Origin of the sequence: Pseudomonas sp. LTJR-52, assembly GCF_003691465.1 — a bacterium.
Taxonomy (GTDB): domain Bacteria; phylum Pseudomonadota; class Gammaproteobacteria; order Pseudomonadales; family Pseudomonadaceae; genus Chryseomonas; species Chryseomonas luteola.
In genome coordinates this window covers 4285515-5208260 of sequence record NZ_CP033105.1, presented here as the reverse complement: position 1 = coordinate 5208260, position 922746 = coordinate 4285515, and the positions used below count along the sequence as shown (strand labels likewise).

General features: G+C 53.7%; 776 protein-coding genes, 3 tRNA genes, 3 rRNA genes, 46 pseudogenes and 2 riboswitches (2 of these 830 running past the window's edge). Of the genes and pseudogenes, 402 read left to right on the top strand and 426 right to left on the bottom strand.

Features of this window, described 5'->3' with window-relative positions; all coding sequences use genetic code 11:
• The 11 genes from EAW52_RS24035 to EAW52_RS23985 all read right to left on the bottom strand — a co-directional run.
• Positions 1-353: the 5' end (the start) of an NAD(P)/FAD-dependent oxidoreductase gene (locus EAW52_RS24035; RefSeq protein WP_122044371.1), read on the bottom strand. The gene continues 1036 nt to the left of window position 1, outside the view; 353 of the gene's 1389 nt are visible here — the first part of the coding sequence; it begins with the start codon at positions 351-353; its stop codon lies beyond the left edge, outside the window.
• Positions 338-643 (bottom strand): (2Fe-2S)-binding protein, encoded by a 306-nt coding sequence (locus EAW52_RS24030; protein WP_122044370.1) that lies wholly within the window; start codon positions 641-643, stop codon positions 338-340. The genes EAW52_RS24035 and EAW52_RS24030 overlap by 16 nt, the downstream gene beginning before the upstream one ends.
• Positions 640-2487, bottom strand: coding sequence for an ABC transporter ATP-binding protein (locus EAW52_RS24025; protein WP_122044369.1), 1848 nt, complete (start codon positions 2485-2487; stop codon positions 640-642). The genes EAW52_RS24030 and EAW52_RS24025 overlap by 4 nt, the downstream gene beginning before the upstream one ends.
• Before the next feature lie 2 nt (positions 2488-2489).
• Positions 2490-3395, bottom strand: coding sequence for an ABC transporter permease (locus tag EAW52_RS24020; RefSeq protein WP_122044368.1), 906 nt, complete (start codon positions 3393-3395; stop codon positions 2490-2492).
• Positions 3392-4348, bottom strand: coding sequence for an ABC transporter permease (locus EAW52_RS24015; RefSeq protein WP_122044367.1), 957 nt, complete (start codon positions 4346-4348; stop codon positions 3392-3394). The genes EAW52_RS24020 and EAW52_RS24015 overlap by 4 nt, the downstream gene beginning before the upstream one ends.
• A 25-nt stretch (positions 4349-4373) precedes the next feature.
• Entirely contained in the window at positions 4374-6011 is a 1638-nt protein-coding gene (locus tag EAW52_RS24010) for an ABC transporter substrate-binding protein (RefSeq protein WP_122044366.1), read from the bottom strand.
• An 81-nt stretch (positions 6012-6092) separates the two neighbouring features.
• Entirely contained in the window at positions 6093-7370 is a 1278-nt protein-coding gene (locus EAW52_RS24005) for an FAD-binding oxidoreductase (RefSeq protein WP_122044365.1), read from the bottom strand.
• Between the two features lie 22 nt (positions 7371-7392).
• Positions 7393-8061 (bottom strand): haloacid dehalogenase type II, encoded by a 669-nt coding sequence (locus EAW52_RS24000; protein WP_122044364.1) that lies wholly within the window; start codon positions 8059-8061, stop codon positions 7393-7395.
• Between the two features lie 836 nt (positions 8062-8897).
• Positions 8898-10883 carry a hydantoinase B/oxoprolinase family protein gene (locus EAW52_RS23995; protein ID WP_122044363.1) on the bottom strand — a complete coding sequence of 662 codons (1986 nt, stop codon included), beginning with the start codon at positions 10881-10883 and terminating at the stop codon, positions 8898-8900.
• A 3-nt stretch (positions 10884-10886) separates the two neighbouring features.
• Positions 10887-12983 carry a hydantoinase/oxoprolinase family protein gene (locus tag EAW52_RS23990; RefSeq protein ID WP_218567906.1) on the bottom strand — a complete coding sequence of 699 codons (2097 nt, stop codon included), beginning with the start codon at positions 12981-12983 and terminating at the stop codon, positions 10887-10889.
• 168 nt (positions 12984-13151) lie between these two features.
• A complete protein-coding gene (locus EAW52_RS23985) occupies positions 13152-14627 on the bottom strand; it encodes an aldehyde dehydrogenase (RefSeq protein WP_122044361.1) in 1476 nt (491 codons plus the stop codon).
• Between the two features lie 244 nt (positions 14628-14871).
• On the opposite strand from EAW52_RS23985, the gene EAW52_RS23980 reads away from it, so the two are divergent.
• The 11 genes and pseudogenes from EAW52_RS23980 to EAW52_RS26075 all read left to right on the top strand — a co-directional run bounded on the left by EAW52_RS23980 (position 14872) and on the right by EAW52_RS26075 (position 23733).
• Positions 14872-15690 (top strand): GNAT family N-acetyltransferase, encoded by an 819-nt coding sequence (locus EAW52_RS23980; RefSeq protein WP_122044360.1) that lies wholly within the window; start codon positions 14872-14874, stop codon positions 15688-15690.
• A gap of 368 nt (positions 15691-16058) precedes the next feature.
• Positions 16059-16489 (top strand): annotated as a pseudogene (locus EAW52_RS26565) (transposase); the annotation flags it as partial.
• 216 nt (positions 16490-16705) lie between these two features.
• A complete protein-coding gene (locus EAW52_RS23970) occupies positions 16706-17638 on the top strand; it encodes a LysR substrate-binding domain-containing protein (protein WP_122044358.1) in 933 nt (310 codons plus the stop codon).
• 143 nt (positions 17639-17781) lie between these two features.
• Positions 17782-19236, top strand: coding sequence for an FAD-dependent tricarballylate dehydrogenase TcuA (gene tcuA / locus EAW52_RS23965; RefSeq protein WP_122044357.1), 1455 nt, complete (start codon positions 17782-17784; stop codon positions 19234-19236).
• Complete coding sequence (gene tcuB, locus EAW52_RS23960; RefSeq protein WP_122044356.1) at positions 19223-20380, top strand: tricarballylate utilization 4Fe-4S protein TcuB; 1158 nt, start codon at positions 19223-19225, stop codon at positions 20378-20380. The genes tcuA and tcuB overlap by 14 nt, the downstream gene beginning before the upstream one ends.
• A gap of 51 nt (positions 20381-20431) precedes the next feature.
• The gene (locus EAW52_RS23955; protein ID WP_122044908.1) at positions 20432-21724 is read left to right on the top strand and encodes an MFS transporter; all 1293 of its coding nucleotides are present in this window, start codon (positions 20432-20434) and stop codon (positions 21722-21724) included.
• A 522-nt stretch (positions 21725-22246) separates the two neighbouring features.
• Entirely contained in the window at positions 22247-22552 is a 306-nt protein-coding gene (locus EAW52_RS23950) for a hypothetical protein (RefSeq protein WP_162997707.1), read from the top strand.
• Positions 22553-22662: 110 nt separating this feature from the next.
• A complete protein-coding gene (locus EAW52_RS27020; RefSeq protein ID WP_122044354.1) occupies positions 22663-22857 on the top strand; it encodes a methyl-accepting chemotaxis protein in 195 nt (64 codons plus the stop codon).
• Positions 22858-22900: 43 nt separating this feature from the next.
• The gene (locus EAW52_RS26085) at positions 22901-23200 is read left to right on the top strand and encodes a hypothetical protein (RefSeq protein ID WP_162997550.1); all 300 of its coding nucleotides are present in this window, start codon (positions 22901-22903) and stop codon (positions 23198-23200) included.
• Positions 23187-23357: pseudogene (locus tag EAW52_RS26080) on the top strand (methyl-accepting chemotaxis protein); the annotation flags it as partial. The gene EAW52_RS26085 and the pseudogene EAW52_RS26080, both read left to right, overlap by 14 nt.
• Positions 23358-23589: 232 nt before the next feature.
• Positions 23590-23733, top strand: a complete 144-nt coding sequence (locus EAW52_RS26075; protein ID WP_162997705.1) for a hypothetical protein — start codon at positions 23590-23592, stop codon at positions 23731-23733.
• 265 nt (positions 23734-23998) lie between these two features.
• Here EAW52_RS26075 and EAW52_RS23935 read toward each other — a convergent pair whose 3' ends face one another.
• A complete protein-coding gene (locus tag EAW52_RS23935) occupies positions 23999-24928 on the bottom strand; it encodes a LysR family transcriptional regulator (protein ID WP_218567905.1) in 930 nt (309 codons plus the stop codon).
• A 112-nt stretch (positions 24929-25040) separates the two neighbouring features.
• On the opposite strand from EAW52_RS23935, the gene EAW52_RS23930 reads away from it, so the two are divergent.
• The 4 genes and pseudogenes from EAW52_RS23930 to EAW52_RS23915 all read left to right on the top strand — a co-directional run bounded on the left by EAW52_RS23930 (position 25041) and on the right by EAW52_RS23915 (position 32034).
• Complete coding sequence (locus EAW52_RS23930) at positions 25041-26516, top strand: MmgE/PrpD family protein (RefSeq protein ID WP_122044353.1); 1476 nt, start codon at positions 25041-25043, stop codon at positions 26514-26516.
• 346 nt (positions 26517-26862) lie between these two features.
• Positions 26863-27846 (top strand): annotated as a pseudogene (locus tag EAW52_RS23925) (DDE-type integrase/transposase/recombinase).
• Between the two features lie 248 nt (positions 27847-28094).
• Entirely contained in the window at positions 28095-30455 is a 2361-nt protein-coding gene (gene tynA, locus EAW52_RS23920; protein WP_122044352.1) for a primary-amine oxidase, read from the top strand.
• Between the two features lie 508 nt (positions 30456-30963).
• Positions 30964-32034 (top strand): helix-turn-helix domain-containing protein, encoded by a 1071-nt coding sequence (locus tag EAW52_RS23915; protein WP_122044351.1) that lies wholly within the window; start codon positions 30964-30966, stop codon positions 32032-32034.
• Between the two features lie 1347 nt (positions 32035-33381).
• Here EAW52_RS23915 and EAW52_RS23910 read toward each other — a convergent pair.
• The 6 genes and pseudogenes from EAW52_RS23910 to EAW52_RS23885 all read right to left on the bottom strand — a co-directional run bounded on the left by EAW52_RS23910 (position 33382) and on the right by EAW52_RS23885 (position 38166).
• Entirely contained in the window at positions 33382-34326 is a 945-nt protein-coding gene (locus tag EAW52_RS23910) for an antitoxin Xre/MbcA/ParS toxin-binding domain-containing protein (protein WP_122044350.1), read from the bottom strand.
• A gap of 477 nt (positions 34327-34803) precedes the next feature.
• Positions 34804-34932, bottom strand: a pseudogene (locus tag EAW52_RS26290) (PIN domain-containing protein); the annotation flags it as partial.
• Between the two features lie 2 nt (positions 34933-34934).
• Positions 34935-35096, bottom strand: a pseudogene (locus EAW52_RS23900) (DNA-binding protein); the annotation flags it as partial.
• 41 nt (positions 35097-35137) lie between these two features.
• Positions 35138-36283: an RNA-guided endonuclease TnpB family protein gene (locus EAW52_RS23895; RefSeq protein ID WP_122044349.1), complete on the bottom strand. Its 1146-nt coding sequence runs from the start codon at positions 36281-36283 to the stop codon at positions 35138-35140.
• Positions 36284-36458: 175 nt separating this feature from the next.
• A complete protein-coding gene (locus tag EAW52_RS23890; protein WP_256680676.1) occupies positions 36459-36767 on the bottom strand; it encodes a DUF4326 domain-containing protein in 309 nt (102 codons plus the stop codon).
• A gap of 307 nt (positions 36768-37074) precedes the next feature.
• The gene (locus EAW52_RS23885) at positions 37075-38166 is read right to left on the bottom strand and encodes a hypothetical protein (RefSeq protein WP_122044348.1); all 1092 of its coding nucleotides are present in this window, start codon (positions 38164-38166) and stop codon (positions 37075-37077) included.
• Positions 38167-38888: 722 nt separating this feature from the next.
• On the opposite strand from EAW52_RS23885, the gene EAW52_RS23875 reads away from it, so the two are divergent.
• Positions 38889-39125, top strand: coding sequence for a hypothetical protein (locus EAW52_RS23875; RefSeq protein ID WP_122044347.1), 237 nt, complete (start codon positions 38889-38891; stop codon positions 39123-39125).
• Between the two features lie 137 nt (positions 39126-39262).
• Complete coding sequence (locus tag EAW52_RS26070) at positions 39263-39436, top strand: hypothetical protein (RefSeq protein ID WP_162997704.1); 174 nt, start codon at positions 39263-39265, stop codon at positions 39434-39436.
• Between the two features lie 130 nt (positions 39437-39566).
• Here the strand turns inward: EAW52_RS26070 and EAW52_RS23870 are convergent, their stop codons facing one another.
• Positions 39567-40319: an SDR family oxidoreductase gene (locus EAW52_RS23870; protein ID WP_122044346.1), complete on the bottom strand. Its 753-nt coding sequence runs from the start codon at positions 40317-40319 to the stop codon at positions 39567-39569.
• A 99-nt stretch (positions 40320-40418) separates the two neighbouring features.
• Between EAW52_RS23870 and EAW52_RS23865 the strand changes: the two genes are divergently transcribed.
• Positions 40419-41324, top strand: coding sequence for an AraC family transcriptional regulator (locus EAW52_RS23865; protein WP_073450503.1), 906 nt, complete (start codon positions 40419-40421; stop codon positions 41322-41324).
• Between the two features lie 109 nt (positions 41325-41433).
• On the opposite strand, the gene EAW52_RS23860 is transcribed toward EAW52_RS23865, so the two are convergent.
• Positions 41434-42303: an SDR family oxidoreductase gene (locus EAW52_RS23860; protein WP_122044345.1), complete on the bottom strand. Its 870-nt coding sequence runs from the start codon at positions 42301-42303 to the stop codon at positions 41434-41436.
• Between the two features lie 175 nt (positions 42304-42478).
• Between EAW52_RS23860 and EAW52_RS23855 the strand changes: the two genes are divergently transcribed.
• Positions 42479-43372 carry a LysR family transcriptional regulator gene (locus tag EAW52_RS23855; RefSeq protein WP_122044344.1) on the top strand — a complete coding sequence of 298 codons (894 nt, stop codon included), beginning with the start codon at positions 42479-42481 and terminating at the stop codon, positions 43370-43372.
• A gap of 126 nt (positions 43373-43498) precedes the next feature.
• Complete coding sequence (locus EAW52_RS27015) at positions 43499-43567, top strand: DUF4113 domain-containing protein (protein ID WP_256680860.1); 69 nt, start codon at positions 43499-43501, stop codon at positions 43565-43567.
• Positions 43568-43604: 37 nt separating this feature from the next.
• Here EAW52_RS27015 and EAW52_RS27010 read toward each other — a convergent pair whose 3' ends face one another.
• The 3 genes and pseudogenes from EAW52_RS27010 to EAW52_RS23835 all read right to left on the bottom strand — a co-directional run.
• On the bottom strand, positions 43605-43670 hold the full coding sequence (locus EAW52_RS27010) for a hypothetical protein (protein ID WP_372238936.1): 66 nt from the start codon (positions 43668-43670) through the stop codon (positions 43605-43607).
• 233 nt (positions 43671-43903) lie between these two features.
• Positions 43904-44197, bottom strand: a complete 294-nt coding sequence (locus tag EAW52_RS23840) for a hypothetical protein (protein ID WP_122044343.1) — start codon at positions 44195-44197, stop codon at positions 43904-43906.
• Between the two features lie 103 nt (positions 44198-44300).
• Positions 44301-44528, bottom strand: a pseudogene (locus tag EAW52_RS23835) (UvrD-helicase domain-containing protein); the annotation flags it as partial.
• Between the two features lie 120 nt (positions 44529-44648).
• On the opposite strand from EAW52_RS23835, the pseudogene EAW52_RS23830 reads away from it, so the two are divergent.
• The 12 genes and pseudogenes from EAW52_RS23830 to xdhC form a co-directional block, all read left to right on the top strand.
• Positions 44649-44839: pseudogene (locus EAW52_RS23830) on the top strand (FKBP-type peptidyl-prolyl cis-trans isomerase); the annotation flags it as partial.
• Positions 44840-45074: 235 nt separating this feature from the next.
• Entirely contained in the window at positions 45075-45755 is a 681-nt protein-coding gene (locus EAW52_RS23825) for a TetR/AcrR family transcriptional regulator (protein WP_122044342.1), read from the top strand.
• Between the two features lie 420 nt (positions 45756-46175).
• Entirely contained in the window at positions 46176-47723 is a 1548-nt protein-coding gene (locus EAW52_RS23820; RefSeq protein WP_122044341.1) for an ABC transporter ATP-binding protein, read from the top strand.
• A gap of 13 nt (positions 47724-47736) precedes the next feature.
• The gene (locus tag EAW52_RS23815) at positions 47737-48837 is read left to right on the top strand and encodes an ABC transporter permease (RefSeq protein ID WP_122044340.1); all 1101 of its coding nucleotides are present in this window, start codon (positions 47737-47739) and stop codon (positions 48835-48837) included.
• Positions 48838-48851: 14 nt separating this feature from the next.
• The gene (locus EAW52_RS23810) at positions 48852-49778 is read left to right on the top strand and encodes an ABC transporter permease (protein ID WP_122044339.1); all 927 of its coding nucleotides are present in this window, start codon (positions 48852-48854) and stop codon (positions 49776-49778) included.
• 258 nt (positions 49779-50036) lie between these two features.
• A complete protein-coding gene (locus EAW52_RS23805) occupies positions 50037-51389 on the top strand; it encodes an 8-oxoguanine deaminase (protein WP_122044338.1) in 1353 nt (450 codons plus the stop codon).
• A gap of 214 nt (positions 51390-51603) precedes the next feature.
• A complete protein-coding gene (locus tag EAW52_RS23800; protein ID WP_122044337.1) occupies positions 51604-52686 on the top strand; it encodes a BMP family ABC transporter substrate-binding protein in 1083 nt (360 codons plus the stop codon).
• A 132-nt stretch (positions 52687-52818) separates the two neighbouring features.
• Complete coding sequence (locus EAW52_RS23795; RefSeq protein ID WP_122044906.1) at positions 52819-53793, top strand: 2-oxoglutarate and iron-dependent oxygenase domain-containing protein; 975 nt, start codon at positions 52819-52821, stop codon at positions 53791-53793.
• A 164-nt stretch (positions 53794-53957) separates the two neighbouring features.
• A complete protein-coding gene (gene xdhA / locus EAW52_RS23790; protein WP_122044336.1) occupies positions 53958-55409 on the top strand; it encodes a xanthine dehydrogenase small subunit in 1452 nt (483 codons plus the stop codon).
• Entirely contained in the window at positions 55402-57798 is a 2397-nt protein-coding gene (gene xdhB, locus EAW52_RS23785) for a xanthine dehydrogenase molybdopterin binding subunit (protein WP_122044335.1), read from the top strand. Before xdhA ends, xdhB begins: the two co-directional genes overlap by 8 nt.
• Before the next feature lie 12 nt (positions 57799-57810).
• The gene (locus EAW52_RS26065; protein ID WP_162997703.1) at positions 57811-57987 is read left to right on the top strand and encodes a hypothetical protein; all 177 of its coding nucleotides are present in this window, start codon (positions 57811-57813) and stop codon (positions 57985-57987) included.
• Positions 57980-58810 (top strand): xanthine dehydrogenase accessory protein XdhC, encoded by an 831-nt coding sequence (gene xdhC / locus EAW52_RS23780; RefSeq protein ID WP_122044334.1) that lies wholly within the window; start codon positions 57980-57982, stop codon positions 58808-58810. Before EAW52_RS26065 ends, xdhC begins: the two co-directional genes overlap by 8 nt.
• Positions 58811-59268: 458 nt before the next feature.
• On the opposite strand, the gene hpxO is transcribed toward xdhC, so the two are convergent.
• A complete protein-coding gene (gene hpxO, locus EAW52_RS23775; protein WP_122044333.1) occupies positions 59269-60429 on the bottom strand; it encodes an FAD-dependent urate hydroxylase HpxO in 1161 nt (386 codons plus the stop codon).
• Between the two features lie 225 nt (positions 60430-60654).
• Positions 60655-61008 carry a hydroxyisourate hydrolase gene (uraH, locus tag EAW52_RS23770; RefSeq protein WP_073450490.1) on the bottom strand — a complete coding sequence of 118 codons (354 nt, stop codon included), beginning with the start codon at positions 61006-61008 and terminating at the stop codon, positions 60655-60657.
• A 288-nt stretch (positions 61009-61296) separates the two neighbouring features.
• On the opposite strand from uraH (EAW52_RS23770), the gene puuE reads away from it, so the two are divergent.
• From puuE to EAW52_RS23750, 4 genes are read left to right on the top strand one after another with little or no spacing between them, the layout of a single operon-like run.
• Positions 61297-62217: an allantoinase PuuE gene (puuE, locus tag EAW52_RS23765; protein WP_122044332.1), complete on the top strand. Its 921-nt coding sequence runs from the start codon at positions 61297-61299 to the stop codon at positions 62215-62217.
• Positions 62214-62729, top strand: a complete 516-nt coding sequence (gene uraD / locus EAW52_RS23760) for a 2-oxo-4-hydroxy-4-carboxy-5-ureidoimidazoline decarboxylase (RefSeq protein ID WP_122044331.1) — start codon at positions 62214-62216, stop codon at positions 62727-62729. Before puuE ends, uraD begins: the two co-directional genes overlap by 4 nt.
• A gap of 7 nt (positions 62730-62736) precedes the next feature.
• A complete protein-coding gene (gene alc, locus EAW52_RS23755; protein WP_122044330.1) occupies positions 62737-63738 on the top strand; it encodes an allantoicase in 1002 nt (333 codons plus the stop codon).
• A gap of 2 nt (positions 63739-63740) precedes the next feature.
• Positions 63741-64247, top strand: coding sequence for an ureidoglycolate lyase (locus tag EAW52_RS23750; protein ID WP_122044329.1), 507 nt, complete (start codon positions 63741-63743; stop codon positions 64245-64247).
• A gap of 470 nt (positions 64248-64717) precedes the next feature.
• Here the strand turns inward: EAW52_RS23750 and EAW52_RS23745 are convergent, their stop codons facing one another.
• Together EAW52_RS23745 and EAW52_RS26200 are read right to left on the bottom strand one after the other, a co-directional pair.
• The gene (locus EAW52_RS23745; protein ID WP_122044328.1) at positions 64718-64996 is read right to left on the bottom strand and encodes a hypothetical protein; all 279 of its coding nucleotides are present in this window, start codon (positions 64994-64996) and stop codon (positions 64718-64720) included.
• A 22-nt stretch (positions 64997-65018) separates the two neighbouring features.
• On the bottom strand, positions 65019-65246 hold the full coding sequence (locus EAW52_RS26200) for a hypothetical protein (RefSeq protein ID WP_177411922.1): 228 nt from the start codon (positions 65244-65246) through the stop codon (positions 65019-65021).
• A 375-nt stretch (positions 65247-65621) separates the two neighbouring features.
• On the opposite strand from EAW52_RS26200, the gene EAW52_RS23735 reads away from it, so the two are divergent.
• The 3 genes from EAW52_RS23735 (at position 65622) to EAW52_RS23715 (ending at position 67958) form a co-directional block, all read left to right on the top strand.
• Positions 65622-65864 (top strand): type II toxin-antitoxin system Phd/YefM family antitoxin, encoded by a 243-nt coding sequence (locus EAW52_RS23735; RefSeq protein WP_073450484.1) that lies wholly within the window; start codon positions 65622-65624, stop codon positions 65862-65864.
• Positions 65861-66247, top strand: coding sequence for a type II toxin-antitoxin system VapC family toxin (locus EAW52_RS23730; RefSeq protein ID WP_122044327.1), 387 nt, complete (start codon positions 65861-65863; stop codon positions 66245-66247). The genes EAW52_RS23735 and EAW52_RS23730 overlap by 4 nt, the downstream gene beginning before the upstream one ends.
• A gap of 1249 nt (positions 66248-67496) precedes the next feature.
• On the top strand, positions 67497-67958 hold the full coding sequence (locus tag EAW52_RS23715; protein WP_122044325.1) for a GyrI-like domain-containing protein: 462 nt from the start codon (positions 67497-67499) through the stop codon (positions 67956-67958).
• Between the two features lie 852 nt (positions 67959-68810).
• On the opposite strand, the pseudogene EAW52_RS23705 reads toward EAW52_RS23715, so the two are convergent.
• A pseudogene (locus tag EAW52_RS23705) lies at positions 68811-69569 on the bottom strand (IS110 family transposase); the annotation flags it as partial.
• Positions 69570-69592: 23 nt separating this feature from the next.
• Between EAW52_RS23705 and EAW52_RS23700 the strand changes: the two are divergent.
• Positions 69593-69964 (top strand): hypothetical protein, encoded by a 372-nt coding sequence (locus EAW52_RS23700; protein ID WP_122044323.1) that lies wholly within the window; start codon positions 69593-69595, stop codon positions 69962-69964.
• A 1223-nt stretch (positions 69965-71187) separates the two neighbouring features.
• On the opposite strand, the gene EAW52_RS23690 is transcribed toward EAW52_RS23700, so the two are convergent.
• Positions 71188-72177 carry an aldo/keto reductase gene (locus EAW52_RS23690; RefSeq protein WP_256680674.1) on the bottom strand — a complete coding sequence of 330 codons (990 nt, stop codon included), beginning with the start codon at positions 72175-72177 and terminating at the stop codon, positions 71188-71190.
• Positions 72178-72188: 11 nt separating this feature from the next.
• Positions 72189-72965: an SDR family NAD(P)-dependent oxidoreductase gene (locus EAW52_RS23685; protein WP_122044322.1), complete on the bottom strand. Its 777-nt coding sequence runs from the start codon at positions 72963-72965 to the stop codon at positions 72189-72191.
• Between the two features lie 121 nt (positions 72966-73086).
• Between EAW52_RS23685 and EAW52_RS23680 the strand changes: the two genes are divergently transcribed.
• The 4 genes and pseudogenes from EAW52_RS23680 (at position 73087) to EAW52_RS23665 (ending at position 77745) form a co-directional block, all read left to right on the top strand.
• Positions 73087-74004 (top strand): LysR family transcriptional regulator, encoded by a 918-nt coding sequence (locus tag EAW52_RS23680; RefSeq protein ID WP_122044321.1) that lies wholly within the window; start codon positions 73087-73089, stop codon positions 74002-74004.
• Between the two features lie 772 nt (positions 74005-74776).
• The gene (locus EAW52_RS23675; protein ID WP_122044320.1) at positions 74777-75463 is read left to right on the top strand and encodes a dihydrofolate reductase family protein; all 687 of its coding nucleotides are present in this window, start codon (positions 74777-74779) and stop codon (positions 75461-75463) included.
• 66 nt (positions 75464-75529) lie between these two features.
• A pseudogene (locus EAW52_RS23670) lies at positions 75530-76691 on the top strand (IS3 family transposase).
• Positions 76692-76863: 172 nt separating this feature from the next.
• Complete coding sequence (locus EAW52_RS23665; protein WP_122044319.1) at positions 76864-77745, top strand: LysR substrate-binding domain-containing protein; 882 nt, start codon at positions 76864-76866, stop codon at positions 77743-77745.
• A gap of 729 nt (positions 77746-78474) precedes the next feature.
• Here EAW52_RS23665 and EAW52_RS23660 read toward each other — a convergent pair.
• Complete coding sequence (locus EAW52_RS23660) at positions 78475-79614, bottom strand: iron-containing alcohol dehydrogenase (protein WP_122044318.1); 1140 nt, start codon at positions 79612-79614, stop codon at positions 78475-78477.
• 178 nt (positions 79615-79792) lie between these two features.
• On the opposite strand from EAW52_RS23660, the gene EAW52_RS23655 reads away from it, so the two are divergent.
• The gene (locus tag EAW52_RS23655) at positions 79793-80728 is read left to right on the top strand and encodes a LysR family transcriptional regulator (protein WP_122044317.1); all 936 of its coding nucleotides are present in this window, start codon (positions 79793-79795) and stop codon (positions 80726-80728) included.
• An 81-nt stretch (positions 80729-80809) separates the two neighbouring features.
• On the opposite strand, the gene EAW52_RS23650 is transcribed toward EAW52_RS23655, so the two are convergent.
• Positions 80810-81985, bottom strand: a complete 1176-nt coding sequence (locus EAW52_RS23650; protein WP_177411940.1) for a fumarylacetoacetate hydrolase family protein — start codon at positions 81983-81985, stop codon at positions 80810-80812.
• 147 nt (positions 81986-82132) lie between these two features.
• On the opposite strand from EAW52_RS23650, the gene EAW52_RS23645 reads away from it, so the two are divergent.
• From EAW52_RS23645 to EAW52_RS23625, 5 genes are all read left to right on the top strand, one after another.
• On the top strand, positions 82133-83140 hold the full coding sequence (locus EAW52_RS23645) for a LysR family transcriptional regulator (RefSeq protein WP_122044315.1): 1008 nt from the start codon (positions 82133-82135) through the stop codon (positions 83138-83140).
• Positions 83141-83280: 140 nt separating this feature from the next.
• Positions 83281-84276: a tripartite tricarboxylate transporter substrate binding protein gene (locus EAW52_RS23640; protein ID WP_256680673.1), complete on the top strand. Its 996-nt coding sequence runs from the start codon at positions 83281-83283 to the stop codon at positions 84274-84276.
• Between the two features lie 82 nt (positions 84277-84358).
• Positions 84359-84823, top strand: a complete 465-nt coding sequence (locus EAW52_RS23635) for a tripartite tricarboxylate transporter TctB family protein (protein WP_073450476.1) — start codon at positions 84359-84361, stop codon at positions 84821-84823.
• 10 nt (positions 84824-84833) lie between these two features.
• Positions 84834-86363: a tripartite tricarboxylate transporter permease gene (locus EAW52_RS23630; protein ID WP_122044314.1), complete on the top strand. Its 1530-nt coding sequence runs from the start codon at positions 84834-84836 to the stop codon at positions 86361-86363.
• On the top strand, positions 86364-87410 hold the full coding sequence (locus tag EAW52_RS23625; RefSeq protein WP_122044313.1) for an Ldh family oxidoreductase: 1047 nt from the start codon (positions 86364-86366) through the stop codon (positions 87408-87410).
• Between the two features lie 119 nt (positions 87411-87529).
• Here the strand turns inward: EAW52_RS23625 and EAW52_RS23620 are convergent, their stop codons facing one another.
• The 6 genes from EAW52_RS23620 to EAW52_RS23595 form a co-directional block, all read right to left on the bottom strand.
• Complete coding sequence (locus EAW52_RS23620; RefSeq protein WP_122044312.1) at positions 87530-88768, bottom strand: alpha-hydroxy acid oxidase; 1239 nt, start codon at positions 88766-88768, stop codon at positions 87530-87532.
• Positions 88769-88845: 77 nt separating this feature from the next.
• Positions 88846-89694, bottom strand: coding sequence for a fumarylacetoacetate hydrolase family protein (locus EAW52_RS23615; RefSeq protein ID WP_122044311.1), 849 nt, complete (start codon positions 89692-89694; stop codon positions 88846-88848).
• Positions 89691-90746 carry an NAD(P)-dependent oxidoreductase gene (locus tag EAW52_RS23610; protein ID WP_122044310.1) on the bottom strand — a complete coding sequence of 352 codons (1056 nt, stop codon included), beginning with the start codon at positions 90744-90746 and terminating at the stop codon, positions 89691-89693. Before EAW52_RS23610 ends, EAW52_RS23615 begins: the two co-directional genes overlap by 4 nt.
• Positions 90685-91701, bottom strand: coding sequence for a TRAP transporter substrate-binding protein (locus EAW52_RS23605; protein WP_073450523.1), 1017 nt, complete (start codon positions 91699-91701; stop codon positions 90685-90687). The genes EAW52_RS23610 and EAW52_RS23605 overlap by 62 nt, the downstream gene beginning before the upstream one ends.
• Before the next feature lie 104 nt (positions 91702-91805).
• Positions 91806-93089 (bottom strand): TRAP transporter large permease subunit, encoded by a 1284-nt coding sequence (locus EAW52_RS23600; RefSeq protein WP_122044309.1) that lies wholly within the window; start codon positions 93087-93089, stop codon positions 91806-91808.
• 71 nt (positions 93090-93160) lie between these two features.
• Positions 93161-93670, bottom strand: coding sequence for a TRAP transporter small permease (locus tag EAW52_RS23595; protein WP_256680672.1), 510 nt, complete (start codon positions 93668-93670; stop codon positions 93161-93163).
• A 291-nt stretch (positions 93671-93961) separates the two neighbouring features.
• On the opposite strand from EAW52_RS23595, the gene EAW52_RS23590 reads away from it, so the two are divergent.
• Positions 93962-95497 (top strand): UxaA family hydrolase, encoded by a 1536-nt coding sequence (locus tag EAW52_RS23590; protein WP_073450469.1) that lies wholly within the window; start codon positions 93962-93964, stop codon positions 95495-95497.
• A gap of 116 nt (positions 95498-95613) precedes the next feature.
• Here EAW52_RS23590 and EAW52_RS23585 read toward each other — a convergent pair whose 3' ends face one another.
• The 3 genes from EAW52_RS23585 to EAW52_RS23570 form a co-directional block, all read right to left on the bottom strand.
• The gene (locus EAW52_RS23585; RefSeq protein ID WP_177411921.1) at positions 95614-96579 is read right to left on the bottom strand and encodes a GntR family transcriptional regulator; all 966 of its coding nucleotides are present in this window, start codon (positions 96577-96579) and stop codon (positions 95614-95616) included.
• 976 nt (positions 96580-97555) lie between these two features.
• Positions 97556-98332 carry an SDR family oxidoreductase gene (locus tag EAW52_RS23575; RefSeq protein WP_122044306.1) on the bottom strand — a complete coding sequence of 259 codons (777 nt, stop codon included), beginning with the start codon at positions 98330-98332 and terminating at the stop codon, positions 97556-97558.
• Complete coding sequence (locus tag EAW52_RS23570; protein WP_122044305.1) at positions 98326-98658, bottom strand: nuclear transport factor 2 family protein; 333 nt, start codon at positions 98656-98658, stop codon at positions 98326-98328. Before EAW52_RS23570 ends, EAW52_RS23575 begins: the two co-directional genes overlap by 7 nt.
• Before the next feature lie 104 nt (positions 98659-98762).
• On the opposite strand from EAW52_RS23570, the gene EAW52_RS23565 reads away from it, so the two are divergent.
• On the top strand, positions 98763-99680 hold the full coding sequence (locus tag EAW52_RS23565; protein WP_122044304.1) for a LysR family transcriptional regulator: 918 nt from the start codon (positions 98763-98765) through the stop codon (positions 99678-99680).
• A 60-nt stretch (positions 99681-99740) separates the two neighbouring features.
• On the opposite strand, the gene EAW52_RS23560 is transcribed toward EAW52_RS23565, so the two are convergent.
• Positions 99741-101180, bottom strand: coding sequence for an HD domain-containing phosphohydrolase (locus EAW52_RS23560; RefSeq protein ID WP_122044303.1), 1440 nt, complete (start codon positions 101178-101180; stop codon positions 99741-99743).
• Positions 101181-101267: 87 nt separating this feature from the next.
• On the opposite strand from EAW52_RS23560, the gene EAW52_RS23555 reads away from it, so the two are divergent.
• Both EAW52_RS23555 and EAW52_RS23550 read left to right on the top strand, forming a co-directional pair.
• The gene (locus EAW52_RS23555) at positions 101268-102041 is read left to right on the top strand and encodes an alpha/beta hydrolase (protein ID WP_122044302.1); all 774 of its coding nucleotides are present in this window, start codon (positions 101268-101270) and stop codon (positions 102039-102041) included.
• Positions 102042-102100: 59 nt separating this feature from the next.
• Positions 102101-103672: a GMC family oxidoreductase gene (locus tag EAW52_RS23550; RefSeq protein ID WP_122044301.1), complete on the top strand. Its 1572-nt coding sequence runs from the start codon at positions 102101-102103 to the stop codon at positions 103670-103672.
• A 514-nt stretch (positions 103673-104186) separates the two neighbouring features.
• Here EAW52_RS23550 and EAW52_RS23545 read toward each other — a convergent pair.
• The 7 genes from EAW52_RS23545 to EAW52_RS23520 form a co-directional block, all read right to left on the bottom strand.
• Positions 104187-105278, bottom strand: a complete 1092-nt coding sequence (locus tag EAW52_RS23545) for a hypothetical protein (protein WP_122044300.1) — start codon at positions 105276-105278, stop codon at positions 104187-104189.
• Positions 105279-105653: 375 nt separating this feature from the next.
• Positions 105654-106241: an SMP-30/gluconolactonase/LRE family protein gene (locus EAW52_RS26555; RefSeq protein WP_244322501.1), complete on the bottom strand. Its 588-nt coding sequence runs from the start codon at positions 106239-106241 to the stop codon at positions 105654-105656.
• The gene (locus tag EAW52_RS26550) at positions 106217-106672 is read right to left on the bottom strand and encodes a hypothetical protein (protein WP_230382269.1); all 456 of its coding nucleotides are present in this window, start codon (positions 106670-106672) and stop codon (positions 106217-106219) included. Before EAW52_RS26550 ends, EAW52_RS26555 begins: the two co-directional genes overlap by 25 nt.
• A 135-nt stretch (positions 106673-106807) precedes the next feature.
• A complete protein-coding gene (locus EAW52_RS23535; protein ID WP_073450460.1) occupies positions 106808-108193 on the bottom strand; it encodes a tripartite tricarboxylate transporter permease in 1386 nt (461 codons plus the stop codon).
• Positions 108190-108669 (bottom strand): hypothetical protein, encoded by a 480-nt coding sequence (locus EAW52_RS23530; RefSeq protein WP_073450459.1) that lies wholly within the window; start codon positions 108667-108669, stop codon positions 108190-108192. The genes EAW52_RS23535 and EAW52_RS23530 overlap by 4 nt, the downstream gene beginning before the upstream one ends.
• Before the next feature lie 126 nt (positions 108670-108795).
• Complete coding sequence (locus EAW52_RS23525; protein WP_073450458.1) at positions 108796-109704, bottom strand: hydroxymethylglutaryl-CoA lyase; 909 nt, start codon at positions 109702-109704, stop codon at positions 108796-108798.
• Entirely contained in the window at positions 109701-110987 is a 1287-nt protein-coding gene (locus EAW52_RS23520; RefSeq protein WP_073450457.1) for a hydroxymethylglutaryl-CoA reductase, degradative, read from the bottom strand. Before EAW52_RS23520 ends, EAW52_RS23525 begins: the two co-directional genes overlap by 4 nt.
• A gap of 118 nt (positions 110988-111105) precedes the next feature.
• Here EAW52_RS23520 and EAW52_RS23515 point away from each other — a divergent pair, with 118 nt between their 5' ends.
• Positions 111106-112476: a PLP-dependent aminotransferase family protein gene (locus EAW52_RS23515; protein WP_073450456.1), complete on the top strand. Its 1371-nt coding sequence runs from the start codon at positions 111106-111108 to the stop codon at positions 112474-112476.
• An 867-nt stretch (positions 112477-113343) separates the two neighbouring features.
• Here the strand turns inward: EAW52_RS23515 and EAW52_RS23510 are convergent.
• The 9 genes from EAW52_RS23510 to EAW52_RS23470 form a co-directional block, all read right to left on the bottom strand.
• Positions 113344-113703 carry a RidA family protein gene (locus tag EAW52_RS23510; protein ID WP_122044299.1) on the bottom strand — a complete coding sequence of 120 codons (360 nt, stop codon included), beginning with the start codon at positions 113701-113703 and terminating at the stop codon, positions 113344-113346.
• Positions 113664-114830: an FAD-binding oxidoreductase gene (locus tag EAW52_RS23505; protein ID WP_256680858.1), complete on the bottom strand. Its 1167-nt coding sequence runs from the start codon at positions 114828-114830 to the stop codon at positions 113664-113666. Before EAW52_RS23505 ends, EAW52_RS23510 begins: the two co-directional genes overlap by 40 nt.
• Before the next feature lie 13 nt (positions 114831-114843).
• Positions 114844-116223 carry an NAD(P)/FAD-dependent oxidoreductase gene (locus EAW52_RS23500; protein ID WP_122044297.1) on the bottom strand — a complete coding sequence of 460 codons (1380 nt, stop codon included), beginning with the start codon at positions 116221-116223 and terminating at the stop codon, positions 114844-114846.
• Positions 116220-116567, bottom strand: a complete 348-nt coding sequence (locus tag EAW52_RS23495; protein ID WP_122044296.1) for a (2Fe-2S)-binding protein — start codon at positions 116565-116567, stop codon at positions 116220-116222. The genes EAW52_RS23500 and EAW52_RS23495 overlap by 4 nt, the downstream gene beginning before the upstream one ends.
• On the bottom strand, positions 116557-117693 hold the full coding sequence (locus tag EAW52_RS23490; protein WP_122044295.1) for an FAD-binding oxidoreductase: 1137 nt from the start codon (positions 117691-117693) through the stop codon (positions 116557-116559). Before EAW52_RS23490 ends, EAW52_RS23495 begins: the two co-directional genes overlap by 11 nt.
• On the bottom strand, positions 117690-118487 hold the full coding sequence (locus EAW52_RS23485) for an ABC transporter permease (RefSeq protein WP_122044294.1): 798 nt from the start codon (positions 118485-118487) through the stop codon (positions 117690-117692). The genes EAW52_RS23490 and EAW52_RS23485 overlap by 4 nt, the downstream gene beginning before the upstream one ends.
• 5 nt (positions 118488-118492) lie before the next feature.
• Complete coding sequence (locus tag EAW52_RS23480) at positions 118493-119365, bottom strand: ABC transporter permease (protein WP_122044293.1); 873 nt, start codon at positions 119363-119365, stop codon at positions 118493-118495.
• Positions 119352-120425, bottom strand: coding sequence for an ABC transporter ATP-binding protein (locus EAW52_RS23475; protein WP_122044292.1), 1074 nt, complete (start codon positions 120423-120425; stop codon positions 119352-119354). The genes EAW52_RS23480 and EAW52_RS23475 overlap by 14 nt, the downstream gene beginning before the upstream one ends.
• Before the next feature lie 109 nt (positions 120426-120534).
• Positions 120535-121602, bottom strand: coding sequence for an ABC transporter substrate-binding protein (locus EAW52_RS23470; protein ID WP_256680671.1), 1068 nt, complete (start codon positions 121600-121602; stop codon positions 120535-120537).
• 221 nt (positions 121603-121823) lie between these two features.
• Here EAW52_RS23470 and EAW52_RS23465 point away from each other — a divergent pair, with 221 nt between their 5' ends.
• Positions 121824-122717, top strand: coding sequence for a LysR substrate-binding domain-containing protein (locus tag EAW52_RS23465; RefSeq protein ID WP_122044290.1), 894 nt, complete (start codon positions 121824-121826; stop codon positions 122715-122717).
• Between the two features lie 303 nt (positions 122718-123020).
• Here EAW52_RS23465 and EAW52_RS23460 read toward each other — a convergent pair whose 3' ends face one another.
• The gene (locus EAW52_RS23460; RefSeq protein WP_218567903.1) at positions 123021-124655 is read right to left on the bottom strand and encodes an amidase; all 1635 of its coding nucleotides are present in this window, start codon (positions 124653-124655) and stop codon (positions 123021-123023) included.
• 229 nt (positions 124656-124884) lie between these two features.
• On the opposite strand from EAW52_RS23460, the pseudogene EAW52_RS23455 reads away from it, so the two are divergent.
• Positions 124885-125283, top strand: a pseudogene (locus EAW52_RS23455) (transposase); the annotation flags it as partial.
• A 279-nt stretch (positions 125284-125562) separates the two neighbouring features.
• Here the strand turns inward: EAW52_RS23455 and EAW52_RS23450 are convergent.
• The 4 genes and pseudogenes from EAW52_RS23450 to EAW52_RS23440 all read right to left on the bottom strand — a co-directional run.
• On the bottom strand, positions 125563-125967 hold the full coding sequence (locus EAW52_RS23450; protein WP_122044288.1) for a response regulator: 405 nt from the start codon (positions 125965-125967) through the stop codon (positions 125563-125565).
• Positions 125968-126372: 405 nt separating this feature from the next.
• Positions 126373-127203, bottom strand: coding sequence for a methyl-accepting chemotaxis protein (locus EAW52_RS27005; protein WP_372238935.1), 831 nt, complete (start codon positions 127201-127203; stop codon positions 126373-126375).
• Positions 127204-127230: 27 nt separating this feature from the next.
• A pseudogene (locus tag EAW52_RS27000) lies at positions 127231-128256 on the bottom strand (cache domain-containing protein); the annotation flags it as partial.
• Between the two features lie 334 nt (positions 128257-128590).
• Positions 128591-129222 (bottom strand): annotated as a pseudogene (locus EAW52_RS23440) (TolC family protein); the annotation flags it as partial.
• Positions 129223-129277: 55 nt separating this feature from the next.
• On the opposite strand from EAW52_RS23440, the gene EAW52_RS23435 reads away from it, so the two are divergent.
• From EAW52_RS23435 to EAW52_RS23415, 5 genes are all read left to right on the top strand, one after another.
• Positions 129278-129892 (top strand): TetR/AcrR family transcriptional regulator, encoded by a 615-nt coding sequence (locus tag EAW52_RS23435; RefSeq protein ID WP_122044287.1) that lies wholly within the window; start codon positions 129278-129280, stop codon positions 129890-129892.
• Between the two features lie 79 nt (positions 129893-129971).
• Positions 129972-131081 carry an efflux RND transporter periplasmic adaptor subunit gene (locus EAW52_RS23430; protein ID WP_122044286.1) on the top strand — a complete coding sequence of 370 codons (1110 nt, stop codon included), beginning with the start codon at positions 129972-129974 and terminating at the stop codon, positions 131079-131081.
• A complete protein-coding gene (locus EAW52_RS23425; protein ID WP_122044285.1) occupies positions 131074-134154 on the top strand; it encodes an efflux RND transporter permease subunit in 3081 nt (1026 codons plus the stop codon). The genes EAW52_RS23430 and EAW52_RS23425 overlap by 8 nt, the downstream gene beginning before the upstream one ends.
• 83 nt (positions 134155-134237) lie before the next feature.
• A complete protein-coding gene (gene fabF, locus EAW52_RS23420) occupies positions 134238-135530 on the top strand; it encodes a beta-ketoacyl-ACP synthase II (RefSeq protein WP_122044284.1) in 1293 nt (430 codons plus the stop codon).
• A 2-nt stretch (positions 135531-135532) separates the two neighbouring features.
• On the top strand, positions 135533-136783 hold the full coding sequence (locus EAW52_RS23415) for a multidrug effflux MFS transporter (protein ID WP_256680857.1): 1251 nt from the start codon (positions 135533-135535) through the stop codon (positions 136781-136783).
• A 468-nt stretch (positions 136784-137251) separates the two neighbouring features.
• Here the strand turns inward: EAW52_RS23415 and EAW52_RS26540 are convergent, their stop codons facing one another.
• A complete protein-coding gene (locus EAW52_RS26540) occupies positions 137252-137395 on the bottom strand; it encodes a hypothetical protein (RefSeq protein ID WP_256680670.1) in 144 nt (47 codons plus the stop codon).
• Positions 137396-137907: 512 nt separating this feature from the next.
• On the bottom strand, positions 137908-138294 hold the full coding sequence (locus EAW52_RS23400; protein ID WP_162997702.1) for a chemotaxis protein CheB: 387 nt from the start codon (positions 138292-138294) through the stop codon (positions 137908-137910).
• 214 nt (positions 138295-138508) lie between these two features.
• Between EAW52_RS23400 and EAW52_RS23395 the strand changes: the two genes are divergently transcribed.
• The 5 genes from EAW52_RS23395 (at position 138509) to EAW52_RS23375 (ending at position 143044) form a co-directional block, all read left to right on the top strand.
• Entirely contained in the window at positions 138509-139111 is a 603-nt protein-coding gene (locus tag EAW52_RS23395; protein WP_122044280.1) for a TetR/AcrR family transcriptional regulator, read from the top strand.
• 362 nt (positions 139112-139473) lie between these two features.
• Positions 139474-140244 (top strand): alpha/beta fold hydrolase, encoded by a 771-nt coding sequence (locus EAW52_RS23390; protein WP_122044279.1) that lies wholly within the window; start codon positions 139474-139476, stop codon positions 140242-140244.
• 89 nt (positions 140245-140333) lie between these two features.
• Complete coding sequence (locus tag EAW52_RS23385; protein WP_122044278.1) at positions 140334-141023, top strand: type 1 glutamine amidotransferase domain-containing protein; 690 nt, start codon at positions 140334-140336, stop codon at positions 141021-141023.
• A gap of 126 nt (positions 141024-141149) precedes the next feature.
• The gene (locus tag EAW52_RS23380; RefSeq protein ID WP_122044277.1) at positions 141150-142307 is read left to right on the top strand and encodes an alkene reductase; all 1158 of its coding nucleotides are present in this window, start codon (positions 141150-141152) and stop codon (positions 142305-142307) included.
• On the top strand, positions 142304-143044 hold the full coding sequence (locus EAW52_RS23375; RefSeq protein ID WP_122044276.1) for an SDR family oxidoreductase: 741 nt from the start codon (positions 142304-142306) through the stop codon (positions 143042-143044). Before EAW52_RS23380 ends, EAW52_RS23375 begins: the two co-directional genes overlap by 4 nt.
• 216 nt (positions 143045-143260) lie before the next feature.
• Here the strand turns inward: EAW52_RS23375 and EAW52_RS23370 are convergent, their stop codons facing one another.
• A complete protein-coding gene (locus EAW52_RS23370; RefSeq protein ID WP_122044275.1) occupies positions 143261-144670 on the bottom strand; it encodes an amidase in 1410 nt (469 codons plus the stop codon).
• 172 nt (positions 144671-144842) lie between these two features.
• Between EAW52_RS23370 and EAW52_RS23365 the strand changes: the two genes are divergently transcribed.
• On the top strand, positions 144843-145373 hold the full coding sequence (locus tag EAW52_RS23365; RefSeq protein ID WP_122044274.1) for a TetR/AcrR family transcriptional regulator: 531 nt from the start codon (positions 144843-144845) through the stop codon (positions 145371-145373).
• Positions 145374-145602: 229 nt separating this feature from the next.
• Here EAW52_RS23365 and EAW52_RS23360 read toward each other — a convergent pair whose 3' ends face one another.
• Entirely contained in the window at positions 145603-146544 is a 942-nt protein-coding gene (locus EAW52_RS23360; RefSeq protein WP_122044273.1) for a LysR family transcriptional regulator, read from the bottom strand.
• Between the two features lie 109 nt (positions 146545-146653).
• Between EAW52_RS23360 and EAW52_RS23355 the strand changes: the two are divergent.
• The 10 genes and pseudogenes from EAW52_RS23355 to EAW52_RS23305 form a co-directional block, all read left to right on the top strand.
• A pseudogene (locus EAW52_RS23355) lies at positions 146654-146860 on the top strand (SDR family NAD(P)-dependent oxidoreductase); the annotation flags it as partial.
• Positions 146861-146901: 41 nt separating this feature from the next.
• Positions 146902-147357, top strand: coding sequence for an NADPH-dependent F420 reductase (locus tag EAW52_RS23350; RefSeq protein WP_162997790.1), 456 nt, complete (start codon positions 146902-146904; stop codon positions 147355-147357).
• Between the two features lie 1147 nt (positions 147358-148504).
• Positions 148505-149278, top strand: coding sequence for a FadR/GntR family transcriptional regulator (locus EAW52_RS23340; protein WP_177411920.1), 774 nt, complete (start codon positions 148505-148507; stop codon positions 149276-149278).
• A 76-nt stretch (positions 149279-149354) separates the two neighbouring features.
• Positions 149355-150653 (top strand): Zn-dependent hydrolase, encoded by a 1299-nt coding sequence (locus tag EAW52_RS23335; RefSeq protein WP_256680669.1) that lies wholly within the window; start codon positions 149355-149357, stop codon positions 150651-150653.
• Between the two features lie 184 nt (positions 150654-150837).
• The gene (locus EAW52_RS23330) at positions 150838-152469 is read left to right on the top strand and encodes an ABC transporter substrate-binding protein (protein WP_256680668.1); all 1632 of its coding nucleotides are present in this window, start codon (positions 150838-150840) and stop codon (positions 152467-152469) included.
• A 6-nt stretch (positions 152470-152475) separates the two neighbouring features.
• Positions 152476-153429 (top strand): ABC transporter permease, encoded by a 954-nt coding sequence (locus EAW52_RS23325; protein ID WP_122044268.1) that lies wholly within the window; start codon positions 152476-152478, stop codon positions 153427-153429.
• 10 nt (positions 153430-153439) lie between these two features.
• A complete protein-coding gene (locus tag EAW52_RS23320; RefSeq protein ID WP_218567902.1) occupies positions 153440-154330 on the top strand; it encodes an ABC transporter permease in 891 nt (296 codons plus the stop codon).
• Positions 154331-154332: 2 nt separating this feature from the next.
• Complete coding sequence (locus tag EAW52_RS23315; protein ID WP_122044266.1) at positions 154333-155382, top strand: ABC transporter ATP-binding protein; 1050 nt, start codon at positions 154333-154335, stop codon at positions 155380-155382.
• Complete coding sequence (locus EAW52_RS23310; RefSeq protein WP_122044265.1) at positions 155379-156368, top strand: ABC transporter ATP-binding protein; 990 nt, start codon at positions 155379-155381, stop codon at positions 156366-156368. The genes EAW52_RS23315 and EAW52_RS23310 overlap by 4 nt, the downstream gene beginning before the upstream one ends.
• 12 nt (positions 156369-156380) lie before the next feature.
• On the top strand, positions 156381-157550 hold the full coding sequence (locus EAW52_RS23305) for an amidase (protein WP_122044264.1): 1170 nt from the start codon (positions 156381-156383) through the stop codon (positions 157548-157550).
• Positions 157551-157688: 138 nt separating this feature from the next.
• Here the strand turns inward: EAW52_RS23305 and EAW52_RS23300 are convergent, their stop codons facing one another.
• From EAW52_RS23300 to EAW52_RS23280, 5 genes are all read right to left on the bottom strand, one after another.
• Positions 157689-158468: an ABC transporter substrate-binding protein gene (locus EAW52_RS23300; RefSeq protein ID WP_122044263.1), complete on the bottom strand. Its 780-nt coding sequence runs from the start codon at positions 158466-158468 to the stop codon at positions 157689-157691.
• A gap of 169 nt (positions 158469-158637) precedes the next feature.
• Positions 158638-158991, bottom strand: coding sequence for a RidA family protein (locus EAW52_RS23295; protein ID WP_122044262.1), 354 nt, complete (start codon positions 158989-158991; stop codon positions 158638-158640).
• Positions 158992-159001: 10 nt separating this feature from the next.
• Entirely contained in the window at positions 159002-160393 is a 1392-nt protein-coding gene (locus tag EAW52_RS23290) for an NAD(P)/FAD-dependent oxidoreductase (RefSeq protein WP_122044261.1), read from the bottom strand.
• Positions 160383-160703 carry a (2Fe-2S)-binding protein gene (locus EAW52_RS23285; protein WP_122044260.1) on the bottom strand — a complete coding sequence of 107 codons (321 nt, stop codon included), beginning with the start codon at positions 160701-160703 and terminating at the stop codon, positions 160383-160385. Before EAW52_RS23285 ends, EAW52_RS23290 begins: the two co-directional genes overlap by 11 nt.
• Complete coding sequence (locus tag EAW52_RS23280) at positions 160693-161817, bottom strand: FAD-binding oxidoreductase (RefSeq protein ID WP_122044259.1); 1125 nt, start codon at positions 161815-161817, stop codon at positions 160693-160695. The genes EAW52_RS23285 and EAW52_RS23280 overlap by 11 nt, the downstream gene beginning before the upstream one ends.
• Before the next feature lie 148 nt (positions 161818-161965).
• Here EAW52_RS23280 and EAW52_RS23275 point away from each other — a divergent pair, with 148 nt between their 5' ends.
• The 7 genes and pseudogenes from EAW52_RS23275 to EAW52_RS23255 all read left to right on the top strand — a co-directional run bounded on the left by EAW52_RS23275 (position 161966) and on the right by EAW52_RS23255 (position 167968).
• Positions 161966-162871 (top strand): LysR substrate-binding domain-containing protein, encoded by a 906-nt coding sequence (locus EAW52_RS23275; RefSeq protein WP_122044258.1) that lies wholly within the window; start codon positions 161966-161968, stop codon positions 162869-162871.
• Positions 162872-163027: 156 nt separating this feature from the next.
• Positions 163028-163880, top strand: a pseudogene (locus EAW52_RS23270) (IS5 family transposase).
• A 171-nt stretch (positions 163881-164051) separates the two neighbouring features.
• Positions 164052-164204 carry a HipA N-terminal domain-containing protein gene (locus EAW52_RS26285; protein ID WP_218567901.1) on the top strand — a complete coding sequence of 51 codons (153 nt, stop codon included), beginning with the start codon at positions 164052-164054 and terminating at the stop codon, positions 164202-164204.
• Between the two features lie 27 nt (positions 164205-164231).
• Entirely contained in the window at positions 164232-164783 is a 552-nt protein-coding gene (locus tag EAW52_RS26280; RefSeq protein WP_218567900.1) for a HipA domain-containing protein, read from the top strand.
• Entirely contained in the window at positions 164726-164857 is a 132-nt protein-coding gene (locus EAW52_RS26275) for a HipA domain-containing protein (protein ID WP_218567899.1), read from the top strand. Before EAW52_RS26280 ends, EAW52_RS26275 begins: the two co-directional genes overlap by 58 nt.
• An 853-nt stretch (positions 164858-165710) precedes the next feature.
• A complete protein-coding gene (locus tag EAW52_RS23260; RefSeq protein ID WP_122044257.1) occupies positions 165711-167669 on the top strand; it encodes a diguanylate cyclase in 1959 nt (652 codons plus the stop codon).
• 65 nt (positions 167670-167734) lie between these two features.
• Complete coding sequence (locus EAW52_RS23255; RefSeq protein WP_219854836.1) at positions 167735-167968, top strand: FAD-binding oxidoreductase; 234 nt, start codon at positions 167735-167737, stop codon at positions 167966-167968.
• Positions 167969-168353: 385 nt separating this feature from the next.
• On the opposite strand, the gene EAW52_RS23250 is transcribed toward EAW52_RS23255, so the two are convergent.
• Positions 168354-168638, bottom strand: coding sequence for a hypothetical protein (locus EAW52_RS23250; RefSeq protein ID WP_122044255.1), 285 nt, complete (start codon positions 168636-168638; stop codon positions 168354-168356).
• A gap of 723 nt (positions 168639-169361) precedes the next feature.
• A pseudogene (locus EAW52_RS23245) lies at positions 169362-170591 on the bottom strand (M20/M25/M40 family metallo-hydrolase); the annotation flags it as partial.
• A 731-nt stretch (positions 170592-171322) separates the two neighbouring features.
• Here EAW52_RS23245 and aspT point away from each other — a divergent pair.
• Both aspT and EAW52_RS23235 read left to right on the top strand, forming a co-directional pair.
• Positions 171323-173020: an aspartate-alanine antiporter gene (gene aspT / locus EAW52_RS23240; protein WP_122044253.1), complete on the top strand. Its 1698-nt coding sequence runs from the start codon at positions 171323-171325 to the stop codon at positions 173018-173020.
• Between the two features lie 17 nt (positions 173021-173037).
• On the top strand, positions 173038-174678 hold the full coding sequence (locus EAW52_RS23235; protein ID WP_122044252.1) for a bifunctional aspartate transaminase/aspartate 4-decarboxylase: 1641 nt from the start codon (positions 173038-173040) through the stop codon (positions 174676-174678).
• 442 nt (positions 174679-175120) lie between these two features.
• Here the strand turns inward: EAW52_RS23235 and EAW52_RS23230 are convergent, their stop codons facing one another.
• The 4 genes from EAW52_RS23230 to EAW52_RS23215 are packed head-to-tail and all read right to left on the bottom strand — an operon-like array spanning position 175121 to position 179237.
• Positions 175121-175894 carry a DeoR/GlpR family DNA-binding transcription regulator gene (locus EAW52_RS23230; RefSeq protein ID WP_112298051.1) on the bottom strand — a complete coding sequence of 258 codons (774 nt, stop codon included), beginning with the start codon at positions 175892-175894 and terminating at the stop codon, positions 175121-175123.
• A 54-nt stretch (positions 175895-175948) separates the two neighbouring features.
• Positions 175949-176950, bottom strand: coding sequence for a 4-hydroxythreonine-4-phosphate dehydrogenase PdxA (pdxA, locus tag EAW52_RS23225; RefSeq protein WP_122044251.1), 1002 nt, complete (start codon positions 176948-176950; stop codon positions 175949-175951).
• Complete coding sequence (locus EAW52_RS23220; protein WP_122044250.1) at positions 176947-178236, bottom strand: four-carbon acid sugar kinase family protein; 1290 nt, start codon at positions 178234-178236, stop codon at positions 176947-176949. The genes pdxA and EAW52_RS23220 overlap by 4 nt, the downstream gene beginning before the upstream one ends.
• A complete protein-coding gene (locus tag EAW52_RS23215) occupies positions 178233-179237 on the bottom strand; it encodes a 2-keto-3-deoxygluconate permease (RefSeq protein WP_122044249.1) in 1005 nt (334 codons plus the stop codon). The genes EAW52_RS23220 and EAW52_RS23215 overlap by 4 nt, the downstream gene beginning before the upstream one ends.
• 485 nt (positions 179238-179722) lie before the next feature.
• Here EAW52_RS23215 and EAW52_RS23210 point away from each other — a divergent pair, with 485 nt between their 5' ends.
• From EAW52_RS23210 to EAW52_RS23160, 11 genes are all read left to right on the top strand, one after another.
• Positions 179723-180880, top strand: coding sequence for an ABC transporter substrate-binding protein (locus tag EAW52_RS23210; protein WP_122044248.1), 1158 nt, complete (start codon positions 179723-179725; stop codon positions 180878-180880).
• Between the two features lie 2 nt (positions 180881-180882).
• A complete protein-coding gene (locus tag EAW52_RS23205) occupies positions 180883-181755 on the top strand; it encodes a branched-chain amino acid ABC transporter permease (RefSeq protein ID WP_112298046.1) in 873 nt (290 codons plus the stop codon).
• 1 nt (position 181756) lies between these two features.
• Positions 181757-182752 (top strand): branched-chain amino acid ABC transporter permease, encoded by a 996-nt coding sequence (locus EAW52_RS23200; RefSeq protein ID WP_122044247.1) that lies wholly within the window; start codon positions 181757-181759, stop codon positions 182750-182752.
• Positions 182749-183540, top strand: a complete 792-nt coding sequence (locus tag EAW52_RS23195) for an ABC transporter ATP-binding protein (RefSeq protein WP_122044246.1) — start codon at positions 182749-182751, stop codon at positions 183538-183540. The genes EAW52_RS23200 and EAW52_RS23195 overlap by 4 nt, the downstream gene beginning before the upstream one ends.
• Entirely contained in the window at positions 183537-184259 is a 723-nt protein-coding gene (locus tag EAW52_RS23190; protein ID WP_112298043.1) for an ABC transporter ATP-binding protein, read from the top strand. The genes EAW52_RS23195 and EAW52_RS23190 overlap by 4 nt, the downstream gene beginning before the upstream one ends.
• Positions 184260-184338: 79 nt before the next feature.
• The gene (locus tag EAW52_RS23185; RefSeq protein ID WP_122044245.1) at positions 184339-185568 is read left to right on the top strand and encodes an FAD-dependent monooxygenase; all 1230 of its coding nucleotides are present in this window, start codon (positions 184339-184341) and stop codon (positions 185566-185568) included.
• A 23-nt stretch (positions 185569-185591) separates the two neighbouring features.
• Positions 185592-186344, top strand: coding sequence for an Asp/Glu racemase (locus EAW52_RS23180; protein ID WP_122044244.1), 753 nt, complete (start codon positions 185592-185594; stop codon positions 186342-186344).
• Positions 186345-186354: 10 nt separating this feature from the next.
• Positions 186355-187161, top strand: a complete 807-nt coding sequence (locus tag EAW52_RS23175) for an alpha/beta fold hydrolase (RefSeq protein ID WP_122044243.1) — start codon at positions 186355-186357, stop codon at positions 187159-187161.
• 12 nt (positions 187162-187173) lie between these two features.
• Positions 187174-188217 (top strand): 2,5-dihydroxypyridine 5,6-dioxygenase, encoded by a 1044-nt coding sequence (locus tag EAW52_RS23170; protein WP_122044242.1) that lies wholly within the window; start codon positions 187174-187176, stop codon positions 188215-188217.
• Between the two features lie 11 nt (positions 188218-188228).
• Positions 188229-188849: an isochorismatase family protein gene (locus EAW52_RS23165; protein ID WP_112298038.1), complete on the top strand. Its 621-nt coding sequence runs from the start codon at positions 188229-188231 to the stop codon at positions 188847-188849.
• 88 nt (positions 188850-188937) lie between these two features.
• Positions 188938-189645, top strand: a complete 708-nt coding sequence (locus tag EAW52_RS23160) for a TetR/AcrR family transcriptional regulator (protein ID WP_122044241.1) — start codon at positions 188938-188940, stop codon at positions 189643-189645.
• Between the two features lie 571 nt (positions 189646-190216).
• Here EAW52_RS23160 and EAW52_RS26535 read toward each other — a convergent pair.
• Both EAW52_RS26535 and EAW52_RS23150 read right to left on the bottom strand, forming a co-directional pair.
• The gene (locus tag EAW52_RS26535) at positions 190217-190339 is read right to left on the bottom strand and encodes a zinc ribbon domain-containing protein (protein WP_256680854.1); all 123 of its coding nucleotides are present in this window, start codon (positions 190337-190339) and stop codon (positions 190217-190219) included.
• Between the two features lie 564 nt (positions 190340-190903).
• Positions 190904-191659: an SDR family NAD(P)-dependent oxidoreductase gene (locus EAW52_RS23150; RefSeq protein WP_122044240.1), complete on the bottom strand. Its 756-nt coding sequence runs from the start codon at positions 191657-191659 to the stop codon at positions 190904-190906.
• A gap of 118 nt (positions 191660-191777) precedes the next feature.
• Between EAW52_RS23150 and EAW52_RS23145 the strand changes: the two genes are divergently transcribed.
• The 7 genes and pseudogenes from EAW52_RS23145 (at position 191778) to EAW52_RS23125 (ending at position 197017) form a co-directional block, all read left to right on the top strand.
• Entirely contained in the window at positions 191778-192692 is a 915-nt protein-coding gene (locus EAW52_RS23145; protein WP_122044239.1) for a LysR family transcriptional regulator, read from the top strand.
• 226 nt (positions 192693-192918) lie between these two features.
• Entirely contained in the window at positions 192919-193584 is a 666-nt protein-coding gene (locus EAW52_RS26270; RefSeq protein ID WP_218567898.1) for a PAS domain-containing protein, read from the top strand.
• Between the two features lie 54 nt (positions 193585-193638).
• Positions 193639-193764 (top strand): annotated as a pseudogene (locus EAW52_RS26995) (hypothetical protein); the annotation flags it as partial.
• 420 nt (positions 193765-194184) lie between these two features.
• A complete protein-coding gene (locus tag EAW52_RS26260; protein ID WP_218567897.1) occupies positions 194185-195057 on the top strand; it encodes an ATP-binding protein in 873 nt (290 codons plus the stop codon).
• Between the two features lie 320 nt (positions 195058-195377).
• Positions 195378-195563, top strand: a complete 186-nt coding sequence (locus tag EAW52_RS26990; protein WP_218567951.1) for an amino acid permease — start codon at positions 195378-195380, stop codon at positions 195561-195563.
• A 24-nt stretch (positions 195564-195587) separates the two neighbouring features.
• Positions 195588-195785, top strand: a complete 198-nt coding sequence (locus EAW52_RS26250; protein ID WP_218567896.1) for a hypothetical protein — start codon at positions 195588-195590, stop codon at positions 195783-195785.
• A gap of 938 nt (positions 195786-196723) precedes the next feature.
• Positions 196724-197017 carry a hypothetical protein gene (locus EAW52_RS23125; protein WP_122044237.1) on the top strand — a complete coding sequence of 98 codons (294 nt, stop codon included), beginning with the start codon at positions 196724-196726 and terminating at the stop codon, positions 197015-197017.
• A gap of 477 nt (positions 197018-197494) precedes the next feature.
• Here EAW52_RS23125 and EAW52_RS23120 read toward each other — a convergent pair whose 3' ends face one another.
• Positions 197495-198094 carry an SDR family oxidoreductase gene (locus EAW52_RS23120; protein WP_372238871.1) on the bottom strand — a complete coding sequence of 200 codons (600 nt, stop codon included), beginning with the start codon at positions 198092-198094 and terminating at the stop codon, positions 197495-197497.
• 399 nt (positions 198095-198493) lie between these two features.
• Here EAW52_RS23120 and EAW52_RS23115 point away from each other — a divergent pair, with 399 nt between their 5' ends.
• Genes EAW52_RS23115 through EAW52_RS23105 form a run of 3 tightly spaced genes read left to right on the top strand, consistent with a single transcriptional unit; the run spans position 198494 to position 204032 of the window.
• Positions 198494-199630, top strand: coding sequence for an efflux RND transporter periplasmic adaptor subunit (locus tag EAW52_RS23115; protein ID WP_122044235.1), 1137 nt, complete (start codon positions 198494-198496; stop codon positions 199628-199630).
• A complete protein-coding gene (locus tag EAW52_RS23110; RefSeq protein ID WP_122044234.1) occupies positions 199627-202704 on the top strand; it encodes an efflux RND transporter permease subunit in 3078 nt (1025 codons plus the stop codon). The genes EAW52_RS23115 and EAW52_RS23110 overlap by 4 nt, the downstream gene beginning before the upstream one ends.
• Positions 202701-204032, top strand: a complete 1332-nt coding sequence (locus tag EAW52_RS23105) for a TolC family protein (protein ID WP_112298029.1) — start codon at positions 202701-202703, stop codon at positions 204030-204032. The genes EAW52_RS23110 and EAW52_RS23105 overlap by 4 nt, the downstream gene beginning before the upstream one ends.
• Before the next feature lie 233 nt (positions 204033-204265).
• Here the strand turns inward: EAW52_RS23105 and EAW52_RS23100 are convergent, their stop codons facing one another.
• From EAW52_RS23100 to EAW52_RS23075, 6 genes are all read right to left on the bottom strand, one after another.
• Positions 204266-205258: a TRAP transporter substrate-binding protein gene (locus tag EAW52_RS23100; protein WP_112298028.1), complete on the bottom strand. Its 993-nt coding sequence runs from the start codon at positions 205256-205258 to the stop codon at positions 204266-204268.
• Between the two features lie 98 nt (positions 205259-205356).
• Positions 205357-206190, bottom strand: coding sequence for a CoA ester lyase (locus EAW52_RS23095; protein ID WP_122044233.1), 834 nt, complete (start codon positions 206188-206190; stop codon positions 205357-205359).
• Complete coding sequence (locus tag EAW52_RS23090; protein WP_122044232.1) at positions 206187-207386, bottom strand: CaiB/BaiF CoA-transferase family protein; 1200 nt, start codon at positions 207384-207386, stop codon at positions 206187-206189. The genes EAW52_RS23095 and EAW52_RS23090 overlap by 4 nt, the downstream gene beginning before the upstream one ends.
• A gap of 2 nt (positions 207387-207388) precedes the next feature.
• On the bottom strand, positions 207389-208744 hold the full coding sequence (locus EAW52_RS23085) for an MmgE/PrpD family protein (RefSeq protein WP_122044231.1): 1356 nt from the start codon (positions 208742-208744) through the stop codon (positions 207389-207391).
• Between the two features lie 10 nt (positions 208745-208754).
• The gene (locus EAW52_RS23080) at positions 208755-209918 is read right to left on the bottom strand and encodes an acyl-CoA dehydrogenase family protein (protein WP_122044230.1); all 1164 of its coding nucleotides are present in this window, start codon (positions 209916-209918) and stop codon (positions 208755-208757) included.
• 49 nt (positions 209919-209967) lie between these two features.
• A complete protein-coding gene (locus tag EAW52_RS23075) occupies positions 209968-210798 on the bottom strand; it encodes a MaoC family dehydratase N-terminal domain-containing protein (RefSeq protein WP_122044229.1) in 831 nt (276 codons plus the stop codon).
• A 155-nt stretch (positions 210799-210953) separates the two neighbouring features.
• On the opposite strand from EAW52_RS23075, the gene EAW52_RS23070 reads away from it, so the two are divergent.
• Positions 210954-211835 carry a LysR substrate-binding domain-containing protein gene (locus tag EAW52_RS23070; protein WP_122044228.1) on the top strand — a complete coding sequence of 294 codons (882 nt, stop codon included), beginning with the start codon at positions 210954-210956 and terminating at the stop codon, positions 211833-211835.
• A gap of 655 nt (positions 211836-212490) precedes the next feature.
• Here the strand turns inward: EAW52_RS23070 and trfA (EAW52_RS23060) are convergent.
• From trfA (EAW52_RS23060) to EAW52_RS23015, 10 genes are all read right to left on the bottom strand, one after another.
• Entirely contained in the window at positions 212491-213447 is a 957-nt protein-coding gene (gene trfA / locus EAW52_RS23060; RefSeq protein ID WP_122044226.1) for a plasmid replication initiator TrfA, read from the bottom strand.
• A complete protein-coding gene (locus tag EAW52_RS26060) occupies positions 213444-213926 on the bottom strand; it encodes a helix-turn-helix transcriptional regulator (protein WP_162997700.1) in 483 nt (160 codons plus the stop codon). The genes trfA (EAW52_RS23060) and EAW52_RS26060 overlap by 4 nt, the downstream gene beginning before the upstream one ends.
• Before the next feature lie 1977 nt (positions 213927-215903).
• Entirely contained in the window at positions 215904-216923 is a 1020-nt protein-coding gene (locus EAW52_RS23050) for a ParB/RepB/Spo0J family partition protein (protein ID WP_122044225.1), read from the bottom strand.
• Positions 216920-218056 (bottom strand): ParA family protein, encoded by a 1137-nt coding sequence (locus tag EAW52_RS23045; RefSeq protein WP_122044224.1) that lies wholly within the window; start codon positions 218054-218056, stop codon positions 216920-216922. Before EAW52_RS23045 ends, EAW52_RS23050 begins: the two co-directional genes overlap by 4 nt.
• A gap of 842 nt (positions 218057-218898) precedes the next feature.
• Positions 218899-219837: a phosphatidate cytidylyltransferase gene (locus tag EAW52_RS23040; protein ID WP_122044901.1), complete on the bottom strand. Its 939-nt coding sequence runs from the start codon at positions 219835-219837 to the stop codon at positions 218899-218901.
• Positions 219837-220481: a lysophospholipid acyltransferase family protein gene (locus EAW52_RS23035; RefSeq protein ID WP_122044223.1), complete on the bottom strand. Its 645-nt coding sequence runs from the start codon at positions 220479-220481 to the stop codon at positions 219837-219839. The genes EAW52_RS23040 and EAW52_RS23035 overlap by 1 nt, the downstream gene beginning before the upstream one ends.
• Before the next feature lie 37 nt (positions 220482-220518).
• Complete coding sequence (locus EAW52_RS23030; protein WP_122044222.1) at positions 220519-221121, bottom strand: CDP-alcohol phosphatidyltransferase family protein; 603 nt, start codon at positions 221119-221121, stop codon at positions 220519-220521.
• Between the two features lie 176 nt (positions 221122-221297).
• Positions 221298-221738, bottom strand: coding sequence for a hypothetical protein (locus EAW52_RS23025; RefSeq protein ID WP_122044221.1), 441 nt, complete (start codon positions 221736-221738; stop codon positions 221298-221300).
• Entirely contained in the window at positions 221735-223120 is a 1386-nt protein-coding gene (locus tag EAW52_RS23020) for a phosphatase PAP2/dual specificity phosphatase family protein (protein ID WP_372238870.1), read from the bottom strand. The genes EAW52_RS23025 and EAW52_RS23020 overlap by 4 nt, the downstream gene beginning before the upstream one ends.
• Positions 223098-224870, bottom strand: coding sequence for a bifunctional alpha/beta hydrolase/class I SAM-dependent methyltransferase (locus EAW52_RS23015; RefSeq protein ID WP_122044220.1), 1773 nt, complete (start codon positions 224868-224870; stop codon positions 223098-223100). The genes EAW52_RS23020 and EAW52_RS23015 overlap by 23 nt, the downstream gene beginning before the upstream one ends.
• 713 nt (positions 224871-225583) lie before the next feature.
• On the opposite strand from EAW52_RS23015, the gene EAW52_RS23010 reads away from it, so the two are divergent.
• Positions 225584-226189, top strand: a complete 606-nt coding sequence (locus EAW52_RS23010; RefSeq protein ID WP_122044899.1) for a DJ-1/PfpI family protein — start codon at positions 225584-225586, stop codon at positions 226187-226189.
• Between the two features lie 145 nt (positions 226190-226334).
• Positions 226335-226957 (top strand): annotated as a pseudogene (locus tag EAW52_RS23005) (pyridoxamine 5'-phosphate oxidase family protein).
• A 77-nt stretch (positions 226958-227034) separates the two neighbouring features.
• Here EAW52_RS23005 and EAW52_RS23000 read toward each other — a convergent pair.
• The 4 genes from EAW52_RS23000 to EAW52_RS22985 all read right to left on the bottom strand — a co-directional run bounded on the left by EAW52_RS23000 (position 227035) and on the right by EAW52_RS22985 (position 231864).
• Positions 227035-227403 (bottom strand): histone-like nucleoid-structuring protein, MvaT/MvaU family, encoded by a 369-nt coding sequence (locus EAW52_RS23000; RefSeq protein WP_010799111.1) that lies wholly within the window; start codon positions 227401-227403, stop codon positions 227035-227037.
• A 629-nt stretch (positions 227404-228032) separates the two neighbouring features.
• Positions 228033-230258 (bottom strand): xanthine dehydrogenase family protein molybdopterin-binding subunit, encoded by a 2226-nt coding sequence (locus tag EAW52_RS22995; RefSeq protein WP_122044219.1) that lies wholly within the window; start codon positions 230256-230258, stop codon positions 228033-228035.
• Positions 230255-231244 (bottom strand): xanthine dehydrogenase family protein subunit M, encoded by a 990-nt coding sequence (locus EAW52_RS22990; protein ID WP_122044218.1) that lies wholly within the window; start codon positions 231242-231244, stop codon positions 230255-230257. The genes EAW52_RS22995 and EAW52_RS22990 overlap by 4 nt, the downstream gene beginning before the upstream one ends.
• Positions 231244-231864: a (2Fe-2S)-binding protein gene (locus EAW52_RS22985; protein WP_162997699.1), complete on the bottom strand. Its 621-nt coding sequence runs from the start codon at positions 231862-231864 to the stop codon at positions 231244-231246. Before EAW52_RS22985 ends, EAW52_RS22990 begins: the two co-directional genes overlap by 1 nt.
• A 525-nt stretch (positions 231865-232389) precedes the next feature.
• Between EAW52_RS22985 and EAW52_RS22980 the strand changes: the two genes are divergently transcribed.
• The 4 genes from EAW52_RS22980 to EAW52_RS22965 all read left to right on the top strand — a co-directional run bounded on the left by EAW52_RS22980 (position 232390) and on the right by EAW52_RS22965 (position 236511).
• Positions 232390-232818 (top strand): DUF2231 domain-containing protein, encoded by a 429-nt coding sequence (locus EAW52_RS22980; protein WP_122044216.1) that lies wholly within the window; start codon positions 232390-232392, stop codon positions 232816-232818.
• Positions 232815-234110, top strand: coding sequence for a sorbosone dehydrogenase family protein (locus tag EAW52_RS22975; protein ID WP_122044215.1), 1296 nt, complete (start codon positions 232815-232817; stop codon positions 234108-234110). Before EAW52_RS22980 ends, EAW52_RS22975 begins: the two co-directional genes overlap by 4 nt.
• Before the next feature lie 294 nt (positions 234111-234404).
• Complete coding sequence (locus EAW52_RS22970; protein WP_122044214.1) at positions 234405-235700, top strand: MFS transporter; 1296 nt, start codon at positions 234405-234407, stop codon at positions 235698-235700.
• Between the two features lie 34 nt (positions 235701-235734).
• Positions 235735-236511 (top strand): substrate-binding domain-containing protein, encoded by a 777-nt coding sequence (locus tag EAW52_RS22965; protein WP_122044213.1) that lies wholly within the window; start codon positions 235735-235737, stop codon positions 236509-236511.
• On the opposite strand, the gene EAW52_RS22960 is transcribed toward EAW52_RS22965, so the two are convergent.
• On the bottom strand, positions 236508-237422 hold the full coding sequence (locus tag EAW52_RS22960; RefSeq protein ID WP_122044212.1) for a LysR family transcriptional regulator: 915 nt from the start codon (positions 237420-237422) through the stop codon (positions 236508-236510). The two genes, EAW52_RS22965 and EAW52_RS22960, sit on opposite strands and share 4 nt — an antisense overlap.
• Positions 237423-238377: 955 nt before the next feature.
• Here EAW52_RS22960 and EAW52_RS26525 point away from each other — a divergent pair.
• Positions 238378-239532 carry a hypothetical protein gene (locus tag EAW52_RS26525; protein ID WP_256680665.1) on the top strand — a complete coding sequence of 385 codons (1155 nt, stop codon included), beginning with the start codon at positions 238378-238380 and terminating at the stop codon, positions 239530-239532.
• 745 nt (positions 239533-240277) lie between these two features.
• Here EAW52_RS26525 and EAW52_RS22950 read toward each other — a convergent pair.
• Complete coding sequence (locus tag EAW52_RS22950) at positions 240278-241255, bottom strand: hypothetical protein (protein ID WP_122044211.1); 978 nt, start codon at positions 241253-241255, stop codon at positions 240278-240280.
• 783 nt (positions 241256-242038) lie between these two features.
• Between EAW52_RS22950 and EAW52_RS22945 the strand changes: the two genes are divergently transcribed.
• From EAW52_RS22945 to EAW52_RS22920, 7 genes are all read left to right on the top strand, one after another.
• Complete coding sequence (locus EAW52_RS22945; RefSeq protein ID WP_256680664.1) at positions 242039-243337, top strand: sulfatase-like hydrolase/transferase; 1299 nt, start codon at positions 242039-242041, stop codon at positions 243335-243337.
• Positions 243316-243732 (top strand): hypothetical protein, encoded by a 417-nt coding sequence (locus EAW52_RS26520; protein WP_256680663.1) that lies wholly within the window; start codon positions 243316-243318, stop codon positions 243730-243732. Before EAW52_RS22945 ends, EAW52_RS26520 begins: the two co-directional genes overlap by 22 nt.
• Positions 243729-244778: a formylglycine-generating enzyme family protein gene (locus tag EAW52_RS22940; protein WP_256680662.1), complete on the top strand. Its 1050-nt coding sequence runs from the start codon at positions 243729-243731 to the stop codon at positions 244776-244778. The genes EAW52_RS26520 and EAW52_RS22940 overlap by 4 nt, the downstream gene beginning before the upstream one ends.
• A 698-nt stretch (positions 244779-245476) precedes the next feature.
• Positions 245477-246415 (top strand): glucosaminidase domain-containing protein, encoded by a 939-nt coding sequence (locus EAW52_RS22935; protein ID WP_122044210.1) that lies wholly within the window; start codon positions 245477-245479, stop codon positions 246413-246415.
• 751 nt (positions 246416-247166) lie between these two features.
• Positions 247167-248084: a transglycosylase SLT domain-containing protein gene (locus tag EAW52_RS22930; RefSeq protein WP_162997698.1), complete on the top strand. Its 918-nt coding sequence runs from the start codon at positions 247167-247169 to the stop codon at positions 248082-248084.
• A gap of 714 nt (positions 248085-248798) precedes the next feature.
• Positions 248799-249644 (top strand): sigma 54-interacting transcriptional regulator, encoded by an 846-nt coding sequence (locus EAW52_RS22925; protein ID WP_256680852.1) that lies wholly within the window; start codon positions 248799-248801, stop codon positions 249642-249644.
• A 71-nt stretch (positions 249645-249715) separates the two neighbouring features.
• Positions 249716-250627: a sigma 54-interacting transcriptional regulator gene (locus EAW52_RS22920; RefSeq protein ID WP_122044207.1), complete on the top strand. Its 912-nt coding sequence runs from the start codon at positions 249716-249718 to the stop codon at positions 250625-250627.
• A 68-nt stretch (positions 250628-250695) separates the two neighbouring features.
• Here the strand turns inward: EAW52_RS22920 and EAW52_RS22915 are convergent, their stop codons facing one another.
• Positions 250696-253167, bottom strand: a complete 2472-nt coding sequence (locus EAW52_RS22915) for a type III effector HrpK domain-containing protein (RefSeq protein WP_122044206.1) — start codon at positions 253165-253167, stop codon at positions 250696-250698.
• A 155-nt stretch (positions 253168-253322) separates the two neighbouring features.
• Between EAW52_RS22915 and EAW52_RS22910 the strand changes: the two genes are divergently transcribed.
• From EAW52_RS22910 to EAW52_RS22850, 13 genes are all read left to right on the top strand, one after another.
• On the top strand, positions 253323-253754 hold the full coding sequence (locus EAW52_RS22910; protein WP_122044205.1) for a hypothetical protein: 432 nt from the start codon (positions 253323-253325) through the stop codon (positions 253752-253754).
• A gap of 50 nt (positions 253755-253804) precedes the next feature.
• Positions 253805-254728, top strand: a complete 924-nt coding sequence (locus EAW52_RS22905; protein WP_122044204.1) for a harpin HrpZ family protein — start codon at positions 253805-253807, stop codon at positions 254726-254728.
• A 37-nt stretch (positions 254729-254765) separates the two neighbouring features.
• The gene (gene sctI / locus EAW52_RS22900) at positions 254766-255131 is read left to right on the top strand and encodes a type III secretion system inner rod subunit SctI (protein WP_122044203.1); all 366 of its coding nucleotides are present in this window, start codon (positions 254766-254768) and stop codon (positions 255129-255131) included.
• Between the two features lie 10 nt (positions 255132-255141).
• Entirely contained in the window at positions 255142-255948 is an 807-nt protein-coding gene (sctJ, locus tag EAW52_RS22895; RefSeq protein ID WP_122044202.1) for a type III secretion system inner membrane ring lipoprotein SctJ, read from the top strand.
• Entirely contained in the window at positions 255948-256523 is a 576-nt protein-coding gene (locus EAW52_RS22890; RefSeq protein WP_122044201.1) for a type III secretion protein, read from the top strand. The genes sctJ and EAW52_RS22890 overlap by 1 nt, the downstream gene beginning before the upstream one ends.
• Positions 256513-257076 (top strand): type III secretion system stator protein SctL, encoded by a 564-nt coding sequence (gene sctL, locus EAW52_RS22885; RefSeq protein ID WP_122044200.1) that lies wholly within the window; start codon positions 256513-256515, stop codon positions 257074-257076. The genes EAW52_RS22890 and sctL overlap by 11 nt, the downstream gene beginning before the upstream one ends.
• Before the next feature lie 75 nt (positions 257077-257151).
• Positions 257152-257376 carry a type III secretion protein gene (locus EAW52_RS22880; protein WP_074825831.1) on the top strand — a complete coding sequence of 75 codons (225 nt, stop codon included), beginning with the start codon at positions 257152-257154 and terminating at the stop codon, positions 257374-257376.
• Between the two features lie 59 nt (positions 257377-257435).
• Positions 257436-259535 carry a type III secretion system outer membrane ring subunit SctC gene (sctC, locus tag EAW52_RS22875; protein WP_122044199.1) on the top strand — a complete coding sequence of 700 codons (2100 nt, stop codon included), beginning with the start codon at positions 257436-257438 and terminating at the stop codon, positions 259533-259535.
• Positions 259532-259738, top strand: coding sequence for an HrpT family type III secretion system protein (gene hrpT, locus EAW52_RS22870; RefSeq protein WP_256680661.1), 207 nt, complete (start codon positions 259532-259534; stop codon positions 259736-259738). The genes sctC and hrpT overlap by 4 nt, the downstream gene beginning before the upstream one ends.
• Before the next feature lie 18 nt (positions 259739-259756).
• Complete coding sequence (locus EAW52_RS22865) at positions 259757-260095, top strand: type III secretion protein HrpV (protein ID WP_122044198.1); 339 nt, start codon at positions 259757-259759, stop codon at positions 260093-260095.
• 269 nt (positions 260096-260364) lie between these two features.
• Entirely contained in the window at positions 260365-260850 is a 486-nt protein-coding gene (locus EAW52_RS22860) for a CesT family type III secretion system chaperone (protein WP_162997697.1), read from the top strand.
• A gap of 41 nt (positions 260851-260891) precedes the next feature.
• Complete coding sequence (locus EAW52_RS22855; RefSeq protein WP_162997696.1) at positions 260892-263054, top strand: coiled-coil domain-containing protein 22; 2163 nt, start codon at positions 260892-260894, stop codon at positions 263052-263054.
• A gap of 967 nt (positions 263055-264021) precedes the next feature.
• Entirely contained in the window at positions 264022-264426 is a 405-nt protein-coding gene (locus EAW52_RS22850; protein ID WP_122044197.1) for a hypothetical protein, read from the top strand.
• 525 nt (positions 264427-264951) lie between these two features.
• On the opposite strand, the gene sctU is transcribed toward EAW52_RS22850, so the two are convergent.
• The 12 genes from sctU to EAW52_RS22790 are packed head-to-tail and all read right to left on the bottom strand — an operon-like array spanning position 264952 to position 275341.
• Positions 264952-266031: a type III secretion system export apparatus subunit SctU gene (gene sctU, locus EAW52_RS22845; protein WP_122044196.1), complete on the bottom strand. Its 1080-nt coding sequence runs from the start codon at positions 266029-266031 to the stop codon at positions 264952-264954.
• Between the two features lie 3 nt (positions 266032-266034).
• Positions 266035-266826: a type III secretion system export apparatus subunit SctT gene (sctT, locus tag EAW52_RS22840; protein WP_122044195.1), complete on the bottom strand. Its 792-nt coding sequence runs from the start codon at positions 266824-266826 to the stop codon at positions 266035-266037.
• A complete protein-coding gene (sctS, locus tag EAW52_RS22835; RefSeq protein ID WP_122044194.1) occupies positions 266826-267092 on the bottom strand; it encodes a type III secretion system export apparatus subunit SctS in 267 nt (88 codons plus the stop codon). Before sctS ends, sctT begins: the two co-directional genes overlap by 1 nt.
• Before the next feature lie 7 nt (positions 267093-267099).
• Positions 267100-267753 carry a type III secretion system export apparatus subunit SctR gene (gene sctR / locus EAW52_RS22830; protein ID WP_074825803.1) on the bottom strand — a complete coding sequence of 218 codons (654 nt, stop codon included), beginning with the start codon at positions 267751-267753 and terminating at the stop codon, positions 267100-267102.
• The gene (locus EAW52_RS22825) at positions 267750-268103 is read right to left on the bottom strand and encodes a FliM/FliN family flagellar motor switch protein (RefSeq protein ID WP_122044193.1); all 354 of its coding nucleotides are present in this window, start codon (positions 268101-268103) and stop codon (positions 267750-267752) included. Before EAW52_RS22825 ends, sctR begins: the two co-directional genes overlap by 4 nt.
• Positions 268096-268809, bottom strand: a complete 714-nt coding sequence (locus tag EAW52_RS22820) for a type III secretion protein (protein WP_122044192.1) — start codon at positions 268807-268809, stop codon at positions 268096-268098. The genes EAW52_RS22825 and EAW52_RS22820 overlap by 8 nt, the downstream gene beginning before the upstream one ends.
• Positions 268806-269342, bottom strand: coding sequence for a type III secretion system HrpP C-terminal domain-containing protein (locus EAW52_RS22815; protein WP_162997695.1), 537 nt, complete (start codon positions 269340-269342; stop codon positions 268806-268808). Before EAW52_RS22815 ends, EAW52_RS22820 begins: the two co-directional genes overlap by 4 nt.
• Complete coding sequence (locus EAW52_RS22810) at positions 269332-269778, bottom strand: type III secretion protein (RefSeq protein WP_122044190.1); 447 nt, start codon at positions 269776-269778, stop codon at positions 269332-269334. Before EAW52_RS22810 ends, EAW52_RS22815 begins: the two co-directional genes overlap by 11 nt.
• 2 nt (positions 269779-269780) lie before the next feature.
• Positions 269781-271130 carry a FliI/YscN family ATPase gene (locus EAW52_RS22805; RefSeq protein ID WP_122044189.1) on the bottom strand — a complete coding sequence of 450 codons (1350 nt, stop codon included), beginning with the start codon at positions 271128-271130 and terminating at the stop codon, positions 269781-269783.
• Complete coding sequence (locus EAW52_RS22800) at positions 271127-272077, bottom strand: FHA domain-containing protein (RefSeq protein ID WP_122044188.1); 951 nt, start codon at positions 272075-272077, stop codon at positions 271127-271129. The genes EAW52_RS22805 and EAW52_RS22800 overlap by 4 nt, the downstream gene beginning before the upstream one ends.
• A 16-nt stretch (positions 272078-272093) precedes the next feature.
• Positions 272094-274187: a type III secretion system export apparatus subunit SctV gene (gene sctV / locus EAW52_RS22795; RefSeq protein WP_122044187.1), complete on the bottom strand. Its 2094-nt coding sequence runs from the start codon at positions 274185-274187 to the stop codon at positions 272094-272096.
• Entirely contained in the window at positions 274175-275341 is a 1167-nt protein-coding gene (locus EAW52_RS22790) for a hypothetical protein (RefSeq protein WP_162997694.1), read from the bottom strand. Before EAW52_RS22790 ends, sctV begins: the two co-directional genes overlap by 13 nt.
• 258 nt (positions 275342-275599) lie before the next feature.
• On the opposite strand from EAW52_RS22790, the gene EAW52_RS22785 reads away from it, so the two are divergent.
• Positions 275600-276133 (top strand): RNA polymerase sigma factor, encoded by a 534-nt coding sequence (locus EAW52_RS22785; RefSeq protein WP_074825779.1) that lies wholly within the window; start codon positions 275600-275602, stop codon positions 276131-276133.
• Positions 276134-276361: 228 nt separating this feature from the next.
• On the opposite strand, the gene EAW52_RS22780 is transcribed toward EAW52_RS22785, so the two are convergent.
• Entirely contained in the window at positions 276362-277930 is a 1569-nt protein-coding gene (locus EAW52_RS22780; protein WP_122044185.1) for a RopAA-2, read from the bottom strand.
• Positions 277931-278431: 501 nt separating this feature from the next.
• Between EAW52_RS22780 and EAW52_RS26055 the strand changes: the two genes are divergently transcribed.
• The gene (locus EAW52_RS26055; protein ID WP_162997693.1) at positions 278432-278614 is read left to right on the top strand and encodes a hypothetical protein; all 183 of its coding nucleotides are present in this window, start codon (positions 278432-278434) and stop codon (positions 278612-278614) included.
• A 210-nt stretch (positions 278615-278824) separates the two neighbouring features.
• Here EAW52_RS26055 and EAW52_RS22775 read toward each other — a convergent pair whose 3' ends face one another.
• Positions 278825-280066, bottom strand: coding sequence for a hypothetical protein (locus tag EAW52_RS22775; RefSeq protein ID WP_162997692.1), 1242 nt, complete (start codon positions 280064-280066; stop codon positions 278825-278827).
• Positions 280067-280625: 559 nt separating this feature from the next.
• Here EAW52_RS22775 and EAW52_RS22765 point away from each other — a divergent pair.
• Both EAW52_RS22765 and EAW52_RS22760 read left to right on the top strand, forming a co-directional pair.
• Positions 280626-281408, top strand: a complete 783-nt coding sequence (locus EAW52_RS22765) for a hypothetical protein (RefSeq protein WP_122044182.1) — start codon at positions 280626-280628, stop codon at positions 281406-281408.
• A 2-nt stretch (positions 281409-281410) separates the two neighbouring features.
• Positions 281411-281884, top strand: a complete 474-nt coding sequence (locus tag EAW52_RS22760) for a hypothetical protein (RefSeq protein ID WP_122044181.1) — start codon at positions 281411-281413, stop codon at positions 281882-281884.
• Positions 281885-282011: 127 nt separating this feature from the next.
• On the opposite strand, the gene EAW52_RS22755 is transcribed toward EAW52_RS22760, so the two are convergent.
• Positions 282012-282584, bottom strand: coding sequence for a cupin domain-containing protein (locus EAW52_RS22755; RefSeq protein WP_122044180.1), 573 nt, complete (start codon positions 282582-282584; stop codon positions 282012-282014).
• A 490-nt stretch (positions 282585-283074) separates the two neighbouring features.
• Here EAW52_RS22755 and vapB point away from each other — a divergent pair, with 490 nt between their 5' ends.
• From vapB to EAW52_RS22740, 3 genes are all read left to right on the top strand, one after another.
• Complete coding sequence (gene vapB / locus EAW52_RS22750) at positions 283075-283305, top strand: type II toxin-antitoxin system VapB family antitoxin (RefSeq protein WP_122044179.1); 231 nt, start codon at positions 283075-283077, stop codon at positions 283303-283305.
• Positions 283305-283715, top strand: coding sequence for a tRNA(fMet)-specific endonuclease VapC (gene vapC, locus EAW52_RS22745; RefSeq protein ID WP_122044178.1), 411 nt, complete (start codon positions 283305-283307; stop codon positions 283713-283715). Before vapB ends, vapC begins: the two co-directional genes overlap by 1 nt.
• A gap of 159 nt (positions 283716-283874) precedes the next feature.
• Entirely contained in the window at positions 283875-284909 is a 1035-nt protein-coding gene (locus EAW52_RS22740; protein WP_122044177.1) for a GlxA family transcriptional regulator, read from the top strand.
• A gap of 218 nt (positions 284910-285127) precedes the next feature.
• On the opposite strand, the gene EAW52_RS22735 is transcribed toward EAW52_RS22740, so the two are convergent.
• Both EAW52_RS22735 and EAW52_RS22730 read right to left on the bottom strand, forming a co-directional pair.
• Entirely contained in the window at positions 285128-286573 is a 1446-nt protein-coding gene (locus EAW52_RS22735) for a J domain-containing protein (protein WP_122044176.1), read from the bottom strand.
• A gap of 243 nt (positions 286574-286816) precedes the next feature.
• Positions 286817-287431, bottom strand: a complete 615-nt coding sequence (locus EAW52_RS22730; protein ID WP_256680660.1) for a TetR/AcrR family transcriptional regulator — start codon at positions 287429-287431, stop codon at positions 286817-286819.
• Between the two features lie 110 nt (positions 287432-287541).
• Here EAW52_RS22730 and EAW52_RS22725 point away from each other — a divergent pair, with 110 nt between their 5' ends.
• Entirely contained in the window at positions 287542-288546 is a 1005-nt protein-coding gene (locus EAW52_RS22725) for an NAD(P)-dependent oxidoreductase (protein WP_122044175.1), read from the top strand.
• Positions 288547-289192: 646 nt separating this feature from the next.
• Here EAW52_RS22725 and EAW52_RS22715 read toward each other — a convergent pair.
• Together EAW52_RS22715 and EAW52_RS22710 are read right to left on the bottom strand one after the other, a co-directional pair.
• On the bottom strand, positions 289193-289549 hold the full coding sequence (locus tag EAW52_RS22715) for a DUF1090 domain-containing protein (RefSeq protein ID WP_122044174.1): 357 nt from the start codon (positions 289547-289549) through the stop codon (positions 289193-289195).
• Positions 289550-290148: 599 nt separating this feature from the next.
• Positions 290149-291093, bottom strand: coding sequence for a LysR family transcriptional regulator (locus EAW52_RS22710; RefSeq protein ID WP_122044173.1), 945 nt, complete (start codon positions 291091-291093; stop codon positions 290149-290151).
• Positions 291094-291233: 140 nt separating this feature from the next.
• On the opposite strand from EAW52_RS22710, the gene EAW52_RS22705 reads away from it, so the two are divergent.
• The 4 genes from EAW52_RS22705 (at position 291234) to EAW52_RS22685 (ending at position 295054) form a co-directional block, all read left to right on the top strand.
• Positions 291234-291638 (top strand): RidA family protein, encoded by a 405-nt coding sequence (locus EAW52_RS22705; RefSeq protein WP_122044172.1) that lies wholly within the window; start codon positions 291234-291236, stop codon positions 291636-291638.
• 376 nt (positions 291639-292014) lie between these two features.
• A complete protein-coding gene (locus EAW52_RS22700; protein WP_122044171.1) occupies positions 292015-292215 on the top strand; it encodes a hypothetical protein in 201 nt (66 codons plus the stop codon).
• Between the two features lie 1135 nt (positions 292216-293350).
• Positions 293351-294670: a nucleotide disphospho-sugar-binding domain-containing protein gene (locus EAW52_RS22690; RefSeq protein ID WP_122044169.1), complete on the top strand. Its 1320-nt coding sequence runs from the start codon at positions 293351-293353 to the stop codon at positions 294668-294670.
• Between the two features lie 183 nt (positions 294671-294853).
• Positions 294854-295054, top strand: a complete 201-nt coding sequence (locus EAW52_RS22685; RefSeq protein WP_122044168.1) for a hypothetical protein — start codon at positions 294854-294856, stop codon at positions 295052-295054.
• A 263-nt stretch (positions 295055-295317) separates the two neighbouring features.
• On the opposite strand, the gene EAW52_RS22680 is transcribed toward EAW52_RS22685, so the two are convergent.
• Both EAW52_RS22680 and EAW52_RS22675 read right to left on the bottom strand, forming a co-directional pair.
• Positions 295318-296859, bottom strand: a complete 1542-nt coding sequence (locus EAW52_RS22680; RefSeq protein WP_122044167.1) for a sensor domain-containing diguanylate cyclase — start codon at positions 296857-296859, stop codon at positions 295318-295320.
• 142 nt (positions 296860-297001) lie between these two features.
• Complete coding sequence (locus tag EAW52_RS22675) at positions 297002-298627, bottom strand: methyl-accepting chemotaxis protein (RefSeq protein ID WP_122044166.1); 1626 nt, start codon at positions 298625-298627, stop codon at positions 297002-297004.
• Between the two features lie 217 nt (positions 298628-298844).
• On the opposite strand from EAW52_RS22675, the gene EAW52_RS22670 reads away from it, so the two are divergent.
• Complete coding sequence (locus tag EAW52_RS22670) at positions 298845-301430, top strand: EAL domain-containing protein (protein ID WP_122044165.1); 2586 nt, start codon at positions 298845-298847, stop codon at positions 301428-301430.
• On the opposite strand, the gene EAW52_RS22665 is transcribed toward EAW52_RS22670, so the two are convergent.
• Positions 301421-302254 (bottom strand): hypothetical protein, encoded by an 834-nt coding sequence (locus EAW52_RS22665; RefSeq protein ID WP_122044164.1) that lies wholly within the window; start codon positions 302252-302254, stop codon positions 301421-301423. The two genes, EAW52_RS22670 and EAW52_RS22665, sit on opposite strands and share 10 nt — an antisense overlap.
• A gap of 202 nt (positions 302255-302456) precedes the next feature.
• Here EAW52_RS22665 and EAW52_RS22660 point away from each other — a divergent pair, with 202 nt between their 5' ends.
• Both EAW52_RS22660 and EAW52_RS22655 read left to right on the top strand, forming a co-directional pair.
• Positions 302457-302882, top strand: coding sequence for a hypothetical protein (locus tag EAW52_RS22660; protein WP_010798481.1), 426 nt, complete (start codon positions 302457-302459; stop codon positions 302880-302882).
• 263 nt (positions 302883-303145) lie between these two features.
• Positions 303146-303754 carry an ERF family protein gene (locus EAW52_RS22655; protein WP_010798482.1) on the top strand — a complete coding sequence of 203 codons (609 nt, stop codon included), beginning with the start codon at positions 303146-303148 and terminating at the stop codon, positions 303752-303754.
• A 128-nt stretch (positions 303755-303882) separates the two neighbouring features.
• Here the strand turns inward: EAW52_RS22655 and EAW52_RS22650 are convergent, their stop codons facing one another.
• The 3 genes from EAW52_RS22650 to EAW52_RS22640 form a co-directional block, all read right to left on the bottom strand.
• Positions 303883-305826, bottom strand: a complete 1944-nt coding sequence (locus EAW52_RS22650) for an AAA family ATPase (RefSeq protein ID WP_122044163.1) — start codon at positions 305824-305826, stop codon at positions 303883-303885.
• On the bottom strand, positions 305823-306902 hold the full coding sequence (locus EAW52_RS22645) for a metallophosphoesterase (RefSeq protein WP_122044162.1): 1080 nt from the start codon (positions 306900-306902) through the stop codon (positions 305823-305825). Before EAW52_RS22645 ends, EAW52_RS22650 begins: the two co-directional genes overlap by 4 nt.
• A 172-nt stretch (positions 306903-307074) precedes the next feature.
• Positions 307075-307350, bottom strand: coding sequence for a hypothetical protein (locus EAW52_RS22640; protein WP_010798485.1), 276 nt, complete (start codon positions 307348-307350; stop codon positions 307075-307077).
• Between the two features lie 440 nt (positions 307351-307790).
• On the opposite strand from EAW52_RS22640, the gene EAW52_RS22635 reads away from it, so the two are divergent.
• Together EAW52_RS22635 and EAW52_RS22630 are read left to right on the top strand one after the other, a co-directional pair.
• The gene (locus EAW52_RS22635; protein ID WP_010798486.1) at positions 307791-308015 is read left to right on the top strand and encodes a hypothetical protein; all 225 of its coding nucleotides are present in this window, start codon (positions 307791-307793) and stop codon (positions 308013-308015) included.
• A 190-nt stretch (positions 308016-308205) separates the two neighbouring features.
• Positions 308206-310374, top strand: a complete 2169-nt coding sequence (locus EAW52_RS22630) for a phosphocholine-specific phospholipase C (protein ID WP_122044161.1) — start codon at positions 308206-308208, stop codon at positions 310372-310374.
• A 56-nt stretch (positions 310375-310430) separates the two neighbouring features.
• Here the strand turns inward: EAW52_RS22630 and EAW52_RS22625 are convergent, their stop codons facing one another.
• Complete coding sequence (locus EAW52_RS22625) at positions 310431-310889, bottom strand: DUF3597 domain-containing protein (protein ID WP_122044160.1); 459 nt, start codon at positions 310887-310889, stop codon at positions 310431-310433.
• Between the two features lie 792 nt (positions 310890-311681).
• Here EAW52_RS22625 and EAW52_RS26985 point away from each other — a divergent pair.
• From EAW52_RS26985 to EAW52_RS22600, 5 genes and pseudogenes are all read left to right on the top strand, one after another.
• Positions 311682-312023, top strand: coding sequence for an ATP-binding protein (locus EAW52_RS26985; RefSeq protein WP_122044159.1), 342 nt, complete (start codon positions 311682-311684; stop codon positions 312021-312023).
• 60 nt (positions 312024-312083) lie between these two features.
• Entirely contained in the window at positions 312084-312422 is a 339-nt protein-coding gene (locus EAW52_RS22615) for a hypothetical protein (RefSeq protein ID WP_122044158.1), read from the top strand.
• Positions 312395-313213: a hypothetical protein gene (locus tag EAW52_RS22610; RefSeq protein WP_122044157.1), complete on the top strand. Its 819-nt coding sequence runs from the start codon at positions 312395-312397 to the stop codon at positions 313211-313213. Before EAW52_RS22615 ends, EAW52_RS22610 begins: the two co-directional genes overlap by 28 nt.
• 133 nt (positions 313214-313346) lie before the next feature.
• The gene (locus EAW52_RS22605; RefSeq protein WP_122044156.1) at positions 313347-313970 is read left to right on the top strand and encodes a class I SAM-dependent methyltransferase; all 624 of its coding nucleotides are present in this window, start codon (positions 313347-313349) and stop codon (positions 313968-313970) included.
• Positions 313971-314503: 533 nt separating this feature from the next.
• Positions 314504-314761, top strand: a pseudogene (locus EAW52_RS22600) (methyl-accepting chemotaxis protein); the annotation flags it as partial.
• 42 nt (positions 314762-314803) lie between these two features.
• On the opposite strand, the gene tyrS reads toward EAW52_RS22600, so the two are convergent.
• Complete coding sequence (gene tyrS, locus EAW52_RS22595) at positions 314804-316048, bottom strand: tyrosine--tRNA ligase (RefSeq protein WP_122044155.1); 1245 nt, start codon at positions 316046-316048, stop codon at positions 314804-314806.
• 308 nt (positions 316049-316356) lie between these two features.
• On the opposite strand from tyrS, the gene EAW52_RS22590 reads away from it, so the two are divergent.
• The gene (locus EAW52_RS22590; RefSeq protein ID WP_122044154.1) at positions 316357-317565 is read left to right on the top strand and encodes a PLP-dependent aminotransferase family protein; all 1209 of its coding nucleotides are present in this window, start codon (positions 316357-316359) and stop codon (positions 317563-317565) included.
• Here the strand turns inward: EAW52_RS22590 and EAW52_RS22585 are convergent.
• Positions 317562-318789, bottom strand: a pseudogene (locus EAW52_RS22585) (CaiB/BaiF CoA transferase family protein). The gene EAW52_RS22590 and the pseudogene EAW52_RS22585 overlap by 4 nt on opposite strands.
• 22 nt (positions 318790-318811) lie before the next feature.
• Positions 318812-319993, bottom strand: a complete 1182-nt coding sequence (locus tag EAW52_RS22580) for an acyl-CoA dehydrogenase (protein ID WP_122044153.1) — start codon at positions 319991-319993, stop codon at positions 318812-318814.
• Between the two features lie 155 nt (positions 319994-320148).
• Here EAW52_RS22580 and EAW52_RS22575 point away from each other — a divergent pair.
• Positions 320149-321077 (top strand): annotated as a pseudogene (locus tag EAW52_RS22575) (LysR substrate-binding domain-containing protein).
• Here the strand turns inward: EAW52_RS22575 and EAW52_RS22570 are convergent.
• Positions 321039-322646: an inorganic phosphate transporter gene (locus EAW52_RS22570; protein WP_122044152.1), complete on the bottom strand. Its 1608-nt coding sequence runs from the start codon at positions 322644-322646 to the stop codon at positions 321039-321041. The pseudogene EAW52_RS22575 and the gene EAW52_RS22570 overlap by 39 nt on opposite strands.
• Positions 322647-322952: 306 nt before the next feature.
• Positions 322953-324233, bottom strand: coding sequence for an OprD family porin (locus EAW52_RS22565; protein WP_122044151.1), 1281 nt, complete (start codon positions 324231-324233; stop codon positions 322953-322955).
• A gap of 540 nt (positions 324234-324773) precedes the next feature.
• Here EAW52_RS22565 and EAW52_RS22560 point away from each other — a divergent pair.
• Positions 324774-327416, top strand: a complete 2643-nt coding sequence (locus tag EAW52_RS22560) for a glucosidase (RefSeq protein WP_122044150.1) — start codon at positions 324774-324776, stop codon at positions 327414-327416.
• 153 nt (positions 327417-327569) lie between these two features.
• Positions 327570-329348: a gamma-glutamyltransferase gene (ggt, locus tag EAW52_RS22555; protein WP_122044149.1), complete on the top strand. Its 1779-nt coding sequence runs from the start codon at positions 327570-327572 to the stop codon at positions 329346-329348.
• Between the two features lie 15 nt (positions 329349-329363).
• Here ggt and EAW52_RS22550 read toward each other — a convergent pair whose 3' ends face one another.
• On the bottom strand, positions 329364-330362 hold the full coding sequence (locus EAW52_RS22550; protein WP_218567895.1) for a LysR family transcriptional regulator: 999 nt from the start codon (positions 330360-330362) through the stop codon (positions 329364-329366).
• Between the two features lie 93 nt (positions 330363-330455).
• Here EAW52_RS22550 and EAW52_RS22545 point away from each other — a divergent pair, with 93 nt between their 5' ends.
• The 5 genes from EAW52_RS22545 to EAW52_RS22525 all read left to right on the top strand — a co-directional run bounded on the left by EAW52_RS22545 (position 330456) and on the right by EAW52_RS22525 (position 333944).
• On the top strand, positions 330456-331091 hold the full coding sequence (locus tag EAW52_RS22545) for an alanyl-tRNA editing protein (RefSeq protein ID WP_122044147.1): 636 nt from the start codon (positions 330456-330458) through the stop codon (positions 331089-331091).
• An 87-nt stretch (positions 331092-331178) separates the two neighbouring features.
• Complete coding sequence (locus EAW52_RS22540; protein WP_010798504.1) at positions 331179-331949, top strand: 2OG-Fe(II) oxygenase; 771 nt, start codon at positions 331179-331181, stop codon at positions 331947-331949.
• A gap of 2 nt (positions 331950-331951) precedes the next feature.
• The gene (locus EAW52_RS22535; RefSeq protein ID WP_010798505.1) at positions 331952-332593 is read left to right on the top strand and encodes a LysE family translocator; all 642 of its coding nucleotides are present in this window, start codon (positions 331952-331954) and stop codon (positions 332591-332593) included.
• Between the two features lie 109 nt (positions 332594-332702).
• Positions 332703-333023: an Arc family DNA-binding protein gene (locus EAW52_RS22530; RefSeq protein ID WP_122044146.1), complete on the top strand. Its 321-nt coding sequence runs from the start codon at positions 332703-332705 to the stop codon at positions 333021-333023.
• Between the two features lie 432 nt (positions 333024-333455).
• Complete coding sequence (locus EAW52_RS22525; protein WP_122044145.1) at positions 333456-333944, top strand: hypothetical protein; 489 nt, start codon at positions 333456-333458, stop codon at positions 333942-333944.
• Positions 333945-333952: 8 nt separating this feature from the next.
• Here the strand turns inward: EAW52_RS22525 and EAW52_RS22520 are convergent.
• Positions 333953-334404: pseudogene (locus EAW52_RS22520) on the bottom strand (DUF2231 domain-containing protein).
• A gap of 90 nt (positions 334405-334494) precedes the next feature.
• Between EAW52_RS22520 and coxB the strand changes: the two are divergent.
• The 15 genes and pseudogenes from coxB to EAW52_RS22445 all read left to right on the top strand — a co-directional run bounded on the left by coxB (position 334495) and on the right by EAW52_RS22445 (position 349852).
• The gene (gene coxB, locus EAW52_RS22515; RefSeq protein ID WP_122044144.1) at positions 334495-335433 is read left to right on the top strand and encodes a cytochrome c oxidase subunit II; all 939 of its coding nucleotides are present in this window, start codon (positions 334495-334497) and stop codon (positions 335431-335433) included.
• Between the two features lie 5 nt (positions 335434-335438).
• Positions 335439-337964 carry a cytochrome c oxidase subunit I gene (gene ctaD, locus EAW52_RS22510; protein ID WP_122044894.1) on the top strand — a complete coding sequence of 842 codons (2526 nt, stop codon included), beginning with the start codon at positions 335439-335441 and terminating at the stop codon, positions 337962-337964.
• On the top strand, positions 337964-338311 hold the full coding sequence (locus EAW52_RS22505) for a hypothetical protein (protein WP_122044143.1): 348 nt from the start codon (positions 337964-337966) through the stop codon (positions 338309-338311). The genes ctaD and EAW52_RS22505 overlap by 1 nt, the downstream gene beginning before the upstream one ends.
• Positions 338302-339105, top strand: a complete 804-nt coding sequence (locus EAW52_RS22500; protein WP_122044142.1) for a cytochrome c oxidase assembly protein — start codon at positions 338302-338304, stop codon at positions 339103-339105. The genes EAW52_RS22505 and EAW52_RS22500 overlap by 10 nt, the downstream gene beginning before the upstream one ends.
• Before the next feature lie 90 nt (positions 339106-339195).
• Positions 339196-339372, top strand: a pseudogene (locus EAW52_RS22495) (transporter); the annotation flags it as partial.
• A gap of 18 nt (positions 339373-339390) precedes the next feature.
• Entirely contained in the window at positions 339391-340170 is a 780-nt protein-coding gene (gene otnI, locus EAW52_RS22490; protein WP_122044141.1) for a 2-oxo-tetronate isomerase, read from the top strand.
• Positions 340171-340434: 264 nt separating this feature from the next.
• On the top strand, positions 340435-340863 hold the full coding sequence (locus EAW52_RS22485) for a YsnF/AvaK domain-containing protein (protein ID WP_010798515.1): 429 nt from the start codon (positions 340435-340437) through the stop codon (positions 340861-340863).
• 63 nt (positions 340864-340926) lie between these two features.
• Complete coding sequence (locus EAW52_RS22480) at positions 340927-341904, top strand: YsnF/AvaK domain-containing protein (RefSeq protein ID WP_122044140.1); 978 nt, start codon at positions 340927-340929, stop codon at positions 341902-341904.
• A 558-nt stretch (positions 341905-342462) separates the two neighbouring features.
• The gene (locus EAW52_RS22475; protein WP_122044139.1) at positions 342463-344001 is read left to right on the top strand and encodes an MBOAT family protein; all 1539 of its coding nucleotides are present in this window, start codon (positions 342463-342465) and stop codon (positions 343999-344001) included.
• 24 nt (positions 344002-344025) lie between these two features.
• The gene (locus tag EAW52_RS22470) at positions 344026-345951 is read left to right on the top strand and encodes an HAD-IIIC family phosphatase (RefSeq protein WP_122044893.1); all 1926 of its coding nucleotides are present in this window, start codon (positions 344026-344028) and stop codon (positions 345949-345951) included.
• The gene (locus tag EAW52_RS22465) at positions 345948-346205 is read left to right on the top strand and encodes an acyl carrier protein (RefSeq protein WP_122044138.1); all 258 of its coding nucleotides are present in this window, start codon (positions 345948-345950) and stop codon (positions 346203-346205) included. Before EAW52_RS22470 ends, EAW52_RS22465 begins: the two co-directional genes overlap by 4 nt.
• On the top strand, positions 346202-347215 hold the full coding sequence (locus tag EAW52_RS22460; protein ID WP_122044137.1) for a hypothetical protein: 1014 nt from the start codon (positions 346202-346204) through the stop codon (positions 347213-347215). Before EAW52_RS22465 ends, EAW52_RS22460 begins: the two co-directional genes overlap by 4 nt.
• Before the next feature lie 116 nt (positions 347216-347331).
• Positions 347332-348294 (top strand): ribonuclease Z, encoded by a 963-nt coding sequence (locus EAW52_RS22455; RefSeq protein WP_122044136.1) that lies wholly within the window; start codon positions 347332-347334, stop codon positions 348292-348294.
• A 619-nt stretch (positions 348295-348913) separates the two neighbouring features.
• A complete protein-coding gene (locus EAW52_RS22450) occupies positions 348914-349492 on the top strand; it encodes a chemotaxis protein CheB (protein WP_122044135.1) in 579 nt (192 codons plus the stop codon).
• Positions 349493-349567: 75 nt separating this feature from the next.
• On the top strand, positions 349568-349852 hold the full coding sequence (locus EAW52_RS22445; RefSeq protein ID WP_019363862.1) for a hypothetical protein: 285 nt from the start codon (positions 349568-349570) through the stop codon (positions 349850-349852).
• Positions 349853-349904: 52 nt separating this feature from the next.
• On the opposite strand, the gene EAW52_RS22440 is transcribed toward EAW52_RS22445, so the two are convergent.
• From EAW52_RS22440 to EAW52_RS22425, 4 genes are all read right to left on the bottom strand, one after another.
• Positions 349905-350510, bottom strand: a complete 606-nt coding sequence (locus EAW52_RS22440) for a LysE family translocator (RefSeq protein ID WP_372238869.1) — start codon at positions 350508-350510, stop codon at positions 349905-349907.
• A gap of 39 nt (positions 350511-350549) precedes the next feature.
• Entirely contained in the window at positions 350550-351404 is an 855-nt protein-coding gene (locus tag EAW52_RS22435) for an AraC family transcriptional regulator (RefSeq protein WP_122044134.1), read from the bottom strand.
• A 688-nt stretch (positions 351405-352092) separates the two neighbouring features.
• Positions 352093-352881 (bottom strand): dioxygenase, encoded by a 789-nt coding sequence (locus EAW52_RS22430; RefSeq protein WP_122044133.1) that lies wholly within the window; start codon positions 352879-352881, stop codon positions 352093-352095.
• A gap of 36 nt (positions 352882-352917) precedes the next feature.
• A complete protein-coding gene (locus EAW52_RS22425; protein WP_122044132.1) occupies positions 352918-353319 on the bottom strand; it encodes a DoxX family protein in 402 nt (133 codons plus the stop codon).
• Between the two features lie 113 nt (positions 353320-353432).
• On the opposite strand from EAW52_RS22425, the gene EAW52_RS22420 reads away from it, so the two are divergent.
• Positions 353433-354335, top strand: coding sequence for a LysR family transcriptional regulator (locus tag EAW52_RS22420; RefSeq protein WP_122044131.1), 903 nt, complete (start codon positions 353433-353435; stop codon positions 354333-354335).
• Here EAW52_RS22420 and EAW52_RS22415 read toward each other — a convergent pair.
• The 3 genes from EAW52_RS22415 to EAW52_RS22405 form a co-directional block, all read right to left on the bottom strand.
• The gene (locus EAW52_RS22415; RefSeq protein ID WP_122044130.1) at positions 354325-355299 is read right to left on the bottom strand and encodes a bestrophin family protein; all 975 of its coding nucleotides are present in this window, start codon (positions 355297-355299) and stop codon (positions 354325-354327) included. The two genes, EAW52_RS22420 and EAW52_RS22415, sit on opposite strands and share 11 nt — an antisense overlap.
• Positions 355300-355520: 221 nt before the next feature.
• Positions 355521-356546 (bottom strand): YhcG family protein, encoded by a 1026-nt coding sequence (locus EAW52_RS22410; protein WP_122044129.1) that lies wholly within the window; start codon positions 356544-356546, stop codon positions 355521-355523.
• A 54-nt stretch (positions 356547-356600) separates the two neighbouring features.
• Positions 356601-357338, bottom strand: a complete 738-nt coding sequence (locus EAW52_RS22405) for a GntR family transcriptional regulator (RefSeq protein ID WP_122044128.1) — start codon at positions 357336-357338, stop codon at positions 356601-356603.
• A 170-nt stretch (positions 357339-357508) separates the two neighbouring features.
• On the opposite strand from EAW52_RS22405, the gene EAW52_RS22400 reads away from it, so the two are divergent.
• From EAW52_RS22400 to EAW52_RS22360, 9 genes are all read left to right on the top strand, one after another.
• Entirely contained in the window at positions 357509-358333 is an 825-nt protein-coding gene (locus tag EAW52_RS22400) for an amidohydrolase (RefSeq protein WP_122044127.1), read from the top strand.
• Positions 358334-358365: 32 nt separating this feature from the next.
• Complete coding sequence (locus EAW52_RS22395) at positions 358366-359667, top strand: SLC13 family permease (RefSeq protein ID WP_122044126.1); 1302 nt, start codon at positions 358366-358368, stop codon at positions 359665-359667.
• Between the two features lie 197 nt (positions 359668-359864).
• Positions 359865-362471 carry a YdbH domain-containing protein gene (locus EAW52_RS22390; protein WP_162997691.1) on the top strand — a complete coding sequence of 869 codons (2607 nt, stop codon included), beginning with the start codon at positions 359865-359867 and terminating at the stop codon, positions 362469-362471.
• Entirely contained in the window at positions 362471-362662 is a 192-nt protein-coding gene (locus tag EAW52_RS22385) for a YnbE family lipoprotein (protein WP_019363875.1), read from the top strand. The genes EAW52_RS22390 and EAW52_RS22385 overlap by 1 nt, the downstream gene beginning before the upstream one ends.
• Before the next feature lie 10 nt (positions 362663-362672).
• On the top strand, positions 362673-363011 hold the full coding sequence (locus EAW52_RS22380) for a YdbL family protein (protein ID WP_122044124.1): 339 nt from the start codon (positions 362673-362675) through the stop codon (positions 363009-363011).
• Between the two features lie 259 nt (positions 363012-363270).
• Positions 363271-363684, top strand: coding sequence for a response regulator (locus tag EAW52_RS22375; RefSeq protein WP_019363877.1), 414 nt, complete (start codon positions 363271-363273; stop codon positions 363682-363684).
• Positions 363685-363877: 193 nt separating this feature from the next.
• The gene (locus EAW52_RS22370; protein WP_122044123.1) at positions 363878-364210 is read left to right on the top strand and encodes a hypothetical protein; all 333 of its coding nucleotides are present in this window, start codon (positions 363878-363880) and stop codon (positions 364208-364210) included.
• Positions 364211-364271: 61 nt separating this feature from the next.
• The gene (locus EAW52_RS22365) at positions 364272-364895 is read left to right on the top strand and encodes a glutathione S-transferase family protein (RefSeq protein WP_122044122.1); all 624 of its coding nucleotides are present in this window, start codon (positions 364272-364274) and stop codon (positions 364893-364895) included.
• A 109-nt stretch (positions 364896-365004) separates the two neighbouring features.
• Positions 365005-365646: an FMN-binding negative transcriptional regulator gene (locus EAW52_RS22360; RefSeq protein ID WP_122044121.1), complete on the top strand. Its 642-nt coding sequence runs from the start codon at positions 365005-365007 to the stop codon at positions 365644-365646.
• A 30-nt stretch (positions 365647-365676) separates the two neighbouring features.
• Here the strand turns inward: EAW52_RS22360 and EAW52_RS22355 are convergent, their stop codons facing one another.
• Entirely contained in the window at positions 365677-366282 is a 606-nt protein-coding gene (locus EAW52_RS22355) for a TetR/AcrR family transcriptional regulator (RefSeq protein ID WP_122044120.1), read from the bottom strand.
• Positions 366283-366527: 245 nt separating this feature from the next.
• On the opposite strand from EAW52_RS22355, the gene EAW52_RS22350 reads away from it, so the two are divergent.
• On the top strand, positions 366528-369233 hold the full coding sequence (locus EAW52_RS22350) for a glycoside hydrolase family 3 protein (RefSeq protein WP_122044119.1): 2706 nt from the start codon (positions 366528-366530) through the stop codon (positions 369231-369233).
• Between the two features lie 238 nt (positions 369234-369471).
• Positions 369472-370023: an ATP-dependent Clp protease proteolytic subunit gene (locus tag EAW52_RS22345; RefSeq protein WP_019363884.1), complete on the top strand. Its 552-nt coding sequence runs from the start codon at positions 369472-369474 to the stop codon at positions 370021-370023.
• Between the two features lie 90 nt (positions 370024-370113).
• Here EAW52_RS22345 and EAW52_RS22340 read toward each other — a convergent pair whose 3' ends face one another.
• Positions 370114-370548 carry a DNA methylase gene (locus EAW52_RS22340; RefSeq protein WP_122044118.1) on the bottom strand — a complete coding sequence of 145 codons (435 nt, stop codon included), beginning with the start codon at positions 370546-370548 and terminating at the stop codon, positions 370114-370116.
• Between the two features lie 270 nt (positions 370549-370818).
• Here EAW52_RS22340 and EAW52_RS22335 point away from each other — a divergent pair, with 270 nt between their 5' ends.
• On the top strand, positions 370819-371409 hold the full coding sequence (locus EAW52_RS22335) for a DUF4142 domain-containing protein (protein WP_122044117.1): 591 nt from the start codon (positions 370819-370821) through the stop codon (positions 371407-371409).
• Between the two features lie 470 nt (positions 371410-371879).
• On the opposite strand, the gene EAW52_RS22330 is transcribed toward EAW52_RS22335, so the two are convergent.
• The 6 genes and pseudogenes from EAW52_RS22330 to EAW52_RS26975 all read right to left on the bottom strand — a co-directional run.
• The gene (locus EAW52_RS22330; RefSeq protein ID WP_010798560.1) at positions 371880-372185 is read right to left on the bottom strand and encodes a helix-turn-helix transcriptional regulator; all 306 of its coding nucleotides are present in this window, start codon (positions 372183-372185) and stop codon (positions 371880-371882) included.
• A gap of 100 nt (positions 372186-372285) precedes the next feature.
• A complete protein-coding gene (locus EAW52_RS22325; protein WP_122044116.1) occupies positions 372286-373407 on the bottom strand; it encodes an alkene reductase in 1122 nt (373 codons plus the stop codon).
• Positions 373408-373841: 434 nt separating this feature from the next.
• Positions 373842-375719, bottom strand: coding sequence for a J domain-containing protein (locus EAW52_RS22320; RefSeq protein WP_162997690.1), 1878 nt, complete (start codon positions 375717-375719; stop codon positions 373842-373844).
• 5 nt (positions 375720-375724) lie between these two features.
• Positions 375725-377419 (bottom strand): molecular chaperone HscC, encoded by a 1695-nt coding sequence (locus EAW52_RS22315; protein WP_122044114.1) that lies wholly within the window; start codon positions 377417-377419, stop codon positions 375725-375727.
• A gap of 284 nt (positions 377420-377703) precedes the next feature.
• Positions 377704-378567 carry a methyl-accepting chemotaxis protein gene (locus tag EAW52_RS26980; protein WP_371106396.1) on the bottom strand — a complete coding sequence of 288 codons (864 nt, stop codon included), beginning with the start codon at positions 378565-378567 and terminating at the stop codon, positions 377704-377706.
• Positions 378559-379491 (bottom strand): annotated as a pseudogene (locus EAW52_RS26975) (methyl-accepting chemotaxis protein); the annotation flags it as partial. The pseudogene EAW52_RS26975 and the gene EAW52_RS26980, both read right to left, overlap by 9 nt.
• Before the next feature lie 1023 nt (positions 379492-380514).
• Between EAW52_RS26975 and EAW52_RS22305 the strand changes: the two are divergent.
• Together EAW52_RS22305 and EAW52_RS22300 are read left to right on the top strand one after the other, a co-directional pair.
• A complete protein-coding gene (locus tag EAW52_RS22305; protein WP_162997689.1) occupies positions 380515-382299 on the top strand; it encodes a S8 family serine peptidase in 1785 nt (594 codons plus the stop codon).
• A 2-nt stretch (positions 382300-382301) separates the two neighbouring features.
• Complete coding sequence (locus EAW52_RS22300; RefSeq protein ID WP_122044112.1) at positions 382302-382922, top strand: hypothetical protein; 621 nt, start codon at positions 382302-382304, stop codon at positions 382920-382922.
• 67 nt (positions 382923-382989) lie between these two features.
• On the opposite strand, the gene EAW52_RS22295 is transcribed toward EAW52_RS22300, so the two are convergent.
• Entirely contained in the window at positions 382990-384015 is a 1026-nt protein-coding gene (locus EAW52_RS22295) for a hypothetical protein (RefSeq protein ID WP_162997688.1), read from the bottom strand.
• 371 nt (positions 384016-384386) lie between these two features.
• Positions 384387-385319, bottom strand: a complete 933-nt coding sequence (locus EAW52_RS22290; RefSeq protein WP_122044110.1) for a bestrophin family protein — start codon at positions 385317-385319, stop codon at positions 384387-384389.
• Between the two features lie 277 nt (positions 385320-385596).
• Between EAW52_RS22290 and EAW52_RS22285 the strand changes: the two genes are divergently transcribed.
• From EAW52_RS22285 to EAW52_RS26970, 4 genes are read left to right on the top strand one after another with little or no spacing between them, the layout of a single operon-like run.
• The gene (locus tag EAW52_RS22285) at positions 385597-386811 is read left to right on the top strand and encodes an MFS transporter (protein WP_122044109.1); all 1215 of its coding nucleotides are present in this window, start codon (positions 385597-385599) and stop codon (positions 386809-386811) included.
• Positions 386812-386845: 34 nt separating this feature from the next.
• A complete protein-coding gene (locus EAW52_RS22280; RefSeq protein WP_122044108.1) occupies positions 386846-387334 on the top strand; it encodes a GNAT family N-acetyltransferase in 489 nt (162 codons plus the stop codon).
• Between the two features lie 48 nt (positions 387335-387382).
• Positions 387383-387667: a GNAT family N-acetyltransferase gene (locus tag EAW52_RS26245; protein WP_218567894.1), complete on the top strand. Its 285-nt coding sequence runs from the start codon at positions 387383-387385 to the stop codon at positions 387665-387667.
• Positions 387664-387846 (top strand): GNAT family N-acetyltransferase, encoded by a 183-nt coding sequence (locus EAW52_RS26970; RefSeq protein WP_218567949.1) that lies wholly within the window; start codon positions 387664-387666, stop codon positions 387844-387846. Before EAW52_RS26245 ends, EAW52_RS26970 begins: the two co-directional genes overlap by 4 nt.
• Here EAW52_RS26970 and EAW52_RS22270 read toward each other — a convergent pair whose 3' ends face one another.
• Positions 387847-388680 (bottom strand): DMT family transporter, encoded by an 834-nt coding sequence (locus tag EAW52_RS22270; RefSeq protein WP_019363898.1) that lies wholly within the window; start codon positions 388678-388680, stop codon positions 387847-387849. It lies immediately after the preceding gene.
• Positions 388681-388730: 50 nt separating this feature from the next.
• The gene (locus EAW52_RS22265; protein ID WP_019363899.1) at positions 388731-389642 is read right to left on the bottom strand and encodes a LysR family transcriptional regulator; all 912 of its coding nucleotides are present in this window, start codon (positions 389640-389642) and stop codon (positions 388731-388733) included.
• A 97-nt stretch (positions 389643-389739) separates the two neighbouring features.
• On the opposite strand from EAW52_RS22265, the gene EAW52_RS22260 reads away from it, so the two are divergent.
• Positions 389740-390525: a TSUP family transporter gene (locus EAW52_RS22260; RefSeq protein ID WP_122044107.1), complete on the top strand. Its 786-nt coding sequence runs from the start codon at positions 389740-389742 to the stop codon at positions 390523-390525.
• A gap of 8 nt (positions 390526-390533) precedes the next feature.
• Here the strand turns inward: EAW52_RS22260 and EAW52_RS22255 are convergent, their stop codons facing one another.
• From EAW52_RS22255 to EAW52_RS22245, 3 genes are all read right to left on the bottom strand, one after another.
• On the bottom strand, positions 390534-391145 hold the full coding sequence (locus tag EAW52_RS22255) for a LysE family transporter (protein WP_122044106.1): 612 nt from the start codon (positions 391143-391145) through the stop codon (positions 390534-390536).
• Positions 391146-391192: 47 nt separating this feature from the next.
• Complete coding sequence (locus EAW52_RS22250) at positions 391193-392002, bottom strand: AraC family transcriptional regulator (RefSeq protein ID WP_122044105.1); 810 nt, start codon at positions 392000-392002, stop codon at positions 391193-391195.
• Positions 392003-392093: 91 nt separating this feature from the next.
• Positions 392094-392306 carry a DUF3079 domain-containing protein gene (locus EAW52_RS22245; RefSeq protein WP_122044104.1) on the bottom strand — a complete coding sequence of 71 codons (213 nt, stop codon included), beginning with the start codon at positions 392304-392306 and terminating at the stop codon, positions 392094-392096.
• A gap of 911 nt (positions 392307-393217) precedes the next feature.
• Here EAW52_RS22245 and EAW52_RS22240 point away from each other — a divergent pair.
• Positions 393218-393565: a DUF805 domain-containing protein gene (locus tag EAW52_RS22240; RefSeq protein ID WP_019363904.1), complete on the top strand. Its 348-nt coding sequence runs from the start codon at positions 393218-393220 to the stop codon at positions 393563-393565.
• 413 nt (positions 393566-393978) lie between these two features.
• On the opposite strand, the gene EAW52_RS22235 is transcribed toward EAW52_RS22240, so the two are convergent.
• Both EAW52_RS22235 and EAW52_RS22230 read right to left on the bottom strand, forming a co-directional pair.
• A complete protein-coding gene (locus EAW52_RS22235) occupies positions 393979-394332 on the bottom strand; it encodes a hypothetical protein (RefSeq protein ID WP_019366385.1) in 354 nt (117 codons plus the stop codon).
• 359 nt (positions 394333-394691) lie between these two features.
• Positions 394692-396896: an OsmC domain/YcaO domain-containing protein gene (locus EAW52_RS22230; protein ID WP_122044103.1), complete on the bottom strand. Its 2205-nt coding sequence runs from the start codon at positions 396894-396896 to the stop codon at positions 394692-394694.
• A gap of 477 nt (positions 396897-397373) precedes the next feature.
• Here EAW52_RS22230 and EAW52_RS22225 point away from each other — a divergent pair, with 477 nt between their 5' ends.
• From EAW52_RS22225 to EAW52_RS22195, 7 genes and pseudogenes are all read left to right on the top strand, one after another.
• Positions 397374-399110 (top strand): glycoside hydrolase family 5 protein, encoded by a 1737-nt coding sequence (locus EAW52_RS22225; protein WP_162997687.1) that lies wholly within the window; start codon positions 397374-397376, stop codon positions 399108-399110.
• 895 nt (positions 399111-400005) lie between these two features.
• Complete coding sequence (locus EAW52_RS22220; protein WP_122044102.1) at positions 400006-401493, top strand: SulP family inorganic anion transporter; 1488 nt, start codon at positions 400006-400008, stop codon at positions 401491-401493.
• A 16-nt stretch (positions 401494-401509) separates the two neighbouring features.
• Positions 401510-402353, top strand: a pseudogene (locus EAW52_RS22215) (universal stress protein).
• A gap of 435 nt (positions 402354-402788) precedes the next feature.
• Positions 402789-403037 carry a hypothetical protein gene (locus EAW52_RS22210; protein WP_010798589.1) on the top strand — a complete coding sequence of 83 codons (249 nt, stop codon included), beginning with the start codon at positions 402789-402791 and terminating at the stop codon, positions 403035-403037.
• Between the two features lie 162 nt (positions 403038-403199).
• On the top strand, positions 403200-403715 hold the full coding sequence (locus EAW52_RS22205; protein ID WP_122044101.1) for a cupin domain-containing protein: 516 nt from the start codon (positions 403200-403202) through the stop codon (positions 403713-403715).
• 426 nt (positions 403716-404141) lie between these two features.
• On the top strand, positions 404142-405335 hold the full coding sequence (locus EAW52_RS22200) for a GAF domain-containing sensor histidine kinase (protein ID WP_122044100.1): 1194 nt from the start codon (positions 404142-404144) through the stop codon (positions 405333-405335).
• A 94-nt stretch (positions 405336-405429) separates the two neighbouring features.
• Positions 405430-405666, top strand: coding sequence for a hypothetical protein (locus tag EAW52_RS22195; RefSeq protein WP_122044099.1), 237 nt, complete (start codon positions 405430-405432; stop codon positions 405664-405666).
• 47 nt (positions 405667-405713) lie between these two features.
• Here EAW52_RS22195 and EAW52_RS22190 read toward each other — a convergent pair whose 3' ends face one another.
• Positions 405714-406325, bottom strand: a complete 612-nt coding sequence (locus EAW52_RS22190; protein WP_122044098.1) for an NAD(P)-dependent oxidoreductase — start codon at positions 406323-406325, stop codon at positions 405714-405716.
• A gap of 111 nt (positions 406326-406436) precedes the next feature.
• Between EAW52_RS22190 and EAW52_RS22185 the strand changes: the two genes are divergently transcribed.
• The gene (locus EAW52_RS22185) at positions 406437-406811 is read left to right on the top strand and encodes a helix-turn-helix domain-containing protein (protein WP_177411919.1); all 375 of its coding nucleotides are present in this window, start codon (positions 406437-406439) and stop codon (positions 406809-406811) included.
• An 18-nt stretch (positions 406812-406829) separates the two neighbouring features.
• Here EAW52_RS22185 and EAW52_RS22180 read toward each other — a convergent pair whose 3' ends face one another.
• Entirely contained in the window at positions 406830-407879 is a 1050-nt protein-coding gene (locus EAW52_RS22180; RefSeq protein WP_162997788.1) for a DUF1615 domain-containing protein, read from the bottom strand.
• Between the two features lie 338 nt (positions 407880-408217).
• Here EAW52_RS22180 and EAW52_RS22175 point away from each other — a divergent pair, with 338 nt between their 5' ends.
• The 3 genes from EAW52_RS22175 to EAW52_RS22165 all read left to right on the top strand — a co-directional run bounded on the left by EAW52_RS22175 (position 408218) and on the right by EAW52_RS22165 (position 410803).
• Positions 408218-409366 carry a dienelactone hydrolase family protein gene (locus tag EAW52_RS22175; RefSeq protein WP_122044096.1) on the top strand — a complete coding sequence of 383 codons (1149 nt, stop codon included), beginning with the start codon at positions 408218-408220 and terminating at the stop codon, positions 409364-409366.
• 19 nt (positions 409367-409385) lie between these two features.
• Entirely contained in the window at positions 409386-409724 is a 339-nt protein-coding gene (locus EAW52_RS22170) for a YceK/YidQ family lipoprotein (protein WP_122044095.1), read from the top strand.
• An 893-nt stretch (positions 409725-410617) separates the two neighbouring features.
• Entirely contained in the window at positions 410618-410803 is a 186-nt protein-coding gene (locus tag EAW52_RS22165; protein WP_122044094.1) for a hypothetical protein, read from the top strand.
• Positions 410804-410877: 74 nt separating this feature from the next.
• Here EAW52_RS22165 and EAW52_RS26050 read toward each other — a convergent pair whose 3' ends face one another.
• Entirely contained in the window at positions 410878-411018 is a 141-nt protein-coding gene (locus tag EAW52_RS26050) for a hypothetical protein (RefSeq protein WP_019364986.1), read from the bottom strand.
• Positions 411019-411172: 154 nt separating this feature from the next.
• Complete coding sequence (locus tag EAW52_RS22160; protein ID WP_122044093.1) at positions 411173-413230, bottom strand: DEAD/DEAH box helicase; 2058 nt, start codon at positions 413228-413230, stop codon at positions 411173-411175.
• A 708-nt stretch (positions 413231-413938) separates the two neighbouring features.
• Between EAW52_RS22160 and EAW52_RS22155 the strand changes: the two genes are divergently transcribed.
• The 3 genes from EAW52_RS22155 (at position 413939) to EAW52_RS22145 (ending at position 418476) form a co-directional block, all read left to right on the top strand.
• A complete protein-coding gene (locus EAW52_RS22155) occupies positions 413939-415360 on the top strand; it encodes an OprD family outer membrane porin (RefSeq protein ID WP_122044092.1) in 1422 nt (473 codons plus the stop codon).
• Between the two features lie 337 nt (positions 415361-415697).
• Positions 415698-417245, top strand: a complete 1548-nt coding sequence (locus tag EAW52_RS22150; RefSeq protein WP_122044091.1) for a TerC family protein — start codon at positions 415698-415700, stop codon at positions 417243-417245.
• 223 nt (positions 417246-417468) lie between these two features.
• Positions 417469-418476 carry a TerC family protein gene (locus tag EAW52_RS22145; RefSeq protein WP_122044090.1) on the top strand — a complete coding sequence of 336 codons (1008 nt, stop codon included), beginning with the start codon at positions 417469-417471 and terminating at the stop codon, positions 418474-418476.
• Positions 418477-418524: 48 nt separating this feature from the next.
• Here EAW52_RS22145 and EAW52_RS22140 read toward each other — a convergent pair.
• From EAW52_RS22140 to blaLUT, 3 genes and pseudogenes are all read right to left on the bottom strand, one after another.
• Positions 418525-419520, bottom strand: a pseudogene (locus EAW52_RS22140) (glycoside hydrolase family 5 protein); the annotation flags it as partial.
• Positions 419521-419538: 18 nt separating this feature from the next.
• Complete coding sequence (locus EAW52_RS26510; protein ID WP_256680656.1) at positions 419539-419817, bottom strand: hypothetical protein; 279 nt, start codon at positions 419815-419817, stop codon at positions 419539-419541.
• A 478-nt stretch (positions 419818-420295) separates the two neighbouring features.
• Positions 420296-420357: riboswitch (Fluoride riboswitch) on the bottom strand.
• Between the two features lie 43 nt (positions 420358-420400).
• Positions 420401-421291: an LUT family class A beta-lactamase gene (gene blaLUT, locus EAW52_RS22135; RefSeq protein ID WP_122044089.1), complete on the bottom strand. Its 891-nt coding sequence runs from the start codon at positions 421289-421291 to the stop codon at positions 420401-420403.
• A gap of 312 nt (positions 421292-421603) precedes the next feature.
• Here blaLUT and EAW52_RS22130 point away from each other — a divergent pair, with 312 nt between their 5' ends.
• The 3 genes from EAW52_RS22130 (at position 421604) to EAW52_RS22120 (ending at position 424676) form a co-directional block, all read left to right on the top strand.
• The gene (locus EAW52_RS22130) at positions 421604-422623 is read left to right on the top strand and encodes a 2-hydroxyacid dehydrogenase (protein ID WP_122044088.1); all 1020 of its coding nucleotides are present in this window, start codon (positions 421604-421606) and stop codon (positions 422621-422623) included.
• Positions 422624-422635: 12 nt separating this feature from the next.
• Positions 422636-424255 (top strand): L-lactate permease, encoded by a 1620-nt coding sequence (locus EAW52_RS22125; protein WP_122044087.1) that lies wholly within the window; start codon positions 422636-422638, stop codon positions 424253-424255.
• Between the two features lie 61 nt (positions 424256-424316).
• Positions 424317-424676, top strand: a complete 360-nt coding sequence (locus EAW52_RS22120; RefSeq protein WP_122044086.1) for a DUF5064 family protein — start codon at positions 424317-424319, stop codon at positions 424674-424676.
• A gap of 96 nt (positions 424677-424772) precedes the next feature.
• Here EAW52_RS22120 and EAW52_RS22115 read toward each other — a convergent pair whose 3' ends face one another.
• Positions 424773-425024, bottom strand: coding sequence for a hypothetical protein (locus tag EAW52_RS22115; protein WP_010798611.1), 252 nt, complete (start codon positions 425022-425024; stop codon positions 424773-424775).
• 323 nt (positions 425025-425347) lie between these two features.
• On the opposite strand from EAW52_RS22115, the gene EAW52_RS22110 reads away from it, so the two are divergent.
• Positions 425348-426181, top strand: a complete 834-nt coding sequence (locus EAW52_RS22110) for an oxaloacetate decarboxylase (RefSeq protein WP_122044085.1) — start codon at positions 425348-425350, stop codon at positions 426179-426181.
• 6 nt (positions 426182-426187) lie between these two features.
• On the opposite strand, the gene EAW52_RS22105 is transcribed toward EAW52_RS22110, so the two are convergent.
• Together EAW52_RS22105 and EAW52_RS22100 are read right to left on the bottom strand one after the other, a co-directional pair.
• Positions 426188-426568 carry a hypothetical protein gene (locus EAW52_RS22105; protein ID WP_010798613.1) on the bottom strand — a complete coding sequence of 127 codons (381 nt, stop codon included), beginning with the start codon at positions 426566-426568 and terminating at the stop codon, positions 426188-426190.
• 190 nt (positions 426569-426758) lie between these two features.
• Positions 426759-427658, bottom strand: coding sequence for a LysR family transcriptional regulator (locus EAW52_RS22100; RefSeq protein ID WP_122044084.1), 900 nt, complete (start codon positions 427656-427658; stop codon positions 426759-426761).
• Between the two features lie 168 nt (positions 427659-427826).
• Between EAW52_RS22100 and EAW52_RS22095 the strand changes: the two genes are divergently transcribed.
• Together EAW52_RS22095 and EAW52_RS22090 are read left to right on the top strand one after the other, a co-directional pair.
• Positions 427827-428987: an aspartate aminotransferase family protein gene (locus tag EAW52_RS22095; protein ID WP_372238934.1), complete on the top strand. Its 1161-nt coding sequence runs from the start codon at positions 427827-427829 to the stop codon at positions 428985-428987.
• 2 nt (positions 428988-428989) lie between these two features.
• Positions 428990-429742 (top strand): SDR family NAD(P)-dependent oxidoreductase, encoded by a 753-nt coding sequence (locus EAW52_RS22090; RefSeq protein ID WP_122044082.1) that lies wholly within the window; start codon positions 428990-428992, stop codon positions 429740-429742.
• Between the two features lie 152 nt (positions 429743-429894).
• On the opposite strand, the gene EAW52_RS22085 is transcribed toward EAW52_RS22090, so the two are convergent.
• Entirely contained in the window at positions 429895-431091 is a 1197-nt protein-coding gene (locus EAW52_RS22085; RefSeq protein ID WP_122044081.1) for an MFS transporter, read from the bottom strand.
• Between the two features lie 87 nt (positions 431092-431178).
• Between EAW52_RS22085 and EAW52_RS22080 the strand changes: the two genes are divergently transcribed.
• Positions 431179-431676 carry a MarR family winged helix-turn-helix transcriptional regulator gene (locus tag EAW52_RS22080; RefSeq protein WP_122044080.1) on the top strand — a complete coding sequence of 166 codons (498 nt, stop codon included), beginning with the start codon at positions 431179-431181 and terminating at the stop codon, positions 431674-431676.
• Between the two features lie 134 nt (positions 431677-431810).
• Entirely contained in the window at positions 431811-433046 is a 1236-nt protein-coding gene (alaC, locus tag EAW52_RS22075) for an alanine transaminase (RefSeq protein ID WP_122044079.1), read from the top strand.
• A gap of 52 nt (positions 433047-433098) precedes the next feature.
• On the opposite strand, the gene ddlA is transcribed toward alaC, so the two are convergent.
• The 13 genes from ddlA to EAW52_RS22010 form a co-directional block, all read right to left on the bottom strand.
• The gene (ddlA, locus tag EAW52_RS22070; RefSeq protein WP_122044078.1) at positions 433099-434193 is read right to left on the bottom strand and encodes a D-alanine--D-alanine ligase; all 1095 of its coding nucleotides are present in this window, start codon (positions 434191-434193) and stop codon (positions 433099-433101) included.
• A 135-nt stretch (positions 434194-434328) separates the two neighbouring features.
• Positions 434329-434520 (bottom strand): hypothetical protein, encoded by a 192-nt coding sequence (locus EAW52_RS22065; protein WP_010798621.1) that lies wholly within the window; start codon positions 434518-434520, stop codon positions 434329-434331.
• Between the two features lie 373 nt (positions 434521-434893).
• On the bottom strand, positions 434894-436663 hold the full coding sequence (gene dld, locus EAW52_RS22060) for a D-lactate dehydrogenase (RefSeq protein WP_122044077.1): 1770 nt from the start codon (positions 436661-436663) through the stop codon (positions 434894-434896).
• 369 nt (positions 436664-437032) lie between these two features.
• Positions 437033-438835 carry a glycoside hydrolase family 15 protein gene (locus EAW52_RS22055; protein ID WP_122044076.1) on the bottom strand — a complete coding sequence of 601 codons (1803 nt, stop codon included), beginning with the start codon at positions 438833-438835 and terminating at the stop codon, positions 437033-437035.
• 11 nt (positions 438836-438846) lie between these two features.
• Entirely contained in the window at positions 438847-439740 is an 894-nt protein-coding gene (locus tag EAW52_RS22050; RefSeq protein WP_074829320.1) for an SDR family oxidoreductase, read from the bottom strand.
• Positions 439741-440171: 431 nt separating this feature from the next.
• Entirely contained in the window at positions 440172-443390 is a 3219-nt protein-coding gene (locus tag EAW52_RS26675) for an EAL domain-containing protein (RefSeq protein WP_122044075.1), read from the bottom strand.
• Complete coding sequence (locus EAW52_RS22040; RefSeq protein WP_122044074.1) at positions 443387-443845, bottom strand: response regulator; 459 nt, start codon at positions 443843-443845, stop codon at positions 443387-443389. Before EAW52_RS22040 ends, EAW52_RS26675 begins: the two co-directional genes overlap by 4 nt.
• A complete protein-coding gene (locus EAW52_RS26490; protein WP_256680655.1) occupies positions 443842-447627 on the bottom strand; it encodes a PAS domain S-box protein in 3786 nt (1261 codons plus the stop codon). The genes EAW52_RS22040 and EAW52_RS26490 overlap by 4 nt, the downstream gene beginning before the upstream one ends.
• Positions 447628-447633: 6 nt before the next feature.
• The gene (locus EAW52_RS22030; protein ID WP_122044073.1) at positions 447634-449874 is read right to left on the bottom strand and encodes an ATPase, T2SS/T4P/T4SS family; all 2241 of its coding nucleotides are present in this window, start codon (positions 449872-449874) and stop codon (positions 447634-447636) included.
• Positions 449875-449882: 8 nt separating this feature from the next.
• A complete protein-coding gene (locus EAW52_RS22025) occupies positions 449883-451013 on the bottom strand; it encodes a sensor histidine kinase (protein ID WP_122044072.1) in 1131 nt (376 codons plus the stop codon).
• A complete protein-coding gene (locus tag EAW52_RS22020) occupies positions 451006-451671 on the bottom strand; it encodes an ATP/GTP-binding protein (protein WP_122044071.1) in 666 nt (221 codons plus the stop codon). Before EAW52_RS22020 ends, EAW52_RS22025 begins: the two co-directional genes overlap by 8 nt.
• Before the next feature lie 99 nt (positions 451672-451770).
• Entirely contained in the window at positions 451771-453114 is a 1344-nt protein-coding gene (locus EAW52_RS22015; RefSeq protein WP_122044070.1) for an HD domain-containing phosphohydrolase, read from the bottom strand.
• A gap of 12 nt (positions 453115-453126) precedes the next feature.
• Entirely contained in the window at positions 453127-454380 is a 1254-nt protein-coding gene (locus EAW52_RS22010; RefSeq protein WP_122044069.1) for an ATP-binding protein, read from the bottom strand.
• A 1442-nt stretch (positions 454381-455822) separates the two neighbouring features.
• On the opposite strand from EAW52_RS22010, the gene EAW52_RS22005 reads away from it, so the two are divergent.
• Complete coding sequence (locus tag EAW52_RS22005; RefSeq protein ID WP_218567893.1) at positions 455823-456221, top strand: DUF2809 domain-containing protein; 399 nt, start codon at positions 455823-455825, stop codon at positions 456219-456221.
• Between the two features lie 23 nt (positions 456222-456244).
• On the opposite strand, the gene EAW52_RS22000 is transcribed toward EAW52_RS22005, so the two are convergent.
• Together EAW52_RS22000 and EAW52_RS21995 are read right to left on the bottom strand one after the other, a co-directional pair.
• Positions 456245-456625 (bottom strand): cytochrome c family protein, encoded by a 381-nt coding sequence (locus tag EAW52_RS22000; RefSeq protein ID WP_019364128.1) that lies wholly within the window; start codon positions 456623-456625, stop codon positions 456245-456247.
• A gap of 376 nt (positions 456626-457001) precedes the next feature.
• On the bottom strand, positions 457002-459395 hold the full coding sequence (locus tag EAW52_RS21995) for a TonB-dependent receptor (RefSeq protein ID WP_122044067.1): 2394 nt from the start codon (positions 459393-459395) through the stop codon (positions 457002-457004).
• A 221-nt stretch (positions 459396-459616) separates the two neighbouring features.
• Here EAW52_RS21995 and EAW52_RS26045 point away from each other — a divergent pair, with 221 nt between their 5' ends.
• Positions 459617-459826: a hypothetical protein gene (locus EAW52_RS26045; RefSeq protein ID WP_162997686.1), complete on the top strand. Its 210-nt coding sequence runs from the start codon at positions 459617-459619 to the stop codon at positions 459824-459826.
• A gap of 75 nt (positions 459827-459901) precedes the next feature.
• Entirely contained in the window at positions 459902-460057 is a 156-nt protein-coding gene (locus EAW52_RS26040) for a hypothetical protein (protein ID WP_162997685.1), read from the top strand.
• Positions 460058-460146: 89 nt separating this feature from the next.
• On the opposite strand, the gene EAW52_RS21990 is transcribed toward EAW52_RS26040, so the two are convergent.
• The 3 genes from EAW52_RS21990 to EAW52_RS21980 form a co-directional block, all read right to left on the bottom strand.
• Positions 460147-460767 carry a LysE family translocator gene (locus EAW52_RS21990; protein ID WP_074829297.1) on the bottom strand — a complete coding sequence of 207 codons (621 nt, stop codon included), beginning with the start codon at positions 460765-460767 and terminating at the stop codon, positions 460147-460149.
• Positions 460768-460955: 188 nt separating this feature from the next.
• Positions 460956-461543: a glutathione S-transferase family protein gene (locus tag EAW52_RS21985; protein ID WP_122044066.1), complete on the bottom strand. Its 588-nt coding sequence runs from the start codon at positions 461541-461543 to the stop codon at positions 460956-460958.
• Entirely contained in the window at positions 461543-461968 is a 426-nt protein-coding gene (locus tag EAW52_RS21980; protein ID WP_026003723.1) for a VOC family protein, read from the bottom strand. The genes EAW52_RS21985 and EAW52_RS21980 overlap by 1 nt, the downstream gene beginning before the upstream one ends.
• A 113-nt stretch (positions 461969-462081) precedes the next feature.
• Here EAW52_RS21980 and EAW52_RS21975 point away from each other — a divergent pair.
• The 3 genes and pseudogenes from EAW52_RS21975 to EAW52_RS21965 all read left to right on the top strand — a co-directional run bounded on the left by EAW52_RS21975 (position 462082) and on the right by EAW52_RS21965 (position 467996).
• Positions 462082-462991, top strand: a pseudogene (locus EAW52_RS21975) (LysR family transcriptional regulator).
• An 815-nt stretch (positions 462992-463806) separates the two neighbouring features.
• Positions 463807-466854 carry an ATP-binding protein gene (locus EAW52_RS21970; RefSeq protein ID WP_162997684.1) on the top strand — a complete coding sequence of 1016 codons (3048 nt, stop codon included), beginning with the start codon at positions 463807-463809 and terminating at the stop codon, positions 466852-466854.
• Between the two features lie 490 nt (positions 466855-467344).
• Positions 467345-467996, top strand: a pseudogene (locus EAW52_RS21965) (HAD-IA family hydrolase).
• 86 nt (positions 467997-468082) lie between these two features.
• On the opposite strand, the gene EAW52_RS21960 reads toward EAW52_RS21965, so the two are convergent.
• The 3 genes and pseudogenes from EAW52_RS21960 to EAW52_RS26960 form a co-directional block, all read right to left on the bottom strand.
• On the bottom strand, positions 468083-470302 hold the full coding sequence (locus EAW52_RS21960; protein WP_122044064.1) for a beta-glucosidase: 2220 nt from the start codon (positions 470300-470302) through the stop codon (positions 468083-468085).
• Positions 470303-470999: 697 nt separating this feature from the next.
• A pseudogene (locus EAW52_RS26965) lies at positions 471000-471434 on the bottom strand (methyl-accepting chemotaxis protein); the annotation flags it as partial.
• A 114-nt stretch (positions 471435-471548) separates the two neighbouring features.
• Positions 471549-472310: pseudogene (locus tag EAW52_RS26960) on the bottom strand (PAS domain-containing protein); the annotation flags it as partial.
• A 322-nt stretch (positions 472311-472632) separates the two neighbouring features.
• On the opposite strand from EAW52_RS26960, the gene EAW52_RS21950 reads away from it, so the two are divergent.
• Complete coding sequence (locus tag EAW52_RS21950; protein ID WP_122044062.1) at positions 472633-473010, top strand: VOC family protein; 378 nt, start codon at positions 472633-472635, stop codon at positions 473008-473010.
• Positions 473011-473110: 100 nt separating this feature from the next.
• On the opposite strand, the gene EAW52_RS21945 is transcribed toward EAW52_RS21950, so the two are convergent.
• Positions 473111-473452, bottom strand: a complete 342-nt coding sequence (locus tag EAW52_RS21945; RefSeq protein WP_026003721.1) for a carboxymuconolactone decarboxylase family protein — start codon at positions 473450-473452, stop codon at positions 473111-473113.
• A gap of 151 nt (positions 473453-473603) precedes the next feature.
• Positions 473604-474539: a LysR family transcriptional regulator gene (locus tag EAW52_RS21940; protein WP_122044061.1), complete on the bottom strand. Its 936-nt coding sequence runs from the start codon at positions 474537-474539 to the stop codon at positions 473604-473606.
• Between the two features lie 145 nt (positions 474540-474684).
• Between EAW52_RS21940 and EAW52_RS26035 the strand changes: the two genes are divergently transcribed.
• The 7 genes from EAW52_RS26035 (at position 474685) to nfsB (ending at position 479877) form a co-directional block, all read left to right on the top strand.
• Entirely contained in the window at positions 474685-474858 is a 174-nt protein-coding gene (locus tag EAW52_RS26035; RefSeq protein WP_162997683.1) for a hypothetical protein, read from the top strand.
• 40 nt (positions 474859-474898) lie between these two features.
• Positions 474899-475450 (top strand): ester cyclase, encoded by a 552-nt coding sequence (locus EAW52_RS21935; RefSeq protein WP_122044060.1) that lies wholly within the window; start codon positions 474899-474901, stop codon positions 475448-475450.
• Positions 475451-475702: 252 nt separating this feature from the next.
• Positions 475703-476710 (top strand): zinc-binding alcohol dehydrogenase family protein, encoded by a 1008-nt coding sequence (locus EAW52_RS21930; RefSeq protein ID WP_122044059.1) that lies wholly within the window; start codon positions 475703-475705, stop codon positions 476708-476710.
• 21 nt (positions 476711-476731) lie between these two features.
• Positions 476732-477247, top strand: a complete 516-nt coding sequence (locus EAW52_RS21925) for a DJ-1/PfpI family protein (protein ID WP_122044058.1) — start codon at positions 476732-476734, stop codon at positions 477245-477247.
• Entirely contained in the window at positions 477244-478413 is a 1170-nt protein-coding gene (locus EAW52_RS21920) for an L-dopachrome tautomerase-related protein (RefSeq protein WP_122044057.1), read from the top strand. Before EAW52_RS21925 ends, EAW52_RS21920 begins: the two co-directional genes overlap by 4 nt.
• A 16-nt stretch (positions 478414-478429) precedes the next feature.
• Entirely contained in the window at positions 478430-479206 is a 777-nt protein-coding gene (locus tag EAW52_RS21915; protein WP_122044056.1) for a glycine betaine ABC transporter substrate-binding protein, read from the top strand.
• Between the two features lie 17 nt (positions 479207-479223).
• On the top strand, positions 479224-479877 hold the full coding sequence (gene nfsB / locus EAW52_RS21910; protein ID WP_122044055.1) for an oxygen-insensitive NAD(P)H nitroreductase: 654 nt from the start codon (positions 479224-479226) through the stop codon (positions 479875-479877).
• Between the two features lie 86 nt (positions 479878-479963).
• Here nfsB and EAW52_RS21905 read toward each other — a convergent pair whose 3' ends face one another.
• The 8 genes from EAW52_RS21905 to EAW52_RS21870 form a co-directional block, all read right to left on the bottom strand.
• A complete protein-coding gene (locus EAW52_RS21905) occupies positions 479964-480725 on the bottom strand; it encodes a ParA family protein (protein WP_019364107.1) in 762 nt (253 codons plus the stop codon).
• Positions 480726-480817: 92 nt separating this feature from the next.
• On the bottom strand, positions 480818-480997 hold the full coding sequence (locus EAW52_RS21900) for a hypothetical protein (RefSeq protein ID WP_010798655.1): 180 nt from the start codon (positions 480995-480997) through the stop codon (positions 480818-480820).
• 410 nt (positions 480998-481407) lie between these two features.
• Complete coding sequence (locus EAW52_RS21895; protein WP_218567892.1) at positions 481408-484500, bottom strand: error-prone DNA polymerase; 3093 nt, start codon at positions 484498-484500, stop codon at positions 481408-481410.
• A complete protein-coding gene (locus tag EAW52_RS21890; protein WP_122044053.1) occupies positions 484476-485891 on the bottom strand; it encodes a DNA polymerase Y family protein in 1416 nt (471 codons plus the stop codon). The genes EAW52_RS21895 and EAW52_RS21890 overlap by 25 nt, the downstream gene beginning before the upstream one ends.
• 10 nt (positions 485892-485901) lie before the next feature.
• Positions 485902-486519 carry a translesion DNA synthesis-associated protein ImuA gene (imuA, locus tag EAW52_RS21885; protein ID WP_122044052.1) on the bottom strand — a complete coding sequence of 206 codons (618 nt, stop codon included), beginning with the start codon at positions 486517-486519 and terminating at the stop codon, positions 485902-485904.
• Positions 486516-486869, bottom strand: a complete 354-nt coding sequence (locus tag EAW52_RS21880; protein WP_122044051.1) for a hypothetical protein — start codon at positions 486867-486869, stop codon at positions 486516-486518. Before EAW52_RS21880 ends, imuA begins: the two co-directional genes overlap by 4 nt.
• Complete coding sequence (locus tag EAW52_RS21875; protein WP_122044050.1) at positions 486853-487041, bottom strand: hypothetical protein; 189 nt, start codon at positions 487039-487041, stop codon at positions 486853-486855. Before EAW52_RS21875 ends, EAW52_RS21880 begins: the two co-directional genes overlap by 17 nt.
• 156 nt (positions 487042-487197) lie before the next feature.
• Entirely contained in the window at positions 487198-488076 is an 879-nt protein-coding gene (locus EAW52_RS21870) for a LysR substrate-binding domain-containing protein (RefSeq protein ID WP_122044049.1), read from the bottom strand.
• A 156-nt stretch (positions 488077-488232) separates the two neighbouring features.
• Between EAW52_RS21870 and EAW52_RS21865 the strand changes: the two genes are divergently transcribed.
• Both EAW52_RS21865 and EAW52_RS21860 read left to right on the top strand, forming a co-directional pair.
• The gene (locus tag EAW52_RS21865; protein ID WP_122044048.1) at positions 488233-489321 is read left to right on the top strand and encodes an NADH:flavin oxidoreductase; all 1089 of its coding nucleotides are present in this window, start codon (positions 488233-488235) and stop codon (positions 489319-489321) included.
• A 589-nt stretch (positions 489322-489910) separates the two neighbouring features.
• Positions 489911-490954, top strand: coding sequence for an IS110 family transposase (locus EAW52_RS21860; protein WP_122042252.1), 1044 nt, complete (start codon positions 489911-489913; stop codon positions 490952-490954).
• 258 nt (positions 490955-491212) lie between these two features.
• Here EAW52_RS21860 and EAW52_RS21855 read toward each other — a convergent pair whose 3' ends face one another.
• Positions 491213-491767, bottom strand: a complete 555-nt coding sequence (locus EAW52_RS21855; RefSeq protein ID WP_122044047.1) for an MltR family transcriptional regulator — start codon at positions 491765-491767, stop codon at positions 491213-491215.
• Positions 491768-491839: 72 nt separating this feature from the next.
• Positions 491840-492295, bottom strand: coding sequence for a hypothetical protein (locus tag EAW52_RS21850; RefSeq protein ID WP_122044046.1), 456 nt, complete (start codon positions 492293-492295; stop codon positions 491840-491842).
• Between the two features lie 543 nt (positions 492296-492838).
• Between EAW52_RS21850 and EAW52_RS21845 the strand changes: the two genes are divergently transcribed.
• Genes EAW52_RS21845 through EAW52_RS21835 form a run of 3 tightly spaced genes read left to right on the top strand, consistent with a single transcriptional unit; the run spans position 492839 to position 498516 of the window.
• The gene (locus tag EAW52_RS21845; RefSeq protein ID WP_122044045.1) at positions 492839-493990 is read left to right on the top strand and encodes an efflux RND transporter periplasmic adaptor subunit; all 1152 of its coding nucleotides are present in this window, start codon (positions 492839-492841) and stop codon (positions 493988-493990) included.
• Positions 493991-493993: 3 nt separating this feature from the next.
• Positions 493994-497128 (top strand): efflux RND transporter permease subunit, encoded by a 3135-nt coding sequence (locus EAW52_RS21840; protein WP_122044044.1) that lies wholly within the window; start codon positions 493994-493996, stop codon positions 497126-497128.
• The gene (locus EAW52_RS21835) at positions 497128-498516 is read left to right on the top strand and encodes an efflux transporter outer membrane subunit (RefSeq protein ID WP_122044043.1); all 1389 of its coding nucleotides are present in this window, start codon (positions 497128-497130) and stop codon (positions 498514-498516) included. The genes EAW52_RS21840 and EAW52_RS21835 overlap by 1 nt, the downstream gene beginning before the upstream one ends.
• A 51-nt stretch (positions 498517-498567) precedes the next feature.
• On the opposite strand, the gene EAW52_RS21830 is transcribed toward EAW52_RS21835, so the two are convergent.
• The gene (locus tag EAW52_RS21830) at positions 498568-499224 is read right to left on the bottom strand and encodes a response regulator transcription factor (RefSeq protein ID WP_122044042.1); all 657 of its coding nucleotides are present in this window, start codon (positions 499222-499224) and stop codon (positions 498568-498570) included.
• On the bottom strand, positions 499224-500687 hold the full coding sequence (locus EAW52_RS21825) for an ATP-binding protein (RefSeq protein WP_122044041.1): 1464 nt from the start codon (positions 500685-500687) through the stop codon (positions 499224-499226). Before EAW52_RS21825 ends, EAW52_RS21830 begins: the two co-directional genes overlap by 1 nt.
• 183 nt (positions 500688-500870) lie before the next feature.
• On the opposite strand from EAW52_RS21825, the gene EAW52_RS21820 reads away from it, so the two are divergent.
• A complete protein-coding gene (locus EAW52_RS21820) occupies positions 500871-501389 on the top strand; it encodes an STN domain-containing protein (protein ID WP_162997682.1) in 519 nt (172 codons plus the stop codon).
• Positions 501390-501503: 114 nt separating this feature from the next.
• Here the strand turns inward: EAW52_RS21820 and pgm are convergent, their stop codons facing one another.
• The 3 genes from pgm to EAW52_RS21810 all read right to left on the bottom strand — a co-directional run bounded on the left by pgm (position 501504) and on the right by EAW52_RS21810 (position 503845).
• Positions 501504-503168: a phosphoglucomutase (alpha-D-glucose-1,6-bisphosphate-dependent) gene (gene pgm, locus EAW52_RS21815; protein ID WP_122044039.1), complete on the bottom strand. Its 1665-nt coding sequence runs from the start codon at positions 503166-503168 to the stop codon at positions 501504-501506.
• Positions 503169-503407: 239 nt separating this feature from the next.
• Entirely contained in the window at positions 503408-503554 is a 147-nt protein-coding gene (locus EAW52_RS26030; RefSeq protein WP_162997681.1) for a hypothetical protein, read from the bottom strand.
• Positions 503555-503650: 96 nt separating this feature from the next.
• Positions 503651-503845, bottom strand: coding sequence for a hypothetical protein (locus EAW52_RS21810; RefSeq protein ID WP_122044038.1), 195 nt, complete (start codon positions 503843-503845; stop codon positions 503651-503653).
• A 174-nt stretch (positions 503846-504019) separates the two neighbouring features.
• Here EAW52_RS21810 and EAW52_RS21805 point away from each other — a divergent pair, with 174 nt between their 5' ends.
• From EAW52_RS21805 to EAW52_RS21780, 6 genes are all read left to right on the top strand, one after another.
• Complete coding sequence (locus EAW52_RS21805; protein ID WP_122044037.1) at positions 504020-504211, top strand: hypothetical protein; 192 nt, start codon at positions 504020-504022, stop codon at positions 504209-504211.
• Between the two features lie 202 nt (positions 504212-504413).
• Positions 504414-505664 carry a M20/M25/M40 family metallo-hydrolase gene (locus EAW52_RS21800; RefSeq protein ID WP_122044036.1) on the top strand — a complete coding sequence of 417 codons (1251 nt, stop codon included), beginning with the start codon at positions 504414-504416 and terminating at the stop codon, positions 505662-505664.
• Between the two features lie 182 nt (positions 505665-505846).
• Complete coding sequence (locus tag EAW52_RS21795; RefSeq protein WP_010798685.1) at positions 505847-506059, top strand: DUF2934 domain-containing protein; 213 nt, start codon at positions 505847-505849, stop codon at positions 506057-506059.
• A 522-nt stretch (positions 506060-506581) separates the two neighbouring features.
• Positions 506582-508048 carry a family 43 glycosylhydrolase gene (locus EAW52_RS21790; RefSeq protein WP_122044035.1) on the top strand — a complete coding sequence of 489 codons (1467 nt, stop codon included), beginning with the start codon at positions 506582-506584 and terminating at the stop codon, positions 508046-508048.
• Between the two features lie 191 nt (positions 508049-508239).
• On the top strand, positions 508240-508434 hold the full coding sequence (locus EAW52_RS21785; RefSeq protein ID WP_010798688.1) for a hypothetical protein: 195 nt from the start codon (positions 508240-508242) through the stop codon (positions 508432-508434).
• A 1098-nt stretch (positions 508435-509532) separates the two neighbouring features.
• Positions 509533-510420 (top strand): GNAT family N-acetyltransferase, encoded by an 888-nt coding sequence (locus tag EAW52_RS21780; protein WP_122044034.1) that lies wholly within the window; start codon positions 509533-509535, stop codon positions 510418-510420.
• A gap of 5 nt (positions 510421-510425) precedes the next feature.
• On the opposite strand, the gene EAW52_RS21775 is transcribed toward EAW52_RS21780, so the two are convergent.
• Positions 510426-511532: a pectinesterase family protein gene (locus EAW52_RS21775; protein ID WP_122044033.1), complete on the bottom strand. Its 1107-nt coding sequence runs from the start codon at positions 511530-511532 to the stop codon at positions 510426-510428.
• 15 nt (positions 511533-511547) lie between these two features.
• Positions 511548-513176 carry a GDSL-type esterase/lipase family protein gene (locus EAW52_RS21770; protein ID WP_122044032.1) on the bottom strand — a complete coding sequence of 543 codons (1629 nt, stop codon included), beginning with the start codon at positions 513174-513176 and terminating at the stop codon, positions 511548-511550.
• A 657-nt stretch (positions 513177-513833) separates the two neighbouring features.
• Here EAW52_RS21770 and EAW52_RS21765 point away from each other — a divergent pair.
• Entirely contained in the window at positions 513834-515660 is a 1827-nt protein-coding gene (locus tag EAW52_RS21765; RefSeq protein ID WP_122044031.1) for a glycosyl hydrolase family 28 protein, read from the top strand.
• 286 nt (positions 515661-515946) lie between these two features.
• Here EAW52_RS21765 and EAW52_RS21760 read toward each other — a convergent pair whose 3' ends face one another.
• The 6 genes from EAW52_RS21760 to EAW52_RS21735 form a co-directional block, all read right to left on the bottom strand.
• Positions 515947-516495, bottom strand: a complete 549-nt coding sequence (locus EAW52_RS21760; protein ID WP_010798695.1) for an adenine phosphoribosyltransferase — start codon at positions 516493-516495, stop codon at positions 515947-515949.
• A gap of 165 nt (positions 516496-516660) precedes the next feature.
• Positions 516661-516776: ribosomal RNA gene (gene rrf / locus EAW52_RS21755) — 5S ribosomal RNA — on the bottom strand.
• A 118-nt stretch (positions 516777-516894) separates the two neighbouring features.
• Positions 516895-519785: ribosomal RNA gene (locus EAW52_RS21750) — 23S ribosomal RNA — on the bottom strand.
• 250 nt (positions 519786-520035) lie between these two features.
• Positions 520036-520111: transfer RNA gene (locus EAW52_RS21745), tRNA-Ala, on the bottom strand.
• A gap of 6 nt (positions 520112-520117) precedes the next feature.
• Positions 520118-520194, bottom strand: a tRNA-Ile gene (locus EAW52_RS21740).
• Between the two features lie 98 nt (positions 520195-520292).
• Positions 520293-521829 (bottom strand): 16S ribosomal RNA (locus EAW52_RS21735).
• Together the 16S, 23S and 5S rRNA genes with 2 tRNA genes alongside form the textbook arrangement of a ribosomal RNA operon.
• A 1189-nt stretch (positions 521830-523018) precedes the next feature.
• On the opposite strand from EAW52_RS21735, the gene EAW52_RS21730 reads away from it, so the two are divergent.
• From EAW52_RS21730 to EAW52_RS21715, 4 genes are all read left to right on the top strand, one after another.
• Complete coding sequence (locus EAW52_RS21730; protein WP_122044030.1) at positions 523019-524167, top strand: acyltransferase; 1149 nt, start codon at positions 523019-523021, stop codon at positions 524165-524167.
• Between the two features lie 1423 nt (positions 524168-525590).
• Positions 525591-526259, top strand: coding sequence for an ABC transporter ATP-binding protein (locus EAW52_RS21725; protein ID WP_122044029.1), 669 nt, complete (start codon positions 525591-525593; stop codon positions 526257-526259).
• 2 nt (positions 526260-526261) lie between these two features.
• Positions 526262-528730, top strand: coding sequence for an FtsX-like permease family protein (locus tag EAW52_RS21720; protein ID WP_122044028.1), 2469 nt, complete (start codon positions 526262-526264; stop codon positions 528728-528730).
• Positions 528720-529781, top strand: a complete 1062-nt coding sequence (locus tag EAW52_RS21715) for a lipocalin-like domain-containing protein (RefSeq protein ID WP_122044027.1) — start codon at positions 528720-528722, stop codon at positions 529779-529781. Before EAW52_RS21720 ends, EAW52_RS21715 begins: the two co-directional genes overlap by 11 nt.
• Positions 529782-529819: 38 nt before the next feature.
• Here the strand turns inward: EAW52_RS21715 and EAW52_RS21710 are convergent, their stop codons facing one another.
• The gene (locus EAW52_RS21710) at positions 529820-532645 is read right to left on the bottom strand and encodes a LysM peptidoglycan-binding domain-containing protein (RefSeq protein ID WP_122044026.1); all 2826 of its coding nucleotides are present in this window, start codon (positions 532643-532645) and stop codon (positions 529820-529822) included.
• A gap of 531 nt (positions 532646-533176) precedes the next feature.
• Here EAW52_RS21710 and EAW52_RS21705 point away from each other — a divergent pair.
• Positions 533177-534289: pseudogene (locus tag EAW52_RS21705) on the top strand (glycoside hydrolase family 5 protein); the annotation flags it as partial.
• A 573-nt stretch (positions 534290-534862) separates the two neighbouring features.
• Here EAW52_RS21705 and EAW52_RS21700 read toward each other — a convergent pair.
• On the bottom strand, positions 534863-536158 hold the full coding sequence (locus EAW52_RS21700) for a hypothetical protein (RefSeq protein ID WP_122044025.1): 1296 nt from the start codon (positions 536156-536158) through the stop codon (positions 534863-534865).
• 587 nt (positions 536159-536745) lie between these two features.
• Between EAW52_RS21700 and EAW52_RS21695 the strand changes: the two genes are divergently transcribed.
• From EAW52_RS21695 to EAW52_RS21680, 4 genes are all read left to right on the top strand, one after another.
• Positions 536746-537015, top strand: coding sequence for a hypothetical protein (locus EAW52_RS21695; protein WP_122044024.1), 270 nt, complete (start codon positions 536746-536748; stop codon positions 537013-537015).
• A 642-nt stretch (positions 537016-537657) separates the two neighbouring features.
• Entirely contained in the window at positions 537658-537957 is a 300-nt protein-coding gene (locus tag EAW52_RS21690) for a hypothetical protein (protein ID WP_122044023.1), read from the top strand.
• Positions 537958-538280: 323 nt separating this feature from the next.
• Positions 538281-539906 (top strand): methyl-accepting chemotaxis protein, encoded by a 1626-nt coding sequence (locus EAW52_RS21685; RefSeq protein ID WP_122044022.1) that lies wholly within the window; start codon positions 538281-538283, stop codon positions 539904-539906.
• A gap of 151 nt (positions 539907-540057) precedes the next feature.
• On the top strand, positions 540058-540303 hold the full coding sequence (locus tag EAW52_RS21680) for a hypothetical protein (protein ID WP_010798707.1): 246 nt from the start codon (positions 540058-540060) through the stop codon (positions 540301-540303).
• A 42-nt stretch (positions 540304-540345) separates the two neighbouring features.
• Here EAW52_RS21680 and EAW52_RS21675 read toward each other — a convergent pair.
• Positions 540346-542447, bottom strand: a pseudogene (locus EAW52_RS21675) (ATP-binding protein).
• A gap of 269 nt (positions 542448-542716) precedes the next feature.
• Here EAW52_RS21675 and EAW52_RS21670 point away from each other — a divergent pair.
• Both EAW52_RS21670 and bcsR read left to right on the top strand, forming a co-directional pair.
• Positions 542717-544135 (top strand): short-chain fatty acid transporter, encoded by a 1419-nt coding sequence (locus EAW52_RS21670; protein WP_122044021.1) that lies wholly within the window; start codon positions 542717-542719, stop codon positions 544133-544135.
• A 1012-nt stretch (positions 544136-545147) separates the two neighbouring features.
• The gene (gene bcsR, locus EAW52_RS21660; protein WP_122044019.1) at positions 545148-545384 is read left to right on the top strand and encodes a BcsR/BcsP family cellulose biosynthesis protein; all 237 of its coding nucleotides are present in this window, start codon (positions 545148-545150) and stop codon (positions 545382-545384) included.
• 131 nt (positions 545385-545515) lie between these two features.
• On the opposite strand, the gene EAW52_RS21655 is transcribed toward bcsR, so the two are convergent.
• A complete protein-coding gene (locus EAW52_RS21655; RefSeq protein ID WP_122044018.1) occupies positions 545516-546298 on the bottom strand; it encodes a sulfite exporter TauE/SafE family protein in 783 nt (260 codons plus the stop codon).
• 210 nt (positions 546299-546508) lie between these two features.
• Between EAW52_RS21655 and EAW52_RS21650 the strand changes: the two genes are divergently transcribed.
• Positions 546509-546775, top strand: a complete 267-nt coding sequence (locus EAW52_RS21650) for a ParD-like family protein (RefSeq protein WP_122044017.1) — start codon at positions 546509-546511, stop codon at positions 546773-546775.
• On the top strand, positions 546772-547563 hold the full coding sequence (gene map, locus EAW52_RS21645) for a type I methionyl aminopeptidase (protein ID WP_122044016.1): 792 nt from the start codon (positions 546772-546774) through the stop codon (positions 547561-547563). The genes EAW52_RS21650 and map overlap by 4 nt, the downstream gene beginning before the upstream one ends.
• Before the next feature lie 50 nt (positions 547564-547613).
• On the opposite strand, the gene EAW52_RS21640 is transcribed toward map, so the two are convergent.
• From EAW52_RS21640 to EAW52_RS21620, 6 genes and pseudogenes are all read right to left on the bottom strand, one after another.
• Positions 547614-547913: a hypothetical protein gene (locus EAW52_RS21640; RefSeq protein WP_122044015.1), complete on the bottom strand. Its 300-nt coding sequence runs from the start codon at positions 547911-547913 to the stop codon at positions 547614-547616.
• A gap of 104 nt (positions 547914-548017) precedes the next feature.
• Positions 548018-548731 carry a methyl-accepting chemotaxis protein gene (locus EAW52_RS26955; RefSeq protein ID WP_372238933.1) on the bottom strand — a complete coding sequence of 238 codons (714 nt, stop codon included), beginning with the start codon at positions 548729-548731 and terminating at the stop codon, positions 548018-548020.
• Positions 548732-548872: 141 nt separating this feature from the next.
• Positions 548873-549631: pseudogene (locus EAW52_RS26950) on the bottom strand (MCP four helix bundle domain-containing protein); the annotation flags it as partial.
• A 256-nt stretch (positions 549632-549887) separates the two neighbouring features.
• Positions 549888-551048 (bottom strand): hypothetical protein, encoded by a 1161-nt coding sequence (locus EAW52_RS26485; RefSeq protein WP_256680653.1) that lies wholly within the window; start codon positions 551046-551048, stop codon positions 549888-549890.
• A gap of 1004 nt (positions 551049-552052) precedes the next feature.
• Positions 552053-552129 (bottom strand) — tRNA-Arg (locus EAW52_RS21625).
• A 208-nt stretch (positions 552130-552337) separates the two neighbouring features.
• Positions 552338-553123 carry an IclR family transcriptional regulator gene (locus EAW52_RS21620; protein WP_122044013.1) on the bottom strand — a complete coding sequence of 262 codons (786 nt, stop codon included), beginning with the start codon at positions 553121-553123 and terminating at the stop codon, positions 552338-552340.
• A gap of 229 nt (positions 553124-553352) precedes the next feature.
• Here EAW52_RS21620 and maiA point away from each other — a divergent pair, with 229 nt between their 5' ends.
• From maiA to fahA, 4 genes are all read left to right on the top strand, one after another.
• A complete protein-coding gene (gene maiA, locus EAW52_RS21615) occupies positions 553353-553985 on the top strand; it encodes a maleylacetoacetate isomerase (RefSeq protein WP_122044012.1) in 633 nt (210 codons plus the stop codon).
• A gap of 129 nt (positions 553986-554114) precedes the next feature.
• Positions 554115-555191 carry a 4-hydroxyphenylpyruvate dioxygenase gene (gene hppD, locus EAW52_RS21610; protein WP_122044011.1) on the top strand — a complete coding sequence of 359 codons (1077 nt, stop codon included), beginning with the start codon at positions 554115-554117 and terminating at the stop codon, positions 555189-555191.
• Positions 555192-555252: 61 nt separating this feature from the next.
• A complete protein-coding gene (gene hmgA / locus EAW52_RS21605) occupies positions 555253-556563 on the top strand; it encodes a homogentisate 1,2-dioxygenase (RefSeq protein WP_122044010.1) in 1311 nt (436 codons plus the stop codon).
• Positions 556560-557864 carry a fumarylacetoacetase gene (gene fahA / locus EAW52_RS21600; RefSeq protein ID WP_122044009.1) on the top strand — a complete coding sequence of 435 codons (1305 nt, stop codon included), beginning with the start codon at positions 556560-556562 and terminating at the stop codon, positions 557862-557864. The genes hmgA and fahA overlap by 4 nt, the downstream gene beginning before the upstream one ends.
• A gap of 33 nt (positions 557865-557897) precedes the next feature.
• On the opposite strand, the gene EAW52_RS21595 is transcribed toward fahA, so the two are convergent.
• A complete protein-coding gene (locus EAW52_RS21595; RefSeq protein ID WP_122044008.1) occupies positions 557898-560603 on the bottom strand; it encodes an EAL domain-containing protein in 2706 nt (901 codons plus the stop codon).
• Between the two features lie 566 nt (positions 560604-561169).
• Here EAW52_RS21595 and EAW52_RS21590 point away from each other — a divergent pair.
• Positions 561170-563737 carry an HWE histidine kinase domain-containing protein gene (locus tag EAW52_RS21590; RefSeq protein ID WP_122044007.1) on the top strand — a complete coding sequence of 856 codons (2568 nt, stop codon included), beginning with the start codon at positions 561170-561172 and terminating at the stop codon, positions 563735-563737.
• A 52-nt stretch (positions 563738-563789) separates the two neighbouring features.
• Here the strand turns inward: EAW52_RS21590 and EAW52_RS21585 are convergent, their stop codons facing one another.
• Positions 563790-565466: a Na+/H+ antiporter gene (locus tag EAW52_RS21585; protein WP_162997680.1), complete on the bottom strand. Its 1677-nt coding sequence runs from the start codon at positions 565464-565466 to the stop codon at positions 563790-563792.
• A gap of 1095 nt (positions 565467-566561) precedes the next feature.
• On the opposite strand from EAW52_RS21585, the gene yghX reads away from it, so the two are divergent.
• The 6 genes from yghX to EAW52_RS21550 all read left to right on the top strand — a co-directional run bounded on the left by yghX (position 566562) and on the right by EAW52_RS21550 (position 573274).
• Positions 566562-567449, top strand: coding sequence for a YghX family hydrolase (gene yghX, locus EAW52_RS21575; RefSeq protein ID WP_122044005.1), 888 nt, complete (start codon positions 566562-566564; stop codon positions 567447-567449).
• 320 nt (positions 567450-567769) lie between these two features.
• Entirely contained in the window at positions 567770-568315 is a 546-nt protein-coding gene (msrA, locus tag EAW52_RS21570; RefSeq protein ID WP_010798734.1) for a peptide-methionine (S)-S-oxide reductase MsrA, read from the top strand.
• A 236-nt stretch (positions 568316-568551) separates the two neighbouring features.
• Positions 568552-569688, top strand: a complete 1137-nt coding sequence (locus EAW52_RS21565) for an RNA ligase RtcB family protein (protein WP_122044004.1) — start codon at positions 568552-568554, stop codon at positions 569686-569688.
• Positions 569685-570299, top strand: coding sequence for a peptide chain release factor H (gene prfH, locus EAW52_RS21560; protein WP_122044886.1), 615 nt, complete (start codon positions 569685-569687; stop codon positions 570297-570299). Before EAW52_RS21565 ends, prfH begins: the two co-directional genes overlap by 4 nt.
• 257 nt (positions 570300-570556) lie before the next feature.
• On the top strand, positions 570557-571597 hold the full coding sequence (locus EAW52_RS21555; protein ID WP_122044003.1) for a LacI family DNA-binding transcriptional regulator: 1041 nt from the start codon (positions 570557-570559) through the stop codon (positions 571595-571597).
• Between the two features lie 318 nt (positions 571598-571915).
• On the top strand, positions 571916-573274 hold the full coding sequence (locus EAW52_RS21550) for an MFS transporter (RefSeq protein ID WP_019366131.1): 1359 nt from the start codon (positions 571916-571918) through the stop codon (positions 573272-573274).
• Positions 573275-573366: 92 nt separating this feature from the next.
• Here the strand turns inward: EAW52_RS21550 and EAW52_RS21545 are convergent, their stop codons facing one another.
• Both EAW52_RS21545 and EAW52_RS21540 read right to left on the bottom strand, forming a co-directional pair.
• Entirely contained in the window at positions 573367-573819 is a 453-nt protein-coding gene (locus EAW52_RS21545; RefSeq protein WP_010798739.1) for an Hsp20 family protein, read from the bottom strand.
• A 151-nt stretch (positions 573820-573970) separates the two neighbouring features.
• Positions 573971-574882, bottom strand: a complete 912-nt coding sequence (locus EAW52_RS21540) for a DMT family transporter (protein WP_122044002.1) — start codon at positions 574880-574882, stop codon at positions 573971-573973.
• 134 nt (positions 574883-575016) lie between these two features.
• Here EAW52_RS21540 and EAW52_RS21535 point away from each other — a divergent pair, with 134 nt between their 5' ends.
• Both EAW52_RS21535 and EAW52_RS21530 read left to right on the top strand, forming a co-directional pair.
• Complete coding sequence (locus tag EAW52_RS21535) at positions 575017-575901, top strand: AraC family transcriptional regulator (RefSeq protein ID WP_122044001.1); 885 nt, start codon at positions 575017-575019, stop codon at positions 575899-575901.
• 110 nt (positions 575902-576011) lie between these two features.
• On the top strand, positions 576012-576401 hold the full coding sequence (locus tag EAW52_RS21530) for a response regulator (protein WP_122044000.1): 390 nt from the start codon (positions 576012-576014) through the stop codon (positions 576399-576401).
• Positions 576402-576637: 236 nt separating this feature from the next.
• Here EAW52_RS21530 and EAW52_RS21525 read toward each other — a convergent pair whose 3' ends face one another.
• Positions 576638-577378, bottom strand: coding sequence for a sulfite exporter TauE/SafE family protein (locus tag EAW52_RS21525; RefSeq protein WP_122043999.1), 741 nt, complete (start codon positions 577376-577378; stop codon positions 576638-576640).
• Positions 577379-577504: 126 nt separating this feature from the next.
• Here EAW52_RS21525 and EAW52_RS21520 point away from each other — a divergent pair, with 126 nt between their 5' ends.
• The gene (locus EAW52_RS21520; protein ID WP_122043998.1) at positions 577505-578428 is read left to right on the top strand and encodes a LysR family transcriptional regulator; all 924 of its coding nucleotides are present in this window, start codon (positions 577505-577507) and stop codon (positions 578426-578428) included.
• 349 nt (positions 578429-578777) lie between these two features.
• Here EAW52_RS21520 and EAW52_RS21515 read toward each other — a convergent pair whose 3' ends face one another.
• The 3 genes from EAW52_RS21515 to EAW52_RS21505 all read right to left on the bottom strand — a co-directional run bounded on the left by EAW52_RS21515 (position 578778) and on the right by EAW52_RS21505 (position 581584).
• Positions 578778-579761 carry a DMT family transporter gene (locus EAW52_RS21515; RefSeq protein WP_122043997.1) on the bottom strand — a complete coding sequence of 328 codons (984 nt, stop codon included), beginning with the start codon at positions 579759-579761 and terminating at the stop codon, positions 578778-578780.
• A gap of 161 nt (positions 579762-579922) precedes the next feature.
• On the bottom strand, positions 579923-580906 hold the full coding sequence (locus tag EAW52_RS21510) for an MDR family oxidoreductase (protein WP_122043996.1): 984 nt from the start codon (positions 580904-580906) through the stop codon (positions 579923-579925).
• A 45-nt stretch (positions 580907-580951) separates the two neighbouring features.
• A complete protein-coding gene (locus EAW52_RS21505) occupies positions 580952-581584 on the bottom strand; it encodes a TetR/AcrR family transcriptional regulator (RefSeq protein ID WP_162997679.1) in 633 nt (210 codons plus the stop codon).
• Between the two features lie 449 nt (positions 581585-582033).
• Here EAW52_RS21505 and EAW52_RS21500 point away from each other — a divergent pair, with 449 nt between their 5' ends.
• The 4 genes and pseudogenes from EAW52_RS21500 to EAW52_RS21485 all read left to right on the top strand — a co-directional run bounded on the left by EAW52_RS21500 (position 582034) and on the right by EAW52_RS21485 (position 585122).
• Positions 582034-582459 (top strand): GNAT family N-acetyltransferase, encoded by a 426-nt coding sequence (locus tag EAW52_RS21500; protein ID WP_019365851.1) that lies wholly within the window; start codon positions 582034-582036, stop codon positions 582457-582459.
• Positions 582460-582736: 277 nt separating this feature from the next.
• Positions 582737-583258, top strand: coding sequence for a cysteine hydrolase family protein (locus EAW52_RS21495; protein ID WP_010798746.1), 522 nt, complete (start codon positions 582737-582739; stop codon positions 583256-583258).
• A 346-nt stretch (positions 583259-583604) separates the two neighbouring features.
• Positions 583605-583754 (top strand): annotated as a pseudogene (locus tag EAW52_RS21490) (general stress protein); the annotation flags it as partial.
• Positions 583755-584099: 345 nt separating this feature from the next.
• A complete protein-coding gene (locus EAW52_RS21485) occupies positions 584100-585122 on the top strand; it encodes a chemotaxis protein CheB (protein ID WP_122043995.1) in 1023 nt (340 codons plus the stop codon).
• A gap of 109 nt (positions 585123-585231) precedes the next feature.
• Here EAW52_RS21485 and EAW52_RS21480 read toward each other — a convergent pair whose 3' ends face one another.
• The 3 genes from EAW52_RS21480 to EAW52_RS21470 all read right to left on the bottom strand — a co-directional run bounded on the left by EAW52_RS21480 (position 585232) and on the right by EAW52_RS21470 (position 590602).
• Positions 585232-587262: a PAS domain-containing sensor histidine kinase gene (locus EAW52_RS21480; RefSeq protein ID WP_122043994.1), complete on the bottom strand. Its 2031-nt coding sequence runs from the start codon at positions 587260-587262 to the stop codon at positions 585232-585234.
• Between the two features lie 728 nt (positions 587263-587990).
• Positions 587991-589061 carry a hypothetical protein gene (locus tag EAW52_RS21475; protein ID WP_122043993.1) on the bottom strand — a complete coding sequence of 357 codons (1071 nt, stop codon included), beginning with the start codon at positions 589059-589061 and terminating at the stop codon, positions 587991-587993.
• A gap of 380 nt (positions 589062-589441) precedes the next feature.
• Complete coding sequence (locus EAW52_RS21470) at positions 589442-590602, bottom strand: hypothetical protein (protein ID WP_122043992.1); 1161 nt, start codon at positions 590600-590602, stop codon at positions 589442-589444.
• 287 nt (positions 590603-590889) lie between these two features.
• Here EAW52_RS21470 and EAW52_RS21465 point away from each other — a divergent pair, with 287 nt between their 5' ends.
• Positions 590890-591219 carry a DHCW motif cupin fold protein gene (locus EAW52_RS21465; RefSeq protein ID WP_122043991.1) on the top strand — a complete coding sequence of 110 codons (330 nt, stop codon included), beginning with the start codon at positions 590890-590892 and terminating at the stop codon, positions 591217-591219.
• 569 nt (positions 591220-591788) lie between these two features.
• Here the strand turns inward: EAW52_RS21465 and EAW52_RS21460 are convergent.
• Together EAW52_RS21460 and EAW52_RS21455 are read right to left on the bottom strand one after the other, a co-directional pair.
• On the bottom strand, positions 591789-592997 hold the full coding sequence (locus EAW52_RS21460) for an SGNH/GDSL hydrolase family protein (RefSeq protein WP_122043990.1): 1209 nt from the start codon (positions 592995-592997) through the stop codon (positions 591789-591791).
• 535 nt (positions 592998-593532) lie between these two features.
• Positions 593533-594285, bottom strand: coding sequence for an SDR family NAD(P)-dependent oxidoreductase (locus EAW52_RS21455; protein WP_122043989.1), 753 nt, complete (start codon positions 594283-594285; stop codon positions 593533-593535).
• Between the two features lie 248 nt (positions 594286-594533).
• Here EAW52_RS21455 and EAW52_RS21450 point away from each other — a divergent pair, with 248 nt between their 5' ends.
• The 5 genes from EAW52_RS21450 (at position 594534) to pbpC (ending at position 604330) form a co-directional block, all read left to right on the top strand.
• Complete coding sequence (locus EAW52_RS21450) at positions 594534-595328, top strand: DeoR/GlpR family DNA-binding transcription regulator (RefSeq protein WP_122043988.1); 795 nt, start codon at positions 594534-594536, stop codon at positions 595326-595328.
• Positions 595325-595714, top strand: coding sequence for a VOC family protein (locus tag EAW52_RS21445; protein ID WP_122043987.1), 390 nt, complete (start codon positions 595325-595327; stop codon positions 595712-595714). The genes EAW52_RS21450 and EAW52_RS21445 overlap by 4 nt, the downstream gene beginning before the upstream one ends.
• Before the next feature lie 181 nt (positions 595715-595895).
• Positions 595896-596846 carry an IS481 family transposase gene (locus EAW52_RS21440; protein ID WP_122043986.1) on the top strand — a complete coding sequence of 317 codons (951 nt, stop codon included), beginning with the start codon at positions 595896-595898 and terminating at the stop codon, positions 596844-596846.
• A gap of 176 nt (positions 596847-597022) precedes the next feature.
• Positions 597023-601972 carry an alpha-2-macroglobulin gene (locus tag EAW52_RS21435; protein WP_122043985.1) on the top strand — a complete coding sequence of 1650 codons (4950 nt, stop codon included), beginning with the start codon at positions 597023-597025 and terminating at the stop codon, positions 601970-601972.
• A gap of 27 nt (positions 601973-601999) precedes the next feature.
• On the top strand, positions 602000-604330 hold the full coding sequence (gene pbpC / locus EAW52_RS21430; protein WP_122043984.1) for a peptidoglycan glycosyltransferase PbpC: 2331 nt from the start codon (positions 602000-602002) through the stop codon (positions 604328-604330).
• A 28-nt stretch (positions 604331-604358) separates the two neighbouring features.
• On the opposite strand, the gene EAW52_RS21425 is transcribed toward pbpC, so the two are convergent.
• Both EAW52_RS21425 and EAW52_RS21420 read right to left on the bottom strand, forming a co-directional pair.
• Entirely contained in the window at positions 604359-604652 is a 294-nt protein-coding gene (locus EAW52_RS21425) for a helix-turn-helix domain-containing protein (protein WP_218567891.1), read from the bottom strand.
• Positions 604653-604805: 153 nt separating this feature from the next.
• Positions 604806-605657, bottom strand: coding sequence for a DMT family transporter (locus tag EAW52_RS21420; RefSeq protein ID WP_122044884.1), 852 nt, complete (start codon positions 605655-605657; stop codon positions 604806-604808).
• 155 nt (positions 605658-605812) lie between these two features.
• Between EAW52_RS21420 and EAW52_RS21415 the strand changes: the two genes are divergently transcribed.
• Complete coding sequence (locus tag EAW52_RS21415; protein ID WP_122043983.1) at positions 605813-606664, top strand: LysR substrate-binding domain-containing protein; 852 nt, start codon at positions 605813-605815, stop codon at positions 606662-606664.
• Positions 606665-607028: 364 nt separating this feature from the next.
• A complete protein-coding gene (locus tag EAW52_RS21410; RefSeq protein WP_122043982.1) occupies positions 607029-608738 on the top strand; it encodes an amidase in 1710 nt (569 codons plus the stop codon).
• 112 nt (positions 608739-608850) lie between these two features.
• On the opposite strand, the gene EAW52_RS21405 is transcribed toward EAW52_RS21410, so the two are convergent.
• From EAW52_RS21405 to EAW52_RS21395, 3 genes are all read right to left on the bottom strand, one after another.
• Positions 608851-609345: a DUF4126 domain-containing protein gene (locus EAW52_RS21405; protein WP_162997678.1), complete on the bottom strand. Its 495-nt coding sequence runs from the start codon at positions 609343-609345 to the stop codon at positions 608851-608853.
• A 180-nt stretch (positions 609346-609525) separates the two neighbouring features.
• Positions 609526-610803, bottom strand: a complete 1278-nt coding sequence (locus EAW52_RS21400; protein ID WP_122043980.1) for a glucarate dehydratase family protein — start codon at positions 610801-610803, stop codon at positions 609526-609528.
• 60 nt (positions 610804-610863) lie between these two features.
• Positions 610864-612207, bottom strand: a complete 1344-nt coding sequence (locus EAW52_RS21395; RefSeq protein WP_122043979.1) for an MFS transporter — start codon at positions 612205-612207, stop codon at positions 610864-610866.
• A 105-nt stretch (positions 612208-612312) separates the two neighbouring features.
• Here EAW52_RS21395 and EAW52_RS21390 point away from each other — a divergent pair, with 105 nt between their 5' ends.
• Positions 612313-613209: a LysR substrate-binding domain-containing protein gene (locus EAW52_RS21390; RefSeq protein ID WP_122043978.1), complete on the top strand. Its 897-nt coding sequence runs from the start codon at positions 612313-612315 to the stop codon at positions 613207-613209.
• 405 nt (positions 613210-613614) lie between these two features.
• Here EAW52_RS21390 and uraH (EAW52_RS21385) read toward each other — a convergent pair whose 3' ends face one another.
• Entirely contained in the window at positions 613615-614016 is a 402-nt protein-coding gene (uraH, locus tag EAW52_RS21385) for a hydroxyisourate hydrolase (protein ID WP_122043977.1), read from the bottom strand.
• A 12-nt stretch (positions 614017-614028) separates the two neighbouring features.
• The gene (locus tag EAW52_RS21380; protein WP_122043976.1) at positions 614029-614493 is read right to left on the bottom strand and encodes a heme-binding protein; all 465 of its coding nucleotides are present in this window, start codon (positions 614491-614493) and stop codon (positions 614029-614031) included.
• A gap of 174 nt (positions 614494-614667) precedes the next feature.
• Here EAW52_RS21380 and EAW52_RS21375 point away from each other — a divergent pair, with 174 nt between their 5' ends.
• The 3 genes from EAW52_RS21375 (at position 614668) to EAW52_RS21370 (ending at position 618280) form a co-directional block, all read left to right on the top strand.
• The gene (locus tag EAW52_RS21375) at positions 614668-615402 is read left to right on the top strand and encodes an SDR family oxidoreductase (protein ID WP_122043975.1); all 735 of its coding nucleotides are present in this window, start codon (positions 614668-614670) and stop codon (positions 615400-615402) included.
• Between the two features lie 452 nt (positions 615403-615854).
• Complete coding sequence (locus EAW52_RS26025) at positions 615855-616175, top strand: hypothetical protein (protein WP_162997677.1); 321 nt, start codon at positions 615855-615857, stop codon at positions 616173-616175.
• 959 nt (positions 616176-617134) lie between these two features.
• The gene (locus EAW52_RS21370; RefSeq protein WP_122043974.1) at positions 617135-618280 is read left to right on the top strand and encodes a hypothetical protein; all 1146 of its coding nucleotides are present in this window, start codon (positions 617135-617137) and stop codon (positions 618278-618280) included.
• A gap of 179 nt (positions 618281-618459) precedes the next feature.
• Here the strand turns inward: EAW52_RS21370 and EAW52_RS26020 are convergent, their stop codons facing one another.
• A complete protein-coding gene (locus tag EAW52_RS26020) occupies positions 618460-618606 on the bottom strand; it encodes a hypothetical protein (protein ID WP_162997676.1) in 147 nt (48 codons plus the stop codon).
• 190 nt (positions 618607-618796) lie between these two features.
• Between EAW52_RS26020 and EAW52_RS21365 the strand changes: the two are divergent.
• Positions 618797-619659: pseudogene (locus EAW52_RS21365) on the top strand (HDOD domain-containing protein).
• Positions 619660-619707: 48 nt separating this feature from the next.
• Here EAW52_RS21365 and EAW52_RS21360 read toward each other — a convergent pair.
• Positions 619708-620070, bottom strand: a complete 363-nt coding sequence (locus EAW52_RS21360; protein ID WP_019364676.1) for a hypothetical protein — start codon at positions 620068-620070, stop codon at positions 619708-619710.
• Positions 620071-620660: 590 nt separating this feature from the next.
• Between EAW52_RS21360 and EAW52_RS21355 the strand changes: the two genes are divergently transcribed.
• Complete coding sequence (locus EAW52_RS21355; RefSeq protein ID WP_122043973.1) at positions 620661-620936, top strand: hypothetical protein; 276 nt, start codon at positions 620661-620663, stop codon at positions 620934-620936.
• Positions 620937-620980: 44 nt separating this feature from the next.
• On the opposite strand, the gene EAW52_RS26015 is transcribed toward EAW52_RS21355, so the two are convergent.
• The 4 genes from EAW52_RS26015 to EAW52_RS21340 all read right to left on the bottom strand — a co-directional run bounded on the left by EAW52_RS26015 (position 620981) and on the right by EAW52_RS21340 (position 622695).
• Positions 620981-621124, bottom strand: coding sequence for a hypothetical protein (locus EAW52_RS26015; RefSeq protein WP_162997675.1), 144 nt, complete (start codon positions 621122-621124; stop codon positions 620981-620983).
• Positions 621125-621617: 493 nt separating this feature from the next.
• A complete protein-coding gene (locus tag EAW52_RS26010; protein ID WP_010798786.1) occupies positions 621618-621764 on the bottom strand; it encodes a hypothetical protein in 147 nt (48 codons plus the stop codon).
• A gap of 119 nt (positions 621765-621883) precedes the next feature.
• The gene (locus tag EAW52_RS21345) at positions 621884-622294 is read right to left on the bottom strand and encodes a carboxymuconolactone decarboxylase family protein (protein ID WP_019364671.1); all 411 of its coding nucleotides are present in this window, start codon (positions 622292-622294) and stop codon (positions 621884-621886) included.
• A 32-nt stretch (positions 622295-622326) separates the two neighbouring features.
• Positions 622327-622695, bottom strand: a complete 369-nt coding sequence (locus tag EAW52_RS21340; protein WP_122043972.1) for a MerR family transcriptional regulator — start codon at positions 622693-622695, stop codon at positions 622327-622329.
• 97 nt (positions 622696-622792) lie between these two features.
• Here EAW52_RS21340 and EAW52_RS21335 point away from each other — a divergent pair, with 97 nt between their 5' ends.
• Positions 622793-622981 (top strand): hypothetical protein, encoded by a 189-nt coding sequence (locus EAW52_RS21335; protein WP_122043971.1) that lies wholly within the window; start codon positions 622793-622795, stop codon positions 622979-622981.
• 268 nt (positions 622982-623249) lie between these two features.
• On the opposite strand, the gene EAW52_RS21330 is transcribed toward EAW52_RS21335, so the two are convergent.
• Positions 623250-625208: a methyl-accepting chemotaxis protein gene (locus EAW52_RS21330; protein WP_122044883.1), complete on the bottom strand. Its 1959-nt coding sequence runs from the start codon at positions 625206-625208 to the stop codon at positions 623250-623252.
• A gap of 303 nt (positions 625209-625511) precedes the next feature.
• Here EAW52_RS21330 and EAW52_RS21325 point away from each other — a divergent pair, with 303 nt between their 5' ends.
• Positions 625512-625919 (top strand): hypothetical protein, encoded by a 408-nt coding sequence (locus EAW52_RS21325; protein ID WP_162997674.1) that lies wholly within the window; start codon positions 625512-625514, stop codon positions 625917-625919.
• A gap of 155 nt (positions 625920-626074) precedes the next feature.
• Here the strand turns inward: EAW52_RS21325 and EAW52_RS21320 are convergent, their stop codons facing one another.
• Positions 626075-627952 carry a sigma-54-dependent Fis family transcriptional regulator gene (locus EAW52_RS21320; protein WP_218567890.1) on the bottom strand — a complete coding sequence of 626 codons (1878 nt, stop codon included), beginning with the start codon at positions 627950-627952 and terminating at the stop codon, positions 626075-626077.
• A gap of 523 nt (positions 627953-628475) precedes the next feature.
• On the opposite strand from EAW52_RS21320, the gene EAW52_RS21315 reads away from it, so the two are divergent.
• Complete coding sequence (locus EAW52_RS21315) at positions 628476-630311, top strand: NAD(P)/FAD-dependent oxidoreductase (RefSeq protein WP_122043968.1); 1836 nt, start codon at positions 628476-628478, stop codon at positions 630309-630311.
• 324 nt (positions 630312-630635) lie between these two features.
• Here EAW52_RS21315 and EAW52_RS26235 read toward each other — a convergent pair whose 3' ends face one another.
• The 9 genes from EAW52_RS26235 to EAW52_RS21270 form a co-directional block, all read right to left on the bottom strand.
• Entirely contained in the window at positions 630636-633920 is a 3285-nt protein-coding gene (locus tag EAW52_RS26235; protein ID WP_218567889.1) for a hypothetical protein, read from the bottom strand.
• Positions 633921-634374: 454 nt separating this feature from the next.
• Positions 634375-635532, bottom strand: coding sequence for a glutathionylspermidine synthase family protein (locus EAW52_RS21305; RefSeq protein WP_122043967.1), 1158 nt, complete (start codon positions 635530-635532; stop codon positions 634375-634377).
• A gap of 12 nt (positions 635533-635544) precedes the next feature.
• Positions 635545-636282, bottom strand: a complete 738-nt coding sequence (locus EAW52_RS21300) for a DUF1190 domain-containing protein (protein ID WP_122043966.1) — start codon at positions 636280-636282, stop codon at positions 635545-635547.
• Between the two features lie 17 nt (positions 636283-636299).
• Positions 636300-636725 carry a DUF350 domain-containing protein gene (locus EAW52_RS21295; protein ID WP_010798797.1) on the bottom strand — a complete coding sequence of 142 codons (426 nt, stop codon included), beginning with the start codon at positions 636723-636725 and terminating at the stop codon, positions 636300-636302.
• Positions 636726-636738: 13 nt separating this feature from the next.
• Entirely contained in the window at positions 636739-637404 is a 666-nt protein-coding gene (locus EAW52_RS21290) for a DUF2491 family protein (protein ID WP_010798798.1), read from the bottom strand.
• A gap of 30 nt (positions 637405-637434) precedes the next feature.
• Positions 637435-637992, bottom strand: coding sequence for a rhomboid family intramembrane serine protease (locus EAW52_RS21285; protein WP_122043965.1), 558 nt, complete (start codon positions 637990-637992; stop codon positions 637435-637437).
• A gap of 59 nt (positions 637993-638051) precedes the next feature.
• Positions 638052-638756, bottom strand: a complete 705-nt coding sequence (locus EAW52_RS21280) for a PspA/IM30 family protein (RefSeq protein WP_010798800.1) — start codon at positions 638754-638756, stop codon at positions 638052-638054.
• A gap of 26 nt (positions 638757-638782) precedes the next feature.
• The gene (locus tag EAW52_RS21275; protein WP_122044882.1) at positions 638783-639439 is read right to left on the bottom strand and encodes a YjfI family protein; all 657 of its coding nucleotides are present in this window, start codon (positions 639437-639439) and stop codon (positions 638783-638785) included.
• Between the two features lie 306 nt (positions 639440-639745).
• Positions 639746-640894 (bottom strand): hypothetical protein, encoded by a 1149-nt coding sequence (locus EAW52_RS21270; RefSeq protein WP_122043964.1) that lies wholly within the window; start codon positions 640892-640894, stop codon positions 639746-639748.
• 646 nt (positions 640895-641540) lie between these two features.
• Between EAW52_RS21270 and EAW52_RS21265 the strand changes: the two genes are divergently transcribed.
• Positions 641541-642272 carry an SDR family NAD(P)-dependent oxidoreductase gene (locus EAW52_RS21265; protein ID WP_074829093.1) on the top strand — a complete coding sequence of 244 codons (732 nt, stop codon included), beginning with the start codon at positions 641541-641543 and terminating at the stop codon, positions 642270-642272.
• Positions 642273-642330: 58 nt separating this feature from the next.
• Here the strand turns inward: EAW52_RS21265 and EAW52_RS21260 are convergent, their stop codons facing one another.
• Positions 642331-643074, bottom strand: coding sequence for a GNAT family N-acetyltransferase (locus EAW52_RS21260; protein ID WP_237719455.1), 744 nt, complete (start codon positions 643072-643074; stop codon positions 642331-642333).
• Positions 643075-643174: 100 nt separating this feature from the next.
• Here EAW52_RS21260 and EAW52_RS21255 point away from each other — a divergent pair, with 100 nt between their 5' ends.
• The 3 genes from EAW52_RS21255 (at position 643175) to EAW52_RS21245 (ending at position 647395) form a co-directional block, all read left to right on the top strand.
• Positions 643175-644632 (top strand): PLP-dependent aminotransferase family protein, encoded by a 1458-nt coding sequence (locus EAW52_RS21255; protein WP_122043963.1) that lies wholly within the window; start codon positions 643175-643177, stop codon positions 644630-644632.
• A 351-nt stretch (positions 644633-644983) separates the two neighbouring features.
• The gene (locus EAW52_RS21250; protein WP_010798806.1) at positions 644984-646630 is read left to right on the top strand and encodes an acetolactate synthase large subunit; all 1647 of its coding nucleotides are present in this window, start codon (positions 644984-644986) and stop codon (positions 646628-646630) included.
• Positions 646631-647065: 435 nt separating this feature from the next.
• Positions 647066-647395 (top strand): hypothetical protein, encoded by a 330-nt coding sequence (locus tag EAW52_RS21245; RefSeq protein WP_010798807.1) that lies wholly within the window; start codon positions 647066-647068, stop codon positions 647393-647395.
• A gap of 145 nt (positions 647396-647540) precedes the next feature.
• Here EAW52_RS21245 and mntP read toward each other — a convergent pair whose 3' ends face one another.
• Entirely contained in the window at positions 647541-648113 is a 573-nt protein-coding gene (gene mntP / locus EAW52_RS21240; RefSeq protein ID WP_122044881.1) for a manganese efflux pump MntP, read from the bottom strand.
• Positions 648114-648122: 9 nt separating this feature from the next.
• Positions 648123-648287: riboswitch (yybP-ykoY riboswitch) on the bottom strand.
• Between the two features lie 293 nt (positions 648288-648580).
• Between mntP and EAW52_RS21235 the strand changes: the two genes are divergently transcribed.
• Positions 648581-649936, top strand: coding sequence for an esterase-like activity of phytase family protein (locus EAW52_RS21235; protein ID WP_122043962.1), 1356 nt, complete (start codon positions 648581-648583; stop codon positions 649934-649936).
• Positions 649937-649980: 44 nt separating this feature from the next.
• On the opposite strand, the gene EAW52_RS21230 is transcribed toward EAW52_RS21235, so the two are convergent.
• Positions 649981-651693: a tannase/feruloyl esterase family alpha/beta hydrolase gene (locus EAW52_RS21230; protein ID WP_122043961.1), complete on the bottom strand. Its 1713-nt coding sequence runs from the start codon at positions 651691-651693 to the stop codon at positions 649981-649983.
• A gap of 142 nt (positions 651694-651835) precedes the next feature.
• Positions 651836-652387, bottom strand: coding sequence for a TetR/AcrR family transcriptional regulator (locus tag EAW52_RS21225; RefSeq protein WP_122043960.1), 552 nt, complete (start codon positions 652385-652387; stop codon positions 651836-651838).
• A gap of 131 nt (positions 652388-652518) precedes the next feature.
• Between EAW52_RS21225 and EAW52_RS21220 the strand changes: the two genes are divergently transcribed.
• From EAW52_RS21220 to EAW52_RS21210, 3 genes are read left to right on the top strand one after another with little or no spacing between them, the layout of a single operon-like run.
• Positions 652519-653727 carry an MFS transporter gene (locus EAW52_RS21220; RefSeq protein WP_122043959.1) on the top strand — a complete coding sequence of 403 codons (1209 nt, stop codon included), beginning with the start codon at positions 652519-652521 and terminating at the stop codon, positions 653725-653727.
• Positions 653720-654307 carry a sugar O-acetyltransferase gene (locus EAW52_RS21215; RefSeq protein ID WP_122043958.1) on the top strand — a complete coding sequence of 196 codons (588 nt, stop codon included), beginning with the start codon at positions 653720-653722 and terminating at the stop codon, positions 654305-654307. The genes EAW52_RS21220 and EAW52_RS21215 overlap by 8 nt, the downstream gene beginning before the upstream one ends.
• 17 nt (positions 654308-654324) lie before the next feature.
• The gene (locus EAW52_RS21210) at positions 654325-654900 is read left to right on the top strand and encodes a DUF1349 domain-containing protein (protein WP_074829114.1); all 576 of its coding nucleotides are present in this window, start codon (positions 654325-654327) and stop codon (positions 654898-654900) included.
• 16 nt (positions 654901-654916) lie between these two features.
• On the opposite strand, the gene mntR is transcribed toward EAW52_RS21210, so the two are convergent.
• Positions 654917-655375: a manganese-binding transcriptional regulator MntR gene (gene mntR, locus EAW52_RS21205; protein WP_233432230.1), complete on the bottom strand. Its 459-nt coding sequence runs from the start codon at positions 655373-655375 to the stop codon at positions 654917-654919.
• Positions 655376-655573: 198 nt separating this feature from the next.
• On the opposite strand from mntR, the gene EAW52_RS21200 reads away from it, so the two are divergent.
• A complete protein-coding gene (locus EAW52_RS21200; RefSeq protein WP_074829118.1) occupies positions 655574-656935 on the top strand; it encodes an Nramp family divalent metal transporter in 1362 nt (453 codons plus the stop codon).
• A 105-nt stretch (positions 656936-657040) separates the two neighbouring features.
• On the opposite strand, the gene gabP is transcribed toward EAW52_RS21200, so the two are convergent.
• From gabP to EAW52_RS26940, 3 genes and pseudogenes are all read right to left on the bottom strand, one after another.
• The gene (gene gabP / locus EAW52_RS21195; protein ID WP_122043957.1) at positions 657041-658444 is read right to left on the bottom strand and encodes a GABA permease; all 1404 of its coding nucleotides are present in this window, start codon (positions 658442-658444) and stop codon (positions 657041-657043) included.
• A gap of 303 nt (positions 658445-658747) precedes the next feature.
• Positions 658748-659473 (bottom strand): methyl-accepting chemotaxis protein, encoded by a 726-nt coding sequence (locus EAW52_RS26945; RefSeq protein ID WP_371106381.1) that lies wholly within the window; start codon positions 659471-659473, stop codon positions 658748-658750.
• Between the two features lie 132 nt (positions 659474-659605).
• Positions 659606-660559: pseudogene (locus EAW52_RS26940) on the bottom strand (cache domain-containing protein); the annotation flags it as partial.
• Positions 660560-660905: 346 nt separating this feature from the next.
• Between EAW52_RS26940 and EAW52_RS21185 the strand changes: the two are divergent.
• The 3 genes from EAW52_RS21185 to EAW52_RS21175 all read left to right on the top strand — a co-directional run bounded on the left by EAW52_RS21185 (position 660906) and on the right by EAW52_RS21175 (position 662942).
• Positions 660906-661502, top strand: coding sequence for an NAD(P)H-binding protein (locus EAW52_RS21185; protein WP_122043955.1), 597 nt, complete (start codon positions 660906-660908; stop codon positions 661500-661502).
• A gap of 144 nt (positions 661503-661646) precedes the next feature.
• On the top strand, positions 661647-661868 hold the full coding sequence (locus tag EAW52_RS21180; RefSeq protein WP_122043954.1) for a hypothetical protein: 222 nt from the start codon (positions 661647-661649) through the stop codon (positions 661866-661868).
• 297 nt (positions 661869-662165) lie between these two features.
• Positions 662166-662942, top strand: coding sequence for an SGNH/GDSL hydrolase family protein (locus EAW52_RS21175; RefSeq protein ID WP_122043953.1), 777 nt, complete (start codon positions 662166-662168; stop codon positions 662940-662942).
• A 78-nt stretch (positions 662943-663020) separates the two neighbouring features.
• Here the strand turns inward: EAW52_RS21175 and EAW52_RS21170 are convergent, their stop codons facing one another.
• The 4 genes from EAW52_RS21170 to EAW52_RS26005 all read right to left on the bottom strand — a co-directional run bounded on the left by EAW52_RS21170 (position 663021) and on the right by EAW52_RS26005 (position 667840).
• Positions 663021-664958, bottom strand: coding sequence for a diguanylate cyclase (locus EAW52_RS21170; protein ID WP_122043952.1), 1938 nt, complete (start codon positions 664956-664958; stop codon positions 663021-663023).
• 114 nt (positions 664959-665072) lie between these two features.
• Positions 665073-665354, bottom strand: coding sequence for a hypothetical protein (locus EAW52_RS21165; RefSeq protein ID WP_122043951.1), 282 nt, complete (start codon positions 665352-665354; stop codon positions 665073-665075).
• Positions 665355-665727: 373 nt separating this feature from the next.
• Entirely contained in the window at positions 665728-666987 is a 1260-nt protein-coding gene (locus EAW52_RS21160) for a hypothetical protein (RefSeq protein WP_122043950.1), read from the bottom strand.
• Between the two features lie 643 nt (positions 666988-667630).
• Positions 667631-667840 carry a hypothetical protein gene (locus tag EAW52_RS26005; protein WP_162997673.1) on the bottom strand — a complete coding sequence of 70 codons (210 nt, stop codon included), beginning with the start codon at positions 667838-667840 and terminating at the stop codon, positions 667631-667633.
• A gap of 136 nt (positions 667841-667976) precedes the next feature.
• Here EAW52_RS26005 and EAW52_RS21155 point away from each other — a divergent pair, with 136 nt between their 5' ends.
• The 4 genes and pseudogenes from EAW52_RS21155 to EAW52_RS26000 all read left to right on the top strand — a co-directional run bounded on the left by EAW52_RS21155 (position 667977) and on the right by EAW52_RS26000 (position 672358).
• Complete coding sequence (locus EAW52_RS21155; RefSeq protein WP_122043949.1) at positions 667977-670238, top strand: bifunctional diguanylate cyclase/phosphodiesterase; 2262 nt, start codon at positions 667977-667979, stop codon at positions 670236-670238.
• Positions 670239-670391: 153 nt separating this feature from the next.
• Positions 670392-671168 (top strand): annotated as a pseudogene (locus tag EAW52_RS26935) (PAS domain-containing protein); the annotation flags it as partial.
• Complete coding sequence (locus EAW52_RS26930; protein ID WP_372238932.1) at positions 671151-671705, top strand: methyl-accepting chemotaxis protein; 555 nt, start codon at positions 671151-671153, stop codon at positions 671703-671705. The pseudogene EAW52_RS26935 and the gene EAW52_RS26930, both read left to right, overlap by 18 nt.
• Before the next feature lie 488 nt (positions 671706-672193).
• A complete protein-coding gene (locus EAW52_RS26000; protein ID WP_010798829.1) occupies positions 672194-672358 on the top strand; it encodes a hypothetical protein in 165 nt (54 codons plus the stop codon).
• A gap of 333 nt (positions 672359-672691) precedes the next feature.
• Here the strand turns inward: EAW52_RS26000 and EAW52_RS21145 are convergent, their stop codons facing one another.
• The 3 genes from EAW52_RS21145 to EAW52_RS21135 form a co-directional block, all read right to left on the bottom strand.
• Complete coding sequence (locus EAW52_RS21145; RefSeq protein ID WP_122043947.1) at positions 672692-673717, bottom strand: WD40 repeat domain-containing protein; 1026 nt, start codon at positions 673715-673717, stop codon at positions 672692-672694.
• Entirely contained in the window at positions 673714-675063 is a 1350-nt protein-coding gene (locus EAW52_RS21140) for a GTP-binding protein (RefSeq protein ID WP_122043946.1), read from the bottom strand. The genes EAW52_RS21145 and EAW52_RS21140 overlap by 4 nt, the downstream gene beginning before the upstream one ends.
• A gap of 181 nt (positions 675064-675244) precedes the next feature.
• Positions 675245-675523: an iron chelate uptake ABC transporter family permease subunit gene (locus tag EAW52_RS21135; protein WP_256680652.1), complete on the bottom strand. Its 279-nt coding sequence runs from the start codon at positions 675521-675523 to the stop codon at positions 675245-675247.
• A 992-nt stretch (positions 675524-676515) separates the two neighbouring features.
• Between EAW52_RS21135 and EAW52_RS21125 the strand changes: the two genes are divergently transcribed.
• Entirely contained in the window at positions 676516-677532 is a 1017-nt protein-coding gene (locus EAW52_RS21125; protein ID WP_122043943.1) for a LacI family DNA-binding transcriptional regulator, read from the top strand.
• Between the two features lie 52 nt (positions 677533-677584).
• On the opposite strand, the gene deoC is transcribed toward EAW52_RS21125, so the two are convergent.
• Positions 677585-678262: a deoxyribose-phosphate aldolase gene (gene deoC / locus EAW52_RS21120; RefSeq protein WP_122043942.1), complete on the bottom strand. Its 678-nt coding sequence runs from the start codon at positions 678260-678262 to the stop codon at positions 677585-677587.
• A gap of 237 nt (positions 678263-678499) precedes the next feature.
• On the opposite strand from deoC, the gene EAW52_RS21115 reads away from it, so the two are divergent.
• Together EAW52_RS21115 and EAW52_RS21110 are read left to right on the top strand one after the other, a co-directional pair.
• Positions 678500-680959: a glucan 1,4-alpha-glucosidase gene (locus EAW52_RS21115; protein ID WP_122043941.1), complete on the top strand. Its 2460-nt coding sequence runs from the start codon at positions 678500-678502 to the stop codon at positions 680957-680959.
• Between the two features lie 235 nt (positions 680960-681194).
• On the top strand, positions 681195-681467 hold the full coding sequence (locus tag EAW52_RS21110; RefSeq protein ID WP_010798836.1) for an HU family DNA-binding protein: 273 nt from the start codon (positions 681195-681197) through the stop codon (positions 681465-681467).
• 54 nt (positions 681468-681521) lie between these two features.
• Here EAW52_RS21110 and EAW52_RS21105 read toward each other — a convergent pair whose 3' ends face one another.
• From EAW52_RS21105 to EAW52_RS21090, 4 genes are all read right to left on the bottom strand, one after another.
• Positions 681522-682466: a DNA replication terminus site-binding protein gene (locus tag EAW52_RS21105; RefSeq protein WP_256680847.1), complete on the bottom strand. Its 945-nt coding sequence runs from the start codon at positions 682464-682466 to the stop codon at positions 681522-681524.
• Between the two features lie 1336 nt (positions 682467-683802).
• Positions 683803-684693 carry a plasmid replication initiator TrfA gene (trfA, locus tag EAW52_RS21100; RefSeq protein ID WP_010798838.1) on the bottom strand — a complete coding sequence of 297 codons (891 nt, stop codon included), beginning with the start codon at positions 684691-684693 and terminating at the stop codon, positions 683803-683805.
• Entirely contained in the window at positions 684686-685636 is a 951-nt protein-coding gene (locus tag EAW52_RS21095; protein WP_122043939.1) for a ParB/RepB/Spo0J family partition protein, read from the bottom strand. Before EAW52_RS21095 ends, trfA (EAW52_RS21100) begins: the two co-directional genes overlap by 8 nt.
• 9 nt (positions 685637-685645) lie before the next feature.
• Positions 685646-686437 carry a ParA family protein gene (locus EAW52_RS21090; RefSeq protein WP_026004067.1) on the bottom strand — a complete coding sequence of 264 codons (792 nt, stop codon included), beginning with the start codon at positions 686435-686437 and terminating at the stop codon, positions 685646-685648.
• Between the two features lie 1168 nt (positions 686438-687605).
• On the opposite strand from EAW52_RS21090, the gene EAW52_RS21085 reads away from it, so the two are divergent.
• The 3 genes from EAW52_RS21085 to EAW52_RS21075 all read left to right on the top strand — a co-directional run bounded on the left by EAW52_RS21085 (position 687606) and on the right by EAW52_RS21075 (position 691613).
• Positions 687606-688514, top strand: coding sequence for a hydrogen peroxide-inducible genes activator (locus EAW52_RS21085; RefSeq protein WP_019366699.1), 909 nt, complete (start codon positions 687606-687608; stop codon positions 688512-688514).
• Positions 688515-689708: 1194 nt separating this feature from the next.
• Positions 689709-690440 (top strand): N-acetyltransferase, encoded by a 732-nt coding sequence (locus EAW52_RS21080; RefSeq protein WP_122043938.1) that lies wholly within the window; start codon positions 689709-689711, stop codon positions 690438-690440.
• Between the two features lie 63 nt (positions 690441-690503).
• Positions 690504-691613, top strand: coding sequence for an alpha/beta hydrolase (locus EAW52_RS21075; protein WP_177411918.1), 1110 nt, complete (start codon positions 690504-690506; stop codon positions 691611-691613).
• A 47-nt stretch (positions 691614-691660) separates the two neighbouring features.
• Here EAW52_RS21075 and EAW52_RS21070 read toward each other — a convergent pair whose 3' ends face one another.
• The 15 genes and pseudogenes from EAW52_RS21070 to EAW52_RS21010 form a co-directional block, all read right to left on the bottom strand.
• A complete protein-coding gene (locus EAW52_RS21070) occupies positions 691661-692725 on the bottom strand; it encodes a chemotaxis response regulator protein-glutamate methylesterase (RefSeq protein WP_122043937.1) in 1065 nt (354 codons plus the stop codon).
• A complete protein-coding gene (locus EAW52_RS21065) occupies positions 692722-693243 on the bottom strand; it encodes a chemotaxis protein CheD (RefSeq protein WP_010798847.1) in 522 nt (173 codons plus the stop codon). The genes EAW52_RS21070 and EAW52_RS21065 overlap by 4 nt, the downstream gene beginning before the upstream one ends.
• On the bottom strand, positions 693236-694048 hold the full coding sequence (locus tag EAW52_RS21060) for a protein-glutamate O-methyltransferase CheR (RefSeq protein WP_122043936.1): 813 nt from the start codon (positions 694046-694048) through the stop codon (positions 693236-693238). The genes EAW52_RS21065 and EAW52_RS21060 overlap by 8 nt, the downstream gene beginning before the upstream one ends.
• Positions 694049-694059: 11 nt before the next feature.
• Entirely contained in the window at positions 694060-694560 is a 501-nt protein-coding gene (locus EAW52_RS21055) for a chemotaxis protein CheW (RefSeq protein ID WP_122043935.1), read from the bottom strand.
• Between the two features lie 5 nt (positions 694561-694565).
• A complete protein-coding gene (locus EAW52_RS21050) occupies positions 694566-696221 on the bottom strand; it encodes a methyl-accepting chemotaxis protein (protein WP_122043934.1) in 1656 nt (551 codons plus the stop codon).
• An 18-nt stretch (positions 696222-696239) separates the two neighbouring features.
• On the bottom strand, positions 696240-696800 hold the full coding sequence (locus EAW52_RS21045) for a chemotaxis protein CheW (protein ID WP_019366691.1): 561 nt from the start codon (positions 696798-696800) through the stop codon (positions 696240-696242).
• A gap of 3 nt (positions 696801-696803) precedes the next feature.
• Positions 696804-697664, bottom strand: a pseudogene (locus tag EAW52_RS26925) (methyl-accepting chemotaxis protein); the annotation flags it as partial.
• A 69-nt stretch (positions 697665-697733) separates the two neighbouring features.
• Positions 697734-698981 (bottom strand): annotated as a pseudogene (locus tag EAW52_RS26920) (MCP four helix bundle domain-containing protein); the annotation flags it as partial.
• Between the two features lie 91 nt (positions 698982-699072).
• Positions 699073-699948, bottom strand: a pseudogene (locus EAW52_RS26475) (methyl-accepting chemotaxis protein); the annotation flags it as partial.
• A 51-nt stretch (positions 699949-699999) separates the two neighbouring features.
• Positions 700000-701481 (bottom strand): annotated as a pseudogene (locus EAW52_RS26470) (MCP four helix bundle domain-containing protein); the annotation flags it as partial.
• Positions 701482-701513: 32 nt separating this feature from the next.
• On the bottom strand, positions 701514-703694 hold the full coding sequence (locus EAW52_RS21030) for a chemotaxis protein CheA (protein WP_122043931.1): 2181 nt from the start codon (positions 703692-703694) through the stop codon (positions 701514-701516).
• 9 nt (positions 703695-703703) lie between these two features.
• Complete coding sequence (locus tag EAW52_RS21025) at positions 703704-704021, bottom strand: lipid asymmetry maintenance protein MlaB (protein ID WP_019366687.1); 318 nt, start codon at positions 704019-704021, stop codon at positions 703704-703706.
• Positions 704022-704042: 21 nt separating this feature from the next.
• Positions 704043-704417, bottom strand: coding sequence for a response regulator (locus EAW52_RS21020; protein ID WP_019366686.1), 375 nt, complete (start codon positions 704415-704417; stop codon positions 704043-704045).
• A gap of 24 nt (positions 704418-704441) precedes the next feature.
• Positions 704442-705239 carry a methyl-accepting chemotaxis protein gene (locus EAW52_RS21015; RefSeq protein WP_372238931.1) on the bottom strand — a complete coding sequence of 266 codons (798 nt, stop codon included), beginning with the start codon at positions 705237-705239 and terminating at the stop codon, positions 704442-704444.
• Between the two features lie 593 nt (positions 705240-705832).
• Positions 705833-706232, bottom strand: a pseudogene (locus tag EAW52_RS21010) (low affinity iron permease family protein).
• Positions 706233-706404: 172 nt separating this feature from the next.
• Here EAW52_RS21010 and EAW52_RS21005 point away from each other — a divergent pair.
• The 3 genes from EAW52_RS21005 (at position 706405) to EAW52_RS20995 (ending at position 707954) form a co-directional block, all read left to right on the top strand.
• On the top strand, positions 706405-706926 hold the full coding sequence (locus EAW52_RS21005; RefSeq protein WP_019366683.1) for a hypothetical protein: 522 nt from the start codon (positions 706405-706407) through the stop codon (positions 706924-706926).
• Between the two features lie 9 nt (positions 706927-706935).
• Positions 706936-707382: a DUF421 domain-containing protein gene (locus EAW52_RS21000; RefSeq protein WP_122043929.1), complete on the top strand. Its 447-nt coding sequence runs from the start codon at positions 706936-706938 to the stop codon at positions 707380-707382.
• Positions 707383-707522: 140 nt separating this feature from the next.
• Positions 707523-707954, top strand: a complete 432-nt coding sequence (locus EAW52_RS20995) for a DUF3597 domain-containing protein (protein WP_010798861.1) — start codon at positions 707523-707525, stop codon at positions 707952-707954.
• 138 nt (positions 707955-708092) lie between these two features.
• On the opposite strand, the gene EAW52_RS20990 is transcribed toward EAW52_RS20995, so the two are convergent.
• On the bottom strand, positions 708093-708359 hold the full coding sequence (locus EAW52_RS20990; protein ID WP_256680846.1) for a transposase: 267 nt from the start codon (positions 708357-708359) through the stop codon (positions 708093-708095).
• Here EAW52_RS20990 and tnpA point away from each other — a divergent pair.
• From tnpA to EAW52_RS20970, 3 genes and pseudogenes are all read left to right on the top strand, one after another.
• Positions 708297-708553 (top strand): annotated as a pseudogene (tnpA, locus tag EAW52_RS20980) (IS200/IS605 family transposase); the annotation flags it as partial. The gene EAW52_RS20990 and the pseudogene tnpA overlap by 63 nt on opposite strands.
• A 544-nt stretch (positions 708554-709097) precedes the next feature.
• The gene (locus tag EAW52_RS20975; RefSeq protein WP_122043927.1) at positions 709098-710129 is read left to right on the top strand and encodes a CHASE3 domain-containing protein; all 1032 of its coding nucleotides are present in this window, start codon (positions 709098-709100) and stop codon (positions 710127-710129) included.
• Positions 710042-710776 carry a GGDEF domain-containing protein gene (locus EAW52_RS20970; protein WP_372238868.1) on the top strand — a complete coding sequence of 245 codons (735 nt, stop codon included), beginning with the start codon at positions 710042-710044 and terminating at the stop codon, positions 710774-710776. The genes EAW52_RS20975 and EAW52_RS20970 overlap by 88 nt, the downstream gene beginning before the upstream one ends.
• 322 nt (positions 710777-711098) lie before the next feature.
• On the opposite strand, the gene EAW52_RS20965 is transcribed toward EAW52_RS20970, so the two are convergent.
• The gene (locus EAW52_RS20965; protein WP_162997671.1) at positions 711099-712613 is read right to left on the bottom strand and encodes a sensor domain-containing diguanylate cyclase; all 1515 of its coding nucleotides are present in this window, start codon (positions 712611-712613) and stop codon (positions 711099-711101) included.
• 219 nt (positions 712614-712832) lie between these two features.
• On the opposite strand from EAW52_RS20965, the pseudogene EAW52_RS26915 reads away from it, so the two are divergent.
• Together EAW52_RS26915 and EAW52_RS20960 are read left to right on the top strand one after the other, a co-directional pair.
• A pseudogene (locus EAW52_RS26915) lies at positions 712833-712928 on the top strand (MHYT domain-containing protein); the annotation flags it as partial.
• Between the two features lie 54 nt (positions 712929-712982).
• Entirely contained in the window at positions 712983-713684 is a 702-nt protein-coding gene (locus EAW52_RS20960) for an MHYT domain-containing protein (protein ID WP_162997670.1), read from the top strand.
• A 205-nt stretch (positions 713685-713889) separates the two neighbouring features.
• Here EAW52_RS20960 and EAW52_RS20955 read toward each other — a convergent pair.
• Positions 713890-715242 (bottom strand): annotated as a pseudogene (locus EAW52_RS20955) (glycoside hydrolase family 5 protein); the annotation flags it as partial.
• A 523-nt stretch (positions 715243-715765) separates the two neighbouring features.
• Here EAW52_RS20955 and EAW52_RS20950 point away from each other — a divergent pair.
• Positions 715766-717694, top strand: a complete 1929-nt coding sequence (locus EAW52_RS20950; RefSeq protein ID WP_122043923.1) for a bifunctional diguanylate cyclase/phosphodiesterase — start codon at positions 715766-715768, stop codon at positions 717692-717694.
• Between the two features lie 948 nt (positions 717695-718642).
• On the opposite strand, the gene EAW52_RS20945 is transcribed toward EAW52_RS20950, so the two are convergent.
• Positions 718643-719812, bottom strand: coding sequence for a Gfo/Idh/MocA family protein (locus tag EAW52_RS20945; protein ID WP_122043922.1), 1170 nt, complete (start codon positions 719810-719812; stop codon positions 718643-718645).
• A 25-nt stretch (positions 719813-719837) separates the two neighbouring features.
• Complete coding sequence (locus EAW52_RS20940) at positions 719838-720761, bottom strand: TIM barrel protein (RefSeq protein WP_122043921.1); 924 nt, start codon at positions 720759-720761, stop codon at positions 719838-719840.
• Between the two features lie 384 nt (positions 720762-721145).
• Here EAW52_RS20940 and EAW52_RS20935 point away from each other — a divergent pair, with 384 nt between their 5' ends.
• Positions 721146-722207, top strand: a complete 1062-nt coding sequence (locus EAW52_RS20935; protein ID WP_256680650.1) for a LacI family DNA-binding transcriptional regulator — start codon at positions 721146-721148, stop codon at positions 722205-722207.
• Between the two features lie 173 nt (positions 722208-722380).
• Positions 722381-722632 (top strand): DUF1654 domain-containing protein, encoded by a 252-nt coding sequence (locus EAW52_RS20930; protein WP_051370278.1) that lies wholly within the window; start codon positions 722381-722383, stop codon positions 722630-722632.
• A gap of 693 nt (positions 722633-723325) precedes the next feature.
• On the opposite strand, the gene EAW52_RS20920 is transcribed toward EAW52_RS20930, so the two are convergent.
• Together EAW52_RS20920 and EAW52_RS20915 are read right to left on the bottom strand one after the other, a co-directional pair.
• A complete protein-coding gene (locus tag EAW52_RS20920; RefSeq protein WP_122043920.1) occupies positions 723326-723709 on the bottom strand; it encodes a cupin domain-containing protein in 384 nt (127 codons plus the stop codon).
• A gap of 51 nt (positions 723710-723760) precedes the next feature.
• A complete protein-coding gene (locus EAW52_RS20915; protein WP_122043919.1) occupies positions 723761-724594 on the bottom strand; it encodes an AraC family transcriptional regulator in 834 nt (277 codons plus the stop codon).
• A gap of 394 nt (positions 724595-724988) precedes the next feature.
• On the opposite strand from EAW52_RS20915, the gene EAW52_RS20910 reads away from it, so the two are divergent.
• Positions 724989-725378, top strand: coding sequence for a tautomerase family protein (locus tag EAW52_RS20910; RefSeq protein WP_122043918.1), 390 nt, complete (start codon positions 724989-724991; stop codon positions 725376-725378).
• Between the two features lie 754 nt (positions 725379-726132).
• On the opposite strand, the gene EAW52_RS20900 is transcribed toward EAW52_RS20910, so the two are convergent.
• Entirely contained in the window at positions 726133-727536 is a 1404-nt protein-coding gene (locus EAW52_RS20900; RefSeq protein ID WP_122043916.1) for a PLP-dependent aminotransferase family protein, read from the bottom strand.
• An 83-nt stretch (positions 727537-727619) separates the two neighbouring features.
• Between EAW52_RS20900 and EAW52_RS20895 the strand changes: the two genes are divergently transcribed.
• From EAW52_RS20895 to EAW52_RS20885, 3 genes are read left to right on the top strand one after another with little or no spacing between them, the layout of a single operon-like run.
• The gene (locus EAW52_RS20895) at positions 727620-728081 is read left to right on the top strand and encodes a GNAT family N-acetyltransferase (protein ID WP_122043915.1); all 462 of its coding nucleotides are present in this window, start codon (positions 727620-727622) and stop codon (positions 728079-728081) included.
• Entirely contained in the window at positions 728074-728706 is a 633-nt protein-coding gene (locus EAW52_RS20890; protein ID WP_122043914.1) for an FMN-dependent NADH-azoreductase, read from the top strand. The genes EAW52_RS20895 and EAW52_RS20890 overlap by 8 nt, the downstream gene beginning before the upstream one ends.
• A gap of 31 nt (positions 728707-728737) precedes the next feature.
• Positions 728738-729169 (top strand): carboxymuconolactone decarboxylase family protein, encoded by a 432-nt coding sequence (locus EAW52_RS20885; protein WP_122043913.1) that lies wholly within the window; start codon positions 728738-728740, stop codon positions 729167-729169.
• Positions 729170-729314: 145 nt separating this feature from the next.
• Here the strand turns inward: EAW52_RS20885 and yghU are convergent, their stop codons facing one another.
• Positions 729315-730154, bottom strand: coding sequence for a glutathione-dependent disulfide-bond oxidoreductase (gene yghU, locus EAW52_RS20880; protein WP_122043912.1), 840 nt, complete (start codon positions 730152-730154; stop codon positions 729315-729317).
• 687 nt (positions 730155-730841) lie between these two features.
• Between yghU and EAW52_RS20875 the strand changes: the two genes are divergently transcribed.
• On the top strand, positions 730842-731720 hold the full coding sequence (locus tag EAW52_RS20875) for a glycoside hydrolase family protein (protein ID WP_122043911.1): 879 nt from the start codon (positions 730842-730844) through the stop codon (positions 731718-731720).
• A gap of 269 nt (positions 731721-731989) precedes the next feature.
• Positions 731990-732361, top strand: a complete 372-nt coding sequence (locus EAW52_RS20870; protein ID WP_122043910.1) for a hypothetical protein — start codon at positions 731990-731992, stop codon at positions 732359-732361.
• A 119-nt stretch (positions 732362-732480) separates the two neighbouring features.
• On the opposite strand, the pseudogene EAW52_RS26910 reads toward EAW52_RS20870, so the two are convergent.
• Positions 732481-732656, bottom strand: a pseudogene (locus EAW52_RS26910) (hybrid sensor histidine kinase/response regulator); the annotation flags it as partial.
• Between the two features lie 106 nt (positions 732657-732762).
• Positions 732763-733548 (bottom strand): hypothetical protein, encoded by a 786-nt coding sequence (locus EAW52_RS20860; RefSeq protein ID WP_162997669.1) that lies wholly within the window; start codon positions 733546-733548, stop codon positions 732763-732765.
• A gap of 507 nt (positions 733549-734055) precedes the next feature.
• Here EAW52_RS20860 and EAW52_RS20855 point away from each other — a divergent pair.
• A complete protein-coding gene (locus tag EAW52_RS20855) occupies positions 734056-735462 on the top strand; it encodes an APC family permease (protein ID WP_122043907.1) in 1407 nt (468 codons plus the stop codon).
• Between the two features lie 83 nt (positions 735463-735545).
• Here EAW52_RS20855 and EAW52_RS20850 read toward each other — a convergent pair whose 3' ends face one another.
• The 6 genes from EAW52_RS20850 to EAW52_RS20825 all read right to left on the bottom strand — a co-directional run bounded on the left by EAW52_RS20850 (position 735546) and on the right by EAW52_RS20825 (position 741550).
• Positions 735546-736007 (bottom strand): ester cyclase, encoded by a 462-nt coding sequence (locus EAW52_RS20850; protein ID WP_122043906.1) that lies wholly within the window; start codon positions 736005-736007, stop codon positions 735546-735548.
• 90 nt (positions 736008-736097) lie between these two features.
• A complete protein-coding gene (locus EAW52_RS20845; protein ID WP_122043905.1) occupies positions 736098-737327 on the bottom strand; it encodes a multidrug effflux MFS transporter in 1230 nt (409 codons plus the stop codon).
• Complete coding sequence (locus tag EAW52_RS20840) at positions 737324-737932, bottom strand: TetR/AcrR family transcriptional regulator (RefSeq protein ID WP_122043904.1); 609 nt, start codon at positions 737930-737932, stop codon at positions 737324-737326. The genes EAW52_RS20845 and EAW52_RS20840 overlap by 4 nt, the downstream gene beginning before the upstream one ends.
• Positions 737933-738240: 308 nt before the next feature.
• Complete coding sequence (locus tag EAW52_RS20835) at positions 738241-738438, bottom strand: hypothetical protein (protein WP_122043903.1); 198 nt, start codon at positions 738436-738438, stop codon at positions 738241-738243.
• 201 nt (positions 738439-738639) lie between these two features.
• On the bottom strand, positions 738640-740346 hold the full coding sequence (locus EAW52_RS20830; RefSeq protein ID WP_122043902.1) for a bifunctional diguanylate cyclase/phosphodiesterase: 1707 nt from the start codon (positions 740344-740346) through the stop codon (positions 738640-738642).
• A gap of 286 nt (positions 740347-740632) precedes the next feature.
• Positions 740633-741550 carry a LysR substrate-binding domain-containing protein gene (locus EAW52_RS20825; protein ID WP_122043901.1) on the bottom strand — a complete coding sequence of 306 codons (918 nt, stop codon included), beginning with the start codon at positions 741548-741550 and terminating at the stop codon, positions 740633-740635.
• A 98-nt stretch (positions 741551-741648) separates the two neighbouring features.
• Between EAW52_RS20825 and EAW52_RS20820 the strand changes: the two genes are divergently transcribed.
• The gene (locus EAW52_RS20820) at positions 741649-742854 is read left to right on the top strand and encodes an MFS transporter (RefSeq protein WP_122043900.1); all 1206 of its coding nucleotides are present in this window, start codon (positions 741649-741651) and stop codon (positions 742852-742854) included.
• Between the two features lie 12 nt (positions 742855-742866).
• Positions 742867-743793, top strand: coding sequence for a TIGR03571 family LLM class oxidoreductase (locus EAW52_RS20815; protein ID WP_122043899.1), 927 nt, complete (start codon positions 742867-742869; stop codon positions 743791-743793).
• A 37-nt stretch (positions 743794-743830) separates the two neighbouring features.
• On the opposite strand, the gene mrdA is transcribed toward EAW52_RS20815, so the two are convergent.
• Complete coding sequence (mrdA, locus tag EAW52_RS20810) at positions 743831-745678, bottom strand: penicillin-binding protein 2 (protein ID WP_372238930.1); 1848 nt, start codon at positions 745676-745678, stop codon at positions 743831-743833.
• A 307-nt stretch (positions 745679-745985) separates the two neighbouring features.
• On the opposite strand from mrdA, the gene EAW52_RS20805 reads away from it, so the two are divergent.
• Together EAW52_RS20805 and EAW52_RS20800 are read left to right on the top strand one after the other, a co-directional pair.
• A complete protein-coding gene (locus tag EAW52_RS20805) occupies positions 745986-746963 on the top strand; it encodes a L,D-transpeptidase family protein (protein ID WP_122043897.1) in 978 nt (325 codons plus the stop codon).
• 353 nt (positions 746964-747316) lie between these two features.
• On the top strand, positions 747317-748624 hold the full coding sequence (locus tag EAW52_RS20800) for a sugar ABC transporter substrate-binding protein (protein WP_122043896.1): 1308 nt from the start codon (positions 747317-747319) through the stop codon (positions 748622-748624).
• 198 nt (positions 748625-748822) lie between these two features.
• Here EAW52_RS20800 and EAW52_RS20795 read toward each other — a convergent pair whose 3' ends face one another.
• Positions 748823-749065: a hypothetical protein gene (locus EAW52_RS20795; RefSeq protein ID WP_122043895.1), complete on the bottom strand. Its 243-nt coding sequence runs from the start codon at positions 749063-749065 to the stop codon at positions 748823-748825.
• A gap of 1002 nt (positions 749066-750067) precedes the next feature.
• On the opposite strand from EAW52_RS20795, the gene EAW52_RS20790 reads away from it, so the two are divergent.
• The 4 genes from EAW52_RS20790 (at position 750068) to EAW52_RS20775 (ending at position 753196) form a co-directional block, all read left to right on the top strand.
• The gene (locus tag EAW52_RS20790; protein WP_122043894.1) at positions 750068-751306 is read left to right on the top strand and encodes a hypothetical protein; all 1239 of its coding nucleotides are present in this window, start codon (positions 750068-750070) and stop codon (positions 751304-751306) included.
• A gap of 81 nt (positions 751307-751387) precedes the next feature.
• Positions 751388-752059: an HAD family phosphatase gene (locus tag EAW52_RS20785; RefSeq protein WP_074828452.1), complete on the top strand. Its 672-nt coding sequence runs from the start codon at positions 751388-751390 to the stop codon at positions 752057-752059.
• Positions 752060-752182: 123 nt separating this feature from the next.
• Positions 752183-752770 (top strand): SIS domain-containing protein, encoded by a 588-nt coding sequence (locus EAW52_RS20780; RefSeq protein ID WP_122043893.1) that lies wholly within the window; start codon positions 752183-752185, stop codon positions 752768-752770.
• A gap of 216 nt (positions 752771-752986) precedes the next feature.
• Positions 752987-753196 carry a hypothetical protein gene (locus tag EAW52_RS20775; protein ID WP_122043892.1) on the top strand — a complete coding sequence of 70 codons (210 nt, stop codon included), beginning with the start codon at positions 752987-752989 and terminating at the stop codon, positions 753194-753196.
• 175 nt (positions 753197-753371) lie between these two features.
• Here the strand turns inward: EAW52_RS20775 and EAW52_RS20770 are convergent, their stop codons facing one another.
• Entirely contained in the window at positions 753372-753695 is a 324-nt protein-coding gene (locus EAW52_RS20770; protein WP_019364224.1) for a DUF6482 family protein, read from the bottom strand.
• A 337-nt stretch (positions 753696-754032) separates the two neighbouring features.
• Here EAW52_RS20770 and hemB point away from each other — a divergent pair, with 337 nt between their 5' ends.
• Positions 754033-755007 (top strand): porphobilinogen synthase, encoded by a 975-nt coding sequence (gene hemB, locus EAW52_RS20765; RefSeq protein WP_122043891.1) that lies wholly within the window; start codon positions 754033-754035, stop codon positions 755005-755007.
• Between the two features lie 47 nt (positions 755008-755054).
• Here the strand turns inward: hemB and EAW52_RS20760 are convergent, their stop codons facing one another.
• The 5 genes and pseudogenes from EAW52_RS20760 to EAW52_RS20740 form a co-directional block, all read right to left on the bottom strand.
• Complete coding sequence (locus tag EAW52_RS20760) at positions 755055-755822, bottom strand: heme ABC transporter ATP-binding protein (protein WP_122043890.1); 768 nt, start codon at positions 755820-755822, stop codon at positions 755055-755057.
• Entirely contained in the window at positions 755822-756799 is a 978-nt protein-coding gene (locus EAW52_RS20755) for an iron ABC transporter permease (protein ID WP_162997784.1), read from the bottom strand. Before EAW52_RS20755 ends, EAW52_RS20760 begins: the two co-directional genes overlap by 1 nt.
• A 50-nt stretch (positions 756800-756849) precedes the next feature.
• Positions 756850-757764 (bottom strand): hemin ABC transporter substrate-binding protein, encoded by a 915-nt coding sequence (locus tag EAW52_RS20750; protein WP_122043888.1) that lies wholly within the window; start codon positions 757762-757764, stop codon positions 756850-756852.
• Positions 757734-757957 (bottom strand): annotated as a pseudogene (locus tag EAW52_RS20745) (ChuX/HutX family heme-like substrate-binding protein); the annotation flags it as partial. The pseudogene EAW52_RS20745 and the gene EAW52_RS20750, both read right to left, overlap by 31 nt.
• Before the next feature lie 50 nt (positions 757958-758007).
• The gene (locus tag EAW52_RS20740) at positions 758008-760266 is read right to left on the bottom strand and encodes a xanthine dehydrogenase family protein molybdopterin-binding subunit (protein ID WP_122043887.1); all 2259 of its coding nucleotides are present in this window, start codon (positions 760264-760266) and stop codon (positions 758008-758010) included.
• Positions 760267-760454: 188 nt separating this feature from the next.
• Here EAW52_RS20740 and EAW52_RS20735 point away from each other — a divergent pair, with 188 nt between their 5' ends.
• The 3 genes from EAW52_RS20735 (at position 760455) to EAW52_RS20725 (ending at position 764361) form a co-directional block, all read left to right on the top strand.
• A complete protein-coding gene (locus EAW52_RS20735; protein ID WP_122043886.1) occupies positions 760455-761228 on the top strand; it encodes an SDR family NAD(P)-dependent oxidoreductase in 774 nt (257 codons plus the stop codon).
• A gap of 453 nt (positions 761229-761681) precedes the next feature.
• Positions 761682-763592: a 3-dehydroshikimate dehydratase QuiC gene (gene quiC / locus EAW52_RS20730; RefSeq protein ID WP_122043885.1), complete on the top strand. Its 1911-nt coding sequence runs from the start codon at positions 761682-761684 to the stop codon at positions 763590-763592.
• A 94-nt stretch (positions 763593-763686) separates the two neighbouring features.
• A complete protein-coding gene (locus tag EAW52_RS20725; RefSeq protein WP_019364568.1) occupies positions 763687-764361 on the top strand; it encodes a TetR/AcrR family transcriptional regulator in 675 nt (224 codons plus the stop codon).
• Positions 764362-764418: 57 nt separating this feature from the next.
• Here EAW52_RS20725 and EAW52_RS20720 read toward each other — a convergent pair whose 3' ends face one another.
• From EAW52_RS20720 to EAW52_RS20685, 8 genes are all read right to left on the bottom strand, one after another.
• Positions 764419-765429, bottom strand: a complete 1011-nt coding sequence (locus EAW52_RS20720; RefSeq protein WP_122043884.1) for a TRAP transporter substrate-binding protein — start codon at positions 765427-765429, stop codon at positions 764419-764421.
• Positions 765430-765478: 49 nt separating this feature from the next.
• A complete protein-coding gene (locus EAW52_RS20715; protein WP_019364566.1) occupies positions 765479-766759 on the bottom strand; it encodes a TRAP transporter large permease subunit in 1281 nt (426 codons plus the stop codon).
• Positions 766759-767307, bottom strand: coding sequence for a TRAP transporter small permease (locus EAW52_RS20710; protein ID WP_019364565.1), 549 nt, complete (start codon positions 767305-767307; stop codon positions 766759-766761). The genes EAW52_RS20715 and EAW52_RS20710 overlap by 1 nt, the downstream gene beginning before the upstream one ends.
• Positions 767308-767402: 95 nt before the next feature.
• Positions 767403-768731 carry an MFS transporter gene (locus EAW52_RS20705; protein ID WP_122043883.1) on the bottom strand — a complete coding sequence of 443 codons (1329 nt, stop codon included), beginning with the start codon at positions 768729-768731 and terminating at the stop codon, positions 767403-767405.
• 41 nt (positions 768732-768772) lie between these two features.
• Positions 768773-769633: a shikimate dehydrogenase gene (locus EAW52_RS20700; RefSeq protein ID WP_122044877.1), complete on the bottom strand. Its 861-nt coding sequence runs from the start codon at positions 769631-769633 to the stop codon at positions 768773-768775.
• 5 nt (positions 769634-769638) lie between these two features.
• Positions 769639-770085: a type II 3-dehydroquinate dehydratase gene (gene aroQ, locus EAW52_RS20695; protein WP_122043882.1), complete on the bottom strand. Its 447-nt coding sequence runs from the start codon at positions 770083-770085 to the stop codon at positions 769639-769641.
• Between the two features lie 374 nt (positions 770086-770459).
• A complete protein-coding gene (locus tag EAW52_RS20690; RefSeq protein WP_074828382.1) occupies positions 770460-770948 on the bottom strand; it encodes a DMT family transporter in 489 nt (162 codons plus the stop codon).
• A 10-nt stretch (positions 770949-770958) separates the two neighbouring features.
• A complete protein-coding gene (locus EAW52_RS20685) occupies positions 770959-771387 on the bottom strand; it encodes a DMT family transporter (RefSeq protein ID WP_122043881.1) in 429 nt (142 codons plus the stop codon).
• Between the two features lie 86 nt (positions 771388-771473).
• Between EAW52_RS20685 and EAW52_RS20680 the strand changes: the two genes are divergently transcribed.
• Positions 771474-772421, top strand: a complete 948-nt coding sequence (locus EAW52_RS20680; protein WP_122043880.1) for a LysR family transcriptional regulator — start codon at positions 771474-771476, stop codon at positions 772419-772421.
• A 476-nt stretch (positions 772422-772897) separates the two neighbouring features.
• On the opposite strand, the gene mqo is transcribed toward EAW52_RS20680, so the two are convergent.
• A complete protein-coding gene (mqo, locus tag EAW52_RS20675; RefSeq protein WP_019364561.1) occupies positions 772898-774529 on the bottom strand; it encodes a malate dehydrogenase (quinone) in 1632 nt (543 codons plus the stop codon).
• 779 nt (positions 774530-775308) lie between these two features.
• Between mqo and EAW52_RS20670 the strand changes: the two genes are divergently transcribed.
• The 6 genes from EAW52_RS20670 to EAW52_RS20650 all read left to right on the top strand — a co-directional run bounded on the left by EAW52_RS20670 (position 775309) and on the right by EAW52_RS20650 (position 782585).
• On the top strand, positions 775309-776463 hold the full coding sequence (locus EAW52_RS20670) for a mandelate racemase family protein (RefSeq protein ID WP_122044876.1): 1155 nt from the start codon (positions 775309-775311) through the stop codon (positions 776461-776463).
• 67 nt (positions 776464-776530) lie between these two features.
• Positions 776531-776794, top strand: coding sequence for a hypothetical protein (locus EAW52_RS25995; RefSeq protein WP_162997668.1), 264 nt, complete (start codon positions 776531-776533; stop codon positions 776792-776794).
• Positions 776795-776946: 152 nt separating this feature from the next.
• Positions 776947-777681 (top strand): oligogalacturonate-specific porin KdgM family protein, encoded by a 735-nt coding sequence (locus EAW52_RS20665; protein ID WP_019364558.1) that lies wholly within the window; start codon positions 776947-776949, stop codon positions 777679-777681.
• Between the two features lie 184 nt (positions 777682-777865).
• Positions 777866-779428, top strand: coding sequence for an MFS transporter (locus EAW52_RS20660; protein WP_122043879.1), 1563 nt, complete (start codon positions 777866-777868; stop codon positions 779426-779428).
• Positions 779429-779560: 132 nt separating this feature from the next.
• Entirely contained in the window at positions 779561-781291 is a 1731-nt protein-coding gene (locus EAW52_RS20655; RefSeq protein WP_122043878.1) for a transporter, read from the top strand.
• A 127-nt stretch (positions 781292-781418) separates the two neighbouring features.
• Entirely contained in the window at positions 781419-782585 is a 1167-nt protein-coding gene (locus EAW52_RS20650; RefSeq protein WP_122043877.1) for an oligogalacturonate lyase family protein, read from the top strand.
• Between the two features lie 41 nt (positions 782586-782626).
• Here the strand turns inward: EAW52_RS20650 and EAW52_RS20645 are convergent, their stop codons facing one another.
• Positions 782627-783361 carry a FadR/GntR family transcriptional regulator gene (locus EAW52_RS20645; RefSeq protein WP_019364554.1) on the bottom strand — a complete coding sequence of 245 codons (735 nt, stop codon included), beginning with the start codon at positions 783359-783361 and terminating at the stop codon, positions 782627-782629.
• Positions 783362-783693: 332 nt separating this feature from the next.
• Between EAW52_RS20645 and EAW52_RS20640 the strand changes: the two genes are divergently transcribed.
• Positions 783694-784665 carry a dienelactone hydrolase family protein gene (locus EAW52_RS20640; protein WP_122043876.1) on the top strand — a complete coding sequence of 324 codons (972 nt, stop codon included), beginning with the start codon at positions 783694-783696 and terminating at the stop codon, positions 784663-784665.
• Between the two features lie 40 nt (positions 784666-784705).
• Here the strand turns inward: EAW52_RS20640 and EAW52_RS20635 are convergent, their stop codons facing one another.
• The 7 genes from EAW52_RS20635 to EAW52_RS20605 form a co-directional block, all read right to left on the bottom strand.
• Positions 784706-785269 (bottom strand): DedA family protein, encoded by a 564-nt coding sequence (locus EAW52_RS20635; protein WP_019364552.1) that lies wholly within the window; start codon positions 785267-785269, stop codon positions 784706-784708.
• A 338-nt stretch (positions 785270-785607) separates the two neighbouring features.
• On the bottom strand, positions 785608-786243 hold the full coding sequence (locus tag EAW52_RS20630) for a DUF6348 family protein (protein WP_122043875.1): 636 nt from the start codon (positions 786241-786243) through the stop codon (positions 785608-785610).
• A gap of 257 nt (positions 786244-786500) precedes the next feature.
• On the bottom strand, positions 786501-788225 hold the full coding sequence (poxB, locus tag EAW52_RS20625) for a ubiquinone-dependent pyruvate dehydrogenase (RefSeq protein WP_122043874.1): 1725 nt from the start codon (positions 788223-788225) through the stop codon (positions 786501-786503).
• A 214-nt stretch (positions 788226-788439) separates the two neighbouring features.
• Positions 788440-788685, bottom strand: a complete 246-nt coding sequence (locus EAW52_RS20620; protein ID WP_122043873.1) for a hypothetical protein — start codon at positions 788683-788685, stop codon at positions 788440-788442.
• Positions 788686-788801: 116 nt separating this feature from the next.
• Complete coding sequence (locus EAW52_RS20615; protein ID WP_122043872.1) at positions 788802-789716, bottom strand: DUF2242 domain-containing protein; 915 nt, start codon at positions 789714-789716, stop codon at positions 788802-788804.
• A gap of 152 nt (positions 789717-789868) precedes the next feature.
• Entirely contained in the window at positions 789869-791830 is a 1962-nt protein-coding gene (locus EAW52_RS20610; protein ID WP_122043871.1) for a DNA topoisomerase III, read from the bottom strand.
• Between the two features lie 173 nt (positions 791831-792003).
• Positions 792004-792261: a hypothetical protein gene (locus tag EAW52_RS20605; protein ID WP_010798938.1), complete on the bottom strand. Its 258-nt coding sequence runs from the start codon at positions 792259-792261 to the stop codon at positions 792004-792006.
• A 333-nt stretch (positions 792262-792594) separates the two neighbouring features.
• Here EAW52_RS20605 and EAW52_RS20600 point away from each other — a divergent pair, with 333 nt between their 5' ends.
• From EAW52_RS20600 to EAW52_RS20560, 9 genes are all read left to right on the top strand, one after another.
• A complete protein-coding gene (locus tag EAW52_RS20600) occupies positions 792595-793611 on the top strand; it encodes a zinc-binding alcohol dehydrogenase family protein (protein WP_122043870.1) in 1017 nt (338 codons plus the stop codon).
• Positions 793612-793803: 192 nt separating this feature from the next.
• On the top strand, positions 793804-794631 hold the full coding sequence (locus tag EAW52_RS20595) for a M48 family metallopeptidase (RefSeq protein WP_122043869.1): 828 nt from the start codon (positions 793804-793806) through the stop codon (positions 794629-794631).
• 215 nt (positions 794632-794846) lie between these two features.
• Positions 794847-795557, top strand: a complete 711-nt coding sequence (locus EAW52_RS20590) for a response regulator transcription factor (protein ID WP_122043868.1) — start codon at positions 794847-794849, stop codon at positions 795555-795557.
• Positions 795554-796906 carry a sensor histidine kinase gene (locus EAW52_RS20585; RefSeq protein ID WP_122043867.1) on the top strand — a complete coding sequence of 451 codons (1353 nt, stop codon included), beginning with the start codon at positions 795554-795556 and terminating at the stop codon, positions 796904-796906. Before EAW52_RS20590 ends, EAW52_RS20585 begins: the two co-directional genes overlap by 4 nt.
• A 95-nt stretch (positions 796907-797001) precedes the next feature.
• A complete protein-coding gene (locus EAW52_RS20580; protein ID WP_122043866.1) occupies positions 797002-799218 on the top strand; it encodes a TonB-dependent siderophore receptor in 2217 nt (738 codons plus the stop codon).
• 66 nt (positions 799219-799284) lie between these two features.
• Entirely contained in the window at positions 799285-800205 is a 921-nt protein-coding gene (locus EAW52_RS20575; protein WP_019364542.1) for an ABC transporter substrate-binding protein, read from the top strand.
• Positions 800202-801206, top strand: coding sequence for an iron ABC transporter permease (locus tag EAW52_RS20570; RefSeq protein WP_122043865.1), 1005 nt, complete (start codon positions 800202-800204; stop codon positions 801204-801206). Before EAW52_RS20575 ends, EAW52_RS20570 begins: the two co-directional genes overlap by 4 nt.
• Positions 801203-802264 carry an iron chelate uptake ABC transporter family permease subunit gene (locus EAW52_RS20565; RefSeq protein WP_122043864.1) on the top strand — a complete coding sequence of 354 codons (1062 nt, stop codon included), beginning with the start codon at positions 801203-801205 and terminating at the stop codon, positions 802262-802264. The genes EAW52_RS20570 and EAW52_RS20565 overlap by 4 nt, the downstream gene beginning before the upstream one ends.
• Positions 802261-803085, top strand: a complete 825-nt coding sequence (locus EAW52_RS20560) for an ABC transporter ATP-binding protein (protein ID WP_122043863.1) — start codon at positions 802261-802263, stop codon at positions 803083-803085. The genes EAW52_RS20565 and EAW52_RS20560 overlap by 4 nt, the downstream gene beginning before the upstream one ends.
• Before the next feature lie 8 nt (positions 803086-803093).
• Here EAW52_RS20560 and EAW52_RS20555 read toward each other — a convergent pair whose 3' ends face one another.
• Together EAW52_RS20555 and ppnN are read right to left on the bottom strand one after the other, a co-directional pair.
• On the bottom strand, positions 803094-804113 hold the full coding sequence (locus tag EAW52_RS20555; protein ID WP_010798948.1) for a transporter: 1020 nt from the start codon (positions 804111-804113) through the stop codon (positions 803094-803096).
• 135 nt (positions 804114-804248) lie between these two features.
• A complete protein-coding gene (gene ppnN / locus EAW52_RS20550; RefSeq protein WP_122043862.1) occupies positions 804249-805622 on the bottom strand; it encodes a nucleotide 5'-monophosphate nucleosidase PpnN in 1374 nt (457 codons plus the stop codon).
• A 279-nt stretch (positions 805623-805901) separates the two neighbouring features.
• On the opposite strand from ppnN, the gene EAW52_RS20545 reads away from it, so the two are divergent.
• Positions 805902-808265, top strand: a complete 2364-nt coding sequence (locus EAW52_RS20545) for a DNA polymerase II (RefSeq protein WP_122043861.1) — start codon at positions 805902-805904, stop codon at positions 808263-808265.
• 130 nt (positions 808266-808395) lie between these two features.
• Complete coding sequence (locus EAW52_RS20540) at positions 808396-809013, top strand: histidine phosphatase family protein (protein WP_122043860.1); 618 nt, start codon at positions 808396-808398, stop codon at positions 809011-809013.
• Positions 809014-809338: 325 nt separating this feature from the next.
• On the opposite strand, the gene EAW52_RS20535 is transcribed toward EAW52_RS20540, so the two are convergent.
• The 9 genes from EAW52_RS20535 to EAW52_RS20495 form a co-directional block, all read right to left on the bottom strand.
• Positions 809339-810136: an undecaprenyl-diphosphate phosphatase gene (locus EAW52_RS20535; protein ID WP_074828313.1), complete on the bottom strand. Its 798-nt coding sequence runs from the start codon at positions 810134-810136 to the stop codon at positions 809339-809341.
• 401 nt (positions 810137-810537) lie between these two features.
• Entirely contained in the window at positions 810538-811299 is a 762-nt protein-coding gene (locus tag EAW52_RS20530) for an ABC transporter ATP-binding protein (protein WP_122043859.1), read from the bottom strand.
• Positions 811296-812336, bottom strand: coding sequence for an iron ABC transporter permease (locus EAW52_RS20525; RefSeq protein ID WP_010798954.1), 1041 nt, complete (start codon positions 812334-812336; stop codon positions 811296-811298). Before EAW52_RS20525 ends, EAW52_RS20530 begins: the two co-directional genes overlap by 4 nt.
• A complete protein-coding gene (locus EAW52_RS20520) occupies positions 812333-813403 on the bottom strand; it encodes an ABC transporter substrate-binding protein (RefSeq protein ID WP_372238867.1) in 1071 nt (356 codons plus the stop codon). The genes EAW52_RS20525 and EAW52_RS20520 overlap by 4 nt, the downstream gene beginning before the upstream one ends.
• 184 nt (positions 813404-813587) lie before the next feature.
• A complete protein-coding gene (gene zigA, locus EAW52_RS20515; RefSeq protein ID WP_122043857.1) occupies positions 813588-814826 on the bottom strand; it encodes a zinc metallochaperone GTPase ZigA in 1239 nt (412 codons plus the stop codon).
• Positions 814810-815214, bottom strand: coding sequence for an RNA polymerase-binding protein DksA (dksA, locus tag EAW52_RS20510; protein ID WP_122043856.1), 405 nt, complete (start codon positions 815212-815214; stop codon positions 814810-814812). Before dksA ends, zigA begins: the two co-directional genes overlap by 17 nt.
• A gap of 195 nt (positions 815215-815409) precedes the next feature.
• Positions 815410-817860, bottom strand: a complete 2451-nt coding sequence (locus EAW52_RS20505; protein ID WP_122043855.1) for an EAL domain-containing protein — start codon at positions 817858-817860, stop codon at positions 815410-815412.
• A gap of 150 nt (positions 817861-818010) precedes the next feature.
• Positions 818011-818895, bottom strand: a complete 885-nt coding sequence (locus EAW52_RS20500) for an EamA family transporter (RefSeq protein WP_122044875.1) — start codon at positions 818893-818895, stop codon at positions 818011-818013.
• Between the two features lie 499 nt (positions 818896-819394).
• On the bottom strand, positions 819395-821464 hold the full coding sequence (locus EAW52_RS20495; protein ID WP_122043854.1) for an acyltransferase family protein: 2070 nt from the start codon (positions 821462-821464) through the stop codon (positions 819395-819397).
• 503 nt (positions 821465-821967) lie between these two features.
• Between EAW52_RS20495 and EAW52_RS20490 the strand changes: the two genes are divergently transcribed.
• Complete coding sequence (locus EAW52_RS20490; RefSeq protein WP_122043853.1) at positions 821968-823119, top strand: acyltransferase; 1152 nt, start codon at positions 821968-821970, stop codon at positions 823117-823119.
• 128 nt (positions 823120-823247) lie between these two features.
• Here the strand turns inward: EAW52_RS20490 and EAW52_RS20485 are convergent, their stop codons facing one another.
• Together EAW52_RS20485 and EAW52_RS20480 are read right to left on the bottom strand one after the other, a co-directional pair.
• Complete coding sequence (locus tag EAW52_RS20485) at positions 823248-823574, bottom strand: hypothetical protein (RefSeq protein WP_010798964.1); 327 nt, start codon at positions 823572-823574, stop codon at positions 823248-823250.
• 104 nt (positions 823575-823678) lie between these two features.
• Positions 823679-825274: an isocitrate lyase gene (locus EAW52_RS20480; RefSeq protein ID WP_122043852.1), complete on the bottom strand. Its 1596-nt coding sequence runs from the start codon at positions 825272-825274 to the stop codon at positions 823679-823681.
• Between the two features lie 743 nt (positions 825275-826017).
• On the opposite strand from EAW52_RS20480, the gene EAW52_RS20475 reads away from it, so the two are divergent.
• Complete coding sequence (locus EAW52_RS20475) at positions 826018-826887, top strand: alpha/beta fold hydrolase (protein ID WP_122043851.1); 870 nt, start codon at positions 826018-826020, stop codon at positions 826885-826887.
• Positions 826888-827289: 402 nt separating this feature from the next.
• On the top strand, positions 827290-827784 hold the full coding sequence (locus EAW52_RS20470) for a hypothetical protein (protein WP_010798967.1): 495 nt from the start codon (positions 827290-827292) through the stop codon (positions 827782-827784).
• A 96-nt stretch (positions 827785-827880) separates the two neighbouring features.
• Here the strand turns inward: EAW52_RS20470 and EAW52_RS20465 are convergent, their stop codons facing one another.
• A complete protein-coding gene (locus EAW52_RS20465) occupies positions 827881-828225 on the bottom strand; it encodes a DUF1883 domain-containing protein (RefSeq protein WP_173869118.1) in 345 nt (114 codons plus the stop codon).
• Between the two features lie 184 nt (positions 828226-828409).
• Between EAW52_RS20465 and EAW52_RS20460 the strand changes: the two genes are divergently transcribed.
• Positions 828410-829771 carry an aryl-sulfate sulfotransferase gene (locus tag EAW52_RS20460; protein ID WP_122043850.1) on the top strand — a complete coding sequence of 454 codons (1362 nt, stop codon included), beginning with the start codon at positions 828410-828412 and terminating at the stop codon, positions 829769-829771.
• 84 nt (positions 829772-829855) lie between these two features.
• Positions 829856-830779 (top strand): LysR substrate-binding domain-containing protein, encoded by a 924-nt coding sequence (locus tag EAW52_RS20455; RefSeq protein ID WP_122043849.1) that lies wholly within the window; start codon positions 829856-829858, stop codon positions 830777-830779.
• A 15-nt stretch (positions 830780-830794) separates the two neighbouring features.
• Here the strand turns inward: EAW52_RS20455 and madM are convergent, their stop codons facing one another.
• From madM to mdcA, 9 genes are read right to left on the bottom strand one after another with little or no spacing between them, the layout of a single operon-like run.
• Positions 830795-831559, bottom strand: coding sequence for a malonate transporter subunit MadM (madM, locus tag EAW52_RS20450; protein ID WP_026003682.1), 765 nt, complete (start codon positions 831557-831559; stop codon positions 830795-830797).
• Positions 831560-831567: 8 nt separating this feature from the next.
• Entirely contained in the window at positions 831568-831969 is a 402-nt protein-coding gene (gene madL, locus EAW52_RS20445; protein ID WP_010798972.1) for a malonate transporter subunit MadL, read from the bottom strand.
• Between the two features lie 60 nt (positions 831970-832029).
• Entirely contained in the window at positions 832030-832965 is a 936-nt protein-coding gene (gene mdcH, locus EAW52_RS20440) for a malonate decarboxylase subunit epsilon (RefSeq protein ID WP_122043847.1), read from the bottom strand.
• On the bottom strand, positions 832962-833588 hold the full coding sequence (locus EAW52_RS20435) for a malonate decarboxylase holo-ACP synthase (protein WP_122043846.1): 627 nt from the start codon (positions 833586-833588) through the stop codon (positions 832962-832964). The genes mdcH and EAW52_RS20435 overlap by 4 nt, the downstream gene beginning before the upstream one ends.
• Before the next feature lie 23 nt (positions 833589-833611).
• Positions 833612-834412 (bottom strand): biotin-independent malonate decarboxylase subunit gamma, encoded by an 801-nt coding sequence (gene mdcE / locus EAW52_RS20430; protein WP_122043844.1) that lies wholly within the window; start codon positions 834410-834412, stop codon positions 833612-833614.
• Positions 834409-835272, bottom strand: a complete 864-nt coding sequence (locus EAW52_RS20425; protein ID WP_122043843.1) for a biotin-independent malonate decarboxylase subunit beta — start codon at positions 835270-835272, stop codon at positions 834409-834411. Before EAW52_RS20425 ends, mdcE begins: the two co-directional genes overlap by 4 nt.
• A complete protein-coding gene (locus EAW52_RS20420) occupies positions 835265-835579 on the bottom strand; it encodes a malonate decarboxylase subunit delta (protein ID WP_010798977.1) in 315 nt (104 codons plus the stop codon). Before EAW52_RS20420 ends, EAW52_RS20425 begins: the two co-directional genes overlap by 8 nt.
• Positions 835567-836451 (bottom strand): triphosphoribosyl-dephospho-CoA synthase, encoded by an 885-nt coding sequence (locus tag EAW52_RS20415; RefSeq protein ID WP_122043841.1) that lies wholly within the window; start codon positions 836449-836451, stop codon positions 835567-835569. The genes EAW52_RS20420 and EAW52_RS20415 overlap by 13 nt, the downstream gene beginning before the upstream one ends.
• Entirely contained in the window at positions 836451-838121 is a 1671-nt protein-coding gene (gene mdcA, locus EAW52_RS20410) for a malonate decarboxylase subunit alpha (protein ID WP_122043839.1), read from the bottom strand. Before mdcA ends, EAW52_RS20415 begins: the two co-directional genes overlap by 1 nt.
• A gap of 240 nt (positions 838122-838361) precedes the next feature.
• On the opposite strand from mdcA, the gene EAW52_RS20405 reads away from it, so the two are divergent.
• On the top strand, positions 838362-839291 hold the full coding sequence (locus tag EAW52_RS20405; protein WP_122043838.1) for an AraC family transcriptional regulator: 930 nt from the start codon (positions 838362-838364) through the stop codon (positions 839289-839291).
• A gap of 129 nt (positions 839292-839420) precedes the next feature.
• Here the strand turns inward: EAW52_RS20405 and EAW52_RS20400 are convergent, their stop codons facing one another.
• The 8 genes from EAW52_RS20400 to EAW52_RS20365 form a co-directional block, all read right to left on the bottom strand.
• Positions 839421-840188 (bottom strand): SDR family NAD(P)-dependent oxidoreductase, encoded by a 768-nt coding sequence (locus EAW52_RS20400; protein ID WP_122043836.1) that lies wholly within the window; start codon positions 840186-840188, stop codon positions 839421-839423.
• A gap of 40 nt (positions 840189-840228) precedes the next feature.
• Positions 840229-841068: an oxidoreductase gene (locus EAW52_RS20395; RefSeq protein ID WP_122043835.1), complete on the bottom strand. Its 840-nt coding sequence runs from the start codon at positions 841066-841068 to the stop codon at positions 840229-840231.
• A gap of 30 nt (positions 841069-841098) precedes the next feature.
• Positions 841099-841404, bottom strand: a complete 306-nt coding sequence (locus EAW52_RS20390) for a putative quinol monooxygenase (RefSeq protein WP_122043833.1) — start codon at positions 841402-841404, stop codon at positions 841099-841101.
• A 65-nt stretch (positions 841405-841469) separates the two neighbouring features.
• Positions 841470-842228, bottom strand: a complete 759-nt coding sequence (locus EAW52_RS20385) for an SDR family NAD(P)-dependent oxidoreductase (protein WP_372238866.1) — start codon at positions 842226-842228, stop codon at positions 841470-841472.
• A 263-nt stretch (positions 842229-842491) separates the two neighbouring features.
• Positions 842492-843397 (bottom strand): LysR family transcriptional regulator, encoded by a 906-nt coding sequence (locus EAW52_RS20380; RefSeq protein ID WP_122043831.1) that lies wholly within the window; start codon positions 843395-843397, stop codon positions 842492-842494.
• A 71-nt stretch (positions 843398-843468) separates the two neighbouring features.
• Complete coding sequence (locus tag EAW52_RS20375) at positions 843469-843900, bottom strand: nuclear transport factor 2 family protein (protein ID WP_010798986.1); 432 nt, start codon at positions 843898-843900, stop codon at positions 843469-843471.
• 41 nt (positions 843901-843941) lie between these two features.
• Positions 843942-844541, bottom strand: coding sequence for an NAD(P)H:quinone oxidoreductase (gene wrbA / locus EAW52_RS20370; RefSeq protein WP_074828235.1), 600 nt, complete (start codon positions 844539-844541; stop codon positions 843942-843944).
• 122 nt (positions 844542-844663) lie between these two features.
• Positions 844664-845569 (bottom strand): LysR family transcriptional regulator, encoded by a 906-nt coding sequence (locus EAW52_RS20365; RefSeq protein WP_122043829.1) that lies wholly within the window; start codon positions 845567-845569, stop codon positions 844664-844666.
• 145 nt (positions 845570-845714) lie between these two features.
• Here EAW52_RS20365 and EAW52_RS20360 point away from each other — a divergent pair, with 145 nt between their 5' ends.
• From EAW52_RS20360 to EAW52_RS20350, 3 genes are all read left to right on the top strand, one after another.
• Positions 845715-846635 carry a pirin family protein gene (locus EAW52_RS20360; protein ID WP_122043828.1) on the top strand — a complete coding sequence of 307 codons (921 nt, stop codon included), beginning with the start codon at positions 845715-845717 and terminating at the stop codon, positions 846633-846635.
• Between the two features lie 261 nt (positions 846636-846896).
• The gene (locus EAW52_RS20355; protein ID WP_122043826.1) at positions 846897-847334 is read left to right on the top strand and encodes a DoxX family protein; all 438 of its coding nucleotides are present in this window, start codon (positions 846897-846899) and stop codon (positions 847332-847334) included.
• A 60-nt stretch (positions 847335-847394) separates the two neighbouring features.
• Positions 847395-848318, top strand: a complete 924-nt coding sequence (locus EAW52_RS20350) for an NADP-dependent oxidoreductase (protein ID WP_122043825.1) — start codon at positions 847395-847397, stop codon at positions 848316-848318.
• 130 nt (positions 848319-848448) lie between these two features.
• On the opposite strand, the gene EAW52_RS20345 is transcribed toward EAW52_RS20350, so the two are convergent.
• The 15 genes from EAW52_RS20345 to EAW52_RS20280 all read right to left on the bottom strand — a co-directional run bounded on the left by EAW52_RS20345 (position 848449) and on the right by EAW52_RS20280 (position 862289).
• Positions 848449-849084 (bottom strand): DUF1963 domain-containing protein, encoded by a 636-nt coding sequence (locus EAW52_RS20345; RefSeq protein ID WP_122043824.1) that lies wholly within the window; start codon positions 849082-849084, stop codon positions 848449-848451.
• An 85-nt stretch (positions 849085-849169) separates the two neighbouring features.
• On the bottom strand, positions 849170-849541 hold the full coding sequence (locus EAW52_RS20340; RefSeq protein WP_122043823.1) for a hypothetical protein: 372 nt from the start codon (positions 849539-849541) through the stop codon (positions 849170-849172).
• A 27-nt stretch (positions 849542-849568) separates the two neighbouring features.
• Positions 849569-849943, bottom strand: a complete 375-nt coding sequence (locus EAW52_RS20335) for an RHS domain-containing protein (RefSeq protein ID WP_122043822.1) — start codon at positions 849941-849943, stop codon at positions 849569-849571.
• A gap of 347 nt (positions 849944-850290) precedes the next feature.
• Positions 850291-850704 (bottom strand): NTF2 fold immunity protein, encoded by a 414-nt coding sequence (locus EAW52_RS20330; RefSeq protein WP_122043820.1) that lies wholly within the window; start codon positions 850702-850704, stop codon positions 850291-850293.
• 220 nt (positions 850705-850924) lie between these two features.
• The gene (locus EAW52_RS20325) at positions 850925-851320 is read right to left on the bottom strand and encodes an immunity 22 family protein (RefSeq protein ID WP_256680842.1); all 396 of its coding nucleotides are present in this window, start codon (positions 851318-851320) and stop codon (positions 850925-850927) included.
• 48 nt (positions 851321-851368) lie between these two features.
• Positions 851369-851611, bottom strand: a complete 243-nt coding sequence (locus EAW52_RS25990; RefSeq protein ID WP_162997666.1) for a hypothetical protein — start codon at positions 851609-851611, stop codon at positions 851369-851371.
• Positions 851612-852388: 777 nt separating this feature from the next.
• The gene (locus tag EAW52_RS26670; RefSeq protein ID WP_305955129.1) at positions 852389-852676 is read right to left on the bottom strand and encodes a hypothetical protein; all 288 of its coding nucleotides are present in this window, start codon (positions 852674-852676) and stop codon (positions 852389-852391) included.
• Positions 852677-852796: 120 nt separating this feature from the next.
• Positions 852797-853150 (bottom strand): RHS repeat-associated core domain-containing protein, encoded by a 354-nt coding sequence (locus tag EAW52_RS26665; RefSeq protein ID WP_122043816.1) that lies wholly within the window; start codon positions 853148-853150, stop codon positions 852797-852799.
• Between the two features lie 285 nt (positions 853151-853435).
• Positions 853436-853999 (bottom strand): hypothetical protein, encoded by a 564-nt coding sequence (locus tag EAW52_RS20310; protein ID WP_122043814.1) that lies wholly within the window; start codon positions 853997-853999, stop codon positions 853436-853438.
• A complete protein-coding gene (locus EAW52_RS20305; protein ID WP_122044874.1) occupies positions 853999-854262 on the bottom strand; it encodes an AHH domain-containing protein in 264 nt (87 codons plus the stop codon). Before EAW52_RS20305 ends, EAW52_RS20310 begins: the two co-directional genes overlap by 1 nt.
• Before the next feature lie 82 nt (positions 854263-854344).
• A complete protein-coding gene (locus EAW52_RS20300; protein WP_256680646.1) occupies positions 854345-854611 on the bottom strand; it encodes an RHS repeat-associated core domain-containing protein in 267 nt (88 codons plus the stop codon).
• 325 nt (positions 854612-854936) lie between these two features.
• Positions 854937-855572 (bottom strand): Imm43 family immunity protein, encoded by a 636-nt coding sequence (locus EAW52_RS20295; protein ID WP_122043813.1) that lies wholly within the window; start codon positions 855570-855572, stop codon positions 854937-854939.
• A complete protein-coding gene (locus EAW52_RS20290) occupies positions 855573-859793 on the bottom strand; it encodes an RHS repeat-associated core domain-containing protein (RefSeq protein WP_122043812.1) in 4221 nt (1406 codons plus the stop codon).
• A gap of 79 nt (positions 859794-859872) precedes the next feature.
• Positions 859873-860304: a DcrB-related protein gene (locus EAW52_RS20285; RefSeq protein WP_122043811.1), complete on the bottom strand. Its 432-nt coding sequence runs from the start codon at positions 860302-860304 to the stop codon at positions 859873-859875.
• A gap of 20 nt (positions 860305-860324) precedes the next feature.
• On the bottom strand, positions 860325-862289 hold the full coding sequence (locus EAW52_RS20280; RefSeq protein WP_122043809.1) for a type VI secretion system tip protein VgrG: 1965 nt from the start codon (positions 862287-862289) through the stop codon (positions 860325-860327).
• A 399-nt stretch (positions 862290-862688) separates the two neighbouring features.
• Between EAW52_RS20280 and EAW52_RS20275 the strand changes: the two genes are divergently transcribed.
• Positions 862689-863777, top strand: a complete 1089-nt coding sequence (locus tag EAW52_RS20275; RefSeq protein WP_122043808.1) for an NAD(P)-dependent alcohol dehydrogenase — start codon at positions 862689-862691, stop codon at positions 863775-863777.
• A 16-nt stretch (positions 863778-863793) separates the two neighbouring features.
• Positions 863794-864174: a hypothetical protein gene (locus tag EAW52_RS20270; protein ID WP_122043807.1), complete on the top strand. Its 381-nt coding sequence runs from the start codon at positions 863794-863796 to the stop codon at positions 864172-864174.
• 29 nt (positions 864175-864203) lie between these two features.
• Here EAW52_RS20270 and mapR read toward each other — a convergent pair whose 3' ends face one another.
• Together mapR and EAW52_RS26450 are read right to left on the bottom strand one after the other, a co-directional pair.
• Entirely contained in the window at positions 864204-865613 is a 1410-nt protein-coding gene (mapR, locus tag EAW52_RS20265; protein ID WP_122043805.1) for a GntR family transcriptional regulator MpaR, read from the bottom strand.
• Positions 865614-865739: 126 nt separating this feature from the next.
• Positions 865740-865862: a hypothetical protein gene (locus EAW52_RS26450; RefSeq protein ID WP_019366217.1), complete on the bottom strand. Its 123-nt coding sequence runs from the start codon at positions 865860-865862 to the stop codon at positions 865740-865742.
• 797 nt (positions 865863-866659) lie between these two features.
• Here EAW52_RS26450 and EAW52_RS20260 point away from each other — a divergent pair.
• The 3 genes from EAW52_RS20260 (at position 866660) to EAW52_RS20250 (ending at position 871344) form a co-directional block, all read left to right on the top strand.
• Positions 866660-869056: a glycoside hydrolase family 5 protein gene (locus tag EAW52_RS20260; protein WP_122043804.1), complete on the top strand. Its 2397-nt coding sequence runs from the start codon at positions 866660-866662 to the stop codon at positions 869054-869056.
• A 274-nt stretch (positions 869057-869330) separates the two neighbouring features.
• Entirely contained in the window at positions 869331-870188 is an 858-nt protein-coding gene (locus EAW52_RS20255; RefSeq protein ID WP_122043802.1) for an RNA ligase family protein, read from the top strand.
• A 16-nt stretch (positions 870189-870204) separates the two neighbouring features.
• Positions 870205-871344, top strand: a complete 1140-nt coding sequence (locus EAW52_RS20250; RefSeq protein WP_122043800.1) for an AAA family ATPase — start codon at positions 870205-870207, stop codon at positions 871342-871344.
• Positions 871345-871347: 3 nt separating this feature from the next.
• Here EAW52_RS20250 and EAW52_RS20245 read toward each other — a convergent pair whose 3' ends face one another.
• On the bottom strand, positions 871348-872133 hold the full coding sequence (locus EAW52_RS20245) for a hypothetical protein (RefSeq protein ID WP_122043799.1): 786 nt from the start codon (positions 872131-872133) through the stop codon (positions 871348-871350).
• 526 nt (positions 872134-872659) lie between these two features.
• Positions 872660-873433 carry a LuxR C-terminal-related transcriptional regulator gene (locus EAW52_RS20240; RefSeq protein ID WP_122043798.1) on the bottom strand — a complete coding sequence of 258 codons (774 nt, stop codon included), beginning with the start codon at positions 873431-873433 and terminating at the stop codon, positions 872660-872662.
• Between the two features lie 107 nt (positions 873434-873540).
• Between EAW52_RS20240 and EAW52_RS20235 the strand changes: the two genes are divergently transcribed.
• Together EAW52_RS20235 and EAW52_RS20230 are read left to right on the top strand one after the other, a co-directional pair.
• Complete coding sequence (locus EAW52_RS20235; protein WP_122043797.1) at positions 873541-874353, top strand: carbon-nitrogen hydrolase family protein; 813 nt, start codon at positions 873541-873543, stop codon at positions 874351-874353.
• Between the two features lie 102 nt (positions 874354-874455).
• A complete protein-coding gene (locus EAW52_RS20230; protein ID WP_122043795.1) occupies positions 874456-875778 on the top strand; it encodes an APC family permease in 1323 nt (440 codons plus the stop codon).
• Between the two features lie 90 nt (positions 875779-875868).
• On the opposite strand, the gene EAW52_RS20225 is transcribed toward EAW52_RS20230, so the two are convergent.
• The 7 genes from EAW52_RS20225 to EAW52_RS20195 form a co-directional block, all read right to left on the bottom strand.
• Positions 875869-876288, bottom strand: a complete 420-nt coding sequence (locus EAW52_RS20225; protein ID WP_122043794.1) for an SRPBCC family protein — start codon at positions 876286-876288, stop codon at positions 875869-875871.
• Positions 876289-876390: 102 nt separating this feature from the next.
• Positions 876391-877194: a 2,5-didehydrogluconate reductase DkgB gene (gene dkgB / locus EAW52_RS20220; protein ID WP_122043792.1), complete on the bottom strand. Its 804-nt coding sequence runs from the start codon at positions 877192-877194 to the stop codon at positions 876391-876393.
• 210 nt (positions 877195-877404) lie between these two features.
• Complete coding sequence (locus tag EAW52_RS20215) at positions 877405-878817, bottom strand: aromatic acid/H+ symport family MFS transporter (protein WP_122043791.1); 1413 nt, start codon at positions 878815-878817, stop codon at positions 877405-877407.
• Between the two features lie 371 nt (positions 878818-879188).
• The gene (locus EAW52_RS20210; RefSeq protein ID WP_122044873.1) at positions 879189-879461 is read right to left on the bottom strand and encodes a DUF2790 domain-containing protein; all 273 of its coding nucleotides are present in this window, start codon (positions 879459-879461) and stop codon (positions 879189-879191) included.
• Positions 879462-879723: 262 nt separating this feature from the next.
• On the bottom strand, positions 879724-880524 hold the full coding sequence (locus EAW52_RS20205; RefSeq protein WP_122043789.1) for a sulfite exporter TauE/SafE family protein: 801 nt from the start codon (positions 880522-880524) through the stop codon (positions 879724-879726).
• A 13-nt stretch (positions 880525-880537) separates the two neighbouring features.
• Entirely contained in the window at positions 880538-882103 is a 1566-nt protein-coding gene (locus EAW52_RS20200) for a bifunctional protein tyrosine phosphatase family protein/NAD(P)/FAD-dependent oxidoreductase (protein WP_122043788.1), read from the bottom strand.
• 78 nt (positions 882104-882181) lie between these two features.
• The gene (locus tag EAW52_RS20195) at positions 882182-882517 is read right to left on the bottom strand and encodes a helix-turn-helix transcriptional regulator (RefSeq protein ID WP_010799015.1); all 336 of its coding nucleotides are present in this window, start codon (positions 882515-882517) and stop codon (positions 882182-882184) included.
• A gap of 96 nt (positions 882518-882613) precedes the next feature.
• Between EAW52_RS20195 and EAW52_RS20190 the strand changes: the two genes are divergently transcribed.
• Positions 882614-883477, top strand: a complete 864-nt coding sequence (locus EAW52_RS20190; RefSeq protein ID WP_122043787.1) for an MBL fold metallo-hydrolase — start codon at positions 882614-882616, stop codon at positions 883475-883477.
• 8 nt (positions 883478-883485) lie between these two features.
• Here the strand turns inward: EAW52_RS20190 and EAW52_RS20185 are convergent, their stop codons facing one another.
• Positions 883486-883794, bottom strand: coding sequence for a hypothetical protein (locus EAW52_RS20185; RefSeq protein ID WP_122043786.1), 309 nt, complete (start codon positions 883792-883794; stop codon positions 883486-883488).
• A gap of 142 nt (positions 883795-883936) precedes the next feature.
• Entirely contained in the window at positions 883937-884254 is a 318-nt protein-coding gene (locus EAW52_RS20180) for a hypothetical protein (RefSeq protein ID WP_122043785.1), read from the bottom strand.
• A 384-nt stretch (positions 884255-884638) separates the two neighbouring features.
• Here EAW52_RS20180 and feaR point away from each other — a divergent pair, with 384 nt between their 5' ends.
• On the top strand, positions 884639-885580 hold the full coding sequence (gene feaR, locus EAW52_RS20175; protein WP_019366232.1) for a transcriptional regulator FeaR: 942 nt from the start codon (positions 884639-884641) through the stop codon (positions 885578-885580).
• Positions 885581-885606: 26 nt separating this feature from the next.
• Here the strand turns inward: feaR and EAW52_RS20170 are convergent, their stop codons facing one another.
• Positions 885607-887109: an aldehyde dehydrogenase family protein gene (locus EAW52_RS20170; protein WP_122043783.1), complete on the bottom strand. Its 1503-nt coding sequence runs from the start codon at positions 887107-887109 to the stop codon at positions 885607-885609.
• 357 nt (positions 887110-887466) lie between these two features.
• On the opposite strand from EAW52_RS20170, the gene hpaR reads away from it, so the two are divergent.
• Positions 887467-887943: a homoprotocatechuate degradation operon regulator HpaR gene (hpaR, locus tag EAW52_RS20165; protein ID WP_122043781.1), complete on the top strand. Its 477-nt coding sequence runs from the start codon at positions 887467-887469 to the stop codon at positions 887941-887943.
• 63 nt (positions 887944-888006) lie between these two features.
• On the opposite strand, the gene hpaI is transcribed toward hpaR, so the two are convergent.
• The 8 genes from hpaI to EAW52_RS20125 all read right to left on the bottom strand — a co-directional run bounded on the left by hpaI (position 888007) and on the right by EAW52_RS20125 (position 895389).
• The gene (hpaI, locus tag EAW52_RS20160; protein ID WP_122043780.1) at positions 888007-888810 is read right to left on the bottom strand and encodes a 4-hydroxy-2-oxoheptanedioate aldolase; all 804 of its coding nucleotides are present in this window, start codon (positions 888808-888810) and stop codon (positions 888007-888009) included.
• Positions 888811-888873: 63 nt separating this feature from the next.
• On the bottom strand, positions 888874-889677 hold the full coding sequence (hpaH, locus tag EAW52_RS20155; RefSeq protein WP_122043778.1) for a 2-oxo-hept-4-ene-1,7-dioate hydratase: 804 nt from the start codon (positions 889675-889677) through the stop codon (positions 888874-888876).
• 2 nt (positions 889678-889679) lie between these two features.
• Positions 889680-890987, bottom strand: coding sequence for an MFS transporter (locus EAW52_RS20150; protein ID WP_122043777.1), 1308 nt, complete (start codon positions 890985-890987; stop codon positions 889680-889682).
• 47 nt (positions 890988-891034) lie between these two features.
• The gene (locus EAW52_RS20145) at positions 891035-891427 is read right to left on the bottom strand and encodes a 5-carboxymethyl-2-hydroxymuconate Delta-isomerase (protein WP_122043775.1); all 393 of its coding nucleotides are present in this window, start codon (positions 891425-891427) and stop codon (positions 891035-891037) included.
• A gap of 67 nt (positions 891428-891494) precedes the next feature.
• The gene (gene hpaD / locus EAW52_RS20140) at positions 891495-892352 is read right to left on the bottom strand and encodes a 3,4-dihydroxyphenylacetate 2,3-dioxygenase (RefSeq protein WP_122043774.1); all 858 of its coding nucleotides are present in this window, start codon (positions 892350-892352) and stop codon (positions 891495-891497) included.
• Between the two features lie 134 nt (positions 892353-892486).
• Positions 892487-893947, bottom strand: a complete 1461-nt coding sequence (gene hpaE / locus EAW52_RS20135; protein ID WP_019366241.1) for a 5-carboxymethyl-2-hydroxymuconate semialdehyde dehydrogenase — start codon at positions 893945-893947, stop codon at positions 892487-892489.
• Between the two features lies 1 nt (position 893948).
• The gene (locus tag EAW52_RS20130; protein ID WP_122043772.1) at positions 893949-894722 is read right to left on the bottom strand and encodes a fumarylacetoacetate hydrolase family protein; all 774 of its coding nucleotides are present in this window, start codon (positions 894720-894722) and stop codon (positions 893949-893951) included.
• A gap of 10 nt (positions 894723-894732) precedes the next feature.
• The gene (locus tag EAW52_RS20125; protein WP_122043771.1) at positions 894733-895389 is read right to left on the bottom strand and encodes a fumarylacetoacetate hydrolase family protein; all 657 of its coding nucleotides are present in this window, start codon (positions 895387-895389) and stop codon (positions 894733-894735) included.
• A gap of 150 nt (positions 895390-895539) precedes the next feature.
• Between EAW52_RS20125 and hpaA the strand changes: the two genes are divergently transcribed.
• Positions 895540-896472, top strand: a complete 933-nt coding sequence (gene hpaA / locus EAW52_RS20120) for a 4-hydroxyphenylacetate catabolism regulatory protein HpaA (protein WP_122043769.1) — start codon at positions 895540-895542, stop codon at positions 896470-896472.
• 47 nt (positions 896473-896519) lie between these two features.
• On the opposite strand, the gene hpaC is transcribed toward hpaA, so the two are convergent.
• On the bottom strand, positions 896520-897032 hold the full coding sequence (gene hpaC / locus EAW52_RS20115; RefSeq protein ID WP_122043768.1) for a 4-hydroxyphenylacetate 3-monooxygenase, reductase component: 513 nt from the start codon (positions 897030-897032) through the stop codon (positions 896520-896522).
• A gap of 54 nt (positions 897033-897086) precedes the next feature.
• The gene (gene hpaB, locus EAW52_RS20110) at positions 897087-898649 is read right to left on the bottom strand and encodes a 4-hydroxyphenylacetate 3-monooxygenase, oxygenase component (protein WP_010799032.1); all 1563 of its coding nucleotides are present in this window, start codon (positions 898647-898649) and stop codon (positions 897087-897089) included.
• 176 nt (positions 898650-898825) lie between these two features.
• Between hpaB and EAW52_RS20105 the strand changes: the two genes are divergently transcribed.
• Complete coding sequence (locus EAW52_RS20105; protein WP_122043766.1) at positions 898826-899509, top strand: SDR family oxidoreductase; 684 nt, start codon at positions 898826-898828, stop codon at positions 899507-899509.
• A 61-nt stretch (positions 899510-899570) separates the two neighbouring features.
• On the opposite strand, the gene EAW52_RS20100 is transcribed toward EAW52_RS20105, so the two are convergent.
• The 11 genes from EAW52_RS20100 to EAW52_RS20050 form a co-directional block, all read right to left on the bottom strand.
• Positions 899571-901013 (bottom strand): amidase, encoded by a 1443-nt coding sequence (locus EAW52_RS20100; RefSeq protein WP_122043765.1) that lies wholly within the window; start codon positions 901011-901013, stop codon positions 899571-899573.
• 24 nt (positions 901014-901037) lie between these two features.
• Positions 901038-902258, bottom strand: coding sequence for an MFS transporter (locus EAW52_RS20095; protein ID WP_177411917.1), 1221 nt, complete (start codon positions 902256-902258; stop codon positions 901038-901040).
• Between the two features lie 9 nt (positions 902259-902267).
• Positions 902268-903197: a transporter gene (locus tag EAW52_RS20090; RefSeq protein WP_122043762.1), complete on the bottom strand. Its 930-nt coding sequence runs from the start codon at positions 903195-903197 to the stop codon at positions 902268-902270.
• 53 nt (positions 903198-903250) lie between these two features.
• Positions 903251-904255, bottom strand: coding sequence for a helix-turn-helix domain-containing protein (locus EAW52_RS20085; protein ID WP_122043760.1), 1005 nt, complete (start codon positions 904253-904255; stop codon positions 903251-903253).
• Between the two features lie 112 nt (positions 904256-904367).
• The gene (locus tag EAW52_RS20080) at positions 904368-905168 is read right to left on the bottom strand and encodes an SDR family oxidoreductase (protein ID WP_122043759.1); all 801 of its coding nucleotides are present in this window, start codon (positions 905166-905168) and stop codon (positions 904368-904370) included.
• Between the two features lie 87 nt (positions 905169-905255).
• Positions 905256-906041, bottom strand: coding sequence for an SDR family NAD(P)-dependent oxidoreductase (locus EAW52_RS20075; protein ID WP_122043757.1), 786 nt, complete (start codon positions 906039-906041; stop codon positions 905256-905258).
• Entirely contained in the window at positions 906034-906873 is an 840-nt protein-coding gene (locus EAW52_RS20070; protein ID WP_122043756.1) for a MoaF C-terminal domain-containing protein, read from the bottom strand. Before EAW52_RS20070 ends, EAW52_RS20075 begins: the two co-directional genes overlap by 8 nt.
• Before the next feature lie 91 nt (positions 906874-906964).
• Positions 906965-907630: a helix-turn-helix transcriptional regulator gene (locus EAW52_RS20065; protein WP_122043754.1), complete on the bottom strand. Its 666-nt coding sequence runs from the start codon at positions 907628-907630 to the stop codon at positions 906965-906967.
• Between the two features lie 25 nt (positions 907631-907655).
• Positions 907656-908021, bottom strand: a complete 366-nt coding sequence (locus tag EAW52_RS20060; protein ID WP_074826021.1) for a cupin domain-containing protein — start codon at positions 908019-908021, stop codon at positions 907656-907658.
• A gap of 29 nt (positions 908022-908050) precedes the next feature.
• On the bottom strand, positions 908051-909349 hold the full coding sequence (locus tag EAW52_RS20055; protein WP_122043753.1) for an FAD-binding oxidoreductase: 1299 nt from the start codon (positions 909347-909349) through the stop codon (positions 908051-908053).
• A gap of 665 nt (positions 909350-910014) precedes the next feature.
• Entirely contained in the window at positions 910015-910263 is a 249-nt protein-coding gene (locus EAW52_RS20050) for a hypothetical protein (protein ID WP_122043751.1), read from the bottom strand.
• Between the two features lie 273 nt (positions 910264-910536).
• On the opposite strand from EAW52_RS20050, the gene EAW52_RS20045 reads away from it, so the two are divergent.
• Entirely contained in the window at positions 910537-910950 is a 414-nt protein-coding gene (locus EAW52_RS20045; protein ID WP_122043750.1) for a hypothetical protein, read from the top strand.
• Positions 910951-910967: 17 nt separating this feature from the next.
• Here the strand turns inward: EAW52_RS20045 and EAW52_RS25985 are convergent, their stop codons facing one another.
• On the bottom strand, positions 910968-911117 hold the full coding sequence (locus tag EAW52_RS25985) for a hypothetical protein (protein WP_010799047.1): 150 nt from the start codon (positions 911115-911117) through the stop codon (positions 910968-910970).
• Between the two features lie 291 nt (positions 911118-911408).
• On the opposite strand from EAW52_RS25985, the gene EAW52_RS20040 reads away from it, so the two are divergent.
• The 8 genes from EAW52_RS20040 to EAW52_RS20005 all read left to right on the top strand — a co-directional run bounded on the left by EAW52_RS20040 (position 911409) and on the right by EAW52_RS20005 (position 919618).
• Positions 911409-911600, top strand: a complete 192-nt coding sequence (locus EAW52_RS20040; RefSeq protein WP_122043748.1) for a hypothetical protein — start codon at positions 911409-911411, stop codon at positions 911598-911600.
• A gap of 1220 nt (positions 911601-912820) precedes the next feature.
• Positions 912821-915619, top strand: coding sequence for a monovalent cation/H+ antiporter subunit A (locus tag EAW52_RS20035; RefSeq protein WP_122043746.1), 2799 nt, complete (start codon positions 912821-912823; stop codon positions 915617-915619).
• Positions 915619-915942: a Na+/H+ antiporter subunit C gene (locus EAW52_RS20030; RefSeq protein ID WP_122043745.1), complete on the top strand. Its 324-nt coding sequence runs from the start codon at positions 915619-915621 to the stop codon at positions 915940-915942. The genes EAW52_RS20035 and EAW52_RS20030 overlap by 1 nt, the downstream gene beginning before the upstream one ends.
• Positions 915939-917441: a monovalent cation/H+ antiporter subunit D gene (locus tag EAW52_RS20025; RefSeq protein ID WP_122043743.1), complete on the top strand. Its 1503-nt coding sequence runs from the start codon at positions 915939-915941 to the stop codon at positions 917439-917441. The genes EAW52_RS20030 and EAW52_RS20025 overlap by 4 nt, the downstream gene beginning before the upstream one ends.
• A complete protein-coding gene (locus EAW52_RS20020; RefSeq protein ID WP_122043742.1) occupies positions 917438-917926 on the top strand; it encodes a Na+/H+ antiporter subunit E in 489 nt (162 codons plus the stop codon). The genes EAW52_RS20025 and EAW52_RS20020 overlap by 4 nt, the downstream gene beginning before the upstream one ends.
• Positions 917920-918189 carry a K+/H+ antiporter subunit F gene (locus EAW52_RS20015; protein ID WP_010799055.1) on the top strand — a complete coding sequence of 90 codons (270 nt, stop codon included), beginning with the start codon at positions 917920-917922 and terminating at the stop codon, positions 918187-918189. The genes EAW52_RS20020 and EAW52_RS20015 overlap by 7 nt, the downstream gene beginning before the upstream one ends.
• An 8-nt stretch (positions 918190-918197) precedes the next feature.
• Positions 918198-918530 carry a Na+/H+ antiporter subunit G gene (locus EAW52_RS20010; RefSeq protein WP_010799056.1) on the top strand — a complete coding sequence of 111 codons (333 nt, stop codon included), beginning with the start codon at positions 918198-918200 and terminating at the stop codon, positions 918528-918530.
• A 323-nt stretch (positions 918531-918853) separates the two neighbouring features.
• The gene (locus tag EAW52_RS20005; protein WP_122043741.1) at positions 918854-919618 is read left to right on the top strand and encodes an OBAP family protein; all 765 of its coding nucleotides are present in this window, start codon (positions 918854-918856) and stop codon (positions 919616-919618) included.
• A 51-nt stretch (positions 919619-919669) separates the two neighbouring features.
• On the opposite strand, the gene cfa is transcribed toward EAW52_RS20005, so the two are convergent.
• The gene (gene cfa / locus EAW52_RS20000; RefSeq protein WP_122043740.1) at positions 919670-920833 is read right to left on the bottom strand and encodes a cyclopropane fatty acyl phospholipid synthase; all 1164 of its coding nucleotides are present in this window, start codon (positions 920831-920833) and stop codon (positions 919670-919672) included.
• A gap of 393 nt (positions 920834-921226) precedes the next feature.
• Between cfa and EAW52_RS19990 the strand changes: the two genes are divergently transcribed.
• Entirely contained in the window at positions 921227-921943 is a 717-nt protein-coding gene (locus EAW52_RS19990; protein WP_074825991.1) for an amidotransferase, read from the top strand.
• Between the two features lie 59 nt (positions 921944-922002).
• Here the strand turns inward: EAW52_RS19990 and EAW52_RS19985 are convergent, their stop codons facing one another.
• Positions 922003-922746 carry the 3' portion of an MFS transporter gene (locus tag EAW52_RS19985; protein ID WP_122043737.1) on the bottom strand. Its footprint extends 462 nt past the window's final position, so 744 of the gene's 1206 nt are visible here — the last part of the coding sequence; its start codon lies off the right edge, out of view; it ends in the stop codon at positions 922003-922005.

Here is a 922746-nt window from a genome sequence, read left to right as displayed (position 1 = left end):
TCACTGGCACCCGTACATAAGATCAAGGCATCGAAGGGAATATCACGTTGGCGACTCTCATGGACGGTATGAAGCGTCTTGTCGTATACATTCCAGGCGAGAGTCTCAGGCCGATAGTCGATACGGGCGCGTAAAGCATCAAAAGTCTGATGTATAGCCGCTGCCTTGTCTGCCTCGGAGCCATACAGCTCATGGTAGTCCCGACGAAAACCTTCAGGCTGGCGGCGATAGATCTGACCGCCATCACGGCGATTCTCATCGATAAGTATGGGGCAAATTCCGCCAGCCAGCAGCGTTTCGGCACATCGCGTACCGGCAGGTCCTGCACCAACGATCACTACACGCGGTTCCATGTGACCTCCGGTTGCTCAGTCAATACAGCTAATCCTTCTCTGACAGGCGTACCGCAGGCTCGTAGACGTTCGCCAGACTCCGTCCAGATCCAGCAATCCTGGCAGGCCCCCATCAGACAAAAACCTGCGCGGCGTCCATCACCAAATTCGGAACGCCTCAAGGCGTTTCTCGCCGTTAGTACAGCAACCATCAGGGTGTCACCTTCCAGTGCCTGAACGGCTTGACCATCGATCCGGATCGTCACATGGGTCCGATCGGCTTCACCCAGTCGCTTGAAGCGCGCCGTCATGAAGAAACTCCTTGAAGCACAGGTGCCTCGCGATGCTGCAAACGAGCCAGCTCATCACCTGTGTGGTGACAGAGAATGGTATTGCCTGTAACCAGTCGCCTGGGCGTCGGCGCGGTATGGGTACAGATTCCGTCCAGGCGCACAGGACACCGGTCTAGAAAAGTGCACAACGCCGCCTGTGGGATGCTCGGGGCATGTAAGGGGGCGGGTTGTCGTAAATGCACTGGCTGTTCCTCCAGCCATCCCTGGCGTAGCTCAGGAACAGAGGCCGTGAGCAGCTCGGTATAGGGATGCACGGGGGCCATAGTCAAGGCACGCGGAGTAGTGATCTCCACCTGTCGCCCGGCATAAAGTACCAGGACGTCATCACATAGAGCACTCACGGTAGAAATGTCATGACTGATAAAGAGGTAGGAAAGCCCCAGGTCACGACGCAGCTCACCTAGCAATTCAAGAATGGCTGCCCCTACAACAGTATCCAACGCCGAAGTTACTTCATCGCACAAGAGCACTGCCGGCTCTGCTGCCAATGCCCGGGCAAGGTTAACCCGCTGTTTCTGTCCTCCCGATAGCTCTCCTGGGCGGCGGTGGACAATCGTGGACGGGAGCCTGACTTGATCCAGAAGCTCAGCTACACGCCGCTGTCGCTGACGGGCGTCCATATGGTGATAGATGGCGAGCGGCCGACTCAGGATGCGCTCAATACTATGCGCTGGATTAAGCGCTGTATCGGCATTTTGGTAGACCAGCTGAATGCGACGAAACTGCTCGGCTGTCCGCCCATTGAGACCCGCGGGCAAAGGTTCACCCTCGAACAGGATGCTGCCCTGCGCAGGCGGCAATAGTCCGGCGATAACCCGTGCAAGGGTCGACTTGCCTGAACCGGACTCACCAATGATGCCTAATGCCTGACCACGCTCCAGGCGCAGATTGATACCGTCCAGCACGCGAAACTGCGGAAGCCTGTGATGGCTGACAGGCCCATAACCGGCGACCAGCTGGCGGATTTCAAGCAAAGGAGCGGAAGGCTCCGGACGGGCAGGCGGAGTCAACTGAAGCCTGGGCCGCGCCGCCCTGAGCAGGCTTCGGGTATAGGCATCCTGAGGCCGGGTGAGCAGTCGCCCGGTCGGGGCGGATTCACGAACCTCACCCCCATTAAGAACCAGGATTCGGTCAGCCATCTGGGCTACGACCGCCAGGTCATGGGAGACATACACGGCGGTGATGTTGCGCTCTTGGACGACCTGCTTGAATGCACGCAACACATCGATCTGGGTCGTGACGTCCAGAGCAGTGGTTGGCTCATCCAGAATGACCAATTCAGGATCTGTAATCAGCGCCATGGCTGCCATCACTCGTTGCAGCTGGCCTCCAGACACCTGATGTGGGTAACGGTCACCAATAGCTTCCGGGTTGGGAAGCGCCAGGGCTTTAAAAAGCTCTATGGCACGCTCCCTGGCCTGGCTTCGCGACAACACACCATGAATCAGGGCCCCCTCAATGACCTGATCCATCAAGCGCTTGGAGGGGTTGAACGCCGCGGCAGCGCTCTGTGCAATATAGGCCACGGTGCAACCGCGAAAACGGTGCAATTCCTTTGAGTCAAGCGCGAGTACCTGGGTTTCGCCAACGCGTATAGTTCCTTCCGTGATACGACAACCCCGTCGGGCATACCCCAAAAGTGAAAGAGCGATTGTTGTCTTGCCTGAACCAGACTCCCCAATCAGCGCCAAAACTTCGCCTTGTGCGAGCGCAAAATCAACGCCTTTAACAATTTCTACCGACTCACCGGTTTCTTGTGTTGCGCTGACACGCAGGTTTTTCACCTCGACAAGTAACGTCATCCTTAAAGCCCTCCCCGTCGACGTGAATTAAAACTATCAATCAACAGGTTCACGCCAATGGTCAGCGTCCCGATTGCCAGGGCGGGAACGAGTACGGCGGGTGCGCCCTGGCTCAGTCCAGAGATATTTTCTCGAACCAATGACCCCAGGTCAGCTTCCGGGGGTTGGATACCCAGCCCCAGAAAGCTCATGCCGCTCAGTAGCAGCACGATATAAACGAACCGCAGGCCTAGATCGGTCAGGATTGGCGTCAACATGTTTGGCAGCATTTCGACCCTGGCGATGTACCAGCGTCCTTCCCCACGAGTGCGGGCAACCTGGATGTACTCAAGCTCACTGAGGTTCATGGCCAAGCTTCGGGCGATGCGATAGCAACCGGGGAAGTACCCCAGCACGGCCATGACGATGAGCAGCGGTACCGAGGAGCCAAATGCTGACACCATGACCAGCGCCAGCATTTTGCTGGGTAACGAGATCAGTGCATCCACCAGCCGACTAACCGGTTCATCCACCCAGCGCGAGGATAACGCTGACCACAGTCCCAGCCCAGTGCCGATCAGGCTGGCCAACAGCGCCGCAGCCAATGCCAGACCAATAGTAAAGCGCGCACTGTCCAGCACCCGGCTAAGCATGTCACGACCGAGAAAATCATTCCCCAGCCAGTGTTGCGCGCTGTAGCTGGCAAAAACCTCGGAGTCGGTAAGCGCGCTGGGGTCATAGGGTGCCAGCCAGGCACCCAAAATAGCGATAAACAGCCAGAACAGTACCAGTGCACCGCCAATAATGCCCATCAGCGGCAATCGGCGGTATTTTCGCGCAGTGGCCGTAATAGCCGCGTCTTCCAGCGTCTGGCTGCCAGGAACCGTTTGGGCGTCGACGCGACGCAAAGGAGTTACGCGTGTAGTCATCGGGTTCTCAGCCTCGGATTGGACAGGATGGCGCAGAGATCTGCCAGGGTGATAAGCACCAGGTAGGCGCAACAAAACAGCATCGCGCAGGCCTGGATAAGGGGCATGTCCCGGCTGGCAACGCCATCAACCATAAGCTGAGCGATACCGGGGTAGTTGAAAATCGTCTCGACAATGACGACGCCGCCCAGCAGATAAGACAGACTTAGCGCCACGGCATTGGCAATCGGGCCAACCGCATTGGGTAGTGCATGAAGCAGAACCGCCCGTATGGTGCTTACCCCTTTTAATCGGGCCATTTCAATATAGGCACTGTCCATCTGGTCGATCAGCGCTGCGCGAGTCATTCGTGCCATCTGCGCGACAATGACGCAGCACAGGGTTCCTACCGGTAATGCATAGGCGCGCAAAAATTCCAAGGGCGTGTGTATGTCATGAGCAAAGGTAAGGGCCGACAGCCATTGCAGCTGGACGGCAAAGACCAGGACTGCAAGGGTCGCTACCAGAAATTCGGGAACCGCCACAATAGAGAGAGTCATGACACTTAACGTACGGTCCAGGCGCCCGCCTCGGTACATCGCCGAGGCGATGCCCAGCCCAAGCGCCAATGGCACGGAAACCAGCGCAGTTACACCGGCCAACATCAATGAGCTGTGTAGACGGTCACCAATCAGTGTAGTGATAGGCATTTGATTGGACAGCGAAATGCCCAGCTCACCCTGAAGAAGTCCGCCCAGCCAGCCCAGATACCTTACCAAGGCGGGTTGGTTGAGCCCCATCTGCTCACGCAGCGCGGCTACCTGCTCGGGTGTTGCGAACTGGCCAAGCGCCTGCTGCGCGGCATCGCCAGGCAGCAGGGCTGTTACAAAAAAAACCAACAAGGATACGATCAGCAAGGTGACCAGCGAACCCAGGACCCGCCTGCCTATGAGTGAATAGCTGCAATAGCTCATGGCCGCCTCCCCTTCAATGAATAAATCAGGCCTCGAGCCAGACATGCTCAGCAAACATGTACCCCATGAAGCCGCCGATAGGGATAGGCGTATAGCCCTTCAACTTTTTCGAATGGGCATCAATGGTGCTCATAAACATGGGGAGGCCGATGCCGCTGTGCTGTGAAATCAGGGTCTGCATGTCGGCATACATCTGTTTGCGCTTGTTGAAATCAGGTTCTGCCCGCGAGGTCACCAGTAGCTGGTCAAACTGTTCATTTTTCCATCCAGACTCATTCCAGGCGGCGTCCGACTTGAAGAATTGTGACAAGAGGATGTTGGCAGTAGGACGGGCATTGACGCTGCCAAACCCTAAGGGGTCCTTCATCCAGTGAGCATCCCAGTAACCATCCGCCGAGACGCGGTTGACCATAATGTTGAGCCCAGCCTGCTTGGCCGCCTGCTGGTAGACCACGGCCATTTCATTGGCTCCGTCAGGAGCAGACGAGGTCACTAATGGCAATCGCGCACCCGCAATTCCGGCTTTTTGGAACAAGAATTTGGCTTTGTCAGGGTCATAGGGACGTGCAGGGAGATCCGCCAGGTGGTAGGGCGTTCCCGGCATGATGGGCTGGTCGTTGCCCAGCATTCCATAGCCCAGGAATACAGTCTTGAGGATCTGCTCACGGTCAAACAGCAGCTTCATCCCTTCCACCACATTGGGATCGTTGAATGGCCGCTGCGGCAGGCGCATGATCATATTGGTATAAGTGCCTGTTGTCGTGGCCTGTACCACCGCCTGAGAGCTTGCTTCAATGCGCTTGGCTGAGCGCGGGTTGACTCCTACTGTCAGGTGGACATCGCCGGACAGTAAAGCATTGATGCGTGACGGCTCATCACCGATCCCGATCAGTTCGATTTCGTTAAGATAGGGCTTGCCTGGTTTCCAATAATTTTCATTACGCACCGCAACCGTACGTACCCCTGGCTTGAATTCCTGGCATTTGAAAGGCCCTGTACCATTGGCGGTAGCAAACTCTTTGGTCCCCTCGGCAATAATCAAGAAGTGGGAAATTGCTAGTACTGCAGGAAACTCGGTGTTAGGCGAGACCAGATGAATTTGCACCTCGTGCGGGCCGGTCGCTTTGACCTCAGCGATCTGATCGGCCAGTGGTTTGACCTTCGATCCCGTAAGCGGCTCCTTGTGCCGCATCAGGCTATAGACCACATCGGCGGAGGTGAAGGGCTTCCCGTTGTGGAAGGTGATATCCTTGCGCAGCTGAGCGGTCCACACCAGTCCATCCGGACTGTCCATGGACGTTGCCAGGGCCATCTGCGGAATCAGCTTGTCGTCAAAGACAGTCAAGCCGTTATAAAACATGTTGTGGCGAGCGTAATCCGTGGAAAAAGCCCCCTTGGCTGGGTCGAGCGTGTCGGCTGTCGAAATCGAGATCCCCGCCACCCGAATCTTGCCGCCCTGTCTGGGCTCCTGTGAGGAAGAACTTTCAGCTGCAACGGCGGCTCCGCTCCCGCAAAACAGGGCACCTGCTCCTGCAGCCATCAGGCCGGCCGCGCCTAAGAGACGCATCGCATCCCGGCGAGAGAGACCCCGGTGCAGTGCTTCAAAGGCCCGTACGCTGTCGCCGGGTCTGATCAAACCGCTTCCTATCTTGTTGTCGGTCATATCAGCTACTCACTAAGGAATGATTGAAAATCACCTGTGCTACCGGTGTTCACCGCTCTGCGCTTATATCTGCTCCTTTGCTCAATGCAGGCGGTCCTGCAACTGGTAATAAGCACCTACTAGAGGAAGAAACCAGGGCTTTCCGAAGTGGCCTGGGATGGCTGGCCAGTCCAGAGCACGCCAGGGGTTCTCCTGGATACGACCCTCAAGCACATCGGCCATGACCTGGCCCATGTGTACCGACATCTGCACACCATGGCCGCTGTAGCCCATCGCATAAAAAACGCCATCACGCTCCCCGGCGCGGGGCAGACGGTCGGCCGTCATGTCGACTAGTCCTCCCCAGCAGTACTCAATGCGGGTATCCCGCATCGCGGGAAAAAGCGCCTGCAAGCCGGCGTGAAGGATCTCACCACTTTTGGCATCCGACCGGGGGTTGGATAGGGCAAATCGCGCCCGCCCCCCAAAAATCAGGCGATTATCGGCGGTTGTCCGGAAGTAATTACCAATAATGCGGCTGGTGACATAGGTCCGCCGCTTAGGAAACAAGTCATCTATAAGGCGTGATGACAGTGGCTCGGTCGCCACAATAAAGCTGCCTACCGACGTGATTCGTCGACGTATCCAGCTGAACGGGCCAAACTGACTATTGCCGGTAGCCAGTAGTACCTGGCCAGCCTCCAGCTCCCCACGGTCAGACCGTATGCGGAAGCGTCCGCTGGGAAGCTTCTGCAGGTCCGTTACAGGAGCCTGCTCATACACCTGAGCCCCTCGCCGTACTGCTGCTTCAGCCAGCCCTACACCAAAGCGGCCCATGTGCATCTGACCACCATTGCGCTGGATAAGGCCTCCATAGAAGCGGTCCGATCCTATTTCATCGCGAATCTGCGCAGGGGCTACGAGCTCGACTTCAGGATCGACATCCTGAAAGATGAGCTCCCCCGTCCGGGCCAATGCCTCGTAATGATGCGGTTTGGCTGCCAGCTTGAGTTTGCCGGTCTTGAGAAAGTCACACGCCAGAGCCTCTTCCTGTATGACTCTTTCAACCGTTCGTACGGCCTGAGCGTATGCCATATAGAAGCCACGGGCCTGCTCACGACCTACCCGCTCGACCAGCGTGGCATAGTCTTGAGCTACTCCCGTATTACAGTGACCGCCGTTACGCCCGGAGGCCTCTCCAATAACCCGACCGGCCTCAAGTACCACTACATGGGCGCCTCGTTTGGCCAGTGCCAGGGCTGCCGAAAGGCCGGTAAAACCCGCGCCCACAATCACAACGTCTGCCCGTCCAGTCACGGGTCCCTTTGCCGCCCCTGTAAAATCCGGGGAGGTGTCAAGCCAGTAGGATTCAGAAGCCATACACACCTCCTGGGTTGCTGGACTACAGACCAACCACGGCAGCCAAGCCGCCAATATCCTTGATTTCAGTGTTGGTGTAGTACGGCGTGCTCGGCTCATGGCTGCGATTGACAAACACCTTGTTCTTGATGTTCATGTAGTCGGCCGGGATAAGGTCATAGCGAAAACTTGATGACACATGCAGAACGTCCTCTGGACCGCAGCCCAGGTTATCCAGCATGTATTCGAAAGCGGCCAGACGCGGCTTGTAGGCCTGTCCTTGCTCGGCGGTAAAGACCTTGTAGAAAGGGACACCCAGCTTGTCCACGTTGGACATGATCTGGCTGTCAGACGCGTTGGAGTAGATCACCAGCGGAATCTTGTCAGCGATCTTGGCCAGTCCTGCTGTGACATCTGGATGTGGTCCCCAGCTGGGCACAGCATCGTAATAGGCCTGTCCCTCCTCGTCCTTGTAGGCAATCCCCCAGCGCTTGCAGGTACGCTCCAGAGCAGACTTCAACACCTGGTCGTACGGCTGCCACGGACCCAGTACCTCATCGAAACGATAGCCATTGAAGTCTTTGCAGAACTGGTCCATCTGCTCGGCAGGAATACGGTCAGCAAACATTTCGCGTGCCATATCGGACATGCGAAAACGCGTCAGAGTACCGTAGCAGTCAAAGGTAATGTATTTGGGCCGGAAGACGGTCATGGAACTGTCCTTTGTCGTGAGTCGATGCGCTGGAACACTCCAGCAACCAGAAAGGAAATATCCTTCATGGCTCTCATTACATCACCGACGTTTCGGCAGATGTCTCTCGATCCAAGGGGCACCCGACACACAAAACACTTTTTTTTACAGCTATCCCAGCATAGTTTGCGGTGTGTGCCAGTAGAGGGCCAAAACCACGGCAAATGCAGCTTTACGCCTCGCAATGGCGCATTTCTAGCCCAGCGCGCCGTTCCGCCTTCAGGTATTCACATGCCCTTTGTCAGGATTTTCTGTTGCATCGTGCTTTGACCGACCCTGCTCATGCATCACTGACACCTAAGCGGTTTTCACGTATCGGCATGGAGGCTATAAAATAAGTATCGTCTTGAAGAGTCCTAATGAGTGCTGATGCGCTAGTTCTTAGCGTGGGTATGATCAGCACTTGTAGAGCCCTACAACTGGTACGCAAGGGCTGGTCGGTTGTGCTCTCAAATCGACAGGCGACTGGCCAGGAAACTTCTATGGGAACGCTGGGATTATCCAGCATAAGGCGGTAGAACCTTTTCGCGAGCCTGGACCGCTTTAGTCAACAAGGTAGGGATTCGCGTGAGTGTCTCGACTTTTAATACACTTGGCATGCAACTGGCGGTCCGCTTAGCAGGTATGTTACCGCCAGATTGCCCATAATTGGTTGCAACTGATCAAGCGCTGCATGAGCTTTGTTCATGGCGGGCTAGGCGTTCTGTATCACCCCCTTACCCTACCTGCCCCAGCGTTTCGAGTAGCCCAGACCTTATAGGCCGTGGGCTACTTGCCGGCTGGTGGCAAAGGTGCGCTTAGACCGGAAGCTCTGGATAACGCTGGCGTAACCCTTCAAACAACTGAGCGATGATTTCAGGCCGGCCGTCATCGTCAGGCTGTGTGGACAGGTAGGTATCCAAGGCCTCAAATAGACGATGCTTGAGAAAGAATCGCCACTCTACCGGTACTTTAGCCAGTAAGGCAGTAAGCGCTGCATAACGATTTTGGGTCCACCGCTGCTCATGTGCCGTGCGATAGGGCCCGTAATCAAAGTGACCTTTTAAGGGCTCTTGCCTTTGCCCGCGCAACGTCCAGGTTGCAGCCTCATTCACCTGATCGTTTTCAATGATTACACCATAGTCGTCTCGAGCTTGCTCAAGCGAGACATAGCCTCGACGTACATCTTCAAGGACACGCGCTGAAGGGCGCTCAAGCGGGTCACCGTATCCTCCGGCGCCTGCCCCGACAAGCCTGATAACATCCCCAGGCTGACAAGGTACCAGATCGGTATTACCTAACTCTTCCGTCTCTGGTGTATCGGGGTTTCGGGTAAAGCGCGAGTTAGCCCCAGCCTTACCGCCCAATACGCCCCACGAGGCAAATCGGGTACGATCACGATTACGCGCCGTCACCAGCGAGCCGGGTGAAAACACCTGGAATTCCATTACCAATCCTAATCCACCTCGGTATTTGCCAGGGCCGCCGGAGCCTGGCGCAAGACAATAACGTCGCATCAGGATAGGTACTTCCGCCTCGTTGATCTCTACTGGTGTATTACGCAAGAAGGCATTGTTCGCCCCGGATGCATCAGCTCCATCGCCAAATGGCATACCTCCCGCTCCGCCACCTACGGGCCCAAGCGAGGCCATGACTCGACGCCCATCGCCTCCGAGCGTGTTCACGTTCATGATTGCTAGGCCCCCAGCCGAGCAGGCGGGTAGCTTATCCGGTAAAGCTTGTGAAAAAGCCCCAATGGTCAGCATATGGGTAAGCTTACAGGTCAGGCTTCGCATCCCGACGGCGGCCGGCGGTAACGCATTCACCACAGTTCCTGGTGGCAGGATGCAACGCACCACACGGTAGACACCTCCATTAAGCAAGATATCAGGCGCCAGCGTATAGAGCACATAGTTTAACCCTACCAGCATCAACGCATGACGCTCATGGCCTCCCGTGGGGATATTGAGGGAAGACGCCAGTTGCGGATCGCTGCCGGTATAGTCCATTTCCAGCGAGTCGCCCTGGATACGTAGCGTCAGCGCAACACGTAAGGGTTTGCCGTTGACACTGTCTTCGTCAGCATATTCGGCAAAGAAGTATTTGCCATCTGGCATGCTTTGCACCAGGGTACGGGCCTGTTGCTCAGCATAGTCTAACAATGCATGCATTCCTGACCGAAAAGTCTCAAGGCCAAAGCGCTCTATCATTTCTATGACCCGACGCTCCCCGGTCATGAGCATCGCAATTTGAGCCTTAAGATCGCCCTGGTTTTGCTCGGGTGCCCGGACGTTGATTGCCATCATTTGGAGAAGAGCGTCATCCAGCACGCCCTGCTTGACCAATTTGCAGGGCGGAAAACGAATACCCTCCTGATGGATTTCTGTGAGTGTTCGCGATAGCGAAGCCGGTACAGCACCACCCATGTCGGTATTGTGAATATGCCCTCCGACAAAGCAGACGAGTTCTTCCTCATAAAAGACAGGTTTCCACATCACGATATCGGGTGTATGCGTAGCAACGTAACCGCTGTAGGTATCGTTGGTCATACAGATATCACCCGGCTCGTAATGACTGATCAGCTCAAGCACGCCTTGATAGTCAAGTCCGGTATACCAGGTGGCCCCCAGAGTTTTGGGCGAGGCAAAGGTTTGTCCCTGCGGCGTCAGCAAGGCGCATGAGAAATCTTCCGTTTCTTTGACAAACGTTGAGTGCGCTGTGCGTACAAGTGTATACGCCATGCTTTCAGCCGCAGCGCTACAGTAATTAGCAAAAACCTGTAGTTCGGTCTTATCGATAGCCATTACTTATCCCTCGCGCTGTACGTTGCGTAGAATCAGGTTGCCATAGGCGTCCACCCGGCCCTCAAAGCCAGGCAGTACACAGGTCGTACAATCATCCTGAGCAACCACCGCTGGGCCTGCAAAGGTATGTCCCGCTAACAGATCACCCCGAAGGTAAAGGGGCGAAGCATGAAAGGCATCATCCAACCAGAGCTCAAGGGTGGCATGTCTAGGCGGTTGCCCCTCTCCCTCAGCTAGATGCCTCAGGCGTGGCTTGGGTGTGCAAGCACTTATTACCAGGCGCAGTGCTATAACCTGTATGGGAGCGGAAGGATCGCTGTGACCATACAAGCGTGCGTGCTCGTGGTGGAAGGCCTCGGTAAAACCTGCCATGTCACCTTGGTGTATCGTCTCGGGTTCTACGGGAGTGTCTACCTCAAAGGACTGTCCCTTGTAGCGCATATCCGCAGAGACACTAAGTTGGATTTGTGTGGATTCACTTATTTCATTGGCTATCCATTCGCGGGCCTGCGCTTCCAGAGCGCTCAGGTCACGAGCAAGTTGTAAAAGCGTCGCGGGCGATAATTCGTAGTAAGTGGTTTTCACAAAGTCGTTACGCGTATCGGCAATCAATCCGCCCATCGCACTCAGCACCCCAGGAGTGGTGGGGACAATGATTTCTGACATGTTTAGTGCGCGAGCCAGATGACAGGCCAGCATAGGGCCGGCGCCGCCAAAGGGAATCAGTGCATAGGTGCGCGGATCAATGCCAAAGCGTGAAACAATCCGGCTGACACCGGTATACATACCTGAAACCGAGACCTTGATAATGGCTTCGGCAGTACGCCGAATGTCACTGCCAAGCCTTGCGGCCAGAGGAGCAATAGCCTGTTCGGCGGCGAGCACATCTACTTTCACGGCGTTATAGCCCAGGTCTGCCTGCCCGAGGATACCGAGCACAGCAAAGGCATCGGTAATCGTTGCTCGAGTACCGCCTCGGCCATAACACACCGGGCCAGGGCTGGAGCCTGCGCTTTCCGGACCTACTTTCAGCACGCCAAAGTCATCCACCCAGGCGATAGATCCCCCGCCGTCGCCGATGGACGTCACCGACACTGAAGGAATATGAATGGGGTAATCCCCAATGTACTCTCCCGTTGCATAATGAGGTTCACCTTGAGTTATAAGGGCTACGTCTGCGGTAGTGCCGCCAATATCCAGACTCATGCAGTGTGGCAACTGGCACAGTTGAGCAATATAGGCGGCACCGATAACACCGGAAGCCGTACCGGACAGAATCATCTGCACACAATCGGTTTTACCGCTTTCGGCACTCATAATGCCGCCGTTTGATTTTGTGACCTTAAGCTCTGCCGTTACGCCCGTCTCGTGCAGGGCAGCCTGTAAAGAACCCAGATAGTGAGCAACCTTAGGCTGCACGTATCCACCGATCACGGCGGTCAGTGTCCGCTCGTACTCACGAATGATTGGCCAGACATCTGAGGAGCAGGAGACAAAAAAGCCAGGTAATGCCTGCTCTATAAGCGCCTTCACACGGTGTTCATGAACGGGATTGCGATAGCTGTGTAACAGTGCAACGACGACGCCCTCACACCCGGTCCGCACGAGTCCATCAATCGCAGCAGCCACAGCTGACTCATCAATCGGCGTCAGCTCACGCCCGTTTGCATCCAGACGGCCGTCAACGCCAAAGACACGGTCACGAGGTACCAAGGCCTGGGGCCGGCTGGATAACAGGTGATACATATCGGGAATCTTTAACCGGGCAATATCTAGTACGTCCTCAAAGTGACGAGTCGTAATTAACCCAAGCCTGACGCCCTTTCGCATCACGACCGCATTCACGCCTACGGTGGTGCCATGGGTGAAATACACGACGTCTTGTGGATCGATTCCATAACGCTCAGCCAGTGCGCTCATTCCCTCAAGAACTTCACTTCCTGGACTGTCGGGTCGGGAGAATACCTTGAGTGTTCGGAAGGTACCGTGTGTGTCATCCAGAACCGCAAAATCTGTGAACGATCCGCCTATGTCTACCCCAATCCGCAAGCCCATGGTGATCCTCGCCAAGGTCAGTGTGTGATGTGTCGAGGGGGTCATTACAGCACTGCTCTCTCAGCAGATGCGCAGCGTTGCCAGCGGTACGCCGTCAGAAATGTTTGTTTTCTATGGATCGGCCAGCAGGCTCTGCTTTATGCCCTTAGGGTCACGCATTGCTAGGTTTTCGAAGCGCCAGCTAGGCTCCTCTCTTTTGTGGTAGCTCGGCTTTCACTGTCCGATATCAATCAGAACGCTTTTGAATCTTAGATTTGCCTCGAAAGCTGCACGCCCCAAGTCCTTGCCAATGCCTGACCGCTTATAACCTCCGGTTGGCAAGATCCAGTCGTGGCTACGGCCATACCGGTTAATCCAGACCGTACCCGCCTCGAGCCGTCGTACCGCACGAAGAGCACGACCTAGATCAGCTGTATGGACCCCGGCAGCCAGGCCATAGATGGCATGGTCAGCCAGTGTCAACGCCTCGTCCTCCTCATCAAAGACCTGAACCGTCAACACCGGCCCAAAGATTTCTTTCTGTACAGCAGGGTTTTGTCCATCGACACCGGCAAGCACCGTGGGTTGGTAATAAGCACCGCCGCCCATTCCCTCATAACGTTGCCCGCCACAGAGCACCTCTGCCCCCAGAGCCCTCCCCTGCGCGACAATGCCTTCAATGCGTTGAGCCTGACGCTCCGAAATAATAGGAGGCAATGTCGTGTCTGCAACCCATGTGCATCCTGGTATATGCGCCTTAAACGACGCGATGATGTCGGTAAGCAGAGGCTCCAGAACAGCGCGATGCACAATCAGCCGTGCGCCGGATACACAGACCTGTCCGGCATTACCAGTAATCGCACTGGCTATTGTGCTTGCTGTACGGGCAAGGTCAGGGGCATCGGCAAAGACGATCTGAGGGCTTTTGCCGCCCAGCTCTAGCGTGACCGGCTTGGGCCCTGTTAAAGCGCAGGCAGCCATAATGGTTGAGCCTGTCTGGGTCGAACCCGTAAAGGTGATCTTTGCTACTTTGGGGTGCCGGCAAAGTGCATCACCGGTGGTTGCACCATCGCCCTGCACTACGTTGAAGATGCCAGCAGGAATACCCGCAGTAATGGCAAGTTCTGCCAGGCGCAACACTGAAAAGGGTGTAAGTTCAGACGGCTTGAGCACTACCGCATTTCCTGCAGCCAGTGCAGGGGCGACTTTCCAGCCTGCCATACTCAACGGAAAATTCCAGGGTGCGATAGCGCCAATGACCCCATAGGCCTCAGCGATCTGCATGCCTAAATGATCTGTACGAGTAGCTGCAACCTCGCCTCCCAGCTTGTCGGCAAATTCTGCAAAGAACCGTATGCCTTCTGCTACATAGGGAATATCCCAAGCGATCACATCATTAATCGGCCGCGTTGAACCCACTGCTTCAAGAGGACCCAGCCGCTTACCATCAGCCTCGATCAGATCTGCCCAGCGCCGCAGAGTCCGGGCGCGCTCACGTGGCGGACGACTCGTCCAGTCGCTGTGCTTGAAAGCCTGCCAAGCGTTTTCGACAGCTTCATCAACCAGGCCTGTGTTAGCAATTGGCAGACCGGCATACCTCTCGCCATCAGACGGTCGCCGTACATCAAGCTCCGCAGGGCCGTACCGGTAAGTGCCACCAATAAAATGAGCGCTGGATACAAGGACCTGATGAGGATCGAATACAGACATGACGACACACCCGATAAGCCTTAGGAAAGAATTTCAATACTGGAGAGTCGGGAAGGGATTAACTACTGAACTTGCAGGCCGGTCAGCACGATGCTTTGGTCTAGCGCCACAAGATCAGATAAATCTGCTGCCCTGTATCGATATAACAATTTCGAACGGCTCTGGCTTCAATGCATACCTTTCTGAAAGGAATACCTTTGTGTCCACTTCTACAATAACGAACCCTCAAGTCCGCTTCCGCCCAATGACGACAGAGGATCTGGCTTATGCGCATAAGCTTTCGTCAGTATTGCAATGGCCTCATCGCCTCGACGATTGGCATCTTATGCATTCGCTAAGTATGGGAGTCGCGGCAGAGGATAACAGCGGTTTGTTTGGAACCGCTTTCTGCTGCCCACAGGGAGATTACGCCAGTATTGGGCTTGTGATCATTGATGGTCCTCATCAAGGCCGAGGACTGGGTCGCGCATTGATGGAGCAGGCGTTGGCTGCTGCAGGTTCACGAATACCGTTACTTGTTGCAACTGAGCAAGGTGCTCCGCTTTATGCGAGTCAGGGCTTTGTGATTTACGAACGAATCTATCAGCATCAAACCCCGTGCGCGCCGGCGATCGTTGCACCGATACCGGTCGGAGAACAGCTCACGCTCTTAACAAACAAGGATTATCCTCGCTTGACTGAATTAGCCTGCATGGCAAGCGGCACAGACCGTACCTTGATCATCACCGCACTGCTTGATATTGCACAGGCAGTAGTGGGGATTGAACGTACTGGAGAGATCGTAGGCTTTGCCTTGCTGCGCCCGTTTGGGCGAGGTATGACTATTGGACCAGTAGTAGCCGAGAACAGCACACAAGCCAAAGCACTTATTGCCACTCTGCTAACCCAGGCGGCGGGCCAGTACATTCGGTTGGACGTTACCCAGCAAAGCGGACTTGGCTCGTGGCTAACCGAATGCGGTATACCTCAGGTAGATAGCGTGGCGCAGATGGCTAAGGGAAGCCCTCCCCAAGCACAGGGCGGAGTAACTCAAATGGCGCTGGCCACGCAGGCTCTTTGCTAATCCAACCGTATTATCAAGGAGAATCTGCTTCTGCCTGGTGCGCCCGCCTCATTAACAGTGTAGTCAGGCTCGAAGCCTGTTGATATAGCTCCGGGCCTAGCACGCATATAAGCAAGGAGAAAGGCAATTCAATTGCCAGTACTTGAAGATTCTCTTTGCTTGATGACCCGCTCATTAATCTTAAGAAAACTCACCAATAAAAACGTCTCATGACGAGACACTTTGATTTAAAAGCTTTATTCGCTCTATAACTACGGTAAAGCTAGGTGTCTCATCATGAGGCACCTAGCTTTGAGAAGGCCTGGTAGTGGTCTACTGAACCCGGACACCCATTTGAGGCAAAAATGCTCGCCATGAGAGAGATGTCGATGACCAAGCAACGTCGTTTCTTTACGCCTGAGTTCAAGCGTGAAGCTGCTGTCCTTGTGCTCGATCAGGGCTACAGCCACATCGAGGCAGCCCGTTCACTTGGGTTGATTGAAGCGGCCCTACGCCGTTGGGTAAAGCAGCTGCAGGCAGAGCGCAACGGTGTCACCCCGACCAGCAAAGCCCTGACGTTTGAATAGCAAAAGATTCAGAAGCTGGAGGCCAAGATCAGTCGGCTGGAACAGGGAAATCCATATTAAAAGGCTACCGCGCTCTTGATGGACAAGACGCACGAGCGCTCGCTTTAATCGATCAAGTTCGCTCCGAGAGGCCTGATGATCTGCTGTGCTCAGTATCTGAAATTTCTCGATCCTGCTATTACGCATACTGCCGCAAGCATTGGTCTCCTGATATTAAACGGCTTGCTCTGCGCGTTCACTTAAAATCAGAATTGTATAAATATCATACTGCACATGACTTAAAGGAAGTACATTAAACCCACTCTAGAGGTGGCCCCCATGGTACTAACGGCCGTTTTAATACTGGTCACCTGAAGGCTGTGCTTGAGCTAGCCGCTCATTACAGCCTGTCGACATTCAGGCGAACTGCTCAGCACACGCCCATTACTGGACCATTTGGAACAGCACCCTTGGAACTCAGGCAACTGCGCTATTTTGTCAAGATACTCGAGCAAGGCAGTCTTGGGCGCGCCGCGCTCGAACTCAACGTTGGCGTCTCGGCGCTAAGCCAACAGATTGCTAAGCTAGAAAACGAACTGTCGTCCCGACTAATAAATCGCACCAGCACTGGGGTCACTCCCACCAGCGCGGGCTTGGCGTTCCTGCATCATGCCCAGTTGTGTCTGCGTCAGGCGGACAACGCTATCATGGCAGCGCACCGGGGAAGGATGAGTGGCTTTGTGACTGTGGGTTTGCCACCCAGCACCGCCACGGTACTGGCCCTTCCGCTGATTAATACGATGCGAGAACGCTACCCAGACATCCAACTGCACTTAGTGGAAATGCTCTCCGGACACCTTGCCGGACAACTTAATGCGCGTCAGATCGATTTGGCAATCTTATTCCAACTCGAAGGCGGAAAGCGCTGGAGTGTAACGCCACTGCTCGACGAAAAGTTGTTTGTGATCAGTGCGCCACACCTGCCCAACGCGCCCCAAGATGCCACCGTTGCGTTGGCGGACTTGGGACAGCTGGCCCTGGTGATGCCCAGTGTCCAGCATGGCTTACGCTCGACGTTGATGACCGCGTTCGAGCGCGAAGGGCTAGCACCAAACATCGTAATGGAGGTCGATGGCCTAGCCGTGTTGATGAACGCAGTCCGCGCCGGGTATGCCGCCACCATCCAACCGGGAGCTGCTGCAGGGTTGAAGGGCGAATCCGGGCTCCTTGTCTCGGAGATCTCCAATGTCCATGTCGGGAGGCGCAACCTATTAGCAACCTTGCCTGATGATGAGTTGCCGCCGGCGGCGCTGGCCGCGAGACGAGTTATCATCGATGTGACTCGGCAATTGGTCACCGACCATCATTGGCCGGGCGCTACCTGGATTGAAGAGATATCATAGTAAGCCTGCAAACCCGCAAAGACTTTACGAAAACTAAATACCCCACCTTCTGACGCGTCTTTCGGACCTGGCCCGACTCCCCTATTTTTGCCTCTCTCGCGGGGAGTACTTCGTTCATGCCTCCTTGCGGCCGAGGAGCAATTATGATCGATGTTCTGGTAATTGGCGGCGGCAACGCCGCTCTGTGTGCGGCCTTGATGGCTCGAGAGGCAGGTGCCAGTGTCTTGCTGCTGGAAAGCGCGCCCAAGGCCTGGCGCGGTGGCAACTCCCAACACACCCGTAATTTGCGGTGTATGCACGATGCGCCACAGGACGTGCTGGTTGATGCTTACTCCGAGGAAGAATACTGGCAGGACCTGCTGAAGGTCACCGGCGGACTTACCAATGAGAAGCTGGCGCGTATCGCCATTCGCGCCTCATCTAGCTGCCGAGACTGGATGCGTGTTCATGGCGTGCACTTTCAACCGCCTCTGTCCGGTGCGCTACATGTCGCTCGCACCAACGCCTTCTTCATGGGAGGGGGCAAAGCGCTAGTTAATGCGTACTTTCGCAGCGCCGAGCGGCTGGGCGTCAGGATACGTTACAACGCCCAGGTCACCGATATCGAACTACAGAACGGCCAGTTCGTGGCGGCATACATTGCTGAACGCACAGTAGACGGTCAACGGCTACCTGCCGAGCGCATCCCGGCCAAGGCTTGCGTGCTGGCAGCAGGCGGTTTCGAATCCAACCGTGAATGGCTGCGCGAGGCCTGGGGCCAGAACGAACGCGGTGAATGGCCTTCGGACAAATTCCTGATCCGAGGCACCCGCTTCAACACTGGCGTACTCCTCAAACGCATGGCCGCGCTAGGTGCCGATGTGATCGGCGACCCGACGCAGGCACATATGGTCGCCATCGATGCGCGTGCGCCCTTGTACGACGGAGGTATCTGCACCCGCATCGACTGTGTATCCCTCGGAGTGGTGGTCAACTGTGAAGGCCAGCGTTTCTATGACGAGGGAGAAGATTTCTGGCCCAAGCGCTATGCGATATGGGGACGCTTGGTGGCAGGTCAACCGGGTCAGCAGGCCTACTCTATCATCGACCAGCAGGCCATCGGGCGCTTTATGCCGCCAGTTTTCCCAGGCACCACCGCCATGACATTGCCAGATCTCGCGCGACAGCTGAGGCTCCCCGAAACGGCCTTCGCTAAAACCATCGAGGACTATAACAAGGCGTGCCAGCCCGGCACCTTCGACCACACGACGCTAGACGACTGCCACACCCAAGGCCTGACTCCAGCCAAGACCCACTGGGCGCTACCGCTGGTCAAACCCCCTTTTTATGCCTACCCGCTCAGGCCTGGCGTCACCTTTACTTACCTGGGACTGGCTACCGACGAGACGGCTGCCGTGCACTTCGGTGGCAAGGCTAGCCCCAACCTGTTCGTGGCTGGCGAAATGATGGCTGGCAACGTGCTGGGCAAAGGTTATACCGCCGGTATCGGCATGGCGATCGGGACTGCGTTCGGTCGCATCGCCGGAGTGCAGGCGGCCGCCAGTGCAGGGGCAGGCGGCGCGATGAATACCATGGAGGCCAGACATGCAGCTATTTAATCCCACCGCCTCGAGCGAACTGATTCCTGTATTGAACTTGCATGAAGAGGAAGTGCAGCGGCAGATGACCATCTGCAATGCCTGCCGCTATTGCGAAGGGTTCTGCGCAGTATTCCCGGCGATGACACGTCGGCTGGAGTTCGTCCAGGCAGACATCCATTACCTGGCGAACCTTTGCCACAATTGCGGCGCCTGCCTGCATGCCTGCCAGTACGCCGACCCGCACGAATTTGGCATCAATATTCCCCAGGCCATGGCCAAGGTACGTCTGGACACCTATGCCGAATACGCTTGGCCCCAGGCGCTTGGCAAGCTTTACCAGCGCAACGGGCTAACCCTAGCGCTAGCCTCGGGTGTAGGGCTAGCCCTATTCCTGTGCCTTACCCTGTTGGTGATGGGCAATCTGTTCACAGTCATCCCAGGGGGGGATTTCTACGATATCTTCCCGCACAACACCCTGGCTTCGATGTTCGGCGCGGTCTTCGGCTTCGCGGTTCTGGCGCTGACGCTGGGGGTGCGACGCTTCTTGCGCAAGGTCTCACCGGCTTCGGCACCAACACCGGTGAAAACCGCTGCGGTGTTGGAAGCCACAGCCAATATAGCCACCCTCAAATACCTGGGCGGTGGTCATGGCGAGGGCTGCAACAACGCAGACGATCGCTTCACTCTTTGGCGACGTCGTTTTCACCACCTGACCTTTTATGGCTTCCTCCTGTGCTTCTCCGCCACCGGGACCGCCACGCTCTATCACTACCTGCTGGGCATCGCAGCGCCATACCCGGTACTGAGCCTGCCGGTACTGCTGGGCATCGCAGGCGGGCTGGGGTTGCTCGCAGGTTCAGCAGGCCTGCTATGGCTGAACCTGTGCCGCAATCCTGCTCATGGCGACGCCAATCAGAAACCCATGGACCGCGGGTTCATCAGCCTGCTGTTTTTAGTCAGTGCCAGCGGCTTGGCCCTGCTGGCGTTCCGTGAAACCTGCGCTCTGGGCCTACTGCTGGCTGCCCACCTAGGCTTGGTCATGGCGTTCTTCCTGACCATGCCCTATAGCAAGTTCGCTCATGGCATATTCCGCAGCGCAGCGCTGCTCAAACATGCCATTGAAAAACGTCAGTCCAACCCGATCGACGCATTAAACAACTGACCGCTCTACCTACCGGTTCTACAACAACAATTATTGACCACAATGGTAATCATGATGAATACGACCATTCAGAGTAGAGGCTCCAAGCTGGGCGCCATCCTGCGAGTCACCAGCGGCAACTTTCTCGAGCAGTTCGATTTCTTCCTATTCGGCTTTTATGCTACCTACATTTCCCAGACATTTTTCCCGACTAGTAGCGAATTTGCCTCGCTGATGATGACTTTCGCAGTCTTCGGTTCCGGGTTCCTGATGCGCCCGTTGGGAGCCATCGTGCTGGGCGCTTACATCGACAAAGTAGGTCGGCGCAAGGGGCTAATCGTGACATTGTCGATCATGGCCGCCGGCACGGTGCTCATCGCCTTGGTGCCAGGCTACGCCAGCATCGGCCTCTTCGCGCCCCTGCTGGTGCTGCTCGGGAGATTACTGCAGGGGTTCTCTGCCGGGGCAGAAATGGGAGGTGTGTCTGTGTACCTCTCCGAAATTGCCACACCGGGCCGCACCGGTTTCTACACCGCCTGGCAGTCCGCCAGCCAACAGGTCGCAATCGTCGTGGCAGCAGCGCTGGGCTACACACTCAATGCCTGCATGGCGGCGGCCGATGTGGCTGCCTGGGGTTGGCGCATCCCCTTCTTCGTCGGCTGTGTCATTATTCCCTTCATTTTCTTTATTCGTCGCTCGCTCCAGGAAACAGAGGCGTTCAAGACGCGCAGTCACCACCCAAGTGCCACGGAAGTGTTCCGCTCGATGCGCGCCAATTGGCGTACGGTCTTGGCCGGCGGGCTGCTGGCAGCGATGACCACCACTACCTTCTATCTGATCACTGTGTACACACCGACTTACGGCAAGTCGGTGCTGAATCTGAGTACCACTGATAGCCTAGTGGTCACCTTGCTGGTCGGCATCAGTAACTTCATATGGCTGCCCATTGGAGGTAGCCTGTCCGACCGCATCGGCCGCCGCCCTCAATTGCTGGCCATCACCTTGCTGTGCATCCTGAGCGCATACCCAGCCATGCATTGGCTAGCTGCGACGCCCAGCTTTGAGCGGTTGCTTGCCGTTTTGCTGTACTTCTCGATGTTCTTCGGCCTGTATAACGGTGCTATGGTCGCGGCATTGACCGAAGTGATGCCACCGAACGTTCGGGTGGTGGGGTTCTCGCTGGCCTTCAGCTTAGCGACCGCCTTGTTTGGTGGTTTTACACCCGCCGTATCGACGCTGCTGGTCCAAGTCACCGCTGATAAAGCGTCCCCTGCTTATTGGCTAATGTTCGCGGCCGTTTGCGGATTTACTGCCACGACGATGCTTTATCGCCAATCCAAGCAACTTGCAGTCAGCACCTGTTGAGCCTTATCTGTACTGCATAAAATTACATCCTTGCCGCCATTTATAGATGGCTGCACTCTCATAAAGAATCAAGGTCCGCTCCTAACGATTGCTTTTTAGTGCAAAAGGTCTGTATAGGTCGGGTATGCAGACCCAGGCTTTAGGGCGGAGCCTATAGGCTGAGGAATTAGGCGCTTATTGGAGCGAGAAGCCCGCTCCGGCTGCGGGCTGCATGCAGATACGTTTATTAGTTGTCTGAACAAGACAGCTCAAGCTCAAGCTTGAGCTTGAGCTTGAGCTTGAGCTGCACGTAGGCAAGAAGAAGTATGGGCACACTCTTTCAGGCGAAGCAACGGAAAATCAGAAAAGCTGGCTAACCGCCTTTGATAGCGCCGCGGTCAATGGGGTAAAGGTACTTACATTCCCCTTTAATATCGTGATGTTAAAAGACATTCATCAGGAAACGCAGCACTACCAAACTATCTTCGAGGCGCCTCTTAAGGCGAATGAAAATAGCGCGGCTGCTCAACGGGAGTTACTAAGTTGTCCGACAATGTTATGGCTACGATTGACCAGCTGTTTGAAAGTGCCTTTACCAAAAATAGCTCTGCAAGCGTAAGCCCGCTCAAGAGCGAGGCTCAGATAGATAGGGTACGCCTGGCTATCCGCCGCTTCATGGGTCAGTCCGACGGCACCAAAGCCGCTGCAGTTCTTAAAGCAAGAGATACATTATCGCAAGACCTAGTAGCCAGTCAGCCTCGTATGGATGGCGTCACAGCCGAACGCATAGGCAACGCAATTGGAGACATTACCCGTTATCGCCAGTTCTTTCAGTCTATTGTCGAGTAAGACCACAAGGCTAAAGGCAACGTAGCTGAATTGACTAGCTAGGGTCAAAAAGCTGCTGCAATTAATGGATAAGCTGCTGGCTGGATAAAAATGATAAACGCTCGGCTGTAATGACTACGCCTTTGGCTGTGGTTGTTGTTTCGCTTGTGATCAGATTATTTGCAGCCTATTTAGTTACCCGCCAGATAACAGTGCTCTTGCATGAGACGATGGTCATGGTAAAGCGTATTGCTGGAGGCGATCTGACAGACACGATACGGGTTAACCGGCATGACGAGCTGGGCCAGGTGCAGAGTAGCATATAGGGCATGACCGAGCAGTTACGACAACTCGTCAGCGGCGTTGCGAGTGTTATTACTCAAATCACTGGCGCTGCCGAGAGCTTTCGGCAGTCAGCGAGCAGAGCAGTGCCATGTCCATCAGCAGCGCAGCGAGATCGATCAGGTCGCTACCGCCATGAATGAGCTGACAGCGACTGCACAAGATGTTGACCATATCACTGCTACGGCGTCCTCTGCTGCCAGCCTTCCAGAGGCCACGACTCGAAAAGGCAACCAGACTGTGAAACGTGCTGCTGAAATCTCCATAACGGCCAAGGAAGTTCAAGCATTGGGTGAAGATGAAGCGTCTAAATGCGTCATCCAGTAGCCAGATTGGCAGTGCTACTGACGTGATTAAGTCGATTGTTGAGCAGACCAACCTTCTTGCTCTTAACGCTGCCATCGAAGCAGCACGTGCAGGTGCACAGGGTCGCAAATTTGCGGTAGTGGCTATAGTAGTTAATGAGGTGCGTTCTCTAGCTCAGTGAACACAAGGGGCAACCGAGGAGAAATCTGTGACCTTAATTACCGCTCTGCAAGATGGAGCTAGCACGGCCGGAAACATGATGAACTCCAGTCGTGAGCGTGCTCAAGAGAACTATGGCGCTGGTAAAGGGTGCAAAGCCTGCATTGGACAATATCTACCGAACCGTTTCTGATATCCCGTAGCTCAACCATTAGATCGCAGCAGCCGTAGAAGAGTAGAGCTCTGTTGCGGTGCAAATTAATTGCAGCATTATCAGCGTACGGGACGTGGCCGAACGGTCTGACTCTGCTACTCAGCAGGCCACGGCTCCTACTGCTGAACTGGCTCGCCTGGGCGTTAACTTGCAGCGCATGATCGCCACATTCAAGGTATAAGCTTGTATGAAAGGGGCAATTGGTCAAGCAGGCCAGTTGCTCCTTGTGTGATATTCCCAGTTTTCTATGCTGGCTGAGCCGTCAGGTGGAAGAGCGTAGGGGCATATCAGGATCACGCTTAATGCCTAGCCCTGCATATACGCTTGAACTCCTGCTGATAACTCTGATCACCCAAAGCGAGGAAGAACACAGCCACTTGCTAAATCAGGTGGCTAGATTTTGAAATAGGCAACGGGTAAAGCCACTGTTGCTTAAGGTAAAAATGCTACTCTGGGGGCAATTGAGTTTTCGCATTCCCTGCATGTCTTGACATGACAATCATGTCGTAAAGCTGCTGAGCCGCTGGCGTAAGAATACGGCCCCGACGGCGAACTAACCCCACAGTACGGGTAGCGGCAGGCTCTTCTAAAGGAATACTGATCAAGGTTGGATGATCATCAAGCGGCATAGCTAATCTAGGCACGACGGCAATACCTAAACCTGCTTCTACCAGACTAACCACTGTCATTATATGCCGTACCTCACAAAACGAACGAGGTGTATTAGCCGTCTCGGCCAGTGCAAGGTCCAGCAAAAAGCGGTTTCCGCTGGCCTTGGCTACAGCCATGTAATCGTACTGTCCAAGCTCAGCCCACGTGACGCACTTACGCGTGGCTAATGGATGATCTCTGCGGCATGCAGCCACAAAGGGCTCTCTTAAGACAGGCTGAAACTCAACGGCTGGCTCCTGAGCACCAATGTAATTCACGCCAAAGTCAACTTCACCTCGAACGACGCTCGACAGTACATCGCTCGCTCCCTCGTCCGTAATACGGATCATGATGCGAGGATATTGACGATGGTACTCCTGTAAAACCTCTGGCAGAAAATAGCGTACTGCAGAGGGAACACATGCGATAGTCACCTCCCCTCTCATTCGTTCTGCAACTTCGCCCATGCCCAACAGTGACTCGTCCAGATTATTTAACACATCGCGTGCTTTACGGGCAAAGTCACGCCCAACGGCCGTAAGGTCAACACGGCGCGTTGTGCGTTCAAGCAGTCGTACGCCTAATGCGTTTTCCAGCTTTGCAATCCGCCTGGAGAGTGCTGGCTGGGAAAGGTGAATATCCAACGCCGCATCACGAAAGCTCCCGCGTTCAGCAATAGCCACGAAAGCACGCAAGTCTCCCAATTCAAAATTCATGTGTGCCATGCATTAATCCTACGAAATTTTGCAATCTACATAGCAATGCCCGCCATGCATGATGGTCAGCAACGCATCGTTCCATGCGACTGAATAATTACAATCACAGGAGCCCACCCGCATGATTCCTATTAATCGCCGCGTTCTTTTGAAAGTCAGCACTCTTGCATCCATTGCAGCGGTTTCTCCTGCGCTCTATCAGTCAGCCAGAGCTGCTCAAGTGGAACAGCAAAAAGCGCCCGTAACGCCCTCCTCTGCGGGCGTCACCCATACCCTGGCACAATACATCGTAAACGCACGTTATGAAGACTTACCTGAGCAGGTTCGCAAGGAGGGCGTTCGTACATTGCTGAACTGGGTCGGGGTAGCTGTAGGGGGATCTCATCACGAAACGGTAGAGTGTGCTATTGCTGCGCTGAGCCCTTTCTCGGGTCCACCGCAGGCCAGCTTGCTGGGCCGGGCAGAGCGCTTTGATATCATGAATACAGCATTCATCAACGGTGTAAGCAGTCACATCTTTGATTTTGATGACACGCACCTGAAAACCATCATTCATCCGGCAGGTCCTGTTGTATCGGCGATCCTGGCTCTGTCGGAATATCATCCTGTCACGGGAAAGGATTTCCTGAATGCGCTTATCCTCGGTGTAGAAACGGAATGTCGCATTGGTAATGCTGTTTATCCGAACCATTACGATGTTGGCTGGCATATAACCGGGACGGCAGGCGTATTTGGTGCCGCGGCTGCAGCAGGCAAGCTTATGGGGCTGACAGAACAACAAATGGTATGGGCGTTGGGTCTTGCTGCCTCCCAGCCCGTTGGCCTCAGAGAGTCTTTTGGCTCGATGAACAAGAGCTTCAACCCAGGACGCGCGGCTAGCAATGGTTTGTTTGCAGCGATACTTGCATCGAAGAATTATACCAGCTCCGACGGTATGATCGAAGCCAAACGGGGGTGGGCCAACACGATCAGTACCAAGCAAGACTATCAGGAAATCACTAAAGACCTTGGCCAGCGCTATGAGGCAGCACTGAACACTTATAAGCCCTTTGCCTGTGGCATTGTGATCCATCCAGCTATCGATGCAGCTATTCAACTTCGCAATGAACACCATTTGGTAGCGGACCAGATCGAACGGATTGATCTTCGGGTGCATCCCCTTGTGCTTGAACTGACCGGAAAAAAAACTCCGCAGATTGGCTTGGAAGGTAAATTCAGCGTTTACCACTCTGTAGCCGTCGCACTAATTGAAGGTGCTGCAGGGGAGCGACAATATAGTGACCGGGCGGTAAAAGATCCAGCCGTTATGGCGCTCCGGGACCGGGTTATTGCAAACATTGACCCTACTATCAAACCAGCTCAGGTCGATATGACTATTACGCTAAAGGATGGCCGCACGCTGCACAAATTTATTGAACATGCAATTGGTAGTCTTGAAGTACCTATGAGCAACCAACAATTGGAGGCCAAGTTTCTTGATTTGAGTAAAGGCATATTGTCTGACAACCAGGCGTACAAGCTGATGGAGGCATGCTGGAAAATAGAAAGTCTTGATAACGCAGCTACGCTGGCTAAAGCGGCGCAGGTAAAGGCATAACCAGTTCGTAAGCCCGGCATGCTAAAGTGCCGGGCTCTAATAACCCCCATTGCTGACTCTGACCCACTGCATCTACGCCAGCTAAACTAAGGCAAAGTTAACGTGGCGCTTAGTACTGCTTTTAATAAAGCTGCGTCCAGCTTTGTTACTATAAAGAGATACTATTAAAAAAAGACCAACATTATTAATATGCTAGGTTACCGTAGGTTAGGCTTGGAACCATTAGCTTGTAATGACAGCGCCACACCGACCAAATAGTACGCTCTCATCAGATTATACGATGGGGTTCTACCCCGACTCTACGGACCCTTTGGAGTAAGCTCTATGTCGAGTTCAAGAAGCGTTCATGAAACACAAGAAATACAGTTCCGAATTCAAGGGGGAGCTGTCTAGCCGGTACGTCGCTCAAGTGCTAGTGGCTAGCAGACAGGCCAGGAGGATGGTATTGCTGCGAACCTGCTCAATCGCTGGGTTCGAGAAGCGCAATCCAGTTCAGGTTAAGCTTTCCTTGGTTCAGGAGGTCCGCAGATGAAGAGCTTTCCCGTCTCAAACGTAAGCTAGCTCGGGTGAGCAAGGAATGCGATTTTTTAAGAGATGCGGTAGCGTACTTTTCAAGGAATTATCAAGCGGTACACGGTAATCACGTGCTGTCTCAATGAGATACCCGGTACGGCTGATGCCCCGCTGCCTGAAGGCTCTCCCGGCAGCTATTACGCCTGGAAGGATCGTGAACCTAATCCACGTGCTCAAGAGAATGCGTGTCTGGAAAAGCGCATTCGCAAGTTTCAGGACGACAGTCGTGGCGTGATCGTCTCGTCATGTATGCACGAAGACCTGTTCCATGAAGGTGAAACCATTAGCCTGAATCGTTTGGTTCGGCTGATGACCGCCTAGCAAATTCAGGGCTGGCTGCACCGGAAGAAGCATGGTCTTGGTCGTGCCTCCATTGGTCGCACGGCATACATAAGTGACCTGATGGAATGGGACTTCAGTGCCTTGGAACCTGAGTGGAAATGGGTCACGGACACTACAGGGATTGCCTCGCTTGAGGGCAAGTTATTTCTGCGTGCAGTGCTCGATCTGTTCAGCAAGCGGTTGGCTGGTCGATGTATCACCGTCAGGATCGACCGAGGGTGATTCGGGAGGTGGAAATGGCGATTTGGCAACGCCAAGGTAGAGGATCAGTGATTCTACATTTTGATAGAGGCAGCCAGTTCACTATTACCAACTACTAGCTTTCGAATTTGTTCGATTACATTCAGTCCTTCATGATCCACGTATACGCCGTAGAGTTGCCAAGTTAGATCAGAAGTTTTCAGCGATTTTGTAACCGTCTGCAGAATCATCACTATACCCAGCTCACAGAAGCGCGCCAGGGTTTTCCGACTAAACCTCCGCTGTCCCCCAACACTATTTATTGATGCATCGAATCTGACCTAAGCCACCCGGTAGGTTTATGCAGGTATGGCTTAGCCTAATCAATTGCCAATTTGTGTTACTGCCCGTTTCAAAACCTGCTCTACAGTCCAGACACCCGAGCAAATCGAGTCTCTAGACCATTCGATAGGAGCACTAACCATGCCCATAGTCAAAGTCTTACCCATAAAAAAAGCCTTGACCCCTTTGGCCCTGGCCATCTCGTTGGGCGCTTTCGGTCTCGGCTGGTTGTCGCAGGCCAGCGCTCATGGCGGCCACGCGGAAATGGTACCACTACAGTCGACTCTGGAAGCCTTCGGCGCTACGGTGAAATGGGATGACTATGCTGGTGTGTTCGTAATTGCCAAGGATGGAGCTTTCGTCAAGGTCAAGCCAAACAACAACGTTGCGCAGCTCAACGGCAAGCGTTTTGAGCTAGACGTGCCGGTCGTCTTTAAAGGGCAGACGGCCTATATGTCCAAGGACTTTATCAACGAAGTTTTCCAATCCGGACTGGACAAGACCTTTCAAGTTGAAACGCGGCCACATCCGCTTAACCCACTCACGTCTGAAGAGATCAAAGCGGCCGTGGATGTGCTTAAGGCCTCAGGTAATTATAAGCCGGGCATGCGTTTCACTGAAGTCACGCTGCACGAGCCGGAAAAAACCCAGGTCTGGAACTTCGTTTATACAGGTACGCCTGTAGCTGAGCCTCGTGAGGCTAACATCACCATACTTGATGGAAAGCATGTCATCGAAGGCCGCGTTGATCTGAAAGCGAGAGAATTGCTGGCTTGGAGGCCAATCGAAGGCGCCCATGGCATGGTTCTGTTGGATGATTTTACTGCCGTACAAGGCATCGTGCAAAATAGCCCCGAGTATGCCCAAGCCTTGGCCAAGCGCGGCATTATGGATGTCTCCAAAGTAGTGGCTACTCCGTTAACGGTAGGCTATTTCGACGGCAAGGACGGCCTGACCCAGGATAAGCGCCTACTCAAGATCGTAAGTTACCTTGATGTAGGGGATGGTAATTACTGGGCCCATCCAATTGAAAACCTAGTGGCTATCGCCGATCTGGAGCAAACAAAGATTTTAAAGGTAGAGGATCAGGGCGTTATTCCTGTACCGATGAGACAGACACCTATCGACGGTCGTGGCCGTAAAGCAGTGTCCGTAAAACCCCTGGAAATTATCGAGCCAGAAGGCAAGAACTATACGATTACAGGTAACAGTATCCACTGGCAGAACTGGGATTTTCATCTTCGCCTGGACTCACGCGTCGGTCCGATCTTGTCTACGGTGACATACAACGATAAAGGCACCAAGCGCAAAATCATGTACGAAGGCTCCCTGGGCGGCATGATTGTGCCCTATGGCGATCCCGATGTCGGCTGGTACTTTAAGGCTTATCTGGACTCCGGCGAATATGGGATGGGTACGCTTACGTCGCCAATTGCTAGGGGCAAAGATGCTCCAGGGAATGCGGTTCTGCTAGATGCAACTATTGCAGATTATACTGGTGCTCCCATGAAGATCCCGCATGCGATAGCCATTTTCGAGCGCTATGCAGGCCCTGAGTACAAGCATCAGGAAATGGGCAAAACTAACGTTAGTGCCGAGCGGCGTGAACTGGTAGTCCGCTGGATCAGTACCGTAGGCAACTATGATTACATCTTTGACTGGGTCTTCCAGCAAAACGGTACTATCGGTATTGATGCCGGCGCGACGGGAATTGAGGCCGTTAAAGGTGTGAAATCAAGTAGCATGCATGATGCCACTGCCAAGGAAGATACCCGTTACGGCACCCTACTGGATCATAACATTGTCGGCACTACGCATCAGCATATCTATAATTTCCGTCTCGACTTAGACGTGGATGGCGAGAAAAATTCACTTGTGGAAGTAGACCCAGTCATTGCCACTAACGACCGCAGTGGCCCGCGTACCAGTACGATGCAAACAACCGAAAAAGTGATTGATACAGAGCAGCAGGCCGCACAAAAATTTGATCCTGCCACCATCCGATTGCTGACTAATTTCGGCAAGGAGAACAAGGTAGGAAATCCAGTCTCCTATCAATTGATTCCCTACGCCGGCGGCACGCACCCTATCGCAAAAGGTGCAAACTTTGCCAGAAGTGAATGGCTCTACAACCGACTCAGCTTTATGGATAAGCAACTCTGGGTAACCCGCTATAGTCCTGAAGAAAAGTATCCTGAAGGCAAGTATCCTAACCGCTCCAACAAGGATACTGGTCTGGGGCAGTTCACGCAGGACAGTCAGTCCATCAAGGACAGCGACAATGTGGTCTGGCTGACCACCGGCACTACACATGTGGCACGCGCAGAAGAATGGCCCATCATGCCAACGGAGTGGGTGCATGTTTTACTCAAGCCATGGAATTTTTTTGACGAAACACCTACATTGAATCTGAACTCAGATATTCCCTCTGTAGATGTACATGAAATGCCCAAGCAAAACGTTACGCCAGAGTCTGAGCGTAAAACTGCAAGGGAATTGTAAGAGAATAGTCTAGACGAGAGGGCTATGTATCAGTGGTCTTCTTGTCTACGAAAATATAAATAAAGCCTTGATTAGCAAAGACAGGTCGCTTCTAAAGGGAAGGTCCTGCCACATAAATCTCTGCTCTACTAACCTGACCACCTCGATAAACCGTTTCGTTCTTCAGCTTCATGTTCAGCTTTAGGACGAAACGGTTCTTTCTGAAAGCAATAGTGCAAGTCCAAGCGCCTCTTTTCAACGCTAATAACACGGACCTGAAGCCGTTTACCTTTAGTAAAGGTAACCTAGCGGGTTGTCACGAATCCGCCTCGCTATATGTTGCGGCCTTTTTTTAGATCGCCGCTCTAATTCAGCATGCCTCGCCAGGCCCGGTCTAGATTACAACTCTAAACGCTTTTAACAGCAAAACGGTCAAGCAGTATCCAAAAGGCATACAAATTGCTCGACATGTTGGAAATCCTGCCGTTAGCCCGGCCCTCTCCATATATCGATTCTGGTATGCCCCCCGATGCAGCACTATTTTCAATCGCGCAACCTCATGGAGCAGGCCAGTCGCCTGCCAGATTGGGAACAACGTTATGACCAACTCAGTTGCGGCAACGTTGAAGGCAGTTTGTGGTTAACCGAATTAGGTGGACTGCGCTTGTTTCGGGAAACCTTGAACCAATCTGTCGTACAGCGGATTCGCCTGCCTAAAGATAATTTCACTGTTTTGCTCCGGCTGGCATGGCCGAAAACCAAATATATTGAAGAGACTCCGGATAGCGAACTCAGTCTGCTGCCCACACAGGACGATTTCTATATCGTAACGCCAGCCGGGATGGATATCATCTGCCTCTCTATCCCCTGCAATGAATTCACTCATCTACTGGACGAAGAAGTATTCAGCCGCTGCCGCTCTACCCTCGCGGATAAACATCTTATGTTTCCATCACAACTTGTCTTTGCTCGCCAAGCGTTACTCGGCTTGCTCGATATGGCTCAACGGAGCCATCAAACACAGGATTGGCAGATAATTTTCAAGCAACGCGCGATAAATACAGTGGCCAGCTTGCTAGAGGATCTAGACAGAAATAACCATTATTTCCCCACGCTGAGTACCCGACAGTACATTGTGCGGCGCAGCCATGAGTTGCTGATGAACGATCCCACAGCAGTGCTAATGGTAAGTGATTTATGCCAGCGCTTGAAGGTATCCAGACGCACCTTGCAATACAGCTTTCAGACAGTAACAGGCGTAACGCCTATTCACTATTTACGATCTATTAGATTAAATGCAGCCCGCCGCGCCCTGCTTCACTCGCCTGAACAGAAAGTTGGAGAGATTGCAGCGCAATGGGGTTTTGAGCATTCCAGCTATTTCACGCGGTCCTATCAAAAGTTATTCGCTGAAAAGCCTTCGCATGGACGGCATGGGTATCCAAAATTGGCGTCCTCCTCGCCTGAAGGCGAAGCTCCTACGACTGGACATTTATTTCCGCGCGATAAACGGTACGTCGACCCATCTGCCGTTAGGTCGAAAAGCATACAGCTAGAAGCTAAATCACGCATAAAGCCCACAACCCTGTCTACACGTTGAACTCCTGCGCATGATCCTTATCATCGAGATCCCGGAGGAGGAAAACGTCCATCAGCTTAGCATCAGGCTGCGCTCCAGGATCTTGTCCAAGCGACCAGCATGCTCTGGGGGCTGCTTATGGCTACCACAAATCCTTTATGCCGCTGCGCACTTATCTAAAGATTTATAAGGCGATGCACATTATCGGATGCCCGATAGCTCAAACCTGACCCGATGGACCGAGCACAATATTTCATTTTGCGCCGAAGCGACTTTATGCGGTGAGTTCCACGGCTCGCTATTCAATGGGCTGCGCAGCCTTGATCATCCGTAGCTGGCACCGAGTGGCTTACCATAACGCGCCACGGCGAGCCTCAGGACCGCATCGTTAAGCAAGGGCAGCCTTATGCAGGTGTTAGGTATCAGAAAGAGGGGTTAGGGTCGGTGAAGAAGAGCGGTGGTCGCTTATGCCATTGGTGGAGGATAAAGCCAATGGGTGTTTGTCCTTTCAAGGAACCTAACGGACGCGCTCTGTTGTAGGCCCACAGTTAATCCTTTGTATGATTCTGTAGCTGTTTAAGCGAGGCAAAGTGAAAGGGCTTGCTTGATCGTGCGGTTCATACGCTTAACCTAGCTATTGGTTCAGGGATGGACGGGCTTGGTTAGCCGATGCTCAATGTCGTGCTAGTGGCTGATGCATCGAAAGGATGATGCGCGGTAGCTTTCTGTACCGATCTTCCTGACAAACCCGGCCAGAACCGTATGTACCTTAAAGTGTAACGTTTTAAGAGTGGTTTCCAGAAAGCTGTCTACTATTAAGCATCATTTGCTCTGCAGTTCGGCATAGGCAAACGCTGAGGTGCGATCAGTCGCCACGAGAAGATAGGCTCGTCTTTCTGCAATATGCAAACAACCCAACGGGTAGCAGTTGAAGGTCTTCTTACGTACCGGCTCAGCCGAGCGTAGCGGAGTGCTGATGCCGTGTCGCTGGTAGAACTGGAGCAAGCTTCGCGCGAAAGTCTTAGAGTCAAGCGTTGAGGGTGTGCCTAACGTTGTATTCAATCAATAAGGTCTTCTGCCAAAGCCAATGACAGCAGCTCTTTCAGTCAGGGCCAAGGAAATGGAGTATCTCTCTCGTAGCCCTGTAGGCAGATCTTTTACCAAGTCTTGCTTACGCCATTTAATGACCGCTTTTGAAATTTACCCTGCCGGTTAAGGTTGTAATTTACTCAATCCGCAGCCCAGTACTGCTAAGTCTGCGTTCTGCTCGTATAGCGTACGTAGTTGTGACGAGAAGTGTAAAACTTGAGCCATAAATACCGGTTAGATAAAGATCTGTACCATACATTTTTACCCTGAGAATGAGCCCTAATGGAGCTTTTCATTCTGCTGGGCAATCCAGCCGTAAATGTAATCTAAGACCTGTTTAGCCCCTTCTTCAGTATCTACCAGATCTATCGGGCAATTTCCGTCTAGGTATTCATTAGGACTGTTCAACCACTTAAACGCATTGCCTTCACCTCCCCTGATTGGAATGGCCAAATTCAATACCTGCCGTAACAGGTCAGGACGGGCATACCATGACTCAGGCTTGATGGTAGGTCTACGGCCTTGAATGACCCGAGGTAACTGGCACGTTGCCAGCTCCGCATGCGTAATATGAGTTCTGACCCAGTGCGCTAGCTCTGCCAGACTCGTATTGGGGATTCGCTGATGATCCGAAGTAGGAACGACGACTCCTATCTTTACGTCGGTATGTTCTCGGATCATTCTTAAGGCAGGGACAATATCCGTGTCATTGGTGACAATAACCGCATGGTCAATGACGCCTGTCAGTGCATCGTGGTAGGCATGAAGCGCAAGATTCACATCGCTCTGCTTCTCTTCTACTTTCCAGGCCTGGATTTCTTGGCAGTCCCGAGGAGGCTGATCAGGATTTTCGGCATCAACAATACGAACCTTCATCTTGTTGACTGCATAGTAGCCTTCTATTACCTCTACCCTCCCCTTATAGTATTTCGCCAGGGCTGTGTGATATCTGGCCTGAGAAGAAACAGAGTCTGGCGTCTTGGCAACCTTTTCAAGAATTTTGGCGGTAAAAAATTTAAGGCCTGGGTTAACAAGAAGAGAGCCGTAAGGTGTGTTACCAGACTCATTCTTGAGCAAAGCAGACGGCAAGATTTGCTTTTCGAAAAGGGCAAGCAGGTCAAGCCACTTATAAGCCGTACCCTTCAGGCAGCCATAATAAAAATTATAGCCATCAACATAAACCCGAGTACGTAGAGGCCCTGAGGGAGGAAGCAATCCCGGCATGTTCATACTCCATAAACGAAAAAACCGGCTAAAGCCGGCTTTTTCCCCCTCAAATCAGATGGTCAAGCCACACCGATCATGAGGGTTAGTTGTTAAACTGATTATGCCATTCTGATTACAGAATACAAGGACTTTTTAGGGACTATTTAGGGCCTCGGACTGCCAACGAAGGCAGCGCTCAATTAGAGAAATCCCCCGCTATGGTCAATCTGGTGGCATAACGTACTGTTAAAGTCCAGCTAGATGCTTCGACCTCTAAATAAGGCCTAATGAAGTTTTCATCGCTATTAAGCGTTAGGGCGTCTCATGATGAGACACACCAAAATTTTACCTTTAGCAGCGGCTACTTCTGGTCAAACCTGTGTCAGTAAATGGGCGAAGCGCTGCAGACGCTCGCTGGCCAGCTGCATATCCTATGGTCCATAGCCAGCGGCGGCCAGGTTGGCTGTCACCTTGTCGATCTCTGTCTAACTGGCGTTTATGAGTCGCATGGCTCCTTCGGGCCCGAAACTGGCCAGACAAACCTAGCCACATAAGTAAATCTCGAAGTGGCGCCGGGTACAAAGCACATGCGTCGTAAACAGCTGTAAAGGGGGAATGCCTCATTCTTAACCCATGCCTAGCTCTTGGGACTGCTGGGCAAGTTCGGCCATCGCCTGCTCACTGGCACGCTCACGTGTTTCCTTGTAGTGCATCAAGTCGGCAAACCTCACCCTACGGTGCTTGCCGGTCCGATGATAGGCTAAGACGCCCTCTTCATGCAGCTTGACTAATTGACTGCTCCCCGCCCGGAAGGACGGGGATTCCCAATTCACTGCGAACAGGACACAGGCACTTGACCTGTGCCGCTTACATTCGCTCCAAGGGCTAACACGGCCAGCCCGGCCGCTTTGATATTAAGTGCGGCATTCACGTCGCGGTCATGTTCTGCCTTGCATTGAAGGCAAACCCAAGAGCGGACACTAAGCGGCATCAGGTCCATTACAAACCCACAGCCAGAACAACGCTTTGAGCTGGGAAACCAGCGGTCTATGGCAACCACTTGCCTGCCTGCCCAGGCGCCCTTGTATTGCAGCTGACGGACCAGTTCACCCCAACCCGCGTCGGCGATGGCTTTGCTCAGTCTGGGATTTCTGATCATGTTCTTTACCACAAGAGTTTCGACACAGACCACTTGGTTTTCGTTGATTAGTCTGCGTGACAGCTTGTGCAAGCCGTCGAGTCGGCAATCAGCGATCCTGGCGTAAATACGCGCAACCTTCTGGCGGGCCCTGGCTCGATTGGCAGAGCCGAGCTTTTTACGGCTCAGGCGGCGCTGCGCCAATGCCAGCCGGGAGGCATATTTAGCGGTATGGCGAGCATTGGCAACCGGCTCGCCTTCGGAGGGTACAAACAGGTCTTTCAAGCCCATATCGATACCGACCATTTTCGGCGTGACGGGCAAGGCTTGAGGTTCGAATTCACACAGGCACGAGACGAAGTAGCGTCCAGCTGCGTCTCTGGAAACCGTCACGGTAGAAGGGGCAGACGGCAGGGCACGACTCCAGCGGATATTCAGAGGCTCGCTGCTCTTGGCCAAGTATAATTTGCCATCCTGATACTTGAATGCTGATGCCGTAAACTCTGCCGACTGATGGTTTCGCTTTTTCTTGAATGCCGGGTACTTGGTCCTTCCTTCAAAAAAGTTCTTGAACGCAGTCTGCTGGTGGCGCAGGGACTGTTGAAGAGGGACGCAGGAAACTTCATTCAGGAACGCCAGTTCCGGCTGTTTCTTGAGTGCGGTCAGATAGGCACTAGCCGCAGAGTAGCCGATTTTCTGCTGTTCCTTATGGAACGCATCGGTGCGCCAGCGCAGCAGGGTGTTATAGACCAAACGCACGCAGCCAAACGTCTTTGCAAGCAGCTCTGCTTGTTCAAGCGTTGGGTAGAACCGGTATTGGTAGGCGCGTTTAGTCATGCCTTACAACATACAAAACTTGATGCGAGATAGAAATTGGTCATCAGCAGGAAGCGATAAAAGGGCACGCTTTGCGCGCCGCGCTATCCCTCCCCGCACTAGAAGTACGGGGTATCTCGCGCAAAACTGATGACGGAAGGCAGCAAACGAGTGTTTCTAATGTCAACACGCCCAGTCAGACCGTATCCATATCTCGCTTTACCAAAAGGCCTTTCCTATTCGCCCTTCTGATCAGAACATCTGCATGGCAGGGTTCGCCCAGGCGACACCAACAGGCCAGAACCTTGCCACGCAGCTCCGTTATATCAAGGGCACCCGCCGCCAGCTGCTGATCCAGATACGCTGAAAACAGCGCTATGGCCTGCTCACGACCATGCTCGGCAACACTAAAGGGTTTCCCCACTTGCCCGGCCTGGCAACACGTACAGCACCCTCCGGTAAGCGCGAGCCCTTGGTGCGACGTAGCTGAATGCGTGCAGGCCATTTATTCGTGATCATCAGCCATTAGCTCCAGATGAACACCACTACCCAAGGTATAATGCTCGGTGCAGTAGTGGCGGGTATGGTCGACTATCCAGGCAGGCACAATGTGCTCCCATTCAACTGTTCGGCTCGGTTTGCTGGGTGCGTGCCTGATAGCCGCAATAGTCCAGATCAAAAGTTCATTTCTGGTAAACCCCATGTTTTCATCAGCACCCGCCTGCCAAGGCAGACGGGTGGCGAATGAAGCCAGCCTTCTGTTAGGTCATTGCCTTTGCACGGTTAGTGATAAGGCTGGAGCGCAAACCACTTTATTGCTGCGTGATACTTGCGCTATTTGCCATACCGTTCTGGACGAGCCTGGCCTCGTTATAAATACCGCTCTGCTGCACAGTGGCAACCCCCAGCGACCCGCTCTGAAACACCTCAAGGTTACCGCTGCTTGTATTGTCCTGGCGGGCGGTAACGTCAAGCTCATCACCACGCTGGGTAATGGTCATCCTGCTTGGGAGGCTAAGTTCATTGCTGACCTGAGAGACATCGATGCTGTTATTTGAGCCAATGACATCCGTTAACAGACTAGATGCCGAACCTGTCTGTTGACGCTCCTGCCGAACGTTTACGCTATTGGAGTTCCCATCCAGGTAAGCCTCCATACGGGATGCGCCATTCTGATCGATAGTAAGTCGGTTATCACTGCCGTATATGGAGACAATGGCATCAGGAGCCAAACTGTCACTTTCATTTCGTTGAAGCGCTTCAACAGTATTACCGTTACCTTCCTGTCTTGTCCTGATGTACGCACCTGTACCACTTTGCTCCACAACAGCTGTATTAGCGTTACCAACCTGAATGGCGTCTACGCTGTTACCCATTGGCAGGGTATTTGGGAGTGTCGATACCGAGATCCTATTATTATCTCCGTAAGAGGCAAGGCTTGCGTAATTCAGGTAACCGTCCTGCATGACAGTATGTTCATTGTTATCTCCAGATTGCAGGCTTTGCGCGTAATTCTGGATTCCGCCTTGAGTCACCTCCGACAGGTTTCCACTACCTGCCTGGCTGATAGACCCACCATTAGCAGCCGTGTAGCTTTCACTGCCTGGCTGTTGCTGAACCATTGCCTGATTGGCTGCTCCATTTTGATCGATTTGTATGTTCCCTTCTCCAAACCCATTCTGAAGCGCAGTCGCCCGGTTTCCGGTGCCCACCTGACTTGTCTCGATGGTGTCATATCGGCCCCCTTCCTGACGCTGCAAGGAATAGTTGTCCGATCCTGTCTGGGTAAGTGATGACTTAAGCCCTGTCCCATCCTGATATTGCTCTGCAATGTTGTTATCTGCGTGAATAGCAACGGAGGCCAATAGCAACGTTATCCCTATCGAAAGTGCTGAATGTTTCATAGAAAACTCCCTAAATGCTCATAGATAAGCCGAACTTTTCGACCAAGAGGAGCACCGGCACTCACGCAGCCTGACCTCGCTTTTGTAAACGTCTGCCGGGACCGTCATCCAGACATGGCGGTGGCTTAAAGCATAGTGGATGTTTTGGAAATGACCTTTCACTCCAGATAGATGACAAGTGCGGCAACGTCTGTCTTGGGGAAGCCGGTAGACGCTATTTGCGCCCTGCTGCCTGTTAGTGCCGTGATTTCGGACCGCTGCTCTCCATTGAAAAACAAGCCTGCCAGATCGCCAGTTTCTATCCCGCACTCATGATCAACGCCTCATCCATATCGAACATGGCTGCAGACCTCTTGAGTAGCTTGGAGGTCGCCTTGCTGATATCAAGCGGCAGTCGTTACAGGATTAAAGCGAGCATCAGCCCCAGTGGCGACGCTTCACCTCGATCAGCTGGTAGGCTTCAGTATCAAGGCCGCCGTATAGTTCAATCAAAGGGCCTTCATCACGGCAGAAATTACATTCGTCTGTTTGACCTGTTTTCAGGTCAACTCCCCAATACTCACACGATTGGAGAGGCATACATCGCACGCAATTTGCTGACTCTTATCGACGCTAACATCCAAACGTGCGATGCAAGTGAATATCCGTGCTGCAACAGTATTTGAATTTGGTGTGTCTATAGTGCACAGAGGCACCTCCGCAAAGGAAAGCAAGGACACACCATGCAGGAAGACAGGGACACGTTTATCGCCATGCTTGACGCCCAGGTACAGCACGAAACCCGCTGGCTTAGACGCATTCCTCTCTTGATAGGAATACTGGCCGCTGCAGTAGCCTGCTTTGGCTACGCCATGGGCTACTGGAAGGTCATGACCGTTGCGCTTTTCATTCTCACCATTGGCCTGTCGGCACAGGCTGTACTCTGGTTTGGACTGTGGGATTTGAACAAGCGCAAGTAGATTAGATATACAGCATATACATCCTGATTTACTGAAAATAGCCGCTTTTTCGTAGCCAGCTTTATTGGTCTGAGTGGACTTTCATCAGCGGATTCGTAGGGCAAGGTGGAGTTATCGGACACGGCCAGGAGCCCGCGGTGACCGCCTTCCAACCAACACAAGACACCTTTACCTTCCCTCAAAGTGAGGTTGCAGTCCAGCTGCCCGAGCGCTCACTGGAGCAGAAGATCGAGGGGGCTGTGCAGGCTATCACCGCGCTGATCGAGCAAGGTTGGGATCCGGTCGTGGCCTGGAGCAGTGGCATCACATGAGCAGGTAGAGCGCGAGGCGTTGTGCTTGAAAGAGGTGCTCCTGACTTCGGAGGAGTCTACCTGTAGCCATGACCTGAACTGACACATCAGCGCAGGCTATGGTGCATACCAGCCTGAAAAAGCAGGTTGATCATGAGCACACCTGCTCGCTCATCAGGGCAACGGCATCCTCACCGGCCATAATGCGCATGGGTGAAGCCGGATCGTTTGCCGCACACCATACCGCCTCGGCAACGTCCTGGGCTTTAGTTATCAAGGTCGATTGTGACCATTCAGCAAAGACCTGCTGCGCCAGGTCGGCATAGGCAGCAGGAATACTGTCTTGCATTCGGGGCTGGGCGTTCTTGCCAAAATCAGTCTCAGGTGCGCGGCCTGGAAGCACAAGACGCACCCGCACGTTGAACGGTTCAAGCTCGAGTGCTAGAGACTCGGTGAATGCATTCACTGCTGCCTTGCTTGCCGTATACACGCTTAGCAGCGGTAATGACATGGTCGTTACGCAGGAGGTGACGTTGATGATAACGCCTTCTCGACGCTGTCGGAATTGCGGTAGCACGGCTTGAGTCATCGCTATGGTGCCAAGGGTATTGGTTTCGAAGATACTGCGGATGACGTCCATTGAGCTTCCTTCAAGGGCGCCCAGTAAGCCAACCCCCGCATTATTGACCAACACATCTATCGGCCCTGCGGCCTCAATCGCCTGTTGAATACTGACCGGGTCCGTTACATCCAAGGCAAGTACACGAATGTTTTTTGACGCTGAAAAAGGGCTTTTTTCCGGAGTGCGCATAGTTGCAATGACCTTCCAGTTCCGCTCAAGAAAATAATGAGCAGTGGCCAGGCCAAAACCGGAAGAGCAACCAGTAATCAGTACGGTTTTCATGTGTAGCTTCCATCAGGTGATTGACAGGAGTGGAACAATAAGCTGTTCTGCCCGGACCTTAAATCCCTATAAATCCGGAAATCTTTTGCAGGAGTCCGAATGTCTGACCCGCTCACCGAGGTGGTAACCCTGCTGCAACCCCGCGCCGCTTTATCCAAGGTTATCAGCGGTGCTGGAGCATGGCGCGTTTGCCGAACGGACAATGGCCAACCGTTCTACTGTGCAGTATTTGAAGGAGAATGCAGGTTGTCAGTGACAGGGCATCCAACGATTACCCTGAAAGCCAGTGACTTTGTCCTTATTCCCGCGGCGTATGATTTCACGATGGCCAGCCTTGAACCGATGAGCGACGAGGACGCCTATACCGTACCTGTGGAACTACGATCACAGAACTTCCGGGTTGGCACGTCTGGCGTTCCAGCCGATGTTCAATTACTGGTCGGCCATTGCACATTTGATTCTCCGGATGCAGCTGTGCTGGCATCATTGCTGCCGCAATGGGTGCATGTTCACGGTGAGCGCCGGCTGGCGACGTTGGTGGAGCTGGTAGCCGAAGAAGCACATGGGAAGCGGCCAGCGCGGGATGTTGTCCTGGCGCACCTGGTGGAGGTACTTTTCATCGAAGCCTTGCGCTCCGCCACGAATATAGCCGCTTCGCCTGGGCTCCTGCGAGGGCTCGCTGACGAACGATTGGCTGTAGCAATCCGGCGAATGCATCAACATCCACACAGACCCTGGACCGTTATGCAACTGGCTAAGGAAGCTGCACTCTCCCGCTCGACGTTTTTCGAGCGATTTACCCAGACGCTTGGCACAGCGCCTATGGCGTACCTGCTCACGTGGCGTATGGCGTTGGCCAAACGGCTACTACAGCGTCAGGACAGTAGTATCACTGAGATTGCTCAACAGGTGGGGTACAGTTCAGCTAGCGCTTTCAGTGTTGCGTTTAGCCGATATACAGGGCTTTCCCCCGCGAGGTATTCACGAGGGGAGCTGAGTAAATAAGGCTAAACAGGGCAAGCTGCGTCTAGCCTAGGTGCGTTTGCTCAACCTACGTGATCCCTTAAGGTTAATAAATGAAGGACTTTCCAGGCTTATAACTTGCCGCATCCCGTCAGGCCGAGCGTGCAAGTTGGGTAGCAAAGTCTCGATAGGAGTAGAGTTCTCGCCCCAGGATCCTACGTAAACGCTCTACATCGCCGCTTTCTGGAATCAGTCCGTCAGTAACATAGCGCTCGGCCATAAGGCGCATTTCATAGGCCATCCACTTTGGCATGACATTGGCCATATTCTGTTCAAAACCAGAGGGGTCATCGCCGCCATAGATAACCGGGCGATGCAGTACATCTGTCCAGATAGCAGCCACATCCTGTCCCGTCAGCGTATCGGGTCCTACCAGATTAATCGTTTCGATCGGCAGCTCAGCCGGCAATCGGTCTCGACGGAGCAGTTCAAGGGCAGCAACTTCAGCGATGTCACGGACGTCGACCATGGCGATGCCTTTGCTGCCGATGGGCATTGGATATACACCATGGCTTAGGATCGCCTCCTGAACCATTACCTCATTGTCAATAAAGTAAGAAGGACGAAGGATGGTAGCGCTAAAGCCCATGGCCTTGATCATACGCTCGGCACCTAACTTGACCGCAAAGTGAGGTACGTTTACGAAGCGATCAGCATGTATAACCGACAGATAGACCACCCGCTTAACGCCCGATTCCCGGGCAATATTGAGCGCGACAAGCGCCTGAGTGAATTCGTCTGGTGCCACTGCATTGAGTAGAAAGAACGTAGAGATGCCAGCGAAGGCCTGTCGAAGCGAGCCGATATCAAGCATTTCACCTTGCACAACTTCAACCTGCGCAGGGAAATCTGCGCTTGAAGAATTGCGCACGAGAACGCGGACGTCTGCATTGAGTTCGAGCAACTGTTTAACGACTTGGCGACCAACTCTGCCGGTGGCGCCGGTAACAAGGATAGTCATGATAGTTCTCCGTGGTTGATTTGACTGACGGTTACACTATCAATGGTTTTATTTTGACCCGAAAGACTATAAAAGTAGACTCACTGTTCCATACATGGGACAGTCAATTCAGATGTGTTAATGAATCTGCACTAAGGTACTTAAACGCTGTAGCACGGTGTTATAGGTGAACCAGATGGATCTTCTTGCTCTTACAGATTTCAATCTTGTGGCTCGACACGGTGGATTTGGCCGCGCTGCCCGCGCCTCTGGCCGGCCAAAGGCAACGTTGTCCCGGCGAGTAGCAGACTTGGAACGCAGTCTTGGCCTACGACTATTCGAACGTGGAGCCAGAGCGTTAAAGCTTACCGAAGAAGGAAAAGCGCTTTTTGAGCGTACAAGTGCGCTGCTGATCGAGCTTGACGAAACTACGGCGGCGATCGCGTCGGGTGGAGAACAGCCGAGGGGAACACTGCGAATCAGCGCGCCTCTTTTGTTTGCCCAGACTGCAATGGGCAAGCTTGCAGCTGGCTTTATACTCAAGTTTCCGGAGGTTCGGCTTGAGGTCACCACGGAAGACAGGGCCGTCGACATGATTGAGGAAGGATATGACCTGGTGATTCGGGTTAATCCAGATAGAGACGAAAGCCTTGTAGGAAGAATATTTCTGCGTGACCGGCTTGTGGTTGTCGCAAGTCCACAGCTTGCTCTTCCGGTAGAAAATCTTGCTGTCCCAGCGGTAGTACGAGGATTTTCAAACCAGAGTCCTGGGTGGGAAGTCAACTTATCAGCTGGCAAATCATGTATAGCGGTAAAACCAGTTCTCAGCCTGTCTTCGCTTGTCATGATCCACGATGCAGTCAGAGCGGGTGTTGGGGCTGGATGCCTACCTCTGTCTCTGATAAGCAATGATTTACGCGACGGGACGCTGGTGCACTGGGGTGATCTCGACGGACCAGAAATCGCGCTGTGGGTACTCTACCCATCGAGGCGTTTGTTGAGCGCCCGCGTCTCTGCGTTTCTCAACTATCTTAAAGAAGTATTCCCCACAGGCAGGCCAGACGAGCTGACAGCATTTATTGCAACTTAATGATTTTGATTTAAGTTGACTCTAGCCAATACCGATCGGCTTATGAGCATCATGGACACCACCAACCGCAGGCTTGGAAAAGGTATGTCCTTGCGTGCGCGTATTACGGCTCAACCCGGCTAGGCCATGCGGCGCGAGCTGATAAGCCAGAGCTACACCACCCGGCTGGATCAGCTTTGGACGGTGCGTAGTTGAGAGAGTCGCTTCGACCGGAGAGTGAAAGAAGGTACGGTCAACCTTCCTGCGGAACCGTCCAGAAGATCTGGACATTTCCATCATCGCGAAAGTCCAGGGTCACGTTATCCGTCTCACCAATTCCGCCATGACTTGCTCCCAAGCGTCATCCGGATCACTTTCAAGCCGCTCAAGCAGCACTGTCTTTGCACGCTAGGCAGCTGGACCGTTAATCACGCGCTGAAGACGCATTATCCGTACTTCATAGGGTTTGGATGGCGCAAGAGACGCTATTTTCTTTGCCATGCGCTATTTCACAGTGCAGCTCCTGAACGCCAGGAGCCAATCGACCAATGTTCACTCTATACATGGCTTTCCGCTCACCAGCCGGCTCAACTCTGTACGAACCATGTTGTGATATTGCTGCGGCTCAAGCGCCTCGATCTGAGCGTCTGCCCAGGCCCGAAAGCCTGCCTTGCGCTTTTCCTTTTCGCTGAAAATTCTGCCTGCTTCGGCATAGCTGCGTTCGCGATTATGCTGCCAGAAGGCAAACATCTCGGCCTTTTGGGCCTCAAGCGCGGCTCGATACTTGGCAGGGTGATTAGCAAGGTTCAAGGATAGTGTGGGGCTGGCACTGGACGCGATTTCCATGGGTACAAGAGACTCCTGATACAAGCGGCTCAATCATACCTGCCTCTGCGGCAAGGGTATGTCGGGCCAAGGCAGCCGTGGCCGAGAGGAAGGTAGGTACCTATTGGCGCGCCTGTGCCTCGCCGAAGAGGTACTGCCAGAATACCAGGACCCATTGTGATTACTCGCACAGGAGGGCGCAGGAGGCATTGGTGAACGAGATGAGAGTCAGCCGTGCCGGATCGATTCGCATGTGGCACAGCATGAGTACTATCCGCAGGACCAGGGTGTTGGACTTGCCCGAACCGGTGTCGGCAAATATCCGAGTTGTCACCTGCCGCCCCAGGATCATCGCCCGGATGCGCAGACCGCGCCGGCCGCCACGACCGCAGCGACCATGCGCTGCTGCGACGTAATTGGCCGAAGGCAAAAACACGCAATGAATGATGAACTGAGTATTTCTGACATCGAGCTGGGCCCCGGCAAGGAAGTCGTCAAGGGTTGGGCCTGAGTCTGATGGGGAGACGCGTCGGCGGCAAGCGCCATCTGTTCGTGCCGGCGCGTCTGGCTTGTGGCGAGCAGCATATCGGCACCCGTATTAAACCTAACTCCAATCTGCGGGTCGGGATCGAGCTGCTCGAAGTCATTACGCGGGACGATTGACTTCACGTATCGTGCCTAGACGCAACGGTCGTGCTCCGAACTGTAATGCCTTACTTTGGGTCAGTGCCTCTATCTACAATAGGCAACTCGCTCCGTGAAGCCGTGCCCCCATTGGCTGCCCCGAAGAGGCGATTGGCCAAACACGGACTTTCGCGGTTCCTTATTGGCTCGCTATGATGCGCTGCCAGGGCACCGGACATAGTTCGACCCCCCTCGTATGTTCAGGTAAGTGATCATGAAGATAAACGAAGCCACCCCTTCACTTTATACCTCGACCAGCAAGCCGGCCGGGCGGATCCGCCAGAAGAACGAGGAGCTCATTTTGGCCGCGGCTGCCGAAGAGTTCGCCCGCTACGGCTTCAGGGGCACCAGCATGAAAGCCATCGCCCTGCGAGCCGAACTACCCAAGGCCAACCTGCACTATTACTTCAGCAGCAAGCTGAGCCTGTATGTCGAGGTGATGCGCGACATCCTAGAGCTCTGGGACAGTGCCTTCGATCAACTCACCGTGGAAGACGACCCTGCCACTGCCTTAGCGGACTACATTCGTACCAAAATGGAGTTCTCGCGCAAGCAGCCCCAGGCCTCGAAGATTTTCGCGATGGAAGTTATCAGCGGCTGTGAATGTCTGTCGGAGCATTTCAATCAGGACTATCGCAACTGGTTCCGCAAACGCGCGGCCGTCTTCGAGGCCTGGATCGCTGCCGGCAAGATGGACCGTGTTGATCCGATGCACCTGATCTTTCTTATCTGGAGCAGTACCCAGCACTACGCGGACTTCTCCGACCAGATCAAGCGCCTCACTGATAGCAAGCACATTACCAAAGCCGACTTCGAACTCGGCACGAAGACGCTTATCCAAGTTATTCTCAAGGGCTGCGGGCTGATGCCTCTTAATGCTGTACAAGTGGGTTGAGGCCAAACAGTTCCAATCGCGGCCTACGCGGAGCGCCGCCCGGTTTCCATACGAGGCGTCATGTGATTGTAGGAGGAGCTTTAGCCGCGATCCTGCTTGAAAACTACAGCTCCGCTGGAACATAGAAATTGTGGCTCAAGCCGCTCCGATGCGGGAAATGCAAAATCTATGGGAGATGCTTTAGCTACGATTCTTTAACGCAATGCTCCCAAGTAATCTCCATACTTCCATTCCGCCCCATTCTGAGGCGTTCATTAGCCTTCACATTCAATCAATAGCACCAAACCGGAGCAGCTCATTCGACTGGTCTCTCCCGACAAAAGGCCGCAAGCCACGGCACAACGGCTCCAGATCATTTCCTGACCATCTGGCCAGCTTTTTGCTTAAGCTGACGTCACTAATATCGACTGGATAATCACCATGCTCGAGTCCTCCGACTGGTTGCGCCTGGAACTGCACGGCATCACCAAACGCTATCCAGGTTGCCTGGCCAATGATCGCATCGCCCTTCAGATCAAGCCTGGCGAAATCCATGCGTTGCTCGGGGAGAATGGAGCGGGCAAGAGCACGCTGATGAAGATCATCTATGGCTTGACGCAGCCCGACGGCGGCGAAATTCGCTGGGAAGGGGAGCCTGTTATCATGCGGGACCCAGCCCAGGCGCGGCAACGCGGGGTCGGCATGGTGTTCCAGCACTTCTCTCTTTTTGAGACCCTGACTGTAGCGGAAAACATCGCCCTGGCCTTAGGCCGGTCGGCTGGAACACCGGGGCAGCTCGAACCAAAGATTCGTGAGGTCTCCCAGCGCTACGGCATGCCGCTAGAGCCACAACGGCTCGTGCATAGCCTGTCCATTGGCGAACGTCAACGAGTCGAGATCATTCGTTGCCTAATGCAGGACATCAAATTGCTAATTCTCGATGAGCCCACTTCTGTCCTCACACCGCAAGAGGCCGATGATCTGTTTGTCACGCTGCAACGCCTGGCCAGCGATGGCTGTAGCATCCTTTTCATCAGCCACAAGCTTGGCGAAGTCCGGGCTCTGTGCCAGCGTGCCACGGTGCTGCGGGGTGGTCGGGTTTCCGGTCATTGCGTGCCGGCCAAGTGCTCTGATCTAGAGCTTGCTCGGCTCATGGTTGGCGAGGCCGAGGGGCTGGAAGCGGAGTATCCCAAAGTCGAGGGCAAGACGCCGTTTCTGCAGGTGAGTGCCTTATCGTGGCACAACGCCGATCCGTTCGGCATGTCGCTGAAAGACGTGAGCTTTCAGGTGCGTTCTGGCGAGATCATGGGCATCGCCGGAGTCGCTGGCAACGGGCAGGACGAGCTACTGGCACTGTTATCCGGTGAGCAACGTCTCTCAGCCAAGGACAGCCATTGCGTCTGCTTCGGCGAAAGTCCGATCGCGCACCTGCGGCCCGATGCCCGGCGACGGCTGGGCATGGCTTTCGTCCCGGCCGAGCGCCTCGGTCATGGCGCCGTGCCAGACATGAGCCTGACGGATAATGGCCTACTCACCGCTTTCCAGCAGGAGGGCCTGATCGGCAACGGCCTGATTCGCCATGGCAAGGTCCAGGCGTTTGCGCAACGCGTCATTGAGCGCTTCGCCGTGAAGACACCAAACACCGAAACGGCCGCTCGCAGCCTGTCTGGCGGCAACCTGCAGAAATTCATTCTCGGCCGCGAGATCCTGCAGCAGCCCAGGCTGCTGATCGCCGCGCACCCGACCTGGGGCGTGGACGTCGGCGCGGCGGCGGCGATTCATCGGGCGCTGATCGAACTGCGAGATGCCGGTGCGGCGATCCTGGTAATCTCCGAGGATCTCGAAGAGCTGTTCCAGATCAGCGACCGTATCGCGGCCCTGAGCCATGGCCGTCTCTCGCCGCCTGTGGCGACCGTACGTTGCACGCCCGGCGATGTCGGTCGCTGGATGGCTGGTCAATTCGACGCCCCTACTTCCGCCGCTGCCTGACGAGAACACCGCCATGCTGTTATCCCTCGAACCTCGTGGCCAGCGATCCCGCGCCATGCTGTGGTACTCCCCGGTACTGGCCGGCCTGCTGACGTTGATCAGCGGCGCCCTGCTCTTTGCCATACTCGACCATCCGCCTCTGGAAACCCTGCGCATCCTACTCATCGTCCCGATCAGCGATCTTTACGGCGTCTCCGAACTGCTGGTCAAGGCATTGCCGATCCTGCTCTGTGCGCTGGGCCTGGCGGTGGTCTACCAGGCGCGTATCTGGAACATCGGCGCCGAGGGCCAACTGCTCATTGGCGCGCTGGCCGGCAGCACCGTGGCGGTCAATGTCATCGACTGGGCCTCGTCATGGGCACTGGTACTAGCTCTGCTCGCTGGCATCCTGGGCGGTGCGGCCTGGGCAGGGTTGTGCGCCTGGTTGCGCACGCAGTTCAACGCCAACGAGATCCTGACCAGCATCATGCTCAACTACATCGCGTTGAACCTCCTGCTCTACTGCGTGCATGGTCCGCTGAAGGATCCTCAGGGCTTCAATTTTCCCGAGTCGGCGATGTTTGGCGATGCCACACGCCTGCCGGTCATCATCGACGATCTGCGCGTACATGCCGGACTGTGCTTTGCCCTGCTCGCGCTGGTCGTGGTGTGGGTGCTGCTGCAGAAAAGCTTTCTCGGCTTCCAGATCAAGGTCCTTGGCCTAGACAAGCGCGCCGCCGGTTTCGTCGGCTTTCGCGAGAAACGGCTGATCTGGATTGCGCTGTTGTTCAGCGGGGCACTGGCGGGACTGGCCGGCGTCTGCGAGGTGACCGGCCCGATCGGCCAGCTGGTTCCGCAGGTCTCGCCGGGCTATGGCTACGCCGCGATCACCGTGGCCTTTCTGGGGCGGCTCAATCCGCTCGGCATCGTCTTCGCCAGCTTACTCATGGCCCTGCTCTATCTGGGCGGCGAGAACGCTCAGATGGCGGCCAATCTGCCAACCTCGATCAGCCAGCTATTCCAAGGCATGGTGCTGTTCTACCTGCTGGCGTGCGATGTACTGATCGTCTATCGACTGCGCCTGAAGGGCTGGCCCCGACGCACGCCACGACTCGAACACCAACCGGCCGGCTGACAGGGAGATATGTGATGGATATAGATCTGCTGACGAACCTGTTCTACGCCATGGTGCGCACCGGTACGCCACTGCTGCTGGTGGCACTGGGCGAGCTGGTCTGTGAAAAGAGCGGCGTGCTGAACCTCGGCCAAGAGGGCATGATGCTGTTCGGCGCCGTGGCCGGCTTCATCGCGGCCTTTGCCACCGGCAGCCTCTGGCTCGGCGTGCTGGTGGCCTGCCTGGCAGGCATGCTGTTGTCGCAACTCTTCGCCGTCGTGGCCCTGGGCTTCAATGCCAACCAGGTCGCGACCGGTCTGGCTCTGACCATCTTCGGGGTCGGGCTGTCGTCGTTCGTCGGCGCCGGCTGGGTCGGTAAGCCCCTGGCCGGCTTCGAACCCATCAATCTTCCGTTGCTCAGCGAGATACCCCTGATCGGCCGCATGCTGTTTGGCCAGGATGTGCTGGTGTACCTGTCTTTTGCACTGTTCGTCCTGGTGACCTGGGCGCTGCTCAAGAGCCGCGTCGGTTTAATCATCCAGGCCGTGGGCGAAAACCCTAACGCCGCCAGCGCCATGGGTTTGCCGGTCCTGCGAGTGCGCGTGCTGGCCTTGCTGTTTGGCGGCGCCATGGCCGGGCTGGCGGGCGGGTATCTGTCGCTGGCCTACACGCCGATGTGGGCCGAAAACATGACCGCCGGCCGCGGCTGGATCGCGCTGGCACTGGTGGTCTTCGCCAGCTGGCGCGTGGGACGCGTCCTGCTCGGCGCCTACCTGTTTGGCCTTGCCAGTATCCTACATCTGGTCGCCCAGGGCATCGGCCTGTCGATCCCTGGCAACCTGCTGGCAATGCTGCCCTACATGGCGACCATTATCGTGCTGGTCCTGCTGTCGCGCGACGCTGTAAGGACGCGGTTGTATGCGCCGGTGTCGCTGGGGCAGTCATGGAAGGCGGGTGGTTAAGCTCGATTGCGGCTGAAGCCAAGATGAGTAATCAAAGGCAGGCAACTTTCTTTATGCCTACGTGCTTAACAGCCATCGCAGGATATAAACAAGCCGACGCCAAAATTGCTGAAACGCAGTGCTGCCTACTGTTTTCACCGTGATCCCTAAGCTCGACGTTTGCTACCCTTTCCCTTGCCCCACGGCCCCTGGATCAGCAGACAGGGCATAACTGAGCTGGCTCACGTATCTGAACCCACACTTTCAGGAGGAGCCGGCATGTCCGCTACCCGCCTCTGGATCAAGCATCCCCTCGCCACTTTTACTGCCAACAACCAGGACGCCTCGGGCGGCCTGGTCATCCATGACGGTGTCATCACCGAGTTGCTCGCTGTCGGGCAGTCACCTGCCGCGCCGGTGGACGAGGTGTTTAACGCCCGGGACCATGTCGTACTGCCTGGCCTGGTCAATACCCATCATCACTTCTACCAGACACTCACGCGCGCCTGGGCACCAATGGTCAATCAGCCGCTGTTTCCCTGGCTCAAGACGCTCTACCCCGTCTGGGCCCGGCTCACGCCGGATGCGCTGGCACTGGCCAGCCGCGTGGCGTTGGCTGAGTTGCTGCTGTCGGGCTGCACCACGGCCGCCGACCATCACTACCTGTTTCCAGATGGGCTGGAAGATGCCATCGACATCCAGGTCGAGGCGGTGCGGGCGCTGGGTATGCGCGCGCTGCTCACTCGCGGTTCGATGAGTCTGGGCGAGGCGGACGGCGGTCTGCCGCCACAGCACACGGTGCAGCAGGCCGAGGCGATCCTGCTGGACAGCGAACGCCTGATCGGCCTCTACCATGAGCGGGGCGATGGGGCGCAGATCCAGATCGGTCTGGCACCTTGCTCGCCCTTCTCGGTGACGCCTGACATCATGCGCGCCAGCGCGGCACTGGCCGAACGGCATGACGTCCGCCTGCACACGCATCTGGCCGAAACGCTGGATGAGGAAGAATTCTGCCAGCAGCGTTTCGGCATGCGTACGGTGGACTACCTGGAAAGCGTCGGCTGGCTCGGCCCACGTACCTGGCTGGCCCATGGCATCCATTTTGACGATTGCGAAGTCGCTAGACTCGGCGCAGCGGGTGTCGGCATCTGCCATTGCCCCTGTTCGAACATGCGGCTCGCCTCAGGTATCTGCCGCACCTTGGAGTTGGAAGAAGCCGGCGCCGTGATCGGTCTGGGCGTCGACGGCTCGGCCTCTAACGATGGCTCCAACATGATCCTCGAGGCTCGCCAGGCCCTACTGCTGCAACGATTACGCTACGGGGCAGAGCAGATCACGCCCGAGCGGGTGCTGAGCTGGGCGACCCGGGGATCGGCACACGTCTTGGGGCGTAAGGACATCGGCGAACTCGCTGTCGGCAAGCAGGCGGACCTGGCCCTTTTCAAGCAGGACGAGCTGCAGTTTTCTGGCAGCCACGACCCGGTCGCTGCCCTGCTGGTGTGCGGTGCGCACCGGGCAGACCGCGTCATGGTCGGTGGGCAGTGGCGGGTCGTGGATGGGCAGATCGAAGGGCTGGATGTGGCCGGGCTGATCGCCGATCACCGTCAGGCTGCTAAACGATTGGTCCAGTGAAGGTACGGCGGCGTCTTCCTGTCCGGGAGGACGCCCTTCCCGCACCGTTTTGCAGCGACGACATCCTTTGTTGCACCAACCGGAGTCCATTTCGCGCCGACCACAACGGCCGAGCCCCTGTATCGACGTAACCTGTCCACTTGGTCAACTTTTTGCAGTGGACGAGCGTGCCGTGGAGCATCCGGCCTTCCCACTATAGGAGCGTCATCTCGTCATGCAAAGAAGCATTCGCTCGAAATTGCTGCGCACGCTAGTCGCAGCCATGGGTTTCACCGCCGCGCTGAGCGCCTCGGCTGCCGATCCGCTGAAGGTCGGCTTCGTCTATGTTGGCCCGGTCGGCGACCACGGCTGGACCTACCAGCATGAACAGGGTCGGCAGCAGGTTGCCGAGCATTTCGGCGACAAGGTGCAGACAACCTTCGTCGAGAACGTGGCGGAAGGCGCCGATGCCGAACGGGTCATCCGCAACATGGCAAAAAGCGGCTACGACCTCATCTTCACCACCTCCTTCGGCTACATGAACGCCACGACCAAGGTTGCCAAGCAGTTCCCCAAAGTGAAGTTCGAGCACGCCACGGGCTATAAACAGGACAAGAACCTCGGCACCTATCTGGCACGCTCCTATGAAGGCCGTTACGTAGGCGGTTTTCTCGCGGCCAAGATGACCAAGAGCAAGATCGTCGGCTACGTGGCCTCCTTCCCCATTCCCGAGGTAATCCGCGACATCAACTCGATCCAGCTGGCTCTGAACAAGTACAACCCAGGCACTGAGCTCAAGGTGGTCTGGGTAAATACCTGGTTCGACCCGGGTAAGGAAGCCGATGCCGCCAATGCCCTGATCGATCAGGGCGCAGACGTCATCTTCCAGCACACCGACAGTCCGGCCCCGATCCAGGCCGCTAAGCGTCGGGGTGTCTACTCCATCGGTTACGCCTCAGACATGGCCCACTTCGGCCCGAAGGCTGTGCTGACCTCCATTGTCAACAACTGGGGCCCTTATTACATCCAGACCACTCAGGCGGTTATGGATGGCACTTGGAAGCCACAGGATTTCTGGGGTGGCCTGCATGACGACACCATCGAGCTGCCGATCAGCGATCTGGTACCCGCCGACGTGAAAGGCGAAGCCGAACAGATCATCGTCGACATCAAAAGCGGTGACTTCCATCCCTTCACCGGCCCGATCAAGGACCAGAGCGGCAAGGTTCGGATCGCCGAAGGCGCGACGGCTACCACGGCGGACCTCGCCGGCATGAATTACTACGTGGAAGGCGTAAAAGCCGAGTTGCCGCAGTGAAACGATGGGACGCCTTTGCAGCGCCCGTTTCTCGCGAGCGAGAGCCAAACGGTGGCGAAGCGAAGACGTTTCAATACTGTTGGACCTATTGCCGCACATCGTGAACAACCGTTTAGCGAGCAAGCCATCACCATGACCCAGTCACTGCCCATCATTGATATCGCGCCGCTCTATTCTGCCGAGGACACCGGCTGGCAGACCGTTGCCTGTGACATTGACCTAGCCTGTCGCACCTGGGGCTTTTTCTATATCAAGGGGCACCCGATTCCTGCCACGCGGCTTGCACAACTGCAGGACTATGCCCAGCGCTTCTTCGCACTGCCTGCCGAGGAAAAGCTGAAGATCGACATTACGCAGAGCCAGCACCATCGTGGCTATGGCGCCGTGGCGACCGAACAACTAGACCCAAACCTGCCGAGCGACCTGAAGGAAACCTTCGACATGGGTTTTCATGTGCCGGCCAATCACCCGGACGTACTGGCCGGCAAGCCGCTGCGCGGGCCTAACCGGCATCCGGATCTGGAGGGCTGGGAGGCACTGCTGGAAACCCACTACCAGGACATGCAAGCCCTGGCCTGTACCGTCCTACGCGCCATTACCCTCGCCCTGGGCATCGACCGAGACTTTTTCGACCAGCGCTTCGTCGCGCCCATGAGCGCGTTTCGCATGATCCACTATCCACCGCGCCAGAGCGCTGGCGATACTAAGCAGCAAGGTGCCGGAGCACACACAGATTACGGCTGCGTCACGCTGCTTCATCAGGATCAGGTCGGCGGCTTGCAGGTCAGGAGCATTCAGGGCGACTGGATCGATGCGCCACCCATCGAAGGTACCTACGTGGTCAACATCGGCGACATGATGGCGCGCTGGAGCAATGATCGTTACAAGTCGACACCCCATCGGGTAATCAGTCCCAGCGGAGTGGACCGCTACTCCATGCCATTCTTCGCCGAGCCCGATCCGGACACCTTGATCAGCTGCCTGCCTGGCTGCCACGGGCCGGACACTCCACCCAAGTACCCGGACACCACGGCCGCTGCGTGGCTGCTGTCGCGCTTTGCCGACACCTACGCTTATCGCCGCGAATCCCAAACGTCCGCCGTCTGATTTAATCTGCTGGAGATCGCTTTGATGAACGCACGCTCGACTATGTGGCGCGGTTTGCCGCTCACCCGTCAATTCATGGCTGATCGATCAGCTTTTAATCGGCTACAAAGCCATCTATCGTGCAGCAAACGCTCGAAGCGCTCCGCATCCTGTAGAGGTGCCGCATGATCCAGTTCTTGCTCAATCAGGCATTGCGTACCGAAACCGCACTCGACCCGAACATGACCGTGCTCGAGTTCCTGCGCGAACAGGCTGGCAAGAGAGGCACCAAGGAAGGCTGCGCCTCGGGCGACTGCGGTGCCTGTACCGTGGTGGTGGCCGAACGGGAAGGCGCGCCGGGCCAGGAGCGCCTGCGCTACCGCACGCTCAATTCGTGTCTAACCTTCGTATCGGCCTTGCATGGCAAGCAACTGATCACGGTGGAAGATCTCAAGCACCAGGGGCAGCTGCACAGCGTGCAGCAGGCCATGGTGGATTGCCATGGCTCGCAGTGCGGCTTCTGCACGCCCGGCTTTGTCATGTCCCTGTTCGCCTTGCAGAAAAACAGCCAGACGGCGGACAGAGCGCAAGCTCATGAAGCGCTGGCCGGCAACCTGTGCCGCTGCACCGGCTACCGACCGATCCTCGCCGCCGCTAAACAGAGCTGCAGCCAGCATGTGCCCGATCAGTTCGATGCCGCCGAAGCGCAGACACTGGCGCGTCTGCAAGCCATCGCCCCGCAGACGACCGCTGAGCTCAATGACGGCCATAAGCGCTGCCTGGTGCCCTTGACCGTCGAGGCACTGGCTTCGCTCTACGAGGCGAATCCCGACGCACGGCTCCTGGCCGGTGGCACTGACCTGGCCCTAGAGGTCACCCAGTTGCATCGCGAGCTGCCATTGATGATCGCCGTCGGGCATGTAGCCGAGATGAAGCAGGTCGAGCGACGGGACGATGGCCTCGAACTGGGCGCCGCCGCACCTTTGTCCGACTGCTACGCATTGCTGGCCAAGGAATACCCTGACTTTGGCGCGCTGCTGCACCGCTTCGCCTCCCTGCAAATCCGTAACCAAGGCACGCTGGGCGGCAATATCGGCAACGCTTCGCCGATCGGTGACTCGCCGCCGCTTTTGATCGCCCTGGGCGCCGAGCTTGTGCTACGCCAAGGCATACGCCGCCGTACGCTGGCGCTGGAAGACTACTTCATCGACTACAAGATCACCGCTTGCGAGCAAGGTGAGTTCATCGAGCGCATTCGCGTACCGCTGGCCAGTGCCGATCAGCAATTTCGCGCCTATAAAGTGTCCAAACGTCTGGACGATGACATCTCCGCCGTCTGCGCCGCCTTCAACCTGACGATTATTGATGGCATGGTTCGCCAAATACGTATTGCCTACGGTGGCATGGCGGCGATCCCCAAACGCGCGCAGCGCTGCGAAGCAGTGTTGACCGATGCCGAGTGGTCAGCGGAGGCCATCGAACTTGCCTGCACCGCGCTGACGGAGGATTTCACGCCCCTGACCGACTTCCGCGCCAGCCGCGAATATCGTCTACTCGTGGCGCAAAACCTATTGCGCAAATGCTTTCACGAGCTCACCACACCAGGCCTCGACACACGGGTGACCGCCTATGTCTGATCTGCTGCACAAGAAGTCTCAGGACGAACTCGCCGCCCTGTTCCAGGAGGGCATAGTCACTGGCGTTGGCCGCAGCGTCAAGCACGACAGTGCCACCCGACACGTCACCGGTGAAGCCCAATACATTGACGACCGCCTGGAGTTTCCCAACCAGCTGCACGTCTATGCGCGCGTCTCCGACCGCGCCCACGCACGCATCCTGCGCATCGATACGACGCCTTGCTATAGCGTGCCGGGCGTCGTGCGGGTCATCACCGCCGACGACGTACCTGGTCAGCTGGACATCGGCCCGGTCTTCAAGGGCGATCCGCTGTTGGCCAAGGACAAGGTCGAGTTTATCGGCCAGCCCGTGGTGGCCGTGGCCGCGACCACCCTGGACGTGGCGCGACAGGCCGCTCGGCTCGCTGTGATCGAATACGAGGATCTGGAGCCGGTGCTGGATGTAGTCGAAGCGCTGCGCAAGCGGCATTTCGTGCTCGACAGCCATACCCACCAGCGCGGCAATGCGGTCAACGCATTGAACCATGCACCGCATCGCCTGCAGGGCACGCTGCACATCGGTGGTCAGGAACATTTCTATCTCGAAACCCAGATCGCCTCGGTCATGCCCACCGAGGATGGCGGTATGATCGTCTACAGTTCGACCCAGAACCCCACCGAGATCCAAAAGCTCGTCGCCGAAGTGCTGGGCGTGCCGATGAACAAGGTCGTGATCGACATGCGTCGCATGGGAGGCGGCTTCGGCGGCAAGGAAACCCAGGCCGCAAGCCCCGCGTGCCTGTGCGCGGTGATCGCGCACCTGACCGGCCAACCGACCAAGATGCGTCTGCCCCGTGTCGAAGACATGCAGATGACCGGCAAGCGTCATCCGTTCTATGTCGAATACGACGTCGGCTTCGACGATGACGGACGGCTGCACGGCATCCAGATCGACCTGGCCGGCAATTGCGGTTATTCGCCAGACCTTTCCGGCGCCATCGTCGACCGGGCCATGTTCCATGCCGACAACGCCTATTACCTGGGCGATGCCGTCATCCATGGCCATCGCTGCAAGACTCACACGGCGTCCAATACCGCCTACCGGGGATTCGGCGGCCCGCAGGGCATGCTGGCCATCGAAGAGATCATGGACCGTATCGCCCGTACTCTGGGCAAGGACCCGCTCGAAATACGCAAGCTCAACTACTACAGCCAGGACGCGCGCAACGAGACCCACTATTTCCAGACCGTCGAGCACAACCTGCTTGCAGAAATGACCGCCGAGCTGGAGGCGAGCGCCGACTACGCGCAGCGGCGCGCCGAGATTCGCATGTTCAATGCCCGCAGCCCGGTGCTGAAAAAGGGGCTGGCCCTGACGCCGGTCAAGTTCGGCATCAGCTTCACGTCGAGCTTTCTCAACCAGGCCGGCGCGCTGATCCACATCTATACGGATGGCAGCATCCACCTGAATCATGGCGGTACCGAGATGGGCCAGGGTCTGAACACCAAGGTCGCGCAGATAGTGGCCGAAGTATTCCAGGTCGATATCGAGCGCATCCAAATCACCGCCACCAATACAGGCAAGGTGCCAAATACATCTCCTACAGCAGCCTCTAGTGGGGCTGACCTCAACGGCAAGGCTGCGCAGAACGCGGCCCTGACTCTCCGCCAGCGGCTAGTCGACTTCGCGGCGCGGCATTTCGAGGTGGACACGGTGGCCATCGAACTCCGTAACGGGCAGGTGCGGATAGAGGATCGCTATATCAGTTTCGAGGAGCTGATTACCCTTGCCTATATCGGACAGGTATCGCTGTCGAGCACGGGTTTCTACAGCACGCCAAAGATCCATTACGACCGCAGCCAGGCCCGGGGCCGGCCGTTCTATTACTTCGCATTCGGAGCTGCCTGTTCCGAGGTGATCGTTGACACCCTGACGGGTGAATACAAGATGCTGCGTAGCGACATCCTCCATGATGTTGGTGCCTCGCTGAACCCGGCCATCGACATCGGTCAGGTGGAAGGTGGCTTCATCCAGGGCATGGGCTGGCTGACCATGGAAGAACTCGTCTGGAGCGACCAGGGCAAACTGCTGACCTCCGGCCCCGCCAGCTACAAGATCCCTACCGTGGCGGACATGCCGCTGGATTTGCGGGTCACGCTGGTGGAAAACCGCAAGAATCCGGAAGACACTGTGTTTCATTCCAAGGCCGTAGGCGAACCGCCGTTTATGCTGGGTATTTCCGTCTGGTGCGCGATCAAGGACGCCGTGGCGAGCCTGGCGGATTATCGGGTTCAGCCCGACATCGACGCGCCGGCCACTCCAGAACGGGTGCTCTGGGGCGTGCAGCAGATGAGGCAGGCCGTCGCGAAGAAAGCCGCCACGGTCGAAACCGCGTCTACCCCGGCCTGAACAGGAGCGATCATGAGGCTTCAATTGATGGTTTCTGTAGGATGGGTTGAGCCTGTAATACCCATCGCCTTTTGGCCACTGTTGGGTATCGCTCCGCTCAACCCATCCTACGAAAAGACCGTGCCCTGCCGAACCAAGACAACCTGTTTCGCATCCCCCTTCCCCATCACCGAGGCGCACCATGAATAACACGGGCTGGATCGAAGCCCTGGCCGATCTGCAGCGCCGCGGCGAGCCGTGCGTGCTGGTGACGCTGGTAGAGGAAAAAGGCTCCACGCCACGCAACGCCGGCTCAAAGATGGTCATTACGCTGAAGAAATGCTTCGACACCCTGGGCGGTGGTCATTTGGAATACAAGGCCATGCACATCGCCCGCGACTTGCTGGAGCGTGGCGAGCAGGCCACTCGGCTGGAGCGCTTCGTCCTCGGCGCCAGCCTCGGCCAATGCTGTGGCGGCTCGGCCACGCTGCTGTTCGAGCCGCTTGGCCAGCCGCAGGCGCAGATCGCCGTGTTCGGGGCCGGTCATGTTGGCCGGGCGCTGGTGCCACTGCTGGCCAGCCTGCCCTGCCGGGTGCGCTGGATCGACAGTCGCGATGAGGAATTCCCACCTGCCATTCCAGAGGGCGTGAAAAAGATCGTGACCGACGATCCGGTTGTCGAGGTGAATGATATGCCGCCCGGCAGCTATTTCATCGTCATGACCCACAATCATCCCCTGGACCTGGAGTTGACGACCGCTATCCTGCAGCGCAACGATTTTGCCTATTACGGTCTGATCGGCTCGAAAACCAAGCGGGCTCGCTTCGAGCATCGCCTGCGTGAACGCGACTTCGCCCCGGACGTGGTTCAGCGCATGCGTTGCCCGCTGGGGATTGCCGAGGTCAAAGGCAAACTGCCGATGGAAATCGCCATTTCGGTCGCGGGCGAGGTCATCGCAGTCTATAACCGGGATTTCGGTAAAAAGACGAACGCTGAACGGGCTATAGATAGCGCCCTCCCGGCCGTGACCTAAGCGGAGGGATGATGTAATGGTGCTCAAAAATTGTGTCTGGAGCCGCTCCCACCGGTCATCTGTTGGTTAGGCTGAGCTCCGCAAAGCCCAACAACCGAATAACCAGATACCCTGGAAGCGACCAGATGGCGCTCTGCTTCAGCCGCGATGTCGATATCGCGGCTGAAGCAGGATGCCGCCCAGCTGCTCCTACGGATAACTTTCTCTACCACAATCCGAGCACCTAGGCGTCAAGTCGGACGATTACGTTGTCGGAGGCGCTTTAGCGAGGATTCTATGGTCGCGGCTGAAGCCCTTCCTGCAAGAGCGCAGACATCATCAGCTTGTATGATTTCAAAGCCAAGTAGATAACCTGAGCTTCGCAAAGCCCGGCAGCCATGGTGTTGGACTTCGTCGTAAGTTCTTAGCGCCAACCCTCTCGACCCACACTTACAAGCCAGTTGACCGCTGATAGGTATTTACAGCGGACCGCCAGCTATCGTCTTGCCCAGGCCGGCAAGGATGCCTTCGCCAGTTTCCTGGACAAGCTCGGCGTACCAGCTGCGGGTGAGCGCCGGGTCATGGCCATGGGTGGTCTCGGCGCGCTTGCGGGCGCGGCTGACGATGCTGCCGACCCGCTCGACTCGTGCGGCATCGTAGGCCGGCAGAGCCTGATGAAGGTCGTTGCCGTGTTCAGTCAGGCAGCAGGCCAACACCCAGGCGTCCTCCATAGCCTGGCAGCCACCCTGCCCCAGATCGGGCGCCATGGCATGGGCGGCATCGCCCAACAGAACGACGCGTTTATTAATCAAGGTTTTCAGCGGCTCGGTGTCATGAATCTCGACCCGAGCGATACCAGCCGGGTCCAACCGCTCGATCAGACGCTGAACGGGGGCCGCCCAGCCGGCGAAATGCTCGGTTAGTTCGTTGCGATAACGGCTGCGATCGTTAGGCGTACCGGCCGGCAAAGGCACGTCGAAAAAGAAATAGAACTCATCGCCACCCATCGGCATCAGCGAAACCCGTTGGTGATCGCCCACGTATTGTGCCCATTCATGTGGCTCGCCCAGGTCCGGGCTGATCGCCACCCGGCCATTCCAGTTCACGTAACCACAGTAGTTCCGCGAGACAGCTCGGTTCACGACAAAATTCCGCAACTTCGAATGAGTGCCGTCAGCAGCGATCAAGAGATCGGCACGTTCGCGGCGGCCATCGGACAACAAGACTTCGACACCGTCGGCATGCTGCTCGACGGCCTCGCAACTCACGCCTAGCGAAACCCGCTCAGGGCCTGCCGCGTCCAACAGGATGCGTTGCAATGCTGCCCGGGCGATGGGCCGCGCCGGCTGCCCTACGTCTCGATATAAGGGTTCGAGACTGAAATGAGTCAGCAGGTTTCCTTCGCGATTGCGGTAGCTCATGCTACGCATATCACCGCTGACCGCCGCGATATCCGGCCCCAACCCCAGCGCCTCCAAGACCTTCACCCCGTTAGGCCAGACGGAAATAGCCGCCCCGACGGGCGCCAGCTCCGCTGCACGCTCATACAGGCGAACCCGATGCCCGGCTCGTTGCAGGGCAATCGCGGCGGTCAGCCCACCCATGCCGGCGCCAATGATAATGATGTCGAGCGTTTGCATAGGAAATCCCTAGATGAAGGCTAAAGGAAGAAACAGGCTTAGGCTCAAGCAAAAACCTGACCACTCAGTCAGCATTCGTCTACTGGCGCAACGCTACATTGATCCCGATCACGAAGGCCGCTCTCGATATCGCAGACCACGAAGCAAACGCCTGCCAAGCACATGTGAACCACGCACTCGATCAGCGCATCCAGCGTATGCATTGCCCTCTTCAAGGGCAGCGGATCAGCTTCCCCGATACATCGAATAACTATAGGGCGAAACCAGCAAGGGGACGTGATAGTGCTCGTCCGGCGAGGCGACACCAAAGCGCAGGACGACCTGATCAAGGAAGGCAGGCTCGGCAAGCGGCGCACCCTGCGAGCGAAAATAGTCACCCACGTGGAAGGTGAACTCATACACGCCAGCCTCCAGCGCATCGCCTTCGAGCAAAGGTGCATCACAGCGGCCGTTCGCATTGGTGCGTACGTCGCTCACGGGAACACGTTGCGTGCCAGCGAGGCGAACCAGTTCAATACGGATATTGCTGCCGGGGCGGCCATTAGCGGCATCCAGCACATGTGTAGTCAAACGTCCCATCGCATCATCGGCATCAGTGGATGCCGCTCCTCTGGTAGTTGAGTCTCGGCTCATGAGCAGGCCTCTTGCGTAGGGCGGGATTCATCCCGCCCTACATCAATTTCGGATCGTGAGCAGGCTCTAAGATAAGTAGTACATTACTTTTGCCTTGTACACGATAGGTGCCTGGGAATATTTCCTGACCACTTAGGCAGGTTTCTTGCTACAGGAGCCTTAGCCGTACCGCACGGTAACACGTTCGACGACCCAGCTCCTCTCGCTGGGGCAGCTCTGCTAAGGAACCTGTTTGTGAATAGCGTCTACCCGCGTAACCTTATTGGATATGGCCAGACCCCACCTCATGCTCATTGGCCGGACAACTCCCGCATCGCCCTGTCCTTTGTACTCAATTATGAAGAAGGTGGAGAACGATGCATTCTTCACGGGGACAGGGAATCAGAGGCGTTTCTATCCGAGATGGTTTCGGCGCAGCCCCTTGCAGGAGTGCGCAACATGAGCATGGAGTCGCTCTATGAATACGGTAGCCGCGCGGGGGTATGGCGCATCCTAGAACTGTTCAAGCGCCACAATGTTCCACTTACCATTTTTGCCGTAGCCATGGCCGCTCAACGTCACCCTGAGGTCATCCGCATGATGGTTGAAGCTGGACACGAAATCTGCAGTCACGGCTATCGCTGGATAGACTACCAATACGTAGACGAAGCGGATGAACGTGAGCAGATGCAGAAAGCCATCAGCCTGTTGACTGAGCTTACAGGCCAGCGTCCGTTAGGCTGGTATACCGGGCGCACCAGCCCCAATACCCGTCGGCTGGTCATGGAGGAAGGCGGATTCCTTTATGATTCGGACACCTACGACGATGACCTACCCTATTGGGAACGCTCTCCGGCAGGCAAGCCGCATCTGGTCATACCCTACACGCTCGACACCAACGACATGCGTTTTACCCAGGCGCAGGGTTTTCATACGTCGGAACAGTTTTTTCAATACCTTAAAGATGCCTTCGATGTACTTTATGAAGAAGGCGCCACCTCGCCCAAAATGCTATCCGTCGGCCTACATTGCCGCGTCATAGGACGTCCAGCACGCCTGGCCGGCCTCAAGCGCTTTTTAGAATATGCGCAAGGCCATTCGGGCGTCTGGTTTGCACGCCGTGTCGACATTGCACGACACTGGCATGAACACCATCCGATGGATCCTGCTGCATGAGTCATTTCAAAACCCTGACGCCAAGTACCCTAGATCGCGCTGAATTTATGTCGGTGTTTGGCAACATCTATGAGCACTCACCCTGGGTAGCGGAGCGGGTATACGATCAAGGCATCGACAACCACCTAGACCAGATCGAAAACCTTCATGCGCAGATGAGCGCTGCCCTTCTGGAGGCCAATCGTGACGAGCAACAGGCATTAATCAATGCTCATCCTGATCTCGCCGGCAAGGCGGCGTTAAGGGGTGAATTGACCCGTGCCAGCAGCGCCGAACAAGCTGGCGCAGGTCTGGACCAATGTACACCAGAAGAGCTGCTCCGGTTTACGGTACTCAACGAAACCTACAAAGCCAAATTTGGCTTTCCATTCATCATGGCCGTCAAGGGCAGCAATCGTCATCTGATTCTTCAGGCATTCGAGGAACGTATACGTCATACGCCTGAACAGGAATTTGCCTGCGCGCTCTCCGAGATAAACAAGATCGCTCTCTTCCGACTCCAGCAACTATGAGCCACTTATGAAAAGAACGTATAACGCTCCGTTCGAAAAGTACTTGAATCTGGCCGATGCGCGTCTGGGAACCCGCATCATCCACGTCACGGATGACTGGTTCGCTGAGGCCAATCGCATGCTGCAGCCCCATGAGCCCGAGTGGAAAGAAGGCGTTTATGACGACAATGGCAAATGGATGGATGGTTGGGAATCACGGCGTAAGCGCTTCGAAGGATACGATCATGCGGTCATCCGCCTGGGTGTGCCCGGCCTCATTAAAGGGGTCGATATCGATACCCGTTATTTCACTGGCAATTACCCACCCTCTGCCTCTGTAGAGGCCTGCTTTTCGCCCCATGGCGATCCAGACGCGGACACTCAATGGATCGAAGTGCTGCCTGCCGTAGAGCTGCAAGGCAACAGTCACCATTACCATGCGCTCGATGATGAGCGCCCTTGGACGCACCTGCGCCTGAATATCTACCCAGACGGCGGTGTGGCTCGCCTGCGCGTTTATGGCATTCCTTATCATGAATGGTCCAGGCAGGACACCACAGAAGTGCTCGATCTTGCTGCAGCGCTGAACGGAGGTCGCGCCCTAGCCTGCAATGACGAGCACTACGGCCGCATGAGTAATATCCTCAACCCAGGCCGGGCAGAAAATATGTCGGATGGCTGGGAAACCGCTCGCCGTCGCACGCCAGGCAATGACTGGGTTATCGTCGCACTAGGCCATCCTGGAGAAGTCGAGCGCATCGTGGTCGATACGCTGCATTTCAAAGGCAACTACCCAGACAGCTGCTCTATCCAAGCCGCCTATGTTCAAGGCGGCACCGACAGCCAGATCGAAACGCAAAGCCTTTATTGGCGCGACCTGTTGCCCTCACAAAAGCTGCACATGCATCAGGAGCATGAGTTTGTTGAAGAGATTAAACCACTGGGGGCCATTACCCATGTACGCCTGAATATCTTTCCGGACGGCGGCGTCAGCCGTCTACGTCTGTTTGGCCGTATAACCAGGAAATGACCATGCGTCAGACAGTCAGGCCTTATCCTCTTACCCAAGAAGCGTTTGCTCCGTTCGGCGATGTCATCGAGACCGCCGGGCGTGACCACTACCTTATCAATAATGGCTCGACCCAACGCTTCCACCGTCTGGCCGATGTTGATACAGGCCCGAATGACGGAAAGGCCATTATCAGCATCTTTCGCGCCCAGGCATTGGAGCTCCCGCTACGCATTCGCATGCTGGAGCGCCATCCCTTGGGAAGCCAGGCGTTTGTCCCGCTCAAAGGCAAGCCTTTTCTGGTCGTGGTCGCGCCCGCCGGTGATACGCCTAGTCCCCACGCCATCAGAGCCTTCATTGCCAACGGAGAACAAGGCATTAATTATCACCGAGGCGTCTGGCATCACCCTGTCTTGGCACTCTCGGATATCGACGACTTTCTGATCGTTGACCGAAGCGGCATAGCCAATAACTGTGATGAACACTATTTTGCCGATACGGTAGAACTCTGGTTAGAGACAAACCATTAATGCATCGGCAGCCAGTCAGTCGATAGCCCTCGACTGGCCGTCACCAGGTCGACATACCGCTTGGTTATACTGATAGCTTTGGCCAGTGATCGCGACATGCAAAAACTCAGATGGATGCTGTTTGGCTCAGGGCTAACCCTGGTAGTGCTGGGCACTCTTCCTGTGGTTTGACAAGGAACAGATGTCTCCATTGATACAATCCACTCACACGCCCCTACCCGTCAAAAATCCAGGCAGCCTTTACGCCACGGTACAATCGCAACAGATGCCACTTACCGCTACAGGTGATTTCGCTCAGGTAGAAGGCATCATTCACGAACGCTGTACGGGCTGTCATTCCAGTCAACCCACCAGCCCCTTGTTTAGCTGAGCAGCTCACCACCCTTATCGTTGCTGTTAGTCATAAACATACCCGTTTGCCTATCCCTCATCCTAAGGGGGAACGGTGTCCTGTCTTTCATGGGGCTCGTTCAGTAGTCGTCTTTGGTATAGCTATTTTTTGAGGTGCCCATTTCGATGGTCATGGCGCGTCGCATGACCGTCATCCCATGATTGAGCGTAATGACCTCCTGCTGGTGCAGGTAGAGCAGGACGTGCTCTACGGCTTTTCGCCGCTGCGCAGCTGACACTTCGCTTTTTAGATAGAGGTCCTTTTCAATCAGCGAAACCAGCTCACCAAACGTGGTTTCTACCAGGTGATCCTTTCTTCGCTCGCCAGGTGGCAGCTTGCTGATAAAGAAATCCAGCATTAGGGTGGAGATGACTCGGCGTTTATACCCCAGTTTTTCCAGCTACACGGGCGGCAGCACCCTCCTGGCTATCGTGCCGATGCATGAGCCATGCAGTATCCTCGGCAGACAACGAGCCAAACGGCTTGACCCTGCTGCCCTGCCTGGGTAGGAGCTTGTCCAGATGTCCGTGCCAGCGCGCCGGGTTCTCTCCTTCCCTCAACTTTCTGGCCTTGGCCGCATCGAGGGGCAGCTCAATACGGTTTCGCAAGCGACTAGTCGTACAGGAGTCGTGCTCCAGATAGGATCCAATACCTCCAACCAACTTCTGCGAAAGTCATGGGGCCGATAAGGCGTGCCTGGTAAGAGAGTGCTGCCATTGCTGGGAGTGTTTAGTCGCCTATCTTAAGCTAAGTCTTGATGCCTATTTGGGGAGCCTGATATCAACTGCAATTAAGCAGTTCTGTGAATCAGCAAGTCGATTCGGTCAAAGGTTCAGCTAACCCAATCCGTTGGTGATACAGCGGTTAGGCCACCGCCCTGCCCTTCTTCTCTTCACAGTCTCAGAGCATGAATATGGTTACGTTTACATACTTAGCTAGGTTAGCTAAGCTAGGTTAGCTAACCCTGTATATCGAGGTCTATCATGACTCCAGAAACTGTAAACATTCACGATGCTAAAACCAACTTGTCCAAGATTATCGACGAGGTAGTTAGTACAGGTGTAGAACAGATTATTGCCAAAGCTGGTCGGCCAATGGTTAAGGTGATCCCTTACACTGAAACGCCTCAAAAGCGCATTGGAATGCTGGATGGTATGTATCCGTCTGTGCCAGCCGATATTGATGCGCAATTCAAAGACGATATTGAGGCAATGTTCAACGTATGACCCTTATCGTCGACACGCACCTTTTACTGTGGGCCTGCTTTGACAGCACTAAATTGCCAAAGCAGGCTCTACCACTCCTGACAGGACCTGGCCTGCTGTACTTTAGTGCCGCTAGCATTTGGGAGATCGGTATCAAGCGTGCATTAAACAAGCCAGACTTTCCTTACGATCCAGCAGTAACACGAACAGCGCTAATGGGTGCGGGTTACCAAGAGCTACCGATTAGCTCCAGTCACAGTATTACTGCTGCCGCGCTGCCATCGCACCACAACGACCCATTCGACAGATTGCTGATTGGCCAAGCTATTGAGGAGGGCATGTTTCTACTAACATGCGACCACATATTGACTAAGTATCAGGCGCCGATTCGCTACCTGGGTTAACCCTTTCAATCGAAGCCTTTTGTAAAAGATTCGCATCAGTAACCACTACAAAGCGACCCCGTAGTTTATTAACCATTGCGTCTTGAGTACATGGACTGGTTAAAAGTGCCTAGCTTCAGCATTTGGCCGTTAAGGGCTTGAGAAAGGATACCTTACAGCCTGAGTGTGCAAATACATGGAAAGCTAGGCATGTCCCAAATGGCAGATCCGTATCTAACCCTAACCCGCTTCCAATTGGCGTTACAGGACAGGCATGTTGAGGTCGAACGCGGTCGCGTTTATCCAGCTCTGATGATGCACCATGACGCGCCAAAGCCTGCCACTGCACGTTTTACCTATGCACTGTCTGAATGTGGCGCTATAAGCTGGCCAAAGATAACGGCTATGGCAGTTTATATGACGAGCAATCCAATTGAGCGCGAGTATTGTTTCAATCGTGGTTATGCCGTACATGAGGAGTAACGAGGCAAGGCCTTGACAAAGCAGGTTGTTAGTTACGCCTTGCAGAACTGATCAGAAGGTTCAAGGGCAGGACTCCAGCCTTTTGCATTGAAGCAATTGTAACTAGAGCTGACGAAGCTTCTAATGCCATTGCCTCGCGATTCATTAACACTAAGACACGCATTGTGCTGCTAGATTACTATTCAAGAGTAACCTATTATAGGCACTTATATCGATATGAAAGTTGGTGAGTTTGGGGCTATGGCTATATTCGTGCTTATATTCTGCATTCCAAACAGCCGACAACTGTAGGGCAAAGTGGTATTGATAGAGGTCGACAGCTGTCGCTTTATCGCTCTAGCGGAAGGTGATGACAGTCGAGAAAGCTAGTCCACTCCTGCTTCAGCCCCTCCTCTTTTCCAGCAAATCCCCGCGGTTATAGGCGGCTTCCGCCTTGCTGTCCAGCGTATGAGCCAGCGCCATCTCGCAGATCTCTCGCGGGTAATTCGTGGTCTCCGCCAACCATGTCCGAAAGATTGCCCGATAGCTATGTATGGTCAGAAAGTGATCCTTTAGGGTATCTAACTATGCTGATACCGCGCAGCGGTAAAACTACGATGCTGGACGGCTCCAATCTAGCGGAATCGACGATAGTATAATTCTCATTACCGTCACTTCGACTCGGGAATGCCTGGGCTAGACAGGAAGGAAATTATGACATGCTGTTTTATGCGTCAGACGCGCTCAGCGTGTTATCCGTCAATTGACGCCTAATAATAGTTGGGCTGCAAGAGCAACGGAGTGGCTGATGGAAGTGACAATCATGAAGTTCCCTGAAACACGAATTGCCGTAGCCGAGCATCGCGGTCCTCCCGAGCTCGAATATGAAACATCCAAAAGGCTTATCGAGTGGCGAATAGCCAACCGCATTTCGTCCGCAAACCACCGTACGTACGGTGTGCATTACACTGACCCGCACTCAGTTGCTCCGGCAGAACATCGCGTGGATTTCTGTGTGTCCTACGACCAAACGGTTCAGCCGAACCCGCAAGGCATTATCAATAAGATCATTCCAGCGAATCGTTGTGCGATGGCGCGGCACGTGGGCTCTAGGCGATTTAATGCCGCTGCCCTTCACCTCTATTGCGAATGGTTGCCGAAAAGTGGCGAGCAGCTCGGCACATATCCGATCTTCTTTCACTACGTGAACGTCGGGCCAAATGTGCAAGAGCATGAGATGATCACGGATGTGTACTTACCCCTCAGCTGACCAAGTCATGGCATTGTGGCCCAACAAGTTGCTGCAGGTGACGTGCGAATACGCACGCGCCTGAGCAGTGGCGTTATAAGCCGTGAGGGCTCCATGAAATATCAGTACCGAGTCACGAAGTATGACCCCGCGAACAGGAACGAGCTTGGGCACTACACCAAGAACGAATGAACAGCGTTCTGCGATATTGGAAAAGAATTCGCCGACGGGGTATTAACGTCAGAAGAATATGAAAAAGTAGAGAGCAGATATATAGAAGCCATATTTTCATTTATGGCGTGTATGCAGCTGGATTCACTCCAGCTTTCTACGGTATGGAATGGCTACAAATACAAAGAATTCGGATTGCAATTAAAAAATGGTGCCGCATACTCGGGCGAAAAACTTAAGCGGGTAATTCAGCTCACCCTCAGAGAAAAAATCGGGTGCCATTTGGTCTCCGAATCTTCAATGTTTGTACATTTCGGCTACGACTACTATATGTACATTGGAACCACCAATGACTGTATCTCAGCTGTTGAAAGGGTCCGAAACAATGGCATGTTCTCTGAAGATTTCGGATCCCCATACGGGGCGTCCGAGTAGCTTATAACAATCGGTATATGGACTCTCCCCACAAGCAGTGAGGATAGCTTTTTCGATCCTGTCGTCAGCGCGGTTGCATTCGTATATCCGGCCTTTACTGGGCACTGCCCTGGCCATTCTGTAGTTCGCGCAGCAGGGGCCAAGCGTTCAAGCGATCACAAAGATCATCATTGTTATCGACCTTGCTCTGCTGCAGGACTCGCCTGTTCCGACAGTCTCGCTTCTCACCACAACCACTAGAAACTCACTTCATTGTTAGCCTCGCCGTCAGGCAGGCTTTGTGCTTTGCCAGTTACCGCTGAACCGTCGCTCATGGCACCACACCGCCCAGCAGATCCTTACCAGCTTGTTGGCTAATGCCACGGCGGCCTTGTTATGGCCGATGCGTTCAGCGGTGTCCAAGGCCCAACGCTGCAGATGAGTCAGCCGCTCAGGTGTTCGCGCCTTGCAGCGTTTAGCTGCCAATAATGCGGCTCGCGCACCATGAATCAGCAAAGTGCGGACGTAGACGTTGCCTTTGCAACTGATCCGTCCAAGCTTGCGACGTTCCCCACTGCTGTATTCGTTCGGCGTCATGCCCAGCCAGGCGCTGAGGTGTCGGCCGCTGGCGAAACGTTCAGGCTTGCCAACGGCGGTCTTCAACGCACTGGCTGTCAGCAGGCCAATGCCACTGACTTCGTCGAGCTTATGGACTATTTCGTCATCGGCATGCCAGCGTGCCAGTTGCTCCTCGCACTCGCGCATCGACTGTTCATAGAGGTTGACTTCAGCCAGCACTACTTGCAGCGCACCGCGCAAGGCGCGCACTTCGGCCCGCTCGATCAGCTCGCACGCCTGGCGCAGAAAGGGCTTGATGCCATTCGGTGCGTCAACCCCTGCTTCACGCAGGATGCCGCGCAACAGGTTGATGCGTTGAACACGGGATTTCTTCCAACCCTCGCGCAGCTTGTGGAGTTGCTGCACCTGCTGTTGCTGCATACTCTTGACCGGAACCGGGCGGATTTCCTGGCAGCGCGCTGCTTCCAGCTCGCTTGACTAAATTAGCCTGCATGGCAAGCGGCACAGACCGTACCTTGATCATCACCGCACTGCTTGATGTTGCACAGGCAGTAGTGGGGATTAAACGTGCTGGAGAGATCGTAGGTTTTGCCTTGCTGCGCCCGTTTGGGCGAGGTATGGCTATTGGACCACTAGTAGCTGAGAAAAAGACACAAACCAAAGCACTTATTGCCACTTTGCTAACCCAGGCGGCGGGCCAGTACATTCGGTTGGACGTTACCCAGCAAAGCGGACTTGGCTCGTGGCTAACCGAATGCGGTATATCCCAGGTAGATAGCGTGGCGCAGATGGCTAAGGGAAGGCCCCCCCAAGCACAGGGCGGAGTAACTCAAACGGCACTGGCCACGCAGGCTCTTTGCTAATCCAACCGTAATATCAAGGTTATGAGAAGGAGAATCTGCTTCTGCTTGGTACACCCGCCTCATTAGCGGTGTAGTCAGGCTCGAAGCCTGCTGATATAGGCTCCGGGCCTAGGCGTTAGGTCCTGGAAAGAAGCGTTTGGGTGGGTTAAAAAGAGCGGTGGCTGTTTGTGCCATTGCTTGAGGATAAAACCAATCGATGTTTGGCCTTTTAAAGCGCGTACTGGACGAGCGCTTTTAAAGGCCCACAGATAATCCTTTAGATGATCGTGCAGCTGTTTAAGCAAGGCATAGTCAAAGGCCTTGGTAGTGGCTTGCTTTATCGTGCGGTTCATACGCTTAACTTGGCCATTGATGCTGGCATGAAAGAGCTTGGTTAGCCGATGCTCGATGCCGTGCTGATGGCTGACCGCATCGAAAGGATGAGCGTAGTAGCGCTCTGTACCGATCCTCCTGGCAAACCCGATGGCTCTCTCAGTCAGTACCGTATGTAGTTTAAAGGGTAACGTTTTGAGTGTGACTTCCAGAAAGCTGACGGCATTCTTGCGTTTTATTTACTCATGCAGTTCGGCATACAAAAACTTCGACGTGCGATCGCCACGAACAGATAGGCCTGTCCTTCTGCGATATCCATCTCTGTGATATCGATACGCAAATAACCCAACGAGTAACGTTTGAAGGTCTTCTTCTCACGTACCGGCTCAGCTGAGCGTGACAGGTTGCTGATGCCGTGTCGCTGGAAGAGCCAATGCAGACTGGAGCGTTAAAGCCTGGGTATAAAGCGCTGCAAGGCATACAGACAATCGTCCAGAGGCAGCAACGTCTTCTGCCGAAACGCGATGGCAGCTGCCTCTTTAGCAGGGTCAGGAAGGTCGAATGCGGATCTCGAGGCCCCATAGGCTGATCTTCAACCGAGTCGCGTTTTCGCCATTTAATCACTGTTTTCGGATTTAAGTTGTAGCGCTTGCTCAACGTCGCGATCGAATCCTGCTACGCTTGCATTCTACTCGGATAACGTGCGTGGGCGTGGCAAGTGTGTAGAACTTGAGCCATGGATCCTCCTCCGATAGAGGGCTATACCACAAACCCTTTCTCCCCTGGGACCAAATACCTATGCTATTGCCAAAGCACCTAGAGAGCGCTAAGTGCCATGCATTAGCGCTCATGGAAAACGCCCCGACTACGAATAACTGTTAGGGTATGGAAGAGTACCTAGACGGAACCCTTTACCATCGCTGGTGAACATATTGTGCAATCTTGGTTGTGTAGAGTTCATGAAGTACAGTCATTGCTTCATCTGACAAGGGTTCCAGCTGACTCGCTTTGGTATTGGTAGTAGCCTGCTCGGCATTTTTAGCCCCAGGAATAACGGACGTTACAGCTTCTTCCATTAGGATCCATTTCAATGCCAACTGCGACATTGTTAAGCCCTCCGGAACTAAACGGCGTATCTGCTCGACGGCCTCTAGCGCCACCTCATAAGGCACGCCAGCAAACGTTTCACCTTTGTCAAAGGCCTCGCCATTTCGGTTGAAAGCACGATGGTCTTCTGAGTCAAAAACTGTTGTTGTTTTCATCTTTCCGGTCAATAAACCAGATGCCAGCGGAACACGAGCTATAACGGCTACACCGCGTTTTTTTGCTTCTTGTAAGAATAATGTATTGGGTCTCTGACGGAAGATATTGTAGATAATCTGGACCGAGGCAACGCTTGGATATTCGATAGCCTTTAGACCTTCCTCTACTTTTTCCACTGAAACACCGTAATGTTGAATTTTGCCGCTAGCGACAAGAGACTCCATCGCTTCAAACACTTCTGGTCGGTAAAAAACCTCTGTTGGTGGGCAATGAAGTTGTACTAGATCAAGGCGCTCGCACTGCAGGTTTTTCAAGGAGCGATCTACGAAGCGGCTTAAGTTATTTAATGAATACCCATCTGCCGTATGAGGCTCTAAACGGCGCCCCATTTTTGTCGCCACAAAAGGTTTTTCGCCCCCTCTTTCCTTTAGAACACTAGCAATAATTCGTTCTGAACGGCCATCTCCATAAACGTCAGCCGTGTCGATGAACGTTGTTCCGGAGTCCAACGCCGCGTGTAATGCCGCACGGGCATCAGCTTCTGAGACATTGCCCCAAGAGCCGCCAATAGCCCATGCACCAAAGCCTATTTCTGAGATACTTATACCGGTACGTCCAAAAGGTCTGAGCTTCATCATGTTCTCCCTATTCATGGCATTAATTGCCCGCCGTTAACTTCAATGATCTGACCAGTGACGTAACCAGACAGCGTTTCTGAAGCAAGGAAAAGAAATGCACCAACACATTCCTCTGGGATGCCTCCCCGCCCCATAGGTATCGTTATACGCTGGGAGGCTAAGACATTAGGGGGGGTATATCGGTCATGGAAGGCAGTTTCGATAAGTCCTGGCGACACGGCGTTAACACGGATTCCATCGCTCACGAACTCTTTTGCTTGGCCTCGAGTTAGATTACTGACAAAAGCCTTCGCTGCGGCATATAGCACGGCGCCATTACCGCCACCGTTTCTTGCTGCTATAGAAGTTGTATTAATAACAAATCCTCCTCCGGCAGCTTTAAGATGAGTATGTGCTGCGATAGTGGCCTCCCATACTGACTTTGCGTTCAAAGCCATTACCTGCTCGTAATGCTCTAGCCCTATTTCGGTACTATGAATACGTCCAAGCATGCCACCTGCGTTATTGATAAGACCATCTAAGCCTCCAAGAAGCTTTGCTGCCTCTTCAACAAGACGGGTTGCTGTGCCAGATTGGCTTAAGTCACCTTGGAGAATATGAATATGGTCAGGGGCTTCGGTACGTAGAGCAGACGCTGCGTTACTGCTCTCGTTGTAATGCGCAACCACACGAGCCCCTTGTGCTACGAAACCTTTTACTACGGCTGCACCAATCCCAGTTGATCCTCCTGTTACAAGAATTCGTTTATCTTTCAGGTCATTTATGTGGATTTTTCGAAAATCAATCAAAGAATCACCCTCTTTGTTGTTTTATTGGCTCTGAACTAAAGACATCTTGGCGTTTGTAGAGGATCAAGTGTGATATTTTCAGCTGAATCAGGATCACTAATTCAGTGAATGACATTCATCCATGGCCCGCTTTGACCGTACTGACCTTGCAGATTTGCAATTATTTTTAAACGTTTCTCGTAGACGAAGTTTTAAAGTGGCAGCGATCGAGCTTGGCTTGACGCCCTCTGCAGTAAGTCATGCCATGCGTCGGCTAGAAGAACGTCTAGGAGCTAAGCTACTTAATAGAAGCTCACGTGCAGTTTCGCTAACTGACACCGGCCTTGAATTAGCCAAACACCTAGAGGAAGGCTTCGACCGTATTGGCCTAGCGCTTGATACAATAGGTAAGCCTGGATATGCTCGATTTGGAGAACTAAGAATTAATGTCTTTGCAGATGCGGCTCATTTACTGATAACACCAGCTCTTTCTGAGTTTGCGAAGCAATGCCCCAACGTTCGTTTGACAGTGGTAGTTGAAGATAGACCAATTGATATAGTCGAGGAAGGCTATGATGCAGGAATACGCTATGGAGACTACATTCCGGAAGATATGGTCGCTATACCATTGAGTGGCCCTCACCGATGGGTGGTTGTTGCATCTCCTTCATATATACAAATGCATGGGCAACCCAATAGCCCTTCAGATCTTATGAACCACAACTGCCTTCAGCTACTTCTTGGCGATAATTCAAGCTATCGATGGGAGTTTGGGCAGGGAGCTTCAGAACAGAGAATTCAGGTTCCTGGGCTGATTACCATAAACGATACTGCTACTACCATTGCCGCTGCTGAGTCCGGTATTGGCCTTGCGTATTTGTTAGAGGCTCGTATCAAGAAAGAGCTGGAGGAGGGGAAACTGAAAGTTGTATTAGAGAATTACTCTTCAGCTGGAGCACCATTTCATATTTATTATAGCGGTCGTCGTCACACTCATCCGGCTCTTCATATTTTAATTAATATAGTTAGATCCCAAAATAATCTAGCCGCAATATTCTAGTCTTGAAGTGTAGTTTTTATCCTAGCAGATGTCTGTTCTATAGGGCGACGCTGGCTTGGAGTGGCATGTACCTAGCGGAGATAGACAGGCCGGCTCATCATTGAGCTATCCAGTTGCTGTCCAACGTTTACTGATAAAGTGCTTCCCAAGTGGACTGGTCCCTAGAAGACAGGATACCGGCACCCTGTAATTTTTTACCGCCTTTCATACGCCTGAACTCCCGAAAATCGATAGTTCCAGGCGCTGTGTGGATGCTGCTCGCTGTAATACCTGAAGGCCATCACTAAGCTATGTAACGCCATCTCCTGGCTTGGTCGCGGCATATAGGCACAGAATTACGTTTGGTGGTCTTCATAAAGCTCTAGACCTGCAGGCTGCATACCGACGTAGTTACCGGCCATAGTTCAATCTGCTGCGCAAAGAGTCGCATCTGTTCTGCGACATACGCTGATCCATTGCAAGTTCGCCTAGTTGATGGCTGCTCAGTTGAACAGGGCTAGCTTCAAAGCTGGCTTTGCAGAATTCAAAAGGTATCCACCCGAATGTTGTGATCGTATAGTCTTCCGCCGCGAAGTCGCGCCAGTTGGTTTAGCTCACCCTCTGATGTTCTTAGAAAAAACGTACGTTAACTACTCGCTTTACTTCTCTCTACAGTAACGAAAATTCCTTATTCCTACCGAAAAACCATCATCCACCATCCTCATCAAGCACTGAACTCCTTCCTTTAGATCGCAGTCCACTTCAAATCTTTTCCTGACACATCGGAGTTCCCATGAAACCCTATATCGTTTGCCATATGATGTCCTCCCTAGACGGCCACGCGCTGACTGATGGGTGGGATCGTGCATTCAAGAAAGCCGCTGGAGATTTGTATGAAAAGCTTGCGCAGACGTTCGAATTTGATGCGTGGATCTGTGGACGCGTGACAATGCAGGAAATCGCTCACGATGAGGGATATCCGACAGGACTTGCAAAATCATCAATTCCACGCACCCATCATATCGTCGAGCGAAGTGCAGAAACGTATGCGGTATCAATTGACCCGCAGGGTAAAGTAGGATGGAAGAGCAGTCAGGCGTTGGGTTCACACGTGGTTGAGGTGTTGACCGAGGCGGTGGCAGACGACTATCTGGCGTATCTGCAGTCGATCGGCGTGTCGTACATCTTTGCGGGCAAGACCGAGATCGACTTGCAACAGGTCATTACTATCCTGGCGGAAGAGCTGAACTGCAAGCGGCTGATCGTCGAGGGCGGCCCGCATGTCAGCGGCTCATTTATCAATGCCGGCTTGGTGGACGAGGTCAGTGTGTTGGTTTTGCCGCTGGTGGACGGCCGTGGTGAACATCCTGCGTCATTCGAGGTGGCGTCGTCGGCCTGGAAACAACCTGCACATCTGCAGCTTACTTCTGCTGAGGTGCAAGAAGGCGGAGCTGTCTGGCTGCGCTATCAGAAGGCCTGATATGTAGTGGTCTACTGATTCCGGACACCGATTTAGGCGAGTATGCTCGCCATAGAGTGGTGGCTGATGACCAAGCAACGTCGTTCTTTTTCCACCGAATTCAAACGCGAGGCCGCAGGCCTCGTGCTCAATCAAGGCTATAGCCATATCGAAGCCAGCCGCTCGCTTGGGGCGGTCGAGTCCGCGTTGCGTCGCTGGGTTAGTCAACTCCAGCAGGAGCGCAACGGCGTTACTCCGCAGAGCAAGGCAATGACGCCTGAGCAGCAGAAAATATAGGAACTGGAAGCTCGAATCGCTCGCCTTGAACGGGAGAGATCTATTTTAAAAAAGCTACCTCGCTCTTCATATTGGAAGAGCACGAGCGCACGCGCTGATTGATCAGCTGAGCGCCCAAGAGCCGGTCGATTAGCTTTGCACAGTCTTTGATATTACTCGCTCGTGTTACTACTCCCACCGCCTCAGGCGCCGAGCTCCGGACGTTGAGCGGCTTCGGTTGCGTAGTCGGCTCAACGAACTGTTTACGCAAAGTCGAAGCGCCACCGGTAGCCGTAGCATCATGTCGATGATGCAGGAAGACGGTGAGCAAATCGGGCGGTTCAAGGTGCGAGGCCTGATGCGGGAACTGGAATTGGTTAGCAAACAACCTGGATCACGTGCCTATAAACAAGCGACGGTTGAGCGGCCTGACATTCCAAACATCTTGAATCGAGAGTTTGAGGTGCCGGCGCCGAATCAGGTCTGGTGTGGCGACATCGCCTACATCTGGGTTCAAGGGAAATGGCATTACCTAGCTGTCGTTCTGGACCTCTATACACGACGAACTGTGGGTTGGGCGCTGTCAAATAAGCCGTATGCTAATCTGATCATCAAGGCGCTGGATATGGCTTACGAACAACGGGGCAGACCTCAAGGGCTGCTGTTTCACTCGGATCAGGGCTCGCAATATAGCAGTCGCCAGTTTCGCCAACGACTCTGGCGTTACCGCATGCGCCAAAGCATGACCCGTCGTGGAAACTGCTGGACTAATGCGCCAATGGAGCGTGTGTTTCGCAGCTTGAAAACTGAATGGATACCGACTGTGGGCTACATGACAGCTCAAGAAGCGCGCCGCGACATCAGTCATTACCTGACGCATCGGTACAACTGGATTAGGCCGCACCAATTCAATAATGGACTGGCCCCCGCTCAGGCCGAGAAAAAACTTAACGTCGTGTCCGAGATTAGTTGACCACTACATCGAAACGCTTATGTAACCAAAGAAGCGGATCACAGTCAGGCTGAGGTAGGCAGCAGCGTGCTAGCGACAGAACTCATTAGCACCTAAAACGGTGATGAAGTGTTGTTAAGCCATATCAGCCAATGCTATTTAGAAAAAACAATAATACTAAAGGACATAAATTATGGATCTTCGGCAGCTACGTAGTTTCGTTGTGCTTGCACAGACACTAGATTTCGGTCTAGCTGCTCAGCAGCTCAGCATCACGAAACCGCCGTTGAGTCGCCAAATCGCAGCCCTAGAAGAGTCCCTCGGAACGCCTTTGTTTATCCGTAACTTTCGTTCTCTAGCGTTGACCCCTGCCGGAAAAAGCTTTCTTGCAAGTACGACCCGGTTGTTGGCTGACATAGATGCCGCTATACAAAAGGCACAAGCGACTGCATTAGGGGAGCGAGGCGAACTTCGAATTAGTTTTACAATGTATTCAGCATGGTACGTATTGCCTGAGCTTGTTGCAGTATTTGCTAAATTGCGCCCAGATATAGCGATAATCCTTGACGAGACTCTTCCTAATAATATGTATCAAGCGCTTATAACAGGGGATGTCGATATAGGAATTAGCTTTCCACTACAACTTACCCATTCGTTGTGCTACAAGATCCTATATCGAGAACCTCTTTGTGCAGTGTTGCCTAATCATCATTCCTTAGCTTCTGAGCTGCGCATATCAGTAGGCGATTTGGCTTCAGATCATTTTGTGGCATTTACGAACTCTACTGCGCCAAGATTGCATGAAACAGTGTCCGCTTGCTGTCGTCAATACAATTTTGAACCCCTTATCAAGGTCGAAGCGCACTTGCAGCAGAACATTATCGATCTTGTCGCTAAAGGTATCGGTGTGGCCCTAGTACCAGACTCTATGAGGAAGATAAAAGTTCCTGGAGCTGTGTTTCTACCTCTGATTGAGTCGCCTGTAATCGAACAGGGCATCTATTGGAATCCAAAAAATAAGAATCCTTGTCTGCCTCACTTAATAAGCTATCTCAGTGACATACATAAGAATTAGAAGAGCTAGCTGGTGATTTTGTGTTAGATGATAAATTTAACACCTATGCGTTCATTGATAGCTTCTGGTCTTGCAGAATCAACATCTGCCTTTGACCCATGCTTGTCATAACCTTGGCAAGCTTGAGCACCGCTCCTCATCAGGACATACCTAAGCGAATATAGGCTTAGGTTAGATTAACCATACTGTTTAACCTGGATGGTCGTAGCTAAACTCAATAAATGAAATGCCGTAATTATGGGTTGGCGAAACCCCGATTGTCATGTGCCATGAACTGCAAAAGATGCCTATTGGTGGATGCTAGCGTATCGATATTCGCACCCTCAACCTGCGTCCAGTAGACTTAGCAAGGCAAGGTGCGTCCGCTTAACCTACCCTTGGCTTGGCTAGAGTTGACACAAATATACTCGGATGTTCAGCTCATACATCGTCCGGCGCAAAACGCGTGTCGCTCCGGCTGGCCTGCACTTGCTTGTGGTTATTATTATGAAAGACGGTTGATTCATCACTGTGAAATGCTACCGACTTGTCATATCGCCTAAGATAGGTACGTATTGCTAATATAGCTAAAGTTGACTCGACTTGGTTTGATTTACTGAGCGTCAAGTGTGGGTAAGAAACGGCTAGAGTTCGACTGAGGTTACTGCTGCGACGGTAGACGCCTATACCGCCTGAAGATGACCCAGGCGGTATATGCTAACAATAAACGAGTAATAGGCTGCATGAATTCTACAATGATTGTTCAAGCATCCAGGCATAATCATCTGCAGTGGCTATACGCGGATTGGTCTTGTGACTGTGGTCCGCCAAAGCCCCCTCGATGATTCGTATAAACATCGCCTTCTTTACATCAAGCTGCGTCAGGCTATTGGGTAATCCCAAGCGTTGATTCATCGCTCTGATAGCCGGTACGACTGCTTCTGCACCGCCCACATTCATTGCCTGAGCGATGCGCTCCAACTTGTTTTCCTGCCGGACCGATTCCGAGCTAGCATTAAAGGTGATTACGGCCGGCAGAAAAATTGCGTTTAGCGTCCCATGATGCAAACGCGGATTAAGGCCTCCTAACGAATGACTGAGGCTATGTACACACCCCAGCCCTTTCTGGAAAGCCATTGCCCCCTGCATAGAGGCACTCATCATGTTTAGGCGAGCCTCCCGATCAGCTGGCTGGTGTGTAGCGCGCTCAATATGAAGCCATGCTCGTCGTAATCCATCCAAGGCAATTCCATCAGCCGGCGGGTTGAATGCAGGCGACATAAACGTTTCCAGACAATGAGCAATTGCATCCATACCAGTGGCAGCGGTTAACAAAGGAGGTAAGCCTAGCGTTAACTCTGGGTCACAAATAGCCGCTTTGGGGATCAAGTGTGGCGACAGCACGCCTACTTTACGGCCGTCATCCAGAATCAGAATAGCGCCACGACCTACCTCACTCCCAGTACCTGCCGTTGTAGGGATAGCAATTACAGGTGCCGTACGGGCAGTGATACGCCCCACTCCACCCTCGATAAAGGCAAAGCTCTTCAATGGTCCTTCATGGGTACCGCAAACAGCAGCGCCCTTGGCCAAATCAATTGAAGATCCCCCTCCAATGGCAATGATCCCATCACAGCCCTGGGAACGATAAAGCTCTGCAGCAGCGCGTACAGCCGCCTCGTTTGGATTAGCTGGCGTCTGGTCAAAAATATCGACTAAATGCCCACGGGAGAGATGCGTCAGAACGCGATCCACAATACCTGTAGCTCGCACGCCGGCATCAGTCACTACCAGAGGTTTTTGTATACCAATGCGATCACATTCCTGCTGCAATAACGCAATCGAGCCGTAATCGAACTGAATCTGAGTGAGATAGCTGATAAGAGCCATAGTAGGTTCAACCTTGTGCGGAGATTGTTTTTGTAATAGCTGAAGCGCCTATGCCTTAAATACAATCAGGGCACTGGCGAATCCAGGACAAGCTTTGCCTTACGACCTGACACTACTGCATGGGTACTTTTGCAGCTAATGAAGGGGTCTGATACAACTATAAGAAAAGGTTATATCCATGCTGCCTTCTGTCACCTCCATCTTTTCACGCTTACGGCTCAAGCAGTTGCGCCTCCTGATCGCATTGGGTGAGCAAGGCTCGCTCGTCAAAGCAGCCGAACACGTCGCTATCAGTCAGCCGGGAGCCACGAAAGCGCTACAGGAGATTGAAACGATATTAGGGGCGCCCTTGTTCACAAGGACCAACCGAGGGCTGGAGCCAAACGACCTAGGTTATTGTGCTATTCGCTACGCACGCCTAATCCAGACAGACTTAACGCATTTACGCGATGAGATGATTGGCATATTGCAAGGGCATGGCGGTCGCCTATCGGTTGGAGTCATCATGGGAGCCGTGCCGTTCGTAACCAAAGCATTGAGTAGACTGCTAGATAAGCAGCCGGCTTTGTCGGTAAAAATCGTGGAGGATACCAGCGCTCAACTGCTGACGCTGCTTGATCAAGGGCGTATTGATCTGGCTATCTGCCGTACCAGCATCAGTCGCCATCCCGATCTCTACGACAGCCTGGATATTTGTGATGAAACGCTAGCCGTTGTAGCCAGCCCCACTCATCCAATGGCACATCGTGAAAAGCTTTCTCTTAAAGACCTGGCAGATTCACGTTGGGTTGTGTACTCCGCCCACATGCCTATGCGCCTACTTCTAGAGCGAGAGTTTCATGAAGCTGGCCTGCGCTTTCCACTGTATCTGATTGAAACCACTTCGGCTCTTGCAACCCTGACCCTGCTTCAGCAAAACCCTTCTTTCGTAGCACTGCTTTCTAACGATGTAGCGCATTTTTGTATGCACTTTGGCATAACCACACGATTGCCAGTGACCCTTTATAGCCGTAGTGAGCCCTATCAGCTGATTACACGGCGTGGCACAACGCTTTCACCTGTAGCCAATCTGTTTACCGAGGTACTGGCAAGCGCTGAAAAACCTTTCTTGTGAGCAATGCCAACGCTTTAGGGCATTTGCTCCAAAGAGCGCCTCTCTACACGAAAAGCGCGCCCTGTTGACTTGGTTGATGATCTACAGCAATTGACGACGACTGAGATTTTTCATCAAAGCTAATACGCCGAAATCCCAAGGTGTTACAGCGTTACTATGATTCACCCGGTTATGTAGCCCACCCAACTGGGTACTAGAAATACTGACCCGATCATGTAATTTATGTGTAAAACCACCGCCAGGATGATCGCGATCCTCCGTCGGAGCGAAAAGTGTGCCCATAAAAAGCAAAAAACCATCGGGATACTGATGATTGCGATTGATTGTCTGATTCACTAAATCCAATGGGTCACGGCTGATCTGACTCATCGAACTACGGCCATTTAGAACAAAGCCGTCTTCCCCTTCTACACGTAAATCCACGTTACAAGAACGTATATCGTCTATCCCAAAGCTTTCATCGAACAGTCTAATAAATGGCCCAAGGGAGCAAGAACCATTGTTGTCTTTGGCCTTACTTAGTAACAGGGCGCTACGGCCTTCGAAATCTCGCAGGTTAACGTCATTACCCAGGGTAGCGCCTACAACCTCACCACGACTGTTTACCACCAGAACAACCTCAGGCTCGGGATTGTTCCAGGCCGAGCCCGGGTGCAGACCAATATCCATTCCACTCCCGACCGAAGCCAATACGGGCGCCTTGGTGAATATTTCAGCGTCAGGCCCTATACCCACCTCTAGGTATTGAGACCAGAGATCCTGCTCGATTAGCAACTCCTTTAGCTGCTGTGCGCTGTCCGAGCCTGGCACCACGTTACGCAAGTTATCACCAATGATGTTACGCACCTTGGCACGAATCGATTCGGCTTTTTGGAGATTACCACCGGCACGTTCTTCGATAACGCGCTCGACCATGCTGGCCGCAAAGGTAACCCCTGCTGCCTTGATCACCTGCAAGTCTGCAGGCGGTAGCAGGCTTGGTAACCTGGGATCTCTTTGACTTCCGCTATTAGCCAGTAGCTCCGCTACTGAGCAGAGATACGTTCCAGGCGCTTCCCGTAAGTGTGATAAGAGATCAGGCCCTTCAAACAAAGCACTTAAGGTCGATGAAGATGAGGACAGGTCATATACCCCTTCATCGCGCAGCTGGATCGGGGAAGGTCCTGCCAGATCTCCCGGAACCCAGGCGCGACCAATCAAAGTACCTTTTAGACCATCAGCAGGCAGTGTGTTTTCAGATGTCAGCAAGAGCGGTATAGCCATGGATATTCTATCTCTTCTTAGAAGCGACTAGGCCCCACTCGGCCTGAAACCGATATAGCCGACATGGAGTAGAGCAATGAGCTGTGCGACCATAACCAACCGTACCGTGGCCCGACCAATGACAATTTTTCAAGGGACGATATGACTTTGTTATCGAAACAGGACGCCTTAGGGATACCGGAAAGAACAGGCAAGTCGTTCGCGTTGCAGAGTTGGCTGCGTTTTCGGCATCTGGTCTTGATCGATACGTTGGCGCGTACCGGCAACATGCACTTGGCGGCACAACAGATGTGCCTAAGCCAGCCGGCTATCAGCAAAATGCTTCGCGACATTGAAGAACAGTTCGGCTTTGCTCTGTTCGAGCGCCTGCCTAGAAAACTAGCTGTAACGGAGTTAGGGCAGGTAGTTGTCCGCTATGCCCAAAGTACCCTTAATGACAACCTCGCTTTTAGTCGACAATTAGACAATTTGCGCCATGGTGGTTATGGCTATATCAAAATCGGAGCAATTTACGCTGCAACGGCGCTTACGCTGCCTAAGGCCATATTGCTGATGAAGCAGAAGCGCCCATTATTGTCCATCGAGCTAGTCGAGCAAACCAGCGACTATTTGCTACAAATGCTAGAGCATAAGCAGCTCGATTTGGTTGTAGGGCGCTTTACGGAATCATACCAGCAGCAGTATTTCACTTATCAGCCGTTGGCCAGTGAGCCCTTCCTGATTGCTGTAAATCCCTCCCACCCCCTCTGTACACAAAAAGATATTTCAGCCAAAGAGCTGATTGATTGGCCCTGGGTACTCTACCCTTTGAATACTCCCCTCCGACAGATAATGGAGCATGCGTTCGGTCAAGCCGACATAGCCTCTCCTGTCGATAGCATAGAGACCACATCGGTACAGACAACCCTGCATCTTTTGCAAAATAGCAACGCTCTAGCCCTTCTCCCCGAAACCGTTGTACGACCCTATCTAACCAGTGGAAGCCTGCATGCCTTATCGAGCACCTTCAGCATTAATCCGCTAGGCTATGGCATCCTGACTCGAAAAGATGAACTCCTGTCTCCTGCCGCCCAACTATTTATTGACATGCTCGAGTTCAGTGCCAATGCCGACATGCAGTTAAGCAGCATTGATAACCAACCGTTATAGCTTGATGAGAAAGCTTCATTAGACAGCGCGCCCCGTGCTTAATAGCTTGGCTTCGACGCACTTCTCATGTATTGCAACTCATGCAGACATGAAGACGCCTCGATCATCACTGACAATAATTTCAATAAGTGAGACCAGCCATGAACAATAAGAATCGCCTTGAGCGACGCTCCAATCGTCTACTGAAGACCCTATTGTTGCCCGCCTTACTGGTCTCGCCGCTAATGGCCATGGCCGCCTATCCCGAAAAGCCTATTCAATTAATCGTCCCTTGGGCCGCTGGAGGGGGTAGTGATGCCGCAGCTAGAGGTATTGCCGCTGCTCTAGAAGAGCAACTAAAGACTACGATCAACGTTGTCAACCGCCCTGGAGGCAGTGGTGTCGTTGGGCATACTGCCATGGCAGCGGCCAAGCCGGATGGTTATACGCTGGGCTTTATTACGGGTGAATTGAACATGCTGCATTGGCAAGGCCTTACCAAGCTTAGCCATGAAGATTTCACACCCATTGCCATGACTAACTATGACTATCCGGGCGTGCAGATTGCTGCCAATGCACCGTATGATACCGTGCAATCGTTACTACAGGCTATCAAGAGCGAGCCCAAAGGCACATTCAAAGCCTCTGGCACTGGTCTTGGGGGAATCTGGCACATCGCTTTTGCCGGTCTGCTCCTTGATCAGGGCATCGCCCCTGATCACATAACCTGGATTCCAAGCCAAGGGGCTGCCCCAGCAATGGTTGAACTGGCCGCAGGAAGCGTGGAAATAGTTCCTTCCTCGGTCCCTGAGGCACGTTCGATGATCGATGCCGGTAAAGCCAAAGGCCTTGCCGTTGTAGCGCCCCAGAGAAACCCCAGCTTTCCTGATATTCCTACGCTCAAGGAAGCGACTGGTAGTAATTACATCCTGGGTGAATGGCGCGGTATTGCCGGTCCGAAAGGTATGGACCCTGAGGTCGTAGCAACACTGGAGAAAGCGCTTGACGCTGCTTATCAAAGCGACACCTACCAGCGCTTCATGAAGAAACAAGGTTTCGGCGTAGAGTGGCGCAACGCCACTGACTTCAAAGAATTTTTGAAAACGAACGACGCCTATATGGGCGGCATTATTGAAAAGGTAGGCCTGAAAAAATAGGTCTTTCCAGGAGCTGTCTGCCTCAAAGTAGATCAATTTTGGCGCAGACAGTTTTTATATGCACAACCGGAAGGGCCTTCGTATGAAAGATCTGGTTATCGGCCTGTTTTTCGCAGCTTTAGGAATCGTCGTTCTGTTCATGGCTCAGGATTTTCCGTCTATTAGCGGCCTGAAGTATGGTGCCGGTCTGTTCCCCTCGCTAATCGGTATCGGCTTAATCCTTGCCGGTCTGTTCCTCGCAGCAGGCGCAGCACGCCAAGTTATTAAAAGTGGCGCCGCAGAAGGTGGCTCTCTCCGTTTTGCTCGCCCCTCTCTACAGGGACTGACACCACTAATACCCTGTGTCATGGTAGTAGGTTACATACTGCTCAGTGAGACCGTAGGCTCAACGCTGTACTTGATGATCGCCATGTTCATCCTGTTCTGCCTTCGTGGCACAAGGGTACTAACGGCGTTACTGATAGCCATAGGATTCTCGCTCTTAATTAGCGTGGCCTTTACCTATCTGCTTTCCGTACCCTTACCAAAGGGACCTTTGGGAATATAAGGAATTTGCCATGTCTGAACTTCTTGAAGGTTTTTTACTGGTCTTCAATTTCCAAACCCTACTGATCATTCTTCTGGCAGCTCTGTTTGGTGTCTTTGTCGGTGCGGTTCCTGGGCTCTCCGCGACGATGGCAGTGGCGCTACTCGTACCTATCACGTTTTACATGGACGCCACATCGGCTATCGCCGCAATCATTACTACGGCAGCAATGGCTATCTTTGCGGGCGATATTCCTGGAGCCTACCTCAACATTCCCGGTACACCCGCCTCTGCCGCCTACGTAGGCGATGCCAGCAAACTCGGTCGCCAAGGGCGCGCCCGTGAGTGTCTAGGTACAAACCTGATCTGTTCTGTAATCGGGGGCTTAGCCGGCACTATTGTTCTCATCCTTGTAGCACCCTCTCTCGCTGAATTCGCACTGAACTTCAGTTCGTTTGAGTATTTTTGGCTAGCCGTACTCGGCTTGAGCAGTGCCGTTTTCATCTCCCAGGGTTCGCCAGTCAAAGGTTTTCTTTCTCTGATGGTCGGCTTGCTGCTGGGTACCGTTGGGCTAGATATGGTAACCGGTACGCCGCGCTTTACCTTCGACATACCCGACCTTATGGCAGGCATCAACTTTATTCCTGTCATGATCGGCTTCTTCGCGCTGAACGAGGTCATGAAGCTTTATGCTTCAAAGGAAGTGATCTCTACAAAGGGCTCATCTCTTTCCATTCCACAGCAAGGTACCGTATTTGGCGCAGTACCCGGTCATTTGAAACGCTATTGGCGTAATGCTGCTCGCGGCAGCACATTAGGCGTTCTGATTGGAGCGCTTCCCGGAGCGGGAGCTGATATTGCTGCCTGGATTTCCTATGCCATCAGCAAGAAGCGCTCCAAAACGCCAGAGCTGTATGGCACGGGACACATGGAAGGTATCGTTGATGCCAGCTCAGCAAACAATGCTGGTATCTGTGGTGCTTGGGTGCCTGCGCTGGTATTCGGAATTCCTGGCGATTCGATCACCGCTATCGTGATCGGCGTGCTCTATATGAAAGGCATGAACCCTGGACCTACCATTTTCATGGACAACAGCAGCATGGCCTATGGGCTGTTTATAGCGTTCTTTGTGGCTAACCTGATCCTGATTCCGGTCGGATATCTGGCTATTCGCGGAGCCCATATTTTTGCCATCACACCAGCCAAGTTACTAATGCCGATTATTCTCTGCTTCTGCATTGTCGGCGCCTTCGCTATCAATAACACCCTGACCGACGTCTGGATCATGCTGGCCTGTGGAATCGCAGCCTATGTACTCAGTGCGGCAGACTTCCCCACTGCTCCTGCAATTCTAGGCCTGGTACTTGGCAATATTCTCGAAACCAATTTTCTGACGTCTATTCTCAAGGCTAATGGAGACTTGATGGCTTTTTTCCAGCGGCCTATCAGCGCCTCGTTGGGCGCGTTGGTCTTGCTGATCGTGCTGTACCCATTGATATCCAAACTGTGGCTGAAACGCCGGGCGGCATCCGCGCTACAGTCCGCTCAAGGAGGCCATTGAATGACCGTTGTTAATGCAATCGAGCTGGAAACCCTGATTCATCAATTGTTTGAAAAGGCCGGCGCCTCTAACGTGGTGGCCAGTACAGTAGCCCGTGTATTAGTAGAAGGCGATCTGCTCGGCCACCATACTCATGGAGTTAAACTCGCCCAGGGCTATCTCAAGGATATTCGTGCAGGACATGCCAAGGTCGATGCGCAGCGCCTGGAAGTGGTCAAGCAGTCGCCGGTCTGTACGCTATACGATGCCGATTATCTGTTAGGCCCTTATGTGGTTAGCCAGGCTCTGGACGCTACTACCCACGCTGCACGCCAGTACGGCGTAGGTGTCGCTAACATTCGACGCTCGCATCATATCGCCTGTTTGGCCGCATACCTTCAACCTGTTACCGAGCAAGGACTGGTGCCTATTGTTTTGTCTTCTGATCCTGCGGTCGCGTCAGTAGCCCCTTATGGAGGACTAGACCCTGTTTATACGCCGAACCCTTTAGCGATTGGCATTCCCAATGAGGGTGAGCCCATTCTAATCGATGTCAGCATGTCGACGATTACGAACGGATTGGTAAACAGGACCCGGCAAGAGGGTGGCCAACTGCAACATGAGGCCCTGTTGGATAATCAAGGCCAACCGTCTCGAAACCCCGAGGATTTTTTTACCAACCCTCCTGGCAGCATCCTTCCGCTGGGCGGGCTCGAGTTTGGCCATAAAGGCTTTGCCCTGGGCATCATGGTCGAAGCCTTGACGTCAGGCCTTGGAGGCTTTGGCCGGAAAGACGGGGTTAGTCAGTGGGGCGCAGCCGTGTATGTGATGACGCTGGATCCCGAGTTCTTTGGCGGGCTTGCCGCCTTTAAAGCAGAAATGAACCATTTTGTTGAACGCTGTCAGAACAGCCGACCCAGGATACAAGGTCAGTCAGTACGCATGCCAGGGCATGCTGGCCTCGCTCGGCGCAGGCGTTATCTGGAAGAAGGAATCCCATTGCCTACTGACGTACTGGATGCTGTTCGCGCAGCAGCACAGGAAGGCGGACTGAGTAGCCCCTTTTAACTCCTTGACGTGGTAAGTCTTATGATCAGCCCGCTAAGCTACCAGGTAACAAGGATTTAACATCTCGTCTAACAGACAGGCCTGACGGGATAACCCGTAAGGCCTGTCGCACAAGACAGTTACGTTAATACAGCACGTTTAGAGGCAAAGGACTTGAGCGGTATAGCGTCGGCAGCCGCTCGCCATTTTGGATCATGAATAAGGTCGGCGCTGAGTTCATCAAGACTGCTACAACCTAGCAACCCCAGCGTACGCTCGACCTCGGTTCGCAAGATGTCGATGGCACGACAAGCCCCAGGCCCCTTGCCTGCTGCCAGTCCATAAAGCCCTGCCCGTCCGATCAACACGCCATCGGCGCCTAGCAGTAAAGCCTTCACGATATCGCTACCCCGGCGAAAGCCACCATCGAGAAAGATTTCAAGCTTTCCCTTTGCAATACGTGCTACCTCCGGCAATGTCTCCATGGCTGATACCGAACCGTCGAGTTGACGGCCGCCATGATTTGACAGAATGATGCCATCTACACCGTATTGAAGGGCCAACTCGACATCAGCCGGGTGGATAATCCCCTTGATGATCAGCCGACCTTTCCACATGTCTCGAAGCCAAGCGATATCCTGCCAACTCAGGCTAGGATCAAGCTCAGCAGCCAAGGCGCTGGCAGCACCTTTTACTGAGTCCCTTCCAGGCGGCAAAAGGTCACCCAGGTTCTTGAAGCGTGGTACGCCATGAGGCACCAACACATCCCAGACCCACTCAGGATGCATCGCCACATCTAACCGGTTACGTAGGTTGAGCTTGAGAGGACGTATATAGTTTCGGCGATCCCACTCACGATTTCCGAAGATTGCACTATCGGTAGTAACAACAATCGCCTCTAGATTCAGTGCTTTTACTCGCTCTACCAGTTTGGCTACATGATCACGGGTACGATACAAATAGATCTGCATCCAAGCGCGCACACCCTCAATCCGGGAAATATCTTCAATGGACGTGGTCGAGGCATTACTTAACACAAAAGGAATACCCGCTTGGGTTGCCGCCTCGGCCAACCGAAGATCCCCTTTATCCGTGAGCAAACCGTTGAACCCCGTAGGCCCGATCAAAAATGGCAAAGCTGAAGGTTTGCCAAAGAATGAGCGAGTCAGGTTGCGTGTACTAACGTTGCGAAGTGTTCTCGGCTGCAACGTGATGCTTTCAAAAATGCTTCGGTTACGCTTAAGCGTAAATTCATCGTCGGAGCCGCCCTCTACGTACTCGAAGGAAAAATTGGGGAGTCGACGCCGGGCAACTTCCCGCAACTCTTCAATATTCTGCGCACGCAGATAGTCACGACCAGAATAGAGTCGCCTTTTCATGTATTGACCTGTCATTCGAGAGGACAATCGCCCGTAGGCAACTGTCAAAAACTAGAAGTTAAGCGCTAATAACAGGATTAGCCCTGCCAAGCCTTTACATCCTGACGTTGCTCACCTAATCCTGAAATCCTCAAGGTCATACAGTCACCGGCCTTGAGAAATTGAGGTGGATTCATACCGGCGCCTACGCCCGGTGGCGTACCGGTACAAATCACATCGCCAGGATTAAGCGTCATGAATTGGCTTATATAGCTAACGATCTCATCGACTCCGAAAACCATAGTGCGGGTATTGCCTTGCTGGCGCACCTCGCCATTTACTGTCAGACGCAGCTCCAGGTTGTTTATGTCACTGATTTCATTAGGCGTTACTAACCACGGGCCGATAGGCGCAAAGGTGTCGGCACTTTTTCCTTTATCCCATTGCCCACCACGCTCAAGCTGGAACGAACGCTCGGAAATGTCATTCACGACGCAATAACCTGCGACATGTTCCAATACCTGGTCACGCTCGACATACTGTGCTCGACGTCCAATGATGATACCCAACTCCACTTCCCAATCCGTCTTGGTCGAGCCACGGGGAAGAATCACCGTATCGTTAGGGCCCATGATGGCACTGGTTGCCTTCATAAACAGCACGGGCTCAGAGGGCACAGGCAAGCCGGATTCTCTGGCATGATCGGCATAGTTCAGTCCCACACAGACAATCTTTCCGATGGAGGCAACAGGTGGCCCAAGCCGGACATTGCCTGAAACAGAAGGCAGACTGGCATGATCCAGTGTGGCCAACTCCGTAAGACTCTCCATGGACAACGTTGCGCTATTAATATCGGCAACGATGGCGGATAGGTCACGAATCACCCCGCTTGCGTCCAACAGGCCGGGCTTCTCTTGTCCGGCAGGCCCATAACGTAGCAGTTTCATGACTCGCCCTCCTGGCGTGCTCGAACCCATGTCCCATTGATTTCGCCCAATACATCGAAGAGATGGGGTACATATTTGTCGCCATGCCCTAGGCTTTTGGCAAGCAGGAATGTCTGGTAGACCGACTCGGCAACAATGCCTGTAGACGGTGTCGCCTTAGCCAGTTGGGTGTAATAGCGCATATCTTTTTCGCAATTGGCAATAGCGAACTTCTGGCCTGAGTCATCTCCACGCAACACGAAAGGAATAATTCGCTCAAAGGTCCGACTATAGCCACCGCTGAGACTACAAATGTCGGCAAAAGCAGACAAATCGATACTATTCTTCGCAGCGGTACAGAACGCCTCTGCCAGGATCGCAGCGTTCCCCTGGGCAATAAAATTGTGAATCACCTTGGCCTTGTGACCCGACCCCACCGGACCTAAATAATGAATGGTCTCGGAAAAACACTGCAGTATCGGTCGGACTTTTTCCAATACGTCAGCTTCTCCTCCGACCAAAACGTTCAGACGCCCTTCTACGGCCTCCTTTGGCGTTCGGTTAACCGGCGTATCCAGATAGTGAGCTTTTTTCTCTGTTACCGCCTGGGCCAGCTCCGGTGTGATGGCCGGGTCACCTGTGCTGCAATCAACCACAATCTGCCCTGGGCGCAACCCTGCCAGCAGCCCCTTCTCACCCCCAAAAGCCTGTCTCACCTCATGGGAGCCAGGTAGGCACAGCAGAACCACATCGACCTGCTTAGCCAACTCAGCGGCAGACGTTGCCTCCTTGGCACCTTTGTCAACCAAATCATCGATAGGCTGGCGATTGCGATTGGCAATCACACTCAGGCTAAAACCCTTTTTGAGAACATTGGTTGCCATGGCATGCCCCATCAGACCAAGCCCAATGAAGCCCACATTCATTTCAGACATTCGAAGTCTCCTCGATGGACCTTTCCTAGAATCGAAACCGGTCGCTTCCTGTTCACAGGCAGGCGACCTGCCTGCCTTACTGGGCGCCACGTACCTTCTGGATTTCAGCCATGACTTCGCCGACCAATTCTGGGCCATAGTCCTGAGTGAATTTCTCCGTAGCAGGCTTGAGGTGGTCCCGCATACGCTGAATTTCTGCTGGGGCTAACTCATTGATTTGCATTCCGGCATCAGCTAGCGCCTTACGAGCGGTTATATCCATTTCCCGAGAAACTTTACGCTCGTAAGCCTGAGCTTCGGTCGCTGAGTCTCGAACAATCTTGCGCTCGCTGTCGTTCAGTTTGTCCCACGTCTTTTTACTGAAAATCGCAACCAGCGGATCATAGAAATGCCCCGTTAATGACTCGTACTTCTGTACTTCATAAAACTTGGATGTCTCAACCGCAGCCAAGGGATTTTCCTGGCCATCGACCGTACCGGTCTCCATCGCCGTGTATAGCTCGGTAAATGACATAGGTACGGGATTGGCCCCTAAGGTCTGGAAGGTTCCGATAGCCGTCGGGATCTGCTGTACACGGATCTTCAACCCCTGAAGATCCTCAAGCTTGGTAATAGGACGCTTGCTGTTGGATACATGCCGGAAACCATGGTCCCAATACCCCAAGCCAATCAACCCATGCGGAGGGAGGCTATCCAATAACTTCTTTCCAACAGGGCCATCTAGAACAGCATCAACTTCTTTAGAGTTTTGGAACAGAAACGGCATACCATAAAGACCAAATCCCTTCTCAATGCCTGTGAGTAAACCAGGAGTAACCAGCGTCATATCCACTGTGCCACCCTGCAGAGAAGAAATAACCTGAGTGTCGCCCCCAAGCGTACCGCTGGCAAACACCATCACTTTCATCTTGCCATCGCTCTTTTCCTTGACCAGATCGGCGAATTTCTGAGCGCCTAAGCCATGCGGATGGTTCTTTGCTTGGACGAAAGCAATCTTGAAATTATGCCGATTAATATCTTCTGCATGACTGGTCGTTGAAAATAGCAAGGCAGAACACAGCAGTGCCGTCAGTGCTTTTGGAATAATTCCCATGGTGTTTTCCTCTTTTTTGTCATTGTTGTCTTTGCGGTTTTTTAGATGTCGCTCATTAAGAGCCATTTATTTCTATGGGCGCCCGTTTTCGGTGAAGGTAGCCATCAGGAGCTCATCCAGGCGGCAGGCACGATCAGAAGCTCAGGGAACAGGAGCAGCAGTCCGACGATCAGCAACTCTGCAAGCAGGAAAGGCAGCGTCCCTCTGACAGTGGCAACGAAATCGATTTTCGACACGCCGGCAACCACATTCAGCACCAGCCCAACAGGCGGTGTGATCAGGCCGATGGCGCAGGTCATCACGAAAATTACGCCGAAGTACACAGGATCAATGCCCGCTTCAACTGCGACTGGCAACATGACAGGAGCCAGAATCAGAATGATAGGAGACATGTCCATAGCCATGCCGATCAGGATGACAATCACGACGATCAGCAGCATGATCAGGCGCGGGCTATCCATAAGCGGCTCAAGCAGTGCAATCACTTCGCTGGGCAGATCAGCCACAGTGATCACCCACGCGGCAACCAACGCCGACGCTACAAGAAACATGACCATGGCTGTCGTTGTAACTGCTGAAAGCAGTACGCCATAAAGGTCTTGAATCTTTAGCTCACGGTAGACAAACAGTGAAACCAGCAATGCATAAACGGCTGCTATTACGCCCGCCTCGGTAGGCGTGAATATTCCGAACTTCAAGCCAACAAGAATGATGATGGGCAATATCAGTGCCCAGATACCCTCATAAAATGCCTTGAATACCTCTTTGGACGAGGCCCTTGGCGTGGTCTCGATGACCTCCCGGCGGGAAACCAGATACCAGGCAATACAGAGCGATACACCCATCATTAAGCCGGGAACGATGCCTGCCAGAAAAAGCTTGGTTATCGATACATTACCCGCTACGCCAAACAGAATCAGGCCTATCGAAGGCGGAATGACAGGTGCAATGATTCCAGCGGATGCAACCAAGCCTACAGCAGTCCCCTTGTTATGCCCCACCTTGACCATCATTGGAACTAACAGGGCCGCCAATGCGGCAGCATCGGCTGCAGCCGAGCCAGATAGGCTTGCCAACAAGCATGCAGCTAAGATAGTGACGTACCCAAGGCCGCCCTTGATATGGCCGACCAAGGCTATTGCCATATTGACGATTCGTTTGGACAGGCCGCCAGAATTCATCAACTCACCGGCCAACATAAAAAACGGCACGGCCATCAGTGGAAAGCTGTCGGCGCCATTGATTAGGTTCTGAGCAATAATCTGGGCATCGAAAAGATCCAGGTAGTACATCATTCCGATACCGCAAATGATGAGCGAGTACGCAATGGGTACACCAATAATCATGGAACCCAGAAGCGAACAAACGAATATGGCAATAATGACCATTACTGACTCCGCTTTATTATTGTCGAGCAGCCGTCGGCCTGCCGATACGGCCTCTCGTGATAACGATGTTATTAAAGATGTGCTTCCAGCTTGCTGGAGTCAGGCTGCCGGATATCCTTGCTCATAATCAGTAGGAATATTTCATAGAGATGAATGAAGCTGGCGGATAGGCCGAAGACGATGCCTACACCATAAAACCATCCCATCGAAAGCCCGGTTACTGGCGAAGGAAAATTCCAGTTAATGTCTGTCTGTAACCAACTGCCTCTTAAAAAGAGAAGCGAGCAGGCCAGCATTAGCAGCTGGCTAATAATCAGGCTGATCCGTTCTCCCCACCGGGGCATATGTTTTAGAGCAATGTCTACACCCATATGGCCCCGGTCACGTAGCACGACTAGCGCGCCAATAAAGGTCAGCCATACAAAGGCCCAACGCGACAGCTCTTCAGACACTGTAATGCCCTGATTGAAGCCGTAACGCAGCACTACATTACCGAATACCAGAACGACCATTAAAACCAGGCTGAAAACAGCGATCACTTTGAGCAGATGGAAATAACCAGCTACGAGCTTACGGATCATAGCTGCTCTCCTAGATAGCGTTCTAAGAAGGTAGTTAGGTCTTTAAGCGGATGAATGACAGATACGGAGAAAGCGCATGGTGAGGCAGTACAGAGAAATCCGCTCTGCCCACGAATACAAGGAAAATACGAAACGACTGCGTACGACATGGGATCAGACCTCGGTTCTTATTTTTGTGACGATGTGAGCGTGCGATCTGAAAAAGACACTAGCATCAACAAACATTGCATGCAATGTTCATTTTTGCCATGATCATGACTCTCACCTACAACAAGAAACCGAGACCTCATCATGCAGCTGATCACCAAACCGCAGTCCGTTGTCGTTCTTAACGACCAGGATTCAGTGGCCGTAGCACGCAAACCCATCGCTCAAGGCACGCTGGTTACCGAAATAGGGATCAGTACAGGAGAGGACATTCCAAGCGGACATAAACTTGCTTTACGTGACATTGCCGAAGGCGAATATGTAATTAAGTATGGCCAAGTGATCGGTATGGCCAGCCGAGCTATTCCTGTCGGCACGCATGTGCACACTCATAACGTGGTAATGCCGGCAAGTCATACCAGTGATGAGCTTCCTTCTCCTTTCGAGCGTACACCTGTTTTACCTCCCGAACAGCGTCGTCGCTTCATGGGGTTTCGCCGCTCGAATGGTACTGTAGGAACACGCAACTACATTGGCATTCTGTCTACGGTTAATTGTTCGGCAACCGTTTCTAAGGCGGTAGCTGCGCATTTCGAGAAATCAGGACACCTCAAAGCGAACAATATTGATGGTGTGGTGGCTTTGACTCATGGAGGCGGCTGCGCCGTTAATACGGAGTCAGAAGGGTTCAAGTTTCTTGAAAGAACCTTATGGGGCTACGCTCGAAACCCGAACCTAGCGGGGGTTCTGATTATCGGTCTGGGGTGTGAAACGAATCAGATATCGTCACTTATGAAGAAATATGGTCTGGAGGAGACTCCATACTTTAAGGTGTTCAATATCCAGAATGCTGGAGGAACACGCAAGAGTATCGAGAAGGCCATTGAGCAGGTCGAATCTATAGCGAGCTCAATTGGCCGGCTTGAGCGGACCTCAGAGAGTGTCGAGCATCTTTGTATAGGACTTGAATGTGGTGGCTCCGATGGTTATTCCGGTATCACCGCTAACCCTGCGCTAGGTTATGCCGCGGATCTGCTGGTACGCCACGGCGGTACGGCAATCCTTAGCGAAACGCCAGAAATCTATGGCGCCGAGCATCTTTTGATTCAACGAGCCATTAGCCATGAGGTGGCCAATAAACTCCTTGAGCGGCTTCGGTGGTGGGAACACTACACCCGAATCAATGGTGCCGAGCTAAACAATAACCCCTCCCCTGGCAACAAGGCTGGAGGACTGACTACGATTCTGGAGAAATCTCTGGGCGCAGCCGCCAAGGGCGGCTCAACGTCACTCAATGCGGTTTACGAATATGCCGAGCCTATTACTGAAAAGGGTTTCGTCTTTATGGACAGCCCTGGTTACGATCCTGTCTCGGTGACCGGTCAGATTGCTTCAGGAGCCAATATTATTTGTTTTACAACCGGACGCGGTTCGGTTTCAGGCTTCAAACCAGCGCCGTGTATCAAGCTATCGACCAATACTGAAATGTATCTGCGTATGGAAGAGGATATGGACATTAACTGTGGCGGGATCGTAGAGGGTCACGAGACTGTAGCTCAAGCTGGCGAACGAATCTTTGAGGCTATCATCGATATTGCGTCAGGCTCGCTTTCTAAAAGTGAAGCGTATAACTACGGTGATAATGAGTTTGTACCATGGCCAATAGGCGCGGTAACTTAATTAGCTCTTTGTTTGGACGCAGCTCTTACCGGCTGCGTCTACTTAGACTAGGACTTTGAAAATTTCTAGAACTTTTTAAAATGGCATTCAAACTTTACATTAAATAATCAAGACAATCACTCTAAATACGGAACATCGGCTATTAGATTATTCTCCTTGAAAACGGCTAACCGCTGGGAAACTTTGCGCTCAGCAATACAAAGATGTTCCTCCATACTTTCAGCCGCCTTTTTAGGCTGCTTAGATTCGAGATGTTTAAATATCTCAAGATGCTCTTGAAAAAAAGGCTCCTCTTCTGGGAAATGAGTCTTATCCAAAAGAATATGTTTTCCCGATAACAGCAAAGAGTGAGTACGTTGGAGCAGTTGCAACATTTCTCGATTAGGGCAATAGCCCAGCGTGCGAATGTGTAAATCACTTTCTAAATCGTCAAATTGACGACTTTCCATATTGGGATATTGAGCTATAGCCTGGCTTAGTCGCCGAATAAATAGTTGAATCTTGGTAACAGGGATATGTTCGGCAGCTCTCATGAGCACATAGGGTTCAAGTCGGCGCCGAATTTCATACAGATTGTTCAGTCTTTGCTCATTCCACTCTAATAGCTGCCAACGCGAGCGTTCGTCTCTTTCCAGCAACCCATTAAGTTGAAGGCGTGTTAGGACCTGACTCGATATCGTACGGCTGATACCATAATACTTGGACAACTCAAGCTCATTGATGCGATGAGATCCAAATAGCGAATGGTACAAAAGCTCACGCTCAATATTGTTGTAAACACGCTGCCATGTCTCGGTTTTTTTTGGCAAGAGTTCTTTAGGCAAAGATGCAAACACATCTAATTGAAGCTTTTTGCGTATTACGCCTTCGGGCTGTGTACCTACTAGATATCCACGCCCTTCAAAAGTACTAATTAGTCCATCGTCACATAAACGATTAAGTGCCTGGCGTACCGGAGAACGGCTTATAGAAAATAGCTCCGAGAGATTACCTTCCAATAACAATGTGCCTTCTTCAATGCGTTTTTCTTGAATGCTGGCACTTATAACATCATATAGTTGGTCATTCAGGTGCTTTTTCATAATTCTCTTAACACCAAGCTAATACAGTAGGAAAATAATACCTGCTTATTAGGCGTAGACCAAATATACCTGAAATAAGATAACTTCCTATGCCCTTTCTGAAGACCGATTTGCTACGCTTTCACCTCTTTAGTGCAGTTGACTAGAGGCAACGGGACGCCACGAGATGGATGATCGCTTTATACTCATCTGACTGGCCTCGCCTCAATTCTCCATGCTATGGCACCCTTGTGTACTGTGACGCGCGTACTAGTGGTTGTGCATATGACTCCAGACAAGCAGGCGTTATTCGATATTTTCACAGCACACTTAACTGCCTATCCGCCGCTACGCAAAAGAGCTGGCCCCCATTGTTCGTAGCAAGATCCTTCTCGCTCCGCCTGACAGGCATATGCGTGTTGAGAACAGGAAGATACGAATCGTTTACGGACCCAGGGAAAACTTCGAGCGCCCTTCTATAGGCTCTGCTGCTATGGAGTTTCGAGAGAATGCCATAGACGTAATTTTACCGGGCGATATGGAAGATAGTGTGCTGTGGCTCTAGCGCCTCGATCTAGCCTTCTGCCCAGGCCCGAAAGTCCCCTTGCGCTTTTCCTTTTCGCTGAAGATCCTCCCGGCCTCGGCATAGCTGCGCTCGCGGTTCTGCTGCCAGAACGCAAACATTTCAGCCTCTCAGGTTTTAGCGCGGCTCGGTACTCTGCAGATTAGTTGGCAAGGTTAAGGATAGTGTGGGGCTGGCGCTGGGCGTGATTTCCATGGACATAAGCATCTCCTGAGACAACCGGCCTGATATCTGCCTCTGCTATGAAGCATGTGCAGCTTCCATAAGCCCATTAATTTGAGTGTCTTGCAGGGAGCCCTTCAAACAACTACAACCGACCCACTGCAACCTTCCACAGACGTTTGCAGTGGGCCAAGAGTAAACACACCCTACTCCCTGATTCGAGTATTTGGCACATACGTGTGAAAAAGACGGCTAGGCCGTTGGCACTGTTCCGCCGTCGATAACAAACTCGCTTCCGGTAATGGATGCCGCTCGAGGAGAAGACAGAAAACCAATCAGCTCAGCAACCTCAGACGGGGAGGATGGACGCCCGAGCGGGATGCCCCCTAGTGCTTCCATAATGATCTGCTTGCCGCCCTCATAGTCAGTACCTGCCTCCTGCGCGAGTCGCTCGGCAAGCGCAACTGACGCTTCGGTTTCAACCCAGCCCGGCGAGACCCGGACGACACGCACCCCCTTGGGCGAGACCTCTTTGGATAAACCCTTACTGTAAGTCGAGAGCGCAGCCTTAGCCGCCGCGTAGGCTAGTGTAGCCTCTGGCAGAGGAAGCTGACTCTGGATGGAAGTCACGTGAATAATGACCCCTTCCTTTCTCTCTAGCATATCCGGGAGCAAGGCGCGATCCAGGCGCACCGCAGGAAACAGGTTTAGATTGAGTTCACGTTGCCACTGTTCGTCATCCAGCGCAGCGAAGCCGCCGCCAGGTGCCGACGAACCGCCCAGGACATGAATTATGATGTCTACGCCGCCCAGTCGCTGCTTGATCGCGGCGACCAACGCAGCACAGCCTTCCCGGGTCGAGAGATCAGCCGGGACGAAGAGGTCATTCGGCATCTCAATGTCCGTCTGCCGGGCCGAGGTAATCACCTTCGCACCCTCGGCCAGGAACAGTTCGACTACAGCTTTCCCGATGCCTTTAGTGCCGCCGGTAACGAGGACTCGCTTGTTACCCAAATCAAGTTTTAGCATGGCATGATCTCCAGTGAGCAAACTTGATCGCCCTCCAGCAGAAATACGTACCCAGGCTGGACCGGGCTAGCAGGAAAGTTGCCGGTAAGCTGTGCAAAGACGGTCAGCCTACCCTCGCCAGGCAGGGCGTGCAGAGGTTGGACTTGATACGAGACCGCCCCCTGGGCCTCATATTGCCAGGCTTCGATGGCCTTGATGCGTTCATGCGTTTTGCTCTCGCCAGACGCCGTGATCTGTGAGCAGAAGCAATTCTTGCGCTGCGATACGTTACCGTCATTGCTAATGTCGAGGTATGTCCCAGCGACATTGGAAAGCTGAACGTTCATTTGCTGTTTCCCGAATCGATTACTCGAAGCGATCTTGCTACCAGACTAATAGTTTGCTCAACTGGGACAAAGCGTATGAGCTATCCCATAATCCAGGACAATCAATGTCAGATCTTCGTCTAGGGCTTAGTGAGTTGGACGCTGTTCTAGCGGTCGCTCGCAGAGCTTCGTTTCGCAAGGCCGCTATCGATCTCGATGTTTCAACCACCGCGTTGAGCGCCACCATCGCCAAACTGGAGGCGAGTCTCGAAACGCGGCTATTCAATCGCACGACACGCAGCGTGGCCGTCACTGAGGCGGGCAGGATCTTTCTGGAGCAGGTGGGGCCAGCCCTGCAAGACTTGCGTGCTGCGCTCGACGCAGTACGGTCACACAACGCGGGGCCTTCGGGCACACTGCGTATCAATGCATTCGCCAGCGCTGCCCGAGCAGCACTTCTACCACTGGTAGTAGAGTTCTTGCGGCATCATCCAAAGGTCCATATTGATCTCGTTACCGAAGGCCGCCTGGTGGATATCGTCGCTGACGGCTTCGATTTTGGCGTACGTTCCGCGAGCCTCGTACCCAGCGACATGATTGTGATCCCCCTCGGCCTGCCGCAACGGTACGCCGTAGTCGGTACACCCGCGTACTTCGAAAAATTTGGCAAGCCACAAACACCGCCTGATCTGCTCAACCATCGATGCATCCGGGTCCGCCTACCCAATGGCGCAATCTTCCCGTGGCATTTCGAACGAGATGGAGAAGTAACCAGGCTCGATGTAAGCGGGCCGCTCACGCTTGATGAGCCCAGCGTCGTCAAATGGACAGTGCAGGAGGGCATGGGGCTCGGATTCTTTATGGAGCAGGACGTACTAGGTGAAATCGAGACCGGACAGTTCGAGCGGATATTGGAAGCGTGGACACCGCCCAGAGACAATCTCTGCCTGTACTACCCGAACCGTCGCAACCCCTCCGCCGCGCTTAAGGCATTCATCACCCTCGCTCGCGCCCATCAAGCCAGCCAAAACGCACGAGCGTGATTCATGTTTATCTCTGGCGCACTTGCAACAGAGAGCCGCGGGCTATGGTCACCACCAACATTAATTAATCAAACCGAGTGTCAGGCCTTTCAATGTAGCCGCTGCGCGGGTCGAGCATCCCAGCTTGCGAAAGATGCTCTCCACGTGTGTGCGAACCGTGCTCGGACTGATGGCCAGCAGCCGCGCCACCTGCTTGTTGCTGGCGCCACGGCTGATTTCAAGGAGGATGCGACACTCACGCGTCGTCAGTAACGAAGCCTTGGGCTTATAAATCCCCCGCTCGCCCCGTGCGGTCGCAATCACCGCTTGGCACGCATTGTTGTCAAACAAGCCACTGCCAGCATCCCGCTCGAGCAGTCTCGCCGCCTCTGATTCGCTATAGGCCGGCCGCCATGGCCGGGCTTGCCTCAGTGCGACCCAGGCTACGGAAGCGGCGAGCAGTCGGTGCTCGGCACACAGCGCATCGCCCATTACGCCTCGAAAATAGCCACTGCCGTTGAGCCGTTCATAAGCATGGGCTGCAATCTCTCCAGACGCGGCCAATTCATTAAAAGGTCTTAGCGCCTGTTGCGTCCAGTAAGGAACGAGGTGTACCCGCTCCGCAGCGCCGTATGGGAGCGCCCCCGCGGTATTCCAGAGGTGGTTGGAAACGGCTGCCCGACCGAGACTGTAGACAAGCGCTGCCTTTCCGATCTCGGTAAGGGCTGGCTCACCCAGCCCCCACTGGCGTGCAGCTTCCATGGCGACATGCGCCACCTGTCGTGAATGCCCTGCCAACCAGGGCAGCTTCAGGTCAATCACGTCTCCCACCAGCGTTAGCGAGACGTAACGTTCGGCCTGCTCATGGTCAGTGAGTTTGGAGGACGCCTCTAGGTCCGCCAGCCATTCCCTGGCGTTTCCTATGAGCAACGATGCGAGATAAGCAGGATAGCGCCGATCCGACTGTTCATGGATCCAGCGTAGCGCCGCATCAAGGCCATAGGCTCGGCTGAGAATATCCAGATCACCAGCAAGCACCACTTGATAGGCGACCTCTGGGATATGCTCATGCGTCAGGCCCTGCGGCCGGCCAGTCCCGTCGTAGGTTTCGAATACGTGGCACAGGCCTGCCTTGACAGCGGCACCAAGTTCGAGGGTTTTGGCTATTTCTCCAGATACCTCACAGTGCACGACCGCAAGCGGGGCTGCCTGATGCACCGCGTTCATTTCCTCCTTGCCTAGAGTAAGGTCAAGCATCGCGCGGCGGCCATCTACATCATTACCCAACAGATCCGCAAACCCTTCGGCGTTTGCGGTACAGCCAGACCAGCGCAGTAGGGCGACCAGTTCCGCTACTCTCAGGTGCTCACCGTCGCCGTGCCTGGCCCGCGCCAGCATCCGCGCCAGTTCGGCAACGCGCCGGGAATGCCGGAGTGGCTGTCCCATGCTGAGGTCACCGACCTGGGCAATTACTCCCAGTGCTCCGCTCAATGAGATGTTCAGTGCCAACGCGCTATTCATTGAAAATACCCCGGGTCGGATAAATGACCGATGCACATAAAGCAGGCCAGTCAGCAGAATTTGAGCTCCCACACAGGAGCCAATTCAATGAAAACACTCAGATCAAAAGTCGCCGCCTTCGCCTTTGCCCTTACAGGCACGTTTATCGCAAGTACTAGTCAAGCGGAGGATACAACGCCTTCGGTGGTGATCGTACATGGCGCATTCGCCGACGGATCCGACTGGGCCAAAGTCGTGCCGCTGCTTCAGGCTGAAGGGATTGCCGTTACGGTCGTGCAAAATCCGCTCACCTCGCTTGCCGACGATGTTGCCGCTACACACCGTGTCTTAAATAACCAGCAGGGAAAAGTAGTTCTAGTTGGCCATTCATGGGGCGGTACCGTGATTACCGAGGCCGGCAGCGACGAGAAAGTCAGCGCTCTGGTATATGTCGCCGCATTCGCGCCGGATGCCGGACAAACCAGCGGCGAACAGGGCAGGGGCGCGCCTACGCCTCCTGGTATCAGTCAAATCAAGGCAGACGGCAATGGCTTCCTCTACCTGACGCCAGAAGGCATGGCCAAGGACTTCGCTCAGGACCTCCCTGCAGCGCAGACCGCCGTGATGACCGCAACGCAAGGACCCATCAAGGCATCTGCATTCGAGGATAGAACGACTGTCTCTGCCTGGAAGACCAAACCGTCCTGGTATCTGCTGGCCAATGAGGACCGGATGATTCACCCCGACGTCCAGCGCGCTACTGCAAAGCGTATCGGCGCGCAATTGAATGAGCTACACACGAGTCATGTTCCTCAACAGTCACAACCCGCCGAGGTAGCCAAGGTAATTCTCGAAGCAGTGCGAAGCGATGGCGGTCAGTGATCCCTTCGTGACGCCACTGATACTCCTGAACTCACTCGTTACATTGATACGGAGCGGACATGAACCTTCTATATGCTCAGAGCTATGACTTCATTGTGTGTGGTGCAGGTACGACGGGATGCGTGGTTGCTGCCCGCCTTGCCGACCATAACAACGCACGCGTCTTGCTGATAGAAGCAGGCAACGCGTATTCCGGACCGGAGGTTGTCGAACCGGCACAATGGCCGATGAACCTCGGTACGGATCGCGACTGGGCTTTCGAGGGGCAACCTAATTCGCACCTCAATGATCGTCGCCTTTCCCTGAGCATGGGCAAAGGGCTCGGAGGTGGATCTAGCATCAATGTAATGGTCTGGGCGCGCGGGCACCGCTCGGATTGGGATTATTTCGCTGCCGAGTCCGGCGATCCCGCCTGGGGCTACAGCTCAGTACTAGATTACTATCGCAGGATTGAGAGTTGGCAAGGAAGTCCGGATGCAGTGCGGCGCGGCTCAGGCGGTCCCGTGCATGTTGAGCAGCCAGCCACACCTCAGCCCCTCGCCTGGGCGACATTGGAAGCAGCCAGCTGTCTGGGCATTCCTAGATATGAAAGCCCCAATGGAGAAATGATGGAAGGCCCGGGCGGGGTCGCGATTACCGATCTGCGCATCAACCAGGGCAAGCGCGAATCCGTTTACGACTCCTATATCCGGCCACGGCTGCAGCATCCGAATTTGACGGTTCTGACCGGTGCATTGGTAACCCGTGTACTGCTTAGCGGGACAAAGGCAATCGGTGTTGAAGCGGTAGTGGACGGCAAGCGGCACCGCTTTCATGCTGGAGCTGAAGTCATTCTATCTATGGGCGCGGTAAATACGCCAAAGGTACTCATGCAGTCGGGGATTGGTCCGGAGGATCAACTGCGCGCCCATGGCATCGCCTTGATCAATCACCTTCCAGGTCTGGGTCAAAATCTTCAGGACCATATTGCTTTTGGCTGTACCTGGGAGTATCGGCAACCTCAGCTGATAGGCGGTAGTGGATGTGAAACCACCCTGTACTGGAGGAGCGACAGCCGCCTGGACGCTCCAGACCTGCTGCAATGTCAGCTCGAGTTTCCAGTGCCCTCTCCCTCTGAGGTCGGTGTTCAGCCGCCGCAACATGGCTGGACGATGTTTGCAGGGCTGGCCAGGCCTGTTAGTCGAGGGCGCGTGCGCCTGTCTGGTGCCGGCCCACAGGACGCTCCACTCATTGAGCCGGAATCGCTGAGCGCCCCTGAGGATATGGCCGCGGCGCTCGCGTCGATCGACCTGTGCCGGGCGATCGGCAACAGCGAAGCCTTCAACGGGTTGGTAAAGCGCGAGGTCGTTCCTGGCCCGAAAGAACGTCGCGCTATGGAGCAGTTCATCCGTAATGCTGCCGTGACCTACTGGCATCAGTCCTGCACTGCAAAAATGGGTCGCGATGCGATGTCAGTGGTTGACTGTCAGCTTCGGGTGTATGGCATTGAGAAACTTCGAATCGCGGATGCCTCGATCATGCCTCGAATAACCGTCGGCAATACGATGGCTCCATGCGTTGTCATTGGTGAACGTGCTGCCGACATGGTTCTCGCTGCGCATGGTTCGAGGGCTACAATATCTGTGTCTTAACGGGTAATGCAGTGAGGATAATAATAGTTGGCGGAGGTATAGCTGGCCTTGAAATGGCTAGGGCGCTAGAACAAGCCCGACTTGGTCGAGCGCAAGGCCAATGCGCCACAGGGAGGCACCAGGCTCTACTTGCCAGGAAATGCAGCACGGGCTTTGCACGAGCTAGGGCTACTGAATTCGATTGCAACGATGGCAGCTCCGATCAAAACCCAGCGTATTCTTGATAATAGAGGGACAGAGTTGAGCGTCACGCAGCTCCCCGGGAATCTGGTCGTCGGGCCATGTCTAGCGCTTGCGCGCGAAACCTTGCATGCAACACACACGCAGGGCAAACGAGACGGGCGTGCATTGTAGCCACAAGAGTGTACTCAAACCTCTAGCAGTGTCATTTAGTTCTGGTGAATCAGTGAGAGGATGCTGTCTTTAAGAATACACACCTGGCAGAGCAGGCGTGTATATCCGAAACAAGGCTCTTCTGCTGCAGCACAACAGTCATATCGCCTAAGCAAAGGTATCATTGTTGCGTGATGCTTGCGCTATTTGCCGTACCGTTTTGGACGAGCCTGGCCTCGTTATAGATGCCGCTCTGCTGCACAGTGGCAACCCCCAGCGACCCGCTCTGAAACACCTCAAGGTTACCGCTGCTTGTATTGTCCTGGCGGGCGGTAACGTCAAGCTCATCACCACGCTGGGTAATGGTCATCCTGCTTGGGAGGCTAAGTTCATTGCTGACCTGAGAGACATCGATGCTGTTATTTGAGCCAATGACATCCGTTAACAGACTAGATGCCGAACCTGTCTGTTGACGCTCCTGCCGAACGTTTACGCTATTGGAGTTCCCATCCAGGTAAGCCTCCATACGGGATGCGCCATTCTGATCGATAGTAAGTCGGTTATCACTGCCATATATGGAAACAATGGCATCAGGAGCCAAACTGTCACTTTCATTTCGTTGAAGCGCCTCAACAGTATTGCCGCTACCTTCCTGTCTTGTCCTAATGTACGCACCTGTACCACTTTGCTCCACAACAGCCGTGTTAGCGTTACCAACCTGAATGGCGCCTACGCTGTTATCCATTGACAGGGCACCTGCGAGTGTCGATACCGAAATCCTATTATTATCTCCGTAAGAGGCAAGGCTTGCGTAATTCAGGTAACCGTCCTGCATGACAGTATGTTCATTGTTATCTCCAGATTGCAGGCTTTGCGCGTAATTCTGGATTCCGCCTTGAGTCACCTCCGACAGGTTTCCACTACCTGCCTGGCTGATAGACCCACCATTAGCAGCCGTGTAGCTTTCACTGCCTGGCTGTTGCTGAACCATTGCCTGATTGGCTGCTCCATTTTGATCGATTTGTATGTTCCCTTCTCCAAACCCATTCTGAAGCGCAGTCGCCCGGTTTCCGGTGCCCACCTGACTTGTCTCGATGGTGTCATATCGGCCCCCTTCCTGACGCTGCAAGGAATAGTTGTCCGATCCTGTCTGGGTAAGTGATGACTTAAGCCCTGTCCCATCCTGATATTGCTCTGCAATGTTGTTATCTGCGTGAATAGCAACGGAGGCCAATAGCAACGTTATCCCTATCGAAAGTGCTGAATGTTTCATAGAAAACTCCCTAAATGCTCATAGATAAGCCGAACTTTTCGACCAAGAGGAGCACCGGCACTCACGCAGCCTGACCTCGCTTTTGTAAACGTCTGCCGGGACCGTCATCCAGATATGATGGTGGATTGAAGCATAGTGAATGTTTTGGAAAGTAACTGTATTCCAGACAGGCGATGCATCCCAAGCGAAGGCTGAGCATTTATCCCCCTTGCAAACCTTTCTTGCTGTTCTAGCGAGCAGGTAGCAGTTATATCGCCTAAGAGCTGTTGAGCTGACCTGTAAGCCCGGGTATATCCATTGTTAGGGAGCTTAGTTGATCCAGAAAAAGACAGTGCCCTTCTTGAATAGCCCGCCCGACTTAGAGTTTTGGTTGGTTTACTGGTGGGAATAGAGCTGTAACGCCCGAGCGAAACCTTGCGCCCGGAAAAGCGCACTCCCTTCGCCTTGATCACCATCGCTACTGACCAAGTAGATTTCGCGGGTGCCAGGCTTAATGGCCAAGCTAGTTGAGCGCAGGAAGTGGCCGCGCTCGCGTCCCGGTATCAGGATCTGGCCTATAGGCAGGCCGCTTGGATTGAGAACCAAGACCCTCCCCTGGCTGTACATCGCCACATAGAGATTGCCGTCCTCATCGACGTGCATAGAGTCTGGCGACGGGCCGTTGAACCGATAGACTACGGCCTCGCCAAAGGGGGCAATCTTTTGTGCATTCTCAAGTTCTATACGATGTAGCAGGCCAGTCGCAAATTCGGTGACCCAGAGGGTCTTCCCGTTGAGCGACAGTGCAATGCCGTTGGCAATTGCCAGCCTAGGCAGGATAGGCACAATCCTCTTGCCGTCGGCTGGCAGATAATAGACGCCGCCACTTGGCTCGGTAGAGGTGCCCTTGAAGTCAGTGAAATAAAGGCCACCCGTTTTATCAAAGACAAGATCATCGACTAGGTAATGCTGGCCAGCGGTAATGATTTCCTGCCTGTTCCGTCAGGCTGGTAGGCAGTTAGGTTGCCAGTATTATTGAAGTTACCCAGGCCTGCGACAAACAGGCGCCCATCCTTATGGATGGCCAGCCCTGCTGAGCCCAGGGCGTTTTTCTGCACCACGACGCTAAGCCTTTGCTGGATATCAACCTTGAGTACCTGGCCGCCAAACACCTCGATCAGAAACAGATTGCCGTTTCGATCAAAGGCTGGCCCCTCTAGCAGCAAGCCCTTGTCCGAAACCTTAAGCCAACGCTGCGCCGTAATTGTGGGTAGGTTTCGCTCTGCCTCAGGGATTGCATACAATTGCTGGTCGCCCGGAGGGTAAACAAGTGCCGGAATCGGCTCTTGCGCTACCACTAAAGGCGCAAGAGTACTTAACGCAAACACAAGGCAGGCAAGAATTCTTGCGTGCATGATGATTACCTCTGTATGGTTTTTATAGTTTCCAGATATCAAGCATGGAGAGGCGACCAGCGCCGCCTATCCAGGTGCCTCTTTGTAAGGGCAAGGAATACAGCAAGGCGAAAGGTAGGGTACATCACGCAGGCGTTAGCCACCGAGTGTCAGCAGCGCAGGCACTGTCAATACCGCGGTGTAGTACCCCATGAACTGCACGCCGATGTTGAAGCCCAAAAAGCGCGAGAGAAAACCACCCAGCAGCCCTACGGTAATAATCACCATCAGACCAAGCAGGCCGCCTTCCCAGAGGCCTATGACCAGAATAAGACCGACAAAGGTGGCGATAACCGCTTCGTGACTTACCTTGCGCGAAACAAACAAGGCCGCTCGGTGGGCGAAATTCATTGAAAAGGGATAGGCGATCAGGATAGCAATGATCACAGCCAGCATCCCGTAGCCGAAGAACTCGGATGTGCTCATTAAAGTATGAAGGTTATTGATCTCGCCAGAGGTGCTATCGACCGAAAAGCGCGGCGGTGCGTTGAACAACGGGGCGGCTGGGCCTGCAGCAACCGGGCTCAAGGGCAGGCCAAACGCAATCAGCGGAATCAGCGCCTCGGCGATGTAGGTCGCCTCGGTGACACCGTTACGCGCCGTAATCACGGATGTCAGGCGATGATAGGCATGCTTGATCCGTGCTCCGATTACCTCACCCATTATCACGGTCATCGCCACCGGGCTAAAGACAAAGGTGGCACTCGATACTGCGGCCGTGGCCAGTGTCATGCGAGTTTGGCGCTTGTCGAGCACTTTTAACGGGTTAGGGAAATATCCGCCCCAGCCTTTCACATCGGGTGACAGTGAGAATACCCGGACGCTATCGCGCTGCATACGCACCCGCTCACCGGGAGACATCAGAGCAAACAACGAAGCGACCAGAGGGCCAATCGCTATGCCTAGAAAATAGCTGACGCCCAGCTTCACCCCATAGGTTGCCGTCAGGGTTTGCAGCGCGACGATAACCAAAACGAAGGGCACCAGGGTAAATACCGAGGCCCAGCGACCGGCCGAGAAATAGGCAATAAGGATGGCGGCGCCAAGAAATACCCAGGGTGCGAATGCCTTGATCACCTCGCCGAACGGAGCCAGCAGTACCGCGAACAATACTGACAGCGGCACGGCAACCAGTGCGGCAATGGCACCGCCGGAAATCATCTTTCGAAGCGCAATGTGAGGCACACCGAGTTTTCGTAGGTAGTTGGCTTCGTCCATTAGGGGCGTGGCCATGGTGTCTCCCGGAATACCCAGCAAGGCGGTTGGCACCGCGTGGGTCATATGTTTGGCGACGGCACCTGCTAGAAAAAAGGTAAATACTCCTTCCGGCGGAACCCCAAGCAATACCACCAGCAGCGTCAACGGCGCCAAGGTCGTGGTTTCGTCGCTACCAGATATCAGGCCAATAGCGGCAAATACGACAGCACCGATAAGCCCCATACCGCAGGCGACAAGGATCTGTTCAACAAGGCCCTCCATCATGACTGCCCTCCGCTCAGACTGACGTGTGCGGGAACCACCACGACAGCGCTAGGCGCCTGGGCGGCCGTCCGGGCTTCAGCGGCCTCGGCTTCACGAAAAAGGGCATAGAGCCCCAGCTCACGCAGTTCGACTACTACTTCATGAGGTAGCTCGTCCAGCCGCCCTATCGTGCCGTGTTCCGCCGCAAGTTCTACGAGTACCTGCTGGCGAAACGTCGGATCGATCATGTGCTCGACGACTTTGCGCTTTGGCTTGAAAAGCATCGCGCTGATTAAGCCACCTGCCAGGCAGCCCAGAATGCCCGTCAGCATTGCATAGGCCCGTGCCATTTGCCTGGATTCGACTACGCCTAGGAGTACGTGCTGCGCAAGATAATAGGTGCCAAGGCTGATAAGGGCGCCGATGATGATGGACATGAGCAGGTGGCTGCGATCAACAGTGTCACCCCAGACTTCATAGAGCTCCGGCTTTTTCATGGCTGTGCCTCCTGCTGGAAGGGCACGGGGCATGCGGCTTGCGTCAGTTGATGTTCCATGATGTTTCTCCGGCCTTTGTAGGCTTTTGTTGTTATCAAGAGAAAATGTCTTAGTTTGAAAAGTGTCTTATCCCCTGTCTGATCGTGCATTGATTGCCCTTGCGGTGCGCGATGCAGTCAGCCGACCCAGCGCCTTGTCGATATAGGTGCCCGCGTGTACCAGCGCGTCCAGGTCTATGCCGGTCCTAACGCCAAGTCTGTGAAGCAGATAGGCAACATCCTCCGTTGCGACATTGCCCGTGGCGCCGGGCGCATAGGGGCAGCCGCCAAGTCCTGAAACGGAGCTGTCAAACACCCGAACGCCACAGTCCAATGCGGCGTACAGGTTCGCGATGGCCATGCCGTAGGTGTCATGGAAGTGACCAGCAAGCGAGGCGAGCGGAATCTCGCTGGCGCAGGCCCTGACTAGCGCTTTCGTTTTCTCTGGCGTACCTACGCCAGTGGTATCGCCAAGGCTGATCTCGTAGCAGCCCATCTCATACAGCGACGTGCTGACCCTTACCACATCGGTAAGAGCAACATCACCGCCAAGCGGGCAGCCTAGCACGCAGGAGACATAGCCACGTACGGGAATGCCTGCGTGTCTCGCTCTCATCAGTACCGGCTCAAACCGCGCAAGGCTCTGGGCAATGGAGCAGTTTATGTTGCGCTGGGAGAAGGCCTCCGAGGCCGCCGCAAACACGGCAATTTCGGGGCAGCCACAGCCAAGCGCAGCCTCCAGGCCTTTCTCATTTGGCACCAGCGCGCAGTAGCTTACCCCAGGCAATGGTAAAAGGCTTCGCATTACCTCGTCAGACCCTTCCATCTGCGGCACCCACCGAGGCGAGACAAACGCGCCGACCTCAAGGTTGCGCAGACCTGCTGCGATTAGACGCTCAATCAGGTTGACGCGAACCGCCACCGGCACCCTGCGTGACTCGTTCTGCAAACCGTCGCGTGGGCCAACCTCGACCAGCTTGACCACATCGGAAGTCACTGACCGCGCCTCTCTGTCAGCAGCGCTTGGGCGCGGTCGGCACGCACATCCTTTGCCTCGACCATACGCGTGGCCACCCAATCGATTTCTTCGCCGCGCGCCCCAGCTGACAGTGCGATGTTGCGTGCATGCAGCGCCATGTGCCCACGCTGAATACCTTCAGTAGCAAGGGCGCGCAGCGCACCAAGGTTTTGCGCCAAGCCAACCGCGACCGCAATCTCGGCCAGCTCTTGAGCCGTCTTGACGCCCAGGATACGTAGGGAGAGCTGCGCCAGCGGATGAGTCCTGGTTGCTCCGCCCACCAGGCCCAGCGGCATGGGCATCTCAATGGTTCCGACCAGATGGCCGTTACCTGCCTTCTCCCAGGTCGTCAGCGAGCCGTAGTGCCCGTTGCGGCAGGCATAGGCATGGGCGCCCGCTTCGACAGCACGCCAGTCATTGCCAGTGGCCACAACCAGCGGATCGATGCCGTTCATAATGCCCTTATTGTGAGTAGCTGCCCGATACGGGTCGATCGCGGCAAAGGTATAGGCGTCAATGATGCCTTCGATAACCTCCGAGCCCTGGTAGCCTGGAGCATCGAGCTGCTCGGGGGCAATGCGCACCTGGGCACGCGCCAGGCGCAGGTCGGCCAGGTTGGAAAGAATGCGCAAACGCACCTTGCCGCCGCAGAGCTGCTCGATCAGCGGCGCCACAGCCTCGGCCATGGTATTGACCGTATTGGCACCCATAGCATCGCGCACGTCGACGATGAGGTGCGCAACAAGCATCGGGCCCCGGGGGCTTTCAATAAAGGTATGCACTTCGATGTCCCGACACCCGCCCCCCAGCGTGTTTAAAAGCTGGTCCTTGCTGTTAGCCAGAGCGATGATCTCATCCTTATTGCGTAGAAGGCTTAGACGGGCACTGTAGGGATCGTCGACGCCCATGATTTGGACCTGAGCGCGCATGAGCGGCGCTGTACTGGAGGTCAGGAAACCACCGCCCGGGCGCGCCAGCTTTGCCATGAAAGAGGCCGCGGCGACGACGGAAGGTTCCTCGACCACAAGGGGGATCAGGACATCGCGGCCATTGATTTGAAAGTTGGTGGCGATCGCATAGGGCAGCTCAAATGTGCCTACTACGTTTTCGATCATGCCCTCGGCAACTCCTAGCGGCAGTGCTCCGGCCTTACGTAGCAGGGCAGTGTCCGCATTAGACAGCGCCAGCTGTTGCTGTAGGTGTTCAAGGCGTTGAACAGGTGTAAGGCTTCGGAACTGAGGCAGGCGTGAGTCAATGGACATCAGATGCTCCTTGGGGAGTCAATTGTTTTGGTGTGCCTACGTTAGCCCTGTCTGTAACCACGAAAAAAGGTACAGTTTGGCTGGACAGTTAAAGCCCTCCACCCTCTGGAGCAGGATCATGGCCCGTCAGACGCTCGCGCAGAAAGTTTCCACTGCCCTCGCCCAGCAAATTGCTGATGGCGCGCTCAAGGCAGGGGACAGGTTGCCTTCGCTCCGTGAGTACATGCGCCTGCACCGGTACTCCAAGAATACGATCATCACCGCATACGAGCAGCTGGCCTCGCAGGGGCTCGTCGAGGCGCGCCATGGACGGGGTTTTTTTGTTTGCGCCGTGCCAGCCACCAGCATGGAGGACGACGACGCGGAGCCGTACACCCGCGCGCTGGACACCATCTGGATGATGCGCCAACAGTTCGTGCGCGAGCCGGGTCACTCTCATCTGGGTGAAGGCTTCCCGCCTGTGGAGTGGTTGATGGACATGCGTCTGGACAAATTTCACCGTCAGGTCGTACGGGGAGGAGTAACGACGCTGTTTCGCTATGGCACGCGCTTGGGCAACCCGGGCCTTCGCCAGCGGCTGATTCAAAAGCTTGCCTCCTATGCAATCAGCGTCTCCCCAAGACAGGTCGTGACTACGCTGGGTGCCAACCATGGCATGGACCTGATTATCCGCCGCTATGTCAGGTCGCGTGACATCGTGCTGGTAGAGGATCCTGGTTACTATCCTCTGTTCGGCAAACTACAGCTGCAAGGCGCACGCCTGCTGGGTGTACCCCGCCAGGCTGATGGACCTGACCTTGACGCGCTGGAACGCATCCTCAAACGGCACAAACCTAGACTGTTCTTCCTGCAGTCCGTTGGCCACAACCCCACCGGTGCTGACCTTTCACCCGCCAAGGCCCACCGGCTCCTACAAATTGCCCAGAGGCACGATCTGCTTATCGTCGAGAACGATGCCATGGCTGACTTCAAGCCAAGTTCGTCGATCAAGCTATCGGCTCTAGACCAGTTGAGCCGTACGCTGTACCTGGGCAGTTTTTCCAAGTCCATCTCTGCCGCGCTACGGGTCGGCTTTATTGCCGGCAGTAAGCAGCGCATTGAGGAGCTGGCCGATATTAAGATGCTCTTGCACAACAGCGGCGCCGAATACAGCGAGCGCACCATAGATGTGATCCTGAGTGAGGGTCACTTCCTTAGGCACCTGGCACGCCTGCAGGACAGACTCCGCGAGGCGACAAGGCGCGGCATCGACATCCTTGACGAACTGGGCGCCGAACTTTTCTGCCGCCCCGAACAAAGCCTCTACCTCTGGGCCCGCTTTCCAGGCATCGACGACGCTAACAACCTCACCCGTCACTGCCTGAGTAAAGGCGTAATGCTCGCCCCAGGCTCCATCTTTGCTGTAAACCGCCATGTGCCCGTCCCCTGGACCCGGTTAAACGTCGCTTACCTGGACGATCCTGCATTTCGGGCAAGTCTGAAAGAATAAATATGCAGTAGAGCCTAGGCTGTTTTCGCATCTAAGGCCTGCACTGGGGTCATTTCTTTAATTGGCCAATTGTCCTTTTCTACCTAGGCACGGGTTAACCCTACTTTTCCGGTTGGGTGTGCTTTATTAGGCGCATGACTACCAGTAGAGGCATTGACAATCAGGGGTGTAGTCCTGTTGATCAAGAGCGCAGGACGATAGCAGACGTCGGTTGGGGCAAGCTTACCCGCCAGCTCTAATATAGGGGTCCATGAGCAGGCAAGCGGTCGTTATCGACCACTGTTATCCCAGCTCAAAGCGTTCTTCGTGTGGCGGGCATGTAGTGCCTCAACATCCGCTTGCAGGCTTGCCCTGAGTGTAAAGAGAACATGACCGTAACGTAAATGCTACCCGGTGTTAGCTTAGCCTCTGGAAAGATATAAGCGGTATAGGAAAAGTCTAGATGTCCTGTTCTCGTTAAATTTGGAATCCCCTCCTTTAGGGCGGAAGGACGTCAAATTCTTTTCAAGGGTTAACACTGCGACTGATACCTCGTCGCAATTACACCAAAGCGCTCGCCATGCACCAGGGAGCACGAGCTTAGCAGGGAAAGCTCAGCACAAACCCGATGAGGGCATGTGAAATCCTGACTATTAGAGGGTGAACGGGTCGGGACATACGCAACGTAAGCATCCTTGACCTTTACAAGGCGAACGAGGAACACACCCTGTACACGAGCGACGTCTCCTTGCAATCTTGTTTCAGATAGATAAAGCGGAAATGTCCAATTTCTTGGTGCTTCCCGATAAGAGCATGGGCTCGTGTCACTTGCTGACGGTCTCCATCTAGCTGCATCGGCTCGTGTGAGGCGAGCCGATGCGCTTGTGCTCAATCAACCGCCGCCACGATTGCGATTTCCACCAGTAATTCCGGCGCAGCCAGCTTTGACTCGACAGTAGCCCGTGCAGGTGCCTGCCCTTCTGGTGCCCAGGCGTCCCATACTTCGTTCATACCAGCGAAATTCGCCTCAATATCCGACAGCCAGACCTGCGCACTAAGAATGCGGGTCTTGTCTAGACCGACCTTGGCCAAGTAGTGGTCGATCTTCTGCAGCACCTGCTCCGTCTGGCCTTTGATGTCCTGCGTGCGGTCGCCGGCGGTTTGCCCACCGATAAAGGTTATGCCGCCCTTATACTGGACGACGCGGCTCATGCGCTGGTTGGTTTCGACTCGGGTGATCGGTTGCATGAAGGCTCCTTGGATGCCCTGAGGGCGGAAGAATCGAGATTGAAGCGATCGATGGCGAATGCTGCCAGGTCGATAGATGAAGACTCGCCCAGGACCAGTTGCGCGACGCGCTCTCCAGTACCAAGGCTCATTTGAAAGCCGCTACCGCAGTAGCCAAACGAATAGGTCAGCCCGCTTGCACGGCAGCTGTGCGAAATAACCGGCAGATCGTCTATGGTGAACGCTTCGATACCTGCCCAGGCGCGGTTGATACCAAGGTGCGTTAAATGCGGAAAAAGATCGGTCACAGTTAGCGCACTGGTGATGAGGCGAGTGATATCGACCTCGCCGTGCCGGGCATCGAAATCCAGGTCGCCGATGAGCTTGCCGCCGATGACGACCGTACCGTTATCAAACTGCTTAAACGACAGCGCGCGTCCAGTGGCCCCAAGCACCTGCTTGCAAAAGGGTGCGACTCTGTGGGTCACCATCAGCATCAAGCCTTGCGGATAGGTGGGAACAGGCTCGCCTATGTCAGCGGCAAGACGTCCCGCCCAAGCACCGGCAGTCACCACAAGGTGGTCCGCCTCGAACCGCCCTTTCGGCGTGCTGACGTGCCAATGCGAGGCCTGTTGAGTGATGGCAAGCGCCGGCGTTTGCTCATGCACCACCACGCCCAGTCGCTGCGCCGCCCTCCGAACAGCCGTCACGACGCGAAACGGCACTGCGTAGCCGTCATCCGCTACCCATATACCGCCAACGACATGTGGGGCCACCGTGGGGAGTAGCTCAAAGACTTCCGTCCGATCGATAAGAACCTCATGAGTAAATCCATTCGCCTGCAATTCGGCGACGCGCATTTGACATTGCGCAAGCTCCGCCTCGGTCTCGGCAAGCTTCAACTGTCCGCTTGCAACGAAGCTCGCATCGTCACCCAGCAGTTCCGGCAGGTTGTGCCAGATTTCGCGGGATGCCAGCGACAATGGAATCTCCGCCAGATGGCGGCCGAGTGTCCGCACTCCACCCGCATTTACACCCGAGGCATGGCGGCCAGCATAGTCGGCCTCCAGGACCGTCACCTTTATGCCCCGACGAGCAAGATGAAACGCTGTACTCAAACCATGCAGGCCAGCGCCGATGACGAGCACGTCGGAGGTCGTGTCAGCCACTGGCCAGCTCCCCGAGTGTGATCGGCTTGATGGGGGGACGGATGCGGAAATATCCCACCTCATCCGGCGACAGGCCTCGTGTCCTGGCAATGATTTCAGTAACGGTCAATCCGCACATCCGCCCCTGGCAGGGCCCCATGCCGCAGCGACCAAACGATTTTGCCTGGTTCGGTCCACTACACCCCAGCTCGACGAAACGCCGGATATCACCCGCCGTCACTTCTTCGCAGCGGCAGATAGTGACATCATCACGTGGCGGAATACGGTTCTCGTCTCGCGGACGATACAGCGCGTCAAGGAACGGGCGAATACGCAGGTTTTTTTCAAGTTGATCCCGCAGTGGCGCTGCCCTGCTGTCACGCTGCGCTGGCGTAATACGCCCCAGGTCCCGCGCAAGTCCAAGGGCAGCTAGCTGCCCTTGAAGCGCAGCAGCCTGCGCGCCACCAATTCCCGTCCCATCACCCGCCGCCGATATGAACGGCACATCCAGTCGGCCCCATTGGTCTATCTCGGGGACAAAGCACAGTTGTGCATCATCCCACCGATGCTGCGCCCTGAGCGCCTGTGTAAACTGGATGTTCGGTACCACGCCCTGATGAAGCAGGACCGTGCTGGCCGGCAAACGGTGCTGCTGTCCATCGACGACAAAGCTAAGTGCTTGCACTTGCGCCTCCCCCTCGACCTGCAAACCCTCGGCGCCGGTATAGTGCGGTACCTCGCCTTTACGTAGCGCCCGCAGCAGCGAAATGCCTTTACGCAGATAGGGCCAGGCGCGAAGCGCCTCCAGCAAATGTCCGCGGGCACGCCAGTAGTCATCCCGGCGGCTAGTGTCTACCAAAGCACTAATCGCGATACCGGCTCGCAGGTACTGCCATCCAAGTAGGTAAAGCAGTGGCCCACACCCAGCCAGAACAACTGGCCCCTGGGGTCCAATACCTGCGGTCTTGAGCAGAATCTGTGCGGCACCGGCCGTCATCACGCCTGGCAATGTCCAGCCAGGAATGGGAAAGGGTCGCTCCATCGCCCCGGTCGCCAGGAGTACGCTTTTCGCAGCGAACGAGCGTACTCGACGATCTTTTAAGTAATGCACCTGTCGCTCTCGTGTCACCTGCCACACGGATGCCCCGGTCTCGTGGCGCACCATCGAACCTTTTAGTGCGTCCGCTAACGAGCTTCCGGCCGCATAATCCGGGCCCAGCATTTCGCGCCGTGCAGGTGAGGCGCTGGTGATACCGCGATAAATCTGCCCACCGGCGGCGACCTGCTCGTCCAGCAATACAACAGAAATGCCAAGCTCGGCCAAGGTTCGTGCACCTGCCATCCCAGCAGGTCCTGCACCAATGACCACGACATCGATCGGTTCAAGATTCATGGCTGCACCTCCATCACGACTGGCTCAAGCGCCGTAAACGGCAGGTCCCGTGCGCCTTGCTGCGAACGAATACGCATGCCATCGGCCACCTCGATCAGACAGCTCTGGCGACTCGGCACCCCGTTGATTTCAACCAGGCACTCAAAGCACACACCCATCATGCAGTACGGCGCACGTGCTTCACCGCCGACTGGAGATGTACGGAAATGCCGTACGCCCGCGAGTAACAGCGCGGCGGCGACAGTAAGCCCGCTTGGTACTTGGAACGGTTGATCATCGAACGTCACGGTGATGAGCGGGCTGTCATCAGCATCGACACGGCGGAACAAGGAATCAGTGGGCATGGGAAAATACCTCCCCCGTGAGAAAACGTTCGCCAGCAAACACCGCCAGCTCTTCCGGTCGTTCACCGCCCCGAATCCATGGGGCAATCCGTGTCACATGCGCGGCAGCAAGCGTCACACCGCTGTGACAGGTGACGACGAACGCCCCAGGATGCGAATCGGACTGTTGATAGATGGGATAGCCATCCGGGCTCATCACCCGCAATGCGCCCCAGGCGCGAACCAGGCGGACATCCGCTAGGAGCGGGAACGTTGTAACCCCACGCTGCGCGATTTTTGCGAGCACGTCGGTAGTCGTCAGGTCATTAAAACCGACCTCTTCCATTGAGTCACCCAGCTGTACGCTGCCCTCGTCCGTCTGCCGAACATTGATCGTGGGATAGTCAAGAAAGGGCTGGACACGCTCGCTGACCAGGACCTGACCACGGTTCGGTGCGACTGGCGCATGCAACCCCACTTGCTCGGCCAATACTCGGTTCCCCAGGCCAGCGGCGAGAACAATGCGTGGCGCGGTGAAACGCCGCTGTGGTGTGACCACAGCAAATTCACCGGACAGAGATTCAATACGCTCCACAGGCATTCGCCCAAGCACAGTCGCGCCGTGGTAACGCGAGCCTGCATGCAGCGCTCGCAGCAGTTTCAAGGGGTTTACATGGCCGTCCATGGGGGTGTAGCTGGCGCCCACGACCTTGGGCCCAATACCTGGCAATCGCGCGTTCAGGTCAGCCTGGTCGAGCATCTCGAACGGGTAATTACCCAGCTCGGCCTGCATGCCTGCCAAGCGCGACTGCCGCTCTGCCAACTCGCTATCGGAAAAGCACATGTGGAACCCGCCGGGCTGTTTGAGGCGTACGTCGACGTCCGTTTCCTTCAACAATCCTTCGGCCAGGCCAGCCCAAGCCAAAGCTGATGACCGAGTCCAACGCGAGTACTCCAAACGGTCGAACCCTTTGCCCTGTACCCACACCAGACCAAAGTTGCCGCGTGATGCCCTGAACGCATCATCGCCCTGATCCAGTACCAGCGTACTCGTACCAGACTTCGCCAGGCCATAGGCCACGGCCATGCCGACCAAACCTCCGCCAACGACGATCACATCCGCGGAGGTGGGGATAGCGTTCGTCATTGCTTCTCTCCAATCAGTACACGATCCAGACCGACCAGACGATCGAGAAACACCATCACCGCCAGCGTGCCGATGATCAGCACAGTCGAGACCGCCGTGATCAGAGGATCAATGGTTTGGGAAATCTGGTTGTACATCGCGACCGGCAGCGTCGTAGTTCCCGGCGTGGCGACGAATACCGTCATGGTCAATTCGTCGAAACTCTGGATGAACGCCAACAGCCACCCCCCAATCACACCGGTACGAATGCGGGGCAGGATCACTCGCCAGAACACAGTGAACCGCCCGGCTCCCAGCGACAACGCCGCCTGCTCGACATCGCGTTCGAGGCCAATGGTTGAGGCTAAGGTCAGGCGCAAGGCATAGGGCAGTACGACGATCACATGTGTAACACTCAGCGCCCATAACGACCCGCCAACCTGCGCCAGTGAAAAGAAGCGTAGAAAGGCAATGCCCAATACCACGGAAGGAATCATCAGCGGTGATAGTAGGAACCCTGTTATCGCGCCGCGACCTGGAAAGTTGTATCGGCTGATCGCCAGGGCCGCGGGAACTGCCAGCAGCGTGGCAAAGGTGGCAGAGACTAGCCCCAGCTTTAGCGATAGCCAGAACGCATCGATCATTTCCTGGCTTTCCCACAGCGCATGAAACCAGCGTAGGGATAGGCCATCGGTCGGCAAGGAAATGTATCCCTCACCCGTGAACGAAACTGCCATCACTACTACCAACGGCGCGACGATGAAGGCAATGAAGAGCGTATGAAATGCGAGCGAGAAAAATCCGTTGCGATACATGGCAATCACTCGAAGACATGTTTGAAACGGCGCTCAGCCAGCCGGCTGCAGCCCACCACGATTACCAGATTGGCAATCAGCAACAGCACCGCGATTGCAGCGCCCAGCGGCCAGTTCAGCGAACCGAGGAATTCATCGTAGGCCGCCGTCGCCACCACTTTGAGACGACGTCCTCCAATGATCGCAGGCGTCGCGAAGGCCGAGGCAGCCAAGGCAAAGACGATGATCGAGCCCGAAAGAATCCCCGGCATAATCTGCGGCAGCACAACCCGGCGAAAGGTCGTCATGCGGGACGCGCCTAACGATAGTCCCGCCTGCTCTACCTGCACGTCGAGCTTTTGCAGACTGGCCCAAACCGCAATCACCATGAAAGGCACCAGTACGTGGGTCAGGGCGAGCACGACACCAAACTGGGTGAACATCATCCGAATGGGAAACTCTGTGATGCCGAGCGCCTGTAGTGCCTGATTTATCAACCCGTTGTTGCCCAGCAGGATCGCCCAGCCAAGGGTTCGCACCACGACCGAAATCAGTAGCGGCCCCAGCACGACCAGCAGGAACAGGGAGCGCCACGGGCTACGCATGCGCGCAATGATGAGGGTTTCCGGTACGCCAAGCAGCACACAGAAGAACGTCACCGCTATTGCCATTCCGCCAGTACGCAGGAAGATCTCGTGGAAGTAGTCATCGCTGAAGACTTCCAGGTAGTTGGCAAACGTATAAATAGGAATCACACCCTCGGTATCGCTGAATAGGTTCAGTGACAGCATCGCGGTCAACACCAAGGGCGCAGCCAATAGCGTGACGAAGACAAGCATCGCGGGCCCGGTTAGCAGCCAGGGCGAGCTGCCGATGCGTTCGGCGTCATACGTGGCCATGGGCGACCTCCTGCTCTAACAGCCGCAGGTCATCATCGAGCCAGGTTAGGCCTATTTCTTCACCCTCCATCGGTGGCGGAGGGCCAAAGTTCGGTTGCGTAACGTTTACCGGACCCAATGGGCTTTCGACTCCGATCAGCCAAAGATTGCCAAGGAATACCCGCATACGCACGGTGCCGCGCAAACGTGCCTCGGTGGGCTCGGCCAGGCGGATTTTCTCGGGCCGAAGGTAGACATTTACATTCCCGTCGAACTGATGCCCCTCGTGCGGAACGTGAAACATCAGGTTGTCCACCTTCACCTCATAGCAGCGAGGCTTGCGGGTATGAATCGCCCCAGCGAAGGCATTGGTCTTGCCCAAAAAGCTCGAGGCAAACGGCGACTGTGGTCGCTCGTAGGTCTCGAATGGAGAACCGATCTGCACAATGCGTCCGCCGTGCATCACGGCGATGCGATCGCTCATGGTCATCGCCTCCACTTGGTCGTGTGTCACGAGGATGGTGGTGATGCCAAGGTCACGCTGGATGGCGCGTAACTCGATGTGCATGTCTTCGCGCAATTTGGCGTCGAGGTTGGACATCGGCTCGTCCAGTAACAATAGATCCGGACGGATCGCCAGCGCACGAGCAATGGCAACGCGCTGTCGTTGGCCACCGGATAGGGCCTTGGGATAACGCGCGCCGAGACCGTGCAGGCGAACCATGTCGAGCGCGGACTGTACGCGCCCTACCCGCTCACTGCGAGGAACACCTCGCATCTCCAGCCCAAAGCTGACGTTCTCCTCAACCGTCATATGCGGAAACAGCGCATAGCTCTGGAAAACGATTCCGAGCCCACGCTTTTCCGGGCGAACATGGGTGATGTCCCGGCCGTCCAGAACGATACGTCCGGCCGTGGGCTGAACAAAGCCTGCAATGCTCTGCAAGGTAGTGGTTTTGCCACAGCCGGAGGGCCCAAGTAGTGAGAGGAACTCGCCCTTTTCCACTGAAAGGTCCAGGCCGGCAATGGCGGTGAAGTCGCCATACGTCTTGACGATGCCATCGAGGGTCAGAAAAGCCATGCATGCCTCCAGGGTGACAAACGCGTTCGCGATTGATCAACGTCCGTATTCGGAAAGGGTTCGAACGCCTGCCGTCATGGTTCTATCCATGACCGTCAGGCACATCGATTCAGCGCTCGATCGTGCGATTCCAGCGTGTCGTCCACTCGGAACGCTTCTGGTTGATCGTGTCCCAATCAACCTTGATCAGGCTGTCGACCTTCTCTTGTCCATAAGGCATGCGGGCGGCGAGTTCAGGCGGAAGTTCAACGGTCCGGTTTACCGGCGCGAAGCCATTGCTTTCCGACTGGATCCTCTGCACTTCGGGGGATAGCACGTACTGGATAAACTTTTGCGAAAGCTCTGATTGCGCGTTTGGCGTCACGGAACAGCCCGCGATCTGCAGCGCCACCGCCCCCTCCTTTGGGTAGATGAACTTGAGCGGGAAGCCGGTGTTCTGAAGCGCAACTGCTCGACCGCTGCCGTACACCGCCATGACTACGTCACCGTTCTGCATCATGCCGTCCATCTCACCGGGGGCGCTAACCCAGGCCAGGACATTTGGTGCGATGTCCTCTTCGAACACCTTGAAGCCTGGATCGATGTTCTTCTCGCTGCCGCCATTCAGGCGTGCCATTTCGATCAAGGAATGTAAGCCGTAGGTATTGGAAATTGGCGGCATACCCAGCAACTGCTGGTACTGGGGATTCTTGAGATCGTTCCAAGAGGTCGGCGCTGCCCAGCCGCGCTTTTTAAAGGCTTCCTCGTTGTAACCAATACCTGTTGCGACCATGCCAAGTGCAGTTGCCTCAGGGCTCAACCGCGCCAACGGATACAGATCCTGGTAGACAGGTGCATCAGCCAGCTTTTCGCAAAAGCCCAGTTGCAGTGCCTGGTACATCGGACCATCGTCCATCATGGCGACGTTGATCTGCTGGCGCCCCTTTTGCGCTTGCAGCTTGGCCAATGTTTCCGTTGAGTTGCCGGAGACGTAGACCACCTTCACCCCGTGAGCCTTTTCGAAGTTGGGAATGACGCGAGTCTTGTACATCTGCTCAGTGGAACCGCCGACACCTGCCACATACAGTGTGGTTTCGGCTTGAGCGGTTAATGAGAAACCGGCTGTGGCCAACAGCAGCGCGGATAGACCATGGCGTAAGGAGATCGATGAGGCGAGGATAGAATGCGAGCTAGTCACGGGCAATGCTCCCTTATTTGCGTAGCGGCAGATCGAGAACTTCGTGGATCACGACAAGAAGGTCGATGCATCCGCTTCCGAAGACTTCGCTATCACACCTTTCGGAAACGCTTTCTTTTTATGGGGCCATTTGGCTTGGGATCGAGTATTGTCGCTTCAAACCCATAGGGTCAAATACGGATGTATGGGTTAAGTATTCATATCTGATATGAAGGCTCGCTATGAATCTAAGGCAGATCGAAGCATTCCGTAGCGTTATGCGCCTGGGCTCCATGACCACTGCAGCCGAAGCTCTGTACACGTCGCAACCCAATGTCAGCCGCTTGATCGCGCAGCTTGAGCTGAGTACGGGGCTCAAATTATTTGAACGCGCAGGTGTACGGCTGATCCCAACGAAGGAAGGCAGCGCTTTCTTTCAAGAGGTAGAGCGCGCTTACGTCGGGCTGGATAGCCTGCGTCAATCCGCAAAGAACATTCGCAATCTTGGTACAGGCCGTTTACGTATCGCTGCAGTACCTTCGACTGGGCTTACACTGATACCTCAGGTCATCAAACACTTCGTCGAAACACACCCGGAGTTGACCGTATCGCTGCATATGAATGCCTCACCCACAGTCGTGCAATGGGTGCAATCACAGTTCTGCGACCTCGGAGTAGTGGTCCAACCAAGCGATGCCGGTCCCTTGGAGACACTCCTCATTACTCAGCTGCGAGCCGTTTGTGTATTGCCGCCAGGGCATCGCCTAGCCGTGCGGGAACTCATAACGGCACAGGATCTGCACGGGGAGAATTTTGTGTCGCTGTGTCATGGCGACGGTACACGCGAGCAGATGGATAAGGTCTTCGAAAATGCCGGCGTCGAACGAAAGCTGGTCGTAGAAGGCCAATACAGCGCCATCAATTGCGAGATGGTTGCCTCCGGGATGGGAGCAGCACTGGTAAGCCCGAACGTTGCACAAGACTTTCTGCACAAGGGCATCACCATCCACCGCTTTGAGCCTGAACTGTTATTCCCGGTTTATGTTGTAACTCCTGCGGCATCAGGCCAGACGCCACTAGCAAGACAGTTCATCCAGGCGCTGCGCGAGCATTATGAAACAGAATTCCCACGGTAATATAGATCATTCAGAGCAGCGTTGAAGCCATGATCGCTTTGACCTGGATACGGATCGGCTTGAGAAAATCATCCTTAGACCGGCCCTAACTCAGCGGATAAATAGGAGCGAGCTACCATCGATATTGATATCAATGGTAGCGGTTATAGCCGGGCCGGTCAGAACTCAGTTGCTGACCCGGCAGGCTCATATTCACAAGGTAACTTTTCACAACACTACCGTTAGCTGTTGCTAGCACCTTATTGAGGATGGCACCGTTCTTTACAATGATTTTGGCCCAGAAAAACCTGGCTTTGCTGGATATTATCTTTGAGCTACAGGTTTGATTATCAATTTTGGGACTTTTCGTAGTTTCGTAGCCTGCTCATAGCTATAGGCCAAGCCTAGCAGGTTTGCTTCGTCCCACTGACGACCTATAAATATAAGGCTGAAAGGCGAGCCCGAAGGATAATACCCCGCAGGCACCGTTACGCCAGGAAAGCCCCCAATATTAATCTCCGATACGGTTGTTTCAGCAATAACATCCGAACTAAACAGAAGAGGCGTTTCTTTGCGCATCTGGGGTAATACAACAGCATCCAGCTTTTGCCTATCCATGACCCCGTTTAACGTCTCGATGTATTTGGTCTTCGCCTTTAAGAAGGCATCTAGCCTAGGCGGCTTTGAAGGGTTTGCCAAAGAATCCTCAAAGCCTGGTTGAGAGCGTTCGTAAGCTAGCGGGCCACCTTCAGCGAAGGGATCCTGCTTAATCAACCTGGTAAGCTCTTCCAGCGTATGCGCTGGAGCTTGTGGGCCAAGACGCTGTAGGTAGTTTTGTAGATCAAAGGCAACAGAATCCTCACCCCGTGGATCATACCCACCAAGCCCTGGAATAGGAGAGGGTTGTGCAATCGAAGCAAATCCTGACCCGGCAAACGGGTCGGTGACTACTATCGCGCCTTCCGCCTCAAGTTGAGCAATCGCTTGTTTGTAGAGTGCCTGGGTATCAGGGGAGAGTGGCGCATCACGCCAGCCAGGTCCATAAAGCCCAATCCGTTTACCTTTCAGCGCTGTACGAATGAGCTGACTGGTATACCCGTTAACAGGTATATGTCCAATCGAGGCTACGGTTTTGGGATCAGCCGCAGTGTAACCGGCCAGAGCATCAAGCGTGATGGCAGCATCATAAACGGTTTTGGCATGTGGCCCCACAACATCACGGGTACTCGTTGCAAGCGGTACTACTCCAACATTAGGAACGAGACCAAAAGTAGGTTTTATACTGACCAACGCTTGTGCTGCGGCCGGATTCTGAATAGAGCCGCCAGTTTCTTCAGCGAGTCCCAACACCGCAAGGCTACCTGAAACTGCTGTAGCTGTTCCTGCGCTGCTTCCACCTGTCGCACGTGTTTGATCTGCTGCGTTGTAAGTAGGACCTGCCCAGCTGTCATTAGCATTAGTACCGCTTAGGCTTAAGACAGGCACATTGGTCTTACCGAGAATAACTGCACCAGCAGCACGTAATCTCTCGACGACCGGAGCGTCAACGGCCGGAATCAGGTCGATCCCGCCGGCACGGCGACTCAGCGGCGCCCAGCCAGCGGTGGTAGGAAGCCCTGCAAAGTCCATTGTGTCCTTTACCACTACGGGAATCCCAGCCAAAGGCCCGAGCTTTTCACCTGCGGCGCGGCGTTTATCAATCGCCTCGGCATCGCTCAAGGCATTTGGATTCATGGTAATAATAGCGTTGTAGCCAGGATTATATTTTTCAATACGGGCCAGGAATGCTTCGGTTAACTGCCGGGAGGTATATTGTTTTCGCTCAAGAGCTATTTGGGCTTCTTGCGCTGTCAGCTCTACGATCTTGATGTCTTTCGCTAATGCCTGTTGAGCCAATAGCTGGCAACAGGCCAAGACTGACATCACTAGCAATGTGGGAGTTATTGGTTTTGCCTGCATAAAAAACCTTTAGCCTGTGCAGATGCAACATCGCATCCGGAGACTATCAGCAAGAGATATGCCGCATATATTTGTAAATAGGTTGCCTCCTTAGGCACCAGGACAGAGCAGTGTTGGAGAACCAGTTAGTAAAGGGCTTCATTTTAGTGCGATAGGATTAGCTATATAGGATTAGAGAGTCTTAGCTAAATAAGTCGGGTTAATCTATCAACTCATTTGTAGTGGCCTAATGATTTCGAACACCCATTTAAGTAAGAATACTCGCCTGAGAAGGTGTCTGAGGACCAAGCCCCGTCGTTCTTTTACGCCTGAGTTCAAGCGCGAGGCTGCCAGCCTGGTGCTCGATCAGGGCTACAGCCACATCGAAGCCGCACATTACCTTGGGCTAGTTGAGTCGGCGCTTCGCCGATGAGTGAATCAGCTGCAAGAGGAGCGCAATGGTGTCACTCCAACCAACAAAGCCCTAACGCCTGAGCAGCAGAAGATTCAGGAATTGGAGGCCGGATCAATCGGCTGGAACGAGAAAAACACATATCAAAAAAGGCATCGCGCTCTTGATGGCCGAGGAGCACGAGCGCTCGCCTTGATTGCTCCAACGAGCCTGTTGATCTGTTGTACAGCGCTGCAAGATAAACCAGCCTTGCGTTTGATCAGAGTGCTAGGTTCTTTTTGCCAGTCGATCTCCCTATCCAGATGCGTACGCAGTTCCAGGCGCTCAAATAGAAAAAGGCACGTCATATTGATCAGAGTAATGGTGACGGCCTGAATCTCGAGAGCTGGATCGGCCTGGATAGTGAGTACTCGTCGGCCATGGGTTGTACCTGCGCCGGTGGCTAATGCCGTCAGGTCTGAGGGAAACCCGCACGGGGTTCATCTGGCGCGGGTAGAAAGGAGAGGATTTATAAGATTAAGTATAGGATTGATCAGCGTCTCCCAGTACTTTGAGTACCGCTCCTCGCAACTGATCTATTGACCATGGCTTTGCCAGGAATTGGTCAAAGGCGTCGAAGCTAGAAAGTGAGCTGGTGTTATAGCCTGAAGTCAGCACAACCTTGATATGAGGCCATTTGCTAGCGACTAGTTTTGCTAGATCAACACCGTCCAGTCGCCCTGGTGTACGCACATCTGTTACCAGAACGGCTACGCTTTGACCGTGCTCTTGTAGAAAGGAATAGCCATCGTCGGCGGTAGGGAGCGCTTCGACTCTTGGCCCAACGGAGTCCAGCACCTCGGCCATTAAGAACCGTAGGTAGTCTGTATCTTCAACGATAAGAATCTTTTTTCCGGTGGTGCATTTGCCTACTCCATTCATAGTGTACCGCCACCTCTCAGAGAGCTTGAGTTGAAAACCTCGTCAAGGATAATTGTAGGCAAAGCAGAGGTAGCTTGGCTCTGCTTTCTGAAAAATTATGTGGCCGAGACAAGTTAAGCGCTTTTAATCCTCTGCCACGAGCCTACGCTAGGAGGTTTCGTCCTCAATCACGAGCACTGTTTTTTCTGAATTGTTCTCTAACATAGAGGCAAGGGTCAGAGGAGAGGGTTAGCGTTCCTATGCCCTGATCGATAACCTAGGCGAGCCTCCGAGAATTTCCTCCCTTGAGATAGTTAGGCCAGCCTCTTAAGGTCTTCAATGATGCTGGCCTGTATAGAGCGATGTTTACAACCCAAGCTTTTCTGATGTCCTAGCGTTTACTAGCCAATTGTTTGTGGCAGAACTTTAGACTTTAAAACGCTGCACCATTGCAATGAGTCTTTCATTAGAAGCCATAAGTGCTTGGGTGCTGTGATCGGTACTCGTACCGGTTTGAACAAGCTCTTCTACCATATGTCGAACAGCGACCATGTTCTGGTTAATCTCTTCAGCAACGGCGCTTTGCTCTTCTGCAGCGGTTGCAATCTGCGTGCTCAGATCATTGATACGAACGACAGATGTCGCCATACCATCAAGGCCTTCATTGACGCGTGATGTTTTATCCACCGTTGCTTGGCAGCTATTTTTCGTCTTTTCCATCGCGCTAACCGCTGCACTTACACCTTGCTGTAGGCTTTCCAGCATTTCGTTGATTTCTGAGGTACTTTGTTGAGTGCGCCCCGCCAACGCGCGGACTTCATCAGCAACCACGGCAAAGCCGCGACCTTGCTCTCCTGCCCGAGCAGCTTCAATGGCCGCGTTAAGCGCAAGTAAATTGGTTTGCCCTGCAATCTCACCAATCACCCCAAGTACATTATTGATCCGCTTGGCATCCTGTTCCATCGCCTGAACTTTAGCGGTAGCGGTTTCGACCTCAGCTATCAACGCACCTACGCTGTTAGAGGCCTCTAGTACAACCCTTTTCGAAACACGGGCGCTTTCATTGACATCTTGGGTGAAACTGGCGGTTTCCGCTGCACTACGAGCTACCTCATCAGCCGTTGAGCTCATCTCAGTAATGGCTGTGACCGCCTGGTCTGTCTCCGAAGCATGCCGGGCTAAAATGTGATTACTGTTTTTGGACTGCTGCTTTAAATGCTCGATCCCGTTAGCGATTTCTACCGTAGCTCCATTCACATCGACAATTAGTGTTTGCAAGTAAGCAATAAAGCGATTTACCGCATGGCCCACTTCACCGAGCTCATCCGGCGCACGGATCTGAATACGACGGGTTAGGTCTGCTTCCCCGGCAGACAATGTGTCGATATTTTGCCTGAGCACCTCAAGGCGCTTCATGAGCTTACCTAACGCCAGTACCATCATAAGCAGGAGGATCAACACCATTGGTATTTGCAAAAAGGCCAGGGTCTTGAGAACCGCTGTGCTGTTTTCCATTAGCAGACGAGTCGGTTGTGCTACGGCCATCAACCAGGGAGTCCCTTCGACTGGCACCAGGAAAAAGCTATAAGGCTCGCCGCTGGAATCTGTATAGTCACCCCGCTCTAGTTGAGAATGGCTACCTGACTTCAACACTGCCTGGATCTTCGCTACAAAGGGCAACTGACCGGCCAGATCAGAAACATTCTTGAGTACGATATTGCCGCTGATCTCAGGCTGATTACTGAGAATTTTACCGTCGGCTTCCACAATCATGATTTCAGCACTGAGTTCCTTTTCTTTATCTGCCACCAGTTGATTGAAAAAGCCCAACGTCAAATCGATTGTCGAAACACCAAACAGTGTCCCGTTTTTAACAATAGCCATCGCACAGTTCGTACGCGGCTCGGGACTGGCCTCGTCCTGATAGGCTGCTGCCCATACACACTTGCCATTAACCGCTTTTTGTCCAGCCAGATGCCACGGCTGCTCATAATAATTAAGCGATTCAGGCGTGTTCCAATGAGTATTCAGAATCAGTTTTCCTGATGCGTCTCGGTGATAAAAGGTGCTGTATTTGGTACGGCCTAACAGGCGTTTTTCGGGAATGGGCCATATACCACCGCCGAATACCTTTTGATCACCGTATTGGTCAATCAGACCAGGCAAGAGACGATCAATAGCCTCATTGTCCATTAATGGAACGGCCTGCGTAATCGCGCGGGATTGAGCCTGAACCTTATCCAGCTCACGGATAATTTGATTGCTGATTTCCTGGGTCTCATTAATCAATGTTTCTTGATCCGCAGCCATAAGGCTTGGGGTCACGAATTGATTGATACCCAGTACAGTCATTACGACGACCGCTAAAATGAACGCTAAAAAGGTTAGCGTGTAGCGCACTTTGATTGTCTTGAACGAAACCATGGTCATTGCCTCGATGATGGGCGCTTTCAACGTTCCGTGCGCCAACAAGCGTTATCGGCAAACCAGGCTTAATACTTAAGCACAGATCTTCTGATAGAAGTGGTTAGTTACAGACTGCATCTAGCCTACTTCTCAAGGCCAATCGACTAAGAGGTTGGCATCCTGCCTGCTCTAAAGGACGCGGATTCCCACAAATGGACGCTCATGGCCGGATTCTTGGTCGCATTAATATCGCGGTCCGCGCCTGCCGCTCGCGAATGGTAGTGTAGGTATCAGCGGTTTGCGCAGCGGCGGCCAACAGGGTGGCAACTGCCCCAGCCTTGGAAGCCTGATACTCAGCCTGAGTCGCTTCGCTGCCACGACGCAGGCCACCAAATATATCGATTTCCCAACGCGCCTCAAGGTTGACCTCGTAGCTATTACCATAACGATCATAGCGGGTCGTGGAGTCCAGCACCTAGCCCGGTGGGATTTCAACAGACTGGTGAACCCGTGCGGCTTGGCCGTCGACCTTAGCGGAAGGTAGCAAGGCCGCATTGGCTGTCCCCATTCCTGCGCGAGCTTGAGCAACCCGTGCCTGGGCCTTATTGAGATTCTGCGCAGGCGCCTGGGTGACGAGAGCACTTACGTGGGCGCCAAAGCCTCCCACCATGCTGTAAAGCTAGCCAGCGCCGGCGTGGTTCGTCGATCTATAGCCCTCTGCCCCAGATATTGATCTGCCAGCGGCGCGTCTGGCCAATGGTAGTCTGGGCCAACCGTACACCCTGCTGCCAGAACAGTACTTATCACAAGGGCAAGATTACGAAAAGGAAGGCAGGATAATTCTCTTAGGCCAATACAGATTGTGACCATATTACTTTTTAGTCACAACCTGTCAATCAGCTCGCTCTGGAGTTAAGCTGTAGGCATGAACGAAAATATGAATATCCCAACCACACGTGGACCGCTGGATCATGAGATCCGCGACCAGATTATCGCTGCTGCGATGCAGCATTTCGGCCATTATGGGTATGAGAAGACCACCGTCTCGGATCTTGCCAAGGCAATCGGTTTTTCCAAGGCCTATATCTATAAGTTCTTCGACTCCAAACAGGCTATCGGTGAGGTCATCTGTACGAATCGGTTAGCCATGATCATGCAGATCGTTGAAGTAGCACTTGCCGATGCGCCTACAGCGTCCGAAAAAATAAGACGTCTTTTTCGCTCTATTTCAGAAGCTGGCGCCGATCTTTTCTTTCATGACCGCAAGCTCTATGACATTGCTGCCGTTGCTTCACGTGATCAGTGGCCGTCCGCCAAGGCGCATCACTTGCGCATCCGCGAGATTATTAAACATATCTTGCTCGAGGGGCGTGAGGCCGGCGAATTCGAACGCAAGACACCGCTGGACGAGAGTACTAATGCGATTTTTCTGGTCATCCTGCCTTACATCAATCCCGCACAGCTGCAATACAACCTGGACACGGCACCCGAGGCTGCTATGCATCTGTCGGCACTGATCTTACGAAGTTTAGCGCCTTAGATATTTGTTAGTGACCATTGACAATATTGGTCACTAGTTTAAATTGAGATTCCTGTATTGCTCTTGCGTAAGGGATCTCATGCGCCTCAAGCCCGTTACCTTTGCTGTGTGCTTAGTGCCTCTTGCCCTAGTGGCGTGTGACAATCTGTCAGCCAGCAAAGACCCACGTAACAAGCCTCCATTGGTCAGAGCAACATTAGTCGAGCAGTCGGTCGATGTTGCACATTCCTTCACAGGAGTCGTTGCTGCTCGTACCCAAAGTGACCTTGGTTTTCGCGTGTCAGGCAAGATTCTCGAACGCCTTGTCAACACTGGAGAAACGGTCAAGCGCGGTCAGCCATTGATGCGCCTCGACCCTGTCGACCTACAACTGCAAGCGCGAGCGCAGCAGGAAGCAGTTACTTCAGCCAAGGCACGCGCCACACAAACGGTTGATGACGAGGTCCGTTATCGTAGTCTGGTCACCACAGGTGCCGTTTCGGCATCGTCCTACGCCCAGATCAAAGCAGCTGCTGATTCTGCCAAGGCTCAGCTAAGTGCAGCTCAGGCCCAGGCTAACGTGGCGCGCAATGCTATCGGCTACGCAGCCTTGCTGGCCGATGCTGATGGTGTGGTAATGGATACGTTGGCCGAGCCTGGACAGGTAGTCAGCGCCGGACAGGCGGTGGTGCGGTTGGCGCGGGCAGGCCAGCGTGAGGCCGTCATCCATCTTCCTGAGACGCTGCGCCCGGCACTGGGATCTGTCGCTCAGGCTACTTTGTACGGCAACCGCAGCAATACTGTCTCCGCTAGGCTGCGTTTACTTTCCGAGGCTGCTGACGCCACTACCCGTACCTTCGAAGCCCGGTATGTACTTGAGGGCCCACTGGCGAACGCACCGCTCGGTGCGACCGTCACCCTAAATATCGCGCAAGAAAAATTGCCCGCTCAGGCGCTGCAGGTGCCCATAGGTGCCCTCTACGATCCGGGCGATGGCGCCGGTGTATGGGTAATCGCCGGCAAACCGTCGAAAGTCTCCTGGCGCCCTGTTCAGGTAGTAGGCATTGGTGATGACGCAGCGCGGGTAATCGGCAAGCTCAACCCGGGCGAGCAAGTGGTAGCGTTGGGTGCACACCTGCTGCGTGATGGCAAGGAAGTGCGGCCTACGCAAGCAGCAGCCGCTACCGTTGCCGAGATTAGCCATGAGTGACGGGCGTTTCAACCTTTCAGCCCTTGCGGTGCACGAGCGCTCCGTCACGCTGTTCTTAATCCTGCTGATCGCGGTAGCTGGGATTTTAGCTTTCTTCCAACTAGGCCGTGCAGAAGACCCTCCCTTTACGGTCAAGCAAATGACGATCATTTCAGCCTGGCCGGGCGCAACTGCGCAAGAGATGCAGGATCAGGTCGCCGAGCCGCTGGAAAAGCGCATGCAGGAGCTGCGCTGGTATGACCGCAGCGAAACCTACACCCGCGCAGGTCTGGCGTTCACTATGGTCTCGCTGCTCGACAGCACACCCCCCTCCGAAGTCCAGGAAGAGTTCTACCAGGCTCGCAAGAAATTGGGCGACGAAGCCAAAACCCTACCGGCTGGCGTCATCGGGCCAATGATCAACGATGAGTTTTCGGATGTAACTTTCGCGGTGTATGCATTAAAGGCTAAGGGTGAACCGCAGCGCCAACTGGTGCGTGATGCCGAGTCGTTACGACAGCGTCTCCTTCACGTCCAGGGCGTCAAGAAAGTCAATATTATCGGCGAACAGGCTGAGCGGATCTTTGTGTCCTTTTCCCACGACCGTCTGGCAACACTGGGCGTGATGTCCCAGGATATCTTTGCTGCACTCAACAACCAGAATGCGCTGACACCGGCCGGCTCGGTCGAAACCCAGGGCCCGCAGGTGGTAATGCGTCTGGATGGTGCCTTTGACAAGTTGGAAAAAATTCGTGAGACCCCGATTACCGTACAAGGACGAACACTGAAGCTTTCCGACATGGCGACGGTTGAGCGCGGCTATGAAGACCCGGCCACCTTTCTGGTTCGCAACGGTGGCGAGCCTGCGTTACTGCTCGGTGTAGTAATGCGCGACGGTTGGAACGGACTAGACCTCGGTAAGGCACTCGACACCGAAACGGCAAACATCAATAAAGGCATGCCGTTGGGCATGACGCTCAGCAAGGTCACCGATCAGGCGGTCAATATCAGCTCGTCCGTTGACGAATTCATGGTCAAGTTCTTTGTCGCCCTGGTGGTGGTTATGCTCGTCTGCTTCGTCAGCATGGGCTGGCGGGTGGGCGTCGTGGTTGCGGCAGCCGTGCCGCTGACGCTGGCTATCGTCTTTGTGGTGATGGCTGCCACAGGCAAGAATTTTGATCGCATTACCCTTGGCTCGCTGATTCTAGCGCTGGGCCTACTGGTCGATGACGCCATCATCGCTATCGAGATGATGGTGGTGAAAATGGAGGAAGGTTATGACCGTATCAAGGCATCGGCCTACGCCTGGAGTCACACTGCCGCACCGATGCTCTCGGGTACGCTGGTCACTGCCATCGGCTTCATGCCCAACGGCTTTGCTCAGTCCACTGCCGGTGAATACACCAGCAATATGTTCTGGATTGTTGGCATTGCCCTGATCGCCTCATGGGTGGTGGCAGTGGCGTTTACGCCTTACCTGGGTGTGAAGATGCTGCCAAACATCAAGACGGTAGAAGGCGGTCACGCAGCCATCTACAACACTCACTACTACAACCGTTTTCGCACGCTGCTGGCACGTGTCATTTCCCATAAATGGCTAGTGGCCGGTATGGTCATCGCCACGTTCGTAGTAGCGGTACTTGGTATGGGGTCAGTGAAGAAGCAGTTTTTTCCAACCTCTGACCGCCCCGAAGTGCTAGTCGAGCTGCAGATGCCGTACGGCACCTCTATTGAGCAGACTAAAGCGACTGCCATCAAGGTCGAATCTTGGCTGCGTAAGCAGGAGGAAGCCAAGATCGTTACCTCCTATATCGGCCAGGGCCCACCGCGCTTTTTCCTGGCCATGGCACCTGAGCTTCCTGACCCCTCCTTTGCAAAGATCGTCGTGCTTACCGATAGTCAGAAAGCCCGCGAAGCCCTCAAGTTGCGTATCCGAGAAGCGGCTTCAGAAGATTTGGCTCCTGAGGCCCAGATACGCGTCACGCAGCTGGTGTTCGGCCCGTACTCACCTTTCCCTGTGGCATATAGGGTAATGGAATCTGACGCTGATCAGCTACGCGAAATTGCCGCTCGTATTCAGGGCGTGCTGCAGGCCAACCCCATGATGAGAACTGTGAACACCGACTGGGGTCAGCGGATACCAACGCTGCATTTCACGCTGGATCAGGATCGCCTTCAGGCTGTTGGCCTGACCTCAAATGCAGTGGCGCAACAACTGCAGTTCCTGCTTACCGGCGTACCCATCACCTCGGTGCGTGAAGACATCCGCTCGGTGCCGGTAGTGGGCCGTGCCGCGGGGGTGATCCGCCTCGATCCGGCGAAGATAGAAGGTTTCACCTTGGTAGGATCGACCGGTCAGCGCATTCCGCTGTTGCAGATCGGTGAAATCGATGTTCGCATGGAGGAACCGATCCTACGCCGCCGCGATCGTACGCCGACCATCACCGTTCGGGGTGATATTGCTGAAGGGCTGCAGCCCCCAGATGTTTCTACGGCGGTATGGAAAGACCTACAACCGATCATCGAGACGCTACCGGCTGGCTACCGGATCGAGATGGCCGGCTCCATTGAGGAGTCGGGCAAGGCCAGCCAGGCGATCCTGCCGCTACTACCAATCATGATCGCTCTGACCCTGTTGATTATCATCCTGCAGGTACGCTCGATCTCAGCCATGGTCATGGTGTTCCTCACCTCACCGCTTGGTTTGATTGGCGTGGTGCCTGTACTACTGCTGTTCCAGCAACCGTTCGGCATCAACGCCCTGGTAGGTTTGATTGCACTGTCGGGCATCCTGATGCGCAACACCCTGATTTTGATCGGGCAGATCCACCATAACGAAAACGAGGGTCTCGACCCGTTCAGTGCGGTAGTTGAGGCCACGGTACAGCGCGCCCGTCCGGTGTTACTGACAGCGCTGGCAGCCATCCTCGCGTTTATCCCGCTTACTCATTCAGTGTTCTGGGGCACCCTGGCTTACACGCTGATTGGCGGCACGCTTGTCGGCACCGTTATGACCCTCATGTTCCTGCCAGCGATGTATTCCATCTGGTTCAACATCTGCCCTACCAGGCAGCGAAATGAGGCGAAAGCCTGACGCAGCAGCCAATCTCAGGCGAGCGCAAGTCAATACATCCGCTGGTTGCTTCAGCGGATGCTTAATGAATAAAGGGGAATCCAATGATCGATATTCAGGCTCAGAAGCGTGTTGTGGTAACCGGCACAGGTGTTGTAGGGCCATTGGGCTGTGGTGTAGACGAGGTATGGCGTCGGCTGCTGGCCGGGGGTTCTGGCATTCGCACGCTGTCGGCGGATATCACCGAAGGCACTGGCGTAACGGTAGGAGCACAAGTTCCTACGAGGGAGGAAGATGACGTGGCCGGATACCAACCGGAGAAAATCATTCTCCCTAAAGAGCGCAAGAAGATGGATCGCTTTATTGAGTTTGCGCTTATTGCTGCTCATGAAGCGCTGCAGCAGGCGGGTTGGCATCCGGCCACTGAAGAGGAGCGGCAGCGTACGGCGACAATCATCGCTTCGGGCGTGGGCGGTTTCGGCGTAATAGCCGAGGCAGTACGCACAACCGATGCCCGCGGGCCGCGCAGGCTGTCTCCCTTCACCGCGCCGTCCTTCCTGGCCAATATGGCTGCGGGACAGGTCTCCATCCGCAACGGCTTCAAAGGGCCTATCGGCGCGCCGGTGACCGCGTGTGCGGCTGGTGTCCAGGCGATCGGCGATGCAGCTCGGTTGATCAGGAGTGGAGAAGCCGATATCGCCATCTGTGGCGGTACGGAAGCGGCCATAGACCGGGTAACCCTGGGCTGCTTCGCAGCCGCCCGCGCACTGTCCACTGGCTTCGCTGAAAACCCGAAGGAAGCATCACGGCCATTTGACCGAGATCGCGACGGTTTCGTCATGGCTGAAGGCGCAGGGTTATTGGTGATCGAGTCACTAGAGCATGCTCTTAACAGAGGCGCGACCCCACTGGCTGAGCTAGTGGGATATGGCACCAGCGCCGATGCCTACCACCTCACCGCAGGGCCCGAGGACGGCAGCGGCGCTCGTCGCGCCATGCAACAGGCGCTGCAGCAGGCCGCCGTCAGCCCTGACGATGTACAACATATCAATGCCCACGCTACCTCCACACAGGTTGGCGATAACAGCGAACTGGCGGCCATTCGCGCATTGTTCGGTGCTAATGCACTCGTGGCGATCAGCTCGACCAAATCCGCGACTGGCCACCTACTTGGCGCAGCAGGAGGAATCGAAGCGATCTTTACAGTGCTAGCGTTACGTGACCAGGTCGCTCCGCCGACCTTGAACCTCATCCACCCGGACGACTTGGCGGCAGGTCTCAATCTAGTGGCGCTCACGGCGCGTAAAATGCCGATGAGCTACGCACTTTCCAATGGCTTCGGCTTTGGGGGCGTTAATGCAAGCGTCCTATTCCGTAGATGGGAGGCAACGCCGTGAGCCTGCAGCGCACTGCGGTATTGATTAACAGCGTGCCGCCTGATCCAGGCGGCACGCCGCTGACTAGCAAAGTCGTCGCGTTGCTGGCCGGCCTATCGGCGATTAGCATCCTGTCTACCAACATAATCCTTCCTGCGTTTCCGGACATTGGTGAGCAACTTGGCGTGTCTTCTCGGGAACTGGGCCTGACGCTTTCCTATTTCTTCATCACCTTCGCGCTCGCGCAATTGGTGGTCGGGCCACTAGCCGATCGTTACGGTCGCGTACGGCTGGTTCTCGGCGGGCTCATGCTGTTCGTGATCGGCGCCCTGGTCGCGAGTGTTGCCGCCACCCTCGATATGCTAATTGCCGGACGGGTAGTACAGGCGCTTGGCGTCTGTGCAGCTTCTGTACTGGCGCGGGCTATTGCCCGTGATCTGTTTGAGGGCGAAACGCTGGCACGGGCACTTTCCCTGGCAATGATCGTCACCGCGACAGCCCCTGGATTCTCACCGCTACTCGGCAGCCTGCTAAACGCAGCACTGGGGTGGCGGGCAATTTTCGTGACGGTCGGTGTTGCTGCCATCAGCATCGCATTCTTCTATGTACGCGGCATTGGCGAAACGCTCCCGCCTGAACGCCGCATTACGCAGTCGATGCCAAAGATTTTGAACGCTTATAGCAGACTTGTCTTCGATAGGAGGTTCATTTTCCCAGCCGCCTCAATGAGCCTTTTGATGAGCGGTCTGTTCGCTTCCTTTGGCGCTGCACCGACCATCATGATGAACGGCATGGGCCTGTCGTCGCTACAGGTAGGTCTGTACTTCGCGGCCACCGTTTTCGTTGTGTTTGCTGCCGGCCTGGCAGCTCCGCAGCTGGCGCGCCGATTTGGAAGCCCGACAATAGCCATACTAGGCCTTGCCACTGCGTTGTTGGCTGGATGCCTGCTGCTTGCTGGACCAAGCAGTCCAGGTTTGGGATGGTACACCTTATCGATGGTGATGTTTCTCTGGGGCATGGGTCTTGCTAACCCCTTGGGAACGGCTATAGCCATGGGGCCTTTTGGCAAGGAAGCCGGACTCGCTTCAGCACTTTTCGGTTTTTTAACCATGGGTGCAGGAGCTATTTCAACGTGGCTAGGTTCAGTACTGGAGTTCGCACCTGTAGTAACTTTAGGAGCCATACAAGCTACGGTTTGTTTTGCGGCGCTGATGCTATTCTCCCTAAATAAACTGCTCGAAAACCGGATGCTCCCGAACTCAGCAACTCGGTGACTAAACTTCGCTTGCCTGGAGGTTTGGCAGGGTACTGCTGGTCGATAGTTGTCATTGTGTACCTTGTCATTACTGAATATACCCTAATCGCGAAAGTCAGAATCGGGTCGCGTCGATTAACAATACAAACGCAAACTGAACCTCCCTGGCTGGGCATGCTGAAAACAATGCTGGAATACAAGTGCGCTCACGCAGGTATTGTTTTCAAGGAGGTAGACGAGGCATACACCACCCGCTCCTGTCCTCCTTAGTAGCACCGCAGAACGTCAATGGGTTGTGTATAAGAGAATGGACCTACTGTGAGTGCGGTGTCGCTCACGACCGCGATATTAACGCGGCCAGAATCATTTTCGCGCTCGGACATGAGCGTCCATCTGTGGAATCCCGTCCTTTAGGGCGGGGGGATGTCTAAAGAGTATATTTCAGCAAAGGTAAGGCAGTTTAAGCTCAAAGCTTCAGGCAACCCCACTACGGTTGTTTCAGCTCGTAAAAAACGCCGTCGTTAAGACGGATAATGGTGAGTCCGGACAGCATCCCTACAGGCGAGCCCTTGATGAACAGCCGCTCATCCACGATCTCACCCGTACAGACCTCGAAGCGAGGCCCCTCCATAAAGCGTCTTTGGTGAAGCTCTGCGACCTTAGCCCCCTTACAAATCACATCATATGAACCGTGCGGATCAAATTTGGCTGGGTTGCTCATACACGCCTCGCTAAACGCCCATCATCATTAAAGCTGACTACGCCTTGCCCTCGCTCTACCCAACTGTATTGGTAAAGCCAGCCTGCTGTTCCCTATAACCAACCACGGCCTTGAGTGTTTCTGCGTTGTGGCAAGCCACCTAAGCTATGCGCTCTTGTTCCTTAGCCGCCTCATCACTTCTGTCAGCACTTTCAGCCAATCGGCGATGCAACATTTCTTTCTCATGGAGCGCTCGAACAGCTGCCCATATAACTCCTCCATAACCGTATCCTGTGGTGAACACAATGGAGGTATAACCGGCATAGCAGGGATAACACAGATGATTTGTCCCCATCTCCTACAGCGCGCCATGACATTTTGGCAGGTTAAGGCTTTACCGACACGCTAAAGCGTTTCGACCGTAGTAGCCCCCGCCTCTTCAGCTAACTGAATCTCTGGCTAACCGGTTCAGGCACATCATGCGTTACCTTGCCCTCACCCTGGCCGCCTGGCCCGATCAGCTTCGCTGAAATGTCGTTGACGGGTAGGCAGAAGTCGACATTGGCGTATTGAGGTGCACTGAGCGGTATACCTGGCGACTTGGCTTCCAGCGGTCCTGAACGAGGGCGGTTCCGCCGTAGGCCTTGATTATTTATTGGCCCATCAAGGTTACCAGTAAGCAAGACGCCAATGGCATTCTGGCAAAACGTCATGGCGGCCGAGCGAGACAACGGGGCAATGGCTGAACGGGAGTAGTTTTCCTTAGGCCCATAGGTAAGCTTGAGGGTGCCGTACTCGCCTTGAAGATGCCGGTCCGGCGGTACGACCAATATAAAAGTTATCCGGCGAAGCCTTCTATAGATCGCCAATTCTTACGGCAGCGTCCAAAGCGGTAATATCTATAAACTGAGTAAAGCGAACTCGATCCAGTATCCATTGTTTATCTGTTGCCTCCTTGTATAGCCAAAACAGTTGCAAACGTCTAAGGTCAGCTGCATGCAAAGTACTAGTAGACCGACCGATTAGTGAGATAGCATCGTCGACATGAGCATTTCAAAGAAACGTGAAACATCCGATGTCCGTCAGGGAATACTTGATGTAGGCCAGAGAATCATGGCCGCCAAAGGGTATTCGGCTGTAGGTCTGAATGAGATTCTGGCAGCTGCTGGCGTGCCAAAAGGGTCTTTTTATCATTACTTTGATTCCAAGGACTCTTTTGGCGAAGCACTATTAGAAAGTTATTTTCAGACCTATCTGGAGGAGCTCGACCAAATACTTAACCAGCCCGGCCTGACCATGGCACAGCGGCTGATGAACTATTGGGAGGTATGGCAGGAAAGCCAATCCTTTATGGATTGCCAGGGAAAGTGTCTGGCCGTCAAGTTGGGGGTTGAGGTAGCCGACCTTTCAGAAGCTATGCGCTCTGTACTTAAGCGTGGTACATCAGGCATCACCGATCGCCTCGCGCAAGCCCTGGAGACGGGTGTCGCAGAGGGATCTCTGAAAGTTTCCAATGATCCTTATGTGGTTGCGCAAAGCCTGTATCAGTTGTGGGTGGGGGCCAGTGTCATGGTTAAGATCTCTAGAAATACCCAACCGTTTGAGATGGCATTGACGACCACGCGGCAAATTCTCAACCTGACCTAATATTGCCTACGGGCCAGGCATCATCCATACATCGTTCACCCTTGCTTGGCATTCCGCCAGCAAGCGGTACCATTGCTAATACGGCTTCCGCTGGCAACCGAGCAAAGGCCGTATTAACAAGCTCCCCTTCAAACACTCTTAATGAATGATCCGTTAGAGGATCAGCATTGAAAATTCCTTCAGGTGAATAAGAGCGGAGCGACGCAGGATGCTATCCACCTTCCACCTTCCACCCATAGTGCAAAGATGCACGAAGCATAGTGCGGACACCTATACAAAATAATTTAAAAAAGTACTAGACGACTGGTCTACTCAAGTCTATGGTAAGCACACATTAGCTCACCCCACAAAGGAACACAGTGATGAAAATACGTACCCAACTGGCCGCATTTATATCCTCGTTGGCATTTGTGGCACATGCAGGTGTCGCTGCTGCGCAGGACACCACTGCAAGCAGCCCTGCGAAAACCGTTGTGCTGGTACATGGAGCGTTTGCAGACGGTTCGTCCTGGAATAAGGTAATCCCACTGCTTCAACAGGCTGGATTAAAAGTTGTCGCGGTGCAGAACCCGCTTGACTCTCTGGAAGGCGATGTGGCGTTTACCAATCGTGCCATCGCAGATGCCGAAGGCCCTGTCGTGCTGGTGGGGCATTCCTGGGGAGGCGCGGTGATTACGGATGCTGGCGTGAACAATAAGGTTCACTCGCTCGTCTACGTAGCAGCTTTTGCACCTGCCGAAGGCCAGTCCGCCCTGGATACCGCTAAAGGTTATCCGCAGAGCCCAGGCCAGTCATCTTTCATTAAAGACCAAGCCGGCTACGTCAAAGTTAGTAATGAAGGCGTCGCCAAATATTTCGCTCCAGATCTGCCACAGCCTGAGCAAACGCTCGTCGCCGCAACCCAGGGGGCCTTGAACAGCCGCGCGCTGAATGAACCCGTCAAGCACGTGGCCTGGCATACCGTTCCCTCCTATGCCGTAGTGGCTCGTAACGATGCAATCATTTCACCTCAACAGCAGCTGGATCAGGCCAAGCGCATGCATGCTATCTCGGTGGAAGTGCCGTCAAGTCATGTAGCAATGCTGTCTCATCCTCAGGAGGTAGCAGACTTGATCATCAAGGCAGCGAAGTGATTTTCATTTGCTCAATCTGTAGACGACCGGTCTATTATAAACCATAAAACCCTGTAATCCCAACTTGAACCGAAAATAGGTACATCAAAATGAAAATTCTCATGGTTTTGACCTCGCATGACACTCTTGGAAATACTGGCCGTAAGACTGGGTTCTGGCTCGAAGAACTCGCGGCTCCTTACTATGCCTTCCTGGACGCCCAGGCAGAAATCGTCTTGGCCTCTCCCAGGGGTGGCCAACCTCCGCTAGATCCAAAGAGCAACGAGCCCTCCTTCCAGACTGATCTGACCCGCCGTTTCGAAGCCGATACTGTAGCAACAGCATTACTGGCTAACACCGTGCGGCTGGACAGCGTTTCGGAAGGCGATTTTGACGCTGTGTTCTATCCAGGCGGCCATGGCCCACTATGGGATCTGGCTGAAGACCCTAACTCGATCCAGTTGATTGAATCATTCCTTGCTGCGGGCAAACCTACTGCCCTCGTTTGCCACGCTCCTGGCGTCCTCCGCCATGTGAAAAAGCCAGATGGAACTCCGTTGGTCGAAGGCAAGAATGTCACCGGTTTTACCAACACTGAGGAAGAGGCCGTAGGCCTGACCCACGTAGTGCCCTTCTTGGTTGAGGATGTGCTCAAAGCCAACGGCGGGCTGTACTCCAAAGGCGACGATTGGGCCTCCTACGTAGTCAGTGATGGTCTGCTGATCACGGGGCAGAACCCCACTTCATCCAGCGAAGCCGCAAAGGTTCTCGTTGAGAAGCTGAACCAGAAGAATGTGTAAGCTCGCTATCGGTGGGAGGCATTAGTGGTCCACCCAGGGCCTGAAAGAATACTTGAACCTTAAGTACATCAGGCCTTGCTGTTTGTAATCGAACATTTAGCAGCTGACGCAAGAAGGAACTGAATCATGGAACACGGCTCACTGTTTGAACCGACCACATTGGGTCCTTATACCCTAAAAAATCGTATTGTCATGCCGCCACTCACTCGCCAGCGCAGTGGCCAGCCCGGCGATGTGCCGACAGCGCTCATGGCTACCTACTACCAACAACGAGCCAGCGCCGGATTCATCATCAGCGAAGGTACTCAGATCGAACCGCGAGGTAAGGGCTATGCCTGGACACCTGGCATTTACAGCCAGGCGCAGATTGACGGATGGCGCAAGGTGACCAACGCCGTGCATGCTGAAGGTGGGGTGATCTTTGCTCAACTCTGGCATGTCGGCCGCGTTTCCCATACCGCATTACAACCAGACAATGCAGCGCCGATTGCGCCCTCGGCAATCCAGGCACAAAAGGTGAAAGCCTTTATCGAAACCGGCCCAGGTGCCGGTATCCTGGTTGAGCCTTCCGAGCCTCGCGAGCTGACCGTCACTGAAATCAAGGGATTAATTGAGCTATACGCCCAAGCGGCGCGCAATGCATTAAGCGCTGGCTTTGATGGCCTTGAAATCCACTCGGCCAATGGCTATCTGGTCAACCAGTTCATTTCAGCACACGCCAATCAGCGCAACGATAAGTATGGTGGTTCGCTGAACAACCGCCTGCGTTTCCTGAGGGAGGTAGTGCAGGCCGTGAGCGCAGTCGTAGGACCGGACCGCATCGGCGTACGATTCACTCCCCTGTTCACCAGTACCAGCGAAGACCGTGTCTACATCGGCTTTGTCGAGGAAGATCCGCATCAGACTTATATAGAAGCTATTAAGGTGCTCGAGGAGGTAGGCATCGCTTATCTGTCGATTGCCGAAGCCGACTGGCCAAATGCTCCTGATCTGCCGGAAGCCTTCCGGCGCGAGGTAAGACGTACATTCAGTGGCCGCATCCTTTATGCCGGCCTGTACACCGCAGATCGCGCTGCACGTATTGTCGAGGCAGACCTTGCTGACCTCATAGCTTTTGGTCGCCCCTTTATCGCCAATCCCGACTTGCCCCAGCGCATTGCCAATGGCTGGCCGTTGAATGCACTTAGTGCTGCCACCCTTTATGGCGGTGGCGAACAAGGGTTTACAGATTATCCGCTGTACTCCCCAACGGAATTTGAAGTTAAGAAAGAGGTGCTGTCATGAGCAAAGGTATTGAAGGAAAAGTAGTGTTGATCACAGGCGGCAGCACGGGTATCGGGGCCGAAGTGGCCAGGTTGCTGGCCGCGCGCGGTGCCAAAGTGGCAGTTGCTGCGCGTAGAAAAGACAAACTTGATGAGGTTGTAGCCGAGATTAGAACTCAGGGAGGTATAGCCAAGGGTTACACGCTTGATGTCACCGATAAACATGAAGTGGAAACAGTAGTGGCTGCCGTCGTAGCGGACTTCGGCAAACTCGATGTGCTCATCAACAACGCCGGGCTTATGCCGATCCGCCCGATGGCAGAGGTCAACACCGATGAATGGGACATGATGATCGACGTTAATCTCAAGGGGACCCTTTATGGTATCGCGGCTGCGCTGCCACGCTTTCTGACTCAGGAAAGCGGCCATATCATCAACTTGAGTTCAGTGGCCGGCGTCAAAGTCTTTGCGCCTGGTGGCACAGTCTATTCAGGTACTAAGTTCGCCGTCAGTGCCATCTCAGAAGGATTAAGACAGGAGGTAGGAGACAAGGTACGGGTGACGTCGATTGCACCCGGGGCGGTAGACAGCGATCTCAAGCATAGTACCTCCGGTACGGCCAAGGACAATGTACTGGATTTCTACAAGCAGGCTATTCCAGCCGCATCAGTAGCACGAGCCATCGCGTTCGCGATCGAACAGCCTGACGATGTAGACATTAATGAAATAGTTCTCCGCCCAACCCAGCAAGAGTTCTGATCGAGAACCTGGGCCGCGCTTCGTATCGCCTTATTGCTGAACATCCGGAACGTACATTGATAAATACGCGGCTGGTCGAATTTGGGAGAGGCGCCCTCGATGATAGATAGCTTCCAGCCGGTACCAGATCCTAGGCTTGAATGAACCATAAAAACGCGCCTTGCTTGCTTTTGGATAACGACGCTCGGGGTTTTAGGCTCCCGAACGTCGTTGAGGTCAGAGGCTTGGGCGAAGATCCCGAACGGAACTCACTGCCTCAAGCAGTGAGGCGACATGAAGGATAGTAGACTCCGCTTGCCACTTACCGACGATCTGCACGTTAATCGGCAGCCCTTCCTTGCTAGTGCCGAACCGCATTGCCACACCGGGCAAACCAGTCACATTAAGCGGCACGGTTGCCCCCTGAAGATAGGTAGCATCCACGGTCTGACCGTCAATGACAAAGCTATCAACGCCGTGCTTGTGGGCAGGGATTGGAAGCACATGGGTAATCAAGGCATCGTAACGCGAGAAGTAATCGGCGTAGCCATCACGCAGTCGCTCGGCCGCCTGTTCGGCCTCTATATAGTCCTGCATCGATGTATCGGGCAGTGAAAGCATGGTTTTTGCCATTTTGTAGAGTTCATCCTGCCTTCGGCCAGCGGTGACCGCTGCAAAGGCGGGCTTCATTTCCATGACGTGGAGCTTGTTAAAAACATCCAAGGCAAAATCACGCTCCAATGCTGGAATGCCGACCTGCTCGACAAAGATACCCATATCCTGCAAAGCCTTGGCGGCTGCCTTAACGGTGGCTGCCACCTCGGGATCAATTGGCCCAAATCCAGGGCCAACCATCCAGCCGATGCGCAGCGGTCCAAAAGGCATGCGACCAATACCTGCATCGTACTGGACGGTGCTAGTGGAAAACGCATCCTTGCCGTCGGGACCGGCCAGTTGCGAGAACGCAAGGGCAATGTCTCGAACTGAGCGGGCCATTGGGCCGACGTGCCAGAAGCGGCGCGGCGCCCGTGGCCAGATACCGGTCATAGGGACACGACCGTGGGTCGCCTTCATGGATGTAATGCCGGTTTGCGCAGCAGGACCACGCACGGAGATGGCAAGGTCGGTGCCTAGGCCGATCGGTGACATACCTGCAGCAATGGCAGCGGACTCACCTCCGCTGGATCCACCAGGTGTACGGGTCAGATCCCACGGGTTATTTGAGGCGCCGGAGAGCAGGTTATCGCTTTCAATCCAATAAGAAAACTCGGGCAGGTTTGTCTTGGCGAGCAGGATGCCTCCCGCTCGCTTCATACGCGCTACGCTGGTCGCATCGGCACCTGGAACACGGCCCTTAAAGATTGGGGATCCGCGTTGTGTCAGTACACCCGCGGTGTCGATTGAGTCTTTTACCGTAAAGGGCACGCCGTGCAATGGGCCCAGTTCTGCGCCCGACAAAACCACTGCTTCAGCTGCCTTTGCTTCTTTGAGGGCATCTTGCGCAACGGTAACAATTGCATTGACCTTGGGGTTCAACGCTTCGATTCGATCCAGGTGAGCCTGCATGACCTCAACAGGTGAAACCTCTTTAGTACGAATCAGTTGAGCCAGTTTTGTGGCGTCTTGGTAGATGAGTACGGAGTTCATGGCTTGCCTCTAGAGATAGGTTTAATGGGAGCGGCAAACAAGGCTTTACAAAATGCCTAACTAACGTTTGTTAGATAAAAAGCTAGGCGCTATAATCTAGCTCGTCAATAGTTTTCTTAGGGGCAGATCGGTGAAAAATGACTTAAGCTCGGCTTCCAGTGACAGGATTCTGATGGCGGCCACCAGGATTGCGCAGGCACATGGCTATGGAGGATTGAATCTGCGTGCCCTTGCTGAACACGTGGGCATCAAGGCGGCTAGTCTGTACTACCACTTCCCCAGCAAAGCTGACCTTGCTGCAGCAGTGGCGCGCCGGTACTGGGAGGACTCAGCAGCAACGCTGGAAGCACTGGCGGTGGAAGCAGGCAATCCTGAGACCTGCCTGCACCGCTATCCGCAAACCTTTCGCCAGTCGCTGGAGAACGGTAACCGCATATGCCTCTGCAGCTTTATGTCAGCCGAATACGACAACCTACCAGCAACGGTGCAGAAAGAGGTTCAGGGATTTGTGAATGTAAATGTCGCTTGGCTAAGTAAGGTGTTACAGGCTGCAGGAATGACGTCGGAGCAGGCGGAACAGCGCGCGCTTGCGATTTTTGCTGCCGTTTCAGGGGCTCAGCTTATGGCGCGGGGCCAAGCTGATATTACAATGTTCGATACCCTGATTGAAAACTACCGCAAAGCCGGCCTTTTTTCAGTCTGAGGATGGTAAATAGACAGCTCACCGGCCGGGTACGTTGGCAGCAGATGGTTTAGAGTTGCGACATCAATTATCGGCCAATGCCCGGACTTGCTTTGGATCAATAGCATGTAATCTTTATCTAACTGAACTCTACGCCAGCTTAGGGCATCGCGATTTATATATATTCATTAGGGTATACCTAATGAATATAGTAGTGACCTGAATGACAGCTATCGGTTAGTAATAGACGTCAGCTTATCGCACCTCGATGCCGGACATCGAAACGGTCTTGCCATTCCTGTTCACGGGCATGTTCAACCAAGTAATCGACGAAGGCACGTGTCTTGGCCGGCAACAGTTTCTGGCTAGCAAAGTAGAGAGAAATAGGGCCTGCATCCACATACCAGTCCGGTAGTAGTCTTACCAGGGTACCGCTCGCTAACTGTCCCAGAACGTCCGGTACGGCTAACAGTGCTACGCCCAAACCCAAAAGCGCACTGCTACAGAGTGCCTGGGGATCATTAACCAGCATTCGTGGACGCGGCTCCAGAGGCACGCATTCGTTCTTTGGACCCCGCAACATCCAGCTACGTACCTTGCCGCTCTGGCTAGAACGCATGGCCAGGTGATCCAGAGCAGCCAAGTGCTCCGGTCGTTCGGGCTTTGGTCGTCCAACCAGATAGCCGGGCGCTGCCACAAGCACGAGATGAGCTGGTGCGAGCTCACGCGCCACAACTCCAGGTGATAGTTCGATGCCTCCGCCAATGGCAGCGTCGAAGCCGTCGGCGATCAGCTCTACCTGACGATTGTCGAAGTGCCATTCCGGCGTTACTGCCGGGAAACGGGCAATAAATTCAGGCATCAATGGTAGTAGGAAGTCACGGCCAAAGGTGGGGGCAGCGGATAGACGCAGCACGCCAGTCGGCGCGCCGGCACTGTTAGCAAGCTCAGCGATAGCTGCTTGAATGCTAATCAACCCACCGCCCACGTTACCAAGAAAGCGCTCACCAGCCTCGGTCAGAGTCAGACGTCTGGTGCTGCGCTGGAAAAGGCGTACACCAAGATTGGATTCTAACTGAGCGACGTTACGGCTAACGGCTGCGGGGGTCAGACCTAGACGTCGCGCCGCGGCGGAAAAACTGCCGCATTCGGCGCTACGTACGAAGGATTCCAAATTAGCCAGCGTTTCCACAGCATTACCTTCAAGCAGTAGTTGAAAATGATTATAGCCTTTGCTAGCTACTAGGCGGTGAGAGAAAGGAGTTTCATAAGCACATCTAATCACTTGTGAGATCTACATTATGAACACCTCGAACCTTCCTCTTAATGGCCAGGTTGCGCTGGTTACCGGTGGCTCACATAGCATCGGCGCAGCTATTGCCAAACGTCTAGCTGAAGATGGGGCGCACGTCGCTATTACTTACAACGCCTCGCCGGATAAGGCCGAGACAGTAGTCAAGCACATTGTCTCGGCTGGCGGCCGTGCCATTGCTATCGCCGCCGATGCCCGGAAAGCCTATGGGCCTTCGTCGACGAACTAGGGCCGACGATTAAACCGGTAAGCCACGAGCAAGCCGCTCAGGCGGACATCGTCTTTCTCGCTGTGAACTGGTCGAGAATCCCTGCCGCGCTGGACGGCCTTGGCCCCTGGAACGGGCGGATTGTGGTAGATGCCAACAACCCAATCGAAGCTCCGACTTTTCAGCCCTTTGACCTAGGTGATAAAAGCTCCAGCGAGGTAGTAGCCCAGCTCTTGCCCGGAGCCCGCTTGGTCAAGGCCTTTAACCACTTGGCTCCGACGCTGCTTGAGGCTGACCAGAAGGCTAAGGGTGGCGATCGTGTGCTGTTCTATGCAGGTAAGGATGCCTCGGCTAAGGCAGCAGTGGCTGCACTGATGGAGCGCCTGGGCTTTGCCGGCATAGATCTCGGCGGGCCCGCCGAAGGACACTTGGCACAGTTTCCCGGCGGGCCATTGAGCGCGCTGAATTTAGAGCTACATCGCTAGGGCATTTATGGCGGACGCCTCTAGCGTCCGTTGCTAGTTGAATGCGGTCGGTACTCACTGTCTGTTTTTGGACAACAGCTACCACTCAAGGCTATGTAGTCGTTGAAGTACATCCTGACGACGATACAAAAAAGCCTATCAGAGCGCAGCCTGAAGCTAATCCACACCTGTCTATAAGGTCTTTCTACGAGCGGCTTTGACCAATCCATCCAACCAGTCCTGGTGACCGTTGATCATAGGATTAGGCTTGGGCTAATTCCTCAGCAGGTTTACCTTTCTGAGTTTCTTGGGTAAGGATTCGTACTCGCCCCAGCGAAAGATCTTCTATAAGCCATGCGTGATGAACGTCAAACCTCGTATCTCTTTCCCCCGCCCAGCCATGCCATACCATACGACCGGGTCCTCCGTTTTGGGGAGACACATATTCATTGCATTGGCCTCCACTGAAAACCCAAACGTCTCAAAGTTAAAACGTACGCCTTCAGCAAGCTCGGGCCCTTTATTATCGTAGAAACGAACATTCGCTGAGTTTAAATAGTATGTAGGCCACTTGAGCGCATTACTTAACAATGGCCCTACGTCAGTTGCAGTTAGACCTGCAACAATAGTCTCGTTAGAGACAAAGCTCTCAGTGAACCCTGCTTTCTTATCTGGATCATTTCTGCTTGAAAACTTACCTGCTTTCCTTCTGCTTTGAACTGTCAAATATCTGATGAGTGCTTGAGGAAATCACAGTCGGATAGCTCTGGAACAAGCAGGAAATTTTGAAGATTAGGAAAGGTCCGTCAGACATCCGCTATCAAGCTCTAGTAACCATAACTTGAGTCACGTGATCCAAGGCGATCGCTAGGATCGCTGTGACTAGGCTTATCAAGCGCGGCGACCTGTATCTGGATCGTGAGAGTAAAAGGTCTGTATTGAGGGCAAAAATAGACTCAAGGCCGGCGGCACTTCATGGATATCGTAGAGCCACACCAGGTTGCGTTAAGGATTGAGACCTTGGGGTGAGTGCTTGCAGGCCTACAGAAGCCAAACACGTTCTGTAAACGACATTAAGGGTGTAGGTACGACACTGGAGCTTGCGGATGGATTGACACCTGCCAAAGCACCTCCTAAGTTCTATTTATACGTATAAATGTGATAAATCATGAAGCCGCCAGTTCGGAGAAGACAAAAGTTATCTGATCTTATTGTCGAGGAAGTGAAGCGCTCTATTGTTATGGAGCAGCTCAAGCCTGGTGATCGTTTACCTCAGGAAAAAGAGTTGATGGAGCGCTTTGGATGTTCCAAGGGAACGGTCAGAGAGGCCTTAAAGGCTTTAGAGGTAGAAGGACTGGTCATCATGCGAACTGGCCCTAGCGGTGGCGCCTACCTCTGTGAAGTGGATATGGAGCCGGCCAGTCGGGCGCTTCGTAATTATCTGCACTTCAATCACGTCGATGGCGCGCAGGTTTACCAGTTACGCAAGATCATAGAAGTCGAGATTGCCGTGGCGGTTATAGGTCGGCTAAACGAAGAGGACTTCCAAGAGCTGGAGCGAAACATTGAGTTTTGTAGCCTGCCGCTTACGAGCGAGGCTCAACAGCGTGCTCAACGAATTGCAGAGATTGAGTTCCATAACCTTCTGGCTGAACGGTGTGCCAACCCCCTACTCGGCTTTATGTCACGCTTTATGAACGACATGCTTCGTGATCTGGTGGTCTTAAAAAAAGCCTATCTACCGAGTCGTGATGCATTTGGGGAATCAAACGTAAATTATCACCAGGCGCTCCTCCAGGCCTGGCGCGTCAAGGACGAAGCGGCTGTTCGCCAGCTGATGCATGAGCATATGTGCGATGCCGAGCAACATATGACAGCACTCGAAGGCGAGATGGCACGTCACGTTCTTCTGGACTTTGCAAGGGTAAGTCAGATTGTCTAAAGCGCCACAGAGCGCAACGATGTGTTGATCCTTTTTCGACTGCCGGAACATGAATACTCAACTAGAGAGGACGCTCATGTCTCTTGCATCACGTGCGCACAAACCCTTAATTCCCCAAATCGATGGCGAACGGCTGTGGCAGTCGCTCATGGAACTTGCTCAGATAGGCGCCACGCCTAAAGGTGGAGTCTGCCGATTGGCATTGACTGACCTTGATCGCCAGGCCCGCGATCTGTTCATTCAATGGTGCGAAGGAGCCGGGTGCGTCGTCACGTGCGATACCATAGGTAATCTTTTCGCACGACGGCCAGGCCGCAATCCAGCTCTTGCTCCTGTCATGACGGGTAGCCATATCGATACCCAACCCACAGGAGGTAAGTTTGATGGCTGTTTTGGTGTCATGGCGGGCCTGGAGGTCATTCGTACGCTTAACGACCATGGTATTGAAACCGAGGCACCACTTGAAATCGTCGTCTGGACCAACGAGGAAGGATCACGGTTTCCCCCTTGCATGATGGGGTCAGGGGTGTTTGCTGGGAAGTTTTCCGTAGAAGAGACCTATTCCAGGTGTGACGCCAGCGGCATCAGCGTCAAGCAAGCACTGGAAGCCATTGGCTATGCTGGCCCGCGTTCCGCTGTGGGTCATCCGGTGGGTGCCTATTTTGAAGCACATATCGAACAGGGTCCGATCTTGGAAGACCAGGGTAAGACCATTGGCGTGGTAACAGGGTGCCTGGGACAGAAGTGGTTTGACCTCACCCTCACGGGTGTGGAGTCCCACGCGGGTCCTACGCCGATGCACCTGCGTAAAGATGCACTTGTTGGAGCTGCCGCTGTCGTGGAAGCGGTAAACCGTGCAGCACACCTGCATCTCCCCCATGCATGCGGTACCGTAGGATGCTTGGAGGTGTACCCCGCGTCGCGTAACGTGATTCCAGGACAGGTTCAGATGACAATTGATTTTCGCCATCTAGACAGCACTCACCTTGACGCTATGGTGGCTGAAACGACCGAGGCGATAGAGAATGCTTGTCAGCGCCATGGGCTGAGCTACACCCTGACGCCAACAGCGGACTTCCCTCCCTTGCACTTTAAGACCGGCTGTGTAAACGCGGTTCGCAGAGGCGCGCAGCACTATGGATACAGCTATCAGGATATCGTCAGTGGCGCGGGCCACGATGCCATATTCGTAGCGGAGCTGGGTCCGGCTGCCATGATCTTTGTGCCGTGTGAAAACGGAATTAGTCATAACGAAATTGAGAATGCCCAGCCAGAACACCTGGCTGCTGGTTGCAACGTGCTGCTGAGCGCAATGCTGGAAATGGCTGGTTGCAGCCAACCTGTGTTTGAGGCCTCCGTCTTCCCATACCAGTAGCGCGAAGCTGGTAAGTCGAACTTCTTTCCCTATCGTGCACTGCATCCTATAAGCCGGGCTAACCCGGCAATGTGACAGGCCTTTATCCATGGCCTACCTACCCGCTATGCGGGATGACCTGCCCCAACCTTAGCAGCAAGGGTTCGATCTTATGTGTTTAGCCTTATCAGGTTTTAAGGGTCGCTTGAAAACCTCATTTGCCCTCACCGCGACAATCACTCTCTTCAGTGGCGCAGTGGCTGCGGACACTACCCTTCGCATTGGCATGACGGCGGGCGATATTCCCCTTACGTTCGGTCAGCCCGATCAGGGCTACGAGGGCAACCGTTTCACAGGAATTCCTATCTATGATGCGCTGATCGAATGGGATCTTTCGCAGAGCGAAAAGCCAGCTGCGCTGATGCCGGGCCTCGCCACCAAGTGGGCGGTCAGCCCAGAGGATCATACCAAGTGGACGTTCACGTTGCGTGAAGGCGTGAAGTTTCATGACGGTACATCAGTAAACGCTGATGCCATCGTCTGGAACGTCCAGAAGGTGTTGGACAAAAATGCCAAGCAGTACGCTCCCGCGCAGGTAGGCAATACGGTGTCACGCATGCCTACTCTAAGATCGGCCGAGAAGATAGATGATCATACGGTAGTGCTGACTACATCCGAGCCAGATGCGTTTTTGCCCTACAACCTGACTAATTTATTTATTGTCTCCCCAACAGCCTGGCAAAAGGATTTTGATGCCATACCGGCTTCTGTGACAGACGCAGCTGAGCGTAGCAAGCAAGCCTGGTCGAATTTCGCGTCCCACGCCGTTGGCAGCGGTCCGTTCAAGATAGAAAGGCTTGTCCCGCGTCAGCAGCTTACGCTTGCCAGAAATCCTGACTACTGGAACCCCAGCCGCGTCCCAAAGATCGACCACGTAGTGCTCCTTCCACTGCCAGAGGCCAATGCACGGACCGCCGCCCTGCTCTCTGGGCAGGTGGACTGGATAGAAGCCCCTGCACCCGATGCCATTGACCAGATCAAGAGTCGTGGTTTCAAGCTTTACGCCAACGCACAGCCTCACCTCTGGCCATGGCAGTTCTCCTTTGTCGAGGGCTCGCCCTGGTTGAACAAGGATGTGCGTCATGCGGCGAATCTCTGCCTTAACCGTGCCGAACTCAAGGAGTATCTGGGTGGCTACATGGAAGAGGCAACCGGCACCTATGAACAAGGCTCACCATGGCGAGGAAATCCTGACTTCAAGATCGGTTATGACCCTGATCAGGCTCGGGCGCTGATGGCTAGGGCCGGCTATAGTGAGGCCAAACCGGTCAAAGTCAAGGTGCAAACCTCGGCGTCTGGTTCGGGCCAGATGCAGCCCCTACCGATGAACGAGTATATCCAGCAGAGCCTCAAGCAGTGCTATTTCGACGTCGAGCTGGACGTTACCGAATGGAATACGCTCTTTACCAACTGGCGTCTCGGTGCAAAGGATCCTGCGGCTAACGGGGCGAACGCTATTAATGTGAGCGCTGCGGTAATGGATCCCTACTTCGGCATGGTGCGCTTTACCAGCTCCAAAGCGTTTCCTCCGGTATCCAATAACTGGGGCTACTTCAGCGACCCAGAAATGGACGCGCTGATTACCAAGGCGCGTAACGCCTTCGACCCCAAGGATATGGACGCCGCCGCAGCGCAGTTACACGCAGCCCTGGTAGATGCAGCGCCCTTCCTCTGGGTGGCGCACGATGTGGGTCCGCGAGCGATGTCGCCCAGGATCAAGGGTGTAGTTCAGCCTCAAAGCTGGTTCATCGATTTTGCCACCATGTCCATGGAGTAACGCCGTATGGGTGCCTATATCCTCCGCCGGCTGTTGCTGGCCATTCCCATCATGCTGGGCGTCGCACTGGTCTGCTTCATGCTGGTCCAAATCGCTCCAGGTGATCCATTGGTCTCGGTTCTGCCGCCGGATGCCTCCCAGGAGCTTCGTGCACAGATGATTGCCGCATACGGCTTTGATCAGCCGCTCCCGGTGCAATTTACGAAATGGCTATGGCATGCCGTGCAAGGTGATCTGGGCACCTCGATAGCAACCAGCCGGCCAGTGTTCTCCGAGGTGATGACAGCCGCAATAAATTCGCTGCGGCTGGCTTTTCTGGCCACACTGATTGGCTTCTTCTTTGGATGCCTGTTTGGTTTTGTTGCGGGCTACTTCCAGGACACATGGCTCGACAAGCTCGCCTCGGTTTTCTCGGTCGTCGGGGTCAGCGTACCGCACTACTGGCTCGGCATGCTGCTGGTGATTGTCTTTTCCACACAGCTGTATCTGCTACCGGCTACGGGGGGTGGCCCGTTGGGCTCTAGCAGCTGGGCGTGGGACTGGGCACATATCCAGTTCATGATCTTGCCGGCTATAACCCTCTCGGTGATACCAACCGGCATCATTGCCCGAACCGTTCGGGCCCTTGTGGCCGAAACGTTGGCCCAGGAGTTTATTGTTGGCCTTCGCGCCAAAGGCATGAGCGAATCTGGCATCTTTCGGCACGTGGTCAAGAACGCCGCGCCCACCGCCCTGGCTGTCATGGGATTACAGCTCGGCTACCTCATGGGCGGCTCGATCCTGGTAGAAACTGTTTTCGCCTGGCCAGGTACTGGCCTGCTATTGAACTCAGCCATCTTCCAGCGCGATCTACCGCTGTTGCAAGGCACCATCTGGGTGCTGGCGCTGTTTTTTGTCGTGCTCAATCTGCTGGTGGACATCCTGCAGACACTACTCGATCCCCGTATCAAAAGGGCCTGATGCAATGAACATGAGCCTGACTAAAGTCCCCTCTCCTGCCCAAATGGTTCCTGTAGAAACATCACCGGGGTATTGGACATCTGTTGGCCATCGCCTGGCCCGTGACAAGGTTGCCTGGCTCGTGGGAGGCATTATTCTAGCACTGGTACTGCTTGCTCTGTTAGGCCAGTGCCTGACTCCGGGTGACCCTTACACTACCTCGATGTTCAAACGACTGAGACCCATCGGCACCGAAGGCTTTCCATTGGGAAGCGACGAGCTGGGGCGAGACATGCTCTCGCGGCTGATGCTAGGGGCACGCCTGTCGCTATTCATGGGCATTACACCCGTGATCCTGGCATTTGTTATTGGCAGCGCGATTGGCATCGTAGCCGGTTATGCGGGTGGAATGATCAATGCCCTGATCATGCGAACAGTGGACATATTCTATGCCTTTCCGTCTGTGCTTTTAGCCATCGCGCTGTCAGGTGCCATGGGGGCAGGCATCGATAACGCTCTGCTATCCCTCACACTGGTTTTCGTACCCCAGATTGCCCGTGTCGCCGAAAGTGTTACCACCCAGGTGCGCAGCCGCGATTACATCGAAGCCGCACGGGCGTCGGGCGCGAGCGCTTTTACAATCATTCGCACCCAGGTGCTGGGTAACGTGCTAGGACCTATCTTCGTGTTTGCCACGGGCCTGATTTCGGTCTGCATGATCCTGGCCTCGGGCCTGTCGTTTCTTGGTCTGGGGGTTCGCCCACCAGAGCCCGAGTGGGGGCTCATGCTCAACACCTTGCGAACCGCCATCTACACGCAACCGTGGGTAGCGGCTCTGCCAGGGCTCATGATCTTCATTACGTCCATTTCCTTCAATATCCTGGCCGACCGCCTGCGGGCCGCCATGGCCATTAGGAGCTGACCATGAATGCACTCGTGACACATGATCTAGGCGGACCTGCACAACCGCTGCTAAAGGTTAGCTCGTTAATCAAGCACTTCCCGGTCAAGGGGCCGTTCGGCAAAAAGACCGTAGTTCGCGCGGTCGATAACGTCTCCTTTACCGTTCAGAAAGGCGAAACACTAGGCGTCGTAGGTGAGTCTGGGTGTGGCAAGTCCACGACAGCACGCGTGTTGATGCAGCTGATTACTCAGGATCGAGGTGAACTGATCTTCGACGCGGCTGAAGTCAACTCACATCAGTTGTCACTGCGGGATTTTCGCCGTCAGGTACAAATGGTTTTCCAGGACAGCTACTCCTCCTTGAACCCTCGGCTAACCATTGAACAATCAATAGCCTTTGGCCCCAGAGTGCATGGCCTGTCCCCTGCTGTGGCGCTGGCACGCGCAAGGGAGTTGCTGGCAAAAGTCGGCCTCGAACCTGTCCGTTTTGCTGGGCGTTACCCGCACGAGCTTTCTGGAGGGCAACGCCAACGGGTCAATATTGCCCGAGCCCTGGCGCTGGAGCCGAGGCTGGTGATTCTCGACGAAGCCGTATCGGCACTCGATAAATCAGTTGAGGCGCAGGTATTGAATCTGCTGCTGGACCTTAAGCAAAGCCTGGACCTGACCTATGTATTTATCAGCCATGATCTGCACGTCGTGCGTTATGTATCAGATCGCATATTAGTAATGTATTTGGGCGAAGTGGTGGAAATCGGGCCAGCAGAAACCTTGTTTACCCGCGCGGCTCACCCCTACACCCGCGCCCTGCTCAGTTCAATGCCTTCGATGGACCCAGCGCATCGCACGCTGGCATCGCCGCTGACAGGGGACCCGCCAAGTCCGATTGATCCCCCGTCTGGCTGCCGATTCCACACCCGTTGCCCCCATGCCGAAGCGGCGTGCCGGAGCAATGAGCCGTTGCTTTTTCCTATCGGTGAGCATCATGAAGCCGCTTGCCTGATGAACATTCCAGGTGGCGGCCACTCCTGCAGTCCACGTGATGACCAGTCCATGAGGCATACCCAATGAACGCTCACGTACCACAACCGATAGTATCTGTCAGGGACCTCTACGTCCGTTTTCATAACGCTAGCAAAATCATTTCTGCGGTAAATGGTGTCAGCCTGACCGTCGCCAGAGGCGAAGCGCTGGCCTTGATTGGCGAGTCTGGCTCCGGCAAGAGTGTCACATTGCGCTCGCTGATGCGCCTTCATCCTAAAAAGACTACGGTCATTAAGGGGCATATCGAGATCGACGGTGCAGATGTCATGACCATGTCCTCCCACAGTCTAAATGCATTCAGGGGGCCCGTTACGTCGATGATCTTTCAGGAGCCGCTGCTGGCTTTCGACCCCGTTTATACGGTAGGTGAGCAGATTATCGAAAGCGTTCGACGGCATCGCAGGTTATCGCGCAAGGATGCTCGTGACGTTGCGCTAGAGGCCTTGCGTAGCGTCCGCATTCCTAGCCCAGAGCAGCGTCTAGAGGCCTACCCTCATGAGATGTCAGGGGGTATGCGCCAGCGCGCAATGATTGCACTCGCCCTTGTATGCAAACCACGCCTTCTCCTGGCGGATGAGCCCACTACGGCCCTGGATGCCACCGTGCAGATTCAGATCCTTATCCTACTGCGAGAGCTGCAACGTGAAATGGGGCTATCCATTATTTTTGTCACTCATGACATTGGCGCTGCCGTTGAGATCGCTGACCGCATTGCAGTGATGTATGGAGGCCGTATCGTTGAAGAGGCCCCTCTTGCAACATTGCTGGCTAACCCCTGCCATCCCTACACCGTCGCACTACTCGGCAGCCGTCCGGAAGGCGACTTGAGCAAGGGCAGTCGGTTAGAAACCATTCCCGGATCGCCCCCCGACCTGAGCCGCCTGCCTGAAGGCTGCGCCTTCGCCGCGCGATGCAAATATGCCAGCGAGGCCTGTGAAAAAAGTGTTCCTGGGCGGGTTGCAGTTTCTCCAGAGCATTACGTCAGCTGCCATCGATTTCCTGAGTCTGCCTAAGGAGCTTTCATTATGTCGTCTTCCTCTCCCAACGCCCTGATGCCCTACCCTTGGGTGGACGTTGCCTATGCCAAAAGTGGCCCGCTTGCCGGTCTGACGTTTGCGGTAAAGGATCTCTTTGATGTCGCAGGCTATACTACAGGCGGCGGTAATCCCCTTATCCTGGCCACGTCTGGAATCAAGACTCGCACCGCACCAACGGTGCAACGGTTGCTGGATGCGGGTGCCCGATTTATCGGCAAGGCCCAGACCAATGAAATGGCCTTTTCCATGAGTGGCAAGAACGCTCATTTCGGCACACCTGTAAATGGCGCTGCACCCGATCGCATTCCTGGAGGCTCTTCTAGTGGTTCGGCATCAGCGGTTTCGAACGGTTTATGCGATTTTGCCCTAGGTACCGATACGGGAGGCTCAGTACGTACGCCGGCCAGCTATTGCGGGCTGTTTGGTATTCGCCCCACCCATGGGCGCATTTCGCTGGAACTATGCCAGCCACTGTGCGAAAGCCTGGATACCTGCGGTTTCTTCGCTCGTGATGCCAAGGTGTTCGAGGCAGTAGGCAGATGTTTGCTGGGTGAAGACCAGTATCCCTTTGATGTCCCGCAACTGGTGGTTGCACGGGAGCTATTCGATCTGCTTCCCGTTGCAGCTCGTGAAGCGCTAGCGCCAGCGCTGGAGCAGATCAGTTCAGTGTATGGCGCACCGATACCTCTTGAACAGCCGTTTCCTTCTCTTGAGGATGCCTATTGGCCGTTTCGCTATATTCAAGGCCGCGAAGCCTGGGAAGCTCAGGGTGGGTTTATTGAGCGCCATGAACCCGTCTTTGGGCCGGACGTTGCCGAGCGTTTTCAATGGTCACGCGGGGTCACTGATAGCCAGGTAAGTGAAGCCAGAATGTTCCGAGAGCATTTCCGCCAGGCGGTAAGCACGGTGCTTGGTAATAGAGTACTGGTGCTGCCTACGGTTCCGGACATTGCTCCTCTGCTAACGGCCCATGAGCAGGAAATAGAGGCCACACGCCAACTGTCTCATCGACTGCTGTCAATCGCCGTGTTGTGTGGCACACCTCAAGTTACCCTGCCATTGGCAACAAAGGATGGCGCTCCATTGGGTATCTCGCTCATGGCAAAGGCTGGTACGGATCTTAGCCTGGTGAAAATGGCTGCCGGCCTAGCGCTTTAAAGATCCTGGCGGCCACAGAGCTGTTGTTTAAATAAGACCTAGGGTAGGAAATTCGGGTATAGGATGCCTGGTCCTTTGTTACCGGACTGCTCAAGGAGCAGTCCGGTACGACCACATACTTGCCGTATTGAACAGGCGTCAATCGCCGTAAATATTGAAATCAAAGTATTTCTTCTGGATAGCATCGTAACGGCCATCTGCCCTTAATGCGGCAATGGCATTGTTAAGCATGTCCAGATGCCGGTCATCACCCTTGCGTACGGCAATTGCTACACCTGTGCCGAAGTATTGCTCTTGTGTAAACGTTGGTCCAACAAAGGCAAAGCCTTTGCCCTGCTCAGTCTTGAGAAAGCCCTCATCAAGCGTGACCGAGCTTGCCATCGTGGCATCCAGGCGGCCGGATACGAGATCCAGAAAGGCTTCGCTCTGTGAGGCATAACGTACTATGGTTGCGCCGGCCGGCTCAAAGTTGGCGGTCACATAGCGGTCAAAATTAGTGGCTCGCTGCACACCAATACGCTTTCCCTTGAGGCTTTCCGGGCCGCTGTAGGAGGCATCACTTTTCATGACTAGCCGCGCCGGGATGCGATAGTACCGGTTAGTAAAGTCTACCGAGCGCTTGCGCTCATCGGTAACGGACAGTGAAGATAGGATCACATCGATCTTGCGAACCTTGAGTGCTGGAATCAGGCCGTCGAATTCCTGTTCGACCCATTGGCACTTAACTTTCATTTCGGCGCAGAGGGCGTTGCCAATATCGTAATCAAACCCGACGATGCTGCCATCAGGTGCCTTAGTGGCAAACGGAGGATAGGCGGCTTCAATACCTAGGCGCAGTGTTTCTTCCGCCTGGGTCGACGGAGCGAAACCGGATTGAGCGAGTAAAGCGACAGCGGCAAAAACAACGGACTTTCTCATGAAGAACTCCTTGTCAGCCTTTGGAACCAGAGTGAATGGTCCCAGGAGCCTGGCGTGTTTTTCGGGCTTGCGTGTCGGCAGCGTTTACAAGAGGTACAGGGTGTTACTCGGTCCGCTTCAATCGAGCGGTTGAATCGGGTGGACCTGGATAACCAGGCGGCCCGGCTTTTTACAACGCAGCGGTTACAATGACTTCCACCAGGATTTCCGGATCATCGAACGTGACCTGGCATGTGGCCCGGGCAGGCGATTGGACCGGGTCCACCCACTCGCACCAGACGGTATTCATGGCATCGACATCGCGCTTCATGTTGCCCATCCAGATCTGCACGGATAACAGACGCTCCTTGCTGCTCCCGACCTCTCCCAGGAGCGCGTCAATACGTGCCAGGATCTGCCGGGTTTGACCGGCGGCGTCCTGCGAGCAGTCCGGGGCCACGATACCGGCAAGATAAGCAACGCCGTTGTGCGTGACGACACGGGACAGGCGTGGATTGCTATGAAGACGGGATATGGGGTTCATTACGATTCCTTTAGCGTTCGGTGGCCAGCTCGGCCAGGGTGATGGGTTTGATGGGGGGGCGAATACGGTAGTAGCCCACCTCGGCTGGCGAGACGCCTCGAGCCTGGGCAATGGTTTCGCTCACGGTAAGGCCGCAGAGCCGACCCTGGCAGGGGCCCATGCCGCAACGGCCAAAACTCTTGGCCTGATTGGGGCCCTGGCAGCCCAGCGCGACATAACGGCGTAGGTCTCCTGCGCGAACCTCCTCGCAGCGGCAGACGATGACGTCATCTTCTGGCGGTACGCGTAGCGCATCGAGTGGGCGATATAAAGTGTTCAGAAACGGACGGATCGAGAGTTGATGTTTAAGCTCTTGTCGCAGCTGCCCTATTCGGGGGCCTGCCGATTTGAGGGAGAAACGCTCCAGACGGACAGCTGCCCCCAGGGCGGCCAGTCGACCTTGCAGCTCGGCCGCCGTGGCTCCAACGATCCCGCTGCCATCCCCGGCGATATGAATACCCGGTATGCTCAGCTCGCCCCACTGATCAGTCACGGGTGTCCAGCACAGTTGAGTCTTATCCCAGTGATGCTCTGCGCGCAGCGCCTGAGTAAACTGTGTGTTCGGTACAATGCCCTGGTGCAACAGGACCAGACGGGCCGGAACGCGGTGCCGCTGTTCATTTACGCTAAAGGTCAGCGCCTCGGCAACGGTTTCGCCCACCACGGCCAGGTTTCTTGCCCCGCGAAAATGAGGCACGCCTGCTTGCCTGATTGCCCGAAGTAAACCGGCCCCCTTTGCCAGCTGCTTGCGGCCCGGCGGTGATAGGAGCACTCGAAGCAGTTGCCGGCCGGCACGCAGTTCATCCCGGCGGGTAGTCGTATCCACCAGCGCTGCAATCGACTGACCCGCCTGCAGGTACTGCCAGGCCAGCAGGTACAGCAGCGGTCCGCAGCCCGCAAGCACGACAGGGTGCCTGGGAACCAGCGCTGCGCCCTTGATCAGGATCTGGCCTGCGCCTGCCGTCATCACTCCCGGTAATGTCCAGCCGGGAATCGGCATCGGACGCTCATAAGCTCCGCTACACAGGATGATCCGGCCAGCGCTGAACACGCGCGCCATTCCGTCTTTTAAAAAATGTACGGTACGCTCGGGGGTAATCTGCCAGACCGAGGCGCCTGCCAGATAGGCAACAGGTGCCTGAGTAAAGGCGCGGGCAAGTGCGGCGCCAGCTGCATAGTCTGGCCCAAGCAGGGTGTGGCGGTCTGGCGTAGCCTGGGTGATGTTGCGATAGATCTGCCCGCCGATCTGCTCCTGCTCATCCAGCAACGCAACGGAAAGTCCTGCGCGTGACGCTTCAAGAGCCGCCCCCATTCCGGCCGGCCCTGCGCCTACGATGACGACATCAAACAGCTCAGGTTTCATAGCCTGTTCCTTCAAGCGAGCGCACCCCTTGCTGGCTGCGTACCTGCATGCCCTCACGTACGCTGAGCAGACAGGCCTGGCGGCTGGCCTGTCCATCCACCTCGACCAGGCATTCAAAGCACACGCCCATCATGCAGTAAGGCGCCCGGGGTGCTCCGGTGACCGGTGTGGATCGGGTCTGCCGTATGCCGACAGCCAATAAAGCGGCCGCCAAGTTGATGCCTGCCGGGACATCAAGCGCCTCGTTGTTAAACCAGATCCTGACCGATGCCCCCTGTTCGAGTGACTGGAAAAGCGATTCAGTGGACATAGGCGGCCTCCAGATCGACAGCAGCAAAACGATCATGGCTAAACTCGGAGAGTTCGGGCGGTGCAGTCGAACCCGCAATCCAGGGGGCAATGACCCGCGCATGCACGGCTGCCAGCGTTACACCGCTGTGGCAGGTCACTGCAAATGCACCAGGACAGACGGCGGAATGCTGATAGATGGGATACCCGTCTGGGCTCAGTACCCGTAGAGCACCCCAGGCGCGCACCACATTGACACTGGCCAGTCGAGGAAAGCAGCTCACCGCGCGGCGGGCCAGCTCGCCCATGACGCTGGTAGTGCTGAGGTCATTGAAGCCTACCGACTCCAGCGAATCGCCCAGTTGTACGGTGCCCTCGTCGGTCTGGCGTACATAGGTGGTGGGCACTGTGAGAAAGCGCTCCAGTCGCTCAGTGACCAGGATTTGCCCGCGGTTTGGACGTACGGGTATGTTCAGACCTACTTTGCTACCCAGGATCCGATTACCCAGGCCCGCAGCAAGCACCAGCTTTTCGGATTTCCAACGCTCCTCACTGGTACGTAGCTCAAAGCCGGTAGAGCCGTGCACGATATCGGTTACGTGTCGCCCGGCAGACAGGATGACACCACGACGTTGTGCGCCGGCATGCAACGCGTACAGCAGCTTGAGAGGATTAACATGGCCATCCATGGGTGAATAACAGGCACCTACCACCTCCGGTCCTATGCCTGGCAAGCGCTTGAGCAGTTCTGCTCGGCTAAGCTCCTCAAAGGGATAGTTGCCTAGCGCGTTACTCAGCCAGTGCAGGCGGCGCGTCTCTTCGACCATTTCATCATCGCTCAGACAGAGCTGATAACCACCGGGCTGTTGTAGTTGCACATCAACGCCTGTTTCGGCGAAGAGGTCTTTAGCAAGCATTGGCCAGAGTGCAGCAGAGTTACGGGTCCATTGAGCGTAGGACGGTTTGCCTACTCCTTTGCCCTGTACCCAGACCAGACCAAAATTGCCTCGCGCTGCGCGGAAGGCTTCATCCCCCTCATCAATTACACGGACGGTCATGTCCCGGCAGGCAAGCCCATAGGCTATGGCCATGCCGACCAGGCCGCCTCCCACTACAATCACGTCTGTCTTTTGCATGAAATGAACCATCCATAGCCAGAAGGTATGAGCCTCAAGGCCTGTGTTTCTGCGCCTCTTCAGATATCTACATGCTAGAAGCATTAGAAAGGCCCTGAAAAATGCTTTATTTTCGACAGCTCATGCATTCAGGTTATGGGTTGGCTTGATGAACATTCGCCACTTGGAAGCCTTTCGGGCCGTTATCCTGTGCCAGACCGTTACCCGAGCGGCTGAAATGCTCCATATCTCTCAGCCAGCGGCCACTCGCCTGATTGGCAACCTGGAGGAAGAGATTGGGTTTCCACTATTCGAACGCCTTAAAGGGCGGCTGCATCCAACCCCGGAGGCCCTGGTACTGTATGAGGAAGTACAGCGCTCCCTGCTTGGCGTGGAGCGCATTGCCAGGGTTGCGCAAGAGATCAGAAGCCTGGCTCGGGGCTCCTTGCGGATTGCCTGTGCGCCTACGTTAGGACTAGCCTTCGTACCACGTGCTATCGCAAGCTTTGTAGAGGCTCACCCCGAGGCACGTATCACGCTAGAAGTACACTCATCACAAACTGTGGTTGATCGCGTGGTCGGTCAGCGCTGCGACCTGGGCCTGATTGTGCTGCCGAACGCCTACCCCAGCCCCAATGGTGAGCGGCTGATGACCACGCGAATGCTGTGCGCCTTACCCAAAGGTCACCGATTGGCAGGCCACGACAGGATCGTGCCGCAGGACCTGCAGGGTGAGCGGTTTATTTCCTATCCGGAGTCCATTGGCAGTCGATTACAGGTCGATGCGCTGTTTGCTACCTATGGCGTTGAGCGTCAGCTCACGCTGGAGGCTCAGCTCTCGGCAAGCGTCTGCATCTTGGTTGAGCAAGGCGCGGGCGTGGCCTTGATCGATGTGTTGTCCGCGGTTGAGTATCGAGGGGAAGGTATTGTGTTCAAGCGTTTCGAGCCTTGCATCCCCATGGACTTCGCCATACTCCGGCCCGCCACAAGCAGCTCGTCCCGCTTGCATGACAGTTTCGTCGATCACCTCAAGTCGTTTGTGAAAACACAGATTGCGGCCGAGTATCTCGCCTGATGAATGCCCGAACGCCTTGCACTTTCACTAGCCCAGGCTTTCTCATCTCCCTATTAAACCAGGCCCCAAGTTTGCACGTGAACTTAAGTACCCTTTAGGTTCTGTACGAAAAGTCTGGAGGGATAGAATCAGCGCCATGACAGGCTGGAGGCCCGAATGGCGAAGCGTTACGAACTTCCGGATGCGGCTTGGGAGCTGATCGTAGATCTGGTTTCCCCCGAACAAAAGATGGGACGGCCCCGCAGTGATGACAGACTGATGCTCAACGGCATCTTCTGGCTCCTGTGTTCAGGTGCAGCCTGGCGTGATCTGCCAGAGCGGTTCGGCCCATGGTCAACGGTGTATCAGCGGTTTCGCGACTGGCGGGATGACGGTACGTTCGACCAAGTTCTTGAGCGTTTGCATATTCGCCTGAATCAGGAAGGGCTGATTGATCTGGATACCTGAATGATTGATTCCACAGCGGTGCGAGCAACCCGAGCCTCTTCTGGCGCCGGGAAAAAGGGGGCCAGAAGAGCCAGTAGACCATGTGCTGGGTCGCAGCAGAGGTGGCCTGGCCACCAAGATTCACATGGTTTGTGATGCCAACGGCGTGCCTCTGCGCTTTCTGCTTTCGCCCGGTCAGGCCAGTGACGTCTCGAAGGCTCAAGCAGTTCTGGATCAGGTTCGCATCCCAGGCAAACAAGGCCGGCCTCGTAAACGCTGCCGCTGGTTGCTGGCAGACAAGGGTTACGATGCTGAGCACTTACGCCAATACTGCGACCGTTACCGAATGCAGCCTGTGATTCCGTTACGAACCATGAAACGCAAGCCCAAACCGGGACTGCCTCGACTGTTCGACCGCCCGAAATACCAGCAACGGAACATCATCGAGCGGATGTTCGGCTGGCTGAAGGAGAACCGCAGAGTCGGTACTCGTTACGACAAACTGGCAAGAAGTTTTGCCGCCATGGTCACATTGGCCAGTACGCTGCGATGCCTACGTCAGTACTTTTCGTACAGAACCTAGGATAAGTTTGCATGACACGACGGTTGGTTATCTGGCCTGCTATGAAGGTGGCAGGAACATACTGACCTTTGACACCGCTTACGTGACCATGTCACCACTTGAGCGGCGACCCACCCTGACTCTCTTTACGGCTATTCCAGCACGGGCGCACCATTTTTTCAAAAGCCACTGGTGACACGGCAAAAGCTGCATCCTCTGTTGAGCAATCTCCTGCCTGAAGGGGCCATGCGTGACCACCTGGCCCAGCAGCTCAAGATCCATCCAGACAACGAGTTTCCGCTCCTGGCCTACCTCGGCGAGGACCTACCCGGTGCGGCCCGTTGATCCCCACGACATTCCCCTGGCGCTCTTGTGGGCCGGACCTCTACCCTGCCCGTCCCGGTGGACGTGAGCTATACACCGGCGCATTTCTCCCTGGCCGGCGTTCAGATCAAGTTTTCCATGAAGGCGCAGGACGGCCGCTCTCTCTACAAGGATGGTGACAGCCACGGTGACTGGATCATCAAAACACCCTCAACGCTACACCAGCATGTGCCGCTCGACGAATATACGGCCATGTCCTTGGCCGCGCTGATCGGCATCGACATTCCCGAGATCTCGCTGATCGAACTCTCCCTTATTGATAACCTGCCGCCCATTCCCTTGCCAGATGAGGCCTATGCCTATGGTATCAAGCGGTTAGATCGTGGAAACAATGGGCAACGGATTCACACTGAGGATTTTGTTCAGGTGTTTTTTGAATACGTCCGAAACAAATACGAAAGGCACAACTACGAGGAAATCGCGCGCAAACTCAAAGCGGAGACGCTACACCGTCCGGACAACATCCGACAGATCACCTGCGGTTGCTGGCCAATATCCTGCTGGGTAACGGCGATGCCCATCTTAAGAACTGGAGCCTGATCTACCGCGACACGCGGCAAGCCGATCTCTCTCCTGCCTACGACATTGTATTTACCCGAGCGTACATGGGGTGATGAACGCGAGCTGCCGCTCAACATGGGTGGCATGAGGCGCTGGTATGAGATGTCCCCTTCCGTGCCTGGGCAGGTGCGTCCGGGTTAAGCCGTCGCTTCATTGGCCGTATGGTTCAACACGCCGTCGAACGGGCCCGCAATCTCTGGCCAAAGGCCCTGACTCAGCGCCCCATGTCTCGGACACCCCAGGATTTGCTGAAAGACCACTGGCGGCAGTTGCCTCCAGACTTTCGTATCAGGTGCGACTAGCACGGATGGTGCATCTAACAGGACAGATGGCGATGTGTAGGGCGACAGGTCTTGCAACGCTACCTCTCAGGTAGAAGCAGATAGGCGCAGCAGAGTCCGTCCGGCAAAGATCTTATTTCAAATCAATATACAGCTCGTTCGAGAAAGTTATTCATCTAGAGCCTGCACTATTTCGGCAGCTGATAATAAGCGTAGAAAAGACCTATCGCACTCAATAACATGGCCCTTCTTCGACTAGCTCCTTAATAACCATTTCTCTGCCATACGTGCTGCGTAAGGTTAAAAGACGCGACACATTTGGCCAGCATTGTTTGAGCCAATGTACAAACCGGCATGCAGCTCCCAGGGGTGCAACTTGTAGACGATCCCAGAAGCTATAGGCAGGTCTGTCATAAGTAGTATTGATCAGTCAGAGGAGTGGTCTGATTTCTTCCCGCTGCCGTTAGAAGAAAAAACCTGCCTTTAACCTACATTAGACTGGCTTGTATCAAGTTCAGCAGATGATTACCGATACAGATAAAACCGGTGTGGCTGGTGCGCTCATGAGAAGTTGTAACAGACAGGCTATGCAAAGAGACCAAACCTAGGCCTTAAAAGATTGGCTATGAAACGCTCCAGCTCACTCCTGACAGCCCTACTTGTGCATGTGTCTGCGGTTCGAGTCCGGCGCTCAGTCATACCAGCAATAATATGGTTGTTTGTGCTACTGCTGATGGTATCGCAAGCATTTGCACAGGCCAGGCCAGTATTGCTCACAGACCGTAATAACTTCCTCGATCTTGCCCCTGCTATAGAGTACCTGCCGGCGCCTGTAACAATGGACTTTGAGGAAGCCGCGTCAGAAAGGAGGCAGGAGGAGTGGCGTCCCAATACCAGAACCACCTTGAACCTTGGATCAGAGCCTCAAGGTGCATGGGTCCGATTCAGGATTAGGAAAGATACTCATTTCAATCAAGCCTGGCTGCTGGTCTTTGACTGGCCCATGCTTGATCAGGTGGATGTGAGAATCCACGATGAAGATACCAACAGCTGGTCGAAGGTGCTGACGGCAGGTGATACCGTCTCGTTGAGCAAATGGCCGATCCCGGCGCGTGAACTGGTGTTCCCATTGGATCTGGAAAACTCTAAAAGGGTAACCGTCTATGCTCGTATCCGCGCCAGTGAACACATGATCCTTCCATTGCAGCTCGTGACCGAAAAGGCATTCCAGCAAGATCAGGTATGGGACACATTGCTGCTTGGAGCGCTCTATGGATCGCTACTGGTCATGCTGCTCTATAACGCCTCCCTGTTTATCTTTACCAGAGATAAGTCCTATCTCTGGTACGTGACGTATCTTGCCTCCTCACTCTGGTATGTCCTATGTCTGTCCGGTCACGGCTTTGTGTACATCTGGGGTGAATGGTCCACGATTTCCGGTCGTTTTTTCCAGCTATCGGCTTGTACAACATTTCTTTCATCTGCCATTTTTGTTCGCGTTTTTCTAAACGTACCGCGGTACCAGCGGTTGACCATTATCAATAACCTAGTGATCACGTACTGGGGCGTGGCTACAACTGTTGCGCTGCTGTTTCCTGATCATATCCGCTATCTCTTTCCTGACATATTGGGCTTCGTTTCCTGCGTACTCGCCCTTACCGTAACCGTAAGCATATGGCGAAAAAAAAATCCCTCAGCCCGGTATTTCACTATCGCCTGGCTGTGGCTGATTCTGGCAACCATCTATATAACCTTGTGCCTGGAAGGCGTCTTGCCCCTCTCAAGGTTTAGCTATTACACACAGTTTTCCGGCTTCGTCTTTGAGTTTCTCCTTCTCTCCATTGCACTGGCAGAACGCATAAACCGTGAGCGAGCGCAGCGTTTGATCTCTCAGAAGATCGCTCTGGACGCCAGTGAGGAGGTGGCACAAAAACGGCTCCAGATTGTGCATGTGCAGGAAGAACTCCTAAAAACGCAGCGAAGGGCCAATGAGGATCTGGAGCGACGAGTCTTACAGCGTACCCAGGAGCTGGAGACGGCAAACCGTAAGCTTGTCCAGCTGAGTAATACCGATCCCCTGACAAAGCTTTATAACCGACGGCATTTGGATGAAATCTTTGCTCAGCAGGTCATTACGGCTGCTGCGCAAGAGGCATACCTTACCATCATGATGCTTGATATCGATCATTTCAAACACATCAATGATACCTACGGCCATACGATAGGAGATGAATGCATCGCGGCGCTGGGTGAGGGCCTGAAGCGCCTGACCCGTCGTCAAGGCGAGTATGCGGCGCGCTTCGGAGGAGAAGAATTCATACTGCTGTTTACGACCCTTACGCCATCAACTGCACCGGTTGTGGCTGAAGAGGTCCGGCTGATGGCCAGCAACTTGGGAATACAAGTTGAAAGCCATACGGTTCAGTTTACGGTCAGTATAGGCGTGGTATGTCGCCTCGCCCGTTTAGGGCAGACGCGGGTAAGCCTTTCCAAGGCCGCTGACGATGCGCTCTATCTGGCAAAGCAGGCGGGTCGTAATCAGGTTAGGGTGGCAAGCATGGAACAGGACGACCAACAGATTTAAGGGTTTACCCGCTGCGCGATCAAACCCAGAAATATAGGTGATGGCAATCTCCACTACACGTATTACTGTCTAAGGATACCTCTGCGGAACGCTATCACATGCTCTTCGAGACGCTCAACCGCCTGGTTCATGATCGGGTTGTGAGTCATGAGGAAAGCATTAGCGCAGAGCACGGGGCGGGTCAGCTGCGTCGTGATGAGCTCAAGCACTATAAATCCCCGATCGAGCTTGAACTCATGCTACGCATCAAGCAGGCCATCGACCCGAATCAGTTGATGAATCCCAGCAAATTACTGTGAGCTTTGTCCTGCAGCCCTTGGCTCGACGACTAGCTGCTGCCCTAGTGCCAGTCGTCGAGCAGACTTACCCTAACGAGGGTCCTCTCGAACGTACGCGGCGCAGGTTGCCGTCAATGACTTTATAACCCTGGCGCTTAACGGCTTGGTCTATCCCTCGCCTACTATTTCTTTCTCCCGTACTGGCCTCATGCGGGTAGGGTGAAACAGAAGTGCAGGTGACGGGACGCTGCATCGGTGATGTATTGATCAACGCACGTTGGGAGTACTTACCCTACCCCGTTACGCGTTATCGTTGACGACTGAACAGCAGCGATGCGTTTGGATTATTACTCTCCCCGTCCTGCGCCTAAAGAGGTCGCATTACAGACAGGATGCGCTGTCCGGTCTAGTGGCCTGTGACAAAGCTTGCTGGCGTGCCATTGGCGCTGATGCTCCTAGCCAGCGCCACCGACTGCTGAAGCTTTTCCATATGCCGGTGCTCCGTCATGCCCTGCCTGAAGGCGTTTAAATTAGCGCTCAGGCGAGTCGCAAGGACACTGAGGTCCATGTCCAGCCCGGGCTGCTTGTAGAGCTGATCGGGCATCGCCCAGAACGCCTGCTTGCCCTTTACCTCGGATACGCACTCCAGGGAATGGGCCTGTACCTGAGAGGTGGATGAAAGAATGGGCATTCGTCATCTTCGACCAGACCTGCCGGCAAGAACTCGCTTAGGTTACTGTCAAGGTTGCGCATGGGGCGGGGCGGCGGTGCTTTCTTCAGGAGCTCGGGCTGGACCATAAAAAGAACCAGCAGTGCTATTTTGTGACTAAAAAGAGTAATTATAAATGGTAGCGGTCAGTGCATTGAAGGCAACTACACTGGCCAGTAGAAGAGCCGGAGCAAAGTCGTGTCGTTTCAGGCGTACGCATCGAAGTGCGGTAGGTCAATACTAAGATGCATGGTTAGCGCCAAGCCTTGTGTTTGATACCCGTAGGTATCAAACACAGCGAATGATCTCCCTTTTCTGTACATAGCAGAAAACCCATGCGTTGAAGTCTACCATTGGGACTAAGGTGTTATAGAACCTGAGCAGGGCGACGGAAAGCAGCGCCCCTACCTACCTGTTTAAAATTTGGCCAAGCGTCACAAGACCTGAATGGAGACCGGGAACAGGACTGATCGTCAGCCAAGACTACTTTCATTAAGGTTTTTCTGATCTAGGTCAATAACTTAATAGTGACACCCATTTCCATTGCTCCCTGTGTGACAAAGCAATGGATGCTGATGGATTCAGCCCTGCCATCCGGAGAGGCAGCAGGAGAGTAATCTTTTTAGATTACTCTCCTGCTGCCTTTTCACCTCGTACATAGCTACTGGCTGAGTTACCGGTGCTAATTGGCCCAGTGGGCTCCTTTTCAGAAAGCTCCTTGATCATGCTTACGGTCAGGTACAACCTTGGTGCGATGCTAGAAAGGTCAATGTACTCCTCAGGCGAATGTAGCCCAGCTCCTACAACACCCATGGTTTCAAGAATGGCAGGCTTACTTTCACCTGGTACATAGGCATACCCCGCATCTGTCCCAAACCTCATCGCCACCGGTTCCAGAGTACGTCCAATGGCTGAATAAAGACCCTTGGCTCGCTCGGCAAGCTGCTCTGAACCTGAATTTTTCACTAGAGGTGGGCGGCCTTTATCGATACGAAAGCTAACCTCTGTATCAGGTACTAGCTTTTCCTGAATAAGCCTGTTGCCCTCCGAAAGGACACGGTCGTATTCGGAAAGATCCGAATAGCGCATATCGCCTTCAGCAACCGCCAACGCAGGAATAATGTTTCGCTTATCGCCTCCATGAACAATGGTCCAGTTTACCGTAGTCCCTTTAGCTGGATTTCCCAGATCCTTGAGTCTGACAAGCTGATGCCCCATCTCAATGACAGCGTTTCGCCCCTCCTCGGGAGCTGAACCTGCATGTGAGGCTCTGCCCTTCACTGAAAGGTGAACGGCATTAATACCATTGGTGGCTACGGTAACCGCCTCCTTGTCTGGCGGTTCATAGGAAAAAACATAGTCGTGCTTTCGCGCTAGGTCTGCAATAACGGCCCTTGATCCAGCTGAGCCCGTTTCCTCGTCTGGATTGAAGAGAACAGTAATGGTCCCGAACTGTTTGAAGTCCTGCGCTTTGAGTAGCTGCAGCGAATGCAGGATCATTGCTACGCCCCCTTTAGCATCAGCTACGCCAGGTCCATAGGCACGCGCCTCGTCCGCTCGAAATGGGCGCTTGGCGGCTGTGCCAGGGCCAAATACGGTGTCGTAATGCACCATGAGCAGAAACCTTGCCTTACCACTGCCTTTGATCGTCCCAACAATATTGCCGCCTACCGACGGGCTGGCAGGGGTCACGCTAACATCTGCACCAAGCGACTTAAGGCGATCAACCAATATCTCCTGGACCTTGTTGATTCCTTCTTCCTGCCCAGTGCCAGTATCGATCGATACCAATTGCTCAAGTGTTTTCAGGTAACTGGATTTCTGTGCTTCGGCTTGTTCAAGTATCTGTCTGGATGATTGATCAGCCGCTAGTGTCATTAGCGGGGCGAAAGAGAACATCAAAGCTGCGGCGATTTTTAACGGTTGTCCAAGCATGGAAGGCGCGCCCTGAGTCGGATAGCTACAGACTACGGAGGCAGCTTGGGCACCTTAAGTTCACTGAACGGATGAGATAGTCAAATGCGGCTTAATACGGGCCTGCCAATTGACGGCATACCGGGCAACAGCACCTGGGGTATATCGCTGGTCTTACAGATGGATACAGGGCTTGGTGTAGGCAGTAACGGATACGTCTACTCTCAATGCCTTGGTATTGGTAGCCTGAACTCACCCAGGCTTTCTATCGAGCAAAACCCAAATGGAGGACTACTGTCTTAATACTGATCTTTAAGCGCAGTAGAGGCACCAATAAATTATTAATGCAGCTTCTCATCCTTGCCGGCAATCCAGCCCTAGGCGTAACCCAGGACGTGTTTAGCCCCTTCGTCAGTATCTATCAGATCAATCCAACAATTTCCGCCTAAGTATTCAAATTCATCAAATAACGTGAGAGCAGCTCCTGCTCAAATTAATAACGCACCGTTTTTGACAGCCCTGCCAGGGTGTGCTTGAGTTTGTTAGCAATCATTACAGCTACACATACGTTACAAGACAGCAACATGTTCTACGCGCGCTCCTATCATGAGCGTTTCATAGGTGACTCGTAGCATGCTGTATGGATGATGTATCGCACCGGTGCCACACTCAGCTTTGCCTAGCGAATAGTCCTGCTTTGCTGCACGCCTACCGCATCTTTTGCATTTAGGTCGCTGGTCAAAGGTAGCACCATGGAATATATCCACCAAATTTTGAACCAGTCGCCCGAGCTTGCGTTGTTTCTGTCTCTGGCGATCGGGTATTGGATCGGTAGCATCCAGTTCGGTAAATTCCAGCTTGGCGGCGTCGCCGGTTCGTTGCTGGCGGCGGTAGTAATCAGTCAGGTCGGCGTTACCATCGATAATGGGATCAAGTCGGTATTGTTTGCCCTGTTTATCTACGCCGTTGGTTTCGAGAGCGGACCGCAGTTTTTTCGGTCGTTGGGGCGCCAGTCGCTTCGGGAGATCGTATTGGCAGCGGTCATGGCACTCAGTGGGCTTGCAACCGTTATCGTCGCCGCAAAACTTCTTGATTTAGATAAAGGGCTGGCCGCCGGCATTGCTGCTGGCTCTATGACGCAGTCCGCGATTATCGGCACTGCCAGCGCCGCAATCGCCAAGCTCGATCTGCCGTTAGACCAAATCCAGGCCCTTCAGGGTAACGTCGCGGTGGGCTACGCCGTGACATACATCTTTGGCTCCTTTGGCGCGATCATCATGTGCATCAACGTCCTGCCCTGGTTCATGAAACGTTCGATCCGCGATGATGCAACGAAGGCAGAGGCCGAATTACTTGCAGGTGCTCGGGTGTACGGACCGGGAGAGTTGCCTGCGATACCGCCGCTTGTTGGACGCATCTACCGGGTGGAGCATGCGGCTGGCAAAACGGTCGAACAACTTGAGGCTCTTAGTCAGGGTGACACCCAAACCACACTGACCGTAGAGCGCATTAAGCGCGGTGGCGCGATGGTAGGTGTTGCGCCGGACACTGTCCTTCAAGCCGATGACGTAGTACTAGTTGTGGGCCGGCGCGCAGGTGTCGTGGCGATCGCAGAGCAGCTAGGCGCTGAGCTGCAGTCCTATCCTGACATGGACGTGGTTGTGGTTCAGCGGGATATCACAATTGACAATCCAGCCTTTGTTAATCGCACGGTGGCTGAAATTCGGCAGGAAGCGAATCAACGCTTGCGCCACGGTGTGTATGTAGTAGAAGTCAAACGCGGCGGTCGACCGCTGGCCTTGCAACCGGATACGGTTATTGCGTCAGGAGACATGGTTACACTTTACGGCACGCCGGACGACATCCAGCGTGTTTCCAAACAGGTCGGCTCCATCATTGTGCCCAGCGATAAGACTGACTTTGTTTTCCATGGCTTTGGGCTGGTGGTTGGCCTGCTTATCGGTATGCTCGTAATCCGACTGGGCGCGGTACCACTGACGCTGGGTAGCGGCGGGGGGGCGTTGATCGCGGGGCTGGCCTTCGGTTGGTACCGGAGCCGACATATGACGCGTGGCAACCTACCTACGCCTGCGTCGACGCTCCTACGTGATCTTGGCCTTGCGGGCTTTGTAGCTGTAGTCGGTCTGCAATCGGGACTCCAGGCTGTCCAGACAATCGCTACGCAGGGCCTTTCCATCTTCCTCGTTGGCGTGGTGGTCTGCATCGTCCCCATCGTTATCACCATCCTTATCGGGCGCTACGTCCTGCGCTATGACAATCTGGCACTTTTCGCCGGTGCCGTATCCGGTGCGCGCAGCGCCAACCCAGCCTTTGGTGAAGTGCTCGACAAGGCGGGTAATTCGATACCGACGGCTCCGTTCGCAGTGACCTACGCCTTGGCCAACGTGTTTCTCACGTTGCTCGGGCCGCTAGTCGTGGCCTTTGCCTAACTGAAAGGGGAAACGTAATGAGCAACGAGCAAAACCAGAATGAAGATTACGCGCAGTACGCCAAGCTAAGCCCGTTCGAGCTCAAGGATGAGCTGATTAAGCTGGCGTCTGGGACAGAAAACCGGTTGATGCTCAACGCTGGCCGGGGCAATCCAAACTTCCTCTCGACACTGCCTCGGCGTGCCTTTTTCCGGCTGGGGCTGTTTGCCACAGCCGAAGCCGAGCTGTCGTATTCTTACATGCCCCACGGCGTGGGGGGCTTGCCCCAGATAGACGGGATTGAGGCCCGCTTTGAACGCTATACCGCTGAGCACCGCGACCAGCCCGGAGTGCTATTTCTCGCCAAATGCCTCAGTTACGTGCGGGACCAGCTTGGACTATCCGCTTCGGCATTCCTTCATGAGATGGTTGAAGGCATCCTGGGCGCCAACTATCCCGTTCCACCGCGGATGCTACGAGTATCCGAAGAGGTGGTGCGCCAGTACATTGTGAAGGAGATGGTCGGCGGATTCATTCCCGCCGGGACCATTGACCTATTCGCGGTGGAAGGCGGCACGGCGGCAATGACTTACATCTTCCACTCTCTTCAGCAAAACGGCCTGCTTAAACGCGGCGACAAAGTGGCAATCGGCATGCCCGCGTTCACACCATACATCGAGATTCCAGAGCTGGAGGAGTTTGGTCTGGAGCAAGTACATATCGACGCCGACCCGCATGCCAACTGGCAGTATCCTAATACCGAGTTGGAGAAACTCCAGGATCCTGCGATAAAGATTTTTTTCTGCATAAACCCGAGTAATCCAGCTTCAGTCAAGATGGACGACCGTAGTCTAGCGACAGTCGCACGTATCGTTACCGAGTCAAGACCAGACCTATTCATATTGACGGACGACGTCTACGGCACCTTCGCAGACGACTTCCGCTCCCTGTTTGCGACCTGCCCGCGCAATACAATGCTGGTGTACTCCTTCTCGAAATATTTCGGTGCCACTGGTTGGCGCCTGGGCGTAATCGCTGCGCACAAGGACAGCATCTTTGACAAGGCGCTGGAGGAACTGCCAGAAGACATGAAGGCGTCTCTGGACCGCCGTTATGGAACGCTGCTACCAGAGGTTCGGAGCCTGAAATTCATTGACCGCCTCGTCGCGGACAGCCGCACGGTCGCACTCAACCACACCGCTGGTTTGTCGACACCGCAACAAGTACAGATGGTCCTGTTTTCCCTTTTTGCCTTAATGGATGAAAGCGACGGCTACAAGGCCGAGCTGAAAAAACTGGTACGCCGGCGCGAAGCGGCGCTTTATCGGGAATTAGGCGTGGCACCGAACAGCGATCCGAATGCGGTCGACTATTACACCCTGCTTGATCTAGAAGACCTCGCGCGCAAGATTTACGGCGACGACTTTGCCGCTTGGATAAAAGCTAAGTTTAGTAGTGGCGATCTGCTTTTCCGAATCGCCAAGGAAACCGGTATCGTACTGCTTCCAGGAAAGGGCTTCGGCACCAAACAACCCGCGGCTCGGGTGTCCCTTGCCAATCTTAACGAGTATGAATATGCCAACATCGGCCGCTCGCTTAGGAGCATGGCCGATCAATATTTTGAAGAATTTAAAAATACGGTGGGAGATGGAAAGAGTTCTTCAGAGGCGCCTACTTAACCGAGCTTGCATCGGAGGGCGTCGCTGGGTCTAGAGAGGGATCAAGGGGCGTAAGGCGCCCCGGTCTTTCACGCCACGCCTGTAGGCCATAGACACAATGGCAACAGCTCATTTGAACTCCAAAATGGGGTTGGTTAGAGATGCCTGACCTGAGCTTTAGAAATCCTTTTTGTAGCGTGCGGATATGTCTATGCGCCTATCTGAATGGATAATCGCCCTGGCTACCTCAGGTTATTCTGACGAAGCTGCTTAATGACCTTCGAGTATCTTGGGGAAGCAAGCAGTCTAGACAAACTGCTGCATACGGGCAGTGGTATCAGCTACTCAACTCTCAAGTTAACGACGTAGATTCATCCTTCTGGCACGTTTAGGATGCACAACAGTCTTTGATAAAAGATGAGCAATCAAGATAAAGGAAATGGTTAGTTCTTTGGCGACCTCTTTAGTCAATGGCAGCAGTCTCAATGGTGATAAACGAGGAAGCTCGAAACGGCGCTAGCAATGGCTCTTCTGCTTGCGATGAAGTGATCAAGGTCCAGGAGCGCTCGATAGGCGTCCAATGCTGTTGGCGCGCCCGCCCCAGCTTGTCGGTGTCAGCCAGAACAAAAATGTGTGCTGCGCGTTTGATGAAGCATTCCTTTAGATATGCCTGCTGATCGCTTCCCTCACACAGACCAAACTGGGCCACCACGCCGTCAGCTCCCAGAAACGCCTTGTCTACGCTCATGCGACTCAGTGTCAGCTCTGCCAGTGGTCCCAATGTACTCAGACTCGATCCGCGTACATCGCCGCCAATCATCGTCAGACGAATCCCCGGCGCGTTCGCGAGCGTCATCACCGCCAGTAGATTATTGGTCACCACATGCACATCCTGGCGGGCGCAGAGATGCAACGCCAGCGCAGCACACGTGGTGCCACCATCGAGCAATACGGTGTCACCGTCTTGGATGTGTGCAGCTGCCGCTCTGGCAATAGCTTCTTTCTGTTCGCGCTGCGCCGACTTGCGCTCTTCTAGCGACGCTTCGGGCTCGTGGACTCCTATCAAGGCCGTAGCGCCGCCATGAGTTCTCACTAGATGCCGCTGCCTAGCAAGTATCGCAAGATCGCGTCGAACAGTAGCTTCCGACACGCCAAGAGCGGCGCTCAGCTGTTCGACATTTGTGTCACGTAGACGAACCAGTTCCAGAATGGCGCGGTGGCGATCGGTCGCTTTCATGAAGAGCCTTATTGAAAGAAGAGCTACGATCTTACACGAGCAACAGCCTGGACCTCACCTCCGCCGCGTAGCCAATTCGGCGCCTTGACGCAAGGCCTCTAGCAGACTGCGCTCATCTGCAATGCCTTTGCCCGCAATATCAAACGCGGTACCGTGGTCGACAGATGTTCGTATCACTTCCAGCCCAACTGTTATATTAACGCCCGCTTCCAGGCCCAGAACCTTTACCGGACCGTGACCTTGGTCATGATACATCGCCACCACCAGATCAAAATCCCCACGACCGGCACGGAAAAACAAGGTATCGGCGGGTAGCGGGCCGGTGATATCCAGACCTTTCTCTTGAAGGATTTTCACCGCAGGGACAATTTTTTCCTCTTCTTCCCCATAGCCAAACAAACCATTTTCGCCAGCATGCGGGTTGATACCACAGACCCCAATCCTCGGCCTGGCAATCCCAGCCTTGACTAGGGTTGCATTGCCACGTTCAATGGTACGCTGCACCAGACCCGGTTCAATCTTACGAATCGCATCAACGATGCCAATGTGCGTAGTGACATGAATCACGCGTAACTGCGGCGCGACAAGCATCATTGATACCTCGTCGACGTGGGTCAGGTGAGCAAGCAGCTCGGTATGGCCAGGATATTTATGACCCCCCGCATGTAATGCCTCCTTGTTTAGCGGTGCCGTACAAATCGCGTCGATTTCTTTGGCTTCGGCCAGCTGTACGGCCCTCGCGATATATTGGTAAGCAGCATCACCAGCAATGGGTGACAACTGGCCGAATGGCAAGTCTTCGGGGATAAGGTTAAGGTCAATACAATCGATAATGCCAGGCTCGTATAAGGCTTCAGAGGCCTGCTTGATACTGCGAATCTTCATGCGGCCTTTAATGATCGTATTTGCCTGCTCCAAACGATGCGCATCACCTATTACCAGGGGACGACACTGCTGGTAAACAACGTCGTGGGTTAGGCTCTTGACGATAATTTCCGGCCCCACTCCCGCCGCGTCGCCCATGGTGATACCAATGATCGGGAGATAGTTACTCATGATTTCTTACCTTGTTTTGCAGGAAAATGTACGGAGCCTTCGGCAACATTCGCGGGCTCGGTGATATTGCTCAAATGGAGCCACGATGCGTAAAGGGCGTGATCGGTGCCGAATGCACCCGCTTTAGTGATAACACCAGGACGATAACCGTCGCGACTGGCGATGGGGCGACCAAAGGCAACGCCTGCCTCAACTTCGCACTGTAGTTTAAGACTGCCGATACCTACCGCCCCGAGCATTGCACGAGCGGTTTCGCCGCCTGTAGCTATAAGTCCACCAACCTTATCGAAATGTGGGCGGATCATCGCTGCCAGTGACGCAGACAGAAGAGCACCCTCGGCAGGATCAAACGTCTCGTCGCGACCAATGCGCAGTAGAAGGTCTTCGCCACGCTTGAGACATGCGCCAATACGGCGCTCCCATTCTGACCAAGCCGCATACGCTGGGCCTTTGCGTAATACGCCTGGCATGATGGTCAACTCCTGGATACCCGCCCGCTCCTTAAGCATTATGCATTGCCTATCAGATACATCTGACAGGCTACCGACCAGCACGAGAATCGGTGCAAGTTTTCGCTGCATGAAGCTGACATCCTGAGATGGAGAATCAAACAGGTCGGGTAAACCTGCAATTTCCCGTGCCAGTCCACCAGAGCCGACCCAGAATAGCCCTTCACTCATTTTCGCAGTGACTTGCGCCAGCCGACGCAAATCTTCGGAAGTTTCGGCATCAACTATCAGGGCCTGGCTGTCGCCTTTGGCGATCTGCTTGATGTGTTCAGTAAGAACGAATGCGTCACCACGCAAGGTTTCAAGAGTCAATTTGGCTGTGCGCAGACCGGCGGTTTCTAGCATTATGTTGAGATCGGCGCATTGATCAGCATGCTCGAGCTTCCACGTTTCAGTGGTTTCCAACGGTTGCCCATGGACCAGTACCTGTCCCTCATGCGTAGTCCGGCCGGTCGCCGGGAACGCTGGCGCTACGATTGCCAGACCAGCCAAGGCCTGCAAGGCAGCAACTTCTGCCGCCCAATTGCCACGCAGCGTTGAATCGATTTTTTTATACAGCCGTTGTCCAGCCTTTGATTTCTGATAGGCAGCTACTGTACGAGCGGCGGCTTCACTGGAGGATAGACGACGTGTATCAGTGTCGATGGCGATAACCTGGGCCGCCCCGGTGTCATGGGAGGGGTCAAGCGTTACAACCGTATCGAGTCCAAGGCTGGCGAAGGCGATGGCACAGTCCGCTGCGCCGGACAAATCATCGGCAATGATCATAAGCCTCATCGCACGGTCTCCCCTTCGGCATCTGGGATCCGTTCGCGCTGACCATTACGCGCCCTATATCGCTTGGCGGCCATTGAGGTAAGAATGGGCGACAGTATCGCTGTTACCACTACACACGCGGCAACCAATAAAGTCGCGGCGCTGGCGGCGTCGGCATATACGGGGTTAGCCGCAGCAACTAAGGCAGGGACAGCAGCAGCGTTGCCAGCAGTATTGGCTGCGGCGACACCTGCCACACCTGTACCGCCTGACAGGCGGTCAGCAAAATACAGTGGAATACCAGTAACAACTACCACCGCCACGCCTAGCCCGATACCCAGCAAGCCCGCCTGCCAGACCTTGTGCAGGTCAAGGCTAGCTCCTAGCGCCAAGGCAAAGAACGGAATCATCACCGGCACGGCCCTGCCAAGGAAATCGCGCATTTCTCGGTCCAGGTTACCCAGCAACATGCCCAATAGTAGAGGCAGGATTGCACCTACCAGCGTAGGCCAAGGAAACGCAGCCAGACCTGCAACGCCAAGGGTTACCATGGTCAGGAAGGGACCCGACTCTAATGACATGACAGAGTATGCACCTACGTCTTCTGAGCGACCGTACTGGCCCATCAGCGCCATATAAAGACCGCCATTGGTGTCATTCATTGCGGCGACGACGGCTAATGTGGAGAGACCGGCAAAAATGCCTGAACCGATGGGTTGCTCTCCGAGAAAGTGCCCCATGACTACCCCAATCAGCACAGCAGTACCCACCTTCGTTCCAAACAGCACACCGCCTTTTTTCAAGAGGTAGGGCGTGGCTTTGATATCGATGCTGGCTCCCATGCAGACGTAGAACACAGCAAGTATTGGTAGGGAGCCAGTGAATAATGCATTGGTAAACGAGCCAAAGAACTTAGGCATATCCGGCAGGAAGGTTGCGACCAGCGAACCGATAAGCAAAGGCACGATCATCATGCCGCCAGGTACGCGTTCGATACTACGTTTGATTGGGATGTGGGCCACGCGATTCTCCTTGTTTTTATTTCGAGGTGTACCGGGAACACATAAGGATGATCGAAATGATCATTTCCATGTGCATTCCAATCAACAAGCCCTTAATCTAAGCTCTCATATATGCGCAAATCAATCATTTTTTGATCGATTTGCGCAGGCATGGATGGCTCAGGGCATTTCTGTCCAAGCACAACCATGTTTTTGATGCACCTCATCACATTGTTTCCTCTTGCCCCATTTGCGAGCACCTACGTGTAGAAAGGCCCCATTCGTGAGCGTCTCTGTGGTCTTTAAACCTCATAGTTTTTGCAAAGGCCAAAGAGATCAATCACTTAATGTAAGTGGCACAAAACCTGCTCAAATTAATTTACTAACTGATTAATTAATTAAAAAGTCTGGGTCTCATTGAGGCTGTATGCCGCCTCCCTGTTTTAGCTGCCAACAAAAGGCTTGCCTGTCGGCAAGACGACAAAATGCTCTTCAGGAGAACAACAATGCGTGCGTTTATTTGTGCTCAAGTATTTGCGACAGCAGTACTCGGTTCGACTTCGGCCTTGGCCCAAGACAGCATTAAAATTGGCGTCATTCAGCCGCTGACAGGCTCGGTGGCATATAACGGAGCGGCAGATATCAACGGCTCCAAGCTGGCCGTAGAAGAGCGCAACAAAGCAGGCGGCGTGCTAGGCAAGCCGATCGAACTCGTTATCGAGGATGGTCAGTGCAGTCCGGCGAACTCGGTTAACGCCGCAGAAAAACTGATTCAGAAAGATAAAGTAGTCGCCCTATCCGGCGCCTTTTGCAGCTCAGCGACCGCTGCGATCATGCCTGTTGCGCAGAAGTACAAACTACCACTGCTGACGGGAGTGTCTTCCAAGGCTGACCTCACCGAAAAGAACAATCCCTACTTTTTCCGCTCAGCCGAGACCGACGCCCTACTCGCCCAAGCGTTTGCCAAGATCTTGGCTGAAAATCTGAAGCTCAAGAAAGTTGCCTATATCGGTGTAAATGATGACTGGGGCCGGGGCGGCGTAGAGGAATTCTCCAAGGATCTGTCCGCTCATGGTGTCGAGACAGCCATGACGGAATATTTTGATCATGGCGCTACCGACTTTTACACCTTGCTGGCCAAGTTGCGGGTCTCAGGCGCAGATGGGGTATTCATTGCCGCAGAGACTCAGGATGGTTCGATTCTGGTTAAACAGCTCAAGGAATTCGGCATTGATATGAAAGTGTTCGGGGTTGGCTCCTGGGCCACAGCGGACTTCATCAATCTGGTAGGTGATGCCGCCGAAGGCATTTACGCGGCCGTCCCATACGCAGCCACCTTGCCTGGCGAGCGCAACCAGAGGTTCGTTCAAGCCTACCAGGCGCAATACAAGCAGGCCCCGGACAAATACGCCGCGGCCGGCTACAACGCCACCAATATCTTGATGGATGCCATCCAGCGTGCCGGCTCGACGGATGCAGAGCAGATCCGCGAAGCCTTGAAGGCAACCAGTTACCAGGCACCCAATGGTCATTACCAGTTCACGGCCAACGGCCAGGCCTATGGTTTTAACGCGGCGCTGGTACAGATTGAGAACAAACAGCCCAAGGTCGTTGCTACTACTTCCGTCGAAGCCCCCATGGCGCTTGCCGCCAAAGGAGAATGAGCGTGGATCTGTTCCTGCAATTCCTCGCTAACGGCTTGGTGACGGGTACGTTCTACGCGTTGTCCGCCCTGGGTCTCACGCTAATCTTTGGTTTTATGCGGGTCGTGAATTTTGCCCACGGTGAGTTCTATATGCTAGGCGGCGTGCTGGGTTGGTTCGTTACCTCACACCTGGGTCTGGACTTCTTTTCCGGTCTGGTCGTCGTGGCCGCCATCATGGCCGCGTTCGGCTGGCTGGTGGATCGTGTTCTGATTGAGCGAGTCCGCGGACAAGGTGAAGAGCCCGGCATTTTGCTGACCATTGGACTGTCGATTTTCCTGGCTAACTCTGCCCTGCTGTTAGCAGGCACGGCGCCTCAGAAAATCGAAGGGCCGCTACCTAACGCTCCCGTCTTTCTCGGTCCCATCGTGCTGACCGAGATGAGAATTTTCGCCGTGGCGGTGTGCGCGGCGCTGATTTTGGGCGCCCATTTACTGATCAAGAAGACCAAGCTGGGGCGAGCCATGCGCGCGACGTTTCAGGACCCAATGGCCGCACAGTTGGCCGGCATCAAGACAGCACGCGTCTATGCCAGCACGTTCGCCTTGGGTTCGATATTGGCGGCATCTGCCGGAATGCTGCTGGGTGCAATTTATTCAACCCAAGTCACTATTGGCGGCATCGTCAGCCTTAAGGCCTTTGTCGTAGTCATTCTAGGCGGCATGGGCAGCTTTGGTGGGGCCATTGCAGGCGGCCTATTGCTGGGCGTAGCTGAGGCCTTGTGGGGTGGCTACGTTTCTACCGGCATGGTGGACATTATTGGCTTCATCATTGTGATTCTGACGCTGATCTTCAAACCCTACGGCCTGTTTTCAGCCCGTGCGGAGAGGGCGTGACATGAAACTTGAGCGAAATACATTGTTAATTCTCGCTGTTCTGGCCGCCCTGTTTCCTATGCTAGTGACCGACCAGTACGTCCTGCATATCGGCATCATGGTGCTGTTCTACGCTGTATTGGCCAGCAGCTTAAACCTGATCGTCGGTTATGTGGGCGAGTTCTCCCTCGGCCACACGGCCTTTCTAGGACTGGGCGCCTACACGGCAGCAATTCTGGCAACCCGTTACGGACTGCCAATGTGGGCGACCGTACCGTTGGCAGGGGTTATCTCAGCCGCACTGGGATCGGTGATAGGTGCAATTACGCTGCGCCTGCAGGGCCCCTACTTTGTGATTATCACACTGGCCTTCGCTGAAGTACTGCGCATCCTTGCCAATAACTGGGTTGGAGTAACCAATGGACCTATGGGTATTGCCGGTATTCCCCAGCCAGAGATCCTGTCGGCAGTATCGACGTTATACGCCAAGCGCCTCTACTTCTATATTGCCCTGGCAATTACCGCCGTGGCGTTGTACCTGGCCTACCGCTTCGTCTATTCCAGTACCGGGCGCGCCGCTGTAACTGTTCGTGAGAACCGCTACGTTGCTCAGTCAGTTGGCATCCAGCCATTTGCCTACGCGATGCAAGCCTTTGTGCTCGGGGCATTTCTCGCGGGGCTCGCTGGTGGTTTCTACGCGCACTACATTTCCTTCGTAGGTGCCGATGTGTTCCGCTTCAGCTTTATGGCCACCATGATCATCATGGTGCTAATCGGTGGTAAAGGCACCCTGCTCGGCCCGCTGGTGGGCGCGCTGCTGGTCACACTGATGGAGGAATATCTGCGCGAAGCCCAAGAGCTAAGAATGTCGATCTTCGGCCTGATCGTGATGCTTGTGGTGCTGTTCCTGCCCAAGGGCCTGATGGGCTTCCTGACTCTCCGCCGTGAGCGTCATACCGGCAAAGCCGAGTACGCAGACGATATCCAACGTATTCAACCCCAAGGAGGCGCCGTATGAGTAGCGTGCAGCCTTTCCCCTCTCCCTTGTTGTCCGCCCATGGACTGGAAAAGACTTTTGGCGGGCTCAAAGCCGTTCAGGACATCAATTTTGAGGTGAAAGCGGGCGAAATATTTGGCTTGATTGGCCCCAACGGCGCTGGCAAAACCACCTGTTTCAACCTGATCACGGGCTTTTATACGCCCTCCGCCGGCCGCGTGATGTTCAAGGGTGAAGACATTACAGGCAAAAAGCCATACGCCATCGCCCAGAGAGGTCTGGTACGCAGTTTTCAGAAGACCAATGTACTTAAGTCATTGACGGTTTTCGAGAATGTGCTGGCCGGACATTACCTGAGCGCAAGGCAGTCGCTCCTGAACACCTATTTTCCACGTACCCATGTCCGCCAGGCCGAACAGGCGGCTCGCGACAGCGCCGCACAGATCGTTGAGATCATGGGCTTATCCAAGCGCATTAACACACCTGCCCACGTATTGTCGTGTGGTGAGTTGCGCCTTCTAGAAGTGGGAGTTGCGCTTGCCGCCAAGCCCACCCTTTTAATGCTAGACGAACCTGCCGCAGGGCTTAACAGCCAGGAAGCACTGGCCTTTGGCGAAACGCTGAAACGTCTGAGAGAAACGCAAGTACAGTCAATCATCATTGTCGAACACAACATGGGGTTGGTGATGGGTATTTGCGATCGCCTGGTAGTGATGAACTTCGGCCAGAAGCTTGCCGAGGGCACGCCCGCTCAGGTGCAGAACAATCCACAGGTCGTTGAGGCCTATCTGGGGAAGGCACGCGCATGAATCACACCGGCCCACTGCTACATATTCGTGACCTACATGTTGCCTATGGCAAAGCTGGCGCACTTCACGGCATCGATCTAGACATTGCCTATGGTGAAATTGTTGCCTTGATTGGCGCCAACGGTGCCGGCAAGAGTACTACGCTGCGTGCGATTTCCGGCTTACTTAAGCCTACTTCCGGCTCAATTACCTGGGAGGGCAAGAGCATTACCGGCTGGAGCGCAGACCGGGTCGTGGCCCAGGGCATCGCCCATTGCCCCGAGGAGCGCCACATCTGGCCAGCCATGACCGTCAAGGAAAACCTCATGCTGGGTGGCTTCCTATGCCGCTCCAACGTCGAGATTGAAGACCGTATCGGCATGGCCTTTCACCGTTTCCCGCGCCTTCGTGAACGGCAGAAACAACTTGCCGGCACGTTGAGCGGCGGTGAACAGCAGATGCTAGCCATTGCCCGTGCGTTGATGTCTGAGCCGCGTCTGCTGCTGCTGGACGAACCCAGCCTGGGTCTGTCTCCAAAAATGGCCGATGAAGTCTTCGAGGTCGTCCGGGAGATCAATGCTCACGGTGTAACCGTCATGGTCGTCGAACAGAACGTTTATAACGCGTTATCGATTGCCTCTCGGGCCTATGTTGTCGAGACGGGCCGCATCACGACCAGTGACGATGCAGCCCACCTGCTAAAAGACCCGGAGGTGCTTAACGCCTATCTAGGTGCTTGAGGCGTACTCCATGACTCGGGAAACCTCTAACGTTCTGCACAAGAAATTAATTAACCACTTAGTTAATAAGGAATAAATCATGAGCCGTAAGCTAAGAGTAGGCATAGTAGGTGCTGGCATTGGCGGTGTAGCCTTGGCCCGCGCCCTTCAACAACAAGGCATCGAATATCATCTCTTCGAGCGCGCCAAAGCCTTCGGCGAGATTGGCGCAGGCGTACAGATGACGCCTAATGCCGTCAAGGTACTCAACGCGCTGGGTCTTGAAAGCGACTTGCAGCGCATCGGCTTTCTGCCGGAAGCCATGGTAGGCCGTAACTGGGAGACCGCCACCGAACTGTTTCGTACGCCTCTTAAAGAAAACTCCCCCAAGGTCTATGGCGCCGAATTTTTCCATGTTCACCGAGCGGACCTCCACGCCATCCTCTCCCAGGATATTCCAGACGATTGCGTAACCTTTGGTGTGCAATGCACCGGCGTCACGCGTAACTCACATTCAGCCACTGCCACTTTTTCTGATGGATCAATATTTGAGGCTGACCTGATCGTAGGTGCTGACGGCATCCATTCAGCGGTAAGGGATTCGCTTTGGGGTACTGACAAGCCGCAGTTCACCGGTCACATGTGCTGGCGCGCACTGGTACCGGTCGAGCAGCATCCTCTGCCCTTTGTAAGCCCTGATGCTTCATTCTGGATGGGTCCCAGGGCGCACGTAGTGACCTACTACGTGAAAGGCGGTAAGGCCGTAAACATCGTAGCGGTTGCCGAAACTGAGGAATGGGTCAAGGAATCCTGGACGGAGCCCAGCTCTACCGAGGAGCTAGTACAGGCTTACAGCGGTTGGCATACAAACCTGATCCAACTCTTCGAGCGCACCGATCCGACCCAAACGTATAAGTGGGGCCTGTTCGACCATGATCCCATGTCACGTTGGTCTGCAGGTCATGCCACGCTTTTAGGTGATGCCGCACATCCCATGCTGCCCTTCCTCTCCCAGGGCGCAGCCATGGCCATTGAAGACAGTTATGTACTGGCCCAGGCCCTTGTTCACTTTGGAGATGATGTCCTGACCGCGCTGGAGGCCTACGAGAATGAGCGCCGCCCACGCACTTCTCAGGTTCAACTGCAGGCACGCGAGCGCGGCCGGACCTATCACCTCTCCTCCCCCGAGGAGTTGCGCAAGCGTGATCTGGCCTACCAGCAGGAGCAGGCCAAGAATCCCAACGCGGTCGGCATTCGGGCTGAGTGGATCTATGAGTACGACGCCACTATCTGCCGCCAACGTTTTGAAGCCGAGCAGTTAACGGCCTAAGCCAACGCATAAGGACAATAACCATGCAAACGCTGTATCGAATCGGGCAAATCGTACCCAGCTCCAACACCACAATGGAAACCGAGATCCCGGCAATGCTCACCGCTCGCCAGCTGATCCGTCCCGAGCGCTTTACCTTCCACTCCAGCCGTATGCGCATGAAGCATGTGAAAAAGGAAGAGCTGGCCGCCATGGATGCTCAGTCCGACCGTTGCGCCCTTGAGCTGTCCGATGCCCGTGTCGATGTCTTGGGGTACGCCTGCCTTGTGGCCATCATGAGCATGGGGCGGGGCTATCATCGCGAGTCCCAGGCGCGCCTGACCCAGGTCACCCGCGATAACGAGGCTGAAGCGCCAGTGATTACTAGTGCCGGCGCGCTTGTCGATGGGCTCAAGGTGCTGGGTGCCAGGCGCATCGCCCTGGTTGCGCCCTACATGAAGCCGCTGACCGAGCTAGTAGTCGATTACATTCAGCACGAGGGTATCGAGGTCAAGGTCTGGCATGCCCTGGAAATCCCCGACAACCTTGCCGTTGCCCGGCACGATCCGTCCAACCTGCCCAGTATCGTCGCGGATCTGGATCTCGAGGGTGTCGACGCTATCGTGCTGTCGGCCTGTGTGCAGATGCCGTCGCTCTCTGCCGTGGCCAAGGTCGAGGCTCAGACCGGCAAGCCTGTCATCACGGCAGCCATCGCCACCACGTACGCCATGCTCAAAGCCATTGGCCTCGAACCCATCGTGCCGGGGGGCGGTGCCCTGCTGTCCGGTGCTTATTAAGGAGGATGCAATGACTAACTATCTGTATGGCGCCAATGCTCAGGCCAACGGCATTCGCCAGCATTATCTGCGCTATGGCGGACAGGGCCTGCCCCTCATCGTGATCCCCGGAATTACCAGCCCGGCCGTGACCTGGGGCTTTGTGGCCGAGCGCCTGGGACGCCACTTCGATGTGTATGTGCTGGATGTACGCGGCCGGGGTCTGTCGGAAGCGTCACCCACGCTGGACTATAGTCTCGATGCTCAGGCGGCTGATGTCGCCGCCCTGGCCGATGTGCTGGGTCTTGCGCGCTACGCCGTGCTCGGACATTCCATGGGCGGCCGTATCGCCATACGCATGGCCTGCCGGCTCAAGCCCCAGGGCCTTGAGCGTCTGATCATTGTCGACCCACCAGTTTCCGGCCCGGGCCGTCGCCCCTATCCGAGCGGCCTGCCCTGGTATGTCGACTCCATTCGCCAGTCGCTCGAGGGCATGGGTGCTGAGGATATGCGTGTCTTTTGTCCCACCTGGACAGAAGAGCAGCTGCGCTTGCGGGCCGAATGGCTGCATACCTGCGATGAGCGCGCCATCGTGGCCAGCTACAACGGCTTTCATGAAGACAATATCCATCAGGATCTGCCGCACATTAACCTGCCGACCCTGCTGATAGTGGCCGGGCGCGGCAATGTGCTCCTGCCCGAAGACATCGAGGAGATCCAGGGCCTCATGCCGGAGGTGACGGTAGCTCGGGTAGAAAACGCTGGACATATGATCCCCTGGGATGACGAGGAAGGCTTCTACCAGGCCTTTGGCCACTTTCTGGGTACCCCTGTTTAAGAGGACCGCGACATGGCTATCAGCGATATCGATCTGATCAACGCCTGGAAACAGGTGCTCACCCTTTCCAAGCTCAAGGCCGGTGATATTGTAACCGTGCTGACCAGCGACACCACACATCCACAAACCTTGCGCACCGCCCTAATCGCAGCGGCAGGCTTGGGCGCGCGGGTGAATCGACTCGACCTGCCTCCGGTTAATGGAGAGAAGGCGCATAGCCGTGACAGCCTGGCCTATCTGGGCACCACGCCGCTTACCGGCAACCGCGCTGCCATCGCCGCGCTCAAGGAAAGCGACCTGGTGCTGGATCTGATGACGCTGCTGTTCTCACCCGAACAGCACGAAATCCTGAGCTCGGGTACCAGGATTTTGCTGGCAGTCGAGCCGCCGGAAGTGCTGGCCCGCCTGGTGCCGACCGAGGCCGACCGAGCCCGCGTATTTCGAGCCGCTGCTCAACTCGAAGGAGCCCGGGAAATGCATGTTGTCTCCCGGGCCGGTACGGACCTACGCTGCCCGCTGGGGCAGTATCCGGCCATCAAGGAGTATGGCTTTGTGGATGAGCCCGGCCGTTGGGATCACTGGCCCAGCGGCTTTATCCTGACCTGGCCCAACGAGGCGCAGGCTAACGGCCGTATCGTGCTGGACAAGGGCGATATCCTTCTGCCGCAAAAATGCTACGTGAACGAACCCATCACTCTAACGGTAAAGGAAGGTTATATCACCGCTATCGAAGGTGGACTCGATGCCGAGCTGCTCAGGGACTATATGGGTGAGTTCAACGACCCGGAAGCCTATGCGCTGTCACATATCGGCTGGGGCCTGCAGAAGCGGGCGCGCTGGTCGACCCTATCGCTATATGACCGCGAATCCACTATTGGCATGGACGCCCGCGCCTTTGAGGGCAACTTTCTTTGCTCGATGGGTCCGAACAACGAGGCCGGAGGCGACCGCGTCACGGCATGCCATATCGACATTCCCATGCGCAACTGCACGATCAGCCTGGACGGCAACGTGGTGGTACGTGAGGGAAAGATCATCGACAACCCTGCTGAGTAAGGAGACAGACGATGCAACGCGACGAAGCGGTTTACCAGCGCCAGGGATTTGGAGCTCAGTTGGGTATCCAGGGACAGATTGGCCTGCTGATTATTGATTTCGTGAACGGCTTTGCCGACTCAAAAGTATTTGGCGGCGGCAATATTCCCGAGGCGATTCAGGCTACCGTGCCGGTGCTGGCAGAGGCAAGACAGCGCGGCTGGCCTGTAGCGCACAGCCGGATCGTGTTTGCCGACGACGGCAGCGATCAAAATATCTTTACGCTCAAGGTACCCAGCATGCTTAGCCTTAAGGAGCATGAGCACAACAGTGCCATTGTGCCGGAGCTGGAACCGGCCGAAGGCGAGCTGGTAGTGCGCAAGACGGTACCGTCGGCCTTTTTCGGGACGGGACTTTCCGCCTGGCTAACTCAACGCGGCGTGCAAACGCTCCTGATAGCCGGAGCCGTGACCAGCGGCTGCGTGCGGGCGAGTGTGGTGGATGCGATGTCCTATGGCTTTCGTCCGGTAGTGCTGGCCGACTGCGTAGGTGACCGCGCCCTGGCCCCGCATGAAGCGAACCTGTTCGACATGGAGCAAAAGAACGCTGATGTCTGCTCATTTGCAGAGCTGCTGAATCAGTTCGCCCATTAGAACCGGTCATACCAGACCCGGTGTCATCACCGGGTCTGCTTAGTTACACTGTACTTAATCAAATAATACCCTGCGGCTTTGGAGCATAATGGATACGGTGAATGTCAGCGGCCGTCGAGGCGTAAGCATTAAGCGCAGCCGAGCCGCGGCGAAAAACAAACCAGGGCGTCCCGAAGGGTCAAGTAACGTACGTGATGAGATCCTCAACGCGGCCGAGTTTTTATTTGCTGACTTGGGCTATGCAGGAACAACGCTACGCGAGATTGCCGAGGCTGCCAAGGTTACCCAAGCGCTGATCAATTACTATTTCGGTTCTAAGTACGGCTTATTTGAAGAGGTGTTTCTGCGCCGTGGCCGAAAAATCTCCGAAGAGCGGTTGCGTCGGCTTGAAGAGCTGAAATGCGCCGGGCCCCTGCAAGTTATTGATATTGTCCATGCCTTTCTCACGCCTACGTTAGCGCTACGTAGTAGCAAGGCGGGCCGGGCTTTTATTCGCCTCCAGGCGCGTCTGCATACCGAACCTCCTGAAATCTCTTATAAGCTCAGAAACGAAGCCTATGACATGTCCACGAAAGCCTATGTAGAAGCCTTTCGTATAGCCCTTCCTTACATCAGCGAGTGCGAAGCCTATTGGCGTGTCACGCTGATGGTGGGTGCCTACATGTATGCCTTTTCTGATACCCACCGGCTTGAGCAACTGGCTGGGGATATCTGCCACCCGGAGGACTCTGAAGAGGTGTTAAAGCAGATGAGTGCTTTTGTGACCGCTGGAATGCAAGCTCCTTCTTGCACTTAATCTGTACCGGTCAACTGTGTTCGGCCTACGACTTAGTGAGCCGCTGAGGCCAGCTTGACCTGCTTTACAGGTCTCTTTCCAGGTTTGGTTATCACCTCCTCCCACTGCCCATTTCATCTGAAAAGTAGCTTCATAATTATGGGGCACCTAGAGCGCAGCAGTTATTCAGTAACACAGCGTCGACGGACGGCGACCATCAACATGGTATGCAGCTTACGGCTAGCCGGGAAAGGCTTCGGTGATAAAGGAGCAGTAGAAGCCAAACAGGAAAAGACCATGCTGTTCTAGAGCGCTGCCGACGTCACGGTAAAATCAAGCCTATCCTCGCGCAGGCAGCGGCAGCATGAACTTATAATTTTGTTGCTCTTTTTAGCAACAAAATTCATTAGTTTGTCTACGCCTCTGCTGCGAACGTTTTAGCGGCTTGGTTTCAGTTGAAATCTTTCAGTAGGTAGTCAACGATCAATACCGGTTCCACTTATTCACCTAGTTTACGCGGCACCTTAAACAGGGCAAGCCGCATCTCATGCGACATTGCTATCAGACCTGCCCATTTGAAATCCTCCCCACACTACAGGACGGGGATTCCCACAAATGGACGTTCAAGCCCGAGCGCGAGAATATTCCTGGCCGCGTTGATATCACGGTCGTGAGCAACACCGCACTTACAGCAGGGCCATTCTCTTGTACGCAGCCATTAATGCATTTTGGCCCCGTCAGAGAACCGCAAGCCGAACAGGTGCAGGTGATGTATGCCTCGCCTACTTCCTGGATTTCTCTCACTGCACAAGTCAAGGGTCCTCGCTGAGCACAATACGCCTGTTGCCATAGGACGGTGTCTTGAACAGCATAAGAATTCGCGGCAGGGTAAAAGGCAAGGAGCATAGTCATTGCGACACTCCAAGCCAATAAACGCCTTATAAGCTAGATAGCAAATGCAGAAGCACCTACCTGCTTTTTATGATTCTTCAATCAAACAAAGGATTAGTTTAATAGTGCCCTGTCTTAAGGGTCAAAGTTAAGCGCTTGAGACTTTTGAAGCCAACCCTTTTACCTTGGTGAAAACTATCTGTTCTCTTTGATAAGTACGCTCTAGAGCGTTTATATACGTGTTGATACTAGTCATTGTGTATCGAATGCTCGATCAGCTGGGTACCCAGCAATGCCCCGTAGAGAATTTAGTAGATGGACAAGCTTGATGCTTGCTTTTGCTTATTGAAGTAGACGGGGCGGCAAACAGAGCCGCCCCGTAAACAGATTAGATTTGAGCCTGGCCACCATCCACAAAAAGCTCAATGCCATTTATAAAGCTGGCGTCATCAGAGGCCAGGAACAGTGCAGCACTAGCAATCTCTTCCGGTTCGCCAACACGGCCCATAGGGATCTGGGACGCAAGATAATCAAGCAGCCCCTGCTGTTGGGATGCATCGGGGCCGGCCAGATCCACTAGGCCGGGAGTTCTGGTTGCCCCAGGACTGATAGTGTTGACTCGTACGCTGCGATCCTTCAGGTCGAGTATCCAGCTGCGAGCAAAAGCCCTGACGGCTGCCTTTGAAGCCGAGTATACGCTGAATGCCGGCGTGCCCGAGCTTCCAGCCGTAGACCCGGTAAGAATAACCGATGCATGCTTAGCAAGCAGCGGCAGTGCTTTTTGAACCGTAAACAGCACACCTTTTACGTTACGGTCAAAAATGTCGTTATAGTGCGTCTCGGTTATCTCGCTTAACGGCAGCATCGAGCCCCCGCCGGCGTTAGCAAATAACACATCAATTCGTCCGTACTCCGCACTGATGCGCTGGTACAGCGCATCCAGCTGATCGAGTTGGGAAGAGTCAACCTGAACACCGGTAGCGCTGCTGCCAATTTGTACAACCGCCGCGTCAAGTTCAGCTTGCCGACGCCCAGTAACATAAACATGAGCACCTTCCTGCGCAAAACGCCTGGCGGTAGCTAGGCCAATACCGGTAGTGCCGCCTGTGACTAATGCAATCTTGCCTTCGAGTCTGCGAGCCATAGTAGTTCTCCTGCTTCGTAATGATTTATGGACGAATGATTACGAGATGGAGAAAGCATATCGACACACAATGCCTTTCAAAATAGAATCATTTGAAAGCTAACGTTGCATAAATGAAATGAATAAATTTCCTGATTTTGAAGGCCTTGCCATGTTTGCCAAGGTAGCAGAAGAAGGCTCGTTCGCAGCGGCGGCCCGGGTCATGGGGGTATCAGTCCCAACCGTCTCACGCGCAGTCACCCGACTTGAGCAACGCTTGGGTGGACGATTATTTAATCGTACCTCTCGCCAGTTAGCGCTTACCGAATTCGGGTCAAGCATGGCGACCAAGGCTGCTGAGATCTATCGGCAGGCAGAAGAGGTTGAAAGCGAGGCCCTGGAGTTGGCCATCGAGCCTAGAGGACAGGTACGCCTTGCTGTGCCCATGTCGTTTGGGTTGCGCTGGGTCGCCCCACTATTGCCAGCGCTAATACGACAATATCCCGGGCTTACCTTAGACCTGCATCTCTCTGATGCCTCTGTTGACCTCGTTGCTGATGGATTTGACGCGGCCCTGAGAATTGCTGCACTTCCGGATTCATCGCTGGTTGCCCGTCACTTATGCCCTGTAACGCAATACTTGGTTGCTTCCCCTGCGTATCTTAGGGCTTATGGATATCCTTCCCATCCACGAGAGTTATCGGATCGAGCCTGTTTGAGTTACGCCTACCGCGCTCGCAGCCGTGTCTGGCGTTTTACCCATGTGGACGGCACGACAGAAGATATAATGCCTAAGGGGCCGCTGCGGGTGACCAATTCGGATGCATTGCTTCCGACACTATTGGATGGGCTGGCTATTGCTGAACTACCAGAGTTCATTGCCAACGACTATCTAGCTAATGGCAGCCTTGAGCGGCTACTGCCTGAGTGGAGCATGACCAAGGGCGGTCTTTATTTTGTGACTCCCTCGGCGAGAAGTCGCCCTGCCAAAGTAAAGGCTTTGTCAGAATTCTTTGTGAAACACCTATCTAACCCAGTATGGCGTCAGCCTTAAGAAGATAAGAAACCAGCTATTTTAAAGCAACTAAATTAGTGTTTAGCCCATCAATCATGTGTGGACGATCCCCCTCCAACTATTGTCCAACCACAAGGTTGAACGTGCTCAAGCGCCAGCAAAATTCTTCCTCCTCATAACGAAGCAAAAGGTTCCGCTAGGAATGCCCCATCACAGAGCAATAACTTCCGAATCAGCGTTAGCCTTTCTAACGGGCGGTGGGATCATGGGTCAGCAGATGCGTGATTATGACTGGTCTGTCTCTCCCCTTGGTATACCGCAGAAGTGGCCTGAGTCCTTGCGAACAGCTGTCAGTATTATGCTTAACTCAGGTCACCCAATGTTTATGACATGGGGTCCAGAGCAGATTTTCTTGTTCAACGATGCCTATCGTCCTGTACTGGGCGCCAAAGTAACCTGGGCCATTGGAGAGCAGTTTGAAAAGGTTTGGGCGGATATCTGGCATATTTTGAGTCCAGCTGCCGAGCGAGCGCTGGCCGGGGAAGCTACCTGGTTTGAAAACCAGAAATTAGTGATGCAGCGACACGGCTACGCAGAGGAAACCTACTTTAATTATTCCTACAGCCCCGTCCGAGACGAGACCGGCGCTGTAGCAGGTATGTTTTGCGCTTGCACTGAAACTACAGAGACAGTTTTCGCGACACGTCGGTTACGGGAAACCGAACGAGCCTTAAGAGATGCTAATGAATCCCTGCACCGTGAGCGAGAAGTTGTAAAAGCAGCCAACCACAGGCTTATGGCTGAGACCGAATTCTTACGCCAATTATTTGCTCAGGCTCCTGGCTTTATCACGGTCATGCGCGGTCCTGAGCACGTCTTTGAGCTGGCCAATGCCGCTTTTCAACAGCTGATCGGGCATCGGGACATTTAACAGAAGTCGGCTCGTAACGTATTACCTGACCTTGAAGGCCAGGGTTTTTTCGAGCTGCTGGATCAGGTTTTTCAGACAGGTGAAGCGTTTGTAGGTCAACAGCGTCCCGTCCAGTTACAACGCCTGCCAGGCGGACCTAGCGAAGAGCGGTTCGTTGATTTTGTTTATCAGCCGTTCTTTGATATGCAAGGTCACGTACAAGGAGTCTTCTGTCAGGGTTCTGATGTAACGGAGCGCGTGCAGGCTGAGCAAGCCTTGCGTCAGTTGACTGAAAGTCTTGAGGAGCAGATTAAACTCCGTACTCAGGAGCTGCAGCAAGCTGAAGAAGCCCTGCGTCAGGCCCAGAAAATGGAAGCGGTAGGCCGCTTGACCGGCGGGATCGCCCACGACTTCAATAACCTACTCCTAGGCATCAAAGGTTCTCTTGGGCTAATTGAAAAGCGTATTGCCAGTAACAGAATACAGGACATCAGTCGCTTCATTGCGCTGGCTATGAGTTCGACGGATCGTGCCGCGGCCCTAACCCATCGGCTGCTCGCTTTCTCGAGACGCCAGCCGTTGGCACCTAAAGCTATAGGTATCAACAGACTGGTTGCCTCCATGGAAGATCTGCTTCGCCGCACACTTGGTGAAAACATTGCGCTCGAGTTGAAACTGTGCCCTAAGTTGCATCCTATTCTCTGCGACCCTAATCAGCTTGAAAGTGCCATCCTCAATCTAGCAATCAATGCACGGGACGCAATGCCTGACGGTGGCCGACTTACGCTGGAGACGTTAGCCGAAACGCTAAACGCTGATAAAGCTCAGGCGCTGGAGGCCACACCCGGTTCGTATATCTGTCTATCAGTTACAGACAGCGGCGTAGGGATGACGCCCGAAGTTATTAGTCACGCATTCGACCCATTTTTCACCACGAAACCACTCGGTCAGGGTACCGGACTAGGTTTATCCATGGTTTATGGTTTTGTTCACCAGTCAGGCGGCTATGTAAAAATCCAAAGTGAGGTTAACGTTGGGACCCAAATCATTCTTGCATTGCCATGCAGCCAATCGGAACTGGAAGATGAACAGCTACCCGCCCGGCTTACGACTCTTCACCCTGCTGAATCAGGAAAAGTCGTACTGGTTGTGGAAGATGAAAGCAGCGTTCGCCTGCTAATCGTCGAGACGCTGAATGAAATGGGCTATCAAACTATAGAGGCAAGTGATGGAGGTGCTGGCCTGATCATTTTACAGTCCAGTACTGCAGTAGATCTGCTGATTACTGACATTGGGCTACCCGTGATTAATGGTCGCCTGATGGCTGAGGCTGCTCGCGAGGTACGTCCTGATCTTCTTATCCTGTACATGACCGGTTACGCCGAGGCGGCGGCTGCTGCAGAAAGCTTTCTCCCGAAGGGAACGGAACTTATTACCAAACCTTTCGATTTAGACGACTTTGCTTCACGCATCCACCGCATGCTAAAGGCTTGAATAGTCCTTTAGTCGCGTAGAAGGATCAACTCCCCCTTCCCCCTACATACACGACCACTCACAGGCCAGGACTAGGACTTAAAAACCTGCTATAGGTCGCAGGAAAGCACTAAGGCAGTAGCCTTACCCCAAGCCGTATATGTTTCATCTGGTAGTCGTGTACTTCCTGCTAAACTTTTGAGGCGCAAGCTCTATGCCCGCTGTAACAGCCCAATCACGATATTCAAGTTGTTGGTACCGGCGCTGTTTGCCATGGCGCTCATACTGCCAGGTTTTCACGGTGAAAACTTTCCAGTCGGCACACCGGTGGCGATCACTCAATCAGTATCTCGACCGTCCTGACAGCGATAGCCATCAGCAGCATTATTTTTAGTTTCAACGGTTTCCAAACCCCGATAAACCTTGCTGGCGAGGTACGTAACCCCGGCCCTAATGTTGCTATAGGAATGATTGGATCAATCATTATTGCCGCGGTGATTTACTTGCTGCTCCAGGTCGCTTTCTAGGCGACGCTCCTCCTGAGCATATGCATGAAGGGGACAGGTCTTACATACAGCTCACCTTTTGCCCAACTGGCGCTGGCCTTGAGCCTAAAATGGCTGGCCTTTCTGCTCTATGCGGACGCCTTTGTCAGCCCGAGCGGAACGGGCGCAGCCTATACCGCCTCGACTGCGCGGATGATCTACGGTATCCAGCGTAACGGCACCCTCCCCGCTCTGTTTGGATAGGTTCATCCCAAGTTCGGCTGTCTTAATCCCTCTAAACGTGCAAGACGTTTTCTCCAGCCCCAAGTGTGCTCTGGCAGATCGGTCAATTGAAATTGATGGCGTTAGTGAAACGTGCAGCATCAGCACTAAAGTTATGAGAGTTACCAATAATGATTTCATCGTAGGGGGTCAGGATTTTTTGGCAGCTGAATGCCACATCCTTCTAATAATGTTAGTTATGTAATATTTCTGTTTGGAGGTTATGTCTGGTAATCGTGCCCTGAACAATCTTAAAGGCCTGATACAACCTTGCCATTATTGTCGCCCTGCCCTGTTTAACATCGCGTACCGGTGTAGGGAAGTAAAAGCTAACGCCCAAATGATGCAAATGCTCGACACTCTGAGGCAGCGCCTCACGTAAGTAGAGTTGCTGATCATCCGGTCTATGTAACTCAGGACGATGACAGGCAAAGTGTTTCTTACAATGGCCATTGAAACGGCACCTCTTACTGGCGGGGGCGATTATGGTTGGCATAGGCTTATAGTGGTGCTGGTTATGGCTCGCTATCCTGTAAAGATAGTTATCCACCTGAAGGGTACCGTGAACGCTCGACAGCATCGTACTACGCGGTGGGCCCTTACCTAAGTCTTGTAGGTAAGAACTCTATACCGTTTGTATAGCTAAAGGCTTACACGATATGGCGGTAAGTTGCTCTCACACACCCTAAGAAAAGGCCGTAATCTACACCTATCAACTGCAGCACAGGATGTGCTCAGAGAGATCAAGGATGATTGATCATCGCCTGGATGGCAGCTCGACAGGACGTTGAGTATGATCAACAAGAACCCGCTTCGGCGGGTTTTTTGTTGTCTGTAAGTAAAGCTATTCCGGTTGCTTAGCGGTAGCTCCTAAAGAAACTTGAAGTAGAGACCTCTGGCTGTAGTATCTGGTAAATGAGATGCCCTTACCCCTAACAGACCGGCAACAGGATTTATTGGCCGCACTCTTAAGGCGTGCCCCAAGAGCGGGCTACCTCGCCTTGGCGGTCGGCGATGCCCTGGATCCTGTATCAGCGCCTATCAATGACGGCCCCATGTTGCGTGACATAGTAATAGCGCTGTTTGAGCGCTGGTCGAAAGATCCTGCTGGAATGACGCCTACTCTTCAGGAACATCTGGAAATCTGGCGTGACTATGGGGCATTAAGCAGCGCTTCATATGAGACGCTACTCGAGAAAGTAAAGCTCAGGTAATGTGAGTTCACCTGCGCATTCCGCCACCTTATTGTGCCCGCAGGTTAAAAGAACATACTTTCTGCGCAGGCTTGTTTCGGTCTCTCTATAAGCGTTGGCTTCTCTGGATGCAGTCTCGCCATTGACGATGTAGCTGCACGGCGTAGTTGACAAGCACATGGCCATTCGGTCATGTAGTACGCCACACGAGATATTCACGTTCTAATAGCAGCTTTACGCCCATGGACAAGCAGTAACGGACTGCCTGAACCGATACCTCTTAAGCTGTAAAGGCTCTAGACGTGTATGTCACGGCTGGTAAAGCCATTGCCGTTTCTTGCCTGGCCATCAGAGCAGGAGCAAGAAGCCGCTTTGGAACTGGCTACGGTTAACGGTTGTAATGACGTAAGTGAACTTAGATCATTCTATACACTTGTAAGGCGAGGCTGGATTGATCCCGACAGGTGTATCAAGGGATCAATCCAGTAGAGGGTGTACTTACATATCAAAGGCGAATGGAAGCACAATCATGTCGCGGATAGTGACGTTACGTGGTCGCGTCAGTATGTACATGAGGGCATCTGCAACTTCCTTGGGCTCGATGATACTGCCGCTTTCCTTGGCTTTCCTGAGGTTCTCCTCTGGCCAGTCAGCCAGCAAGGCGCTCAGAACGGGGCCAGGAGAAACCGCCGAGACGCGAACACCGTGCTTGTTGACCTGAAGCCGTACAGTCTGGACAAAGCAGTTCATCGCCCACTTGGACATGGCATAGACCGGCTCCCAAGACGCGGGGAAATGGCCTGCAACTGACCCGGTCACCACGATATCTCCAGTGCCGCGCTCAATCATATGCGGAAGCACATCGTGGACATTCTTCATCACTGCATTGACGTTGAGGTTGAGCATGCAATCGATGCCTGCCGAGTTTGCTTCCAAGAGGTCCCCACCGATATAACTACCCGCATTGGCATAGAAAATATCGAGCTGCCCCACCTTTTCCAGGCCATTTGGCAAAAGCGAGGCACAACTCTCTGGATTGAGCAGATCGATCACTAGAGAAATCGCTGAGTCGCCTGTGCCGCCAGCCACAGATGCCAAACGGTTACGTGATATTGTAACGCTTTAGGTGGAATAGGTAATAATTCTCTGATGTTAATCCCAGGGAACTATTATCCAGCCAGTGATGATTGAGCCCATGCGGACATTTGCAGCAAAGCATGTTTATTTCAGACCCTGGGCAGTGGCAAGCTAACCTGAAAGGCTCTACCGTGATATTGGTTCAACTTATGTTCCGAAGGGTTATTGAACCGGTAGCAAGAGCAACGGTAACTAGCTGATCCCGTACCGCTGCAGTACGCTGTAAGGTCTGCATGCTTGTACATTGATAAAATCAAAACAGCATGTGTCACAGACTTTTCCAGATAAATCCAAGCGCTCCAAAAAGACTTAGCGGTTTAACTCTGAAATTTTCCAATAACCCTAATTGAAAATCGACCCATGCGCCGTATTAGAGTGCTTTTTGTCATTATTATCATAGGGTTAGTAGGCGCAGGCCTGTATTTCCAGCATTCGCCCCCCTCTGAGCAATCATCCTCTACACCCACTATCGTACCAGTGGTGACCCAGACCGTTGAGCGTCGGGATGTCCCTGTACTTTTGCGAGCCTTAGGTCATGTCAGACCGTTGAGTAATATCGAGGTCCGCCCTCAGGTCGAGGGCCTGCTTGTCTCTCTGCCGGTAAGGGAAGGACAACGGGTCCGCAAAGGCGATCTGCTGGCGCAAATCGATGATCGTGCGATACGTGCCAATGTGCGTCAGGTTGAGGCCGAGCGGGATGTAACACGTGCCGAGCTGGATATCGCTCGTACGGACCTGCGCCGCTATCAGGGGCTTGTAAGGGATCATGCAGCGCCTGCACAGACGCTGGATCAACAGAAGGCACTAGTCGCACAACTGGAGGCTACGCTGGATCTACGAGAAGCCGCTGTGGCAGCCGGCAAGGTCCAACTGTCCTATACGCGGCTTTACTCTCCTATCGAAGGCCGGGTAGGGATTCGTAATACGTTCGAAGGCAGCCTCGTCCGTGCCAGCGACACGACAAGCCTGTTTTCGATTGTGCAAACCAACCCGATCAGCATCGAGGCGAGCCTACCGCAGTCGCGCCTGCCCGACCTGCAGCGCATGCTGGCGCAAAAAAACGAAGCGCCGGTGCGCGCCTACTATGAGGCTGGTGGTGCGCTTATTGCCGAAGGGAAACTCTCGCTTATCGATAACCGAGTAGATGAAAGCACCGGCACCCTTCGAGTAAAAGCATTGTTCGCCAATGGCGATGAACATCTATGGCCCGATCAATCCGTCGTAGTGACGTTTCAATCCCAACTGCTCAAGAATGCACTGGTCATCACCTCACAAGCCATCCGGCAAGGTGCGGAGGGTACCTTTGTGTGGCGTGTGGAACATGGCAAAGCTACACCGGTTACCGTAAAGCTTATACATGACGCCGATGGGCTGGCGGTTGTCGAAGGGCTACAGGTGGGTGATCAGGTCGTTGTCGATGGCCAGTCGAGACTTCGTCCAGGCACAGAAGTCAAGTCAACTCAAGGCACGGAGCCGGTTGAAGGTAATCGCTTATGAAGAGCCGTAACCTTTATGCCTTGTGTATCAATCATCCCATCGGCACTGTGCTGCTGGTAATCGCACTGATCCTATGCGGCATCCTGGCGTTTAATCGCCTGGCTGTCGCCCCGCTCCCGGAAGTGGACGCGCCGACCATCGAGATCGAAGCCGACATGCCGGGAGCCAGTGCCGAGACGATGGCATCCTCTGTAGCTACGCCCTTGGAGACACAGCTCAGCTCCATTCCCGGCATTGCCGACATCTCATCCACAAGCTCACTGGGTCAGACCCAAATCGTTCTGGAGTTTATCCTCGACAAGAATATCGACGTGGCAGCCCAGGAAGTGCAAGCGGCGATCAACGCGGCCTCCTCACGACTGCCGGCCGATTTGCCCAGTTTGCCTACATGGCGCAAGATCAATCCGGCCGATACTCCCATCCTGATCCTGTCGGTTACCTCGAAGACGCTTTCACCTTATGAGGTCAGCGATCTGACCGAAACATCATTGTCGCGTCAGCTCAGCCAGATCAATGGTGTCGGAATGATTCGTCTGAATGGTCTGCAGCGTCCGGCCATTCGTATTCAGGCCCGACCTGAATTGCTGGCAGCCGCAGGCGTCACCCTGGCGGATGTACGCACCGCCATTCAGAACGCAAGCGGTAACCAGCCTAAGGGAGCCCTGGTAGGTACCTACCGCCTTTCTACCCTGGAAACCAATGGCCAGCTTTTTTCCGCCGCTAATTACGCCGACGTAGTAGTAGCGTATCGCCAGGGAGCGCCGGTACGCGTGGGTGATGTCGCCAAGGTTAGCCAAAGTGGTGAGAATGAATACACCCAAGCCAACATGAATGGTTCGACGGGTGTAGCCATCGTTATCCGCCGCCAACCGGGTGCGAATATTGTTACAACCGTGGATGCCATCAAGACAGCTTTGCCCTCGTTGACCGCCGCTTTACCGGCGGATCTTCATGTACAGGTCCTGAATGACCGCACCCGAACGATCCGTGCTTCGCTACACGAGGCTGAGCTGACGCTTGCGATTGCCGTCGCACTGGTTATCGCCGTGATGGCGTTGTTTCTCAGGCAATGGTCGGCAACGTTGGTAGTTTTTGCGGTCCTGAGTACCTCCGTCATAGGTACATGCGCGGCCATGTACCTGGCCGGTTTTACGCTCAACAACCTGACGCTGGTAGCCATCATCGTCGCCGTGGGCTTTATCGTGGATGATGCCATCGTGGTGGTGGAAAACATCCATCGGCACCTGGAGGCCGGTGCGAGCCGGTATGAGGCGGCGTTACGGGGCGTTCAGGAAATCGGTTTCACTGTTGTCTCAATCAGCCTTTCGCTGGTTGCCGTGCTGATTCCGCTACTGTTCATGGGTGGCTATGTGGGCCGGCTGTTTCAGGAGTTCGCCCTGACGACGGCCGCGGCGATCCTCATTTCCGTGGTGGTCTGCCTGACCCTCGCTCCAACCCTGGCTGCCCTGTTCATGAATCCCTTGCCAGACCATTCAGGACATGGCCGCCTCATGAGCATGCTCATTGGCCGTTATGAAATCGCTCTGAACTGGGTGCTTGATCATCAACGCCTGACATTGGCCGCTTTCGTGGCCATCATTCTGCTAAACATCGCAGGCTTGGTATTGTTGCCCAAGGGTTTTTTCCCGCTGCAGGATACCGGCTTTCTGGCCGGCACCACTCAAGCCAGTGCCGATATCTCGTTTGACGCAATGAAAGCCAAACAACGTCAGCTCAATGCAATCCTTGCAAGCGATCCAGACATCATCGCCTACACCACCGACGTGGGTAATGATGGCAGCTATAGCATCGGTGGGGTTTCCGTCGTACTCAGCGATCCGGATAAACGCACCGCGTCAGCCCAGCAGATCATCGATCGCCTGCGGCCGCAGCTGGCCGAGATCCCCGATCTACGCGTTACCCTGCGCGCCGCTCAGGATATCAATATCGGTGCCCGCGCCTCCCGGGCCCAATACCAGTACGTGTTGCGTGCCCATTCGCTGGAAGAGTTGGCCACCTGGACTCCACAGTTGACCGAGCGTTTACTGCGCAGTCCGCTGTTCCGCGATGTAAACAACGACCTGCTGTTTGATGCCTCGCTCAGCCCCATCAGGATTGATCGGGAAGCGGCGGCGCGCTATGGCTTCTCTGCTCGCGATGTTGACAACGCCTTGTACGATGCGTTTGGGCAGCGTCAGATCAATGAAATGCAGACCGCCTCCAACCAGTACAAAGTAGTGCTCGAGCTAAGCCGGGATCAGCGTCGTCAGATAGAAAGCCTTGACCTCTTCCAGCTGCGCTCACCTCTAACGGGGCAGTTGGTACCCTTGGGTGCCTTTACGGATACCCAGCCCCGTAAGCCCGCTCCGGTCAGCATTAACCACAGTGGCATGCTGCCTTCGGCCAACCTGTCATTCAACCTGGCCCCTGGCGTCGCGCTGGGCGATGCGGTTACCGCACTGCAACAGATCCAGCAGGAGTTGGGTATGCCGACCGGCATCACGGGCACGTTCAAGGGAGCGGCCCAGGCCTTTCAGCAAACGCTCGCCTCGCAGCCCTTGCTGATCCTGTCGGCGCTGGTAGCCGTCTACATTATCCTCGGCGTGCTCTATGAGAGCTTCATCCACCCTCTTACGATCCTCTCCACCATTCCTTCGGCGGGCATTGGCGCCCTGCTGCTGCTCTGGCTCTGGGGAATGAATTTTTCGATCATGGCGCTGATCGGCCTCATTCTGCTGATCGGGATCGTCAAAAAGAACGGTATTCTCCTGATCGACTTCGCCCTGCAGGCACAGAGCGACCAGGGGCTGGCACCACGCGAAGCCATTCATCAAGCCTGCCTGACCCGTTTCCGCCCTATCCTGATGACAACCCTGGCGGCTTTATTCGGAGCAGTACCACTGGTGCTTGCCTTTGGTACCGGGGCAGAGCTTCGCCAGCCGCTAGGTGTTGCCATCATCGGTGGGTTGCTGTTTAGCCAGGTGCTGACCTTGCTAACCACACCTGTGATTTACCTGATGATGGATCGACACTTTGTCAGCCGTCAGTCTTTCCTTCAAGAGAATAAGGCATGAAACGTATCGCCTGGGTTGTGGGCTGCCTAGTCTTGAGTATTGGCGGTTGTGCTATTTCGCCAGCGCCGCCTGCTTCTCCGGCCGAGGGTGTCGCCATACAAGGCCTGCCCCTGCGCTGGTGGGAGGGATTCCAGGACCCTGCGCTCGATCGTCTGGTCACGCTCGCGCTAGATAACAACCTTGATCTGAAGAGTGCCATTCAGCGCATACGCGAGCAACGAGCACTTCGCCGTCAGAGCTCCAGCGCTCTGTTTCCTATCTTGCGTGGGACGGGTTCAGCCGAGGCAAGCCACAACGCGAGCGATGGCGCCGACCAGAGTTATCTATATGGCGTGGACCTGACCTGGGAAATCGACCTGTTCGGTCGATTACGTGCACAGACCCGAGCCGCCGAAGCTAACATGCAAGCCACTGCAGCCGACTATCAGGCTCTGCGCGTTAGCCTGGTTGCCGATGTGATATCTACATATTTGCGCTATCGCCTCGCACGAGAGGAAGAAACCATCGCCCAGCAGGCTGCTGACAACCAGCAACAGACGGCTAACATCACGCGTATCCGCTTCAAGGGCGGTACGGCCAGCGGCTTTGATGTAGAACGCCTGGAAGCACAGGTCAACATTACCCGAGCCACGATTCCGGCTGCCCGGGAGCAGGCCGAGTCCTCCCGGTATGGGCTGGCCTATCTGCTCAATCGGGATCAGACAGAGATCGACTCGATCCTTGCCCAGGCCGTTACGCCAAAGCAGCCTCTCATGCCAGACGTCACGGCGCTTATGGCCTTGCCTGCCACGAGCCTGCGTAACCGCCCCGACGTATACGCAACGGAGCTGCGTCTTCAGGCGTCGACAGCCGAACTGGATGCAGCCAAGGCACTACGTTATCCGCAGTTGACGCTAGGTGCGCTGGTGGGTTTTGAGCAGGGGTCAGGAACACCAGCCTGGTCGATCAGCGGCCAGGTCTTTCAACCCCTTGTCAATTTCGGACAGATTCGTGCCGCCATCGAGGCCAGCGATGCCCGTCAGCAGCAAGCCTGGCTGACCTATCAAGCCGCTCTGCTACAGGCGCTGCGGGAAGTTCGTAGCGCCCTTGCCTCTTATGGACAAGGGATGGAGCGGCAGCAGCTTTTGGCGCTAGCTACCCACTCGGCAGCCAACGCCCGCGCTCTGGCGCGTCGCCAATATGAAGCTGGTACGGTATCGCTTATCGAAGTGTTAGACGCTGAACGTGTCTACTTTGATGCCCGTCTTGACCAGGTTCAAGCAACCACCGACGTCCTGTTAAAGTGGACAGAAATCTTTCGCACGCTCGGTTTATCACCTCCTGCATGAATTGGTTATCCTGGCCCAGACCGATTGCCATTGGCAACCGCTGCCTCGCATTGGCTATTTGAGCCAAAGCACTTCCTCATACCTCTTGGATGACCTTTACACTTAGTTGCTATTAGAGGTTACATAAAGAAACGCCATAACTATAGTCCTATATCCGTAGAAGGGGCATGAATCACACTGTGAGTGCTCAGGTAGAAAGGACAGCGTCCGGCAGAGCCGGACATGCGTCAGGGTTATTGAGCCTGTTCGTTTGAGGCCTGGGCAGCATCAATCAGGTCTGTACCAATTTCGCCTTCAAACTTCTTCCAGACCGGCTTCATGGTTTCGCGCCATTTTTCGCGCTGCTCACGCGTTAATGAGACCACCTGGCTGGTTTTGGAGTCGATGATTTTCTGCTTGGCACTCTGGTTTAACGCTTCGGCCTGCCGGTTTACCTCAAGCGTAACTTCAGCCACAATCTTTTCCAGCTCATTGCGCACCTCCGGCGTCAGCCCCTTCCAAAATGAGGCGTTGGTGATGACCATGTAGTCGATCAGACCATGGTTTGATTCTGTAAAGAATGGCTGGACCTCATTGACCTTTTGGCTCTCATAGTTGGACCAGGTGTTTTCAGTGCCATTGACCACACCGGTCTGAAGTCCCTGATACACCTCGGCAAAGCTCATCTTTCGGGGGTTGGCGCGCAACACCTTGAATTGCTCTTCAAGCACACTGGAGGCCTGCACACGAAATTTAAGGCCACGCGCATCTTTAGGTTCAACCATCCTCTTGTTGGCCGAGAGTTGCTTAAGTCCATTATGCCAATAGGCTAGCCCCAGGATATTCTTGTCCTGCATCGCTAAAAGCAACTCCTTCCCCTTTCCGGCCTGGAAGTGATCGACTGCCTCCAAGTTGTCGAACAGAAAAGGTAAGTCGTAGATCTGGATCTTTTTGTTGTATTGCTCGAACTTGGCAAGCGACGGCGCAAGCATCTGTACGTCACCCAGCAGTAACGCCTCCATTTCCTTGCCATCGCCAAACAGGGAGGAATTCGGATAGACCTCCACTCGTACCTTGCCAGCCAGACGCTCCTCGGCCAGCTTCTTGAACAGCAAGGCGCCCTGTCCCTTCGGCGTATTGTCAGCAACCACGTGGGCAAACTTGATCGTGATGGGCTCGGCGGCCTGAGCCAGACCAGCCGTTGCAAGTAGAGTGGCGCAAAGAAGTACCCGGGTAAATGTGAGCATAGCCATTTTCCTTTTGTTGTTGTCATCGGTCCGCAGAATGCGAACGGCCTTTTTTCAGGAGAATCTGCTTGTCGCCAGGCGCATTGGAGAGTTGAACGCTAATCTGCCTGTCGGAGGCCTTGAAGCAGACGTCGAGCTTTCTTGATTACAGGCGCATCAATCATCTTGCCCTCCAGGCGTATGGCGCCTTCGCCGGAACGCGCCGCTTCCATTACCCGTCTTGCCCATTCGATCTCATCGGCACTGGGCTGAAATATCTGATGCACAGTGTCCACCTGGGTGGGATGGATACACAGCAAACCGCCAAACCCCATGTCCCGGGCGTTTATTGCAGCACTCGCAAGCCCCTCGGTATTGCCAATATCAGCAAATACCGTATCCAACGGAGGCGCCAGCGCCCTGCCTATTGAATGAACCAGCAGCGAGTAACGGACCTGATCAAACACCTTTTCCATGCCTTCCCCCGCCTCCCTTAACCCCAGATCAACGGCCAGGTCCAGAGCACCAAACGTCAATCGTTCAACGCCTGCGCTTGCGGCAATTTCAGGGAGCGCCAGAAGGCCACGGGCAGTCTCAATAAGGGGCCAGACGGGTTTACCGGTGGTGGCCAGTGCCTGGACCTGGGCTGCGCTTTCGGTCTTGGGAAGAACAATTGCTGCCACTGCAGCGTGAGCAGAGCAAAACCTGATATCCGCTTCCTGTTCAATATGACCCGGTGCATTGATGCGCACCGCTATCCTGACGTCCTGGTTCTCGAGCAGAAATTTTTCTAGGTTGTGGCGAGCCTGGACCTTGTGGTGCTCCTCTACCGCATCTTCGAAATCGACGATTACGCAATCTGCACCCGCTGCCAAGGCCTTGCTATAGCGCTCAGGACGACTGCCAGGAACAAACAGGGCGCTTCTTACCGGACCTGTCGAGAAGGGATTCATAGTGTCCCTGCCTGCTTGAGCTGGTCGATGGCCTGGCTCGTGAAACCAAGTTCGGCAAGAATCGTCTCGCTGTGCTCTCCCAGGGCCGGTATGGGATCCATACGTGCAGTGAATGCGTTGTTGGTAGCAGGAGGCAATAGTGCGGGCAGTCTCCCTCTGGGGCTGTCTACCTCCACCCAGCGATGGCGTGCACGCAACTGTGGATGAGCCCATACACCATGCATGTCATTGACCTTGGCATTGGCAATCTGCGCATCTTCCAGGCGCTCAAGAATCTGCTCAGCACTAAGCTGTGCAAAGGTCCCAACAATAATGTCTCGTAGCGATTGCCGATTGGCTGTGCGCCGGTAGTTGGCGGAAAATCGCTCGTCGGCCTGAAGCTCTGGCTGGCGCAGTACCTTTTCACAAAACGCCGCCCATTCCCGCTCGTTCTGTAGACCCAGCATAACGGTCCCACCCTCTGCGCAGGGAAAAGGGCCATAGGGGTAGATGGTGGAGTGAGACGCGCCCGCCCGTGGCGGTGGTTCGGCGCCTTCGTACGCGTAGTACATGGGGTACCCCATCCACTCCACGAGACTTTCCAGCATGCTGACATCCACTTGGCTGCCTTTGCCTGTACGCTCACGCAGCAGCAGCGCCGAGAGAATCCCGCTGAACGCATACATGCCAGCCGCGATATCAGCAATGGAACAGCCTGCCTTGGCAATTTCGTCCTCTCCAGGTCCGCCTGTTACCGACAGAAAGCCGCCTTCGCCCTGGATCAAAAGATCATAGGCCTTCTTGTCCTCATAAGGCCCGCCGGCGCCATAGCCAGAGATATCGCACACGATGAGCCGTGGATATTGCCCATGCAGCGCCTCAAAACTTAATCCAGCACGCGCCGCTGCGCCCGGTGCAAGGTTTTGTACCAGTACGTCCGCCTTTGCCAGTAGAGCCTCGAGAACCTGACTTGCGCCCTCCGCCTTGAGGTCAAGACTCAAGCTCTCCTTGGAGCGATTGGTCCATACAAAGTGCGAGGCAAGACCATTAGTACGGGTGTCATAGCCGCGGGCAAAATCTCCGACACCGGGCCGCTCGACCTTTATTACGCGTGCGCCCATGTCCGCAAGTTGCCGGGTGCAGAAGGGAGCTGCGATGGCGTGCTCCAGACTCACCACAGTAACGCCATCCAGGGGACGCTCTTGGTTGGTAGCCATAGTCAGTACCTCGTCAGGACAGAGAGATCGGAGCGGTCGCGTATCGACCATACGGCCTGGATCAAAGCCTCCGCCTGATCTGGCGTCCGTGCGCCAGAGAACCTGACCAGGCGACGAAACTTCTCCTCAAGCTCTGGACGTGAAAGCGTATTGCCGGGATCCCCCTTGGGATCATCGACAGCCGTGTGCAAGACGCGCCCATCGTTCGTGCTAACCGTTACCCTTCCCAACCAACGCGCAGGATAGGCATCGTCGACCTCGGGGCTTAAAACCATGTCTACCTTTTCACCAAAGGCTTTTACGGCAGGGTCTGCCAGGGCATAGGAGTGAAACTCGGTAAGTCCGGCCTTGCCATGCACGGCAATCAACCCTAATACCGTACCCATATGGAATTTTGCCTGGTGCACTGTTTGCGGTCTTACGACACGTCCCAGGACATCGATAGCCCCCTGGTGAACATGTGCTGCCACCCCGGATATGTGGTTATGAGCAAGGCTTTCGCGCTGCATTAACGCCAGCAGGGCATCCGCGGCAGGATGCGTGTGACGGCAAGAGGCGTGGAACTTGAAGGAGGTTTCTGCAATAGCCCAACGGCTGCCGAGCCGGTCTGCCAGCCTGGCTGGATTGGCATCCGTAGACATTCCGGCTGCCATGCCTTGTGGCCCCTCAAGAATGTTACGTGCCCCCGTCAGGCCTTCGCGGGTCATATAGGCAGCCAGTAGCCCATCAGCGGCCGCCTTGGCCGTATGAAGCTGCTTGGAATCGGCAGCGTCCCGCAAGAACTCCCACAAACCGGCTGCCTGCGTGCCAGCATTACCCAGCAGGTGGAGGAACTGCTCCTGATCGAACCTAAACAACTTGCCTACCGCAATGGCGGCAGCCAAGGTGCCTACCGTTGCAGTGGTGTGAAAAATCCTATAGTGCGAACGACCTAGGAATTCTCCGATCCGAATACCGGCCTCATACCCTGCAATCGACGCCAGCAGCAGCTCACGCCCTGTATATCCACCCTCTTGGGCAGCTGCCAGTGCGGCCGGAAACACGACGGTAGCAGGATGCAGTACCGAGCTGTTGTGCAAGTCGTCCTGCTCCACCAGATGGGAAGACGCGGCGTTGACCAGAGCGGCAAAATAAGCCGATGTGCCCTTACCGTTAACCAGTATTCTCGCTGCTCCTTCGCCTGGGCCCATAATTTCAGCATATCGCTCAAACAGCGGAATCGGGTGAGCCCCCTGGCTTGCCAGGGCGGAACCCAGCCAGTCCAGCAGTAACGCCTCGGTGCGCTCAAGGACTGGCTCGGGAATGTGCTCATAGGCAAGGTCGGCAAGAAAACTGGCCAGTGCTTGGGTATGGCTCATGGTCAGTTCCTTAGAAACTACGCGGCAGCTCAAGCAAGTGCTCGGCTACGTAGGAAAGAATGAGGTTTGTCGAGATAGGTGCAACCTGATAGAGCCGTGTCTCGCGAAATTTACGCTCTATATCGTACTCAGAGGCAAACCCGAAACCGCCATGGGTTTGCAGGCAGGCATTGGCTGCCTCCCAGGAAGCCTTGGCCGCCAGGTATTTGGCCATATTGGCGCTTGCACCGGCGTTAAGGCCGCGGTCATATTGCTTGCAGGCACGCCAGCGCATCAGGTCGGCTGCTTCGATTTCGATATGCGCCTCTGCAATAGGAAACTGCACACCCTGGTTTTGGCCGATAGGCCGGCCAAATACCACCCGATCCCGGGCGTAAGCGCATGCTTTCTCGATAAACCAGCGACCATCACCAATGCATTCCGCAGCAATAAGTGTACGTTCTGCGTTGAGCCCATCAAGGATGTACCTAAACCCCTTGCCCTCCTCGCCGATAAGGTTTTCAGCGGGTATCTCAAGATTGTCGAAAAACAGCTCGTTGGTCTCATGGTTAACCATATTGGGAATTGGCCGGACAGTCAGGCCTCTGCCGATGGCCTCTCGCAGGTCAACGATAAAAATGGACATTCCCTCTGACTTCTTCGTGACGTCAGCCAGCGCGGTGGTACGTGCCAGCAGGATCATGAGATCCGAGTGCTGGATGCGGGAGATCCAGACCTTCTGGCCATTGATCACATATTTATCGCCCCGCCTGACGGCGGTGGTCTTGATCTTGGTGGTATCCGTACCTGTAGTGGGCTCGGTCACGCCCATGGACTGAAGGCGCAGCTCACCACTGGCAAGCCTGGGCAGGTATCTTTGCTTTTGCTCTTCACTGCCATGCTTAAGCAAGGTAAACATGTTGTACATCTGCCCATGTACAGTCCCAGAGTTACCACCGCTGTGATTGACTTCCTCTAGAATCACAGAAGCCTCCGAAAGCCCAAGGCCAGAGCCCCCATATTCAACTGGAATCATCGCTGCCAGCCAACCAGCCTCGGTCAGGGTTCTGACAAAGGCCTCGGGAAACCCCTTTTCCGCGTCGATTCTGCGCCAGTACGCGGCGTCGAACTCAGCACATAGCGCGCGAACGCCCTCGCGAATGGCATTGAGTTCTTCATTTCGGTTCGGGTTCATGACCTCACCTTGTTCTAATGGGACGGGTGTGTTTGCATGCCCAATCAACTCAGTCGTCGAATTCGACCTCGGCCTGTTGGACTACGCCTTGTTCATTACCTGCCCAGAGCTGCGCCTTGCCGGCAGTCTGAATGCAACCTGTCAACTCAAGAGGAGATAGCGAAACCAACGGCCTCACCCCCCGGTAAGCAAAGCGGCGAATACGCGCCTCGGGATGGGCTCGAGCAAAGGCCCGCAATGTGAGGGTGGCTATCAAGGGGCCGTGAACCACCAGGCCTGCGTAGCCTTCCGTCTCGGTAGCATAGGGATGATCATAGTGAATTCGATGACCGTTAAAGGTTACTGCCGAATAACGAAAGAGTAGGGTTGGTGTAGGTGTAACCGTCTCGCCCCATTGTCCCTTGGGTGACGGCTCGGAGCCACCTGCCTTTGGAGGATTTGGTTCGCGATACACAATGTCCTGTTCCTCGCAAATACATACCTGGCCGTTCTGAACGTACTCATGTTGCACGGTCACAAACAACAATTTGCCAGTACGCCCTGCCTTCTCCTCTATTTGCTTGATTGTGGAAACTCGGGACGCCTCACCGCCTACCCTAAGCGGCTCACGAAACTCTAGCTGTCCGCCCGCCCACATTCGATTGCGATTATCGGCAGGAGGGAGAAATCCACCTCGTGCGGGATGGCCGTCTTTTCCCAGGGCTGGCTCAGGAAGCGGTTCCTGGAAAAAGCACCACTGCCAGAGAAGCGGGAGGGCCTCACCATGAGCAGGAGTTTCTTCGCTAAAAGTCGCGGCGATTCGCTTGAGAAGGTTAGAGCTGAGCTGGTCACAGGTCTCTTCTACCCTGCCTACCCATCGGTTTAAATCTAGATCGCCCATGGCAACTCTCTCCCGCTCCGACTATGAGGTCATCATCGGAGGAGGTCTGCCGTTCTGGGAATCTACTTTTACAGAACCCTGCGTTAAGGCAGGATGAACGCTTCATTACAGTAGCGCTACTAGGGTCTCCCGTTCCGCCACGTGGGTAGAAAGATATGCATTTTGATCTTACTGATTTGCGCCTGTTTATCCATATTGCCGAAGCACCGAGCCTGACCCAGGGTGCCCGTAAGGCCTTTATTTCGCCAGCAGCTGCCAGCATGCGAATCAAGGCGTTAGAAGCTCAACTCAACAGCCACTTATTCTACAGGGACAGCAAAGGCGTAGAGCTTACTGAGGCAGGGCAGCGGCTGCTGAAGCATGCGCGCCTAATCATGCGTCAGGTCGGCTATCTAAAAGCTGAATTCACCGAGTACGGTACAGACTCGGCGGGTCATATCAGGATCTTTGCCAACACCACAGCCGTCACTGAGTTCCTACCGGAAGTGCTGGCCGGTTTTCTGGCGCAAAGACCCGGCGTAACCATTGATCTACAAGAGAGGCTTTCCCGCGATATCGTACGAGGTGTTCTGGATGGCTCAAGTGATATGGGGATCATTGCCGGGCCGGTAACGGCTACTGGATTGGAAGTTTTGCATTTCAGTACGGATAAGCTAGTGCTTGTATCGCCCAAGGACCACGAGCTGACCCAGTACACCTCGCTTACACTTCGTCAGACCTTGGGTTTTCATCATGTCGGTTTACATGAAGGCAGTACATTACAGGCATTCATGCGTGAACAGGCCGAGAAGCTAGGTGTAAATTTGCTCTGGCGTATTCAGCTCTCAAGCTTTGAATCAATCTGCCGGATGGTGGAGGCAGGAGTTGGAATCGGCGTTATCCCCGAGTCGGCTGCATTACGGCATAGTCGCACAATGAATCTTACGATTATCCCACTGGATGAGCCCTGGGCCATACGCGAGCGCAGCATTCTAATTCGACAACTGGATGCATTGCCTGGCTGTATACGGGCTTTAATCGCCACTATGACCCAGTAGTGTTTCTGATCTATCAAAGCATTCGGCTGTTGATTCCAGAAAAGTTCCTGTTTGATTTTCCTTTCTGCCACTTGCGCGAAACGGATAGCGGTTGTTTCAAAGCTAAAGGCTCATTATTAAAGGCGATTAGTATCAGGAAACAGAGCAAGGGTAGTCATGCTGTTAAAGGTTTTCACGGTGAAAACTGTGGTTTCACCCAACGGAGTGCGCTGTTATCCCAACTGTTGATCAGTCTATGTAGCACAGTCGTCTATGGAGAGCTCGTAGTCGCTTTGTGGGTTTCTATCAGTACGTACTACAGGTCTCTGCTCTAGCACATCCATGGTTCTGTTTATGGAGACTTCAGAATGATTATTGGGTTACCTGAAGTAGTGCTTTCTGTGTTTTTCCTCTCTGAGTAAAGAAAAAAATGCTCTGCGTGTTTAAACAAACAGTTTAAGAACTGTTTAGAAACAGTTTAAGTCAAAGAAACGCTGAAAAACCGTATATGAATCAATAACTTACGGCTTTACAGTGCGCGGTTATCCCAACCAGACGCGCCGTTGTCCCAATAAGCGGCGCAGCTGTCCCAAAATTTTACGCCGTTATCCCAAGACGCTGCGCTGTTATCCCATCAGTGCTGGCGCTGTTATCCCAAGCGCTGTGGATAAACTTGCTAATCCTGCTCGTTGGTTAGTTCCTTGGTCTTTTGTGGGCGGAACCATTTCACCATGAGCTGCTTCTTGCGCCCGTTGGGACGCTCATAGATATCCCATTCCCGTATAACCCCATGGCTTTCTAGTTCGGCAAGGGCGACGCGAAGCCCTCTTTCCTTGTGCTCGGCAAAATCGCGGACCCGTCCTGTACTGCCGCTCCAGTGCATAAGGTTTTCGATGGATACAAAATGGTGCTCTCCGGCCCGATGGCCACAGGCATAGTTCTGCAGCCACTTAGACAGGGCGTACCTGAGTTTTTTACGGACTTCAAAGTCGATGTATGCAATCTGGCTCTGCTGGAAGAACTTGACGATATGTGGATCCAGGGCCAGCCAGTACTCATCCTGCTTCTTGTTCCAGGCCATATCCTTGATCAGTCGCACCATAAGCCCCTGGCCCTGGTCGCTTTCGATAAACAAGGTTGCTTCCGCCAGACGACGAAGGCTGTTTTCAAGCCAGGCATAGGTATTCTGTCCGCTTGCCGAGCGGCCTATTCCCTCTAGGAACTTGGAGCGAACAAAGTGGATGACCTGACCGGCATCCTGATTTTGCGCCAGTTGAAGGGCATGCAGGAAGACATCGTTATCGGCCATGTCCAGCTGCTGCCCGGTATACAGAATGGTGAAGTCTGATCGGCTGGCCAGCTGTTGACGGTGGTGCAGCTTGCGTTTGCCACGTGCAATGCTTGCGAACAGGGTCGTCCGCGTCCAGTGATGAGGCATCGCTGATGCATATTCAGGAAAGAGCGGTAACTGTAGGTCAAGTGAGCCCTGCCCTCCCGGCTCGACCCGTAGCTCCCTGACCTCTTCGCTCGCTCTTTCGGCTTCCTCCTGGCGTGCCCGTGCTTCGGCTTCGCGCTTCTGAAGTAGCGCCTTGACGCGACTGCTGGGCGGACGTGGTGCAGATTCCTTGGTCACGTCGATGCCTCCAGCGATTCCTCTCGAGCTTCTATCACAATTTCACCATTTTCCGGCAGGATAATGCCTTCAAGGTAAAACGCCGCATCGAATGCATCCAGTGATGCGTTACGTGGGGTTGACTTGCCTTGCTCAAACAGCGCAATAGCCTTGGCAGAGACATTGGTACGGTCCGAGAGGTCCTCTCGACTCCATCCCAGCAATACCCTGGCCGCGGCATACTGCCGGCCCCTGGGAGGCTTCAGGTCTTTTTGAAGAGCGATGCCCCCGTCCTCTTTTAGCGTGACGCCTGCGACCCTAAACGCCTGTTCTATCGCTTCGAGGGTTGAGTCCCTGATGCTGGTCTTTCCTGTCTCAAAAAAGGACAGAGCCTTGGCTGACAGCTTTGCCTTTTCAGCAAGGGCTGCCTGATGCCAGCCCAGCAGTGTTCTGGCGGCAGCGCACTGGCGGCCACTTGGTGTGGTGACAGGATTACTCATAGGTCTTAATACATCCATCTACGCCAAAGGATTGCATGGCGGACATTACACAAATACGTCTGGGTCCCGGACAGGGTCCAATTGCCAGGTTCGAGTATACCAGAAAGCACTTATGCCTTCTGTATTACCAAAACTGCGCTGTTTTACCAATCTGCCTTGTTTGTAGGGGGTCTACTGTTGGCGTTTCGGACAATCCAAGCCTTTTGCGTCTTATCTGAACCTTCCTATAGCAGACTAGGAGTCTAGGAAAGCTATATATGAGGCAAAATAACCTCTCTGACTACCTTTTATGTGGCGATATCCCAAATACCCTGGAAGGGTGCCTGACCCCTGCGTAAAGGTTAAACAAAAGGTTTAATTGGTTTTGATATTACCTTTATAGACTGTTTTGGCGCTGATATACCAAGATCTCCTCAAGCCATTAACTATATTTCAAATCAGTAAGGTTATATATATTGCTTATTAGGTATCTATATTACCTTTTACATAGTGAAGAGCTAGCTCTCTTCTTTCAGCGGAACCATAGTTCGCCTCAGTATCTCTTAACAAAAGCTCTGCCTCAGCCTGATCCTCTTTCCCTGCGCTAAGAGGCAGACCAGAATGCTCCTGGTTATGCCGACCCATTGGGAAGCGTTGCTTCTAATAAGGTTATATAAATAGTCATTATGGCTTCTATTATACCTTATAGCTCGCTTTTCGCGCTGTTATCCCAGATGTATTAGATCCCTAGACGATAGGCGTATATGCCTAAGCGAAAGGTAATATAGATGCCTGTATTACCTTAAGCATTACTTCCTTGGTGTCGTTGCGCGCTGTAATCCCAAGCCTGATCATCCATATGACCCCTACAATGACATGAGGAAGCTTGAATGCTGCCCTTCTAAAATAATGATTAGTCATGGCTTCTTTTGGACTCAAATTGTTTGCTGCTTGTATACAGTTTTCACGGTGAAAAAAATTTGAGCATTGGCACTAGCTTGTGCCTGTACTCAATAACGGATTACCGCAAGGAATCGGCCTATGAACCAAGGAAAAAGCAATATGTTAGGCATTAGCCTTATACAAGGTAGTCTTCACCTTAAATAAATACAGCCTTCCCTTACGCAAGAGCTATGCATACGCAATATGTAGATTTAGACGATGCGGTGTTGAGCAACATGCGAGGCCATGATTAGTTTTCACCGTGAAAAGTTGTTGCAATTAATCTGACGCTTTAGGCATTAGCTGAGGTGATTCCTGCTAATAGGCAAGCAGTGGAACTGAACTACAGCATAAATAGTTAAGCACCTGGGCCTTGAGAGTAGAGCGTGTATTGTGGTGCGCGGGATAGGTATATGGCGTGACGATAAGGCTAGCGGTCCAAAGACTGTTTCACTATGAAAACAGTTAGCAGGTAAGTAGCCAGTCAAGCGCCTATCGAACAGATGCTTGTCTCATTTGTTCCTTCTAATAAGGAAACTTTTCACCGTGAAAAAAAGGCCGATAAGCTAGCAAGAGCCAAGAAGCCAAGAAGCCAAGAAGTTAAGCAGGCAAGGAGGCAGTTGCAGGAATCAAGGATCTTGGATCCGATTTTTGGTGCGTGAGAAGGAAAGCAACACAAGGAAGATGGTTTTAGAAGAATTTTTCACGGTGAAAAGTAGGTGACCAAGCCAATATTATGACCTGCTTTCATACGGGGATGCCTCCTTTAGTAGCAGTAAAGGGACACGTACCTCTTGATTTTGTGTCAGTGGTTTTGATGGTGCTGGCATAAAGTTTTCACGGTGAAAACTTTAAGAAGACAGACAAACAAAGGCTATGAGAGGTGGATGGTCTAAGCGATGCATCTGGAACCAGATCAGTCAAAGATGGAGGCAAGGTATAAAACAGGAAGTAAGAAAGGCAGGATGTGCTTTATAAGGGGAAAAGAGAAGCGAAAGCGAAAGGGAGTTTTCACAGCGAATCTTTTCACCGTGAAAACTCTTATATTTCAAGGGTTTAGTGGGATCCCACGGTGGTTTTGAGAAGATCCAGGAGTTGATCGGGCGTTAGGCCCTTGGGGCAGGTCAAAACAAGCTTTTGCCCATCGATCAGCGCATTGACCGAGCCAAGGCCATTGTTCAGCTGGAGCGCTACTGAAGCTTTGGGCATCTTGGGGTTAAGCGTACGGGTTACCTCTGCCTTGAGCCACTGTAGCGCAGCCTCCTGCGACGTACCCTTGGCAATCTTGCGAACCGCTTCAATGACAAGGTCTTCTTGGCCCTGGTCTGTGAAGCGTACAAACTCGCCGACCAGCTTGTTACCAATAAGCAGGGGATTGAGATCCAGCATGGAGATGACCTCAGCTGGAAGCTTGAAATAGGCAAGGCAGCGACTGATAGTTGACATGCTTTTGCCAACACGCTGGGACAACTGGGTTTGATGCTTGATCATGCCCGAATCAAGTAGCTGCTTGTACCCGCGGCCCCGCTCATAATCGGATAGATCTTCCCTTGCATCATTGTCTGTACAGGACATGATGGCCGCTTCTTCATCAGTGTACTGGCGTATCAACGAGAAAATGTGGGACTTGCCAAGCAGCTTGTGCGCCCGTAGACGGCGCTCCCCCCCAATGAGTTCATAGCGGCCGCCCTGAACAGGGCGCACAATGACCGGGTTGGTTAGCCCCTGGCCTCGTTCGATCGTGGAGGCCAGAAGGCTGATGCTTTCTTCATCGAAATGCAGACGCGGTTGGTAGCGGCCTGGGTCAATCAGATCAATGGGAAGCAAGGCCAGCGACGCCTCTTCATCTGCTGGATAGTCAGCAGGCGACTCCATCTCGTGAGCCTTTGCAGGTAAGCCTGAACTGGGCGGCACTGCTTCCTGCGTAGCGGCAGACGAGGTGCCGGGCGCATTAAGCAAGCCCAGTTCCTTGAGAATATCCTCCTGGGAGCGGGAAAGGTCAGCCTCGACAAGCGGTACGACTCGAGAGTGACTCACCGGAGCGCCATCCTGACCAAGTCGACGTGTCGATTTCATTTAACCTGCTCCAGTACTTTACGGATACGTCCTGTGATTTCGCTAAACACCAGGCGCATGGCGCCAAGGGAGTTGTCCGTCGCAGGTCGCCAAAGTGACAATGGCACGCCGTCCTCAAGGCTCTTGGAATAATCCTCCGACAGGTAAAGCGGTTGCTCCGTTACCTTGTTGGGAAATAGCTGGGCAAGCCTTGCCAGGTTGGCCTGAATCCGAGGCCGGTTGCGGATATACATCGTCGGGATGGCGATGATTTCAGGGGCGCGCTTGAAATCCTTTTTGAACTCGGCAAGCTTGTACGCCAGACGCGATAATGCCCGGAAGGAAAACTTGTCCATGCGAACCGGGCAGATCAGGAAGTCAGCCGCCACCATGGAGTTGCGCGACAGCATGGTACCGGACGGGGCGTTATCCATGATGATGACGTCGTAGCGGGAGAGATCACAATGCGGATACTCGCCGTTTCTGGCCGAGGAGATAAACAGGGAATAACGGAAGTCGGAGCCCTGGGCGTTGCGTAACACCACATCCAGGTCATCCAGAGAGTCTTCAGCTGGAATCAGGTGAGGACCATATTCACCAAAGGGTTTCTTGATCACCTCATCGAGGGTCATGGGCTGGTAGGCGTTGCCAAGGCGCATAAGGTTACCCAGATGGCCATTGACGGAACGTTCGCCGGGGACGCCAATATCCTCGAGTTCTTCTGCGGTAAGGTCTGGGTCGTAGCCAAACATCGAGCTGGCGTCCCCTTGAGGGTCATTGTCGATGACCAGCGTACGAAGCCCCATCAGGCTGAACAGAATGGCCAGGTTACAGGTACTAGTGGTCTTGGCGGTTCCACCCTTCTGTACGTAGTCGCAGATGGTAATCGGTCGCGCAAACCCCTTGGTCTGGCCATTTTGTCGACGTATCGCCGCGATCTGGAACAGGTCATTCAAGGTGTAGCTGCGGACCTCGACCGATCCACGTGCGACACGGCCAATCTGAAGGTTATTTTCTTTCTCAATGTTCTTTAGGGTCTGTGGACTGATGCCAAGGCAATCGGCGGCGAACTGGGGCGGGAATTGTAGAGCCGAAAAGTCAGTATATGGATAGGCTTCCACATTATCGACTTGAGAACTGGCCAAAGCGTCCATGAAGATCCCTGTAATGTAATAGACTATGTGTTTCAGGGGATTTTGAACGTCGTGATAGGGTCATGCAAGTAAAAAAGCCATCAAACCCTATAAAACAGCTTGTTAATCCATTTTTACTACACGGTCAACGTCGAGGTAGATCCGCTCCTTCTTATAGGGTTTCAGCCCAAAAAGGTACAAAGATCAAAGACTTGCCATGTCTGAGTGCTTCAATCGCAAAGCCATTATCACTGCGAGCATGATAAAAACCGCCTTGCAGATTCCTTCGATCCGCTAATCCAAACCGGTCTAAAAAGGCTTCAGGCTACAGGTCGAATATAGCCGGGCTGACCCGCCCTGCTTAACTGGAAACCGCAATAGTAGGGTACCCTCAGACCCTGCACCGGGCTATGGCTTGGATCAAGAATAGTCAATGGATGATAGCGCCTGACGTTTTTTACCAGACCGGACAGTGTGGTTTGTCTCATTTCTAAAGGCGAAAATGCGGAGCGCCTGATCCGGTGCTTCTGCTGGCTGCCCAGGATTGAATGAGCTTGGGCAATACCGGGTGGGATCACTGGTCGGAACGGGCCTTCGTGGTCTGGTGCTGGTTATGAAAGCAGAGATCGCCGAGAAAGGCGGCCTGCACAAATGAGGGCAGGAGACCATGAGCATTTTTGGGCCAGTTTCCAGCCTGGCCAATGGCAGTACAGGTCTATACGGAGCATGGAGCCAGGCCTCAGCTTCCAGGAGTCTGGGCATCAGGCTGGCTGGACAGAGTGAGGGGAGCCTGTAGATATCTCAAATCGATGTGCCAGGCCAGCCTAGCTTATCCGCAGAAACGGTCTACAAACATGGCCATGTCATGCCTGGGCCCAGCCATATCGTACAGCATGGAAGAATACAGGCGCCGCAAAGCAGACTGAATCCAGCCGGTCCAACATTCCGCCGTGCCCCTCTATCATGTTGCCCCAGTCCTTAACGCCACGGTCACGCTTGATGGCGGACATCACAAGCCCGCCGATAAAGCCCATGACACATATCAGTAGTGACATTCCGGTGGCTTGCCATAGTGTGAACGGTGTCATCCACCAGAGCGAGCCGCCCAGCACGGTTGCACTGACCACTCCACCCACAAAGCCCTCGGTGGTTTTCGAGGGGGACAGGTGAGGAGCAATCCGGTGGCGCCCGAAAAGCTTTCCCCAGATGTACTGCAAGACATCGGAGGATTGCACAACCAGAACAAGGAAGGCTACGAGCAACAGGCTACGTCCCTCAAAGTTCGGCAGGTGCAGCGTAAGTAGTGCCGGTACATGGGAGATGCAGAAAACGCTGATCATAAGACCCCACTGGGTTTTCGCGGTACGCTCAAGAAAACGGGTCGCATCGCCGCCAAGGCAGGCCAGAAAGGGCATCAGCAGGAATACATAGACAGGAATAAAGATGCTGAACAGTCCATACCATTCTATGTAGACAAGAAAATACTGAAAAGGCAGTACCAGGTAGAAGGCACCTACAAGCGCAGGGTAGTCACTGTTGCGCGTTGGGGTAAGCGTAATGAACTCCCGAAGGGCGAAAAACGAGATCAGGTAAAAAAGCACGGTCACGCCAATCTTGCCAAACGCAAACGCGATGGCTAGTACGCCTACCATTACCCACCAGGCGTTGATCCGGGCGATCAGATTTTCTACAACCGGGTTTGCTGAGGCTCCCGTGCGTTGCTGTAGGAGAAACCCGACTGTGGAGGCAACCGCGAGGAAACCAGCCACGGCAACAAAAAGCATCAAGGTCTGGTGGTCCATCATTTATCCTCCTTCGAAAGAGTGAGCAGCGCCTCGCGTGCCCGTTCAAGAAAGTGTTCCTTGGTTTCGTCATGGCCTAGTTGGACAGGCTCTCCGAATGTCAGGGTAACCAGCAGGGGAAGCGGAAGGGTGCGACCTTTGGGCATAACGCGCTTGAGATTGTCTATCCAGACAGGTATCAGTTCTGCGTCTGGGCAGGCTCGGGCCAGGTGATAAAGACCGCCCCTGAAGGGAAGCAGAGTATCGCTCTGGTTACGTGTGCCTTCGGGAAACAAGATCAGCGAATCACCACGGGACAGAATGTGGCTCATCTGAGCGATTGCATCGCTCGGACCAGAGCCTGGCCTGCGGTTGATCAGGACACCCTTGAATACATCGTTGATAATAAAGCGTCGGAGGCATCCCTTGTTCCAGTAGTCCGCGCCTGCGACAGGGTGAGTGCGGGCTCTTAAGTCGGGCGGGAGTGATGACCAGAGCAGGACAAAGTCGCCGTGGCTGCTATGGTTCGCAAAATAGATTCGGGCCCCTGTGGAAGGCTGGGAGCCACGCCACAGCGCCCGCGCGCCGGTTAGTGCAGCGGCAAAGGATGTGATCAGTAGCGCGGCCAGGCGGCTTGGCCCTGAGCCCAGGCATGAGCGGTGCATAGTCAAATTCCCTTTGAGACACAGTATCGCTAGAGGTCTAGACAGCGGCGTTCATGCCCTTGTTGATACGGTTGTATATTGTCAGACAGGCCAGGCCAGCCATGATCGCCAGTGCCACATCGAGCCAGAGGCCAGGGCTCACACCAAGAGCGACGAGCAAGCCCATACCGCCAAACACAAGAGCCCGGTCACTCTTGCCCATGGGGCCATCGTAGCGTCTGTCTGCCCCGACCATTAACCCCATGACCCCTACATACTCGCTAAGCCAGGCAAGAAACGTTACGACAAGTACAAGCCATGGGCAGGTAGCCAGTAACATAAAGGGCAGATAGAGCGCTACGTCTGAAACCAGATCGCAGACCTCGTTCAGGTAAGCGCCAAGCCGGGACTGCTGTGCGTACTCTCGGGCAAGAATACCGTCTATGGCGTTCAAGGCCATGCGTAGTAGCATCCAGACTGGTACCAGCAGAAAGACAAGTGAAAATGAGGCGAGCAAAGAAACCGCCACCCCGATCACAATGGAGCCCAGGCAGGCAGACAGGGTTACCTGATTTGCAGTGATGCCCTTTTCGTATAATGTGGTGACGCAGGGACGTAGCAGCTGCTGGAAACGCGGTTTCAGATCGTAGACGGAGGGCATACAAGTCCTTTTGCGGTGCCTTGGATCAGTAATTCCAAGGGGTGGTTTATCTTTAATACGCTTACATATGCATCGGTTGCGGAGCTATTCGCGGCGGCAGTCACTACTGTTTCTGCTTGCCAATATGTCATGGGCAACCAGAGCACAGGCTGCGCCTGTATCCGCTGACGTCCTGGCTAGCTGCGTAAACCCAGGATTACCACGGCAGCTATCAACAGGGCTGTCTGGACAGCAAGGCACCGGGCCTGATTACGCAGCAAGCCAAGCGCACCGCGGCTGCGTGCATCCCATGAGCGGTTGGCCGGTATCGCCATTACGAGCCCAAGCCTGACTAATCCCTGATCAAGTTCATGGCCTATCCTGTCCCTGTCAGCTTCATGACAGTCAGAGAGGTGCCGGAAGAGCGCAGCGTCGATATTGACCCGGGCCGACCAGTAGAGCTGCACCAGAGAGACCGTAAAGCTCATGAGAAACGCAGCACCGGCCCGGTGCGCGCCTACCAGCATTGCAGCGAGCGCTGCTAGCACCGCCAGGCCGCCCAGTGTCATGGAGCAGCAATGGATTTGTCTTCCCTGGTAAAGGAGCTGTGCGCAAAGCAACGCCTGGACAGTTGTCATGCAGGCGCTCCTGACAGGCCGTTTAGAGGCGCTGGCTGGCTCGCAGGGCTGTGAGTAATCAGTGCATCAAGGTACTCGAGCTGCGCCTTGCCCAGGTGTACGCGGCGCTTGCTTTCCAGCTGCGCCCTTGCTGCCTGGCCATCACTGACATGACGAAACAGGATCAACCATGCCGCAACGGCGGCTGCGCTGCGGGAATATCCAAGTGAGCAGTACACCAGCGTTCTTCCTCTGCCACGGGCTTGCTGGATGGCCCTCGCGGCCGCTTCGCACTCGCTGGTGTTCAGTGGAACGAGGTCCAGATGAGGGAGCGCAAGATAAGTTGTCTTTGGCCCTGGTTGAGGAGCTGGAAGCTCCCCACAAAGATCGACCAGAGCAGCAAAGCCATGCTGTTGGAGTACGCCACTATCCGGCAGGCGTCCTAGCCACACATCATGCTCTATTTCGACGGCCACTGGCTCACGGGAAGTCCATAGCCTGGAGTTAGCCCAGGCAGCCAGCAGATAGGGTGCAAGCATAAGGCTACAGGCGATACTGAGCTGACCGCTGGACTGCTTCTGGAATCCCTGCGCACCCCAAAACAGGTAATTGGCCGATACCAATAGCAGGGCCCATCCAAGCCATAACAGCCAAAGACCTGTACCGCCTAGTGCCACGGCAATAGCGGCCACAGCTAATGCTCCCAGCAGGTAGCAAAGGCCAATCAGCCCGGTTTTACGATTACACGGCCACTTGATCCGAAACAGCGGGCAGGGCTGCTCCATTGGCCAGCACCACAGGCACAGCATTCCCACGAGAACGCCTGTTGGAATGTCAATGAAATGATGCTGGTAGGTTGTCAGTACCGATAGCCCGATCAGTAGGGCCCATCCATGTACGAACCATCTGACTGGCGGGCGACTATGCGCGGCGTAGCGATCCCACAGTATTACCAGCAGTATGATATGTAACGAGGGAGCCTGGTTATAGGGTTGGTCAAAGCCCAGCAGTACGTCAAAGAGCCATCCGGTAAGGCCCTCGGTTTCAGGCCGGCCATGGGTGAATTGCAGCGGGAAAAGCAGAAATCCGCCTATCGCAAGTCCCTGGGCAGTCAGTAACCTGAACGCATGTCGCTTCATTTCCCGTGGTGTTTTGCACAGGAGAAATGACACGCCGTACAAGAGGTCAATGGACCAGTATGGGATGATTGTCCAGCTCCAGAAGGGAATCAGATGTTCCCATTCGAAGACAAGGCTTCCTATGTCTCCTCGGGTAGCAGTGAAGGTATTGGCTGCACCATAGGTCAGAAAGAACAGAGGTCCCAGAACAGCTAGCCAGAGGATGCCCAGGCGGGCCCGCTGGAACAACCCAAGAGGCTGGTCAGGACTCAACATGGTTTGCATCGCTGCGCCGGGCTATCGAAACCGTAAAGATTCCCCATTCATCAATCCGCTGTTCTATCTTTGAAAAGCCTGCCTGCATTACCAGTTGATCGAGTTCAGCCTGTGTTCGTCGCCGCATGACCCAAGGTCTGCCGTCTCGATGGCTGGTCAATGCGCGGGCAATAAACTCAAGCTGTGGATGCCAGGGCTGTCCGGTATAGATCAAATAGCTGCCTGGAGCCATGAGCGAGGCAAGCGCAGACAGCGAGGTGCCTACCATCGTATTGTCACCAAAGAGCTCGTAGAGCCCGGAGACGATCACAAGAGACGGATGCTCCTTGATGGCGCGCAGGCTTTGGGGATCAAACGCATCACCCTTGGCAAAGGTGGCGATATCGTGAAGCCCATTCTGTTCAATCAGCAACGTGCCTTTCTGGACGTTAAGATCACTGTAGTCCCGCAACAGAACGGAAGCGGGTCGAATATCGCTGCTTGTCAGCCCCTCAAGGATATAGCGGCCGTGTCCTGCTGCTATATCCAGGATATGAATCGCAATGCCCCGTTCATTCAGGAGCTGCATGGCCAGGCCCAGCAGCTCCTGGATATGCTGCTTTCGTTGCCGGATGCCACGCCAGCCGATTGCATTGAGGTACTGCTGGTCAATGTAACGTCCCAGCATGGACACTCCAGACGGGCGATTCTGGTACACATAGTCAAGGGTGCTGCCTGAGTCAAAACCTGTACTTACGCCAAGCTTTAGCCCCTCGGAAAGTTTTGCACCCAGGGCCAGGCCTGCGCGTATACCTCGCCAGAAAAGGCCTTGAGCCGACTGCGCTGGCAGGGGCATTGACAGGGCTTCAGCTTCGCTTTTGGTTGCACCTATCTGGTCTGCTTCCCGTAGAGACGGGCGCGCAGAGTGACGCGCAAACTGCAGCCGAATGAAGCCACGTATCTTTTCAAGTGCCAGGTGCCTGTCCTGCTCCCCAAGGGTGTCATGGTAGAAGCCCGGCAGAATATGCATCTCTTTTTCAAGTGTTCCGAGCTGCTCAAAGAACCTGATCTGTGCCGGGCGCCTGACCACAAAGTCCGAGCCAGATATCACTAGCTGGGTAGGCACCTGGATGGCGTTGGCATCACTTACTACACGATCCGCTGCGCGATAGAGTCCCAGGAGCTGCCGAACAGAAATCGCCCTGGCAATCAGTGGATCGTTTGCATAACTAGCGGCCCTGGCCTTGTCATGGGTCAACATGGCAGGGCGGACGTAGCTGTTAACAAAGAAATTGCCTTTTAATGCATGCAGTACCTGCAGGCCACCGCGCGCAAAGGGAACATACAGGTTGATGTCAAAGGCTGGCGATGCTAGTGCCATGCACCGAATGGCAGGGGCATAATCGTGAACCCAGGCTGCAGCGATTACCGCTCCCACACTTTGTGCCACAACAGCAATGTTTTGGGGGCTCAGGTTGTAGGTAATGCAAAGGTGGGTAATGAAGCAGTCAAGGTCCCGGACCGAGGCGGCAAAGCTGGGGCTGTCTCCACGTGCGCCGGTAGACTGGCCATGGCCACGAGCGTCCCAGGCATAAAAGGAAAAGCCCTCAAGTCCCAGTTCATGGACCAGATGGCTGACTCGACCGGAGTGCTCATGTCCCCGGTGCAGCAGGACAACGGCTCTGTCTGTTGGACAGTTGGGCTGCCAGCGGCGATAGAAGAGGGTCTCGCCATCATGGGTCTTGAAGGTGGTGTTGTGTTCAACAAAGACTGCATCCATGCAATTGGATCCTGGTGATATGCTCTACAAGCCCATCCGGATTGCCATTGAAGACATATTCGGACAGTTTCTGCGCCTGTGCTGATGCCAGGCGTGCCTCTGACAATAGTTCCCTTTGTCAGGCCAGCTATCATAGCGCATCGCAGTACCGCTCTGTCGCTATGCACGTCGCAGGATGTTATCCGCTCGTCAGTGCAGCGCAAAAGTTGCTGTCGACAGGTATATAATTAAGCGGACGACGCTGATGAGCCTCCAAGCGAATCAGCAGGTCCGGCAAGCGGTTCGGCGGGTTAGACAGGTTGAACAAAATGCTTGACAGGACAAGAGGTTAGCGTAGAATGCGCGCCTCGGTTGAGACGAAGGTCTTAACCAACCGCTCTTTAACAATGAACACTCTCGGCAACCTGGTAAACGGACTTGGCCAAATCAACCGCTATGCGTTTCATTGCACCTCTCCCAGCGAAAAGTCACCACTATGTTATAGAAGAAATGTGGTGCGGGGAGAGTCCATTACAGTCTTCATACTGCTCGCTTCGCTCATCAGGACGAGTTACGTCTATCTGTAAACACTATATCTACCCAACAATCTTTCTAGAGCAGTCCAGGGGCATGTCCGTCCATGTGCTGTACGGTTAAATCAAGCTATTGCTGTATCTGTTCAGGAATAAGTCCCAGCTACCACCATGTGGTATATGGACCTGCTGGAGAGACGCATGCACATCGCCATTCTCACTTTCGACGGATTTAACGAGCTCGATTCATTTATCGCTCTTGGGATTCTTAATCGAATAAAACGCCCTGATTGGAAAGTGTCATTGGTTGCGCCTACGTCCTGGGTCACATCGATGAATGGTGTTCGGCTAGAGCGACAGGCTGGACTTGAGGAAATCGAAGCGTGCGCGGCTGTACTTGTCGGTAGCGGTATTCGAACCAGAGAGATTGCCTGCAATGTTGAAATACTTGAGCAACTTTCCTGTATCAGGCCGACGCATCAGTTAATCGGAGCTCAATGCTCTGGTGCGCTTCTGCTGGCAAAGCTTGGCCTGTTGAAGAACATATCGGCATGTACTGACCTCACCACAAAGCCTTGGGTAGAAGACGCTGGTATCGATGTGCTTGATCAGCCATTTTTTGCGCATGGTAACTTGGCAACGGCGGGCGGGTGTTTAGCGTCCAGCTATCTTGCGGCATGGACGATTGCTCGACTGATCGGGCGTGAGGCGGCTGCTGACGCTCTGCACTATGTTGCTCCGGTGGGTGAGAAAGAAATCTATGTCAAACAAGCGCTCGAAAACATAGCCCCTTATTTACCAGATTAAATCGTATGGTAAGTCCAGGCTGCAAATAGCACTGAAAATACGTCAGGTGGTCGAGTCAATTTATCTACATTGAATTTAACAAGCTCACAGTGGCTTGGCTTTATGCTAAAGGGATAGAAATAAAAAGTATCTGAGGAGGACGCTCATGGGTTCTGATAACAATTGCATTGTAACCCTAGAGGACCTGGAGGCGCTTTATGGAGTAGTTGCCAACCCTTCGATGGTAAAGGAGGTGGATTATATTCACGCTGTATACAGGCCTTTTATTGAGCGTGCGTTTTTTGTTGTTCTTGCTACCGCCGGGCCTGGGGGACTGATGCTTCTCCGCGTGGAGATAAAGCTGGTTTCGTACATATTGAAGATAGTCGAACGCTGTTACTACCGGATCGAAGAGGGAATAACCGAATCGACAGCTTGCGCAACATCGTTAAGGATCCACGTGTAGCACTACTTTTTCTTCTCCCTGGTGTGGGTGAGACGCTTCGCGTAAACGGGACAGCTCAAATCACTATTCAGCCTGATCTTCTCTCCCGTTTTACTGTAAACAATCAGACACCCAAAACAGTAATCCGGATCACCGTTAACGCTGTCTACTTTCAGTGCAGTAGATCTATTATTCGCTCTGGGCTTTGGGATGATGCCAGCCATATCGACCGGGCCACATTACCAACGCCAAGTCAGATATTAAAAGTGTTATCCAGGTCGGAAATTGATGGCGATGTCTATGACAGTGCATTGCCCGGCCGGCTTGCAAATACCTTGTATTAACCCCTCTTTGCTACGATAAGGCGTTACGGCCGCCTACTCTGCAGGTTGCTGAATAGGCAGCCGTATAAGCGTTGTACTTACTGAAGCCAGCCTTCAACCACGTCAGCACCATGCTCAGCCTTCCAGGCTTTGAGCGTCTTGTGGTTGCCGCCCTTGGTCTCGATCACTTCGCCTGTTTCAGGGTGCTTGTAACGCTTGACGGAGCGTGCACGGCGGGGCGCCTTTTCTGGGTGCGCAACCAAGCCACGTGGTTTGCGAGAATAACCCGGATCAATAATGGCAATAATGTCGCCCAGGTTTTTACCATAATCGCTCATCAGTGTTTGAAGCTTGGATTCAAACTCGATTTCACGCTGTAGAGATTCATCGTTTTTGAGAGATTCGAGTAGCTGTAGCTGGGCCTTTAATTGTTCTTCGGCAGCACGAAATTCTGCAAGCTTGGACATAAATACCTTAACGTTTATGATGTGAAAGTTTCACCCGGATACGCCTTAGCCGGCACGTCTGGATGACTTAAAATATAATAAGAAGCTGGTGCTAGTCTACGCGATTAATGTGGTCAAAAGTATAGTCGTTCAAACTTAAGTAACCGGCTTGCTGACCTGATTAATGAACATCTTTTTGAAGCAAGTCACTAAAGCACGGATCAGCGACCCGTTTCAGGCGACAGCTGATTACTCAATAGCGCCTGCCACTGTTTCCCAGCTGCTTTGAAGTCGATGGTGTGTTATCAGGGTAGGTTAGTTATTTTTAGGCAAAAATAACATCATCAAGTAGGGCGCGGAGTCGTCTACTTAAAGCCTACGGTCTAAGAATACCTTAAAAGCAACCGCGGTGTATCGCATACTTTCAGCAATGATTGCTCATGGCTTTAGTAAGACGTGAGTCTAAGGTAAAGATTGATTGTCTCGCCAGAGAGCCGTGCGCACTGATGATGAATAATGCCGCCTATTTATTACCACCTTAACGGGTACGAGATAGAAGGTTTTTGGTATTGATGGCAAGAGCTGATCCAACTGCGTGCAGGAAATACCTTATTTCGTAACCCCGGCGCCCATCCCTGGGCCGTGGCGGCTTATACAGCCTGGGGAATCTCATCCATCAGCTTGTCTAGGGTAATTGGGAGGTCGCGGATGCGTTTGCCGGTAGCGTGATACACCGCGTTGGCGATAGCAGCCGCCAACCCTGTAATGCCGATCTCACCGATACCGCGTGCACCAAACTCGTTGAGGGCATAGTCAGGATAATCAAGCAGTATCACGTCCAGTTCCGGCGGCTGGTCGGCATGTACCGGCACCATGTACTCGGCATAGTCATTGTTGGTGGGCATGGCGTTGCGCTCGTCGTAACTGGTAGCCTCGAACATTGCCATGCCAATAGCCATTACAATCGCACCCTCCACCTGATTCGCAGCGGCTTTGGCGTTAATGACCTGACCGACATCTATCGCGCTGACCACCCGTGATACACGCAGACGAGAGATACCCGGGTCCCACCGTACTTCCACGAAGTGTGCACCAAAGGAACGGATCGAAACATCACTTTTATCCGCTGTCTGCGTTCGGGCTTCGCCTTCAGAACTGCTTAAACGCCGTGTAGTAAGCAGGTGGGCAAAATCCAGCGCTTCGCCATCCTTGACCAGCCGGCCATTAGCGAACTCCAATGCTTTGGGGTCGGCACCCTTGAATGGCCCGTCCTCTATAGCAAAGCTCTTTAGTTGCTCAATAGCGTCCCGGGTAGCCTCCGCCACGGCGGGTAGAACGCTGGCGGTTGCCCAGGAGCCGCCAGAAACGGGGCCGGGCGGAAAGGATGAGTCACCCAACTGTACAGTGATCTTTTCCAGTGGCAGGCCGGTGATCTTGCTCACGGCCTGGGCAACGATGGTATAGGTGCCGGTCCCGATATCCTGCGCGCCACAAGTGACGTAAGCCGTCCCATCGGCACGCAGTGATACCCGGGCCTCACAGGCGCAGCGCATGGCATCCCAGTTACAGGCCGCCAGGCCATAGCCGATTACCTCATGGCCGTCTCGCATCGAGCCGGGCTCTGGGGTTCGCTTGTCCCAACCAAATTTGGCTGCGGCCTTGTCGAAGGCTTCTTGAAGGTGGTTGCTGGACCAGGGCATGTCTTTGCTTTCGTCCCGAGTCGAGGCATTGAGTTTGCGAAACGCCAGCGGGTCCATACCAATGGCCTCCGCCATTTCATCCATGGCTGACTCCAGTGCGAACAGACCCGGTGCAGCGCCCGGTGCACGCATGGACGTAGGCGTACCGTGGTTGACCTGCAAGGTCGCATGGGTAACAGCCAAGTTGGGACAGCTGTAGAGGCTCTTGGTCACGCTACCGCAGCTTTCAGTGTTCTGGTCAGTAAAGGACGTGCTGTTGACCGATTCATGTCGTACCGACAGTAGCTTTCCCTGGTCGTCCGTGGCGAGCCGCAGTCGTTGCTCGGTGGCTGGACGATGGCCGGTGGTAGTAAACATCTGTGGACGTGGCACCACAAACTGTACGGGACGACCTACAAGTCGCGCGACAGCGCAAGTGGCAGGGGAGTGCGGCCACGCCCAGAGCTTGCTGCCAAAGCCCGAACCTATAAAGGGCGATTGCAGTTCAACCTTGTCCGGGCTCAAACCAAAGATACGGGCTAAGGTGTTGCGGTGCACGATTACCGACTGCGTGGATTCATACACGAATAACCGATCACCTTCCCAATAAGCAGTCGTGGCATGCATCTCCATTGGGTTATGGGTTTCGACAGGTGTGGTGTAAGTGACATCGATGCGATGGGCTGCCTTGTCAAAACCAGCCTGTGGGTCTCCACGCGAGTAATCCGAGCCCGCGGTTTTGGGTGACTGTACCTTTTTTGCTTGCGCGAGCGTGGCTAAGGTAGGCTCTTCCTTATACTCGACCTTAACCTTGTAAGCCGCCGCGCGAGCTTGTTCAAAGGAGTCGGCTACCACCATGGCCACGAACTGACCGGCGTAATAAACGCGGTCGTCCTCGAACGGCAGACGGCTTTCATCAACCTTCACAAGCCGGTCAATCTTAGCTGGGTTCAGCTTCATCTTGGGTGGGCGATAGAGTTCAGTGAAATGGCCGTGGTGGAAGATCCCGAGTACGCCCGGCATGCGCTGAGCCTCATCGGTATCGATACGGGTGACACGGCCGCTGGCGATGGTGCTGTAGACGCCATAGGCATACGCCATGCGTTTAAGTCCATGATCGGCAGTGTATTGGGCATGGCCGGTGACCTTGAGTCGCCCGTCGACTCGCCTGGGACCCGCGCCGATGATGTCGTTCATGCCACACCTCCGGTAAGTGTCTGCAGGTTACGTACGATGGCCTGCTGGGCCAGGGGAATTTTGTAGGCGTTGTGCCGATAAGGCGTGGCACCCTGTAGCGCTAGCTGCGCAGCACGGCGGAAGGTCTCGTCATTGGCGGGCTGACCGCGTAATGACTGTTCCGCTTCATGGGCTCGCCAGGGCTTGGTGCCGACGCCTCCCAGCGCAATACGCACGTCGGTTATGCGATCACCCTGCATCTGCACGATGACGGCGCTCGACGCCAGCGCGAACTGATAAGAGGCGCGATCGCGCAGTTTCAGGTAGCCCGAACGGCTGCTGGCCAGTGGCGGTGCAAGCGTGATGTAAGTGATCAGTTCGCCGGGCGCCAAGGCGTGTTCACGTTCGGGGGTGTCACCGGGCAGCAGATGGAAATCGAGGAAGTCAATCGTCCGCTCACCCTTAGGACCTTGTACATGAACAGTCGCACCAATAGCCGCCATCGCCACGCACATGTCGGATGGATGCATAGCGATGCAGTGTTGGCTAGTGCCTAGGACAGCGTGGACCGAGCGATGGTCACCCTTGATCGCCGAGCAGCCACTGCCAGGCTTGCGCTTGTTGCAGGGCGAAACGTTGTCGCGGAAATAATGGCAGCGCACCCGCTGCATGACGTTGCCAGCCGTGGTGGCTTTGTTACGTAATTGTGTCGTAGCGCCTGCTAACAGTGCCTGAGACAGCACGGGATAGGCCTGGACAATGTAATTGTCTTGAGCCAAGGTTGTATTGGTGACCAGGGCACCGATACGCACGCTGCCATCGTCCTGGCGCTCCAGTCTGTTGAGGCCTACACGGTTGATGTCCACCAGCCGTTCGGGCTGCATAACGTCAAGCTTCACGAGATCAAGGAGCGTGGTGCCGCCAGCCAGGTACATCGCCTGGTCTGACTGGCCAGCCTTTAGCGCTTGCTCGGTGCTGGTTGCACGATCAAATTGAAAGCTACGCATCAGCTGGCTCCCTCCACTTTGCCGCGGGCCGACTGGATGGCTGCGAGAATGTTCTTGTAGGCACCGCAGCGGCAGATATTGCCGCTCATGGCTTCGCGGACGCTGGAGTCGTCACTGCCAATGGAGGGGTCATTGAGAATTGCCACAGCGCTCATGATCTGGCCAGAGGTACAATAGCCACACTGATAAGCGTCGTGTTCCCAGAAAGCTTCCTGGACTGGATGCAGTTTGCCGTCTTTTTCTAGGCCTTCAATAGTGGTGATCTCATCACCGTCATGGCTGACAGCCAGCGACAGGCAGGAATTCACTGCCGTCCCGTTCACATGCAGGGTGCAGGCACCACATTGACCGTGGTCACACCCTTTCTTGGTACCGGTCAGCTGCAGACGGTCACGCAGTACATCAAGCAGTATGGCGTTAGCAGGAACATTAAGTGTGTGAGCCTGGCCGTTCACTTTCAGGGTGATCCTTTGCTCGCCAGGTTGTAGAGGTTGTTGGGTATCGTCGACAGGTGCGGCCTGAATGGCCTGAACCCAAACTGGAGCCGAGGCGACGGCTAGGCTGGATACACCCACAGACTTAAGAAAGCTGCGGCGGTTGGGGGATATCGACTCGCTCATGGAAGTCCTCATCGTTGGGACGTTCCGTCTCGCCACAAGACTTGACCCGCTCGAAAACGGCCGCGCATGCCTGATACATGCGTTATCCATTTGCCGACGGGGCTGGCTCGCAGCGATCACGGGCACGCCCATTCAGGAGTGGTCACAGACGGCTCACCGCTTCTGCGTCAGCAAGGCCGCTTTAGACGGACCGCCTTCAGGACAGAAAGGTCCGGCAATAGTCATACGTTTTCCGACCATTGATTACAGGATGTGTGTTTCGAAACTTGCGATGAAGTAGGCCGTGCAGAACATCCCTCTTGTCCTATAGGTCGCTTCCTTCTGCTGGAGCATGTCGAAGGGTCGGATCGGCAGAGGCCGCGGTGTAGAGCGCCTCCAGAGGTTTCAATATGTTTCATTCAATGGGCAGCCGTGAACTAACACATAAGCGCTGCGTTCCTTTGCTATGGCAGCGCCAGCAGGTACCTGACAACCGGTGCACCTGCATACGGCCTCTGCAACACACAACAGAGAAAAGGAGCTCCCGTGACCACTGCACTTCATCCGACCTATAGAGTTACACCCGGTCCGCTGCATGCAATACTGCTTGCTGGAACCGTGCCGCTGTTTCTTGGCGCGCTGCTCAGCGATATTGCCTATTCCAAGACATACCAGATCCAGTGGAACAACTTTTCGTCCTGGTTGATTGCCGGAGGTGAGTTCTTCTGCGGGCTGGCGCTATTGTTCGCGCTGGTCAATCTGATCCGCGCTGATCATAAGGGCGGGCGGCCGGTGATGTATTTTCTGCTGCTGCTGATCACCTGGGTACTGGGGCTGGTTAATGCCTTCGAGCATGCAAAGGATGCCTGGGCGTCGATGCCCATGGGGCTGACCCTCTCGGTATTCGTAACGCTGCTTAGCGTTGTTGCAACCTGGATCGGCCTGACCAACCTGCGCTCAGGAGGTGCAAGATGAGAAATTCGAATGCACTGACGATACTGAGCATGGCGGTAATGCTAAGCGCGTGTGGCGGTGGCGAGGGAGAAGCCACCCAATCACACGGTGGTGATCCAAAGCTACCTAATCCCGAGCGCGGCCTGCTACCGAGTATGAAGATTGCTGATCCAGCACCCTGGGGCGATGAAAAGCCAAAAGTGCCTGAGGGTTACGACGTCAGAGCGATCGCAACGGATCTTAAAATCCCACGGCAAACCCTTGTACTACCCAACGGGGACATCCTGGTGGCGGAAGGCCGGGGCGGTAACGCAGCGAAACTCAAGCCAAAAGATGTTATTGCCGGGGTCATTAAGGCGGAAGGCAATACCAAGGTAAAGGGGGGCAATCGCCTTACATTACTGCGCGATGCAAACGGTGATGGTACCTATGAGATTCAAGAGGTTTTTGCCGAGAACCTGAACGCACCGTACGGTCTGGCTTTATTTGAGGGCAAGTTGTACGTGGCCAATCAGGATGCGCTGGTGCGCTTCGACTATGCGGACGGCCAAACCAAAGCCAGCGGTCCACCGACCAAGATTACCGATCTGCCTGCGGAAATTAACCATCACTGGACTAAATCGCTGACGGTCAGTCCCGATGGTCGTTTTCTCTACGTGGGCATCGGCTCCAACAGCAATATTACCGAGCGCGGCATGGAAGCCGAGGTAGATCGCGCAATGGTCTGGCAAGTCAACGCTGAAACGGGCGCTCACAAACCCTATGCGACCGGTCTGCGTAACCCCACAGCATTGACCATTCAGCCGGAGACGGGGCAATTGTGGGCCGTGGTGAACGAACGGGATGAGCTGGGCCCTGATCTGGTTCCGGATTATCTGACCTCGGTTCGCGAAGGCCAATTCTATGGCTGGCCCTACAGTTACTGGGGCAAGAACGTCGACCCACGCGTGAAGCCGGAGAACCCACAAAAAGTTGCTTCTGCCATCGCACCGGATTATGCGCTGGGCTCCCACGTCGCCGCGCTGGGTGTGGACTTCTCAGTACCGGAAATGGGCGACAAGTTTGCCAACGGCGTATTTGTTGGCGAGCACGGTAGCTGGAATCGAAAGAATCCGGTCGGTTACAAGGTGGTCTTCGTACCATTCAGCAACGGACGCCCGTCTGGTGATCCTGTTGATTTTGCAACAGGGTTCCGTGGAGATGACGGGAAAACCCGTGGCCGTCCGGTGGGCGTAACGGTCGATCCGCGCGGTGCGCTCATCATCGCTGATGATCTGTCTAACACCGTATGGCGGGTGACGCGGACGCAGTAGTTGGTTCTGCGCAGGACGGTCCTATAGGGCCGTCCGTACCCACCAAGGAAATATCAGGGGCAGTCAGCGGATACGTCTCGTTATCTATCCTTTATCTACCACTCTGATCCTCTGGCGCATCGCTTAGCAGGTAATGCACTGTTAAAGATGTGTGCTCCAGTGCAATGCCATTAATGCGATGTATGCATTAGTCGATCACTAATATGCACTTATCAAATCAATATTTTTTCTCCACTCTTCTTGTTACAAAAAGACATATGCCTTCTGCATATGAGACAAGACGTGGAGTGTTCTATGGTTCCTGCTCATGGCCACCGTGCCGCTTCTGGCTCAAAGATTGGTGCAATATTCCGCGTGACGTCGGGCAACTTTCTTGAGCAGTTTGATTTCTTCCTGTTTGGCTTCTACGCCACTTATATCGCCAAGGCCTTCTTTCCAGCTAGCAGCGAATTTGCCTCCCTGATGATGACCTTTGCAGTTTTTGGCGCTGGCTTTCTAATGCGCCCTCTGGGGGCTGTAATTTTGGGTGCATACATCGATCAGGTAGGGCGTCGCAAGGGCTTGATCGTAACCCTTTCGATTATGGCTGCCGGGACCTTCTTGATCGTCTTGGTGCCGGGTTACGACAGCATAGGGTTCTGGGCCCCCCTGCTCGTGCTAGTTGGCCGTCTACTCCAGGGCTTTTCCGCAGGTGCCGAACTCGGTGGTGTATCGGTCTATCTGGCCGAGATTGCGACTCCAGGTAAAAAGGGGTTCTATACAAGTTGGCAGTCAGGCAGTCAGCAGGTTGCCATCGTAGTGGCTGCGGCTTTGGGTTTTGGACTCAACCATTGGCTTTCCGAGTCTGCAATTGCCGATTGGGGCTGGCGCATCCCGTTTCTGCTGGGCTGTTTGATCGTTCCGTTTATCTTCGTGTTACGACGCAAGCTTGAGGAAACTCAGGAGTTCAACACCCGCCGTCATCATCCTGCAATGCGCGAGGTTTTAAGGACTCTGCTGGATAACTGGACGGTAGTAGTAGCTGGCATGCTGATGGTCGCCATGACCACCACGGCTTTCTATCTGATTACCGTTTATGCGCCTACGTTTGGCAAGACGGTACTCAAGCTAAGTGCCTCGGACAGCTTGCTGGTAACGCTGCTCGTCGCCGTCTCAAATTTTATCTGGCTGCCTATTGGCGGGGCGCTATCCGATAGGTTCGGGCGCAAGCCATTACTCATTGCGATGACTGCACTTGCTATCGTGACCACGTATCCAGCCCTATCATATCTGGCGGATGCGCCCAGCTTTGGGCTTATGTTAGGCGTTCTGCTGTGGCTGTCGTTTCTTTATGGCTTATATAACGGCGCCATGATTCCCGCGTTAACCGAAATTATGCCGGTTGAGGTCAGGGTGGCAGGCTTTTCGCTGGCATATAGCTTGGCTACCGCTGTGTTTGGAGGATTTACCCCAGCCATTTCAACTGCTCTGATCCAAGCGACGGGCGATAGGGCCGCGCCTGGTTACTGGATGAGTTTTGCAGCTATCTGCGCACTGTTGGCGACGTGCTACCTGTATCGCCGCAGCTCCCTGCAGCTGCAGACCGCCTGAAACACCCCTGTATCGTCTATAAGCGAGAATAATCATGACGGCATTTATTAAGAGAAGTGTGTTCGCAGTAGCTCTGCTGGGATATAGCCTGGTGGGAACGGCTCAGGCAGCAGATCTAAAGGTAATGATATCCGGTGGGTTTACTGCCGCCTATCAACAGTTGGCACCAGAATTTGCCGCCCAGCGCGGGGATACTTTACAAACGAGCCGCGGTCCTTCGATGGGCAAGTCTCCCGAGGCTATTCCAAATCGCCTGGCAAGAGGTGAACAGGCCGATGTAGTCATCATGGTCGGATATGCTCTTGATGAGCTGATCAAACAGGGCAAGATTCAGGAGGGCTCTCGAGTTGAGCTGGCCGATTCCCGTATAGGTGCAGTGGTTCGAAAGGGCTCCCCCAAGCTTGAGATCGATACCGTGGAAAAGCTGAAAGCCTCACTGCTGAAGGCCGACTCTATCGCGTATTCTGATAGCGCCAGTGGTGTATACATTCAAAATCAGCTGTTCAAGAAACTCGGTATTGAAACCCAGGTAAAACCGAAGGCAAAGATGATTGAAAAGGATCCGGTAGGCTCCATGGTTGCCAGGGGAGATTACCAACTGGGGTTTCAACAGGTGAGTGAGCTATTGCCTGTGCCTGGCGTAACCTTTATAGGGAAAATCCCCGAATCGGTTCAGTCGGTTACCCGTTTTGCAGGTGCTATTCCCAAAGGCGCAGCGCATCCAGAGGAGGCTAGAGCATTGCTGCAATACCTCTCATCCAAGGAGGTTCAGCAGCAGGTCCGCTCGACGGGGTTGGATTCAGTACCTTAAGCCGGCCTGTTTGACGGCTGCGCTTTCATATCGATAAGCAGCTTTTCCAAAGCGGCTGCGGCTGGAGAAAGGGCGCGGCCGCGCCGTTTGATAATACCTACGTGACGTTCCACAACCGGATCAATAAGCGGCACACTGGTGAGAACCGGATGATGGCCAGCCGGCAGGGCCATGGCAGGGACCGCTGCAATGCCAAGTCCTGCTTCAACCATACCCAGCATGGTCGTCACATGACGGGTCTCACAAATACTAAGACGCTCCGGTGCAATATGAGCAAGTGCTTGGTCCAGCAGAAAACGATTACCTGATGTCTTGTCGACTACAATGTAGTCGTAGCGATAGAACTCATCCCAACGTACCGCTTTTTTACCTGCCAGCGCATGATCACACCGACAGGCCGCGACATAAGACTCCTGTACCAGCCATTCAAACTCTACGTCCTGATCGAGATTGCCGGAAAAGCTTAGGCCTAGATCAGCCTCACCGCTGATAACAGCCGCAGATACCTTGTTGGCACTGGTATCAATTAGCTTTATGCGTACCTTGGGATAGATAGCATGGTAGCGGGCGATAACACTTGGCATGAAGTAATATGCCGCAGAAGGAACGCAGGCCACGGTTACCCGCCCCGTACGGTTGGAAGCCACTTCGCTTATTCCTAGCAGCGCATCATCCAGGTCATTGAGGAGGCGTTCGGCCCGCGGTGCAAATGCCCGACCTACCATGGTAAGGCTTACTCGTCGTGTGGTTCGCTCGAACAGCTTTACCCCGAGCGCCCCCTCCAGTTTATCGATGCGACGGCTCAAAGCCGGTTGAGAGATGTAGATCGCATCGGCAGCAGCACGAAAACTCTTATGCTCAACCAGAGCACAAAATGCCTGAAGATCATTTAGGTCGAAGTTGACGGCCATCGTACTCACATAACTTGTGCTAGATAATAGGCATATACTATCGGATATAGATATGGCAAACCGCTTTTATGGGCATAATTTGATGCGGCTCTTAATCGCGCCGTTATGTGCTAACCCTCTCGCCCTTAGGTAAGTTAAGTCGTTCCTCCCAAATAATACGTAACTGTGAGTGAGAATGCTGGAATACATCAGTTCTGACTGTTCACGCTTGAATACATTTGTCGAGAGCTATACTACTTAGAGCATTCGCAACATGCGGATCGGCTATAAGAGCAGGATCAAATCGCCTAAATTTGTAGGTCTATAGCAAGGAGTAGCTTTTGTTGAGGTGATTGAAAAAACTACTTTGTGTAAGTTTGATCATATGCTGGACTAAGGGGTTAACAGGATCCGGTTAGATGTCCAACATTTAGGGTTCCTCGCTACCGCTATATAAAAAATAACTTAAACATTCATAGGAAGGAGGAATACTTCCCTTTTTATAGCGTCTAACGTGTTGGATAATAAGCTGAAGATTAAGCGTTTAGCTTTAATTAATAGCGCATAACGGACTAAATGATTCGACTTGCCAGTTCTTTTATATTTCCTTGCAATATCAGGGAAAGACATTATGGCATTGGCGGGTCATAACGTTATTGCTTTTGAGATATCGATTAAATCCGCATTTTCCTAACTTGTCTTGCAGGCTTATAAGGATCTTTTTGCAGTATTGATAGTTATTAAAAGGTTAGTCGTGGCTGATCTGTTTCTAAAAATAAACTAAGAGCTTCATGACGTAATAAACGTACCTGTCCATTTGTCGGATTTGATGGCAATCAGTTTTTCTGAATCTACGCTGTTGTTACCAGTGCAACTGGTAACTATCAAGATCAGAAGAAGGATGCGGTCTCTCTGGTTAACTGGCCTACTGCCATCTTTAAGGCCATATATTAGGTATAACGACAAGGAAATCGATATGCGTCTTCACCACCTTTTCACTGCCACAGCCCTAACCCTTGCAACTGCTACTGCAATGGCTGAAATGAATGAGTCTGAGATTAACCAGGCTGGGGATGGCAATACTGCTGAGCTTACCCAAACCGGAAGCTCTAATAAGGCAGTACAGAATCAACTGGGCATCAATAGTAGGCAGATCGTCGAGCAGAATAGGAACACAAACTCGGCTACCGTTTTTCAGGCAGAAAATACCAACGACGCTGAATCAAGGGTTTACCAGACGGGTGACAATAACCTTGCGACCATCTACCAGGAGGGCGGTAGCTATGCTGATGTAACGCAAAATGGTAATGCAAACGTTTATAACTATGACGGTACAGGTGGCTTAATAGGCGTAGCGTCCAGCGAGCAAATTGGTAATAACAACGTACATAATATTGTCCAGACCGGGCTGTACTATGCTCCCGTTTTTGCCTATACCACTGGCAACGCAAACAACATCACTGTAGAACAGGACACGGGAGGTGTGGGAAGCGGCTTTTCAGTAACCCAGAATGGTGATAACAACGCTATTACCTCTACTCAACGCTATATGAATAATTCGGTCGTAGGCGGCCAACTTGGAAATGCGAACGTTGTAGTCGTTGACCAAGACGGCAGTAACCCTAAGTATCCTGAGGACGGCGGGAATAGCTTGAGCTTTAACCAGACCGGTGACGGTAATAGCGTAAACGCCACTCAAATCCTGAATACATCAGCCGGATTCACACAAAATGGTAATAACAACACTATAACTTCCAGGCAAGAAGGTAACGCCGGAATGTTTGCTTCAGCACGGGTTTATCTGGATGCAACCCAAACAGGGGATAACAATACTCTGAATGTAGACCAGAGGGCTGCGCAGGGATCTAATGAGATCACTACCAATCAGGAAGGTAATGGCAATACCATGGATCTTGTACAGGATAGAACGATCGATAGCTCACTGGAAGTCGCTCAGCTGGGTGACGACAACTACATGAGCATTACTCAGCGCCAGACGGTTAATGACGCCTTTAAGCTCACTCAGGAAGGCTCAGGTTTGTCTGTAACACTTGAGCGTACCGGCCAGGGTAATCAGGCTACGGTATCTCAAACCGGCATGATGAATACAGCGGCCATTATTCAGCAGTAAGCCAACAAAGGAGGCCATGAGAACCTTGAGTTCTCATGGCCTCTCTGAGCTTTAAGCCTGTCATAAGAGGCATGTCGCGTTTCCAGACACTTGGTCAACACAGCTATCTGTGTGGTCTAGTCATAAGGTTTGCTTATGCCCAGGAATATGGAAAATAGTTTGTTTTCATTTGCCTCGTCTTGGAAGATATGTGCGGATGAACCAATACACGAGTAGTATTGCTTCGGATAACCCAGCCGAAGCGCTAATAGAGTCCATTGGTTATAAGCCCCCCTTTTAAGTTCACTGCCTAGCTGCAAATAATTTTTTATAACGCTGTCTTAAATTGTGTTCTGAACAGTCCGCCCACATGCATCGCTCAATACAAGCCAGAATAACCACAGCCTCGAAGCTACTGGCCAGCTTGTCAAAGCAGGTGTATTTTCTTCAACTAGCTGAATGGCAGCTCGTTTACGTGTATGTCAAACCGTCGAGGCACGCCTAAACACGTGGTGCGCTAGGTAATTACTGATCGCATACTAAAGTGGTTGCGATCATGACGTAACTCTTCACTATCGTAGTCCTTGTCAATGCTTCCTATCAGTAAGCATTGCAGAGTGAGGCAAGGGGTATATTTGGTCCTGACACCTTGATAGCTGAATCATTTCGATTGTTAGTTTATTCTCTGCAGCTGATCTTTCGTAGGATACCACGCCGCCTTGTTCATCTCTGATTTCTGCTAGAGAGTATACAAGATGCCAGTCTATTAGCTTCTTTTTAAGAAAGAACTTAATTTCTTGAGCTCATTTAAAAGGTTGCCTACGCCACTATGCTGCTCTTCGCAGCTTTGTAAGGAGCTTAACTGTTCCTCTAAGTCGGAGATGAATTTTGGGGCGTCTTTTAAGTCGAAGCTATTAAAGTGAGCGATGCATTCCCTCGCTAGCCCCAACTTGGTTTGAACATCTTCTAAAGCACGCATAGTATTCAAAACGCTTTCAGCCTGCTGGTTTGGTAGTTTTAAATCAGGCCGCTTATCGACGAGTGAAAAATCATGCAGCCAGTCACCAACCTGAACAAGATGAAACGTCTCGACTATTTTTTTGCCAATAGCCTCTCTATCGTTGCCAGTGAGCGGCATGACACTAAACTTATTCGATGCAATAGTTATCAAGTTCGTTAGCTCTTTAGATTTTTCGCGCTTTGCTGCTAAATCACCAAAGGTAGTAAGTTCATCTGGCCTTGCTGCCATCTCATAAAGAGTGTTCGTTATGCGCTCTAAACCTGCAGTATGTTTCTCCTGCGGTAACCGAGCGATTCCATAAGCGAAAAGGGCTTCACTAAGCGTCATCGCGATGCTTGGATTTTCGACATTTATATCTGGTAGTGCGTTATATAAATGATCCAACTGCTCAAGCTTGGATTCAGACTCTGATTGAAAATTACTTAGATATTTAACAAATTCCATTGCTATAGACGATTTGTCTAGATTGTTTGCGTTGGGTAGATGTTGAAGTAACGTATCCATCACCCTGGTATTTGGAGCCTTTTGTAAGGTCGTCCAAGCCTCTACAACGTTGTCAGGAACCTTGATGTCATTGTGCTCAATCATGGCTTGACATAATGCATCGTTAGATTGTGACAATGCCAAGCGATCAGGAAAAGCCAAGTGCTTTGCCACCTCGCTGACAATATCCTTATTGGCCTTTTTCCAAGCACCTGAAAATCGTGCTACTTGCAGGAGCATCTGGCCGAGGCGGTATTACTGGCAATTTCTGAGGAGGCAGCGGAGCGGTTTCACTCTTCTGAACATCCTCTCCAGGTGTTGGAGAGTGAATGGTGACAACAGAAGGAGTACCAATCGGATACATGATGGACAGGCCTGTTGGATTATAGAGAAAACTCCTGCGTGGTTTTCTACTAACAAAAGTTCCCACCTATGGCCTGGACTGAATCTGCTGTGATCAGATCCTTTACCTACGCCGGACGCCGATCCGTTGGCTTTATTGACGAGGCGGTTTTTGCTTGAGCCCCTAATCCATAGGGCTTAGACCTTCAATTGCTAGTCCAAGCGGTAGTGATGCAGGAGCGAGGATAACGGTGCAGCACTTTTACTAAGTCGCATCGTTAAAAGACTCCTGGCAATACAGCTCAGACTTGGCGCGGTTAAAAAGCGTCAAGTGGCAGCATGACGTAGCAGTCGCAGCGTCGTGACATGCTGTATAAGCCATATTGTTTTAGAAGCAGAAGTCGGACCAAAGCTTGCCATCTACTGATGCCTGTCTTGAATCGAATGCAAGCGTGGAGCCTCGCCTTGCCTCAAGCATTCAACGTTTAAATCGTGAAGGTCCGCTCTACAGCGCACCTGATTAAAAAGCTGCAGCTGAGCCTGGTAGGTGCCGGTCATGACATTGCGTCGAGACGCAGGCAGATTTGACAAACAAAGTTAACCATCATAATTATCTTGGTGGCTGACTGATAACGGGGTCAAGCGCTTCAAAAAATGGGCATACAACAACAAGGAAAACCCATGAAACTTACACCAGGGGTGCTTGCCACCTGTCTTTGTCTCTTATCGAGCACAACGTCGTTTGCCGAAAACGCCCAAACACCTCATCAGCCTAATATCCTCCTGCTGGTTGCTGATGACCTGGGCTATGCAGACCTTGGCGCAATGGGCAGTGAAATCAGCACACCTAACCTTGATCAGTTGATTGCTGGTGGAAAGCTCTTGCTGGACTTTCATAGCGCGCCGAGCTGTTCTCCTACCCGAGCCATGTTGCTTACTGGCAATGACCAGCACCTGTCAGGTATTGGCATGATGGCCGAGACACGTAATCGCCTGTTTGCTCACCAAGCCATCCGGCCTGGCTATGAGGGCGTATTACAAGGTGAGGCTGTTACGCTGGCTGAACTACTGCGAGACGCCGGCTATGAGACTTCCATTGCAGGGAAGTGGCATCTGGGCAAGCTGCCGGAACAACAGCCCCAGAATAGAGGGTTTGCTGAGTCCTATGTGGTGTTGGAGGGAGGGGCTGCTCATTTCAAGCAAAAGGAAATGTCTATCCAGGCCAACTACTCGGCAACCTTTGTCCATAATGGGGAACCGATTGCTCTGCCCGAAAACTACTTCTCGACCACCTATTTTACCGATCGGTTGATCGAGACGACTCGGGCGGCGCATGAGCAAAACAAGCCTTTCTTTGCATTTGCAGCCTTCACGGCGCCTCACTGGCCGCTCCAGGCGCCGGATAGCTATCTTGCCAAGTACCGTGGGTTCTATGACAGGGGGTATCAGGTGATTGCCGATCAACGCCTGGTTCGCCAAAAAGAGCTGGGCCTGCTTCCAGCCGATTTCCAGACGCGGGCGGTACTGGAAGGCGTGCCTGATTGGAATTCCTTAAGCGCGGAAGAAAAAGTGCGCTCAGCACGCTCAATGGAGGCCTATGCGGCAATGGTTGAGTCTCTGGATCAGGAGATTGGCCGCCTCGTCACTCATCTTAAAAACCTGGGCGAGTATGACAATACACTTATCCTGTTCATGTCCGATAACGGCCCGGAGTCGGTAAACCGAGGGGATTCAATCAAAGAATGGGTAGCCGAACACTTTGATAATCGTCTGGACAATTTGGGGCGAGCTAACTCGTTTGTGACCTATGGTCCAGCCTGGGCGCAAGTTAGTGCTCAGCCGGGACGGCGCTATAAGCAGACCATTTTTGAAGGTGGAATACGGTACCTGCGTTTGTACATTTTCCGGCCAGGGTCCTCAAGGGCCAGACAACGGAGTTTGCCAGTGTCCGCGACGTCATGCCGACCTTTCTTCAGGTAGCCGGTATAGAGCATCCCGGTATTCGCTATAAGGGTAGGGCGGTCATCCCGTCACAGGGCAGCACGATGTTGCCGTTTCTTAGTGGAGAGGAGCCGCGGATTCATGCCGCCGCGCAGCCGATGGGGTGGGAGCAGGACGGTGCAGCAGCGCTTCGTCGAGGCAACCTGAAGCTGGTCTATGCGCCCAAGATAACAGGCGCAACCTGGCGTCTATATGACTTGGCCACCGATCCCGCCGAGCAACAGGACCTGGCTGGGCAACATCCTGAACAGGTTAAGGACCTCCTGCTAGACTGGCGGCAGTATGCAGGCAGTAACAACATCTCTATAGACGAGGCAGGAGTGCCGCGCTTTCCTGCACTGCAGCGCCCGGCCGACAGCGCACCAGACCTGTGAGCGTACGGGTACGGCGTAATCACCTGATCGCTATCAGCGCTCTTTTGCTCGCGATCCTGACCGGAGGGCTTTTGCGCTACCTAGCCGTGGCGGATTCATCGCCATTGCCAGGCTATTTGTGTGAAACCTACGACGGGCTGCCCCTGACGCGGCAGGGCAGAGAGCAGCATGGAATGATCCAGCTAAGCGCAGGCCGGTTTACGATGGGGTCCGAGCGCTTCTATCCCGAAGAGCGGCCAGCGGTCCCCGTTGGCATCAAAGGTTTCTGGATAGACCGTCACCCTGTCACCAATGCGCAGTATGCAGCATTTGTAAGGGCAACCGGCTATCAGACGCAGGCGGAGCGCGGGCTCAGTGGCGAAGCGGCCAGAGGACTTCCTTCGGCGGTGCGTCTGCCCGGCTCGCTGGTATTTGTCCGTTCAAAAGAACATCCAGGATGGCAGTTTATTGCTGGAGCAAACTGGCGGCACCCGGAAGGCCCTGGCTCGGGCATCGAAACTCGACTCAGTCATCCTGTGGTTCATGTCAGCTTTGATGATGCTCTGGCCTATGCCACATGGCTGGGGCGAGAGCTGCCAAGCGAGGCGCAGTTGGAGTACGCCGCCCGCGGCGGCCTAGTAGAAGCGGACTACGCTTGGGGTGACAAACCACTGGATCATGAACATCCACAAGCTAACACTTGGCAGGGCGACTTTCCCCTTGCGGATCGAGGAATTGATGGATACCGGGGGACATCTCCCGTGGGCTGCTTTCCACCCAACGGATTCAACCTTTTTGACATGGGAGGTAATGTCTGGGAGCTTACCCGTACTTGGTATCGCCCGGGCCATGAGGGTGTTGAGACCAATAACCCGGAAGGGCCTGATACGGGGCTGGACCCGCGGGAGCCTGGCGTTCCGGTGAAGGTTATAAAAGGTGGCTCCCACGTATGCGCCGAAGATTACTGTCTTCGTTATCGACCTTCCGCCAGGCAACCCCAGGTCAGTTATTTAGGCACCTCGCATATCGGATTTAGAACGGTCTCGACAGAGGCGCCGACCCGCTAGGCAGCTGTATTTCCAAGCTTGGGTTACACCTGGCCGTTCTTGAATGGAAATGGGGCTGCCCAGGGCGGCTCCGCTCCTGCAGTAGTGGTGTTCGTCTATCTAGGCGCTGTCAGAAAATAATTTTCTTAGGCACGTCAAAGAGATCATGGCTTCGAATTTCGGCGCGGGCTATAGCGCACCCAACAAGCACGCGATTAACTTCTGAAATCAGGCGTCCGGTATTCTCATTAATGAACTCATCTAGTCTTTTAGGTGCTGTGCCTAATTTAGCTTTTCGCCCATGAAAAGAGGGTGCTGGAGTGCATTGATTCAACTATCTGAAAGCGTCTCGATGTCTGTCTAGGTCACAAGATGTAGCTATTCTTATGGTAGAGCAAGAAGACGGCAATCGCCCTATCCGTAATTACCATTAAACGTTTCGTCTCTACGCGCTGAGCTCGTGGTGTGGGACGCAGCTTGGCTTGTTCAAAGCGCCTCGGCAGCCTGCCTCACATTTGGAACCGGCACTGACCATAAACCACTTATTCAAACGCTCCACCTGAACTAGGCGACTAACGGGTCGGCAAGGTCTGTTGCTAAAATAGGTAACAAAGCCAGATGAGCTGGATGGCCTTGGTCAGGATGGAACCTATGCACAAACCCGGCGCTATTCACCGATTGGTTTTAAGCGGCACCATCATTTTCGAGGCAAGGTAAACATGAGTGTATCCATACAACGACCAGTTCCTCAGAACTTACTGCCCTTGGATTCCCAGAACATGGGCTTTTCTCAAGGTAGTTATGGACAAAATGGGCAAGTCTCATTTGGCTTGGGCGATAGCAGTCCCGTCAATTTCGGCAGCCTATATGGCGCCGACAGCAATTCTTTGAACCACAGTTTCAGCAACAAATCTATACAGGATCCGAGCAGTGCCAATAATGTGGAGCAATCTCTAAAAGATATCCTTGAAATGCTCAAGCCCCTAATTCAACAACTACTGATGCTGTTGCAAGGTGGGCAGCAACATGCCCCTTCCAACAACTCCGCCGGGAATGAAAAAGGCAGCGGGGGGAAGGGCAATGCTCCGGTCACTTTTGGTAATGAAGGCCAACCCAGAGATGTTTCATTTGCAGCACAAAGCCCTAGCGGCAAGGAGGGGGAGGCTAGGGCGAACGACGCAGGTGATGGTCAGACAGTGAAGCCCGGCAATGGCATCACTTCAGTTAATGCTGGCAACGCACCGAAGGGCATGCCGCAGGGTCTTTGGCAGAACTGCGTCAAAGCGGGAGAAAAGTATGGAGTTGATCCCTTTGTGCTTGCAGCTCAAGCTAAGCAGGAGAGCAATTGGGGACAGAACATGGCTAATGGCGACGGTGTGATGCAGGTAGAAGCCGCTACACGTAGCGAAAACAGCGGCATGTTCCGTCAGCAGGCAGGTCATGAATACGACCATTCCAGTCAAGCCGACCAGATAGAGATGGCCGCCATGATAATGAGCAATCTGGGTGGCGACACCCGGAGTCAGTTGGAGAAATACAACGGCGGGCCTAACTGGCAGCCAGGCTCAGTCGATTCTTTCCAGCGAACCACCGACCCTCAGGGTTATGCGCAGAAAGTAATAGCGACGGCAGAGGAATTGCGCAGCAGCGTAGCATAAGCAAACCATAGAGGGCTTAATTAACCCTCTAAGCGCCATTAGGCTATTAATGTCGCGAGCGTAAGTACTAATCATCAATATATACTTATCAAGCCGACGCCTATTTCACTCATTCTTATAAAAACATGCGCCTCGCATAATAAGCGAAGTGTAGGGTTCTTTATAAGCTAGGCGCATGGCTGCGCTAACCCTACACAAGGTCTCCTGTGGAATGCCCAATCCTTTTGTTTTGTAAAACTTACGAATTCTAACGAGAACTCATCTCTAGATTTGCCACTGAGGTGAGTGGCTGCGCGGCTTCGCAGTATTTGAAAGGCAGTCGAGATCTCAACGGCAGCACATCGGGTTGGCTGAAATGATGACTCGGGAAAGTACTTTTTCGAGTTTGAGGAGTTAGGCATTTAAAGAGTTAAAAATAAAGGTTAAGAGCTGCCAATGCGTTCTGCTTGAATCAGGAAATTTTTTTAAAATTGATTATTATAATATCAATTTAAATTTAAAATTATTCATTTTTGGACTTCTAGACTCGGACTATGTAGGAACCAATATTCACTTCAAACCACACAGAGCTGTTTGGTTTTAGGTGCTTATTATCATGGAACGGTTTTTCTTTCGTATGCCTTTTGCCTCTCTGCGGGCTAGTTTTCTTTTTTCTATTGCCTTATGTGCAGGTTGCCAGCTTAATGATTCAGTTCAACTACCCGAGGCACGCGCGCCACGCTTGGTCATTCGTGAGGGGCAGGAGCCGATCATGGTATCTGACTATTCCCAGCCACTTATGCCACGTGAAAATAGGTCCGATATATGGGGAAGGGTGAGCAGTCGGTTTGCCCTGGTGGATCAGGTTGGGCGTAACGATCGGATTAATCAGCAGCTTAACTGGTTAATCCAGAATCGGCGTTTTATAACCACCGCCAGTGGCAAGGCCGCACCTTATTTGCATTTTATCGTTGAAAGTCTCGAACAAAATGACCTTCCGGCCGAACTGGCTTTGTTGCCTATGATCGAAAGTGCCTATGACCCAATGGCCATCTCAAGCCAAAGGGCGGTCGGACTATGGCAATTCATGCCCCGTACTGGTACAGATTTCGGCTTGCGCCAGACGTCGCTTTATGACGCGCGGCGCGATATTATCGCGTCAACACACGCTGCCATGAGGTACCTAACACGTCTACATGAGCAGTTTGGAGGTGATTGGCTATTGGCTTTAGCCGCCTATAATGCAGGTGAGGGGACCGTATCGCGCTTAATAGAGGCCAATCGCAAGAAAGGGCTTCCTACCGATTATTGGCATCTGGATTTACCCCGTGAAACGCAAAATTATGTCCCACGGCTCCTGGCCCTATCCATTCTTGTCAAATCGCCTCATGGGCATGCCATAGAGCTGAAGCCTGTAGCGGATGAGCCATACTTTATTACGGTTCGCTTGGCCCGTCCTGTAGAGCTGGCGCAGTTGGCGCTTATATCAGGTATCCCAAAAAAGGAACTACAGCGGCTAAACCCTGCCTATGTTAACGGCAACACCATAGGCGGTCCGGGGCATCTCGTCATTCCCATCGCTAAAGAGAGGTTATTGACAGCTAATCTTGATACGCTTGCGCGCTCTGGCAGCTCCGTTCATACGTCGGAAATGCAGAAAGGGCAGTCGGCTATTGCCGCCACGCCTTAATCAAGTGATGTGTAACATATTACCATTAAGATTTATATTTCTATTATCTATATATTTAGAATTTTATTTCCATATTTATAACCGTTACGTGGCATAAGTTATCAGGCAACTTCTAGACAAGAACTGGCTCAGTTTTTTTCAAAAAGAATGCTTGTGTCGAGCCCTAGTATCTTAATGGACTTCTGAACGTATTAAGAAAACGCGGTGATAAAAGCCATTTGTGAAAAGTCTCCTGATCTTTTACAACATATGCATAGGAGTATGGTTGATAAATGACGATAAACCGCACTGTTAAAGATAAAAACCAGCCACTGTCTGAATCTTAGCCCCTTGAACTATCCAATCCGCCTTGGATGATGTACAGGTTTTGTCTAGAGAGTTTTCAATAATATGAAGCTTTTATTACCTTCTTCCGGCTTTTATGCCTTTATTTGATTTGGCAAAACTCGGTGCATCTGACCTTGGTTTTATGCATGCCCTGTAGTTTCAAATAGCTGTTTTAATCCTATGTTTTGATTAATAAAAGCAAGAAAAAGATAGTTTGCTATTTGTTAACCTATTCACACAACTCAATTCACATATTGACGATTTTGGTTACAAAGATATTACTATTCTCGACCTTCAAGGTGAGAGTTGTCGATGCAAACAGAAACCGCTATACAAGATCGTGCGGACTGTAATAATAATAACGCGCACAACGTTCTTGGGGCTGGCCTGGATTTTAACCATCTTAAAATAGACCTTCTGCTTTATGGCGAGACGGGTACAGGAAAAGACACGCTAGCAAGACAAATTCATGATCTCTCGGAGCGGTCCGGCTCCTTTGTTGCGCTTAACTGTGCCGCTATACCAGAGGCACTTGCCGAAAGTCAGTTATTTGGTACTGTAAACGGAGCCTATACGGGCGCCACACGTTCCCGACAGGGGTATATAGAAGCGTCAGACGGCGGGACTCTTTATCTGGACGAAATCGACAGTATGCCTTTGGCGCTACAGGCCAAGCTGCTACGTGTCCTGGAGATAAGAGGAGTTGAGCGATTGGGATCCACAGAGTTTATTCCTGTTGATCTCCGTGTTATTGCCTCTGCGCAACGCCCGTTGGATGAACTTGTGGAACAAGGGTTATTTCGTCGCGATCTGCTTTTTCGACTCAATATGGTAACCATCCGGTTGCCCGCGCTACGTCAGCAGCGTGAACAGATATTGCCTTTGTTCGACCAGTTCGTTACAGCCATGAAAAATGAGCTTAACAAGCCAGCGCCAACCCTGGGCAACCATTATGTCCAGTTGCTTCTCAGCCATTCATGGCCAGGCAATATTCGTGAGCTTAAATCAGCGGCCAAGCGTTTCGTCCTAGGGTTTCCGCTGTTGGGGGCGGAGGGCTGTGATGCTGTTTTTTCTGAAGAGCCAGCTGGGCTCAAATCACAGCTGAAAGTTGTCGAGCGGCTGCTGATTCAAGATGCGCTTAAGCGACATAAACATCAGCTCGATGCGGTTATTCAAGAGCTGGATATACCTAAACGTACGCTGTATCACCGAATAAAGGAGTTAGGCCTTTAGTTTTCTTCCCAAAGGCGAAAGGAATCTCGCATCGGGATGTCCCCGCGCTCTTGAAGTATTCGAGGTCAAGAATGAGCGAGTATGATTTGCTTGACGAAGCATTGGCGGTCTCACCTGACCTGCCTGATCTAGATGTCATTGCACAGAGCCTTTCCGAATTCGCCGTCGATCTGTTGCTGGCGGGCGAGACTGGCTCTGGTAAAGATACATTGGCCCAACACATACATTTGCTCTCAGGGCGTAAGGGACCCTTTGTCGCAATGAATTGTGCTGCGATTCCGGAATCGCTTTGTGAAAGCGAACTTTTTGGCGTGGTGAGTGGTGCCTATACCGGTGCTGATCGTTCTCGTGTCGGATACATAGAAGCCGCACAAGGAGGAACTCTTTACCTGGACGAATTGGACAGCATGCCGCTGGCCTTGCAGCCCAAGCTGTTGCGCGTATTGGAAACGCGTGTGCTGGAGCGGTTGGGATCAACCACACCGATTCCGCTTGATATCTGTGTGATCGCGTCTGCCCAGCGCCCGCTGGACGGATTGGTCGAGCGGGGTGAGTTTCGGCGTGACCTGTATTTTCGACTTAATGTGCTAACGGTGAAGTTGTTACCACTGCGGCTCCAGCGTGAGCGCATTCTTCCACTGTTTTACCGTTTCTTAAAAAGTGCGGCGAGAGAGCTTGAACTCGAAGCCGGTAAAGTTGATCCGGTTGTGTCTCAGATCCTGTTGAACCATGACTGGCCTGGGAATATTCGCGAGCTAAAGTCTACTGCCAAGCGTTTCGTGCTCGGTTTGCCGCTGTTCGACAGCGAGTTGGTAGGCGAGGGGGAGTCACCTACAGCACTCAAGTTCCAGTTACGGCTTATTGAAAGGGTATTGATTCAGGAATCGCTCAAGCGAAACCAGCACTCTATCGATGCCGTTAGCCGTGAGCTGGATATTCCTCGGCGGACGCTTTACCACCGCATGAAAGAACTGGATGTTTGAGTTATATCTGAACCGCTCAGCCTGACTTATGCAGGCTGAGCGGTCCAAGGAAGGCGCAACTTTCTACATTAATGCGCCTTGGGTATGCCGAACTGTTCCAGTGTAGGGTCAACGTTGTGGTCGAATGTTTCCTGTTTCTTGTGTTTGTTTACCGCATCGATAATAGCTTTGATACCAAAGCCGATGGCTAGAACGGCATCAATTGCCCAGCCAATCGGTCCGGCCGCGGCGCCAATGGCACTGGCGGCTGCCAATCCAGCTGCTTCGCCCGCAACCATTCCGACTACACGTCCTGCGACGGCACCCGCCATGCGTCCGAGACCGGCAGAGGCATCCTTGCCAAGGCTTTGTGCCACGGCGTTATAACCCAGCTTACCTAACTCAGCTGAGCCTTTGGCTCCGTCATAAATAGCCTTGGCTGCGCCAGCGGTGTCTCCGTTATTTAAGCGCTCTGAGACCGATAAAAGGCTAGCTACGCTAACAGCGCCGCTGCCGGCTAACAGGGTCTTACCGCCCTTACCGAGGTCTGACGCAGATGTCTGTTTCTCCACATTGTCTCTTAGTTGAGAATACAGCTGCTGACCTGTCATTTTCTTCTCGTCAGCATCTTTTGGAAGCGTACCCGCATCCTTCAAGTCCTTGATTACGCTTGCCCCTTTGGCTGTGGTAGTTAAGGCTTTCATGGTCGCTTCGGCGTAGCCGCTCTGCGCTGCAGTCGTAGCGCTTTGCGGAATAGCGTCTTCATACGCTAACTTCTTCGCATCTACCTGGGACAGAACATCTTTAGGGTCTGATTTCTGGTCCTGTTTAAGTGCACTCTCGGCTGCTTTACCTTGAACAAAGTTCTCCTGATAGGAGCGATCAATTTCCTGTTTAAGGTCCGGACGGCGGTCTAAGACCTGACTGGTAGTGGGTACGTTATCTTTACCTTTCAGGTCGCCTTGTAACTGGAGTTCTGCCGTCATGTGGCCAATAGCCTGGCTATAATCCACAGGCTTACAGTCTTCTGGCTTCTTGCCCTTGTTATCCTTGGCGGCCTGGTCCCGGGCGGCTTGCATGTCTTGCTCAAGTGCCTTACCTAATACCAGATCTTCGTGGCGTTTGTTGACTGCCTCTTTCAGGGCGGGGTCGCTGGCAATCAGGGTCCTTTCCTGTGCAGGAACTGCCTTGTCCAGATAGGTTTTAACGCTTTCATCGGTCTGCAACTGAGCAATTTTTTGCTGTAGCGCCTCGGAGGTCTTGTCTACTTTTCTTAGCTTGCTTCCTCCCTGGACTTGCTCGAGCGTTTCCTGCAGCTTGACCATGACGGCGGCTTTTTGCTCACCCGTGTAATTGTCGGGGTGGTTGAAGACATCTTCATTGAGTTTACTGATGTCCACATTAGCCACTGCATTACGGGTAGCGGCGTCGCTCATCATGGATGCGAACTCGCCACCATTCTTGGGCGCTTGTTTCTTGATCCAGTCGTCTATGTTTTTGGTACTGATCTTTTTGTCTGCATTGTGTAGTGCAAGACCTTCCCCCTCAAAGCCGCCTTGATCAAGCATGTGCAGAAAACCAGGCTGTGAAAAGGTCTGGGCTGTTTGAGCAAGTTTTGGAGAAAGCCCTGGGTTCCCTGTTTGAAGCCCCTTCAAGGCATCATCGGTAATGTATTTACCAACACTTTTTTCTTTGTCTGGATTGCCTGCTTTGGCTAGCGGTTCGTTAGCACGCAGCATCGCGGCGGAGCGGACCATGGCTAATGATTGTGGATCCGCGCCCGGGTTTTCCTTTTGATACGCCTCGACATCCTTGGATGCAGCCTTTGCAGCGTTCTCCATGTTCTTGATAAAGGACTTGTAATCGTTTTTAGAAATGTTGCCGTCGCACTTTCCGCCGTGCTTGCTGGTATCCAGCGCTTTCTCGAGCGCCGGATTGGCCTTGATGAAATCTTTAGCCTGGGCCGAGCCCTCTTTACCTTCAGCCGCCATCTTGGCGGCGGCAATCGGGCGATTGAGTTCTTTTGCCGCCTGTTCTCGTTCCGCCGGTGGCAGATGAGCCACCAGTGCATCGTATTTCTTTAGCTCCTCCGGAGCGGAGTACTTTGAGTTATCCAGAAAGTCCGCATCGGCGGCTTTAGGCGTAGTGGGTGGATCACTGGTTTCAGTACCGCTGACTGTCCCTACGGTACCGGCTTCTCTTACTTGCGTTGGCTGCTCAACAGAAGGTCGTGTACGGCTCATATCTGGCCGTTCCGGCCGGAACTGTCCTGGTGTTGTCTGAGCTGATGGGGTTGTCGGTTGCTCCAGGTTCCGTAGCAACTGTACAAGCTTAGAAATTAACCCGTCACGCGTAAGCGACGCGTTAGATGCGTTAGATGCGTTACCTGGCAGCGTCTGCCGCGTGGATGGAGCGTTGGTGCCGAACTGAATAATGTTACCGGTATTGCCTCTGCGCTCAGCTGGCGCAGCACTGGATTCCGCGCCCGTTGGAGAGAGTTCAAAACTGACGTCTGGATTGGCAATAGTTCCCATTCCTGGCGTGGGATTGGATACGCGCATGGATACTTACCTGTGTAGGAAGCCGGAGTGTGGGGGCTGAGTGGCAGGTATCGCTGCGCAGTTCCATTCAGGTAGCGCTGTGTTCCTATACATGAGCGCTAGAGTGAATACGGGAGCCGGTAGTAAGAGCAGCCAGAAGAATTTCTTGAAGTGACATGGAACCGATCCCCAAGGCGGTGCCACGCATGTGCACCAAGCAACGATGCTGGTATTTCTCGAATCACTACAAAGGTGCATATGCCATGGTTAATCCTGTCAATAATCCTAATACCGGTTTTACGGGTTTCGTTGGTGACGTGACCAATGCCGGTGGCCAGTTTGTACAAGGCGCTAATCAGGCCGAGGCTAACTTTAGTACTCAGCAAGCCATAAATGAAAAGACGGGCACCAGCAGCTCGATTGAGGCCCAACGTGCTGAGATGAAGAAAAACGATGAAAACAACGCAGCGTTGATTGGCTTGCAAGGTGAGGCGAGCCGGCGGACCGCTATCCAGAATACGCTCAACTCCATCCAATCGATGGAAGATGACGCCTCTAACAAGAAGATCAGTTCCGCAGCGCAAAACGCCAAGGGCATCAGCTACTAACACGTGCTGCCCCTCGGTTTGAGGGGCGCAGGCCTTAAGGAGCAGGAACTATGTCAACCATAATGAATAGTGTGATCCCTAATCAATTGCCAAGGATGGATATTGAGTCGCTAATGCTGACCGGATCCAAGGAAACCCAGAGTAAGCCGTCACTGGAAGATGTGATCAAGCAGCTCTTGCAGGAATTGACCAAAAGCGGCTCGCTGGATGAGTCATCCCCATTGGGAAAAATGCTCGCCCAGCACATGCAAGAAAAAGGAATACAGGGATCAGGGCCGGAGGATCTTAAAAAAGGTCTGGAGAGTCTGATCAGCGACAAGCTGGGCCCGAACTTCGGCGCTGCAGATTCCGCAGGCCTTAACGGTGGCAGCCAGCAAGACCTCATGTCCAAAGTGCTCAACGGGTTGGCCAAATCTTCCTTGGATGATCTGCTTTCCAAGCAAGGAGAGGGCACTACCTTTTCCCAAAGCGATATGCCCATGCTGGAAAAGATTGCTGAGTTCATGGACAAGTTTCCCAAGGACTTTCCACCCCCAGATTCAGGCTCATGGAAAAATGAGCTCAAGGAAGATAATTACCTGAGCGAGGAAGAAACAGGCGATTTTCGTGCAGCGCTCGATAAGCTTGGCTCGCAGCTGCAGGCTAATGCTTCAGAAGGTAGCCAGGGTCTAGGGCAGGGGGGCGGGGGGTTTGGCCTGGGTGATTCGGGAGCTTTGGGTAATCAGAACTCACCTAGTAGCGCAGGGCAGCCATTGCAAGGCGGCAGCGTCGATGAGCTTGCCAAACTCTTGAGTGCATTGATCGAGAAAGGGCTAGAGGCGACCCTCGCCGAAGGTGGAAACGGTGGTGTGGGTAATGGTCAGCCACAGGGCGCTGGTCAACACACCTTGAACAGCAGTGCAGCGGAAACCGCGAATGCGTTGGTGCAGGCCTTGTTACAGGGCGGCGGCTTACAAACACAGGCATCGAGCTGACCCACCTTTTATCGACACCGTCTGTTGGAGTCTTCAAATGACGATTACATCCGTTAGCAAAGCAAAGCAGCCAAGCGTTGATATCGACCAGGGGCTGATTCAGGAGCCTTCACAGGCGGACGTCGATCTGTTTTCCGCAGCGATGAGTGTTGGGACCGCCGCCGCGGTGCCAGGGCAATTACCTGCCCTGGTAGCTGGAGCACTGGTGGATCGCGTCCAGAGCACGGACAAGCTCTCACAGCAGGCCATGCGCAATATGAAAGCCGCTGCAAGTGCTGATGACCCTATGGACATGACCATGATGAGCCGCGCGCTGTCAGCGTATTCCTTGCAGATGGCCGTCACTACCAAGGTGGTCAACAAGACTGCACAAACGCTCGATAAACTGACCAACCTGCAGTAGGTAAGCCATTGTGAAAGGGTCTGTCGCGACGCTATTGCTCAGTATTCTGCTGCTTGCAGGATGCAGTCAGGAAACCGATCTGTTCAGCGGACTTTCCGAGCAGGACTCCAATGATGTCATTGCGTCGCTGGCTGACCAGCACATCGAGGCGCATAAACGCACGGAGAAGACAGGTATCGTCGTCTCCGTGGACAGCGCCCATATTAATCGCGCGGTAAGGATACTTGATGCGGCAGGGTTACCGCGGCGTACTCATACCAGTCTGGGTGAGATCTTCAAGAAAGAAGGTGTCATATCCACCCCTCTGGAGGAGCGCGCCCGCTATATCTACGCATTGTCACAAGAGCTGGAAGCTACGCTGTCCCAAATTGACGGCGTGATCGTGGCCCGCGTCCATGTGGTACTGCCAGAGCGTGTTGCCCCTGGCGAGCCTGTGCAACCCGCCTCGGCGGCGGTGTTTATCAAGCACGCTGCAGCCCTTGATCCAGACAGTGTACGGGGCCGTATACAGCAAATGGTTGCAAGCAGTATTCCGGGAATGTCAGGTACTACGACGATGGATTCAAAAAAGTTTTCCATTGTGTTCGTCCCGGCCGCCGAGTTTCACGATACTCAGCAACTGGTCAGCCTCGGCCCATTCCTCGTGGATAGCGAAAAGGCGGCTTTCTGGAGTCGGATGGTGTGGGTAGCCCCGGCAGGAATGGTTCTACTTGTACTCGTACTGATGTTGCTGGTTCGATCCGACTGGCGATCGGCCTTGCTGCAACGTGTCACCTCGCGGCGCGGAGGCGGCTCTAATTTGCCGAGCCGGATCTGATGTCTACAAACGTCAGCAAACGCTGGGTCCAATGGTGGTGTTGCGCCTGGCGCGACGCGCACCCTGAGTGGAGGGCCCGTTTCATTGACCAGTCAGGGCTTCCGCCAGCTATTTGCGAGACACTGGCCATACAGCGTGTTGATGTCTTCCTAAAATTTGCAGGTGTTGTTTTCCTGCAGCCTCCTGAGCCTGAGGCTCACACGTTGAAGTGGCTGTCGCTGGATGACTCACAGAGTCAACTCGCCTTATCGTTGGTAGGCCGCATCTGCTCACCTGAACATCCTGATTCATCGGTAAACGACGAGTACACCCCGTGGTGTCGTAGCGTCGCAAAGGCGCTGCGCCCGGGTCTTTGGCTAGATAGCAAGTCACTGGACCCGCGCCTATTGCTAGGTGTCTGGTTGGGCGTCAGTTACTGGTCGAGGGTTCGCCTCTACTGGTCGCCAAACGCCCTGGAGGAAAGTCCTATAAAGGCGATAGCAGCTAACACCATGGCTTGCTCCAGACTACAGACACTCTGGCCCGCTGTCTTTTGGCAGGTAACAGAAGGTATGGAGATTCAACATGCTGGCTAGGCGCTCTCTGTCCCTCGGTGTGGCTGTCATTAGCGAGCCTGTGCTACGCAGGGAAGATCTTGTTGATGCATTACGTGCACAGGACATTCTCGAGCATGCCCAACAGCAGGCTGAAGTGATTCGAACGCAGGCTCTGGTAGAAGGACAACAGCTGATCGATCAGGCCGTTGGCGAGTTCTGGTCGGTTGCCAATGAATTTCTTCAGGAGCTCCACGAGGAGCGGGAGGCCTTTCGGCGAGAGGCACTGGTTTCGGTGGAGGAGCTGCTTAATCTGAGCCTGTCCAGGTTGCTGGATGAGGCTCAGCTTCCGGAGCGAATCCGGGCACTATTACGCAACCTGGCTGACAGCCAGCCCGTTGCGGTCGCTGCAACCCTGAGCTGTCATCCTGATCTTACCGAAACCGTAAGCGAGTGGCTGTCACACAGCCGCTTTGCCAAGCTGTGGCGGCTGGAAAGTAACAATGCTTTGCCTGTGGGGTCGTTGAGACTTACTCATACCAATGGCTCGTTTGACGTCGACTGGGAAAGCCTGCGCAACGGCCTACTGCTGTAGCCATCTCCAAACGAGATGGAACTACCTACCGCGCAGGATCCACTCAGGGCCGAATCCCTAAGATGGAGTCCCATCATGCTCAATTTGAAAACCCTGCAGAACCGTCTCGATCATGCCTACAAGAGCGCACAATCCGAGATGGATGAGGCCAGCATGATCGCCACCGATACGTGCGATGTTGAAGACATGCGCCTGTTTAACGAAGCCAGCCGGAAAAGCGCGGTTGCCAGCACGGTCCTGGGTGAGTCGCTACGGGCCAAGCACAGCATGACCAAAGCCATCATCGACGGAATCCAGTGACTGTTCGACGGCGCGGCTCCTGCACCGCGGCGCCTTCTTTTTTGACCAGGGAGCGTGAAATGCGAAAGGCCTTGATGTGGTTGCCTTGGTTGTTGTGTGTCATCAGCCCTCTTGGATGGGCTGCAGTACCTGAAAGCTGGAAACATACGGCCTATGCCTATGACGCCCGGCAAACAGATCTGAACAGGGCGCTTGGTGATTTTGCCAAAGAGTTCGGCATGAGTCTGGACATGCCTTCAATGGATGCTGTCCTGGACGGCCGTATTCGAGCCGCCAGCCCTCAGGCTTTTCTAGACCGTCTGGGGCAGGAAAACCATTTTCAATGGTTCGTTTATAACGAAACGCTGTATGTCAGTCCGACACGGGAGCAGACCTCCACACGTATCGAGGTGTCACCGGATGCAGTTGATGATCTGCAGCAAGCGCTTACTGATGTAGGCCTTCTGGACCCACGCTTTGGGTGGGGCATCCTGCCGGATGAGGGGGTGGTATTGGTTCGTGGCCCGGCTAAGTACGTGCAATTCATTCGTGACTACAGCCAGAAAGTCGAGGCACCGGAAAAGGCAGAGAAACAGGATATCGTGGTGTTGCCGCTGAAGTATGCCAATGCCGCTGACCGAACCATTCGCTACCGTGATCAGCAGCTGAACGTGGCGGGGGTGGCCAGCATCCTTCAGGAGCTGTTGGAGAGTCGCTCTCGAGGCGAGTCGATCAATGGCATTAACCTCGCGCAACGCCCAAGCGGTACCTCGAGTGGATTAGGGGCCGCGAACCCTCTTGGGTTGAGCTATGGCGGCATAGGAAACGACATGGATTTTGGTGCGATAGAGCAGGGGCTGGATCAAGTCCTGGGTCGATCAGGGCGCAAATCAAAGGGCGAAGAAAGCTCGTCTCGTAGTCGAATCCGTGTAAGCGCAGATGTTCGTAACAACGCCGTCCTTATCTATGACTTGCCCAAGCGCAAGGCAATGTATGAACAGGTCGTCAAGCAGCTGGATGTTCCACGGAATGTTATCGAAATTGATGCAGTAATTCTTGATATTGACCGTAACGAGCTAGCGCAGCTGTCCAGCCGCTGGAACTTTAACGCCGGTAGTGTAAGCGGAGGTGCAAACCTGTTTGAGCCTGGAACGACATCCACGTTGTTTATTCAGGACGCCGGCAAATTTTCTGCTGATCTGCGCGCGCTGGAAGGTAATGGGGCGGCCTCTATTATCGGCAACCCGTCGATTCTGACCTTGGAAAACCAGCCTGCCGTTATCGACTTCAGCCGAACGGAATACCTCACCGCGTTAGCCGAGCGTGTCGCTAATATTCAGCCTATCACCGCTGGCACCAGCCTGCAGGTCATTCCACGTTCGCTCGATCATGGGGATAAGTCTCAGGTGCAGCTCATCGTTGATATAGAAGACGGTCAGATCGATGCCTCCCAGATCAACGACGAACAACCGGCTGTCCGCAAGGGAAACGTCAGTACTCAAGCAGTGATTGCGGAGCATGGGTCGCTGGTCATCGGAGGATTTCACGGGCTGGAAGCCAATGATCGGGTCAGAAAGGTACCGCTTCTGGGAGATATACCGGTCCTTGGTAAGCTGCTTTTCCAATCACGCAGCCGCGAACTAAGCCAACGTGAGCGACTGTTCATCCTCACGCCTCGGCTTATAGGCGATCAGGTAGACCCGGCGCGCTATGTGCAAAATGGTAACCCTCATGATGTGGATGATCAGATGAAGCGAATTGATACCCGGCGGGATGGCTTTGTCCAGCCTACGCGTGGAGACATCGAGCGGGTCTTTACACAACTGGTAGACGGTGTTTCGCCCACTGGGCTTTCCTTGTCTTCTGCCTTGCCTTTTGAGCCTGACAGCCTATGCGATCCGGCCAATGGTCTGGTTCTGGATCGGCAGCGCTCCCAATGGTTTACCCGAAAGGAGTGGGGCGTAGCAGTCGTGGTAGCCCGTAATCAGACCGAAAAGCCCTTGCGTATTGATGAAAGCCGCTGTGGGGGCCGGTGGGTCATGGCGGTAGCGGCCTGGCCTCATGCGTGGCTGGAGCCCGGTGAGGAGAGCGAAATATTCATTGCCTTGCGCCAGCCCCAGCAGTCCTTGAAAAATGCTGCCCAAAGTCGTCCCTCACTGCTACGGAGAGCTATCCCATGATGCGTGGCCGCTATGCAATCACTCTTATCGCACTCGCCTTATTAGGCGGTTGCGCAAGCCGCTCCGGCTGTGTGGGCTATGCGTGTGAGCGTCCCGATTCAACAGATCGCCAACTGGTCATCTGGTGGCCTCAGGATATGCGGCAGGGTTTGAATGACCGGGACCCTGACGTGGACTTCACGGTGGTGCGGCTAAGAGATTGAAGATGGATGATTCGGGTAATGGAAAAGCACGCCTTTTACACCCAGCTGTTGGCAGGGCAGGCGGCAACCTGGTCGATAGCAGAGGGAGTCTGCTTCGCCAGTTGCCGCGAACATCTGGAGTGGGGAATGGCGCTGCGTATCCAGCGTGGTGTACTTACCCGCGAGCAAACGGGCCAGATATTGGCGCGCCGATTTACTGATGCCGAGCGTTACCAGAATTACCTTTTATCCCTGGATCCAAGATGTGGGTTCGCTATTTGGCATGCGCTGCCCACGCTCTCCGAGTCGGTTAAATCCCTGGATGGTATTCAACAGCAGCAGCTAGTTCTTGCTGGGCTTGAATACCTGACTGAATAAATCGCCTCGTTCTAAGCGTGCATGTCACTGGCTGTGACTACCCATTTGATAGAAAAACAGCCGGCCGTAAGGCTCGTTTCTTTTGAAATAAGACGACTGCTCGGTGATGAAACTCGGCGTGGTGATCCTACTGCACCTTCAATGTAGAAAAGAACGAATAAACGATTGGAACCGATAGAAGCCATCTTCCACATAGAGGGCATTGCTTCTCAGGAGCAATGCCCTGGTGGCGTAGCACTTCTACTGCTACATCAATGGAGAACAATAGTATGGCTTCGCAACACTATCACCGACTGCTGGAAGAAATCAGCCAGCTGACTCTCATTCCTGAAACTGTCTTGTCTCAAGAGTTGACACATCTGTCCATTCGCGGCGTGGACTTTTCGATGTACCCAGTTGGAAACCAGGCACAAGCCCACCTCGTGATTCATTGTGATCTCGGTTCGTTGCCGGACAAACGCCGAGAAGAAGTGCTGTCACGCTTGCTTGATACCAACTTTCACATGGTGAACTCAGCAAAACCCGTAACGTTCTGCCGTAACGAACAGTCCGGGCACATGATGCTCAGTGCGGCGCAACCATTGTCAGGCCTGACTGGTCAGGCGGTTCTGGATCAAATGGGATCACTGGCGGACTACGCTCTCGCATGGCGTCAGAACTTCTTCCTAAGCGATACAACGTCCAAACCTCGAACGCCTGTAGTCGCCAAAGAAACGCAGCTGCCACGTACCTCGTTTTCCAGGAGGGCTTTGTAATGCTCCCAATCCATACCGGGCGCGCCGCTGGCGCCCAGGGCGTGCATACGTCAGAAACTGATGAGATTCAACGGGCCTCGGTGGAGGGTGTAACTACCTCACACCAAGGAGCGATAGAGCAGAGCCAGATGCCCGGCGCGTACCCCCCTTCGCCTACCGCGACTCCTTTTGAAATGTCGCCAGAGCTCAGATCCGAGGCGGCAAAATTCGCAAAGAAGCCTCAAGTCGCTAGCAAAGAGTATTTAAGCGAGCGCATGCAACTTGAAGGTTCCTATCTTGCAGAATTGCAGAAACATGCGGAAAAAACGGATTCGCCTGACAGCGCCTTTGTCAGTTTCCCCCAGATTGCAAGGGATCTTGGCCTTGAGAATCCAGTTGCCGACAATATAGAAAGGCTACAGCAGCAGACGACTCAGGAGTTAAAAGAGATTCTGAAGGGCGCCAAACCCGATCAGGATAGAATGCAAGCGCTAACGATGCAGCTTAAAAAGCTTCTCTCGGAACAAACAGAGTTGTTTGCCCACCAGGCAGCTAAGTACGAAGAAGTGAAGAGGATGGATGGGCTGCCTGAAGAGGCCAAGATAAATATTCAGCGTAGCGAGCTAAGTTTTTCGGCCTATGCGACTAAAACAGCCTGCGATGTCCCAAACATGGTTGCTCAGGCTCATGAGAAAGCTTCATTGATCGAACACTCTCTGAAAGCAATTGGACATGAGGATGAAGCAAAGCCATGGACTGCTACTACAAAAGAACTGGAAGGACTTCAGAAAGATATCTCTTCTGACTTCAAAAAGGCTGTTGATCAGGCAAAACTAACTTTATTGGTAGATGAATACCAAAAAGTCAGTGGTGACTGGAAAAATAAGGGGATGGCATTCATCGGCCAGGGCGCGCGTCAGGGATGGTTGTCCGGATTTGCACTCGGCACGGTAAGGGCCTTCACCTTGGCCGGTTTGGAAGGCAATAAAGCCGCTCAGGTATTTGGTGCTGGAGCTACCACGGGTATTGCACATGAAATCGGAACCCAACTATTGGCACCGGTCGTTCTGGAAATAATGGGGGGGGCGACGCGCCCGATCAATACTGCGGAAGTTTTACCTGCGCCTAATAAGTTTGTCAGTGAAAACGGTGTTGTGCGCGAGCGTAACGAAGATGAAATGAAGGCAGCGCAGAAGGAGGTCGCAGATCTTCGTAAAGAGCATGAACAGAGCAAGAATGCCAATAAAACAGGATCTCTGCCGGGTGAGGCAAAGGCCTGGTCTTTCTTTTCTGGCATTCAAGGAGCAAGTGCAGCCATTACAAGCAATATGGACCTGACAAGTACCCAGCAAGCAGGTGCTATTACGTTAGGCTCCATCATTGCTGGTTTTTTCATGGGTGCCACACATGGCGCCGACGGGCTCAACGCCAAAATGAAAGATCAGTATGGACGTGCGCTTCCTGCCCACACGATGAAAAAACCATCCGATGCTCCGCTTAAAGCCAGGCTGAAGGATACCATCGATGCAGGGTGGGCAAAACTGAACCCAGCGGACACCAGCGCTCGCAAGGTGTATGAGAACAAAATTGCTGCCCTGACGGTGGGGCTGGGCTATCAGAGAGTATTAGACCCAGCCATCAAAGCCGTAGAAAACAGCTCTCCTGCTGTCAAAGCTGGGGTAACAGGATTCGTTACAGGCGTTCAATCCATTATGCTGCTATCTCAGGCGTGGGGTGGTTTTGGGATTGGTGCGCAGACCGCTGCCGATAAGAAGGCCGCGGCGGCAGAGCGTAAGGAGAAGAACCTTCCTGAGCCGGAACAAGGTCGGTTTGATCGTCTCAATACGGCGAGGCTTAATGTGTTCAACCCGGGACGGGACGCCTATACCCATGCTACTAAGGATGGTGTAGCTAGATTGGCGGAAAATGCTTACACGGTACTCCAAGGTATTGGCGAAATACCCGAGACGGCAGTCACCGATATGCTAGAGGCTACACCAAGTCTGCTAGAAGACGCCGGAAGGATGATCGGAAGCGGCGCACAGACGCTATTCAGGCCGAGCCGTGAAGCCCAAGCCAATAGTGCAGACGGTGGATCGGCTGCAGCAGAAGAGCATGAGATGGCGACCCTTAGCTCTAAGGGTAAGACAGTCTCGAGTGCCGAGCGTGGTGAGTCAAGCGGACAGCAAGGACGTGGCGAATCAAGTAAACAGCCACAACGTTAATACCACCTCGCATGGACGCGAACGCGCGAAGTTACCGCTCCAGTTGACTGTTGCTCTTCTTAACAACAAGCAAGAGGCCGGGCATTGACTTCAATGCCCGGTACTCAGTGATTGTCTAACCTACATCCGATACTCAGCACTACCTCGACATATGACGGTTGCCTAAACTGCCAACGTTAAACATGCATGGGTGAACCGCAGATGTTGGTATCCTGGCTTTGCGCCAGCTCAGTCATCAATGGGCCTACGCTTGGGCTGTGAGCCAATCATTACTGTGTACTATCCTGCCAGGCCGTCAAAAAATCACGTTCTACAGACCTATAAATAAGTTTCCTTATCTGTAAGCGTTACGCCATCTCTAGCACGAGTAAATAGTGAATAGTCAGAAATCGCTAATTACTCGACCCGAGCGATACTACCGCACATGCACCCTTGTAGCGCAGTGATGGCGAATCAGCTTAACCGGGACAATAGCACTATAACTATCTTCCCTACGGTGCATTTGTATCAGAAGGAGATGCCGGCAAACCGCTAAAAAGAAGCCATTACAACTGCAGTACAAACGCTGTGGTTCGCCCAATCCGCCAAAATTCCTACTACCTCCCGGTCTAGCTATGTCCACGATAAAGGCATGAGGCATCGCAAAGAGCTATGGGAGCGTGACAAGTCGCCATTACCGAAGTATTAGCCCAAGTCAAAAACGGTCGGCTTTATTTGGATGACTGGGACAATGAGTGCGCTCTTAGTGGTATTGGATTTATTCTGCGTATCAGCATGTTAATCCAAGCGCTGAGCTCAGGGGCTCAGGGGCTACTAGAGGAGTCTATGGGAACAGGCCGATATGTATGCCACAAGCTTTTTTCTTGTGGGATCAAACGCCTGGTTTGGAACCAACAATGTCCTGATGCCACTTAGTTCGGCAACCATTTGAGAAGCACTCCCTGTCGATTTGATCGAGGCACCGTTTATGCGTATAGATTCAACAGGACCATTTGATAGCGTATCACCAGAGTCTCCCGGCTCTTCCAGGGCTTCCCAATCAGATATAAACAAGGAGGATGTCATCGCCTTTAACTGCACGCAGACGCAGGAGCCTGTTACATATGGGAAGGAGCCCAAGGGTAATCGAACAGTTAAGGACGCTATGGCCAATGCTGGAGAACACCTAAAGTATGTTCCGGGGCTTGGTAACGTTTTAAAGGGGGTTGGAAATAGTGACGAAGGGGCTCTCAATACCCTATCCGGTGGGCTTGGTGGCGTTACGAAAACTGCAATGACCAGTGTAGAAGGCATCGTTACGGGCGGCTCGCGGAATCCTGCACAGGCATTGACCAACGCCTATGTTGCGAATGTGCAGAACTTTGATAAATGAAGAACATCGCTAAAGCGTTAATTTAGACAAGTAGTACTCCTGATCGAATGCTTGCGACCAGGAGTACCTTTAGCAGTGGGATCTCATTAAGCAGAATGCGTATCAGCTAACCATACCAGGCTGGGCGACTGGAAATTTCTAGTCATCATGTACGGTGGTTCGTTTTCAATGCCCACCCTAGGTCGGCTACGCACTGGCTACCCAGCGCCCAGCGAGCATTTGGTGAGCATAGTCAGTTAGGCCATAGATTAAAGCCGTTTATAGAGTCCCGGTAACTTCATTCCGTGGACGCAGTATTTTCTTGATCACTAGAGTGTTAGCGTTTCAATCGTTCAGGCATATCTTTCTGCAGTGTAGAGCCTTTACATGTACGTCAGGCTACTCCAGTGACAGCAGCCGCTGTCTCATGATTCTAGGCATGAGGCCGTAATGATCATGATATCAATCGCCTTAAGTTTGTTAGTGATCTTAAAAGGATACTTAAAACTATAGTAATAGGTAGATGGGGATGAACGTGGTGCGTCCCTACAATTCATCCTCGACACGAATCACTTCGTCCGTTACCTCATCCAGCTGTTTTATGACCTGATAAAGATGAGCCACCGCCGTTAAGGTAGGTCGTGGGATGTAGTGCCCTGTGTTCACCTTGTAAAGCGTTCGGGCAAGCCAGATGCTTTGTACGACTGGAACCCGTGCGTGCTTGGCACGGGCAATAAGATCCAGTGCGCCATCATCCTCTCCCTTGCAAAGGATGCGTGGCAGCGGCGTTTCACCGGGGCGGTAGAACAGCGCAACCGCATAGTGGGTTGGATTGACGACCAGCATGTCAGCATCCTCAACCGGTTTGGGTGGCGCAGAAGGCGCTTTGTTCAAGAGCTCATGAGCCAACTGCTTACGATGTCCCTTAACGTGTGGGTCGCCCTCGGACTGCTTGTACTCACTCTTGATGTCTTCATGGCTCATACGCAGTTTCTTGGCATGGAAGTATTTTTGTAGAGTGAAATCCAAAGCACCAATGACCAACAATAAACCCAGCGTGGTCCGAAGGATGTGGCGAAACAGGTCCAGTAGTGCATGCCAATAGGTCGTCAGGTCTGAGTTCGCAAGCAGTATCAGAGCGCCTAATTCGGGCTTTACAACCATATACAGCGTTATCGCAATAGCGGCTGCCTTGAGTATGCTCAAGAGCAGATTAGTCAGATTCTGGCCTGAAAACATCTGCTTGGCATGGGAGAAAGGGTCGATTTTCTTGATGTCGAATTCGAGCGCCTTTGGTGCAAATAGAAAACCAATCTGCATCCAGCTGCTTGCCAGGCGCATCAGCATCGCCGCCCCGACACTACAGAGGATAAAGCCAATCAGTACCGTGGCACCTTCGCTGGCCACCTGGCCTACTGTGGCAAGAAAGGGGCGACCTGTCGCCACAAGCGCAAGGTCCAACAGGTGCTGCAAACGGCCCATGCTGTCATCGGCCAGCCCCAAGGTGATTTCGCTCACTACCATCAGGACCAGTAATTTACCGAGATCCTGGCTTTGAGCAACCTGGCCTTTTTCGCGTGCGTCGCGCAACTGTTTAGGCGTGGCTTTTTCTGTTTTCTCGCCCATGACTCAGGGGACCTGTATGAGGTGATTGAACAGGAATTTAAGATCTTTAAAGTGTTGAATCTGCCCGTTACCCAACTCCAGCAAGGTAGGCAGGTAAATGATCAGAAAGGCGATACCCGCCATGCTTTTGGCGGGCATGGAAAGGATGGAGACATTCAGCTGCTGAGCGTATAAACCAATAATGGCGAGCGCCGCCTCGATAAGCAGTAGAAGGCCGATAAACGGGGCGGCATACAACATCATGTGCTGTAAGGTTTGATTGAGTTGTTCGAGAAAGATGTTTAGCCCATCGGCCGTCATGCCAGGCAGCCAGGCGGTTGGAGGCCATACCAGATAGCTGTCCCAAATCACTTGTGTGATCAGTGATAAGCCTCCCGAAAGGATCACCAGCAGGATCAGCGCTTCCTGAAACAGCTCTCCAAGCGGGGTCGCATCCGGGCCTAGCGCCGGGTTGATCTGGCCGCCACTGAGCGCGCCGCGCTGACTGTCGAGCAGGGCACCTACCGACGCGAATAACCAGAACGGCATATAGAGCAAAATGCCAAGCAGCGTACCGAGGACTGCTTCCTTGATCAGCAGTGCCGACATTGCAATAAGGTCCTCTTGCCCACTTAGTGCTTGGCTGATGGAGGGCGCCGGAATCATGGCTACCACGATGACCACGGCATAGCGCAGGGGACCCTTGAGGTATTTGAAGCAAAAGGCGGGCACCAGGATCATGCAGGGCAAGAGCCGCGCCATACCCAAGCCGAGGCCGAGCATAAGGTCGAAGACATGTTGGGCGTCGAACGGCATCAGTGTGCGCCGCCGGAGCGGGAGATCAGGTCAAACGCCATGTTAATGAACTGGATCAGCTCCACACCGATCCAGCGGCCGGTCATCGCCAGTGTCAGACCCACTGAGGCCAGCTTAATACCGAAGGGCAGCGTCTGGTCCTGGATCTGCATAAGGGCCTGGAGTAGTGAGATGACGACCCCTACAAGTACCGCCACCGCCAGGGGCGGGGCCGTGAGCATAACGACCAGGATCATGCCCTGTTTGAACAATGCCAACGCTTCCATGGCTGCCTCACATGTAGGAGTAAAAGAGACTGTCGAGCAAGCGGGTCCAGCCGTTGACCAGTACAAACAGCAAGAGCTTGAGCGGCAGAGAAATGGTCATGGGAGAAACCATCTGCATGCCCAACGCCAGGAGCAGGTTGGATACGATCAGATCGATGACAATGAAGGGGAGATAGATAAGAAACCCGATCTGAAACCCTGCCTGAAGCTCGGACAGAACAAACGCCGGGATAGCAAGTAAGAGATCATTCTTTGTGGCCTGGTCAGCCATCTCCTTGGGCCACATCCGCTGGGTATTTTCAAGCAGGTGAGCGGAGACGTCCGGGTCAGTATTGCGTGTCATGAAGCGTTGGAGCGGATCAATCACACCGCTAGCGCTGGCTTGTAGCTTCTCAATGGATGACATGTCCAGTGGCTGGGCCTTGACCCTTTGTTGAATTTCATGTGCCACCGGTGCCATGACAAACATCGTTGCCGCGAGTGCGATTCCATACATGGCCATATTGGGTGGAACCTGCTGTACCCCGATAGCATTGCGGGTAATCAGCAGGGTCATGGCAATCTTGAGAAAAGCCGTACAGACAATCAGCAAGAAGGGAATCAGCGACAGCCCACCAAGAAACAGGGCCAGCAGAACGGGGTTCATTCCCTCCATGATCATGAGTGCGACGCCATACGGATGATTTGCAGACCCAGGCGTCCATCAACATCGACCAACTCACCTTCAGCTAGTATATGGTCGCCATGACAAAGGGTAGCGTAGCCGGGAGCGATGCCCTGAACTTCCAGCACGGTACCGTGGCCCAGCCGATGCAATTCATTCAGGCTCAACGTGAGGTGCCCGCAGCGTACGGTAAGCGCCAGCGGCAAATGTGCGGTAGGTTGAAGTGCGTTGGTGTCGGCCAGGGGCTCATCCCAGTCTTCATAATGCTCCTGGCCGTATTCTTCTTGAATAGCAGGGTCTGCTTGCGTGTCCAGTTCTGCTTCTGGGTAATGGTCAATGCTACTCATGAGCGCCGTTGTCCTCATCAATCAAAGTCAGGAAAAGCTGCTGTTCGCGATGCTCGGCATGCCCGATCCAGCGACGATCCGCCAGCTCCAGGCGACCATAACCTTCACTGTTGAACAGGCAGAGGGAGGGCAGCAGTACGTCGCCGATACGCAGCGAGTCGAGCTGACTGGCAGAAAGCATCACTTGCCCAAGTATCAGGGGAAACGGAATTTGCAAGGTCTCGGGAAGCGCTGCCCGGTGAGAGGTCCAGCCGGGGGTATCGAGCCAACGTAAAAAAGTTTTGGGCGTACCACTCAGGAAGGTATAAAGCGCTTCGTCTCCATGTCTTATGCTCAGACGGCAATGTACAAGCAGCCCTTCAGGTACGTATTCACCCAGAGGGCTGATAGGCGCCAGGCCCTGCGCGACCGCTGAACTCAGGTGCTGGCTGATCAGCTGCCAGTACCAGGATTGAAGCTCACCACTAGTGGATACAGGCATCTCGCCAACCAGATTTAACACTGCGCAGGCATCATCCAAGTAGAAGGGCCCCGCAGCGGTATTGAACCAACCTCCTGAGTCGAGGGGCTCATACTGAGAGACGAACTCTAACGAGAGTTCGCCTGCTACGCCGTGGGCACTAAAGTGCAGAGAAACACCGGCCCCCAGGGCTCTTGTGGCAGCGGCGAACTCACTCTGGACGGAACGCAGCGCAAGCATTTTCATGTATACGCCTCTTCTAGCATTGACAGCTCTACTGGGTCACCAAGTGCGTTGGTCAGAGCCGATTCGCAGGCGCGTTGATGGGGTCTTAGCCGACTTAAAATCTCGCGACGACTAAACCCCAGCTCGATCCCCCAATGGTCGTTATGTCTGGTGACCTTGACTTGAACCTTCCCAAGGTTGGGCATCAATACGGTGACGGCTAGCGGGGCGACTGAATTTCGGGTCAGTTGCTGTACCAATTCATCAATCAGCTCTGCCGGAGCCTCTTCGGTCTGGATAGGCAGCGCCACGCCTGCGCTGTCACCGAGATCCTGCTGTCCGGCATCGCTGCTGACGGGCTGAATGAGCTGAGAGAAAAACAACCCATCTGCATTTAGAACATGCTCTGTCTCATGTTCAGGCCTAAAGCTTCGCAGCCGCTCATTTTCACCTCGGCGGACGGTCATTAACGGCGCAGAACTCTCCTTGCCAAGTGCAATCCCTGGGGAGCAAAGCGGCCGGGGCGCGGCTGGTGGTCGAGCTTCAGTTTTCATCGTGCATGGCCTCCGTCAGGCAGGACAGCTTTTCAACGGCACGCTGAGCATTGCGCGCCTCGTCTTGCGCGTGTTCCAGTGTCTCTTGCTGTTGTTCGACGGCCTGAATCTGAAGCTGGATGCCCTGGCGGAGCCGCGAGAGGTGATCAAGCATTCTGCGCTCCTGTTCATGCCAGCGATCCACTTCGTTTAACGTATGCCGCTGATTAAGATGCTCCACCGATAACGCCTGACGTTGCTCACGCTGCTGGACCTGTTCGGTTGTAAAGCTGCTACGCAATTCGCTCAGGTGATCACGGCTGTTCTGCAGGTCTTTTTCAGCCTGCAGGCGCAAGCGTTCGGCTTTGGCTTGTCGATGTTGGCGCAAGGGGGCCAAAATACGAATCACCTCCTCTAGCGCAGCGCGTTGCGGATCGATTTCCAGTTCGTCGTCCATGATTACTCCGGCAGCTGCTCAGTGATTTGTAGGAGACCTGCAAGGGTCTCGTTCAAAGGCACAGGCTCGCGCAAGTCCTGCTGTAGAAAGCGGTTGATCGTTCCGTGCAACCTCACCGCGCAATCGGTAACCGGATCACTCCCGGGTTGGTACTCGCCCAGACGCAGCAACATTTCAACCTGACGGTATGCGGCCAGGAGCTGGCGCAACCGGTTGTTGGCCTGCTGATGCTCACGGTCGGTGACGTTGGTCAGGATTCGGCTGATGCTGGCCTGAACGTCGATGGCGGGATAATGCCCTCGCTCGGCCAGCTTGCGAGACAGCACGATATGGCCATCCAATAGTGACCTGACCTCATCCGCAACAGGATCATTCATGGAGTCCTGCTCGATGAGTACCGTGTACAGCGCAGTAATAGAGCCGACCTCGCTCATCCCGGCACGTTCTACGAGCTTGGGAAGCAGGGTGTACACCGAGGGTGGTAAGCCACCACGGCCTAATGGCTCGCCAGAGGCAATACCGATTTCGCGCTGAGCACGGGCGAATCGGGTCAAGGAATCGATGAGCAACAATACTTTCAGCCCTCTGGCGCGATAAGCCTCGGCAATAGCCGTGGCAGTAAAGGCGGCGCGGGCGCGTTCCATGCTCGAGCGATCCGAGGTGGCACAGACCAGTACCGAGCGCTGCCGTAGGTCATCGTCCAATTCGTGGTCGAGAAACTCGCGCAGTTCCCGACCTCGCTCTCCAATCAGGCCGAAAACGATGACATCGCAGGCCATATTGCGTGCCAGTTCTGCGAGCAATGTCGTCTTGCCACAGCCCGCGCCAGCAAATAAGCCCACTCGCTGGCCTTCCCCCAGCAGGATGGCGCTGTCGATCGCGCGCACGCCTGTAGGCAAGGCACTGGTAATACGTGGTCGCTGGGTCGGCGGCAGGGCGTCAGCAATGACTGGTAGCGTCTGACGAGTATCATGAGGCCCTGCAAAGGCTCCTCTGTGGCCCTCTAACAAAGGGCGACCGAAGCCATCGAGGACGCTGCCCAGCAACTGCTCGTCGACACCTATTCGATGGGCCATACCCAACGGCCAGATGGGAGCGCCAACTTGAATGCCCTCCGGTGAGCCCAACGCACTGAGTAGGGTTCGGTCATCGGTAAAGCCGACAATTTCAGCCAGAATCGCGCTGCCGTCTGCTTTGCTTACCTCGCACAGATCACCTACTTTGGCTGCAGGAACCTGACATTCCAATAGAATTCCGCTCACGGCACTCACCCAGCCGCTCACGCGGACGGCAGAGTAACAGGCAAGCCGCGACGTTTGGCCGGATACCCAGTCCTGTAAAACATTATTCACCAGACCACCTCGTAGCGCCGCTCCCCTTGGAACTCCAATCGGCCATCGTCGATCCGGGTCAGCCGAATGCCATTGAGCTCATCGCCCACGTACAAACGCTTTCCTTCTGCCGTCACGATATGGGCTTGGGGGCCCGACATGATCTGGACAATCGCGAAGGGAAGGGAAGCGCCGCCTACCGATACCTTGTCGACCAGCGCTGCCTTGGTTTCATAACGGTCTTTGAAACGTTGCAACATCCGCGCGTAGACTAGATGGGCTTCCTGCTCAAGGCTGCCACGCAGCACTAATCTGTCAGGTGTCGACTCGATTGCGATGTCAGTTAGCAACCGATCACTTAGCATCGTCTTGAGCTTTGACATGGCCTCCTCATTACTCAATTGAAGGCGCTGAGGTGCGGCATGTGAAGACGTAGCTTGAGCAGAGCTGTTCTGCTTAATCGCTTGGTTATCGGCCACGGAAGATGCCGGACCACTGGAGGAAATACTCCAGGCGCTTCCTACCACACCCAGTAAAACACCCAGGGCTATGGTGGTCATACGGTTGAACAGAAACGTTTTAGGTTTTGAACTGGATCCGTTTGACGTTGGCTCTGTAGGCTGGTTACTGGTTTGCGAGCGGCCAGAATCTGGAGTAGGCGTTGCCACAACGGGCCAGGCATCCTGTGCCGCGGATATGGTCAGCCAAACCGAGCCTATGACAAAGAGTCGATTAGGATAGAGATTGTCCGGTGATAGGGGATGGCCCTCCTCATCAAGTACCACACCTTCTTCAGCGTTCAGTACCCATCGCTCGCCTTCTCGTTTCAGGCAGCCATGTCTCTGCTCGACCCCTGCGTCATGCAGCGCGAGATCAAGCTCATCGTTCGCACCGATCAGCCATTGCTCACCTATCAGGGGAAGGGCGGCTCCCTGGTGAAGGCCATTCAGCACACGCAACTCGAACATATCTGCTCTCCTTGGTTCAGGCAGCGTAATCGTTGTCCATGGCCGCGGTGTCGTCTTCGAGTTCGAAGCGACCCATGACCTTTACCTGAGCGGTGGTTCCGATTTCCGCAAATGACATGACAGGCACGTGGTAGAACTCCTCCTGTAACAACGTCCGTAACGGGCTTCGCAGGTCCTGAGCCACCAGCAGGACAGCCTGTTCGCGCACCCGAAGGGGAAATGCGAGGTGAAGTTGCTGCACCAGTAACTGACTGGTCTCATTGCTCAAGGCAAAAAAGGTTTCGGTTTGGGTCTGGCGCAGGCCATCTCTCAAAATGCCTTCGCTTTCAGGCGTCAACAGCCAGACCAGCAAGCCTTCTGCACCGGCATATTGGTGGTAGAGCTGAGATTTCAGAGCGATCCTGACGTAGTCCGTCAAGGCTGTAGGTTCACGCTCGTACTGTCCGTATTCGATCAGCGTTTCGGCAATCACTCGAATAGAGCGCAATGGCACGCATTCGGATGCCAGACGTTGAAGGACCGCTGCGAAACGTGCCAGCGGCACTGCCCGCTGCATCTCCTGAGCTAGCTCTGGCTGTTCCGATTCCAACCAGCCCAGGATAGCCTTGGCCTCTTGTAAGCCAATAAATTGGGGCCCGCAGGCCTGCAATGCACGCTCCATGCGTTCTACAATGAGCGTGCTAGCCGTAACCCTCTCAACCTCCTCATGTTGCAGGTCAGGCGTATCAGCCGGCAGCCAGACCCATTCGGCCTCCTGTCGATCCGTACTGCCTTGAACTGCCTGTTGAGGCGCCTGATCAAAGAGACGCGCCTCTACTGCCACATGGCTATGTGTAAAAGTGGCCCTCAGAACGGGCACTTCATAAACGGTAAACCTGAACTCATCAGGTGCCAGCAGAGGCGATAGCTCAATGATGAACGAGGGTAGGGTCAGCCCATAATGCACTACGAGCCGGTTACGTCGCTGGCGAATTTCACTCACCAGGGACTCGATCAGGGCAACATCCTGCGCAGGATGGAACTGCAGGACAAACTGGCGACTCGGCAAGAACGTACGCAGGTCCTCGTTACCGTTCAGCTCCGGTGCTAACGCTTCAGACTGATCCTGGGCAACCGGGCGGGCCCGTCTCAGTTGCAGGAAGCCGCCACAGCCGCAAACGATGGCGATAATAATGAATACGGTCGTAGGCATGCCGGGAAGCGCGGCGAACCCAAGCATTGCTACGGAGGCAATGATCCATGCCTTGGGTTGGCTGGTAATCTGCTCTGCAATTTCACGACCGATATTGCTCTGGGCTCCCGGATCACCGTTGGGTACACGCGTAATGACGATCCCGCAGGTTACAGAAATCAGTAGTGCCGGTATTTGCGCAATCAGTCCGTCACCGATGGTCAGTACCGTGTACAGCTGCAGGGCGTCACCGGCTGTCATGCCATGTTGTACTACCCCGATCGCGATCCCCCCGATCATGTTGATGGCGACGATGATGAGGCTTGCAATAGCATCACCGTTCACAAACTTCATCGCACCGTCCATGGCACCGAACAGCTGGCTTTCCTTGCCTAGCTCAGCCCGGCGGTTACGGGCTTCCTGAACAGTGATCAGGTTGGCTCGTAAGTCACTGTCGATGGACATCTGCTTGCCTGGCATCGCGTCCAGAGTAAAGCGAGCACCCACTTCAGCCACCCGCTCAGACCCTTTGGTGATCACCAGAAAATTCACGACGGTGAGGATGAGAAAAATCACCATACCCACCGCAAGGTTGCCGCCCACCACGAATTGGCCGAACGCTTCCACGATATGACCGGCATCCTGGTTCAGCAGAATCAGCCGGGTGGTCGAAATCGAGAGTGCCAGGCGAAACATGGTTGTAAGCAACAACACTGCGGGAAACGTAGAGAACGCCAGGGGACGCGGCAAGTGCATGGCCAGCATGATCAGCAGGCAGGAAATACAGATATTAATTGCGATCAGGATGTCTACCAATACCGTAGGCATTGGGGTAATCATCATGAATACGATGGCTATGACAACAAAGGCACCGACTACCTCTGAGCGGCGCATTGCGGCCAGAGCGACAGCGTTCAAAACATTAATTAAAGGTTCCATACGATATCGGTCTCCTGGGCGCGTTGTTGCTCTTTATCGGTCAGTTCCGTGCTAAGGGTGAGGAGGTTCTCCTTGGCTTTCTGGAAATCGCTCTTGTTACGCCAAAACCAAAATAGTAACGACATTCGCTGAGTCAGAATGCGCATCAATTCGTTGAGAAACGCCAGTTGGTGTTTGAGCTGCTCACCGCCAATGAGCTGTACCAGGGTTCGTGTTTGTACAGGTTCCATGAGCTTGTTCATTAGCGTGAGGAGATGCCTGAGCAGGGCAATCGCCTCAACCTGAATCTGCGGGTTTTTACCGCGCATACGACCCAGTATGTGCTCACACTCATGTAGCAGGGCGGCTACATGCTTTACGATGATGAGATTGCTCATCAAGGGAGATGCTTGGTGAAGAACATTAGCTGAGGCTGCGTTTGCAATGTCCTCAGCCATCTCGGAGCGTATTTCACTGAGCGATAATTCATATTGACCTTGCTCTCGCAGCTCATTCAGCAGCGCGTCTACCAGAGCAATGACATTAAGAGGGCCATTAGCCGTTACGCTATGGAGTGTCCGGGATCGGGTACGCCGCTGCGTCTCGGTACTAAAGCGACCGCGTACTTTTGTCAGAGAGCCGGTTGAGGGCCGAGCAGGTTTGCCGTATTCCTTATACAAGAGCTTGAACTGACGTCTGAACAGGAGCTGTTCGCTATCTTCGCCTTCGTTCCTGGCCTGTCTTGCGGCCACTCGCAACATCTGGTGAGCCAGGACGGCATTGCCACCACAGCTTTCAAGAATATGTTTGAGCGTTTCCTTCGAGTTCTGCAATTGGCGATCTTTGAGCTGCCTTCGCAATGACTGCGCCGCCTCGCCTAGTGCTTTATCCAGCCCCTTGAGGTAAGTGGCGTGCAGCTGTTGAGCTGACAGTTGCAGTCTATATGCCTGTGACTGCAGGCCCGCAGACAGCGCGCTTTGATCGCGTCGGCTCGCTGTCTGACCCTCCTGGGCCAGCGCAGCGTCTTCTTTGGCCAGTGCATGCGTACCTTTCTCGTCGGATGAAGCAACACCCGGGCGTGTCTGAGTAGGTCCGGGATGAGGAGCATGCGGCGGTGTCTGCACCTCGGGGTGTACATGAGAAGGGGTAGGCAGAATCGGCTGGGCAATTTTCATGGCGTACTTCTGGGTAGAGTCATGGACCATGAGTGGTATGCCGAAAGGAACAGTTCCAACGTTACAGAAGAGGTTCTGCTGCATGCTGGCGTTGTGCAATATTTCGTAATGCCCAGCGGTAAGTTATGCAAGAAGTTGCGTTAGGTGATAATTTTAAAATTTAAAAAATATAAATAAATCAGTAGTTTAAAGAGAATTCTTCGCGTGGCACGGGTATCGCAATAGAGAACTTGCCAAATCCAATGGAAGGTAAGTCCAATGCATACAAGAATCTCCACCGTCCCTTGCGCATCTACCGGTATTCGCCAGCTTTCAAGTGATCAGATCCAGATGCTGAGAGCCTTTATTCAGAAGCGGGTTATGAATCAGGACGATGTCGACGATATTCTTCAATGCACTTTTCTCGAGGCCCTGCGTAGTGAACACAAGTTCCAGGGAACCAGTAAGCCGCAAACCTGGCTTTGCGGTATTGCATTGAATCTTATCCGGAACCATTTCCGTCGGCTTTACAAGCAGCCTTATCAAGAGAGCTGGGAGGACCATTTGCATTCTGAAGTTGGGCAGGGGAGCGATATCGGTCATCAGGTAGACGGACATCGCCAACTGGTCAGAGTCGTCCATGCGATCGACCGATTGCCTGTCAATATGCAACGTGTAATCAAAGTTAGTCTGGAAATGGATGGTAATTATCAAGACACCGCCTTGTCGCTGGGGGTGCCAATCGGTACGGTTCGGTCGCGGTTATCCAGAGCGCGAGAGCAACTAAAACGGCACGTTGAGTCAGCCACCTGATCTAGATGTGGTAACGCTATAAGGCGCTTCTGTACTGATATGCCAGATTAGAAAAGGCTGAAACCGTTGTACCGTTTCGCTCACTCAGAAGTGTTACCCTTTAAGGCTCCAACACGACCCTGAAAATGAGCGCAGGCAGATACTGTTGTACGAAAGTATCCAGCCTGCGCTCAAACTCCATGCGCTACTCATGACCGCTAGCGGCGCTCAGCGAACCACCGGGTTGTGTCACACCATGTCCTCTGTCCTCGGAGGAGCAGGTGGTGCCAACGTCGAGGTAGCTACTGGTGCTGGGGTGGATGTTGCGGCAGTTGGTAAGGGGGAATTCATCAGGTTTGCATATCTCTGACTTAAGCCACGTTGACCACGATGATAGAGATCTTGAGACCTTTGAACTCCACTAGAGAATGTACTGATTGTCGAGTTGCCTATTCCGACAGCCTTGTCCTTCGTATATGCCGCTCCGTCGACTATACCTCTCGCTACGGAATTAATAGCGCCTTCCACGCCTTTGGCCACATGTGCGTCCGTTGCCTCAACCGCTTTTTTAGACTCTGACTCCCCCAGGCTTGCGCCTGCTGCCCATAAGCCAAACGCAACCGCACCCAGGATGTTTTTTACCGCCTCGGCGGCAGCGGCTACTTTGCCATCGCCAAGACCATGCTCTGTAGCTAGCGTCCTTGTTGCCGTCGTAGCGCCTCCCATGGCAGCAAATCCACCGGCCAGGCTCATGTTGCCTACGATACTTGTGGGGGAGAACACGGTTTTGACGGCATTACCGGATACAATCGATTTAATTGCGGAGGCAGTACCTGCGCCGAGCCGTGCAGGAACCATTTTCAACAGCGCAGTAGAATCCAGATTCCTCAGTACAATAAATTCATCCAACCATTCGTGCTCCTCGGCAATCGGCGTTGGTGCTTGGCCTTCCGGGACGTTATCGCGGCGGCCATAGAGCATGGCGGGACCTAGCAGGCTGCGGCCTTTATCACGGCTAAGGTTATAATGCTCGATAGCCATGCCTACGATAACGGCAGTGATTGGCCGCATATAAGCTTCAAGGGCTGCAGCCAGCTCTTGTTTCCCTTGGCTCTCTAGACCTACGCGAATCGGATACAGAGCGGCATTGCGAATGGCAAACCCGACTAGCCATTTGTTGCATTCATCCATAGCATTGCCGAATGAGTTTTTGTCGTGTGTCTCGCGCTTCTCTGACAGCGATGCTTGAAACGATCCGTGCAATTTCTCATCTGGAGGTTTTTGATAATACTCAGGTTTTAATCCAGACAGCATATCGTTAACACTTGCATCCGCAGCCCCGGCGTACCAGGAGGCCAAAGCATTTTGGAGGGCCGCCTCGCCTTCGGGCGTATCTCGACGGTTAAAAACCTCAAGCATGGATGGCCAGGTATTGGTCGCCATCGTGACGGCGGCAAATGGAGATCCCCCAATACCAGACTTGAAAGTGGCAAAGATCCTATCAGCGATATTTGCGTTTCTTTCAACTATGTCCATATCGCTTACGGTATAGCCTGCGTTAAATAATCGTTGAGCCCGATCATTTCGAATAGTATCCAGTTCATCGTTATGCCCCCGTGCTGTGGCAGCGGCGGTCTGCTGAATGTCAGGGACGTTGCGGCGATATGGAAGGAAATGGGCATCAAGCCTGTCATATATTTCCTGATGGAAGCGATCCATATTCCGAGCGCTTCGTGCAGGACCAACAGGTGTAGTGAGTTCGATCTCATCGGCATGGTGAATAATTTGGTGCGTCGTGGCGATACGCTGAGTATCCATAGGGGAATTATCCTCATCGTGATCGGCAGGTTTTAATAAGGGTGAATCGGGTGGTCTTATAGAAACTCCCGCCAATCGCTGCCACCGCTATTGCGTCTCGATCCGGATACTTTAAGCGGTAGCACCCTGCGACCTTAGTGAACGCTGCGCCTTAAGTGTTCCATAATTTTGAAGATACTTTTAGATGAGATAAGTGGTGGGAAGAGGTGATTTCCAAACCTGGGAAGAGACCTGTAAAAGGGGTAAAGCTACTGATCTCGGCGACTCCCTAAGTTGTATGCCGAACACAGCTGACCAATACAAGTTAAGTGCAAGAAGGAGCTTGCATTCCAGCGGTCACAAAAAAGCTCATCTGTTTTACGCGTCTAATGGGTTCTCTGGATGGCAGAGAACTCTAGCAACTTGCCCAGGTTGGTGGGTATCAGAAAAGGCATACATGTATGCAGCCACTATCAGCGTGACACGCCATTAGGCTTCGCACTCATAATGTAAGAAGGAGCCATGCGAAAGGCCTCTACAAACTATTGCCAGAGCGGCAGCTGCACGCATCCAAGACGGCAACACCGTATTGACGGCACCACAGGTGCTGCGCTGGCGTTGCATCTCTGCTCACGGCAGGTGACCAATAGCCTACTGGCGGTGATGACGATCGCGAACGCCCGAGACTCCTCTGGCAATGACTGACAGCGATGTATGCGGATTGATCTGGGTACATAGGGGCCATCGGCAGAGCTGACAGTGAGTCGCCTGTAAGCGTTTATCACTTTATCACCTCACAACTAACGCCTTTCAAGCCTCCCCGTTTATCACAGTTGAGAATGCTGCCATTAGCTAACGGGACGCGAAAGAGCTAACCTCTTCTATGCCCTCTTTTCCTCAAAAAATTTGCGCACCCTAAGCGTGCCAGAAGGGGGAGTCCAGGTCGTTAGCTTGGGAGTTGAGTAGCTGATACCACTGCTCAGTAGTTGGTACATCAATATGGTCATTTCTATCTTTTTCTTCCTCGATATCAGTTACATAGGAATCAAGAAAGTACTGTTTTATATGAGTTGGTATTTGTGGAAGAATCTGTTTCACGGCTCGGTGAAGTAAATTGCTCTCATTAGGAGGTATTAAAATAACATCATGGTCTTGTTGAGCGGTAGTCGGGCTCATGCCGTAACTTGCTGTCCGCAAATCAGGTAACGCATGCAGAAATATCTCATGGAAGACAGTAAATGCAATCATTGCATGCATCTCAAAGTCTTGATCCCAGTCTTCGCTGGCAATTAATCCTATTGAAATCCTTGAACTATTGCCATTCAAGTTAGTAACGCCACGGTCCATATTGCCTTCACGATCATAAAAATCAAAGTCTATTTTATTGAAGTCTTGAGGAAATGATTTGCCGATTACGTTTATAATCAGCATGCACATGTCTGCTACTTCTTTAGGCGGCTGGCGCAGAAAACGTACTTCTGCCTCGGTGCCGTTGGTATGCAAAGCATAAAGGGATGAGGCGCTTATGGCGGGCTGCCCTGTTTCGGTCGAAAGCGCTAACTCCTCATTAGCGCCCGCTACAGAATAAGTGCTGGACGCTGCAGCTGGAGAAATAGGACCGTCGCGAAAGTGGTGAGGATTGCGTAAGCGTATTAATGCTTGCGTCAACTGGCCTCGTGAGCCCTGTGCAGATAGATTGTCTGATATTGGGTGCGGATCTATTCTCCTTATGGGCGGAGCAGGCGCACATAACGTTATAGACTCAGTGCCACCCGTCGACAGCACATCCAATGTAATTCTAACAATATCATATTGCGAATGTTCGTTCAGTTTCGCTTGAACCGTCAAATTAGCAGGGCCTGCGTTAGGAACAGCCACCTGCTGCCTATATTCTGCTTCAGTTAGCTTGCTGGAATGTATATGCAGCGCTCCATCCGCTATACCGTTATATGCCAACAGCGCAAAAAGTTGATAGTGAGGGTCCGGCTGCGCCTCAACTTGGGTTAATGCTAGTAAAGCATTACGGCTCAACTTGGCTAAGGGCAGAGCAGAAGGGTGAGTTTGCTCAGTCTGCAAAGAAAAGGGCGATAGTGGCTGACTTGCGTCTAATGAGGTGGCTTGATACCTCATCTGAATGCCTGAACCAATAGAGTCCACAGTATTATCTCTTATCCGTCTGACTTGAATCTAGACGTCTACGTGGTCAACCAGCCTTTTCAGTTCCTGATTTTCTAGCCATGGGAAGAAAAGATTTATACGCAACAATCTATGGATCAAGCCTTATCTTCAAAGGCAGATCGATAACTGAAAACTCAGGATAATATGCAACGCAATTTCGGGCCGGACACGGATTATATTAAATTAAGACGAAGCATTGTCCTATAGCCTAGCAATAAAAGTATCTTTCACTTGCTCGAGTGTAATCCTATGTGGAGTAAAGAGGTGATTATAGATTTGCATGGATGCTAGATTTATTTCTGGCCAATTTAGAATCATCTGATTTTTGGAACCCATCCCCAATAATGACCACTCAAGTAGTCATCTATTTGAGTGAGACTTTTGTATACAAAATCATGAGGATGGGAGCCAAACAATATTTACAGTACTTCATGCTAGGGTATCAGCGCTATATGAAAACGATACTCAGAGCGTTAAGCTGTGGGAGGCGATACCAGGTAATCACAGAGGAGAGACGGCTATCGTTTCAGCTCGCTTAATGACTGAATTGCATACAGCACAAAGCGTGATAGACACCGTAAAAGAAAACCTCAGCTACGGTGCTGGCAATTTAAAGAATGACTTTATGCTGACCTCAGGGGAAAGCTACCAACGATCGATTTCGGCTAGACACATCCGTGATACAGATTTTCGCGGAGATGATAATGGACTCGCGAAATCCGCTTTGGCAGCTCAGGCTGGGACATGCTCCGAATATTCAGCATTAATTATTGCCTATCTTTCAAATATGGATCTACATCGTCCTATCTTTACTTATGCTGCTGCTAATGAGCCGGATCATCAATTTAATGTGATAGGCGATATACGTGAGTCAGCTGACGCTGTAGTGGTTGACGCATGGCCTTCATTCGCGAAAGCCCATTTGCTAAATAATGCGAGTTTTCAGCCGTCATCTACAAGCGTTTTAGACGTTCACTATCCGGGGATGAAAATCAAACTAGAGCTTGAGGGCATGGCGGAGGTTGCTAAGTTGAGCAAGGAACGTGTAGCGCAGATTAATAGGATCAAAGACACGCCTTCCTATGAGGAAGTATTGAGGCATCGACCGGATATCGGACTCAGAAATAAACTGCATGGGATCAATAATTTAGGTGTTAGATATCAAAATAGAGATGATTCATCTGACATATTCGAAAATAAGGTAAGTTCTCATGATTACGAACGCCAAGCGCATGGAGCATTTCTAGTGCAGCATCATCTTTCTGATGGTGCGTATGATATTAATCCAGGAATCCTGCACAATGTTGAAGAGGATAGCTGATCGTGAGTAACCAGCAATTTAATAATGTTATCGCACCATTGTTAAGCTATCTTAGCATACAAACCCCTATGACTAATGATGATCAGGCCATCCTTATTGACTTTAAAAGTTTACAGCTGCAAATTACACCTTTAAATGATCAGGAACTGCTGTTGGTTGCTAGTCTTGGTGTTTTACCTTCGGATAGCCTGGGTACATTGGCTAAAATACTATTAGGAGCAAACAATATTGATCCTATTGCTCCGCCTATATCTGTATCAGTAATAGGCTCTCAGAGCACCTTAATACTGTGGAGTCGTGAAAGGTTTGTTCAGTTAAACTCTGCTGAAATTATTGTTTTGTTTGATCGCCTAGTTTCTAAGGCTAATAGATTGATTGAGGATATTCGAGCCGAGCCTCTGTTAAGCAGAGCTCCGGTTAAAAATGGAGAAATAAAACCATCTAAGACAGTACTGACAAGCAGCTGCAAATGGTAGAGCTATTATTTAAAGCCTTTTTACTTGGATAAGCTTTAGACACTTAAAAGTTAGGCCTCCTAGCTGCCATACAAGCTGAGTCATTCAGCTTATATGGGCAACATGATAGTGAGTTTACTTTAAAATCTCACTTAGATAATCTATCTGCAATATCAGGGGCGTAACGCCCATCAAGCTGGACGAACAATAAACGGCAGTTGCTATTGGAGCGGGTTGACCATGCGTGGTTGGTACCGCGTTGCACCACCACACTTCCAGGCTTAAGCAGGACTTCTGCATCGTCGAGTACGATATAGATCTCTCCTTCGATCACGACACAGTAATCAATTGCCTCACTTCGGTGCATCATTGAATGCGGTGAGTCATGTTTAACAGTCAGCCCGTCGACGTAGTTGACTTGCTCAAACAGCTCTGCAATACGCGCTTCATGCTGATCAAAATAGGTCTCATCTGGGGGAAGATCAACGAAGCGAATACGAGTCCCATTTGGCGGTGGGTTATGCATCACAGGGCCGGTTGTTGGATCAGCGGCATTGTTTATCTCTACAGGCGAACCTGTAGTTTCCCAAACTTCGTGAAAGACAAAGCCCGGGATAGCTTCCATTTCAACGACCGAAGGTAATGCCCCTTCGCTGCAAACTGTGGACCTGCCGTTGGCATCGTGGCCCGTGACGATACGATGGATAGGCAGAAAGGACATAACAATATTCCTCCAAAAATTCTCTTCGATTCTGTAATGTGATTGTTACGATAATAGTATTTCTTACAGATTCAAGAATATTATTTTGGTAGTTATATTTGAATCCTAGGCTAGCCAGGAAATGATCATTTGAAAATTTCTTTGTCTAACTAATAGGATAATGAACTAAGATTCATATGAATATTTGTTGTCTAGTGTTCATATTCAAAAATATCACGCTTGAAAAGACTGTCTTACGCAAAGCATCTCCACGTCACTGCCTTTTCCTATGAATTTCATTCTTACTCGTTGAGTCAGAGTGAAATAGTGCTCTGGTCGAAAGAACGGCTAACCAGCCTACCATCGAGAATGAGCCACACCTTGTGATCCACTCCTTGGTAGGGTTTGTCTGAAAAGTTATGTTGTACAAGTTCTTACGTATATCCCATTGACATATCCACTTATAGTTCTATTATGGGATATACATTCAATATATCCCGCGAGGTGTGCCGTGGAACAAGGCGCAGTTTTTCAGAGCAATCGCAGTCAGGCCGTAAGGCTACCTAAGGCTGTTGCCCTACCAGATGACGTAAAGCGCGTCGATATTGTTGCCCTTGGTCGGGCTCGACTTATCACTCCCGCAGGGGAGTCCTGGGATAGCTGGTTCGATTGTGAGGGGGTTACTGCAGACTTCATGGCGGAGCGTGAGCAGCCGGCAGATCAGGAGCGCGAAACGTTCTGATGCTCAAGTTCATGCTCGACACCAATATTTGCATATTTACTATCAAGAACAGGCCCCAGGAGGTTCGAGAAGCCTTCAAACGGCACCACGGTCAAATGTGCATCAGCACTGTAACGCTAATGGAGTTGATCTATGGAGCGGAGAAGTCTTCTAACACTGAGCGCAATCTGGCGGACGTAGAAGGCTTTGCGGCTCGCCTGGAGGTGCTCAAGTATGATCAGGAGGCTGCTGCCCACACTGGACAACTTCGTGCTGAGCTTGCCCGCCTGGGTAAGCAGATTGGTCCCTATGACCAAATGATTGCCGGGCATGCACGCTCCCAGGGACTGATTGTCGTTACCAATAACCGTCGAGAGTTCGACCGCGTACCTGGCTTGAGAGTTGAGGATTGGGTTGCCTCACCCGAATAAACGAGAGGCAAAGCGAGTACTTTAGTTGTGCACTTGGAGCGCTTAAATTTCAGGATCGTTCATACTGCCGAAACAAATCTGTAGTTTGTCCAGATATCGTCGTGCTCAGGTCTTTTACTTGCCTGGATGTCATAACAACAACGTAAAACGAGGCATACCATGGTGAAAAAAAGAGCGTTCAGCGAAGCCATGCAGGGACGAAACCTTCGTTATATGGGTAGCACAAGCCAATCCTCCTCAACCTCTCGCGTCGGCTTTGTACTCCTTGAGCACTTTTCCCTTCCTGCCTTTACCCAGGCGCTCGATACACTTGTGACGGGAAACCTGATCCTGGCAGATACCTTTTCCACCGTAACCCTTAGTTTTGATGGCGAGCCGGTCATGAGTGATCTTGGGCTTGCGATCTGTCCTGATGCGGCGCTTTCTTCAGGGCAATGCAATAGTTTGGATCTGCTCGTCGTGTGTGGAGGGCTGCGTACCGTCCTGTACCCGATCCCCGCGCTCAGCCGCGCGCTCAAGGTTGCTGCAGAGAAGGGGGACGCTGTAGCAGGCCTGTGGAATGGTGCGTGGTTCCTCGCTCAGGCAGGTCTACTTGATGGATACAAGTGTGCTGTCCATCCCGAGCACCGAGTTACCGTTGCTGAACTGGCGAAAAACAGCCAGGTGACCAGCGAGAGCTTTATTGTTGATCGTGATCGGCTAACCGCGGCAAGTCCTGCAGGTGCGCTTAATATGGTGCTTGGCTGGATTGGTAGGCGTCATGGACATCAGCTGTCGGATGCCATCGTAGATATACTGGCCTTTGAGGAGTCGCGTTACCGTCGGGTACGTCCCACCATGCATGAGAAGATGAGCGAGCCTCTGCGCGAGGCTATCAATCTCATGAGCGCAAACATTGAGGAGCCACTGAGCCAGGAGCAAATATCCCAGTGTGTAGGCTGCTCCAAACGGCAGATCGAGCGACTCTTCCAACTGCAACTGGGAACCTCTCCGGTTCGCTATTACCTGGAGCTGCGGATTACGGAAAGCCGTAGGCTGATTCAGCATTCTGACCTTTCTCTGCTTGATGTCGCCATAGCCTGCGGATTTGTCTCTCCGAGCCACTTCAGTAAGTGCTACAAGTCGTTCTATGGATATGGACCATCCAGGGAAACGCGTTATGGCTGCGTTAAGGGTAAGCAGCGAGTCATGTAGTTTTTAGCAGCTCAATGGGATAGGAAACTCTAAGAGCCTGTTCACGATCTTTCGAAGAACATGCATAGCCTATGAATGAGAACCAAAACCTATCCCAGCGACATAAGTCGAGAACGATCCAACCGAATAAACGCTCTTCAAATCCGCTCAGCCATATAGAGTGACTTATGGCCCAGTATGATCCTGTTCCAGGATCCAAAGCTTGCGTGGGAAGGCTTCTATGATTGATCAGGGTCCAGATCATATGCGCGCCGCTTTTCAGGATCTTGCAAAATTTCATAGGTTTCTTGGAGCTCTCGAAACTCAGCCGTTGCCTCGGGACTTTTGTTATGGTCAGGATGCTTTTCTAAAGCAAGCCTTCGATAAGCTTTGCGAATTTCTCTTTCTGTTGGCGACGCGGTAAACAATCCTAAGCGTGCATAAAGCGGTTTGACCGCAGGCTTAGCTTTGGTGTCCTCGGCCACGTTGGCTGCGCCGTTGGTAGTTGTTTCATCCTCTTGCGAGTGCATGGATGGTTTATCATTGTCGACCCTGGGTTCCCTCGTTTGACGAGGTGGTGGAGCACTGTTCGCACGTGGTCTACCAGCAGACGGCCGCTCGCCATTGAATTCAGAGCCATTGGGTTCAGAGCGTTCAGGCCTGGGTGACTTCGCATTTGCGCTTTCATCCGGTAGACGCTGACCGTTGAGCTTCGCATCCAACGCCACTTGGCTCAAACGTGACTTCAGATGGGGCTTGGGTGCCTCCTGGCTTGCCTTGTTCTCAGCCGCTTGCGCCTCATTAGGGTCCATTTCGTAGTTTTCATAATTTGCATGCGAAAAGCTGCTGGCCGATGCATGCCCGAAGAAAGGCGCTTCCCCAGGTGCTTGTTCCGGGTTGATCTTGGGACCCTGACCTGGACGAGGTGGAAGCGGCGGTGGGGTTTCTTTCGGTGTTCGTCCGGTAGATGGCTTGGATTCTGTACTAAAGCCAGCCTGTGCCTCACGGGCTGTACGTGGAAAACTGTTTGCCCGTGGCCTTTGAGGAAGAGGGGGCGGTCCATAGGTACTATTAGGATTACCGTTCTGGCGGCCAGTACGCGGAGGAAGCGGCGGCGGAGCTTCCGCATTACCAGATAATTGAGCTGCTGGGTTATTGATTGCGGAGACGAACTGTCCCGTGATATTTCGGATTACGCTACTTAAACCAATATTACCTGGTAAGGCACTGCGCGCCTTTGCCATCAGGCTGCCGTTACTAGCTTGCTTGGTGCTGGGTGACAGTGCATTTGCCAGCTTTGTACCTAAAGAGAGTAATGCTTTGCCCTTACCATCACTCATACCGAGAAAGCCTAATACCTCAGACATCGGCTTTTCGAACCCAATACTAATGGTGGTAGCCCCATAGGCAGGGCGGTCCAAAAGAATTTCTCGGCCCATACCATTAGCTTGAACAGCTCTGGGCTTTTCGTCCCCACTTAACACTTTCAGGGCAACATCAAACATGTTTCGTTGGAGTGGTCCAAGCGATGCTCGCTGCTGATCCAACCATGAGCCAGGGAAATGCATCTTGGCGCCCATAGCGATGTTTTCTGCGACATGAAGATCCAGATGCACCGAAGGCTTGTCAGCTTTGCCCAGCTCGACCTGCAGTGATGTTAACGATGCATTGGATATATGGATCATCGGGCGCCTCCTAGAGCGGATACCCGACTGAGTGGCTCAGGAGCAGGCTTTGTTCCAATATACGCGACGATAATTTTTGAGGTGACTTTACCCCTGCGAATATCGCCCAGCCGTGGACATATTCTCTATTGCTATCCATAAATGTTGGAGCAGGAGTTAAAGGGTTGGCTGGAAAATCCAACCGGCTGGCCTATATCTTGTGAAAGCATAAGAACACGGTTCTGCCGCATTCATGTTTCAGCCTCAATTAGTGCCCGGCAAAGCGTTCCGGATCAAGGAGGCGAACGCGTTAATCACCTCATCCTTGCTATAGCGCCCTCGTACTAATGCGCCTGAGAGTGCTTCTCCCGCGCCAACAAGGCCCGTACAGCATCGCTCCAATTCGCCAGACGAAAAAGCTGCGTGAGGTTTGAGCACGGCTATGAACATTTGCACGCAGTTATCCAACAGCTCCTGAAAGACTGCTGCTTTCTCTTCGCTGCCTGCCAGAGCTGCGCCTATTGCATAGAATTCGTCGGTTGTGTCTCCTGCGCACTGAATGTAGGCGTTTGCCAGGAGTTGGGCAGTTTCTTCGAGGCTCCGCGGGGTTAAGGACATTGCGTCACGGAAAGCGTTAACCCGCTCGATATCAATGCATCTGTAGAGCTCGATCAATAGGCTCGAGCGGGTATCGAAATGATCATAGACCACCGGTTTGGAGACGCCTGCGCGGACGGAGAGATACCCCAAGGTCAACCGGTCTGCTCCTTCCTCCCGCACGATCAGCAATGCGGTATCCAGCAGTTGTCTACGCCGCTCGGCTTTTGGAAGCCGGCGTGTAGAGGAACGTATAGCGGAGGGCACGGTTTCTTTTTGCACTTGATCATTCCCGAATTAAAAAACCTACCAATGGTAGGTTCAGATAGGTGATAGCCGTGATAGTTTACCTACCAATAGTAGGTTGAAGCCTGGAATTAGGAGATCATGTAATGTCACTTAATCCTATCCTGTTAATGGGCGGTTCTGGTGCAATTGGTCATCAAACTGCTCGAGCGCTGCGCGCAGCCTATCCTGATGTACCACTGCTGATTGGCGGCCGCGATGCTGCCAAGGCCCAGCAGGCCGCAGAACAGATTGGTGGAGCGCAAGGCGTGGTCATTGACGCTGGTGCCGACGACCTGGGCCTTGGGGATCGCACCGTCAGCGGTGTCGTAGTCTTCTACATGGATCATGCTATTGCCGGGCTACGCTACGCCCAAAAGCACGGGGTGCCTCATCTCAGTATTTCATCTGGCATTTTCGAGATCGCGCCGGAAATCGCAACCTATATGCACATGCCTAATGCTGCACCCATTGTCCTCGGGTACGAATGGATGGCGGGCGCTACAACGGTATCCACACTGAGCATTGCCAGGGCGTTTAGCCGGGTACACGACATACGCATCAATGCGCTGGTCGATGAACAGGATACCGGAGGCCCGACTGTTGCAAGCGACTTTGACCGCCTGAACAGAATGCTGCCAGCCGCACTGACGCGGCGTGACGGTGTATATGTTTGGCGGGAAGGAGAGGATGCCAAGGTCAGCTTTCGTGCAATTGATGGTACTGAAATCGAAGCGTCCGGGTTTTCATCCATTGACGTCGTTGGCCTAGGGGCTGCAACAGGCGCAGCCAATATCCAGTTCAATATGGGCATCGGGGTTAGCTCAACCCGACGTCAGGGTAAACCTATGTCGACCGAGATCATCATTGAGCTTGAAGGCGAGGATCTAAAGGGCGAACCACTGCACACACGTCATGCCGTCATCCATCCAAAAAGCGCGGCACCGCTAACAGGCCTTAGCGTAGCAATGGTCCTTGAAAGGCTGCTCGGGCTGGACGGTCAACCGCCCACCTCACCGGGTCTTTACTTCCCTTACCAGTTACTGAACTCCGACACGTATTTGAAGCGCCTAAAGCAGGAGGGGGGTGAGCTACGTAAACTTCAGGTGTAATGAGAATACCAGGTCAACGCCCAAAGGTTGTCCCGACGGCTTCGATACGGGCTTGTTTCTAATACGTGGATGCCTTGAGTGAAACGATTCGTGATGTTTTATAAAGAATGGCTTCATGAGCACTCGCGTCGGGGCAAGCAGATGATTTCATCGTTTATGGCCGAGTCGCCATTTTCTGTTTAGGCATTTGACTCGGTCATACACTGGCAATTTTAACTTGGAGGTACCCTCAATAGAAAAAGCTCATTCGTGTCAGTTCGGTGATTGCCCATGCACGATTACAGCATCAGTAGACTTGCCGAGGCTTGCTGGAAGCTCCCGCTTAACATGGTTAACAGCAATAGGCTAATAGGCCGCTTTCAGCTTTTAATTTTAGCCCTGCGGCGGCAAACTTTTAGACTCAACGGAACAGGTTTGAGATGCTGAATGCTGAAGCTATAAAAACATGTTTTAACGGGCTGCCAGTCTTTTGCCCCAGTATCCCATCATCAAGGTTCCGATAATGGGTTCGTTGATATTGCCGCGGATCGATTTGACCCTGGTGTCAGGTTAGACGAGGCCGTAGCGCAAGACATGATCGCTGTGCACATTAGCCCTGATGTTCATTTATAGTGTTGGCACCCGCCGCCATTTAGCATTTAAAGCATCACTCTCTTAATGCATCACGTAGTTCTTCTTGGGCCTCCGCCAGTTTATGTTGGCGTATCTTGATTTTCTCGGCCGAACCGCTATCTATCGCCTCCTGAAGATCCGCTTTACGCTCGGCAACCTCGTTACGAGCATCATCGATAGCATGCTGCCGCTTGGTGCGCAGATCTGAGTTGGTACAGTTCTCCTGTACTGATTTGAGTGCGGCTTCCAATCCACGAATACGACCGGAGTTACGGTGTTCTCTGGCATTCTCAAGTTGACGTTGGATCTCAAATTCTTTTTGAGAGCAGTCTTGTGCCTGCGCCAGACCAGAAGTCAGTAGTAAAGATAAAAAAACCATTGCATATCTCATTCGTGTACTCCTTCCGGTGAATTTTCGCAGTAAGGTTAGCAAAGGAAAATGGCACCACGGGCACATTACTGTGTGGTCATCATGGCATCCAAAAGAGTTGGGTAACAGCGTGCCATAGCGGTACAGCTAAGTGGCTTTTTGAACTTGCCAGCAAAAGCAGCACAGGATGGAGTATCGTTTTAGATGATAGAAGACGCGGTATAACCGTCTAGGCGGTCTATGCCTTTGCAGTCTGCTATTAGCGGACGAGAGGTGCAGCCTAGTCAGTCAGAGGTGATCGTTTCTATGGCAGTATCCGCAAGTGCGCATAGCCTGTCCGTTTTCCTCATGTCCTGATGATAGCCCATGGCTAGGCGGTGCCTCGCCGACATCCAGCAGGCTAGTGTGAGAACCTTAAGCGAGCGACTCAACACGCAGCGCCTGCCCACAATAATCAAGATGCTAAATTACCCGGCCTGGATCAGTTTTCCGTGCGGGGCTTTGTGTCATGTAGGTGTATGCCGGTCGACAGCAGAGCCATGAGTAGGGAAACCGGCTGGACCTTGAAGGAAAAGAGAAGGTACTGCTGGTAAACACGGTTCAGGTGGGTGAATCTTATGTCAACTGGCAGGGTTCGTAGCGCCTGTTCCCTTGTCCGATGCAGCTTCGTTGGGAGTCATCAGTTCGACGATCCATTCGATAAACACACGTAGCTTGGCGCTAACATGCCGATTTGGGGGGAACGCCACGTACATTGGCATTGGATCGAGGCGCCAGTCCTCAAACACCGGAACCAGCTCGCCTCGAATCAGATAGTCTCTAGCCATATAATCGGGTAGCCAGAGAAGGCCTAGCCCTGCCAGCCCAGCTGCCAGGTAGGCGTTACCATCATCAACGGCAAGCGCATAACGACCCATGACATTGACGCTCTCGTTACCGGAATGCATGGCATAGGGAAAGACCTTGCCGGTGCGTGCCCAGAGAAAGCCTACGATACGATGGTCAGTGCCCTCCAATTCCCTAGGGTGTAGCGGCATCCCCGCGCGTCTCAGATAGCTCGGCGCTGCGTATACTCTAAGTCGTAAATCGCCTATATGACGAGCGACCAACGACTGATCAGTAATCTCGCCACCACGCACAACACAATCCACGTTGTCGCTAATAAGGTCAACCATACGATCGCTGACACCCATATCAAGTTGGATATCGGGGTACTTTTCGTAAAACGCTGGAAGTGAAGGAATCAAAACCAGACGTGCAAAAGGGCTGGGAACATCAACCCGTAGCCTGCCCCTAGGAGCCAAGGAGGCGCTGGATAAGCTCGTTTCGGCATCATCCATATCTGCCAGCAGTCTTACTACACGCTCATAATAAGCGGCCCCATCGGCCGTCACATTGACACGGCGTGTGGTCCGGTTGAGCAGCTTGACGCGTAACCGGGCTTCCAGCTGCTGCACCAGTTGGGTAACACTTGTCTTGCTCATATGAAGTGTTTCGGCTGCTTTAGTAAAGCTGCCCGCCTCCACGACGCGAGCAAAGGCCTGCATTGCATCAAAACGATCCATCGCTGTTCCTGCTGTCTCGGAGATTATTTGGATTTTACAAATAGTGATGACTGCGCTTGCTAGTTTATTCAACAGGTAAGCGTTCCCTAAAGTCTCTCTACATCGGCATAACGGGTCGATCCGGCCACAGGAGAGTAACCATGAGCACACGCAACGTCGTTTTTCCAGCTGGGCGTCAGGCATTATATGAGCGTAATCGGTACTCACCCGCGATTCGCTCCAACGGTTTCTTGTTTGTTTCAGGACAGGTTGGTAGTCGTGAGGATGGCTCAACCGAGCCGGACCTAGACGCCCAGGTGCGGCTTGCTTTTGAAAATCTGAACGCTATTCTGGCTGCAGCAGGCTGCTCGTTCAAAGATGTCATTGACGTAATGGTTTTCATCGTTGATCCCGAAACACACTTCGATACGATCTGGAAAGTACTGCCCGAATACTGGGGAGAAGCACCTTATCCGACGTTAACCGGCATTGGCGTTACATGGCTCTACGGCTTTCAATTTGAGATAAAGGTCATCGCCAAACTTCCAGAGGCTATTGCTAGCTAAACTGTGTAGCGAAAAATTACTGCAAGCTCGGCAATTGAGCTGACTTTCTACTGCAGCTTAGCCTACATATTGCCGAGCTTGTCAAAAAGCTGTTTTATCATTAAACAAATGGGGAAGGCTGTGCCTTAACGGCCTGCAACATAGCGTTAGGCTTAATTTAAGATCAGTTGAGTGATAGCCCTGATTTACGTTGCTTTAGAATCGGCCAACCATAAGGCTCGCTTTATGGTTATTGTAAGCAAAACACGCTTTACTATCTTGTCGTTACAGGCTCACACCCTGTTATGCAGAGAGAGTGCCCCGGCTAATGTCTTTTGGCCCTGACCTGTTTGCTCACACGCTATCTACTGCGTTATAGCAAAGTCAGGAGCTCTTTATGTCTACTATCAAACCTCGTTTCATGGTTGCTCTGCTCTCATTCAGTATTTCTTGTCTTGCAGACAGCAACACGGCTGATTTAATACAGGACGGTAACACTGCGATGATAGACAACCTGAAACAACGCGTTATTAGTCAAGCGGCTATCAGACCAAAATTGCCTTTAGAAAATCGCGTTATTCAAATAATTTTTGGGTAGGCAGCAAGAAACCATAACTCCATTGAGGTACAGGGAGGTAACGAAGCATATGGAGCGATCAACCAAAAGGGCGATAGAAGTATGTCCTGCTCAGCTTGTTAGGCTCGGCAGGCGTTGACCAAACGGGCAATTACAGCTACGCCTCATTTAGACCTCAAACGAAGGCGAACTGTCTGTCGTACAGGAAAGAGCTATTTATATCGCAAATAGCCTATAGCGGCGGGGAGTTGATAGGTACTACCGCTGGTAACGGTAATGTGGTCAGGATCGACCAGCGTGGCGAGTATCAAGTGAGTCTTAAATACTTTCAACAGGATAACGGGATTCAGCTTGCTATTCAGCAAGGCAGTTGGCTGAGTGGTCGCGTTGATGTAACACAAAATGGCGACAAAAATTGTTGTTGGCTAATCAGAGTGGCGCAGTAGGGTGGTGGAGTGGCAATACACAAGGTAATAATAACCAGACTGAGATAACTCAATATGGTGAAAGCGATTTGTTTGGCTATAGATGCGAATATACCTCGGGTAGACCAGTCCGGTATATATAGCTCGGCAGAAAGCACTAACCTTGGAAATAACAATATCGTAGATATAAGCCAGGGCGGTGGCGGCTCGATTGACATTGATCAGTGTGGAGACCTGACTATCGCTCGGATCGAAAAAGTCTCCCCTATGACTATTCGCACAGCGCAACGTTGACTCAGACGGGACTTGGGAATGAGGCCGTTGTTCAACAATTGGAAAGTTACGAACACAGTAGCATCGCCGTGCTAAGTCATACAGGTAATGGCAACAAGGCCAGCTATTTGGATTAATTGATGTCAGGCAGCGCGACCACCTGGTCGGCTCTGTGACTCAACGGCTGGGTTTAAGGCTAATTGAAGAAGAGGGTGGTCTTGTCGAGTAATCACTGTACGCGTTGCGTTTTCTAAGCATCATTACCAAGCAATTCAGTAACAGCGTTGAATGCAGATTTAACCGTAGCCCATAACATGAATTTCCGTGGCGCCACGTGTTGGTGAGCATTCCGTCATACCTATCCTTTCCAGATACAGAATATCTTTACCTATTCTTAGTAAGAATGTCATGGATGATCGGTAAACCTTGACTCATACACCGTTGATTAAGGTTATTTGATGCCTCGCATTATCGTTGCAACCACGCCACAGGTAGGTCATGTACTTCCCGTTTTGTCATTATTGCCGTGCCTGAAAGAGGAGGGTTATGACATCACTTTCATCACGGGATCTGCGTCAAAAGAACGTGTTGAGCAGGAAGGTATCCGGCATGTTACGTTACAAGGTACAGCGGATTATGATGCGCGGGATGTCAACCAAACCTTTCCTGACCGTAAAAAGCTGCGGCCTGGTCCTCAGCTGCTTGACTTCGATTTCCGCGTCCTATTTATCCAGCCATTGGTCGACCAGACCAAGACAGTTCAAGCTGTACTAGGCGAAAGCGATGAGCCTGCTGTGCTCATAACCAATCATATGTTTGCAGGAGGATGGCCATTCCAGCTGCGATCCTCTGGCGCACGACCTGCCGGCTTGATCTCACTCGGGATAACACCTCTAATGCTTAGTGCAGACCATCTGGCACCCTTTGGTAAAGGACTTCCTCCTGCTGCTACCGAACACGAAAGACAACGTTATGTACAGTTAAGTCGTGATTTTGGCAGGGAGATGCGGGGCTCAAAAGCAGCCCTTGATGCCGCCCTGGGCACATTCGGTACAAGGCCTATGCCTTATTCCTTTATGGATGCCACCACGCTACTTCCAGACGCGTTTCTGCAGATGACTGTTCCAGGATTGGAATATGCCGGAGCCTGTCTTCCTCCCTCTGTAAAATTGATAGGTACTGCGCCAAGCCAAGTACAAGCCTATTCTTTGCCAGCTTGGTGGGGTGAAGTCGATGCAGCGAAAGCAAAGGGTCGGCCTGTTATTTTTGTCACTCAAGGCACCGTAGCTCGTAACCTAGAGGACTTGGTATATCCAACGATTGATGCTCTTGCAGCTAGTAACGCGCTGGTAATTGCTACAGCCGGTAAAGCAGGGGAGCACACCAAGCCATTTGTTACCCAAAATGCTTACATGGCTGACTATTTGCCTTATGAGCAAATGCTTCCGTACGTCGATGTCATGGTTACCAACGGCGGGTACGGTGGCGTACAACAGGCATTGCGACATGGCGTTCCGCTTGTGATTGCAGGCACTTCGGAAGACAAAGCAGAAGTTGCAGCGCGGGTAGCGTGGGCAGGTGCAGGTATCAACCTCAAAACAGATCGTCCCGCCACACAGGATTTATCAGATGCCGTTGCAACGGTTTTGAGGGAGGCGCGATTCAAAAGGGCCGCGATGACATTGAGTCAACAGTATAGGGAACTCGATCCGGCCTTGGCACTTAAACAGGCGGTTGATTCTTTTTTCCAGTCTGAGTTATCACTTTCAAGCCCATGACTGATCGAGATCTTTAAACCTAAAAGCTTATCGAAAGAGATAAGGTGGTCAGAGCACTAACAGGGAGCGTTACCAACCTTATTTCTGCGGTTGTACGAGGCTCAACCAGCTAATCTGTAACGCAGACATTATCAAAAAACCGTTTCGCTAATGTTTAATGTACAGAGATATCAGGTAGAGACCATGGCGAAGTTGATCAGTCGTGAACCTTGGTGGGCAAAACCACCTGAACAAGGACAAGATGAATTGAGTCTTGATTGGGGCTATCTTGAAATCTATGACAATCTTGAGTTCAGGTTTGTCTCGATTAGACCTTCTGATGAAGAGATTCGCCTGCGTAAAGGCTGTCGAGTCATTAGCGAGACACCATCAGACTCATCGTAAAACGTTTGTCATCCATCTTTATGAAGCGGAAATTGATCGTAAGAGTAAGACCTGAATAGTTTGTACTGCAGGCCATGAATTTCCGATTAGTGCTTTAATCGGAAATGAAACGCTGGGGAAATGTGTCGATCATGCTCCTATGAGACTCATCCTTATATTCGCATAATATATCTTATGTTAAATAGAGTATTAGAATTACTATTAGTCCCGGACCTGCGTATAGAGCCCATGTCCGGGAACCCCTCTCACGTCTCCTCTGCTAATCACGTATGACTACTCTCAGTCACCACCATCCGGTTTCGCCCATTACGTTTGGCTTCATATAAAGCACTGTCTGCACACTCAATCAATGTTTGTCCAGTCAGGACGCCGTCCTCGCCGGGCATATATGTATGAATGCCACTGCTGACAGTGACTACGCCGAATGGACTGTTGTGATGCTCAAGCCTTAGCTTACGTATCTGGTCCTGGATACGCTTAGCGACTATCCGGGCGCCTTGGCTGTCGCAGGCTGGCAAGATGGCCGCCATTTCCTCACCACCATACCTTGCCGCAAAATCACCCGATCTTGGCAGACTATGCTTTAGCGCCTGTGCGACCTGTTTCAGGCAATAGTCGCCTGCAGGATGTCCGTAATGGTCGTTGTAGCCCTTGAAAAAGTCGATATCCAGCATGATCAGGCTTAGCGGTTGCCCCGAGCGTTCTGCCCGCTTGAGTTCCTGCTGCAATGCCATATCGAAATAGCGACGATTGGCCAATTCAGTCAGTCCGTCAGACAGAGCCTGCCGTTCCAGTGCACGGTGCGCCTCGATCAGTTCAGCCTTGACCGTATTGGCATGCTTGATCTGACGCATCAACACCAAGCCGAACAGCGACATCACGATAATGAGGCTGGCGACAATGATGGCTGAGCGTTGCGTATCACCGGTCCAGTCCGACAAGAGCTCTTTCTTGCTGATCGCCACCATTACCAACAAGGAATATTGATCTATCAGCTGATAGCCATACAGGCGCTCCACCCCATCAATTACCGCTTTGATAGTCACGATGCCGGAAGGCGCCTGAGCCAATGCTGTGGTAATAACGTAGCTCTGGGCGAGGTGTTTACCTACCAGATACTCGTCTTTGAAAGGGCGTCGACTTAGAATCGTGCCGTCCGGCATGGCCAGCACAATGGCGCCTGAAGGCGCTAGCTCGATGTGCCTATAGAAATCAAGGAAATACTCCATCCTGACGGTAGCCAGCACTACGCCCGCAAAACGCCCTTGTTTGTCTGTAATACGCCGGGATATCGGAATAATCCAGTTACCTGTAGAGCGGGAATGAATGGCACGGCTAATGAAGGGGTCTTCAGTTGTGTTCTGATTGTGAAACCTAAAGTAACTTCGGTCTGAGTTCTGGCCTTTCCATGGCGTTTCACCTAAAGAGGTTGCCCTCCAATTGCCCTGCTCGTCAAAAACAAAAAGGCCCTCGACCTGCTCTAGGGAGCCCGCATATTTTTCAAGCAGCGTATGCAGCGCTTCTGGTTTAAACGATATCTCATCACCCTGCTCCAGCAAGTGCTGAAGGCTCATGAGCGCTACATCCACTTCTTGGAACGAGTCCTCAGCATGTTGGGCCAACGCGCGAGTCAGGTTGAGCGTTGTGCTCTCGGACTGCTGCAGTTGAACGTCTCGCGCATGCCAGCTTTGCCAGAAATCAAACCCTACCAAGGACACAAACACCAAGCCCAGAAAGGCCATCGTTAACGTTTCCAGAGGTAGGCGTTTGAGTTTCTTCGAAACCATTGAATCGGGATGAGACATAAACCTACCTTAGGGCATGGACTGCAACGAGGGCTTACAAACGCCCTTCCATAAAGGACGCATTTATCACATTCCGTTGCGTTACCTAGCCGAAACGTAGGGCAGAACGATGTCTGTTAATCAGCATCATCCTGCCAGTCGGTCACACTCTGAACCGGCGAACCATGCCGCTTAGGTCTCCAGCGAGGCGAGAAAGCTCCTGGCTGGCTGTATGGGTCTGTTCTGCACCTGCAGACGTCTGGATAGACAGATCACGAATACGAACCAGATTACGATCCACTTCTCGGGCTACCTGTGCCTGCTCTTCAGCAGCGCTGGCAATGACCAGGTTACGCTCATCGATACCGTTGACCGCATCGTTGATTGTGCCTAGTGCATGGCTTGCCGCCTCAGCCTGCTCCTGGGTTTGCCTGGCCTGATCTGCACTGGTCAGCAAGGCGTCTACGGTATGAGTAGTCCCCTGCTGAATGCTGCCAATCATGGCCTCGATTTCTCGGGTAGAATCGCTGGTCCGGTGAGCCAGTGAGCGCACCTCGTCTGCTACAACAGCAAACCCGCGACCGGCGTCCCCTGCCCTGGCCGCCTCGATTGCAGCGTTCAGCGCCAGTAGGTTGGTCTGCTCCGCTACTGATCGGATGACATCCAGCACCTGGCTAATGTCGCGTGTCTGTTCGGCCAGCTGACGTGCCTGCTCAGAAGCGCTCAGAACGTTATCCGTTAGGACACCAATGGCGCTGAGGGTATCGTTAAGCTGACGCTGCCCTTGGCGCGCGGTTTCGGCTGCTGCCTTGGAGGCGACTGACGTCGACGTCGCGTTACCCGCTACTTCTTCAACAGCCTGGCTCATCTCGGTGACTGCAGTGGCTGCCATCTCAATTTCACTGTTCTGCTGTTGCAGTCCCTGCGTACTTTCGCTCATGACTGCGCTCATTTCTTCAGTCGCAGCAGCCAGCTGTTCAGCTGACCGGTTGATCTGCTCAAGCGTATCGCGCAGATTGCCCTGCATTTTTCCCATAGCCTTGAGCAGCTGAGCGGCCTCATCTGTACCGGTTGTTTCCAGCCGGTGAGTCAGGTCACCCGACGCGATGGCCTCCGCGGCCTGCACAGCTTCGCGAATAGGCTTGGACAGACTCAAGGTCAGACGCCAGGCCAGCAGAATCGTAAGGCCCAAGGCGCAGCCGATAACCGTCAGGGTGATGGATACGGAGCTGCTGTACACCGCTTGTGCATCTTCGCCAAAGGCTTTGGCTGCCTGCTGGTTCAGGGTACGCAATTTCTCGGTCTGCTCGTTCATGCTCAAGCCAAGGCTGGCCATGCCACCCGTGACCTGCTTACGGGCATCATCGATCCGGCCGCTGACCATTAATGCTACGAGCTGATCCGTATTGGTCATGTAGTCACGGTAGATAGCCTGCAATTGCTGTAGCGCCGTGCCCTCTTCCGGCGTGCTAACCAAAGGCTCATAGCGCTTAAAGCCAGCGTCAACCAACTGCCCTAGATCCTTAATTTTTTGCTGAGTCTTCCGAAGTGTTTCAGCATCTGGCAACGCGATTAGGCGCAACGCCTCTATACGAATGCGTGCCATTTGCAGGGCCAGGTTGTCACTTTCAACAATACTGGGCAGTGAGTTCAGTTCCACTTTCCGAGACTGATCCTGGATATGAGACATCTGTGCCAGGCTGAACACCCCTAGCCCGGTCAGGATGACCGCGATAACGCCAAAGCAAAACAGGCTTCGGTATGCAATTTTCAGGGAGCGCAGGCTCATAAACATAACCTTGATAAGTGGACCAGAAAGGACATGCAAAGTGATGCGTATTGGAACGGCACCAAAACGGAATTCTTGAGTGAAAAGTTGCCTGATGGTCTGTTGATCCGCCCGGTTGTGCCTCACATCGCCTCAATAGGATTATTTGCTACAGCGGCGAGGACGGAAGCCGATATAAAACAACCTGATAACAGATTATCGAATCGCCTCCCTGACCATGCCTATTTCTCCGCCCCCGCCAGCCATGAAAAAGGACGAGCCGTTTCGTTCACAAAGCCACACGGAGCTCACCCATCGCTCTGTGCTGATGTTTACCGTTCTGATGTTGAGCCTGTTCGCCCTGGCGGGCGCCGTCACGAGCTATATCGCCTGGTCATTGGATAATAAGGCCGTTACCAGTGGTGAGCAGGCCTTGCGCAATGCTATCGATACCCGCAAGAAATCCACGGTGGCGACACTCATGGACTATGCCCGCTGGGAGGAGAATTTCACCCATCTCTATCCTGCCGTCGATACGAAATGGGCGCGTGAAGAAGATAAGCTGGCTGGCTCGCTGCTGTCGCAGTATGGGTTGGACGCCGTCCTGGTTGTCGACGGCTCGCAAAATACCCGTTATGCCTTTTTAAAGGATACGGTCGACCCCAAGGATACACTCCAGTGGATCGAAGGCGACTTGCCTGCAATGCTGGACCGACTCCGGAGCGAGCCTCCGCTTACGTATGCTCAGGGTTTTTATCAGGTAGATGGCGTACCGGCGATTGTTTCGGCAGCTTTGGTTCAACCCATTCAGGTGGCGTATCTACCCAGGCGAGACCAGCTTCCCATCCTGCTCTTTGTTGAACGGCTGGATCAGCAGAAGCTGGCGTCGATAGGTACGGCCTCTGGCATTGTCAATCTAAAAGCCGGGCCGGCAGAAAAGGATAGCGCCAGCCTTATCATAAGCGAGGACTACGGTGTTCCTTTTCTGCTCAGCTGGCAGGCAGAGCGTCCTGGCGGTGTACTGCTAAGCGTAATGCTGCCTCTGCTGGTACTTACGGCCTTTGCCCTGTATCTGGTTTTAATCAAACTCAAGCGCCGGTCGCTGCGCGCGGCTGCATTGATCGACAGCAGCCACGAAGCCCTGGAGCATAGCGAGGCTCGTTTTCGGGATGTTGCCGAGGCTTCTTCAAACTGGATCTGGGAGACGAATGCCCGACGTGAGCTGACCTATCTTTCTGACCGGTTCGCAGTCAGCACCGGCTTTAGTGTTCACGAGTGGCTGGGGAAGCCGCTACAGGAGCTTATTGATTTCAGCGAAACGGACTTCCAGGCAAGCGCCCAACAAGATCAGGAATCAGCAGGTACCCCAAAAGCCCTGGAATGCTTTTACATGGACCGCGAAGGACATAAACGTGTGGGGCATCTTTATCTTCGGTCTGTTTGGACGGAGGGCGTCTTATCCGGATATCGCGGGACCCTTAGTGACATCACCGACGAAATGGAAGCTCAGGCCCATTACGAGCATCTGTCCAAGTATGATCCGCTGACGCAGCTCCCCAACCGGACATACATGTATCGGTATCTCAAGGAGCACTTGGGAAACGGACCGACACCAGAGAGTCCTTTAACCGTTTTTTATCTGGACCTGGATGACTTCAAGCACGTCAACGATACTCAGGGGCATGAGTTTGGTGACAAGGTCCTTATCGAAGTGGCCAACCGATTCAAGCGATGTATGGACAGCAGCGTATTTATTGCCCGGCAGGGCGGCGATGAGTTCGTTCTTGTTCTTACTGGGCAAATGCAGCCAAACACTTCTGTATTGGCAGAGTGTCTGCTGGCCTGTCTTTCTACTCCGATCACGATTGACGGACTTGAGGTTCATGTCAGCGCCAGCATTGGTATCGTGCAGGCGCCTGCACATGGGGTTATTAAGAACGAGCTGCTTCGGTTTGCCGACATTGCACTTTACGAAGCCAAGGGGGCAGGCCGTAATACGTGGCGGTTGTACGACAGCGCGATGAACGAGCGGCTGCTTCAACGCCAGCAGATTGAGGAAGACCTGCGGGCCGCACTGCAGCGCGATGAGTTACAACTTGTCTTCCAGCCGCGCTTTAGTATCCAGAACGGAAAAATCATTGGCGCAGAGGCACTGGTACGCTGGAACCACCCTACCCGCGGTTTGCTGAGTCCTGCTGTATTCATACCGGTTGCGGAGCAGAGCGGGCTTGTAGTTCCACTGAGCGACTGGGTTCTGCGCAAGGCATGTCGCGAGGCGCTCGAATGGAAAGGCCCCATTTTCGTGTCGGTTAATCTGTCCTGTATCGAGTTCCAACGCAATGATCTGGTAGAGCGTATCCGCCAGGTACTGGAAGAAACGCAACTTGAGCCCGCACGGCTTGAGCTGGAAATTACCGAAAGCGTGATGTTGGATAATGCTGAGAGCGCTTTGGCCCTGATGCATGAACTCAAGGCGCTGGGTGTGAAGCTTTCCATGGATGACTTTGGTACAGGCTATTCCTCGCTCAGTTACTTGAGCCAGTATCCATTCGACGGCATCAAGATTGACCGCAGCTTCATCATGAGCTTGAGCGAGGGTGGCCATAGCAATCAGGCCATCATCAAGGCCATTGTTGCACTGGGCAAGGCGCTCTCAATGTCCGTGACCGCAGAAGGTGTCGAAACAGCCGAGCAGCTTAATGCACTAGGTATCCTGAGCTGTGATCAGGCGCAGGGGTTTCTGTTGGGCAGACCGGTTCCTGTGGAACGCCTGGTTGAGCAGTTGAATGAGCAGCTTACCCCGGAGGGCAAATCTCAAAGCTGATGCGATTCCAATCGCGCCTCCAGACGGGCGATCTGCCTGATCAGGTCCTTGCCGGTGGCGCGCTCCAGATCGAGTTGACGGGCCAGGTCATCCAGATGCCGGGCCTGTGTGGTATGCAAGGCCTGGAGTCGCTCATTATCCCGAATCAGTTGGATGTTCTGCTCCCGCAAAGAGGCATTCTCGGCCAGAACCGCTTGATGCTGGTTGCGCAAGTCACTGACGGCGGAATCCGACTGCACCTGATCTTGTAACCGCTGGCGCTGCATCACCTCCTGATAACCTTCCAATGCATCCCGTGCCGTCTTGAGTTCAGCGCTTAGCGTTTTGATACGCTGGGCACGGGCAGCCGACTCACGCTGGCTATGAGTCAGGTCTACCGCCTGCCTGGCCAGCTCGTTATTGGCTGCGTTGTATCGGTTTGCGTAATCTGCTGCGAGCGCTTCGGCCTTCGCTAGTCTGGCTTCCAGGTCCCTGATACGCTCTTGCTGGGCGTTCGCACGCTCATCGGCAAGTTTGAGCTTTTCATTTATCGACTTCGCCTGAACCGCGAGCGTTTGCTCGGCCTCGTCTATTTCCAGCTGGGCCCTCTCCAGCAACTTGCGTTCGAGTTGTTCGATCAGTGCCAACATGTCCGCTCTGATCCGTCCGCTCGGTCCTGAAAGGCTTTGCTCGTCAGCTTCGATTTCTTTTTTATAGCGTTGAATAGTTGTAAACGAGCCTCCTGTCAGCGCCCGGATTTCAGGTACAGAGGCAGACCGGCCCTCTTCCTTTAGCTGCCGGATGGCAGTGGCCACCTTCTCCTTGTCTATACCGTTACGGCTCATGGCTACTCGCTTTACGTAAAGAATAAAAATCGTAAGGTTAATCGTAGCGCAACTCTGTGCTCATCCCAAGTAGGGGATGGCGTAGCCAGAAAAAGGCAGGACTATATTTAACACCTTGATTTACAGCGCTTTTCGCCAGACGGTGCTCTCCTGCGCATTACGATGTCAGCTATGATGGAGTGAAATCAACTCAGGAGCGCCCATGGCTACCAACATTGAACGGTTCGATAATCTGGTCGGTCGGCTTTTTGGTGAGTTGTACGAGGCCTTCCCTATTCCGCGTAATCTCTTTTGTACTGATATGCAAAAGCACATCGAGGCGGCGGGCCTGAATGAAATAGATGACTTTAATCCCTGTGCGGATGAGGCTCGATTCTTTACCGCCTCGGTCAGATGGCTTGGCAATGCAGGCTTGATCGAACATGGCGATGTAGTGGCTGGAACCGCTCATGATTGTGTCCTCACTGCCAAGGGGCTCGAGATTTTGAAGGCAACGCCTGCATGCCTTGAAGGTGCTCTGGGTGATCGCCTTGTTCAGGCAGCGAAACACGACGCTGACGAGGAGCTTCGCCAACTGACCGGGCAGGCTTTGAGCTATGGGATATCCCTCGCGCTTCATAAATTCTGAGCCATTACAAACCTTTGCACGCTTGCAGATAAACCGCTTTCGCTGTGGTCCAAGTAGTAGCGCGTTTGATAACTGAGAAGCTTTTTAAAGGCAGTGTTCAGCCGACGAAAGGTCAGGCAGCTCGGGGCTTTCAGCTTGGTTTTAGCCCGCTTGCCCCCATATAGGATGGACTGCCTGGAAAACCTCTTTAAACCCTTCTCATCAGTTCTCGACGTTCACCCCTGTCCCGTCGGTAAGGGGTATGTTGCCTTGGAGATATCTGTATGAAAATGTCAGAAAACATCGACGCCCTTGCCAAGGCCCTGGCCGCCGCACAGGCTGAGATTGAAAACGCCACGAAGGGAAGCATCAATCCGCACTTCAGAAGCAAGTATGCGGATCTAGCCGAAGTATTGAATACAACCCGACCGATTCTGAGCAAGTTCGGCCTTTCGATCGTCCAAATGCCGGGCTTTGAAGATGGCAAGGTCAGTGTCGAAACGGTACTGATGCACGAGTCGGGTCAGTGGATCAGCAATACCCTGCTGGGCCCCTGCATGAAAATGGACCCTCAAGGGGTTGGTAGCGCGATTACGTACTATCGCCGTTATTCCCTGGCAGCCTTTGCAGGTATTGCCCAGGAGGATGACGATGCCAATGATGCTTCTCAGACCAATGCCAACCGCCAGCCTGCTGTTTACATTAACAAGAGTCAGCTCAAGCGTATCGAAAATGCGGTAAGCGAGTGCAGCCCGGCCGTTCAGAAGAAGTTTGAAACGGATTACCCGGACGCCAGCAAGATGACCGTTGACGTCTATGACAGCATTGTCAGCAGTCTCGAGTCAGCCGCCAAGAAGTACCAGGAGCGCAAGAGTCAGGACAACGCGGCATGATTTCCCTCACCTATCCATTGGCAAGCCTGCAGGGACGCTTGGCTTAGCTCTAACACTCAAAAATAGCAGACTGATTTTTACTAGCCCGCATCAAATGCCCTTTTGGCTATCCAATGAGCCAGCACCGCTTAGACGGTATATGCAGCTTCTACGGTAGCCTGTCCGTTTTCCTTGGTTATAGTGATGCTGTTACGAATCCAATCGCGTAGATCCGTATGGCTGATAACCAGAACCGTTCCCTTGTCATGGGACTTTTCCTCCAGCAAAAACATTAATCGCTCAAGACCGGCCTCATCAAGGGCCTGATCAATCTCGTCTGCCATAAACAACCTGATGGGTTTACTGGCTCGAGATGCGACCAGATCTTGCAGTGCCATGGCGGTTGCTAACCTGACTTTACGCTTTTCTCCTCCTGAGAGACTTTTAAAGGTCTCACCCCCGGTTGCGCTGATCACGTCGATAGAGAACTTCTCGCGTAACTCTCCCTTGGCCGTCAATGCAATGGTAGACCACACCGCGGTCACGTTTCCGTCCGTCAATGTAGACAAATAGTGAGCCGTCCGAGCATTCAGGTAGGGGGTTACGTTATCCAGAATATGCGCACGAACGCCTGACGGGCTGAATACCCGGGCGGCTTCTTCCGCCAGTGCAAGACGTTGCTGCGCTGCGCTCAATGTAGCCGTCAAGGCTTCTTGTCTCACCCTTGCCTGTGCCAACTGCTCACGTGCACGCTGTATGGCTGAGTCGTACGGATTCTTTGCTGATTCGAGCTGCGCGATGCGCTCCTTCAGCACCTGTAGCTGCCTGGCCTGTTCCTGCCAGGCGTGCTGTTCAGCCTGGGTTTTTCGTCTTTGCTGCTCAAGCGCTTCCAGGGTTGCACTTTGCTCGGAAACATCAGTCATTTGCTGGCGATAATTCCGTAGGCTGTTTTCCAACTGGTCAAGCGCCTCTTTCGCTGTCTTCGCTTGATCTTGTAGCGCAAGTACCTTTTCCTGCTGCGTTTTTACGGATTGCCGGGTCATGTCTCGTGAGGCATCAAGATCCTGTGGTTCGATGACATGACCGCATTGAGAACACGTAGTACCTACTTGATCGTCAATGTGCTCCAACGTGTGAGCGAGCCGCTGGGTCTTGGCTTGTTCACGCTCCAGGGTCTGTTGGACTGCGACATAAGCAAGCTCCGCTTCTCGAAGCGTCTTGGCATGGATACGCTCCTGCCGGCGTTCCTCATCGGACGCGGTGATTCTGCTACGAACGGCCGCGGCCTGCTCGTCCAGGCTTTTCAAGCGTGCCTGAAGATACTCTCCCAGGCTTGTATCAAACGCATCCCGAACGGCATGGTAGTGCTGGATAACGGTCTGGACGGCGGCGCTCTGCTGACGTATCCACGCCTCGCGATCCTGCTCGGCCGCCTCGACATTGGCGGTAAAGGTGGTGATGGCTGTTTCCAAGGCCTTGGCCTGAGTGGTGAGCTCTCCTACCTCGACCTTGCATTGATTAAGTCGGGCCCGAGCGATCTCATAAGCCTGTTGCAACTGATGGATACCTGCGGCCTCCTCTACCAGGAGCTTGAGGTTTCGGTCTGTCATCCCAGGCAGGTCGGGCATAGCCTCCTGACCCAGATAGATCGCGTTAACGAACACTTCGCGCGAACAGCCCATGACCTTATCGACCAGCACCTGGGTCAGCTTATCCGAGCCCTTGGTCAGGTCCTGCCATTCGCCTCCCATGAAATGCTCAAGGCGCAACTGATTCTTGTATTGGCGATGCTTGCGATAACGCCTGATGCGGTAACGTGCGCCCGTCTCGTCAAGCAGCTCAAGTCTGACTTCTGTACCCTTTCCCGCGGTACGGTTGATCACCGCATCACCAGACTCCTGACGAGCGGTTTCGCCATACAGTGCCCAGCACAGTGCGTCGGCAATTGACGATTTGCCAGCGCCGTTACTCTTTTGGCTCGTATCATCCAGGTTCTCGCCCTGGATCAGTACCAGACCCTTGTCGTTCAGGGGAAGCGACTCGACATGTCCAATCGCCATGAAGTGAGTAATCGAAAGGCTCTGTATCCTCATGGATCGATCGCCTCGGCTTCGCTGAGTATGTCATTACACAGTGCTACCAGTGCATCACCATACGTGCTGTTTTCCTCCACCCACCCGCGAATCGATTCGCGTAATGTCGGTGCACTGGAGACCTGCGAGCGACGCTGCATAACAGCAGAGCGTGGCAAGGGGATGGCTTGTACCAGGCTTCCCAACGCACCCCATGTCTTGAGCTGATCACGAAGGTGAGAAATCTCCTCCTCGGTCGCCTCGCCCAGCCGGGCCCGCACATAATGACCTCGGCACTGCGCCCTGGCTTCTTGCTCATCCCAGCGAATATCCAGATCCATGAAGCGGGGCGCAGAAGAGGTACGAAATACCACGTCGGTATCGCTGACCAAGAGATAGCCTGCCCGGGTACCTATATCGTTCCAAGTCTGATGGGTGGTGGCGCCTACGCTATAGACCTCACCCTCGAAGCGCTTATGGTTATGGTAGTGCCCACTAAAAACGCGCTTGAACCCGTATCGGGCCAACTCCGCTGCGTTAAAGCCATGGTCTGGCAAGCCGGTTAGAACACCATTGACTGGCGCATGAATCATCAGAGTCCATGCGTTGGGAGCTTCCCCTTTTGCATTCAAATCTGTCAGGCAAGCGTCAATATGCCGGCGGACGTCATCGAGTCGGTCGTACCAAGGCACCATGACAACATGCTCATCCTCGAACAACATTGGCGTTGAAATCACTTCAATACCAGGAATGGTACGCAAGCTCTCGCAAGCATTGCCCAGCGCGCTACTGTCACGGGATTCAAGGTCATGATTACCTGGTAACACACGAATGTTCAGGTCCAGGTCTGTTGTAAGCCGTGCGAACAGGTCGATAGTTGGATTAAGGACCGTGGGCGAAACGGAGCCACGTACATGAAAAAGATCACCTGTGATGTAGAGCGTACGCCCTCCTACCGTGCGAAGGTCATGCGCCGCCACCTGAATCTGATCCAGAATATGACCGAGACGGCTATTGAGCCCATTCTTGTCGACACGGGAAAACGCTGACCAATTATGCAAATGTGCATCCGAGCAGATGCCATAGACGAGGCTCATAGGCTGTCAGATCCTGCTTTAGGCGATAATACGTTTGACGTCGAGAAGAGACAGAGGTTGAACACCTCTGCTGTTATTACAGAGCCAACGGCGCAACGGCACGCAGCGGTAATGGAATCAAGATGGGGGCAACGGCAAAAAAATAAACGGTAGCAGGTGATCAGATGAGCCTTTAGCGAGACACCTGCCCTACGGGCGTTCCTACCAGGTCGTCTATTTGCAACTGCGCCTTCTGCTTGTTGTGTTTGAGCAGCTCATGCTCGATATCGTCCAGTAGCGTCTGGAACAGCGCACCATTTTTCAAATACCGGGCGGAAAAACGCCAAGTATAAGGCTCTCCTCCATCAAGAGGCGCTGCGGTAATCGTCAGGCTACCCTCTTGGTCGATGATGCCTTTAAGAGCAAATGAGTCAGCAAAAATGTAGGTAAGGCGAGACAGACACTTCATGATGCAAGCAGAACCAGGCAGTAGTGTTTGTTAGAGGCAGCGTTTTGCTATTTATTCGCCACTACAGCGTGCCGTCTGTCTAAAGGGATAAACGGTTAGCAAAAAAATCCATATTTTTTAAAAAGTGGCTCAAGTTATTGATTTGGCAGCCGATGAAATATGCAGGCAGACAGGATACCCTGCCTAGCTGAGCATGCTGCCCCAGGGACGGGGCCCTTTCTTTCGGCCCAGTCCCTTCATTTCCATGAACATCTTCGGGTTTCGATGTTCAATGTCATCGTGGTGCTATCGCTGCCGTTGCAGTCGATACTGCCTTCTCGGAAAGTCTACCAAGCTAACGCAATGATCTTGGCTACACTTGCCACAAGCCGGAATCGCCCGCTGCGCTGAGGGGCGTCATGGTTGTATCACCTTGTCCCACTGCTACAAGGAAGGCTGTTATGGAATTCAAATGGCTACTCCGTGAGCTACAACGAGATCCCAACGACCAGGACTGGGTCAAAGGCTGGGGAGTTTATCGGAACACTCCATGGCATTTGGCTTGCGTTTACAACAGCGAGGCGGTAGCTGTCTCCGAGGCGGTAAGGCTTGGCCAGGGCTACGCCGTTTCCTGGGGAGCACATAAATTGGGCACCAATCAATTCATTATTACTGAAAAATCCTGATCTCCCTGCCTGGGTGCGATATGGCTCTGCCCAGTCGCACCGATTCATCTGACAGACAAGCGCTTCATATACCTGCCTATAAATTCCAGATCGTTTCGCAGTGTCATATTTCTGCTACCTGCTACCCGTACAAATATGTAACGAGTTGTTCCGGCTAACCACCTCAGCACGTACAGGGAGCGAACGAGTCATGCCTTCTCTCACCCGCAGAAATCTATTACAGGCAGCGGCCGTCGGGTCGGCCATCGCCATGCTACCCGCCTCGATCCAACGGGCATTGGCCATTCCCGCCCACAACCGTACCGGTACTATTCAGGACGTCGAGCATGTAGTCATCCTGATGCAGGAGAACCGATCATTCGATCATTATTTTGGCACGCTGCCGGGCGTACGCGGCTTTGCTGACCGGCTGACGATTCCATTGCCGGGCGGACGCACTGTCTGGCAGCAGCAAGGTCAAGAGCGCGTTATCCTGCCTTATCACCTCGACAGCCGAAAAGGTAACGCCCAGCGTGTGCATGACACGCCACATTCATGGGCAGACACCCAGGCGGCCTGGGACAGTGGTCGTTTGAGTGCATGGCCAACCTATAAGACGCTGACTTCGATGGGATACTACGAGCGTAATGAGGTGCCCTTTCAGTTTGCCTTGGCCAATACCTTCACGCTGTGTGACGCCTACCATTGCTCGCTGTTAGGTGGAACAGCACCAAATCGCCTGTTTCTTTGGACCGGTACCAACGGCCCCACCGGCTCTAACGTCGCAGCGGTTGTCAACGAGTGGGATGCTCCGGGGCCGCCCGATGAGGGATATGACTGGACGACCTATGCAGAGAGACTTGAGGATGCGGGCGTCTCGTGGAAGGTCTATCAGTACCTGCCGGACAACTTCGGTGATAATGCCTATGCAGGCTTTCGCCAATACCGTGCCGCAAGCGTCAAGGTTGGCAACCCCGCCCAGCCCTCTGCAGACTTTAACGACTTCGTCGTCTATCGCGAAGCGTTGGAGTCCGTCGCCCCGCTGTACAAAGGCAACGGCAATACCATGCCAGCAGCGAACAGCGAAGACCTAGAAACCATGTTCGAGAGCTTTAGACGCGACATCCGAAAAGGCAAGCTGCCTCAGGTGAGCTGGCTGGTCGCACCGGCAGAGTATTCGGAGCACCCCAGTCCCTCCAGTCCTGTTCAGGGAGGCTGGTATACCCAGGAAGTCCTTAATGCACTGACTGAAAATCCAGAGATCTGGAGCAAGACGGTACTTCTCGTCAACTATGACGAAAACGATGGCTTCTTCGACCATGTGCCGCCACCTGCCGCTCCTTCCCTACGCGCAGATGGAACACTGGCAGGTAAATCAACCATTGCCTTCGATGCCGAAGTGTTCCAGCACAAAGCACCTCCTGGCTCGAAGGACCAGCCTGCCCCCGATGGACGTGTGTACGGACCAGGGCCCCGTGTCCCGATGTTTGTCATTTCGCCGTGGAGCCGAGGCGGCTGGGTGAATTCGCAGGTCTTCGACCATACTTCGGTACTGCAATTCTTGGAAAAGCGCTTCAACGTAAAAGAGCCCAATATCAGTCCATGGCGGCGAGCGGTATGCGGCGATTTGACGTCTGCCTTTAATTTTGTTGATCCGAATCAGGAGTTATTGCCGCCCTTGCAGACTACCTCTCGCCGTGCAGCGGATCAGTTGCGGGAAAAACAGGAGCAGCTACCACAGGTCCCTGTTCCGCCTACTGACCAACAACAAGTCCCTGTGCAGCGACGTCTGGCTCGCCCTTCCCGAGCATTGCCGTATCGGATCGAGGTCGAAGCGGAAGCCAGTCCGGAGACGCGCCAGCTAACCCTGACCATGCGCAACACAGGCGAGCAAGGTCTCGTGCTGCATGTATACGATCGGCTGCATCTGGAGGATATCCCTCGCCGTTATACCATCGAGGCAGGGAAGCTGTTGAGTGATGTCTGGGTCCCCACTACTACAGATGATGGCACCTACGACCTATGGTTGTTGGGGCCTAACGGCTTTCATCGAGCACTGCGTGGCAACCTCAAGGCTCCGCAGCCAGAAGTAAGGCTGCAGCGTGACGGTAAAAGCCACAATCTGGTCATGACAATCACCAATACAAGCCTGCAGGCTATGACCGTTCAGATTGATCGGTGTCCCTATACGTTTGAAAAGCCCCACGAGTTTCAGCTTGGTGCGGGTGCCACACATAAACAGCGTATATCGACGCGCGTGAGTGGTGGATGGTACGACATTACGGTTCGGGCTGATCAGGGCAGCTGGGAACGGCGTCTGGCTGGCAGACTCGAAACTGGCCGCCATTCAATTAGCGATCCCTTGATGGGCAATACCTGACCGTCGGAGGTGTCTCACAGGCATCCCTGAGCTGGATGCCTGCCTTCCAAAACTGGTTACGCCTTAAGCTCGGGAGGAACCGTCCCGTCGTGCTCGGCCAGCTTTTGCATAACGGCCTTGTGTAGCCAGTTGTTCATCTGCTCCGAATCTCCAAGCTTATCGGCAGGACACCCAAGCTCGGCGGCCATTTCCTTGCGTGATTCATAACTGCTGTCCAGGTTAAGTACCTTGAGCAGGTCGACGATGGAGGAGCGCCAGTTCAGGTGATCAGTATGCTTAGCAGCCATCGCATCGAGACGCGCCGAAATATCCATCGAATTTTGCATGCCGGTAGCTGCCGGAGCCTGTAGTTGCTCGGCACGAGCGCTGTGGGCCGCATTGGTTTCTTCAGAATCGGTAACGATACGTGTAGACGTTTTGCTGGCATCGATAACGCCGACATCAGCCTTTCGCTGCTCTTCGTTACTAACGCCGTCCAAGCCAAGCTTGTCAAGAATCGAGCTAAACAGTCCCATGATTGACCCTCGTGATTAAACCTAGAGTACTTATGGACCCTCAGAGAGGGCCTGTGATTCAACGCTTTATGCTGCTGTAAGCGAGGCGATCATAAAAAACTATTCTTGCAAAATAATCTGTATAAAAATCAATAGCTTAAAAACATAATCTAATGTTGATTACTAATCTTAACGAGAAATCACTTTAACTCTCTGACTTTAATGCATTTTCTAAGATGTGGACGGCTTGGCTTCACGATAAATTGAAGGAAGATATCTATGAACATAAATATTAATAATTAAAATCAATGACTTATAAGACTTTACTAAGATTTTACTTTTAATATAATGGTTCAGTTGAGGTTATGGCTGCTGTTCAGCAACGCATCATTACCGTTCTTTGATATCGTTGAGTAACAGAGCGGCCTGAGAAGCCTTCCACCATTATTGCCGCGCTCAATCGCCTACTGCTCCGTATCCAATCGGGTGCAGAAGCGCAGCGCGCCTTTCTCGATAATATGGCGCACCGGTTGCGCACCCCGTGTCGGCTTGCATACCCAACGTCAATGGTTGTGCGAACGATATGTGAGCGCTCTTGATAGCAGTCGCACGTTGAGCCTGCGAGCGGATGATTCATTAGACCAATCAACTACTAACCTTGGCCCGAGCCTCAACCTACCACTTGCATACGTTCGCCCTCACCCCGCTGCGCCTGGACTAACAGGTTTAAGAGGCGATTCCTCACTACCTGGGCGGCAGATGCCGGACGCCTCGACTTAGGGCTTGAGCTGCAGGCTGCCTCAACACAAGGCAATGCCTTTCTGCTGCGTCAATCTTGTCGACAATGCCGTCCGCCATATCCTGCCTGAAGGTTGCACCACAATGCGAGACAAGCTGTCGGACCAGGCGGTCATCCTAGAAGTAGAAAACAGTAGGCCAGGTATTCCACCGGATGAACATGAGCGTATCTTCGAGCGATTCTATCGGTTTGAGTGGGTATACATGGTACGGGCCTTGGACTTGCCATTATGCGAGACATCGCCATGCCCATATTCAGCTAAGGATGGAAAAGGGCTTATGGTTCATCTGATATTTTCCTTCGCTACATGCAAAAGACAATTTCGGATTTCCGGCTACGCTCATAAGGCTGGATAACACCGGCCCTGTAATAGCAAAGCGCGTACAGGTCATTACTAGATCGTAGGGATATCCGTCATGTTCAAGTTGAAACCACTTGCACTGCTTATCGGATTACTCGGCACGACCTACAGTTACGCTGCGTCGAATACGGCCGACCTGACCCAGGGCGGCTCGCAGAATACGGCCGCGCTGACACAAACCGGGCAAGGCAACCACAGCGTTCAGATCCAGCTGGGCACCGACACTCGTCAAACGGTGCTGCAAACGGGCGAACTCAATGCGGTATCGATCTACCAGGGGAAAGGACCCGCGGGACTATTGATATCGATCAGCGTGGTGAAAGCCACCTGGTGGAGATTTATCAGGACACCCGAGGATGGTCTACCGTGGCGGTTACGCAGCGAGGCAGCGTGAACGAGGCGCGTATCGATCAGGGCAGCAATAACACCGGGCGTGTCACGAGCTACCAGGAGGGTACTCACAACCTGCACGACTTCCGGTTGGAAAACATGAGTGGGACGCCCAGCCTCAATGCCCGCACCCTGAGCAATGGCAATACCATGAGGGTTGTACAGGGCGAGGATGCTCAATACTTTATGGATGCAAACCTTGTGCAGAACGGTGACAACAATCTGATCGACCTGCAACAGCAATGGCGTCATCAGGAGGCCGAGGTCAATCAGCAGGGTAATGGCAATATCGTTCAGGTGCAGCAGAGCGGCTTGGGGCCTATCGAGGGCGAGCTGAGCGGGTCTCTGATGCAGGCCTCTCAGACTGGAAACGACAACATCCTGAACGTTCAGCAGGGAAGTGACGGCAATACTCTCGTTTCCAGCCAGAACGGTGATCGTAATACTCTGGATGTGCAGCAATGGGGTTGGTCTGGCTACCTGACTAACAAGATGACCAACCGCCTAGAAGCCACGGTAAACGGCAACGATAACCGCATGACCGTGGTGCAGATGGGGGGTGCGGGTGCCCATGAGATTATGGCCGAGCAGACCGGTAACAACAATGAGATGAACTTAAGTCAACGAAACATGACTGATAGCTCCCCGGATATGGCGCAGCGCGGGGATGGGCTGGTCATGACGGTGACTCAAATGAATACCCGGAATGACCATTTCGCGCTGGTGCAGGAAGGCACCAACCACACCCTAAGCCTTGAACGCTCAGGCATAGGCAATGAAGCAATCGTTTCTTAACTGGGTACAGCCAATATGGCCTCGCTGATGCAGCAATGATTGCCTGAGCCAGGCGGGGTATTCTCCCCGCCTTTTGTTTTACAGACCGGATACAGTAGTACCGTCTTTCAACGGATCACGTGGCCTGTTCAACATGAGTTCCTGGTACGAGCGTCGTGTTTTGCCTTATCTGCTCGATATTGCCTGCGGGATTAAACCCGTACGCCTGCAGCGGCAGTCTCTTATTCCTTTGGCGTATGGTCAGGTGCTGGAAATTGGCATCGGGACCGGGCTCAACCTTGAGCACTATGACAGGTCTCGGGTAGAGCGTATCGTCGGGCTGGACCCTTCCCTGGATATGCACCGGCTGGCTCGGTCTCGTGCTCAACGCGCAGGCCTTGATGTCGAACTGGTTGGCCTGTCGGCCGAGCGGATTCCCTTTGAGAATCACTCCTTCGACACGGTTGTGGTGACCTATTCGCTGTGCACGATTCCAGATCCGGCCGCTGCACTCAAAGAGATGCATCGCGTACTCAAGCTGCAGGGACAGCTCCTATTCTGCGAGCATGGGCAAGCCCCCGATGAAGCGGTGCGTGTGTGGCAAGATCGGATGACGCCGCTCTGGTCCCAAGTAGTGGGCGGCTGCCACCTGAACCGGGAAATAGGCAAACTTATCCATGACGCCAAATTCGAAATGATTGAATTCAAAAGGTTTTATTTAACGGGCTTACGCCCATTAACGTATCATTATTGGGGCGTTGCCCGTGCCTTAGCCTGATTACAAATCTTATAATATGTCTTATATCGCCCTATTATGAAAAAGCTAATCGTTAATCTATTTGTCTAATGAAGTTTAGAATATCCAACCAAGTGACTTATTTTAATTGCAGGAAGACGGGGTTATTCGAGACGCTCAGAGGAATATAGGGAACCCCACACAACACAAGCCCTACAGCCTACAGAACAAATTTCAACTCAATAAATGTGATTGTTTTTATTAAAGAGAAAATAAAACAATAAGATAATAGCTGTGCGCTTAGTGCCTCTCTACTACAGTAATTTCAATTTGATTCCGATGCGCTCGTAGCAAACAAGCATTTTTGTTTTATTGGCCCCCTCTCCTTTCTAAGCAGTAAAGAAATCAGATCATATTTCTAAGAAGCCTAAACTTGCATCAACGTTGTTTTCACCTTTATAAAGGTGACAGCGCTACTGGTCTTTGTCGGCCTTTTATCGCTGTCCAAGATGCAGCAGATTCGGGCAGCCGGGCCCGTAACGCGGCTTCCGCGTCCGATGCCGCTCAGCTGTCATGAGGCCAGAGCTAGTGCCGGTGCTGCACTGGCGCAGATTGCCCAGGCGATTACCGATATCAACGAGAAAAACCTGCTGGTCGCTACGGCGTCTGAAGAACAGGCCCAAGTAGCCCGGGCCGTTGACTACAATCTGGTCAGCATCCGTGACCTGTCGATACAGACGTCCGCAGGTGCCAACCAGACCGCTACGGCCAGCGCAGAACTGTCTCGCCTAGCCGTGAATATGAACCGACTTGTGATGCGGTTTGCGACGTAAAGCCAGATAGAGAAAGCCCCGGAACACCGGGGCTTTTCTTTTTCAGTCCACCAGCACAATCTGAAAATGACGTTTCTTGCCCAGGCTCAATCGGCTGCCCTCCAAAGCCGCAGACAGAGGCTCGTCCGGATTCTGGACCTGCACGTCGTCCAGACGCAGCCCACCGCCGTCCGCCAGTCGGCGCACGGCACTGCGCGAACCCTGTAGTCCGCTGGCCACCAGAAGATCGGTCAGGGTCAAGCCCGTTTGCAGTGCGGCGCGGCTGGCTTCCACTTTGGGTAGTGTGTCGCTCTGGCCGCCCTCACTGAACAACGCCCGTGCCGCTGTCTCCGCGTCACGCTGGGCCGCTTCGCCATGGCACAAACGGGTCGCCTCGTTGGCCAGAACGATTTTCGCCTCGTTAAGCTCTGCACCCTGCAATGCGCCTAGGCGACGTACTTCGTCCATGGGCAGTTCGGTAAACAGTGCCAGGAAACGCTGTACGTCCCGATCATCGCAGTTGCGCCAGAATTGCCAGAAATCATAGGCAGATAGCTTATCGCCGTTGAGCCATACAGCGCCTTGTGCCGACTTGCCCATTTTCTTGCCGTCACTCGTGGTCAACAGCGGCATCGTAAGCCCGTAGAGCTGCGGGCCATTCTGGCGACGTGACAGCTCAACGCCATTGATAATGTTGGCCCACTGGTCAGCGCCACCCAACTGCAGAGTGCAGCCATACCGATGGGCCAACTCGACGAAATCGTAAGCCTGAAGCAGCGTGTAGCCAAATTCCTCGAAGGACAGAGAGTGCTCACGATCCAGGCGATTGCGGATGGCATCGAACGTGAGCAGGCGGTTGATCGAGAAATGCCGTCCTACGGTATTGAGGAAATTCAGGTAACCCAGCCCATCAAGCCACTCGGCATTGTCTACTACCCGGGCTTGCCCGTCCGTATCGCCCACTTCCAGGTAGGTCGTAAATGCCTTGGCAATACCGGACATATTCTGAGCGATCTGGGCATCGTTCAGCACCGGGCGGCTGCTGTCCCGAAAGCTGGGATCGCCAATGCGCGTCGTGGCGCCACCGATTAAAAGCAGGATCGGATGCCCTGCACGCTGCATCCAGCGCATGAGCATGAGACCTTGCAGATGCCCGACGTGCAGGCTATCAGCCGTTGCGTCAAAGCCTAGGTACGCGGTCACTGGTCCGTTATTGAGCGCTTGGCCAAGACCGTCACGGTCGGTGATCTGATGGACGAAACCACGTTCTTCCAACAGGTGAAGCAGGTCTTGCTGGGGCTTGTTCATTGAGTACGTCTCCTTGGCTTTCTGGCCTGCGGAGACTGGGAGAGGTTGCATTCACCGAGCCGCCACAGGCGGTTCGGAATGCAGCGCAGCACCTACCACCCGAAAGAGTTCAGGTAGTAATAATACGCAGCGATAGGTGTGATAAAGGTGTTCATGGGCGACAAAGCTAACCGGTTCAGCAGGAAAGTCAAGCGAAACGGCAAATCACTAGAATTCCTTTCTTTCAACAGCCTATGACTTTTTCTCGTTTGTAGTGAGAGAAGCGGCAGACGCATAGTCTTCGCATCGTGATTAACGGCGAATCCCTCATGCGTATCTTCAACCCTGTCTTCGCGTCGCCACAAGGCTCTCCCATACGAGAGTTGTTCAAGTATCTTTCCGTACCCGGCATGATCTCGCTGGCGGGCGGCTACCCTGCCTCCGATCTGTTTGATGAAGCAGGGCTGGCAGAGGCGATGACAGTGGCCTTTCGCAATCCCGTCGGTTGCCTGCAATATTCCGGCAGTGAAGGCTTGCCGGGACTACGCGAGGCACTTGCTCAGTTGAGCCGCCAGCGTGGTATTCCCTGTGAGGCGGACGATCTGATCGTCACGTCTGGCTCGCAACAAGGGTTTGATTTGCTGGTTCGCGTCCTGCTGTCGCCGGGTGACGCCGTTCTGGTAGAACAACCTACCTACCCCGCTACGCTTCAAGCCTTACGGTTGGCTCAGGCCAGAATAGAAACCGTCGCCTCGGATCTGGACGGTATCGATCCTGCGCAACTGGATAGTCAGCTGACCCGCTGTACGCAGGAGCAACGACCGAAGTTTCTCTATCTTTCCCCCACATTTGCCAACCCTACCGGACTTACGCTTGGTCTGGAACGCCGCCGCGCCTTGCTGGAGGTGGCGATGCGTCATGACCTGCTGATTATCGAAGATGATCCGTATGGTGATCTACGCTTTACCGGCGTTGCCATTCCCACGCTGGCAGCGCTGGCTCGCACACAACCGGAAACCCGAGATCAGGTGATCTATCTCTCCAGCCTTTCAAAAATCGTGGCGCCTGGGGTTCGTATTGGCTGGATGATAGGGCCTGCCGAGGTACTTAAACGCTGTACGATCGCCAAGCAAACCGCTGACTTGTGTACCTCCGGCTGGATGCAATCCATTGCCGAAGCCTACTTGAAGCAGGGTTTACTGGAGCGGCATCTACCGGTGCTTACCGCGGCCTATCATGAGAAGTGCCTGGCGCTAGTGAGTGGTCTACAGACACACCTTGGCCAACGGTTCGAATACCAGATACCGGCCGGCGGGCTGTTTGTCTGGGGGCGTTGGTCAGAGGGGCTGGATGCCAAGGCGGTCCTCGAGCAGTCTATTGAGCATAAGGTCATGTACGTTCCAGGCAGCGCCTTCTACGCCAAATCCCCTGACCACTCTGCGGTACGGCTGTCGTTTGCTGCGCCATCGCTCAAGCAGATCGGCCACGCGGTAGAGCGGTTGGCCTTGGCCGTTCAGGCATTCGAGCATGCGGGCTAACCTACTATCCCGCCTTGCTTCCAGGCGTTGATTCTGGTGTCGCCATAGCCCAGAAGATGCCGCAACACCTGCTCGGTATGCTCACCAAGTAGCGGTGGAGGACGTCGGTACGATACCGGCGTTCTGGAAAGACGTATCGGGCTTGCCACCTGCGGAGCCGTCTGTGCCAGCGGATGCGCCATCGTAAAGGTCAGATTGCGTGCCTTTACCTGTCTATCGGCAAAAACCTGAGCCAATGAATTGATCGGACCACAAGGCACCCCCACCGCTTCGAGCAGGTCGATCCATTCTTCAGTACGCCTGAAAACGGTAACCTGCCGAATCAGCGGAACCAGTTCCATACGATGGACGACCCTCGCCTGGTTGGTGGCAAAACGAGGATCATTCACCCAATCCAGCCGGTCTGCCACCTCGCAGAACCGGCGGAACTGAGCATCATTGCCAATCGTGAGGATCATATCGCCATCGGCTGTTGGAAAGGCTTGATACGGCACGATGTTGGGATGGGCATTGCCAAGGCGCGTTGGCGACTCACCGGAGACCAGATAATTCATGGCCTGGTTGGCCAAGCAAGCCACTTCAACATCGAGCAGCGCCATGTCGATATGCTGCCCTTCACCGGTCTGAGTCCGATGGTTCAGCGCAGCCAGAACAGCCACCGTGGCATACAGCCCCGTCAGGATATCTACCAGCGCAACCCCTGTCTTGACCGGGCCACCGCCCTCGTCATCATCCGGATGGCCTGTCAGACTCATAAGGCCGCCAAGACCCTGTATCAAGAAGTCATAGCCTGCCCGCTGTGCATAAGGGCCGCTCTGACCAAAACCGGTAATCGAGCAGTAGATCAGTTCCGGGTTAAGAGCACTGAGCGAGGCGTAGTCCAGGCCATAGGCTGACAAGCCTCCAACCTTGAAATTTTCTAGCACTACATCGGATTTAACAGCCAGATCCCGAAGGATCTGCTGACCGTCGGGCTGGGTGAAGTCCACGGCTATCGAATGCTTGTTGCGGTTGGCTGATAGAAAGTAGGCTGACTCGCCCGTGCTCGCCCCTAGCGGGTCTTTTAAAAAGGGCGGCCCCCAGTGACGTGTATCATCTCCCCCACCCAGGGCGCTCGACCTTGATGACCTCTGCCCCCAGGTCCGCCAGGATTTGTCCGGCCCAAGGCCCGGCAAGAACCCGTGACAGGTCCAGGACCCGTATGCCTGCAAGTGCTCCAGCCATGAGCCAGCCTCCCTGAGAGTGATCAAAAGAAGGCCTGGATACCGGTCTGAGCCCGTCCCAGGATAAGCGCGTGCACGTCATGGGTTCCTTCGTAGGTATTGACCACCTCAAGATTGACCAGATGCCGCGCAATGCCAAATTCGTCAGAGATACCATTGCCCCCAAGCATGTCCCGGGCCATACGGGCAACGTCCAGTGCCTTGCCACAACTGTTGCGCTTCATGATTGAAGTGATCTCCACGGCGGCCGTTCCCTCGTCTTTCATTCGTCCCAGACGCAGGCAGCCTTGCAGGGCCAACGTGATATCGGTCTGCATGTCGGCCAGCTTCTTTTGAATGAGCTGATTTGCAGCAAGAGGTCGACCAAACTGCTTGCGATCAAGGGTGTATTGTCGAGCGGTGTGCCAGCAGAACTCGGCCGCACCCAATGCGCCCCAGCTGATCCCGTACCGGGCGGAATTGAGGCAGGTAAAGGGACCTTTCAGGCCGCGTATTTCTGGAAATCGGTTTTCCTCAGGGACAAAGACGTTATCCATTACGATTTCACCCGTTACTGAGGCACGCAGTCCCACCTTGCCGTGAATGGCAGGTGCGGTGAGACCTTTCCAGCCTTTTTCCAGAATGAATCCGCGGATATCACCGGCCTCATCCTTGGCCCATACAACAAACACATCGGCAATCGGACTGTTGGTAATCCAGGTCTTGCTACCGGTGAGGCGATAGCCGCCCTCTACCTTTTTTGCGCGGCTGGCCATTGATCCTGGGTCGGAGCCATGATCCGGCTCTGTCAGCCCAAAGCAACCAATCCATTCGCCTGACGCCAACCTTGGCAGGTATTTCTGGCGTTGTGCCTGAGTACCAAATTCATAGATAGGCACCATGACCAGAGACGACTGGACGCTCATCATGGAGCGGTATCCTGAGTCGATCCGTTCTACCTCACGGGCGATCAAGCCGTAACACACATAATTAAGTCCACTGCCTCCGTATTCACTAGGGATTGTGGCGCCAAGCAAGCCTGCCTCCCCCATTTTGCGGAAAATCGACGGGTCGGTCTGCTCATGCCGGAACGCCTCCAGGACACGAGGCGCCAGTTGGGCCTGTGCAAATTGCGCGGCGCTGTTGCGTACCATCCGCTCTTCATCGCTGAGCTGCTGCTCAAGCAGGAGAGGATCCTCCCAATTGAACGGTGCATTGGCTGTCATTGCAGGTCACTCCGGTGATCTTGTTGTGAAGCAAGCCTAGAAGACGCCCAACTGTGCTGCAACCGAGCAATGTGCACAGGGTTGTGCGTAAAACTCACTTCACGCCATGATGATTACCGCTGCTGTAGGCATTTGTCTGTGAGCAAGAGGTACATGTGAGAAGAAAAATACCCAGTACAGCTGCGCTGATTGCCTTTGAGGCTGCTGCCAGACACCAGAGTTTTACCCGGGCCGCAGATGAGTTGGCTCTGACACAAAGTGCGGTATGCCGGCAGATTGCAGGTTTGGAAAGCTTTCTGGGCATTGAGCTGTTTCGCCGTACTCGCCGGGGTGCTCTACTTACTGAAGCGGGATTATCCTATAGCCGGCAGGTAGCCCAGCACCTGGATGCAGCCGAGCGGGACGCGCTGGCTGTTATGGCAAGCATGGCTCAGGCCGGCTCGAACTCGCGGTAGTACCCACCTTTGGTACACAATGGCTCCTGCCACGCCTTAAGCGGTTTCAAGTACTTCATCCAGACATAACGGTCAATCTGACCAACCGTACCCGCCCTTTTCTCTTTGCCGACACTGACTTTGACGCCGCGCTTTACTGTGGAGACGGTGAGTGGTCAGGCACACAAACCCATTTTCTCATGCACGAATACCCAGTGCCGGTATGCAGTCCGGCACTGGTCAATCACAAGGATGGCATTACCGCTCAGGCTGTTGCAGCGCTTCCGCTACTGCAACAGACCACACGGCCTTATGCCTGGCGACAATGGTTTAATGCGCAGGGCCTGTCATTCCCCCATGACCTGCATGGTCCGCGTTACGAGCTGTTTTCCATGCTGGCTCAGGCCGCCATCCATGAAATGGGGGTTGCGCTGATTCCGCCGTTCCTTATCCAGAACGAGCTGGAGCAGGAGCGGCTTATCATCTTGAATACCTCTAGCTACCGCAGTGACCGTGCGTATTATCTTGCTACGACCACATCTCAAGCATTACAGACCTTTTGCGACTGGCTGCTTGGCGAGGCACAAGAGTACCGCACAGGCAGCTCATCATCAGAACACGGCATGGAAGAGCCAGTACAGCAACCCTGAAAGCATCATCGCGGCGGGTAAGGTAAATACCCAGGCCAGGGCCAGGTTGCGTACCGTAGACATCTGCAGGCCACTGCCATTGGCTGCCATGGTTCCCGCTACACCCGAGGACAAGACATGCGTGGTCGAGACAGGCAGGCCATACAGGTCGGCTGCGCCAATGGTAGCCATGGCGACCAGCTCGGCACTGGCGCCTTGAGCATAGGTCAGGTGCGTCTTACCAATGCGCTCGCCCACGGTAATGACGATCCGTCGCCACCCAACCAGGGTGCCCATACCCAGCGCAATGGCGACTGCCACCTTTACCCAAAGCGGAATGAACCGTGTCGCCTCATCGATCTGGCGCTTGAATTCATTGAGATTGTTGCGTGTGTCGTCGGAAAAAGTATCGAGCTTTTGTTTCTTGAGCAGGCTGATGCTTTCTGAAGTCAGGTACATGTCGTTACGCACGTTCATCATGGCCTGGGCAGGTACGTTGGCCAGCGTGCCGTAACTTTTCACCTCATGGGCGATCAACCCGGTCACTGCACCCAACGCCGGAATGACCTCCTCCGTGGACTTGCGGGTACGTACATATTCCAGAAGTACGCCACGTGGATCGGCCGGTGCAGCGCCAGGTACATCCCTTACAATTCCTTGTTGAGTCACCTGAGCTACAGCAACGAACTGCGGCGTTTGCGTGGCGGGCACTGCACGGTTCAGCGCATAGGCCATTGGCAAGGTACCCACCAGGATCAGCATGATAAGCCCCATTCCCTTCTGACCGTCATTGGAGCCGTGGGCAAACGACACGCCGGTGCAGGTAAGGATCAACATCCCCCGAATCCAGAACGGGGGCGGCTGAGTGCCTTTGGGCTCCTGATAGAGTGCCTTTTGCTTGACCAGCATGCGCAATGTCAGCAGCAGGAGCGCCGCACAGATAAATCCTACCAGGGGTGAGAAAAGAAGCGCATAACCCACCTTCAGCGCCTGACTCCAGTCCACCCCGCTGCTGCCGTCTCGCCCTTCCAGCCAGGCATTGGTCAGCCCGACGCCCAGAATCGATCCAATCAAGGTATGGGATGACGACGCTGGCAACCCAAGCCACCACGTTCCCAAATTCCAGATAATGGCGGCAATTAGCAAGGCAAAGATCATTGCAAAGCCATTGCTGGAGCCGACCTGCAAGATGAGGTCAACCGGCAACAGTGCGATGATACCGAACGCCACGGCGCCGCTGGAAAGCATCACACCCATGAAATTCCAAAAACCGGACCACACGACAGCGACCTGGGCAGGCAGTGAATGCGTATAGATTACAGTAGCAACCGCATTGGCTGTATCGTGAAACCCATTGACGAACTCGAACCCAAGCGCAATGACCAGGGCAAGGCCCAACAGCGCGAACGGCAACCAGGTGGTGGCTACCGATCCGGCTTCGCGGACGTCGCTGACAATACCGTAGGAACTGATGAGAATGCCGGCAAAAAGCAATGAGAAAAATAGGAAAACACTTCGGCGACTGAACGTCTGGTCCAGCCGGGGACGCGTGGCTGCGGGGGCCGCATCATGAGCCTGGATCGTCGACATAAGAGGGAACCTTATAGGACTGTTCACCTCACGCTATGCCCTCTTTGTGACATTTTGTATGCAAATATCGACCGTTTGTCCTTAAAGCGTCATCTTGTCATGAATGTTTCTTCTAGACATTTTGGGTACTGCTCAAACCCGCCGCCAATGATCGAAACCTAGTGTCAGGTCTTCAGACGCCATTTACTGCAAAAGACGCTAGCCGCCTGCATAGGTCAGGCCTTTCGCTAGTGCTGCGTCTGGTAAACTAGGCGGGTCGCTGATCTCAAGCGACCCGCCTTGCCGGCTTATCCAGCCGGCAGCTGTTTAGAAGATACTGATTGGGTAGTCGATGAAGATACGCACTTCGTTACCGTCATCGTTGTAGGAGCGGACATTGTTTGACGTGCGCAGGATGGAGTTACGCAGACGTACCGAAAGGTCCTTGGCCGGACCGTTCTGGACAACGTACTTCACCTGATTGAACAGCTCGCGCTCCTTGCCACGCCCATCTCCGGCATCGATATGATCACCGCGAACATAAGCCAGCTGATAGCTCAGGCCCGGAACCCCATAGGTGGAGAAATCCAGCCCATAGCCCAACTGCCAGGAACGCTCGTCCTTGGCGTTGAAGTCCGACCAGTAGGAGTTGGCAAGAAAGATCGTCATGCCGCCGTCACCTATGCCGCCCGCGTTCTGATACCAGCCGTAGGGATAGCCAATATCACCCGTGCTGCGCTGGTGCGCCAGAGTGAAGGAGTGAGGCCCTACCGAGTAGGTAGCCGCCAGACTCCAGATCTTGTTGTCGCGGGCATCGGCATCACCTGAATAAGTCTGGGCAAAGCTCTTGTCCAGCCGCGTCTTGTAGCCATTGAAGTCAAACGTCAGAGACTGGTCCTTATCGATGGGCAGGACGTAGTTCAGGTTGATGTACTGCTTTTTTAGGACGTCTTTGACATCGGACGCATAAAGCGATGCCATGAACTGATCCGTGAACTTGTAGCTGCCACCGATGACATCGATCTTCTTCAACCCACCGCTATCACGCCCTTCGGCACTCTTGCGGGACTCCTCGGTGAAACGCCCTACGTTGAGGACAAGCCCATCGATTTCCTTCGAGGTAATCAGCGTACCGGTATAACTTTCCGGCAGTAGGCGTGAGGTGTCCGAGTTCAAGACCGGCAGCGCCGGCATCTGATCACCGTAGGTGATGGTCGTGTTGGAAAAACGTGCCTTGATCGAGGCGCCGCCCTTGGCGATATTGCTGGCCGCCTCACCGCTGTCGCCCTGTTTGAAGAAATCGATACCGCCAGCACCCGAGCGGCCCTTGCCACCGTCCAGGCGCAGACCGTACAAAGCAAATGCGTCGACGCCAAACCCTACGGTACCTTGTGTAAATCCAGATGCAAAATTGGCCGTTACGCCTTGCCCCCACTCCGCCTTGTCTTGATTACCGTGCTTATAGTCACGGTTCATGTAGGCGTTGCGCAGGAACAGTTTGAGGCTGCTGTCCTCAATAAACCCGTTGGAGGTCTGGGTTTCAGCCGCCAATGCGTGGGTAGCACTCAATACGCCACAAGCAATCAAGGTAATCCGTTTGTTTAACATCTACTGCCGTTCCTTTCTGACTAATACGGTGTGACGATCAGGCTTGTCTCTATAGGTCTTTCCTGACGGACTGGAAGGATTCCCGCACACGTGAGTGACAGGAATGCTCATGGCTTACCGGTTGGGTGTCGCCTCGGCGGGTAAGCCTACGCGAGCGCTCCAAAAGCCTTATAAGGCCTGGCAAATCATGAGTTCTCTCGTGAAAGGGTATGTACGAGAGCAGCCACCTCGCACCCGCAAGAAAACAGGTGCCTGTTCTTCTCTACTGGTGATCGCAAAGCGATAGGCCATTGTACTGCCATATCAGGGGGTTATGTAACTGTAAGAAAAGGTTGCCGAACATGAATAGGTTTCAGGTTAACGCCGACGCCAAACGTGCTTGCCGACGCGTTTGGCCCGGCCATATCAAGCCGTATAAACGGCCCGGTTAGTGCAGCAAGCGTGGAATGTGAATCCTCCTGTGCCAAAAGATGTCTATACCTCATCAAGGGCGCCTGTTCGCGCTTGGAGTTTGGCAATCTGATTATCACGGGAGATACGATGACGGCACATCCAGCACCGGGCATCCTCAATACAATAGAAGGTCAGCGGCTTTCCGGCGTCGATGCCGAGCACTGGCGGAAATGGGGTCCCTACCTGAGTGAACGCCAATGGGCAACGGTGCGTGAGGACTATAGTGCCGATGGCAACGCCTGGAGCTATTTCCCGCACGAACATGCACGCAGCCGTGCCTATCGCTGGGGTGAGGACGGACTGGCCGGTTTCTCCGATGTAGCCCAGCAGTGGTGTCTGGCGCTAGGGCTCTGGAATGAGCGCGACCCTTTTATCAAGGAACGTTTGTTCGGCCTGACTAACGCCGAAGGCAACCATGGCGAAGACGTCAAGGAACTGTATTTCTATCTGGATGGCGTTCCAAGCCACTCCTACATGCGCATGATCTACAAGTATCCTCACGCCGAGTTTCCCTACGCCGACCTCGTAGAAGAAAACGGTCGCCGTGGGCTGGGAGATGCAGAGTACGAAATTCTCGATACGGGTGTCTTCAACGACAACCGCTATTTTGATGTGACCGTCGAATACGCCAAGAACACGCCGGACGATGTGCTGATGCGTGTCACGGTGGTAAACCGCTCTACCGAGGCGGCACGCCTGCATGTCATGCCCCACCTGTGGACACGCAACACCTGGGTATGGACCGGAGCGCCGCAGCGACCGCTGCTATCCATCATGGACGATGGGAAAGTCAAGGCAACCAACTACAACTGGGCGGATTATGTCGCTACCGCATGGGGTGACGTCACGCCCGAATGGATCTTCTGTAACAACGAAACCAACAAGCCAAAACTGGAAGGCATTGAAGCGTCCGGTCCGTTCAAGGATGGTATCAACGATTATGTGGTGAGTGGTGACGAGCAGGCGATTCGCCGAGACTCCGGCAGCAAGGTGGCTGCACGGTTCGTCCTGGATATTCAGGGAAATGGCCGGTCGGTCATCTATCTGCGATTCGCACCAGAAACCGCTGACCCTCATCTCGATGTAAAAGCGGTCTTCGCCAAACGTCGCGCTGAAGCGGACGCGTTTTATGCAGAGTTGCAACACAACATCATCGATGAGGACGCCCGCAATGTACAGCGGCAGGCCATTGCCGGCCTGCTCTGGTCCAAACAGCTCTACTATTTTGAAGTCAACCGCTGGATTGATGGTGATCCCAATCGGCCTGCCCCGCCCCAGGAGCGCAAGAGCGGTCGCAATACTCAGTGGCGGCATCTCGTCAATTTCGACATCGTATCAATGCCGGACAAGTGGGAATACCCTTGGTATGCCTCATGGGATCTTGCGTTCCAGGCGGTGGCCTATGCCATGATCGATCCGGGCTTTGCCAAACAGCAACTTCTTCTGTTAGTCAAAGACCGCTTCATGCACCCCAACGGGCAGCTACCAGCCTACGAATGGAACTTTGAGGATGCCAATCCTCCCGTACACGCCTGGGCCTGCTGGCATGTTTATCAGCAAGAAAAGGCATTGACGGGACACGGTGATCGCGAGTTTCTGGAGCGCGTTTTCCATAAGCTGTTGCTCAACTTTTCCTGGTGGGTCAATCGCAAGGATGCCGAAGGCCGCAATCTCTTCCAGGGGGGCTTCCTGGGTCTGGATAACATTGGCATTTTCGACCGTTCCGCCGTCTTGCCGCCCGGCTCTCACCTGGATCAGGCCGATGGAACTGCGTGGATGGCTGCCTACGCGCTTGACCTGATGCGCATTGCACTGGAGCTGGCCAAGGAAAACCCGGTATATGTCGACATTGGCGTGAAGTTCTTTGAGCACTTCCTGCATATTGCCGGCGCGATCAACGCGGGTGAAGAGCGCCATGATGGACTTTGGGATGAGCAGGACGAATTCTTCTATGATGTGCTGCACCGTGGCGATGGCACCTGTGAGCCGATGCGGCTGCGCTCAATCGTAGGACTCATCCCGCTGTTCGCCGTGCAGGTATTAGAGTCCAAGGAATATGAAGGCCTGCCTGGCGTGCGGGATCGTCTGAAGGAGTTCGTACGGCAACGTCCTGATTTGGCACGACTGGTTTCCCGTTGGACCGAGCCCGGTCAGGGCAACCGATTCCTGCTGGCGCTGCTGCGTGGCCAGCGGACCAAGAGTCTCCTGGCGCGAATGCTGGATGAGAAGGAGTTTCTGTCACCATTCGGCATCCGCTCACTGTCCAAGATACATGCCGAAGCCCCCTTCGAGATGCGGCAGGAAGACGGCTCCATGCTTAGCGCACGTTATCAACCCGCCGAATCTGACTCCCGGTTATATGGCGGTAACTCCAATTGGCGGGGGCCGCTGTGGATGCCGATCAACTATATGTTGATCGAATCGCTGCACGAGTTCTATCTGTATTACTCGGACAACTTCTCGGTGGAGTATCCGACCGGCTCCGGCTATCTCGCCTCCCTGGAAGAGGTCGCCAGCGGCCTGAGCGAGCGCTTGACACGCATGTTCCTCAAGGATGAAAACGGCCACCGTCCCAGCATGATGGCCTATCCACAACTTCAGAATGATCCGGACTGTGCAGACCTTGTGCTTTTCCATGAGTACTTCCATGGTGAGAACGGGCGCGGTCTTGGAGCTTCCCACCAGACCGGCTGGAGCGCACTGGTCGCGCTGCTGCTTCAGCCTCGTTGATAGCGGTGCATGAAAGGCCGGACCTCGTCCGGCCTTTTTACAACCGGCATTTCAATGCAATCCTGCAACCTTTAGTATCCATAGCGATGTGCACGCGCGGTTCCACCGGTTCAATGTGCTACGCCTTATAACAATCCCAACAAGGATACCTTGATGTTCGCCCGATGGACATTGCCATTTGCTGCAGCGGTATCGCTTTCCACCTCCATGCTTCTGTCTCCTGCACTTACGTTTGCGGCCTCCAATCCTGCCGTGGAGGCCAGGCATGGAATGGTCGTCTCGTCGCAACAGCTGGCTTCACAGGTGGGCGTGGATATTCTCAAGAAAGGGGGTAACGCCATCGACGCCGCCGTTGCTGTCGGTTATGCGCAGGCCGTGGTCAATCCCTGTTGCGGCAATATCGGTGGCGGTGGCTTCATGACAATCCACTTGGCGGATGGCAAAGATACCTTTATCGACTTTCGCGAAAAGGCGCCTGCTGCCGCCAGTGCAGATATGTATCTCGACAGCAACGGCAAGGTCCGTAAAGACGCCAGCCTATATGGCTATCTGGCCGCTGGCGTGCCCGGTACGGTATTGGGCCTGGACACCGCTCACCAGCGGTACGGCAAGCTGACCCGAGAGCAGGTCATGGCGCCGGCGATCGGGCTGGCGCGGGAAGGCTTTGTATTGACCCGGGCGGATACCGATATCCTCGACACTACCGTTGAACGCTTCAAGGATGATCCGGAAGCCGCACGACTTTTCCTGCGCAAGGACGGCTCTCCACTTCAGCCGGGTGACCGTTTGATACAGACCGACCTTGCCAACACCCTCGCTGCCATCGCCAAAGAGGGACCGAACGCCTTCTACCAGGGACGCATTCCCCAGGCTGTCGAAAAGGCGGCCAAGGCAGGGGGCGGCATCCTGACGGCAGAGGATTTTGCACGTTACACTATCAACGAAACCGCGCCGCTTACCTGTACCTACCGAGGCTTCACCTTTGTATCTGCCCCACCGCCCAGCTCGGGAGGTGTAACCTTGTGCGAAACCCTCAACATTCTTGAAGGTTATGACCTCAAAAGCATGGGCTTCAACTCGGCGGATTATATCCATACCCTGACCGAAGCCATGCGGCAGGCCTACATGGACCGCAACACCTCTCTGGGCGATCCGGCCTTTGTCGATAATCCCATCGAGCAGCTCACCAGCAAAGATTACGCCGCCCAGGTCCGCAACCGGATTATTCCCAACAAGGCTACCCCGTCGGCGCAGGTCATTCCAGGCATGGAAACACGAGAAAAGCCAGAGACCACGCACTACTCCATCATGGATGAACACGGAAATGCCGTTTCCACGACCTATACCATCAATGGCCGATTCGGATCAGTCGTTATTGCGCCCGGAACTGGGTTCTTTTTGAATAATGAGATGGATGATTTTACCGTGAAGGTGGGTGAGCAGAACCTGTATGGTCTTGTTCAAGGCACAGCCAATGCGATAGCTCCTGGCAAGCGGCCGCTGTCGTCGATGACGCCCACCCTGATCAACAAAGATGGCAAAACCTTCATGGTCCTGGGCTCACCCGGTGGTTCGCGCATCATCTCCATCACGTTGCAGACCGCCCTTAACGTCATTGATCATGGGATGCCGCCTCAGGAAGCAGTCGATGCGCCACGAATTCATCACCAATGGATGCCGGATGAGGTGTATTACGAGCAACGCGGTGTATCAGCCGACAGCCTCAAGCTCCTGCAGGACATGGGCTATACCATGGTGCAGCAGACACCATGGGGAGCAGCCGAGTTGATCATGGTGGGCCTGCCGGGTGCGCCTGGCGTCACGGCAGATGACTCCGGCAACGACTCGGCAGTATCCGGGCGGGTGCGGGAAGGCTTTCTTTACGGCTCCAACGACGTACGCCGTCCCGCAGGCGCCGCAATCGGCTATTGAACCCTCCAGGCGGCGCTACCAGTCGCCGCCTGCCTCCGGCATCTCGTATTCCCGGTACTGGGTCACTGCCATGCCGATCTCCGGATCGTCATGGAGGGTTGGCTCCTGACTCAGTCGTTCGACCAGAAAATCGATAAACACCTTGAGCTTGGGTTGCAGGTGCCTGGTTGCTGGATAAAGCAGCCAGGCTCCTCCGCAGTATTGCGTCTGGAATGACCACTCAGGCAGTACTTGAACGATCAGACCCTTGCGTAAGGCGTAGCGCGCGGTGAAATAGGGAAGACTGCCGATACCGATATGGTGTAGCACAGCGTCCAGTCGCGCCCCGGTATGATTAGCGGCATAACGGCCGCGAACGTTGACGCTCACAGTCTTGTTGCCTTTTCTGAACCGCCAACGTGAATCGGCCGGCTCCTGCCCCAGGTAAATGCAGCTGTGCGTTGTCAGCTCTCGAGGATGCTCCGGCGTGCCATGCTCTGCCAGATAATGAGGTGTAGCCGCCAGTAGATGGTCGATCTGCACCAGTTCTCGCCCCATCAGGCCGGGCGGTGGCTGATCGGTAATGCGGATAGCCAGGTCCACATCACCATCGATGAGATCGACATAGTGGTCGCTCAGATTCATCTGCACATCCACATGCGGGTAAAGCCGCAAAAATTCGGGCAGGTGCGGATGAATCAGAAATCGCCCTACTGCCTTCGGCACACTCAGGCGGATAACACCCTCCGGCGTCTGGCTGAACTGCCCGCTGACCTCCATGACGGCGCGCGCAGCGTTCACCATGTCGACACAGCGCCGATAGACCTCTTCTCCGCTTTCGCTCAAACGAAGCTTGCGTGTCGTCCGGTTGAGCAGGCGTGTCGCCAGGGCCTTTTCAAGCCGGGCTACACTTCGGCTGGTGGAAGACGGTGTCGTGCCCAGCTGACGTGCAGCCTCGGAAAAGCTTCCGGTTTCGACGACCTTGACGAAAACAACCATCTCGCCCATTAGCATGATTGATAGATTTGTGCTCACCGCGCAAAAGTCCTTTGGAATGCAGGCGGATTATCACAATATCACCCCTTCCCTAGAATGGGGCAGGCATCTGCTTTGCAAAGGGCTTTAGACATGACTCAGCGTCTGTATTATTCGAGTGACATTCTGGTCATGGAGGTTGAAGTTACCGCCTGTGCCCCTTGGGAAGATCTCTATGCGGTGGAGTTGGCCGCCACGCCCTTCCATCCCCAGGGCGGCGGGCAACCCAGCGATACCGGCTGGCTGGGCGACACAGAGGTCGTCATGGTCAAACAGGACGGCGAGCGTATCGTCCACTACACACGAGAGCCTGTAACACTGGGCTCCGTGCAAGCCCGTGTCGATGAGAAGCGACGTCGATTGCATGCACACTTGCATTCGGCCGGTCATCTGATCGGTCATATCGGAGAGGCGTTTGGCTGGCGACCCGTCAAGGCACACCATTGGCCAGGAGAAGGCCGTATTGAATTCATGCCCGGTCAGGAGGCTCGGCCTCTGGATGCAGAGCAGCTGGAATCCTATTTCGACCAGTACGTGCGGCAGGATCTGCCGGTCAGCATCACCCTCGATGACGAAGGCCAGCGTAGGGTTGGCTTTGGCGATTTTACGCCTTACGGCTGTGGCGGCACGCATGTTCGCTCCTCGCGGGAGCTTAACGGACTGAAGAATCTCCTGCTCAAGGAAAAGAAAGGAAAACTCTCCGTTCATTACGATGTGACTTCCCCATGACGTGATCACACGATGGTCAGGGTCTGCGGCGTGTAACAACCATACGAGCACACCAGGAAGTCACCCTATCACCCAAGGAACCTGCTCATGATGCTTGAAAAGCAGCGTCTCGAGACGTCGTCTATCAACGCTCTCGCTAACGAAGAGGTCATGGCGATCCACGTCAGGCAGTTCATTCCTCAAGAACTGGCGTCGAAGATAGCCCAGCAAATTCTCGGACAGGGTTTCGAAAGCTACCTTAACGCGCCCAGTATTGGCCGTATCGGCATGGCCTTTTACGAGGCTGAAAATCAGCCGCCACGGCTGGCGGACTATTTTGAAAGCGTCTACGAAAACATCGAAGAACTGCGACGGCGTTGCCAGCCGTATCTGTCCCCTATCGATCTGCTGCGCTGCACGCTCGATGAAGTCTGGCCTGCGGGCGCCCGGCTGCAAACCCTGTATGGACGCAAGATGTATGTAGGGCTTTCCCGCGTCGTCAAGCCGGGCGTTCGCTTCCTCGCCCATCACGACATCTTTGCCAAGGATGCTCCGCAGAGCACCGAGGCCATGAGCCTTGAGGCCCAGATGGCCTGCAACGTTTACCTGAACATGCCAAGCGAGGGCGGCGCCCTGCAGCTCTGGCGAACCGAACTTACGCCCGATCAGTTCGACGCCCTGCGTGGCACAAGCTATGGGATAGACCCCACCCTGCTGGGACCACCCGATGTTGAAATCCGACCGGAGCCGGGTGACCTCATTCTCTTCAATTCAAGAAAGATGCATGCGGTCACTCCCGGTTCGGATCATTTACGCCTCAGCCTGTCGTGTTTTGTTGGATATCGAGGCGCTGGCAGTCCGTTGACCTTCTGGAGTTGAAATTGACGTCCTCTTACTTCACCGAGTTTTTAAGCCTTGCCATCATCCATTTTCTGGCGGTGGTCGCACCAGGGCCCGATTTTGCCATCACGGTACGCCAGAGCGTTCGCTACGGACGTCTGGTCGGGCTGTTTACGGCGTTGGGCATCGGAGCAGGCATTTCGGTACATGTGCTCTATACGCTGCTGGGCATCGGTGCCCTGATGCACGCCACTCCCTGGCTGCTCAGCGTTGCAAAAGTGGTTGGGGGCGCCTACATCCTTTATCTAGGCATCAGCCTGCTCAAAAGCAAGCCGACCCAAGCATTGGATGAAGTGCAAGGCGGCACGGTGGCTGTCGATGAGCAAACCATCGGCAAGGCATTCCGTATTGGGTTCCTCACCAATGCTACCAACCCCAAGGCAACCCTGTTTTTTCTGGCGATCTTTACTACCGTGGTGAGCGCACAAACCCCAATGAAAATCCAGGCGCTGTATGGCTTGTGGATGTGCTGTGTGAACGCAGCCTGGTTCATGATCGTCAGCTTTCTGTTTTCGAGCCCTCGTGTGCGACAACTGTTCCTGCGCATGGGGCACTGGTTCGAACGCACCATGGGGCTAGTGCTGGTGTTCTTCGCCGGCCGGTTGTTGCTGTCGATCATCTAAGTGTTTCACGGCTCGATAGCCACAAGCTGCCGGGCCGTGTCGAAACCTGGCTGGAGCGGTTCACTGCACAGCTGTTTGTCCCTACCCCAGCACGGAGCTGAATAGACTCATGCCACAAGCCATTCGATCCTACTCGACCCGTACCGCCGAAAAATTCGTCCTCCGGCTGCCTGAAGGCATGCGTGAGCGTATTGCAGAGGTTGCTCGCAACCATCACCGCAGCATGAACTCCGAAATCATCTCGTACCTGGAGCATAGTCTAGTGCAGGACGGCCTTCTGGAAGCTGATCCCGACATGCGCATGGACAGCCCGGCCCTGAGCCTGAACGAACGTGAGCTACTCCAGCGCTTCCGCCAGCTTTCCGGTCGACAGCAGAATGCACTTATCTCCCTGATCGCCGACGACCTTGAACGCGTAGGCGAGCACTGAACCAAGGCTCACTCTCAGGGCTCCCGACTACTTTACCAGGCTGCCCAGCACCACCGGGCCAGCCAGGGGCACGCGACTATTCGGCCACCCAATCGTGCTCCAGAGGATATGGAGATGCGCCTGGCAACAGCGTAAATAGCTGTCGCTTTCTTTAACGTAAGGCCCGCACTGGCGGGCTTTGCTCTACGCTCAGAAGCCTTGCCTGAAAAGCCAGAAACCCATTCAGGCGAAGGCCATGGCCTTATGGTGGATTCTCTTTTCCTCCCCGGACAGGCTGGGTACTGTAGCTATGGGCGAGGAATCGCCTGAACCGATCCATACAATTCATGTTACAACCCGCTACGCCCTGATCCGAACATCTGCAAACCTCATGGGGTCGGACCCCAAGGACCGGCCGTAGGCCAGCATGTATTTGGATCATTAGGACGACTTATGCCGTTGTTGAAGCTGCTGCATTTTCTGGGATTGATCGGGTGGTGCGGCAGTCTGCTCTATCTACCGGGCCTGTTGATGGCCCAGGTTCATGACATACACAATGCCGACAGACCTTATCGGTCTGGTACAGGCGACATTACTTCAGGGCTAGACGCTCCCGTTCCGGCCCTACAGCTGCTAAGGCCTGAGCTGCTGCGCTATGTATTCACGCTCATTGCCACCCCTTGTGCGTTGGTAGCGATTATCAGCGGAACACTTCTGTTCATCCGTCACAGCCTTTTCGATCCCTGGTTGATCCTGAAGCTCAGCCTGGTAGCCGTCATGGTAGTAGGTCACGCCTTATGTGGTGCGCTGATTCTGAAAAGCGATAACCTGGCGCCCAGGACCATACGGGCATGGAGCATAGGCCTGGCGGTTGCGCTCAGTCTGGCTATCGGGGGCACGCTGTATCTTGTCCTGGCCAAGCCAGGTTGGAGCTGCGCATGACCAACCGATCAGCTTTCCACGTCCACCCCAACCGCATGTTCGTAGACCAGACGGCCCCCCAGATAGCTGGCAAGGGAAATCAGTACAGCAGTAACGCCGGTCAGGTAAAAGCTCCAGAGCACGAGCTCTTCACCCCCCTGATACCGCACCATCCAGTTGAGCGAAGCCAGGGACACATTACGGCCAGAATGGCATGGCACCATGCTGTAATACGTCGGCGTATATCCGCCACGGTAGTAATGTCGATCAGTCCGGCGATACTGGCTACCCAACCACCCGTAGCCCCTACACCTGCCAACCACAGTCCGGCTCGTGCCCAGAACTCATCACCCGTCCACCAGAAGCCGAAATCGGCACCCACCAGTGCGATCAGTGCCGCGACGGGAAAGTGAATAAGCATGGGATGAATCGGGTGGCCCGCTACGGCGGCGCGGCTTTCGATGTTGTCGGTCGCAGGCATGCAGGACTCTCCAGTCGATGGCAGACCTTTAAATGGACCGCATGGGGACTGACAGTTCCCTTGGTAAGCGGCTGTAGCGGTACACAGTCCATGCTCGACCCCTATGGCCCAGCAGCCCGGGCCGTCGCCTGGACCTGGTGGGCCATGTTTGGTTTCTCCGCCGTCGTCCTGGTAGGTGTAGTAGCGCTCTGGTTGATCGGAATGCGTCGCCCGCCGGCAGCTGTACCGGAGGAAAAGGTTGCGCGCTACAACCGCCGCTGGATTGTCTGGGGAGGCATTGTGCTGCCTTGCGTCAGTATCGTGCTATTGCTCAGCTTTGGCATTCCTCAGGGTAAGCGCATGCTGCCGCTGCCAGTGGAAGGCGTACAGCCGCTCAAAGTTGAGGTGATCGGTCATCAGTGGTGGTGGGAAGTGCGCTATCCCGAAAGCGGCGTGGTAACGGCCAACCAGATGAACCTTCCGGCCGGTCGCCCGCTGGATATTCACGTCAGCAGCGCGGACGTGATCCACTCCTTCTGGATTCCGCGCCTGGGCGGCAAGATCGACATGATTCCCGGCCGTACAAACGTCATCCGTCTGGAAGCGGACCGACCAGCGACGCACCGCGGGCAATGCAGCGAATTCTGCGGCATGCAGCACACCCACATGATTCTCTACAGCGAGGTCCAGACGGCTGAGGATTTCGCAACCTGGCTCCAGGCTCGACAGCAATGGCAGGCGCCTGCGCCAAAGCCCGAAGCCAGAAGCCTCTTTGAGCGCGAGTGTGCCGCCTGTCATCAGGTTAGTGGACTTGAGCCGCCGCTTGGAGGGATCACAGACGAAACGCTGCTGATAGGTCCGGATCTGGGCGACGTAGGTAGCCGCAGCCACCTGGGCGCCGGAGTGCTCAAAAATGAACCGGGCGCCATTCGCCGCTGGCTTTCAGAGCATCAGACCCTCAAGCCGGAAAACCGTATGCCGCCACTGGATCACCTGAGGGATACGGAACTCGATGTACTTGCCGACTGGCTGGAGACCCTTACCCCATGAGCGACATGACCGCCCACACCCACGGTGAGCAGGCCGAACAGGATCGTCTTCACCAGGATCTTGATCAGGTCTGGGGTAATCCCCGAGGCTGGCGCGCACTCAGTATCGTCAACCACACCACCATTGGGGTGCGCTTTTTGGTGACGGGCCTGTTTTTCTTTCTGGTTGGACTGCTTCTGGCCATGCTGATTCGCACCCAGCTGGCTATCCCGGGCAATACATTTCTGGGACCGGACGAATACAACCAGGTCTTCACCATGCACGGCACGGTCATGATGTTTCTGTTTGCCGTACCGATTCTGGAAGGTCTCGCCATCTACCTGCTACCCAAGATGCTGGGCGCACGCGATATGCTATTCCCACGCCTTTCATCCCTTGGCTACTGGTGCTACCTGTTTGGTGGGTTGATCCTGCTGTCGAGCCTGCTATTGGATGTAGCTCCCAATGCCGGCTGGTTCATGTACACGCCCCTGTCGGACCGGGTGTACTCACCGGGACTTAACTCGGACTTCTGGCTGATCGGAATTACCTTTGTCGAGATCTCCGCTATCTCGGCAGGCGTCGAGATCGTCGTATCCATTCTTCGAGCGCGCGCGCCCGACATGGGACTACACCAGATGCCGATTTTCGCCTGGTACATGCTCGTAGTAGCCATGATGATCCTGATCGGCTTTCCGCCCATGATACTGGCAATCCTGATGCTGGAGATTTCCCGTGCTGCCGATCTGCCCTTCTTCGACGTGGCCCGCGGAGGCGACCCTGTGCTGTGGCAGCATCTGTTCTGGCTGTTCGGCCACCCTGAGGTTTACATCATCTTTTTACCGGCCGCCGGTATCGTTTCGACCATTCTCCCGGTGTTCTGCGGGCGTCCGCTGGTAGGTTACCGCTGGGTTGTACTGGGTGTGCTAACGACTGGTTTCATCAGCTTTGGTCTATGGGTACACCATATGTTTACCATCGGCATTCCCCAACTGGCGCAACTGTTCTTTTCGGCGGCCAGCATGCTGGTGGCAGTGCCAACAGGGATTCAGGTGTTTTCCTGGATTGCGACCCTGTGGCTGGGTAAGCCTCGATTCGAGCTGCCCATGCTCTGGCTGGTAGGGTTTATCGTCATCTTTGTTGCAGGTGGGCTAACAGGCGTGATGCTCTCTCTCGTGCCGTTCGACTGGCAGGTGCACGATACCTACTTTGTCGTCGCCCACTTCCATTATGTGCTGGTAGGCGGCATGTTCTTCCCGCTAATGGCCGGCATCTACTACTGGCTACCACATTTCTCAGGCCGGATGCCCTCCATGACGCTTGGGCGGTGGGGCTTCTGGCTGACCTTCATCGGCTTCAACATGACCTTTCTGATCATGCACTGGACGGGCCTCATGGGCATGCCACGGCGGGTCTATACCTATGAAAGCGGCCTGGGCTGGGATTTGCCCAACCTGATCTCCTCGATTGGCGGCTTCATCATGGCCTTTGGCGTTGCGACGTTTCTGCTCGACCTGTTCCTGCATTTTCGCTTTGGCGAGAAGGCCGGTAAGAATCCGTGGAAGGCAGATACGCTGGAGTGGGCAACGCAATTGCCACCCACTGCCTATAACTTCATCAGCTTGCCGGAAGTGACGACCCGCCATCCCTTGTGGGACCAGCCGCATCTGCCGGAAGCGATCGCCAATGGCGAATATGGCCTTTCGGTCAGTAGTCATGGTCGCCGGGAAACCTGGGGTGTCGATCCGGTTACCGGACGGGTACGCCATGTGATTCACCTACCCGGCAATTCGATGTGGCCCTTTGTGCTTTCGGCTGTACTGGCTGTGATGTGCATCTGCCTGTTAGTCAGTGCCTATACGTTAGCGGGTCTGGGTGCGCTGGCGGCGCTGATCATCTGTCTGCGCTGGAGCTGGGAAAACGGCGCTCATCCCAAGGCAGCGCCTGATGCGCATACCCAGCCGGATGAGCCTCCCTTGCACTCCCGTACGTTTGACGGTCCGGGCCTCTGGGGCATGGGAACCACATTGATTTCCAACGGCTCCCTTTACCTCTCGCTATTGTTCGGCTGGTTCTACCTGTGGAGCGTGTCGCCCAATTGGCAGATTCCTTCGCAGAATCCGCTCAACCATGGACTTATGTTGGCCGCGTTGCTGCCGGCATTCATTGTCACCGGCTGGCTGCGCCGTGTCGTGAGTCAGCTCAGGGAGAAGCACATTACGCACCTAGGGTCTCAACTGGCAGGTATCACTGTGCTTGGCCTGGTGCATACGCTGTTGCTGGTCTTAGTAATCATTGAAGCGCCTTTGAAGCCTACCGAAACAACCCACGATGCCGTGCTGCTGACCATGCTGGGTTACAGCCTGCTCCACACCGTGGTAGGTGTCCTGGCTACTGCGCTTCAGGCCTTGCGGGTGCATTGGGGGTATGTAGGGATCAATGCACCTTATGAGCCCAAGATCGTGCTGCAGTGGTGGGTTTATACCACAACGGTAGTTGCCATCAGCTACATCGCCACGGTGCTGTTTCCTCTGACCTGGAATCCTTACTGATGCGTCCAGCCCATCCCTTGCAGTTGATTGCAGGCCTTGTCGTCTGGAGCTTGTGGTTTATCTCTATCTACGGGGGGCTTACAGTAGCCTGCCAGATCACGCCGCCTGCTGCAGAAGCTGGTGCCCTCAATCGTATAAACCTCATGCTGGGTTTGCTTACGCTCGCCACACTGTTTTTTTTGCTGTGGAATGCGCGGCGCTGTTGGCAGGCTATTGGCCTCGGCGATTCCGAGGAGGCACGTCGGCAACGCTTCCTGGCAACGCTGGGCGCCGGACTGCACCTGGTCAGCGCAATCGCCACGCTGTTTGTTGGTATTCCCATTCTGTTGATGCCGCCATGCCTCTAGCCCTGATAATCCTGCTGGGTATTGCACCTTCGGCCTATGGTCATGGGTTACTAGAGGGTCATCTGACCGAACGTCTACCTATATGGGGCTGCGCTGTACTGCTGGCTGCCATGTGGGGGCTCTATTACATAGGGCAGCGCCGGGTTCCGCCTCATCGAGGCGAGGCGCTCTGGTTTCATGCCGGCATGGTCGTCGCAGCCCTGGCAACGTTTGGCCCGTTCGATGGCTGGGCGGAAACCAGTACAGCGATGCATATGGTCCAGCATATGCTCTATATGATTATCGTTGCGCCCCTGTGGGCGCTCGCCAGACCGCTGCCCCAGTGGCAGGCTGCGTTACGTGGACGCGGCCGACGCGTCTGGCATCCCATCCTGAAGGCCGGTCGCTATCCAACGGCTGCAGCCCTGCTCCATGCGCTGGCGATCTGGGGCTGGCATGCCCCTAAACCTTACCAGCTCGCCCTGGATAACCTCTGGTGGCATGTCACTGAACACATCTGCTTTCTTTTTACCGGTTGGTTATTGTGGTGGTCGTGCCTGCATGCCAGTCATGCGCGTGTTCCTCAGGCGTTGCTTGCGCTTCTGCTCACACTCATGCATACCGGATTACTGGGCGCGCTTCTCACCTTCAGTACCCAAACGCTTTACCACGAATCAGGCGACCTGCCTGACCAGCAGTTGGCGGGCCTCATCATGTGGGTGCCTGGCAGCCTCGCCTATATGCTGGGTCTGGGCTGGATTGCCTGGCGATGGCTGAGCCGTCAATGGCGACGGACGTTGGAGCGGGCCACCTGAGAGCCTGTCGTCAAGATTGACAGGCTCTCAGGTGCTCACGGCAAGGCGACCACGTACGGAATGCCGCTTGTTTCCTGATCGGTGTTGAGAATGGCAGTGGGCGGCGGCGGGCTCGCCATGTCTCACATCAACGATGCGGGCTACTGGATCTTCACTAAACTGGCTGGGCTGAACGTGGGCGACGGCCTGCGGACTTGGACCGTACTGACCATACTGCTGGGCTCCCTGGGGTTTATCTTGACCCTATTGCTCTGGCCCTTTGTCTGAACACTCGAAGGAGAGACCATGCCCCGCTTCGCTGCAAACCTGAGCATGCTATATCCCGAACACGACTTTCTCGACCGCTTTGCTGCGGCCGCGGCCGATGGCTTCAAGACAGTCGAGTACCTGTTTCCTTATGACTACCCAGCTGCCGAGCTCAAGACACGGCTCGACGACTACGGACTTGTCCAGGCGCTGTTCAACGCACCGCCTGGGAATTGGGCGACAGGGGAGCGCGGTCTCGCCTCCCTCCCCGGCCGCGAAGCTGAATTTCGGGATAGCATCGCCCGTGCGCTGGACTATGCTGCCACTCTGGGTAATGACCGCTTTCATGTCATGGCCGGACTGCTGCCGGCAGGCGCAGATCGCGCAGCACACCGTGAGGTATACCTGCAAAACCTCACCTATGCGACGCAGGAAGCGGCCAAGAGTGGCCTGACGGTAGTCATCGAGCCTATCAATACGCGTGATATGCCCGGTTTCTTCCTGAATCGGCAGGATGAGGCTCAGGCCATCTGTTCAGAAGTGGGTGCTGCCAACCTCAAGGTCCAATTTGACTGCTACCACTGCCAAATCGTAGAAGGAGATATCTCTGCAAAACTACGTCGTGACATAGCAGGTATTGGGCATATCCAGATTGCTGGCGTACCGGACCGCCACGAACCAGACAGCGGCGAAATCAATTATCCCTATCTGTTCCAGCTGATCGATGAATTGGGATACACCGGTTGGATCGGTTGTGAATACCGTCCCCGTGGAAATACATCTGAAGGCCTGGCATGGATGCGTCATCTGAGCGCTTAGGTCCTTTCTTCATGTCGGCGGGCGTTTCTGCGTCCGCTTCCTCTCATTATCTCCTTTAACAGCGTTACGCTTGCTCGGTTGCATTGGGCTGACTCCTACAGACCGCTTACGTTCCTGTAAATCTTCTGGTTTTAGACACAGCTCTCAACCAGTCTAGAACCGGCCCTACCGCTCGTAAGTTTCTCTGAACGAACCGTTCGTGACTCACTCCATTTTCACGAAGGGCATGAAAACACCCAGCTAAATCAACGGCAGGATAGACGGATGAACAACGACCAGTCTGATAGGCAAGCAACCGAAACGATACCTATCGTTGAGGAGCGTGCTGAGCTTCATAAAGAGACTGTCGAATCCGGCCGCGTCCGGATCAACAAGACCGTCGAGTCCAAGGAATACACTGTTTCTGACGCCTTGCGGTATGAGGAAACGGTTATCGAACGGGTTAAATTCGACACGCCAGTCGACCCCGCTCACCTTCCACAGGTGCGACAGGACGGTGATGTCACCATCATCCCTGTTTTCGAAGAAGTTCTGGTTGTTGAAAAACGCTTGATGTTGAAGGAAGAACTTCATGTCCAACGCGTCACTCGTGAAGCACAACGTACCGTGCCGGTCACATTGAAACGCGAAAACGTGACTGTGGAACGCAGCCACTCTCATCCGGAGTCAGATCACTCCGGTTCCGCGCGGTAATCGCAGTCTGCACCGCCCAATCGAATCGCAGCACAGCTGCCGAAGAGAACGAAAGGTGACCTTATGAAACAGCACATTCTAGTTGCAGCATTTGACCACGTTAACGAAGCAGAACAGGTTAAGCGTGAGCTTTTGTCCAAAGGCGTATCCCAAACGAACATCCGTATGGCCGCCTCTAACGAATCCCCCGTGCTCGACGGCACGACAGATACTTCCATGCGGTCCGACACCCGTACTCACGACGATGAATCAATGACCGACAAGATCGGCGGCTTCTTCCGCTCAATCTTTAGCGACAGCGACACCCATAATAGCCGCTACGCCGATACTTATCCTGAAGCGGTACGCCGTGGATCCACCGTAGTGACTGTTACCGTCAATGACGACGCACAAGTAGGTGTCGTTGAAGAAATCATGGAGCGCAATGGCGCAATTGATATCGACGAGCGCAGCGCCAATTGGAGCAACCAGGGTGCAATCGGCTCTTCAGCGACCACCATGGGCACCAGCGCCGCTACCGGGCCGGTATCGAGTGACTACCCCAACACAGCTTCTACACTGGGTGTAGGGTCCACTACCCTCGCTGACCAGACGCCTACTGAAGCGACTGACCGCACGGCCATTCCAGTCATGGAAGAAGAATTGAAGGTCGGCAAACGTGAAAACAGCCTGGGCCGCGTACGAGTGGTATCACGTATGAGTGAGCGTCCCGTTGAAGAAACGGTCAACCTCAGCGAACAGCATGCCGTTATCGAACGTCGCCCTGTCGACCGCCCAGTCTCCACTGACGATCTTTCTGCCTTCAAATCTGGAACGGTAGAGATCCAGGAAACGGCAGAAGAAGCCGTTGTTGAGAAGACCGCTCGAGTCGTGGAAGAAGTCGTGGTAGGTAAGGAAACGACTCATCATAACGAAACGGTTCGTGACACAGTACGCCGTACCGATGTAGACATCGAAAATGACAATGTCGCAACCCGGGCTAGCATGCGGGGCACCGATCATATGGACGATATCGATCCTACCACCCGCACCAAACGCTAATCGTCTGTTTAGCGAAAAGGCCACCTAATGGTGGCCTTTTTGTTTTTACGTCTCTGATTACTTGGTTATGTGCATGGGTTTGGTAGTTTTCTTAAACCATTAACAGGGCTGGTATTATTGCATAATTCCGTTATTTGTTTTAAGGAGCAACAACAACCGCGTCCCATTTATGAGTGATAGCCGTCACAATTTATGGGCAGTCTGGTAAAGACTCATTAACAGAACATTAATAAACGGCGCTTTTCTTTCCACATAAAGCAAACTAGATCACACAAATAAGCAAATCTGCCGCTTGAAGCGGCGAGCTTTTTTGGCAAGCGCTAAGCATAGGTGCTACACGGAGATATAGGATTTTTCTGTGGCCGAGCGCACAAACGTTTTGGATCAAAATCCCCGTACGCGACGGTGAAAGGCACTTATGCGCGGTCGGTAGTAGATGGCCGCGGTGGATATCAGTGATAGCCATTCATGATGCAGTGCCAAGGAAACCACCCCGCTCTGGCTTGTCGCCAGGCGAGCCCTTGGCCATGGAGCGGCGTTGTTAAGAGGGTCAGGACGATGCTTTTTAACTCGTTTGCGTTTATAGCCGGATTTCTTCCTGTCGTACTGTTAGGCTTTTTTGTTTTGGGTGGGACGGGTCGACAACGCTTGGCGATCGTCTGGCTGACACTAGCCTCCCTGGTATTTTATGGTTGGTGGAATCCAGCCAACGTTCCACTGTTGGCCGCAAGCATGATCTTTAATTACCTGCTGGGTGGCTATCTACTTCGCAACCCTTCCCGCTGGGCCCTGACACTAGGTATTGCCGCCAACCTGGCACTGCTGGGGTACTACAAATACAGCGGTTTTCTGCTCGGCACGCTTGATGATGTGCTCGATACAGGCTGGACGGTCAGTGACATCATTCTACCCCTGGCCATTTCGTTCTTCACGTTCCAGCAAATTGCCTATTTGGTCGATGCACACGACGGTGAAGTTGTTGAACATGATTTTCTCAACTACTGCCTTTTCATTACCTTCTTTCCGCACCTGATCGCCGGACCGATTACCCATCACCGTGAGATGCTGGAGCAGTTTCGCGAACGCAACAACTTCAAACCCCGCCTGGATAATCTCACTATTGGCACCACTATCTTCCTGCTGGGGCTATTCAAGAAGGTTGTTATCGCCGACCCGCTGGGTGAAAAAGCTTCGCCGGTGTTTGCATTGGCAGCCGACGGCGTGACGCCCTCTTTCTTCGACGCATGGACCGGCGCGCTTACCTACACCCTCCAGATCTATTTTGATTTTTCCGGCTATAGCGACATGGCGATCGGCCTGGGGCTTCTTTTTGGAATAAGCCTACCGGCCAACTTCAACAGCCCGTTCAAGGCGCGCAACGTGATCGACTACTGGTCTCGCTGGCACATGACGCTGACACGCTTTCTGACCGCCTATATCTACAATCCCATCGTCATGCGGATTACCCGTGCACGGCTGGCTGCCGGTAAGCCCCTGCCCAAGCGCGGAAAAATGTCGCTTGGTACCTTTGTAGCGCTGGTGGCCTACCCTACCCTTTTCACCATGTTTATTTCCGGCGTCTGGCATGGGGCCGGCTGGCAATTCGTAGCATTCGGGCTACTGCACGGTTTTTACCTTGTGGTCGCCCATGGCTGGCGTGCCTATAAGGTCAGTAAAGGCTGGAAGCTCGATAGTGATAACCGAATCCATCAGGTCGCTGCATTGCTGCTCACCTTCACCTGTGTGGTGGTGGCCATGGTGTTCTTCCGAGCCGAAAGCGTGTCCGCTGCCATGGCCATCCTCACCGGCATGGTGGGCCTGAGCGACGTCTCGACCAAGCTCGACAAGTCCGATTTCCTGGCCATCGCTATGTTGCTGGCCTTTGTCTGGACCATGCCCAATATCGGCCAGTGGATGCATCACTTCCGCACTGCCCTGAACTTTCGGCCAAAGGAAAACTGGATCGAACACTGGTTCCCCTCCGTGGCGTGGCGGCCTACGCCAGTGCTAGGCGCTGCCTTGGGTGTACTGGGTTTTTTTGCATTGGCCTCTGCGTTCTCTGCGGCCCCGACCGAGTTTCTTTACTTCCAGTTCTAAGTGTCGAAACAGGAGCATTCCATGATGGACCTATTACCCTGGCTTCCCCCTCATCCAGATCTCGGCGCAGCGATCAGCGAGGCCAAGCGAGAGCCAGACCCTGCCAAGCGGCTCAGTCAGGCGGCTTATTTATCCGGATTTCGACGCGACTTCACCCTTACCATCCGACTGGATAAACTTGCCGCAGAAGGACTGAGTGATCTCACCATAGCAGGAGATCTGGCAGCACTGGGTTTGCGTCCCTTGCGCATCGCCCTGCTTTCCTCCCATACCGTGGACCATCTCGCTCCTGCCATTCGGGTAGCAGGTCTCTCCCGGCGTCTGGCCTTGTCCGTGTATGTTGCCCCGTATGGCATGTATCGACAGGCCTTACTAATGGACGACCCTGCGCTATCGTCCTTTGCCCCTCAGGTGATTCTGTTGGCCGTGGATGCAAAAGACACTTCCCTGCAGCTGCCCCTGGATGCATCAGAGGCGCAGGTTTCAAGCGCCGTTGAGACGCGTATCGAGGAGTTACGCCACCTCTGGCGCCTCGCCCGGGAACGTTACGCAGCGCAGGTTATTCAGCAAACGCTTGTCACTGCAGAACCCTTGCTGTTCGGCTCATTCGAAGCCCATGTTCCAGCCGCGCCCTTTGCCATAATCGAGCGGCTCAATACCGCCATCCGTGCAGCGGCAAAGGAAGAAGGTGTACTGCTGATGGACCTGGCGTGGCAAGCTGCACAAGGGATGTATGGCACCGGTCTGGCTGAGCCTGTGCGGTGGCACCAAGCCAAACAGCTGGTCAGCCCAACGCTGGCCCCCCTTTATGGCGATCAGCTGGCAAGGGTTGCTGCTGCCGGGGTCGGTCTCTCACGCAAGTGCCTGGTTTTGGACCTTGATAACACTCTGTGGGGCGGCGTGATTGGCGACGATGGTGTTCATGGCATCCAGATAGGCCAGGGATCACCGGCCGGTGAAGCGTTTCTGGCATTCCAGCATTACGCAGGGAAGCTGGCCAAACGAGGCATCATTCTCGCGGTCTGTAGCAAGAACGATCTGGCAGTAGCTGAAGCGGCGTTCGACCACCCTGAAATGGGTCTCAAGCGCTCCGATATCGCCGCCTTTGTCGCCAACTGGGAAGACAAAGCCGGCAACCTGCGGCGTATCGCCTCCCTGCTCAATATCGGACTGGACAGCCTAGTCTTTGTCGACGATAACCCGGCTGAGCGTGACATTGTTCGCCGTGAGCTACCCGAGGTGGCGGTGCCGGAACTTCCCGAGGATGTAGCCGACTACCCTGCTCGCGTAGCGGCTGCCGGTTATTTCGAGACAGTCTCGTTCACCACAGACGACACTGCACGCAGCCGTCACTATGCCCTTAACGCCGAACGCAAGGTTGCCATGAGCCAGGCAACCGACATGGAAGGTTACCTGCGCGGTCTGCAGATGGTTCTTACCGCTACCACCATCGGTCCGGCAGAGTTGATCCGTACCACGCAGCTGATTAACAAGACCAATCAGTTCAACCTTACGACGCGCCGCTACAGCGAAGTGGAGGTCGAACGCCTTGCAGCAGATAATCATGCAGTTGCCCTTGCGGTGCGCCTGAGCGACAAATTCGGTGATAACGGCCTGATCAGCGTAGTTCTCGCACGCGCAGATACCGCATGGGCTCAGGATGAACTTCTTATCGATACCTGGCTGATGAGCTGCCGCGTCCTGGGCCGTCAGGTAGAAGAGGCCGTCCTCGACGTACTGATCAAACGCGCGACGGCAGCTGGCTGGGCAGCGCTCATCGGTGAATATCGCCCTACCGACCGGAACGGCATGGTTGCCGAACATTATGCAGCGCTGGGCTTCGATCATTGCCCAGCACCTGAAGGCGCTATCCCCAACGCCAGCTTCTGGCGTTATGACCTGCTCTCACCCCGTACTTCCCGCCACTTCATCGAGGTTACTGACGTATGAACGATAAGGACATTCTCAACGCACTGACCCAGGTCTTCCGCGATGTGTTTGATGACGAGGACATTGTGCTTGCCTCAGACATGACCGCTGACAACATCGACGGCTGGGACAGCCAGACGCATGTCATCCTGATCGTGGCGGCAGAGCAGCGTTTTGGTATCAAGTTCAGGACCGCAGAGCTTGAGTCACTCAAGAATGTGGGCCATTTCGCTCAGCTGATCCAATCCAAACTCGAAGGAGCAGCGGTGTCATGAAGACTTCAGCAGCGGATGACAAGCCCACCTCCAGTTCCGGCAGCAGGATTTCTGCCGGCTACCTGCTGGCACTATTTGGCGGAATGGCAGGTGCCCTCGCGGCGTTCTGGATGCTGCTGCTCGGCCTGCGCGGCACAGATAACCTGCCCCCACCGGCATTCTCCAATAGCCTGTGCGTTGATGAGAAACTCAGCTTTCTACGTGAAAATCCCATCGAATCGCCAGACCTGCTGGTGATAGGGTCATCTGTAGCCTGGAGGCATATCGATGGTGATGCCATCGTCAGGCATTCCCCAGGTACGCGCCCGCTGAACGGCGCCTTCTGTGGTCTGCATGCCAATCAATCGGTATACGTTGCCAACTGGCTACTTGACCGGGAACCTACCGTCAGGCATGTCCTGATGGTAGTCGACCCCCAAGACTTTGCAGGTTGCTGGCGTGTTTCGGCTGCCGTATTCAATCGCAACGATGTTGATCAGTACGTGTATGAGAAAACGTCACCCTGGCTTTACTATATGCACTATTTCTCACCCGGCTCGCTGATGCGCAATGCCTTGAAGGTAAAAGATCAGCGCGCCAACCGTATCGAGTTCGATCCCTTGGTGTTCAATCGCCATGGGGACGGCCCGCTCAATACGGTGAACAGTCGTGAATTGCTTTATGGCCGCCCGGAGGCGCTGGATTCAACCTGTTTCAATGCCCTACAAACCCTGGCTACCCGTTTGTACCAGGAGGGACGGCAATTAACGGTCGTATCCACGCCATTACATCCTGACTGGAAAGCCCAGCAAGATCCAACAGGTGTATTTCTGGCTAACTTCGACCAGCAGCTTGCTACCGCCCTGGCGCCAACCAAGGCCCAGTATTGGAATGGCGACAAGGAATGGATTACCGCCAAAACATCCTTTATAGATGCAATCCACCTGCGCTGGTCAGCCGCCCAGAAGTTTTCCGAGGCCATGGTACAAGAGATCCGAATCGCCAGAAATGACGTCGCGCCTGGAACCTGAGCGTTCTGAAATACGCCGACATGGAGGTCGGCAAGCCTCACGCTTACCACCTCACAGCCATCTGCGATATACACTATGTCTTGATACTGGTACGGCACCGATAAATAGAGGCATTTGTGGATTTACTATTTCTGGGCACGTCTGCCGGCGTACCGACCAAGAAGCGCAACGTGACCGGGCTTGCCCTACAGGAAGAGATGGGCAGTGACTGGTTTCTGATTGATTGCGGCGAGGCAACTCAGCACCGGCTACTGCGTACACGTCTGTCGCTGCATGATCTGCAGGCCATCTTCATTACACATGTCCATGGTGACCACTGTTATGGCTTGCCAGGCCTCCTGGCCAGCGCAGGCATGTCAGGCCGAAAGAAGCCACTTCCCATCATTGCCCCGGCGGGCATTGCCGAATGGTTTAACGCGACTCGACAATTCACCCAGTTGTACCTGCCCTTTGACGTAGAGTTTCTGCCGGCTGAGGCGCTGGGGCAGTGGGCATTTCCACGGTGGACGGTCGATGCTACGCCCCTCTCCCATCGCGTGCCCTCTTTCGGCTATCGGTTTACCGAAACAGCCCGTGAGCCTCATCTAAACACTGAAAAATTGAATGCCGAAGGTATTGCACGCGGCCCAATCTGGGGACAGCTGCGTAAAGGCATTGATGTGGTCCATGAAGGCCAAACGTTTAAAAGCGCCGATTATGTGTACTACCCCCATGCGGCTCGCTGCCTGGTCGTTTGCGGTGACAACGATCAGCCCGAGCTGTTGCGGACCTTTTGCCAGCCAGCTCAGGTGCTTGTTCATGAGTCGACATATACACAAGATATTGCAGACAGGGCTGGCGATACATTCGGACATAGCTCAGCGGCCGGGATTGCGAGCTTTGCCCAATCCAGCGGGCTGCCCAATCTTGTCCTGACGCACTTTAGCGCCCGCTATCAAGCCAATCCGGAGCAGTCTCCCTCCATTGAGGATATCCGTAGTGAGGCTGCACACCATTACCAGGGCTCGCTGTTTCTGGCAGAAGACCTTGCTCGATATCGGCTAGCCAAAACAGGGGTACTAAGCCTTGTTTCTGTGTGATCACTGGGTAGATGAGACCGGTAGCATCGTATGCCCTTGAACGCTCACGCCATTGACTCACTGCTTACGTCCAACGTCGACGGCGAGTAGCAGCTGTGATCCGGGACTAAAGCTTACCTGTTTCAGCTGCCGTAGTCGTATATAAGGATTGATGGATGTTTCAAGATATTACAGGATTAAGACGTAACAGATAGGTCCATAATTATACACGTACAATTTTCATGTAGAAGATTAAAAAGCAAATCTGCACAATTGCGCCGTTCCAACGAAGCGCTATCTTAATCAGCGTCTGGTATCTACTTAGCAAAACTTGTATTTGAATAAAGTTCAAAGAATTTAATGACTTAGCAATTCTGCAACTTATCTTTCACCCAGCTTTCCATTGAATACAGGTTGTATTTGAACCTGTTCTGTAGTGATGTCATAGCTCATGAAGTGTGCTCCTCTGTATCGCCGCGTTTAGTGTGTTGGCGAAGTTGTTGTACTCGCGGCGATACAGTTTTTTATTCCCTTTGTTTTTCCGTCTGTACGCAGCCGCATACGGAGCGTGAGGGCAGTAAGCCGGAGTTACCTTTTCATCAGGACATGCTTTCACAGTGTTTTGCATGCGAAGTTTAAGATGAGCTCAATCAACAACATTGTAGTTATTACCTCCTCCCTTCCTGGTCTAAGAGCCTTATGCCAGCTCGCCAGCATGTTTCCTTCCCGCCTGGAAACCTGTGTCGTTGTGATGCTTCGTGTAGCAACCGACAGCCCTGTAGAGGCGCTCGTAACGCTTATGGGACGCTATACCTTCCTTCCCGTAAAAGTATGCACACCCGGCGAGCTACTCGTGGCGGGCTGCGTCTATCTTACTCCGCCTGGGTATCAAGTTACTATAGAGCCCAAGGGCATGGTCAGGCTTAAACGGCTTGATTCCGCAAGGCATGAGCATGCCTCAGCAGATGAACTGTTCACCTCTGCAGCCAAGGTATTTGGGCCGCGTACAATAGGCGCGGTGTTATCAGCATCGGGACGAGACGGCGTCGAGGGCTTGTGCGCCATCAAAGGCGCCGGGGGAATCTGTATCGTGGAGGATCAAAGACAGGCTATTAGCTCGACCACGGCTATTCATGAACTTAGCGCCTGTAACCCGAACTATTGCGTGCCGGTAAAAGAAATGGGGCTTTTGCTTGCCCAACTAACGACTCAGCACTAACCCGCTTCATGTGACATCGCGACGGATCGTATTTAATCGTTTTTGCTTAATGATCAATGCTGCAAGAGGTGTCTTATGTCCGTGCCTGAGTTTTCTGACAAGGAAATCCTCACCTACACACTGGATGTCTTGAGAGAGCAGATTTGCCTGTATCGCGAACAGGTACCTGCCCCACTGCTTAACAATATCGAACAGGTTCTGGGTGGGCCGGTATGCAAGCCAGCCGAAGAACTCGAACAGCTGCGTTTCAACCAGTGGCTAGCATTGCACGCGTTCGATGCTCCTCTGGATGTTCATGAGAGAAAATGGTTATGGAAGGGCTGGCTGGCTCGAGCCAAATATCCTGAAAGTACTACATGAAGACAGCCATAGTTAGGCCAGGCAGTTGTCTGGCCTAACTATGGGACAAGCATCAAAGCAGGCTCAGCCAAGCCGATCCCAATAACAGCAGGCCCATGAGACGGTTGAAGTATCTGACACGGATGGCAGAATCGAGCCAGCGCGAAACGCTAGCGCCCAGCACTGCCCATGCCGTCAGACACGGAATCGATATCGCAAAGAATACAGATGTCAGCTGTACCACCTGCGCGGCCTTGTCTGACCCGGCTTGCGTAAACACGCTGATAACGGCGATCGCCATCATCCAGGTCTTTGGATTTATCAGCTGCAACCCAGCCGCTCCGCCAAACCCGACGCGCTTGTCACTGGCCATGGACTCACTCATCTCATTCAATGGCGTGGCTGGGCTGCTAAAGATCTGCCAGGCCAGATAACTCAACCACAGCACGCCGGCCGTGCTCATCACGAGCTGGATCAACGGGTAGCTCGTCAGGCTTTCGCCAATCCCCACGCCTGTTACCAGCACGATACCGGCCGCGCCCGCACACCCGCCCAGCACAATAGGTAATGCCTTCCAGAATCCATAGCGGGCACTGTGACTTAGCACCAGGATGTTGGTAGGCCCTGGAGTGATGGAGGCTACCAGAGAGAACAGAATGAACGGCACAGAAATCATCATATCGACTCCACAGTTATACGGCTGAAGTCGATTGTGGGGTTAGCTGCGTGAGGCGTCTGGAAGATTTGAGCAGCGCTTGCGGTAGCTGGCTGGAGTCAGCCCATAGGCGCGGCGGAACCAACGGCCCATGTGGCTCTGATCCGCAAAACCGAGTCTCACGGCAACCTCGGCCGGTTGATCGCCTTTCGCCAACATAAAACGAGCCTTGGCGAGTCGCAGCTGGATGAGGTAGGCATGGGGTGCCAAACCAAAGGCGGCCTTGAAGGCTCGGGTCAAGCGAAATCGATCCACGCCTACGGTATTAGCAAGCTCATCCAGGCCTACATCGTCCTGCATGTGAGCGTGAAGATAATCTCGAACGCGATAAGCTACCAATGGAAGTCTGGGATCATAAGCTCCCCGCATTCGCCATTTCACATGGTCGGTCAGCTTGATCAGCAGTTGATCCAGCGCGGTCTGCCTTACTATTCTCAAATCATTGTATTCGAGCGCTTTGAACGCATCGGCAATGGCGATCATGAGTTCGGTCTGATCGGTCAGTGTTGCGCCAAAACTGGGAAGGCATTGTACAGGCGCATCCTCATGCAACATCCTCAGCTCACGCTCGATCCACTGCGGCTCCAAATAAAGCATGGAGTAGGTAAACCCACCCTCTGCCGGCGCATGGCCGTCGTGAATCTCACCCGGCTCAAGCATGAAGACCTTACCAGGGGTGCTGACGTGCAGCGCATTGCGGCAGCTGAACTGCTGCACGCCTTGCTCGGTAAACCCTACAAGATAGCTGTCATGCCAATGGGGATCATAAGCATGACCCTCAAAATGAGCACGAATGGTCTCGATACCGGTTTCGGCGTCCTGGCTTAGATGAACCCAGCTTTTCCTGTCGTCTGTCATAGTTAGGACTTTCGCCTTGATATCATGGACGGCAACAAACAGATCGTCTTGGTATCGTATCAGCCTCTTTCCGATTGAATCTGGAACATTTGTGCAGTCATATTGGGCGTTGGCTTAATTGGCGCAGCCAGGACCAACCCAGGAATCTGTTCAAACGACATGCGTGCAGACCAACATCCCGCTTGTTTCTTGGAACTGTAACGGTTAGATCTCGAAGCGATTTAACCCGGTTTCTCGAGCCAGACTTTCCGTCTGAAAAGAGCACCATTGAAGAACACCTTGCCAGATGCTTACGGGACGTACTGGTACTTACACCTATACAACAGATCACTGATCCTGGGGAAAAGGATCTAATTATAGATGTCTGCGTCAAGGATTTTCGCTGGGGAACAGTCTTGTTACCTAACATGGGAGCGATTGACTGTCTGCTTCTTTGGCGTCCCAAAACTGCATTGGAGGCAACGCTAAATAGCGTAATACCAGGCGCCCCCAGGACTGTCTTTTTGTGAAAGAAATAATGACTTGGAGATCATACTTGCGTCTGCGGCTTTCCTGGAAAGCTGTTTTAAATCTTAAGCCAGCGGTAGGACGGCAAGGGCTTGAGGGCCATTGTATCTAGCCTGTAACCGACTTTTGCTTCAGGTTAGACAGTATCTGTAGTCCATAGACACACCTCATTATCGATGTCTCAAATAGGGCCACGCTCAAACCGGTACACATCCATCGCCAGTATCTGATGGTTTATCTCGCTGAACCATACGCGTGCCTCGCTTTGCTCACCTGCTGCACCCAATGCAACGAAAAGAGGTAACAAGTGCTCATCACTCGGGTGAGCCTGAACGCCCTCCAGTGACTGCTCACGGTAGTCCAGCAGAGCGGCTATATCTCGAGCCTTCAGGCGGTCTTGCATCCACGCCTGAAAGACTGTGACGTAGCGGGGAACGGACCGGTGCGGCCTGCGAAAATCGCCCAGGTTATGTGTCAGACTGCCTGACGCGATAAGGAGTACGTCGTCAGCCAATGATGACGCTAATGCCTGACCGAGCTGGTAGTGATAGGCGGGGCCCTTGTTTTCATCAATGGACAGGTTGACGACTGGAACATCGGCATCAGGATACATGTAACGCAGTGGCACCCACGCGCCATGATCCAGCCCGCGATTAGGATCAATACGTACCGGCAACCCCTGAGCCTGTAACGCCTCTGCCAGCTGAAAAGCCAGGTCAGGTTCACCCGGCGCGTTGTAGCGCAGCGCATAAAGCGCCTGAGGAAAGCCATAAAAGTCATGGATGGTGTCATGCTGCGCGGTCGTTCCGAGCACTGGATATGGCGCCGAAAAATGAGCGGAGACTATTACAATGGTTCTCGGACGTGGTAACGCCGCGGCAAGCTCCGTCCAGGCCTGCCCTGCCCGCCCTGCATCCAATGCCTCCATTGGCGAACCGTGGGATATGAAAATCGTGGGAAGTCGGCTCATGGTGTTCTCCTCAAGGATGCAGCGCGGTTTAGAACATTAATCCTTACGAAACGATGGCTTCAGAGCCAAGGCACCGGGCCCCAGGAGTGCCAACGCAGCGGCCGTGACTGCCAGAAAAACAGGATACTCCCAGCCGCCATCAGCTGCGGTAAATGACCAGCCATTTCCAAAGTGTACGGAAGAGGCTGCCAGTAATTGTACCGCCGCAACGGCTGCAACCCAGCGAGGCAGGATGCCCAGTATCAGCATTGCACCCACCAGAATTTCGAAGAACGTAACCGGATAGGCCAGCACGCCTGGAAAACCAACCGATTCAAAGAACTGTGCGGTACCCGGCAAGGTAAAGACGAACAGCTTTGTAAGGCCGTGGGCCAGAAACATGATACCTAGCGCTAAGCGCAACAGAAGCGCGGCATAGGAAGCGGTACGAGTATCCATCGTTAAATCCTTAGAAAAAGGTGCGATCGGTCAGATACCGCTATTCTTTGTATTTCCCTTTTAGAGATAAATAGGGTAAATAAAAATGAATTATTTACATTTTGGAAATCGATATGGATACGCTTTCTGCGCTATCTGCCTTCGTCAAAGTAGTGGAACTAGGATCATTCGCTGCGGCCGCTGATCGACTTGAACTGTCCCGCTCGGGACTTACGAAACTGATCGCCTTTCTTGAGCGTAAATACGATGCGAGACTGCTTAACCGGACGACACGCAAGCTAAGCCTTACCGATGCGGGTCGTGCACTCTATGAGCGCATTCTTCCGTTGCTGGCCGAGTTTGATGACCTGGAAACAGCCCTGCAGTCTGATGTCCAGCATCCGCGGGGGCGGCTACGGGTCAATGCCCCGTTCTCCTTTGGTATCCTGCAGCTGGCCCCCGTAATTGCCCTATACATGGAGCAATACCCAGAGGTATATGTTGATCTTGAACTGAATGACCGAGTCGTTGACCTTGTAGAGGAAGGTTTCGATCTGGCAGTACGTATTGGCCAGCTCGACGACTCCAGCTTAGTCGCACGTCAACTGGCCGTACTCGACGTAGTGGTGTGTGCCTCACCGCTCTACCTGAAACAGCATGGAACGCCAGCGCATCCACTGGAACTCAGACAACACCGCTGCCTCAACTATACGTACGCGCGCCAGGGTAATGAATGGCTCTTTCAACGCGACGAAGAAGAAGTACGAGTCAAGGTATCCGGGATGTTTCGGGCCAATAACGGCGATGTTTTGCGAACTGCAGCCTTGGCAGGTCATGGAATTATTCTGCAGCCAAGCTTCATCATTGGCGATGACATAAAAGCTGGCCGCCTAGTACCGCTACTGCAAGCGTGGAAGACCAGCTACACCCCCATTCTCTATGCTGTTTACCCTCACCGCCGCTTCCTTTCAGCCAAAGTGAGGACATTTATCGAGCATCTGCAACATAGTCTAGGAGGCGGTTTGCCTACAGGTTAGCGATGGATTTCACGACACTGGTCTCTGCAGGTGCAGCGGGTTCTACACGCACTGTTCGAATAGCCTCTACCAGATCCTCCTCCGCTACATGCGCTGCCGTTTCCTGGAGCAAAGAACGCAGATTCTTTTCAATCGTTGTGCACAGACTATCCATGGCGATCTGGTGCTGGCTGTCGGCAAAAGGTGCCTGAAGCTCGGTTCCTATTCGCTCTAATGCGAGCAGCATGAAACCTACCACAGAGGAAACAACAGGGGTGTACCAGCCTAATGTACTGACTAGCCCCATGGGCATGATGATGCAAAAGAGCGTTGTAAAAAGTCTTGGAAAATAGACATAGGGATAAGGTAATGGCGTGTTGTTAATGCGTTCCATGCCGCCCTGGCAGTTGGACATATCCACGAGAGTCGATTCAATTCGTGCCAACCGGATACTATCGAGGCGACCCTGGTTTAGCTCTCTAACCAATAGCTGTGCGGTGCCGTTGAGTATGTCATTGGGGAAATTGCTGCTGCCTTCAGCCATTGATAACTCGTGCCGGGCCAGGTAGGGTCCCGCAGCTTCTACGCATGAGGTACCCTTCAGATGTGCGCGCAGTGCATTGATATAGGCCATATGACGTAGCAGAAGAACCATCTTTACTCGATTACGCCCTATACCCACATCATCAATAAGTGTCATCACCTGCCGGCCGAAACTGCGAGAGCTATTGACCATTGCGCCCCACAAGGTACGCGCTTCCCACCAGCGGTTATAGGCACTGCTATTACGAAAGCTGATCAGCACTACCAATGCTGAACAAAGCAATGTCAGGGGCGTGAGTGGCAAGTCAATCGGGTCTTTTACGTACAGCATAGCCTCTGCTGTGACGGCTATGTCCCACACAAGCAGCCAGAACAAAGACCAACCTACATAAAAGAAGGTCTTGCGTAACAAGGCGACTTTCTTATGGATCGACCTGGACATCGGAACACCTTTAGCAGCGCAATGAATGGTTGCCTATCTCTACTGGCTCGCCGCGGACTTGCCGTAAAAGAGTTTTCGAATCAGCAACCTGTTCTATTCAGAACGTGTCGGCCATCTGATTCATAACCTTTGGCAAGGCTCGACGGGTGGTTAGGCTAACTAGCGCGCTAAAAGCGTTTTATAAGGTCTAGCCAGGGCAACGGACCGCCTATCGATTCCTCTCAGCTTCTTGATCCACCAGTAATATTCAACCGATAAAACTCATGCAGCTTTTCCTGCAGTAGTTTCTTGTCGGGCAAATGGGTCTGGTATTCCGCTACAAGCGCAGGCGAAAAAGATCGATTCAACGCGTACTCAACGACTTCATCATCCTTGCTGGCACAGAGCAGAACACCAATTGCAGGATTTTCATGCACCTTGCGTACGGTGCGGTCCAGCGCCTCAAGGTAGAACTCGAGTTTACCCAGATATTCCGGCTCGAATCGGCCTACCTTGAGCTCGATGGCCACCAAGCAATTCAGGCCCCGATGGAAGAACAGCAGGTCCAACGCGAAATCCCGTCCACCGACCTGTAAGGGATACTCGGAGCCGACGAAGCAGAAATCCCGCCCGAGTTCGATCAGAAAATCCCTGAGTCGCTGCAGCAGTCCGTGGTGCAAATCAGCCTCTGCATGTCCCTCCGGAAGCCCAATAAATTCGACCATATAGGCATCCCTGAACACACTCAGCGCCTCAGGATGACTTTGTCTCAGCGCTGCCGAGACTTTTGCAGGCTGCGTAACGGAGCGCTCAAACAGTGCAGACTTGAACTGCCGCTCCAACTCACGGCTGGACCACCGTTCCTGCATGGCCAGCCGTAAATAGAACTCACGCTCTTCGGGGCGCTTGCTCTGACTGAGAACAATGAGGTTGTGGGTCCATGGTAACTGCCGTACCAGAGCGGCTAGTGATGGTTCGTTACGGTACGCTTCATAGAACTGGCGCATTCTGAACAGATTGGCGCGAGTGAAACCACGCAAGCCGGGTTGAGTCTGTGCAAGATAGCGCGCCAACTGATCGACGACCCCGTCTCCCCACTCCGCGGTTTCAAGCTTGGCGCTGATATACGCCCCTACCCGCCAATACAAATCGATCAACTCGATGTTGACGGCCTGAACCGCTCGCTGGCGAGCGGTGGAAATAAGACTGGCCACCTCAGCAAAACGCTTGTCATCCAGAGGCAGATTGGGCGTGGTCTGATCAGACATACCGTGGAGAACGTCCAGGATAATTATTGGAAACGGCCGATTTAAAGTGACTCTTTAGGTTATCTCGACCTGGTAACGAAAGCCTTCTGCCGCACCCCGAGACACTCTGTACTCAATGGGAAGCCGGTCATAGCCCAGCGCGATACGCTCGATCACGACAACCGGTTTGCCCTCCTCGATTTCCAGAATCCGAGCCGTCTCAGCCGAAGCCGATTCCACCGTCAGCGTTTCCTGCGCTGATGCGACATGCTGGCCGCATTGCTGCTCGTAAAAGGGATAAAGCAGATTGCCGAACCTGCTCGGCTCTACGTCTAGAAGATTGGAAAACTTGGAACCGGGAAGCCAGATATCCTCATAGAATTTCCGCTGCCCCTCGATGACACGGACGCGCTCCAGATGTACTACCTGCTCATGCTTCTTGAGAATCAATGCATGGATCACGGCCTGAGGAGGCTGCTCGAGCGTGCGGCTGAGTACCTGACTGGTCGGCACAGCCTGGCTACCGGACGAATCTATCTGGCGAAAAAAACGAAAGAATGAGGCATTGAAGCTTGGCCGACGAACAAACGTCCCCCTGCCCTGGCTTCGTTCGAGCAAGCCCTCGCTCACCAGCGTATCCACTGCCTTCCTCACCGTCCCGATGGCAACGCCATAGAGCTTGGTCAATTCAGCCTCGGTGGGGATCGACTGGCCTGGCAACCATTCACCTGACGCAATCCTGGCCAGTATTTCATCACTCAACCGTTGATAGAGCGGTAAACGCTCATCCTGTCCCAGCTTTGCGTTGTTCATATCGTCATCCAAACGACTGGTAGACCTACTTTACCACGAGCACCGCCGGGTGATGCATTGACAGCTAACACGCATCGCTATACGTTCCTCTATTCATATAGATGAATATATGTTTTATGGGCAAGGGTGGTGGTTACCTTTGCCAAAAACACACAACAAGGGTAGTGCCCATGTCTCAGCCATATATGCCCATCACGGGTATCGATACCCATGCACATATTTTTTCCCGTGACCTTCCCCTGACCGAAAACCGGCGCTACAGCCCTGACTACGATGCCCTTGTGGAAAGCTATCTGGCTCATCTGGAGCAGTGTGGGCTTTCCCATGGCGTGTTGGTACAGCCCAGCTTCCTGGGGACCAACAATAACTTCATGGTAGGTGCGCTGCGGGTCTATCCGGAACGGTTACGTGGCACAGCGGTAGTCAATCCAGAAGTCAGTGACGCCGAACTCAATGAATTGGAAAAAGCAGGAGTAGTGGGTGTAAGACTGAACCTGGTCGGGCTTCCGCTGGAAGATTACTCACAGCCACGGTGGCAAACCTTTTTCAAGAAGATGGCAGACCGAAACTGGTCGGTCGAAATCCAGCGTGCCATGGAAGACCTCTTCCTTATCGTTCCAACGCTATTGGATGCAGGGGTCAATGTTGTCATCGACCACTTCGGCTTGCCCGCCGGCTGTATAGATCCTGAAACGCCAGAGCATCAGGCCTTCCTGTCGCTTCTGCCTGACTCGGCTATATGGGTCAAGCTGTCCGCCACCTATCGAAGCAAGGCCAGTCTAGAGCAAGCCACCCAAATGGTTGATATATTGCGCAACGCCTATGGACACTCAGATCAGCTGTTATGGGGTAGCGATTGGCCTCATACCCGCTTCGAGGACCAGACCGATTATGATGCCCAGTTTTCAATAATGACCTCCCTCCTCCCGGATGCGCTGGAAAGAAGGAAAGTGCTGGTGGACAACCCGGCCAGACTATTCAAGTTCAAGCCCTGAGAACCAGACAATAACAACAAGGAAAGACAATTATGATGAGTCTGCTCGTCGTGACGGCGATTGCCGTTGCCATTGTCCTTGGGTACAAGACCCGGATCAATATCGGCCTGTTTGCTATCGCCTTCGCTTACCTGATCGGCTCGTTTGTGATGGGCATGAGTCCGTCGGAAGTCATCAACCTCTGGCCGCTCAAAATCTTCTTTATCATTTTCTCGGTATGCCTGTTCTACAGTTTTGCCATCGTTAACGGCACGCTGGAAAAACTGTCGGAGCATTTGCTGTACAGCTGCAGAAAAGTACCCTACCTGTTGCCCTACGCCGTTTTTGTTACCGCCACTCTGATCGCGGCCTTAGGCGCTGGGTACTATACGGTACTGGCATTTATGGCGCCTATTACGCTGCTCTTGTGCGAACGAACCGGCATGAGCCTAATATTAGGTTCGATGGCAGTAAATTACGGAGCATTAGGTGGCGCCAATTTTGTCTCAAGCCAAAGCGGGATTATCTTCCGCGGCCTGATGGTAAATGCAGGAGTTCCGGAACAAACCGCCTTTATCAACAGCTTTGGCATTTTCGCCAGTACGATTGTAATTCCACTACTGGTCATCACTGGCTTTGTCCTGCTCAGCGGGCCCAAGCAGTCTATGAAGGAGGCTGCGTTCAACATCAGCGCACCTACACCCTTCACAAAAGATCAGAAAACCACGCTGTGGTTGACCCTTCTAATGATGGGGCTTGTCTTGCTGGCTCCTATCGCCCACCTTATCTTCCCCCAGAATGACACGATCAGCTTTATCAACTCGAAGATGGATATTGGTCTGATCGCCAGTGTTTTCTCCGTGATTGCACTGCTGCTCAAGCTGGGCGATGAGCGCAAGGTCATGGCTACGCTCCCCTGGTCTACCATCATCATGATCTGTGGCGTAGGTATGCTGATCTCGGTTGCGATCAAGGCCGGCACGGTTGATCTCCTGGCGTCCTGGATCAGCGCCAACATACCGGCCGTCCTGGTACCTGTTGCTTTCGGTGTCGTCGCGGCGCTGATGTCCTTGTTCTCAAGTACATTGGGCGTGGTAACACCTGCGCTCTTCCCGATCGTGCCCGCAATTGCCGCTAACCTGTCCATTGATCCGATGATCATTTTCATCTGCATCGTGGCGGGGGCACAGGCAACCTCTATTTCGCCTTTCTCTTCCGGGGGAAGCCTGCTGCTGGGCTCATGTCCCACTGAACAAAGCCGCTCTGCTCTCTTTCCCAAGCTCCTGTTCAAGGCAGCGCCACTCGGCTTCATCGCCGCCCTGGTGTTCAACTTTGTTTTGACATTCTGCTTGTAACATTGGCGTGTTCGCCAAGCCCCGGGTTAATCACCCGGGGCTTTTCCGTCTTGATTACAGAAGTGTCATGGTAGTTTGTTAGCTTTATAATGGGCTGGTATTACTAAGAAAAAATAGCATTTGATGCAAAACGAAGGCACCAGGGTTGATTCAATGGTTTAGACGCTTCACCCTAACGTCGAGCCTGTATTCGAGCGGTGAGTCCACTGTCTAACGTCAATTCTTCTCGCGCCCTACGCTGGTTTCGGCGTTTAGGCTGGGCCAGTGTAGTTTTCCTGTTATTGCTGGCATCCGGTTCGCTCGGCTTTGCGTTGTTGATTCGCTCGCTGGGTATTACACACTGGAATCTACAAGGGCTGTATCTGAATACTCACTCGATAGGGTTACAGAGCCTATCGCTTGTCCAAAACGATAAGGATGGTACAGAGCAGTCACTCAACACAGGGCCACTGATGTTTGAGTGGACCGGGCGTCATCTCAGGATCGATCACGTTGAGCTCGCGCTGATTGCTATTCCAAACGGTGCCAGCAGTGAGCCCACTGCTCCTCTGCACCTTGACGCTCCTCTCGCCATACCGACATGGCTACCCGATCGTCTGGATGCACCTGATTTCACGTTGTCTCTGCCCTGCGCACAAGGCCAATGCAGGTTGGAAGGCTCCTTGAGTGCAAGCCAGGCAAACAACCAGGCCTTGCCCCTCAGCCTGGAGCTCACGCTTCGTCATGAGGGGCGCACATTACAAACCCTGGCCTTGCTTGAGGGCACACCAGAGGCACCGCGCCTGACAGCCAACCTTGCCATTGATGATCAGCCAAGGCTTGCGCTACGGACTGCGCTAACGCCCCACGGCGACGGAGTGGCTTGGAGCGGTGACCTCCTGATTCCTGCCTTTAATGAAGGCCCCTGGGTTCTGGACTGGATCAACCAGTGGTGGCCAATGCCTGCCGTGAACGCTGAATCCCTGCCGGGTGCTCTTCGAGTACAAGGTAACTGGCAGTTGTCCCTACCTAACACAATTGACAACCTCCAGTCCCTGCTTAATGCACAAGGCAGTATTCGGCTTGATGCGCATTTACCCCAAGCCTGGCCGGTGCCAGGACTGGGATCACTTCAAGGCGATGCCAGCGTGGATGCTACAGTGGATCACGGCTATGTAATGCCTCGAGCCATGCAAGCCGATCTGCAACTTGCAGTAAGGAACCAACCTTGGCAGCTCCAGCTCCCGCAGGGTATACGACCCGACCAACTCCATATCCGGGCGCAGACACCTGCATCTATTGATCAGCCGGACGTACTGCTCCCCCTCGACTTTACCCTAACCTCTCGTGGCGAAGCGGCTCTGGACCTGAAGGGACGCCTTAAGGTTGCTACTCAGGCCCCTTGGCGCCTCTGGGTGGATGGGCTTGATCTGCATGGGGCCGTTCCAAACTTTAAGCAATCCAGCGTTGCCGTTCACACTCTCGACGTCAAACTAAAGGCGCAAGGGAAGATGGATCAGCGCAGTGCTGAGCTGACCTTCTCCAATATCATGCTAGGTGCGCGCCAGCTGGACATCGGTAGCGGTACTTCGGGGACACGCCTGGACAACGTATCTGCAACTTCGCCTGGGCTCAACCTGATGGGGCGGCTGGACGATCAGCAGGACGTGCATTTTACATTGAAGGGCAACACTCAGCTCGAGACCAAGCGCATTGCTCACCCGCAGCTCAAAGCTGCCAAATGGGACTGGGATGGACAGCTTGAGTTGACGGATCGGGCGCTAGGTCTAAATGGTACACTCAGGACCGATACAGGCCTCAGCCTCAAGACCCGGCTTCGTCAGTCTCCTGATCAGTCGTTCGTCCTGGAAGGTACACTGGACACATTATTCATGCGGGCTGGAAATCCCTTTGCAGCCACATTTACCGCCTGGCCGGCCTTACTGGAATTCAATACGGGACGTCTTGACGGTCAGCTTGCCCTTCGTATCCCTCAACAAGGCGACATGAACCTGCATATTGATCTGGATGCTCAAGGTCTGGGCGGCATTTACGATCGTCTGGAAATGAATGGCGTTGGTGCAAAGGTTGCGCTTGATTTGAATAACGATCAGCTGAGCGTAGCATTGCCTGCGTTCAAAGCCGATAGCCTTAACCCAGGGTTTACTCTAGGTCCTCTTGAATTGAGCGGCGCCTATCGCGCTCGGCTGGATGATCCACTGGCCGGCACGCTGTCCTGGCAACAGGCTCAAACGGCCATATTGGGAGGTCGCCTGTGGATACCGCCAGGCCAAGGCAACCTGGGCGACTTCACGCTTGCGCTGCCGGTGCATCTCTCAGGTCTGCAAGTCGCTTCACTATTGGAAGCCTACCCGACCGAGGGGCTCAGCGGCGAAGGTACAATTGACGGGCAGTTACCCCTGCACTGGACGCGCCAGGGTATTCGCGTCGAGCAAGGCGTTGTCGGGGCACGTGGAGCAGGCGTGCTACGCTTCCGCTCGGATCGAATCAAGGCGCTGGGGCGGAGCAATCCCGGGATGAAACTGGTAGCCGATGCGCTCGACGATTTCCATTACGAGGTACTGCGTAGCGGCGTTGATTACCGTGAAGACGGTACACTGATACTTTCACTCCGCCTGGAGGGCCGCAACCCTGATATTGAAAAGGGACGAGCGTTCAACTTTGGAATCAACCTTGAAGAAAACATTCCGCAACTACTGACCAGTCTGCAACTGACTGACCGAGTCAGCGACACCATTCAACGTCGTGTGCAGGAACGCCTGCGTCGTGATCAAACTGGCCCCAAAACCGAGGAGAAGCCCTGATGGGGTTGCGCCCACTATTTGGCATGTTGCTCTTATGCCTCCTGACAGCAGCCTGTACACCTACCGTACAGGTCGCGGTTCCAAACGAGCCGATCAACATCAACCTGAACGTAAAAATCCAGCATGAAATCTACATCAAGGTAGACAAGGCACTGGACAACGTTCTCAGCGAAAACAGCGGTCTATTCTAAGGAGCCAGCCATGCGAATCCGTGTTGCCAGTTTAATGCTGGCCTTGCTTTTCACCAGTCCCGCCTGGGCCATGAGTCTCAACGAGGCGATGGCCACCCTGAGCCATGCCAAGGCAAGTGGCCAGGTGGGCGAACAACCCAATGGCTACTTGGGCGCGGTTGACGGGAGCAGCCAAGGTACCGAAATTGCCAATCTGATCAATCAGGCCCGCCGCGATGAGTACCAGCGTCTGGCTCAGCAAAATGGCATCCAGCTGGGTGACGTGGAAGCCATCGCCGGCAAGAAGGCGATCGAGAAGACACCCGCGGGGCAGTACATCCAGCTCAATGGAAACTGGGTCAAAAAATAAACGGTACCTGCATGAAAAGTCAGCATCTTGCTGGCTTTTCTACATCTACTTTACTTGTAAGCTACTCGTCCAGATCCAAGCCTAACGCTTTGGCCAAGCCTGTACGGATACAACAAATTCGCCAATATCATGACTCCGGCTGGCACTTAATCACTCTCTTTGTGTCCATTTCTTCGAACCACATAGGGAATACGCCGAGTCCTCCGAGTACATCCGTTTGACGACGGCTTCTGGCAGATATCTGGAAAAGCACTGACATATGTATAGTCAACAATCGACACAAGGTACCAACCGCACCCCCTCCACTGTTCTCGTTGTAGAAGATGAGGAAGTGATTCGGGAATTCGTCCGTGAGCTTCTGGATGGCGAGGGTTTCAACGTCATGACCGCAGAGTCGGCCGACGTGGCTCATGCCCTTCTGCAGGACAAGGCGGCAGATATCGACCTGCTGATCACCGACATCCGTATGCCAGGCTCGATGGACGGTGCCCAACTTGCCAATCATGTAGGCGCTACATGGCCTCATATCCCCATCATCGTAATGTCCGGTTATGACACGCCAGCCACCGCCAGCATCAAGTACAAGGTCAGGTTTCTGCCCAAACCGTGGTCGATCGGCCAGTTAATCGATATGGTAACGGGTGTTGCGTACTCTGCGACTCCCAGTACCTGACCCTTCTTGAACGGGTTGAACAACACCTCCAGTTGATCAACCCGCTGCGGCACACGATTAAACCACTATCCATGAAGCATGCTCTGTGTTCGCCATAGGTCAGCTTGCGCTGCTGTTTTCCTAGCGCCTTTCGGGCAAATACGCCTGCTCGCTCAACGCTCTAAACAATCTTCACGGGCATGTATGCGGACCTATGAGTATTGATACGCCCCCCTACCCCGTTACGCCTGATGGCCGCTATTTCGTGGTACGTGGTCAACTCTGGCGATGCACCAATCCTGCACTTTCAGAGGCGCAACGCAAGGTGCTTACCCGCGAGTTGATGACGGCGCGCAGAGAGGTGGGCCAAGCGAAGCGCAACCACGACAAAGCGGCTGAACAGCAGGCTCGCCACCGGATCGATGAAGCCAAGCGCGCTTTAGGTGAGCGTGGGCCAGTGTGGTGGACAGACGGAGCGCCCGACTATAACCGCCGACAAGTTGCCAACACGCCCTATGCAGGCTGGTTTGAAACATTGACGTCCTGAGAAATACCCAACCATTTCAGGCAATGGGTAGAATCAGCAGTAACCTCTAAAGGGGAATACTATGCTGACGGTTCTGGGAAAGGCGACATCGATCAATGTTCGCAAGGTCATGTGGACGTGCGAAGAGCTTGGCATTCCCTTCACTCTTGAAGAGTGGGGCACAGGGTTCAGGCCAACGGATGATCCGAACTTTCTAGCTCTGAATCCCAACGCCATGGTCCCGGTTATCCAGGACAAGGGGTTCGTCTTGTGGGAATCGAATTCAATCATTCGCTATCTGGCGAACCACCATAATGGAGAGGTTCTATATCCGGTAGAGAATAAGGCTCGCGCCATCATTGATCAGTGGATCGACTGGCAGGCCTCTACGCTGAACCCCTCCTGGAGCTATGCCTTCCAAGCGCTGGTAAGGCGGTTACCCAACCATCAGGATCCAGAACAAATCAGCCAGAGTCATCACCAATGGTCAGCATGTATGGCCATCCTTGACGCCCAGCTTCAGAAAACCAAGGGTTATGTAGCAGGCGAAGTCTTTTCGCTTGCGGACATTCCGATCGGTCTTTCTGTGAACCGATGGTTTGAAACGCCTGTAACACATCCCCACCTACCCGCCTTGAACACTTATTATGATCGGCTGGCTGAGCGCTCCGGTTTTCTAGTCTATGGTAGAAATGGCATACCGTAATGCATCACGGACCTCATAACTGTAATGTCCAGTCTGTTGCATTCTGTATATGGTTGTCTCTGGAGGCATACCGTTAAGGTTACGTTGATTCTCTGACGGAGCCTTGCGCATGTACCTTCCGACCCCTTTCAAGGAAACGGACCCAGCCGTTCTGCATCGCTTCGTCAAGGAGCACCCGTTGGGTGCTTTGGTTATACAGGGAAGTCATGGTTTGTCTGCCGAGCATCTTCCGTTTTTGCTGGAAAGCGAGGAGACGGGTCTAGGCATTCTCAAGGCTCATGTGGCGCGTGCCAGTCAGCTCTGGCAGGAAGCGCTTAATGGCAATGACGAAACGCTTGTCATCTTCCAGGGGCCAAGCGCCTATATTTCACCTTCCTGGTATGCCAGTAAACGTGAAACGCACCGGGTCGTGCCGACTTATAACTATGCCACCGTACATGCCTACGGACGGATCAAGGTCAGAGACGATGCCCAATGGGTCAGAGGCCTTGTGGCTCGCCTGACCCGTGAACATGAGGCTACTCAGGACACGCCCTGGAGAATGACCGATGCGCCAGCCGACTTCATTGACGAGCAATTGTCTCGAATTGTCGGTATAGAAATCCACGTTTCCCGCTTGGAAGGAAAATGGAAGATGAGCCAGAACCGCAGCGAAGCGGACCGTAAAGGCGTACTTCAAGGCCTACACCGTGAATCTACACCTCAGGCCACCGAAGCAGCAGCCGAAATGCTCCGCACCTCACCAGAATAAGCCCAAACCCACCCCCTAAAAAGCGGCAGGTTACGTCTGCGGACGATACCCCTTTAAAAAGAAGGCTACCGCCCTTTGCACGGCGGGGCCGATCAGGCTCGGGTCAATGGCGGGCTCTAACGCCAGCATAGCCTGCTCATGGAACTCGGCCTCCAGCAAAGCCTTGAGATGTAGCGCCGCGACCCAAGGATCAGAAGGTTCCAATACACCGTTATCCATGGCGTTACGGAGCACCTCTGCCATTCGAGACCAGCCAATCTTGGGTCCGTTCTCATAGTAGATAAGCCCTACATGGCTGTTTCCTGCACTCGATTGCACCAGGCGTCGGCCCTGCATGATTTCGGGTCGAATAATGGTCTGGACATATTCATTACCAAATCGCTCCAGCATCTCGGGCAAATCGGCGTCTAGCGGAAGGTGCGCAAATATTGGCTCAAAATGCTTGGCAGCATTGGCGCGGATACATTCGGCAAACAGCTCTTCCTTGGAACTGAAATAGTTGTAGAGCGTCGCTTTTGAACCGCCTACGCGGCTGGCAATTTCAGACATGGATGCCTGATCAAAGCCCAACTCCATAAAAACCGTCGAGGCAACGTCCACTATTTCACGGCGTTTGCTTGGGCTTTTCGTTCTCATCCTGCGTCCATGATCACCAACATAATCCTGCCATGCTAAGGCAGATCGTCACATCAGGAAACTTAATAGCGTTTTAATGCTCATAGGCCACCAGATAAAAGCAAAGTAATAGCGCTTTGCTTTCAAAAGTGTGAACCTGTCCAATAACTAAACTGAACAGTACGGTTATTTTAAGCGCCCTTCATACTCCAAATGAGATCAGCCTCACGCTGATTAAGTAAATCCTAGGACGGACCCCCACCAACATGCAGAAACCTACTCGTGTTTTTCCTGTGGCCAGCAGATCCTTGCTAGCCGTAGCCTTGGCAAGTGCCAGCTGCGCCTGGGCTGCCCCCCTCAAGCAAGGTCCGGAAGTCGAAAGCAGAGTCGAGTCGATCCTGTCCCAGATGTCCCTGTCGGACAAAATCAGCTACATCAATATCGATAACGGCTACATGATGCGTGCCATGCCCAAGTTTGGCTTGCCGGGCACTCTAGCCCGCGATTCCTCTCTTGGCGTAACCGTTGAAGGCACCATGTTCGGGGTGCAGTACCCTGCCCAGTCTGCGCTGGCAGCAACCTGGAACGTGGACCTGGCCAAAACCTACGGTCTGGCTATTGGCTACGACACTCGCGCATCGGGCGGACAGCAACTGCTCTCTCCCGGCCTCAACATGTACCGTACGCCTTACAATGGCCGCTCTGCTGAGCACCTGACCGGCGAAGATCCCTTCCTAGGTGCCGTGCTAGCTCCAGCTGTCGCCAATGGCATCGAAGCTCAAGGTATCTGGACAGGTGCCAAGCACTTTGTCGCGAACGAGCAGGAAGCCAACCGCCATTACCTGAATGTGAAGGTCGACAATCGCACCCTGCGTGAAATCTACCTGCCCGGCTTCGAGTCTCTGGTCAAAAATGCCAACCCTGCGTCGATCATGTGCGGCTTCAACAAGATCAACGGCGATTATGCCTGCGAGAGCCACAGCATGATCGCCGACATGCTCAAGGGCGAATGGGGTTTCAAAGGTTTCGTTGTCAGCGACTTCAACTCCATCCAGAACGGCTACAAGGCGGCGATGGCTGGTGCTGACCTAGACATGCCCAGCGGCCTACAGATGAACGAATCCGTTCTGATGCCGTACGTGTGGAGTGGTCAGTTGCCGGTGTCAGTGATCGACGAGAAGGTCCGTCGTAACCTGCGCGCCATGATTGGCTTTGGCTTTGACAAAGGCCTGCCGACCGCATCGCACATAGGTAACGATCCGCGCAGTCTGAGCACGTCCCTTGATATGGCCCGGCAGGGCATCGTTCTGCTACAGAACGAGAAAGCAAAAGGCTCTTCCAATAACCTGCTGCCGCTGCCAAAAACCGCACGCATTGCTGTGATTGGTAATATCGCCAAGCAGCGCCCACCCTACCCCTTCGGTACCGGTTGGTCTGCCGCCAATACCTATACCACCGAGCTGCAAGGCCTGCAGCAACTAGCTCAGGATCAAAGCCAGATCACCTATATCCAGGCACTGTCTCTCGATCCGCAAACGTCGGAGTGGTATACCTCCAGTGATAGCACCGGCTCCACCGAGACCGTAGCAGGTCTGACAGCTGAATACTTCAACAATCCAAACTTCTCGGGCGAGCCCGCCGTCAAGCGTATTGAACCCGGTATAAACTGGGATTTCCTGAAGGCACAGAACGTCACGGCCAATGGCGTCACTACCATTGATGGCTTCAGCCCGGAGCAGGATAATTTCTCGGCCCGCTTTACCGGCAAAATCAAACCGACCGTCAGTGGCGACCAGGTATTCAAGGTACGTGGTGATGGCGCTTACAAGCTATGGGTAGACAACAAGCTGGTCATCGACTTCGATGGCAAACCATTGTCCAACGACCTGGCGGACTCAATCTCTCATTCGGGCAAGGCATATAACCTCAAAGCCGGCCAGACCTACGACATCAAGCTCGAATATAGCCGCGTCAACGATCACTATATTCCAACGTCGGGTAGCCTGTATGGTCTGCAGATGAGTTGGGCGTCGCTGGCTGCGCCTAAAGACCTGAGCCAATATGACGCTGTCATGGTAGCCGTAGGCTTCAACAGCGAGTACGAAGGCGAAGCATCGGATCATGGATTCGATCTGCCTGAGTACCAGAGCGATCTTATCCAGAACGTCATCAAGGCCAACCGCAACACTATCGTTGTGCTGCATGGCGGTGGCGGCATGAACCTTGAGCCCTGGGTGAAGAAGTCCAAGGCCGTATTACACGCCTGGTATCCCGGACAGTTGGGCGGTCAGGCCCTGGCGGAAATCTTGTTTGGCGATACCAACCCCTCTGCCAAGCTGCCGATCTCGATCGAAAAGCGTATCCAGGATAACCCTGCCTATGCCAGTTACCCGAATCCGGATCTGTACGTGGGTGACAATGCCCAGACCGAGATGACATATTCGGAAGGTGTATATATGGGATATCGCGGGTTGGATAAGCAGCGTACCAAGCCACTCTTCCCGTTTGGTTTCGGTCTGTCATATACCACGTTCAGCTTCTCCGACCTGAAGATTGGTCCGAAGTCGCTGACACCTGGTTCAACCATCGACGTCACCTTTACCGTCACCAACACCGGCAATAAGGATGGCTATGAAACAGCCCAGGTTTATGTCAGCCCCAAAAAGGCGATGATCGACCGTCCGAAGAAAGAGCTAAAAGGCTTTACTAAAGTGTTCCTGAAAGCCGGCCAGTCCAAGCAGGTCACCGTTCAGCTGGACGCGCGCTCGCTGGCCTACTTCGATGTCAACACATGGAATTGGCTTGCTGATGCTGGCCGTTACATGATTTCCGTAGGAGACTCTTCGGATAACCTGCCGCTGGACGGTATGCTGACCAACCTGTACCAACAGTCGCTGCCAACCAATACTAGCAACCCGCTGCCACCGAAGATGCAGAAGGCCGTACAGGTCGATGCCTCTCAGGCGTATTGAGTTAATCCCGCACTACAAGAAAAAGGCGCCGCACGGGCGCCTTTTTTCATTGACGATGGAATCTCAATCATAAGGCCCATCGATACAAAAGAGGACGGGCGGCCTCAAGAAACCAATAACGTTCCAGGTAGCCTACCTGCTGTCATGAACGCTCAAGGATTGCCCAAGAATGCCGATCTGCTTATTAGGCAGTAGCCGCTGCCAATATCGCAGACCCAATCCTTGAGTCGTACCCATCATGACCACACACGTTATCAATTTCACTGGCCCCATCAACTCAACCACGTGTGGTCAGCTGATCGAGAAATGCTCCAATGCCTTGCAGCAGGACGCCTCTAGCCTGCTCATAAAGATTGCTACCATGGGTGGCGACTGCAGCTACGGCTTCTCAATGTACAACTTCCTGGTATCGTTTCCGATCCCGGTCCACACGCACAACCTTGGGACCGTCGAGTCCATGGGTAACATTCTGTTCCTGGCAGGACGCCACCGCACAGCCTGTCGCCACAGCAAGTTTCTGATTCATCCATTTCACTGGAGCCTGCATGGGGCAATTGACCATGCGCGGATGTCTGAATATGCCATGAGTCTGGATTATGACCTGGACCTCTATGCCGACATCGTCATGGAGCGTACTGCGGGTGCGAGCGAGCGAATGGACATTCGTAATTATCTGAAGGCCTCTCCCCGTATCCTTAACCCCGAAGCAGCGTTGGCTACAGGCATGATCCACGCCGTGGATGACGTCGCCATGCCTGTTGAAGCCGTGCACAGCTGTATTCATCTATAAGAGGTTTCACTGCATGCAACCAGGCGCGGTTCAACAGATCGCTCCTGGTTACCACACGAGGGCAATCAGACACGTTTTTTGCGCTTTTCGTTAGTTGAACAGAACAGGGCCAGCGTCTCGCATGAAGATTTCTAACGTCTTTGGCCCGACGCCCTTGAAGGTTAGCAGGCGCTTTTCGAAATCCGAACGACTTCCGCTTTGATTTTTGATATCCATGATGCTACCGCCGTATTCAGCTTGAAGTTTTTGGCATACCTCCATTAGCCGCGTGGCGGTAGACTCGTCATAGCGCGTGTAACGCCCTTCCCGTAACAGCCTTACCAAGCCGTGCCAACCACACGCCAATACTTTTAGCGGAGTATCATGGCCGTGAGACTTGAACATCAAACGCCATGTCTGAGCGGCAATCGTTTGCGAGATACGCTTGCCAAACAGGTAACTGGCCAGAAACCAGCCAAACAGCACCTTCTCATCTCCACTATATAGATCCAGTCCCAGCTCCTGAGCTGAAATCTCGCTTTTCATCTCGACGCCCTCTTCAGTCTTACCTTCTTGCGACTGGCATCAGACAGGTACGGTTCATCATGGAGGCCTTATACGGTCAATATCGAGACACGTTTTTACAAGTGTTTTCATGGATCTGCTTGGGATTGGGAACAACTCGATTGGGATGTCAGTCACAACCAATAGGCTATATAAGCCCAGCATCATCGGAGATGAGATTAATTGCTAGTGCTGCCTCGCCAGGCACGCCAAGCGATCCGGTGTTTTTAAAGCTAGATCAGGAGAATTACCATGAGCCCAGCACTGCCTAAGAAATTTGCCTTCACGTGCGCCCTTTTGCTGTCAATGGGCACGGCGACTGCCTTTGCCCAAAACGCTACCCATGCTGATAGCGCACACGGCACTTCCGGCCATGCACAGTCGGCCAATGCTAACCAAGCTGAAGCCATGTCGCCTGAAGACTTCATTAACGATGCATCGGCAAAAGGCATTGCTGAGATAGAAACAGCCAAGCTGGCGCTTGAAAAGAGCCAGTCCCAAGACGTCAAGACCTTTGCACAGTCAATGATCGATGACCATACCAAGATGAATGAGCAACTTCAGCAACTGGCCCAGCAGAAAAAGCTGGAAGTTGCTGATAACGCGATGCTAATGGATATGGCCAAGAAGATGATCCTTCAAGTACGCGATGAGTCGTTCGATGCCGCATATGCCAATAATCAAGTTGTAGCTCACGAACAAACCATCGAGATTTATCGTAACGAAGCCAATACCAGCAAAGATCCGGAGCTGAAGGCGCTGGCACAGGCTGCACTGCCTAAACTGGAAGCGCACCTTGAGCATGCCAAAACGCTACAGAGCAAATATGCCGAAAAGAAATAATGGCATATGCTAACAAAAGGCAGCCCTAGGGCTGCCTTTTTTATTCTTGAGCATATCCCATAACTGTTTGCCACAACACCGATTCTCTAAGGAGTGTAACTGTGCAGCCCGGCTGGTCTTCTTAAAACGATGTGAATGCACAATCAGGAAACATTGCTGTAAAGGGCTTCTCAGTACCATAGGTAACCATCTTTAGCCTGCGACAGCAATGCAGAGCAAAACGTATCAGGCAAACATGATAGCTGTTAGCAAAGCGCTTCTAATGCAGCGCCAGGACAATGTCACGGAAAAAGGGATTCTACTTGAAGCGTTATGGACAACCAGGAGCGCATGCAGGCCAAACATGCATTTAAGGAAGGCGCTCTGAATAGCGCGAAGACAACATCAATAAAGACGCAAAGGCCAGTCTACTAGGCTTGCATAGCTGCAATCAGGCGCGAGGTCTTACTGATTACACAGGACCTTCGTGATTAAATCAACTCGCCTAGCGCCTCCTTCAATAAGGCAATGCTCGCCTCGTTACGCTTGTAGTATGTCCAAGGACCTATACGCTGAGAGGTAACCAACTGGGCGCGCTGCAAGGTGCTCAAGTACAGCGAAACCGTGGGTTGGGAAAGCCCAGCTTTGTCTTGGATAATACTTACACATACCCCAGTGGTTTCAGGATCAACTTCCTGGCTTGGAAAGTGCCGGCGAGGCTCTTTCAACCAATTCAGGATCTTGAGACGGGTAGGATTATCGAGCGCTTTAAGCGCCAAGCTGACATCGATACTCATTGCTGGTATCCGGTAACGGTTCCTTTATAGTAAACAGCCAGTCAATGTTATCACAGCGGAACCCCTTGGCATTTTTACCAAGGGGTATTTGAACAATTTCTCAGGACTCGTATCGAGAATAGTCGATGTAGCCGACCTCTGTGCCCCCATACATCGTGGCAGGATCTACCGGAGTCCACGGCCAATCATTGGCAATCCGTTCAGGCAGATCGGGGTTGGCAATAAAAGGACGGCCAAACGCAATCAGATCGCCCCACCCGGCCTTTAGCACTCGCTCCGCACGCTCCAACGTATAGCGTCCCGCATAGATGATACGGCCCTTAAACATGTTGCGGACCGCCTCGCGGAAATGATCGGGAAGCTCTGGTGCGTTATCCCAGTCTGCCTCGGCAATTGACAGGTAGGCTATTCCTATATCTTGAAGCACTTTAATGGCTTCCAGGTAGGTTTCCTGAGGATTTTCCTCAACCAGCCCCAGATACACCCGCGCCTCATCCGTTGTCTCAAAGAGCGGAGCAAAACGCACGCCCATTCGATCCTTGCCAACCACTGCAGCAACTGCTTCGGTAACTTCCCGCAGGAAACGCAAACGATTGTGCAGCGAACCGCCATACTCATCGGTACGCTGGTTACTGTGCGCCGAGATAAACTGATTGATTAGATATCCATTGGCGGCGTGTATTTCAACTCCGTCGAAACCCGCGTCCAATGCATTACGGGCTGCCTGCGCGTAAAACTGGACTAGCTCTTTTACCTCAGCCGTACTGAGCTCACGAGGCGTTGAAGGTGCACTGAGGACTCCAGTCCCAGGACCGGTTTCGATGAATACGCTGACGTTCTCAGCGGCTATGGCTGAGGGCGCAACAGGCGCTGCCCCTTCTGGCTGCAACGATGTATGCGATACACGGCCTACATGCCAGAGCTGAGCGAAGATAATACCGCCTGCCTTATGCACCGCGTCGGTTACCAGTCGCCATCCTTCGATCTGCTCAGGTGAGTATATGCCCGGCGTCCAGGCATAACCTTGGCCACGAGGCTCGATCTGTGTTCCCTCAGTGACCATGAACCCTGCGCTAGCCCGCTGCTGGTAATAGGTTGCCATTAGCGTGTTGGGTATGTTGCCTGGCTGGGTGCTACGCGAACGAGTCAATGGCGGTAATACAATGCGACTCTTAAGCGTATAAGGGCCTAGCATGGTAGTTTGCAGTACGGATTTGCTCATTTAAATAGTTCAATATGAATGAAAAATGTGACGCTTCGTCAAAAGCCTAAGCTCACGGCTGCCCAAGTGAATCTACAGAATGGCAACCATGAGCAGATGAAGTAACTACTTTACGCATCATATTTATAAATTTCAATATAAGGATATCTAGTGCGCTGGCTTTAGTTCTTGAATAACTACTCTTGGCTCTATACGAAAAGTACCTGCGCTGGGTGATGCTTCGTTAAAAAACCGATTTGGAATGCTCATTTACAACACGTAAACTCCGCTTCCTTACCGATGTTTGCCTCGCCTGACCTTCGCTCGAAGACTTTTCGTACAGAGCCTAGCGCCTTTACCTGCTTACTATGCTAACGATGAAAAGCCTCGCGCCAATGACATAACGCGGGGTGGCCCATAAACCTTTCCTAAAGCTGAGCCTCTTGAGCCCAGCCTTATATTGATGCGCTATTTTTGACAATTGGCTTGGGCTGCTGACTGTTGCATTGTTCATTGAAAAGTTTTTGTAACTTCAACATACAAGCCTGCGCATCCTGGGCGCTGTCACAAAGTTTTGCTACCTGAGGTGCAGAATGCATGACGCACTGCTCCACCACACTGGATGAAACAAGTACCTTTTGATCTGGGGACGATCCGCGTGTAGCAAGGCCTACAAGACCGCCCATAACAATAAAGGCAGCAGTAATCAGGATCAGTCGAATGACTTTAGAAAAATCGTTGCGTCCCCAGTAAGCAACCAGCGCATCGAATGGGGTACTCCCGGCTGGCAGGCGTACAAAGCAGGCGCAAGTTACTAGCCCCATGATGCCAAGTGCAATAAGCCCGGCCTTTTGCCCCATAAATAAGGCCATAACGGCTAGGGGAATACCGTTGCGTAATAGCGTCCAGCGCAAGGCTTCTGGGTTGAATAACCGCCCAGGTAGCACCTTATAGGTGAGGATCAAATCAAACGGTTCTAGCCATTTGGCTGCCGGCCGCCACAAGCGCGTGAGTAGTTTGGTTACCCATACGGCAATAAGCGGCCAAAGCGTCAAGGAATAGAACAAGGTAAATACGTCAAGATGCCCTTCCTGCCACCGCTGTGGCAAGGTATAAAGAAGTGCAAATAGAGCAGCGCCTGCCCATACCCAGCCATACGAAAGTGGCTTGTCTTCTTTAGGTTCTACGTTGACAAACGCATCGAGTCGCGCATCTGGAAAACGCTGTTTCAAACCAGGGTAGCGATGATTCAGACTATCCCTTAGGGTCTCACGCGCCACGCTGTCTTCTGCCTTGAAAGCCTTGGCGAGACGAATCTGCTCGGAATGAGAGATAGGCCCCAGCAACAGATGAGCAGCCCGTCCCTCAGGGGTTGTCGGCTCTGCATTAAGGAGCTGTTGCAGGCGGAGGGCATAAGCCTCCTGCTCACAGCGCTCTACCAGGGCACACCATGTCTCGTACGACGCAGGTACAATGCCCTTACGGTCATCCCAGCCAAACAGGCAACATACGCCCTCGAACAATGAAGGGGTAAGATAGTCGGCCTTGTCCAGCATCTCCAGCACCCAACCCTGCAGTTGTTGCTGTCTGTCTAATGAGTTCGCCCAGGGTTGCTTGCTCAGTACCCTGAGCTGCGCTAGAAAGCCTAGCTCGTTACCTGCTTCGCCAAGGTCATCGAGATGCTCACGCTGATGTCCCAGAAGTTCTGCAGTCAGATAGGCTTCCTGACCGGGGCTGAGCACGACACTCTGCCAAGGTGTCAGCCATTGCAGCAGTTCAACCGCAGCGAGCAGAAGCGTGGTTTCATCGTGCCTAAGACAGCGTTCGAGCAGTCCCGCCTGGAATGGAGCTGCGCAGTTCAACTCCTGTGCCTGAGCCCATTGCTGACGTAGGTTCTCGGCAACGGTTTCCTCCAGCAGACGCCTGGCATGATGTCCGGCCAAGGCCTCGGCATTCAGAGCCGGTTCGGGATAATCAGGCGCTGGGCGAGGCCGAGGTGCATCACCTGGGAAGAATGCCGGCTCTTCAACCTCGTCCGAGCCATGAGCCTGGGTTGCTTGTAGCAAGACACTATTGTCTTCAGACAGCACGGGCTCAATGGGCGCATCGGAAAAGGTTTCTGGCGTGCGTATGGAGGGCCAAGGGGCATCCTCGACCTCCTCGACGGTTCGCTCTCTGGCCCAGCTCAGGGCTTCCTCATAAGCTTCGCGCAGCCGCTGAAACGCCTCGGCATCATCATCGGGGCGATGCACCTTGAGCAGCTTGGCGTACTGCCGCTTGATAGTACGCTCATCGGCCTCATCATCGAGACCCAGAATTTCCCAGCAGTCCATAGGGCTTACCATGTCCCCCGCTCAAGCCTGTCGAGCTGCTCTGCAATCTGCTTGCGCACTTCACTGATCTTGCGCTCGTCCTGCGTTTCCAGGATCTGTTGAAACTGGGTAGCCAGATACCCCGCGGTCTCGCGCTCGTCGCCCAACAACTCTTGGTACAGACGTTCCAGACGCGCCACCATATGGGTATTTACCTGCTGGTCGCGCGGGTGAATCTTGAGTTTTTCCAGGGCTTTGAGACGCTCTTGAATCTCATCGGGGCTCAGAACGCCGGGGTTGTTTTCAATGACCAGCCGATGGTTGGCACCCGTCAACGGAATGGTGACATCGGTTTCCAGAATACCGTTGTTATCGTAGGTAAAACGCACGTCAATGCTGACCTCGCCTGCCTTGCGAGGTGGAACATTAATCTCGAGTTCGCCCAACTTGATATTGTCCTTCACCAGTCGGCTCTCGCCCTGAAAGATCCTGAACAGGACCTTGCTCTGGTTGTCATGGAGCGTTTGTACCGACCTGACACGGCTGACAGGCACTACGCTGTTGCGCTCGATAATCGGCAGGTAATGCCCGCTTTCACTCTGCTGACCAAACGTGATTGAGGTTTCGATGCCAAGCGTATAAGGGCAGACATCGGTCAGGACAACCTCCTCAAGGGCTGCGTCACGACTTTTGAGGGCCGCCTGAACGGCTGCTCCCTGAGCAACGACCTCATCAGGGTTGAGGCTGATGGAGGGGAAACGGCCAAACAGCCCTGCTGCCAGCTTGCGTACCAAGGGCATGCGGGTCGTACCGCCGACCAGCAGCACTTCATCAAGATCAGCCACCCGGATTCGCGCATCCCGCAGTGCACGCTCAATCGGGCCCCGCAGGCGCTCCAGCAGCGGAGCGAAGAGCTCGGCAAGCTGTGCCTGAGTAAACGTCTGGCACCACTCCTGCTCGTTATACCGCAGGACAAATTCGCTACTGGATTCCTGCGCCAAGGCTTTACGTACGCGCTCCGCCTCACGGCGCAGCGGCTGGCGGACCTGCTCCAGAGCAGGAAAGCCGCTCTGCTGGCCCTGAAGCGCGACGAAGCGTTCAATGAGCATGAGATCGAAGTCTTCTCCACCCAGGAAGTTATCGCCTGCACTGGCGCGTACTTCCATGACTCCGTCGTATAACTCAAGAATGGAGACATCAAAGGTGCCGCCGCCGAGGTCAAAGATCAGAAATGAGGTTTCGCTATCTTTCTGGTGAAGCCCATACGCCAAGGCCGCGGCTGTCGGCTCGTTGATCAACTTTTCGACCTTGAGCCCTGCCAGCTCGCCCGCGATACGGGTAGCCTTGCGCTGTGCATCGCTGAAATAGGCCGGAACACTGATGACCGCTTCGGTCACCGGCTCGCCGTATTGACGCTCGACGTCAGCCTTCAGGCTTTTAAGCACCAGTGCGGACAGCTCTTCCGGCCGGAAGGTGCGCTCACCCAGGCGAACCTCCTGCGCGCTTCCCATGTACCGTTTGAACAAGGCGGCCGTTCGTGCGGGGTGGGTATGCAGCCGCTCACGTGCTGTCTTACCCACCAGTATCTGCCCCTCATCGTCGAGGCCGACTACGCTGGGCGTCAGCGTATCTCCCAACGCATTCCTGACCAGCTCCGGCGCACCCTCACGCCAGACGGCGACCAGACTATTGGTGGTTCCCAGGTCTATACCAACGATCATACCAAGCGAGCTCCCTGCTAGAGGCCCTTTCCCTTGCGTAGCCGAAGCGTCGGCACTCAAGAGACAAGACCCAAGACACTATCCCTATAAGTGGGCGTATTGAAATGAATGGCTATTGTAGCGAGACCACTGCGCGCAGGCATCTCTTTGATACAGGGATCAACCAGGGCGTGACAGACGCACACAATCGGATAGTCACCCTGGCTGTAAAGCCAACAGCGCTGAGCTGGATGTGTCCGCTTGGAGAGTCAGTGCACGGCGAGTACCGTGCACTGAAGAGAGGATCAGACGCGGAAGCGGCTGACCATGGATTGCAGCTCATTACCAAGGCGCGCCAGCTCAACGCTGGAGGCCGCGGTTTCTTCGCTTGCCGCCGCCGTCTGCTCGGACACATCGCGAACATTGACGATGCTGCGATTGATCTCGTCAGCCACGGCGCTCTGCTGTTCAGCCGCCGCCGCAATCTGCAGGTTCATCGACTGGATGTTGGACACCATCTGAGTGATGTTTTCCAGCGAGCCGCCTGCCTTGCGGGCAAGCTCGACGCTGCTGTCAGTCAGCTTGCGGCTATCGTTCATCATAGACGCGACCTGCTGCGTACCGACCTGCAATCCAGCCACCAGCCCTTCGATTTCCTCTGTCGACTTCTGAGTACGCTGAGCCAAACCGCGAACCTCATCCGCCACCACCGCAAATCCACGACCGGCTTCACCAGCACGCGCGGCCTCAATGGCAGCGTTAAGCGCCAGCAGGTTGGTCTGCTCAGCGACAGATTTGATGACATCCATCACACTGCCGATCTTGTCACTTTCCTTCTGCAGATTGGTCATGGCCTCGGAAGAACGGTTTACTTCAGAAGCCAGACGCTCGATTTGTACAATCGCCTCGTTGACCACCTTGTCACCCATGCGGGCCTGCTTGTCCGCCTCGCTGGCAGCCGTGGACGCATCACCGGCATTACGGGCTACTTCCTGTACGGTCGCGGCCATTTCATGCATGGCGGTAGCCACCTGATCAGTTTCGCTCTTCTGGCCGTTTACACCTGCGCTGGTCTGCTCGGTCACGGCGGAAAGCTCTTCGGCAGCACTGGCGATCTGGGTCACACCATCGCGGATACCGGTAATCAGCTCACGCAGTGTATTGCCCATGTTCTGGATACCCTGCTGAAGAACACCCAGCTCATCGCGGCGGGTAACACGGGCAGAAGCCGTCAGGTCACCCGAGGCAATACGCTGAACTTCACCCAGTGTTTCTTTCAACGGCCGGGTAATCTGACGGGTAATCACCCAGGCAGCCAGTACACCCAACAACAGAGCCAGAATCGTGCTGCCGATCTGCAGCTGACGCGCATGGCTGCTTTCAATTGCCAGACGATCCAGCTGGAACTGATACAACTCCTCACTGATCTTGACGATCTCATTGCCCTGATCGGTCATTTCCTTGCGAGCCTGAGCAATATCCGCATTGGCCTTCTTGTAGCCAGCAACAGCCGTGCTATAGCGATTCAGCGAGTCCTTGACCTGCTGGGCCGTATAACTCAGCTCATCTTTGAACACGGACATCATGTGATCGATACCCTTGCCCGTTGTTTCGATCTGAGCCAGCAGTGCCTGTTCATTCTCGGACGTTGAATTAGCGGCATAGACACTGACCAGGAACTGCGTTTTCAGCAAGTCTTCCTTGGTCTTTGAGATAGTCTGAAACTGGGAGAAGCGACGGTCATCATAGCTGGGAAGCAGCAGGACGCTATTGGTCATCTTGTCGATCAGCTTGGCCGCGTCAGCCGACTCGCTCTTGATGGTCTCACGAGCCGAATTCGCAACCTTGTATGCGTCACGCATGTTGCCCAGTGACTTCTGATAATCGCCGTTGATGCCGTCCTGCTTTTTCAGCAGCACAACATTGGCCGGGTTGGTAAAGCTACCCAAGAGCTTCTTTTGCTGCTCAAGGTAGATACCCAAGTTCTTCTGCAACCGCTCGGTACTGGTTTCATCCCCATTCGCTAGCATGAATTGCAGACGTGCGATACGTAGGTCGGTTAGCGTTCTGTTCAGCTTACTGATGTCTGTCATCCAGAGGCTGCGCTGAATAACGCTTCCCAAACCACTCCAGCCGCTCCATGCAAGAAATAGCGTCAATGCCAGTACCACACCGAACCCCAGCGTTAGCTTGCGCGTAACGCTGATATTCCCAAACCAGCTATTCATAAATCCTTCCGTCAAATGTCGTTTCGAATCATCCAGCTGGTGTGTTTGTTCTTCTTAAAGCCAGCTTATTTATCTATGCGGAAGGGCTATCGGCAGATGCCGGGATAACTGAAGAAGGAAATACCACATAAAATGTGACGGAATGCGCCAGGGACAACGCCTGCAGTGATATTTCTACACTGCCGCTTGGCGGTCGCCTGCTCAGCTGCACGCCCATTAGATCGACACTGGGTGCCAGAAGCATGTGTCAAGCGATCACTTGCCTGGCGAGATCTTGAGGGAATAACCCCAAAGCACTCTGGCCATAAGGTCTCTGCAAACAGGCGCTAAAAGAAATTAGCTTTAATACGCCTACTGTTTACTAATTAATTGAGCAAGGATATGAATTAGTTACGACAGCATAAACTTATCCATTCATAAAGCTTTATTTCCTCTACCCATACAAGCCTATCTTTCATAACGAACATTACACGCTGCCTTGCTTGCGCCCTTTCAATTTATTGTTTATTCATTAAGTGACCACTCAGTCATTTGGATATAGTCCAAACCAAGTCAAAAACATTGAAAAGAATTAATGCCGTTTATCGGATTTTTTTGCCGTACGTTATGTTAATCCATTCATACAAGAGAGCTAATAAAATTATAAATACATTATATATCAACAACTTACAACTAACACAACATGCACTCATGCCATCACAATTTTTCATTTTAAATCTCAATTCAATATCACAAGAGTGGCATTTAAAGAAATACCTCAGCAAACAGTCAATACACCTGATTTAAAAAACGAGACGTTAATTCTATATTCGTATTAGGAAAAACGAATCTGGGCGTATCGTTAATCCTGCCTGGCTAAATCTCTAGATAAAGCGAAGGACCGGAATAATGCTCTCATCCAAACAACCTGTTTTTTTATTAGTTTCGCTTTTTGCAGGGGGAGTCTGCGGTATTGCATACGCTGCCGAAGACACTGCATCGTCACAAGCCGCGCAAAATGTTCAGAATGGCAGCGACCCACTGTTCATTTACCAGTGGCATTTACGCAATAGAGGGCAAAAGGTAATCGGTGATGTCACGCCACTTGCCGGCGTGGATCTGCGGATGGGTGTATTGCATGAGCTGGGTATACGAGGGAAGAACGTCATTGTCGGGGTGGTGGATGATGGCTTGGAAATACGTCATGAAGACCTGTCAGGTAACGTCGTGCCAAATGGCTCGAAGAACTTCGTAAACGGATCAAACGATCCGACGCCGAGTGTCGATACCGATGAACACGGCACCTCGGTGGCAGGCATCATTGCCGAAATGGGATGGAACGGAAAAGGAGGACGAGGCATCGCACCCGAGGCAAAGCTGAAGGGCTTTAACTTCCTGGCCAGCGATGCAGACCCGGCGAGCCAGGATGCAAACATTCTGTACGCCTGGGGCAGCGGCAACGAATCCAAGGATGTGGCCGTTTTCAATAACAGTTGGGGCAGCAGTACACCTTACTATCCTGCATTCTCTACCAGCGAGCAGGCCGCCTGGGAACGTTTGATGCAGTCCACGCGTAATGGCAAGGGCGGAATTTATGTCAAGTCGGCAGGCAACTCCTTCAAGGAATTCTTTACCTATACTGCGTTTGGCCGAGTCAATATCTGTTCTGAAAAGGCAGCCGAGCTAAATGTGACTTGCGCGTCTTCAACGGTTGATCCCAACAACAACCTGATCACCATTATTACCGCCGCCGCCGTGAATGCTCGAGGACTACGCTCGTCCTACTCTACAGCCGGATCGTCGGTGTGGATTTCAGGTTTTGGTGGCGAATTTGGCAATCAAAGGGCCTATAACCCGGACCTTACCAATGTTCGCGAAGCGATTAGGCCGACCTACTATTCCCCTGCCATCGTAACCACTGATCTGATGGGCTGTTCACGCGGAGCCAATACCGCGAATACTATTTCCAATGCCTTGGAAGGCAGTCAGTCGCCTATCGACAACTCCTGCAATTACTGGGGACGCATGAACGGCACCTCTTCTGCCGCGCCCACGGTGTCGGGTGTGGTTAGCCTGATGTTGGGCGCTAATCCCAAGCTGACTCAGCGCGATGTGAAATATATCCTGGCCAGCACCGCGCGGCCGCTTGATCCTTATCAGCCCGTAGTGAGCTACGGCGGAGCAGTGATCGAGCCGGGATGGATCACCAACGCGGCAGGCCATCACTTCAGCAACTGGTATGGGTTTGGATTGGTGGATGCAACCGCGGCCGTCAATAAAGCCATGAGCTTCAAGCTACTGCCAGCGATGAAAGATACGCAGTGGAAAGCCTCCAGTGATCCTGCCAGCCCGATTGGCGGTGTGAATGCTCCGGCAACATTGCGCGTGCGGATCAATCAGAGCATCAAGGTTGAGGCGGTACAGCTCAGCTTCCAGACCAGCCATATGAAGCCATCAAACCTGAAGGCCGTTCTAACCTCGCCAAGCGGTACCAAAAGCTATGTCATGACGCCTTTCTCGACGCTATCGGATGTTACGTCCGGGACCGGGTTCACGGTTTCACTGGCGGCGAGCAACGCGTTTCTGGATGAACTGGCGACGGGTGACTGGACGCTTTCGTTAACGGATGTGGTTGATGCGGGGGGTAATGCCGCCAAGCTGCAAGACTTCAAACTTCGCGTGGTGGGGCACTGATCATGAAAATAGCCACTTTATTCTTCTTAACCGTTACCCTGGCTGCAACACCTCTGGTACAGGCGCAGACCACAGACGCGGCGCGCCTTCAGCAGGCGGCAACCGGGGCCAGCTTCAATGTCGGAAACACCCCGTTTCGCCTCGTGCCCAACGCAACGGCTCAGCGTATCGACTCCGCTGCCTCTGCTCAAACGCCGTCAACCACGCAAAGCCAAAGCCGCCAGCAGACGCTACAGGCAGACAGCAATGTGGTGGGACAGATAGGGCCTTATGCGATCAGGCTGCCGCAGGGTAATCAGGCTCAGCTCAAATCGCAATCCGCGGCGGCAGCCAGCACTGCCTCAGGTCCGAGCGAGATGGGCGTTGCAGTGAACCTGACCTCCGGGCAAGCCGTGCTCGTGCCTCCGCGCCTGAAGGTATTTGTACAGGATGCGGCTGTTATTGATCAGGTTGCAAAAGCTACTGGCGGTACGATGGTACAAGCCTCTTCGGCGGCAGGCATGGGCGTCATCCATTACAGTTCGGTAGACGCTGCTCAGTCAGTCCTGAGCAAGGTGAAGGGCATGCAGGGTGTGAACGACGTATCACTGGATATCATCCAGGGCTTCATTCAAAAGCAGTAAGTTCATGATAAACACCGCGCTGCCGTCGAGAGACGTTCAGCGCGGTGTTTATTTTCATGGTTAAACGTTACTGCTGGGTAATTGTTGCGCGGTTCGCCGTACCTGTTTGCGTAATGCCTGCAGTGTTGCCATAGAAGGTATCGCCACCCTGAGTAATCAGCGCCTGGTTGGCGATGCCGTTCTGGGTAAGCGACACTGAGTTTTGTGTCTGATATCCCACCTGATCGATCTGGGCGATATTCAGGTCTCCGGTTTGGCTGTAGTTGATAGTGCTGGTGTCACTGTACTGGTTGATTTCAACGTCGTTATCATTGCCAACGGTGGAGCCAGAAAGGTTGGAGCCTCGTGTCCCTTGTACGACATAAAGCTCGTTATTCGAGCCTTCTTGTGAGACACCCAGACCGCCAAACATATTGCTTTGTCTGACAGAGGCAAAATTGTTATCACCCGACTGGGATATCCCACCGTTGGCAAACTCACGCGTGGACTGTTCCAGCGAAGCGCTGTTGCCATTGCCATATTGGCTAATGCCAGCTCCACCACCGCCTGACTGTCTGAAGTAAGCCGTATTGTTATCGCCTTCCTGAGTAACACTGCCTGATGTGGTGCCGCCGTACTGAACGGCTTCAACCCAGTTGTTATTGCCACGAGAAGTAATACCGAACACCGTATCAAACCCGTTTTGGGTTACGTGCATAGTATTGCCTGTTCCTTCCTGGGTGGCTCGCAAATCAGCGACTTGCGCTATTCCGCTACCCTGATTCAGAGTGGCCAGGTTCGAATCGCCCCGCTGCTCAAGCGCCACACTGTTATCTTGGCCGCCGCCCCCCTGGTAGATCTGCCCTTCGTTGGCAGAACCCTCCTGAGTAATTGATACCTGACCGTTATTGACCTGTTGCTGTTGGATAACCCCAATATGACTGCTTCCCAGCTGATTGATAGAGGCCTGGCTATTTATAGCGGTACCAGCCTGCTCAAGGGTTGCCGTGTTGTTTTCTCCGTCCTGCATAACGTCGGCAGTATTCATTTCAGCCCATGAGGGCATGGCGAAAGCCAGCAGGATGGCAGCAGCGAGTGGTTTCAAGCGGGACATATGATTTCCTTTCCTTGTATCCATAGGGGTCGCTACCTGGCGACCCGGTTAATCGACCAGATCAGCACCGGTTGGCGTGCTGAAGAACGGCGTGTTCCTGGCTATCCGTAACGCGGTATTGCCCTGCGGTAGATGAACCTTGTGCATGGCTTCCACCTGTGAGTGCATCACCAAGACGCCGGTCGATTCTTCAAGGAAAAGGCTAAATATAAAATCGATCCAAAGGATGTAAACGAACCGCTTTTGAGCCTTCTGGTATTAATTCCTGTTACGGAACCTTTGAGATGCATGGCTATTTGAGGCTTTCAAACAGAACATGCATCTCGATAGGTGACTGTGCCGCCCAAGGGACCACGGCGAGCTGTTGGCGACTACGCAACGGTGGCGCTAGGTTGATAGCTGAGTCGCCGCGGCATAAAGCCGAACTCCAGCCGCGAAGGCTCTTTGAACATGGAGGCCAGGTTCTTTTCGATATTGCTGCACAGCGAGTTCATCTGGATCTGGTGCTGGCTATTAGCAAACGGGGTTTGCAGATCGGTCCCGATCCGCTCGATCGCCAGCAACATGAAGCCTACGACGGTAGAAACCAGTGGCGTATACCACCCCATAGACGACACCAAGCCAACCGGAACGATCAGGCAGAACAGCGAAATGAACAGCCGCGGGAAATACACATAGGGAAAGGGTAATGGCGTGTTGGCAATACGCTCCATTCCACCCTGATGGTTCGAAATCTCCACGAGAGTAGATTCCATACGGGCCAGACGTATGCTGTCCAACCTACCCGCCTGGTACTCCTGCGCCACAATCGCTGCGGAGGCGTTCAGGATATCGTTGGGAAAGTTATTGGTGTCATGTCGGCGGGCAAACTCATCGGCAGGTAGCAGCGTCGCGACATCCGCGGGGCAAGCTTGGCCCTTGAGGTGAGCGGAGAGCGCCTTGAGGTAGGCCACGTGACGGCGAAACAGCAGCGCTTTGATTGGATTACGCCTGTCGTCTTGATCATCAATCAAGGTCAGTACCTGGCGACCAAAACTCCGTGAACTGTTCACCATGGCACCCCATAAGGTACGCGCTTCCCACCACCGGTTATAGGCGCTTGTATTGCGAAAGCTGATCAGGACGACCAGTGCTGAACAGAGCAGCGTCAGCGGCATAAGAGGCAGGTTTAGCCGATTATTCATCAGCAACATCGAATCGGCCGTAACGATGACATCCCAGATAAACAACCAGAACAACGGCCAGCCGACGTAGGAAAAAACCTTGTGCATCCAGGTCAGCGTTCTCAAAATCCGAGCAATCATGAAACGACTCCCTTGGTGACAGTCTGGAGATCAGTGGCTGTATATCGTTCAGAACGGCGTTAACGCAGCTGCTGCCGGGTTTTCCGCGTGTCGTCAGCAAAAGCCAGGACCCAGGTTGTCCAGATAGATATAGGTGATCTCATGTGATGCATCCTCAATGCAGCTTTTGATGTGATCACGCTAACGGGGCTGGCTTAATTCTTCCTTAAAGGTTGCAAAATGTTTTAAATCAGGATGAGTAGTCGTTGCCCAATGGACATAAGAGGCATGCATCCACATGGCGCCCACTGCGTTCTTGAACGGCCTGAACTTCTTTCTTGCGGATATTCGTGACGGGCTCGGCCCGTTCCTTGGAATCTTTCTTCAGCAACAGGGCTGGGCCGCGGACCGAATAGGACTGGTCATGACACTAGGCGGGTTAGCCGGTTTGCTCCTGACCACACCTCTGGGAATGCTGGTGGACGCACTACAGGCCAAGCGCGGTATTGTTGCATGGGCTGCCTTGTGCATTCTTGTGGCCTGCACCCTCAATTATTTTCTACCTACTTTTCTCTTTACCAGCATCGCGCAGATGGTTGCCGGTATCGCCGGTGCCGCTATTCCACCCGCCATTGCGGGCCTTACCCTGGGCCTTGTAGGAACACGGGGGTTCGACCATCAGCTAGGTCGCAATGAAGCGTTCAACCATGGTGGTAATGCCTTTGCTGCAATCGGCGCTGGCGTATTCGGCTATTGGTTTGGCCTGGGCGCTGTATTCGTCCTGATGGGCATTCTGACGCTAGCCGCCTTGTGCATGCTAACCAGGATACGGGCTGACCAGATTGATCACGAGGCAGCCCGCGCTGGCTCGCCGGACCATGCGCAAAAGCTTTCCTGGTCAGCCCTTTTTCGCAACCGCCCCCTTCTAACCGTGGCAGTTACAGTGCTGCTCTTTCACCTTGGCAATGCGGCAATGCTCCCGCTGCTGGGCCAGGCAATGGCAGCGCGCGGCACCGCTGGCGACCCCAGTGCCTATACCGCGGCTACAGTAATCGTGGCTCAGGCCACCATGATCGTCATGGCACTGCTGGCGGCCAGATTGGCCCAAACCAAGGGCTATTACATCGTGTTTATACTGGCACTGTTGGCCTTGCCTCTTCGCGGCCTGCTGGCCTCATTCATCCAGGCACCCTGGGTTCTGATCCCTGTCCAGTTGCTCGACGGTATTGGTGCGGGCTTGCTGGGCGTAGCCGTACCGGGGTTGGTAGCCCGCATTCTGGATGGTTCCGGGCGATTCAACACCGGCCTTGCTGCCGTCATGACAGTACAGGGCATCGGTGCTGCCTTGAGTACCAGCCTGGGCGGATTTTTCGCAGCCCGTTACGGCTATGCTGAAGCGTTTAAAATACTGGCTCTGGTCGCCAGCGCAGGTGTGCTGTTGTGGCTCTGTGCGTCCTCCTGGATGTACCCTCTCTGCACGCAGCAAATAGCGCCTCGTGGTGCCAGGGAATGAGTCCGTCCGGCTGCTCAATCAGAGGGGTCATAACGTGTTTCACATTCGCAAGGCAAACCGCGCAGACACGGCGGACACCTGGACAGTCCGCTGTGAGGCCATTCGTCATCAATGCCCATCGTCCTACAGTGACGAGCAGATCCGGATCTGGACCAGTGGCACCTTTACGCAAAGCTATGAAAATGATGTCGAGGACCATTTCCATGTCCTGGTCTCGGATGAGCGCATCATCGGAACAGGTATGGTCGATCTGACATCCGGCAAGATCGACGCAATCTTTGTATTACCCCACTATATGGGACAAGGGGCTGCGCGCCAGATGCTGGAGCATCTCGAAACGCTTGCCGTTCAGACAGACCTGGACTACCTTCACCTGGACGCAACCCTGAACGCGGCGCCGTTCTATCGAAAGTGTGGTTTTGTAGGTGAAAAGGTATCCACTTACCATTCGCCTCGTGGTCTTACGCTGGACTGTATACCGATGTACAAGATGCTTCGGCCGACCGGAGATATCCCTCGGTAAGGCCACAGATAAAGTCTGCCAACGCACCACAACAGAGATCGTCCACGCATGTTAACTGTTCGACGTGCACAACCTGACGATGCCGGCTACCTCCAACGGCTATATAGCCAACTTGTGGACAGTGCGTTCATTACTGTGCTTCCGGCTCGTCTGGAGGAACTTCAGCATGATCCTGTCCATGAACTTTTAGTGGCCGAATATGGCGGCACCGTTATCGCCAGCGCGTTGCTGATCTTCTGCAAGGATGCAATGTTTGGTTCTCAACCGTTTGCGGTGGTAGAGAATGTAATCGTTGACGAGGCGCAACGCGGACGGGCGTCGGCAGGCAGCTGATCAGGGCCATCGAGCAACGCTGTATCAAAAAGGATTGCTCTAAGATCATGCTAATGAGTTCAATACACCGGACTCAGGCTCACGCCTTCTTCAAGCGGGCAGGCTTCAAGGGTGACAGCAAGCGCGGCTTCGTCAAATATCGGCGAGACTTGCTGGCATCTGGCTTGCCACCTGACTAGTCAAGCCAGACGCAGAATCATTGCCCCGATAGCCATGACACATACCGCTGCAATTCGACCCCGACTCATGCGCTCTTTCAGAACAAGCACGGAGATGAGCGCCGCAAATATAATCGAGGTCTCTCGCAAGGCAGCGATAACGGCCACAGGCGCCAGGGTCATCGCCCAAAGCGCCAAGCCATAAGACGCCAATGTTCCAGCTCCCCCTACCAGTCCCACCAGCCATTGAATGCGGAAAAATGATACGAAGGCATGGGCATTGCGCCAAAGCATCCAGACCGTCATGACCGCGCCTGTCAGAAGAAAAATCCATAAGGTATAGGCCAGCGGTGCGCCCGATACTCTGACGCCCGCCCCGTCTACCAATGTATAAGTAGCAATAACCAGGGCGTTAAGTAGCGCCAGACAAACCCCTGTCCCGTGCCTGGATGCACGTTGGCGCGCCATCAATAAGATACCCAGACAAAGCGTGCCGATACCCACCCAGGCCGTCGTGCTCAGATGCTCGCCTAATCCCACCGTGCTGATGACCGCTACCAGCAGCGGCGCCGTTCCCCGCATCAACGGGTATGCCAGGTTCATTTCAGCGACGCGATAAGTCTGTGCCACCAGGTTGTAATACACCACCTGTAGTACAGCAGATGCTCCAATGAAACCCCAGCTGGGCGCTGCCGGCGGAGGGACAAATGGTAGGATCAAGGCTGCTATCAATGCCGCTGCAGCGGTAATCACTGCAGTGATAAGGATCTTGTCGCTTCCACTTTTGACGATTGCATTCCAAGTGGCATGCAAGGCCGCCGCGAACAAGACGACACCATAAACGGTTACAAGCATCTGTACCTCTGCAGGGTGATTGGGCCTGTCGCACCAACGACTCAACCGCTTCAGGCGTAACGTTCACGCGCGGCGCTTTTGATTGCCTCCAGAAATGCGCGCACTCGCTGGGGCAGCTGAGTACTGGCATAAACGGCATGTATCTGTGGGTCATGCCCGGTTGAGGAGGTCAGTCGATAATGGCTGCATACCCGGACTAAACGTCCCGCCTGCACCGCCGGTTCTGCAAGCCAGTCTGCCAGCCGGCAGATACCAAGACCTTGGACAGCAGCGTTATATAACGCTACGCCTGAACTGAGACGGTAACGGGGCTGGGCCTTATAACGGACCTGGACATCGCCCTGCCTGAAATACCAATCCTTGAGAATTCTTGGGGAGGTATGCATCAGCAGATCATGCTCGACAAGCGCTTCGGGTGCTTCAGGTACGCCACGTATGGCGAGGTATGTCGGACTTGCATAAAGGTAACGCCGATAGCTCCACAACGGCGCGCCGATCAGCTCGCTGGGATAGGCAAAGCCTCCACGAATGGCAAAATCCAGTTTGTCGGCAATGGGATCATGCGCCGCATCGCTTACCTGTATATCGATGCTGATCTGGGGGTTCCGCCGCCCAAACTCCGCCATGACGCTGGGCAAGAAATCCATCATCAGGCTTTCAGGGGCGGAGCAGCGAATCCACCCTTGCGCCAACGTACCCTGTACCGAGAGTGATTCCTCTGCCTCGGCCTGCAGCGACAGCATCTGCCTGGCGTAGCCATAATACGCCTCCCCCGCCTCGGTCAATCGGACCTGCTTTTGTGAGCGCTGCAAAAGCTCATGCCCCAGCTGTGCCTCAAGGCTCTGTATGGCCCGCGTCACTGTACTGGGAGAGCGTCCCAGCAGGCGCGCCGCACTCACGAAACTATGGCGATCCACTACTGCGCAAAAGGCTTGTAGCTCCCATAACTGAGCCAGTGACATACCGCCTTCCTTGTTGCGATTTCTGCAATACCACATTGCAACACAAAACCCGGCATTGCTCTATCGTATCCGTCTCGCGTCATCAAAGGATGTTGAAATGGATGTAGTGTTGGATCCCACCTTTCTGCTATTACTCGGGCTGGTTGCCTTTGCGGCAGGCTTTATCGATACGCTGGCAGGTGGCGGCGGGCTGATTACCGTGCCTACCCTAATGCTGGCTCAGATCCCACCGGTACAAGCCATTGCAACCAATAAACTCCAGAGCACCTTTGGGGCGCTAATCGCCACATTGACCCTGCTTCGTAAACGCAAGATCGCCTGGGCAGATGTCAAAAAGCCCTTCTTGACCTCCTTTATTGGTGCAGCCGTGGGCGCCGTGGTTATTCAGCGTGTGGATGCCTCCGCTCTTGAAGTCCTGGTGCCTTTCATATTGGGTGGTATTGCGTTGTACTTTCTGCTTGCGCCAGGCGCAGGTACTGTTGAGCGCAAGCCGCGCATGGGGGAGCGGCTGCACCGTCTCCTGGTTGTCCCCCTTATCGGGTTTTACGACGGTTTTTTCGGCCCTGGCACGGGCTCGTTCTTTTCACTCAGCGAGGTAGCCTTACGGGGCCGCGACCTTATTACCGCTACGGCAACTGCCAAGTCCCTTAACCTGGCGAGCAACCTTGCATCCCTTGCAATCTTCATCGTGGGCGGCAAGGTACTTTGGCTGGTTGGTGGCATCATGGCAGTCGGACAGCTTGCGGGTGCCTATCTGGGTTCACTGGCCGTTATCGGTGGCGGTGCCCGACTGATCAGGCCTCTCATCGTAGCCATCTGCTTTGTAATGATTGGCCGTTACCTTTATCAAAACGGTTACCTGTCTTCTATAGCGCATGTATAAGATCGCACTCAGAGACCATGCAGAGCGAGCCCAGCCATGATGAGCAACAGGATTCCGCACAGGGCATGGCTGGCTCTATGCCAGTTTGGTGAGCTGGCACGCCGGAATCCCTCAACAAGCGCTGCCGTCAGAAAGCAACACAAAATGGAGGCACTCATGACTCCGCTAAAGAACATCGCTGTGTTTTCGATACTGGGAGTGTCGCCTGTTATACCCGACAAGGCGCTTCCCAACGCGCCCCAATACACAATGTTTTTTGGATTAGTCAACGAGATGGCAGCACCCGCCATCAAGGCGCCCTGCTGCGGTTGACCTGATTCACCTGTACCGACCGGCAGGCGCCACGCATCCTTGAGACTCTGAACGCCTAGCCAAGCCAGATAAACCGCACAGAGTAGCGTTAGGGGTATGCGAATCGGCTCATGGCCCAGCAGGACTGACAGCCCTACCAACCCTAATACAGCCCACACGGCGTCGCCCAGCAAAGATCCTACCTGAACCATTAGGGCCGGCCTGAAACCATTGGACAAGCCACGACGCAACGTTTCAGCCAGGACAGGTCCAGGCGACAGGCAGAACGCAGCGCCAAACAAAAAGGCCGATAAGAAGATTGTCAGCATATCAGGCGTCTCGAAAAGAAAGGGCGATCAGTATGGGTTGCCCCTGCTCAATAATCTTGAACAGGATTGCAGGACCTGTAGAGGCGTTGATATTGGCCAGGCGGTATTCCATAGGCCGAACGAAAGTGGCGACTCAAGTGGCTCTGATCAGCAAAGCCAAGCGTATAAGCAACATCCGTGGCGGGCATACCCTGCCGCAGCAGCCCCCGTGCTCGCCGCGTTCTCAGCTGCATGGCCCATTGATGTGGGCTCAACCCCGTTTCCTTTTGAAATGCTCTCAGCAATTGATACTTGGATCGCTGGGTCAAAAGGGCTAGTTCGTCCAAAGTAGGCGTTTGCGCCAAGGAGTCGGCAAGACACTCCTGAATACGAAGAACCACCTCTGGCTCGGCTGAATGCGTGGTCAGTGCAACACCACTCAGCTCCGTGATCTCTGCGAGTAACAGGACCAACGCCTGATGAACGTGTGGGTTGCTCATGGAGCTACCTTGTAACGCCATTTGCACCACGCAGGCAAAGCGGTTTGCAATGTTTGGCTGATAGAGCAAAGGACACTCGAACTCAACTTGATTGACCCCAAGGCTTTGGGCCAGCCAGTCCGCCGATACATAAAGCCCTACGTAGCGCCAGAAGGCTCCCTCATGGACTCCGCCGCCTTGTATTTGGCCGGGGTTATACAGGGTGATGGATCCCTTGCCGGCATTGAACATCCTGCTATCCAGCCAGATGTGCTCCTCGCCTTCCAAATTGACGCCAATTACACACTCATCATGGCTGTGCTTGGCGAATCGGTGACCCGTACCGCTGGCATCCACCAGCTCAACGGGACCTGACCAGGCATGCCGCAGGGTAAACACGTCTTATAGCCTCTCATCCGATTTGAAGAAACTACAGCTTAAGCCAAACGAACGTACGATAGGTTGACTGGATACCCGCTCGCGTTCGGACCTATTGTTTCAGCTGATGTTCGGGGTTCTCGCTTTCTGCCTGCTCACCCCCGGTTGCATTGAACGTATCCCAGTCCTCACCAAACAGCTCAACCGGATGCATGGTACGGCTGGCGCCATTACCGCAGGCTAACGAGTTTGCAGGACAATACATATCGCACGCCCAACAGATGCGCTCCGGATGCTTAGGCTGCAAAGGAAATTTCTTGGCCATCCGAGACTCCTGAACGTATGAGGTGAACCCCTAACGTATCGAAATCTGGATAAACGTTTTTGATCTCGCTCAAGTGTTACGACGATTATAGCGGTGTTGATATCCACCCAATGACATAACCCTACTGTGTGACTTGTAGCAGCTTGGCATGCTACGGCTCTCTAAGGACTCATCGCACCCCAGCGAACAGCCACATTTTGTTCGATAGAAGTCGATGCTGACGATGTATCAATGGATTTAAACGTTCAGACAATGGGGTTTGCACGAGGGAATGCATGCGCGCCCACTTCATAGGCAAACGCTGACTTATCAAATGCAACCACAAACTATGTAGTGATCGTTTTGAGGGCCAGGATCTGGTTATGAAGCCACACACCAGCGAACCTTTAAAGGTAACATTTACACGTTATCATCCTGAACGGTTTGCCAGAACTATTACACAACCGTCTGACTTTCAGTCTGGTTGAGTCGGTAGTATGTACGATAGATCCATGCCTGCCGGTATACCTAACCAAGCAATAGTGGCTATCTCAATGCTCAGGTTGCTAAACCTTAAAGATACGCCAACCATGGCACTTCACTGATTCAATACCTTCGACGTATCTAAGTGATTGAAAAGCCGAATTTTCCAACTATTACTCACTGGTCACCTATCTGGAATCAATAATAGCGCTTTTACTGTAGCGTCAAGTTGACTTCATCTGTAAACTTACCGCCACCTTGAAGCTATGGACTGGCTTCTGTGAAAGATTATGGATGATCTGGGAAAGATTTCTCTTGCATTGCTTGCTCTCATGGCAAATAGCGTCTCTATGCAATCATCTCGTCTTTTACTGACTCCTTTCCTGAACTTCATTGTTTTTTAGGATGCTGGCGTTTTATGCCTGGCTTGTATAAGGAAGATGTAATAAATGGAATGGTATCTCTCGGTAGTCAGTAACTACATTAAGTTTTATGGCCGTGCTCGGCGGAAAGAATATTGGATGTTCGCCCTGTTCAGCTTGATCATTACTGTTGTACTTGCCGTAGTAGATGGAGTAATTGGCTGGGGCCTCTGGTTATGTGGTGCCTATACCCTGGCTATGATTCTTCCAAATCTGGGAGTAACTGTCCGACGCCTTCATGATACCAACCGAAGCGGTTGGTGGGTGCTTATCAGTGGAGTCCCCGCGGTAGGTGGAATCATCTTTCTAATACTTATGTGCCTCGAGGGAGATTCTGTCGAAAACCGCTTTGGGCAGAACCCCAAGGCCTTCTAAGCCTGATCCTAATTACGCAATTGAAGTTCCAAGAGGCTTCAATTGCGTACTCTAATCGACAGTTCATGTGTATTGATCCCTACTTATCCCGTAGTTTGGCTAGAATCAACAACAGTGTTTTTAGCGGCAATTTCGTATGCCATTTTATTGCCCTGTTTTTTTCGTTGAAGACGTACCTGCCAATAACAAGCATATCTGTTGACGATAAGGCAAGAATCCTATCTTCTGACGTTATTTGATCAGGAATAGTGACAAGGCAGGAAAACAGTAACGCATACACTGAGTAATCAGTAAGCTTTAGTGCATGCATGTGCTGGTTTTGCGTTTCTGATGGTTAGACATCAGCCTGGGATATCAGCGACAAACACTACTATCCCAGGGAATATCTGAAATGTTTAGCCAGAATTCAGCGCTTAAATACCGCGACGATTATTGATTGCTGTCAGTCCTTTCACGATTCGATAAATCGTCCAAATGGCCCAGCCAAGCAACACGAACCATCCAATGATGAGCAGGGTTGAAGCAAACCCCAGTACCAGCCACAAAAGCCCCCACCAGAACGTACGGATCTGATAATCCAAGTGTGAACGAGAAACCGGGTCTGCTGCGTCTCTATTGGCGTAAGCCAGGATGAGTCCAATCAGCGCGGTGACGCCGTTGAAGAAGCCTACGATATACAGAACATAGACGATAACAGCCATATTTGAATTGCTGATTATCGGCTGCTGCGATGGGGCCGGCTGAATAGGCTGATTGATGTCGGTCATGGCTAAGTCCTTTTAATGATCAGGTCAAACGCGCACTCCAAATGCGCCTGTGCATAATAATACCTTCCATGACATCAAACTACCCTGGCCTCTGTATTAATCGTTTGGGTGTCGCTGATCCTGATCTACATCACCGAAGTACGACGATTACCTCCATTGGGTACCTCCTCTAAGAGCAGACCCATCATTCGTAGCCGGGCAAAGGGTCAGTTCTCCTCTGCCCCAACGCAATAACAGGTCCGTCTCGCGAGCGCGCCTGATTACTCAAATAGCAGGTAATCAGGCGATTGCACTGCTGGCATCCGCCAGGCGTATAGTCACTGGGAGCGACCCTAGCCACTACGCGGCTTCAATGACAGCTAATGGGCAGAGGCAGCGGCCCTGGCACGTGCAGTATGCAGTTTCTTATAGCTGTCGATCAGTCGCAGATGTCTATCCAGCCCCTCCAGCTTCATGCTGGTGGGCGTCAGGCCAAAGAAGCGGATGCTTCCATCCACTGAGCCCAGCACTGCATCCATGCGCGGATTACCAAACATCCTGCGGAAATTGACTTCATAGTCGGCCAGCTCCAGCTCCTCGTCCAGCGACACCTCAAGTACTGCATTCAAAGCCTGATAGAACAGGCCACGCTCAACAGTATTGTCGTTGAACTGCAGGAAGGCACCGACCAGTTCATGCGCTTCCTCGAACTGCTTCAGTGCCAGATAGATCAGCAATTTCAATTCGAGAATCGTGAGCTGCCCCCAAACCGTGTTGTCATCAAACTCGATGCCGATCAGGGTAGTGATATCGGTGTAATCATCCAGCTCGCAGTTTTCCAGGCGCTCAACCAATGCTTCCAGAGCGGCGTCATCCAGACGGTGCAGGTTCAAAATATCAGCGCGGAACGACAGCGCCTTGTTGGTGTTATCCCAGATCAGATCCTCTACTGGATAAATCTCCGAATAGCCCGGCACCAGGATACGGCAAGCCGTTGCCCCCAGGTCCTCATATACCGCCATGTATACTTCCTTGCCCATATCCTCGAGGATACCGAACAGGGTCGCGGCTTCCTCAGCATTGGCATTTTCACCCTCGGCTGAAAAATCCCATTCGACAAAATCGAAATCCGCCTTGGCACTGAAGAAACGCCACGACACCACACCGCTGGAATCAATGAAATGCTCAACGAAGTTGTTCGGCTCGGTCACGGCCTGGCTTTCAAACGTAGGCTGAGGAAGATCATTGAGACCTTCGAAGCTGCGCCCTTGAAGCAGTTCTGTGAGGCTGCGCTCAAGCGCTACCTCCAAGCTCGGATGCGCGCCAAACGAGGCGAATACGCCGCCGGTACGTGGATTCATCAAGGTGACGCACATCACCGGGAATTCACCTCCGAGCGATGCATCCTTTACCAATACCGGGAAGCCCTGCTCTTCCAGTCCTTGGATGCCAGCCAGAATAGCTGGGTATTTTGCCAGCACGTCCTGCGGTACGTCAGGCAGGGCAAGTTCCCCTTCCAGGATTTCACGCTTCACCGCGCGCTCGAAAATTTCCGACAGACATTGCACCTGCGCTTCAGCCAGCGTGTTACCAGCACTCATGCCATTGCTCAGGTACAGGTTTTCGATCAGATTGGACGGGAAATACACCACCTCGCCGTCCGACTGACGTACAAAGGGCAGCGAACAGATGCCGCGCTCGACGTTGCCGGAGTTGGTGTCATACAGATGCGAGGCGCGTAGCTCCCCATCAGGGTTGTAGATTTCCCGGCAGTATGCATCGAGAATTTCAGATGGCAATGCATCCTTACGGCCTGGCTTGAACCACCGTTCGTTCGGGTAATGCACGAACGCTGCATTGGCAATGTCTTCACCCCAGAACTGATCGTTGTAGAAGAAGTTGCAATTCAGACGCTCGATAAATTCGCCCAAGGCTGACGCCAACGCGGCTTCCTTGGTGGCTCCCTTGCCATTGGTAAAGCACATCGGCGAATGAGCGTCGCGTATATGCAGCGACCACACGTTGGGAACGATATTTCGCCATGAAGCGATTTCAATCTTCATGCCCAGGTCGGCCAGAATCCCCGACATGTTGGCAATAGTCTGCTCAAGCGGCAGATCCTTGCCTGCAATAAAGGTGCTCGTGTCAGAGGCCATGCTCGGTATCAGCAGCGCCTGGGCATCGGCATCCAGGTTATCCACTTCCTCAATGACAAATTCCGGGCCGGTTTGCACCACCTTCTTTACCGTACAACGGTCGATGGAGCGCAAAATGCCCTGCCGGTCTTTGTCAGAGATATCGGCAGGCAACTCGACCTGAATCTTGAAAATCTGCTGATAACGGTTTTCAGGATCAACAATATTGTTCTGCGAAAGACGAATGTTGTCGGTAGGGATATTGCGTGTCTGGCAATACAGCTTCACGAAATATGCAGCACATAACGCTGATGAAGCCAGGAAATAATCAAAAGGCCCAGGCGCCGAACCGTCCCCCTTGTAGCGGATAGGCTGATCGGCTATGACCGTGAAGTCATCGAACTTAGCCTCAAGCCGAAGGTTATCGAGAAAATTGACCTTGATTTCCATGCAAAACTACCGAAACGTGAATAAGCGAATTGGCTACCATTATCCCGCATCTCGACAAGAAGTTTTTGCTTTTGGACGAAAGCGAAAATAGATCATGAAAATATTCAAGAAATATCGAGCCGCATAGGCGAAAGCGCCAGAATGGTCTCGCCTGAAAGCCAGATTTCTGACTGCTCAACGGATCCCTTCTTCACCAGGTACTGCCTACTCGACCTGAAAAATCAAACCCGATAAACGGTCTTCCTGCTGAAAGCATTGCGCCATCAAGTATTTAGCAAAGCTATCAGGACTTTAATCCTAAATGTTTCCTTATATGTAAAGGTTTTGGCACGTCACTTGTAATCAAGGCCATAAGCGTCAGGATGCGCCTCTTGGTATCTCCCAGTACCAAGACCTCATTACTTTTTATTTAGGGCAGCCCCCTCGTATTCATGGACGCGAGACCTAGCCCATCACTAGCAGAGCAGTATGGTGATTATGAGCACGTCCATTCATTTTTCTAAGCGATTCTTCAAGAGCCTGCCCCTTCTCGTGGGTCTTACCTTTGGCTCGGTAGCCGCCCAAGCCGAACCGGTCGATCTGGTTAGTCTGAACCTGTCCGGTGCGGGATTTGCTCCCCATGTTCTACCTGGAATCAATGGCACCAACTATATCTTTCCAGTGGAATCCTATTTCCAGCAGTGGAGCGCCAGGGGTATCAAGACCTTCCGCTTCCCCATTATCTGGGAGCGCCTGCAACCCAAGCTGGGTGGCCCGCTGGATCCAGCCTATGTTGCGTTGATCGACCGCACCTTTGGTTATGCGCAAAAGCACAACATCAAGATCATTCTGGACCTGCATAACTATGCACGCTATCGCGGCCAGGTGATTGGGACCAGTGGCGTTCCGTATGCCCGCTACCAGGAGATCATGACCAAGATTGCCCAGCAGTGGAGTAATCAACCCGCCCTGTACGCCTACGACATCATGAATGAGCCCAACGGGGCCCTGGCCTACTGGGCGACCGCTGCGCAATACGGTATCAACGGTGTGCGCGCCGTGGACAAGACCCGCCCGATCATTGTGGAAGGTAACGGCTGGTCGAGCGCTACCCGCTGGGCGGAGTGGAATGATCCCTTGCTGAACCTGAAGGATCCGTCCAACAACATCATTTTCTCGGCGCACTCGTATTTCGATGAGAACGCCGGTGGCAGCTATGGTGACGTAGACGTCAACAAGCTGGACGTGATGTACGGCGTGAATCGGGTCAAGCCGTTCGTAGAGTGGCTGAAGAAGCATGGTCAGCGTGGCTATATTGGTGAGTTCGGCGTACCGGATAACAACCCGCGCTGGAACATCCTGATGGACAATATGCTGGCCTACCTGAAAGAGAATTGCGTACCGGCGTCCTATTGGGCGGCAGGTCCGGGTTGGGGCAACTATTTCATGTCGGTTGAGCCTATCAATGGTGTAGAGCGCCCGCAGTGGCCGACGCTCAAGAAGTACATGGACAGCAGCAGCTGTACGGAAATAGGCCCGAAGAAGGCAGGCGCCTCCACGACGCCAACGCCATCCACTCCGTCTGTGGGTACAACTCCGGTTGCGACCACACCGTCTACGGGTACTGGCTCTTCCACAGCACCGTCGACTTCGGTACCACCGGCAGCAACTCCAGTAACCACCCCACCTGTTGCTGGAGCAGACGGTGCAGTTAGTAGCGTAATCAACAACTTTACTAACGCCGATTGGCTCAATGGTGTTTATCGCAAGAAAGCCGGTTTCTCGATCCCTGCTACGGCCGCTAATAAGGCTGCCTTCATAGTAGGTGCTTCGGTGCGACTTGCTAACGGAGAGGTCAGAAAGATCTCTGCTGTCCAGATCGGTACCAATATGGCGGTGTACCTGGAAGGCGCTCCGGTAAATGGATCGATGGTAGGCTATCCTAATAAGCTGGCGCTGGTATCGGCAGTACTCGCCACAAGCCCGATCAATGACTTTACCAATGCTGACTGGCTCAACGGCGTGTACCGCAAGAAGGCTGGCTTCTCGATTCCTGGCACCTCAACCAACCAGGCGGCATTCAAGGTAGGAAAATCTGTACGCCTTGCCAATGGCGAGGTTCGCAAGATTACCTATGTCCAGGCAGGTAAAAACCTTGGGGTTTATCTCGAGGGCGCTCCGGTAAATGGAGCGACCGTAGGTTATCCCAAGACATTGGCGGCGCTAGCCAACTAATCGGAGCTATGCATCCAGAGCCTCTTTCGCCAAGAGGCTCTGGAACTTAATCGTTGTCCTGCATAGCAATTGATTCGGTTCATCATAAGTCCTTGAAACATAATGAAAGCATTTATAAGCGTAATAATCAGGCATCCTTGTAGTTACTGTCTTTAATGAACCAACACGTTCATAAAATCAGTTAAGTGAATCCGCTATTGAATGCTTTTATAGAATGGCTACTGAGTGAACCCAAGCGCACCAGTGATTGGGATTGGTTAGGTGATCTGGAAGCACGTAGCGCTGAAGATGAGTGTGACGATACAGATGTTACGTTTTAAGCATATTGAGGCGTTATCGCTGTGCTTCGTCTTTTGCACTTTTCCGCTGCGTTAAAAAGCTTTTACCAGATTGATACTGCACTGTACGAAGCCGGCAGTCTCTCCATCATAGCCCCATCCTTGAATAGAAGAGCTACCGCGTGCTGGAGGCTCTTAGCTTTGTCAAATCAAAACGCTGCATTACGACACGGTAACGCTTGATATAGAGAGATCATTTTAGGCTTGAGCAATAAGGGTCAGCCCATCGCTTGATGAGAGGTTAGCCATTTTTCAAAAAATCGTGTTAGGCTTATTGTGCTAAATGACTAGTAAAACCGGATATAGAAAGGTATCCCATGATTAAGTTGACTATGCCCATCTGGCTGCCCACGCCGCCATAGATCTCCCCCTCCCCAAGAAAGCGGCCCTGCTTTTGTCTAAAGCTTAGCTGTTTATTCAGCCCAGGCTTTCTGCCGTGGTACCGGTGTGTCTTACGCCTGTCTGACGGCAAATCAAACCCTTAAAACTTATCGCTGCTTTGCTCTGCACGCCCTTTGTTTTGGCATGCCTAGTCACGCATATTGCGCGGATTTTTTATGCTCGCTGCTATTAGAAATACGTGGTTCTCCAACGTAAAGAACGATCTTTTATCCGGTATTGTGGTAGCCCTCGCCTTGATTCCAGAGGCCATCGCGTTTTCCATCATTGCAGGTGTCGACCCAAAGGTTGGGTTGTACGCCTCCTTTTGTATTGCTGTTGTGATTGCATTTGTGGGTGGTCGTCCCGGCATGATCTCGGCCGCGACTGGTGCCATGGCTCTGCTGATGGTCACTCTGGTCAAGGACCATGGCCTTCAATATCTTCTGGCCGCAACGCTTCTTACAGGCGTGCTCCAGATCATAGCCGGTTACCTGAAATTGGGCTCGCTGATGAGGTTTGTCTCGCGCTCGGTCGTCACCGGCTTTGTCAATGCCCTGGGTATCCTGATCTTTATGGCTCAGCTACCCGAACTCACCCATGTAACCTGGCACGTGTACACCATGACAGCAGCCGGGCTTGGCATCATCTATCTCTTTCCCTACCTTCCGGTGATCGGCAAGGCCCTTCCCTCCCCGTTGGTATGCATCGTCATTCTTACTGCGGTGTCGATGTCGCTGGGGCTTGATATCCGTACGGTGGGCGATATGGGAGCGCTTCCGGATACACTGCCCGTTTTCCTCTGGCCTGAAATACCCCTCAACCTGGAAACACTGGCGATTATCTTCCCTTACTCCGCGGCGCTTACAGTGGTGGGTCTGCTGGAATCCATGATGACCGCAACCATCGTTGATGATATTACCGATACGCCCAGCGACAAGAATCGCGAATGCAAAGGTCAGGGTATCGCTAATATCGCCTCTGGCTTGCTGGGTGGCATGGCTGGTTGCGCGATGATCGGCCAATCCATCATTAACATGAAGTCAGGCGGCAGGGCGCGCCTGTCAACGCTGTCAGCGGGTATCTTTCTACTCTTGATGGTGGTTTTTTTAGGTAAATGGTTATCGCAGATCCCCATGGCAGCCCTGGTGGCCGTCATGATCATGGTGTCTATCGGGACCTTCAGCTGGGATTCAATCCGTAATATTAAACACCATCCCCTCTCGACTAATATCGTTATGGTCGCAACAGTCGCAGTGGTTGTGGCCACGCATAACCTGGCCTATGGTGTTCTCGTGGGTGTCCTGTTGGCTGCCCTCTTCTTTGCCAACAAAGTGAGCCATTACCTACGCGTTGACTCGGTCCTGTCAGCAAATGGACATGAAAAAACCTACAGAGTCGCTGGTCAGGTGTTCTTTAGCTCATCCACTAAATTTGTCGATTCGTTCGATTTTAAGGACGCCGTAGACAAGGTCGTGATTGACCTGACCCATGCCCATTTCTGGGACATTACTTCGGTATCCGCACTCGATAAGGTAGTGATCAAGTTGCGCCGCGAGGGTACTGACGTTCAGGTCATTGGCCTGAACGAGGCGAGCAAAACCATCGTTGATCGCTTTGGTACGCATGACAAGCCTGACGCTCTCGACAACCTCACGAGCCATTAACAACAAGGAGAACACCATGCAAAATGTCATGGCCTATATTGATGGCTCCGCCTCTGCCCTCTCGGTGTGTGACTATGCGGCCTGGGCCAGCCCGCTATGCCCTGCCTCTAGCGCTTCTGCATGTCCTGGACCGGGCACAGTATCTAATACCAGGTGACCTGAGCGGCAGCGTAGGCCTGGGCAGTCGGGAGCGCTTACTGGATGAGCTCACCCGGCTGGATGAGCAGCGCGCTCGTCTGGCTCGTGAACAAGGGGAACATATGCTAGCCGCAGCGCAGCAACGCGCCGCCGCGGCTGCATCCGTTCAGGCAAGCGTCTTGCAACGGCATGGAAACCTTGTCGATACCCTTCGTGATCTGGAAACAGACATGCGTTTGCTGGTGATTGGCAAACAGGGTGAGCACACGTCCAGCATTGGAGTTGGTAGCCAGGTTGAAAGCGTGGCCCGTACGCTCCATGGACCCATGTTGATTGCAACAGGCGCGTACAAAGAGCCCAAACGAGCAGTGATTGCCTTTGATGGCAGTGAAACGGCGCACATGACTGTGCAGCTGATAGGTCACAGCGCCCTCTTCCAGGGGCTTGACTGCTATTTGTTCTTTGCAGGCTAGGCTTCAACGGCTATTAGCGAGCAACTGGAGTGGGCAAGGCAGACCCTCACAGCAGCAGGAATTCAGACACAACAGGTGGTTCGTAAAGGCAAAGTAGCCGATGTGATTCCTCAATACATAGAGGAACACGCCATGGATATGCTGGTAATGGGAGCTTATGGGCATTCAGCCATACGGCGCTTCTTGGTAGGTAGCACAACGACCCGCATGATCCAGCAAACCTCGGTACCTCTGCTTCTGCTCAGGTAACTCTTCTTACTTGGCCGTGTCTCGTCAGCCGCGGCCAAGCTTAGTCGTTTGAAATGTTAACCTGTCTCGAAGGCATCAGTCCTTCTGACTTCAGCGAAGTAGTCCTCAACGATGGTAGCTCCCTTCCTATAGATCGCACCGGCACGCCGAGCTTAGGGATCGCTGGTGGCTTCGCTTCATTTCAGCCAAGTGACACTGATTTACATCTTGATTTTTCGAAGGGCGTAAAGACTTATGACGGTCATCGTTTCATAACCTCACCTCCTTTAGATCACGCCGGTTTTCTGACGGCCCAGCGCCAAGCGTATCAATCACCATTGTAATTGGCGCCTATCGGCCATAAGTGATCGTTCGGAGGATGATGCTCGGAAAAGCATCGTTGCAATGCTATTAAAGTAGCCAGGCAAGCAATCAGACTTGCCAGGTAGTTGGACTATGGAAACGAGTGATCGCCCCGTGAAACCTGACAATGTGGTTCATGAGTACACGTCTGCATTAGTACTGGGCATTCGCTTCGTCTGTGTATTGGCGCTGTCTGCAATGATTGCCGGTAAGCTTTCCAGGCTTATGGGTACTGACAATGTTGTTGTTTATTTCCTGGTGTTTATTGCGCTGGTCGTGCTGTTGAACAAGATTCTGGAAAGCCTGTTTGCGCGCCGCAAGTTGGTGCCGGAAGAGGAATGAGATTTACATTACTGCTTCCTATACGATCGGCACCATTGATCGCTGACGCGGTTAGCGATCGCACTTCATGGTATCGCTTGCACAAAGGAGCAAAAATGGAATCCGTCATCGCTCTATGATTGTCTATGCTGCATAACCAGACGCCCCACGGATCTCGCAGCCATGACAATAATTCCCGCCAGCAAGGCAGCCGTGCTGGCTCAAACGCTTATTCGCAACCTGAGCAGTGCGTCGCTGACGCATGAAACCTACGGCCCTTTGTTTGAAAGTCAGAGCGGCAGCCTTTCTGAAGGAACGGCTGCACAAAAGCTTGGTTTATCGCTGGATATCGTTCCGCCAGGCAAGCGCTCATGTCCCTATCACTTTCACCATGCTCAGGAAGAGGCATTTCTCATTCTGGAAGGCACGGGTACGCTGCGGGTGGCAGGCGAGTATGTGCCGATACAGGCCGGCGATGTGCTTTTTATTCCTGCCGGCCCTGACTATCCACATCAGATCATCAATACGTCCCACGCTGAGTTGAAATACCTGTCAATCAGCACGAAAGAGTCGCCCGAAGTCGTAGAGTATCCAGATTCGGGTAAGTACCTTGCGACTGCCAGTGCCAAGGGAATCAAGGCGTTTCGCGCTCTACAGAGGACCGAGGCCAACTTGGACTATTGGGAAGGTGAAATCTGAACACAGCTGTGTTCTGGAGGCCTCTCTATGCCCGAGGTTATGTCGTTAGAGAGGCATTGCTTGCTGCCGTGACCTGTATGGGCGTGCGCTTTTTCCATTTCCAGCCAGCAGCCATCCTGCTACAGGTACGGTCGTTATAGAACACTATCCTGCTAATACGGTAGCGCTTCACGCTCAACAGCGTCCCACTGTGTAAGCCTCCGGGCACGCCTAAGCCAGGGATGTGTCATGCAGGCGGCTCTTGAGCCATCCGAGGGTAAAAGACGGCAATGGCAAGCGACTTTGAAAGTCGTCTCCCTGGCCAGGAGTCTCACCTGTGTAAACTGTATACGTCCAAAGGTTGTCAACGAAACGATAATCGCGTTCACTACCCTGATCTATCGTCAGGGGCAGCCGTGAAGTACGCCTCGCTTCAAGGTATAACTCATGATGCGTACACTCGAGAATGATCTTTCCATCATCGCTAGAATCAGTGCTGTTGGCGTTATTCTCAAGGTCATATCTGAAAGCACCCTTCTTCGTTTTGTCGCAATCGCACGGGTAACTGAAGATTCCTGGACAACCTGTGCCGTATTGGACCTGATCGGCTTTGGGCTCAAGGTAGGCGATCCTCTGGATGTCACCACAACACTGTGCCGCGAAGTCCATGCAAGCCAGGACTCGATCCTAATCAATCACGCCAGTGCAGATACGCGCTACTGCAGCCACCCAACCCCCAAGCAGTATGGTTTTGAAAGTTATATCTCGGTTCCCATCTTCCGGCGCGATGGCAGTTTCTTCGGCACGTTGTGCGCACTGGATCCAGAGCCCGCGAATCTGGACGAGACGAAAACCTTGGCAATGATGAGTTCGTTTACTCATCTGCTTTCGCTGGAAATAGAAACCCAGGAAAACCTTATCGAAACCGAAAGCAAGCTGCTTGATGAAAAGCTGACGGCCAAATCCCGAGAGCATTTTCTTGCCTTGGTTGGCCATGATCTGCGCAATCCACTGTTCTCCATTTGTGCGGGTGCACAGCGGCTACTGCAAACACCGCGCGAGGATCAGGAACGCTCGCTGGTCGAACTGATCCACGCTTCTGCCCAGCGAGCCCTACGAATGGTGGAAGACATCTTTGATTTCTCCAGAGGACAGCTGGGTAATGGCATCCCGCTAGCCAAGGAGGAGCGCGGCAACCTGGAACTGCACCTTCGGCAGGTCGTCAATGAGCTACAGGCAACCTACCCTGATCGCTGCATTGAAAGTGCGGTAAATACATTGGGGACGGTCTATTGCGATTGCGACCGCCTGGCGCAGCTTCTGTCGAACCTGACAGCCAACGCCATTCAGCACGGCAATCCGCAAAGCCCTATTCTGATCCGTGCAGAGGTGGAGAATGGTTTACTGAGGCTATCCGTTCACAACGATGGCGAGCCTCTTTCTGAAAATATCCTGTCTGGCCTGTTCCAACCGTATTGGCGGGCCAGCCGAACGACGCTTCAGACCAACCTGCAACAGGGGCTGGGTATCGGGCTGTACATCGTCAATGAAATTGCCCGCTCCCATGGTGGCCATATGAAGGTAAATTCCAACCGAGACAGCGGGACGGTATTCACCCTCACCATGCCAGTAAATCGCTAGCAAGCAAGCGCTCTAGCATCGCCTTTCGAGCTGAATGGTAGGAACATCGGCGGTGCTGTACCTGTCGAAGTGAAAACAACGACAGAATGGTTTTATGACAGTGAACGCCTTGAAATACCGCCTTGCCTCGCTCGATCCGCCCGTCAAGTACACACTTGAGAGTCGGGGCGATGTATTTGTCATTACGCTCATCGACCCGCGAACGCCTGCCAAGGTTGAGCGGAGCCTGCTTAATCGTCATGCCGCGAATCAGGAACTCATGAACACCATCATTGAAGATGCCATCCATGAGCTCCGTCGCAAAGGTTCAACCGTTGCACGGGATCTATAAGCGCAACCGCTCACGAGCAAGCGAACGGTAACGATTCTGTCCTCGTTTTAGTACCCAACGGTAAACCGGTTGCGGAGATGCCTGCCTTGCTCCAGTTCGTCAACCATGGCGATTGCATAATCTTCGAATGAAATGTGGCTCCGTCCCTTCTGATCTACCAGCAGGCTATCTTCACCCAGTCGAAACGCCCCAGTGCGTGGCCCATGTACGAATTCGGCCGAGGGCGAAAGAAATGTCCAGTCAAGCGCTGGCTCCCTTTGTAACCGCTCGAGAAAGAGCGCACCCGCCGAAGCCTCTGGCTTGTATTCCGATGGGAAATCAGGCGTATCGATTACTCTGACTCCGGGTGCCACCTCAAGGCTTCCCGCGCCACCCACTACCAGATAACGTCTGATCCCAGCCTTTTTTACCGCTGAGATAAGAATTTCCGGGTTGCTGCTGGTAAACATGACGGCACTGATAACGGCGTCATGACCCTTTAGGACACCCGTCAATTCAGCTTCGTTATTCGCATCGACCGCTACCGGTAGTACACCTGCTACCTTTTTTATACGAGAGGCATTTCTGGCAATTGCAGTCACTTCATGCCCTCGCTTCACCAACTCATCCTGAATGCATGAGCCGGCATTTCCTGACGCGCCAATTAATGCAACCTTCATGTATAGTCTCCTTCCGTTAGTTAGTAACTTTCGGAAACCACGTTAATTGACGCGATACGTTCCGACAAGAACGCACTTTTTTCTCACTTGGTTACCCTGAGGTGACTGCCAATGAATCAAGCGGCTCTGGCACCCGACACATTTAGCGCTGACTGTCCAACCCGGCGGATACTGGATCGAATTGCAGATAAGTGGACGGTGCTGATACTCGATCTTCTGCTGGAAAGCCCCCTACGGTTCAATGAGCTATTGCGCCGAATCGGCGGGCTTTCCCAGAAGATGTTATCGCAGACATTGAAAACGCTCGAGCGGGACGGTCTGGTCTTGCGTACGGCATTTCCCACCGTTCCGGTCACCGTGGAATACCGTATCACCGAGCTGGGCGTTACCCTCGCCGAGACGCTCCAGCCACTTCGGTTGTGGGCAGAGGCGAATATGGACGCGATCGATCAGGCCCAACTGCGCTACGACAGCACGCCTCGGTAAACCAAGGCGTGCTGCACGTCACTTCGCACGCGCCAGACAGCGCTGGTAGCGCTCCTCGACACGCTTGGCAAACCAGGCGGTGGTTAGTTTGCGGGTAATCTTGGGGCTTTCGAGCGTAATGCCTGGCAATATGGCCCGAGGTAGCGATTTACCCGCTTTCTTCTCAGCCAGCTCGAAAACGCGGGTGTACAATTTGGATTCCTCGAAATCGAGTGTTTCTCCTTTTTCAAGCGCACGTCGTATGGCCAGTTCACTCATGTCCAGTCGTTTGCCCAGCTTACGGACGGCCAGTTCGGTTGCACTCGGCTCCAGTGACCCATAGCGGATCAGATCGCCGTCCAGCGCAAGAGAAACGCCTGTCAGACTGCTCACTGCCCGCTGAAACGCAGCATTACGGCTCGAATACCAACCGGCATTGTAATCGGCAAATCGGTAGATCTGTTGGGTGTAGCTGACCGGATAGCCAAGCAGGTGTGCCGTCCCGAAATAAACACCGCCGCGTCGGGTAAAGACCTCGTTACGGATCGATCCGTTAAACGTATAGGGATAACCTCTGGATTGGCGCTCAGCGAACGCCACGCTGACCTGCATCGGCCCGCCAGTTTCAACAGGGTTGAAGCTGCCAAAGAGTGTCTTGCCCAGCGGGGCCATACCAATGAAGTCATCAAAGATATCGCTCAGCTCTTTTTCGGTATGCGCCGCAGCAAGTCGCTCGTTATAAGTTTTGCCGTTGGGTGACCGTAGGCTTAATGCGGTACGGACCAGAAAGGCCGGTATATGCAACTTGCCTGCGCGGCGATCGATTTCCTTTTTCGCAATCGAGCCCATGCCTGGTACCCGAGGGTTCGCCTGGAACGTTGACTCCTGCTCGGTCACCGCCAATACGGAACAGATATTTTCGGTTGTTGAAGAAATTTTTTGCGCATCGAGCGCCGTATAAATATCCCTAGCCCAGCCCTGGCGATCAGACACACTACCAGGCATAAGCCTGACAATCCTGGCTTGTACTTCAGTTGGGCTGGGCGCAGATACCTGCTGCGGAGAGTGTGTTCCACATCCTGCCAGCATCAATAGGGCTGTAAGTCCAAGAGCGTACCGGCCATAGCGTAAACCGCTATCCAGTCCCCTGGAAATGGAGTGGAATGATACAAGGAACGTGGCCACCGTGGGTGTGAGACGGAGGGTCTGCAAGGATTATGGTTCCCGTGTCGAGGTGAGATGCGTGTGAGACCTGCCCCCTATCGAAAGAATTCCACCTCGATAGCAAACGTAACGGCCTGCCTCATCCTATCGGATATCGGCCTGAACAGCTGAGGTCCGAATTGCCAGAGGGCCCATCCATTTTTAAGTTGTCATACTGCTGTCTATACTCTCGCCTCAATAACAACAACAGCCGGAGTCGCACCTTGAATATTCTGAAATCTCTCGTGCTTTGCGGGATCAGCCTTGCCGCAGCAAATGCTCAAGCCCAGTCAGCTTCCGCTCCCATTACAGCCGACGCACTTCCCGGCAATTACCTGCTGCTCAAACAGAAGATGACCTACCCAGATAGCTGGCTGTCAGGTCATTACAAGCACTTTTCAAAATGGCGTACCCATGCCCAAACGCTACTGCGCGAGGCGTTGCTAACACCCGATTCAAAGCGTGCCTTCAACGCTCAGGTTATTGATCAGCAGCAGCGTTCAGGCTACAGCGCTCAGAAGATCAGGTTCACGCTGACGGATGAAAGTCGTGTCAACGCTTTGCTTCTCTTGCCTGATACGCCCGGCCCTCATCCCGCGGTGCTAATGCTGCATGACCATGGGGCGCGGTTTGATATTGGCAAAGAGAAGATGGTCAAACCATGGGGTGATCAAACAGTATCTGCTTCCGCGCAGCAGTGGGCTGACAAATATTTCTCTGGCCGCTTTCCTGGCGATGAGCTGGCCAAGCGGGGCTATGTCGTACTTTCGGTCGATGCCCTTGGTTGGGGTGAGCGCGGCCCGGTGACATACGAACAGCAACAGGCGCTTGCCAGCAATTTCTTCAATCTGGGACGTTCCCTTGCCGGAACAATGGCCTATGATGACATGCGCTCGGTCGATTTTCTGGCAACGCTTCCGATGGTCGACGCACGTCGCATCGGCGCTGTCGGGTTCTCCATGGGGGCCTTTCGCGCCTGGCAGTTAGCAGCCCTTTCAGACAAGGTTGCGGCAACTGCTGCCATTTCCTGGTTTGGGACTTACCAAGGCCTGATGACGCCAGGGAATAACACATTACGCGGCCAGTCATCGTACTACATGCTGCATCCAGGCATACCGGCCCGGCTCGATATTCCAGACGTTGCCGGAATTGCTGCACCCCGTCCGTTGTTGCTTTTCAACGGTGGAAAGGACACGCTGTTCCCTTCAGAATCGGTCGAAGCGGCTTACGCCAAGGTGTACCGCATCTGGCGTTCTCAACAGGCCGAGCTGAATCTCACCACACAGCTGTGGCCCGAACTTGGCCACGTGTTTGTGCAGGAGCAACAGGAAGCCGCTTTTGTCTGGCTTGATCAGTGGCTCAAGCCACGTTGATATAGAAGGAACGATAGGCATGAAGCTTGACACGATTGCCATTGGCGTCCTGGCGCTGGGCCTGACTGGGTGTGGGACCCTCAATACGGTGTTCCAAGACGATGCGACTACCAGCTACAAGCTCAGGCAGCAGAAAACCTATTGCGAGTCCATAAGCCGGGTCTATAGCGGCGTGGCGTACGATTTCTGCTCACTCAACGCTCCGCCCGTTATCTATCCCCCACCTCAGGAAAAACATGCTGTTCCACTGATTGCGGTAGATATAGCGCTTTCTGGTGTGTTGGATACGTTGGTATTGCCTTACACGATCTATCAGCAGAACAAATACGGCAGTATGGAAATCAAGGGCCAGAAATAGTTTCTCCCCTCTATTCCAGTAACGCCAATCTATGGCCGTTTGGATCTGCACTCGATGAACCAAGTGTGATCGAGTGCAGATGCTTACAGCATGGACCGAAGAACGGCTTAGAGCCAGAATACTGCACGGGGGCGTAGCCAGCAGTGGCTCGGCAAAACTTCCCAGCCAGGGCAAGGGATGGTGCTCCGTACGACCAACTACCAACACACCCACCTCATCACGGCTGCAATAGTTGGTTACTGCAGCAATGGGCTGTAATCGCCTCGCCTCGACATAATCAAACATAACCAGGTGCAATGCTGCTCGGCTGGCTTGCGCCGGCGCTTGGGCACGCATAAAGGCAGCAGTCCGCTAACAGCTGTTGTCCACCACAAGAAGGAGGCGTTGATAGCGATTCATGCCGCGGCTCCTTGGGGCTCTCCCGCTACCTGATGCCACTATCGTCATACGCCTGTAAAGCCGAGGCTTGATACACATCAAAGAAATGAAGCAGACCTGCGTGTTGCAGGACACCATAAGTCACGGCACGTGATGTCAACCCAGGTAGAAGGTGTTTCTCAGCCTGCCCCCAGTTATGGAGATCGGCAACGCCGATTATCCATACGTCGCCAGGTTTCGCATATGACGCAAAGGAGTGCTTAGCTTGGAGGTACGTTCAAGTGGGGCCTACGGAACTGACTGACATGGTCCAGGCTACCGCGCTCCGCTCAAACGACAGTCTGTAGTACAGCACGTCGGTTACCTACGTAACCAAGGTCATGATTGCTGGCGGTGAAATAAGGCTGAAATGAAAAGAGCGGTATGTATACAGCACGCACAAGCCTTGATGTAAATCAGTACCAGACGTTCTACATGAGCGTAACTATGGACGAAACCTTACATGGTCCCTGCCCATGAACATACTTATCAAACAGTCACCAGCCCACTCCCTGCTCCAGCTCATGATTCACGGCTGCGATCTACAAGCCGGAACAATGTTGGCCCAGGAGCGCCAGCATGAGCAGTCAGGCCCCATTCGCCTGTCCAGACATTTGAGACAGGGCTCCACTGCTTTTTTGGATCTTTATCAAAAGCGCTAATCGCTGTCAGGTTAATGTGTCATCCCTTGTGCTTACGCAACAGCTCGTATCAAGCACGAGGGATGGCACCCGTTTCAACGGACTGGATCAATGTTGCCAGTCGCCTTTTTAAGCTGTACCTGTTTTTGCGTACCCAGCAGAAAAGCCGCTTTTTCGGCAAAACTGGTGTGGATATGCAAGGCATTGGCTGGATTACGAAACAATTGATGAGTCATGGCGCTACCCTCTTTAACTGGTGGGCTCTTCAAGGAAGAGACAGGTTCACCATAGGCAGCGCAGGAACAAGCTAGAAATGTTTTGTAGCACTAGTCATCATCAGCCAAATCGATAATCGGAGAAACAGATTCCTTTTCAAGGCCTTAGCCGCTATCAACATGGCCCTCTCGATTTGGTCGTATACCAGAGTACACGACTAACTCCTCGTGTGATCGCAACATAAGAGAGCCTTGATGACTCATCGGCCATCGCCTGATCATAGGTGTTCTGAAAAAAACCAGACGCTCTATACAATGCGTTGCGCAGCGGATGTGGTAACGCACCGGCTCCGTCGTCCACAACAATGGCTACTTCAGCCTGCAATCCCTTCGCCCGGTGAATGGTATAGCAGCGAACAGGTAGCGCCTTGTCGAGATGGCTTTGAAGGGTCTTGAGCGTCTCATTGCGTCGGCTCAACAGCAACACCGCGGTCCGCTCCGAAGAGTTTCGACTTGCAGCATGGGCGCACTGAGCCTCGATCTCCTTTACCACTTCCGGCAGGCGACTCTTGAAATCGAACCGTGTAACCGCCTGCACGCCATGATCACCTCGCTTGACGGTCCTGGCGGCCTGGCAGGTCTTTTCCTGCTTGAATACTACGCCAACCAATACTCTCTCAGCGTCCCGAATAATGGGTTCCACGGAGCGATAGTTGGTAGCCAGCGTCAGAACGGTACTTTTTCTGTTTCGTCCCTGGCTTGGAAAATGACGGTCGAAGTTCATGAAGAGTTCGGGAGAGCTTCCTCGCCAGCCATAAATGGATTGCCAGTCATCCCCTATCGCCATAAGACTGATTGCCCGCTTCTGACGGGCCAGATATCCATGGACGGCTTGTAGCCACAATACGATCTGTGGGGAGATGTCCTGAAATTCATCGATCAGCAGATGACTGAAGGGCATCAGCATTTCCGGACGGATACTCCGATCGTTTCGATTGAGCCGATCGGTAAGCTCCTGAAACGCACGGTTGAACGTCAGCAGACCCCTCTCTTTCAGGCAGGCTTCAAACGTTTTCCAGAAAAGCCCCAGGGCCTCGATAAAGATCTGCTCGCGAACGGAACACTGCACGCTATCGCTTTGCAAACGATCTACCCGTAGTCCCAGGCTTTCGATAAAGCCCGCCTGGACGTAGAACGCCTCAAAAAGCGGAACCGCTACGAACTCGCCCTCCAGCTTGAACGGCTTGAGTGGAGCGGGCCTGTTTCCTTCGCTTTCATCGCTTTCGTTAGCGATATTCAACAGCTTGTCGACCTTCCTCTTGAACGCCGGGACGTCTGAATAGGCACGCTGGTAGGCCTGTTTGAGCAGGTCCAACTGCACAGGATGAAGACGGCCGCCTGTCAATGGATTGTCCAGCTCGGTAGCCGATGCCTTGCGATCGGACAGCTGCTCAAACCATACCGGCGCACCTAATGCGTCCTTGGCTAGCATACCCATCGCCGAATGAAAGGTCCGTACGCAGCTGCGCGCCTGCTCAGCTGAAAAAGAGAACTTCCAGAAGGACAATACCTTGATAAGCTGCTCGCGCAGCTGCGCGCAGGAGTCGTTAGTAAACGATATGACTGTGAGCTGTTCGGGCTTGATATCCAGATGGCACAGCATGAAGACTACGCGCAGCACCAGCGTAGTGGACTTGCCCGCCCCTGCACCTGCAAAGATGCGCGTAGCCGGGCTGCGGCTGACAATCATACCCCACTGCTCGTCTGACGGCGCCCGGATTATTCCTGCTTTGACGGCTTCGGCTACGCGCTCATGCATCGCCTGAACGTGCTGCTCGGTTATAGACAGTAACGCAGGCCCATAGAGTCCTTCCGTGGTAGCTCTATGGGCCTTGGGCTCAGACTCCAAAGGCTTCTTGGCTCGTCCGCTCGGCTTCGTTGATCGCTTGGTCGCAGTTGCACTCTTGCTTTGAACTTTTTTAGCCGTGGGAGCCGGCTTGCCACGCTTTGGAGAACCTTTTGCACCGGCTTCAGATTTTTTGCGTGGGTTGACTTTCTGGGTGGGCTTACGGGCGACCATGGACTTGATTTTATTGGTCAGCAATGAGCCCGCCTGCTTGCTTGGCTTGGGATGAGACAGCGGGCCATCACCATTGCTCTGCAGGTATTCCGTGGTACGTGGAAAATAGTTCGATAACGCCCCTGCCAGGTAGCGTTTAACAGCAGACAGCATGTGGATTCTATCCGGTTGAAACTCACCCTCAATGATACGGCGTTTTGGCTCGTTGTGCTGGATAGATAATCAGGGGAATACTCAGTGTGGCTGCAACGAGCAGAAGCAAACTACCGGCAGCCAAGCACCCTTTTGAAAAACCATGCACCATTACAGAGCACACCTGTGCACAGTCGGTACGCATTTCATCACCGATATCTTTCTCAGGCGTAACAATGGTTTAGCGACTGTTACCAAATGTATACAGGCTTAATGATATCGAAACTGCCCTGATTTTATGCATTTACGCCATAAATATATGTGTAACGGACAAACATAAAGCTGACTAATCAGTCATGTTTCCTTGGGTACAGCTTCTGCATAGAGCCCTGCGACGGGCATGAAATCTTGGAACTGTTTCCATGGATCTCCATGCCGTTAAACGGCCTACTTGGTTGCCTTGGCCCTGTCTCGATACGCCATTCGGGAAGTGAGCAAAGCGCAATAGAAGCAGAAACCCATTTTATTCAAATTGACTCGGCGAGACGGGTTTCTAAGCCATGGGCCTAGTACGTCTCGATTGAGGGAGAGCAAATACGTAAGCGTTTCGTTAATAGTTCTGGCAGAGCGTATAGCGCCGCGCCGCGGACACTTTCCTTCTGCCTGTCAGCAGGAAAAGCACCATGGGGCGTTTCACTCGAACTCCTATAAAAATCATAAGGAAAATAGATGTCTACTTTGTATCGCGCCGGTTTTACCCTTTCGCTACTTGCACTTTCGCTTGCAGCTCAGGCTCAGTCTCCGGCCCCTGATGACCCTAGTTACATTAATGAAGTCCAGAGCCTTCCCAATGTGCAGAAGCCGGTCAAAGGCCAGGCAGGCGCCAAGGGATTTTTTGGAGACGATACGCTAACGCTGACCACGCGGAACTTTGCTGCTCGGGAGATCGGGCAAGACCGTTTCGGTTTCACCTATCCCAAGAACGGCTCCCGTCACTTCACTCATACTCGTAATACCTGGGTTCAGGGCACAACGCTCAAATACAGCTCCGGTTATACGCAAGGTACCGTGGGGTTCGGTATCGATGTTGCCGGGTTCAATGCCATCAACCTGGAGCGAGGCAAGGGACGAATCGGTGGTGGCGGCAACCGTACGCTGGCAGACAGTGACGGTCATGGCCACGATGAATGGTCAAAGCTAGGGGTAGCTGATGTCCGTTTGCGTGTGTCCAATACCGAGCTTAAGGTCGGTCGCTTTCTGATCGATACACCCGTGGTCAGCTATAACGACAACCGCGCTCTGCCCTCCAGCTTTACCGGTTTCGGGATCGTCAGCGATGAATGGGACAACCTGTCGCTTCAAGCCGGCAGCTTCCGCCGTGCCAGTCCGCGAACCGGTGCAGGCGATGAGAAATTCACGACCGAATACGGTACACGTGAGGTCATTGGTGATCATTTGAGCTACCTGGGCGGTAACTACAAGCCGCTGGACGGGTTCGAGATCAGCCTCTACGGCGCACAGTTTGAAGACGTCTGGAACCAGTATTACTTGGGGTTGAGCAAGACTGGCGGTGATATCAAGACGTTTGGCTGGAAAGCTGCATTCAATGGATATCGTACCCTCGATCAAGGCGATGCGAAGGCTGGCAATATAAACAATACTGCGTGGAGCATGGCGCTTACCGGCAGCCATCAGGCTCACAGCCTGACGTTCGTGTACCAGCAGATTGAAGGAAACGAGTACTTCGACTACGCCCACGAGACCGCTGCGATCTACTTGGGCAACTCAATGTTTTCGGACTATAACGGGCCAAACGAGAAGTCCGCCCAGGTCCGGTACGAGACTGACTGGAGCTACTTCGGCGTTCCGGGCCTGACAACGGGCATCTGGTACGTTAAGGGCTGGGACATCGACGGTACGCATTACAATCCCGGCAGTGGCAATTACGCTAACTATGCCGAAGTACTACAACAGGACGGGGAAACCCACCACGAACTCGGGCTGGTCGGCACATACCAGGTCCAGTCCGGCCGGATCAAGGACAGCAAGTTCCGCCTGATGCTGACCCGTCACAAGGCTAGCCAGAATCAGGTAGACGGCAGCTTCAAAGAGATCCGCCTCGTTTCCACATTGCCATTCAACTTCCTGTAATACCGAAGGACGCGCTTCGGCGCGTCCTTTCTCACCCTGCTGGTCCATAGCAAATTGTAATAGTTTCGCTTTAGGCAAATGTCTATCACCCGGTTAAGCTCTAGGCTTTCCACTCTATCCAAGGTGTTATGAACACGTCCTCCGAACCTCCCAGTCGACGCTTCCCTTTCATATCGAGCAGCCCTGCTCAGCGTCACGTTGCCACTTCCTTACGCCCTTTCTGTTTACCTCACAATGCCCTCTCGTTGCCACGGTGCCTGCTTGATCATCCCATCGCGCACACCGACGCTGTACACGTTCGGCTATTCAACTTCCAACAGATAGAGGCCTGATCCACATGGAATGGATTGCTGATCCCACCGCGTGGCTGGGGCTCGCCACGCTGATCGTGCTTGAGCTGGTCCTAGGCATCGATAACTTGGTGTTTATTGCCATTCTGGCAGACAAACTGCCGCCTCACTTACGTGACCGCGCCCGCATCATCGGCCTGTCGCTGGCGATGCTGATGCGTCTGGGTCTGCTGGCCGGCATTTCGTGGCTGGTAACCCTTACCGCTCCGTTGTTCGAGGTATTTGGCAAGAGCTTTTCCGGGCGCGACCTTATTATGCTGTTTGGCGGTATTTTCCTGCTCTTCAAAGCCACGATGGAATTGCATGAACGCCTTGAAGGACATGTCGTTCAGGCACGAAACAGCAAAACCTACGCGGCTTTCTGGCCTATCGTCGCACAGATCGTGGTGCTGGACGCAGTCTTCTCGCTGGATTCCGTGATTACCGCGGTCGGCATGGTCGACCATCTCTCCATCATGATGATCGCGGTGATCGTCTCGATCGGGGTAATGATCGTTGCGAGCAAGCCTCTGACCCACTTCGTCAATGCACACCCTACCGTCATCATGCTGTGCCTGGGCTTCTTGATGATGATCGGTTTGAGCCTGACCGCCGATGGTTTGGGCTTTCATATTCCGAAGGGCTACCTGTATGCCGCGATTGGCTTCTCGATTCTGATCGAGCTGCTCAACCAGATCGCACGCCTGCGACGTCGTAAGAAGCTGCACGGAAACCATCCCTTGAGGGAGCGCACGGCATACGCGGTCATGCGCCTGTTGGGCGGGCGCAAGTTTGAAACGGACGAGATGGATGACGAGATCACTGACCTGCTGGATGATGACCGTGATCAAAGCGTCTTCCATCGCCAGGAACGCATCATGATCAGCAGTGTATTGAACCTGTCCGAACGGCCGATTCGCAGCCTCATGACGGTACGCTCCGATGTGGACTACATCGACCTGGCCAATACAGATGAGCACAATCGCCAGCGTCTGATGGACTCCCCTCACTCACGCCTGCCGGTCATACGAGACGGTAAAGTTGATGAGCCGCTGGGATTCATTCATAAGAAAGACCTGCTTCGTGAGTTGCTGGCAGGACACGATGTAGCATTCGATAGCGCTATTCATGTCCCTATCGTATTGCCAGAAACCTGCGGGGCCTTGCATGCGTTGGAACAGCTTCGCCATGCTTCGACGCACATCGCGTTTGTAGTCAACGAATTCGGTGATTTCGTAGGTGTGCTGACCATTACCGATATGCTTGAGGCCATTGCAGGTGATCTTCCAGACGCCAGCGAAATGGAAGTGCCCGATATCCGCAAGGACAAGGACGGCTTTATCGTCAGTGGTGGACTCCCGCTGGATGTTCTCAGGCAGCGCCTGGGCTTTCAGGCCAAGGCTACTCAGGACTATCAGACGCTGGCCGGCCTCGTCATGAGCCTGCTGGATCGGTTGCCTGTCAAAGGTGATCGCGTGGAATGGCTAGATTGGAGTCTCACCGTGACCGACATTGACGAGCGACGCGTTAGCCGCGTTTATCTTCGCAAGCGATAAGGCCATTGACAGGGCTCTTGGAAAAGGCGGCTTCAAGCCGCCTTTTCTGTTCGCCCGCATTTGCTCGTTCCCCTCATAAAGTCGCAACGTTTTGTCAAACTTGTCAGTTGAGACGCTGCAGAAAAGGACTTAACGTAATCAGCGTGACGCCGGACCCCTCTGACGGTTCCTACCGCCATGTCGGAGTCACAGCTGGTACAACTTCGACTGTAAGGAGGGGCTCATGAACACCCTAGAAGCGTTTCTGTTCGCCGATTTTCTTGGTACGGCCACGTGGTTGTGGCTCGCATTTCTGGCTGTCGTCATCACCCTGCTCACGCTTGATCTTGGGGTTCTGCATCGTGACAATCACGAGATAGGGATCAAGGAAAGTCTATTCCTCTCGGCAGGCTATATCAGCATGGGCCTGTTGTTTGCTGTGTGGGTATGGTTCCAGAAAGGCGGTGACGCCAGCATGGACTACCTGACCGGCTTTCTAATCGAAAAATCGCTCTCAATGGACAACGTGTTTGTCATGGCGATCATCTTCAGCTTTGTTGGCATTCCCCGCCAGTATCAGCACAAGGTGCTGTTCTGGGGAGTCATGGGTGTAATCGTCCTCCGAGCACTTATGATTGGCCTGGGTGCAGCCCTTATCCATCAGTTCAGCTGGATCCTCTATGTGTTTGGGGTATTTCTTGTCGTCACCGGCATCAAAATGCTGTTCGCCAAGGTGGATGAAGCTCCAAACCTGGAAGATAACGTCCTGGTCAAGTTCTTGCGCAGGCGGATGCGCGTTACGAATGAGCTGCACGAGCAGCACTTCTTTGTAAAGAAACCCAATGCTGCCGGCCACATAGTCTGGTGGGCAACACCGTTGTTCCTCGCGTTGATCCTGATTGAGTGTGCTGATCTGGTGTTTGCGGTGGATAGCGTACCGGCGATCTTCTCGATCACACAGGATCCGTTCATTGTCTACACCTCAAATATCTTTGCGATCCTGGGTTTGCGTGCACTCTACTTTGCGCTGGCTGCCCTGATTCATCGCTTCGCCTACCTCAAGTATGCGCTGGCGTTGGTTCTGGTGTTCATCGGGAGCAAGATCTTCCTGGTAGGCATCATTGGCAAAATACCTGCCGCCTTGTCATTGAGTGTAACGCTGGGCTTGCTGGCGGGTGGCGTACTGGTATCACTCTGGAAAACCCGGTCAACGGAACCTGCCAAGATCGAGCGCCCCAACGCTGAGCGCTGATCAGGTTAATGCTCAAGCCCTGGCGCCTTACTCGCCAGGGCTTCTGCTTTACCAATGCCACCAATAGGCGTGCGTGTTTGTCTTTGCCTGGCAGATTGGAAGCCATGATGCCAGTGCAAACTGACAAACGAATGGCTTAGGTAGGGGCTGAGGTACTGGCGCGGGCTCAGGTACGGGCTGCGGTTGAGCCGGTACTGGCTGTGGAATAGGCACGGGCTTTGGTTGAGGTTGCGGCTCAGGCTTGGGTTGGGGCACGGGCGGAGTTGGGCTTGCCGCTTTTTGTGGCCCAATAGACACACACGAATTACTAGTCTCCACATATTTACGCAAGATCGGCCATTGGATGCGGTCCTTGCCGTCAACAGGCTCCACACTCAATACATAGTCGTCACCCCATCCTGGCCCGGCAGCCCAGACAGAAGCTGGGATACAATTTTCAGCGAGGTACTTGAGGGTATTGTCGAGCGCAGGTAACCAGGCAGGATTATTGTTTGGAACGCCGATTTCTCCCAGATAGCCTTTCTTGTTGTTGGCTTTCAACCACTCTACAAACGGCCTGACCCGATTGACACCAACCATAGGATCATTCATCCCAGCATCCCGAGGATTGGTGTAAGTGCCAGAGTTGTTATCGTCCAGGTAGGTATGGGCTGAATAAAGAATCTTGTCGGCCGGATCCTTGACGGAGAGCAGACCTGCACTTGAAGACGACGACCATAGCCAGGCACTAGAGAAGTTTTCACCTTCCACCAATATGTAATGGGTATTATCGATGCGGCGAACACCATCGATACCCGCCTGCATGATGGACGCCACCTTACCCGACGTCGCATAGGGTTCATTCATCACGTCATAGGCGAACAAGGCAGGGTGACTTCCCCATGTCATTGCCATTCGATACGTGACATCACGAAACGCGTCTAGCGGGACATTTCGACTGCCAATCAGCTGATTCTTGTACCGTGCAAAGTTATGCAGGTCCAGAATAACCCGCATATTGTATTTGTGGGCGTAGTCCAGCGTCTGGGTTACAAGCCCGGCATAGGTTGGATCAAACGATGCCTAGGTGGTTTTCTGCAGACGTTCCCACAGGATGGGGAAACGAATGGTCTTTATGCCCTTTGCGCTCCACGCCTTGAAATACTGCTCCGTAGGAAAGATGTAGTCAACGCCATTAGCGCCCGGCAGCACCTCGGCTGCAAAACTTGCACCCGACATGTTCAGGCTTACCAGGTCGATGCCTGCTTCGGCCGTTGACAACGCGGATAACAATCCAGCAGCCAGCACTACCTTTATGGCGGCCACGGTAAAACCTCGGGGCTTTAAGATCGCACCCTTCATAGCAGCTTCCTTGCATGAGTTGATGTATCCCTTCCCGCCTCTGTGTAAACAGAATGCGGAGGTAAAGGCCTCTCCAGCGCAGCGCAGGGAGGCCAGGAAGAACTATACGCGCTACGTTTGAGATCAAAGTGATAGCAGCGTCATAGTTATTTAGCTTTCTCGATATGCCTCATGAGGTTTGACGCAATCTTGTGCGCCAGATGTACTTTTGGATCCAGGCGAAGCCAGCCTAGAAGATTGATCACACCCGAACGTGTCATCCTATCAATAGCGTATCGATGATCCAGAACCCCAGACCGGTCGTGAATAGCGTTCCAGTGGGAAGGAGAGAAACATCCCATTCAGCGTTACACCAAGCCAAAAGCGCAACGCGCAGCCAGGAGAGCTACCGGTTACAGCAGCGGGAAAAGAAACGTACATGATTGACCTTTCCTGATGTGGGAAGGGTACAGGCACATGCCTAAGACCCTTCTAGACAGGGTTCTTAGGCATCATTAGCCCAAGAGCAGTTAAAGGAGAAATACCATCTCCTGTACACCAGTTTAACTACCCGCTGCGCATAAGCGTAGCGTATGGGCTGGAATTAGCCTGTCACCCATTCAGCCACAATGCGCGCCGCATCGGCCAGTACGTCATTGCGCGCTTCCGCCTGCGGGTTTTCAAGAGCGGAATAGAGAGCCAGCACAACGGGTGCATGGCGAGGCGGCCAGAGGATAGCCACGTCGTTGGCCGAGCCGTAATCACCCGTACCCGTCTTATCGCCGACCTGCCAGCCAGCCGGTACCCCGGCCCGGATACGCTTGCCACCCGTGGTATTGCCTTTCAACCACGCCTGCAACTGATGCTGTTTATCCGCAGCCAGCATGTCACCCAATGCCAGACGTTGCAGGCTCATTGCCATGGCCTGAGGGGTATTCGTATCACGAGGATCTCCCGGAATAGCCGAATTAAGTTCGGTTTCCCATCGATCGAGGCGAAAATGCGTATCGCCTATCGAGCGGGCAAATGCGGTGACCGCTTCAGGCCCCCCCAGCTTTTTCATGAGCATATTGGCCGCGGTGTTATCACTGTACTGAATGCCTGCGGCGCACAACTCGGCAACGGTCATCCCAGTGACAACGTGCTTTTCCGTCACGGGAGAGTATGTGACCAGATCGGCCCGGGTGTACGTGAGCCGCTCTTCGAGGAGCCCCGGTTCGTCTTGGCTTCGGGCGAGAAACGCTGAGGCGAGCATGACCTTGAACGTGCTGTTCATGGCAAACCGCTCATTGGCGCGATAGCCCAACTGTGCTCCATCTGCGGTATCGATGGCGCATACCCCAAGCCGTCCGTTCAGCTTCTGCTCCAACTTAGCCAGCCGATCTTGAAAGGAAGCATCATCCCGATTAGCGCCAGCCAGCGTACCTAGCGAATAAGACGCAGACACCACAGCGCTAGCCAATAAAAACGTTCGACGGTTAAGGATGACATTCATAGCGCGGACTCGTAATCGACTATGTAGGAAAACAACCTACTGGTTACAGACGTCACGTCGCCTGTAACCAGCAGGGAAACGGTGCAAGCGTAGCGCTGATGGAAGTCGGCTTACCAGCACAAGCGTTCTCAGGATGTTTGCACAATTCGCAGTTTTGGTGCTCAGGCTCAGTGAACCCCACGTTGAAGTAGCAGCCTAGACGGTTTCGTCTAGGCTTGGGGTATCTGTATCAGACGTGGGCATTGCCATACTGGCCGTGCAGTAGCGGACGTCGGACGACCATTTCGCTCTTTTGTGACTTGAGGAGATCGCATGAAAATCACTGTTTTCAGCGCCCAGCCCTACGATCAGCGGTTTCTTGACGAAGCCAATGAACACCATTTCGCCCATCACAACTTCGAGTTCACCTATCAAAATGTCCCGCTCTCGCTTCAAACCGTTGCGCTCGCGCAGGGCAGCGACGCCATTTGCACCTTCGTCAACGATCAACTCGATGCGCCTGTTCTCGAAACACTCAAGGAGTATGGGGTCAATGCGATTCTCCTGCGTTGTGCAGGTTTCAATAATGTAGACCTCGACGCTGCCGAGCGACTAGGACTCTTCGTTGCGCGTGTCCCTGCCTATTCACCCGAAGCAGTGGCCGAGCACACCATTGCGCTTATCCTTACGCTTAACCGGCATACGCACCGGGCTTATAACCGCGTCCGCGAAGGCAATTTCATGCTGGAGGGCCTGCTCGGGTTTACGCTGCATGGAAAAACGGTCGGGGTTATCGGCACCGGCAAAATCGGTTTGGCAACGGCCCGCATCCTGAAAGGATTTGGCTGTCGTCTGCTGGGATACGATCCCATGCCTGCGCCTGAATTCAAGACGCTTGGGGATTTCGTTGACCTCGACATGCTACTGGCACAATCGGACATCGTGACGTTGCACTGCCCCTTGATGGACGCAACCCGCCACATCATCAATGAACGCACCTTGGCCGAGATGAAGCCTGGCGCCATGCTCGTCAATACCTCCCGCGGCGGGCTGGTGGACACAGCCGCTGTTATAGAGGCACTGAAGAGCCGTCAGTTAGGCGCCCTGGCCATTGATGTGTATGAGCAGGAAAGTTTCCTCTTCTTCCATGATCGCTCATCCGACATCATTGATGACGATGTCTTCCAGCGGCTGATGACCTTTCCCAATGTAATTGTGACTGGACACCAAGGCTTCTTTACCGTCGAAGCGCTACGCGAGATTTCCGAGGTGACACTCCATAACCTGGAATGCCTGGTGAACGGGACAGCATGCTCCAATGTACTGATCAACAGGGATCCGGCCGGCCGCTAAGGGAGCCCCGTCATGTGGCAACAACTATACGACCCGCTTGGTAACGCCTATCTCTCGGCTTTGGTGGCCGCTGTTCCTATCTTGTTCTTTCTGACAGCACTGACGCTTCTCAAGTTGAAAGGGCTGACCGCCTCCCTGTTGACCCTGGGCATTGCCGTGGTCTCCTCCCTGTTTCTGTTCGGCATGCCCCTTGGCAAAATCCTGAGCGCCGCACTGTTGGGCATCGCCAACGGTTTATGGCCGATTGGCTATATCGTGCTGATGGCGGTGTGGCTTTACAAACTGGCAGTCAAGAGCGGCAAGTTTGATGTCATCCGAGGCAGTATTGCCACCATTTCTGAAGATCAGCGCATTCAGGTCATCTTGATTGCGTTCTGCTTTGGTGGCTTTCTCGAGGGTGCTGCAGGCTTTGGTGTACCTATTGCCATCTGCGCGGCGCTTCTGGTCGAGTTGGGTTTTAAGCCGCTCAAGGCTGCCATGCTGTGCCTGCTGGCCAATGCTGCGGCCGGCGCCTATGGCGCCATCGGAATCCCGGTAATCGTTGGCGCGCAACAGGGCTCTGTGCCGCTGGATGACATGGCGCTGATGATGATCGCCATTGTTCAGCCAGCCACCCTGCTTATTCCGACGCTCTTGATCCTGGTACTGGATGGGTTGCGTGGCATCCGTGAAACCTGGCCGGTCCTTTTGTTGATCGGCGTGCTCTTCAGTGGTCTGCAGACGCTTACGCTGTATCTGCTAGGACCGGAGCTGGTGGATATCATCGCTCCGCTTGTATCCATGGGGGCTCTTGCGCTGTTTATGCAAGTTTGGCAGCCCAGGCGTATCTATCGCGAGTCCGACGCACCGCCACGCTCTACACAGCGTTGGTCTCTGATGCAGGTTCTGGCAGCCTGGTCGCCTTTTTATATTCTGACCGGAATCGTGCTGCTGTGGAGCCTGCCCGCATTCAAATCGCTGTTTGCAGCGCAGGGCCCGCTAGCGGCCAGCGTGCTCAAACTGAATGCCCCGTTTCTTCATCAGCAGATCGAAGAAATTTTACCAATTGCCGCTGTAGCTCATACCTTACCCGCTACCTGGAGCGTTGCGCTAATCAGCGCGCCGGGAACAGCTATTCTACTTTCAGTAATGTTAACCACACTGCTTTCTCCTACGCTTTCATGGCAGGGTGCAGGCGAGCAGTTGAAGCAGACCATAAAAGAGCTGTGGCGTCCCTTGATCATGATCTGCCTCATCATGGGTGTTGCCTATATCGCCAATTTTTCAGGTGCCTCTTCTACCATCGGGCTTGCCTTGGCAGAAACCGGAAGCATCTTTCCACTGCTTTCTCCTGCTATCGGCTGGCTGGGCGTTTTTATCACCGGCTCGGTGGTCAACAACAACACGCTATTTGCCCATCTGCAATCCGTGACAGCGCTTCAGATTGGCACCAGCCAGGCACTGCTTGTCGCCGCCAATACCAGCGGCGGCGTGATGGCCAAGCTGATTTCACCGCAATCGATCGCCATTGCCGCAGCCGCCGTGGATCAGGTAGGTGCTGAATATTCGATTATGAGAATGGTGCTTCAGTACAGCCTGGCACTGTTGGCGTATGTTTGCGTCTGGACATTCATACTGTCGCTGCTGATTTGACGGTTACATCATCAACCAGCAGCGTTGAAACGTTAGTGATCATTTCTGCAGGAGTTTGCTCATGTTCGTGCCCGGCCGCATCGAAGTCGATCAGGTTGCCAATGGATACCTTCCTGCCATGCATTTGCTACTGGAATATACGGTCGACCCTGTTTCCTCAAACCAGCATGCTCACTTTCACCTCTCAGGTCAGGTGGGCCAACGTACGGTAGAAGAAAAGTTTTCCATGCACCGAGACGAAGCCTATAACTTCCTGGCGGAAATTGATCATCGCCTGCGCCGCTATGGTGTGCCTCTACCCAAGGCGAGCGTCTTTACACATCACGAGGATTACGACCAGATGTTTGAAGATTTAAGAGAAAAACTGCATACCCAGCCGGGAGACCCCATAGATCTCGACCGGTTGGTAGGTGGTGAGTAAGCTGTCAGGGAGCGTTTAACAGCTCCAGCTTTTATCGCCTGTCCGAGTCGATGCCTGCCTGAGTTCTAGAACTCAGGCGCATGAGGCGGACTTTTATTACTGCTTGATACGTTCAAGAATCTGATTGGTCGTTGCGATGGCTTGCTTGTTGTTCTTTTCAACATCTTCACGAATCAACATAGCCAGAACGGTCAGAATGGAGGACCGGCAGATCTGAGACATCTCGCCTGACTCTTCCATCAGCAGGCGATAGAGAATCGATGAGGCAAGCTTACGGTCATAGGGTGGCAGTGAGTCGCTGCTGGCTAAAAGGGTAAGCTCTTCATTAAGCACGGCGTAGGCGTCCATTCGGCATATCCATAATGTTGAGCCTGGGCGCGGCTCTGATAAAAATGCCCTAAAAGTGAAGATCCTGACGATGGATCCCTGTACGCGAGCTTTGAGACACGACGTTTAAAAGAGTTTAGTGCCAGCTGTCGCTTCCATAGGCCATCGATGAGATTAGTCGACTCCGTCTCAATTCAGTTCAGGAAATCGCATCCCTTGTTTCCGCTGACAGACGGCGGTCTGCTCCAGCAATGACTGCGTCAAGATGCAGGACCCGGTTTGACTGCACGTCGTCAAAGCAGCTGCAAGAATTACCTGACTATTGAGCCTGAAAGGACCTAGCCATGGATGTTTTCGAGAAAGCGGCACTCTTCAAGAAACTTCATACGTATGATCAACCGCTGATCCTGCCCAATCCATGGGATGCCGGTAGCGCCCGCATATTGAGCCGGCTTGGCTTCGAGGCCTTGGCAACGACCAGCGCAGGATTGGCCTTCAGCCTGGGGCGCCAGGATGCACGCGGGAGCCTTTCCCGTGATTGCGTGTTGGCCAATGCGGAAAGTATCGTTCTGGCAACCGACCTGCCGGTCAGCGCAGACCTGGAAAACGGCTTTGGTGACTCGCCAGAAGCAGTGAGCGAAACGATACAGCGGGCGGCTGAAATAGGACTGGCAGGCGGCTCGATCGAGGATGCCACCGGCAACGCAAGCTCACCGCTCTACGACTTCAACCATGCGGTGGAGCGTATCGCGGCTGCAGCTGAAGCCGTGAAGGAGCTGGGTTACCCTTTCATGCTGGTCGCACGTGCTGAGACCTATACCTGTGGTGGTGCAAGCCTCGATGATACGGTGCGGCGTCTCCAAGCCTACGAAGCAGCAGGAGCAGATGTCTTGTATGCGCCCGGACTGCCTGATCTGGAAGCCATACGGCTGGTTTGCGAGTCCGTATCCAAGCCAGTCAATGTTGTGATGGGCCTGTCTGGAGCGAACTATAGCGTGAGTGAGCTGGCCGAAGCGGGAGTCAAACGGATAAGTCTGGGTAGCTCATTGGCGCGAGCGGCATGGAGTGGATTTATCGCAGCGGCATTGGAAGCTCGCGACGAAGGCACATTCGGCTTTGCCGAAAGCGCCGTTTCTTTCGCAGAAATCAACAACTGGATGAACAGAGACGGAGAGTAGAACGCATCATCCTACTGAAGGTACCTCATTGCTTCCAGGCTGGCCCATCAACTGCCCAACCAGGGCACGTGCCAGCTTGAGGCATTCGAGGGCCGCCTGTTCCAGCGTTTCCTGACCGGAAAAAGAGGAAGCATCAATCAGCGTCATGGCAGCATCAAGCATCTGAGCCTGATTGGAAAACTCGTTTCTCAGCTCTGTATCTGAAAGATCAGTCATTAAATTGGCGTCTGTCGCTTGACCATCTGCACGTCCATCATTAGACGCGTGCTCCCTCAGGATCAGATTGATGAACGCATATTCATCCTTTGTGAGATCAAAAGCGCTACCCTCCTGCTGTGCAGCAGGATTTAGCAATCTGTCCGCCGTGCCTGTATAACGTGTTTTCATGATTGATCGTGATGAACTACATCTGAATGTTCAGTATCAATTCGCTCGACCAGTGTTATTGACAAGTCATTAAGCACATGATCCACCTGTTATACGTATCGGTTATCGAGGCGTTAACTTAAGGGTAGCAAGATAAAAGCAACAGTTGTGCCAGTTGGCAACAGCTATGTTTGAGCGGAGAGCAGCATCCTTACCTAAAGGTCTCTAACGCATAATCAACAAAACTGCGGAGTTTGGGTGAGCGATAACGGTCCTGGGAATAGACTAGGTGCATGGGCCTGCTGGGTAATTGATAATGGTCCAGCAGCTTGACCAACCTGCCCTGCTGCAGATCTTGCCACACGAGGACGTTAGGTAGCATAACGATCCCGATCCCACTGAGCGCGGCCTGCCGAAGCCCCTGGGCACTGTTGACTATGACACGGCCACTGATATCGATGGAAACCTCGCCTTCCGGTCCGCTCAAGCACCAACGCTTTTCGGTCCATTGCCACTCCGTGCCGGCAGGATAGGCGAAGGACAAGCATTCGTGGTGGGAAAGCTCTTCCGGCCGCTCTGGGTAACCATGCCGCTGTAGATACTCAGGCGATGCACATATCGTCAGGCCATAGTCCATCAGTGGTCGGGCAATGAGCCGTGACGCATCCAGCGTGCCCAGGCGAATGGCGACATCGAAACCCTCCTCAACTAGATCGACCACTCGATCCGTTAATACCACGTCGAGCCTGATTTCTGGGTACTGGGCCAGATAGTCTGCCAAGGCAGGCATCAGGCATTCCGAGCCAAACGTGGGCGGTGCCGTGAGACGTAAGACTCCATGAGGGTTAGCCTGCGCCTGCTCAGCCAGACGCTCCGAATCGGCTACGAGACCCAGCACCTCGACGCACCGCTGATAATAGACCGACCCGAACTCTGTCAGGCTTTGCCGCCGAGTAGTTCTGCGCAAAAGACTCATGCCGAGGCGCTTCTCCAACGCGCGGAGATGGTTGCCGACCATCGTAGTGGACAATCCACACTGTTCACCTGCTGCAGTCATGCTGCCACTTTCGACTACACGTACAAATACCGTCATGGCTTGATAAAGATCCATTTTAAAGCCTGGATTCAAAGTGATAGAACAATCATAGCGTTTATCTCATATTGCTACATAAAGATACTCAAGCCTTCTCTAATAGGGGGCTTTATGACAGCTATCTCTTCAACCTCTACCTTCGGATTTGGCCAGACGTCTGCATTTACAGGCTCATCCCTGCCCTTGATGCAGACATATAGCCCGTTGACGGTCAGCTTTGTAAGGGGCAAGGGAACGCGAGTTTGGGATCAGCAAGGAACCGAATATCTGGATGCTGTTGCGGGTATTGCGGTAACCAATATAGGTCACTCCCACCCGCGGATTACCCAAGTCATTCAGGAGCAGGCCGACCTGCTGATGCACACCTCCAATCACTACAGCATTACCTGGCAGCACGAGTTGGCCGAGCGCCTGACAAAGCTTACAGGTATGCAGCGCGTGTTCTTTGGCAATTCGGGCTCGGAGGCCAACGAGGCCGCTTTTAAACTTGCCCGTCGGTATGCTCAGCATAAAGGCGTCTTAACACCCAAGGTGGTCGTGATGGAAAATGCATTTCATGGGCGTTCACTCGCCATGATATCTGCCAGCGACAGCCCTAGTGTTCGCAACGGCTTCGGGCCGTTGATCAACGACTTTGTCAGGATACCGTTTGGTGACTTGGACGCACTTGACGCCGTAACCCAACGGTATGGTGACCAGATTGTAGCATTGCTGGTTGAGCCCATTCAGGGAGAAGCCGGCGTGATAGCGCCACCCGTGGGTTACCTTACCGCGTTACGTACGCATTGCACGCGCAACGGCTGGTTGCTCATGCTGGATGAAATTCAGAGCGGCATGGGTCGTACAGGTGCCTGGTTCGCCTATCAACATGAAGGCATCCAACCCGACGTCGTTACACTCGCCAAAGCGCTTGCCAATGGCTTGCCTATTGGCGCTTGCCTGGCAGCCGGCATTGCTGCCGATCTTTTCACACCAGGAAGCCATGGCAGTACCTTTGGTGGAAATCCGCTCGTATGTCGAGTGGGATGTGCGGTGCTGGATGTTATCAAGGAAGAAGGCTTGGTCCTGCATGCGGCACAACGGGGTACACAGCTCAAGGGCCACCTCGAGAACCGCTTGAGCCACCTCCCACAGGTTCAGGCAATACGCGGCCATGGTCTCCTGCTGGGCATTCAGTTGAATAATCCCTGTCGATCATTGATGCAACGGGCGCTTGACCGGCATCGCCTGCTAATCAATGTCACGCGGGAAAATACTATTCGCCTGTTACCGCCATTGATCATCAGCGAAGCGGAAGTCGACACGCTTGCGGACGCCATACACGATCTGGTTAGCCAGGAGTGGTAATCATGGATATTTGTCTTGACGACAAGACGGCGCTGGTCACGGGTGCAAGCGCTGGTATAGGGGCTGGTATTGCGAAGCTATTGGCTGCCGAGGGTGTCAACCTCGTTCTGCTTGCCAGGGATACGGAGCGGTTGCAGGCCGTTGCTTGTGAGGCGTCCATGCTGGGCGCCCCTACCGTAAAGCTTCTTACAGGGGACTTGGCTGACGAAGATGCGTTGCACAGTGTGCTTGAAGCGATCGAAGGTAGCGTCATTGATATTCTGGTCAATGCCGCTGGCGCCTCGCGTCCTGTCGCATTGAGGGCAAGCGAAGAGGAGTGGCGCCAAGCCTTTCTGCTCAATTTCATTGCAGCCCGGCGGCTGACCCATGCCGTACTTCCCGCTATGCAGAACAGACGTTGGGGCCGGATCATTTCAATCAGCGGGTCCATGGAGCCGCGCAGCTTGAACGCGGCGAGCGCAGCCAAGGGTGCCCTGCATCTCTGGTCGAAGGGACTGTCTTGTGAGGTCGCCATGCAAGGCATTACCGTCAACTGTATTGCACCGGGTCGAATCCATAGCAGGCAGGTCATGACCCAGCTACACCCTTCTGCTGAAGCCAAGGCTGACTTCGTTCAGCGTCATATTCCGGCCGGTTATTTTGGCGAGCCTGAAGACGTTGCTGCATTGGTCGCGTTTCTCGCCTCACCACTGGCACGCTACATCACCGGCGCGGTTATTCCGGTAGATGGCGGTATGCATTATTTTGCACACTGACATACGAACCCTATCTGATTTTATCTCCAGAGGGTCCAGAAAGGCTTCGTTGCCTCTGCCACGCAGCCGTTCGACTCAAACCGGGATGCGAGTCAGCTACCCTAAATGGAAAGGCGGTCGGTGCTGGACCAGACTGACCGCCAAGGTTGCACCTAGCGAGGCTGTAAACGCCAGCTATGAGACTCGAACTGAGCGGCAGGCTTAAAACGCATCACGATTGTCATCAGCACCACAATACCGAATGCCATCAGCAGCCATGCCTGGGAAAGATTGGTTGAGTGTTCTCGTATCAACCCCGCCAGGAAGGGCATACCGCTGGCAATGATATAACCACCCCCCTGTACGAACCCCATCAACGCGCCGGCGCCTTTGGCATCGCTGACGTGGTCCATAGTCACGATCAGGGAGAGCGGAAAAAGTGCGCCGATTCCGATACCGAGCAATACGGCGGCAGGAATGGCCATTGACAAGGGCGCGATCACGAGTCCTGCCAACCCCGCCAATATCAGCAGCAACATACCTAATAACGGAACACGCCGATCAGGAAAGCGGCCGATGAACATTGATACGGAAAGCCCTGCTGCTACTTCCGTTAGCGTCAGTGCGCCGAGCAGATAGCCGCTGTCAGCTGCAGACCACCCCAACTGAACATAGAACGGCGGGAGCCAGGCGAGTACCAATGTATACGCACCAGTACCGATACCAAAAGCCGCCATCAGCAACCAGGCTCTACCGGCACTCAACGGGAGCCGGACGGGCACGGTGGCGGCCGGTGCAGTTTCATGTGAGGCAGTCTGACTCCACGCCAGCGCACCCAGGACCGCAGGAACGGACCACAGGGCAAAAGTGATTTCCCAATTACCGGTGATCTGTGTCAGCGGCGACGCTGACGCTGCAGCAAGCGCGGCCCCACCCATGATACCGGTGGTGTAAAGCCCCATCAGCATACCTACACGGGTAGGAAAGTGACGTTTGATATAAGCGGGCAGTAGCGCCTGTACCAACGCGATACCCAGCCCTGCAAGCATGGCCGTCAGGACAAGTCCGGTTGTCGAAGGCAGCAGCCAGCGTAATACACCTGCAAACGCAATCGCCACTACGCCAGCCATAACCCCTTTATATTCCCCCAAAAGCACCTGAAGCCGTGAACCAAACAAGGCACCCACGCCCATTGCGAATACGGGCAATGTCGTCAGCAGACCTGCCGAAGCATTGGTAAGCCCAGTCGTATGCTGGATTTCATCGAGCAATGGTCCAATCGCAGCCAGGATGGGCCTTAGGTTAAGGCTAACCAGCATCAGGGCCAACACTACTGGCCAGGTTCTATAGGTGTGGTTCGAAGCAGTCATGCACAACTCCTTTTTGATTGTCTGGATTAACCTCTCTATAATTACCTTAATGCAAAGTATCTTAACGTCAAGATATTAGGATAAAATATGACTGATCGAGCCCTGCTTGCTGCTCAGCAGTGGAAAACCCAACGGCCGGATATAGACCCCTTCCCCATGCAGGTCCTGGGGAGATTTGGTGAACTTGCCCAGCTGATTACGCGGGATTACATCAATCCCTTCTTTGCCCGCTATGAATTGCATCCCGGAGAGTTTGATGTATTGGCCACCCTGCGGCGCTCGGGAGAGCCATTTGCACTGACGCCAACGGCGCTTTATGAGGCGGCAATGATCTCTTCAGGTGGCATGACCAACCGCCTGGATCGTCTGGAGCGGGCCGAATTGATAGAGCGGCGCAAACACCCCTCTGACCGCCGCGGTACACTGGTCGCCTTGACAGACAAGGGGCGAATGCTGATCGATGAGATGCTGGCGCCGCATGTTGAAAACGAGCGCCAGGTATTGGCTGCACTGACCGCTGCAGAACAGCATCAACTGGATCAACTCCTGGGCAAGCTGATCGCAGGCCTTTCGAAGGGTGTGTAATACAGAAAGTCATTAAATAAAAAGAAAACTGTCTATGCCGCTTCGCTTTTCTCTCGGCTACAGTCATGTCACGTCACATGCGGTGACCTGCGTCGCTCGGACGGTTTCGGGCGCTTACGTCTATCGAGGAAAACATGGCTGACTCCAGCTCCATGCGTCGCTTCACGCGTATTGATCGTCTCCCCCCTTACGTTTTCAACATTACCGCTGAACTCAAGCTGGCCGCCCGCCGCCGTGGCGAGGATATTATCGACCTAAGCATGGGTAATCCGGACGGCGCCACACCGCCTCACATTGTGGAAAAGCTGTGCCAGGTCGCCCAGCGTGAAGACACTCACGGCTACTCCAGCTCTAAAGGCATTCCTCGCCTGCGCCGCGCCATCTCGCGCTGGTATCAGGATCGTTATTCAGTCGAAATTGATCCGGAGTCCGAAGCCATCGTCACGATTGGGTCAAAGGAAGGTCTCGCCCATCTTATGCTGGCAACCCTGGACGCCGGCGACACGGTACTGGTACCCAACCCCAGCTATCCGATTCATATCTATGGTGCTGTTATTGCAGGTGCCCAGGTACGCTCCGTACCGCTGGTACCGGGTATGGACTTTTTTGCCGAGCTTGAGCGGGCTATTCGCGAAAGTATTCCCAAGCCAAAGATGATGATCCTGGGGTTTCCATCCAATCCCACGGCTCAATGCGTTGAGCTTGAGTTTTTCGAACGCGTCATCGCCCTGGCCAAGCAATACAACGTTCTGGTCGTTCACGACCTCGCCTATGCCGACATCGTGTTCGACGGCTGGAAGGCACCGTCCATCATGCAAGTACCGAGTGCCAAGGACATCGCCGTCGAGTTCTTCACTCTGTCAAAAAGCTACAACATGGCCGGCTGGCGAATCGGCTTCATGGTAGGCAACCCCGAGTTGGTCAGTGCGCTGGCGCGTATCAAGAGTTATCACGATTACGGGACATTTACGCCATTACAGGTAGCTGCGATTGCGGCACTGGAAGGCGATCAGCAATGCGTACGTGATATTGCTGCGCAGTACCAACAACGTCGGGATGTATTGGTGAAAGGTCTGCATGAAGCGGGCTGGATGGTTGAGAACCCAAAGGCATCGATGTATGTCTGGGCCAAAATCCCTGAAGCCTATGCGCGCCTGGGCTCGCTTGAATTTGCCAAGAAGCTGCTGGCGGATGCCAAGGTATCGGTCTCACCCGGGATTGGATTTGGAGACTACGGGGACGACCATGTCCGCTTCGCGTTGATCGAAAACCAGGACCGTATTCGTCAGGCCGTGCGGGGTATCAAGGCCATGTTCCGGGCCGACGGCATCCTTGCCAAACCCGCGGCTCAAAAGGCTGTAAGGCTGTAAGGCTGTAAGGCTGAACAAAGGCTAAGGCGGACTGCCTTAGCCTTCTTCTCGACTAACGTGAATGCTTAAGTGCACGCTCCTGGGCATGACGCTCCTGCGCCAGCTCAATTAGCCGGGTGATCAAATCCTGATAAGACAGCCCGCTAGCTTCCCAGAGCTTGGGATACATGCTGATATTAGTGAAACCCGGGAGGGTATTGACCTCATTGATCAAGACCTCGCCACTGGCTGTCAGAAACACATCGACCCTTGCCAGTCCTGAACATCCCAGCACTTTGAATGCGTTCAACGCCAGTGAGCGTATGCGCTCGCTGATCACAGATGGTAGATCCGCCGGGACATTGACCTCAGCCGCTGCGTCATCAATATATTTGGTGTCGTATGAGTAGAAACCACTGTGCACAACGATTTCTCCGCACGCACTGGCGACCGGCTCCTCGTTTCCGAGAACTGCACACTCGATTTCACGCCCCTTGACGGCCTGCTCTACCAACACCTTGGTATCGTAGGCAAATGCCTGAGCCATTGCATCAAGGTATTCGGCTTCCGTTTCCGCCTTGCTGACACCTACGGACGAACCTTGATTGGCAGGTTTGACGAACACCGGCGTCCCCAACGCTGCGGTGACCTCACTGAATGAAGTGCGGGCAGCGGTCAGGCGGCTGAATGTCAGGAAGGGAGTAACCGGTAATCCCGCATCACGCAGTAGCCGCTTGGTAACATCCTTATCCATGCAGACAGCAGACCCCAGCACGCCAGACCCCACGAAAGGCAGATCGGCCATGCGGAGAAGCCCTTGAAGAGAACCGTCTTCGCCCAAAGGTCCGTGCACAATCGGGAAAATGACATCAATTTGCCCCAGCGCCTGGGCAGAAGAGGTTTCAATCAGTTGCTGCTCACGCTGTCCTGGCACAAGGGCCAAGGCTCGATTGGACCGATTGAGTGCAATGAGCGCGGGGTTCTCAGCGTGAAGCAGATAATCGGACGCATCATTGAGATGCCATCGGCCTTCCTTGTCGATTCCGATAAGAATGACCTCGAATTTCGCCTTGTCGATGGCGTCGACAATATTTTTGGCGGATTGTAATGAAACCTCATGCTCCGAAGAGCGACCGCCAAAGATGACCCCTACTCGCGTCTTGCTCACGACCCTGCTCCTCAAGCGTTATACGCAGCCATAGGATACAGGGCAGAAGCAATTTGAAAATCGGGGCTATTGAATTATCGATTAGAAAACTGATTACGCGAACCAGAATCGCCCAGCCTGAATAAAACACAGTTGTCAGGCACTAACGCCCTGATGCTGCCATTCGGCTTCAAGCTGAGCCTCCAGCAAACTCAAGGTATTATAGGCTTCCGAGTAATCCAGAAAAGTTTTCTGGACGAGCAGGCGGGCCTGGTCTACCTTTATCTGGTACTGACGAATTTCCTTCTGCAGCTCTACGAGCCGTCTCGCCTTATCTCTTTCCGCCACGCCATCACCCTCCATGAGACCTGAAAAGAGGCGGGCTATTATGTGCTGCAGATCACATTACGAAAATACCGTCTGTCTATCTTTTTAGACCGTTAAGCGGCTTTATCATTGACTAATATCATAATGACATCCAGCGATATGGCTACGGTCTTTTACTTCTCCTAAGGTAAAACAGACATACCAATCCTGAGTCTTTGCTCTTGATGATCGGAGACATACCGGTAAGCCGTCATGCTTTCTTCATCGCGTATTCATCATTTCTTCACATTCGATACGTAGTATTTATATCGACCGCTTTAGTTTCCCCACGGTTACCCGTTCTAATGCGGTCATTTTATTCTCTTCGCCTGTTTTAACTCAGCATCTAATTTCTTTACTCAATCACCCTTCCCGCCTGTATTCCCGGCTCTGCCCAATGGCTGCACTTGCTGGTGTGTCCGATGCCAGGGTTGAAGCTATTGCATGGATCGAGCTTGCGGTAGAACGCTTTTAGGCCCGGCTTGGCATGGTAGAGATGGCCCACGTTGTGTTCTGCCGGATACTCTGCACCACGCTGATCCAGTAAGTCCCACATGCGATGCTCAATCGCCAGACAGTCATTACCTTTCTTGACGATGTAATCCTGATGGAAAACATGGCAGAAGAAATGACCGTAGTACAGCTTATGGACAAGCTTGCCATCGAGGTCAGCGGGAAGCGTTTCGAACCACTCCCGGTCATTGCGTCTCAATGCAATGTCCAGCGCCACGATGTCTTCCACCTCCTTAGGGTGAACGTCCCGATAACGTATCGCTGCGCTGGCAGCGGCAAAGCGATGCAGGAACGCCTTGCGCCCCTCCTCAGCGGTACACCTGAAATAGGCACCACGGGCTTGACCGAAAAAGCTGTCCAGGTAACGCTGCGTCTCATCGATCAAAGGGCCCGCGACCTTGAGTATCAAATGATGCTCATACTGATCCCGATACGCTTTCATTCGCTTGGGCAGATGGCTTGGGAACAACCGGCTCAGTGCCTGCAGAACCCGGTCACCCAGGTGCGATGGTAGAAAGCTGAAACGGTTGAATACCTCATCGAAACGGCTCTTGAGCGAGAACAACTTGGGCAGCCTTTCGGTGCCCAGGCGGTCGATGATGAGAAAAGTGTCTTTGCCGTAGGCTTCTGCGACATCGAAGGCATCTCGATGCATGTACTCACCGGCAATGGGTAATTGCGGAAAGTTGGCGAGCATATGCCGCCGGATTTCCGTAAGGTCGGCGGTATCGTTAGTGCCGATATAGAACACCGCGGTATCTTTCTCGATGGGAAAGGTATCCAGCCGAACCGCAAAAACAGCCAGCTTTCCTGCGCTGCCAGAAGCCTCGTACAAGCGGCTCGTGTCGGCGTTGAAGCGCGCCGGGGTATCAGCATCCACCTCCCGCACATGGCTGGTGTAGCCCTTGTCAGAGCCGGCCCCTGCGTCACGTTCGATGTCGGCTTCACTGTACTGGTGATTATCCAGCCGCGTCAGGATTTCCTCCGGCGTACTGCCTAGCGCAACACCAAGGTGATTGACCAGATGAAGCTCACCACGCTCATCCAGACGTGCATAAAGCGCCATCTGGGTATAAGCCGGGCCGCGCTGGATAAGCGAACCGCCTGAATTGTTACAGACACCACCCAGCACGGACGCACCGATGCAAGAGGAGCCAATCACCGAATGAGGCTCCCGGCCGTGAACTTTCAGCTCTCGCTCCAGCTGATCAAGGGTGGACCCAGGAAAACAGATCACCTGCTCTCCATTCATGATCAGCTGGATCCTCTTCATGCGCATGGTATTGATGAGCACAATGTCACGGTCGTAATCGTTGCCGTCGGGCGTTGATCCGCCTGTAAGCCCTGTATTGGCCGCCTGCATGATGATAATCGTATTGGCTTTCACACAAGCCTTGACCACCTCCCACTGCTCCAGAAGCGAACCTGGCTGAACGACGGCAATCGCATCACCCGTACCAAAGCGATACCCGCTGCGAAATCGCTTTGTGCGAGAGGGGTCGGTCAATACGTGCTGAGGGCCGACCACCCCTTTCAAATGGTGAATAAGCGCCTCCCTGTCATGAGCAATGGCGTCGTCTACAGCAGGAGCGACGGACGATGACGCGTGCATAAGAACTCCAAAGGCAGTAGCTAAAGATTGGCTTCCTCCATGGTAGACCTGACTCCCCCGCGCTTCCACCCACTCGCGGCGAAGGTCTAATCCCGTGAGAAACTACCGTTATCCTTTCAGAGAAGAAGAAATAATCCGGTAATTGTCAGGCTTTCTGATTTGAAACCTTCGTCTTCAAGAAGACGTTAATTACAGGTTTGAGCGGGTATAAGGCCACTTGGGAAGAGAAGTATTAGAGTCGCTACAAAACCTGACTTTTAGTCAGGCCTGTGCAGGCAAACGCAGGCTTGATACCTATTAAATCTGCTATTCCCAATCCTAGCATCGTCTGTCTGCGCTCATTAGAGAGGTTTTGTTAACCGCTCTTACTCAGGACTCGGTCTTGGCAGGGTCATCAACGGCTAGAATGGCATGGATCATGGCAAGATGACTTAAACCTTGAGGGAAGTTGCCCAGTGCTTCGCCGGTCTGGGGGTCCATCATCTCAGTCATCAACCCCACCCCGTTGGTTGATACCTTCAGCACGTCCTCCATCAATGCCTTGGCGCGCTCGTTGTCACCCAGCACAGCATAAGCTTCAACCAGCCAGAACGAACAGGCCAGAAACGCGCCCTCTTCTTTCTCCGCACCGCTATAGCGATACACCAGCGGGCCGCGCGCCAGTTCACGATGGATTGCTTCACACGTGGTGATCAACCGCTGCTTGCTCTCAAAGCCGAAGCGAATAGCAAGCAAGAGACCGGCGTCCAGCTTGTCAGTACCGGCATAGAAGGTGTAAGCCTGCTTGGCCTCGGACCAGCAATGTTCATCAATCCAGTCACGGACACGGTCACGCTCACGCTCCCAGCGCTTTTGCATCGTATCGGGAATGTGACCCTTTTCTGCCAACTTGACTGCTCGATTCAAGGCAAACCAGCAGCCTAACTTGGACATGGTGTAATGCTGCTCTTCTTCCAGCTCCCACATCCCGGCGTCCTTGCAACGCCATTGATCAGCGCAGAGATTGGCCAGCTCGACCAGCATTCCGGCGGTATTAAAATCCAGGATATGACCGCCCTCCACATACATGAGGATGGTTTCTAAAAGATCGCCATACAGGCTCAGCTGGCATTGATAACTTGCTCGGTTGCCTACTCGAACAGGGCTGGACTTTCGATAGCCCGGCACATTGATCACCCGCTCTTCCGGCGCCTTATCGCCCTCTAGAGTAAAGCAGGTATGTAGACGGTGGCCGTGCCGACGGATGACGTTCTGCAACCACGCCAGCGCAGCCTGTGCTTCTGCCATGGCACCAATGCGCAGGAATGCTTTGATGGTAAACACCGCATCTCGTACCCATGCATAGCGGTACTCGTAATTCTTGTCGCCTCCCAATCTTTCAGGCAGCCCACACGTAGGTGCCGCCACGATAGCGCCACTTGGCGAATACAAGAGAAGTTTTAGCGCCAGAGCCGAACGAATGACTGCTTCCTTGAACACCCCCTGGTATTGCAGGCCTTCAGCCCATTCTCGCCACGCCATGTCACTGCGATCAATACGCTTGTCGACTTCCTCAAGTGTTGGCACAGCCAACGGCTCATTCTCGGTCGCCATCAGCGCCAATACCGTACGGTCCCCTTGTTTCAACGTAACGTGTGCACGCACCAGCCGGTCGGTACATTCATCAATCATCACCTCATCGCCGTAGCACAGCATGGCCATCAGACCATCGATATGCATCACTTCACCGTTCGGTGTCTGGCGAATCCACGGTGAGATGGTCTGGCCTCGCGTACCAGGCATTAACTCGATACTAAGCGTTACCTCACCCTGTACGCCCTCGATACGTCGCCCTAGCTCGGACCAAGGCAAGCGGCCAGCAGATCCACTGTTAAGCGACTCGGTCAGGCGGACCTGACCCGAGTCGGTCTCAAACAACGTCTCCAGTACATTGCTGCTTTGCAGATAGGCACGTCGGGCTGTGTAGGGTTGGACAGGGGTAATCGAAAAATAACCACCGCTAGGCGCATCCAGCAGACGATCAAACAGAGGGGGTGAGTCCATATTGGGGGCACACCACCAATCGATGGAGCCGTCAGCCGCTACCAGGGCGACCGAGCGGCCATCACTTAACGCAGCATAATTTTCCAGGGGCGCGTACCCCTCAATGCGGTGCGTCTCGAACGTCTGCATGATGCGATCCGTCAGGCCATGCCGCCGGTTGCGCCGTATACTTCACCCGTCACATAGCTGGACTCCTGAGAAGCCAGAATGACGTAAATCGGAGCCAGCTCTGCCGGTTGGCCAGGCCTCTTGAAGACAGTCTCGCTGCCAAACGACGGAATCTTCTCTTGAGGCTGGCCGCCGCTGGGCTGAAGTGGAGTCCAGAAGGGTCCGGGTGCTACCGCATTGACACGGATACCCTTGGAAATGACCTGTTTGGCCAACGCCTTGGTAAAGGCAGTGATTGCCGCTTTAGTAGGCGCGTAATCCAGTAGGGTTTCCGACGGTTGCACGGCCTGAATGGACGTGGTGTTGATGATAGCAGCACCGGCCGGCATATGCGGAATTGCTGCCTTGCATAGCCAGAACAGCGCATACACATTGGTCTTGTAGGTAGCGTCGAATTGATCAGTGGTCAAATTGGCGATGTCTTCAACGGCTGTCTGCTTACCTGCCACGTTGACCAGAATATCTAGTCCACCCAGTGCATCCTTGGCTTTGCCAATCAATTCATTGCAAAAGGCCTCGCTTTTCAGGTCGCCCGGAACGCAAACCGCCTTACGACCTTCCGCTTCGATCAGTTGTACAACTTCTTTCGCATCCGCCTCTTCTTCAGGCAGATAATTCAGCACGATGTCAGCCCCCTCGCGCGCATAAGCGATTGCAGTTGCTCGCCCGATACCCGAGTCCGCGCCGGTAATAAGCGCCTTGCGGCCCGCAAGACGTCCAAATCCCTTGTAACTGGTTTCACCGTGATCAGGGCGTGGCTGCATGTCCTGAGCGAGACCGGGCGGATTTTGAGGCTGCTTCGGAAATTCTGGCTGGGGATATTGGGTCAGGGGATTCTGCATGGTGTACTGGTTATCAGTAGGCATAAAATAGTTCTCTCGTCAGTGACGCCGCGATGAAAAGATGAAGGCGGCTTGGATAAAGACAGCGGACGTGTCCAAGTGCTGTCTAAAAATGGGAAAGCCTGACTGAGGGGATGGTTCCGTCCGATTTCGGACAGGCATGTGCGCTTCGTCTATTAATCACCGGCTGCACACCGAGGCGGTCGCAATAGCGGCGCAAACTTTTGGGCACCGGAGCAGAGAATCCAGAAGATGTTATTAAGCATCGTCTATCATCGCGATGAGGGCGCCCCATAGTCTGGAGAGGAGAAACTATTAGGCCAATGCTGACCAGAAGATTCGTGACGATCCGTTATGCCTGCCTCTTTTTGCCGCAACGGCACTAAGTTAACAAACACGGCTTTTCAGACAAACCCTAAGAGTTAATGATTCATAAAATTTTTAAATATCTTCTATCAGCTGTCATCTTTTAGCTCACTCAGGCTTTCAGTACGACTGCTCATAAACTCACGGAAAGCCTGGGCTATATTTTGGCGTAACTGCTCATCATCCCAAGGCTTTGTAAGAAACTTGTAAATAGCGCCTTGGTTAATTGCGTCAGTCACTGATTTAAGATCAGTGTAACCAGACAGCACAATACGCATCGTATCTGGATAGAGCTCTTTTACTCTGCTTAAAAACTCTGTTCCGTTCATTTCAGGCATACGCTGGTCAGACAGGATAACTTGCACGTTATGCTTGGCAAGCAATTCAAACGCCTCTTGAGCACGAGTAGCCATCAATATTTGATACCCATCTCGCCGCAGAACACGAGCCAGCGCGCGAAGAATATTTTCCTCATCATCAAGTAAAAGCAGCGTCTGCATCTGCTCTTTGCTGGGAAGAGCCGGTCCATTGGTCAGCAGTGGTTTACGTAAGAAGGCCTCAAGCTCGGTGAAAGGCATAGGCTTGGCAAAGTAATAGCCCTGAAAAAGATCACATTGGTTTTTTCTCAAGAAGGCAAACTGCGATTCATGCTCTACCCCTTCGGCTACCACTTTTAACTTCAAATGGTGAGCCATTGAGATAATGCCTTGCGTAATAGCCGCATCACGTTGATCACTGATGATTTCGCTAATAAAAGACCGGTCAATTTTAATCTTATCGATGGGTAAACGTTTTAAATAGCTTAGGCTAGAATAACCTGTTCCAAAATCGTCAATAGAGATACTTAACCCTAATGCCTTCAACTGACGCAGCGTATCAATAGCGCGCTCGGCATTGTTCATCAGAACCGACTCGGTTAACTCAAGCTCTAACTGCTCGGCACCTAACGCATATTTCTGCAGTACACCTTGGACACTATTCACGAAGTTGTTTCGCTGAAAGTGGAGCGGCGAAATATTTACAGCTATCGTCAACCCAGTCATGCCCTGATTGTTTAGGTATCGGATATGTTTACAGGCGGTATCCAAAATCCACAGGCTCAAGGGAACGATTTGCCCTGTATCTTCCGCCACAGGAATAAAGGATGCAGGAGGAATAAAACCTTTTTCAGGGTGCCGCCAGCGCAACAATGCTTCAAGTCCAGCTACTCGGCCACTGCGTCCGTCCACAAGGGGTTGGTAATACAATTCCAACGTTTGATTTTCTATCGCTTTTTGAAGATCGTTGCGGAGCGTAACGCGATCACTGATGCGTAAATTCAGATCATTGGTAAACCACTGATAATTGTTGCGACCTTCCTGCTTAGCCTTATAAAGCGCCCGGTCAGCTTGTTGAATTAATACACTGGGTTGATCTAAACGACCATCACTTAACGTAATACCTATACTAGCCGTAACATGCAGCTCTATTGCTTGTACATGATAAGGACGAGCGATATCCGAAAGTAAGCGCTCGGCCACCAGCAGGACATCCTCCTCTCTAGCCAAATCAGGCAATAAGATTACGAACTCATCACTCCCCATACGGGCAACCGTATCACCAGGCCTTACCTGCTGGCTCATGCGTCGTGCTGCCTCGATAATGATTTGGTCACCCAAATCATGACCATAGGTATCATTGATAGGCTTGAATCCATCCAGGTCAACATACATAAGAGCAAGACTGCGATCATAACGCTGCGAAATCTGACATCCCTGGCGAAGGCGGTCCTCTAGTAAGGTTCGATTGGGAAGTCCTGTTAAATGATCATGGCTTGCGTTATGGCTTAATTCGCTTTCATAGCGCTTCTGCTCGGTGATGTCGTTTTGTACCCCGATAAAATGCGTGACCTCGCCTTTTTCATTAAAAATCGGTGATATGTACAAATCGTTCCAGAACGGCGTGCCGTCTTTACGGAAGTTACGTAGTAGCTGACGGACCTCCTGAGCATTGGATAACCGTTTACGAATATCTTCCAAAGAACGAGGGTCTCGCTCCTGGCCTTGCAGGAATCGACAGTTCTTTCCTAGCACTTCAGCGGAGGAATAACCTGTTATCCGCTCAAAAGCCGGATTGACATACACAAGCGGAAGATCGGGCAGCAGAGCATCAGCAATGGCTACACCGTTATAACTGGACTCAACGCTTCGCTGTAACAACCGTAGCTGCTTTTCCGACTCCTTGCGTTCCGTAATGTCCCGCAATGACAACAAGCTGGCCTGATGACCCTCCCATTCGGTTTTAGATCGATGAATTTCGACATCTACCGTATTGCCTTCAGGTGTTGGCAGTGACCATTCATAAAGCGTATCGGATGTTTGAGGAAACGGTAGGCACCGCTGTTGCAGCTCCTGCTGAGTAGCCTGAAGCAATGCTTCGGCTGCCGGGTTGGCGTAGTAAAGGGTCCCTTCGTCGCCTATAACAAGTAGAGCATCACGGGTGTCATTAAGCAGTTGTCGAAGCGCTTGCTCCCGCTGCATCAGTTCCTTGCGTACCTTTTGCTTCTCGGTGACATCAATCAGCAATGCCCAGCAGCAGGGTTTGTTATCGAAATCAAACTCATGCGCAAAGACCTGGGCATATAAGTAATGGCCGTGTTTATGCCTATAGTTCCAGACGCCTACATCCAGGTTACTGTCCAGCTTATTCCAATTAGCCTCAAAATATTTTTGGAGACGCTTACGCTCTTCAGGGGGCCGTATATCAAGCACCGTCATCGAAAGAAGCTCTTCTTTGCTGTACCCCAAGAAATCAATAGCTGCTTGGTTGACTGTTTGAAAGCGTAGCGTTTCCCGGCTAAACACCCACATCGGGCTAGGGTTGGCATCAAACAACAGCCGATAACGGGCTTCGCTTTCAAACAACTGAACAGTAGATTGGTTACGCTCAACGGCATAACGGATGCTGCGAACAAGCAGCCGTGTATCGAACTGTCCTTTGACTAAATAATCTGCAGCGCCCAACTCAATGGCATTAGCATCGAGCTGGTCGTCCTCCTGACCGGTAAGCAAAATGAACGGTTTATTTACCCCCGCCTTAAGTGCTTGGCCTATCAGCTCGAGGCCTGAGTCCGGTCCTAATCGATAGTCAATGAGATAGAGGTCATGCCGCTGCTCTAAAACCGTTGCTAGCGCCTGGTCGTACTCATTTTGCCAGTCTAGTTCGAACGATTCTTTTTTAGCCTGGCGCAAGAGATCACGCGTAATGAGGTAGTCATCTTCATCATCTTCGATCAGAAGCAGACGCAGGGGACGACTCTGGTAATTCATAGCGGATCCTTAGTGCCTGAGAACTGGACCAGATCTGGCCAATTGCGGACAAATGTTCTGACCATATCCAGCAATCCGCTAAAGGTAACTGGCTTGGTCAGAAAGGCATTAACACCAGCGTCCAAGCTATGGGCAATATCCTCTTGCGCAGAAGAGGTACTCAAAATGACAACCGGTAAGGAATGCAACTGTTGATCCGCTCTGATTTCAATCAGACTTTCACGTCCATCTTTCAATGGCATGTTGAGATCCAGCAGAACAAGTCCCGGTAAGGGGAAACTTTCGCTGTCCTCATAAGGTGGCCGATGTTTCAGATAATTCATCAACTCTTCACCATTATGAACGAAGCGCAATGGATTAGAGATAGAGGCCTCCTTGAAGGCTTCGCGAATCAGCAGGCAGTCGTCTGGATCATCATCTGCTACAAGTATGTAGGAAGGCTTTTGTTCCATCATGCAGAGACTTTCTCCGGATTAGGGAATGTAATACGGAAAACGCTTCCTTTACCGGGCGTGCTGTTTGCAGTGATATGAGCGTTATGGCGCTCAACTATCTTCTTGACGATTGCTAAGCCTATGCCGGTTCCTTTATAAGTCTCTCGACTATGTAACCGCTGAAAGGGATTAAATATACGATCAAGGTACTTCTCATCAAACCCTATACCATTATCGGCCACGAACAACGTCCAATCGCCCACTTCACCTTGTTCAGCATAGACGTTAATGACGGGCTTGCTATCAGGTGCCTGAAACTTTAGTGCATTACTGATAAGATTTTGCAGCACCTGACGCAGTTGAACGGCGTCGCCCATGATCACAGGCAAATTACTGATCTGCACATGAGCTCCCGCCTGCTCAATCGTTGCTTCAATATCATCCAGAACTTCACTAGCCACATCATTCAAGTTTACAGACTTTAAGCTTTGCCCTCGGGTATTAACACGAGAATAATTGAGCAGGTCGATAATCAAAGCCTGCATGCGCGACGCTGCACTGCTCATGCGCTGCAAGTAATCGCGCCCGTCTTCATCGAGAGTGTCAGCACGAGCAGCCAGCCGCTCTGAGAAAGCTTGAATTTTCCTCAAGGGCTCTTGAAGATCATGCGAGGCAACATAAGCGAATTCTTGGAGCTCACGATTACTGCGCTCCAGCTCAACCAGAGTAGCCTGCAACTGCTGTTCAGCTTTTTTACGCTCGCTAATGTCTTGAAACGAACCAACAATTCGAACGATTTGTCCTTCGTCATCGCGTACCGGTTGGGCTGTAATACGCGCCTGTATCAAGCGACCTCGGGCAGTATGAATTTCAATATCATAATCAAGATTTATGCCTTGCTCGACGCATTGCTGCATGGCCTCTTCCGCTCTTGTACGAAAAGGTTCAGGGTGAAGCGGTAGTATGTCATCCCAGACAGGTATTACATCTGAGGGAAACTCCAGCAACGCTCGCGTTTCTTCTGACCAGACCATTGAATGTTCAGGCAGGACTAGCGCCCAGCCGCCCAGTTTGGCGGTATGCCCTGCCATGCTCAGCAAAAGGTTCTTTTGTTGGAGTTGCTCAAGGATAACCCTGCGCTCGGTAATGTCCTTCGCAATACCAAATACGCCAACAATCTGGTTGTTTACCACGATGGGTTGATTCGTGACGTCCATAAGCATTTCGCCATACGGCGTACCAATGCGAACCTCGTAACGCTGCGCCAGCCCCCGGCTAGCGGCCTCGAAGTGTGTTGCTACTTTAGATAAGTCCCGCTCGATGACTAGCGCTGTGTAGTGATTCCCTACAATCTCTTCACGGGATAACCCGATGATTTTCAGGCCAGCGTCATTAACACTTTGAAAGCGCCCTTTGAGATCAAGTGAATAGATAGGGTCAGGATTCAAAGTAAACAATGAGCGGAATCGCTGCTCACTTTCCTCCAGACGTTGCAAACTCTGTGAACGCTCAATGGCTATAGCTGCTAACTGCTCGGCCGTACTTAAAAGTTGCAGCTGTTCTTCATTGGGTTTGTGAGCCTGCCGCTGGTATATGGCAAAAGTACCTATGGTTTCCCCTTCGTTATCAATCAACGGTGTTGACCAGCAGGCTAGAAAGCCATGGTTTAGAGCCAAGGGACGATAATTGTCCCACAACGGATCTTCTTGGATACTTTCGGTATAAATGGCCTTACGTAAGAAAGCAGCAGCACCGCAATTACTCGAAGCTGGCCCGATGGGAAGGCCATCGATCCCCTTTATGAAATCCAGTGGCAGACTAGGCGCAGCGCCATGGGTAAGGTGCGTTTTTTCCGGGTTGGTCAATAAAATCGAGCAGACACACCGCGGATCCTGTTCCTCAATCATGAGGCAAATCTCAGTCAAGACTTTACCCAGGGGCTGCCCTAAGGTAATCATCCGCAGAATTTGGCGTTGGGTATCCGCAAAGACCTCGTTTTGTACTAGCCGAGTAATATCGTGAGCAACCGCAAAGCGCGTTTGCTCCTCATCAGACCATGCTGATGTCCACAGTATATGGATGATACGTCCATCACGATGGCGATAACGGTTACGAAAGAACCGTGTCGGTCGATCATGCGTAATACGGCTAGCCTCTAACTGCGTCTTTTCATAATCATCAGCCAGTACAAAGTCCATATAGGCTCTGCCAATCATTTCTTCGGGGGCATAGCCAAATACGCGTTCACATGACGGGCTTATTTCCAAAAAGTGCCCATGCGCATCTGTCGAGCAGAGGACGTCATGGCTAAACTCCATGATCCTCTGGTGCAGCCTCTGCATGCTCTCCTGATGATTCAGACTCACCTCCAACCGCTTGGAGTGCTCAAGCGCTATCGACCCGAGCCGCTGACTAATCATTAAAAGAAGGCTCAGGCTTAATCCAAACAACATGACCAGCGCAGGCAGATAAGCCGAGGCGAAAATACCTTGGGAGGTATCTAAATAGGACACTAGACGCCACTCAATATCATGGTGTAGCTGTACAGACTGATCGCTTACATGGTTTAAAAAACGCTTTGAAACTTGGGGGTTTGAGGTGAATAACTGGGCGTCGCCGTCATAAACCTGGATAACGAAACCATTTAATCCATTGTTTCCTATAAGCTGATCAAAAATACTTTGAACATCAAAGGTAGCGACAAGAAACCAGTTTGACTGCTGACTCTTGAGGTGTAGAGGTATAGCGATCAAAGAGTTATAATTTTTATATACTTCAGAATACCGAATAGAGCTTATATGGGCCTGATTATCCCTCTGTACATGACTTAGCCATTGCTGCTGTACGGGATCAGACAGGAAGTACAATAACCCATCACGATATACAGATCCCCGTGCTTCTAACCAATATGGCTTGGATTCGAGATTTATGACTGCAATTGCACCCAGACTAGGAAAGTCACGCAAGTAACTTTGAGCTTCCTGCTTCAATAATTCAGGATTAAGTGGCCATGAGCGTTTTTCCCATCGCTCAGCCATACGGTGCATTAACTGAAGATGGATACTCAAATCTCTGGTAATGGCGCTCTGAGTCTTGGAAAGCAATAATTTACTTCGCTGGGATACTGCGTCAGCTGCCTGAACACTTAGCAGATACCAACTTATACAAGTCAAGAATGCACTGATTACACCGATGCAAAGAGTTACGCGGTCCAGCATAACCTCTTTTTGACGCACTGGTGATACACCGAGCACAACAAGCGCAACGCCTAACAATACCGTAAACAGGCCTGCAATACTTGATGCATGCTTGAACCCCAGCCTAAAAAGGTCGAGATCTGGATGCCACATTACAATCTGAGAGAAAGTAGCGAGCGAAACCAGTAGGAGACCAATACCTTGGGCTATTTTCCTGGAAACAGGTCCTCTAAAGCTAAGCGTCAGACCTAAGACCCAAAGCAGCATCGTTACCGCTAGTGAGCTGCGTATTCTCAAAAAGCCGCTTATCCAGGAGATTCCGACATCAGCGCCTCCTGCTAGATAATTATGGATTAACGAGTACAGACAAAGGCCCATGATTGCAGCTGTAGCGCTTCTCAACAGCCAGTCTTGTCGCCGAGATGCAGCTAATAGCGTTAGGCCTAACAATATGCACAGCAGAGCACTATCAGGCAGGAGCACCACTGTATGTACAGTAGGCAGATCGATCCGTTGATAACCTATTAAGCTGATACTGCCGACCATTAGTAAAGCGAACGCTAACAGGTGCAGATAGGCCTGAAAGATGATGTATTTATTTTTCATGGCGCCTCACAATACCTGCGGGCCTAATGTACGTAGGACTTCATCAATGGTGGTTAACCCTTGATGCACCTTTTCTCGAGCATCATTGAGCAAGGTAACCATACCTTGTTCACGAGCAATGGTTTGCAGCTGCATAACCCCTGCCCCTTTAAAGATGGCCTCCCTCAGGCTTTCGGTCATGATCAAGACCTCATGAATACCAATCCGCCCCTGATAGCCCTGGTGGCATTGGCTACAACCCCGACCCTTGAAGAACCTCAGGTCAGGATCCTGAAAATCAAACCCCAGGGTACGAAGACGCTCAACACCCGGGGTCGTAGGCTCGCAACAACATGGACAGATACGCCTCACCAGGCGCTGCGCGATAATGGCTTCCAAAGCAGTAGCGACGACATAGGGTTTAAGCCCTAAATCCAACAGGCGGGCTATGGTCGCAGCGGCGGAATTGGCATGAAGGGTCGAAAAGACCAAGTGACCTGTCAGCGCGGCATGAAAAGCAACCTCTGCCACTTCACCCTCTTGAATTTCACCCAGCACTATGACGTCAGGATCCTGACGAAGAATGGCTCGTAATAAGTTTGCGGAGCCAAGGCCAATCCCTTCACGAACAGGTACTTGCCCTGCCACATCCATATGAAACTCGACCGGATCTTCAATCGTGACGTAGTTCTTTTCGGAGTTAGCTTGGTGCTGTAGCAAAGCGAACACCGTAGTTGTTTTTCCGCAGCTTGCAGGACCGGTTGCCAGAACGATGCCTTGTGGTTTACTGACCACATGCAGCAAGCGCTGCATGTTATGAGTGGATAGCCCTAGGTTAGTCAGAGACGGTGCCTCTGACTGCCGCTCAAATACGCGCATAACCACCTTTTCGCCATTGGTGGTCGGTAATGTAGAAATATGCAGATCAACGATGCGCATAGGCGTTTTGACGGTGATCCGTCCGTCTTGAGGACGCCGCCGCTCGGTAATGTCCAGTTCAGCCATGACCTTGATACGAGAAACCAGCGACATTAGAAGGGCGCTGGGAATCTGTATTTTATCTTGCAGAATACCGTCAATGCGATACCGCACCACAACGTGCTTGGTTCTAGGATGGATGTGAATATCGCTCGCGCGTAAACGCAAAGCCTCAAGAATAATGGCATTGACCAGACGGATAGCAGGTGGATCCTCAGAGCGACTAAGCAACTCCTCCAGGCTTTCAGGGGCGACTTCCTCATCAAGGATGATCTCTATACCCTCATATGGATCGCTGGCCCCAACCACCGTAGCGATTTCCTCAAACTCCTGTTGACTCGGTTCACCGAATAACTCCTTGAGCTTGGCCTGTAGTTGATCAAGCGGACACAGTAAGGAGTCGATACTGTAGCCAGTAACAAAGCCGAGTTCTTCAATGAGTCCTATGTCCATGGGATCGGCCATAGCCAGGCGTAACCGCTTGCCCACCACGCGAAGCGGTAACACAAGCTGACGAGTACATACTGCTTGTGGAATCAGTTCCAGGACACTGGAGTCTGCCTGGAACTCTCGAAGGTCAACCTCTTCGAGCATCATGTCTTGTCGTAGAAAGGCGTAGACCTTGTGACTATCGATCCAGTCATGCTGCATCAGTTGATGCATAACCGGGGTTTTATGACTTTGCATCTCCTTGTGAAGCTGCTGGATCTGTTGAGCGCTAAGTAATCCTTTCTTATGCAGCAAAATGGCCAATTGACTGCGATTCGTTACACTCAGCTTGGCCAGAGTTTCCAGATCCCGATGCTGTTTCTGATTCACCTGCTCAAGGGCACGGTTTCGCTGTAGCAGTGAATGTTGCTCTAACGCCAGAGCTATGGTCAGCCTTAAATCATCGTCATTCCATGGCTTAAGAATGAAGCGGTACACCGCACCTTCCTTAATGGAGCCCATGACTGCTTCTGTATTGGCATGCCCAGTAAGCATGATGCGCAGCGTATCAGGCCAGCGTTCACGTACCTTTCCAAGCAGCTCGCTACCGCTCATGCCCGGCATCATGAAATCACTGATGATCAGATGAATAGGCCTGACCTCAAGAATCTTTAATGCTTCAAGGCCGTTACAAGCAAAGTACAACTCATAATTTTCGCGTTGAAACACTCGCCGTAGCGCTGAAAGAATGCCAGGCTCATCATCTACAAGAAGCAACTGATAAGGGACATGAGGGGCTTGCTGATCCGCGTCGGTACTGACCGGCTCGCCTAGAAATAGGGACGCATACGGCTTTGTCATGGGGCCCCCTATCGGCTCCAGAAGCGAAGAATAACGCGTGTCCCTCTGCCTTCCTGGCTTTGCAGTTCGATTTCACCGTTATGCGCGGCGACAACATCGCGCGCAACTGTTAACCCAAGCCCACTGCCTGAGCCTACAGGCCGGGTGGTAAAGAACGGCTCAAAAACACGTGTTTGGGTCTCATCAGGAATGCCACAGCCAGTGTCCTCGATAAGGACTTCCTGATGATTATTGACGTTCTGGCGAGTCGTGATTTTGATTTCGCCTCGCTCATTCAATGACCGGACTGCGTTATCCAAAATGTTATAAAACGCCTGGGATAGCTTTGCAGGATAACCCGCCAGCTCAGCTAGTTCGCCCAGCTCCATTGTTACAGGTAAAACCTGATTATGTGCTGCTTGCAGTAGGTGACAGGTTGTCTTGAGAAGAGAGTTGAGATCACAAGGCGTAAATTCAGCCTGGTCAATATTTGAGAAGGTCTTTAAATCAGAAACGATAGCTGCAATGCGACTTGTACCACTTTCAGACTCTAACAAGAGGGCACGAAAGTCTTCCAGCATTGAATCAGTGGCTGGACTACTAGGCACCTCGGCACCGAGTTCGTCAAGATAGTCGCTGGCTACCCGTAGATTACTGGTAATAAACCCAACAGGATTATTGATTTCATGAGCGACCCCAGCTGCAAGTTGCCCTACCGCGCGCAGTCGTGCTGTCTCGTATAGCTCTTGCTGCGCCTGCTCGATCACCTTGACCTGAGCATCTACACGCGCCTGAAGCTCTTCGGAAAGCTCCTTGTATCTTGCTTCAGAAGCCTGGAGCGCCTTATGTTGCCGCTGCAACTCCACAAAGTTTGCTTCCGTTACGCTGCGGTGCAAATTGGCGGCTAGTCGATATTTGGCGATATAAAAAATAACAAACTCAACAAGTCTTGCGGCATTGCGCTGAATATCTGCGTTCTCTGGGCTATGTAACCAGCCCAGGCATTCCAGATTGAACTCTACCGGCTCAGCTTTTGGTACAGGACGCTCCTCCAGGTGGACAGAGTGCCCGGATAAAGCGCTTATAAGGTCCAATAGCTGTTTCAGACGTGCCTGAGATAAAAGGTCCGAAAGTTTTAGATCATCTTCAAAATTACGCATTATCTGAACCCACCAAGCTCAATTGGGTGACGAAAGTCTCTGCTGAAATGCCTTCTTTCGCGTCCAATCGAAACTCGTGGTCCAGCCGAGGATAAATTCGGTCAAGCAGCAAGCGAAAGCTTTCAACGACACCTATTCCGTTTACCGCAGAGGCCATGCATAGCGGAGCCCAGGGAGTACTTGCCCAGCGAGCCCTCAATTCTGCCTCTTCAACTGCACCGGCCAAGTCGCGCTTGTTGAACTGAACAACCAAAGGGAGGTGCTCTATGGTCATGCCCAGTTTCAACAGGTTCTCAGCAAGATTGTCAAAAGCGTTCGCGTTGTTGTCTTGCTGATTGTGCTGTGAGTCAGCAACAAAAATTACCCCATCAGCCCGTGACAATACGGCTTTGCGTGTACTGTCATGCTGTACCTGACCGGGTACGGTATAGAGCTTCAAGCGAAGGTCCATGCCTTGCTCTGCTCTTAAACCAATTGGCAAAAGGTCAAAAAAGAGGGTTCTATCGTCCCGGGTTTCCAGGACCATGAGGTCCCCCTTGCGCTGCAATTTCAACTGGCTATGCAGATGAATCAAATTGGTTGTTTTACCGCTCAGTGCAGGCCCGTAATAAACCACTTTGAGTACTAGCTTTCGCTCATGCGGGACGTAATCAACCATGGCTTCTCTGCTCTACTTCATTCGGCACAGCACCAACAACATTTAATGCGGCCAAGGCAGCTAAAAGGTGTATGGCACCCTTTATTCGTTGAGTAATAGTCATCGGTTGCCGCCTTGAGAAACTGACGCGGACTCATCCGATTTACGAACGAACAAGGTATAACGTGCGCCTTCTGAGGCTTCAAACGCGATCAGCTTGTCAATCAACGGGCGTGTTAGCTGCTTGCCTTCATTTAGTAGAAGCATCCCGTTTTGCGCGTGAAGACTACGCGCCAGAACCATGCCGGGCTCCAAACGCCGCGTGTCGACAGCAATGATATTGGTATCAGCCAGGGCTAGATCAGGCGCAAGCGTAGTACACACCTCTAAAAAACGCTTACACAAATCTGGGTCATAAAAGCGGCCGCTGAACTTTCCTATTAAAAGCAAAGCCTCATCGCGACTTAAACGACGATCAAGAATCATCCCACGCTGAAGCTCTATAAAATCTACTGCCAGCTTAAGCAAACGAGCGCCCAAGGGTATGGCCTCGCCCTTTAACCGATCCGGGAAGCCCGTACCATCCCACCGTTCTTGATGATGGCGAATCAAACGGCCTGCATCTTGTACGGGCTCAAGGGTCATAAGAACGCTTTCTCCTACCACGGGATATTGCCGATAACGCTCTTTATCTTCCTTGTAGAGCTGGTCGGAGGGAGAATTTAACAGCTGGTCGTCCCACGTTAACTTGCCCAGGTTATACAGGGCAGCGGCCATCGTTAAATCACCCGTAGAACGTTCATCAAGTTTCACATAGTCGGCATATGCCTTTACAAGTGCAATAACTTGTGTGTTGGTTTGCCGAGCCTTGCTTAGCCGAAGGTTAACGAGATTGGCAAACACTTCCGTTGCCGTCACATAGCTACGCTTGAGTTCCAAATAGGCGAGATCCAGCATGTCTGCGGTTTGCTGAAGCTCAGCAGTCCGCGCCCGTACACGTTGCTCTAGCGTACTATTAAGCTCTTGCAGCCGGATATTTTGCTCATGGGTGAGCCGCTCAAGCCGCTCACGTTCACGCTCTGAATGCTGAAAGGCCAATGCTTGGCGCAAAACCATGCGCAGCTCATCATCATCCCAGGGCTTGCTGATGTAACGGTAGATCTGACCCTCGTTGATAGCCCGAACTGTAGTCGTGATATCGGCATAGCCCGTCAGCAAAATACGAAGGCAAGTGGGCCAGCGCTGCTGGACATGGCTAAGCAGCGTAGCGCCATCCATATTGGGCATACGAGCATCTGACAGTACAAGATCAATGGACTGACGCTCTAGCAACGCCAGCGCCTCCTCGCCTCCTGAAGCAGTCAATACCTGATAGGGCTCGTTACGAAGGACGCGGCGAAGACTACTGAGGATATTAGGCTCATCATCGACCAACAACAGGGTCGCTGCATTTTCAACGTTCATGGTGCCTCTTTTTTATTGAGACGCTTCAATGGGTTGCTGAACCGGTAACCAGACGCGAAAACGTGTCCCCTGACCGACTTCGCTGAATACTTCGATGCGACCGTGGTGTTTTTGGATAATGCTGTACGAAAGTGCCAGCCCCAAGCCTGTGCCTTTGCCAACAGGCTTAGTAGTAAAGAATGGCTCAAATATGCGATTCAGCAACTTAGGCTCGATGCCCTTACCGGTGTCTTCTATCTCCAGCCAAACCCATTCCTTCTCATGACCACTACGTAAAGTAATGCGGCCAAACTGCTCAATGGCATGAGCTGAATTGACTAGCAGGTTCATGATGACCTGGTTAATTTGAGAGGGAATACATTCGACTTCCGGCAGATTACCGTACTCTTTAACGACCTCAGCCTTATATTTCAGCTCGTTATTGACAACATTCAGCGTGGTATCGATGCCTCGGTGCAGGTTCGCAGGCCGGAACTCTTCCTCTTCGATATGAGAAAAATCTTTTAACGCACCTATAATCCGCTTAACGCGATCAATACCGTCTTCAGACTCGCTAATTACGGCCTCTACATCACTTCGTATGTACTCGTACTCAAGGCTCTTTTTGAGTTGACGGATGTCATCCAACGTAGACGCGCTGTCGACCGCATCAATGATCTTTAAAAGATCATGCACATAACCACCAAGGGTTTTGAGATTTGAAAAAACGTAGCCAATAGGATTGTTGATTTCATGAGCAACACCGGCTGCTAACTGGCCAATAGCCGCTAGCTTTTCTGATTGCAGAAGCTGGTTATTGGCAGCTTCTAGTTTACGAAGAAGTTGGGTCTGCTCATCCTGCTTGTGTCTCAAAGCCTTGAGGGCGGCCTCAAACTGGTCCTTGGTTTCATAAATCGTGTTTGGATCCTGAAGGATCAAACCGTAATGAGGGGTCCCGTCTGGCGCATTAAAAGGGAAAAAAAACGTGCTCTGCAGAAAAGCCAAGCGTTCTTGCTCACCATTCTTTGTTTTCAGCCTTATCAGAGGCATCTGTTGGCTATCCGCTAATGTGGCTTGCTCTTTCTTGATCAACTGCTCAAGGTTTAGAGCCGCCTCAGGAAAAATCTCATCAAAGAAACGTCCCTGAGCATCGCTCAATGCTTTTCCGCTATGCAGCGTCATAAAGGCATTCCAATGCTGGATAGTCAGGGTTGCATCAAAAATGATGAGCCCAAGATCCACTCTTTCTGCTAGAGCACCTAGTAATTGGACTGGGAGCCTTTCCATTTACACTCCTAACGCGGAGACATGATTGTTTGAAGGGAAAGATGCTGCAGCTACGGATAAGGCGGCAGTATTGCTATTCCGATTAAGGCCAGCTAGCGGCTTTGATTCTTAACCTTTATATCGGGCAAACCGCTTTTTTTCTGAGTAGAATTTCAATGACTTGAGTTTCAAGATATTGCAAAAACACAAGTAATGCCAAATTTTTGAATTCTTGGAAAAGCTATAAAATCAGCCGTCAACTTTTTATCAATTAGATATAATGGCTAGCTAATTAATTTACTGCTGAAACACTTCAAAATACGCCAAATCTTTTCAAGCAATCTGACCTAGAGACGACTCATACCAATAATCGCGGCCAGTAAGATACGTACAAGGGCACATCATGCAATCTCGTCCTCGCTCTGCCAAGCCACCCTTATTCCTGATTTGATACTTATAGCGCTCACTTGCCTAGATATTAAGTTTAGGCATATTGCACATTAAAATTACAAACCCTAAATTATAGAAAACCAAGGAAAGCAAAGACCAGTCTTTACAATTTTGCATTATTTTCATGCCCAGCACGCTAAAAGATCATTTTAAAAAATAATTTTGTTCCAACTAAGCTAGTTTAGCGTGTAGCATTTAATAGTGCGGACGCATTGCAGCCGGATCAACACGCAAATGGTTTAAGCAATAACGAAAAGGCTACCTCAGCTGCATAGCCGTTTAATTTTTGACGAGAACGGGTGCTTTATTTCAATATTCACAGATAAAAGCCTTAATAATTAAGACAGCCCAGCCAGACAATTCGTCAACTATGATAAAAGTCACATTAGGTTTTTATGAAAAGTCGTATTTGTTGGCCTAGTCCCGTTGCGGCAAAAAGAAGCAGGTACGACGGATCGTTACGAGCCTTCTGGTCAGTTGGTCAAAGGAAAGACATTGACTCTATCCCTGCTTCGACAAGCTAACTAGGAGCTTCAAGACCATGGTGACACTGTTCTGTATTGAGCGATGCATGCGGACCAATTTTTCAGACAAGCCCTAAGCGATGGTTGCCCAAGCTCTATATGAACTCATTTATCCCTCGCACATTTCCAACATCGAGTTGTTGGTATCTGATCTCCCGAGCCTACGGATCGGAACGCTGTATTTGACCTTGCGATGAGCTTTAACGGATATGAAGCGCTTGGTTCATTTGAGGCGGCGCCCGAAAAGGCCCAAGCTAAAGAACAAGCAACTTTAAGAGACCTTCGTAATGAGCTGTTCATACATTGTCGGGCCCTAGGACACCGTGATGACAATCACTTTGTATTTATCTACAAAACGCTTAAACCATTGTTTAAAATAATGATCGAACACAGGGAAAATCATTTAGCAGTCGTCCCGTGTGCCACTCGAACACGCCTATAACAATGCGCTTAAATATTTTACGTTCTCATAGACCAGGCCGTAGCAGAGTGCGGATTGCACTGGCGTTGCTTGCCGTTATTGCCTTAGGGCTAGCCTCTCGCCAGTTTCCTATCATCATCCCTGACGCTCTTGGAAAATACCCAGGCGATGCGCTTTGGGCGCTCATGATCTTTACAGGTCTAGCTTTGATCGCGCGCTGCGCCAATGCTGTATGCCTGGCGGTAACAGCATTTGGTATTTCATGTGCGGTGGAGGCAACGCAGCTTTACCAGGCGCCCTGGATCAATACGATTCGCCATCATCCGTTAGGCCATCTTGCCTTGGGCACTACGTTTTCCTGGATGGATATCGTTGCTTACGGTATCGGCATATTGGCGGGCGTTTTAATCGATGGCCTGACCAGACTCACAGTAAAGGCTAGCCACTCACTCAAAGCAGACGCCTGATATGATTCTGGCGCAGCAAGCGCTTACTGTCCCTTGTTCTGGAAGGTCGCGAGATAGGCAAGCAGGTCGGCAATCTGCTGCTCATTACTGATTCCCCAGAAACGCATCTTTGTGCCGGGTACGACCTTGTCCGGATCCTTTAAGTAGGCAGCGAGGGTTTCCTCATTCCAGACAATTCCTGACGCTTTCATGGCCTCGGAATAGTTGAAGTCTTCAGTAGCCCCTGCCTTGCGCCCGAAAATAGCGTTGAGTTCGGGGCCGAACGAGCCCCTGGCATAAGTCCCCACCTTATGACAGTTACCACACCAGGACGTAAAATACTTTTTCCCTGCCGTTGCGTCACCGGCACCATAGGCGACTCCGTGTACCAGCAAGGCCAACGTCATTAATATCCACTTTCGCATAGCTTCTCCCACACCATTCGCGACGCTTGGAGTTCCATTATGCCTGCGTAAGGCCACAGCGTTTATTGACATAAAACAGAGTGACCAAGCATGACCAGGGTCAAAACGCCTATCCCCTCATCAGGACATTGTCAGCCCTGACAAGTCAGCTGCAGCCTACCGGTAGGACCTGTCGACGCATACTGGGCGACCATGTATATGAACCTTTACGCTCAAGTAGTTGGCCAGATGGCAGGCAATATCTGTTTCTTGGTCTTCAAGGTAGGTGACTCTGCCAGCTCATTACAGGTGACCTATAGCTTTCTGTCCTGATCTTGTGTCAGCCGTCGAACCGTCAGGGTGGCTGGAGACTCCTCTCCAGCCACCTCGAAACGCGCTACAAGCTCCACCTTAAACTGAACATGACGTTACGCGGGTCACCATAGACACCTGTACCGCTGGAGTTAGGTATGCCTTGCCAGTACTTTTCATCAAACACATTGTTCAGGTTTACCTGACCATCCCAATGTTCATTGAATTGATAGCCCGCCATAAGCCCGACCACAGCATATGAATCCTGAACGGCGCGACCGGTACCAACACGGTTATAGGTTTTGCTCTGGGCAAGGACATCTGCACCAATGCGCCAGTCACTCAGCGCTCCGGTCAAGCGATAGGTAGTAGCCGCTTTAAACAGATGCTTGGGTTGCTCAGGGGCAAACAAGGTACCCTTATTATAGGTTTGATCTTTCACGTATTGGCTGAGCACCAAGGTGTAGGAGGCCGAAATGTCCCAGTTGGGCGTCAAGGCACCTGACAGCTCGGTATCGATACCACGACTGCGCACCTCCCCTGCCGCTTCATAGCAGGTGCGGTTCTGGTTTCGGCAAAGCGTGGGCTGATCTGGTACTGCGTAGGCCCGGTTCTGCTGGGTCATATCGAACACCGCGATAGAGGCATTCAGATTACCGTCCAGGTACTCGCCCTTCAGGCCGATCTCGTAGCTTTCCCCCGTCATCGGCTCAAGCGTGGATCCACTCAAGTCCTGCTCGGTCTGCGGCTTGAAAATCTCGGTGTAGCTGGCATAGACCGAGTAGGTGTCATTCAGGTCATAGATAACCCCCGCATAGGGCGTCACCTCACGGGTTACCGTGTAATCCCCGGTATCGCTCGCACGGTTATCGTAGTTGTACCACGTCACGCGGCTACCCAGGATAACGTGCAGCGGATCAATGGGATTAAACCGGGCGACACCGTAAACAGCTTTTTCCGTTGCCGTATTTTTGCTCGAATAGGGAAGCCGGTCGCTCAGGCTGGGCTTAGCAATGACACCGGGATCAAAGTTGTAGATATCAACCGGCGTTGCTGTCGGCCAGTACCCTCCTTTTTGATCAAACCGCTCTTGCCGGCGGCTGGCGCCCAATGCCAGTTCATGCTCGCGTCCAAACAACGTGAATGGGCCGGATACGGTTGCGTCCAGGTTAGTCTGTACATCCTTGCTGTGGTATTGACCGGAAGACTGTGTGTAGGCATTACCCACCGGGGGATTAAGGTAACTGGAGAAGGTATTCGATTCCGCCCAGATTCGAGCAGCTGCCAGCCTGGCACTCCAGCCGTTGTCGAAACGGTGGGTGACATCGGTGAAGGCGGTAATGTTATCCCGATCCCAATATGCCCAGTCGTTACTAAGAAAGGTCGACCGCGAAAGGTGCAGGTTTTCTCCATTGGGGCCAGCGGGCAGACTTCCCCAGTCCGATACGGCATCGTCGCGCTGTTTAGAGGCTCCCAGAGTCCAAGTGGTGGCGTCGCTGAGATCGGCTTCGAGGATGCCATAAAAGGTCTGACGCTGCTTTTCCCGCTCATCAACGAAACTGCCGTCGTCTTCGTAGGCTGCGACCACGCGCCCACGCAACGTACCACTTTCGTTCAGCTTGTTAGATGCGTCCAGCTGGGTACGATAACGGTCCCAGCTGCCAGCACTGGTGGTAATACTAACCTGCGGAACAGCGGTGGGACGCTTGCGCACTAGATTCAGTGTCGCTGAAGGGCTGCCAGCGCCAGTCATCAGGCCTGTAGCACCGCGCACGACTTCCACGCGGTCATAGATGGCAAGATCAGCGCCGCTGATGGTATCGAGCGTAAACGTGCTAATGCTAGTGGGCAAGCCATCGTACATCAGGTTGTCGATGGTGAATCCACGCGCGAGAAACTGCTGGCGGTCTCCACCGAGTTTACGCAGTTGTATGCCGGGTGCATATTTGACGATGTCATTGAGTTCATTAAGGGCCTGGTCGTCGATACGCTGGCGCGTCATTACACTTACCGATTGAGGCGTCTCGCGTATCGACAGGGGCAACTTGGTAGACGTACTCATGCTACCTGTCGTGTAGGAGCCGGACCCTTCTGTTGCAGCCATATCGCTGGTAATACTGCCTGAGCCCTCTGCGACTACCTGAGTGATACCCAGCTGCGCCACTTCCTCACCCGCAGCCGATCCTGCCTCGGCGATAGTCAGCACGTTACCCTGAATACTGCCTACCAAATCACTCCCGGCCAACAGCGCCTGTAGTGCCACTGCAGGCTCCATCTGGCCCCGTACGGCAGGCGCTGTCTTGCCGGCCACTGCTGCCGAAGTATAGGAAACCTGAAGACCACTGGCCTGGCCCAGTTGTCTCAACGCATTTGCCAAGGGCTGGGACGCAAGATCAACTGTGATCGGGGCGGCAAGTACTGTACCGGTAGTCAACAGCGAAACGGTGAAAACCAACGGCCGCAGAGGAAACGCTTTCATTATTCAGAAGTCCTTGAAAAGTGCGAGCACCGCTATACCAGACCGAACGATGTCGATCTGGGACGTTTTGTACATATGAAAAACGGCGTACAGGCAAAACTGGCAAGATGCTATAAAAGCGACCTATTAATGTAAATGATAAATATTAACAATTAATAATCAATTACAGACATGTGACGGATGCCATGGTGACTTCATGTTGTCCATGTAATGGAAAACGCTTGAAAAATCGCTATCAACATTGGATCAACGTCATGATGCCCAATGTAAAACGGCATGAATGCGTATGGATTGAAGTAACGGAAGGATTACTCTGGCCGCAGGCGGGCGAGTTGCCGGTTATATCTGCTGGTGCGAGATTGGCTTGCGACTCCAATCAGATAGAGGAATGGCAGTTAGACCTTAACGATGCCACAACAACGCCGGTTTGAGATAAATGCCAAGCGCCTGTCGACGCAACGCCGACCTTTGTCTTTGTTTCGCTCATTATCTCTGCCCTGATAATTATGGAGTATTGGCAGGTATGGACAGGCTACAACGAAGCGCTTGAGCAAGCCGAAGCCAATACATCCAACCTGACCCGCTCGATTGCGCAGCATGCAGAAAACAGTATCAAAGAAGTCGATACCCTGATCATAGGTGCCTCTGCTTTGTTTCAGTAGTTTAGAGCACAATAGACGAGATCTATCCTCAAGAAAGATAGGCCGTCTAGTAAGCCGCTCTGCATCATCATCGTTAAAATTAGAGACTTTCAGCGCTTGCTGAGCGCCAGGCGGGCGGCAAAGAGGAGGAAAACGCCCCCAGTGAGTCGGTCCATCCACTGGATCACTTTTTCACGACGTAAAATCTGGGCCAATGGGCGAGTCGCACCGATCAACGCCATGGACCAGATGAATCCAATCGCTACGTGAATGCTTACCAGGCCAAAGGTCCAGAGGATCAAGGAGTGTCCCTGGGGAATGAATTGAGGCAGGAAGGAGACGTAGAAAATTCCAACTTTGGGATTCAATACGTTGCCCAGCATCCCTTTGAGAAACCAGTTCGTGTTCTGTACGCGGGTAGTATCGTTGGCGACCATTGAGTTGCGGGGCCGCACCATCATGTTCAAGCCCAGCCAGCACAGGTAGGCAGCGCCACAATACTTGAGCACATCATAAGCCAGCTCGGATACGGCAATTAAAGCCCCAAGGCCAAAGGCAACGGCGGCGCCCCAAATCAAACACCCTGCATTGATGCCCAGTGCCGCCCGGATGGCCTGCGCTCTTCCCTCAACAGCCGCTGTGCGTAACACGAGGGCAGTATCAAGCCCTGGCGTCAATGTAAGTAAGGTAGCAGCCAAGGTAAACGCAACGACGTTATCAATGATGGGCATGGCTCAAAGAACGGTAGAGATGAAAACCAAACCTTAGCGCGTTTTAGCGTAACCCGACCATACCGCACGTGGAGTAATTCCTTTCCGGGAGCGCAACACTCTGTCATTACGATGTGTAGCGCCCCTGCTTGACTAACCGATCCTCAAAGGCAAACTCCTGCCTCATAGGTGCCACGCTCATAGATTGATCAAGGCTTCTGCAAATAGCCGGGCAGCGCTTCCAGCCGCCTCATCCACCGTGTGACATGATTATAAGGCTCTAGATCCACATCGCCTTCTGGCGCCAGCACGACGTAAGGATAGACCGCGCAATCTGCGATGGTTGGGCGGCCCATTGCAAGCCAGTCGTTGTGCTCCAGATGCTTGTCGAGTAGCGAGAGCGTTACCACCGCTTTCTCAAGCGCCTGCGATTTATCCAGGTCGTAGCTAAATTTCTGCACCAGCCGTGCAGCACATACGCTGTGCTGCACTTCATTGGCAGCAAACGAGAGCCACTGAATGATCTCGGCTTGGCCTTGCGGATGCGCTGGCCACCATGCCAAACCACCATATACACCCGCCAGATAGACCAGAATGGCCTGCGAGTCTCTGACGACCTGCTTGCCGTCTTCCAGGATAGGTAACTGGCCCAACGGATTCAGCTCCGACAGCGGCGGCTGCTTGTGTGCTCCGCTCAGAAAATCCACTGGCACACGTTCAAGCTCGATATTGGCCAATGACGCAAAAAGCCTCACCTTGTAGCAGTTTCCGGAAGCCTCCAGATCATACAGTTTCATCATGCATCCCCTTCAACAAGCTGATTGAACTCGAGAACGTTGCCATCGGGATCGCGGATAAACAGCGCGACGCGTCTAGGACCAATAGGATGCGGCCCTTCCGTAATCATGATCCCCTGCTCGTTCAACCACCTCTGGAGTGCCTCAAGGTCATCTACAATAAAGGCAGGATGAGTCATACCCGGCAGCTTTATCGGTTCATCCAGTAAAACATTATGAGCATGAGGTATACGGGTCCCGTTAAAGATCAGGTTTATACGAACCCCATCAGGGCTGAGCATCTCATTGGCCTCATACCGAGGAAAATGTGCGCTCTCCATAAATCCGAGGGCCTGATAAAACGATATCGCTCGGTTTTTATCACTGACACGAATCCCGATGTGGTCGTATGAGAGAATGCGAGCAGGACTTGGTTGCTGGTTCATAGGTTGCACTGCGGTTGACATCAGGCGTTCTAGTTTCTGCTGATCCATCCGTTTCACCTATGCCGTGAACCTGAGAAGACTTATGCAGTAATTGCACAGATAAAGGCGCAGCAATGGACAAGCTCAAGGCGATGGCCAATTTCATTCGGATAGTGGAAAACGGCAGCTTGAGTTCAGCGGCAGAGGCAACCGGCCAGTCGGTGGCGTCGCTTGTACGCTCACTGGCGGCCTTGGAGCGTCATCTGGGGGGTTCGGCTATTGAACCGCAGTACGCGCCGTATGGCCCTTACCGTCGAGGGTGAGGAGTATCTTGCCTGGAGTCAGCGAATGCTGGCTGATGTCGACGATATGGAGCAGCGCCTGGAAGCTCGCGATGGCGTAGTTAGAGGTGTGCTCCGGCTAACGGCGCCTGTCGAATTCGGACAACGCTACGTTGCACCTGTCCTAAACGACTTTCTTAAGGAGCATGAAGAAGCAAGCGCCGAACTGACGTTACGCGACGAGATCCTCCCGCTGCTGGATGAGCGCCTCGATCTTGCCCTGCGGATCGGCCATCTTCGTGACTCGACCATGATCGCACGGAGAATAGGAGGTACCCGCCTCGTTACCTGTGCCAGCCCTGATTACCTTCGCGCCTCACCTGTCATTGATAACCCAGGCTCATTGCGTGAACATGCTTGCATCCTGTTGTCATCACAAGGCCGGCACTGGTACTACCGGCACAACGGAAAGGAGCTGGCCGAATCCATCACACCCCGGCTGGTCTGCAACCAGGTTAGAGCAGCCACCCTCGCCTGCCTGCAAGGTTTGGGCATCACACGGCTGATGCATTATCAGGTTGCCGATGAGCTTGCTGAGGGTCGTTTGATCAGAGTCCTCGAGTCGTTCGAACCTGCGGACCTGCCCATTCATCTGGTCTATCCGCACGCCCTGCAGCTTTCGCCCCGTGTGCGCGCCTTCGTGGACTGGGCTTGCCCGCAGCTGGAAAAACGTACACCTGATCCGCGGGTACGCCGCCTGTAAAAACCAGGCGGCCTCAGGTTTTCACACTTTCAAACACGCAGAATCAGAGGCATAACATAACGCTACCCGCTCAAGCGATACGCCTTGTTGTCCATACACTATTGAGTTTGGAGCTCGGCCTTGCAAAAAGGACAGAGCCAGGCAAGCGAGTCGCTCTCCGGATGAAGCGAATAAATACAAGCCCGGAGCTCACCGCACTCTTCGCACTCGACACGACGGTTCAGTTGGTCATCGTCATCATCAGGCATGCCAGACATAAGAACATCCATTTAATATGAGTCGGTTGTTACTAGAGGCAGACAGCATGGAATTCAGGACGGCCTCATGTCCTGAAGGCTTTTCTAGAGCCAATCAAGCCAGCCGACACTAGTAAAAGGGTAAAACGCGTAAAAGGGAATAGCCGTTTGCCACCTTGATACTGCGCTTATCAAGCCAAGCCGTCTATTACCAAGAGGTATTAAAGAAGGTATAAGGCGGGGCTCAAGGCTGCGAAGATTGAAACGCTGTGCAAGCTACCAGTGGCCATCCATCCCCCAAATGGTTTTCATCTAGGTAATAGACTCCAGCTCGACTAACTTTCCCTTCTACTGCATGTTCCGCTGCCTGTTTCCATCGCCCCCTTCGTGGAGAATGGCCGCCTGTGCTTCAGAAAAAGGAGTCGTGTGTTTCTACCTCTTCGAATAGCTTGTATATGGCCGGATGATCAAAAGCACCGGCCGCTGCGCTAGATGTCGTATCATAAAAGGGCTTCGTCTAGTCAGCCTTGGCTGGAATGCTCGTACGCAGCAGGCTTTACCTTTGTTGAGGATCTACCCTTGGCTTTACCCGGCAAGCCCACCCCCAAGGTTCGTCTACGCAGACGTCTTCTGACGCTTTCATTGGCAGGCATTGTGCCAATTGCACTGATTGCCGGGCTTGGTCTGGTGGCCATCATTCATGAGCAAAAGTCGATAGCCGAGCAGCGGAGCCTCGAGGCCACGCGCCTGACAGCAACGGCAGTAGACGTTGAAATTAACCGCTCGCTGGACCTGCTACAAACCCTTTCGCAGTCTCCTTTTCTCGATGATGGCAACCTCGACAGCTATCAGGAGTTGGTCCGCCGTGTCGTCCCGCTGGTGCCTGGTTGGAAAACCGTCATTATTGCCACACCGGATGGTCAGGTACTGAGAAGGATTACCGCCCATCATGTGAGCACAGACGGCCCGTTGGCAGAACCGGAAAGTTTTATGCAGGTCGTAAGCACTTTCAAACCTGCGATCGGCCAGTTAGCGGCAGGCCCCTCAGGTACATTGGCCATCCCCCTGCGTATGCCGGTCATGCGCAATGGCAAGCTGGTTTATGTCTTAACGGCGGTGCTCAAGCCTGAGGTGATCTCTAACGTTATCAACCTTCGACGTCTGCCCAGCGATTGGGTCGCCACCGTAGTCGATGCCAATGGGCGCCGCATTGCGCGTACGCGCGACCATGAGAAAACCTTGGGCAAACCTGCTGCCCCTTCACTGATGGCAATGGTCAAGCAGAACACAAACGAAGGCAGCGGGCTGACACAGACGGTAGAAGGTATAAGGGTATATTCCGCCTATGTGCATTTGAAGCAGAGCGGATGGTTTGTCGCAACGGGCATTCCCGCACACGATATTGCCAAGGGGGCCCTCAAGGCGTTTGCCATTTATGGTGGAGGCCTTCTGTTGTCCCTGATTGTCGCGCTGTTGGCCACACGATACGCCTCGCGCCGCATCAATGACCCGATGCGCGCCTTGCGGCATGCTGCATTGGCCATGGGTCAGGGCCAGGCACCTCATCTACCGGAAACCGAGATTCGAGAGATCGATGACGTGGCCCAGGCGCTGATCGCATCGGCGACGGCACGCCAGGAGAGTGAGCACCAACGTGACCTTTTAGTATCACGCCTGCAAAAAGCCCAGACGGCTCTTTCACAGCAAGTCGAAGATTTGGAAGGACTCTATGCACTCAGTCAAAGCCTGCTGCAGTTATCGTCGCTGCACGACCAGTTAAGTGCGATTCTGAACTTGGTCTGCGAGCTGCTGAACGCACCTGGAGGGTTCATCGGTTTGGAAGGTACAGCACCAGCGCCCGATCGGCTGGTCAGCAAAGGAATATCAAATGCAGCCCTACCGGTGTCATGTCTCCATGATCAGGTGCAGGGCAACCTGGTAGAGCACTCAAGCCGGCTGCGCGCTGAGGGTTTCAGAACGCATCACGATGTAACGATACGGCGTGATGGTCAGGACACACTGGGCTGGCTAACGGTGCTGTTCAGAGAGACCCATGAGCTTTCACCACGGGAGATTCGGCTGGTCGAGATCTGCGCAGCGACGGCTGCCCTCTTTATAGATCGCGCCAGCCAGCAGGAAAAAGCCCGGCGCTCCGAACAGCAACTTCACGTAGCGCTTAACTCTTCAGCTATTCCCTTCGCCATTCTTTCTCCTGCTACAGAGGTACAAACATCGGCTGAAGACTTCACCCTGGTCTATATCAATGACGCTGGGGCGACGGCCCTACGCTCCCGTGCAGCGGCGCTTACAGACAAGCCCGTTAGCGGAGTGCTGTCTGGTTGGGCGCAGGGCGACATCTATCATGCGCTGCGTGAAACAATGATCAGCGGCGAGCCTAGATCGCTCGAGTCGCTGGTACAAACGAGCACCTGCGAAGGCTGGTTCCATATCGTAGCCACGCCGTTCCAGAACAATATTGCTGTCTGGTTTGCCGATATCAGTGAGCGCAAACTTCAAGAGCAGCAGCTTCGCGAGGCTGATCGCCAGAAAGACGAGTTCCTGGCGACATTGGCCCATGAATTGAGAAACCCGCTGGCGCCTATTCGTCAGGCAGTCAGCCTGCTGGAAACAGGTCAAATCAGCGAAGAGCAGCGCCGGTGGAGCCAGGACGTCATCAAGCGTCAGGTGACCCATATGGGGATGCTACTAGACGATCTGCTTGATGTTTCCCGGATAACCCGCGGCAAGATCGAACTGCGTAAGCAGCCCACGCAGCTAGCCTCTGTGATACGTGCCGCCGTCGAAACGACTAAGCCTCTGTTCGAGACGAAGGGGCACACGCTGACTGTCGAGCTCCCTTCAGACTCTGTCGCTCTGAATGTGGACCCGTTACGACTGGAACAGATTCTGATCAACCTGTTGAGCAACGCAGCCAAATATACGCCCCAGAAAGGTCGGATTACGGTTACCACAGCCCTTAATGGCAACAAGGCCTGCATTACTGTTTCAGATAATGGGATTGGCATTGAGCCTGACGCCCTGGCCTCCCTGTTCGAGATGTTTGTACAGGTTCCCAGATCCAGCGAAGAAACCAATAGCGGATTGGGTATTGGATTGGCACTGGCTCAATCCCTGGCTCAACTGCATGACGGCACGCTTACTGTTGCTAGTGAGGGCTCAGGCAAGGGCGCCTGCTTCACCCTCAGCCTGCCTTATGATGAGACCCTGGAGGCACCGCACGACGTCGTCTCAGCGCCTGCCATCTCGACAGCGGCCCATCGCCGCATCGTAGTTGCCGATGACAACCCTGACATAGCGGAAACCATGGCCGAGCTACTGCGCCTGGAAGACCATGAGGTCTCATTAGCCTACAACGGCTTTCAGGCACTGGAGCTGTTCAAAACGCTCAAGCCCCACGTGATGCTGCTGGATGTAGGTATGCCCGGCATGACGGGGCATCAGGTCGCTCAGGCTATTCGGGCATTGCCGGAGGGCAGACGCACGCTGCTTATCGCGATCACAGGATGGGGACAGGATCAGGACAAGGAAAAGGCCCTGCAGGCCGGCTTCGACTACCACTTTACCAAGCCGGTAAGCATTGCCGATATTTATGCCCTGCTCCAATAGCCAGACGTTATCTGGAAAGAACGCATGGCTCATAGCATGACACTTTCAAACCCTGCTCTGGAACACCGGCGGGCCATGTCGCATCGAAGGGTCACCATCGACGAGATGCTCAATGGCGTTGCTCTGGGTTGTCATGAAGAAGACTGAATGGCTGTGCCATCGCCGAAGCCTGGGGTGGCCTGTATTACCTGGAGCGGTTAGCGAAGGTACAGATACGCGCAATGAGCACAGGCAGGTAAGCTCTTTGCTCGCGTGGCCCTGCGATCATACGTAAGACCGCCGAGCAGATGCGCGAAGGCGACCTGGAAAGCGCTCGTCTGCACCGTGCCAGTATCAAACAGATGCTGGATCGTCATGAACCGGACTATGCAACGTAGCACCAGCAGAGGCCAGCTCCGGCGATGCAGAGCGGAACACATCTACTGACGCACCGGGGACGGGTTCGGTACTATGCGGTACGCCACTCATTCACTTATCCCGAGAGCTACGGATGACATTGCCCACGCGACCCTATTCTGCCTTTCTTTTTGATATGGATGGCACACTGCTGACCAGCATCGCCTCCGCTGAGCGTGCCTGGACGCAGTGGGCATTGGGTCATGGCCTTGACCCGGCTGACCTTATTGCCGTCATGCATGGCGTACGCGCCGTGGAAACCGTTCGCCGTTTTGCGCCACCCGGCGCGGACATTGAGGCAGAGACGCGGGCCATTACCGAGGCCGAGATAGCCGACACCTCGGATGTAAGGGAAATTGCGGGAGCGGCAGCCTTTCTTGCCAGCCTGCCGGAAGGCCGCTGGGCACTAGTGACCTCAGCCTCACGTCGTCTGGCTGAGGCACGCCTTGCCGCGGCGGGTATGGCGCTGCCTGCCGTCATCATTTCGTCTGAGGACGTTGAGCATGGCAAGCCCGCCCCTGATTGCTTCCTGGCAGGCGCCAAAGCCCTTGGGGTCGATATCAGTATTTGAAGATACTCATGCAGGCATTACGGCGGCGCAGGCTGCTGGCGCCGATGTAGTGGTCATTACGGCTACTCACAAAACACCACTGAATGTCGCCCATCCTGGCCTTGCGCACTACTCGGATGTGCGTATCAAGCACGAGGCGGAAGGCCGGTTCCGACTGATTACGGCGAGCAATTGAGATAACAGGGCAGGCCTCTAGATGTCACTGTCAGGCCCACCCGTAACTGGCAGGCGCGCCGCAGCACAGGCTACGGCGCTTACCTTTTAGGGTGCCAGATAACGCTCGTCGAGCCGTACTCGCACCTTGTGCGGACGATCCATCGCATTAGCGCCTGCACTTACGTTGTAACTCCCTGCATGGATATGCCAGCTGTTGAACCGCTCATCGAACCGGGCAACCAGACGCGGGTCAACCGTCACTTTTACCCGCTTGGTATGCCCTGGCTTGAGCTCAACGCGATCCCAGCCTACCAGGCGACTCGTGAATCCGTTTTTCCTGGATGGGTTTTCGATATAGAACTGCGGCGTATCGATACCCTTAACCCGCCCACGGTTGGTGATGTCCATGCTCAGCACCAGCTTGCTGCCACGTGTTTCGGCATTGAGGTTGCTGTATTTGAACTGGGTATAGGACAGTCCATAGCCGAACGGAAATAGTGGCTTCTTGCCCTCTCGCTCATACCATTTGTAGCCCACGTCAGCACCTTCAATGTTGTAGTTCTCTGAGAAAAACTCATCAGGTACTACAAAGGGACTGGAGGTTGTAGTTGAAGGGTCACGCATGGTAGGCCGTGGCAGTTGGCTTTCATCCTGGGGAAAGGTAACCGGCAAGCGGCCAGACGGGTTGACATTACCAAACAGGACACCCGCAATGGCCTCACCGCCTTTGGCTCCGGAATACCAGGCCTCCAGTACTGCTGGAACTCGGTTGAGCCAAGGCATCTTTACGGGTCCGCCTGTCTCAAGCACAACGGTTGTTCTTGGGTTGGCCTTAGCAACCACCTCAATTAAGGCATCCTGATTATCAGGCAGGCTTAAATCAGGAACATCGACTCCCTCGGTTGCCCATTGCTGAGCGAAGACGATAACGGCATCTGCGCCTTTGGCCAGTCTGGCAGCCCGCTGAATATCCTCTCCGCTGTCATACACAACTTGGGCGCGCGGCGCTTCAGCCTGAATAGCCTTTAAAGGTGATGAGGGATGATAGACCTGGCTGACATAATCAGAACCCGCCGGCAGAACCAGGCTTCCGATGGGTGTCACCTGGGCAGAGCCGCCACCTGATAAAACACCGGCATCCGCATGGCTACCTATCACAACGATACGTCTTAACGTACGTGAGAGCGGTAACTGATTACGGTCGTTTTTCAGAAGTACGATACCCTGCTCTGCCGTCGCCTTAGCCACCTTGGCATGAGCCTTGAAGTTTATGTCGGTCAGCTTGGGCGGATGGTCAACGGCGCCCACAGCAAACAGGCTGCGCACCACGCGCATGGCCATATCATCCAGCCGCTCCTGGGATACACGTCCTTCCTGCACAGCCTTCTTCAAAGGCTCGCCAAAGTAGATGACTGGGTCCAAATTTTCACCGGACTCCTGATCCAGTCCTGCAAGTGCTGCTTTCTCAGTACTGGCAGTAGCGCCCCAGTCGGACATGACCCAGCCCTTGTACTTCCAGTCACCCTTCAAGACCTGATTGATGAGAAAGGCATTTTCCGAGGTATAGGTGCCGTTGTATTGGTTATAGGAAGTCATCACCGAGCCCGGCTGACCTTTTTCGATAGCCAGCTCGAAGGCCAGGAGATCGGACTCACGTGCGGCCCCTTCCTTGATATCGGAGCTCACCGCCACGCGGCCGGTCTCCTGAGCGTTCAAGGCATAGTGCTTGATCGTCGAGACAACGTGCTTACTCTGTATCCCTTTGATGGAGTAGCCTCCCATGATGCCTGCCAGTAGAGGATCCTCTCCCACGTTCTCGAAGTTACGACCACTGCGGGGTTCCCGAACCAGATTGACGCCGCCAGCCAACATGACATTGATACCCTTGGCGTGTGCTTCGGTGCCAATAACCTTGCCACCTCGGTAAGCCAAATCAGGGTCAAACGTAGCAGCCAGCATCATGCTGGAAGGCAAGGCCGTGGCATTGTCGTTTGGGCGAATGTTTGAAGGATTGGCCACACCCATGCTGGCGTCACTTTCCTGCAACGCAGGGATGCCAAGGCGAGGAACCCCGGGAGCATAGCCTGCCGAGCCGACAGCTCCGTCTGGCTTGGGCGTATTGCCGATTGGAAACGGAAAGCCCACTTGGGTGTGCAAGAGCGAAATCTTTTCATCGATGGTCATCGCCTTGACAGCTGCCTCAGCACGGCGGTCTGCTGAGTCCTTGTGGTCGGTTGAATAAGCAGCCCAACCATGATCAACGTTAAATAAAGCAGCACCTACTATTGCAAGCGAAAAACAACTACGCAGGTTTGTTATTTTCATGTCTTATCCCGAGCCGAGCGATTACCTTCTTATTGGATGTGCTTGGGATGTATCACTGCTCAAAGACCTACCCTAAGCACGTTTGTCCGGAGCGTAATGAATGGGATATAGGGGAATAGATGACGATGACGCCGAGCCCTCACTGATCCTTGAATTCAATCCTTCTTCTCTGTCCTTGATCGATACTCAACCGGTCGGCTCAGCTTACGTTTCTTTAACACACCGCTCTTCCGTCTAGAGGCTGAAAGGCCCTCCTCCTTCTAGCCGAGGAGAGCCGGCCAGCATGACCAACCAGAAGACAAATGGGGCAGGACAATAGGCGATCAATACCGTAATGCTGCTTATAACGCTCAGGTAATGCAGATGCGGTACCTTTCAAAGGCTCAGCATCAACTACCGTAACGGCATAACAGGAATACTCTTTTTTACCACCGGCTTTCGCTGCTAAAGCGAGGCTATTTTGTAGGCAACAAAAAACCCGCCGAAGCGGGTTTTTGCTGACCGTGCTCGATATCCGTATCAAGCTGCCATCCTGGCTTGGTCATCATCCTTGACCTGACTGAGCGCGTCCTGCGCTCCATCCAATATGTGTAGATTAGGCCATGACTTAGCTGAGTAATAGCGCTGCTTTTCCCACGCTTGTGTAAGCCTTTTGCTATAGATAAAGCAGCTTGGCCCTACACCAGACTTATACCGACTAGAGCTCGCTGGCAAACCGTTTGACTGCTCCCACGACCTGTTTTGCCCCCTCCTGAATCTCGACGATCGCCGTACCGGCTTGTGCAGCCAGATCCAGTCCCCGCGCGGCCTGTTCACGGCTACTGGCCATGCTACGTACGGCGGTTTCGGTCATCTTCTGATTCTGCTGCACGACGCCTACAATTTCTTCAGTCGCCGAGCTGGTACGCCCTGCCAGTTGCCGTACTTCGTCAGCGACCACGGCAAAGCCTCGCCCCTGCTCACCGGCACGAGCGGCTTCGATTGCGGCATTGAGCGCCAGCAGATTGGTTTGTGCAGCAATGCCACCAATCGTCTGGACGATGGAGTTGATCAGCAGTGACTGACGGTCCAGCGCTTCGATCCCCTCGGCAGCAGCTTGCATTTCAACCGAAATCTGCTGCATGGTTCCGACGGCATTATTCACGACCGCAGCGCCCCGCTGAGCGATGATGTCTGTTTGCCTGGAGATATCAAAGGCTATTCCGGCCGCTTCGCGCACCTCAGCCTCCCGAAGTACCTGATCCGTCACGACTGTTGCGAATTTCACGACCTTGTAAAGCCGGTTATGTGAGTCATAGACCGGGTTGTACGTGGCCTCGAGCCAGACTTCGGCACCGTGGCTATCGACTCGCCTGAAGCGGCCGGCAACAAATTCGCCCCGGTTCAGCTTGGCCCAGAACGCCTCATACTCTGCAGAGGATGCTTCTTGCTGTGTGCAGAAAATACGGTGGTGCTTACCTGCTATCTGCGGCTCTGAATACCCCATCGTCCTGAGGAACAAGTCGTTGGCTTTGATCACCGTACCGTCAAGGTTGAATTCAATGACTGCAGTAGAGCGCAGCAACGCATTGATAAAATGCTCGTTCTCCTTGGCTAGTTCGATGGTTTTGGTCACTTCCTTGCCAAAGCCCTGGATATAGGAAAGCTTATTCTCTTGGTCGCGGACAGGTTGCCAATGGATGTTTAGCCAAGCGAGCGCGCCATCCTTGCGGATATAGCGATATTCGTCACTGACCGGGAGCCCTTTGGCAACGGCTGCACGAAAGTTTTGGAAGCATGGCAGCGTCTTCACATAGGGAGGCACAATATCTGCCATTGGACGTCCTATCACCTGGTCAGCCGAGTAGCCCAGCGTCTGAAGAAATTTGCTGTTGGCACTCTGAATACGGAACTCAGGATCAAGGGTCAAGGCAACCATGGAGTCATTCATTCCATTGACGATCTGACGTAACGCCGTCAGCTCTTCGGCCTGGACTTGCAAGTCCTTTTTCAAGCGAGCATTGAACATGATGCACCGGCTAAACCAAGTAAAGGTTGATGGTTAGCGGCAGGCCTGGAGCATTTCTTGAGTGGCCAAGATAACTTTTTCTCGATGACTGAGGCACTTCAAATCGTTCTAGCAGAATGTTTCCAGCATGGGCCTCATGAGCAATAGTAATTAACCTGAATACGTGTTTAATTTGCTCAAGTATGTCTTTCAAATGCCTGAATACACTTGGGCTGGTATTATAAGTTAATAAGTCTATTGAGTACGCCGTTGTTGGACGTGGCCACAACAAAGGCTCTATAAACCGCACCATTGTCAGCGTCCGATGCACAAGAGGTACGCCATGCAGATCGACAGAATCGACCACCTCGTATTAACCGTTCGCAACCTTGAGGAGACCTGTGATTTCTACACTCGTGTGCTGGGCATGGACGTCATCACATTTGGCAAAGGACGTAAGGCCTTGGCGTTTGGCGAGCAGAAATTCAATCTGCATGAAGGGGGAAAGGAGTTCGAGCCCAAAGCCGAAAAGCCGACACCGGGTGCCGTCGACATTTGCCTGATTACCCGTATGCCTATTGAGGATGTCGTGACCCATCTGCATTCGACAGGCGTTACAGTGATTGACGGACCGGTACGGCGTACCGGTGCCACCGGAGCAATCGTCTCGGTTTATTTTCGAGACCCGGACGGTAACCTAATCGAGGTATCGAATTATTAGTTATCTTCAAAGGTAACTTTTACAAAAGCATCCCGGCAGCGAATCGATATCGTCAAAATTCGATCAGCGGCCAGGAGTACTGTAAGGAGATCCGCTTTCGCTACACGGAAGTCTTGGCCGCGTACGCATCCATTACACGGGCTGAATACACCATAGCCGCACCCGCATTGATTGCTACCGCTACGCCCAGCGCTTCGGCAATTTCTTCTTTACTGGCGCCTTTCTTGATAGCGGCATCGGTATGGACCGTGATACAGCCATCGCATTGACGGGTGACGGCAACGGCCAGCGCAATCAACTCACGCGTCTTGGCATCTAGGTGATTGGTCTTGTTACCCGCCTCGCTCAAGAGCGAGTAACCGCGCACAGTATCAGGGCTCAGCTTGCCAATTTCGCCAATGGTGCTAACCAGTTGCTTCTGATAGGTGTTCCAGTCGTACATCATGGTGATTCTCCTGCTATCGGTTGGAGTGATGCGCTCACACTGTTGAAAAGCGGTATCGGAGCGTCTGTAACGATAGTAGGAGTGCTCGTAGTGGACAAACACCACCACAACGCGATAACACTTTCACTCGATTCGGGAAAATCCGGCGTCAGGCAATGCGTTTCGTATCGAGCGCGGAATAGGCCTGGATCAAATCTGCAAATCCCGACCTGAGCCACTCATACAGTAGCCTGACGCCAGGAGAGAATTGCTTGCGGTGCGGGCAAACCATATGCAGCGCACAGCTCTCGCCGGGAATCTCCAGCAGCAGGACCTCCAACCGCCCGGCTAATACATCTGCACTAACATCCAGCCATGACTTGTAGATAATCCCTTCGCCCTCAAGTGCCCACCGGCGAACAATATCAGCATCATCACTCATCAGTGGGCCTTTGACAGCGATGGTTTCACGGCGACCGTTGACGTCGGGAAAGACCCAATTGTCATACACCCGACCATTGAGCATATAAAGCAGGCAGGGGTGCTCCGCCAGATCCTTGAGAGAGGCCGGCCGCCCGTGCCGCTCGAGGTAAGCAGGGGACGCGGCCAGCACCCGCCGATTCTCGGGCGCCAGTGGTAAGGCAATAAAGCTTGCGTCCTCCATCATCCCGTAGCGCAAGGCCACATCAACCGGATCGCGAAAGACATTCGCCACCTGATCGGACAGAAACAACCGAAGCGCAAGACGGGGATGCTCGCGGCGAAATGCCGTGAGTCGTGGCAGGAGCACGTTACGTCCCAGGTCTGAAGGTGCAGCCACCTGTATGACGCCCTCTAGAGCAGTGCTTTCCGGCTGAAGCCGCTCACGGCCTTCCCTGAGTGTACTGAGCACATCATTGGCATAGGGCAAGTACCGCTCCCCCTCCCCTGTCAACCGGAGGCTGCGTGTCGAGCGCGCAAAGAGACGGATATCAAGCTCGCGTTCAAGACGCTGAATTGCAGCACTGACCTGCCCTGGCAGGAGATCCGCCTCTCTGGCCGCCGCCGAAAAACTGCCAAGCGCTGCCGTGCGAACAAACAAGGCCAGATCGTCGAAACGGATCATTTTCACTCCTCCTGAGAAAGTGCTGCTTGATTCTGCGGGTTTTTGTGGAGCTTGGCGACAGTGAAGATGCGGTCATGGCATGCAACGTCCCGATGCGAACGTAGCGACCCATCCCGTTATCCCGACACCACCTCAAGGAGTTCTCATGAGCCGCTTACTCAATGAAGATACATCCGCCGAAGCCCAGTTCGAAAAAGACCGCGACACAGCCGAGAAGTGTACAGAGGCGAAGCCGTCATGCCATGACAAGAGCCCAACGCTGCCAACACTCGAAGCGGTAATAGAGCCGCCTTTCTGGATCACCAATGGTCTGCCTTGATCATCCACAAACCCATCCGGTTTTAGAATGGAGATATTCCATGCCCAACACTTCTCGTTTTTCCCTGGCCGTTACAGCGGCATTTGCGTTATCCGCACTGCTTGCTGGCTTTACCCCTCAGGCTCAGGCTGCTAGCAACCCCTTGATTGAGCCTCGTGTGCTGATTGTTGACCCGGCGGCACAAGCTGATGCATCGGTTCAGGCAGCACGCCGATATGGCACTTTCTGGGCCACAGGTAACGAAGAGTTGGCCCGGGAGGCGCTTGCGCCTCAGTTCATGGATCGCACCCTTCCGCCAGGCAGAGCTCAAGGAGTAGAAGGACCTCTGGCGGCCTCGAAGGCTTTTCGCGCCGCCGTACCGGATCTGGATTGTCAGATCGAGCAGATGATCGTGGCGGGTGATCGGGTTGTGGCGCATCTGCGTTTTACCGGTCACTTCAGCGGGCAATTCCAGGGTATTAAAGGCAAGGGACAACCGATTGATTTTATCGCGACCGACATCTACCGCATCGCCAATGGCCGCATCCAGGAGAACTGGCACATCGAAGATAACCTGACCCTTTTGCAGCAACTGGGTGTGGTTGGAGCATAGCGGCTACACGCCAGATGTCATCTTTTTCCAGCCCCGGCTCCGTCAAGGAAACTGGGGCTTTGTTTTTCCAGGGGGGTTCCCTGGCGCGGCATCAAAGCACTCATGCAGTATTGCTTTCCGCTTACTTCACTCCATTTTCACTGCGCCAGTGAAAGTCCTGCCCGTTTCGATGGCTGTTTGCTCCCGTCGTGAATCGCGATGATGGCTCCACGGTTAACGCCCCTGTTCGTATGTTCACTTATGGAGTCCAGCATGAAAGCGATTGCCTATACCCAGCATGGCCTGTCCATCGATGATTCTCGCTCGCTGGTTGATATCGAGCTGCCCACGCCAACCCCTGGTCCACGCGATCTTCTAGTTGAGGTTCAGGCCGTTTCGGTCAATCCTGTCGATACCAAAGTCCGTGGTGGCTCGGCTACTGACACGCCGCGCGTGCTTGGCTGGGATGCGGTGGGCGTCGTACGTGAGGTGGGGTCAGAGGTGACACTCTTCCAACCGGGTGATGACGTTTACTATGCCGGCTCGATTACCCGCCCTGGCACCAACAGTGAGTTTCATCTGGTGGATGAGCGTATTGTAGGCCGCAAGCCCGCCTCGCTAGGCGCGGCCGATGCCGCTGCACTCCCTCTGACATCCATAACCGCCTGGGAATTGCTCTTTGATCGACTAGGCATTCTGGAGAACGGTGGCAAAGGCGAAAGTCTTCTGATAGTCGGCGCCGCAGGCGGGGTCGGCTCAATCCTGACGCAACTGGCCCGACAGCTCACCCAACTTACCGTTATCGGTACGGCTTCGCGCCCTGAAACCCAGGAATGGATCCGAGCGCTTGGCGCGCACCATGTGATTGACCATAGCCAGCCACTCACTGAAGAACTGGCTCGCATCGGTCTCAAGGAGGTCAGCCATGTTATCAGCCTGACTCATACCGATAGCCACTTCCCACACCTTATCGAAGTGCTTCGCCCACAAGGGCGCCTCGCGCTAATCGACGATCCCGATACGCTGGACGTAGTACCCATGAAGCGCAAATCCCTGTCATTGCACTGGGAGTTGATGTTTACCCGCCCGATGTTCGAAACATCCGACATGATCCGCCAGCATGAGCTGCTGAACCGGGTAGCGGAGCTTATCGACCAAGGCGTGCTGCGCTCTACGCTAGGAGAGCATTTCGGCCGGATCAATGCGCACAACCTGCGCCGTGCCCACGCCCTTATCGAGAGCGGGAAGGCCAAAGGCAAGCTTGTCCTGGAAGGCTTTTAGCCTCTGATAAGGAGTAGCCCCATGTCACGTATTGCTGCAGTCAGCACGACAACATCCCTGCTTCCGAAGGACATGCTCGACATCGTGTCCTTCTGGCGGCAGGCAGGTCATGAAACCTGTATGTTCTTGTGCGATGACCAAGCTCCTCTGGCACATATTGACCCTGTCGAATTCGACGCCCTGATAGTGCTTGGTAGCAGCGATACGCTTTGCCCACTCGGTTACAACGAGTCGCTATGGAATAGCGTGCAAGGCTTCGATGCCATCAAGAAGACGGTTGCCGGCATAGGGACTGGGGCGTTGGTACTGGCCCATGCCGGCCTGCTGGTTGGCAAGCGTGCCACCTGCAATCCAACACCCGCTGTGATCGCTGACCTCAAACTACACGGCGCCCTATACAGCAATGAATCACCGGTCGTAGCCGGCTGGATCGTAACAGCGACACGAGGGGGCACTCATTCTTTTGCCGAAGCCGTTTTGGATAACTTAGCCGCCGCTAAGGCACCCCGTTTTCATTTACAAGGAGCCACCCAATGAAGCATTTGATTCCCACCCTGCTGGCCACAACCATTGCCGCCGTGAGTACGTTGTCGTTTGCGGCAGCTCCTGCACCACAGGACCTGCCACATGAGACATCCATTGGCCAGCTGGAACCTGTGTTTGCGTTCTATGACGCCATGCCGACCGGCGTTACGGTTTCCGAGCAAGGCCGTCTCTTTGTCAATTTCCCACAATGGGGTGACAACGCGCCCTTCAGCGTTGGCGAAATACGCGACGGCAAGGTAGTCCCCTACCCTGATCAGGCCATCAATACGCCTGACCAAAAGGCACCGGCCAAGCACTTCATCAGCGTGCAAAGCGTTGTAGCGGACGGACAAGGACGTTTGTGGGTACTAGATACTGCTGCGCCGAAGTTCAGTGCTCCTCAACCTGGCGGCGCCAAACTGGTCGCGATCGACCTCAAGAGCAATAAGGTTGTGAAGACGCTGGTTTTCCCTGCCAACGTCATCCTGCCGAGTACGTATGTCAATGACATGCGCTTTGACTTCCGTACCGGGAAGGAAGGTACGGTGTATGTCACCGACTCGTCTGTCAGCGGGCCAGGCGCCATCATTGTCATGGACATCGCCACCGGCAAGGCGACTCGCCGCCTTGATGGAGACGTCTCGACCTCTGCCGACAAGCGTTTTATTCCTACCGTGGAAGGCGAAGCCATGCTGGCACGCGGCGCAGATGGAACCGCTAAACCGTTTGGTGTGGCATCCGATGGTATTGCCCTGTCGCCGGACGGTCAGACCCTTTACTTCAGCCCACTTTCGAGTCGCCACCTTTATGCAGTGCCAACCCGTCTGTTACGGGATGAGCATGTGACTGAAGCACAGCTATCGGCTGCGGTACTGGATATGGGCGAGAAAGGCGCCTCCGATGGCCTTGAAGCCGATGCCAATGGTGCCGTCTATGCCAGTGACTACGAGCACAACGGTATTCGCAAACGGCTTGCCGACGGCACTTGGCAGACCATCGTCCACGATCCTCGTGCAATCTGGCCTGACACCCTGTCCATCGGGCCGGATGGCTATCTCTATTTCACGGCTAATCAGCTAAATCGCCAGGCTGGCTTTCATGGCGGCAAGGATCTACGTACCAAGCCTTACAGCCTGTTCCGTGTGAAGATCAACGCCGCTCCGGCGCCAACCCGCTGATACGGGAGAGCTCATCATGCATAATCCGATTCGTATAGGTCATATTGGGCTGAGCTTTCATGCCGCCAGTGCCGCCGTGGTTCAACGCATTGTTGAGCGTCATGGCTATCGCGTAGAGAGCGTAGCTGCTCCCCATGAAGATATGTTCAAGCACTATGGCGCTGGGGAGGTGGACTTTTTGGTATCGGCCTGGCTACCGGCCAGTCATGGGGGCTATCTGGCCCCCTATGCCGAACAGACCCGTACCCTGGGCGTTCTGTATCAGCCGTACTGTATCTGGGGCGTGCCGGACTATGTGCCTGCCGAGGCAGTGGCAAGCATCGATGATCTGAAGCGACCTGACGTTGCGGCATATATGAGTCTGCTGATACAGGGCATCAATCCGGGAGCCGGTATCAGCCGCTTTTCGCGCGACATCATCGAGCAGTATGGCCTTGATCAGGTTGGCTATCACTTCGCCAACGGCACGCAAGCCCAATGTTTCGAGCGATTCGAGCAGGCCGTAGAGCGTCGCGAATGGATCGTCGTCCCCCTCTGGCACCCTCAGTTCCTGCATTACCGCTACGCCATCCGGGCGCTACACGAACCACGCGGCCTTTTGGGTGGCCAGGATGACGCCACGCTGATTGTGCACGAAGAAACGGCTGCCCATCTGGCGCCGGCACTGCTCGATGAGCTTTCTCAGCTCTCGCTGGGAAACGCCACAGTCAGCGAACTCGATTACTGGATCTGCCGGGAAGGGCTTTCGCCTCTGGAAGCGGCTGATCGCTGGCTCGCGCAATCTTTCACCTGACCTGAGAGAAGATACCTATGAATCTATCTACATTGCTTAGTCAGCGGTACACCACCAAGGCATTCGACCCTTCGCGAAAGATACCGCACGCCACGCTTGAAGAACTGCTTGGTTTGCTACGCCAGAGCCCTTCTTCCGTGAACTCACAGCCCTGGCATTTCGTGGTTGCCTCAACTAACGAAGGTAAGGCTCGCTTGGCCGTCTCGACACAAGACACGTTTGCCTACAACCAGCCCAAGGTGCTCAATGCGTCCCACGTCATAGTGCTCTGCACACGCACCGATATGACCGAAGAACATCTTGGCGCCATCCTGGAGCAGGAAGATATCGCTGGTCGCTTCCGGTCTGAAGAAGCCAAGGCCACACAGAACAAGAGCCGTCGTCATTACGTGAGTCTGCATCGCTACGACCAGAAGGATTTGCAGCATTGGATGGAAAAACAGACCTACCTGGCCTTGGGAACGCTATTGCTGGGTGCTGCCAGTCTGGGTGTCGATGCCACGCCTATGGAAGGTTTCGACTCTCGCAGACTGGATGAAGAGCTCGGCCTTCGTGAACAGGGCTTCACAAGTCTGGTTCTGGTAAGCCTTGGCTATCGAGCCGATTCAGACTTCAACGCGAGCCTGCCCAAGTCACGCTTGCCAGCTGAGCGCCTCTTCACTTATGTATAAACGGGCCAGGCGCCAGACAAAGAAACTGTTTGGCGCCTACCCTTTTGGATACAGGCATGAGCAGCTTGCCTTGATCATATATGCCGCTATCGCTCCAGCCAGTCGAACAACGCCTTGTATTGTTGGGTCAACTTGTGGCCAGGGTCCAGATGGATAAGCGGCTTGCTCTGCTGGTGGGACTCTTTCATCTTGACCGACCCCATAAGGTACGTCGGGATAATCGGCATGTCCGTCTTTTCCAGTTCACCTAACAGCGCTCGAGGAACACCGGCATTGGCCTGGAACTGATTGACGACGATGCCTTCCACACGCAAACGATCACTGAAGTCCTCCTTGATTTCTTCAATATCAAGAAAGAGCTCACGTAACGCATTAAGCGAAAACGTATCGCAATCAAAAGGAATAAGGCAGCGGTCAGCTGCAATCAAGGCCGATACACTATAAAAATTCAAAGCTGGTGGTGTATCGAGATAGATACGATCGTACTCCTCGATCAACTTCTCCAGGTATTTCCCCAACTTTTGGATCTTATATTTGGCTTCGAGCTTCATCTGAATATCTTCCAGCTCGCGAGAAGCCGTGATGATGCTCAGATTATGAAAGGGTGTCTCGAGAATAGAAGCCTTGGCTTTTTTGGCGGAATCGGAAACCGTCTGCTTGAAGAAGTCGGCAATACCGGCCGGAATCTCGTCGCCTACAAAGCCTGTCAGATAATGAGTGGAATTGGCCTGTGGGTCTAGGTCAATCAGAAGTGTGCGAAAGCCCTCAGCTGCGCTGATGGCGGCGAGGTTGCAGGCAATACTGGTCTTGCCCACGCCTCCCTTTTTGTTGAAAACCGCTCTGATCATTTGGTTTGAAAACTGCTCCTTGCATAGTAAGACGGTAGTGAGCACAACACGTTTAAAGCGGCACTCCTTGACCAGAGTCCCGCTTCCGCGTTTTACACTGCCTCGGCCAGACTTTCCCTGGTCAGCCGGACGTCTTGCAGCGCATCAATGCGTGTCGAAAGCGTCTGAGCAAAAGCATCGGCTTCATATTCCGTATAAAACTTGACCGGAATATTATTCAGCCAAACAACCCATGTGGATTCAGCTTGTACTTTTTCTATGCGTATATCCATTTCACATGCTCTAAGCTTTAAAGAAATCGACTTCTCGTTTTTGCGCCTACCTTTTAACCTTCAAGAAATAGATTGTCTATATTTCTATAATAAATAAGTAAGCAAAGCTTAATATTCAGTTGTTTTATTACACTATTATTTCAATAACATTAAATTTAAGCTTCATTGCGCCTTTATGAGATCATAGTGCTATTAGAATAAATATTATAATGCCTTGCTTGATTGGCCTCTGGCACGTCCTTATGTATATCAGCATCTGCACTCGCGCATGAGGCTAAAACGGTTGTACCAGACCGGGTTTACAACTAGGCGGACGGCTCTCGTGTAAAAATACGACAGTGCTCAAGGTCAGCTAGGCAAGCGCGACGATAGGCTCAGACCCAACCGCACCTTACCCGCAGTTAACCTCACTATTTGAAATCCCGGCTCCGGGTATCCAGTCCGTCAAGCAGCTCGCTCAGGTCTGTAAGACGACCCGCAATGAGATGAAGCACTCCTTCCTTTCGTTCAACCGTACCATCGATACGCAGCAGCCTCGACTGCAGCAGTTCGCATCGCTGCCGCTCGGCAAGGTCACGCCATACGACCACATTGACCATTCCATACTCATCTTCAAGCGTTACAAAGGTGACGCCACTGGCAGTACCAGGCCGCTGCCGACCAACGACGAGGCCGGCAATACGTGCGAGCTGCCCATGATAGCGCTCGGCAAGTTCGCGCGAATCAAGCAGCCGGCGAGCCCTGAGTTCAGTCCTGAGCAGTACTAATGGATGTGGCCCAAGTGTAGTACCTGTAGCGGCGTAGTCGGTATATAGATCGTCTGCTACAGTAGGTTCTGGTAATTTGACGTCTTCCTCGCTCACCACTACGCCCTCTGTGAAAAGAGGTAACTGCGGCTCGATAGCTGCCATATTCCAGCGGGCCTGATAGCGATGCCCCGCCAGGCTTTTGAGCGCGCCAGCGTCTGCCAGACATTCACGCGCTCTGGCATCGAGCCCTGCTCGTAGGCAGAGATCGGCCACACTCAAAAACGGCTGTACCGCACAGGCTTTTTCAATAGCGCGCCCGGCTGATTCCGAAAGCCCTCGAATCATTCGCAAGCCTAATCGGATTGCAGGCTGGTCGGTGTCTGCCTGCTCCAGACTACAGTCCCAATGGCTATGACAGACGTCGATTGAACGCGTTTCAATACCGTGTCGCCGGGCATCCTGTAACACCTGATCAGGGCTATAAAACCCCATGGGCCAGCTATTAATCAGGGCACAGGCAAAAGCAGCTGGCTCATGGCATTTCAACCAGCAACTGGCATACGTCAGTAACGCAAAGCTGGCTGCATGGGATTCAGGAAACCCATAACTGCCAAAGCCCTGAATCTGCAAAAAGATGCGCTCAGCAAATTCCCGGGTATAGCCATTGGCAAGCATGCGTTCGGTCAGTCTTTGCCTATGCGGCTCAAGGCCGCCGTGGCGCTTCCAGGCGGCCATGGAGCGACGCAATTGATCGGCCTCGCCAGGCGTGTAGTCTGCAGCTACAATTGCCAGCTCCATGACCTGCTCCTGAAACAGCGGAACCCCCAAGGTACGCTCGAACACACGCTTGAGGCGGGAAGGATAAGCGATAGGCTCCTCGCCGTTACGGCGGCGCAGGTAGGGATGGACCATATCACCCTGGATAGGACCGGGACGAACAATCGCCACCTCAATGACCAGATCATAAAACGTTTGTGGTTTGAGCCGTGGCAACATGGCCATCTGGGCCCGTGACTCGATCTGAAACGTGCCCAGCGTATCTGCACGACTAATCATGGCGTAGGTCTTTCGATCTTCCTGCGGAATGGTAGCCAGGGTAAGTTCACGTCCCTTGTAGTGCCGAATCAGATCGAAGCAGCGGCGTAGCGCGCTAAGCATGCCCAACGCCAAAATATCTACTTTTAGCAGCCCCATGGCGTCCAGATCGTCCTTGTCCCACTGAATAACGGTACGCTCGGCCATGGCTGCATTTTCTACGGGTACAAGCGTCTCCAGTGATTGCTCCGAAATGACGAATCCACCTGGGTGCTGCGAGAGATGCCGTGGAAACCCAATCAACTCACCGGCCAGGACGAGCACTCGCTTGAGCAACAGGCTCTCCGGGTCGAATCCGGCCTCCTGCAGGCGATCCGGAGGCGGTATACGATCGCTCCAGCGACCGCAGCATTCAGCCAGGGCATTGATCTGATCCGCCGGCAAGCCCAGCGCCTTGGCCACGTCACGCACGGCGCCAGTCGCGTGGTAGGTATTGACCACCGCCGTCAGGGCTGCACGTGTGCGCCCGTAACGTTGAAAGACATACTGGATGACCTCTTCACGGCGCTCGTGCTCAAAGTCCACATCAATGTCTGGCGGCTCGTTTCGCTCATGGGAAATGAACCGCTCGAACAGTAAATTGATTCGCGTCGGGTCAAGCTCGGTAATCCCCAGGGCAAAGCATACCGCCGAGTTGGCTGCTGAGCCCCGACCCTGACAGAGAATGCCTTGCTCTCGTGCAAAGCGGACGATGTCATGCACGGTCAGGAAATAACTCTCGTACCGCTTCTGGCAGATCAGCTCAAGCTCACGATCCAACTGTTTCGTAACAGTGTCCGGTGTACCTTCCGGCCACCGCCAAGTACTGCCCTGCTCTACCAACCTGCGTAGCCAGCTACTGGGCGTATGCCCCTGGGGCACTACCTCCGAAGGATAGTGATACTGTAGTTCGGTAAGTCTGAACCGACAGCGCCGGGCAATCTTCACCGACTCGGCCAGCAATGCTGCCGGATAGCACTCAAACAGTGTCTCCAGCGTACGCAGGTGGCGTTCACCATTGGGGAACAATCGCTGCCCAGCTTCGGCGACCGTTACATGATGCCGGATGGCGGTCATGGTGTCCTGCAAGGCGCGTCGCCCTCGTGCGTGCATATGCACATCGCCACAGGCGACCAGAGGCAAATCCAGGGCGGCGCCTAGCGCCTGAAGCCTTACCCATCTTTCGGCATCATCCGGACCATAATGTCGCTCGACACCTACCCATAGGCGCCCGGAAAAGCACTCGCTCAACCAGCTACCCTGCGTATTGTCGTCCATGTCAGGCAGCCAGATCGCCACAAGTCCCAAGCAGTGATCCGTAAGATCCTCCTTGAGTAGACGATAACGGCCCTTTTCCGCACGGCGCCTCGCTCGGGTAATCAGTCGGCACAGATGATGGTAGCCGCCCAGGTCTTCCACCAGCAGCACAACCTTTGGGCCTTCACTGATACAGAATTCAGCACCCACAATCAGAGGTAGGCCATGTGCTTGTGCGGCTTGCCAGGCCCGCACGATACCGGCAAGCGTACACTCATCCGTAATGGCCAGCGCCTCATATCCCAGGCGTTTGGCCTGTTCAAATAACTCATCGGCACTGGAGGCGCCTCGCTGAAAACTGAAATGGGATAAACAGTGCAGCTCCGCATAACCAGTGCTCATGCGAACCACCCATGCAACCACCACCCCGGCCGCTGTGCGATTGCCTGATAAGCCCAGGCCAGGCGGCCATTGGGAAGCTCCACCAGATAATAGTCCCGGCGTATATCGCTGCCGTCCCACCAGCCAGACTCGATCCGCTCGGGGCCGGCCAGAATACGGGGTGCCGCCTCGCCCAGCGGAATAGGCTCACGTAACAGCCACGCCGGGCGCTTCCCTTGGGCAAGCATCTGTAGATCATATGATTTGGCATCCTGGCGCCAGGATGCCTCCGGCCGATGATCCCCCTGGCCGCCAACCGCATAGACGGCCGAATCACCAAGGCGTGTTCTGAGGCGTTCGCGTAACTGCTCCCACGATAGCGTCTGCTGCGGTCGTGGTTCAAACAAACTACGGTGCTCCGGTACAAAGGCTGGAAGTTGCTCCGCGACCAGCCGCAACGCCAGAATGGGCGCCGTAACCTGATGGATTTCCAGCCGCCCACGGGCATATTCAAACAACAGGCCCGCATCCCGTTCGGGTGTCAGGAGTCCTACCGTGATCAGGCTATCCGGTTGCGCACGGTGCTCCAGATACAGCATGAAGCGCTGCACACCACTGTCCCTCCCGGCCAGGTACATGGCCAGATCCAACGTCAGGCGACGTAACGGAAACAGGAGTTGCTGGTTCGACTCCACTTCAAAGTTAAACTCTACCCGCGCATCAAAGGTATCAGGCGGCCGGTAGAAGCCCAGCGCCAATGGCCTTCTACCCAGTAACAGATCGAGTTGGTTCAGCAAACCGGCGGAAAAGCGCCTGGCTATTTCGGCCCTGGGCAGATCCATTACCTGCCTAAGTCGTATCAGCCCCATACGGCCAAGCGATTGCACCAGGGCGTTGTCCAGGCCAGCCCGGTCCAGTGGCAAGGGGCCGAGCCTTTGCCGCAACTCCGTATCGTTCGCGATAACCAGGTCATCCGAGACATTGGCCATGATGCGCGCGGATACAGGATTGGGCGCCAGGGTAATACGATGGCTGAAGCCGAGCGCCACCAACTCGTCACGTAGGCGCCTGGAAAACGCAGGCCAGGGGCCAAACAACGGCATGCTCGATTCAACTTCAAGCAGAAGCGCTCGTGGATAATGCAGACTCACCTGGGCACTGAAGCCATATGCCCAGGCAGCCAGAAGATTCTGGTTGCGCTCGATATCGTCCAGATCGTATTCGGCTGTTGCAAAGCCTGGGCATAAGGTTTGTGCAGCAGCGAGGGTCAACCCTGGCGCCAGCCCCAACGCCCTGGCACGGGCATTAACTGCACGCAGGACGCGCCGTTGTGGCGTACCTCCGAGCAAGACCAAGGGTTCGGTACATTCGGGACGGTGACGCAGCACACCGTCCAGCGCCAGTTGTGGCAGCAGGATACACGCCCATTTCATAGCGGCCCCCTTAGCGCCAGGCAGCCGCAGGAAGAGGCAGTGCTTTCGGTTGACCGCCACGGCACTTGAGGATGCGCAGCTGTAGCGGGCTGGGCTCTATCACCAGCCGTAGAGCAGCAGGTGATGGATTGGCAGCCTCTTCAAGGCTGCGGTAGACAAATGCCAATGTCTGTCCGGTCTCGGCCGCCACTTGTAGCCTGCGTAGCGCCTTGTCATCCGCACGTTCCGGCCAGCACAGTACCGCACCACAACTGCCCGAGCGAAGGCATTGCTCTGCAGCCCATAAGGTTTCCCGCCCCTTGGCTTCGACGATACTTACCAAGCCCATATCGACCCCAGCGGCGATCCAGGCCTGGGGATAAGGCAAGTAAGGGGGTGCAATCAAGGTAACTCGCTCACCGCTTTGCGTCAGCCGGGCAAGCGTAGGCCAAAGCAGCTTGATATCCCCTATTCCGGTATAGGGCAACAGGATCTCAGTCAAGGCAGCCTCAGGCCAGCCGCCAAAAGGCAATCGCTCATCCAGCTCCGCATATCCGGTTGGCTGAGTGCCCATTCTGACCTGAACGCCGTGGCCCTTCCAGACCCGACGACTATCAAGCAGGCCCTCGAGCGCTACAACATTACTCATGGCGTGCCTCCCGCTTTACGCAAGGCACGGGTCAGCTGGAGATTATCTCCGGCCAGTGGTTTGAGCAGTAGCCTGACCAAGGCCAAGCTCCCATGCCAAACTGAGTTAAATGCCTTAAAGCGCGGGATGTGCCGATGGGCCTTGACCAGACCGTTGTAAGGACCAAAGGGAACTGGTTTGTTAGACGGCTTACATTGCAGGTGATTGGCCTGCTGGGCTTTTGCTAGAACGCCACGTAACCTATCCAACGTCTCGTTGAGTAAGTGATCATAGCGAAGCAGTGATGGTTGCGGTCGGAACAGAATGACTTGCAGATCAAGCGAGTCGATCGCTTCACTGAGCTTGTCCATGTGGCCCTACCTTGAGCACGACAACGTTTTCAGCATCCTTGCAAGCCGCTGGTTGGAATGTGCTCTCGGAAAGCCTGTGCGCCAGATGAAGATAATCTTCCTGCGCCATCCAACAGACAGGGTCGATCTGTTTTTCAGGGCTGAGTCGTCGTAAAAGGGCAATCATGAACATGGGTGAGACCTCCTTTGCTATTACTGTATAAATAAACAGTAATAAGACAAACGGTATCTCGCAATCTTGACTCCGACGAACGGTATATCAAAAGGCCTTTATTTGACGTGGATTCCTTTTATGCCCCATCGCTAAACGCATAACGTGCTCCACACTTCAAGACCTGTTCAGGCGATTTCCAAGCAGCTCCAGGAAAACCTTTACCCTCAGTGGGATATAACGCCGAGTCGGTAGTAGCGCCCAGATAGACAGCGCCTGCGGCTGTACATCATCCAGGCTGACCTCTACCAACGAACCGGCCGCCAGCGCTTCATGCACATCCCAATAGGTCAGCTGCGCCAGACCCAACCCCTGAAGGCAGGCAGTACGAATACCTTCAAGGCTGCTGCTGGAAAGCCGCCCCTCCACCCGAATCGAGCGCACCTGCTGCCCTGCCATGAAAGGCCAGTGCTGAAGGCCGTTCAACAGGAGACAGGCGTGACGGGCCAATTCACTTGAGTTAACAGGCGTGCCGTTGAGCCGCAGGTATTGTGGGGAGGCACATAACACACGTGGATTGACTGCCAGCTGACGTGCGATCAGGTTCGAGTCTCGCAAAGGTGCAATGCGAATGGCTACATCGATACCGCTCCCCACGATATCGACAATGTTATCACTCAGATTCAAATCCACTTTCAAGGCAGGATGCTCTGCCAAGAGCTGGGGTAATAGAGGCGCAATCACCGTGCGGCCAAAAACCGCTGGCGCGGTGACCTTCAGCACACCGCGAGCACCAGAGGCCTCTGGAGAAAGCGTAGCACGTGCAGCTTCCTCAGCCTCCAGCATGGTCTGGGCATACGGTAAAAACGCCTCGCCTTCAGGCGTCAGCGATACGGAGCGGGTCGTGCGGTGAATCAGCCGAACCCGTAATTCACGCTCCAATGCTGCCAGCCGACGTGAAACAGACATAGGTGTCATACCGAGGCGGCGGGCCGCACCTGACAAACTCCCCGCCGCTGCAATGGCTGCCAGGACGCCAACATCTTTCATATCCATGGATTTTAACGCCTGCCGTTATACCGGTTACTCACCTGTGAAGACTACAGAAGCACTCAAGATCTCGCTATCGTAGCCACACGATCTCTCTTCAAGCCTATCGATAAAGGCTTGGCAAACTTCTCTTTGCATTAAAGCCTTTGGAGACATCATCCCATGGTCAAGACGCTTTTCACCCATTTCGATATAAACGGCGTATCGTTAAACAACCGCCTCGCCGTAGCGCCCATGACACGTGTCAGTGCCAATGAGGACGGGACCCCGAACGACACCATGAATCGTTACTACGAGCGCTTTGCACGTGGTGGGTTTGGGTTGATCATCACGGAAGGCCTGTATACCGATCAGGCTTACGCCCAGGGTTATGCGTATCAGCCTGGGATGAGCGATAACGAGCAAGCCCAGGCCTGGAAACCTCTTGTGGATACCCTGCATGCCCAGGACAGCAAGGTCTTTGCCCAACTCATGCATGCCGGTGCGTTGACTCAAGGTAATCGTTTTCGCAACGACACCCTCGCCCCCTCTGCCCTCCAACCCAAGGGCGAGCAGATGGCGTTCTACCGTGGTCAAGGGTTTTATCCCCTGCCAAAAGCAATGACCGAAGCAGACATCGCTGATGTCATCAGCAGCTTTGCCCAAGCAGCCAAGCGGGCGGTGGAGGTTGCGGGATTCGATGGCATAGAGATTCATGGTGCCAACGGCTACCTGCTCGATCAGTTCTTTACCGACTACACCAACATGCGTGATGACCGCTGGGGTGGCGATATTCGCCAACGACTTTCGCTGAGCCTTGAAGTGTATAAAGCGGTTCGCTCCGCAGTCGGGGCTAACGTGCCCGTGGGAATCCGCATATCCCAAGGCAAGGTGAACGACTTCGAGCACAAATGGAAAGAAGGCGAAGCCGGAGCAGAAATTGTATTTGGTACGCTGGCCGAAGCGGGTATCGACTTCATCCACGTGACCGAGCACGAAGCATGGCAGCCTGCCTTTGGCGAAGGGCCCAGCCTTGTAGCACTGGCACGCCGCTATGCTCCCACTGTTACAGTCATTGCCAACGGCAAATTGCATGACCCGGAGCGGGCAGCACAGGCGCTGGAAGACGGTGCCGATCTGATTGCCATTGGACGCGGTGCGCTGGCCAACGCCGACTGGCCGCAAAAGGTGGAGAACGCACAAGCACTGGCTGAATTCGATCCTAGCCTGCTAGGCCCGATTGCTCATATCAAGGCATCCGAAACGCTCTGATAGCTAGGCTTTTAGCAAAGTAATATTCAAGCGATGCCGCCACCCAAACGGCCAGAAATTTATCTGGCCGTTTTGCTTCACTCTTTCAGTACCTACGGTGATTGATTCCTTCGCCTACATGTTAGGGAACAAAGTGAGCGACGTTAAGCATGTGGCTAGACACTATTAAGTTTATATTGCTTTACTTCTGTTCTTATTTTCGTATGGTGAAATAAATGGGCTTTATTGCAGCGCCTGCGGAGAGGCATAGGAAATAAAGGATAAAAAATATAATTCCTAACACTTCTCCTAAGCTACCACTGGATGAATCTAAAAAAACTATATAGCGATGTTGTACATAGACTGCGACGCTTAGGAAGAAAAAGGCTGCTGTACAGCCAGCTATCCATTTCCATGAAGGCAAAATGAGTGGAATGCAAAATAATACAAGACCAATTCCTAAGATTTCATGCATAGCTTTTCCTTGCTTTGCCTAACGCTTGAACTAAGCCACGCCGTGAAGCGGCGTCGACTTGAAGGCTGTAATGGACTCTCCCTGCACCACATTTCTTCTATAACACAGTGGTGACTGTTCGCTGGGAGAGGTGCAATGAAACGCATAGCGGTTGATTTGGCCAAGTCCGTTTACCAGGTTGCCGAGAGTGTTCAGGTCGGTCGGGTGGATCGGCGCAAGCGGCTCGACTCCAGGGCATTTGCGCAATATGTACAGGAGCAGCTCGAGCCTGTCGAGTGGGTGATGGAAGCCTGTGGCACCGCTCACCATTGGGGCCGGTTGATGCAGGAGAAAGGGCATCGTGTCGTGCTCTTACACCCTCGTTACGTGCGCCCGTATCGGCGACGCAACAAGACAGACCGCAACGACTGTGACGCCATTCTGGAAGCAGCGCGCTGCCAGGAAATCCGCCCGGTTCCGGTCAAGAGTATGCAGCAACAGCAGGTGCAGCAACTCCACAAGCTGCGCGAGGGTTGGAAGAAATCCCGTGTTCAACGCATCAACCTGTTGCGCGGCATCCTGCGTGAAGCAGGGGTTGACGCACCGAATGGCATCAAGCCCTTTCTGCGCCAGGCGTGCGAGCTGATCGAGCGGGCCGAAGTGCGCGCCTTGCGCGGTGCGCTGCAAGTAGTGCTGGCTGAAGTCAACCTCTATGAACAGTCGATGCGCGAGTGCGAGGAGCAACTGGCACGCTGGCATGCCGATGACGAAATAGTCCATAAGCTCGACGAAGTCAGTGGCATTGGCCTGCTGACAGCCAGTGCATTGAAGACCGCCGTTGGCAAGCCTGAACGTTTCGCCAGCGGCCGACACCTCAGCGCCTGGCTGGGCATGACGCCGAACGAATACAGCAGTGGGGAACGTCGCAAGCTTGGACGGATCAGTTGCAAAGGCAACGTCTACGTCCGCACTTTGCTGATTCATGGTGCGCGAGCCGCATTATTGGCAGCTAAACGCTGCAAGGCGCGAACACCTGAGCGGCTGACTCATCTGCAGCGTTGGGCCTTGGACACCGCTGAACGCATCGGCCATAACAAGGCCGCCGTGGCATTAGCCAACAAGCTGGTAAGGATCTGCTGGGCGGTGTGGTGCCATGAGCGACGGTTCAGCGGTAACTGGCAAAGCACAAAGCCTGCCTGACGGCGAGGCTAACAATGAAGTGAGTTTCTAGTGGTTGTGGTGAGAAGCGAGACTGTCGGAACAGGCGAGTCCTGCAGCAGAGCAAGGCCGATAACAATGATGATCTTTGTGGTCGCTTGAACGCTTGGCCCCTGCTGCGCGAACTACAGAATGGCCAGGGCAGTGCCCAGTAAAGGCCGGATATACGAATGCAACCGCGCTGACGACAGGATCGAAAAAGCTATCCTCACTGCTTGTGGGGAGAGTCCATATACATTGTTAGGTTTCTACTCTACGTAGATGCTGCTCTTTTATTTGTATTCGAAGTATTGATATGCCCAAGCAAAATACCGCTTTTGTGTACTTTACAAAGCCTTTTGCTCTTGCCTCCCAGTCTTCTAATGAAGCTGTTTTGGGCTCTGATATTTCGGTGCGAGAGCCGCGACCTTTGAACATTTCTCCTTTAAAGCTCTTGGAAGCCTCTATGCAGCATTTTATATCTGCTACATGGTCTTCAATTTCAGGCGAGAGAAAGTCTACTTTATCTGTCGAGTGTGCAAACTTGTTCCGTAGTTTTCTGATTTTACCCAAGTCATCAAATATGTCCTTGGTGATTAGTCCGAATGCATAGCAAATCAGGGCTTTTGATGAAAAGCTAGATAGGGGGCCGCTCAGGTCAAATACTTCTTTTATTTGCTTTGCTGATACACCGTTTCTTTTGATTATGTCCTTTAGCATCTCGCTCAAATCGTCTTCTAGCAGGGCGGCTGCAACAATTACGGCACCTCGATCAGACTCGTCAATTAATTCTGGTTTTTCTTTGCCCGTGCCCATGATTAAACCTAACGCGAGTGGTAATGGGCGCCAACGAAGCGCAGCGTAGTTGGCGTCCCGTTGACTAACTTGTTAAATCTCGGGCTCAAGAAAATATATATTTAACTCCCGATCGTCTGGATCACTTAAGAAGTTTTCCAACACAACCTTAAATTTTCTTTCCGGAAACTGCATGCATAGCTTGGCTTCCCACGCCTGCACAATGCCGTTTGCGAGGTAAAGAAGAAACTCATCCGTGACCTCTTCTTCGGCACCTAAGAAGAAATTTGCCAAGTCGATCAGGTTTAAATATTTTTGAGCGTCAGCCTTATTCGTGCAATTAGCAATAATTGTCTCGTATCTATTCTTCTGCCAAAGGCTTTCAATAAATATCGTATCATCAACCTTGATGAAGGCTGGCCAAACAAGCTCCAAATATGCGAGAAAATGATCGTACCTACCTATACAGGTGATCCAATCTCCCAAGGAGATTCCGTTGCCATTGTTCCACTTCAGCAGCTCTGGAACTAATTCTTCAAACTTACTCATAGATATTTAACTACTATTAGACGTCACGTGACGGATAACACGCTGGACGAGTCTGACGCATAACCTTCCTTGTCATTTCTATTTTTCCTTTCTAAAACAGGCCTTTCCGAGGAGCAGTGACGGTATAAGCGAGTTATACGTCATGCACAGGGCGGCACGGCTGCGGGAGCAAATTGAGCCCAGACATTACTCGATTCGCATGGGGCGCGTCTATTACAGGTAGGTTTAATTTTCAAGCAGAAGAAACGAGACTCAGCTCATACTCCTTCGCTTACACTGATGCCTATGCCAGCACTTCATGTCATAAGCATGTAGCGTCTAAGGCCAATGCCTGCTTTTCGGTTTTCCTCAAAGCGCCAGCAAGGTATCAACCAGCCGTTCGCCTATAGGTAAGTCATGCCCACTGGTGGTGTGAACCGTCTTTCAAAAAGCCTGAGGGCAGACTTAAGGCGGAGGTCAAATCATCCATAAGGCGGGTGTCCCTCCTCTTTCCAGCCGCTACCTTGGCGCACATTTTTAGTTTGGAAAAGTGTGCGCCTACACATGAAATCGAAAGCCTTTCTGTATCTGGCTGTGCTGTGGCTAGCCGCCTGCAAACCTGAAGCGCCTGTCCAGGCACCTGCAGCACCACCGGTTGAGGTGGCGGTGGTAACGCTGAAGTCACAACCTGTCCCCCTGGTTGCCGAGCTTAACGGCAGAACCGTGGCCCATATGGAGGCTGAGGTTCGCCCACAGGTGTCAGGCATCATTACACAGCGCACCTTTGAAGAAGGAACACTCGTCAAGGCCGGGCAGGTTCTCTACCGAATCGAACAGGCGCCCTACCGTGCCTCGCTCAACCAGGCTAAGGCCTCGCTGGCTAATGCCCAGGCCACGTTGCAGGCCGCCAAGCTTAAAGCCGAACGCTACAGCGATCTGATCAAGATCGAAGCCGTCTCCCAGCAGGAGGCAGACGATGCCAAGGCCAGCTATCAGCAAGCTCTGGCTACCATTGCCGAGCGCAAGGCGGCGGTTGAGTCTGCACAGATCGACCTGAACTTCACGCAGATCACGGCGCCTATTGCTGGACGGATCAGCAAGAGCAGCATCACCCCAGGTGCTCTGGTAACAGCCAATCAGGAGACCGCGTTGGCGGTTATCCGTACGCTGGACCCTATCTATGTGGACATCACTCAATCCAGCGCCGCGCTGCTCAGGCTCAAGAAGGCCTTGGGCAATGGCGTAGCCGCTGGCAGCACCGATGTCAGCCTTCGCCTGGAGGACGGCTCGCTCTATCAGCACGCAGGAGTACTGAAGTTTGCAGAGGTTGCCGTGGATCAGGAGACCGGCTCTGTCACGCTTCGCGCACTTTTCCCTAACGCTGAAGGGCTTCTTCTGCCCGGCATGTATGTGAGAGCCATCTTGCAAGAGGCCGTTGCGCCCCAGGGACTCCTTGCGCCTCAACGAGGCATTACCCGAGATGCGAAAGGCAATGGCATGGCCCTGGTTGTAAACGCCAACAACACGGTTGAAACACGTGAAGTGGTTACAACCCAGGCTATTGGTAGCAGCTGGCTGATTCAAAGCGGACTGGCGGAAGGCGATCGCCTCATCGTTGAAGGCACCGGCAAGGTCAAGGCGGGGGCGACGGTACATGCGGTTGAGTTCAAACCGGCAGGTTCCGGTGAGGCTCGCGCCACGCAGCAGGGACAGTAATCGATGTTTGCACATTTCTTTATCAAGCGACCGGTCTTCGCCTGGGTCATCAGTATCGTCATCATGCTTTTTGGCCTCTTGGCGATACGTACTCTTCCCATCGCCCAATACCCGGATGTGGCGCCTCCCGCTATTTCGGTCAGTGCTTCCTATTCTGGCGCCTCGGCCGAGACCATGGAGAACAGCGTTACGCAAATCCTTGAACAGCAACTCAAGGGGCTGGATGGCCTTCAGTCATTTTCCTCAAGCAGCAGCTCTACAGGGCGAACCAGCATTACCGTGACCTTCAACCAGGGCATTGATCCCGATAACGCTCAGATTCAGGTCCAGAACAAGGTTCAGCAGGCGCTTACGCGTCTGCCTTCCGAGGTGCAGCGGCAAGGCGTCTCGGTGACCAAGGCGCAGAATGATTTCCTGCTGATCATGGCCCTATATGACGACACGGATCGTTCATCCTCTACTGATATTTCCGACTATATGGCCAGTAACCTGCAGGACCCTATCTCACGGGTTCCTGGTGTAGGCGATGTGCAAATATTCGGCTCTGAATATGCCATGCGCATATGGTTAGATCCCTCGAAGCTGGCTACCTATGGATTGATGCCATCTGACGTCACGGCGGCCGTACAGGCACAGAACACTCAAGTTTCTGCTGGACAGATTGGCGGATTGCCTTCTCCACCGGATCAGGAGCTCAACGCCACCGTCACCGCACAATCGCGACTGCGTACACCCCAGCAGTTCCGGGACATCATCTTGAAGAGCGATTCGTCAGGCGCGCATGTGCATTTGGGCGATGTGGCTCGGGTGGAGCTGGGCAGTGAGAGTTACAGCATCGTCACTCGCTTGAACGGCCATGCTGCTGCAGGACTTGCAGTGAAGCTTGCACCTGGAAGCAATGCACTTTCCACAGCCGAAGGCGTAAAGGCGCTGGCACAGGAGCTGTCCAGTAACTTTCCTGAAGGCTACCACCTGGAGTTCCCGCTCGACAGCACGGAATTTATCAAGCTTTCAGTTCACGAGGTCATCAAGACGCTCTTCGAGGCGATTGCCCTTGTTGTCGTGGTGATGTTCATTTTCCTGCAGAGCTGGCGCGCGACCCTTATCCCGGCGATTTCCGTTCCGGTGGTGCTGTTAGGCACATTCGGCGTGCTATGGATTGCAGGATATTCCATCAATACGCTGACCCTGTTTGGCGTGGTGCTGTCCATTGGTCTTCTGGTAGACGACACCATTGTGGTGGTGGAAAACGTTGAGCGCCTGATGACGGAGCGCAAGCTGTCTGCCCTTGACGCCACCATGGAGTCGATGACGGAAATCAACAGTGCGTTGATCGGGATTGCCATGGTGTTGTCTGCCGTTTTTCTGCCTATGGCTTTCTTTGGCGGGTCGACAGGGGTTATCTATCGGCAGTTTTCCATCACTATCGTGGCGTCCATGGTGCTGTCGGTGTTTATTGCACTGACACTCACACCCGCCCTGTGCGCAACATTACTCAAGCCAGCCGAGCATCAGGCGCAGTCTGGTTTCTTTGGCTGGTTCAACCGCACCTTCAACAAGAACCTCAACCGCTATGAGCATGGGGTAACGGGCGTACTCAAACGCCCGGTACGGTTCATGCTCATTTATGGATGCCTGGGCGCCGTACTGGTCGTGCTGTATATGCGTTTACCCAGCGGCTTTCTGCCTACCGAAGACCAGGGCTCGAACATGGTGCAGTTTACCTTGCCGGTCGGAGCCTCCCAGAAGCGCAGTCTGGAGGTTGGCAAGACCATTGAGCGCCACTATCTGGAAACCGAAAAGGACAACACCAAAGCAATTTTTACCATTGTCGGATTTGGCTTTGGCGGAAGCGGCCAGAATACGGGCCTTGCGTTTGTTGCCCTTAAAGATTGGAGCGAGCGCACCGATGAGAAAGATCGGGCCGATAGTATTTCCAATCGCGCCATGGCCACCTTTTATCGTTCCCGCGATGCGCAGATCTACGCCCTGACCCCTCCTGCGATCCAGGGCCTAGGCCAATCGGCTGGCTTCACGTTCCAGCTACAGGCATCAGCCACAACGGACCGTGCTCAGCTCCTGGGCTTTCGTAATCAGCTGTTAGGGCTGGCCGCAGCAGAGCCGTCCCTGGCCGCAGTTCGCCCAAGCGGCCTGGAAGAAACTCCACAGCTCAAAATCGACATTGATCAGTCCAAGGCGGTTTCCAGCGGGCTAGCGTTGAGCGATATCAACTCGACGTTAAGTGCCGCCTGGGGCAGTACCTATATCAATGACTTTATCGACCGGGGTCGCGTCAAGCGGGTGTACATGCAGGGTGATGCCCCGTTTCGTTCTCAGCCTGATGATTTGTACCAGTGGTACGTGCGTGGTCAGTCCAACGCGATGACACCTTTCTCGGCCTTTGCCACTACGCATTGGGAGCGCGGCCCGGACAACCTTGAACGCTTTAACGGCCTTGCCTCATACGCGATTCAGGGTCAGGGTGCTCCGGGTGTCAGCTCGGGTGAAGCCATGGACACCATGGAACGTTTGGCCAGCCAGTTGCCCCAGGGTACAACCTTTGCCTGGAGCGACCTGTCCTATCAGGCGCGCGAATCCAGCGGGCAGGCCATTCGCCTTTATGCCCTGTCTATTCTGATTGTTTTCCTCTGCCTGGCAGCCCTCTACAACAGCTGGTCGATTCCCTTCTCGGTGCTCATGGTCATTCCGCTGGGTATCGTCGGCACTATCCTCGCAGCCACCTTGCGAGGGCTGGAAAACGATGTATTTTTCCAGGTTGCGCTCATTACCACCATTGGCTTGGCTGCCAAGAATGCCATTCTGATTGTTGAGTTTGCCGAAGCGGCTGAGAAGCGTGGGCTCTCCATCTGGAATGCGGCGCTTGAGGGTGCTCGCTTAAGACTTCGTCCGATTGTCATGACGTCCCTGGCCTTTATGGCTGGTGTGCTGCCCCTGGCCGTTGCTACCGGTGCAGGCGCCAACAGCCGCATCTCCATCGGCACCGGCATCATTGGCGGTACGCTCACCGCAACAGTGCTTGCGATCTTTTTCGTACCGCTGTTCTTTGTGCTCGTCCGCGGCCTCGCTATCCGCTTCCAGAAGAGCAAGACCCCATCCACTTCGCAGGAGACACCGTGATGCGCCTGAGATGTTTAGCGCTGCTCATGCCGATGGCTCTGCTTGGCTGCACTCTCGCTCCCACTTATGAGCGCCCCGCCGCCCCGGTTCCTTCGACGTGGCCGCAGGGAGCTGGCTACACGCCCTCTGTACAAGCCTTTGTGCCAACCACTTGGGAAGCGCTTGTGCTGGATGCCGATCTACGGTCCGTTATAACGCTTGCGCTAGCCAATAACCGGGACCTGCGCAAAGCGGCGGCCAATATCGAGTCGGCTCGGGCGCAGTATCGTCTGCAGCGCTCCGAACTCTGGCCCCAGTTAAACGCCAGCGCCAATGCTTCACGTTCACGCACTCAGGTTGAGACGTTGGGCCAAAAACAGACCGTCTACAGCAAAAGCGTTTCGGCAAGCGTTGGGCTTAGCGCCTATGAGCTGGATTTGTTTGGACGCGTGCGGAGCCTGTCCGAATCAGCGCAGCAGAGTTTGCTGGCTACAGAAGAGGCTTCCCGCGCCACCTATATCAGTTTGATCGCGGAAACAGCCAATGCCTACCTGACGCTCGCGTCTGACCGGGCGCAACTGAGGATCTCGGAGGAAACGCTGGAAAGTGCCGGCCGCACGGTCAACCTGATCCAGGGGAGACTCTCGGCAGGCATTGCCTCCCGTGTTGATCTGCGGCAGGCCCAGACGATCTATGAGCAGGCACGCGCAGACATTGCCAACTACCAGACGCTTGTCGCTCAGGACCGCAATGCACTGGAACTGCTGGTCGGGCAGACCTTGGACGATGCGGTGCTACCCCAACCCTTGGAGGCAGATAAACCATTGTTTGCCGAGGTCTCGCCTGGGCTGTCTTCCGACGTCCTGCTCAAGCGCCCGGATGTGCTTCAGGCCGAACACAACCTGTTGGCAGCCAATGCCAATATCGGGGCTGCTCGGGCAGCATTCTTTCCGCAGCTGAGCCTTACTTCCTCTGTAGGCTTGAGCAGTAACGGGCTGTCATCGCTGTTTTCAAGCGCCAACAAAGTCTGGTCATTCATGCCCTCTGTTAGCGTCCCGATCTTCACCGGCGGCGCCAATACAGCCAACCTGAACTACAGCAAGGCCCAGCGGGACTATTACGTCGCTGACTATGAGCAAAGCATCCAGACCGCTTTTCGTGAAGTGGCTGACGCGCTGGCCAGGCGCGGCACACTGGAGGAGCAACTTTCTGCCCAGACAGCTCTTTTGGAAGCGGCCAGCGAAAGCTACCAGCTCTCAGATGCACGTTATAGACGGGGTATTGATACCTTCCTGAATGCGCTCGATGCGCAACGTACGCTCTACAGCGCCCAGAAATCGCTGATCAATGCACGTCAAATCGCGGAGGAAAATCGCATCGAGTTGTACAGAGTGTTGGGTGGTATCTGATAAACAAAGGCCCGGCCGAATACCGGGCTGGGCCTTTACTAGACTGCGCTTTTAGGACCCATGATGCGTCATCAATCCTTGCTTCCAGGCGAAGGCAACGGCTTCTGTACGATCAGCCAAGTCGAGTTTGGAGAGCAGGCTGCTAATATGGGACTTCACTGTTTTCTCACTAATATTCAGTGCAGTAGCAATGCGCACGTTACTGCCCCCAGAGGCAAGCTCGCGAAGCACATCAAGTTCACGCTCGGTCAGCTCCTTGAAGGGATCGACCTTGGGCTCGCGAATTCCCCTGACCACCTTGAGAAGCTTCGACGCGACAAAGGGATGAATAATGATCTCACCTCGCGCGATCCGGCGGATCATATCAATCAGCTCATCACCCAACATCGTCTTGACGAGAAAGGACTGAGCGCCCGCCTCAATGGCAGCAAAGGCCAACTCATCTTCTTCGGTAGAACTCAAGACAGCTATCTGGCTACCCGGACTTACCTCCAGCAGTCGCTTGATTGTCTCCACACCGCTCAACCCTGGCATCATCAAATCCAGCAAGACAAGCTCAGGTTTGGACGCCTGAGCGAGCTCAATCGCTGTCTGTCCATCTCCCGCCTCGCCTATCACATCGAACTCGCCGGTAATGTCGAGCAGACTGCGGATGCCCTGTCTGACAATGGCATGGTCATCAACCAGCAACACGGTGGTTTTCATCATTACCCTTCTGTGGGTTTAAAGGAGATTTCAACGGTGGTTCCCTGGCCGGGCTCGCTGCGAATATCAATACGCCCTTCCAAAAGCCAGTGGGCTCTTTGACGCATATTGCCCAAGCCCATTCCCGAGCTGGCGTGCCCCGGATGAAAGCCTTGACCATCATCTTCGATTTTAAGAACAAGCCGCTCTCCCTGACGAACGAGGGATATCCATAGATGCGAGGCGTTGGCATGTCGAAGCGTGTTGGCTGCCCCTTCACTGGCAATCAAGAGCAGCTCAGTTGCAACCGCATCCTCCTCGTTCAACCAGTGCATCACCTCTTCCTGAATATCGACAGACCATTGGATGGCGCTGCCCTCAAGCAGGTTTGCCAGGTTCTGCTTCAACGCGCTATCCAGGCCTAGTTCGGCCACTGTGGGTGCCGAGAGGCGATGGATAACATCGCTCATGTCTCGTTGAAGATGCTCAACAAGCTTGAGTGATGAGTTGGCCAGCTTGCTCTGCTCGGGATGGGTACTGCACAGGCGGCGTAAGAGGCTGAGCTGCAGCCCTAGGGCGAAGCACCGCTGCTTCGCGGTATCGTGCAGTTCGCGGGCCAACCGACTGCGCTCATCCTGCGCAGCGATAGCCTGCTTGACCTCAATCACACCTGCTACCGCATCAGCCATATGATCGAATCGCTGGGCCAGCCGGCCGAACTCATCATGTCCCTCATCGTTGATACGCATATCGAGTTGGCCCTGTGCCCAGGTATTGGCTACCTGCTCGGCATGACGAATTCTATTCAGCAGGAAGAAAGCCAGCAGCAGTGCGGTGCAACAATTACTGATCAGCATGTAGGGCCAAAGCCAACCAAACTGACGGCTCGTATCTGCCCAGAAGGCTTTCCATGGATCAAACCCTTCCATACCCAGAACAAGCCTATCCGCCTCTTGTGGTAGCTGAGCAACCGCCGTGCTAAACCAGATATCACTGGCCGTACGCGTCTCATCGCTTTCAACCTTGATACTGTTACTCTGGCGGCTAACTGTCTGCATTCTGGCTTGAAGCGGCTCCGTCAGTTTGGCGGGGTAATGACATTGCAGCCCCTGCTCATTGCGGTACAGCGCTGCAAGACGCCCTTCCCCGAGAGACTGGCTAAAACTATTACCAGCCTTGCCTGTTAATACACCAGAACCAAAGACACGATGGACCAACAATTCAAGCAGTGCCTGGCAGCGTTCAGGCGTAGCGGCGGCTTGCAGCAGCTCAGCCACCACCCTGCCCTCTACCGCAACACGGTCGTGCAATTTATCTTCACTTAGCGCCTCTTTAAGCTCAACCTGACTTTTCCAGGTACCGAAGCCGATGATTGCAACTGTAGAAGAACCAGAGATCACGAACAGACTGACAAAAAATTTGATGAACAGTCCGCCCAGCCATCGCTTGGGCGTGAATAACGAGGCGAGCCTGGAGAGAGTAAGCAAGGAGGGCGTGAATCCTGATCATCGGGTTATATGATCATTTTGCCATGAACCCTTCAGCAGCGCCTGCGGCCTATCAGCTGCATTGTGAAGGTTGGAGAATCTCCTCGCGTTAAGACGTCAGGCTTTGCCTTTAGGTATGGAAATAGGCAAGACTCCATTTTTCTATCTACTGCGTGAGAAACCATGAAAACTCTTCTGGCTGGATTAATGATTCTTGGCTTGGCGTGCCAAGTTGCTCAGGCGGCCTGCCAGCGAGAGGCCACTGATTTCAATTATCCGGCTCAGCGTCTGGATGAAGCATTACAGCAGCTGACTCATAGTACCGGCTGCCCTGTCACGGTGGACCTTACCCCTTTCGCAGATCGGAAGGTGCCTGCACTGCATGGCCGCTATACACCTGTAGAAGCACTTTGGCAGCTAATAAAAGGAACAGGGCTCGAAGGTTACCCTACGGCTGATGGATTGGAAGCGAACACTCGCGAACAGGATGCCGTCGGGGCCAAGGCACAGGCTGTACATAGCCTTATCAATACCCAAAAAGGCTCGATTACCAAGGCCAAACAGCAGCATTACGAACAGCAAATCAAGGAAGTGGAAACCAGCGCAGCGGACCTGGCTCGCCAGCAGGGCTTTATCAGCGCCGGGGAGCGCAGCTCATTTCATCGCAGCCTGGACGGTATGCTCAATGAACTGAAGCGCTAGGTCATCTAGCCTATCCAGGTCGTTTTGAGAGCAGGCGGCTGGCTTCTGTTGCAGACGCCTGCTGGTCTATAAGAAAAGAAGGCTGCCTAGGATTTTTACCTAGGTAGCCTTTGATCAACCTGCCAAGACGCTATCGACCAGTGCTTTCGCCTCTTCCTGAATGCGCTTGAGGTGCGCTTCGCCCTCAAAGCTTTCGGCGTAGATTTTGTAAACGTCTTCCGTACCGGAAGGACGTGCAGCAAACCAGCCGTTTTCAGTCACAACTTTGAGGCCACCGATCGCCGCACCATTGCCAGGCGCCTCGGTCAGGATTTGTGTAATCGGCTGACCGGCCAGCTCGCTGGCAGTTACCTGTGAAGCGGAGAGCTTACCGAGCTTGGCTTTCTGCTCGCGATCAGCTGCAGCATCGATACGCTGATATACCGGCGAGCCAAAGCGCTCGGTCAGTGCCTGATAGCGCTCACCAGGGTCTTTGCCAGTAACCGCCGTGATTTCAGCCGCCAGCAGCCCCAGGATAATGCCGTCCTTATCGGTCGACCACGCACCGCCAGTCTTGCGCAGGAACGATGCGCCCGCGGACTCCTCACCACCAAAGCCAAGGCTTCCGTCCATGAGGCCATCCACGAACCACTTGAAGCCCACCGGCACCTCGACGACCTTCCGATCGATACCCTGAGCCACACGGTCGATCATGGAAGACGACACCAGTGTTTTACCAATACCCGCGTGAGCGCTCCACTCGGGACGGTGAGTAAAGAGGTATTCGATCGCTACCGCCAAGTAATGGTTGGGATTGAGCAGCCCGGTCGAACGCGACACGATACCGTGGCGGTCATGGTCGGTGTCACAGGCGAAGGACACATCGAAACGGTCCTTGTTTTCAATCAATCCAGCCATCGCATGAGGGGAGCTGCAGTCCATGCGGATCTTGCCGTCCCAATCCAGGCGCATGAAGCGGAAGGTAGGATCGATACGGGTCGACAGGACCTCAAGCGGCAAACCAAAACGCTCGGCAATGCGCGTCCAGTAGTGCACGCCTGCCCCGCCCAGAGGATCCACGCCAAACTTAAGGCCCGAATGCTTGATGGCTTCGATATCGATGACCTGATCAAGGCCACCCACATAGCTTTCGATAAAGTCGAATCGCTGCGTCGTTGGCGCTTTCAACGCACGGGCATAGTCCATGCGCTCCACGCCCTTCAATCCTGCCTTGAGCAGCGCATTCGCACGCTCCTGAATCCACTTGGTTACGTTGGTATCGGCCGGACCACCGTTGGTGGGGTTGTATTTGAATCCACCATCGGCAGGCGGATTGTGTGAAGGCGTAATGACAATACCGTCAGCCAGGCCGCTGGTGCGGCCTTTGTTGTATTCGAGAATGGCATTGGAGATGGCGGGCGTTGGCGTATAACCGGGCTCGCCCTGGGTCTCAGCACAGCCTGCATCGATACGGGTCTCAACACCATTGGCAGCCAGCACTTCCAGTGCTGAAACAAAGGCAGGTTCGGACAGCGCATGGGTATCCATGCCGACAAAGAGCGGACCATTTACGCCCTGCTCTTTTCGGTAATCACAAATAGCCTGGGTAGTTGCCAGGATGTGCCACTCATTGAAGCTGACCTTTAGCGATGAACCGCGATGCCCGGATGTACCAAATGAAACCTGCTGCGCCGGATCATCAGGGTTGGGCCGCTCACTGTAATAGCGCGACACCAGGCGCGGTAGGTTGACCAGGGTATGCTCATCGGGCAGGCGTCCTGCGTTAAGGTCGATGCTCATCTGACGTTCCTTTGATGGATTGAAATTACTGCCTCAAGTAAACCATGCGGCGACTCAAGAAGCATTCGAAAGCGGTATGACACTGGTGGGTGTCATTCATTCGCGCTTCGACCCAAGCACTACCACCCAGGGTTCCATTTTCGTTTCGCTTATGTGCTGCGGTACTCGGAAATAAGCAGTGAAAACGGCTCGCCAAAAGAAAACCCGGCATTAGCCGGGTTTTCGATAACTGTGTTGCGTTACAGCGGATGATCTACCTCATCATCGCCAAGCGGATTATCAGGAATGATATCGGGACGCAGTGGATCGAATACGTCACTGCCAATGCCCGCATCGTCCGGCACCACAGGATCGGAGCTTTGTGCAGTTAAGGGCGTATTGCTCATACAGATCTCCTCCATTCATAGCCATTAGCACTACACGGCTTTGGAGATATGAATCCACTATTTATTTTGCCAGTCATCCAAACCTTCAACAGCAGATTAAAGGTGGGTATAGATGTAACGGGCCGTCATCACAAGCGCTGTCACTCCAACCATAATCCCGATGAGACCAGACAATGCCAGTGCCGAAAAATGATAGAGATGACTTGGTGCACTGGCCATTATCAGTATCGCCGAAACACTGATCAACGAAACGATAGGCCCTACAGTCAGATAGCGTTTGAACACTGCCATGAACATGCCTCCCCAAGCAGCTCTGCAGACAGGCACCGTTGATAACACGGAATTATGAAGGCTATAAGTCATCACCAGACAGTTTTCCATTTGCGCCGGTCGTCAACCGACGAAAGGTATAAAGTTTTTCTGATCCCGACCGACAACGCAGCCACATCAATCAAGTAGATCCCTATGAAAAAGGTCAGCCAAACCTTGCGGACTCAAGCGTCCATCATCGAGGCCTATTGCGTTTTGGAAGAGGAAACTCGTCAGCATCCCGAGCTACGCGTATTCCTGCCTGAACTGCTTGATCTAAACAAACAGGCCTGCACGCTCATTGAGCGCTATATGGCCAAGGCAGCCGTTAAAGCCGCCACTGAATGAATCCAGCAATCCAGCGGATGCGTTTGGGCGCGAGCCTGACATACATGCTCACTGGCATAGCACAGGACAAAGGCTCACGAGTGATGCCATTGAAGTCAAAATCGTAGCCACCTTGAGCCGCCGGTTATGGCTTACACGAAGCGAAATGCAGGCTGCCAGGGAGCGTCTATAGTGTCTGGGCACATAACAAAAAGGACGCCTCATGACTGTTATGCTCCGCCGCGCCACGTGCTCTCTTTCATTGGCAATCGCTTTTGCCTTTTCTACCGCTTCCACCGTACAGGCTGAACCTAATCACCCCGTTCAATCCCATGCCGAACAGTACAAGGAAGAAGCACTCAAGCTACTCGAGCAACTGGTAAATATTGATTCGGGCTCGGGTTATGCACCTGGTCTGATACAGGTAGGTCAGATTGCAGCTGATCAGTTGAAACAGCTGGGCGCTACGATCGAGACTGTTCCAAACTCTCCACCTGATGACAGTTATCACATCGTTGCCACGCTTAAAGGCACAGGCAAGGCCAAAATCTTGCTGATGGCGCATATGGATACCGTTTTCAAAGAAGGCTCAGCCAAGGAGCGGCCTTTCCATATAAAGGATGGGCGAGCCTACGGACCCGGCGTGATGGACGATAAGGGCGGAATCGTAGCGGGCATCTATGCGCTCAAGATATTGAAAGACCTCAACTTCAAGGATTACGCTCAGATTACCTTTTTGCTCGATGCCAGCGAGGAAACCGGTTCCGATGCTGCTACTCAGCTGATTCAACGGGTGGCCAAGGAGCATGACGTTACCCTTAATCTAGAGCCAGGCCGGCCTGCCGATGGCCTCGTGGCTTGGCGAAAAGGAAGCGCGACCGCAACCGTTGACGTTACCGGTAAGGCCGCTCATGCGGGCGTAGCGCCGGAGCTCGGCCGAAACGCTGCCATGGAAATCTCGCATCAGGTCCTCCAGCTTGGCAAACTGGGCGATGCCGAGAAGAAAACCACGGTCAATTTTACTGTAATCGACGCTGGCGATCGCACGAATGTCATACCTGACAGCGCGACTGCCAAGGCAGACGTCCGTGTAGCAGTTCCTGAGGAGTTTGATCGGGTCGAGCAAGACATGGCTCGCGTCTCTGCCAACAAGCTGATCCAAGAGACCGACGTGAAAACTCATCTGCATCGGGGCTTGCCACCTATGCCTCAAACCGCCGAAACGGATAAGCTCGTGTCGATGGCTCAAAACATCTACGGTGAAATTGGCCGCAAGCTGACGATCGAGGGCAGCGGTGGCGCAGCTGACGCCAGCCTTGCTGCGGGTGTGGGCGTACCAACGCTGGATGGCTTTGGCATTGTAGGCGGCAATATCCATACGCCAGAAGAGTACGCCGAGGTGGAAAGCGTCGCGCCGAGACTTTATCTACTGGCAAGAATGATCATGGAGCTGGCGCAGCGTGATAAAGGTTAAGTCTCTCAATGAAAAGGACTTTTCATCGGACGTATACAGCACGTGAGGAACGATAAGGAAGACTGGGCATCCCTTCTTATAGTCCTGTTGCAATCATGCAGGTAGATACTCAAGGCCCAAGGCCTCTAAGTCAGAAAGCTCGGCGCCAGACTGCTGAGCCACATCCGATAGGAGGATGAGCGATGGATGATCTGGAACAACGCATACGTCAACGCGCCTACGAAATTTGGGAAGCCGCAGGTCGTCCGGATGGACAGGGATTTGAGCACTGGTTTCAAGCCCAGAGAGAAGTCGACTACGACACCGCAGGGGATCCGCTGTCGGGCGGAATAGAAACCAGCGTGGCGCAGCCCATGCCCAAGCCAAAGCGAAGCCGTACCAAGAAGACAGCCTGACCTCAGGTCTTTGCCACTACGTAAAACGGCCAATCCTATTGGCCGTTTTATTTTAGTCGGCCTGAAATGCCTAGAGCGCTATCCATCCGACTCTTATTGGCGTTAGCCGAAAACATATTCTGTAAGAGTGACTTCGATGAAGTCGCCTTCAGCCTGATCGCGTCATTACGTCATTAATAAATCGGTACACCTCTTTGATTCGGCAAAGGCCGCCTCGCCTGATCAACCAAGCTGCCAAACCGCCTATTCATCATAACATTAGCTCGCCACCACTAGACGTATGAGCGATGTAGGCTATAAATAATCGGGCGATCCCGGTAATAGTCATACCATTATCATGGCTTGCGCTTGAGCTATCTCTGCTGTCGGGCTTGGCGACCCTGCCTTATGAGGTCACCCGTCTTGCAGGGTTCGGCTTGAGGAGCTGCAGTTATGGGCCGTTTTCTTCAGCCTCTAAATCTGTGGCTCACACTGCTCGATAACAACCTGTGTTCTTGCTAATAACAACAACGGAGAAACACCATGGTTCTAGAACTGTGTGCTCAGGTAAGGCGTCTCAAGCGCAACCTTACCAATGCCGCCTGGTTTTCCCTCGCGGTCGCTGTAACAGTATTGATCAACCCGGCCTCCTCTCTGGCGGCAACCCAGTACGACAATCCCATCATTACGCAACGAGCCGATCCGTCTGTTTATAAACATACCGACGGGTATTACTACATGACTTATAGCGTACCGGAGTACAACCGGATCGCACTCAGGCGCGCCAGGACCATTGCCGGTCTTGCAAAGGCCCAGGAACAGGTCATCTGGACCAAGCACGACAGTGGTGAGATGAGTACCCACGTCTGGGCACCCTGGATCGATTACAACAACGGTTCCTGGTACGTCTATTTCGCTGCCGCTCAGGAAGGCACCCCGTTCAATCACCGCATTTATGCACTGTCCAACAATGCAGCCAATCCGGTAACAGGCTCAGGCTGGATCGAGCGTGGTCAGATCAAGACAAACTGGGAATCATTCAGTATCGATACGACTACCTTCGTGCATGCAGGCAAACGTTACATCGTCTGGGCCCAGAAAGATCCGAACATCGAAGGTAACAGCAATCTCTACATTGCCGAGCTGGATGGCCCACTGGCTATTAAAGGCAAACAGGTAATGCTATCGCAACCTGAATACGACTGGGAGAAGGTAGGTTTCTGGGTCAACGAAGCGCCTGCCGTCATGGAGCATAATGGCAAGGTGTTCATTGCCTATTCGGGCAGTGCTACCGATGCGAACTACAACATGGGCCTGCTTTCCGCACCCGCCACGGCGGATCTACTCGATCCTAGCGTATGGACCAAATCACCTGTTCCTGTCTTCAAGAGTAGCGAGCGTAACGGGATCTACGGCACAGGCAGCAATACCTTCACAACCGACCGGGATGGCACCATCCTTCACATCTATAATGCTCGCAACTACAAGGGCATCGTAGGCGATCCGCTGTACGATCCCAACAGGGCCATTTATGTGCAACCGCTCAGCTGGGATTCAAACGGCAATCCAGTCTTTGGTGTTCCAACAGGTGCAAACAAGCCAGTGACACTGGTCAACCAAAACAGCAGCAAGTGCTTGAATGTGAAAAACGTTAGCCTGGAGGCAGGTATACGAGTCGAACAGACCTCGTGTGATCACACACAAAATGCTCAACGCTGGCATATGATCAACCTGAAGAATGGCTTCTATGAGGTGCTGAGCGTCAACAGCGGCAAAGTGCTTACCGCACCGGCCTCGGTCAACGACTCCCCCCTCTCACAGGAGACATGGCAAAACCTTCATACGCAGCAGTGGCAAATGTTGCCTGGCGCATCAACCTGGTTCCGCTTGGTCAACCGGTCCAGCGGCAAAGTGCTGAATGTACCCGGATGCAAAGTTGGCGATGGCATTGACGTCGATCAGAGCCAGTGGATGAAGAACGGCTGCCAGCACTGGTCAGCTGTACCCTGAGCAGAACTTTTCAAGGCATAGACATGGATGTCTTGCCCTATAGCCTGCCTCTTTCCTGGTTAGCAGATACGCTGACCACATGCGTGTTCATGCTTTCGCTACCGTTATACGCCGACCGTTAGTCAGTTTTCATTCAAGGTCTTATCCGTTTACACCGATAACGATAAGAGATCAGATGAAGGAGACTGAACATGGCAATCCCGATAACCGGAGCCAGCCCAACAGAAGTCATTGAGCGCGCCCGGCAACTGGGCCTTAGCAAATGGCCAATACGCGCCGGCCGCACAAAAGAAGGCCACTGGGTACATCACTACTCCATCACCTCCGACGAGCTGATTGCCTATATAGACAGTTTGCTTGTCAGACAATGGAAGAAAAATACATAACTATAAAGGCTTACACTACATTGTTTCGCACAGCCTTGTTCTATATATTTGAAGCAATTTTATATCAATTAACAGCGCTTTTTGACAAAAACCAAACCGCCCCAAATAAGACTTACGCCCTTATTAATTAGCCTTTGAACTTTTACTCACGCTCTTTGGCAGCCCCTTAAACGCACCAACAGTTCGCAATCAGCAAAAATATATTATTTACCAATAGATCACAGGCAATCCTACTTATTGCTTATCAAGCTAAACATAGCTGTATTGTTTATCTAAAAAGCAGCCTATGATAATCCGTCGGTCGTCTTATATGGCTTTCCCGATTCTTCTGACTTTTGGGGCATCGGTATTACCCTCTATGGCTCCCAGGGGCATCTGGCCGGACTCATGCTTGGGCGCAACAAGGAGATAGCACTGCGCCTGCAGGTCTACAGTCATTACCGGCATGCTCAACAAGGAATTGGCTGCTACTATCTTCGTGAATGGTCGCGTGACTTCCCGCCGTTCCGAGGGTCAGCTATGTGCGCTCGCCGTTACGAGCAGAGAACGGCTGCAGGCTTGGCCTTAAATCAAGATCTTTACTGAGCAAGGCGTTGATATGAATATCAATGGCTGGATCAGTTGTTCGCGCCAGCTAACTTATCAGCTTCAACTACATGCTCATTGCTGGCCCGAATTTACAGGATGCAGCAATCTCCAGATTACATTGACCTACAAAAGCGTCAATTGCTGGCACAGGTTTATCTGGAACCTCACCAAAGTGATAAACAAATATAAAGTAAGTCGCATAGAACGGAATACTTGATTAAGCTGCGAACTTTTAAAGTCATTCCCTAATAATTAATGGTTTGCCTGATTAGTTCATAATCGCTCTGGCGAGACCACTGCTTTTCTGAAACGCGAACATTGACACGGCCATTCAATTTTGACGGGATCTTTCAATACCCTTTTGAACGAACCACATCGGTTATCCAGATATATCTGGAGATGAGCCTCTATCTCACCCTATTCAGCATTTCATCATTGGATAGGCATCGGCTGTAGACTGGTACAGTGACTAATGTCTATTACTGACCGAGCCGGAGGACTTTATAGCCCATGTCGATTGCTGAGGTTCCGATTCGATTTCGCCCAATGGTAACGGAAGACCTGATACATGCCCATGAATTGTCACGTGCCGTAGGTTGGCCTCATCGCCTGCAGGACTGGCAGTGGATACATCAGGTCAGCCAGGGAATAGTGGCAGAAAACGCACATGGCATATTGGGTACAGCGCTCTGCTGCCTTCAAGGCGATTACATCAGCCTCGGTCTGGTCATCGTTGATGTGCGGCGACAAGGATTGGTCGATCAGGTATTGAACGACGCAAGCCCACGCACTCCTCTCCTGGTTGCAACACCACAAAGAGCGCCCCTTTATGCCAGCCAGGGCTTTATTACCTACGAACATATTCATCAACACCAAACTGCGAGCGCACCAGCCCTCCCACATCATGAGCTACCAGTCGGGCATACGCTGCACGAGATAACGTCACAACATTTTCACCAACTCAGTGAATTAGCTTCCAGCGCAACCGGAATGAACCGTGGCCTAGTGCTTGCGGCTTTATTAAAGATCAGTCAGTACGTAATAGGTATTGAGCGGGATAGGCAGCAGGTCGGCTTTGCATTATTACGCCCGTTTGGGCGCGGTCTGGCTATTGGGCCGGCGGTGGCAGAGTCCGCCGAGCAGGCGAAAGTGTTGATTGTTGCCCTACTGTCTCGAGTAGCCGGACAGTTCGTTCGACTGGACGTCACACACAGCAGTGGGTTAAGCAACTGGTCGACCGATATCGGGATTCCTCAAATGGATAAAGTTGCACAAATGGTCAAGGGTAGTCCCCCCATACCATTGGGCAATGCACTACAAATGGCACTGGCCAATAAGCCTTGTGCTAACTCCGTTAGCGTTCTGCCTGATCGCATCAGGGGTGATCAGGCAGATTAGCGCTATCAGTCCTTGAACTTTTCAGGCTTCCAATCCGGGAAGATAAGGTCCAAGGTAAACGTCCTCAACTGCTCAGTTGTAAGCTGTCGTCGCTGTGGGTCCCATAATGCAGCCCCTGGACCATAGTTGCGCCCCTCGAAGAAGCGAGAGTCCTGCGGATAGAACCAGATGGTGTTGCCATCCTTGTCCTTGCCCGACATCTTGTCCCAGCCGTAGATGTGGTCATCCATATAGGACTTGATAAAGACTGACTGACCGATTGCATTCGGGTCAGCGTAACGGCCATCCTCAAAGGTCGTAGTAGGATGCCAGGGACGTCCCAATGCGAAACTGCGAGCAGGCACCCCCATCTCTTTCACAATACGACTTTGCAGGAAGATCAGCCCGTAGGGAGACTTGATATCGGTACTGGGCGCGGTGAGATAGCCATAAGGCGGTGCTATATCGGTACGGCGTCGGGCAACGATGTCGCAGTGATCGAACACACTGATCCCTGATCCGAAAATGAAGTCAACATGCCCTGTGATCTTGCTTTGAGTGAAATAGCTGCGGCTACCGGTTTTGCTATAAAACGTATCCTGATACCCCTCCAGTCTCACATTGTGAAAACGCGCGCGATCACTGTTACTGTCCAGCAGCAGCGCCACCGCCTGGGTATCCTTTACCTTGGTAGGATCAGTAGCCAGCTTGGCCGCATTGGCCGGAAAGTCGAAGCTGTTTCGAATGGTCAGATTGCGCGCTGTAAAATCAGGCGCATTCACACTCACGGTGCTGCTGCCTGACGTACCATATTTCTGTCCCTTCTCATCGAGCATGCCCGCGTACACACCGGCACTGATGATGGTCTTGTCCCGCTGCTCGCCTATCAAGGTGATATTAGGGCGAGTGATGCTCAAGCGCTCCTCATAGGTTCCTTTTTTCAGGAAAATGACATAGGGCGACTGGTCTGATGGGGCCGCCTTGATGGCCGCATTAATGGATGTGAATGTGTTGGGTTGCACCGTTGGTGACACCACCGCCTGGTACTGCACTGCCAATGCCGTCTGGCTGATACATACAAGGCTGACAGTGCCCAAGAGCATGGTGTTACGTAATAGGGAAGGCATGGACATTGTTGTTATTCCTTCTTACTTGAGTTTTGCAGCCAGCTCAACCAGTGCCGGTTGCTGCGCGATGCCTTCGGCTACTATACCGGCAACCGCCTCGGCGCCCTTCTGCTGGAAGTGGGTACGATCAGGATTATCCAACGTTCCGGAAGTCTGGGTTTTGTAATAGGGATAGCGTGGATCGTTGGGATCAACCGCAAGCCAATAGGACTTCCAGTCGTCTCGGTGCTGATTGACGAAGTCGATAGTCTTCCGCTCGAGGTCAATGAATGGAATTCGATTGTCCGCAGCCGTTTTGCGAATGGTGGCCGCGTAATCACCTACATAGGCATAGCCGTTTTCGCTGTTCTGCTTGGTCCAGTGGGAACTACCAACCGGTGTAGTATCACCATTTTCGAAAGCGGGTTTACGCTCTGCAGTCATCACCCGTGTGGTAGGCGTCATAATGATGGGTCTGGCTCCTTGCCGACGCGCCAATACAATGTAGCGCTCCAAGGAGTTCTGGAATGACAGCTGCGGTTGGCCTTCGGGATATTGCTTGTTGCCATTACTGTCATTGGGATAGGTACACAGGTTTTTCACATCTGCCGCACCACGCACCGGTTTGGTGCTATTACAGTTTTGGTCGTTGTGCCCATGGGCGATGAATACATAGTCACCTGCCTTCATGAAGCGCGCCATCTGTTGATACCAACCCTCGTTATAGAAATCGCGACTCGATCGCCCTGCCCGCGCTCCGTTGAGTACGGCAACACCGCTATCGTCCCGAAAGCGTTCCTGGAAGACCTGCCCCCATCCCATCCTGGGTAGTCGGCTTTCCTCGTAGGAAGCCGCAGTGGAGTCACTCACAATCAGGATGCGAATCTTGGCATTCTTTATAGCCTCCAACTCACGCTTGGCACGTAAATAATCAAAAGGCTCATAACCACTGGTGTCATGTGTCGTGCTGACATCGCTAAAACCTACAATAGGGCGAAAACGGATATCAGTCAGGATGGTCCCACTCGCCTCACCACTGTCGTTGTGATAACCCCGGTTGTGGTTGATCACCTGCAACACAGCCGCTGCCCCTTTCCCGTCGTCACGCAAGGGTGTGGTAATAGGGTTGTACCGATCTACATGGCTAACGCCTGCTTGAATCAGTGCTTGCGAAAGGCCTGCCCTCATCGCATTAAGCGGCGCAGTTAGAAACTCCTCGCGCATTTGCCCCGCATTACCACTTTCCACCCACTGTTGAGGACCGATGTACCCAAGCTTCTGGGCGATTTCGGAAACAATCCGATCTGTAAGTGGTGTGATATTGACCGTTGTATTTCCATTACGTGGGAGCGCTGTCACTACCGAGGCCATACAACGCGTCCGAGGTTTATCGTTGTAGCGGCAATTTTGCGTAATGTGTCCGTCGCGCGGTGTAAGATCGGTAGCGGATACCAGTAACGGCGGCGTCAGCGTTGAGGCTTCCAGGCGCCAATGCCCCTTGCGGTCCGTCAGAGCAGTCTTTTGCTTTCCCCACTTATCAATCACTGTGACTTTGGCATTGGTCAAAGGCGCATCGGCCATGACCACTCCATTCAAGAACGTTGCTCCCTGAGCGAATCCTGCACCAGCAAGCAGCAGACACCCCATCAGAGCAGAGCCTTTCATACGCATGCGAATACTCCTCAGTAACTCGACAGCATCCAGAGCTGTACAAGCGAACCGCTGTAAATTCAGTACCGTTAAATGCTCCGAGAGCACGCGCCTATGAGCTGAAGGCGTTAACCTGCTTGACGGAAGAAAAGAAAGCCATGTGCCGGGTGACCAGGCAGTAATGCATTGCTGAAACTAGAGAGCGGGTAAGAAGAATCATGTTAGTCCTTTGTTGTTGTTGTTAAGACTTGTTTACTAGCTGGTCTGTTTGTCCACCAGCCAAGTATCAACACTGCCAGCTATGCAGGGGTCTCAATCATTAATTAGATTAACTATCAAGGAAGGCCTGAAGATTACTTTCATCAAACAGTCTTCATCTGTATGTCGTCATACAACAAGATCAGTATTTTTTGGCAACGCCGTTTTGTCAAGGGAGTCCACCCACTCCTTTTGAGAATAACCATCGAAGTCGAGGGTTATAGTGGCGCTTTAGCCTCAAATAGCCTTATAGCAGCTAAAGGTTATAAAATTGGCTGTCTGTACTTAGCTGCTCAGGAAGCCGCTCGTTTACAAACCGAAGGAATAGCTTCTTAGCTGTTGTCATACCACATAAATAAATTATGATGGGCTCAAGGTGGCGCTCTAAACCCTCTCGTTCATAACAATAAGGATAAATCTATGAGCATCGAACCCCCTGCAGCCTTGTCACGCTCAGTGAAAAAACAGATTCTGACTATAACAGCGTTAACCTTGGGGTTAACCGTTACCGCGTTACCCTGCTTCGCACTTGATGCGCCGGTTAACGTACAGGTTCCTACACTAGCCTACGATGAGAGCCAGATTGTTCTGGTGTGGGAAAAGCCTGCAAATCCGCAGGATATCCGTGACTATAACGTCTACCTGAACGGCAAATTTATTGGCAGTGCCACCGCCAATAACAATCGCGTCTCACCTGCCAAGCCTTACATTAATCGTTTTTATGAAGAAGACACAGACGGCTTCCACCACCGTATTACCATCCACAGCTTCACGGCAACGGGTCTGAAGGCAGACACTGAATACCGTTTCACGGTGCGTGCTGTAGATGCTTATGGCAATGAATCCGCTGACAGCAAAGCAGTAGTCCAGCGTACCAGCCGTCTACCCAAAGTGTTCAATGTCGTTCGATACGGCGCTAAAGGAGATGGCAAGACTGTTAACACACATGCCATCCAAGCCGCTATTGATGCTTGCACACCTGGATGCAAGGTGCTCATTCCTGCCGGGACGTTCAAGACTGGTGCACTTTACCTGAAGAGCAACATGACGCTCGAAATTGGACGTGGCGCAACGCTTCTCGGCTCAGAGCGCGGGGAAGACTATCCAGCGAAGGGATATATTCAGTACGCCTACTCCACCACCATCCGTCCCGCCTCCCTTATCAACGCGCTACCCCGAGACCCCTACACGGAAGAGCATTTCGAAAACATCCGTATCGTAGGTAAAGGGATTATCAACGGCAATGGCTGGAAGCGTTTGGAAGATGACACTGATGAGCTGGGACGAGCCTTGCCAGTTTACGTCGCAAGCAATAACACACGCTATATGCAAGACGGCATTCTTGCCAAGGACCAAGTTCAGAGAGCAGTGGCGTCAGGAATGAACGTCAAGGATGCGTACGGCCAAATGCGGTCATCGCTAATCACGCTGCGCAACGTCCGTAACGTATTCTATGGTGACTTTACTGTACTCAATCCAGCCTACCACGGCATCATGAACTTAGAGACGGAAAATGTGGTGATGGCCAACACCACACACAAGACATACGATGCCAACAACGGTGATGGTATCGAATTTGCCAACAGCCGCGGTGCCATGGTTTTCAATAACTTTTTCGAGACGGGTGATGACTGCGTCAACTTCGCAGCAGGGACTGGAGCTGATGCCATCAAACAGAAGCCACAGGAAAATGTCTGGGTCTTCAATAATTACTTTCGTCACGGCCACGGCATGATCGTTGCCGGCAGCCACACCGGGGCATGGATACAGAATATCCTGGCCGAGGATAATGTCTCAGATGGGACCGATGTCGGACTGCGCATGAAAAGTACCAACTTCATGGGCGGCGGCGTCAGAAATGTCATCTTTCGCGACTCCGCCATTCGTAATAGTGCCAAGCAAGGCTTTATATTCACCTTGGACTATAACGATCCTAACGCCATCCTGGACTACAAGCGCTCGGATATCTCTGGCAAATTTCAGGATATTAAGGTCAGCAACGTTACCGTGGAGAATCCTGTCTCTGCAGCCTTGGAGATCAAGGGCGACAGCGCGCATGATGCTTTCCATGAACGCTTCGAATTTGCCAAGGTGAGTTTCAAAGGAACAGCACCTGCCATTATCGATGCTCTTCGAAACTCGAGTTTTAGAGATATTACCTTTGAAGGAACCGTAAAAAATCCTTGGTCGATTACGAACAGTGCAGACCTAAGCTTTACGCACGTGGTACCAAAACCGCTTCAATAATGAACACTCCGGCGTTCTCTTGAGCGCTAGAGCCACAATTTGCCGTTGGATAATGGTAACCATATTTGGCAGCAGACATCATTTGGTTGATTAGATTGTTGCCAAACTGCTCAAAGAAGACGATATAAGAGAGGATACTGCCCTACCGTATTCGATACCTTAACGCACCAGTGTTTTTCTTATTGATTCAAGCAATAAAGGCAGGGCTGAGAAGCCTGCGTTTAGTGTATTGCCTGCTCCCTGCCAAAATACATTCCATAAAAAAGCCCGCTAAAGCGGGCTTTTTTTAGCGCTCAGAAAGAGCAAATTCAGTGAGGCTAAACGTCGGAATGCCTGCTTCCTGTAAACGCTTAGAGCCTTGCAATTCCGGCAAATCTACAATAGCAGCTGCTTCAAACACATTAGCCCCCATGCGACGAATCAGGTTTGCCGCAGCAACAAGAGTCCCACCTGTTGCAATAAGGTCATCTACCAGCAGTACAGTGTCTCCTTGCGACAAGCTGTCTTTGTGAACCTCAATGACGGAATCACCGTATTCAGTCGTATAGGTCTCGGTAAGCAACTCGGCAGGAAGCTTTCCTTTTTTACGGAAAAGAATTAATGGCTTATTCAGTGCGTAAGCCAATATGGGGCCAATCAAGAAGCCCCTGGCATCCAACGCTCCCACATGCGTGAACTCAGCCTCAACATAGCGCTGAATCAAACTGTCCACAGTCATTCTTAAGGCACGTGGGGATTGAAACAACGGGGTAATATCCCGAAAAATCACACCCGGCTTAGGAAAATCAGGTACAGCACGGATATAAGATTTCAGGTTAGAGGCATCGCAGCTCATAACAACACTCAGGTACAAAATTGGCGAAAAGACAGTATAACTGGACTAGGCCGGTTTGCCGAATAGAGATGCGTCGCTAGATAAACTGCTCCAGCTCCGCAAACCTATTTTATCCGCAAAAGCAAAACCCCCGGGCGGTTAGGCCTGGGGGTTTTGGGTATAGGTGCTTGACGATGACCTACTCTCACATGGGGAAACCCCACACTACCATCGGCGATGCATCGTTTCACTTCTGAGTTCGGAAAGGGATCAGGTGGTTCCAACGCTCTATGGTCGTCAAGCAATTCGGGTGGGGAACCGGTGTCTAGTCGTTTCCCCGAATGGGTATGTGATCGGTATTTGCGGTTCAACCAAGCTTTCGGCTGGTCTTTACCAAACAACAGATTGTTTGGGTGTTATATGGTCAAGCCTCACGGGCAATTAGTATCGGTTAGCTCAACGCCTCACAGCGCTTACACACCCGACCTATCAACGTTGTAGTCTTCAACGGCCCTTTAGGAAGCTCAAGGCTCCAGTGAGATCTCATCTTGAGGCAAGTTTCCCGCTTAGATGCTTTCAGCGGTTATCTTTTCCGAACATAGCTACCCGGCAATGCCACTGGCGTGACAACCGGAACACCAGAGGTTCGTCCACTCCGGTCCTCTCGTACTAGGAGCAGCCCCTCTCAAATCTCAAACGTCCACGGCAGATAGGGACCGAACTGTCTCACGACGTTCTAAACCCAGCTCGCGTACCACTTTAAATGGCGAACAGCCATACCCTTGGGACCGGCTTCAGCCCCAGGATGTGATGAGCCGACATCGAGGTGCCAAACACCGCCGTCGATATGAACTCTTGGGCGGTATCAGCCTGTTATCCCCGGAGTACCTTTTATCCGTTGAGCGATGGCCCTTCCATACAGAACCACCGGATCACTAAGACCTACTTTCGTACCTGCTCGACGTGTCTGTCTCGCAGTCAAGCGCGCTTTTGCCTTTATACTCTGCGACCGATTTCCGACCGGTCTGAGCGCACCTTCGTACTCCTCCGTTACTCTTTAGGAGGAGACCGCCCCAGTCAAACTGCCCACCATACACTGTCCTCGATCCGGATAACGGACCAGAGTTAGAACCTCAAGCATGCCAGGGTGGTATTTCAAGGATGGCTCCACGAGAACTGGCGTCCTCGCTTCAAAGCCTCCCACCTATCCTACACAAGCAGGCTCAAAGTCCAGTGCAAAGCTACAGTAAAGGTTCACGGGGTCTTTCCGTCTAGCCGCGGATACACTGCATCTTCACAGCGATTTCAATTTCACTGAGTCTCGGGTGGAGACAGCGCCGCCATCGTTACGCCATTCGTGCAGGTCGGAACTTACCCGACAAGGAATTTCGCTACCTTAGGACCGTTATAGTTACGGCCGCCGTTTACCGGGGCTTCGATCAAGAGCTTCGCTTGCGCTAACCCCATCAATTAACCTTCCGGCACCGGGCAGGCGTCACACCCTATACGTCCACTTTCGTGTTTGCAGAGTGCTGTGTTTTTAATAAACAGTCGCAGCGGCCTGGTATCTTCGACCGGCATGGGCTTACGGAGCAAGTCCTTCACCCTCACCGGCGCACCTTCTCCCGAAGTTACGGTGCCATTTTGCCTAGTTCCTTCACCCGAGTTCTCTCAAGCGCCTTGGTATTCTCTACCCGACCACCTGTGTCGGTTTGGGGTACGATTTCTAATTACCTGAAGCTTAGAGGCTTTTCCTGGAAGCATGGCATCAACCACTTCCTCTTCATAAGAAGAGTCGTCATCAGCTCTCGGCCTTAACTGTCCGGATTTACCTAAACAGTCAGCCTACCGCCTTAAACTTGGACAACCAACGCCAAGCTGGCCTAGCCTTCTCCGTCCCCCCATCGCAGTAATTAGAAGTACAGGAATATTAACCTGTTTCCCATCGACTACGCCTTTCAGCCTCGCCTTAGGGGTCGACTCACCCTGCGTCGATTAACGTTGCGCAGGAACCCTTGGTCTTTCGGCGTGCGAGTTTTTCACTCGCATTGTCGTTACTCATGTCAGCATTCGCACTTCTGATACCTCCAGCAAGCTTCTCAACTCACCTTCACAGGCTTACAGAACGCTCCTCTACCGCTCATCTTGCGATGAACCCGTAGCTTCGGTGTGTAGTTTGAGCCCCGTTACATCTTCCGCGCAGGCCGACTCGACTAGTGAGCTATTACGCTTTCTTTAAAGGGTGGCTGCTTCTAAGCCAACCTCCTAGCTGTCTAAGCCTTCCCACATCGTTTACCACTTAACTACAACTTTGGGACCTTAGCTGACGGTCTGGGTTGTTTCCCTTTTCACGACGGACGTTAGCACCCGCCGTGTGTCTCCCATGCTTGCACTTCTGGGTATTCGGAGTTTGCATCGGTTTGGTAAGTCGGGATGACCCCCTAGCCGAAACAGTGCTCTACCCCCCAGAGTGATACATGAGGCGCTACCTAAATAGCTTTCGAGGAGAACCAGCTATCTCCGAGCTTGATTAGCCTTTCACTCCGATCCACAAGTCATCCCCTGCCTTTTCAACGGAAGTGGGTTCGGTCCTCCAGTCAGTGTTACCTAACCTTCAACCTGCTCATGGATAGATCGCCCGGTTTCGGGTCTATACCCAGCGACTAAAACGCCCTATTAAGACTCGCTTTCGCTACGCCTTCCCTATACGGTTAAGCTTGCCACTGAATATAAGTCGCTGACCCATTATACAAAAGGTACGCAGTCACCCAACAAAGTGGGCTCCCACTGCTTGTACGCATACGGTTTCAGGTTCTATTTCACTCCCCTCTCCGGGGTTCTTTTCGCCTTTCCCTCACGGTACTGGTTCACTATCGGTCAGTCAGTAGTATTTAGCCTTGGAGGATGGTCCCCCCATATTCAGACAACGTTTCACGTGCGCCGTCCTACTCGATTTCACTCAAAAGATCCTTTCACCTACGGGGCTATCACCCACTATGGCCGCACTTTCCAGAGCGTTCGGTTAAAATCAATTGAGCTTAAGGGCTAGTCCCCGTTCGCTCGCCACTACTTAGGGAATCTCGGTTGATTTCTTTTCCTCAGGGTACTTAGATGTTTCAGTTCCCCTGGTTCGCCTCTCACACCTATGGATTCAGTGTGAGATACCTGACTTATGTCAGGTGGGTTCCCCCATTCAGAGATCTCCGGATCACAGTCTATTTGCCGACTCCCCGAAGCTTATCGCAGGCTATCACGTCTTTCATCGCCTCTGACTGCCAAGGCATCCACCGTATGCGCTTATTCACTTGACCATATAACCCCAAAGAATCTGAAGTTATGTTTGGTTTGGAACACGACATTCGCCGAAAACTTGCGCTTGAACTCGCAAATTTACCTTGACCACATAGTCTGCAGTGAAACAGCCTATGTGTTCGTACTTCTATCACATACCCAAATTTTTAAAGAACAGTCTGAAAACAAAGTTCAGAAGTCAATGCTCCGACCCAACCCTTAGGGGGGGGGGGGTAAGCACTCAGTTCTGAGCTTTAACGCGGTGTTAGATGGTGGAGCCAAGGAGGATCGAACTCCTGACCTCCTGCGTGCAAAGCAGGCGCTCTCCCAGCTGAGCTATGGCCCCATCGATTGGTGGGTCTGGGCAGATTCGAACTGCCGACCTCACCCTTATCAGGGGTGCGCTCTAACCAACTGAGCTACAGACCCAATCGTCTAACGCTTGAGTCTTGACTCATCTCGCGTCTTTATTTCAGTGAATCAAGCAATTCGTGTGGGAGCTTATGCCAAAGCTGGGATCTATCGATTAAGGAGGTGATCCAGCCGCAGGTTCCCCTACGGCTACCTTGTTACGACTTCACCCCAGTCATGAATCACACCGTGGTAACCGTCCTCCCGAAGGTTAGACTAGCTACTTCTGGTGCAACCCACTCCCATGGTGTGACGGGCGGTGTGTACAAGGCCCGGGAACGTATTCACCGTGACGTTCTGATTCACGATTACTAGCGATTCCGACTTCACGCAGTCGAGTTGCAGACTGCGATCCGGACTACGATCGGTTTTATGGGATTAGCTCCACCTCGCGGTTTGGCAACCCTTTGTACCGACCATTGTAGCACGTGTGTAGCCCAGGCCGTAAGGGCCATGATGACTTGACGTCATCCCCACCTTCCTCCGGTTTGTCACCGGCAGTCTCCTTAGAGTGCCCACCATGATGTGCTGGTAACTAAGGACAAGGGTTGCGCTCGTTACGGGACTTAACCCAACATCTCACGACACGAGCTGACGACAGCCATGCAGCACCTGTGTCAGAGTTCCCGAAGGCACCAATCCATCTCTGGAAAGTTCTCTGCATGTCAAGGCCTGGTAAGGTTCTTCGCGTTGCTTCGAATTAAACCACATGCTCCACCGCTTGTGCGGGCCCCCGTCAATTCATTTGAGTTTTAACCTTGCGGCCGTACTCCCCAGGCGGTCAACTTATTGCGTTAGCTGCGCCACTAAAGTCTCAAGGACCCCAACGGCTAGTTGACATCGTTTACGGCGTGGACTACCAGGGTATCTAATCCTGTTTGCTCCCCACGCTTTCGCACCTCAGTGTCAGTATCAGTCCAGGTGGTCGCCTTCGCCACTGGTGTTCCTTCCTATATCTACGCATTTCACCGCTACACAGGAAATTCCACCACCCTCTACCGTACTCTAGCCAGGCAGTTTTGGATGCAGTTCCCAGGTTGAGCCCGGGGATTTCACATTCAACTTACCAAGCCACCTACGCGCGCTTTACGCCCAGTAATTCCGATTAACGCTTGCACCCTCTGTATTACCGCGGCTGCTGGCACAGAGTTAGCCGGTGCTTATTCTGCTGGTAACGTCAAAGCTGCAACGTATTAGGTTACAACCCTTCCTCCCAGCTTAAAGTGCTTTACGACCCGAGGGCCTTCTTCACACACGCGGCATGGCTGGATCAGGCTTTCGCCCATTGTCCAATATTCCCCACTGCTGCCTCCCGTAGGAGTCTGGACCGTGTCTCAGTTCCAGTGTGACTGATCATCCTCTCAGACCAGTTACGGATCGTCGCCTTGGTGAGCCGTTACCCCACCAACTAGCTAATCCGACCTAGGCTCATCTGATAGCGTGAGGTCCGAAGATCCCCCACTTTCTCCCGTAGGACGTATGCGGTATTAGCGTTCCTTTCGAAACGTTGTCCCCCACTACCAGGCAGATTCCTAGGCATTACTCACCCGTCCGCCGCTGAATCAGAGAGCAAGCTCTCCTCATCCGCTCGACTTGCATGTGTTAGGCCTGCCGCCAGCGTTCAATCTGAGCCATGATCAAACTCTTCAGTTCAAACATATCCGGGTTTTGAGAAAACCCTAAACTTGGCTCAGCAATCGCAAATAAACTCTCGAATTCACGAGTGTTACTTGTCTTGCTGATAATCTTGTCGATCCATCAGTCTTACAGCACAAGCACCCACACGAATTGCTTGATTCAACTTGTTAAAGAGCGGTTGGTTAAGACCTTCGTCTCAACCGAGGCGCGCATTCTACGCTAACCTCTTGTCCTGTCAAGCTTTTTGTTCAACCGGTCTAACCAGCCGAACCGCTTGCCGGACCTGCCGGATCAGAAAACCTGTTCTGGCAGCGGGAGGCGTATTCTACACAAGCCCAGGGGCTTGTCAACTACCGCTTCCCTCTTTCCACTTCTGCCAGACCGGAGGCCTGACCTTGACTAAACAGCTAAGCCATTGATCTACAAGGCTTTTTGCTGTTCCGTTGCAGCGGAAGTGGGGCGCATTATAGGCCCCTCCGCTCACAGGTCAAGCTTTATTTGAACATCTTGGATAAGCGTTACGCAGAGAACTCTTTAAGAAAGAAGTCTAGATAGTGTGCCTCGATAGGTGCATGAGGTGCGAGGCATTTCACAAGAGTAAGACGGAATGCTCTACCACAAACGATTGAAGCTGACTCAGTTCTAATTTTGAAGCCGCTAAAAGGAACGGCTTTTAAACCTATCAGTCATTACCCTAGCTGCTATCTACCAGAAATACTTAGCGCATAGAGAGCAGCTGGTTGATGAATTTACAAATACAGGGTTTCTAAATGGCTTTTTTCTTAAACAAAAGCAAAGTGGTAAGCATTAACGCAAGACGCTGCGCCAAAAGCCCTACCCAAATACATAGTGTTGAGGGGGATCGTAAGAACTCAGGAAACCAACCGCTATCCAGTCATAATCAACACATAGGATTCTTTGGAATTTAGAAGCCGCTCGGGCTTGACCGCAATAGTCGCAACAGCCTATGGCTTACCACTGGGTTGCTTCTTTTCCTTTGATGACCGTCAGCCTTATGAAGGCCTCGTCATTGTCCATTCATTGGTCTTCCTAGCCGATGCCTTTCCGCATGGTCTTATGGTTTTTGTCGATTATCGTACTGCCCCTCTCTTACCAGGAGCAGATCCAAGCGCTCTTTCGACTAAAAATCTACTAACCGTTAAAAAGGCTGGAAGAGCAACACTATTACGATATCAACTCTGCTATGACTGTAACGCTGGAATTACTGCTTATTTATGTGTTGTCCATGTTCTTTTTGGACAGATTATTCAGGCGTCTAAATATCCTGTCAGAGCAGGCGCTAACCCGATCCTCCCCTATTGACGCACTACGAGGCGTACTCTCTACCACTGTGGTCTGCTGCCACTTTATGGTGACCTACCAATGGAAGACCACTGGCGAATGGGCAGGCTCAGACAGCAGTGCGCTCCTGAACAATATGGGGGCGGTTCCCGTCACGCTCTTTTTCATGATTACAGGCTTTCTGTTCTTTGGAAAAATTTATCAGCGCAAGCCTGACTGGCCACATATATTCCAGTCTCGATTCTGGAGAATCATGCCATTGTACGCATTCGTCGTGGCAGTAGTCGTATTTATCAGCTTGTATCGAACCGGATTTGATCTGGTATCGCTTACTCAACTGGCCAAGGAAAGCCTGAGATGGGTTGTTTTTCTTGGTGCCTCTTTTAATGGCTTTCAAGAGAGTCGCATCATTACGGCCGGCGTCCAGTGGACGTTGAAATATGAATGGTTCTTTTATCTAGCCCTTCCTGTTCTCGCAGCGCTGATCAACCGCGAAAACTACGGCCGCTACCTTGCCCTATCTCTCATCGTGGTAGTAGCTGCATTACCTGCAGCACAATTGGAAGTATTGAAGCTCCATTTCTTGCTATTTTTTATCGCCGGATTCATCCCCGTGCTGATCAAGCGACACCGGCCAGCATGGATCGATCATATAAAGAAACCCGTCTATGGCGCTCTGGCAATAGCCCTCGTCGCATATAGTATGACGATGCCGGATTACTTTTCTGTACCTCAGACTGTGCTCCTCAGCATAGCGTTTGCCATTATTGCGCTGGGTAACGATCTGTTTGGATTATTAAGTAGTTACGGCTTGAAGGCTTTAGGTGAGATCAGCTACAGCGTTTATTTAATTCACGGGCTTGTGCTATATAGCCTTTTTTCTTGGTTACAGGTCTATCCCTTTATAGGCAGCGATGTTTCTCACTACATTATGCTTCTGCCTTTGGTGCTGATATTGGTATGTGGGCTTTCCCTGTTAACTTTCTTGGGAATAGAGAAGCCTTTCATGTTGAAGCCTAGAAAAGGCGTAAATACTATACCGCCTCTCTAAAAGCTCTGGGTGTCACAGTTTCAACTGTGACACCCCATGTTTTCAATAATTTTAAAACTCCTAATAAACCAGAACGATTTCTAAATACTGTTTTGGCTTTAATTTTGAACATATCATTTGGTCGAATGTTCTCATACACCTAGAAGGAAATGAAACCCGATAAAATGGGCTTTAAAAATTTTCCGTTAATCAAGCAGAAAGAAATTCTCTGGATGAAGCCAAAGCGATGTTTGCACCTAAACCTCTTAAATCATACGGATAAAAAGGCTCTACTGGAAATGCAAGAATGCTATGAGTTTTACTTTCAATCACTATAAGTCCCAACCAGGTGGCAAAGTATATCAGTTTCAACATGTCCAAAAATTTACATAGCCTTTACCTGGAACGGGTATCGTCTTTACAACAGAAAGGCTTTAATGCGAGGGCAAGCGAACGATCCGTTGTTTGGTTTGTAACACGTCATCAGCCACCCCAGAAGCAGCGATTTCCCCCGTTGCTGCTTTTTTACTGGGGTGGTCTTTTTCAGGACGCACCAATCAAACGCGCGCTATCAAGGTAGCGTGAAGTGGCTAACGTTTGGTTAAGATCAGGCGTGCAAAGCTAACTGCCAAACAGCGGCCTTACCGCAGTAAGGCGGAAACCGTTTGCCTTTAACGATGGGCGAGGCCGTGCGAGGAGCACCTACAACTGTCCAGATACCACTTTCTGGACACGTCTGACCTGTTGTGCACTGGGTACCGATAGGGGTGATAGTAGGCATATCTACTACTTCTGCAGTATTACTTCTCATGACAATACAAACGTAGCTGACTATGGTCTGTTGAGGTTAACGCAGCGCTGCTGTTTTGCAACTGGCTTATATCGGCTGGCCTGCCAAAGATGACTAACGGCATGACTATGTATAAATGAGAACGATCTCCATAACTCCGCTACGCTTAATAGGGTGAAAGTCAACCAGAAAACCGTTACAGACTATTTACAGTAACTTAATATCACACTGATATCACAACATTGATCATCCAGTTATATAAATAAGACCCCTCATGCCTCACATCAGTACTGACTATACTATGCATAAAACAGGATGGCCTTAGGATTGGAGCTGCTATAGCAGAAAATAGTACTTGAAAAAGATACGATTACTTTTAGCAAAAGGCTCTGTTGAGCACGACTGCTTGCCTGTGACCGAGTAATGTTGCGTTATGATCTTCGATAGACCTTTATCTGAAACTCCTAAGGCCAACGACACCTCTTCGCTAGTCTAGTAAGCGGCTTTATTTTTACTGTATAAATTTCTTACATCGGTCCTATCTCAAGAACTAAGTCATGAGATTTGGGTTCGATATGACCTCTTCGCAGATCATCCCAGCGATCGCTGTCTCTGGTTTGCTTGTGCGTTTACCAGACGTATCAAGGCTCACTTATGCTTCATGTGCGACAACTTCATAAAAGCTACCCCACCCCTCAGGGCATTCTGCCGGTACTTCGAGGTATAGATTTAGATCTGCAGCGTGGTGGCAGCCTGGCTCTTATGGGCGAATCGGGAAGTGGTAAAAGCACACTCCTTCATCTTATTGCCGGACTCGACAAGGCAGATAGTGGCCGCATCGATATCGATGGAAAAGCATTACACTCACTTAACGAACAAGCGCTGGCTGACTGGCGTCGCTGTGAGATTGGCCTGATTTTTCAGCAGTTCAACCTCATCGGCAGTCTGACGGTAGAGGATAATCTAGCTTTTCAGGCCCGACTTGCGGGACGGCACGATCCATCGTGGCAGGCACAGCTTGCCGAGCAACTGGGTCTGAGCGAGTTATTGCAACGGTATCCAGAGCAGCTTTCGGGAGGACAACAACAGCGTGTGGCATTGGGTCGAGCCTTGGCATCACGTCCAGCGTTAGTACTGGCTGATGAACCGACCGGTAACCTGGACGAAGTAACTAGCGCCCAAGTACTCAAGCTGTTGCTGGATCTGGTAGACCGTAGTGGCTGTACGCTGCTAATGGTTACTCATAGCCCACAGGTAGCGGCACAGTTGCAGCAACGCGTCGTGTTGCGGGCAGGCCAAATTGCTACCCCTACTGGAAGCTGACCATGGGTGTTGTGTATTGGTCTGTGCGCAGCCTAATCAGCCACTGGCGAAAACACCCCGTGCAGTTTTTCAGTCTATTTACCGGGCTCTGGCTAGCCACGGCATTATTGACTGGCGTTCAAGCGCTTAACAGCCAGGCAAGGCAAAGCTATGCGCAGGCCAGTCAGCTCATTGGCGGTTTACCTCAAGCGACACTTTCTGCACGTAATGGCGGACTTATTTCTCAGGAAAGCTTTCTTGCGTTACGCCGGCAGGGATGGCCTGTGTCACCAATGTTACAAGGCAGCGCCGTTATTCAAGGCCAAACACGCCGTCTGCAAATCATGGGTATCGAACCAGTGAGCCTGCCGGTGGGCTCGTCCATAGCGGGCGAACCGACCGAAACACAGGACTTGATGGCATTTATTAGTCCACCTGGGCAAACCTGGGTTGCTAACCAAACACTACATGAGTTGAACCTGCAGGAGGGTGAGCGGCCTTACCTGGTTAATGGGCAACGCCTCCCGCCAATAACAGGTAAGTCAGGCATGGCTCCCGGCATGTTGCTAGTCGACATCGGAGTGGCCCAGCGGCTACTTCAGGCGCCGGACCAACTCTCACGTCTTGTTCTCCCAGCAGGTTTTCAGGAACCCCTTCCTTCTCCGTGGAATGAACGATTGCAATGGCAGCCCCATTCAAATGAAAACGACCCGGGCCAGCTCACCGAAAGTTTCCACCTCAACCTAATGGCGCTTGGGCTGCTAGCCTTTGCAGTTGGATTATTTATTGTACACGCGGCTATCGGGCTGGCCTTGGAGCAACGAAGACCCTTATTACGTACATTGCGCGCCAGCGGTGTAAGTGTTCAAAAACTCCTGATAGCGCTGACTGGAGAACTGATAGCGCTCGCGTTGCTAGGGGGGCTGGCAGGTATTGTTAGCGGCTACGTACTGGCCAGCCTACTCTTACCAGACGTGGCAGCCAGTTTACGAGGTTTATATGGTGCTGAGGTGGCCGGAGAGCTCTCTCTCAGTCCAATCTGGTGGCTAGGTAGCCTGGGACTTAGCCTTCTGGGTGCGCTGTTGGCGGGCGCAAACAGTTTATGGCGCGCCGCTCGGTTGCCATTGCTAGGACTGGCCAATAGCGAGGCTTGGCATCAGGCCCACCGTGCCTGGCTAAAACGCCAAGGATGGATCGCTGCTGTTGCAGCAGTGGTTGCCTTCATTGCCTGGCTGACAGGCAATAGCCTGGCGGCAGGTTTCGTCATGATGGGCAGCCTATTGCTCGCGGCAGCTTTAGGTCTGCCGGTAGCGCTCAGCGGCCTGCTGAGACTGGCACCTGCCTCCATGCGATCACCATTACTGGGCTGGTTTATCGCCGACTGCCGACAACAGTTACCTGGCCTGAGTCTGGCCCTCATGGCTTTGTTGTTAGCCCTTGCCGCTAATATTGGTGCCGGCAGTATGACAGAAGGGTTTCGGCATACCTTTAGTGTCTGGCTGGATCAGCGCCTTTCTGCCGAACTTTATATCCGCCCAGCTAGCCCGGATCAGGTGCAAGAGATGGCTAACTGGCTAACAGCGCGTCCTGAAGTTGACCGTGTTTTGGCAGGTCTTGAGCTTGAAACGCAATTGGGTGGTTGGCCTTTGACCATTGCAGGCGTAGAGGATGATGAGCTTTACCGCAACCATTGGCCCTTACTAGAGGCACGAGCAGATAACCCTTGGGACGCACTCTTTAAGGGCGATAGCGTCATGCTTAGTGAACAACTGGCTCGGCATTTGAAGGTTGAAATAGGCGACACGGTAAAACTACCGACAGCCGAAGGAACGTGGCTTGCCAAGGTCGTTGGTATCTACGCGGATTATGGAAACCCTCGTGGCCATGTTCTGGTAGATGCTAAGGCAATGAAAGCCCATTGGCCCAACCTGCCGGTAAGCCGTTATGCGCTGCGTATGGAGCCTTCAGCCGTTGGCAACCTGAAACAGGCCATCAAGGATACGTTTGCTCTCGATGACTCCCGTCTTGTGGATCAGGTACAGCTCAAACAATGGGCAACGCAGGTGTTTGAGCGCACGTTCAGTGCAACCTCGGCCCTTAATACGCTGACGCTGGGCGTAGCAGGTGTTGCGCTCTTTATTGCTTTATTAACGCAAAGCCAAAGCCGCCTTGGGCAACTCGCGCCGTTATGGGCCATGGGTGTTACGCGGCGCCAGCTGATGCTGCTTAACGTAGGTCAGACGTGGCTGCTAACATTGCTAACATTGCTCCTGGCGATTCCGCTGGGCATTCTGCTGGCATGGTGCCTGGTGGCCGTGATTAATGTTCAGGCTTTTGGGTGGCGTTTGCCGCTCCAGGTTTTTCCGGATCAGCTGATGCGTCTGGCAGGACTCGCTCTATTGGCTACCTGGCTGGCCTCAGCTTGGCCTCTCTGGACCCTGTGGCGGAGCCGCCCGGTTGACTTGCTGAGGGTACTGTCCGATGAACGCTAGGATTGGCTGTCTGGTTGTAGGCCTTTTTGTCCTAGGCGGATGCGATGACTCTTCATCCAAAGGACAAGGCTTTGCCGGTCTGGGCCAGGAAAGCCAGGGCTTTGCTCAGGTCGTACCGGGCAAGGTGTTCTCTTTTCCAGCCGATCATGGCGCTCATCCTGATTTTCGTATCGAGTGGTGGTATGTCACTGCCAACCTAAAGGACGCTGCCGGCAATGACTATGGCGTGCAATGGACGCTTTTTCGTAGTGCCATGCGTCCCGCAGCCAACCAGCCCGGCTGGGACAACGGGAATCTGTGGTTAGGTCACGCGGGACTGACTACCCGCACGCAGCAATTCCATGCCCAGACACAGGCGCGAGGGGGCGTTGGACAGGCCGGCGTGACAGCTGAACCTTTTGCTGCCTGGATTGATGATTGGTCAATGCAAGGCGAAGCATCGTCAGATCTTAAAGTGCAGGCCCGTGGCGATATGTTCTCTTATCAGCTCCAGTTGACGTCAGATCAACCACTTGTGCTCCAAGGGGACCAAGGCTTGAGTCGCAAGTCAACCAGAGGCCAAGCGTCCTATTACTACAGCCAACCTTTTTTCCGCGCACAGGGTGTATTGAAAATCGAGGGCAAACCCGTGGCCGTAAGCGGCACGGCCTGGCTTGATCGCGAATGGAGTAGTCAGCCGCTCTCGGAAGATCAGCACGGATGGGACTGGTTTTCGCTACACCTGCAGGATGGTCGACAACTTATGGTGTTCCGCTTGCGACAGGCAGATGGCGATAACTACCTGAGCGGTACCTGGATAAAGGCCGACGGCCAGACCGAACCCCTGCAAAGAGACGAAATCGAGTTAAAAGCTTTGGATGAACATTTGATCGCGGGGCGGAAAATTCCAACGCGCTGGTCTTTGTCCCTAATCAAACGCGGGCTTAACATTGAGGTGTCAGCCATTAATCCCAACGCCTGGATGGATGTAGGAACACCCTATTGGGAAGGGCCCGTACGCGTACAAGGCAGCGAAACCGGAATCGGCTATCTGGAAATGACAGGTTACTGAGCCTGCGCTGCGCTGATGAAAACGCAGGCTCAGCCCGATCAGCTTACTGCCAATCGGTCTAGGTCTAGCATGTCCAAGGTCTGATCAAGTTGGTAAACCGAATTGGGATAAGCAACGCCCATCTCCACGAAGTGAGGGTTCTCTTTGAGGCGCTGACTGAAATAGGTATCGGAAGTATCGTAGATCCAGGAGTTTGATCGGGATTGAAATTCCGGAAAGTCATCATAACTTCCCTTTCGCCTGTCCAGTACGCGGTGGAGGTTGTCCCGTAACAACAATAGGCTTTCATTTGGCATGTTATTGATCCAGGTGACAAAGGCCTGCTGGTCCTGGTTATTCTGCAGATCAAATCCTTTGAGTTCGGCGTAACGTGAGAGCAACGGCAGAACGTTATAACCGTCTCCGCTCTGGTCTGAAAGTGCTTTTGCCGCCGCCTCATCAAGCTCAGCATGAGTCAAAAATTGGCTGGTTTCCGGCGTTTGAAAGCGATTGGCCATTTCATGGTGTTTGATAACGTCACGAGTGCCCAATGTAATGATCGAAAGCAGCACTACACCAAGGCCGATTGGGCCAAAAACAGTGCCTGTACCCAAGGCTGATGTCACTCCTCCTGCTGCGGACAATGTATAGAGTGACGCTCCCACCGTATCGCCAGACTCCGCCGCCTTGCCTGCGTTGACCAGATCAAACAGCGAGCTGGCAACACCCAAGACTTTTACCGCAGGACGAGAGCTACCGCCGGCCAGTGTGTCTACCCAACCATCCTTGGGTATCTTGCCCATGCCGATCAAGAGTTCGGTTGTCTTTTGGGCCGTGCCGGCAGCGTCAAGACAAACCTTAAGGATGGCTTCGGGGCTCTGGTGTTTATGTAACGCAACCCCGGAGCTTGCCAGTACGGCAGCGGCACCGGCCGCCCCGATCATCCTCAAGGTTTGGCCAGCGCGCGCCTGATTATCAAAGGTCCTGACACCATTGGTTGATTTGATATCGTCCAACTTGAGATTGAAGCGAGCGAGACGGTCGGTAATCTGCTCGGCTGTTTCGCCGGGCTTCGGCAATGCCTCTTTCAAGGCATCAATAGCCTTATTGAGATCCTTGTCTGGTATACCAAACAGATCAGCTACTGGGCCTTTTTTGAGCCCTTCCAGTTTGTTGAGGGCACTTTGGAGGCTGGCAGCATCTCCCGCCTTTACATTCTGAAACTCTGGCATCACCTTGTGCCGTAGAACCTGCGTAGCCACTTCCTCAAGAAACTTTCGACCACGATCCGTTGTTTTGCCAAACTGCCCAATCAACTTCCATTGATCCAGATCGTTTGTCAGTCCCGGATATTGGGCCACCGCAGAGCTCATGGCTGTAATTGCGTCGGGATTATCCAGTGTCCTGCGGATTTGGTCCTCGATCGCCTTGCGGTCACCTTTAAAGTCTGCCGGAAGATTTTGCAGCGCCTGCAGCTGGTATAAGAGATCACGCCCGTCCTCAGCAACCTGGTCTTTTAGCGCCTGGGTCTGCTCTTCCCACTCGGGCGGTCGCGAGTCAAGATAATCCTGGATGGCGTTATCCCGCTGCTCAGTAGTCATGACAGCGCCCCCATTCAGGGTGAGCCAATTGAGCTCTTCCATCTGTTTTCCATACGCCTGCAGATCATCCGTAACCTTTTTCTGGAACTGATCCAGGCCTGGCAGGATATCGCCCTCTAAAACATAGCGTGTGTCGTCTTGGCCCACAAAGCTCAGCACCTGCAGCGGATAAGCTGGACTTGCTCCTTCGGCAATGCTCTGCACAGTTCCCGTCCGCTCGTAAAGTCCGAGCTCGACCAAACGCTTAATGGTCTCCTCAGCACCAGGCTGACCGGCAATGCGTCCGGTTACGTTGACCAGATGATACGCCCCTGACGAGCCTACCATGGGCGGGACTGGGTTATCGCTGGGCTCGAGCAATACCTTTTCCAGTCCGGGAATCGCCGCTTCGACGACCTTTGCCGCAAGATGCGGGTCAAGGTTTTGTGTCATGTTATCCAGTCGTTCGAATACAGTTTTCATCGGTACGAGCTGGCCAGACTGGTTATCCTGCTGATTCAAGGCGTCAAGCGCGTATTGCCCTGCACTTTGGAAGATCTCCTGGTCTGTTGATGACTGCAACAAAACCTCTTTTACATCAGGTGTAACGGTGGAGTAAGCCTTTCCTAGTGTCTCCAATGCGGCAACAGGATTCGGCGATGCGTTAACCTGCTGAACAATCTCCCTGACCTGCGCTTCCACGTCCGGACCCTTGTGGCTGGAAGGCGTCAGCACCAACCCCATCTGTTCGGCACCCTGCTCTATCGCTATCTGAGCCGGCCCGCTGTCCGTCCAGTCATGATCAAATAACCATTGCGCAGAGTCGTTACGCTCAGCGGCTGGCAAAGCGGACAAAAACGTTTGCACGTCTTGTTTCAGTTGTTCGGTCTCTACTGCGTAATCGATCGCGCCGTCTGTAGTGTTAGCGTGTTCGATGGCATTACCTCGAGACTGCAGGTTTTCAAGGAACAGTGTTTTGCCATCAGGCTGTACGGCCAGCTGCTCTGGTGCTGGAGGAGGTAAAAAGACCACATCACCGGCGTGAATGTGATCAATATCAGAAATCTGCGGATTATGTTGGGCTGCCTCGTGCAGTGAGACGTAATGCTTTTTGGCGATACCCGTCATGGTGTCACCCGGCTCTACAACTACCTTTTGCTGCTGCAGGTGCGACTCAGGGAGTCTTGGTGCGTCCCCTTCAGGGCGCGGCGTTTCCTGGGATCGCTTGATAAACGCGCTAAATGAATGAAGTGCGGTGCGGAAGTTACTGCGAGAGGTTCCGGCATTATCGATCGGCATCGCCATGACGTAATGTCCTCGGTAGGCTTCGGTCGTCAGCCTGACCAAGGATGCTTGGCTTAGATGAAAAGCACATGACACGTTAACGCCAAGCTGAAATAACCGTGCTTACGGCTCCATTCCATAAGGAACAATAGCCTCTACACGTTAATACTCCGTCAGGATAAAAGGCTTATAGCCAGAAAATCATCATTGACCGATTGCTTAATACAGTAAAACAACAAGAATCCGTCAGATCATGAAATTACTTTGCCATTACTTTATTTTCATGATACTCGGGCCGACGAATGGTAATGCGCGTTTTAATAAATAAAACCTTATAAAAATCAGCAACTTAAATTAGCAAATAAAGCTTTATCTGGCTTTGTTTCAATTCATGTCAATGTTTTGGCATATCGCTTGTATAACTCAGTGCGCAGAGCACAGAGCGCGCTCCGCTTGGCGGTAGCCTAGCCAATTCTTTTTAATTCTGAGCCTCCGCCTGATCTTGCAGTACAGGAAATGGTCGCGGTTGGTCACAGCAGTATGGTGATACCAATGTTTTTTTCGAAACTGTTAAAGAAAAGCCTTCCCCTAGCAGCCGCCTTGGCGCTTGGAACCACTTACGTACAAGCCGAACCGGTCGATCTGGTTAGTCTGAACCTGTCCGGTGCGGGATTTGCCCCCCATGTTCTACCTGGAATCAATGGCACTAACTATATCTTTCCAGTGGAATCCTATTTCCAGCAGTGGAGCGCCAGGGGTATCAAGACCTTCCGCTTCCCCATTATCTGGGAGCGCCTGCAACCCAAGCTGGGTGGCCCGCTGGATCCAGCCTATGTTGCGTTGATCGACCGCACCTTTGGTTATGCGCAAAAGCACAACATCAAGATCATTCTGGACCTGCATAACTATGCACGCTATCGCGGCCAGGTGATTGGGACCAGTGGCGTTCCGTATGCCCGCTACCAGGAGATCATGACCAAGATTGCCCAGCAGTGGAGTAATCAACCCGCCCTGTACGCCTACGACATCATGAATGAGCCCAACGGGGCCCTGGCCTACTGGGCGACCGCTGCGCAATACGGTATCAACGGTGTGCGCGCCGTGGACAAGACCCGCCCGATCATTGTGGAAGGTAACGGCTGGTCGAGCGCTACCCGCTGGGCGGAGTGGAATGATCCCTTGCTGAACCTGAAGGATCCGTCCAACAACATCATTTTCTCGGCGCACTCGTATTTCGATGAGAACGCCGGTGGCAGCTATGGTGACGTAGACGTCAACAAGCTGGACGTGATGTACGGCGTGAATCGGGTCAAGCCGTTCGTAGAGTGGCTGAAGAAGCATGGTCAGCGTGGCTATATTGGTGAGTTCGGCGTACCGGATAACAACCCGCGCTGGAACATCCTGATGGACAATATGCTGGCCTACCTGAAAGAGAATTGCGTACCGGCGTCCTATTGGGCGGCAGGTCCGGGTTGGGGCAACTATTTCATGTCGGTTGAGCCTATCAATGGTGTAGAGCGCCCGCAGTGGCCGACGCTCAAGAAATACATGGACAGCAGCAGCTGTACGGAAATAGGCCCGAAGAAGGCAACAACAACTTCGCCTGCACCTACACCGACCGTTGTTGCGCCGGCACCATCCACTACGACGGCTTCAGTGACCAGCACCATCAACAATTTTACCAACACCGATTGGCTCAATGGTGTGTACCGTAAGAAGGCTGGCTTCTCGGTACCGGGCACGGCCGCCAACAAAGCCGCCTTTCAGGTGGGCAAGTCGGTTAAGCTAGCTGATGGTCAGGTCCGCAAGATTACCTATGTGCAGGCTGGCACTAATCTAGGTGTCTATGTTGATGGCGCGGCAGTCAATGGATCGGTCGTAGGTTATCCCAAGACGCTGACCGTTTTGTCCAAATAACAGCAGTCTCTTACCTACGGGCTGTGATGGATTGTATCTGGAGCTAGGGACAGCTCCTTATCTTTACTTTTTCTCCCTCCGTAATAGGCCAGGTGCGTTCGCATCAGACGCGTATTTTGCCAGCCCATACCAGATTCCCTACGTAAGACAACAAAACAGCATTCTCTAGCAGCTACATAAGCTGATCGTTATTGCCTCGCTATGCATCATCTCTCCTGTAATCCCTTCTGAATCAACCTATCTGCTTGATCTGGCTTTACTGGCATCCCTTAAAGGAAAAGGCCGGGTATAAGCCCAGCCTTTTCCTTTATTAAAAATGAATCAGGTCATGCCTCTTATTACTCTGGCGCCAGACAACGACTCAAGCCGCGTTGGGTATGGATACGGTACCGCTGCGACTTCGTCAGTAGCTCTGGCTGTATGTTGATAGTGTGTTTTGAGTGCCTGTAGGGCGAGAAGAAAAGCCGTAGGTGCTTGATACTCGAACACACCTACCAACGGCCACATGGCAAGGTTGGCCAGGAAGAACGCCAGCGTAAAGTCCAAGTTGGGATTTAACTTTGTTGCAACCCTGTAGTGGATGAACAAGCCAATCGGAATGATGGCAAATGTTAGGAATCCGAAGCGGAATAAGGTACCAATTACCCCTACATCAGACAGGAAGAAGTAGTTGCTGAAGAATCGTTTGAACCCATCATTCCACATCAGGCTCAAGCTGCCGCTAGGAACCCAATTGTATTCATGCAAATGGTTCATGATGGCGGCAATGGTGTTTTCCCGCACATTATCCGTAGGCCCGCTCTCCACCGATTGCATATAGAAGTCAAGGTTGAGCCCCAAGCTATCGAGGATATGCGGGTTCACCAATATCGGAAAGAGCGCAATGCTACCCAGGATCATGGGCATCACCATGCGGCTTTTCAGACACATCGCGGTAAAGAGAAAGCAGATCACGATGACCTGTCTTGTCTGCATGACGAAGACAATCGTGGCCAGCAAGACGAACGCCAGGATGCCATAGAGCACTTTTGACTTTGGAGCGCCGTTCAAGGGAGATCGTCCATGCCCCATGAAATAGACGCTAAGGCAGTAGGAGAAGATGATGGCCGCTGCGCCGGGCGAGGCACGTCCGGGACGACTAAGGTCAAGCACCTGCTCACGAAGATCGGGCAGCACGCCTGCGTAGGAAAGCCAGGAAAGCCCAACGGAGATAAGACCCACCAGCAGTATCAGCTGCTCGAATTGGGTAGCGGTTACACGCTTTGCAAAATAGACAATAACGAAAAAGCTGAAACAGAACAGGACACGACGCTCTTCAATCAATCCATAGAACAGCGGCTGCCCATAAAAAAGATTTGAAAATAATGCAGGTAGAAAACAGAACACAAAGGCAGAAAAAAGGCAGAAACTCAAGCCGAGGTTGTAGTCCTGCTTGTTGGCAGGAGGCGTACCTGTAAGAAGAAGCGCTGTAAAACCCAAGCATATCGCCAAGTACAATTCACTGACGTACTTTACGCCAATAGGGTTTGTGTGCCCTTGTTCGAACACACCAAATTGAAAAATAAGAAGGATAAACAAACATGCGTAATAGACGTTACGCTTGCTAACCGTGATCATTAATTTTATGTCCTTTACATGCGGTTTGTTTTCGAAACCACCAAGCGTGCCAACCCACACCAATCTGTTGAGGGATCATAAAGCTCGTGGCGACGCAGACGCTGTCAAGGCAGGCAATGGACTACTTAGATCAATGCTTGAAACAGACAAGCTTAGTATTGCGGGCAATTATTACCGTCATATTGGCTCAAATAACCAGACTACTGTGACGGTACGAGTGATTTCGAAAGAATACTGGCTATTTGCCTTCTATTGATAAATAACTTATAAATCATCAAAACAAATTCATAGTACGTTCAATACAAAAGCAATTGACAAAAAACCTTGGTTTTGTGAGTTTGCCAGCATAAATACTTTGAATTAGTTCTCTTCTTTAGTAATAGATCACCCCTCCCGCAGCTTATTAGGACCTTTTTAACCAAGGCTCACTAAAGGACCCGCATAGCGATCAGATGCAGGGTGAAGGCGGAGCATAAGAAAGGCTTTAACTGGGCAGGAAAACCTTTAGACGAGCGGGAAGAGTCTTCAAGAATCTCTTGAAGTAGCCTGACTCTAACTAGATAACACCCAACGATGTAGCTGACTCTATGAATGCCTTGATCATGCTTGTTGACTCGGCCCGTGACCGTTATCAAGTCGATACCTTACTAAAACCTGACGGGACACTGGTTATTACCGCACTACCTGTTGAAGGAGGTCATCCACTTGAGTGGATCTTAACGCCTGACCAGGCACGTAACCGTCTGCTTTTGGAAACGGTCCTGATGGATATCCAGCGTCGGCTTAACCAGCCGGCATCCAATAGCCATGAATTTACTCATGAGGATGATCCATTACATCATGGCTCGCTCGGGTAGTAATTATTTACCCCTCTTTATCACAGTGCTTTTACAGTGCTTCTCATGTTCCTTGCCACACTTGCAGCACAAAGCACTTCTAGTCTGACGTCCGTACCGGATGGGCTAAACGCGTGTTGCACCCTCTCCATCTTGGTGGGTTGCCACGTGGAAGGTTCTCTGATTTTGCCTTTTGTCATCATTACAGGACGTCCAACTTGCATGATGCGCAAATCTCCTTTTCCGCCTATGTCTTGCGCCTTTCTTTCTGCCGGCGGGAGATGGGGTGCATGCCCGCTCATATGATTGGACCGGCACAACCCTAGGGTCCCGAAAACCTGTCCATCTGCATTGCACATATTGACCACTGTCACTACTAAACCTCAAGGCATGGGGTTGGGGCTCTCCATAATTTACGGCTTCGTGCGCCAACCGGTGGGCAGATGCATATCGCTTCGGAAACGGGGCAAGGAATACGGATATGTCTATATTTGACTCGCGCAGAAGAAAAGGCCGTAAATACCGCAAGTGAGCCCACTCAAGAACAGTTGCCCCGTACCGTTACTGGCGGGACGGTACGGGTTGTGGATTATGGGCCGACTATCCGTATCCTGGTCGTGGAGATTCTTGAAGAACTCGGCTACCACGCCCTGATAGCTGAAGATGGCGCTTCTGGCTTGGCAATCCTGCAATCCTGCAATCCTGCAATCCTGCAATCCTGCAATCCTGCAATCCTGCAATCCTGCAATCCTGCAATCCGATACCGCTATCGACCTGTTAGTTTCCGATGTTGGGCTAACGGAAGACAAATGGCTGACGCCGCGTATTAGCCGCCCTGACCTCAAAATACTATTTATCACAGGTTATGCTGAAAGCGCTGTGGTAGGCGATGGAAACCTGGAAATCGGCATGCCTATTATGACCAGACCCTTCACGGTCGATATATTGACCGAGCGAATCTAGCAGTTGATTGAAGATAGTTAACTGGCGGTTTTTCAGCTCCTTCTTGGACGGGTCATCTCTATAGTTGGACAGGCTGTGCTCTACCAGCTTGAGCACACTGCAGACTCTGCATTCATAGCTGCACCTGGTAGTTAGCTTTTTAGGAATATCGCAGTAGAAAACGGGTAGCTGGTAGAGCTTCGCTTTCGAGAACGCTTGAGCCATGGATGCAGTGGGCTTTATCCGTCACTGAATAAATTCAAGCCCCAAGACTGACCGCCGATACACGTCATCAGACAACAAAATTCGGCGTGCTTTCGCCTCTACTTTTGCGGATGATAAATATGCTACTACGCAGTTGGAACATTGCCCCCCGGGCTGCGCTTGGGTTTGGCCTGATCGCGCTGATGGTTGCTTTTCTAGGTATTTTCTCGCTAGGCAAGATGTCCAACATCCGTGACCGTAGTGTGGCTATAGAAGCAGAATGGGTACCCAGCATCCGCATCGTAGATAGCATCCGGGAAAACATGCTGCGTATTCGCACCATTTCCTTGCGCATGGCGCTTGATCCTGACCCTAAAAGCATCGACACCTATGCCAGCCAGTATGAGGCGCGTAATAAGGTTTTGATGGACAACATCAAGGCGTTTGAGGCCTTTGTCGATACGCCCGAAGAGAAACGCTTGTACGGACAATTCAAACAGGATTTTGCAGTCTACCAGCAGGGTATGACCAACTCGTTTGTCCTGGCCCGCCAAGGCGATACTGTCGCCCTGAATAAACTCACTTTGGTTGAGATGAAGCCTGTCATCGATGGCACTGGCAAGACATTGGGCGAGCTGGGCGACCACTATGCACAAGGGATCGAGCGTGAAGGAAAGAACTCGGCAGATCAATACGCCAGCTCTCGCGCCATTGTTATCGTCGTGATTGCCTTGGCAGCTCTGGCTACAGTGCTTATGGCCTGGCTCCTGACACAAAGTATCGTCCGCCCCCTGCAGGGTGCTGTGCGCGCCGCACAACAGGTTGCCAAAGGAGACCTGACCATTCAAATTGAGGTCAGCGGCAGCGATGAGGTCAATCAGCTTCAGGTAGCACTGCGCCAAATGCAGGAAAACCTGCGTAACACCCTGGCTCAGATCTCGGGGTCATCAACCCAACTGGCGGCAGCGGCTGATGAGCTCAACGCCGTAACCGAAGAAGCCAGCCGCGGTCTGCAACAGCAAAACGATGAGATCGAACAGGCTGCTACCGCCGTGAACGAGATGAGCGCAGCGGTTGATGAGGTCGCACGCAATGCAGTGTCGACTTCTGAAGCTTCCAAGGTTTCGACCCAGTCGGCACAAGCAGGTCATGCTCGAGTCAACGAAACCATTACAGCTATTACAGACCTGTCGAAAGAAGTTCAATCCACCTCCGTGCTGGTAAGTCAACTTGCTGATCGCTCGCAGGAAATTGGCAAGGTTCTGGATGTTATTCGTGCCATTGCCGAGCAAACCAATCTACTGGCGCTGAATGCTGCGATCGAAGCCGCCCGTGCAGGCGAATCCGGCCGAGGTTTTGCTGTAGTGGCTGACGAGGTAAGAGCGCTCGCTCATCGTACGCAACAGTCGACGCTTGAGATCGAGCAAATGGTCTCTGGCATGCGCAACGGCGCAAGTCAGGCTTTGAACTCCATGCAGATCAGCAGCACTCGCGCTCATTCCACACGGGAGCTGGCAGAAAGTGCAGGCCAGGCGCTAAGCGAGATTACGTCGTCGATCAGCGAAATGTATGAGCGTAACCTGGTAATTGCCAGCGCAGCCGAAGAGCAGGCTCAGGTGGCCAGGGAAGTTGACCGTAACCTTGTCAATATCCGTGATCTATCCGTGCAGTCTGCAACAGGCGCGCATCAAACCAGCGCGTCCAGCCATGAGCTTTCACGTCTGGCAGCTGAGCTTAATTCTTTGGTAAATCGCTTTAAGGTCTGATCGTTCATTCCTTGATTGCTTTACAACAGAAAAACTTAAAGCCCTCCTTAACAGAGGGCTTTTGTGTTGGAGGCTGGCCAGATCTTCAGATGGAGTGCTCTTTACGAGGGAAACAGTGGCCTATGCTTAAGCTAAGCATGAGGCACACTCCATGAACCTGATAGCTGACAAACTTGCACGTCTTGATCCGCCGCTTAAGTTCCTTTTTGAACCACGCGGCACAGACATGCTTTTGACCTTGATCGACCCGGCCGTTCCTGCACGCGTGCAGCGCCGCCTCGATCCTAAGCTCATGATGAATAAGGATGCGCTAAACCTAACCCTGGTTTATGCCGTCAATGAACTACGTGCAAAAGGCTCCCATGTGCCTTTGGAGAAGGATTACATTTTTATCTGATACCTCTTCGACCCACCAAATGGAACCTGGTGCTTCTATCGCCTATCCTCTCAGAGCAGTACGTACCATGGCTGAAAGATCCTCAGGGCGATAGGGTTTGGTAAGCAAATGGATGTTAGGTGCCAATGTGTTGTTCTGCGAAAGGATGTCCCGAGTATGGCCTGAGGTAAACAATACCGGTATTGCAGGTTCCTGCATCTGAGCCCATGCCGCCAGATCCGTACTCTTGAGCCGACCGGGCATCACGACATCCGTGAAAATCAAATCAACCCTCGTTCCGGCTTCCAGCAGCTGCATGGCCACGTCCGCATCGGGCGCCTGCGCCACGTCATAACCGGCCTGCTGCAGTAACTCTACAACAGAGAATCGAACACCTTCATTATCCTCTACTATCAGGATGGTTTCCCGCCCCTCAAGTGTATAGTCATGTTTGCCCTGGTCATCCTCTTCAGCCTTTTTATGGCTGCGTGCAAAATACATCCGTACCGTTGTACCGCATCCAGGGGCACTTTGGATATCGATATGGCCCCCGCTCTGCTTGACGAAGCCAAATACCATGCTCAGACCAAGTCCCGTACCCTGTCCTTCAGCCTTGGTCGTGAAGAACGGCTCGAAGACGTGCTCCAGCACTTCTGGCTTCATACCTTCGCCCGAATCGGCAACGGACAGGCAGAGGTAGTCCCCAGGACTGATGCACAGTAATCTTCATCCAGCACGACATTGTCGCCATGAACGCTGATCAGCCCTTCCCCATCCATTGCGTCACGGGCATTGATAGCCAGATTGAGAATAGCGTTTTCCAACTGGTTGCGGTCAACGTGAATGCACCAGGCATCATCTGGCAGGTGCATATCGATTTCAATGGTCTCGCCCAGTGCACGCTGGAGGAGCTCCTCCAGCCCTTCGAAAATATGGGCTGGATTGTAAACGCCGGGTGACAGCGCTTGGCGACGGGCAAAGGCCAATAGCTGGGAAGACAGTTTGGCTCCTCGTTCTACCGCATTGATGGCAGCCTCCACGCGGCTCTGTACACGAGGGTTGTCCTTTTCCTGACGAGCCAGCAGATGCAGGTTGCTCGAAATGACCTGCAGGACATTATTGAAGTCATGTGCAACGCCTCCGGTCAGTCCGCCAATCGCCTCCAGCTTTTGTGATTGCCGGAGCTGCTCTTCTGCCAACGAGCGGGCCTGCACTTCAGCAGCGACCCGCTGCTCCAGATTGCGCGTCAGTTGGTAAAGAGCCTCTTCCGCCATCTTGCGTTCATGAATATCAATCAGAACACCGGGAAAGCGAAACGGCTCTCCACGCTCGTCAAACTCGCATAGACCACTCGCCAACACCCAGCGGAAAAGGCCGTTCGGGCGGCGGATACGACATTCAGCATTGAAAGCGCCGCCCTGATCAAAAGTCTGCCTAATATGCATCCGGATCTTTTCCAGGTCGTCCGGATGAATGAAGCCGCTGGCGATCTGAATGGGAATGCCTGCCGCCGCTTCGTCTACTGGGTATGAAAAGGTTCGTGCGAAGCGCTCATCTCCAGTCAGGGATTGTGCTTTGATATCCCAGACGAACAGTCCCAGGAGCGCGCCGGAGTTCAATGCCAGTTGTAGTCGTTCATTCGTTGCCCGGAAGGAACGCTCAGCCTCCTGACGTCGCCGCTCCGACAGTACGTGTTGAGTGGTTTCGATAACGATGGCCATGACGCCGGCCGGCACGCCGTCATCCTCGGGCACCGGGCTGTAGTAAAGGTCCATCGAGACGTCTTCCGGGCGCCCATTACGAAACAACACGAGTTCTTTGTTTCGATAAGAGAGCGTACCGCCAGCCAGACAGGTATCAACTACATTCCGATTGAATTCGGCAACTTCCGGCCAACCGATCTCGACTGGCGAGCCGAGAAGAAAAGGATGACGCCCTCCCGCAAACACGGCATAGGCATCGTTATAAATCATATAACCAGGCCGTCCCCACAACATGACGAGGGGTACGGGAGAGGCCAGTAGAAACTGGACGGCAGCGCTCAGACTTTTGGACCACTGTTCAATAGGGCCGAGATCCGTACAGGACCAGTCGAAAGACCGGATACGCTCGGCCATTTCACCGCTCCAGCCCAAGCAACCATGATCGTCCCTTAGAAATTGCATGGATTGTCTCTTAGGAAAAGGGCCTGTTTAGTATGTTGGTGTCCAGATACGACCACAGCAACAAACAACAATTCTAAACAAACGAAGCGGCGGCTATGTCGGTCTATCCGGCAACGATAGCAACCTTTTCAAGTAGACATCCGTTCACGGTGAAAAGCGGCCAAGTAAAACACACCGGTAAGCGCTACCCTCTATAGGTCCTGGGCGCGGTCAGGCAAATGGCAATGCGCTACACGGGTAATCAATAACAAAAGCTATAAGGAGATTACATGTCCGTTCATATTGAAGAGCGATTTTCTGCTCGTCTAGCGTTACGTTGTGCGCAATGGGCCGAGCGCTGGTTCCCTGATTCATGGGTCTTTGCCGCTGTCGCCGTGGTGGTGGTGGCGCTCGCCGCTACCCTGCTCGGCACGCCGGCTTCAGGAACAGCCAAGGCATTTGGCGACGGTTTCTGGAGCCTAATTCCCTTCACTATGCAAATGGCGTTTGTAGTGATCGGCGGCTACGTCGTGGCCAGCTCAGCGCCTGCGGCCCGTCTGATCGACTGGCTGGCTCACATCCCTCGCAATGGTCGGTCGGCTGTCTGCTGGGTAGCGCTTATTTCAATGCTGGCTTCTCTGCTCAACTGGGGGCTCAGCCTGGTCTTTGGAGGGCTCCTGGTAAGGGCCCTTGCCCGACGTGTCGATTTGAAAATGGATTACCGGGCAGCAGGTGCAGCGGCCTATCTCGGACTGGGCGCCGTATGGGCGCTGGGCTTATCGTCCTCTGCGGCCCAGTTGCAGGCAAATCCGGGAAGCCTGCCTCCGTCTGTTCTAGCCATTACCGGTGTCATTCCCTTCACGGAAACTATCTTCCTCTGGCAATCAGGCGTCATGCTGCTTGCTCTAATCCTGCTGTCGCTGATCATTGCATATGCTACTGCGCCTGGAGAATTGACTGCTCGTACTGCGCGTGAGTGTGGAGTCGACCCCGTACTGGAAACACCGGCTCGGCTAGTGCGAACACGCCCAGGCGAATGGCTGGAGCATAGCCCGCTTCTGACCATTATCATTGTGCTGCTAGCGCTGGGGTGGCTTTGGCAGGAGTTTGCTTTCAAGCCTGCCATTGAAGCCATTTCAGGGCTCAACACCTACAATCTGTTATTTCTGACGCTTGGTGCGCTTCTGCATTGGCGTCCTCGTCATTTTCTCGATGCAGTGGCGCGTGCTGTGCCGACCACTACTGGTGTCCTGATCCAGTTTCCCCTCTATGGCTCCATTGCTGCGATCATGACAAAGGCGACAGGAAGTGATGGTCAGACGCTTGCCCACCATATTTCCGCCTTCTTCGTTCAACTGGCCTCACACGATACATTTGCCGTCCTGATGGGCGTCTATTCAGCTATCCTGGGTTTCTTTATTCCTTCAGGCGGGGGTAAATGGATCATCGAGGCGCCTTACGTCATGCAGGTTGCCAATGACTTGCACTACCACCTGGGCTGGGCAGTCCAGATCTACAACGCAGCTGAAGCGCTACCCAATTTGATAAACCCCTTTTATATGCTGCCTTTACTAGGCGTTCTGGGGCTCAAGGCGCGCGACCTTATCGGTTTTACCTTCATGCAGATGCTGGCGCATATTCCGTTGGTGCTGATTCTTTTATGGGCATTGGGGGCCACCCTGACGTATCTGCCACCAGTCATGCCTTGATGAGTCCACCACAGATGATGAGCGGTCGTTTGAACAGACGAGACAGCTGTACAGATTAAGTTCACTAATGTCATATTGATATCAAGCTTACTAGCCACTTCTCATTTTGTGGCTAGCCCCCCTTACGCTCAAGAGCGCTATCTTCAAGTAGGCCCAGCTCTGGCTCCAGCATGTCTTTTAGAGGTAAATAAGGTTGTTGTACTGCCTCGGCCTATTCTTCACGGCAGTGGGTGTAACGTGTCTGCTTTACAAGCCCAATGACACGATGCTCCAGTTCGAAGGATACGGCCTCATCATCATTTCTGTATTTATTCTTCGAGAAGCCTTCCTGAGCAAAAAGCCTCCCAGGAATTGAGCTTGTCATAACGCCTCTGCCGTCAGGCGCCTGCATGACACATTCATAAACGCTTGCCCTAAAGTCCATGCGACTTTTGAGCCTTTGAGCTTTGCTGTCGCCATTGATATCATCACGACATCAATCACAGGGGAGTGAAGCGCGGTCGTTGCGCAGCATGAACCTACCCATAACCGATACGGAATGAGTCTGGTCACGCGTGAGGTTACTTTTACTCACCATGCCAGAATAGGAATGGCTTTCTCTTCGCCTTTCAGAAAGCAAAAAGCAGGATGCTGGATATGGACTTCTTTACTAACCTCACCACCCTTTGTACAACCCAGGTGTTAACACCGGGCCGCCCTATTGCCTGCCTGGCCATAATAGGCCTTGTGGCTACAGGGGTTGCGATTCACACCGAGCTTAGACGGCATAAGGATGAATAATCTGATCGCTTCCGTCCTGAACGCTTCATCCAGCTATCTACGTCCCAACGACGACCACTAGCATGAGTGAATGGGATCCTGTGGACCTGCTGCTGATGGCTATTAGCGGATTGTGCCTTCTGTCAGCGTTTGGCTTGATGGTGTTCTGGCACTGATGATCTGGCACGCCGGTTGCTGCAGGCAACAGTGTAATGACCGTTGCGTCAAATAATCTGTCAGCCTGGAAACCACGATGAATGCTCTTCAAGTACTCGACGCCTCCATCCATATATTGGATACCCGTGAGGACGTCACCAATCTGGCCAAATGCTTTGATTTGCAAGGGTTGCAGTATCTTGAAATCCAGGCTGTACAAAACTTCCAGTTAGCCATGGCACATTGGCCATTGTTGATGGAAACCCTTCAGCCGTCGCTAGTCGGTTACGAGACGATCATCAATCCGCTTCCAACCTATCTTTCACAAGGTTGAAGCGGATCCGCATGGTATAGAAAAGAGCAGTACGGTGGATACATCGGCAGGAATAGCCTCTTCTGGATATTTATTCAGAAGGCGTTAGCAAGTGAGTGGCCTGAAGCCTTCAGACCACTCACAAGGAGAGGTCAGAGCAGTTTGTACCCGATCACCATCAGCATAACGGCGAGGCACGGACGCAATATTCCATCGGGAATTCGACCGGAAAGGTGACTGCCCATAAAGATGCCTGGCAGTGAGCCCATCAGCAGATAGCCTAGAATAGGCCAATCCATGTTGCCCATGCTGGCATGGCCCAGTCCTGCAATCAGCGTCAAAGGTACGGCATGTGCGATTTCTGTTCCTACCAGGCGTCGGGTAGCCATGAAGGGATACAGCATGAACAGCGCCACGGTACCTAAAGCGCCTGCGCCAATGGACGTCAGCGTCACCATGGCGCCAAGCACAACACCAGTGATAAATGTCAGTGCATTGAGCTTTTTCGGGCTCAAGTGAAAGCTGTCATTGGCATGCCGGCCTACAAAGGCAAACAGCTGTTTCTTGAAAAGAATGGCAAAGGCTGTCATGAACAGAACAATACCCAAACCATGCTTGATGATCGCATTTAGCGCCTGCGGATCAGAGTGCAAACGACTCAACAACCACAGTGTTAATGCAGCGGCCGGCAGACTTCCCAGCGCCAGCCAGCCTGTCACAGACCAGTCGATATTTTTGTTGCGCTGATGCACCCAGACACCGCCCGCCTTTGTCACCGCGGCATACAGCAGATCGGTTCCTACGGCAGCGGCCGGATTGATGCCAAACCATAATAGGATAGGAGTCATCAGGGAACCACCGCCTACGCCTGTCATCCCAACAATAAAGCCGACCACCAAGCCTGCGACAACAAAACCTCCAGCGCCGAAATCCATCATCACTTCCTAAAGACACATGTTCTACAAAAACTGGCACGCAGCATAACGACTTATAAAGAGCTCGCTTATATAAATATGATCTTGCTTATAACCATTTAATTTAAAAAAAGTACAGCCATCCTCCATTAATTGCACGGAACGTCCATTTTCCTACGCAGTCATACACGTTAGTATATGGAACATATACATTTCATATAGGGTGAGTGGATGGGTATTGTCAAAGTCTCGGAAGGTATGCATGAGAACCTGCGTATCGCCAGTAATGCACTTTGCCGCTCCATCAATGCTCAGGCGGAGCACTGGCTACGAGTAGGCATGCTGGCGGAAGTCTATCCTGAGCTGAATCATCGGGATATCTGCAAGCTGCTGATCAGTCTGGAGCAACAAGGCGGTTTTGACCTGAACTGCCTGAGCGCGATGGAAGATGCCCCACACGTCCAAGCAACGATCAAACAGGCGGGAGCCGGACGATGAGAAAAGCGGTTTCGATAAAAACACCTGAAGAAATTGTCATGGCGCGCAAGGCAGGCAAGCTGGCAGCCGATGTGCTGGCGATGATTGCCGAGCACGTGAAACCTGGCGTAACGACCGAAGAACTAGACCGCTTGTGTCATGACTACATCGTCAATGTACAAAAAGCCGTTCCGGCCAATATTGGTTATCACGGATTTCCGAAAACGGTCTGCACCTCAGTCAATCATGTGATCTGCCACGGTATTCCTTCTTCTGAGACGCTGAAGGATGGCGATATCGTCAATATCGATGTAGCGGTCCTCAAGGATGGCTGGTACGGCGATACCAGTCGCATGTACTTTGTAGGGGAACCCTCTGCTCAGGCACGCCGCCTAGTGGAAACGACTTACGAAGCCATGTGTGCGGGCATTCAAGAGGTCAAGCCCGGCGCAACGTTAGGAGACATCGGTCATGCGATCCAGACCGTCGCGCACCGTGACGGCTTTAGTGTCGTTCGTGAATACTGCGGGCACGGGATCGGTAAGGTTTATCACGACGAGCCTCAGGTGCTGCACTTTGGCAACCGTGGCGAAGGGATGAAGCTGCGTACAGGAATGATGTTTACCATCGAGCCTATGCTCAATGCCGGCAAGCACCAGACCAAAACACTCGGTGATGGCTGGACGGTCATTACCAAGGATCGTTCGCTCTCGGCACAATGGGAGCATATGGTTGTCGTGACAGAGAGCGGGTTTGAAGTGCTAACGCCATGGCCAGATAGCCCCAGCGGTTATACCCCCATCGTCTAATCGGCGATGACACGGTCGGCAGGGCTGCGATGGGCGCCCTGCCAGGATGATTATTGTGCCTGGGTACGGGTTGCTTTGTCTGGATGTGTCGAGCCTACCGCTGACTCATTAGACAACGCCGCATCTGCCTTCTGCTGATCTTCAACCGCTTCTTGCTTCTGCTCCTGCGCAGCGTTGGTATGTGTCTGTCGCTCGGCAGGATTCGCAGCTGCTGCCGCTTTTTCCTGATGTTCCTGGGCATTCTGCGTATGCTGGGCAGCGCCCTGTGCCTTCTGCTCGGAAGGTTTGTCACAACCCGCCAAGGGAAGTAGAAGGGCAGTCATTACGGCAACGGATAGATACTTCAACATGGATAACTCAACTTATCAGCTAAAACGTCATCCGCTTGGAATACCGATCAATCGTTGAGTTTCTTCCTAACCGTAACAATTTATTGATTGGCTAACTAATTTCCTTACAGGCGAAACCGCTGGACCGTCCGGTTAAGCTCCGAGGCCAATGCAAGCAACTCTATACTGGAGTGACTGGTTTGCATTGCACCTGTCGCCGTCTGGGTAGACAACGTTCGAATACTGGCCAGGGCGCTATCGACAATATGCGCAATCTGAACCTGCTCATTAGCGCCTGCTGCAATGGTTCTATTCTGCTCACGAATAGCCTCGCTGGCAGTCGTAATCTCAAGCAGTGCCCGGTCAGTCGCTTCCGCCTGCTGCAAGGTATGACAGGCGTGCTCTGCAGAGGATTGAAGACTGGCAACGTTCTGTTGAGTACCTTGATTCACGTCATGGACCAACGCTTCGATTTCGTTGGTGGAGGCTCGCGTACGTAGTGCCAGGGCACGCACTTCATCGGCTACCACAGCAAAGCCTCTGCCCTGCTCACCGGCGCGTGCAGCCTCAATGGCCGCGTTCAATGCAAGCAGGTTGGTCTGTTCCGAAACAGATCGAATGACATCCAGTATTCGGGTAACGCTCTGCGTCTTTTCAGCCAGCCCGGCCGCCTGCTCGGAAGCCCCTAATACACTGCCTGCCAATTGCTTGATGGAGGCAATGGTGTCGGTAAGCTCGCGTTTGCCCAATATGGCGGCCTCGCTGGAGGCAAGCGAATTCTGTGAGGTATTGGCAGCGCTAAGCGCAACCTCTTCTACAGCTTGGCTCATTTGCGCCATAGCCTCAACGGCCTGGCTTACCTCATAGTTTTGCTGTTGCAGATGGGAAGCGCTGCTTTCCATGACAGCGCTCATCTCATGCGCGGCAGTAGTAAGCTGTGAAGACGCCGACTCGATATGTGACAACGTTTCGTGTAGGTTACTCTGCATGCGCGCCAGTGCCTGCAACAGCCGAGCCGCTTCGTCTTTACCTTGCGACTGAATAGACTGACTCAGATCTCCCTCAGCGATGACTTCGGTGATCGCCACAGCCTGTCGCAAGGGCACCAGTATGCTGACACTCAGCCGCCAGGCCAAGATCATCATGAGTGCCAGCACTGTCCCAATGGTGACAAGGGCAATCAAGCGCGTCTGTTGATAATGCGCCTGTGCCGAGGTGATGGATTGGGCAGCACTCTGCTTATTCAGCTCTCTCAACAACTGCACCTGCATATCCATCAGATCGCCCTGCATGCTCAAGGTCGTATCAGAAAGCATATGCGCATCCTGGGCCCTGCCCTGTTCAATCAGTCCCATCTCATCTCGCAGACCCGAAAGAAAAACCTGGTAGCCGTCCTGAAGCACCCTGATCGAGTCGTGCTGGGTAGCATCCGAAGCCTGCTGCGAATAGAGTTGGAAGTTCTGCTCAAGTTGTCCCGTTAGCTGCTCGACAGCAATTTTCCCATTGATTAATACCGATGGATCTTCCGTACTGGTCAGAAATCGCTGGGACTCTGTGCGTAGTTTGCCCAGATCAATTGCAATGGCATCCGCCAGTGCAATGTTGGCAAGCGCTCCGCTTTCGATCATCTCGCCCTGCTGGCGAATCTCATGCATCTGTATAAGACAGAAGCTGCCCAACCCTACGAACAACGCGGCCGTAACCCCAAAGCAGACAATCAGGCGATTCCTAATGCCCATACGGCGCAGAAGTGGAAGGGATGCAGAAAACTTGAAAAAGCGCAGGACACTTAATGGCATGTTCACGGAACGACGACAACCATGGCAATAAAGACTGTCCCGCTTATATCAGCCGATCATGATAGCTTAATGACAGCCCATCCCCCTGCCTGACTGTCGTCGGCCTGCCTATAATAAAGAAAGCCTACAGACCAGTACTGCCAGGCCTTTCAACCCAGCAATGCTGGCAGAGAGCAAATGCTTGAACCCTTCCTGATCAGTGTTGGGTCAACGTAGCTGTATTGCTCAGCCCGGTCTGCATCAAGGTTGCCTGATTACCCTGCCCGGTGCGCTCTAACGTAACAGACAGGCCTGACCCTTGCTGGGTTAGCTGGAAGTTGTCATTGATGGTCTGGCGTTGTGTGAGGCTCATGTAGTTGTCATCGCCTATCTGCGATACATCCAGGGAGCTATTCTCAACGCCGGCCTGCACCAGATCCATGGTGTTTCCATTGCCATCTTGTGTAGCAATGATGCTGTTTGAACCGCTGGTGGCAGATTGGCTGACCGTCATGATGTTGTCATCACCCAACTGATTGGTAGTCAGGCTTGCACCGGCGGAACCAAAGTAAATACTAGCACGCCCTCCCTGATCAACCGTGACGCTATTATTATTACCGTTCTGGGTAAGCCGTGCTGTAGCGTTCAGAGACTGCTCGACTGTCGCCGTGTTGCCGTCGCCATACTGAGTTATCCGCGCAAAAACACTGCCCACATCAACATCTTTGGGACTGACGCCATACTGCTGGAGCTGGGCACTGTTTGCGTTGCCTTGCTGTTCGACAGCACTGGATACATTCATATCTCGCTGTATAGCGGTGATCTGGTTAGTATCACCCGTCTGGGTAGCAGTAAATCCACTCAGGAAGCCATCCGTCCCCTGCTCTAGGTTAATGATATTGTTGTTACCAATGGACGTTGTGTTAATTGTTGCAGCACCAGAGGTGGTACGTGTCAAGGTATGAATGTTCCCTGTACCATTTTGCTCTCCTGTCACAGAGCCGCTGCCATAATACGTTGTATCATTTAACGTGTACTGGTTAGCACTGCCCGCTTGCGTCAGGGTTACTTCGTTCTCACCGCTTTGGTAGATGTTGGCAACCTGGTTATCTCCTCCTTGCGTTACTGTTACTCTAGCATCCTCAGTCGCTTCGTCCTGATAGACCGTGGCGGAATGGCCGGTCCCATCCTGTTCGATACGCTGATAGCTGTTGTTACCCAACTGAGTTTGCTGCGCCTGATGGGACGTACCGGTTTGAACCAGCTCTGCCGTATTGCCATCACCAGCCTGGTTAATTTCCGATACATGCATTTGAGCAACAGCAGAGGCAGAGATAAAGGCCATGGAAATGGCCGCAAGCATGTTGAAACGACGCATATCGAATTCCTTATAAGCATGCCCAGTTAGATCGACCCCTCTTTATAGAAAGGTCGGCGACCAAACGAAACAACAAGCTTTCCGTTTGCTCTTTAGCTTTCCAGTGAATACTGGTAGTACAAGCGTAGCTGTCGGTAAGTCTATTACCATACAGCCCGACGAAAGGATTTACTTAGCACTTTAGCAATCTTTTTTATTTACCTTACTGTTGCACAAAGGCGGCTTGAATATAGCCAGTTGCCATAATATTAATTCTTTATCTATATTCCTTCAAAAAGGAATTAATACCGTCTTCATATTTTATCCAGACGTACACTATTCAACTCATCACCAGCTGTTGGAATAATGAACTCAGGCCTGCCCGCTGGCGGGCGGGCTCCTTGCTGCAGCGCAGAAACCTGATTAAACCTGGCTTTAAGCATAGAAGTTGGACATATGGCTCCTGCTGCACCAAGGGATGCAAGAGCATCACTCAAATGAACCCATATTATCCAACATACTTATTTCTAATGTCAGCGCTAAACTGGCCAATCGGCTAAAAATAACAATAATCCAGAGCAGCAGTGGCGTTAACTTTATTAACTAACAACAACAGCTATCAGTTATGCTTAGGCATTAACATGTCATTTCATCAATAGACTGAAACAATCAAAACCGGTCATCCCGGGTGATAACCCAGTCATCTTTAGCCGCTCTGAACCTAGTATTTAACAGGTACTTAATACCCGTCAATTAACAATTGACTTATAAGTAATAACGAGTTCAATGCACAAGGCATGTATAAATCGCATTGCCCTTTATTAAATGAGCGGACGTTTTCATTAAGCCAGGCTTTTCCAAGATTGATGAAGTAGAGAACTGTAATTATATGAGCAGCCCATGAATTTTACCTTGAGCGCAAGCCGATTCACGAGCAAGCAGGCAGGAGGGAATTCAACTCAAGCGAAAGCCTTTCTTGCAGGCATGAAAAAAGGGCTTGTATTTCTACAAGCCCTTTTAGGAGATGGCGCGCTCGAGAGGATTCGAACCTCTGACCGCTCGGTTCGTAGCCGAGTACTCTATCCAGCTGAGCTACGAGCGCGCTGTGGGTGCCAGTATAGGGATATTTCTGAAGTTGTAAAGCTATTTTTTCAATAAAATCAGCTAGATAGAAAATAGCACCTCCAAAAGAGGCATATGCATAAGCCCATTGCCCCTTTCCTCTCCAGCAAACCAAACCTGATAAGCGGCTGTGACGCGCCTAGCCCCACGCTGCTGGCCAGCGTTCTTCTAACGCTTATCTGGTGTATTTAGGCGAAGGATCCGCCCATTCGTTGGCTGATCGCCTCGGCGGTTTCAAGCAACCGTTGTGCAGCCAAACTACCGGGCTCGGCAGAAAAGCTTTGTGCCGCCCCTACGATGGTCAATACACCTACAAGCCGATTCCCCGCGGCAAACACCGGTGCCGAAAGCGCATTGACTCCCTCCATGAGCAGGCCATGAATCGAGTGCAGTTGATGAGCACGGATAGACGCCATAGTGTCAGCCAGCACTTTTTGGGTGGGTGCGCCCGCCTGACGTAGCGCCTGCTTTCTTAACGGAGCCGTTTCGCTATCCGGCAGGAACGCATTAAAGACCAGCCCCGTAGAAGAACTCAGCAATGGAAGTACGGAGCCCACCTGCGTTACCAACGTTACTGCACGGACGGCCTGCTCCACATGCACCACTGCCGGACCGTGGTTGCCCCACACCGCTAGAAAGCATGTTTCGTTGACAGCATCACGCAGTGTGGCCAGCCTTGGAACACTTACTTTCACGACATCCAGACGCCCCAGGGCTGCCATGCCAACGTACAACGCCGCCGGGCCGAGACCATAATGATTGGTAGCTTCGTCCTGCTCGGCAAACCCACTGGCAATCAGTGCCTGCAAGTAGCGGTGCACCTTGCTGGCGGGCATCTCAAGATGCTCTGCGAGTTTGGATAACGATGTCGCTGGCGCCAGATCAGCCAGACCCTTGAGAATATCGGTGCCGACTTCAGCCGACTGAACCTTTTGGCGTCGGGACGACTCAGGAGCCTTCGATTCGCTTGCCATGTCTACAACCGCTACTGTGGGGAGGCGGTGTTATAGCGTGACCGCCTTCAGGATTCAATTTACAAGCAAGCAACGCTTACAGAATCCTTGATGTACAAGGCAACCCTTTAATCATGAATGTCTGCCTGGCTTGACAAGCCACAAGGTCTTAGCGCACATTCCACTAAACGTAACTGATTTACGCATTATAAAAGACTCATAGGAGTCGCTAATAAAAGCGGTGTAAGTCATGGATCTCTTTACCTATTACCGTTCCACTTCGTCCTATCGCGTGCGCATTGCCCTGGCGCTCAAGGGGCTGCCTTACGAGGCGATACCGGTAAACCTCATCAAGGATGGCGGTGAACATCGGCGTTCGGACTACCTTGCACTCAATCCACAAGGTCGTGTCCCGCTGCTGCGCACGGATGAAGACATACTGATTCCTCAATCGCCCGCTATCCTGGAATACCTGGAAGAGCGCTACCCCGAAACGCCTCTGCTGCCAGAAGACATACTCGCACGCGCCCGACATCGGAGCGTAGCGGCCATTATTGGCTGCGATATCCATCCCCTGCATAACGTGTCGGTACTGAACCGCCTGCGCCAGTTGAACATTGCCGAGGCAGACGTATCCGCCTGGATTGCGCATTGGATCAGTGAGGGACTTAGCGCTGTAGAGGCGTTGATAGGCGATGAAGGCTTCTGCTTTGGTGAAGTAGGCCTTGCCGATGTATATCTGCTGCCACAGCTTTATGCTGCGCACCGTTTCAACGTGTCGCTGGAATCGTTGCCTCGAATTGCCCGGATTGAACGCCTGGCGTTAGAACATCCGGCGTTCCAGCAGGCTCACCCCGACGCTCAGGCGGATCGACCGCTATGAAATCCTTTGGCTTCAAGCTTCTAATGGGCGACCACCTGGCTCGCAGCACCCGTGGCCTCTCCTGCGCGCCGCCATGGTCTGGGTACTGACTTTCCTTACCTAATCCATTTGTTTATGCAGGAGCCTGTCATGGCCGATCTATTTGAAAACCCCATGGGCCTCATGGGTTTCGAGTTCATTGAGTTCGCCTCCCCGACCCCTAACGTCATCGAGCCTGTACTGGAAAGTATTGGTTTTACCCACGTAGCCAATCACCGTTCCAAGGACGTTTCGCTGTATCGTCAGGGTGATATCAATGCCATTGTCAACCGTGAACCCAAGAGCCATGCGGCCTATTTTGCTGCTGAACATGGCCCTTCCGTGTGCGGTATGGCCTTTCGTGTGCGTGATGCTCACCAGGCTTACTACAAGGCACTGGAAATCGGCGCTCAAGCCGTAGACATTCCTACCGGTCCGATGGAGCTTCGCTTGCCAGCCATCAAGGGCATCGGTGGCGCACCGCTGTACCTGATCGATCGTTTCGAGGAAGGCAGTTCAATCTATGACATCGACTTCGTTTTCCTCGACGGTGTTGATCGCAAGCCGGTCGGGGCTGGTTTAAAGATCATCGACCACCTGACCCATAACGTGTATCGGGGCCGTATGGCCTATTGGGCAGACTTCTACGAGAAGCTGTTCAACTTCCGCGAGATTCGTTACTTCGACATCAAGGGTGAATACACCGGTCTGACCTCCAAAGCCATGACTGCGCCAGACGGCATGGTACGGATTCCGCTGAACGAAGAGTCTTCCAAGGGGGCGGGCCAGATCGAGGAGTTTCTCATGCAGTTCAACGGCGAAGGTATCCAGCATGTTGCCTTTCTGACCGATGATCTCATCAAGACCTGGGATGCGCTCAAGGCCTGCGGCACCCGCTTCATGACAGCACCACCAGAGACCTACTACGAGATGCTTGAAGGCCGCGTGCCCAACCATGGCGAACCAACTGGAGAGCTTCGCTCGCGGGGCATCCTACTGGATGGTACCTCCGAAGGGGGTGAGCGTCGCCTGCTGCTGCAGATCTTCTCCGAAACGCTGTTGGGCCCGGTGTTCTTCGAATTTATCCAGCGCAAGGGTGATAGCGGCTTTGGCGAAGGCAATTTCAAGGCATTGTTCGAGTCGATCGAGCGCGACCAGATACGCCGTGGCGTGCTAACTACCGAGTAAGGTCATGGGCGGCCGGTACGCCGGCTGCCCTGTCGGACATGCCCAGAATGAGAATCAAGCCATGAACGTACATGCACAGGGCCTGGATACCCTTCCCTATCAGTCCGGCTTTGGAAACGAATCTGCCAGCGAAGCGCTTCCAGGAGCACTGCCGGTTGGGCAGAACTCACCTCAAAAGGTCCCATACGGTCTTTATACCGAACTGTTATCAGGAACTGCCTTCACCGTTCCGCGCACGGAAGCCCGGCGTACCTGGCTCTACCGGATTCGCCCGTCGGCTAACCATTCAAAATATAAGCGCCTTGACCGGCAGCTGGCACATGGCGGCCTCGGTGAAGTAACACCCAATCGCCTACGCTGGAATCCAATCGCCCAGCCGCAGATCCAGACCGATTTCATCGACGGGCTGGAATGCCTGACGGCTACTCACGATGCGGCGCAGACTACGGGCGTAAGCGTCTACCGCTATGCAGCCAACAGCTCAATGTCTCGAGTCTTCTTCAATGCCGATGGCGAGTGGTTGGTGGTTCCCCAGGCCGGACGACTGCGCCTGGCAACTGAGCTAGGCATTCTACAGATCGGACCACTGGAGATTGCGGTTATACCCCGAGGCATGCGCTTTCGCGTCGAACTGCTCGATGGCGCGGCCAGCGGGTATGTCTGTGAAAACCACGGACAGGCGCTTCGTCTGCCGGACCTGGGACCCATTGGCAGTAATGGTCTGGCCAATCCACGCGATTTTATGGCTCCAGTGGCCTCTTACGAAGAGCGTGATGAGGCAACCGAACTGGTACAGAAATACCTGGGCGAACTATGGTCGACCACGCTGGATCACTCACCTCTGGACGTTGTGGCCTGGCACGGCAACAACGTACCCTACAAGTATGATCTACGCCGCTTCAATACCATCGGTACCGTCAGTTTCGATCACCCCGATCCGTCCATTTTTACAGTCCTGACCTCACCGAGCAGCACTCACGGAATGGCAAATATCGATTTCGTGATTTTCCCGCCACGCTGGATGGTGGCCGAAAATACCTTCCGGCCGCCCTGGTTCCATCGCAACCTGATGAATGAATTCATGGGACTTATCCAGGGTGCCTATGATGCAAAGGCCGATGGTTTCTCACCGGGCGGAGCCTCCTTGCACAGCTGCATGAGTGCTCATGGGCCGGATCATGTATCGACGACCCAGGCGATCAATGCCGAGCTGAAGCCACACAAAATCGATAATACCATGGCCTTCATGTTTGAGACCGGGCCGGTATTAAGACCCACCCGTCATGCTCTGGAAACCGCAACCTTACAGGCTGACTATGACGCGTGCTGGTCAGGGTTGGGCAAGACGTTTCACCGGGAGGACCCTCTATGAGAACCGAGAATCCACGTCTGAGTTGGGTAGCCTCTGCCAACAGCCATAGCGATTTTCCCTTACAGAATCTGCCCCACGGCGTGTTCAGCCCTCCTGACGAGACGCCCAGGGGCGGTGTCGCGATTGGGGACTATATTCTGGACATGCGTGTTGCCTGCGAGGCGGGTCTGTTCAGCAGCGCGGCACAGTGTGCCGCCGAACACGCAGCAGGTACCACGCTAAACGCCTTTTTTGCGTTGGATGCAACCGAGCGCCGAGCTCTACGGGAAGAGCTGCTGGCATTACTGGACGAATCGAGCCTGCACCGCACGCGCATGCACGCGCTGGGCGATACGTTATTGCGCCCGATGAAGAGCTGCCAGTTGCATATGCCAGCCAAGGTCGGTGACTACACTGATTTTTATGTAGGAATCCATCACGCCACGAACGTGGGCAAACTGTTTCGCCCGGATAATCCACTGCTCCCCAATTACAAATATGTTCCCATCGGCTATCACGGGCGGGCATCCACCATTGACGTATCCGGAGCGCCTATCATAAGGCCGAAAGGACAAACACTTCCACCAGGGCAGAGCGAGCCGGTGTTTGGTCCCTGCAAGCGCCTGGACTACGAGTTGGAACTCGGAGTCTGGATAGGCCGAGGCAATGCTCGGGGCGAGGCCATCTCAATTGGCGATGCCAAGGACCATATTGCCGGGCTATGCCTGCTCAATGACTGGTCGGCTCGTGATATCCAAGCGTGGGAATACCAACCGCTGGGCCCGTTCCTGTCCAAAAGTTTTGCTACGACGGTTTCCCCTTGGGTGGTTACCGCCGAAGCCCTGGATCCGTTCCGCTGCGCGCAACCGTCCCGGCCGGCTGGTGATCCTCAGCCGCTCTCCTATCTGCTTGATCCAACCGACCAGGAAACGGGCGCGCTGAACATTGAGCTGGAAGTATTACTGCGTACAGCAGCCATGCGTGAGCAGAATCTGCCAGCTCAACGCGTGGCCTTGAGCAATAGCCTGAACATGTACTGGACCCTGTCGCAGCTTGTTACTCACCATACCGTGAATGGATGTAGCTTGCAGCCGGGGGATCTTTTCGGTTCCGGTACGCTTTCAGGGGAACAACCGGACAGCTATGGAAGCCTGCTGGAAACAACCGTAGGAGGCAAGCAGCCGCTAACGCTACCCAACGGTGAAATCCGCACGTTCTTGGAGGATGGTGACGAGGTTATCCTGCGGGCCCGTTGCCACCGTGAAGGTTATGCCTCGATCGGATTTGGCGAGTGCTCCGGTATCATTCAACCGGCATGCTGAGACCAAAGGGCACTATACGGTGCCCTTCTTTTCCTAAAGCAGAGAATCCATCAGGGCCTTCAGCGCCTCGATTCGCATCGGACGAGCAAGGTAGTAACCCTGCGCCTGGTTACACTTCAACCGGGCCAATACGTCCATCTGCCGTTGGGTTTCAACCCCTTCCGCCGTGACGGTCAATGACAGTGCACGACCCAATCCGATAATGGCCTCGATAACCGCTTCCCCATTTGACGAGGTATCCAACCCGGCGATAAAGCTGCGGTCGATCTTGATTCCATCGAAAGGATAGGTATGAAGATAGCTCAGGGATGAATAGCCGGTTCCAAAGTCATCCATGGCCAGGCGAACACCCAGGGCCTTGAGTCGATGCATGACTTCGCGCGCCGAATTGGCATTATCCAAGACGACGCCTTCGGTGATTTCCAGCTCAAGCTGATGAGGCGGCAGCCCCGTTTCCTTCAGAACGGCCATAACCCGGGCGACTACATCGCTGCGCTTGAACTCAAGGGGAGAAAGATTCACCGAGACAAATGTATCCGGCGCCCACTCCAATGCCTCAAGGCAGGCTTTGCGCATCACCCAGTCACTCAAGAAGACAATCAGGCCGGTCTCCTCCGCAACAGTAATGAAATGGTAAGGCCCCAGGTAGCCCCGAATGGGATGTTCCCAACGCACCAGAGCCTCAGCTCCAACCATGCGCTTTTGCGCCGTGTCGAAGCGGGGCTGAAACTCCAGGCGTAGCTCATCCCGTTGCAAGGCCAGCTTCAGATCACTTTCTATTCGGCGGCGGGCCAGAATACGGGTATTCATCTCCTCGGAATAGAATTGCCAGGTGTTCCGGCCGGCAGCCTTGGCTTCATACAAGGCGATATCGCCAAGCCTGAGCAGTTCATCGGTCCGTTGACCATCCTGTGGCGCGCACACGATACCGATACTGCTGCCGATGATGACCTCCTGATCGCCAATCTGCACAGGCTCGATAATAGCGGCCAGAATTCTTTCACAGAGCTGCTCGATAGCGGAGCGTCCGGTCACTCCTCGCAGGAGGATAACGAACTCGTCTCCTCCCATGCGCGCAACGAATGTCTCACGTCCCAGACTGCTCTTTAATCGATGCGCGATTTCCATAAGGACCCGATCACCGGCCGCATGACCCAGCGTGTCATTTACCGGCTTGAAATTATCAAGGTCCATGCAGAGCAGCAAGAGGGGATTGGCCAGCGTAGGCTTAGCGCCAAGCTGACTTTTCAATCGTTTGTACAAGGCACGCCGGTTTGGTAGCCCCGTCAGGCTGTCCTCCAGCGCTTCGCGTTCCCGGCGCTCCTGCTCGGCTCGGCGTTCAGAGATGTCATGCAGAAAAGCGCTGTAAAGCTTATGGTCTAGAGCATCAACAGCTGTCACCTTGAGCTCTACAGGGATACGTGCGCCGTTACGGTGGTGCACCATAATTTCAAGTGCAGCCCCCTCGCCCAGGTCCATTTCCCCAGAAAGATAACGGCTAAGACCGGCCTGGTAGTGATCACCGATGGATGAGGTCATAATGAGCCGATCTACTGGCTGCCCGACGGCATCCTCACGGCTCCAGCCGAACAGTGCCTCCGCCTTGCGGTTCCAGTCTACGATACGGCCGGCTTCGTTCATGCTGACATAGGCATCACTGCTATTCTCAAGCACCGCACTCAGCTCGGCTTCACGCTTGCGAAGAGCCTGCTCGGACTGCTCCTTCTGTTCGAGTGTTTCGGTCAGTCGCTCATTGGCCTGCTGCAGATCCTGGGTTCGGACATTGATACGCTGCTCCAGATCATGGTGCAGTGCCGCCAGTGACAACTCGGCCTCCTTGCGGGCTTGAATATCCTGTCCAACACGGACGTAATAATCCAGCTCACCCTGATCATTGACATGCCGGGTACACGTCAACCGTACCCAACGGTGCTCTCCGTTCTTGTGCCGGTAACGCTTCTCGATTTCGTACCGGTCGATCTCTCCCTTACGCAACTGATTCAGCAGCTCAAGGTCTTGAGCCATGTCATCAGCATGGCTGAGCTCGGCAAAATTCATGCTCAGCACTTCATCACGCTGGAATCCCAGCATGGCGCAAAACGTCTCGTTGATATCAAGCCACTGCCCTGTCGGCGTCAATAGTGAGATCCCCACGCCTGCCCGCTCGAAGATCGTGCGAAACCTGGCCTCGCTAGCCTTGAGCTGGGCAGTGGACTGCTGTAGTTGCTGCCAGGTCTGAACAGCCGATTCACGCCGCTGAATTTCTCGACTGATGACTCCGGCCAGGGCCTCAAGGGTCTCCAGCTGCTGGTCCGTCAAGACTCGCGGATAGGTATCAATCGCGCAGAGCGTACCCAGTGGATGACCGTCGATACTGTTGACCGGAACGCCTGCATAGAACCGAATATAAGGCTCTCCGATGACCAGGGGATTGTGGGAAAAGCGAGGATCTTCCAGCGCATTGTTTACAACAAGCGGGCCGCGCCGCTGGATGGCATAAGAGCAAAAGGCCCTCTCGCGAGGCATTTCGTTAATGGAAACGCCTAGTTTGGATTTGAACCATAGCCGCTCCGCATCTACCAGCGAAACAAGCGTAATGGGCAGATCAAGCGCATCAGAGAGCAGCTGCGTTACCTGATCGAATACAGCTTCGGCCTCGGTATCGAGTATTCCAAGCGCTTTGAGAACGGCGATTCGCTCAGCCTCGGCCATCAAGTCGCTGGTGTATAAATCACTCATGAGCCAATTACTCTCATCAGACGGCAAGCTCGTAGTCAGCAGCAACAGCGGCGCATTGAGCCGGAGGTATTGCTAGCGAAGTCACCACTTGGCGGTACAAATAGAAGATAGGATTGCGTCAGGTTATCGACCGCCACCGTGATAGCTTTATGCCATTCGTCCACAAACGTCCGGCTTCTATCCATACAGGGGGTTATGACCGTGAACTTATGCCTTAAGTCCAACACAGGCGACAGATTGCAGCCACTCTAATTTAATTATCGCGATAATAGTAAATTGAGATAAGGTTCACGTATTAGTAGGTGCAATAAGTACTGGGACAATCATAGGCTATAGCAAAGCGCATCCTAAAGCTCTTCTATAGGGGCTTTGCATGGTATGGCTTGACCAGCAGTCTGATCGCACTGAGATCAGATCAGCTCACTGTTATGCTCATGAAAGCGGCTCTAAGGATAGGGCTCGCTCACGTAGCGCTTTATCCCGCTCTCCTTACCACCGATCTTTCTTTGCGTGTTTTTCACATACAACGTGTCAAATTAAACGTTTGTTTTAGGAGGCTCTCGTCTGTGAGTGAGTCGTACCAGTCCGTATCCGAGGGTATGGATCTAAGCGTCTGTGAACGTGAACCTATCCATATCCCTGGCTCTATTCAGCCACATGGATTTCTTTTGGGATGCAGCCTGCCGGATTGGAAAATCATTCAGGCCTCAGCCAACACGGCTGACTACCTCAAAGGATACTCACCCGACTATCTGCTCGGGCTTGATCTTGAGCAGGTACTGCCCCTGGAAGCCGTTCACTCGCTACGTAATCTTCTGCAGACGACGATGCTGTCTGGCACGGCAGAGCGCCTTAACCGCATGGCGCTGGATAACAGCGACGTACCTTACGACATGGCCGTTCATGTCTCGGGCGGGATAGCCATCATCGAGGGCACGCCAAGCTTGGATAACACCGCGACGGCCGACCCTGTCACGCTCGTCAAAGGCCTGATCGGGCGGCTCAAGCGCGCTCCGACCCTTGACCGCTTCCTGAAACAGGCGGCCCAGCAGATCAAGGCATTCACCAGCTACGACCGGGTCATGATCTACAAGTTTTTACACGATAACTCCGGCCAGGTCATTGCTGAGGCGGTAAGGCCCGGCATGGATGCTTTTCTCGGGCTGCATTATCCCGCCTCGGATATTCCGGCTCAGGCCCGAGCGCTCTACAAGCGTCAATGGCTACGTGTAATTACCGATACAGCTTATATGCCCGTTCCATTGGTACCAGGCTTCGGTCCGGATGGCCTACCCCTGGACCTCAGCCTTGCTACCTTGCGCAGCGTCTCGCCCGTACACATCGAGTATCTGCACAACATGAACGTGCGAGCCACGATGACCGTTTCCATTATGCGGGGGGAAGAACTATGGGGCCTGATTGCCTGCCACCATAGTGAGCCTTATCGCTTGAGCGGTCCCATGAGTGCTGCCGCGGAACTGTTTGGGCAGGTGCTGTCGCTTCAGCTGGAAGCGAGGGAGCATCAGGATGAGCTGCGCTTGGTCAGCAGCGCGCATGAGGCGCATGACCGGCTGATCGCCAGCATGTCACCGCGTGAGACGTTATTCGATAATCTGGCCGCCTATGCCGGAAATTTGAATGACATCATTCCTTGTGACGGCATCGGGGTATGGTCGGACAGCCGTTTCACCGGCTTTGGCATTACGCCGCCACCTGAAATGGTAGAGTCGCTGATCCAGTTTCTGAGTATGGGCAGTTCCAATGCGGTACTCGCCACCCATGAACTGAGCAAACTCTTTTCTCCCGCCCGGGCTTATGCGCAGGCCGTCAGCGGGGTACTGGCGATACCCTTCTCTCGATCCCCCCGAGACTATTTGCTATTTTTCCGTCGTGAATTCGTGCAGACCATCACCTGGGGAGGCAATCCAGACAAACCGGTTACGCCGGGCGAGCGCATCAGCCCACGTAAAAGCTTTGAGGCCTGGAAACAAACAGTTGGAGGGCAGTCGCTACCCTGGCGCTCCGATGAAAAACAGATTGCCGAGACCTTGCGCATCTCGCTTCTGGAAGTAATCCTTCGGCGTGCCGAGTTGATTGCGCAGGAGCGGCAGGTCGCCCAGGAAAGCCAATCGCTGCTCATTGCCGAGCTCAACCATCGGGTCAAGAATATTCTTAGTCTGATTCGGGCAGTGGTCCGTCAGAGTGGTCAGCAGACCACATCCATCAAAGACTTTACAGTAGATCTCGAGCATCGCATCAATGCCCTTGCTCAGGCGCATGATCAGATGAATCAGGTTGGCTGGGCCTCGGCGCCATTGCTCCACTTGGTGGAAGCCGAAGCACAGGCTTGGGCTTACGGTGCGCAGGATCGTGTGATGTTTTCCGGTCCCTCGGTCATCCTGGATGCACGGGCCTATCAGACGCTGGCACTGGTTTTCCATGAAATGATGACCAATGCGGTCAAGTATGGCGCCTTGAGCCGCCCGACCGGGCATTTGCTGGTGTCCTGGTTCCTGGTAAGTGATCAGGATCTTCGGATCGAGTGGTGTGAAAGCGGAGGGCCGATAGTAAGCGCGCCTTCCCGCCGAGGATTTGGATCGGTCGTTATCGAGCGGACTATTCCCTTCGAGCTGCAAGGTGAGGCCCGGATCGAATACCGAATCGAAGGTGTCCAGGGCAGTTTTTTGATCCCGGCACGCCATGTGAGTGTGGGGAATGTTACTGAGCTGAAAACGGCGCCTACGCTAGTCACGGCGCAATCGTTGGCAGAGAAAAAATTGTTGCTTGTAGAAGACAGTATGATGATCGCGCTGGATGCACAGGCAATGCTCCAGGAAGCTGGCGCTGATGTGGAGATTGCCGGAACGGTCAACGAAGCACGCCGCGCCTTGGGCTTTACTCAGTTCGACGTAGTCGTACTGGATGTGAATCTATCGGGGGAGACCAGTCTGGCCATTGCAGACGAGTTGGCTGATGCCAAACATCCCTTCATTTTCGCGACAGGCTATGGCGAAAACACGGTAATTCCTGATCGCTTCAAGGATATTCCCCTCATTTCCAAGCCTTACAGCGCCGGGTCGCTTACCCATGCGATCAACCGATTTGATATTGATCAGGAGCTTGATCGCTTGTAATGACCAGCGCCGCGTAAGCAGGCCCCAACGTTACGGAGCCTGCTTTCATCATTTAGTGATGCTGCCTGGTTGCGCTTGCAGTCAAAGCGGTTTCGATCAGATCCACCTCTCTCACCAGCTTTTGTAGCGTACTGTCATTGATATGGTGACGGTTACGCAGCTTGTAGTATTCAGTGCGCTCCGCCTTGAGCGCCTGCAGACGCGTTTCCCGCTCAAGATCGCGTCGCGCTTCGAGAAGCGGGGTCGGCAGCTCGTGGTTATTGATCTCCATACGCTTGTGATAGTAGTCCATCAGATGGAGGGTGATCTCGTTGAACGCGACGATAATCTCTTCATCCCCTTGGTGATCCGCCAGTACCTTCGCTTTTTCTTGGTGATAGTTTTCAATGTGCCGGATTGCCGCCTCGGCCCCACGAATACGCGCATGGCGTTCCTCCTCATATTCGCGGCTGTCTTCAGGCAGATCCAGCCCTCGCAATACCAAAGGGAGACCTACGCTTCCAGTGATCAAGGTGAACAGAATGACGCCGGTTGCCAGGAAGATCAGCAATTCGCGGGCCGGAAACGGTGTACCGTCATTCAGCACTTCAGGCAGCGATAGGGCAGCGGCCAAGGTGATGGTGCCTCGAATACCGGCCAGTGTCCCGGCCAACAAGACGCGGGCGGAGACAGACCGTGCTGGCTTGCGCCGCAACAGCCGAGGCATATGTACAGCGCTGAAGATCCAGAGAAACCGCATTCCCAGAAGCGCAATCGAAATCAACGCCACGAAGCCTAGCAACTGAATAAACGGTAGCGTGGTGCCTGCACTGGTCGTCGCATTAAGCGCACCGCCAATGATTTCGGGCAATTGGAAACCGAGCAGTAGAAAGACCAATGCGTTAAGCACAAACTCCAGCATTTCCCAGACACTGCGCGTCTGGATACGGGACGTAGTCTGATCCTGGCGCTTGAGGTCAAGCCGGTTGATGACCATACCCGCTGACACAGCGGAGAGAATACCGGACAGATGAAAATGCTCCGCCAGCAGAAACGCCGCAAAGGGTAGCAGCAGGAGCAGCAGCACGATCTGAATCGTCGAAGCTTCGCCAAGGTGCCGCTCGATCAGACGGGTCCGCACCACATTAAAGGCCAGCGCCAGAAAGGCGCCCACCAGTAGCCCACCCAGGGAAATCAGCAGAAACCCTACAGTTGCCTGTGCCAGAGAGAACGCACCGGTCAGGGCTGCGGCTACCGCGAACTTGAATGCCACAAGACCGGATGCATCATTCATGAGCGACTCGCCCTCAAGAATGTGCATTAGCCGCGGTGGTACAGGAAGACGACCGGAAATAGCCGATACCGCGACGGCATCTGTAGGTGAAAGAATCGCTGTCAGTGCAAAGCAGACAGGCAAAGGCAAACCGGGGAATAACCAATGAACCACATATCCCACACCAATCACGGTTACCAGTACAAGGCCCAGCGCTAATGCCAGAATAGGCCCACGAAGCAGCATGAATTCGCGCTGCGGGAACCGTCGCGCATCGGCAAATAGAAGCGGGGCAATGAATAGGAGCATGAACAGCTCAGGCTGCAGCTCCACATGCAGCCCGCTGGCAGGCCAGGCCAGTAGCGCGCCAAAAGCAATCTGTACAAGCGGTGTGGGCAGTGATGGTAGAAAGCGAGCCGCCACCCCAGTAGCCGAGGCGACAAGTAAAAGCATTAAAACAAGATAAACCGTATCCATGAATCTTTAGAAAAATCCCTGTCAATGAAGAACCATAAAGCGCTTTAGCGCTATGGAATAAGCGTTGCCGACCCCCTCAGGCGTGTCTTCCGATGTCCCTCGGATGATGGTGTTGATTTAGCTTCTGAGGCCTTTTCAGCGTAGGTGAGGTGAGCGTTGGCACCGATAACATAATCGCGACCAGGCGCTATACAGCGGCGCACCCCGTCATCACCTTCTTTCCCTGAGTCGACCTGAAAGCATGAGGAATTCGGATACAGCCTTGAATCGCCAATATGTGTAAAAATGTTTCTGAAAGGGCTGGGAAATCGACAGAAGCAGTCAGGGCTTCATGCCGTTTGATAGAAAAGCTTTCCGTGCCAGTCTCCTTATTAAAGCCGATTGGTTTTCTTACGACTGGACCAACTTGATAACGTTAGCCACTACCAAGCAGGGTGACGCTAAACAGCCACTTATATAGGCAAACTATTCTTGTTGTCAGCCATAGGCTCTTACCACCTTACAGCGATAGCGATGTCCAGTCGTAAAAAGGCCAGTGCTACGAACATTTTCCTGGCGACCCTGACTGTTATGAGTCCCTGTTGTGTCTTGAAACGTGGTGTATTCCTCTTTTCCTGCCATGCGCTGGCAGTTGGCCGAATTATCACGCTCCATGCGCCGTATACCCTGCGTCAAGGCAAAACGCCACGCTCTAAACGAGCGAGCCGGTCATGCATCGGATCAAGCGCTGCAGTCTGCCTCTCTATGGACTGACCGTTGATGAGCATCTGTGTAGCTTTCTGCGCATGTCCAGTTCAACTCGTCGTGGCTGCCATACTGAGCGCCGTAAATGACTTTCTGAGAGAAGTCATCCCGTAATCGATTGCCGATTACCTCAGCTCAGGTCGCTCTTGCAGCAAGACGACCATCATTTCTCCAGCTGAGCAAACGGCGTGACCACGGGTGCCTTTTTTCCCATCCATCTGGGCTAAGCACATGGTTGAGTTACTGCCCAAGCGATTTTACGATAAGTACTCTAAAGTAGTCCTGTAACTATAGTCCGCTCTCCATTAGCCCTGGTCTATCCCCCGCCTACACTCAACAAGGAGAACATGCATGGCCCGTCTTACCGCAAAAGATTTCGCGCCCGAACTGCTTGAGCTGTATGACTATTACGTGCATGGGCGAATCAATCGCCGGGAGTTTCTCGACCGTGCAGGTAAGTTCGCCGTAGGCGGATTGGCCGCCACGACGCTTCTTGCCGCCTTGAGTCCAGATTATGCACTGGCACAGCAAGTCGAATTTACCGATCCTGAGATCATTCCTGAATACATTTCCTATCCATCACCTAAAGGGCATGGACATGTCCGTGGCTATCTCGTGCGACCTGCGCAGGCCAAGGGAAAGGTCCCGGGTATTGTCGTCGCTCATGAAAACCGTGGACTCAACCCCTACATCGAGGACGTTGCGCGACGCCTGGCAAAGGCGGGATTCGTGGCGCTGGCCCCTGATGGCTTGAGTTCCGTAGGCGGCTACCCGGGAAATGACGACAAGGGGCGCGAGCTTCAGCAAACCGTTAATCCCGAAAAGCTGATGAACGATTTTTTTGCTGCCGTCGAATGGCTTATGGGACATGAGCTTACAACCGGCAAGGTAGGGATTACCGGCTTCTGTTATGGCGGAGGCGTAGCCAACGCAGCAGCCGTCGCCTATCCCGAACTCGGGGCAGCCGTACCGTTTTATGGTCGGCAACCCAGAGTTGAAGATGTCCCTCGCATCAAGGCACCGTTACTCATCCATTATGCTGAGCGAGATGAGCGCATCAATGAAGGTTGGCCTGCCTATGAGAGCGCTTTGAAGGCCGCTGGCAAAACCTATGAAGCCTATATCTATCCCGGCACGAACCATGGTTTTCATAATGATTCGACGCCACGCTATGACGAGGCCGCCGCAACGCTGGCCTGGGAGCGAACACTGGGCTGGTTCCGCCGTTATCTGGCCTAGGTGCAGAGCTATTGAAATAGCCTCTGCAAGGCACCATCTCAATCCTAGGTGAATGTGCTGCAAGCCATCTTAACCAGGATCAGATCGCGGATGGCTTTTTTGTGTCCGGTACGGCGGAGCGCATTCCTGAAGGCCCAACCACCGGACTTCACGAGAGCAAGGCGTATACTCGCCAAACGTTTGACCCATAACCATATTTGCAACCTCTGGCCGCAGAAGCGCTGATCAAAATAGCGTAGAGTAAGCACAAACCAATTGTTACGTGTTCCGCACAGGTTTGATCAGCCAGTCATCCCAACACCATGCTTTAGGAGAATTTTATGGCGACCGAATACATGACCGTTGCAGGAGGCTGCTTCTGGTGCGTAGAGGCAGTATTCAAGGATGTCATCGGAGTCGTTTCCGTCGAGAGTGGCTATACCGGCGGCAAAACAGTCAACCCTACGTATGAGCAGGTCTGTGAAGGTAATACCGACCATGCCGAAGCCATCCGTATTGGTTACGACCCTGACGTGATCAGCTATGGCGAGTTGCTCGATATTCACTTTGCAACCCATGACCCGACCCAGCTCAACCGACAGGGTAACGACATGGGTACGCAGTATCGGACCGCCCTGTTCCCGGCAAACCCCGAACAGGAAGCCGAGGCCAGAGCGGCGATTGCACGTGCACAGGAAGGTCTCTCAGCGCCCATCGTGACCACGATCGAGCCACTGGGGCCTTGGTATCCGGCAGAAGGATATCATCAGAACTATTGGGAAGAGCGCGGGCGCGCCAACCAGTACTGCATGGCGGTAATCCCACCCAAGCTTCAAAAGCTGCGCAAGAGCTTCGCCCAACGGTCCAAAACCTCGACCGAGGGCTGAGTTGTCCGGGGTAGCCCTTCTTGGGGCTACCTTCTCTGCACTGGATTTTCTGCACCTAAGCCACTACTATCCGTTTTTCTTTTCTTTCTGTCTTGCAAGGAGCCTGATCATGCGACGCGCTTTCACTCTTTGCAGGTCCTGCCAGGCGTAAACGCTTTCCTGCGCACTTAGCGCATGCTTTGCCCGGCTCCGGCCTGCCTTTCCCTGAATTATTGTTTACCCATCAGGAATTGGTTATGGGCAATTGCATTCGTACTCTATCGGAACGCGTCAACCTTATCGCATCCGATAATCTCTGGATCGAAGGTACTGCAATACAGCAGTTGGAAACTACTGCCAGATTGACTGGTATGGTCCGGGTCTCCGGCATGCCGGACCTTCACCCAGGCCGTGGCTACCCAGTAGGCGCCGCGTTCTTCTCTGAAAATGTTATCTATCCAGCCCTGGTTGGAAATGATATCGGCTGCGGCATGGCGCTCTGGCAGACTGATATCCGAGCCGGCAAGCTGAACCTCGACAAGCTCGAACGGCGCCTGGGCAGTATCGACGGGCCACTGGACAACAGTTGGGCCGAAGACGTAAAGGCCTTTTCTCTTTCCAGGACAGGCCATGAAGCCTCTCTGGGCACGATTGGCGGCGGCAATCACTTTACCGAGCTTCAAGCCATCGATACCGTTCATGACGAAACGCTGGTCGCTTCACTGGGGCTGGATCGAAAAACCCTGCTTCTGCTTGTGCACAGCGGATCGCGAGGCTATGGCGAGTCGGTTTTGCGTAGGCATGTCGAGGCGTTCGGGCATGCTGGTCTCGACCCTAGATCACCCGAAGGGCTCGAGTATCTGGCACTGCACGACCAAGGTCTGCGCTATGCCGAGGCCAATCGCCAGCTCATCGCCAGACGACTCCTGGCGAATTTGCGTGCTGAGGGCTGTCAGGTACTGGATATCAACCATAACCTTGTGTCCTCAGCCACTTTCAAGGACATGCAGGGCTGGCTGCATCGCAAGGGCGCCACTCCGGCCGACGCGGGACCTGTCATCATTCCGGGCTCTCGTGGGTCCTATAGTTGGCTGGTCAAACCGATTCCTTCGGAAGTCAGTCTATTTTCCCTGGCCCATGGTGCCGGCAGAAAATGGCTCAGGACAGAATGCCGTGATCGGTTATCTAACCGCTTCTCGTTCGATCAGTTGAAGCGCACGTCCTTGGGCAGCCGGGTAATCTGCGAGGACAAGGCGTTGATGTACGAGGAAGCGCCAGAAGCGTACAAGGACATCGACAGCATCATCGAAACCCTGCAAGGTGCTTCACTGGTCACGGTCATAGCCCGGCTTAAACCGGTGCTGACCTACAAGCGACGGGGGTGCTGCCAGTGAGACTCCTGCAACTCTCATCGGCTCAAGGCCCGGCTGAGTGCGAGCTGGCCGTAACCAAGGCGCTTCGTCTTCTGGAAAAAGAAGCCGAACGCGAGGATGTGCTGCTGTCAGTGGTTGAGCAGTCGGATGGCGAGCACCGCGGCACCGTTAGCTCTGCACTTCTGGTATTAGAAGGCGAGCGCAGCGAGCCACTGGCCAGCCGATGGAACGGCAGTCTGCTCTGGATATGCCAAAGTCCTTACCGGCCTAAGCATGGCAGAAAGAACTGGTATTTTGGCGCCAGGGTATTTATGCCGCCTGAATCAGCCTCCTCGGGATCGATACGCTTCGAGTACGTGCGGGCCTCAGGGCCCGGCGGTCAGCACGTGAACAAGACGGACTCTGCCGTTCGGGCTACTCATGTGCAGAGCGGGCTTTCGGTCAAGGTGCAAAGCGAGCGCAGCCAGCATGCCAACAAGCGCCTGGCAATGGCATTGATTGAGCAAAAACTTGCGCAGTACGCCGACGACGCCCAGGCAGCTCAGCGACTGGATAGACGCTTGTTTCACCATGATATTGAGCGCGGTAACCCGGTTCGTACATTTCGCGGAATGCGTTTTACTGAAAAATGAGGTCTTCAGCGGCAAGCGTATAGCTTGCCGCTCTTGTATGAACCCTCAAATCAAACGCTAGCCCGCAACAGCATATCGGACTTTGGCTGAATTTCGCCTCATCCCAACAATGGCCCATCATTATCAGTTGGAGCGCAGAGGGATGCGCTGCTGAAGGGTAACGGCTCAGCAATAGCTCTGATTACACACGAGAACGCATACAAGAAAAGCGCAAGCCGTTAAGATGGCGCTCTGCTTCATTGTTGGCCTCAAAGGTAATGGCAAGAAAATCATCGAAAACCGCCTCCGGGCCCTCTTCTGGTACTCCCGCCCTGACCTTGATCGATGTTGCCAAGGTGGCGGGTGTCTCACCCATTACGGTTTCCCGAGCACTCCATCGCCCAGATATCGTAAGCGAGGCCGCTCGGGAAAAGGTCTTAGCCGCCGTCAAAGCCACAGGATATGTTCCCAACATGTTGGCGGGAGGCCTGGCTTCGAATAAAAGTCGGCTGGTCGCCATCTTCCTGCCGACAATTGCACACTCCATTTTTGCCGACACGGTACAGGCCTTGATCGATCAGCTGACAGCGTCTGGTTACCAGACGATGATAGGTCTGACCGGCTACTCTCCCGAACAGGAAGAGCAGCTTCTGGCAGCCGTGCTCGGTAGGCGGCCCGATGGAATCGTACTGACAGGTACGCTTCACACCGAAGAGAGCCGTGACCGGCTGTCACGCTCATCTATTCCGGTAGTTGAAGCATGGGAGCTGGGCACCGAGCCAATCGACATGCAAATCGGCTTTTCCCATGAAGCCGTTGGGCGCGCTATGGCCGATTATCTCTATGGCAAAGGGTATCGTCAGTTTGGACTGGTTTCGGTCGACGACATACGAGCTCTAAAGCGTGGACATGCCCTACTGGACCAACTGGCGTCGTTAGGCATTACGGATGTACCTGTCGAGATCATGCAAACGCCTGCCACGCTGTTAAGTGGTCGTGAAGGTTTGCGCCAGCTCAAGGGGCGTGGCTCGCTTCCTGAAGTGGTGGTATGCAGTTCCGATACAGTCGCCCAGGGCATTCTGGCAGAAGCGGCCAGTCAGGGGATCAAGGTGCCTGAAGAACTGGCCGTTCTAGGATTTGGCGACCTATCCAGCGCGGCTCATGTATACCCTGCACTCTCGACTGTGAATGTTGATGGTGCCCGAATGGGCAAGCTCATTGCGAAGGCTCTGCTGGCGCGCTTTCAAAACCCTGATCAACATACCGAGCCGGTACAACTGGATACTGGGTTCACAATTGTGGAACGGTCCACAACCTGATTCAACGGCAGGCGACTATTCGTCAGCCTCTTACACTTTAATGATTGCGCAATCACATCAAGATCGGTTATCAATAGACACAACCGATTGGTGTGATAGTGCCTTTAATGATTGCGCAATCAGACAAAGCACCATCTGATCACTATAAAAAGGACAACAACCGTGAAACATATCGAACCGCGTACTCAGTTCCCCCTTCCCTCTCGCTTATTGCCTGTTACCCACTCAGGCGCATAGCTCCAGCTCGCTTCCTTTCTGCCACACCGCTCTACGGGGTGAGGCTAATCATCGACAACAATAAATATCGAGGTGAACGTTATGGGCGATACACGGCAAACCCGGGTCCGCTATCTGATTCTCCTGATGCTGTTCCTGGTAACAACGATCAACTATGCGGATAGAGCCACCATTTCGATTGGCGGCTCCAGTATGCAAAAGGATTTGGGAATCGATGCCGTCACGCTCGGCTATATTTTCTCTGCCTTCGGTTGGGCTTATGTGCTGGGCCAGATCCCCGGGGGCTGGCTACTTGACCGTTTCGGTTCAAAACGCGTTTACGCCACGGGTATTTTCATCTGGTCACTGTTTACTCTGCTTCAGGGCTTTGTTGGAATGATGCCTGTAGCCTGGGCCGTGGTTACGCTGTTCGTTCTACGTTTTCTTGTGGGATTTGCCGAAGCGCCTTCATTTCCGGGTAACGCCCGCATCGTTGCAGCCTGGTTCCCCACAGCAGAGCGAGGTACCGCTTCGGCCGTGTTCAACTCTGCACAATACTTCGCAACGGCATTGTTTGCACCGCTGATGGGCTGGATCGTTTACAGCTTCGGCTGGGAACATGTGTTTGTTGTCATGGGTGTATTGGGCATCATTTTCTCCGGCATCTGGATGAAAACGATCTATAACCCCAAGGATCATCCACGGGCGAATGCGGCGGAAATTGCACACATCGAAAAGAACGGCGGTCTGGTCGACATGGACCAGGCACGTGGTACCAACAACGGCCCCAAATGGCACTACATCAGCCAACTGCTGACCAATCGCATGATGCTGGGTGTTTACCTTGGCCAGTATTGTATCAATGCCATCACCTACTTCTTCCTGACTTGGTTCCCGGTCTATCTTGTCCAGGAGCGTGGGATGACCATCCTAAAGGCTGGTTTCATTGCCTCTTTGCCGGCAATCTGCGGTTTTATCGGGGGTGTACTAGGCGGCATCATTTCCGACTGGCTGCTGCGTCGCGGCAATACACTGACCTTCTCCCGTAAACTGCCGATCGTGTGCGGGCTTCTGCTATCCACCTCAATGGTGTTCTGTAACTATGTGGATGCCGAATGGATGGTAGTTGGCTTCATGACGCTGGCTTTCTTCGGAAAGGGATTGGGTGCACTGGGCTGGGCGGTTGTATCGGACACGTCACCCAAGCAGATTGCAGGCCTTTCAGGCGGTCTCTTCAACACGTTTGGCAACATCGCTTCTATTACCACGCCCATTATCATTGGCTACATCATTGCAGTAACGGGCTCGTTCCGCTGGGCGTTGGTGTATGTAGGTGCCAACGCGCTAGTCGCAGTCTTCAGCTACCTGTTCATCGTTGGCAAGATACAGCGTGTCGAGCTACGAGATGAGAATGGCAAGCAATTGGCGGATACGTCGGTTCCTGCACCCGCCTCGGCCTGATCCAGCAAGGACCGGCTGAATAAGCCGGTCCTCCAATCAGATCGCTATACAGGCAAAGGGCGCCGTTGGGCGCCCTTTGCTGTCTTTGTTACTTATGCCGCTTCGTCATTCAGTGCAGGACGCGCTTCACTGGCAATGGTAATGCGCTTTGGCTTTGCTTCTTCCGGCACCCGGCGAACCAGATCAATATTGAGCAAGCCATTGCGTAGGCTGGCGCCTTTGACCTCAATGTGCTCATCGAGCCGGAAGGACAGCCTGAAGGCACGCTGGGCAATACCTTGGTGCAGGTAAGTCACACCTTCAGCGGTGTGCTCACGCCGATCGGCACTTATTGTCAGCACACCACGCTCGACCTGAATATCCAGATCGTCTTCATGCAGGCCCGCTGCCGCAATCACGATGCGATAGTCGTTTTCGCCGTGCTTCTCGACATTGTAAGGCGGATAGCCTGGTACCGAATCACGCAGCGCCGACTCAAATAGATCATTGAAACGATCAAAGCCAACAGTGCTACGGAACAAAGGTGCAAGGGATAAACCAGTCATGATGAATCTCCTGAAGATCAGCAAGTTTCGATAACCCGGGACCCGATTTCGGCATCCCGCATGACCCTACATAAGGATAGTGAAAATACTTTCAAGCGGTCTGCCGACGAACGGAAAACCCAGTAAGCCGTTGTTTTTCAACTGCTTATTTTTATCGCCCCATTGATGTCGCAGGTTTCAGCAAGGTCGAGCTACCCTTGGGTTTGCGAAATACCAGGATGTTGCCCAGCAGTACCAGCGCCAGCCCAAACAGTGCAGGCCATGTCCATTGGTATCCTTCCATCCATGCCGAGATGTTAAGGGCAACCACCGGAAACAGGACGGTGCAATAGGCCGCCCGCTCAGCACCCAGACGGCCAACCAGGGTCAGGTAGGCGGTAAATCCGATCACTGAGCCAGGAACGGCCAAATAAACCAGCGAACTGATGTAGCGCGTACTAAGGTCGACTGTAAAAGGCACCCCCTGTACAAGGCAGATCACCAATAGAATCAAGGCGCCGTACAACATGCCCCAGGCATTGCTCGTCAACGGGCGGATACCCACGCGCTGTTGCAGACTCGAAATCATGTTGCCCGCTGAAAAGCACAGTGTTCCTAACAAGGAGAGCCCAAGCCCTAGCCAAGTCTCATGGCTTGCCGTGTGGCTGCCCAGTTCCGGCCAGAACAACAGGGCGAGCCCCAGCAAACCCAATGCGCCCCCGGCCAAAACGTTGGCCGCGATGGTTTGCTTGAACCACAGGCGTGCGTTGAGGGCATTCCAGAGTGTGGCGGTTGAAAACACTACGGCAATCAGCCCACTGGCTATGTACTGGCTGGCCGAGTAAAAGCAGATGAAGTTCAGGCAGAACAGGCAAATACCTTGAGCCATGCAGAACAGCTGGCCGCGCTGATCCAATGGCTGTAGGCGACGGGTCGGTATCAGGATTAGAAACAGGACCAGCGCTGCAAGGGCGAAGCGATAGGCAATCGAAAGCGGAATGGCTACGGATTCGATCTGAAACTTGATGGCAATCCAAGTGGTGCCCCAGATCAGAACAGTCAACAGATAAAGCGTAAGGTTCATGGTGATCTCCAGCGGTCAGGAAACCAGTGTGGTGAGTCAGTCCGTTGAAGGGTTGCACATTCTTGCGCTTTTTATTCTGGAATGCGGTTCGCGCCTCTCATAAGCCTTATGATGTGAGCCCAGGAGATGTGATCATGCAGCAAGCCGACGACTTTCAAGTGTTTCGTACCTTAGACCAGGCCTCCAATGCACACCGTCTACGTCATACTGCGCTGGGCAATGGCATGGCGTTGGCGCAGTGGTATCGCAGCGATGCCGACGTGCTGGGCTACAGCAGCCCGGATCATCACACTTTGTCGCTCTATCTGGAAGGTGGTTGGCAGACGTTTCGCCTCGACCAGCCGGGCCACTATGGGGCGCCTGACCGATTCTGTGTTCTGCCAGCCGGACACGACTCTGACTGGTCAGTTACGCAAGGGCTGGGTTTCATGCATCTGTACATCACCCCTGAGCAGTTGATGCTGGAAACCATCCGGGTTCTGGACAAGGAACCCCGGGCGATCCATCTGCAGGAACGCACATACATGGAGGATCCTGCACTCGTTGCCATCTGCCGTGCGCTGGAACGCAGTGACTGGCAGGAACCTGGAGAGCGCCTGCTGTGCTCGAGCCTGGCGCACGAAGCGGTCAGCCATCTGCTGCTCAATGGGTGCGGGCCGCGCCAGGAGGTACACTGGCGCGGCGGCCTTTCACCATCGGTCAGACGACGCATCCGCGACTATATTGACACCCACCTGGATAAACCGCTTGAGCTGTCGACACTGGCTGAAGAAGCGGCCTTGTCGACCTTTCACTTTAGCCGCATGTTCACGCTTTCATTCGGTATGCCGCCTCATCGTTATGTACTGGCACGACGATTAGCCAAGGCTCGAGAGCTGCTGGTGAATACTACATTGCCGCTTGCTCAGATTACGCTGGATTGTGGCTTTTCCAGCGCCAGTCACCTGAGTCGCCGGTTTGCTCAGGTACATGGCGCAACACCGGGACAATATCGTACCGTCCTCTCACGCACAGGTTGAAGTGCTAGAGGTCAGCCGTCCTGCCCAAAGACTGATCTCAAAGCCGCTCTGGCAGGCGGTCCTCTATAAAGCAGCTATGCTTTAAGTAAACCTCAACTGGGTTACGTCAAATGGATGTACATAATGCTGAAACATCACAGCGTTACCCCCCCATTGCGCTTGTAGCGGAAGATGAGGTCATGCTTCGTGAGCTAATGATCGACGTGTTACAAAACGAAGGTTTTGAGGTGGCAGCGTTTGGTACAGCTGATGAGGCCCTGAGCTTTCTAGAGGACAAAGCGCTTTTGGTAAGCGTGGTTGTATCGAATGTGAGAATGCCCGGACACATCAACGGCATCGACCTAGCACATATCGTTTCAAAACGCTGGCCCTTTCTTCCAATCGTCTTGATGTCTGGCTATACCGGTCTGGAAATACAACTACCTAAGGATGTGCCCTTTCTACGCAAGCCCTGGACAATCGACCAACTGGCCACTGCAGTCAAAGAGATGAGGCGCTAAACTGCGCTTTTTGATTACAGTTTTTCTCTGATCAATGTAACGCCTTCTTCATTGCTAAATATTGTTGTTATCTGGCATTCATCGTAGCTATGGATGCTTGATCCTCCCCTTCTCGGGTGACGCAACTTCTGCCTAGCTAGCCTTAAGATAGCTTTGTTAGCTTGGTCAGCACTGAGCTTACCGCGCAGGTACTAGAGGAACCCTTCTAACCTCCTGTCCTCATATATAGCTGTCTGCTACTCATACCTCAGAAAGGGCCGAACGAAAAGGAAAATACCCAGTAACAGCAGGCCGATGAAAAAGAGCCTTCGAAAAAGCGTCTCACTCAATCTGGTACGTAGTTTTTGCCCTGCAAGCAAGCCAGCAAGCGCAGGTAGGAGCATAAGCAAAGAGGTTTTGACATCATCAATCACCAGAGCGCCCTGCCATGACAGGCCTGCGCCAAGCGTCAACGTCGAAACGGTAAAGGAAAGCCCAAGCGCTTGAATCAGTCGCTCCCTACCAAGATTCATCGCTTGAAGATACGGCACGGCAGGGACTACAAAAACGCTGGTAGCTCCCGTGATCAAACCCGTAACAAAGCCCACTGCGCCTGAAACAAGACCGCCGCTCTCCGATACGGTAGGTAGGCGGTACGCGCACAACCCCATGCAGCCATACACTATCAATATCAGGCCCAGCATGGCAGGTATGAAGACGTTTTCTGATTCAGTCAGCCAGCGCACGGTCAGAAGTGTTCCCAGGCATAGCATTACCATCATCAACCAGAGCCGGCTGATCAGTTGACCTAATGCGGGCCCGCCGTACAACTGCCAGAAGTTGGTAACCAACGAAGGGATCAACAACAGCGCTGACGCTTCCCCAGGCGTCATGACCAGGACAAGCAGGGCAACGGCTACCGTTGGCAGCCCCATTCCCAAAACACCTTTGATAATACCGGCGAGCAGGAAGACCAGGCTGCAAAACAGGATAGTCATTAGTCATACCTTCCGTTGAGTGATCTGATGAGCATGCGGCGTCAGCGGCCCATTTAAAATCTGCATTTCCCTGATTCTGGGTTAGGCTGGGACGAAGCCAGATAAGCATCGATGGAAGCCCGCCCCATGAGATATGATCTTGTTGATCTCAAGCTCTTCATACATATCATCGAGACGCAAAGCATTACAGCAGGGGCCGCCAAGAGTCATTTATCCCTCGCCTCAGCCAGCGCCCGCATAAAGGGTATGGAAGAGACGCTCGGAACCGCTCTGCTTGAGCGCCACCGGAGAGGCACTGTGCCTACGCCGGCTGGCAGAACCCTTGCCCATCACGCTCAGGCTGTCCTCCACCAACTGGAGGTAATGAACGGCGAGCTTGGCAATCACGCCTCGGGATCAAGATGCCGAATTCGCCTGCTATGCAATACCGCTGCGCTAACAGAGCATCTGCCCGACCTCCTGAGCCATTTTCTGTTGCGGCATCCCCAGCTTGATTTGGATATAGAGGAGCGTTCCAGCTATCAAATTGTGGAATCGCTTACCAGACGCCAGTCAGAGCTAGGCTTGCTTGCCGATCACACAGCGTTTAACGCACTCGAATCTCGCCCGTTTCGAACGGATCGTCTGGTAGTCATAGCTGCCAAGCATTCGCCATTTTTTGTTGGTAGAAAGGCCATTCAGTTTGAGGAGCTACTCACCGAGCCCTTTGTGGGGCTGACCTCTACCAATGCTCTTCAACAGCATCTGGAAGAAAAGGCAAAGCAAGCCGGCAAATGGTTAACTCTTCGGGTGCGGGTGGCTACCTTGGACGCTATATGCAGCCTGGTAACGCAAGGCATAGGAATAGCCATCGTACCTGAGACAACGTATCGCCGGAGTCAGCTGAAAAAGAGGCTCTCAATGGTCAGACTTCAAGATATTTGGGCGACCCGGTTATTGTATTTATGTACCTCCTGCTTTGATGCCCTCTCACCATACGCAGCCGAGCTGGCTGAGCACATTCTGGCCCGCTCTGACCTTGACGCCCCAGGGAATGAGTCAGTGCGTTAACTGTCTGCATAGCAACAAGCATGAGTTAATTAACGTGTATATAGGCTAGCTGACCACCGTCCCGAAAAAGCAGGGACTAAGTTTCCTGCACTATAATCAGCGCTACTTTGTGTTTATCCAACGATTCTGCGTCCTGTCTATTTTGACAGGCTAGAGCCTAACGGGGGCGCGTTTAATTTCTTACTCGGTTGGAGGCTAGGGCTATAAAATTCAATGCTTAGCATTCTTCTCAGGATAGCCACAGTAGCCTTTTAAATCTCGTGCTGCCATCAGGCATAACCTCATAGGTTCTTTCCAGTAAATGAAAATCAGCAGATTCAGAGGGTATGAAAAACCAAGGAGCTGCTCCTCAAGCGCTTGGCTTTTCATCCTGCATCCTGGCCTTTTTTTGCCCTTTTGCTGAGAAAATAACCTGCACTGCCAACACCGCTCCCATCAGCACGGTCATGATTCCTAATGCCTCATTCCAGGACGGTAAGCGGCGCTCAAATGCTAGAGCCAGCACGGCTGCAAACAAGGACTCTAAGGCAATCAGCTGACCTGAAAGCACCATTGGTAAATCACGACAGGCCCTGTTCCATGCCCAGGCTCCAAGTAAAGAAGAGAAAACTCCAATCAGGAAGGCCCAGCCGTAAAGGGTACCTGCACTGGCAAAGTCGTATCCTTGGTGAGGAAAGTGAAAAAGACCAAAGGCCTGTGCCAAGGGCATTAGGACTAATAGAGCCAATGCACTTCCCACCATCATGAGGCCAGTCCAGACGCCTGTCGCGCCGGGAGAAATCTTTTCCAATGAGCTTTGGTTTAAAAAACTAAACACTAGCCAGAGCATCACTGCCGCAACCGAAAACGCAATTCCAGTCGACACCGATGCGTTCTCGTTCAGTGGATGCTGAAGACTGGTCAGATTGATCAACAGCAACCCAAAGGCAAGAACACACAAGGGCAGGGCCAGTCGACGCCATGCCAATACTTTGGAGTGCACATTGCCTAACAATGCCAGTAATACCGGGACCATTCCGATAAAGGCAGGGGTTAAAACCGGACCTCCAAACTGAACACCTGAAGCAATAAGGGTGCTGTAACCGAAATAGCCCATGGCACCCAATCCGGCGGCCATGTATCGCAACGGCCATGACAGCATGGAAAGATGGGCGCGGTTGATAGCAATTAATACAATGCCAATTACCCCTACGATCAGAAATCGAGTGGCAAGGAAATCAAATATGGTATAGCTCCCTGTGATATAGGGAACGATAAAATTCAGTGCCCAACACAGGGTCGCGAATATCGCAAAGGCGATCCCAGTCACGAGCCGAGAGGTAAGCCCTTTCATTAAAATCCTTGAACCAGATTATGACTGGCTTATGTATCTAAAGGCCGCTATCAACGCTTAGGTGGGTCTACACATGGAGCCGGTGGCGCTCAGCAATAGTTGATCTCTAAATGCATCATCAAGCACTTGGGCACCAGACAGGTAACATCCACCAAGCCCTCCTAGCGATTCACGTTGACGACAAGCCGCCCGCGTATCTTGCCCTGAAGCAAATCAGTGGACGCAGTAATAGCCTCCCCTAGCGTAATTTCGCGTGTTATTTCAGACAGCATAGATAAATCGAGATCTGTCTGCAGGCGGTTCCAGGCCTCCACACGCCGCTCGTAGACCTGGGTGACGCTATTGATACCTAGCAGACTTACCCCGCGAAGAATGAAAGGCGCTACGGTTGCGGGCAGATCCATACCCTGTGCTAGACCACAGGCGGCTACCGCTCCTTCTGCCCGAGTGGCAGCACAGACATTTGCAAGCGTATGGCTACCCACCGAATCAATAGCTCCAGCCCAGCGCTCTTTGGAAAGCGGACGGCCCGGCTCAGACAGTTCGTTGCGGTTGATAACCGATTGGGCGCCAAGCTTTTTAAGGTACTCGGACTCCTCGGGCCTCCCTGTGGCAGCAATGACCGAATAACCGTTACGAGCTAGCAGAGAAACGGCGAAACTACCAACGCCACCATTAGCACCTGTGACCAGGATGTCTCCTTTATCAGGTGTGATTCCATGTCGCTCCAGCGCCATCAGGCAAAGCATGGCGGTGTATCCGGCAGTACCGATTGCCATGGCCTGGTGTTCGTCGAGCCCGGACGGTAGCGGGATCAGCCAATCACCCTGTACGCTGGCCTTTTGAGCCAGTCCACCCCAATGGCTTTCACCAACGCCCCATCCATTGAGCAGCACTCGGTCTCCGGCCTTGTACCGTGGATGGGTACTTTCCTCAACGATCCCGGCAAAGTCTATTCCAGGCACCATGGGAAATTTGCGCACTACAGGGCTATTCCCTGTTATAGCCAGTCCATCCTTGAAATTCAGCGTGCTATAGGAAACACGCACCGTCACATCCCCTTCAGGAAGCTGATCTTCGCTCATATCAGCCAGCCGAGCGTTATAGGTTGATGCATTCTTGTCGATGAGAATTGCTTTAAACATCATATCTCCTATTTAGACCAGTCGTCTTTAATTAGGCAGCAGCAGTTATGCTTTGATGCCATTCAGAAAGCCCTCAATAAAACAGTCGAGAGGCCGCACCGTCTGAGACAGTCGTGCACGTAGCACAGCGCCTTCCCAGCCAATCCAGAAGTAAGCAGCCCAATCATCACAATGACATCCAGACCGCAGCTGTCCCCTCTTTGCTGCCTCACGAAGGCAGTCAGCTAAACGCCGTTGCCAATCAAGCAAGGTCGCTTCTAGCTGGGAGCGAAAACTATCCGGCAGAACGAGTACTTCCTGTCCAAGATTGCCAACCAAACAGCCGCGTCGAAACTCGTACCTGGCCATACCGACTTTGGCATCCTCTACAAAGTTCTTTAGCCGCTGTATAGGATCAACGCTTTCATCCAATAACCAGCGGTCAAGCTTACGCGCGAAGTAAGCTGCGTAGCTCCTGAGCACTGCCTGCCCAAAGGCTTCCTTGCTATCGAAATAATGATAAAACGAGCCTTTAGGCACCTGTATTCGTTTAAGGACTAAGTCAATGCCTGTGGCGGCAAAGCCTTGCTCGGTAAAGATTTCCATACCCGCATGGATCAAAGCGTCACGCGTATCGGCGTGCTCTCGGGGAATCTTAGGTGGCCGACCTCGGCGGGCCGGTAAGGTACTGGTAGTCATGCTCCCATATTAGACCGATCGTCTTTAAAGTCAATTTAGACTACTGGGAAATTATTTTGCGCTTATTAAATGAGGCAGACGCCTATTCAATGGCTTTGCATGCTATGGCTGTCCGTGCACCTATATCGTTTTAACTTTATTCATCAGGGATATACCTAAGACTATAGGGACCGAGGCTTAAGTATGAAAAACGGCAGGGGCGCGGCGATAAGCATGACGTTGATAAAGCGTTGTGCTGACGTTGTCAGCAGTCTCAAAAAAAGCAAACTTTTTTAGATCCGAACACATACTTTTATGCCAGCGCGGCAGTTACATAGGCCATTGCCACGAGACGGCTACTTCCCTTGAACAGCTACATTCAAAAAATACACGGCCGATGCCGTACGATCTGTTTAAGCTTTAAAGCCTTAATGTATGGGTACCACAGTCAATATCGAAAGGATGAGCTCATGAGTGCGCGTATCGAGATTGCAATTAACCCAAAAGAAAATGAGCGCTCGGCTATCCTTAAACCCTTACGGGCTTATAATCATTCTAAAGCGGGTGATCCGAAACCAGAGTCAATCGCGCTACTAGTCCGCGATGAGGACACCAATGAAATCATTGGGGGGCTCTATGGGGAAATATACTATCGTTGGCTATTCATCGAGTTGCTAGCCATACCTGAGGAAACAAGGGACCAAGGCATAGGTTCACGCCTGGTGGACATGGCCGAAGACGTTGCGCGTGAAAGAAGTTGCGTCGGAATCTGGCTCGATACTTTTGACTTTCAGGCACCGGGTTTCTACCAAAAACATGGCTTCACTGAATTTGGTCACCTTGATAGTTTTCCACCGGAGCATACGCGCTTCTTTTTTCAAAAAAGATTGTCCTAACGTGCTCATTTTTTCCTTGAAGCAAGCACACCGAATAAAGATTCTGTCCAACCTTACTGATGGCAAAGTGTCGGTATTGCTGACATTTGCAGCTGTCACTATATTCAAGACATGCATATAACTCAGCTCACTTCGACCGCTACCACCACGACCGCTATAGGCGGGCCGTGCAAGGTGTCGTGAGCAAAAGATAGCGAGCGAATCCAAAGGCCCCGCCAGCGATGGTAGGAGCTTTTTATTTGTCCTTACGTCACTGGCCAACGTAAGGAAATAATCCATGCACGCACTCTTGATCCTCGATATGCAGGTAGGACTGTTTCAAGGTCCAGACAAACCCTGGCTTGGCGATCGTCTACTTTCCACTCTAAATGACCTTATCTATCGAGCTCAAAAAGCGGGCTCTCCCGTTTTCCTTGCGAGGCATACAGGCCCTGCTGGTAGTCCGATTGAGCCGGGTAGCCCTTTCACTCAATTGGTAAATGGACTGGCTCTTGAAGGCTCCGAAATTATTTTCGATAAAACCAGGCCCAATGCGTTTGCTTTTACCAATCTGGCCGAACAGCTCCGATCAAAAGGCGTTGATACCGTTCTAATTGCGGGCATGAAGACTCAGTACTGTATCGACAGTACCTGCCGCGCAGCACGGGACCTAGGATTCGAGGCTATCCTTATAGAGGATGGACATACCTGCTCAGATACGCCAGTGATGAGCGCTAACGCTATTATTGACCATCATAACGCGACACTCGTGGGTGCCTTTTGCCAGGTCATGAAAGCCACAGAATGCGAGTTCAAATAAGCAATCTGTCCATTTGGATAGGGTTGCAGCGGGTTTATACGGCTCGCTGCAATGCTCCAGTGCCTGTCGTCACTGGGGTATACCTCTGAGGCTGCACACTTGGCTGAGCTGCATTTACGGTAATACCTCTTAAGCGAGGCTGATAGGGCCGCGTACTTTGATGTTCCTCGGAGTGCTTTCTAGAATTTGTTACTTACCGCTTATCCTATAAAAAGGGTATACCCAACTTTTAAGGAACTCCGTACAGCCTTTTCCCTTCCGATCTCTTGAAGGGTGATTGTTCCGATCAGCCAGGCAAGTCCTAACCATTGTGGAGAAAGACATGACAGCTAAAAACGACAATCCAGGTAACTTCGCTAACGATCGTGAGAAAGCCTCTGAAGCAGGCAAGAAAGGCGGTCAAAACAGCGGTGGCAACTTTGCCAATGATCGCGAGAAAGCCTCTGAAGCGGGCAAGAAAGGTGGCGAGCATAGCCATGGCGGCGGTCGTCAGTAAGAGATGACATGAGCGGGGGCATAAGCTCCCGTTCTGTTATGAATCTATCCATCCCCTGCTCTCGGCTCAATAAAGCCTGCCTTTCTTAGTCTTACCGCTTAAATGCCTTTAAAGCCTTTTGCTCTCGCTTTTTTCCGGCAGGGATTTGCTCATGCTGTCTCGCAAGCCGTTATCAGGATCTGAGATGGAAGAAGAGGCTGGGCTTGTATTTGAGCTATTTGGCCGAAATCCGATGTGCATGCTCGCTGAGTTGAGCGTTCGTAAAATGAGCAAGGCTTAGGTTGTTGCGCACGGCAGACTAACTCTCTGGTCCTAACCCTTATGTCTCAGCAAGGAATAAGGCCGATGAAATTGGATGCCGATATACGTAACATCGTAGTGATTGGGGCCTCCGCTGGAGGGGTCCAGGCATTGACCACGCTATTCCAGAGTCTTCCTCCTGTCCTTCCTGCCGCGTTCCTGGTAGTTCTTCATATACCCGCTTATGCACCCAGCGTGCTACCCGAGGTTCTTTCTCGCGTGACACAGATGCGGGTTGTGCCTGCCGATGACAGTCAGCCGCTCGAAGCTGGGAGCGTCTATGTGGCTACGTCAGATCGTCACCTGATGCTTGAAGAAGAAGGGCTACGTGTTACACGAGGCCCGAAGGAATGCCGGGTACGCCCAGCGATAGACGTTCTATTTCGCTCAGCCGCGGTAAGTCATGGTGCACGTGTAATCGGTGTCATTCTTACAGGGGCGCTTGACGATGGAACCGCAGGTCTCTGGGCGATTAAAGACAGAGAGGGCTTGGCTTTGGTACAGGATCCATCCGAGGCGATGCACGAATCAATGCCTGAAAGCGCCATAAAGCATGTGAAGGTTGATTTCATAGGCCCTATCGAGGCACTGGCTCAGCAGATAGTTAGGGCTGTGGGCACGCAGATAGATAGGCAGCATGCCCGTCCCGCCAGGGAAGGACACGTGATTGAGAAGCTGATTGAACTCAAGGGCAACGGCCTCGAAGCGGGTGTAATGTCCCTAGGCGCAGTATCAAAATATACTTGTCCCGAGTGTCATGGCGTCCTGGTACAGATCGAAGAAGGTTCTATTATCAGGTTTCGATGTCATACCGGACACGCCTTTTCGATGAAAACACTCATTGCTGAGGTTAACGAGGCCATTGATAACGGGCTCTGGGACACCTTGCGTGCGGTTGAAGAACGCATCGTCCTGCTCAGGCAAATGGCCGAGCTTGCAGACCGCGCAGGCTCGCACGATGAGGCTGCGCAGTGCCGCTATCAGGCAGACGAATCGGAGAAGCGGCTACAGCCGCTACGTGAGCTGGTACTGGACTCAGGCTTTTTCGGCCATGACCAGATGGGGTAAAGATAGCAAAACGACTCTGTATAGAGCTGGTCGCATGAGAGCCAAAGCCTGCTTAATGTTATGGGCAGCGATGTACAACGTGCCAAGCCATCTTTTGGTCAGTGTCAGCTTATGGGGCCTTCAAAATTTCCTTGATTTTGCTGGCAAGTGCTTCGATTGCAAAAGGCTTGGTAATAATCTCCATGTTGGGTGCAAGATAACCGCTCACATTGGAGCCTTCCGCATAGCCAGTCGCAAAGAGAACCTTCAGGTTCGGTCGGCTTAAACGGGCAAAGTCAGCAAGCTGACGTCCATTCATGCCTGGTAGCCCTACATCAGAAATCATCAGATCAATGCGCTGATCGCTTTCTAAAAGAGGGATAGCCTCTTGAGCATCTGCAGCTTGAAGCGCCCGATAGCCTAACTCATCCAGTACCTCTACGATGAGCGAGCGAACCACTGCCTCATCTTCAATGACCAGTACGATCTCACCACTTCCTAACGGTGCCACCCTGTTTTTCTCTGCTGACAAAGTATTTGCGTCACCTTTATGGCAAGGCATATACAAGTGAACACTGGTTCCATTTCCAGGCTCAGAGAGAATCTGAACGGACCCTTTGGCCTGTTTTAGATAACCATACACCATGGATAACCCTAGCCCTGTTCCTTGACCGATAGGCTTGGTGGTGTAAAAGGGCTCGAAGACCTTAGCTAACACATCAGGCGCCATTCCCATACCGGTATCTGTTACCTTCAACTGTATGTATTGGCCCTCCTTGAGCTCAGCCCATCTGGCCACCTGGTCACTCTTTACGTCGAAAGCGGCAGTCGAAATGGTGATAGTGCCGCCGTGCGGCATAGCATCCCGTGCATTAATCACAAGGTTAATCAGGGCGCTCTCGAGTTGATTGGCATCCATGCAGGCCAGAGGAAGGCCTGCGCTTAGCGCTGTTACAACCTTGATATTTTCCCCAGTCGTACGGTTAAGCAGATCCTCTAACGAGGCTACCAGCTGGTTGACGTCAATCGCCTTAAGATCCAGTGTCTGACGCCGAGAAAAAGCCAGAAGGCGCTGAGTGAGCGCTGCCGCCCGTTGAGCCGAAGTTACGGCTGCGTTTATATAGCGCTCATCATCCTTCGAACTACCGGCACTGTGGCGCCGCTGCATCAGCTCCAGGCTACCAATGATCCCTGTGAGCAGATTATTGAAGTCATGGGCAATACCGCCGGTGAGTTGCCCCACTGCTTCCATTTTTTGGGCCTGATGGAGTGTTTCTTCCACACGAGTACGCTCGGCTACCTCGGAGGCAACACGCGCTTCCAATGTTTCATTGAGCTCACGCAAGGCGTTCTCAGCGTGCTTTCGAGCACTGATATCCACGCAAGTACCTGTTACATACGATGGATTGCCTGCAGCATCCCTGAAAACATTACCTTTACAGACCAGCCATCTTTCGTCCTGGTTACGCTGTAGTCGAAACTCAACTGTAAAATTGCCACCTTGCATACATTGAGCAAAGGATAGGCGTACCTGCGCCTGGTCCTCTGGATGTACATAGCCGAGAAAGCGCTCTACAGCATTATGGGTAAGGGTATCCGGCAGTTTGAACAGCTGTTGCAGCGCGCTATCAAAGTAGAGCCTGTCTTCATCGATATACCAGTCAAAGATACCGGCTTCAGATGCCAGCAGGGCAGCACGAAAACGCTCATCAACAACCTTGAGGTTTGAATTGGAGCGTTGTTGTTCGACAACCTGCTCCGTCACATCTTCGGTCTGATGGATGATGTAGATGACCTCGCCCTTTTCATCAAGCACAGGCGTATTAAGCGGACTCCAGTAGCGTACTTCAAAGCCCCCACCCTGCGCTGCCGACCGAGGAATATCATACTTGGTGATTGCCATGCGATCAGGCGCTCGGGTCTGTACCACACGCTCTAGCGAGGCGCGTAATACGCCTGCACCAAATTCTGTCCGCTCTTCGGGATTTCTTCCGAATACCTCAAATACCGACCGCCCTATGCAGTCCTCACGCCGCGTATTGGTTCCCCGCAGCCGCCCTTCGTTAGCAGCCAGCATGATGAACTCCGGACCTGTAGACAGGACCAGTACAAGGTGCGGAAGCGCTTCGAATAATGTCTGAAAATTTAGCTCTTGTTTCATCAAGACTCGCACTTGTGTCAGAGATGAGCCAAGTAATGCGCCTGGATTTAGGCATTGCATTAATCAACCCGGTGTACTTGGCTGACCTTTAGAACGTTGCTTGTCAGGCCTTTAACTATCGATAGGGAAATCAGCGGTCAGTTCATTCATGCCGATAGCCGCACGAAGAAGCAGACAGGACTAAGGAAGACATGACATCGGCACCTCTTGATGACGGGAGGAGCACCAGGTCTATCGCCACCTGCAAACGTTCCGTTGATAAAGAGCTTGTCATCCAGGATCTCGCCTGTATTGAAATCTCGCTCCTTGCCTTTAAAGAATCGGCTCTCATAGGTCTTAACAAACCTGATTCTGCTGCATCTGCCCCTGTAGGAGCCATTTGGGTTGAGGCCGATGGAGTCGTCCACTGCTATCTTTGTGAACGATTAAGTCCTAGTTATTAGAGAAGAGCAATAGACTTAAGAACAGTTTACTTACCAGCGTAACGGTAAAGATAGCTTAGCCGTTTCTACTAATTAAGTAGATCGATCCTTTAGCTGTAAATAGGTCGGCGTTCTCATAGGGTATACCTTAATGCCTACACCGGAAAAACCATTATAAATAATGGCGTTAGTATCAAGCATTGAGGAAACAGACGTCTAACAAACAAACTATGTTTGACTTGTTCTTATAGCCAGTATGTGCAAATTACAAAGCTGATACCACATGAGTGGCATCAGCTTATCGTGTTACTGCTGAATAACGGAAGCAGTATTACCTGTGCCGTTTTGCATTACAGTAGCTACGTTATCTGCTCTAAAAGAAGCAATAGACCAACGTTGGGAAACTGCAGCCTCATTGGAAAAACCGATTTGGGCAATACTAGCTTGGCTGTTCCAGGCCAGCTCTTCTTGGTGTATCCGTCCTAAATTGCCGCCACCCTCCTGAACGATATCCGCACTTGAGGCATCACCAGACTGAGCTATATCTACTACGTTGTCATCTCCAATAGAATGACCACTAGCCCTAACAGCACGAGCCCCTTGGTAAATACTCAGCTCGTTATTGTTGCCCTGCTGGGCAAAGCTTGTACTGCTTGATCCACCACCATGATAGATTGTCGCTGTGTTGGCATTGCCTTCTTGCGACAGTGATGTAAATCCAGCCGCATCTCGGCTAGTGCCTCCCTGGTTAACAGTGGCAGCATTTTGATCGCCGTCCTGAGAGACATAGACCGACCCTGGCATGTAACCGCCGCCCTGGTTGACAACAAGTACATTGTCGTCGCCAGTTTGAAAGAGCTGGGCATCTACTGCTGAGCCCTGCTGAACAGTCAGCTGGTTATTGTTACCAACCGTACGCGCTTCCAGGTTACCGCCTGTAAGAGCATCGCGTTGCTCAATGTTATATGTGTTGTTATTACCTTCCTGATATAGCGTGGCGTGATGATAACTGTCCTGGCTTAACGTTAGTGTATTCGCTTCGCCGAGCTGCGTGACAGTAGCACTTTGATCGTCGTACTCCCCACCCTGTTGATAGACAGAGGCCGTATTACCGCTACCGGTCTGGCTGAGGTCTATGGAATTGTTAAACCCTTGCTGAATGGTCTCGGCAACGTTTGCGTTACCGTCCTGAAGGACAGCTGATCGGTTATTGTCGCCCGTCTGATTCTGAGTAGCTTTATTGTTCTCACCACGCTGATCGAGTGTTACCTCGTTGTTGTTTCCATCCTGTAATTGCGTAGCACTATTATTAGCTGCGACTGCAGTACCACCTAGTGAAACCAGAACGATAAAGGCGAGAGGTTTGAGCTTGAACATGACAACTTTCCTTGTGAGGCCATAGGGAGTTAGCTAAGTACGAGACATAGCTAGAAAGCTATAGACCACTTCTGAAAGAAGCGCCAAGCCCTGGTGCGCTGGTAGCCCCTCATGCGTTGCTCATACATAAAGGCCTATACTGCCTTGATTCAATGGCTCCTTCACCTCCATCGCGGCCAAAGACTATAACGGCAGAATCTAAGTTCTAAGTGTAGTCGCTGGGTATACCCTAATGACGCTACAAAAAATCATTACTAACGAACCACAAGGTAGGCTCTTAGAAAATAGAAGAACTGATAAAGATCTATGGTTGAGCCGATAGCGGCGGCTCATACATGCTGTAAAGCTGATGCCACTTATGTGGCATCAGCTTAGATGCGTTACCGTTGAGTAATAGAGACTATATTGCCCATACCCGCTTGCGTAACAACAGTCGTATTTCCTTGGCCGCCTGGGTTGTATTCCTGAGTTTGACTGATGCTAACTCTGTTACCCTCACCGTTTTGTCTGACCGTGGCGGAATGATCTGCTGGGTCAAATGTAAGATGGCCGCTTTGTAACAGAGTAATCTCGTTAGCGCTGCCAAACTGGTTAACATCGGCATAATTATTACTGTCAGCCTGATCGATAGAGAGCAGGTTGCTGTCACCTTCCTGAACATATGCAACGGTTGAGCCTTCGCCACGGTGATCTATATCGACAGCGTTGTTATTACCAACGGAACGCCCATAAAGCTGGCCACCTATCCCTTGCGAAACAATTGCATTATTGCCATTGCCTTGCTGACTGAGGTTTGCGGAGTTAAGACCTCCCTGGCTAATTGAAGCCGAGTTAGCATCGCCTTCTTGATAAAGGGCGACACTGTTCTGCCCGTAACGGCCCCCACCATTAATCACATCAGCCAAGTTATTGTTGCCATTTTGACTGATAGTGGAATCTGCTCCGCCCGCTCCCCCAAAGCTCTGCCCCAGAGTTATTTGGTTACCGTTGCCCGTCTGCTCTACTTGCGCGGTTACGTAGTCAGTCTGAGAAACCGTCAGCTGATTATTATTACCCGTTGTAGTAGCAGTCAGAGTGTTGTCACCATATACGCTTCCCTGATGAATATCATAGGTATTGTTGTTTCCTTCCTGATATAGCGTAGCGTTATTTGTGTAAAAACTTCCTTGCTGCTCAAGCTTTACAGTATTGCTGTCCCCTGATTGAGTTACTGATGCAGTGTGGCCTGCTTGCAGCTCAATATAATCGGGATGTTGATAGACAGAGGCAAGATTCCCATTACCGCTTTGATTAACATTGACCTCACTGCCATAGCCCTCCTGAAGAGTTTCTACGGAATTATTGTTCCCGCTCTGCACAACGGCAGACCGATGCGCATCACCCGTCTGGGTCTGTCTTGCCGTATTGCCTTCTCCGCTCTGTTCGAGCGTGACTTCATTGTTATTTCCATTCTGTGTCTGGGTTGCGGTGTGGCTAGCAGCCAGTGTGGTACCCGAGATAGCGAAAAGGACAGCTAGTGCCAGAGGCTTTAGCATAAACATGAGGTACTTTCCTTGTGAGACCAAAGACTTCGATTCGCTAAGTCGAAAGACGAAGCTAGAAATCTATAGACCAGCCTTATAAGGTCAGCAAATGGATGAGTACCCATTCGACTAACAGGCGGTAATGCATGGTCATTAAATGTAGTCGCTGAGGCGTACCCAGCGACTACAAATCTTTAATAACCATTACTGGCTAGCATCCGTTATTGGTTGATTGGACTAGCTAGATTACTCGCCTTCGGTGCTGTAACGTCATCCTCTTCCTGGGACCAGCTGAGACAAAACTCATGCAAATGGACAACATACCTTTTGGAACAACTGACTGGTCTACGATTGAGCCGACTACCCATCCTGGCGAAACCGGCTCGGCTTACTGGCGTACCCAAACCTATGGTTCCATCCGAGTACGAATGGTTGAGTATAGTGCTGGCTACCTAGCAGACCATTGGTGCTCGAAAGGTCACATACTGTTTTGTCTTGAAGGTGAACTACAGACTGAGCTTGACGATGGTCGTCAATTCACTCTTAAGCCAGGCATGAGCTATCAGGTCGCAGATAATGCTGAGGCACACCGCTCTTACACGGCTAGCGGAGCAAAGCTCTTCGTGGTCGACTAATGAATGCTCATAAGATGTAACGAAGCCAGGACGATAGCTATTCATCACTAGTGTGTACCTGAGCAGTAACAGTTACTGGCTATCGTCCAGGTGTAGCAATAAATGGCAGACCGACTTAACGACTACATCGCTTATTTGCAACACCTAACCACTACACTTGATAAGCTAAGCAATTACCTACTCCTGCCTTGGAGCTAGCGCTAATAATCTAGCCGTCAATCGATCTCAAAAATTGCACCTGCTGTCCTTCACGACTAATCGAGATGGTGCATCGCAGCCTTTTACATCATGCTTTTCGTACAGATAGCAAAAACTGCCAGAGCATCTAGTACTCAATAATTAAGATGTGAATACCAGTCTGTATAACCAGTACCAGAACAGTAAGAAGTTACCATTAAAAGGCACCTCAAGTATTGATAGCGATAAAGACATAATTGAAGCTGTAAGCTATCAACAGAACGGATGACGCATTTAATATCCCCCTCAAGTAATGGTCTGGAAATGACAGGTCTCCATAGCTGCCTGCAAGCAAGAAGCCTTTGTGAAAGGCCTCTTGCTATACACCCCTGTTACTTGAGCCAATCCAGATTGACGGCATTAGCCATTGCAAGGAAGCCAGTCTCGTTGGGGTGAATATGGTCGCCCGAGTCGAACAAGGGGTTCAATCGGGTCGGCCTCTTCGGGTCACGCATGGTTTTGTCAAAATCAATAACCGCATCATAGGCCCCGCTTTCACGAATCCACTTGTTTACTTCCTGACGCTTGGCCTCGCCCTGCCGGGTGTAATAACTGCCCCCTTCATACGGTAGAAGCGTGGCACCAATTACCTTTAGACCATGGGTTTTCGCACGGGCAATCAGCTGCTTGTAACCTGCAATGATCTGCTTGGCGCTTACCTTTTCCTGAGAACCGGGCAAATCCGAATAGCCAATGTCGTTAATGCCTTCGAGTAATATCAGATGCGTAACGCCAGGCTGCGCGATGACATCTCGATCGAAGCGTGACAGTGCGCTTGGTCCCACCTGCTCGTGCAGGATGCGGTTGCCGCTAATACCGAGATTAAGAACACCCTTGGTATTGATATCGGATCGGTTCAGCAGGCGGCGAGCCAGATAGTCAGTCCAACGGTTGTTTGTATCTACCGCGGCATTGAGACCATCTGTAATCGAGTCGCCAAATGCGACAACAGCTGTGGTGTCCTTATGGGTCAGAATATCCACACCCGTTAGGAAGTACCATGAAGTGCTGGTCGACTTTGTTTGTAACGCGCGCGCTTTCGTATGGTTGCCGGAGGTAGAAATATAGTTGGTCTGCTTGCCCAACGTATGTACGGTTTTAGCTTCGGTCTGCTCTGGTAGATAAAGGCTGATAGCCAGATCGGCTTGTGAAGAGAACCGCATGTCTACAGGATCGCTGTACATCACCGCTCCAGGCGGGATTGTCGTCGAGGATATTCCTCCAAACGTCAAGGGCCGATCTGTATCGAGGTTGATGGTGTTCTTACCAGCACTCAATGCAACCCGGGCCTCGCCAATCACCAGCGGAGTTTTACCCAAGGCATTGGATAAGCGAACTCGAAACTTATAGCCTCCAATAGAGGTATGAACGATCTGGCGTATCGTCTGATTGTTCACCCTGACAACAGTCTCTTTCGAGCCGGCAGAAGCACCGTTGGCTTGCGGAGCCGCGGCCCAGCTTCCAACCCAATGAGGACTTTGCGGCTGAGCCGCCAGCGAATAATTACCCGCCATCAAAAGCGCTGCCGCCAGGGTGGACATTGACCACCGCTTTAGGGATTTCCTGTGAGCGGCTGCAAAAATATTAGCGTTATTTTTAGTATGGAACTCAACCACGTTTCGTTTCCTGCTTTTCTATAAACCCGACCAACGCTAGACGCTAAACCCGCTCCTGTCCAAAAACGCGGCTGCGCTTGTTCAATAAAGTAGTGCTATTTCAATAAATTAGCGTCGGTTTACCTGAAGCAGGCAGCTCATGCTGGATAAATTGATTAATCGGCTGGCCGTACAGAGTTAATGCTGGTCATGGCAGAAAACGATAGTTAGCATGAGTCAACCTACAAAACACTGATAGGTTACCCTTTTTCGCAACATCATGATGAACGATGCGAATGCGTGCCTTTGTGTCTCTCTTAACCTAGCGCCACGACAAAGAATTATGCGGTAGGTTGAATAGAACACTGCTCTCTGGAATGTCCTAATGAAGCGACACCTAATCTGATGCACTGATCAAACAGGTACAACATCGCTCCAGATAGGCTGCTTAAGGCTTTATAGGGCCTGACTACTTCTGTTCCTAATACTGAACACCCTGGGTCAAACCTCCATCCACGAGTAGGTTGGTACCCGTCGTAAAGCTTGCAGCGCGGCTGGCCAGGAAGACCGTGGCCTTGGCTACTTCTTCTGGCGTAGCCATACGCCCCATCGGGTTGGCAGCCAGGCACTTCGCAAATGTTTCAGGAGCATCACGCTCAATGCTGCCCCAAACGCCCTCTTCAAAATAGACGTTGCCTGGCGAAACGGTATTTACGCGGATTCCATCAGAAGCATGTCGTGCTGAAAGGGTTTTTCCATAGTGAATCAAGGCTGCCTTCAATACACCGTAGGGCTCGGCAAACATGTCCACTTCTCGGCCCGAGACACTAGAAATCAATACTACGGCAGCAGCGTCGGAGATCTTCAGATAGGGCAAGGCTGCGTTGAAGAAACTTACAGACCCCAGCAAATCCGTTTCGAATGCCTGCCTCCAGACACTAAGCTCTCCGCCGCCAGCAAGAGCACTCACATTCGGCACGATGATGTCCAGGCCGCCCATTCGCTCTGCTGACTCAGTGACCCAGCGCGCCACTTGATCTGAGTCGGTAACATCCACCACGCGCCCAAATACCTGATCACCCAGTGCTGCCTCTGTCTGTGAGACACCGGCTTCGCTTCTGGCACAAAAGCCAACCCGGGCACCCTCTGCAACGAAGCACTCGACAATGGCCCGACCGATGCCGCGAGATCCGCCACTGACTAATACTTTTGCGCCTTCGAGCTCAAGGTTCATAAGCTGTCCTTTTAGATAGTTGGGTTTAGGTTCGATTAAAAGCTGATGCCAGTATAAAGCGCCAGCTCAAGGTGAAGGGGAATACGGCTGCGCAGGACTATGCTTTGAATGATACGTGGCTATCAACGCTTTCGTACGTAAGCGATTCTCGTGACCGTTAAAACAGGCATATAACACTAATATACAAATATTATTTGCATGTTTATCCTTGTTTGCACACGATTTAAGCCTCGAACGATTACACGATCATGCCTATTCTTAAAGATATTCTTCCTCAAGAACGTCAGTCCGTGATTCTCCAGCGCCTGGATTCTCAAGGGCGGGTCATCGCAGCGGATCTGGCAAAAGAAATGAGCGTTTCTGAAGACTCGATTCGCAGAGATCTGCGCGAACTAGCTCAGAGAGGACTATGCCGTCGAGTGTATGGGGGCGCTTTGTCTGTTGCCTCTGACCCCGGCCCGTTAAATAAACGTATTCAAAACAGCACACCTATCCTCTCGGTGCTGGCCGAAGCAGCGGCAGCATTGGTCGGTCCAGGCCAGACGATTTTTCTAGATGCAGGCTCAACCAACCGGGCAATTGCATTGGCCCTTCCTTCACAGGCCAACCTCACAGTCATCACCAACGCGCCCGCTATTGGCGAAGCACTACTGAGCAAGCCTGGGGTAGAGACGATCCTGATCGGGGGCCGCCTCGACTCAAAAGCGGGTGGCAGTTTGGGGGCGAAAGCACTGAGGGAAATCCAGGCTATTCACGCAGACATTTACTTCATGGGGGCCTGCGCGCTCAGCTTTGAAACGGGCGTGACGGCATTCAACTACGAGGAAGCGGAGCTCAAGCGCGCCCTGGTGAACGCGGCCAACGCCACGGTTATTACCCTGTCTGCCGATAAATTCGACACCCTGGCGCCCTATCAGGTGATCCCCAGCGAGGCGATCGATCATTTGGTGATTGAGACAAACGACCAGATCGAGCCGCGTCTGAAAGCATTTCGAAAATCAGGCTGCTCGGTACAGACCGTACATATTCAGGAGGCGCTATGAAGATTGCACACGTTGCCCTATGGACACTTGATCTTGAACGGGCCGCCGATTTCTGGCATCAGACCTTTAGCGCCGGCATCGGTCAGCCTTACCACAGCCAGACTAACAAAGGCTTCATTTCTCGCTTCGTCACTCTGAAGGACGGACCGACTATCGAACTGATGACGCATCCGAGACTGAACCAAGCCACCACCTCTTTGGACACACCTCTAACAGGCTGGGCCCATATCGCCATCTCGCTGGGATCGGAAGACGCCGTCAGGAAACTTGCTGAGCATATGGACGGCGAACAGGCGCTAGTATCCGCGCCACGCTGGACGGGCGATGGCTTCTTCGAAGCGGTAATCCGGGATCCCGATGGCAATCTGATTGAAATAACGGCCTGATCATTTGATCTCCTCGGGCCCGCGCTGCTGAATATCAACAATACCGCTAGCTTGTGGCTTACACATTCGGCCTCGTTTCTTCGGACAGCGAGGCCGGTTTCCAGAAGCCGTCTCAAGAACCTAGGTGTTTGGTCCCAGGGAGAAAGGGTTTATGGTATAGACCTCTATCGGAGGAGGATCCATGGCTCAGGTTCTACACAAACGCGCCACGACCACGCACGCCATCCGAGCGGAGTTACAGCGATCGCAGGATTCGATCGCGACGCTAAGTAAGCGTTACAACTTAAACCCCAAGACCGTGATCAAGTGGCGTAAGCGCGACTCAGTTGAAGATCAGCCCATGGGACCTCGGGAGCCGCATTCGACCTCCCTGACTCTGGCTGAAGAGGCCGCTGCGATTGCGTTCCGGCAGAAGACGTTGCTGCCTCTGGACGATTGCCTGCATGCCTTGCAGCGCTTCATACCCAGGCTTTCGCGCTCGGGTCTGCATCGGCTCTACCAGCGACACGGCATCAGCAACCTCCCGCGCTCAGCTGAGCCGGTACGTGAGAAGAAAGCCTTCAAACGCTATCCGCTAGGCTATCTGCATATCGATATCACCGAGGTGCGTACCGCAGAGGGCCGGGCCTATCTCTTTGTGGCGATCGATCGCACGTCGAAGTTTGTGTATGCCGAGTTGCACACGCAGATGAGGCGCAAAGATGCGGTCGACTTTTTGGAGGCCACGCTTAAGATGTTACCCTATAAGGTGCATACGGTACTCACCGACAACGGCATTCAATTTGCCAGGAAGACAGGTACTGAACGCTACCGGGCCCATCCTTTCGATGTGATCTGTTATCGGCACGGTATTGAACATCGGCTAACCAAGCCCTTCCATCCCTGGACCAATGGCCAGGTCGAGCGCATGAACCGGACGATCAAGCAGGCCACCACCAAGGCCTTTCATTATGCCTCGCTTAAACAGCTGCAGGAGCATATAAAAGATTATCTGTGGGCGTATAACAGCGCTCGTCCATTGCGCGCCTTGAAAGGGCAAACACCGGTTGGCTTTATCCTCGGGCAATGGCATAAACAACCACAGCTCTTTTTAACCGACCCAAACCCCTTCTTCCCGGGACCTAACACCTAGGCACCTCAGATATCTCACACCGGGTAGCCTCGATGCTTTACACAGTGGCACGTATCAACTAACAACCATCTTTTGAAAAGCAGAAATAAAAATAGTTAAGCCTTGGCGCGCAAACCGTATTCCTGCCACGGTCAGTCGGAGTATGATCCGCGCCCCGACCTGTTAATGGAACTAACATGCGCCTCAAAGGGATATTACTCAGCGCGATTTTGTGCCTGCTTGCCGCCTGCGACGCCTCTCAGGATGCGCCAACGGGATCTACATCCAAGACCGCGCCTGAATCATCCGGATCGTCTGTATCTGCGACTATTGATGCTAAAACAGCCGAGTCGGCACCGGTATCAAAAACTCAGGACATTACCCAGACAGCCGAGCGATACGCTGGCCGAGCATTGACTGTGGTTGACGCCTCTGAGATTCAGCTGGACGGTGCCAGCACATTATCGGTTACGTTTTCAGTCCCCTTGCAACGCGAACAGGCATTTCATCAGTACCTTCATCTGGTAGACAAGACCGCCGGCCCGGTTGACGGAGCCTGGGAACTGTCGGATAACCAGATGGAGCTGCGGCTGCGCCATTTGCAGCCCAAGCGTGAGCTTACTCTGACCATCGATGCGGGCCTCAAAGCCATCAATGGCAACGCGCTGAATGACCCTTACACCACTTCACTCAACACGCGAAACATTACCCCAAGCGTTGGCTTCGCCAGTCGTGGCTCACTCCTGCCAACACGACTGGCCGAGGGGCTTCCGGTCATTGCCCTGAACGTCGATAAAATCAATGTCGACTTTTTTCGCATCAAGCCCGATGCGCTGCCAGCCTTCCTTGCCAGGTGGGGTAATCGAGCCACAATGGGGTATTGGGAGTCGAGCGAAATACTGCCAATGGCAGAGCTGGTCTATACCGGCCGATTCAACCTGTCACCCAAGTTGAATACCCGGGAAACCGTACTGCTGCCCCTGACTGGAATAGAGCCCCTCAAGGAAAGCGGCGTTTATTTGGCCGTGATGCAACAGGCCGGCAAATACGACTATCAACAGTCGACTACGCTGCTGACGTTGAGCGATATCGGCCTGTCGGCCCATCGCTATAGGGATCGGATCGATGTCTTCACTCAAGCTCTAAATGGCGGACAGCCACTGGGCAAGATTGCCATTCGGGTACTGGATAAAGACAGTGCAGTTCTGGCTGAAACCCAGACCGATGCCCAAGGACATGCGCAGCTTACCGTCAACGGTAACGCACGCGTACTACTGGCTCAGCATGACGGGCAAACCAGCCTGCTGCGACTGGATAACCCCGCATTGGATCTGGCTGAATACAGGATCGATGGCCCACGGCAACAGCCTCAACAGTTCTTCGTGTTCGGGCCTCGTGACCTATATCGACCCGGCGAGACCGTGCTGCTGAACGCACTGTTACGCGACGGAGACGGACATGCGCTGCCACCACACCCGGTCCCGGTCGAGGTTCGTCGCCCGGATAACCAGACGAGCCGTCGCTTCGTCTGGAAGCCTGATGCAAATGGTCTTTACCAATATGAACTGCAACTGGGCGAAGAAGCACCCACCGGCCGCTGGCAACTGGTTATGCAGGTAGACGGGGCTACGCCTCAACTGTATGAGTTTTCCGTCGAAGATTTCCTTCCAGAGCGCATGGCGCTTGAGCTCAAGGGTGAAGATGCGCCGCTGGCTCCCGATGAACCATTTGAAGTCAGCGTGACCGGCCGCTACCTGTACGGAGCACCCGCGAATGGCAATACCCTCTCCAGCCAGCTGTATGTCAGACCACTTCGCGAAGCCGTGGCAACCCTGCCGGGTTATCAGTTCGGCTCCATTACCGAGGCCGACCTCAGCCAGGACCTTGACCTGGATGACCTGACGCTGGATACCAAAGGACGCGGACTTCTTTCCCAGGATACCCGTTGGAGCGAAGCGCGCTCGCCCCTGCAATTGATTTTGCAGTCCAGCCTGCAGGAGTCAGGCGGCAGACCGGTGACACGTCGTCTTGTCCAACCGGTCTGGCCCGCTCAACACCTTTCCGGAATTCGCCCTCTATTCAATGACGGGGAGGTCGATGCAGATAGCCAGGCGGGCTTTGAGATCGTTATGGCCAACGCGCAGGGTAAGAAACTACAGGCCAGCCAGCTCCGGGTCCGTTTGGTCCGTGAGCGCAGGGACTATTATTGGGGCTTTTCTGATGATGAAGGCTGGAGTAGTCGTTACAACGAAAAAGCCATCACCATGTCTGAAGAGACGATCGATATTGCGGCAAACGGTTCAGCGAAGGTCAGTTTTCCTGTGGAATGGGGTCCTTACCGGGTCGAGGTGGAAGACTCCGAGACCGGCCTGATAAACAGTGTTCGGTTCTGGGCAGGCTATCGGTGGCAGGACAACACCGACAACGGCAGCGTACGGCCTGACCAGGTCAAGCTTTCGCTCGACCGTCCAGCCTACCCCGCGGGCGATCAGGCTCGCATCACTGTCACGCCTCCTACCGCAGGCAATGGTTATCTGCTCGTGGAGTCCGCCGAGGGTCCGCTCTGGTGGCAGCCTATCGAAGTGCCGGAAGGCGGCAAGACGTTTGATGTGCCCGTCGCCAAGGACTGGTCTCGTCATGATCTGTATGTCACGGCGCTGGTTATACGCCCAGGTGAAGCCAAGACAGGCGTTACTCCCAAGCGTGCGGTAGGCCTGCTCCATCTCCCGCTGGACCGTGAAGCCCGCCGCCTGAACCTGACGGTAAACACCCCTGCACGCATGGAGCCGGGGCAGCCATTAAAGGTCCGCCTGCAGGCACGCAACGCCGATGGATCGATTCCTCAACAGGCGCACGTTCTGGTGTCGGCTGTCGATACCGGTGTTTTGAGCATCACTCGATATACCACACCGGACCCCTTCTCGGCCTTCTTTGGCCGTAAGGCCTACACGGCCGATCAGTTCGATGTGTATGGCCAGCTGATCGAGGCAGGCCGTGGCCGCCTGGCAGCCCTGGCTTTTGGTGGTGACGCCGACCTGTCGGCCGGGGGCAAGCGGCCCCCTACCAAGGTAAAAATTCTTTCTGAGCAAAGTCAGGCAGTAACCTTCGATGCAGAGGGTAATGCCGAGGTAAGCCTGCCGGTTGAAGATTTCAACGGTGAGCTGCGCGTCATGGCTCAGGTCTGGACAGAAGACCGGTTCGGGGCGGGTGAAAGCAAGGTTACTGTTGCGGCACCTCTGGTAGCTGAGTTGGCTGCACCTCGCTTTCTTGCAAGCGGTGACGAAACGACATTGGCTCTGGACGTGACAAACCTTTCCGGACGCGCTCAGCAGCTAACGGTCAAAACCGAGGTCTCAGGACGTCTGGCTTTGCAGGAAACCGTCGACAAACCTCTTGCCTTAAAAGAAGGGCAACGCGTAACACTCAAGGTACCGGTAAAAGCGCTTGGGGGTTACGGAACAGGCAAGGTTACCGTGCGGATCACGGGGCTGGTTATGCCAGAGGGTAGCTCGTCGCTGTCTCGCGACTGGACGCTAGGTGTTCGCCCGGCCTATCCGGCACGCCGTGACCAATTCTCTGTCGCGCTGGACGGCAGCACACCCTCCTGGAGCTTACCGGCATCGGTACTCGAAGCCTATGCTCCGGAAACTCGGGAAGCCATGCTGGCAGTATCCAGCCAGCCGCCGCTTAATCTGGCCGAGCATATCAAGGCACTTGAGGCCTACCCATACGGCTGTCTCGAACAGACCACCAGTGGGCTTTACCCCTCCCTTTATGCGGACGCCGAGTCACTCAAGCGCCTCGGCATTCAGGGTGAGCAGGAGAGCGACCGCCGCCGCAAGATCGAGGTGGGAATCGATCGACTGCTGGGAATGCAACGGTACTCGGGCGGCTTCGGTCTCTGGAGCGCAGAAAGTTCAGAAGAGTATTGGCTGACAGCGTATGTCACTGACTTCCTGTTACGGGCTCGGGAGCGAGGCTTTGCTGTACCCGCCGAACCTCTGAACAAGGCAACACAACGGCTGCTGCGCTATCTGCAGGACCCTAATCAGATCGATGTAGGGTATAGCGAAAACGCCACACATGACCGCTTTGCCGTTCAGGCTTATGCGGCTTATGTACTGGCACGCAGCAAACAGGCACCGCTTGGTGCACTGCGTAGCCTGTTTGATCGCCGTGAAGCTGCAGCGTCCGGCCTGCCCTTGGTCCATCTTGCCATTGCCTTGCAGCGCATGGGTGATAATGACCGGGCAATGCAAGCGTTGACGGCCGGACTTGCACAGGTTCGCGCCTCAAAGGCCTGGTTCCATGACTACGGTAGTGTCTTGCGTGACGAGGCGCAGATTCTGGCACTGCTCGAAGAAAATGACCTGGCGGCAAACCAACGTACCCAGCGCCTATTCGCGCTGGCGGAGGAATTGTCCACTCATCGGTGGTTGTCGACGCAAGAGCGAAACTGGCTGTATCTCGCGGGTCGCTCGGTCATGAGTAAACCGGCCCAGCCCTGGAAAGTCGAATTGACCCTGGCGGGAGTCCCGCGCGAACTGGCCGATAACCGTGACGTAACGCAGCACATCGATGGTGCCGAACTCAATACACCGCTTTCGGTACGTAACACGGGTGATGCGGTGGTGTACCAGCAAATGACTGTGACCGGTTATGGGATGCAGGCGCCGGCGCCTACCAGCGAAAACCTGAGCATCGAGCGCAGCTACCTGGGGATGGATGGCCGTCCGGTCAACCTGTCTCAACTCCATAGTGGCGAACTTGTGCTTGTGCACCTTGCCGTACGGGCTCATCAACGTGTACCCGATGCGCTGGTGGTCGACCTGCTACCGGCAGGACTTGAGCTGGAAAACCAGAACCTGGCACAAAGCGCAGCCAGCCTGGAAGACGCCGGAAGCAACGTTCGTGAATGGGTAAAGGCGATGCAGAACGGTACGCTCAAGCATCAGGAGTACCGAGATGATCGTTATGTTGCCGCCGTAGATGTCAACGGCTATGGCACCACGCATCTGGTATACCTGGCGCGGGCCGTTACACCAGGACGCTACCTCGTGCCGCCACCCCAGGTGGAGTCCATGTATCGCCCTGCCTGGCAAGCGCTGGGTGCTACCCCTGATCAACTGGTTGTTCTGCCGCGTTAAGCGGCAGACCTCCCGAGTTGTGTAGCCATGAAAAAAGGCCTGCACGCCGCAAAGTACTGGTCTCGTCTCGCGCTGAGCCTTTTTTCAGTGCTTGCTGCAATGTTATGGCTGGCTGACCAGCTTTGGCCGCTACCTGTACCTGACGATGGGCTTGCCCATGTCATTCTGGCCGAAGACGGCGAGCCGCTCTACCGGTTCGCTGATGGGCAAGGTATCTGGCGCTATCCCGCTAAGCCAGATACCGTTTCGCCCTACTACCTCGACGCGTTACTGGCGTATGAAGACCGTTGGTTCTATCAGCACCCCGGCATCAATCCGGCTGCGCTCGCACGTGCCGCCTGGCTGAATCTCTCAAGCGGACGGGTCGTCTCGGGGGGTAGTACGCTATCGATGCAGGTTGCCCGCTTGCTGGAACCACATTCGCGGACTTTCGCCGGAAAACTTCGCCAGCTGTTTCGGACCGCTCAGCTTGAGTGGCACCTGTCCAAACGGGAAATCCTCACGCTGTACCTCAACCGTGCACCCTTCGGCGGCACATTAGAAGGGGTCGCCGCCGCCAGCTGGACCTATCTTGGCAAGTCACCTGTCAACCTTACACGTGCCGAAGCAGCACTACTTGCGGTATTGCCACAAGCGCCAAGTCGTTTGAGGCCGGATCGCTTTCCCGAACGAGCACAGGCGGCGCGAGACAAAGTGCTCGCTCGACTGGACAGCGAAGGGGTATGGCCTGCCAAAGCGGTAAAAGAGGCGATGGAAGAACCTGTGTGGCTGGCGCCACGACAGTCGCCCGACCAGGCACCGTTGCTGGCTCGTCGTCTGAATACGCCAGGAGAGTCACCAGCGATCCATACGACTATCGACATTTCCTTGCAGCGGCGCCTTGAGTCGCTACTCCTTGATTGGCGGGCCCGTCTACCGGAGCGTACCTCAGCTGCAATCATTGTGGTCGATGTCAAGAGCATGGCGGTAAAGGCATACCTGGGCTCTGTCGATATTTCGGATGATCGTCGATTTGGCCATGTCGACATGGTTTCAGCCATACGATCACCCGGCTCCACGCTCAAACCATTTCTGTATGCCCAGGCGTTGGATGCAGGCCTGATCCATTCGGAATCCCTGCTACAGGATGTCCCGCGACGCTTTGGCGATTACCGGCCCGGGAATTTCTCTTCAGGCTTCAGTGGCCCCGTCTCTGCCAGCGAGGCATTACATCGGTCGCTTAATCTCCCTGCGGTGCAATTACTCGAAGCCTATGGCTCCAAACGTTTTTCCGGTGAGCTCCGTAGCGCAGGGGTTCCTCTTTTCTATCCTCGCGAGGCTGAGCCTAATCTGTCGTTGATATTGGGTGGTGTCGGCGCACGGCTGGAAGACCTCGTAAGTGGCTATAGTGCATTTGCCCGAGAGGGAAAGGTAGCTCGCCTGCGGTTTCGCCCAGAAGATCCATTGATAGAGCGACGGTTACTATCACCCGGTGCGGCTTGGATTGTGCGCCGTATGCTAGCCGACCGCGCCGATCCGCTATTGGATGAAACCCAGCTACCTCCCGCCCTGGCTTATAAGACGGGTACCAGCTATGGCTTTCGTGACGCGTGGTCAATCGGCCTCACACCTGGCTATATGATCGGCGTCTGGATTGGTCGCCCTGACGGCACACCGGTAGCCGGTCAGTTCGGCCTTGCTTCAGCCGCCCCGCTGCTGTTTCAGGTCAACGATATATTGCTCAATCGAGATACTCAGCGAGGACGTCTCTCTCCCATACAGACCAGACCTGCAAGCGTCGGGGTAGAATCCATCTGTTGGCCTGGAGGACAACCGCTTCCGACCAGTGATGAAAACTGTCGAGTCCGGCGTTGGGCTTTTACGCTGGACAAACAAACGCCTCCCACAATGCAGGCCCCTGACCAACCCTTGGGTCAGGGGCTGGATGAGACCTATTGGGTCAATGAGGCAGGCAAGCAGGTGGCGCCATCATGTTCTGGCGCACGCCCGGTACGTTTCCTGGCTTGGCCTGCGTCCCTCGAACCTTGGATGGCCGCGCGCGAGCGCCGCACGTCCCGTCTGCCATCAACCGATTCAAGCTGTGCGCCTACCCTTGGCACTGCAGCCAGTCCATTACAAATTACTGGGCTACGTGATGGTGCACGATTACAGGCGCCTGCCGGACAATCCGAGCCCGTTTCCATCACCGTAACCGCGCAGGGTGGAGAAGGTGCACGCTGGTGGTTCGTCAACGGCGAACCGGTGGCAGAGCAATCGGAACAATTGAGTTACACGTTTCCCAGGCCGGGAGCTTACGAGATCAGCGTACTGGATGATTCCGGGCAGACCGAGCATGTGAATGTAACTGTAGTGCGGTAGCGGCTTTATGTCTTATGCATTAAGCCCCTCATGCATGAAAGCGTTTACGGTATTCGGCTGGAGTAATGCCCACGTGTTTCATGAAGGCTCGGCGCAACGTATCGGTGCTGGCAAAGCCGACCTTGGTAGCGACTTGTTTGGGCACATCGCCCTGCTCTTCCAAAAGCAAACGAGCAGCGCTTATGCGCGCACGCTCTACCCATACCGCAGGCGTTTCACCGATTTCAGCTGAAAACAATCGCGCAAAATGTCGGGAACTCATACCTGCATAGCCGCTAACGCGTCGACTGACAACGGTGACGACAGGTTTGCCATGGCCCACCGTTGTGTTTCCTGCAGAACAGACCGACCGCCAACACTGGACTGTCCATGCCGGCTGAGCGAAGGGCAAATGGAGCGGCGGTGTTAACCAAGCCTTTCGCCATGGACATAATGGCTACACGCATTCGTACCATGATCGAGTCGTGAGGCCGCCTTACGATTTGTCCGCTCGGACGACCAACAGGACTCCTCCTGCGGAAACAGCGGCACCTACCAACATAAGCCACGAGAGCGGCTCGCCGAACATTATCCACGCCCATATCAGCGTAACCGCCGGGCTCAGGTAGAGTACGCTGGCTACCCGTGTGGGTGATGAGCGCCGTAGGCACACCCAATACAGACCATAGCCACCAAGGGTGGAAATTGCCGCGGTCCAAAAGACACTCACTGCAAAACCTGCTGTTGGAATGGGCCAGAGGCTACCCTGCCAGCCTGCAAGCACAGCGAATACCACTGCAGATACCGCACACTGCAGCCACAGCGTTGTCAGCAACCCAAGTGGATGAGAAAGCCTGCAATGCTTCTGCCATAACGTAGCCACCGCGAGGGACAGCATGCCGAATATGGGCAGCCCATACGCCCATAAGGGCGCATCCCCCCACGCCAGGGCGTCATAGGTAACCAATAGCACTCCGCCAAGGCCAATGGCCAGCCCCAGCCATACCTTGCCCGAGAGCCGTTGACCCAGAACGGTAACGCCAAGCAGTGCCGTACCGATAGGCAGCAGATCGGCAAACAATGCAGCCAGACCTGTCGGAACCCCCAGGGCAATGCCCTGGACAACACCGACCAGATAACCCGCCATGGCCAGTAGACCGATACCTGCATGCTGCAAGAGCACGACGGGGTGAATACATCGAAGCGTCTTGATCACGAACGGCAACAGGAAAAGCGTGACCACTACACACCGCCAGAACACGACCAGCAGCGCCGGTGCGTAATCGATTGAAAAACGGGCACCCACAAAGCCCGAACTCCACGTAATGACCATCATTGTCTCAAGCAGGAGTAAAGGCGCTCTGCTGAGAAATAGAACGCCTGAGAGAGCGCTGATAAGGGGTCGGGTCGTTCGAGTGGTCTGATTCATCACCCGACCTTACGAAAACCAGCTAATCTAATAAATCAAAACTTTATTACTTACTGGTTTACAAATATTAAATAATGAATGCAACCCTTGATATCGAGCTGCTTAGAACCTTCGATACCGTAGCTCGGATGGGAAAATTCAGGCTGGCGGCCGAGCATCTTCATAAAAGCCCTGCGGCTATCAGCGTGCATATTCAGCGGCTGGAGACCATTGCTGGAGGGCGCCTGCTTGAGCGTGATAACCAGTCGGTATCCCTGACAGCGCTTGGGCAGCGACTGCTCATGTCTGCCGCCGAGCTGCTCCGAACCCATGATAGGGTCATGGGCGAGTTACATGGTCCGCACGTGATTGGATGTGTTCAGCTGGGTATGCCTGATGAATATGCCGCCCATGTCATTGGTGACATCCTGCCCATTTTCACAGCCTCCTGGCCAAATGTAGTGCTGGAGGTAACCACCGCACCGAGTCTTACGCTACGCGATCATCTCCAGCAGGGAAAGCTTGATCTGGCATTGCTGACCCAACCTCGCGCGGCTGGCTCCGACGCACTGGTACTCACCTCCACGACTCCGGTCTGGGTAGGAAGCGCAGTGCTACCCGCCACGTTGAACGATCCTGTACCACTGGCGCTTTACGCAGCGGATTGCCCTTACCGCGAAGCCATGATAAGCACCCTCACAACGGCAGGAAAGCCATGGCGGGTAGTGTTGGACAGTGCCTCCAGCCAGGCGATAAGGGCCTGTGTCGAGGCCGGGCTTGCCGTTACGCTCATGGATCGTGCACGGGTAACCGAAAGAATGGTTATACGCGAGGACTTACCCATCATGCCTGACCACGAAGTGGTACTGGTCCGCCCACCGGCCAGGGAAAGCAATGAAGCCGTAGAGCTGCTGATAGATGCTATCCAGCGATACTTCCGCCTATAGCTGGCAGAGCTACAGGGTCGCTGCAAACTGTCCTGCGTGAGATTAGGCTCTTACCCTTTTAAACGGGCGAAGCGGTGTGCTTGTTTCAGATCATTGCACTGGCGCCTATCGACCAGGAGGCTCCTCCTCGGTTGACTTGATACACTTGTCACCTATCAGCCACTCGGTGTGCGCAGAGCGACCAAACACGTGTGCGAGCAGAAGCTTCTGGTTCCAGCGTCTGCCGTATCTGTTATTTGACCAGGATCCTTATGAGAATTGACTCCAACCTACATGATGTTCTTGAGCCTCATACCCAGAGGAAAAACACCAAGCCTCTGGATTACCACTCTCACATCACCTTTACGCATCCAGTGGTGGCAGCATGATTGAAGTAACCGAGGTTTCCATTGCCGCGCTACGTGAGGCGCTTGAGTCAGGCCGTACCACAGCAGTTGAGCTGGTTCAGGCCTACCTTGCCCGGATCGAAGCCTATGATGGTCTTGATACGCCCACGGCCCTGAATGCTGTCGTGGTCAGTAACCCTGATGCCCTCAAGGAAGCGGAAGCATCCGATGCCCGTCGCGCCCGAGGGGAAACACTTGGTCCATTGGATGGGATCCCCTATACGGCAAAAGACAGTTATCTGGTGAAAGGGCTGACTGCCGCCTCGGGCAGCCCTGCCTTCAAGGATCTGGTGGCGTACCGCGATGCGTTCACGATCGAGCGTCTGCGGGCGGCAGGTGCGATCTGCCTGGGCAAGACCAATATGCCCCCCATGGCGAATGGTGGTATGCAGCGCGGCGTTTATGGTCGCGCGGAAAGTCCATATAACGGTGCTTACCTGACCGCACCTTTCGCCTCTGGCTCCTCCAACGGTGCAGGTACAGCTACCGCAGCAAGCTTTGCCGCGTTCGGCCTTGCAGAAGAAACATGGTCGAGCGGACGAGGCCCTGCTTCGAATAATAGTTTGTGCGCCTATACCCCTTCACGGGGGGTAATCTCGGTACGCGGGAACTGGCCGCTGACCCCGACGATGGATGTAGTCGTGCCCTTTGCCAGAACCATGGAAGACCTGCTGGAAGTGCTGGATGTGATCGTGGCGGATGACCCGGAAACACGCGGCGATCTATGGCGGATGCAGCCCTGGGTACCAATCCCGAGCGCCTCTTCGGTGCGGCCCGCCACGTATAGGGAGCTTGCCGCAAAACCTGATGCCCTTGCTGGCAAGCGATTTGGTGTTCCACGCATGTACATAAATGCAGACCCCGAGGCAGGGACCAGTGAAAACCCAGGTATCGGCGGTCCGACTGGGCAACGGATCCATACCCGACCTTCAGTCATCGCACTGTGGGAGCAGGCTCGACAAGCCCTTGAGGCCGCGGGTGCCGAAGTGGTCGAGGTTGACTTCCCGATGGTTTCCAATTGCGAAGGCGACCGTCCCGGCGCGCCAACGGTATACAACCGTGGACTGGTCTCGAAAGAGTTTCTTCATGACGAACTGTGGGAGCTGACGGCCTGGGCGTTCGATGATTTTCTTCAGGCCAATGGGGATCCCAAACTGAACCGTCTGGTGGACGTCGATGGCCCGCAAATCTTTCCCCATGACCCGGGCACTTTACCCAACCGGGAGGGTGACCTTGCGGCCGGTATGGACGAGTATGTGAACATGGCCGAGCGCGGCATCACGCCATGGGACAAGATCGCCACGTTACCTGAGGGGCTGAAAGGGCTTGAAAAGACGCGCCGGATCGATCTGGAAGACTGGATGACCCAGTTGGGATTGGATGCCGTCATCTTCCCGACCGTTGCAGACGTAGCGCCAGCCGATGCTGACGTGAATCCCGAGTCGGCCGATATCGCCTGGAGCAATGGCGTCTGGGTCGCCAATGGCAACCTTGCGATTCGTCACTTGGGCGTACCTACCGTAACAGTGCCCATGGGCATCATGGCCGATATCGGTATGCCGGTAGGCCTGACCTTTGCCGGACGTGCCTACGATGATTCCTCCCTGCTGCGTTTTGCAGCGGCTTTCGAATCAACCGGATCGCGCCGCATGATTCCCCCGCGTACTCCGCCGTTGCCAACGAGCTGACCAGGAGCTGGGCGAGACTGAAGAGCTGTAACCAGTCCCGCTCAGTTGCCGATACATTCAGGGACTTACCTTCGCCTTTTGCAGGTTTGTCCCTGTGTTGCTAAAAGCAACCTCAGCCCTTACTTAAGACACGCTTTAACCCGGCGTTACCAATAGCAAGTGCCAAGCTGTCTTCGGCGAGCCCCAAGGCTGCGTTGATGACTGCACCGGAGCTGCCGTAACGCTTGCGCAGGCGAATGGCGATTTTTGCCGAGATGCAGGCAGCGGTTGCGCCGATCAAAGCAGGGACCAAAGCAGGCTGCCGCTGCGCCCCAGCCAGGGCTGCAGCGGTCACACCTCCTGACAGCGCCCGTACCATCATTGACGGTGCGATTGTCCGATCGGGGGCAAATGGAAGTTTGTCGCCCACCAACTCACTTGCGGCAAGCGGTATCAAGAGCTGGCGTGCTCTGGACTTAACCAGCGTACGGGTCAAGGAGTCTGCGTTGGTAGCAGCCGAACGCCTGGCAAGCGCCTCACTGACCATTGCAGGAGCCAGCATGCTACGCATACCTGTTACGACGCCTAGCGCTAAAGCGCCCCATAAAAGACGGTTCGATCTTGTCATGCTCATACCTCCAGTCGTTAAGCATGTCGACAGGCCGTAGCTGGAGGCAGTTCAGGCTGCCAGCAAGATTAAAGCTGTATCGCTTCCTGATAGAGCGGCTTGTCATGAGCTACCATTTTGCTACCAATAAAGGCAACATATGACAAGCCGTTTTCTAGATGCCTATGACTACTTTTTGCTTTAGAACCGAGGCTTTAATGCTTTCCAGTCGGGGTCATATTTCTGCATTTGCCGGACGTCATCACGTTGGCGAATACCGCAGGTAAGATATTGGTCGTTGAGTTTGGCCAGTTGGTCATAATCCAGCTCAACGCCCAGTCCGGGTGCGTCCGTAATCGCAACGCACCCATTGCGAATCGGTAGCTTGCCACCTTTGATAACCTCTTCATCGGCCTCCTGCCAGGGATAATGTGTGTCGCAAGCATAAGAGAGATTGGGTACAGCAGCCGCTACATGCGTCATTGCCATAAGACTGATGCCCAAGTGCGAATTGGAATGCATCGAAACGCCCAACCCAAAGGTTTCACACATACGGGAAAGGATTTGGGTATCACGCAGGCCACCCCAATAGTGATGGTCCGCCAGCACAATCTGTACGCTGTTCAGCGCGATGCTGCGGCGAAACTCATCAAAATCCGTCACGACCATGTTAGTTGCCAGTGGAAGGCCTGTGCGCCGATGCAGCTCAGCCATTCCATCAAGGCCTGGACACGGATCTTCATAGTATTGGAGATCCTCGCCCAACAGCTCCGCCATGCGGATCGAAGTCTCGAGTGACCAGTTGCCGTTTGGATCGATGCGCAGAGGTATGCCAGGGAAAGCCTGCTTGAGCGCTTTCATACAGGCAACCTCATGCTCGGGGCCCAGTAGGGTTCCCGCCTTGAGCTTGATGCTTTGGAATCCGTTCTCCTCGATCATGGTACGCGCCTGGGCGACTACCTGCTCCGGACTGATCGCCTCGCCCCACCGGTCTGGCTTATAGGGTGACTGAATATGCTCGGCATATTTCAGAAACAGATAGGCGCTGAAGGGGACCTCCCGGCGTACGGCGCCGCCCAGAAGATCTACCAGCGGCACCCCTATCGAGCGGGCTTGTAGGTCCAGAAAGGCAACTTCGAACGCCGAATACGCATTTGCCACCTGTTTACTGGGGTGTGAGCCCGGCGCCAACTCTGCTCCGGGATTGGCACCCGGTTGAAGACGGGCCACTGTCTGGATGACCTGGGCGCGCAACCCATTGAGATCGAAAGGATCCAGGCCGAGCAGGCTTTCCTGCATGGCCTGCAGCACGCTAAGCACCGGTGCATCACCGTAGCTTTCGCCCAAGCCTATAAAACCGTTATCACTCTCGACCTCAATGATCGAACGCAGCGCATAAGGCTCATGGATACCACTGGCGTTAAGCAGCGGCGCATCCTTGAAGGCAATCGGGGTTACACGGATGTGTTTGATCTTCATGATAGAACTCCTGAACACTAGAGAGGGCCTCCGGGGCTGCCCGGCAGGCCCGTCCTTTACTCAAGCAGGCACAGCAGCCACCTTGGCTTTGATACCGTCGCTAGGCCCTCTTCTCGTCTTGGTCATGAAGACCAGGATGCCGGCAATCAAGGAGACCGTGGCAAGACCAATGAGGCCGCCCTCAATCGAGCCGGTTCGTTCCTCCAGAAAGCCAAACGTGGCAGGCGCAACGAAACCGCCCAGGCTACCTACCGAATTGATCAGTGCGATGACTGCCGCCGAGATACGTGCATCCAGATAAGACTGGGGGATCGGCCAGAACAGTGATGACGCTGCCTTGAAGCCGATAGCGGCGAAGCAGATAGCCAGAAAAGCAAACACCGTACCCCCCATCGTCGAGGCGAACAGCCCAATGGCTGCAATGATGAAGGCTGACGAAGCCCAGGCCTGCTGCCACTTGAAGCGGGACGCCAGACTGGCGAACAGGTACATGGCCACGACGGAAATGATCCAAGGAATGGAATTGAAAAGACCAACCTCGAAGTCGCCCAGCCCGCCCATGGAGCGAATGATGCTTGGCAGCCAGAAAGTGCAGCCGTAGATCGTCAGCGAGATCGAAAAATACAGAAAGCAGAACAGCGCGATTTGCGGATCACGCAACAGCTTGAACGCTGAAGGATGAGCCTTGCTCTCGCCTACTGCCAATTCGCGCTGGCGTTGCTCCTCATCGATACAGTCAGTCAGTGCATTGCGCTCTTCCGAGCTCAGCCATTTGGCATCCTTGGGCAGGGAATCCAGCCAGAACCAGACAAAACCGCACAGTACGACCGAGAACAAGCCCTCAATCAGGAACATCCATTGCCAGCCGGACATCCCCAGCCCGGTTATTCCCAGCAGGGCGCCAGACAACGGACCGGAGAGGATAGAGGCAATGGCTGAACCACTCAGAAAAATTGCCATGGCCTTGCCACGCTCATCAGCAGGCAGCCATTTGGTGAAGTAGTAAACCACCCCAGGGAAGAACCCCGCCTCGGCAACGCCAAGCAGGAATCGCAGGATATAGAACCAGGTTTCATTGGGTACGAACGCCATGGCCGTTGCGACAATACCCCAGGTGAACATGATGCGCGTCAGCCATGCCTTGGCACCGAACCGCTGCAAGAGCATGTTGGACGGGACCTCGAATAGCGCATAGCCAATGAAGAACAGGCCGGCGCCCAATCCATAGGCAGCGGCACCAATCCCGAGATCAGTCTCGAGATGGCTACGTACAAAGCCGATATTGACCCGGTCGATGTAGTTGACGATGAACATGACGACAAATAACGGCAAGACATGCCGCTTCACCTTGGAGACTGCACGGGTTAGCACCGTGGAGTCCACGAAAGACTGGACATTACTCATGGGCGACTCCCGCTCATTGTTTTTGTAGGAGAGCGTCGATAATGGAGGCCGATATTGTTACTGTCTAATCTATATAAGGTCTTGATTGATACCGGGATTAGATCAATGTTTGAACTCGCTCAGCTCCGCTGCTTCACCACGGTGGCCACAGAACTCAACTTTCGCCGTGCGGCAGAGCGGCTGAACATGACGCAGCCGCCGTTAAGTCGGCAGATTCAGTTACTTGAGCATAGCCTGGGCGTAGAGCTCTTTTCTCGAAATACGCGCAGCGTAGCCCTGACTGCGGCAGGAAGAGCCTTTTTCATCGAAGCCCAGGCACTTCTGGAGCGAGCACAACAGGCTGCAATTGCCGCGCGACGTTTTGCCGAAGGCGACATCGGCTCGGTTACCATCAGCTTCGTTGGCAGCGCCGTTTATGAATTTCTTCCCAAGGTTATTGCCGAGGCCCGTCTTAGTCAGCCCAACGTCAAGGTTGCCCTAACGGAGATGAATACGTTTCAGCAACACGAAGCGCTACGGGCACGCCGTATCGACCTGGGTATCGTCCGTGCACCACTCCTGCAGCCGGGCTATGAAACCGAATGCCTGGTTCGTGAGCCGTTCGTACTTGCTGTACCCGCCAGCCATCCCTTGGCTCATGCACCTGCGATAACCGTGCAGGATCTTCATGGGATGCCCTTTCTCATGTATTCGCACTCAGCTTATCCCCCCTTCAACGAGCTGCTGACCGGTATGTTCCGCTCCGCCAGCGTCGAGCCGGAATACATTCAATGGCTAAGCTCATCGCTCACCATTCTGGCGTTGGTCAACGCGGGGATGGGATTGGCGTTTGTACCTCGCTGCGCCACTAATGTCGTCTTCAAGGAGGTGGTCTTTAGGGAAATCGATCTGGGCGCCGGCATACAAAGCGAATTGCATCTGGTATGGCGTACAGATAATGACAATCCCGCCTGCAAGATGCTGCTGGAAGCCATCCGCTCTGCCATCAAGGCGGAGCGTTAGCAGAACCCGCTAGGTCTCTATCAGGAACCTTTATTGGCTCACTCTGCCAGATTGATGAGGATGCTGTAGTCCAACGCTTTGCCGAGGCAGGAAGAGAGCTAGCCAGCGGACCGAGTGGTCACAGGCCAGGAAAAAGCCCCGGTAATCGCTTTCGATTTAGACGTACGCCTTGGTGTACCCTGATCAAATCTCTCAGCCTTCCCTCTCCGCTTCGTTACGGCAAGGGCCACACTGGATCCCAGAGTAAATCCAAACGCGATCAACCCGGTTGCCTGGAGAAGTAGGCGTACCGTTGTTTAGCAAAACGGCATCGTCTTCTCCGCCAGCACTAGCGTGAAGGGTCGGTATCATTCAGTGGATACCGACACAATGGCAACATCTTCTCAGGACTCGTTGACTGACGCCCTATGAACCCCGATAGGTGCTGAAACCATAAGGGCTGAGCAGCAGTGGGATGTGATAGTGCTGATCCGTTTGTTTGACTTCAAAGATCACAGGGATTTCAGGAAAAAAGGTTTCGTGGCCGGTTTTCTTGTAATAGTCGCCGGTTTTGAAAACAACTCGATATTCACCTGTTTGCAGAAGTGTATTGCTGGGGTAAAGCTCCGCGATGCGGCCTTGCTCGTTGGTGGTGCCCTGGGCCAGCGGCTGCCAAGTCTCTCCGATGTGACGCTCAAGCGTTACATTTACACCGGATGAGGGTACGCCAGTCTCAAGGTTAAGCACATGTACGCTAAGTGGATTATTGGCAGCGACAGCCATGCCGGACATTACCGTCATACCCAGTGCCAGTATCAAAGTCTTCATGGTGGTTCTCCTTCAAGGGGTAGTTTTCAAACCTATCGCCGAGGCAGCCTCGGTCGCACATTGCTCATCCTGGGCAGCGCCGCCAGCACCCGCTACGCCAAAAGCGCCTACCAGCGCGTCGCCCTCATATAAGGGCACACCGCCTCCAAGCAGCAGTAGCTCAGGCAAGGTATTGAGGTTGGCAGCCTCCGGATTCTGGCGGGCCTTCTCGGCCAGCTGGCGTGTCGCTGTCTTGGTAGACAGTGCGGTATAGGCTTTGCGGCGGGCAGCGTCTGCGTTATGAGGGCCCACCCGGGTATCGCGCTGAATAAGAATAGGGTTCCCGCCGCGATCAAGCGCTGCCATTGCAGCATGACAGGCCGCAGCGTCCAGCAAGCGACGGGCTGTGACCAAGTCCAGCTCCGCCTGTTTGGGTAAGGCGGCGTCTGCGTTTACGACTGCCAGCATGAGCAATGTGAATGTAACGATTCTGTCCATGACAGGGCTCCTTGGTTGGATCGATATACCCTAACCAAGCCACACGGTCAGAAACGGGTCATTGCGATGACATTTTCGTCAGAAACCGCATGATCCCTATATCTCATACCTGTTCAGCCAGACACAGGATGCAGTGCTAGGCTTTTCCAAAGCACTATCCAAGGATTACCTAAAATGGAAGTAAAACCACCTGCGTATCGCCCTGGCGCCATCGTTATAGGCGCCTCCTCTGGAATGGGTGAGGCGCTGGCGCGCCGTTTGGTAACAGAAGGCTGGCGGGTCGGTTTGGCTGCGCGAAGAGCTGAACGCCTTCAAGCGCTCGCTCAGGAACTAGGTGATCACGCCATCATTTGCCCACTGGACCTGATGGAAATAGACGAAGCCCGGATAACTCTGAAAGGCTTTATCCAGCAGGTAGGTCACGTTGAGCTGGTAGTCATCAGTGCGGGGACAGGCCATGTCAATCCGGACCTGACTTGGCAGCTCGATGAAGAAACTATCGCTGTCAATGCACTGGGCTTTGCGGCCACGGCCCAAATAGCCATGAAGCATTTCATAGCGCAGGGACAGGGTCACCTGGTAAGAATTTCATCCATTGCCAAGCTCCGTGCCAATGGGGGCGCTACCGCCTATTGCGCCTCGAAGGCCTTCGTCTCGACATACCTGGATGGCCTGCGCGACTTGGCACATCACCATAAACTGCCTGTGACAGTAACCGAGGCGTGTCCCGGCTTTGTCGACACCGACATGTTGAAAGCTGATAAACCCTTCTGGGTGGCCACGTCTGAAAAAGCCGCCGATTGTATATATGCCGCCATCAGGACGCGTACCAAGCACGTCTATGTCACCAGGCGCTGGGGCTTGATTGGTCGTCTGCTGCGCCTGCTGCCTTCGCCTGGCAAAGGGTAGCTTCAGGCACTCGGGCAGCTCTCAAGCAAGCTGTCCGTTATGACGAGTATACGACAAGCTCAGCGCATATATCTTTGAAAACAATGGACTGCAAAGGTGAAACCCAATCGATGATTGCCTTTTAAAGGCCTATACGTTGCTGCGACTTCTATACCAGGCTACGAATACAATTTTTACTAGGAATATCCTGATAAATGGTACGAATGAATATGGGCAAGGGTAGCAACAAATTTCGTATCCCCAAATCCAAGCGCAAGCTATGATCGCTAAGTTCATGAATAAATAATGGTTTCTGAAATATCAGGAGCAAATATAGGTATTTACCTGATTTAACAATTATCATAAATATAAATAATATTCATGGGAATATCTGCTATATTTATTGAATAGGGCCTGATATTCAAAATCCGCTTCAGATCTTATCCATATAAATTCAATTTTGAGTGAAAATCATGATTACTGTAAAAGTCAATAAAGCTCAGTGGGATGCTATAAGCTCTGATGAGCAGCAAAGAATAGAAAAAGGATTAAGAGACTGTGGAGCACTTGAGGCTTCTGTTGTAGTTGCTATTGATGATTCTGAAGCTCCTTTTGATGCGGCGCTCAACCATGATCCTGATGGGTCTCCTATTAAGGATGTACGCGAGACCTTACGTGACTCTACAGCAATAACAGGTATGGATTGGTGTCATGCTAATACAGAGGGCGCTGCACAGGTAGCCTGTTTGTCCATCGTAAGCTCCTCAATGGAATGTAAAAATCGCGGTCATTAATTTCAATATTGTAATACTGGCTGTGCTTTCTAAAAATGAAATAAAAGCTGAAGCCTCTCTTCAGCTTTTATCTTTAACAAATAGAAATGAGCACGCATCAAAATTTAATGCGGTGACTATTATAATGTTGTATTGGCCTGGTCACGCCAAGATTAAAAATTAAAATTATTTGCTTGGCTATTTCTCTTAAGTGTAATTTACTCTATATTTTCTCATTTTCGTGGTTAGAATAAAATCCCTAACCATTGACCAAGCGCTATAAAAAATCATCAAGCCGCTGCTTTTTAATGGCTAAATTGTATTTCTGATTATTATTTTGCTGATACAGCAACTTAGGCTTAGATATCTAGAGCAACTGGAAACTTCAGCTAAGGAAACTTTTAAGAAGACTTTCTGATTTTGACAAAATACCCGGATTCCCCCGCCGAGCTATCCCATGAAGCGGTGACCTGCGGGTACGTTTATCAAACTGACCGGCCTCTCCTATTTCAACTTACCGTTAGGCCCTATGCTCACACTAGCGCTGGCAAAGCCCTTGCTTTGGCTCCGTCTTCGCTGTCTGCCACAACAGATCAAAGGTTCTGAAACGTAAGGCAGCTAATCGAAAAGCACATGATCGGCTGAGTGCGCTCCGCTTGTTGTCAATTGCCGATTCCATAAGCATCAATCTTTCTCTACAAACATAACAAAAATTAACTGCCACTTCGTTAGCACCCTTCTGAAACGCTTTCTATACTCAAGCTGCTTTACGCACCGGTTGGGTGCCATGTTGACTCATTTGAGTGTTGGTTAGGGAAGACCAGAATTCTTGCCTGCCCGTTCTGATGCGCTTTTACATGGCTCCAAGCCATTTGCTGATAGATACCCGCAGGCCAGACGCCTATGCAGTTGTGGGTGAGCCGTCATCAGTTGATAACGATTTCAGCGGTCTCATAACTTTGATATAGGGAGATTTTTCAATGCCTGCGCTCAAACCCCTCGCCCTTGCCGTACTGGCTACCCTCACCTTGCATGCTCATGCAGAAAACAACACGGTAGACCTGAATCAGGACGGCGAAAACAACACCTCCACGATCGAACAGAGCGGTACGTCCAATAACTTTACGCAAACGCAGACAGGACAAAACGGTTACGGATTCATTGAGCAGTCCGGTACTGAAAACAGCGGCACGGTTTACCAAGAGGGCGTTGGCAACAGGACACAATTTATCCAGGAAGGCGGCAGTTTAAACATTGGCCAAGTATACCAGTCTGGTAATGATAATGCCGCCTATATCACTCAGAGTGACTACGAGCATCGTGGTTATGGGTTCTATGGTAAGGCGGATCAGAATACGGCTTTAATTGAACAAACCGGTTCTGGAAATAACGCAGGTATCTTTCAAACCTTGTCCTCTTACGGCAACGCCTTTACTCGGCAGAGTGGCGATAACAACAACTCGACCAACGAACAGTACAGCGCTGATTACAGCACCCAGGCTACTGTTCAAGAGGGCAGTGGCAACACTGGCGACATTTTTCAATATTCTGCTGATTATCTGACAGCCTCGATTTACCAGTACGGCAATAACAACGATGCTCACATCGCTCAGCTGGCTGATAACGCTACGGCAACCATTAATCAGGAAGGAAATAGCAATACGGCAGATGTAACGCAAGACAGTGTTTGGGGTAACGGCAGGGCAACCGGAATGATCGCTCGTGTAGATCAATCGGGCGATCTGAATACAACAAACGTACGGCAAGAAGGCTCGTTCAATGTCCTGAGTGTTACTCAAACTGGTACTAGCAATTTAGTTCGTGGCAACGGTGAAACTATTTACGACCCGGGTCAAGAAGGTGATCGCAATGTCTTGTCCGCTCTGCAGGAAGGAACAGGCAACGAGTTGTACTTTACTCAGACAGGCGATGACAACGAACTGTATGTATCACAGTCGGGTGATGCCAACACGATTACGGCTACGCAAACCGGCGTAGGCTATTCGGCCATTCTCTCTCAGAATGGCTCAGCCAACAGCATGAACGTAACCCAATCTTCTCAGGGCGATATAGCGACCATTACCCAGAGCGGTACGGGTAACACTGCGACGCTGACACAGCGTTAACCGCTAACGCTGGCCCGGTTCAGGCGCCTTGCGAAAGGCCTCTGAACCTGGCTCTTATCCTTAAATACAGGTTCCCACAGGGTCTACCGGCGGCGTATTGTCATCTTCCGCAGGCATCTCGTCCGGGTGAGTCTCGTCTGGAACACCGTCATCGAAATGACGATGAGGATCGTTGTCCATCAGCTGTACTCCGGGTCAGTCGGATTCTTTTGAGGAAGACGCTCATCGGGGGCATGCTCACGCTGATCATCACCGATTGGCTCATCCTGTGATGAAGGGATTGGATCGATTTCCGGGTCGTCCGGTGCCTTTTGGAATTCAACCATCAGTCTTCTCCTGTGCAGTGGGTGCCCTTTTTGTTGGGCAAGTCTATGGCCACTTTGTTCAGGCTGGCTGAGCGCTTAGGGTTATTGCAGCGGGGATTGAAGATAAGGATCCGCACTTTACTGGACTATTACACGTCTCCTGCTCCAGCGAGCCGACGTCTGACCACTAGCGACTTGGCAAAGCTTTTCTATGCTTTGGAATATACCGTTCAGGCATCAAGGAGCCTTTATTAATATCGACACCCTGTTCAATGAGATTCACAATCTGCCCAGCGTGCCCAAGGTCGCATAGGATCTCATCCAGCAATTCGATAACCCGTCCTCCAGCCCGGACAGTGTTGCTCGTAATGTAGAGCGGGATCCCGTCATTGCCGCCAAGGTACTACGCCTCGCTAACTCCGTCCGGTTCAAAGGATGCTCGTGATTCGACCAGTATCGAAGATGCCACCATGCGCCTAGGCTTCAACACGCTTCGTACGCTGGCTCTGGCATCGCCATGACAGGCGCATTCAAGGCGACTCAGGTTACAACCTGAAAACGTCCTGGACTCACAGTTTTCGGGTAGCCAGCGTTTGCTGACTTCTGGCAAAGCAGCTGGGCAAGGACCCGGACACGGTCTTTACCTGTGACATGATCCATAATATTGGTGAACTGCTGATTCAAGCGGGTGCGCCTGATTACGCAGCCAAACTGAACAAGCACCTTAAAAAGGACGCTACGGGACGAGCAGCGGATGAGACCGTGCAATTGGGCTTTGGCTATCTAGAAGTAGGGGCAGAGCTGGCAAAGCGTTGGCAATTACCCAGGGTCATTCAACAAGCGATCGCTTATCAAGGTCGTCCCACCCAGGCACCTGTCGAGGCGGACAATTACCCACGCATTGTGGCGCAAGCAGTAGCGATCAGCGATGTCTACGAAGCCCATGGTGCCACGCCTGAGGCGCAACAACATCTGACCGGGCCCCTGTTCAACGGACTAGATACAGACAAGCTGTTTGCTGCCTTACCCGACGTGCTTGAAGCCGACAAGGCGTTTGCCGAACTGATCGGCTAACTCCTGCCCGGCAGCCATGTGCTGCCGGGAATCACCTCAGCTTAACGGTCAGGTCGCCGGAACGACGAGATCGCCGTCGGGCCGGCGAAAGCCCAGCATGTTGCCATAACGCATGACCCCCCAGGTTTCCACGACCGGACCGGAGCGCAGCATCATGCGGACTTTGACTTCACTCTGGTAACTGGGAATGACGGTACAGGCCTTGGCCTGCTCGCCAGGGATATGGAAGGTGTTCTGTGGATCCAGAGCGGCCTGCGGGCAACGGTCAAAGCCGAAGACCGGCACTTCTGCACCATTCACCACGATCTTGAAGCCGGGGCCCATCGTGATCACAGGAGGCAGATCAGCCCATGCAAGACCACTTGTTACACCAAGGGCCACGGTTGCCGCCAACATACGGATTGCCTTCATAGACTGGCTCTCCTCTACCTATAAAGCACTACCACTTAAGACTAGAACCGCTAATCACGGAGGGGTTCCCCTAAGTCTTGTAGAGCAGGCCCAACGGTCCTGACGATACGGCGTTCATGTTTCAACTAATCGTGTTACCGGTCGAAACCCAAACGCCGCCTTGCGGATGAAGGCTTTGCTCATTAACTAGACGCTGGATTGAGCTATAGGAGACACAGAAAAAAGCCTTTTTTCAGGAAACCTTACATGCATTTAAAGGCACTATGACGTGTGGAGAAAGGAACAGAACGTGAGAATAGCGCGCTCCGTTTTGAATAGGCGGCAGGCTGAACAGATTGTGCCCATGTCTGCGGCTTTGAGCACCCAGATAATTACTGAAAAATCGCTCAAAATGACAGCACTGACATTGGGAATTGCTCTGCAGTGCTTTCAGCAATATCCACTCTAGTCTGATCCCTATGTATGGGCTCTGGATACTAGCCCAATCGGCTAAGTCCATAAGCTTAGATAAGTGACGCCAAGTTTATCTCAAATCGCTAATTATTCCGCACAAATGAACAATCAGATCATTATTAGATTGGAATAGATGCTTGAAACTCGTGTCTATCAACATGCATCTCCTTGAGGACGACCGTATGGATGGGCACGAAAAGTACAAAGCGCTGACCGGCAAGTCGTGGACGGCAGCTGTGACAGAGTGGAATCAACTTGAGCAACGGGTACAAGAAGCAGCCACTCAATATCTCGAATGCGCAGCACCTCATCAATCGGATGAACGGAAACAGCTCGAAACGGCCTTGAGATCACGACACAGCGAAGCGGACGCGTACTGGAAAAAGATGTGGGAAGATCTTGATCGCTGTTAGCAAAAAGCCCGGTCATATAACCGGGCTTCTATTCGAGGATTCGATTACAAGGGACGATTTACATCGTCATCATCCAAACTATCATCTGGCATAGCGGGATCAACCACATCGCCACCAATACCTGTATCGTCTGGCTTAAGCGGATCAGGGCTTTGTACTGTCACTGGAACGTGTTCATACGTAGCCATGGTGCATCTTCTTCCTTATAAGGCCAAAGCGGCCTTATAACTTGGAGTCGTCAAATCAAGAGGTGTTCGCACCAACGTTTCCGCTCGTCTAATTAGCTGAACAATAAAAAGCTCGGCATAAAACCGAGCGTTCATCTACGCAGATCAGTCCAGCAGGCTATAGGTAATCGTCGCTAAACATAAAAAGGTCAGAATCCCAATTCCCAGCGCTATTGGCATACACATCATGCCAAAGGACAGGTATTCAAGAACCCAACCCATAATGCCAAATAAAAGAAAAAGAACAGCTGCGCCTACCGCTAATGCGGTTCCTTGTCTTACCAAGAAACCACCGCCTGACCTGACCATAATGATGCCTCTGCAGGAGCAGCGATTGCTGCTGCGCAGAGATATCATGTTGTGACAGGATTCACATCAAATACTGTATTAACAATACGACCGTTAATCTGATACCTCAAGCCTTGCGTTGGCAGGACTTGAGGTAAACCCCCTATCAGATGCCACCTTCTTCATCGGCCTCGTCAGGTGCCTGGTCAGGGTCCAGTGGTGCCATCTCGTCATCGTTCGCACCTACTTCATCACCCGGACCTAATGGATCAGAGCCCTGCATCCGCCATGTGTCGATTGGTTGAGTATTCATATACACCTCGAGTGGGGTCCTAAATGACCCTATCGTTGGACAGCACTTGTAGGGCTTCATTGAATGCGTGAAACGCTTTGAATCAAACGGTCTTTATGAATACCCAAGCCTTGGCGACCTTAATGCTCTGGTTCCGCTACTGGTTGATCCAAAGTATCTAGCGATGCAAAGACCTCTCGGGCTGCGAACAGTCCGTTCAATGCCGCTGGGAAGCCTGCATAGACCGCCATCTGCATGATGGTTTCAATGACTTCTTCACGCGAAACACCTACATTCAGCGCGCCCTGGATATGTACTTTGAGTTGAGGCGCTGCATTCCCCATGGCCGTGAGCGCCGCCACCACTGCAATTTCTCGACTTTTAAGGTCAAGACCGGGACGAGAGTAGATGTCTCCAAACGGAAACTCGATTAGATAGCGTGCAAAGTCCGGAGCGATGTCAGCAAGACTAGCAACGACGCGCTCGCCTATCTCACCATCGATTTCCTTTAACTTCTCAAGTCCGCGTTCATAGCGCGTTGCAGTGTTCATCAGGCGTCTCTCCATGGTAGCTAAGGGTTATGTCAGGAATGCTCCAGCGCTTGGTAGTGCTCGACCTTGGCTTGCAGGGCATCGGCAGACTTTTTCATGGCCTCGATCTGGGCAAGTACCTCCGCCAGGTGATCCTCCAGCAAGCGACGGCGCTCGGATACGGTTGAGTCTCCAACAGCACGCAACTTTGCGAAGGTCAGCATTTTTCCGATAGGCATCTGGGTGGTACGCAGCCTTAAAAGAAAACTGATCCAGGCCATGTCTGATGCTGCGTAACGCCGTTGGCCGCCAGGGGCTCGGCCAACAGGCGCAATCAACCCGATACGCTCGTAGTAGCGCAACGTGTGAGCCGTCAGACCAGTACGCTTGGCAACTTCATCTATCGTTAAAATCGAGTCCATGGAGAGGATCCTAGAGGTTAGAGTGCGCTCTAAGTCAAACACTTTTTTCCGCCCGCCGACACCTCTTCATGTTGTGCCGCAATCGTCTGGAGACCGCTTGCTACAGACGCGGCTGCCCTATCCCTCGAAGGACTTGCAGGGCCATCCACTTGAGCTGATCACGGGAGCTGTTGTAGGAGGCGCTGCCAGCCATGTTGCCGGACATCACGACAGTGCAGGTGCGGCGGCAGGATGCGCGGTTGGCCATCATGAGGCCAATAAGAAGGACAAAGCTAAAGATACCTAGTCGGAATAAGGGATCCGATACCGCGCAGTCAGGCTCCTCTCAGGCGGCACCGGCTGATAAATAAACAAGGTCGCCATAAGAGCACTGCCGGTACAGTAACCGGCAGGCAGCTGATTGTCTTTTAAAGATAACGTCTTTGATACCCGCCTGTTGAGCCTGAACGTCTGTCGTTGACAAACGTTCAGATGACTCAAACATTAGCCGGATCGGCTAATAACGATAACCAAGCGTAGCTCAGCAAAACGAGTCAATCGATTACACGTGCGGTTTACGCCAACCTGAACCGACCTACCAGCTTTTGCTGGTGCTCAGCCAGACGCGCCAGCTCCAGACTGGTTGCGGCAGTCTGCTCGGCACCTGCGCTGACTTGGATAGCCACATCGTTGATCTCCACGATGTTGCGGTTGATGTCCTCCGCTACGGCGCTTTGCTCTTCCGCAGCCGCAGCAATCTGCAGATTTCTATCGTTGATACTGGCTACGCCCTCGGCAATCCTGGTGAGCATATCACCGGCCCGCTCGATGTTGGAGGCGCCTGCGCGAGCTTTGCCTACAGTCTCCTGCATCGATTGAGTAGCGCGGTCAGAGCCTGTCTGCAGGTTTGCAATCATCTGCTGAATATTGCCAGTAGACTCTTGTGTCTTTTGGGCCAGCATACGTACCTCGGAAGCCACCACTGCAAAGCCCCGACCGTGGTCGCCGGCCCGTGCCGCTTCGATGGCCGCATTGAGCGCCAGCAAATTGGTCTGGTCCGCAATGCCGCGGATCACATCAAGCACCGTGGAAATGGAGTCGCTTTCTCGCTTCAGGTCGCTGATGATGGCTGCGGTCTGATCGGCCTGCGCAGACAGTTCGCGTATGACACTGATCGTGCTTTCCACTTCACGTCGCCCCTGGCTTGTGCTCTGGTTGACCTCTTGTGACATGCTGGCGGCATCGCTGGTGCTCTGAGCCACCTCCCGCACGGTCGCGCTCATCTGGTTGATCGCAGTGACAACAAGCTCAGTACCCTGGCGCTGACGCTCAATGCTCTTGCTGGTCTGAAGCGTGACCGCTGAGGATTCTTCCGCGGCCGTCGCCACCTGCGTGGTGGCGTTACCAATCTCCTGAATCACCTGACCCAACTCGTCAGCCATACGATTGAGGTTATGAGTAATCTCGCCAAATTCGTCCTTGCCCTTGTAATCGGATCGCGCAGTAAGATCGCGTTGCGAAAGTGCCAGCAGCGCCTTGTTTACCGCTTTAACGGCAACGCTGATGTTGCGAATGATCAGATAGGACAACACCGAGACGACCAACAGCGCAAGCACTGCGGCACCCAGCGTTGTCCACAGAGCGGCTGACGCATGATGTTGCGCCTTGGCCGCCAGGGCGCCCACCTGCTGTCCCAACTCTTCCTCTACTTCGCCCATCAGATCGATTCGGCTCGTCGAGGTTTTGAACCATCCTTCGGCAGACACACCCAGTGACTGGCCGATCGGCGTCTCGAACGCCAGACGCTGCAGACGTGCGACCTCAAGCGCGCTGGGCTGCTGCATTTTTTCATCAAGCTTTCGCACAAGCGCCTCAGACGCGTTACGTCTGAAGGCCTCGGAGTAGGCGGAAAACTCACCCAGGTTACGGCTGAAAGCCGATAGCAGATCAGAGTCGAACCGATCCTGGTTGAACACGACACCTAGCATGGCCCGCTCACGACCTGCCCGCTCCTTCATCTCGATGAATTCATTAAGCGAGGATAACGCTCGGGCAAGCGATGGCTCATTCACACCGCGCTCCAATGAGTGAGTGAATCCAATCAGCGTTTGAATAATTTTGGTAAACCGCGAGCCTGATTCACGGTTGGTGATGCCCAGCGTATCGATCTGGTCACGGGTGGCTTTCAGACCATCCAATGCAGCCATAGCGTCGCGAATCTCACTGGCACTTCCAGAAAGCGCGCGCAAGGCCGCCATAGCCTCATCCGTCTGCTGGCGCATGCGAGGCAGCACATCCCGCATTGCATTTCCCTTACTACCCAGATAAACACCGCTTGCGCCGCGCTCACGCTGCAGCACGGTAATTAACTGACTTACCTTCTGGGCAACCGTGCTCGCTTCCACCGTTCGATTCATCTCCTGGAAAGTCTGGTAGCTATTAACTACCTTTGCCGTCGCGAGCCAGAGGAAGCCGAGAAGAGGGCATATGAGAATCAGCAGTAGCTTGAAACCCAACGGGATGTTTCGGAGCACGATGTTCACCTCAGAGTCTGCTTCGATATCAATGGTACGAAGCTCAGTCGATTACCTACCGTCGTGCTTTTATGGCTGCACGTTAAGCAGGATGTGCGCAGCCAAAGGCTGCCCTTGCAAGGCATCACACTCTCTATCGGACCGATAGAAAAAATCTTTAAAAAGGACGCATGTCCAAGCCCTATAACGCTCGATGTCTGTATCGGCGGATAGATTACGCGTCTGTCTCGTACACCATAGCCTTCAGCCGGAGCTTGCATTGATGACGGGGTAAACGATTTGCCCTGCCTGATTGCAGACGAGATGACTGACCTGTTTCCCTGGGGTGAACCGCTAACGATGTCGAAAGCCAGGAAAGTACTGTTGCTGCTCATGATTGTAGGCGCTGCCCTGGGTTATCTCGGGCTTCGTGCCGCTTCAACTCCGCGCGAGGCTCAAGCAGGAAATACTGATGTCGCTCAGCGGCAGCAACTGATTCATGCACTTGTCTCGAACAAGAAAAGCCCTATCAAGGAAGCCCGCTGGGTTACACCGTCCCTGCTGCAGGTAAGCGTTGTTGATGATCATACCTTGCAGTTCCGGCTGGCCGAATCCGTTTGCCTGAGTGCCAAACAGTACGGTACGCCTGCAAAGCTTGTCAGAGTGGTGGATGCAACAAAAATGGGGCAAGGTGGAAAGCTGGTAGAGCTTGGGCAGGCCGCTTGTCAGTAGATAGTCTCGTGAAGGTCGTATAGACGAGAAAACCAACTCTCAAGCGCGCCCCGATTGTCACAATCGGGGCAAGGCGAATCTGGAATGATGAGCCGTTTAATGTAGCCGTTAATCGGCCTGGTGCCTTCCGGTTGATGTGAGAGATGCCACCTTAATTAACGGTTGATCAGCCCGTGTTTACGGAGCTTGCGGTACAACGTATTGCGACTGATACCGAGCCGCTCAGCCACATGCCCCCGATGCCAGTGCTCAGCCTGCAAGGCTGCAACTAGAGCATCACGCTCCGCTGCTCCCAAAGGGTTACATGCATTTTCTGCAGGTGTCTCCAGCGGCAGAACGGCTGCCACATCCCTGAGGCCGATCCAGCACCCTTCGCTCAAGGCTACAAGCGTTCTCAACAGGTTTCTCAGCTGACGAATATTGCCGGGCCATGGCTGCGCCAGTAGCGCCTGCCTAGCTGCCGGTTCCACTCGAATTTCTTTGCCACGAGCCTCCTCTCGGAGCAGATGATCGATCAGCTCAGCCTTGTCGCTTCGTTCTCGCAAAGGCGTCAGGGTGACTTGCAGGCCAGTCAGTCGGTAATAGAGATCTTCCCGAAACTGACCCGCCGCCACCATCGCCTTGAGGTCTCGATGGCTGGCACTGATCAGGCGAATATCAAGCGGCTGTGGTGTGGTACTTCCCAACGGAACGACATGACGTTCCTCTAGAACACGCAGTAGCCGGGTCTGCAGGGCAAGCGGCATATCGCCAATTTCATCAAGGAACAGGACGCCGCCATTGGCATGCTGGAGCTTGCCTGCCATGCCCTCTTTACGTGCACCGGTAAATGTTCCGCCGCAATAACCAAACAGCTCGCTCTCGATCAGCGCCTCGGGAATGGCCGCACAGTTGAGTGCGATAAATGGCTTGCCTGCACGTGAACTGGCACGGTGCAGCGCAGTAGCGAAAGCCTCTTTGCCAGTCCCGGTCTCCCCATAGAGAAGAACCGGCACATCATGCTCCAACACCTTGAGCGCCCGATCGAACGCCGCATGTAGTGCATGATCGGCGAGACATAGCCCCTCGATCTTTGCACGGCGAACCGGCGGAGGCGTTACAACCGTACGCAGCTGTATGCCCCGTACCTGTGCATGGAGCAACACGCCGCTCAAGGTGCATATCGACCAATAGGTACTGGGTTGCGGCTGCGCATAGGCCAGGAGCTCATCGAGTCTGATGTCGAGCACGCCTTCCAGCGACTGACCCAGCAACGCCTCACGGCGGGTGGCCAGTAGGTTCAGGGCCGGCTCGTTAACTGCGGTAATCCGGCCCCCTCCATCGAATGCCAGGAGCCCCTCGCTAAGCAGACCGAGAAATTCGGGCTGGGTATGGAAGCGCAGCAGGTAGTCCTGCTTACAATGCTGCAGGAAAAAGCCATTTTCGATCAGTTTTGCCGAAAGTGTCGTGAGCGCCATCGTATGAAACTGGCTCTGCCGCGATTGCTGCTCGCGAACCGTAGAAACATTGAGTACCGCCTGGAGGTTTCCGGCCGGATCAAAGACGGGCATCGCCGAGCAAGTCAAACCCGTGTGGCGACTGCGAAAATGTTCCTCCCGAAAAATCGTGATGGGTTGGCGCTCAACCAGACAGGTACCCACCCCGTTGGTCCCCTCGATATCTTCGTTCCATACCGCACCAAGCCACAGGCCAGCACGCTCGAGCAGAGTTTGCTCTGCCTCATGGAAGACGCTTTCAATCACCACCCCCTGGGCATCGGTCAACAAGATCGTGTGTCCTGCCCCGCCCAGCTGCTGGTAAAGGGTGTTCATCTGCCCACGGGCCAAGCCAAGGAGGTTACACAGCGGCTCTCGGTGATCAATCAGGCGCGGCTGCTCTATGACGCAAGGTGCCTGGGGACTGGCAGGATCCAGCTGGTAGTGCTCAAGGCAGCGCTGCCAGGAGCGTACGACAACCGGGTCTGTAGAGCCTGAAGGCAAGCTGTCTAGTGCTTTTGAAAAAGGAGGTATTGAAGTATGAGGCCTTTGGGACATTCTTGTTGTTCTCCCTATGCAGGCGGCAAGGTGCAATGTTTAGTGTAGGTCATTCAAGCCTCCAAGGCCGGTAGGCCAGAAGCGATACAAAATGTCACCCCCTTAGGCCATGACCGATACACGGGCTGACTTGGGATAGCCACAACCGTATCGGCAACACCACAGCAGGTAAGCGTTTTCCAAACCTGGCCCCATCCTTGCTCCACTCTCCTATGTATTCCCCTGTACAACAACAACGATCAGGAGAGTCCATTCATGCGTTACGCCTTTTTCTGCACCAGGAACGTTTTCGCCCTGCCATACGGTACGCCAAGGCCATCCATTATCGATTCAAGGGAGCAGCACGCTACGCCCGCTGAACAATCCCTCCTACGCCAGCATGCCTGGTACCGGGAAGCCCTCACCCTCTTGCCCGTTGCACGGTTTAACTAACCCCGTCACGACAGACCTGTTTGAGCCGACGCGGACTTGCCGACCCGGGGCGGACTGCGCACAACAACAATTAGTCCGGGAGGAGACACCTATGAATATTCATGTTGATCCTACAGCCGTATCTCAAGCGCAATCCCCGACAGCCCAGCTCTCCAATTGGGTAGAGCGCTTCGGCAACCGCCTTGCTGCACGAGACATCGATGGCACACTCGAGCTGTTTGCCGATGACTGCCACTGGCGTGATCTGGTGCTGTTCAGCTGGAACCTGATTACGCTGGAGGGCAAAACCGCGATTCGTGAAATGCTTGAGGAGCGCCTCGAACAGACCCAACCTGATCACTGGACGCTGGAGGGCGAGGCGACTCTAACCGACGGTGTACTCGAAGGCTGGATCCGTCTGGAAACAGACGTTGCTCGTGGTAAAGGTTATGTGCGGCTCAAAGACGGGCTGTGCTGGACACTCCTCACCACCATGCGTGAACTCAAAGGGTTCGAGGAGCCTTCCGGGCGGCGGCGCCCCATGGGTGCAACGCATGGACATGGTCATGCCGACAAGCGCAACTGGCTGGAAAAACGCCGTGACGAGGAGGCGGCACTGGGTATCACCGAACAACCCTATTGCCTGATCATCGGGGGTGGGCAAGGCGGTCTGGGGCTTGCCGCACGGCTCAAGCGCCTTGGCGTTCCTACCTTGATCGTCGACAAGGCTGAACGACCGGGCGATCAATGGCGTGGTCGCTATAAGTCGCTTTGCCTGCATGATCCCGTCTGGTACGACCACATGCCCTACCTGCCTTTTCCTGATCACTGGCCCGTCTTTACGCCCAAAGATCAGATCGGCGACTGGCTGGAGATGTATTCCAAAGTCATGGAGCTCAATTACTGGGCAAAGACCGAATGCGTCAAAGCCTCTTATGACGAGACTGCGCGGCAATGGACCGTAGAGGTGGTACGTGACGGCAAACCGATTACGCTTAAACCTACCCAGCTGATTCTGGCGACCGGTATGTCGGGTGTACCTAATGTTCCCGTTTACCCCGGCGCTGAGACGTTTGCCGGACAGCAGTATCATTCCAGCCAACACCCAGGAGGCGATGCCTGGCGTGGCAAACGGGCAGTCGTTATCGGGGCCAACAACTCGGCCCATGACATTTGCGCCGATCTTGTGGAAAACGGTGCGGACGTCACCATGGTGCAGCGCTCCAGCACCCATATCGTACGCTCCGATTCGTTGATGGAAATCGTCTTTGGCCCTCTCTACTCCGAAGATGCCCTTGAGCAGGGGATTACGGCAGACAAGGCCGACATGCTGTTCGCTTCCATGCCCTACCGTGTGCTGCCTGAATTCCATCGCAAGGCCTTCGACCGTGTGAAGGAACGAGACAAGGACTTCTATGAGCGGTTAAGCGCAGCCGGTTTCATGTTGGACTTTGGGGACGATGAGTCCGGCCTCTTCCTCAAATATGTTCGCCGCGGCTCAGGCTATTACATTGATGTTGGGGCGTCGGAGCTCATCGCCAATGGCACTATCAAGCTCAAGAGCGGGAAAGGACTGGGCGTCGATCATATCGAGCCAGACGCCGTAGTCCTGACCGATGGTAGCCGATTACCGGCTGATCTTATCGTCTATGCCACCGGCTACGGCTCGATGAATGGATGGGCCGCCAAGCTGATCTCACAAGAAGTGGCTGACAAAGTAGGCCGGTGCTGGGGGCTTGGGTCAGGTACCACCAAGGATCCAGGCCCATACGAGGGAGAGCTGCGTAATATGTGGAAGCCTACCCAGCAAGACAACCTCTGGTTCCATGGGGGCAATCTCCATCAGTCCCGACATTATTCTCTGTATCTGGCTCTCCAACTCAAGGCACGCTTCGAGGGGCTGAATACCTCAGTCTACAAACTTGCGCCAAGCTACCACAAGGGCTGATCGGCTTGCGCCAATCGCTCAATATTGCGGTCTTGCATGCTTTCTCCAGGCGATGTGCAAGACCGTCTCACGATACGCCGGATATCCGTAGGGCGCTTGAAAATCCAGATCAATGCAGGTGTCCCTGTCATGCTCTTGACTAGCAGCTTGTTCGGACTGGTAGGTGCCACTTATATAGGGGGTAGATGATTAGGCCGCAGGGCATAACGCCGCTACAGGCGGGCGTCAAGTAAGGCAGGCAGCAAGACGGGCCTTTCCCTGGCCCGCCTTGCTGTTTTGCTATGAGTCGCAGCTCTGTCCTTGATTCGACTCATCGCTATTCGCTTACGCCAGTTGTGTATCGAGGTTGGCACCATCCCCCTTGTAATCTTCATGCTCGACGTCGTCGAAACCGGGCGACGGCAAATGCCCTCCGTCTGCAAAGAACTCATATTCCTCTTCACGGTACTCGAAGATACTTAGCTCTTCCGGTGCGTCACGCTGGCCGTAGTTGTACATATATTCATCCAGAAACTCGAAGCGCTGTTTACCATCGGCGGTGAGCAGGTTCTGATCATTCAGATCGTTGATCAGGCTTTGCAAATCTTCGCGATGAGCATTCATGCGGTTGTTGTGCTTGATGTCCTCGACGATCAGGAAGGGCGTCAGCGCCACCGTCAATGCTGCGCCAACCCATAGGAGCGGCCCCGCCAGGGCACGAGCGGCGTTGGCTCCCATGACCGCGGCCATTTGTGCGCCGCCACCGGCAAAGTTGAAGGCGCCCGCAGCAACAGTAATAGCACCCTGCGCCACGGCGACCTTGTCGTTGCTGTTAAGACCTGACTTGATCTTCAAGCCACCCAGCACAATGTCAGCGACCCCGGTGAAGGTATTAGCGCCTGCATCCATGACCCGCAGGAATGCCGAAACGCCACGGCTGGTAGGGGTGCTGCCCTTAAGCCCCGGATTTTTGGCAAAACCGTCACGGAAGCCTTCGTTCAGCGTTGTCCATTGCTCCGGCGTCAGATCCATCTTTGCTGCAAGTTTCTGCTGATCGGGAACAGGGGCCGCATCAATCGCTGCGTTGAAGCCTTCATAGATCTTTTTCAGATCACCCTCCACAAGGCTCAGGTTTCTGCCAGAACCTTCCGGTACATCCTTACCAAAGATCTGCGGCAAGGACTTGTCCAACCCCATCATCTGGTTGATCTTGGTCCCCCAGATGCTATCGACGATATTACTGCCCAGGTTCACGAAGTGCTGCCCTGCGCCCAGGACACTGACAAAGTCTTTTGCAATCGCCAGACGCTCCTCTGGAGTATCCGCCAGCGTGCCGCCCTTGCCTGCAATCTGGTAGATCCCGGAAGCCAGGGAAATCAGACCACCTGCAGACCCCAACGCACCGTTGCCGTTGAGCTCGGTAATGGTCTTGAGCATGCTGCCATGGGCGCCCTCACCCAAGGTCTTGTAGACGTCTTTGCTCATAACCTTGTTGATGTCATCCGCCGTCACGACCCCGTTCTTGCTAAAGGTCGCCCCCAATTCCTTGAGTGCTTCGCCAAATGCTTTTGCAGTCTGCTTGTTACCCAGGAACTCCTGTACGAAGCGCTCGGTTTCCACGGTGCGCCGCGATATGTCGATACCGCCTTTTTTCAGTGCGGTGAGGAGCGTCTTGATCGTGTCCTGGGTAGCTAGAACTGTGTTTTCGTCGTTGATTCCCGAGGGATCGGCCAGCAACTTGTCGAGATCAATTGTCGTGGCGTCGATCATCATGTGCTGGGAAAACTGCGCAGCCTTGTCCGGGTCGAAGGCCGCCAGCGAAGCATAGGTCTTGCCGATGTCAGCCTCCGCCAGTTCATCCTTGCCATTCTTCTTGAGTTCGGCGATATAACGCGAGTACTCCTCGGAGAAGGCCATGGTCTCGAGTTTTTCGCGCACCGCGTCCTTGTTCGGCAGTGCGTCCAGGGCCTTACTTTGTTGAGCCTGGAAATCCTTCTGTACGCTTTCCGAGCCGAAGAGCTTGCCGACCTGTTCGTCCACCTTGGCCTTATCAATGATGGAAGACAGGTCTTTACCGCTCACCTTGGCTGTACCCTGTCCCATCGACATGTCCAGCACGACCATGTCCAACCCGTTCTCGCTGGCGCTCTGAGCACGCAAGGCGTTATAGAGCTTGGCGCGGTCATCGTCCTTGGCAATGCTGCCGTTGTCGATTCCCTTTTTCCAATCGGCGAGCAGGTTCTGCCACGTCAGTTCGCTCACTGTAAGTTTACGGTTCTTGTCCGCTGGATCAGTTGTGGTGGTTTCCAGGTTGGCGACATCCGTTTCGGTATCCGGTGGCAGGCCTGCACTTTCGCGGGCAAAATCGATTTTGCCCTCCTCGGTAAGCTCTGGCCCCTTGAGATTGGAGAAACCGTACTTGCCAAAATCCTGAAGTCGGCCGGCTTCAGTGCCATTTTCTGCTTCGCCGCCCTTGGTGATGCCATTGATCTTGCCATCGCCAATATCGCTACCAGAAAGAACCTTGCCTTCACCGTCGTAGCGCTCGATGTGTTCGAGCACCTGTGAAGCCCGGTAGGCTGCATCGGCATCTTTTTCAAAATCGCCGACTCGCTCCTTGAGCATATCCTTGATGCCACTCTGGTTTCCCAGATTCTTGAGTAGCGGATCGCTGTCGATAATATCCTGGGCCGAGCGCTTATCGTTCGGAGGCAGCTCCCATACGATGCCCAGCTTCTCGGCCTGCTCACGGGCCTGCTTGTCACCCGCTACCGCTGCAGGGTCCTTGAGCTCACCTTTCAGGCTAGAAAAGCCGTACTTACCAAAATCCTGCAGCCGACCGGCTTCAGTGCCGTGCTTCGCCTCACCACTCTTGGTAAAGCCATTGATACTGCCATTGCCCACGTCTTTTCCGGCAATCTTCTCACCAGAGGCGTCCAACGTTTCTACATGCTCCAACACTTGTGCAGCCCGGTAGGCCGCATCGGCGTCCTTTTCAAAATCACCTACCTGCTCCTTGAGCATATCTTTCACGTTGCTCTGGTTGCCCAGGTTCTTGAGCAAGGGATTGGAATCAATAATGTCTTGCGCGGAGCGATCATCACCTTCCGGCCGCTCCCAGCGGATACCCAGCGCTTCTGCCTGCTCGCGAGCCTTATCGTTATTACCAGCTAAAGAGACCTGATGGAGCTCGCCCTTCAAAAAAGAGAACCCATACTTGCCAAAGTCTTGTAGGCGGCCAGCTTCAGTACCGTGCTTTGCATCGCCCCCTTTGGTGAATCCATCGATTCGATCATTATCGACATTGCTGTCACCGATGATGCGATTGCCGTTTTCATCGATCTTCACTACATGCTCAAGCACCTGGACAGCCCGGTATGCGGCGTCAGCGTCCTTCTCGAAATCGCCCACCCGCTCCTTGAGTTTGTCCTTCACCCCGCTCTGGTTGCCCAGATGTTTGAGTAGCGGGCTGTCGTCGATGATTTCCTGCGCCGAACGCGTATCGTCCTTAGGGCGTTCCCAGCGGATGCCGACCTCCTTGGCATCTTCCACTGCCTGATTCCAGGCTTTGTCTGACTCCGAGCCTGCCGGCGAGTTGGCATCGTTATTACTTACAGCCTTGACGGTCATTGCCTATTCCTTCTTGTGGTGGACCAGACAAGTCAGTGACTACATGAGCTTACGTAAACAGGCCGCAAAACTCCCTACTGGTTAGACTGGGCATGGATGAGGTATGGCTATAGGGTTCGGCCTCTCACCAGGATGCTATCGTCAATACATAACGAAGCACCCCGAGCCAGATGCCGACTCCGACAAACCTCGCCTATCAAAAACCTTCACGATGAAAATACAATGACACTGCTGATTGCCAAGCACAGGCAATACCGCAGATAACGGCTAAGTTCCGTCGCTTAGAGAAGATTTTTAGAAGCAGGCCTGTAGGCTGAGCACCGCAGACAAAGATGTAACAAGCAAATGATGGCCGGGTACTAACAGGCTTATCCTGCGTAACATCTGGATGGAGCCATATGCGATACCAGCAAGCGGCGCAGTCAGTGCCACGCCGGGTGGGTTATAGCCGCTATCAACCCAATACCACGTGCGGTAAAAACCGGCTGGAGTCCTTGGTAATAAGGCTGTCATCTTCTCTGATGCCGATACCCGAAGCCACATCGGCAATCACCCAGGAGCCGATCAGGGTGTAACTGTCACCAAAGCGTGGGAGCGGTGAAAAAGCCTGGAGTATGTACGGCGCGTCCGTATAAGGACCATCCTCCCTGACAACTTGATCCTCATCGGTGCGGATTTCAATGTTGGCACCCTCCCGCGAAAAGAAGGGTTTGCGCACCCAACCTTTGGGAACCGGCTTTGCTGGATCAGCATCGACCACGCACGGCAGCAGATTGGGGTGTCCCTCGTTGAATCGCCACAACAGCGGCAGAATACCCTTGTTGCTGATCAAAGACTTCCAGGCGGGCTCCACGAACTGCGTATCACATCGTGGTACGGCTTTGCCAAAATCTTCGTTGAAGATATGCTCCCAGGCATGGAGCTTGAAGAGCCGCTCGATCCAACGTCCTTCAAGGTCTACGAACCGCCCCTCAGCCGTCAGTCCGATATCCTCCACATTGATATGCCGCGCATCGATTCCGGCGTGTGCCGCCATTCGACGCAAGAAATCTGTCGTACCGCGGTCCTCGACCGAGCCCGACATGGCCGAAAAATAGAAAGCCCCACCGACAGGAAATGCAGCAAAGGCACGTACCAGGTCTTCGGCGATGGTATTGAACTGATTTGCCTCAGGCGGCAACACGCCACGGGCGATCTGATCTTCAAGCCATAACAGCTGCACGGATCCTGCTTCAAGCAACGAGGTAGGCGTATCCATGTTGGCTTCCAGCAGTTTGGCTGGCCCGCTTCCGTCGTAGGCAAAATCGAATCGCCCATACAAATGCGGGTGGCCTTCCTTCCATGAGCTGCGGACCAGATCGAAAAAGGCCGGGGGAATGGCGAGACCTTCGAGCAGCTCTTCGCTGTCGACAACCCGGTCGACGACATCCAGGCACATCTCATGCAGTTCCCGGGTCGGCTGCTCCAAATCACGGGTAATCTGGGCCTCGGTGAACTGGTAGTAACCACGTTCATCCCAGTAGCGCTCGCTATCGATCGTGTGAAAGTTGAAGCCTTCACGCTCCAGGGTCTCGCGCCAATCCGGGCGCTCTTCGATGCTGATCTTTTTCATGCTCGAATGTCCTTAGCTACTGCTGTACCCACCGCTGCTCTTGCCACCCCAGCCGCTACGGGCGCTGGCCTGACTGCCAAAGCCTCCGCGAGAGATGGTGGAAGATACGGCTGATCCGGATGTTCCCGAATTTCGACTCAGGCTTCTGCCCAGAGTAGATGAGGTATAGCTGTTGGTAGGACTGGTCCTGGCCTGCGTCGAACGGCTGAATGTCTTACCCTGCTCGATCTGGCGCGAAAGCGTCGAGTTGTAATAGTTGCCGCGGTTGTCCCGCGCCTGGTAAATCGGCTGCGAGTAGTAGTGGTTGTTACCCGAGCCACTAAGCATGTTGCCGATCAGGAGTCCCATGAGCAGACCGTTAAGGTGACTGCCCCCACCTCCGCCGCCGCTTTGATTGTTCGCCTGCTCGACAGCCTGCTTGGGCAGGTCTCCGGACATGGCCAGTTCAAAGCCCCCCAGCTTGGGCATGTACTTGCCATCGGATGTCGCCTGGCAATAACCGGGTACGAAGTCGGCATCGCATGACGCCTGATCGTCGTAGGTCGGCGCGATGCGCTTGTGATCAGCCATCGCCTGCATATAGGCATCCGAACAGATATCGACCGGAACCTTGGCCTCAACGCACTGCTGTACGGAGCTGAAGTTCTGGCTGGCGCTGTAGGTGGCGGTATTCTGTGACTTGCCACAGGCGACCAGCGCCAGCGGCAGGGTACTGGCCAACACCAGCTTGACGGAACTGCGTTTTCTCATCGGTTATTCCTCCTGGCTCAGACCGACGGCGTCATGCAGGCGGAATTGATAAAACCGATACTGATTGCGACAGAGGCTGAATACACTGCCGCAGCCGTTTCACCTCGCCCGATACGAGCAGAAAGGTCTTTCACCACCAGGCTGGTGCCAAGGAAGGTCAACAGCTGAACGACCGCGGCGATGACTACCCAGACCACGAAGTCCAGAACGCTTACGCTATAAGCAATGATGTTGCTCGCCGGCAGGGCAAAGCCGATCAGCGAGCCACCTAAAGCAATAGCAGCCGCGGTATTGCCCTCGCGAATGAGCGCAAATTCCTTGTGTGGTGTGAGACGGGTATAAACCAGCTGGAACAAGGCGAACAGGATAGCCGCAACAACAATATAGATGATGAAGCCCATTACCGCGCCAGCGTTCAGGGATAGACGAAGTGCTTCAAGCATGTAGATTTCCTTATCAGAGGACCTGAAGGTCTGTAGGTTGTAGCGTTACGCCAACGGCCGTCGACAGCGAGATGACACCCTCATCATCTTCCTCGACCGACAGGAGCAGAAACTCCCGACGATTCACCAGGCCGATTTCACGTGCGTAGAGCATGCAATTATGCCGGATTCGATAAGACTGCTCTGGACTTTTGACGTACTCAAGGAGCGGCGTCAGCTCCGTCTGGCCGTCTTCCGTCCCCCATTGGCGTTCATACTCCTCGCCGTCGAGCTCATAGAGTGGCATACCCAGCTTTGCGCCCGGCCCCGAAAGGCTTAGCAATTCGGCCTTGCTGTTGATCGTGGTGACGCTGTGATAGCCAAAAAGAATGATGTCCTGGATGTCATCATTGCTAGGGCCGTTCATGACTATCTGGAGGAAATAGTCCTCATCGTCCAGATAGAAACGCAGCAGTCGCATGGACTGGCCAAGGTCGATATTACCCACCGCCCAGACCTTTTCATCCCCTGGCAGGGTAACGTGCGAGTGCCCGTCGAGCAGCAGCTTCAGGGATTTGTCCAGGCATATCATCCGCTCCCGGGTCAGCCCCAGCGGGCTGGCGTTGGTGATAGGTGCAGAACCTGCCCTTTCCTTAGGGAGCGGCGCCTCCATGCCTAGCGCCCTCTTGATCCAACTCATAAAGCACCTCCTGTTTCTTTATTGTAGAGATTATCTGGCATTAGCCAGTAATGTCTTCGAATGCATGATCCACCCGACCACTATGCCTGCAACGGCACCGGCGATGTGGGACTCGAACGAAATACCCGGCACGGGTAGAAAACCAAAGACCAGCCCGCCATAACCCAGCAAGGCGGCTGCGGCAATCAATAGACTTAAAAGGCTCCGCTGAAACCATGCGCGGGCCAGGACATAGGACCACAGACCGAAGATCAGCCCACTGGCTCCTACATGAATACTAGGCCGACCCAGCAGCCAGACCAGCAGTCCGCCCAACATGGCAATCAGCACGAGCACCCGAACATAGCGCTCGAGGCCTTCGTTGGAAATAAGCCAGCTGAGCATTACAAAGGGCGCAAGGTTACTGAGCAGATGCCGGATGGAGCCGTGTAGAAAAGGGGCAAACAGGAGCCCCTGCAAGCCGCTGGTTGTACGAGGGATGATTCCGTGGTGTACCAGGCTGTTCGCCGTCAAGGTGTTCACCAGTTGAACCAGCACCATGATCCCGGCCAACATGAGAATAACCGGCAGGCATTTTCCTGTACGCATCGACATCTCTCATGACACAGAAGGGCAGCCGGAAGGATTCGGCTGCCCTTCTGTAACGCTTATTGTGCAGAGCCCGAGGATTGCTTGGCCTTCAGGCGAGCCAGGACATCAGCACCGCCGCCCGACTTGGAGCCAATCCCGGCTTCTTGTAGACGGCGCTCCAGATCACCGCCGTTGGAAGCGCTGGCGAGCTCTTCAGCTGCCTGCAGGCGAGCATCCTGCTCGTCCTGACGGGCCTTGATCCGGGCCAGCGAATCTACAGCCGTTTCCAGGGAACCATTGGCACCACCTGTAGCGGCAGCTGTTGCCACTCGTGCCTTCTGAACGGTTTCCCGCGCCTTGGCCATCTCGACTTGCTGCTTGAGCCCCTTGATCTGCGCTTCGGCCTTGATGACCTGAGCATGCAGGGCTTCTGTCTGCTTGCCGAACTGATCCGCCAGCACCTGCTCCTGATCACGCTGGGCCTCGATCTCGGCTACCTTGTTTGCACACTCAGTCGCCAGACCTTCCTCGCCTTTCTCCAGCGCAGCCATCGCCTTGCCTTCCCAGTTCTGAATGTCCCCCTTGAAGGCATCCAGACGTTGCAGCGATAGCTTGTGCTTGGCCTTGATATCGACCAGGCCGTTACGAGCCCGCAGCAAGGCGGCTTCGGCATCACGGATTTCCTGGTCAAGAATACGGATCGCCTGCTGATCGACAATTGCTTCGCCCACTTCAGAGGCGCCACCGCGAAGCGCGGTTACTACTTTTTTCCAAATGCTCATCTGTGTACTCCAATGCGAATAAAGGGTCAGGCCTTGATATGATCTTCGAATGCTTCAGCAGCACGAATCACGTTTTCCGCCAGGGTGTAGATCTCCTGAACGATGACCGTCAGGGACGAGGCCGCGCTCAAGGCACCAAACATGCAATAAATCTCTGTACCGTCTACCGATTCGATACCTACCGAGGACAGGGGGAACATGTCCCGGCTACGCAGCAGCAGGCTGTTGAACTCAACGGTATCCTTGACTTTGCCTGCCTCGAACAGCGTCGCATCGACTAACACCTGATCACCGGAGACCGCCAGGTAAATCGGCAAGTCGCCATACTCAGTCATGGTAAGTTTGATGCTGGGCACCGCACCTTCGGCAATGGTCAGAACAATCTCGCCCTTCTCAACCGCCTCAAGCTCGGCCAGGGCCTTGTGCAGCGAGCTGATACTCCAGTTGGTGTTCTCGGTCATAAAGTCCTCCAGTTTGACTTTCTCGCCCAAAAAGGGCTGCCGTAGCGCTTTTTCTATACCCCGAAGGGCGTTGACGTTTTCAGGAAGAATCCAGAACTCACGCTTTACCAGACCTGCCTCACGTAATCGCGTCCGCATCTCGCGGACATAATCAGCGGTCGTTTTACCTTTGCCGGAGCCTGCCTTGGCTGTAGCATCATCCAGTGGTTTCTTGCGAGGCATCTGACCTCCCAGACTCATTACATGTAAGGAAATTTACGCCTGAATCCAGGGCAGCGCAATACTTACATGTAAGTATTTTTAACCATTACATGTAATATTATTTTGCTTGAATATTTTCAGGCACTTCCTGACCTACTCGGTTAGAAGGGACGCTACGGGACTGGCACCACAGGTACTTTGGTTGGTCTACCAGCCCTCAGAACTGAAAGGTGTGCGGCAGTCGTTGCAAGACAAGCACTGCCCAGTACGACGTATTTCAAGGAAATCACCCGGGCAGGCATAGATCAGCTTAGTCAGACAAGTAGCTTATTGCTGAATAATCGTTGCGGTATTTCCAGCGCCCATCTGAGTGATCGCAGCAGAATGGCCGGCAACGCTTGCTTCAGCAATCTGCTGGGTAATGGTAACTATGTTTGCAGTGCCATTTTGCTGAACGGTCGCTGCGTTGCCATTGCTGAAGATTTCGCCTAAATCACTTTGTGACAAGGTGATCTCATTGGAGGTACCGAGCTGCGTAAGATCAGCATGGCTGAGATTGCCCGTCTGGCTGACCGTTACGATGTTGGCGTCCCCTTCTTGGACATAATCTGTACGAGTCTGATAGTCCCCTTGCCTAATATCCACGACATTGCCGTTGCCTATAGAGCGCCCAACAATAGAGCCTGATATCGCACTCTGGTCGGCAAACAGCTCGTTGTTATTACCGTTCTGCGTAACCTCCATGGAGTTAAGACCGCCTTCCTGAGTAACCGTGGCCGCGTTACCCATACCGTCCTGAGCTAAGGTCAATTGGTACTGCTCATAGCGACTCCCGGACCACTGCTCTACGGCAGCAACGTTTTGATCGCCTGCCTGTGAAATCGAAACTGAGGCACCGTAGGGTCCGTCCTGCTGATTGAGAACGATCTGATTGGCGTTACCCAATTGGGTCAGCTCGGCTGATTTTCCTGTCGCTTGCACCACATTAATAATATTGTCGTTCCCCGTAGTGCGGGCTGTTAACGTGTTGTCGGCACGCTCTTGCTGATCGACAAGCTGAGTATTGTTGTTTCCTTCCTGATAAAGGGTCGCGGTGTTGGAGCCATAGGTACTTAGCTGATTAAGGATCGCTGTATTGGCGTCACCACGTTGTGTAACGGATGCCGTAGCCGCCTCACCGAGCGTGCTCTGATAGATGGACGCTGTGTTTGCATCACCCGTCTGGCTAACCTCTACCCAGTGTCCCGTTCCGTCCTGAGTTGTTTCGGCCTGATTGCCATTACCCGCCTGCAGAATAGCGGAGCGATTCATATCACCTGTCTGAAGCTGCGTAGCCGCATTGTTTTCTCCGCTCTGCTCGAGCGTCACGTCGTTATTGTTCCCTTCCTGGGTTTGTGTAGCGCTGTGGTTGGCAGCCATTGCGTGCCCAGTGAGCGTAACAAGTACAGCAAGTGCAAGAGGCTTTAGCATGAACATGATTTACCTTCCTTGTGGAGTCATTGATCTCTCTTGCCAAGTCATGGACAAGGCTAAAGAGCTATAGACCAGCCCTCTGAAAGTGGCAAATGTTCATATTTGCGCTTAACTGGCACGATGATTACTAATCAATATCAAAGTGCATTTATTAACATAGGCTGCTTGTAATCCTTCCAACCCACTCTTTTACAAAAGGCAAGGCCATCACATTGTTGTGAGTTTGCTAAGTGAGCGATAAAGCAGGCTCAGGCTTTTCCTGTCTTGGGAAAGGCGTCCTTTAACTGATAGCCTTATTTGCTTGTTTGCCAAATCATTGTTTGTACGGCTATATGTGGATGACTGTCCAGACGCTCCCATTCGTCCATAAAAACAAATCCTTGTTTTAAATAAAATTGACCGCTCTCGTATTAGTTGAAGAAACTCCAAAGAATACTTGCATGTATTCTTTTTCTATCGCACGGGCTTTAACTGTCTCAACAAGCCGGACAGCCACACCGGTAGGCACACACTTCACACCGTGCTTCTGTGACGTGTACGCTTCTGCCCTTTCTTCCGAACTTGAACAGTGGTTTAACCGCTAGGCCGCCTGTACACCACAAATAGGCAGATATGCTTATGATAGGTGTCCCTTTTCAGGAAGACGGTCATGACGCAAAAGACATTATTGTTGACGGGCGCGAGCCGTGGCATCGGCCATGCCACGGTCAAGCACTTCAATGCAGCGGGCTGGCGCGTATTTACCGCTTCACGCCAGAATTGGGCGGCAGACTGCCCTTGGTCCGAAGGATTGATGAACCATATCCATCTCGACCTCGAAGACATCGATAGCGTTGAGCAGAACTTGGCGCTGATTCACGACAAACTGGGTGGTCGTCTTGACGCGTTAGTGAATAATGCTGGCATCTCACCCAAAAGCGAGACCGGTTCACGGCTGGGTGTGTTAGAAATGGGCTACGCCGATTGGATCAAGGTATTCAACGTCAACTTATTTTCTACCGCCCTGCTGGCAAAAGGGTTGTTCAATGAGCTCAAGGCCGCCAAGGGCTGCGTCATCAACGTTACCTCCATTGCTGGGTCGCGAGTTCATCCATTCGCCGGCGTAGCCTATGCAACGTCCAAAGCGGCCCTTTCGGCGCTGACCCGGGAAATGGCCTACGACTTCGGCCCGCATGGCATCAGGGTAAATGCCATTGCTCCAGGTGAAATCGATACCTCGATTCTTTCACCCGGAACGGAAGAAATCGTTCAACGCGATATTCCACTTCATCGCCTGGGTAAGCCCGAGGAAGTGGCCTCCTTGATCTACTTTTTATGTACAGGAGGCGCGTCGTACATCAATGGCTCTGAAATCCATGTCAATGGCGGCCAGCATGTATGACGCACAGAAAGACCGGATAAAAGTTGCTACGGCTTTTCTCTGAATCAACCAAGTCGGCTCAACCGAGTGGATCGTTTACCCGAGCACTCCTTTGGAATGCCTGAAGGGAACGGAGCTGTTGGCCGTACTTGTTAAAGTTGACCGGGTCTAACCATCCCGTAAACGCGTTACGCAGTACCAGCCATTCAGTGTCAATGATTGAAAACCAGGCCGTATCCCGGCTCCGTCCCTTGTAGACCAGAGCCTGCCGGAATACACCTTCAAACTGAAACCCCAAGCGAAGCGCAGCCTGGCGCGAGGGCTCGTTCAGGCTATCGCATTTCCACTCGTAACGCCGATAGCCCAGGTCCTCGAAGGCATGATACATAAGCAGATAATGTGCTTCGGTTGAAAGTATCGAGCGCTTCATGAGTGTGGAGAAAGCAACATGCCCAACCTCCATAACGCCATTGGCAGGATCTATCCGCATCAGGGACAACGTCCCAACCGCGCGACCGCTTCGTAGATCGACCACCGCGAAGTGCATCGGGTCCTCACTCGCAGCAGCCTGCTCGGCAAACCGATGATAGTCCGCTTCATGAGTAAAAGGGCCGGACAGCATATAGGTCCAGTCTCGGCCGTCTTCTGCCTGACCATACGCCTCGTACAGGTCGGCTGCGTGGATCTCAGCATTGAGTGGCTCAAGGCGACAATAGCGACCCTCTTTTACCGTACGAGACGGCCGTGAACGCTCTGTCCACTCTGCCAGAGGCTGCCCTATGGGTTGTTGGTACGCGTTCCGTATTTCTTCCCGATTCATCATCTACCTGACCGACAGTTGAATGAGCTATAACGGTATTCAAGATATGGCTCTGCCAAAAGAGCCACATTTGAGCTTTTTTATAGAGCCACACACTTAGCTGATGAATACGATACGTGAAACCCTGTTGCTGTTTGACACACCATTCTCTCGAGCCCCATCAGCGGCGTCTTTGCAGGCACAGCTCTATGAACGACTTCAATCAGCTATTTTGAAGGGACAGTTGGCGGCAGACACTCGGCTGCCCGGCTCACGTGAACTGGCCAGAGTGTTATCAATTTCACGCAACACGGTTATTGCCGTGTATGAGCAACTTTCCACCGAAGGGTATGTTCATGCGAGCCCTACCGGTACCCGAGTCGCGAGATTGTCCGAGAGGCCTGTATCCGCTGCAGATGATATGCCATGTACGGCCGGACTGGCCCGACGCATTGAGCAGATAGGGGATGCCTCAGCGCTCGCCGAATCCAGTGGTGCACTCCGGCCTGGTATCCCGGCACTCTCCTACTTTCCGCTCTCTACCTGGCGACGGGTGTTGGATCAGGAGATCAGCCGTGCAGGCGCTTCGGGTCTGGGCTATGGAGATCCGTTGGGTGAGCCACGTTTACGCGCCTCGCTAGCACGTTATCTCTCGCTTTCACGCGGGGTTAACTGCACGGCAGAGCAGATCATCATTACCGAAGGAACCCAGGAAGCCCTGGCGCTATCTGTTCGCCTGCTGACCAATCCAGGCGATACGGCCTGGATTGAAGATCCCGGCTACCGGGGTATAAAGACTGCAATGCGTGCAGGTGATCTACATATCGTTCCCAAACGGGTCGATACAGAAGGGTTGGCAGTAGCAGCCGCTGACTGGGTTACTGCTCCACCTCGCCTGATCTACACTACTCCCTCTCATCAATATCCCATGGGGTCAGTGCTTAGCGTAAGCCGGCGTCTGGCATTGATTGAGCAGGCACGAGCGCATGGCGCCTGGATCATTGAAGATGATTATGACAGCGAGTTTCGCCATTTCGGTGAGCCTGTAAAAGCCATGCAAGGCCTCGTCCTGAATGCGCCAGTGGTGTATATCGGCAGCTTCAGCAAAACCATGTTTCCAGCGCTTCGCCTGGGTTTCATGGTACTGCCTCACTCACTGATGGTAGCGACCCGCGCATCCTTGGCAGAAATGCTGCGTGGAGGACATCGTCATGAGCAGCTGGCGATGGCGTCCTTTATCGAGAAGGGACATTTCAGCCGTCATCTAGGCCGTATGCGGCGCCTATACCGTGAGCGCCAACAGATCTTGCGCACCGCGCTCCAGCAGTTCATCCCTATGCCCTATGAACTCATGGGTGGAAATGCGGGAATGCATCTGACGTTACGTCTACCCGCACATTGTTGTGACCAAAAGGTAGTTGAAGCGGCCAGTCGCTACAATATGGCTCCAGCGGCGCTGTCGCGTTATACCTTGTCACCGATGCCCGAGGACAACGGCTTGGTAATTGGATATGGCAATACGGCGACGGAACTGTTTGCTCCGCTGGCCAGCAGACTTGGGCAACTTCTTAAAAGCGCTTGATTACTGATGTTGCTGAAGGGTTCCAGTCACGGCCCAGGCTTAACGTTATCTCTTTCGTATCCATGCAGATCTACCGTACGAACTTGAAAGAGCCCCTTGCACCCTTAAAGACAATCTAAGGCTGGCTATAAATTGCCCACTTCACTAACATCCGGTCAGGCTAAGGCGTCAGCATGTAGCTATTGCGCAAAACCACTACATTTCGTCTGTTCCGCCTCGCTTTTTTTGCAAAAAAATGAATTTTTTTACTGAATTTGTCCTTCTACGGCCCATGCGGCATGGACAAATCACTATCAGCATTGCACCCTTGGGTCGGAGCTTCTCTAACCGCCCTACCTGAAGGAAAAAGTGATGGCCAAGGCCTCTGATTTGATCGTACGTTGTCTGGAAAACGAAGGTGTGGAATACATCTTTGGTATTCCTGGGGAAGAAAACCTGGACCTGCTGGACTCGCTCTCTCGTTCCAGCCAGATCAAACTGATCCTGACACGTCACGAACAATCCGCCGGATTCATGGCGGCGACCTATGGTCGTCTGACCGGTAAGACCGGCGTGTGTCTGTCGACGTTAGGCCCAGGCGCCACAAACCTTGTGACTGCAGGCGCCTATGCCTACCTGGGCGGCATGCCAATGATGATGATCACCGGGCAGAAGCCGATCAAGAAGTCCAAGCAGGGCCGTTTCCAGATTATCGATGTCTGCGGCATGATGGACCCGATTACCAAGTACACACACCAGCTGGCCTCTGCCGACAATATCCCTTCGCGTATCCGTGAAGCGATCCGTCTAGCTGAAGAAGAAAAGCCCGGTTCGGTTCACTTGGAACTTCCAGAAGACATCGCGGCTGAGCAGACTGAAAGCACCCCGATTCCACCCAGCCTGACCCGCCGTCCCATCGCTGAATACAAGTCCATCCAGGCTGCCATATCCAAACTGGAAGGCGCACGCAGTCCAGTCCTGGTCATCGGTGCGGGGGCCAATCGCAAGATGACGGCGCGCGTGCTGCGTCAGTTGATTGAAAAGACAGGTATTCCGTTCATTACCACCCAAATGGGTAAAGGGGTGGTAGATGAGCGTCATCCCCGTTTCCTGGGTAACGCGGCGCTGTCGGCCGGTGACTTCGTGCACCGTGCGCTGGAGTCGGCTGATCTGATCGTCAACATTGGTCACGACGTCATCGAGAAGCCACCGTTCTTCATGGTGCGTGGAGGTACGGAGGTCATCCACATCAACTTCCGTTCGGCCGAAGTCGATCCGGTGTATTTCCCTCAGGTAGAAGTGGTAGGCGATATCGCCAATGCCATCTGGCAAATCAAGGAAGCCATTGAAGTTCAACCAACCTGGGACTTCGACCGCCTGTTGACCATTCGTGAAGCCAACGAGGCCCATGTCTCCGAAGGTTCTACAGATGACCGCTTCCCGATGTACCCGCAGCGTATGGTCGCAGACCTGCGCAAGGTGCTGCCGTCGGATGGTATCGTGGCGCTGGATAACGGTATCTACAAGATCTGGTTTGCCCGTAACTACAAGGCCTACATGCCTAACACGGTGTTGCTGGACAACGCACTGGCTACCATGGGTGCTGGTCTTCCTTCTGCCATGGCGGCACGCCTGGTTCATCCACAGACGCCTATCGTTGCTGTATGCGGTGATGGTGGCTTCATGATGAACAGTCAAGAGCTGGAAACTGCAGTACGTCTGAAGATGAACCTTGTGGTCATCATCCTGCGTGATGACGGATACGGCATGATCCGCTGGAAGCAGGCACAGATGGGCTTTGAAGATTATGGTCTGGACTACGGTAACCCGGACTTTGTCCGTTATGCCGAAAGCTATGGCGCTCAGGGCCATAGGGTGGAAAGCGCCGCGGAATTCGCCTCATTGGTTGAGCGCTGCGTGAACACACCAGGCGTACATGTAATCGATTGCCCAGTCGACTACTCTGAGAATGACCGTATCCTGCACCAGGAAATCAAGGAGCGCAGCGCTCAGGTCTAAACAGCACTACTGAACCTGATAAAACCAAACGCCCCCGTACTAACGGGGGCGTTTGGTTTGAGAGTCTGGAAGGATGGGTATGGTCCCCACCTTTTCACCCTATCGCGTCGGCGCCTCATGAATCAAAGCGATCCGGTTACTGCTGGCCACTGCTCGAACCCTAACTGATCAAAAAATGATCAACTCTGTCCAGCCCTTGCCGTATATGGGCTAGCCATAATTATCCACAAGCATATTCACTTTATAAGTGGAAAACCTATCAGGCTGAAACACTGAAAAGCTGCAGCCCGGCCTGTTAGCTCACCCCAACATCGACGCCTTATTGATTCGGATCAACGTCCTGCACGGCAAAACGCTGAACTTCTGGTCACAAGCGGGTTACTAAATCGTAACCGAAGGACAATGTTATCGATCCCTCTAGAAAGGAGTGCTGATTTGAGCCAGTTAGAGAATGTCCCAAAGCGTAAACGCATTACGGCTACGTATGTCATAACGCTTGCGATCCTGGGAATCCTGTTTGCCATCGTGGTCAACAAGTTCATTCTGCCCAAGTCCGAGACCTTTGATGGCGATGCCGTCAAGCCCAGACCTTCAGTCAGCGAGTACATTACCCAGGCCCAGCCGGACGTCTGTAAAGATGAGGCAGCAGATGCGCCAAGTCCGAAATGCGTATCAGACCTTGCCCTTAAGGCCAAAGAGCAGGGCTATGACTTTAATGAAGTGGATACTTACCTGAAGCAACGCTTCCCTAACGTTCAGCGTTAACGAAGCAGCCTGGAAGCGCCAGTCCTTCTTAAGAACGCTTCCCCAAAACACCAGAGCGCCTGCAGACATCTACCGCAGGCGCTCTGGTTTTAAAGCATGAAACAGGACGTAATTGATCAACGATTACGGACAGCACCCAGCCGGATCAGCCGGTTACTGCGGTCAGATGCTCATGCAGAATGACCGAGCCGATACCGATTAGCACTACCCCACCAATGATCTCGGCCCGCTTGCCGATGACAGCCCCCATCACGCGCCCCAACATGACGCCGATAGTCACCATGATCATGGTCGCCAAGCCGATGGCCAGCGCCGCGCTAATGATATTGACGTTGATGAAAGCAAGCCCCACGCCGACCGCCAGGGCATCGATACTGGTGGCTACCGCCGTAATGGCGAGCAACCAGAACGAGTGCTGAGTGGGCTTTTCCTCGACCTCTTCTGCTTCTCTCACGCCAGACCAGATCATGCGCAGACCCAGACCCAACAGGAGCGTAAAGGCAATCCAGTGATCCCACTCTTGTACAAACTGAGCAGCTGCAAGGCCAGCAGCCCAGCCAATGACAGGTGTGATGGCCTCAATGGTGCCAAAGATCGCACCGGTGCGCAGCGCTTCTCGCAGACAAGGCTTATGCAGGCTGGCACCTTTGCCCACCGCAGCGGCGAACGCATCCGTGGACATGGCTAAGGCAAGTAAGACGAGAGCAGCTGGATTCACGATTTCCGTACCGATCGGGCTAACGTCCAATGACATATCCACGCGCCCGATCCTGAACGCGGATATATCAATGGTCTCGCCAACCGGGTGGTCGTTTATGCCACGGCATGCATGCCGAGGATGTTGACATAAACACTTTCGAAGCATTCGAAAGCAGGCTACTCCCCAAAGAAGCCGCCACAATACACAAAGAAATTTATCAAGTCTATCAGATAGATAGAGCTAATCTTTTTAGCCATGGCTATGTTTTGCCGCCACCTTATAGGCTCGAAAGGGCCTCAGGCACATTGAGCTTGTATAACCTCAGCGTATACCTCTCCTACTGACACAGGCGTCAACGTACCGCCAGCTGTGCGGCTCGGTGCCATATGCCTGACACACTTGCGCCGTATTGTGCTCAACACCACTGGAGCAGCTGCCATGGGCTTGCGACCGGTGCACTCACTTCCTGGACGGAGAAGATAACAATGAAAAAAGTACGGCCTCTCTGGGTCGCGCTGGCGGCTGCGCTGTCCACCCATGCGCTGGCGTCTCCCAATAATACGCTGGTAGGCTGGGCTGTCATGTCACCTGATACGTTTTCCGATGGGCCTACTTCTGGCCAGTTCATCAGTCCAAATTCGTATGGCACCTTTCTGCCGCCTTATCAGGGCCGCCAGCCCGTACAGGGGTTTTCCGCGGTGTTGCCAGGCGCTGATGAAAACAGTTTTCTGTTCCTGACAGACAATGGCTTCGGCACTCAGGCCAACTCTGCCGATGCCCTGCTGCGTCTGTATAGCGCACGGGTTGATTTCAAGACCCGCCGCGGCGGTACTGGTACGATTACCGCAAGCAACGCTCTGACCGGCATGCCTCTGGCTCGCTTTACCGAGCCGTCGCGAATCACGCTCAACGATGTCAACCGTAAACTGACCATGCCTATCCAGGCGGATTACGCTCACTACTACAACAAGAGCACCAATCCCGAAGTGGATCCCGCCATTCAGTTCTCTCGCCTGATCACTGGTGCTGATCTGGACGTCGAGTCCGTGCGCCGTGACAAGAACTGTGCATTGTGGTTTGGCGATGAGTTCGGACCTTATCTGGTCAAGACAGACGGCTCAGGAACTGTATTGCGGAGCGAAATCCCACTTCCGGGCGTTTACGCGCCGGAAAACAAGGACGTTGTGGCAGGAAAGGCCACGGCCAACCTGGGCGGCTCGGGCGGGTTTGAGGGTATGGCTATCAACCCCCGTGGTGACAAATTGTATGCCCTACTGGAAAAACCGGTGACAGGTGATCCGGCCAACCAGCTGCGTATCAACGAATTCGACATCGATCATGAGCGCTTCACGGGCGTCACCTATTTTTATCGTACCCAAGCTGCTGGCAATGCTATTGGGGACATGACAGCCATCGACGATAATCGCTTTCTGGTCATCGAGCGTAACGGCGGCACAGCCACCAATGGCGTCCCGTTCAAGCGGATCTACCTGATCGACACCCGTGCCGTGCCTAATGGCGGTGTGGTACGCAAGACCGAACTGGTCGATCTGATGCGCCTGGACGACCCAGACGACCTGAACGGCGATGGATCAAATGTATTCACGTTCCCCTATGTCACTATCGAAGACGTGCTGCCGCTGGACGAGCGCACCCTGCTAGTGGTCAACGACAACAACTTTCCGGGCGGTGGTGGTCGCGAGCGGGCAGCAGACGCGACCGAGTTTCTGAAAATCCGTCTGGCCCAGCCTATTCCAGGCATGTGGCCGCCACACTTGTTACAACGCACCAGTAATGCACGGTGCGGTCTGCCTTTGAAAATGGCCAGAAACGGCCAGTAAACCAGAAGCGCTCCGAAGCATTCCTCGGAGCGCTTCTACTAGACTTACAGCTCCGTGTTTCCAGACGAGCCACGGGGTCGTTCACGGCAGCTGAAACTTGCTGCCGACTCGATATCGCCGGTGCCGTTGTACAGGGCAATACGCGGGTAAGGACACAGTGGGCGTGTCCGTGCAGGTGACCAGTCCGCCGGAACGTCAGCATTCACTCCGCCTGCATTACCTACGCCGCGTGCGGTGGCGATGACCTGCTCTGGCGCCTTGCCCTTTTCAACCCAATTGACCAGAGGCGTCAGCATGTCGAATTGATCGGTGGACGGTCCGCCTTGGCAATGTCCCATGCCCGGTACGGTATACAAGCGGGCAAAGCGCTCTGCTTGACCGCGATTGCTTTTCTGGAGCCCTTCATACCAAGCCACGGTATCGTCGACCGAAAAAATAGGATCGCTGACACCGTGATACACCATCACCTTGGCTCCCCGCTGTCTCAGTAACTCAAGATGGGTAGGATTCGGGGGTGTCATGAATCGCATGGCGGATTCGGTGTAGATCGCGTTGGAACGCGTGATTCGTGCGAGCAGATCATCAATGGAGCTGTTGAGGGCCAGCGACTTGCCATCGAACGTCGCCGGGCTTACCGGCGGTACGCCAAATACAATACCCACAGCCAATGAGTCACGGCTGATAGGCGACTCGAACTCCCAGGAAGCTACATCCTTGGTCGCAAGTCCGCTGTCATAGGGGAAACTCGAATAGAATCGCTTGCCCACCCGAGTTGTAGCTCCCTTGAAAATAGGGTCTATGGCACGCTTCTGCGCAATGCTCAGGCACTGACTGTTGCGCTCACCCCGACAGGTGGGGACATCTCGCCACAGGCTGAACGTACGCTGGCAGCGCGGGTAATCCTGCACAAGCCCATCGGTAGCACCATCCAAGGCATCGCAACGTGCCAGGACGCGTTTTGCAACCAGGGCACGCTCCTGGGCAGTGAATGCAGTAGACAGGTCATTGGGATCCGTGGCGACCTTGGCATACTGCTGCGCCCCAAAGATACTGCCTACCGCTGCCAGGGGAAGCCGATAGCCCGGTGCACCGGCCAGGAAGCCATCGTAGTCGTTCGCCAGCCGATTCATGGCTACAAAGGTATGCCGACCGCCATTGGAGCATCCACCGAAGTAGGAGTGTTCAGGCCGCCTGCCATAGGCTATCTGTAACGCCTGCTTGACCATGGGCGTCAGTCTCAGGGCCGCCTGATAGCCATAGTCGAGACGGGCCTGCGGGTCGATGCCAAATGTCATGTTCTGTTGCGCCGTATGACCGGCATCGGAGCTCAGAACGGCAAACCCTTTATCGAGGGCATTAGTGACCGGCCCTCCGCCCAGCCCGCCTGTAGCGGTAACTACATTGCCATCCAGCCCGCCATTGGCCTGATAGAAGAACCGTCCGTTCCAGGCCAGGGGCAAGCGCATCTCAAAGCCAACGGCATAATGGGCGCCATCTATACCAGTTCGAGGATTCATGCGCCCCTGAATCAGGCAGTGGGCCGCAATATCATGCCCGCCGACCTTGAGCTCACCGGCATCAATCCGCGTGGCTGTGTCAATCAGAGTGTTATCAAGCGTGGCAAGCTTGCGTGCCAGCGAGGTGCAACTACCTTGCAGCGAGAGGGTGGAGTCAGCGCTGGCGAGGGGAATAACAAAAGCTAAAGCACTCAGGCAGCCGGCAACGGCCAGCGTCTTGTGGATAATGGTTCGCTTCATGGTGCGTCCTTCTTGTGTTTATTGTCGGAGCAGTCAAAGAGCAATCACAGAGGCGACACCGGATGACAGCAGCGGTTACCTCTGTCTAATAGTTAATATAATTAACTATTAGACGCAAGCGAATCCGCGTAGACAAATGCATTCAGCCGTTGACGATCAACCTGATCACCCGCAGAACATCTTCACGGGTCGTCGGCTCCTGCTCAACGGAGCGATGTATAGTCAGCCCTTCGATCAGAGCATCTAGCGTTCTGGCAGTACGTGCATCGAAATGCTGCGCCAGTGCCCGCTGACTGCGAAACATCCAGTCCTGCATGATCGACTTCATTGCGGGGTTGCGACTCGCGTAGGCGTAGAGTTCGTAGGAAAGCGTCATGACACGACCATTGTCTTCCTGCCAGAAATCGCCACAGATCACATTAGCCACGGCGTCGAGGGCTTGCTCGGGTGTCTTGGCTGCGCCCAGGAGATCATCAAAGCGGGCAGAAATGGACCAGGCAAAACGGGTGAACGCTTCCTTGAGCAAGTGCTCGATGCCGTCAAAGTGGTAGGTCATGGAGCCCAGTGGCACATCAGCTACGGCTGCGATGCGGCGGTGGGTAGCGCCTGACACGCCATCACGCGCGATGACCTCCAGAGTGGCATCAATGATGCGACTCCTTCGCTCAGGATCCAGACGTCGTTCAGAGGGCATGCCGTGTCAGTCTCCGAAAACAATGCAACGTAACCGTACAGGTCGGGTAGACGGATGGAACGAACAGGCTACCATGTGTACGAACGTACACATAAGCCCTGATTTTGTTTTACCTAGGATGGAGTAAATCCGTGACTCCCGCGATTCGGCGTAGACGTACCGCCCTGTTTGTACTGTTTTTGATCCCTGGACTCCTGTTGGCGTCATGGGTAACCCGGACCCCTGATATCCGCGACCTGTTGAGTGCCTCGACCAGTGAGATGGGCATGATCCTGTTCGGCCTGTCACTGGGAGCCATGCTCGGCGTGCTTGCCTCGGGCCGCCTGGTAAGCCGGGTGGGTACCCGACCCGTCATCGGTGGCGGGCTGGTATTGGTATACCTGGGGTTTCTGGCCATTGCTGGAGCCTCCACTGCCTCGCTGGCCATGGGCGTGTTTGCCGGGCTTTTTCTGTTCGGCCTAGGCCTGGGCCTTTCGGACATCGCCATCAATATCGAGGGCGCCGAACTTGAAACCACTACACGCAAACCGCTTCTGCCCGCGCTTCATGGCTGCTTCAGCCTTGGCACATTGGCAGGCTCGCTGATCAGCCTGGGACTGACTCATCTTTCGCTGCCGGTCTTCTGGCACCTTATTCTCATGGGCGCGGCAACCCTGCTTCCCTGCATCTGGGCGTGCCTCGCCATCCCCCCGGGTACCGGACAGACACATACCACAAGCAAGGCAGAGCAGCCGCCGGCCATGCCTTTCAGACCGTGGAAAGACAAGACGCTGATCATGATTGGTCTGATTGTACTGGCGCTTGCCCTGGCGGAAGGCTCCGCCACTGACTGGCTGCCGCTGTTGATGGTCGATGGACACGGTTTCGATCCTGCGTCCAGCGCACTCGTGTATGCCGGCTTTACCACGGCCATGACGATAGGGCGCTTTTCAGGAACCTATATCCTCCAGCGATTCAGCCGAGAGGCCGTCATACGGGCCAGTGCCCTGTCCGGTGCGTTGGGTATTGCCCTCGTGTCGTTCTCTGACAACCCCATCTTGGCGGCGGCCTCTGTACTCTTCTGGGGGCTTGGCGCATCGCTGGGTTTTCCGGTGGGGATCTCTGCTGCCGGCGACTCTGGCGAACAGTCGGCCAAGCGGGTAGCGGCCGTGGCAACCGTGGGCTATCTCGCCTTTCTGATCGGCCCGCCCTCGCTGGGCTTCATTGGACAAGCCTACGGGTTACGCATGGCCATGGTTGTAGTACTGGTATTGGTGGCGGCCACGGTCCTGCTGGCACCTGCCGTACGGGACAGTCGATTGCATCCGGAACGTCGAATCAAGGAAGCCTGCCATGAATGAACGCGAAAAAGCGGCCGCCGGCCTGCTCTATGACGCCAACAATGATGCCGAACTTATCCAGCAGCGCCTGGAGGCCAAGGTTCAGGTTCATGCTTATAACCACCTTGATCCTCGGGACCTTGAGGGCAAAAAGCGTATTTTGAAAACGCTGTTGGGCAAGACAGGGGAGCACATCCTCATCGAAGCGCCCTTTCATTGCGATTACGGCTATAACATCGAGCTGGGAGAAAACTTCTATTCCAATGTCAATCTGGTAATTCTGGATTGCGCCAAGGTCAGCATTGGCCGCAACGTATTCATAGCGCCCAACGTAGGTCTCTACACGGCTGGCCATCCGCTGGATGCAGAACGACGAAATCAGGGTCTGGAATATGCGCATCCCATTACCATCGGCGACAACGTCTGGATTGGTGGGGGCGTTACGGTGTTGCCAGGTGTGACGATTGGCGAAGGCGCTGTCATCGGCGCAGGTAGCGTCGTAACGAAAGATATCCCGGCCCATGTGGTGGCGGTAGGTAATCCCTGCCGGGTGCTGAGAACAATAGACAACGCCGATCGTACCAGCCCTCCTTCGCACTGACCTCTGGAGCCCAGATCATGTGGAATCACTGCAAATGGTTGAACGAGCCCAGCCGCTGGGCACTTGAGAATGATCGCTTGCGCGTTACGACGGATGCGCATACCGACTTCTGGCGCGAGACTTATTATGGCTTTATCAGAGACACCGGGCATTGGTTTCACGTCGCCGCAGGAGGTGACTTCACGGCAACGGTGAAAGTGGAGGGTCGCTTCAGCGAACTCTACGATCAGGCAGGGCTCATGATCCGTATGAACAACACCACATGGTGTAAAGCGGGTATAGAGGTCAGTGATGGCCAGCGCCTCATCGGTAGTGTGTTGACGCTGGGCCACTCGGACTGGGCTGTAGGTGCACTGCCGGGCGAGCCTGATACCTTCTGGCTCAGGGCGACCCTCAAGGACAACGCCTTGAGAATTCAGTATTCGTTGGATGGGCAAGAGTGGCCATTGCTAAGGCTGGCCTATTTTCCAGGCTCCAGCGCCGTTGAAGTCGGACCGTTCTGCTGCACGCCCGAACGCGCTGGCCTGGAAATCGTATTCTCGGACTTTACCGTTGGGCCTGCACTGGACAAGCCGTTGCATGATTTGAGTTGAACGCCTTTATAAAGGGTCAGGCGTGCTTGGCTTCCACGAAGCGGCGAAAGATGTCCAATGTTTCGCTGCTGACATGGTGTTCGATACCTTCCGCGTCACGTCGGGCAACGCTTGGATCCACTCCCAGGGCCAGGAGGAAAGACTCGACAATGTGGTGCCGTTCACGGCTGGCTTGGGCGAGCGCTTCCCCTTCCGGCGTCAGGAAGATGCCCCGGTACGGCTTTTGGACGACATAGCCACAGGTAGCAAGACGCTTGAGCATTTTCGCGACCGTAGGCTGGGCGACACCAATCCGGGTGGCGATATCAATCTGGCGCGCCTCGCCGTGGGCATGGATCAGGTCGGAAATCAGTTCGACGTAATCTTCAATGAGTTCCTGCCGATGCGCTTCACGCACCTGCTGAAAGCCTTCCATGTGTACGGAAGCCTCTACCAGGGGTTTCATCGATACCGCTTCTCCTCGAACTTTGCTCACCACACATTCTCCAGAATGAATCAAGCGCCCAATACACACTAGTAGGGCCGCCCTATTCTGACCGATCCCCTCTGCAACGCCAAAATGTTTAACCGTCAATCCTTGAAATAGATAAGTTTTATTGCCCGTGCTTGGAAACTTAGCCTAGGCTAAGTTTCATATGTATTACGTTGTACAATCCTTGCGAGCGTTCATTACATGAAAGAGTCGGCCACTTATGCAGCACTTTCCTGGGGTGACAGGGAAGAACCGCGCCCCAGCCTGGGACGAATGAACGCCAGCGTGCCTGTTCCTGCAACCGGGCACTGGCTGCGTCGTCTGATGGCTTTTATCGGCCCTGGCTACATGGTAGCCGTGGGCTATATGGATCCGGGCAACTGGGCAACCGACCTCGCGGGCGGCTCCAAGTTTGGCTATATGCTGCTGTCAGTGATCCTGCTGTCCAACCTCATGGCTATTCTGCTCCAGTCGCTGGCAGCGCGGCTGGGTATCGCATCGGGGTTGGATCTTGCGCAGGCCTGCCGCCATCAATACTCCAGGCCAGTCAATTTCCTTCTCTGGATCGCCTGCGAGGTGGCAATCATTGCCTGCGATCTGGCTGAGGTAATCGGCACCGCCATTGCCCTGAATCTACTGTTTGGTATTCCTTTGGTCTGGGGAGCCATCATTACCGCCGCCGATGTCTTCATCATTCTGCTTCTGATGCGCCGTGGTTTCCGCTGGCTGGAAGCCTTTGTCATCGCCCTTTTGACCATTATCTTCGCCTGCTTTGGCGTTCAGATGATGCTCGCACAACCCGCCGTGGGCGAGATTCTCCAAGGATTTTTGCCCCAGGCAGAAGTGGTGACGAATCCGGAAGCCCTTTACCTGGCCATCGGTATCATCGGTGCGACCGTGATGCCGCACAATCTGTATCTGCACTCCTCCATCGTGCAGACGCGTGCCTACCCCCGTACGGAAGAAGGTCGTCGTCAGGGTATTCGCTGGGCGGTAACGGACAGTACCATTGCGCTTATGCTGGCCCTGTTCGTCAATGCGTCCATTCTGATTACAGCAGCGGCTGTCTTTCATCAGGCAGGCCGTACAGACGTCGAGGAAATCGATCAGGCGTACCACCTGTTATCACCGATGCTAGGCGTAGGTATCGCCTCGATACTGTTTGCGGTAGCGCTATTGGCTTCAGGGATCAACTCCACTGTGACGGCCACCCTGGCGGGCCAGATTGTCATGGAAGGCTTTCTCAACCTGCGTCTGCCAGACTGGGCACGTCGCCTGATCACTCGTGGGCTGGCCATCATTCCAGTCGTGGCGGTTACCATCCTGTACGGGGAAAGCGGCACGGCAAAACTGCTGGTCTTGAGTCAAGTCGTTTTATCCATGCAGTTGCCATTTGCAGTGATACCGCTGGTACGGTTCGTATCAAATCGCACACTAATGGGCAGTTTTGCCATTAGTCGTAGCGTGGCGGCGCTGGCATGGTTTATCGCCCTGCTGATCGTTGCGTTGAACATCAAGCTGCTCTTCGATGTACTTACCGGCCAGGGAGGCGGCATCTTCTAGCCTTACGGCGAGCAGCGGCCAGGTAATAGCCAGGCTGCATACAAAAAAGCCAGGATCGGAGACGATCCTGGCTTTTTTGTATCAGATGTTTTTATTGAGCGTCTTTCAGCGTCCCTGAACGACAGCGGCAGGTACCCGGTTGGCTGCCGCATGGCGCTTGCCCACCAGATTACCAATGGCGACCACGATCAGGGCCAGCAGGCCGGTTGCCATGATTTCCATACGGTGCGCCTCGCTGAACAGCATGACGGTCAATGCGCCAACAATGAAAACAATAACTGCCCAGGTCAGGTAGGGGAACAGCCACATGCGAAACTCGATCACCTCGCCATGGGCTTCCAACTTGTGACGCAGACGCAGCTGGGAAATGGCGATGACCAGATAAACCAGCAAGGCAACAGCGCCGGAGGTTGCCAGCAGGAAGCCAAAGACGGCTTCAGGCATAGTGTAGTTTGCAATGGTACTCATAAAGCCTACGGCCGTGCTGGCCAATACAGCCGAGCGGGGGACGCCGTTTGCCGAGACACGCCCTGTCATTGCAGGTGCATCGCCACGACGGCTCAGCGAGAACAGCATGCGTGAGGCGGTATACAGGGCCGAGTTCAGACAACTGGCTACTGCCACCAGCACCACAACATCCACGATCAGCTTGGCGTGCGGGATGGACATCACCTCAAGCGCACGCTGATACGAACCCACGATAGGCAGTTGGGGGTCATTCCACGGAACCATGGAAACAACCAGGAAAATCGACACCAGATAGAACAGTGCAATACGCCAGATAACCGAGTTAGTCGCCTTGCTGATTTGTTTGGAAGGATTCTTGGACTCAGCCGCAGCAATGGTCACGATCTCGGTGCCCATGAAACTGAACATCGTCGTAAGCAAAGCACCCAGTACTGCGCCAAAGCCATGGGGCATAAACCCACCGGTCATTTCCATCAGGCGTCCCAGGCCGCTGACTTCCCGTCCTGGCAGCCCACCGGCCAAGGCAAATGCACCCAGCGCAATGAACGCAACAATAGCCATAACCTTGAGCAGCGCGAACCAGAACTCGAACTCACCGTATTTGGCAACACTAAACAGATTGGTAACGGTAAGAAGCGCAGTGATAGCCAGTGCAAATTGCCACGTAGCCACTACAGGGAACCAGGAGTTCAGAATGGACGCTGCCGCAACGGCTTCAAGGGGGATAACCAATACCCAGAACCACCAGTACAACCAACCGATTGTGAACCCTGCCCAACGTCCAATGCCGCGTTGCGCGTAAGAAGAAAAAGAACCCGTGTCCGGCGAGGCTACCGCCATCTCGCCCAACATGCGCATAACCAGTACGACAAGGGTGCCTGCCAGTGAATAGGCCAGCAGAACAGCGGGACCTGCAGCGGCAATGGCGTGGCCGGATCCTACAAATAAACCGGCACCGATTACCCCAGCGATTGAAAGCATAGTGACATGGCGGGGTTTTAGAGCTGGTGAAAGGCTTTTTTCATTATGTACTTGGCTCATAGGTGCTACCTAAAGCGGAAAAACCCTTCAGCAGCAATATATGAGCCAGCTACCAAACACCTTTGCTAAATGCCATAAATTGGAGCGAACTTCCACCAATGTGCACGATTTTTAAGCTTACTCCTTGCTATAGACTTGCTGAATGGTTTCACCCATATAAATAGCTCGCACTTTAATTGTGCTTATAACGGTAACAATGTGTGCAACCCGCATCAAAAAGGTGCATAGATTGGTAGCACCCTGGTTGCACCTTTGCAAGACAACTAAAGAAAGCCTCGCCTTAATGGCAAGGCTTTTCCTCAGTCAGATTCTGAAACTTGAAACGAGCTGATCGAGGCGATTGGCCTGTTGCTCCAGGGCATGGCAAGCGCCCAGGGTCGCGTTCAGGTTTTCCACGCCCTGCTGGTTGAGCGAGTTGATCTCGGTAATGTCGACATTAAGCGACTCCACCACCGCGCTTTGCTCTTCCGTAGCGGCCGCCACCGACTGGGTCATGCCATCGATATCGGTAATGCGCTCGGCTACCGAGCCCAACCGCTCGTTGGCCTTTTGCGCGATGGTCATGCTGTCCTCGCTGAAGCGCTGACTTTCGGTCATGGTGGAAACCGCTTCGCTCGCCCCGGTTTGCAGCTCCTGAATCATGCTCTGGATCTCTCGGGCCGAACTCTGGGTACGATGTGCCAGACCACGCACCTCGTCCGCTACCACCGCAAAACCACGCCCAGCATCGCCTGCCCGTGCAGCTTCGATCGCAGCGTTGAGCGCCAGCAGGTTGGTCTGCTCGGAAATGCCCTGGATCACTTCCAGGATATGTCCGATGCGGGTGGTCTTCTGGTTCAGCTCATCGATACGGCCGCAGGAGGCGCTGATGTTGGCGGACAGGGTTTCCATTGCCGTCAGGGTCTGGCCCAGTACGCGGCGACCCTCCTCGGCCTGCTGCCGGGCACTGGTAGCCTGTACGGACGCATCGGCAGCGTTGCGGGCGATCTCCTGTGTGGCGGCCCCCAGCTGGTTGATAGCTGCCGCCACGCTTCCAGTACGTCCGGCCTGATTGTCCGAGTTGTGCAGCGAGGAGTTGGAGGCCGCCAGCACCTGACGGGAGACCTCGTTGAGCTGGCGGGTACTGGCCGATACTTCACTGATCGAGCCATGGATACGCTCGACAAAGCGGTTGAAGGCAGCGGCCAGCACACCAAACTCGTCCTGGCTATTGATGGCCAGACGCCGGGTCAGGTCGCCCTCTCCTTGTGCGATGTCCTGCATTGCCTGGCTCATGGTCGTGAGCGGCCGCATCAGTACACGAATCAGCACACCCAGGAGCAGCATGATCAGCACAACGCCAATCACCATGGCCAGCACGGCCGAGGTTCTGAACTCCTTGAGCGGGGCGTAAGCTTTCTCTTCATCAACCATCAGGCCCAGGTACCAGTTGACCGATGGCAGACCGGTGACCGGCTTGAAGACCATAAGCTGAGGCTTGCCGTCCAGCTCGACCCGCTTGAGCGCGCCATCCAGTGCAGGCGCACCGGCGGGAAACAGCTCAGCGAGGCTTTTCATCACCTCCTCTTTTCTGGGGCTGACCAGTACCTTGCCTTCGCTATTCACCAGAATTGCATGACCGATACCGCCCAGGTCGAGCGAATTGACGATACCCACCATCGTCTGCAGACTCAGATCGCCTCCCAGAACACCCGCCAGTTGCCCTTCATGCATGACGGGTGTGGCAAGGCTCATGATCAATCCGCCCGAAGCGGCATCTACATAAGGCTCTGTCAGAATCGACCCGGCTTTGGCTTGGGCGCCCTGATACCAGGGGCGTGTTCTCGGGTCATAGCCGGCAGGCATACTGATAGAGGGTCGAACCGTAAACGTACCGTCCGCCTGCCCCAGATAGGTCAGGTCAAAGCTTGAGGTATATGCTTTCTGCTCCAGCACTGCAGTGAATGCCTGAGGGGCAAGATCACGCTGTACCGCCTGCGCCTCTCCTTCAAGCAGCGTGATACGCCCACTTACCCAGTTGGCAATATTGCTGGAGGCACTGGTGCCCAGTTCATTGAGGCGAACGGTCAGGTCCCGGGTGATTGCCGTACGTTGCAGATAATCGTTGTACGTCATGAACAACGAGAAGGCAGCAATCAGCACTACCGAGGCCGTTGCCAGGATCTTGTGGCTGAACTTTATTCTACTGAGCATACGACTCGGCCCTACTGAAGATGGGGATATACAAGGTCTGGTTAACAGATTTCTGTTTGGCTATAGAGGCTATCGGCCAGTCACGTGCGGTCTTCAGCGGCGCGATAACATTTTTCTTCAGAGCGACAAGGACTGTCCTACTGTTTTCTTAAAGCCTATGGCGATCCGGCCGATGTAGCCTAAGCAGTGGGATGGCCGGTACGGTCGCGGCAGAACCTTGGGCGCTCCGTCCGGTCAGTCATCTAGGATTGACAGAGGCGAGGTTCTCATGACGTATGCGGCAACACGAGCGCTCAAGGTCGCGGTCTACGGCGCGCAAAGCCCGCTGGGCCAGGCATTGATCAATGAGTTGCTTAATCGCGAACATGAAGCCGTGCCGCTACAGGCAGATCTCAAGACATTGCCGCCCCGCCCCTATCCTCAATCAGCTCCTGGCAACCTATTCAGCGCCTATAAGGTCAGCCAGGGGGTGGCTGGAATGAAGGCAGTCGTCGCAGTACTGGAGCCGCCTCGCGTAGTAGTTGAGGTCGAAGATCCCAACTACCTGATCGATGCTGTGGCGGCACTCATCAGCGGCCTGCGCAAAGGCAAGGTATCCCAGCTCATGCTAGTAGGTGATTTCGCTGCGCTGGAAGATGAAGATGTTGACCCTCGCTGGCGACGTGTCTGCCAGAAGATTCACGAGCGGCTCGATACCAGCCCGCTTCACTGGACACTGGTCAACTGTCCCATTTTGGATGAACGGGAAGCCGACGACTCGATCAGTCTCGAAGAAGATTATGAGCTTCTCCATCTCGCCGCCGAGGTCGCCGATGTACTTGAAAAACCCGGACACAGTGGTCGCCAGCTGAACCTTGATTCCTGACCCGCTCGTTTGCTGGCCTGAGGCAAGCATGGCCGCCTCTGTCAAGCAGAAAGTTGGACACTTCTTATACGTACCGCTTCACAAATCCATCAGTTGTGATATACCACGCGCCCCCTTACTCATGAGCAGGAAGCAGGAGTCACCATGGACGCGTACTGGAAGCGTTATATCCGCTGCATCAAAAACCCGGACAGCCTGGGGGAGATTCGCTGGAACAAGAAGGCAGTCGAATCCTATGGCTGGCAACTGCTGCTGGAAAACCAGATCACGGAGGATCAGTACGCGGCATTTCTGGAACAGGAAAAAGCTGGCCGGTATATCGATGAGGATGTCGTTGAGCCTCAGCAGGGCTCACAAGCGAGCTAAGCCTCGCTCTTAAAAATTGCTGTTATTAGGCAAATAATACTATTTATTCTTGATTTTAGCTATTATTTAGCTATTAAATAGCCACCACTACCGAAATCTTGGGAAATTTTATTTCCCTGAACTTTGCACACGTTCGCCGTTTCGCTTGTTCCAAATAGCAGTACGTGACTCCCCGCACAGTCACTCCTTATAAATACCGCCTCCTCCTCGCACAATGCGCCCCCGCAAACGCACCAGGATGCCGTTTGCAGCCCACACCTGTTGTTTAACCCTCATAAATGTATGGAGGATAGGGTCTTGTTCACCCGTTCCCTGAAGCTTGCCACACTCTTTGCTGGATGCATCGCCAGCGCACATTACGCCGCTGCTGCTCAGAGTTCTGAGGCTTCTTCGTGCACCATTCGCATGTTGTTCGTTGGTAACAGCTACACCTATGCGAACAGTTTGACGACCACCCTGATGGGAATGGCGTCACGCGCCCACGACAACGCATCATCGTCTTGCACCATCGAGGCGGACTCGATTGCCAAACCCTCATATACCCTTGAGCAGCACTGGAACAGTGGAGCGGTACAAAGCAAGCTGGCAAGCAACACCTATGACTATGTTGTCCTGCAGGAGCACGCCGCTCGGCCATTGCTTCAGCCAGAACGGCTGGAAGAATATGCGCTGAAATTCAATGACCTGATTCGTGCCCACCATGCCAAGCCGATTCTGTTCGAAACCTGGGCCAACGAGAATCAACAGGGTAAGCAACCACAGATCTATAAGGAGTACGTGAGCCTGGCGCGCAAGATGGGCGCCCAGCTCTCCCCTTGCGGTGAGTCCTGGAAGGGTACGTTTGCAAGCGATTCAGTGGCCAAGCTGTACATTGCTGACGGGCGCCATGCCTCTTTCTCAGGCGGGTATGCCTGCGCCGCCTCCTTCTATACCTTGCTGTTCCGCCAGAAGCCTCTTCAGCCCAGCGCAGAAGAGGCCAATATCCTCGCGTCGGATAAGACATCCGCACCGGAGCTGCACCAGGCGGCTCACCAGGCCGTCGGTAAGCTGGCTCCCGATGTACGCGGCTGGTAAGCGCTTGGCCATCTACTGATCGCGCATACCGCAGGCCAGTCTCTTGCAGGCTGGCCTGTTGCAGGAGAGCTATGCTGACTAATGGACAGTAATGGCAAAACAGGACTGGTTACGTCCTGCGGCCTTGGCCTGGTAAAGCGCTGTGTCAGCCGCTCTGGAATAGTCGACACGCGTATCGTCTGGTCGAGGAGAGCGGCATTCAACGCCAATACTTACTGTAAAATGCAGCGTTCCGCTGTCCGTTTTGATGCCGAGGGAGGCCATGTCGAGTCGAATACGTTCAACAAGCGTTGCCATTTCAGTCGGGGTGCGATTCATGAAGAGTAGAATGAACTCTTCTCCACCAAAACGCGCTGCATGATCGCCTGCCTCCTGGGTATGATTCAGCAATACCTGCCCAACCTTGACCAGACACTCGTCACCTGTCGAATGACCATAGGTATCGTTAATTTGCTTGAAGTGATCGATATCGATCATGACAACACTCAGTATTTGCCCAGTTGCCAGGGCCTGTGCAAGCGAGGCGGTAAAGTTTTCTTCAAAAGCACTTCGGTTCTGTAACTGAGTCAGGGCATCCAGTCGGCTCAGGCGTGACAGCTGAAGGTTTGCCTCCTCCAGGGCCAGGGTCCGCTCTTTCACCCGCCGCTCGAGTGCTTCGTTGGTTTCCTGCTGAAGAATCAATAGTTTCTCTTGTGCCTGCAAGGTCGCCAACCGCTCTCGTGCCAGAAACTCGCTGGTTCTTATCGCCTCCTGCTTTGCCTGTATTCGTGCTGCACGCTCACGGTTTATCCGCTCGGCCAAGGCCATCGACAGCAACAGGAACTCAAGCGCGAACCCCAGCATCTGGACATACAACGGATTGATCCACCCCTTGCTCAAGCCAGACATGACCAGCGTCATATATAAGGTGGCTAGATTGAGCACTATCCAGGCGATGGTGAAATAACGGGCCGATACATGGCCTCGCCACCACAAGGCAAGGCCAACCCATAACCCCGTGAGGCAGCTGAGAAAGACCATGACATCGATACCGAGAAACGGAATGAACGCAGGGTCAATCGCGATAATCAGCGAGGCGCCAAGCCAATAGATCAGGAAGCTTTTACATAAGACTGAAAAGAAGCGGCTGTGGCTGGATAACTGAAGAAAGTGCTTGATGAACTGGGCGGCCCCGGCCATGCAAAGCGAAATAGACAGAACGGTGGCACGCACTGCCAGTTCAGTCCATTCCGGCCACAGATACAACCGTCCAAAGCCGGTCGCACAGACCATATAGAAGATGGCACCGGCCAGATAACCGCTATACCAGAGATAGGCCCGGTCCCGTATGAAGACATAGAGTGATAAGTTGTAAGCCAGCATGATTACTGCTGCGCCCAGAAAGGCGCTCAGGCTCAGGGCTGTTTGCGTATAGATGCGCTCATACGCGGCAGGAGACATGATCTCCATCGGAATGGTCAGCGGCTGGCTCGCACGCATGCGACCATACAGAACCATGGCCTGATTGGGCGGCAAGTCAAGCGTAGCGACCGGATAAGGGCCGCTGGTGGCTTGCCTACTCAAGGGTATGCGATTACCAAGCGATTCGACTGAAGACCACCGCTCCAGAACAGGATCGAACAGGCGCAGCTCAAGCTGATCGATCAGAGGGGTTTCGGCCACCAGTAACCATCGGCGAACCTCGGACGAGGGGTTTTCCAGCCTTAATCGGATCCAGCTACCGTCCTGCTGATACCCAAGACTGATTAATGCCTTTGCGTTCGGCTGCCACGCGCTATCAGGTACAGCGTAGCGAATAGCCTCGAATGTCTCGGCGAAGGGGTGCAACAGATAGTCCGTCTGGTAGCCTGCAGGATAGTTATCCTGGTTATCCAGAACCAATACGCGTCCTGGTGCAGCAGGTGCTTCTGCTGCCAACGTGGAGCAAGCGATCAGCACCACGACGAGCGACGTAATACCTGCTGAACAGGACAGCCTTCGAAGGCAAGCGTGTAATACAAAAAGCAAAGCGCCCATCGAAGAACCTGTCACACATCATCAAGAATAAAGCAGATCGTCAGCCCTACGAGTGGCTTATCACTATCTGGCTCCAATACTCAGCCGGTTACCAGTCAGTTACTTAGCAGCGGCTCATTCAACACCCAACCTTTCCAAACGGTGTGCCTGTACCCGAGAAATAAAACCGCCGATCAACATGGCGGATGTTCCACTGACAAGCCCGGCCCCTTCCAGCGCAATCATGAAACCGTCAATCTTGGCAGCAGCCAGCTCCAGCTCAGATACATTCCGGGCGGTACGCAAAGCGTCTAGAAAGAAGTAGAAGCTATCGATATTGGCGGCCGGCAGTCGGGCACCGCAAATATTGTCCAGCCGGTTTTGCAGTTGATAGCAATCGAATTCGGTCAAGATCATGGATGTCTGCCCCTACCCAGTCGAACTGCCAGCTGATGTCTAGATGACACTTCGACTACAAGGAACGAAAACGTTTCCACTCGATATAACAGAACACTGCCGCTCTGCTTGCACTACCTGATGTATAGCAACAAGTATAATGGCACTCAGCCATCATCGTAATCATCAATGAGCGCTACTGGATAAATGGAGCAACAGAGGTGACGGCATGACAACAATAGACTGAACGGCTAGTACCTTTGGCATGTACTGGTGTATCGGTTATCTTTTTCACGCACTCATGCACGCATTGCCTGATATTTCCAGCTCGGGATACGCAGGCTGGTAGGTAAAAAAACGGCCCTCCACGGGCCGTTTTAATGTCAGATGCGGTTCAGGCCAACTGATAAGGCTCCCGCTCAGGATGATTGGACAGCGATTCGTTGGGCATCTGGCTATGAAACGTTTTAAGTGCCTGGAAAACAAATAACAAGGCAGTCATACCCTCCTGATATTCGAAGATACCTTGCAAAGGCCAGATAGAAAGATGGGCCAGGAACACAGCCAAGGTAAAATCCAGACTGGGATTCAGCCGCTTGGCCACTTTGAAATACACCAGGAAGCTGACCGGAATGATCGCGATGGTTAGAAAACCAAAGCGGAACAGCGTACCGATCACACCTACATCGGAAAGGAAGAAGTAGTAACTGAAGTAATGCTTGAAACCATCATTCCACATCAGGCTCAGACTACCGCTGGGTACCCAGTTGTACTCATGCAGATGATCCATGATCTGGGCGATGGTAGCCTCGCGCACATTATCCGTAGCGCCGTTCTGGGCAGATTGCATGTAGAAATCGATATTAACCCCGAAAAGCTCGAGCAGGTCAGGATCGATAACGAAGGGGGAAACGAGCAAGCCGCCAATCACCGCCAGCTTCACGGACTTAACCCGCAGGCACAGGAACGTAAAGATGATGCACAAGAGAATGACCTGCCGGGTCTGTGTGACGAACACCAGTGTCGCAAGGTAAACGAGCGCCAACACTCCATAGCGAAGACTGGAGCGAGGGCTGCCGTCGATAGGTGATTTTCCTTTGCCCCAGAAGTAGATGCTCAGGCAGTAGCCAATGATCAGGGCAAATGCCCCGGTCGAGGCGCGGCCCGGTCGGCTGAGGTCCAAGTCCATCCCATCTCGCAGATCTGGCAACACCTCGAAATAGCACAGCCAGGACAGGACAACAGCCCCTAGCGCCACGATCAGAATGCAATTTTCAAACTGTGCCGCCGACACACGTTTGGCCAGGTACAACAAGGGAATGACACTAAAGCAGAGCAGCACCCTGCGTTCTTCGATTACCCCATAGACCAGCGGCTGACCATAAAAGAGTTCGGCAAACAACGCCGGGAGGAAGGTAAAGGTAAAAGCCGAAAACAGACAGAACAGGAACGCAACACTGTAATCTTTTCGTTCAGCTCCAACGGTTCCCACTAGAAACATGGCGCTGAAACCCAAACAGGCGGCCAGATAAAGCTCTGTCAGGTATTTGATACCAATAGGGTTCTGGGGATTCTGCTCAAGCAGCCCGAAATGCAGCACAAACGCCAACCCCAATAAACCACAGTACAACGTATTTGTACTTACTTTCTTCATTGACTACCCGTCCTATTACCTGGACATGACGTGCCGCCTGATGCGGCTACACAACCGATATGCAATCCTTGATTGCACCACTCTGAAACACCAACAACCTGCCGTGCTCACGCCGTGTGGACACACTTGCTACTGAGGTCACTGCTCAAAAGCGCGAACGCAACCGATCGACTTACAGCATCAAATGGTTACATTTGTACATACAAAAAACTTAAATTGACTTGACAGACCTTGATGCCAACAGTCGGACTCCAGGATCTAAAAGAGTTCAATAGGGCGCAATGAAAGCCATCAAGGCGATGCATAAAGGGAGAAGTCGCTAACACTTAGGGCTGAGAGGAATCGAGAAGATACTGCGCCCAGCAGATACAGGGCGCTACGGAAGAGCCCTATACGTAATAGAGCAGAACATCGCGCCTGTAATGCCAGGCGGCGAGTTCAACAGTAATGGAGGTAACACAAGTTAACCCTGAATGGCAGCGTTGAGCTTTTCCTCCGTGTCGACATCCTCGGCCATGACCAGCTTGCCCCGGGCATGACATGGCGAAACGATGGATGCGAGGCTGCCCAAATAAGGGACATTGCCAGCCGCTTGACGATAGGCATGTCGAGCCTGATGGTGTCGGTAGGAAATTGGCGGACATTAGCCAAAGAACACTACAGCGCTTGCAAGAACAAAGGCAAACAGTCCGATATAGGCCAGAGGCCGATCAAGGCGAACAGTACGTGTCGCCTTATAGCTGCGCCCCATGTGCCCTAGCACAAGCGCTACGATCAACATCCCTGCTGCAATGAACATTCCTGTTAAACCTGTACTCAAACCGCTGCGCTGTTCTATTTCAGCGATTGCCATTGACAAAAGTCCCAAATAACGGGCTCAGATCGCTGTTATCCGACGATTGGGCCGCATTTATCTAGCAATTTTGACTCAGACGTCTATCTGAATGCCAGTACGGAATTGCGCCTAGGCGAAGGAGACCAAAGTCGCCATGTTTGTGGATTTTCTTTCTAATGCCGCTTTACTTCTGGCGCTCTGCTGGCTACGGGACTACCTCTGGCGTACCTGGCCACACAAGGTACTGTCATCGGAACTGATTGTTGGATGTGCAACAGGCCTGATCTGTATTGCCGTCATGATACATCCCGTACCGATTGGCCTCGGGATCTTTGTAGATGCGCGGCTGGCCATATTGTCGGTAACCGCGTTGATGGCAGGCCCCCTGGTTGCTGGTATCGCAGCGGCAATCACGGCGCTGTATAGGTTCTGGCTAGGCGGCGTAGGGGCCTACCCCGGCGTATTGAATGCCTTCATGGCGGTGGCGTTAGGTCTCGCTTATCGCATGGCCTACCACCGAGGCTGGATCAGGCAAGGCCCTCTTCAGGTACTGTTGCTGGGCGGTGCGGTACATGCCCTCGCCCTGCTCACGCTTACCCTCGTATATGGCCCTTTCGGCCAGGCGGCTCAACGTACCATGCTGGCCATGATGCTGACGATGCCCCCTACAGGCCTGCTCGTCTGGCTTCTGTTTCGTGACCAGGAAAAACGCAATCAGGCTGAACAGGCTCTGGCGCGAAGCGAAGCCCGGCTGAGCGCCATTACCCAGGCAATTCCTGACATCCTGGTGGTTATCGATCAGGACGGTCGCTTTCAAGAGGTCGCCTCGTCCTCCCATGATACCAAAAAGATCAATGAGCACTTGGCGAAGGTGGGCCAGCGATTGCAGGATGTGCTGCCTTATACCCAGGCGAACTACCTGACCACCTGGGTCAGAAAGGTCCTGAAAAGCCCGACACCTCTCACCGTGGAATACCAGCTCAGCTCTCCTGCGGGGGAGCGCTATTTCGAGGGCAAGGCCCAGGCGATCGCTTCGGATGCAGAACATAAGCAGGCGATCGTTATGGTAACTCGTGATGTTACGGCCAGGCATGAGTATGAAGAGCAGATCCGTCGGCTGGCGTTTTACGACACCCTGACCGAACTTCCCAATCGGCGATTTTTCCTGGAGCGGCTCAAAACGGCCCAGCTTGCCTGCCAGCGACACGGACATAGCGGCGCCCTGCTATTCATCGATCTGGATAACTTCAAAAACATCAATGATCTGTATGGTCACGATGCCGGCGATACCGTTCTCAAGGAAGCAGCACACCGTCTGAAACAGATCGTGCGGGCGACCGATACCGTGGCTCGCCTGGGTGGGGATGAGTTTGTCATCCTGCTGGAAGGCTTGTCGGAAGACGAACAAGCTGCCGCGCACCAGGCAAGTCACATCGGCCAGCAGGTGCTGGCGGCCCTAGAACGTCCTTTCGAATTCGAACAAGGCAATCAGACTATTAGCGGTAGCGTAGGCATTGTGTTGTTTGACAGCAGAAGTGCAAGCTACGACTTGCTTCAGCAGGCCGACATCTCCATGTATTCGGCCAAGAGCCACGGCAAGAATGCCATTCGCTTTTACGATCCGAGCATGCAAAGCAGCATTGCTGCTCGCCTGCAACTGGAGCAACAGATCCGGCAAGGGCTGCTCGACAATGAATTCCGCGTTTACTATCAGCTTCAGTGGAGCGATCAGAAAGGGCTTATCGGCCTTGAAGCGCTTCTGCGCTGGCAGCATCCGGATTGGGGCCTGGTAGGCCCTGCCGCGTTTCTGGAAGTCGCAAGCAACACAGGATTACTTACCGAGTTGGACCGTTGGCTGCTCGATGAGGTGTGCTCGCAGTTGCTTGCCTGGTCAAAAGAGCCTTCTCTCGCCCACCTACCGGTTTCGGTCAATGTCTGCGCGTCCCATCTACGGCAATCCAGTTTTGCCACTGAGGTTATGGACGTCTTGAAACACAAGCATATCGATCCTGCCCTGATCAAAATCGAGCTGACCGAGGCAACCCTGATACTGGACCTCGACCAGGCCTGTTCGCATATCGAAACACTTAGAGGACAAGGTGTTCGCTTCGCCCTGGATGACTTCGGTACCGGGTACTCATCACTCAACTATCTGCAGAAGCTCCCCATCGATCAGGTCAAGATCGACCAGAGCTTTGTGCAACGGCTGCCAGGTTCGGAGAGTGTTGCCATCATCCAGGCCATTTCCGGTCTGGCTACGACCTTTGGCCTCGATATCGTAGCAGAGGGTGTGGAGAGTGAAGCACAGCGCCAGCTGCTGGCCGAAAATGGTTGCACAACCTATCAGGGCTATCTGTTCGCTAAACCCTTGCCGGCTCGAGACGTAGTCCGTGCGGCGGAGCTGGCCAGCACCTGAAGGGAGTGATTGCCCAATGTGACAGATCAGCTGCCTAATCCTGCCGCTGGTCTGTCATAAATATTTAATGACCATCTGTCTTTCATTAAATCCTGTGGGCGCCGATAAGTGAACCAAGCCTCCCCTTTCGGCCGCTTACTTCAAGGATCAATCATGTTCTTCAAACGCCTCAAACAGGAATTGGCCGCCCTGCGGGAAAGACTCTCGGTTGTACAACAGGTCAAACAAAGCCTCGATACATCGATGATTGGCTTTACCCTTGACTCACAAGGCGTGATTGAACAGGTCAACGAGCAATTCATGCTTGAAATGCTCTACAAAAGCCATGAGATCGTCGGTCGCAATATTGACGAGCTGGTTCCAGTGCATATCAAGCAAACCGATATCTATCGACGGATGAAGGTTGCGCTTCAAAAAGGTGAACACTTCAGTGGCGTTGTACGTCTGCTCAGGGCAGACGGGAAAGAAGCCTGGCTACGCTGCCTGTGGCAACCGATACGCAATGCTTCGGGTCAAGTTGACCAGTTTTATATCTACGCAAACAACCTGACCCGTACGATCGAGACCTCCCGCGAGCACGAAAGCCTAATCAAGGCGCTGTTACGCTCAACTGCTGTCATTGAGTTCAACCTAAACGGCGAAGTAATCACAGCCAATGACCGCTTCCTCAGTGCTATGGGTTATACGCTGGATCAAATCAAGGGCAAGCACCACCGCCTGTTCTGTGAGCCGGCCGAGTACAATTCGTCTGAATATCAGGATTTTTGGGCCAAGCTCAATCGCAGCGAATTCGTCAGCGGCCGCTTCAAGCGCGTGGACAAATATGGCCATATCGTCTGGCTTGAAGCTTCCTACAACCCCATCCTCAACGCTGAGGACAAGCTGTGCAAGGTCGTGAAGTTCGCAACGGTCATTACAGATCAGGTCAACCGTGAAAACGCCGTCATCGAGGCGGCCGGTATCGCCTACGGCACGTCGCAACAAACCGATGCCGCGGCCAGAAAAGGTGCTGGCGTAGTCAACCAGACCATCGATATCATGCAGCAGTTGTCCAAGCAGATGGAGCATGCTGCTGAAGGCATCGAAGCACTAGACAAGCAGTCACTCGTGATCGGCTCGATCGTTAAGACAATCAGTAGTATTGCAGACCAAACTAATCTGCTGGCTCTCAACGCGGCTATTGAAGCCGCCCGCGCGGGTGAGCAAGGTCGTGGTTTCGCGGTCGTGGCCGATGAAGTACGTCAGCTGGCAGCCCGAACGAGCAAAGCAACCGAAGAAATCGTTGGCGTCGTGCAAGAGAACCAGGCACTGGCTCAGGAAGCAGTCTCCCGCATGTCTCAAGGCAAGAGCCAGGCAGAACAGGGTTTGGCGCTAGCCTCTGAAGCCGGTGTGGTCATCGTCGATATTCAAGACGGCGCTCAGCGAGTAGTTGACGCAGTGGGCCAGTTCAACCAACTGACAACATAAGCCACACAGCGTCTTCTCGCATAAAAGGACTCTGCGGGTGACTGTTTGCAGACCGCGTGTTGGGCCGTACCAGGCTCTATGGAGCTTGGTCTGGAGCTGAATGTATACAGTTCGTCCAATAACGTAAAAAGCAACCCAAAAAAATTTAATTTTTTTTGGGTCAGCTAAGTCCATGCCAGCAAAAGATTTTTTTACACGTCAATGCAATATTACGGAAATATTTGCGTGCCATTGGGCAGAACCCCCTAGAGGGAACGAGCGGTCATCATTAGAATGCGCGCCCCTAACCCATGGAACTCGAACCGGTAGCGGCTAAAGTCGTTATCAGGCAGTCCATGTGCGCACGGCGGCCGGCAGTCCACACGATATGTCTTGGCCCTGTGAAGTCGAATTACTCATTGAAATTGACAGATCTCCTGTGAGAAGGCCTCGCGCGTACTGACAGGAGGTAATACGCCATATCGATCTGATTATCCCACGAGGACATGATGGACGTTACCCAATTTGATACGCTTATCCAGCTGCTTGAAACGCTTCCCCTGCATAATCTGACCGAAGCCCAACTGGACCGTCTGCATGCTGCAGCCGATGTCTGTTTCTGTGAAGTTGAAGAAGAGTGGGATAAGCGGGAAAGCACGACGGTAGTCGCCTGATACACCTTGCTTGACTACAGGGAGACGCCTCCCCTGTCTGAAGAGCCCGCCGGTTGTTTTATCTCCATCTCGTGACAAGACGCTCAGTCTGAAAACACAGCGGCTCGAGGATCAAACAAAGCCGCCCCTGGGTCAGGGGCGGCTTTGTCGTTTCTGGGTATACCGATCAACTCTGCCTATCCACTCTCACAAATAACTGCTTCATACGCTGGGCTTTACCGGGTCCACTAAGACATTTGCCCCCCAACAGGTGTACGGAGACGTACCGAACCCAACAATTCTGTAATCCCGCCGACGCAGTGCGGCACGCCCTGGCGTACCGCACTGCTGCGTTCAAGGCTTCACAGGCACCGGGCACAACCGCAAGCGGCCGGAACTGTAGCCAATCGCCAGGACCTGATCATCTCCGCTCCAGGCCATGGAGCTTACACCCGCCTCGTCCAGCAAGCCTGCCAATGGTTCACTACGGGCAAGATCAAAAATAATTGTGAGACCATCGTCTCCACCGGAGGCTAGGCGGCTGTCTGCATGGCTGAACACAATAGAGCTGATTGGTTTGGTATGTACGGGTAGTACTACCGGCTTGCTGCTTTGTGGCCCCCCACCTGAACAATCCCAAATAATCAAAGATGCCGCACCGCCTGTTGCGAAGTAGCGGCTGTCAGCACTCCAATCAAAATGCCTGACCTTGGATGGGTACCCACTCATGCGAAAATCTTCGCCGCTTTTCAAATACCACAGGTGAATAGCATTGTCCTGGCATCCGGCGGCAATGAACCGCTGATCTGGACTGACCGAGAGACTCAGCAAAGAGTCTTTCCAGGGGAAGTGCCGCAGGGGCTGCTCACGCTCCGCAGACCATTGGTTGACCAACCCATAGCAGCTGCTGAGCAGGGTAACATCGGCCAGCCATAATAACCCTGTGACCGTACTGGCGGTCTGTCCGAAGCTTTGCTCCAGCTTGCCTTCGGCGGTCCAGAGCTGGATCTGCCGGCCGGCAGCCGAAGCCAATCCGCCCTCGGCTGACCAGCATAAAAATTCGACCCAACTACGTCCGCTATCCAGCTGATGTACTTTACTGCCCGTAGCGGGCTCCCACAGGATAATACCGCCCCGCTGCCCACCACTGGCCAAAAGGTTACCGTCAGGTGACCACGCTAATGCACTGGTCGCCAGCCCATGCACCGCATGACGCCATACTTCGCGACCATTAGCCGTGTCATACACCGCAACCGAACCGTCCGCATAGGCCGTCGCCAGCCGGGTATTGTCTGACGACCAGACCAGCGTGTTGATGTGCTCGCCACCCTCCACTTGCCAGAGGCTCTGCAGGCGTTGTACCGCTGTGGAGTCGCTCATGCCAGGCAACCTTTCAGTCCTGCTATTAGCTCTTCGCGGTCCAGATTACGGCCAATGAATACGATTTCGCTCTGGCGTTTCTCATTGGGCTGCCACAACCGATCCGGGCCGCCATCAAGCAACATATGAACGGCTTGGAAGACGAATCGGCGATTCTCCTGTGCAATGTTTAGAATGCCTTTGGTTCGTAGGATGTCCTGCCCCTTCCGAGCCAGTAGCGAACCTAGCCATTGATTGACCTTTGCCTCCGACAGCGCCCCTTCCAAGGTAATGCCAACAGAGCTGATTTCTTCATCATGGCTATGGGACGCGGCAAACTCGCGTTGACTGCTCGGCTCAAGGCGAACGCCGGACTGCTCCAGTCGCAGCCCAAACTCTTCAGGCCCATGCTCGGTTATCAGAGCATAGTATCCCGCCGCCGGAATCAGCAGATTTACCGTCTGCTCTGCGTCGTCTTTCGGTACTTTCAAATTGACGGCCTGGCGACTAGGCACCAGCTTGGTACCTGCACGGACCTTTTTGGCCTCTCGATCAAAGGCTCCTTCGGCAATAACAACAGCCCTGTCCAGATCATCCTCACTGTCACCATTGACAGGCATCAGCAGCGCGCCAAGGAAAGGATCGGGTCCTGCCCCATAACGGAGCTCGGTAATGCCCGCCGGCAAATGCCAGATTCCAGCCCACTCAAACGGATATTCCTTTTGTAGAAAGTCTGGCCGTTGGTCCAACACCCGTTCCAGATCAAAGCCGCCCACGTTCATGACAGTAGGAATATCGACTTCGGCATTGACGGTCCGATGGATACGAGCCAACGAATTCATCTTGCGGATTCGTGTTTCCAATTCGTCCAGCCTGGCGGGCTCGACCAGATCCGTCTTGTTCAGCAGGATGACATCGGCAAAGGCAATCTGCTCTCGTACCTCACTGCTGTCCTCCAGGTGCAACCAGACATGGTGAGCATCGACCACGGTAATGATGCCGTCCAGCTGGAGCTGCGCTCGGATTTCGTCATCGACAAAGAACGTCTGCGCCACCGGGCCGGGATCGGCCATGCCCGTGGTCTCCACCAGAATATGATCGAACTTGTCACGGCGGTTCATCAGGTTGCCCAGGATCCGGATGAGGTCACCCCGTACCGTGCAGCAGATACAACCGTTATTCATCTCAAAGACTTCTTCGTCGGCATTAACCACCAAGGCGTCATCAATGCCGATCTCGCCAAACTCATTTTCAATCACAGCAATACGCATACCATGCTGCTTGCTAAGGATGTGATTGAGCAACGTCGTTTTGCCTGAACCCAGAAAGCCGGTCAGCACCGTGACAGGGACGCGTAGATCTGACATAAAACACCCAACCGATAATGTTATGAGATAACGTAACCTATCAAATAGCTAGCGTCTATATGCGCTTGATAAGGTAATTAGCTAATCCGGTGTCCCTAGTCGGGAAAAACGTCCTGTTTCATCGAGTAACATGTAGGTGTCATGTATTCCCTTTCGAGCAAAGGCTTCATGTTTTCTGCATTCATCGTTTCTGCCTCAATATAAGAAAGAAACCGCCGCCCAGAACAGCCGTTGCGATACCAATAGGAAGATCATCGGATGTGAATAAGGTATGCGCGGCCATGTCAATCCATAGCAGAAACAGCCCGCCTAGTAGTGCTACCACCGGTAAAGGTTGCCGATGTTTGGCCACGATAAACCGCCTCGCCAGATATGGGAGCATCAGTCTGACAAATCCGATGGCGCTGCTGACCGCCACCATGACGCCTGAAAGCAACGAGGCACAGATATAGGCTAGCAAGGGAACCCTGGTTTACTCAGGTATTACTGGCTTACTGAGTAAGGTTGAGCTGATAACTGAACTGCTCTTTCACCTATCCTCCGCCATCAAAGGCCATGCCACAGGTCATAGTTGCCGTAGCCCAAACGTAGATGATTTTGGATCGCTTCTGCAGGGACTGTTTTGACAGGACGTTGTCCCCTACACCAGCCGCGACTTCGCCATGAAATAGAGAGGCGAGTCCCCATAGCAGCTCAATCAGGCCCACCTGATTACAGGTCCGTTGGAAACATGGCCTTCCCGTAATCGATATAAAGGCTCGCTCCGTCATGGAGCTGAATGACCAAATGTTACTCTGTAAAACCACGACGTTCATGCAGTGCCGTACCGCCCCATATGACTAATAAAGGGCGGCCGTGAAACAGCGTCCTAACAGATAGATTTACATCTGATAAGCCTCCTCCCCGTCTATCACCGACTGGGCTGGCAGGCCTCTTCGGAGGCGTAAGACTACTCAAGGAGCTGTTACATTTTCGGTTTTAAGCCTGTCGCCGGGTTGCACTCCAAACCAGACGCCTACCGTCGCGTCTGGTAATGTTGACGGTGTCTCGGCAGCCATAACTGAAAAATGAAAAGATGGAGTTGCCAGGCCATGCAGCACGCTTCATGGGGTACGTCCACGGTATAAATTGAGAGGATTAGCAATCCAATAAGTCAGCTGAATCGGTTACGTTATGACGTATTATTAATGAAGAAGTGTAGGACCGATCTAAAATTCAGAAGCCTGCTGCCAGCTCCTTGGGAGAGTGTTGTCTCAGCGAGGCGCAATCCTTTCGGCTCTGATGATAGTGCAAAACCATAGGTATGCTAAGAATTGCCTCGTCTTCTGCATTCCCGAGCCGCCTTATCCGTCCAGATAGAATCATTTGCTTGTAAGTCCCTCTTGGACAGCGCTACCTTAGACGGCTATATCCCGGATGTACGACTCATAACAACAACGCACTGATTAACCTATGCCCAGAACAGGTTCCCGCACCACTGGCCGCCCTACGCTGGCCGAAGTAGCCAGACTTGCCGCTGTTTCGCCCATTACTGCATCACGAGCCCTGCGAGGGGTTGCCACGGTTGCGCCCGAGCTGGTCGAAAAAGTCCGCGAGGCCGCCCGTGCCCTGGGTTACGTTGCCAACCCTGCCGCCCGCACCCTGGCCTCCGCACAAAGTCAATCCGTTGTGGTGCTGATCCCTTCGCTGTCAAACCAGCTATTCATTGAGAGTCTGGAAGCTATCCATCAGGTTTTAAGACCTCACGGGCTGGAGGTACTGATTGGCAATTATCACTACTCGCCTGAAGAAGAAGAAAATCTAATTCGCAATTATCTGGCGTATCAGCCCAGGGGAATTCTGCTGACAGGCTTTGACAGAACGGAGCATGCCCGTCAGCTACTGGCTGGCAGTCGCGTTCCTTGCGTACATATGATGGAACTGGATGCGGATACGGCTACGTGCAGCGCTGGTTTCTCTCAATATGCTGCGGGGGCAGCGGCGGCCCGGCACCTGATTGAGCGTGGCCGCCAACGCATTGCCTATATTGCGGCCCAGCTCGATCCACGCGCGCTAAGGCGTGGCGATGGATTCCGGGAAACCCTACAGCAAGCCGGCATGTATGATCCTGCTTTGGAGATACTTGATGTCCGGCCCTCCTCGATCGAATTGGGAGCTACCTTGTTCACCGATCTCATGCACCGGCATCCTGACGTGGATGGGATCTTCTTTTGTAACGATGACCTGGCACACGGAGCGATCTTTCAGGCCCAGCGCCAGGGTATTTCCATTCCCCATCAGGTCGCCCTGGTCGGCTTCAATGATCTGCCGGCCTCGGCCCACATGGTGCCACGCCTTACGTCCATCCGGACACCCCGGGAAGCCGTAGGTCATCAAGCCGCCATGTTACTCCTGGACCTGATGGCAGAACGTACCGGACCAACCCAGATCGACCTGGGATTTGAATTGGTCGTGCGGGAAAGTAGCTAGACTGGGTGATATAGGGTCACCACCTGTTGGAATACATCCTCATACGCAGCGGTCAATAGGGCTTGTCTGATCCCGCCCCTTGTACGATCGCCACACCAGAGCTAGTACCAAGGCGGGTAGCACCCGCCTCAATCATGGCAACGGCGGTGGCGTAATCCCGAACACCGCCCGAAGCCTTGACCCCCATATCAGGTCCGACGACTCGGCGCATCAGGCGAACATCTTCAAGGGTTGCGCCCTGATGACTGAAGCCGGTAGACGTCTTTACAAACGCAACGCCCAGCTCCCGACAGATAACACAAGCCTGCTCCTTCTGCAGATCATCCAGCAGGCAGGTTTCTAGAATGACCTTGAGCGGAACGGAACCGCAGGCAGCAAGTACCTGTGCAATGTCGCTGCGGACCTCTTCCAGCAAACCATCCTTCAACCAACCGATATTCAGCACCATATCGATCTCCTGAGCACCGTTTGCAATGGCACGTTCGGCCTCGAACGCCTTGGTTTCGCTTAACCCTGCTCCAAGCGGAAACCCCACTACAGCGCACACACGCGACGGAGCTTCTTTCAGGCATTGAGCCACATAGGGCACATGCGCCGAATTTACGCATACGGAATAAAACCCATACTGCTGCGCCTCTTGGCACAGCTGCCGAAGCTGTTCGCGCGAGGCATTGGCAGCCAGTAACGTGTGGTCGATGTAGTGAGCAAGGCTAGCCGGTTCGATAGTCATGGCGTTACGTCCGTAGCGGTCGCATTAAAGACGCGTACGTTAAATAAAAAACGGCCTGCAAGGCAAACGCCTGCTGGCTGCTCTTTTCCCCCTCACTCTTAAGATGACCGGGCAGTCATATAATCCTTGTCTATAGTTGCCTAGGACTGGCGCTGCGCTTGTTCGACATCCTAGCAGGGGCGTCGCTCTATAGCCGCAGCGTGCTCCCCTACCTCATAAGAAAAGCAAGAAGGTCCTATGCGCATCACGTTGCTCCGAAACAGCCTGCTTACCCTGTGCGTAAGCCTTTCCACTGCCGTCGCTGCCGATTCGGCTGTCGCACCCGGGGCACCGGGTGAATCGCCCTTTTGGTCGTATTCAGGCAAGACCGGCATCGGAACGTCCTATGAGCAATACCATAACGGGGCTTATTCCAGCGATGCCGCGACAAGACAGGTGTCCAGGGTGTGGTTTTCCTTAGCCAACGGCATCGTGACAGAAACCATGTTCGGCCTGATTCATGAGGCACAGCTGCGTGCAATGCAGGTAGTGGTAAAAGGGCCTGACTTTGTCGATCTTGAAGAAACCGATACGACCAGCGAAACGCACTATCTCTCTACCGATAGCGAGGGCAGACCTACGTCCCTGGCCTACCGGCTGATCAATCGCGCCAAAAACGGCCAGTATGAAATCGAAAAGCATGTATTTACCGATCCAGACTCCGACGCATTGGTCATGCGAGTCATCTTTCGCAGTACCAACCCTGCACTCGAGGCTTATCTCCATATTGACCCTGCCATAAGTAACAGCGGAAGCGGTGATCATGCCTTTACAGAGCGAAACGCACTGTATGCCCAGGAACAGGAAACCACTCTGGTGGTCAAGGCTAGTCGTGATCTGGAGCTACCAACCGTGGGCTTTGCCGGAGTCTCGGATGGGCTTGAGGAGTTGCGCAAGAAAGGATCGCTTGAGTCACGCTATACCACTACCGGCAGTATACCCGGCAATGTAGCCATGATGGCCCGGATACCCCGTACGGGGGACTTGACCACCATCGATGTCGTGGTCGGATTCGGTCGTACTCGACAGGCTGCAGACCAGGCAGCCGATAGCACCTTGCAGCGTGGCTACGAACACGTGCTTGCGCACTATAACGGTGAGGGAGATGCTATAGGTTGGCAGGACTATCTGGCCTCGCTGACCAGTCTGCCAACGATGCGGCAACAGACGACAGATAACGGCAAGCTGCTCAATGTCAGTGCGATGGTGCTGAAAGCCCAGGAAGACAAGACTCATGCAGGCGCTCTAATCGCCTCGCTGTCCAACCCCTGGGGTGAAACGGTACCCGCTACCAAAGGCACTACCGGCTACAAGGCCGTCTGGCCACGGGACTTTTACCAATGTGCCATGGCTCTGCTGGCTCTGGGCGATACACAGACCTCCAGGGTAGCGTTTGAATACCTGAAAAAGGTCCAGGTCACAAAAGACACACCTCCCCTGCAGGCAGATGGCTCTGCCTATATCCATGAGCAAAAGCAAGAGAGTGCCCAGAAAAGCGCTGAGTCTGGAGCAACCGGCTGGTTTCTTCAGAAGACCCATGTCGACGGCACGATTGAATGGGTAGGTGTTCAGCTCGATCAAACCGCCATGCCGATCATGCTGGGCTACAAGCTCTGGAAAAATGGCGTGCTTTCTGACAACGACATCACCCGGTGGTATCGGGAGATGCTCAAACCGGCCGCGGACTTCCTGGCTCAAGGTGGGCAGGTCAGGCTGGGCTGGAATGACTGGACCGTAAAACCTCCACAAACACAGCAGGATCGCTGGGAGGAACAATGGGGCTACTCCCCCTCTACCACCGCGGCCGTCATTGCAGGTCTTGTAGCCGCATCGGAACTGGCCACCCGGGCAGGTGACCAGGAAGGAGCCAAATCCTACCTGGATACTGCCAGGCGCTACTCCAGTCGTATCGAATCCAGCATGTTTACACAAAAAGGTGTTTTTGGAGACAAGCGCTATTACCTGCGGATCACACAAAACGATAACCCTGACGACGGCGGGTTGCTGCTGGACAACAACAGCCGGCCAGGCCTTCCAGAAAACCAGATACTGGACGCGGGCTTTCTGGAGCTTGTCCGTTACGGTGTTCGTCCTGCCACAGACACCCACATCGTCAATAGCCTGAATGTACTGGACAATCAAGCCATTCCGGAAAACCTCAGGGTCAAGTACACCTTTACCTACCCGGGCGTTTCAGGAGAATTTCCCGGCTGGAGACGCTACGGAAATGATGGCTACGGTGAAAGTGAGACCACGGGTATCAATTATCCCGCGACTGAAGAGCCGGTCATGAACTCAGGGTTGCGTGGCCGTGTCTGGCCTATTTTCACAGGCGAGCGCGGCCATTACGCTCTGGCACTTGCAAAAGCGCAGCAGCCGGGTGGAGAAAAGATCTTATCCGAGGATCAGTTAAAGGGAATCCGTGACACCTACGTCAAGGCCATGGAGCTTTTTGCCAACCAGGGGTTCATGCTTCCCGAACAGGTATGGGACGGCGTGGGTAATAATGAGCGTCATCAATATACCAAGGGCAAGGGGACTGACAGCGCAACGCCCTTGGCATGGTCCCATGCCGAGTATGTCAAATTGGTGCGTTCGCTCAGTGATCAGCGTGTGTGGGACCGTTATCCCGTTGTCTCAGAGAAACTCCAGCCATAAGGCCGGAATACGGTATGCTGAGCGGGATACACTTCATCCTGACAGTTCCATTGAACAGAATGAAAAGGAGTTCACGCTGTTGGATGAGAAAAAGACCTTATTGGGCATCAGGTTGTCTGTTGAAGAGCCTTATCTCTTTGGCAGGCTTCCTATACCATCCGGGATGAGAGATAACGCATAATGGAAAGCAAGGCCGCGATTCCATCAAGACAACTGACTACTCTGGAGTATTTGCATGAATAAAGGGGAATTGATCGATCAAGTGGCTGCAGCAGCAGGCCTAACCAAGGCTCAAGCTCAAGCAACTGTGACCGCCATCACCGACACTATCAGCCAGGAATTGGCCAAGGGTAACGATGTTGCTCTGGTTGGTTTTGGTACCTTTACCGTCAAAGAGCGCGCCGCCCGTGAAGGCCGCAATCCTCAGACTGGCAAGACCATTAAAATCGCAGCTGCCAAAGTGCCTGGCTTCAAGCCTGGCAAAGGCCTGAAAGACGCTGTGAACTGACAGGCGTCCGACGCGGTAAGAAAAGGCCTGCTTGAAGCAGGCCTTTTTCATTTCTCAGGGCTTATACCCTGTCCGGGCCCGATAGGTGCTTTCAAAGGATAATGGACTGACCTCCAGGCCAGGACGTGACCTCCCCCACAATTCGTCCTCATCCATATACAGACCGTATTCGGGAAGTACAGGAATTCGCTGGCTGCTCTTGTTACTGCGCCGTAGTGCAATGCGGTTTTCGATATTGAAATCCTTTAACCCCACCACCTCTGTAGGCTGCTCACCCGCCAAAAAGAATAGGGGTAGGTTGGCATGCAACATGGCATCGTAGCGAGAGCGATGACTGAAAAACACATTGACTCTTGGGTGAGGCGCTACCTTCTCGACCTTTACCAGTCGGGCATGATCGGCCAGATTGAAGATCACCCTCAAGGCCGCGCCTGCTGGTGTCCCTTCAATATCGCTCCCCTCACGCTGTGCCTGTAGCTGAGCCAGCTTCTCTAGCCGACGTCTCACCTCCCCCACGGGTACTCGCTTGGTCTTGCCGGTATGGCCTGCCCAGGTAAAGCTCAACAGCCGCGGTGTCGCATCAAAGGCCTGTATATGACGTGTCAGTTGTTTAAGGCTGATACTCGCTCCCAGGGCCTCTCTTACCAAACGGGTACGCGCCGTCTCAGCCAGTCCCTGCTTCAGCCTTACACGCTCAATAGCAGCCTCTACAGCCCCTTTCATTTGATTGACCTGTCGTATCGGCCCCAGCATTGATTCGCTCAGCAGAAACCAGCCTGGCAAACGCCTGACTGTTCCCGGAGCCTGATCGGCTTCCCGTTCGAACTGTTGAAGTACTGCTTGGCTGAGTTCAATGGCCTGCCTGCCTCGCACGGACACGGGAGTGATCGCTTTCGGTGCAGCTTGCTCAGTGAGTGTTGGCAATGACCACACCTCACCTGAAACCACACAGGTAGACCATCGCGAATTCAAATCGGCGACAGCCTGCTTAAGATGCATATAAGCAGTTTCGATACTTTCAGGCATTTCTTTTAATACCACTCCTCATATATACCTCATATTAACATCTGTTTATCATGGTTACTTTAGCTATAACCCGGAATAAAAGCTTTTAAGGTCAATATGAGGTATCTGCAAGCTTAATCGTATAAATTCCTCTATGGAGTGGTATTATTACGAGTATAATAGGTGCAAGTGATTCCATTCCTGATAGACAAACGTGCTGAAGTCATGGCTCTTTCAAACAGTATGGATTGTCTCGACTGTGCAGGCCGAAACATGGACCTGTGTAATCAATAATCCCAGGACCGTTTATTAATATTGTCAGCTTGAGGTAGAACGCGACTTCTATAGGAGGCTCTACCCTCTCATTTCACCCACGTTCTGTCTTCTGTACAGACTTATGAGCTTCGCTCAGCACCGTAAACAAATCGCTTTACCCATAAAAATACACTTTAATGGGTTAAAAGACGGTTATTTAAGGTTAAAGAACGGTTAAGGGCTGTGGATATAACTGCTAACTTATTGATATATAAGGGTTTTATTGGATATGCGGAAACGTCAACATGACGTTTATATACGTCAACATGAGGTATGTGCCTGTCAACATGACGTATAGATGCGTCATGTTGACGTATATCGTACCCTAAAGCCCTTCTTAACAACGTAAGTAATTGATTTTTAAAGACTTTTTTAATATTTAATACTTAAGTCATTATGAGGTATAGATACGTCATTATGACGTATCATATGTCATTATGAGGTATGGTTTTCCATAAGTTACTGATATTTAAGTACTTTGTTCCATTGCCCAATCGGTCTGACAGACCATTTTGAGGCCATCAAACAAGGGTGAGCCCTCCTTTTTTGGCGATAACTCCCTAATTTTTAAGCGGTTTTTAACTTTTCCCTAGGCTTGCAGTACCTTCGCTCCGTTTACTTAGCTAATACAAAGGCAATGTCAAAATGAGGTATTTTTGCATAACTCCTTGATTTTTAAGGACTTTTTATAGAATTGACGTCGAGTAAGTAGTCATTTGCTTAAAATGTCGCCACTATCTCCAGTGCATACTTGTCAAGCCATGCCCTTTCGCTGCTTAAAAGCTACCTCATCCTGACATGCAGCTTGGAAAACCTTCGGTTTCAGCAGAAAAACTACCTCATCCTGACACTTTCGCCGTCTTTTACTCTTACAAGATCCTAAAATGGGTCCTCGACCGCTATAAAACCCCTGAATTAGATGATTTAGCGGCATGAATCGGTGTTAATAGGCATACAGAATAAAACACTTAATAAAAAACGGAGCCACTAGGCTCCGTTTTTCGAGCGTTTTACGTTATTCGCTCTTTAGTAAGGGCCTGTTGTTTCGGACTACCCTTACAATATTGTCTTTGCCTATATCCCATTCCTTGAGAAAATCGATGTTCTTTAGCTCATCGAGTGCGTCCCGCAACATCTGTTTGAACTTTGCCTCTGTCTTGGCTTTGGATCCACACGATTCCCGGATGGTTTCTACCTTAATGCCATAAGGCTCGCGATGGGTACCATAGAAGCCATGTAACCACTTAGCCAGCGGACGTAGTTCCAGGCGTGACTGCCAATCGAGACGTGTTGTATACACATCGGCTGCAAAGAGAATAGCCATTTCTGGCTCAATTTCGACATGCCACGTGTCGCTCAAATCACCTTCTTCTGTTGTGTACTCAAAACGCCGCAATAGAGAGACGCCCACCCCTTTACCCAGGCGGGTCGATTCGATACGAACAGACGTCGCTTTGAGGCGCTCCAATACATTCAGGAGCTTTTGGGTGTAGTCTTTCCCTCTCGGCCAGCGCAATTCCTTCTTCATTTCCGAAGGGCGGAAACTCACTCGGTTGCCAAGCTTCTCTGTACGAGCCATATGGACAACCTGCAGCCAGACATCCATATCGTCTTCCTGACGAAGTTCCTGGCCGGTGTAGTAGATTCTTGCGTTACCGTAACAGTGCAATTCACGCCCATTGATGAACTCGCGGGCCTGGTTTCGGTTACCAACCGTAAACAGCGCACTACGCAGCATTTCATTGGGCGCACTGCGTAAATCATCTGCCCATAAGGGCAGTTGATTGACCTTTTCCTCGATTACCTTTTCAGCGCGCTGTTGTATGCGAGTAAGTGCTGTTTCTCGGGGGGGCCTGCCTTTACGCTCCGTTTTTTCAGGAGCGGCTGGCTCTTTCTCATCACTCACGAGGTTCTGCTCCCTGTTCAGCCAGATTACTGATCAGAGCTCTTAGCTCTTTGAGTTGGTCATCGCTAAATGTTTTGCGGTCCAGCTCAAATATCACTCTGTCCTTCTTGGTGGAAACGCGTGCGACCTTTCGCTCACCAATAACGATATCTTCACTGGGCGTCGAAGCCTTGGGTGCAGAGACTGATTTGGTCAGCAAGTCTTCACGAATACGTTTGGCCAGCCCAGCTTGTGCCAGTTTTCCGTTGGCCAGATCTCTAAGGGCCTTGTTCAAGGCAGACTCATAATCAAGACCTGCTGCCTGAACTTCCTTGATAACAGGTTTCAACGCATCTACTGCGTTCGCGCCCAGCATTTTGGGGTTGGCCTTGAGCATATTAAGGCTCGACTCTGGCAGAGCGCCAAAAGCCATGATGCGGTAGAGCTGAGATTTGCTGATATCCAGTTTGCGCTGCAAATCATTGACTTGAGTGAACGAGGTGCGCATTCGGGTAATAGCATGGTACTTCTCAAAGTCCGAGAGGTCCTTGCGGTGTATATTTTCGAACAGACTGCGCAGTGCGCTTTCGAAATCATCGACGACTTCTACCAGGGCATCGATATATTTCTTGCCAAGCTTTTTGTGAGCACGTAGTCGGCACTCTCCGGCAATTAGCTCATAGCGCTCACCAGCGATTCGAACGTTGATTGGACTTAACAGCCCTTCCTCTTCAATCGATAATGCCAGCTCTCCAATATATTCCTCGTCAAAAACCAGGCGAGGTTGATAGGGGTTAGCGTCAACCAGATCGACAGGAATCGAGCGCGGTACTCGATGGGACTTTAAATTCTCTACCTGCTGAACCGCCGAATGACGAGATATCTGGCTGACCAAGCCTTGAGCGAGAATGGAACCCAACTTTTGCTTGGGTGCGTTTTGTGAGGAGGTCGATTTCTTTTCCATAATATGCTCTTACGCTGCGGTCTCTTTGTCGATGTACTTGGCCAATTCCTTGTATTGCTTGGCCACCTTGTTCGTTGAGTCGAACATCCGCAGGGAGGTTTGAACGGTTGATGACTGGTTGATCTTCGTTGTTGTTCCTATCTTTACTGGAACAAGCTTTCCAAATAGGCCCATCGCTTTTTGTTCGATGTTCTGACAAACCAGTTGACGATCATCATGACGAATCAGCAATGCGCCTAAGTTGATCAATGTCGGGTTGATCCGCGTGATCTGCTGAACTCGTTTGGTCAGATCAGCGAGGCCGTACAAGCCATAAGGCGATCCTGACTCTACGGGAATCAATAAATGGGTCGCCGCGGCCAATGCATTGGAAGTCAGAAGCCTAAGGCTAGGCGGGCAATCAATGATGATGTAATCCGCTTTACCCAGTAGAGGCTGAAGCCGGTCCCGTAATACTTCATTAGGGCGAGGCTCCATGCGAAGTGCATCGTCTGCATTATCCAGAGCCATGCTTCCATAGATAAGTGCAACGCCATCGATCCTGGTTTCGTCATGAACAAAGTAGGTGAGTGGTAGTTCAGGATTCGTCAGTAATTCGGCTGTTGTATAATTTATCTCAGCAGGGTGAGACATCCCGATATGTTGACTTGCGTTAGCCTGGGGATCCATGTCTACGACACAAACCAGTTTTCCCATTTGTGCCAAGTTATCTGCCAAGTTGATACAGGTTGTCGTCTTGCCAACCCCGCCTTTGTGGTTGGCGATAGCGATTACAACCGTTTTCTTTTCTTCTTTCTGCACAGCCGATCCACTCCGGGCCATTTTCTATCCTCTTCGTTGAGGCCATGTGTTGGAGTAATCGTAACAGACAAACACACTGCTTTTAACGGTTATTTGGCTTTGGTCAGGATGTTTTAGGCCTATATCTCATTATGAGTCCCTAGTAGGGAAACTGCTCAGGTCAGGTAAGGCTGGATGTCTAGAAAAGTCCCTAGTAGGGAATTAATGTCATAGGAAGCTACGACCTGCTATTTGCGTTTTATTAAATTCTTTTAAAGTCTATTTATACGATAGAGCGATATGCATAATTATTAAGTCCCTACTAGGGAATCTACTAAGCGTGACTCAGCAGATGGATAATAATTCTATCGACAGGGTAACCAAATAACTTTTCAAATGAATGCTTTTTCTTGCTTAATCTTATTGAAACTCGCAAGCAGCATACCTTGTTGGACACGAGTAGGTAACTTAGGATAAATAAGGATGCGCCGAAAGACGCGCCGTAGCCGCTGTGTTAAAGCAAATATGGTTTACGGAGATCAAGGTATAAAAAAACGCCCTGCAGGCGTTCTTTTATAAGAGAAAATGAGGTAACTACACACCTGATACTGACATAGCATTAGCGAGTCCGACTGTTACGTCTGGAGTTCAGTCGCTCAGACCAGTTTCCCAGGTCTTGTAAGGAAACATTGTCATCCCAGGCGTTTAGGGAGAATCCCTTATTGGTAAGCTCTCTTCTTACTTTACATAAGTAAAGACGCAGCGCACGCCGATTGGCGTAAAACAAGGGCACCAGTCGTTCTGACCTGTATACGATGCGACCCGATTCGTCGGATGCAGTAAAGGTCATAAAACCGAGAGTTGTTTTGGGTGTGAAATGACAGACTAGGGGCGCTAACCCTGCGCAAATCATTTCCTGAGCCTGCTCATGATGAGGCGCTACCATATCGCTTACCGTCCTTGTGATATGTGAGAACCACTAGACACTTTCGATGGGGTTAAGTTCCTGCTTCTTATAAACCATAGACCAGGATCATCAGTATTGACAGTCAGAGCAGGTCGCGGGGGATTAAAGGTCGGAGCATGACGTCATTGCTTGGGGCTGTCATACGGTCTTACCCAAAAGAAATCGAGCTTTCAGCCGATAAATGATTCAACAAACCTAACTGCATAAGTGTGTAGATCCAAGATGACTCTGACAGAACTGCGCTATATCGTAACGCTTGCCCAAGAACAGCATTTTGGCCGTGCCGCTGAGCGCTGCCACGTCAGCCAGCCAACGCTGTCAGTAGGCGTTAAGAAGCTTGAAGACGAGCTTGGTATTCTGATTTTTGAGCGCAGCAAAACCAATGTTCGCCTTACACCTACCGGCGAAAGCATTATTGTTCAGGCACAAAAAGTTCTGGAGCAGGCGCAAGGTATTCGTGATCTTGCCAAGGCCGGTAAAAATCAACTGAGTGCACCACTTAAAGTGGGTGCTATTTATACGGTAGGCCCGTATCTCTACCCTCATTTGATTCCGCAGCTGAATCGTGTTGCGCCGGAAATGCCCCTCTATATAGAGGAAAACTTTACACCGGTTTTGCGTGACAAGCTGAGAACAGGCGAGCTGGATGCAATCATCGTTGCGTTGCCTTTTAGCGAAGCGGATGTACTGACCAAGCCGCTTTACGATGAGCCGTTCTATGTGATGATGCCGGCGAAGCACCCCTGGACGGAGCTCAAAACCATCGAAAATGCAAAGTTGGACGAGATGAGCCTCCTGCTGTTAGGGGAGGGGCATTGTTTCCGAGATCAGGTGTTGGAAGCGTGTCCAACGATCAAGAAGCCAGGTGTGGAGTCCAAGCATACCCAGGTCGAGTCCTCATCTCTAGAGACGATTCGTCATATGGTTGCCTCGGGCTTGGGCGTTTCGGTGCTTCCCCTCTCTGCCTTGGAAAGCCACCATTACGCACCAGGAATGATCGAGATTCGACCATTCAGCGCTCCCGTGCCTTTTAGAACAATTGCAATTGCATGGCGTGCAAGTTTTCCACGTCCCCAGGCCATTGATGTGCTTGCCGATTCTATCCGGCTATGCTCGGTCAATAGGGATTAACAACGACGCTCGCGTAGCCTGTTTCTCCCACAGGCTACCGCTATTTCAGCCTGTTGGAGCCTGGGGTCTTGCGCCTAAACGCTACCTGCTAATTCTTATAAATAGACCTTTTACGTTTGTTGATTAAGCGGTGGGGTCGTAAATTCTACTAATTTAGGTAGCTGAGCTAGGTCTTGCCCAAACGAACCGTGCAGCCAATAAAAAGATTGAGGCGGCGTGTATCAAGTATTGAAATTAACCTGAAGTATTAGGCCCTCCTGTGTTGCCTAAAGGGGAGAGTTATCCGTGATACTTAACGGTATGGCGGATAGGGTATAGCCATGATGTAGCAGCGGACATCAAGCGGGGCACTAAGTGGAATGGCCCATGTTCCACCACAAGACTGTTCTTACCTTTAAGACGCCGCGATTAAATACGACCGGAAACAAATAGACCGATCTCTTTACCGGCTAGTTATTCGCTTGGTAGCCCCATCTTTGTTGACATCGCATGCTTAGGTCAGAATGACGTATCGGCCTTCTCTTATAGGTTTGGATAAATAACCACTTTAGAGAAGCAGGTTAAAAGACATGCGACTCTTATGCTGTAGATGGACCAAATCCGTTCATATTCAAAAAGATAACGGTGTTCTGATCCTCAAAAGCGGGAGGTAAAGTGATTTGTCTAGATGTGTTTCACTTCTCTAGGTGTCAGGATGAGGTATCGCCTGAATGAAAAAGCCTGTGCTCGGGCTGTTTTAGAAAAATTACTGCATTTTCAATTTCTTCACTCAAGGCAGTAAAGACGTGGGCTCTGGTCAGCGTATGGCCAAACCGGACGTGTTGTACATTACAGAAATGAGCCTGTGATACCACCTGAATGACCGATGTCAGGATGAGGTATAAAGGATAACGCTAGATGGAGTGCGGTTATCTAGCCCTTTCTAGTTGGATCTGGATAACCTAGACGTTGACCCTCAGCTCATCTGACTTAATCTGTACTCTTGGCTCAGGGCACGGTACATAGTGATTTCCTGGCGTATGCGTTCTGTGATCTGCTCAGGTGACAGCGAGACAGGAGACATCAGCATTTGGCTTTGGAACGTACTGAGCTCATGAGCATTTTACAGAAATGCCATGCTTTAAATGGCGGGACGGATAGGGCGGAGAAGGGCCTTGCGCGGCTCATGCTTAAGGAACAGCTCAGGAGCAATTCATGACTGATATCTTTACGCTGGAAGCCTGTGCCTTTAATGCCTGGCCTGCACAAAAGACGGTCTTTCACGAGGGGTGGGTGCTGCGTCTGGCAGGCGGTTATACCAAGCGCGCTAATTCGGCCAATGCCTGGCAGCCAACGGCCTCGTTCGATAGCGTACGGTCCTATATCGAGTCGCTGTACCGCCGGCAGGGTTTGCCTGTCATCTTTCGATTGACGCCTCTGGCAGGTGATGAGCCAGACAGGCAGCTCGAAGCGGCGGGTTATGAGCGGGTCGACCCTACCGAGGTGATGACGCTGGGCTTAGGTAATCTAAAAGAGAGCCAGGGTACGGTCACGCTTGAATCCTTGCGTACACAGGCCTGGGGCAACGGCTTTGCTTTGCTCAGCGGCCTGGATGCGCCCTGTCGCCAACACCATGATACCTTGCTGGACGCTATCGCCTGGCCTGTGGTCTACGCGACGGTTTACAGAGAAGGGCAGCCTGTTGGCTATGGCCTAGCAGTGGCGGAAGGTGACTGGGTGGGCCTGTTTGATCTGGTGGTAGCGCCAGCCTGGCGTGGGCGTGGTCTCGGGCGTCAGCTGGTTAGCGCACTGTTGGCGTGGGGAAAGCGCCAAGGTGCCCGACAGGCATACCTGCAGGTAACAAACTCAAACACCTCTGCAATAGGCCTTTACCACTCGCTCGGCTTTGAGCGTCGCTATGGCTATCACTACCGTGTTTTGATGTGAAATGGCAACGTTCCTGAACCTGTGTGGTCGCTTTTAACATGACATCACACAACAGGAAACCCTATGCGTTTACAACCTTCCCGACTTAAGAACGGTATTCTTCTCATGGCTGCGGTAGGCATGGGCGTGTCGCTGGCGGCCTGCACCAACCGCTCGCCGGACAAGCGGCCCTTGTCCGAGCTGGCGATAAGCGGGGCTAAAAGCTCGGTACGTAATGATGCGGACATGCAAAAAGTATTGAATCAGTACGCCCGCTTTGATCCGAAAGCCATCGAGAAGATCACTCCGACTGAGGTGCGTCAGCAGCCAACCATTGCAGACGCGGTAAAGGCGGTGCTTGACAAGGAAGGGCGCGACAGTGCGCCTGAAGCGCTGGTACCCGGAGTGAAGAGCGTGGATACCAGTGTATCCGGCGCCGCAGGTACATTACCGGCTCGCGTGTATACTCCTGAAGGCAAGGGGCCTTTTCCAGTCATCCTGTACTTTCATGGTGGCGGCTGGGTGTATGCGGATCGCAATGTTTATGACGCTGGTGCACGTGGGCTCGCGAAGCAGGCCAATGCTATCGTTGTTTCGGTCGACTACCGTCTTGCGCCCGAGCATAAATTCCCGGCTGCCCATGATGATGCCATCGCAGCCTACCGTTGGGTGATCCAGAATGCCGGCTCGCTGGGCGGTGATCCCAAGCGCCTGGCACTGGCGGGCGAAAGCGCCGGTGGTAATTTGGCTGTTGCAACGGCCATTGCCGCAAAGAGGGCCGGCCTGACGGCGCCCAAGCATATTCTGTCGGTTTACCCGGTGGCCCAGACCAACACCCACACCGAATCCTATGACAAGTACGCCGATGCGATGCCGCTCAATCGACCCATGATGCTGTGGTTCGTGGCTCAGGCTACAAAGTCTCCGGTCGACCTGAACGACCCACGTATCGACTTGGTCCATGCCGACCTGAAAGGCTTGCCGCCAATCACAATTATCAATGCCGAGGTGGATCCGTTGCGCGATGACGGTGCCCATTTAGAGACTGCCCTGCGCAATGCGGGCGTAGCGGTGGATCGCCAGTTATATTCAGGGGTTACGCACGAGTTCTTTGGTACAGCAGCGGTCGTTGAGAAGGCCAGACAGGCTCAGCAGTATGCGGGCGAGCAGTTGAAGGCAGATCTTACGCGTTAATTGAAATCCTACGGACAGGCGCCGTGCTGCGCTTGTCCGTAGAATGCCTAGCGGGCCATGTTCAAAATGGCTGCCGGAATTTGGTCCAGAGGCAGTTCACGCTCCACGGCCCCTAACTTGAAAGCCTCCTTGGGCATTCCATAGACCACACAGCTCTGCTCATCCTGGCCCAGTGTCTTGGCGCCTGCTTCACGCATTTCCCTAAGACCTCGTGCCCCGTCGTCTCCCATACCGGTCATGATGATACCCAGTGCATTCTTACCGGCGCAGCGCGCCGTTGAACGGAACAAGACATCAACAGAAGGGCGGTGACGGCTTACCGGCGGGCCGTCGACGATCTCTACCTGATACTGCGCGCCATTGCGCTTGAGCAGCATGTGCCGGCCGCCGGGTGCGATCAAGGCGCGACCGGGAATGACGCGATCACCATGCTGGGCCTCCCGTACTTCAATCTGACAGAGCCCGTTCAGGCGCTCGGCGAAGGCGGCCGTAAAGCGCTCGGGCATATGTTGAACGATAACAATGCCCGGACACACCCGGGGCAGGGCAGTCAGGACCACTTCCAGTGCCTGCGTACCGCCAGTAGAGGTGCCAATACTGACCACTGTGTCGGTCGTGCGGGTCATCGCCTGGCCCGGCGGCAGGATGACATCTGCGCTGAGTTTAGGCGGCGGGCTGGCCGGTGGCGCGGACGTTGCGATACGGCGAACGTTGGCGCGGGCCGCTGCCTTGACCGCGGAAATCAACTCCTGGCTACTTTCTACCAGAAACTGTCGGAGCCCAGCCTGTGGCTTGGTGACAAAGCTGACCGCGCCGGATGAGAGAGCCTGCATGGTGGTCGCGGCACCTTTTTCCGTCAGCGTCGAGCAGATCACAACCGGAGTAGGGCGCTCGGCCATGATCTTCTTCAGAAAGGTAATGCCGTCCATGCGGGGCATTTCCACATCAAGGACGATGACATCCGGCCATTGCTTATTCATCTTATCCATGGCGAAAAGCGGATCAGCCGCCACGCCAATCACTTCGATGGCACCGTCGGCAGACAGCGTCGTGGATAGCACCTGACGCACCACGGCGGAGTCGTCGACGATCAGTACTTTAATGCTAGTCATAGGCGATCTCTTTGCCGTGGTGGAGCCTGTACAGGAGGCGATTGCTCAAGCTTGACCTCCCCATCCCAAATGGAAAAGCTAAGGCGTCGATGACCGATACCCTCCACATGGCTGGCGCTACAAACAAGTCCGTGTGCCTGTAGAAGGCGCTTAGCCGCCTTGACGTTCTGCAAGCCGATGTGGTCCTTTTCATTACGTGCAATTCCCGGAAACATGTTGCCGCCACCGAAGACACGCAAGGTAAACTCCGATGGTTGTGTACCTGACATCTGGATAGCCTGGAGCAGTAGCGCCAGCGCCTCGTCACCGTAGTGACCATCGAGTCGGTCCGATACCTTGTGCCCCTTGCTGCGAGTAGGCAATAAGTAATGGCACATCCCGCCCAGCTGGCGCTGGGGATGCCAGAACACCAGCGCCACACAGGAGCCTAGCAACGTTCGGATGCGTGTATCAGCACCCCCGAAATGCAGCTCCCCAGGCTTAAGATAAACATCTTTAATCTTGGTTGGCTCAGGCATGAGGCTTCTGATAGATAGAGGGTCTAACCATCTTGAGCGCTTCAGTGATGCCATTGAGGCTTTCTGAATGGCTTACCATGAAATAACCTCCTGGACGTAAATGGTTTACAAGACGTTGGACCACTTGGCGCTTGGTGTCGTTGTCAAAGTAAATCATTACATTTCGCAAGAAGATCACTTCAAACTGACCAACATCAGGCAGGGTAGTATTGAGATTGATCTGTCGAAAGGTAATACGTGCCGTCAGATTTGGATCAATCAGGAATGTCCCTTCATTTTGACCAATACCCTTGAAGCAGTGTTTGTGCAGTAACGCCTTTGGAATACCTTCGGCATCCTCCAAGGGGTACTGGCCCCGGCGCGCTTTTTCCAGCACCCGGGTACTGATATCAGATGCAACGATTTCCCACGGGCGGGTGCCGAGCGTATCAGCCAGAGTTAACGCCAGGGTATAGGGTTCCTCACCAGTCGAGCACGCTCCACTCCAGATACGAACGGACGCGCGGTCACGTATCTCTGGTAGTACAACGGTACGGAGGAACTCAAAATGCTTGGGCTCACGGAAAAAATAGGTTTCATTGGTGGTGAGTAAGTCAACCGCTGTTTGAAACTCGCTCCGATCGCGCATCAGGACATCAAAGTAGGCTCCATAACTGGGAAGGCCCCGCTGACGAACCCGCTTGGCCAGCCGTCCGCTGACCAGGGGCTTTTTGGAGTCTGCCATGCTGATCCCGGCAGCATCGTAAATCATTCCACGAAACTTGCGGAAATCGCTGTCTGAAAGAGCAAGGTTATCCATCGTCATGACATTTACCGTCAGTTCTGGCTGGCCAGGTAATCAATATCCTCAGCATTGAGGACTTGGTCGATATTGAGCAGGATTACAAAACCATTTTCGCGCTTGGCCATGCCGAGAATGAAGTCGGTACGGACATGGGTGCCAAAGCGCGGCGCTGGTTCAATGGCATCGGCACTGATTTCCAGTACTTCGTTAACGGCATCTACCACGATGCCAAAGATCTGATGTCGGCCTCCGACACTTAGCTCCAACATCACAATGCAACTGCGCCGGTTGACCTCGGTAGGCGCACCACCAAAGTGCACCCCAAGATCGAAAACAGGTACTGCTGCACCACGCAGATTAATTACGCCGCGAATGCTACGAGGCATCATGGGCATGGCTGTAATCGGGCCATACTCGATAATTTCACGTACACACGTCGTGCTGACCGCAAACATCTCTGCATTCAATGAGAAGGTCAGGTATTGCTGTGGCTGCTCGATAGCAGCCACGCGGTTAGCCTTTAGAAGACTCATGGGCGTTAATCCTTGAAGCGTACAAAACCAGCCGGTACGCCAGCCAATTGACCGGCGGCAGGGCTGTAGTCACGCGCTGGCGTTGCTGCCTTGCGAGTCGGTACAGCCGCTGGTGGTTGGCTGCGCGGAGCTTCACTGGAAGAAACACTCCCGTTGTGAGCCAGGGTAAAGAACTCCATCAGCTGTTGAAGCTGTTCGGCCTGACCACTCATTTCTTCGGAGGTCGCAGCCAGCTCTTCCGAGGCAGAAGCGTTCTGCTGAGTGATTTGGCTCAATTGACTCATCGCCGTGTTGATCTGGCCTACACCTGAGGTTTGCTCTTCGGATGCGGCCGCAATCTCCTGTACCAGATCGGACGTCTTGCCGATCGAGGGTACGATTTCGTCCAGCAACGTACCGGCACGCTCAGCCAAGGCCACGCTTGTTTTGGCTACATTGCCAATTTCCTGGGCTGCAATCTGGCTACGCTCGGCCAGCTTGCGTACTTCAGCTGCCACAACCGCAAAGCCCTTGCCATGCTCACCGGCACGTGCCGCTTCGATCGCCGCGTTCAAGGCCAACAGGTTGGTCTGATAGGCGATGTCGTCCACGATGCCAATCTTGTCGGCAATGGTCTTCATGGCTGCGACCGTGTCCTTCACGGCCTTGCCACCTTCGGATGCTTCCTGGGCAGCCTTGCTGGCCATACTGTCAGTGACCTTGGCGTTCTCGGTATTCTGGCCGATAGAAGCGGACATCTGCTCCATGGACGCGCTGGTTTCTTCAACCGATGCGGCCTGTTCAGAAGACGCTTGACTCATGCTTTGTGCTGTAGCGGAAACCTGCTCTGAGGCACTAGACAGCGCATCGGCAGAGCCCCGCACTTCACTAATAATATAAGCCAGTTTGTCTGTCATGCCTTTGATAGCCGCGAGCATGCTAGTGGTATCACCAGGCTTGGTCACAACATTGACGCTCAGGTCACCTGCAGCAACGCGGCTAACAACTTCAGCAGCATAGGCCGGTTCGCCACCTAATTGCTTGATGAGACTGCGGGCGATGATGAAACCAAGAAGAGTAGCTATTACTAATGCCACTGCACCTATAGAAATCATCAGGAGGCGAGCAGACTCATATGCCTGGGTTGCCTCTGCTCCCGCTGAATCCATTTGCTCTTTCATGAATTTGTTCAGCGCACTTAACGTCTCAATATAAGCGTTATTGGCTGGGGCAAACTCTTTGAGCATGTAATCAACAGCCCGGCTATGGTCTTGGTCTACTAAGGTATAGAACGGCTCGTACTTGGCCTGCAATGCCGTACGCTTGCTGGATAATTCCTTAAAAAGCTCTTTGCCTTTTTCGGAATAGATAGAGGCCTCAAGTTTACTGATGAGCTCGGAGTTAGCGCTGCGATTTTTAGTGACTTGATCTTTGAATTCCTGCCGCTTGGCTACATCGTCTACAAGCAGCATGTTGCGTAAAAGGCGGCCGTTATCAAGCGTTCCGCGCACAAGAGCATTGGTCATCTCCGTTTTCGGAAAACGATCTAATGACATAGTGTCCGTTGAGGCTTTCATGGCCGCCATGTTGACGACGCCCACTAGAATAACGATGACAAGCAGAGCGACGACTGTGCCAAAGCCCAAGGCAAGCTTGGTGGTAACGCGCATGTTTCTAAACATGGCTATGACTCCGAAAGGTTACAACGAGCGCTGCGGAAGCGCTGCACGCGCGCTGCCGAAGGCCATAGCGGTTTCTGGGGTTTTGACGAGTCCTGCGATTTCGCTGATGGACAGCACTTGGCTGACGTTCAGCAGTACCACGAACTCGTCCTTGATCTTGGCAATGCCCTGAATGAAGTCAGTCCGGATGCGGCTGCCGAAAGCCGGAGTCGGACGGACATGCTCCAGAGGTATTTCAAGCACTTCACTTACAGCATCAACCACCACACCAATGACTTGGGGTTGTTCGTCATCTACAGTCTCGAGGATGACGACGCAGGTCCGCGATGTAACAGCCGTACGAGTGCCTCCGAACCGTGCTTCCAGATCAATGACTGGCACGACGGCGCCGCGCAGGTTGATTACTCCGCAGATAAACGCTGGCATCAGCGGAACGACAGTAAGCTGGCCGTATTCAATAATCTCCCGTACGCACAGCGTATCCACGGCAAAGGTCTCACCGTTTACTACAAAGGTCAGGTGTTGACGCTCGGCTTCACCGTTTGAAGAGAGCAACGCAGTAGTCACATCGGTACTCATGTCTTATTCCTCGAACCGGACGAATCCTTCCGGTGACGAGCCTGTACGAAGTGGACGTTGCGCCATGACCCGCTCCCTGCTATGGCTCGGCTTGCTGGAAACCGGCCTTACATGATCGATGGCGCGCTGCAGATCAGCTGCGGCACGATGGGCTGAGAAGAAGCTCATCAGTTGCTGCAGTTTTTCTGCTTGGCTACTCATTTCTTCGGCCGTTGCCGCCAATTCTTCAGAGGCTGAAGCATTTTGTTGCGTAATTTGATTGAGCTGACCCATTGCGGAGTTGATTTGGCCTACACCTGAGGTTTGCTCTTCGGATGCAGCAGCGATTTCCTGTACCAGGTCGGACGTCTTGGTAATCGACGGAACGATCTGATCCAGCAACGTACCGGCACGCTCGGCCAAGGCAACGCTGCCCTTGGCCACGTTGCCAATTTCCTGAGCGGCAACCTGGCTACGCTCGGCCAGCTTACGCACTTCCGCTGCTACAACGGCAAAGCCCTTGCCATGCTCACCGGCACGTGCGGCTTCAATCGCAGCGTTCAAGGCCAGCAGGTTGGTCTGGTAGGCAATGTCGTCCACAATGCCGATCTTCTCGGCAATGCTTTGCATAGCAGAAGTGGTCTCACGAACCGCCTGACCACCCTCAACGGCTTCTTTAGCAGCCTTGCTGGCCATGCCATCGGTAACCTTGGCGTTTTCAGTATTCTGAGCAATGGAGGCGGACATCTGCTCCATGGACGCGCTGGTTTCCTCAACCGATGCGGCCTGCTCAGAGGACGCCTGGCTCATGCTTTGCGCCGTAGCTGAAATCTCTTCTGACGCACTGGCCAATGCATCGGCCGAATCACGGACATCCATGATGATCTGGGACAGCTTGCTGACGGTGCTGTTGACCGATTGCTTGAGTTCTAAGAGCTGACCTTGGTAATCGCCTTGAATCGTACGGCCTAGGTCGCCGTTTGACAGCGCCCCCATGACGTCCATGGCTTCGCTTAGTGGTGCAACGATGGCGTCCAATGTGCCATTGACGCCTTCGATGATCCGGCGGAAGTCACCCTGGTGCTGGGAAGCGTCGGCTCGCTCATCGAGCTGACCAGCTATTGCCGCCTGACTGAGTTGCTGGGTATCGGTAATTAGTGCCTTGATGTTGTCACGTACCTGCTCAATGTTATCGTTAATGAATGCTTTCTTGCCCGGCAGGCGGGCCAGAGGTGCGTCCAGGTTGCCTTCACCAAAGCCTTTTACGCAGGCCATTGCACTACGCTGGTCATCGATATGGCCCTTGACCATATCGTTCACGCCTTGCGCCATTGTGCGGTAGCTACCCTCGAAGCGATCAGCCGGAATGAAGGTATCGGTCTCGCCCTTGTCGTGCTCGGTGGACATGCGATTCATTTCATTGAGCAGGCCGCGTAAGGTTTCCACCATACGGCTCATGGCTGCCATGAGGCTGGTAGAGTCGCCTTTCTTTAGCGCAATCTCGCTAGGCAGATCACCGGCCGCAACACGATTGGCCATGGCTGCAACGTCGGCGGGTTCGCCACCCAACTGCCGAAGCAGGCTGCGGGTAATGACAAAGCCGATCAGGCCTACGGTTGCCAATGTAGCCAGCGCAATTATGATAGAGATAAGGGTGGCAGTTCCTTTCAGGCTTACTGCGGTCGCGGCGCCTTCCTTACCGAGTTGCTCATTGAATCTGACGTGAGCATCAAGTGCCTGGCTAACTTTTTCAATGACGTGAAGATTTTCCAAGAGCATTGATTTAGCTTCCTCAGTACGGTTTTCCCGTGACAAGGGCAGCACCTTGTTTTCTAGTTCTCTCAGTCCTTTTAACGCTTCACGATCGCTAGCCAGCAGCTGACGGTCCTGATCGTTTGACAGTAGGGTTTCATAGTGCTTCAAACTCTGGTCAATATCCGTGCGAATAGACGCCAGTGTCTCATCGACTTGCGCCATTTGAGCCGCGTCAGTGCTCAATATGTGCACGTAAAAACTCTTGATGGAGCTATCAACGCTCCGGCTAATCTCATTGATCGCCAATAGGCTAGGCACTGTATTGTCATTGCCATAGTTAGCCGCCTGGAATACACGGTCGATCTGGTACTGACCTGTCCCTGCCAATAGCACAATGCCAAGCAGGGCTGAGAACACCAGAAGAAGCATTTTCTTTGAAACAGTCATGATCAGCCTCACAGGTAAGCCTCTGGCCAACCTGGGTTAAATATCTTGATAGAAGAGCGCCTGCGGAAGATGCAGGCGCCCTGTATGATCATCAGCTCTGGAAGCGGATGAAGCCTTCCGGTAACGCTCCAGATGCCGTTGCAGCATGCGGATGAGCCTGAGCTTTAATGCGTACCTGCTCCGTGAATGGACGAGTATGGTCCAATGCACGTTGAAGGTCTGCTGTAGCCGTGTGGCCATTGCTGCTGAAAAAGCTCATCAGACGCTGCAGTTGTTCGGCCTGACTGCTCATTTCTTCGGCCGTTGCCGCCAATTCTTCAGAGGCTGAAGCATTTTGTTGCGTAATCTGGCTCAGCTGACCCATGGCCGCGTTGATCTGGCTGACACCTGAGCTCTGCTCCTCCGACGCGGCCGCAATCTCTTGAACCAGATCGGAGGTCTTGCCAATGGACGGCACAATTTCGTCCAGCAACGTACCGGCACGTTCGGCAAGGTCTACGCTGCCCTTGGCCACGTTGCCGATTTCCTGAGCTGCAATCTGACTACGCTCGGCCAGCTTGCGTACCTCAGCAGCGACTACCGCAAAGCCCTTGCCATGCTCACCGGCACGTGCCGCTTCGATCGCCGCGTTCAAGGCCAACAGGTTGGTCTGATAGGCGATGTCGTCCACGATGCCAATCTTGTCGGCAATGGTCTTCATGGCTGCGACCGTGTCCTTCACGGCCTTGCCACCTTCGGATGCTTCCTGGGCAGCCTTGCTGGCCATACTGTCAGTGACCTTGGCGTTCTCGGTATTCTGGCCGATAGAAGCGGACATCTGCTCCATGGACGCGCTGGTTTCCTCAACCGATGCCGCTTGCTCTGTGGAGGCTTGGCTCATGCACTGGGCAGTTGCTGAAATCTCCTCTGACGCACTAGCCAGTGCATCGGCCGAATCGCGAACGTCCGTGATGATTTGGTTCAGCTTGCCAACGGTGCTGTTAATGGATTGCTTGAGTTCCAAGAGCTGACCCTGGTAATTACCTTGTACCGTGCGGCTGAGGTCACCCTGGGCAAGGCCGGCCATAACGCTCATGGCCTCATTAACGGGGCTGACAATCGCATCGAGCGTCCCGTTGATGCCTTCGACGATACGGCGGAAATCACCCTTATGCTGACCAGCATCGGCGCGGGTCGCCAACTGGCCTGCCATGGCTGCACCGCTGAGCGCGCTGGCATCATCTACCAGCCGCTGGATATTGGCCCGTACCTGCTCGATATTGTCGTTGATTACTGCCTTTTTACCTGGGAAGCGCTCCAGCGGTGCAGAAAGATCACCTTCGCCAAAAGCCTGTACACAAGCCATGGCCTTGCGTTGCACCTCAAGGTGGCCATCGACCATGGTGTTGATGCCTTCTGCCAGCGCCTGATAGGAGCCGCTAAAACGGGCTGCTTCGATGAAGACGTCGATGTCACCTTTGTCATGAGCACGGGACATGCGCTGCATTTCATTGACCAGCTGCATGATGTTTGCACGTACCTGCTCGATGTTATCGTTGATCACCGCCTTCTTGCCGGGAAAACGCTCAAGAGAGGCGTCCAGATTGCCCTCGCCAAAGGCTTTTACGCATGCCATGGCTTTCTGCTGGACTTCGAGATGGCTGGACACCATGGTGTTTACACCTTGCGCCATAGTGCGGTAGCTGCCCTCGAAGCGGTCAGCGGGAATGAAAACATCTATATCCCCCTTGTCGTGCTCCTTAGACATGTGATTCATCTCGTTGAGCAGATTGCGCAACGTACCTACCATGCGACTCATGGCCGCCATGAGGCTAGTTGTATCGCTTGCCTTGACTACAATGTCATCCGGCAGATCGCCCTTAGCCACGCGATTGGCTACGGCTACGACTTTTTGCAGGCTGCGGATGATGACGAAACCAATAAAGCCGATAGCAAGCAGAGTCACCAGGGCGATAACAATGGATGTAATTGTTGCATTGGTCTTGATGTTGGCTGCCAGCTGAGCGCTTTGTTCACCCAGGCGCTGATTGAACTCACGATGAGTACCCAAGGCTTCGGCCAGCTTGGTGAAAACCGGACGGTTAGCCATCAGTATTTCCCTGGCTTGATCCAGTTGTCCCTGCTGGGACAGCAGAAGCAATTTATCCTGAAGGGCGAACAGGGCACCGATGGCTTCACGGTCCTGCTCCAGCAGACGACGATCCTCATCGTTGGCTAGGAGGTTTTCATAGTCTTTCAGAGCGTTTTGGACCTTATTCTGCAGGTCATGGACTTCTTGAGCCAGCTGCCCTTTCTCAAGGGCATCGTTGCTCTGTAAGTGAAGGAACATAGCTCTTACAGACTTATTGGTAGGATCGTTGACCGCTGCGATAGCCAATAAGCTCGGCACTGCGTTCTCGTTGCCGAAGTTTGCTGCCTCGAATACCCGGCTGATCTGGTACTGCGCAGCACCGGCCAGGACCAAGATGCCTAGTAATGCAGAGACTACCAGCAGCACCATTTTTTTCGTTTCGTTCATGATAGCTGTCTCAATCAGGAATTGATGGTCATGGCGGTGCTGGAAGCGGCCTGCCTTTGTGTAATTGTGCCGATCATTCCCGGCACACTGAGGATCAACGCCACGGCACCACTACCCAGTATGGTGAAGCCGCCCAAGGCGCGGTTGTTATCGAAAATCTTGCCGAGTGGCTTGATAACGGTTTGAAACTCACCCATGAGCTGATCTACGACCAAGCCGGCACGACTACCTGCATAGTTCACGACAACCACGTTTTCACGGCGTGGCGGTTCATCTTCAACGGCAAACAATTCACGTAGTCGGATGAAGGGCAGGGCATCGCCCCGTAAATCGATGTAATCGCTCGTACTTTGTCTGGCCGCAGAGGACTGGTCGCTGGTCAGCTCAATGCATTCCTCAACCATGTCCAGTGGAACCACATAGGTGGCTTTGCCAACGCCAATCAGGAAGCCATCAATAATGGCCAGTGTCAGGGGCAGGCGGATACTAATCGTAGTGCCTATGCCTTCAACGCTGTCCAGATCCACTGTGCCACGTAGAGCCGTGATATTTTTCTTTACCACGTCCATCCCTACGCCACGACCGGACAGGTTGCTGACTTGCTCGGCGGTAGAAAAACCAGGCTCGAAAATCAGGTTGAAGATTTCCTTGTCGGTCAGGCTCTGGTTGTCGCTGACGAGTCCGCGCTCTATGGCTTTGCGTAGGATGCGATCTTTGTTAAGACCACCACCGTCGTCCGATACCTCGATGACAATGCTGCTGGACTCGTGGTACGCATTCAGGCGCACCGTACCCTGGGCAGGCTTGCCACGCTCGAGGCGAACAAGGGCCGGCTCAATACCATGATCCATGGAGTTGCGAATAAGGTGGGTCAGCGGATCGCCGATCTTCTCGACTACGGTCTTGTCCAGTTCGGTGTCACCACCGCTGATTTCCAGAACAATGTCCTTACCCAGCTCTTTGGACACATCACGCACGACGCGCTGGAAGCGGTTAAATGTCGTGCCGATTTGTACCATTCGCAGGGTCAGGGCTGAATCACGTACCTCTTCCACCAAGCGCGACAGTACGCCAGTAGACTCTACCAGTTGGGCAACGCCACTTTGCTGAGCGGCTAGTTGAGTACCGGCCCCTGCAATAATCAGCTCACCGATCAGGTTAATAAGCTGATCAAGCTTGTTGGCATCCACTCGAATCAGGTTACCTTCAGCTGTCCGGTTGTCCTTGACCTGCTTTTGCTTCTGCAGCGCAGCGGTCACGACTTGTGGTTGGACATTCTTCTCATTGATCAGTACCTGACCAATAGGCGCTGCTTCTGCTTCTGGCTCTGACTGTTTTTGAAGTGCTTTTTCCAGCTCCGATTGTGTCAGCGCACCGCAACGTACCAGCATTTCACCCAGGCGCAGATCTTCTTCCGGTAGCTCGTTGATCAACTGGATATAATCGGCCGTCTTGCTGTTCGGTGGAAAGATACGAATTTGACTGTCTTCACGAACAAATTCGAAGGCACCTTCAATCGTTTCCTTATCGGCATCCGTTGCAAAAGCCACTTCAAAACCCAGATAGCTGGTTTCCGGGTCCATTTCGTCAGCCGTAGGAACATGTTCAGTTAGCGTGACGATATGAGTGATCTGCCCGAAGGTATTGAGGTACCGTAAAAACGCTAAGGGATCCATGCCATTGCGTAACACATCGGGGCCAAAGCGCAGTGACAGGTGCCAATGCTCGCCAGGCTTGTCACTGATCTCACGGGCCACGGGCGCAGCGGCTTCCACAATCGAGGTCGGTACGGCATTGCCAGACAGATACTGGCTCAAGGTCTCGACCAGGGCTGTACCCTGCTTGTGCAGTGCCGGCTCCAATTCATCCAGCGAGCCGCCAGCTTCTACATGCGTAATAAGGGCATTGAGCTGATCGCATACCTGCAGGAATAGGGCGGCCAACGCATCGTTGAAGGCAAGCTCGCCACTGCGAATGCGATCCAGAACGCTTTCTGCCACATGGGTAAAACTGACGATACCGTCCAGCCCGAACAGGCCTGCTGAACCCTTGATTGTATGGGCAGCACGGAAAATCGCATTGATCAGGTCTGGATCATGCGGGTTCTGCTCGATCTGCAACAGAGCATCTTCCATCTGCTGGAGAAGCTCTTGGCTTTCGGCAATAAAAATCTTTAACACGTCATCGATATTCACGGCGTGGCCTCAAGCGAGATGCGGCTGAATAAGAAGAGGGTCGCCAAAAAAGCTGACTAGCCCGCTTAGCTCAAGCAACTCCACAACCGCAGGGCTGTGATTGCACAGGCTAAGCGAGCAGCCACGCCTGGCTGCTTCCTGTTTTGCAAGGATGAGCAGCTGCAGGCCAGCCGAATCGAATTCATCTACTCCTGCCAGATCAAATTCGACAAGTGCGCTGGCCTTGAGCGGATCGAGCACCTTGGCCTTGCTCTCAGCTGCTGTATAAATAGTCAACGGGCCATCCAGGGCCACACGGTGATGCAGTTCAATAGCGGCTTCGGTCATGGTGACGATCTCGTAGCAGGGTTACGGCAGAATCAGTTTGGAAACAGCCGCCAGCATCTGAGCGGGCTGGAAGGGCTTGACCATCCAGGCTTTGGCGCCTGCGGCCTGACCGGCTGATTTCTTGTCGGCACCCGACTCGGTGGTCAACATGATGACCGGCGTGAACTTGTAGGCCGGCAGCTTCTTGGCTGCTGTAACAAACGCAATGCCGTCCATATTGGGCATGTTCACGTCGCTGATAATCAGGTGGATCTTGCGGCCGTCTAACTTGCCCAATGCGTCCTTGCCATCACAGCCCTCGATCACGTCGTAGCCGGCGCCCTTGAGTGTCATGCCGACGACCTGGCGGATCGAAATGGAGTCATCAACGATAAGAACGGTTTTTTTCGTGCTCATAATGGTCTCGAACAGAAGTGTGGCTTAGAAGAAGGTGATATCGGACGAAGCGGCTGAAGCCGGCGTTTTGCCGTGATGGACAGCCAGCTGCTCCGCTGTGGTATAGGTCTTGGCCAGCTCATCAAGCCAGGCTTTGGTGTCAATCGGCTTCAACGCCTCGCCCTGCGCGGCCTGAGTACGCCGGTCAAGCAGGCGCTGTTCCAGCTTGTTCAAATCATTGCGGATATGGCTCAGCATCTGGCTGACGCGATCCTGGAATTGCAGGGCTACCAGGACGTCCGAGATTTCAGCGCCCACGGCTTCACTTTGCTCGCGCAAGGTGTTGCTCTGCTGCACCAGATGACTGGCGTTGGCATTGAACTGGGTGATGACGTTTTCAATGACATTGCCGGAATTTGCCAAAGTTTCAGCATCCTGGCGCGCATACTGCTCGGAGGCATCCAGCGTGCGGAGAATGGCCGCGTTAACGGTTTCCACCGTTTCGCTGATCTTCTGCCCGGTATTGCCCGACAGAGTCGACAACTTGCGAACCTCATCGGCGACCACCGCAAATCCACGGCCTGCTTCACCCGCACGCGCGGCTTCGATCGCGGCATTCAAGGCCAGCAGGTTGGTTTGCTTGGCAACATCGGCGACGTCTTTCGCCATGGCCTGAAGCTGGCCGGTAAAGTCGTGCAATTGGGTGATTTCGCGCTGAAGCACTTCTTTGCTCGACAGGGCTTCACGCAGGCCGGTAATGATGCCGTTGAGTTCGTTCTGGCTGGAGGACAGGAGCGCAACAAGCGCCTGAGCACTGCCATCATGGGACCCTTCGACTGACATCTGGATACGTCCTGCCAGCTCAGCAAAGCGATGGGTCAGTTGAGTAACGGCTTCTTCCGTGTGACTACGTGCTGTTTCGATTTGCTGTGCCCACACCGGGAGCACTTCAATACAGATCCCGTCCACAGCACCTTCTTGGGCCTTTTTGCCGGTCATGCCGCGTGCCTCGCTTTGTGAGGCAGAAAGTGCTTTCAGCACCTGCTGCTGGCGCGCCTGGCCCCAGACAGCCAAAAGCCCGGCTGCAATCAGTAGCGCAGCTGCCAGCACCCAGCTCAACGAGGAAGCGTTTCCTGCCCAGACAATTCCGGCTCCGCCAGCTACGCCACACAGCGCAAGCGGAATCCAGACGGTACCTGTCATTGAGGCGTGGTTGGAAGCTCCAGAAATGGAATGATCGAGAGAAACATCAGAGGAAGGCATCAAGCACCACCATTAAGTCGATTGCGCAGAGAACCGCATTGGAGGGGTTATCGTTTTCTACGCTTGAAACTTAATGGCGGTTATAGGATTTATTTACATGTCAATAATGAAGTGATGGTTTAGTGCCATTACTGAGGTTGGGTTTTTCTAACTGTGATTAGTGTCACGTTGCTTTAGGCCTGATCAGTCTTTTCTTCGGCCTCCAGGTCCCGACGCTTGAGCGCACTGGCCTCTTTTCCTATTTCCTCATACTTCTTGCGCAGCGCTTTAAGTTCATTGGCGTCGAGATTTTCCAGGTAGAGCAGGCGATCCTGGGCGCCTTGGTAACGCGCAAGAGTTCGTCGAGCTTGATGTGCAGGGCATCGTTGTCACGGTTCTGTGTGTTCTGGATCAGAAACACCATGAGAAACGTAATGATGGTCGTGGAGGTGTTGATGATCAGCTGCCACGTATCGTTGTAATGAAAGATTGGGCCTGTGACAGCCCTAAGGATAATGCCTGCGACAGCCAGCTGGAACGGCGGACCTGGCCTGCCCAGTTTGAGAGTTTTGCCGAGAGCTCATTGAATGTCATGGCGCACTCTCAAAGTATTACCTGATGTTATAGACGTAATGCTTAAGGGCTTGGTTCCTGGCCGCCGTATGCGGTGTGCTGCGATAGGGGGATGAGGCGAGGCACGGCGTGTACGCGCAGAACTAATGAGTGTCCCGGCTTTCAACCGTAACAACAGGTCAGGGACGTAAATATGTCAACGCCAGACGATAAGAACGAGTTTTCCAGCCGCCAGTATCCGATCCAAGAAGACCTTTGCGTACAGAAACGGATCTGGATGATCGAGCGTATAGGCTGGTACATGCTATGCGCCATTGTCATCCTGACGTTGCTTGGTCTGTTCTCCAAGGGTCCACTAAGTCATACCGAAATCCAGAGCCCTGATGGCGAACTGATCATTGTCTACGAGCGCTTTGCACGTAATGGTGCATCCATGCCGGTCACCATCAAGGCCAAGGCTGGAGCAGATGGAAAAGCGACCATCCTGCTCGACGGCAGTTTGTTGGACTCATTCAGTGTCGACAGCCTGCAACCCGAGCCAGTCGAATCCCGCAGCTACGGTTCAGGGATGCGCCTTACCTACCTGGCTGATGATCGAGGCTGGGTCCAGACGCACCTGAGTCTTCGGGCACAGGGGGTTGGTCTGTCTCGCAGTGTCGTTTCAACGCTGACTTCAGGGCCCGCCCTGCAACTGACGCAATTCATTTATCCGTAAGGAGCAATCATGGACGCGGTATTACGCGCTGCGGCGGTTTATCTGGTGGTCTTTGTTATCTTCAAGATTGCCGGGCGGCGTACCCTGGCTGAAATCACAACGTTTGATTTTGTGCTACTTCTGATTATTGGCGAGGCGACCCAACAGGCGTTGCTGGGCGATGATTTTTCCGTAACCAACGCAGCGCTTATCATCGTGACCCTGGTAGTCATCGATATAGGGTTATCGCTGGTCAAGGAGCGGTCGCCCAAGCTTGCGCGGTTCATAGACGGGATGCCCATGATCATCGTGGAGAATGGACAGGTGCTCAAGGCGAGACTGAACAAGGTACGTCTGGCCGAGGAGGACATCCTGGAGGCGGCCCGTACCACGCATGGGCTTGAGCGAATGGATCAGATCAAATATGCGATTCTGGAGAAAAATGGTGCCATCTCCATTATTCCGAAGGAGAAGTAACACCAACAGGAATGAAGATGTTGGGTCTGGTCTCAAACTAATGGCATTTATTTCAAACTAATTCCTCGACACAGCGGTCGGAAGATAGGCAAGCCCTGCACAAGCAGGTCACCGTCTCGATTGATAGATGAGGAGTTTATATGAGCCTATTTGGCAATATCCTGTCCAAGCTTGGTATTGGTAAAGAAGCACACGCTGCCGAACCTACCGCGCAGCAGCCGGGCAGCACTGATGCAGCGGCAGGTACGCCCGCTGGCACGTCATCCTCGTCCACGGATACAGCTACCGGAGCCGCACCACAGGCCATCAGTCAGGTGGATGTGGCTGCCAAGCTCGACGGGCTGGCGGCCAACCATGCCGAAAAGCTCAACTGGAAAACGTCCATCGTCGATCTGCTCAAGCTGCTTGACCTGGACAGCAGCCTGTCTGCTCGTCAGGAGCTCGCCAAAGAACTGAACTGCCCAGCAGATAAACTGCAGGACTCCGCGCAGATGAACATGTGGCTGCACAAAGCTGTACTGCAAAAACTGGCTGAGAACGGCGGTAACGTACCCGCAGATCTGCTGGACTAAGCATCACTAGCGAAGCCTTACTGATGAGCGCAGGCAGGTAATGCTGTGATGCTGGGAGTAACCGAACCCAGAAGTATCTAGCCTGCGCTCACTACAGGTACGTAATTGCTCATGCCTGCCATTTACATCCTCCCCGGCCTAAAGGACGGGGATTCCCACAGATGGACGCTCATGCCCGAGCGCAAGAATGTTTCTAGCCGCGTTAATATCGCGATCGTGAGCGACACCGCACTCACAGCAGGTCCATTCTTTTATACGCAACCCATTGACGCCCTGCGGTCCTACTAAGGAGCCGCAAGCTGAACAGACGCGGGTGGTGTACGCTTCTCGCCAGAAGGAATTTTCCGTAGTGTCAGCGCGGACTTTGAATCTGAACTCATTGAGCTCAATGGCGGGCCTGACCATGTGCATTTGCTATGCACTATCCGTCGAAGATAGCGCTCTCGCGACTCGTGAATAGCCTCAAGGGCGTCTCCAGCAGGCGACTGCGGCTGATGTACCCGGAACTCGTGGTGGCTGCGTATTTAAATAACGCCCTATGGAGCCCAAGCTATTTCGCGGGCAACGTGGGCGCGGCGTCGATATCGAACATACGCTAGTACATCGAGCAGCAGAACAGGTCGTATTAGGGCCGCTTCGCGTCCCGCGCTATGCTTCCCACACTAAAAGTACGGAGCATGTTGCGCTTTTTGGTCATTGTTTCACCATCGTTAGACCAGTGTTCATGCAGGACGATGGTCATATCACGCAGTACTTGCCCATTACTTATCAAAGCCAGCGAGAGGTCTAGGGCGTCACCTAAAGCCAGAGCCAGATACTCTGCTGCTTGTCTGTATAAGGTAACGACCCACCTTATTATTGACCTTCAAGAATCTGTATGACCGTCTGTCTGCCACTAGGCTTAAAGGCTGCCGCCAAGCTCAGGTTTTTGAAGGGTTGGTCGATGCTTATGACAATGAACAGACCTGTGATTATGGAGCGAGCTATTTTTATTTCCCTTAGGCCTGCTTTCATAGTTTCTTGGTGAGCGCCTACTCACAAGCTGGCGCTTACCAGAGCAGTACGTTTCTATGGCCCTCTCGTTCCTTTAGGTACGGCTGACTTTGGCTCCGCTCAACCGGATTTGGTAGCAAGGTTAATGTAATGGCGTTCAGAAAGGCTCGGCTCAAGCTTGCTGCCGGCAGCGCTTCAATCATCATGATCCTAACCGCAGCAGTTGCCCCCCTTAGCCTGTTTTGGGTCAACGATACGCGCCAAGAACGTAATGTTGTCCAGAAGCAGATAGAAAATCTCCGTATTGTGCAGGAACTGGTGGTCGATGCAGAGACGGGCCAGCGTGGTTATGTCATTACCGGTAATGAGGTATTTTTACGGCCCTACTATGTTTCGCTATCCTCCCTGCCTAACGAACTCAAGAGGCTCAAGAGTGTTTACGCTGGCGACGTTCTGGATCAGACAGAAAAAGTAGATGTGCTTATTAAGCATGCTCAGCTGAAGCTCGAAGATCTGGCCAGAACCATCACCCTCAGGCATGAGCAGGGGTACGCTGCAGTAGAGGCCATTATTCGTACCGGTCACGGCAAGGATTTGATGGAAAACGTTCGTAACGTGGTAGGCGAACTCATATTTGGAGAGCAGCAGGAACTGGCAGCGCTTGATAATAAGCTTGGAGAGAAAAGTATAGCGGCAGTAGGCTTTTCTCTAGTCAGTACACTCCTGACCATGCTGCTTCTATCCTTTATGCTCAGGTCAATGCGTAACGCTATCCTTGCTCAAGAAAACTCAGCCAATGATTCTCAACTCATCAGCCGAAAGCTTGAGGAGAGCGTCAGAGAACTTAGCCAGCGTAACCTTGAAGTATCTCTCTTGGGAGAGATGTCTCGTACGCTTCAGACTGAGATGACGTTGCAAGAGGGACTGGCAATCAGCTCGCTGTATTGCTCAAAACTGCTGCCAGATACAGTAGGTGCGATCTTTCTCTACCGTAATTCAGCAGACATGTTGGAGCGAGGCGCCACATGGGGCAGCGAGGAGGTCGAGCCACGTATGATGGCTCCCATGATTGCTGGGCTTTGCGTCGGGGACAAGTGCATTACTGCGAGGAAAATCATTCTGCATTGCACTGTAATCACTATATGGCAGAAGACTCGCGTAATCATTACTGCCTACCCTTAACCGCTTACGGTGAAGTGCTGGGCCTTTTGTATATCAGCAAGCCCATTAAGGACGGCGCCCTGGTTGATCAAGCGATGAATCTGGCTGAAGCCATCAGTGAGCAGACCGCGCTGGCACTGACCAATGCGAAGCTGAGACAAGTAATGCGTGACCAGTCCGTCAAGGATGCTCTGACCGGCCTCTACAACCGTCGCTTCATGGAGGAAAGTCTGGCTCGTGAACTGGCTCGTTCACAACGTAATGGATCACCTGTTAGCGTAATCATGCTTGATATCGACCATTTCAAGCAGGTAAACGATCTCCATGGGCATGCCGGAGGGGATGCAGCCCTGCGCATGACAGCCCAATTATTGAAAAAGTCCTTGCGTGCCTCTGATCTAGCCTGCCGGTATGGCGGTGAAGAACTGGTCATGATTTTGCCGGATTGTACAAAGGAAAATGCCGTGGCTCGCGCTCAGCAGGTATGTGAGGCGCTGCGCCAGCTCAATACTCTAGAAGGTGGCCACTCCATTTCCGTTACAGCCTCCTTTGGTGTAGCCACTGCGCCAGAAAACAGCACAGAGCCGGTAGAGCTAATCGGTATGGCTGATAGTGCGATGTATATGGCAAAAAGGGCTGGCCGTGACCGTGTAATAGCAGCTCAGTAGGATCCTCGCCCTGCTCGCAATCCAGGCCTGTGCTGACTTATTCAAAGACCAATTATGTTTTTTGAAACAAAGTACTCCTGGTCAATATTCGATATCAGCCATTCTTCTATATCTTGCATGCCTCTGGCTTCACGAAAGAGACTATCCATAAGGCCTGCGGCTGCACTACTTCCTGCGTCTACTACCGCAAAACTCTAACCACTGACTATCAGGCGATAAAAGTCAATTCATATCGGCTTTAAATAGGCTCGCAGATTTTCAGCCGTATCGAATCGAGGGGGAGGAAAACGAGAAATTGCTCTAACGGCTGGGCAAGAGGATGTTAGATAATATTGGGAATAGGATGGACTCTGTTTCGTCCCAGCTCCTTTGCTGTATACAGATTCATGTCAGCAAAGCCCAGCTCATAGGCCGGATTGTATTCAGAACTGTCTGGAATCACCACATGGTATCCGATACTGGCTGTGACGCGACCCAGAGGAGAGTCTATGTGTTCAATGTTTGCCGCCCTGATACCTTCCATGATTGCCGTCGCAATGCCATAAGTACCCGCTTCATCGGTATTAGGCAGCAGGATGACAAGCTCTTCACCACCATAGCGTGCGGCGAGGTCACCTGCGCGGCGAACATTTTGTTTAATGACCTGCGCTACGGCCTGAAGGCACAGGTCTCCCATCTGATGGCCATAGCGGTCATTAAATCGTTTGAAATAATCTACGTCGAGCATAATAAGCCCGATCGGGTGAGCCTGACGGCGTCCTCGGTTCAGCTCAACCGGCAGCATGACATCGAAATGGCGTCGGTTGGCTAAACCGGTCAGGCCATCTTCCATTGCCAGCCTTTCAACAGCGTCATAGGCGGCTTTAAGTTCGAGTTGATTTTCCCGGTCCAGTCGCATGTAGCGCAGCACGACCAGCGCCAGGGCAAATAAAACAGCGAGCATGACCATTAGCCCGCCGGTGTAAATCACCACCTCGGTCAGCCAGGGGGCTAACACATCTTTTAAGGAAAATCCAACCTGTACCACCAGCGGATAGCGCTCAAGCGCCTGATATCCCTGGATACGCTTTACGCCGTCTACAACTGAAGTAATTCGAGTAACGCCAAAGCGTCCTTGGTGCAGGTACTTGCTGTATACCTCGCCCTTGGAGAGATTAAGCCGTATGTTATTTTCTGAATTGGGCAACCGTGAGATCACTTCACCGCTACGCAAGGCCTGGACAATGATATCCCCGGCACCCAGTCGGAAGTCAGCGTAGTAGGCGTTGAAATACTCGATATTGACGGTAACCAGCACAACGCCGGCAAAACTCTTGTCCGGGTTGTTGATTCGGCGCGAAACAGGGACTACAAGGTCGCCTGTAGATCGGCTGCGCAGGGGTGTACCAATATAAACCCCTCGGTCCCTAAAGGTCTTGTGGTAGATGAAATATTCGCGGTCACTGTTATTGATGCTGGCGGGATAGTCATCCTTATCCGTCACGATCCATTTGCCATCCTTGTCATAAACGAAAATGCCGTGCACCTGGTTCATCTGAGCCACTTGGCGTTTGAAAAAGTGCTTTAAACGCGCCACATTTTCATCCGATAGCCCTGCGCCAAACTTATCCCACTCCAGCCTCTCGACTATGCCATAGCTGGTCAGATCAAGTTCCTCGTAAGTGTCCTGAGCGTGCTGCGCAATTGATTTCACCAGATTAGCCGCATTCACCTCAGCAGCATCTAAAGTAGCCTCATAGCTTCTAAAAAGCTGAAGTGACACAACGCTGGTAAGCCCCAGGGTAAAGCACAGGGCAAACACGATGAAGACGCGCCGAAGACGATTGGCCTGGTTCATGGAGATCATTTGTTGTGGGTACCAGTTACGCTTTTCCCTGCGGCGCAGCTTAAGGGGTGGTTCTTGTGTATCGACTACACGCGGTATCCATTGACGGCTGTATTTGGCGCATGTGTTGCAGCACATGAGCGTACCGGGATATGGACCTCGGACTGCGAGCGTAATTTCAGAAACGACGCAGTCGGCCGTTAAGCTTAGGATCTGAAACCGGGTAATCCTATGCTTACTGGTAGTTATGACCCACTCCTAGTCTTAATCTCCATCCTTGTGGCAGTGCTGACTTCTTACACTGCGCTCCAGCTGGCCTCTGCTGTGTTTAATACATCCGGCACTGCTGCGCGGAAATGGCTTGGTTGTGGCTCAATAGCCATGGGGATTGGAATCTGGGCAATGCATTTCATTGGCATGCTGGCTTTCAGCCTACCTATCGAGCTTAGCTACCAAGCCTCGGCCACTGTGCTTTCGTTAGGGCTGGCTATTTTGGCAGCGGCTGTAGCGCTGGGAATCGTCTGCCGTCCAGCGCTGGCGACTCGGCATTTTTTCTGGGGTGGTCTGGTCATGGGCGCCGGGATTGCAGCGATGCATTACACCGGCATGGCTGCAATCAATATGCATCCAGCCATCAGCTACGACCCCATATGGCTAGGCGTCTCCCTGGTCATCGCAGTACTTGCCTCAATCTCGGCGCTGTATGTAGCTTTTCATCTAAAGCGGCCTTTGGCGCATGTCTGGATGCTGCGTTTTGCCGCATCCATTTTTCTCGGCTTTGGCATAGCGGCAATGCATTACACCGGAATGGCAAGCGCACGTTTCCACATGGGAAGCTCTAGCGGGAATATAGATGGCAGTATCGATACCTACTGGCTAGGCGCACTCGTAACGCTGGCCAGCGTCTCGCTACTGGCTATGGCATTAGCTGCCGTAGTGCTCGAGCGGCATACGCGGCGCCAGAAGCTTGCAGACAGGCGAGCCGATATCAAACACTACCTTGCCACCCGGCAGGTTGCACAAGACCCCCTAAAAAGACTACCGCGTTGTCCTGAGCCAAAAGAGTTACAGCCCCGGGATTGATCACGCTCATGACTGTCGTTTGATTGTTACCGTGTCCACCCTAAGCATCAGGGGTATCGTGAAGACAGGATTGGATAGGGTCGTACTTGATGTAATGGAGCGGTAGTAGTATTGCTATCAGCCATAGGGTAACGCCAAAAAAAAGCCGCCCCTACGGACGGCTTTTTGATTTATAGAGGCTGAAATCGTTTATTTAGTTAGGCACGACTACCAGTGTTTTAGGATACCCAACCACCGCGCCGTTAACCGCCGCGCCCTCAAGATACACCGCCATCTTTGCACCGACCTGTGCGGAGCTGATCTTTCTGACCTGGCCATCAGCCAAGCGTACCGACGCCCCTACTTTAAAGGCCGCCTTGTTAGCATCATTGGCCGGAATCGAAAAACCAGGCTTCTTGCGATACACGCCGTTTAGCCAGTCCAGGTTAGTGATGTTATTAATCTCACTCACCGTGCCTGCTGAGGCCGGTGTAGAGGCCACAGGAGTAGTCGATGCTGCAGGTGTTGTAGCAACAGCTTTCTTCGGACCAATCTCGGTGCAGCTGCTGCTGTCCATGTACTTCTTAAGGGTCGGCCACTGCGGACGCTCTACACCATTGATAGGCTCAACCGACATGAAATAGTTGCCCCAGCCCGGACCTGCCGCCCAGTAGGATGCCGGTACGCAATTCTCTTTCAGGTAGGCCAGCATATTGTCCATCAGGATGTTCCAGCGCGGGTTGTTATCCGGTACGCCGAACTCACCAATATAGCCACGCTGACCATGCTTCTTCAGCCACTCTACGAACGGCTTGACCCGATTCACGCCGTACATCACGTCCAGCTTGTTGACGTCTACGTCACCATAGCTGCCACCGGCGTTCTCATCGAAATACGAGTGCGCCGAGAAAATGATGTTGTTGGACGGATCCTTCAGGTTCAGCAAGGGATCATTCCACTCCGCCCAGCGGGTAGCGCTCGACCAGCCGTTACCTTCCACAATGATCGGGCGGGTCTTGTCCACGGCGCGCACACCGTTGATACCGTATTGCGCAGCGGTCGCCCAGTAGGCCAGGGCCCCGTTGGGCTCATTCATGATGTCGTAGGCGTACAGGGCGGGTTGATTACTCCACTGCTGGGCAATCTTGGTCATGATCTCCTGGTAGCGGGCATACGGAACGCCACTGGTCCCAATCACCTGGCCGCGATAGCGTGCATAGTTATGCAGGTCCAGAATGATCTTGATGTTGTGCTTTTGCGCATAACCAAAGGTGCGGTCGATCAACGCAACATAGGCTGGATCCAGCGGGCCACCCAGCTTGGGTTGCAGGCGCTCCCAGATGATGGGGAAGCGGAATGTCTTGATACCCCTGGCGCTCCACTGCTGGAAGTAGGATTCCACCGGGAAGATGTAGTTGGTGCCGTTGATACCTGGCAGCACCTGAGGCGCGAAACCTGCACCGGACAGGTTCAGACTAACCAGATCGACCGGTTCGGCTTGGGCCGCTGCACTGCCAAAAGCCAGGGCAGCGATGAAGGGAAGACTTTTTAAAAGACGCTTGGAGAAACGAACGGACATACTGATATTCACCATACAGCAAGTAGTCAGGTAAAGGCGTCTTCTATCCGTATCCGTGAGGCCAGAACTTGAAAAATAAGTGTTTCAGTCGTGTGGGTTACGACTGAAGCGCTTCCGGGCATGCAGTACCTAATACAACTAGTGTGCCAAGACATGCTCAAGTGAGGCGTGGCAAACTCATTATTTTTTGGGTTCGCTAAGTATTTGCCTGCTAAAGAGTTTTCAATATCTATCGGCTAGTTATTCTTCGTGGCAGCGTGGCGCACCAAAGAAAAAGAGCTGGCTGGCTGGTCAGTCAAATAATTGAGGCCATATATTTGACATTTTCCTCGCCGGCCTATACCTGACGCCTGAAAACCGTCTTATGAATTGATCGGTAACTCCTGCCGGTTAGCAGCAGTCCAACCTGCAGACAAGAGGTTTTTTGCTCCCTTAGAGATCTGCTCATGGCAGATCCGCTTACGCCAGATATTGGTGTTGAATAGATCATCTTGATGTCACTGTCGCGTCAGAGAACCATGTGATGAATAAATCCTTAATGGGTTATCTGGTTAAGCTCCTGTCTGTTCCAGAGCACCACCCAGGGTTACTAAAGGCCCAATACGTTGCGTTAGCCCGGCAGTTACCACTCATGTATTTCGTACTGTTGGTCAACTCTTGGGTCTTGGCTATCACTCACGTTGCGGCTGCGCCCTACTGGCTGACTCTTCTTGTGCCGACACTTCTGACAGTTATATGTGGAATACGGGCCATAAACTGGTGGCGCGTCAAAGCCATCCCCCCAACCGAAGCTATCGTAGCGACGCTCAGGCGAACGAACCGGCTAGCACCTTTGATCGCTGGAGGGTTCACGCTCTGGTCGTTGGCTCTGTATCCCTATGGTGATGCTTACAGCCAGGCACATGTTGCCTTCTTCATGGGTATTACCGTAATTGTCTGTATCTTTTGTCTGATGCATCTGCGCTCCTCGGCGCTCATCGTGACGGCAGTGGTGGATCTTGCTTTCATCATTTTTTTTGCAGCGACCGGTAATCCTACCTTTGTTGCCACCTCCATAAACATTCTGCTCGTATCCATAGCCATGTTGGTGGTGCTGCAAAACAATTACCGGGATTTCACCAACCTGATTGATGTTCAGGAAAAGACTGAAGAGCTAAGCAATGAAAACCTGCGCCTGGCCAATAAGGATAGTCTGACCGGACTACCCAATCGCCGTCAGTTTTTCAACACGCTTGAGAGTGCGTTAGCCGAGGCAACCCGTAAGCGAAGATCCCTTGCAGTAGGCATTATCGATCTTGATGGGTTTAAGCCGGTTAATGATCTGTATGGCCACAGCACAGGCGACAGGCTTCTGGCGATGGTTGCACAACGGCTTCAAGGCTTAGCCAGTGAGACGGTACATATTGCGCGTTTGGGAGGGGATGAGTTTGCGGCAGTGATTAATGATCCGCTAAGCGATGAGGAGTTAAACATGTTTGGTCAGAGGGTCTGTCAGGCATTACGCGCCGAGTTCATGCTGGCCGATGTGTCTATCCAGATAGGAGCAACGGTTGGTATCGCCACCTTTCCACGAATGGCTGGTAGCGCAATTCAGTTATACGAGTTTGCAGACTATGCGCTGTATCAAGGCAAGCGCCATAGCCCTGGCACGGTATGCCTCTTTTCAGAGAGCCACTATGAAGAGCTGCACTCTGCAGTTGAGGTGGAGCAGGCGTTACGGAGAGCTAATTTCGACCTTGAAATATACGTGCTGTTTCAGCCGATTATCGACTGGTCCACTCGCACGACCGTAGCCTTTGAAGCATTGGCCAGATGGCAAAGTCCAGAACTCGGTTTTGTGCCGCCCAACCGGTTCATTCCAGTTGCTGAGCGCACTGGCTTGATCAACCGTTTGACCCTGGCGCTGTTAAACCAGGCATTGCATAAGGCATGTTCATGGCCTGGTGAGATACGCTTGTCATTCAACCTGTCAGCTCATGACTGTGGAACCTGTGAGAGTGTCCAACGCATCATAGATGTAATTAGGGGAAGCGGTTTTAATCCATCCAGACTTGATCTGGAGATTACTGAAACGGCAATCGTGCAGGATGTCGTTCAAATGAAGCAGGCCATTGAGCAGTTTCGCAGATTGGGTTGCGGGATCTCTATGGATGACTTCGGTACAGGCTATTCGAGCCTGAGCCAGCTTCATGCGCTTCCCTTTACGAAGCTGAAGATTGATCGCAGCTTTGTGACCAACATCCAGGACAATCCTGCGGGTTACAAAATAGTGAAATCTCTGATTGGCCTAAGCCAGGATATGCAGCTGGATTGCATTATCGAAGGTGTCGAGACACAAGAGGAGATGGCGGTGCTTGCCGATCTAGGAGGAACCCTGGTGCAGGGCTATCTATTCAGCCGCCCAGTTTCTTTTGAAGACTCATTAGAGTGGTTGAAAAAAGAGGAAGCCTAAAAGCAGACTCAGCCGTAAGGGATGGTCCTTTGAGGTTAGGGCAAGGCGCGACAATTTCATTAAATACAAACCCACCCAAGGCAGCGCTGGCTAATACGGGCTACTGAGATAAATAAAGGAATCTGAGTGTTGTCAGCAGTACTTTGGTTTGTCTGACTACAGTCAACTAACTGCACCAGGACAAGCCCCGGCTCCAGTTAGTGAGGTAATCGAGAGTGGTTTTGCCGCCACTTAACAACCTCGTCTCCAAGCGAGCTGCTTACCTTGCAGATAATCGCTTCACGCGCAGCAGCATGAGCATAGATGCAGGCTAGGCTGCAAGCAGAGCCCCTTAATGCTGAAGCAGCGTAAGCAGGTTTGAGGTGACCGAGTTGGTGACACGTGTTGGTCAGCACAAACACATCTACGAAGTTCTTGACCTCGCACGTTGCAGCGGGGTTAGCTGGAATCACGCCACTCAGCGCAGGTTGTACTCGCCATCCCTATATTTTGGTTTCAGCACCTCTTGCCCTTCGAAGCAGCCACTGACAGTTATGATGGTGCCAGTAAGTAAAAGCGTCCCTACTACTCTATTCGTGATCAATCTATTAGCAGCCCTTTAATAGGATGATTCTATGTCTGCAGAACAGTAAGCCTGAAGGAAACGTAAAAACGAACCTGTACCACATCCATGAAGGCTGGCTAATAAGTGGTGACATAAGAGCTCCTGCTTGCAGCTAAGGACCAAGCCAAGAGAAATCCGTCCAGACGTGTCTACATGGGTAGGGGTGGTTTTTGCGGTTGCTAGTACTGTGGTGGCTGTGACCCAGGCTATGGACCTGCTAATAATAGCGGCACTGGTTGAAGCGTGCCTTATAAAGCCAGTGGCGCGGTGTCCATGCTGTGGCCTGGATTGGGAGTAGCCGTTCTCCCCGTCCTTTACAAGGCAAGGAGGACGGCAATTTACCGTCAATAGTCAACCCATGCGCCGCCCTGATCTGCAGACTGTACGCAGCGCTCAACCCAACGCACTCCCTCGACGCCAGCATGGATGTCTGGGTAACGAAGCGTTTTTAATAGCGTGCTATCGTTACGGTCCGTCGCGTCCATGGCCAGGGCGAAGCGGTAGTAGAGATTGGCCCACGCCTCGAAGAGCCCCTCGGGGTGGCCTGCGCCGATGCGGTCGTCGATCAGGGCGTTGGCGTGGAGGTAGGTCATGCCGCGCTCCAGCGCTTGAGCTGGTTGACCCTGGATTTCGAATGAAAGCTGGTTAGGACGTTCATCCCACCATTCAAGACTGGCCCTGGAGCCGATCACGCGGACCTTCTGACCATGCATGGAACCTGCGTTTACAGCACTGGACCAGACCATGCCCATGGCACCACTGTCATATTCCATGAGGGTATAGGCATTGTCCTCCAGCGGGGCACGGCTTTTGACAAAGCTCTGGCGCGAGCACATCAAGCGCTTGATCTTCAGGTCAGGCAGCATAACTTCTGAAATATACAGCGGATGGGTACCTATATCGCCTAGTACGTAGCTAGGGCCCGCTATGCGCGGGTCCATACGCCATAGGGCGGCCCCGTTTTGTGACTCTACGGAGTCACTGTGAAAACCGTGGGCAAATTGCATGTGTACCATCCGAATTTCGCCCAGTTCGCCTTGGGCAATCATTTGGCGGGCCTGCTCGATCAGTTGATGACCGGCGTAACCATAGGTCACGCCTACGATTCTGTTTTTCGCCAAAGCTACTTCACGCAATGTTTCAGCTTCCGCCACTGTAAAGCACAGGGGCTTTTCGCAGATTACGTGCAAGCCTGCCTCCAGCGCCGCCTTGGTAATAGCGTAATGCGTGCCATTGGGTGTGGCGATGGATACCGCCTGAATACCATCTGGTCGCTGGGCCTCCTGTTCAAACAGATTGAGGTAGTCCGGGTAACAGCGTTCAGGATCGACACCTAGTGTTGTGCCAAATTCGAGGCCGCGTTTAGGATTGATATCGAATGCACCGGCCATCAAGGCAAAGTTCTGATCACGCAAGGCGGCTGAGCGATGAATATAACCGATCTGACTATCACGACCGCCTCCTACCATGGCCCAGCGGATGGAGTGGGGAATACGCTTGCTGCCATTAATCATTGTTATTGTCCTTTAGCAGAGTGGGTTAGAAACCGATCGTAGAGAGGTAGCTGCGGCTGGCCGCAACATCGTGCAGGGTGCCCTTGGCGTTGCGTGGATCGCGCTCCTGTTCGACGGTGATGTAGCCCTGATAACCCAGTGTTTGAATGAGTTCGTATAGGGCAGGGTAGTTGATGACGCCGCGTCCAATTGGGCACATGACGCCTTTGGCACAGGCATCAAAGAAGCTGATGCGTTCATCCATGACCTGATCGAATATCGCCTGGTCGATATCTTTGAAATGCAGGTAGTCAAGGCGACTTCCGTACTGGCGGAGCGTCGCTACCGGATCCATGCCGGCGTAATACAAATGGCCTGTATCCAGGCACAGACCCGCGACATCGTCGAAAATATCTTCCACCAGCTGCGCCAACTCATCGGCGAACTCGATATAGCCACCGGCGTGCGGGTGAATCACTGTTCGCACGCCGTATTCCTTCCAGCTGAGGTCGGCTATGGTACGGATGTGACTCATCATGTGCTGCCAGTCCTGCTGGGAAAGGCGTGGAGCTCGGTCAGAATGACCGGCGTTGTAGTCACGCTCTTCATGTCCCCAGTCAATTACAACCAGATAGGGCATACGGAAACGTTGACCGGGCTCCTGCTCGATAGCGGGCAGATGCGTAAGCAAGGAGCAAATGGTGTGCGTCTGCTCCAGAAGATTGGACAGGTTCCGAGGGTCAACAAGGTTATCGAAGATAGTTCCGGCAACCACATGCAAATCATGGGCGGTCAGGGCGTTGCCAACCATGTGAGCGTCAAGCGGAAGGTATCCATAAGGGCCTAGTTCAATCCCACGGTAGCCGGCCTGCGAGGCTTCGTGCAGTACGTGCTGCCAAGGGGGAAGAAAAGGGTTGTCGACGTTATCGACACCCCAGCAGCAAGGTGCAGTGGATATCTTTATGGCCATGTTGCGCTCCGAGGGTTGTTGTTATAACGGGGCTGTAGCACGTGCTCGAAAGGCTAGAAGGCTTAGAAACGTAAAGCTAGAGAAGGGGTGATGTTATCTGTCAAAACCTTTCAAATAAGTAGGGCAGGCTTTCATTTCCTATCAGAAACGCACACAGGGTATATAAGGAGACATTGAAGTCTTTCTGGTGGGCTTTAACTGGCGAGACGGGAGCACCTAAGTCTTCAGAAGGCTAAGGTTTAAGTGGCCTGTAAGCCAATCAGCTTGAGGTAAGATAGCGTGCAGGGCAGATGAAGGGCGGAGTCTCTTTGCCAAAAGCCAGTGCTATAGTCGCGACAGATATCTGTCAGAATCTGTCAAACAAGCGGCCCAGGTCATCTACCCATGTCAGAGCTTTCCAACGTCTCGTCGCGTCGTCCTACCATGGAAGATGTAGCCCGTCTGGCAGGAGTCAGCCTATCAACGGTAGACCGGGTCATTAATCTGCGGGCAAGGGTACGTGCGGACACGGCGCGGCGTATTGCCGATGCCGCAGCTCAGCTGGGTTTCCATGCACGAGGCATTATCGAACAGCGTCTGGCAGGGCAGCGGCCCATCGTACGGCTGGGCTTTTTGCTTATGAAGCAGGGCGTAGCTTTTTACCAAGGGTTAGCCGAAGCGCTCGCCGAGGCAGCGGCCGTCACGCTCAAGGCGCAGGTAAGGGTTGTGATTACCTATCTGGATGACTTTGACCCTTCTACCACGGCGCAGCGCATTCTGGCATTGCGTGGTCAGGTGGATGCACTGGGTGTTGTTGCAGCCGATCATCGTGAGGTATGTGAAGCGGTGGCCTCCTTGCGCGCAGAGGGTATGCCTGTAATCGCTCTAGTGTCTGATTTGGCAGCCTCTGCAGGTGCAGTTTATGTAGGGTTGGATAGCCGCCGGGCGGGACGTACAGCCGGCTGGTTCATTACCCAGCTGGCTCGCCAGCCAGGGGCGGTAGCACTATTGATCGGCACTCAGCGCTTCCAGTGTCAGGAGCTGTGTGAAATGAGCTTTCGAAGTTATTTGAGCGAGCGGGCCGAGGAATGGGAACTTCTGGTGCCCAGGCTTACACTGGAAGATGAAATGTTCGCTTATGAGAACACCTTGGATTTACTAAGAGGCCAGCCTGATCTGGCAGGGCTGTACGTGGCGGGAGGAGGGATAGAAGGGGTACTGCGTGCGCTCAGGGAGGTACGCGAGCGGCAAGGACGCTTACCTGTAGTGGTCTGTCATGATCTGACGCCTCTTACCCAGGCTGCCTTGAAGGATGGTCTCGTCCAGGCGGTATTGTCGCATCCGCTCGGCGTCATGGCGCAGGATGCTGTGCATGAATTGGTAAAGGCGGTTCTTGCTGCACCGGAGCTACTGCCGATGAGGCGAAATGCGCTTGCGCCGCATATCAGTACACCCGAAAGTGTGTAATCACTCCTTAGGTTAATAACTTCGTGGAGGGCTGAACATCCTGTGAGAGGACAGCCACGTACAGGATGAGTATCGGTCGCGTGACTATATGCTCGGGAGCTGGTTCATGAAACGGCTTGATCTCCACACCACAAATATAATACTGTAAATGCATACAGTATTGAGCTATGCGTATGGCTAAGAAAACCACGTCCTCTCCACCTACCCCCAAACCCTATGACTTACTTGCTATGCGTCTTCAGCGGGTTATCAACAGTCCAGCCGCACAGCGCGCAAAAACAGCCCTGCTTGAGCGGCTCGAAAGCGATCCGGATGAGGTGTGGGAGCAGATCATGGCGGAGCTTGAGGAAACCGATAACGTAACCTTGGCTTTTCGTGATGATGGGAACGTCCAGATTTTTTGGACCGTTCCGCAGGAGGGCTGATCTGAAGCCCTCTCAGTTTCTCTGCGGCTCGATTCAAAGTGATCACCTATGTATAAACATCACCTAGCTGCGCACCGTCCATGATTGATCCAGCCGTATGGTGTAGTTCTGGCTTATCAGCTAGTGCCGCATAGCTCAGCCGGGATCAGCCGTAACTCGCTCCGAGCCGGTCAGGACCTGCTGACTGCTCGGGCTGGAATAGCCCCATGGAATATTCGTCACGTTGCTTAAGGCCTATCAAGAGGATTTCAAACTTGGCGTAGGCATAGCCCATCCTGATAGATGTGCTTTAGTCCGTGCAGGGCGTACTGGATCAGCATGCGCGTGTCATTGATGGAGTAGGGCAGGTTCAAGATGGCCCCTTTCGAGTAACGGTGCTCTGACGGGCCGTGCATGCCGGTCTGGATGCTAATTCTTAGGACTTGGTAGAGTAACTGTTGCGCCCTAAGCGATCATCCTTACGGCGCCGTTCCCGCTGCTGCCTGTGAGAAACCAGATCGCTAATCAGTGCCCATGATCGATTGTCCAATTCGTAACGGCCTGCCATCTCTGGTCTTCACACGGAAAAGACAGAACAGCCTTAGCAAATCGATTTTTCATACAGAACGTAATACGTTTTGTATGAACCAGCTGGATGCTAGAGCTTTGAGCCGTGCGGCTCAAAGCTCTATTCAACTCGATCAATAACTTGTTTCAGATCCAAACGTCATTAACCGCTGTCCGCTCCCCACCTTCATGCCCAGTATTCAAAATACCCCGTGGCTCGATCAGCAGTAGCTTTACTTCTTCCTCCGTATAGGGTTTGTGCTCAACCCCTCTGGGGACCACATAGAGTTCACCCGCTTTTAGCGTCACGCTACCGGCCCGAAAGTCAATCCGAAGCGTGCCTTCAAGCACCAGAAAGGTCTCGTCTGTTTCTGGATGAGAATGCCAGATGAAATCCCCCTGGATTCGTACGACCTTAAACTGATAGCTGTTCATCTCAGCGACCACCTTGGGTGACCACTGCTCGCTAATCAGCGACAACTTCTGCAGCAGGTTGATTGACTGGTAGGGCGCTTGTTCATCAGTGCTCATGGTGCCGGCTCCTTTGTTTACGGAACCGTTACGCTAACGGGGGTGAAAGGATTACTCTTGGACGATCGTGCAGGTTTGCTGGCCTAGCATGTTCAGCCAGTGGGCTGGCGAAAGCCCGTAGCAACGTTTGAAATGGCGAGTCATATGGCTTTGGTCGAAAAAACCGGCTGCCAGGGCTGCGTCTATAAGATTAAAACCATCCAGAAGCAACTTCCGACACCTATCCAGCCGCCTAAGCGTCATGTATCGGTACGGGCTTGTGCCATACAGCGCCCGAAAATCTCGGGAAAGACTCCAGCGATCCCGCCCACTGGCATATTCAAGTTCATCCAGTGTGATGCTTGTACTATGACTTGCGTGGATATACGCGCGTGCTCGTTCTGCTGCCGGGAAGTCATAGGCTCGCCTGCCCCGACGCCTGTTACCAACAGCGTCCAGCGCCTGCGCCAAGTCGTACAACGCATCCTCTTCCTCAAGCGTCTCGAGAGGACAGTCCATCGCTTGCATAAAGGCCTCAAGCGCTCTGCAAAGACGCGGGTCGGTTGAAAGGCCCGTTGCAATGAAAGGCAGCGGCTTACCCCCCAGAATCTGCTGAATGATCGCAGGCTCGACATAGATCATCCGGTAGCGAAAGCCTGCCTCGGTACCCGCCTCGCCGTCATGCAGCTCATCCGGGTGTAGGACAAGGGTTCCGCCTGGCAGGCTATGACGCATGCTCTTCTGGTAGTGAAAGCTCTGCACGCCTGACAGGGTACGGCCAATGGCATAGGTATCATGACGGTGCGGATCGTAGCCATGACCGCTGAAATAGGCTTCTATGCGTTCTATCTTGGAAGAATAACTGCTACGCAGTACCCAGTCATAATCAGCAGCATTTCTGGTCATCTAGACACGCCTCTTCATCAGCGCAATACAGTGACTAGCCCATGCTAAAGCAATAGGCATCCTTACCCTGTTAATGGATATATATCGCTAACATAACTCTCAATCGCTCTCGCTTTTGAGATCTTTGAAGCCACGTATTACTTGTATCCCAGCATTTTATCGAAACGGTACAGCTTTACTGTAATCATTTACGAAAGGCTTGAAGACTCTCTACCAAGCTGTAATCATGCACTCATGATTACTGTTTTGTTTTCAATCAGCATGTATTGGCGCCGCTCTGTCTAAGAGCGGCCCGTCACGTATTTTCTGAATCGACAGCGCCGTCATGTTTGGCTGGTGCTGAGTTGTAACCTCCCTCCGACACGGCGGTGCTCCAACCAAGGAGAGCACACCTATGGCACAAGTAAAAATCTATGGATTGAGACGTAACCTTGAAGCTATCAGGCCTGAATTATCAGAAGCCATCCACTCATCAGTAGTCGAGGCTTTACAGTACCCTGTAGAGAAGCGCTTTCATCGTTATATCTTGCTGGATGAACTGGATTTTCTTTACCCTGCTGACCGGTCGGAACGCTATATCATTCTGGAAATAAGCATGTTCGAAGGGCGCTCGGTGCATGCAAAGAAACAGCTTATTCATCTCTTGTACAAGCAGATTATGTCAGCTACAGGTATTTCCCCTCAGGATATTGAGATTACGTTGTTTGAAACCCCTAAACATAACTGGGGAATACGAGGCATGCCTGGTGACGAACTCGGACTGAGCTATCAAGTCACAGTTTAGCCTCGAAGCTATAAACGCCAGATGGTAATACAGGAGACGTTCTTTAAGACGAATGGATCCATGGCCGTTTCGTCTGCTCATGAAGATATGATATAGCTTAAATAGATGATCAGAAATAGCCGGGAAAATCGGGCCAGATAATCTTTAGTTTAATAGTTGGTGCGTTAGCACGAGCGACTATTAGTGGCATGGCTTGTTTGAAAAGAGTATTACCAGGCGAACTATTGAGCGGGCTCTAGGAGTTTATGACGGTAGGAATAAATCTCCCGTATACAAAGATCTAGTCTGGATATTAGTCACCGTAGGTGTTCCCTCTTTGAACAGGGGACATTAGTGCGAAAGCCGCACTATTACGCTGCCGTTTTAGGCGATTGCATTGGCGAGCATGAAACAGGTAAAGGCTATACGACTGAAGCCACTGAAGCCGTAAAAATAATTAACCATGTCGGCTTTGGAGCACTTGGACTGAGACGCATCGAAGCCGATGTTAACATAGAAAATAGGGAACCCATCTAGCTCTGAAGGGATACGGGTATTACTCAATACGGACATTCCATAAAGAGCTTTAGGCTGAGAGAGGTGTGGTCTAACAGGTTGCATGTTTAGAATGCACCTTCCTTCAAAAGTTTCTCTAAAAAGCTACTATTAAAAGGAGCATAAAATTCTGAGTCACCCAATAGGTCTAACATAAACGACAAATTTATAAAATGCGTTTACCTGACGCTAAGGTTCAACCCGTATATTTTCGGGACTTCTAGATACACCTGTATAAGCGTTTGGCCAGGTCAGCTGCTTGGGTTTTGTCAGCAACGTTGGTAAAGCCCAAGAGGAGACCCGACGAAGTCCTCGAGGTCATGTACCATCTGGATAGCGCTTGTACTGACAAGCCAGTTTTCTGAGCACGGTCTGCAATCAATTTGTCGTCGTAATGAGTCCCAAGCCGCGCCAGGATGTGCATGCCGCTGGCCTGTGAATCGATCTGGATAACATCACCCGATGCGTTGCAAAGCGCCTCGATTAGAAGCGTACGGCGGAAAGCGTACAGGCTGCGCATTTTCTTGAGGTGCCGGCCGAAATGTCCTTCATCAATAAAGGCTGCAACAGTTGACTGCTGAAGGCTGGGGCAATGGTTGTGCAAGGTGTCGGCTGCATGTGCAACCCGCTCTGTCTGGGCTTCGGGTACAACTAGATAAGCCAATCTCAGCCCAGGCACCAGAACTTTGCTGAAGGTACCGATGTAGAGAACCCGCCCCTGAGCATCAAGGCTCTTGAGTGCAGGTAAGGGGTGTCCCTGATAGCGATATTCACTGTCGTAATCGTCTTCGATAATCCAGCTCTTCTGCTGCGAAGCCCATTCCAGAAGCGCTTGACGCCGTGGCAAGGAAAGAGACACCCCAAGAGGGCTTTGATGGCTTGGGGTTACGACAGCAAACCGTGCATGTGGCGCTAGATTCATACCTAACTGTACATCAAGTCCTGCAGTATCTACCGGCACTGGCGCCAGCTGCAGGCCTGCTGCCTTTAAATACTCCCGTGCAATGAAATAGCCAGGCTCCTCGAACCATCCCAGATCGCCGGTATGCAGAAGGCTGCGGTACACAAGCTCAAGACAGGCACGATAACCTGCGCAAATAAATATTTGTGCAGGCGAGCAGCTAATTCCTCTTGAAATGCCCAAATAGCCAGCTAATGCGCTTCGCAGTGATGCATGACCACACGGGTCAGGATAGGTCAGCCCCTCCAGTCCAGTCTGACGCAGCGTGCGCGTAGCCAGCCGGGTCCAGAGTTTACGGGGAAAGGCATCGAGCGCTGGTAATCCCATCTGCAGGGGCGGCGGTGCCAGACCGGTATGTATCCTTGCAGAGGGCTCTGCTGCAACCGGTGTGATCGCTGGTGATACGGCAGGTTTCAGGTCATGCGCAACTACTGTTCCTGCTGGTCCACGTGGGATCAGATACCCTTCGCCGATCAGCATTTGATATGCCGCTTCGACCGTTCCTCTGGCCAGATTCAGCTCTGCCGCCAGTGCGCGTACCGACGGAACACGATCACCGGAGCGTAGTTGTCCTTTGGCAATTGCCTCCCTAAAGCGATGATAGAGCTGCCGATAGACAGGAACTGCTCCATGGATGTCAAGAGAGCCGGTAATGATGGCCATGTCCTAGTCCATTATCCATTTCTTGACCCTATAGCCTATGCCATCAAGTACCTATAGTGCTCGCATCGTTTGGAGAACACACTATGGACAATTCTTTCGTTGTTAGATGCCTGGAGCATGAGGCACAGCAGCGGGCAGCATTCGAACTGATGCGCGAACTCAGGCCTTATCTTAATGACATAGACCAGTTTGTCAGACAGCTCGCCCGGCAAGCCCAACAGGGCTATCGCTTGTTAGGCACCTTTGAAGGTCACCACGTCATAGGCCTGGTTGGTTTTCGTGAAATGGAAAACCTAATCTACGGCCGCTTTATCTATGTGGATGACCTAATAGTGAACGCATCGAGGCGCCAGCGCGGGTTTGGCGCGGCACTGCTTGATGCTGTACGCGACGAGATTCGGACGCAAGGATGTGTTCATCTGGTATTGGATACGGGGCTGCATATGCCACTGGCGCAACGGTTTTATTTTCGTGAAGGGCTTTTGGCTAAGGGACTGCATGTCGTCCAGTCCTTACTTTTACCGGAGCATCCTGGCCATGCGTGACATTCTCCTCATCAGTGCCAGCGCACGTACAGCTCAGTCATTGGGTTACGGGCTAGCCCGCGAACTCATAGAAATCATTCAGCGTGACCAGGAGGATATGAGCACTACTTGCAGAGTCTTGATTGAGGACGGCCTTTCACCCCTAACCTGTGATTATGAAATCGCCCTGACACAACACACACCAAAAGACGACCCGGTTTTTAAGCGCTCGGAAGTACTGATCAAGGAATTAGAGTGCAGTAACCTTTTGATTATCGCTACACCCATTCACAACTTTACCGTACCTGCCTCGTTAAAGCTGTGGATTGATCAAGTCGTACGCATCGGGCGCACCTTTGAAGCCAGACCGGAGGGGAAGGTAGGACTGCTGAAGGATCGTCCGGTGTACATAATCGTTAGCTCTGGAGGCTTTCATCAAGGCTCCTGGGCGCGTCAGCCAGATTTTCTGAGTCCTTATCTGCGTCACGTCCTGAATACCATTGGCTTATTCGATGTGCACTTTATCTATCTCGAGGGGCTGGCATCGGGTGCTGACACTGCACGTGAAGCCTTGACCAGCGCGCGCCAGCAGCTAGCTCGGGAGCCTTTGTTTCACACGTTAGCGTCATCGCCAATTGAAAATTAACTCGATCTATAGTTCATGGCAGGAGAGTTTCATGAGCCAAATGCGTCTTCCTTTCGCTACCTTATCGCCAGCCGCCTATGAAGGTTTACTGACTACCAATAATGCCCTGGTCAAGGGTTCACTTGGCATTTCGCTGGTGGAGCTTGTCTATTTACGTGTTTCACAGATTAACGGCTGCGCCTATTGCCTAGGTAAACATGCCAAAGCGCTACGTGAAGCAGGCATGGCTCAGACCAAACTTGATTGCCTGGCCGGGTGGCGTATCAGCGAGCACTTTGATGCGCGGGAAAAGGCCGCCCTTGCCTGGGCGGAGATCCTTACCCATGTCTCCAGCCAGGGCGCGCCCGATGCTGTATACCAGCCGCTGAAAGAACATTTTAGCGATGCGCAAATTTCCGATCTAACCTTTGCCATTTCGCTGATGAATGCGTTCAACCGACTGGCGGTAGGGATGCAGCTCTAGCAGAAGCACTTGATAATGTGTTGGTCTTAACTGTGCAACATTCCGGCGAGCGGTGTTTAATGCAAAACAAGCAGGACGGTGACTGAAAGCAGAGCCGTTTGCTCGCGTGTCGCGTCGGCCATCTGATGGCCGACGCTGCTGAAGATCAGTCCAGATCCGACGCGTCGTGCCGCTCGGGTACTTGGTCGGTCTCTTCACCCCATGTGCGGTTGACCTTACGTCCGCGAATCACGGCGGGGCGTTTGGCAATGTCAGCTGCCCAGCGCTGCACATGAGTGTAGTCCTGCACCGAGAGAAACTCGGCGGCATTGTATAGACCACCCTGTACAAGAACGCCGTACCAGGGCCAAATGGCCATGTCGGCAATGGTGTACTCATCGCCTGCAATATAACGACGTTCGGCCAGCTGCCGATCCAGCACGTCGAGCTGGCGCTTGGTTTCCATGGCATAACGGTTGATGGGGTATTCGAGCTTTTCTGGAGCATAGGCATAAAAATGCCCAAAGCCGCCGCCTACGAAAGGGGCCGAACCCATTTGCCAGAACAGCCAGTTCAGGGTTTCGGTGCGTGCCAGTGTGTCGGTTGGTAGAAAGGCACCGAACTTTTCGGCCAGATAGACAAGAATGGCGCCCGATTCGAATACTCGAACAGGCGCGTCACCGCCGTGATCGGCGAGAGCAGGGATTTTTGAATTAGGGTTGACCTCGACAAAGCCGCTGGAGAACTGGTCGCCCTCGCCAATCTTGATCAGCCAGGCATCGTATTCGGCGCCGGTATGGCCCAAGGCAAGCAATTCCTCCAGCATGATGGTGACTTTTACGCCGTTTGGCGTAGCTAGCGAATACAACTGCAGGGGGTGCTTACCAACTGGAAGAGCCTTTTCATGTGTTGGCCCGGCTACGGGGCGATTGATATTGGCAAAGGTACCACCTGAGGCAGTGGTAGGTTTCCAGATCTTGGGTGGGACGTAAGTGGTATCACTCATGACAGTTTCCTTGGCCGGAGCTAATAAAGTGCGGTCGTCAAATGTGATGATGGGACCGCCTGACCAGCAGTACGTTTACAGTTGCGCCAGGCTATAGGCTAGCGAAAGAGCAGAGGCACTCGGCATGGTTGGAAATCAACGCCCTGATTGAGGGACAGCCGCGGGTATGACTGCATCAGCCTGACTCAACCGCTTTAAAGCGTTTCAACCGAGTATGACAGAACAGTAGCTTTATGATGAAGCCGTATCTGCTCTTTCATGATGCAGTAATCGAGCATAAGTCAACGAAGATCAAGATACCTGCCCATCGGTACTGGATACAACGAATAGACTCGGTATTCGCTTAGGATCATGTATATCGATGTTTAAGGGCATATCTTTTAAGAGCGTATATTCAATCGGTATAAAATATATAAAGGCTACTGCTTGATATATTCTTGATTTAATAGAATGGCGGCTTTGGTCAACTATTTATACAGGTATGCCGTTGTAATGATTAAACTTGGTTATGCTATAGCGAGACTTGGACCTATTTTTAATAGGTAAGGTGACTAGACTATAAAAGTCTCACCGTAATCTACTGAAATTGACCAGTTGAGCGTCAGGTTGACAGAGAATTATAGTCGCCTACGCTCCATAGATACCGTCTGAAACGGCACTCCTGAGGCATTTGTACAAGGAGAGGGGATGAGATCTTTTATACGGCGACTAGCGGTAACGCTGGGCATACTCGTTACGCTTGTAGGTTCACCATTGATTCAAGCGGACCCATCTAGTAAAAGTCCTAAACGGGGCATTGCATATGATCTAACCTCTGGAAAGGATATGAGTGCGTTATCCTCGGGCATAAGTTGGTGGTACAACTGGAGCCCCCGTCCTAGTGATGCCGTAAGTGCTTATAACTATGCGGACGTATATAAAATGGATTTCATTCCCATGGTATGGAATGGAAACTTTAATGATGGAGAGTTGCAGATGTATCTGACAGCTCATCCCACTATACGTTATCTGCTTGTGATCAACGAACCCAATCTAGTGGATCAAGCTAATTTGACGCCCCAGGCAGCAGCCGCCCTGTGGCCTCGCCTCGAGGCTATCTCCCGCAACACGGGCGTCAAGCTGGTGGGTCCGGCAATGAATTGGGGCACTCTTTCAGGCTATTCAGACCCGGTTGCGTGGCTCGACGCCTTTTTTGCTGCATACAGTTCGGCCCACGTAGGTCGAGATCCGCAAATCGATTATCTGGCATTTCATTGGTACGACTATGGGCTGCCTGGAATGCTTGATCGCCTTGCCCGCTATGGTCGGCCGTTCTGGGTTACTGAATTTGCGAATTGGCATTCTCTGCCTGACGGAGCGCAGATCGACTCCGTGGAAAAACAGAAGCAGCAGATGACCGAAATGGTCGCCCTGCTAGAATCCCGTTCTGATGTATTTCGTTATGCCTGGTTTTCCGGTCGAGTCGATAATGATGTGCATCACTCGAGTCTCCTGGCCAATGACGGCACGCTGACGGAGCTGGGCCGACACTATATATCGCTTCCATTCAATCAGGGCGCCCAGTAAATATCGTCTTTATAGCCGTTATAACAACGTGTGGACAGGCCGCTTCGACGTTTGCTCGCCCTGTAAGCAGCTAGCTTAATGAGAGAGCTGTTGCGGTTTATTCTGAGCAGCTCCTTCAGCAGGTGCCAGATTAAATGAGGTGACTGACGCCGGGGCCGGACTTGAGAGATAACTAACTTTCAACGTAATAGAAGGTATCTCGGCAAACAATTTTTTGAGTGTCAGGTTGCCTCCTACCATAGTGCTCATATCCACCTGAGCACTCAGCCATGACTCTCTCATCTCTCTTTCATAACGCCAGCATGGGCGCCTTGCTGTCCGGACTGATTCTGTTGTCAGGCTGTGCCACTTCCCAGACGGCTTATCTGCAGGACGGAACAGCTGGATACGCGGTGGAGTGCAACGGTTTGTTAGGCCATTGGTCGTTTTGCCATTCGGCAGCGGCGCTACTGTGTGGAGATGAGAGTTATCGTGTGATCAGCCGCAACCGTCTGGATGGCATCACAGAGGAAGAGGCGGAAACCCTTTCCTCCCGCGAAGCGTATCGTGAGCGCAGCATGCTCGTTCAATGTAATGGTCATCAGATCTCCTGGCGTGTAGGCCTGCTGCCACACAGATCATCCCTGGAGCGCTCCTCTTGAGACCTGACGGCTATTCAAAGCGGCTTTGTAGAGGAAAGTGTTCGCCTGCATTGTGCGAAGAGAACCTGGAGAGATGGGTCTAGCGCGACTGAACGGTGCGCTATCAGTACCTGCAAACGTCAGGCGTTCATCAGTTCGTTTACCCGGGCAGCAAGAGCATGTCGATTGCAAAAGGTTTGGTCAGTATCTGCATGCCAGGATCAAGGTGACCGTTATCAATAGCTGCGTTTTCGGCGTATCCCGTGATGAACAGGGTTTTCAGCGTAGGGCGAACTTTTCGCCCTGCATCGGTAATTGCTGACACAGATAGGGGAGTATTAATTGAATGAATATGAGCATGGCCGTTTTGCTTATGGCCATGCTCAGCGGTAGTGACTTGAGCGTCTGCTTGGGTGACCAGCTTATTGAATGACACGGGCGCTATTGCCGACTCCTGTCTGGGTCAGCGTCGTGTTACTGCCCGCATAGTGCCGTAACTGTTCCACGTGGGCATCATTAAATGTCCCGGTTTGAGACACGACTGTGTGGCTGGCGCCTTCGTACGAGGCCTGGTTTATGAAGGCGGTATTGAAATCGCCCTCTTGGTCCAGCCTTATCGAGCCGTTATATTGCCCGCTTTGTTGGATATCGGCAGCATTACCATTGCCAATCATAGTGCCGGTGATGGTCTCAGATATGGTGGCTTGATCAATATGAACGGTATTGGCATTGCCAATCACATCGTAGTCGATACTGCTTTGTTCGGCACCTTGCTCGATAGTGACGTTGTTGTCATCGCCTTGAGTATCGCTACGTATTGTGGACCCGTATCCATAAATATATTTAGCTGAAGGTATGAGGAGCTGGTTATTAGCGCCTACTTGTGATGCAGTTAAACGATTGTCAGAGCGGATGTTTTGGATATTGGCCCGGTTGTTATCGCCACTCTGAAGCAGGTCGACCTGACTATAGTAGAACTGCTGTGCCACAATTACGGCTTGATTGCCGTCGCCTTGTAATTGCCGAAGAGTGACAGTGCTATCTGAGCCTTGCTGATAAACAGTGGCTTGGCTGTTGGTTGCCGTTTGTTCGATTGATGCAGAAAGATAATCCCCTTCCTGAGTAAGTTCTGCTGTATTCATTTCCGCTAAAGCACTAAGGCTGACTGACAATAGGGCAGTGACGACAAGTGGTTTATGGCCAAACATAGCGCGCTCCATCCTTTCCATGAGAGTTGACCGGGACGAACTGAACTCTGATTCTCTGCCTGTAGCCAGGATCAGGCTATCGCTCTAAAGGGTGGAAACGATGCGGTTTACTGGTTTAAAGAATTAGCTCTAGGCCTTAATGCAAATGTTTCAATAGCACTTGTGCTGACCGTGACGTTCCAAAATCAGGTTTCGACATGACAATAGCCGCAAGACTCGCATGACCAGTCTGTAACAGGCAGGTCGATTGTTTGGCATCTTCTATCTCCCAGGCCATTTTCAGATTGCTGCCCGTGTGCGCTCACCATCGATTCGCTGAAGGCGTAGTAATGGCTCATGGCCGTGTCAACGGCTGTACGATCAAGCTGACACCCTAATGCAAAAAGGGCGGCATCCAGAGACAAGTAATCCTGGCGGCTGCGCCTCACAGTAGCAGGCATCTGTAGGCACATCGTCCTGCAGCGCAGCAGTTAATGCTCAACGCCATGATGCGGAGAGGGTGACACTATGAATTCGAAAAGTGCTTCAGTGCTTGCGAACGCCAATGTTTCTACCGGAACAACAGTACCCATAAGGAAAAAGCTGGGCTTTCTCACCATGATGTCGATCTGCGTCGGTGTGGTCATCGTGCAGGGTTCGATGATTTCAGCGACGCAGGGGATTGGCTTGGGCGGGATGGGGTTCATTGCCGCCATGCTCATTGCATTTACGCTTGCGCTATTCAATGCCATGACGTTCTCTGAATTGTCCTTGATGTATCCTCAGGCGGGGACGTTGGCTACGTACACGCAAAAGGCGATTGGTCATTTTCCCGCTATCGTGGCGGTATTTGCTGGTTATGTCGTGGTTGCAATGCTGGCACTGCCTGTGGAGATGTTTCTGGTAGATGCTATTGTCGGTCAATTGCTGCCTGGCCTGTTTCCGCCCAAGGTAGTGCCTATCGCCATTCTGATCATTCTGACGATTACCAATTTGGTAGGGGCCGATGTGTTTGCTCGGATGCAGAACATGCTGGCCTTTATTTTGGTAAGCGCCCTAGTCCTGATTGGCTTGTCTGCCGTAACGGGTTTTGTGGCACCGCACCCGGATATTACAGAAACCGGAGTGGATTGGAGCTTTGTCTCTATCCGGGATGGAAGCTTTCTGGGATTAGTCGCGCTGGCCATGTGGTTGATGGTAGGCGTCGAATTCATCTGTCCCATGATTGCAGAAGTCCATCGACCTGAACGCAATATTCCTCGTGCAATGTTCCTGTCGCTGCTGGTAATGCTGGCGATCTTTCTGACCTTTGCCGTCGGTGCGTCCTACTATCTCGGCGTCGAGACATTGACTACTTCACCGCTGCCTTATCTTGACTATGCGAATGCGGTATTTGGCAAGGCAGGTCTGCTGATTGCGACAGTCATGGCTTGTGCCGCAACGTGCAGTACCATCAACACGGTTCTTGCCGCGGTTGCACGTATGCTGCAGGGGATGGCTGAGAACGGCCAGGTTTTTCCGCAGTTCAAGTGTGTGAGCAAGCGCTTTGGAACGCCGTGGGTGGCGATTCTTTTTCTCTCTGCAATTGTTTCCTTGCCAGTATTGCTCGGCAGCATTGAATCGCTCATCACCCTGGTCATTGCTGCCTCTACCAGTTGGTTGCTGGCTTACATGGTAGCTCATATCAATGTGATCGTTCTTCGCTGGCGCATGCCTGAGCACGCTCGCCCCTACAAGACACCGTTTTACCCGTTGCCTCAATTGCTGGGCATTCTGGGGATGGGCTATGTCGCGCTCCATAACTCACCTTCGCCAGAGATAACCGAGCAGGTCTACAAGATTACCGGCGGTATTCTGCTGGTGGTCAGCCTTGTTGCGGCGTTTTGGGTAAAGGTCTACATGAAGCGCAAGCTGTTCGAGCCTGATCTTTCCTGAGCCAGCGATGCAGAAAAGGGCAAGAATGCGCCCTTTTCGTCAAGCAGACCGTTGATGAAAGAATCAACGGCTATTAGCGGTCGCTAGAACATGGTGTTTTCGTTGGCAGCCTGCTCAGGGACATCCTGAATGACATCCCAATGCTCGACGATCTTGCCTTTCTGGACCTTGAATATGTCTACCACCGCCTGGCCTCGATCATTCGTTCCGTTAGTGGAATGTACGTGCAGATACACCAGATCTCCTTCGGTAGCGCTGCGTACAATCTTGGCCTTTGAATTGGGATTGTCTTTGAAGAAGCCCGTGAAATAATCCACAAAAGGTGCCTTCCCATCCGGTACTTCAGGGTTGTGCTGCCGGTAGTTATCAGCAATCACTGTGGCGGCCTCGGCTGTTTCATGACGATTGAAGAACTGATCGTAAAATGTAAGGACCAGCGTCCGGTTGGCTTCTTCAGCTGTCAGGTCTCGAGGTGGCTGCGCCAATGCAATGCCACTCATGATCAGACCAAGACCCGCAACACTCAGCTTATACATAATGTTCATGGTGATGTCCTTTTGGATGGAATGCTATTGCTGCTTCGCCTGATGTCAGGTGAAGCTTGGATAACAAGACCCTTTGCTTGCCATGCGACTTCAGTGCGAAGAGGCTTCTTCCATGGCATGACCAGAGCGTATAGACGCGCACAAGACCAGCGCCAGTGCACCGCAGACCCCTATGGTTGCTGGAAGCGAAGTTATGCTAGCGGCTGCAAAACTCACCACATAACCCACACCGGCAGACATGAGATAGTGCATGACGCCCATCAGTGCAGATGCAATGCCGGCTTGCTTACCTGCATCGGCCATGGTCAGTGCGGTAAGGTTGCCAAATACCAGACCCAGCGCACCGATTGCGAGTGCGAGCAGGCTGCCATAGATCTCTAGCGTTGCATGCCCTGCCTGAGCCAGTAAAAACAGCCCAGCTCCTGCTAACGCATGCAACCCCATACCAGCCAGTGCAATCGCTCGGGTGCTCCATCCACGTTTGAGCAGGCTGTTGCTAATCAAGCCTCCTATGACCAGCGCTATTGAGTTGGCGGCAAATAGGTAGCTGAACTGGACTGGGGAAAGGGTGAAATGTTGGGTAAAGATAAAGGCTGATGCACTGATATACGTAAACAGCGAGCCGAGGATAAATCCTCCAGCTAAGGTATAGACCATGAAAACGGGCCGGCGCATCTGCCGAACGTAAGCAGACATGATTCGGCCAACATTCAGCGGCGCACGTTGAGCTTTGGGCTGAGAGTCGGGCAGAACCGCAAGGCTCCATACAAACCCGGCGAGACCAAGGCCGCCTAGGCACCAGAAAATAAGTCGCCAGCTACCGTGCTCAAGAAAGAACCCACCCAGGAGGGGCGCGGTGATTGGAGCGATCATCATCACCTGCATCAGCAGTGAGAAAATGCGTGCGGATTCCTTCACGGTGCAAAGGTCGGCGACGATGGCTCGTGGAGTCACTAGACCAGCCGCTGCGCCCAAGGCCTGCAGAAAGCGTGCAGCCATGAGCCACTCTATCGAAGGGGCCAGAGCGGCAAGGGCAGAGCCGGCAATGAATATACCGACACCGATCAGTAAAGGGGTACGTCGGCCAAAGCTGTCGAGCAGCGGACCATAAACGCCCTGACCAACCGCCAGGCCTGCCAGGAAGATGGAAAGTGTTTGTTGAATACGACCCTCTGAGACCTGCAAATCTATTGCCATAGCGGGCATCCCAGGAAGATACATGTCGATAGCCATCGCATCCAGGGCAGTGACCAGCGCAAGCAGGAGAACCAGTGCCAGGCCAATCGTGTTGGCGTCTCGTGTAGCTGATATCCGGCTCATGCCACTGCCCCCGACTTGATTGCAGTTGCCAAGGCGTTCGATAGCATGCGCTCCAGTGCCGTGAGTCGTACGGCTGCATGGGCAGTATCGGTATAGACCAGCTTGACCTGAAGGCTGTCGACTATTCCGATATACGCGTGGCTATAGAGCTGGACATCTTCATCTGCCAAAGTGTCTGGGGTATCGGTCCAGGCTCTCAGGCGACCCGTAAAGGCTTCCTGCAGTTGTGCGAGATAAGTCTCATGGCCGCTGTAGATAGGCACCGCCAAAGCGGCTGGCGGCATATAGCCTGCACGTAACAGAAACTTAAGGTAATCGGACTCATCGTAGCGCGCGATCAGATTGGTGCAATAGGTGAGTCCGGGTAGGGTTTTGGATTCTTCCGATACAAAACACTGGTGCGCTATGTCCTGCTCCATGCGCAATGCCTCTGCAAAGATCTGCATATACAGATCGTCCTTGCTATCGAAGTGCGCGTATAGAGAGGCTTTACGAATACCGACCGCTTCAGCAATGTCGGCAAGAGACGAGGCGTCATAACCACGGTGGGCAAAATGAGTGACGGCTGCTGAAACAATACGGCCAGCAGCGGGAGAGCGATTCATAACTGGAGCCTTTAATAGTGGCAGTACTAGCTGTTCAAGCCATCATAACAGCTACCTACCGGTCGGTAGGTAAAGAGGCGATTATTTCTATGTGTGTGCCCATCAAAAAGGTAACCAGATAAAGGCGTGAGCAGGTATTACGTCAAACAGGGGCGGGATTGCAGTATTAAAAGCGAATAATGAAAAGCTAGTCTTTAAAAGCATTCCTAGTTATCCGCTTGTCGTCCTTGGCCTAGACGCCCGCAACTAACGACACGTTGGAGCACAGTCGCTGACCCCAACGTATCCTTCAGGTCACAGTACTGACTTCAGCAGTTTTTCTTCTGCGGGTCAGCCTGCTTGACGGATGCGGTAGCGGACGCTTCTGCTTTTTCCTTCTGCATTAGGATGGCTTGCTGATTCTTGGTCAGTAGTTTGTCCTGCATCAGGGATGATTCTTCAGCGGAGGCACCTTGAGCAGCGAGAAGGAGCGTGGCGGTGACAAGGGCAGCTTTCATAATGGTCATTGCGGTGACTCGTGTGGGTTGATGTGTCCATTATGCAATGCTTGAATTGGGAAACAATTAGGCTGCCAGTGAATGGATTATTTCGATTTCTAAAACTATCAAGCCGATATCGCAACTGCGCTGCCATGCTGCTCTGATGAAAGTGTCATAGAGGTGAAACACATTCCGATACGCTGGCTGCTGTAAAAGCGTGCGGTCTGTTTATGGACCCAAACCTTGTTGGCTCTCACCTTCCCAAGAAGGCGATCGGGAATAATGTTCGACCCATTTCAAGACCTGATCGGCAGGCATGGGCCGGGCGATGCCATATCCCTGGGCCAGCTGGCATCCTATCTCAAGCAGCATTTTGCCTTGAGAGCGCGTTTCGACGCCCTCGGCCAGTACCTCTCGGTCAAAGGCCTTGGACAGACCGATAATGGCTTCGGAAAGGGCCAGGTCTTCCTTGTCAGTCAAAATGTCGCGCACGAACGATTGATCAATTTTAATGGTCTGGGCGGGCAAGCGCTTGAGGTAGCTCAGGGAGGAGTAACCCGTCCCAAAGTCATCCAGTGAAAAGGTTACGCCCATGGCTTGGCATGCCATCAGGCAATGCGTGACATGCTCCATATTCTCGATGGCAGTCGACTCGACGATCTCGATGTCCAGCAGGTTTGGTGAGACTTCCGGATGCCGGTCCAGAATCGTCCGCAGGCGCTCGACAAAGTTGGGCTTCTGAAAGTGCCGGGCAGCGATATTGACACTCACCGGCCAGCTATGACCCAGGAGACTCCACTGTTTGATTTGACGCAGGGCTTGATCGATGACCCATTCACCAATCTCCACGATGAGGTCATTGCGTTCGACGAAAGGCAGGAATTGAAGCGGAGGAACCAATCCCTCATAGGGGCTCTGCCAGCGTAGCAGGGCTTCGAATCCGATAACCGTGCCGGTCTGCAGGTTGACCTTAGGTTGGTAATACAAGCGCAGTTCCTGCCTCATCAGGGCCTGCTCCAGACGTGCCAGCATCAGGGAGGCTGCCCGCGCTTCGTTGTTGGTTGGCACGTCAAAAATCTGAAAGCGGTTTCGTCCGTCTTGCTTGGCCTGATACATGGCCTGGTCGGCATGGCGCAAAAGGGTATCTGGATCCTCGTTATCATTGGGGTAGATAGTAACGCCGATGCTGCCGGCAATCTCCAGACTCTGGCCATCAATCTCATAGGGCTGAGAGAGCGTCTCGAGTAGGCGGCGCAGGCTGATGGGGAGTGTTTGCAGTTGGATGTCGTTGAGGATCAGGACAAACTCGTCGCCCCCCATTCGGGCCAACGTATCCTCCTCACGGAGCGTTTCGTGCAATCGATTGGCCACTTCTACCAGCAGGCGATCCCCGATGGCATGCCCGTAGGTATCGTTGATGGTTTTGAACCCATCCAGATCAAGCATGCCCAGCGCGAGTAGGCGGTGATGGCGGCGAGCTGAGGAAATAGCCATGCCCAGGCGTTCATGCAGCAATGCCCGATTGGGCAGGCCAGTCAACACGTCATGGGACGCCCGCCACTGCAATGCTTGAAGCAGCTCCTGATGCTCGGTCACATCGAAGCGGATTGAAATGTATTTGACGACTTCCTGGGTTTCGTCGTCCGTAATCGGCACGATGGTGCTGTTTACCCAGTACAGGGAGCCATCCTTGCGGCGATTGCAGATCTCTCCCTTCCAGATGTCACCCCGGGTGATGGTGGCCCAGATGCTATCGTAGAACTCCTGCGGATGCTGGCCCGAGTTCAGAATACGATGGTTGGAGCCTAGAAGCTCCTCTTTGCTGTAACCCGACACGGCACAGAACTGATCGTTGACGTAGGTAATGGTCCCGTCTGGATCGGTTTCGGAAAAAATGGCAGCCGCGTCTACCGCAGTCCTGTATTTATCGGTCATGTTAGATAGCAACTACCGCAAAGAATGATATTCAAGCAGCTTGATCTATCGAAGCGCTTCCCGCCTACCGAAGCCAGGACTAGAGATTGGGGTACGATCCGGGCTTACAGCGACGTTAGCACTGCCTCGGCGGTTTGTGCCCGCTGCAAGCACACCGTTGATCCGATAATCGCTGTTCTAGGTCGGGTATGGCGGAAGTGCCTGGCTCCATAACATATGGGACCAGAAGAACACGATTAGTGTTCTTGGTTATGGGTGCTGCTTTGCCAGCTGGAGTTAGAGCCTTCTAAGGCGGTGTGCCCACCTGAGACCAAGGCTCCTGGCCCAGCGCAGTGGTCACGTAATCCAGAAAGCATGTGATGCGGGAGGCGAGGGCGGTGTTGCGATAATAAACCGCATGAATAGGTTGTCGCACCTCGACCGTTTCCCGGGTGAGCAGCTCTATCAGCTCACCGGAGACTCGGTCGCGCTGCGTCATGAAATCGGACAGGCAAACGATCCCTATGCCTTGCAAGGCCATATGACGGAGCGTCTCGCCGCTGGAAGCCTTGAGCGCAGGGTTAACAGAGAGGCTGTCTCCCAGTGGGTGACGCAGGGGCCACTGATTTAGACTTTCGGGTTGGGTAAAGCCAAGCAGCTGGTGATGATCCAGCTCGTCAACGGAATGAGGCTGGCCGTTCGCTTTCAAGTAAGTGGGGCTGGCCAGCACCCGCAACCGGCTGCTGCCAAGCGGTCGAGCATGAAGGGTTGAGTCCTTCAACGTACCGATCCGGATGGCGATGTCCGTACGGTGTTCGATCAGGTCGATGATCTGGTCACTGCTGTGCAGCTCCAGTTCGATTTCGGGATAACGCTTGTGAAACCCTTCTACAAGCGGGACCAGTGCATGCAGCATGAAGGGCGAGGCGGCATTCACGCGCAAACGTCCCGCCGGGCGTTGCCGCCGTATGGCCATCTGCTCTTCGGTTTCTTCAACGGCCGCCAGGATCTTGCGCGCCTGAATCAGCAACGCCTCGCCTTCCTCCGTCAACTCAAGCCGGCGCGTCGTCCGCCTGAGCAGGGTGACGTCGAGCTTTTCTTCGAGTCGACTGAGGGCCCGGCTGACACCAGAGGCCGTTTGGTCCAAATGGTCGGCGGCTGCGGTAATGGAACCGGTATCCACTACGGTGGTAAACGCAAGTAATTCATCAAGGGTCGTTTTCATTCGTGAATTTTAATCAAAAATAATATGCTTGAAACCCTGTTTTTAGGCATGAATAAGACGCGCACACTGGCTTCATCTACTTCAACGGAGTCTTTTCCATGCCTATTGCCTTGTTGGCGCTAACGCTTAGCGCCTTTGCCATTGGGACTACTGAATTTGTCATTGTCGGTCTTATTCCTACCGTTGCAGCTGATTTGCAGGTTACGTTGCCATCAGCGGGTCTGCTGGTCAGTCTGTATGCTTTGGGTGTTGCGGTAGGGGCGCCTGTATTGACCGCCCTGACCGGCCGGGTTCCACGTAAGTTTCTCCTGCTGGCGCTGATGGTGTTATTCACGCTAGGTAACCTTCTGGCGTGGCGGGCACCTGGATATGAGTCGCTGATTCTGGCTCGTATCGTGACGGGCCTGGCCCACGGTGTGTTCTTCTCCATCGGCTCGACCATCGCGACTAGTCTGGTGCCGAAAGAGAAAGCGGCAAGTGCCATTGCCATCATGTTTACCGGCCTTACGGTTGCGCTGGTGACAGGTGTCCCGCTGGGCACATTCATTGGGCAGCATGTGGGCTGGCGAGAAACATTTCTGGCTGTTTCGGCATTGGGAATAATGGCTTTTATTGGGAGCCTGATGTTTGTTCCTTCAGACATCAAGCACAGCAAGCCTGCGTCTTTGCTACAACAGCTGCAAGTACTGAAAGCCCCTCGGCTACTACTGGTATATGCCATGACCGCGGTGGGTTACGGTGGCTCCTTCATTGCCTTTACGTTCCTGGCGCCGATACTGCAAGACATCACCGGGCTTGGTGCGAATGCGGTCAGCCTGGTATTGCTGATATACGGTATCTCTGTGGCTATCGGTAATATCTGGGGCGGTAAGCTGGCCGATAAACGAGGTCCTATCCGTGCACTGATGATTATCTTTGCACTGTTGGCTGCGGTGTTGTTCGTATTGACCTTTACCGCAAGCCATATCTGGCTGGCATTGGCAACTGTACTGGTCTGGGGAGCGGTGGCGTTTGGCAACGTGCCGGGTCTGCAGGTATATGTTGTCCAGCAGGCGGAGCAGCATACGCCGCAGGCGGTGGATGTGGCCTCTGGTCTTAACATTGCCGCGTTCAACCTAGGCATTGCCGGGGGCGCTTGGTTGGGTGGGCATATCGTGGCGCAGGTCGGGCTTATTCATACTGCCTGGATCGGAGGGCTGGTGGTCTTGTTTGCATTGGGGCTGACCCTACTCAGTGGCCGATTGGATCAGCGTAACCCGAGTGCAGCGATGCCATCCCGCACTACACTCACGCCAAGTCACTGATAGGAGTCTTGTATGTCGTCTGCATTGAGAGCATTGACTGCCGAAGGCTTCAGCATTGGGATCGAGCTTCCTCTGGATAATGACTGGACGGCAGCGGGTGGGCTGGCACGGCAGCACGCCGGCCGCCTACCCGGCGAGCCTGACCTTGAGGCGCATGCTGAACTGGCAAGGCTGGCGGATCGGCTAGGATATCGGGCCCTGTGGATACGCGATGTGCCGCTATACGATCCGGAGTTTGGCGATGCCGCCCAGGTATTCGAGGCGTTTAGTTATCTGGGTTATCTGGCCGGTATTACGGAGCGCATTCTGCTTGGTACGGCCGCCATTGTGTTGCCGCTGCGTGAGCCGATGCTGACCATGAAGTCCGCCGCAACCATTCACCAACTGAGCAGGGGACGGTTGCTATTAGGTGTCGCCAGCGGCGACAGGCCAGTGGAGTATCCGGTGTTTGGCAAAAGCTATGACAGCCGCAGCCATGCGTTTCGAACCCAGATCGGCATGTTCCGCGATTGGGGCGCGACCAAACTGCCTGCGGGTATACGGTTGCTGCCCCGTCCGGCAGAGCCGTTACCGCTGTTAGTCGCCGGTATGGCCCAGCAGCGGCCAGACTGGATCGGTGAGCAGATGGATGGCTTGCTGGCTTATCCTGGAACACCTGTTGAGCATGTACAGCGCAGCGCACTCTGGCGCAGCGTTGCCGGTGACAAGCCATACATAAGCTTTATCCATCTAGACCTGCTGGCGGACCCGAACGCCTCCCTGGTGCGACATCGCTTCGGTATTGCGGCGGGGCGTCGGGAGCTGATCAAAGAGCTTGAGGCCATGAAGGCGGCCGGTGTGCAGCATATCGGCCTGCATTTCCGGTGTAATCAGCGTCCTGTAGCCCAGACGATGGAGGAGATTGCAGAGTACGTTCTGCCGATTTTTCACGCTAAATAAGAAAACCGGGCCGTAAACCGGCCCGGTCACTCCAGATTTAGCCGTGTACATCCGAGGAGTTTTTGGGGTTGTGCGCGTACTGCTCCTTCAGATGACCGTCTGCATTGAGAAGCCAGGCGTCCATGACCTCCCGCACCACAGGGCCTGCTACACGGCCTCCCGCCTCACCGTTCTCGATCATGACCGCCACCACGATCTTCGGATCTTCTGCCGGGGCAAACCCTACAAACAGCGCATTGTCACGGTTACGTTCCTTGACCTTGGTTCGGTCGTACCGTTCACCCTGCCGTATGGCGACCACCTGCGCCGTACCACTCTTGCCGGCGATACGGTACTGCGCCCCCTGAGCAGCCTGTCGTGCGATGCCTCGAGGGGCATGCATCACCATCTGCATGCCTTCGTTCACGGCATCCCATTCGCGCGGGTCATGCAGCTTGATGTTGGGCATCGGGTTTGGGTCCTGTATTGGCGAGTCACCTATGAGCTTGGCCAGGTGGGGTCGATGCCATACGCCTTTGCTGGCAATCAGCGATGTAGCCTGGGCAAGCTGAAGCGGCGTGACCTGCATATAGCCCTGGCCAATTCCCAGAATAAGCGTCTCGCCGGGATACCACATCTGGCGGCGTGTGGCGCGCTTCCATTCCCGGGACGGCATCAGGCCGGTCGCCTCGCTATCCATGTCGATGGACACACGCTGTCCTAATCCAAAGTGCGACAGATAGTCGTGTAGGTTATCGATACCCAGACGATGGGCCACCTCATAAAAATAGGTGTCGTTGGAGCGCATGATGGCGGCATCCAGATCCACCCAGCCATCGCCATTACGGTTCCAGTTCCGATATTTGTGATCGTAATTGGGCAACTCGTAATAACCGGGATCGAAGATGCGCGTGGCCGGTGTGATCACGCCGGTATCCAGCCCTGCGATGGCGACTTCCGGCTTGATGGTCGAGCCGGGAGCATAAAGTCCCCGTAGCACCCGGTTGTAGAGAGGACGGTCGATGGAGTCCCGCAGCTGGGCATAATCCTTGAAGCTGATGCCTTTGACGAACAGGTTGGGGTCGAAGCTGGGCTTGCTCACCATGGCAAGAACCTCGCCTGTGTTTGGGTCGAGGGCTACGATGGCGCCTCGGCGATCACCCAGGGCGTGTTCTGCGGCCTTTTGCAGGTTGATATCTAGACTCAGCGTGATGTCTTTGCCCGGTATTGGATTGGTGCGGCTCAAGGTACGCAGGATGCGACCGCGGGCATTGGTTTCAACCTCTTCGTAGCCAACCTGCCCGTGCAGTTCGTCTTCATAGAAGTGTTCTACACCCGTCTTGCCGATGATATCGGTGCCGCTGTAATTGGTCTCGTCGAGTTTCTTCTGCTCTGCATCATTGATGCGCCCGACATAACCAACTACATGGGCAAAGTCATCACCGTAGGGGTAATGGCGAATGAAGTGCGCTTCGACATCCGTACCGGGCAGCATGAACTGATTGACGGCCAGCTTGGCAATCTGCTCCTCCGACAGATCGGAAATCAGCGTGATGGGCTGGTAGGGGCGATGAACCTGATGCACAACGTGCTCGAAATCCTCCAGGTCTTCCTCAGGAAGATCCAGCGTCTTGATGACGTTATGCAGGACCTCATCCAACTTTCCGGCACGCTCTTTGGTCAGGGTGAGGTCAAAGCTTGGCTTGTTGTCCGCGATCACGACACCGTTGCGATCGTAGATCAAGCCTCGAGCCGGTGGGATAGGAAGAACGTGAACGCGGTTATTTTCCGAGAGAGTCGTGTTGTAGCCGTAGGTGATGACCTGCAGGTAATACATTCGGCCCATCAGGACGAGAAACAGAAAGAACGTGATTACCGAAAAAATGAATACGCGGCGGTTCGCCATCTTGGCGTTGCGCTCGTGATCCTGAAGCGGAATTTTTGAGAACATGAATAAACGCTGAGCTAAAGAATTAAGACCGGCCAGCCACAGAGTGAGAAGAATGAAGGCGTACTGGCGTAATAACTGCCCTAGTGTACCGGCGAAACGGCTTCGCGAGCCGATTAATGAAGTGACAGGGGTGTAAATGATGCACCGGGACGGTCTTAGTAGAATAGCGTCAAGTAATGTTTGTTTACTAAGTGTGTCTTAAGTCGTGCCAGCTCAATCTAATAGTCATCTTATTGATCGAGTACTATCGAAGGATCTTCCTATGTGGACACGTGCCTTGTCTGGGGTCGGAATGATGTGGGCGGTCAGCCTGTTTTCCAGCCCGCTTATGGCGCTTGAGTTTCCTCTGCCTCCGCCGGGTGAGGAAATCATTGGGCAGGTTCAGGTGATCGAGGCCAAGTACGAAGACACGTTCGCTGATCTGGATGACACCTATGATCTGGGCTACAACGCAATGGTTGCTGCCAACCCGGGCGTCGATGCCTGGCTGCCGGGGGCAGGTACCAAGATTGTACTGCCTACCCGTTTCATTCTGCCGCCGGGGCCTCGTGAAGGCATCGTAATAAACCTGGCGGAGTATCGTCTTTACTACTTCCCCAAAGATGGTCATACGGTCTTTACTTATCCTATCGGTATCGGCCGCGAGGGATGGGGATCGCCCGTAACCACAACGAAGATCACCGGCAAGATCAAGGACCCTAGCTGGTATCCGCCCGCCTCCATCCGCGCGGAACATGCAGCGGAGGGCGACATCCTGCCTACGGTTGTACCGCCCGGGCCGGACAACCCGCTGGGGCCCTACAAGCTGACCTTGGGCCTGCCAGGCTATCTCATCCATGGTTCCAATCAGAAATTCGGGATTGGCATGCAGGTCAGCCATGGGTGCATTCACTTGCTCAACAAGGACGTAACGGAACTGGTAGGCATAGTTCCTGTAGGAACCCCAGTGCGCTTCATCAATGAGCCCTATGAGTTTGGTGTCAGCGGCGGAAAGCTCTATATCCAAGCCCACCAGCCGTTATCGACAAAAACAGGGCAGCCAGCGGTGATCGATCAGAAAACTGCCTTGGTCAATACGCTCATTCAGCGTACGGATCTGGGGCTGAACGCCCAAGTGGACTGGACCAGAATTGATGAGGCTGTAAAAACCTTGAGCGGCGTGCCGGTCGAGATTGCGACGCTAAGTCAGCCTGGTGTACAGACCTCTCAGGTAACAACGGCAACCTCTACTACGTATTAGCAGTAAGCAGTGATAGAAGCACCTGGATTGCCAGCGTTAGCAAGGCCTTCCATGACACTCATGCTCGGTTGAGCAATCGATCCGGTTATGGTCTACCCACTGCGGGAGCTGCTTACACAGTGCCCGCAGAAGGAGCTTTGAAACTGGCTGGGTCTGACAGCCGGCACTGCTCTAAGCCGTAACTTCTCTTTGATAGTCGGTCTAATTACTTGAAACGACTCCAGTCATTACTGTTTCCTGGCGGTTAAGGCGTACACCTTGGTTGCTGGAAACAATCGATCCGGCACGTTCTCATTCCTTTAGGCAACAATAATAAACCTGTGCTGCAAAAGGCATGGGAGCAGGGCATTTCAATGAATAGATATCCTAAGGTGCTGATGGTTACGGCCTGCCTCTGTGTGACTATCACAGCTCATGCCGAAACCCTGACGATTGCAGCCGTTAACAACCATGATTTGGTGCGTATGCAGCAACTGTCGAAGGTTTTCGAAGAGCGGCATCCTGACATCACGCTGGATTGGGTTTTGCTGGAAGAGAATACACTTCGACAGCGACTGACTACCGATATCGCTACGCAGGGTGCCCAGTTTGATGTTGTCAGCATTGGTGCGTACGAGGCATCGCTGTGGGGAGCAAGGGGCTGGTTGACCCCCATCAAGGACCTGCCGACGGATTACGATGTGGAAGATCTTTTTCCCTCAGTGCGTGAAGGATTGTCCGTCGACAATACCCTATACGCGCTGCCCTTTTATGCAGAGAGTTCCATTACCTATTACCGGTCTGACCTATTCAAACAGGCGGGTCTTCAGATGCCGGAACAGCCTACCTGGGAGCAGCTTGGGGAGCTGGCTTCCAAACTGCATCAACCCGATAAGGACCAGTACGGCCTCTGTTTGCGCGGTAAGGCAGGATGGGGAGAAAACATGGGGATTATCACAACCATGGCTAACTCATTCGGTGCGCGTTGGTTCAACGAGCAATGGCAGCCTGAATTTACAGGTCCAGAGTGGACCAAGGCCATCACCTTCTATGTGGACACGATGAAGAAATACGGTCCACCAGGGGTGTCCAGTAACGGCTTCAATGAGAATCTCGCACTGTTTAGCACAGGGAAATGTGCAATATGGGTGGATGCCAGTGTGGCGGGCTCCACCGTAACGGACCGTACCCAAAGTACTGTTGTAGACAGCGTGGGCTTTGCAGCTTCGCCAAAGCAAGTCACAACCAAAGGCTCTTCATGGCTATGGGCGTGGTCTCTTGCTATCCCGGCCAGCTCACAGCACAAACAGAGCGCATTGAGCTTTATAACCTGGGCTACCTCAAAGCAGTACATACAATTGTTAGCCGAAAAAGATGGCGTGGCCAATGTACCGCCGGGTACGCGTAAATCAACGTACAGCGAGGCCTATTTAAAAGCCGCGCCTTTTGCAGGTGTCACACTGGAGATGATGGAGCAAGCCGATCCGGCCCACCCAACGTTGAAAACAGTGCCATACCGCGGTGTACAGTATGTCCTGATTCCGGAATTCCAATCGCTTGGTACCCAGGTGGGTACTGTTTTCTCGGGAGCGCTGACCGGCCATATGCCGGTTCAACAGGCCTTGCAGGCAGCCCAACAAGTTGCGACCCGCGAGATGAAACGAGCAGGTTATCCCAAATAAGGGCTATGGTAGGTGCAATAGCTCTTCATGAAGTTATGACAGAGGAGACCCAAAGAGGTTACTAGTAAGTGCTGGTAACCTCAGGCACCTACTTAACGCCTATCCAGCCGTCCAGGTAAACCATTGTCCGAGATTAAGTGTAAGCCTTGCACTACAGGCTTGTCCGTTAATAAGCTTATTAATTAATACAACTACTTATTAAAGAGTTGTCGTCAGTTTAATAAATGCTACTTCTTGCGCCTCACCGATGGTTTGACGTGTTATGCGGGTTTTCCCTTTGGTATCTCTGTAAATCTCAACAAACTCATTGGATACGGAAGTAGGCCCCAGGATACGTATAGTCTGCTCAGGCTCCAGAACCTCCTGGTCTTCACAGGTTGCTACGATAAAAAGATCAGGATTCAGTTTTTCAAGTTCTTTGATAAGTTCGCTTACAGTCATGTCTGAATCCTTTTAAAAGTGAATACATTGCCTTAGGTTTTTGCGCTCAATAGGTCAAAACCTGTGGCAATATAGGAACTACGAATAATGTCGGAGTAAAAGATGCAGTCATAGGAGTTATCATGAAAAGCTAGATTGGCAGTGTCGAGCCCTTGGAGTGCACCTCTTGCATAAATATGGATTGTATTCTGGTAAAAAGGTTTCTTGTCACGATGACCATTCGGCAGGTACAGCTACAGAGGAGCACACTTTATTCAAGTCGATTTGTTTTTATCGGGACTGACCCACTAGAAGAGCCGTTGCTTTTGCATTCACTGGCTGCCTAGGCACTAGGTCCATAGCGGTGGAGACCTGAATATAGACGACTGTAGGTTTTTGATAAACCTACATACAAACTGTACAGGTATTGGTATGTTGTACAAAAGCAAAGTAATCGGCCTTTAGCAACGGTTAACCTGGCTGCGAATAAGTTATACAAACGAGCCGGCGGCACTATAAGTTAGACCTGTATATTGTTTTTGTTGCTGTCCGTTCGTCTGCATTGTGAAACTATTAAAACTTCTTAATATCAGAATAGTGTGAGGGAGGTTCTTATAATGCCTTTCGAAAAAGGGATGATAATAGAGGTTATTCCGCTACGGTTACGCTTTCGGTGAGTCTATACAAGCTTTTGGGTTTTCTGCTGTAACTTTATATCTTTTCTCGGGCACTGCTTTATTTGCGAAAATCATGATTTAAGTGCATGGTAAAAAACCATAGCAGAGGAATGGCTTTGCCTGAGAAAGAGGAGGCGAGACATTAATAATGTTGCATTACTATATTAAAGTGTGAAGGTCATTGAATTATATGTTGTGAGGATTATCAGTATTTAAGAATAGCTGCATAGTTATGTGGCTATTTAAGTAGGTTCGCGTCTCACCAATTATTTATCTGTGGATTCCTGCTAGTAGCCATGGAGGGTTGGAACACGATCTTCATGTATAAGCGGAGTACAGAATAATCATGCTGCATATTCATTTTGGTACGGGCCGGCTCGGGCTGGGTCTGGTCGCTCCTTTTTTTCAGGCTCCAGGCTCAGAACTCTATCTCTTCAACCGTGCCGTTTCTGGGGGTAGCGCAACAGGCTCTACGGCCGTTAGTCCCGAGCGCCGTAATGAGCTCCTTCTCAACCACTCTCGAAAAGAATATGTCATCGCGACACCAGAAGGCGAGATGAAGCCAAGAGAGCGAGTAACCTACAACAATTTCTTCACTTATGAAGATAAGAGTATTGAGAGACCGATTCGGGATATTCTCGATCGTTCCGAGGGAAAGTCCAAGGGCGTCATTGTCACAGCGTCCGTATTGGCAGCAGAAAACTATAGCCCGGTTATCGAAGCACTCAATCTGATCTGCAAGGCAAAGACTGATGAAGAGGGCTCGATAGGCAATATTTATCTTATTGCCTGTGAAAACACCGTAAGTGCTTGCGAAGTGCTGGATCATGAAAGTCTGCAGGGGATTATTTCCGACGATATTCGCCAGTGTGTTCGCTGTGTACCCGCTTTAGTGGATCGCGTGTGTGTCGAGCTGGAGGAGGCCGTACTCGATAATGAACCTACGCTGGTGGTACGAGCGGAAGAGTACGGCGCATTAAAAGTTGAGCTGTGCCCCCGTACCGAGCAGTTGCCCCAGATTCTCGAGGGTAGCCGAATACAGTTCAGTCGTTATCTGGATATCGAAAAGGAAATCAAAAATTCACTGCTCAATGGCTCCCATTGGCTTATCGCACTAACAGCCTTTCAGGAAACAGGTGGCAGGCCGGAAATCAAGCTCAACGAGTTCATTCAAGAGACCGAGAACCATCGGCTTTACGCCTCGGAGGTCATCAATGAGATGCGCGATGGGGTTGAAGCGTTGCTGCGCTCCAAACCCAAGTATGCCGACTTTGTCCGGGATGTTGACGTGACGGCATATCTGGATGGGGCCGCCAAATCCATCCTGAGCCGTTTCGAGGCAAACTCTGACACGATCAATCGGATTCTGGCCCGCTTTCGCGCCCCGTGCCCTGATGAGGTAACAACGGTACAGAAGTTCATTGATCGCTTTCTGCATCGTATCGAAGAGCCGTTACAGGCGTATCAGGAGCAAAAGGGGCTACCTGCTAAAAGTGCATCACAAGGGCTGTTCAACCTGTTTCGTCTGCAAGCCTCGGGTACTTATATCGATTCCCACCCTGTCGAGCAGGACAAAGCCAGCTAGTCGAAGTCCAACCTTTTACCTGGGGCGCTTTGAAGCCTCGAACCAAACATGAAACCAAACATGAAGAGGAGACTTAGCGGAATGAAATTTGAGGCGTTGATTTTTGATTGTGATGGAGTGCTGATCGATAGCGAAATATTGGTGTGCCGCATTGCGGCGGAGGAGCTGACCAAACTTGGCTATTCCATTACAACGGAGCAAGTCATTCAACGCTTCGCGGGTCGGCCTGACCACGAAATGCGAGCTGAGATCGAGCACGAGTGGGGCAGGCCTATTCCAGAGGGCTACCGCGAAAGTGTCAATGCGCGGACGGTTGAATCGTATGCAACAGAGCTCAAGATCATGCCGCGGCTTATGGAGGCCCTCGATCAGATCGATCTGCCAGTCTGTGTCGCTTCGAGCAGTTTTCCTGAAAAGCTCCGTTTAGGGTTAGAGACGGTTGGGCTGTATGAGCGGTTCATGCCCAATGTAGTCAGTGCAACCTTAGTTGCACGCGGAAAGCCGGAGCCGGATGTTTTTCTGTTTGCCGCCGGGTGGATGAAGACCAGCCCGAAGAAGTGTCTGGTTCTGGAAGATAGCGTAGCGGGTGTAACCGCTGGAGTGCGTGCTGGAATGCATGTGCTCGGTTTTGCAGGCGGCGCTCATTGTGACGCAGGGCATCGACAGCGGTTGCTGGACGCGGGCGCTTCCGCTGTCTTTTGCGATATGAGCGAAATGCCATCCTTGATCAAAAAGTTAAACGCTCCGGTTTAATGCATGGCCCATGTGGGTAGGTTTACTACTTGAGTTCTCTTTAAAGGAGCGCCGTCAAGATAGATCTCTTGTGCTCCTATAGAAGCCACTACTACACAATTTAGATAGACAAGAGAGGTAACAATGGAGAAGCACGTTGTCGCAAGCCTGACCGAGTCCCGCTCGGCATTAGACGCGTTCATGCGGGATGAGCTTGCGGTTTCGGCCATTGCCCAGGCCGGGCAGCTCCTGGTTGATACGTTTACTAAGGGCGGCCGCGTCTTTAGTTGTGGCAATGGTGGTTCTATGTGTGATGCCATGCATTTTGCCGAAGAATTGTCAGGCCGCTATCGTGAAGATAGAAGAGGTCTGCCGGCAGTTTCAATCAGTGATCCTAGCCACCTGAGCTGCGTTGCGAATGATATGGGCTACAACCAGGTCTTTTCGCGCTATCTGGAGGCACATGGACGAGCCGGAGACTGTCTGCTGGCTTTTAGTACGAGCGGAACAAGTGCCAACGTGGTGGCTGCGGCGGAATACGCCAAAGCAAACGGCATATTGCTGGTGGCTCTGACGGGGCGGCAAGGCTCACCACTAGGAGCGCTAGCCGATATAGAAATCTGTGCGCCTGGGGGGAGGTATGCTGACCGTGTTCAAGAGCTGCACATCAAAGTTGTTCATATCTTGATTGAGCTAGTGGAACGGGGGCTGTTTCCTGACAATTATGCGTGAAGCACTACGCCGCTCATGCTTAATGGCATGTTGAGCATGCCATGCCGTGAGGTGCAATCCTACTCAAAGGCTTCTCTATGGTTTAAGCACTGCATCCCTTGCCTTACGTCAATGTATCCGTTCGTAAAGGTCACGTAAACGTTGCTTAATAGCAAAGTGCTATGGTTAGAATCAGCGTGTCTTAATTCAGTGAAGTAGTGAAATTAAGGAGCGCAGATGCCTACGGACAACGCCAGCGGAGCGGTTGGTGATGTGTTGGAAAAGACGGGTGATATGGAGCGTGCGGACTATCTGGCCTTTGCACGAAAGCTCCATGATGCTGCCGTAGACGCTGCCAGAACGCAGCTATATCAATTCGATGATGCAGACGCCTGTACACGAGAGCTGCATGAGTTGTATGAGCGCTTTCGCAAGCAATATCTGTGATGTATAAACCTGACAGATGAGGCGTCAGGGTTAGAACTTCTGCATTGCAGCCAGAAGAGTATTTAATCTTATGAGTGTATTTAAGAGGGTGATGCTAAGGCCGTAAAGAACTGTTTGGCTGGTGTCCGTCGCTAGGATGGAACGACAGAGCCTGAATACATCAGGCTCAGCAGTCCTAGTTGTTTCTTTGGCCCATTGAGTTGCCATGCAGGGGAATGGGCTCCTTGGAAGCCTGGGGCGTGCTGTCTTGCCCGACCATCTCTTCGTAGACTGCAGGCTGAACCAGGAACAGCTGAACGTCTCCCTTCAGATTAACCAGTGTTTTTCGGCCTTCTTCGACCGAGGCGATATGCAGTGTTTCACCGTGATCGTTCACAACGGGATGGGATTCATTATTCATTAACGCATGTATGACGAAAGAGCCGCCCTCCATGGAAACGAAATGGATTTCCTTAACATCTCCGTCCTTCACATGCTTGGTCAATTCTGCCACTTTCATGAAGGTTCTCCAGTGCTGAGGTTGTTGTTCAAATAAGCGTTTCGCTATCGTTCTTTGAAACGTGGTGGGTGGGCGAGTTCAATAGAGGAACGTCCGTCTTGTGATATCTGCACGGCCTTGTGGTGCCCATCATCTACCTTGCTACGATGAAAACGACGCGCGGCAACGTGACGCGCTGAAGGAGCGACATAAAACGTCTGTTCAGTAGTATGCTAATGAAATGACGATCCGCTGAGTCCTTCGGCTCGACTTTCAGAATCCTTCCTATTGCCGTGGCCATCCCTCCGCTCGTCAGACGTCGAATCTGCTACAGATTTTGTTTATTGCGAGGTTTCAAGTGCCCAGTTCTTTCCCTCTTTCTCGCCCACGCCGTCTTCGTCGGTCCGATCAGCTTCGCTCGATGTTTCAGGAAACTGAGCTGAGCCTCAATGATCTGGTACTGCCGATCTTCGTCGAGGAAGAAATCGATGATTTCGTCCCGATCAAAGCCATGCCGGGTGTCATGCGTATCCCCGAATCCAGGCTGGCCAGCGAAATCGAGCGTTATGCTCGCGCCGGTATCAAGTCGGTCATGACCTTCGGCGTGTCTCATCACCTGTCCCATGACGGAAGCGATACATGGCATGAGGACGGCCTGGTTTCACGTATGGCGCGTATCTGCAAGGACGCGGTACCGGAAATGATCGTCATGTCCGATACCTGTTTCTGCGAGTACACCACCCATGGTCATTGTGGCATCGTTCATGATGACCACATAGATAACGATGCCACGCTGATCAATCTGGGCAAGCAAGCAGTTGCTGCGGCTCAGGCCGGTGCAGACTTCATTGCGCCGTCGGCAGCCATGGATGGACAGGTGCATGCGATTCGCAGCGCTTTGGATGAGGCAGGCTTTATTAATACTTCAATCATGTCCTACTCCACCAAATTTGCGTCGGCAATGTATGGCCCGTTCCGCGAGGCCGGTGGTAGCGCGCTCAAGGGCAATCGCAATGCCTACCAGATGAATCCCATGAACCGCCGTGAAGCGATCCGTGAATCTTTGATGGATGAGCAGGAAGGCGCGGATGCGCTGATGGTGAAGCCTGCTGGCGCCTACCTGGATATCATTCGAGACATTCGTGAGGCCTCGAGGCTACCGCTGGGCGCCTATCAGGTCAGCGGTGAATACGCCATGATCAAGTTTGCGGCCGCCGCCGGGGCGATTGACGAACACCGTGTGGTACGGGAAAGCCTAGGCTCGATCAAGCGTGCCGGTGCCGATCTGATCTTTACCTATTTCGCCATGGATCTGGCCAAAGACGGTATCTAACACTGCGAATAGCGAGCCGGCACTCCTTTCGCCGGCTCCGCTCAAGGCTACAGGTAGATCACCAGCGGATGGCCATGCACTGGGTGCTCCTGAATCAGGACATCCAGATCAAACACTGCTTTGAGGCGCTCGGGGCATAAGACTTCTTCAGGTCTGCCCAAGCCCTCCATTTGACCATGCTTGAGCAGAAGCAGCCTGTCGCAGTAGCGGGCCGCTAGGTTCATGTCGTGCAGCACGACGGCTACGGCTAACCCTTGATTGGCCATCTGCCTGATCACCTTTAGAAAGGTGTGCTGATGATGGGGGTCGAGGGCTGATGTCGGCTCATCCAGTAAGAGCACCTTATCAAAGGTGGCAGGCCATAGCTGCGCGAGTATGCGGGCCAAATGGGTTCGCTGGCGCTCCCCACCGGACAGGGTCGTATAGTGGCGTTGCGCAAGCTCGGTGAGGTCGCAAAGATCGAGTACCGTATCGACGATTCGGGTATCGGTATGGAGGCCTGTTGCATGGGGTAGTCTGCCGAAACCTGCAACTTGTCTTACCGTAAACGCAAAACTTAACGTCGAGGCTTGAGGCAGTACGGCCAAATTAAGAGCCCTCGCCTCGGACGACCATGCTGCTAGGGGCGTTGCTCCAAGCATGATATCGCCTGAGGTCGGACGTATGTCCCCACATAACGCGCCAAAGAGTGTGCTTTTTCCTGCGCCGTTGGGACCGATGACTCCCAGGATTTCGCCGCTGCGCAGCTCCAGATCAATGTCACGAATACGCCACCCGGTGGCATGCTGAACGCTTAATTCTGTTGCCTTGAGCATTACATGGCTCGTCGCAACAGCAGGAACAAAAAGAAGGGCGCCCCGATAAAAGCAGTCACGATCCCTATTGGCAATTCGGCGGGCGCCAGCAACAGGCGTGCAATGATATCGGCCAGAAGCAACAGGCTGGCGCCACTAAACAGTGCGCTGGGTAAGAGTACCCGATGGTCGGGCCCTGTAATCAGGCGCAGCAGGTGGGGCACGACCAGTCCTACGAAGCCGATCAGGCCTGCTGCTGCGACTGCGGCACCTACACCCAAAGCAGTACACAGGATCAGCTCGCCCTTGAGTCGCTCTACATCGATACCCAAGTGTCGTGCCTCGGACTCTCCAAGAAGCAACGCATTCAGGGCGTCGGCACGCCGGGGCAACCATAGCGCTACGGCCAGGCCAATCCCCACCAGCGGCCATAGCCGGGCATAGCTGGCACCGTTCAGGCTCCCCAGATTCCAGGACGTCAGCAGACGCAGCGTGGTGTCATCAGCCAGATAGGTGAGCAGGCCTATGGCAGCGCCTGCCATGGCCGTTAACGCAATACCTGCCAGAAGCATGGTGGCGACGTGTGCCTGACCGTGCCGGCAACCCAGCCGGTAAACGATGGCAGTGATCACCAGGCCGCCCATGAAGGCAAACAATGACAGCAGATAAGGCTGGAGCCCAATCGGCAGGATGAAGAGGTACTCGCCGCCGACAATTGCCAGGGCTGCGCCCAACGCCGCTCCACTGGACACCCCAATCAGGCCAGGGTCTGCAAGGGGATTGCGGAAAAGCCCTTGCATGGCAACGCCTGTCAATGCCAGTACCGCACCAACCATCAAACCCATCAGGGTACGGGGCAAACGAATCTGCCCAACTACCAACAGGGCCTGGTCACTGGCGGTAACAGGTAGACCGGAAAGATGAGCCAGCGCGCGCAACGTTTCGCCCAGGGGGAGGCGAAGCGGCCCCAGCGCCAGTGACAGCCATAGGCTGAGCAGGGTCAAGCCGATCAGCCCTATAAGCAATAACCTAGGCGACGCGCGCAGGTTCATGGTTGTCCGGCTGCCGGCTCTGGAAGATCTTGCAGGTAAAACTGTCCGGCTAGGTGCTCTGCTACTTCCGGCAGACGAGGCCCCAGTCCGCCTACCAGTACGGTGGCATCAATAGGCAGTAGGTGTCCTTCACGCACGGCCTGACTGTGCTCTAGGGCGGGATTCTGCTTTAACAGCGCCTGCGCAGCAGCAGCGCCCTCAAGGCGGCGGTCGGCAATAATGATATACGCCGGGTCAAGCCCAGCCAGCACTTCGCCGGAGAGCGCCTTGTATCCTGGCTGCGTAGCCAGATTGATACCTCCTGCCTGCTTGATCAGCCAATCGCCGAGTGTACCGGGCCCTGCGATCAACGGCCGATCTCCCGTGCCTCCAATGAGTAGAAGCACGCCAGGGCTGGCGTGATGCGCCTGAGCTGCGTGAATGCGGGATTCCAGGCTGTGGAGCGCATCACTGTAGCGGGCAAATTGCCTTTGGGCCTCTTCCGGTTTCCCCAGCCAGGTACCCAGTGCTTCCAGGGTACGATGCAGGGTGTCCAGACTAGCGTCGACCGACAAGGTTTCTACTCGCACTCCCGTTCTGCGCAGTTGATCAAGCACGGGGGGCGGCCCCATCTCTTCGCTGCCCACCAATATGTCTGGCCGCAAAGTAAGAATGCCTTCAGCGCTGAGCTGGCGTTGATAACCTATCCTGGGCAGCGTTTGAAGCGATTCGGGGTGCTGGCTTGTAGTGTCTACGCCAACCAGTCGGGATTGACCGCCCAATATGGCGATCCATTCAGTCAGCGAGCCGCCTGCACTGACCCAGCGTTGGGGCTGCTCGGCAGATAAAACGACCACGGCGATAGCCCAGAGCAGAAGTCCGATGGCAAGACGAATCTTTTTCACTGAGCAGACTCCGCCAGGGCTGTCCATTGTGCACGTTCGGGTTGGCCAAGTTTACGTGCGCCAAACATCTGCATGATCAGTTCTCCGTTGTGGTCATACGCCTCAAGGCTGGTAATGATGCCGTCCACACTCGGTTTACGCAGCGCCAAAGTGTATGAATACCCGACGCTTGCAGGTGCAGATTGAAGGCACTGTCCAATGCATTGAACCAGGTGTCTACTCACTTAGCGCCTATAACAAGCCTGACAGTGTTATCGGCTGGTAGCCTGTTTACAGAATAAGCCGCTTATCCAAGGTTAGGGGTAAGGTTCGAATCCGCTGTCCCGTTGCATGGAAAATGGCGCTGGCGACAGCAGCGGCTACGCCAACGACGGCAATCTCGCCAAGACCCTTGATGCCAAGGGGATGGCCGCGGCGGTCATCTTCTTCAATCATGATGATATCCAGATCCGGCACATCGGCCTGAGTGGGAATCAAAGCCTCGGAGAGGTCTGCATTCATCCAGCGGCCGTTGTGCCGGTCAAGACGCGTCTCTTCCATCAATGCCTGTCCCAGCCCCCATACCATTCCGCCCAAGAGCTGACTATGGGCAAGAGTTGGATTCACGATGCGACCACAGCCAAAGGCGCCTACCAGACGCTCAACCCTGAGAGTACCCAATTGCGGATCTATCAGCACTTTGACGAATTGTGCGCCAAACGCGGCGCGTCCTACCTCGGGTGGATTGATCTGATCTGCGGTACCGGCCTCGGCTTCAAGGTAATCCAGTTGGTGACGCGTCAGTAACGATACGAATGATTCCTGGCGACCCGTCCGTGAAACTAGGCCGCTTTCCTGGAGCTTCAGTTCTGCCGGGTTTGTCTTATAAAGCGTCGAGGCGGGATCTGTACTGGCCAGCGTACCCAGCTTCAGGCGCAACGTATCGGCTGCGGCGTGAAGCGCTGCGCCAAGACTCAGGGTTGTCGACGAGCTGGCCGTCAATGAGCTGTAGGGCAGTCGTGTGTCTCCCCATTCCAGTGTGACACTGCCCAACGGCAGCCCCAGCGCTTCGGCGGCAAGTTGTGACAGGGCAGTGGCGCTGCCCTGACCGATCTCATGGGTTGACGAGGAGGCGACCGCTGTTCCGTCTGCCCTTATCCGCATACGGGCGCAAGCGGCCATCTGCGCGACATGGTAAATGGACGTCGCCATGCCGTAGCCGACCTTGAATCGGCCCTCCTGCTGTGCACCCGGACGAGGATCGCGTGATTGCCAGCCAATACGTTCAGCCGCCGCCTGATAGCAGTCCTTGAGGGATTTGCTTGACCACTCATGACCGCTCTGCGGTTCCTGGTCAGCATAATTACGTAGGCGGGCCTCCAGAGGATCGATACCCTGCTGATAAGCCCATTCATCCATAGCGCTTTCGATCGCGAACTGGCTTACCGCCACACCGGGCGCACGCATCCAGCTGGGGGCATTAACGTCGAGCCGTGCGGTTTTATGCTGCGTACGCAGATGCTTGGAGGCGTAGAGCTTGGGCGTCATTTCGCCAACGGGTTCGATGAAGTTGGATGTGGTGGAGTTCTGGATCAAGGCGTCCTGCATCAGTACCTGTAATCGACCATCCTTTCCGCCGCCCAGACGGACCCGCTGCCGTGTGGCCCCGCGATAGGGCATCATGGAAAAGGTCTGGCGTCGTGTCAGGGCAAGCTTGACGGGTCGCCCGGTCCGCTTTGCCGCCATGGCCGCCAGGAGCGGGTGGACGTTACCCTTTTTGCCTCCAAAGGCGCCACCCACGAAAGGCACGATTATCCGGACCTTGTCGCGTAATGCCTCTTCAGGTGAGCCGGTTTTCATGACCTCCATGAAATCCTTTTGCAGGCCCATGTCAAAGGCCTGAGCCAAGCCATATGCATCGCCATAGGAATATTGCGTGCCGAGGTACAGTGTCAGTCGCCCATGGCTATCCCACGCAGCAATTGCGGCGCCAGGCTCCAGGGCGTTGTGATGGTGAGAAGCCGTCTCGTAGACCTGCTCGAATGTCTGCTCGGCCATTGCAAAGGCGGTATCAGGATCGCCCCGCTCCGTTGTGCTAGGCTCACCGGCCCCCACCATTTTTGGCCGTTCGGCCTTTTGTTCGTCCAAAACCAGTAAGGGCGGCTGCTCGGGGGCTGCATAACGTATTGTTACACAGGCAGCGGCGCGCTGTGCCTGCTCGGCAGTGTCAGCGATCACCAGCACAACAGGCTGCCCGCTGTAATGCAGCCGGTCATCCTGGAGCGGCTGAAAACGCGTCAGCTCTCCACCTGGCAGGGTATAAACGGGTTTGAGTTTTGGCGCGTCCAGGTGCGTCATCACACAGTGCACCCCTTCCAGTGCGAGCGCGGCGGTCGTATCTATAGCCTCAATGCGCCCTGTTGCTTGCGTACTTTGAACCACGGTTGCATGAGCCAGTGGTCCGTCTCCCGGCCCATGGGCAAGATCCGCCGTGTAGCAGGCCTTGCCGGTGACTTTGTCATACGCTTCGAGACGGTGGGGCGCTTTCATTGCAGAAACCTCATAACAGAAGCCAGCCTCTCTCTATTGGGGACACCATGATCAAAAAGGCGGTTCCAGTAGGTGCCTTGTTCCTTTGCCTGACGAGTGGGGCAGTAGAGGTGGGATACACACGGTCCATCGTAGTAACCGTGAGGGTATGGCCCTCATACATCTCAACCCACCCATAAGGAGACGATATGAGCAAGCTGGCAGGTAAAATCGCGGTTATAACCGGTGCTGATTCGGGTATGGGAAAGGCCATGGCAGCAGTGTTCGCGCGGGAAGGTGCTCATGTGGCGATTACGTATCACTCCGATCAGCAAGGTGCTCAGGACACGCTCGAGCAAGTCCGCAACGCAGGGGGGCGCGGTCTGGTAAGGCAAGTGGATGTCAGAGACGAACACAGTGTGTCGGCCCTGTTCAAGGCAGTGGACGAGGAGCTGGGGACACCCGATATTCTGGTTAATAACGCCGGTACGGGCAAAAGCAAACCCATTACCGAACTGACTACTGAGGAATTTGATCTGGTGATCAAAACCGATTTATACGGGCCGTTTTTCTGTGCCCGTGAGTTCATCCGGCGCCGCCAGCAGGTCGGTGGGCAGGGAAAGATTATCAGTATCACGTCTGTTCATGACTCAATCCCCAGCCCCAACAATGTGCCTTATGGCGCTGCCAAAGGTGGGCTTCTTACCATGACGCGCAGCCTTGCGCTGGAACTTGCGCCGCTCAAGATCAATGTGAACGCTATTGCGCCAGGGCTTATCCGAACTCCGATGACAGAGGCTCGAGTCGACGATCCCCAGAAGCGCGAGGAAGAGCTGCCCAATATTCCCTGGAAGCGTCCCGGCTATCCTGAGGAGATTGCCGAGCTGGCGCTATATCTGGTCAGCCCTGAGTCCGACTACGTCACCGGTCAGAACTTTACGATTGATGGCGGGCTGGAAATGAATTGGGGGCAGGGCGCTTAGTGTAGAAGGCACCAGTAGGTCAGATCGGTGATGCTGTACTGATCAGGCCTGCCGCTGTTTTCTTTTCAGGAAGGCCCCTTTTCATGGCGTTTGCTCCAAAACGTTTCCTTCTGCGATCCCTTGCACTGGCATTGAGAACTGCCCTTCGTATGATCTCCCGCCGACAGTAGTGTTCAGGCTGATGAGCTTTCGAAACAGTCTTCGGACTGACACTTATAGTAGAGCTGTCTTGACTTCCGACAGAAAGCCAATGCTACCTGAGGCAGAAAGGCAGATATGTTCGTTTATCGAACATAAACTAACCAGTGAGTACAAAATAATTTGTAAAAGGGGCACTATGAAGGTGAAAGATATCCAGAGTTGATACCTATCACCGCTGTAGGCGCAAAGAAAACCGATCCGGGCAGCCGAGCGGCCTGGGTCCTACAATATGCCTGCCAAGAGGGACTGATTATGCAGCGCTCGATTGCCACGGTTTCCTTGAGTGGAACCCTGCCTGAAAAACTGGAAGCCATTGCTGCCGCAGGCTTCGACGGTGTAGAGATATTTGAAAACGATCTGCTCACTTACGGCGGAACGCCGCGAGAGATCCGTCGATTGTGTGCTGACCTGGGAATTGCCATCACATTGTTCCAACCTTTCCGCGATTTCGAGGGGTGTCTGCGTGACCGTTTGCCCCGTAACCTGGACCGGGCCGAGCGCAAGTTTGACCTGATGCAGGAGCTCGGTACGGATCTGATGCTGGTGTGCAGCAACGTAGCGGTCGACTCGATAGGCGAGGAGGCTATTCTGGTGGATGACCTTCGCCTGCTGGGTGAGCGGGCGGGTGCACGCGGCATGCGCATAGGATACGAAGCCCTCGCATGGGGGCGGCACGTCAAGACCTGGCATCAGGTCTGGTCGATTGTGCAACAGGTCGATCACCCCAGCGTGGGCGTATTGCTGGACAGTTTTCATACCTTGTCATTGAAGGATGACCCAGCCGGTATCGCCAGTATTCCGGGTGACAAGATCTTTTTTGTGCAAATGGCTGATGCACCGATTCTCAATATGGATGTACTGGAGTGGAGCCGGCACTTCCGTTGCTTCCCGGGGCAAGGTGAATTTGATCTGGCCGGTTTCCTGGCGCCGATCCTGCGCTCGGGGTATACCGGTCCGCTCTCACTTGAAGTATTCAACGATGGTTTTCGCGCAGCACCTCCACGGGCCAATGCGGCTGATGGTTTCCGTTCCTTGCTTTACCTGGAGGAGCAAACCCGCAACCGCCTGGCCAATGAACCGCCTGCCGATCCGGTTGCGCCGGAGCTGTTGTTCGATCCGGTGCCACCGCTCGAATTTAACGGTATCGAATTTCTGGAGTTTGCCGTAGACGAGCCACTTCGTGCAGAACTTACGCAATGGCTAACCCGTCTGGGTTTTGCTCAGGCCGGGCAGCATCGCTCTAAGAACGTTACCTTGCTCAGGCAAGGCAGCACCAATCTCGTACTCAATGCCGAGCCTTATTCGTTTGCCCATAACTTTTTCGAAGTTCATGGACCTTCGCTGTGTGCCAAGGCCCTGCGGGTCAGTGATAGCGCAAAGGCCATGGAACGTGCCTGCCAGTATGGTGCGCAGCCATATCGCGGCCTGGTAGGCCCAAACGAGCGTGAGATTCCTGCGGTACGTGCACCGGATGGAGGCCTGATCTACTTTGTGGCCTCTGGCGCTGATGGGCGTTCGATCTATGAAACAGACTTCAACCTGAGCGCAGCCTCGTCCACGGACGATGTGCTCAATACCATTGACCATGTGGCCATGGCTCTACCCGCAGACAGCCTCGACACCTGGGTACTGTTCTACAAGAGCCTGCTTAATTTCAAGGCTGACGATGAAGTTGTGCTGCCGGATCCCTATGGTCTGGTGAAAAGCCGTGCGCTGCGCAGTCCCTGCGGGTCGATACGGATGGCGCTCAATATCTCGGAAAACCGTAATACGGCCATCTCCCGAGCCTTGTCGAGCTACCGTGGATCAGGCGTCCACCATATCGCATTCGAATGTGATGACATCTTTGCGGCCGCTGCCCAGGCCAAGGAGGCCGGAGTGCCGTTATTGGAGATTCCGTATAACTACTACGACGACCTCTCAGCGCGGTACGGCTTTGACGATGACTACCTGAGCCGGTTGGCCTATTACAATGTGCTCTATGATCGGGACGCACAGGGAGGCGAGCTGTTCCATGTTTATACGGAGCCGTTCGCGGATCGCTTCTTTTTCGAAGTTCTACAACGCAAAAACAGTTACAGTGGCTATGGTGCTGCCAATACGCCGGTCCGCCTGGCGGCCATGGCTCAGGCGCGCACCCGAAAGACGGCCGGACGTCTTTGAAGGTAGGGCTGTGCCCTACGTGGCATAGCCCTACCTTAATCCAATAACAACAACTACCATAAGGTTTTTGAACCTGCCAATGACACAACCAATAATGGCTGCCGAATCCCTTAGCCCCGATGCTGTAAAAACGCAGTCTGTTCCCCGACTGCCACGAAAGAACAACCCCGAAGAAACCAAGCAGGAAATCCTCTTGGCGGCGGTTGCCGAGTTTGCGGAAAACGGCCTGAGCGGGGCGAGAGTCGATGCCATTGCCGAGCGCACCCGAACATCGAAGCGCATGATCTATTACTACTTCGAGAGCAAGGATCAGCTCTACTCTGCGGTGCTGGAAAAGCTCTACGGGGAGATCCGCTCGACCGAGTCCCAGATGCATCTGGATGCGCTCGAACCGGTAGAGGCCATTCGGCGACTTGTCGAGTTCACGTTTGACTACCACGATCTGAATGTCGATTTCGTTCGGATCGTGTGTATCGAGAATATCCATCAGGGAAATTACATTCGCCAGTCACAGGCCATTACCTCAGTCAACTCGTCGATTGTTCAGACCATCTCTAGGATTCTGGTGCGTGGCGTAGAACAGGGCGTTTTTCGGGAGGGGCTGGATCCGCTTGAGTTGCACATGATGATGAGCTCGTTCTGCTTCTATCGGGTGTCCAACCGCTATACCTTTTCATCGATCCACCAGATCGACCTGACGGATGCAGATAACCGGGAGCGGCACAAGGAACTCATTTGCGATGTGGTGCTGCGCTATGTCTGCAAATGACTGATTGGAACGCGAATACCGCTGCATCAATTCATGCAGCGGTATCGAGAGACGGGCTTACCGTGACTTCCGCGCTTTTTGTATTTCGTCATCCAGCATCTTGACCAGAGCGGGGTCGACATCCTTCGACAGTTTTTCGATGACCGGCTTCGTTTTCTCCCGGAATCGATCCATCTCTTCCGGCGTAATTTCATTGACGGCCATGTGGCCTTTCAAGGTTTGATAGGCACTGTCCTGAGCCTGTCTGGAGACCATGCGCTGATAGGCCTGAGCCTCAGCGGCGGCCTCGGTAATGACCTTGCGCTCGTCCTCGTTCAGCTTGTTCCATGACTTTTCGCCTATGATGAACGATTGCGGGTTGTACACGTGGCGTGTCACCGACAGGTATTTCTGCACCTCGTAGAACTTGCTGCCCAGAATCACGGTATTAGGGTTTTCCTGCCCATCAACGGTTCGCTGCTCAAGGCCCGTATACACTTCGGGAAAGGGCATCGGTACGGGGTTGGCGCCCAATGCGGAAAATGTCTCCAGATAGCTGGGTGACTGTATGACACGGATCTTCAAGCCTTGCAGATCCTCCCAGCGGGCGATGGACTTCTTGCTGTTGGTTATGTTGCGAAAGCCCAGGTCCCAATACCCCAGGGTATGCAGGCCCTTGCCTTCCAAGCGTGAGGCCAATGCCTGGCCCACCGGACCATCCATGACCTGCTGAGCCTCCTGAGCATCATTGAAGAGGAAGGGGAAATCCAGAATCGCGAAGTCCTTTACCTGGGCCGCCAGGATACCGGCATTGAGGACGGTCAGGTCCAGTGTGCCGCCCTGAATGGCCGATACGGTTTGCAGATCACCGCCGAGCGTGCCGCCTGGAAAGAGCCGCACCTTGATCTTGCCCTCGCTCTTTTCCTTCACCAGATCTGCAAATTTCTGTGCGCCCTGACCCTGAGGATGTTCCTTCACATTCTGGAAGGCAAACCGTAAGGTCTGGTTACGTACCTCGGCAGCTACCGTGCTGGCATACAACACACCGATTGCGCAGGCGGTAGCCAAAGCAGTTTTAATCATCGTCATCTTGAAAGCTCCATCTTGTTTTTGTTGTTTGCGAAACGGGTGCAGTGACTTAGCTAGCCAGGAATTTCATTGGGCCTGTCACCAGCACTGGGAAAATGACCAGCAGGAGCAGTACCAGCAACTGCGCCAGGAGAAAGGGCCAGACACCGCGGATGATTTCATTCATCTGGATCCCGGAGACGCCACATACGACGTTCAGGACGGTTCCGACCGGAGGTGTGATGAGTCCTATGGCGGTGTTGATCAAAAAGAGCACGCCAAAATACACAGGGTCGATACCCGCTTGAACAACGGTTGGCATCAGCACAGGCGTCAGGATCAGGATGGTGGGCGTCATGTCCATGACGGTGCCGACAATAATAATCAGCAGCATGATCATCAGCAGCAGTACGGTGGGGTTGTCCATGAACGGATCGAGCAGGTCAACCAGCTGGCCGGGGAGGTCGGCTATGGTCACCAACCAAGACGAAACCATGGCAGCAGCGACCAATAGCATGACGACCGAGGTGGTTTTTGCCGCACTCAGGATGAGTTCATACAGATCGCTGAGCTTCAGTTCCTTGTAGATCACCGTTGCCACGAATAGCGCATAGACCGCAGCAACCACAGCGGCCTCGGTCGGTGTAAAGACGCCGAACTTCAAGCCAAACACGATGATCAGCGGCAGCCCCAATGCCCAGCTGCCTTCGATGAGCGCCTGCGCAATTTCCCGGCCGGAACGCTTGGGTGAGGTTTCTACGACCTCCTTGCGAGCGATCCACCACCAGGCAACCGCCAGAGCCGCACCGAGCATGAGCCCCGGCACAATACCGGCCAGAAACAGCTTGGAAATGGAGACACCGGAGGCGACACCGAAAATGATGAAACCAATGCTAGGAGGAATGATGGGCGCAATGATGCCCCCTGCTGCGATCAGGCCTGCCGACCGTTCGCGGCTGTGTCCAGCCGAGACCATCATCGGTACCAGAAGGGCGGCAAGGGCAGCGGCATCGGCGACGGCAGAACCGGACAGCGAAGCCAGAAGGCACGAGGCGATAATCGCCACGTAGCCAAGTCCACCTCGCTTGTGCCCTACCATGGACATCGCAATGTTCACGATCCGGCGAGACAGGCCACCTGCATTCATGATCTCGCCTGCGAGCATGAAAAACGGTACCGCCATCAATGGAAAACTGTCGGCACCGTTAAGCAGGTTTTGCGCAATGATCTGAGCGTCAAACAGATCCAGGTAATACATCATGGCGGCGCTTGCGACGAGCAGCGCAAAGGCGATCGGCATGCCGATGACCATACTGCCGACCAGAGAGCCCAGGAAAACGGAAAGAATCATCAGCTGCGCTCCCCTGAGGCTGTCTTGGGCGGGGTTACGAACGGTGTCTGCTTGTCCTTGGAGGGGGGCGAGGATACAGACGGCAGGGGAAGGAACAGTGCGGCATAGAGTTCGTACACCATGATGCCGACCGAGGTGATCCCAAAGACGAGCCCAGCCGAATAGAACACTGCCATGGACAGTCCCGATGCTGGCGCCAGTACGTCTTTATTGATGACTGCCTGTTGCCAGCTGCCCTGGATTATCAGCCACAGCATGTACAGCACGATCAGGTGAGAAAGGGTGAGACACAGGCGCTTGCCGCGGGCTGGCAGGGCTGCGAGCAGGCTACCCATGCCGATATGCGAGCGCTCCTTGAGGCCGATGATAGCCCCAAGGAACACCATGAATACAAACAGCCAGCGCGACAGTTCTTCCGATACGCTGATGCCGGAATTGAAGGCGTATCTCAAGACAACGTTGCCGAACACCAGAGCCACCATGCCAAGCATGCACAGCACCAGTAGAAGTTTGATGAAGCGAAAGTACAGGTCGATTATTGTTTTCATGACCATGCCTTTAGGTTTCTCTGCGTGTGTTGTGTTTGTTATGAATCACGAGAAACAACGACAGCCAGGCTCCGCGCGTCCCTGCGCCGGGCCTTTTAAAGTTCTATACGCTTCACCTCTCCTAAAATGAAGATGTACGAAAATGCACCGATTAGGGAAAGAACACCGATAAACAGCAGTGCTCCCACAAACGAACCCGTGGTGGCTACGATAAAGCCGACCACCAGCGGCGTAATGATGCCGGCCAGATTGGCCGCCAGATTGAAGATGCCGCCGGTAAGTCCCATGAACCTCTTGGGCGCGATGTCAGAAATGACTGCCCACCCCAGGCCCACCATGCCTTGTCCAAAGAAGGCGATGGAGAGAATCGCGATGACTAGGGTGTCATTGTCGACATAGTTCGCCGCGATGATGGTAGAAGCCAGCAATAGCCCGCTGATGATGGGTAGCTTGCGGCCTACGCTGGCGTTACCGGTGCGTTTGATGATCCAGTCGGACAACCAGCCACCAAACATCACACCTACGGCTGCGGCAATGAACGGCAGTACCGCAAAGAACCCCATCTTTACCCAACCCATATGGCGCTCGGTGGCCAGATAGGTGGGGAACCAGGTCAGAAAGAAAACCAGGGTGGCGTTACCGGCAAACTGACCGATGCACGCTCCCCAGATCTGCCGGTACTTGAGCAACTGGCTGACATTGCTCCACGTAAAGGGAACGCGTTCCTGCGAGGGGGCTGACAAGCCACCGCCAGCCTGGATGTGCTCCCGCTCCGCCTGATTCATGGCAGGGTCTTCATGGGGCTCACGGTAGCGCTTCCACCAGAGCAGGCCGAAGGCGATGCCAATGCCTCCGATGATCATGAACAGCGCGCGCCAGCCAAAGTGCGCGAGAATCATGAACAGTACCGGACTGAGAAAGGCCAAGCCGATGTATTCACCCACGGTATAAATACTCGTGGCGCGGGCACGCTCTTGCTGAGGGAACCAGGTACTGACCACTCGGCTGTTGGTGGGAAAGCACGGTGCTTCGGCAAATCCCAGCATCAGGCGCAATCCCAGCAGGGTATAGAAGCCTGAAGCAAATCCGTGCAGCAGCGTAGCGAACGACCAGGAGGTGATCGAGGCAAAATAGGTGAATTTCGATCCGAACCGATCGAGAAACACGCCACCGGGTACCTGAGCCAGCACATACGTCCAGGAAAAAGCAGAGAAGATCAGACCCATGACCGCCGCATCAATCCCAAGCTCTTGGGTCATGACCGGCGCCGAGATACCCAGAATGGTCCGGTCCAGGTAATTGATCATGGTTCCGACCGCTAGCAGGGCAAGAATCACGAAGCGTGCCCGGGTTGGCTTTTGGGATGTGGTTCCAGCGTGAGAAGGGGCCTGCACTATCTGGCCTAGTTTACTATCGGCATGCATTGTTATTGTCCTGTGTCGCTTGGCACGAAATAGAAGGCTTGTCAGTCACCCAGGCTGGCGAAATGCGCCTGCATTCTCTGGGAATCAGCGTGCTGCCCGGTAAAGAGCTCAAACGCCTTCGCAGCCTGGAAGACCGCCATGCGGCTACCGTCCAGCGTCTGGCAACCGATCTCGCGGGCGTGCTTGAGCAGTTCAGTTTCCAGTGGAAAATAAATGATCTCAGCTACCCACACCTCGGGCCTGAGCAGTTCGGCCGGTAGCGGCATGCCTGGCAGCTTGGCCATACCCACCGGTGTCGTGTTGACCAGCCCTTGAGTCGCCTGCATGGCGGCGGTCAGGTCTGTTCCCGCGCATGCACGATCAAGACCGAAAATAGCCTTGAGGTTGTCGACGAGCGCGTGGGCTTTGTCCTTATCGACATCAAAGACCGTCAATTCAGCTACCCCCTCGCGGAGTAAGGCATGAGCAACGGCTGCCCCGGCACCGCCAGCGCCCATCTGCACAACGTGCTCGCGCGAGACGTCTGGCAGCCCACGGCGAAATCCTTCCGCAAACCCGAGACAATCGGTGTTATGACCTATCCGCTTGCCCGCTTTGAGCACTACGGTGTTGACGGCACCAATGCCCAGAGCTTCCTCTGAAAGCTCATCCAACAGTGGGATAATGGCCTGCTTGCAGGGAAAGGTGACATTCAGACCTGTGAATCCCATGCGCTCGGCTGCTGTGAGTAGTTCAGGCAGAGCGGACGCTTCAAGGCCAAGCGCATCGAGGTCGATCAGCCGATAGAGGTAACGAATGCCTTGCGCATCACCCTCATGCTCATGCATGGAAGGCGTACGGGAGGATTGAATACCTGAGCCAATCAGACCGGCCAGGACAGAAGGAGAAAATAGAGTGGACATAATGGTCATTTCTTGTTCGTGAAGACGTGAGCGAAGTACTCGATGGCCATGCGATAGCCCTCCACACCAAAGCCGCATAGGACCCCTACGGCAATGGGTGAGACAAAGGAGTGATGCCTGAAGGCTTCGCGCTGATGAACGTTGGAGAGATGGACTTCCACCACGGGCAGCGCTACCGCTGTCAGGGCATCTCGGATCGCAACGGAGGTATGAGTCCAGGCCGCGGGATTGATGATGATTCCAGCATGGGCGGTTCGCGCCCGGTGAATCCAGTCGATCAGCTCACCTTCGTGGTTGGTTTGGCGGAAATCGATCTGTAGGCCGAGCGTATCGGCTGCTTCATGGCAACGCTGAGCGACATCATTGAGGGTCTCGTAACCATAGATCTGTGGTTCACGGGTTCCCAGCAGGTTAAGGTTTGGGCCGTTGAGGATGAGAAGAGAGCAGGTCATCCAGAGCACTCCGTGTTGTTCTTATGATGTTTGGGCACGCTGAATAACAAAGTGTACTAACTGGTTAATACAGTCAATCCGCCTAGAAGGTGCTTTTTATTTATTGCCTGGGGGGAATCGACTTACCAATGACAGCATCATCAAAAGAGGTCGGAAAAAAGTCTGAAAAATCAAAAGGTTCTTGATGGAGCGCGAATTTCTCTGTTGAGAAGGAGATAGTGTGCTGGGATGCAAAAACGTGCGGTTATCGTCCATGATGACAAAAGAGAGAAGCCTGCCCTAGGCGCTTACCCAAAGAACAAGCATCCCTATAACTCTAGGGAAGGAGGAGCGGATGGCAGAAGGCATCACTCAGGACACCTTCTGCCAGTTTGTCAGGTACGCTCCTCCACCGGATCAGCCTGGGGTGAACATTCCTGTATCCGATTACTCTGGTAGATCAGCGCCAGAGCGCCAAACAGCAGTGCGATAGCAACCAGTCGAGACACATCCAAGGGTCGCTCGGCATTCCCCAGCCAAGCAAAGTGATCGATGAGAAGACTCATCAGCAGCTGACCAGTAATGACGGCTACCGTAGCGGCAGCGGTGCCAACGCGAGGGATGGAAAACACCATCGCGAGCATATACACAACGCCAAACAGTGCACCGATCAGCTGCCATTTTGGAGCAGTGAAAAGTGTCATGGGATGAGGGGGTTCGAAGAAAAACACGAGCAAAAATGTAAGCAGGGCACCGCTGGTAAAAGTCAGCCAGGCGCTTTCCAGCACGCCTACCTGCGCGCCAAGCCGGCCGTTGATAGAGGACTGGGCACTGAGTACGGCGCCGCTACCTAATACGGCAAAAAGAACCAGAAATTGGAGCATAGGATATACCTCAGTGAATCAGCCAGAGAGCGACCAAGATCAATACGAACGCCATTACGCGATACCGGTCGACGGGACGGCGTGTGCTGCCTAGCAGACCAAAATGATCGATAACCAGACTGGCTCCTACCTGGCCGCACAGGATGCCCACCATGGTCATTCCGACACCAATCAGCGGCGTGGCAATGGTCAGTACGACAACATAGATAGGACCCAGAATGCCGCCCACCAGCAGCCAGCGTGGCTGACTGAATAATTGGGCCATTTTCGGGCGCGCAAAAATCAGCGCAAATGTGAGGAGTGCGGCGCCAACGAGAAAAATCGACAAGGTAGCGGAGAAGTGACCTACTTCCCCTCCCAGCGGCCCTAACAGGCCTGCCTCCATCGACAGACCCATGCCGGCAATCAGCACAACTAACAGAATCAGAGCATGTTGCATGTTTATCCTCAAGAAAAAACAATGCGCTACGCTAGTAAGTTGTCATAATTGGAACAATCGTCTTTCAGACAAATAACTATTGTTTTATGAGCAACTCGCCTTCCATGCTGGCCTTGCGGCTGTTCGTCAGGGTCGCGTCGGTCAAGAGCTTTACGCAGGCAGGTGCAGAGTTCAATTTGCCTGCCTCATCCGTTTCGCGCCATATCTCTGCGTTGGAGGCGACGTTGGGGCAGCGGCTCTTGTATCGCCACACTCGGGCAGTCCGATTGACCGAGGCAGGGGAGCGCTATTACCAACATGTTCGGGACGCCCTGCTTCAGCTGGATATGGCGGCGGAGCAGATTGGTGGAGACACTTCAGAGCCGCAGGGAATACTTCGGCTCAATGCCGCCGTCGCCCTAGGGCGTCTGCATCTGGTTCCATTGCTGGTAGAGTTTCAAAAGCGATATCCAAAAATAGACGTCGAGCTGACATTAACGGATGCGTTTATTGATCCTGTGCAGGAAGGGGCTGACATTACTTTCCGAGTAGGACGCCTGGAAGATTCTAGCTTGGTGGCGCGCAGTTTAGGAGAGCAACGGTTCGTGGTGTGTGCTGCGCCGATGTATCTGGAACGGCAGGGTATACCGCAAAGTCCCGGGGCGCTTGAGTATCATAACTGCCTGGTCTACAAGGGAATGCGCGGTGTGCGTCAATGGTATTTCCGCTCTACAAGCCAGACACCCTTTCAGGCCTATCAGGCCAAAGGTAGCTTTAGAAGCAATAATGCCGAATGCCTGCTTGAGGCGGCGGTGCTTGGGGAGGGGATCGTACTGTTCCCGACATGGCTTGTGCATCAAGCGCTAAGCAGCGGTGCACTGGTAGCAGTGTTGACGGACTGGGAAGCGTCAGAGGATCTCGAAACCCATGCGGTGCATGTGATCTATCCGGAGAACCGCATGCGCTCAGCCAAGGTGAAGGTTTTTCTGGATTTCCTGTTTCATCATGTCGGTCAGCCACCCTACTGGGACAATGGCTTGCCCGTTCAGCGTTGAGAACGCTTAATCCTCGATGCCTGTACCCGCACGACTGACTTTGGGATGCGCGTGAAAAGCTTGGCAGACGTTGGCTATGTGGGAGAACGCGATACTGTTAATCTGCTTCACGACTATTTACCGCTTCAGTCGCGTTACAAGTATCTAATCCTGTACCAGTAGTCTGATATAGACGCTCTACAACGCCCTTTTGGCCTAAAAGCCCGTTCGCAGGCGAACTCATTTATCTTTCGTCTTACCAAGCTTGTATCGGCATCTCGTTAAAGACTTCAAGTAAGGTTTTCAAGATGAGCGAAGACGATATCGAGTTCATTGCTTCCTGGCTAGGACTCATTCTTTTTACGCGGATTGTACTATTCAGTCTGGGCTATGGTTGATGGCCCTAACGCTAGACGGAATGCGCCATGAAGACGCTTGCAGACGGACATTAAAAACGGCACCCGAAGGTGCCGTCTTAACCAAGGTAAACGAGCTGTTTAAAGCGCAGCCGTTTTTGCCTCAGTCGGCTGATTTTCTTCAGCCTTGTTTTCAGACGCTGCCTGCTGGGTAGCGGTAGCATCTTTAAGCTGGAGTACACCAGCCGTGTAGCTGCGGACTTCCTTGATCAGCGGAGCATTGTTATCCAGCGACTGACCGTAGGACGGAATGATTTCCTTAAGCTTGCCCTGCCATTCTGACGTCGCAACCTTGTCCTTGAACACTTTTTCTAACAGATGAAGCATGATAGGGGCGGCAGTTGAAGCACCAGGCGAGGCACCCAGCAGTGCAGCAATGGAACCGTCCTGTGAGGAAACCACTTCGGTACCAAACTGCAATTTGCCATTGCCGTTCGCATCTTTCTTGATGATCTGTACACGCTGGCCAGCGGTCCAGAGCTTCCAGTCTTCCTTGCGAGCGTTCGGGTAGTAGTCCTTCAGTGCAGCGAAGCGGTCTTCATCAGACTGCATCAACTGACCGACCAGGTACTTGACCAGATCGAAGTTGTCCATCCCCACCTGCATCATGGGCCAGGTGTTGTTGCTGGTCATGGAATGCATGAGGTCCATTAGCGAGCCGTTCTTCAGAAACTTGGTTGAGAACGTTGCGAACGGTCCGAACAGAATAACGCGCTTGCCATCCAGCGTACGGCTATCAATGTGCGGCACGGACATGGGCGGCGAGCCCACAGATGCCAAGCCGTAGGCTTTTACCTCGTGACGTTTGGCGATTTCCTGATTTTCAGTTACCAGAAACTGGCCGCCAACCGGGAAACCAGCATAGCCATTGGCTTCAGGAATACCTGTTTTCTGCAGCAGCATCAGAGAAGCGCCGCCTGCACCAATGAAGACGAAGCGGGTGTTCACCGACGTTTCCTTGCCGCCATTGGCCAGGTCCGCAACGGTTACTTTCCAGGTGTTATCGGGGTTGCGCTTGATATCACGAACTTCGCTGTTCACTGAAAGCTTGAACTGCGAATGATTTTCCAGCGAACCTACCAGCTGGCGAGTGATTTCACCGAAGTTTACGTCAGTCCCTGCTGGCATCCAGGTCGCTGCCACTTTCTGCGCAGGGTCACGACCTTCCATGATTAGCGGTGCCCACTGCTTGATCTGGTTGTGGTCTTCCGAGTACTGCATACCCGCATACAGCGCGTTTTTCTGCATGGCTTCATAACGCTTGTGCAGGTAGTTGACGTTGTCGTCACCCCAGACAAAGCTCATGTGCGGCGTGGTATTGATGAACGATCTAGGGTTTTTCAATACACCGTTCTTGACCTGGAAAGACCAGAACTGACGGGAAATCTCAAAGCCTTCAGTAATCTTCGGAGGCTTGGTGACATCGATGGTGCCGTCCTTGAGTTCGGGCGTATAGTTCATTTCCGCGAAGGCAGAATGGCCCGTTCCGGCATTGTTCCAGCCGTTGGAACTTTCTTCGGCTACCTTGTCCAGACGCTCGTACATATTGATCGTCCAGGTGGGCTCAAGCTCTTCCAGGTAGGTAGCCAGGGTAGCGCTCATGATACCGCCACCGATCATTACAACATCGACAGGAGCATTATCATCGGCCCAGCTGTGTCCGGACATCGCGAACATACTGGAGCACAGAGCAGCGAGAACACGCTTTTTCATGCAGATTTTCTCTAGTTAGGCATACAAGCAAATGAAATCAGATAGCGCTATCTTATCGGCTATCTACAGGTTTGCTTGAGTGGGCAAGGCACACTTCTTTTTGGTTATGTAACGCATCAGGTCGAATAAAGTTAGGTCGACTCGACATGAAGCACGCGCACAGCCGAAAAAATTCAAGGTCCGGATCAAGAGGGGGCAAGATATCCACTCAATACTGCCACTACATTGCGTTGGGTGTAGCGGAGATATCATGAGAAGCTTATCTAAGCGCTCAATGAAACGTGTCCAGTAGAATATCGCGAAAAAGCCGCGACGGAAAGTCACACCTTAAAGTTCCGGTCAATAAGACTAAAGTTTAATGTCTGGCAGGGAGTCGGCAAGACATTATCATCGACACGCGCAGCGTCGTCCGGTATTGCTCTGCTCGTTCTGTCCTTTCTCCTGTACCTGCCTGCAATCAACACCTGGTCTTCCTATCCTTGTGTAGTAAGACGACTATGTTGTCTTTTGCATAAGAGGCTGACCGGTCAGTCATTACTTTTTCAGATTTGAAAAATAATTTATTTGAGCTGCTTATAAGTTTGATGAAGTTATTTCTCCGCCAGGATTCGCTTTTTAGAGCCAATTTGGCGTTATTTTTCAATTCTATTAAAGTCTCAAGCTGGAAGCTGTAACCTCCTTGACAAAATGGCGCTCACGAAAAATACTGTGTCACGTGGTATGACGACATACCGGAAATTGCTCCAAAAAGAACAATAGTCATGGACAGCCTTCCTCTTATGAATATCTCCCGTGTCAGTGTCGATGTGTTTTCCTATCCCACTCGCCGTGCTGTCGATAGCGCAGGGCATTCCCATCCGGGAGATGAAGTCCAGGCCCGTATGGCATTGTTGAAGATCACCACGGAGGACGGTTGCGAAGGTTATGCCTTTGGCACTCCGGAATTGCTTCGCCCATACATCATTGACAATTTTGTACGCAAGGTACTGGTTGGACAGAACGCGCTTGACCGTGAACGACTCTGGCAGGATCTGGCGCATTGGCAGCGGGGAAGTGCAGGTCAACTTACCGACCGCAGCCTGGCCCTGGTGGAGCAAGCGCTCTGGGATTGGGCTGGCCGCAAGTTCCAGGTCCCAGTCTACAAGCTGTTGGGTGGCTACCGAGACAAGGTCTTGGCCTATGGTTCTACCATGTGTGGCGATGACTTGCCTGATGGCCTGTCAACACCTGACGAATATGCGCGTTTTGCCGAAAAGCTCGTAGCCCGTGGTTACAAGGGTATCAAGCTGCATACCTGGATGCCGCCCATTTCCTTCGCACCCGATGCCAAGATGGACGTAAAAGCCTGTGCCGCCGTACGTGAGGCAGTAGGCCCGGATATTGCCCTGATGCTTGATGGCTACCACTGGTACAACCGTACTGATGCCCTCTACATCGGACGCGAAATCGAAAAGCTGGATTTTGCCTGGTTTGAAGAGCCTATGATGGAGGAGTCCGCAGAGTCGTATGCCTGGCTGGCTGAAAATCTCACCATTCCTGTATTGGGGCCTGAAAGCCTGGGCGGCAAGTATCACAGCCGTGCGGGGTGGGTGAGTGGAAAGTCCTGCGACATTCTACGCGCCGGGGTAGCTGGCGTAGGCGGCATTGGCCCATGCGTCAAAGTCGCTCACCTGGCTGAGGCGTTCGGATTGGATTGTGAAGTTCATGGTAATGGTGCACCCAATCTGGCTGTCGTGGGCGGAATCAAGAACTGCTCCTGGTACGAGCGCGGGCTATTGCATCCATTCTTGGAGTATGACGACGTACCTGCCTATCTCAACAGTATCGTCGACCCCATGGACAAGGACGGTTACGTCCACCTGCCTGACCGTCCTGGCCTGGGTGAGGACATCAACTTTGCCTATATCGAAGCCCATATCGTGAGCCAGCACTGATCCACGGTTGTGCCTGGGCTAATCATGCCCTGGCAGGTCTTGAACAATTATAAAAAAGGACTGAGCTATGAACCCGAACACCGTTCGCCTCTCGCGTGTCTTCTTCGAGTGCCTGGCCCGTCTCTCCAGGCGAGTACCGGAACTGTATAACCTGGGACTGGCTGGTACAGCGCACATTCATGCTCAGTCCTCCTCGTGCATCGCCTCGATACCCTGCCGTATCAACCGGCTACAGGCTTTCCGCTCCAGTTCTCTTGTTGCTCTGCCATTACCTCTGGCGATGACCGGCCGATGTAATGGTCGGCGCGGCCGGGCCAAAAGTCCCGCCTAAGCGCCGCTGGCAGGCCTGGCTTGCCGTTCGCGTGTTATCCATCTGAACCAATCGTGCCGCCGAATAGATCGAGAGCCGTACACCCCTGAATGCCGGGCTGTTACCGCTTAAGCCTATTCATCTCTCTGTACGTTATTAACAAGAATAAGATCATGAAGATAACAATAAAGACGCTAGCTGTTGCGACCTCTCTGGGAATCACCGTTTTGGCAGGCAATGCTCAGGCTGCCGATTCGGGTTATATCAACTATCGGCACCAGTATTTAGAGGACTCCAAACTTCACTCTGATCGCGTTCTGATCGGTATACGTCTGGACAATGGACTCGGTTTCGAAGGGGAACTGAAGTACAAGACCGGAGGCAGCCGTAAGGACGTCGCGTTTGATAACACCGTAGGGGATGGTCACGAATTTACGGCTGATTATCGGTACTCCCTCACTCCTCAATGGACGATTGCACCTTTTATAAGTTTGGTTGCAGTGGAAAACGCAACGACTTATCGAACCGGCGCGCGCCTGGGTTACAAGGTAAACAATCAGTGGACAATCAGCGGACGCTACCGCTACGAGGCCCGCAAGCTGGATCGCAATCAGGTCGACAACTCCGTGCCTGATAGAGCCAAGCGTGACCAGCACGTTCATCGCTTCGATGGCTGGCTGGGCTATGCCCCGGGCGGGAAATGGTCATATGAATATAACTTGGTTTATTTCAAGGCTGACTATACCCGTTATAACGGTAAGAAAAATGATTATGAACAGGCATTGGCTTTTAAATATAAACTAGATAAACGCTGGCAACCGTTCTTCGAAGTAGGTGATGTAAAAGTTAACTCTACTGATAGTGATCGCCAAATGCGCTTACGTGTAGGGGTGCATTACAGCTTTTAAAAAGTAATCGCTATAAAACGCAAAATAAATAATCGTGAAGGTGCAATGAAGATGATTTGAAATACAGACCCACGGGTTTGCATCTCAAGTAACTCATTGACGTTGCCTTCATTCGTGCTTCTGAAACAACAAGAACATCATTTCAGAACAACGAAGTCATGTTCTCTTTTATTCGGTGAATAATATGAGAAGCGATACTGCTGGGCACCACGTAGGGCGGAAAATCACGCTAAGGCATCAATTGGCGTATGGAGGAGGCAACTTACTGGGTAGCGGAGCACTTGCTATCAGCGGCGCCTGGTTATTGTATTTTTATACGACGTTCTGTGGTCTATCGATGATCCAAGCGTCACTGATCTTTTCCATTGCAACCGTTATCGATGCAATCAGTAATCCTTTGATGGGTTATCTCACCGATAACTTCGGTAATACCTGGCTGGGCAGGCGTTTTGGACGTCGCCGCTTTTTCCTGTTGATTGGCGTACCGCTGATGGTGTTCTACCCACTACTTTGGGTAGAGGGATTCGGCTTTTGGTATTACCTCAGCACATATGTAATTTTTGAGCTGATCTATACCTCCATCATGGTCCCCTATGAAACCCTGGCGACCGAGATGACGGACGACTTCGCTGTTCGTTCGAAGCTGACAGGTTATAAGGCCATCTTCGGAAAGATTGCCAACTTTCTGGCCGCCTTCATCCCCGGCCAATACATTCTGATCTATGGAAAGAACTCCGCTGAGCCGTTTTTCCTGACTGGATTAACCTACGGCGCGATTCTCATGGGTGCAGTGGCCTGTCTGTATTTCTCGACATGGGAACGCAGTAGCGAAGAAACCCAGATCCGCAAGGCCAAGCAGTCATTGGGCCGTACGCTGCTGTCACTGGTGCAGGACACGTACTCGACCTTTGCGCTGAGGATTTTCCGTAAGCACCTTGGCATGTATCTGTTTGGATTTGGCGCAGAGTGGCTGTTTGCTACGGTATTCACGTACTTCGTGATCTTTGTTTTGCAGTACGACCCAACTATCGTTGCAGGACTCAACAGCTTGAGTTCGATCATGCAGTTGTTCTCCACCGCACTTTTCATAGCGTTTTGTGTAAAGTGGGGGTTCAGCAAGCCGTACATTCTTGCCTTGTCCGTCGTGATGTTTGCCGTTGGCTGCTACAGTCTGTTGCACTTCTTTGACCTGCCAACCCATGTCGCCACCATTGCGATCTTCACTATCACCGTTATTTTCGGTATCGGCACGGGCGGTGTGTATTACATCCCGTGGACGGTCTATACCTTCCTGGCGGATGTGGACGAAATCTATACCGGCCGTCGTCGCGAGGGCATCTATGCAGGTTCGATGACATTCTGCGGCAAGATTGTCCGCTCCATCATTGTCTTCATTATGGGGGCTATCCTGAGCTACTACGGGTTCCAGTCCAAGGCTCAGACCCAGCCGGAAACGGCTGTGACGGCCATCGCCCTGGTGTTCTGTATCGGTGTTGTCAGTCTTGCCTTGATCGCAATCGTCTATAGCACGCAGATGCGTCTGAACCGTCAGACGCACAAAGTGGTCCTGGATGAAGTGGCTCGTGTGAAGGCAGGTGGCAATCCTATGGACATCAAGCCTGATGCCCGTGCGGTGATTGAAGATCTGGTAGGACATCCTTACGAGGAGTGCTGGGGTAACAATGCACTCTGCAGGAAGATGCAGATTACGCCAGAATTCGCACCAACGCCCAAGACAGCCATGTAACCGCTATGGCACCGGTACTCAGTGTCGGTGCCTGCTTACTCTTCTGACAAGGCATTCGTCCGCCATAAAAAACTATTCCGCTTGGTGGGCCGAAATGTAAGCAGTGCTGATCCTTGCAACTGGACTGTCTAGATGAATGCTTTGGATATCACCGTTATTGCTCTGTATCTGCTGTTCATCGTATGGGCAGCCTGGTGCTTTCGTCATTATGCACAGAGCAGCAGTCAGTTCATCAATGGCGGTGGCTCCATGCCCTGGTGGATGGCCGGAGCGACTGCCTTTATGACGCAGTTCAGCGCCTGGACGTTTACCGGCGCCGCAGGAAAGGCCTTTACCGATGGCTTTCCCGTTCTGGTCCTGTTCTGGGGCAATGCTCTAGGATTTTTCATCGCCTGTCTGTTCTTTGCGGCACGTTACCGCAAGCTTCGGGTTGAAACCTCGATGCAGGTGATTGCTCTGCGTTTTGGCAAACCGACCGAGCAACTCTTTACTTGGCTGCAGTTTCCGCTCTCAATCTTTACGGCCGCCATCTGGCTTAATGGATTGGCCTATATCCTCGCCTCGATAACCGGCTTTGGCATGGTACCGACCCTGCTTATCACCGGTACGGTTATTACCTTCATTTCCGCCAGTGGCGGTGCCTGGACAGTCAACGCAACCAACGTCATCCAGCTGGTTCTGATCTTGGCAATTACCCTGGTAACCGGTTGCTTTGCGCTATACACAGGCGGTGGACCAGGCAATATCGTCGAGCGCTTTCCCGTGGATTTTTGGCAGGGGCACGACATGAACCTGTGGCAGATCCTGTTGTTCTGGATTGCCATGATCCTGATGCAGCAGGTGCTGTCGACCAACAACGCGATTACCTGCTATCGCTTTCTGGTTACTCGAAACGAGCATGAGGCTCGGCGGGCAGCCTTTCTGGCCGGGGTTCTTTTTGTGGTCGGTCCTGTCCTATGGTTTATTCCGCCGTGGGTAGCCGCCACGCAAGGTGCAGACCTTATGGGGCAGTACCCTCAACTGGGCGAGCAGGCAGGAAACGCGGCCTATCTCTACTTTGTTCAACAGGCAATGCCAGCCGGTACGGTCGGGCTTACATTAGCGGCAATGGTGGCTGCGACCATTGCTCCCATGAGCACTGCGCTCAATCGCAATGCGGGGATCTTTATTCGTAATGTTTATCAGCGTCCTGCCCATGGGGAGGCCCACTTGCTTGCCATGGGTCGCTGGGTGACGCTGCTCAATGGCGCCCTGGCCACCCTGACAGCATGGAGGATAGCCGAGCAGGAAGGCACAGGGTTCTTCGAGCTGGCAATGATGGTCAGCTCCCTGTTTCTTCTGCCCCTTTCCATTCCTGCTCTGTTGGCCGTGGTCGTACGACAGACCCCGGATTGGGCGGGTTGGAGTACGGTGCTGGTCGGCGCAGCGGTATCGCTGATCTTTTATATTGGCTTCAACCCCGTGGCGCTTCCTGCGTGGTTGGGTGCGTATACGCTCACCGAACGTGAGGCGAGCGATCTGAAGTTTGGGGTGACGGTTCTGGCGCATGTGGTTTTCACGGGTGGTTTTTTTATCGGGACCCGCGTCTGGTATAGCCCTACCCGTAACACCAAGAGGCGGCAACAGCTCACGCTATTCTTTCGCAATATGTATCGTCCCCTGCAGCCCGATGAGATTGTCTGCGTCGATCCTTCCCAAGCCAGGAGGCTAGGCGCCCTGGTAACAGGTATGGGGCTGCTTTTACTTCCACTTCTTCTGTTGGCTGAGGCTCCCCAGGGGCGCTGGTTGCATGCCGCTATTGTAGGAACGGTACTGATATCAGGATTAGCACTGCGACATTGGGCAGGCAGTAGTAGAACATAAGCAGATAATAAGTGTTTAACGCTCAGAATTAAGACTTCGTTATCGATAGCGAAGAGGGCGAATCCATATTGTTGAGCAACTCATAAACAGTCCAGTAGAACATCATTGAAAACAACAGAGGTGTGTTATGGCAAAGGGTTCCCATATTGAACTGGATTACCATACGTATAGTGATGAAGGTACTGGTGCTGAAGTAACACGCCTTACACCCACCGATACCGTGTGTCACCGAAACTATTTTTATCAGAAATGTTTTACCAATGATGGTACCAAGCTGTTATTTGCAGCCGAGTTTGATAATAACCGTAATTATTATCTACTTGATATTCAGAAAAAACAGGCGGTACAGCTAACGGAAGGCGCTGGTGATAATACTTTTGGCGGCTTTTTATCTCAGGATGACCGTTATCTCTATTATGTGAAAAACGAGCGTCAGTTACGTCGTGTGGAGTTGGCAACGCTGGAGGAAACAACAGTCTATCAGGTAGCCGATGATTGGGTTGGGTATGGTACATGGGTAGCGAACAGTGCCTGCACTAGCCTGGTTGGAATCGAGATCGCCCGCTCGGACTGGACGCCGCTGACCGACTGGGAAGTGTTCCGGACATTCTTTACCAGTAACCCCCATTGCCGACTGATTCGCGTCGATTTGGGCACAGGAGAGGCTCGTGTCGTTCACGAAAACACGATCTGGCTCGGGCATCCCATTTATCGCCCCTATCACGATCATACTGTTGCGTTCTGCCATGAAGGTCCTCATGACATGGTGGATGCCCGGATGTGGCTGGTCGATGAGGACGGCTCCAATGTACGCAAGGTGCGGGAGCAGAAGCCGGGGGAGAGTTGTACCCACGAGTTCTGGGTGCCGGATGGCTCCGCCATGATCTATGTCATCTATCCAAAGGGCCAGCAGGCGCGGCAGATCTGGCGATTTGATCCCGACACCGAAACCAATGAGATGCTAATGGAGATGCCGGCCTGCTCGCACCTGATGAGCAATGAAGACGGCACGATGCTGGTAGGTGACGGTTCCGGTACGCCTGTCGATGTAAAGGACACTCAGGGGTATACAATCGAGAACGACCCCTGGCTTTATGTCTTCGACGTGAAACGCCAGCAAACTGCGCGCCTGGCTGCGCACAATAGCTCCTGGCGGGTACTGGATGGCGACAGACAGGTGACCCATCCACATCCATCGTTCACGCCGGATAATCGCAAGGTGTTATTCAGCTCTGATTTCGAAGGCAAGCCCGCCGTGTATCTGGCAACGCTGCCCGACACGTTGTTTACCTGATTGACATGTCATGCCCAGCCAGTGGCTGGGCATGAGGGGCCTTACTCGTAAAGCGTATGGCGAGCCTCGTGAGCCTGATAGAGGCGTACACGACTGTTGCTTAAATGCAGGTACATGGCCGCCCGCGCCGAATCAGGGCTCTGCAGCGCAATGGCGCTGTAGATCTTTTCATGTTCGCGATACACCAGATCAAGATACGCGACGCGATCCTTCTGAGCGGCATAGGCCGAATTCATCTTAGTACGTGGAATGAGCTTCGTACCCAGATGCTTCATGATGTCGAACATATAGGCGTTGCCGGATGCCTTGGCAATGCGCAGATGAAACTGTGAGTCCGCATGGATGGCAATGCCTGTTTTCGGGCCACTGTCTTTCATGGAAAGCAGGGCCAGCTCGATCTCCTTGAGCTCCTGCGGGCTGCGATTCTGTGCTGCCAGCCCAGCCGCCTCGACTTCCAGGCTCATGCGTAGCTCCAGCAGACTCAACACATCCTGCAGCGTGGAAATGGTTTCCGGTCCCAATTGCAGAGTAGGCGGGGGCGGCATATCAACAATAAAGGTGCCGACACTGCGGCGTGTTTCGACCAGACCCGCCGCTTGCAGACGCAGCAGCGCCTCTCGCACCACGCTGCGACTGAATCCTTCGGAACTGGAGATTTCCAGTTCCGAAGGCAATTTTTCTCCCCGCTTGAAAACCCCATCGCGAATGTACTGCGACAAACGGGCAACCAGTTCTTCAGCTAGACGTTTTGGCTTTTGGGAAGGCCTGTCGATCATAAAGGGCTCATTTGTTTTTCTGGGCTCGATGACTTCCGCAGCAAGCATACACATTTCGGCTGATCCGCTCAGAAGAAAAGCATGGCAAACCGAACACCTTTGTGTGCCGTTGTGCAAGGAAGATGGCTTTCGATGACATTGAGCTTTGATGCCTGAAACATGCCTGAAGGCACTTTGGTATCAGAGCGATCTGCGTCACATGAAAGTTGACGGTCTCGGTTACTGACTGATCAGTCAGGCTGCTCGGACCGTAAGGCAGAGCAGGGTATAAACCTACCGGGTTGTTTTGTTATGGTCAGGTACAAGCCATAGCCATAAGCGAGACAACAAGAATGAAACGTTCCGCCCTTGCCACCCTGGCGGTACTTGGAAGTCTGGTGGCAGTTGCCCAGGCCCAGGAGCACTCGGATATTCCCGCGCGCCAGGAGTTTTATGCCTATGCCTCCCAGACCCTGAGTGATACCCAGTTCCTTACCGGGCAGTCAGGCAGGCCTGTCACCTTAACTGCCGGATTGAGCCTGCCAGCTGGGGAGGGGCCGTTTCCGGCGGTCATTCTCCAACATGGCTCCGGTGGTATTGGCGATAACATTGCCTATTGGCAGCGCACCCTTAACCAGCAGGGAATCGCCACGTTTGTGCTCGATGGATTCACCGGCCGCGAGCTGATCAGTACCGGTAAGGACCAAGCTCAGCTGGGACGGCTCAATTTCATTCTGGATGAATACCGAGCCTTGGCGCTGTTGGCCAGTCAGCCTCGTATCGATGCCTCCCGTATCGTATTGATGGGCTTCTCTAGAGGCGGCCAGGCGTCGCTTTATGCCAGCCTTGCTCGCTTCCAGAAGGAATGGATGGCGGGAGACGCCCGCTTCGCGGCCTATATTGCCTTCTATCCTGACTGCTCCATTTCCTTCAAGGATGAAGACAAGGTGGTAAACAAACCCATTCGGGTCTTTCATGGCGAGGCAGATGACTACGATCCCTTGTCCCGGTGCACTCCTTACCTGGATCGCCTGGCCAAGGCAGGCGCCGATGTAAAGGTGTTTCGCTATCCTGAGGCCCACCATGGTTTCGACAGTCCTGCCTCTCAGCCTGTACGTGTAGCACAAGGCAGTCAGACGGTACGGGCATGCCAGATTGTCGAGGGTGAGCAGGGCGCGCTGATCAATCAGGAAACGGGGGAGCCGTTCCGCTATACCGACGCATGCGTCGCGCATGATCCCCATGTAGGGCCCAATGCCGATGCCACACGGCAAGCCACAGAGGATGTATTGGCGTTTCTGAAAAACGTATTGGATAAACCGTAAAACGAATTACCCAGCCTCTTGCCAAGGCTGGGTGACAGGATCAGGCGTGGCGACGCCGACGGAAGAACCAGATTGCGGCAACGATAGCCAGTAAGGTGGCGGCTATTCCTGCCAGCCATAGTCCGGCATGTGGCTGGGTTGCAAAAAGCCGTTGCACGAACTCTCCCACACCGTAGCCAATACTGACCATGATGGTTGCCCAGAGAAAGGCGCCAACGATATTCAGTGGTACGAAGCGTCTGGCAGGGATGCCGCTGGTGCCGATGATGATTGGACCAATGGTTCTGAAGCCATACGCAAACCGCGTCCCGATTACCCATAGCGATGGATAGCGCTGAATCAGTTGGCGTGCTCGCTCGATTCGGTGCTGATGACGGTGAAACTTCTTCAGGACGGGATCGCCATATCGCCTTCCGATGAAGAAGAGGAACTGATCACTGATCATTGCGCCAATGGCCGTCATCAGGATGGTCAGGAAAAAATTCAGATAACCATGGCGGGCAGCCACACCTGCCAATATGGCCAAGCCGTCGCCTTCGATAAGCGGCCCGACCATGACGGCCAGGTAGCCGTAGTGGGTTATCCATTCGTTCGGTTCAAGCATGTTGCGGTCCTGATAATCCAGGTATTGTCTCAAAAACAATACCGTCCAGGCGTTGGTCGCGCGTACCAGGCCTCGTTGAGATAGCGATCCAGGAATTTTGGCATAACTGCCTTTCGAAAGGGCAAATGAACCCTCTGCGTATCGCTATACGAACGGATTTCGCAAACGGATCGCCATTTTGCCAAGCTAGCTAGAGAGTTACTGGCACCTGATCAAGGGAAGCGCCGTTGATGATCACTTAGTAAGATCCTTGATGGCTTACAGGTATGATTCACCGATACTGCCGATAGCGCCAGAGCGGGTCATTGGGTAAACCGCTCTGGCGCTAGGCTGTTGAGTTAGACTGCCCGCAGCACCACGAAATTGCGTACGCTGAAGTAGCCATCATCACGGGTCCACGGAAGCGCCTGCAGGTTCGAAGCACCTTCTTCCCAATGAATATTGTCACTGAGTGCCTCAAAGCGGTGCTCCTGGTTGTAGTTGCAGAAGAACGTACGAAACCAGTGGGTGTTGCCTTTCAACGGCATGTTTTGAATGGTGGTATGAATCGACGGCACCAGATTCACCGGCAGCTCGCTGGTGCTTCCTTTGGCGGCGCGGATTCCGAGGTTGCCTACATAGGCCCGGTAGCGGCGCTCATTGATCAGCCAGTTTTCAACCGAAACGTGTTCGGCTGCATCGACTTCCCAGAACGCTGCCAACAAGACATGCAATGAGTTGGCGATAAAGTTTTCGAAGGCATTTGCCAGTCCCTCATCACCTTCGCCGATACCTGCAAAGATCTCTTCGACCAGCACGCCCTCTTCGACCATCGCATGAATATCCAGGCGCCCGCTGCCTTCGCCGGGATACCAGCGGGCACGTATGGCCGGGAGCTGATTGTTGGGCGCTACCCAGCCATCATATACAGCACCGCTCAGGCCGTGTTTTTCCAGAATCAGTTTGAGTGCGTCGGTTGGGTTCAAGGTCGTCATAGGAGTAGCCGTCAGTAAATAAGGAAGAGCATGCCGAGTTTGCCGGGGCTCAGAACTGACGAGAGTCAATAGGCCGGGCCGCAGAGTAAAACCTGCCGGCGATCACGCGTGGCTCATAAAGGCGCGGATCATAGGGAGCGCAGCGGCAATGAGCAATCCAAATGCCTTTACATTATTGGATCTGAGTTCTCGCTCATCTTTTGAAACATTCAAGTTCACCACACGGTGTGTGTGGTGAACTTTTTTGCACAGCGGCGCTAGCGCAACAGATTGGTACGTGCCAGCTCCAGGACTTCATCGCCACGGCCATTCATAACCGCTCGCAACAGATAAAGGCTAAAGCCTTTGGCCTGCTCGAGCTTGATGGCGGGCGGCATGGCAAGCTCCTGCGTAGCCGTCACGACATCGACCAGTACCGGGCCGTCATGGGCCAGGGCCTCCCGTAAAGCAGGTTCCAGCTGTTCGTCGCTGTCGACACGAATTCCCTTGACGCCCATCGCATTGGCCATCGCAGCAAAATCCGGGTTCTGCAACTGGGTACCAGTATCCAGATAACCGCTGGCTTTCATTTCCATGGCGACAAAGCCCAATGTGGCATTGTCATAAACCACCACTTTGACCGGTAGACCCAGTTGGGCCAGCGAGATGAAATCACCCATGAGCATGGCGAAACCACCGTCACCGGACATCGAGATAACTTGGCGCGTGGGATAAGCTGCCTGAGCCCCTATCGCCTGAGGCATGGCATTGGCCATGGAGCCATGATTGAACGAGCCGATCAGGCGGCGTTTGCCGTTCATTTTCAGATATCGGGCAGCCCATACCGTTGGGGTTCCGACGTCTGCCGTGAAAATGGCATCCTCATCCGCCAGCTCACTCAGGACCCGGGTCAGATACTGCGGATGAATAGGTCGACCGGGTTGGGAGGGTTTGGCCAGATCATCCAGTCCCTCACGGGCCTTGGCGTAGTGCTTGAGCGAATCCTCGAGGAAGTGCCGATCGGTACGACGCTCCAGTCGTGGCAAAAGCTCACGAATGGTTTCGCCTACATCGGCGGTGATTCCCAAGTCCAGGGCGGTTCGGCGGCCTAATGCCTGAGGGTTGATGTCGACCTGTACAATCCTGGCATTGGTTGGGTAGAACTGACGATAGGGAAAATCAGTGCCGAGCAAAATCAGCGTGTCACAATTGAGCATCGCATGATAGCCGGAACTGAAGCCGATCAGGCCCGTCATACCAACGTCGAACGGGTTATCCCATTCGACATGCTCTTTACCCCGTAACGCATGAACGACAGGTGCACCGAGCATATCGGCCAGCGCAACGACTTCGTCGTGGTAGTCCGCACAGCCGCTACCGCACATCAATGTCACGGCTTTGCTATCCGCGAGCAGGGTGGCGAGTCTGTTGATATCCTGCTCCGAAGGCATCAGGCGAGGCGGATTGAGAACCGGCCAGGCGGTCTTCCCGGCGTCCACTTCCAGCAGCGCCACATCGCCAGGAATCACGATGACCGCAACGCCGCGCTGGAGGATGGCGGCCCGCATGGCACGATGCAGGACTTCGGGCATTTGTGCCGGGTTACTGACGAGCTCAACGAAATGACTGCATTCCTTGAAAAGCTCCTGAGGATGGGTTTCCTGAAAGTAGGAAAGACCAATTTCCGATGAGGGAATGTGCGCAGCGATTGCCAGGACCGGTACGTGGTTTCGGTGGCAATCATAAAGTCCGTTGATCAGGTGCAGGTTGCCTGGCCCACAACTGCCTGCACATACCGCCAGCTTGCCCGTAGCTGCTGCTTCCGCCCCGGCCGCAAAGGCTGCGGTTTCCTCGTGGCGTACATGCATCCAGTCGACGGTTTCCATCTTGCGCAAGGCATCGTTCAGGCCATTCAGACTGTCTCCGGTGACGCCCCAGATACGCTGTACGCCTGCCTGCTCCAGTGTGGTAGCCAACTGCTGGGCAATGGTGATCTTAGCCATAACGATTCGTCCTTTGACAAAGTAAATGATCGATGGCTCAAGGCAGCATAGGACGTGGCTGGGTTCGGCTTAACGCCAGGGATTGCAGCCATCCAGATGATGAGATAGCGATGCTGCAAACAAGTACGCTCTAGATCAGCCTGCCATCGAAGCTCTTTCGAAGCAGGCGTTCCAGGCTAAGTTCAATCGATTTCTGGAGGAAGATAGGGCAGGACTAACCCCTGGCGGATTGAATGGCGTCCAGCAGGGCTTGGTCAGACGTCTTGTCAATCCATGCTTCAGGCAAGCTCACGCGTACTGACTGCTCACCACCACTAGGCGTACATACCACGGTAACGTTGCCTTCGGCATCTTTGGTAAGACTCTTGGCCGCTTTGGCCGTTTTCTGGCTTCCTCCCGAGAAAGCCTCTACACAGGTCCACGTGGTATTGCCTTCGTCCTGAACGGTGCGTTGTTTCATGGTGTCACTCTATCGACTGCCTGCACGGCGTTACGCTATAGACGTAGCGCGCATGGTTAGAGTTCTTGACCTCAACGCCTTGCAGGCTTTCGGCAATCCAGAGTCATACCCGACCCTCACTCTTCAAGCAGCTCCAGCAAGTCATCCGAGGGTGCCGTGGGGGTTTCAGGCTGACCTGATGGAGTGGGCGTGTCAGCCGACGCTGGCGAAGCGGCGGGCTCGGTTGTGGGAGAGGCTGGAGCGGCGGCTGGCGCAGTAAATTGCTCGAAGGCTGACGTGTCGATAGGTGTAATGGGCGGCGCTTGGGGCGGCAATGGTACGGGTACAGAAGAAAACCCCGCATCAGGATCCGGGCGTGTCTCAGGAGCAGGTGCCGCCGAGGCTGGCTTCGGTGCCAGCGCCTGTGCAGGTTGGCTGGGCTGTGCAGAAGAGGGCGTGCTGGCGAGTGGGCTCGGCGCAGGCGCTGCTTTTGTTTGATGTATTCCTTTGTTGGCCTTTTGGGCCTGAGCCGGCAAGAAGCTTTCTACCAGGGAAAAATAGCGGCTATAGAACTTGCCTGACGTAACCGTCTCGCTGGCGACCTTGACCATGGAGTCGTTTGTCGAGCCGATAGGCATCGAGACCGAGCCGAGCACACCTACTCCCAGGCTCGCCGAGTTATTGAGCTTTTTCAGCGCATAACGGTCCTGAAGCGCGTTGGCAAAGATGGTTGAACCATGATCGTTGGGGGTATTGGCCGTGCAGACAACATTAAAGCTGATTTCGAGGTGGTTCTCTCCGGTCTGCTGAAAGCTCTTACGGCCACTGACGAGCTTTGGATCATTGCTGGTAATGATATAGCCCTGACTGAGCAGCGCACGTCGAGCTGCTTCGCAGGCAGCCGTATCGTTTACCGGATAGCTACGCGAAAACGTACCCGAGTCATCGAAATTTTCGTGTTCGTACACGGCAGGCTTGTTGTTCGAGCAGCCAGCCAGGCCGGTCAGCATAGTGGCCAGTGCCAGTGTGCCGATACCAATCGATTTTGACATTGCAGATCCTGAAAACAGCTAACGCCAGACAAGAAGCGCATGGCGTACAACGGGCATGAAGAGAACGCATTAAACAGAATGCAATGCTACTACGGAAGAGTAAGGCTAAAAAGATATCAAGTGGGTGCTAGGTGACCGGATGTGTCCTCTTATCAAGCCGGACTGACAGGCTGGCGTGACCGCTTGCCATTACCTGGTGCCGTCTTGGTTGAGGCCTTGCGCGGAGCCGCCTTGCGCTTTTTCTTGAACGGCGTGGACTTACGCCCCGCTGGAATAGCCGGCCCGCTAAAGGTCAGGTTCAACCCCATGCAGCGCTCGACCTGTTTGCTCATCCAGGCGGATTGCTTGGTCACGAACTCTTCAAGGCTCATCTCTCCGGTTTGAACCATATCCAGCGCTTGCTCCCAGATAGCGGTCGTACCGGGATCGGCAATAGCCCGAGGCACAGCGTCGATCAGACTGAAGGCAGCAGGCGTGGCGAGCAGAGCCTTACCCTGCTTGGTCAGATAACCGCGGTCCAGCAGCCCTTGAATGATCCCGGCGCGTGTCGCCTCTGTCCCAATACCTGTGGTGTCCTTCAGCTTCTGCTTGAGCTTGGGGTCGTCCACCAGTTTGGCTACATTCTTCATAGCCTTGATCAGATCACCTTCGGTGAAAGGCTTGGGCGGTTGTGTCCAAAGGTCTTTGAGCTGAACATCCACCACAGCGCATAACTGGTCTTTGGAAAGCATGGGCAGCGGCTGTGGTGCTGGCGCTTCCTTTCCCTTTGGCGTAAGTGCTTCCGGCAGGGCTCGCTTCCAGCCTGGCTCGACGATGCGCTTGCCTACAGCCCTGAGCAACTGTCCTGCGCAGTCAAAATCGGCTTGAGTACGGTCGTACTCATGGTTTGGGAGAAATTGCGCCAGGTAGCGGGCGCGGATCAAGGTATAGACTGCCTTGTGCTTGCCCGTCAGTCGATCCAGGCTGCTGATAGCTGCGGTTGGAATGATGCCGTGGTGTGCGCTGACCTTTGTATCATTCCAGGCCCGCGAGCGGCGCCTCAGGTCCAGGTGCGCCTTGAGAGGCAGAAGGGAGGAGTCGGAGCGCTCAAGCGCCGCCATGATGGCTAGGGCTTCGCCATGCTGGCTCAAGGGAAGATAGCCGCAATCGCTGCGCGGATAGGTAATGACCTTATGGGTTTCGTATAGCGCCTGGGCAATATCCAGCGTTTCCTGGGCGCCCAGGCCAAGCTTTTTCGAGCACACCTCTTGCAACGTGCCCAGATCAAACGGCAATGGAGCAAGCTCACGCATGCGTTCGGTCTGTACCTTCATCACCTGAGCAGTGTCTGTCTGGCGCATCGCCTCCGCTGCACTCTGGGCGATATCCTGGCGCAGGCAGCGGCCCTGATCGTCGCAGACATCTTCAGGAGCCTTCCATTGGGCCGTAAACTGATAGCCCTCGGCAGACAACAGCACATCGATTGCCCAGAACGGTACAGGCACAAAGTTGGCAATGCTTCGATCACGGTCGACTACCAGTCGCAGGGTAGGGGTTTGTACACGTCCTACGGGCAGGACGCCCTGATACCCTGACCGTTGGCCCAGTAATGTAAACAGACGGCTCATGTTCATGCCGATCAGCCAGTCGGCACGCGAGCGACCCAACGCCGAATGATAGAGGCTGAAGGTATCGGCGCCGGGCTTGAGCGTGGCCAGCGCTTTACGAATGGAAGCATCGTCCAGTGCCGACAACCACAGACGCTGGATAGGCCCCTTGTAGCGACAATGTTCGACCAGTTCGCGGGCAATCATCTCGCCTTCGCGATCAGCGTCCGTTGCAATGATCAATTCCCGGGCTTCGCCAAGCAGCCTTTTGACCGCCTTGAACTGGCTTGCGGTCTTGGGTTTAACGAGCATTTTCCACTTTTCCGGGATGATAGGCAGATCTTGCAGATTCCACCGCTTATACCGATCGTCATAGGCATCTGGCGGGGCTGTTTCAAGCAGGTGGCCAATGCACCAGGTTACAGTGGCCTGTGGGCCTGTCCAGCAGCCTTCGCCACGGCGAGTAGCGCCCAGCACCTTGGCAATGTCTTTAGCTTGGGAAGGTTTTTCGCACAGGAAGAGCCGCATAGCTATCGTCATTCAAATCAACAATAGCGTAAGCATGCTAAAACCGCAGCGCAGAGGCAATCGAAATCTGTATATGCATACAGATAATGCACGCTGCCAGCTTTATTTGGCGAATCGATAAAATACGAAGTGGGCCGTCGATCACACTGTCATTCGGCCCAACCGGTTCTGCATTAGAACTTCAAGAGATCCACCATGTTAAGAATGGCAGTGGAGAACATCAGGGTAAAAAGGCATACCAGCGAGAGTTTAAGCTTTTTCAAGCCTGACTCCTGACGCTGGCGCTTGGCCTTTGTTAACGCCTTGATGGCTGCAGAGGGGCGAATACCGTTGTTCAGCATCCAACCCAGAATTTCATTTTCAGGCCGTCCTCTCATTACCGCTGAGGTAGCCAGTCGCGTTAGCCCTTCTGAGCACGCTTCGTCACGCATGAGTTAATCCAGTGATTTCGACCATCTGAGCGTAATGCGATATGCATGACGATTCAATGATGGCCGTATTACAAAAACGCATATTTATCGCTTACTTCGTCGGAAGTTGAGCCAGGTCAACCCGGCAAGTCAGCAGTCCCTTGGATCTACCTTGAAGGTAATCGACTCATGTGACCAGAACTTGACGACTATGTTGCAAGGCAGGGTGATATTCCTGGCTGAATGTAAACGCTATATGCACCTTGACGATCCGACCCCTGACAGTAGACTCTAAAATGAAACGTCGTTTCACAATGGCGAAACCTTAATAATCACAACAATGAAAGGATCCCTATGAAAGCTCTCATGATCGAACAGGAGTTGCAGTGCCGCTTCCATGAGGTCGAAGCCATCGAGCCAGGGCCTGGAGAGGTTCAGGTAGCGGTTCGCCATGTAGGACTCTGCGGTAGCGATCTCAATACCTATAAAGGGTTGAATCCGTTGGTGGCACTGCCTCGTATTCCTGGCCATGAGATCGGTGGAGAGATCATCAAGGCAGGACCGGGCGTACCGCTGGACTATCGTGCAGGGCGGCGCGTCATTGTGGTGCCCTACACTGCATGTGGTCACTGCACCTCGTGCCGTCAGGGACGCGTGAATGCCTGCAAGACGAACCGGACACTCGGCGTTCAGCAGAACGGCGGGTTGGCCGAGCAGATCGTACTGCCCTACGAGAAGCTCATCCTGAACGATACCTTGCCAGCACGGCATCTGGCACTGGTTGAACCCTTATCGGTAGGTTTCCATGCCGCGAGACGCGGGCGGGTTGCCCAGGGGGACAGAGTGGTGGTCATTGGCTGTGGAATGATAGGCATGGGCGCCGTGGCCGGAGCTGTGTCACGGGGTGCAACAGTCATCGCGATGGATGTCTCCGAGACCAAGATCGAAATGGCGCGTAAATACGGTGCTTCACATACTATCGTGGCCTCGTCTGGTCATGTGGACAAGCAGATCGAAGCACTGACTGACCGTGATGGGGCTGATGTCGTCATCGAATGTGTGGGCCTGCCGGCCACGTTTACCCAGGCGATCGATATCGTGTCCTTTTCTGGACGTGTGGTGTACGTGGGGTATGCCAAGGAGCCGGTTTCCTACAAGACGCAACTGTTCAACCTGAAGGAGCTGGACATCATGGGCTCCCGTAATGCAACAGCCGAAGACTTTACAGCCGTCGTTCGCTATCTGGAGACCTTGGATCACTCTCCAGATGATCTGATTTCCAAGGTGTTTCCCTTCCAGGATGCCGAGCAGGCCCTGCCGTACTGGGATGCGGAGCGCGCATCAACCTTGAAGATTTTGATCGAGCGATAACCTTTCCGATACCACGACGCCGTATCGCTTCTGCTTTACGGCCTCGCTTGCGCCTGCGTCAATTATTCATCCGGCGGTGGTATATGTTTCTAGAATTTAAATCGATTACACTAACGCACCAGCCATAGGCTGTTTTTGATTCATTTATCGTGCTGACAAGTAGGTCGGCTCAACATACGCTAGGGAAAGCATATGCGTCGTGTCTTATTCATAACGGGTCTTTCGTTTTCGCTTTTTCTTACTGGCTGCCAGGTAGTCAATACAACCAGTGGCGGAGCAGTAGGGGTCGAGCGTAAGCAATATATGTTCAGCATGCTGTCTGCCCAGCAGGTTGATCAGATGTACGCAGAGTCGTATTCCAGCTCAGTCAACAAGGCCAAATCATCCGGTGCGCTCGCCAACGAGACAGCAGAGGGCAAGCGTGTCCGTACGATTGCCAAGCGGCTGATCGATAGGGTTAGCTACTTCCGTCCCGATGCTGCTGCCTGGGATTGGCAGGTCAACCTGGTCAAAAATGATGAACTCAATGCCAACTGCGGTCCGGGCGGCAAGATCTTTGTTTATACCGGTCTGATCCAACAGCTAAAACTTACCGATGATGAGCTTGCAGCGGTAATGGGGCATGAAATTGCCCATGCGCTCCGTGAGCACAGCAGGGAAAAAATGTCTCGGGCGTATGCATTGCAACTAGGCCAAAGCCTTGGTGGCGCCTTGCTAGGCCTTAACCAATCGTCAATGCAAATTACGAATAAGGTAACGGAAGTTGGTTTATCTCTCCCGTTCAGTCGATCAAATGAAAACGAAGCAGATCTGATTGGCCTGGAGTTGGCTGCCCGGGCGGGCTATAACCCCAATGCGGCGTTGAGCCTCTGGCAGAAATTTGCACAAGCCTCAGCCAGGATGGGCAATAAGACACCTGAGCTTCTGAGCACGCATCCCTCTGATGAGAGCCGCATGGCCTCGATTCAAGCAGCCGTCCCCAAGGTGATGCCCTTGTACCAAGCCAGCCGCAAATCTTGAGTTCGATCTTTATCCAAGGCTTATATGGATAAGGATATTCACTGCGATATCCTTATCCAGGCGATTTTAGGACATTAATTAAGATCCGCCCGGGTATCTTAACGAGCAGCAATACCCTTCTTCTGCTTTCGAGTTAACATCAGTGTTAACACCTGTCTACGTGAAAAAAGCCCCGGACGGGTAACTTTGAACCCTTTGGCTGTTCCCCAAACGCTATGAATTCCTTTGTTTCCCTGCTCAATATTCTTGTCGTTGAAGACGATCCGGTGTTGGGTATGCACCTGCAGGCTCAGCTATCGGCGAGGGGATATGCGGTAGTGCTATGCAGTGATGCCTGTCGAGTCGCCACACTGTTGAAAGAGCAGGTGTTCGATCTGGTAGTACTGGATATTCTGTTACCCAATGGCAATGGGCTTCACCTACTGGAGCAGATTCGTTCGTATAGTGCCGTGCCGGTTATCCTGGTCTCGGCGCTGGGTAGCGAGTCTGATCGTATCGTCGGCTTTCAAAAGGGAGCAGATGATTATCTACCCAAGCCCTTTAGCATGGCGGAGCTGGATGTGCGAATCGGAGCGCTGCTCCGGCGCATTGCGTTTGAGCGCTCGGCCATGGAGACAGCGTCAACCGTGCAGGGAGAGCTGTACTTCGATCTTATCCGGACCGATGTGGTTTATAAGGGGCAATGGGCGGAACTGACCGCAACGGAATTTCGTATTCTTGAGCTATTGAACCGGCACGCTGGAGAGGTACTCAGCAAACCAGTGTTGTATCAGGAAGCTCTGCAACGTGCCTACTCACGCTACGATCGTAGTCTTGACATGCATGTCAGCCATATTCGCCGCAAGCTCCAGAGCATTGATTACTCGGCTTGCGAAGTTCGTACAGCCTGGGGGAAAGGCTACGTGCTGGTGTGTTCGTCTTCATGATACGACTCCCGTATCGGCATTCCCTCTTCTGGAAGCTGTCTGGTCTTACCATCGCCGCCTGTCTGGTCATCGTCTGGCTGAGCTTAAGCTGGGGACGCAGCATGGAGCACAGTCATTACGAACTGGCACAAGCCGATAAAGAGGAACTGCTGAATTATGCTGCTTCCGTTGAACAGGCATGGAGGACACAAGGCAAGGAGGGCGTTGAAACTGCATTACGACGTATCCGAGAGGGAGAACAGGTTTGGGCTGTAGCAATTGATCGTCTTTATCAGCCGTTAGGTCAGCGCGCTCTGACGCCTGGTGATGCCGATCGGTTCAGCTTTATGCGCCGTCTGGATTGGCCGTTGAGTGGCCGTGCTACCGAATTGCCTGTAATGGATATTCCATTTCCTCAACATCCTGAAGCGGGCCGTCTGGCAATGGAATTGCCCGAGCGCATGTGGTCCGGCAAGCCTTCCGTTCTGGGCCGTCTGGTGATCCATGGGCTGTTTCCCATGGCTACCATGTTTCTGTTATGTATTCTGCTCTATCGTCAGCTCATGGTGCCTTTGAGATGGCTCCAAGAGCAGGCATCCTCTGCTTGTCGCTCAGGCAGAAAGCCTAAAATCGGCGTAAGCGCTCGCAGCGATGAGCTGGGTGAGCTGGGACGCGCCTTTGATCACATGGCGGAGCGGCTGGAAGGTCATGTCGAGTACCAGCAACGACTTCTGCGAGATATGTCCCATGAGCTGCGCACTCCGCTGTCACGGCTGCGTGTGCTGTGCGAGTCCTCCGAGGATGCGAATACGTTGCGTGCCCGCCTTGAGCGTGAGTTAGCCGGTATGCAGGAGCTGGTCGAGACCACACTGGAGCTGGCCTGGCTGGATACAGATAGACCCTCGTTGCTATGCGAGCCGATCAGCATGCAGTCGCTCTGGAATATTCTCATTGAGGATGCCTGTTTCGAGACTGGTTGGTCACGAGACGCTTTTGTATATCGCTTACCAGACAATTGCTATGTACAGGCTCATTTGAATAGTCTGGCCCGTGCCCTGGAAAACCTCTTGCGCAACGCGATTCGTCACTCACCGGAAGGAGGATATGTAATTCTGGGGGGGCATTGTGAGGGCAGCGAGTGGTTGCTGTGGATACAAGACCAAGGTCCGGGGGTTGCAGAAGGTGCGCTCCACTACATCTTCGAGCCGTTTACCCGGCTCAATGGTGCCCGGCCTGGCGGTGACGGATTCGGCCTGGGTCTTTCCATCGCCCGATCGGCACTGATGATTCAGGGCGGAGCTATCTGGGCTGAAAACTGCAACCCAGGGCTTCGTGTGACCGTGCGCTTGCCTGCTGCTGGAATTGTATAGATTGTAAAAAAGCTTTCTTCTCAAATGGGAATGAATAGCATTTGCACCAACTTTGGAGCGGTCTCGTTTCGAGATTTGTAGAACAGGAGTTGGTCATGCTGCGTATTCCTCATTCATCCACGCGACTGAGCATCGTACTGTGTGGGGCTCTTGCCAGCCATTCCGGCCTTGCGCTTGCCCAGTATGGCTCCAGCGAGCCGGTTGAGATGGAAGCTACCACGGTTATGGGGACCGCCGAGGAAGAGACCAGGCAGGCCTTGGGTTCCTCAGTGATTACCGCAGAGGATATTGCCAGGCAACCACCGGCCAATGATCTGTCGGAGATTATCCGGCGCCAGCCCGGTGTCAATCTCACAGGTAACAGTGCCAGTGGCGCGCGCGGTAACAATCGGCAAATCGACTTGCGAGGTATGGGGCCTGAGAACACGCTGATTCTGATCGATGGCCTGCCCAGTACCTCCCGAAATGCCGTCCGCTATGGCTGGGACGGTGACCGTGATACTCGGGGTGAGACGAACTGGGTTCCAGCTGAAGAAGTCGAGCGTATCGAAATCCTGCGTGGCCCGGCGGCGGCCCGTTATGGCTCCGGTGCCATGGGTGGGGTCATCAACATCATTACCAAGCGTCCTACGGAGCAATGGCATGGCTCGATGACGTTTTATGCCCTGGAACCCGAAAGCGGCGACGAAGGCAACGGACGCCGTGCCAATTTCAACCTGAGCGGTCCGTTGACGGAAGCTTTGGCATTTCGAGTCTATGGCAATATCGCCAGGACTGATGCAGATGCTTTGAGCATCAATGAAGGACATCAGGCCTCGGAAGGCAGTGTCACGGCGGGTCGGGAAGGCGTACGCAACAAGGACATCAATGCGCTACTCAGTTGGCAACTTGATCCGCAGCAAGTCCTCGATTTTGAAACTTCCTACAGCCGCCAGGGCAACATTTATGCCGGCGACACGATGCTCAATAACTCTGGCGGCAACGATGCCTTTGTTCGAAGTCTGTACGGCCATGAAACCAATGTATTGCAGCGCTCCAGCTTTACGTTGAAGCATAAGGGAACGTGGGATTGGGGTAATTCCACACTGGGCCTTTCCTATGATTACACCCGCAACTGGCGTCTGAACGAGGGACTTTCAGGCCGTACAGAGGGTGGGCCAAGTGAAGGGGATGGCGCGTTTATGTCGCGCCTGCGCAATACCCGCGCCTTTGGCAATCTTGATCTGCCTATCGACAGCGCAATGCCTCAGGTCTTAACCATTGGCGCCGAGTATTTACACGAGTCGCTAAGTGACCCTGGTTCTCTGCGCGCTCAGTCTTCTGATCCTGAGCCTGGCCAGATAGCAGGTTTTGATCGCACCCAGACCAAGACGACAGCCAACAGCTACGCCTTTTATGTTGAAGATAATGTGCAGGTTACAGACCGGACGGTGCTGACCCCTGGACTACGCTTCGATGACCATCAGACCTATGGTGATAATTGGAGCCCAAGTCTTAACTTGTCCCATGAGATCACGGACCGACTGACGTTCAAGGGTGGGATTGCGCGTGCTTACAAAACACCGAATCTGTATCAGAGCAATCCAAACTATCTTCTGTACAGCCGTGGTAACGGCTGTACAGCGATTACGTCTGGAAACGGAGGCTGCTATCTGGTCGGTAACGAAAACTTAAAGCCTGAAATCAGCATCAATAAGGAGCTGGGTCTGGCTTATGATGTCGGAACATGGAGAGCCAGTGCGACCTATTTCCGTAACGATTACAAAAACAAAATCGTGGGCGGAAACGAATTTATCTATCGATTGGGCGACACCGGGCCTCGTGTACTGGAGTGGGAGAACACCGGTAAGGCGGTTGTCCAAGGGGTTGAAGGCAACCTGTTCATTCCGCTGACTGATACCGTGGATTGGAACACCAACTTTACCTATATGATCGAATCCAAGGACAAGCAGACAGGCGATCCTTTAAGCATTATTCCCAAATACACCATCAACAGTACGCTGGACTGGTACGTCACTGAAAAACTCTCTGCACAGCTTAATGTTACCCATTATGGAAAGCAGGAGGCTCCTTCATACTCTCGGCGTACCAATACGGATTATGAGGCTGCTGCCCAGAAGGACATTGATCCGTATACGTTGGTAGGCGTCAGCAGTGGTTATGAGTTTAACGAGCATTACAAAGTGCGTTTTGGTGTGAATAATCTGTTCGACAAGCGCATCTATCGAGAGGGCAACGCTTCGAGCGCCGGTGCGGTTACATACAACGAGCCGGGTCGTGCGTATTTTGCTTCCTTTACCGCCTCGTTTTAATGTTATTAAATCGGGCCGCCTGGCTAACCCGCTGCCCGTGCCGTATTTCTATTGTGGAGTTGTGTCATGAAGCGTGTTGATTCCAGTATTTTCCGTCTTAGTGTTCTTTTGTGCAGTCTCGTGCTAACTACCACAGCAGGTTCGGCTTTGGCGGCTACTGTTTCCACTGCCCACGGCGAGCTGAAAACCCCGGATACACCTAAGCGGGTCGTGGTGCTGGATGAGGCGGCTATGGATACCGCGCTGGCAGTAGGTATTAAACCAGTCGCTACGCTGGCGAGTCGTGGTGGCACCAGCGTATCAAACTATCTGCAGGATCAGGCGGGGCAGCCCGCTATCGTGGGTACGGCTCGTGAAATTAATCTGGAAGCAGTTTTCAACCAGAAGCCGGACCTTATCCTGGCGCGACAGGATTTACCGCAAGAACAATATGCCAAACTTAGCCTGATTGCTCCGACGGTAGTACCAAAAGGAGGGGAGTCGTTAGCTGACTGGCGAGCCAACGCAGAGCTTTATGCCCAGGCGCTCAACCGTAGTGATGAATTGAAAAAGCAGTTCGATCAGATAGACCAGCGTGTTGCCAAATTGAAGACGCAAGTCAAACCAGGGCAAGTGTTGTCGGTTGTTCGTTGGAATCCACAGGGACCGATGGTCATGTCGAGCCATCTCTTTGCAGGCCAGTTACTGGAGCAACTAGGCTTTGCCAGTACGCAACTGGCCTCAGAGCTCAAAGATCGTCCTCATAGCGATATCTTGAGCCTTGAGAACCTGTCCAGCGCTGATGGAGACTGGATTTTCCTGGCAACCTTGAATGAGAAGGGTGACGAGGCCTTGGAGGCTGCTCGCAAGCAGCCTGCCTTTACTCGCTTGAAGGCCGTTCAGGCGAAGCAGGTGGCCACGGTTGATGGGCAGGTGTGGAGCAGCGGGTCAGGTCCGCTGGCTGCTGAGCATGTACTGGATGACGTGGAGCGTATCGTTCTCAAATGAAGGTGTCCGCTTCGCCTCGTTTGGGTGGTCCGTTCATTGCCTGCTGTCTAACGCTGCTGGTGATTCTGCTCACCAGCTTGCTGCTTGGTGCCGGGGAGGTTTCCGTACTCCGTAGCATCAATGTCTTGCTTGGGGGTGGGGACGATGAAGCTCGCTTTGTTGTCCTCGAACTGCGTGGGGCGCGCACGTTATTGGGCCTTCTGGTGGGTATGGCCCTTGGCGTTGGTGGAGCCGTTTTGCAAACGGCAACCCGCAATCCGCTTGCGGAGCCCGGACTCCTGGGTGTCAGCGCTGGTGCATCCTTTGCCATGGTGGTTGCCATTGCGCTCGGCGCCAGCGCAGCTACTGTCAATCTGGGCATGGCCATTACTGGAGCCATGCTTGGATGCCTGCTCGTTGTGGCAGTGACTCAAGTGCGCGGATTTGACGCCGACCCTGTTCGCTTGATCCTGGCGGGAATGGCGCTCACAGGAATTCTGGGCGCCGCCAGTACCTTACTGCTCCTGTATGACCAGCGTACGGCCGATGAAATTCGGTTTTGGGTCATTGGCGCCTTGGCAGGCAGGCCCGCAGATACCCTGTCCTGGGCGCTGCCGGGCACACTGGCAGGCCTGTTGGTCGTGGCCCCTTTGGTCAGACCCCTGGCCGCCTTGAGCTTGGGAGAACGTATGGCCATTGGATTAGGGCATCACCCTCAATTGACCCGATTGATCGCACTACTAGGCGTTGCCATTTTAGTAGGGACTGCCACTGCAGTAGCTGGGCCTATTGGCTTTGTCGGATTGGTTGTGCCGTTCCTGGCGCGGAGAATGGTCGGGCCTGATGTCCGCCGTGTCCTTCCATTATCTCTTGTGCTGGGGCCCGCGGTGCTGCTATTGGCTGATATCTTGTCGCGCCTTTTGGTCAAACCTTACGAGCTTCCCATTGGTGTTGTGACTGCCTTTATCGGTGCGCCAATCCTGATGATAGTCGTCCGTCAACATCGCCTGCCTTCATTATGACTAAACCTTTTTCATCTCCGGTAACAGCTCGGTTTTGGTGGCTACAGGCAGGCCGTCAGCTGAGTGTACTGGTATCGCGGAGAGGCAGTGTCGTTGCGCTGTGCCTGACAGTGCTGTTGATCCTTATGAGCGGTATCAGCCTGGCGTATGGCGTAACCGGGCTTAATCCCTGGCTGGCGCTGAAGGCTGTCATCGGGCACGGCGATCCCATGCATTTATTTTTGATTCAAGAGCTGCGCTTTCCCCGGCTCCTGGCTGGACTTTTGACAGGGGCCGCATTCGGGTTGGGAGGATGCATGTTACAAACCCTGGCACGTAACCGACTTGCAACACCCGGGGTTATTGGTATCGACAATGGTGCAACGGCCTTTGCTGTCGCTTCCATCGTTGCTGTCTCGACAAGCCTTGCGCCGTCGGTTCTTGCCTTGAGTGGTGCAGCAACTGCGGCGGCCATGGCGTTTGCCTTGGGCGGTGGTGCTGGCGCACGTGGGTATCGCTTCATTGTTGTTGGAATCGGAGTTGGTGCATTGTTTGGCGCCTTGACCAATCTGATGCTGGCACGTTCGTCCATCGATGCGGCCAACCAGGCCTATCCCTGGACGGTTGGCAGTCTTAACGCACGCTCTCCAGCCTCGGTTCAACTATTGGCTATTGGTTTGCTGATAGGTTTACCGCTAGCCAAGATCTTGGGACGCACCCTAGAGGTTCTCAGGTTTTCCGATTCGGTCGCCATCGGGCTGGGCGTGCGTATACGCCTGGCCCGGGTACAGATTCTTATGCTAACTGTTCTGCTCACGGCATTAGCGGTCGCGGTTGCCGGTCCTGTTGGGCTTATCGCCTTGCTGGCACCCGAAGCGGCCCGCTATCTGGTCGGACAACGCGGTGTCCCTATCGTGATCTCTGCATTAGCAGGAGCCCTTCTGATGATCCTGGCAGACTGGGTGGGAAGAACCTGGTTTGCTCCTATCGAAATTCCAGTAGGTGTAGTGACTGCTGTCATCGGCGGACCTTACCTACTCTGGATTTTATTGCGTCAACCTGTCCGGAAGTCGTTATGAGTAGTACTGTTTCACCGTTGTTGATGGCGACTAATGAGCATTCGGTTATTTTGGAGACCCGTCTTCTCGAGCTTGCTCATGGTCAGACGACCATTATCAATGGGCTTAATCTTAAGATCCAGCCGGGGCGGGTCACCGCTATTGTAGGGCCCAATGGATGCGGGAAGTCTACGCTTCTGGCGGGTCTTGCTCGACTGCTCAAGCCGCGTGCGGGTGCGGTTCTACTCGATGGGAAGGCCATCGGTGAGCTGCCTTCCCGGCAGGTCGCCCGACAGCTTGCACTGCTGCCCCAGGATGCCAGCGCACCGGATGGATTGACCGTATCTGACCTCATCCGCTTTGGCCGGCAGCCTCATCAGGGCTTGCTAAGGCAATGGTCTACAGATGACGAAGCTGTTGTTGATGCGGCATTAAAAGCAGCGGATCTGATTGAACTGGCCGAGCGGCCGCTTGATTCGATGTCGGGTGGGCAGCGCCAGCGTGCCTGGATTGCCATGGCCATTGCTCAGCAGACACCGCTACTCCTGCTTGATGAGCCAACCTCTGCACTGGATCTTGGGCATCAACTGGAGGTATTTGAGCTGATTCGCATGCTGGCCAATGCGGGCAAGACGGTGGTCATGGTGGTGCATGACCTCTCTCAGGCCTGCCGCTACGCCGATCATCTGGTCGCCATGCAGTCTGGTCGTATTATTGCTGAAGGTGTCCCGGCCGACATTGTCACCCCTGAGCTTGTTGAGACCTTATATGGCGTCCGCTGTGTTCTATTGAAGGATCCGGTTAGCGGAACACCCTTGATCGCCGGGGTCAGCCAGCGCTAATGGGACGCTCAATAGTCGTTTCTTTTCCTGAAGGCCCAGCGCCCTGCCAATAAGGTAAAGCTGGCAACCAGGATGACCAATATCCAGAAGCCGTGAGGCGCATCGGCGAGGGGGATGCCGCCCACGTTCATTCCAAAGAAACCTGCCACGATATTGATCGGCAAGGCCAGCACCGTGACCAGTGTCAGGGTGAACAGGGTGCGGCTGGTTTGTTCGTTGATCTGTGCGGCGATTTCTTCCTGAATGAGTTTGATCCGCTCAATCAGCACGGCCAAGTCGCTGATAACCAGTGAAAACTCGTCGGTCGCTGCTCGCAGCTCCCTTACATCCTCCTCCATGAGAAAGCGCGGCGGGCGATTGAGCAGCCGCATCAGGGAGTTGGGCTCTAGGGCCAGCAGGCGTTGGATTCGCACCAGGGTACGACGCATGTTGCCAAGCTCGGCGCGGTTGTCGGCAAGTCGGGTAGAAAGTAGGCGGTCTTCGATACGATCAACACTCAGGTTGGTTTCTCGAACGATCTGGGTAAGTACCTCTTCTTGGTCGCGCAGCAGGTGGATCAGGAGTTCCAGCGGGGAGCGAAAACCCTCGCCCTTCTTGACCGCCGCGCGCAGGCGGTCCACCGAACGAAGCGGTTGATGCCGTACACTGATCAGCATGCGCCGGTTGGCACAGACATACAGCGTGGCTACATCATAGGAAGCCTGTCCGAAGTTCAGGACGACATCGTTGACAACCGCGAGCAGGGTTGCATCGACATGTTCAAGACGAGTAGAGCGTGACCCTTCACTCAGGATTTCAAAAAAGTAGTCGGGCAGATCCAGGTGGGTCATCATCCAGCGTTTGCAAGCGGCATGGGCCAGGTTCAGATGCAACCAGACAAACTCGTCTCGCTCCTCCAGTCGCTCAAGTGCCTCCGTTACTCGAAGTGTGTCGATCTGTTCGCCAGGCTCGCCGGGGCGGAATATGAATCCATAAAGGATTCCGGAAAGGTCAGAGTATTGCACGCCTGAAAGCAGCGATTGATCCATGCCAGCCCAAAACGGAGGAGTAATAAATCGCTGAGTAAAGCCAAAGAATATGACAAAAGGATGACGGGTGAGCGGATGTGGAACATCCTGTTGTTCGAGGATTGGGAGAGCATGGGCTGCTCTCCCAGATTCGGCTCAGGTGACGACACGGTAGCAGGGTACATAGGGCGCGCCACCGGGCAGCTTCATCCGATGCTGGTCCACAAAGGCCTGCAACAGATGATCCAGCGGTTTCATGATGGCCGGGTCACCATGAATTGTGTAGGGACCGAATTGCTCGATCAGCCGGATACCTTTGTCCTTGACGTTACCTGCCACAATGCCTGAGAACGCCCGACGCAGATTGGCGGCCAGCTCATGGGGCGGCACCTCGCGGCTCAAGGTGAGGCTCGCCATATTTTCATGGGTTGGATCGAAGGGGCGCTGGAAGCCCTCTTCAATCTTGAGCATCCAGTTGAAGTGAAAGGCATCGTTACGCTCGCGACGGAACTGTTTGACGGCCTTGAGATCTTTGGCCATTTCACGCGCCACTTCAGAGGGATCATCGATGATGATCTTGTAATGCTTTTGCGCCGCTTCGCCCAATGTGGCGCCAATGAAGGCATGTAGCTGTTCCAGGTACGGTGCAGCGCTGCTTGGGCCGGTCAGGATCACCGGAAATGGTAGGCCGGCATTTTCGGGATGCATGAGAATACCGAGCAGGTAGAGAAACTCTTCCGCCGTGCCTGCTCCACCTGGAAAGATGATAATGCCGTGGCCAACCCGTACGAAAGCCTCCAGACGCTTTTCAATATCCGGCAGGATCACCAGCTCGTTAACGATCGGGTTGGGAGCTTCGGCGGCAATGATGCCTGGCTCGGTCAGACCCAGATAGCGACCGCCCGAGATCCGCTGCTTGGCATGGGCAATCGTGGCGCCCTTCATCGGGCCTTTCATCACGCCCGGGCCGCAACCGGTACAGATATCGAGGCTGCGTAGGCCCAATTCATGACCGACCCGCTTGGTGTACTTATATTCCTCGGTGCTGATTGAATGGCCGCCCCAACAGACAACCATCTTAGGCTCCACGCCGGGTCGCAGGGTGCGGGCATTACGTAGCAGGTGAAATACGTAATCGGTAATGCCTTGCGAGGTATTCAGGTCGATCCGAACGCTTTCCAGCTCGCTTTCGGTGTAGACGATATCCCGTAGTGCACTGAACAGCATCTCACGAGTGCTGGCAATCATTTCGCCGTCGACGAAGGCATCTGCCGGTGCGTTGATCAGCTCCAGCCGTACGCCTCGATCCTGCTGATGGATGCGAACCTCGAAATCCTGATAGGCCTCAAGAATAGTCTTGGCATTATCACTGTGGGCGCCCGTGTTAAGGATCGCCAGGGCGCATTGGCGGAACAGGGTGTAGACGCTTCCTGAACCGGCAGCACTCAGTTGTTGTACTTCGCGTTGCGAAAGTGTTTCCAGGCTCCCCTTGGGGCTGACGGAGGCATTGATAACGTGTCTTGGAGCCATGCTTGATTCCTTATGACGAATACCACCACGCTAACGCGTGTGACATCAGGGCGATGATCGCCGAGGCGATCGTGTAGTGCAGGGTGTTATCTTCGGTACTGACCACCGGCGAGCTATAAAATCACAGCAATTTGTATCATTGGCTTCTCCCTGACGTGAAAAGATTCCCAACGCAAGTGGCGCATATATCCAACTCTATCCCTTGTTCACGTGAGTTACCAATACAGGCATGACGCGGCAACTGGGTAGAATGCGGAGGTTAGTACTGAGGAAGTAGCGGTGGATCTACAACAGGGTTTCGTTCTGACCCGCCATTGGCGTGATACAGCGGCCGGTACGGAAGTAGAGTTCTGGTTGGCGACCGATCAGGGACCACGGCGGGTACGCCTGGCCATGCAGCGTTCCGTGGCGTTTGTGCCGCTGGAACAGGTTGAGCCGATTCGTCGACTGATTGAGCACGAGCGGGAGGTGGAACTACGCCCGCTGGCGCTGTCCGATTTTCGTCATCGGCCAGTCCTGGGGCTTTATTGCCACCAGCATCGACAGCTGATCCAGCTTGCCAGACAGATCAAGGACGCCGGGCTGGATATCTACGAAGCGGACATCCGGCCACCCGAGCGATATCTGATGGAGCGCTTCATTACAGCACCTGTCTGGTTCACCGGTACTCCTGACGCGCACGGCGCAGTCCTGCAGGCCCAGCTCAAGCCCGCGCCTGACTACCGACCGCATTTAAAACTGGTCTCCCTGGATATCGAAACCAACGAACGAGGCGATCTGTATTGCATAGGTCTGCACGGGTGTGGCCAGCGGCAGGTCTATATGCTCGGACCCGCCCACGGTGACACCGAGGCCGTTGATTTCTGCCTGGAATACTGCCAGACACGTGCCGAGCTGATTGAGCGGCTCAATGGCTGGCTCACCTTGCATGATCCCGACGCCATTATTGGGTGGAACCTCGTACAGTTCGACCTACGCATCCTGCGGGAACATGCGCAACGCTTCGGAATGCCACTCATGCTGGGGCGTGGTGACGAGGCCGTCGAATGGAGGGAACAGGGGAGCGAGCATAGGCACTATTTCGTATCAGCACCGGGACGGTTGATACTCGATGGAATTGAAGCGTTGCGTTCAGCTACGTGGTCCTTTTCCTCATTCAGCCTGGAGAATGTTGCCCAGAGCCTCTTGGGCGAAGGCAAGGCCATCGATAATCCCTATCAACGGATGGCATCGATCAATCGCATGTTCGCGCAGGATAAACCTTCGCTTGCACGCTACAACCTCAAGGACTGCGAGCTGGTTACCCGCATCTTTGAAAAGACGGAGCTTCTGCCTTTCCTGTTGGAGCGAGCCAGCGTAACGGGCCTGCCGGTAGACCGTAGCGGGGGTTCGGTGGCAGCCTTTACGCACCTTTACCTGCCACTCATGCACCGGCAGGGTTTCGTGGCGCCCAATCTGGGCGAAAAGGTGCCGGAGGCGAGCCCGGGGGGGTTCGTCATGAACTCGCGGCCCGGGCTGTATGATTCTGTGCTCGTACTGGATTATAAAAGCCTGTATCCGTCGATTATTCGGACCTTTCTGATTGACCCGGTGGGGCTGATCGAGGGGCTGCGCCAACCCGGCGATGACTACGCTGTCCCTGGTTTCAAGGGTGCGCACTTTTCCCGCACCCGACATTGTCTGCCCGCGATGGTGGAGCGTGTGTGGGAAGGGCGTGAGGCGGCCAAGCGGGAACAGAACAAGGCGCTTTCCCAAGCGCTGAAGATCATCATGAATGCGTTTTACGGTGTATTGGGATCAAGCGGCTGTCGATTCTTCGATACCCGCCTCGCGTCATCAATCACGATGCGCGGGCATGAAATCATGCACCAGACGCGCGAGCTGATCGAGGCCCAGGGATATACCGTCATCTACGGCGATACCGATTCGACCTTTGTCTGGCTCGGTCGGCCCCATGCCGAGGCCGAGGCTCAGCAGATAGGTCGGTCTCTTGTCCAACTCATCAATCGTTGGTGGCGCGAGCATCTACAGGAGACCTACGGCCTTGCCAGCGCCCTTGAGCTGCAGTTCGAGTCGCACTTCCATCGGTTTCTCATGCCCACCATTCGCGGTGCTGAAGAGGGTAGTAAAAAACGCTATGCGGGGCTGGTAAAAGGCGCTGACGGCACGGACGAGATGGTCTTTAAAGGGCTCGAAACGGTACGCACTGACTGGTCGCCATTGGCCCAGCGCTTTCAGCGCGAGCTTTATCTACGCATCTTCAATGCCGAGCCCTACCAAGATTACGTCCAGCGTTATGTCAGCCAGACCCTCTCTGGTGAACTGGACGAACTGCTGGTCTATCGTAAGCGCTTGCGCCGTCGCCTGGATGACTACCACCGCAATGTGCCACCGCATGTACGAGCGGCCCGCATGGCAGATGCTTACAACGACGAAAAAGGTCGACCGAGGCAGTACCAGAACGGCGGATGGATCAGTTACCTGATGACGAAAGCCGGCCCGGAACCGCTCGAAGCGCGTCGATCGCCGGTGGATTATGACCATTACATCGAGCGCCAGCTCAAGCCCATCGCTGACGCTATCCTGCCTTTTGTGAATGACCGGTTCGCCAGGCTGATCGATGTTCAGCTGGATCTCTTTTGATAGTAGACGCATCCATCAAGCGCTCTTTCAGGGTATCGATATGGCAAGAGGCCATAAGGTGTTTATATGAAGAGGTGAAGTGATAGGCTTGTGGTCCCGCCGCTTAACTGATCCGATAAGGAAGCATGTGATGACTGCTCAGGCACCAACGCTCTATGTGATCAGGCATGGAGAGACCGACTGGAACGTTGAGAGTCGCATGCAGGGCCGCCGAGACATACCGCTCAACGCCAAGGGTCGAGAGCAGGCACAGGCGGTGGGTGTTCTGCTCGATTGGCTGTTACCCAGCCCTGGTGCGCTGGACTTCGCTTCAAGTCCTCTGATTCGCGCCCGTGAAACAATGGAGATCGTTCGGACCCAGCTCACGTTGCCACCCGAGCAGTATCGTGCCGACGAACGCCTTGCTGAGATTTCGTTTGGTACATGGGAGGGGCTTCGTTGGGATGAGATTGAGGGCCGCTATCCTGAGGCCTTTACACACTGGAGAAAGGACGCCTTTAACTTCCAGTTTGAAGAGGGCGAAAGTTATGCCCAGGCCCTGCTTCGACTGGCTTATTTCCGAGAAGATCTGAAGCAAGACACCGTGCTGGTTGCCCATGCAGGCATTATCCGAACGTTGATGGCGCTATATGGGTGTATTCCATACGAACAGGCGCCACACCTGCTGATTCCGCAAGGGCAGGTACTCATGCTTCGCCCTGAATCCTTCTGCTGGCTAAAGGGAAGTCAGGCTCCCAGCGGCAACTGAGCTCTGTCATCTGCCAATACTGAGAGCAGGGGGTTTTAGAACCGTGTAAGTCTATTTCTCGCTCGGTATAGCAAAAGGCTTACATGCTGTGTGCAGGGTTGGCGCTATGGCGTTCCTGTATTGCTCTGTATTCTATGCGCATCACTTGAACACAGGATGTGCTGCATCAGATCACGGATGATTGATTAGCCAGGATGGCGGCTCTGCAGGATGCAGAGAGAGTGAGTAAAAAACCCCGCTTCGGCGGGGTTTTTGTTTTTGCGCTGAAAACATCGAGTTTTCAACAGGGCAGCCCGCTTGTAGCAGACCGCCCTGTGTGAGTGATTTAGATAAACAAGGCGAACAGCACTGCGCCAAGCACGAGGCGATAGATCACAAATGGCAGCATGCCGATTTTGTCGAGGGCCTTCAGGAACAGCTTGATGCACAGTAATGCTGAGATGAACGACAGCCCGACACCCCAGGCAATATCGACCCATTGTGCATCGGTGCCCGTCTGGATCAGCTCAACGGTCTTGAGTCCGCCAGCAGCCAGGATGAGCGGAATCGACAGCAGGAAGGAGAAACGGGCTGCTGCCTGACGCGTAAAACCAAGCAGTAGCGCTGCGGTCATGGTGATACCGGAGCGTGATGTGCCGGGGATCAGCGCTAGTGCTTGCGCCAGACCAATCACCAGGGCTGATTGCCAACTCAGGCTATCCATGTCCCGGGTACGGCTGCCTTTGGCGTCCGCCCACCACAGAATCAAGCCGAAAACGATGGTGGAGGTCGCGATTACCAAAGCTGCACGGGCATAGCTTTCGATGTAATGCTCCAGCATGAGGCCTGCCAGTGCTGCTGGAATAGTACCGATGATAATCGCCCAGCCAAGCCGGCTTTCCGGGCTCGACTGGCGCGTTACGACTTGGCGGGTCCAGCCCATGGCTGTCGCCAGAACCTCATGACGAAAGGCCAGAACCACCGCAAGAAGGGTTCCTACATGTACGGCCACATCAAAGGCGAGCCCCTGGTCCGGCCAGCCAAAGAGCTGGGAGGGTAGAATCAGGTGTGCGGAGGAGGATACAGGTAGAAACTCGGTAATCCCTTGAATGAGTGAAAGGATTAATACGTGGAACCATTCCATTAGGTGTCCTTACTGCATAGCGGTAGCTGAGTTAAAGCTGGACACTGCTAGCCTTGCGATGCAAACACAGCAGGCAGTTGCCCAAACATGAATTGCATTGGGGGAAAAAAATGGGGTTAGTTCCTTTTAAAGCTAATATGCTTTTGAGAGTGTGATTCCTTTCACTCAAAAGATCCCGTTTTCAGAATCATCCACAAAGATTAAACATTTTTTTCACGTAATTTTTACAAGCGATCTAGTAAGGCAGAATTGCCGAGTGGGTGGGCGATGGTGACGGTACTGGCTGTATCAGTCGGATAAAGAAGACATACACAGGGTGAGATGGCGGTTTAAACTGGCTATGGTTCGGGCTGACAGGTAGGCATTATTCCGGCCCGTCGATACTTGAGACGTGGCGCGACTCACATCAGGTATTGAATATGCAGTCTTCCGTGATAGGCGGAGGGGGCTACCTCTGCTCTGACGCCATACACCGAATGGATAAGCTCTGCCGTAAGCACCTCTTGCGGCCGTCCCGAGGCAATGCAGCGGCCCTTGTGTAGAACGGCCAGCGTATCGCAAAACATAGCCGCCAGGTTCAGATCATGGATGGCCAGGACGCAGGTCAGTGGAAGGCGGTGAATCAGTGAAAGCAGCTCGAGCTGATGCTGGATATCCAAATGGTTGGTCGGCTCGTCCAGCAACAGTTCGGTTGGCTCTTGGGCCAGGGCGCGAGCGATCTGTACCCGCTGGCGTTCACCACCGGAAAGCGTGTGCCAACGCTGATGCCGGCTGTTGTGCATGCCAACATGCTGTAGCGCTTGCTCCACCACTTGGTCATCCCTGGCTGTCCAGGGCGAGAGTACCGTTCGGTGAGGCGTTCTGCCCAGGCGTACCGTTTCCAGGACCGATAGGTCAGCCTCGGTCGAAGCGTGCTGCTCGACCATAGCGATTCGCCGCGCCACCGTACGGCGAGGCAGGCGGCTTACCGGGTCGTTATCCAGCGTGACACTGCCGTCCGTAGGGGTGCGCAAGCCTGCCAGCAACCGGAGCAGCGAAGATTTTCCCGACCCATTAGGGCCGATCAGACCTATGACGCCTCCCTTGGGAATTTCCAGCGTTACGCCATCCACCAGCAGGCGACGACTCACCGACCAGGAGACGCGATGTGCAGCCAGGGTCATGGTGAAGTCCTCGTACGATACAGGATCAGCGCAAAGGCCGGCGCGCCTACCAGCGCGGTCACGACCCCGATAGGCAGGACCTGATGGGGAACCAGTATGCGAGAGACGATATCCGCTAGCACGAGAAAATTGGCACCCAGCAAAATGGATGCGGGCAGAAGTCGAGTGTGCGACGGACCTACCAGAAAGCGTGCGGCATGGGGAATGACCAGGCCTACAAACCCTACCGCGCCTACAAGGCTGACCATCGTAGCGGTAATCAGTGCTGTCAGCGCAAAAAGAATCAGGCGCACGGCGATTACCGGAACACCCAGAGAGGCTGCGGTTTCTTCACCAAACGAGAACGCATCCAGCGTACGGGCGAAAAACAGGCAGGCCACGAGGCCAATGCCGACCGCACCCACGGCCAGGGTGACGTCCGGCCAGCGGATACCGCCCAGACTCCCCAGGAGCCAGAACATCACGCTTCGAGCCTGCTCGGCGTTGGCGGACGTCGACACGATATACGCCGTCAGGGCGTTGAAAAGCTGGGAGCCTGCCACGCCTGCCAGCAAAATGCGGGTCGGTCCACTGTTGAGCTTTGCTGCCAGAAGCAGAACCAGTACGAAGGCCAGCACTGCACCTAAGAATGCACCAACTGAAAGGCTTAGGGTGCCGGCACCTATGCCCAGCAACATAACGACAACCGCTCCGGTAGACGCACCCGCCGAAATGCCCAGCACGTAGGGTTCGGCCAGCGCATTGCGTAGGAGAGCTTGCAGAATCGCACCGCATAATGCCAACCCGGCACCGCAGGATGCAGCGACCAGAGCGCGGCTCAGTCGATATTCCCAGACAATGCCCTGCTGGATCGGGTTAAGTGCATAGTCTCCCCAGCCCAGCCCATTGAGGATGGCCTTCAACGTAATATCGAAGGGAATCTGCATTTCTCCCAGCGATGCCGCCATTAATATCGAAACGCCCAGTGAAACCAGTGACAGCAACGCAAACAGCAGGCGCCAGGGCCTGCCGCGATCATTGGACAGCGGTTGTATCATTGGGCTGGCCTGGAGTGAGACGTTTCCAGAGCACTGGAAATCGCCTCGATACCGTCCAGAACGCGCATCGAAGGATTAAGTGACTGCGCATCCACAACGATAATCTGATTATTCCGGACGGCCTTGAGCTGACGTGTTACGGGATCGCTGCGAAGAAAGGCAAGTTTTTTCTCCACATCGTCTGCCGGATAGAGGCGTCTTTCCATCCGCGTGATGACAAGCAGATCCGGATCCTGGGCGGCAATCTGCTCCCAGCTGACGCTGGGCCATTCATCGTTGCTCTGGATAACGTTATTCAGGCCGAGCACCTCTGAAATATACGCCGGGACACCCTGCTGACCGGCTACCCATGGATCACCTTCCAGGCGTGAGCTGGAAAACCAGTACACGACCGACTGAGGGATATGCGTGTGTTGCCCGGCTTGGGCGATAGCCTGCTTCAAACGCTCATCCAACTGATGGGCCAGGGCATCCCCGCGCGCCTGGACATCAAAAATACGTGCAAGCTCGTGGATTTCCTGGGTTATCAGATCGAGCGTGAACGGTTTAGTGCGGCTACCGTCGGCATTGGACGTAGCCGTTACCTCTTTCCCCTCGCAATCGCTCGGCGCTATATAGGCAGGGATACCCAGTGACGCCAGCTGTTCGAACGTGGCCACTTCGCCATTCGGACCAACATGGTAGGTGTATTGCGCAGCGACGAAATCCGGCGATGTGTTGGCGACCGCTTCAAAGCTGGGTGCGTTATCAGCAAGCCGAGGAATCTTATCGTTATCGGCCTTAAGGTTGGGCTGAATCGGACCGAACCAGATACCTGTTCCCACCATTCGATCAGCCAGGCCCAGTGAGAGCAACAACTCTGTACTGGCCTGTCCCAGCGTAACGGCTCGCTTGGGCGAATCCGCAAAGGTCAGTGTATGTCTGCAATTTGTCACGGTAAGCGGATAGGTCGTATGGTTTTCAGCCAAGGCAACGCTGGTAAATGAGGTGACTGATACCAGAAATAATCCCAGCAGTGGAATGAGTCGACGAGCAGGCATCGCCGATTTAACGCAAGCAAACCGCATGATATTCCTTGTAAGGGATGACACGTCCCATTAAACGCCCATGATAACCCTCAAGCGCTATCCATGCTTGAGCCTGAATAGCGAGAGGGGTTTTAGGCAGGTTCTACATTCAGGCACAACGGTGCGACCAAGTAATGCTCGGCATGAAAGAGCGAAGCATGCTTCTACAATCTGTAGTGTCCGATCAGTTGGTTGCCTGATCGTCTGTCCAGTCCCCAAAAGGATCGGGCCAGGTACGCCAGACGTGCGACCCTAGTGCAAACTCCTGATCGGTTAGCAGGCAACGGTCCAGCTCATTCTTCAATAGCTCGAAGTCCACATTCTGACCGATAAACACGAGTTCCTGGCGGCAGTCGCCTACCTCCGGGTTCCAGCACGCCATGATGCTCTCCAGGCTTTCGTCGTCCTGAGGCCAGGACGTCTTAGGGACGAAGCGCCACCATTGGCCCGCCGGGCCATGGCGCATGAGCCCTCCCGCCTGAGACCAGCTACCGGCTTCTTCTGGCTTGGAGGCCAGCCAGAAGTATCCTTTTGAGCGAAGCAGTCGCCCGTTATGCCAATCCTGATTCAGAAAGTCGAAGAAACGTTGGGGATGAAAGGGGCGGCGTGCCTTATAGGACGTAGAGGCAATGCCATACTCCTGCGTTTCAGGAATATGCTCGCCACGCATTTCCTTGAGCCAGCCCGGCGCATGTGCGGCGCGTTCAAAATCGAAAAGGCCGGTGTTGAGAATCATATCCAGTGGGACGTCACCCATTACCATTGAATGAATACGGGCGCGCGTATTGAGTCGCTTCAGAATCGCAACGAGTTCTTCGCGTTCGGCCTGGCTGATCAGGTCTATCTTGCTGATCAGAATGACGTCTGCAAACTCTACTTGCTCAATCAGCAAGTCGGTAATGGAGCGCTCATCATCGTCACCCAACGTCTCACCGCGCGAAGCCAGGCTGTCGGCATTCTGGTAATCCTGCAGAAAGTTGACACCATCTACAACGGTGACCAATGTGTCGAGCCGTGCGAGATCGGCAAGACTGGTACCCTGTTCGTCTCGAAAGGTAAACGTCTCGGCAACCGGAAGCGGCTCGGAAATGCCAGTCGGCTCGATGAGCAGATAGTCGAAGCGGCCTTCACGTGCCAAGCGGCTGACCTCTTCAAGCAGGTCTTCACGCAGCGTGCAACAGATGCAGCCGTTGCTCATTTCGATCAGTTTTTCTTCCGCGCGATTGAGGCTGACGTCACGTTGCACTTCGCTTCCGTCGATATTGACTTCGCTCATGTCGTTAACGATGACCGCAACCCGCCGGTTTTCACGGTTTTTAAGGATATGGTTCAGCAAGGTGCTCTTGCCGGCACCCAGAAAGCCGGACAGTACCGTTACAGGCAGTGAAGAAAGATAAGGGGAGGGATCAATCCTGGCGGACATGGCGTTCACGTTGTTCCTGTCGTTGCTTGGCTTCGATACAAAGGGTTGCTGTCGGGCGTAGCAGTAGCCGGCCAAGGCCTATAGGCTCACCCGTTTCCTCGCACCAGCCGTAGGTACCTTGAGCCAAGCGATCGAGAGTGGCGTCAATCTTGTCGATCAGCTTTTTCTGGCGCTCCAGTTGGCGTAGCTGCCACTGCTGCTGCTCTTCCCGGGTGGCGATGTCCGCGGCATCTGCAGAATACTCAAGCGTTCTTAGTGCCTGGAATTCGGCATCGATCTGGCGAGACAACTCTTTCCGTTCGGTCTCCAGCCGCTGTTTGAAAAAAGCCTGTTGGGCTTCACTCATATAGGCTTCTACAGGTTGTGCCATGAGCTCATGCTCGTTCATAAGAAATAACCTATAAATGTTATAACATAACAATACAGGATCGTTTAGGACGAATCAATGCCTCTCCAGCTGTGCCTTTTACGGTAGCGAGATCAGTTAGGCCGAGCTACGCAGCCAGTCTATGAGTGTAACCACGCATCTGAAGGGGATTAAAAGTCAACGTGCCCCAACCGATCCGTTGGGGCAGTGAGAGATTCAGTTGAAATGAACAGGCTTTGTGTCTGCCTGAGGTTCCTCAGGCGCCCATAGTTCGTTAGCCCATTGAGCGCATATCTGACGGGTGAATGGCTGAGGGTGGGAGACGGCATAACCCTGTACATAATCCACCCCGAGCACTTTCAAGGCCTCGATAATGGCGGAAGTCTCTGCAAATTCGGCAATGGTGCGTTTGCCGGTGAGATGACCCAAACGATTGATCACATCAACAGTGGCTCGGTCGACCGGATCTTCCAGCAGGTTTTTCACAAAGCTGCCATCGATCTTGAGATAGTCCACCGGCAAATGTTTGAGGTATGTGAACGAAGACATCCCTGCGCCAAAATCATCCAGAGAGAAGCGAAAACCCAACTCTCTTAGGGTCTCGATAAACGTACGTGCGGCATTGAGGTTGGCTATGGCGTGGGTTTCGGTAATTTCAAAGCAGATCCGGTTGGGCGCAACTGCGTGCAGGGCTAAACGATCCTGAATGTAATAGATCAGTGATGTATCGCCCAATGACGAGCCTGACAGGTTAATGGCGCATACGCTTAACAGCTCCGGCGGCAAGGTGGCGCAGATAGCAAAGGCCTCGTTGATGACCCAGCGATCCAATAGCCCCATGAGGCCGTAGCGTTCGGCAGCAGGAATGAACGCGAACGGGCCTATCAGCGTGCCTTGTTCGTCGTGAAGCCGGAGCAGGACCTCGACATGGCGATCATGTGCAGTCTGAGGGCCAACTCCATAGATAGGCTGGGCGTACAGACAGAAGCGATTCTCGTCCAGCGCCTTGTGAATTCGCTGCACCCAGGTCATTTCGCCCTGACGCTGGGTCATTTCCTTATCATCATAGGTGTAGACCTGGATCCGGTTGCGGCCTTTGTCCTTGGCGGCATAGCAGGCAAGATCCGCCATGCGCAGGGCATCTTCACTACTGAGTTCCCGGCCGCCCAGATGGACGATACCGATGCTCAGGCCCACCTTGAAGGATTGGCCTGCTGCCTGGAAGTCCTGACTGCGGGCCAGCAGCCGCAAGCGCTCGGCAAGGGACTCGGCAGCCTCAGGGGTGCAGTTTTCCAGCAATACACCAAACTCATCGCCCCCCAGTCTTGCCAACGTGTCGTTGGCATCCAAGAGGATTTGAAGGGAGGTGCAGAGCTGCAGCAGCAGGCGGTCGCCCTGAAAGTGGCCGGTGGTGTCATTGACGATCTTGAACTGGTCTACATCGAAAAAAAGCAGAGACGCGTGCTTGTCCTGTGTGTTTTTCAGCAGCAGTGTTAGTCGCCGCTCGAACTCGCGTCGGTTAAGCAACCCTGTCAAAGGATCGTGAGCGGCCTGCCATGCCAGCTGATCAAGGTATTCCCGTTCGCGAGTCCGGTCATGCAACACCAGGACAGCGCCCGCCTGTCCATTCACCTGTCCCAATGGAGCGCTGGCAAGGGCAACGGGAAGTGACTTGCCGTTACTGCTGCGCAAGGTGTAGTGCGTGGTTACGTCGCTGGATTGCCATTCGCCTGCAAATAGCCGAGTGCTGACAGGCACTGGGGTCGAGGTGCCACTGTCTTCAGTCTGGATATCCAGTAGCGCATCGACAGGCTTTCCTACAGCCGCTTCCGCTGTATGACCAATCAGGCGCGCCGCGGCCGGATTGAGATATTCCAGACGCCCATTGGCATTGACTGCCATAACGGCATCGACGATAGAGGCGAGGATAATCTGTGCCCGTTCTTTCTCTTTTTGAAGTGCCCGCTCGAACGCGCGGCGCTGTATGACCAGCGTATGCATCCGCCAGGTCGTCAGGCCCACCAGCAGCAGAGCAGTTCCCAAATTGATGAGAAGCAGGACGTGAATGAAGTGACGTGAGGCTTCCCCTAGCACACGAGAAAAGGCAATGGTTTCCGGCAGCATACGGTTATGCAGCATGAGCAATTGTTGCTTCCAGTGCTCACGGTCTCGCAGCGACGCGTCCGCTGAGCGGGCGTACACCGTTTGAGCCAAAGCCTGAAGCTCATCCATATGAGGATCGGTCACATGCCAGTGATTGATAACCTGCCGAAGTGGATCGACAGTATGAGCCCAGCGAAACAGGCGGATCATACCCGGCATATCAGCAGGGTGATTGCCCGCCGCAACCAGCAGTTTATACGCCTCTTCAGGGTCGCCACGTGCCGCTAGCAGGTCACGCGCCTGCTGATCGAGCTGATTGACCTTAAAGTAGTCGAGAAACATCTGGTAGTGGCTCGGCTCGCCCGTATCGATGTAAGTGTTTAACGCCAGCATGGCGTTGCCCAAGCTTTTGCTCCATAAGCTCTCAGCCGTCACATAGCCTCTGACAGTCGACAGCAGATTCAGACTGGCAACAGCCACCAGCGCCTGCAGGCAGACGATAAAGATGAAGGGCCATACGACTCGATGAGTACGTTGGCTGGTGGCTTTCGAACGTTTGAACATGAAACCTTTCCAGCAATGCCATAAGTGGCAGTTTGATGAAAAGGTATCGGCGGAAGGTGCGTTTAACTGTTGCCGGATTTACGGGTTTTTACAAAAAAAAGCGAACCGCTGGAGGACGGCTCGCTAAAGAAAACAGCAGGAACAGGTGTGTTAGTTCAATACACGTTGCCGCGGTGCAAACAGACGGCCACCAAACACATTGACTGCTAGGCCCCCCATGACGAGCAGAGCACCGACCAGCTGGAACGACGTGAGCTTCTCATCCAGAAATACAGCTGCCGAAGCGATCCCGATAATCGGCACCAGCAGCGAAAACGGTGCAACCTGGCTTGCCGGATAACGCGAGAGCAGACGGCTCCACAGGCAGTAGCCCAGCAAGGTTGCAATGAAGGCCAGATAAATGACGGCCAGAACCGATGATGTGCTGATCCCTTGTAGGGCGCTGACTATCCGGTCAGGACCTTCAAGCCAGTACGACAGCAGGTAAAAGGGGATCGGTGGAACAATGCTGCCCCATACGACCAGCCCCAGCATGTCGACCTGACCAATACGCTTGGTGACGATATTTCCCATCCCCCACATGGCGGCCGCGCAGAGGGTGAGGACAAATCCCAATACGCTCAGGTTACCGCCACTCTCCAGTCCGATGAAAATCAGCCCACCTGCAGCAATGATAAGGCCGATGAGGTTCTGGGGGCGGAAGCGCTCGCCCAGAAACAGAACGGCCATCAGCAACGTAAAAAATGCCTGGGCTTGAAGTACCAGAGAGGCAAGGCCTGCCGGCATACCCACATACATGGCCGAAAACAGAAAGGAAAACTGGCCCAATGAAATGGTGGCGCCGTAGGCCAGCAACCATTTCCATGAAATGGCGGGTCGCTTGACGAAGAAAACTGCCGGTAAGGCAGCCAGGGTAAAGCGCAGCGCGCCAAGTAGCATGGGAGGTACGCCATGCAGTCCGATCTTGATCACCACGAAATTAAGACCCCACGCCACAATGACGACCAGGGCTAGAAGCAGATCCTTAGGGGACATGTGCAACCCGTTATCCAGATGAGGCAGCCGCAGGCTGCGAAATAAAGCCGGTCTGGCATCCCTGACTGGCCCCATGGTTTGTACCTTAGGTGGTAACACCTTGTAACTATAGATACAGCTGGATGAATTTCAGGGCGAACAGTAAGGGAGAGCGCCTGGTATTCGTGTCGTTGCACGCCGTGCTCTGGCTGATTGCGTCCAATACCCGTTTCGTTTTATTGGTGTGTTCGACACGCTGCGCATGGCTAGGCGAAACTTTGACCCTGCGAGCTGCGTATGCCTACATCTTCCCGCATTATTTGCTTTGAGCTTATCTGATTTAAAAACCGGGTAGCGGCGCTAAGCGTGACTTGATAACTACTTCTAGGGCATTAGAAGTCAATAATACCAGCCTATTTAAGAGTGCTACTGACCAAGACAGTATCGGTGCTAAAAACAGGTAATCAGCTTTAAGGATAGTGTCTGATGTGGCCCGCCGTTTGGGCGGGCCATCTTCTTTCTATCGTATAACAGTACTGGATTGACTGCTCGCAGCGTTGGATGTCTGCAGCAGACCTTGAGGCACCTTGAACGGATTGCCATAAGCCGTGATGTATTTGCGCCCAATGAGTGAGGAGCCGACCGTGTTCAAGTGGTCCCCATCCATATAGAGCGGTACATTCTCGAGCGACGAGTAGCAGCGTTCGGTATCACAGATCACCCTTTTCGGGTCGATCACAACAATGCCTGGATGTACCTTGCTCAGGTTATCGATAATCATGTCGAAGTCCTTTTGCCGCTCATTCACCGCAACGACTGGAATAGAGCAGTCGCCATCCAGTTCGAAGGCCAGCTTCTTGATATCGCAGCGGTGCAGGTCTTCGCCCATTTCTGGAACGTCCTCAATAATGACAGGCGTAGCACCAGACGCCACAATCTTGGCCACTGCGTTTTGAAGACCGGTCTGCAGCGTATTCATGGCGATAAAGTCGTCACTAGGCGCGTCGGGGCGGATACGGTAGAAATCCGTCATCCCCGGCTCGTTCAAGCCATACAGATACATGGCCCAACGCCCGGACAGGATTACATACCTGAACTGACTCTTTTCAATCAGGTTACTGATAACCGGGGAGGTCAGCTCAATCGACTTGTCGACGTGATTGCGACGTGGGTTCACATGAACACCCGCCACACCCGGCAGGTAGATAGTATTGGAGCGGGTTATATCATATCCGCGGAGGTTGGCCTCCTTGAGCATGACATCGATCATGCCGGTAATTGCCCCGGCGTGCGAATCACCTACCAGCAGAACATCTACTTCTTTCTTGTCCTGAACACCGAGTTTGCACTGATCTGCAGATAACGGATTCAACAGGTCCGCGCCGTTGAAGCAGCCTGCCCTTAGCTTGGGGAAGACTTCCTTGACGTTTTTATCCATTGTCAGCAGCGTACTGTCATACCTGGACGCAAAGCCTTCCAGCTTGGCAGCTACCACCAGAAATGACGTGGTCATCAGCACCGGCAAGAGATAAAGAAATGCGAAGGTGTTTTGCGGCTTGAATTTGATCTGAGTACGGAAAGGCTGCTCCACAAAGCGCCAGCTGAGGTATGCCAGCGCAAGGGAAATGCTGACCAGCATGATCTGATCTGTCGCCGTAATCTTTCCATGAACATAGTTATGAAAAGCGATCAGCGGCCAGTGCCATAGATACAAGGAATAAGAAATCAGACCAATGAACACCAGCGGCCGCAACGACAACAACTGAGACGCTACGGTACGATGATGACCGCCGGACCAGATAAGCAATGCTGCTCCAAGGCATGGCCAGAGTGCATTCAGCCCTGGGAAAGGGCTTGCCTTGTCCAGTACCAATGCCGGTATCAGGATCAGAGCAAGACCTGCCAGACTTGCAAGGGCAGACAGGTGTTTGCCAGGATTGCCCAGCGTTCTCCAGTGCATGGCCAAAGCGCTTCCTATCAGTAACTCAAAGGCCCGTGTCGGCAAGAGATAGTAGGCAGACAATGGCTTGTATAGCGCGCCTAGCTCGGAGATGACAATGGCAACGAGCAGTACGGCAAGGATCGCCCAGTTGAACAGCTGTTTACCTAACAGACGATAGCCGAGCAGAAATAGCAACGGCCACACAAAGTAGTACTGCTCTTCAACCGCCAGTGACCAGGTATGCAGCAGGGGAACCTCGTGACTGCTGGATGAAAAGTAGCCATCCGTATCTTTCCAGAAGTAAAAATTCGAAAGTCCGAAGTAGGAAAACAGTGCACTTCGGCTAAAGCCAATCAAGTCGTTTGGTAATAAAACAAAAAAAGCGGCAACGCCTGTACAGAAAATGACTACTGTCAGCGCAGGCATTAAGCGCTTGATGCGGTTTAAATAAAAACGGATAAAGCTGAAACTGCCTCGTTCTGCTTGGGCGGCTATGTTTTGTGTAATCAAAAAGCCTGAGATTACAAAAAACACATCTACTCCGATAAAGCCGCCAGCAAAACTCGACAATCCTATGTGGTTAAGTAATACAAGTAGCACAGCTATTGCTCTTAAGCCATCTATGTCACTTCTGTAATCCCTTTCCATGAATAAACATGCTCCGATGAGATGAGAACTTTCACCGCTGCTAAGTTAGTTCATATTAAAAAAATGGCATAAGTTTTTTTGTGAATTAGATCAATTATCCGGTGTGTACTGTGTAGTTAATTTATTAAATAAACTAGAAGTAATAAGCGCTCTTTATTCTTATAAAATATGATATCAGTGTGATGTCACTGAATTAACTGAGATATCAATTTAATATCAGGTGGGGCGGTATCAGCTTTTAGCTAATTTTTAGCGTGACAGGCAAAAAAGAAAGTCTAGTATGTAATAACCAATAGATCACTTCACGACTAGGGTCTGCAAAGCGCATTGGTCAAATGGCTATCATTGTTTAATCAGGGTGGGTTTCTTTACGATGAGGCTCTCTATCACAGCGCTTTCTTGGCGTGTGTCTGGCTATGGCTGAAGTCGGATAAACCGTAGTGTCCATCAACGTGTTTGTCTGACTGATCATAAATGGAATTATTGGAAGAGAACTCAACCAAATGACGATGACCTTTGGGATTATATTTCTGTATATAATTTCGCTCCTTGTACTTGACCACGTCTTTGGCAGGACGACCATCCTTTCAAATCAAGCGCTTTCACGTTCCTCTCCGCTGGATGCGCTTAGAGGCCTGCTGGCAACATCAGTCGTATGCTCTCACTTTTTTGTTACTTATAATTGGAAAATGACAGGAGAGTGGGGAAAATCTGCTAATACCATCATGAATAACATGGGTGCTGTTCCAGTATCCATGTTCTTTATGATTACGGGGTTTCTTTTTTTCGGAAAGATATATAACAAAAGTAGTATTGACTGGAAAAGGCTTTTTAGTTCTAGAGTTAAAAGAATTATGCCTTTATATATCTTTGCTGTTCTAGTGGTAGCGGCTGTCAGCTTTTATCAGACTCAGCTTCAATTAGTCAGCCTGCCTCAGCTGGCCAAGGAAATAGCGCGGTGGGGAATATTCAAAGGATCCTCTTTTAACGGGTTTGAAGACAGCTGGCTGATAACGGCAGGTGTTCAATGGACGCTAAAGTACGAATGGTTTTTCTATCTACTTTTACCGGTCTTAGCTGCCCTGTTGAATCGCCAAGGCTACGGTTGGTATCTAGCTGGTTCGCTGCTTGTCGCTCTTGCCATAATACCTGCACATTATCTGCATTTTATTGATGCGTTATTAGGGATTCTTTTTCTAGCCGGTTTTCTTCCTGTACTGATCAAAAGCCATCGTCCCCATTGGATTCCCAAGCTCAGGAGCAAACCTGCGACGCTGCTTGCCGTGGCAATGATTGGTATCAGCATGGGATTGGATGACTATTTTTCGCTGTTGCAGGTAAGCATGTTGGGCATAGCCTTTCTGATCATGGCGTTAGGAAATGATCTGTTTGGCCTGCTCAGTCGGCGCGGCCTCAAGACCTTGGGCGAGATCAGCTACAGCATCTATCTGCTGCATGGCATCGTTCTGTATGTCGTCTTTACACTGTGTAACGGCTTTGCCGTAACCGGCGGAAGCGTTACCAGCTACCTTGCCTTTTTACCTTTTATCTTGTTGCTGGTATGCGGTATTTCGACGATCACGTTTCTTGTGATTGAAAAGCCATTTATCCTCAAGCCCAAGCAAGGCATTGAGGCATTAGCACCGCCCCCTTGATGAGTTGTTAGTCGCTACGCGGCCTTGTGGGAGGTCGCTTTTTTGCGATCGGATCACAGCATAAAAGCCAGGGCATGCCCTGGCTTTTATATGTAAGAAGGGCAGCCGCAAGGGCTGCCCGAATAGTCTTAGAAGTATTTTTCTATGTATTGAACACGCGGGCTGCTTTGAGCCTTCGACCATTGTTCGAGAAGCGTGCGGTACATACGTGACATGAATGTCTCGTCAGCCGCAGCGGTCTTGCCAACATAGCCTTTGCCACGATGATAGGTCTTGAAGCGAACCTTCATGTTCGGCTTTTCCTTCTCGAAGGCTTCCGGGTCGACGTTTGCCGGAAGCCGATCGATATGCACCTTGCCGGATGAGCAAATCCACAGGATGTGGTGATCATTTTTGTCCTTGCAGGAGGCATAAAGTTGTTTCAAGTCATCAAGGGTTGGGTTGTTGAGATCCATGATTGGGCTCCTCGTGAGACAGCTTCCGGTGGTACTCGGAAGGAAACGGTAAACAAGTCACTTACGGTAAAACCGGCCCGGGTGGGCCGGAATAACGTTACTCATCAATGGAACTGGTTCATGGTGTTGTCCTTGCCGCTCGCCTTGAGGGCTGCCTCGCCTGCGAAATATTCCTTGTGATCATCCCCGATATCGGAGCCGGCCATGTTCTGGTGCTTCACACAGGCGATTCCCTGGCGAATCTCCTGGCGCTGAACGCCTTTTACATAGGCCAGCATGCCTTCATCAGCGAAGTAACCCTTCGCCAGGTTATCCGTCGACAGCGCCGCCGTGTGGTAGGTTGGCAAGGTAATGAGGTGATGGAATATCCCTGCTTCCCGGGAGCCGTCCCGCTGGAAGGTCCGAATTTTCTCATCGGCGATACGGGCCAGTTCGGTCTCGTCATACTCTGCGCTCATCAACTTGGTACGGTCATAAGCCGATACGTCCTTGCCTTCGGCTTGCAGACTGTCGAAGACCTGCTGTCTGAAGTTCAGCGTCCAGTTGAAGGAGGGGCTGTTGTTGTAGACCAGCTTGGCGTTTGGAACGACCTCTCGGATGCGATCAACCATGCTTTTGATCTGGCCAACGTGGGGCTTTTCCGTTTCAATCCATAGCAGGTCTGCCCCGTTTTGCAACGATGTGATGCAGTCCAGTACAACGCGATCCTGCCCGCTGCCCTGACGGAACTGGAACAGGCCGCTTGCCAGACGCTTGGGACGCAGCAGCTTGCCATCACGGTTGAGAATGACGTCTCCGTTCTTCAGTTCGGCAGGGCTGATCTCTTCACAATCGAGAAAACTGTTGTATTGATCGCCCAGGTCGCCCGGTTGCTTGCTGACGGCAATCTGCTTGGTTAGCCCGGCGCCCAGGGAGTCTGTGCGAGCAACGATAACGCCGTCATCTATTCCCAGCTCGAGGAATGCGTAGCGAACCGCATTGATCTTGGCCAGAAAATCTTCGTGGGGTACCGTGACCTTTCCATCCTGGTGACCGCACTGTTTTTCATCCGAGACCTGGTTTTCCAGCTGGATACAGCAGGCGCCGGCCTCGATCATCTTTTTGGCCAGCAAATAAGTGGCTTCCGCATTACCAAAGCCCGCATCGATATCGGCAATGATCGGCACGATATGGGTTTCATAACTGTCGATCTGTTGCCGGATTGCTGCAGCCTTGGCGTTTTCATCGGCTACACGGGCAGCATCCAGCTCACGGAACAGGCCACCCAGCTCGCGTGCATCTGCCTGACGCAAAAAGGTATACAGCTCCTCGATCAAAGCCGGAACAGCCGTCTTCTCGTGCATGGACTGGTCCGGTAGTGGTCCGAACTCCGAGCGCAACGCCGCAATCATCCAGCCTGACAGGTACAGGTAGCGCTTGTTGGTGGTCTTCAGATGCTTCTTGATGGAGATAAGCTTCTGCTGGCCGATAAAGCCGTGCCAGCAGCCCAGGGACTGGGTATAGGCCGAGGAGTCGGCATCGTACTCAGCCATATCCTTGCGCATGATAGCCGCGGTATAGCGCGCAATATCCAGTCCGGTCCTGAAGCGGTTTTGTATCCGCATCCGGGCGACATACTCGGGGTTGATAGCGTTCCAACTTTTGCCTGCTGTTTCTCTCAAGGCTGCGATGGCATTGATTTCATCTTGATAAACGGACATGGGGTCAATCCTTCTCGGCTGAAAATGACTTTCGAACAGTTTTTCCTACCGTGACCTGCGTGCCGCGTATAAGCGCAGCACTGGGCTCAACGTCGAGCGCGACTGAAGGAAGCGAAACAGCAGACAAGACATCTCTAGTGATACACCCTGCAGGGATACCGCTAAAGACGAATACCTTGGATCAGGTCGTTCACCTGATACTGACCGAACCGCTGGGGTCATCTAACCGTTTCCGTACAGTTACAACTCTATGTAGTGCTTTATGGGCAGTTACTACAAAGGATGGCCCGAGGGTTACCCGGAGCGCAGCCAGAAGGCCTTTTTGGCCTCTTTCTAGCGAAAGTAGAGTCAGATTGCATGACCTTAAAAGGGTCGTCAATGCTTTTTGTAGTGAAATTATATTTATACTACAAAAGTAGTAGTGGTCAGACGATGCGGCTACAGCCCAGCGTTCATGCACCTTTTAGGGTGAAGGGGTATCCTGATTTTGACTGATAAGTCACCTGGATGCATGGAGTTTTGTGCCGCTGAAGGAAAAAACGAAGAGGGAAGGCTCTAGGGTGAGGACGGGCACTTTACAAGTAACGCCGCAGGCGATGGTCTAGTTTGCTCATTTCAACCCTTGCAACATGGTTACCGAGGTTGGCTGCCGTCCTTTGATCCAGTGGACGATGCTATCGGAACGATGTCAGGGCAAAGCAGTTCTTAACGTCATACCTTTGAACACTGCTGGAGCGTTCACTATGCAAGAGGTTGCAGTCACTCATCACAAGAGGCGTGCAAATGGCATTCTCCAGCATTATGTGGATGCCGGTAGCGGGGCGCCCGTCGTGCTGTTGCATGGCTTTCCTGAAACTTCCTATGCTTGGCGCCAACAGATCCCGGTGCTGGCGCAGCACTATCGCGTGATTGCTCCTGATCTAAGAGGTTATGGTGAGACTGAAAAGCCGTCGACAGGCTATGACAAGCGCACCATGGCCAATGACCTGTGTGCCCTGTTGGATAGTCTTGGGATAGAGCGTATAGCTCTGGTAGGCCATGACCGCGGTGCACGTGTTGCTACGCGCTTTGCCAAGGATCATCCGCAGCGGCTCGAACGTCTGGTCGTCATGGACAATGTTCCAACACGAACCGTTTCCACCCAGATGAATGCAATCATTGCAAAGCACTATTGGTTCTTCATGTTTCATCTGGTGCCTGATCTTCCAGAACGTCTCATTTCAGGCAAGGAGGACATATGGCTTCGATATTTCTTTTCCGATTGGTGCTACGACCCCACGACGATTACGGGCGAAGCCTTTGACCATTATGTCCGGGCTTATCAAATGCCAGGTGCGGTCCGAGGTGCCATGGCCGATTACCGTGCCAATGCTGAAGATCTGGCGCAGGATAATGAAGATGCGGACGTGAAAATCAGCTGTCCGACATTGTCACTCTGGGGCGCTAATTTCGAAGCAGTAGGCAAGTTGTTCGATATGCCGTCCGTATGGGCAGAGCTGGCCACAGACCTAAAGACCGTTGCCATCGACCAGTGTGGTCATTTACCCCATGAGGAGAGACCCGAGCGCGTTAATGAGCTATTGCTGGAATTCCTGAAGCCTTGGAAGGGCTAGCCCTAATGACCTCATGAGAAAGGTTAGACTGCGAACCGCCTTGAAAAAAAAGCACCTCGTCTCATTTCTTCCAAAACGTTCCGCACATGGCGCCTGTGACTGCCTGCACATGGGCTAAATAAAGTTTCTGGTATGAACTAAATAGCATTGATTTGTCTACATGGCACATTGATGCTATTCCGTGAAGTAGATCTTCGTAACGAGGTATTGCATCTGCTGACGCAGGCGTGCCGTTACAAGGCGCTTCATCATCCCCATGGAGAAGGGGCATATCTGAACAAGAGGAGGCTCAACGTAAAGCCCAGCAGTAGTACCTGCATGGTAAGGAAGAAATCTGGCAGTTAAAGAAGTCGCTGGAATGCAGCGTGGGATAGGCATACGCAACTTAAAAGGATTAAGGCGATGCAGGAAACAATCGTACAACCTGAGTCATTTGTTCAGGGATTAAGTGATTACGTCAGCAAAGAAGACGCAGTCAATACCCAGAAGACCATTCATCAAGACGCCTTTATTCGGGGACTTAAAGAGCGGCTACCCGCCGAGACGCGGGATACCTTTACCGCCGAGCAACTGGCCTCATTGAAGCTGGCCTTCGGTACTCGCCCCTGGAGCAAACACCCGGTCGATGTCCGGACTACGTTCAAATTCTTTCGTAGTCGTTACTACTTTGTAATGGTGGCTGGCAAAGGTCATGCAGACGAGCAAAAAAGAACATCGGAGCTTTCGTTATTTGCCAAGGCCTTTGTCAAAGGCTCGTTGATGCTGATCTGGTTCACCGTCGCCTCCATTCTGCTGACTTTCTGCCTTTACATTCTCAAGTCAGCTCTGAATATCGACTTTTTCCCGGACTTTTCCTTTGGTATCTGGGACTGGTTTCAAAGTCTGTTTGATCGTTGAGCCCGGGGCACGTCAGCCAGTGTCAGTCACCTGCTGGCGGGCCCGAAAGCCCACGAATCGCCTGCTTGTGCTACAGAGCAGGCGGAGGGTCATTGCCTAACGAAAATCGGAAGGGGATTTCCGGACGATCTTAATGGAGTGGGTAAACGTCGGCTTGCGGGTTACGCTGATTGGGCGCCGCGTCACGACATCAAGCGTAATGTTCCAGAAGCCTGTGCTTGGAACCTTGATCTTGGCGGGGAACCGGTCAAACGCGCCGCCGTGATAGGTATGCCGACCGCCGTTTTTGAAACTGCGAAAGTTGGCGTCGTTCATGAGACGAATATTGCAGGTCTGCGAGCAGTCGATAACGACCATATCACCTTCGTTAAGGTGCTCGCGCTGGTGTACGAATTTCATTGCAGCTCCACAGCGCTGTCTTTCAAAGGTGAACGATACCATAGCCCGGGCGTGGCTATCCCATGTGATTGGTCGTGTGCTGAGTCAGTAGTCGGTCTCACCTCTTCAACACAGGTGCCTATCTCCCGATCATCCTTGCGCGTGCAGTGCACTTACCCTTGCGTTGCTCTCTAATGCATCCACAGGCGAGCCATTTAGTGGCGAACGTGAAAAGGATGAGGGTTTAATGACTATACGCTCGAAGATATCGTTTCTGCTTCTGACAAGCCTGCTGGCTTGCGGCTCTGCATCAGCCATGTCCAGTTCGGTACCAACCCGCACGACGTTTTATGATCCCGAAAAGGCGTATGGCAGCTTTGTGCTGTTTGATGGTAGCGACCAGCGTACTCACCTGATCGACATGAATGGCAATGAGGTAAAACAGTGGCGTTATCCTGGCTTTCCGTCGGTTGCGCTGATGCCGGAGCAGGCTGGTGGAGAAAAAGGGCACGTACTTGTGCAGTTGGGAAACCTGGACAAACCGGTTTCCCTGGCATCATCAGGGAACGGACTCTACAACCAGGTAGTAGGAGAAGTGAGCTGGGATGGACAGGTGCGCTGGCAGTGGGGAAGCCGTGAAGCGCCAGCCTATCAACATCATGACATACGCCGTCTGGCGAATGGCGATACCTTGATGCTGACCAGTGAACTGACCCCGTTGGCCGGTTTTTCGGCACCGCAAGTGATTGATAATCTGATTCGACAAATCGATCGTAATGGAAATCAGGTCTGGCAATGGCGGGTATCGGATCACCTGGATGAGCTGGGATTTACACCCGAGCAGCTCTCGCTGATTCGTGAGTCGGATGATCCGGATTTTCTGCATCTCAATACGGCAGCACCCCTTGGCGCCAACCATTGGCACCAGCAGGGCGATTCTCGCTTTGCGCCTGACAACATCATGGTTAGCGCTCGCAACGCCAATGTGGTCTTTATCGTAGAGCGCAAGACCGGCAAGGTCGTATGGCGGCTTGGGCCTGATTATCCTGAAGTAAAGCTGGCCGGTCCGGTGCCACGACCTGTGGATCAGATCATAGGCCAGCACGATACCCACCTCATTCCTGAAGGTTTGCCGGGCGCTGGTAACCTCCTGCTGTTCGATAACCAGGGCAGTGCCGGTTTTCCGCCTGCGCGCAAGGGTATCTTTTCAGCGTCCCGTATTCTCGAGATTGACCCCGTGACCCGCAAAATCGTATGGCAATACACAGCCGTACAGTCTGGCCGCGCACCCTGGACCTTTTTCAGTGCATTCATCAGCAATGCCCGCCGTCTGCCTAACGGTAATACCCTTATCAATGAAGGTCAGAATGGCCGTCTCTTCCAGATCACCCCCGCGGGGGTGATCGTCTGGGAATATATCAGCCCGTACACTGGCAAGTCGGCTCCAACGGATCGCTATGTGACCAACCGCGTGTACCGGGCAGAGGCGGTAAACTACGACTGGGCCCCATCTGGCACTCCGCATAAGGAAAATGCCGTAATGCCTGATTGCGAGTTATATCCAATGGCACCCCAATGCGTAAAAGTCGAGGTGGATTCAGGGCAATAGCCTGGAAGGAAACAAGTGCCAGCGTAGCTCGGTTGCGACGTGAAACAATGGGGCCATCCCTGTCAATGAACGATAAGGCGTTTCATGGCGATCGATGAAGAACTGACTCTGAAGAAGCTGGAGATCTTTCTGGCATTCATGCGCAGCGGCAACCTGGGGCGGGCCGCAGCCGAGCTCGGAACGAGCAATGTCAGTGTCCACCGGGCTATCCACTCGCTGGAGAGTGCGCTGCGCTGCCCGCTGTTCAAGCATGAAGGGCGCAACCTCACGCCACTGGATGGGGCCTTCGTTCTGGAAGCACGGGCACAACAGCTCATGCAGGATCTGACCGAGACCATACGGCTGACGCGGCTGGCTGCCGGTTTCTCATCCGACCGTTTCCGCCTGGGTGCGTTGTATTCGCTTACAGTCAAGACCGTGCCCCAGCTGATCATGGGGCTCAAGCTTCGACGTAGCGAACTCAATATCGACCTGATTCTGGGCTCCAATGCCGATCTGACCTACCAGCTCAGGAACATGAAGCTGGATGCGATGCTCATCGCCCTGGATGACGGAATGGCTGATCCCGATTGCGAGAGCGTTGAACTCTTTCGCGATGACATCTATCTGGCCGCGCCTGCAGACTCACCATTCACTCATCAGGATGTGGTCGATCTGCGTGATCTGCATGGAGTGCCTTTCGTGACGTTGACCGAAGGCTTTGCCACCTTCAGGGATGGACGGCAGGTGTTTCATCAAGCCGGGTTCGAGCCGGAGGTCATCATGCAGGTTAACGATATCTTCTCGCTCATGAGCATGGTCAGTTCAGGCGTTGGCTACGCGTTACTGCCGGGGCGGGTCGAGGCGGTGTATGAAAACCGCATTCGTCTGGTGCCGCTAGCTCCTCAGTACCGCTTGCAGCAACGAATTGGCGTAGTGTTCTTGCGTAGCAAGGAGCGTGACCCAAACCTGCTGGCGTTTCTTGCCGAATGCCGGATGTATGCACGCAAGATGAATGCGGAGCCATAAGGCTCCGCATCACGCTCAGCCGAAGATTGCACGTGTGACGAGAAAGAGTAGCGAAGGTCCGAGCAGGCAACCGATCGCCGTATAAAATGCGGCCGTCAGACAGCCATAGGGCACAAGTTTCGGGTCGGTTGCAGCCAGTCCCCCAGCCACGCCGCTAGACGTTCCGACAAGCCCACCAAAGATGACAGCCGTGCGTGGGTTGTCCAACCCAATATAGCGCGCCACAAACGGGGTCGCGACCATGGCCACGATGGCCTTGACCAGGCCTGCCGCAATGGAAAGCGCCATGACCTCAGAACTGGCACCAATCGCGGCTCCGGTGACAGGGCCAACGATATAGGTGACGGCACCGGCGCCAATTGTGGTCAGGCTTACCGCGTCGGTATAGCCAAAGGCAAGCGCTACGGCAACCCCTGCAATGAACGACGTCCCCACCCCAACAAATAGTGAAAGCACGCCGGCAAGCCCCGCCTCCTTGAGCTCGTCCACGTTAACGCCGAAGGCAGTGGCGGCAATGGCAAAATCCCTAAGCATGGCGCCGCCCAGTATGCCCAGGCCGGAAAGCAGCGGAATATCTACCAGTCCCTTCTGGCCGCCCGTCGTGACCCCGCCGATATATGCCAAGAGCAGTCCAAAAAAGATCGCAATGGCGGAGCCGTGCAGACGGCCTTTGGTCAGCTTGGCGCTGAGCCAATAAGAAACCCACATCGTAACGCCTATCAGGGCAAAGGCGCTGATCATGCCGTAAGCCTGGGTGACCTTGGTCAGTGATTCAATAATCATGTCAGTCACCGTTGTACGCTGGCCAACTGATCAAGGGCAGGTGCCACCGTTTTTTTTCGGCCTACCTTGTTCAGTACTGGCACCAGGGCAAACGCGATGGCAATGGCTAGAAAGCCGGCAAGAATAGCCGCCGGGCCGCCCTTGAGTGCACCAGCCACATTTTGCTGGGCCGCCATGGCCACGACGATGGGAATGTAGATCGCGCTCCAGAACTCTACGCCTTGTTCGGTCTTGGGATGAAACTTGCCGTGCTTGCCGATCCAGCTACTTAGAAAGATGAGCATCAGCATGGCGATGCCAACACCGCCCACGTTTGCAGGGACACCGATTAGTTTGCCGAGCACTTCACCGATAAAGATGCCGGTCAGCGTGCAGATGGAGAGTAGAGCCACACCGTAGATAATCATTGTTATTGTCCTCTGGGTCGAAGTTCTTGTTCTTGTGCTTCGAAACGCTAGGCGATCTCTCTATCGGTCGCGATTGGCCTCCTCGCGCAGCAGCGCAGTAATGGTGTCGGTCCGTGTACCTTGAAACGCCACCGCAGTTCCGGGGTTGATGACGCGTTTGGCAAGCGTGGTCAGCACCGTACCGGGCACCAACTCAATGGTAAGTTGCACGCCGCGTTCCTGAGCATTGCGTAAGGTCGCGTGCCACTCCACGGTGCGGCACATATTGAAGGCCAGATCATCAGCAAGACGCGCCGGGTCCATGATGAGCCGGGCGGAGCTACTGCTCAGGTAGCGTATCTGAGGGCGGTGCAAGGTTATCGACTGGAACGTGGCGGCGAGCCGATTGGCCGGCTCGGTCAATAAAGCGCAATGGGAGGGTACGCTGACGGCCAGGCGGCGTGTAACGCCGGTACCGCCTGAGCGAACCTTTTCGGTTAGGGCTGCCAGCGCAACGTCCGAGCCGGACGCGATGAACTGTCGTTCGGCATTGCTGTTAGCCAGAAAGACAGGCGCATCTGCAGTCGAGGTAGCCTCTATCAAGCATTCAGCCTCGTGACGCTGCAGCCCCAGCATCGCCAGCATGCCATACCCGTTGGGAAACGCCTCCTGCATCAGCTTGCCACGCAGATCCACCAACCTTAACGCATCGGTATAGTCGAGCGCGTTTGCGATTACGGCGGCTGGATAGGCACCAATGGAAAGACCGGCGACGTAGTCAGGGGCGGGGGCCTGTTCTAACAACAAGCGTGCACTGGCAACGCCTGCAATCAACAGGCAGAGCTGAACGGCATGTGTCGATTGTAGGGCTTCAGCGGTATCCAGCATGTCGAGCGACACGTTGAGAATGGCTTCAGCCTCCTGCAAGGTATTGTGCACAACCGTGGCATCAGGCAGCGAGTGCAGCATGCCTGGCTGCTGTGCGCCCTGGCCGGGGAACAGGAAAAGACTGCTCACGCAGCGATCTCCGCCAGGTGCCAGGGATCAGTGACCAGACAGGCTCCGCTGGCTCGCTTGAGTAGCACGCGGTGGCTTGATTGTGCCCACTCTCGTAGGGCAACGCCCCCCTGTGGGGTTTCCATTTGAATGTCCAAGCGGCACGGTGCCTTGTCCAGCTTATTCAGCAGTGCCAACGCCTGTGACTGGGAAAGGGGTGCGGGTACACGAATGAGCAGATCAATATCGCTATCGGCGTGTAACGTGCGAATACCCGTCGCCAGCTGGAAACCCGCACTGCCGGTCACCCCCCAGACGAGACCGGTAGCATCCAGGCAGGGTTTGGCCCATATCAATGCTTTTAGAGCAGGCAAATCGACCGGGTGGCTTTTAATGGCCGAAACCAGCTGTTCGGGTGAAAGGCTACGAACGATACGGTCCGAGGTCATCCAGGTGCCGAAACGCTCTTCGCGTCCATGGCCGCGTATACCTACGGCCACAACGCCGGGTTTGCCCTCGGCTCGACGGACAACGACTGGCTCCCCAGCCGCGACTGCTGTGAAGGCCCACTGCGGTGCTGTGGCAGGCAGCTGTTCCGGGGTGAATCCCCATAGCAGATCATGTGGGCGAGGGCCTGGCTTCATAAAGCCTCCGTAATCAATTAGAGTCACCATTGTTCCAGCAACTTTTCCCGCACCTGTCGTGATGCGCTGCGATTGGGGGCGTCCAGGCGGCCACGCAAATCATGTGATCCTGCCGCAATATCGGCCACGGCCTGTTGCAGGCATTCGCTTACCCGATTGATATCGCCTTCGGTAGGACGTTCGATGCGCTCGACCGACAGCGTCTCCCATAGGAGACCCAGTGAGGCATAGTTATGGAGGTCGTATGCCATGGGTGGAATGTTTGCCGCCAACGCTTCCAGCTCGTCGACGCTGCGCAGGGTGATGCGTGCTGCTGATGCCTTGCCCATTGCATGCACCTCAACACCAGGATCGCGCAGCGCAATAAGACGGTTGGCCTGATAGCCATGAGCAAGAAACGCACCGGACATCGCCTTGCCCACAATCAGACCCACCACCGGATGGCCTGCGAGCCGAGCGCGTGCATACGCATCCACTGCACCTGCTAGGGCCTGGTGGATACCCAGTGCTTCCTCACGTCGGCCATATGCCTGGCTTGGCACGTCAATAATGGCAACCAATGCGCGTTTGGTATCGTGATCGCGGTCGGCCTCTATGGCTTCATTAATGATCTGGCCCAAGCCCCAGCCTTCGAGCAGTCCCACCTCACCGCGGCGAGCGCGGGGAAAGGGGTTTTGCTCATCGGGGACCACTGCAATCACGCGAGCCGGTAAGCTGCCCAGTCTTGTATCGCAGACCTTTAGCGAGGCGGGCAGACCCTCAAAGGGTTTCGCATTAGGTGAAAGTGCGTTGAACCAGATCAGTCCACGTGTAGAGAGTGTCATTTCACACCTCCTTCATCGCCCGCAACGTATAGGTCGCGGACGGTTACCGCCTCGATGGGTTGTTCGGGTTCAAGACGGTGTAGGCGGTCAAGAAACCAGGCGTACCGTCGGCTGCGTTCGAGCGCAGGCTTACCCTGCCTGAAACAGGTACGAATCTGCGCATGAATCGTCTCGGTATCATCGGGCACATAGGCGTCGACAAGACCCGTCCCGTGGCGCTGCTCACCCCCGGTCAGGCTCCAGATGAAGGGGCGATCCCGAGAGTCATATTCTTCGATTCCCGCTTCCTGCTCGATGACTTGAGGACCATTAAGGCCCAGCCGTGCCTCTTGCGTCACGATCAGATAGCTGCACAGTCCGGCAGCGATGGACATACCACCAAAACAACCAACGGGGCCGGCGATAACGGCCACAACCGGTTGATACTCTCGGAGATCGACGATAGCCGCCTGGATTTCAGCAATAGCGGCCAGTCCCAGGTTGGCTTCCTGCAGACGTACGCCACCGGTCTCCAGCAAAAGCACGGCGCGGGTTGGGATACCGTTACGGCTGTCTTCAGCCGCCAGCTCGAGAGCACCGGCAATCTTGGCTCCGCCCACCTCACCCATGCTTCCACCCTGGAAAGCGCCTTCAATGGCAGCAATCACAGCAGGCTGGCCGTCAATCGTACCCTTGGCAATGACTACGCCATCATCCGCTTGCGTCACGATGCCCTGCTTGGGTAACCAAGGCGACATCATGCGTTCAAACGGGCCGATCAATTCGCGGAAGCTGCCCTGATCAAGCAGGGCGCGAGCCCGCTGCCGGGCACCCAATTCAATGAAACTACGAGGTTGGAGTAGGCGTGCGGTATCAGTCATGGCGCGCTCCTTCCAGCTGTAGTTCTTCCAATCCCTGCTCAAGACGCAAGCGCACAACGCCGGGCGTCGCACCAAAGTCGTGGATTTCGATATTTAACGCCGGCGGCGTCTGCTCACGAAACATCCGCTCGAACAGGTTTTGCCAGCGCGCCGCACTGCCATTTACTGATGTCACGACATTCAACGTGAGCGTGCCTGCCTCGCCGGGCTCCAGCAGCACCTCCAGGTCTCCCGAGCCAACACAGCCCACCAGGGCTTTACCCTGAGAGGGCTGACCGGCCGGAAATTCAAACGTTAAGGTTTCCATGAGATAGCGCTCCTCTGCAGGCGGAATTCCAGGCGATCAAGAAACAGCGTGGCGGCCAGCAGATCGGCAGCACCGCCAGGAGACGCATTCAGGCGTAGTAACGCGTCGTCCAGTTGGCGCAACGCGCGTCTGCCCGCCAGGGTTGCGCTGCCACCTTGCGCGAGCACTACCTGCGCGCCTTGTTGAAGCGCATCCAAGCCCTCAAGGCCCGCCCGATGCAGGACGCAGGTATCCGGTAAAACGGCCATGATGGCGATAAGGGCATCCAGCCGCGCATTCTGCTCTCCGGAGCCTTCCGTCCGGCTTTTCAACAGCTGTGGCAAACCGTGCCTTACCACAGCGGGAAAGCCCGCTTGCGCCTGTTCACGGGCGCCGGGAAGACCGTATCGGGCGCAGGCTCTGAGACCATGACTGTTCTGTGCCTTAGGCGCAAACCGATCAGGCAGCCGCGCCAGCAGAGCAGCGCGGTGAGCCACGTCCGCAGGAGAACAGTGTTCCGGCTTAAATGCCGCAGCAGCAGTCAGCAGGCCCAGGGCCCAAATCGCGCCACGGTGCGTATTGACTCCGCCAGTGGTTTCCAACATGACACTTTCGCCCTTGCGGCCCAGCTGACCCAGCGTCTCGCGCAAGGACTGGTCCAAGTCCTTCGCAGCACTGGCGGCTTCCGCCATGTCTTGAAAGGTTTGCCGCAGTGCATAGGCCGAGCTGTGCATCAACCCCAGGTTCAGGTCTGTATGGGCACCATTGCTGCGTCGATCAACCAGACCGGGCTTGGGCGAGAGGTCTGCCTCGTCGATAAGGACGTGCACCGCCAGATCCGCCAGCTGCCCGGCGATGGAAGAGGTAAGGGATACCGCGGTCAAGGCTCGCATTACCAACTCCTGAATTTGGCTGGAGGGTTGTAAAGGCCGCCTGACCACTCGACAAGATCGGCAATACTCTTGGCTGCCAGGAGTTCACGTGTAGCGTCGGTACGGCGAATACCCAAGTCTTCCGGCAGAGCCAGCAGGCCGTCACGGCGCATCTGCTCGGTTCGTTTAGGATCGTGGCGTAAACCGATATCAGTCACACCTGCAACCGCCGCAATCAATGCTCGACGCTCCTCTTGAGAGCGGGCCTTGTAGAGGTAGGCAATACCTTCCTCCGTCAACAGGTGAGTAACGTCGTCACCGTAGATCATCACCGGTGCCAGCGGCATGCCACTTTTTTTGGCAACATCGACAGCATCGAGCGTATCGACGAATGTGGGTTTGCCACCCTCCTGGAAGGTCTCGACCATCTGCACCACCAACTTACGGCCACGCTCAAGCATGGCAGTCGGGCCTTCTTCCACCCGCATATCGAGCCATGCAGGAGTACCGTGGCGGCGGCCATGTGGGTCATGCCCCATGTTGGGTGCGCCCCCAAAACCGGCCAAACGTCCACGTGTTACGGTGGAGGAGTGTCCATCACCATCCACTTGCAGCGTTGCGCCAATGAACAGGTCAACGGCGTATTGGCCTGCCAGTTGGCACATCATTCGATTGGAGCGCATGGAGCCATCGCGCCCGGTAAAGAACACGTCCGGCCGGGCTGCGATGTAGTTTTCCATGCCCAGTTCGGTACCGAAGCAATGCACGCTTTCTACCCAGCCGCTTTCAATCGCCGGAATCAGCGTGGGATGCGGATTGAGCGTCCAGTTACGACAGATCTTGCCCTTGAGACCCAGGCGTTCACCGTATGTAGGCAGGATCAGTTCGATCGCAGCCGTATTGAAGCCAATCCCGTGATTGAGCGATTGCACGTTGTGCTTCTCGTAGATTCCACGGATTGCCATCATTGCCATGAGCACATGGACGGGTTTGATATGACGAGGGTCTCGGGTAAACAGAGGTTCGATGTAAAAGGGCTTGTCCGCCACCACTACAAAGTCAACCCACGAGGCAGGGATATCCACGCGGGGCAGATCACTTGTGTCGTCCACCAATTCGTTGACCTGAACGATGACGATGCCATCGCTAAAGGCACCTGCTTCGATAAGAGCGGGCGTGTCCTCGGTGCTGGCGCCGGTATAAATATTCCCGTGGCGATCTGCCTTGAAGCCAGCGGACAACACAACGTTGGGAACCAAGTCCACCAACAGCCGTGAGTAGAGTTCGATATAGGTATGGATAGCGCCTACTTCCAGAAGTCCGTCTTCGAGCAGCTGACTGATACGCAGACTCTGTGTGCCGGCAAAGGAAAAGTCCAGTTTATGGGCGATACCGCGCTCAAACAGATCCAGGTGTTCGGCGCGCCCTACGCTTGGCATGATCATGTGCAGATCATGGAGCTTGCCGGGATCGGCCTTTACCAATGAGCGAGACAGAAAGTCAGCCTGTTTCTGATTGTTGCCTTCCAGCACCACGCGATCACCGGGAGCAATCAGCGCTTCAAGGGCTTCAACGATGCGATCGGTTCGGATGACCGCGCCTTCGGCATAGGCACTTGCCTGGGCGACTCGCCGCTGCTTTTCGGTGCGCCGCCGCGACCATTGAGGTGGAGGAGAGGTTATTGTCATGATGACTCCACGAAGTCCGCTGTCGTGGTCTCACGCTAGACCTCCGCAGGCGAACCTTCAATCAACCTCACCGTCAGAACGTTAACCTGAGCGTAACGATTTGAGGCGTGTAGCCACGTGGTGATGGTGCCCATACCGAATGCTGAGCAGTGATTACTTTCCTCGCGATGCGCAGGCTGCTAAAACATACATACCTGATTTCGGCTAAATCCCTGACTGGCTACTGCGCAGGAGAACCGCAAGATGACGAGCCTTGCAAGCGAGTACGCTGAAGCGTTGGACTCTATGACGTCCCGTCGCGTTGAGCTGGCCCGTATCGTTGAGCGCTTTGCTCCTGACTTTGGTGTTCATCCAACTGCCATTCAGCCACTGCATCTGATTCGTAGCGATCAGCCGACACAGACCATCCATACTGTTCATAAGCCAGGTCTTTGCATCATTGTGCAAGGAGCAAAAGAAGTTCAGCTGGCGGAAGAATGCTACCGCTATGATCCGCTTCACTACTTGGTGGTTTCCGTTACCCTGCCGCTGGCAGGCAAGGTGATCGAAGCGACCAGCGATAAACCGTATCTGTGTCTTCGTCTCGATCTCGACCCTTGCGAAATCGCTCAGCTGGTTTCAGATGCTAGTCCGATCGGCGTCCCTGATCGCCCGGCGGAGTGTGGGTTGTTTCTGGACCAGATTGATCCGTCCATTCTGGACACCATGCTGCGCCTGTTGCGGTTGCTGGAGTCTCCAGATGACATTCCCATGCTTGCGCCCATGGCGATAAAGGAAGTCTACTATCGATTGCTTAAAGGTAAGCACGGGCATCGCCTGTATGAAGTGGCGTTTGGGGATAGCCAGGCACAGCGGGTGGCGCGTGCGATTGATTGGTTGAATAACCACTTTTGCGAGCCGCTCAGTATCGATGCCTTAGCCAAGCACGTAAACCTCAGTACATCTGCGTTTCACCATCGTTTCAAGGCGGTTACCGCCATGAGTCCCTTGCAGTATCAGAAGCAGTTACGCTTGAACGAGGCGCATCGGCTGATGATGTCCGAAGGACTGGATGTGACCAGCACCTGTTACAGAGTGGGCTATGAGAGTCCCTCGCAGTTCAGCCGGGAATACAGCCGCTTTTTTGGCGTATCGCCGGCCAAGCACATTGGGCAATCCAGGCGAAAGGCATAATCCGCTTTGGTATCAATATGATGCTATCCCGACTAGGGACTTTTAGGCCTGGAAAGCCAGTTAAACGTTTCGGCATCATGCTCTGAAGGAAGTTAATGACTTCAGAGCATGATGCCTTTTTAATAGTGATTACTTGCCCCATTCAGGCCCACCATCGGTGGCGGTTTGTCCTCCATCCACAGGTAGCGTTACGCCTGTAATGTAAGCGGCCTCTTCGCTGGCCAGGAAGACAATGGCGGCGGCAATTTCTTCCGGTTTCGCTGCACGGCGCAAGGGAATACGCTCCCACGCCTTTTCAAGCAAGGCCTCGTCATCCATGATCTTTTCTACCATGCCGGTAAGGGTAAGACCGGGACACACCGTGTTAGCCCGGACCCCATATTTGCCATAATCACAGGCGATGGAGCGTGTCAGGTTGGCTACGGCTGCTTTGGCTGCACAGTAGGCAGCGTGCGACCAGCCGCCACCCAGTGAAGAAACGGACCCGACATTGATTATGACCCCCTTTGTACGAGCCAGATGTGGCACTGCACGACGGCTGATATAAAACACGCTATCCAGATCCGTGCCCATACAGGCTCGCCAATGATGATCACTGGTTTCGCTGATGCTGCCGACCAGATTCATACCTGCCGCATTAATAACTGCGTCTAACTGACCAAACCGTTCCACAGTATGATCGACCAGTCGGTCGCACGCTTCGCGTTGCGACACATCTGCCACCTCGGTCATTACCCGGTCAGAAGAAAATCCATCGGCTACTGCTTCAAGGCGTTCAGCGTTTCGTCCAGAGAGAACAACCGAAGCGCCCTCTGAAAGAAAGCGGCGGGCCGCTGCTTCGCCGATGCCAGAGCCTCCGCCTGTAATAACAATGACTTTTTTGTCAAATCGATTCATGGTTCATTCCTCGCAAGGTGAACAAACAAAAGGTCATCTATCAGCCGGGATAGTCGGCACCGCGCGAAACGGCTTCCCAGTCTCCAAAATCTCGCGCAAGTTCATCTAACTTGCCTAAGGCGCACTCGAATGCGCTATTGCCCAGCAGTAGGCGTGCCGGTTTTTCCTGGCTTTCAACTGCGTTAAAAATGGCTGCGGCGGCTCGGGCGGGATCGCCCGGTTGCCTGCCAATCGACTGGTGATAGGCTTCGATAGCTGCACCGGCTGTCGGTGCATAGTCTTCATGGGTGTGCGGCGTTTCATGCGCTGACCCTGCCCACTCCGTACGAAACGCACTGGGCTCTACCGTCATGACATGAATGCCTAACGGCGCCACTTCCTGGCGAAGGGTTTCTGATAATCCCTCAACGGCGAATTTGCTGGCGCAGTAGTATCCCACCGCAGGAAAGCCGCAGAGCCCGCCGATGGAGGTCAGATTGACGATGATGCCCTGCCGCCGTTGGCGCATACCAGGCAAAGCGGCTTGAAGCATATTCGCAACTCCATAAAAGTTAACATCCATCATCTGGCGTACCTGGTTGAGATCGCTTTCCTCCACTGAGGCGAAATACCCAACGCCGGCATTGTTCACCAGCACATCTACAGCGCCGAAAGCAGCTTCGGCTGACTCGATGGCGATCTTTGCCTGACGCGGGTCTGTAACATCCAGCGGCAGTACCAGCGCCTCACCTTTATTCTGAAGGTCCTTTAACTGCTCGGGCTTGCGTGCCGTTACCACTACGCGGTAACCCTGCGCCAGTACGTATTCCGCAATGTGACGGCCAAAGCCAGTGGAGCAGCCTGTCACAAACCATACGGGGGAGTGTGCTGTCTGATTCATGGGATCTCTCCTGTCATGTTGATAACGGGGTCATGCAGGCTCCAGATCGATCAACTGAAAAGCCCGCATGTCAATCTCACCGTCCATAAGTGCTGGGAGCTGCGCCAGAAAGGCTTTTACATAAGGCCGCTCAAGGTGAGCGGCGAGGTCTTCTGGAGAGCGCCAGACCTCGTGGATAAACCACTCGTTCGGCTCGTCGCGACCTTGATGAACCGTATAGCCGAGGCAACCCGGTTCATGGCGTGAGGGTGCTATTAATGACATCAGCTGCTGGCCCAGCACCTCTGTCCTACCCGACCGGGCGCGAATGAAAGCGATATTAGTAAACTGAGACATAGGGAAGTCTCCATAGTCATCCAGGGGCCTACTGCCCTGATAGAGCAGCAGGCGTACGAAAGGACTCAAACGGTGGTGTAGCCACCGTCTGCCATGACAACCGAGCCGGTCATGAAGCTGGCGCGATCGGAAGCGACAAACGCAATCACTTCGGCAATCTCCCTGGGCTGGGCGACTCGCCCAATCGGAGCACGGGTGGCATGTTCACGCAGAAAGGCGCGACCGTCGGACATGATGTCATCCAGAATGCCGGTCTCTACATCGCCGGGCGCGACGACATTCGCGCGAATATTATGCGGCGCGCCTTCAAGCGCCAGCACCTTTGTCAGCTGGGCGACAGCCCCTTTCGATGCGGCATAGGCGCCAATGGTAGGAAACGCTACCTGACAGGCATAGGAGCCTACATTGACGATGGCGCCGCGCTTGTTATCGATCATGACGCGCATCGCCTCACGAGCATGCAGGAACATGCCGCGTGCGTTGACGTTCATGACCTTATCCCACTGCTCGACGGACATATCGGTAACGTTTATGTTGAGGATGATCGCAGCATTGTTGACCAGAATATCGACCCTGCCAAAGCGCTCCATGGCAAGGGCAACCGCACGCTGTGCGGTGGATTCTTCGGCTACGTCGCCTACCAGCGCAGCGATGCGCTCTGATTTTTGCTCAAGCTCGACAACAGATGGCTTGATGTCCTCGGCGACGACAAATGCGCCACGTTCAGCAAACAGTGTGGCTACAGCTTCGCCGATTCCACCCGCGGCACCGGTGACGATGGCGACTTTACCTTCAAGCTCTTGTACGGGAGTTGTAGTCATCATGTCTCTCCTCAAGTATTCAAACGCCGCAAGCGGCTGTGGTTGAAGTCGAGATCACGATATCGAGTTTGCCCGGCATGATAATCGCCGCGCTTCTTCATGCCTTATGAAGGAGGGCTAAATAATCGAGAGGTAGATAGGGCAGGGATGAAAGGGACGTATGGACGGCCGCTTCTACGGCAGACATAACAAGTGTTAGTGTCGGTTAGCTAAATCCAAATGCTGATAAGGGCTTTACTGGCCGCGAATTATCATGTGTTGGCTCGTCAACGCCTGCGCGCGGAGTCTTTTTTCAGAAAATCGATAAATGCCCGTAGCGAGGCCAGCTGTTGGCGCTGACGAGGGTAGCTCAGATAAAAACCATCAAACGGCGCGCACCATTCCTGCAGTAGCGGGACCAATGTTCCAGCTTGGATAAAGGGCTCCATCTGGTCGTCCAACCAAAAGGCAATGCCTACACCATTGACGGCAGCCTCAATGGCAACACGCTGATCGTTCACGATGAGCGGGCCTTTGACGGCTATGGCGAACCACTCAGTATCACGCTTGAACTCCCAGCGATACGGATGAATCTGGCCTGGCCAGCGCCAATTGATACAGCGGTGATTTTCCAAGTCATACGGCGTTTCTGGATACCCGTACTGCTCAAGATAACTCGGCGAGGCGGCTGGAATCTGCCGGAGTTCTGGCCCCAGCTTGATCCCCACCATGTCCTGCTCGATCAGCTCGCCCAGGCGCAAGGTAGCATCGAATCCCTCTGCGACGATGTCCACGGGTCGATCGTCCAGCACGACATCCAGTTCAATCTCGGGATAGGCCTCCGAGAAAGGTTGGAAAATAGGCTCGAGGAATACACGCGAGGCCAGCCGTAACGCATGAACACGCAAGCGGCCGGCAGGCCTTTCGCCAAACAAGCACGCGTGCTCTACCGCGTTGGCCACCTCCTGCAACGCCGGTCTAAGCCGCTCAAGCAGGTGCTCGCCGGCAATGGTCAGACTTACGCTGCGTGTCGTGCGATTGAAGAGGCGCACCCCCATGCGCTCTTCCAAACTACGTATTGTCTGGCTAAGTGCAGAAGGGGATACCTGCAACTCTTCAGCAGCCCGAACGAAACTGCCACGTTCAGCAATCGCCACGAATGCCTGGAGCTCCGCATAATTCTGACCACGCATGGTAAGCATCCTGTCTGTTAGGTCTGCCTGAAAAGCACAGCGTACGGAAGCACTATGAACGCAAAGGCTCTTTAATCAGCACTGATCACCTCAAAACCCGGTATGGGAGCCTCAAGTGCAAGTGCAGCTCTGACCGGATCAAAGTACTCGCGAATGAATGCAATCTTTCCATCCTTCACGCGAACGAACAGCACATAGTCCTGACGATACGTCCTACCCGTTGCCGTAATAATACCTTCCGCCTTTACTTCCGCACTCGCTTCATCGGGACTATCCGAGGCATGAATTCTAAGGTCATAAAAGCGGAACTGCTCTACCGCACCCACGAACCAGCCTACGTGATGAAGCACCGCTTCACGCCCCGCCAGTTGTGCGGGATGCCCTAGTGACGGGGCAAAGGGAAGCTCCCATAAAAGATCATCCGCAATCAAGGTTTGCCATTGGGGCTGATTGGCTACGAATGTCTCGAAGTGTTGTTGCAGCAGTTCGGTTGCAGTGCGCATTGCGGTCTCCTGATTATGTAAGTGAAGAACAAAAGCGCTGCTCAGCCGAACAGCTTGATAGCGGTTCTCGCCGTTAATTCACCCTGGTGCCGCGCACCCTCAAGCTCTGTTTCGCTCGGCAGACGTGAGCCATCCCCCGCTGTGATGGTAGTAGCGCCATATGGTGCGCCACCTACCACCTCTGTAACACCCATTTGCCCTTGATGGCTGTAGGGAAGTCCGACAATCGTCATGCCGAAGTGCAACAAGTTGGTGATGATGGAGAAAAGGGTCGTTTCCTGGCCGCCGTGTTGTGTAGCTGAGGCCGTAAAGGCACCGCCCACTTTGCCATTTAATACACCGCGTGCCCATAAGCCGCCTGCTTGATCCAGAAACGCGGCCATCTGGCTGCTCATCCGGCCAAAGCGGGTCCCTGTGCCCACAATGATCGCATCGTAATGCTCAAGATCGGCAATGGTCGCTACCGGTGCTGCTTGGCCAAGCTTGAAATGCGCACTCCTGGCGATCTCTTCCGGTACCGTTTCAGGGACACGTTTGATATCTACGTCAGCGCCTGCCGCACGCGCGCCTTCTGCTACGGCTTCAGCCATGGTCTCGATATGACCGTAAGAGGAGTAATACAGAACCAGAACCTTAGCCATGTGACGTCTCCTGAGTGGAATAAGCGGCCAGTGCCGCAGTGGAGAAACTTTCGCATGGCTCAAGATTCGAAAATAGCCAGCTAATATCGACCGGTTCGTTCGATAAAATCGAACAGTAGCGATCAAAGGTTTTGTGCGGCCTGTGCCTTGAAGCGCTCAATTAACCATGTGGCAGCAGGGCCAGGCGGTGAATCGGTACGATAAATCACGGTAAAGTCGTACGTGCCACCAGGGCAATCTGGCAAATCCAGTAATACCAGCCTATTGTCGGTAATATCACTCTCTACCATGGGCTGCGGCATGTTTCCCCAGCCAATACCTTCCTTGAGTAGCATGTGTTTGGAACCAAGGTCAGCCAGACGCCAGGTGCGGGCGCTCATAACGGCGTATTCCTGCCCCTCGGTCAGTGTGGAGCGGTCCGTCAGGACCAGTTGCACATGCTCACGGGTAGCGCCAGGAGCGTTGGCGCTTGAGGCCAATGGATGGCTGGGTGCTGCAACGGGCACCAGGTCAACGCTGCCCACTGCAATCCGCTCCAAACCATCAAGGTTAGTAATCAAAGGACCGCTGACGCCCAACGCGGCGCCTCGATTCAGTACCCGTTGCGTGACGGCGCCTAATGCTTCTATATGAAGGTGGAGGGAAACAGTGGGAAAGGTTTCTCGAAATACCTTCAAGGCATCCACTACCCGCGCACTGGGCAACATGACATCCAGCACCAGATGGATCTCGGCTTCAAGACCTTGCAGAAGTCCTTTTACCTTGGCACGCAGTCCGTTGATGCCGCTGTACACCATGCGCGCTTCGGCTAATACCGTTCGCCCAGCGTCTGTCAGCTGAGGTTTACGAGTAGTTTTGCGATCAAAAAGGGTCACGCCCAACTGCATCTCAAGGTTAGCAATGGTATAGCTGATAACAGACGTAGCCCGGTGTAGCTTACGAGCAGCCCCGGCAAAACTACCCACCTCAACAACGGTAAGAAAGACACGCAACTGGTCCAGCGTAGGCGTACCGGGATCAGACATCATTTCGAATTCCTCGAACGTTTTAATGCATATTATCTGGATTTTGCTGAACGCCCATCTGTTTTAGTCTGGCCTGGTAGTCACTTCCGAGTGAAGTCTTTTGCCTGCAATCCGCCGATTGCACCTATGCCCTGCGAGGCCCGCAACCATGACGTTATCGAATTCTGCATCCGCTATTGAGCATCTCATCCTGCCAGCCGTAAGAGATTTGGGTGATGGCTTTAAAGTACGCCGCGCTCTACCTTCTGCACAGCGACGTACCGTGGGCTCCTTCATTTTTCTGGACAGCTTTGGACCAACCGTTTTCAAGGCAGGCGAGGGGCTTGATACACGGCCCCATCCGCATATTGGTTTGTCGACCATGACTTACCTGCTGGACGGCGAGATGTTGCATCGCGACAGCGAGCACTATGTCCAGACCATACGGCCGGGCGAAATCAACCTGATGACGGCAGGTAAAGGAATTGTCCACTCCGAGCGCAGCACCGAGTCAGCCCGGCAAGCAGGTGGTACGGTATTTGGCTTTCAGTCATGGCTAGCGTTACCGGTTGCCCATGAAGAAGCCGACCCAGGCTTTCAACATGTCAGCGCAGGAGAGATTCCTGTAATAGAGGACGAGGGGGTTACCGTCAGGGTACTAGCTGGCGCGTTGCATGATAAACAGGCACCTACACGCACGTTTTCTGATCTGTTCTACGCCGACGTGGTACTGGAGGCCGGAGCGCGCTATCGCATCCATAAAGAGCATGTCGAAAGGGCCATCTACGTCGTAAGCGGTGAGGTTACGGTGAGTGGGCAGGATGGTCGCTTCGGCCGGGACCAGCTGGTTATCTTCAAACCAGAAACCGAGATTGTACTAAGTGCAATGGGACTGACTCGGTTGATCTTGCTGGGAGGGGAGCCGCTTCCTGAAAAGAGACATATCTTCTGGAATTTTGTATCGAGCCGCCGTGAGCGCATCGAGCAGGCTGCCGAAGACTGGCGTTTACAGCGTTTTCCAGGCGTACCTGGAGAGCATGAGTTCATCCCGTTACCGGAAACACGAATCCGTTTAAAAGCCACTGTGTAAACATCATCGCGTTATCCTGATGCCCGCCCGGATGCCATTCGGAGCGGGCATTGTCTTTTCTGCGCTACCCAGAGACTACTAACCCCCGCTATCTCCTGAGCTTCACACCTTGAAGCTCAGGAGAGTTAGGCCTACAGGTTATGTTCGATTAAATCGAATCTAATGGTCTAAATTAATCGGCTATTGCGAATAGCAAACCACAGGCAGACTTCTCCCCATCGAGACACATCATGATGATGCGTCCTAAATGAGGATCTACTCATGTCACAGTCAGCCAACCTTGTTCAAACTACTTCCCATACATCCGTTTCCAATGCTTCAGCAGCTACAACTGCATTGCTGGGCCGGATACTGATCAGTGCAATCTTCATTCTTTCAGGCATTTCCAAAATTACTGCGCCCGCCATGATTATGGGTTATATCGAGTCGGTCGGTTTGCCGTTTCCTGCCATTGCCCTCGGAGTTGCCGTGTTGGTTGAGGTGGTAGGCGGTATAGCGTTGGTCCTCGGTTATCAGACACGAGCGGTGGCTGCGTTCCTGGCCTTGTTTAGCGTAGTGACCGCACTGGCCTTCCATAGCAATCTGGCTGATCAAAATCAGTTCATTCATTTCTTCAAGAATATCGCCATGGCCGGTGGGCTTCTTCAAGTAGTGGTTCTTGGGGCTGGCCAGTACAGCCTGGACGCCCGTCGTAGCTAATGGCAGATGCCAGGCTAGCGGCCTGGCATAACTTGCAAACCCTTCACTAGAGAAATCATCATGAGAGCCATACGTGCACAGCAATATGGGAACCCCGACGTACTCCGCCTTGAAGAAGTAGCTGATCTGACGCCGGGTAAAGGACAAGTGTTGATTCAGGTAGCTGGCAGTGGAATAAATCCAATCGACTGGAAAGTTCTCTCCGGTGCCATGAAGCAGTTTATCCCCTTACCGTTACCCTATACGCCAGGGGTTGAAGTCGCAGGAACGGTTATCGCATTAGGTGAGGGCGTAGACACATTCAGCCTGGGCGAGGAGGTTTTTGGCTTCATCGGTATTACAGGTGGGTACGCCACCCAGGCCGTAGCGGATGCCGACCGTTTGGTCTTAAAGCCCAACAGCCTTTCATTGCTAGAGGCAAGCGGCGTGCCGGCGGCAGCCTTGACGGCTTGGCAAGCCTTGCATGAGCATGCCGCCATTCAGGCAGGCCAACGTGTCCTGATCCAGGGAGCGGCGGGCGGGGTTGGCAGCATGGCCGTACAGTTGGCTCGTATAGCTGGCGCTGAAGTCATCGCGACGGCATCTGCCCATAATCATAATTACCTACATGCACTAGGCGCTACGCAACTCATTGATTACCGCCATGAAGCCTTTGAGAAAGTTGTTTCGGATGTAGATATCGTAATCGACCTTGTAGGCGGCGAAACTCAAACCCGCTCCTGGTCAGTGTTAAAAAAGGGCGGTGTGCTGGTATCGCCTGTCAGCGCGCCGAGTGAAGAGGCTGCTCGTAGCATAGGAGCAACAGGCAAACGCTTCGCTACCCGTTCAGATCGTAAGCAACTAGCACAGATTGCCGACCTATTTGACCGGGGAGCACTTAACGTCGAAGTAGAAGCCATGCCCTTGTCCAACGCAGCTGACGCGCTACAGAGAAGCCTGACAGGCCATACGCGGGGCAAGATTGTGCTGGATGCTCGGGAATAGTAACCAATTAAATAGCTACATGATCAGTGTGCTAAATGGCCGGTTCTTTAAAATCGGTCATTTATTTTGGCCAATTTTTGAATGGTATTATGCTTCCCATATCTCTAATACTAAAGTTTATAAATAAAGATTAAGATGGAGATATAAAAAATACCCCTTTGAAAGTGGTTGATGACTGTGTTTTAGGAATTAGTAGGTAAGCATTTGCGTCGGTAAGATAGAATATATCTTTATAAGGGTTTGGAAAGTCAGAGGAGTAAATTTGTAGCGCAACATTGTAATTTTTGGCGATTTCTTTTTCTAGGGAAAGTTGTTTTGGGGTTTCGCTTGTTATCATGGAGCAAACTACAAAATCATCCACCTCAAAATGCTCGTCAACAATTTTGGTGTATGTCTCAGGTATAGTATATGTCTCCGATTTTATAAATTCTGCTTCTAGGTCTTCGCTATATATAACTTGGGTGTATCCACTGCTAATAAACTGTAAATCTTCAACGCTGCCAGAGGTACTTATAAAATCTAGAAAGTATTCGCTCGGGTGATAGGTCGAGAAAATATAGATTATTCCATTATTTGGAATAGTGTCCAGTAAGAAATAAAGTCTAGCTAGAGAGCAGTTTATACTCATAACCAATGTAAGCGGTAAGTGGTCAGGATTTTTTGGCCAGGCCTCTACTTTCGCTTGGCTACCACCAAACGTGATACCACAATGTTTATTTAAGTCTGAAGTTGGGACAATTCTCTTTACTATCTTGATTTTACTCATTTGTAGTCTATATTTTGTACAAAAAAAGCGAAGGTCTAACTATTTAGTTATATATATTTTATAGCTGTAAATTTATCATTGTGGACTATAAATCAAATAGAGGGTCTGTCGGAAAAATGCCTGCCACGTAGCTAGACCATAATCTTTCAATAAAATGATTTTCGATTTTATTTAAGACTGCTTCAGAGATTAGACCAATATCATCAGATGCATACCCTGCTAGCTCTGAGTTTTGAGTTAATTTGAAAGTATTTTTAAATGCTATTTCTCTGAGTGATGAAACTTCTGAAATTTCATATGGATTTATTGTTCTTATTTCTTTAAATACCGAGGACCAGGCGGATTCAAATTCTTCATGGTCTCTGGCATCTAATGCAGTATTCCAGTCTCTATCTACAAAAATCGATTCGTAAAAGCTATCTGCTTCGATTTTTTCTTTAATGTCTAAAAAATTCATCTCAACCCTGCCTCCTTAGCCAATTTTCTACAAGGTTAACTGCTTGTACAGGCCGTTACATTTTACTAAGAATATGAGTCCCGTTGCATAAGCGTACATATACTTTAATGTCATTAAGCGATCATAAGCCTCAAAAAGCTCGTAAATCGTCCCGCCAGTGGATCGTAATAACGAACGAGCCAGCGCTTCCAACGCGGCCCATGTCTTATAATAAGCGCGCCATACTATGCGACCGGTAGCGTCCGTAACCTCAAGCGGCGTACCGATCTGGTCGGTATGATAGTAATAGCGCTTAGGCTCATCTGGCTGGCTTGGCTTTGTATCTACACGAGCGAGCGGGGCGTAGCTGCTGGTTTCGTAGATATACAGGCTGTACAGATCCGCTTTTTGCTCCTGCAGCATGCGCAGGCCTTGCCAGAGGAAGCGGGTCGTTTCGGTTTTGCCCTCTGTTAAGACATGTATTGCCAATGCAACGGCCTAGGCAGCCGAATTCATAATTGGCTTGGCTCAAAAAATTATGGTGCATCAAAGGCACACCTTTCTTGACGAAATTGTCCGATAGCAGGAAAAATCATCAACATCAGCCCTACCATTCAGCGAGGAGAAAGCATCGTATGATTGCGGTGAATTATCATCCGCTGCTGCTTACGATAGCGCTTTAGTTAGTCTAGTAGCCCAAATGAAATCAAGTCAGACGGCTCTGCATTCAGGCCTGTCTATTCTGGCATAGTGATATTATCTTTTTAAAATTAAATAGATGCCGGATACCATTTGTCATTTTCATCCAGAAGCTGGCGCTTACTTATTTTCCATGTGTCTTCCACTTTTTCTAGCGTTATTTTAAATTCATTTTTAAATCCTACGGATTGCTGGTGTAAATATGTTATTTGTTTTGGTGTGCTTTTAATTGGTTTGATAACGTCTCTTTCAAACTTGTAAGTTGTAGGCGATCCAGAATTTAAGGAAATTAATCTTCTGTAATTTTTTCCCACATTTAAGACATATCGTTCAAGTATTATTTTTAACTTTTCTCTATATTGATCATCTATAAGCTCTGTATCTTCCACGCATTCAATATGCTTCATAAGTAAATCATAATATTCGTTCTCCCATTCATTCATTTCTATCATAAAATCTTTAAGCACAGTTAGCGCGTCGCTCATAAACTATCCTTTCAATTTCCGAAAATTTGGCCAAGTATTTTCGCCAGATAATGCATATAAATTATTTTGGTATGTCTTATTTAGGAAAATATATTTAGGGGGGCTAGCGCCAACCGTCGATTCGAATTTTAGATTTTTCTATATGAGGGTATGTCGCCTATCTGTCATGATAGTCGAGATTCTAAAGTTACTTTTGAGTCGCAGGTCAACTTAAAAGATTTTAAGATTCGAGAAACTTCCCTATGTATATAAGTTTGTTGTAATTTTCTTTGTACGGTTCTGAAATCGATAAGTCTCCGTCGCTATATATGAGCATAGTGTTTGCTTCTTTAAGCCCTGCTCTTTCACAGATTAGCTTTATGCGTGCGTGCTCACTATCGTCTATGTAGGCTTCTTTAAGCCAGTCATCAATGGGTACAGGTTTTTCTTTGCGTGGAATTATAGCTATGTAATCCTCGTCATAAGTTAAATGTCCAATGTCTTTGCAGAAGCCACAAACCTTAAAGCCTGGATCATCAAAATATCCCCCTGTTGAATAGTCCTTTTCAAAATACTTCATGTATTCCTCTTCAGGCTGAAAGTTATTCCCTAGCCAAAGGTGAATATGATCGCTCATCATGCTAATAGCTTCCTATTTTTATATGTTTATGACGGTGTTTGGCGATTATTCCTTTGCTTCTTTTCTTGCCTTTAACAGGGCGGCTTGTAAATGTTTATGGAAAAAAGTCGAAGCTGTACTTTTGTGGTGATCCCCGTCCGGAATAAGTGACCCTTTACGATCGCTTACTCCACTAAACTCTAGACCTTCTATTGGAACAACATGTTTCATTATTTCTTCGACAGTAAATCCTAAATTAAGATGGTAAGTCTCTGCCAGAGGAAGCGTATAGTCGCGGCTCATTTCCATGGAAACATGCTTCGCGACAGCGGCCTAGTCAGTTGTATTCATAATTACCATGGCCTAACTGCCATTCATCGTAAATATGCCCTTTGCTCCCGCTAGTTTCTCAAACATTAACACCCTATCGGGAGTTGATTTTCTATGGGATGCAGTCTAAAAAATTAGCTTTTATCAATAGTGTTATTGGGTTTTGCAATAACGAGCTCAGATAATAATTGAATCGACTTTTCATATTTAAACTTATTTACATTGCACAGTAAGGCTTTATCTTTTATGCATAACGATTCTTTTATTATGCCTAGAGATGCTTCCAAATTAAGTGTCTTTTTTACTAATAAAACGTCTTTCGCAGTGATTTTCTTTACTCCAGTTGAAACTATATCAATATTATCTGTGTCCAGCTGTGAACTGGCCTCTTCATTATAAGTAAACTCAATCAGTCTCTCGAGTGATAAAAACTTCTGCCCGCCTTCTAATGAAGGTGAACCAGCGTCTATAAAGTATAAAAAATTATTTTTTGATTTTTTTGCTAGGATTAATCTACCGCCTGAATCGTCTCCAATAAGTATATATTCAGGAAAGTAAAGATCTATTTCATACGTTTTATTTCGCTCAACTATTTCGCTTGTTGAATATATTTTGATGTTATGAGTAAGCTCGCCGCCATCGGAGTTCTTCCATAGCTTAACTATATGGTTTTCTGAAGATATGTCTAATTCTTTAATTTTTTTATAATTTCTTGTTCTGAAGCAGGTTTGTTTTTCTTAAAAAATTCAAATTCCATTATAAAGCACCTAAAGAATAAAAATATTTATAAGATCGACTAGCAGCCTTACGTGCTGCGCTGCTGTCAATACCAGCCTCTAACATTTCTCTGTAAGCTACATTGAACTCATCTCTTATAGTGCCACCCCATCCCTCAATGCGTCTACGACTCCTTTGCATAGATGAAATAAGTGCATGTGACTCTCCGCTTGCGCTAGGAATCAAGATTGCAGGTGCTTTGTTTCTTCTGTAACCACTAATATTTCTTTTAGCCCATTCATTTTGAATAAAATGGTGAGATTGTATATATCGATCATCAGCTATATTTTTATGCCCTTGAACTCTATTAACTCCAGGTGATAATTTTCCATGAGCATCTATATCATGAGTTTTATAGCCGCCAGGACGGCTACATGGACTCCATCCCTACGGATCAGTCCAGATAATAGAGTTAGATGCATATTGGTAGAAGTTAAAGCTGCCTTTCAGACCTATAGGGTCTTGGGTAGTAAACCGCCCTATAACCGGATCGTAATAACGAAACGTATTGTAGTGCAGGCCCGTTTCAGCGTCGTAGTACTGTCCCTGAAACCGCAGGTTCTGCTCAATCTCTCTCGGGACCAGGGCTTCCAGCGCGCCCCATGTTTTGTAATAGGCACGCCATACCATACGGCCGGTATCGTCCGTGACCTCAAGCGGGGTACCGATCTGGTCGGTATGAAAGTAATAGCGCTTGGGCTCATCTGGCGATTTGGCTTTGTATCTACACGAGTGAGCCATCGGGACGGCATTGAGTACCGGCTAACTAGGCTCCTCCGCCCCTGGGCCAATGATTAGGTGGAACGCTTGAGCCGCACGATTAAATAGGCCACTAGCAAGGACTTTCACCATGCCTCGCTTAAACAATTGCAGAATCATATAAAAGATCATCTCTGGGTCTATAACACCGCTCGCTTCTTGCGCTCATTGAAAGGACAAAGAACGACTGGCTTTATCCTCCAGCAATGGCAGAATAGGCACAATTCTTTTTAATCGATTCAGACACTTTATCTTCGATAGATAAAATTAAAGCCTGAGCTTCTTTTCGAGAAGTTGTATTCCTTTAATATTGGATTCTTTTATCTCTCTGGCGACATCGTTAGAAATTGCTACTTCTGAGAGACATTCTTTGCATCTAAATATTGATTTTTCAGTCTGTAGATCAATTAAAGTAATTTTTGTAAACTTCTTAGGTCCATCTGGGAGAAAATCAATTATTGGTTTGTATATACAGTTGGCCATATCAAAAGCTTCTTGTATAGATAAATAGTTTACTATGTAAAACCCTTCATGGAATTTGCCTTTATGTCTTATTTTTGTTTCTAAAAGCTGTATAGAATCTTTGGAGAAATTTGTAAGTAGCTTGGCGAGCCTTTTGCTTATGACGTCAGGGCCATTACTAAACAGGTAATCATAAGAAGTTAAATTCTTGATTGATGCGTTTGATTTTGCAGATAGATATATGTCTTTAAAATCATTCGGATTTACGGGCTTTCCTATCTTCAAGCTTAGTGAGTCAGGAAAAATGTTTGTGTCATATTCGAGCCAGTAATTGTTGGGATATTTTTCATCTATATCAATTAGGTACATCAGCATCCTCCTGTCCTTATTGAATTTTTGTTTAATAATATTCTTCCAGATCTTAAGCCTTGCCTATTCTCAATTATAAGCTTCTCTAAGGCTTCACGATACTGACTTGAATTCCAATTCTTAGACTTTCCATAGCTATGTAATGCGTCTAGGTCTGCTCTAATGTTTTCAGTGTACTTGGGGTGTGAACCTCGATGGACTGTCCTAGCTGCATGATTCTCAACGTATTTTGGTAAGTAAATTATGTTTTTTAAATTATGTATATTGAAATTTGCTGCCTTTAAGGCTTCATGTGCTTTAAGTTCTTGGGGATGCTGTGATGTTTTTGAAAACCACTTATACTATTCATAGTGTTATAAGTGGTAAGGCCTTCTGGATCAACCCAAGACTGGCTGTTGACTGCATATTGATATAAATGACTTCCCCTAACAACCCGATTGGGTCCTGCGTTGTAAACCGTCCCACAACCGGATCGTAATAACGAAACGTATTGTAATGCAGACCCGTTTCGGCATCGTAGTACTGCCCTTGAAAGCGTAGGTTCTGCTCGATTTCCCTCGGGACCAGGGCTTCCAGCGCGCCCCATGTCTTGTAATGGGCACGCCATACCATGCGACCGGTACTATCCGTGACCTCAAGCGGCGTGCCGATCTGGTCGGTATGGAAGTAATATCGTTTAGACTTTTGATTAAGCTGGTGCGAGTGCGAGTTGGTATCTAGTCTAGCGAGCGTAGCTGCCTGCCATGCTTTATATAGGATCCAATTGGCTGGTCTCGCGACCTACTAAACTCAACTGCAGCTATAGTCACCGGATACGTGAGCAATCGGTTACCGCTACAGTGATCTCTGGATCTTAAAAATTAAACAACAGTTGAAGGTTAAATTAAGGATACTTATATTTAATAATGATAAAAATAATGCCAGAGCACATGATCGATCAGAGGTCATTTAAGGTGCCCCATATATCGAAAGAATAACTATCATCCAATGTTTCGTAGCTTATTCCAATAATTTTATTTTTTTCTGCTTCTAGTTTGAATCTTTCGCTGACGATGATTTTTAAATTCTCGATGCATCTAAAAAGATCTAGAGAAATATCGCACTTCGGGACAAATTTTTTGATTTCATCATATAGTTCTATGTTTGGCCAAATTTCACTTTTTAAAAAATCTCCGGTTCTATCATCTTTAGAAACAGTAAATTCTGAGTATCTCTTATCCATGGCCTCAATGCTTTTTCCTGGTAAAAAGTAAAAATAAGATGAACTTATTTCTTTGCCTTTATTAATTATTTTTAAAGGTATCGCTCTGTAAGGCACCGAAAATTTATTACATATATCTAGGAATCTACTTGATACAATTACTTCAGGGTTTTCATAATAATCGAACCCTATATTTTCAATATTACTCTCAGTTATATCTAGAGTATAAGATTCGTTTATTTTAATTTTTTCTGGTGATGGCTCATAAAGCTGCCACTCCCATTTTTCTGGGGTCCCGATAGACCCAAGCATATAGGGATTTGATAAACCATCAGCTTCATAGTTTAGAATATAAAATTTAGTTTCAATCATCTATAATAATCTCGAGGTCACTTGATCAATTACAAACTTACCAGACTCTAAGCCCTCTCGCGCAAAGCTCTGGATTTTACCTATTCCAAGAGCCAACTGAGTATCGGTTAGTCTCCCAGCTAAGAAGACTCTGTTCAAGTCGGTCAGCTTTCTGTTAACAGCCTCTGTATAAAGTCTATGACTAGACCAATGTCCTGGAAGACCTAAGGTTTTTGCAAGACTCTGGCTTCCAGGTAAAAAGATGCCATTGGGCGCGCCGTCACCATCGAATCCAATTGCTTTAAGCCTGGAAAATAATTTCTCATAAGCTTTGTGCTTCATCAGTTCTTCGGGGATAAGATGGTGATTTGCCATACCATCGCCAGACCTAGCACCCATATTTTGCCCAAGTTTCGTTGAGCACCAGCCTAAAGGGTCTAGCCAGCTTTGCGGATTTTTCCCGTACTGATAGAGATTCTCCCCACCCAACAAACCAATCGGATCCTGCGTTGTAAACCGTCCCACAACCGGATCGTAATAACGAAACGTGTTGTAGTGCAGGCCCGTCTCGGCGTCGCAGTATTGCCCCTGAAACCGTAGGTTTTGCTCGATTTCTCTGGGAGCCAGCGCTTCCAACGCACCCCATGTCTTGTAATAGGCGCGCCATACCATACCGCCGGTATCGTCCGTGACCTCAAGCGGCGTACCAATCTGGTCGGTATGAAAGTAATAGCGCTGGGGCTCAGCGTCTGCCTTGCTTGGCTCTGTATCTACACGAGCGAGCGGGGCGTGGCTGCCTTGCTCGTAGATATACAGGCTGTGCAGATCCGCCTTTTGCTCCTGCAGCATGCGCAGGCCTTGCCATAGGAAGCGGGTCGTTTCGGTCTTGCTCTCTACAGAGACATGCTTGGCAATACGGCGGCCCAGGCTGTCGTATTCGTAAGTGGCCTGGCTGAGCGAGTTATGGCCACGATAGGTCTCGGCTTTAACCAGGCGGTTTTCGCAGTCGTAGGTAAAACGCTGATAACCATTTGAACTGTGCCGCTCGCTCACGTTACCCCAGGCATCGTAGGTGAGGCGCAGGTCTTTCCAGGCCTTGAGGCGGTTGTCTGGGCTCAAGGCTTGAGAGGCGCTCAGGTTGCCGGCAGGGTCGTAGCCAAAATCCTCATTACCGAGCTGAGGGTGGTGTGGTTCGCGGCTACGCAGTTGACCAATGGCATCGTATTTGTAGTCCGTAATACCGCGGTGCTTATCAGCCTGCCTCAACAGTTCGCCCGCCTTGCTATACTCATAGCGACGATGAATCAACGTGGCGGGATGTTCAGGATGGCCGAGCAGGCTGTTCTTTTGCTCGTTGAGTTGCGAGAGTTGTTCATGTGGCAACCCAATAGCGGCTTGCCAGCGCTTACGGCCAAAGCTGTCGTATCCAAAGCGGCTGGTCAGGCTGCCCTGGGTACGCAAGGTCTCCCTGTGTAGGGCGTCACGCTCGAAGTCGCTGATCAGCAAGCCGTCGAGGTTTAGTTGGTGCAGATGCCCGCTGCCATAATAGAGGTGATTGAGTGTGCGGCCATCCGGCAGGCTGAGCTGAGTAAGGTTGCTTAACGCATCGTAGGTGTAACTTAGTGCGCCCAAGGCTGACTGCTCTTCTACCAGGCGGCCAGCGTTGTCGTAGCTGAAGCTAAGAAAATCCGGCCGTATGCCCAGCGCTTTACCGTGCTCGCTGGGCTGCCGTTCGATGGCTACGACCCGATCCATTTCGTCATAGGTGTAATCCAGGCGAGCATCCCGAGTTACTTTGCTGAGCAAACGACCTATAGCGTCGCGCTCAAATTCGCTTGAGCGTGTCTGACCTAGTCCCGCCTGGTCAGCGGTATGCTCATCCATGCGGACCAGTGCGCCGGATACGTTGTAGTGGAAACGGCGGCGTAGTCCGTCTATACGGACCTCTTCAATCAAGCGGTCGGCAGAGTCATAGGCGAAACGATAGGCCGCCCCGTTCTCGTTTACCAGGGCAGCCAGACGCAGCGCCTGATCATAGTGGTAACGAACCCGCTGGGCTTTGGCGTCCTTGCGCTCTACGGGTAGGCCGCGAGCATTACGAGTGACGCTTGTTGTTCGCTTATCAGCATCAGTATGGGTAAGTAGCTGCCCAAGCGCATTATAGGTATAGGAATCTATACTGCCGTCAGGATGCTCGACCCGGAGGACTTCGCCGTCGGGTTTGCGATGCAGTCGGGTGGTTTGGCCGAGCGCGTCGGTTACTGCCGCAAGATGTAAGTGTTCACCGTAGGCATAGTGGGTGTGGTTGCCTGAGCAGTCCTGATACCGAGTAACTTGGCCAAGGGCGTTCCACCAGTAATAAGTATTGTTGCCTAAGGCATCCGTTACGGTATGGGGTAGGCCATTATCGGCACTAAGATAGCGAGTGATTGCACCAAGCTCATCCGTCTGAGCCAGCAAGCTACCTGCCTCATCGTATTCCCAGCTAAGTGCGCTGCCATCGGGCCTCGTCAGTGAGGTAAGGAATTCAGTATTGAGATGATAGGTATATACCGTCGAGCGACCGATAGGATCGGTGTCTTTGACTAGTCTTGAAAACTGATCGTACTCGAACGCTAGCGTATTGCTGTCGGGCAGCGTCACACCCGTTATGTTGCCTGACTCATCTAAGCCAATGTGGTATTGCTCACCGCTAAAGTCTTGGGCAAAAGTGACACGACGGTTTTCATCGTAATGAATAATGGCTTTGCGATTTAAGGTATCAATAATGTATGTCGTACGAGCTGCCAGATCATAGCTGAAGCTGTAGCGCTCACCATCACTGGTCCAATGTTCTGTTACTCGCAGGCTGCCGTCTGGGAGTTTGCCCCACCGATAATGACACACCAAACCTAGGGCATTTTCATGCATGACCATGAGGCCGTGATCATAGCCAAAGCGTCGACTGGTAGCGCCATTGCGATTAGTGATGCCGACGAGTTGATCCTGCGCATCGTAAGCATAGCGAACAAGGGTTTCCACCGGCTTGCAATCCTCGATACGCTCTACCCGCACCAAGCGGTTACCCGCTTCGCTGTAGCAGAGATGGATACGTACCATACTCTTTGAGTGGATATCGGTCAGCCGACCTTCTCGATACGTAAGCGCCAGGTAATTACCGTGAGCATCCTCGATGCGTTTGAGCGGAGCAGGCGTGCCATCCTCTGGTAGGTCGCCAAAATAGAGAAATGTACAGTCGAGAGTCTGCAATAGATAATGGCCGCCCTCAGTACAGACGACCGTAAACTGCTCCGCTGGATAGAAGACTCGCTCATTGGGACTTAGTAGTTCGAGCGGAATTTCCCGACCCTGGTTATCGCTTAAAACCAGACGATTCTTCTCGCGCCGTAGGCTTTGCTCCCAGGGCAGTACCCAGCCGTGCCCGAGAATACCCTCACGCTCGATGTCGCTGGAGTAAAAGCGTGCCCAATGAATAGGCAGCAGGCCGGGAAGCGTAAAATCGATTTCACTGTCTTCCAGCAATAGTTTACGACCATTTACCGCGTCAACCGGATGGCCAAATAGTGCACCGAAAGCACGCGTCAATACTGGGGCCGCTACTGCTCGTGTAAACGCCTCGGAAGCGGCAAAAGTGGCTGCAAATTTGAGCGCGCAGGGCATGACGGCTTTCAAGCCATTCTTGGCTGCCATTTTCACAAGGCTGCCTATACCGCCACCGAGTGCCATCAGAACATCAACTGTGGTACGTAACCATGCTGGTACTTCGTCATCTATAGGCAGATAGGTCTGAGTTTCGGCTCCAACATTTACATTAGGAGAACCCGAGTCAATCGTTGCACCACAGGTGAGTTGATCTCCTTTACGGGCAGCGGGAAAACCGTTGATGAAGACTTTGGCTGAACCTTGGGCAATTTGCGGGGGCTTGCTATGCTTCTCACAGACGCCGGTGTCCGCCTCAACACGCGCAGCCGCTAGACCGTTGATAAAGGTATTGGGCGAGCCGGAAACAATCCCTCCGGCGGGGGTACTCATTGATCGTCCGATCGTTTCGCCGAGCGCAGTCAGTGCTGCTCCGCCAAAGCCAGCCAGTACGCCCGCCATCAGGGCAACACCAAAGCCGCAGGTAGCGGTTGCTACCGCTACTCCTACTACAAGGGCAATACCTATCGCCGCTCCGGCAAGAAAACCGCCTAACGCGCTGGTATGGACGATCTCATCGTCAATGCGAGCGGCTTCGTACATTTGACTTCTCCCTGTCACACGGATTGTCTTTCGCCGTGCGAAGCAAACCTGATGATGCTTATTGATTCCGCTTCACGAGTTAACGAGACGGAATAAAATTACTTAAAAGCTCTACCCACAGTGCATCCTGTTCTGATGTAAACGGTGCTTGTCCGCTCGCGGTAAAAACAAGAACGCGCTCGGGTGCCATTGGAAAAGCAGCCTGACGCTGATATACGTCTTTGCCGCTTGCCTTGTACCGAGAATCAATTTGGATACCCTGAATGGGGACGTTCATGGATAGCTGCGCCAGCTTTCTGTCCAAAGGTTTGTACTTGGCAAGTTTTGCGGCGATCAGCTCAACCTGTCGGTCAACATAATCATCAAGGGCCTCGTCCGAGGGTTTGGTATCTCGGGAAACCGTAAGGCTGAACGGAAAGGGGGCCGTGTCTCCCGGAACGAATACATTGATGGTGCGATCCTGAAAGCCAGCAGGTAGCCTTAAAGTACCTTCGTTGATCTTATAGCTCATGAGATTTCTCGAAATTTGGATTACTGGGAGGCAGAACCTGATCCATTCGTACCTGATGAAGGATGGAATACAGCATTGATCTGAGCATCGATTGAGGCCTTCACTCCTTGCCCCTCCGGTGAGGCTCCTGCCTTACCACCCGGCACATTGATGTCGAGAGTGCCGCCAGTGTTTATCTGGCCTGCGCCGCTGGCGCTGATATTGAATTCAACACAGGAAATATTAACGAGGCCGTTGGCGTACATCTCGAACACGCTTTCGCCACAAACAAGGCGAATACCTTCACCTGCCTCAATGAGATACGTTGAACTGACGCTATCCACCTTCGACCCGCCTACCAGCAGCTGGTCATCTACCTTGACGATACGCATGCGGTTCTGACCAATGACTACCGTTTCGTCCTGACCAATGGTTTTGGTTCGGTCAACCCCTACGGAGTGGGTTTCACAATTGCCCACTTCAATGTCCATGTCGCGCTGACCGTGTACGTAGATCTGCTCCGCACCAGCTTTATCTTCGATTCGCAGCTCATTGAAACCGTTGCCGCCAGGAGTGCTTCTGGTCTTGAAGACTGTCCGGCTCTTGTTGGCGGGCAGGTTGTACGGCACTAGATTTGCGGCGTGATGCAGGCAGCCTGTAATGAGCGGCTGGTCTGGGTCACCTTCTAGAAAGGTCACCAGTACTTCCATTCCGATTCGAGGAATCGTGACGGCCCCATAGCCTTCATGGGCCCAGTTGCTGGCAACACGCAGCCAGCAACTGCTGTGCTCGTTCATCTGGTCCAATCGATCCCAATGGAATTCCACGCGGACGCGACCGTATTGATCGCAGTAGATTTCTTCTCCAGCCGGGCCGGTGACAATTGCGGTCTGGCTACCCAGGATTTTTGACTTAGGGTGCTTCAGGGCTGGTCTGAAGATCGTGTCCCAGGGCACTGCCGTAAAGAAGTTGCGATAGCCCTGCTGGAAGCCATCCTTGTCATCTACATGCGAGGATATGGATTCTTCTAATACTTGGGGTTGTTTGCCTTCGTGTGTCAGCTCGGTGAGTAGCCACAAGTCATTCCACTCACTGCGTGGGTGCTCGGTCAAGGGCATAAAGTGGCCGGAAACAAGTGTTGGCAGGTCACTTTTACCGCGAGCGATCTGGTAATCCGAGCGATGACGTTCCAGGGTGCGCTGACTTAGCTGCTTGCCACGGGCGCGGTCCATGAAGGCGCCAGGGTAGTCATAATCTTCCAGCTCTGGCGTAGCCTCGCCTGTGTGAGACGCTTCCATGGTGAGCTTGGGCTTTTCAAAGTTGTAGTCCCGGCGGCTAACCTTGGATGCCCGTGTTTCAACCTGAACTGCAAATTTCCGTATGACCTGGTGATCCGCAACCAGCCCCGTGTCCTGTTGGAAGAGCGCAGGGTTCAGCTTGGGGAAGCAAGTCTGATCATCACCAAAGACCATAATGTGTTCGGCCTGGGTATGCTCAAAGTGATAATGAATACCTTCCTCTTCACAAAGCCGATTGATGAAGTGAAGATCGGTCTCATCGTACTGAACACAGTATTCACGCTCGGGATAGGCTGAGCCCAACTGAAAGCGAAAGGCATTGGAAAGAATGCCATGTTCTTTCAGAACGGTGGCGATGATATCGGGCACGTTAAGGTGCTGGAAGATACGCTGGTTATGCCGATGGCAAAGATAGTGGACACGCGGCACGAGCGTGACACGGTAGCGCGTCATACGCTTGCCGGACTCGCCTTGTTCGGCACTGTGAATCAGGCCATTGAACCCTGTACCGGTCTGCTCCAGGGCTAGGAAGGCAGGCTGATTAAGCAGCGATTCAAGATCAAAGTCAGGCTTTTCGCTGATCAGTTCAATATCGAACCGAAAGCCGCTATTCAATCCTTCACGCCCTGCAAATTCCAGCACCTGGAAATCATGGGAAACACCCGGAATCTCAAGTGTGAACTGGGTTTCATTGGCTGGGGAGAACATCCTCGTTCCTCTGCTTCCTGCTCGGTATACAAGGCATGTCCAGGCGGGCAGCGTGTCGCTTTTCTGGAGATGCGTAAGTGGCTCCCCATACACGGTATAGGCGGTGGGGATTTACCGGCAGGCTAAACGAAAGACGCTGGCAGAATCTTGCGCAGTAGGTATGAGAACGGTAGGCGTTGTTTAAAAATACGAACCAGTTCTTATAGGTTTCTAGTTAAGGCTTAAGCTGCCTTGGTGTTGCGCTTGTGGAAGGACCTAAGCCAAGCAAGACAGGCCCTGAAAAGTCTGATAGTTATGCTGATTAAGTTTCATCGCTAGGAGGCATAAGCTGTCACCGGCAAGTACGTTTCTTGTTCTTCACGCGCATCCTTGCGCAGCGATTTTATCAGGAGCCTTACAATGGAAATAATGGCCGCAGTTACTCATTCCAAAGGACAGCCCTTTAGCCTAGAGAAGGTTACCCTGTCTGATCCGACTGCTAACGAAGTGTTGATTCGGATTGTTGCGACAGGTGTTTGCCATACTGATGCCGTTGCCCGTGACTTAGGGCTTTCGCCCTATCCCGTAGTGCTTGGTCATGAGGGCGCGGGCATTGTCGAGCAGGTAGGCCGTAATGTTAGCGATCTGGAGATAGGCGATCATGTGGTCCTGTCTTTTGCGCACTGCGGTAAATGCGAAAATTGCCTGACCGGGCATCCTACGGTGTGCAGGGTCTTTAACGATCTCAATTTCGGCGGCCGCATGGAGGACCATACCTGTCGGCTTCGCCAGGGAGATACCGAGCTCTCTTCCTTTTTTGGTCAATCATCCTTTGGCACCTACGTGATTGCCAGCGCACGTAATGTCGTCAAGGTCGATAAGGAAGTGGACCTAGCTTTATTAGGGCCGCTGGGCTGCGGTATCCAGACGGGTAGTGGAACAGTCCTCAATCGCCTTCGCCCAGGGTTTGGCGATAGCCTTGCCGTTTACGGATGTGGTGCAGTGGGGTTGAGCGCGATCATGGCAGCAAAGATTGCAGGGTGTGCTCAGATTTTTGCGGTCGATGTGCATGATAGCCGTCTTCAGCTAGCCAAAGAGCTTGGTGCTACGCATGTGTTCAACGGTAGTCAGGTTGATGTGGTCAGCGAAATCAAGGCTGCCTCTTTGGGCGGTACGCACCACGCGGTTGAAACTACAGGGGTTCCGCCGGTTGTTCGCCAATGCCTGCAGGCGCTGCGACCGCTAGGGCAAGCTGCGATTATCGGCGTGACACCCGAGATGACCATTGATGTACATAACGAGATCATGGCAGAGGGGAAAACCATGATGGGCGTGATTGAAGGCGACGCTGTGCCGCGCCTCTTTATTCCCAAGCTGATCGAATACTACAAGGCAGGTCGCTTTCCGTTCGACAGGCTGGTCAGGTTTTATGATTTCAAGGACATTAACCAAGCGTTTGAAGACTCAAAACAGGGTCTGACGGTTAAGGCTGTCCTGAAATGGAATTAGCGCCTGGCCAGTTACATTGCTGCCGCACGACTTGTCCAGCCTGCTGCAGTTGGGCGTTCAGTTGCAGCAGGCTGGGTGTGATATGACGGTGGAGTCGTTCGATAATCTGTTCTGGTTTCTGCTGAATTATCCGGGTGGGCTTGGGGGGCATCCATCTGCCTACCGCGATATTGTGTTTGAAAACATCGAAGCCAATCAGGTGGGGACTGCTTTTGAGGCTCATGCCAGCAAAGAGCAGCCCTTGCGCAATGTTACGTTGCGGAACGTGCATATCGCTTCGGCCAAGACGCCTTTGGTACTCGAAAACGTAAGCGGCATGAAGTTCGAGAATGTACGGATCGGTAATCAAACCATTGAAGGGAATCTGAGCTGGTCAGAGACAGCTGCTGCTCGATGAGGCCTGGGGACGTTCTGGGCGTTAATGCTTCAGAACGTACTCATCATGCGGCCTAGCAATTCCATTGCCTTTTCACTTTTAAGCGTCCAGGGGTGACCATAGTTCAATCGTGCACAATTTCCAAACCGTCGGCTGGCCGAGAAAATAGGGCCAGGGGCAAGGCTAATGCCTTGTGCAATAGCCATGTGGAACAGTTGAAGTGTGTCGACCTGTTCTGGAAACTCAAACCATAAAAAATATCCGCCGGTAGGGCGAGTTACCCGGGTTTCGTTCGGAAAATGACGGGCAGCGGAGGCCAGCATTGCATTTTGTTGGGTTTCCAGCGTGTGGCGCAGCTTGCGCAGGTGCCTGTCATATCCGCCATGTTGTAGATAATCGGCGATTGCCGCCACTGCAGGTACTGAAGGAGAAATCGTGGTCATGAGCTTGAGACGATCAATCGTCTCCGCGAAGCGTCCAGCGGCGACCCAGCCCACACGATAACCCGGCGCTAGGCATTTTGAGAATGAGCCGCAATGCATGACCAGGCCTTCGTCATCAAAGCTTTTGACCGCGCGTGACGGCTGGTTGGAAAAGCTGAGTTCGGCGTAGACATCATCTTCTATCAAGGGAACCTGATGATGTTTGATGAGGGCATACAACGCCTGCTTTTTCTCAAGACTCATGCTGGCGCCCAGAGGGTTTTGCAAGCTGCTCATCAGCCAGCACGCCTTGATGGGGAGATGGGTGAGGCTGTGCTTCAGGACATCAAGATCAACGCCTTCGCGGGGGTGGACCGGAATTTCGACAGCCTTCAACTGGAGCCGCTCCAAGACCTGAAGCGTTGCATAAAAAGCGGGCGCCTCTATGGCAACCAGATCGCCCGGCCTCGTCGTGCTTTGCAGGCACAGATTCAAGGCCTCCATGGCGCCGTTGGTAATAACCAGCTCCTCAAGAGGACGACGGACACCACTGACCATGTAGCGCAGGGCTATTTGACGACGCAGATCAGCACTGCCTTCTGACATGTCTGCAATGGCTGCCTGGGTTGAAAACTGCTTTAGTGCATGTGCCATGCTGCGAGCAAGGCGGGGAAGGGGGAATAGCTGTGGGCTGGGAAAGGCAGATCCAAACGGAATGGTTGCCGGATCCTTGATGGAGTTCAGGATAGAAAACACCAGCTCGCTAACATCCACATCCGTGGTTTCGGCCTTGTGGCCGGTGATTTCAGGCTCGTTGAGGTAGCGTTTGACATGCTCGCGCACATAATAGCCGGAGCGGGCGCGCGCAATGATCAGTCCTCGGTCTTCAAGCAGATAATAAGCCTGAAATACAGTCGATGGGCTGACAGCATAGGTGCGACTGGCATGGCGTACTGAGGGGACCTTCTCACCAGACTTCAATACGCCGGTTCGAATCAGGTGTGCAATCTCGTCTGCAAGTCGCTCGTAACGTTTCATATTTTCCGCTATGGCGCTGGTCGTCGATACCCGTACTGTAATCGCAGAGACAGTCGCTCATGCTCAATTGACATTCAGGGCGGCGTTGTACATGTAGCGCCAGGTTCAAAAAGCAGCCTATACACCTTAGCGGTCATTCTTCTGTACGTCCTCGCGGGCCTTGTTCAGCTGCACGCCTGCGTAAAATCCCCATCCCAACAGAATGAAGGCCAGGAAACCGAACAGTGACATGAAGAATACATCGCCCATGGTTGAACCTCTCGGAATAGCAGGAAAGAGTGGAATGGATCTCGAGCAGGGTAGCGAATAGATGTTTCTGTCTCGGCAGTACGCCATCGTGCTCATGTGGCTACAGTAGAGCGTAAGATCAATACTAAACAGATTCAGATTATCGATAAAAAAGCGGATCAGATGCCAAGTTGATAGTGTCTGGTACGGGCGTGCTTGTAGAGTTGATCTAGCGCAACATGAGCTTCAGTTTCGGGCGATTAACCTCATCCGGGAGATTAATTATTGCCAGAGTGATGGCGTGACAAAAAACGTCACTGCTGGTCACAAACCGTTACGCTTGTTTATTGGAATTTTGTCAACTGTTTCATGCTCGGTATAAAAGCAAATTTTTATGAATTTTTAGAAATGCTCTCTTCAGCCATAAATTATGTGAACTCGATTAAAAATAATAAGTGCTACTACCAGGCTATTTAAAACGACTGTTTCACAAAGAAAATAGCGGTGGGGCTTAAGAATAAATATAAGTCTTTGTTTTTAAACAATTTATATAATCAAAACAAAAGACAATAATGTCATTTTGATATTGATCGTGCCAGTTTCTCAGTGGCATGCTTTTCTCAATTCCCCAGCCATACAGCCACCCACGGTCGCCAAGCAAGGTAGTTGGTTCTGCCTGGACACTAAAACGATAACAGTCTTGATCGGGCTTTAACGCTCGGCCGTTAAGTGCGCATTTCAGAAAAGACACTTTTGGTTTTATTGGGGAATTCATGAAAAGCTCAAGCAGGCGTTCCCGTAGTCTGGCGTTAAAAGTAATGAAACAGTGCGCACTTCCCTTGGCCGCACTGCTGGCATCATCAACTGCCGTTGCCTCGGTCGATCTGGTGGGGCTGAATTTGTCTGGAGCCGGTTTTGCAGCGCAGGTTCTGCCAGGCATCAACGGAACCAACTATATCTTTCCGACAGAATCGTACTTCGAGCAATGGAGCGCGAGGGGAATCAAGCTGGTGCGCTTCCCAATCATCTGGGAGCGTCTGCAGCCAACACTTGGTGGAGCGCTGGACACCACCTATGTGGAGCTGATCGACCGTACATTCGGTTATGCCGAAAAGCACGGTGTAAAAATCATCCTGGACCTGCACAACTACGCACGCTACCGCGGACAGGTCATCGGCACGAGCGGTGTGCCTTACGTGCGTTACCAGGAAATTATGGCAAAGATCGCTCAACGTTGGAGCAGCCAGAAGTCGCTTTACGCCTATGACATCATGAACGAGCCAAATGGCGCGCTAAACTATTGGAACACAGCCGCCCAATACGGCATTAATGGCGTACGTTCAGTGGATACGGTTCGGCCCATTATCGTCGAAGGCAACGGGTGGGCTGAGGCTACTCGTTGGGAGCAGTGGAACGAAGCGTTACTCGACCTCAAGGATCCATCAAATAACATTATCTTTTCTGCGCACACCTACTTTGATAACAATGCAGGCGGTAGTTACGAATCCATTGACGTCAGTAAACTCGATCCCATGTATGGCGTTGAGCGGGTCAAGCCGTTTGTTGAGTGGCTGAAGAAGAACGGCAAGAAAGGATATATCGGCGAGTTTGGTGTGCCCGATAACGACCCGCGCTGGTATGCCATGATGGACAACATGCTGGCCTACCTGAAGCAGAACTGCATGCCCGCGACCTATTGGGCCGCTGGCCCGGGCTGGGGCAATTATTTCATGTCGGTTGAGCCGGTCAATGGCAAAGACCGCCCACAATGGCCGACACTCAAGAAGTACATCAACAATACCAGTTGTACCACTATAGGTCCTGTCAGCGCCTCGAATCCTGCCTCCGGCGGTGCAAGCAATACCGGATCGGGCACTACAACCTCTCCTGGCAACACGGCATCTTCCGGCTCCAGCGCTTCAACACCCTCTACCGGTACGGGTGGGACGTCAGGTAATGGCACTGGCTCCGCTACGGCGGGTGGTTCTACAGGCTCCTCCTCAGGCTCGGCAGCTTCTGGCAGTTCTACAGGCTCAGGCAATGCGTCCGGCTCGACGGGTAGCAATGCTGGAACCGCTACGGGTACTACACCTGGCCCAGCCAACGGTACAGCCAACACTGCCAAGCCGGCAACAGGCACCGCTGGTTCTGCAACGCCTTCTACAGGCTCTTCCGGTAGCGGTAGTTCAGCCTCGAAGCCCGCCACCGGTACAGGCGGCTCAGCTGGAGCCGTCACGCCGGTTACGCCTCGCAATGCAGTCGATCTGGTCGGGCTTAACCTGTCGGGCGCAGCGTTCGCGCCCAATGTAGTGCCGGGTACGAACGGGGTGAATTATGTCTACCCTACGGAGGCTGACTTCAAGCAATGGAGTCAGAAAGGTATCCGGCTGATCCGCTTTCCGATCCTGTGGGAGCGTTTGCAGCCCAAGCTCAGTAACATGCTGGATCCTAAGCAGGTTGGCCTGATTCAGACGACCATGAACTTGGCTCAGAAATACAACATCAAGGTTATCCTGGATGTTCATAATAACGGTCGGTACAACGGGAACATCATTGGGGCAGGGCAAGTCACCTATACGCACTTCTGGGACCTGATGTACCGAGTCGCCTACCGTTGGGCCAGTCATCCTGCCTTATATGGGTATGACATCATGGCCAAACCCTATGGCATGGATAATTACTGGCTAAAGGCTGCCCAGTCTGGAATTGACGGTGTACGAACGGTCGATCATATCCATCCGGTCATCATTGAAGGCAATGCCTGGTCTAATGCTTCGCTGTGGCCGTACTACAACGATAGTCTGCTAAGCCTCAAGGATTCGGCTAACAACATTATCTTTGCGGCGCATGTCTATCTGGACAAGGACGGCAGCGGCACCTACAGCGCTGAAGATACCAGCCAGCTCAACACGATGCTGGGCGTCAATCGTGCAAAGCCTTTCGTGGATTGGCTGAAAAAGAACGGGAAGAAGGGCTATATCGCTGAATTTGGCGTGCCAGGTGACGATGCTCGCTGGCTGCCACTGATGGATAATCTGCTCTCATACCTCCAGCAGAACTGTATTCCTGCCACGTACTGGGCGGCTGGTCCGGGCTGGGGTAGCTACAAGCTTTCAGTAGAGCCCTTGAATGGCCAGGATCGTCCTCAGTGGGCCACGCTGCAAAAGTATGTACAGAGTGCTAACAGCTGTACGGCAGTAGGACCCGCTAAGTAACGCCATGACGGAAAAGCCGCCTTCGGGCGGCTTTTTATGAGGTTTGATGTACGTCGCGAATGATCGCTTCCGGTTTGACAGCACGGGCGGGAGTAAGGCTTAATTCGCAACCTTCGTTTAACCCTCCTTTCTAAAGTGGTGAAGCCAGTGCCCTGCATCAACCTTTACATCTGATCCGACAACGGTCCCGGTAAGCGGTTGATTTGCGCACTGCGTAGTTCTTATCTTTAAGTCCTGAGCGTTGTCGGTTTTCCCTGTTTGTTTGGAGAAGACCATGATTCTCGACCCGCGCGTCTATGCGCAATTACATGAATTATTCAAGTACCCGAGAACACCCCACCTGGAGTCGTCGCGCCTACAAGAAGGTGATAGCGACCATGATCAGGTAAAGCTTTGCACTTTAAAGGATCAATTCATCGTCGTGGAGGAAAAGCTCGACGGTGCTAACGCGGCTATCAGCTTTTCCTCCAGAGCAGAGCTTTTGCTTCAGTCGCGTGGGCATTACCTCATCGGCGGCTCACGTGAAAAACAGTTCAATCTGTTCAAGCAATGGGCACGCGTCCATGAATTGTTCCTGCTCGAACGTCTCGAGGATCGCTATGTGATGTTCGGCGAGGTGATGAGCAAAAAACATTCGGTGTTCTATGACCGACTGCCCGGAGTCTTTTTCGAATTCGATATCTGGGATCGCCGCAGGCAGCTTTTCCTGTCCACCGCTGAACGTCGTAGGTTGTTACTTGGTGGGCCTGTTCTTTCGGTGCCTGTGTTGTATGAAGGGATTGCCCCGGTAAGGCTCAATGACCTACTGGCACTGGTTGGAAAATCCTGGGCACGAACTGATCAGTGGAAAGAGCGTTTTGAGCATACGGTGCGGCGCGAAGGGCTGGATGTGAGCAAGGCCTGGTCTCAATGTGATGACTCCGACCTGATGGAAGGCCTTTACATCAAGGTCGAGACAGCCTCTGAAACCGTTGCACGGATGAAATGGGTACGTCCGGATTTTGTACAAACGATTCTGGATGCCAATGAGCATCACCTACGTCAGCCCTATGTTCCCAATGAGCTTGCGCCTGGCGTTGATCTCTACGCGCCAGTACCTGCTGTAACGTGGGAAAGTCTGAACAGACAATAACAAGGAGAAACAGGATATGGATTTTCAAACACTTGAACACCTGGTCGTTGCACCAGGTCAGCAGCCGGATTTTACTGGGTGCATAGACGCGATACCGGTACTGGCTCGATTGGCTAATACACCGCAGGAGCCCGCCTACCATGGGGAGGGTGATGTCTGGACCCACACGTGCATGGTAGTCGAGGCCATGGTAAACGGAGGTGCGTACAAACGTGCTTCTGCTGAGGAGCGCTTCGTACTCTTTTATGCGGCGCTTCTGCACGATATTGCCAAGCCGGATACTACCGTCATCGATCCCACCACGGGTCGCATTGGGCAGCCAGGACATTCACGACGCGGATCGATAGATGCTCGTCTACTGCTTTGGAGGGCCGGCGTTCCGTTTTTATTACGAGAAACCATTTGCCGAATCATCAGTGTGCATCAGGTGCCGTTCTGGGCGTTGAGCGGTGATCGCTCAGGACATTCTCCAGAGTTTCTGGCGCATCGCCTGTCCTGGGAGCTACCACTCTGGATGTTGATCGCTATAGCCATCGCGGATATGGAAGGGCGTATCTACCCGAACAAGCAGCACGTACTGGATGATATCGTGTTGTTTCAACAGTTGGCGGAGGAAGAAAGCTGCCTGTATTCAGCCAAGGCTTTTCCTGATGATTACACGCGGATGAGCTATTTTCGCGGTGCCCGTATTCATCCGGCGTTCAGTCATTATCGGGAGCAGGAGGGCTCCGATGTGGTAGTCATGGCGGGTCTGCCTGCCAGTGGCAAGAACACATGGGTCGCAGAAAACCTGCCAGGGCTGCCGGTCGTTTCTTACGATGATGCACGGGACGCACTGGGGCTTGCTCATGGCAAGAACGAAGGGGCCGTCGCTCATTATGCGGTGGATACCGCTAAGTCGTTGTTACGGAGCAGGGAGGCCTTTGTCTGGAACGCAACGCATCTGTCCGGCCAAATGCGCAAGAAGACCCTGGATTTGCTCTACCAATACAACGCCTCAATACGAATCGTTTATCTTGAGCAGCCGGAGCGGGTCATTCTTCAGCGTAACGCCAGGCGAAACACGTCATTGCGAAATCAGGATATCCAGCGGATGCTCTATCGGTGGGAAGTACCGCTGCCGAGCGAGGCGGACTGTGTCGAGTATCTGGCCTAACGCTCACACCTCGCTCTTGTCGTAGAGTGGCTTCTTTTTCCATTCGCTGCCCTCTTCAGGCTCAGGTGCCTTTTCTTCAACAGGAGGCGCCTTGAGTTGCTGTTCGGCCTGGGTCTGTTTCTCGATGGCATTCTCAGCGGTCTCTATACCGCTCTCAAAAGCTTCGCGCTGGGCTTGAAACGCCATTTGATCAGATTGGTTGCGAATATATTGAAGGCCACGTTCATAAGCGCGCTTTGCCAGGCGGGGCTGGTCTGACTCAAGCGCTTGGGTGGCCATGTTATCGAACATTTCGATATTGCTGAGCGCAAGCCAATATCTGACTGACTTGAACCAGCCGGAAGCATCCGCCTTGGTAAGCAGACCATCCTGTACGGCGCGGTGAATCTGACTATTAAGGGTTTCCAGCTGAAAGCTCACCTCTTTGAAGGCCGCCTCGCTTGACAGAGGGCATGGTTGATTCTCGATCGAAATGTCCAGACCGAGTTTTTCCTGCTCCTGCAGGAGGGACTCGCGCTCCGTCAGGGCTTCGGTAGGTTTTTCCAGGCGGCCGATGCGCTGAATAAGGTTGAGTTCTAGTCTGACCAGAAGCTGTTTGAGTTCAGGTGTCATGAACTGGGCTGGAAAGGTTTCCGACAAGGTGCCGATACGGTAAATCCGGTCATTCAGGTCTGCTCGCAGACGAGCCTTATCCAGTTGATAACGGTCTGCAACCTGGTCCACATAGGCCATGAATAAAAATAAAAGGATGCAGCTGACAAACATCAGCGCCAGTGCTGAGGTGGACATGTGTCGTTATACCTTCTGTTCGAGCAGGCCTTTCCAAGACCTGAATGCCTCTAATGAGAATGTGCGCCCGGAAACTTCAACCCGAGTGCAGTGCCTTCCTGGCGTCTCATGGTTTGCCAGTTGGAGGCTTTCATTAGAAGGCTATCGGTATAGCGTTGGTTTTCTTGAGGAAAATAAATGAAAAAAGAGTGAGCTGTCTGAGGCATGCCAGAGCCCTTTGGCACACCGTTGATTGAAGCAGACCGGAGCAGGGCGAAACGAGCCGGTCACGTGCTCGGCTGAGTACAATCAATCCTCCTGCTTACGTTTATTTACCCCTAATACCCTCTGCAAAAACTCTATTCAGGCTGATACGACTTCGGCGGTTAAAAGCGCCGAGGGCACATATCAATAGCAATTTTGCCTGGGAGTAACCTTGGGTGGAGAATACGTACAGGTCTCCAGAATTACGACGTCTGTCGTAATTCCTGTCGGTTGTTGATGAGGCTCAGCATTACCAGCACGGTAGCTACCCAGCCGGTATATATCAGTTGATTTGAAAGAACACCGCGAACAGCTCGGATTGGGATTTGATGTTGAGCTTGGTATAGATGTGTTTTCGATGGACCTTGACGGTCTCGACAGAGATGTCCAGCTTCCGCGCAATTTCCTTGCCTGAGCAGCCACTCAGTACCAGACGTGCAACGTCCATCTCACGGGTGGTCAACGGCATTTCGCTGCGTTGGCTGGTTGTCTCCAGCCGGTGTTGCCAAGCGGGAACGGCGGGCGCAGTGGAACCTTGCTCGAAGCGTAGGCGCTGACGCATGAGACCCATTATCCAGGGTTGAATCAGACCGAGCAGGGCTATCTGGTCAGGTTTGAAACGCTGGCGCGAGCCAAGGGACAGGCAAAGCGTCTGATCAGCATCGATCTGGCAGTTGATCTGGATTTCGTCAGCGACCACGTTCAACCGAAAGTACAGACGATAATAATCGGTTTGCTCAAAACATTCTGGTGCGACGTCGTCAAGCCGAACCAGGCCATTGTGGGCTCGCTCACGAGAGGCGATGTAGAACGGGTCCAGAAGATACAGGCCGTTGATGTAGTCCTGAAACAGCGGATCAGGTCCGCCATCATTGGTCGGACTTTCTGCCAGTACAACGGGCCTGCCAGCACTGAAAAGCAGTGCTACCCAGCTGTCGAAGGGCAGATAGCGCGCCAGTAATCGTACCAGCCTGATCCAGAAGTTGGGGGCATCGAGCGCATCAATCAGTTGACCAACCGACTGATGCCAGGCGATATCCTTTAGTTCCATACCCATGCCTACCTCAAAAGGGTTAACCCACCGGCGTGATTATCATGCCAAACCGTGGGCACCATACTGCCAAACCAATGTGTTCGATACGGCTGATGTATCAAGGAGCATTCATGAAGATTGAACTGGCCCAGGTGGCTGGCCGTGATGGCGACAAGGCTTACAACCTGCAAACGGCATTGGCGGCTATCGAAGCCTGTGCACCGGATACACAGCTTATTGTGTTTCCAGAAACGCACCTCAGCGGTTTTCCAACCCATGAAAACGTGGCAGATGTCGCCGAGCCCATTGATGGCCCGACGATCAGTCGGGTTCGTCAGGCTGCACATGCCAGACAGGTCTCGGTCGCCATCGGCTTTGCTGAAGCGGATGGCGAGCGTTATTACAACACCACGCTTCTGATTACCCCGAATGAAATTGCGCTGCGTTACCGGAAGACGCACTTGTGGTCGTCGGATCAGGGAGTGCTATCGCCTGGTGACCGCTTTGCGACCTGTCTGTGGAACGGTGTTCGGGTCGGTCTGCTGATCTGCTATGACATCGAGTTTCCCGAAACCGCCCGCGCGCTGGCGCAACTGGGTGCACAGCTCATTATCGTAACCAACGGCAACATGGACCCTTATGGGCCTGTACACCGAGCCGCGATCATGGCTCGCGCAATCGAAAACCAGGCGTTTGCCGTGATGGTGAACCGCGTGGGTGAAGGCGATGGTGACCTCACTTTTGCAGGAGGCAGTGCGGTAGTCGATCCCTTTGGAAACATGCTGGTCGAGGCCGGTCGGGAAGAGGCGCACTTGAGCGCATCGCTGGACCTGAGCCAGCTTCAGGCGGTGCGCAAGGATTATCGGTATCTCGATGACCGTCGCCTGAGTTTGCCGGGGGAGCTGATCGAGCAACCGGGAGGGATTCGCGAACTTATTATTTAGGCCAATAAACGTATAACAACAATTATCTTTTTGCTGATTCAGCACTGCCACAACACCCGACCGCGTAAGCGCGGTATCAACAATCACTATACGGAGTTGTTCATGGCCCATCTGCAACGCACCCTTTCGTTAGGGGCGGTGATGCTGTTCGGCATCGCTTACATGACGCCCATCATTGTGCTCGGCACGTTTGGAATTCTTGCCCAGAGCACAGGTGGGCATGTACCTTCCGCCTACCTGGTAGCGCTGGTTGCCATGTTGTTTACCGCCATCAGTTATGGTCGCATGGCGGCGGCGTTTCCGGTTTCAGGTTCCGCGTATACCTATGTACGCAAGGCTATAAGCCCCAAGCTGGGCTTTATCGCCGGCTGGGCGGTTCTTCTGGACTACCTGTTTCTGCCTATGGCGATCTGGCTGATTGGAGCTGCCTACCTGAGTTCCGCATTTCCCGCTATCCCTCAAGCGGTTTGGGTATTGGGCTTCATCGCACTTACTACGGTGATCAACGTAGTGGGGCTCAAGCTTGCCAGTACGATTAATACAGCCTTGATGCTGGTTCAATTCCTGGTACTGGCTGCCTTTGTAGTGCTGTGCGTCCATTATGTACAGGGCTCTGGCGAGTCGTTGTTCACGCTGGCACCGTTTACGGACGGTCATTTGCAGTGGCCGCTGGTCATGAGCGGCGCGGCAATAGCCTGCTATTCGTTTCTTGGATTCGATGCCGTAAGTACCCTGACGGAGGAAACCCGGAATGCGGAGCGTACGATACCCAAGGCAATCCTGCTGGTTACTCTAGTCGGCGGACTGATGTTTATCCTGGCATCTTATTGGGTCCAGCGGGTACACCCAGGCATGGCGTTCGCCAATGTCGACTCTGCAGCTTATGAGATTGCCCGTAACATTGGCGGCGATATCTTTGTTTCGCTGTTTCTGATGGGGCTGATTGTGGGGCAGTTCACGTCTGGTATGGCTGCGCAGGCCAGCGTCTCACGGCTACTGTTTGCCATGGGCCGTGACGGTGTGCTTCCCCAGTCGTTTTTCGGTCAGCTTTCAAGGCGCTTCGGTACGCCAGTCAACAATCTGTTCCTGTGTGGCGTTGTTGCGTTACTGGCATTGAAGCTGGATGTAGCGACATCGACCTCGTTCATCAACTTCGGCGCATTTTTAGCGTTCAGCCTGGTGAACCTTGCGGTAATCTTTCACTTTTATCTCGGTGCGACTCAGCGCGGTATACGTGAAATCCTGTTGTTTCTCATCTGCCCGTTGCTGGGACTCAGCGCAGATCTCTACCTCATGATCAGCCTGGACTCGATGGCCATTCTATTAGGGCTGAGCTGGCTCGCACTCGGAGTTATCTACCTAGGCAAACTCACGCACGGGTTTCGTACTCAACCGCCGGAAATGCAGTTCAGCGAAGCGGAGTAGCGGGCCGTTCAGGTTTATCACGGCAGGCCTCGAAGGGCCGCCGTGAGGTTGCAAAAGCAGGCGTATCGTTGCTTTTATGTTTTCAAGCGGCTACCAAGCCTCGACTGCCTGCTTGAGCGCCGTCAGCCCATCTTGGTAGAACTGCGTGAATAGACTTTCAGCCTCCGCCTGGCTGATATGGGTCGCTGTAAAGGTACAGAACCATTCAACCTTGGCGCTCTTTCCTGATACATCAGTGAGTACACGCAGCGTAGAGTCGTAGTCCTTGATCGGGGCAGGTCCTTCGATGATGGTGTAGCGGTAGCTTTTTTCAGCCTCGTTAAAGCTTAACAGCCGCTCAATGATGACGTTACCTTCGATATCCTTCAGATGTCGGACCCGACCCCCTTCACTCAGCTGACTCTCGACTACAAACGGCAGCCAGTCAGGCAGGGAGCCGAAGCCTCCCATAAGTTGCCATATCTGCTCAGCATCCACATCGATCTCGATAGAAGCATAGGCGTTAGTCACAGCGATTCTCCTAGCATGAAAGAAACAGGGCAGGCCAGCATACGGCCTGAAGACAATAGAACGGCATTCGAAGAGTACCGTACGTTACGGTCATGCAGGTGATTAATCCCAAGCGGGTGCGAGCCCTTCAGGGCTGACCTCACGAGCGTTTCGCTCAAGTAAGGCGATTTTTGCCATGTCCTCCTGATCCAGACGCAGCTCTTGGGCTAACAGATTGCTGGCCAGATTCTCTAACTTGGTCGAGGAAGGGATGACTGCATATCCCAGCTGTAACGCCCAAGAGAGCGTAACCTGCGCTGGCGTTGCCTGATGCTTATGGGCAATGGCATTAATGACAGGGTCCTTGAGTACCTTCCCGTAGGCCAGAGTCATATAGGAGGTCACTGGAATATTCTGCTCCTGCAAATATTGAACAAGCTTACGGTTCTGCAGGTAAGGGCTAAGCTCAATCTGGTTGGTGGCAATGGCATCCGTACCAACAATGTCGATGGCTTGTCGGGTCAGTTCGATGTTGAAGTTGGAGATACCAATCTGGCGTGTCAGGCCCTGGTGCTGCGCCTGGGCCAATGCTTCCATAAATTCGGGTAGCCCCACACCATTACCCGGTGCGGGCCAGTGGATCAACGTCAGATCCACGAAGTCGGTCCGGAGTTTTTTCAGGCTTTCCTGCAGGCTGGGAATCAGTTTGTCTTTGGCGTAGTGGTCTACCCAGATTTTCGTCGTGATAAAGAGTTGGTCGCGTGCGATACCGCTTTCGGCAATCGCTTGCCCAATGTCTGCTTCGTTGTTGTAGATCTGTGCGGTATCGATTGCACGATAGCCCAAGTCAAGAGCGTGGCGTACCGAGTTGATGACGGTCTGTCCTGTGAGACGGAAGGTGCCAAGGCCAAAGGAAGGAATACTCATAACGGGCTCTCCGAAAGGATTAGAGGGACACGGCTGCGTCCCAGGCAAAAGGTTCGGAGCTCAGTGTGATCGGTTGATATCATCTGAATAAGCCCTTAATCCTCAGAATACTTTTGATTTTTACTCAAGGATGGAGGGGAGAAGGCCTTTCTGAAGTCAGGCGGGACAGGACGTTGGTCGTCTGCCCCTGCGGAACCTTGAGGTGATCGATTACAGACGCGCCTCACCTTTGAGCGCCGGCGGTTGATCACTGGAGCGCTGGATGGGCCCGAGGGAGGAACCATGGTCATGTTGCCTAATGGGCGTCGCGTTGTGTGAGGGGGGTTTAACGTTGAGAATCAGCAAGGCGGCCAGGATAGCCGGAATAGCAGCCAGCACAATGATGGTTTGGGCTGGCAAATGCAGGCCGAGCAGCAGACTACCCAGGAGAGGCCCGAGAATCGAGCCAAAGCGGCCAATGCCCAGCGCCCAACCTGCACCAGTTGCGCGTACCTGCGCGGGGTAGAAATTGCTTGCGAAGGCATTCAAGGTCAGTTGACCGCCTATGGTGCAAAAGCCTGCGGCAAATACAAACACCAACAGCAGGGCCTGATATTGATGTGTCAGCCCAAGCAGCACGGTAAATGCGGCTGCGCCCGCCAGGATACAGCTCAGCAAGCGAACCTTGCTGGCCACCCGGTCCATGAAGTATGCCAGGAGCATGGCACCCAATGTACCGGCAAACAAAAACATCGACGTGGCAAGGTTTGCCGAGTTTCGCTGCATACCGCTTTCCTGAAGGAGAGAGGGCAACCAGCTGATCATGAAATAAAGCAGGATCAGGCTGACAAAAAACGTCGCCCAGAGAAACAGGGTAGGTCTCGCGTATCCGTTGCGAAAGAGATCCACCACGGCTATGGCAGAGGCAGGCTCCTGTTGACTGTCAACGGTTGGTGCTGGCGGCTGCCAGCCGGCAACCATGCGGGACGTGACAGCGGTCAGCCGGGCGTAGGGCGGGGCATCCCTTAGCAGACGTGGCAGAGACTCAGGTAGCAGCATGAGCAGGAAAGGTAAGAGCAGCAGCGGGGCTACACTTCCTATGACGAATACGGCATGCCAGCCGAAACGGTCCATGAATGCTACCGCCACGAAGCCTCCCGCAGCGCCGCCAAACGAGAAACCGCAGGCGGCCAGGGTAACCATCAAGGTACGCAGCCTGGGCGGTGAGTAGTCCGACATCAGCGCCATTGCACTGGGCATGGCGCCGCCCATCCCCAGACCACAAAAAAAGCGCAGTATCGCCAGTCCCTGCAACGAGTCGATATAGACGGTGACGAAGGTAAGGCAGGCATACAGCAGAACGCAGCTCATGAGCACTCGCCGGATACCTACGCGGTCCGCAAGTGGTGTAACGAGCAGAGAGCCAACGGTCAGGCCGATCAGGTTTGCACTGAAGACCGGTCCAAAGGCCGATTTCTCCAGTCCCCATTCCTGGGCGATAGATGGCACCACGTAGCCCAGTAGCTGAGCGTCATAACCGTCACTGATGAGCAAGAGCGCCAGCAGCGCCAGTATCTGCCATTGATAGCGTGATACGGGATGTGAATCGAGAGCATCGCGAAAGCTGGTTATTTGGTTCTGCATTGCCAATACCTTTTGTTTTTATTTGTGCAGGCAAAATGGGCGCGTAAATCAACTAGCGGTCAGAGAAAGGCAGTTCTGGAGATCAATCAAAATATCAGCCGAAATCGTAAATCGATTACGTTCTGTGTAATCTTTGGTGTGGTGGGGAGGTCTGTCAAGTTGATCGTGCTGCGGTGTTTTCAGAAGGGGCGCAGCGCTAGGTCATGCGGATGAGCATCGGATGTCCGATGGCCGGATCGAGAGGTCAGAGCCGCCTGGAAATCTGCTTTGGAGGTGTGATAGGGACGTTGCGCTTAGTCGGGAGCAAGGAGTGCTGCTGGTGCAGGCCAAGTCTCAAAGCCCCGCGTGGCCGGGGCTTTGTACTAGTCGTATCAACCATTCGTATTTTGCCGTTCAACGCTTTCCAGGTACTGCAATTTATGCACGTTGCTTTGATGATCCTGATACACCATGGTGGCAGGTTCGGCATTGTTGAGGTCGTTCGTGTTGGCCTTTTCGATCGAAATGACTTTGGCGACATCAATCTTCATGCCGTAGTGATACTGTTCCACCGGAATATTGTCCTGTGCTGAACGAGAGTCTGCAGCAAACGCGCCGGTAGCGAAGGCTGAGGCGAGCAGGGCAGTAGCAATGGCGTATTTCATGATAATGACCTCTTCGATGGGGTGGTTGGTTTCGATGAGGTCATTGAATCGCACACGCCTACTATGCGTGAAATCGATCCTACTGGTGCCAACTATTGCTCTCAATGATGGGTGAAGCGTGGAAGTGTGCTGGCTAAGATAGTCGTCTGCTGTACTAAGCGTTCCCGTGGTCTTACGGTAGTAAGGGTCTGTCTGAAACCCAGATCAGTTTGATCGATTGAATCCTCTCTTGCGGCTAAAGGACCAGATTAATCGGAGCTGATTAGAAAACAGTCATGAACAGGTAAACGCAGGCACCCAGGCAAAGCACCGCAAACGACCGCTGCAAGAGGTGGGCCGGTAAATGCTTGCACAGCAGGCGCCCGGCAAGCATGCCTACAAGCGTGGCACCTATGAAAAGCTCTGCCTGCAAGCCAAGCGTGACGCCGCGATAAAGCGCACCGGCTGCGGTACCCAGGGAAATCAGCGCCACCATCATCAGCGAAGTGGCCACGATGCCCTGCATGCGGATATCGCTGCATTGGCGCAAGGCCGGGACGATCAGAAAGCCGCCCCCCACACCGAGCATACCGGTCAACAGGCCCGACAGGCTTCCGATGATCGAAAGCGTAGCCAGGCATCGACCATTCCAATGCAGGCGACCAGTTGTTGGATCCAGCATGCAATTTTTTTGAAGCGGGCCGTGAGTCGTACAGGCTTGATCTACCGTAGCCCGACTCTGAAGCAGCATGCGGATGGCAACAAACAACATGATCAGACAGAAGCAAAGCATGAGGGTACGATTGGGCAAGTGATGCGCCAGCTGACTTCCAAGTGGCGAAAAGCAAAGTCCCAACGCGGCCATGAGTAGCGCTGCCCGATATCGCACCAGACCTTTGCGCAGCCCGTCCACTGCACCCAGGGTCGCTGCGGTGCCGATTGCAAGCAGCGCAACGGGCGCAGCCTGAGAGAGGGCCCAGCCCAGCCCAAGCGTCAATGCCGGGATCGCCAGGATACCTCCACCTGCGCCTGTCAGGCCCAACACAAGGCCGATACCGATTCCGAGAAGAGAGGCTAGCAGCACAAAGCGGGCTCCCTTAATTCTGGGCGCAGCGGGTAAGCCACTCACGGCCCTTGAGCATGCCGTTCCAGTAGAAGCGGGGCAGTACGCTGGCCTTCAGCAACCAGGCGGATTTACGCGGCACCTTGGGATCAAAGGGAAAGGTCGGCAAAAGCTTTCCACCATAACCAAACTCGGCCAGGATTACCTTGCCTTTTTCGACGGTAAGTGGGCAGGAGCCGTAACCATCATATCGGCTTGGCAGGGGGTGCCCCTTGCGCAAGGCCAGCAGATTTTCTGCTACGACCACGATCTGCTTGCGTGCTGCTGCAGCCGTCTTGGCGTTGCTGGTGCCGCACACATCACCCAAGGCAAATATGTCTGGATGACGAGGATGCTGAAGGGTAGCCGGATCGACCTCAAGCCAGCCCGCCGCATCGGCCAGCGTACTACGCCGAACTACATCAGGGGCCTGTTGCGGTGGCACCACATGCAGGAGGTCGAACGCTTTGGCTTGACGGCTCACGCTACCGTCAGCGGCGGTAACTTCGAACCAGGCGGTTTTGCCAGGGCCGTCGACAGCAACCAGATTGGACTGAAAAGCCAGTGATGCCTGATATTTCTCTACATACGCCATCAGAGGTGGGACAAAGGCCGGTACGCCAAACAGCGCTGCGCCTGCCAGGTTGAATTCGACCTGGATGTTCTTCAGCACCCCTTGTCGCAGCCAGTGATCGCAGGACAGGTACATGGCTTTTTGGGGCGCACCGGCACATTTGATCGGCATCCCCGGTTGAGTGAATAGCGCCTTCCCATGCCTCAGGTTTCGGACCAGCTCCCAGGTGTAAGGGGCCAAGTCATACCGGTAATTGGACGTCACACCATGTTGGCCCAGCGTGTCTTCCAGCCCAGTGATGCGCTCCCACGCCAGTTGCAGACCGGGACAGATGATCAGTTGCTGATAACCCAGTTGCTTACCGTTGCTGAGCAGCACGCTCTGGCGCTCCGGGGCGAACGCGCTGACCGATGCCTGAATCCAAGTGACACCGTGCGGCATGACGCTGGCCATCGGGCGAACCGTGTCCGCTGCGTCGTAGGCTCCACCCCCTACAAGCGTCCAGGCGGGCTGATAGTAATGATGATCGCTGGGCTCGACCACGGCGAGTTTCAGCTCAGGGGCACGGCGCAGCAGGCTGGCAGCGACGCCGATACCAGCTGACCCACCGCCCATGATGACGACGTCGTATTGGCTACTTGCCGCTTCGTTCTCGCACGCCATTCGGTACAGCTGAGTAGAGCGGTTACCTGTGCGACAGAACGCCAGAATCGGATGGGGGAGCGTGCTGAGTAACGCCTGTAACTGCTGGGCCTGTCCCTCATGAAGGGTGCTGGGTATGACAGGGAGATAGACAAAGCTCAAGCCCAATGCTTCGGCATGGCGCCGAAGTTGTTCGCTAAGAGGCTGTTCTGGTCCACCTTCATGATCCGGTCGATTGCAGATGATGCTGCGGTAGCCTTGCTGAGCGATGCCAGGCAAGTCATCGAGCTGTAGCTGTCCGCACGTAGCGAACGTTTCATCGAGTCGGTTGATGGGGTGGTCCATGGGCAACTCCAGACAGCATAGGAAACAACAAAAAGTCTATGGCGCTAGCGCAGACAGGTTGAACGTAGAGATGACTCTTTACTGCACGCTTTTCAGGGCCTGACCGCAGTACAGGCTGGACAGTGTCTGCATGACGGAAACGACCTCGAAACTGGCAAGGGCGTAATAGATGTACTTGCCTTCGCGACGCGTATTGACCAGTCCTTCTTCCCGAAGGACGCTCAGCTGTTGAGAAAGCGTCGGTTGGCGGATACCCGTCAGGTCTTCCAGCTCGCCCACATTGCGCTCACCCTGAGTCAGCTGACAGAGCAGCAGGAGGCGGTCTTCGTTGGCCAGCGCTTTTAGCAGCGTGCAGGCTTTTGAAGCAGAGGCCCTGAGCAGAGCGACTTCGGTGGTAGAAAGCTGAGTTGCCATTGGTCCCTTCCTCGTCATGCGTCCAATCAGTCTATTTTCATACAATATATAATTCAATATATTGTAAAAAGGTAGATCGATGGAGAGGTAATAGACATGACTCCTTTAGTACAGGCATTTTTCGATGCCGACACGGCTACCATCAGCTATGTGGTATTCGAGGCGGATGGTTCGGAATGCGCCATCATCGATTCGGTATTGAATTACGATGCCAAGGCCGGGCGAACCAGCACACATGGGGCTGACCGGATCATTGCATTTATTCAGGAGCATAGTCTCAAGGTGCAATGGTTGCTTGAGACCCATGCCCACGCCGATCATCTTTCAGCATCGGCTTACCTGAAACGTATGCTGGGAGGCAAGATTGCCATTGGCGCTCCCATCCGCCAGGTTCAGGGCGTTTTCCGTGATGTTTTCAACCTGGAGCCTGAGTTCCGGTTGGACGGCTCACAATTTGATTATCTTTTCGAGCCGGACGAGCTGTTCCACATTGGCCGTTTAGCGGCGCGTGCGCTGCATGTTCCAGGGCATACACCCGCGGATATGGCCTATCAGGTAGCGGAGCATTCGGTATTCGTAGGCGACACATTGTTCATGCCTGATGTAGGAACCGCACGGTGCGATTTTCCCGGTGGCAGTGCCCGTCAATTGTACCGTTCCATCAAGCGGATACTGGCGCTACCAGCCGAGACGATATTGTACCTGTGCCACGACTATCCACCCGCTGGAAGAGAGGTATGCTGGAAGACGACGGTGGCTGAGCAAAGGTCCAGCAATATCCATGTGCACGACGGTATTGCCGAAGATGCCTTTGTCGAGATGCGCAGCCGTCGGGACGCAACGCTATCGATGCCGACGCTTATTCTGCCGTCGATCCAGATCAATATCCGGGCGGGTGAGATGCCACCTGCAGATGAGTCTGGTGCGACCTTCCTGAAAATTCCGATCAATCGCCTTTAGGCAGGGCGTCAGTCTTCTTCCCAAAACGTCGGGCAGTTTAGTTTCAATGCGCGGGCTTTGGCAGCGTGCATGGCCGCTTCGAGCTCCTCCGGGGTGGCCTTCTGCTCGGTCTTGGCGTATGTCCAGGTTGCCAGGGCGACGTAGCAACTGGAGTAGAGCTCGGCAAGGGAGCGGCATTCCGACTGGCGGCTGACCTGGTCAAGCGGGAGGGGACGCGCCTGCAAGGTGGTTTCAACGGGTGTCAGAGAGCGGCTCTGGCATCCACTTAGTAGCAGGACTGCCATGAGCATAAAACCAGCGAAGAGGCGATGGGTCATGTGTTCTGTTCGTAACGGATAGGATGGCAAGTGTAACGACCCAGGCAGGCTTGGCCTATCGGCGGCAGTAGTTATCCGGGATCGATCACCTGATACAGGCGCCAGGGTAAGGTCATGCCTTACGCTGGCGCCCTGCAATGCATTAAAGCGCGGTTTTCTTTTGCGGCCCCTTGAAATGCTGACCGCGAGGCAGGCGGCTGCCATCGGCCAGCTTGTTTTGCCACTCGGCAAACGCAACGCTACGGGTACGGTAGGTTACGGACTGCTCAACAGGCTGTGCCTTGGCAGCCGGTACGGGAGCAGCAATCTCCTGAGCCTGAGTGTCGGTTACTGTTGCCGCTGCATAAGCCGCCGAGCGCAGGCATGTCTTGCAGGTAACCTGATCAGGCTGGGTGGAGACATTAGGACTGCTGCGGCCGCAAGCGACTTGATCAGTGCCGGTGGAGTAGTGCATTACCATGGTATTACTTCCTTTCAGTACAAGCTAAAACAGTCGCCGCTTCGCAATGCGACGAGGTATTGCAGTGGATTCAGGACGGCCTCGGGGCGTTGGCCTCAGGGCAGCGTGTGCTCATTGGCGTGAGTAGCACCTCGCCTTCGAAATCACCCCTCGACTTTCAAAATCCAAACAAAAAAAGGCGTAGTTTAACGGGTTATCGCCATTTAGTCTTTTTTGGCGGGCGCAAACTGCCGCAGTGGCAGGGAACATGGCATAGTGAAATGAGAGGTCGGTCATCAGCTCATATGGAATCAGGGCTTGCACCTCTGTAGTTTCGTAGTAAATTGGTAACATGTTAACTATCTACAAGAACAACAGGCTGAATGACAGCCGAGGTGAAATGCCATGCAAGTCCAACGTCTCGATGCGTTTTCGATCTGGCTAGAAACGATTCGCGCTTTTTGTGGCCGCCGTTTTACCGCGCAGCCCTCGTTGACCGGTTCGCTGTTTATCGGCGAGCTTACCCAACGGCGTATAGCCGGACTTGAACTGGCCATGGTCAAGACCAACGCGGCCTGTCTGGCTCGCAAACGAGGGCATGATCAAGATGGTGATCGATACTGCTTTCTGGTCATGCAGCGATCCGGGCGAGCACAGATCACGCAGCATGGGCATACCATCGATCTGGTGCCTGGTGAGATGGCGCTGGTTGATTCTGCAGGCACCTGCGAAATCAATCCGCTTGGTTTGATGGAGCATTGCTCGATTCATCTTCCCCGCGAGGCGGTGTCCAGACATCTGGCCGATCAACAGCATATTTTTGGCAAACTTAATTCAGGCAGTGCCAGCGGCCGGTTGCTTCGGCTGATCTGTACCCAGCTGGCCGAGGGTATGCCGGCACAGGAATGGCAGGATGATGAAGGGGAGGCGCTCCAGGATTCGCTGATCAGCCTGTTGAAACCCGCCCTGACAGCCAGTGCGCCCACAATGGCCGTTGAGCTCCAGGCCAAGGGCGGCGTACTGCGAAGCGGAGTGGAACAACTGATCCACGACCAGCTGGCCGATGCGTCCTTGAGCCCTGCCAAACTGGCGGCGCAGCTGGGCATTTCCATCCGCCAGCTGTATCGGCTATTCGAAGAAGAGGGCGATAGCGTCTGCCGTTATATCCAGCGTGCCCGACTTGCACGCAGCGCTGCCGATCTGCTCGATCAGCGTCTGGTCAACGAGTCGATCACAGACATTGCTTTCAAATGGGGTTTTACCGACTCGGCTCACTTCAGCCGGACGTTCAAGAAGCACTTCGAAAGGTCCCCGCGGGACTACCGTAGCCAGTCGATGACGGCCTGAGCACGCTCAGGCCGCGTTCATCAGGCTCAGTAGGCAATACACACGGATTTGAGTTCGGTAAAGGCTTCGACAGCGCCGCGGCCGAACTCCCGCCCGATACCGGATTGCTTGTAGCCCCCAAAAGGCAGGTTCGGGTCGACCGGTACGTGGCTGTTGACCCAGACCGTGCCCGCCTCGATGCGGGGAATGAGGTCCATGGCACGGGTCAGATCATTGGTCCAGAGACTGGCCGTGAGACCGTATTGGCTGTCGTTGACCATATGGATGGCTTCATCCAGTGAGTCGTAAGCGATAACGGACAATACCGGTCCGAAAATCTCCTCGCGCGCCGCCGCCATGTGGTGCTCAACGTTGGCCAGCACAGTAGGCTGGACGTAATAGCCGGGCAGGTCGGGTGCATTGCCTCCCGTCGTGACAGTAGCCCCTTGCTGGCGTGCCAGCTCTAGATGCTGAAGAACACTGCCCTGGTGCCGGCGTGAAACGACCGGGTTGATTTGTGTGGTTGGGTCCAGCCCCGGCCCGATCTTCATGCCGTTTACCGCGGCGCTAAGCGCTTCGACATAGTCTGCTTTTAGCGCCTGCGGCACGTAGATGCGCGAAGCGGCGGCGCACACCTGACCCTGATTGAGCAGGCCGCCCATGAGCGCGCCTGCAACTGCTTTTTCAAGGTCGGCGTCTTGTAGCAGCACCATAGGGTTCTTGCCACCGAGCTCCAGGGAGAATCGTGTCATGTTTTGCAGGGCGGCAGTCCCGATCTGCTTGCCGATGGCCGTAGAGCCGGTAAAGGACACCTTGCTGACGTTGGGGTGCGCCACCAGTGCGGCACCCGCTACCGAGCCGCGGCCGATCAGTACGTTGAGTACACCGGGCGGAACGCCGGCCTCTATGGCCAGCTCGGCTACCCGCAGCACGGTAAGAGGCGTTTCTTCCGAGGGCTTGATGATGATGGAGCAGCCACAGGCCAGAGCCGGCATGATCTTCCACAGGGCGATCATGAGCGGGAAATTCCAGGGGACGATGCCTGCCACTACGCCAACTGCCTCACGGCGCGTATAGGCATTGTAACGGGCGCCGGTTGGAACAGGTATCGAGACGTCGAGCGTCTGCCCTTCAAGCTTGGTGGCCCACCCGGCCATGTAACGCATGTATTCAACTGCGCCGCCGACTTCAATCGCGCGGGCAATGTGGATCGATTTACCTTGTTCCAGCGTTTCCAGTTGCGCCAGTTCTTCGCCGTGGGCTTCGACGAGATCAGCAAAGCGCAGGAGGATGCGCTCACGATCAGCCGGTCGAGCCTTGCTCCAGGTGCCCGTGACAAACGCAGCGCGGGCGGACTCGACGATACGGTCTACTTCCTCCCGCTCGGCCAGCCTTATCTGTGAAATGGCCTGGGCCGAAGCGGGATCGTTTACCGCAATGACATCGCCGCGAGAAGCGGTGCTGGGCCGGCCATCCACGAAGCTGGAATGCGTAAGCGACAGAAAACGGGTAACAGTCTCGAGGGGCGTAATGAGTTCGGCAGTAGACATAAGGGATTCCTGGCTATTCTCAAGGCTCTAAGGCAAGCGGTGAGGCTTCATGTCCAGAGCTTAGGAGTCGTCAATCAAGAGAGCTTGCATGTCGCTGCCGCAGGGTTTGATCTTCTCTGCCACCCGCAAGGTATCACCCGGTGTGATGAGGCAAGGCGGCTTGCGCTGCCGTGAACGCACCAATCGATTTGAATAGGGTGAGGGACGAAGAGGAATTCAGAATGGTTGATTAATATGTTAATTATATGCGATGGTCCCGCTCCGTTGGTAAATGGCGGTATATCTGCCAACCTATTCATTGGGCTAGCGTCCGGCCCGTACAACGATATCTTTCATGGCTCCTGGTGACTAATTGTCATGCTGAAACCGCGTCCTTCTCTTACGCTTACCTTGTTGCAGGCCCGCGAAGCGGCCATGGGGTTTTTCCGTCCGTTGTTGAATGAGCACGGCCTTACCGAACAGCAATGGCGCATCATTCGGATACTCTGGCAGCGGGGTGAAATGGAGAGCCATCAGCTGGCAAAGCAGGCCTGCATTCTCAAGCCCAGCATGACCGGTGTATTGTCTCGCATGGAGCGTGACGGGTACGTGCAGCGCTGGAAAACATCCAAGGATCAGCGGCGTGTTTACGTGAGCCTGACGGATCGTGGCCGGGCGTGCTTCGAATCCATGGCCACGGGTATGGAGACCAACTACCAGCGCATCCAGGAGCAATTTGGTGAGGAAAAGCTCAAGACGCTAATCGCCTTGCTGGAAGAGCTCAAACAGGTGCGGCCTGGCTCGGAGGATGACGACGAAGAGCGCCTTGTCTATCCCGATCGGGATGACAGCTGATCAGCTGGGCAGGTAAAGCGGCCCAAGGGCCGCTGGCTCAGTTCAGGCTCGGTGCCTCATACCTTAATAGACCCCGCCACCATGTGTGGGCTTTGGAGTGTTGTGCTTGAAATGGCCTAGCAGCGTTTGAAGGCCTTTCATCAGCACCGTTGTGTCGACCCCCACCGCTACAAAGACTGCGCCCAGCTCGATATAACGCTGGGCGAGCTTCTGATCGGCTGAAAGAATACCTGCCGCCTTGCCGGCTTTAGCAATACGAACAATCGCCTCTTCAATTACGGCTTGAACGTCTGGGTGGCCTGGATTGCCACGATGCCCCAGTGCGGCAGACAAGTCAGCAGGACCGATGAACACTCCGTCCACTCCATTGACCTCCAGAATGGCATCCAGATTATCCAGGCCGGTTCGGTTCTCGATCTGGACTAGAAGACACATCTGTTCATCAGCATGATCCAGGTAGCCGGGGATCGTGTTCCACCGTGACGCCCTTGCCAGGGCGCTGCCTACACCACGGATGCCTTCGGGTGGATAGCGCATGGCTTTTACCAATTCCCGGGCCTGATCAGCGGATTCCACCATCGGCACAAGCAGTGTCTGGGCGCCAATATCCAGAAGCTGTTTGATAAGCACAGGGTCGCCAATGGGCGGCCGTATAATCGGGTGGGTGGCATACGGCGCAACGGCCTGTAGTTGAGCGAGCAGGCTGCGGACATCATTGGGCGCATGCTCGCCATCAAGCAGCAGCCAGTCGAAACCGGCGTTGGCGGCCAATTCAGCGCTGTAGGCATTGGCGAGGCCAATCCAGAGGCCAATCAGCGGGTCACCGCCTTTGAGGCGCTGTTTGAAGGTGTTAATAGGAAGCTGCATGGTAAATCCTCACGGCGGGAGGTTGGCCTGGGCAGGAGCGCGCTGCCGCAGGCCAAACCGGTCTTAGACGAAGCGGCAGGCGATGCTGCCGAGCTGGTCGTAATCCACATGAAAAGTATCGCCCGGGCTTGCGTGCACGGGTCGTGTAAATGAGCCGCCCAGGATGATCTGGCCCGCTTCCAGCGTGACGTCATAGGCGGCCAGTTTATTGGCCAGCCAGGCAACGCCCTTGGCCGGGTGATTAAGCACCGCTGCGGAGACACCCGATTCTTCGATCACCCCGTTGCGGTAAAGAATGGCCGGTACGCGCCGCAGATCGATAGCGTGAGGGCGAATCGGCTTGCCGCCCATGACGACGCCGGCATTGGCGGCATTGTCGGAGATGGTGTCGAAGACCTTGCGTGTAGCCTTGGTATGGGGGTCGATCTGTTGGATACGCGCATCGATGATCTCAAGCGCCGGAATGACATACTCGGTGGCATCGAGCACATCGAAAATCGAGCAGTTCGGACCCTTCAGTGGCTTGCCCAGGACGAAGGCCAGCTCGACTTCCACGCGTGGCACGATAAATCGATTAAAGGGAATGTCGGTTCCTTCTTCGAAAAACATGTCGTCGAGCAGAGCGCCATAGTCCGGCTCTGTGATATTGGATGACACCTGCATGGCGCGGGAGGTGAGGCCTATCTTGTGGCCAACCAGTTTGCGACCATCCGCGATCTTTTTTTCGACCCAGGCGCGCTGGATGGCATAGGCATCTTCAATAGTGATCCCTGGCTGCTCCAGGGACAGTTGACCGATCTGTTCCCGGGAGCGCTCGGCCTGGTCAAGACGTTCAGCGGCCGCGCGGATAAAGGCGTTGTCGAGCATGGCTAGTTTCCTTGTGGATTGACAATGGCGGCAGGGGTGCGCAGTACCAAAAAGGCACCGACAGCAATGAGCGCCGCTAGAACATAGAGCGCCAGGCTGGCGCTTTGCGTGGTATCGCGCATCCAGCCAATAAAGTAGGGAGCGAGGAATGACGCCACGCTGCCAAAGGAGCTGATCATGGCAATGCCGGCCGCCTGTGTGCCTGACGATAGAAACGCCGGGGGCAACTGCCAGAACATGGGCAGCGCGGAGCTTGCGCCCATACCTGCAATGACCAGGCCCAGCATGACGAGGGTTGTGTTTTGAGGTGCCAGCCCGGCGATGGCGATACCGGCCGCACCCATGAGGAGGGGGACGCAAAGGTGCCAGCGGCGTTCGCGGTGGCGATCGGAAGAGCGGCCTGCAGCGATCATGAAGAAGCAGCCTGCCAGATAAGGGATGGCACTGAGCATGCCGACGTTGCTGTCTTGACCGATGCCAGCGCCGTGAATGAGAGCTGGCATCCAGAAGGCAAGGGTATTGACGGCCAACATGACGGCAAAATAAATCGCCACGAGCAACCACACCTGTCCGTTGCGAACAATGCCTGAAAAGGAGGTAATCGTTTTGCGCTGCTCCTCTCCCGCCAGGGCATCACGGAGTTGACGCTTTTGGGTAGGCTCAAGCCAGCTGACGCTCTCGAAGCTGTCCGGCAGGGCTTTGAGGACGACCAACCCAAGCAACACCACTGGCAGACCTTCCAGCATGAACATCCACTGCCACCCCCGCAGACCGCCGCTGTCCTTGAACAGCTCCAGAATCCAGCCGGACAGGGGGCCGCCGATGACCCCTGCCATAGGGACGGCAATGGCAAACAGTGCAGTGACCGACGCCCGCCGATGGGCCGGAAACCAGCGGTTGAGATAAACCAGGATGCCAGGGAAAAAGCCCGCTTCCGCCACGCCTAACAGAAAGCGCAGGGTATAAAAGCCGGTGGCGGACTCGATGAACATCATGCCGGTGGACAGGATGCCCCAGACCACCATCAGCGTGGCAATCCAGCGGCGCGGCCCCACACGGTCCAGCATCAGGTTGCTGGGTACGCCAAACAGGGCATAGGCAATAAAGAACAGGCCTGCGCCAAATCCATAAACGGTATCGCTGAAGTGCAGGTCGCTGCTCATTTGCAGCTTGGCGAAGCCGATATTGATGCGATCGAGATGAGCGAAGACATAGCAGACCAGCAGCAGTGGCATCAGTCGCCAAGTGATGTGCCGGTAAGTTGCATCATTTTTTTCCGAAACCGAAAGCGTATCGATTGCCTGTGCCATGGTGGGTGCCTTTTATTGTTGTTGTCAGGACGCAAACGGAACGCTGCCTAACCGGCCTGCTCGCTCAGAAAGGCATGGATATTGTTGTGCTTGTAATTGAGTTCGGCCGAGAGTTCGGTCATCTCGAGCGACAGTGCCAGCAGGCGTCTGCTCTGAAGCTCGGCGAAGTGATGCTTGATCACCTCGAACAATGCATCAGCTACTTGACGCCTTGTCTCCAGGTCGCGGCCAGCACCTACCTTCAGCGTCATATGAACGAACGCATAGTCATGTTTTTCATCAGCCATGCGGAACGTATCCATGCGGATCGCGCGGCTACGAATACCGCCTAGGGGGAAAACACCACTGTTGCCGAGACAGGCGTGGACTTTTTCAAACAAACCCGGCAGGTCTGCGTCATGTTCAAGATTGGCTGAATATTCGGCAATAAAGTGGGGCATGGTTTTTACTCCAGCGGACGTGCCTCCTCCAGGAACCTGTGCGGACCCTGGAGGCTGCTAACACCAGTCAAACAGGAAAGATGGCGTTGATCTGGCCGGTGCCCGAGCTTCCGAACGGCTCGGTCACGATCTCGACGGGTTTGTCGTACTCAGCGCCACCCAGCAAGCCCAGCAACATGGCGGTATCGTGCATCTTGCCTTCGCCATAACAGTGCTCGGCGTAATCTGGAAGCATGGCGCAGAACTCTTTGAAGCGACCTTGCCGCCACAACTCCACCACATGCAGGTCGACCTGCTTGTCGAATTCGCGGGTCCACTTGTGGATATTCGCCTCGGCGACCCGATCGTCCGAGAACCGGTGGGAGAGTGATCCGGATGCCAGTACCAGTACCTTGCGGTCGCTTTTTTCAATGGCGCGACGAACCGCAGCACCAAAAGCAAAGCTGTCTTCCAGCCGATGCCAGGCGCACCAGGCGGCAATGGAAATGACCTTGAGCTTTTGGCTGTCCGGTACGCCCATGTGCATGTAGCGCATGGGAACGAGTGTTCCGTATTCAAGCTCCAGGCTGGGGATGTTATGGGCCATGGTGCGGATCCCTGCGGCATTGGCTTCCTCACCGATCAGGGCTCCCAGCTCGGGATCGCCCGGATATTGATACGCCATGTCCTTGATGAAGTGCGGCAGCTCGTTACTGGTGTAGATCCCTTCGAACTGCTGCCCGCAATTGATGTGGTAACCACTGTTGACCATCCAGTGAACATCGAACACGACGGCCGTGTCGGCGCCCAGGTCGCGGGCGCGCTGACCGATGAGCTTGTGACCGGCGATGGCTGCCTCGCGGCAACCCTGGTGCTTTCCGGGCAGTTCAGACAGATACATGGATGGAACATGTGTAATCTTGGCTGCAAGGACGACTTCGCCCATGACAGTTCTCCTTGTTAGCCCCGAACAGAAGATCAGGGCGCTGTGTTGTAACTGCTTGGCCGTGATAAGCCCAAAAACCCGGGTGCTTGCCTGCCGATACCGCTAGCAGGCGCTGGCCCTGGGGACGGGAGTGGTTACACACCCCAGCGCGGGATGTGGTGACTGCCCATGGAGATGCACACGTTCTTCACCTCTGTGAACACCTCGAAGCTGTACTCGCCTCCTTCACGCCCGGTACCAGAGCCTTTCACACCACCGAATGGCTGGCGCAGGTCCCGTACGTTCTGGCTGTTAATGAACACCATGCCGGCCTCGATGCCACGGGCCAGACGGTGCGCCTTGCCGATGTCCTGGGTCCAGATATAGGACGCAAGGCCGTATTCGGTATCATTGGCCAGGCGCAGGGCTTCGGCCTCATCCTTGAACTTGATGAGGCAGACGACAGGACCGAAAATCTCTTCCTGAGCGATACGCATCCTGTTGTCGACGTTGGCAAATACGGTGGGCTGGATGAACTGCCCCTTTGTCAGATGGGCGGGCAGGTTCGCTGGACGCTCCAGACCACCTGCCATGAGCGTGGCGCCTTCTTCCAGACCGATCTTGATGTAGCCTGTGACCTTGTTGTAATGAGCCTGGGTAATCATCGAGCCGACCTGGGTCTTTGGATCTTGCGGATCACCCACGATCAGGCGCTTGGCGCGTGCAGCGAATTCCTCGACGAACTGGTCGTAAACCGTTTCCTGGATGAAGATACGGCTGCCCGCCGTGCAACGCTCACCGTTGAGCGAGAAGATGGTGAAGAGAGCGGCGTCCAGCGCACGGCCTAAATCGGCGTCATCAAAGATGAGCACAGGCGATTTGCCGCCTAACTCCATGGAATACTTCTTGAGTCCTGCCGTTTCCATGATTTTTCGGCCGGTAGCGGTGCCGCCAGTGAATGAGATGGCCCGCACGTCCGGGTGACGAACCAGGGCGTCTCCAGCTGTGGCGCCATAGCCCTGCACGACGTTCAATACGCCTGGCGGAATGCCTGCTTCCAAGGCCAGACGGCCTAGTTCGTTGGCCGTAAGGGGCGACAGCTCGGACATTTTCAGCACGGCGGTATTGCCCAGTGCCAGACACGGCGCCGTTTTCCATGTCGCTGTCATGAACGGTACGTTCCAGGGTGAAACCAGGCCGCAGACCCCTACCGGCTGGTGCAGGGTATAGTTCAGCATCTGGTCATCGACCGGATAGGTATGCCCATCCATCCGTGTGCAGACTTCTGCAAAGAAGTCGAAGTTATGGGAGGCTCGGGGTATGAGTACGTTCTTGGTCTGATGAATTGGAAGCCCCGTATCCAGGGTTTCCAGCTCGGCCAGATTTGGCACGTTCTTGTCGATCAGCTCGCCCAGCTTGCGCATCAGCTTGGCCCGTTCCTTGGCTGGAGTGTTGGCCCACTTGGGGAAAGCTTCCTTGGCAGCCGCCACGGCTTGGGCGACTTCCTCGGCGCCGCCGCTGGCCACTTCGCCCAGTGCCTCGCCGGTCGCCGGGTTGTAATTGGTGAACGTTTCCTTGCTCTCGACCTCACGGCCGTTGATCCAGTGCTTGATCATTTCAGACCTCTTTGGCAGCTGCGGCGAAGAAAGCTTCTTCGCTGACGATGGTATTGACGAGGCGACCGACGCCTTCCACTTCCACGACGACTTCATCTCCAGGCACCACATCGGCAAGGCCTTCCGGCGTGCCGGTGGCGATCATGTCGCCGGGCTGCAGGGTCATGAAACTGGAAAAGTATTCGATCAGGTAGGGGATATCGAAGATCATGTCCGCCGTGGTGCCTTCCTGCTTCAGCTCACCATTGATCCAGGTGCGCAGGCGCAGGTTGGATGGGTCTGGCACATCGGCGGTGTCGACGATCCAGGGACCGATCGGTGTGGTGCAGTCGCGGTTTTTCACCCGCAGGTTGGGGCGGTAGTAATTCTCGAGGTAGTCGCGGATCGCGTAGTCATTGCATACGGTATAGCCAGCCAGATAGTCCAACGCGTCCGCGCGCTTTACATAACGTGCCGGTTTGCCAATGACAGCCACCAGCTCACACTCGTAGTGCATATACTTGACGTTGTCAGGCCGCCAGGTGATCTGCCTGTGTCCGGTATAGGTGTTGGGCGATTTGATAAAGGCCAGTGGCTCGGTGGGTGCTTTGAAAGCCAGTTCTGCCGCGTGGTCCGCATAATTGAGGCCCAGGGCAAACATGCTGCCTGTGGCGGGCGGCAGCCATTCCACCTGGTCTTCCAATAGCCGTTCGCCACTGGGCAGACGTACTGCATGGTCATCGTCGACGGTAACGGTATGGATCTCACCCTGATAGCGAATACGTGCATGTTTCATGGGGTGCTCCTTATTCCGCAACTACGGTATTGATGAGGCGGCCAATGCGGTCGATTTCGACCTCTACGCGATCACCCGGCGTGACATCGACGCGGCCCTCAGGCGTACCGGTGATCAGCACGTCGCCTTCGTTCAACGTCATGAACTCGCTCAGCTCGGCGATTAGCTGAGGGAGGGTGCGTACCCAGTTAGCCGTCGTGTTTTCCTGGCGCAGCGTGCCGTTTACATAGAGCTTGAGGGTGAGCAGATTCGGGTCGCTCACGGCCTCTGCCGGCACCAGTTCAGGACCTATGGAACAGAATCCGTCCCGGCATTTGGCCTTCACGGCAGGCCGGTAGTAGCTCTCTTCCGGCAGGCTGAATTCGTTGACGACGGTATATCCCGCCACGTAGCTCATGGCCTGGTCTTCAGTTACCCGGCTGGCCCGTTTGCCAATCACTACTCCCAGGGCTGGGCCTGCCTGCAGACGCTCACCCTGGGGCATGATGACGGGCTGCTGGTGCCCGTTACGGGTGTTGGGCGTCTTGATGAACAGGACCGGTTTCAGTGGGGGCTGTTGGTAAGGCGGTTCGTGAAACTCTTCAAGTCGGCTGCGCAAAAGGCCTTGGAAATTCAGGGCGACGCCGAACAGTGTTCCATTGGCAGATTCGCTAAGTGATCGCGACATGGCGCTCTCCCTTGTTATTGGTGTGGAAACAGGGCATGCCTGTTTGGGAGTAAATAGTTAATGTGTTAACGTTATATTTAATATGTTAACTAAGGTCAAGTGTTACCTGAGTTCGCGTATGCTTGGTTCAACAACAAAAGAATGATGTTCATGAAAAGTCCTGCGTCCGTGTCCATCCAGCCGATCCCCAACATCAACATCGGGCAGGTCTACGACCAGCGTTATGCCGATGCCGAGGTGCATTACGATGCACTAGGCAGACTGGCGGAGTTCTTCGGGCGCAACATGCGTGCCCACCGGCATGACCGGTTCTTTCAGGTGCATTACGTGAAGACCGGCAAGGTTCGGGTGTATCTGGATGACCGGCAGTACCAAGAGCAGGGCCCTATGTTCTTCATCACACCGCCTCCGGTCCCCCATGCCTTTGTGACGGAGGAGGGCAGCGACGGACATGTCCTGACGGTTCGCCAACAGCTGGTATGGTCGCTATTGCAGGAGGTGCCTGATCTCTGGACCGCATCGGGGTTCCTGCCGATCTGTGTAGGCCTGGCCAGCCTGGAGGCTGAGTTTCGCGAGGAGGCCGAGCGGCTGGCCTCGTTGTTTGAATTGCTAAGGCTGGAGGCGGGTACACCTCGTCCTGGCCAGGCCTGTGGCTTGATAGCCCTGACTCGCCTGATCTTTATCAGCATGCTTCGTCTCTCTCCAAAATCAATCGCGGCACAGCCTGCGCGGCAGGATGACCTGCAGTTGTTTCGGCGCTTCAATGAACTCATCGAAGCGCACTACACCGAGCATTGGCCATTGTCCCGATACGCTGATCAGTTGGGCCTGACGGAATCGCGGCTGAACGACATCTGCCGACGTACCGCAGACATTCCCTCGAAACGGCTCGTCCATGACCGCCTTATGCAAGAGGCCAAGCGGCTGTTGGTGTTCACGGGTAGTTCCGCCAACGAAATATGCTTTCGCCTGGGCTTCAAGGATCCTGCCTACTTCAGTCGCTTCTTTACGCGCCAGGCAGGTATTACGCCCAGCGACTATCGGCTCAGCCGTCGCGCCAGCACTTTGGCAACCGAGTCGTAACCCCTAAAAAAGCCGCGCCACGTATGACGCGACAAAGGGGCGACCGGTCAGGCAGCGCTGTGCTCGCGTTGCAGTCGATGAAAATTACGGCTGAAATACACCAGGCTGTCGCATCGCTCGCGGGTACAGATTTCATCGAGCTCTACGAGAAGCACCGAGTGGGTGCCGACTTCCTGGGTATCGGTAATCCTTCCCTGCAGGCTGGCCAGGGCATCGTCAAGAATCGGAACGCCCTCGCGGCCCTCCTTCCAGGCGTGACGCTTGAAGCGCTCATCCATGTCGATACCGGTCATCCCGGCAAAATGACGGGCCACTTCTTCATGTTCGCCCGCCAGGACATTCACGCACAGCCGCCCGTTCTGCTTGAAGACACCATTCATGGCACTGTTGCGGTTGATGCACACCATAACGGTGGGCGGCGTGTCCGTGACCGAGCAGACGGCAGTGGCCGTAATGCCACAGCGTCCACCAGGACCATTGGTGGTCAGGACATTCACGGCGGCGGACAGCGACGCCATAGCATTGCGAAAGGCTTGTTGGGTTGGGCTGAGTTGGATCATGACCTTTACCTCCACGGGGCGCCGGATCAGCGATCCGGCGACAGCATTGCAGGATTACTGGCGAATACGGTCCAGCATGTTGATATCGTCCGGGTTGGTCAGGTGCGGAACGGTCCAACCGTTTAGGTCGTAGTCCGACAGGCACTTCTCTACCATATCAGTCATGCTCTTCATCGCACCGGTCCCTTGTGCATGGCGCAGCGCCTGCATGCGGATCTCGTCCTGGCTCCCGGCATAGTTGATTTCGTACAGCTCATGGCGTCCGCCAAATTCCGTGCCGATGGCATCCCAAAGTAGCTTCAGGATCTTGATACGTTCCTCATGGCCCATACCGCCGGACCCGCGACAATAGGTACTCAGGTATTTGTTCAGCGTCGGATCCTTGAGATCGCGCGATCCGGTGGGCAGGTAGATCAAGCCGCTGGCCACGACCTGCTCAATGATCTTCTTGATCTCCGGATAGGCTTGTGGCGCCAGCACACGGTAGGCTTGCAAGGCTTGAGCGCTGGGTAGCCAGGCGCCGTTTTTCCACTCGGAAGCATTACCGTACATGGCGTCAGTAAGTGACCAGAAAAGGTTACGCCATGCAACAACTTCGCCCATTTGTGCCTGCACGCCACGGAACTCCAGCGAGCCGGTGCATTGCAATGCCTTGAACAGTGCACCGGTGATGAAGTCCAGTTTGACGGCCAGACGGGTACAGCCTTGCATGGGGAACAGTCGACCAAAGCCGCCTTGTGGAAACCATTGCTTGCAGCGATCGAAATCTCGATAGATCAGAATGTTTTCCCATGGGATGAACACCCGGTCCATGATGAGGATGGCGTCGTTCTCGTCGAAGCGGCTCGACAACGGATAGTCAAATGGAGAACCCGTCATCCCGGCCACCAGCTCATAGGAGGGACGGCAGATCAGCTTCATGCCCTTGGTATTCATCGGGGCGATAAACATCAAGGCGAAATCTGTGTTGTCTCCGAGCAGCTGCGCAGAGCCTTGCCCCACGAAGTTATAGTGTGTCAGGGCCGAGTTGGTCGCCACGACTTTCGCGCCGCTGACGATGATGCCACCGTCAACTTCTTCATCCACAGAGATGAATACGTCCTTTACCTGATCGACCGGCTTGTCGCGATCGATGGGCGGGTTGACGATAGCATGGTTGAGGTAGAGGCACGCTTCCTGGATACGCTTGTACCAGGTGCGGGCATTCTGCTCGAATTTGCCATAGAACTCGGCGTTGGCGCCCAGTGCGCTGCCAAAGGCGGCCTTATAATCAGGTGTGCGGCCCATCCAGCCATAGGTCAGACGCGACCACTCGGCGATGGCATCACGCTGTTCGCGCAGTTCATCAGCGTTACGGGCGAAGCGAAAGAACTTGTGTGTATAGCCGCCGTTACCCGTGTCGGTTTCCCAGCAGAGCGTTTCTCTGGTTTCGGGATCATGGAGGGCGTCGTACAGCTTGGCCATGGAGGCCGCGGCGTTACGGAAGGCCGGATGGGTAGTGACATCCTTGACGCGATCGCCATAAATGTAGATTTCACGATCATCACGCAGGCTGGCCAAGTATTCTTCGCCCGTCAGTGGACGGTTTTTCTCGGCACGATAATCTTCGGGCATCATGAGGGCATGTCTCCGTATCATTGTTCTTATGCAGGTAATGCGTAACGCTTGGAAGAGATCATGAGCCTGCCGCCGCGGCGGAAGAATGGCTTTTCCAGACAACCGCTTGTACTTTTCATGGAGCGATTTCATCTGCCATTTCGGGCTGATGAATCTCGCCAGGGGAGCTGAACGAAATGAATGTATTGATCGTGGGTGCGTCACGGGGTATCGGATTGGCGCTGGTTACGCAGTACCTGGAACGCGGTGCGCAAGTCTTTGCGCTGGTTCGCCGGCCTGATAACGAAGCCTTGCAACAATTGAGCGCGACTTACGGCGATCGGCTGGTGCTGCTGTCCGGCGATATGACGGACCCGGCACTGATTCCTTCTCTCAATAAGCAATTGCAGAACACAACGCTGGATCGTCTGATCGTCAACGCAGGGATTTATGGACCTGATCACCAGGATGTCATGGCAATCAATACCGAAGAGATTGCAGAGTTGTTCTCGACAAATACGGTTGCGCCGCTGCGTGTTGTCGAAGGGTTAAGCCATTGCATCGCAGACGGAGGTGTAGTGGCGTGTATGAGTTCTCAAATGGGAAGTGTCACGCTTGATCGTGCCGCAGATATGCCGTTGTATGGAGCCAGCAAGGCGGCCCTGAACAGCCTGCTCAGGAGCTGGGCATCCTCGCATATCCCGTTGTCGTTCAGTGTGCTGGCGTTACACCCGGGGTGGGTTCAGACCGACATGGGCGGCCACTCGGCACCACTGACCACAACCGAAAGCGCTAAGGGTCTGATTGCCGTCATCGAGCAGCAGGCGGGTCGCTGCCAGTGTGACTTTGTCAGCTACCAGGGCGAGTCGCTGCCCTGGTAGGTTGAGGCACGTTAGTATGGAAATAAGGCACATAGTCTGCTCCGTCCTGTGCCTCGTACCTTTATGCACAGACCGGTGGCTTGCGGTTCGCCCAGGGTTGGGCGCGTTCGAGTTGTGCCGCCAGCGCAAGCAGGGTGTGCTCCTCACCAAAGCGTGCCGCAAAATGCGAGCCGAGTGGCAACCCATTCTCTGTCCAGTAGAGCGGAACGGACATGGCCGGTTGGCCGGACGCATTAAACAGCGCCGTGAAGGGTGAATAGCTATGGAAGGCTTCGATTACTTCGGCCAGGCTGAGGCTGGGGTCAAAGGCGTCCAGGTCACCGATCAGGGGTGGCTCCCGAGTCAGGGTTGGCGTCAGGATCAGATCATGGTCAATCAGGAAGTAAGCCAGCTGCCTGCCCAGCGCATGGATGCTTTCTACCGCGGCGGCATAACGTGCGGCCGGAATATCACCCCGCTCGCGTAGAATGATGCGCGTACGGGGGTCCAACTCTTCGTCTGCAACAGGTTGCCCTCTCAGCTGGCCGACCATATCCAGAAAGTTTCGAGTGCTTGGGCCAATGATATTGAAGAGGTGGTCCAGAAGTCCCGGCAGATTGACGGGTAGCGTGGCAAGCTCCACGTGATGGCCGAGCTGCTCGCACAGCCGTGCAGTATGACGTACCGCCTTCAACGCCTCCAGACTTGTTGGCCACGGCCCCAGTTGCTCGATCACCGCGATACGAAGCGGTGCGGGATCAGCCGAGACGGCCTGGGCGAACGGCATCGCTTGAGCCGGCGCTGCGTAGGGCGCACCCAGGTCCGCCCCAGCGGTGGCGTCCAGCAGAAGGGCACTGTCGCGTACGGATAACGTAATGGCATGGGGCGTCCCCATTCCGGCCCACCCTTCGCCTACCAGCGGACCGGAAGGCAGTCGGCCTCGGGTGGGTTTCAGACCGAAGACCCCGCAACAGGATGCCGGGACACGCAGTGAGCCGCCCCCATCGTTACCATGAGCAAACGGGATGGCACGGGCAGCGACCAGGGCGGCAGCACCACCGCTGGACCCGCCGGCACTGCGTTCCGTATTCCAGGGATTTCGGGTGGCGCCGAAACGGGTCGACTCGGTGGTGTAGGAGGTTCCGAATTCCGGTGACGTGGTCGTGCCTGCAAACACACAGCCCGCGCGACGCAGACGGGCAACCACTTCACAATCAAGATCAGCGCGTGCCTCACCCATGACGCGTGAGCCCTGTGTCATGCGGGCGCCCTGAACAGGGGAGAAGAGGTCCTTGATGAGGGTCGGAACACCGGCCAGTACGCCTTGTCGGGCTTCCGGTCGTTGTGCCATCTGCCGGGCCACGTCATAGCACCGCTCGCTGATAGCGTTGAGTTGCGGGTTCACCCGGTCGAGCCGCTGGATCGCCGCGTCGAGCAATTCGATTGGCGTCACTTCACCTTGCCGTACGAGCAGGCTCAGGGCTGTGGCATCCAGGGTGTCCAGCAGGTGGTCGATGTCATTCATAAACGGAGCTCCTTGTAGCTGAATTCAGGGATGGGTGGAGCGGGCCGGGCTGGTGATTCCACGGCGCAGGAAGCTGAGCAGCGCCCACACAAGGGCGGTGATGGCGCTGGCGACGGCAAGCAGGCCAATGGCATGGTGCAGATTACCGGTTTGGCCAAGCAGAGCAATGACGATCAGTGGGCTTGAGAACTGGCCCAGGTACAGGCAGGCGGTGAAGATACCGAGTCCCCGGCCACGGGCGGTCGCGCTCAAGGCATTCATCACCGGTGCCATGGAATTGGGAACCAGCATGCCGGCGCCCAGACCGTGAATCGTCACGGCGAGCAGAACCTGGTAATAGGTGTGGGCGGTAATGAGTAGCCCCAGTCCGCTGGCCATGAGCAGTAGCAGCAGCACATTGCACCCCGCGAGCCCTACACTTCGACGAACGAAGGGCCAGAGCAGCGAGCCTCCCAGTGAAGTGAGAAGCCCCAGCCCTGCGCACAGCCCGATCAGCGTACTGGACGTAACCCCTAGCCCGACCAGCAGGGTGGGGCTTTGGACTGGGACGATGAAACTCAGCACCATGCCAAAGAACACCAATAGATAGTTGATGATTAACGGCGGAAGGGAGGACTGCCCAGGCTCGGTTGAATGCATTGCCCGGGCATGATGAACCTCGGGCTCCCAGAGCAGCTTGAGCATGGCCGGGACAAGCAGGAGGGGAAGCAGGTACAGCAGAAACGGTGTTCGCCAGGAGTGTTCCCCCAGTGCGCCACCGATGGCAAAGAAGATCGAGCCTACCAGACCAATCGTGATGACTTGCCCGTTTACGTAGCGCATGCGTTGTTCGCCATGCCAGTAATCGGCGATGAGCGTGACGCAGCAAGTCATGACTGCCGCCTCGGCACAGCCAAAGAGCAGTCGCAGACCAACAATTCCTTTCAGGCTGTCCAAAAATGCAGGTGTGGCGCCGCAAAGTGCATAGACCAGTGTCGCCAGAATCAGCAGACGTTTGCGTCCGAGCCGGTCGGCCAGCCAACCGGCCAGCGGTGCGCAAAGCGCAATGGCCAGTGCCGGCCCCGTAATGGCCAGTGGTATGAGAACGCCCGTCTGGGGCTCTACCGGCCCGAATTCTGCGGCAATCTTGGGTAGAACCGGTGCGACCATCACGGAGCCCATGATTGTCAGGCTGCTACCAAGCATGAGGACAGCGCCCTGCGCGCGACCAGCGGTATGCCGGCCTTCTAGATAGGACTGGGACATGGTAATTCCTCAGAAACTGTGGGAAAAACGCACGGCGACGGCATAACCCTCGGTACGGTTACGGGCGTCGAATTCCTTGTAGGCATGCACCCAGACAGGTGGCAGCCCTGGCTGGAAAAAGCTCACTGCAGGTCCGATGGCCAGTACCCGGGCGCGGTTGCCGTAGGTAAGGTTGGGTGCGTCATCGTCGCTGAGCTGGCGGTAGTAGTAACCGCCAATACCGGCTGTCCAAGGCCCGAAATGCTGGCCCACTGCGAACTCGTGGCGGTACTCAGTTCCGCTCTTGTAATCCGTAGAATGGTTACGGGTGTTCACGTCCAGCTCGAAGCTGGATGACACCTCGACTCCTGAATCACTGATATAGGTGGCGTTGAAGATAGGTGAAAACGTCCAGTGGTTGAGGCCGGGGCTGACCAGACGGTTCTTGTCGTAATCGCCGGTGGGTGCCTGAATCTGGAACTGCGCGTTGATACCAAGGTTACGTGAGGGCGTCCATTGTAGAATCAGTGGCAACACCTGCAGGTCCGCCTGCCGGAATACGTGAGTGCTGTCCGAAAAGACGGTGGTGCCGCCCACCTTGACCTTGAGATCAGCGTCCATGTCGAAAAAAGGCGCGATCACACCAAACCCGTATTTTGCACCCAGCAGTTCGGTATCGGTCATGCGGATATAAGCCAGGCCGAGTGAGAGGACGCCAAGGGAAAAATCAGTCCCGTTGTCTCGGCCGTGGCGGTCTTTGACAGTATTGGCCCAGTAGTAGTTGGTACGCAGGCCAACGGTGCCTGTTGGCGACGGTGGCGGTGTGAACCCGGCGCCGAAATCATAGACACCAAAGGCTGTTGTAGGGGCTCCGCCCTCAGTCGCCTGGGCGGGATGAGTCAGGAATAAAGTGGCTAACAATACGGAGCTAATTGTTGTGATCTTGTATGCTTCGTACATCGAGACCTCTCCCTTTGTTTTTTCTTAGGGTGGGGGAGGTCAAGCGAGGGTTGTTATCCGGATTTGGCAAAACTGGTCATATAGTCTTCACGAACACGGCGTAAAGTAGCGGATGGTTTTTCGCCAAACAATTTGGCGTAGTCGTTGGCAAAGCGGCTCAAGTGCCAAAAACCCCATTGGGCTGCTACGTCCTGCACCGAAACCGTGCCGTCACTGTGACAAAGCGTACGGTGCGCCGCATTCAGGCGCAGCGTACGCAGATAAGTGGTCGGGTTGACGCCCAACGCCTCCTGAAAACAGTACTGTAGTTTGCGTCGGCTGGCGCCGATGCGGTTACAGAGTTCCAAAATCGAAGGCGGCGTTTCCTGACACGAAAGCGCATACTCGCGGGCTCGGTCTACCATCCGCTTGCGGGCTGTGGGAGTCAGTGCCGGAACCTCTTCGCCAGCATCGAGCAGATCCAGAAGGTGCAACATAACGGTTTCCCGGATACCGTTTCGGATAGCCTCGTGCCTCAAGAGGCCTTGACTCTGGCTTTGCGTATTTGCGATGTCGTCAAGCAACCTGACGAACTCGCTGTAACGCTGATGGGGGCGGAGACGGTAACACTTTGGCAAGTCGTCAAGTGTGAACGGGCTCTGTTGCTGCTCTAGGATGGGAAGCAGCTCGGCCTCTGCAACGCTGATGCATAGCAGGTCGAGATTGGCAGGCGTCTGCAACTCTGGCAGGTGAGCGCCGCGGGCGACCAACAGGCTGGCTTCTCTCAACGAGTGTCCGGCGCAATGAAGCTCGCACGCTTCGTTGAGGGGCAGGCTGAATGCAATCGCACCTGGCCATGCCGAGCCGTTCTTGCGCAATGCCTGATTGCACCGATCGCGGGTCAGATGCATCCAGTCCAGCTGGATATCGATCAGTTCGCCCTCGAAGCGTCCAGACGAGACCTGGTCATAATGCAATGCCCAGCCTGTCATGGCGTGGGAGTGCTCCGATACGTCCTGAGTATGGGTGTGATGCATTTGAGCCTTTACCGGTAACGCAGCCTTGATGTCTTGGTGCATTTTGGAAACCTTTCTGCTCGTTAAAGGCCTTTCCTGCGAACTGAGGCAAGTTCTGTTCCTCAACGTACCATCCAGACGTAGATGTGCCAAAAATGGCTATTTGGTAGTGCGTTCACACCAGTGCCATCTTGGATTCAGGCAGCGTCATGCCACCGTCAACGACCAGGGTCTGCCCTGTAATGAACGAGGCGGCCTCTGAGGCCAGAAATAGCATCGCACTGGCAATGTCGGACGGCTGACCAAGACGCCCGAGCGGGATACTGGCCCTGATCTGTCGGGTGACGTCGCTGTCGCCCAGATTGCCCATGGCAGGTGTCTGGATCATGCCCGGTTCGACGCCATTCACCCGAACGTTATGATGTGCCAGTTCCAGGGCGGCATTACGAACGAATCCGTTCACGCCGGCCTTGGCCGCCGCGTAATGGCAGAGCCCGGGATAGGCCACCCGAGGGCCTGTCACTGAGGACGTAACCAGCACGCAGCCCTTGCCCTGTAGCCGGAACAGTGGCAATGCCTGCTGCGTTAGCCAGAACAGGGATGACAGATTGACGGCCAGGGTACGTTCCAGCACTTCAGGTGTAATATCGGCGAATGGAGTTAGTGGAAAGTAGCCGGCGTTGTGTACCAGGACATCCAGCCGGCCGCAGGTTTGCTTGACGGTTTCCATGAGTGTCTTGATCTGATCGCGCTCGGCCAGGTCTACCGGATGGGCGGTCACGTATCTTCCCTCCTTTTGCAATCCCTGCGCGACCGCTGCTGCGTTCTCCGCATTGAGGTCGGCAATGACGACCTGTGCACCAGCTCCGGCAAAGTGCTCGACAATTCCTCGCCCGATGCCTTGGCCGCCCCCGGTGACGAGAACGACCTTGCCGGTAAAGTCGTGTATCGATCCTGCTGATGTCTGATCCTGCATCATCCTGCTCCTGCGGTTATGTCGAATGAAAGTAGGTCCGCCACTGGGCCTGTGTTTACGTTGGCTGTTGCGCTGGCGTGGCTGGCCTTACAGGTGCTCGTAGGCAAGCGTGGGCACATCGACGATGCTGGATCCACCGTCCGCCACGATTGAAGCGCCTGTGATGATCGAGGCTTCAGGAGAAAGCAGAAACCGGCAGACTTCAGCGATCTCCGCTGATGTGGCGGGGCGGCGAAGAGGGACATCGCGGGTTACCCGGCTATACGCCGCCTCAAGACTTTCGTCGTAATGCTGCATCAGCGGCTGCATCTCTTCGTCGGCCATCGGCGTTTTCACCCAACCTGGGCAGACCGCATTGACGCGGACGCCGGCAGGGCCATAATCCTTGGCGAGTGAGCGGGTCAAGCCGATCAAGGCATGTTTGGCGGTGGTATAGCTGCAAACTCCCCCTCCTGCGGCCAGCGAGGCGATAGAGCCCAGCAGCACGACAGCGCCCCGTCGCTCGATCAGTGAGGGCAGGCACGCCCTGACGCTGTAGAAAGCGGTGTCCAGATTGCTTTGCATCGCCTGCTGCCATCGGGTATCGCTGGTCTCAAGTGCGGTGCCCTGGCCCAGACCGCCCGCAGAGGCGACAAGGCCATCGATTCTGCCGAAGCGCTCGATGATACGAGGGATGAACATCTCCCAATCCGCACTGCTGGCCGCATTACCCGTCAGTACCAGCCCACCTGTACGAGCGGCTACCTCCTCCAGCGGTTCCCGACGGCGACCAATGAGTACAAGCTGGGCGCCTTCATCGGCAAGGCGATAGGCGCACGCCTCACCGATACCGCTACCTGCCCCGGTGATTACGTAGGTTTTCACCTCATTCATGGCCTGGGTACTCGGTTGTGTTGAGGATTCTGCTGAATGAGCCAACCGGGAAGTTCGACCATTGTCCCAGGTCATCACCGGTATGGCCGCAGATCTTTCCGTCGCTGCGGTGCTGCTTCAGGTCGATCAGCACCAGCCCGAGCGTAGGAATGATCTTTTCCCGCCAGACGAACAGATAGAGCTCGTTCTCCAGCTTGAAATAATGGCAGCGATCCGTATCGGCCAGCCCACGTTCAACGCCACTCAGGCAATGCCAGCTGTAGAGATTTTCGTTGAGATAGATGTGTTCATAAACCTCATGAGGACTGTAGGCGTAGCAGTTGCGGATGCCGACCAGTTCGTGGGTCGGCTGATGTGGGTGATTCGCTTCCGACGGTGATGTACCTGAATAAAGGCCCTGTATCGTCCCATGAGTGAACTGCGCCGAGACTGGCGTCAGATCCTGGCCCGACAAGGCACACCTGAACAGATCGCTGCGCTGATCATCCTGCGTTGGGAGCTGCCCGTAGACCCGCGTGAAAACGCCTTGCTTCAAGTCCAGCACGAGGCTGATCGAGGCAGTGGAGGTGTCGGTCTGCTGAAGGAAATCGATCAGGTAGATCCCTTCCCGGATGGATGTGACACGAGAGGCCGCCTCGTGAGATGTCGAGTGGTCTGCAGAGGACCAGCCAACCGCATTTTGGCTGAAGCGGTAGGTAATGGATTCGCCGGACGGGCCGTCGAGCACTAGCGTCCTGCCGTTGAGGTCGTTCGAGACAGGCAACGTGTAGTTGTCGAGGTTGAAGCCATCGGCCAGTGCGCCTACGGTGATCCAGTCCTGTTGTTGGGTCATGTCATACACTCCGTTTGATAGGTGAGGTCATCATCCACCAGCGGCCTGGCGCCCGGTATCAACCAGATGGTTGAGATCGCCAGGAGAAAGCTCACAGAAACAGGTGCCGGATCAATTCAGTGCGGTTCGTGACGTTGAACTTGCGATACAGGTTATTCAGGTGCGTTTTAACGGTCGGCAGTCCTATATCCAGATGCCGCGCCAGCGCCTTGTTGCTCAGGCCATCCTTGAGTGCCAACGCAATGTCCTGCTCTCGAGGCGTCAGGCCGGTAAGGCGGGCTGTCTCGCAAGGTTCATGGATGAAGGCCAACGGCAGCGTAAGCTCCAGCAGACTTTGCAGGCCTGTCAGCCGCTCTATCTCTTCGGCTGTAAATGCGCCTAGTGCCCGTGTGCGCAGAAGCGAGATACCAAATGCCGGCCGTCCGGCCTGATAGGTCAGGATTTCGATGACATCGCAAATGGAGTAGGTATCGAGAAAGGTGGCGTATCGGCGCGAGCGATGTGCTTCTTGCCGAGTCGCTGCCACGCTGAGGGGAACGACTGCCAATCCCAGTTCGTGACAGCAGATGGGCCGCAGCGGATCAAATTCGCGGTAGACGTCCAGGTAGCACTGATGTACCTGAGGCGTCATAGTCAGCAGCTCGTAGTGATGAGCCTCAAGCTGCTGATTTACCTGATAGAGCACGGCAGAGGAAGCCGGTACGATTCGCGTTACCGCCTGTAGGCATCGCTGTTTGCCTTCAGTGGCTGGCATCATGACGAAGGTCTGCCTGGGCTCTGATTTATGCAGCCGCGAGGTAGTGTTTGACAAACCCATCACTGACGACTTCCCACAGGACAGGTGTGCCCTTGGTGACAGACCAGCTATCTCCGGTCTTGTAATGGGTACTTTTGCCTGTGGATTCGTCAGTCAGGATAACCTCACCATAAACAACCGTTGCCTGCTCATTGAACGGGTACACCATTCGGAACTTGCTTTTAGTGGTACCAAAATAAGCAGAGCTTACCGGATCGGTCGGCGCACCAAAGGTCATCTTGCCAAAGCACTTGCCGTCGCCTTCCAGGATTTCCGAACCCAGATCCGCCACGGTGCCCCAGGCTTCAAGATCGGTCAGTGCGGTGCCTTGTTTAACAGTGAATAACGACATGAAATGGTCCTTTTCGTTAAGGGAAAATATCAGCGGCGGCCTGTCATGTAGCCGGCGCTCTGATGCATGATCTTGCCCAGGCTGCAGATAACCGGGCGGAAATGGTCCTTGCCTATGATGTTGCTATGGCGAACTGAGCTGATCAGGTCGTAGCGGGCAGAGCCTTCGCTCATGCCCTCAGCCAGAACCTTGCAGATAATATGGCTTGGCGTTACGCCGAAGCCTGAGTAGCCCTGTACGTAGAACGCATTGGGCCGACCGGACAAGGTGCCGATCTGGGGGAATAGATTGGCACCGCATGCCATCGGGCCACCCCAGGCCAGATCGATCTTCACGTCCTTGAGGTACGGGAAGATCTTGAGCATCAGGTTGCGGTTCCAGGCCTTCAGGTCTTTGGGGATATAGTCGAGATAAGGCGTAGCAGCGCCAAATAGCAACCGGTTCTCGGCCGTAACGCGATAATAGTCAATGACCGGGCGGATATCGCTGTAGGCCCCACGGATCGGGCTGATGCGTTCGATCAATTCATCCGAGAGCGGCTCGGTCATGATCTGGAACGCATAGGTGTTGATCGTTTTGGTATGGAGTTCCGGCTCCAGCTTGTTGAGAAAGCTGTCGCATGCCCAAAGCAGCTTGCTTGCCCTAACAGAGCCCTGCCCGGTGCGCACAGTGATCCGCTCACCATACTCAACGGCAAGGGCAGGGCTGTGCTCGAAGATCTTGACGCCATAGCTGGCTAGCGCCTTGGCCTCGCCCAATAGCAAGTTAAGTGAATGAACATGACCGCCGCCCATGTGCAACAGGGCGCTGGTATAGGCTTCCGATCCAATGATGCGGCGGACTTCCGAGCCTGTCAGCAAGGCAATCTCGTGGCCGGAGTTCAGTGATTTGAACTCTTTCTCCCAGGTGCGTAGTGTCTTTTCCTGGCGTGCGTTAAAGCCCATATAGCCGTAGCCATGATGGAAGTCCGCATCGATATTGTATTTCTGAATCCGGTCCTTGATGATGTCAGCGCCTTTGTCACTGATCTCGAAAATAGTCTTGAGGCCGTCTTCACCTACTTGGTTCTTGATCTTGTCCAGGTCATGACCAATACCCGCCATGATCTGTCCGCCATTACGGCCCGTGCCGCCAAAGCCCAGGTAACGACCTTCGAGAACCACGATATTGGTGATGCCTTTCTCGGCTAGCTCAAGAGCGGTATTGATTCCTGAAAAGCCGCCTCCGATCACAACGACATCGGCTTCGATGTCCGCATCGAGCGTTGGGAAGCTCAGGTTGTATTTCTTGGTAGCGGTGTAATAGGTAGGCGTTTCTATTGTAATCATGGGACTGCCTGGACGATCGAAGATAAAAGTGACCGGTTGAGCCACGCTAGCAGGCTCATGCCTCTATTAATGCAGCGTTCGGGCGGCAAGAATTGTTCCTGGCTGCCATGGGACTTGATCCTCGCTGCCGACCCACATTAGCAGCGTCCAAATCGTCCGCAACGGCCTGATGTTGTGCAGTGGGCTCATCTACTAATGTGTAGCGCGACGTACCGTTTTGCGTCTTGCTGCCGAGCCGCCATACCAAGCAGGCATCACTTACGTGGAGGCTACGGGTTTGATCGGGCGAAAGGGGGGGCGGGGGAGTATCTGCAGTTACATCATGCGTGTACGGCTAGAGCGCAGCAGACGGATCGTCCTGACGAATCGATGCGTATATCGCGCACCCGTGGGGCTTACGGCCCGTTCCTTCAAAAGGCGCTGGGAGAACCGCTCAGACGCCAGGCACCATCTAGTTAGCTGCAAGCCGTTTAATAAACGTCGCCGTTAGGCCTCCTACGCAAACACATCTCCAAGCCTTATTGTAATTTATTAAATAATACCAGCCCATAAAAGAGCCTTCCTTTTCAGCCACCTATTGGGTAATAAACAGGGCAAGACAGGCGCCCAAAAGCGTGGTACGCGTCGCGTATCAGGGAATCGGCCTGCGTTCGGGCAAAATAGCGTTAAAAGAGCTGGTAGCTAACCGTCCAGTCGCATGTCGGGGTCTCCACGGCAACGACCATCAACCGATCACGGCCCTGGCCGTCTGGTTTGCTTGCAGAAAACAGGGTCGACAGGCGATTTCCATAAACCGAGCCCTTATCGAGGCGCCAGGAGCGACCATAGCTTTCAACGCTTTGCAGGCACTCCAGTATCAGCCGGCCGGCCGGCTCCTTTAAAAGCTCGCACGTATTGCTAATAAAGTGACTCATACCTTGTTTGCTCCCTTTCAGTTCACTTCACCACCCGAACCCAAACTGCTCCCTGATACAACAGGCAGACCTTATCGCTAGACATGATCGCATCGTGAAAATTTCGTGAAAAAAATGTAAATAGATTATTGGCTGGCTGCAAAGCACGGCGTACAGTCTGGATACGGAAATGCCAGAGTTCGTTGATATGGATCAGCCTTTTCCACGCGGCTACCCAGGTGCGCTTGATCAAAGTGCTGCAATGACATGCCTATCCCTTATATGAGCCCACCCATGAGTATCCAGCCTGCGCCATTAAAGCCCGAGAATCCGGACCAGCCGACCCTTTACAGTCGCACCACTCAGTCGGACATCGAAGTCTTCAGGTTTGAGCAAGACGCAATTATGGTTGTGCGCAGTTCCGGCTCAGAAGCGTCTGAATCCACAGGTGAGGTTGATACTGCCGCACTGCAGGCTCTGCTGGTTTCGCAGGAGATAAATGTCTCGCGAGCTTTTCTGCTTTGTCAGAAACACCCAGGCAGCTGGGCCTGTTATGACTATCGATGCGGTGAACTCTCAGCGGTCCGATTGCTGGAGCAGGATGGTCTCAGCGTATTGGCTTACATTTGTGATGAGTTGGAACTCAACGAGTATCCACGGGAGCTGGTGGATCAGATGTGCCGGAGCGAGGCGGGCAAGGTATCGTGACAACTACAGGCGATACCTCAGTTAAGTTCGAGTATGCCCTCACGAACAATCAATAGCGCCAATCCTATCAACGCTAATCCTTCAAGCTGAAGCATAGGGTCCAGCGGGTCGAATGCCAGGCAACCTGCACCGCTCAGGCAGAGTAATGTACCCAGAGCAAACAGCATTGCGGTTATCCTCCGTGATCATTATCAGGATCTGCTTTTACATTACGTAGTCATTTTACCCTAAGCCGTACGCCCTTTCAGTGGGTCGTCAAGTGATTCCCAAGTAAGGACGAAACGGCGCTGCAAGGATTGACAGGCATTAAATTAAAAATGGTTACCTGAATGTGTGGGTAGCGTGCTCTGGCTGGGACTGGGTGACAGGCCAGCCACTGCTTTCAACGCTGGTGTACTGTATGGGGTCTGATGAAAACTTTATAGTCACGGTGTTCAGAGATTTTTAAGGAGCCAGTCATGACGTTTGCGCGGCTTTGTCGTAGCGCGGTTGTCGTTGCGTTGATTCTCTATGGGGTTCAAGGTGTACGAGAAGGTTTCAATCCCCTTCACTGGTCCTCTCGAGACGTATTCGTCCTGCTGAGTGCATGGGCGATTTATCTGGTCATCCTGATGGGTGAATCATGGCGTCGAGGACGGCATCAGCGATAAGCCTGTTCAACAAAAGAGAAGTCCGTCACAGGTGTGTGCACTTAACTGCAATCAGGTCGACAAGCGGTCTGTGACTTGGTGAACTTGTGGAGGCAATTTGACACTTATATGCCAGCATTGCGTGCCATCTCGCAATGCTCCTTAATGGTCAAATAGCAAAACGCAGGTGATGTGATGCTGGCGCGAGTAGTTGCTCTTTTGGTGTGCATGGCCACAGGATTGATAGTAGCAGACTGGCTGGGACTGATAAGCAGGGTTTCGGCGCTTACACTGTCTGGCACCCTCAGCGTTGTAACGATGCTTTTTGCGTTAACAATTTCCGCACTCTACATCTATACCCGCCTGGATTGATTTCGTTCCATCAGGTTGCCTAGCGCTGGATAACCGGCAACGTGCTCAGAACTATTCATTGACTGAACGATACTGCAAATAGCACAAAGGGAGCCTAAGCTCCCTCTCAACCATGCTGCACGATGCCTTTTGTTTTTCTTGTATGGCCCTAAGCAACCCCTGGATGCTTCGGATGCATTATGTTGTCTTTAAGTGAACGGATTACTTTAGACACTTCACAAGTTCTAAAATGATCAGTTCGCTTCGCCACTTTCAATCTTGTTTTTGTTGTTTTGAAGTGATCTGTTTTATTTGTTGTTCTTGTTATACCAGGAATAAAGCAGGTGCCGTGCCAACTTTAAAAAATCGTTATTAATCAGTGGCTTGAAGGTTTTGCCTGTTTTGGTGTTCCGATGCTGTTCCTGATTTCGTTACGCATTGACCCAGCACTGTCACCATGGCGTAACAGGATTGTTACGAAGGGCTTATGAGGCAGTTACCGGCAGGCTCAAACACACTGGGTCTTCAACAGCTCAAGCCCGAACGCCTTCTTCTCTTAGCCACTGATTGATCGTTGCATGCGTTTTCGGCGCTGGCGTGATTAAGCATAGAGGGCTTCCGCTGGAGCCTGGACGATGTTGATGCAGGCACACAACTCCATCGTAACGAACGATCCCCCGGAAGCGGATAACGGCATCAATCGCCTGATGGCTATTGTTAACGTCCTGTAATCAATCATGTGCCTGTCTGAATGCCATTATGCAGCGCACTAACGCGACGGCCGCTTGTCCCACCCCCTAATGAGCTCGTTGGAGTCGAGCCTGTATCTAGAATAGGGGAGTCGGAAGGCATTCCATGATTGTTTACATTGTGATGAGTAGGCGCGCCGTATGATGCTGGTGCTGATTGTCGTACTGCCGCTGCTTGGCAGCCTGTTACCTGCGGTGTTTGATCGCGGCGGTCGGCGCCTGCCTGCCATTGCGGCCTCGATACCCGCGGCGATTGCCTTCTTCATCCTGTTGAATTTGCGCTCCAGGTTGGCAGAGGGAGCCACCATCACTGTTTCGTACACATGGCTGGAAAACCTGGGCTTCAACCTGAGCCTTCGTCTGGACGGGCTGAGTTTTCTTTTTGCCTTGCTGATTCTGGGGATCGGCCTTCTAGTCATTCTCTATGCGCGATACTACCTATCGCCTGAGGAGGCCATTGGACGATTCTATAGCTACCTGCTGTTATTCATGGCAGCCATGCTGGGGGTCGTTCTTTCCGAAAACGTGCTGCTGATGCTCGTCTTCTGGGAAATCACCAGTCTTTCCTCGTTTCTGCTGATTGGTTTCTGGTCCCATCGCTCCGATTCGCGACGCGGAGCACGAATGGCCCTGACGATCACCTCAGGCGGGGGGCTTGCCCTGTTGGCAGGCATACTTTTGCTGGGGCACATTGCAGGCAGCTTCGAGCTGAGCCAGATCCTGGTTTCCGGCTCACGTATCGTTGAACATCCCCTTTACCCGCTGATGCTGGTGCTGATTCTGCTAGGTGCCTTCACCAAGTCTGCCCAGTTTCCGTTCCACTTCTGGCTTCCTCATGCGATGGCAGCGCCCACGCCTGTTTCAGCCTATCTGCACTCAGCCACCATGGTTAAGGCTGGCATTTATCTTATGGCACGCCTGTATCCAGCTATTTCAGGTACAGATGAATGGTTCTATATTGTCAGCCTTACCGGGTTGGTTACCCTGGTGCTTGGGTCAGCCATGGCCTTCTTTCAGCAAGACCTTAAAGGGCTGTTGGCCTATTCCACCATCAGCCATCTGGGCCTTATCACCTTGCTGTTCGGGCTGGATACCGACATGAGTTCGGTAGCTGCCATCTTCCACACCATCAACCATGCGACGTTCAAGGCCTCACTGTTCATGGCAGCCGGGATCATCGACCATGAGACCGGTACGCGTGATCTGCGTCGGCTGGGAGGGCTCTACCGGTACATGCCGCATACGGCACTGCTTGCAATCGTCGCGTCGTTGTCGATGGCAGGAGTGCCGCTGCTCAATGGTTTTCTGAGCAAGGAAATGTTTCTGGGTGAGACCCTGGAGCAAGGGTTGCTGGGGCCGTTCAATTGGGTCATTCCCGTCGTCTCCACCATTGCCAATCTGCTCACCATGGCATATTCCGTACGCTTCATTCATCAGGCGTTTCTAGACAAGACGCCTGATCCCTCGGCAATGCCTCACTTTCCACCCCATGAGCCACCGTTCTGGATGCGCGCGCCGGTCAATATCCTCGTCTTGCTGTGTGTCCTGGTAGGTCTGATGCCTGAGCAGACCGTAGGCGATCTACTTGCGCTGGCGGCACGGGTTTCATTAGGCGGACCGTTACCCGAATACAGTCTGACCCTCTGGCATGGGTTCAATCTGCCTCTTGTCATGAGCCTTATTGCGCTGGGCGGTGGCGTACTGCTGTACTTTGGAATGCGGCGTCCGCTGTTTCGCCTGTATAACCACCTCCCTGATGCCGAAGCGCGGGATGTGTTCGAGGGCGCAATCCAGTGTCTGGTCCGGCTGACCGTTCTGTTTACCGAACGTGTAGAGAACGGCTCGCTACAGCGATACATGACGCTTATGCTGATAGGCGTACTGCTCGTAACCGGGAGTGCCTTGTGGGATCTCGAGGTAGTGACGGGGCCGGTGGCGATGACTCCACTCGACCCGGTTACCTCGGCAGGGCTGGTGATTCTTATGGCCGCCTCGATTTCAGTCGTCTTGTTCCACCGTCGGCGGTTGCAAGCCATTGTCTTCAGCAGTGTAGCCGGATTGATGGTCTCTCTGCTGTTTGCCCGGTTCTCGGCGCCTGATCTGGCATTGACTCAGTTGTCGGTTGAGGTTGTCACCACGGTCCTGCTGGTACTGGCACTGTTCTTCCTGCCCTGGCATACACCGCGTGAATCCTCCGCACTGCGAAGAGGACGGGACGGCCTACTGGCGGTGGGATGCGGGGGATTGGTTTCTTTGCTGGCCTATGCGGTACTGACGCGGCCCTACGAGAGCATTGCGCAGTTCTTCCTGGACCGGAGCGTACCGGAAGGCGGCGGCAGCAACGTCGTCAATGTGATTCTAGTGGACTTTCGGGGGTTCGATACGCTGGGCGAAATCAGCGTACTGGCCATTACCGGCATCGCCGTCTACGCCATGCTGGACGGGCTAAACCCCAAACTTCCCGAGCGGGGGCTGGGTGGGTACCCCTGGATACGTGATCGGCACCCTCTGATGCTCAAGGTTATGGCCAAGCTCCTACTACCGCTGGCCCTGCTGGTTTCCGTCTTTATATTTCTGCGTGGCCATCAGCTGCCCGGTGGCGGCTTTATAGCGGGCCTGATCACAACGGCAGCATTGATCCTGCAGTACATTGCCAGTGGGCTTCGTTGGACGACTGCACGCTTGCCTCTCGATTATCGCCGCCTGGCAGGCAGCGGCATTCTGCTGGCCGGGGCGACAGGGCTGGTCGCATGGTTGTTTGGCAAGCCCTTCCTGACCTCTGGGTTCACGCACCTGCATATTCCAGTGATCGGTGACGTCGAACTGGCCAGCGCGACGCTGTTTGATCTGGGCGTATACCTAACCGTTGTAGGCTCCTCGTTGCTGACACTGGCGCATTTGGCCTCAAGCGGCCGACCGCAAGAGGAGGGCGTGTCCTGATGGAACTGTTTTTTGCCATCACCTTGGGTGTGCTGACAGCGAGCGGTGTTTACCTGATGCTACGTGGACGTACGTTCCCGGTCGTGCTGGGAATGACCCTGATCACTTATTCTGTGAATCTTTTTCTTTTTGCCATGGGGCGCTTGTCGACCGGTGCTGCTCCCATCATTGGTCAAAGCCAGACCTATGCTGACCCCTTGCCCCAGGCGCTGGTGCTGACTGCCATCGTCATCAGCTTTGCGATGACAGCATTCGTGCTGGTGCTGTCCATCCGTGCGGTTTGCGAACTTGGAAACGATCACGTGGACGGAGAGGAACAATGAGCCATGTGATCATCCTGCCGATTCTACTGCCGCTTTTCAGCGGGGCGGCCCTGTTACTATTCAATAGCATGACATCGCGAAACAAACGGTACTTTTCAGCGTTGGCTACCTTTCTGCTGATCCCGCTGTCAGCGTGGATGGTCACTGTTGCTGCCCGCGATGAAATCGTAACCTACACCCTCGGTAACTGGTCGGCTCCCTTTGGCATTCTGCTGGTGCTGGATCGGCTGAGTGCGATTATGGTGCTGATTACATCGGTTCTGGCGAGTGGTGCCATACTCTATGCCTGCCAGGGCGACGATGCTCGCGGCCCTAATTTTCATGCGTTATTCCAGTTTCAGGTAGCTGGCCTGAATGGTGCCTTTCTTACCGGCGACCTGTTCAATCTGTATGTCTTCTTCGAAATCCTGCTGATCGCCTCCTACGCGCTGCTGTTGCACGGCGGTGGCAAGGAGCGCACAAGTGCGGGCCTGCACTACATACTGCTTAATCTCCTGGGCTCGTCGTTGTTTCTGGTGGCCGTAGGCGTGCTGTATGGGCTGCTGGGCACCCTGAATATGGCACATCTGTCTGAGCGCATCGCACAGGTAGGGACGGGCGATGCCCCGCTGATTGCAGCCGCCGGGCTCCTGCTACTGTTGGTCTTTGCACTCAAGGCGGCCCTGCTACCTCTGTACTTCTGGCTACCACGTGCCTACGCAGGGGCAACGGCTCCGGTCGCTGCATTGTTCGCCGTGATGACAAAGGTCGGCGTATATTCGATTTTGCGTATCTATGCGCTGCTGTTCGGCCCTGACGCCGGAGCATTATCCCATCTGGCGCAACCCTTGCTGTGGCCTCTGGCCTTGCTGACCCTTGCCCTGGGGTCCATCGGTGCCCTGGCGGCGCGCCAACTCCAGGAACTGGTGGCTTATTTGGTGCTGGTATCGGTGGGGCTGCTGTTGGCTGGCATGTCGCTTGGACGTGTGGAATCGATCTCGGCTTGTCTGTTCTACTTAGTTCATACCACATGGATTACCGGAGGGCTCTTCCTGCTTAGTGATATGGTCGCCAGGCAGCGAGGGGAAACTGGGGCCCGACTGGAGAAAGGGCCTGCCCTGCGACAGCCCATGCTTCTGGGCAGCCTGTTTTTCATTGGGGCGGTGTCCATGGCGGGCCTGCCGCCGTTTTCAGGATTTTTTGGCAAACTGCTGATCCTGAAGTCTGCACCACTTTCGGAGGCGCGCTGGCTCTGGCCGGTATTGCTGATCTCCAGTCTCGGCCTCGTCATTGCATTAAGCCGGGCGGGCAGTACGGTGTTCTGGCGAGGCGGTGAGGACATCGCCGGGCAGGAGAGAGCAAATGGCTGGCGCCTGTTAGCCGCGATAACGCTGATGTCCGCCAGTGTCCTGCTGGTAGTCGTCGCAAAACCGCTGACGCTTTACCTTGACCAGGCTGCGCAACAAATCATGTCTCCAGCGGCTTACGCCAGTGCTGTATTACAGGAGGGTAGCCGATGAGCCGATTGTTTCCGCATCCATGGTTAAGCGCAGTTCTGGTAGTGCTCTGGTTGCTATTGGTCAACAGTATCAGTCTGGGAAGCTGGATTATGGGTCTTTTCCTGGGCTGGGCTATTCCACGGTTATGTACTCGAATGTGGTTCGAGAACGCGCGGCCCCAACACGGCTGGCTGACGATTAAGTTGCTTCTTAGAGTTACCAGGGACGCACTCGTCGCTAACATTCAGGTAGCTGTACTGGTCTTGGGGCCGACACGGCGGCTCAATCCCATCTTTGTCGAGGTGCCTGTGGATATTCGGGATGACCTTGGCCTTACCCTGCTCATGAGTATCATCTCGCTGACGCCTGGAACCGTATCGGCTGAACTCAATGAAGATCATTCTCTCATTCTGGTTCATGCACTCAACGAAGAAGATCCCGAGCAGCTGATTCGAAGTATCAAAACGCGTTACGAGCAGCCGCTGATGGAGATATTTCCATGCTGACCATTGTGATTCCCATTTGCCTGGCTCTATGTACGATTGCCGTGCTGCTGGCGTTTATCCGGCTGGTACGGGGGCCACATCAGTCCGATCGTATCCTGGCGCTGGACACCCTCAACATCAACGCGATCGCATTGATCGTACTGTTTGGCCTGTGGCTGGACTCAAACCTGTTTTTCGAAGCGGCGCTGATCATTGCCTTGATGGGGTTTATCAGCACGGTTGTACTGGCCAAATTTATTACCCGTGGCGACATCATTGAGTAAGGAGACATATGAACCCATGGCTTGAAGGTATCGTTTGTGTACTACTCCTCGTGGGTAGCGTGTTTACGTTGATTGGCTCGATCGGGCTGTTACGGCTACCTGATTTCTTTACCCGGCTGCATGGCCCAACCAAGGCCACCACGTTGGGCGTAGGCAGTACCGTCATTGCATCCATGCTGTATTTCACGACCCAGCACGATGGCCTGAGCCTGCATGAATTGCTGATTCCCCTGTTTTTGTTCATTACCGCGCCCGTCAGCGCTCAAATCCTGTGTAAAAGCGCAATGCAACAGCGATTGAAACGCACCGAAAAGACCAAAGGCGAACCCTGGCAGCCTTGAACATATGTGGGTGCGGCGCATGCGGAAGGGTTGAACACCATGTCTAAGTGGTAGTGCGCTTGTGGCCCGTTGGGCTCCTGCAGGACGATTGGCGAGCACTGTGGACAGGCCATAGTCTTTAGTTGAATTACCGGAAGAGTAAGGCAACAGTGATTAAAAGTGAGGCTGCATTTGCTCTATCGCTTGTAGCCTCTCTTTTTGCATGACTCAGCCGCTCGTTTGGCGCATGGGTTGCGCAACCTATCTTCAGCTCTTGCCTCGTTGCGCTCCTGGAGATCTCAATTACGCTGAAAATGATTTCGCGTAATCATTACAGGTGTTTCATGAGCGTCAATGCAAGAGCGATTCCCCTTTCCCTGGTGTGCCTATTGGCCGCCTGCTCCAGTGGCGGTAATACGGAGTCCTATGTCACTGCGCCCGGTGCGCCCAAGCAAACCATGACCAAGACCCTGGAAACCGGTGCCGATGTGTTACAGAGCAAGCCGCCTATCGACGCCCTCAATGCCTACCTGGACGGTTTCCATTTCTACAACGGACACCCGCATGGGCAGATGGAGGCTCATCACTATTGCTCGGTCCTTAACGAACAGGTCATCCAGTGTGTCATTTATGACGGCAATACCAGGGATGCCAAGATCATGGGCGTGGAGTACATCATCGATGAGGCGCTCTTCAAGCAGCTGCCTGCTGCGGAGAAAGCCCTGTGGCACAGCCATGTCCACGAGGTGAAATCGGGGCAGCTGGTAGCACCCGGGATACCCGAACCGGCGGAGCATAAGCTGATGGAAAAGCTTGTTCATACCTATGGAAAAACCTGGCATACCTGGCACACCGACCAAGACAAGACCTTACCGCTGGGTGTCCCTCAGTTAATGATGGGATTTACTGCCGACGGCCAGGCCAATCCACAGATGGTCGAGGCGCGTGATCGTCGTATGGGCATCGACAGCAAGGCGAAAAAAGCTGCCCGGGCCGATATCGTCGCTCCGGCCATCGATCCCGGTGCCGATGCCTGGCAAAAGGGAAGGATCATCCAAATCAAGGATCCCACTGGGTCTCAAAATCATGGCGCGCATTCGCAGCCCTGAAGGTAAAACGACCCAGGCATGGTTCTTGTGCCTGGGTCGATTGCACAAGGCTCAGCTCAGCCGGTTATAGCCGCCCGGCACGCCCCGCTTGGATAAGACCCACTGCCACAACTGGATATTCCGGGCGCGAAAGGCGGCAGCGCAAGACTGCAGGTAATACGTCCACATGCGATAGAAGCGTGTGCCGAGTTTTTTCTCAAAGCTTGGCCAGGCAGCATCAAAGTGCTTAAACCAGGCCATTAGCGTCTTGTCGTAGTCCGCTCCGAAATTATGCAGGTCTTCAGCCACAAATAATTCATCAAGGGCATCGCCTATCTGACCAATCGAGGGAAGGTCGCCATTAGGAAAAATATACTTGTCGATCCAGGGATCGGGAGAGGAATGCCGCTGATTCTTGCCAATGGTATGGAGCAGAAAGAGTCCATCATCCTTCAGGCAGCGATGAGCGACCTCCATGAACGTCCTGTGGTTCTTGCGCCCAACATGCTCGAACATACCAATGCTGACGATGTGGTCAAAAGGCTCATCCAGGTCGCGATAATCCTGCAGCCTGAATTCGAGCGGCAGTCCTGCGTATTGGCGTTTGGCAAACTCTGCCTGTTCTCTTGAGATCGTAACCCCTACACACGTAACGCCATAGTGCTCCGCTGCGTAGCCCATGAAACTGCCCCAGCCGCAGCCGATATCCAACACCTTCATGCCGGGACGCAGGCTGAGCTTTCGGCAGATGAGGTCAAGTTTGGCTTCCTGCGCAGAAGCAAGGTCCGTCGCATTTTTCCAGTAACCGCAGGTGTACGTCATCCGCGGATCCAGCATAGCGGCATAAAAGTCATTACCGAGATCGTAATGTGTTTGCCCAACCTGCCAGGCACGGCTTTGGGTCTGAAGGTTGAACAGTTGACTTCTCAGGTAATGAAACACCAGCCGCGACGGCTGTATGCGCGAGGACAAGTCTGCCTTCAGGATGCGGTAGATGAATTCATCCACCCGATCGACATCCCAGTCGCCATTAACGTACGTCTCGCCCAGGCCCAGGTTGCCTCGAGCAAATGCCTGCTCTGGAACGCCCTTGTTATGTAGCCGGATGTCCCAAGGGCTGGAACCGTTGACCTTGATTCCAGCAAGATCGAGCAATTCTTCGAAGTAGTCGAACGTTCGGGTATGGTCGGGACAGTAAAGCTCTTCATCCTGATGCTTGTGCGAAACTATAGCCATGCGCCTTTATCTCCTTGATCCTGTCAAAGTTGCTCATGACTTCCGTGAACGTACTGCTCCTTTTGATTGAATAAAATGTACAGCGGATGTGGTAGGCCAAAAGAGTGCTTTGAGTGAAATAGTGTTTTTCTATTTATATGAAACGTGGAGTGCACCTGGCCTCGAAAGTGCTCTCGCTGAATACACATTTTGTAAAATTTACTGATGGCATTTTGTTCAATAAGTTCGCGACGAAGCGCAGGAAAAACGCTTCCATGAACATTAAGTTCGCAGGGAGGAGGAGCGAAAAAATAGCTCCAGGTAGAACCACGCTCCTGAGCTGACGTACCATATTTCTCCTGCCCGCGCTTTTGCGCAGCGGCTTCATACCCCTTGCTATTGCCTCGGAGTCCCATGTCTGTTCGGATCTGTGTTCTCGAAACCGATATTCTTGTCCCTGAACTGGCCGAGCTGTACGACGGCTATGGCGCCATGTTTGTTCGTCTGTTCGAGCAGGTGCCGGAGCAGGTTGAATGTACGGTCTATAACGTCGTTGAAGGCCACTACCCACCGGAAGGCGCCCGTTTTGATGCGTATCTGGTTACCGGCAGCAAGGCGGACTCCTTTGGCGAAGAGCCCTGGATTCAACGCCTCAAAACTTATGTGCAACAACGTTATGAGCACGGTGACAAGCTCCTGGGTATCTGCTTTGGTCATCAGCTCCTGGCCCTGGCGCTAGGAGGGGTGGCCGAACGCGCCAAGGGAGGGTGGGGAATTGGGGTACAGCGTTTCGAGGTCGCGCAGGGCTTTTCCTGGCAGCAGCCTCCGCTGGAGAATGTCACGCTGATCGTCTCGCATCAGGACCAGGTCACGGCGCTGCCTCCCGCTGCGCAGTGCCTGGCCAGTAGCGCCTACTGCCCGAATGCGGCGTTCGTCATGGGCGATCAGGTGTTGTGTTTTCAGGGGCATCCGGAATTTGTGGCCGAGTATGCGAACCGGCTATTGGTAAGGCGCCAGTCAGTCTTTTCCACCGAACAATACGAGACGGCTGTAGCCTCGTTGGAGCAGCCTCATCAGGGCGCCCTGATCGCGCAGTGGATGGTGAATTTTGTGGCAGCCCCTCGTAGCTAATAAGCCGACGCGATACAAAAAAGGCGGTCTGAAAAGACCGCCTCGGTATCAAAGCTCAATCATGCGTTGGCGCCTCGTAAGCGACCAATGCCGAAGAACAACAGGGCCAGCAGCGGCAGGCTACTGCCCACCAGAACGATAGCTGGCCAGCCGCCTCGTTCATAAACGGTGCTGGCTATCGCCGACCCTGTGGCACCTCCAATAAAGATGCTGGTCATGTACAGGCCGTTCAAACGGGCGCGGCTCTTGGCATCGAGCATATAGACGGCACGCTGACCCAGAACCATGTTCATCTGCACGGCAAAGTCGAGCAGGATGCCGGTTATTGCCAAGCTGACGACCCCATAAGGCGAATGAACCAGCGCTGGTAGAAAACTCAGGGCGGCAAGCAGCATGGCAACTGCCGAGGCACGATGAGTATGGCCTGCATCGGCAAGGCGTCCTGCAATCGGTGCAGACACTGCGCCGACAGCACCTACCAGAGCAAAGACGGCAATCTGGGTCTGCGACAGACCGTAATGGCGGATCAACTCAAGGGGCGCGGCCGTCCAGAAGAGGCTGAAGGCGGCAAACATTAACCCCTGATACAGCGAGCGCTGGCGTAGCACAGATTCACGTCTGAAGAGATGAACCAATGACAACAGGAGCTGGCCATAATGTGCCTGGTGGGACGGTTGACGTGCGGGAACCACTTTCAAGACCACGCCGGCAATCGCCAACATGATCAACGCGCTGATAAAAAACACGGTACGCCAGCCGAAGTGATCGGCTATCAGGCTAGAGGCCGGGCGGGCCAGCAAGAT

Bases quoted from the DNA above. Each gene is read 5' to 3' on its own strand.
- EAW52_RS21295 (WP_010798797.1), bottom strand. From the start codon at position 636,725: ATGCTTGAAGCACTTCGTCTATCCCTGAACGCTGGCGCGGTAATGGGC.
- EAW52_RS21480 (WP_122043994.1), bottom strand. From the start codon at position 587,262: ATGAAACAAGAGCTAAATTTTCAGACATTATTCGAAGCGCTTCCGCAC.
- EAW52_RS21275 (WP_122044882.1), bottom strand. From the start codon at position 639,439: ATGCCTCGCAAGAAACCACTGGATGATGCTACAGCCAAGGCAGGCTCC.
- EAW52_RS23680 (WP_122044321.1), top strand. From the start codon at position 73,087: ATGGCCCGCTTTGACCGTACTGACCTTGCAGATTTGCAATTATTTTTA.
- EAW52_RS21395 (WP_122043979.1), bottom strand. From the start codon at position 612,207: ATGAGTAATGTCCAGTCTTTCGTGGACTCCACGGTGCTAACCCGTGCA.
- EAW52_RS21140 (WP_122043946.1), bottom strand. From the start codon at position 675,063: ATGTCAGATCTACGCGTCCCTGTCACGGTGCTGACCGGCTTTCTGGGT.
- EAW52_RS20585 (WP_122043867.1), top strand. From the start codon at position 795,554: ATGATACGACTCCCGTATCGGCATTCCCTCTTCTGGAAGCTGTCTGGT.
- EAW52_RS20540 (WP_122043860.1), top strand. From the start codon at position 808,396: ATGACTGCTCAGGCACCAACGCTCTATGTGATCAGGCATGGAGAGACC.
- mapR (WP_122043805.1), bottom strand. From the start codon at position 865,613: ATGAAACGTTACGAGCGACTTGCAGACGAGATTGCACACCTGATTCGA.
- EAW52_RS26020 (WP_162997676.1), bottom strand. From the start codon at position 618,606: ATGGTTGAATTCCAAAAGGCACCGGACGACCCGGAAATCGATCCAATC.
- EAW52_RS22790 (WP_162997694.1), bottom strand. From the start codon at position 275,341: ATGAAAATTGCCCAGCCGATTCTGCCTACCCCTTCTCATGTACACCCC.
- EAW52_RS22195 (WP_122044099.1), top strand. From the start codon at position 405,430: ATGACAGTGAACGCCTTGAAATACCGCCTTGCCTCGCTCGATCCGCCC.
- EAW52_RS23375 (WP_122044276.1), top strand. From the start codon at position 142,304: ATGAGCAAAGGTATTGAAGGAAAAGTAGTGTTGATCACAGGCGGCAGC.
- EAW52_RS22650 (WP_122044163.1), bottom strand. From the start codon at position 305,826: ATGAGGATACAGAGCCTTTCGATTACTCACTTCATGGCGATTGGACAT.
- EAW52_RS20920 (WP_122043920.1), bottom strand. From the start codon at position 723,709: ATGAGCACTGATGAACAAGCGCCCTACCAGTCAATCAACCTGCTGCAG.
- EAW52_RS23025 (WP_122044221.1), bottom strand. From the start codon at position 221,738: ATGACAACTGTCCAGGCGTTGCTTTGCGCACAGCTCCTTTACCAGGGA.
- otnI (WP_122044141.1), top strand. From the start codon at position 339,391: ATGCCCCGCTTCGCTGCAAACCTGAGCATGCTATATCCCGAACACGAC.
- EAW52_RS20060 (WP_074826021.1), bottom strand. From the start codon at position 908,021: ATGTCGTTATTCACTGTTAAACAAGGCACCGCACTGACCGATCTTGAA.
- hrpT (WP_256680661.1), top strand. From the start codon at position 259,532: ATGATGCGTGGCCGCTATGCAATCACTCTTATCGCACTCGCCTTATTA.
- EAW52_RS26270 (WP_218567898.1), top strand. From the start codon at position 192,919: ATGGGTCAGCAGATGCGTGATTATGACTGGTCTGTCTCTCCCCTTGGT.
- EAW52_RS23590 (WP_073450469.1), top strand. From the start codon at position 93,962: ATGCAGCTGATCACCAAACCGCAGTCCGTTGTCGTTCTTAACGACCAG.
- EAW52_RS22670 (WP_122044165.1), top strand. From the start codon at position 298,845: ATGCCTATTTCTCCGCCCCCGCCAGCCATGAAAAAGGACGAGCCGTTT.
- EAW52_RS21845 (WP_122044045.1), top strand. From the start codon at position 492,839: ATGAAATCGAAAGCCTTTCTGTATCTGGCTGTGCTGTGGCTAGCCGCC.
- feaR (WP_019366232.1), top strand. From the start codon at position 884,639: ATGCAAGTCCAACGTCTCGATGCGTTTTCGATCTGGCTAGAAACGATT.
- tcuB (WP_122044356.1), top strand. From the start codon at position 19,223: ATGCAGCTATTTAATCCCACCGCCTCGAGCGAACTGATTCCTGTATTG.
- EAW52_RS20285 (WP_122043811.1), bottom strand. From the start codon at position 860,304: ATGAGCTATAAGATCAACGAAGGTACTTTAAGGCTACCTGCTGGCTTT.
- EAW52_RS22915 (WP_122044206.1), bottom strand. From the start codon at position 253,167: ATGCGCGTATCCAATCCCACGCCAGGAATGGGAACTATTGCCAATCCA.
- EAW52_RS22095 (WP_372238934.1), top strand. From the start codon at position 427,827: ATGCAGACATATAGCCCGTTGACGGTCAGCTTTGTAAGGGGCAAGGGA.
- EAW52_RS22335 (WP_122044117.1), top strand. From the start codon at position 370,819: ATGAGCCCAGCACTGCCTAAGAAATTTGCCTTCACGTGCGCCCTTTTG.
- EAW52_RS21915 (WP_122044056.1), top strand. From the start codon at position 478,430: ATGCATAATCCGATTCGTATAGGTCATATTGGGCTGAGCTTTCATGCC.
- EAW52_RS23235 (WP_122044252.1), top strand. From the start codon at position 173,038: ATGAGCAACGAGCAAAACCAGAATGAAGATTACGCGCAGTACGCCAAG.
- EAW52_RS22370 (WP_122044123.1), top strand. From the start codon at position 363,878: ATGAGTATTGATACGCCCCCCTACCCCGTTACGCCTGATGGCCGCTAT.
- EAW52_RS20150 (WP_122043777.1), bottom strand. From the start codon at position 890,987: ATGGCACAGGCAATCGATACGCTTTCGGTTTCGGAAAAAAATGATGCA.
- EAW52_RS21460 (WP_122043990.1), bottom strand. From the start codon at position 592,997: ATGTCCACCCTGGCGGCAGCGCTTTTGATGGCGGGTAATTATTCGCTG.
- EAW52_RS23465 (WP_122044290.1), top strand. From the start codon at position 121,824: ATGAATCTAAGGCAGATCGAAGCATTCCGTAGCGTTATGCGCCTGGGC.
- EAW52_RS20960 (WP_162997670.1), top strand. From the start codon at position 712,983: ATGGGGATTGGAATCTGGGCAATGCATTTCATTGGCATGCTGGCTTTC.
- EAW52_RS23335 (WP_256680669.1), top strand. From the start codon at position 149,355: ATGTCTCTTGCATCACGTGCGCACAAACCCTTAATTCCCCAAATCGAT.
- EAW52_RS21435 (WP_122043985.1), top strand. From the start codon at position 597,023: ATGCGCCTCAAAGGGATATTACTCAGCGCGATTTTGTGCCTGCTTGCC.
- EAW52_RS20900 (WP_122043916.1), bottom strand. From the start codon at position 727,536: ATGGCCATCATTACCGGCTCTCTTGACATCCATGGAGCAGTTCCTGTC.
- EAW52_RS21315 (WP_122043968.1), top strand. From the start codon at position 628,476: ATGAATATTCATGTTGATCCTACAGCCGTATCTCAAGCGCAATCCCCG.
- EAW52_RS21270 (WP_122043964.1), bottom strand. From the start codon at position 640,894: ATGTTCATGCTAAAGCCTCTTGCACTTGCTGTACTTGTTACGCTCACT.
- EAW52_RS23815 (WP_122044340.1), top strand. From the start codon at position 47,737: ATGCTGTTATCCCTCGAACCTCGTGGCCAGCGATCCCGCGCCATGCTG.
- EAW52_RS21360 (WP_019364676.1), bottom strand. From the start codon at position 620,070: ATGAAGGCAATCCGTATGTTGGCGGCAACCGTGGCCCTTGGTGTAACA.
- EAW52_RS20965 (WP_162997671.1), bottom strand. From the start codon at position 712,613: ATGAACCAGGCCAATCGTCTTCGGCGCGTCTTCATCGTGTTTGCCCTG.
- EAW52_RS22120 (WP_122044086.1), top strand. From the start codon at position 424,317: ATGTTCGTGCCCGGCCGCATCGAAGTCGATCAGGTTGCCAATGGATAC.
- EAW52_RS23210 (WP_122044248.1), top strand. From the start codon at position 179,723: ATGCGTGCGTTTATTTGTGCTCAAGTATTTGCGACAGCAGTACTCGGT.
- EAW52_RS20555 (WP_010798948.1), bottom strand. From the start codon at position 804,113: ATGGATCAATCGCTGCTTTCAGGCGTGCAATACTCTGACCTTTCCGGA.
- EAW52_RS21530 (WP_122044000.1), top strand. From the start codon at position 576,012: ATGGATGTACATAATGCTGAAACATCACAGCGTTACCCCCCCATTGCG.
- EAW52_RS20345 (WP_122043824.1), bottom strand. From the start codon at position 849,084: ATGAGTAAAATCAAGATAGTAAAGAGAATTGTCCCAACTTCAGACTTA.
- EAW52_RS22305 (WP_162997689.1), top strand. From the start codon at position 380,515: ATGCTCTCATCCAAACAACCTGTTTTTTTATTAGTTTCGCTTTTTGCA.
- EAW52_RS20395 (WP_122043835.1), bottom strand. From the start codon at position 841,068: ATGAATCAGACAGCACACTCCCCCGTATGGTTTGTGACAGGCTGCTCC.
- EAW52_RS20680 (WP_122043880.1), top strand. From the start codon at position 771,474: ATGAGCAACTCGCCTTCCATGCTGGCCTTGCGGCTGTTCGTCAGGGTC.
- EAW52_RS21475 (WP_122043993.1), bottom strand. From the start codon at position 589,061: ATGTTCAAGCTCAAACCTCTCGCCTTTATCGTTCTGGTTTCACTAGGT.
- EAW52_RS21725 (WP_122044029.1), top strand. From the start codon at position 525,591: ATGCTTCATGTGCGACAACTTCATAAAAGCTACCCCACCCCTCAGGGC.
- EAW52_RS21695 (WP_122044024.1), top strand. From the start codon at position 536,746: ATGAATGCCTTGATCATGCTTGTTGACTCGGCCCGTGACCGTTATCAA.
- poxB (WP_122043874.1), bottom strand. From the start codon at position 788,225: ATGGCTAAGATCACCATTGCCCAGCAGTTGGCTACCACACTGGAGCAG.
- EAW52_RS23665 (WP_122044319.1), top strand. From the start codon at position 76,864: ATGGATCTTCGGCAGCTACGTAGTTTCGTTGTGCTTGCACAGACACTA.
- EAW52_RS21875 (WP_122044050.1), bottom strand. From the start codon at position 487,041: ATGTTCATGATTGCCCTTTTACGACGACTCAGCCCTGAAAAACAGATC.
- EAW52_RS20750 (WP_122043888.1), bottom strand. From the start codon at position 757,764: ATGGACAGCCCTGGCGGAGTCTGCTCAGTGAAAAAGATTCGTCTTGCC.
- EAW52_RS22080 (WP_122044080.1), top strand. From the start codon at position 431,179: ATGACTGATCGAGCCCTGCTTGCTGCTCAGCAGTGGAAAACCCAACGG.
- EAW52_RS21050 (WP_122043934.1), bottom strand. From the start codon at position 696,221: ATGTTTAGAAACATGCGCGTTACCACCAAGCTTGCCTTGGGCTTTGGC.
- EAW52_RS21925 (WP_122044058.1), top strand. From the start codon at position 476,732: ATGTCACGTATTGCTGCAGTCAGCACGACAACATCCCTGCTTCCGAAG.
- EAW52_RS21080 (WP_122043938.1), top strand. From the start codon at position 689,709: ATGACTGATATCTTTACGCTGGAAGCCTGTGCCTTTAATGCCTGGCCT.
- EAW52_RS20065 (WP_122043754.1), bottom strand. From the start codon at position 907,630: ATGATGCCAGCCACTGAAGGCAAACAGCGATGCCTACAGGCGGTAACG.
- EAW52_RS21880 (WP_122044051.1), bottom strand. From the start codon at position 486,869: ATGGACAAGCTCAGTGAAGCGATCGACTCGCTTGATCTGCAAGTCATT.
- EAW52_RS20095 (WP_177411917.1), bottom strand. From the start codon at position 902,258: ATGTCCCAGTCCTATCTAGAAGGCCGGCATACCGCTGGTCGCGCGCAG.
- EAW52_RS20525 (WP_010798954.1), bottom strand. From the start codon at position 812,336: ATGATACAACCGCTGTCCAATGATCGCGGCAGGCCCTGGCGCCTGCTG.
- EAW52_RS22545 (WP_122044147.1), top strand. From the start codon at position 330,456: ATGACTCAGCGTCTGTATTATTCGAGTGACATTCTGGTCATGGAGGTT.
- EAW52_RS20835 (WP_122043903.1), bottom strand. From the start codon at position 738,438: ATGACCATTATGAAAGCTGCCCTTGTCACCGCCACGCTCCTTCTCGCT.
- EAW52_RS22825 (WP_122044193.1), bottom strand. From the start codon at position 268,103: ATGAGTAGCATTGACCATTACCCAGAAGCAGAACTGGACACGCAAGCA.
- EAW52_RS20210 (WP_122044873.1), bottom strand. From the start codon at position 879,461: ATGAAATACGCCATTGCTACTGCCCTGCTCGCCTCAGCCTTCGCTACC.
- dkgB (WP_122043792.1), bottom strand. From the start codon at position 877,194: ATGAGTATTCCTTCCTTTGGCCTTGGCACCTTCCGTCTCACAGGACAG.
- EAW52_RS20615 (WP_122043872.1), bottom strand. From the start codon at position 789,716: ATGTCAAAATCGATTGGTATCGGCACACTGGCACTGGCCACTATGCTG.
- EAW52_RS20620 (WP_122043873.1), bottom strand. From the start codon at position 788,685: ATGAAACAACGCACCGTTCAGGACGAAGGCAATACCACGTGGACCTGT.
- EAW52_RS24010 (WP_122044366.1), bottom strand. From the start codon at position 6,011: ATGACCGACAACAAGATAGGAAGCGGTTTGATCAGACCCGGCGACAGC.
- EAW52_RS21320 (WP_218567890.1), bottom strand. From the start codon at position 627,952: ATGTCCCAAAGGCCTCATACTTCAATACCTCCTTTTTCAAAAGCACTA.
- EAW52_RS22430 (WP_122044133.1), bottom strand. From the start codon at position 352,881: ATGAGCCGACTTCCCACGATTTTCATATCCCACGGTTCGCCAATGGAG.
- EAW52_RS22285 (WP_122044109.1), top strand. From the start codon at position 385,597: ATGGCGCCCACTGCGTTCTTGAACGGCCTGAACTTCTTTCTTGCGGAT.
- EAW52_RS22355 (WP_122044120.1), bottom strand. From the start codon at position 366,282: ATGAGAACGAAAAGCCCAAGCAAACGCCGTGAAATAGTGGACGTTGCC.
- EAW52_RS22675 (WP_122044166.1), bottom strand. From the start codon at position 298,627: ATGAGCCTGCGCTCCCTGAAAATTGCATACCGAAGCCTGTTTTGCTTT.
- EAW52_RS23630 (WP_122044314.1), top strand. From the start codon at position 84,834: ATGTCTGAACTTCTTGAAGGTTTTTTACTGGTCTTCAATTTCCAAACC.
- uraH (WP_073450490.1), bottom strand. From the start codon at position 61,008: ATGGGACGTTTGACTACACATGTGCTGGATGCCGCTAATGGCCGCCCC.
- EAW52_RS20715 (WP_019364566.1), bottom strand. From the start codon at position 766,759: ATGATTCTTTCCGTTTTCCTGGGCTCTCTGGTCGGCAGTATGGTCATC.
- EAW52_RS25995 (WP_162997668.1), top strand. From the start codon at position 776,531: ATGAACCCGAACACCGTTCGCCTCTCGCGTGTCTTCTTCGAGTGCCTG.
- blaLUT (WP_122044089.1), bottom strand. From the start codon at position 421,291: ATGAATGTCATCCTTAACCGTCGAACGTTTTTATTGGCTAGCGCTGTG.
- EAW52_RS21155 (WP_122043949.1), top strand. From the start codon at position 667,977: ATGTTTGTGGATTTTCTTTCTAATGCCGCTTTACTTCTGGCGCTCTGC.
- EAW52_RS20055 (WP_122043753.1), bottom strand. From the start codon at position 909,349: ATGATTACAATAGAAACGCCTACCTATTACACCGCTACCAAGAAATAC.
- EAW52_RS21455 (WP_122043989.1), bottom strand. From the start codon at position 594,285: ATGAACCTTGAGCTCGAAGGCGCAAAAGTATTAGTCAGTGGCGGATCT.
- EAW52_RS22820 (WP_122044192.1), bottom strand. From the start codon at position 268,809: ATGAAAATGCTTGCGCTGCGTTCCGTCCAGAGTGAGTTCGCCGCTGCC.
- EAW52_RS23980 (WP_122044360.1), top strand. From the start codon at position 14,872: ATGACGACAGAGGATCTGGCTTATGCGCATAAGCTTTCGTCAGTATTG.
- EAW52_RS21345 (WP_019364671.1), bottom strand. From the start codon at position 622,294: ATGAACACTGCAACGCGCTATGAACGCGGACTTGAGAAGTTAAAGGAA.
- EAW52_RS20185 (WP_122043786.1), bottom strand. From the start codon at position 883,794: ATGACCCATCGCCTCTTCGCTGGTTTTATGCTCATGGCAGTCCTGCTA.
- yghX (WP_122044005.1), top strand. From the start codon at position 566,562: ATGGCCCGTCTTACCGCAAAAGATTTCGCGCCCGAACTGCTTGAGCTG.
- EAW52_RS20405 (WP_122043838.1), top strand. From the start codon at position 838,362: ATGACGAGCCTTGCAAGCGAGTACGCTGAAGCGTTGGACTCTATGACG.
- EAW52_RS20145 (WP_122043775.1), bottom strand. From the start codon at position 891,427: ATGCCCCACTTTATTGCCGAATATTCAGCCAATCTTGAACATGACGCA.
- EAW52_RS21685 (WP_122044022.1), top strand. From the start codon at position 538,281: ATGCTACTACGCAGTTGGAACATTGCCCCCCGGGCTGCGCTTGGGTTT.
- EAW52_RS23625 (WP_122044313.1), top strand. From the start codon at position 86,364: ATGACCGTTGTTAATGCAATCGAGCTGGAAACCCTGATTCATCAATTG.
- EAW52_RS20375 (WP_010798986.1), bottom strand. From the start codon at position 843,900: ATGCGCACTGCAACCGAACTGCTGCAACAACACTTCGAGACATTCGTA.
- EAW52_RS20630 (WP_122043875.1), bottom strand. From the start codon at position 786,243: ATGACGACCTTGAACCCAACCGACGCACTCAAACTGATTCTGGAAAAA.
- EAW52_RS22010 (WP_122044069.1), bottom strand. From the start codon at position 454,380: ATGGAAAGGCTCCCAGTCCAATTACTAGGTGCTCTAGCAGAAAGAGTG.
- EAW52_RS26030 (WP_162997681.1), bottom strand. From the start codon at position 503,554: ATGAGCAATACGCCCTTAACTGCACAAAGCTCCGATCCTGTGGTGCCG.
- EAW52_RS20170 (WP_122043783.1), bottom strand. From the start codon at position 887,109: ATGTCTACTGCCGAACTCATTACGCCCCTCGAGACTGTTACCCGTTTT.
- ppnN (WP_122043862.1), bottom strand. From the start codon at position 805,622: ATGGCTCCAAGACACGTTATCAATGCCTCCGTCAGCCCCAAGGGGAGC.
- EAW52_RS21930 (WP_122044059.1), top strand. From the start codon at position 475,703: ATGAAAGCGATTGCCTATACCCAGCATGGCCTGTCCATCGATGATTCT.
- EAW52_RS22465 (WP_122044138.1), top strand. From the start codon at position 345,948: ATGAACGATAAGGACATTCTCAACGCACTGACCCAGGTCTTCCGCGAT.
- EAW52_RS21280 (WP_010798800.1), bottom strand. From the start codon at position 638,756: ATGAGCATTTGGAAAAAAGTAGTAACCGCGCTTCGCGGTGGCGCCTCT.
- EAW52_RS20425 (WP_122043843.1), bottom strand. From the start codon at position 835,272: ATGACTGATACCGCACGCCTACTCCAACCTCGTAGTTTCATTGAATTG.
- EAW52_RS20795 (WP_122043895.1), bottom strand. From the start codon at position 749,065: ATGACTGTAAGCGAACTTATCAAAGAACTTGAAAAACTGAATCCTGAT.
- EAW52_RS22995 (WP_122044219.1), bottom strand. From the start codon at position 230,258: ATGAACGACATCATCGGCGCGGGTCCCAGGCGAGTCGACGGGCGACTC.
- EAW52_RS23075 (WP_122044229.1), bottom strand. From the start codon at position 210,798: ATGGGCGATCTAGATTTAAACCGATGGGTAGGCAGGGTAGAAGAGACC.
- EAW52_RS20340 (WP_122043823.1), bottom strand. From the start codon at position 849,541: ATGAATTTTTTAGACATTAAAGAAAAAATCGAAGCAGATAGCTTTTAC.
- EAW52_RS21540 (WP_122044002.1), bottom strand. From the start codon at position 574,882: ATGAACCTTACGCTTTATCTGTTGACTGTTCTGATCTGGGGCACCACT.
- EAW52_RS20230 (WP_122043795.1), top strand. From the start codon at position 874,456: ATGGCCCATCTGCAACGCACCCTTTCGTTAGGGGCGGTGATGCTGTTC.
- EAW52_RS22130 (WP_122044088.1), top strand. From the start codon at position 421,604: ATGAAAATCACTGTTTTCAGCGCCCAGCCCTACGATCAGCGGTTTCTT.
- EAW52_RS23640 (WP_256680673.1), top strand. From the start codon at position 83,281: ATGAACAATAAGAATCGCCTTGAGCGACGCTCCAATCGTCTACTGAAG.
- EAW52_RS20800 (WP_122043896.1), top strand. From the start codon at position 747,317: ATGAATAGATATCCTAAGGTGCTGATGGTTACGGCCTGCCTCTGTGTG.
- EAW52_RS20245 (WP_122043799.1), bottom strand. From the start codon at position 872,133: ATGTCCACCTCAGCACTGGCGCTGATGTTTGTCAGCTGCATCCTTTTA.
- EAW52_RS21250 (WP_010798806.1), top strand. From the start codon at position 644,984: ATGGCCAAGGCCTCTGATTTGATCGTACGTTGTCTGGAAAACGAAGGT.
- EAW52_RS21595 (WP_122044008.1), bottom strand. From the start codon at position 560,603: ATGAGTGATTTATACACCAGCGACTTGATGGCCGAGGCTGAGCGAATC.
- EAW52_RS20560 (WP_122043863.1), top strand. From the start codon at position 802,261: ATGAGTAGTACTGTTTCACCGTTGTTGATGGCGACTAATGAGCATTCG.
- EAW52_RS20950 (WP_122043923.1), top strand. From the start codon at position 715,766: ATGAATAAATCCTTAATGGGTTATCTGGTTAAGCTCCTGTCTGTTCCA.
- EAW52_RS23435 (WP_122044287.1), top strand. From the start codon at position 129,278: ATGAACGAAAATATGAATATCCCAACCACACGTGGACCGCTGGATCAT.
- EAW52_RS25990 (WP_162997666.1), bottom strand. From the start codon at position 851,611: ATGGAAATGAGCCGCGACTATACGCTTCCTCTGGCAGAGACTTACCAT.
- EAW52_RS22540 (WP_010798504.1), top strand. From the start codon at position 331,179: ATGATGCTTGAAAAGCAGCGTCTCGAGACGTCGTCTATCAACGCTCTC.
- EAW52_RS20875 (WP_122043911.1), top strand. From the start codon at position 730,842: ATGAGATCTTTTATACGGCGACTAGCGGTAACGCTGGGCATACTCGTT.
- EAW52_RS20975 (WP_122043927.1), top strand. From the start codon at position 709,098: ATGGCGTTCAGAAAGGCTCGGCTCAAGCTTGCTGCCGGCAGCGCTTCA.
- EAW52_RS21015 (WP_372238931.1), bottom strand. From the start codon at position 705,239: ATGTCAGTCGAAGGGTCCCATGATGGCAGTGCTCAGGCGCTTGTTGCG.
- EAW52_RS22340 (WP_122044118.1), bottom strand. From the start codon at position 370,548: ATGAAAAGCGAGATTTCAGCTCAGGAGCTGGGACTGGATCTATATAGT.
- EAW52_RS21085 (WP_019366699.1), top strand. From the start codon at position 687,606: ATGACTCTGACAGAACTGCGCTATATCGTAACGCTTGCCCAAGAACAG.
- EAW52_RS26985 (WP_122044159.1), top strand. From the start codon at position 311,682: ATGCCTTTCTGCTGCGTCAATCTTGTCGACAATGCCGTCCGCCATATC.
- EAW52_RS22715 (WP_122044174.1), bottom strand. From the start codon at position 289,549: ATGAGATATGCAATGGTTTTTTTATCTTTACTACTGACTTCTGGTCTG.
- EAW52_RS20665 (WP_019364558.1), top strand. From the start codon at position 776,947: ATGAAGATAACAATAAAGACGCTAGCTGTTGCGACCTCTCTGGGAATC.
- EAW52_RS20240 (WP_122043798.1), bottom strand. From the start codon at position 873,433: ATGGGTATGGAACTAAAGGATATCGCCTGGCATCAGTCGGTTGGTCAA.
- EAW52_RS22395 (WP_122044126.1), top strand. From the start codon at position 358,366: ATGATGAGTCTGCTCGTCGTGACGGCGATTGCCGTTGCCATTGTCCTT.
- EAW52_RS26980 (WP_371106396.1), bottom strand. From the start codon at position 378,567: ATGGGCAATACACTGCGTGAGCTGATTACCGGTATCCGCGATGGTGTG.
- EAW52_RS21300 (WP_122043966.1), bottom strand. From the start codon at position 636,282: ATGAGAAAACGCAGTTCCGTCAAGCTGGTGTTGGCCAGTACCCTGCCG.
- EAW52_RS20015 (WP_010799055.1), top strand. From the start codon at position 917,920: ATGCTGACCATTGTGATTCCCATTTGCCTGGCTCTATGTACGATTGCC.
- EAW52_RS21290 (WP_010798798.1), bottom strand. From the start codon at position 637,404: ATGAGTTGGATCAAGAGGGCGCTAGGCATGGAGGCGCCGCTCCCTAAG.
- EAW52_RS21985 (WP_122044066.1), bottom strand. From the start codon at position 461,543: ATGAAACTGTATGATCTGGAGGCTTCCGGAAACTGCTACAAGGTGAGG.
- EAW52_RS21960 (WP_122044064.1), bottom strand. From the start codon at position 470,302: ATGAAAATAACAAACCTGCGTAGTTGTTTTTCGCTTGCAATAGTAGGT.
- alc (WP_122044330.1), top strand. From the start codon at position 62,737: ATGAAAAGAACGTATAACGCTCCGTTCGAAAAGTACTTGAATCTGGCC.
- EAW52_RS20490 (WP_122043853.1), top strand. From the start codon at position 821,968: ATGACGATGACCTTTGGGATTATATTTCTGTATATAATTTCGCTCCTT.
- EAW52_RS22160 (WP_122044093.1), bottom strand. From the start codon at position 413,230: ATGCTGTCTGCTGTTAAACGCTACCTGGCAGGGGCGTTATCGAACTAT.
- EAW52_RS20250 (WP_122043800.1), top strand. From the start codon at position 870,205: ATGGATTTTCAAACACTTGAACACCTGGTCGTTGCACCAGGTCAGCAG.
- EAW52_RS21855 (WP_122044047.1), bottom strand. From the start codon at position 491,767: ATGGGCACGGGCAAAGAAAAACCAGAATTAATTGACGAGTCTGATCGA.
- EAW52_RS23185 (WP_122044245.1), top strand. From the start codon at position 184,339: ATGAGCCGTAAGCTAAGAGTAGGCATAGTAGGTGCTGGCATTGGCGGT.
- EAW52_RS23385 (WP_122044278.1), top strand. From the start codon at position 140,334: ATGAAAATTCTCATGGTTTTGACCTCGCATGACACTCTTGGAAATACT.
- EAW52_RS22445 (WP_019363862.1), top strand. From the start codon at position 349,568: ATGTCCGTGCCTGAGTTTTCTGACAAGGAAATCCTCACCTACACACTG.
- EAW52_RS21020 (WP_019366686.1), bottom strand. From the start codon at position 704,417: ATGAGCACGAAAAAAACCGTTCTTATCGTTGATGACTCCATTTCGATC.
- EAW52_RS21470 (WP_122043992.1), bottom strand. From the start codon at position 590,602: ATGTTTATGCTAAAGCCTCTGGCACTAGCTGTCCTTTTCGCTATCTCG.
- EAW52_RS20125 (WP_122043771.1), bottom strand. From the start codon at position 895,389: ATGTCGCGATCACTTAGCGAATCTGCCAATGGAACACTGTTCGGCGTC.
- EAW52_RS22985 (WP_162997699.1), bottom strand. From the start codon at position 231,864: ATGAGCGAGTCGATATCCCCCAACCGCCGCAGCTTTCTTAAGTCTGTG.
- EAW52_RS26040 (WP_162997685.1), top strand. From the start codon at position 459,902: ATGGAGTATTGGCAGGTATGGACAGGCTACAACGAAGCGCTTGAGCAA.
- fahA (WP_122044009.1), top strand. From the start codon at position 556,560: ATGAGAACCGAGAATCCACGTCTGAGTTGGGTAGCCTCTGCCAACAGC.
- EAW52_RS21795 (WP_010798685.1), top strand. From the start codon at position 505,847: ATGGATGATCTGGAACAACGCATACGTCAACGCGCCTACGAAATTTGG.
- EAW52_RS23180 (WP_122044244.1), top strand. From the start codon at position 185,592: ATGCAAACGCTGTATCGAATCGGGCAAATCGTACCCAGCTCCAACACC.
- EAW52_RS22910 (WP_122044205.1), top strand. From the start codon at position 253,323: ATGGAACCGATCCCCAAGGCGGTGCCACGCATGTGCACCAAGCAACGA.
- EAW52_RS22200 (WP_122044100.1), top strand. From the start codon at position 404,142: ATGATGCGTACACTCGAGAATGATCTTTCCATCATCGCTAGAATCAGT.
- EAW52_RS21620 (WP_122044013.1), bottom strand. From the start codon at position 553,123: ATGGCAAGCGAATCGAAGGCTCCTGAGTCGTCCCGACGCCAAAAGGTT.
- EAW52_RS20895 (WP_122043915.1), top strand. From the start codon at position 727,620: ATGGACAATTCTTTCGTTGTTAGATGCCTGGAGCATGAGGCACAGCAG.
- EAW52_RS23280 (WP_122044259.1), bottom strand. From the start codon at position 161,817: ATGCAAAAGACAGACGTGATTGTAGTGGGAGGCGGCCTGGTCGGCATG.
- EAW52_RS22850 (WP_122044197.1), top strand. From the start codon at position 264,022: ATGCGTATAGATTCAACAGGACCATTTGATAGCGTATCACCAGAGTCT.
- EAW52_RS20690 (WP_074828382.1), bottom strand. From the start codon at position 770,948: ATGCTCCAATTTCTGGTTCTTTTTGCCGTATTAGGTAGCGGCGCCGTA.
- EAW52_RS20360 (WP_122043828.1), top strand. From the start codon at position 845,715: ATGACGTTATCGAATTCTGCATCCGCTATTGAGCATCTCATCCTGCCA.
- EAW52_RS22155 (WP_122044092.1), top strand. From the start codon at position 413,939: ATGTCTACTTTGTATCGCGCCGGTTTTACCCTTTCGCTACTTGCACTT.
- EAW52_RS20280 (WP_122043809.1), bottom strand. From the start codon at position 862,289: ATGTTCTCCCCAGCCAATGAAACCCAGTTCACACTTGAGATTCCGGGT.
- EAW52_RS22460 (WP_122044137.1), top strand. From the start codon at position 346,202: ATGAAGACTTCAGCAGCGGATGACAAGCCCACCTCCAGTTCCGGCAGC.
- EAW52_RS22405 (WP_122044128.1), bottom strand. From the start codon at position 357,338: ATGAACAACGCAAAGCTGGGACAGGATGAGCGTTTACCGCTCTATCAA.
- EAW52_RS23915 (WP_122044351.1), top strand. From the start codon at position 30,964: ATGCAGCACTATTTTCAATCGCGCAACCTCATGGAGCAGGCCAGTCGC.
- EAW52_RS20505 (WP_122043855.1), bottom strand. From the start codon at position 817,860: ATGTTCAAACGTTCGAAAGCCACCAGCCAACGTACTCATCGAGTCGTA.
- EAW52_RS23480 (WP_122044293.1), bottom strand. From the start codon at position 119,365: ATGGCCACGTATGACGCCGAACGCATCGGCAGCTCGCCCTGGCTGCTA.
- EAW52_RS21830 (WP_122044042.1), bottom strand. From the start codon at position 499,224: ATGATGAAAACCACCGTGTTGCTGGTTGATGACCATGCCATTGTCAGA.
- EAW52_RS22525 (WP_122044145.1), top strand. From the start codon at position 333,456: ATGCCGTTGTTGAAGCTGCTGCATTTTCTGGGATTGATCGGGTGGTGC.
- EAW52_RS21715 (WP_122044027.1), top strand. From the start codon at position 528,720: ATGAACGCTAGGATTGGCTGTCTGGTTGTAGGCCTTTTTGTCCTAGGC.
- EAW52_RS23305 (WP_122044264.1), top strand. From the start codon at position 156,381: ATGTCGTCTTCCTCTCCCAACGCCCTGATGCCCTACCCTTGGGTGGAC.
- EAW52_RS21770 (WP_122044032.1), bottom strand. From the start codon at position 513,176: ATGCGTATGAAAGGCTCTGCTCTGATGGGGTGTCTGCTGCTTGCTGGT.
- EAW52_RS20845 (WP_122043905.1), bottom strand. From the start codon at position 737,327: ATGAGCCGGATATCAGCTACACGAGACGCCAACACGATTGGCCTGGCA.
- hpaA (WP_122043769.1), top strand. From the start codon at position 895,540: ATGAAAAGTCCTGCGTCCGTGTCCATCCAGCCGATCCCCAACATCAAC.
- EAW52_RS23340 (WP_177411920.1), top strand. From the start codon at position 148,505: ATGAAGCCGCCAGTTCGGAGAAGACAAAAGTTATCTGATCTTATTGTC.
- EAW52_RS21800 (WP_122044036.1), top strand. From the start codon at position 504,414: ATGACTGTTATGCTCCGCCGCGCCACGTGCTCTCTTTCATTGGCAATC.
- EAW52_RS21095 (WP_122043939.1), bottom strand. From the start codon at position 685,636: ATGGAAAAGAAATCGACCTCCTCACAAAACGCACCCAAGCAAAAGTTG.
- EAW52_RS22210 (WP_010798589.1), top strand. From the start codon at position 402,789: ATGGAAACGAGTGATCGCCCCGTGAAACCTGACAATGTGGTTCATGAG.
- EAW52_RS20940 (WP_122043921.1), bottom strand. From the start codon at position 720,761: ATGGCCATAAAGATATCCACTGCACCTTGCTGCTGGGGTGTCGATAAC.
- EAW52_RS23535 (WP_073450460.1), bottom strand. From the start codon at position 108,193: ATGATGGAGGGCCTTGTTGAACAGATCCTTGTCGCCTGCGGTATGGGG.
- EAW52_RS23870 (WP_122044346.1), bottom strand. From the start codon at position 40,319: ATGAAAACCGTACTGATTACTGGTTGCTCTTCCGGTTTTGGCCTGGCC.
- EAW52_RS22145 (WP_122044090.1), top strand. From the start codon at position 417,469: ATGAACACCCTAGAAGCGTTTCTGTTCGCCGATTTTCTTGGTACGGCC.
- EAW52_RS20020 (WP_122043742.1), top strand. From the start codon at position 917,438: ATGAGCCGATTGTTTCCGCATCCATGGTTAAGCGCAGTTCTGGTAGTG.
- EAW52_RS23320 (WP_218567902.1), top strand. From the start codon at position 153,440: ATGAGCCTGACTAAAGTCCCCTCTCCTGCCCAAATGGTTCCTGTAGAA.
- EAW52_RS23600 (WP_122044309.1), bottom strand. From the start codon at position 93,089: ATGGTCATTATTGCCATATTCGTTTGTTCGCTTCTGGGTTCCATGATT.
- EAW52_RS21500 (WP_019365851.1), top strand. From the start codon at position 582,034: ATGAGTGCGCGTATCGAGATTGCAATTAACCCAAAAGAAAATGAGCGC.
- EAW52_RS22150 (WP_122044091.1), top strand. From the start codon at position 415,698: ATGGAATGGATTGCTGATCCCACCGCGTGGCTGGGGCTCGCCACGCTG.
- EAW52_RS22055 (WP_122044076.1), bottom strand. From the start codon at position 438,835: ATGCAGACGTTCGAGACGCACCGCATTGAGGGGTACGCGCCCCTGGAA.
- EAW52_RS21410 (WP_122043982.1), top strand. From the start codon at position 607,029: ATGATTGAAGTAACCGAGGTTTCCATTGCCGCGCTACGTGAGGCGCTT.
- EAW52_RS20590 (WP_122043868.1), top strand. From the start codon at position 794,847: ATGAATTCCTTTGTTTCCCTGCTCAATATTCTTGTCGTTGAAGACGAT.
- EAW52_RS21655 (WP_122044018.1), bottom strand. From the start codon at position 546,298: ATGGATTTCGGCGCTGGAGGTTTTGTTGTCGCAGGCTTGGTGGTCGGC.
- EAW52_RS20365 (WP_122043829.1), bottom strand. From the start codon at position 845,569: ATGATGTCTGATCCCGGTACGCCTACGCTGGACCAGTTGCGTGTCTTT.
- EAW52_RS23045 (WP_122044224.1), bottom strand. From the start codon at position 218,056: ATGGACGCTTTGGCCAGTTCTCAAGTCGATAATGTGGAAGCCTATCCA.
- EAW52_RS20610 (WP_122043871.1), bottom strand. From the start codon at position 791,830: ATGCGGCTCTTCCTGTGCGAAAAACCTTCCCAAGCTAAAGACATTGCC.
- EAW52_RS23655 (WP_122044317.1), top strand. From the start codon at position 79,793: ATGCTGCCTTCTGTCACCTCCATCTTTTCACGCTTACGGCTCAAGCAG.
- madL (WP_010798972.1), bottom strand. From the start codon at position 831,969: ATGATTATCTACGGTGTGGCTCTACTCTCCATCTGCACGCTGACCGGC.
- EAW52_RS23565 (WP_122044304.1), top strand. From the start codon at position 98,763: ATGTCAGATCTTCGTCTAGGGCTTAGTGAGTTGGACGCTGTTCTAGCG.
- EAW52_RS22110 (WP_122044085.1), top strand. From the start codon at position 425,348: ATGGATGTTTTCGAGAAAGCGGCACTCTTCAAGAAACTTCATACGTAT.
- EAW52_RS23030 (WP_122044222.1), bottom strand. From the start codon at position 221,121: ATGCCCTCCGTCTACGATCTGAAACCGCGTTTCCAGCAGCTGCTACGT.
- EAW52_RS22235 (WP_019366385.1), bottom strand. From the start codon at position 394,332: ATGACCGACATCAATCAGCCTATTCAGCCGGCCCCATCGCAGCAGCCG.
- EAW52_RS20570 (WP_122043865.1), top strand. From the start codon at position 800,202: ATGAAGGTGTCCGCTTCGCCTCGTTTGGGTGGTCCGTTCATTGCCTGC.
- EAW52_RS23550 (WP_122044301.1), top strand. From the start codon at position 102,101: ATGAACCTTCTATATGCTCAGAGCTATGACTTCATTGTGTGTGGTGCA.
- EAW52_RS23575 (WP_122044306.1), bottom strand. From the start codon at position 98,332: ATGCTAAAACTTGATTTGGGTAACAAGCGAGTCCTCGTTACCGGCGGC.
- EAW52_RS23875 (WP_122044347.1), top strand. From the start codon at position 38,889: ATGCAGGAAGACAGGGACACGTTTATCGCCATGCTTGACGCCCAGGTA.
- sctR (WP_074825803.1), bottom strand. From the start codon at position 267,753: ATGATCATGGAGGGAATGAACCCCGTTCTGCTGGCCCTGTTTCTTGGT.
- EAW52_RS22265 (WP_019363899.1), bottom strand. From the start codon at position 389,642: ATGTCACTGGCTCAGTTATGGGAGCTACAAGCCTTTTGCGCAGTAGTG.
- EAW52_RS21230 (WP_122043961.1), bottom strand. From the start codon at position 651,693: ATGAAGCGAACCATTATCCACAAGACGCTGGCCGTTGCCGGCTGCCTG.
- EAW52_RS21690 (WP_122044023.1), top strand. From the start codon at position 537,658: ATGGCGCTTCTGGCTTGGCAATCCTGCAATCCTGCAATCCTGCAATCC.
- yghU (WP_122043912.1), bottom strand. From the start codon at position 730,154: ATGAGTGATACCACTTACGTCCCACCCAAGATCTGGAAACCTACCACT.
- EAW52_RS20595 (WP_122043869.1), top strand. From the start codon at position 793,804: ATGCGTCGTGTCTTATTCATAACGGGTCTTTCGTTTTCGCTTTTTCTT.
- EAW52_RS21065 (WP_010798847.1), bottom strand. From the start codon at position 693,243: ATGCCTGAGCCAACCAAGATTAAAGATGTTTATCTTAAGCCTGGGGAG.
- EAW52_RS22640 (WP_010798485.1), bottom strand. From the start codon at position 307,350: ATGAAGTGTCTGTCTCGCCTTACCTACATTTTTGCTGACTCATTTGCT.
- EAW52_RS22965 (WP_122044213.1), top strand. From the start codon at position 235,735: ATGACGGCATTTATTAAGAGAAGTGTGTTCGCAGTAGCTCTGCTGGGA.
- EAW52_RS22565 (WP_122044151.1), bottom strand. From the start codon at position 324,233: ATGTTAAACAAACGGATTACCTTGATTGCTTGTGGCGTATTGAGTGCT.
- gabP (WP_122043957.1), bottom strand. From the start codon at position 658,444: ATGAGCCAAGTACATAATGAAAAAAGCCTTTCACCAGCTCTAAAACCC.
- EAW52_RS21535 (WP_122044001.1), top strand. From the start codon at position 575,017: ATGCAGCAAGCCGACGACTTTCAAGTGTTTCGTACCTTAGACCAGGCC.
- EAW52_RS22710 (WP_122044173.1), bottom strand. From the start codon at position 291,093: ATGGATCGTTTTGATGCAATGCAGGCCTTTGCTCGCGTCGTGGAGGCG.
- EAW52_RS22425 (WP_122044132.1), bottom strand. From the start codon at position 353,319: ATGGATACTCGTACCGCTTCCTATGCCGCGCTTCTGTTGCGCTTAGCG.
- hpaD (WP_122043774.1), bottom strand. From the start codon at position 892,352: ATGGGCGAAGTCGTCCTTGCAGCCAAGATTACACATGTTCCATCCATG.
- EAW52_RS22815 (WP_162997695.1), bottom strand. From the start codon at position 269,342: ATGAAAACTGAAGCTCGACCACCAGCCGCGCCCCGGCCGCTTTGCTCC.
- EAW52_RS21550 (WP_019366131.1), top strand. From the start codon at position 571,916: ATGGGCGATACACGGCAAACCCGGGTCCGCTATCTGATTCTCCTGATG.
- EAW52_RS20645 (WP_019364554.1), bottom strand. From the start codon at position 783,361: ATGATCGACAGGCCTTCCCAAAAGCCAAAACGTCTAGCTGAAGAACTG.
- EAW52_RS21805 (WP_122044037.1), top strand. From the start codon at position 504,020: ATGAAAAAGGTCAGCCAAACCTTGCGGACTCAAGCGTCCATCATCGAG.
- EAW52_RS22315 (WP_122044114.1), bottom strand. From the start codon at position 377,419: ATGATCGTTGGTATAGACCTGGGAACCACCAATAGTCTGGTCGCCGTC.
- EAW52_RS22180 (WP_162997788.1), bottom strand. From the start codon at position 407,879: ATGCTGGCAGGATGTGGAACACACTCTCCGCAGCAGGTATCTGCGCCC.
- EAW52_RS20275 (WP_122043808.1), top strand. From the start codon at position 862,689: ATGGAAATAATGGCCGCAGTTACTCATTCCAAAGGACAGCCCTTTAGC.
- EAW52_RS23860 (WP_122044345.1), bottom strand. From the start codon at position 42,303: ATGACTATCCTTGTTACCGGCGCCACCGGCAGAGTTGGTCGCCAAGTC.
- EAW52_RS23855 (WP_122044344.1), top strand. From the start codon at position 42,479: ATGGATCTTCTTGCTCTTACAGATTTCAATCTTGTGGCTCGACACGGT.
- EAW52_RS20090 (WP_122043762.1), bottom strand. From the start codon at position 903,197: ATGTACGAAGCATACAAGATCACAACAATTAGCTCCGTATTGTTAGCC.
- EAW52_RS20910 (WP_122043918.1), top strand. From the start codon at position 724,989: ATGGCACAAGTAAAAATCTATGGATTGAGACGTAACCTTGAAGCTATC.
- EAW52_RS26510 (WP_256680656.1), bottom strand. From the start codon at position 419,817: ATGAAGGGTGCGATCTTAAAGCCCCGAGGTTTTACCGTGGCCGCCATA.
- EAW52_RS20710 (WP_019364565.1), bottom strand. From the start codon at position 767,307: ATGAAAACAATAATCGACCTGTACTTTCGCTTCATCAAACTTCTACTG.
- EAW52_RS22935 (WP_122044210.1), top strand. From the start codon at position 245,477: ATGAGTGTATCCATACAACGACCAGTTCCTCAGAACTTACTGCCCTTG.
- EAW52_RS26955 (WP_372238933.1), bottom strand. From the start codon at position 548,731: ATGGCGCAAATGAGCCAAGCTGTAGAAGAGGTTGCGCTTAGCGCTGCC.
- EAW52_RS21485 (WP_122043995.1), top strand. From the start codon at position 584,100: ATGAAATTGGATGCCGATATACGTAACATCGTAGTGATTGGGGCCTCC.
- EAW52_RS23145 (WP_122044239.1), top strand. From the start codon at position 191,778: ATGAATAAATTTCCTGATTTTGAAGGCCTTGCCATGTTTGCCAAGGTA.
- EAW52_RS20355 (WP_122043826.1), top strand. From the start codon at position 846,897: ATGTCACAGTCAGCCAACCTTGTTCAAACTACTTCCCATACATCCGTT.
- EAW52_RS21165 (WP_122043951.1), bottom strand. From the start codon at position 665,354: ATGATCTTGACCGAATTCGATTGCTATCAACTGCAAAACCGGCTGGAC.
- EAW52_RS22865 (WP_122044198.1), top strand. From the start codon at position 259,757: ATGGAAAAGCACGCCTTTTACACCCAGCTGTTGGCAGGGCAGGCGGCA.
- EAW52_RS20195 (WP_010799015.1), bottom strand. From the start codon at position 882,517: ATGGCAACTCAGCTTTCTACCACCGAAGTCGCTCTGCTCAGGGCCTCT.
- ggt (WP_122044149.1), top strand. From the start codon at position 327,570: ATGTTCGCCCGATGGACATTGCCATTTGCTGCAGCGGTATCGCTTTCC.
- EAW52_RS22665 (WP_122044164.1), bottom strand. From the start codon at position 302,254: ATGAGCCGTAACGGTATAGACAAGGAGAAGGTGGCCACTGCCATCCGG.
- EAW52_RS22450 (WP_122044135.1), top strand. From the start codon at position 348,914: ATGAGCTCAATCAACAACATTGTAGTTATTACCTCCTCCCTTCCTGGT.
- EAW52_RS22020 (WP_122044071.1), bottom strand. From the start codon at position 451,671: ATGGTTGATTACGTCCCGCATGAGCGAAAGCTAGTACTCAAAGTGGTT.
- EAW52_RS22700 (WP_122044171.1), top strand. From the start codon at position 292,015: ATGTCTACTATCAAACCTCGTTTCATGGTTGCTCTGCTCTCATTCAGT.
- EAW52_RS23195 (WP_122044246.1), top strand. From the start codon at position 182,749: ATGAGTAGCGTGCAGCCTTTCCCCTCTCCCTTGTTGTCCGCCCATGGA.
- EAW52_RS21180 (WP_122043954.1), top strand. From the start codon at position 661,647: ATGGACGCGTACTGGAAGCGTTATATCCGCTGCATCAAAAACCCGGAC.
- EAW52_RS22630 (WP_122044161.1), top strand. From the start codon at position 308,206: ATGCCTTCTCTCACCCGCAGAAATCTATTACAGGCAGCGGCCGTCGGG.
- vapC (WP_122044178.1), top strand. From the start codon at position 283,305: ATGCTCAAGTTCATGCTCGACACCAATATTTGCATATTTACTATCAAG.
- EAW52_RS21670 (WP_122044021.1), top strand. From the start codon at position 542,717: ATGTCCGTTCATATTGAAGAGCGATTTTCTGCTCGTCTAGCGTTACGT.
- EAW52_RS20485 (WP_010798964.1), bottom strand. From the start codon at position 823,574: ATGGATCTCAACAACCCAACCCTTGATGACTTGAAACAACTTTATGCC.
- EAW52_RS23990 (WP_218567906.1), bottom strand. From the start codon at position 12,983: ATGACCCCCTCGACACATCACACACTGACCTTGGCGAGGATCACCATG.
- EAW52_RS20760 (WP_122043890.1), bottom strand. From the start codon at position 755,822: ATGCTCAAGGCAACAGAATTAAGCGTTCAGCATGCCACCGGGTGGCGT.
- EAW52_RS22365 (WP_122044122.1), top strand. From the start codon at position 364,272: ATGCTGACGGTTCTGGGAAAGGCGACATCGATCAATGTTCGCAAGGTC.
- EAW52_RS23810 (WP_122044339.1), top strand. From the start codon at position 48,852: ATGGATATAGATCTGCTGACGAACCTGTTCTACGCCATGGTGCGCACC.
- EAW52_RS21545 (WP_010798739.1), bottom strand. From the start codon at position 573,819: ATGACTGGTTTATCCCTTGCACCTTTGTTCCGTAGCACTGTTGGCTTT.
- EAW52_RS22905 (WP_122044204.1), top strand. From the start codon at position 253,805: ATGTCAACCATAATGAATAGTGTGATCCCTAATCAATTGCCAAGGATG.
- mdcE (WP_122043844.1), bottom strand. From the start codon at position 834,412: ATGACACTCTCTACACGTGGACTGATCTGGTTCAACGCACTTTCACCT.
- EAW52_RS21305 (WP_122043967.1), bottom strand. From the start codon at position 635,532: ATGAAAAAGATCAGCATCGAAGAGCGCCCGGATTGGCGCGAGACCCTG.
- EAW52_RS20290 (WP_122043812.1), bottom strand. From the start codon at position 859,793: ATGTACGAAGCCGCTCGCATTGACGATGAGATCGTCCATACCAGCGCG.
- EAW52_RS20870 (WP_122043910.1), top strand. From the start codon at position 731,990: ATGACTCTCTCATCTCTCTTTCATAACGCCAGCATGGGCGCCTTGCTG.
- EAW52_RS23325 (WP_122044268.1), top strand. From the start codon at position 152,476: ATGGGTGCCTATATCCTCCGCCGGCTGTTGCTGGCCATTCCCATCATG.
- EAW52_RS23090 (WP_122044232.1), bottom strand. From the start codon at position 207,386: ATGGCTACCAACCAAGAGCGTCCCCTGGATGGCGTTACTGTGGTGAGT.
- EAW52_RS20530 (WP_122043859.1), bottom strand. From the start codon at position 811,299: ATGACCCTGGCTGCACATCGCGTCTCCTGGTCGGTGAGTCGTCGCCTG.
- EAW52_RS23675 (WP_122044320.1), top strand. From the start codon at position 74,777: ATGAAACCCTATATCGTTTGCCATATGATGTCCTCCCTAGACGGCCAC.
- EAW52_RS22385 (WP_019363875.1), top strand. From the start codon at position 362,471: ATGGGGTTGCGCCCACTATTTGGCATGTTGCTCTTATGCCTCCTGACA.
- EAW52_RS23885 (WP_122044348.1), bottom strand. From the start codon at position 38,166: ATGAAACATTCAGCACTTTCGATAGGGATAACGTTGCTATTGGCCTCC.
- EAW52_RS22780 (WP_122044185.1), bottom strand. From the start codon at position 277,930: ATGGATACTCAGCGTATCGCCACGACGCACCAAATTATTCACCATGCC.
- EAW52_RS21185 (WP_122043955.1), top strand. From the start codon at position 660,906: ATGACGTATGCGGCAACACGAGCGCTCAAGGTCGCGGTCTACGGCGCG.
- EAW52_RS20580 (WP_122043866.1), top strand. From the start codon at position 797,002: ATGCTGCGTATTCCTCATTCATCCACGCGACTGAGCATCGTACTGTGT.
- EAW52_RS26675 (WP_122044075.1), bottom strand. From the start codon at position 443,390: ATGAATTACCAGAGTCGTCCCCTGCGTCTGCTTCTGATCGAAGATGAT.
- EAW52_RS22440 (WP_372238869.1), bottom strand. From the start codon at position 350,510: ATGATGATTTCTGTGCCGTTCATTCTGTTCTCTCTGGTAGCCTCCATC.
- EAW52_RS23035 (WP_122044223.1), bottom strand. From the start codon at position 220,481: ATGCACCGCTCATGCCTGGGCTCAGGGCCAAGCCGCCTGGCCGCGCTA.
- EAW52_RS23825 (WP_122044342.1), top strand. From the start codon at position 45,075: ATGAAGATAAACGAAGCCACCCCTTCACTTTATACCTCGACCAGCAAG.
- EAW52_RS26520 (WP_256680663.1), top strand. From the start codon at position 243,316: ATGCCGACCTTTCTTCAGGTAGCCGGTATAGAGCATCCCGGTATTCGC.
- EAW52_RS22245 (WP_122044104.1), bottom strand. From the start codon at position 392,306: ATGGCCAAGAAATTTCCTTTGCAGCCTAAGCATCCGGAGCGCATCTGT.
- EAW52_RS26260 (WP_218567897.1), top strand. From the start codon at position 194,185: ATGGAAGATCTGCTTCGCCGCACACTTGGTGAAAACATTGCGCTCGAG.
- EAW52_RS22420 (WP_122044131.1), top strand. From the start codon at position 353,433: ATGGATACGCTTTCTGCGCTATCTGCCTTCGTCAAAGTAGTGGAACTA.
- EAW52_RS20575 (WP_019364542.1), top strand. From the start codon at position 799,285: ATGAAGCGTGTTGATTCCAGTATTTTCCGTCTTAGTGTTCTTTTGTGC.
- EAW52_RS20850 (WP_122043906.1), bottom strand. From the start codon at position 736,007: ATGAACATTATGTATAAGCTGAGTGTTGCGGGTCTTGGTCTGATCATG.
- EAW52_RS22295 (WP_162997688.1), bottom strand. From the start codon at position 384,015: ATGTCCCGCTTGAAACCACTCGCTGCTGCCATCCTGCTGGCTTTCGCC.
- tynA (WP_122044352.1), top strand. From the start codon at position 28,095: ATGCCCATAGTCAAAGTCTTACCCATAAAAAAAGCCTTGACCCCTTTG.
- EAW52_RS23370 (WP_122044275.1), bottom strand. From the start codon at position 144,670: ATGAACTCCGTACTCATCTACCAAGACGCCACAAAACTGGCTCAACTG.
- EAW52_RS21990 (WP_074829297.1), bottom strand. From the start codon at position 460,767: ATGCCCATCATTGATAACGTCGTTGCGTTTACCTTGGCTGCTACCTTA.
- EAW52_RS22930 (WP_162997698.1), top strand. From the start codon at position 247,167: ATGGTATCTGACTATTCCCAGCCACTTATGCCACGTGAAAATAGGTCC.
- EAW52_RS21980 (WP_026003723.1), bottom strand. From the start codon at position 461,968: ATGAACCAGCAACCAAGTCCTGCTCGCATTCTCTCATACGACCACATC.
- EAW52_RS21325 (WP_162997674.1), top strand. From the start codon at position 625,512: ATGACTGACCTGTTTCCCTGGGGTGAACCGCTAACGATGTCGAAAGCC.
- EAW52_RS21170 (WP_122043952.1), bottom strand. From the start codon at position 664,958: ATGGGCGCTTTGCTTTTTGTATTACACGCTTGCCTTCGAAGGCTGTCC.
- EAW52_RS20040 (WP_122043748.1), top strand. From the start codon at position 911,409: ATGACGTTTGCGCGGCTTTGTCGTAGCGCGGTTGTCGTTGCGTTGATT.
- EAW52_RS20770 (WP_019364224.1), bottom strand. From the start codon at position 753,695: ATGAAAGTGGCAGAATTGACCAAGCATGTGAAGGACGGAGATGTTAAG.
- hpaI (WP_122043780.1), bottom strand. From the start codon at position 888,810: ATGCAGCTTCCTATTAACACCTTCAAACAGCGCCTCAAAGGCGGTGAC.
- EAW52_RS23115 (WP_122044235.1), top strand. From the start codon at position 198,494: ATGCGCCGTATTAGAGTGCTTTTTGTCATTATTATCATAGGGTTAGTA.
- EAW52_RS22685 (WP_122044168.1), top strand. From the start codon at position 294,854: ATGGCGAAGTTGATCAGTCGTGAACCTTGGTGGGCAAAACCACCTGAA.
- EAW52_RS21450 (WP_122043988.1), top strand. From the start codon at position 594,534: ATGCCTATTCTTAAAGATATTCTTCCTCAAGAACGTCAGTCCGTGATT.
- EAW52_RS21225 (WP_122043960.1), bottom strand. From the start codon at position 652,387: ATGCCCTCTGAACGACGTCTGGATCCTGAGCGAAGGAGTCGCATCATT.
- EAW52_RS26055 (WP_162997693.1), top strand. From the start codon at position 278,432: ATGCGAAAGGCCTCTACAAACTATTGCCAGAGCGGCAGCTGCACGCAT.
- EAW52_RS26540 (WP_256680670.1), bottom strand. From the start codon at position 137,395: ATGGAGGGGCCTCGCTTCGAGGTCTGTACGGGTGAGATCGTGGATGAG.
- EAW52_RS20385 (WP_372238866.1), bottom strand. From the start codon at position 842,228: ATGATGACTACAACTCCCGTACAAGAGCTTGAAGGTAAAGTCGCCATC.
- EAW52_RS20310 (WP_122043814.1), bottom strand. From the start codon at position 853,999: ATGTACCTAATTGATATAGATGAAAAATATCCCAACAATTACTGGCTC.
- EAW52_RS22085 (WP_122044081.1), bottom strand. From the start codon at position 431,091: ATGACTGCTTCGAACCACACCTATAGAACCTGGCCAGTAGTGTTGGCC.
- fabF (WP_122044284.1), top strand. From the start codon at position 134,238: ATGATCGATATTCAGGCTCAGAAGCGTGTTGTGGTAACCGGCACAGGT.
- sctC (WP_122044199.1), top strand. From the start codon at position 257,436: ATGCGAAAGGCCTTGATGTGGTTGCCTTGGTTGTTGTGTGTCATCAGC.
- EAW52_RS22170 (WP_122044095.1), top strand. From the start codon at position 409,386: ATGAAGCTTGACACGATTGCCATTGGCGTCCTGGCGCTGGGCCTGACT.
- EAW52_RS20030 (WP_122043745.1), top strand. From the start codon at position 915,619: ATGGAACTGTTTTTTGCCATCACCTTGGGTGTGCTGACAGCGAGCGGT.
- EAW52_RS23050 (WP_122044225.1), bottom strand. From the start codon at position 216,923: ATGAAATCGACACGTCGACTTGGTCAGGATGGCGCTCCGGTGAGTCAC.
- EAW52_RS22580 (WP_122044153.1), bottom strand. From the start codon at position 319,993: ATGACAGCCAATGCACCGTTCAATTGGGAGGATCCTCTCCTGCTTGAG.
- EAW52_RS24025 (WP_122044369.1), bottom strand. From the start codon at position 2,487: ATGACGTTACTTGTCGAGGTGAAAAACCTGCGTGTCAGCGCAACACAA.
- EAW52_RS23935 (WP_218567905.1), bottom strand. From the start codon at position 24,928: ATGGCACACATGAATTTTGAATTGGGAGACTTGCGTGCTTTCGTGGCT.
- EAW52_RS21045 (WP_019366691.1), bottom strand. From the start codon at position 696,800: ATGAGTACCGATGTGACTACTGCGTTGCTCTCTTCAAACGGTGAAGCC.
- EAW52_RS21565 (WP_122044004.1), top strand. From the start codon at position 568,552: ATGGGCAATTGCATTCGTACTCTATCGGAACGCGTCAACCTTATCGCA.
- tyrS (WP_122044155.1), bottom strand. From the start codon at position 316,048: ATGAACAAGCCCCAGCAAGACCTGCTTCACCTGTTGGAAGAACGTGGT.
- EAW52_RS23010 (WP_122044899.1), top strand. From the start codon at position 225,584: ATGCACATCGCCATTCTCACTTTCGACGGATTTAACGAGCTCGATTCA.
- hppD (WP_122044011.1), top strand. From the start codon at position 554,115: ATGGCCGATCTATTTGAAAACCCCATGGGCCTCATGGGTTTCGAGTTC.
- EAW52_RS20535 (WP_074828313.1), bottom strand. From the start codon at position 810,136: ATGGAATGGTTCCACGTATTAATCCTTTCACTCATTCAAGGGATTACC.
- EAW52_RS21765 (WP_122044031.1), top strand. From the start codon at position 513,834: ATGAGCATCGAACCCCCTGCAGCCTTGTCACGCTCAGTGAAAAAACAG.
- EAW52_RS20720 (WP_122043884.1), bottom strand. From the start codon at position 765,429: ATGACGATGATTAAAACTGCTTTGGCTACCGCCTGCGCAATCGGTGTG.
- EAW52_RS22115 (WP_010798611.1), bottom strand. From the start codon at position 425,024: ATGGACGCCTACGCCGTGCTTAATGAAGAGCTTACCCTTTTAGCCAGC.
- EAW52_RS20130 (WP_122043772.1), bottom strand. From the start codon at position 894,722: ATGAAACATGCACGTATTCGCTATCAGGGTGAGATCCATACCGTTACC.
- EAW52_RS22350 (WP_122044119.1), top strand. From the start codon at position 366,528: ATGCAGAAACCTACTCGTGTTTTTCCTGTGGCCAGCAGATCCTTGCTA.
- EAW52_RS21415 (WP_122043983.1), top strand. From the start codon at position 605,813: ATGAATGCAACCCTTGATATCGAGCTGCTTAGAACCTTCGATACCGTA.
- EAW52_RS23285 (WP_122044260.1), bottom strand. From the start codon at position 160,703: ATGTCCACTGAATCGCTTTTCCAGTCACTCGAACAGGGGGCATCGGTC.
- EAW52_RS23000 (WP_010799111.1), bottom strand. From the start codon at position 227,403: ATGTCCAAGCTTGCAGAATTTCGTGCTGCCGAAGAACAATTAAAGGCC.
- EAW52_RS23570 (WP_122044305.1), bottom strand. From the start codon at position 98,658: ATGAACGTTCAGCTTTCCAATGTCGCTGGGACATACCTCGACATTAGC.
- EAW52_RS20520 (WP_372238867.1), bottom strand. From the start codon at position 813,403: ATGCGGTTTGCTTGCGTTAAATCGGCGATGCCTGCTCGTCGACTCATT.
- EAW52_RS22500 (WP_122044142.1), top strand. From the start codon at position 338,302: ATGCCTCTAGCCCTGATAATCCTGCTGGGTATTGCACCTTCGGCCTAT.
- EAW52_RS24030 (WP_122044370.1), bottom strand. From the start codon at position 643: ATGACGGCGCGCTTCAAGCGACTGGGTGAAGCCGATCGGACCCATGTG.
- EAW52_RS21520 (WP_122043998.1), top strand. From the start codon at position 577,505: ATGAGATATGATCTTGTTGATCTCAAGCTCTTCATACATATCATCGAG.
- EAW52_RS22240 (WP_019363904.1), top strand. From the start codon at position 393,218: ATGGAATGGTATCTCTCGGTAGTCAGTAACTACATTAAGTTTTATGGC.
- EAW52_RS21260 (WP_237719455.1), bottom strand. From the start codon at position 643,074: ATGATGAATCGGGAAGAAATACGGAACGCGTACCAACAACCCATAGGG.
- EAW52_RS21905 (WP_019364107.1), bottom strand. From the start codon at position 480,725: ATGATCAGAGCGGTTTTCAACAAAAAGGGAGGCGTGGGCAAGACCAGT.
- EAW52_RS20300 (WP_256680646.1), bottom strand. From the start codon at position 854,611: ATGGTATGGCGTGCCCATTACAAGACATGGGGCGCGCTGGAAGCCCTG.
- EAW52_RS23015 (WP_122044220.1), bottom strand. From the start codon at position 224,870: ATGGATGCAGTCTTTGTTGAACACAACACCACCTTCAAGACCCATGAT.
- EAW52_RS23085 (WP_122044231.1), bottom strand. From the start codon at position 208,744: ATGAGCCATACCCAAGCACTGGCCAGTTTTCTTGCCGACCTTGCCTAT.
- EAW52_RS21110 (WP_010798836.1), top strand. From the start codon at position 681,195: ATGAATAAAGGGGAATTGATCGATCAAGTGGCTGCAGCAGCAGGCCTA.
- EAW52_RS21160 (WP_122043950.1), bottom strand. From the start codon at position 666,987: ATGAAGAAAGTAAGTACAAATACGTTGTACTGTGGTTTATTGGGGTTG.
- EAW52_RS22165 (WP_122044094.1), top strand. From the start codon at position 410,618: ATGAACATACTTATCAAACAGTCACCAGCCCACTCCCTGCTCCAGCTC.
- EAW52_RS20500 (WP_122044875.1), bottom strand. From the start codon at position 818,895: ATGTCCCCTAAGGATCTGCTTCTAGCCCTGGTCGTCATTGTGGCGTGG.
- EAW52_RS23230 (WP_112298051.1), bottom strand. From the start codon at position 175,894: ATGAAAGCGACCGATCGCCACCGCGCCATTCTGGAACTGGTTCGTCTA.
- EAW52_RS22785 (WP_074825779.1), top strand. From the start codon at position 275,600: ATGCATACAAGAATCTCCACCGTCCCTTGCGCATCTACCGGTATTCGC.
- EAW52_RS22975 (WP_122044215.1), top strand. From the start codon at position 232,815: ATGAGAAATTCGAATGCACTGACGATACTGAGCATGGCGGTAATGCTA.
- EAW52_RS21775 (WP_122044033.1), bottom strand. From the start codon at position 511,532: ATGTCCATGCCTTCCCTATTACGTAACACCATGCTCTTGGGCACTGTC.
- EAW52_RS23380 (WP_122044277.1), top strand. From the start codon at position 141,150: ATGGAACACGGCTCACTGTTTGAACCGACCACATTGGGTCCTTATACC.
- EAW52_RS23795 (WP_122044906.1), top strand. From the start codon at position 52,819: ATGACCCAGTCACTGCCCATCATTGATATCGCGCCGCTCTATTCTGCC.
- EAW52_RS21390 (WP_122043978.1), top strand. From the start codon at position 612,313: ATGTTTGAACTCGCTCAGCTCCGCTGCTTCACCACGGTGGCCACAGAA.
- EAW52_RS20700 (WP_122044877.1), bottom strand. From the start codon at position 769,633: ATGTCCACTCTATTTTCTCCTTCTGTCCTGGCCGGTCTGATTGGCTCA.
- EAW52_RS21940 (WP_122044061.1), bottom strand. From the start codon at position 474,539: ATGATCCGTTTCGACGATCTGGCCTTGTTTGTTCGCACGGCAGCGCTT.
- EAW52_RS24005 (WP_122044365.1), bottom strand. From the start codon at position 7,370: ATGGCTTCTGAATCCTACTGGCTTGACACCTCCCCGGATTTTACAGGG.
- EAW52_RS22470 (WP_122044893.1), top strand. From the start codon at position 344,026: ATGGACCTATTACCCTGGCTTCCCCCTCATCCAGATCTCGGCGCAGCG.
- EAW52_RS20460 (WP_122043850.1), top strand. From the start codon at position 828,410: ATGACTATACGCTCGAAGATATCGTTTCTGCTTCTGACAAGCCTGCTG.
- EAW52_RS22000 (WP_019364128.1), bottom strand. From the start codon at position 456,625: ATGCGAAAGTGGATATTAATGACGTTGGCCTTGCTGGTACACGGAGTC.
- EAW52_RS22560 (WP_122044150.1), top strand. From the start codon at position 324,774: ATGACGGCACATCCAGCACCGGGCATCCTCAATACAATAGAAGGTCAG.
- EAW52_RS20790 (WP_122043894.1), top strand. From the start codon at position 750,068: ATGCTGCATATTCATTTTGGTACGGGCCGGCTCGGGCTGGGTCTGGTC.
- EAW52_RS21210 (WP_074829114.1), top strand. From the start codon at position 654,325: ATGTGGAATCACTGCAAATGGTTGAACGAGCCCAGCCGCTGGGCACTT.
- zigA (WP_122043857.1), bottom strand. From the start codon at position 814,826: ATGTCCGCCAGGATTGATCCCTCCCCTTATCTTTCTTCACTGCCTGTA.
- EAW52_RS21380 (WP_122043976.1), bottom strand. From the start codon at position 614,493: ATGGACAGAATCGTTACATTCACATTGCTCATGCTGGCAGTCGTAAAC.
- EAW52_RS21785 (WP_010798688.1), top strand. From the start codon at position 508,240: ATGGCAATCCCGATAACCGGAGCCAGCCCAACAGAAGTCATTGAGCGC.
- EAW52_RS22960 (WP_122044212.1), bottom strand. From the start codon at position 237,422: ATGGCCGTCAACTTCGACCTAAATGATCTTCAGGCATTTTGTGCTCTG.
- EAW52_RS23165 (WP_112298038.1), top strand. From the start codon at position 188,229: ATGCAACGCGACGAAGCGGTTTACCAGCGCCAGGGATTTGGAGCTCAG.
- EAW52_RS23310 (WP_122044265.1), top strand. From the start codon at position 155,379: ATGAACGCTCACGTACCACAACCGATAGTATCTGTCAGGGACCTCTAC.
- EAW52_RS22325 (WP_122044116.1), bottom strand. From the start codon at position 373,407: ATGAGCAAATCCGTACTGCAAACTACCATGCTAGGCCCTTATACGCTT.
- EAW52_RS22345 (WP_019363884.1), top strand. From the start codon at position 369,472: ATGACCACACACGTTATCAATTTCACTGGCCCCATCAACTCAACCACG.
- EAW52_RS21760 (WP_010798695.1), bottom strand. From the start codon at position 516,495: ATGAGCTGCGATGCCTCTAACCTGAAATCTTATATCCGTGCTGTACCT.
- EAW52_RS20945 (WP_122043922.1), bottom strand. From the start codon at position 719,812: ATGATTAATGGCAGCAAGCGTATTCCCCACTCCATCCGCTGGGCCATG.
- dld (WP_122044077.1), bottom strand. From the start codon at position 436,663: ATGCACGCGTCATCGTCCGTCGCTCCTGCTGTAGACGACGCCATTGCT.
- EAW52_RS20050 (WP_122043751.1), bottom strand. From the start codon at position 910,263: ATGAGTCACTTTATTAGCAATACGTGCGAGCTTTTAAAGGAGCCGGCC.
- EAW52_RS23745 (WP_122044328.1), bottom strand. From the start codon at position 64,996: ATGCTGGATTTCTTTATCAGCAAGCTGCCACCTGGCGAGCGAAGAAAG.
- EAW52_RS21835 (WP_122044043.1), top strand. From the start codon at position 497,128: ATGCGCCTGAGATGTTTAGCGCTGCTCATGCCGATGGCTCTGCTTGGC.
- xdhC (WP_122044334.1), top strand. From the start codon at position 57,980: ATGAATAACACGGGCTGGATCGAAGCCCTGGCCGATCTGCAGCGCCGC.
- EAW52_RS21005 (WP_019366683.1), top strand. From the start codon at position 706,405: ATGTCAACGCCAGACGATAAGAACGAGTTTTCCAGCCGCCAGTATCCG.
- EAW52_RS23800 (WP_122044337.1), top strand. From the start codon at position 51,604: ATGCAAAGAAGCATTCGCTCGAAATTGCTGCGCACGCTAGTCGCAGCC.
- tcuA (WP_122044357.1), top strand. From the start codon at position 17,782: ATGATCGATGTTCTGGTAATTGGCGGCGGCAACGCCGCTCTGTGTGCG.
- EAW52_RS20255 (WP_122043802.1), top strand. From the start codon at position 869,331: ATGATTCTCGACCCGCGCGTCTATGCGCAATTACATGAATTATTCAAG.
- EAW52_RS21820 (WP_162997682.1), top strand. From the start codon at position 500,871: ATGAAAACTCTTCTGGCTGGATTAATGATTCTTGGCTTGGCGTGCCAA.
- EAW52_RS21865 (WP_122044048.1), top strand. From the start codon at position 488,233: ATGGTCAAGACGCTTTTCACCCATTTCGATATAAACGGCGTATCGTTA.
- EAW52_RS22380 (WP_122044124.1), top strand. From the start codon at position 362,673: ATGCGAATCCGTGTTGCCAGTTTAATGCTGGCCTTGCTTTTCACCAGT.
- EAW52_RS19990 (WP_074825991.1), top strand. From the start codon at position 921,227: ATGTCTGTTCGGATCTGTGTTCTCGAAACCGATATTCTTGTCCCTGAA.
- EAW52_RS22725 (WP_122044175.1), top strand. From the start codon at position 287,542: ATGTCACTTAATCCTATCCTGTTAATGGGCGGTTCTGGTGCAATTGGT.
- map (WP_122044016.1), top strand. From the start codon at position 546,772: ATGAGAAAAGCGGTTTCGATAAAAACACCTGAAGAAATTGTCATGGCG.
- EAW52_RS23805 (WP_122044338.1), top strand. From the start codon at position 50,037: ATGTCCGCTACCCGCCTCTGGATCAAGCATCCCCTCGCCACTTTTACT.
- pgm (WP_122044039.1), bottom strand. From the start codon at position 503,168: ATGAGCATCGACCTTAACGCAGGACGCCTGCCCGATGAGCATACCCTG.
- EAW52_RS20295 (WP_122043813.1), bottom strand. From the start codon at position 855,572: ATGATTGAAACTAAATTTTATATTCTAAACTATGAAGCTGATGGTTTA.
- EAW52_RS26245 (WP_218567894.1), top strand. From the start codon at position 387,383: ATGTTAACTGTTCGACGTGCACAACCTGACGATGCCGGCTACCTCCAA.
- EAW52_RS21405 (WP_162997678.1), bottom strand. From the start codon at position 609,345: ATGACAAGATCGAACCGTCTTTTATGGGGCGCTTTAGCGCTAGGCGTC.
- EAW52_RS24020 (WP_122044368.1), bottom strand. From the start codon at position 3,395: ATGACTACACGCGTAACTCCTTTGCGTCGCGTCGACGCCCAAACGGTT.
- EAW52_RS23995 (WP_122044363.1), bottom strand. From the start codon at position 10,883: ATGGCTATCGATAAGACCGAACTACAGGTTTTTGCTAATTACTGTAGC.
- deoC (WP_122043942.1), bottom strand. From the start codon at position 678,262: ATGACTATCGAACCGGCTAGCCTTGCTCACTACATCGACCACACGTTA.
- EAW52_RS21255 (WP_122043963.1), top strand. From the start codon at position 643,175: ATGAATACGATACGTGAAACCCTGTTGCTGTTTGACACACCATTCTCT.
- EAW52_RS22990 (WP_122044218.1), bottom strand. From the start codon at position 231,244: ATGCGTAGCTTTCAATTTGATCGTGCAACCAGCACCGAGCAAGCGCTA.
- EAW52_RS20890 (WP_122043914.1), top strand. From the start codon at position 728,074: ATGCGTGACATTCTCCTCATCAGTGCCAGCGCACGTACAGCTCAGTCA.
- EAW52_RS20330 (WP_122043820.1), bottom strand. From the start codon at position 850,704: ATGAGCGACGCGCTAACTGTGCTTAAAGATTTTATGATAGAAATGAAT.
- EAW52_RS21720 (WP_122044028.1), top strand. From the start codon at position 526,262: ATGGGTGTTGTGTATTGGTCTGTGCGCAGCCTAATCAGCCACTGGCGA.
- EAW52_RS20100 (WP_122043765.1), bottom strand. From the start codon at position 901,013: ATGAATGACATCGACCACCTGCTGGACACCCTGGATGCCACAGCCCTG.
- EAW52_RS26525 (WP_256680665.1), top strand. From the start codon at position 238,378: ATGCGTCTTCACCACCTTTTCACTGCCACAGCCCTAACCCTTGCAACT.
- EAW52_RS20235 (WP_122043797.1), top strand. From the start codon at position 873,541: ATGAAGATTGAACTGGCCCAGGTGGCTGGCCGTGATGGCGACAAGGCT.
- bcsR (WP_122044019.1), top strand. From the start codon at position 545,148: ATGAATGCTCTTCAAGTACTCGACGCCTCCATCCATATATTGGATACC.
- EAW52_RS21810 (WP_122044038.1), bottom strand. From the start codon at position 503,845: ATGGCAGTGTTCAAACGCTATCTGACTGTAGGGCCTATCGTTTCGTTG.
- EAW52_RS22230 (WP_122044103.1), bottom strand. From the start codon at position 396,896: ATGGAAATCAAGGTCAATTTTCTCGATAACCTTCGGCTTGAGGCTAAG.
- mqo (WP_019364561.1), bottom strand. From the start codon at position 774,529: ATGAAAAAGCGTGTTCTCGCTGCTCTGTGCTCCAGTATGTTCGCGATG.
- EAW52_RS20805 (WP_122043897.1), top strand. From the start codon at position 745,986: ATGTGGACACGTGCCTTGTCTGGGGTCGGAATGATGTGGGCGGTCAGC.
- EAW52_RS20260 (WP_122043804.1), top strand. From the start codon at position 866,660: ATGAAACAGTGCGCACTTCCCTTGGCCGCACTGCTGGCATCATCAACT.
- EAW52_RS24015 (WP_122044367.1), bottom strand. From the start codon at position 4,348: ATGAGCTATTGCAGCTATTCACTCATAGGCAGGCGGGTCCTGGGTTCG.
- EAW52_RS20480 (WP_122043852.1), bottom strand. From the start codon at position 825,274: ATGTCCGTTTATCAAGATGAAATCAATGCCATCGCAGCCTTGAGAGAA.
- EAW52_RS23160 (WP_122044241.1), top strand. From the start codon at position 188,938: ATGGATACGGTGAATGTCAGCGGCCGTCGAGGCGTAAGCATTAAGCGC.
- alaC (WP_122044079.1), top strand. From the start codon at position 431,811: ATGGCTGACTCCAGCTCCATGCGTCGCTTCACGCGTATTGATCGTCTC.
- maiA (WP_122044012.1), top strand. From the start codon at position 553,353: ATGGATCTCTTTACCTATTACCGTTCCACTTCGTCCTATCGCGTGCGC.
- EAW52_RS20105 (WP_122043766.1), top strand. From the start codon at position 898,826: ATGAATGTATTGATCGTGGGTGCGTCACGGGGTATCGGATTGGCGCTG.
- EAW52_RS21650 (WP_122044017.1), top strand. From the start codon at position 546,509: ATGGGTATTGTCAAAGTCTCGGAAGGTATGCATGAGAACCTGCGTATC.
- EAW52_RS23365 (WP_122044274.1), top strand. From the start codon at position 144,843: ATGGCGGCCACCAGGATTGCGCAGGCACATGGCTATGGAGGATTGAAT.
- EAW52_RS22105 (WP_010798613.1), bottom strand. From the start codon at position 426,568: ATGAAAACACGTTATACAGGCACGGCGGACAGATTGCTAAATCCTGCT.
- EAW52_RS22225 (WP_162997687.1), top strand. From the start codon at position 397,374: ATGAGCACGTCCATTCATTTTTCTAAGCGATTCTTCAAGAGCCTGCCC.
- EAW52_RS23610 (WP_122044310.1), bottom strand. From the start codon at position 90,746: ATGGCCCAGAATTGGTCGGCGAAGTCATGGCTGAAATCCAGAAGGTAC.
- EAW52_RS26005 (WP_162997673.1), bottom strand. From the start codon at position 667,840: ATGGCAATCGCTGAAATAGAACAGCGCAGCGGTTTGAGTACAGGTTTA.
- EAW52_RS23105 (WP_112298029.1), top strand. From the start codon at position 202,701: ATGAAACGTATCGCCTGGGTTGTGGGCTGCCTAGTCTTGAGTATTGGC.
- EAW52_RS20420 (WP_010798977.1), bottom strand. From the start codon at position 835,579: ATGGAAACCTTAACGTTTGAATTTCCGGCCGGTCAGCCCTCTCAGGGT.
- EAW52_RS23110 (WP_122044234.1), top strand. From the start codon at position 199,627: ATGAAGAGCCGTAACCTTTATGCCTTGTGTATCAATCATCCCATCGGC.
- EAW52_RS22190 (WP_122044098.1), bottom strand. From the start codon at position 406,325: ATGAAGGTTGCATTAATTGGCGCGTCAGGAAATGCCGGCTCATGCATT.
- EAW52_RS21510 (WP_122043996.1), bottom strand. From the start codon at position 580,906: ATGTTTAAAGCAATTCTCATCGACAAGAATGCATCAACCTATAACGCT.
- EAW52_RS22590 (WP_122044154.1), top strand. From the start codon at position 316,357: ATGCGTATCTTCAACCCTGTCTTCGCGTCGCCACAAGGCTCTCCCATA.
- EAW52_RS23890 (WP_256680676.1), bottom strand. From the start codon at position 36,767: ATGGCCTGCACGCATTCAGCTACGTCGCACCAAGGGCTCGCGCTTACC.
- EAW52_RS23460 (WP_218567903.1), bottom strand. From the start codon at position 124,655: ATGCAGGCAAAACCAATAACTCCCACATTGCTAGTGATGTCAGTCTTG.
- EAW52_RS21995 (WP_122044067.1), bottom strand. From the start codon at position 459,395: ATGAAAGCGTTTCCTCTGCGGCCGTTGGTTTTCACCGTTTCGCTGTTG.
- EAW52_RS22375 (WP_019363877.1), top strand. From the start codon at position 363,271: ATGTATAGTCAACAATCGACACAAGGTACCAACCGCACCCCCTCCACT.
- EAW52_RS22655 (WP_010798482.1), top strand. From the start codon at position 303,146: ATGAAAATGTCAGAAAACATCGACGCCCTTGCCAAGGCCCTGGCCGCC.
- EAW52_RS20935 (WP_256680650.1), top strand. From the start codon at position 721,146: ATGTCAGAGCTTTCCAACGTCTCGTCGCGTCGTCCTACCATGGAAGAT.
- EAW52_RS23820 (WP_122044341.1), top strand. From the start codon at position 46,176: ATGCTCGAGTCCTCCGACTGGTTGCGCCTGGAACTGCACGGCATCACC.
- EAW52_RS21935 (WP_122044060.1), top strand. From the start codon at position 474,899: ATGCCCAACACTTCTCGTTTTTCCCTGGCCGTTACAGCGGCATTTGCG.
- EAW52_RS20655 (WP_122043878.1), top strand. From the start codon at position 779,561: ATGAATGCTTTGGATATCACCGTTATTGCTCTGTATCTGCTGTTCATC.
- EAW52_RS23295 (WP_122044262.1), bottom strand. From the start codon at position 158,991: ATGAACCCCATATCCCGTCTTCATAGCAATCCACGCCTGTCCCGTGTC.
- EAW52_RS21145 (WP_122043947.1), bottom strand. From the start codon at position 673,717: ATGAGCGACTCCACAGCGGTACAACGCCTGCAGAGCCTCTGGCAAGTG.
- EAW52_RS23690 (WP_256680674.1), bottom strand. From the start codon at position 72,177: ATGATGAAGCTCAGACCTTTTGGACGTACCGGTATAAGTATCTCAGAA.
- EAW52_RS21525 (WP_122043999.1), bottom strand. From the start codon at position 577,378: ATGACTATCCTGTTTTGCAGCCTGGTCTTCCTGCTCGCCGGTATTATC.
- EAW52_RS22050 (WP_074829320.1), bottom strand. From the start codon at position 439,740: ATGCCTACTGATAACCAGTACACCATGCAGAATCCCCTGACCCAATAT.
- EAW52_RS21265 (WP_074829093.1), top strand. From the start codon at position 641,541: ATGACGCAAAAGACATTATTGTTGACGGGCGCGAGCCGTGGCATCGGC.
- EAW52_RS23530 (WP_073450459.1), bottom strand. From the start codon at position 108,669: ATGAAAAAGCCGGAGCTCTATGAAGTCTGGGGTGACACTGTTGATCGC.
- EAW52_RS22970 (WP_122044214.1), top strand. From the start codon at position 234,405: ATGGTTCCTGCTCATGGCCACCGTGCCGCTTCTGGCTCAAAGATTGGT.
- EAW52_RS23555 (WP_122044302.1), top strand. From the start codon at position 101,268: ATGAAAACACTCAGATCAAAAGTCGCCGCCTTCGCCTTTGCCCTTACA.
- EAW52_RS22660 (WP_010798481.1), top strand. From the start codon at position 302,457: ATGGCTACCAACATTGAACGGTTCGATAATCTGGTCGGTCGGCTTTTT.
- hpaC (WP_122043768.1), bottom strand. From the start codon at position 897,032: ATGATCCAACTCAGCCCAACCCAACAAGCCTTTCGCAATGCTATGGCG.
- EAW52_RS22220 (WP_122044102.1), top strand. From the start codon at position 400,006: ATGCTCGCTGCTATTAGAAATACGTGGTTCTCCAACGTAAAGAACGAT.
- EAW52_RS21900 (WP_010798655.1), bottom strand. From the start codon at position 480,997: ATGGATATACGCATAGAAAAAGTACAAGCTGAATCCACATGGGTTGTT.
- EAW52_RS22860 (WP_162997697.1), top strand. From the start codon at position 260,365: ATGGCTTCGCAACACTATCACCGACTGCTGGAAGAAATCAGCCAGCTG.
- EAW52_RS22400 (WP_122044127.1), top strand. From the start codon at position 357,509: ATGTCTCAGCCATATATGCCCATCACGGGTATCGATACCCATGCACAT.
- EAW52_RS23040 (WP_122044901.1), bottom strand. From the start codon at position 219,837: ATGGACCACCAGACCTTGATGCTTTTTGTTGCCGTGGCTGGTTTCCTC.
- EAW52_RS20820 (WP_122043900.1), top strand. From the start codon at position 741,649: ATGCCTATTGCCTTGTTGGCGCTAACGCTTAGCGCCTTTGCCATTGGG.
- EAW52_RS21680 (WP_010798707.1), top strand. From the start codon at position 540,058: ATGAACCTGATAGCTGACAAACTTGCACGTCTTGATCCGCCGCTTAAG.
- hmgA (WP_122044010.1), top strand. From the start codon at position 555,253: ATGAACGTACATGCACAGGGCCTGGATACCCTTCCCTATCAGTCCGGC.
- EAW52_RS20350 (WP_122043825.1), top strand. From the start codon at position 847,395: ATGAGAGCCATACGTGCACAGCAATATGGGAACCCCGACGTACTCCGC.
- EAW52_RS20660 (WP_122043879.1), top strand. From the start codon at position 777,866: ATGAGAAGCGATACTGCTGGGCACCACGTAGGGCGGAAAATCACGCTA.
- EAW52_RS20215 (WP_122043791.1), bottom strand. From the start codon at position 878,817: ATGCAGAACCAAATAACCAGCTTTCGCGATGCTCTCGATTCACATCCC.
- aroQ (WP_122043882.1), bottom strand. From the start codon at position 770,085: ATGACCTGCTCTCTTCTCATCCTCAACGGCCCAAACCTTAACCTGCTG.
- EAW52_RS20705 (WP_122043883.1), bottom strand. From the start codon at position 768,731: ATGCATGCCGATAGTAAACTAGGCCAGATAGTGCAGGCCCCTTCTCAC.
- EAW52_RS20830 (WP_122043902.1), bottom strand. From the start codon at position 740,346: ATGACCGATAAATACAGGACTGCGGTAGACGCGGCTGCCATTTTTTCC.
- msrA (WP_010798734.1), top strand. From the start codon at position 567,770: ATGGCGACCGAATACATGACCGTTGCAGGAGGCTGCTTCTGGTGCGTA.
- EAW52_RS26490 (WP_256680655.1), bottom strand. From the start codon at position 447,627: ATGAAAAATAAATACATCATCTTTCAGGCCTATCTGCACCTGTTAGCG.
- EAW52_RS22880 (WP_074825831.1), top strand. From the start codon at position 257,152: ATGCTCAATTTGAAAACCCTGCAGAACCGTCTCGATCATGCCTACAAG.
- EAW52_RS21860 (WP_122042252.1), top strand. From the start codon at position 489,911: ATGAAACGCATAGCGGTTGATTTGGCCAAGTCCGTTTACCAGGTTGCC.
- EAW52_RS20840 (WP_122043904.1), bottom strand. From the start codon at position 737,932: ATGAATCGCTCTCCCGCTGCTGGCCGTATTGTTTCAGCAGCCGTCACT.
- EAW52_RS23150 (WP_122044240.1), bottom strand. From the start codon at position 191,659: ATGGCTCGCAGACTCGAAGGCAAGATTGCATTAGTCACAGGCGGCACT.
- EAW52_RS21060 (WP_122043936.1), bottom strand. From the start codon at position 694,048: ATGACGATGGATAACCTTGCTCTTTCAGACAGCGATTTCCGCAAGTTT.
- EAW52_RS21950 (WP_122044062.1), top strand. From the start codon at position 472,633: ATGCAGATCGACAGAATCGACCACCTCGTATTAACCGTTCGCAACCTT.
- EAW52_RS20735 (WP_122043886.1), top strand. From the start codon at position 760,455: ATGAGCAAGCTGGCAGGTAAAATCGCGGTTATAACCGGTGCTGATTCG.
- imuA (WP_122044052.1), bottom strand. From the start codon at position 486,519: ATGAGTAATGTTGTAGCGCTCGAGGGCCTGCTTGATAGTCGTCGGGTC.
- EAW52_RS26035 (WP_162997683.1), top strand. From the start codon at position 474,685: ATGAGCCGCTTACTCAATGAAGATACATCCGCCGAAGCCCAGTTCGAA.
- EAW52_RS22185 (WP_177411919.1), top strand. From the start codon at position 406,437: ATGAATCAAGCGGCTCTGGCACCCGACACATTTAGCGCTGACTGTCCA.
- EAW52_RS22270 (WP_019363898.1), bottom strand. From the start codon at position 388,680: ATGCTTGTAACCGTTTATGGTGTCGTCTTGTTCGCGGCGGCCTTGCAT.
- pbpC (WP_122043984.1), top strand. From the start codon at position 602,000: ATGAAAAAAGGCCTGCACGCCGCAAAGTACTGGTCTCGTCTCGCGCTG.
- uraD (WP_122044331.1), top strand. From the start codon at position 62,214: ATGAGTCATTTCAAAACCCTGACGCCAAGTACCCTAGATCGCGCTGAA.
- EAW52_RS22505 (WP_122044143.1), top strand. From the start codon at position 337,964: ATGCGTCCAGCCCATCCCTTGCAGTTGATTGCAGGCCTTGTCGTCTGG.
- EAW52_RS22800 (WP_122044188.1), bottom strand. From the start codon at position 272,077: ATGTTCGAGTTGCGTGTGCTGAATGGCCTTCACCAGGGAGCCGCCCTT.
- EAW52_RS21730 (WP_122044030.1), top strand. From the start codon at position 523,019: ATGACTGTAACGCTGGAATTACTGCTTATTTATGTGTTGTCCATGTTC.
- EAW52_RS22765 (WP_122044182.1), top strand. From the start codon at position 280,626: ATGACTGAATTGCATACAGCACAAAGCGTGATAGACACCGTAAAAGAA.
- EAW52_RS22300 (WP_122044112.1), top strand. From the start codon at position 382,302: ATGAAAATAGCCACTTTATTCTTCTTAACCGTTACCCTGGCTGCAACA.
- EAW52_RS20685 (WP_122043881.1), bottom strand. From the start codon at position 771,387: ATGCAACATGCTCTGATTCTGTTAGTTGTGCTGATTGCCGGCATGGGT.
- EAW52_RS21000 (WP_122043929.1), top strand. From the start codon at position 706,936: ATGGACGCGGTATTACGCGCTGCGGCGGTTTATCTGGTGGTCTTTGTT.
- cfa (WP_122043740.1), bottom strand. From the start codon at position 920,833: ATGGCTATAGTTTCGCACAAGCATCAGGATGAAGAGCTTTACTGTCCC.
- EAW52_RS20180 (WP_122043785.1), bottom strand. From the start codon at position 884,254: ATGGTAATGCACTACTCCACCGGCACTGATCAAGTCGCTTGCGGCCGC.
- EAW52_RS21025 (WP_019366687.1), bottom strand. From the start codon at position 704,021: ATGACCGAAGCCGCTATTGAACTGCATCACCGTGTGGCCCTGGATGGC.
- EAW52_RS23315 (WP_122044266.1), top strand. From the start codon at position 154,333: ATGAATGCACTCGTGACACATGATCTAGGCGGACCTGCACAACCGCTG.
- EAW52_RS23515 (WP_073450456.1), top strand. From the start codon at position 111,106: ATGGCCCGTCAGACGCTCGCGCAGAAAGTTTCCACTGCCCTCGCCCAG.
- EAW52_RS23955 (WP_122044908.1), top strand. From the start codon at position 20,432: ATGATGAATACGACCATTCAGAGTAGAGGCTCCAAGCTGGGCGCCATC.
- EAW52_RS23430 (WP_122044286.1), top strand. From the start codon at position 129,972: ATGCGCCTCAAGCCCGTTACCTTTGCTGTGTGCTTAGTGCCTCTTGCC.
- EAW52_RS21555 (WP_122044003.1), top strand. From the start codon at position 570,557: ATGGCAAGAAAATCATCGAAAACCGCCTCCGGGCCCTCTTCTGGTACT.
- EAW52_RS21700 (WP_122044025.1), bottom strand. From the start codon at position 536,158: ATGATCACGGTTAGCAAGCGTAACGTCTATTACGCATGTTTGTTTATC.
- EAW52_RS20390 (WP_122043833.1), bottom strand. From the start codon at position 841,404: ATGTCTCAGTTTACTAATATCGCTTTCATTCGCGCCCGGTCGGGTAGG.
- EAW52_RS23125 (WP_122044237.1), top strand. From the start codon at position 196,724: ATGCCCTTACCCCTAACAGACCGGCAACAGGATTTATTGGCCGCACTC.
- EAW52_RS20045 (WP_122043750.1), top strand. From the start codon at position 910,537: ATGAGTATCCAGCCTGCGCCATTAAAGCCCGAGAATCCGGACCAGCCG.
- EAW52_RS22920 (WP_122044207.1), top strand. From the start codon at position 249,716: ATGAGCGAGTATGATTTGCTTGACGAAGCATTGGCGGTCTCACCTGAC.
- EAW52_RS21105 (WP_256680847.1), bottom strand. From the start codon at position 682,466: ATGCATCTTAAGCAGGCTGTCGCCGATTTGAATTCGCGATGGTCTACC.
- xdhB (WP_122044335.1), top strand. From the start codon at position 55,402: ATGTCTGATCTGCTGCACAAGAAGTCTCAGGACGAACTCGCCGCCCTG.
- EAW52_RS20740 (WP_122043887.1), bottom strand. From the start codon at position 760,266: ATGAAAGCGCCCCACCGTCTCGAAGCGTATGACAAAGTCACCGGCAAG.
- EAW52_RS21890 (WP_122044053.1), bottom strand. From the start codon at position 485,891: ATGAAATGGGCGTGTATCCTGCTGCCACAACTGGCGCTGGACGGTGTG.
- EAW52_RS21440 (WP_122043986.1), top strand. From the start codon at position 595,896: ATGGCTCAGGTTCTACACAAACGCGCCACGACCACGCACGCCATCCGA.
- EAW52_RS26065 (WP_162997703.1), top strand. From the start codon at position 57,811: ATGAGGCTTCAATTGATGGTTTCTGTAGGATGGGTTGAGCCTGTAATA.
- EAW52_RS21370 (WP_122043974.1), top strand. From the start codon at position 617,135: ATGCCTGCGCTCAAACCCCTCGCCCTTGCCGTACTGGCTACCCTCACC.
- EAW52_RS20915 (WP_122043919.1), bottom strand. From the start codon at position 724,594: ATGACCAGAAATGCTGCTGATTATGACTGGGTACTGCGTAGCAGTTAT.
- EAW52_RS23865 (WP_073450503.1), top strand. From the start codon at position 40,419: ATGTCTGACCCGCTCACCGAGGTGGTAACCCTGCTGCAACCCCGCGCC.
- EAW52_RS22950 (WP_122044211.1), bottom strand. From the start codon at position 241,255: ATGCTCCTGCAAGTAGCACGATTTTCAGGTGCTTGGAAAAAGGCCAAT.
- EAW52_RS23910 (WP_122044350.1), bottom strand. From the start codon at position 34,326: ATGCCGGGATTGCTTCCTCCCTCAGGGCCTCTACGTACTCGGGTTTAT.
- EAW52_RS26665 (WP_122043816.1), bottom strand. From the start codon at position 853,150: ATGGCTCACTCGTGTAGATACAAAGCCAAATCGCCAGATGAGCCCAAG.
- EAW52_RS22100 (WP_122044084.1), bottom strand. From the start codon at position 427,658: ATGGATCTTTATCAAGCCATGACGGTATTTGTACGTGTAGTCGAAAGT.
- EAW52_RS22330 (WP_010798560.1), bottom strand. From the start codon at position 372,185: ATGAGTATCGATGTCAGCTTGGCGCTTAAAGCGCTCGATAATCCTACC.
- EAW52_RS21850 (WP_122044046.1), bottom strand. From the start codon at position 492,295: ATGAGTAAGTTTGAAGAATTAGTTCCAGAGCTGCTGAAGTGGAACAAT.
- EAW52_RS20825 (WP_122043901.1), bottom strand. From the start codon at position 741,550: ATGAAAACGACCCTTGATGAATTACTTGCGTTTACCACCGTAGTGGAT.
- EAW52_RS23300 (WP_122044263.1), bottom strand. From the start codon at position 158,468: ATGAGAAAGTCCGTTGTTTTTGCCGCTGTCGCTTTACTCGCTCAATCC.
- pdxA (WP_122044251.1), bottom strand. From the start codon at position 176,950: ATGAGTAACTATCTCCCGATCATTGGTATCACCATGGGCGACGCGGCG.
- EAW52_RS22030 (WP_122044073.1), bottom strand. From the start codon at position 449,874: ATGACAAAGCCGTATGCGTCCCTATTTCTAGGCGAGCCGGTCAGTACC.
- EAW52_RS22690 (WP_122044169.1), top strand. From the start codon at position 293,351: ATGCCTCGCATTATCGTTGCAACCACGCCACAGGTAGGTCATGTACTT.
- EAW52_RS22810 (WP_122044190.1), bottom strand. From the start codon at position 269,778: ATGGACGACGAACTGGAAATCGATCCGCAACGCGCTGCGCTAGAGGAG.
- dksA (WP_122043856.1), bottom strand. From the start codon at position 815,214: ATGAACGAGCATGAGCTCATGGCACAACCTGTAGAAGCCTATATGAGT.
- hpaH (WP_122043778.1), bottom strand. From the start codon at position 889,677: ATGCTCGACAACGCCTTTATCCGCGCGGCCGCTGAACGTCTTGACCAG.
- EAW52_RS23595 (WP_256680672.1), bottom strand. From the start codon at position 93,670: ATGATCCGTAAGCTCGTAGCTGGTTATTTCCATCTGCTCAAAGTGATC.
- EAW52_RS22530 (WP_122044146.1), top strand. From the start codon at position 332,703: ATGCCACAAGCCATTCGATCCTACTCGACCCGTACCGCCGAAAAATTC.
- EAW52_RS22125 (WP_122044087.1), top strand. From the start codon at position 422,636: ATGTGGCAACAACTATACGACCCGCTTGGTAACGCCTATCTCTCGGCT.
- hpaB (WP_010799032.1), bottom strand. From the start codon at position 898,649: ATGATGCCCGAAGATTATCGTGCCGAGAAAAACCGTCCACTGACGGGC.
- EAW52_RS26550 (WP_230382269.1), bottom strand. From the start codon at position 106,672: ATGCACGCAAGAATTCTTGCCTGCCTTGTGTTTGCGTTAAGTACTCTT.
- EAW52_RS22415 (WP_122044130.1), bottom strand. From the start codon at position 355,299: ATGTCCAGGTCGATCCATAAGAAAGTCGCCTTGTTACGCAAGACCTTC.
- xdhA (WP_122044336.1), top strand. From the start codon at position 53,958: ATGATCCAGTTCTTGCTCAATCAGGCATTGCGTACCGAAACCGCACTC.
- EAW52_RS23615 (WP_122044311.1), bottom strand. From the start codon at position 89,694: ATGAAACTGCTACGTTATGGGCCTGCCGGACAAGAGAAGCCCGGCCTG.
- wrbA (WP_074828235.1), bottom strand. From the start codon at position 844,541: ATGGCTAAGGTTCTGGTTCTGTATTACTCCTCTTACGGTCATATCGAG.
- EAW52_RS23290 (WP_122044261.1), bottom strand. From the start codon at position 160,393: ATGAAACCTGAGCTGTTTGATGTCGTCATCGTAGGCGCAGGGCCGGCC.
- EAW52_RS21780 (WP_122044034.1), top strand. From the start codon at position 509,533: ATGTCGATTGCTGAGGTTCCGATTCGATTTCGCCCAATGGTAACGGAA.
- EAW52_RS22090 (WP_122044082.1), top strand. From the start codon at position 428,990: ATGGATATTTGTCTTGACGACAAGACGGCGCTGGTCACGGGTGCAAGC.
- EAW52_RS22755 (WP_122044180.1), bottom strand. From the start codon at position 282,584: ATGTCCTTTCTGCCTATCCATCGTATCGTCACGGGCCACGATGCCAAC.
- EAW52_RS23585 (WP_177411921.1), bottom strand. From the start codon at position 96,579: ATGAAAAAGCACCTGAATGACCAACTATATGATGTTATAAGTGCCAGC.
- EAW52_RS22615 (WP_122044158.1), top strand. From the start codon at position 312,084: ATGTTCAAGTTGAAACCACTTGCACTGCTTATCGGATTACTCGGCACG.
- EAW52_RS25985 (WP_010799047.1), bottom strand. From the start codon at position 911,117: ATGCTGTTTGCTCTGGGTACATTACTCTGCCTGAGCGGTGCAGGTTGC.
- EAW52_RS21215 (WP_122043958.1), top strand. From the start codon at position 653,720: ATGAATGAACGCGAAAAAGCGGCCGCCGGCCTGCTCTATGACGCCAAC.
- EAW52_RS20605 (WP_010798938.1), bottom strand. From the start codon at position 792,261: ATGCGTGACGAAGCGTGCTCAGAAGGGCTAACGCGACTGGCTACCTCA.
- EAW52_RS23100 (WP_112298028.1), bottom strand. From the start codon at position 205,258: ATGCTCACATTTACCCGGGTACTTCTTTGCGCCACTCTACTTGCAACG.
- EAW52_RS22255 (WP_122044106.1), bottom strand. From the start codon at position 391,145: ATGCTGACAATCTTCTTATCGGCCTTTTTGTTTGGCGCTGCGTTCTGC.
- EAW52_RS20495 (WP_122043854.1), bottom strand. From the start codon at position 821,464: ATGGAAAGGGATTACAGAAGTGACATAGATGGCTTAAGAGCAATAGCT.
- sctI (WP_122044203.1), top strand. From the start codon at position 254,766: ATGACGATTACATCCGTTAGCAAAGCAAAGCAGCCAAGCGTTGATATC.
- EAW52_RS22890 (WP_122044201.1), top strand. From the start codon at position 255,948: ATGTCTACAAACGTCAGCAAACGCTGGGTCCAATGGTGGTGTTGCGCC.
- quiC (WP_122043885.1), top strand. From the start codon at position 761,682: ATGCAGCGCTCGATTGCCACGGTTTCCTTGAGTGGAACCCTGCCTGAA.
- EAW52_RS23390 (WP_122044279.1), top strand. From the start codon at position 139,474: ATGAAAATACGTACCCAACTGGCCGCATTTATATCCTCGTTGGCATTT.
- EAW52_RS26250 (WP_218567896.1), top strand. From the start codon at position 195,588: ATGAAGGGGACAGGTCTTACATACAGCTCACCTTTTGCCCAACTGGCG.
- EAW52_RS20325 (WP_256680842.1), bottom strand. From the start codon at position 851,320: ATGAGCGATCATATTCACCTTTGGCTAGGGAATAACTTTCAGCCTGAA.
- EAW52_RS21340 (WP_122043972.1), bottom strand. From the start codon at position 622,695: ATGGACTCGATTTTAACGATAGATGAAGTTGCCAAGCGTACTGGTCTG.
- EAW52_RS20855 (WP_122043907.1), top strand. From the start codon at position 734,056: ATGAATTCGAAAAGTGCTTCAGTGCTTGCGAACGCCAATGTTTCTACC.
- EAW52_RS20640 (WP_122043876.1), top strand. From the start codon at position 783,694: ATGAAACGTTCCGCCCTTGCCACCCTGGCGGTACTTGGAAGTCTGGTG.
- nfsB (WP_122044055.1), top strand. From the start codon at position 479,224: ATGAATCTATCTACATTGCTTAGTCAGCGGTACACCACCAAGGCATTC.
- EAW52_RS21200 (WP_074829118.1), top strand. From the start codon at position 655,574: ATGAAAGAGTCGGCCACTTATGCAGCACTTTCCTGGGGTGACAGGGAA.
- EAW52_RS23020 (WP_372238870.1), bottom strand. From the start codon at position 223,120: ATGCAAACCATGTTGAGTCCTGACCAGCCTCTTGGGTTGTTCCAGCGG.
- EAW52_RS23510 (WP_122044299.1), bottom strand. From the start codon at position 113,703: ATGCAACCGATCACCCGAGTCGAAACCAACCAGCGCATGAGCCGCGTC.
- EAW52_RS24000 (WP_122044364.1), bottom strand. From the start codon at position 8,061: ATGACCGTCTTCCGGCCCAAATACATTACCTTTGACTGCTACGGTACT.
- sctT (WP_122044195.1), bottom strand. From the start codon at position 266,826: ATGCCGTTCGACGCCCAACATGTCTTCGACCTTATGCTCGGCCTCGGC.
- EAW52_RS20035 (WP_122043746.1), top strand. From the start codon at position 912,821: ATGATGCTGGTGCTGATTGTCGTACTGCCGCTGCTTGGCAGCCTGTTA.
- EAW52_RS21055 (WP_122043935.1), bottom strand. From the start codon at position 694,560: ATGAGTCTTCTAAAGGCTAACCGCGTGGCTGCTATCGAGCAGCCACAG.
- EAW52_RS23490 (WP_122044295.1), bottom strand. From the start codon at position 117,693: ATGACGAACGCTATCCCCACCTCCGCGGATGTGATCGTCGTTGGCGGA.
- EAW52_RS21505 (WP_162997679.1), bottom strand. From the start codon at position 581,584: ATGACTACCAGTACCTTACCGGCCCGCCGAGGTCGGCCACCTAAGATT.
- EAW52_RS23735 (WP_073450484.1), top strand. From the start codon at position 65,622: ATGACTCCAGAAACTGTAAACATTCACGATGCTAAAACCAACTTGTCC.
- EAW52_RS20990 (WP_256680846.1), bottom strand. From the start codon at position 708,359: ATGGTCAGGCCCGCCATTGAGCTCAATGAGTTCAGATTCAAAGTCCGC.
- EAW52_RS20470 (WP_010798967.1), top strand. From the start codon at position 827,290: ATGCAGGAAACAATCGTACAACCTGAGTCATTTGTTCAGGGATTAAGT.
- EAW52_RS22205 (WP_122044101.1), top strand. From the start codon at position 403,200: ATGACAATAATTCCCGCCAGCAAGGCAGCCGTGCTGGCTCAAACGCTT.
- EAW52_RS26485 (WP_256680653.1), bottom strand. From the start codon at position 551,048: ATGCGTCGTTTCAACATGCTTGCGGCCATTTCCATGGCCTTTATCTCT.
- EAW52_RS23635 (WP_073450476.1), top strand. From the start codon at position 84,359: ATGAAAGATCTGGTTATCGGCCTGTTTTTCGCAGCTTTAGGAATCGTC.
- EAW52_RS22435 (WP_122044134.1), bottom strand. From the start codon at position 351,404: ATGACAGACGACAGGAAAAGCTGGGTTCATCTAAGCCAGGACGCCGAA.
- hpaE (WP_019366241.1), bottom strand. From the start codon at position 893,947: ATGATCAAGCACTGGATCAACGGCCGTGAGGTCGAGAGCAAGGAAACG.
- EAW52_RS21070 (WP_122043937.1), bottom strand. From the start codon at position 692,725: ATGACTAGCATTAAAGTACTGATCGTCGACGACTCCGCCGTGGTGCGT.
- EAW52_RS23750 (WP_122044329.1), top strand. From the start codon at position 63,741: ATGCGTCAGACAGTCAGGCCTTATCCTCTTACCCAAGAAGCGTTTGCT.
- EAW52_RS21285 (WP_122043965.1), bottom strand. From the start codon at position 637,992: ATGCGTACAGGAAAATGCCTGCCGGTTATTCTCATGTTGGCCGGGATC.
- EAW52_RS22645 (WP_122044162.1), bottom strand. From the start codon at position 306,902: ATGAGCCTCGTCTATGGCATCTGCTCGGATGCACATTTGCATAATTGG.
- EAW52_RS20200 (WP_122043788.1), bottom strand. From the start codon at position 882,103: ATGGACCACCCCATCAACCGACTCGATGAAACGTTCGCTACGTGCGGA.
- EAW52_RS22735 (WP_122044176.1), bottom strand. From the start codon at position 286,573: ATGATCCATATATCCAATGCATCGTTAACATCACTGCAGGTCGAGCTG.
- EAW52_RS26050 (WP_019364986.1), bottom strand. From the start codon at position 411,018: ATGACTCATCAATTGTTTCGTAATCCAGCCAATGCCTTGCATATCCAC.
- EAW52_RS26450 (WP_019366217.1), bottom strand. From the start codon at position 865,862: ATGGGCGATGTATTCTTCATGTCACTGTTCGGTTTCCTGGCCTTCATT.
- EAW52_RS23395 (WP_122044280.1), top strand. From the start codon at position 138,509: ATGAGCATTTCAAAGAAACGTGAAACATCCGATGTCCGTCAGGGAATA.
- uraH (WP_122043977.1), bottom strand. From the start codon at position 614,016: ATGAAGACTTTGATACTGGCACTGGGTATGACGGTAATGTCCGGCATG.
- sctU (WP_122044196.1), bottom strand. From the start codon at position 266,031: ATGGGCGAGAAAACAGAAAAAGCCACGCCTAAACAGTTGCGCGACGCA.
- EAW52_RS23605 (WP_073450523.1), bottom strand. From the start codon at position 91,701: ATGGGAATTATTCCAAAAGCACTGACGGCACTGCTGTGTTCTGCCTTG.
- EAW52_RS21640 (WP_122044015.1), bottom strand. From the start codon at position 547,913: ATGTTGAAGTATCTATCCGTTGCCGTAATGACTGCCCTTCTACTTCCC.
- EAW52_RS21790 (WP_122044035.1), top strand. From the start codon at position 506,582: ATGGTTCTAGAACTGTGTGCTCAGGTAAGGCGTCTCAAGCGCAACCTT.
- EAW52_RS23560 (WP_122044303.1), bottom strand. From the start codon at position 101,180: ATGAATAGCGCGTTGGCACTGAACATCTCATTGAGCGGAGCACTGGGA.
- EAW52_RS23985 (WP_122044361.1), bottom strand. From the start codon at position 14,627: ATGTCTGTATTCGATCCTCATCAGGTCCTTGTATCCAGCGCTCATTTT.
- EAW52_RS23175 (WP_122044243.1), top strand. From the start codon at position 186,355: ATGACTAACTATCTGTATGGCGCCAATGCTCAGGCCAACGGCATTCGC.
- EAW52_RS23070 (WP_122044228.1), top strand. From the start codon at position 210,954: ATGCATTTTGATCTTACTGATTTGCGCCTGTTTATCCATATTGCCGAA.
- EAW52_RS22485 (WP_010798515.1), top strand. From the start codon at position 340,435: ATGAACAACGACCAGTCTGATAGGCAAGCAACCGAAACGATACCTATC.
- EAW52_RS20670 (WP_122044876.1), top strand. From the start codon at position 775,309: ATGAATATCTCCCGTGTCAGTGTCGATGTGTTTTCCTATCCCACTCGC.
- EAW52_RS23275 (WP_122044258.1), top strand. From the start codon at position 161,966: ATGAACATTCGCCACTTGGAAGCCTTTCGGGCCGTTATCCTGTGCCAG.
- EAW52_RS26235 (WP_218567889.1), bottom strand. From the start codon at position 633,920: ATGACCGTCAAGGCTGTAAGTAATAACGATGCCAACTCGCCGGCAGGC.
- EAW52_RS22635 (WP_010798486.1), top strand. From the start codon at position 307,791: ATGGAATTCAAATGGCTACTCCGTGAGCTACAACGAGATCCCAACGAC.
- EAW52_RS21445 (WP_122043987.1), top strand. From the start codon at position 595,325: ATGAAGATTGCACACGTTGCCCTATGGACACTTGATCTTGAACGGGCC.
- EAW52_RS22740 (WP_122044177.1), top strand. From the start codon at position 283,875: ATGGTGAAAAAAAGAGCGTTCAGCGAAGCCATGCAGGGACGAAACCTT.
- coxB (WP_122044144.1), top strand. From the start codon at position 334,495: ATGCTCGACCCCTATGGCCCAGCAGCCCGGGCCGTCGCCTGGACCTGG.
- EAW52_RS22480 (WP_122044140.1), top strand. From the start codon at position 340,927: ATGAAACAGCACATTCTAGTTGCAGCATTTGACCACGTTAACGAAGCA.
- EAW52_RS20335 (WP_122043822.1), bottom strand. From the start codon at position 849,943: ATGCTGCAGGAGCAAAAAGCGGATCTGTACAGCCTGTATATCTACGAA.
- EAW52_RS21495 (WP_010798746.1), top strand. From the start codon at position 582,737: ATGCACGCACTCTTGATCCTCGATATGCAGGTAGGACTGTTTCAAGGT.
- EAW52_RS21515 (WP_122043997.1), bottom strand. From the start codon at position 579,761: ATGAAAGGGCTTACCTCTCGGCTCGTGACTGGGATCGCCTTTGCGATA.
- EAW52_RS20930 (WP_051370278.1), top strand. From the start codon at position 722,381: ATGGCTAAGAAAACCACGTCCTCTCCACCTACCCCCAAACCCTATGAC.
- EAW52_RS23715 (WP_122044325.1), top strand. From the start codon at position 67,497: ATGGAAGTGACAATCATGAAGTTCCCTGAAACACGAATTGCCGTAGCC.
- EAW52_RS27020 (WP_122044354.1), top strand. From the start codon at position 22,663: ATGACTACGCCTTTGGCTGTGGTTGTTGTTTCGCTTGTGATCAGATTA.
- EAW52_RS20565 (WP_122043864.1), top strand. From the start codon at position 801,203: ATGACTAAACCTTTTTCATCTCCGGTAACAGCTCGGTTTTGGTGGCTA.
- EAW52_RS20080 (WP_122043759.1), bottom strand. From the start codon at position 905,168: ATGCAGGATCAGACATCAGCAGGATCGATACACGACTTTACCGGCAAG.
- EAW52_RS20475 (WP_122043851.1), top strand. From the start codon at position 826,018: ATGCAAGAGGTTGCAGTCACTCATCACAAGAGGCGTGCAAATGGCATT.
- EAW52_RS23475 (WP_122044292.1), bottom strand. From the start codon at position 120,425: ATGGCTTTTCTGACCCTCGATGGCATCGTCAAGACGTATGGCGACTTC.
- EAW52_RS20785 (WP_074828452.1), top strand. From the start codon at position 751,388: ATGAAATTTGAGGCGTTGATTTTTGATTGTGATGGAGTGCTGATCGAT.
- EAW52_RS21710 (WP_122044026.1), bottom strand. From the start codon at position 532,645: ATGGCGATGCCGATCGATAATGCCGGAACCTCTCGCAGTAACTTCCGC.
- EAW52_RS23250 (WP_122044255.1), bottom strand. From the start codon at position 168,638: ATGCCCATTCTTTCATCCACCTCTCAGGTACAGGCCCATTCCCTGGAG.
- EAW52_RS20010 (WP_010799056.1), top strand. From the start codon at position 918,198: ATGAACCCATGGCTTGAAGGTATCGTTTGTGTACTACTCCTCGTGGGT.
- EAW52_RS23190 (WP_112298043.1), top strand. From the start codon at position 183,537: ATGAATCACACCGGCCCACTGCTACATATTCGTGACCTACATGTTGCC.
- EAW52_RS23730 (WP_122044327.1), top strand. From the start codon at position 65,861: ATGACCCTTATCGTCGACACGCACCTTTTACTGTGGGCCTGCTTTGAC.
- EAW52_RS20455 (WP_122043849.1), top strand. From the start codon at position 829,856: ATGGCGATCGATGAAGAACTGACTCTGAAGAAGCTGGAGATCTTTCTG.
- EAW52_RS20085 (WP_122043760.1), bottom strand. From the start codon at position 904,255: ATGCACCAAGACATCAAGGCTGCGTTACCGGTAAAGGCTCAAATGCAT.
- EAW52_RS23220 (WP_122044250.1), bottom strand. From the start codon at position 178,236: ATGAGGCTTATGATCATTGCCGATGATTTGTCCGGCGCAGCGGACTGT.
- EAW52_RS23170 (WP_122044242.1), top strand. From the start codon at position 187,174: ATGGCTATCAGCGATATCGATCTGATCAACGCCTGGAAACAGGTGCTC.
- EAW52_RS23095 (WP_122044233.1), bottom strand. From the start codon at position 206,190: ATGAATCCCTTCTCGACAGGTCCGGTAAGAAGCGCCCTGTTTGTTCCT.
- EAW52_RS21125 (WP_122043943.1), top strand. From the start codon at position 676,516: ATGCCCAGAACAGGTTCCCGCACCACTGGCCGCCCTACGCTGGCCGAA.
- EAW52_RS23645 (WP_122044315.1), top strand. From the start codon at position 82,133: ATGACTTTGTTATCGAAACAGGACGCCTTAGGGATACCGGAAAGAACA.
- EAW52_RS22260 (WP_122044107.1), top strand. From the start codon at position 389,740: ATGGATGTAGTGTTGGATCCCACCTTTCTGCTATTACTCGGGCTGGTT.
- EAW52_RS20025 (WP_122043743.1), top strand. From the start codon at position 915,939: ATGAGCCATGTGATCATCCTGCCGATTCTACTGCCGCTTTTCAGCGGG.
- EAW52_RS22680 (WP_122044167.1), bottom strand. From the start codon at position 296,859: ATGTCTCATCCCGATTCAATGGTTTCGAAGAAACTCAAACGCCTACCT.
- EAW52_RS23620 (WP_122044312.1), bottom strand. From the start codon at position 88,768: ATGAAAAGGCGACTCTATTCTGGTCGTGACTATCTGCGTGCGCAGAAT.
- EAW52_RS21870 (WP_122044049.1), bottom strand. From the start codon at position 488,076: ATGGATATGAAAGATGTTGGCGTCCTGGCAGCCATTGCAGCGGCGGGG.
- EAW52_RS26015 (WP_162997675.1), bottom strand. From the start codon at position 621,124: ATGGCTACGTATGAACACGTTCCAGTGACAGTACAAAGCCCTGATCCG.
- EAW52_RS23495 (WP_122044296.1), bottom strand. From the start codon at position 116,567: ATGCCCACTGATTCCTTGTTCCGCCGTGTCGATGCTGATGACAGCCCG.
- EAW52_RS23200 (WP_122044247.1), top strand. From the start codon at position 181,757: ATGAAACTTGAGCGAAATACATTGTTAATTCTCGCTGTTCTGGCCGCC.
- EAW52_RS22040 (WP_122044074.1), bottom strand. From the start codon at position 443,845: ATGATGGAACAAAAGCCTTCCTACATACTTGTAGCAGATGATGATCCA.
- EAW52_RS22705 (WP_122044172.1), top strand. From the start codon at position 291,234: ATGAGCACACGCAACGTCGTTTTTCCAGCTGGGCGTCAGGCATTATAT.
- EAW52_RS20415 (WP_122043841.1), bottom strand. From the start codon at position 836,451: ATGCGAGCCTTGACCGCGGTATCCCTTACCTCTTCCATCGCCGGGCAG.
- EAW52_RS20190 (WP_122043787.1), top strand. From the start codon at position 882,614: ATGACTCCTTTAGTACAGGCATTTTTCGATGCCGACACGGCTACCATC.
- sctV (WP_122044187.1), bottom strand. From the start codon at position 274,187: ATGGAACCTTTAATTAATGTTTTGAACGCTGTCGCTCTGGCCGCAATG.
- EAW52_RS20400 (WP_122043836.1), bottom strand. From the start codon at position 840,188: ATGAATCGATTTGACAAAAAAGTCATTGTTATTACAGGCGGAGGCTCT.
- EAW52_RS26025 (WP_162997677.1), top strand. From the start codon at position 615,855: ATGATTACTGTAAAAGTCAATAAAGCTCAGTGGGATGCTATAAGCTCT.
- EAW52_RS23450 (WP_122044288.1), bottom strand. From the start codon at position 125,967: ATGAATGGAGTAGGCAAATGCACCACCGGAAAAAAGATTCTTATCGTT.
- sctL (WP_122044200.1), top strand. From the start codon at position 256,513: ATGCTGGCTAGGCGCTCTCTGTCCCTCGGTGTGGCTGTCATTAGCGAG.
- EAW52_RS20635 (WP_019364552.1), bottom strand. From the start codon at position 785,269: ATGCTTGAACCGAACGAATGGATAACCCACTACGGCTACCTGGCCGTC.
- EAW52_RS23895 (WP_122044349.1), bottom strand. From the start codon at position 36,283: ATGACTAAACGCGCCTACCAATACCGGTTCTACCCAACGCTTGAACAA.
- hpaR (WP_122043781.1), top strand. From the start codon at position 887,467: ATGCTGAAACCGCGTCCTTCTCTTACGCTTACCTTGTTGCAGGCCCGC.
- EAW52_RS21945 (WP_026003721.1), bottom strand. From the start codon at position 473,452: ATGTACGACTGGAACACCTATCAGAAGCAACTGGTTAGCACCATTGGC.
- EAW52_RS23485 (WP_122044294.1), bottom strand. From the start codon at position 118,487: ATGTATCGCAACGGATTTTTCTCGCTCGCATTTCATACGCTCTTCATT.
- EAW52_RS22290 (WP_122044110.1), bottom strand. From the start codon at position 385,319: ATGATTGCTCGGATTTTGAGAACGCTGACCTGGATGCACAAGGTTTTT.
- EAW52_RS21400 (WP_122043980.1), bottom strand. From the start codon at position 610,803: ATGAAGATCAAACACATCCGTGTAACCCCGATTGCCTTCAAGGATGCG.
- mrdA (WP_372238930.1), bottom strand. From the start codon at position 745,678: ATGGCGAACCGCCGCGTATTCATTTTTTCGGTAATCACGTTCTTTCTG.
- EAW52_RS22605 (WP_122044156.1), top strand. From the start codon at position 313,347: ATGAGTTCCTGGTACGAGCGTCGTGTTTTGCCTTATCTGCTCGATATT.
- EAW52_RS23545 (WP_122044300.1), bottom strand. From the start codon at position 105,278: ATGAAACATTCAGCACTTTCGATAGGGATAACGTTGCTATTGGCCTCC.
- EAW52_RS26000 (WP_010798829.1), top strand. From the start codon at position 672,194: ATGGACGTTACCCAATTTGATACGCTTATCCAGCTGCTTGAAACGCTT.
- EAW52_RS20465 (WP_173869118.1), bottom strand. From the start codon at position 828,225: ATGGTATCGTTCACCTTTGAAAGACAGCGCTGTGGAGCTGCAATGAAA.
- EAW52_RS23500 (WP_122044297.1), bottom strand. From the start codon at position 116,223: ATGAATCTTGAACCGATCGATGTCGTGGTCATTGGTGCAGGACCTGCT.
- EAW52_RS22320 (WP_162997690.1), bottom strand. From the start codon at position 375,719: ATGGACTGCTGGGAAATTCTGGGTCTCGATGATGAGGCCGATGAGCGT.
- sctS (WP_122044194.1), bottom strand. From the start codon at position 267,092: ATGGAAGCGTTGGCATTGTTCAAACAGGGCATGATCCTGGTCGTTATG.
- EAW52_RS20860 (WP_162997669.1), bottom strand. From the start codon at position 733,548: ATGTTTGGCCATAAACCACTTGTCGTCACTGCCCTATTGTCAGTCAGC.
- EAW52_RS21375 (WP_122043975.1), top strand. From the start codon at position 614,668: ATGGAAGTAAAACCACCTGCGTATCGCCCTGGCGCCATCGTTATAGGC.
- EAW52_RS22570 (WP_122044152.1), bottom strand. From the start codon at position 322,646: ATGTCGACGATCCAGGCTCATGATGCGGCCCCCGCAGCCACGCGTCCC.
- EAW52_RS20005 (WP_122043741.1), top strand. From the start codon at position 918,854: ATGAGCGTCAATGCAAGAGCGATTCCCCTTTCCCTGGTGTGCCTATTG.
- EAW52_RS20075 (WP_122043757.1), bottom strand. From the start codon at position 906,041: ATGAATGAGGTGAAAACCTACGTAATCACCGGGGCAGGTAGCGGTATC.
- EAW52_RS20885 (WP_122043913.1), top strand. From the start codon at position 728,738: ATGAGCCAAATGCGTCTTCCTTTCGCTACCTTATCGCCAGCCGCCTAT.
- EAW52_RS20435 (WP_122043846.1), bottom strand. From the start codon at position 833,588: ATGAAGCCAGGCCCTCGCCCACATGATCTGCTATGGGGATTCACCCCG.
- EAW52_RS22945 (WP_256680664.1), top strand. From the start codon at position 242,039: ATGAAACTTACACCAGGGGTGCTTGCCACCTGTCTTTGTCTCTTATCG.
- EAW52_RS22360 (WP_122044121.1), top strand. From the start codon at position 365,005: ATGTACCTTCCGACCCCTTTCAAGGAAACGGACCCAGCCGTTCTGCAT.
- EAW52_RS20650 (WP_122043877.1), top strand. From the start codon at position 781,419: ATGGCAAAGGGTTCCCATATTGAACTGGATTACCATACGTATAGTGAT.
- EAW52_RS22410 (WP_122044129.1), bottom strand. From the start codon at position 356,546: ATGTCTGATCAGACCACGCCCAATCTGCCTCTGGATGACAAGCGTTTT.
- EAW52_RS20380 (WP_122043831.1), bottom strand. From the start codon at position 843,397: ATGCGTGGTCAGAATTATGCGGAGCTCCAGGCATTCGTGGCGATTGCT.
- EAW52_RS20600 (WP_122043870.1), top strand. From the start codon at position 792,595: ATGAAAGCTCTCATGATCGAACAGGAGTTGCAGTGCCGCTTCCATGAG.
- EAW52_RS23660 (WP_122044318.1), bottom strand. From the start codon at position 79,614: ATGGCTCTTATCAGCTATCTCACTCAGATTCAGTTCGATTACGGCTCG.
- EAW52_RS20725 (WP_019364568.1), top strand. From the start codon at position 763,687: ATGGCTGCCGAATCCCTTAGCCCCGATGCTGTAAAAACGCAGTCTGTT.
- EAW52_RS26010 (WP_010798786.1), bottom strand. From the start codon at position 621,764: ATGAATACTCAACCAATCGACACATGGCGGATGCAGGGCTCTGATCCA.
- ctaD (WP_122044894.1), top strand. From the start codon at position 335,439: ATGACCGCCCACACCCACGGTGAGCAGGCCGAACAGGATCGTCTTCAC.
- EAW52_RS23260 (WP_122044257.1), top strand. From the start codon at position 165,711: ATGAAACGCTCCAGCTCACTCCTGACAGCCCTACTTGTGCATGTGTCT.
- EAW52_RS23520 (WP_073450457.1), bottom strand. From the start codon at position 110,987: ATGTCCATTGACTCACGCCTGCCTCAGTTCCGAAGCCTTACACCTGTT.
- EAW52_RS20070 (WP_122043756.1), bottom strand. From the start codon at position 906,873: ATGACCCAACAACAGGACTGGATCACCGTAGGCGCACTGGCCGATGGC.
- EAW52_RS23840 (WP_122044343.1), bottom strand. From the start codon at position 44,197: ATGGAAATCGCGTCCAGTGCCAGCCCCACACTATCCTTGAACCTTGCT.
- EAW52_RS22025 (WP_122044072.1), bottom strand. From the start codon at position 451,013: ATGCGTAATTTTGAAGATGATCTAAAACTTTCGGACCTTTTATCTCAG.
- EAW52_RS20995 (WP_010798861.1), top strand. From the start codon at position 707,523: ATGAGCCTATTTGGCAATATCCTGTCCAAGCTTGGTATTGGTAAAGAA.
- EAW52_RS23700 (WP_122044323.1), top strand. From the start codon at position 69,593: ATGGCAAGCGGCACAGACCGTACCTTGATCATCACCGCACTGCTTGAT.
- EAW52_RS21235 (WP_122043962.1), top strand. From the start codon at position 648,581: ATGAAAAAAGTACGGCCTCTCTGGGTCGCGCTGGCGGCTGCGCTGTCC.
- hpxO (WP_122044333.1), bottom strand. From the start codon at position 60,429: ATGCAAACGCTCGACATCATTATCATTGGCGCCGGCATGGGTGGGCTG.
- EAW52_RS22475 (WP_122044139.1), top strand. From the start codon at position 342,463: ATGCTTTTTAACTCGTTTGCGTTTATAGCCGGATTTCTTCCTGTCGTA.
- aspT (WP_122044253.1), top strand. From the start codon at position 171,323: ATGGAATATATCCACCAAATTTTGAACCAGTCGCCCGAGCTTGCGTTG.
- EAW52_RS23425 (WP_122044285.1), top strand. From the start codon at position 131,074: ATGAGTGACGGGCGTTTCAACCTTTCAGCCCTTGCGGTGCACGAGCGC.
- EAW52_RS21585 (WP_162997680.1), bottom strand. From the start codon at position 565,466: ATGGATACGGTTTATCTTGTTTTAATGCTTTTACTTGTCGCCTCGGCT.
- EAW52_RS22625 (WP_122044160.1), bottom strand. From the start codon at position 310,889: ATGGGACTGTTTAGCTCGATTCTTGACAAGCTTGGCTTGGACGGCGTT.
- EAW52_RS20775 (WP_122043892.1), top strand. From the start codon at position 752,987: ATGCCTACGGACAACGCCAGCGGAGCGGTTGGTGATGTGTTGGAAAAG.
- EAW52_RS21840 (WP_122044044.1), top strand. From the start codon at position 493,994: ATGTTTGCACATTTCTTTATCAAGCGACCGGTCTTCGCCTGGGTCATC.
- EAW52_RS20780 (WP_122043893.1), top strand. From the start codon at position 752,183: ATGGAGAAGCACGTTGTCGCAAGCCTGACCGAGTCCCGCTCGGCATTA.
- EAW52_RS21920 (WP_122044057.1), top strand. From the start codon at position 477,244: ATGAAGCATTTGATTCCCACCCTGCTGGCCACAACCATTGCCGCCGTG.
- EAW52_RS23080 (WP_122044230.1), bottom strand. From the start codon at position 209,918: ATGAACCCGAACCGAAATGAAGAACTCAATGCCATTCGCGAGGGCGTT.
- EAW52_RS21115 (WP_122043941.1), top strand. From the start codon at position 678,500: ATGCGCATCACGTTGCTCCGAAACAGCCTGCTTACCCTGTGCGTAAGC.
- EAW52_RS21465 (WP_122043991.1), top strand. From the start codon at position 590,890: ATGCAAATGGACAACATACCTTTTGGAACAACTGACTGGTCTACGATT.
- EAW52_RS21075 (WP_177411918.1), top strand. From the start codon at position 690,504: ATGCGTTTACAACCTTCCCGACTTAAGAACGGTATTCTTCTCATGGCT.
- EAW52_RS22015 (WP_122044070.1), bottom strand. From the start codon at position 453,114: ATGAACGTTGAAAATGCAGCGACCCTGTTGTTGGTCGATGATGAGCCT.
- EAW52_RS23930 (WP_122044353.1), top strand. From the start codon at position 25,041: ATGATTCCTATTAATCGCCGCGTTCTTTTGAAAGTCAGCACTCTTGCA.
- EAW52_RS20815 (WP_122043899.1), top strand. From the start codon at position 742,867: ATGTCGTCTGCATTGAGAGCATTGACTGCCGAAGGCTTCAGCATTGGG.
- EAW52_RS26060 (WP_162997700.1), bottom strand. From the start codon at position 213,926: ATGAGTAATCCTGTCACCACACCAAGTGGCCGCCAGTGCGCTGCCGCC.